A 769,771-nucleotide genomic window follows, 5' to 3' on the forward strand; every position below is an offset into this window, starting at 1 on the left:
GAGAGGATAGCGAGCCCCATGCCTAGCGCAAAAAGTACCCCTCCCGCCAGGTATTTCTGTCGGAAAGCTACGATAAGCCCACTCGCTATTAGCGGCAGATACAGCAGCGTTCTTGTCTTCGTCCCGTGCCCAGCGCCCCAGAGGACCATATTGTTGGTGGCCAGCGCAATCGCGAACGCGCCCGCTATACTTAACCAGGGATTTACTCCTACGATGATCAGGAATAGATACGCACAGATCAAACCGCCAAAGAAGATGCCAGCTGCGCCACCCAGGTAACTCCTGATCGGCGCTTCTAATGATCGAAGTAAGTTCCCTTTAGAAATGGTCTTGACTTGGTAGGTAGGCATCCCCCCAAAACTCGTACCCGTCCAGTTCATGCGTCGGCCTTCCGTACGCTGGTAGGCGCCCATCTCGGCGGAGGAGCCCTTGTAAGCTTCGATATCTCCCTGCCGGAGGTCCTTACCATCAAACTGCGGGGCAAAGACGATGAACACCGCCGCGTAAAACATCACGACGGCGACGATATGTGGAATGAACTGCTTAAACTTCATAGAGCAATATTACAAGAAATCGACGTCAACGTCGTAAGGGTAGGTAATGAGGTAATCCATCGCTTCCTTGATGGGGAAGTCTTCAAAGACGATCCGGTACAGCATCTCCGTGATAGGGACCCGCAGGCGCAAATCTTTAGCCAGGTGGCGCGTAACCATCAGGGTACGGACGCCTTCGGCCAGTTCCTGGCTGGTCTCCATCACCTCGGCCAGTTTTTCACCGCTACCCAACCGGTAGCCAAAGGTGTAGTTGCGGCTTTTGCGAGAGGTGGCCGTGGCGATAAGGTCACCAATGCCGGCCGTCCCGAAGAAGGCGCGGTTTTCACTGCCGAGGGCGCGGCCGAAGTAGATCATTTCGTGGAGACCACGCGTGATGAGCATGGCCTGGATATTCTTGCCGAGGCCAAATCCCTTAAGAATGCCGGAACCAAGTGCAATCACGTTCTTAAGGACGCCGGCCAACTCTGCTCCTAAAAGATCGTGAGTTTCGAAGACGTGCAGTTGCTGCGAGGCCAGCACGGCCTGAGCTCGGGTGATCACTTCATCAAATTTACTGGCCACAACGGAGGCGGAGGGTTGGCCGTCCAGTAACTCCCGCGCCAGGTTAGGCCCGGTGAGGGCACCCACTCGGACGACGACACTTTCCTCTTTAATGACGTCAGTCATCGTATGGACCTGCCGCCGGCGCAGTCCCTTTTTCGGAATGTCATTCAGTTCCACTTCCGTGATGTCAAAACCTTTGGTTCCATGAATCAGCACGTGGGCGGGCTCTAGGTACTTGGTGATGCTGCGCATCATCGTCCTGAAGTTGTTGGAAGGCACGATGGGGAAGATCAACTGGCATTCCCCGGCCACCCGTGCCAGATCGTTCACCACCCGTACGCGGGGGTGCAGTTCAACGCCGAAGCGGAAGCGATCTTTTTGTAGTTGCTCTACCACCTGCCGGTTGCGGCTGTACACCAATACGTCAGTATTCAGTGCCATCAAGTTAGCCATAGCCGTACCGAAGGAACCGGCACCGATGATACCAACCGGTTCCGGTTTGGGGGAAGGGCTAGCTGGAGAGGCTGGGGTGGGGGGCAAGGTGCTTTATTGAAGGGGTGATGGCCGCAGCGCAGCCGGGGCGAACTTACGAACTGAACTCATCATCCTTAAAGGTATCGATCTCCCGGCGCTCCCGTTTGGTGGGCCGCCCTTTGCCTTTCTCGCGAAATTCGGAACCACTCTTCCCGACGAACCAATCCTTGAATTTAGTCAATTCTTCCTCGGGGGTGTGGTCGATGTAGGCAGTAACGGCGATCGGTGCGCCAACGCGCTTGTCCAGGATCTTTACCACTTCGTATTCCATGTTGAAGCCGTTTCGGACGACGCTCACCCGGTCACCCACAGTAACGGAAAAGCTTGGTTTCACGACCGTCCCGTTAACACGGACTTTGTTACTTCGGACGATGTCACCCGAAAGGGTACGGCTCTTGAAAATGCGCACGGCCCAGAGCCATTTGTCAATTCTTACTTTATCCATATTCGCCCAATGGGTGGGGTTTGCGAAAAGTTCTGCAGTGGCCAGGACTTCCTGCTGCTTAAGGAGTCGCAAGTTAGCACGGCGGGTACCACGATTCCCTTTATTTACGTTAATCAACGTCAAATAGGGTGGCCGGCGGCTTGCTGCTATCCTTGTCGCCGATGCCCGGCTTACCTTTGCTCCATGCGTTTCTATATATCAATTTTCGCGCTCTGCCTGCTCGCATCCTGTAACGAGGAAGTTGCGGACCCGGTCGATCTGGCTTCCGACCAGGATTACTTTCCCGTCGAGCTGAATCGCCCCGTTATTTATGCTCAGGACAGCATCGTGTTAGTAGGGCTATCGCGTGGCGTGCGTTACGATACGGCGCGGTCGCAGGTGCGGGAGCAATTGGTTGAATCGTTCACTACGGGTGATGGGCAAACCGTCTACCGAGGGGAACGCTGGCAACGTACGGACGGATCTGCAGAATGGCAGTTTGTCCAGACGTACACCCTCCAAAAGGCGGAAACCGCCGCCTTTCGGACCGAAGACAACCTGACCTTCACCAAGCTGATCTTCCCCATCACGCCCAACCGATCGTGGGATGGCAACGTGGCTTTCGACGTTACCCAGGACATCCCCGTCGGCGGCGAATTCCTTGACGTTTACAACGGTTGGAATTATCGTTACGCTCCAACTATGCTGGATACAACGCTAAATGGGAATGCACTTACCGAAACCCAACTCGTCATTCAGGCAGAGGTGAACAACGCCATTGAGTACCGGCAGGCCTTCGAACGGTATGCTCCGGGCATTGGACTGGTAGAACGATTCCTGGATGCCCGCCACACCCAGTGCCGGAATTGCTGCAATGCCGACCTGCAAGCCTGTAGCCTTTTGCCCTGGGACGAGAAGGCGGAAAAGGGGTACATCATCCATCAGACCCTACTCAGTTTTGAATGATTAAGCATAGCAGTGGCGGTCTACAACTAGGTCAGCAGCGATATTATCTGCATTAACAAAGGATGCTTTTACTCCTCATTTCTTACCTTTAGCTAAAGCGTTCTACTTCCCCCAAACACCTGAACTACCTAACACACCTTACCCATGCGCACCGTAAGAGCCATTGAATCCCTCGTTGCCTTCGTTGGTAAGGCGGCCGGGTACCTCAATCTCATGCTGATTGCCGTTATCGTAATTGACGTAGGCCTACGCACCATCTTTTCCCTGACGGGGGCCTGGGTGATAGAATTGGAGTGGCACCTATTCGCCGTCATCTTCATGCTCGGCATTCCCTACGCCATGCAGCACGACCGCCACGTGCGGGTCGATCTTTTTTACGAGAAGTTCACCCATAAGGATCGCCGCGTGGTAAATCTCGTGGGCACCCTCATTTTCTTACTTCCCTGGGCCGCCGTCCTTCTACTGACCGGCTGGCACTACGCGGCAGAGGCATGGGCTTCCGCTGAGGGTAGCCCGAACCCGAATGGTATACCTTACTTCTTTCCCATCAAGGCGATGATTCCCTTTGCCGCCGGTCTGCTATTGCTGCAAGCGATGGCCACCGGAGGCAAGGTGTACCTCGAGCCCGAGCCAGGTGCCAACCCCGAACACGAGCCTTCGCAACTCGACTGACGAACATCAGACCGGGCGACCGTACCTTGCTGCTATGCTTCCCGTCTTGGCCTTGATCCTGTTTGCCAGCATCTTTTTGCTGGTGCTGTACGGTTACCCCGTTGCCTTTACCCTTGGTGGCCTCAGCCTGATCTACGCACTTTGCTTTCTCGACGTATCCGTCCTGACCCTATTGCCTAACCGGGTAATGGGCGTGATGGAAAACAGTGTCCTCCTGGCCGTTCCCCTTTTCATCTTCATGGGCATCATGCTGGAGCGCTCCGGCCTCGCCGAAAGGATGCTCCGGACGATGGCCGATCTCTTTGGCCGCGTGCGCGGGGGGATGGCCGTGTCGGTGATTATCGTCGGGGCCTTGCTGGCGGCTTCTACCGGCATTGTGGGGGCGACGGTGGTGACGATGGGGCTCATCAGCCTCCCACCCATGTTGAAGAAAGGGTACGAACCAAGTATTGCCACTGGAGTGATCGCTGCTTCAGGAACGCTGGGGCAGATCATTCCACCTTCGGTAGTCCTGGTGCTACTGGGTAGTGTACTCGGCGTCTCGGTGGGGAAGTTGTTCGCTGCGGCCCTCGTGCCCAGCGCCCTGTTGGTAGGCGCTTACATTCTTTATGTGTTACTACTGGGCATCTTCAAACCAACGGCCCTTCCGCCGGGGGAACGCCAGGTGGAACCCTGGGACGCTACCTTCTTTAAGCGATTGTTCGGTTCTCTAGTGCTGCCATTGATATTAATTGTAGCCGTTCTGGGAAGTATCCTGGCCGGATGGGCTTCCCCCACCGAAGCGGCCGCCATCGGTGCGGCTGGTGCCATGCTGCTTACCCTCAGCCAGCGTAAACTAACCTGGGATACCACTAAGCTGGTGTGTCGTGAGACCACTCACCTGACTTCGATGGTGTTTATGATCTTGCTGGGTGCCACTACGTTCAGCCTGGTCTTCCGGGAGTTGGGAGGGGACTCCTTTCTGGTGCACCTCATCGAACGGAGCGACTTGACGGAATATCAGTTCCTGGCACTGGTGATGGTCGTTGTGTTCATCGCCGGTTTCTTTATTGACTTCATCGAAATCGTCTTCATCATCGTCCCGGTCGTGACGCCGCTTTTCGTAGGGTATGGTACCGATCTGATTTGGTTAGGTGTGCTTCTGGGCATCAACCTACAGACGAGTTTCCTGTCGCCACCGTTCGGATTCGCCCTGTTCTACCTGAAGGGGGTGGCGCCGCCGGAAGTCAAGACTGTACATCTGTATCGGGGGATACTGCCGTTCCTGTTGATCCAGGTAGTGTTGATTGCCCTTGTTGTCCTTTTTCCGGAGTGGATTCTATAAGCAGTTTTCGGGGAACATTTTGAACTTAACTCATTCCCCGTACTACCAGACTTAGCCAAAAACCTTTGGCTTTCCAACAAATTCCTATCTTTCGCCTACCAAATTCACGTTTAGCCTTTCAACTGACCTTCCAGCCGTTCCAACTCGGCTCCATTATATAGTATCCCCGCTCTCCGGAGCACCTTTTTAGCTTAAACTGATTCCAAAAATGAAAAACCTATTCTCCAGCTTGCTGCTGCTAGCCCTGCTAGTGATGGCACTACCGGTAAGCGCGCAGTTCCGCCGCGACCGCAACACGGCCAACAAAGAGTACGAGCTCAAGGCGTACAACCTGGCCATCGAAAACTACAAGAAGGCCCTGACTCGCCGCCCGGATGACCTCGAGTCCCTCAGCCGGATCGCCGATTCTTACCGGATGCTCAACCAAATGCAGGCTGCGCATACCAATTACCAGAAAGCGGTACTGCAGAAGAAAGTAAGCGCGGAGACCATCCTGGAACACGCGCACGTCCTCAAGGCGCTGGGCCGTTACGACGAGGCCAAACAGTTTTACCTGCTGTACGCCCGGGACCACGACGTGGTCAAAGGAAATCACTTCGCCCAGAGCTGCGACTTCGCCAAGGCCCAAACGGGAGTCAGTGCCGGCTTCACCGCCACCTCGGTAATGAGCAATTCACCGTCCAGTGACTTTGGACCGAGCCTGCCTTCATCCCAACAATTGGTCTTCAACTCCGCACGGACTTTGAGTGGCCAATCCTTTACGGGTCAAGCTAGTAATGCACCCTACGTTGCTGCCATCGGCCCGGCCGGCAACATCGGCCAGGCCCTTACGCTGGAGACTGGCTACCGTCCGAGCGCCGGGAACGTTGGCCCGGTCAGCTATACTCCGGACGGCCGTCAGGTAATCTTCACCCAGAACAACTTCACTGCGGGGACGCGGATGATTCCCGAAGCCGGCATCACGATGGCGCTCTACATCGCCGACGTGAACGAACGCGGTGAATGGCTCAACGTACAGCCGCTGCCCTTTAACGGCACCACCTACAACTCCGGATACGGTACGTTCTCTGCTGACGGTAATACGATCTACTTTAGCAGCGACCGGCCCGAAGGCTACGGTGGCTACGACATCTACCGTTCCGAACGCTCAGGTGGCACCTGGTCCAGCGTTCCCGAGAACTTGGGCACCACCGTTAACTCCGTTGGCCACGAGATCACCCCCTTTTACGATGGAAAATCGTTGTACTTCTCCAGTAACCATCATCAGGGATTAGGCGCTTACGATGTGTTTCGCGCGGAGATGTCCGGCAAGCAGCCCATTACCCTTTACCACATGGGGGAGGGGATCAACTCTACCCGCGACGATATTGGCTTCATCACGGATCCCATCACTTCCGTAGGGTACGTTTCTTCTAACCGCATCGGCGGAATGGGGATGGAGGATATTTACAAGATCACCACTGGCGAAGCTCCCGCAAACCCAGTTACCGGTACTGGAAGCACTACTTTTCCGACTACCACCGTCCCCGGACAGGTTGATCCTAATACTACGACCACCGTTCCGGGTAGGGTAACGACCACTCCGGGTACCACGACTACTCCGGGTACTACGACGGCTCCCACTAGCGGACGCGACACAACTACGCCCGTTCCTGGTGGCCCAACGCCTCCCGGAACCTACCGTGGTTTGGTAACCAACGCTCAAACTGGCTATCCTATTCCCATGGCTAACATCCGGGTCACGCAACGCCCCACGGGTGCTTCCCTCACGATGTTTACCAACGTCGACGGCGAGTATATCATTGAGCTCAAGCCTGGCATTCCTTACGATATCAGCATCGATGCGGAAAACTTCCTCGGAGTTAAATTCCCCGTTACGAACACCACTGGTGACCGCAACATCCTCGGCAACACCACGCTGCTACCTTCCGCCAGCGGACCGGCCACTACCACCACAACGCCGCCCCGGACGACTACCACGGCTCCTACGACCACGACTACGACTTCTACGACGACTTACCCAACCACGACTACGTCAACCTCCAACATCACTGGTTACAGTGTACAGATTGCGAGCTTACGGTCCACTCCGGATCTTGGTAAATTTTCCAACGTGAGTTCAGTGGGCAACGTCTATTCCGTAGATACGGGCTCCAGCTACAAAGTTAGAATGGGTGTATTCGCTACGCGTGCTGAGGCAGATGCCGCCGCCGCCCGCGCAAAAGCCGCTGGCTACAACGGAGCCTTCGTGGTAGCTGATACTGGCGTTTCCTCCGGTACTACGCGCAGCACTTCCACTGCTTCTACCTACACGCCCTCGACAACCACAACTACCGCGCCAGTCTCTACTGGTCGTTACAAAGTACAGTTGGGCGCGTATGGCCAACCGCAAAACTTTGATCGTTCCAAAGCTTCCCAGCTTGGTGCGCTCGAAACGCGCAACCGCGGCAACATAACCCTGTTCCTGATCGGCGGTCTGAATAGCATCGGTGAAGCCAACACCATGAAGGCCCGCGCCCGCTCCATGGGTTACGATGGTGCTTTCGTTCTCGAAGAGGTAAACGGACAGCTTGTAAAACTGCAGTAGAACTCAAGTACAGATCCAAAGCAACCAACCGGTTGTGTTGAAAGCCAGCTCATCGCCATCGCGCCGTGAGCTGGCTTTTTCGTTACTTACAAGCAGCGAAAGCTGCACTTCCCGGTAAATGGGATTCAGTGGTATTAGAACTACTTACAATTTTTAAGCTCCTACTGCACAGGTCCGTCCAAGCACAAGCTGCTCCCTCAGAAATTGTAATTTCCATCGTCCAAAATCTAAAGTCCAACATCTAACGTCTCTAAAAAAATGATTGAACTCCGCCCCCTAACCCAACCACCCAACCAGGCAGACCTACTACTCACCCACGAAGCCATCCAACCGTTCATTCACCGCACCCCGATTATGCGTTGCGAAAGCCTGGACGAGATGGCTGGTTGTCACCTACACTTTAAGTGCGAAAACTTTCAGAAAATTGGCGCCTTTAAGATGCGGGGAGCAGCAAGTGCAGCATTGCGGTTTGGCCCGGAGGAAATCAAGGCGGGGTTGGCCACTCATAGTTCGGGGAACCACGCCCAGGCCGTCGCTCGGGCAGCCCGTACGCTCGGTGTGCCAGCCTATATCGTAATGCCACACGATGCGCCAAAGGTCAAGATCGCAGCGGTCCAGGGCTATGGAGCGCAGATCTCTTTTTGCAACAACACCCCGGAGGAACGTCAGGCTGCATTGAACGACGTAGTTGCGGCAACGGGGGCCGCCTTTATTCACCCATTCAATGACTTCGGCGTAGTCGCCGGGCAGGCAACCGCGGGCATCGAGTTGATCCGTGATACCAAAACCACGCTGGATTACATCCTGGCACCCGTCGGTGGTGGCGGATTACTCGCCGGTACCGCCCTTGCCGCCCGATACTTTAGCTTGCAAGCCACCGTCTGGGGCGCCGAGCCGGAAAACGTCGATGACGCACACCGTTCCCTTCAGACGGGGCGGATCGAAGCAAACGTAGATAACCGGACCGTAGCGGATGGGCTTCGCACTAACCTCGGCGAGCGCACCTTCCAGATCATCCAAAAACGAGTGCCGAAGATCTTACTGGTCTCCGAGCAAGAGATCATCGAAGCAACCCGACTCATCTGGGAGAGAATGAAGATCATTATTGAACCCAGCTGTGCCGTCCCTTTCGCCGCAGTCCTCCGCTACCGGGAGGCTTTTGCAAATAAACATGTAGGAATCATTCTAACGGGCGGAAACGTGGACGTTACGGCGCTTCCTTTTTAAGCCAAACCTATCAATTTCCTGCGGGGCCGCGCTACCTTGCGCGCATGTTGAGTATCTCCCTCGCTTATTCCATCGAAGACCAACCCGCGGCCCAGCAAATTGCGGATGACCTGGAAGGTTTCGTCACCATAAATCACTTCGGCGTCGAGACCACCACCGGCGGCGCGCTGATGGCTGGTATGTTGGACGCCGAGTCCGGGCCACTCATCGTACTCCTCAGCGATCATTTTCTGCGCAACGCTAACTGTTTGTTCGGCGCGTCATCCTTTCTAATCGGTCGGCGGGACACCCTCCTGGTTTCTTTGAAAACCCGGACGTACGATGAAGACTTGCAGGAAATTGTCGTCGTACAAACCGATCTGTCGGATGATGAGCAACGGGCTGTCTACGAGAATTACTGGAATGATTCCTTCCGGGATCTAACCGACAAGACCAAAGACCTCAACCTTAATCAAAACAATCCTTTCCGCCGCTACCTCGACCGGGTCCGTACCATCCAGCAGGAGTTGCCCGAAATACTGAACCACCTCGCTGATTCTCCGCACACCACTCAGTCTGATCTGGAATCCGGGGCCTACGCAGACCTGTTTTCTCTCATCAAAGCTCCCGAGGTCCATCACTCTTTTGCGGCGCACCAGGCGGAGCAATTTGCTGGTGTTCCCGGCATCCAACTGCTATCCAATCAGGGCGCTGACGCAGGTGCAGAGGAAGTGAGTGGGGAAGGTCCGCCAAAAGTTGAAACGGCTCCTCTGGCTAAAAATAAATCCCCTAAGAAAAAGGCAAGTATCCCCAAGCAAGAGCTGCCGTTGGAGGAAGAAAGTGATGCACCCGTTTACGATGTCGATCCGGACACCCAAGCAAAACTTTGGATCAGCCGCGCGTGGAACCTATACGAAGATGGCGATGCGGAGGCCGGACTCGCCCTGCTGGCCGGCGGGCGCGAACAACTCCCCGATTACCCCGACGTGGCCTACAACTACGCCTTAATGCTGGCCATGGACTCGGAGTCACCCGAGATCGCCCTCCTCGAGCTTAATAAAATGCTGGAGGACTTCCACGACCACAAGGGCGCGCTATTCCTCAGCGGAGAATTAAGCCTGCTGTTGGAAGACTACGAGAGCGCTTACCTGGATTGGCTGCAACTTAGGGACGTTGATCCCCTGTACCCCGACCTCAATTACCGGCTCGGCTGCCTCGTTAGTGAGCAGTTTCCCAACCGGAGTACGGAGGCCATCACTTACTTCCGCCGGGCAGTCCGGGATGAGCCCCAAAATGGTGACGCCCGCTACCGCTACGGGATGATGTTGTACACTCACCAGGGATCCACGAAAAAAGCCATCAAATGGCTGAAGCGTGCCATCGACATTACGCCGGGGCACGCAGCGGCTCATTACGCCCTGGCCGTGCTCATGCACCGGCGGGGTAAACTAACGGCTGCCAGGAATTTCTACCGCACGGCCGTTCACCTGGATTCGACTTACGATACGGCGGTGAACCAGCAGGCCTTCGCTCAGAAACTGCGCTTTAAGTCAGATACGTCCAACCGGGGCAAGAAGGCCATCGAACGGATGCAGGCTCGAATTGAAGAGTTGGAGGCGGCCCTTTTGCGGGAGGGTGGGGTAGCCCCTTCCCATCTCACGGCACCCGCGTCAGCGCCCAAAACGAAAGGACTGGAAGGTAAAACCGCCCTTATTAGTGGTGCCACTTCGGGTATTGGACGGGCAACTTCAGTCAGACTCGCCGCAGCGGGTTGCCGACTGATCCTGCTCGCCAGAAGAACCGCCCGGCTGGAAGAACTGGCAGCAGAACTTGACGCCAACTACGGCACCGAATGCCACCTCATCACGGCGGATGTGCGGGACCGTGAAAAACTCTCAAGAAAGCTTAGCGCTCTCCCGGAAGACTGGAAAAAAATCGATCTGCTGCTAAATAACGCCGGAAAGGCTAAGGGATTTGACCCCATCCACGAAGGCGATTATGACCACTGGGATGAGATGATTGACGTCAACCTAAAGGGTCTCCTGACACTTACTCGGGAGGTGAGCCCACTAATGGTCTCGCGCGGAGCAGGTACAATTATCAATGTCTGTAGCACGGCTGGTAAGGAAGTATACCCAAATGGTAACGTGTATTGTGCCACCAAACACGCCGTGGATGCCCTCACGTACGCAATGCGCCTCGATTTGGTGAAATACGGGATCCGCGTCGGCCAGATCTGCCCCGCACACGTCGAAGAAACTGAATTTGCGGTGGTGCGCTTCGACGGCGATCGCCAACGCGCCAAGATCTACGAGGACTTCCAACCACTGCGCTCGCGGGACGTTGCCGATGCCGTATACTTCATGTTCGCTCAACCGGCGCACGTGAATATCATGGACGTAGTTCTGCAGGGTACCCAGCAAGCCAGCTCGACGGTGGTGGACCGCAGTGGTAGAGAAAAATTTAAGCCAGCATAACCCCTGCAATATGAGCCGACCCTTATTTATCGTCGTGGAAGGACTCGACGGCAGTGGTAAAACCACCCAGATTGAATTGTTGCGAGACCAGCTGCAGGGTCTGGGCCAAGCCTGCTACCTGACGGGAGAGCCGACTGATTTACCCACGGGAAAATTCCTTCGCTCCATCTTAAGTGGCGCCATTGAAGCCGACATGAAAACGGTAGCCGCTCTCTTTGCTGCCGATCGCATTGAACACCTATTTCACCCCACCGAAGGCATTCTGGCTAAATTGGAAGCTGGCTACCACGTGATCGCCAGCCGCTATTATTTCTCTAGCCTGGCGTACCAAAGTGAATACGCGAATCCAAACTGGATTGCTTCCATCAACGCCCTGGCGAAGCAAACTTTGCCGGCGGATCTTACCCTCTTCCTGGACCTCGACCCGGAAGTGAGTCTGCAAAGAATTGACGCTAGAGGGGGAGACAAAGAGATCTACGAGACCCGCGAGAAATTGCAACACGTACGCGAAAGCTTCCATTTGGCCTTCGAACATTTTGGAGTGGGAGAGAATATTCGTACAGTCGATGCTAGCGGCTCAGTACCCGAAGTAGCGGATGCTATTTGGTCGGCGGTTACGGCCGTGCTTGACTAACGGCCGCGCTAATGGACTGCGGCGACAACAAAATGCCGCCATTGGCCGTTACTTAGTTTGATAAATAAACTAACTATGTTTTCTGAAGAGACCGCTCTAATTCTTGTCGACCTGCAGGTGGACTTCATGCCCACCGGCATGCTTCCCGTACTGGAAGCCGACCAGGTAATCCCGCTGGCCAACGCTGCTATGCAGAAATACCGTACGGTGGTGGCTACGCAGGATTGGCACCCGGCAAACCATGGCAGTTTTGCGGCGAACCATCCGTGGCGTAAACCCGGTCAGGTAATTGATCTGCACGGATTGCCACAAGTGTTGTGGCCCATACACTGCGTACAGGATACCTGGGGATCTGAATTCGTTGCGGAGCTAAACGTTGACGGGATTACCAAGGTGTTTCGAAAGGGTACCGACCCGGAAATCGATAGCTACAGCGGTTTCTACGACAATGGTCACCGCAAAGCCACGGGAATGGGGGAGTGGCTGCGCGAACAAGGAATTACGGAAGTTCACGTCCTCGGAGTAGCGACTGACTACTGCGTAAAATTCACCGCGCTGGATGCCGTCGGAGAGGGATTCAATACCGTCTTACTTGAGGACGCCTGCCGTGGGGTAAATATGAACGCTGGTGACGTTGAAGCAGCCATCGAGGAAATGACAGAAGCGGGGGTGAGCATTAGCTCAACAGTTGCTATAACTGCCTAGTGATCCAGTCATGTACGAATTTCGCTACCTCGGGCCACGTGGGCTCGTTGTGCAACTCGTGGTAGTAGCCGGGCCAGGATTTAAAGGTCTCCACAAGACCATTTCGACGGCTAAAGGCCTCGCTGGCTGCGTGGGAGGTAATTCCATCCGCCGTACCGTGCATCATCAGGGTAGGAACCGGTAGGGTGCCGGTCCAGGCATTCAGTTCTTCCGCCCTCTCTAATAAATCCAACCCCAATTGCGCACTGACCTGCCGGTGAACGAGTGGGTCCTGCTGATAGGCTACGGCCACTTGCGGGTCTCGGCTGAGTTTGCTTAGATCCAAGGGAGTAGGTTGCGTAAAATCCGGCTTGATCTTGCGCATGAGCCGGCCCAGACCAACCTGGAATGGGTTAGGTTTTTCCGGCAACTGGATGTGCGGAGCGGAAACGATGGCACCCGACACTTCAGGCTTCCGCTGAATTAAGTATTGTAAGAGCAACTGCCCACCCATACTGTGACCGTAGAGAAATACAGGGAGTCCGGGATAGGCTTCCCGGCACTGGTCAAGTATCACCTCAATCTCATCTAAAAGTTGGTCGTACTGCTTGGCGTGCCCACGTTTCCCTTCGCTTTTGCCGTGGCCCACGCGATCGTATCCCAACACGGCAAACCCCGCCTCGTTAAAAGAGGCCACGTAATGGTCGTAGCGCCCGGCGTGTTCGCCGATGCCGTGGATCACGCCGATGACTGCGCGTGGGGTCGGTATACTCCAGTGTGTGCCCACAATACGCTGGCCATCCTGATTTACCCAGCTAAATTCTTTTCGTTCCTGCTCCATTACCGGTGGTCTTTGGCGAAAAATAGTCAAATTCGCGGCATGAAGCCACGCATCGTTTTTATGGGTACGCCCGAATTTGCCGTCCCCAGTCTGGAGATCCTCATCGCAGCCGATTATCCGGTGGTGGGCGTCATCACCGCAACTGATAAAATGGGCGGGCGGGGTAACAAGAAGTTATTGGAGTCCGCCGTAAAGAAATGTGCGGTCCGTCACGGCATCCCCGTCCTTCAACCACGCAACTTGAAGTCTCCGGAATTTCAGGACGAGCTTCGCGCTTTACGGGCGGACCTGCAAATCGTGGTGGCCTTTCGGATGCTACCCGAGGCGGTTTGGAATATGCCTCGTCTGGGCACCTTCAACCTTCACGGATCCCTTTTGCCGAAGTACCGTGGCGCTGCCCCCATCAACTGGGCGGTGATCAATGGCGAGGCAGAAACGGGCTGTACCACCTTCAAGATCACGCACCAAATTGATACCGGCGATATGCTCGCCCAGCGTACCATTCCCATTGGACCAAATGACACCGCAGGGGATGTCCACGACCGCATGATGCTGGAAGGAGCGGAATTGCTACTCGATACCGTTAAGATGCTCGAGACCGGTGAATACGAGTTGAAGGTCCAGGATGCCTCCCTGGCGTGTCCGGCACCAAAGCTTTTCCGGGAAAATTGCCGCATCAATTGGGAACAGCCCGGCCAGACCATCCACAACTTCGTTCGCGGCCTCAGCCCGTACCCGGCGGCCTGGACAATGCTGAACAACGCCCAGGTGAAGATCATCAAGGCTACATTCCAAGAACACGACCATCAGGATCCGGCTGGATTAATCTTATCCGACGACAAGACCTTTTTGAAAGTAGCCGTCAGTGGGGGCTATCTTTTCCTCCATGAGCTCCAGATGGCGGGCCGCAAAAGAATGACTACGGACGACTTCCTGCGTGGATCATCCCTGCCACCGCTGGCTGCTTTCCAGTAGGGTTAATTTAATATCTCTGCAGAAAAACCGTGATTACTTCTCATTCATCGGTTGCCAGCTCCAGCAGATTGGGCATGGCGACCTCTGCGGTGAGTTGGCGACGCACGCGGTGGTTTCCACCGGCAACGGAGAATTCAAGTTCCAGCCGGACCGGCTGAGAAGGCATCGTGCTGTCATCGATGCGGTCCAACGGCCAACTGCCGTAGGTCTGTAAGACTACCTCGACCAGGCCACGGCGCTCATCTATTTCTGCACTGATTGCGCGTACGGCGATGGCGTCACCTGGCTCTCCTAAATTCACTGCCGTGACCCGCATTCCTTCATCTGCATCTATGGGGTTCAAATCGTCCGTTACCGCGTAGTGGAGGTGCCATCTCAGGGCGTAGGCACCGTTGTTTTCCCGTTGCAACTCAAAGCGGGAAGGGAGGGCTTGCAGCAAAGGGTGCTGGGTCACCGGAAGTTGTACCTCCACCGGAAAGCCAAGGGAGGGAAGGCCTCCTTGGTTGGGAAGTACCATCGTAAAATTAGCGGGAACAACTTCAACACCGGAGACCAGCGGATTGGTGAACTGATCTCCGTTTACCGCTGCGGTCATTTCTACTACGAGACCGGTTCTGTCGGGTTTGCAAAAGACCTTAAGATCACTGACGGATTCGTAGCAACTGCCGTCAATATCCTGGACACGCCAGCTGGCCCCCGCCAGGTTTGCGGGTAGGCCTGGCAGCTCAAACTGAAACCGGTGCGGTGCTCCTGTCCGCACGGCTTCCACTGTTGCGTTGGACACTTCCGCGATCGAACGTTTGGCGAAATAGCGACGAATGGCCCCCGCCGTGGGTAGTGGTGCAAATAGGTCTTCCCGCCGGTACTGAGTATTGAAGTCGCTGAAGACCAGCGTCTGCCAATCAGTCCCCGAGAACTCTTCCTCGTTGCTTTTGGTGATGGTCAAGTCCCCACCAAGGTGGCCCGCCAGGGGAAGGCTTACGTTAGCACCGATACCCCGTTCGAGTTGACGAATGGATCCGGCTTCGGTCAGGTGCTTCACGAGTAGCCCATCAAAGCCGGCGAGGTAATAAGCTTGCCCTTCGAATTGGGGATTGCCGGCGTAGAATTGCCACAGCTCCATGAGGAGTTCGGTGGTGCGTTCATCGTTGGCCGCGAGGATCTCCGTAAGCGGGCTGATAAAACTACCCGCTACGGCAACCACGGTGCTATTCCGCTGGTCGTCCGCCTCCAACGCTGCCGTGAGGCTAACGTAGGGTGGTTTAAAGCCAGCGTCAATCGAAGCCTTGAGGTAGCCACCGCAGTTTTTTGTCAGGACGAAAGCGTCGAATCCGGGTCGCGGTTGCGGGTTAAGATCCACTCCGGTAGAAGTGGTAAACAACAGGTGGTCCGGGCGAAATTGTATAGCGTCGAAGCGGACTTGTACCTCTTCGGCTGAGAATACGTAGTTCAGTAGGTTTCCTCCGTTTACGTTTGCTTCCTCAACGTGGCTGCGCAGGCTGCGTTTCCCCAAGAAGTTTTCGATGGAGGGTGGGGTGTAATCACGCTTGCCTTCAGCTTTACCAAAACCACAGACGTCATAGTGGCGGTGGAAGACTTGCTGGAGGGAATGGCCCAGTGTAGTGCGCCCGTAGCCACGGGTCGGAGGCCAGGTTTCCGAGTTGCCTTTAGTACTACGATTTCTCTGCGCCATCAGATCGGTAGAGCCCAAACAGATTAGGATGAGCAGCATGAGGGCCACAAAGGGGCGGCGCGACAAGTGAATTGTCTTCAAACGGATGGTAGTCGGTAACATAGTGAGCAATGGGCGCGGCGAGTGCAATGATCTCCGAATTAGCTACGAATCTGCACTAACGGCTTAAGTCATTCTAAACCAACAGCGGGGTGCTTTATTGCGTGGTAATTAGGTGAAGGGCTAATTCTTACGTGCTTCCGCAATTGGATCGTTCGTCATCATCAGACGTAGCGCTTCGTTCACGATATCATCGCGCTCATTCAGGATCTCGTAGTAGGCGGAGTTCCCAAACAGTTGCTTGGCTAAGCGGGCGCGGAAAAAGTGAGTCAGCTCTGATGTCGACCGGTTATCAAGCGGCTGCAGGGCGCTACGTTGCTCCTCCTCCAAGCGAGCACTCAGGCCCGCTAGCAATTCGCGCTCATCAATTTTAAAATCCTTGAAGTCCTCAACTCCTTCATAGTCGGCTAACTCGGTGTGTTTGCGGATATAACTAAAGAGGTAGGCGGGTACCTGTTGGCGTAGGCGCAAGAAGCTTTCATCGTTCAGGGTAGTATCCAACGGAACGAAGTAATCCGGTGTAATGCCACCACCTCCGAATACCGGGTGGCCATTGTCGGTGTAGAACAGTTCGGAGCTATCCTGGGAGAAGTCGCTTTCCCCCGTCAACTCCCCGTTGTTGTAGCGTCGGTGGATATCCGAACGGTACTGGTCTTCCCCCTCTTCGTAGGAGCGCTGAATACTGCGGCCTGACGGCGTGTAGTAACGGGCAATAGTTAATCGTAAGGCCGATTCATCTTGCAGAGGGTACTGCTCCTGTACGAGTCCCTTTCCGAAAGTGCGGCGGCCGACGATGATGCCTCGGTCGTGGTCCTGGATGGCACCCGCCACGATTTCACTGGCGCTGGCCGAGCTCTCATCCACCAGCACGGCAATCTTCTGAATATTGTAGAACGCGCGCCCGTTCGTCTTGTACTCGGCCCGGCGGGAGCTTCTGCCTTCGGTATACACCAGTAAGAGATTCTTCTCCACGAAAAGCTGGCTCAGCATCTTGGTGGCTTCCTGAAGGTAGCCACCGGGGTTGCCGCGCAGGTCAATCACCAGGTTGTGGGCATCCTTTTTCTCCAGTTGGCTTTCGAGGGCCTTGACGAATTCATCGTAGGTGTCACGGCTAAAACGATTGATCTTTACGTAGGCCGTTTTGGGCTCCAGTAAATAGGCCGCATCGACGCTGAACAGCGGGATGGGCGCCCTGGTAATACTGAATTCCTGAGCTTCAAATACGCCGGGCCGACGAATCGTCACCGCCACCTGCGAGCCCTGCTCGCCACGCATCAAGGATGCCGGGTCGATGCCGTAGGTGGACACACCGGTCACCACGCTGTCTTCAACCATAATGATCTGGTCACCGGATAGAATACCTGCCGCGTCACTTGGCCCACCCGATAGTGCGGAAATGACGTTGATGGTATCGTCAACCACGAGAAATTCGATTCCGATGCCATCGAAATTGCCCTGCATGGACTCATCTATCGCCTTAAGTTCGTCCGCCGGAATGTAGCTGCTGTGCGGGTCCAGACCCTCCATCAACGCGTTGATGGCAGTTTCCTGAAGTTCTTCGATATCCGCGTCGTCCACGTAGCGGGCGTCGACGTAATTCAGGATCTCCTCCAGCCGGCCGCCACCGATCCCTCCCTGGTCTCCGTTGCTGGCAATCAGCGGGCCATCGTAGTTCAGCCGGTAGCCCAGGAACAGGCCCGCCACCAGGGTAAGGGCGAAGAGAACGGGTATCCAGTAATTGGTCTTTGAATCGGGCATAGGCTATTGCTTCGTCAGCAAAAGTAATGCGCAGCAAAGCAACAAGTTGTCCCGGCGGGGATCGCATTGACGCTCCTTCATCGAAGTGATCAATGTTGACAAATTTGGGCGCTGCCGCGGGTGCCGGGCAAAGGGCAAGTAACACGGATAGTTCTGCCCAAACTTAGGCGCTCTTTCCACCAAAGTCCTGCCCCATCATTTCCCAAAACGTGATGAATAAAGCTGCCAGCGTAGGACCGATCACAAAACCGCTGAGGCCAAAGTAAGAGATTCCCCCCAGCGTAGAGATGAGCACCAGGTAGTCCGGCATTTCCGTATCTCTCCCGACGAGCAGGGGCCGAAGCAAGTTATCGACTAGCCCGATAATTAAGGAACCCACCGCCACGATGATGACGGACTCGAGTACACTGCCTTCGATAAAGAGAATGACCGCAGCCGGTACCCAGATGATCGCGCTACCACCAACGGGTAACAAGGCCAGGAAGGTCATCGCTACCCCCCACAACAGAGGCGCCTGAATGCCAACAGCCCAGAAAAGAATCCCACCAATTGCGCCTTGCGTCATCGCAACAATGACCGTTCCCTTCAGGGTAGCCCTACTAACCTGGGAGAAGCGGCGGACGATTTTCCGTTCCCGCACGTTGCCCAGCGGGATGGTATCGATCATCTTTCTAACAATCGACCGACCGTCCTTCAGAAAGAAGAACAACAAGTAGAGCATGAGCGTGAATTGCACGAAGGTGTTGATGAGGTTACCGGTAAAACTCAGGGCACTACCCGCGATTGATTGCCCCGTACTCACGATGAATTCAGTTACCCGCGTACGTACGTCGTTAACTTCAATACCGTACTTACTGAGTTGGTCGGTAAGGGCCGGTAGCCGCTCCTCAGCGTAGTTGATGACCACGTTGGGGTCGACCTCACCGGCTTGAATCGCCACAAAAAGATCGGTCGCCTGTCCAACCAGGGCAAACCCTAAAAGGGTGAACGGGACGATGACAAAAAGAAACACGAGCACACAGGTTACCCCTGCCGCCAGTGCCTGCCGCTTCACGCCAAAACCCTTCAGGATCCACCGGTACAAACCGTAAAAGATGATCGATAGCACAACCGCCCAGAGAACGGTCAGGATGAACGGTCCGATCATGCCGAAGAAGACCGCCGTTACCAAGGCAACGAGGATGAAGAAAATGTTGCGATGCACCTTCCCTTCGGTGATGTCTCGTTTGCCGGCTGCCATATTCTTTTACTTTCTCAGTCTTCGTCAATGTCCAGCTCCTCCTCCGCCGGAAAGCGTACGGCCTTGATCTTATGGCCCTCTGCATTCTCGATGTCGTACAATTCCACCACGCCTTGCTCAATCAAAATATTGACCAGGGAATAGGTGGGGCCTACGGCAAATCCCTTGTTGCTCAGAAACTGGGTAACAAACCACTTCAGGCCAACGTAATCGGTATAACTTAACTCCCGGGCAATCTGCAATTCATCCAGGATCTCCTCTTCGGTGATGATGATGTACCCCGGCGCAGCAGTCTTGTGGTAGGTCTTGACCTTGCGCTCGAGTTTGATCTTACCAATTACCCGCGGGCCGGTCAGTTTGACGCGGTTATCAAAGTCGTCCAGTTTCTGGTTCGTCGGCGCCTGGTGGCCCATTTGCTGAACGGGAGCCGCCTGACCTACGTTGACGGCCCTATCCTGAACGGCAGCGGCTTCTTCCTCTTCCTCCTGGACCACCGTGATGGCCGCTTGGTGAATGGCCTTCTTCTCCTTCAAACTGAGGACAATCTCGTCAATGTGTTGCTCAGCGTCTACGATGATGCGGGTCAGCTCACTGGATAGTGCCTTCCCCTTCAGCAATTCCGCGTGGAAAAAGGTAGCCTGGTGGGCTACCTTGTTACGGATGCGGGACATCTCCTTCCACAACTTCTCGAAGTTCTTATCGCGGAAGAACGTCTTGAAGTATTTTGTGTAATTACCCTGCAGATTCTGTTTAAGGGTGTTGAGATCCTCCATCGAATTGATCTCGTCGAGCATTTCCAACACACGTTCCGGGTCGTTGAAACCAGTGGATTGCTTGTAGATCAGCAAACCCAGGTCATCAAAGTCGGCGAACTCGATGTCGCTGTTGATAAAGTGGCTGAACTGGTTGGAGCGGTTCCTTTGGCGGCCCCGCACCTTATCGATCATCTTGGGCGTTGCCGTCACATCCCACCAGGCGATGCCTACGCGCTGAAAGAAGAATTTGATGAGGTAGCGCCGTAGCAGGTTCTCCACCGCGTTGATCTTCGGGTAGAGCTGGTTGGCAATTTCCGACGAAATGTCGTCCTGCAATATCCGTATGTGGGCAAACTTCAGCGTCTCCCGGAAGTGGCGCAGCATCCGCTGACGCAATGGTTCCAGCTCTTCAAAATACCGACTCTCAACGCGGACGATAAAGGCACTTTCTACTAACTCGGTGATGATTTTACTGGTGTCAATGGGGACGATATGGACAAACAATTCATTCTCCCCCTTTATGTAGGGGACACCGTCGAGGTTCTGCGTGATGATGGGTGTTTTACCATTGAAGATGGCGCCGCTGTAGCTGATCGCACGGATAAATCCTTCGTGGTTGACAATGTCATCGGGGTCAATACAGAGTAGTTCGAAAGTGAAGTTTCCCGACATGGTAGATATATTTTGGCCATTGCTAAATGGTTTAGTGATTAGTGGGCCAATATACCAATTGTCGGGCCATCTCTACGAAAGGAAATCGCCTCAATCCAGCCAGGTGCGGTAAAACTTTTCCAGCTCCATCGCGGCCGATTTCCCACCTGGTGTGAAGCCGGTGGCCTCCCTTCCCCGTCCGCCTTCGTACCCTAAGTAGGACGGCCATTTCCAGATGAAAACACCCGTAAATCCTGGGTTTTCCCGTAACGCTTGGGTCAGCGCTCGGTAGCAACGCGCTTGGTCTTCGTCGCTTTGCGGCCGCCCGTTGGTCTCCGCGTGCGGGTTTTTCCAGGCTTGGCTGACGGACCGGTAGCCGGTTTCCGTGAGCCAAATGGGTTTGCCGGTGCGTTGTGCAAGGGAAGTTGCCATGGTCACCCATTCCCGGGCGCCGGTAAGCAGTTCTTCATCGCTGGGTTTATCCTGGTCGCTGAGCGGATAATAGGAGTTCAGGCCAATTATGTCCAGGTCTTCCCAGAAAGTGAGTTGCTCGAATTCTTCCCCCCAGTTTGCTGCGTAGGTCAAATGGCCGGAGTACACTTTACGGATATCAGCGATGAGCCGTCGCCAAGCATCGGGGTAACCCAGCGTCATCCGTACGAGCTCGGTACCGATTACTAACCCGTCCACTTGCTCGGCTTCAGCCATCAGGGCGTAGTGCATGATCCAGTAGCCGTAATTCTCGAACCACTGGTTGGCGTCTTCGTTGTCCTTCACGTTGATGGAGCCCGGCCAGCCGTCACCCACCCAGATCTGGGGTTTGAGGAGGGTGTACCAACCACGGCGTTTCGCTTCTCTGAGGGAATGGATCGTGGCCGCATCGTTCTCTCCACCAGCGCTCTGGCTGATGTGAAAGCCAGCCGTTCGCTCGGCGTGGCGCTGAAAGGTGTAGGGAACGACCGATAGCGCATTAACGCCCAGTTTGGCCAGGCTGTCCAGTGACGGCCCCACCTTGGTGCCACCGTACCCATTATGAATTCGGTAGCCCTCGTGGGCGAAGGTCATTCCCGCCAGTATATTGGGCAGTGGTGGGGTCGGGCCCAATTTCTTCAGGTCCGACGCTTCCGGAATCAGTTGGGTTGGAAATACTTGCTCATCGGCCGGTACTGAACGTAGAAGGTCGGCGTAAGCCATTCCGTCCGTACCCCGCACCCGCGCCAGCGCCCGCATCCTGATGGCATTGGTGGATCTATGATCTGCCCGCTGTGGATACGGCTGCTTCGCCACATTTGTGGTAGCATATTGTAAAGCCCTGTCTTGCAGCTGGTTGTAAATGCTGGTTTGCAAGCTATTCTTACCGGCCTTTTCTTGTGCGAAGGCGACGAGCGCTGCACTCTGGTCGGCGGTGAGTACCTGCTTCAGGCATCCTTCGGTGTAGACGCGCCAGATCTCCGGTTCAAAAATTAAGGTTTGCTCGGTAAAGAAAGGAGCCACCAAATGCAGGATTCCACGGGCTTCGTCATACTGAGCTGGTTGCATTGAGCCGGTGCGTAAGCCAATCCGCTCGAGGTTGGGGTAGAGACGGACTTCGGTATTACCACCGCATTCGCTGCCAAACGTACGCCGAACCTGAGCCGCCACGTAAGCAAGCGTTTGTTTGAGGAGGGTAGTGTCGGCGCCTGCTTCGTAGCCGTCCATCGCGAAGAGCTGAAAGTCGCCATCGGATACGAGCGGGTCGGTGGCGTTGGACAAAGTGATCTCTGCCTCCGCGTCGAAGTTCCAGGTGGAATCTTTAAAACTTCCGTAGACGCGTCCACCCGCCGGCTGGTGGATCTCGAAGGCCCACGGAGCGTAGAAAAAGCCGTTATCGCGGCTCGCCATTTCTTCCCGCAGGACCTCAACTAATCTAGGTAGCGAGGCACTGTAGTAGATGCCGGCGGAACTGCGTCCATTGTTCCACGGGTTGCGGTAGTAGGGGAGCAATAAAACGTCTTCGGGGGCCAGCGTTTTGGATTGGTCGAATACGGCTCCTTTACCTCCCAGCTGCAGCACCGAGGCGGCGCCCAAGGGAAGCTGGTTGCCAATTATACTGATGTGCCCACTAGCCAGGGAATCGGTCGATATGCCAGCACAGCTAATGACCTCGATCCGCTTGCCCTGTGGTTGAGAGCTTGCAATTTGGTGCAACAGGTTAACCAATTCAGCAGCGTCCTTATCCTGATCCACGCAGTAGATAAAACGGTGCGTAGCGGATTGATACAAACCCCTCCGCACGCTGCGGCGTGGTGGTGCATCTTTTTCTGTATTGGCCACTTGGGGTGGGGGGGTACAGGCACTGGTTAGCAGGAGAAAAGCCATTCCTACCAAAGGAAATAGCAGTCTCATTGGCGGGGGATTCGGTTTGGATAATCCGTGATGATGCCGTCCACGCCAAGCGCCAACAGCGTCTGCATTCGAGTCGTGTCATTGACGGTCCAGGGGATCACTTGCATACCGAGCGTCTTGGCTTCTTCCATCAGTTGGGCGTCAATGTGAATCTCGTAGGGGCTGTAGATCTGGGGTACAAAACCAAGCGTATCCATCTTAGTGCTTAGGTCACCGGGGAACTCATCCAGATACGCCAGCGTGATTGCGGAATTCTGCCGTTTGATCTCCGCCAGGGTAGGGGGATCGAAACACTGTAGCGTGACCAATTCAGGGTGCCCCCAGGTATCCAGATCCTGCAATACAAGCGAAGCAAATGCGGATCTGCCGGGTACGTAGTCCGGCTCTAGAGCCGGCTCGTACTTCAGCTCGACATTGAAGCGGGGTAGGGTACGATCATGCTCCTTGCAGTAGGCTTCCACCGCTGCGAACACAGCCAAAAGGGTCGGTTTTGCCGCCGGTCGGTTGGCCTGTTCGGGGAAGCGTGGATGCTGTTTCGTACCACAATCATACTCCGCAATCTCCGCTGCGGTCAGGCTCCGTAGGCTGATCTTTTCGTCGGTCAACTCTTCACCATTCGCGCTGCGGCAAATTTCCGTACTCAGCCAGGGCTCGTGGCTCACAATCACCTTATTGTCTTTCGAGATCACCACGTCCAATTCCAGGGTCTGTATTTCCTGGTAGGTCAGCGCGTGCAGGAAAGCCGGAATGGTATTTTCGGGCAACAGGCCACGGCAGCCGCGGTGCCCCTGCCAGTCAATTGTATGCTTTTGTGCCATTGGTGAAGCGGAGGATTTTTCGGCGCTGCCGCAGGTGCAGAGGAAGTGGGCGAGTAACACCAACACTAAGCAGGGAGGGAAACGCATGGGGAAAAGTTTCCCCAAAGTAAGCACGCCAGCGAGTATGTACGCTTCAGCGATGAAGGATCAGTGAGCAATGTGATATGGTGACAGACCGGCAGATACCAATGGCGCACTAATTGGCTAACTCATTTGTATTTTTAACGCATAATGTTTATTTTTGCTTTAAATAACAAACAAAATGCAGCTCAAACTAATTTCTTGCGACGCCGATCGCCCCGACAAACGTGCCATCGCCCGCACCCTCTCCGACATTGGTGACGATATCGACCAGAACCTCGGTGCTGAGTTGACCGACATTCTTCTTGAAGGTTCTCCCGTAGAAGTCGAGGTCTCCTTCAACGAAAGTTCCGCCTTCCGCTCCCTCCGTAAGCTGAAGATCGATTACGAAATTGTAGAGTAGGAGTAGACCAAGCGTTGCCTTCACGATCGACATTCGCTCGCCCCCCTAGATTACTTCCGCTTCTTCTTTTTCTTGCCCCTGGGTTTTGCGCCCCGGGTAATGGGTTTGCTGTACTTGGCCATCATCTTATCGCGGCGACCTTTGCGGACATTTACCTTGGAATTTTTGGCGCTTTTTTCGTGGTAGGCTTGCTGATTTACCTCGGGTCGTAGCCAACTGACCTCCTCCTCGATGTAGGCGGGGTCTTTCTCCAGGTCGATTAGCTCTTCCGTGAAGTTTACGACTTCGGGTACCTCCCGATCCGGAATCGTGGTGCCCATCAATTCTTCTATTTCCTGGCGGTACGGCAGTTCGGTTTCGGACACGAAGGAGATGGCTACCCCTTTTTGTTCCGCCCGCCCCGTGCGGCCAATGCGGTGGATGTGCTTCTCCGGATTATCGGATAGGTCGAAATTGATGACGTGGGTGACCGCGCTTACGTCGATTCCTCGGGCGACTAGGTCCGTTGCGATCATTACCCGAAAGGTGCCGTCGTCAAAACTCCGAATAGAATTGATCCGGTAGTTCTGCGATTTGGAACTGTGAATGACGCCGATGGACTCCCCAAAAACGGGTTCCATGCGTTCGTACAGCGCGTCAGCAAGCCGGCGGGTAGCGCAGAAGACGAGGACTTTTTTCATGTCTAAATCTTCCCGCAGCAGGTGCTCCAGTAAATTGGCTTTACCGTTGAAGTTCGGAGCTGAGTAAACGTATTGCTCAATGTTGGCCAGGGGAGCTCCCGATGGCGCCGTCTCAATCACCTCGTAGTACTCCGTGAACTGGTTGATGGTCTGCATCACTTCGGGCACCATCGTTGCCGAGAAGAATAGGTGCTGCCTCTTCTTGGGTAGAAAATCCACGATGTCATTCAACTGGGTCTTAAAACCCTGGTCGAGCATTTCGTCGACCTCATCCAGTATTAGACGCTTGACCTCCTTGAGCTTCAGGACGCCATCTCGCAACAGGTCCACCAATCTGCCGGGAGTGCCAACGACGACGTCCGTTCCGACCTCAATTTCTGCTTTGTGCGTTTTGATGTTGGTGCCACCGTACACGCCGACGATCTCTACGTTCATGTAGCCGCAAAGTTTCTCGGCCTCCTGCACCACCTGAATAACGAGCTCCCGCGTAGGGACAATGATGAGGATCTGCGGATAAGCCGACTTGGTGAACTTCCACAAACGCAGTGAAGGCAGCAGGTAAGCAAATGTCTTACCCGTACCGGTTTGGGCAATACCGATCACGTCCCGCCCCGCCATGATGGGCGAGAACACTTTTTCCTGAATGGCGGTCGGGCTGGAAATGCCGAGATCATCGAGGGCATTCAGGAGTGGGTTGGAGAGGTTCAGATCAGCAAAGGTCATGGCGTAAAGGTAGTTCTGAATACTGGAGGAGGAAGGGATCTAGCATCCTTCCGGGTTATCTAATTCTCTTCAATTCAGGTAGTGGTAGTTTAAGCCTTCTTTAAGAACCGACGGTGGCCGTCAGCCGTTATTCCTTCGTTTTGCAGCCTAATTGTGGTGCGGCGACGCATCATCGACGGCATTCACCCCGTTTTCCGCATTTCTAACTTTCTTTGCGGGAACTAACCAAATAATATGAGACAGTATTTCCTCCTGGCAGCGCTCCTTTGCAGCGTCGCCCTCTCCGCCCAGACCGAAACCCCTAAGAATTGGTGGGACCTCGACCGTGAGTCCGACAACTACCCTGGCGTAAGCGCCCAGAAAGCACACAACTACCTTGCCGGTAAGAAAGCCAAGAAGGTTGTCGTCGCCGTCATTGACTCTGGCGTAGACATCGAGCATGAGGACCTCAAAGATGTCATCTGGACCAATGAGGATGAGATTCCCGGCAACGGTATCGACGACGATCGCAACGGTTACGTAGACGACGTCCATGGCTGGAACTTCATTGGTGGCGCCGATGGCCGCAACATCAACTACGAAAACCTGGAAGTCGTTCGCCTCTACAATACGTACAAGGCCAAGTACAATAACCGCAACCGCGATGGTCTCTCCAAGAAGGAGAAGAAGGAGTACGATGCGTACAAGGAATACGAGAAGATCGTTACCGATAAGATGGCTGAAGTTGGCCCTCAGTACGAGCAGTACAAAGCCATCCAGGAGGGCATCAAATCTATCGTCGCTAAGACGGGTAAGCCCATCGAAAAGGTTACCGCCGCCGACGTGGCCGCCATTAAGGATAAGGACATGATGACGACCCGCATCCAGGGCGTCGTCGCCAACGCAACGACTAACGGTGCCACAGTACAGGAACTGTACGAAGACCTCAACGGTGCCGTAGAGTACTTCGCCAGCCAGGCTGAGTACAATTACAACCCCGACTTCGACGCCCGCAATATTGTAGGTGACAACCCCGGCGACCTTGACGACCGTAACTACGGTAACAGCGACGTAACCGGCCCCGATGCCGGACACGGCACCCACGTAGCCGGTATCATTGCCGCCGTACGCGACAACAACCTCGGCGTGAATGGTGTCGGTGGTGCGAAGGTCGAGATCATGTCCATCCGTACCGTCCCCAACGGTGACGAGCGGGATAAGGACGTGGCTAATGCCATCCGTTATGCCGTTGACAACGGTGCTTCCGTGATCAACATGAGCTTTGGTAAGGGTTACAGCCCCTACAAGAAGGCTGTCGACGCCGCCATGAAGTATGCGGAAAAGAACGACGTCATCCTCGTCCACGCAGCTGGTAACGACGGTAAGATGCTGACGCTGACCAATAACTTCCCCAATGACACTTACCAGGGCAAAAAGCGCACCGGTAAGACCTGGATAACCGTCGGTGCCGCCAGTGCCTTTTACGACGAGAACCTACCCGCCAGCTTCTCCAACTACAATAAGAAGATGGTGGACGTCTTTGCACCCGGCCGCGATATCTACTCTACTATTCCTGGATCTGAATACGCTTCCTTCAATGGTACTTCTATGGCCGCGCCGATGGTAGCGGGTATCGCTGCGCTCGTACGTAGCTACTTCCCCGACCTGAAAGCTAAGCAGGTGAAGCAGATCATTCTGGAAAGTGCCCTCCCCGTGAACCTGGAAGTGACGAAGCCCGGTAGCGAAGAGACCGTGAAGTTCTCCGACCTCTCCGCTACGGGTGGTCTTGCCAATGCTTACGCTGCCATCAAACTGGCGGAACGCACCAAGGGTAAGAACCGCAAAGCGGGCAAGCGCGACGAAAGCCTGATGATGTACTAAGCCGAAATGCTTACCATTACCCACCAGTCGAGCGGGCGTCCTTATACGAGGGCGCCCGCTCGTTTTTGTAGAAGCCCACGCGAACAAAGTATATGCGGGCGTGGCTATACCTTCCGTAGCTCCGGCTACGTTTGGTTCGACGGATTATCCATTGTTACCTATGCTCCGGTTAATTGTACTATGTTGGTTGATGATTAGCGTTGCGCAAATGGGTGCCCAACGTTGGGATTCGATCTACGTGGAGGATCTACCGTTCCGCTATCGAATCAATGGTGGCCTAAGAGTCATCAACGACTTCGCCGAATTCACCACGGCGCAAGGGGAAACCTTTCAGTTGGATAACCGTAACCTGGCCCTCCGGCTGGGCGGTCGGTACGGATTTGCCAGCTACACCTTCTCTTATGCGATCAGTGACTTGGGAACGGCCCCAGAAGATGAGCCGACCAAAAACTTCGGGCTGGGGCTGCGCCTCTTTCGACGCTATGGATTTGTGCAGACCCGCTTCCAAATTACCGAAGGGTTTCGCCTAACTGGCCCCGAAAACGAAAGTGTATTTCGGCCGGACGTGAAGTTGTTCACCGCCTTCCTCCATGGCTACCACATCATGGGTAAGCGGCGGGTGAGTATGCGGTCCAGCTTCAACCAGCGCGAACGACAATTGAAATCTCGTGGCGGCTGGCTTCTGGGTGGGACGGCAATTTACAATCAACTCCGCGCGGATGGGCTCAACCTCCGACCAGCAAATGATGATGTTGAATTACTAACGGGATACAATCAAATTCGCCTGAGCGTCGGTGGCGGTTACGTGTACAATTATATTTTCAAGGAGCGGTACTTCATCACGCCCGTAGTATTCCTGGGGCCGGAATTGCGCTCTACTCGCATCGACCGGTTTGGTAGCAGCGTCCCCAGTACCGACCGGCTTTCGGTGGGCTTACAAACCCGTAGTTCACTTTCGGTCGGTTGGCATGGCAGCAAAAAGTTCGCGGCTTTGATCGGCCATTACGTCCCGGGTAAGGACCAGACCGAGCAACTTTCGACGCAATCCCTCCGCTCACGGATGGAACTCCGCCTGGGGGTGCAATGGTAGTACCTTTAGCCAATGCTCACTCTCTTCACCTATGCTTTCGGTGTTATCCTGGTTCTAGCTGGGGCCTACCATTTTATCAATCCAGCCTTTTACGATGCCTTCATGCCCAATTGGTTTCCGAAACTGACCGCTAATTACGCCGCTGGACTGGCGGAGATTGGGATCGGGTTGGGGCTTTTCTTTCCGGGTACCCTCCGTTGGTCTGCATGGCTAGCCCTTGCGCTGATGCTCATATTCCTTCCGCTTCACGTGTTGGATTTGCTTAAGGAAAGACCAGTAATTGGAAGCCATACGATTGCTACCGTCCGCTTGGTCGTGCAGTTTGTGTTGATCTATCTGTTGTATTTGGTGGCCAAAGGAGCACCATGACCGAATATGATATTATTACTGTGAGATGAGCTTTAAAAAGGTAGGGCAGTGATGCATTTCAGATTTGGGTGACGTCCAAATTATACATCAAACCTCCTTCTAAGCCCTATTTCTATTTTCTTTCCACACTAATGTGCATTCTCACGTAGTTTTACATCCAAGTGCCGTACGAAAGACTGAATAAACTCGTACAGTCACCCGAGCCTATCAAAACGGAGGCTACTGAAACCACTCGCACTATGCAAGAGCTAACTGCAGCAGAAATTAGAGGAGATCGTCAGGGTAAGGTCGGTGCCATCATCGGGCTGATCCTATTTCTTTTGCTTCTGATCATTCCCATCTTCTTTACTACGCTCCCCAAACCGGGCCAGCCAGGCATCCTGGTGAATCTGGGGATGATCGACGTGGGCCAGGGCGACAACAATGCTCCACCACCGGCTGCTGCTGAGCCAACTCCTCCGCGCGAAGAAGTAGAACCGACGCCAGCTACCCCTCCACCACCGCCACCCCCAACGGCTGCTGAACCGGAGCCCGTTCCCGTACAGCGCGAGGTTGTCGTCACGGAAACGCCACAGGAGATCGCCATTCGTAAGCAGAAAGCCAAGGAAGAAGCGCGCAAAAAAGCTGAAGCCGAACGCCAGCGTCAGGAGCAACAGCGCATCAACCAACAAAAGGAGACTGAACGCCAGCAGCGGGAAGCCGAATTACGCGAACAGCGCCGTCAGCAAGAATTAGCCGATGAACGCCGCCGCAAAGCCGAAGCCGCGGAAGCTGCCCGACGCCAGGCAGAGGCAGAAGAGGCCGCCCGTAAAAAAGCGGAAGCAGACGCCGCCGCCGCACGCGTGGCCGGTGCCCTCGGTGGAACGGGAAGCGGCAGAGGCACCACCGGAACTCCCGGCAACCAGGGCGTTGAGAACGGTGATCCCAACGCCGACCGACTGGAAGGAATCTCTACGGGCAACGGCATGGTATCCGGCGGCCTCGGCGGCCGTGGGGTCCTCTCCAGCCCCCGGGTAAGGGAAAACACCCAGAAGACGGGAACCGTAGTCGTCCGTGTTTGCGTGGGTCCCGACGGAAACGTTGTGAGCGCCGAACGCCAACTGACGGGATCGACAACCACCGATGCCCAGCTACTTCGGTCCGCTGAGCGCAACGCGGCCACCTGGAAGTTTAAGCCCAACCCAACGGCACCGGCCCGTCAGTGTGGTGAGATCACCTACCGATTTAAAGTACAATAGCAGCGGAGACGGCGGCCCACTCTGTTAGTTCCCTAGTTAGTGGCCCAGGATATAAACCTTGGCCTCTTTACCGGCCAATTCCAGATTAAATCCTTCAAGAGCTGTCGTGCCCCCTGCGCCCGACAGCTCTTTTGCTGTCCGGAATCCACCCGTGATCTCCGCAAATGGCGTCCAATCATCCAGCACCCTTGGGGTCGAATTGCCATTAAAGATTGTCATTACCGTCTCGCTGCCGGAGCGGCGGAAGTAAACGTAGACCCCATCACGTGGTACGAATTGGGTGAGTGTCCCGATCGTCAGTGCCGCGCTGTTTTTGCGGTAGTTCGCCAGGGTTTTAATGTGTATGTAGATGGCATTTTGGTCGACGGACCGGTCGCTCTCTTCAAATAAATTGGTTGGGTCACCGGGGAATCCGCCCGGAAAATCCAGCCTGCCAGCTTCACCGAACGCGCCGCCGGAACCTTCCAGTAGGGCTTCTGTCCCGTAATAGATACTGGGGATACCGCGCATCGTCAGCAGCAGAGACATGGCGCTTTTCATTTTATTCAGGTCCTTACCAAAGGTGGAGTAAAGGCGGCTGATATCGTGGTTATCAAGAAAAACGACGTTGTTTTCCGGGTTAGGGTAGAGGTGATCTTGCGCCAGCGTATAGTAGAGGCGCATCACCCCATCCGTCCAAGTTGGGTCTTTCGCCATCGCCTCGTGGAGGGCGTAATAAATTTGAAAATCCGTAACGCCGGGGAGGTTGGTATTGATGTCCTGATGCAACTTCTCTCCGCCTACGTACCAACTTTGGATGCCGATGTGGGGCACCCAAGTCTCTCCAAATAGCCCGACGTGGGGCACCTCCTCGAGCAAGCGTTGGTTCCAACGAGCCATGAATTTTGTGTCCGGGTAAGTATAAGTGTCAATCCGAAACGCATCCTGATCGGAATAGAGTGTCCACCAGATACTGTTGTTGATCAGGTAGTTCGCGAGGTGTTCATTCTCCTGGTTGAGGTCCGGCATGTGGTTATCGAACCAACCGTCGAGCATCTTCCGCTTGTCCGCCTCGGAGCCGTGGGGGTCAAAAATGGTCGTCGCCCGAAAGTTGCTCTGGGTATAGGTCGGCCACTGGTGGATCCAATCGCTGGATGGGATGTCTTTAATTTGGTAGTGTTGGTCACCACAGTGGTTGAAGATCACGTCCATCACGATCTTGATCCCCCTGCTGTGCGCAGCCTTCACCAACTCCCGGTACTTTTCATTGTTCCCAAACCGTGGGTCAATCTGGTAGTGATCACTCACGGCGTACCCGTGGTAGCTGGCGTAGGGCTGGTCATTTTCCAGCACCGGATTCAGCCAGAGGGCCGTCACGCCAAGTTCTTCCAGGTAATCCAGTCGGTCAATTACACCCTGGAGGTCGCCTCCGTGGCGGAAGAGCAATTTATCCCGATTCAAAAGGGTATCGGTTGCAGTGTACACTTTGTCATTACTTTCATCTCCGTTGGCGAAGCGGTCCGGCATGATGAGGTAGATCAGATCTTTAGAGCTCAAGGGTTCGCGGCCCTCCCAGGTATTTCTGGGGTGAGGGGCCAGACGGTACTCCACCAGTTTTTCGCCGCGCATTGCCTTATTACCCAGGGCGCTGCCGCTGGATGCCAGGCGGATGGGGAAGGCGCCAGGTTGAGTACCGGCAGCCACGTATAAACCGACAAAAAGATAATTGGGGTTCTCCAGTCTTTTGACGTATTCGACCGTCACCCCGGGGTGATCGACGCTTGCTTCCGTGTAGTTAGCGACGCCCTCATCGTAAATGAGCACCTCCACCCGTGGGTCGACCATTCCAACCCACCAGTTGGGCGGCTCTACCCGCATGTCGACGTCCGCCAGCCCCGTAGGTTCGCGGATGATGTATTTCGATTTCTCCATCCCCAGCGGTAAGTGTTGCATGGGGTCGTCATCGAATACGGATTCCTGCTGACCATAGAGTGAAGAGGCCATAAGGATTGCAAAGAAGGCGAGGTACAAGTTGCGCTGCATGAAAGAGGGTTAAGCTTCGAAGGGCAAGATAATGAAGGGACCAGCTTAACTTGCGACATGCGCGCAATCTTCCGCTATTTACTCCTCTTCGCCGGTATCGTATTCATGATCAATGGTTGCAACGGCCTCGTGAGTAGCCGCTTTGGCACCCACAGCCTCCGAACGCTGGACCTGGCTACGCTCGCCAACGACGGACTAGGCGATGCGGATTACATCGCCGTCACTAATGCCTACTTAGGGAGTGCTAAACTTGCGACGGAGTCCGGTGGCTTTTGGGCCGCGCCCACCATCCAGCGTCCCTTACTGACGGGGGAGCAAACGGAGGCCGTAGCTCGGGGTGAAACCGCTACGCCGGTCCTGATTGCTTGGTCCGATTACCCGGCACCTGCGACAGCGCAAAATGCTCGGGAAGTACTGGTACAAACCAAGGATTTTAAAGGTCTCGTGGCAACGCCCGCGATCACTAACCCCGCGCATTGGGAAGAAAATGGTGTTCTCGTAGATGAGGAAACGCGCTACCTGAAGATTGGGGAAGAACCAATGGCCTGGTACTGGAATTTACTGCTCTTCCTGGGTGGCCTTACTCTCGCCGCCCTGCCGGAAGCAATGACATTCAGGCAACAGCAGCGAAATTCGGAGGCGTGATTACAAGGATGTCTCCTCCTGCATGGCGACCAGTTCGCGCTTGATCATGTGGTAGGTTTCCTCCTGCGCACGAATGCGGAGGTCACTGCCGCCACGGTAATATTTGTTCGCGTTCTGGTCATTTAGCAGCCTGGCTTTGACGTTGTCCTGGAGTTGAACCTGCATAAATTCGAGTATCCGCGTTTTGATGGCTGGGTCCAGTACCGGGAAGGTCGTTTCGATCCGGTAACTCAGGTTGCGGGTCATAAAATCGGCGGAGGACATGTAGAGTTTGTCCTCACCACTGTGGTGAAAATGGAATACCCGCGCGTGCTCTAAGTAACGATCGACAATGCTGATGGCGCGGATGTTTTCGCTGATGCCAGGCATGCCGGGAACGAGACAACAGATCCCGCGGATGATGAGGTCAATTTCGACCCCCGCTCGTCCCGCCTTGTAGAGTAGATCGATCATGCGGGGATCCTGCAGGCTGTTCATTTTCAACATCATGTAGCCTTTCCGGCCGGCCTTGGCTTCGGCCACCTCGTAAGCGATGAGTTCCTCCAAGCCATCCCGCAGATTGAATTGACCGACCAACAATTGCTCGAAGGGAAGGTCCGGATCCTGTACATTTTCGAGGTAGCTGAAGATGCGGGAGACTTCGGTGGTCAGGCGCTTGTCCGCCGTGAAGATGCCGAAGTCGGAATAGACCTTGGCCGTGTCTTCGTGGAAGTTACCCGTGGCTAAGTAGCAGTAAATGCTTTCCTTCCCTTCCGTAAAGCGCCGGACGAGCGCCAACTTGGAGTGGACCTTCACACCGGGAAAACTGTAGTTGACGTGGACGCCCGCAGCCTCCAATTTTTCCCCCCACCGAAGGTTAGCCTCTTCGTCGAATCGCGCCTTCACTTCAATGAAAACGCTGACTTGCTTACCGGCCTTAACTGCGCGCATGAGCGCCTTCATGATCCGGCTCTTCCGGGCTACCCGGTACTGCACGATCTTGATGTGGGTAACGTCAGGGTCATCCGCAGCGGTCTCGAAAAACCGAACGACGCTCTCATAACTCTGGTAAGGTACGTGCAGTAAATGATCGCGCTCCTGAATGGCACCCCAGTAGTCGCTAGTATCCTCCAATGGTGGATAGGGCAGGGGCGGTTGCGCAGGATTCTTCAGCTTAGTGAGGCCAAAATCGGGGAAGCCAAAAAAGTCGAAATTATTATGGTAGCGCCCCTCGGCCAGGATATCGTAGCGCTCTAACTGGAAACTGTGGGTCAGGTAATCCAGCAGTTTGGGCGCCATCGTCCGGTCGTAGACGAAGCGGCTGGCGGGGCCGACGTGACGGCGTTTGAGGCTGGTCTTAATTTTCTCAAGTAGGTCTCCACTGAACTCATCGTCGATGTACAACTCCGCGTCTCGCGTCAACTTGATGCTGTAGGTATCGTCAATGTTGTAGCCAGGGAACATCATACTGACGGAGTGGCGTACGATGTCGTCCAGCATGATGAGGTTGCGGAAACCGTCCGTTTCGGGCAGTTCAATGAAGCGCGGCAGGTGATCGCTGGGGATCTTGACGATGGCGTAGGCCGCTTTCTTGCTGCCCTTTTCGTGCATCAGAATGGAGAGGTACAGCTGGGCATTGTTGAGGAAGGGGCGCACCATGTCCTTATTCAGCAATACCGGCTGTACGTAGGGCAGCATGTTTTGGCGGAAGTAGTCTTCGACAAAGTTGCTTTCCTCCTCGTTCATGTCCAGCCGTCGCTTGAGCCGAATCCCGTTCTTCTGCAGCTTGGGGATGATCTTATTTTCAAAGATCCGACTGAACTCCGCCTGCTGCCGATTGACCGTCCGTTGGATATTCTTGACGGTATCCTTGGGGCTGATGTCGAGTTCCTTTTTCGTTTTCTTACCTACCCGGACCAAATTGCGGTGGTTGGCCATCCGGACGCGGAAGAACTCATCCAAATTGCTACTGTAAATGGCCAAAAATTTGATCCGCTCGAAGAGGGGGACGGTGGGGTCCTTGGCTTCCTGCAGTACACGGTGGTTAAAGGATAACCAGGAAATATCGCGGGGAATGCTGGGGAATTTGGACATTTTGAGGCGGGAGGTTTTGGAGGGGGAAGGTACTGCTTTTGGAGACTCCGCAGTGGGTATTTTCTCTTGCCTTGGCGTGGTTCTGTTTTGCTTCGCAGTACTTCGTGCACGCAGGAGTAGGGGAGGATGGGGAGATGGAGAGGCCTGCGGCGCTACGGTTTCGGACCTCTGGTCCGGATTTTTATATTGATAACTACACTGTTTGCCAGACAGTACTTCTATTTCGCAAGAGAAGGGGAGGTTGGAGAGTTTTAGAGGCCTGCGGCGCTACGGTTTCGGACTCTGGTCTGGATTTTAGGTAATGACCGTACTGTATCACTCTGTAAAACACTTTTCAGAATCAAGTTTGCCTGGAAAATTTACAATTATTGAAAAGCTACGATTTTCAATTAAACGTTCTAACAATCCCGGCCAGAGGCCGGGAACCAGCGCCGCAGGCCTCCCCAACCTCTCCTGCTCCTGCGAAATATATTCACTAGAACAACGACTGCTGCCCCAACCCACTCAAATCCACCGGCCCCCGCACTTCCGCAAAGCCCATCTCCCGCAGATGCCCAGCAAACCAGGCACTGGCATCCGGCGCAAGCACGTTTTCCGGCTCGTGGGGGAAGAAGTAGGTTTCGGGTAAATTCCATTCCCGCAACTTATCCCCCCAAACCTTCAACCGTTCGTAGTCGGAGGTCACGAGACCGTTTCCAACGAAGCGGACCATTGCGCGCGGAGCCGTTACGTAATTGTGGAGGACGTCACGTCGGCCAGAGACATCCGTAATCACCGCTGCGGTGCCGTGAGCGGCCAATGTATCCATCAACTCTTCCGTGACGAACGGGTCGGCGAACCAACTTTCGTGGCGCAACTCTACGGCCAGGGGTAGAAGCCGGGGCCAACGGCTCAGCAAAACTTTCAGCTGATCCAGGCGCGCGTAATCAAAGTAGGGGGGCAGTTGAGCAAAGGCGCAACCCATCTTTTCACCCATCCCGTCAAGTGCCGCAACGAAGTTGGTGAGGTGGCCTTCCCGGTGGCCAAAATCCGTACGGTGGCTGATGTGTTGCGGTAGTTTGGGGCAAAACCTAAAGTCAGCGGGAACGGCTTCTACCCAGCGGCGGACCAGGTCCGCGTCCGGGATTCGGTAGTGAGTGGTATTAAGCTCAATGGTATTGAATTGCTTGCCGTATTCCCGTAAGTACTCCGCAGACTTTGTTCCCTTGGGGTACCACTTTCCTACCCATTCGCGCATGGACCAACCCGTTGCGCCCAGGTAGATCCGGGGCTTTCCTTCGGTGGGGCCGAGCTCGAACCGATCCAATCGCGCCCGATTGGCCAGCGGATCGATGGGGAATTCGAAGTTTACCTTGCTGAGGTCAACGGCGGCGCCAAATTTCATGCAGTTGTTCGTTGAGTCGGTCGTAAGATTGGGTCGTGAGACAAATCAGCTTGGGATATAGCCTTTTACGGCCACCTCCAGCACATCTTCGAATCTGCTGGCAAAAGTAGCGCTGATTCCTTCCTTGATGTAGTCGTCCAGATCTTCCCAGTCTCGCAGGTTTTCGTCGGGGAAGATCAGGTTTTTGATGCCGACCCGGCGGGCGCCAATGGTCTTTTCCTTGACGCCACCGATGGGCAGTACGCGTCCGGTGAGGGTAAGCTCTCCCGTCATGGCGAGGTTGCCCATTGGCGCTTGATCGGTTGCTAAGGTGTACAGCGCGAGGGCAATTGTGATGCCTGCACTCGGTCCATCTTTCGGCGTTGCGCCAGCCGGGACGTGGAGGTGGACCTGATGGGTATCGAAGTAATCCTCCCCCTGTTTGCTGAGTAAGGATTTGACGTAGCTCAGCGCAATCTGAGCACTTTCCTTCATCACGTCGCCCAGTTGGCCGGTCAGCCGGAAGCCGCCGCCGGCATGTGGGATGCCGCGGGCCTCGATGTACAAGGTGGCTCCTCCCATACTGGTGTAGGCTAAGCCCAGCACGACGCCGGCGCTGGGTTTCTTGTACAGCTTTTCGGTTTGGAACCGCGGTTTACCGAGCATTGCTTTCACGCTGTCCACCGTAACGGTGAAGGAGGTAGCGTCAGATTCCGCCTCCCGCAGTACCAATTTGCGAATGATCTTCCGCAATTGTTTCTCCAGGTTCCGAACGCCGGCCTCGCGCGCGTAGCGGTCAACCAGGAAGTGGAGAGCTTCGTCGTCAAAGGTCACCTCGTCACTGGCGAAGCCGTGCTCTTTGAGTTGTTTCGGGATGAGGTAGCGCTTCGCGATCTCCAACTTTTCTTCCAGTACGTATCCACTGAGGCGGATTACTTCCATGCGGTCCAGCAAAGGGCCGGGAATGGTGTCCAGCTGATTGGCCGTACAAACGAAAAGCACGTTCGATAGGTCGTAGGGAACGTCCAGGTAGTGATCCACGAAAGTCTCGTTCTGTTCCGGGTCGAGGACTTCCAGGAGGGCGGAGGCGGGGTCGCCCTGGCTGCCGGCACTGATCTTATCGATCTCATCGAGCATGATGACCGGGTTACTCGTTTCCGCCCGGTTGAGGGCTTGAATAAGCTTACCAGGTAAGGCGCCGATGTAAGTGCGGCGGTGACCTTTGATCTCTGCCTCATCCCGCATCCCACCGACACTGAAACGGTAGAATTTCCTACCCAGCGATCGGGCGATGGATTGACCAATCGAAGTTTTACCCACACCCGGAGGGCCTACCATACAGATGATGGAACCCGCCACGCTACTACGCTTCAGGATGGTGGCCAAAAACTCCAGAATGGTGTCTTTGACATCCCCCAACCCATAATGATCCTCGTTCAGGATTTCCCTCGCTTCGGGGATGGACGTGGCGTCCGGTGAAAAGATGCCCCAGGGTAAGCCGGCGAAGGTTTCCAGATAGGTACGGGTGACGTTGAACTCCGGGCTCTGCGTATTGAGCGTCTTCAGTTTCTTGAGCTCCCGGTCGAACTGTTCGCGGGCTTCGGCGGGGACGGTCTTGTCTCCCAGTTGCTGCAAAATCCTTTCGGTGATGGATTCGCCGTCCTCTTTTTCTTCCCCAAGTTCGCGGCGGATGGCTTTTAGCTGTTCCCGCAGGAAGTATTCCTTTTGCTGGGTCGCGACGCCTTCTTCGATCTGCTTGTTGATCCGTTGCTGGATCTTGGCAACCTGAAGTTCTTCTTTGATGACGGCGAGCAATAGCTTTGCCCGTTCGCCGATGTCCCAGGTGTCCAGCAATGTTTGCAGCTTCTCCCGGTCGGCGCTGATGAGATTGGACACGATGTCCATCGTCTGGCCCGGATTATCGTAGTTGAGTTGGCTAACAACCATGTTCACCTGCTCCTTAAAGAGTGGGTTGAGTGCCAGTAATTGTTGAATTTCGGAACTGATGGCCAGCATGTAGGCTTTCATTTCCTGGTCCGGCTTCGTTTTTGGTTGGTTGTCGTAAGTCACCCGCCACCGCAGTTGGGGCTCCGTTTGTACCACCCGTTCGCGGCGAAAGCGTTTGATGGGGTTGACGATCACCTGTGCGTTGCCCGGTCCGGTCTCAATGGTTTTCACCACCTGGCAAACGACACCGGTGTTGTAGTAGATAGATTCCCGATAATCTTCCTCATTCTCCTCTTCGGCGAGTACGATGCCGATGTAGCCATCGTGTTGCTCCGTTGCCAATTTGAGGGAGATGAGCAGGGGCCGCCCCCCAAAACCTAGAGGGAGGGGCATACCCGGAAAAATCGGCCGCTGAACGACGGGCAGAATTGTCATTAATTGGGGTAATGTGGGGTCGACCAGTTCCAGGGATTGATCGTTCAGCGCTTCCATGATGATGTCTTCGTTCAGCTCTAGGTCGTCGTTCATACTGTGGCGCGTCTTAGGTTATTAGCGATGTCAAGCATAGCCAAAAATTGGCGCTATTGTTCACCCTCCGGTACCGAATTTACCAAGGCCAGGCCACTTCGTATCTTTACCTAAGCCCGCACGCCGCTGCGCCATGGTACGTACTTACATCGTGATGCTCGCTTTATTCGTCCTGGCCGGCACCGGCCGGGCGCAGCGTTGTGGGGTAACGGATACGATCGATATCGCGCAGTTAGGGGAGACCCGCCTCGTCGTGCCCATCTCCGGCTACCTAAACGGGAATTTGGCCGCTACCAACCAATCATTGTGTAACGTCAAGGTCTACTTCCAGCATACCTACGTTTATGGGTTGACGCTTTCGCTAGTTTCACCAGCCGGAGATACGGTGCAGCTGGTCGGTCCGCAAACGGATCAGTCCCGGCCCCCCACGAGCCTAGCCCGGTGGTTCATCGACTTCCAACGTTGTAGCGACCCAGCCGCGCCGGACCCCGGAGCGCCGCTGCGCTGGAACAATGCGAACCCATTCAATTGGCCCGCCTTTGGCACTTTTACTGGTTCCTATTACCCATCACGCCAGTGTCTCACCTCCTTCAACGAAGGAAGCCTGAACGGGGACTGGGAACTCCTCATCAACAACAGCCGGGACGGGCAGCAGGGGATAATGACCTTTCTTCAACTCGAGTTCTGCGATGACCGCCACAGCGATGGCCCCTGCTGCCTGGCCGACGCCGGGGAATTTCCTGATTTGGAAGATATCTCAACCTGTGCCGAGCCTAGCACCTTGCCGCTAAATCTGCGCCCCCGCTACCGACAGCCCCGGCCGAATGCCCTGGAATACGGGTACACCTACGCAGTGTTTCGTAACGACTCTTTGATTGATCTGCAGACCGATCCCAATTTGGCCGGAAGTCCCGCCGGGCGATACGAGATCTGTGGCCTGAGTCACCGCCGTAGCGAACTAGGTCTGCTCCCACTGGATGGTTTTTTTTCGCCCGAGAGCCTGCGGAACAATCTGGAGGGTAGCGCTCCGATACTCTGTGGCAACCTCGCTACCGAGTGCCAGGTAGTCAATCTTGTACCTCCGCCGGACACTACCTTCCTGCTCCGTACAATCTGTAGTAGCGGTTCCACGAGCGTCGGCAATTCCAACTACTCCGCACCAGGACTTTACCGTGATGTGGTCAGAGGACAGTTCGACTGCGACAGTGTCATCGTACTTGATCTGCGGGTGGTCGATACGCTTCGCCAGACCGTCGATGCGACCATCTGCGCGGAGGACTTTTTCCCTCTGGGAGATCGGTTCATCAACACGAGTGGTCGCTTTCAGGATACCCTAAGCTCTCAGTTTGGCTGCGATAGCATTGTTACCCTCAACCTGACCGTCAATCCACCCATCCGTAGTTCGGTGGCGACGGCAGTTTGTGCTGGGGAGGTCTTTTCAATCGGTGACGAAGCATTCTCGAACTCCGGCGTCTTCACCAGGACCATCACGGCGGCGGATGGGTGTGATTCCACCGTTACGCTCGATTTGATCGCACTTGCCCCTTCAATCCAGTACGAACCCTTTACCCCCCAGCTGGATTGCCGTGCCGATTCCGTGGTGTTGGACGCCGGGCCAAGTCAATTAGCATTCACCGAAGATTTTGGATGGTACGATATCACGGGTCAATTAATTACGAATGAACTGGCCATTACGGTGCGGGAACCAGGCGCTTACGTTTTCCGTCTGTCCGTCGCTACGCGGGGCATCCGTTGCGAAGCAGCCGATACGGTGATGATTGCCGAAGCCCGCCAACCCCTCGAGGCCGACCTGGGTTTCGTAACACCTGCCGGTGGGGCGCTGCCGCCGGTGCCGTGTACGGAGGTTGGGGATAACTGCAACGTCATCACCTGTCGCCATCCGGTGATTGGGGTGGACGTAAGTCTCGTGCCGATCCGTCCGGGAGATCAGTTCAGTTGGCAAAGCCCCAGTGGAATGGGGATCAACAGCGGAGCGGATAGTTCCCTAGTTTTCTTCGACCAGCCAGGGCGTTACAACTTGCGGATTACCAGCCCGAGTACGGGGTGTACCTTGGACACTTTCGTGGATATTCTCGAGGACGTCGAAGTTCCAAGAGCTACGGTGTTCGGAAATGAGGTGATCACTTGCGCAAACCCCGCCATCACCCTCAATGCGGATACCCTCCAGGATGATAATGATCAACTCTCCTATCGATGGACGCCACTCAACGGGGGGATGGAAATCATTGGTTCAGTCCTCCCAACTCAGCACGGGGGTACTTACCGTTTGTCCGTAGAAAACAGGGAGTCCGGTTGCTCGAACGATACGACGTTCACCGTACCGGTTGATACCGTACCCGTCCTACTCAACCTGGCACCTGCGGCAGCGCCCATTACTTGCTTTGAACCGGAACGAATACTCTCCGGCGGCAACTTCACCGCCGGCCATGAAGTAAACTACGTTTGGACGGAAGCCGCTTCAACCGAGATCATCGGCCAGGAACAGCGCCTCACCGTGCGGCAGGGTGGACTTTACGAACTGGTCATCACCGACATCGTAAATGGCTGTGCGGATAGTGGACAAATTGCGGTGCCCATCGATACCCTCACACCCATCGCCGACGCTGGGCCACCCGAATTAACACTCAATTGCTTCCTCTCGGCAGCGACCCTGGGTGGTCAGAATACGAGTACTGGGGTTGATATCGAATACGCTTGGCGAAGTGTCGACCAGGGGCTAGCTACAGTCAGCACCGATCGATTTTTACCGGTCACCGCGACTGATGATATCTATCTGTTTTCAGCTACCAATAGCCGAAATGGTTGCGCAAACGAGGATACCATCCGCGTCCGAACCGACCTCAACCAACCGATCGTTGAATTATCGCAACCCATTGACTTTGACTGTTTTGTGGAAGAAGTCTTACTGGAGGATGATGGGAATTCCTCTCCCTTTACTGCGCTTAGATCTTGGACCGGTCCCTGCCTCCCTGAGAACGCAAATCAGTCTTCCGTGAGGGTTGCTTGCCCGGGAATCTATACCCACCGCGTGCTGAACCTGGACAATGGCTGCGAAACCTCCGCCTCCGTAGAAGTTTTTCTGGCCGACAATAGCGTGGTGGCCATTCTGCCCGATACGCTCCTGCTGGATTGTACTACGGGAACCGTGCAACTCAACGCCCGTAACAGCTCTCCGGCTGCCTCCGTGCGGTGGCTACGGGAAGGCCGGGAGGTCGACCTGACGGGCCTGGCCCCGGAGGTAGACGTACCGGGCAACTACCAATTGATCCTGGGTAATTTCGATGGCTCCTGCCTCGACACGGCCTCCGTTTTTGTGACCGCGGACTGCCCGTTACTGGCCCTCCTTCTGCCGGTGGATAGCATCACTTGTAATCGACCCTTCGTTACTGCGGACGCCACGTTCGCTCAACCCGCAAGCGAGAATTCTATAATCGACTGGCTGATTCCTGCGGATATGATCACTCAAGAAGTCCCTGGTGTCCGGCAACTGAATGTCTTTACCGAAGGCCGCCTTGGGCTCGTGGTGACAAATACGATATCGGGATTATCCGACACCGCCTACGTGGACGTAATCCGCAACCAGCAACGACCAATCGCCGATGCAGGATTACGTGATACTATTGACTGCTACAGACCACGCATCACCCTGGATGGGACGGGAAGTAGCCAGGGGCTGCTGCTGCAATACCTCTGGACGGATACCAACGCCGACACGATTGGCTTCGGTCAGCGAGTCGATGTGACCGTCCCTGGTACTTATCTGCTGGAAGTTACCCAGACCGAAACGGGTTGCTCCCGACTCGACAATGTCGTCATTATTGACGATCGGGAGACACCGCAGGCCACGGCCTCCAGCGACGGCTTCCCCTGTGACGGTACGAGCTCAGTGGTCCGCGTAATCGCCACGCGGGGGGATGAATTCACTTACGAATGGTCCGGACCAAACCTCATCGGGCCAACTGACCTCGACTCCCTCACGATTGGGTCTGCCGGGACCTTTTTAGCCACCGTCACCCGGGTGAATAATGGCTGTTCGGCTACGGCGGAGGTAGCCATTCCTCAACTTCCCTGCCCGCCGTTTCCCGCGTTGTCGGATACGGTGTTGACCTGTGCGCCCGGTGGATTGGTCCTGCGGCCTACCTTCCGTGACGGCTGTGCGGACTGTACATTTCGGTGGTCGCGCAATGGCGTTCGCTTGCGAACGGAGCGAGATAGTACGTTGTCCGTAAGCCGGGTTGGCACCTACGAAATCGTTGCTACCAACGAGTTTGGCCTCACCAACAGTGTGGCGGTAAACGTAATGGATGCCCGCAGTTTGCCGAGCTCGTCCGCGGGAGACGACCGGATAATTACTTGCCGGGAAATGGAGGTGTTGCTCGGGCGGGACACCAGCTACGCAGGAAGAGATTTTGAATACAATTGGTCGCTATTTGGGACATCAATTCCCAACGGAAATAATCAATTGTTAGCCACCTCAACGCCCGGCACTTACACCGTCCAGGTCGTGGATCGGTTCAGCCTGTGTAGTACTACGGATACGGTTACCGTCGGCATTGACACCCTTACCCCGCGCTCGGTGGCGGGGCCGATGCGTACCATTAATTGCGACGCCAAACGGCGGGTACTGGATGGCACCGACAGCGATTTCGGCCGCCGGCTGACCTATGCCTGGACCAGCGAAATCGCTCCTGCCTGTATTGACGGTGGCGCAACACTTAACCCAATCGTCAGGTGTGAAGGGACCTACGAACTAACGGTCCGGGATACGGTGAATGGTTGCTCGGCAACGTCCTCCACCGAAGTGGCCCGGGACGAAGCACTGCCGGCAATCGTTCCCCTCCTGGACACCACGCTCAACTGTTCCGCCCGTGCCGTTGAACTGATCGGCGGAGTCATCGGCGTTCCAGCCGTAGAGTATGGTTGGGAAGAGATCATCGAAGGAGTTGGCAATCCAGTTCCGGAAATTGCTCCGGGTACCATTGCCGTTAGCGGTCCGGGCTTGTTTCGGTTCCAGTTGGTCAATACCAGGTCGGGCTGCACCAATGAGTTTGAGGTAAACGTGTCCGCCGATTTGCTGGAACCCGTTGTGGATGCAGGACTCCCCGATACCTTCCAGTGTGATCTGAATAGCCTTGCACTCGATGGTCGCATTCTTGAAAACGGAGCGTCCTCCGTAGCGTATACCTGGACTTCCAGGGTAGGGTTTGCGATCGATGAAGCCAATACACTAGGGCCAACCATCTTTCAGCCGGATCGGTATTTTCTGACGGCCTTCAACACCCGCAACCAGTGTTCGGACGTCGATAGCGTCGACATCATCCGCGATGAGCGTGCTCCAATCGTTGATGCTGGGCTTCCGGATACCGTCACCTGTGCGCTGCCGCAGGTGCCACTAAATGGGTCATTCGGATCAATCTCTGACCAGGGAATTATCCATTGGACTACGGTGGATGGAGAACTATTAGGATTGCCCCCGGTGCTTGATCCGACGGTCAGCCGACCGGGAACGTACCAACTAAATATTACCGACCCCTCCAACGGCTGCTCGGGGGCGGATCTCGTTACCATCGCCGCTGACACCGTATCACCAACAAGTTCCATCCTTGCACCGGACGGGCTGACACTCACCTGTAACCAGCCGCAACTAGTACTTCGGTCCACTCTTGAAAGTGCAGGCCGGCCCGTGACACGAAGGTGGTTCCTGAACGACGGCCAACTTGGTGAAGCGCCTACCCAGGCTTTTACTGGTGGGGGTTCGGTTCAACTTCGGGTAACGGACGTTGAAAATGGATGCCTGGATACTTCAGCGTTAGAAATTACCGAGGACCTTACTCCGCCAGTATTTGCGACGGAGCCAATTCCCGTCCTCAATTGCCTTCGGGATACTGCAGTTGTCCGCGTGGCGGATGCGGATTTTACCCAAGCGTATAGCTGGCTGAATGCTACCGATAGCCTACTGGGCGTAGGACGAAGTATAGCGTTGACGGTTGCTGGTCAGTACCAATTAGTCAGTAGGCTACTAAGAAATGGGTGTGCCGATACGATCGTAGTTCCCCTCATCTCCGATCGCGTCCAGCCCAGGTTACAATTTGCGGAGCCTGAACCCCTGAATTGTGAGCGGCAGGTGACCATATTGGATGCGCGTGGCAGCAGCCAGGGGGAACGTTTCATCTTAACCTGGACTGCTCCCGAAGGGGACGGTGGGCTGCTCCCTGATCCGTACCGGTATCGATCCACCGAACCAGGCACGCACCGGCTGACCATTACTGACATCGTTAATGGTTGCCAGCGCGGAGAGACCGTTGAAGTGGAGCGGGTAGCTACGCCGATTGATTCCTTTCTTTTCGAACTTACCCAACCGGAATGCCCGGAGGATGACGACGGGGAACTACTCATCACTGGGGTAAGCGGTGGCAACGGACCTTTCCGTTATCGCATCAACGGAGGTTTGCTGACGGACCGCTTATTCTACGAAGACCTCCCCCTCGGCGACTACCAACTGACGGCCCAGGGTAGCGACGGGTGTACTACGGACGCGAATTTTTCCCTCCTCAGGCCAGACGCTGCAACGTTGGAATTCCGTCAGGATACGCTCATTAGTTTGGGGGATAGCCTGCAACTTAATTACACCACTACCATGGCGGATTTCACGGCAATATGGTCAACGGAAGGTACAGTCTTACCGTCAATTGGAATGGAGCCCATTTGGGTCCGCCCCTTCGAAGCCACCCGTTTCGTCCTGGAGTTGGAAAGCCCCGAAGGCTGCCGCCTGCGCGACGCCGTGTTCGTGGAGGTTGAAGACTTAGCAGATATCTACGTTCCCACCGCCTTCAGCCCGAATGCGGACGGGACGAACGATCTATTCCGCCCCTTCACCGGCGGCCAGGTTCAAAGCATTGACCGTTTCACCATCTACAACCGCTGGGGGGCAAGGCTATACGACAGCCAGTACGACCCGGTTGCCACCTCGCGAGAATGGGGATGGGATGGCACCGTCAGCGGACGTAATATTCAGCCACAAACACTGGTGTGGAAGCTTGAGGCTACGTTGGTGGATGGACGGGCGGTGGTGCGGCAGGGGAGTGTGATCCTTTTGAGGTAGTAATTAGTCTGTAGTCTATAGTCTGTAGTCTCCCGACTCTAGAATACAGACTGTAGACTACAGACTATTCAAAGTCCGTCATCACCTTATAAGTCGGATCCTCCGTGACGTTGATGTCAATCAGGTCTTCTGCGTTGTTCAGGAGCCGGCGGGAGTCCGGGCTGAGGTGTTTGATGGTTACGTGCTTTCCCACCTTTTCGTAACGCTCCGTCAGACGGTTGAGGGCTTCGATGGCGGACATGTCCACGACGCGGCTTTCCATGAAGTCGATCACGATATTGTCGGGGTCACCGAGGACGTCGAATTTGGTATTGAAGGTTTGTACGGAGCCGAAGAAGAGGGGGCCGTAGATCTCGTAGACTTTTGAGCCATCCGCTTCGATGCGCTTGCGGGCGCGGATCATCTTCGCATTTTCGTAGGCAAACACCAGGGACGCGACCACTACGCCAGCAATCACGGCGTACGCCAGGTTATGAATAACGATGGTGATGACCGTGACTAGAACCATTACAAACAGGTCCCATTTAGGCATTTTACCAAACGTCTTCAGGCTGGCCCACTCGAAGGTGCCAATGGCCACCATGATCATGATCCCAGTCAGTGCAGCCATGGGTAGACGTTCAATCAGGCTGGCCCCGAACATGATGAAGATGAGGAGCATGATGGCGGCGAAAATGCCGGAAAGCCGGGCTCGAGCACCGGAGCTAATATTGATCAGCGACTGGCCGATCATCGCGCAACCACCCATACCGCCAGTGAAGCCGCTGAGGATGTTGCCGAGCCCCTGAGCGACGGCTTCCTTGTTGCCCCGACCGCGGGTTTCAGTGATCTCATCCACGATGTTGAGGGTGAGCAAACTCTCAATCAAACCGACCAAGGCGACGACGAGGGCGTAGGGCATGAGCATTTTGAGGGTATCGAAGCTCCAGGCAATCTCGGGAACGGCCGGCATTGGGAATCCTCCTTCGATGGAGGCGATGTCGCCCACCGTCTTAGTATCAATATCAAAGCCAACCACGATGGCGAAGACGACTAGAATACCTACGAGGCCGGAAGGGACCGCTTTACTGATCTTCGGCAAGCCCCACATGATGAACATCACGAGTCCGACCAGAGCTAGGGAAATGAAGAGTGGCATCCCAGTGGCCCACTCTCCGGTGTCGGTCTTGAATTGGCCCAACTGGGCGGTGAAAATGATGATGGCCAAGCCATTTACAAAGCCGAATACGACGGGGTGGGGGACGAGGCGCATCAGTTTACCCAACCTCAGCACTCCCGCTAGGACTTGCAGCAATCCCGCCAGGATGATGGCGGCAAAGACGTAATACGCGGCCTGGCTATTATCCATTCCACTGGCCACCAGGGTGGTTACCAGTGGAGCGATAACGACCGCCACGGCACCGGTTGCTCCGGAGATCATACCTGGCCGGCCACCCAGAACGGCAGTCACGAGACCCATCACGAAAGCGGCGTAGAGACCAATCAATGGATCCAGGCCGGCAATCAAGGCGAAGGCGACGGCTTCGGGAATCAGCGCCAGCGCTACCGTCAAACCAGAAAGGATTTCCGTGCGGTAATCAACTTCCTGAGAGAAGTCGAACAGGTTAAGGTACTTAGTCATGGTCGGAGAGAATGGACCAATCCTGCCAGCTACCATTTAGTCATTAAACAGTTGAGGCGGAGGGGCTTTGCTTAAAAATGGCGCAAAGGTACGCTTTATTCCAGCGCCGGGGAAGGAGTTACCCGTCCGCCCCCAAATTCAAAGTGGCCCATCCAAAGCACCAAAGCACCAACGCACCATAAGAGATTCCGTCTAGCTACTCTCAGGCCCTGGTTCCAAACCCCTACGTTAAATCCGAACCCCAATCATTCTGCACCCGCGGCAGCGCCCTAATCCACAATGGTTTGCTGCGTCCTTACAATGACGACTCCCGCAACGATCAGAAAGACGCCGAGTACCCGCATCCAGTTGATGGGAGACTCGCGGACGCCCAGCCAGCCGTAGTGGTCCATGATGACGCCAAAGACCATTTGGGCGGCGACGGTGAGGCCGAACGTAAGCGCAATGCCGAGCCGCGGCGTAAGGACAATGATGGCCGCGACGTAAACGGCGCCGAGCAAGCCGCCCGTCCAGTAATACCAGGGGAGGGTGCCGGCTTCCTTGATGGCCCCCCAATCCTCACGGGTGAATAGGAGGTAAAGAATTAGGCCAATGGAACCCACGGCAAACGACACCAACGTGGCGTACATCGGGCTATCCAGTTTGCGACCAATCTCCGTGTTGAGGCCGGCCTGAATGGGGAGCATCACACCCGCAACGATCGCGAAGAGAAAATAAATAGCTTGTTGCATGATGTGGTCGTTTTTGACGCACCGCGTCTATATTTGCGACAAAGAACGACCAAATATGCTTAAAGAATTCAATAACCTCTCCAAGGCCGAAGAACAGGCCATGTACGACGCTATCCCCCTCATCACGATCCTCGTAGCCGGGGCAGATGACGATATGGATGAGGTAGAACTCGCCGAAGCTAAACGACTGGCCAACATCCGAGGCTTTAACAACCTGGGTAACCTGATCGCCTACTACGAAATCGTGGGCGAAAATCTGGGTGAGCGCATCAACGCACTGAGCGTCGAACTGCCCGCCGAACTGAACGCGCGCCAGGCAGCCATCGCCGAACGACTGGGCAAACTGAACGACGTGCTGGCCAAATTGCCCGCCCCATTTGGCTATCTCTACTATAAAGATTTCAAGAGCTTCGCCCACCACGTTGCCGAATCTCACGGCGGGTTCCTGCGGTTCATGACGGTTGGCCCGAAGGAAGCCAAGGTGGTTGATCTACCCATGATCACGCCAATCGAAAAACCTTCAGCGGTTGACTTCCCAAATCTGCCCTAAGGCAGCCAGGTTATCAAGCTACGTACCAGCAAATAATTGAGTGATGAGTAGGATAATGATCATCGGCGCGGGCGGAGTTGCCCGGGTTGCTGCCTTTAAGTGTGCCCAACACCCGGAAGTGTTTTCGGAATTCATGATCGCCAGCCGCACCGTAAGTAAGTGCGATGCCATAGCTGCCGACATCCGACAACAGTTGGGTTACGACAAGATCACAACACGTGCCATTGATGCAGAGGATGTGCCAGCCCTGACGGCGCTTCTTCAGGAATACCAGCCGAAACTGGTAGTACACCTGGCGCTTCCGTATCAGGACCTCACCATTATGGATGCCTGCCTCAACGCCGGCGTCCACTACCTCGATACGGCTAACTACGAGCCGAAGGAGGAAGCCAAGTTCGAATACGGCCACCAGTGGGCCTACCAGGAGCGTTTTAAGGAAGCCGGGCTGACGGCCATTCTCGGGTGTGGATTTGATCCAGGCGTTACGCAGGTATTTACGTCCTACGCAGCCAAGCACCATTTTGATGAGATCCACTACCTGGATATCGTGGATGCAAACGCTGGCGACCACGGAAAGGCCTTCGCCACCAACTTCAACCCGGAAATAAATATTCGGGAGATCACCCAGAACGGGAAGTACTGGGAAAACGGCGAGTGGGTAGAAATTTCGCCATTCAGCATCAAAAAAGACCTGAACTATCCGGACGTCGGCCCCAAGGCTAGTTACGTGCTATACCACGAAGAATTGGAGAGCCTGGTAAAGAACTTCCCCACCATCAAGAGGGCTCGTTTCTGGATGACCTTTGGCGAAGAATACCTGACCCATCTACGGGTCATCCAAAATATCGGAATGGCTGGCATTGAGCCGGTGATGCACCAGGGCCACGAGATCATTCCTCTGGAATTCCTAAAAACCGTGCTGCCCGACCCCGGCAGCCTAGGTGACAACTATACCGGGCAAACCTCCATCGGCTGCCGGATTAAGGGCATCAAAGACGGAAAGGACAAAACCTATTACATCTGGAACAATTGTTCCCACGCCGCCGCCTTCGAAGAGACGGGCGCTCAGGGCGTAAGCTACACCACCGGGGTGCCGGCGATGACCGGTGCGATGATGTTCCTTACCGGAGAGTGGACCGGTGCGGGCGTTTTCAACGTAGAGGAATTTAATCCCGACCCCTTCCTGGAAAAACTCGGCCCGCACGGGTTGGAGTGGCACGAAGCCGTAGGCATCGATACGGAGATGGAGTACCCGAATTAGGAATTCTAACTCAACTTATCTAAGTCGTACGCTTTCTTGCAGAAACACACGCCATGACCATCAATCTTCACCGCATCGATGATGCCTTCAACCTTGAGGCAACCAACGCAGACGGGCTTACCGTCGTTTCCGACGGCAGCCCAGCGATTGGAGGCAACAATAACGGTATGCGGCCGATGGAAATGGTCCTATCCGCCGTCGGTGCCTGCAGCTCGATTGACATTATCCTCCTGCTTAAGAAGCAGCGTCAGGACCTCAAAGACATCCGCATCGCCGTAACCGGAGAACGACGCGATGAAGAACCGCGCATCTTTACCGGCATCCACGTCAGCTACGAATTAGTCGGCGACATCGACGAGAAAAAAGCCGAACGCGCCTGCCGCCTGAGTATGGAAAAAATGTGCAGCGTCAGCCTAATGCTGAAAGCCGGCGGCGTAGAAGTAACCTGGGACTATAAAGTAGTCAGTGAGTAGCGACTTAACTACCCGACTACCCGACTACGCTACTAAAAGACTACTTCCGAGACAACTTATCCACCGCCGTAGTCAAATTATTCAGCATCTGGCTCTGCTTGAGGACCGTTTCCTTCAGTTGGCTCATCTCATCGTGCGCGTAACGCTGTACGTTTTGGGGGGAGGGGAGGAAGGGGGTGATCCGCGCTCGGACGTACCAGATCTCCCGTAGTTCCGCCAGGCTAACCCGGTTGGGCTCGTAAAACTTGTTCTCGGGAAGCAACTCCAATTCCTTGCTCTCCTCGATCAGGTTTTTGACGCGCCGGACGACCACATCGCTGCGGGTGACAATGACGTAGGCAAAGTTGTCCTTGATGCCCGAGGCCCAGAGCGTCGGTTCGAGGAAGGAGCAGACCACCTTATCGCCCTCAAACAGCGTTGGTTCCATGCTATCACCGGGTACGTCAAAACTTCGGTGCGTACCCACTTTGTACTTGTAATCCGGAAGGCTGTAGGCGGGGAGTTCCTGAATGAAAGAGGGGTCTCCCAAATCATTCGCGTAGCTTGATTGGGCGGGTTGAGGGACGTGTACGATCAGTTCTTCATCCTGGGTTGTACGTATGGTACTGAGCACTCGGAAACTCTTGTTGGTTTCGTCGGTCATGAACATCGGTCCGTCACCGGTCATGATGTAAACGGGGTTGATCTTGTACTTGGCGATCGCCTTACGTAGTAGTTCGATGGTTACGTCGCGCCGGCCCTTCAGTATTTCTGAGAGAGACTGTGGTAGGTACTCCAGCGACAAAGCAAAAGCTCGACTACTCCGTACCGTTTTGTCTTCCCGCAGTTTGTTGTGGCATTTGATGAAGCGCTGCGAGACGACATTATTCATGAGGGAAGATCTGGTGGAGTGGACGGCGGCCGACAAAGATACTTTCCCTTAACAACACTACCTGCTTAGAAATCCAAATTTGCCAACTTTTTGCGAACACGGATTGAAATTCTTTTGCATCCAACGTCAGATTATCCTTCTACTGCTGAAGCGACCGTGTCTTCTTCTTTTTTCTTGGCTTTAGCGATGGTTTCATCAGCCTCGTCGTGATCTTCCTGATCAGCCGTCGGCCCCTCCTCTTCGTTTTCCTGCGGCTCGTAGCTTAATTCTACCAGGATCGGGAAGTGATCGCTGCCTACGTAGGGCAGTCGTTGCAAGGATACCAGGGCCAGGTCCGGCGTATGGAAGAGGTGATCCAGTGGCCAGCGCGCCAGCCAATATTCGGCGTGGAAGGTAGCGAAGAGGCCGCGGCCGATTCTCGGGTCTAGCAAGCCACTCAGACGTTGAAACAGGCGGGTAGAGTGGGACCAGGCAACGTCGTTCAAGTCGCCGGCTACGATTGAAGTACCCCCATGCTCCTTTACTTGCTTACCCACCAGGGCCAGTTCCGCGTCCCTGCCGGTCGAAGCGTATGCTTCCGTTGGCGACGGTGGCATTGGGTGAACGAAATACATAAATACCTCGTGACCACACCCCAGCTTTATGCTGGTATTGATACCGGGGATGTCTTCCGTAATCCGGTAGGTGATTTCGGGATCGATTAATTCAAGTTTGGAGTAGAGGTGGATGCCATATAAATTCTCCAGTGGTACGGCCACTTTGTGAGGGTAGTCCGAGAGGATCGCTTTGTCGAGTTGTGCTTCCCACCAGCCGTTGGTCTCTAGCGTCACCAACATATCCGGTTGGTGTTTCTGCACCAGCGCGATGACTTTGTCTGATTGCTCATTGGTTTGTAACACATTACAAACCATTAGGCGCAGGTGCTTCTCATCGTGTTCCCGGTGCTGAGCGTTACGGCTCTGGGTGGACCATAACTTCGTGTAGGGAAGTATTCGGTAGGCTTGATATAGTGTTGCCGTGGACAGCAAGATTCCGACGGCCGTGTTCCAGCCAATCAACGTTACGTCCGTGGCCAGGACCCAGCACAGGGCACTGACGCCAAGGATGAAGGTCAATTGAAGGCGTGGGTAGTCCCAACCTCTGATCCAATAATCGTCTTTCGGAATGAATGGCATCAGCGTACCGACTACGCCAATGAGCCCTAACGTTACGGCAGCGAAGTAGAGAACGGTTTCGATTATTCAGTCAGGTAATGGTTGAAAACAAAAGTAGCCCTCAGGTCTCGGGCGCATCTTGTTTAGAAATATTAATTCCCTCCTCCCATGGGGCGCTGACGTAGATGCAGGGTCTCGTCGTAGATTGCCCTCTAAATTATGGACTATGCAGGTAAGTACGATTGATCTCCAATTTTTGGGAGAGGAAGCTGCCATCGCCAGTTTTGCCGTCCAGGACGACGCTGGTTACACCCTCGTTGAATGTGGCCCCTTCGCCAGCCACGAGCGCCTGCTTGCCGGACTAGAGGAAGCCGGAATAAGCCCCGACGATGTACATACGCTATTGCTGACCCACATCCACTTCGATCACGCTGGGGCCGCCTGGTGGTGGGCCAATCGTGGCGTAAAGGTCTACGTTCACCCCCGGGGTCTCAAGCACATGATTGACCCTACGCGCTTATACAATTCCGCTGCCCGGATCTACGGTGAAGCCAACATGGAACGCCTCTGGGGCAAGATGGAGCAAATTGAGCCGAATCGCATTGCTGCGGTTGCCGATCGCGAGCAACTCAGTATTGGCGGCAATAATTGGACTGCTCATCATACCCCTGGGCACGCCTCTCACCACATCGCGTGGCAAGTCGGAGACATTGTCTTTACGGGAGACGTCGGAGGTGTGATGATCAAAGGAGGCCCGGTAGTTCCCCCCTGTCCTCCACCGGATATCGACGTCGTAGCGTGGGATGCTTCACTGGATCGCCTGGCCTCCCTGAATGCGAATGCCTTTTACTTAACCCACTACGGCAAAGTCAGTCCCGAAGGCCACCTCGAAGCGCTCGGGAAAAGGCTGCATAGCTACGTCGATTGGATTGCAGAGAGAAAAACACCAACAACGAAGACGGAAGACCTCGTCCCAGGTTTCACTAAGATGCTGGAAGAGGAGCTTCGATCCGAAGGGGTAGAGGAAGCAGTGATTGGTGCTTACCGGGCGGCGAACCCGCCGTATATGAGTGTGGCGGGGATAGTTAGGTGGCTAGATAGTCTATAGTCTATAGTCTGGAGTCTGTAGTTGACGAAATACGCTCTCCACGCGGCGCCAAAACCGAGCGAAGCGACAATTTTGGGTTCTTGGAGCGGCCGCGTCATTTAAGTCTGTAGTCTGCAGTCTGTAGTCTATAGTCTACGTCAAATCGCTCGTGATCAACTTTAGGAACTCGTTCCGCGTACGCTCGCTTTTGAAGGCTCCAGTAAAAGCGGAGGTCGTGGTGACAGAAGCCTGCTTTTGCACGCCGCGCATCATCATGCACATGTGTTGGGCTTCAATGACTACGGCGACGCCCATTGGGTTGAGGGTCTTTTGGATGGAGTTCAGGATCTGATCCGTTAAGCGTTCCTGCACCTGGAAGCGGCGGGCGAATACGTCAACTACACGCGGGATCTTACTGAGGCCAACGATGTAGCCTTCAGGAATGTAGGCGATGTGGGCCTTCCCGAAGAAGGGGAGTAGGTGGTGTTCACAGAGGCTGTAGAACTCGATATTCTTAACGATGACCATCTCCGAGTAATCCTCCGCGAACATGGCGCCCTTGAGAATGGCTTCCGCGTCCTGCTCGTAGCCCTGGGTGAGAAACTGCATCGCTTTAGATGCCCGTTCCGGGGTCTTGAGCAATCCTTCGCGGTTTACGTCTTCGCCGGCCCCTTCGATGATGGAGGTGTAATTCTCGGCCAGCGCTTCGGTAATGGCGGGGTCGTACTTTAAATCTTTGCTAAAGGGCATGCTTACTTTCCGTTGGGGCCAAAATATTCGGCGTAAATGTTTTCGGTTTCGTGGAGGCGAACGGAGTACAACTGAGCGCCTAGTTCATTGACTTGGGCTTCGATCCGCTCAAAAATTCTGATGGCAATGTTCTCCGTGGTGGGCTGCACATCTTTCGGCATCCAGTCTACGTCGAGATTCAAATTGGAGTGGTCAAGATCATCCGTCACCTCTTTTTTAATCAGATCACGCAGCGCCTTGGCATCCAGAACAAAACCAGTAAGCGGGTCAGGTTGGCCCTTTACGGTGACGAACAGCTCGTAATTGTGGCCATGCCAATTCTTATTGGAACACTTGCCAAATATGGAACGGTTCTTCTCTTCGGACCACCCCTCGACGTGAAGTTTGTGAGCCGCGTTAAAGGTTACGCGGCGGGTTAAATATACCATGGGGCGAAGGTAAGTGTTTAATGATTCTCGATACTCGAATCTCGATTAGTGAGGACTGATTTGCTTCGCGTTTACTATGTGGTAGATATCCGTAACTCGAAATTCTCCGGATGAAGTAGAATGGGCCACCTAACGGTGTGCCATCGCTACTCAAGCCGGCCCTTCGGGACGGAATGTCATACAGCGCCGCAGGCCTCCCCAACCTCTCCTGCTCCTGCGAAACAATGCATCACTTGCTACTTCATCGCTGCCCCCATAACCGTCAACTCCTCCCGAATTTCCTGGTGGCTGCCTTCAAGAATGAGCAACGTATTCTCCTCCCGCTTCAGGTTTTCGTCGAAACGGCCGAAGTTGGCTTCGATCTTTTTACGGAGGGATTCGATGTAGGCTTTGAGCTTGTCTTCCAGCTCAGCGGAGAGTTTGTTGCGGCCGACGGCGATCTCCGCTTCGAAACCGTCCACGATGCGGCGGCGCTTACCGCGGGTGCTGAAGCCGGCGAACAGCAGGCCCACGGTGGTCAGGATCCCGCCGGTGATGTCAAAAACCGAGCCTGTGGTAACTGTAGCGAGGATGACGCCAAGCGCCGCAATCCCACCACCCGCAGCGATATTGGGTGTCAGATTGCCACGGTCGGCGAAGATGGATTCATCCGTGAAATTCTCCGTGTTGCTGACGAAGCGGTTGAATTGGTCCTGCAAGTCCCGCAGTACGTTTTCTCTACGCTCGGCGATGTCGGAAAACAGTTCGTGGTCATTTTTGAGGATGGTCTCGCTATTGCGGATCTTCAGGTCAATCATCTTGACCATCTGCTGAATAGACTCGGCTAGGTCTACCACGTTTTCGTTGAGGCGGGCCTTTAGCTTGCCGTTGAGTTCTTCTTCTAATCCACTGGCCAGGTTGCTCAACCAATCTTCTGCGTTAGGGGTAGAGCCGAAGGTGGAGGCGAAACTGCGTTTGACCAGGCCAAACATCGAGAGGCCGCTACGAAGTTCCTCCAACCGCGTACGGGTAATGTTATCGTAAGTAAGGAGGATGTTCTCGACCATCAGATCAACCTGCTTTTTGCTCTGGGCCGTTTGCTCCGTTAGCGTTTCCTCAATCTCACGGCGGAACTCCGTATCCGCTTCGAACTGGCGGCGACGCAGGAGCAGACCATCCGCGATCTTTTCGTTGATGGTCTCGGCGGTGATGATGCTATTCCCGAGTTTCAGGCGTGGTGCCTTACCTCCGGTGATGTTTTGGCTGATGTACTCACGCAGGGGCCCAAATCCGCTGTCACCAGTTTTCTCTTGCTCTAGCTTGGCGCTGACGGCGAAAACCTTCGGGGCCTCGATGCCTTCCTTGATGGCCTTTTCTGCAACGCCGCCGAGATTGGTCGTGAGTTCGTTCTCGCTAGCCAAATCTTTTTGCTGGAGGACGAAGATGGTCTTCTTGCGCCAGTCTCCGTGGATGTATTTGAAGAAATCCCAAGCCGATTGGCGGTACGGATTCTTGGCTTCAAACACAAAAACGATCAGATCGCTGGCCGGGATAAATTGCTCGGTAATCTCCTGGTGGTGCTCGACGATCGTGTTGGTCCCCGGCGTATCGACAATGGCTATTTCCTTGAGGATTTCCACCGGTAGAAAGATCTTCTTCAGAAAGGGATTGACCATCACTTCCCGGTGTTCCTCGCCATAGATGATTTGCTGGATCGTATCCGTCATCGGTTGGGGGGCGGCCTTGGCTATTTCTTGCCCGGTATCCAGGAGGGCGTTGACGAAGCTGGATTTGCCGGCTTTCACTTCCCCCACGATGACGAACATGAAGGGTTCGAAGATGCGGTTGCGGAGATCGCTCACCGTGTTTGCCATTTCCTCGTGACCGATACGTAGCGTCAGTTCGTGGAGGTTCTTGATGATCTCTTCGAGCCTGGCCCGCGTCGCCTGTAGATCGGCATCTAATAGTGGGGTCATGTCTTTGTTTTAGCTGGTCGTCCTTGGTGTGAGGTTGGTCTTATTCGGTCCTTGCACCGCACCTGCGGCAGCGCCCTCGTGCATGTCGTTCGTATCCTGGATCAGAGTAGGGTGCGTGGTCAGGCTTGGCCCGAGGCAGAAGAGTGCGTCTAGAATTGACAGGTCGCTGCGGAAGCCATGGCGATCCGTAAAGACTTGTTGGTACGGCGCGAGGCGGGGTAGATTTTGGGTACGAGGAAGGGCTTGAAAGTTGGCGGTTTTGTGGAGCTTAATGTTCATGCCCAAACCGTCAATAATGAGCTGAATCAGTTCATAATTTAGCTCAAAGAGATTATCGCTTGCGGCGGTAATGGCTTGGAGGATCGGGTCGGCGTAGTATTCATAAAAAGGCGCTCGCCCGTAAGCTGCACGAATGGAGGCTACGTGTTCCCGCCGCCAATCATCTTCGGTACCCACGCTTACTTCGCGAATTGGCATGCGCTGGTTCTTGCCTTTTTGTAGAGGCACGGACAGGTAAAGGAGCCCGTTTGGCCCCGCAATTTGCGCCCGGTTGCGAAACCCCTTCCGCTGGTAATTTTCGTGAGCTTCCAGCTGCCATTCACCCGCTTTGGCTGCGGCGACAAACCAGTGGGCCGGGGGGAAATAAGCCGTCGGGGTGATTAGTGGCATGGAATGATAACCTTAATCGTAAGTCTACGTTACACCCACGAAAGTAGTGCATTATGGCAGAGACCTCCATTTTTGAAAAGAAGATTGACCCCATCTACCAGGCCGGCGGTGTTCTGCTGGCCGTTTTCCTGTTTCAGGCAGTTGGGACGGGCGTCAGCGCCAGCACGGAAGATGTGGTGAATAACCGGTGGGCCTGGCTGTGCGCGGCGAGTTTCTTACTCTTTTACGCGCTGTTCAACGCCATCATGAGTGCCACGACCAAGAACATCCTCAAATACTGGGGGCGAAGTATTTACAGTTTTATGGGCCTGGCCTTGCTTTCTGGCCTGTCCGCCTGGGCCTTCAGCGGCGTTCCGATCGGCGAAGCCGGTTCCTACACATGGATCTTTTTTGTCGTCACGTTCGGCTACCTGGTCTTCATGTCCATGATCGCCATCATGAAGAACGTGGTGGAGTTTGCCCAGAAAGAGGAATGGAATAAGCCGAAAATGCGGTCCAAAAAGCGGCAATAGAGATTATTGCTCTTCTGTGCAAAGTGTCACATCCCTAAGCGAGATGCTTAGTTATAATTAGGGCTGTCCTCAATTTCGGCGATTACGCTGAAATTATGTCCCTTGTCGCTCATGATTTTTTTCCAGAGCTCATCCGGACTAGTTTTGAAGAGGTAGTTGGCGTCCATCTGTGCGGTTACCCAACTACCAATCTCCATTTCTTCCTCTAGTTGGTTTTCGCTCCAGCCACTGTAACCGACGTAGAAACGTATGTCATTCGGCGTTATCAACTTGTTGTTGATGAGCGTTTTAAGTTTCTCGTAGTCACCACCCCAATATACGCCGCGAGATATCTCATCGGCTCCTTCAATCAAATCACCCTTACAGTGGAGGTAATGAACGGTGTCGGAGCCAACTGGTCCGCCAAAGTAAACGGGGGCGTCAAAGTCTTCCAGATCATCCACGAGTTCGGTTACGGAGAGCTCCATTTTGCGATTCAGGATGAATCCTACGCTACCGTCGTGGCTGTGGTCCACCAGCAGCACGGTGGAGCGCTTAAAATTACCGTCTAACATGAATGGTTCAGCGAGCAGAATCGTGCCGGTTCGGAGTTGCTGGGACATGGCTTTACGTGTTTACACATTACTGCAACGCGAGTTATGTCACTCTGTTCTTCATTTTTGCGCTGCCGCAGGTGCAAGGTATGGAATCAAGCATACGGGAGTTCGTGCCAAACCCGGATAAACATTGATCTGGAGTGGAAAACCAGGATTGAGGAGTGCCCCAAAAAAATTTTGGGTTCGGACCTTATCCACAGCCCTTAGCGTTACAAGCCCTAAATTCGCCCCGCCTATGAAAAAGTCCCTCACTACCATTCTCACTGAAGCCGTCCAACGGGCACTTTCGGAACTCTATGCCACCGACGCCAGCGGCCAGGAAGTTACCCTACAGACTACCCGCCGGGAGTTCGAAGGCGAGTACACGATTGTAACCTTTCCCTTAACGCGAATCGCCCGGAAAAAGCCAGACGTAATCGCCGAAGAACTAGGAGCACACCTGAAAGAAAACGTAGCGGAAGTAGCCGACTACAACGTTATCAAAGGCTTCCTTAACCTCGTCATCGCGGATAATTATTGGAAAGAGTTTGTGCTGGACGGGCCGCAGAACGCTGACTTCGGCCAGGCACCCGCCAACGGCGAAAAGGTAGTGGTGGAATTCGCCAGCCCCAACACCAATAAGCCGCTCCACCTTGGGCACATCCGAAACATCCTCCTGGGTTGGTCCTCCAGCCAGTTGCTAAAGAAGGCTGGCTACGACGTGAAAAATGTACAAATCATTAACGATCGGGGCATCGCGATCTGTAAATCCATGCTCGCCTGGAAGAAGTTTGGGGAGGGAGCAACGCCCGAGAGTACTGGAAAGAAGCCCGACCATTTTGTCGGTGATTTTTACGTCCTCTTCGAACAGAAGTTCCAGGCGGAATACAAGGCTTGGCAATCCACGGAAGAAGGACAGCAGGTTTACCAAAGCTTGGCTAAGGAAGGCGTCTCCGAGGAGAAGTTCTTCAAAGGCTATTCCAAAAAGTACTTCAACGACTACAGCCAGTTGGGCGCAGAAGCCAAGCAGATGCTCCTCGACTGGGAAGCCGGGGAGGCGGATACCGTCGCCCTCTGGAAAAAAATGAATGGCTGGGTCTACGAAGGCTTCGAGGAAACCTACCAGAACCTCGGCGTCACTTTCGATAAACTCTACTACGAATCCGATACCTACAAGCTAGGTAAGGACATGATCGACCGCGGCCTCGAAAAGGAAGTGTTCCAAAAGCGGGAGGACGGCTCGATTTTTGCCGACCTGACCGACGCCAAGCTCTCCGAAAAAACCCTCATGCGGGCCGACGGTACGAGTATCTACATTACCCAGGATCTGGGAACGGCCCGGTTACGGTACGACGACTTCGGTGCCAAGCGCATGATCTACGTTGTGGGTGACGAACAGAACCATCACTTCGCCACGCTCTTCGAACTCCTCAAACGCCTGGAAGAACCCTACGCCAACGGACTCTACCACCTCAGCTACGGCATGGTCGACTTACCCACGGGCCGGATGAAAAGCCGGGAGGGCACCATCGTCGACGCTGATGACCTAATGAAAGAGGTCGTCCTGGAAGCTAAACTCGCCAGCCAGGAACGGGCCGCCACCGAAGGCCTCTCGCAGGAGGAGCAGGACGCGATCATCCGGCAAATCGGGATGGCCGCGCTGAAGTTTCACATCATTAAAGTTGGCCCCCAGAAACGGATGACCTTCGACCCGAAAGAGTCGGTGGATATGCAGGGGCAAACCGGCCCCTACGTACAGAACGCCTACGTACGGACCCAAGCCGTATGGCGGAAAGCGGGATTGGATTATGACGTTTCCGCTGCAGCGGAATACACTGATCTTGCCCCGGCGGAGCGGGAACTGGCCAATCAGTTGTACGCTTTCCCGGAGCTGATCAAGGACGCCGCGGAGAATAACGACCCTAGCGTCATTGCCATGTACTGCTACGATCTGGCCAAGAGCCTACACAAGTTCTGGCACGATCATTCAATCCTGAAAGCGGAGACCCCGGCAGCGATTGCCTTCCGTTTACAATTATGTCGGGCAGTAGGCCACGCGCTTAAATCCGGTATGAACTTGCTTGGGATCGAGATGCCCACCCGCATGTAGAGCAGGTTTGTTATTCTCCGTTAGCTGGACTACATTTGCACCATGCACTTATTTACGCACAACACAATTTGGTGGCAGCATCCTCACTCCCGAGCGATCTGATGCGGCCCTGGTTTGCGTAAAACCATAAAATATTTAAGCCCGTCGGTTAGCTCCGGCGGGCTTTTTTTGTGGTCCTGCAGCTCCACTTAGACCCACCGGCGACTTCCGACATTAATTATTCTCCTTGACTGACACAGCTTCCCCGACTACCAAAACAAAGATCACCGTCCGGACCACCCGGATGACGGCGGACCACCTGACCCCGGTGCTGCTCTACCTGGCCCTCCGGGATGATTTTACGGACCCCGTTTTGCTGGAATCCAACGAGAGTCGGGACAACGAACATTACTACTCAGTCATCGGGCTGGAAACACTGGCTTCCTTCCGGGTAGCGGACGGCGTGATCCGAACCGAGGTTGTTGGCCAGCCACTAGAGACTAAACTGGCAGCTAAGGGTGTCAATACGGTATCCGATACCTTGCAGGCATTTCTGGGCAGTTTTGAGCTGCGGGGAGACGATGCGGATCCGCTCATTCAGCAGTTCAACGGCCTGGTGGGGCACACCAATTTTGAAGGGGTCCAGTACTTCGATACCCTCAAGTTTAATAACCCTAAGGTGCTGCGTGCGCCAGACATCCGCTACCATCTCTACCGGTACGTATTGGTCTTCCACCACTACCGGGATGAGTTGATGATCATCGAAAACCTGCCCGCTGGTGCTGCCAGCGAGGTCGAAAAGGTCAAGGCCGCCATCAAACGGGGTGGGGGAGTGCATCCCTTTCGCCGGCTTGGCGAAGAGTCATCTAACCTGTCCGATCAGGACTTTAAAAACATGGTGGCGAAAGGGAAATACCACTGCCGCCGTGGGGACGTTTTTCAATTGGTCCTCAGCCGCCAGTTCATGCAGCATTTTCGGGGGGATGAATTCCAGGTCTACCGTGCCCTCCGCAGTATTAATCCCAGCCCATACCTCTTCTACTTCGACTACGGAGATTACCGGATCATGGGGTCGAGCCCCGAGAGCCAAATGGTAATTGCAAAGGGGCGGGCAACGGTCAATCCCATCGCGGGTACCTACCGCAGGACTGGTAACCCCGCCGAAGACAAACGCGCAACCGAAAAACTACTGGCGGACCCCAAAGAAAATGCCGAGCACGTCATGCTGGTGGACCTGGCTCGTAACGACTTGAGCCGCCATACCAAAAAGGTACGCGTTGAAAGTTTACGGGAGGTGCACTATTACAGCCACGTCATTCACCTCGTCTCTACGGTTGTTGGGGACTTGGAATCAACCAATGAGACAGTCCGGATTTTTGGCGACACTTTTCCCGCCGGAACGCTTTCCGGCGCGCCAAAATATCGGGCGATGGAACTGATCAATCAGTACGAGAACCAGCAACGTGGCTTCTACGGTGGCGCAATTGGTTTGATCACTTTTGACGGTGGGATGAACCAGGCGATCCTGATCCGCTCCTTCTTTAGCCAGGATAATACGCTGTACTACCAGGCGGGGGCGGGAATAGTAGCTGCCTCCAACGAGGAGAGTGAATGTCAGGAGGTCTACAACAAGTTGGGAGCCCTCACGAAGGCGTTAGATAAGGCGGAAGATTTACCATTGATCTAATTTAGTTGCCGCCGATATTCAATAGATGGCACATTTGTTTTACTCATCCAAAATTTTCTCATTTTGAAAATACTTGTTCTTGATAATTACGACTCGTTTGTCTACAACCTCGTCCAGTACATCGAGGAAGAGGTAGGGGAGTCCATCGATGTCTTTAGAAACGATGAGATTGATCTTGATGAAATAGCGAAGTATGATCTCATCGTACTTTCTCCAGGGCCTGGAATTCCGGAGGAAGCCGGCATCATGCCCAACCTGATCAAAAACTACGCTGCTGAAAAAGTCATCTTTGGTGTTTGCCTCGGCCATCAGGCGATTGGAGAAGCCTTTGGCGGTGAGCTCGTGAATTTGGACCAGGTGTACCACGGTATTGAAACCACCATGGAACGCTCGACTGATGACGACGTGATCTTTGCGGAAATTCCAAAAGCCTTCAACGCCGGCCGTTACCACAGCTGGGTGATTGATCCGCAAACGATGCCCGCCGAATTGGTGCAAACTGCCACCGGCGAATTTGGCGGCGTGATGGCCCTCCAGCACCGTGAGTATCCAATATTCGGCGTGCAGTTTCACCCCGAGAGCATTATGACGGAACACGGACGGGTGATGATCAAAAATCTCATCAACTTTACCAAAAGCAGAATGGCTTCGCTCATCAAAGCTTAGTAGTAAGTGCAAGTAAATAAACTACCATGACAAAGAGACCCCACATCGACGTTGACGAGCGCGGCTACTACGGTCGGTTCGGTGGCGCCTACATCCCAGAGATGTTGCACCCCAACATTGAAGAGCTGCGTAAAACCTACCGCGAAATGACGGCGGACCCCGCCTTCAAGCAGGAATTTGACGACTTGCTCAAGGACTACGTCGGGCGGCCAAGTCCACTCTATTTTGCCAAGCGTATGAGTGAGCACTTTGGCACACAGATCTACCTGAAAAGGGAAGACCTTAACCACACCGGCGCCCACAAGATCAACAATACCATCGGGCAAATTCTTGTTGCCCAGCGCCTCGGTAAGAAGCGCATCATCGCCGAAACCGGTGCGGGGCAACACGGCGTTGCCACGGCTACGGTATGTGCCCTCGTCGGTCTCCAGTGCATCGTATACATGGGAGAGGTCGACATCGCCCGCCAGGCACCTAACGTTGCCCGCATGCGGATGCTCGGTGCGGAAGTTCGCCCTGCCATGAGTGGTTCCCGGACCCTCAAGGATGCCACAAATGAGGCCATTCGCGACTGGATCAACAACCCGGAGGATACCCACTACATCATCGGCTCCGTGGTTGGTCCGCATCCGTATCCGGATATGGTAGCGCGTTTCCAATCCGTCATCTCCGAAGAGATGAAATGGCAGCTTCAAGAAAAGCTGGGCCGCGATTATCCGGATGCCGTTGTCGCCTGCGTTGGGGGCGGGAGCAACGCCGCCGGCGCATTCTACCACTACCTCAACGACGACCGGGTGCGCCTCGTCTCCGTGGAAGCGGCTGGCCTTGGTGTTCACTCCGGTGAAAGCGCGGCTACCTCCGTCCTCGGCACGGAAGGGATCATTCACGGATCACGCACCCTGCTCATGCAGACGGACGATGGCCAAATCGTGGAACCCTACAGCATCTCCGCAGGCCTGGATTATCCCGGCATCGGGCCGCTCCACGCGTTCCTGATTGACAGCAAACGGGCGGAAGCCATTGCGGTTACCGACGAAGATGCGCTCGCCGCCGCTCTGTTCTGTTCCCGTACCGAAGGCATCATCCCCGCCCTTGAAACGGCCCACGCTTTCGCTGCTCTGGATCAGATGGAGTATGGCCCGGACGACGTCATCGTGGTTTGCCTCAGTGGTCGCGGGGATAAGGACCTCGCCGCCTTTTCTACTTACCTCGATCAAAGCGATGCCCAATGAATCGACTCACAAAACTCTTTCAGGAGAAATCCAGCAACCTGCTAAACGTCTACTTCACGGCTGGCTACCCAAAATTGAATGATACCGTCGAGATCATCACCAGTTTGGCTGATGCGGGGGCAGATCTCATCGAAGTCGGGGTCCCGTACTCCGACCCGATGGCCGACGGCGAGACTATTCAGAAGAGTAGCATGCAAGCGCTGAATAACGGCCTTACGCTGGACATACTTTTCCAGCAACTCAAAGAAGCCCGCGCCAAAACGCAGGTCCCAATGGTCTTGATGGGCTACTTCAACCAAGTGATGCAATACGGAATGGAGCGCTTCGCCAAAGCCGCCAAGGAAGCTGGTGCGGATGGACTGATTTTACCCGATCTACCCGTATTCGAGTACGAACAAGAATTCCGGCCCATCGCGGAGAAGTATGATCTCCAGGTGACCTTTCTCATCACGCCTCAGACTACGGAGGAGCGTATTCAGCAAATCGGTGCGCTTTCCACGGGCTTCATCTACGTGGTATCGAGCAGCAGCATCACCGGTAAGGCAGGAGAGATTACGGAGGAGCAGAAAGCCTATTTCGCGCGTATTGCCGCGCTCGATCTACCTCAACCGAAACTCATCGGCTTTGGAATTAGTGACGCCAAATCATTCCGGACCGCCTGTGAATACGCGAACGGTGCCATCATCGGAAGTGCCTTCATTCGTGCGCTTGCGGGGCAGGAAGACGTCGCCACAGCAACGGAACGCTTCGTCCACGGCATTCTGGAACCCGTTGCTTAGTGGACCAACGCACCAAGCTAATCGTCGTTGGTGGGCCCACCGCTAGTGGGAAGACCAGGCTCGCCATCGAACTCGCTCAGCATTACGGGACGGAGATCATCAGCGGTGATAGTCGGCAGTTCTACCGGGAGATGTCCATCGGTAACGCGCGGCCGAATGCATCAGAATTAGCGGCTGCGCCCCATCATTTTATCGCGGACCGAAGCGTCACGGAGCCACTCGCTGCCGGCCGGTTCGCCGCCGAAGCGCTCGAACTGTACCAACAAAAGTTTACTACCGTCAGTCACCTCATCCTCGTGGGGGGCAGTGGTTTATTTCTCCGCGCGTTTGCCGAAGGCCTGGACGAATTTCCTGCAGTGACCAATGCGGCGCGGTCGCAGGTGCAAAGCTGGTGGGATGGGGGAGGCCTCGAAGAATTGTTGACCCACCTGAATACGCTGGATCCGAACTACGCGAAGGTAGTTGACCGCCAAAATCAGCGACGGGTACAAAGGGCGCTCGAAGTAAGTGTGACGGCGGGTCTACCTTACTCCTCCTTCCTGGGGAAGCGCCCACAGCGGCCCTTCCAACCCATCTACCTGACGACAGATCTTCTCCGACCGGAGCTGTACGACCGGATCAACCGCCGCGTAGATCTGATGCTGGAGGCTGGACTACAGGAGGAGGTTAAGTCCCTCAGTAAATACCGCCAACTAGCTTCCCTGCAAACCGTCGGCTACCGGGAGTGGTGGCCCTACTTTGCTGGGGAGTATGATCTAGAGCGAACGGTTGAACTCATCAAACAGAACAGCCGCCGCTACGCTAAGCGACAGGTGACCTGGTTCAAGAAAGATAACCTCTACGCACCTGTGCAAAATCTGGCGGAGGCCGTTCGTATTATTGACAAAACTTAACGAAGGTCTATTCGCCTCCCTTGCTGTAGCTTTCGAGGTACCCGTACTTCGGTCCTAGCTCTCCACCGACGGTGATGCTGGCGCGATCCAGAATGTCGGATTGGTCCTTTTCAAACTCAGGCAGGATCTTCTTGATGAAGGTAGCCCCGAAGGCTGCACTGGCATCGCGCGGCAATTCGCTGGGCAGGTTATCGATGGACATGACGTCGATGCAATCATCCCGGTAGGCATCCGTAGCCTTACCGGTTTGGGGATCATAACCGAAAACCGGCTCCGCAATCGTGGAAGCATACAACGTTGAGGGAACCGATGCTGCCGGCGCAATGTCACAGGTGACGTCACCGATCACTTTGATACGGAAATCATCACCTTTCATTTCCTCTTTGGTGAAGAAGGCCGGAGCCTTACCATCCCAGAAAATGCCGTTCACGAATACATCCGACATGGCGGCAAAGGGGGCAAATTTACTGATGAATGCTTCCCCGTCAGCGTAGAACTCCTGCTTGGTGAAGTCTTCGCCGTTGGGTAAAGCTGCGTAGTCTTTTACTTTCAGCTGAGTAAACACAGATTTGCCTTTTCCGTCCAGATAGTCCTCGGGAGTCACCTTTTCGAATCCTATGTCGGTGAGTACCTGAGCCGCACCTTTTCCAACTCTTCCGGTACCGGTGAGTACGACCCGTATAGGCGGTAATTCCAGTTTAGCGTAGGCTTCCTTAGCGGCTTCGTAATCAAACAGGTCTTTGAGGCGGGGGAGGAAGAAGGCTCCGGTCCGGTTGCCGTAGGTCCAAATAGCGTTGTGGGCGCCCACCATGCCAGCCCAGTAGCCAAAGGCGATCAGGCGCCGCCCTCGGTCATCAGTAAGGTATTCGTAATCGATCATCCGGATGCCTTTATCCAAGAGGGCCCGCATCAGCTTCTGGTTATACGGTTGCTCTTTAGCGACGTGGGCGAAAAAGCAGTAGGTCTTCCCCGGAATGAGTTGATCGATCGGTACTTCCTTTACGCCTAGTAGCAACTCCCGGTCATTGATGTCCTCAACGATGGGGACGCCCAAATCCGCGTATTCACTGTCTTTGAAGACGCGCCCTTCGCTGGGTTGCACTACGATGTCGATACCCCGACTTTTTAGTTCCGCTACCTGTTCGGGAGTTAACGGCACCCGGCTATCTGGTGGGACTTTTCCTTCTCGGATTACGGCGATGGTAGGGTAGGGCATTGTTAGTCTTTTTACTGCCGCCAAAGGTAATTGCTTTGGGACAAGGATGCCTTTTCCATTTATGATTGTTGGAGAGACTTTAGACGTTGGATTTTAGATTTTAGACAGCGCCGTCTGAGCTTTAAAATCTAACTTAATAAGGTCTCATTACGGGACGGGCACCTGCCCTTGCACCGGCGGGAGCTTTCGAAACCTATCCGCCCAACCAATGTCAAGCAGTGTGTACCTGCTTGAGAGGCGGTCTTGAAGGTAATAGACGGAGATGGCTACGAGCAGGCCCAGGACGGCTCCAGCGGTCACGTCTCGCAAGAAATGATAGAGCAGGTACATTCGGCTGAAGCCTACCATGACCGCGATGGCTAGACAGACCAAAGACACGCTCAATTTGCCGCGGCGGGCGTTGAAGGCGAGAAATCCATACAGCGCAAAAGCGGAGGCGGTATGCCCGCTGGGGAAGCTGCTGAAGGCGTCCCAACTGCGCCATTCTTCTTCGAAGTGGTTCAGGCCGTGCCAGACCTCCTCGTAATTATCGAAGAACCAACGCATGGGGCGGGCCTGGCCGAAGTATAGTTTCGCTAAGCCCGCCAGGATGCCGGCGACCGCGCCACTCACCACGGAAAAGATCGCCTTCCGGTAGCTGAAGGCACTTACAATCAGAACGACGGCAACGTAAGCGACAGGCTCGGCGAAGTGAGTCCCAACCTTAAAAAAGACATCGTAAGCAGGGCGGCGTAGCTGATTGATGGCAATTAGGGCATCCCCCTGGTTGGAAGTGAACAACAAGTAAGAGTTACCCAGCACCAGCAGAAGCGCCACCACCAGAAAAGGCCAGTTTTGCTTAGCAAACTGACTGGGCCAGCGTTCCGTCCGGACTTGGGGTTTGGGGGCGATCATCGGGTCGCAATATCGGGCTTCCGTGAGCATTCCCCTGCAACAACCTCCCCGTGTTGTTCCCTGTCCGTCACTTCAGGTATCCTACTAAGTATCCGCTACCGTCCACCGTTTGGTAATTACCCTTTGTTACTTGCTCACTTCCTCGGCACCTGCGGCAGCGCCCTCATCTTTCTTACCGAAAATCCGCTTGAAGAAGTTTTTGATGGGTGCCAAGGCAGCATCTGTGTCCACCAACTTGGCGTCCTTCATGGCGCGGGAGGTGATGTAGAGGCTGACCGGAAAGAGGATGATGCAGGGGAGCCACCCGGCCAAAGCGGCATCTACCACGAAGCTTTCCGCGAGTTTGCGACAAAAGATCGTGAGGATGATGAAAATGACGAAGAAGATGATGCTGACGAGAATCGGATAACCGAACCCTCCTTTTCGAACAATGGCACCCATGGGTGCGCCAATGAAAATGAAGATGATGCAGACCAGGGCCATGCTGTACTTCATGTGCATGTCGTAGATGTACTTGACCCGCGTTTCGTAGATGCTGGGCAAAATCCGCTGGACCGAACTGGCCTGACTGACAACGGACCGCATGGCGGAGCGGCTACGATTGTAGATGCGCGAACGCGATTCCCACTTCACCGAATCCACCAGGCGCTCAATGCCGGGCCAATCTTTGGAGGCTACCACCAGTACGTTGAGGCGGGCTTTGGCCAATCGAGCCGAATCCTTCTCGACCTCCGTTTGGGTGACGACTTCCATGTTCTCCTGGTCGGCCAGTTCCTCCGTTACCGTCCGCTGCGCTTGGGCATTAAGGGCAGCGTTGGCGATGGAATCAGCCCGCGCTTTGCTGCTCTTCACGGATTCTGGTGCCGTCCCCTCCAAGGTTTTATCGACGAACTTCGGCGCATCCTTTTCTCGGTAGACCACCGTATCCCGCCGGAGTTGCGGTAGATAGCTGACGGTATGGTTGCTGATGGTCTGCTTACGCACTTTGATGTCTGTATCGATAGAGTCAACCCCTGCCTGCAGCTGCCAGGTCGCCAGCATGGACCGGTTGGTCGCAAACAATGATGGGTCCGTTTCATTGAGGGCGAACTCACTGAGGTCGAACACTTTGCGGTATTCATCGAAGTAGGTACGGACGTAGGGAAGGGATTTCCGGGCCTTGCCGGTCGGCCGCCGTTCGGAATACTGCACACCGGAATCGAGCCGCATGATCATCTCCTGGCCGTCGTCGGTGGTAAACATTTCTCCGGTCTCCGCGGTGATCTGAGCGAGTTCACCGGTTGCTGCTTTGGTGTGGTCGTAGATGAGGACATCGGCAATATCGCGGCCATTCGTGTTGCGCTCACCGAGGCGGATGGCGAATTGGCTGAAGTCGGTATTGAACAAGCCGGCCTCCATATTGAGCGTGGGCTTCTTCTGGTTGATGTCGTACATCCGGGCCCCAAATTGCAAATTGGCGGCGGGGATGACGTAATCCGATACCGCAAAGCTGGCCCCGGCGGCGAGGACGCCGAAAACGATCAGCGGTGCCATGATCCGCAGCAAGCTGGTGCCCGCACTCTTGATGCTGGACAACTCATAGTGCTCGGCCATCCCACCCAGCACCATCACGGAAGAGATCAGTAAACCTAATGGCAGCGCCAACGGGACGAGCCCGACGCACTTATAGGATAGCAACTCCATTACTGTAAAGAAACTCAGCCCCTTACCGGCGATCCGCTCCAGGTACTGCCAGAGCGCCTGCATGATGAGGACGAACATGGCAATGGCAAAGGTCACCAGGAAGGGACCAATGAATTGCCGCGTCATGAGTTTATCGAGTTTCTTCAATGCTTGGAGCAGTCAGTAATTGGTAGACGCCGCGCGGACGAATTTAGTCGCCGCCACCAGTCTTAAAACTTTCTTAATTGTGGGATAATGGAAAGCCCGCCGTCACGGTTGTAACGGCGGGCCAAAGGTAGATTAGTTTCAGGCGTTTCGATCAAGCTTTGCTCAGATCATCTTTAATCGCGTTGTACTCCGCCCGGGTCGGTACTTGTTCGGTTTCCTTCAAGGTAGAAACCGCGTTGCGCGCCTCGGTGGGCGACATTTCTTCGGTTCGATGCCCATCCATGCCCTCCCGAGCGATATTGTAATTGGAATCATTGACAACGTGGCTGCGGGGATCGTGCTGGGCAGCAGCGCGCTCGGCCTGTTCGCGTTTTACCTTTAGGTAGTAGAGAACCATGCCGAGTAGAATTACGGCAATTCCAAGTAGGTAGGGCCAGTCAGCGGCCAGGTTGGTATCGTAGAGGAGGTACATGCACTCGTAGTTTAGTCACTACTAAAACCCATACGCTAAACCCCATGTTTGCTTTTGTCCGCGTCAGCATCGTGTTAGCCCGCTAAACCAGCTTGATTTAGCACCCAAGCGTAGTCCCGCGCCACTTCTTTGATGGCGTCGAAACGGCCTGAGGCGCCGCCGTGGCCCGCTTCCATGTTGGTGTTCATCACGAGTTCGTTATCGTTGGTGCGAAGTTCGCGGATCTTGGCGATCCACTTAGCGGGCTCCCAGTATTGGACCTGGCTGTCGTGCAGACCAGTCGTGATCAGTAGGTTGGGGTAGTCCTGAGCTTTGACCTGGTCGTAGGGGCTGTAACTGAGCATGTATTCGTAATACTCCTTTTCATTGGGGTTACCCCACTCATCGTATTCCCCCGTGGTAAGGGGGATGCTGTCATCGAGCATGGTCGTCACCACGTCCACGAAGGGGACCTGGGCGACTACGCCGGCCCAGAGATCGGGGCGCTGGTTGATGATGGCGCCCATCAGCAAACCACCGGCGCTGCCACCCATGGCGAAGAGATTTTCCCTGCGGGTGTAGTTGTTGGCAATCAGCCATTCCCCGGCGTCGATGAAGTCATTGAAGGTGTTCTTTTTCTTGAGGAGCTTGCCGTCTTCGTACCAGTGGCGGCCCATTTCTTCGCCGCCGCGGATGTGGGCGATCACGAAGATGAAGCCGCGGTCCAGCAGCGAAAGTCGGGTGGAGGAGAAGTAGGGGTCCATACTGTGGCCGTAGCTACCGTAGGCGTAGAGTAGGAGGGGGGCTTCCCCGTTTAGTTCGGTGCCCTTTTTGTAGACGATGCTTAGCGGCACCTGGGTTCCGTCCCGACTTTCGGAGAAGCGGCGTTCGCCTACGTAATTGTCCGGGCTGAAGGTGCCCAGAACCGGTTGCTGCTTAAGTAAGACTTGCTCGCGCGTCTCCAGGTCGTAATCATACGTCGAGGCCGGCGTAGTCATCGATTGGTAGCCGTAGCGCAGGGTAGTAGAGTCAAAATCCGGGTTCTTTCCGGTGTAGGCCATGTAGGCCTCGTCGTTAAAGGCGAGGTAGTAGCTGTCATCCAGCTGGACGGATTTGTCCTCCGCTAAGGGGACGACGCGCAGTTGGGTCAGCCCATTCGTACGTTCGGTCAGGACGAGGTAGTTGCGGAACAATTCTACGCCCTCCAGTAAGGTATCATCGCGGGTGGGGATGACGGTTTGCCAGTTCTCTTTTTCCGTATGGTCTTCACCGACGACCATCAGTTGAAAGTTTTTAGCGTTGAGATTGGTCAGCACGTAGAAGCGGTCTTCGATGTGGGCGATGCCGTACTCCAGGTTGCGTTCCCGGGCTTGAAACATCCTCGGCTCCGCTAGTGGCTTATCCGCCGGAATGAGTTGGTACTCGTTACTCACCGTCTGCGCGCTACCGATAATGATGTACTTGCGGCTTTTGCCCCGGTAGACGAAGGCGCGAAAGGTCTCATCTTTTTCTTCGAAGATCACCACGTCGTCCTGCGGCGCCTGGCCAATTTCGTGGCGCATGATCTTGTAGGGGCGCAGGGCTTCGTCCTTGATGGAGTAGAAAAGGTACTTGCCATCCGCACTCCAAACACCGCCGCCGGTCGTGTTGGGGATGACGTCGGGCAGGTAGTGACCGGTTTCCAAATCCTTAATCCGAATGGTGTAGATCCGCCGGCTAATTGTGTCCTCACCGTAAGCCAGGTAGCGGTTATCGTCGCTGATGGACATCCCGCCGACGTTGTAGAAGTCGTGTGGTTCTGCGAGTTCGTTGACGTCCAACAATACACTTACGTCCTTCTCGTCAACTTTCCGCCGGGTGTAGATAGGATACTGATCCTCAGTGTTATATTTGACTTGGTATTCGTAACCGCGCGAAGTGTAGGGGACGGATTCGTCGTCCTTTTTGATGCGACTCTTGATCTCTTCGAACAGGTCTTCTTCGAAGGACTTGTAGCCTTTCGTCCGCTCTTCAAACCAGGCGTTCTCGGCATTGAGGTAGTCGATCACTTCGCTGTCTTCGCGTTGGTTGAGCCAGTAGTAGTTGTCAATTCGGTCGTGGCCGTGGGCGGAGAGGGTTTTGGGTTGTTTTTTGGCTTGGGGAGCGTTCATTGGTGCTTTGGTACTTTGGTACTTTGGTGCGTTGGTATCCAAAGCACTAAAGCACCAAAGCACCAGGAGGGTTGAGTTAACTTTATAGTTCCAACTACAGGATTAGCAGAATTTCGTCAAAAAGAATCCCAATCCCCTTCCCCTTCACCCGGCACCTGCGTCAGCGCCCACGGGGCGATTATCTTTACCACATGGAGAGAATGATGCGCCAAAATTGGTGGAAAATCCTGGGCGTGCTGCTCGTCGTATACGGAATCGTGTTCGGGATGCTCGTGCCGCTTAAACCCAACTTAGTGAGCGTTTCGCCACGCAGTGCTACACCGGGAGAATCCGTGACGCTAGAGGTGATCGGTTATAACACCTCATTCTTGGGCGCTGCTCCCGATTCTGGGCGGGACGAGTTGGGCGCTCGCGCAGGTGCAAAGGCATGGGTTCGGGCGGGCGATGGCCTGGCGATCTCCGCTTCCGAAGTAAAGATCAAGGACGACCGAAGGGCTACCCTTAGGTTTGATATTCCGTCGTACCTCCCGGATGCGGAGCTGGAAGCCGGAGAAGCCAAGACCTACCCCCTCATCCTGTCGACGCCGAACGACGGTTCGTTCGTGGATGCCGTCGGTATCACCATTCGCCAAGCAAATACACCTCCCGATACAGAAACGGCTAATGCCGGATGGACCGGGGGTATAGCGAAAGGAGACCTGTATACAAGCGACAAAATGACCTTCCCGTACCGCGGCTTACTGGGGGAGACGATTCGGAACACCTACTTCCACGTGAGCCTGTGGTTTGCGATGATGTTCGTTTTTATCGCGGCTTGTACGTACGCCGTAAAGTATTTGCGCAGAAGCCGTGGGCAACACATTACTGAGACATCGATCGTCAGCTACCGCGATCGTGCAGACTTTTGGTCCGTCGCCTTCACCAGCGTAGGAATGCTTTTCGGCATTCTTGGCCTGCTGACCGGCGCGCTGTGGGCCAAGTACACCTGGGGCAGTTTCTGGAGTTGGGACATCAAGCAATTCACGACCCTGATCGCGCTGTTGATTTACGCGGGCTATTTCGCCCTGAGGGCCGCCATTCAAGATCCGGAACAACGAGCCCGTTTGAGCGCTAGCTACAACATCTTCGCTTTCGCGGCCTTGATTCCTCTGATCTACATCATTCCGCGGATCTCAGGTAATTCTTTGCACCCCGGTGCCGCCGGTAACCCAGCGTTGGGTGGTGAGGACCTGGATAACACCATGCGGATGATCTTTTACCCGATCATTATTGGCTGGACGCTGATGGGTTTTTGGATGGCTGGGATCAAGTATAGATTGACGGTAGCTCAAGAGAAACTCGATTTACGGCATTCTTGATCTTAGGGAATCAGTCTTCACTAATTGCGTGAAACAGTTAGCGCATCACCTATACGCACCATGAGCATGGGTAACAATATTGACAATCTGCGGCAGGCACTGGCCGCTTCCCCTGATAATGAGTACATCCGCCGGCTGCTGATTGAGGCGTTGCGGGAAGAGGGCGGACACCACGCCGAACTGGACAAGGAGTTAAACCACCTGATCCGCAAGGAACCTTTCGCGATGGACCTGAAGGAGTACCTCATTGAGAGCTACTTCGCGCAGGAGAAGTATTCCACCTGCCTCATCATTTTTGAAGAGGTGGACGACCCGGTATTGCTTTCCCCCGCCGTACGCGTCCTCATCGCCAAAGCTTACCTGAAGGATGGTGATCAAACCCGGGCCGGAGAAGTCTACCGCAATGCCGTAGATGACGACGATGAGGTAGCCGACGACGAACTCGACGGCCTCTTCCGCCTGGGCCGCGACATCGACTTCACCCTGGAAGCTTTCGAGGATGACAGCCGCCTGATGGAGAAGCCCGACACCAGTTTCACTGACGTTGGTGGAATGGAACAGGTGAAGCGAGAGATCGACCTGAAGATCATCCAACCCCTGAAGCACGCGGACTTGTACAAGAGCTATGGCAAGAAGGTGGGTGGCGGGATCCTGCTTTACGGCCCACCCGGTTGTGGAAAGACCTTCATCGCCCGGGCCACCGCCGGACAGATCGATGCTAACTTCATCAGCGTTGGTCTAAACGACGTACTCGATATGTGGATCGGCAATTCCGAGAAGCAACTCGCCGAATACTTTGACCTGGCGCGCCGGAAAGCACCCTGCGTCCTGTTCTTCGACGAAGTGGATGCCCTCGGGGCGAAGCGTTCCGATATGCGGCAATCCGCCGGTCGCAACCTCATCAACCAGTTCCTGGCCGAGCTGGATGGCATCGAGGCGAATAACGATGGTCTCCTCATCATTGGCGCCACGAACGTCCCCTGGCACCTGGACAGCGCCTTCCGCCGTCCGGGCCGCTTTGACCGCATTATTTTCGTCCCGCCGCCGGACGAGCAGGGTAGGGAGGCCATCCTGAAACTGAAGTTGGAGGGCAAGCCGCTGGGTAAGGTTGACTACACCAAGGTTGCCCGCGCCACGAAGGATTTCTCTGGCGCCGATCTGAATGCGGTGATTGATATCGCCGTGGAAACGATCCTGGAAAAGGCGATCCAAACAGGCGTACCAGAACCGATCCAAACCAAACATTTGCTGGACGCCGCGAAGCGCCACCGCCCTTCGACTACAGAGTGGTTTACGACGGCACGGAATTACGCTACCTTCGCGAATAAGGGAGGTTTGTACGATGATATTTTGAAGCATTTGAAGTAGGAGAGGAATAGTGGACATAGGTGCATCCAAGTATACCTACCAAGTCTCCTAGCCCTCTCCCCCGGCCCCTCTCCAGAGGAGAGGGGAGACGTCGTGAGGCGTCCATTTAGGATAGTCCATCCTTTTAACAGTAGAAATACATGTCACCCGAAGCCCTTCAACAAAGACTCGACTTCTTTCTTCAACAGGACCGGCTGCCGGAAGCCCGGGATTTGTTGGAGACCTACCTGGCTACCAGCCCCGATGATGGCTACGCGCTAATCATGTACACCAAGGTCTTACTGAGCACCGGGGACAAGGAAAAAGCCCGAGAGATCATGGGGCCATTGTTGGCGGAAAACCCCGACAATACCGTCGTTCTTTACCTCGCCGCCGAGGTGGAATTGGCGGAGGATAAGTACGCCGTCGCCGAGCAGTACGCCCGGGCTATTCTGGACCAGGATGCACGGGATGCGGATGCCTTTACGATGCTGGCGCGTATCCGCCTCAACCAGCGGAATTACGACGGGGCGATCAAGTACGCGGATGAGGCGCTCGCCATCGAGCCAGAAGATACGCAGGCGCTGAACTTGCGCATTATGGCGGCGAGTATCCTCGGTCGGGAGGACGTCGCCATCACCGTCGAAGATGCGCTGCACCTCGACCCCGAGAACCCATCCACCATTGCCGGCCACGCCTATTCTTTGCTCACGGCGGGGAAGTATAAGGAGGCACTAGAGCGGGCCCGGTACGCCCTTAGTCTGAATCCGCAAAACGACATGGCGCGGTACGTGATGCTGGAGGGATTGAAGGCACGGAACCCCATCTACCGTGGGTACTTCGCCTACCAGATGGCGATGAGTCGGCTGTCTGGTGGGGCGTCCTACGGAATTTCGATTGGTTTGTACCTCGCCGTCCGCTACCTCAGCCGGCTGGCGGGGGACCGGCCGGACCTGGCGCCGTTCCTTTACCCAATCGTATACCTATGCGTAGGGCTGTTTCTGTTATCCTGGATCATCGGCCCGCTGATGAACTTCTACCTACTAACCAATAAGTACGGCCGACTGCTGTTGGACGACGATGACAAGTTGATGGCCAAACTGGTCGGTGGGTCACTGGCCGTGAGCATCTTTTGTGCGGTTGCCTATTCTTTCACGGGGGTGGAACAATTACTCCTTGGTGCATTTCTTGGGGTGGGAATGATGATCCCGTTTGGCTCATTTCTCAATCCCGTGCGGGAACGGCAAAAGACGATTACCTCACTGGCTACGGCTGCGATTGGTTTGGTGGGCTTGGCGGGGGTGGCCCTACTGAATTCGACCTTGCTTTTGCTGGCGGGGGTTGGTTTGCTGGGGTACCAGTTTTTGATCAACGCGATGATGGCTAAGGAGGCGGGGCGGACGTTTGGAGATTAGATTTTGCTTAGCAGTACTACGTGCAAGCAGGAGTCCGAAAGGTCGATGAGGCCCGTGGCGGGGTTTCGCAGGAGAGGTAGAGCATAAGAGAACGGGAGTTGACTCTTGTGTTCACTGCCTTTTGCAAATGGCGTTTCGCAGGAGCTGGAGAGGATGGGGAGGCCTGCGGCGCTGCACGACTGCCCGCCCCGAAGGGCCGGCCTGCGTAGCGATGGCACACCGTTAGGTGGCCCATTCTACTTTACGCGGCGGGTTACAGGTTGGAGAGGCCTGCGGCGCTTGTTTCGCAGGAGTAGGGGAGGTTGGAGAGTTGGGGAGGCCTGCGGCGCTGCACGACTGCCCGTCCCGAAGGGCCGGCCTGCGTAGCGATGGCACACCGTCAGGTGGCCCATTCTACTTTATGCGACCCCGGTAGGGGTCACCATGATAGCCCGGGATCAGAGAGGCGAAGCCTCGAAAGATCCCGGGTTTTCGTTAAGATCCCCGGATTTTCGTTATTTCCCCACCCCCCGCAAAACCCCACCAAGCCGATCCTCCCCCGCAACCACCCGATAGCTCAATCCAAAATCCTCCAAAACCGCCACGTACCGATCAAAAATAGCCTGCCGGTCCGCCGGATCGGAGTGTTCGCGGAGTGGGTCAGGGGCCCACGGTAAGTCGGGTGCGCAAAGGAAAATATGATCGTAGTCCATCTTGGCGACTGCCTGGGTGATCAAAGGATGTGCTGCACCATACTTCACCTGCGACCACACGTACAGCACCAGCGCGCCCGTATCACAAACCAGGGGAGACCGGCCCGAAAGTTCAGCCGCTCGTTCGAGGTTTTGCTGGCCGCGGAGGATGGCAACCAGGTCCTCCCGCTCGTATTCGCCGTTGCGCTCCGCCAAGTATTCGCGGGCGAACTCCGGGACGTAGGTACCAGAAAGCGCAATGGCAAGCCGACGCGCTAACGTTGACTTGCCACTGCTTTCCGGCCCGGTGATGAGGATCTTCATCTGTTTTGGGACGAGTACTCCTTAGCGTTGAAGTTTGATCTTCTCCTTGTTTTTGGCCGCCTTGAGGGCGTCGGAGCTGGACTTCATTTCTTCACCCATTTGCTGGCTGGCGATAAAGCTGGCCGTCATTTGGCTGAGCATGTCGGAGCCTGCGGTGGGGGCATTCGGTAGCATGATGAGGTTGGAGTTTACGTTCTCGCCCATACTCTGTAGGGTGTCGTAGTGCTGGGTGACGACGATCAACGCCGAGGCTTCCTGGCTGTTGATGCCTACGGAGTTAAGGATGTCTACGGATTCTTCCAGACCCTTCGCGATCTCGCGGCGCTGGTCGGCGATACCCTGGCCCTGGAGGCGCTTGGATTCGGCTTCGGCCTTGGCCTTGGCGACGATCCGGATGCGCTCGGATTCCCCTTCGTACTCGGCGGCGAGTTTTTCTCGTTCGGCAGCGTTGATCCGGTTCATGGCGGATTTTACCGTGGCGTCAGGGTCGATGTCGGTAACGAGGGCACGGACAATGTTGTAACCATAATTCTGCATGGCGTCCTGCAATTCGCCCTTGATGGCGTTGGCGATGTCATCCTTCCGGACGAATACATCATCAAGGATCATTTTAGGAACTTCGGCCCGGACGACGTCGAAGATGTAGGAGTTGATCTGCTCGTCGGGGCGGTCCAATTTGTAAAAGGCATCGTAGACACTGTCGCGGCCGACTACGTACTGCACACTCACCTTGAGCTTGACGAATACGTTGTCCTTCGTCTTCGTCTCTACGTTTACGTCGAGCTGCTTGACCTTGAGGCTCATGCGGCCGGCCACCTTATCGATGAAGGGGATCTTGAAGTGAAAGCCAGGCCCCCGAATGGAGGTGAAGCGCCCCAGCCGTTCCAGGATGACCATGGATTGCTGCTTGACGGTGAAAAAGCTACCCGTCACCACCAAGAAACCGATGAAGAGGGCGAGAATAAGTAAGATGGGTAAATCTGGCATGTGCGTGGACTTGTATTTGCACTAAGGTAATGACTGGTGGGCTAAATCGTTCGCCACTAGCCAGGCTCATTTTCTGTTGTCAGATTGGTCCGTAAATACTTGGGTGGACTCCCTTTGTTTTGGCGTCCAATCAGTTGGTGGGGTAGGGCTCCACCCTTTTCCCGGCACCTGCGGCAGCGCCCTGCTCCCAGAATGCAAAACGTGGAATGGATACAAGAGTCGGATAGATCGGCAAAATCCAAGAGCCTGCTGGGGAGCATAAAATATGGTGGTACGCAATACCAAAAGACGGATGGAAAAGTCTGTTCAAGTGTTGTTTAAAAGCTACAAAGCGTGGCACCGCGTACCGACCATGATTGTAAGTCGTAACAATATAATGCTTACACCTGTAAATACATTCCGAAAAGAGGTAAAAAGATGAGAATCAACGGAGAACCCATGATTTCGCCTGTATAACAATGCTTACATTTGTTTTGTATTGTGCTTATAGTATTCCTGTTTAAACTCCTCTCATGACTTACGCAACAAACCTGCTCGCTAGCGGGCGCCCAGCGCGTACGCTATTTTCTCTCCTCCTCGTCGTTGCCGCCAGCCTCGTGGCTAGTGCTCAAACGGGTCTTCCGCCGTGGCACTTTACGGACCTCACGACGACTCCGGCACCGAGCGCTGATATGCCGGATTACGCTAAGCCGCTCTACGAAGCGACGGTCAACGTTGATGCCGTCATGGAACTCCACGCGGCGCACTACGGGCAGCGCGACGTTCACGAATGGCACGAGGATTTGGAGCGTAATCCCTACGCCAAATACTACCTGCAGTGGATGGAGGGCGCTAAGCCTTTTATTGACGATAACGGAATCGTCCGGCGCTACACCACGGAAGAACTGATCGCCTACCGGCAAAAGCAATTGGTACGCAACGCCGCAAAGGAAAGTGCAAACACGCAATTGAAATCCAACGGCAATTGGACGCTGGCTGGACCCACCATGACCATTTGGCGCGCCGAACACCGCCCCGACGAACAGGTGGCGCCCTGGCAATCCAACATCTACGCCATGGCCGTTTCGCCGCTGGACCAGAGCAAGCTAATCGCCGGCTGCGAAACCGGAGAAGTATTCCTGAGTACCGATAAGGGGCTCAACTGGGAGGCCGTCAACACTTTCAACTTCGCAAATGCCCTTAACGTATTTGCTTTCAATCCACTGAACGACGACGAAGTCCTGGTCGGCACGAAGACCGACATCATGCGGTCGACGGATTTCGGTACAACCTGGACGGTGCAGCGCACCACGGCTGGCCTCTCCTGCAATACCATTCACTTTGCGGACGACGCTTCCTTCGTTGTGGCCGGTAGTGGTCAGGGCATCCTCCGCAGTACCGACAACGGCGTGACCTGGGCCCAAACCCACCCCGGAGAGGTGATGGACCTCGCCATTAAGCCGGACGATAACGACGTGGTTTACGCTTTAATTCGGGAAGGCAGCCCACGAGTGACCAACTTCTACAAATCTGAAGACGGCGGTCTGACCTTCACGCTTTCAATGTCCGGATGGGGCACTTACCTCGACCACAGTGGGGGCCGCATGGACGTAACGCCCGCCGACGCTAACGTTATCTACGCGGGGATTCTGACCGACCCCGTAAGCAAAACGCCATTCGTAATGAAGAGTACCGATGCGGGGGCGACCTGGACGGAAATAGCCGAAGGCCGGACTCCGGAACTCAATCTCACCAATGGCCAGGGATACTATGACCTGGACATCATGGTCAGCGACAACGACGCTGATGAGGTGATCTTCGCTACCACCACCGCATTGAAGTCAGTCGATGGCGGTGTTAACTGGACCTACGTGGGCGGTTACAACGGGCCATTTGACATTCACCCCGACATCCAGGAAATGATCTCCATCGGCGACGATACATGGATCACCACGGATGGCGGCATCAACTATTCCACTGACTTTTTCACCGACGTGGCCAACTGGGAACCGCGGATCGATGGCCTCAGTGGCGTCCACTTTTGGGGATTCGACCAGGGCTGGAACGAGGATTACATGATCGGCGGTCGGTACCATAATGGCAATACTGCGCTACACGAAAACTACCCACCACAACTCAGCTTGCGGATGGGCGGCGCCGAAAGCGCGACCGGCCACGCCTGGCACGGCAAGGAGCGGTACGCGATTTTCGACGATATTGCCAACACCATCATTCCCGATGATCACACTCAGGAGGCGGAAGGCACCTTCACCTTCACGAAGGATAACCCGAATGACCCCCGCTACGGTGCTTACTACAGCAACCTGCTCGTGGACCGGGAGGACTACAACGTTCACTACATTGGGGAGGACAACTTCATCTACCGTTCCGAAGACGGGGGCATCACCTGGGAGAGCCTTAATGATTTTGGCCAGACTGTCTGGGCCTTCGACATCAGCCGCGCCGACCCCGATTATTTCTACCTCGTTGCGAACAACAGCTTGTGGCGATCGACCGACCGCGGCGTATCATGGACGGGTATGACCACTCCTCCCGGCATCCCCAGCAACCGTATCCGCGGCATGCGCATTGCCGCCAGTGGCACGGACGCCGACGAACTCTGGGTGATGGACGAACACGCCCAGGGCTCCTTTGGCAACAACAATCGCGACCGGGTTTGGTACAGTAACGACGGCGGCAGTAGCTGGACGAGTTGGCATACGCCCACCCTTGAAGGCCGCCGGTACCAAGCTTTCACCCACCATGTTGGTTCCAACGGCGGCGTTTACATCGGCAGCGACCGGGGTGGCGCGGCCGGCACTTTCCCCGCCAAGGTTTACTACCGCGATAAGGACATGACCGACTGGGTAGACTGCTCCGCCAACTTACCCGCAAGTGCTCGCCCACAAAAAATGTTGCCCTTCTACCGCGACAACAAAATTCGTTACGCCAGTGATATGGGCATCTGGGAAATGCCGTTGGTGCAGCAGGATTGGGCGCCGATCGCTCAGCCTTTCGTTGAGGGTAAGGAGGTCCAGTGTACTTCCGATCCGGTCAATTTTGATAGTTACTCCGTAGCCCTCGCCGAAGCTACCTACGAATGGGATCTTGGCGGCGGCACCGTAGCCGAAGGGGCACTCAACGAAAGAGAGGTATCGGCGCTCTTCCCCACACCCGGTAAGTATACAGTTACCTTAACCGTTACTCAAGGCGGGCAGTCTGATTCAAAGTCTATCGAAGTCAACGTCGGAGATGCCTGTCAGCCCGATGAGCTACCCGGCAATTCGGCTTACGTCAGCGCGGCCCGGAATGATCATATCGCTACGGTTAGAGCCTTGGAGGTCGACGAAACCAACAATTTCACGGTATCCATGTGGATCAAGCCCGACGGTGTACAGGGGTACTTCAAAACGATCATGGCCGGCGGCGATTCCGGTTTCAAGTTGAATTATCACTTCTCCAACGAGACGCTCGGCTTCCACTATCCGGGTGCCAGCCACTGGCAGTTCAACAGTCGTTTGGCGATCGTGCCCGATGAATGGAACCACGTTGCCATCACGGTTGACGACACCAAGTTCACGCTTTACGTCAATGGCGTCCCGAGCGTCCGCAATTGGACGGTGCCGGAAATTGACTTTAGCGGTAGCTACACCTTTGGTTACGATCGGTCGTTCGGCTCCCGTAATTTTAAAGGCGAATTCGACGAGATCGTCATGCTATCCCGTACCATGAGCAAGGACGAGATTCGGGAGCTTATGCACCTCACGCGCATCCCCGAAGATGACCCCGACTACCTCGCCTACTACCAATTCAACCACGATGATGGTTTGATCCTGAACCGGGCCGGAGGCGTCCACGCTCGCCTCAACGGAGCGGCCGCGCGGATGACGTCGGATTGCCCGGTCGGCCCCGGCGTCAGTCAGCGCCAGGACGTACTTGCCGCGGGCGCTCAGGCGTTTGGTGAGACGGGTCTCACCCTCGACTTCGCGGCGGGAACGGTGCCCGACGGCGAGCTGTGTGTCACCCGAATTGATCTCCAACCGGATGTCCTTCCCGTCTCCGAAAATCTTGCGGAGAGTTACTGGGTCGTCCACAACTACGGTGCAAACGAAACCTTTACGGAACTCGCGGGAATGACTTTTGAAGGCGTCCCCGTAACCGATGAAATGTCAGCCAAACCGGAGGCCATCGAGCTCTTCAAGCGCAGCAGCGAAGCTCACGGCGCTACCTGGGATGACGCAGTAGCAACAGCTACTTCCGCTACGGCCGGCGATGCGGGCACCGTCGTTTTCGGAGCGGGCAATGGTCAAACTTCCTTCAGCCAGTTCATCATCGGCACCAGCCAGTTGCTTCCCGTTGAATTGATGCGCTTCGACGCTACCGTAGAGGGCCGCAAAGCAGTTCGGCTTTACTGGGCGTCCAGTTCCGAGGAAGGCTTCGACCGCTACGAGATCGAACGCAGTGATAACGGCAACACCTTCGAATACCTGGGCGCTGTCGCAGGTGCCGGGGAAGTGGGGCAAGCAGCCCGGTACCAATTCCTGGACGAAAGCCCGAACCGCGGCCGCCAGTACTACCGCCTAAAAATGGTGGACGCCGACGGTACGTTCGAATACTCCGACGTCCGCAGCGTACTGCTGAATGGTTTTGCGGGGCCGGTGACCGTGTATCCGAATCCCGCTACGAGTGGTGAGACCCTTAACGTCCTGCTCAGAGAATCGGGTAACTACGAATTTGAAATCTTCAACGCTACCGGCGAGCGGGTAGGGGAGCACCGCATTTCTAGCGACGCGCAAATCCCATTGCCCCAGCTACCGGCGGGTGCCTACACCTGGCGCATCCGCGGTGAAGGGCTGATTACCCAGGGCCGGGTGATCATCGAATAAAGACGATAGGCTAACACGGACTTATAAAATAGGGGAGGCTTTCAACGGGAGGTCTCCCCTATATTGTAGGTGCTACTCTAATTCAACCCGCTCACCATGCGTACTGGTCTGATCGTTCTTTCAATGCTATTCTTGAATTCATTATCCGCCCAAACCTGGATGTCCCTACCCACTGGCGAAAATTGTCCGGCGATGGGCCAGGATGAATGGGTAAGCGACACCCTCTTCGGCCAGATGCTGAGCAACGTTGCGGAACCAGCGTTACTTCATTTCGCCCCGATTCCGCGAATGCAAGCGAAAGGAGCGGTCGTCGTCATCCCTGGCGGTGGGTACTGGGTACAGGCCTGGGATTACGAAGGGGTAGACATTGCCCGCCACTTAACTGGCGCCGGCTTTCACGTATTCGTCCTCAAGCACCGGTTGCCGGGTAGGGTAGCGCTCCCGTGCAAGACCCACTTTGCGTTGGATGATGCCCGAAATGGGATGCGGCTGGTCCGTTCCCTCGCTGATTCCTTAGGCTTTGGGCCGGATAAGATTGCGCTGATGGGTTTCTCGGCGGGTGGCCATCTGGCGGGGTCGGCGTCGGTACATCCGCTGGAAGGTGATGGTTCTGCGAATGGCTTGGCCCGACATTCCAGCCGGCCGGATGCCAGCATTTTGGTCTATCCGGTGCTGAGTATGGATCCTGATAAGTCAGGGCATAGTGGCAGTCAGGACAATCTGCTAGGCAAGCAGCCCGATGCTGAGTTGATGGCCTATTATAATATCCCCACCCAAGTCAACGCGACAACGCCGCCGGCGTTATTGGTCCACGCTGCTGATGATCAGGGGGTGCCGGTGCATAATTCCATCCGCTACGTGGAGGCGTTGGTCCAGCACGGCGTTCCGGCGGACCTGCGTATTTATGCTGCGGGCGGCCATGGTTTTGGGAGTGCGAATGATTTGGTGGGGCCGATCCATACTTGGTTGGAGGATGCCGTTGCTTGGCTAAAAAATCAAGGGTGGTAAAGTAGGGATGTGAAGTCAAGCATCCCCTTGTTTGTAGCAAGTAGTCCGCAGCTTACGGGTTCGTCCTTACTGAATTTGTTCGCGTTCCGGTTATTCAATGCACCGGCGTGAGCGCAATAGTTATTTACAGGACGAGCTATTGATTGGGCGCCGTCATTTCAATACTATATTATTAAATACATCATTTAAGATTCTGCACTAGGGTAGGGGAGCTTCCCTACCACAAAGCCTTATCGCGCCTGCCCACTCAGATAATCCAACGCAATGTTGGTGTAGATCTCCACCCCTAATTTCATGGCCCGGTCGTCTATTTGAAAGGTCGGCGTGTGGTTGCCGCCGACCTCCGAGGGTCTTTGGCCGGGTCCATCCCACCCAGGAAGATGAATAAGCTGGGTACTTGCTGGGCGTAAAAGGAAAAGTCTTCCGCGCCGGTGATCGCGCGGATCAGGTTGATGTTATCTTCCCCGGCCGTGGCCGCAACGATGGGCATCAGGCGGCGGGTGATGGCCGGGTCGTTAAAGGTGACCGGGTAACCCTTGCTGATCTTCACTTCGGCGGTTGCTCCGCTCGACGCGGCGATATTGGTGGCCGTCCGTTCGATACGCTCAAAAATGTCGGCTTTCATGTCTTCGTCGAGCGTGCGGATGGTACCGATCATAGTGACTTCGTCGGGGATGATGTTGGAACGAACGCCCCCGTCAATTTTACCAACGGTGATGACGGCGGCCTCTTTGGTCAGTTCCGTTTGGCGTGAGACGATGGTCTGCAACCCCATGATGATCTGCGCGGCGGCCACGACGGGGTCGACGCTTTTCCAGGGCCGGGAGCCGTGGGCTTGTTTGCCCTTCACCTTGATCTCGAACGTGTTTGACGCGGCCATCGCTCCGCCGGGTTTATAATTGACTTCCCCAAGTGGCGTCTGCGCGTTGATGTGGATGCCGAAGGCTACGTCGACGTTGTTGTCAGCGAGCACCCCTTCTTTGATCATCAATTCGGCGCCCCCCTCTTCGCCTTGGGGTGCGCCCTCTTCGGCAGGTTGAAACATAAATACGACGGTGCCTTCGATATCAGCTTTGCGTTTGGTGAGTACTTCCGCGGCGCCCATCAGCATCGCGACGTGGGTATCGTGGCCGCAGGCGTGCATTACGCCGACTTCCTTACCCAGGTAAGTGGTTTTGACGGTGCTCGCCCACGGCAGGTCCACTTCCTCTATGACCGGCAAGGCATCAATATCCGCGCGCAGGGCAATGACCCCACCGGGCTTGTCCCCCTTCAAAATACCTACCACGCCGGTGTGGGCTACGTTCTCCTGCACCTCCATACCCAAACTTTTTAGGTGAGCCGCGATGTACTTGCCCGTCTCAAATTCCCGATTGCTCAGCTCCGGGTTCTGGTGCACGTGGTGGCGCCATTCGATCACTTTGGCTTCAACTTCGGCTGCGGCCTGGGCGGTTTTGGCGTGGGAGGTGGACTGGGCGGAGAGGGTTGTGGTTAGGAGGAGGAGGGTTAGTAGTGGGAGTAGTGGGTTCTTTTTTTGGTCCTATTTGTGAGGTTAATATAGCGCAAAGGGATGCAGTTAGTGCTAAATTTCGAAGCTCAGCCATGCCACTTGACCATCTTTACGACTTGACTGGAGCTCGGCGGGTTTGCAATGGTGAAACGGAAGATCTCTTACAATTTGGTCCTGCGTTATGTACCGCTTGACGACATTGGTATTATAATCTAGCTAACCGGGAGATTTTGAAGGTTTGGGATTAATGGGCGCTGTCGCGGGTGCAGGGTGATTGGATGGAGGAGATTCCTTTCTTAGATAGGACAGTGACTTCGGATAAAATTGGCGTATTTACGCGGTGAGGTATCTTGTTTCTTTGTTGCCATGACTCAATGTCTGATTTTATTGGCAGACACACATTTATATACACCCTCGCAGACACACATTTGTATACACCCTCTGGCAGACACACATTTATATACACCCTCTTTAGAAACGCTTACCTAAATAAAATAGAAGTCTTAGAGTAGATCGGACAAAGTCCAAATACACAGTTAGAAAATTCTAATAATCAATGATTTCTCCCATCTAATAGCAAAAAGGTACCTGTGAATCACATTAAAATGTCCGTACTCCTTATCACATCTCGCAAAACTTATCCATATTATGCAGTCCTGAACCTTCTCCGCCCCTTGCCCGTATCTTTACCACGGAAACAGCCCGCAAATTTGCTTAGACTACTGCACATACTACTGGCGACGCTCGTCCTCTTCGGTTCGGCCGGGGTGACGGTAAATCGTCATTTCTGTATGGGAGAGTTAAAGGCGGTCGCCATTTTTGGCGAAGCGGAGAAGTGTCATAAAGACCAGGCAAAAAAGCAGTGTCCGTTCCACCCGGCTCCCGTGGAGGAGGAGACGGAAGGGAAGAAAGGGTGCTGTGACGATGAGTCGGAGTTGGTGCAAATTGACGACCAGGAACAGACGACCGTGGAGGCATTACCTACACTTGTCGCGTTGCCCGCGGACTTCCCGCCCCGGCTCTTTTCCCACCTTCCTCTGCACCCGCGTCCGCGCAAGAAGAGTCGGTACGAGCACTACCACCCACCTCCGTTGATACCGGACCCGGTCCGTGAATTCCAGGTGTTTCGCATTTAACTAGTTGATGTAATCCATTTACCCCGCCAGCTGCTGCTGTCCGGGGCTTCCGTGATTTTCATCAACCGTAGTTTTATGCTTATCGCTTTCGTACGCTTTTTCCTAGAGAATAAGCTGGTGGTCTGGCTTTTACTCCTCCTCTTCGTCGGCTGGGGGCTGGCGACCGCACCGTTTGATTTTGACCTGCCCGGCCTGCCGCGCGATCCCGTCGCGGTTGACGCCATCCCCGATATTGGTGAGAACCAGCAGATCGTTTTCACCAAGTGGATGGGGCAGTCGCCGCAGGATGTAGAGGACCAGATCACCTACCCGCTCACCTCTGCTTTGCTGGGGATACCCGGGGTCAAGTCCGTGCGCTCTAACTCCATGTTCGGCTTTTCGAGCATCTATCTGATTTTCGAAGAGAACGTTGAGTTTTACTGGTCGCGCAGCCGAATACTGGAGAAGCTGAATTCCCTGCCGGCGGGGCTGCTGCCGGAAAACGCAACGCCTACCCTGGGACCGGACGCCACGGCGCTCGGTCAGGTATTCTGGTACACGCTCGAAGGGCGCGCGGCGGACGGTACACCGGTTGGTGGCTGGGACCTGGACGAGTTGCGGAGCATCCAGGATTTTTACGTCCGCTACGGCCTCAGTGCGGCCGGTGGCGTGAGTGAAGTGGCCAGCATCGGCGGTTTCGTCAAGGAATACCAGGTGGATGTGGACCCGGATAAGATGCGGGTGTACGGGATTACGCTCGGTCAGGTGATGGCGGCGGTGAAAGGTTCTAACCTGGACGTCGGCGCGGCTACGCTAGAGATCAACCTGGCGGAATATTTCGTGCGCGGGTTGGGGTACCTGGATAACCTCGACGAATTGGAGATGGCCGTGGTCAGCGAGCGGAACAACGTACCGGTGTACCTGCGCGACGTGGCGCGGGTGAACGTTGGGCCGGCCGCGCGGCGGGGCATTTTGGACAAGTCGGGCGCGGAGGCCGTCGGTGGGGTAGTGGTGGCGCGCTACGGGGCGAATCCGCTGGAGGTGATCAATAACGTGAAGGAAAAGATTGCGGAGTTGGCGCCGGGCTTACCGCGGCGAGAACTGGAGGACGGAACGGTAAGTCAGGTGACGGTTGTTCCGTTCTACGACCGTTCTGAACTGATCCGCGAGACCATCGGGACGCTGGAGGAAGCACTGACACTGGAGATCCTGATCACTGCGATCGTGGTCATTCTCTTGCTGTTCAATCTCAAATCTTCGCTACTGGTGGCGGGGACGTTGCCGGTAGCGGTGCTGATGTGCTTCATCGCGATGCGGTACTTCGGGGTGGACGCTAACATCGTGGCCCTGTCGGGCATCGCCATTGCGATCGGGACGATGGTGGATATGGGGATCGTACTGACGGAGAGCATGATCTACAGGCTGAATGATCCGCCGCCGGGAGAGAGCAGATTAGAAAGCATTTATGAGGCAACGATCGAAGTCGGTTCAGCGGTACTGACGGCGGTGGCGACGACCATTATTAGCTTCCTGCCGGTCTTCACGATGGAGGCCGCAGAGGGCAAGCTGTTCCGGCCGCTGGCGTTTACGAAGACGTTTGCGCTGGTGGCGGCGATCGTGGTGGCGCTTGTGATCATTCCGGCGCTGGCGCATACGGTTTTGGGGTGGGACCGGGATAGTAAGCGGACTAAGATTGTAGGTAATGCCCTGTTAGTCGTGGGGGGCGTTTTAGCCTGGGTATTCGTCGCTTGGTGGCTGGGTATGGTAGCGATCCTGGCGGGGCTACTCGGAGCAACGACGGCGATTTGGGGCGCGGCCGCAGGTGCGGAGATGGGGATGAAGGAGCGGGGTTTGCAGACGGCCGTCAACGTCGCCGTCGCTCTGGTTCTTGCCTGGCTGCTGGCGGGCTATTGGTTGCCGCTTGGGGTGGACCAGAGCCAGGCGACAAACTTCCTCTTCGTGGTGGTAGTCGCGGGTAGTTTGCTGGGTTTCTTCTGGCTCATCATCCACTTTTATACAGTGATCCTGGGCTTTCTGCTCCGGGTTAAACTGCTCTTCCTGCTGGTAATTGCCGGGCTGATCTTCGCCGGATTTCAGTCTTACCGCAGTATTGGTGAGGAATTCATGCCGGCACTAGGGGAGGGGGCCTTCCTGCTGATGCCGACCAGTATGCCCCACGCCGGCATCGAGGAGAACCGCCGAAATCTGCGCACTCTGGATATGGCGGTCACGACGATTCCCGAGGTGGAGATGGTGGTGGGTAAAGCGGGCCGGGTAAATAGCCCGCTGGACCCGGCCCCGCTATCGATGTACGAGAATATGATCTTGTATAAATCGGAGTACGCTACGGATGCGGATGGGCGGCGGCTGCGGTTTAAAGTCGACGAGAACGGCGAGTTCGTCCGACGTGACGAGCGCAGCGAGCAAAGCCGTGCGGTAGCCAAATCAAGAATCGAGAATCGCCGATCGCCAATCGCCAATCTCGTCGAAGACGAGCACGGTCAGTATTACAGACAATGGCGCGACCACATCAAATCCCCCGACGACATTTGGGACGAGATCATCGCGGCCGCCCAACTCCCCGGAGTTACCTCGGCACCGAAATTACAGCCCATCGAAACCCGGCTGGTGATGCTGCAAACGGGGATGCGGGCCCCAATGGGAATCAAGGTACGGGGGCCGGACCTGGCCACCATCGAAGCGTTCGGCCTGGAACTGGAGCGGGAGTTGAAGAATATCGAGGGGGTGAAAGACGCGGCGGTCTTTGCTGATCGTATTGTCGGGAAGCCTTACCTGCTGCTCGACGTGCGGCGGGACGCCATCGCTCGCTATGGTTTAAGTGTGACCGACGTTCAGCAACAGATCATGGCGGCCGTCGGCGGCATGACGATGACGACCACGGTGGAGGGGCGGGAGCGGTACGCCGTCCGCCTGCGCTACCCGCGGGAGTTACGCGACGATCCGGTATCGATTAAGAACATCTTGGTGCCGACCCGTAGCGGACAGATTCGGCTCGGTGAGCTGATCGATGTCCGCTATGAGCAGGGGCCGCAGTCGATCAAGTCCGAAGATGGTTTTTTGGTGGGTTATGTGCTCTTCGACCGCGAGGAAGGCTACTCTGAGGTAGAGGTCGTCAATAACGCTCAGGCATACCTCGAAGGGTTGACCGACGCCGGCGACCTGGACATCCCCGCCGGTGTCAGCTACCGCTTTGCCGGCAACTACGAACAGCAGGTGCGGGCCAACGAGCGGTTGGCCCTGGTTGTCCCCATCGCCCTGGCCCTCATCTTCCTGATCCTCTACTTCCAGTTCAAGTCCGTCACCACCGCATTGATGGTGTTCAGCGGGGTCTTCGTCGCCTTCTCCGGCGGTTTCCTCCTGCTGGGCGGTTACGCTAACCCGGACTTCCTGGACCTCAACTTCTTCGGCAGGAACCTGCGCGACCTTTTTCAGATGCGGACGATCAACCTGAGCGTGGCGGTCTGGGTCGGCTTCCTGGCACTGTTCGGCATTGCGACCGACGACGGGGTGCTGGTGGCTACGTTCCTGCGGGACAGTTTCGCACGGAACAGCCCGGATGACGTCAAGGAAATCCGCGCGGCCGTGATTGAAGGTGGTCTGCGGCGCGTCCGCCCGGCGATGATGACGACGGCGACAACGCTGCTGGCTTTGCTGCCCGTGCTGACGGCGACGGGGCGGGGAGCGGACATTATGCTACCGATGGCGATTCCGAGTTTCGGGGGGATGGCGCTGCAGGTGGTGACGATGTTTACGGTGCCGGTGCTTTGGTGCTTGCGGGAGGAGGTTATACTAAAACTGAAGTGATATGCAAGGGAGTGATAGACGATTAACGATAGACGATAGACGATTTTTGATTAGCTCCGCACGTCTTTGCTCGCTGCGCTCGTGGCTGCCGCGTGTGGCGGCACTGCTGCTAACAACCTTCCTTTGCACCTGCGTCCGCGCCCAGAGTCTAGACAGCCTGAAGGCGGAACTGCGCCAGGAGAATCCCAAGTTGCGGGCACTGGACCTGGACTATGAGGCGGCAATGCGGGTTAGTGGTCAGTTGAACCAGTTGCCCGACCTGGAGATTGGCGCCGGCGTTTTTGTGCTGCCGGTAGAGACGCGGACTGGTCCGCAGCAGTTCCGGATCGGTGCGACGCAGATGCTGCCCTGGCCCGGTAAGCTGGCGGCGATGGCTAGCGTAGCCGATGCTCGCGCACGTCCGTTACTGCAGAAAGCGGCCGCGCTACAACTGACACTGATCTACCGGCTGGAAAAGGCCTACTTCAGCCTCGCCGGATTACAGGACCGGCGGGTGGTACTGGAAGAGAGTCTGCGATTGTACGAGAGCCTGGAACAACTCGCGCTGGCCCGGGTGGAGAGCGGCAAAGGAAGTTCCGTAGACGTATACCGGGTGCAGCTACAAAGCCAGCAAACGGAGCGGCAACTGGCCGAGCTGCGTTACTTGGTCCGACAGGAGATGGTCGTCATCAACGAACTGCTCAACCGCCCGGCGGATACCCAGGTGAGCGCTGAGCTAAACGTCGCCGAACGAGTAGCTGAAACCCTGGATTTTGCCCCTGATCTCGCCGCCGATGATCCCGATCTAAGTCAGCACCCGGGCCTGCTCATCTTTCGGCAGCAACAGGCCATTAACGAACTGGCGATTGAGCTGACGAAGCTGGACCAGCGGCCGGACTTTGGCGTAGGCGTCGACTACATCGCTGTAGGCCAGCGCGACGACGCGGAGCCGGCGGGTAACGGCCGCGACGTGATCCTGCCGCGGGCGATGGTCCGCATTCCCCTGAGCAAGCGAAAGTTTACCGCCAAGCGGCAGGAGGAGGAAGTCCGCATCCGCGCGCTGGATGCCCGGCGGGAGGCGACCGAGAATGAGTTTCGGGCCGCGATCCGGCGGGCGCTAAATGCCATTGACAACGCCGCAAACGAGTTGTCTTTCTTCGGCGAACAAACGCGGGTACTGGACGCCACGCTGGCGATTGCGCGCAGCGAATACGCCAACGGTCAGCGTGCTTTCGATGAGTTGTTGCGGCTGGAGAACCAGTTAATCGACCTGCGTACGCGGGCCGTAATGGCCCGAACCACTATTCTTTTACAACGTGCGGTCATCGACCGCTACCTAATCACGAACTGAAGATGAAAACGCGAACGATACTTTACTTAGTTGGCGCGCTGGCGCTCGGTCTGCTGGCAGGATACTTACTCTTTGATGGAAAGGAAATGGCCGAAGATGATCACGCCGGGCACGACCATACTACAACGTCTACTGATGCCGGAGCGCAGATTTGGACCTGCTCGATGCATCCGCAAATTCAGCAGGACGGACCGGGCGACTGCCCGCTTTGCGGTATGGACCTTATCCCCTTGGAAACGGGTAATTCAACCGGTCCGGCGGTGCTGACGATGACGGAGGCGGCCGTGGCGATGGCGCGGGTCAGGATGGTGGTGGTGGGTAGTGTTTCAGGTGATATGGGCGCGGACGCAGGTGCTAAGGAAGTTGGAGGAGCGGGGTTGAAGCTAAGCGGAAGATTGGCCCCCGATGCCCGGACGGCGGCCGTTGAGGTATCGGAATTTGGCGGGCGGATCGAGCGTCTGTTCGTATCCTTTGCGGGAGAGCAGGTACGCGCCGGACAGCAGATCGCTACGGTGTATTCTCCTGACCTGGTCGTTGCTCAGGAGGAGCTGCTGCAGGCCAGAAAATTTGTTGACGTAAATCCGGAATTAGTGGCGGCGGCGCGAGCGAAGTTGCTCAACCTTGAAGTGACCGAAGAGCAGGTTGCCGAACTTGAAAGCACCGGTGAAGTCATCAGCAACTTCCCGGTGTACGCGGACCGTAGCGGGACGATCCTGGAAACCAAAGCTGAGGTAGGGGAGTACGTTAAAGCTGGAGGGGCGCTGTATACCTACACCAATCTGAGCAATCTCTGGGCGTTGTTTGACGCCTACGAGGAAGACCTGGCGCGCGTCAGCGTAGGGGACCGGGTGTCTTTTTCCGTGAATTCCCGGCCTGGAGAAACCTATGCTGCCCGCGTCACTTTCATTGATCCTGTGCTGGACCCGACGACGCGGACGGCGGCGGTGCGGGCCGAAGTCAGTAACCGAAATGGGCGGTTAAAGCCGGGGATGTTCGTGGAAGGGAAAATCCTCGTTGGAGACCGCTCGGCGGACGGGTCAAGCGCAAGCGCCGTCCCGGCCGATGAGCTGGTGGTGCCGCGCAGCGCGGTCCTTTGGACGGGGGAACGCTCGGTCGTCTACGTTGAAGTGCCGGATGCATCAGTGCCGACTTATGAGTTTCGGGAGGTTACGGTTGGTGAAAGGGTGGGGGACGGCTATAGGATCACGGCGGGCCTGGCTGCCGGTGAGCGGGTGGTCTTTAACGGTGCCTTCCAGATCGATGCCTCGGCCCAGTTGAACAATAAGGCGAGCATGATGAACCGGGACGTGCTGATTCAGGGTCGGGAGCCGGAGGATGCGACCGCTATGGTCATTCCGAATTACCGGGACGAGACACCGGAAGCCTTTCGGAAGCAGCTGGGGAAAGTGGTGGAAGCCTATCTGCCGCTGAAGGACCAGATGGTCGCCACGGAAACGGCGGACGAATCACTGATTGCCACGCTCCGTGAAGCCTTAGCGAACGTGAATATGTCGCTAGTTAAAGACGAAGCTCATATGTACTGGATGCAGCAACTGGAGGCGATCGGCACCCATGCCGACACCCTGCTGAAGAAGGACGACGTAGCGGCGCAGCGGGAGCAATTTGGTTTTTTATCCCAGGCACTAATTAATGCACTCACCTCCTTCGGGGTGAGCGGTGACTACTACGTGCAGCACTGCCCGATGGCTTTTGATAACGTCGGGGCGAATTGGCTGTCGGATGAGGAGCAGGTGCGTAACCCTTATTTCGGGGATTTGATGATGAAGTGCGGATACGTAAAGGCGGAGTTATGAGTAGTAAGAGAGAAACACAAGAATTTTACGTGCGGCACATGGTGTGTCCGCGCTGCGTGACGAGTGTACGAGCAATCTTTGAGGATGCCGGTTATGTGGTGCAACGGATTGAGTTGGGCTATGTAGCGGGTGTTCCGCCGGATGACTCCTCTATCCCCTCCGCGAAATTGATTGAGGAACTGCACCGGGTAGGATTCTCGCTAGATAGAGGAGGCGATGGTTCGATTAGTCGGCTACGGGGACTGATCATTGATTACACTTATAAGGAAGTTGATCAGCGTCCGGAGAAATTATCCGATCACCTGGTGGAGCAAACGGGGATGAGCTATAGCCACATCAGTCACGTTTTCTCCGCCGGAGAGGGGCGGACCGTCGAAGACTTTTTTCGGGCACACCGGTTGGAGCGCGCCAAACGGTTACTGACGACGACCGATGAACTGATCAGTCAAATAGGTTACCGCCTGGGGTACGGTACGGCGGCCTATTTCAGCGCGGATTTTCGGCGATCGATCGGGGAGTCGCCGGGTGCCTTCCGACGACGTGGTAACTACCGAGGAATGGACCTGACTAAAGTGTAATCACAAAATTTCGCAAGTGATCGTAAAATAATGAAAAGCAGGAGGAGACGGGGGCTTGTTTACTCAGCACAAATGAAGATCACACGTTCGAACCTTGACCGGTAAGAGCCCGAAACATAAAACGATGGTTACGGAGTATAAGGTTGAAGGGATGACCTGCGGTAGTTGCGTAAACACTGTGCGTAAAGGTTTGGAAACCGTTTTGGGCGTCCAGTCGGCGGACGTTCAGCTGGATGCTCCGCAGGTAAGGCTTGAGGTAGATCGTGCCGTTAAGCTCGACGAATTACAGGCCGGCATCGGCCACTACCGTATTGCTCCGGTTGAAAAGCAGCCCGCAGCCTCAGTGCCTGTTTCTTCGCCGGTATCCGCCGATCTGCCACCTGATCCTTCCGTTTATACCTATCGGCCGCTCATCATGATTATCGGCTTCATTTTGCTGGTGACCATACTGGCGCAATGGCCGCTGGCGAATTTTGACGGCTGGCTATGGATGCGCCACTTTATGGCGGGGTTCTTTATCGTCTTCGCCTTCTTCAAACTGCTCAATTTGCGCGGATTCGCAGATAGCTATGCGATGTACGATGTCATAGCGGGCCGGTGGCGGACCTGGGGTTTTATCTACCCCTTCATCGAATTGGGTTTGGGTATCGCTTATCTCATCAACCTGACGCCGATGTTGACTAACGTAATAACCATCGTCGTGCTCGGGGTGAGTAGCATTGGCGTGATCCAGAGCAACCTCAATAAACGAAAGATTAAGTGCGCCTGCCTGGGCGATGTGTTCAACTTACCGATGAGTACCGTAACCATCGTGGAGGACGTCGGCATGGTGGCCATGGCCGCACTCATGCTGATATTCTAAATCATTTCAACATCTATTATGCAACGTCTTATTCTGTTTTTCCCCATCCTATTCCTTGTCGCCTGCGGTGATGGTACCAACCACCAGGAAGTTGGCATTGACCCGCCGAGCGCCGTCAAAGCCGAAAAAGCTGCCACCCCGGATAGCTTCGACGCGACCTTCGCCGACGGGATGACCGGTGCCGTTTTTCAGCACTACCTCAAACTGCGTACTGCTCTGGTGAACGACGATGGGGGAGATGCCGCCGCGGCCGCAGGAAACCTGGCCGAATCCCTGGGCGAGGACTACCCCGAGTTGAGGACTGCCGCGACCACGATAGCCGCCACCGACGACGTTGCCGCTCAGCGGGTTGCCTTTGGTGCTATGACCAAGGAACTGGAGCCCCTGCTGCGACAGGGGATCACCGGTGGTACGATTTATAAGCAGCATTGTCCGATGGCTTTTGATAGTGCGGGAGCGGACTGGTTTAGTGACACTAAGGAAATCCGTAACCCTTACTTCGGAGAACGGATGCTCACTTGTGGCAAAGTCATCGCAACACTGGAATAACCTACATCCCCTTAATCCTCGCTCCATCAACCCTACACCGCACCCGCGGCCGCGCCCAAAAATCATAATATGAAAGACCACGACCAAGGCATGAATCCCTACATAAAATTCGGCCTGATGATGATGACCAGTTTCGTCATCATGTACGCCATTATGTACCTCAATGTCGACCGCTTCGACCACATTTACCTGGCTCAGACCCGGACCTACATGACCATCCTGATGATCGCCCCGATGGCGATCACGATGCTGCTTTTCATGTGGGGAATGTATAAAGACAAGCGGTGGAACTATGCGATTATCGCCGCCGCGCTGCTCATTGGTGCCGGCACCTATCACATTCTCCGGCAGCAGACTTTCGTTGATGACGTAGCGTGGATGCGGGCGATGATTCCGCACCATTCCTCGGCGATCATGGTAAGCCAGAAAGCTCATTTGGAGGATCCCGAGGCTATTGAGCTGGCTAAGGAAATCATCGAGGCGCAGGAGCGGGAGATTGCGCGGATGAAGAAGATAATTTACCGGCTGGAGAACGATGACTAATAGAACCGCCGTCAGTTTCCAGACCATATTCTGGTCAGCAAGCTGACGTGTCAGTCGGGTTTTGGTAGTATAATTGAGTGAACCTATAAACACAAAATGAACTATCGGAATATCCTTGTTTACGTTGTTCTCTTGTTCCCGCTTAGCGGATGTGAGCAAGATAAATCACCCGAAATAATTGCCGTAGAAGCCGTCCGAAATACATCAGTTGAACTGCGACCTCCACCCGTTGAATTAACCTCTCACTTGTATATCGTTGCAACGGTAAATGATTCTATCGACGGTGTGTTTTTGTTTGACACTGGGGCGAATGATTTGATCCTTGATAGAACGTTTGCAATGCATCACGCGCTGGACACTCTGTCGACAGCTGATCGTTCTTTCACCTATGGCGCGGGTGAGGGTAAACTGGCTCACGAATATTTGAGTGAGATCCAGTTGAAGTTTGATGGAAGGGAATTCACACCCGAAAAGGTCAGAATGATGGCACTGGACTCAATGCTCGGTGATGTGCTTGATCATCGGATAGATGGGATCATCGGTTACGACTTATTCAAAGATTTCATCGCCAAAATTGATTTCGATGAAGAGACGTTCACTCTGTTGAATAGACTACCCGAAGATTTCGAAACTTATTCACGAGTACAGTACAAGATTGCTTACCGCAAACCGATGGTCACCGTAGAAGCTGAAATAGCGGCGGATCGGGTTATTACCGCTAACGTTCTCTTTGACATGGGGTCAGCGGATGCACTAGCACTCACTCACCGAAAAGCCAAACAAGAACAGCTTTTTTCAGTAGTCAGCGATGATGACTGCTCTTCATCGACTAGTGAGGGGATCGGAGGTAGCTCATCTGGATGCTCGCTGAGCATTAGTTCACTGCGGATTGATAAAACGCTTAAGGTGGATAGTATCAACGTCTGGTTGGGTAAAGATCAAAAGGGCGCCTTAGGACTACACGACATGTATGATGGTGTCCTGGGGTTGGAAACAATACGCTTGTTTGATTTACTTTTCGACCCGGGTCAACGATCAATTTATTTTCGTGAAAGATTAGTAGAGGCCCCAAATACCCGTTAGCTACACATTCGTAAATACCGAGGCAACTTTGATTTATACTGTCTGAAAAGGCGCCATCATCTCTTGTAAATCCTCCGGAATTTCCATCGGCTGCAAGGGAGGGACGTTAGCCCCTCCAGTATTGCCCGTTGGGACTTTACCGACAAAGGATTTGACGCCGCCAAAGACTAAGCGCAGGATCTGCCCCCGAATCTCCTTCCCACTTTTGATGGCGAAGCCAAACCTAAGCATGTACCAGTGTACCGCTGAGTGCTCGACAGCCCAGGGCTGACCGAGAATGTGAGCCCGTTCAAGATGCTCCCACGCCCGGGATAGATTACCGGTGGCAAAAGCGGCTCGGTAGTCAGTAAGTTCCTTTTGGTAGTGGGGCTGCAGACCCTCAGGCATTTTCCAGTAAAAAGTCATGGTAGATAACAGGAGGTTTAGTGACGAAGATAAGGGAGTACGCCATTACCATCGAGCTGGAAATCAGCGTTTGTAAGCCAACAACCGCAGCGCATTCCCCACCACTACCAGCGTAGACCCTTCGTGCGCGACTACAGCCGGCCCGATCTCGGCAATGCCCAGCAGCGTCAAGGGAATAAGGATGACTACCATGCCCAGGCTCATGATTAGGTTTTGGCGGATGATGGATTTGGCTTTTCTACTGAGGCCGATGGCGAAGGGAAGGTTATCGAGCCGGTCGGCCATGAGAGCAACGTCGGCGGTTTCGAGGGCGACATCGGAGCCGGCGGCGCCCATGGCGATGCCGACGGTAGATTTGGCCATAGCGGGCGCATCGTTTACGCCGTCGCCGATCATGGCGACCATACCTTCTTCGGTGCGGAGGCGCTCGATGGCGGCAACCTTGTCTTCGGGTAGCAGGCCGCCGAGGGGATCGGTGATGCCAATGTCGGCGGCTACGGCGTCGGCGACTTTCTGGTGGTCGCCGGTGAGCATGACCATTTTGCGGATGCCGACGTCTTTGAGCGCGGCCAGGGTGGCTTTGGCTTCGGGGCGGGCCACGTCCATGACGGCGATGATACCGAGGTAACGGTCGGCTTGGTGAACGATCATGGCGGTATTGCCAGTGGACTCCAGTTCAGCCATTCGCTGATCGATGTCTCCGGGAATTTCCTTACCGGTGAGTTCGCGGAACAAGCGACGATTACCAATGTGAACCGCCTTCCCTTTCACCGTAGCCTTCACGCCGCGGGCGGTCAGGGCTTCCAGGTTCTCAGCGGCGGGGATGGAGGCTTCGGAACCTAAACGTTCTTTACCACCGGTGACGATGGCAGCGGCCAGGGGGTGGTCGCTGAGTTCCTCGACGGCAACGGCGACGGTGAGCAGTTCGGATTTCGTGGTTTCGCCGACGGGCGTTACCTGGGTGAGGCGAGGTCTGCCCTCGGTGAGGGTACCGGTTTTGTCGAAGGCGAGGGCGTTGATGCCGCCGAGATCTTCGAGCGGACGACCGCCCTTGATGAGTACGCCCTGCCGCGCGGCGCGGGCGACGCCGGCCAGTACGGCAGAGGGGGTAGAGATGGCCAGCGCGCAGGGGGAGGCCGCAACCAGGACGGCCATGGAACGGTAGAAGCTGGCGGAGAAGGGTTCGTCGATCACCAGGAAGGCGAACAGTAAGAGTACCGCCAGGGCGATGACGGCGGGGACGAAGTAACGCTCGAACTTATCGGTCAGCTGCTGAGTGGGGGACTGCTGGGTTTCCGCTTCCTTCACGAGGGTGACGAGGCGGGAAAGGGTACTGTCACCGGCCAGCTTAAGCACGCGAATCTCCAGCGGGGAGCTACCGTTAATGGTACCGGCGAAGGCGCGGTGTTCCGCGGGTAAGGTGTCGAGGTCGACCTCGGCTTCCGTATCCGCTACGGGCATTTTGTCCACGGGTACGCTCTCCCCCGTGATTGGGGCCTGATCGACGGCCGAGGTACCGCTGACGATCACACCGTCGGCGGCGATTTTAGAATTAGGACGAACGACGATGACGTCACCCACCACCAGCTCGGCTACGCCTACCTCAGTAGTGGCACCGTTGCGTTTGACCAGGGCGGTGGGTGGAGCCAAGTCCGACAAGGCAGCAATGGATTTTCGGGCGCGGCCCATGGCGTAGTTCTCCAGGGCGTGGCCGATGCTGAAGAGGAAAAGTAAAAGGGCTGCCTCCTGGAATTCCCCTAGGGCGCAGGCACCGGCGGCGGCCACCAACATCAGGAAGTCGATTTCAAACTTACCCTGACGGATGGTCTGAAAAGCCTCGATGAGGATGAAATACCCACCCAGAAGAATAGCTATGCCGTACAGAACCGTAGAGACGAGTTCGGGCACCCCACCGATAAAACTGAGGATAAGCCCGACGAGCCAAAACACACCACTACCGATAGCGAAGTAGAGTTCGGTATTCTCGCCAAAGATGCCGCCGTGATCGTGGTTATGGCCATCGCCGGCACTGTGTTTTGTTTTTCCGTGTTCGCCGGGACCGTGATCATGACCGGAGTGGTCATCGTGGTCAGCGTGTGGAGGTGCGGCGGCATCTCCCATAATTTGAATGTCCGTCCTCCGGACGGCGGCCAGTACGGCGCGCTCGTCGGTCAAGTTAGTATCGTATTCGACGCGGGCTACGCCGGCTCCGGAGACAACAGCTTCGGTAATTCCGCCGGCTTTCCCAATCTGTGCGCCTACCTGGCGGGCGTGCCGCTGGTGGCGGATGCCGGTGACGTCCAGTAAAAGATGCCGGTACCGTTCGGTGATCTCTGCTCCGGCGCGGCGAGCGATGGCTTTCACTTTTTCCAATGCGACCTGGTCGGGATCGTAGTGGATACACACCTGCGGTGGTGTACCGTCCTTCAGATGGGCTTTTTCGATGCCGCCTTCGGCGTTAAGGGCGGACAGCAGGCGGGTGACGCACAGATCACGCTCGCCTGGGACTTCGGGGAGGAGGACGGGGAGGTCTAGTTGTAGCTTACTCATAATTATGTGGTGATATGGATTATTTAGATAGTTTAAGGATGCGGAAAGCACCCCGCAGCACGATGGCGAAGACGATAGAACCGACGATCAGGTCGGGCCAGCGAGTAGCGGTGAGATAGACGAGGACGCCGGAGAGAATGACCCCGAAATTGATGATAATGTCGTTAGAGGTGAAGATGTAACTGGCTTCCATATGGGCTTCACCACGCTTGGTTTGCTGGATGAGCCAGAGACAGACGGCGTTGCCGATCAGCGCCAAAGCAGCTACTACAATCATAACCTTGAAGTCAGGCACCTCACCGTAGCCCAAAAAGCGGCGGATGACTTCGGCAAAGCCCATGATGGCCAGCCCCAGCTGAAGGTAGCCGCTATAACCGGCGATCTGCTTTTTACGGGCAACGGCGGCGCCTACAACCAGGAGGCTGAGCGCGTATACGAGCGCATCGGCGAGCATATCGAGGGAGTCGGCGACGAGACCCATGGATCCGGAGATCAGTCCGAATGCCATCTCCACGACGAAGAAGGCGGCGTTGATGCCGAGTACCCACCAGAGGATGCGTTTTTGCTGGGCGTCCTCTTCATTATTGTGGAGGGGTAGGTCGGCGGCTTCCGTACTAAGAAGACTTTCCCCTAATCCCAGTTCGCCGAGTGACTTTGCGAGTCGTGCAGCTTCGTTGCGGTGATACACGACGAGCTTGCGCGCCGGTAGGTCGAAGTCGAGCCGCTCTACCTGGGAGAGCGGCTCTAACTTCATACGTATCATTTGCTCCTCGGCGGAGCAATCCATGGCGGTAACTTTGAAAGTGGATTTATTCATGGCGGTCTAGTGTTCGTGTTCGAGTTCTCCCGCCTGACTTTGGGCGTAGACGTAGTAAGCTCCTTCAGTGACTATTTGCATTCCTTTGGGCAGTGTGTTGAGTAATTCTACGGCAGTGTACCCGTTGTCGGTTGCGCCAGGTTTGACCATTAGTTTTTCAAATTCCACTTCATCGTTGGAGCGCTGAACGGGGGCGATGAATACGTAAGCGCCTTCCCCTTCGCGTAAGACGGCCGCTTCGGGAAGTGCCTGGACGGTTTGATTCGTCAACCAGATGCGGGCCTCGGCGAACAGATCGCGGATAAAGGTGGGCTGATCGCCCTTCAGGTGAGCGTGTACGCGGACGGTCTTGTTCTCGGCGTTAAACTCCTTGCCGATGACGTGGACCTCGGCTTCGTATTGTTGTAAGCCCAGAGCAGGGATTTGGTAGGTGACCCGCTGTCCTTTTTCAACTTGAGCGATGTCGCGTTCGAATACATCCAGTTCGAGGTGGAGGTGCTCCTCGTCGATGACTTCCATTAACTCGGTGCTGGGTTCAACGTACATGCCGTCGTGGAGACTGATCGAGGTGATGTAGCCGGAGCGGGGCGAGAAAAGGGTGATCCGCTGGGTGATGTTGTCGGGGGTGAGTTCATCGGTTTTAATGCCGAGGTACTGAAGGCGTTGTTGTAACCCTTTGACGTTGGCGGTTTTAGCGGCGACCTGGCTACGCAGCCGCTGGACCTCGCGGAGAATACCAGCCTCAGCACTGGCGAGCGTTTCCTGGCGGTCAAGTTCTTGCCGTAGGAATACTAGTTCGGCGGTGGCTTCGAGGTACTGCCGTTGGTGTTCAATGAATTCGGGGTTCTCGAGAATGGCGATGACGGCTCCGCGCTTGACGTAGTCACCTTCGACGTAGTTGCGGGCGTTGCGGATGAAGCCGGCGGCGCGGGCGCTTACGGCGGCGTAAGCATTAGGCGGCAGGCCCAGGGTACCGGTGGCGCTTAGGTAACCGTTGACTTTCATTTGGGTGAAGTCGCCGAATTTTATGTCCATCGTTTCGATCTGCTCGGAGGTCAGGTGGATGCCTTCGTCGCCGTGTTCGTCTTCACCGTGAGTATGGTCATCGTCTTCACTGCTATGGTCAACGGAAGGCGATTTTGTCGCCATTTCTACGGTGGATGCGCCGTTATCGTGACCGTCGCCCTCTTTGTGTTCATGGGCGGGGCCGCAGGTGCAAAGGAGGGTTAACAGGAGCGAGGCGAGGAGCGTGAGAATGGGATTTTTCATCTTACTTATGTTGAACGCCCGGGTACGGGATGCACGCAGGGCGGGATAGTTATTATTGGTTGAGGAGGTAGCGCAGGCGGGCGACGGCGAGGTTGTGGTCGCGCACCGCGGCGAGGTGCGCGCGGCTATTGGTACCAACTAAGCGGAGGGCACTGAGCAGTTCCAGGTACGTAATCTCACCGGCCTGATAATTCAGTCGCGAAATGCGGATGATCTCGGGATTAACGGCGGCCAGTTGCTCGGCGTAGTACTCCGCCGTGGCGCTGGTCTGGGTTACCTCGGCCCGGGTAGCCAGGACCTCATTTTCGAAGCGTAGCCGTTCGGCGCTTAGCTGAGTTTCGGCGATGGTGACGCCGAGGCGCTGCGCCTCGATCCGTCGTTTCGTCGTCTGATTGAACAGCGGCAGTGTTACACCTGCTTCCAGTCCGTGGAGGTAACCGCCCTCGAAGTATTGCTGGGCGGCGTAGCCCAGGCGGAAACCAGGTTTTAAGCGGGCTTCCAGTCCGGAGATTTCGGCGCGGGCGGTAGCCACCTCGGTCTCCGCCAAGGCTACGGAAAGTCCGGTAAGCATGGTGTCGGCGATTGGTAGATTAGGGACGAGCGACAGCGTGTCGGCGGCGGTAACCGGTCGGTCCGTTGCTAACAAACCGCCCAGTTGTCTTTGCAGCGCGGCTACCTCGATGCGCGTCCGCTCGGCCAGCGACTGATACTCCGTCAGCGACGCCCGCAGATTCAGGGACTCTAACCGGTTAGCGGCCCCCGCCTCGACGCGGACGGTGGCGACGCGCAGGTACTCCTCGTGAATACTGACGAGCCGATCGTAAAGACGTAACAGTGCTTCGCGCTGCTGTAACTCATAGTAGGTCCGGCGCACCCGGAAGGTCAGCTCGGCGCGGGTGAGTTGGCCACGGACGGTATTGCCGGCTACTACGGCATCCTGCGCGGCGTTTGCGGCCCGGACCGTTGCGGGGTGGGGGAACTCCTGGACGACGGAGAGCATGTTGACGCGCTGGCCGTTTTCGCGGAACAGACCGTCGCCCTGGTAGCTGACATCGGTGAGCCCGGGTTGGTACTTCAGGTTTTGTAGGGAACGACTTTTGTCTACCCGCTGATCCGCCGCCCGGACGGCGGGGTTGTTGCTGACAGCAACCTCCACCGCTTCTTGCAAACTCAACCCTTGCACCTGCGCCCGCGCCCCAAAAGAGAAGAAGAGGAAGGGGAGAAGAAGTAGGGGTGCGGCGATGCCGGGCGCTGTTCTGCGGTCCTGCCATTTTTCGAGCCAGCTGTAGAGAATAGGCAAGATGATGAGCGTGAGGAAGGTGGCCGTGATCAGTCCGCCGATAACGACGGTAGCCAGTGGCCGCTGCACCTCGGCCCCACCGGAGTTGGACAGCGCCATAGGAAGGAAGCCGAGGGACGCCACGGCGGCGGTCATGATGACGGGGCGCAACCGCACCTTGGTGCCTTCCAGGATGCGGGCGCGGACGTCGTTCCAACCCTCCTGCTTAAGCTGATTGAAATAGCCGATGAGGACGATTCCGTTGAGGACCGCCACGCCGAAAAGGGCAATGAAACCGATGCCGGCGGAGATGCTGAAGGGCATTCCGCGGAGTTCGAGGGCCAGGATGCCGCCGATGGCGGATAGCGGGATGGCGACGAAGATCAGAGCGGCCTGGGAAAAGCTACCAAAGGTGAAAAACAACAAAATGAAGATGAGTGCGAGGGCAGCGGGTACGGCGATCGAAAGACGGGCCGAGGCCGCCTGGAGGTTCTCAAACTGGCCACCGTAGGTGAAATAATAGCCGGGTGGCAGCTCAACATTAGCGTCCAGGGCTTGCCGTATGTCGCTGACCAGTGTTTCTACGTCGGTGTCCCCGACGTTGACACCGATGACGATGCGGCGGTTGGTGTTTTCGCGGCTGATCTGCATGGGGGCATCGACGAGATCGACGTTGGCGACTTCGCGCAGGGGGATTTGCGCTCCGCCGGGGAGTGGGATGTACAGGTTAGCGACGTCATCGATATCCGTGCGGAAGTTTTCCTGCAGTCGGACGGTAAGGTCGAAGCGACGCTCGCCCTCGTAAACCGTACCGGCGCTGGCACCGGCGAAGGCGGCGCTGACTACGCGGTTAACGTCCTTGACCTGGAGGCCGTACTGGGCCATCTTCGGGTAGTTGAAGTCAATCAGGATCTGCGGCATACCTACCGTCTGTTCGACGTTGACCGTACCGGCGCCGGGGATACCGGCTATGATCGCTTCGGCTTCTTTTGCTTTCTGGTAAGCGAGATCAAGATCTTCGCCGTAGAGTTTGATGGCGATGTCGGCTTTGGCTCCGGTCATCAGTTCGTTAAAGCGGAGTTGGATAGGTTGGGAGAACTCAAGGCCCAGACCAGGAAAGACTTTCAGCGATTTCTCGATACGTTCAAACATATCCTGACGGTTGTCGGCCGTGGTCCATTCGTCTTTTGGTTTCATGACGAGGGTGTAGTCGCCGATCTCGACGGGCATGGGATCGGTCGGGATCTCGGCCGCACCGATGTTGGTGACGACTTCTTCGATTTCAGGGAAATCGGCAAGCAGCTTTTTTTGGACCATTTTAGTCATCTCGACGCTTTGGGCGAGTGAGGTGCCGGGCGGGAGGATCTGTTGCATGGCCAGGTCACCTTCTTCGAGGGTGGGGATGAACTCGCCGCCCATGCGGGAGAAGACCCAGAGACTGGCGGCGAAGAGGACAACGGTAGCCAGTACGAACGCAGTCTTGAACCGTAGCGCAGCGCGGAGAACGGGCTGGTACAGCCGCTGGAAAAAGCCGATGATGCGATCGGCGATCGTTGTTTTGTTGCTCACCTTCTTGCTGAGGAAGAGGGCGGACATCATCGGTACGTAAGTCAGGGAGAGGATGAGGGCTCCGGCGATGGCGAGCATAACGGTTTGGGCCATGGGGCGGAACATTTTTCCTTCGATGCCAACCAGGGCAAGAATGGGAATGTAGACCATCAGGATGATGATCTCGCCGAAGGCGGCGGAGCCACGAATCTTAACGGAGGAGGTAGTAACCTCGTCGTTCATCTGCGCCTGGGTAAGCTGCTGGCCACCGAACTTGTGGGTAAGGCGGTGGACGATGGATTCGACGATGATGACAGCCCCGTCGACGATGAGGCCGAAATCGATGGCTCCGAGACTCATCAGGTTGGCGGAGATGCCGAGCAGGTTCATCATAGAGATGGCGAAGAGCATGGCCAGGGGAATGACGGAGGCGACGATGAGGCCGGCCCGCCAGTTACCCAGCAGAAGGATCAGGATAAAGATGACGATGAGTCCGCCCTCAATGAGGTTGGTCTGCACGGTGCCGATGGCGGTGGAGACCAGCTTGTCGCGGACGAGGTAAGGCTCGATGACCACGCCTTCGGGCAAAGACTTCTGTACCTGCTCTACCCGTGCTTTAACCCGCTCGGTGACGGCAGCGGAATTGGCCCCTTTGAGCATCATGACGCGACCGCCGACGGCTTCCTCCCCGTTGCGGACGAGCGCACCGTAGCGGGGGGCTTTCCCGAACTGGACGGTGGCGACATCCTGCACCAGGATGGGGCGACCGGCGCGAACATCGACGACGATCTTGCGGACATCTTCCAGGCTGCCGACGATGCCGTTGGTGCGGATATAGTAGGTGCGAGGGTTTTTCTCGATGTAGGCACCGCCGGTATTCTCGTTGCTGTTTTCGAGGGCGGTGAACACGTCGTTGATACTGATCCCGACTGATTTGAGTAAGTCTGGGTTTACAGCAACTTCGTACTGTTTCAGGTAACCGCCCATGGTATTGATCTCCACGACGCCTTCGATGCCGGAGAGTTGTCGGCTGACGATCCAGTCCTGGATGCTGCGGAGCTCGGTGGCGGAGTACCGGTCTTCATAGCCTTCTTCGGGCCGGACGACGTACTGATAGATCTCACCAAGACCGGTGGAGATGGGGGACATGGTCGGCGTACCCAGCCCCTCGGCGATGTTCTCCTCCGCTTCTTTGAGGTGTTCGCTGACCAGCTGGCGGGCGAGGTAGATATCGGTGCTCTCCTCGAACACGACGGTGACGACCGAGAGGCCGAAGCGGGATATGGAGCGGATTTCGACGAGGTCCTGCAAGTTCTGCAGCGCCAACTCGACGGGGGTGGTGATGAATTGTTCCACCTCCTGGGTGGCCAGGGTGGGGGAGGAGGTGATTACCTGCACCTGGTTGTTGGTGATGTCGGGAACGGCATCGATGGGAATTTGGCGGAGGGAGAATACACCCCAGACGATGAGCGCCAGGACGAATAAACCGACCACCAACTTATTCCGGACGGAATAAGCGATAAGCTTGTCAAACATAGACTATAGTTACCGGGGCGGTCGGTGGGCTTACAAAATGCAGCCAATCACGCTGGGAAATCGAGGCATGAGTGATCCGCCCATGGATTAAACCAATGGGTTAGTACGGGACATAGATATCCCTGGGATTGGTTTAAGCGAATCGCGGGGGTTGCCAGCTGCCGTCGGCGTAGCTGCCGGGGTTCCAGTTTTGAACGGCCCGGGGCTGGGTGCTGCCCTTAGGGGGCAGGGGAGTGGGTTCCTCTTCCAGCGCCAGCAGAGTTGGGGGAGCGTCGAGGACGGCACCGCAGCAAGCGCAGATGCAGAATGGGGTACAGTGGTCTTCGTGCTCGGAATCAGGGTGCTCGTGCTCGGGATCAGCGGCGTGAACGTGCGCTGGGGCATCTTGCGATACAGGGATACGACCGTCCTGGCAGGGCATAAATGCCAGGAGGATAACGTAGAGCGATAATATTTGGGTGAAGAGCCGCACGGGAAGGTAACGCTCAGGAAGGAGAGATGTTCTAGAGCGCCCCGCCGCCTGGCATTCAGTGTAGTGAATAGAACGACGGCTTATCCTGGAATATCTCTAGGGTCGTTTCCTGGTTTTACGGTATCGGAATCTCTGAAATGGTTGTTGTCCTTTCGGTGAATTCGTACTTCTCCGCCGCCTTGGTTGCCAGAGAACTTTTTGGCCATCTTTTCAGCTTCAGCTTGGGTGTTTGCGTAACCTGAGGCGCGATCGGAACCGGCCTTTTTTGCTTTCCACTTTTTCTTGTTGCGATCGTAGGTGACGTGGTAATTTGCCATTGTATTGGGTTTTGGTTGTGCTGTTCAATAGTAAAAACAAAATATCGGGTTTCACGGTTGATTGGCGCAGAGATTAGAAGCACTGCGGATAGCAATAAATAGCCATTACTTAACATAACATAAATTATAGGCTATCCTTTTATAAAGAGCCACCCACCCACAGCCCAACCCCAAACAACCAAGGCACCGCAAACAGCCACGCCCAAACCAGGTCATCTCGCATCATTGGATCCACTTGTTTGAAACGGACAACACCGGAACAGAAAACCAACAATGCGGCCGCCAGCCCGATACAAAGTTTGGCGGCTGCGAAGGCTACGTCATTCAGCACGGAATCAATGTCGTAGCGCGGATCCGTAAGTGATGAAACTAGGGAAAGGATTACGTAGGTTGCCAATAGCAGCAGCAACGTAGATGCGATGAAGTTGATGAGCTTGCAGAGTCTGAATAGGCGTGTCATTGGGGGAAGGTAGCTTGAAATTTGGGAGGTGTACCACCCTACTCCTCGGGATTCCATTTTTCAAAAGCTCTACTTAACATAATAATTCTACTGCTTTCCGAAAAGCTTTTCGATGCCTACTTGACACATTAATGTATATTGTGGTGACACCTAATATCCAAATCTTCAATGCTTAACACTAAATCGACTTGCAGTTACATCATCTTCTTTTTGCTGCTGGCTATACCCACCAGCTCCTACGGCCAAGTTCAGATCGGGCCGAGTCTTGGCGTAATTTGGAGCCGCTACTCAGATTCGAGCCCGGAGAAGTATTACTACGTAGTCCAAGAGTTTAAATCCCGTAACTACATAGTGGGTGCGACCTCAAACATACACTTAAGCCAAAAGCTCAGCGTACAGGTGGACGCTGACTATTACAAAACGGGCGCCCGGATTGTAGACTACACCGCAGACGATGGCGGACACGTATATTTCGACGCTAACTATCTGCGGGTGAGTATTTTACCCACGTACCGCTTTTACCGAAATTTTCGAATTGCGGGTGGCGCTTACATCAACCGAATCCTGCGGGCCAACCATCATCAATGGAGCGGATGGACTGGCCGCAGGACCACATTTCGTGATGAAGAATGGTACGATACCTACAACACGGGGCTGGTTGCCCGCTTGGAATACCGATTGGGGCGCTTGGCTCTACGCGCCCAGTACACTCATCCACTTCAGCCAATCGGGCCGGATTTTCGGGCCCGACGACTTTCCACCTTACAAACGTCTGCTGCCTTCTATTTTGGAAAGCAGATTGATTAGTGCATAAGTTCGCCCGTGAGTGGCAGGTGGGAAGCCTCTACATCTCCTCCCCAGCGTGCTCCTCCATCATTTTTTCGTGCTCCACTTTCATTTCGGCGTGTTCTTTCTCCATGGCGGTATGCTCGGCCATGATCTCTTCGTGCTCGGCCTTCATCTTGTCATGGTCTGCCTTCATGGTGGCCATATCAACGGTGCCGCTGGAGTGAGCGGCCATCATTTTGGCGTGCTCGGCGAGCGTTGCGGAATGCTTAGCCATCATCGCGGAGTGTTCGGCCAGGGCGGCTTCGTGGCGGGCTTCAAGCGCGGCGTGTTCGGCGTCAGCCTCCGGGTCGCTGATGGCTCCGTGGTCGTCGAACATTTGCGCGTGCTCTTTTTCCATGGCATCATGGTCGGCCGCCAATTCGTCGTGCTGTGCTTCCATGGCTTCGTGCTCCTCCATCATCGCCTTGTGTTCGGGCGAATCGGCGGGATTTGCGCCACAGGCGGTTAGGCCAGCGACGACTGTAAAGAGAGCGGCGCAACGAGTGAAATTTTTCATAGTAAACCAGTTAAGTACGTTAAAATCTTAAGTTACGCATCGTTGGGGCGTTTCAAAAGACCACTCCTTGTTAGCCACACATTTTGGCGCTGTCGCGGGTGCAGGGGTTTTGGGCGAGTGATGAGGATGTGGCCCCTACCCTACGGGTAAGCATTATTGTATGGTTAAAAGCCGATGGCGGGCGGACTGATTCAAAGTGTAATCAAACGGGAATGCATTCACTTACTAATTGCAACTTCTTCTGGCTCCATTTCCACTCCTTCGCCTAGCGCAAGTGGTTCACTCCAGTAGATGATCGGCACTCGTACTTCTAACTGCAAACCATAACCCCAATCGGATAAAACCACCTTAACGAGTAGGGGCAAATCGGTCATTGCCCACCGCAAATCGGTCAAATACCTACCACTCTTGAATTGTTCGCCTCGATAAAGGGCTAACATCCCAAGAATTTCCATACTGTAGGGCTTTCTTAAATTTGGTCCGGGCAGCCAGGGAAATAAAGCACCCAAGTTTTCTAGTGTGCGAGCGATACAATCCACGTTACAGCACCTACTGTAGGCCTAATTATGATCGAATTGACTAACAGCTGATTCAGTTCCCAACGTGCTAAAGCAACTTTATCCTATTCTGCTATTGATCCTACTTCAATTCGCTGCTGCGGGTCCGGTTCTGATTGCTCAGGGCAATATCCAAGATGAATATTCGGTCGAATATTTGGGCGTGGCGGACGGTCTAGCGAGCAACTACGTCGCCGATTTGATTGAGGACTATCGGGGTATCAAATGGATGGCCACGGAAGGTGGTCTCAATTCCTACGATGGAAGTAGCTTCGAGCTCTACACCCCACGTACGGTAGCCGGAGGGCTAAAGAGCGAAAATATCGAACTGCTCTGCCCCTCCCAAAACGGCCATTTTTGGATTGCCACCAAGACCGGTGGCATCTCGCGCTATAATCCCAGTCTGGACCAGTTCACCAGTTATCTGGATGCACTTTCGGATTTCGTTGCCGATGACCTCCGCGCTCTCGCACTCGCCGAAGATGGTCGTGGTCGGCTTTGGATTGGCACCTACGGCCACGGAGTGCTCGTCCTCGACCCTAATGCGAACAAGGTAGTCATGCACCTCGAAGAGGAAGGTCGCATTCGCGGTGTCACCTCCGACCGCCACGGGAACATCTGGTACGGCGCCATCGGCAGCCTGGCCCATTACCAGACTTCCGAAGATCGGTTTGTCCGTTTCTCAACTGAAAGCAAGGTGACGCGCCTGACGGAAGACACTACGCAGAATAAGATCTGGCTGGCTGCGGGCCGCAATCTGAGTTACCTCGACCTCAATACTTTCTCTATCGTCAGCACCGGGCAAATCGCGGAGATTCCACTTGGCTACAGCATACAAGCGCTAGAAGCGGACCAATTCGGAAGGTTGTGGATAGGCACCTGGGGGGCAGGTTTATTCGTGCGAGACGAAAATGGCCACATCAATGAAATTAAGCTCAACCGTAGTTACGAAGGGCCCGGTAACGCCAACCATCGTTCGGTGGTCGATATCCACATTGACGACCACGATCTAATCTGGCTTTCTACCGCGTTCGGGGGCGTACTGAAATTAGCGCCCCGCCGTGGCTTCGGTTACCTGGGCAACCAACCCCAACGGAGTACCGGGCTGGTGGATAATAACGTCCGCTGCATCAACACCGAGTTTGGAAACGAAATCTGGTTGGGCACCAATGGAGGCGGTATCCATCGCTGGAAGCCGGGTTCCGATCCCGTAGCAGTTCCTGCCTTCCCCGTAACTAAGGTCAACGCTATCGCTAGAACGGAAAGCGGTCTGGTCGTAGCCAGCCGTGAAGGAGTAAACCGTCGGTTGCCGGATGGAAAAGTGAAGAACCTTCCTGGACCAGTAAGCTACATGGCAGCCCTGCATGAGGATAAACACAAAGGGCTTTGGCTTGGCTCCCAGGTGGATGGCTTATACTACCTGACAGATGGAGAACGCCTACCCTCCAGGATCAAACTCAGCCGCGATGAAGACAGGCTAGTCAACGCCAGGGTAAGTGTATTTGCGGAAGACGAAAATCACCTGTGGATCGGTACCTACGGAGGCGTCCATCGGTACGATTTTGTGGCCAATACGCTGGAAACGCCCGCCATGCTGGGAATTGACACGCTCATGAGCCCAATTTGTCACGACCTTCTCTTGTGGGAAGGAAAATTATACGTCGCTACCCCCGCCGGCCTCGTCCGCTTTGCGGTGGCCACTAGTGGAGACCTGACCTACGAACGCCACTTTACGACCACGGATGGCCTACCGGACGATTTCGTGACGGCAATCATCGGACACCCCGAGGGGACACTTTGGGGAAGTACCTCCCGGGGCCTCTTTCACCTTAACCAAGGAGAAGATGTCGTCCGGGCCTTCGGTACGGCGGATGGCCTCACGGCGGGAGCCTTTAATATTGCCGCGGCGGCGGTGGATGAGCTGGGCCAGCTATACTTCGGGGGTACGGATGGCTTAGTATTCTTCAACCCGGATTCGGTCACCTCCGGCGCTCCGCCTGCCTTTGTACTGACGTCACTCGACGTTGATGGCCAGCAGGTCAAAGTAGGCCAGGAATACGCGGGCAAGGTGCTGCTACCGCAGGCGATCAATGACCTGAGTACCCTGAAGTTATCGTACAAGACAGCCAGCTTTTCCTTAGCCTACGCTGTAACGGATTATCAGAATACGGAGACCCTCGTCAGTCAGTACCGGCTGAGTGGCCTGAGTGATCAGTGGATTGAAGTTCCTGAATTCGGTAACATCTCCTTTACCGGCCTCCGGCCCGGTAACTATAAATTTCAGTTGCGTGGCAGCCGGGATCGGGTAAATTGGAGTGCACCCCTCGCGCTCAATCTTTCAATCCCTCCCCCACCCTGGCGGTCAGTTTACGCCTACCTGGCCTACGCCCTCATGGGTCTCTTAATGATCTACTGGATTCGCAGCGGTGCCATTCGCCACCAGGAGCTCACCAGCCGGACGGAGTTGGCGGAACTTTCTGAACGCAAGGAACGCGAACTGACCGAGGCAAAGCTTACCTTCTTTACCAACATCAGCCACGAGCTACGGACTCCCCTTACACTGATCCTGAGCCCCCTGACCGACCTCCTGGCCGGTGGGAAGCTCGCTACCGAAACGCAATCCGTTATTACGGGCGTCCATCGGAACGCAGCCCGGTTGCTCGATCTGGTTAACCAATTACTTGACTTCCGTAAAGCCGAAAGTGGTCTGCTCCAACTTAAAACGGCTCCCGGCAACTTTAGTGAGTTTGCCAGGGAAATCTTTCGATCCTTCCAACCCCTAGCGGACAGCCGTTACATCAATTACCGATTCACCACGGAGGGAGATTTCGATAATTTTTACTACGACCGGGACAAGATGGAAATCGTCCTTTGTAACCTGCTGAGTAATGCCTTTAAATTTTGCGAGCGGGAGGTGAGGGTGACCCTTTACCGCGAGGAGAACGGATTATATCTGGAAGTCAGTGATGACGGACCTGGCGTCCCTCCGGCAGAAGAGCACCGCATTTTTGATCGGTTCGTACAACTGCACCTCGAAGATGCCTCCCTACCCATCAGTAGCGGTATTGGTCTTGCCTTTACCCGCCGCATTGTTGATCTCCATCACGGGGCCATCAACTACCGTAAGAATGAGCGGGGAGGCGCTAGCTTCCACGTAAGCCTTCCCGCAGGGGCAGCACATCTTGAAGCCCTGGAGGTGCTGCAGGACTTCCGTGGACACGACGATGAGAGCCACTACCCTACCCTGACTGAAGATTCGGTTGAGGTCATACCCGAGGTCACCAGTAATCCACTTTCCCTTTTGCTCGTGGACGACAACGCAGAGATCCTATCCTACCTCACCGGCCAACTTAGTAAAGAGTACCGCATCATCTCCGCCCGCGACGGTGAGGAAGCTTTGGGTAAGGCTAAGGAAGTAATGCCGGACCTAGTCGTCAGCGATGTGATGATGCCTAAAATGGACGGTATTGAACTCTGTAAACGCCTGAAGACGGAAATAAGCACTTCCCATATTCCCGTGATTTTACTTACGGCCCGCACCAGCACTGTTTTTCAGGTCAACGGTCTACGGGAAGGGGCGGATGATTACGTGACCAAGCCCTTCAGTTCTGAAGTCCTCCACGCACGTATCCGCGGCCTGATTGGTAACCGGGAAAAGTTGCGGAAGCACTACCTGAACCAATTGCGTTTTGAGCCGGGCGTGGTCACGGTTACGGATGATCCCGAAGAGCAATTCCTACGCCAATTAACGGAGCTGATCGAGAACCAGGTCGGATCGGCAGAACTTTCGGGTGACTCTCTCGCGAAGGCCAATTTTATGAGCCGTTCCACCCTATTCCGCAAGCTTAAGTCCCTCACGGGGCTCTCCATTTCAGCTTTCATCCGCAGCGTCCGGTTACGCCTGGCGGCGGAACGCTTACGGGCGGAACCCCAGACTCCAATCAGCCAAATCGCTTTTGAGGTGGGCTTTAAGGACGCTAAGTATTTTCGACAAACCTTTCAGGAACAATTCGGTACCCTTCCCTCCAAGTACCGTGAAGGAAATAAGGTTAACCAATAAGCGCATGTACTGACCATGGTCAAAAATCCGTTGCGTAACCCGGCAGGGAATCGCATAAATTTAGTGTTGCTGATTTCTAGTTATAATAGCTCCTATTCCATTTTTCAGATCAACGAATGGAGATGCTATTCCTTTATGGTTACCTCGGCCTTTACCAATCCTACGTGCGTCGGTACAGGCAAAAAATGCGCGGCCGCGGGTAGCGGGAGGGATCTCTCAACCCATCTTACCCCGCACCTGCGACCGCGCCCTTCGACTATACTATAAAAACCTAAGCGGGAGATATTGGCCGCTCCCTAACGGCGTAACACACTTTAGACAGATTCCTAAATTTTGCTAACGTACCACCACAAAGCGAGTAGTACTTGCCGGTACGCCTACTTCCGTGAGGTAATAAAGGCCGGGAGGAAGACTGAGGCCACGAAGTGAATGTACCGCACTGCTTTGTAGTTGGTAGCTGCTTACCTCCCGGCCCGCTTGATCTACAATGGTAAACTGTCGCGCCTCGGTAGACGGTTCTGCGGCGGTGAGATCGACGGTAATTGCGCTTCCGGATTTTACCTGCGTGGGATAAATCTTAAGGCCCGAACGTACCTCGCCGCTAAAGCGTACCGTGATCACCTCAGAATAGTTAACCGAGCCGTCCAAGTCAAATTGGCGCAGGCGGTAGTAGTTGAGGCCCGTTTGCGGGTCTTCATCCAGCAGTTCGTAGTCTGATTGGCTATCACGGGTGCCTGCTCCGTCGCGGCGGCCTATTTCGGTGAAGTTCAGGCCATCAGTAGAGCGCTCTACCGCGACGAAATCATTATCCACCTCACTGGCGGTTGCCCAGGTTAACAGTACGGATTTCTGCTGCGCCACCGCTCGGAAGTATGCCAGATCGATGGGCAAGGCGAGGGATTCACAGATCTCCGCTACTCCCAAGTAATCCACAAAGATCGGAGGGCCCGAGCGTACAATCAGGATTTCGTTATCACCGGCCTCCAGGGCAATTTCCATGGTGAACAAGCCGGGGGAACCTCCCTCAAAGCACCAGCGGCCGCTGTCGGTAAAGGTTTGGTCACCCAGGCTGATGCCATTGACTACAACCTCCGCCTGGCGGTCGATAGCGGACATGTAACCAACGTTGAGTGCGTACGTTCCCGCTTCGGCTACGTTGGCAATGAAGCCGACTGAAGACACGTTGTCCGTACTCAGCCGCACGTACTCACCATTTCTGGCGGTAGCGCAAGACTGGATTTCTGCGTCGTTCAGAATAGCGTCTTCTGCGTCAATGTCGGTGAGGCTTACACTGCCGCCGGGCCCCGCACCGAAACAAGTTTGGGGGAGATCGGATATGCTGACGTCCAGGCGATCAAAGGAGCCAAAGAAGTTGGAGGATGCTGCGTTCTGCCCGGTGCTGGTAAAGCGTACCCGGTGGTTCCCGATTGGCAGGTAGATCTCGGGCAACACCACCGAGCGGGAACGCGATTCACGTGAATACATGTCAATCTCTCCGGGCAGATCAACCCAGACATCGGGTTCCACCTCCACGCTGGCCGCCCAGGTGCCAAAGTTCAGGAAAGCCAGGTGCGTAAGTTCCAGCGTGTAATACCCCGCTACATTCTGGCAAATCTCGAAAGTAATGTTGTCCCCGGGTGAGACGTCGCGCATCCGGACGTGGCTGCCGCCGGAGGCATCCGCGTTATTGATTACCGCGACGGTACCCCCGTCGTTTTCCGGAGTAAAATTCTCTAGTTCGAGTTCGGGCGTTGCACAGCCAAAACTGGGTGGCTGCCACACCCGAACGTAATCGAAATAGGCTCTGGTCAGAACGCCGTTTTCGGCGAGGGTGAAATTATCCATAAATGGCGCCGGGCCCGCCGCGGGGGTTCCGAAACTCGCACCGTTGGAGAGCCACAAGTACTGGGCCACGCGGGGAATAAAACGTTCGTTTCCGTTGACCTCGCCGTAGATCGTTTCGGTCGTATCGAAACCGCGCACACCGAGGTCGCCATCGTAGTAGATTCGAATCTCATCTTCCGTCCACATCATGCCGAAAGTGTGGTATTCTCCGTTGTGCAGCCCGGGGGTCTCGTAGCGCAGGGTGTTGGCGGCGCGCGTCCCCTCCGCGTACCCGTCGATGTGAATGACGGCCTTGGTGTAATCTTGGTACCATGCGGATTCGAAGATATCCACTTCAGCTCCGTCGTGGCCGGTGCTGTCGATATTGGCCTGGCCCGCAGAGGTCATCCAGAAAGCAGTGTGGGTGCCCAGGTCTGCCTGACCAATCAAAACCCGGCACTCGTAATAGCCATATCGCGACTGGTAAAGCCCGTCCGACCTAACGGAGCCGGTGTGCATGATTCCGTCGTCCACCTTATCCACGCGCAATACAAGATTACCGTTCTCGACGGAGACGTTATCCGGCCGCCAGTACCATTCATTAATGATGTAGCCCGTCCCCTCATCGTTACCGCGTGGGGCTCGGCTGCGGGGGCTATCGTCCATTACCCACTTTGTGAGGTCAAGAGAATCAGCGCCAAACTCGTCGCTGAAAACAAGCTCCCAATCCGCGGGCATTCCGCTGAAGTCGGGCACTGCGTCGGAGGGAGTTGTGGGGTCCACGAACGACTGGGCGCCGAGGGATCCGGCCAGGAGCAGGCCAAAGAGGAAAGTGAAAGTAGATCGCATATCTAAGTTGATTAAATGCACTAAATGATTTAATGGGCGCTGCCGCGGGTGCGATGTTCGGTGCAACGAACAAGGACCAGTCAGCCACCACCAGTTGATTAGTTGGATGCCCAAAACTACCCGCAAGCGTAGGTGTCAGAAAGGGGGCAAAGCGTCAAAATGAAGGGGGAAATGAGGCAATCCGGCCAGCCAGAGCCACGCGGACGCTGATTTCCAGGTGGTGGTCTGCCGGTCCCCCATCGAAATGGGATTTTCAGGTGCTGGAAGCACTTTCTGGAATAGAATCGTTACCTACTATCGAGTGGGCAAATATCCGTGGTACGGATTCGGTCCTCTGAATAAAATAGGAATCTAAAAGAGGACGAGTTCCCTTTGACTGCCTGGCCTGATCAAAAAGCGCGGTCCGCAGGTACTGGGGCCGGTCGGGTTTACCCCCAACCGATACTGCACCTGCGGCCGCGCCTAACACTACTTATCGAGCATCATACAAAATATAAAAGAGATCTGCTCGCCGCCGTGGACGAGCAGATCTCCGGCGCTCAGGATGTTTACCGGACGACGACGAAACGCGTCGTATTCTCCGGTTTGCCTTCTTCGGAGAGGTAGTACACACCCGGCGGCAAGTTGACGTCCTTCAGGGTGTGCAAACCGCCACTACTGAATTGAGGCTGGCTGCGCACCCGGCCAGTCTGGTCGATAATTGAGAACTTTCTTGGCGCTAAATAATCCCCGGTTGTAGCATCGCTTAATGCTACCGTAATGGTTCCGTGCGACCGGACTGGGTTGGGGAATACTTGAATCTCATTGTTGCCAATTTTGATGACATTGCTGTTGGCATTGCTGTTCGCATTGCTGGCGCTTGCGGGAGTAACCGGGGCTATTCCGGAGCTGCCGAGGGCGTCATTGCTTACGGGTCCTTCATCGCCATCGGCAACCTGGGCGTATTGCTGAACCTGGGCAGTTTCTGCTGGTAAGTCATCAAGTGGGTCGTATACGTATTCAACTCGCAGGCGGTCAAAAGAACCTCTCGTTCCTGGACCTTGGGAATTACGATGAGGCCCAAGAAATCTGAATCTGATGCGATGATTACCCGGGCCTAAACGAACATTCGCAAACCTGACGCTCTGACTTGCCGGACTTGCAGCGTACATACTGAATGAACGGATAGGTATCCAATTCCCGGATCCATCTTCAATTTCAGCGACCCAGCGTCCGTTACGGGGATGGGCGATGTAATCCAGGTAGATGGTGTATATGCCCTCAACGTTATGGCACATTGGGAAAGCGATTCGCCCGCCCGTTTGAACACCGTATGCGAGTAGATGCCTACCGCCACTCGCTTGGCTATGATCTACCCGAGTTAGGGAAGCATCAACTGGGCTGGGTCTAAATGTTTCCAGCTCCATTTCCTGCTCTCCGCACCGATCCTCCGGAAATTGCCAGACCCGCACGTAGTTAAAGCGCGCTCTGGTCAGATAGCCAGGAGGGTGGTCGGTGAATTGATCTACGAATGGATTACCAGATCCCTTGGCAGGCGTGCCAAAACTCGCTCCGTTGGACAACCACAAGTATTCTCCAACACGGGGAACGAAATATCCACTGGTATCGGGCTCGGGGCCATTCCCATTATCCGTCGAGTAGATGATGAGATCACCGTCGGCATTTCGCGCGGGGAGGCCATCGTAAAAAATCTGAATTGAAGAGGGCGTCCAAAGCATGCCAAAAGTGTGGAGCCCTTCATCGTGCAAACCCGGGGTTCGGTATCGGAATGTTTTGGTAGTCTGATGTTCGTCGTACCCATCCGCGTGAATAGCCACGTTAGTTGCATCGGTGTGCCAGGCAGATTCGAATATGTCAATTTCTGCTCCATCAATTCCCCAGTCTCCCAGTTCATTCTGGGTATCGGCCTGCAGCCAGAAGGCTGTGTGGGTACCCTGGGCGGCGGTGCCGATCCGAACCTCACACTCGTAGTAGCCGTACCGCGCTTGGTACCGATGACGTGATCGCACGGACCCCGTGTGCATAACGCCGGGGCCAATCTTCCGAGCTTCCAGATTCAGCCTGCCCCCGCTCTCTTCCACCATAGCCCGTCGCCAATACCATTCGTCGACGTAGTAACCATTCGAATCTACCCGATTGATGGGTAGCACCCCGGGGGTGCCCCGAGGGGTTCGCGATTCCTGGCTCTCTACGATTTCCCATTTGTCAGGATTGAGCTCTCCGTCATTGAACTCGTCGCTGAAGACTAATTCCCAGCGCTGGTTATCGTATCTGGGCGGGAGCCGGGGTCGCTGGTTAGTGGAGGTTGCTGGGTCAACGAAGCGATTTTGCCCAGTAAGGCAGGTGGTGGCCACCAAGGCCAGTAATAACATAATAGAATAACGCATGATCTAATAGGTGTGAAAATTCAAGGTTGCGGATCGTAAATGTGTAAATCCGCAAACGCGCCGGTACCCAGCCCAGTGCAACGAGCAAGGACCGGACGCGCAACGGGTTATCCGTTCGATGAGCCGAATCTATTTTACCTTGAATCGACCGGGCGGGGTTTGGGCCGTCAAGCACCCGGGGGCTACCGGGCGGAACGTAAAGTGCCATCTCCTGCTGTGAATACCTCCCCCCGTTGGCTGATTTACCCCCCTCCTATTTTCCCGGACTGAGTGACATTTGTCCTAACGAACTAAGCACTCACCAGTCATGCAAAAACTTACTACATACTTTACGTTGCTATTGCTCCTTTGCGGGAGCGTTGCCCTAAACGCTCAGGCCAGGACGGTCACCGGAACCATTACCGACCCGGATGGGACGCCACTCATCGGGGCGACCGTCCTGATTGTAGGGACAACCAGTGGCACCGTCACCGACTTTGATGGCCGCTACAGTATTCAGGCCAGCCCCGTGGATACCTTATACTTTACCTACACAGGTTACGGTGCCCAACGGGAAGCTGTCGGTAACCGGGCGTCGATTGACCTCTCGCTGCAGCCCGATAGCGAGATACTGGACGAAATTGTGGTGGTCGGCTACGGCACCCAGAAGAAGGTCAACCTGACCGGGGCCATCTCCACCATAAACGCTGAGGAACTGGCGGCCGTCCCGGTACCTAATACCCTCAATTTGTTGCAGGGGCAGGCCGCGGGCGTTCAGCTCACCATGCCCGGCGGGCAACCGGGTTCGGACCAAGCCATTATCCGTATCCGTGGCGCGGGTAGCATTGGAGGTGACGCCAATAACACCGCAAAGAACAACCCACTGGTTCTGATTGACGGCCTCCAGTCAACCCTCGGGGACCTAGGGAACCTGAGCCCGAGTGAGATCGAAAGCGTGAGCGTCCTGAAGGATGCGGCGTCATCAGCGATCTACGGAGCGCGGGCGGCCAACGGCGTAGTACTCGTGACAACCAAGCGCGGGAAGGCGGGTAAGACGCGGGTCAATTTTTCCACTTTCCAGGGCACCCAACGGGCAACTATTCTGCCTGAGTTCGTGGATTCCTGGGAGTACGCCGAACTTAAGAACGAAGCCCGCATTAATGCCGGCCGCCCTGCGTATTTCACGGAGGCTACCATTGACAGCCTGCGGGCGGGAAACAATCCGGACCTCTACCCAAACACCCACTGGGAGGACGAGGTGTTCGGTAATGGTTTCATCAGCCGCTACGATCTTGGCATCAGTGGCGGTACGGAAAAATCTCAATTCCAAGTCAACGGGTCTTTTCAAGATCAAGATGGGCTCATTGAAAAGCAGGGAGCGAAGCGGTACAACCTTCGGGCAAACGTACAGACGCAGCTTAGTGACCGAATAGACTTCGGCCTGAATATCGGTGCCTACCGCCAGGACCGCCGGGCATCCGCAGCATCGACCACCACAATCGTACGCCGGATGTATTTCAGCCAACCACTCGTTCCGGTGCGTTGGAACACCGGAGACTTTGCCGGGGAGCTGGCGGGGTTCACTACCCTCGGAACCGGCAACCCAAAGCAGGTACAAAACCCCATCGAAAGGGTACTGCTCGGAGATTTGCAGGACATCAGTGACCGAATCACCCTACAGGGTAACTTCGGAATCCGATTAATGGATGGGTTGCGTTTCCAAACCAATCTGGGCTACTCCTACAATTCATCTACGTTGGAGTCTTTCACCCCTACCTCCCAGGTGGTCCGCTTCAACGGCGTCTTCGCCGGCGGCATTAGGAACAACTCGCTCATCAACGAATTCGCCAGTCGGGCCCAGTACCAAATTGATAATCTGCTGACGTATAACCGGGGCATCGGCCAACATTCTTTTGATTTGCTCGTAGGGCACTCCGCGATCGATACCAAGAATCGCAACTTTGGTTCTTCCGTGATGGATCTGGCCGGCGGGCTCAGCGTACTTGACGCTGGGATCACGGACCCTACCGTGACCGGCGGCCGGTCAGACTGGGCGCTGCAGTCTTTATTCGGTCGCTTCAACTATACTTTTGACGATCGCTACTTGTTTGAGGCCAATATCCGCCGTGATGGGTCCAGCCGTTTTGGGCGTGAGAATCAGTACGGAGTGTTTCCATCGTTCAGCCTTGGTTGGCGCCCCACTCAGGAAGCCTTTCTGGAAAGCATCGCGGAGGTAGCCGACGTAAAATTCCGCGCCAGTTGGGGAACGCTAGGTAACCAGGAGATTGGCAACTACTCCTACATTCAGAACATCAACATTGAGCAGAATTACGTCGATGCGGATGGCAACATCATCAGTGGTGCCGCCATCACCGGATACGCCAACCCCGCATTGCGTTGGGAAGAAACGACGACGTCAAATATTGGTGCCGACGTGGCCCTGTGGAACGGCAAGGTCAACCTCAGCGCGGATTACTTCGTGAAGCGGACGGATGGTATCCTGACCAGTCTTCCCTTGGCGCCTTCTTACGGAGCGGTTGGCTCACCCACCCAGAACGCGGCGGTTGTGGACAACAGCGGTTGGGAATTTCTGGCCGGTTACCAGAATACCTTCGGAAAGTTCCGTTTTGGCATTAGTGGTAACCTTGCTACGCTGGAAAATGAAGTCATTGACTTTAACGACCAGATTCGCATTGATGGGGTGACCATCACTCAGGAGGGTGAAGCGATCAATTCCTTCTACGGGCTCGAAGCAGTCGGTATCTTCCAAACCGAACAGGAGGTGGAGGCGCACGCCACTCAACTTGCAGGCACCTCGCCAGGGGACCTTAAGTACAAAGACCAGAACGGTGATGGCGTCATCAACGATGAGGACCGCACCGTCATTGGCAATCAAATCCCCGGGCTGAGTTACGGTTTTAATCTGGACTTCTCTTACGCCGGTTTTGACTTTTCCGCCCTCTTTCAAGGCGTTGGTGACGTAAGTGTTTACGGCCGTGGGTGGGGCAACGATGGTGTACAGAACCCTCGGGCAAATACCGTACGCCGCTGGCTGAACCGCTGGACGCCGGAGAACCCCAGTGAAGAGTTTATTCGCGTAAACGTGGCCGGTGCTTTCAATTCACCAATCAGTTCTTACTGGCTGGAAGACGCAAGTTACCTACGCCTTAAAAATGTTCAACTTGGCTACACCTTCAGAGGGCCGGCATTCGACAAGGTCGGGCTGAACCAGCTGCGGGTCTACGTAAGTGGGCAGAATCTGCTCACGTTTACCGGCCTGGAAGACTGGGATCCGGAACGGCTTCCGAGCGTGACAAACATGGCCTTTCACCCCCAAACTACTACTTACGCCGCTGGCCTCTCCGTTAGCTTCTAGGCATCGAAAGCGGCTATCCGACCGCCTGATCTCAACTACCTCCAAACAATTTAAGCAAATCCGTGCACTAGAAGATTTAATTCTTCTACTGGCACTGGCAACCATAACATCATGCGATTTTCTAATCTTATAAATATCCTGGCACTAGTAACAGTCCTCTGCTCGTGCGAGTCTGATTTCCTTGCCCGCAATAACCCAAATGCAGTCACCGAATTCAGCTTCTGGGAAACGGAAGCAGACGCTGACGCCGCAGTCCTCGGCATTTATTCCGCCCTGCAACCCAACAACCTGTACGGCAAGAACATCTTCGATTTTGAAGCGGCCAGCGATAACGCCTACAATAACTTCGATTTTGAAGGCTACCTCGAAATCAGTGAAGGACGACACCAAAACACGACGGCCGTAATAAGCCAACTTTGGGTGGGCAATTACACCGTTATCAACCGGGCTAATGAGGTTTTGGCGAACGTCCCGGACATGGACATTAATCAGGCCGCTAAGGACCAGTTCACCGGGGAAGCCCTGGTGCTCCGCGCCCTGGGTTACTTGAATCTCACGACGTTTTACGGTAACGTCCCTTTCTTTACTGAGCCACTCGAGTTAGACGCTCCTCCCGCTACGACGGACCGGGAAGTTATTCGCACCGCCATTCTGAGCGACCTCGCCACTGCGGTAGACCTTTTGCCAGACAACGTCCCCGCCCGCGTGGACCGTGCCGTTGCACTCGCCATGCTGGCCAAGGCCAATCTCTACGCAGAGAACTGGGCGGCTGCCGCTGACGCAGCCCAGCAAGTAATGGATATGAATTTCAGCCTTTATGAAGATTACGGTGCGCTCTTCACGCCGGCCAACGAAAACGCCAGCGAGATTATTTGGGCGGTGAAATACACGCAATTCATTGCCGGGGAAACAGAAGAATTTTCCGGCCACCGCGTCAATATTCTTCCACTCCCGGAGTTTGTTGAATCCTTTCAGATGACGGACGGTCTCTCCATTAGCGAAAGCCCATTATACAATCCGGCGATGCCCTGGGAGAATCGTGACCCACGTTGGGACGCCACCTTTACCCGTGAAGGCGAAAATCAGGCCGATATTCCGTTCGTCCCCGCTGATTACGTAATCCCCTACGCCTATCAAAAGTACACTAACCCCGTACGTGGCCAGGAAGGAGGGCAGGACTTTTACCTGATCCGTTATGCGGACGTCCTGCTCATGTTCGCCGAGGCAGCCAATGAGGCCTCGGGCCCGGACGAGAGTATCTATGCTGCCGTCAATCAGGTGCGGAGCCGGGTGGGTATGCCCGGACTTCCTGAAGGTCTTGACCAGGAGGGTATGCGGGATGCCATTCGGTTGGAGCGCCGGGTGGAGTTTGGTTTCGAAGGCAATCGCCTCTTTGATCTCTTCCGCTGGGGTATTGTCGACGAAGCTTATGCATCGATCTCCTTTCACGACCGAGTTTTTGAAGCGGGTAAACACGAGTTCTTCCCCATCCCACTTGGAGAATTGGATAACAACCCGAATGTGGTTCAGAATCCAGGCTGGTAAGTCTACTCATTCAACGCGACTCTTTGCAACCACGATCCGTATTCCCCTTAGTTACCCTATCCCCATATTCATATGTCTTATTCGAAACTGGCGCTACGAATTTGTCTTGTGGCCCTGGTGCTGACCGGCCTTAGTGGCTGTTTTTCTTCGGAACGCGCCACCGTTGTTACGGATGACCAAGTACTAAGCCCAGCACGACCCAATATCCTTCTCATCCTGGCGGACGACGCCGGATGGGGGGATTTTGGTTTCCAGGGGGCGGCTGATCTACGGACGCCTAATCTTGACCAATTGGCTCTGGACGGTACCATTTTTACTCAGGCGTACGTGTCGGCCAGTGTTTGTAGCCCCAGCCGGGCTGGCCTGCTGACCGGGCGCTACCAGCAACGGTTTGGTCACGAATGTAACCTGGAACCCCTGCAAGCCCGAGCTTTCGATTCCAACCAGATCAGTATTGCCGAAGCTTTACGGGATGAAGGCTACCACACCGCAGCCTTCGGTAAATGGCACCTAGGCGAGATGGAACACCAGCACCCATTGCGTAATGGTTTTGACCACTTTTACGGGTTTTTGGCCGGAGGGCGCACCTATTTTCCTGATCCAAAAGTTGACCGGGCGGGGGATCCTCACGCTTTACTCGACGATTATGCGCAGACTAATTTTGAAGGATACCTCACCGATGAACTAGGCGACAAAGCCGCGCGGTACGTCGAGCAGAGAGCTACCGATAGCCGGCCCTTTTTCGCCTATCTCGCCTTCAATGCGCCGCACACGCCAATGGAGGCGACCGAGGAAGATCTGGCTCTTTTTCCCAACCACGATCGACCCGTCTACGCTGCCATGGTATACGCCATGGACCGGGCCATAGGGCGGGTCATTCAATCACTCAAAGCAAACGGCGTGTATGAAAATACGCTGATCTTCTTCCTGAGTGATAACGGTGGTGCCCACAGTAACGACAGTTCGGTTGGCCCGCTAAAAGGCTGGAAAGGCAATCAGTTTGAAGGTGGCCTCCGGGTTCCCTTCCTCGCCAGTTGGCCCAATAGGTTACCTGCCGGCAATCAACACTTTGGGATGATTTCTTCGCTGGATGTTTACGCGACTGCCATCCACGCGGCCGGTGGAACCCCGGCCCCAGCCCTGGACGGATCGAGCCTGCTTACCCTGCTGGAGAAGGGGGATAGCCAGGCTCCTAACCATGAGGCTTTGTACTGGCGTAAGGACGAGATGTCCACCATTCGCTACGGCGATCATAAACTCATCCACCTGGATGAATTCGGCGACGTGGTTTACGCTTCCCGGAACAACATAATAGACGAAGACACAAACCTGGCAACAAGCGATAAAGACCTGCATGATAGTCTAAGCTTGGCCCTCCAAGCCTGGGAAAATACCCTGAAGGATCCGATCTGGGTAGAAGGGGAACGGTGGAACGAGGTTACCCGCCATATTTACGAGCGGCTTATGCAGAATGACACCGTGCTCTACAAAGACCCCGCCCAAATGCGGAATTCTCGCAAATAATCAGTCACGTAAATCTATTCGGTCGATAATACCGAGTAAACACCCGTCAATAACCCAAACCACTCTTAATGCCGTCCTCACCACAAATAATTGCCCTGATATTGATTGGCTTGGCTGGACTATTTTCCTGTAACCAAAAGAAGACCGCACCGCGCGAAGCGCAAAAAACAATCAAACCCGGTGCTGAACGCTGGCTGGATACCGATGGACAGCACATCAACGCCCACGGCGGGGGCATATACATCGAGGACGACACTTACTATTGGTTTGGCGAACATAAGATCGCGGGTGAGGAAGGTAACCGGGCCATGGTTGGTGTACAGGTCTATTCTTCGAAAAATCTAACGGAGTGGACGAACGAAGGCGTTGCATTGGCCGTACACGGCGATACGAAGAGTATGCTGCAAAAAGGGTCAACTATCGAAAGGCCAAAAGTCATTTATAACGACAAGACGGGTAAGTACGTCATGTGGTTCCACCACGAATTGAAGGGCAAAGGTTACGAGGCAGCACTGGCCGGAGTAGCTACGGCCGATAAGGTTACCGGCCCGTATACCTATCTCACCAGTCGGCGACTTCACCCTGGGGTCTACCCCAAAAATTTCACCTTGGAACAGCAACAACTAGCAGCTACCGCGCTTAAGGACACTTCCTTGAAGCGGCCGGAACTGGGGAGGGTCGGTGCCTACTTGGTGAGGGATTACGAAGGCGGGCAGATGTCTCGGGATATGACCCTTTTCAAAGATGCTGACGGAACTGCTTACCACATTACCGCATCCGAAGAGAATCAAACCCTGCACGTCAGTGAATTGACTGACGATTTTACCAAGGTCACGGATAATTACGTGAGAATTTTACCCGGAAAAAGGAACGAGGCCCCCGCCGTATTCAAGAAGGACAGTACTTATTACTTGATCTCTTCCGGTCTGACGGGATGGAAGCCAAACCCGGCGCGATCCGCCAAAGCGCCAACGATATTTGGCCCCTGGGAGGAGCTGGGCAATCCCGTCCGGGGAAGCGAAGAGGACCTCAAGAAGACGTTTCGTAGCCAAAGTACCTACGTGATTCCCGTACTTGGAAAGCAAAATGCCTTCATCTTTATGGGAGATAGGTGGGCACCCAAAAACCCCATCGACGGTACCTACGTGTGGCTACCCATTAAATTTGAAGAAGAGAATCCCACGCTCCGCTGGCTCCCTGAGTGGGACCTTAGCGAGTTTGATTAGTAGTCCCCAAATACCGGGGTTCTATTCCAGTCTCATAGTGGTCATTTTCTTACTTGCCAATTAACCTCGCACCCGCGGCAGCGCCCTTAAACAGTTTAAACTGCGCTTCATGAAATCCATTTCGTTCAGGGCCTTTGTGCTGTTGTTGATGCTGGCGTTGATGGCTAAGTGTGCTTCCAGGCAGGAAGGAACTGTGGAGAATGTCAAGACACCCGATCAGCCCAACGTCCTCTTTATTCTGGCTGATGACCTCGGCTATTCTGACCTGGCCTGCATGGGTTCCTCGTACTACGAAACGCCAAATCTAGACCGGCTGGCCGCTATGGGCGCCCGGTTCACGAATGGCTACGCAAACTGTCGGGTTTGCAGCCCCAGCCGCGCCAGTCTGCTAACCGGACAGATACCAGCGCGCCACGGCATAACGGATTGGATCGGGGCGCGTACCGGAGAAAACTGGCGGACCCACAAACGGCACAACAAGCTACTACCCGCGGAATACGTGCGTACGCTTCCCGCCGCCAACAAAACCATGCCCGAGGCTTTCCGGGAGGCAGGATATAAAACTTTTTTTGCCGGGAAATGGCACCTTGGAAGCGAAGGCTCCTGGCCGGAGGACCACGGTTTTGAGATCAACGTCGGAGGTTTTGAAAGTGGAGGACCCCGCGGCGGTTACTACGCGCCATTCAAAAATCCAAAACTGCGCGAAGGACAAAATGGTGAGAACCTAACCCTCCGTCTGGCACGGGAAACGGCCGATTTCATCAGCGCTTACCAGGACAGTAGTTTTTTCGCCTACTTATCGTTTTATGCCGTGCACGGGCCGGTCCAAAGTACCCGGGCGAAGTGGGATAAATACCGCCGAAAAGCTTTAGAAGCGGGCGTGGCGGACGAGGGATTTACCATGGAACGTGTTCTGCCCTACCGCTTGGCGCAGGACTATCCGGTATACGCCGGGCTGGTGGAACAAATGGATGACGCGGTCGGGATCGTACTGGATTCACTAGAAGCAAACGGCTTACTGAGCAGTACCATCATTGTTTTTACGTCCGACAACGGCGGTGTCGTCAGTGGCGATGGTTATTCCACTAACCTACTACCGCTTCGTGGCGGAAAGGGGTACCAATGGGAGGGCGGTATCAAGGTTCCCCTATTACTTTACGCACCGGGGTATACCGAGCCGGGTTCGCAACCGACGTCTTTGGTGACTGGTGTGGATCTCTACCCTACCCTGCTCGAATTGGCTGGCCTACGCCTTCAACCCGAAGAGCACCGAGATGGCATCAGCCTGATTCCAGCACTTTCGGGAGATACACTACCGGAACGCGATCTTGTTTGGCACTACCCGCACTACGGGAACCAGGGCGGTGAACCGAGTTCAATTCTTCGGCGGGGCGACTGGAAATTGATCCACTACTACGAGGACGGGCGGGATGAACTTTACCAGCTGTCAACTGACGCCGGAGAGCAACAGGATTTGTCCACTAAATACCCTATGCGGGCAAAGGAAATGCGTACCCGATTATTGTCTTTCCTGGACGCCCAGAATGCCAAATATCCCCTAGAGGACCCCACGTACGACCCACAAGCCAGAACCACGGTACTAGAAAGTTACCGCGGAAGCTTGAAGGAACGACTGGAACGAACGCGTGCCGCCCAGTATGATGAAAATTGGTCGCCCAACGCAGATTGGTGGGGAAGTTTGGAGACGGATGATTGAGTCAAACGTTGATTTTAACCATCGCCATACGGCCCGTGACCCACCCTACTCACCATACCGCGAAGGCGGCACCCCAAAGTGCTTGCTAAACGTTTTGCTGAAGTAATGCGGGTCATCAAAACCTACCTGCATGGCTACTTCCGCGATGCGGATATTCTTGTCCTCCAACAACTGCGCGGCACGCCGCATCCGGGCATTGTTGATGAAACGCTGCAGGGATAAACCGGTGCTTTTTTTCAATTTTCGGTATAGCACCGAATGGCTCATGTTCATTTCAGCGACCAAGGTTTCTACCGAAAAATCGGGGTTGCCAATATTCTTTTCGACAATTTCCATCGCGTCGGAAAGTAGCGCCTGCTCTTCATCGGGCAGATCCGGCGCCGTGGGTGTCATCAACGATTGCTGTTGGTGATAGCGGCCGACCTTGTGGCGATTCGCAAGCAGGGCCAATGCTTTCGCGCGCAATAGTCGCGGGGCGAATGGCTTGGTGAGATAAACGTCGGCACCCCGGTTATGTCCCTCGAGTTGGTGCACGGTGGCCGTCCGGGCGGTAAGCAAGATCACCGGGACGTGGGCCGTGGCGGGGTTCTCCTTCACCATTTGGCAGAGCGTCAAACCGTCCATCGGTTCCATCATCACGTCGCTGATGATCAGGTCGGGTGTCCGCTGCTCAATCAGTGGCCAAGCCTCCGCCCCGTCCCGGGCGGTGGTGATGTGCAATGAATCTTCAAAAACCGACGCCACGTAGGCCAGGACTTCCTCGTTATCCTCGACGATCAACAGGTGCCCAGCGTCAGGACCGGGTGTACGATTATTCGTTTCGACCACTTCCCGCGACGCTTCGTTTGGCGCTGCCGCAGGTGCCAGGCTTTGCGGGGCAAGCAAAAATTCGGACGCTAAATGTCCGGTACCACACGGCAACTGAATTTTGAACGCCGTGCCCCGGCCGGGAGCACTGTCAACCTGAAGCGTCCCCTCGTGCAGCAGGACGATACTTTTAACCAGTGATAGACCGATACCAGTTCCGTTGACGAGCATGGACTCCGCTTGCGCCGCCTGGTAATAGGTGTCGAAAATGCGGTCCAGCTCATCTGCCTGGATCCCTACCCCATTATCAGCGACGGTCAGCTCGACGTAGTGATTGGTGAGTTTACTTTCCTCCCGTACAGCGTCCTCCGAGGTATGTCCATGTAGCGCGAGGCCGATTTCAATGCGCCCGCGTGCCGGGGTGTATTTCAGCGCGTTGGCCACAAGATTGGTAAACAATACCTCCATTTTTGCCGCGTCGAAGTAAATGGTTGTGGGATTGTCCGGCTTGCGAAAGATCAATTCGATGTTCTTCGAACTTGCCTGGTACTGATAAGCTTCGAGCAAACCTTCCAGATAAGTGGTGAGGTCTTGTTTCAAGGGCTGAAACAAGGTCTGCTCTGCAGAATTTTTCTGGAAGTTCATCAATTGATTGACGGTATCCAGCAATTTGTGCGCCTGCCCATTCAGCAGCTCTATTTTCTGCTTGGCGGCGTCGCTGGAAACGTTGGCCATCAGGTCTTCAATGGGCCCGAGGATAAGCGTAAGTGGCGTCCTGAGTTCGTGGGATACGTTGGTGAAAAACTTGAGCTTGACGTCGTTCATCTCCCGCTCTTTCTCCCGGTTCAATTGCTCGATGAGCAGATCGGCCTTCAAGCGTTGGCGCGCCAGGAAGAGCCGCCGCGCCAGCCAGATGGAGAACAAAAGAATCAGACCATAGATCAATCTGGCTAGATTGCTGGCGAACCAGGGTGGATGCACCACAATATTCAAGCCCGCTTCGTTTTTGGACCATACCCCTTCGCCGTTCGTAGACTTTACGCGGAAGGTGTATTCCCCCGCGTCGAGGTTAGCAAAACTGGCGCTGAGCCGGCTCGGAGGCACGGAAACCCAGCTACCCGGCATGGTATACCCTTCCAATTGGTAAGCGTACTGATGCTTAGCGGGATTGGCGAAGTGGAGCGAGACAAATTCAAGCGAAAAGTCGTTCTCACCGGTATAGATGTCCAGCTTTTCAAGGGAACTAAGGTTACGGGGAAGGACAACCCTTCCGTTGAGTGCTTCCCCAATACTGACGGTTTCGTTGAGTATACGTAATCCGGTAATCCGCACAACCGGAGGGATCGGATTGACTTTGATTTGGGTCGGGTCAAAATGGGTAACGCCATTGATCCCGCCAAACCACAGCCGGCCGTTTGCATCCTTATTCGCCGAGGCTACTTTAAAGGAATTGCTTTGTAGGCCATCGTCAACGTCAAAACGTAAATACTCCTGCTGAACGGGATCAAACCTGGCAATTCCCTGCCCACCGAGCCACAGGTTATCGGAGCTATCAATCAAAATACTTTCTACATCGCTATCGGGGAAATATTTCAATAACCGTGTCACGGATATTTTTCCATCGGTCTCACGATTGAGTTGGTGGAGCCCTCCACCGAGCGTTCCCACCCAGTATTCTCCGTTACTGCCGGCCGCGACTGGCCAAACGTAGTTGACGGCCAAGCTGTTGGCATCCGTCGGTTCGTGCTTTAGGTGCTGTTTCAGCTCTGGCTGTTCACCACCTAGATCCATTATTATCAGTCCAGCATCTTGGGTACCCACCCAGAGTTCCTGATGTACGGTATCGAAATGAAGCGAAGTCAGGTGATCCGTTGGGAAGCTTTCTTCATCAGTGCGGTACCTCGCCGTGACCTGACCGGTGGCGTTCAATTGAAACAGCCCCAGGTATGGGGTCGCTACCCACAAATTCTGTTCATCATCCTCGGCCAGTGCGATGACGCTGTTTTTCCAGGGCGCATCTTCCGGTAGCAGTAGCGAAAATTCAGTGGCTCCGGTTGTACTTATCTTCTGCAGCCCACTAATATTCGTACCAGCCCAGAGCGCTCCGTTTGAGCTTCTCAGAAGGCTGGTGATCTCAATCTTGGTGTCGCCGTCTCCGTCCTCATTTTTCAGGAAATGACTGGTCGATCCGGTCTGGGTGTTGATCCTTGCGAGTCCGTCACGGGTACCTAAATAAAGATGGTTGCGGTGCGGCTCGGAAAGGATAGAACTTACGTAGTTGTCCGTAAGCCCCCAGCCTGGTTGCAGTGAGCTGTTCTCGGTTACAAAAGGTTTCGACAGCAAGTTCAATTTATTGATCCCTCCTGCACTGGTCGCCACCCAGAGCACCTTGGATTCATCCTCAAAAAGATCGTGGATGCGCCCTGAATTGAGGGAGCCTTTTACCTCGGGTCGTACGCGGAATGCATCAAATCGCCCCCCCGCAATTGGGCGCTTTGTTTTCAGAAAATCATCGACGTCCGGTTTTTCAAACCGCTTTAATCCGTACGCCCCGCCGATCCAGAGATTACCAATCGAGTCGTACCAAATTGAAAACGATTCTGGGAAATCGATCGCAGAGCTAACTACTGAAAATTGAAGGGCATCGCCGGTACTCGCGGTAAACCACACGCTGCCATCCGCAATAAGCCAACAACCAAGACCGGGTGTGCGATGAAAAGCCCTGATGTTCCGGAACGGAGCTTTGACGAAAGCCACCTGCTCGTCCTGAACGCGGTATAAGCCTCCTTGGGTGCCCACGAGGACGGAACCATCTTCAAGGGTGACGGCATCCTGTATTTGTACCAGCCTACGGTCCTCATCGGGGAAGAACCGTTGTAACATGCTAAAGGCACCGGATGGCTTGCGGGAGATCAGAAACAAACCCTTGTTGAAAGTGCCCACCCACAAACCGCCATTACCGTCTTCGGTAATGGCGGTGATGTGCGCTCTACTGAGCTGAGCCGCAGTGGCAGCTAATTCTGCGGGGAACTGATCCTCATTGACCCGAATGAAGCGATCCAGGGACCGGTCGTAAAGATTAAGGCCACCATTCTGCGTCCCCGCCCATAAATCTCCCTTCGGGCTGTGGTAAAGCTTACTGATCCGGTTGCCGGACAGGGAATGTGGATGGCCAATTTCGAAGTAGTAGCTCTTTATTCTATTGCCATCAAATCGGTCTAATCCCTTATTGGTGCCAATCCAAACGAAACCTTCCTCGTCTTGTACAACTGCATTAGCGTCACTGTGAGACAGGCCATCGTTGACCGTTAACTGGTCGAATGATACCGTAGCCGTTATTGCCTGACCTTGTACCCCGAGCGGCACGAATAGGAGCAGGACCAGAAGCAGCACGAATGGGATAATAGAAGGATTAACGGTTAGGAAATGAACGCCTCAGCGTGGCTTGGCAAGGTAAGGTTTAATATCCCGGGTTCTGTTCGATAACCGTACCGGCTTCGATGATCACGTCCGAAGGAATCGGCCACAGTACTTGGTGTGCGGCAGCGCTTACTCCCCGTAATTGAGCGTTCTCAATTAGCTTACCGTGGCGGATCAAATCCTGACGGCGTAGACCAAACTCCCAGTACAATTCACGCCCGCGTTCAGCCAGCAGGAAAGTTCGGAAGGCATCCCGATCCGCGGTAGCAGAACTGGGAATGGTCGTCCCCGCCCGGTCAGTCACCTGCTTGGCGTAGGCGACCGCGGTAGCACTTGGTCCTTCCAACTCATTGGTCACTTCAGCCATGGAAAGCAGGACGTCCGCATATCGCAAAAGGACAAAATCAAAACCAAAACCATTCTCTACGTAGTTCGTGTACTTCATTGGGATCGCTCCACTGAGGCCATTGCCTCGGCCAATCACCTGGTCACCGTTGTTGACGTACTCAGCGGCGATGGTTTCCAGGCGCTCATCCTCCGGCGCGTAGGTATCGTAAAACGACCAGGGCATCTCGTTGAGCTTGTACTTTTCCCCCATCGTTACGTCGTTACCGAGCACTTCTTTAGCGTCAAACGGTAGGATGCAGGGGTACCAGATGTTGAAAGTCGCCGGGCCACCAGGCACCGCAAAAATGACTTCCGAATTTTGCTCCTGGGTGAACACAGTTTTATAGTCGTCCTGCAATGCGTATCCCATTTCCGTCAGGTCCTCACCGATCGCGGCAGCTTCCTCCCATTCTTTCAAGTGCAGGTATAGCTTGAATAACAGCATCCGGGCCGGGCCCTGTGAGAGGCGGCCCCAGTCGTTGGTTCCGTTGTAGCGGCTGGGCAGACCGTCGATGGCGGCCATCATATCACTTTCCATGCCAGCTACGTAATCAGCTTCGGAAGGGCGGGCGAGAAAATCATTGTCGTCCAGCGTTGCGGGGTCCAGCTTCACGCTGACCGGGCCGTAGAGGTCGAAGAGCACGTACTGAAACCACCCGCGTAGGCCCCTGGCTTCGGCTACCAGCGCTTCTTTATTCGCGAGATCGGAGGACTCGATCTTATCGATTAGGCTCGTCAGTTTAGCCACGTAACTAACCCGGTTGTAAAAGGCTTCCCCACTGGAGTTCAGCACCGTGGCTGGGCCCAAGGTGTACGTACTGTAGGGGAAAAAGAAAAGGTCGAAAGCCTCATCCGTCTGGGTTGAAGTAGCCCAGGTGTAGCCGAGGAAACTGGCGGAAAGAGAGAAATCAAAGACGTTCCCGCGGGTAATGTCCGTACTCCCGTAATCCGTATTGAATTGGGCGTAGAATGGAATGAACGCTGAAACCACATCCGCCTCACTCTGAGGGAACTGTTCAGCATCGATCTGATTGTAGATCTCCGGTTCCAAAATATCGTTGCAGGCCGAAAAGGAACAACAAAAGAGAAAACCGAGGAAAAGAGTGCGTATGGTTGAGTACATGATCTGTTGGATTTAGAAGCTGAGATTGACACCAAACGCAGTTGTCAGCGCCGTCGGGTAAGGATTATTATTACGTTCCATCTCGGGGTCGTACCCTTCGATGTTAGTCAGGAAACCGAGGTTGTTGAAGTTGAGGAATACCCGTGCAGATTGAATTGCCTTGATACCCTGCGTGGGGATCTGGTATCCAATATTGATATCCTTTAAGCGGGCGAAATAGCTGTTCTCCACGAACCGGTAATCATTCGCTCCGGAAGGGTTATTAGCTGCAGCGACGTCAACCGCAAAGCCCGGATAGATACCCTCCGGATTGAAGGAAGTGAAGATGTTCAGCGTATTCACTTCCACATTAGTTGGAGCGCCCGCACGGGTAAGCGTAAAGGGTTCGACGAAACTCTGGAAAGCATCACCCGTCAATTGGCCGTAGGCGCCGTAGATATTTATTGAAACATCGAAATTGCCATAACTCAGGTTATTCGACAGGCCAAAGGTGCCCTTGGGGTCGTAGTTGCCGATGTAGTCCACGTCGTTGATGTCAAGGACGCCATCATCATTTAAGTCGACGTAGCGAATGTTGCCGGGGACTGCATTGGGCTGGTGGTCGGGAATTTCGTCACCGACACGGATTAAGCCATTAGTCCGCCAGCCGTACTGAGCGCGGATGGGGTCATCCACTTTTACGTAGGGTTCCAATTCAACCGCTGGGTTCCGGGTTACCCACGTACTCCGGGCCGTGCCTAGCGTAAGCAAGGTGGACCAATTGAATTTTTCACTCACCACGTTCTGGGTACGGAGCGTCATTTCAACGCCAGTACTTCGGGTGGAACCAACGTTAAACGCCTGAAGGGTAATGGCATTGGACGAAGGCAATACCCGAAAGTCAAGCAAGTCGTTAGCCGTCCGGCGGAAATAATCCAGGGAGCCGGTAATCCGCTGGCCTTTGAAGAGGCTGAAATCCAGGCCGAGGTTGATCGTCACGTTGGTTTCCCACTTCAATTCCGGGTTCCCAATTTGCGATTGGACGAAACCCGTATTGAAGAGCTGCCCACCAATGAGGTAGCGGTATGCTCCGGTAAGGGAGTAAAGCGAAGAAGCGTAGTTATTATTCGCCGTAATACTCTCGTTACCCGAAGTGCCATAACCCGCCCGTAGTTTGAGTCGGTTGAGCCACTTGAGATTGTCCATGAAGGATTCCTCGTTGATCAACCAGCCGGCGGAAACACCGGGAAAGAACCCGTAGGCATTTTCTTCCGGAAAGTTGCTGGTCGCATCCACCCGTCCCGTAAACTGGAAAATGTATTTCTCCTTGAGCGTGTAGTTAATGCGGTTAAACTGGGAAAGCTTATTCCGAGCCGTCCGATTTGAGCCAACGCTACTCTGCTCCCGGTTGAAGGCGATGCCGACATTATCCAAGCCAAAAGCATCCGTGCTGAAGCCGACGGCATTCAGGAAGAAGTCCGTGAAAGTATTCCGGTAAAAGCCCGCCCCGACAATAGCTGATATCCGGCTGTCGGTAAACTGTTTCCGGAAACTGAGATAACCCTCCGTGCTGTAGTTATTCAACTTGGTATTACCGAGTTGTCCATTACCCTGGGGAACTGTCGGGAAGCCTGCGCTTACGGGAACAAAGAAACGCCGTTCCGTAGCCGTATTATCAATACCACCGGTCAGGTTGAAGTCGAGCCAATCGGTAACCTCTACCTTCAACTTCGGCGTAAGTAGCAGTCGGGTACTATTATTTTGGTTGGTGATCTCCAGGAAGCTCAAAGGGTTGGGCGTCCGTGTGTAATAGCCGCTCGAAAAGCCACCCGTCTCGGTACGCGCTGGTACATCAGGAGCAAATTGTAGGGCTGATTGCAGCAACGATGGGCTATCAATATCACCTACCTGCCCGGTAGCGACGTTATCCGCCTTCACCACGTTGTAGGTAGCGCCCAGGCTAAAGGTCACCCGCTCACCGAAGGACTGGTCAAGGTTGATTCGCCCACTAAGCCGGGAAAAATTAGAGCCTTTCAGCAGGGCGGCCTGATCATAAAAGTTGAACGAAGTAAAGAGCTTCGTCTTGCTCGTGCCGGCCGTTACGGAAATATTGTGGTCGGAAATAGTACCGTTGCGGAGCAGGAGCCCCAGGTAGTCCGTACTCTCGGGTACGTTCGCCAGTTGCTCTTCAGTAAAGAAGGGCGTGAATCCACTAATGTCCGTTCCCGTGCCGTAGGGCGCGATTCCGTTATTGAAGCGGTACTGCTCCTCGGCGAATAAGTTGGCGTTCTCCCGGAACTGCTGCGCGTTAAGCGGCTGAATGAAGTCCTTCGGAGTCTGCAAGGAGTAGGTACCACTGTAGTTGATCGAAGTACGCCCCTCGCTACCCTTCTTGGTCGTGATAAGGATGACGCCGTTGGCTGCTGCCGAGCCATAAATGGCGGTAGCACTGGCGTCCTTCAGTACGTCGATGGACTCAATATCGTTCGGGTTGATGTTCGCCAATGGGCTCCGGGCGAAGCCACCTCTGAAATTACCCGTGGTAGAGTTGAATTCCGTGGACGAGTTATTGGAAATTGGCAGTCCATCAATTACGTACAGTGGGCTATTGTCTCCATTTGGAGAGATCGCCCCGCGGATATTGATGCTCAGCGCACCACCCGGTTGGGCGGTCGGTGCGGTGATGTTCAGCCCAGCCGCCTTACCCTGCAACATATTGTCGATGGTTACCGCATTCGTTTTATCCAGGTCATCCGATTTGATGGCGGATACCGCACCGGTTACGTCCCGCTTCTGCTGTACGCCGTAGCCAATCACTACAATCTCCTCGAGCATTTCGCTGTCTGTTTCCAGCACGATTGGAAGATTGGTAGAACTGCCCACTGTTATGCGCTGAGTGGCGTATCCCGTATAGGATATTAAGAGCACATCGTCCGGACTGGCGGTAATACTGAAGTTGCCGTCCAGGTCCGTAATAGCCCCGGTGCTCGTTCCCTCCAGAAGAATACTCGCCCCAATGAGTGGTGTACCTTCCTGGTCCTGGATGGACCCCGTCCGTAAAGTGGACTGCGCTGAAAGTTGCCCCACCGTCAGGAGGAGAACAACCAACAAGCTGATCTTCGATAAAATTGATTGCATGATTAAGCTTTAATAGATAAGAAGTGTGGTCGCCGCGCTACGAGGGTCTTCCCTCAGGATCAGCCAGCGGAAAACCGATTAAGGTGTTGTCGATGTTAATTGGGTGGTGACGGCCTTCAGCCCCGGCGCGCTGGCCGTGACGGAAATTGTTCCCGCCGCTCCGGTACTTTGTACTACGACCATGCAGCGGCCGCGCCAGGCTTTCCGATTGCAGACCAAAGAGCTCTCGGTACTCCGCGGATTCGAGTTGCCCACCGCAATGATCTCACCCGGCCCGGAAATGGAAAAGGTAACGTCGGCCTCGGAATCAAAGCAGCGTGTCCCCTGCTCGTCGTTCACCACCACCGTTATGTAGCTGAGGTCCCCGCCATCCGCGCGCAGTTGCGTCCGATCCGGTGTGGCGGTTAAGTGCTTTGCCGCCGATGCGGTGACCAGGCGTTTCTCTTCGACTACTTTCCCGTCACGGTAGCCTACCGCCCGCAGTTGGCCAGGAGCGTAGGGCACCCGAAAGCGAGTACGGAATTCATTTTGTGCTGAAGTTGGTCGTCTTTCCAGCAGTTTGTCGTTCAGGTAAAGGGCCACCTCTTCGCAGGAAGAATAGACTTCCACGTCCAGCAACTCACCTTCATAACCGGACCAGTTCCAGTGCGGAACTACGTCGTCCCAGTCCCATTTTGACCAACTCTGTAAATCCGCATTCTTTTCTGGGAAGGAAGGCGTGGGGGCGTGGACGAACAGCGAAAGTTGGTCTTCCATCCAGACGGCATCGCGGTAGTAAGATTGCGGCCGCTTCCAGCCACAGATATCGAAATCACCGTTGTAAGCCAGATTCCAGGGAAAGAAAGATCCCTTTTGGGTGTAGCCCAACCAACCGATGCTCGCTTCTCCCAGGTAGTCCCAGGCCGTCCAGACGAAATCGCCAATCACGTACGGGTGGTCCAGCACCGATTGCCAGGCCCCGAAGGCTTCCCGTGGGTAGCTCTCCGACTGGTACATGATTCGCTCGGGGAGGCGGGCGTGGTCATCAGCAAATACGGTCTTGCGTCCGTGGTCGCCACCCGTTTCGTAATTGTATCCGGCGATGTCCAGCGTCGCAAAGTAGGGGTCCTTATCGTTCCCCAGACCATTGACGGCGGAGGTAACCGGGCGGGAGTCATCAATGGCTCGAATGAAATCCCCCAGCATGGCGGCCGTCTTTACGCCCTTAGGCGAACCGCGCTCCGGGATTTCGTTGCCAATACTCCACATGATGATGCTGGGGTGGTTCCGGTCCCGGAGCAACATCGACCGCAGATCGTGTGCCCACCATTCATCAAAGTACAGGCTGTAGTCCTGCGGGTTTTTCGGCTCTTGCCAAATGTCAAAAGCCTCATCGATCACGAGGATGCCAAGTCGGTCACAAACGTCCAGCAGGTGCGGGCTCGGCGGGTTATGGGAAATGCGTAGCGCGTTGAATCCGGAAGCCTTCATCAACTCTACCTTCCGCTCTTCGGCCCGGTCCAGTGCGCGGGCACCCAGTGGGCCGTTGTCGTGGTGGATGCACCCTCCTTTTAGTAAGGTCGGTTCGCCATTCAACAAAAATCCTTCGTCCGCTGAGAATTCAATGCTGCGAATGCCAAATGAAATATTCGTTCTATCCCAGGTCTTACCAGTAGACGTAAGCGTCGTTTCCAGCGTATAAAGCGCCGGGCTTGTCGTCGACCATAGTTCGGGGTCGGAAACCTTCAGGGTGAAGGCAGCCACCGGGTTAGATATGGCAACGATGTCTTCTCCACGTGCCACTTCCTGTCCATTCGGATCCAGTAGTCGGCTTACTATTTTAACTTCTTCCGACGTAGTGACCACGGCCTCCGTTTTCACGGAGACGGTAGCTACTCCCGATGTCTCATCGCTGGTCGTCACCACCGTTCCCCAGGGCTTCAGGTAGTTCGCTTCATTCACTTCCAGCCACACGTGGCGGTAAATGCCGGAGCCGGAATACCAGCGGCTATTCTCCCCCAGATTCGAGCATTTTACGGCGAATACATTTTCGCCATCTTGCTTAAGGTACGGGGTGAGGTCAACCCTAAAAGAAGTATATCCGTACGCATTCTTGCCCAGCTTCACGCCGTTCAAATACACTTGCGCATTACGGTAAACACCGTCAAAACGAACGGCTACGTTTCTCCCTTGTTCCGCTTCGGACAGGGTAAAATGCTTGCGGTACCAACCCGTACCCCCGGCAGTAAAGCCACCGTTCACTTGGCTTTCCGCGTCCGGAGAATAGGGAGAGTCAGTATTCGGGATATTGTCCTGGCTCCAGTCGTGGGGCAGGTTCACGACTTCCCACATCGAATCGTTTAGGGCAACCGCCTCGGCTCCGTAAGCGCCTCCGCGATGGAAGCGCCAGTCGTGATCAAACAACTGGTCCTCCTGCCCCGTGAGGGGTGAAGAGAAGAATAAACAAAGAAGCAAAAAGCAAGAAAGTGCTTGGTTAAGCATAGCAGATGTTGGATGATTCCGGGCACTAGCCAGGCTGGTCGACGGCTGTAAAGCAGGTCGCCAATGGAAAATGAAAATTGATTCAGTGGGCAGCCCTATCGTCAGTAATCAGTTAGTCAAGCATGACCATCTGGGCGCTGACGCGGGTACCAGGGAAAGGGGCTAGCAAATAGCCCTACCCTACTTTTTGATGAACCGACGCGCAGTGCGGTTCTCCGCCGCCAAGTAATAAACACCGGCAGTAAGGCGCTCCACGATAATTTGATCATCCGTCACGGGGCCCTGCTGCACGACGCGGCCGGACTGATCGAAAATGCGGTATTCAGTACCCCGTGGCGCGTTCGGCAGCGTGATGTACTCGGTGGCTGGGTTCGGAAAGAGAAGCGCCTGACCATCATCCTCCGTCAACCAATTGGTACTCGTAGCACCTACGGCCATCAGGCTGACGTCATCGATCCAACCGAAAGTGGCATCATTCGAATTATACAGGTAGATCTCCGCCGTGGTAGCCTCCGCTCCAGTCGTGAAGGTGACCTGTCCGGGAACAAAGATGAAACCGGTGTCGTCCACTTCCAGCGATACCTCCTCGCCGCCAAAGTTCTTGGCACCGACGAAAATATTGCCTCCCCCATTCTTGAAGTTGTACACGCTGAAGTCAAGCACGTACTCCGTATCCGGAGTCAGACCATTCACGATCTGAAATAGGTAGGCATCATTCCCGTTGGTGTAGGCTGACTGGAGCCCCGTGGCTTTTTGCTCGTCCGTCAGGCCTCCGTTACCGCTTCCGGTAACCGCAAGTTCCCACGGTAGGATGGACTCAACGTCGTCCTCAAAACCAGGATTCAGTACCAGGTTAGCAGCACTATTTAGTGTGATAGCTGTGACCGGTGCACTAGCTGGTGCGGAATTGTCCGTCAGTTGTGGCGTCAGAGAAAGGAGGAGCGACGCGGGGATCGTGTAGAAAAGGCTGGAGATAGTCGGTAACATAGTTGATCGATTTATGGTAAGTGATGGCCCTCAAGTCGGGCCTGGAAATTTGTGGCTCAGCGAATCAGAAATTTCTGAGTACTGCCACCGGTAACTTTTAAGAAATGGATGCCGGGTACCAGCCTCCGTAAAGAGATCGGTGCATCGGTCACGGTACCGGATAGGACGAGCTGACCACGAGCATCGACGATGCGGTAGGCCGTCCCCAGCTGTAAACCAGGTAGGGTAATGAAGTCAGCGGCAGGATTAGGATAGACACCACTACCCTCCTCCGCTACGCCCGCGAGGTGGACTGGAGATGAGTAAGTGGTCGCGCCATCGTACTCCGTCATCCGGAGCCGGTAGTATCTACTCTCGCTGGTCGCATCTGCGTACTTGTAAGCACGTAATTCCCCAGTGATCCCGGCAGCAGCGATTTGCGCCAGGTCCGACCATTCCTGCGCGTCGGCACTCGTTTCAATTACGTAAGCCGGAAGATTGGCGTCTTCGATGGCCTTCCAGGCGAGCAAATTGGTTTTGCCGTCTCGACGCCCACCAAACTCAAGTAGTTCCGTAGGAAGACTAGCCTGAACACAGTTCAAACTGACGTCGTCCAGCCAGGCAAAAGTGAGATCATCAAAGTTGTACAGGTAGATTTCTACCGTGGTGGCGTCCGGACCTGTAGTGAAGGATAGCGAACCCGGCACGAAAACGAAACCAGTGTCGTCGATCTCCCGCGAAACCTCCGCCCCACCAAAATTCTTGGCTCCCACGAAAACGTTGGATCCACCGTTTTTAAAATTATACACGCTGTAGGACAGCACGTAATCCGTCGACGGCGTGAGCCCCGTCACCGTTTGGTACAAATAGGCATCGTTGCCATTCACGTAGCAAGAGTAGAGGCCGCTGCTCTTTTGGTCACCCGTCACTCCCCCATTTCCAGCGCCGGTGAGGGCCAGCTCCCAGGGCGCGATGGTTGATGGGCTATCCTCAAATCCGGGGTTGACGACAAGGTTGGTACCACACACGTCGATGCTCCCGGCAAACGTCAGCACCGTAATGGAATTGGGCGCTAGGGTCACGGTATTCTCGGGGCCATTCAGGATGAGGTCATCTACCAGGTCATAAGTGGGGCAGACATCCGTAACGTCAATTCCAGTGAACTCCTGCCGTTGCGCACTGCCGGTCGGTTGGTACCCCTCCAGTTGAAGATCAACATCAGAACTCTCCGTAGACTTATTCAGTAGGAATACCCGCAATTGGTCGGATCCAGCTTCCACGCTGGCAAAGGCACGGACGGTTGTTGTACTCTGGGCCCGGACCATAAAGTCCAGCGTTTCGGTATTCAGGATGGACAGCGCAAGGCCTCCCGCCGTCAACTCATTCTTCTTGGAGAGCAGATCGGTAGGTTGGGAGGTCGGCAGGTCATTATTGATCCACCTGGACGACCAGAATTGAGAAAATTCGAGGCGGTCATCGTTGGCCAGTTGGGCCATTAGGTCGAAGTTGGCTAATGCTTGCCCGAGGTTGTTTCCCTGGTCCCAGGGTTCAGTGACTCCGGTCAATTCCTTGCTGTAGCCGTATGCTGAAATCTCCGTCATCGCAATGAACAGTCGTTCGCGGTCATCGGCATCGGCCACGTTTTCGATGGCTGCCTGCGCGAGGTCCACCACCGCAGTAGCGTCCAGCTCAGTATTCCGGTAATCGTCGTAGGTCGTAAAACCAAAGGATGGATAGGTATGGACGTCCAGCCAGTCTACGTAAGGCGCGCATTCTTTCAGCGCCAGGTCGAAGTCACTAAAATTTTCTCCGTTGATCCCGATCTTGATGGACGGGTCTACCGCCTTCATTTCCTGAGCAAACGCAGCAGCATCAATTCCGTACTGGGTATAACCGGGGTCGGACCCACCGTAGGAAGTTTCGTTAAAAGTTTCGTTGCCCAACGACCAGTACTTGATCCCATAGCCTTTAGTGATGTTAGCGTAGCGGACCCATTCTACCGCCATGGTCAAGGCCTGATCGTAAGTCAGGGAAGTGCCACTGGGGAAAGCAGGCTTGTACATACCGTCAAAGGCAACTACGATCACCGGTTCTGCGCCGAGCATCTGGCAATCCGCCATGAATTCATCAAAATCGTAGTTATCCTGCGCCCAGGTGCTATCGGCGTAGTTCCATAAACTCGGGCTTTGCGCGGGGAAATCCAGCGGACTGATCCGCGATAGACCGGCGGTCTTGGGGTCGTTGTACGGAGGTGCGGCCCAGGTATATACATCCGACTTCTCACCACCGGGGAAGCGCAAGAATTTCATCCCCCCTTCAGATAAACCTTCGGCTAGCAATCGAGCGCCGTCGGCCCGATTCTCCTGTGCGTCATTCAAGGTATTAAGGTTAACGCCAAAGGGCTGGTCGCTGACGTCATTGATCCGGCTGCCGGGGAAGATGGTCACTCGTTCCTGAGCAGAAACAGTCAGTAACGGACCCAATACCAGGGCGAGGAAGAATAGTCGGTGTAACATTGACATGATCAAAAATTTAAAACTTGGATCGTTCCGTCCTGCGACGAACACTTACCCAATTACAGGGGTAAATTTCCGTCGATTAATCAGTCGGGGTTGGGTAAATTCTCGTCGTAAAGCGGGTAAATAGTGAGCAAACCCCTTGGTTTTACTGCATTTGTCGCCAAAGCAGAAGAGGTGCCGGGAGTATTCCCGGACACCTCTTGCAAAAAGACATTCACTAAGTTGTGAAAGTCGTTAGCCTTCGTTCTGAGAAACGGAGCCAAAGCTCATCGCTTAACCAATCGGTGGGTCACTGCCCCTTCAGAAGTATCCACCGTCAGAAAGTACACGCCCGCTTTCCAAGTGCTTGCGTCGATGATAGTATTCGTAAGCTTCCCCCGCTGAATGAGCTTACCCGAACCATCCTGAACTCGGAAGGGAAGCCCCCGTAGGGAGGAGGATACATTAAACTGCCCACTGGATGGGTTCGGGAAGACTGCCGAATTTGGCGCGACGCTGGAACCCCCGTCCAGATTTTTGGAGGAATTCCTCGCGGTTTTAGTGATGGTCACTACCGTGATGGAAACGGGGTCCAGCCGGAGGCCTTTGATGACGCGCTTTGTGGTTCGTTTACTACTGTTGGGGCTTTTTCTAAAGGACACCGCATCTTCCTTCAAATTCCCACCATTGTAACTATTGTAGCTGGCTTCGAAGCCCTGCCCGGCGTTGAGGATATCCAGGTCGACGATCTCATCCCCTGCCCCTCGGTTGACCAGGAAAAGCGTGATTTTATTCGGCGTATTTAGGGAGGCATAGGCGTTGACCAATTTGCTATTTTCCGTGCATTTGATCATTTGGCCCTTTGCATTTTTAGCAATCAGGCTAACCGCTCGACCCTGTGCCGTGAGTACATTATTGTTGTTGACGGCGTTCCAGGCACTATCCCCGGATTTCGGTAGGCTGGCCACATCGTAGCGGGAACCCCAGAATTGGCTAAACGCCACCCTGGAATCGCCCATCAACTGTGCCGTCATCTCAAAATTGGCGAGTGCTTGCCCAATCGTATTGCGCTCGTACTTATTGGAACCCGCAAAACCACTGGCGGAAAACTCCGTAACGATGATCTTCGGCCGCGCTCGATTGCCACCAGCCGGGAAGGCTCTCGCGTTGGCCGATATCACTCCCGCTACCGAATTGGTAAGTGCATCTCTTACCCGATTCCGATAGGTGGCGTACCGGTCGACTCCCGCGTAGGGATACGTATGAATGGCTACAAAGTCGAATTTCTCCCTCGGTTGCAAATCAAAGACTCGCTGAACCTCGTCGTACCATTCCTTTCCGTCCGCATTGATGCCAATTTTGATCTTTGAATCGACTTTTTTCATCTCGTCGGCCATCACCTTAGCAACCTGAGCGTACGCCCTCGCGGAGGCCTTGGTGTTCCCATCAAACAGCCTTTTGCCGGCCCACTGCTTGGAGTTGGCTAACCAGGATTCATTGCCTAACTCCCAGTAGGCAACATCAATATTATTGTCCTTAGCGTATTTGACCCAGGCGGTGGCTAAACCAATGGCTTCGTTCACCAAAGTCTGACGCCGTGCTTCGTCCTTTTCCTTGAAAACATAATCCAGGGCAACCACCACTACGGCCTCCGCCTTTGCCGCCTTACAGTCCGCGATGAACATGTCGAAGTTGTAGTTCGTCTCCGCCCAGTCGCCATTGCTCCAGACTTTGCTATCGGTTACGGGGAAATCATTCGGGCCTCTTCGCAGCATGGTGGCCGTAGCGGGGTTAGGTCGGTTGATGTTGGCCGTCCACTTATAGGCATCTGCCTTTTCGCCTCCCGGGAAACGGATGAATTTCGTTCCCATGTTGTTGAACATCGTCTCGTTCTTGATCGAGGTGTTACGGTCGTTATCCGACCAGGTGTTCATGTTAAGACCAATCCTGTTTCTTGCACCCAGTTCGGAGAGGACGACATTGGGGTTAATGCTAACCGTGGTTCGCTGGGCCGCCAGCTCCTGCACCGGCCCAAGGCCGATGAGGAGCAGCAGCAGCAGTAGCGGCAGGTTTTTGATAGTTGGTAAGAAGGTTTGCATGTAACGACTATTTAAAGCGTGAAGAATTTCCTCAAATCTCTACACTCCGCTCATTACATTCGGTGGCATTTTCGTCGTAAACCGGGGTAATATTCTGCGTTGACCGTATTCTACCCGTTATTTGGGTAATCCCGTGGCAGCGGGGCTAACCCATCCTTACCCGATTCTTAATATCCAGGAGATTAGTCCTCTCATCAATCGTGATACACTCGATGCCAGTCATCGCGGCGTAGTCGTTCATCTGTTCGGCGGTCAAATTCTGGCTGTAGCCAGTATGATGAGCACCGCCGGCGTAGATCCAGGCCGCGACGCCGGTTTCCATATCCGGATGTGTTTCCCACAGCACGCGGGCCACGGGCAGATTGGGAAGATCCGCGGCAGGTACCTTGGCGGTCACCGTATTTACGATCAACCGAAAGCGATCTCCCATATCCACTACCGATGCATTCAGCGCGGGGCCACTCCCTCCCGTGAAGATCAGGCGGCAAGGGTCATCCTTACCGCCGATCCCGAGGGGATGGCAGGCGATCCGGGGTTTGTCCGCGGCGATACTGGGGCAGATCTCCAGCATGTGCGAGCCCAAGACACCTTCCTGTCCCGGTGTAAAGTCATAGGTGTAATCTTCCATAAAGCTATTCCCGCCCGGCAGGCCGTGGCCCATTACTTTCATCGTCCGGACGAGGGCAGCCGTCTTCCAGTCGCCTTCACCGCCAAAGCCGTAACCTTTTTCCATTAGCCGCTGGACCGCCAGACCCGGCAGTTGTTTCATCCCGTGCAGGTCTTCGAAGGTATCCGTGAAGGCGGTGTAGTTACCTTCCTTCAGGAAGTCTTCCATTCCCAGTTCGTTGCGGGCGCTCACTTCCAGGTTAGAGCGTCGGTCACCGCCTGGCTGAACGTTGTCGTCCAGTACGTAGGTGGTTGCATACTCCTCAAGAAGGGCATTTACTCGTTGCTGGGATATGGCGTTAATTCGCTCCACCAGGTCTCCAATCCCGAAACCGTCCACCTCGTAGCCAAAGGTCATCTGGGCGGCTACCTTGTCGCCGTCCGTGACGGCCACTTTGCGCATATTGTCCCCAAACCGGGCGACTTTCATCCTGCGTTCAGCGTCACGTCCCAGCGCTACGCGCGTCCAACTTCCTACTTTATTTTGCACCCGCGGCAGCGCCCAGTGCCCTACGATGACCTTGCGATCCAGGCCCATTTTAGTGCACAGGTGCCCGAATTCCCGCCCTCCGTGCGCGCTCTGGTGGAGGTTCATGTAATCCATGTCGATGCTCGCGTAGGGGATGTGCTGGAAAAATTGCGTGTGCAAGTGGCACATCGGTTTGGTGAGGATACTCAGGCCACGGATCCACATTTTGGCCGGCGAAAATGTGTGCATCCAGCAAATGATGCCGACGCATTCGTCGTCCATTTCGGCCGCGCGAATGGTTTGGTAAACTTCATCGGAGCCAGTAAGCACTGGCTTCCAGAGCACCCTGGTAGGGATGACTTCGTTGTTGTGCAAAGCCTCCGCTACGGTCTGGCTATTTTCCGCAACTTGTTGTAGCGTTGCCGGGCCGTAGAGGTGCTGGCTTCCGGTCAGGAACCAGAGGCTTTTGGTGGTCGTTTCGATCATAATTTTACTGCCCGTAGTAGGCATTTTTTCCGTGCTTGCGTTCCCAGTGCTTGGTCACGAGGCTGTCCTTCAAGCGGGGCGCAGCGGGGTTAATTTGTAGGGTGAGGTGGGCCATGCGTGCGACTTCTTCCAGCACTGCACTATTGTATACGGCCTTTTCGGCGGTCTTACCCCAAGTGAAAGGTGCGTGGTTACCCACCAGGATCATCCCGATTTCCATCGGGTCCAGGTTGAGTTGGGCGAGGTGATTGATGATCTGCCAACCAGTTTCGTGCTCGTAGTCTCCGGCAATCATTTCATCCGCCATCGGCGGTGCGCAGGGTATGTCGACCGTGAGGTGGTCAGCGTGGGTTGTCCCCATGATCGGTATGGGAAGTTGAGTCTGAGCCCAGGCGGTACCGTAGGTAGAATGAGTGTGCACGATACCACCGACCTCGGGCCAATTCTTGTATAATAATGCATGGGTTTTGGTATCGCTGCTCGGCCGTAAGTCACCCTCTATCAGTTCGTTATCAAAACTGAGTACAACCATATCCTCAACCTTTAACTCGGTGTAGGGAACGCCACTTGGTTTGATGGCAAATACACCACGCTCGTGATCCGCCGCACTCGCATTGCCAAAGGTGAATAGCACCAGACCCAGGTCCGGTAGTTGCATATTCGCCGCGTGGGCAGTCTCCTTAAGTTGCTGGTAATCAGACATATTATACGATATTTGCGGCGCTGGGCGCTGACGCAGGTGCAAAGCAATAGGGATTAACGGGCCAATGCCTCGGCGGCCTCCCCGAGCATGAGGTAACGGCGGAAACGTTCGTCGTACACCGCAACCAACTCAGGATTGGGCGAATACTCCGCGGAAAAACCGCCGGACATTGCCGTAACCGCAGCAGGAACATCGGGGTGAAGGCCAGCACCAACGGCGGCAAACATGGCCGCCCCCAAGGCACAGGTTTGCTCGGATGCCACGATGCGAATGGGGCGGTTCAGAATATCCGCCATCGTTTGCATCACGTAGGGTGACTTCTGGGCTACCCCACCCAGCCCAATGATTCCTTCTACCGGGATGCCCTCCTCCACGAAGCGAGTAACGATGCGCCGGGCTCCAAAACAGATGCTTTCGACGAGTGCCTGGAAGATCCGCGGCGCGTCCGAACCCAGGTTGAGCCCCGCGATTGCACCCTGCAAACGCTGGTCCGCGTCGGGCGTACGGCGACCATTAAACCAGTCTACGGCAACGATATCACCATCCGGAACTAATCGTTCTGCAGCCTCCGTGAGCTGGGGGAGCAAGCGAGATTTAGCATCGTCGATCATACGTTTGCGTAGGTCCGGGCTGAGGTTTTCGTCTTGGCTCAGGATGTTCTCCAGCGGCCAACTGAGTAGCCGTGCGAACCAGGCAAATACGTCACCAAAAGCAGACTGCCCTGCCTCGAGACCAAGCATGCCGGGTAAAACCGATCCGTCGACCTGACCGCAAATACCCTTTACCGTCTTGGAGGCGGCTGGGTGGTCGGCCGGAATGACCAACATATCGCAGGTTGACGTACCCATCACCTTCGACAATTGGAAGGGTTCGATTTGGCCTCCGACGGCACCCATGTGAGCGTCAAACGCCCCCACCATGATAGGAATCCCGGTGGGCAGGTGAAGCGCATCGGCCCACTCCCTACTCAGGTGACCGGCAACGGTATCAGAGGTATACGTCTCTTCAAAAAGCCGTTCGCGAATACCCGCTAGTTGAGGGTCAAGCGTGGTCAGGAACTTTTCTGGCGGCAACCCACCCCACTCGGGGTGCCAGAGTGCCTTGTGACCGGCGGCGCAACGGCTGCGTTTCATCTCGGTAACGTCGGTTCCACCACTCAGGAGGAAGGGAATCCAATCGCAGTGTTCCACCCAGGAAAAGGCGGCCTTCGCGACCTCGGCGTCGGCACGAATGACGTGCAGGACTTTCGCCCAAAACCACTCGGAACTGTAGGTCCCACCTTCGTATTTGGTGTAGTCCGTATCCCAGCTATGGCAGAGCGTATTAATCTCCTCCGCTTCAACTATGGCCGTATGGTCCTTCCAGAGTACGAACATCGCGTTGGGATTATCGGCGAACTCGGGAACCAGGGCTAACGGCGTACCGGTCCGGTCTACCGCTACGGGTGTGGAGCCAGTAGTGTCCGCGGCAATTCCCGCAATCCCCCTACGTACCTCTTCGCTCACACCGTTGACGACTTTTAGGACGACCTCGGTGAGGCTTTCCCGGTAGTCTAGCGGGTGTTGACGCCACTGGCTATCAGCGGGTTGGCAGTATTCTCCCTTTTTCCATCTTGGGTAGTAATGGACGCTGGCGTTCATCTCCTCACCCGTTTCGGTGCTGACGATGAGAGCTCTGACGCTGTCGGATCCAAAGTCGATCCCTAAAGTGTAGTGGTTCATGGTATTGGGGTTAGGGAGTTAGCAGAAAGGTGCCGCCATTTTTAAGGGCTTCAGCGTAGCGTTCGGGGTGGAAGCGGTAGTACCAGGCGCCCCGCTTGGAGTCGCTGAAGTCTTTCTCTTCGAGCCGTTCGATGAAATCCATCTTCTTGATGCGGCGGCGAAAATTTCCCGCGTCGATGGGGCGATCAAAAATGGCCTCGTACAGCTTTTGCAGTTGGGAAAGCGTAAAGCGTTCCGGCAACAACTCGAACCCAATGGGTTGATGCGTCGCCTGGTAGCGAAGGCGGGCAAGAGCGGTCGTGACCATCGCATTGTGGTCAAAGATCAATTTTGGTACCTCGCGCAAGGGCACCCAGTGCGCAGCGTAGCGATCGGAAAGTTGCCGGCTGACTACCGTTTGGTTCACGAGGGAATAATAGCCGACCGAGATCGTCCGCTCCACCGGGTCGCGATCCACTGACCCGAAAACGTGGAACTGCTCGAGGTACACCTGCTGCAAACCAGTCAGTTCTTCGAGCACCCGGCTGGCCGCTGCATCCAGTGATTCACCGGCACGCAGAAAGCCTCCCATCAGGGACCACCGCCCACTCGCTGGCTCGAAATTTCTTTTGATCAACAGCAGATTCAGGGCTCCGGCGTCGAAGCCGAAAATGATCGAATCGAGCGCCACCAGCAGCCGATCTTGTTGAGAATAAGGACTCATTGAGCCAAAGGTAGTTTTTAATTGTCATACTGACAATTAAAATTATTACACCGGTCTTTGGCTGAGTTTAATGCGGAGAACTAGCGCTGGAATGAGTGGGACTACTCTCTCGGACTGAAATGAATCACCCCTAGTCTTTAATCAGAATTCCTTCAAGGCAGTGTGACCGCATGAACTATTGAACCATTTACCTACACGAAAAAGGGGGATCCGAGTTTACCAATACCGACCCGACCGTGGGTGGATCCCGTGGCGGTGGTGGAGGAGGGGCTACGGGAGTCCTTATTCAGCGACCAGGCGAAGTCGAACACAGCGCCTTGATGGTCAGTGGAGGTGGATCCCGCACCATGGCCCTGCAGTTATTTGGAGTGCGCTTTACCTCTGTGAAAGGCATAAATCCACAAACTGGTACAGCTGGCGCAGCGGGCGGGGGCAGGGTTTTTGGGCGAGTAATGAGTACGTAGCCCCTACCCTACTACTAGTAAATAGCCTTTACCCAAATTTCTAATTAGATAGGCAACATCGCCCACAGCAACTCAACCTTTCAAATCCTTATTTCATTGTACCTACACACAAGTACACCTACCTATGGACCGCAAGAAATTCCTCCGCAATTCCCTCCTCGGCGCCGCCGGCGTAATTGCTGCGGGTAAGGTCAAGGCAACCGACCAACCACAGTCTACCTACGATCGCTTGCTGGAGGACGTCGGCTTCAACCACCTACCCAACGAAGAGGTCAAGTCCGGCAAACACGTTCTGCACCGGGCGGCAACGCGGGGGCACGCCAACCACGGCTGGCTCGATAGCCACCACACCTTTAGTTTCGCGAACTACCGCAACCCGGAGCGGATGCACTTTGGAGTTTTGCGCGTTTTGAACGACGATGTAGTTGCCGGTGGCCGAGGCTTCGGCACCCACCCGCACGACAATATGGAGATCATTTCCATTCCACTCGAGGGTGATCTGCAGCACAAAGACAGTATGGGTAACGTGGCTACCATCCGCCAAGGCGACGTCCAGGTGATGAGCGCAGGCACGGGGATTCGCCACAGCGAGTTCAATGCGGACCCGGCTGCGCCCGTGAAGTTCCTCCAAATTTGGCTCTTCCCTAATCGGCGGCAGGTTGAACCACGCTACGACCAGATTACGCTGGAGCCCGGTAGCACTACTGGCCAACTGCGTCAAATCTTGTCGCCCACTAAGGACGTTGAAGGGGTGTGGATTCACCAGAATGCCTGGTTCCACCTGGGCGATTTAACCTCCGGTCAACGGTTCACCCACCAACTGAAATCACCAGCCACTAATGGCGTGTACGCCTTCATCCTATCCGGCGAGTTCACCATTGATGGGCAGGACCTTGGGCCGCGCGATGGGTACGGCCTCTGGGATACCGCCTCTTTCGATCTACAGGTCAAATCTGCTGGTCGGATCCTGTTGATGGAAGTCCCCATGCAGCTGGGCTAGTTCATCCAGCTATTCGTACCACGTTGGTGCGTCACCCACTTCCCTCGCACCTGGGGCAGCGCCCGCATCCAGATTTTGCGCTGCCGCAGGTGCCAAGAAATGGGTTAAGGTGACCTTGAATTTAATTGGAGGGCTGATTTCCAAGAGCTCTCAGCTAATCAATCGGTAAGCGCCTCATCCATGATCTGTTGGACGACTTCGGGATTGAGCAGCGTACTGATGTCGCCGAGATTTGAGGTGTCCTTCCCCGCGATCTTCCGGAGGATGCGCCGCATGATCTTCCCACTCCGTGTCTTCGGAAGGCCGGGCGTGAACTGGATCTTTTGCAGTTTAGCGATGGGGCCGATACGGTCGGTGATGAGCTGATTGATCTCGTTGCGAAGATTACCGTGGTCACGGCCTTCCCCGGTTTCCTTCAGCGTGATGTAACCGTAAAGCGCGTTGCCCTTGATGTCGTGCGGATACCCGACGATGGCGCTTTCCGCAACCGCCGGGTGCTCGTTGATGGCGTCTTCAATGGGTGCCGTACCGAGGTTGTGGCCGCTAACGATAATAACGTCATCCACCCGGCCCGTGATGCGGTAGTAGCCGACGGCATCGCGGAGTGCTCCGTCACCGGTAAAGTAGGTTCCCGGGTACGCGGAGAAGTAGGTGTCGCGGTAGCGATCGTGGTTACCGTAGATCGTCCGCGCGATGGACGGCCACGGAAACTTGATGGCCAAACGTCCCTCCACGCTATTGCCTTGGATCTCCTTCCCCTGCTCATCCATCAGTACCGGTTGGATGCCAGGTAAAGGCAGGGTTGCAAAAGTGGGGATCGTAGGCGTAGAGTAAGGGATTGGACTGATCATAATGCCCCCCGTTTCGGTTTGCCACCAGGTATCGACGATGGGGCTTTTCTTTTTGCCGACGTTATCGTTGTACCAGTGCCAAGCTTCCTCGTTGATGGGTTCCCCGACAGTACCCAGGACCTTCAAACTACTGAGGTCGTGGCCGTTAACGTACTCGAGATTCTCTTTCGCTAAAGCACGAATGGCGGTAGGCGCCGTGTAAAACTGATTAACCTTATGTTTTTCGACGATCTCCCAAAACCGGCCATAGTCCGGGTAGGAAGGTACTCCCTCAAACATGACCGTCGTCGCCCCGTTGGCCAGGGGACCGTAGACGATGTAACTGTGCCCGGTGATCCAGCCAATATCAGCGGTACACCAGTACACATCGTCCTCGCGGTACTGGAAGACATTTTTAAAGGTATAGGCCGAATAGACCATATAACCACCGGTGGTGTGGACCATCCCCTTCGGCTTACCCGTAGATCCGGAGGTGTAGAGGATGAACAGCGGGTCTTCGGCGTCAACAATGGTTGCATCGCGACGAGAGTCAGCGGCTTCAAGCAATGGGGCAACCCACTTATCGCGACCTTCCTTCATCGTGACCTGGCCACCAGTTCGTTTGACTACCAGCGATGTCTCGACACCGGGGCATTCTTCTAGCGCCTCGTCGACGATCTTCTTCAGGTCAATGGTCTTCTTCCCCCGGTAAGACCCATCGGAGCAAATGACGAGTTTACAGTCGCAATCGTTGATGCGGGTTGCCAATGCCGTGGCACTGAAGCCGGCGAAGACAACGGAATGCACCGCTCCCAGTCTTGCACAGGCAAGTACGGATACGGCGAGCTCCGGAATCATGGGAAGGTAAATACATACCCGATCGCCCTTTCCAACTCCCTGATCGGACAGGACGTTGGCAAAACGGCATACCCGCTCGTAGAGATCGCGGTAAGTGATGTGTTCCGCCGCCTCAGTTGGATCGTTGGGTTCGAACAGAATGGCGGTCTTGTCTCCCCGGGTGGCTACGTGGCGGTCGATGCAATTCTCCGTGATGTTCAGTCGCGCCCCTTCAAACCACTTGATCTCCGGCTTGCTGAAATCCCACGACAACACTTTGTCCCACCGCTTCCGCCACAGGAAATGCTCTTCGGCAATCTCTTCCCAAAAGCTTTCCGGATTCCGAACGGACTTGCGGTAAACTTGCCAGTATTCTTCGAGGTGCTTGATGTGGTAGTTACTCATGTTTAGTTTTTAGTTTCTAGTAGGTAGTTTCTAGTGTTGAGTTTCTAGTAGGTAGTTTCTAGTGTTGAGTTTCTAATAGGTAGTTTCTAGTGGGTAGTTGCTCGATGTGCAAAATACGGAGGGGAGCTCGGTGCAATGATCAGTCTCTAGAAAAGTAACCGCCTCCAGCGATGACAATGCCAAGAAGGATAATGAACCAGCGGGCACCTTGGGCGGATTCGTTATAATTTTCTACGTAATCCTCGTGCCTGAGTAGTACTCCTCGTTCACTGCGGATATCATAGAATGTGATTGATGCATCCTTGCTATTAACTCTGGAGGTATCCGATTTTTCAATGGCTAGTGATACTTGATCACCCTGTCGTAATCGCTTAAACCGCTGCTCGAAACCATCTCTCAGGATACCTTTGGGAAGCTTGAATTCAGCAACGTATTTATCCAATCGCAGCCTTAGGTCTTCATCGCGCCTGGGATAGGTTAAGAATTCGGGATCTTCCGAAAGTTTCCCTGCCACTCGTACCGTATCGACCTCCTTCATATCTATCCCCCGTGGCCACACGGACAGGATGATAGCCGCTAGCACTATGACGGTGCCCAGCCCGATCCTGACGTAGTTACCCAGGCGAAGTGGACGGTTTTGGTATCCCAAGGGATGAAACTCTAATTTTACTTTTTCTGGCCTGCTTGGACTGCTTGTGGTCTCAGAATTTTCTATCTGTTAGTTTCTAGTGGGTAGTTTCTAGTGTTCATGCTGAACATTGTTCGTGCGCCACTCACTATTCTCTGTACTTACAGAATTTTTCAGGCGCTTTGATCATTGCTTGCAAAAGGCGAAGAATTTCTTCAATCAGTACTTCTGCAGCAAGGTACTGTTGATTGTCAATGTAGTTAAACCGTCGGGCGAAACGCAGCCAGGTTACGGTTTCGTTTGCTTCTCCGAGCGAATCCGTGACCTTGGAAATGAAGTGCTTTGGGTAGCGTCGCTTTCCGTAAGCCTCCGCCAAATTAGCGCAGACTGACCGGGAGGATCGCCGAACTTGATCAGTCAGACTATACTGTTCCTCTTTTGGAAATGCTTGTGATAGGTCTTGAATCATCACTGCCAAATCCTCCCCTTTACTGTAAGCGAGTAGCTTGGTAAATCCTCTAATTGCCATAGTCTTGTTTTGCTGCAAAGCTCATCTAAGGAATAGTGATTAATCGTCCTTTATGCATCTACTTGCGTTTAAATACGGGTATAGTTATTTAGTCGATACGTTTGAGAAGCTAGTAAAAGGACCAGTTCACCAGTAACTACCCACTAGCAACTAGAAACTAGAAACCGACTAATGCGTCGCCTCCCCCGCCCCACTAGGAATACGAATATTCTCCACAATCTCCTGTACCTCCAATGGCGGCGGAGCCGTGAAGTAACAGACCATCAAACTAACGACGAAGTTGATCAGCATGGCAATGGTGCCGAAACCCTCCGGGCTGATACCGAACCACCATTCACTGCTTGGAGGCAGCACCTCGTCGAACCAACCCAGTTTGTACTTGATCATGTACAGAAGCATAGCGATGATGCCTACGACCATTCCACTAATGGCACCCTCTTTATTCATCCGCTTATAGAAGATGCCCAGGATGATAGCCGGGAAGAAGGAAGCTGCGGCTAGTCCGAAAGCCAAAGCGACTACGGCGGCAACGAAGCCGGGCGGATTGATGCCGAAGTAGCCCGCCACGCAAACGGCAGCGACGGCGCTCAGGCGAGCGGCAATCAATTCCCCCCGCTCAGTGATGTTTGGGTTGACGACCTTTTTGATGAGATCGTGAGATACGGAGGCGGAAATCACCAGGAGCAAACCGGCGGCCGTTGAGAGCGCAGCGGCAAGAGCTCCCGCGGCAACAAGGGCAATAACCCAATCCGGCAAGTTGGCGATCTCGGGGTTGGCCAGGACCATGATGTCGCGGTCGACGTACAGTTCGTTAGCGGTAGCCGGATTAGCGTTCGTGGTGACTCGTGCCCCGTTGGCAGCCCGGACTTCTCCGTCATAGGCCGGCTTCCCAACGAAAGCGGAACCGGGGCCATACTGGACGATTCCGTCGTTATTTTTATCCGTCCAGGCGATGAGGCCGATGCCTTCGTAATTCTTCAGCCAGGCGGGTTGCTCCGTGTAGGCCTTGCCCGCCACGCTGTCGATCATATTCGTTTTGGCGAATACGGCGATGGCCGGCGCTGCCGTGTAGAGGATGGCGATCAGCAGCAGTGCGTATCCGGCACTCTTACGGGCATCCTTCACCCTTTTAACCGTAAAGAAGCGGACGATCACGTGCGGCAAACCCGCCGTACCAACCATAAGGGCCAAGGTGATGGCGAAAACATCCATCGTTGATTTAGATCCATCGGTGTAGGCACTGAAACCAAGTTGAGTACTCAGGCCGTCCAGTTTATCCAGCAGGAAAGTGCCGGAGCCATCCGCGAGGGTACTACCCATCCCCAACTGTGGAATTGGGTTGCCCGTCATCTGTAAGGAGATAAAGATGGCCGGCACCATGAAGGCAAAAATGAGGACGCAGTACTGAGCTACCTGCGTGTAGGTGATTCCCTTCATGCCCCCAAGGACAGCGTAAAAAAGTACGATGATCATGCCGATGATGACTCCGGTATTGATGTCGACCTCCAGGAAGCGGGAAAACACCAGGCCTACCCCCCGCATCTGCCCGGCTACGTAGGTGAAGGAAACCAGCAGGGCACAAAAGACGGCGACCAGTCGGGCGGTATTCGAGTAGTACCTGTCCCCAATGAAATCGGGTACGGTGAATTTGCCGAACTTCCTCAGGTATGGGGCGAGTAGGAGAGCCAGCAGAACGTAGCCCCCCGTCCAACCCATCAGGTAGACGGAACCATCGTAGCCGGAGAAAGCGATGATGCCCGCCATGGAGAGGAAGGAGGCGGCGCTCATCCAGTCCGCGGCGGTTGCCATTCCGTTGGCCAGGGGAGATACGCCACCGCCAGCTACGTAGAACTCCTTGGTGGAACCGGCCCTTGACCAGATAGCAATCCCGATGTACAGGGTGAAGGTGAGCCCGACCAGTAGGTAGGTCCAGGTTTGAACGTTCATGAGCTTAAATTGAGGTGGGTCCGGACGGTAATGGGGAGATCAAATTCAGGAATAACACTTTACGTAAAGCTGTATCACCCTTCGTCGTAGCCGTACTTCTTATCCAACTTATTCATGAGCCGGACGTACACGAAAATGAGTACTACGAATACGTAGATCGATCCCTGCTGCGCGAACCAAAATCCAAGTTTAAAGCCTCCGAGTCTGAAGCCGTCCAGCTGTTCTTTAAAGAGTATTCCCGCACCGTAGGAGACGAGGAACCAGATCACCAGCAGGATTGTCAGGTAGCGGAGGTTTTCCTTCCAGTACGCCGTAGCGTTTTGGTCTTTGGGGGTAGGCATGTGGGTGGTCGACTTAAAGCGAAAGTGAAAACATCGTGGCTGGTGCGACGGTATTTTCACCGTAACGCAGCCTCATTACGAAGGTGAACTTACCCAATTTTACTGGCCGGTGGGGAATGTCAGGCGGTAAATGTGTCCCCGAAGAAAGTGCAAAGGATTGCTTTTGGTGGATTGCCGTTCTCTGCTAAGGGCTGCACCATCAATGGTAGTCTATTTCACCAATCTAGCGCCAGATCCACCACCACGTTCTTACTGGCGTTACGGGAATCCAGTGTCCGTAGAGCGCGTTCACCAGACCGAGTATGAAGCCTATTATGAGGAGCCACCCGATCCATTTGCCCCGCACCCGCGTCAGCGCCCCGTACTTGAAATACTTTTCGCCGTTGACCGATTTGATGGTCGCGCGGGAGTAATTGAGCGACATGCCCGCGGCGAATAACAGCAAAATTGGTTGGAAGACCAGGCTGGAAGCCAGTCCCAACAGGGCCACAAATACGACCTGCCACAGTGGAGCCTCCCGGCCTTCACTCAGCGCGGACTGCCGTTCCCGAAGGCGATCTCGGATAGGACGTAACTCCAAATCTACGCCCCGGCGCAGCAGCAAGTTGCGCGCTACCACGGCGGATTCAATCCCGTACCGCTCTTCCCGGTCGAGGATGGCGAGCAAGCTCTCGTCGGTATAATCCGCGTAGGGGTGGCTGAGGATGGCATCTCCCGTCCAGGCATCTTCGGCGGCCTCCCGGATCAGGTAGCGCGCCGCAGCAAAGCTGTTTGTGGGGATTTCCAGGTAGTAGGCAGGTTGAAGCGCCGTACCCATGATGACGTTCTCCCGCCACTGCCCACCATTCTGGTTGGACTGTCTTACGCTGATATTATTGCCTTCGAGCAGTTGTGCGGTCGCCTCCATATCTTCCAGCCGGATGAAGTGATCGAAGACCGCAAAGTCACCGGGCAACGCCGAACCATCCAGAACCATTTGCCGCTTGTCGCTCATGACCTAGTGAAGATAACTCGCTCCGTTGAGGTCCATTACCGAACCGGTGGTGAATTGCGCTTGCGGCGATGCGAGAAAGAGGATGGCCGTCGCGACTTCATCAACGGTGGCCACCCGGTTGAGCGGGCTTTGCGCCTTCACGGCTGCGCCCGCCGCACCCTGCAGGTGAGGGCGGGCCATGGCTGTCTCAATAAATCCCGGAGCGATGGCGTGAACGGTAATGTTATCCTTCCCCACCTCCTGGGCGAGCGACTGGGAAAGTGCGTGAAGACCAGCTTTTGCCGCTCCGTAGCCGACCTGCCCCGCCTCGCCACGGTAGGCACCCCGACTGCCGACGTTGATGATCTTACCGCCACCCTGCTTCCGCATCAGTTGGATGGCGGCGAAAGAGGCCGCCGCTGGGCCCATCAGATTTGTATTCATGGTCAGCTTGAATATCTTGAACCACTCATCAAAGCTCAAACCTCCATCAACTGAATGCTTGAGAAAAATGCCAGCATTATTGACGAGAATATCCAATCCTCCGAGTTGTTCGTGGGCCCGTTCAACGAGTTGATGGGCGGATTCGGGCTTGCTGACGTCAGCTTGCAAGAATACGTGACCTTCGCCGGGTAGACTGGACATTACCTCACGCGCTCCTTCTTCATCCCGGTAGTAATGGATAGCAACCTGTGCACCTGCCTCCGCGAATAGACGGGCCGTTGCGGCACCGACACCCTTACTGGAACCGGTGACGAGGACTTTCTTTCCTGCATGACTAAGGGTGATCATTGAGAGCGTTTAAGGATTGGTGCTTTACAGCTTTAGCTTCGCTGCTACTTCGTGGTGGTTTGTTGGTGCTTTAGCTATCGCTGCTACTTCGTGCTTTGGTGCTATGGTGCTATGGTGCTTGGTGCTTGGTGCTTTGGTGCGATAAAGTTACCGTAGCCTAAAAGTTGCCGCCGAAGATATACTTTTCCGGGCACCGCGGCGTATTGTAACCGGCCATTCTACTTACTATGCGAGTTATCCTGATTCTACTGTTTTGCTGCCTCACGCCAATGGTGCTTTCCGCTCAAGCTAAGAGTCTGAGTAAGAAAGCGATGCGGGAGGTACAGGCCCAGGAAGAGAAACTGGTGGGCCTATCCTACGTAATGCATACGGATAGCTCCGCCGACCAGCGCTTTGCGGCGTGTCGGGAACTGATCAAGGAACTCGTGGAGACACTGAAGACGCCCAATAGCTACTCCTACCCTTTTGATTCCTTGCGGGGAGTCGTCGTAAAGGAGTCACCAGATCAAAAATTTCGCATCTTCAGCTGGGAGCTACACGTGGATGCCGACCTCTATCGACACTACGGGGCCATCCAGTTTAATGAGTCCAAATTGAAGCTGATTCCCCTAATGGACCGTGGCGATGAACTACGGGAAAACCCGGAAAACGTGGTGCTGACGCCCGACAATTGGCTGGGCTACGTGACTTACGATATCGTCCCCGCCGGCAAGTACAACGGCGAGACCATGTACTTCCTCTTCGGTTTCGATCGCTATGGTAAGTTCCGCCGCCAGAAGATTCTGGATGTGCTGACCTTCGATCAGTTTGGCAAACCCAGTTTCGGCGCCCCGGTTTTTCGTACGTATACCCCCGAGGGATTGTTAATGGAAGATCGGAAACGGATCATTCTGATGTACGGTGCGGAGTCCGCCGTCGTGATGCGCCACGACATCTACAACAATCGGATCATTTACGAGAACCTGGTGATGATGCCAGGAAATAGTGGTGAAGGCCCCGTCAACGTGCCGGATGGTAGCTACCACTCCTTGGAGCTGGATGACCAGGGCATTTGGTTCGAAGTAGAAAAAGTGTTCGACCACAAATACGAAGAAGCCCCGCGCGAAGCTGGGAAGGCTCCGGCGGGGCAAGATTTGTTCGGCCGCCCCAAGGGGACGGATAACTAGTATAAGGTCAGCTTACTTAGCTGCCTTCTGTACGGGGAACATTACGGCGAGGTCGGCCCACATCAGCTTGATGTTGTCACCGTCAAGCGCGAAGTCCATACGTTCCGCTGAGGAACCAAGCTCCTGAGACATACCCTTGATGACTACTACGTCATCCTTCTCATCGTAGTCGTAAGCACCCCACTGGTCAGCTTTCTTGTTGAACATGACCGTCCAGTCCGTTTTGCTGTTGGGGCGAGTAAATAGCGCGTAGGTGCCGGCGGCAAGCTTCTTGCCTTCCTTACCCACAAGCACGGGTTCTTTAAAGGTGATGCGAGTCGCTTCGTTGGCACCGGTGCGCCATACCTTTTCGTAGGGGACGAGGTCGCCGTAGATCGTACGGTCATTCACCGCTGGGCTACCGTAGTTGATAGTAACGGGAACATTGGCAATCTGCCCTTCCAGCTCCTTACGGGGTGATTTGATCTCGCCGTCGATGGTCTTGATCACGAAGTTCTCACCGGTCACTTCCGTATCCGAGGCTACCGGAGCAACGGGATTAGGCGTGGTATCCACCGTAGTTTCTTCGTCGGTACTCGTAGAGGCAGTGTCTTGGCAAGCGGTAAAGGCAAACAGGCAAAGGGCCAGAATGGTAGTAAGTCTGAACATTGTTGAATGGTTGTTTTTACACCGAACGCCTTTGGGGGGAAAAGGTCGATTGAGGAGGGGGATTTTTTTGGTGCTTTAGCTTCGCTGCTACTTCGTGGTGGTGCTTTAGCTTCGCTACTACTTCGCGGTGGTGCTTTGGACCGAAAACTTACAGCGGTGGCTAAGTTCATTACGGCATGACTTGCAGTTTGGCAAACTTCAGCATAATGCGCTTCTCCGGTTGGGGTAAGTCGCTGAAGTGAATGGTAGCGATTCGGTTACCGGCACCGCCGTCTACTTTGGTCACCCTACCCTCCCCAAACTTGAGGTGCAGTACCCTGGCGCCAGCCTCAATATCGGCAATAGGACTTGGCTTGAAGTCAGCGGGATCGATCTTGGGTTTTGCGAATTTGGCCGTTCCGCGTGCTCTGACCGGTGGCGTAATGCCCGTCACCCGCGCACGTTGTCGCTGTACCGGGTCGTACTCGTGGCCCTGGCTCCGCGTACGGCTGTGCGTGGTACTCTCGATGGCATCCGCAGGGATTTCGGCTAAGAATCGGCTCGGCTCATTCATCACCATTTTCCCGTAGCGGTAGCGGGTGTTAGCATAGGATAGCGTCAGGAATTGCTCGGCACGCGTGATGGCCACGTAGAAAAGTCGGCGCTCTTCGTCCATCCCGTCCAGCGAGTCCATACTCATCCAGGAAGGGAAGAGCTTTTCTTCGAGTCCAACTACAAATACCGACTTGTATTCGAGGCCCTTGGCGGCGTGGACGGACATTAGCGTCACTACGTCCGTGCTGTTCTGGCTGGTATCCGAATCAAAATCCGTCAGCAGCGCAATGTTTTGCAGGTAGGTAGCCAGCGATTTATCGGGCAAAGTTTCCGTGTCAATAACGGTGTCCTCTTCAACAAAGCTCTTGATGCCATCCAGCAAACTTTGGAAGTTCTCCAGCCGGGCCATCCCTTCAATTGAAGTGTCATTACGGTACAGATCCAGCAAGCCCGATCGTTTGGCGACGAGGTCAGCAATTTCGTACGCATCAGCCGTATCTACCTTGGTGCGGGCTTTCTCGATCATGTCGATGAAGCCATCCGCCTTATGCCGCGTCCTGGTGGGCAGGTTTACGTGCTTCAGCGCGTCGAAGGCCGTCATGTTTTGCTGACCGGCCAAGGTAATGACTTTGGCTACGCTGGTTCCGCCAATACCCCGCTTCGGGTAGTTGATGGTACGGCGGAAAGCCTCCTCGTCATTAGGATTCACGACCAGGCGCAGGTACGCGACCATATCTTTTACCTCCTTCCGTTGGTAGAAGCTCATTCCTCCGTACACCCGGTACGCAATGTTGAACCGGCGGAGGTACTCTTCAAAGATCCGCGACTGTGCATTGGTACGGTAAAGAATGGCGATGTCCTCATTCGCCAAGTGGTGGCGGTTCTTTTGTTCCAGGATAGTATCGGCCACACGGCGGCCTTCCCCGCTATCATCCATTTCCCGGATGACCTTGATCTTCTCCCCCAGCCCTTTGTCCGACCAGATCTTTTTCTGGATCTGCCGTCGATTATTGCTGATGACGGCGTTGGCGGTTGCAACGATGTTCTCGGTGCTCCGGTAATTCTGCTCGAGTTTAAAGGTTTGGATGCCAAATTGGGAGAAGTCCTGCTCAAAATCCAGGATATTCTGGATCGTCGCTCCCCGGAAGGCGTAGATCGACTGCGCATCATCACCCACCACGCAGATGTTACGGGGGCTGTCGGGGTACTGGACCAGCTTTTTTACGATCGCATATTGTAGCGTATTTGTGTCCTGAAACTCATCCACCAACACGTACTTGAATTTCTTACGGTACTTCCCGACAACGTCAGGATGGTTCTGGAACAGCTCGAAAAGGCGGAAAAGCAGATCGTCAAAGTCCATCGCGCCCGCCTTCTTACAGCGGTTGACGTAGGCCGTGTAAATCTTGTAGACCAGCGGCATGTTTGCGGCCTTGTCCTCGGCGAGCAGTTGTTCGTTGGCGGAGTATAGCTTTGGGGTAATCAGGCTGGATTTCGCACTGCTGATCCGATTCTTGATCGCATTAGCTTGGTACACCTTCTTATCCAGATTCATCTCTTTGAGGATCTGGTTGATCAGGCTCTTCGTATCGTCCGTGTCGTAAATCGTAAAGTTGCTTGGGTAGCCGATGTGCTTCGCCTCTACCCGCAAGATCCGGGCGAAGAGACTGTGGAAGGTGCCCGCCCAGATATTGCCCGCACGGTTTCCTACGACTTTACTGATCCGCTCCTTCATCTCTCGGGCTGCCTTATTGGTAAACGTCAGCGCCAGGATTTCCCAGGGCGCCGCCCCTTTCTCGATGAGGTGGGCAATCCGAAACGTCAGCACCCGCGTCTTACCCGAACCGGGCCCCGCAACCACCAAAACTGGTCCTTCCGTGGTCGTCACGGCAGCACGCTGCACGTCATTTAGGCCATCAAGATAATTCGGAGGCGTTTGGGTAGCGGGTGTGGACATGCTGCTGTTTTATTCAGTGGGCGAATATACAATGAGCACCGACAAGTATAAAAACAGAATGTATCAAATACCGCCTACTTCCTCATTTTAGTTAGAGCGGATGGGTCGGTTATTCATTCCGCCGACTCCCATCGGGTGCAAGCTTGTCTTCCGCTTCATCTACTGTACTAATTCCACAGCCCGATTTTTAACGAAGGTGGCCGCAAATTCCTCATAAGTGTACATCACTGCCTCGTTACCAGACACACTACCAACTTGCTTCTCCATATTCATCGGCAAGTGTACGCGCAATGGGAACTTCAGTGTCAACGAATCACCCGAGACTACGTAAGTGACGTAATGGTTTGGATCGCACGTATCCCCACTCCGTAACACTGGCGCGCTCGGATGAGCGGAAAGGCTTCCGGTCGCAATCGTCCGGTCCGGCGTCAGAATGGAGTAGCCATTTTGCCCTTCCAGTCTCAAGGTAAGTTCCTGCGTTTCGAAGTCAGGCAGGTAAATACCCCTACGGGCTTCGTCTCCCGAAAAGCTTACTGATGCCCATTCACTCCGCTTCTCCTTAACGGTACTTATTAGGGGTGACGTTTGTCCTTGGAAATCAGAAAGGTCACTAATAATCTGGGAGGTATTCGTGACGAGAGCCGAAAGTGCGACCTCCTGCGGTCGACCAAAAGAGGAAGTATTTACCCTACGGCCAATTATCGTCAACGGGTCAGTGCTGATGGAATCAATCAATAGCACCCGGTGGTTCGCCTCCCCGTATTCCGTAGCCAGGATGGGTTGGATGAATTCATTTCTCACCCGGTAGATTTGTCCTTTCCCTTCATTGAGTTGATAAAAATCTTCACCCATGTTCAGAACACCATCCTTTACTTGGCGCTGCAGGAAACCAATGCGGTAGGATTTATTGACCACACAGCCCTTCCCATTTTCCATCGGCACGTAATAGTCCACCGATTCTTTCTGCAGGGCAAATCGTTCCGGCGCAGCAAGTGGGCGCAGGGCCGCGTGCCGAAGTGCGCTGTCCAGATTCACCGCTGGTTTATAGTTACGTAATTGTAGGAGAGTATGGCGATTCTGGGCAGCAGGGTCATATACGGTAATGGTCTCCGCTGATTTACGCTGCCAACTCCAGTAGTCTGAAGGTGCATCTCCTTCAACGATTAACGAATCTTGCAGCGCATACTTGCGCACGTAATTCGGGTCCATCGCCGATGTCACGGTAATCCCGGCATCCTCCCAGGTGATGATGTTTCCCTGGTCAATAAATCCGCCGCGTAGGCCTAGATCATTGGAAATGACGATATACTGCTCTCGCTCTGCCGTCTCCGGCGCGACGGGGTTAGTACAAGAAGGCATTAAAAACAGGAAAAAGAATAGGGTCGAAATCTTCAAATGGTGCATTGCACCAGTAGATGCAAAGCGATCTCATAGTGGCGGGTGGATACCGAAGTTTTTCTGGGCGCTGCCGCAGGTGCAATAAAATGGGGAGGGGAATAATCCCTAAGCAAGATGGAAAACGGAACGGAATTGAGTCACACGCTAGTGGGGAGACCGTCCCCATCGTCCGTATCGGAAGGCATCCACTTCCCATGGAGCTTCAGGACGCGCTCGATCACGTCGCGGGCAGCCCCGTAGCCCCCCTTGGCGTGGCTGACGTATTGGGAAATACCAAGGATCTCCGGACAGGCGTCGTTCGGGCAGGCGGGTAATCCGACGAGTTTCATGACTTGCAGGTCCACCATATCGTCCCCCATAAAGAGGACGTTTTCAAAGGTGATCTCATCCTCGTAAAGGTACATGAACTCCCGGTAGGCGGCTACCTTATCCTTGATCCCGTAGTAAAGGTTAACGACACCCAGATTTTCCAGGCGGCTAACGACGCCCTCACTTTTCCCACCAGTAATGATGGCAACCTTGTACCCCTGCTCGATGGCCCGTTTAATGGCGTAGCCATCCCGCACGTTCATGCTCCGCAGTAAACTCCCATCTTCCTGCACGAGGAGTTGGGAATTGGTCAGTACCCCATCAACGTCGAAGATGAAGGTGGTGATGGGTTGGAATTTCTCGAGATCGTTCACGGGCGTTTACTGGTTGTCCCGCCATTCGTAGACCCACTTAGCCTGGATCTGCTCCAGGTGTTCCTCCGTCGAGCCTTCCTTGGTACCGGTGAAACTGGGGATTTCCAGGATCCACGTGAGCAGATCGGTGAAGCGAATGCGATAGATCCGGTCCTGACCAAACTCGTCACCAAAACGGTCGTAGAGGGCCATGGCAATATCTTCGTGGTCCGCCCAACCGAATGGGAAATCGTCAAAATCTTTAAAGCTCAAGGGGTAGTAATTTGGTAGTGAGTTGTGGATGAGGACTGGAGCCGGCACTAGTGCTCGTGGCCGATGATTTGCTTCTGGTCGGGAATCTCCACTTCAATGGTAGCATCTTCGTCGAGGATGACAGCCTGGCATCCGAGCCGGCTTTCTAAACGGGGATTAATGGCCCGGTCAATGAAGTCCTCTTCCTTATCGCTGATTTCTTCCAGCGCGTCCTCACCGGAAAGCACGTAGATGTGGCAAGTGCTGCAAGCACAAACTTCTCCGCAGTTGTGGTTAAGGTGGATATCGTTATCCTCCGTCACTTCGAGGATGCTAATGTCCGCCTCGACGTTTTCGACGATCTTGGGGGCGATGGACTTATCCTCAAAGGTAAATTTTACTGTAGCCATAAGGGGCGTTGGGTATCTGTTGTATAGAAAGCAAATGCTTTAACGTTGGACTTGGTTGCTCCCGGAAGCACTTCCCGTTGAAACATAAAAAAAACCGCTGCCGGCCTAAGCCGACAACGGTTTTACTGAGTAGCGGGGACAGGACTCGAACCTGTGACCTTCGGGTTATGAGCCCGACGAGCTACCAACTGCTCCACCCCGCGCTGTTATTTTATTATCACCCTTCGTTAAGGGGCTGCAAATATACAACTAGAATTTAAACGGCAAAGTTTAATCTTGTTTTTGGAAAAATTAATCGTCCGCCTCGGGTGCGAGCTGGACGCGTAATCCATTCAGCGCGGGCGTCATCTGCAACTGACAACCAAGGCGAGAATTGTCCTCCACGAAAAAAGCTTGGTCGAGCATATCCTCCTCATCCTCCCCCATTTCCGGGAGTTCAGTATTGGATAGCACGTAGCAATGGCAGGTGCTACAGAGTGCCATCCCCCCACACGTGCCTTTAACGGGTAGCTCGTAGGCTTTGCAAACCTCCATCAAATTCATGTTCATGTCCGTTGGGGCTTCCAACTCGTGAGCTTCTCCGTGGCGGTCGACCACAACCAATTCAATATTGCCTTCTTCAGCCATAGCTTATACTTTAAACAAAGATAGTGGCACCAATTAGATAGGTAGCAAGATATTTACAGTATAATTTTGAGAAATTACTGGATGAGTAACAACCCTAACTCCACCTATTTCAGTGGCGGGCTTTCACGAGAATATCTCTAGTGCACGATCACTCGAGTAGTTGTGCTTTCCTCTCTTTCAATTACCATTACTTGGTAGTAGCCGCTTGGTAACTCTCCAAGGTTCACCCCTAATTGAACCGGCGTGCCCGGTATTCTTATTGGGCGCTGAGTGCTCACTAATCGCCCATTCAAGTCAAAAACGCGTACGCTCACTTCATTACTGATTACCAATTTATTTAAGGTGATTACCGTAAAGTCACTGGTGGGGTTGGGGCTTACGTTAGCAACAGCTAGTTCGCTCTCCTCACCGTCTTCACACAGTTCAATAAGTAATTCCTGGCTCTTGGCGACGTTGAGCATACCACCACTACTGGTCCTGAATTCTAAGGAAGGAAGGGTCTTTGTTCCAGCTAGTAGAACATCCCGAATCATCAAAGCTGCCTCTGCAGGATCAGTCTTCACCTTGTCGTGAAAGCTGGGGCAGGGGCTGGAATACAACAACGCAATGGCACCTGTCACGTATGGGGCGGCAGCGCTCGTATTGCCAAAGCCACCAAATTGATTCCCCGGTAACGTGCTGTAACTGCCTTCTCCCGGAGCACCAAGATCCACGTTCTCCCGGCCGTAAGCGGACATTCGGTACAAGCGATCCAGCGTATCCACGTTAGCTACGCTGAGCAGATAGTCCGTCTCGCAATCGGAAGGCATGTCGCCCCGCTCATCTACGTCCCAACTAAAGTTAGCGGTAGCTGCAGCCGTGAGGATTCCTTCTGCTCCCAATTTGTCGTACATGGCTCCCCAGAGCGGATACTGGTCGCAGGTGCCACCTTCGACGCCAAAACTGGCGTTGGTTGCGACAACGAAAGCCCCTTCCCTACCCTGGGTCTCATTCCATAGTTTCCGTTGTTGGCGGACGTATTCGTAAGCCTCAATGATCTGTGACTCACGTTGGATGCTGAAAAGCATCATCTTGGTATTCCAATTAGTCCCCGTAATACCAAGTTCATTGTCGCCTACGGCACCGAGCGTACCAATGACCTGCGTTCCGTGCGTCCCAACCTTAAGTCGCTGAGTGCCGTCCACCATATTCCAGCCATAACGGTCGTCGACGTATCCATTCCCATCATTATCTCTACCATCGTCTGGTATTTCGGCTGGATTAGTCCAAAGATTAGCCTTTAGGTCCGGATGATTGGTTTGGAAGCCGCCGTCAAGCACGGCGATTACGATGTCGTGGCCATCGGGCGTTTGCCCGCCGGTCGTCAGGTTCCAGGCATCGGTAAAGCCAGTTCGATCCAGGTTGTTTGCTTGCCGCCAATACTGGGCATCGTTCGGCTGATTACGAAAGTCTACGGTGCGATCACGTTGCACGTGCAGAACAATTGGATTTGATGCCAATTGATGTGCAGCCAGGTTAGCTTTTGCCTCATCAACGAAAATGAGTAGTTCGATGCCCGCGTCGGGTACAATCAGTTTGCGGGATGCCAATCCAAAGAGTGGTAGCTCACTATTCAGCATCTTACCCGTCGTGCCATCAATATTCCATTGAACCAGCAGTTGCCTGGTTTGCCCGGAAACCGACAGTCCCCAAATGAGAAAAAGCTGGATGAGTAAATAAGATCGCAAATTCATAGGTAATGCAGGCTCAGTACTATTACAATTTACTTCGTTAATCCTCCTACATCGCGGGAAAGTCAAATGCCGCAAGTTATCAGACAGTATCTTGTGAAAGTCAGTCCAATGACACTGCACCCGCGGCAGCGCCTTCAGCATTTCAGCATTTCAGCTTATCGGTTCCCGAGCGCATCGGGAGCGTACCTATCTCATCCACTGCTCAGGATCTAAAGACGCTCACGGTAGTTATTGATGTATAAATGGCCTTCGGGGTAGATATCAACATTCAATCCGTGTTGCACCGCAATCGGTTTGATTTCCTCCGCCTCTAATGAGCCGTGTTCATTCAGTGATTGACTCAGTTCAAGCAACAGCGCTCGGTGCGTTTCCAGCAACTGATGGGTCTCCGCTACTAAGGCTCGCATCAGTGTTTCTACGGGCTCATCAGTCACCTTCCAGTCCATCTTGTGTGGGTAGTGTTCCGTGCTGTACACCGCCTGGAAATTCTCGTCGAAACCAAACTGGCGGAAGTAATCATTCAGGATGCCCGAAGCCTCCATACGGTCGTGTACGCGCCCGACGCTAGCGTGATCAGCACCGAAAATCAATTCTTCGGCCAGTCCACCCGCGAGGTAGATTTTGGCCTTATCCAGCAAGCTCTTTTTGGTAGAATGCATCTGGTGAGGGAAGGTGAAACCACCCGCATAGCTGTTGGCTACCCGGCTTTTCAGCTGCAGGGGCACCATTCCCGTGAGGGCCATATACACCACGGCGTGGCCGCACTCGTGTACGGAAATATTAGCCGTAACATCGGCCTCGTTGCTCTGGCGTACGGCGTCGATCCGTCCGACATATTTGATTGATTTCTCGTGGGGGCCAAATTTACCAATCAACGCTTTGCCTTGCCTATCGTAGCTAACCGTGATGTGATGCTGATTAACCATCAAAGCCTCGAACATGAAGGTGCTCAGATTAGCCTCCAAAATGTCAATGACTGAACTAAACACTGGCCGCACCCCCTGCACGGGGAAAACCCCGTTGCGGTAGATCAACTCATTTACGGACGGATCTACCTCGACGCGTAAACCTACACGCTCTTGAAGATTGCCGGTAACCCGGTCAATTTCCTTTTGGATCAGGATCTCAAAGTGTTCCCGTTTGAGACTACGGTAGATCAAATGAATATTACCAAAGCGGGCTACCTGTTCCGGCCGGAATTTCCGGGAAAGCGCATTCTTGATGTCCACAATGGAAACCTTCTCCGAGAAGGCGTGGAAGATGTCTGCGTCAATATCCGCCTCGCTGGTTTGGCCGGCCATATTGAAGGCCTCATCCAGGTTACCGCTGATAATGATCAACGTTTTGGCGTGGTTGATAGGCTCGTAGATCTTCTTCTCCTCCTTCGCGCGCAGAATCATGTCGATGACGTCGTCCTCGGTCATCTCCGTAAGTTCCATGACGCTTTGGGTCAGCATCAGATTCCGTTTCATTTGGATGGCCTCCCACGTGGTGATTTTGCCGGACTGTGCGGATTCCGTACCCTTTTTCCGAGCTTCCTCGCGGGTCTTCCGCATGCTCAGGTAGTTGTAGAGCGTCGTGTCGAGGTCCTCCCGCGTCTTACGGCTGAGGCGTCCGTCGCTCAACAATTCCCAGAAGTCATTGTACTTGGCCTGCACAATGGGCGCGCCGTTATCGTCAACGGTGCTAAAGCGCTGTATCTCATCGAAAAGCACGATCGCTGGCTTGCCGTTATTCAACTCATGCTCGCCGAGCATATTGAATACGGTATCGTTCCAACTCGTTCCGCCGTCTCCGGTGCTGAGTTCAATCTCCGCAAAGCGGTCCTGAAAATCTAAAAAGCGCACCATTTTTCTGACGAGGTCAGTCTTACCCACGCCAGTCATACCCCACAGGTTCACGATCACCGGCCGCGTCAGGATCTCTGGCAGCAGATACCACACCTGAAGGTAATTGATCAATTCGTCGATGATCGAATCGATACCTACAAACTCCTCCTTGAGGTAGGCCTTGCAGGCTTCCAATTTTTCGCGTTTAGCAAGAATCAATGACTGGTCAATAACCATAGAAGGGACTGTGGGTGGAGTATCTAGTAGTTTCAGGTGCGTTAGAATTTTGAAGGTTTAAGGGCGCTGCCGCAGGTGCGGCGGAAGATGGCAAGTAACGGTAGAAGACTAATCCCATCGGCTGGACGTAGTGACTGAAAACTTCTAGCCTTGCCGCCAATACTAATTACTAGCCTGGGTGAAAAGTTGCTTCCAATAACAAAAATGCCCTCCACCAAACGAATGGTGGAGGGCAAGCGAACTTTCGTTCAGTCAGTAAGACTACCGGCGGGCCTTGCGAGCGGCCTTGCGGGCTGCCTTTTCGGCCTTACGCTCCGCCTTGGCGGCTTTGCGTGCCTCGCGGTCGAGGGCGATGCCAGTGTAGATGTCGTCACCAGCTACGCGGTCACGGCTTGGGCGGGTGCTGGTACGCGTCGTAGCGGAACGTCCGTTGGTGCTGCGCGAAGAAGTCGTGCTGCGGTCACGGTCTGAGTAACGCGTGTTGGTATTACCAGTGGAACGGCGCGTAGTGGTCGTGGTACGGCGAGTCGTACCGGCCGTGCTACGGCGCGTAGTGGCGTTACCACCGGGAGGGCAGTAAGCGGGGTTGGTGTTCCGACGGGTAGTCGTAGTAGTACGGCGAGTCGTCGACGTACGTGGCGCAGTAGAAGTACGCGTCTGCGTACGGGTGCTGCGGTTAACCCGGGTAGTCGTACGAGCGGGAGCTGTACGGGTGCGGGAAGTGGCGGTTGTCGTACCAGTGCGGCCAGGGACCTGAGCTTCAGCTTCGAAGCTAACGAGGGTGAATGCCAGCAGCATCAGGATAGCGAGAGAGAATTTGTTACGCATGATTGAGGTGTTTGATTATGTACCAAAGAAACGCCGAAAAGAGATCAAAGACGAATCCTACGCCCTGCTTAACCTCGATTTCACTTATTCCTAAAGGTACTCTTAACGATTTAGCCAAGTGTTAAGGTAACAACGTGACTTACCCAATTTGTTGTCCTATATATAAGGATACATCTTGCTATCGTCGTCCATCGTACACCAACGTGGCTAAATCTCCAGGGCTAGTTTCCCCACATCTTTGCTCTCCAGGGTACTTTCTCCGCCCATCAGGAAAGCATCAACGGAGCGCGCGCACTCCCGGCCTTCCGAGATGGCCCAGACGACGAGGCTTTGCCCTCGGCGCATATCACCCGCAGCAAAGACCTTAGGCACGCTGGTTTGGTAATTATGTTCCGGGCTGGCCGCAACGTTGCGGCGGCTGTCCAGGCCCACACCCAATTTCTCCAGCAGGCCTTCGTGCTGGGGATGGAGGAATCCAGCGGCAATTAATAGTAGCTCGCAGGGAAGTTCGCGCTCCGTTCCGGGAATTTTCACAAAGGTGTTCCGCCCGGTCTGGTCCTTACCCCAACGGATGTTCACAGTTTTGATAGCGCGCAAGTTGCCGTCTTCATCGCCCAAAAATTCTTCGGTCAGGACAGCAAATTCTCGTTCACAGCCTTCCTCGTGAGAAGTTGAAGTCCGTAAGATCATCGGCCAGTTTGGCCAGCTATTGATGTCCCGCTCGGCGGGTGGCATTGCCATGATCTCAATTTGGGTGACGGAAGCGGCTCCGTGGCGATTGGACGTTCCCACACAGTCAGCTCCGGTATCACCACCGCCAATCACGACGACGTTCTTGCCCTTTGCGTGGATCTCCGGGACGGCCGTCAAGTCATCGCCGGCGACGCGTTTGTTGTTTTGCTCCAAAAATTCCATCGCAAAATGGACGCCCTGAAACTGCCGCCCTGGTGCCGGGATGTCCCGTGGAATGGTAGAGCCCCCCGCCAGAACGATGGCCTCGTTCTCCCGCATTAATTGCTTCACCTCCACGTTCACACCAACGTTAGCATTGACTTCGAACTTGATGCCTTCCGCCACCATCAGATCAACGCGGCGGTCGATCACGGATTTTTCCAGCTTAAAGTCTGGGATGCCGTAGCGCAGCAAACCACCGACTCGTGTATTTCTCTCGTAGACGGTGACGGTATGCCCCGCCTTATTGAGCTGTGCCGCAGCCGCCAAACCTGCTGGACCCGAACCAACTACCGCTACCTTCTTTCCGGTACGGGTAGCCGGTGGCTTGGGACGGGCGTACCCCCGCTTGAAGGCCTCTTCAGCAATGCTCTTCTCGATGTGTTCGATGGCCACCGGCGGCTGATTGATCCCTAACACGCAAGCGCTTTCGCAGGGCGCCGGGCAAATGCGTCCGGTGAACTCAGGGAAATTATTTGTCTCGCTGAGAATTTGAAAGGCCAGCATCCAGTCCTCCTCGTAAACGGCGTCGTTAAACTCGGGAATGATGTTGCCGAGCGGACAACCATTGTGGCAGAATGGCACCCCACAATCCATGCACCGGCTCGCCTGGGAGATCGTCTTCTCCTCGGACATCGGTTCGTAGAGTTCCTTCCAATCCTGTTTGCGCTGCTCGACCGGCCGTTTGGCGGGTAACTCGCGGGTAACGTTCAAAAATCCTTGGGGATTAGCCATGATATTCTTAATTCAATAGTTAGAAATCGAAGGGCGGAAACAAAGCTGTTTCACAGCCCCTGCAGCTACAACTGAGCGTAAAACCGCAACGTAGCGGCTTAACGCTCAAGCGATCAGCTACGATGGAATACTGAGCTCCACTTGCGGCTCCATCTTCTTCTCAGCCAGCACGCGTTTGTAATCGCGCGGCATGACCTTGATGAATCGGCTCAGTGCCCCATTCCAGTCCTTTAGTAAATCAGCGGCGGCTTTAGAGCTGGTGTACACTTTGTGGTTGGTCACCATCTGCTTGAGGAGTTGCTCGTCAAATGCGTTCAGTCTTTCGATATCAGCCATGTCGTCATTGAGGCGGTCTTTAAAGGTGCCATCCTCATCCAGGATGTAGGCCATACCGCCGGACATGCCCGCGCCAAAGTTCTTACCCGTAGATCCAAGGACGACGACGACCCCACCAGTCATGTACTCACAACCGTGGTCGCCAATTCCTTCGACGACAGTTTTGACGCCAGAATTCCGTACCGCAAATCGTTCGCCAGCTTGACCCTTTATGTAGGCCTCTCCGGAGGTAGCCCCGTAGAAGGCGACATTGCCAATAATGATATTCTCGTGGGGATCAAATTTGGACTTGCGGTCGGGCACTACGATCAGTCTGCCACCACTAAGTCCCTTCCCAAAGTAATCGTTGGATTCACCCTCCAGCAAGAATTCAAGGCCCTTAGCTCCAAAGGCACCAAAGGACTGACCGGCTGAACCCCGGAAGCGATACTTGATCGTTCCGTCCGGCAGACCCTCACCGTGAAAGCGGCGGCTTATCTCGTTAGATAGCATCGTCCCAACGGCACGGTCAGTATTGACAATGGCGAATTCTTCGTTCACCGGTTGAATCTCTTCCAGTGCGGGCTTCGCCTTCGCGATGAGTTGCCGATCAATTACGCTGCCCAGCTCGTGGTCCTGAACGACCTTATTGTAGAGGCCAACTGTCTCGTCGGCGATTTCCTTGTAGAGAATGGGGCTGAGATCCAGCGCTCGGTACTTCCAGTGTTCCGCTTCGGGGTTGACTTTGAGGTGTTCTACTTTACCAACCATCTCGTTGACGGTCCGGTAGCCCAACTCAGCCATAATGGATCGCATGTCCTCCGCAAGGAAGCGGAAGAAATTGATGACGTGGTCCGGGTCACCCGTGAAACGCTTCCGGAGTTCAGGGTTTTGAGTAGCAATGCCAACTGGGCAGGTGTTGACGTGGCACTTCCGCATCATGATACAGCCTTCCACAACCAGCGCTGCGGTCGCTACACCGTATTCTTCCGCACCCAGTAGCGTGGCAATTACGAGATCACGACCCGTACGGATCTGGCCATCGGTCTGTAGGACGATCCGGTCACGGAGTTTATTCCGGACCAGCGTTTGGTGCGTTTCCGACAGCCCAAGCTCCCAGGGGAGACCGGCGTGGCGAATAGAACTAAGCGGCGAGGCTCCCGTACCGCCATCGTGGCCGGCAATCAGGATGGCGTCTGCTTTTGCTTTAGCTACGCCGGAAGCAATAATACCAACGCCGGCTTTGGACACTAATTTGACGTTGATACGCGCCTTGCGGTTGGCATTCTTGAGGTCGTAGATCAACTGCGCCAGGTCCTCGATGGAATAGATATCGTGGTGAGGGGGCGGCGAGATCAAACCCACCCCGGGCGTTGAATTACGTACGCGCCCGATCCAATCGTCGACTTTGTGTCCGGGAAGCTGGCCGCCCTCGCCGGGCTTGGCTCCCTGGGCCATCTTGATTTGGATCTCATCCGCATTCGTGAGGTAGTGGCTGGTGACGCCAAAGCGCCCCGAAGCCACCTGCTTGATAGCGGACCGCATATTGCGACCCTGTTCATCCACCTGAAAGCGAATGGGGTCTTCCCCACCCTCTCCGGAATTGGACTTCGCACCGATACGGTTCATGGCAATGGCCAACGTAGTATGTGCCTCCCAACTAATGGAACCAAAAGACATGGCCCCAGTAGCGAAGCGCTGCATGATTTCCTCGGCGGGTTCTACTTCCTCAATGGGAATTGGAGAACCCTTACGGAAAGCCAACAACCCGCGCAAGGTCAGCGCCTTCTGCGTCTGGTCGTTGATGGTGTCCTTATACTTCTCGTAGGCCTCCGCGTCATTCTTTCTGGCGGCAATTTGCAGGTAGTGAATGCTTTTCGGGTTGAACGTGTGTGCTTCACCGCGGCGTTTCCACTGGTAGACGCCACCAACCTCCAAACGAGGATTAGCAATCGGCTTCGGTGGATAAGCGAGTTCATGGCGGACGAGAACCTCTTTGGCCAGCCCGTCGTAGCCAACACCCTCGATCCGGCTAATGGAGCCCCGGAAGCATTCATTGACCACCTTGTGATTCAACCCAACGGCTTCAAAGATCTGTGCACCCTGGTAAGACTGTAGCGTCGAGATTCCGATCTTCGACATGATCTTCAGCAGACCCTTTCCAATGGCTTTGCGGTAGATGGTCAGTACTTCCTTGCGTTCCAGACCCTCTTCGTCAAAAACTCCGTTTGTGTGGAGGTCAGAAAGCGCTGCGTAGGTTACGTATGGGTTCACGGCGCTGGCCCCGTAACCGATTAGGGTTGCAAAGTGGTGCGTCTCGCGCACGTCACCAGCCTCAATCACCAGGCTGGTTTTCGCCCTCAGGCCCAACTCGACTAAGTGATGGTGGATAGCCCCCGTTGCCAATAGGGATGGTACCGGCGCATTATTACTATCGGCAGCCCGGTCTGAGATGATCAAAATATTATGCCCTGTCCGCACGAGGCTTTCCGCCTGGGCTTTGATGTGCTCAAGAGAAGCGTGAAGCCGGCCGGCCAATCCGTCCGTCTTAAACACGATATCGATCACACCAGACCGGAAGTCTGGGTGGTGCAATTCCTTGAGCGCCGCCATCTTGTCGTTCGTCAGGACGGGGCTATCCAGATGAATATTCTTAGCGTTCGCTGGCGTCACTTCGGTGATGTTTCCCGTTTCACCGAGCATGGCGTAGAGGGACATGACGCTCCGCTCACGGATCGGATCAATCGGCGGGTTCGTTACCTGAGCGAATAGTTGCTTGAAGTAATTCGCAATGTGCTGGCTCTGGAGGCTCAGAGCTGCCAGCGGAGTATCCGCTCCCATGGAACCAATTGGGTCCTTCTTACCCTTGATCATGGGTTCCAGCATGAAGTTCAGGTCCTCCTTAGTGTACCCAAAGAGTTGCAGGCGCTGGAACAAGGTCTTCTCCCCCATGCTGATGGCAGCTTTCCGGCGGAGGGGAAGGTCATCGATACTGATACGATGCTCGTCCAACCACTCGCGGTAGGGCAAGCGCTTACAGATTGTTTCCTTTAATTCTTCATCTCCAATAATGCGGTGCTCCTGCAGGTCAGCAACGAGGATTCGGCCGGGTTGCAGGCGGCCTTTTTGCACTACCGTGCTTTGGTCCACCGGAAGGGCACCCGCTTCGGAGGCTACGATGAGGGTATTGTCGTCGGTCAGGCACCACCGGCTGGGGCGGAGGCCATTGCGGTCTAGCGTGGCTCCAACTAGGATGCCGTCAGTAAAGCAAATGGAAGCCGGGCCGTCCCAGGGTTCCATCAGGCCCTTCGTGTATTCGTAGAAGGCGCGCTTGTAGTCGGGCATCAGCTCGTCGTGCTGCCAGGCTTCGGGCACCATCATCATGAGTGCGTGGGGAATGCTGACGCCATTCAAGGTCAGGAACTCCAGTACGTTGTCGAAGTTGGCAGAGTCAGAGAGCCCCGTACCACAGACCGGGTAAATTTTATCGAGTTCGTCGGTAGTGAACTTCGAAGTTTCGCGGATCAGACTCTCCTTTGATTTCCACCAGTTCACGTTGCCCTGGATGGTATTGATCTCACCGTTGTGCGCGATCATCCGGAAGGGCTGAGCCAGCTTCCACTTCGGCACAGTGTTGGTTGAAAAGCGGCTGTGGACCAGTGCGATTGCCGACTTAAAGTCAATGTCTTGAAGATCACTGAAGTACCCGGGCACTTGCCAGGTAGTCAGCTGCCCCTTGTAGACAATCGTTTTGTAGCTGAAACTAGCGATGTAGAAGAGGTCCCTGGTTTCTGGGTAAGTAAGGTGGATCTTGTGAGTGGCGTACTTCCGAAGTACAAACAGCCGGCGCTCTAAAGCGGCGGGCTCCATTTCCTCACGGGGTACTACGAAGACCTGTTCAAAACGGGGCTCTACCCCCCGGCTGGTCGGGCCTACCTCTTCGTGGTCGGTAGGCACCTTGCGGTAATGGAGGAGATCGAAACCCATTTCGTCCGCATAGTCTTCGAACAAGTACTTACAGCGTTCCGCCAGTTGTTTTTCGTCCGGCATAAACATCATTCCTACACCGTACTTACTATGTTCGGGAAGTGCTTTGCCCTTTGCGCCAAGTTGCTTGGCAAAAAACTCGTGCGGTATTTGCGTAAGGATACCGGCACCGTCACCGGAATTGGGCTCACAGCCGCAGGCGCCACGGTGCTCCATGGCGATCAGCATCGTTAGTGCATCCGTCACGGTTTTGTGTTGCGCAACGCCATCAAGGTTGGCGATGAAGCCCGTACCACAGGCATCCGATTCAAGGTGGGGCGTATACAAGCCCTGAGGCTTTGGAGAGTTTTCTACGTAGCGCATTATGTCGGTTTGTTGGTGCTCATTTGCCAAAGGGCAAAGAGGCATCAGTGAAGACAATTTTTATTGCTGGCGTACTTGGTAAGAGGGGCTAAATCGTGGTGGGCCCGGTAGTTTACTAGGGCTGCACAAGATAAGAAGTAAAGGGGTCTGAACACAAGAATGCTTTCGCAAGTACCCGTCATTTTCCGATTGCTAAAATCTTTCCACCCCAATGACGAGCTAGCGCCGGGTACTTTATTTGGCTCAAAGTCAAGTCGCCTTACAATTTCTCACGGAAAATGCAACTCTGCCAAATGAATGGCTTTTACGCCATAACATATTGTAGAAATCCTGGCTATGTGTTGTGCTGGCTATTACCGGCGCTGCCTCTCACCTATGTCTTAGAGCATAGGCGCTGACGTAGAAGCCAGCAAAGGGGCGAGCAAACCTTCCTCTTAGCACACCATGTTCCGAACCCTTGAGAGAATAATTACCTTTGCGCTAACAAACCCTTAACGACTGCTTCAGGTTTGTGACTATGCGCGTTGCGTCCGTCAGAACACTGGTCAATTGTCCGCGCGCTCTGATTATTGGCTGCGATACTGCAGCAACCTGCTTAACTCGATCATCTTGCTCCGTTTCTTCCCACTCGTTCTGGCCTTTTGCTTAGTGCCTTTCCTGGCGTCCGCACAACTCGACGAAATCGACGGGCCTTACGTGATGTTCAAGAGAAACGAAACCATTGCACAGTGGGCTTACCCCGAAGATGACCGGGCCGACGAGCTTTCTCTGACGGGTGCCGATACTGCTAGCCTGCCTTCATTTCCCGGATTTCACCCCGAAACCTTTGACCCTCAGCGCGAATTTAACCGCCAGCTTCAGTTTACTTTCAGCGGCGTTACCCGAGTTGCAGCCCTGAGCGATATTCACGGCCAGTACGCCGTGGCCCGCAAACTACTGATCGCAAACGGTATTATCGATGAGGAAGAAAACTGGACTTTTGGCGATGGGCACCTCGTGATCGTGGGCGATGTCTTTGATCGTGGAGACCAGGTGAATGCTACGCTGTGGCTGATCTACCACTTGCAGCAACAGGCGCCGGAGTTTGGTGGCCGGGTGCACTTCTTGCTGGGCAACCACGAAACCATGGTCATTGAGGGCGACGTGCGGTACGTACATAAGCGGTACCTCAATACCATCGATTTGCTCAAAAATCCCTACGAGAAGTTATACGGCAACGACTCCTTTCTTGGCCGCTGGCTTCGCACCCTGCCCCTTACCGTAAAGATCAACGATGTTGTTTATGTCCACGGTGGTTTTAGCAAAGAAGTAGTCTACCAGATTGGCGGATTAGAGAAGATCAACAACACCTACCATAAGCATCTGCTTACTCCCCGCGCAGAAATTGTGTCCATGAATAGTGGTCGCCTGGACTTGCTACACGGACGGCAGGGGCCATTGTGGTACCGCGGCTACTTTCTGGACCGCGACTTTGATCAGAACGACATTGCCCGCATCCTCAGAAAATTGGATGCAGAACATTTAGTGGTAGGGCACACCTCTTTTAGCGCCATCAAACGCTATTTTGGTGACCGCGTATTCGCCGTTGATAGCAGCATCAAATTTGGCTCCGTTGGGGAATTACTCCTCATCGAAGATGGCGTCTTCAAGCGCGGTACGCTGACCGGAGAACGGTTAGAGATTGAGATAATGAAGAAGTAACGAAGCCAAGTACTGATCTCGTTAGAGGTGCTTACCTTTCTATTCAGTTGCTATCGCTCCCTACGAGGTCATTCCTAATTCTTGCCTATTTCTCGGCACCAGCGGCAGCGCCAGTATACAAGCATTGGATACGCTAGCTTAACTTCGCCGCAGCTCAAAAATTAACCGCCGGTGGCCAACAAATACTTTGATCTGATTGACCAAACCTTCTACTTCCCACAGGAAGGGTTTGACCTCGATAAAGGCTATTTGACGTTCAATAATATCCCGTTGATTCACTTGATCAACAAATACGGGACGCCCCTGAAATTGACCTATCTGCCAAGTATCGGGCGCAAGATCAAGCAAGCGAGAAATTTGTTCCGTCGCGCGATGCGCAGCCAGGGATATACCGGCAACTACCACTACTGTTATTGCACCAAAAGCTCTCACTTTGCCCACGTAGTGGAAGAGGCCCTAAAGTTTGGCGCTCAACTCGAATTGAGCTCCGCCTACGACGTGGAGCTCGTGCGTAAGTTGTACGAAAACGGGAAGATTGACAAAACGCTAAAGATCGTTTGTAACGGCTTCAAACCCGTCAACTACCTCAGCGCCATCGTAGGGTTGATGAACGATGGCTTTAGTAATGTCATTGCCGTCGTGGACAATGCACATGAACTTGACTATTACGAGCAGCACGTGCAGGGTGTTGCAAAAATTGGGATTAGGGTCGCCACGGAAGAGGAACCCAACTTTGAATTCTACACTAGCCGCCTAGGGTTGCGTGGTGCCGACGTGATCCCACTATTCGAAAATCGGATCAAGGGCAACCCCAAGTTGGAACTAACGATGCTCCATTTCTTCGTGGATACCGGTATTAAGGACAGCCTGTACTACTGGGGAGAGCTCAAAAAGGCAGTACGGCTGTACGGTGAACTCAAACAACATAGCCCCAGCCTTACGGGACTGAATATTGGTGGAGGTATGCCCATTCGCAATAGCCTCGGTTTTGAGTTCGACTACAAGTATATGGTCCGGGAGATCGTAGCGAATATCCTGGAAGCCTGCGAGGAAATGGACGTGACTGAACCCGATATCTACACAGAATTCGGGAAGTACACCGTAGGCGAAAGCGGTGCAACCATTTTCTCAGTGCTGGAGCAGAAACAGCAGAACGACAGTGAGATGTGGTACATGATCGACAATTCGCTGATGACGACTTTGCCCGATGCGTGGGGTATAAATGAACGGTTCATCCTGCTTCCCGTGAACAAGTGGGACCATGATTACCGCCGGGTAAATATTGGTGGCCTGAGCTGCGACAACTCGGATTACTACAATAGCGAGATCCACGAAAGTCAGGTCTACCTACCGGTGAATAAAGCCGATGACGTGGAACCGCTCTACCTCGGTTTTTTCCACACCGGTGCTTATCAGGATAGCATCTCTGGCTACGGCGGCATCAAACATTGTATGATACCAAGCCCGCAGCACATCCTCATTGACTTAGACGAGCAGGGTAACTTGACCGATCGTCTACTCTACCCCACTCAGACGGCGGAGAGCATGCTCGCCATCCTAGGGTACCAGTAGCTAACTTGGCGGGGTAAAATCATCACTTATGGTCTTAGCCGTCATTCCCGCCCGCTGGGCCAGTACTCGTTTCCCCGGAAAACCCCTTGCGCAAATTGGCGACAAAGCCATGGTTGATCACGTATATGACCGGGTAAGTGCCAATAGAAAGGTAGACGTCACGGTTGTTGCTACCGACGACCAGCGCATTTACGACCACGTAGCGAGCCGCGGCGGTACGGTCATGATGACTAAAGCCAACCACAAAACCGGAACGGACAGAGTTGCCGAAGTTGCCCTCGCCTATCCCGCAGCGACAGTTGTAATCAACGTGCAGGGAGACGAACCCTTCGTGGCACAAGAGCAGATCGACAAGATCGTGGAAGCCTTCGAAGAGCAGTCAGTGGACATCGCTACGCTGGCTCACCCCATAGACGACGAGGCCTCTCTGTTGTCGCCCAATGTAGTTAAGGTCGTCCGCACGCGGAGTGGAAAAGCACTCTACTTCAGCCGCCACGCTATACCCTTCTTGCGGGACCAACCGGTCGGCCGCTGGTTAAGGCAGTGCAGACACCTTCAGCATATTGGTATCTATGCGTTCCGGGCTGAAGCATTGCGTACTGCCACAATGCTATCGATTGGATTTTTGGAGCAAGACGAGTCACTTGAGCAGTTGCGTTGGCTGGAAAATGACCTTGTAATCCACGTCGGCGTGACGGACCAGAAGAGTTTCGGTGTGGATGTACCTAATGATTTGGAACGTGCAAACGCTACCTGGCGGGCTCTTAGTCATAAACAATGACATTCCTGAATTCGCTAATCTTATTTTCAGAATTTTTAACACGATCAGTCCGGAAGTACGCTTGATTGATTCCTTCAATCAGTCCCGCCGCCTACAAAATTTTGCCCTCGCTTGGATAATTGCCGCAAATAGGTCACATTTGGTGTGTATAACCTGCGCAAAAATCACCTACGGATTTTCATTGTTTTGCGCGCTGTTTGAGGTCTGATCATGCAACTAACACTTACCACTATCCACGGGGCCGTGTCTCCGGCGTCACCGACCAATCAGGCTAACTGGAATTGGGCCGTCAGTGTACTGCCTATTTTGGTTGTACCCCAATTGTCATCCTACATCCCGAGCTAAAGCACAATTAAAGAACCTGGAGACTGACGTGGTCTCCTTTTTACATTCACTATTTTTTCATACAAAACTTGATTTATGAAAGAGATTTTACAAGCTCACGACGGGCGACGCTGGCGGGCCTTACCGCGGCTGCTTGGCGTAGCGGTCATGCTTTTGCTTTCGACCGGTTGGGCCATTGGCCAGACCGTGTCTGGTACCATTTTAGATGATACAGGTTTTGGTCTCGTAGGCGCCACGGTTCTCGTGGACGGTACGACGACCGGTACGGTTGCCGACCTTGATGGCAACTTCACGATCAAAGCATCCCCGGAAGATGTACTGATCATCAGTTTCACTGGTTATGCGACCCAACGGATCACCGTTGGCAACCGTAGCCAGATTGACGTTACCCTTGCTCCCGACGTTGCCGTTCTGGACCAGGTCGTTGTAACGGGTTACACCCAGCAGCGGAAAGGTGACATCACCGGTGCCGTTGCGGTTATTGATTCCGAAGAGCTGACCGCAGTTGCGGCGACTTCGGTTAACCAGCAACTCGAAGGACGGGCGACTGGTGTAAACACTTCCACTTCCGGTGCTGCCGGATCGGGTACGAACATTCGTATTCGTGGTGTTTCCTCCTTTACGTCAAATGACCCGCTAATTATCGTTGATGGAGTTCCCCAGTTAAACAACTTCCTCAATAATATCAACCCGAATGACATTGAGTCCGTGCAGATCCTGAAAGATGCCTCCGCGGCTTCGATCTACGGTACGCGTGCCCTTAATGGTGTAGTGATCATCACGACCAAACTAGGTAAGTCCGGCCGCCCCAAGGTGACCTACGATGCCTACTACGGTGTGCAGGACCACGAACGCGGTTGGGATGACATCCTCATTCAGAACCCTGAGGATTACGCTGAGATCTTCGTACGTAGTTACACTGACCAGGGCCTCCTCCCCGGTGTTGGTACCATCTACGGCGACAACGGTAATACTGACCTGACCAGCGATTACATTTTTGCTTGTGACCAGTGTTTCACGAACGGTGAGGTGGACGAGTCGCTCTACAGCTACCCCAACAACCTGATCATGCGGGCCAACCGCGAAGGCACCAACTGGTGGGAAGAAACGATGGAGACTGCTCCAATTACTGACCACACCCTCGCCATCAGTGGTGGTAACGATGCGGGTTCCTACCGTATCTCCGCGAACTACATGGACCAGCAGGGTACGATGCGGAACACTTACTTCCAACGGATGAGCTTACGCGCTAACTCTCGGTGGAAAGTTGGCCGCCTGACGATTGGCGAAAACCTTAACATCAGCCGCGTTACTTCGGTAGGCGTCCCCGGTGGTAACCAGGGTGAGCAGGGTACGCTGATGCAGATTGTTAAGGCACAGCCCATTATTCCAGTATATGACATCTCTGGTGTCAACTTCGCCTCCGGTAAGACTACTGGCCTCTCCAACGGTACCAACCCCGTTGCCCGTACGGAGTACAATAAGGACGATGTTGGTGAATTCGACAACGTTACCGGTAGCCTCTTCGCACAGTTTGAGGTGATCGACGGTCTGAGTTTGAAGTCTCAAGTAGGCCTCAACTACGGTGTAGGTGGTGCCCTTAACTGGGGCAACCCGACCTTTGAAAACTCCGAGCCAACTACGCAGAACAGCTTCTCTGAGTACCTCAACCGGAGCTACAGCTGGGTTTGGACGAACACCGTGAATTACCAGAAGAATTTCGGTGAGCGCCACAACGTAGGTGTAATCGCCGGTTACGAAGCACTGCGTGATCGCTTCCGTGGTATCAACGGTAGCTTCGCTCAATTCTTCCTCAGCGACCTTTCTACTCGTTACCTCAGCGCATCTCTTGCTAACCCGGAAACGCGTAACGTGAGTAGTAGCGGTAGCGAATCTACCTTGCTCTCTCAGTTTGCTCGGGTGGACTACACTTTCGATAACAAGTGGTTGCTAAGTGCTACGGTACGCCGTGACGGTTCCAGCCGCTTTGGTGATGAAAAGTTTGCCATCTTCCCCGCAGCCAGTATCGGCTACCGGATCTCCGAAGAAGCTTTCATGCAGGATGTAAGCTGGTTGACCGACCTGAAACTTCGCGCTGGCTACGGTGTCGTTGGTAACCAGGATTTCGGCAACTACAACTTTGTAAACCGCTTCGGTGGTGGAACGGGTAGCACGTTCTACGCAATTGGCGGCGGCAACTCACTCGCTACGGGTTACACGGCCACGAGCCTTGGTAACGCGCAAACCGGATGGGAAGAAAAGGCCACCCTCAACGGTGGTTTCGACGCTACTATTCTGGACGGAAAAGTTACCGTTGTGCTTGACCTTTACCAGTCAAAGGTCAACGATCTACTCTTCAACCCGACCAACCCAACCACTCAGGGTAACATCGCACCTGCGTTCGTGAACATTGGTGAAATGGAAAACCGTGGATTTGATCTGGCCTTGGGCTGGAGACCTCAGATTCAGGATGTTAAATTCAACATCAGCGCCAACATCAGCCAGTACAATAATGAGATCATCGCTATTGACGGCGTTCGTGAAGAATTCTTCGGCCGTGGTGGTCAGGAGATTCGTATCGGTAACATCCAGATTAACCGCGTAGGTGAGTCAATTGCTTCCTTCTACGGTCTTCAGACGGACGGTATCTTCCAGAACCAGGCTGAAGTGGACGCTGCTGCCGCTCTGGATGGTGACCCAACCACTGCTTTCCAGGAGCAAGCCCGTGTAGGTGCCTTCCGCTTCAAGGATGTTGACGGTTTTGACCCTGAGACTGGTATGCGTACCGGACAGCCTGACGGTGTCATCAACGATGCTGACCTTTCCATCATCGGTAACCCTCACCCCGATCTGACTGCCGGTTTGAATATTGGTGTTGACTACAAGAACTTCGATTTCACGATGTTCTTCTTCGGTAGCTTCGGTAACGACATCTTCAACGCGACCAAGCAATTCACCATCTTCCGTCAGTTCGATACGAACGCCAGTACGGAACTGTTGACCAACTCCTGGAGCCCCGAGACGCCTAACAACACTTTGCCCGCGCTGAACATTAATGATACGTACAGCCGGACGCCTTCCGATTTTTACGTCGAAGACGGGTCGTACGTACGACTTAAGCAGCTTCAGTTGGGCTACACCCTTCCGAACTCTATCGGTGGCGACGTATTTAGCAGACTCCGCTTCTACGTTCAAGCCCAGAACCTGTTTACCATCACCGGTTACTCCGGCCTGGACCCTGCACTTTCCACTTTCGGATTGGGTAACGGTAACAACGGTGGCGGTGACGCTGATGACTTGTTCATGGGTGTTGACAATGGTAACTATCCGACGACTCGCATCTTCATGCTTGGTGTGAACGCCGCGTTTTAATTGAGATCTTAAATAATATACAATGAAGAAATTACTAAAACTTGGCGCCCTGGCCGGCCTGTGTGCACTGGCCTGGACGTGTAACGAGGAAGAATTCCTCGATACTCCACCGCAGGGCGTACTTGCGGAAACTAACCTGAGCGCTCGCGCGGGAATTGATGCAGCCCTGATCGCTGCTTACTCTCGTACGGACGGTTGGGCACAAGACTGGGGAACTGGAGGTTGGTCCGGCATGGCTGCCAACAATTGGGTCTTTGGATCCATCCCCTCGGATGATACCCACAAGGGTAGCGAACCTTCGGATAACGTTGCATTGCAGCAGGTAGAACTCTACCAATGGGCCCCCTCCATCGATGACTTTCAGGCGAAGTTCCTCGTATCCTACGACGGAATCGTGCGAGCCAACCAAACTATTCGTCTGCTGGCTGCCAACACCGATATTGGTGATGATGACCGGAACCGCCTCCTCGGTGAAGCTACCTTCCTACGTGGCCATTACCATTCTGAACTCTACAAGGTTTTCAAGAACATCCCCTACTTTGACGAACTGGAAATTGACTTCCGTAAGCCGAACGATCAGGATATTCTGCCGAACATCATTAAGGATCTGGAAGATGCTGCCGCACTACTTCCAGCAACTCAGAATGACATCGGTCGCGCTACCAGCGGTGCTGCGAACGCCATCCTTGGGCGTCTGCACATGATCGATCGCAACTTTGCTGCCGCTAAAACGGCACTGGACAAAGTACAGGGCTACGAGCTACAGGATTGTTACCACGACCTCTTCTCCGTTGGTGGTGAAGATGGTTCCGGAATGATCTTCTCTAGCCAGGCTTCCGTAAACGACGGTGACCCCGCGGGTGACAATGCCAACTTCTCTATGCGTTTGGCTAACCCACACGGTGGATCTCCGATCGGCTGTTGTGGTTTCCACCAGCCTACCCAGAACCTTGTGAACGCTTACCGCGTCGATGAAGATGGTCTCCCACTTCGTGACAACAGCTTTGACACCAATCCTACCCCCGATGAGTTGGTAGATCCCCGTCTTGACTGGATCGCTGGTCGTGACGGAATCCCCTTCCTAAACTGGGGTACGCACGCTCCGGGTTGGGTACGTGACCGTGGTTACTCTTCCGAGTACAACACGAAGAAGTTCAACCAGGCTGACGGATTCTCTTCCAATGTAGGCTGGGTAGCGAATCAGTTGAGCCCAATTAACGTACCAATTATCCGCTACGCTGATGTCATCCTTATGCTCGCTGAGATCGACGTTGAGAACGGCGACCTGGAAGCTGCCCGTGCAAAAGTGAATCAAATTCGTGAGCGCGCCGGCAATTGTGCTCAAGGCGCCGATGAAGTCCCCGTACCGATTGATGATCCTAGCACCGTGCAATCCTACGCCGTGGGTACGTACGATGATGCATGGACCGATCAGGATGATGCCCGCGAAGCGGTACGTCTCGAGCGCCGTCTCGAACTTGCTTTCGAAGGCCACCGTCTGTTTGACCTCCGCCGCTACGGACAGGACTACTTCATCAATACGATGGAGGACTACTTTGACGTAGAGGAGGACCGCCGCCCCTTCCTGCAGGCTCGCAACGAAGTGCAGGCCCGCCACATGCTTTTCCCGATCCCTACTCAGGCTATTCAGCTGAGTTTGGTCGACGGAGAGCCTACGCTCCGCCAGAACCCAGGTTACTAGGTTCCAGCTTATCCTAATCGGATAATGAAGCCCTCCATTCGCTCCGGCGGATGGGGGGCTTCTTACTTTATGGGTTGCACTACACCCCGAGTTGCCTTCCTCACTACCCGGTTATCTTTACGCCATGAGCTACCCTAGTTCTTTAGGTATTCACATTTGTGGTTGGCTACTCATCGTATGTTGCAGTGCCTGCGCCTTCGAAGCTGACGATTGGTCAGTAGAGATTCCCGCCATCGGCTCGTCTTCGTCTCCGGTAGCAGTCGACTTAAATGATGACGGGCATCTCGACATCGTGATGGGTGGGGCGGCGAAAGAATTTACCAGCTTGGAAAATGCCGTGCTCGCTATTGACGGACGGGACGGCCACTTACTCTGGCAAGTACCGGGTCACAATCAGATCGTAGGTTCCGCCATATTGCAGGACATTACGAACGACGGTATACAGGACGTATTCATCGGAGGGCGCTCGGCAATGTTCAAGGCAATTGATGGCCAATCAGGTGCGGTACTATGGGAATTCCTGCCCTACGACGCTACGTTGGATTACGTCAACGACACTACCCTACTCAATTTTTTCACCCCGCAGTGGGTAGATGATCAGGATGAGGACGGGTACGACGATCTACTTTCCGCATACGGAGGGTTTGTCAAAGCCAGGCCGGGTGACACCTTAAGGCCAGCAGGATACCTGATGGTTTTAAGTGGGAAAACTGGCCAGGTAATTGCCAAGGCCATGGTCACGGATGGCAAGGAAACCTACGTTTCTCCGTTGATACATGACTTCGGTAATGGCCCCGAAGTCATCTACGGTACGGGTGGAGAGGACATCAGTGGCAACCTTTACCGAGTTAGCCTTAACGACGTATTATCTGAAGACCTTAGCTCATCAAACATAGTGGCAAGGGGCGGCACTAAAGGAATGATTGCCCCACCGCTGCTGACCGATGTCAACATGGACGGAACGACGGATATCGTTGTTGCCTCGGTGGATGGCCGCGTCATTGCCGTCGACGGGCGTACCAACCAGAGAATTTGGGAAACGGGCCCAGAAGGGGATTTCGACACCTACGTCATGCCCGCACCGGGGTACTTCTACGGTGACGACGATACGCCCGATTTTTTCGCCAGCTTCGGCCGCGGTGCGTGGCCGGATACGGAGTTCACCGTTCATACGCTGATTGACGGAAAGACTGGTACCATTGTGTTTCAGGACACCCTCGGCAGTTTCCAGTATGCCTCACCGGTGGTGGCAGACTTTACGAATGATGGCCGGCCGGACGTCTTGCTCAGCATTAATGACATCCTGGTGGACTCCACCGCGTACGGGAGTAATAACTTAAGAAGGAACCAACTCTACGTCTTTCCTAATGGGCAGGGGCCTCCCCGACTAGCCAACGCCTCTGAATTGGGCACCAACTTAGGCTCCACTCCATTGCTGACCGATCTCGACCACGACGGGAAGCTCGACCTAATCACCGTGAATATGGCTGACCCGCTCGAATTTTACTCCTTCAAAAACATCCGGATCACCCGCCGAGAGTTGAACCTGCCGGCTGATCGCATCAGCTTCGGGGAGTACATGGGCACTAATCGCAAAGGTTACTTCCAATAATAACTATGAAGAGCCTATTCTTACTTGCCGGACTGACGGCTTTGCTACTGTCACTAGCATACTGTACGTCAACCGAACCGACTTCAACGGAGGCGCAATTGGCCGAAATCCACTGCGGTAATTGCCACGCCACCCCTACTCCCGATTTGCTCACAAAGGAGATTTGGATCTCCAAAGTCATGCCACTGATGGGAGCCTACCTGGGTGTTTACGAAGTACACGATCGGGACTTTTACTTAAAGGATGAGTTGGAGCGTCCTTACCTGGAAACGGTCTTCCCGGCTGATCCCGCTATCCCGGATAGCACTTGGAGGGCCTTGAAAAATTACTTCATCGAGGGGGCGCCGAACGCCCTTCCGCTTCCCGAGGAGGTACCAACCGTTTACGCCCAGAATCGCTTCACCATTAGGGAGATCACGGACCCGGCGGTTACCCCGGCCCCATCGCTTAGCACCTGCGTCAGCGCCCAAACTGAGGAAGGGTTTGCCTTAGCAACGCTATTTCGAGAGGGTAAGAGCCTAGTGAGAAATTTCGACGGGCGGGGTCGCGTAACGAATACAGATACCCTCAGCAGCGCCGTATCTCAGTTGCCCAGTGCGTTTGGTGATGCTCACCTGATGATGGGAAGCCTCGTTCCGTCCGATGTGCCATCCGGCACCTTATCGGGGCAGTCGAGCAGAGAAGACAGTCTCCGAAGACCACTCGCATACGCTACCCTGGATCTCAATTTGGATGGGGTTATCGATACCGCCATTGCGGAATACGGCAACCGTCTGGGTGCGCTTAGTTTGCTTACGGCGGGCGAAAAGCTTACGCTTTCACCGACGCCCGGTGCAATTCGGTTGCGCGTAGCTGATCTAAATCAAGACGGACACGATGATCTTGTAGCGCTGTTTGCACAGGGGGATGAACGGATAGAAGTCTACTACGCAGGTGATGGCTTTCGACGAGCTAAACGCCTGGTCCGCTTCCCTCCAAGCTACGGCTCTTCCGATCTGGAAATAATCGACGTAGATGGTGATGGTGATCTGGATTTCATACACACCGCCGGTGATAATTATGATTACCGCCCGATCCCAAAACCCTATCATGGCGTGCGGATTTTTTCCAACGAAGCGGGTGCTTTCACCGAAACCTACTTCTACCACCTGCACGGTGCCTACGGCGTGGAAGCGGCTGATTTTGATCAGGACGGAGACGTCGATCTGGCGGCCATTGCTTACTTCGTGCCACCTCTGAACCGCGCCATCAAGGGCTTCGTGTACCTCGAGCAGACTAAAGATTTGATCTTTCGAGCAAGCGGTTTTGAGAAGCCGGTAGATCAACACTTCATCGTGATGGACAAAGGTGACGTAGATGGAGACGGCGACCTGGATCTTGTCATTGGGAACTTCGCTGCCTACCTTCCGGACGGCTTCCCCGATCTCCGCCGGCCCGCCGATCGTAAGCCAGCCGCCATCGTGCTGACGAACACCCTAAAATGACGAAGGCCTAACAGCGTCCGGACGCAGAAATCCTTACTTTCGCCCCGCATCATTTTAAACTGTTTATGAATCGATCACTGCTGGCGTTATTCAGTTTTTCCCTGTTGTGTTTTTCCTGTGTTGACAATGGAACCGTTGATAATCCGACCTCAGAAAACAGCTACGTTCCGTTCGTAGAATCGGCAACGGGGGTAGATTTCATTAATACCGTTACGGAGGGTGAGGAATTCAACGTCCTTTCCTACCGGCTATTTTATAACGGCGCCGGGGTTGCCATTGGCGATTTGAATGGCGATGGCCAAAATGATCTATACTTTGCGGCCAACCAGGGGGAGAACCAACTCTACCTTAACCAGGGGGAGCTCAATTTTCAACTAGCCGAGGGCGCTGCCGCAGGTGCAGGGAAATGGGCTACGGGCGTCACTACCGTTGATGTGAATGCTGATGGCCGAATGGATCTCTACGTCTGTGTATCGGGCAAAGACGATGGTGAAGCGCGGCAAAACCTGCTCTACATCAACGAGGGTAACAATGAGCAAGGGGTACCACAATTCACCGAAGCCGCAGCGGCCTATGGCTTGGCGGACCAGGGTTACTCCACCCAGGCGGCCTGGTTCGATTACGATCGGGATGGCGACCTGGATATGTATCTACTCAACAACAGCTACCTCAACCCCGAAAAGATCAACGCCCGCGGTGAGAACCGGAACGAGCGCGACGACGAAGGGGGCGATAAACTTTTCCGAAACGACGCCGGGCCGAATGGCCACCCGGTGTTTACGGACGTGAGCGAGGAAGCAAACATCCTCGGAAGCCGGATCGGATTTGGCCTTGGCTCCTCCCTTACCGACGTAAACAGTGACGGTTGGACGGACATCTACATCAGCAATGACTTCTGGGAGAGAGATTACCTCTACATCAATCAGCAGGACGGCACTTTCTCCGAAGAATTGGTGGACCGGACCGGCCACGTCAGCATCAGTTCGATGGGGTCCGATGCCGCAGACCTGGATAATGATGGGGATACCGAGATCTTCTCTACAGATATGCTACCGGGGGATAACCAACGTATCAAAGCTTCAACGGTATTTGATAGCTACGACGCGGAGACCATCAAATTTGGTTTCGACTATCACCACCAGATCTTACAAAATTGCCTTCAGGTAAACGATGGCAACGGCAACTTCAGGGAAACGGGCCATTACAGCGGAGTGGCCTCTACCGATTGGAGCTGGGGCGCACTTTTATTTGACATGAACAACGATGGCCTGAAAGACATCTTCGTTGCCAATGGAATCTACCGGGACATCATGGACCTGGACTTTGCCGATTTTCTGCAAGATAAGGAGCAACTGGGCGATCTCGTCCGAGAAAAGGGCCGCTACGACTGGCGGGACGTCGTTGAGTTGATGCCGCACAACGACCAACCCAACTACGCCTTCATTAATCAAGGGGAACTTCGCTTCGACAACGCCGCGGCCGCGCTTGGATTGGCCAATCCCTCGTTCTCCAACGGGTCCGCCTACGGTGACCTGGATGGGGACGGCGATTTGGATCTCGTCATCAATAATGCCAACCAAAAGGCGGGGGTGTTCATCAACCAGAGTAGCCAATCCGGACAGAGTTGGCTGGGTCTAATTCTGGACGGCCCCGAGGGCAACGCGGAAGGCATTGGCGCTAAGGTGACGCTGTACCAAGATGGTCGCGAGCAGACCCTGGAACAATTTACTAGCCGTGGATACCTCGGCTCCTGTGGCCCTGAATTGATCTTCGGTCTGGGAGATATCGCGGAAGTAGAGCGCGTCGAGATTCGCTGGCCCGACGGCAAAATGCAGACCATTAACCAACCCACCAGCAATACTTACCTGACCGTGAATCACAGTGATGCGGAGGAGGTTCCCGCGCCTGACGAAGCGTTCGCAGCAGAACCTATGCTGGATGCGGCATATGATCTGCTGGATATCCCTGCCGTCCACGTAGAAAATGACTTCAATGACTTTGCGGTGGAGCCATTGCTACTACGGAAGCTTTCCGAAGTAGGTCCCGAAATCGTAAAAGGAGACGTCAATGGAGACGGACTGGAGGACTTCGTTGCGTTGGGTTCCTGGGATGATCCGGACAAACTCTATCTACAGCAGCCTGACGGCACTTTCGCCTTTAAGCCAAACGGTTCCTTCGATGCAACCAAGCAAAGGGAAAGCACGGCCGGAGCGTTTTTCGATAGCGATGGTGACGGTGACCAGGATCTGCTGATCGCTTCCGGCGGAAATGAGTTTGAGCGTGGCTACCTGAAGTACGCCGTCCGCTTTTACGAAAATGTCAATGGTGTACTCGTAGTCAATAATGTACTTGCGCCTCCGTACGCCGGAGGGGAAATCAGCTGTATCAAGGCAGAGGATATCGATTTTGATGGTGACATTGATCTGTACATGGGCGGCCGCGGTGTTCCTGGAAACTATGGTCTGACCGCTCAATCTTTCCTCTTCATCAACGAAAAGGGAAGCTGGCTAAAGATGACGCCGCGAGACATCGCCACGGCAGGATTGGTAACGGACGCCGTCTGGACCGATCTCAACACCGACGGGCGCCCCGACCTCGTCATGGTGGGTGACTGGATGCCCATCACCGTAGCGTTCATGCTCCACGACGGAGAGATCAGTGGCATCTTTGAAATCCCCAACTCCGCTGGCTGGTGGAACACCGTAGAAGCTGCTGACCTGGATGGTGACGGTAAAGAAGACCTGGTCCTTGGCAATTGGGGGCTCAACTCTAAGTTAAAGGCCAGCACGGAGCGCCCGCTCTCCCTCCACGTGAAGGATTTCGATGGCAATCAGAAATCGGATATCCTCGTAGAGTGGTTCCCGCCCCACGACGATAAGGCTTACCCATTTGCGACCAAGAAAGACATTCAGGCCCAACTGCCCCACCTCAAACGGAAAACGCTGAAGTACAATGACTACGCGCAGGCTACCTACGAAAGCCTCTTCACGGACGAGGAACGCAGTGACGCCGAATCCCGCACCGCTACCGAATTGCGGTCCTGCGTAGTATGGAACAAAGGGAAAGGTAACGTCCGGATTGAACCTCTGCCCTGGCAAGCTCAATTGACCTGCCAGTACGCCGTTGCCATTGGCGACGTCAACGGTGATGACCGGCCCGACCTCTGGCTAGGCGGCAACCAATTTGGCGTCACCCCCCAGGTAGGAAGGCCGGACGCTGGTCGCGGCACCCTACTGCTGAATAAAGGCAACCGCGAATGGGAATACGTCGATAATCAAAAGGCAGGTGTCAATATTCCTGGCCAGGTGCGGGACGCCACCTTCATCGATCTGGCCAATGGCGGCAAGGGATTGCTAGTGGGGTGCAACGACGACACCTTACGTACCTACCGCCTAAGCGAATACGCTACGAAGTAAAGTTGCGGAGTAACTGCTCTCTGCGATTTACCCTTTTGCCTCCCACCCTAACTAAACGAACATGTTCCACATCGCCCGGCGCATACTGCTGTTCATTGGATTGGCCACCGCAACTACTGCGTGCGAACCGACTACGCCAACTCAGTTTGACCGGCTGAGCCCCGAGCAAACGGGGATCACCTTCACGAATGAACCGGGCGAAACGGATAGCTTCAATATTTTGACCAATGAATACATCTACAACGGCGGCGGCGTGGGTGTCGGGGACTTTAATCAGGACGGCCGGCCCGACCTATTCTTTACCGGGGCGGCCACCGAGAATGAGCTCTACCTCAACGATGGGGACTTTTCTTTTCGTAACGTATCCACGATAGCCGGCATCGGTGGGGGGTCCCGCTGGAATAATGGGGTGACGGTAGTGGACGTCAATAATGATGGGCTACTCGACATTTACGTTTGTGCAACCACTCGCCAGGCAGCTAAGGATAGGTCCAATCAGCTGTTCCTTAATCAAGGAAACGACGCTAAGGGTATTCCCACCTTCAAAGATGTTGCCCCTGCTTACGGTATTGCAGACACTAGCCACAACACCCAGGGCGCATGGCTGGATTACGACGGCGATGGCGATTTGGACCTCTTCCTGCTCATCAACAAAATGGTTGATAACAAGCGGCCGAATGACTTCAGTAATAAGGTGGATGACGGCTCCGGTTCCAGAACGGACCGGCTGTACCGACAGGACCAAGTCGACGGTAACATCGTTTTTACCGAAGTAGGTAAGGAGACTGGTATTCTAAAGCAAGGGTTCAGCCTCGCCGCAACGGTCTGCGACCTCAATCGGGACGGGTGGCCGGACCTCTACGTTTCGAACGATTATTTGAGCAATGACCTGGCTTACCTTAACGTCGAGAAAGAAGGGCAACGCGTATTTGAGGAGATCAGCTACGGCATCACCAAACACACCAGTTACAGCGCGATGGGCAATGACGTGGCCGATCTTAACAATGATGGCCTACCCGATATCATCGCCGTGGACATGCTCCCAGCTGATAATCTGCGGCGGAAGATGATGTTAGCCTCCAACAACTACACCTACCTTATTAACCTGGAGCGGTTTGGCGTCCACCCACAATTCACCCGCAATACGCTGCAACTAAGCCGGGGCCTGCGGACGGATACCTTCAGCGATTTACCCCAGTACGGGGAAGTCGCCATGCAGGCTGGCTTGCCCGCAACGGACTGGAGTTGGACGCCCCTCGTCGCTGATTTCGACCTCGACGGGATCAAGGACATCATCATCACAAATGGCTTCCCAAGAGACATTACGGATAAGGACTTTGGGGATTACAACGTCACCAATAGTCGGTACCTCAGCCCGGGAGCCCTGCTACCTAAGATACCCTCCGTCAAAATTCCCAACGTGGCTTACCGGGGTGTATCCATCGCTGATGGAATGCCTACCTACGAGGACGCCAGCCTGAATTGGGGGATTGACGTGCCGAGCTTCAGCAACGGTGCTGCCTACGCCGACCTGGATGGAGATGGCGACCTCGATTACGTCACCAATAATATTTACGACGCCGCCCACGTGTACCGGAATAATACGATTAGTGGAGAGGATGCGAAGTTGACAAGTATTCGTATCGCGCCCGCGAAGGATCTGACCGACGTGGAGTGGTTCGGTGCGGAGGTCATCCTCCTGAACGGAGATTCGCTCGAGAGTTTTTTCCTCCACCCCCACCGTGGATACCTCTCTAGTCAGGGACGGGAATTGAGAGTAGCTGGTATCCACGGATTGGATACCAAAGTGGTCGTCCGCTGGCCAGGAGGTGAGTTGCGGGATTACGGTTCCGTGTCTACCCTTCCCACCAAAGGTCTGCACCCAGGTGGTGGGACACCCATTGCTGACTTGCCCATTTCTTCGGCACCCGCGGCAGCGCCGTATTTGACCACAATGCCTAGCCCGCCTTACGTGCACGAGGATTTGGATTATATCGATTTTAACGTTCAACCCATGCTCCTCCATAAACTAACGGAGCAAGGGCCTGCGGTGGCGGTGAGCGACATCGATGGAGATGGATACGATGACCTCTACGTGAGTGGAAGCCTGGGGAAAAATGGATCGTTTCTGATGGGAAACGCGACGGGATACGAACCCGTGGCCACCCTGATTAACGATGCGGAAGACGCGCCGGAAGAACTGGGCAGCCTGTTTTTCGATGCCGACGGCGATGGTGATGAGGATTTGTACATCGTGAGTGGGAGCTATGAATACGATTTAGAAAATGGAGACTACGATGATCGCCTGTACGAAAATATTGGAGGTCGGTTCGTTAGAGCGACCGGTGGTTTGGAAGGAGAGATAGTCGCATCAGGATCTTGTGTACGCGCTTCGGACATCGATGGAGATGGAGACCTCGACCTCTTCGTGGGTACTCGGGTGGTCCCGCACGCCTACCCCACCCCCGCCGCTAGCGCTTGCTACCGTAATGAATCAACCTCTGGAAAACTTCGGTTCGTGTTAGACGAAAAGTGGACGAGTAATTTAGCATCCGTCTCCAATGTTTCTGATGCCCTCTTCACCGACGCGGACAATGACGGTGATCAGGATTTGTTGATCGCAGGTGAATGGTCTGCCCTTCGCTACTTTAAAAATGACGGCGAACAATTCGTAGATGAGACTACCGTAACAAATCTTGGTGAGGCAACTGGTTGGTGGCGATCCATCACGCCGGGGGATTTCGATAACGATGGAGACGTAGACTACATCATTGGAAATACCGGTGAAAATTCGATTCTGCGCCCATCAACGACGTTCCCGGTGCAAGCCTACGTTGGGGACATTGACGACAACAAGGGGACCGATTTTATCCCCTTTACCTACCTGCGGTCGGTAGATGGTGAATACAGATCCTACCCCTACTTCGGCAGAAACGACTTCGCCAAACAAGTTAACAAGGTGAAAGCAGAATACCTGACCCACCGCAACTTTGCGGATGCCGACGCCGGGCAGTTCCTCGCTGGTTCGCCCCCCGAGTCACTGCTGTCGGTCAACGAAAGCAGGAGCGTGCTACTCAGGAATGATGGTGGCAAGTTTTTCATAATGCCACTACCCGCTTCGGTGCAAGCCAGCCCGATATCCGGTGGGCAGGCAGTGGACCTGAACGACGATGATTTACTGGACGTCGTTTTGATCGGGAACGAAAGAGGTGTAGAAACCTCGCAGGGAGGGATGAATGCAGCGAATGGTCACGTACTGATCAATCAGGGTAACCTGACCTTCAAAAGCTTGAATAATGCGGAAAGCGGATTCACGGTACCTGGAGACGGACGCGCGCTCGTCGTAGCCCGTACGCCCAACTCACGCCGGCTGATCGCCGCCCAAAATCGAGGGCCCCTGGTTATAAGCTCCATCGTCGCAAAACCGCTAGCCGCGACTACACGAAAACAAGAGCAATACTGGGGTGCGGGATACCTATCCCAGAGTGGACTTCGCCGGTAACGAAGAGCGGTAGTGGAAAGTTAGTTTTCAAAACAAGGCTTCCAACAAAGTGTATTATTCAACAAAATGGAGCCATTTTGAGAAAACAAACATAAAATTTGAAGAAAATGTGAGGAAAGTTTGCGGGGCTTGTTGGAAATGTTTTAATTTGCTTCCAGATACAACTGATACCACATTATGATTACAGAAGACAGAAGAGAACTTAACAAGCGGTTTCGCGAGGTTTTCGGCATTTTAGAAGAGCGCGGTAAGATCATCAAGAATGATCGAAATGGCCGTGGCCTCGGAGATTTCGCCAAGAAGATCCTCAACAACCGGTCCTACGGCCACATCGTTCGCGCTTACCTCAACGACGACGACAAGCGCTGCATCAACTATGAGCAGGCGCGCCGCGTGTGCAACGAGTACGGCGTTAACCACAGCTACCTCCTGGAGGGCGAAGGAACTCCGTTTGGGTTCGATCTCCCCGCTCCGGTAGAACCGCAGGGCTCCGACTCCCCTACCCCCAACATCCTCTTCACCACAACCGAAGCCTTTGCCGGTTCGCCGGTCGATAACAGTAGCTTCGTGCAGGAGACACATGATTTCTTCCGCATCCCGGGGCTGGGTGGCGGTGGCTACGTAGCCTTCCCCATTAACGGTAACTCCATGGAGCCCGTGATCAACAGCGGTGATACCGTGATCTGCAAGGAAATCGATAGCATCAACGAGATCAAGGACAACCGCATCTACGCCGTTCGTTCTAACGGCAAGATCTGGATCAAGTACGTTCACAAGATCTACGACGGTGGCAATCGCCGCGTGAAATCCCTCAAACTGATCTCGGCCAATTACCTGGAGTACGATCCCTTCGTCGAAGAAGTGGACATGAGCACCAAGCTCTACGAAGTAGTTCGGCGCGTCAGCGAGCTCTAGTAGCCGTACTAACCCCGCAAGGCATGTGCTTCACGCGGATTAAACTCAAGTGAAGACGTTCTTCGGCGCAGAGTATTGCTCAGCATGCACCTGTAGAAATAACCGGTCCGGTCTTCTTCCCCTAGAGAAATACTGGTGAAGAAATTAGGGCTCCGCTGATTTACCGTCGGCGCACCCTTCAGCGACTGCTGTTTTTTGTTTTGTCTCCCGGTCTCATCTCAATGGTGAGGACCGGGAGCTTGCATTTTGGGCCTCTGAATACCCTTAAACCTGGACTCCGAGAATTACTAGTTGACAGGTTACCCAGCCGCGCAAAATTGGATACTAGCTATTGATAGGCCCCCGCAAAATCTAGCTCAACTTCCGCATCATTACTCCAGCGCTGTAGTGCGCTACGGCCTCCAGGCTATTCTCCAAATTATGGTCCGCGGCGTAGGCTAGCTGATGCTTGATACCCGTGATGGCTGCAGCATCTTTCTCGGCGATCTGCTTCGCTACCGAGAGCGTATGTTGGATAAGTTCTTCGTAATCCGGAAGAACGGCATTGACGAAGCCTACGGACTTACCCTCGTCAGCACCCATCTTCCTTCCCGTCATCGCCAACTCAGTGGTCAGGCCGGGGTTAATGATGCGGGGCAATCGCTGCAGCGTACCAATATCCGCCACGATTCCAAAGTCGATTTCCTTCACGACGAAGTAGGCGTCCGCCGAACAATACCGGATGTCACACGCCGTAGCGATGGCGACGCCGCCGCCAATGCACCCACCCTGAATGGCCGCCAAAACTGGCTTATCACATTTAGCAATCGCGGTAATGTTACGTTGGATCTTGGCAATGAAGCCGGCCAACTTAGCCCTGGTCTCCGGGCCAACTGGCTGAGCCTGCGCCGCCAGACCGTGAAGAACGACGAGGTCCATACCGGCACACCAGTGTTTCCCCGTCCCCGTGAGGACAATAACGTTAACCTCATCGTTAGCACTCAATCCCGTGAACGTATCCTCTAGTGCTTGCCAGGCGGCTAGGTCCAGGCTGTTGGCCGTTGCAGCCCGATCAAAGTCGACCCGTGCTATCCGATCATTGATGGTGACTTTCATGATTCCTTACTTGTAGTTAGCGAGGCGGTCCGCTTGCCGCTGCATGGCGGCGACCATATCATCATGCAGACGCTCCACCAATTCGCTCACCGGCGGGTTATCGTGGATGGTAGCCACACCGTGCCCGGCGCTCCATAGATTCTTCCAGGCTTTTGCTTCGTGCTCGGCGCCGAAGTCGGCCTTGGCTTTTTGGTCCCACATATCTTTAGTGATACCGGCAGCCTCCAGACTGCCGACCATCCAGTTTGCGGGGATGCCAGAGACGGAGGCGGTATAGATGATCTCTCTGCTGCCCGAATCGATGATCATTTGCTTATAAGCTTCATCCGCGATGGCCTCCTGAGTGGCGATGAAGCGTGTCCCCATATAACAAAGGTCAGCCCCCATTTGAAGAGCGGAAGCGATGTCGTCACCGGTACTGATGGCTCCACCCAGCAATACAACCCCGTCAAACATCTTGCGAATCTCGGCTACGAAGGGCATGGGGTTCAGCGTGCCGGCGTGACCACCGGCTCCGGCGGCAACGCAGATCAGTCCGTCGCACCCAGCATCGATCGCCTTTTGCGCGTGGTAGGTATTGGTCACGTCGTGGAAGACCAATCCGCCGTAACTATGGACGGCATCGACAACGTCTTTCACCGCACCGAGGGAAGTAATCACCAGTGGTACCTGTTGGCGGACGATCACTTCCAGATCCGGCATTACGCGTGGATTGGTTTTGTGGACAATCAGGTTGACACCGTAGGGCGGAAGCTTCTTCCCCGTGGCCTTTTCTTCAGCAGCAAGAGCACTTTTGATCTCAACCAGCCATTCTTCGAAACCTTCGGTTGTCCGATTATTAAGCGCTGGAAAAGTACCGAGGATTCCTGCCTTACAGCATTCAATCACGAGCTGCTGGCGGCTAACGATGAACATGGGGCTCGCCACGACGGGCGTTCTAAGATGGAGGGAGTCAAGAATTTGCTGGCGATCTTTCATGGCTCCAAGGTACAGCACAGTTTGCGAAAATTCGCTGGCTCTTGCACCGGGCATATGGCCTTCCTAAAATTGTTGCCGCAGGTACTTTGTCGTAAGATACTCCTCAATCCCGTAGGGACCTCCCTCCCTACCAAAACCGGACGCCCCTACCCCACCGAAAGGAGCACGGTGATCTGAGATGGCTCCGGTGTTGATCCCTACCATCCCGCTATGCAGGGCGGCGGAAACTCGGCGGATTTGGCCCACATTATTGCTGTAGAAATAAGCGGCGAGGCCGGCATCCGTATCGTTAGCCATTTCAAGTGCTTCCCGCTCAGACGCAAAGGTGGTGATGGCAACGACCGGCCCGAAGATCTCCTGGCGCCACAAATCCATTGAGGGCTTGCACCCGGTCAGCAAGGTTGGTTCGAAGTAGGTGCCGCCCAGAGCGGAGCGCTTCCCACCCATTACGAGTTGGGCACCCTTTGTAACGGCATCAGCAATCAGGTCGTCTACCTTTTTGGCGGCCGCTTCGTTGATGAGGGGGCCAATGTCGGTTCCATCCTTATTACCTGGTCCAACGATTAAAGCTGCCATTCTATCCATCAATTTTTCCGTGAAGGCATCTACGAATTTTTCGTGCACCAAAAAGCGGTTGGGGCAGATACAGGTCTGGCCGGCGTTCCGAAATTTTCCTTGCATCGCACCTGCGACAGCGCCATCTAAATCAGCGTTCTGAAACACGATGAATGGTGCATTTCCACCCAATTCTAGTGAAAGGCGTTTTAATGTCTCGGCACTCTCGCGCATCAGGAGTTTACCTACGGCCGTGGAGCCCGTGAAACTCAGTTTACGTACTACCATGGAATCAAGTAGAACTTGTGCCAAGGGAGTAGGATTTGAAGTCGGTAACACGTTTACGACGCCAGCCGGTACGCCCGCTTGCTCAGCCAGCACCGCCAGGGCGAGTGCAGTGAGTGGCGTATCCTCCGCGGGCTTGATGATGACGGTACATCCAGCGGCGAGGGCCGGAGCCACTTTACGGGCAATCATTGCCAACGGGAAATTCCAGGGAGTGATGATGGCGACGACGCCTACGGGAACTTGGTGGATGCGGCTTTCTGAGTTTGGCCCATTCGTAAGCAAATCACCGGCGATGCGTTCCGCTTCGGCCGCGTAGTAAGCCAGGTAATTCGCGCCGTAGCGTACCTCACTTGCCGCTTCTCCCAGTGGCTTACCTTGTTCCGCCGTCATCAGCGATGCCAATGAATCATGATGTTTATCTACCTCATCGTACCACGCCCGCAAGATGCTTGCCCGCTCCGTTGCCGGCCGTAATTTCCAATCCTCCAAAGCGCTGGCCGCTACCTCGATAGCTTGCCTGGCTTCCGGCGCGCCACAATCCGTGACCATCGCAATACGCGCTCCAGAAGCCGGGTTAGTGACGGCGAAGGACTTGGCCGTAGTACTATCAACCCAGGCTCCACCAATGTAAGCTTGATTTCGGACCAACATATTGTCTGTTCGGTTTTGTGAGTAAGTCATATCAGAGTTTCGTGTGATCAAATAGGGCGCTGCCGCAGGTGCCACAATCCGGACCGAGATGCAGGACCATACGTTACTGATCCAAAATCCAGCTTCAGCAAGGTACTCTTCCTTTTGTTTGAAAACTGGTAAAAATGGGGAATCGCGGACCCGGATAAATGGCTCAAACTTCCAATCGATTGCGCGTCGAGGGAGGGCAAGTAATACCCAAATGAGGGGTGGATAAGCACGGAAATAAATTGAATCGTGTCGCGCAAATGGCAGCGTTTAGAAGGGTTTCAACGTATCATTGTCACACTCCCTAGTATCAATCTAGGTCGGTAATATCACCTTGATGTGTCGAGTTAGATTAGTTTGAAGATCATGTATAAAGACTTGTTTTCACTGAGCAGCTTGCTGCTGACCACCACCTTGTTTTTGAGTTCTCCCGCTGCCATTTTTGCTGCTAGCGGGTCTGACTCTGCAACAATTGTCCCCGTCCGTACCGTGACGGGAACGGTCACTGATGAAGAGACCGGAGAGCCCCTCATTGGCGTAAACATCATCGTGCAGGGCACCAGTACTGGTACGGTAACGGACTTTGACGGTAACTACAGCCTTTCCGCCGAAGCGGACGACGTGCTCGTATTCAGTTACCTATCCTACCTAACCAAAGAACTTAAGGTGGGCAACCGCGCCGTGATGAACGTGGAGCTTGCCCCCAATAGCAGCCAGCTTGATGAAGTGGTAGTTATCGGTTACGGTACGGCCAAGCGCTCCGACGTAACGGGCTCACTTTCAAGTATTGGTGAGGAAGAGCTACGGGAACTTCCGGTTCAGGGTTTGGATCAAGCCATTCAGGGCCGAGCGGCAGGTGTTCAGGTGACGCAAAACTCAGGTGCCCCCGGTGGCGCCGTATCCATTCGTATTCGTGGTATTGGTTCTACGCTGACGGCGGAACCGCTGTACGTGATTGACGGTGTACCCGTAGTAAATGACAATAGCGTTAGCCGCTCACAGTACGATGGTGTTGAAGGCAGTGTACAGGCGTCCAATACGCTCAATACCATCAACCCAAACGATATTGAATCCATCGAAATCCTCAAGGACGCCTCCGCTACGGCTATTTACGGAGCTCGGGGCGCGAATGGTGTTGTATTGATTACGACTAAGCGCGGAAAAGCCGGTAAGAGCAAAATCTCCTTTGAGTCTTACATCGGCCGCCAAACCCTGGCTACAAAGGTTCCCGTTTTAGACTTGCGCCAGTACGCTGAATACTACACGCGCATTGGGTACGAAGACATTGAAGAATTTCAGGACCTGGAGCTACTCGGCAGAGGTACCGATTGGCAGGACGAGATCTTCAACCCCGCCTACAACCGCAATGCGCAGCTGACGCTGAGCGGCGGTAGCGAAAGAACGCAGTTTGCCGTATCTGGTGGCTTTACCCGCACGGATGGCATCGTTATTGGCTCCGCCTTCGACCGCTTTAGTGGAAAGATCAACCTGGATCATCAAATCAACGATAAAGTCCGGGTGGGTAATTCTCTGCTGGTAAGCCGGACTACGGAGAACATCAGTTTCAACGATAACAGCCGTGGTGTCGTCTTTTCGGCACTCACTTTTGCCCCGGCTGCTCCGGTACGGAATGCCGACGGTAGCTTCGCAGGCCCGCAGGAGGAAATTCAGTTGTTGTTCCAGAACCCGGTTTCCCGGGCACTCGAGACGGAGGACATCAACCGGAAAACCCGCTTGCTCGCTAACTTCTACCTCGAGGCGGACCTGTTCCCCTGGTTAAAGTACCGGACCGAAGCGGGTACAGACCTCCTATTTGCCAGCCAGAGCACCTTCCTGCCTGCCTTTAGCCGGGGGATCGTTTCTCAGCGTTCCAGCTTGCGTTTGGGGGAGAACAAGAACCGCTTTTGGATCAACAAGCACCTGCTGACCTTTGACAAGCAACTGAACGAGAACAACCGCATCACCGTACTCGCCGGCTTCGAGGCACAGGAAGGTGGCTACGAATTCAGTTCCGCCAGCCGACTGGACTTACCGAACAACGAAAATATCGCCCTGAACCTGGGTAATGCCGCCGTTCAGGATAACAACGGTGGCGCGGGTGACTTCGCCCTCGTTTCCTACTTCGGCCGCGCTAATTACTCCTTCAGCGACCGTTACCAGGTCACGGCCACTTTGCGGACGGATGGCTCCAGCCGTTTTGGACCAAACAATCGCTACGGTGTATTCCCTTCCGCCGCCTTTGCCTGGCGGGTAAGCAACGAATCCTTCCTGGCTAACTGGGAAAAGCTGGACAACCTTAAGGTCCGGATCGGTTACGGTGGTACGGGCAACCAGGAAATTGGTTTCTACAGCTACCAGAGTACGGTGGGCCAGTACACCGCCGTACAGGGAGACCAAATTACGGGTGCCTTTACACTAAATAACATCGCTAACCCGAACGTGAAGTGGGAAAGCAGCGTGCAAACCAACCTGGGTATCGACATCGGACTCTTCAACAACCGTCTGGAGATCATTGCAGATGTATACAGCCGCAAGGCCGAAGACAATCTGCTACCCGCCCTGCTGCCGGGTACGACTGGCGGACTTTCCGCACCCTTCGTAAACGTTGGAGAAATCCTTAACCAAGGATTTGAACTGACTATCAATACGCAAAACACCACCGGTGCCCTCGATTGGAGCACATCGTTCAACTTCACCCGCAGTACTAATGAAGTAAAGAACCTGGGTGATAACGGTAGCCTGGTAGCCAGCGTAGAAGGCATCCCAGTGACGCGGACTGTTGTTGGTCGCCCCATATCTCAGTTCTACGGGTACGTGCGGGAAGGCATTTTCCAAAGCGTAGCGGAGGTAGCAGAGGCCCCATTCCAAAGCGCCGATACGCGCGCGGGTGATATCAAATTTGCGGACCTGAATGACGATGGTGTCATTGATGCAGCGGACCAAACCTTCATTGGCAACCCGCTACCCGACTTTACGGCAAACATCAACAACCGCCTCTCCTACAAGGGTTTTGACATGAACTTCCTGTTCCAAGGAGTCTTCGGTAATGACCTACTTAATCTCGTCCGTCGCCGGACGGATCGGTTTGAAGGATTTGGTAACCAGTCGATCCGCGCGCTGGAGGTCTGGACGCCGACAAATCCGTCTACTACGGAACCACGGTCGGCCTTCTTCGACCCAAATAACAACACTCGCATCTCCACGCGTTTTATTGAGGATGGAACGTTCGTCCGCCTCAAAAACATCTCCTTAGGATACACCTTCCCTCAGCTGCTACTGAAGAAAATGAAGATGGAAAACCTCCGGGTATACCTGTCCGGCCAGAACCTGGTCACGTGGACGGAATACTCCGGTTACGACCCCGAGGTAGGCTCATTCAACCAGAACCCGCTCATTAACGGAGTGGATAATGGTCGTTACCCCTTAGCTCGTTCGGTCACTTTCGGTCTGAATGCGAATTTCTAGCAGTACCTTATTTGTGCATTTACAATAAATCATCATGCTTAAGAAAACACTTTTACTTACAGGCTTAGCCTTTTCCGTCTTCAGTTGCGGGGAAGAGTTTCTTGACCGCCAGCCCATCGATACGGTCGCAGAAGATAACTTCTTCCAAAACCAGAAGGAGGTCGATTTAGCGACACTGGCCATCTACACTGCCCTTCAATCTCAGGGTTACTACGGTGAGGCCTGGTCGGTAGAAGAGCTTCCCAGCGATGATGCCCGCCGGGCGGGAGGTGACGCAATCGACAACTTCGCGACCAACGCCAATAACGGTAATATTGCTTCATACTGGAACGCACATTACCGGGCAATTACGCTGGCGAACATCGTCATCAATAAAGCTCCTGAAGCGACTATGACCGACGAGGAGCGTGCCGCACTCATTGCGGAAGCTCGCTTCCTTCGGGGCATCTCCTACTTCAACCTTGTAAGGGTTTACGGTGGCGTACCGATCATTACCGAAATCCCCAAGATTGAGGATGACCTACTGCCTTCGCGGAATTCCGTCGACGAGGTATACGCATTTATTAAAGCGGATCTCGAACCCGGCACGACGGATCTTCCCATTTCTACCGAGAATAGCCGCGCCACCATCGGTGCAGCCAAAATGTACCTGGCCTACGTGCACCTCACCCTTGGTGAGCATGAGGAAGCTAGCGCCCTGGCTAAAGACATTATTGACTCCGGTGTCTACTCTCTGCTAGAAGACTACGGCGATCTTTGGGACCCCAATATCTCCGATAACAACGCGGAGTCCATATTCGAGATTCAGTACGCTGGCTGTCGCAACTGGGGGACGGGTAACATGCGTCAGGCATTCTTTGCTCCCTTTGGCCAGGACATCACCCGAGCTGGTGATGGTTGGGGTGTAGTGCTTCCCACTACTCCACAGACGGGCGCTTCCGGTACTACCTCGCAGGATATTTGGGAGGACGGTGACCTTCGCCGTTACTGGACGCTCATGGAAGCGGGCAACGAATACAAAGACATCAACCCCGGTGAAGGTTACATCTACCCAGATAATGGTGCCGGTGGATCTGGTGCCAACATCAAAAAGTACGTCATCGGCGGCGGCCCGGATGTTTGCTTTATGAGTACTCCCCAGAATGCCAGCCTGATGCGGCTTTCCGATGCCTACCTCGTATACGCTGAGGCCGAAGCCAACAAAACCGGTGGAGTTTCTCTCGACCCGCAGGTGCTGGAAGTATTCAATGCTATTCGCATCCGCGCTGGATTAGAGCCACTGGAGGTTATTACGTTAGAAGACATTGATCTTGAGCGCCGCCGCGAATATATGTTTGAAGGCAAGCGCTGGTTCGACATCAAGCGTAAGGGTGATGAAGCTGCCGTTTCGCTCATGCGTTTGGCCGGTAAGACCCTCACCGTCGAGAAATTGGTGCAACCACTTCCCGCGAACGAACTGGAGCTCAACCCGAATCTGACGCAGAACCCGGGTTACTAATTATCAAATAGACGTCACCCACTACGTCGGCATTAGGCGGACGTAGTGGGCCACAAACTCTTGCGTTTCCTATACTAGACTTACACATTCATGCAACTACGGCATACCCTTCTATTAGCTTTCTTGCTTCCTATCGTGTTCTCCATAACGTCCTGTGACAACACGCCGGAGCCGGAATTCATTTCCGTGGAACCAGAATTCGGTTCTGAGGAGGAGTTAATTGTCCTCAAAGGCAATAACATTGGAGAGATTCGTGAGCTGTTGTTCAACGGCACGCCGATTGCCTTCAATACGGCTTATAACTCCGACGTCGCCCTACTCTTTCGTGTTCCCGTCGGGACGCCACTGGGAGAGACTACGGTGACGGTGCGTACGGATGGTGGGTCCTTCACCTTCCCATTCCTGGTATCCGAGTTACCTCCCGGCATTCAGTCCTTTAGCCCCAGAAGTGCGGACCCGGGTGATACCCTCACGATCCTCGGTGAAAACTTCTTTGCTCCACCGTTGAAAGTGTGGTTCCGTACGGGTGAGCCACCCATGGATGAAATGGAACGCCGTGACAGTATTGAGGGAGAGATCCTTTTTGCCGCGGAGGATAGCATGGTGGTAATCGTCCCGGAAGGTGTCGTATCTGGCTTTCTCGTGGTACAAGCAAACGGTGGCAACTTTGAATCGAACGTTGCATTCCGCACATTTACCCGTCGCCTCATCACTGACTTTGATGGCAATGGCTTCATTCCAACCACCACCGACCTCCGTTTGAAAGGGTCAACTGACCAACGGGCGGGTACGGTAGCGCTAATTAAAAACTCTTTCCCCTCCCCCATTGACGGAAATTTCCTTCAGTTGTCAGGCGTAAAAGAGGCTGGAGGATTCGTCGGCAGCGCGGAATCACTGATTACCGCTGAATCCGACTCCATTGGAATTACCTCCACCGTGACTAACACTTTTGTGGAAATAGACGTCAATAGTAACGGGCGCCGCGATACCTGGTTAGGCATTAGTTTCAAGGAGCTCGCTGGTAACCCCGGTGACTTTACGTTTGCCATCAGGCTCAATGATCCGGGGTGGACAACGCGCCAGATCCCGCTAGTGAATTTCAAGAACTTTAACGGCAATGTTGTAGACCCCGGTAAGATTGTTGCTTACAAGGTCCAACTTTTGGATAGTGACGATACCGGCGCCCGCGTCGAGATCAACGTGGACAACCTCAAGCTAGTAGAGCAACAGTAGCGCCGTTGCAGCTCATTTGGATCAAAATTCATTCCATGTGAGCTACCAATATCGAATCAATTAAGGTCCCACTTCGGGGGCACCTTCAACCTTTATACTTTAATCGCTTTTTAAAACTCAAGTAGCATGCAAAAACTCTTACTCATTTGCCTCGCCCTCTGCTTTTCGGCAGGAATGGTGGCGCAACCAATCTACGTCGATCAGTTCGACGACGGTGTCGTATCCGATGCCATGAACACCAACTTCGCCATTGCGGAGGCTAACAATGAAACAACCATCACCGGTCTGGGTACCAACGGCGCTTTCGCCGGTGTTTACTTTGACTTTGGTGGCCAGTTTGACATCACTGAATCCCCAAGCCTTTTTGTTCGCGCAAAGGCCAGTGAAGATGGAACGCCATTACGTTTCGACCTCGTCGATGGTGACGGCACCTTCAGTAACATGCAGCCCATCACGGTTGAGGTGACTACGGACTACGTTGTTTACGAATTCGACTTCTCCACCGTGAGCAATCCGGATGTAGACCTGTCCACCATTCAGGCTACGTTCATGTACCCGGACCCAACGTTCCCAGGTTTCACCGCTGTAGTAGCACTGGACTTCATCGCTCTCGGTGAGGCGCCTTTCGTAGCTCCTATGTCCGACATTTACCAGGACTTGATGGACAGCGACTCTTCCGCGGCCAACTTTGGCTTCGTTCCCGATCCCTTTACCGTTAGCCGTACGGCGGATGAGAATGGTGAATTGACGCACGTTTCCATCAGTGGTGACGGTACTTCCGGTGAATTCCAGCCATTAGCCTACCAGATCCGCCCCGCTCCCGATTACCTGCTGACGCCGGTGGACATGACGGACGAGCCTTCGATCTTCATCAAAGCTCGTGCAGCAACCGCAGGTACGGTCTTCCGGGTTGACATTCAGGACATTGATAACCTGAGCTCCAACCTCCAGGCGGTCCGTTTCGAATTGGCGGATACTTTCCGCGTATTCGAGTATTCTTTTGAAGAAGCCAACGCTATCGCATTCCCAGGTACTGCGTGTACGGAAGAGAATCTTCCCTGTGCGCTTGACCGTGAGAACATTAAAGAACTGCTGATCTACATCGATCCGGGCACCGGTGCCTTTGCCGGCCAGATTGACATTGACTACATTAGCTTCGGTGTTTCTCTTGACCCACCAGAGCCCGCGGCCCCTCAGATCTACGTTGATGATTTTGACAACGACCGCGTGGACTTTACCGGCCCGACGGAAGGATTCGAAGTATCTGAGTCTGGTGGCTCACTGAACATCGCCGGTAACGGTACCTCTTCACAGTTCGGTACGATCTCTTACGACTTCAACGACCCAAGTGATGACCAGGATACGGCCCGCGTTGCTCGTCTGCTTGACTTCACGGAAGCACAGAACAAGCTCTTCATCCGTGCCCGTACGGACGGTGCACCGCAAACCCTACGTATTGACGTAGCGGATACGACTGGATTGTCATCCTCCAACAACACGACGATCGTCAAGACGATCTCCAGCGAGTGGCGTACTTACGAGTACAACTTCAGCGGCAACTACACTGACTTCGGTTACGGTGGTGCTGAGGGTTGTTCCCCTGACACCCCTTGCCCCGTTGATGCTACGGCCATTAAGAGCATCTTCATGTACGTCCGCCCCGGTGTAGGTATGTTCGAAGGTAACATTGAAATTGACTACATCTCCATCGGCCAACCCATCGAAGGGCGTGACGTGGAAAGCGCTGTAGGTATCGTCAACTTTAGCGATACGCTGGCTAATGCAGCCGGTGCGTTTGAAGTACGTGGTAGCGGCCTTGCTGCAGCTGTGGACAACGACATCCTGACCATTACTGGTGACGGAACAGCTACTCCATTCCAGCAGGTTCGCTTGAACCTTCAGGATGCCGACGGTGGCGCCGCTAAGGCTGACCTTGTCGGTTCCAGCAACACACTGTTTGTTCGCGCTCGCGTACGCAACCTGGCCGAAGGCGATGAAGGTGTTGATATCCGCATCGATATGGCGGACGAAGCAGGCTTTGAATCTACCAACGCCGGCTCCGAGCAAACCATCATGGGTGAGGAGTTCGCTAACTACCGCTTTACTTACGGTGGCGCCAGCTTCGAAGATGGGGGATACGGTGGTACTGCCTGCTCCATGGGCCCTTGCCCAGTGGACGGTCAGCGCATCACGGCGATCGTAATGTACCCGGATGATGGTGAAGGCCTCTTCTCCGGTGACATCGACATCGAATGGATCAGCTTCGGTCAGGAGATCATGGAATCTACCACTGCTGTCCGTGACTTCGCCCAGCTGGATATGCTCCGTTTCTTCCCGAACCCTGCTACTGATCAGCTCGGTGTAGAGTTTAACCTGCCTACGGCAAGTGACGTACACGTATCCATCTTTGACGGCCTCGGCCGCCGGGTGATCAACCGTGATCTGGGTGTTCGCCAAGGAGGTAACAACTTCCAGGCACTTGACGTCAGCGACCTCGCCGTTGGTACTTACCACGTACAGATGGTCGTAAACGGTCAGGCGGCTCGCGCAGTTACTATCCTGAAGCGGTAGTACTTACTGATGCCATCGCATTAGCTTCGAGCTATTGTACCGGTAAATGAAATGCTCCATTCCTTGCGGGATGGAGCATTTCTATTTTGGGATACTTCGAAAGCTGAATTGCGCATTGCCTCTTACAGCGTCAGCAGAATCAAGCAACCGCTACGCTTCCAGCACAACTTTATCGAAAGGGTTCAAACCAACGCCCGTTACCTGGGCTTCAGCCTCGATGCGGAACTCGGAGGAAGCGTTGCGGGTTTTCTTAGCGACCCAGGCTAGCCCCTTAAAGAGTGGGTTGCGACGTCCAAATTCTTCCACCGGCGAACTGATCCGGACGAAGGGGAGCACAAAATCCACATCAACGGGTACGCCGCCGCCCGGGACCTCTACCTTCCTGCGAATTACTTCTTCGCCGAGTTGGTATTCGTCTACCAACACGTCTTCGTCGCGGCCGCGGGAGTACTTTTCAATGAGCGCCAGTTTGAATGCCGTTACGGTTTGGCTGTGTTTACTCGTCAGCCGAATCGTTCCCGACACCCTACCCTGCTCGGGGCTGAATTCAGGTGGGACGATGAGCTCCAGCTTTACGCCTTCGATGCCCAGCCATTGTTTTACTTTACCAATCATAGCTTCAAGTTAGTACCGCAACCGAAAGAGTGGGCGTTACGTATAGACAAACGTGGGAAAGTCCTCGACGGTTGGTTACCTTGCCCGCCCGGCGGCGACCACTTATTCTCGCCAATTTCATTGCACCCGCGGCAGCGCCCTTGTTCACCCCAAATATTACTGGATGGATCTCATCACGAACGACCAGGTTAGAGACTTAGGAAATTTTGAATTGTTGGCCAGGCAGGTCGTCGAGGGTTTCATCATTGGGCTGCATAAAAGCCCCTTTCACGGGTTTAGCGTAGAGTTCGCCGAGCACCGCATCTACAACCAGGGGGAACCGATGAAGAACGTAGACTGGAAGGTGTATGCACGAACGGATAAGATGTACACCAAGCGCTACGAGGAGGAGACGAACCTGCGGTGCCAGATAGTGATCGATACCAGCTCCTCCATGTACTTCCCCGAAGTGACGCAAACCAGTGAGGACTACATCAACAAGATCCGCTTCAGTGCCCTGGCCGCCGCGAGCTTAATGAATTTATTGAAGAAGCAGCGAGATGCGTTTGGACTCAGCACCTTCGACGAAACGGTGGACATCCACACCCGGCCAAAGTCCAGCACGACCCATTACCGGCTCCTGTTGACTTACCTGCAGAATATCATTGATAACCCTACCCGCGACGTGAACACGGCTACCGCCGATGCGCTCCACCAGATTGCGGAAAGTATCCACCGCCGTTCACTGGTCATCATCTTCAGTGATATGTTTGACGACGGCGAACGTGAAGCGGATCTGTTTGCGGCGCTACAGCACTTGAAACACGCCAAGCACGAAGTGGTGCTTTTCCATACCGTCGACAAGAAAAAGGAGATTGATTTTGAATTTGAAAACCGGCCCTACGAATTCATCGACATGGAAAGCGGCGAGCGCGTTAAGCTGCAGCCCAATCAGGTCAAAGAATATTACGTAGAACAAGTCGTCGCGTACAAAGAGCGACTGCGCATGAAGTGCCTCCAGTACGATATTGACTACGTCGAGGCAGACATCAACGCTGGCTTCCGTCCGGTACTACAGCAGTACCTGGTGAAGCGCAACCGCATGAATTAGGCTTCAACAATTCTCCCCGCAGCCGTTATAGTGGTATGCAAGAAGAATTAACCGATAGGGATATCGACCGGGTGATTGAAATGGCCTGGGAAGACCGCACGCCATTTGCCGCCATTGAATTTCAATTCGGCCTCACCGAAGCGGAAGTCATCAAACTCATGAAGCGCGAACTGAAGCTGAACAGCTGGAAGCGCTGGCGGGCACGCGTTCAAGGCCGTGCCACCAAACATCGGTCTCTGCGGACAACGGGTGTAGAACGCTTCAAGAGCAAAGCGCAGAAACAGATCACCTACAATAAGATCAGTAAGAAAAAGTACTAGTAAGTCATTTTGGCGCTGACGCAGGTGCCAAGTGAAAGGGTAAAAATAGGTTACCCAAACACTGCGAACACCAGGTAGATTCCAAAGAATACCACCCAAGTGCCCTGGTAGAAACGAGCGATGGAAGCCTGATCGGTGAGATCCAAACTACGGGTATTCACCCCAAAACCGACGAGTAAAATGATCAATCCTCCGCCCAGATAATACTGATGTTGGGCCAACGCATACGCACCCGCTACCAGCAATGTGAAAGATAGCAAGATGGCACCCGCCCGGTAAACCCAGTCCTTAGAACGGATGAGGGATAAGGTGCGGATACCATGGGCATCGTCGCCTTCCGTATCCGGCAAGTCTTTGTACCAGGCGATGATGACGCCAAAAACAAAAATTACCGCCGTCAACAACCAGATCGTTGGGGGGATTGGAGGAACGCTTGCGGCTTCGCCCAGATACTTAGCGTAGTGCAAGTACAGGATCAAATTAACAATGAGCCCCCGCACGACGATAATGCAGAAGGCAGCCCAAAAGTGAAAGCGTTTTAGCCGAATAGGATCGGCACTGTAAGCCGTACCGAGCGCGATGCTAGACAGTACGGTGAGCGGTAGATACGGTGGGTACCACAAGGACCCAATCACCGCCAGAACACCACAAACGCCGACAATCCACCTACCCTGCGCGATGGTGTAGGCACCGCTGGCTAGCGGTAGATAGGGTTTGTTGATCCGATCAATCTCAACGTCCGTGAGTTGGTTCAGGCCCGTGATGTATACGTTGGCGGCAAGACATACGAACAAGGACCATGCGAACATCCCCCAATCATGTATACCGTACTGTCTGGTTGCAATCAGGTAGACGGCCAGTAAGGACAGCGTTGTACCAATCAAAGTGTGTGCCCGGCCAAACCTGAGGAAAGTGATCATCCGGCGGGCTTTGTTGCGCGGACCATTCCGTAGGCAATCGCTCCAGAAGTGAAGCCCTGACGCATGTACCGCATTGCCCAGGCGCCCTTGATGGTGGACATACCTGCTTTAATCAGCCCCGGCCAATTCCTGGGGTCTAATCCGCTTTCAATGACCGCTCCCCAAAACGGCTCTACGGCTTTGGACCAATCGTCGGTGGCGACGTTGCTGAATCCGGATAGCTTTGCCGCCTTTCCTAAAGTTGAAATGGCCACCATCGGAGGCAGGTGATACAGCTTGCAGATGTTGCCCAGGATTTTCTGTTCCTTGCCAGATAATGCCGGTGGTTCTTCCCGGTGGCACCAGGTTGCCATCAGGAGTTGCCCACCAGGGCGGAGGAGGGAATAAAAGAGATCCATCAGCCCTTGCTTATCCGCCATGTGCTCGGCGGATTCCATGCTCCAGATGATGTCAAAGGTGCCAACATCCTCGGGTGAAAGGGTAAACAGATCTTGCGCTTTAATGGTGAGGCGGTCGCTTAAGCCAGCCTCTCGGTTGTACCGTTGCCCGTTGTTGGCCTGGACGGGGCTGAGCGTCACGCCCAATCCGACGGCGTCAGGGAAACGCTGCGCCAGGTAGCGGCTGCTTCCACCGACCCCGCATCCGGCGTCGAGGAAACGACTGACTTTGATCGGGCACTGGCCCCACTCCAACAAAGCCTCGATCATGTCGACTTGCGCTTGCTGGTGGTCCACCTCACGATTACCGTCCGGGCCGTAGTAACCGTGGTGCATCTGCTCACCCCAGGTATTTAACCAAAGCGGCGTGGAAGCATCGTAGAAGTCTTTGATCTTCTGATTAAGTTGCATGCGCATATATTTCACATCCAGCCAGGAGGAGTGGGTAAAGTGGAAAGCTGGTCAAACTATTCGGGTATAATTGCCTGGATGGTGCCACCCTATTTTCTACCGAAAGCTTTGTGGAGCATCCACGCACCAATAGCTACGCCCAGACCTACAAGTACTACTTTCTGATGATCGTTCAGTGGTTCCGGTTCGGCATCAATCCCCCGCAGCGGTGCAGTGACTGATGCTAAAAGGGCCATTGGAATGAAGATGAATCCCGCGGCCGATCCAGCCAGGACCCTTCCGGCCAGGAGTAGTCCACGACCAAGGGAGTAGCCTTCGGGCGATGCATCCACCAGGCTCTGTTCGGGAGCCACGGAGCGGTAGGTGGAGGGGGATGGTCCAGCGGCTGGCTTCTGGCCAATGATGGCGATGCCGTAGCGTTCGTTCTCCTGCCAGTGCGGCGCTACGTAGGTGTACTGGACGTTCTTGAAGCCCGCCTCCCGGTAGTACTCGTGGTAATCCTCTTCCGGTGGAAAGAGCATCCATGTATTCGCTGCGAACTTACTGATGGGATTGACCGGCTCGATAGGGCCAATCAGCAGCGCCCAGCCACCGGGTTTAATAACACGGTAAGATTCGTTGACGCCCAGTTGTGGATCTGGCCAGTATTCAATCGATCCGGCGGAAACGTAGCGGTCAAAAGTATCGTCGGGGAAGGGGATGTTCTCGGCATCGCCCTCGTACCAGGAGCAGCCCGCTAGCTCGCGTTTAGCCTTGGCGTGCGCCATTTGGTGGGGGCTTTGATCCACACACGTGACGTTTCGGGCGGGGACGCGTTGCACAATGCCTTCGGTGGTAAATCCGGTTCCGGATCCCACGTCGATCACCTTTAGGTCTTCGGCATCATCCCAGTAACCGATATCGAGCGCCTTTTCGCGCATTCTTTCCGTCCAGAAAAGTGGGTTAACGAGTTTGTCGTAGAAAACGGAGAGGTAGCGGTAAAACCAATAGGCTTCGCGCTTGTGTTGCATCAGTCTCATGGGAAGTGGGGTTTTGGCACCAAACGGTGGGGTTGCTGGCAAAATAGAGAAAGCCCGGGAGATATTCGCCAATCGCTGGTGCGGCGGCCAATATTTCCCGGGCTTATTTTGGATGACCGCAGTGTTCGCGGCTATCGGGCAGGTACTTCGTTATTCGGGGACCTTCGCGGGGTCCAGCAAATCGTAGAACTCGTTCAGTTTTGGCAACAGGATGATTCGCGTGCGGCGGTTCGTCGCTTTGCCCTGGGGCGTGTCGTTGCTGGCCAGGGTGTTGTACTGTCCGCGGCCGGCGGCGATCAGGCGATTGGGGTCGATGTTGTAGTTCTGTTGCAGGGCTTTCACTACTGCGGTAGAGCGGAGAACGGAGAGATCCCAGTTGTCCTTCACACAGGCGGAGTTGATGGGGTCATTGTCCGTGTAGCCTTCCACCATAAGCTCAAGGTTGGGACGGCTTTTAGCGATGGTGGCGATCTTCTGCAACACTTCACCGGCGCGGTCGGTAATCTCGTAGCTACCGGACTTGTAAAGCATCTTATCGGAAAGGTTGATGTAGACCACCGTTTTGTCGACGCGGATGTTGACGTCGTCGTCCTCGATACCGTCCTTAAGTACGTTCTTCAGGTTGATGGCCAGGGCGAGGTTAATCGAGTCAGCCTTGGACTTGGCGTTTTGGAGGAGACGGATGTAGCGGTCTTTACCTTCCAGTTGCTTGAGGGTATTACCAATATTCTGGTTCGCTCCCTGGCTGAGGACGGTTAGGTCGCCCACTTGCTGTACGCTATTGTCGCGCTGCTGCTTGAGGTCGGTGATCTGCTCTTCACGGATACGAACCTGGGTCTCCGCGTTATTAACCTGGCCCTGGAGGGCAGTTTCACGGCGTTCACATTCGGCGAGGCGTTCGGCGTAGCGATTGAGTTCCAAATCCCGCTTGGAGATTTCTTCCTGCTGGGCATCCAGCTTAGCTTGGACGGATTCAAATTGTTTTTTGCTGACGCAGCTGGAAAGCGTGATCAAGGACATCAAGCCCAAAAAGAGTAATTTTTGCATGTTTAGTAGTTGGTTAATGAATGCAAGTACCATTACGCGTGATACCGTAATGACAATGTTAAACAGCGCCTAAGGTAGCGTGTTCGGTCCGTCGCCACCACATATAAGGGCGGATTGATCCCAAAAAATCCTGGATGTGTCCACAATCTTCGCGCTACCCTATGTCTTGTCCCAATTACCCGGCACCCGCGGCAGCGCATGAAATGGATAAGTGGGATTCAACCCGGCGCCGATACGGGCAAAAGGGGGGATAAAGTGTATCTTCGCGCCAATCTAAATAGCGCACATGGGATGGTTTAAACGCCTTACGAGTGGAATCCAAACAACGACCAGGAACAAGAAAGATACCCCTCAAGGTCTTTGGTATAAGTGCCCCCGCTGCACCGAAACGGTGACAACCAAGGACTTACGCGAAAATCAGTACAAGTGCCCCAACTGCCAGTACCACGAGCGGATTGGATCGGAGGAATACTTTGAGGTGATCTTTGACGGGCAGTATGAGGAGTACCAGGCGGACATGAAGGCCGTCGATATCCTGAAATTCAAAGACCTGAAAACCTACGACTCCCGCCTCGAGGCAGCAAAGAAGAAAACGGGTTTGATCGATGCAATTCGGGTAGCCCGGGGCAAGATCAACCGTCGCCAATTGGTAGTTGCCTGTATGGATTTCAGTTTCATCGGTGGCTCCATGGGTAGTGTCGTGGGTGAGAAGATTGCCTTCGCCATCGACGAAGCGCGGACGAGCCGTACGCCCCTACTTATCATTAGCAAATCCGGTGGCGCGCGGATGATGGAGGCTGCCTTCAGCCTCATGCAGATGGCTAAAACGAGCGTCAAACTCAGTCAGTTGGCTAAGGAAGGCGTCCCCTACTTCAGCCTGATGACGGACCCAACCACTGGTGGTGTAACCGCTAGCTACGCCATGCTGGGGGACATCAATTTTGCCGAGCCGGAAGCACTGATCGCATTTGCCGGCCCGCGAGTGGTCAAGGAAACCATCAAAAAAGAATTACCCGCTGGCTTTCAGACCTCTGAATTCTTGCTGGAACACGGCTTCCTCGACTTCATCATTGACCGGTCCGAACTGAAAGATCGGCTGAGCGACCTGCTTCACCTGTTTGAATCCGCCGAAAAGAATGCCTAAACGCCTGGCCGGTATCTTCCTCTGCCTGCTGTTGGCCAATGTATTCAACTACGCCCTGGGCGAATGGCTGGAAGCCCACTTACCCAACTGGGAAGAGCGCGTTGATTCGACTGACGGATCGACCTTGACCACCGCTCAGTACTACCAAGCGCTGGAAGTAGACATCGACCTCGATGAGGCGCGTATCAGTCTGTTGCGTTTTTACGCATATCTCGACGATGGCGGCCGCGATAATTACCTCGCCTGGTACGAGAGTAGGACCGACTTTGCGGAGGAACCAATGTTGCAAAACGCGCTCGCGCAGGTGGCGGCGGTAAACACCGTCAAGTATCTTGCTCTTTTACTGTTGATCACCACCGGTATCTTGCTGTACGGCAAGGGATTACGCAGTCAGTCTTGGGTAACTCCAGTAATCTACCTTGCGCTATTTTCCGTTACGGCGGCGCTATTTGGGGGCTTGCAGGCGCCGGTATTTTGGGGCGTTTGCACGGCTAGTTACGTCGTGTATTTCCTTAGTCTGTTGGTGTTCACGCCCATCTACCGTACAGAATGGACCGAAACGATGCGCCCAATTTTGACTACCCTGGTCTTCCTACTCGCCGTGATGGCGTGGCGGGGACAAGAACTGGTAGATTACTGGTTTTGGACGAGTCCGCTTTTCCGTCTGGCGTTCGTCTTCACCTTGCTACTGTCCAACTACTTCCATTTCGTCCGGCTGGACGCTGCCTTTAAGGCCGCCAGATTGCGCACGGTTACGGCGCGCTTATTTGCTTACGGAATTCCCCTCGGGTTAACTTTTTCGGCGGTGGGTCTGACTCTCGGTTTGCTGGGCGCTGACGCAGGTGCCGGCATTGGGATAATGAACCAGGAACTAGCCCTACTGACAGGAGAATTTGTTGAAAGTTTCAACCCCAACGCTTCCTTTACGTTGTTCTTCGCTGGTACGACGGTGCTAATTCTATCCGGAATCGGCTACTCCGTACAACGAATTGCTCAATGAGCTAGAGCCAACCAAATGAAACAACTTTTTACGGGCATCTTGCTGTGCCTACTCACGGGTAATGTGATTGCCCAAAACTCCCCTCTCAACATGGATTCAGTATCCTACGCACTCGGTGTGGTCCTCTCCAAGAACTTATCCGGCCAAGGATTCACCGACGTGAACGCCGACGAATTTGCCAAAGGTTTCTCCGAAGGGCTCGCCAACACCGCCGCCATTTCACCGGACCAAGCTAACAAGATCATCCAAAATTTCATGCAGGCCAAGCAGGAAGAGGAGAGCAAAGAACTCCGCAAAGATGGCGAAGACTTCCTCGCAGAGAACGCTAAGCGCCCCGAAGTAAAGGTCACCGAATCCGGTCTACAATACGAAGTATTAAAAGAAGGTACCGGCGCCAGCCCATCGGCTACCGAAACCGTGGAGGTACACTACCACGGCACCCTGATCGACGGAACGGTATTCGACAGCTCCGTAGACCGCGGACAAACCATCAGCTTTGGTCTCAATCAGGTCATCCCTGGCTGGACGGAAGGTGTACAGTTGATGAAGGAAGGCGCGAAGTACCGTTTCTTCATTCCTTACAACCTGGCCTACGGTGCCCGGGGCTCCGCTCCCAAGATCCCACCCTACGCTGCTTTGATCTTCGACGTAGAGTTGTTCGAGGTTAAGTAAACACAAGACATCCGCAATAAAAAAGCCCGGTGACCATTGGCCACCGGGCTTTTCTGTTCGAAGCGCGAAATGTTTACGCTGCGGCTACCGGGGCCTGAGGAAGCGCTACTTCGCCCTGGTGAATCCATTCCAACAGGACTTGATCCAGCGCCCCGGTGAAGTAAGCAGTGGTGGCGATAAGGGTGATCATAATCAGTGCCGTCATCAGCTTGGCGTTGCGACGGTGGCGGCGAGCATTCTTTTCGATCAGGTAAGTCATTGTTTGATTGTTTCTAAGTGTGTGTATACGTTGTGTAATAGTATCGTCGAGAGCGTGTTTTCTTACCCTCTCTCAACTATTTCAAAGAACGGAAGTATTGCCACATAAAATTGTGTGCTAATTCTTAAAACCTGGCAAAAAACTCTTAAAATGCTAAATGTCGAAATGTACCAAGCCGTAAAAGCGGAAGTTGAGTCAGCCAACGCCACCTTAGTCGCCGTCACCAAGCGTCAACCACTAGAGGTAATTCAGGCGCTGTACGACCTGGGTCAACGAGACTTCGGAGAGAACCGCGTTCCAGAACTTGTGGAAAAGCACGCTGCCTTACCCAAGGACATCCGCTGGCATTTCATTGGCCACCTGCAGCGGAATAAGGTGAAAGCGATCGCTCCTTTCATCCACCTAATTCATAGTGGAGACAGTGCCCGGCTGATCCTCGAGATTGCCAAGGAGGCGCGGAAAAATGACCGTACCATTTCGGTGCTTTTGCAGTTCCACATTGCACAGGAAGCCTCTAAATACGGACTCTCCCCTACCCAACCTGCGGCAATTTTACGTGAGCTTAAACTTGATGAGCTCTCCGGCAAGGTCAATCTCGTAGGAGTAATGGGTATGGCGACCTACACGGAACTCGATGAGGATATTGCGGAAGAATTTGCGCTACTACGAGAGACCTTTGAAACTCTAAAGGAAACAACTTCCTTAGGCGAAATCGCTGCGTTTAAAGAAATTAGCATGGGAATGTCCGGCGACTACCAGATTGCGTTGCAACAAGGGTCCACGATGGTTCGTGTTGGATCCCTCCTGTACCAATAGGCTTTCACAATGAGGCGGTGATGCTATCACTCACTAATTCCGCCAGTGGCCTGTACAGTAAGTTGGGCGCGCCCATCCTTAAATCTTGCCTCTACGGAGCCCGCTTTAAGTTCAGCGGTTGAGGTGACCAATTTACCGTCCTGGGTAAGCATGCTGTACCCACGGGCCAGCGTGGTCTCGGGCCGGAGGGCGGTGAGGAGGCTTTCCAGGCTGGTGAGTTTGGTCTCCTCTCGGTCGAGTATGATCGTCGGTAGTCGATCCAATTGCTCGCGAGCGCGCTGTAGCCGCTGCCCTTCCGTTTGTAGGCTGGCCTTCGCGGTGTGCTTGAGCATGAGTTGTAATCTTTCCAACTTCGGTTGCTCGCGGTATAGTAGCTGCCGGGTGAGGTGGCCGATCTCTCGACCAATCCTAACTAGGTGAGACTCCGCACGGACCAAGCGCTCGATGAGAAATACCGCGGTGGCCGTCGGCGTCTTCAGGCTCGTATGGACGACGGCGTCCAACACTACCATATCGGTTTCGTGTCCGATGCCGGAAAGAACGGGCAGGTTGTAGTCCGCCACGGCGCGGGCCAGGTCTTCATCGTCGAATGCCGCCAAATCAGTTTTGCCCCCGCCGCCGCGGATGATAATCACCGCATCGAAGGTTTCCGGCCACTGTCGGATTTGCTTAAGGCGTGAAATGATCTCCGGTGCCGTGCGGTTGCCCTGCATGGCGGCCGTGAAGAGCCGTAGATCAAACTGGTACCCGTAGGGGTTGGCGGCGATCTGAGCCTTGAAATCCGCCAGGCCGGCCGCCGTTTCGCTGGAGATGATCGCCAATTTAAAGGGCGTTGCGGATAGGCTTATCCCCCGATTCTTGCTGAGCAATCCTTCCGCCTTCAGCCTCTCCAGGGTCAGTTGGCGGCGGCGCTCCAGTTCACCAATGGTGTGGCTGGGGTCGATGTCCTCGACTACGAGGCGCAGACCGTAGCGTTGGTGAAAGCTGGTGGACACCTTTAGGCGCACGGAAGTACCGTCCTGCAACAGGTCCCGCATGATGCGGATGCCGTATTTGCGTTGGAGGGATGACAAACTACTCTTCCAGACTACCGCACTGAGACTCGCGTTGACAGCGTCGGAAGCTTCTTCTTTCTCCACCAGGGTAAGCCAACAGTTACCCCGGCTGTCATTAGCCTGACCAATCTCGGCGCTGACCCAAACTGCCTGCTGAAAATTCAGCGCGAAGACACGTTGGATGAAGTTGGCCAATTCGCCGAGCCGGTAAGTCTTGATTGGGGGTGCAGCCATGGTTGGCCAAAGGTGCAGCAAAAAAATGAGAGCTCAACGTAAGCGTTGAGCCCTCTTAGAAAAACACCTAAAACCCATATTCATATCATGAAGAAATCTTACCGTCGTTCTGTGAACCCATCTAAGGGTTGTTCGCTTCAGAAGACGACCATTTGACGGCCGGATCTCTTGCAGGTCACAGCTCAAAGTGTTAGAAATTTCCTAAGGAAAATTTTGAGCTGAAATTGTCTCGTTGAGTCGCAAATTTAGCTGCCCACCGTTAAACCACCCAATATTAATTAGGAAAATCCTTGTAGCAACTTGGATTATATTTTACGAAGTCTAATTAACGCCATCTGATAAGCCGCCCATGCAGGAATCAACTAGTGAACTATGGAACCTTGCCTGGCAACTCCTGCAACGAGGCAGCGCCGATAAAAAGCACCGCTTCAGCACGGCTACGATCTCTACGGATCACAGTTACACTTTACCTGACGGCATACGGGTCAGCGCTCCGCGATCCCGCACGGTCGTGTTGCGCAAAGTAGATCGTACTGCTGGAGTACTTACGGCGTATACTGACCACCGCAGTTTCAAGGTAGATGACCTCCGGCAAAGAAGCCCTTACCTTAGCTGGTGCTTTTGGGACCCACGCAGTAGTGTGCAGGTAACGGCGCTGGGTGAGGTAACTATACTGGATGGTCCCATTGCTCGACAGCGATACCTGTCACTTCCCAAGCACAGCCGCAAAGCATACGCTACCCGGTCCGCTCCCGGACGGATAATCACCGACACACCAGACGACTTACCGAAGGACTGGGACAAGCTTTCGCAGGAGGAGACGAATTATGCCGCCGAGAATTTTGTCATTTTGGAATGTAGGCTGCTCACCGTCGACGTCCTACAACTCGGCCGCAACGGCCACCAGCGACTCCGGGCTCAGTGTATTCCCGGGGACGATAATTGGCGGCTGGAGGCCATAGTGCCTTAAGGCAATTCAACAATGCCATGCCGGGCCGTCGCTTATCTTTGCTGATCCCAATACCTGAAATTGACGCACTCCCGCCTGCTCCTTCTTTTTATCGCCGGTTTCTTGGTTACCGGCAACCTGGTGATCGACCGGTGGGAGAACACCTTGTACCACGGTGATTCTTGTTTCTACTACATGCACGTAGTCAGCGCTTTCGTGCACGGAGACGTCGGTGATTACGATAAGACGATCACAACGCTGCGGGAAGTCAACCCATCAAGTGCAGACCCGCGGGAGGATATCTACGGTGTTCGCCTGACGGAGAAGGGCCGCCGCTACATCAAGTACACCGTTGGCGTGCCGGTACTCGAAACGCCGTTCTTCGCCCTCGGCCACCTGTATGCCAGTGTTTCCCCCAAATACGAGGCCAATGGCTGGACGCGGCCCTACGTACTAGCCGTTGGCTTTTCCATCATCGCCTACGTCACTTTGGCCTTTTGGCTGCTGATCGGTTTATTGAAACGGTACTTCGACAACCGCACGGTGACGATCGTTTGCGTAGCACTGGTCGCCGCGACAAATTTGTTTTACCACACGAACTACGTGACGATGTCACACGGGTTCCTCTTTTTCCTGCACACATGGCTGCTCTACGCAACGGTCAAGTTCTGGGACAAGCCATCGCTCTGGCGTGCCAGCTTACTCGGCGTGATCGTCGGTTTGATTGCGCTGACGCGGGTGCCAGAGATCGTCGCCGCCCTCGTACCCGTGGTATGGGGCGTGAGCAGCTGGGAGACCGCCAAAAAAAGACTGGACTTCATCTTGAAGAATGTGAAGTTGGCCATCCCCGCCATCATTGGATTCGGGACAGTTTTCTCCCTCCAGATTGCCTATTGGTACTACGTAAGCGGACACTTCATTTTCAATCCTTACCAAGGGGAAGGATTCAACTTTTTGAAGCCCAGAGTCTGGCAGGCCTTTTTCGCGTTCGACAATGGCTGGCTGATCTATACGCCAATCATGGCCTTCGCCCTGGTAGGGCTCTTTTACCTGCGCCGGTACGCGAAGGGCTGGTTACTCCCCATCCTCTCCTTCGTCGTGTTACAGTGTTGGATCCACTACAGCTACTACGTATACAACTACTTCCCCAGCCTGGGGCAGCGACCGATGGTAGAGACCTACCCTTACCTGGCCTTCCCGCTGGCGGCAGCCTTTGCGGTTCTGCTGGGTTCCCGACGGTGGAAGTGGGTACCCGTGACTGCTCTCGTCCTGTTTGGTGCCCTCAATCTATTCCAGACCTGGCAATCGCGGGAGGGCTACATTTGGTCGGAACGGCACAACCAGGCATTTTACTTCGCCAGCTTCGGTAAGCTCAGCAACAGTATGAACGGGCTCCGGGCCTATCACACGAATAGCTTGCAGCCAAACGAGAGCAAACTCAGGCTGATTCAGCGTGTGGACAGCACTTCATTTGAAAATAGAAACGAGCTAGGCGATCTAGTGAGTGACTACTACGCCAGGACCGGCGATTACGCCTACCATTCCCCCAGTGAATTTTTTAACCTGACGGAGCGGCTTCCCTTAAGTGGAGATATGGCTGGTGATTACTTTCGAGTGGGCCTCCACGGTTACCTGGAGAATAAGTTTGCCTACCCCAACCGGGACAACCTCTGTACGCTCGTGGCGGAAGTTCGTGATGGTAATGATGAGCTATTATTCTCCCGCCGCGTCCCCATCTCCGTGTTCGTGGGGAACGAGGATGGCAATATTTGGAACACCGGCCAACCGCAAGTTTGGGGGGAAGCTTCCTTCTACGTCCACCTCCCCCGCACCATCGATCCTGGCACCTACCTGAAGACCTACATCCATAATTGGCCGAAGCAAGAGATTTGGCTAGATGACTATTCGTTGGAGCATTACCGGAAATAGGGCCAGGAATTACCCACTCTACTTGTCTGACGTAACCATTATCTGCTACAACTACCAACGATCCGTGGGGTGGTATACCGGTCTACGCTAGTTGGACTTCCAAACTTCGTACCAGCGTTTATCGCCCTTGTTCTTCTCACGTTGCTTTTTGCGTTTAGCCTTGTCCTTATCGCGGCGATTGCGGTTGCGTTCCCGCTGGTTGGCGCGTTGCTTTTTCTTGGGCCACACATCGTTGCGCTTAGCTAAAACGTAGCGCACACTTACTGCTGTTTGCGTATCCAGGATTCTATCGCCGCCACGGACGTTGATAGCAGGCTTAAAGTCGTAGCTCACGTTGACTCTTGCGAAGGTGATCTCCGCCCCAATGATGCCATCGATACCGAAGGGCCGCTTGGCGAGCTCCCCGTCCTTGTTCAACTCGTCCGTCCAACCGGTGTGGACGCCAGCACCGTAGAAGAGGTTTACCCGGCGGGATAGGATGTTTTGGTGCTGCTTTCCCAACAGCGTCAGGTTACCCTGGTTCTTGAGGAGGCTGGATTGAATGATCCCTTCCAGCACGAAATTCTTATGGATTTGGGGCAAACGTAGCTGAGCCGTCACGCCAATATCCGTACCAACCCGTAGGCCTAAGCCAACATCATAGGATTGGGCGTCAAGTTGACTATTCAAAAGAAAGGGAACTAACAGCAGGAGGTATCTGATCATGGAGCAGAAACGGCAGGCGGGAAGCATTTGTGTTAAGGGGCAGCCTATTTTTATTCTCCTTAAGGCTGTTAATCTAGTGGGTCACTAATATCTAAACGACCGTGCTGCAACAGGAGCACCCGATCCGCAAACTGATGCGCCATCTCCACATCGTGGGTGATCATCAGTAGCGCCATTTTGTTTTCTCGGGCCAGGCGGTGGTACAGTTGTAAGATGTCCGCTTTCACAGCTGAGTCCAGCGCAGATACCGTTTCATCCGCGATCAAGACCGTTGGCTTGGTGGCTAAAGCAAGACAAATTGCTACCCGTTGTCGCTGCCCGCCACTCAATTGATGAGGAAGGGACCTTGCTACAAGGCTAGGGTCTAGGTCCACTTGGCATAAAAGGGCGGCAGAGTCGGGTTGGTGTTCTGCCCAGCGATTTCGATTGGATCTGAGTACTTCCTGAATGGCAAACTCAACCGAGTGGCGAGGATTCAAACTCAAGCCAGGGGATTGACTGATCAGGCTTGTTCTACCATCAAAAACATTGATCACACCGTGCGTGGGCTGTAATTCACCCATCAGTAATTTTGCTAAGGTTGACTTCCCTACCCCGCTTTTACCGATCAGGGCGACAATTTCACCCGTCCTTATTGATAGATTGATTTCGTTGAGTAACCATTGATCTGGTGACTTCCCTCCTTGCTTATGAGCTGCGGCATAGTCAAATTGTAGATCCTGGACGCTAAGCGCAATTGCGTCAGCAGCCAATTGTATCCTTGACGAATGGTTTTGAGCTATGGTCGCCTCACCACTTGTCACGTCGGGCATCGAAACAATGCGTTGCGTATACCGACGAAGCAGCCTCACGTCGTGCGTAATTAGCAGAAGCGCAGATTTTTTAGTGACAACCAATTGGCGTAACAGATCGAGAAGCGCCGTTTCATTTTCGTCATCCAGTGCGGTGGTTGGTTCGTCCGCTACGATCAGTTGGGGCTCGCCGGCGATGGCCATGGCGATGACGATTCGTTGTAGCTGGCCACCACTCAACTGGTGGGGGTACGACCTCAGTATTCGATCCTGGTCGTTCAGCAACTGTACTTCCGTTAGCGCTGCTTTTAAGGCAATCTCTAAATTCTGCGTACTGCTTTTTGCCACGGCAGTGAGTGCTTCCTCAAGTTGCTGGCCGATCGTCAAGGTGGGGTTCAGTGCCAGGCTTGGGTCCTGCCAGATCATTCCAACTTCACGCTGGCGATAATTTTTGAGCGCCTTCTGGCTGATGGTTGTCACGCCTAACCTCTGATCTGTTTTGGTCCAGAACGACGTCGACTCAGCGCTCCAGCTAGCCGAAATTGGCAAGGTTCGCGTGATTGTCTTTGCCACGAGTGATTTTCCGCTACCGCTCGGACCGGAAAGCCCCACTATTTCTCCGGGTTTGATCTCCAGGTTGAAGCCAGATAGTACCTCCCTCTCATCCCCAAAGGAGATCGACAGATCGGTTATTTTCAAAAGTGGCTGTGGAGGTTCGATACCGTAAAATTAGCCCAATTATCCCGTTACACCGCACCTGCGGCAGCGCCCTAGCTTGCTGAATAGCGTTCGAGAGTTGCGCGCAAGGATAGATGCAAGCCACCTAGATCCACTCCGGTACGCGATCCAGAAAAGCGTAGTCTTTGGCTGCGTAATCGATCTCGGCGATCACGTTTTTTCTGCCGTTGGAGATCATGAGGTAGGGCACTTGGAGCGCGCCATTGTAATTGGCCGCCTGCCGGAAAGTGTCCGTGGATAATTTCACCCCGGGCGCCTTGCATTCGATGAGTAAAAAGGGGCGCATATCGCGATCAAAAACCAGGATGTCGGTACGGCGGGCGCCGTCGTTGATGGTGATTCCCCGTTCCACGGTGATGCGGTTACGGTTGTATTTCATATCGCCAATGAGGAAATGCAATAGCAGTTGGCGCACGAATTCCTCGGGTTGCAGGACGTACCATTTCTTACGGATCATGCCAAACACCAGGCGGTTATTGCCTTCCTCCTTGACGTTAAGCTGGGGGGCGAAGCGGGTCAGTTTCAGGTCCAGAAAGATCGGTTGTTTGGGGTCGGTAGCCATCGGCGAGGGTTTGCAGATCGGGAAACAAGCTGATGAAGGCCTGGTTGAATTCGGCGTGGTGATCCACGAGCAAGGTGTCAACGCCGTCGAGTAATTCCGGCTGACTCAGTCGCTTTTTCAGGCGCCTGAAGACGTCATTCATGCCGGCGACCGTGCCGTACATCCGCAGCCATTTGCCTTCGACCATGCCAGTGGCAAATCGAGCCGCCTTCTCTGGCATCAGCGGGCGCTGCCGCAGGATGCGATGGTAAGTGGTCGTGCAAAAGGTTGCAAAAGGCTCCGGGCCAAAGTCCTGCCAGTGAAGGAATAGGAAGTGGTCAAAGCCAATATCGGTAAGTACGGAAGCGTAGCGCCCGTGTCGCTTGGCAATCAGTGCATTAAGCGCTTTGACTTGTGGATGTTGATCGGTTAGCAAATCAATGGCGCGGTGCATCTCCACCCCTCTTCTGATGCCCGGCGGTAAGGCAGCCACTTCTTTACCGCGAACTAAGTCACCAAGGTAGTTACCGACTTGTAAGTCAGCATCGAAAGCGGAAAGTGTGAGGTGGGCTAGGTAGTTGATTGCTTGGCTTCAAATTTGCGCTGAAAGTAGGCGTAAATATCCGTCTGGGCCCGGAAGGTAGGTTCATCTGGGCCAACGGAACGGTACTGGTTGAGGCGGTCGGTGGAGATGATGCGGGCCTTTTGGTTGTCTCGCCACTGCAGATCCATGATGCGCCGTAACTCCAAACGCACCAGTGGATCCTGAATCGGCGTGACGACCTCGACGCGGCGGTGGAGGTTGCGGTCCATCCAGTCGGCCGAACCCATGAAGATGCGTTCGCGCTCCTGGCCACCAAAGATGAAGATGCGGGCGTGCTCCAAAAAGCGGTCGATGATAGAGATGATCTGAATGTTCTCGCCCGGCTCTGGCTCCAGGCGGCAGATGCCGCGGACGATCATTTTCACTTCCACCCCGGCGGCGGCGGCGGCGCGAATTTTGGCAATGATACCGGCTTCCTCTAGGCTATTCATTTTAAGGAATAAGTAGCCGTGCTGGCCATTCTGCGCCCGTTCAATTTCGTGGTCGATCAACTCAGTAAAGGTGGAGTGCATGTTGAATGGCGCCACCAAAAGGTGTTTGCAGTTGGGCAAGATCAGCTTCCCTTTCAGCAGTTGAAAGACGCGGAGAACGTCCTCCCCAAGCGCCGGCCTACAGGTCAGTAAGGCGTGGTCCGTATACAACTTGGCTGTTTTCTCGTTGAAATTGCCCGTCCCGATGTAGGTGTAGTGGATGTACTCGCCGGACTCCTCTTCTTTCGCCAAAATGTGCAGCAACTTCGTGTGCACCTTGACGGCCGGGTAACTGTAGCGAACAGACGCACCGGCAGCCTCGAGGGCCTTGCCCCAGTACAAATTACTCGCCTCGTCGAACCGGGCCTTCGCTTCAACAAATGCCTCTACCTTCTTACCCTTTTCCAGCGCGTAAAGCAGGTTCTCCACGATGCTGGATTTCCCCGCGACCCGGTAAAGGGTGATACTGATGGTGCGCACGGACGGGTCGTCCGCGGCCTCCCTGATTAGATCGGGTACGTAATGGTACTGCTGGTAAGGGAAGCTGAGCAGGACGTCTTTTGCACGGATAACCTCCATGATGCTCCCCACGTTTTCGAATTGTGCAGCGGGCAATGGCGGGAGTGGCGTATAGGTCAAATCATCCCGACCTTCCGGGCGGGGGAAGCCGAAGAAGTCGTTAAAGTTGTGGTAGCGAGCACCCGGAATCATATCGTATTTGGATAGATTAAGTGCTTTTTTCAGCCGCCGACGCATCCAGGTGGGCATGGCTGCGTCGTAGAGAAAGCGAGTAGGTAATCCATCCTCGCGGTGCTGGAGCCGGCTTTCAATCTTGCGGTGCAGCTCCCCGTCGAATTCATTGTCGATGTACAGTTCTGCGTCCCGACTAAGCTTAAAGCTATAGCCAAAGTTGACGGGCTGCCCCATCCAACGGGATAGGTTAGCGCGGATGATGCTGTCCAGAAAAATGACGTGGAATACTTCCGGCTGGGTCTCATCATCGGGCAACACGATGAGGCGGGGGCACTCTTTGGTGGGGAGCGGAACGAGTGCCACGTCCCCGGCCGACTGGGCGGCTTCCGAATTGATCTCCACGGCCAGGCACAATTGGCCATCTTTAATGAAAGGCAACTGCGCGTCTTCATCGTTGGAGGGAAGCCAGTGCAGTTCGAGGTGCGGTTTAATATTCTTATCGAAGTAGGCAGAGGCGAAGGCGGCCTGCTCGGGCGTCATCTCGTTGCTGTGGATGAGGTCGATCTGCTCTTCACGGAGTTCCGGCAAAATTTCATCGTTGAAGATGCGGCCAAATTCCTCCTGTTGCTCGTTGACCATTTTGCGGATGGTCTTCAATTCCTTCTTCGGCTTGAAGTCGAAGAGTTCCCGCCGTTGCTCTTTAGGGATCTTCTTGAACTGCCGCAAACTAGCTACGCGGACTCGGTAGAACTCATCCAGGTTAGAGGTATAGATCGCCAGGAATTTGATCCGTTCGTAGAGCGGCACCCGGTGGTCAGCGGCCTCCTGTAGGACACGCGCGTTGAAGTGCAGCCAGGATATATCGCGTTTGATGAGTTCTTTAGCCAAGGTGGGAGTGGTTTGTTACTGGGGAAAGATGTTTTGGGGGTAGAGGTTCGGAAGTGTAGTAAATTAGTCGGGTAGTATCGTAGTCGGGTAGTCTTGTAGTCGGGTAGTGCCGTACTACCCGACTACCCGACTACCCGACTACCCGACTACCTGACTACCTGACTAAAATTTTTCTTACCTTCGCCCCAGCACTCACGGGAGTGCGTAAACCTGGAAATGCTTCAATGCGCATTTCCAGGTTTTCTTTTAGTAATTATAGCTATCCAACAGATGTACCCACTAAACGAAGCCTACCAACAGCATTTGGAGGCCATTGCCCAGGCCATTCAGGCCAGCCCCAACCTGGCCGCCTACCTGGATGAAGAGGAAGACAGTTATTACGAAGCCCTCAAGCAGGAATTTGAGCCACAAATTGAGCAGGCCCACCAGCAGTTGATCGACTACAGCCCACTGGAAATTGAAGCTTTTGAGCGCCAGTTGTTCGACGAGCGCTTCGAAGGTTTGTTCCTACCCCGCATCCTCGGCTACGCCGTGCTCCGTGGTGAAGTGACCGAGCAATTTTACTACGCCCGCCAGAACGATCACTTTGGTGCCATTCTGAAAGCCATTGCCGCGAACTCCAATTTCGACCAGCTCAAGCAGCGGATCGGCCAGAGCATCCAGGCGGGTTTTGCGTTGAGCTCAGACATCTTCGTGACCTCTTTGGTGGACGGCATCCCCAGCAAACGGGTGCGCCAATTCCTGCAGGCGCTGCGTACGAGTGAGGCGCGCACGGCAGATGGCCGCCGCCGCATCTTCCGCCGTTACCAAAAGCAATTTAAGGGTCGGAATTACCACTACGCGCCCTTCCCAGTGGAAACGGTGGAGCTCAATACGCACGTCAACGCCCTTAATGACTTCCTGCAGTTCCGGGTCAGTGGTGAGTTGAACAACGACGCCCTCGTCCCTACCCTCCACGCCATGATCACCGAGGAGGATTTTGCCGGCCGCAAAGAAATTCTGCGCCCCATTGTCTTTTACGGCACCTTCTTTGAGCAGACGCCCGAACAACGTGCGGAACTCATCACCGTTCTCAACCGCGAGCGTAAGGCCAATGGTGATGCGGTGGCAGACGAAGTTCTCCAGACGATCCTCGACTTGAAAAACGACCGGGAGTTTGAGTTTGGCGCCCTGCAGGAGCAGCGCCTCGGCAGCATCATCTCCCGCAACATCGACGATAAACTGACGGCCTACTTTAACCTGACGGATAAGATCCACCAGGATGGCTACGTCAATACCAGCGTTCACGAAGCGATTGCCGAAGAGCTCGCCAAGCACAGCGGCCTGAGTCCATTTGCGGAGAACATCCGGGCCACGGTGCTCCAGTACTTCAAAACCCTCGCCGAAGGTTTGGGGACGGAAGAAGCGGACTACCGCCAGTGGTTTGAGATCACCGGAAAGCAATTCCCCAGCTACATCAAGATCTTCGGCAACGAGAGCTTCAACCAAAGCCTCCGTGCATTGGCCAAGAAGTATACCAAGAGCCTCACGCGCGTCCACACCAACAAGCGTGGTAAGGACTACCGGGACATCAAAAAGATCACCGTTACGACCTGGAAGGACTACGGTTTCATGACGGAGAAGGAACTTAAAGAGTTCTTCAAAACACCCCGCAAGAAGCGCCCGTAAGCGGTGGCTCCCACTTCTCGGATGTATTCTGTTAGGACGATTTGTCCTAAAACAAGGAAAAGGGATGATTTCCCGCCCGGGGGTTGGAAAATGTGACGAACAAGTACCCGCACGGCCGGTTCCGCAATGGAGCCGGCCGTATTTTGTTGCTGCCAGCGCTCGCTGAGCTGTTTTACTTATCACACGACTTGGCCAATAGCATTGATTGGCCGGGCGACCACCCAGCACGTATGTCTCGACTAGTTATTATTTCTAACCGTTTACCAGTTACCATTAACCGAAGCGCCGGCGAATTACACTACCACCCCAGCGCGGGTGGGCTAGCAACGGGCCTTAATAGCCTCGACGAGAGTTACAACAAGATCTGGATCGGCTGGCCGGGGGTCGACATCACTGACGATTGGGAGCGGGAAACCGTTAAAACCGACCTCGCCAAGAAGAACCTGGCCCCGGTTTTCCTTACGCCGCAGGAGATCGACCTCTACTACGAGGGTTTCAGTAACAAAACGATCTGGCCCCACTTCCATTACTTCACGGAGTACACGGCCTACAACGATGATATGTGGGACGCCTACCAGGAAGTCAACTACAAATTCTTTCAGGAAACGGAGAAACACCTGCGGGACGGTGACATGGTCTGGGTCCACGATTACCAGCTCATGCTGTTGCCACAAATGATTCGGGATAAGTTCCCCAACATCAGCATCGGCTTCTTCCTGCACATCCCCTTTCCCAGCTACGAGGTATTCCGGATCCTCCCCTGGCGCAAGCAGATCCTCGACGGTATCCTTGGAGCCGACCAGATTGGCTTCCACACCTTTGGCTACATGCGCCATTTCTTGTCGGCAGCCTACCGGCTCTCGGGGCACGAACATCAGTTTGGCCGCCTGAGCATCAACGAGCGGGAGATCAACGTGGACGTATTCCCAATGGGCATTAACTACGAGAAGTACGCCCACCCGGACGTCAACGCCGAAAGCGATAAAGGGAGTGGAGAGATCCGCCGGCTGCACGCGAGCCGCAAGATCGTGCTCAGCGTTGACCGGCTGGATTACACAAAGGGCATCCCTCAGCGGGTGCGGGCATTCGGGCAGTTCATCCGGAATAACCCCAGCTACGTAGGGCAGGTAAATTTGATTATGATCGTAGTCCCCAGCCGGGCCAATGTAGATCAGTACCAGAGTTTGAAGCACGAGGTCGACGTATTGGTCAGCCAGATCAACAGCGAGTACGGCACGTTTGACTGGATGCCGATACACTACTACTACCGGTCGCTCAATTTTGCCTCACTGACGACTCTATATAAGGAAGCGGATATCGCACTCATCACCCCCCTGCGGGACGGCATGAACCTCGTAGCCAAAGAATACATCGCGGCTAAGGAAGATACCAAAGACGGAGTCCTCATCCTCAGCGAAATGGCGGGGGCGGTGCACGAATTGAACGACGGTGCCATCACCGTCAATCCCCAGAGTAATAAGGACATCGAAGACGCGCTGCTGGAAGCACTAGAAATGCCCGCCGAAGAAAAGGCGGCCCGCATGACCAATATGCAGGAAAAACTGAAGCGCTACGACGTCAAGCATTGGGCGGCCACCTTCATCAAAGAACAGAAAAAACTTAAAGACAACAACAGAATGGGAAGTACCACGCATCTCAGTGGAGACACCCTGACCCAGGTTCAGGATAGCTACACCAAGGCAGGCAGCCGCTTGCTCTTCATTGATTACGATGGTACCCTCATGGGCTTCAACGAAGACCCACAGGCGGTCTCCCCAGATGATGAAGTGATCAGCCTCCTCTCCGGTCTCGCCGCCGACCCCAAGAACAACGTCGTCATCAACAGCGGCCGCGATAAGGGCACCCTCGAAAAATGGCTCGGCCACCTCGACGTCGAGATGGCCGCCGAACACGGCGTGTGGATGAAGGAGGACAACAAGTGGCACCTCAACCCTAACGTAGTCGACGGCTGGATGCCGAAGGTGCGCGACCTACTCGAGAACCTCGTGGCCCGAACGCCCGGCTCCTTCATCGAAGAGAAAGATTACAGCCTCGCCTGGCACTACCGCAGCATCGACCGGGATCTGGGCCATAAGCGCGTCCGCGAGTTTCGCGATATGCTCGCCTACCTCATTCAGAACCAGGATCTCCAGGTCCTGGAAGGCAACAAGGTGGTCGAGATCAAGAACGCCGGCGTCAACAAGGGCAAGGCTACCAGCCATTTCGTGCACAAAGACGAGTACGACTTCGTACTTGGCATCGGAGATGACGCAACCGACGAGGACATTTTCAAAGCCCTTCCCGAGAGTGGCATCAGCATCAAAGTAGGTGCGGACCGTACGGAGGCGAAGTACAGCGTTTCGGGCGTGAATGAGGTGCGGAAGATGTTTCGGTCGTTGATTGAATAGAAGTTAGATCTTAGACTTTCGATTTTGGACGTTGGACCTGGAGACTGCTTCTACAATTTGATCTTTCATTTCACGCTCGGGATTTGGGCGCTGCCGCAGGTGCCAGGGGATGGGGATAGTACAAGGACTCGTTTCGTGGAACCGCGACGCCAAACGCGCAATCTTCCAATTGGAAATACGTTTTGCCGTTAAATTAACCGTATGAGGATTTTCTTACTACTCCTGGTCCTTTGCTGTTCGGTACCCGCCGCCGCGCAATTCGGCGTATCTGCTTTTTACAACGTAAACAATTTGGATGTCCCACAGAATGATGCGTGGCCTGAAGGTAGGTACGCCGACCTGGATAATGGTCCGGAATTACAGCTGAACTATTGGTTCCGACTGCCGAACCAGAGGATCGAATTTCAACCAACTTTGTTTTTCTCCCGGGCTGGCCTACGGGAAAGCAACCAATCCACCACCTACAGCAGTATCGGGCTGCAAATGGAAGTAAACGTTTACCCTTTTGATTTCGGCGGGGATTGCGACTGCCCTACGTTCGGGAAGCAGGGACCCGCGCTGCAGAAAGGTTTTTTCATTCAGGGCAGCGCTGGATTTGCAATTGACGTCCTTGGGTCGAGCTTATTTGATAATGCCGGAGGTGGACTGGTCTACGGCGGTGGCGCCGGCCTCGACATCGGTATATCCGACCTGATCACGCTGACGCCAACGGCAACTATTCGCCGAAGCGATCCTTACCGCAACATCGCGTTGGTCGACCAGAACGGCGAGGATGCCGGGACACCCAACAAATTATTGACTTACCAGCTTGGCCTTCAGGCTACGTTTCGCTTCGACCACAAGCGCTATTAACCCTTAGTTTGCCGTCGTAAATGCCCGGCAATCCTGGTTGATCGCGGGCGGGCCGTTTCGCTACATTGTGAAACAATCATTTACTCGCGGTGAAATTATTTCTGCTCGTGGTCCTGGTCCTTCTACAGATTGTGGTGATTCCCGTCACCAACGAGAGGAAGGCCGCATAGCACGGACGCCCGGTAAAAGCCGCTTTCCTCCCCTTAAGGAAAGCGGCTTTTATGTTTGTGGGCAATACTTTACCGCATCACCAACTTACTACGCACCTGCGTCAGCGCCCAAATGGCAGAACTGAATAAATACAGCAAAAACGTTACCTCGAACCCGGAACAACCCGCCGCCCGGGCCATGCTCTACGCAATCGGCCTGGACGATACCGATATGGACAAAGCGCAGATTGGCGTGGTCTCCACCGGCTGGGAAGGCAACCCCTGTAATATGCACCTGAATAGCCTCGCGGAAGAGGTGAAACAAGGCATCAATGAATTTGATGAGCAGATCGGGCTAATCTTCCACACCATCGGCGTAAGTGACGGCATTTCGATGGGAACGGCTGGAATGCGCTTTAGCCTCGTGAGCCGCGACGTGATTGCGGACTCGATTGAAACCGTAGCCGGCGCACAGTGGTACGATGGCCTGGTAACCGTGGTAGGTTGCGATAAAAACATGCCCGGTGCCATGATCGCCCTGAGCCGTTTGGACCGCCCGGCGATCCTCCATTTTGGCGGCACCATCAGCCCCGGCTGCTACGAAGACGACAAATTGGATATCGTATCCGCCTTCGAGGTGCTCGGAAAATACCGTACCGGAGAGGTGAGCGAGGAACGGTACAAAGGCGTGATCCGCCACGCCTGCCCAGGCTCCGGGGCCTGCGGGGGGATGTACACCGCCAACACGATGGCCACCGCCATTGAAGCGATGGGCATGGCCCTCCCCTACAACAGCTCCATCCCCGCCAACCACCCGGACAAACGGGCCGACACGCGCCGGACCGGTGAGTACATGCTCAACCTACTGAAGAAAGACATCAAACCGAGCGATATCCTCACCCGGAAGGCCTTCGAAAATGCGATGGTAACGCTAATCGCTCTCGGTGGAAGTACAAACGCCGTGCTGCACCTCCTGGCGATGAGCCACGCCGCCGGGCTGGATATTACCATTGACGACTTCCAAAAGGTAAGCGACCGGGTTCCGTTCATCGCCGACCTGAAGCCAAGTGGCAAGTACGTGATGGAAGACCTTTACTATGCTGGAGGCGTCCCCGCCGTGATGAAGGAGCTACTCAAAAAAGGCTACCTCCACGGCGACTGCATGACCGTAACCGGGAAGACGCTCGCAGAGAATCTCCTTGAAGCCACGAATCTGAAAGAGGGCCAGGACATCATCAAGCCATTCGACCAACCGATCAAAGAGACCGGCCACCTCCGCATCCTGTACGGTAACCTGGCGGAAGAAGGCTGCGTGGCTAAGATCACTGGGAAGGAAGGCCTGCACTTCATGGGGACCGCCCGGGTCTTCAATTCAGAGCTGGCCGCGAACCAGGCCATTGGCCGCCGGGAGATCAAGGAAGGTGACGTTGTCGTCATCCGCTACTGCGGGCCGAAGGGCGGGCCGGGCATGCCCGAAATGCTCAAGCCCACCTCGGAGATCATGGGGCAGGGCCTCGGGAAGAAAGTAGCCCTCATCACCGATGGGCGCTTCAGTGGGGGAACCCACGGATTCGTGGTTGGTCACATCAGCCCCGAGGCGATGTCCGGCGGTGGGATTGCCCTCATCGAGGATGGTGACATCATCCGGATTGACGCGGAGGCGAACACGATCAACGTAGAAATCAGTGATCAGGAATTGGCCCAACGCCGCGCAAATTGGACGCCGCCAGCCCCAACGGCCGACTCCGGTGTCCTCAAGAAATACGCTAAGCTCGTCAGCAGCGCATCGTTAGGTTGCGTGACGGACCTTTAAACGGCCCTGCCGCTCCCCCACCCTGAAGTATTCATGAAAAGTAAATCATCATGGTCATGACTAAAAAAGTTGATACCGCCACCTCCGAAGGAATGCCTACCACTGGCAATATGAATGGCGCTCACGCCCTCCTACAGTGTCTGGTGAATGAAGGGGTGGACACCATTTTTGGTTACCCCGGTGGCGCGATCATGCCCGTCTACGATGCGCTGATTGACTTTGAGGACCAGCTCACGCACATTCTGCCTCGCCACGAACAGGGAGCCATCCACGCCGCTGAGGGGTACGCCCGCATCAAACGGCAGACTGGCGTGTGTATGGCGACCTCCGGCCCCGGCGCCACGAATTTACTGACGGGGTTAATTGACGCATTGCTCGACTCTCTCCCGTTGGTGGCAATTACCGGTCAGGTACCCGGCTTCTTGCTGGGGAGTGATGCCTTTCAGGAAGTGGACGTCATCAACTGTACCATCCCCGTCACGAAGTGGAACTACCAGATCACGGATCCAAAAGACATTGGCTGGGTATTCAAAAAGGCCTTCTTCATTGCGAATAGCGGCCGACCCGGTCCGGTACTGATCGACATCACTAAGGATGCGCAACTCGCCATGGTGGACTTTGAGTATCCGGAAAAATTGCATATCCGCAGTTACGTCCCGCACCACAAGGTGAAGCCCGCGCAAATCAGCGCGGCGGCGGACTTAATCAATGGTGCCGAGCGGCCGATGATCCTCGCCGGACACGGTATCCACATTGCGCACGCGCAGGAGATCTTCCGGGAGTTCGTGGAGAAAACGGGTATCCCCGTTGGCGCCACCTGCCACGGGCTTTCGGCCATCCCAAATGACCACGAACTGTTCACCGGGATGCTGGGGATGCACGGTAATTACGGGCCTAACCTGCTGCAGAACGAAGCCGACGTGATCATCGCCATCGGAATGCGTTTCGACGACCGGGTGACGGGTAATTTAAAGTACTATCTACCCGACGCGAAGGTGGTCCACATCGAAGTTGATCCAGCTGAGATCTGTAAAAATGTCTTTGCACACGCGCCCATCCTTGGTGACGCGAAGGATGCTCTGGAGCTACTTATTGACGCCTGTGAGCAGAAGTCCTACCCCGACTGGACCGCCCGCTTTGCGGAGTGCGCCCGGATCGAAGAGGAGCGCGTCATCAGCGAAGCCATTACCCCAACTGACGGAGGAGAGATTCGGATGGGGCAAGTCATCCGCGAAGTATCCAACCAAACCGATGGACAGGCGATCGTCTGTACTGACGTTGGCCAACACCAGATGATGGCCGCGCGCTACTATGAATACAAGGGCCACGACCAGTGGGTCAGTTCCGGAGGGGCGGGCACGATGGGCTACGGTTTACCGGCAGCGTTCGGAGCAAAGTACGCCGACCCGAGCCGCGAAACCATCGCTTTCATCGGTGACGGTGGTTTTCAGATGACCCTGCAGGAGTTAGGCCTATGCGCTCAATGGAATGTCGGCGTGAAGATCGTGCTGCTCGATAATAACTTCCTGGGAATGGTGCGGCAGTGGCAGCAGCTCTTCCACGAAAAGCGCTACAGCTCCGTAGAGCTAGAAAACCCGGATTTCGTCACCATCGCCAAAGGCTTTGGCGTTCCGGGCCGTACTATCCGCGACCCGAAAGACGTGGACGGCGCTATCGCAGAAATGCTCGCGCACGACGGTCCGTACTTGCTACACGTCCATACGGTGAAGGAGGATAATGTTTTCCCGATGGTTCCGAGTGGGAAGGGGGTGCATGAGGTGGTGTTGGGGCCGGAGGAGTTATGAGTTTCGAGGTGCGAGTGGCGAGTTGCGAGTTGCGAGTTGCGAGTTACAAGTTTCTAGTTGCTAGTTGCTAGTGCAAAAGTTTCTAGTTGCTAGTTTCTAGTTGCGGCTGTCTAGAATCTATCTTCTAAAATCTAAAATCTGTAGAAAATGAGCGAGGTTAAGAATTATACGATTACAGTATTTACGGAGGACCAGGCGGGACTGCTTTCGCGGGTGGTGGGCATCTTTAATCGCCGGAACATTAACATCGCGAGTTTGACGACGAGCCAGAGTTCTGATCCCACTATCCACCGTTTTACGATTGTGGTAGCGGTTACGGAAGAGATGGTCCGCAAACTTCGCGCTCAGCTCGATAAGCAGGTTGACGTCCTCAAAGCCTTTTACTACAGCGATGAAGAAGTCGTGCACCAGGAGATTGCGCTGTACAAAGTACCCGTAGCGGTCTTCAATAATGGAGACCGAGTCGAGCGGCTCATCCGCCAACATAACGCGCGGGTGCTGCTGATTGAGCCTGAGTACGTCGTTATTGAAAAGACGGGGCACGAGCATGAAATCACCGCGCTGCTCAGTGAGTTGCGGGAGTTTGGGATTTTTGAATTTGTGCGGTCGGGCCGCGTGGCCATCGTGAAGCCGATGGAACGGTTGAATAATTATTTGGCTACGATTGAGGCGGAGGCTGGCTTGGCGTAGTGGTACGGGACCTCCGGTCCCGTTTCTTCGGGTTGGTTCGGTACGGGACCTCCGGTCCCGTTTATTCAGTTGTGAAATTGTTCTACTACGCGTTAATGACTTGACTACAAGAATATTACCTGAACATTCGGACCGGAGGTCCGAAACCGGGATCTGTCGTACCTCAAATCTCAAACCGGAACGACCAGTATCTTATCGCAAACCAACTTGCTCAACACGGTCATCAAACCATCACCGTAAGCGACACGCATTGATCCATCGAACGCTTCCACGCCCTCAATCCTCAACTGATCGTTCAGGCGCAACTGCCGTTCATTAAGGAAGTGGAGGAAGTCATTCGAGCTATGGGCAAGTGCGACGATGGAGACCACCTCCCCTTCTTTGCGGTCGCTTAGTTTTTGGTGGGAGGTCCGTCGATCCAACTGGCCTTCGGGTGTTGGGATTGGGGAACCGTGTGGGTCCACCGACGGGTAGCCCAGCATATCGTCCATCCGTTTGAAGAAGGCGGGGCTTTCTACGTGCTCGATCTGCTCGGCGATGGTGTGGACTTCTTCCCAGCCGAAACCCATTTTTTCCACCAGGAACATTTCCGTCAAACGGTGCTTACGGACGATGAGGGCGGCGGCTTTGCGCCCAGCCTCCGTTAGGGATAGGGGCTTGTATTTCGCGTAGTGCACCAATCCCTTTTCACTGAGTTTGCGGACCATGCTATTTACGGACGGGGAACTCACACCCAATTGTTTACCCAGGGCGGTCGCCGATACCTGGCCGTCCTCGTCGGAGAGCTTCAGTAATGCCTTCAGGTAGTTTTCTTCGGTTGGGCTGCGCATTCGTGTGAAGATAATGCCGGATCAGCGGTGAAAGATGTCCATTCAGCTAAACAAAGTTAGACTTATCTAACTTATTACTTAGAACACTTTATCTTTGTGGGAGTTCCCAGCTTATGAAATATCTCTCATTTGCACTCTGCCTTTTCCTCTGCACCTGCGTCAGCGCCCAGAATACGCTGCACGGGGTGGTGCTGGACGATCAGGGAGTTGGCATCCCTTACGCTTCGGTGTTGGTGGCGGATTCGGGGGACGGGAGCGTTGCCGAATACGACGGCAGGTTTACTATTCCGGAGTATCCCGTGGGGACGCTACTTCGGATCAGCGCCGTCGGTTTTGCGGGGAAAGAGGTGGCCGTGGGAGCCATTAATCCGCTGGAAATTAAATTGGAACCCACCGCCGCTACCCTGGCCGACGTAGTCGTGACGGGTACGATGCGCTCCGCCAGCCGCAGCAGTAGTCCGGTACCGGTGGAGGTTTTTACGGCGAAGTATTTCAAGGCTAACCCGACACCAAGCGTATTTGAATCCCTTCAAACGGTGAATGGCGTGCGGCCGCAGCTCAACTGTTCGGTTTGTAATACCGGTGATATTCACATCAACGGATTGGAGGGCCCGTACACGATGGTGCTGATTGACGGAATGCCCATAGTAAGTGGTCTTTCAACGGTTTACGGGTTGACGGGTATCCCGCAAAGCCTCATCGAACGGGTGGAGATTGTCAAGGGCCCGGCCTCTACACTTTACGGCTCGGAAGCGGTGGGCGGACTGATCAACATCATCACCAAATCGCCGGAAAATGCACCCCGCATTAGTGCGGACATCATGGCCAGCGGTTGGGGGGAGATAAATACCGACCTGGGCTACAAAACGAAAATTGGCAACGCTACGAGTTTGCTCGGCGTGAACTACTTCAACTACCAAAACCCGATCGATAACAACGGTGATGACTTCACCGACCTTACGTTGCAGGACCGCATCTCCGTTTTTAATAAATGGAGCCTTGATCGCAAAAGTGGACGGGCGCTGACCATCGCCGGGCGCTACCTCTACGAAGACCGTTTCGGTGGGCAGCTCGATTGGAACCGGGGTGACCGTGGCGGGAACGAAGTCTACGGCGAGAGCATCTACACCAACCGCTGGGAAACTTTTGGCACCTACGAACTACCGACAAAGGCCAATCTCACCCTGCAGTTCAGCGCCAACGGCCACTACCAAAACTCCGTTTACGGGGAGACTATCTACAACGCCAGCCAGCAAGTTGGATTTTTGCAGTTAACGCACCAAAAGGAGATCGGTACTCACAATCTGCTGCTTGGAGGTGCCTACCGCTACACACGCTACAACGACGATACGCCGGCCACGCGGGAAGTTTCCGAAATTAGTTTGCCGGGGCTATTTGTGCAGGATGAATGGCGCCTAAATGAATTCAACACCCTGCTCGGCGGACTGCGGTACGACCACAATTCCGTGCACGGAAGCATCCTGACGCCACGATTGAATTACAAATGGTCCAGCCAAAACCTCCTCAATACCGTGCGCCTGAGCGTCGGCAATGGCTACCGGGTCGCCAACGTATTCACCGAAGACCACGCCGCGTTGACGGGTGCCCGCGATCTGGTTTTTGCGGATGAGCTCCTACCCGAGAAAAGCTGGAACGTCAACCTGAATTACGTCCGCAAACACTTTGCCCGCAACGGCGCGGTGTGGACATTCGACGCCTCCACCTGGTATACCCACTTTAGCAATCGGATCCTGCCGGATTACGAGACCAACCCGAACCAGATTATCTACGCGAACCTTGATGGGCGAGCCGTTAGTCAGGGCGTCAGCCTCACTACGGACGTGAGTTTTCGCGGTGGTGCCAGCGTCAATGTAGGCCTTAACGTGCAGGATGTTTTCACCGTGAAGGAGGGCGTGCGCGAACGCCAACTGCTCACGGAAACCTACAGTGGCGTTTGGCGGCTTGGCATTCCCTGGCTGGAGCGGCAGATCACTTTTGATTACACCGGCAACGTATACGGCCCGCTCGACCTTCCCCTCCTCGGCGAAATGGACGACCGCCCCGCCGACTCGGGCTGGTTCTCCACCCAGAACTTGCAGGTAACCAAGACTTTCTCCAACGGTATGGAAGTTTATGGCGGCGTAAAAAACCTCCTGAATTACACCCCACCTGCAAATAGCATTGCGCGTGCGTTTGATCCATTTGATGAAGATGTCGATTTTAATCCCGATGGCACGGTCATTCCGACCCCCACCAACCCGAATGCATTGACGTTTGACCCGACTTACGTTTTTGCTTCGAACCAGGGGAGGAGGGTGTTTTTGGGGTGGAGGGTGAGTTTGTAGTCTATAGTCTGTAGTCTATAGTGGCCGCCACTACCGGACGCTTGCGGGACCTCCTGCGTCGGACGCCACAAGGACCTATCAATTGGTGGTTATTAATTCCGTTACCACCCAATCAGGACCTTGGAGCGTGGTCAACTCGCACGCAGTAAGAGTTGATCTCCTCCAAGCGTCCGGTGATAGTAACCCACCGCCAACACCGGACGCTTGCGGGACCTCCTACGTCGGACGCCACAAGGACCTATAAAGTGGTAGTTTTTGATTCCGTTACCACCCAATCAGGACCTTGGAGCGTGGTCAACTCGCACGCAGTAAGAGTTGATCTCCTCCAAGCGTCCGGTCCAGACTACAGACTACAGACTCCAGACTATAGACTTATACTTACCTTCGCCCCCGCATTCAGGTATCCCGGCGTAACGCCCGGGAAGTAAAAGGGAATCCGGTGTAAATCCGGAGCTGTCCCCGCAGCTGTAAGCTTCGTAATGTTTCGCGCCACTACGCCACTGGAGAGATCTGGGAAGGCCGCCCGAAATGAAGTGAGCCAGAAGACCTGCCCGAACGCACCATATGTTTCTTGACTTCGGTGAGAAAGTCGAAAACCGTTTGGGGGCATTACGCCCGGGATGAAGATCAGTGGATCTCTTTCCCCTACCCTGCTTTGCGGCGTTCGTAAAGCAGCGTTTCCCCGTACGCGCTTCGCTTTTTTACCGGTAAGCTACCTACCCATGACTAAGCGAATTTTACTCTTTCTCTCTTTTTGTTCTACCCTCTCACTCGGACTTGCCGCGCAGGAAGCTCCTGAATTAACGACGACCGGTGATGAAGTAATCATAACCGGAACGCGGTTCCCGAAGCAACTCGATCGGTCGACGACCAAGGTCACCATTATTGATTCCGCTACGGTTGCGCGCAATACCGACCTTGGACAATTACTAAACGAGCAGGCGGGCATCGTCGTGAATGGTGCTTACAGCGCGCCGGGCAAGGACCGCAGCATTTTTCTGCGTAATGGTGCCAATCAATACACCCTCATTTTGCTGGACGGGCAGCCGCTCATCGACCCTTCTTCCCTTGGTGGAGCCGTTGACCTACGACTCCTTGATCTTCAGGGGATTGAGCGGATTGAGATTGTACACGGCGCTCAGTCCCTCATATATGGTTCTGACGCAGTGGCTGGGGTCATTAACCTCATTAGCAAAGCCAATAGTGACGACCCTACCGTCACCCTGCGGGCGAGTTACGGCAGCTTCGATACCTTTGAGGCTGGCGCAGACGCCCGCGGCCGGAAAGGTAAATTAGCTTACGCGCTGGGCTTCAACGTCTACGACAGTAAGGGCATCAGCGAAGCTATTTTTAGCCCCGAACAACTAGCCGATCCACTTTTCGACCCTGCACCACTCGAAAGGGATGGTGCCCGTCGCTATAGTGGCAACGCAGCGTTTACCTATCATGCTAGCGAACACTGGACCATCCGCCCTAGCATCCGGTACGCCCAATTCGATGGCGATTACGACGACGGTGCCTTCCAGGATAGCGACGCGAATACTTACGAGAATGAACTCGTCAACCCCGCCCTGGCCATCGACTACGCGGAACCCGGTTTTGCCGCCGGCCTGCGCTACAATTACGTGGCGACCGACCGCCTTTTTTCCTCCGCCTTCGGCGACTTCGACTTTGCCGGCCGGGCCCAACAAGCCGATGTATTCGGCAACAAAAGCTGGAAGAATTTGGCGCTGACGCTGGGTGCCCAGGCAAGGATCGAGAAACTCACGCTGGACAATCCCCCCGTGGATGCGGACGATAACGTAACTACTTTGAGTCCCTACCTGCAAGCTGAATTTCGGACGGACGAAAGATGGTTTGCGGAAGCTGCAATTCGCTACAATAACCACTCGACGTTTGGCGGGCAGTTGAACTACTCCACCGGGTTCGCATACCAGGTAATTAAGGGTTTTACCGTGCGAGGAACGTATGCCACCGCCTTCCAGAGCCCAACTTTGGACCAACTGTACGGTCCATTTGGTGCCAATGCTGAATTAGAACCCCAAACTAGTTCCTCCATCGAGGCGGGTTTTGCCTACCGAAATGAAGAGCGTGATTATGGATTCTCCGTTACCGGCTTCCAACGGACGATTGAAGACGTTATCATCTTCGGCAACCCCGGCTACCTCAACCGCGACGAACTCGACGATTTGGGCGTAGAAGTAGAGGCCTTCGCTAAGCTTGGTGAGCAGCTGAGCATCAACGGCAACTTCACCTACGTGGAGGGAGAACTCACCTCTGAAGACTTCTCCGGTAACCCCACCACCACCGAAGATTTCTTCCGCCGCCCCCGCGTATCCGGCCTGTTTGGATTAACCTACACCCCCTCCTTCCCCCTGACGGCCCGCTTGACGACCCAATACACCGGTGACCGCCCAGACGTATTCTTCGACGCGAGTTTCAACCAAAACATCGTGGAACTAGATCCCTACCTATTGGTCAACTTCTACGTGGAGTACAAACTGCTCGCCAAGCAAAACCTCACCCTCTTCGCCGATCTCCGGAACTTGACGGATACGGACTTTGTGGAGGTGACCGGTTTCGCGACCCAGGGCCGAACGGTACGGACGGGAGCACGGTATACGATTGGGAAATAGGCTGAACGCCGAACCGGTAGAAATTGCTGTGTCGGTGATGAATACCGGTTCGGCCTTGCTGTGCCTACTGAGGAGGCAACGTTTCGATTAACTTCGACGTCATCCCTCCAACGAACAACAATAGAAACATCGCGAAGAGGGTGAGGTAGACGAAGGTGAGCAGCCCACGCTTGTGCCGGGTTATTTCTGCATCTTCTTTCAGCACGTATTCCCGGATAGTTGGGCTGTAGATGGCTCCAAGCAAACCACCTACCAGAATGGCTTGAACAGCTACTCCGCGGTAGATGAACTGTTGAAAGTCGGGTGTACCCGTGGTGAATGCGCTGATAATAAACGGTGCAAAGGCTAATAAACTCAGGAGCGCGATTGCGATTAAGAAGCTGACTTTTAAGGGGTTTGCGTCGGAGAGGAGACCACCAATACTAGCTGCTACCTTTTCCTTTCGGATTACATTCTGTGTCAAACCAAGGCGGCTATTAGCTATTTCGTCCAGTATTTTATCTGGGTCACTCAGGGTCCAAAAGATCAACTCGTTGGAATAGGTAGGGTGCGTATGCTCAATCTTAATGCCTTTACCAAGCCCAACGGCATTGGTCACGTGCTGTAGCGCCGTGATCTGACTTTGTAGGAATCGGTGCTTTCCCAGTAGCAAAACATTGAGGTTCAGGGCACCATCTTCAACGAAGAGCTTAGCTAAGGGGAAGGAAGCATTCATCATGCCGACCCGCGCGCCGCCGGTATAGGAGAGGTCTTTCATGACTTAAGGATACGAAAAAAGCCACCCTTCAAATTTATGAAGGATGGCTTTTTGATTATTTAAATGGTCGGACTATTTCAGCTCGCCTAACACCTTACCGATACGCCGGATCGCTTCGGTCAGTTGTTCCTCGGAAGCGGCGTAGCTGATGCGGATACAGTTCGGGGCACCGAAGGAACTACCGCCTACCGTAGCAACGTGTGCCGTCATGAGCAGGTACTCGGCCAGATCGTCTGAATTATTGATCGTGTATTCTCCGTTGGACTTCCCGAAGAATGCGGAAGCATCCGGGAAGAGGTAGAAGGCACCCTGGGGGCGGTTCACCTTGAGGCCGTCGATCTTACTCAGGCCATCAATGATGAGCTCACGGCGTTTAGCGAAGGCGTCCTTCATGGCGTGGCTGGGTGCCAAATCTGACGTTAGTGCGTGGAGGCCCGCCTGCTGAGCGATGCTGTTAGCTCCGGAAGTCGCCTGTCCCTGCAGCTTGGCGCAGGCCTTCGCGATTTCAGCGGGTGCGCCCATGTAGCCGAGTCTCCAGCCCGTCATGGCGAACCCCTTGGCGAAACCGTTGACGGTGATGGTCCGGTCCGCTACTTCGGGGCAGGCACCGATGGAAGCGTGCTTACCCGTGAAGTTGATCAATTCGTAAATCTCATCAGCCACTACGTAAACGTGGGGGTGGCGCTGGAGCATTTTGGCAATGGCGCTCAACTCTTCGGCAGTGTAAACGGACCCCGTGGGATTACAGGGGCTGGAGAAGAGAATGAACTTAGTTTTGTCGGTGATCGCCGCCTCGATGGCCTCCGCGCTGACTTTGTAGTCATCTTCAATACCCGCACCAACGGTAACGGGAACGCCGCCGGCCAGCTCCACGATGGCGGAGTAGCTTACCCAGTATGGGGCGAGAATGACGACTTCGTCACCCTTGTTCAGCAGCGCGTGGGCGATGTTGTAAATGGACTGCTTCGCACCGGTGGATACAACGATTTGATTCGGCGCGTAATCAAGACCATTCTCCCGCTTGAATTTGTCGACGATGGCCTGCTTCAGTTCCGGGATACCGGGGACGGGAGTGTACTTCGTATATCCCTCATCCAGTGCCACCTTTGCGGCTTCTTTGATGTGCTCCGGCGTATCAAAATCGGGCTCCCCGAGGCTGAGGCTGATCACATCGTGGCCCTGCGCTTTGACTTCACGGCCGAGGGCCGCCATTTTAAGGGTGGCCGATTCGGTCATGTTCAGGACGGTGTCCGACAGGGGGGAAGTCTTCGTTGCCATGCGGCGGGTAATTTGGGGGTGGTAAATAATTAGCGTAAAGGTACCCAGACGCCAAATTATCCCCACGATAATGTTACCGCTTTGTCCGGTTGCTAGTTGCGTTTGCTAGTGCCAGCTAAAGCGGTGAGATTAAATCCATTTCCAAGATGCGCTCATGGCTCCCGCTCCTTTTGACGGTGGGCGACAGTACTAAAGCGGGGAAAGACAGTACCTTCGTAGGAAGACCGACCCACTATGATTCGCTTACTCACGTTCTTTGCCGCCGCCTTACTATTCACCGCTTGCATTGGTGAAGATGTATTAGATGACTACGTGCAACCTACCATCCGGTTGGCAGACTTCCCGGATACCCTAGAGGCAGGAACCTCATTCCAGTTGTCAACGCGTTTCTTCAATAACGTGGGCGCCGAGGAGCAGGCAGACGCTACCTGGTCCACCGGCGACGAAACGATTCTCACCGTTGATCAGACAGGCTTAGCCACCGGAATTACCGAAGGCTCAACTACCGTCACGGCATCCTACACGGACGTGCAATTTGGTGAGACTGCAACGGTGACCGAAACCATGATCGTGGGCGCTTCCACGGTTATCATTGACGAACCAGAAGTCCGGACCGGTACCATTGCTACTACGAGTAGCTACAAACTCACCGGCAACTTCACCCTTTCGGAAACTGAGGACGAAGGACTCCAACTCACGTTCGCCGACGACTACGATGCGGACCGTGGTCTTCCCGGACTCTACGCCTACCTCAGTAATAATCCCCGCAGCCGGGCCGGCGCGTACGAAATTGGAAAGGTGGAGATCTTCCGAGGCGCGCATACGTATGACATCGCTGGTGTCGACATCAACGATTTTAAGTACGTGCTTTACTTCTGTAAGCCGTTTGATGTTGAGGTGGGTTCGGGGTTGATTGAGGAGTAGTTGCGAGTTGCGAGTTGCGAGTTGCGAGTTGCGAGTTGCGAAGTTGCGAGTTGCGAGTTGCGAGTTGCGAGTTGCGAGTTGCGAAAAATAAATTCTCTGTTGCTCAAATCGAAAATCTAGCCTCTAAAGTCTCCTATTATTTCCGCCCCGTTCCCTTAAAGTGGTCCTCCTTTCTCCGGAAGAGTACGTTGAAGCTCGTCAGCGAACCATAGATGCGAGTGATGTACTGCTGTAGGTTCACTTTTTCCTCATCCGTCATCGAGCTGGCGTTGATGCGTTGCTCCATTACGCGGAGGCGGTCGCGTACCATGACGATCTTGTGGAAGAAATCGTCGATGGACATTTCTTTGGAAGACAGCCCTTCCTCTCCCGGCTTAAGGATAAGTTTACCGTCCACCCATTTATCACCCAACTGTGTGGTTTCGCTAATGCCATTATAGGTTCTAAGGATGCGCACCAGCGCTTGCTCCGCCTCGTTAAAACTGGCAACCTCTTCCGCTTCGATCGCTTCCACGACCTCAAATTCCTGATAATCGCGGCCAACGGTTTTGATCCCGTAGGTCATGAAGGTGATGTCGTAGGCAGCTTTGTACAATTTTATGATAACGCCATCTCCGAATGCTGGGTGGCGGAGGCGGGTTCCGACGCCTAGATTACTGGTATCCATTTTAGTCTCTAGTTTATAGTATGTAGTCTACAGTCCGTAGTAAATCAGGTTCTCCTAGCGGCCTCACAACCGAGCGAAGCGACAATGGGTGGTTCTTGGAGCGGCCGGGAATTTAGTCTACAGTCTGTAGTCTAAAGTCTCAAGGAGTTACAAATCTACAATCGTTACCCCATCTCCGCCTGCTTCGCGGGGAGGGTGGCTTAACGAGAAATTATGATTGTATTCTTTCAATTTTTGGCGCACGGCGCGCCGTAAAGTCCCCGAGCCCTTGCCGTGGACGATGCGTAACTGATCGGCGTTTGCCATGAGCGCATTATCGACGAAAGCTTCGGTGGTCGCCAATACTTCTTCGTAGCGCATCCCGCGGACGTCCAACTTATTAGAAAAGGTCGCCGCAGCGCCGAGGCTGCTGCTGACGCTCTTTTCCCGACGGACGGTCAGTTGATCCTTCGCCGGTTCTAGATCGCGTAGTTTTACTTGAAGGCGTAGGTCGCCGACGATCACGGTGGCCCGCTTACGGTCAATCTTCTCCACTTGCCCAGTGGCACCACCCGCACGGAGGCGGACGAAATCACCTTCTTTGATGGGTTCTTCTTCCTTCGTAGTCGGTGCGTAGTAAATATCTTCACGCAGGTCGGACACCTGTTTACCAACTGATTCGCGCTTTTCCCGGAGTTGCTTGGCTTTCTCCTTCGCTTCCTCGATCTTCTTGCCTTCCCGGAGGTCACGGATCAGGTTCTCCATCTCCTTATTGTACTTCGCTGTTTCGGCGAGGGCCTGTTCCTTGGCCTCCAGCTTTAGTCGTTTACGGCGGACCTCCATGTTCTTGTGGAGTTCTTCGTAGGTGCGGGTCAAAGCATCAAGGGTCTTCTGCTTCTGTTCAAGGTTGGCGAGCATTTCTTCGGACTCCGCCTTCTCGCGTTGAAGGTCCACGAGTAGTTGGTCGACGGCCCGCTCATTCTTACCCGCCTTCTTGCGGGCATACTGTAGGACGCGACGGGGTAAGCCGGATTTCTGGGCGATCTCAAAAGCGTAGCTCGATCCCGGCCGGCCAATTTTCAACTCGTAAGTTGGAGCGAGGGTCTCCGTATCGAAATGCATCCCACCATTGAGAATTCCCTTCGCTTTGTACGCGTAGATCTTGAGGTTGGAGTAGTGGGTGGTGATGACGCCAAACACCTTGCGGTAATTCAGGCTGTCGAGTACCCCTTCGGCGATGGCGCCACCAGAAGTCGGATCCGTGCCCGAACCAAATTCGTCGATGAGTACCAACGACGTATCGTCCGCCGCCGCCAAAAACTCCTTAGCGTTTTTCAATCGAGAGCTGTAGGTGGACAGATCATCTTCAATACTCTGCTGATCACCAATGTCGGCAAAGATCTTTTGAAAGATGCCCATTTCTGATTCGCTATCCACCGGCACCAGCATACCGCACTGCAGCATCAACTGGAGGATACCGACCGACTTCATGGAGATCGATTTACCACCTGCGTTCGGCCCGGAAAGCATCAGGATGCGATTCTTCCCGGTCAGCTTAAGATCAAAGGGAACGGTCTTCTTGCCGTACTGCTTATTCTTGAGGTAGAGGATTGGGTGGCGGCCCTCGATGATTCCAATCCGCGGCTTCGCATCCAGCTTGGGCCGTTCGGCTTTAAGGGACTTGGCCAGCTTTGCCTTTGCCTGAATGACATCGAGGTAAGCGATGAGATCCTGGTAAGATTGAATATGGTCAACGTATGGACGCAGCGTCGCCGATAACTCCCGCAGAATCCGGTTGATCTCCCGCTTCTCTTCTTGCTGGTAGTCGAAGATGTCGTTGTTGATTCCAATCACTTCGTTAGGCTCGATGTAGGCCGTTTTTCCCGTGGCCGATTCATCGTGAATTATACCCCGGATCTTGCGCTTATTCTCACTCGGTACCGTCAGGACCCTGCGACCATTCCGCATACTCTCGACCGTATCGGCCAGGTAGCCGGCCCGCTTGTACTTTTCGATGACCTGGCGGAAGGTCTTCTCCACTTCCCGTTGCTTGGAACCGATCAGCCGACGGATCCGCGCTAGTTCGGGGGATGCGTCAGACCGGATGACACCCTCTGCATCGATCACCCGCTCAATGGCTTTGGATAGTTCTGGTTCGTAGTGGACTTCCCGGACCAGATCGTAAAGCGTCGGGTAGGTGCCGCGCAGGCTGGAACTTTCAAAGTATTTGAAGATCCCCTTAGCCTGCAACAGCAGCACGTTCAACTTGGCAAGACCGGTCTGACTCAACACGTAACCTTCCACGCGCAGCATCCGTAGCTCCTCCTCGACGTCTTCGTAGGCACCGATGGTGAACATATTCCGTTCGTCGGAACCCGTTTTGAATTCTGCCGTCTCATCGAGCCAGCGGTTGATTTGCCTAAATTTAGTTGAAGGCTCCAGGTTGCGGACGATGGCACGGCCAATGTCTCCGGTGCAATTGGCCTCCACGAGTTCGAGGATCTTATCGAACTCCAGTTTTTCGTAGGTATCGCGTGGCAGTAAGGTCATACTCGGTGGTAACGGTCAGGGTCGGGGGCAGGTTTTGCCAACCGGGAGGCAGGCAGTTCGGGTCCTTACTAACCAGGCAAAGCACCGGATAGTTCCCGTAGTAGGCCTAGTTTTGGCCCGCGAATTCCGACCAATTCGTACCCACCAGATTCACTACGGGCGGTAGCTTTCCGGCGTTCATTTGCTCGGCGATAATCGCCACGTCCTTGTCACGCTTCACGCCCAAAGCAGCCTGTAGCGTTTCACCTTTTACGTAGTAGGCAATAAATGAAGTCTCGCCCGGCACTCCGTCGAGTAATACTTGATCAAAGTCCGTCGCGTGCCCGGCGTAGCGTAGGTTAGTTCCCTGCTGGTTGCTCCAGAAAAAGGGCAACATCGTGTAAGGTTCCGCGTGCCCCGCCATGTTTCTGCCGGCGACTCTACCCTGCTGCGCGGCTACCTTCCAGTGCTCGATTCGGGCGACCCCGGTGCGGTCTGGGTATTCGGCGATGTCGCCCGCCACGTAAGTACCGGGCGCGCTCGTAGCGAGATGATTATCTACGGAAATACCGCCGTCATCGTTAGCGGCCAGGCCAGTAAGGTAATTCGTGCTGGGTTGCACGCCGATACCGACAACGACAACGTCTGCTTTGAGTCGTTCACCGCCCTCCGTGATGACGGCGCGGACGCTACCCTTTCCTTCAAATTCCTTGACCTTATCACCCAGCTTGAATTTGACGCCCGCGGCTTCGTGGAGTTGCTGGATGAAGTCGCCAACCTCTTTCCCAAATTGCTTCTCAAACAAAGTCTCTTCGGGGGAGATCACGGTGATCTTGCCCCCCTGTTTACCCAGGCTCATTGCGCTTTCAAGGCCAATGAAGCTGCCGCCGACAATAACCACCGGCGTGCCTTTCTTCACTTGCTCGCGGATTCGGCGGCCATCCCTGGCGTTCCGGATTGTGTAGATGCCACCAAGTTTCGCACCGGGTGCGTCCAACTTGCGCGGCGCGCCTCCCGTGGCGAGTAGCACCTTGTCGTACGTCAGTGTTTTACCATCGGCAACGATCTTTTTTTCCCGTACATCGACGGACTCAGCGGTCGTTTTCTCGAGCAAAACAACTCCCTGCTTTGCGTAAAACTCTTCGGAGTGCAAGGGCAGATCAGCGGGATCCTTGGCTCCGGAAAGCAGGGCCTTACTAACGTGCGTCCGGTCGTAAGGCGGCAGATCCTCGCTGGTAATCATGACGATGCTTCCTTCGCCATCGTGTTCGCGAATACCGTACACGGCGTTGGCAGCGGCAATTCCACCACCGACAATCGCGTATTTATAATGCCCTTCGTCCGATTTTTCGGGCGCTGCCGCAGGTGCAGGGTTAAGGGGGGAGGCAGCCTTAGGCTCCGTTGCCACCAGAATATCATCGCCGTCCACCCGAACGTCAAAGGTCGCAATGCCATCCAGCCCGGGGGCTTCGATCTGAGCTCCGGTGCGGACATCAAAGCAAGCGTGGTGGAAGGGGCACCGAAGGCGGTGCTCACAAAGGGCCGCATTCTCTAATGGAAGCCCAAAATGGCTACACTTGGACTCCACTGCGTAAACTTCCCCATCGACGTTAGTAAGTAGCACTTTGTATTCGCCATGGTCAAATTGGTGGGTGTGCCCGGCGGGCAAATTGCTAAGCTTAAAAACTGGAGTCATAACTGAGGGCTGAGTTGGATTATATGGTAACTGTTTCGGTACTCCAATCTGGAACGGTGGTAAATGGTTCACTAAAACCCGGGTGAAGCAGGAGTAGCCTCACTCAATTCGCATGTGCCTGCTGACGGGTGCCTAAATCACTTCAATCAGGTGATCGCCCGCCGAAACCATTGCACCGAACGGCCGACAGTGGATATCGTGCGTTTGGCAGAGCGCGATGAATTCGTCGGCGTGGTCCGTAGCGACCGCACAGAGTAACCCGCCGCTCGTTTGGGGATCGGCGAGTAGGTGCAACGCTCGGTCATCAGCGGCTTTGATACCTTGTCCGTAACTGTCCAAATTGCGGATTGTACCGCCGGGGATGCAGCCTTCCGCAAGGTAGTGGTCCAATACGCCATCGCCGATGAAGGGGACATCATCCAGTCGAATCCGGGCTTTAGTATTGCTGGAATTACACATTTCCGTTAGGTGGCCGAGCAGGCCGAAGCCGGTCACGTCCGTCATGGCGTGAACGTAGTCCAGTTGGCCAATCTCCTGCCCGATACGGTTCAGTTTGGTCATTTGTTGGACGGCCAAGTGGGCATCTTCGGTACGTAGTTTTTTCTTTTTCTGCGCGGTGCTGAGGATACCAACACCGAGTGGCTTAGTCAGGAAAAGAAGATCGCCAGCGTGGGCGCCACCGTTCTTCTTCAGGTATTTATTCTGTACCCTTCCCGTTACGGCCAATCCAAAAATGGGTTCCGGGCTGTCAATACTGTGCCCACCGGCGAGCGGGATTCCGGCTGCCTCACAAGCCTGGCGGCCACCCTCGACGACCGTGCCGGCGACTTCGGCTTGTAGCTGTTTGATGGGCCACCCAAGTATGGCGATGGCCATTAATGGTGTACCTCCCATTGCATAAACGTCGCTGATTGCATTCGTCGCTGCGATCTTGCCAAAGGTGAGCGGGTCGTCCACGATGGGCATGAAAAAGTCGGTGGTGGAGATGATGGAGGTTCCATCCCCTAGGTCAAATACTGCTGCATCATCCCGCTGGTCATTGCCCACCAACAATTGTTCGTAGACCGGTCCCTGATTAGTTTGGGAAAGGATCTTATCAAGGATAGCAGGAGATATCTTACAGCCACAGCCTGCGCCGTGAGAGTATTCAGTGAGTTTGATGGCCACGTCGTGTTATTTGTAGCCAAGGTAGGAACTCTACCGTCAGGATTTGGCCGGATAGCCACCTGCCTCTTTATGGTCATGTAGGCTGGGTCCAGTTTAAAATTGAGTCCAGCAATAATGGAGTTGGTCTTTTCGTGATGGCTCATTTCCCCTTCACCTTGCACCTGCGGCAGCGCCCGGTTACTTTTACAGCTATGAATAAAATTGCGGTCATTGGGACTGGAAACCTGGCCTGGCACATCGTGCCCGCGCTGAAATCTCTTGGCCACCAGGTAGTTGCCGTTAGCCGCCACACCAGTAGGAGCCACCAGTGGCCGGTGCGCGTGATCGACCACGCCGGTCTGGTGCGGTTTGCACCGGATACCGTGGTGCTGGCCGTGCCGGACAAGATGATAGCGGAGTGTTCGCGTAAACTCAGCCACGTACTTCCGCCGTCTACGTTAGTGATCCACACCAGTGGCGCGACGGCCATGAAAAAGATTGATGGGCACTTTGAAAATAAAGGGGTGATCTGGCCAATTCGTAGCCTCCGCAAAGGGACCGCCCCCCTACCCTGGACGGATCTACCGGTAGCCTACCAGGGGAACAATGATTTCAGTAAGACCCGTATTCGTATCCTTGTGGACACCTTGACTCAAATTTCCTACTCGCTTGATAGCCAGCAACGTGCGCGGCTTCATCTGGCTGCTGTTTACAGCAACAACTTTACTAATTGGTTGTACCAGATCAGTTACGATCTGTGTGAGGAGATGGATATTCCTTTTGAGGCGCTACTGCCAATCATAAAAAATACTGCCCTGCGGCAGGATGGTACCGAGCCCAAGCTACTGCAGACGGGAGCCGCCGCCCGCGACGATAAGCCGACAATGGATAAGCACCTGAAATTACTGAACGGACACCCAGAATTTGCCCGCTTGTACCGCTTACTTAGTAACCTGATCCAGGAAGGCGTGGAAGATTGAGCACGATTGATTGACCGAATACAGGGACAATCAGGAAGCCGGGTGCTATGGCGACGCGACAATAAGTAAACCTTAACGGTGACGATACAACGGGCCTCGGGCCGGTACCGTTCTTTAGTGCGAATAATCCACCTATATATGTTACGACGCTCCATCTTTCTCTTTGCCCTTACGCTGCTCTTTACCCTTCCCGCCCAGGCTCAATTTGGGAAGACGCTTAACAAACTAAAGAGTCAGGCCGACGAAGTCCTTGGCGGTGGAGGTCCACTTTCCGAAGAAAAGATTGGGGAGGGCCTCAAGGAAGCTCTTAACCAGGGCGTGGATAAGGCCGTCACAAAACTGGCCACCGAAAATGGTTACTACGCTAGCCCCTACAAGATTTTGATTCCCGAAGAAGCGCAAGTGATCGTTAGCCGTGTGAGTGCCCTGCCCGGGTTTGGTAACGTAGAACGGGACCTCACCCAGCGCCTGAACCAGGCAGCAGAATTAGCGGCCTCCAAAGCCAGCCCCATTTTTGTGGACGCAATCACGGGCCTGACGATAAAGGATGCGATGAACTTACTGATGGGCGAGCAGGACGCCGCTACCCGATACTTAGAATCGAACACTTCGAGTGCCCTCACCACTGCTTTTCAACCAGTCATCAAAAGCTCACTGGACGAAGTGAATGCGACCGATTTATGGCGCTCCATCGTCACGGCGTACAATAAGATTCCTTTCGTCAAAAAAACCGACCCGGAATTAGACGCTTACGTGACGAATCGCGCGCTCGAAGGAATGTTTGGCCTGATCGAAGTAAAGGAAACGGAGTTGCGTGATAACCCAGCCCTGCGAAATACGGAACTGTTGAAGCAGGTGTTCGCCCGACAGGATTAGGGCCATTTCTCACCTTATAAGCCTACCTCAGGCGTTGGATAAACAGACTTAATTTACAGTTAACATTGGCTAGGAATTTGATGTGGACCTTTGCACCACCAAAGCGCCCTACGGGACGTGTGTATTAAGGTCTTTTTCATAATCAAATTTCTGCTAGTATGAGGAATTTTACTTCATTTTTCGGCACGTTGTTGCTGGTGCTTGCCTTCTCCGTGGCGGCGACCGCACAGGGTGTTACGACCGCTTCCATTTTCGGTAAGATTACCGATCAGGATTCCGGTGAGCCACTGATCGGAGCTACGATCCAGGCAATCCACACGCCTTCTGGCTCTACTTACGGTAACGTAACGGACCTTGACGGCTTCTTCCGTATCCCCGGCATGCGCGTTGGTGGTCCTTACCAGATCTCCGTCACTTACGTTGGCTACGCGCCGATTGTTGAGGACAACGTGACCCTACAACTCGGCCAGGCCTACCAATTCAACAAGAAGATGGGCGGCGATGCCGTCGAATTGGAAGGTGTTGAAGTGATTTCCAGCCGTTCGGACGTATTCAATGGCCAGAAGACCGGCCAGGAAACGACCGTAACCGAGGAGGCTATCGCTGCCCTTCCTGCCGTTAGCCGTTCAATTGGTGACTTTACGCGCCTTACGCCTCAGTCCACTACCCGTGAGGGTAACGACGGTCTTGAGCTCAGCTTTGGTGGTATTAACAACCGCTACAATGCAATCTTCATCGACGGTGCGGTAAGTAACGACGTGTTCGGCCTCGCCGGCTCCGGTACTAACGGTGGCCAGACGGGTGTATCTCCGATCTCCGTAGACGCCATTGAGTCCTTCCAGGTGAACCTTGCTCCATTCGACGTTCGTCAGGGTGGCTTCGCTGGTGCCAGTATCAACGCCATTACACGTTCCGGTTCCAACAACTTCGAAGCTTCCGTTTACGGTTTCTACCGTGACCAGAACCTCGTACGTGGTAACCTTGACGGCGCTGAATTCAGTGACTTCACGGCCTACACCACCGGTTTCCGCGTAGGTGGCCCACTGATTGAGAACAAGCTGTTCTTCTTCGCTAACTACGAGCGCCAGGACGAGACTACGCCCCAGCCATTTGATTCTGACGATTACGAAGGTGCCAGCAGCATTGCGGACATCAACGCTCTCGGAGACTTCCTCCGCAATGAGTACGGTTACGAGCCCGGTACTTTCACCGACAACGAGTCCTTCCTTCAGAGTGACAAAGTGAACTTGAAGTTTGACTACAACGTCAACCCAAGCAACAAGGTCTCCCTTAGCCTCGCTTACGTGGGTGCGGACAACCTGGAAGGTGTTCAGTCTAACGCTCGTGGTATCAACTTCCTCGGCAGTTCAGAGCGCTTCAAGGCTTCTACCTACCGTGGTACGCTGGAGATTAACTCCATGATCGGTAACAACAAGAGTAACAACCTCGTCATCGGCGCTACTTTCCAGCGTGATGATCGTGACCCGAATGGTGATCCCTTCCCCTTCGTCCGGATTCAGGATGGTAGCGGCCTAATCCAGTTTGGTTCCGAGCGTTTCTCTACGGCTAACCTGTTGAACCAGGACATTATCACGATCACGGACAACTTCGAGATCTTCGCTGGTAAGCACACCTTCACGATCGGTGGTAACGTCGAGCTGTACAGCACGGAGAACCTGTTCATTCCTTCCAACTTCGGTTTGTACGACTACAACAGCCTCGAGCAGTTCACGAGTGGTGCCCCCGCTACGGAATTCGAGCGCATCTACTCCCTGCGTGACAACGTAACGGGTGACGGTAGCGCCGCCGCAGCCATCTTCAACGCTGGCCAGGCGGGTGTTTACTTTCAGGACCGCATCCAATTCTCCGACCGCTTTAACTTCACGGCCGGTCTGCGCGTCGACCTTCCTTGGTACGGTGACACGCCTACGAACGACGAATTCAACGACGAGGTACTTCCCATCCTCAGCGATGTTTACGACCTCCGTGGCGCTCGCTCCGGTGACTTCATCGACCCGCAGTTGCTCTTCAGCCCACGGGTTGGCTTCAACTGGGACATCGAAGGCAACAAGCGCACACAGATGCGTGGTGGCCTCGGTATCTTTACCAGCCGCGCTCCCCTCGTATGGGTAGGTGGTGCCTACAACAACAACGGTATCAACACCGGTTTCATCGGCCTGCAGGCTACGGACCGTGACGGTAACCCACAGGACATCATCAACTTCAACCCTGACTTCGCGACGCAAGCTCCCGGTGATATTGATCTTAACAACGTACCTACAGGTGGTAACGTAGACCTCTTCGCCGAGGACTTCAAACTGCCCCAGTTCCTCAAGGCTAGTATCGCTGTTGACCGCAAGCTCCCCGGTGGATTCATCGGTACACTGGACGTGCTCTACAATAAGGTACTGCAGAACGTCGCTTACCAGAACGTGAACATCAACCCAGCTACTGACAACCTCGAAGGCGCAGACAATCGCTTGTTCTACGGTGAAGGTGGCAGTGATCTTGTTGGTCTGTCTGAAGCAGGCCTGCGCCAATACGGCCGCGTGGTCCTAGGTTACAACACTAACAAAGGACATAGCTACAACCTTACCGCCAGCCTGCAGCGTCCCTTCAAGAACGGTCTCTTCGTTCAGGCCAGCTACTCCTTTGGTGACTCTTACAGTGTATTTGACGGTACGAGCAGCCAGAACAGCTCGCAGTGGCGTGGTCTCCACAACGTCAACGGCCGTAACGTAGATCAGCGCGTTATGCGTTCTGACTTCGCTGCCGGTAGCCGTTTCCTCGGTGTAGTCAGCAAGAGCTGGAGCTACGGTGCTTCCAACAATTGGGCGACTACCCTGACGCTCACCAGCGAAACCTTCCAGGCTTCTCCTTACTCTCTCCTCGTTGGTAACCCTGCCTTCACCGGCCGTACTGACAGCCGGGAGCGTAACCTTGCCTTCCTTCCTGCCAATGCTAGCGACCTCGTCTTCGTAGAGAACCGTGGAGTACCCGCAGGTGTACAGGAAGCTCAGTTCCAACGTTTCCTCGATGCTACCAACGACGGTGAGCGCCCCGCCGCTGGCCGCTACACGGAGCGCAACGAGAACTTCGGCCCTTGGAATACGATCGTAGACATCAAAGTTGCTCAGGACATTCCACTTGCCGGCCGCAACCGCCTGCAGATCACGTTTGAAGCGCTCAACCTCACTAACCTCATCAACGAGGACTGGGGCCGCCGCTACTTCATCCCCAGCAACTTCGAAGTACTTCAGTTCCAGGGCTTCCAGGACGGTACGCTCATCCCCACCTACAGCTTCGACATCAACCAGATCGACGAGCAGGGTAACATCGACTTTGAGAACTTCTTCGACGATCGGGGTCTGTTCTCCAGCCGTTTCCAGGGTCAGGTTGGTATTCGTTACATCTTCGAATAAGCCGGACGTGAGTTAAAGCTCACTAGCTGACCAACAGGAAGCCCCCGCTGAATCTTTTCAGCGGGGGCTTTTCTGTTGGCAATAGTTGCCTTCGAAGCAAAGAGAATTTGGAAATATCTACTCGACTACTACCCTACTCTGGCCGAGTTCGTTGCTCTGTCCATCAACTAGGCGCAATAGATAGGTACCGCTGTGTAAGGAATTTACGTCGAGTGTAACCGGGCCATCCAGTTGAACACGGGTGGAAGTGATCAATGTTCCATCTAGGCTATAGACGAACAACGTCCCGTAAGTTGTCGCAACGTCTGGCGGTGTAATGGTAATGGAAGTCGACGCAGGGTTGGGCGATACGGTTAGCCCGCGGCCAATGCTGGCGGGTCCGTAGCCATTATCCGGTACGGAGGGGCCCACCGGTCCGGTACCTGTCCCCGGACCAACTACAGTGGTAGGTGGCACGTAGTTATCTAGGTAGGACATATCGTAGGTCGGCGATTGGTAGGCGCGGCCACGGGAGCCGAGGGTGGCATCGTAGTCGTCATTGCAGAAACTAGTTATGTAGCTGGCCGGCGCGGGTGCCGGAATATCCGTGCAGTTCGCGTTGATATCGGCCACGTCCGCCCCCAGATAGGGATTGTCTGGAATGCTGGCGAAAGAGCCGTCGGCTTCGCGAAGGTCTACGTTGTAGGAAAGACTGAGCACGATCTCCTGTCCTTCTTCTCCGTCGGTCCGTTCCAGGGCGACTAGCAGAATTAGCCTGACATCATCGCATTCTAGTCCGCTCTCATCCGATTCACATTCTTGATAATGGGAGTTATATATATCGGTTTGGGTCCGGGCAATCTCCACCGTGTAATCTTCCAGGCATTCCAGGTTCAGCAGCGGAGTGAATAGCTCGTTGGGGGTATCCCCACCGGGGAAAAGACCAAACTGCGGGCTCAAAACTTCGTCCCGCCCCTGAGTCACCCAGTCCGGATACATCTGTTCGCACCCGAATCGGAGTGCTGCCTGGATAGAGAGCGGTCTGTCTTCCAGACCTGCTGCTGAGTTAATGGTGTAGACGATGGACGAGGCATCAAATCGGTAGCGGGTAAGCAACTCATTAGCGTAAGTACAATTCTGGTAGTTACCGCTCTCGGTAAACTGCGTTTTGAATTCAACGACGGGTGTTTCTAGTAGCCCAAAGACTCCAAGAGGATTATTATAGGTCGGTACTAATGAGCCGAGACCTGAATTACTAGCGGGTGATTCAGCGCCAGGTGTAAGTATACCCACCTCACTGTCGGGCAGCGTAAAGGTGTTGGTGCCAGTAGCATCAAAGCTGTACTCAGATTCAAACCCAAGCAGTGTGGGGGAAGTCTTTTTGCCGTTGACGAAAAAATCCAGGGTTTTAAGTACCCCACCTACTACTGGGAGCCATTTGAAATCCGACAGAAGGTTGATCTTTTCCGTGACGGAGCCATAATCTTTATAGCGTTTCAAGCCACCGAAGATACCTTCGGAGATCCTTGCGGCTACGTCAATTTCCGTAGAGTTAGGGCCACCGGAAGAGCTGTAGACCGCCTGCGATGTGCCGGTACCTTCGATAATCAAATTGATTTCGGTAATCGCCTGCAAAGTCGGTTGAAAAGAGACTAAACTGAGGCTCTCGCAGACACAGGGATCGTAAGCGGCGGGGAAGTCGAGTACGCACCATACCCCTCCAGTTTGGAGGATGTTGAACTGCTCAAAGCCATCAGTCGTCGTTGGGATGAACTCGTTGAGCGGTTCGATGATATCCGACGCATACCGTAAGACGTGGGCGCCGTCATCAAACTGGCCCTGCCCGGTCGTGTAGTTCACATCGATGGACGACAGGTTGAAAGTTTGGTTTCGATTCTCGACGAAAAACAGCGCGCGGACCATGCCGGTGTACCGGTTATACAGACCGAAGGATGCCGTATTGACGGGGTTAGCAACGGTGCCGAAGTTTCGGTAGAGAAGTTCCCAACCGTTTTCGGGCAGGTAATCCGGGACCCCATTGGACAACGAAATGTACCCTACGTTGGGTGGGATGTTATTGTTGACGATGGTGAACGGAGAGGCTGTGTTCCGAGCGCCTCCTATCAATTGGAAGTCGTACCGCGCCTGCTGCCAGTCCCAGACGGAAACCGTAGAGCCCAGGGCCGTTTTGTTCGGGCAGTGTTGTGCGACTAGAGTGAAAGTGCTGAGCAGCAATAAGAGAGTAGTACCGCAAACTGCAAGGAGTTTGCGCGTCGTATCTAAACGAAGCATGTTGAAGTGTTATGGGTGAATGAAGGTGCTTAGGCGTCGACTACTAGCAACAACCGAATAGATACACACGTAAATAGTTTAGAATTTTATTCTTCAAATTGACTAACCTCAGAATTTAACATATGTAAATAATGCAAATAAGAAATAACAATAATGCGTAATAAAAAATCCTTCACTCCGACTGGCAAGTCCCACAAGTCCCGGACACCATCATGTTGTAATTATCCGCCCGGTAGTTATTGGGTAAGTGATACACGACGGGCTCGTCCAAACATTCCACCTTATCACAGATCACACAACGAAAATGTAGGTGACCGTGTGCCTGACGATCATGGCTGCAACCGGATTCACAACCTGCGAAATATTGGCGGCCATCATCGGCTACGATGCGGTGGACCAGTCCATCGTCCAGAAAGCGATTTAGGATGCGGTATAGGGTTACCCGATCCAAAGGAGCAGCTAAGCGCTCGCTGATTCCCTCGTGGCTCAGCGCCTCATTATTCTGTTGCAATATTTCCAGGACGGCTTGCTGAGCTGCGGTTTTACGGCGGGCCATAGTTACTTTTTGAGTGTTAGGCAAATGTAACGCATGTATTGACACGCAGTTGCGCCAAGGTGCTGGCTCAAGATTCAGTGGCTTATCTCTCTTAAAGTTCTAAAGAATAATTTAACGCAACATTGTTGCATTAAAAGAAAAGCAACCTATCTTTGAGCCAACGAAAAACCAAACTCGCTACATGAAACTGCTTAACAAATTCACCCTCCTTTCCCTCGGCCTGTTCGCCTGTCTCTCCTTCACTGGCTGTGAGGATGACGACCCCGAAATTGAGAACGAAGAGGAGCTGATCACAGATGTGATTCTGACCCTAACCCCAACCTCCGGTACGGCGCCTGCGGTCGTCCTCAGCTTCCAGGACCGCGACGGTGACGGCGGCCTAGACCCCGTTCGTAACCAGGTCAACGACTTCCAGGAAAATACTACCTACAGTGGCACCCTCCAATTGACCGCCGTGGAGGCTGACGGAGGTGTAGAAGACATCGCCGCTGAAGTACTTGAAGAAGACGACGAGCACCAGGTGTTCTACGTCGTCACCAATGGCTTGAACCTTACACCGGCTTACGCTGACATGGACGATGCCGGCGAACCCCTCGGTCTACTGACCACCTTCCAGACTGGCGCCTCCTCCAGCGGCGAACTTACGGTCACCCTTATCCACGAACCCAATAAAGGCGCTGACAATACCATCAGCAACCCAGCGGCAGTTGGTGGCAGCACCGACGTAGAAGTAACCTTTGATATAGCCTATTAACCCTTTTCCCTGAGTGAGGGCGCCCGGCTCAGACACGGCCCGCGCCCTCCTTTTTTAACTTTTCAGGACGCGATCTCGATGGTCGTCACCCCCTCGGTGGCAGCGTTGGAGATCGCGTCTTTCATTTTTTGGTAGACGGCTTGATTGCCCATAAAATCAGCCGAACCAAGCTTTAGGATCAGCACTGGCGTATCCTTTTGGGTCCCAAAGTAGCTGGTGTAAGCCTGCTGTACCGAGGCCAAATAGTCGTTTTGAATGTCCTGCTCGTAACTACGGCCCCGTTTGGCTATTTGCTGTTGGAGGACATTTACCGGCCGGTGTAGATAAACGATCAAATCCGGATCCGGGAAGCCAGCATCCATCGTTTTGAAGATGCGGGTGAAGAGCCGGAACTCCTCCTCATTCAAGGTATTGCGGGCAAAAAGCAGCGTCTTCACGAAAATGTAGTCGGCAATGGTGCCATTCGAGAAAAGATCCGCCCGAGCCAATTCCGCCGAAAGCTGCTTGTGCCGCTCCGCCATAAAGAATAGCTCTACCGGAAAGCCGTACCGCTCCTGATCTTCGTAAAAGGGTGGCAGAAATGGGTTATCCGCAAAACTTTCCAGGATCAGCCTCCGGTTCTCCTCCTTAGCCAGGCGCGTAGCGAAGGTGGTCTTGCCAGCGCCGATGTTGCCTTCAACGGCAATAAAATTGGGGAGGGTCTTGGTGCTCATTAGTGGCCGCAATGATATACATTTATTCCATGAAGATCAGGCAAGTCACCCTCGCACTCGGCACAAATTTGGGCGACCGGCCAGAATTACTGGCACGAGCCAGGAAAGCCATCACTGAAACCATTGGACCCATCACCGCAGCTACCGAGGAGATCAATACGGCCGCCTGGGGGAATACCGATCAGCCAGATTTTCTCAATCAGGTGATTACGGTTCAGCCCACTGTATTTAGCGCTCACACAGGGTCGCTGCCATTAGCGGACCAACTTCACCAATTACTCGCTACAACTCAGACAATTGAGCTAGACCTTGGTCGCGACCGGAAAGAACACTGGGGCCCGAGAACCTGCGATATCGACATCATCTTTGTGGACCGCATCCGCTTCGAAAGTGACCGGCTCAGTCTCCCCCACCCTTGGTGGCGTGAACGGGAATTCGTCGGTGGCCTGATCGCGACGGAACTACCTTGGGTGCGGCCTTTCGGATAGCGACGGCTCCATCGAGTTGCCTACCCAATCGTTACCTTAGCGCAAAGCCTCGCCGCCCTTGTCTCCTACCGAAGTCCTGCAGAAATACTGGGGTTATCCCTCCTTCCGCCCCGGCCAGGCGGAGATCATCGAGGCCGTGATGCAGGGGCAGGACACCTTGGCTTTGTTGCCGACGGGTGGGGGCAAATCCCTTTGTTTTCAGGTTCCCGCTCTCGCCCTTCCCGGCGTTACGATTGTCATCAGCCCGCTCATTGCGCTGATGAAGGACCAGGTACGGCAACTGCGTAAAAGGGGAATCATCGCCGAAGCCATCTACAGTGGCCTGCGCCACCGCGACATCGACCGCATCTTCGACAACGCCGTTTACGGCAACACCAAGCTACTCTACATGAGCCCCGAGCGCCTCCGCACGGAGATGGCCCGGGCGCGCCTGGAAAAGATGAACGTCTCCCTCCTGGCCGTCGACGAGGCCCATTGCATCAGCCAGTGGGGTTACGATTTTCGCCCACCTTACCTCCAGATCGCTGAGGTCCGGGAACTCATCAACAAGAACGTTCACGGGGCGCTGACGCAGGTGCCATGTATAGCCGTAACGGCCACGGCAACACCGGAAGTCATCCTCGACATTCAGGACCATCTTGAATTTAGAAGGGATGCCTTCGTTTACCAGCAAAGTTTCGGAAGGGATAACCTGGCCTACGTTGTGCGGCGGCCCGGCAACAAGAACGAACAGATCAAAAAAGTGCTGGACGGCGTCCCCGGTAGCAGCATCGTCTACGTCCGCTCGCGGGGCCTCACCAAGCAGATCGCTATCTACCTGCAAAGATGTGGGATCAGCGCCGCCGCCTACCACGCCGGATTAGACCCCAAAGAAAAAGACGCCCGCCAGGAAGCCTGGATCAACAACCAACTCCGGGTCATCGTCGCTACGAATGCCTTCGGAATGGGTATCGACAAGCCGGACGTTACCAGCGTCATTCACTACGGTCCGCCGGATTCCCCGGAAGCTTACTTCCAGGAGGCCGGGCGCGGCGGCCGTGACGGAAACCTGGCCTACGCCATCATGCTCTACGATAGTGGCGACGGGAATCGACTACGCCGGCAGTGGCAGGATAGCTTTCCGCCCCTTTCAGAAATCCGCCGGATGTACCGCGCTCTGGGCAGCTACCTCCAATTGGCCACCGGTGCCGGCGACGGGGAAGCCTACGACTTTGACATCGTCCAGTTTTGTAATCGCTTTGGCTTTGAGGTCCGGCCAGCTCTTTCCGCACTCAAAGCACTGGAAAGGGCCGGTTACCTGCTCCTGACCGACGCCGTGCACCAGGCCGCGAAGATTCAATTCCTGGTATCTAAAGAGCAATTGTACGACTACCAGATCAAGAACCGCCGTACCGAAAGGTTGATCAAAACGATCTTGCGAACCACACACGGTGCCTTCCTCCAAGCCGTTAGTATTGACGAAGGGGCGCTGGCAAACTTCCTCAAACTATCGGTAACGGATCTCCAACGCATCCTGAATATCATGGCCACCGAAGAAGTGATTGAATACTTCCCACAAAAGGACGCCCCGCAAGTGATCTTCCTGCGGGACCGCATCAATCCGGATCACCTCACCATTGACCAAAAGGCCTACAAATTCCTGAAGGAACGGCACGAAGTCCGCATGGAAACCATGATCGCTTACTGTGAGAAAGACCTGATGTGCCGCTCCGTCCTATTATTACACTACTTCGGCGAAGCGGAGGCAGCTCCCTGCGGAAAGTGCGATATCTGCTTGGCGCAAAAGACGTCCGCCAAATCCGTCACCCCGAAACGACTGTACGCAACCCTCCAGAACAAGATTGAAGGGGGTAATTCCATCTCGGTGGAAGAAGCCACGCGGGCTTACGGAAATATCCACCGGGAGACCACCGAAGAAGCCCTCGCGGCGCTGGTAGAGGAAGGCCTCATCATCCGCGAAGGCGGCCAACTACGCAAGCCTTGAACATCGTCTGCACGGTAACCAATGACCTGAGTCACGACCAACGGATGGATCGGATCTGTACCAGCCTCGTCAACGCCGGGCACCAGGTTGTCCTCGTTGGGCGCTTACGGAAGAACAGCCGGCCGCTACCCGAACGTCCTTACCGGCAGCACCGCATCACCTGTCGGTTTGATGCGGGCAAAGCGTTTTATTTGGAGTACAACTACAAACTGGTCCGCGAACTGCGCCACTGGAAGTACGACGTCGTTTGCTCGGTGGACGTGGACACCCTCGCCGCAGGCGCCGCCCTCACCCGCGGATCCCAGCAATTGGTATTCGACGCTCACGAGTGGTTCCACATGACGCCGGAGGTCGTCAATCGCTCTTTAATTCGTGGCTTCTGGAAAGGGTTGGCGCGCCAGCTGATGCCCTTCACTGATCTCCGCTATACGGTGGCCCCTCAACTAGCTAAGCAACTCGCGCAGGAGTACGGATACCCCTTCGGCACCGTGCGCAACCTACCTCAGTTAGCACCCGCGGCAGCGCCTTATATACCGTTAGAAGATCAGCCAAAGATCATTTTGTACCAGGGGATGCTCAACCCCGGGCGTGGTCTGGAAACGGCTATCATAGCAATGGATTTGCTGGAAGATTGCGTGCTTTGGATCGCCGGGTCAGGACCGGAAGAAGATCAACTCCAGGCCCTCGCCGTCACCTTGAAGCATCCCGACCGAGTCAAGTTTCTGGGCTTCATTCCGCCTGACGAATTACCAGAGTTAACGCGTCGTGCTTGGTTGGGTATCAACTTATTAGCTAATTCGAGCCCGAGTTATTATTACAGCCTGGCGAACAAAGCGCTTGACTACGTGCAGGCAGGACTACCTTCCGTACAAATGGATTTTCCAGAATACCGGGCGCTGGCGGATCAATACGGTTGCTACCTCTTGCTAGAGGACTTGGTAGCACCAGATTTGGCGAAGCTTATCCAGGCGGTAGCAGATGATGAAGCAGCATACAATGAGCTACAGCGAGCCTGTACCGAAGCCGCCCCCGAACTCTGCTGGGCAAGCGAAGAGCAGGAGTTGCTCCGGCTTTGGAGCCAATTGTCACCAATCAAGAATGACCTAACTTGATGGCTGCATGGATCCCGCAAACACAACCACCTTTTTTGAGTCGGATCTGGAATTCACCTTCCCATCCGATTGGACGGTGCGGAAGTTTGACGACACCACCGCCTACCAAAGTCTGTCCGGCCACGGCTTGAAGGGCGTTGATTTCATTGCCATCAGCCCCGACGATCGCTTGTGGTTAATCGAGGTGAAAAACTTCCGTCCACGCAGGAAGGGGAGCCGAGAGTACCGAGCCGAGCGCCGGGCCCCTACCCTCCTTGCCAGTGATCTCCACCGCAAGTTTGTCGATAGCGTTCGCCTGATCAATATCGTCCAGCAGTACCTGCACCGGTCCCGTTGGCGGTCGCTGCAGATCTGGTACCGAACGCGTGTCCGGCCCGACAGAAATTCTAACTATTGGTTTTGGCAACGCACTTACGAACTATGCGGCGGCGGGACGCGCCACGTTGGAGACTTGGAGTACGTAGTGTGGATGGAGACGCCGGAAGCCAACAACGATTACGACGTCACCCTCTACCAATTACTGAGCGAACGCATGCCCGTTGGTGCCTCCATTACCGTGGCGGAAAGCGACCATCCGCAAGGTTTACCCATCCGGGCAAAGGCCGTTGCGGTGGAGTAACTTACCTTGCGAAATAAGCCGCCAAACCATGCCCGCAAACTACGAACTGGACGATCTGGACCGCCAAATCCTGGCCCTGCTGATGGAAAACAGCCGCCGCCCCTACACGGAACTGGGCGCCAAACTATTCGTCAGTGGTGGTACCATCCACGTGCGGATGAACAAGCTCATCGCCGCCGGCATCGTCACCGGACAAACCCTAACCGTAGACCCCACCAAATTGGGTTACGACGTAACGGCCTTCCTCGGTGTCTACCTGAAAAGCAGCAGTGAGTACGCGCCGGCGACGGCCTTCCTGAAGGATATTCAGGAGATCGTCAGCGCCCATTACCTGACGGGTGTCTACAGTATCTTCCTCAAGATCGTTTGCCGGGATACGGAGCACCTGCGGAACGTACTGGCTAGGATTCAGGCCTACCCGGGGATCCAGCGTACGGAGACTTTTATTTCGTTGGAAGAGAGCATTAATCGGCCGGTGCAGGTGATTCCGATGGAGGAGCTTAAGGAATTGGAGGAGCGGTGATTTAAGTCCTGATGGTCTTGCGCCAATCTGCCCTCAGCTTGCCTTTAACGAGTCACCGAAATTGTCTTACTACTACCATCGGTGAACTGCATCTGAACTTGGTACACGCCGGAAGGGAGGCCCATAATGTTGAGGGGTACCTCCGTTTGACCCGATTGAACGGCACCCTCGTAGAGGGACCGAAGTTTACGGCCCAGGACGTCCGTCAACGCTACGTTGAGCTTAGTTGCCTGGCTGATCGTAAACCGCAGACGAGAATCCGGCGAGACGGGATTGGGATAGACGCTTACTGCTTCCAATACTTCCGACGCTTGCGTCCCCGTAGTTGGTTCGAGGACGACGATGTCCTGTTCCCCTTCACTAATGACCACGTAATCAAAGCCGTCAACGTCTCCCTCTCCAGTCGCGTAAGCTTTGAGGTAGATCACTTCCCGGTCAGTATCAATGAAGAATGCTGTCCGATCGGCAGCCTGGACCGCCGTGCGAGAGGCTAAACGTGGAATGGAACTGTCTAGGTGGTCGACCATCGTGATGGCGGGTTGGAGGTAGGGGACATTGAGGTAGATGTGATTACTTACCCGCAGGCCAGTCGGTGCAAAACCCATTCGGTATTCGGCGGGCGGCGCGTCCTGGTTTTCCCAGGCCAGGGTGGTTTCCTCCCCGGCTCTCATTCTGCTGTAGCGTTCGGAGAGGCCACCATCGTAAATGATGGACCCGTCGGCCTGGGTAAGGGGCATATTGAACCGGTAGCGGTTGATCTTCGGCACCTTGATATCAACGTACTTATCCGCCGGGCAGAGGTAGGCATTCAGGTCATCGGCCAGCATACAATCCTCCCGGACCATGGGGCTGATGGTGTGCGTCATCAGCGTCGGCTGGCCGAGGCCGGACAATTGACCGTACTCATCGTAAAGCATGGTGGGGCCTATCCTGCGCGCCCCCGCTCCGTTGTTGGTGAAGTGAGCGGCGAGGGAATTTTCAAAGATGACGTCGCGCACGTAATTCGGCCGGTGCTCCAGTTGATAGTTGATGGTGAAGGCCGCCGCCTCACTGGGTCGGTCCGTCCCTTCCGTAATGTTGATGAACTTAACCCGGTCAAAACGGGGTCGTTTCCGGCCGCCCTGGGTGACCGTATACAGGCCCGCCCGTTCGTGGCCGTAGCGCAGCACGCGGTTTTCCCCGCCGATCGTATCGCGGGTCTTGCCGATGACGAGACAGTCCTCAATCCGCGCTTCCCCCGTCAGGAAGGCGGAGGTATTATCGGCCAGGATCATGTCGTGAAAAATGATGTTGGTCTCTTCATTCCATACCCCGGTCATATCACACTTGTACGCCAGGAAGTCGCTAAAGTCGAGCTCAACGTCTTCGTTACCGATATCAAAATTATCTACGAAAAGGCCAAAACCATGCCCGGTGAAGCCATACATCGCGACGTTGGAACCCGCGTTGTTATTCCGGCCGGGTACGCCGATGGCGTGGGCGACGTTGTCCTGAAAGACTACCGCCTGCGGCAGGTGATCGAAATGATTAAAATCCCGTGAGCGCCCCGTGCGGTCGTAGAAGAACCCAATACCATCTTCCACGCCGGCGGCTACGTTGCCGATCAGTGGGTTGTGGTAGTTCCGCATCCAGAATGCGGAAGCCCGGTGCTCACTCTGGGTACTCGCCGTTTCGGAATGGCGGCCGTGCGGAAAGGCCATCGTTCCATCTTCCGTGCGGTGGGTACGGATGGCGATGTTACCCCTGAAGAGGTTACCAATCTCGTTGCCATCTTCGGCGGGGATGAAGGCGTGGTTCTTCACGTTGTAAGTCACGTTTTCTTCCACCAGGACGTTGTCCGTGCCGTGTACAACGAAGCCCCGTTGGAGGGCATCCCGCACCGTACTTCGGCGGATGTAGTCGCCCGTCCGGTCTCCAGCCAGGTGCCAGTGCCACGAGTAGCGAGCAGCTCGGCCGGGCTGCCCCATCCGGAGAACCTGGAGGCCCTCCACGTTGACGGGGCCGGACTCTGGCATGATCATAATGTGCGCTCCGTAACCATCTTCTACGGCGGACTCCGGACCCTGAATAGTTACGTTGCGAGTAAGTAGGGCTACTTCCGCGCGTTCGTCGACCACCTTGCCGTCGTAGGTCTGTAATTCCCCCCAATGGTTGTACTCGAGGGCAGGCGTAAAGTTGATGGTGTGGCCCTTGATGTCCGTAATCGTCAGTACTTCCGCTTCGTCGAGGAGGTAGCCACTCGGAGTTAGGACGATCTCGTCGCCGACCTCCCAATTCATTGCGGCGGTGGTCACCAGTGAGGTAGCTCCGACGAAGGCGTGGCCGTCAATCTGCGTCCAGGTAGTCTTGGCCGCCGAGCTGCCGTGGATCTGCAGCCCGCCGCCATTCATGGTACCGAATACGCGAGCGCCCATGCCCATCACGTCCTCGTCCGGTCCATTTACGGTGATGACTGCATTGCCTGTGTACGGTTCATCTTCGGTACCGATTTCAAGGTGGCCTTCGATGAGCACGTAGCCCGCGGTGAGATTGAGGTCCCGCTGCGCAAAGCTTAGCGTTCCGGCTATCATCAACCCCTTGAGCGAAGGCGGAGATACATCCATTACAACGTGCCTACCAGCAGGTATGGTAACGAGTTCACCGGCGGCGGGTAGCTGACCATCGGGCCAAGTCGCGGGGTCCGACCAGGCTTGCTGAGCGGTGGCGGACAAGGAGAATAGAAGTAGGAATGCTAGTGCAATTGAATTCCTCATGTTGATTTGGTGTGAGTTGTGTATTTAAAAAGAAGTCGTTTAAAAGCTAGCGGGAGTTACCAGCAGCAATCGGCTCAGGATAGGCCACTGGCCCCTTGAAGTAGTCGTTGCCAACCTTCAGAAAGTACCAACCGGGCTGATGCTTACCCCTGGCAATTGGGTAGCTGCGCGTCGTCCAGCCGCTGTCGTCCGTAGCTCCGCGCCAGACTTGGTAGTCGGTGCCAAACATGTCGGTCAGCCGTAACTCTGCGTCCGTCCCTGGGGGCAATTGGTAGCGGAAAACCATGGCTTCGGCATCCGCGTCAAATCGGACGTCCACCACGGTTGGTTCTTCGTCGACGACCAATTCAGTGCGCGTGCGTTCATTATAGATGACGACTGTTTCTTCGCCGCCCCGCGCCTGAATGGCCAGGTGTAGCGTACCCGCTCCCGAATCGAAATAGTAGGCGGAGGAACTACTTGCGTACACTTTTTCTTTGGATGTCAAATACGGCAGCCGGTCACCGAGTGCACGGAACACCATAGGCCGGTCGTGTGGGCAAGGGATGGATAAATAGGCCGGCTGTTCCGAAGTACTATTCCAATTCAAACTGAGGTCGTACTGGTCTCCGGCAAAAGCTTCGGTCAGCTCATAAACTACTCCGGCAGCCAGGGCGGTGGTCGCTTCCTGGTGGTCGGCAACTAACGGCCATTGTCCGTAAGCGTTGCTCAATTCCATCCCGGCCAGGGGAATATTGTGCTCGTGGACCGGGTCCGAAAGCCCGTGACCGGTCGCCACCGTGAGTTCTCCAACGGACTGTTCCGGGCAAACCATCCAGTCGCCGTAGTCCGTACAAGCTTCACTATTCGCCACGTGTGGGCGCGGCCGCAGGTGCAAGGCGGAAGAAGGGGGAGAAACGTGATGGTGGGCGTGGTGGCCCTGGTCAACCTTCGCTAACTCGGCCGGTGGATGGCTACCGCAGTGCATAGCTTTGGACGCATTCGTTGCTTGATCTTCTCCAGCAATTTTCTTGCTTGAAACTTGACCGCTCGCTTTCATCGGTGGAGATCCGGATGCTGGCAGCAGGTACTCGGCTCCATTGGGGAAAAATAAGCCCTCCTCACCTGGTACGAGAATTTGGATGGCCTGGTCCACCCCGTGCAACTGAAGCCGATCAACGAAATTGCCGGAGGCCAACGGGGAAGCTACCTGCAGACCAACGGGGTAGCCGTGCACCATTACGTCGGTCAGGTGGGGCCGCGGACCGATCACTCGAATACCTGCCTCATTACCCATTTTAATCTGGGTATCCTGGAGATAAGCATCACCAAGCAAGAGTCCCATTTTATTACCATTCAATTCCCAGCCGGTAGCCACGATTCTGTTGCCTTCTATTGATGCACCAATTTGGCAACCTTCCACCTGGTTGTTCTCCAAGGTGACGTTCTTGCGGAACTGCATTGCGGGAATCTTGATGCCCATTCCTTCACCCTTCCCCACTATGGTATTCTTGGCGAGAACAAAGCTCGTGGTGCGATTGTCCCAAACGAAATCGCGGTAAGCTGGGTGGATGGCATACTCAATCCCCACGCCCTCCGCTAGCAATTTTATTTCGTTGTTTCGAATGGTGTGCAGCGGGCTTCCACTACGGATGCCGATCCCAACTCCCGCCACTTCAATGAAATTTCCTACGAGGAGATACCCGCTCCCCAGCCCCGCCGGGCTCAGTTGGATGGCGACCCCATTCGTTACGGCGAAGCGGCAATTAATAATGCTTCCCCCTACCCCACCGGCGAGTTCGATTCGATCACCTACGCCCGCGAAGCTTACTTGCGAAATCTTCACCGCACCTGCGTCAGCGCCCACGGAAACGGTAGCTGCGCACGTCAAATTTTTGTTACCATGGAGAGTAAGCTTCCCGCCTTGATATACAATTATCGTTGCCGCTGAGTTGGCCAACTCCAGCGGTGAGGCAGGGCTTGTGACTAGCTCGCCGCCCCGCACTACAAGGTGATTGAATTGGAAGGTTGACGACTCCTCCGGCGCCAACTCGAGCCGCCCGAATACGAATACGGTGTCGTACTGCACCGAAAAATCCGTAATCACCGTCCGTTGCCCAAGCGGTACCATCAGATTACCTGCTGATTGAGCCTTAGCCGACGAGGCATGCAGGCAGAAATAGGATAAAAGCAGTAGGTATTGGAGTAGTCGTAAGCGCATAAGTCTCGAAGTTGGAGGCTTACAACTGGGGGCGTTCGGTGGGCAAATATATACTTGCGGTCCAATACCGCACGATTTCAGCCGTGATTTTACAGAGACTGCCCGTTCGGGCCAAGCGTAGAAAAACGAGAAAAGGGGAAGCAGCCCCAGCCACTTCCCCTTCCCAATTGCTCAGTTCGAGCTACTGCTTGGTGACGAGCGTAACGTTGAGGTCAAACTCATCGTAAATGGTCTTATCGCCCAGGTTATCGAAGAAGGAGCCGGAGCCGTAGCGCACGTCGAAGTCGGTGCGATCCAACTTGATGTCGGCGGTGGCGACGTAAGCGCCGTTGCTTTCGGTGACGTTCGTGTTGAAGCGGATTTCCTTGGTCGTTTCCTTGATCGTGATGTCGCCCGTCACCCGGTATTCGCCGGGGGTGCCGCGGGATACGACGTTGGTGATGGTCAACTTGGCCGTGGGGTAGTTGGCTACACCGAAGAAATCGTCCGACTTCAGGTGGCCCTCCAGTTTGGTAGCGCCTTGCCCAGTGATGTCCGTGGCCTTAAGGCTACTCATATCAATTGCGAATGAGCCCCCCGTGAGTTGCCCGTCGGTGAATTCGAGGTCGCCCTGCTGGATGGCGATGGTGCCCTCGTGGCTGCCGGTGACCTTGTAGCCTTTCCAGGTAACCTGGCTGCCTGCGGTGTCCACGGGTACTGTCACTACGGTGGCAGTAAAAAGAAGTGTAGTGAAGAGAAGAAGTGACTTGAACATGATTAGTTATTGTGGGTGAGTAATAGAAGCTGCGCTTCAAATTCAATGTATCTACATCTATTGTATCAATATGGTTTTATCGTTCTTGAAAAAAATTGAAATTTCTTCGCGCTCGATTCGGGGAGGGTGTACTAATCTGGGTAGGTAACAGCGTTTAGCCAAATGTCGCCGCAAAGCCATTCAACCGGTATATTTGCGAAAGTTTCCTTCCTTATATCCAGCGTTACTGAGACCAAACCACATGAATTACCGACTCCCGAAGGTCACCCGGGCCCTGCTTGCAGGCCTCATTGGTACCTTGTTATTTGCCAACGCCCCCCTTTCTGGCCAGGCCACTACCGTATATACGGAAGCCTGGCGCACCTTTAAAAAAGCCGAAGCCGACCAGAGTGAAGATCTGCTCGCCAAAGCGCAGCGGGAGTACGAAGAGGTCATCGAGATGCTGCTACCGATCCAAACGCCGGAAGCAGAACTGCTTCGTACTAAGGCGGAATTGAACCGTGCGAAGATTGCCGTCCGTCTTGGTAAGGTTGAGGGAGAGAAACTCATTCTGGATTTTGTCCGGCGCTACCAGCCAGATCCCATCGCTAACGAAGCGCTGCTGGAGATTGCCAATTACTACTTCAACGAAGGTGACCTGAAGAAGGCTACGGATTACTATAAGCGCGTCCCGGCGGATCTACTCAGCGTCGAGCAGCGGGCGGAGCTTAATTTCCGGCTGGGCTACACCAACTTCGTCCAGAAAAAATTTGGTGAAGCGAAGCGCTACTTCCAGTTCAGTAAATCCGACCCCGGTGAGTTCTACTATCCGACGAATTACTACCTCGGGATGATCTACTTCTTCGAGGGCAATTACGACCAGGCCATCAGCCAGTTCAGCATTGCGGAGAAGGACCGGAAGTACAAAGCCTACATACCTTATTACCTCACCCAGATCTACTTCGCCCAGAAGCGCTACGACGAGCTGATCGAGTACGCCGCACCTAAAGTGGGTTCGCGGGCGGTTCGGAATACCAAGGAGATGTCGCAGCTACTCGGCCAGGCCTACTTTGAGAAGGGTGATTATACCCGCGCCCGCCCGCTGCTGGAGGCCTACGCCCGTGGCAACCGCCGGATGCAGGAGGAAGAGTTGTACCAACTTGGCTTCACGCAGTACAAACTCCAGGCATACCAGAATGCTCAGGAATCCTTTAAGGACTTGGCGGGGCAGAACAGCCTTCCCGGCCAGAGCGCCAACTATTACCTCGGTGATATCTACCTGCGCCAGGGTAACGGCCCGGCTGCTCGCAATGCCTTTGGCGCCGCGAGCCGGATGAACTTTGACCCCAACATCAAGGAGGAGGCGCTCTTCAATTACGCCAAATTAAGCTACGAACTCGGTTTTTCTCAGGACGCCATGGCCGCCATCAAGAGTTTGCCTACGACCAGCAAGTACTACGTGCAGGGTCAGGAATTGATGGGGAAGATCTTCAGCTCATCGCAGGACTTCGCCGGCGCCTTGGAGGTACTCGAAAAGATCCCCAACCGCACGCCGCAGTTACAGGAGGCTTACCAAAGGGCGGCGTTTGGCCAGGGGATGGTTTTGCTCCGCAAGGGCGATGTCGCAGGTGCCAAGGTTTTGTTGGACCGTAGCCTGGAGCAACCGATCGACAGCAAGCTGAGGGCCCAGGCCACCTACTGGAAGGCCGACATCGAACACATGGCGGGTAACTACCCCCAAAGCATTGCGTTGACGAATCAGTTTTTGGCCCTCGCCACGGGCATGCAGAACCTACCGGACCAGGCCAGCGTCCACACGGGCAACTATCTGCAGGGGTACAATTACCTCAAGCAAAATAACTACCGGGCTTCCGTGGATTACTTCGTGAAGACGGTGCAGGGCATCGAACGCAACATCAACTACATCTCCGACCGCGACGTGCGGGAGCGGGTACTCGGCGACGCCGTCCTCCGGGCGGGTGACGGCTACTTCAGCCAGAATAACTACAACCAGGCCGGCGTGTACTACGACGACGCCATTACGCGAAAAACTAATGGCTTCGTCTACGCCATCTTCCAGAAGGGCATGATCGAAGGCTTGACTGGGCAACCGGCGCGGAAGATCCTCGCCATGGAGGAATTGGTACAGCGCTACCCCACCAACGCTTACGCCGATGATGCCCTTTACCAGGCAGCGATTACTTACGTGGAGTTGAACCAACCGCAGCAGGCTCTGCCTCCCCTCCGCCGTATTGTAAGTGACTTCCGGGGTAAGTCTTTACTCGTCAACCAGAGTTTACTTCAGCTCGGACTAATCTCCTTCAACCTGGGGAATACCGAGGCGGCCATCAACTACTACAAGCAGGTATTCACCAGCAACCCGACCCCGGAAGAGTCGGAGGTGGCAAAAAAGGCGCTGGAAGAGATCTACGTCAAGAAGATGGGCCGCTCCGATCTGTACTTTGACTTCCTCAGCACCATCCCCGGCCAGGAATTGGACGCCGACGGAAGGGAGAGTATCGTCTACGAAGCGGCGGTGAGCCAGTACGAGAATGGCAACTACGAGCGGGCCATTCCAGCTTTGACGGATTATTTGCGCCAGTATCCCCGTAGCACGAATGCCCTTTCGGCTACCTACTTCCGAGGGGATTCCTACCTGAACCAACGTTTGTACGCCGAAGCCCTTGGTGATTACGAAGCGGTAATTGCCGCCGGCCCGAGCGCTTACTACGTCAGTTCCCTCAAAAAAGGCAGCCTAATTGCCTACAATAGCCTACGCGACTTCACGAAGAGCTACCGCCTCTTCACCCAGCTGGAGCAGGCGGCCGAAGACCAGGAGGTCAAAGTCGACGCTCAGATTGGAGCGTTGCGTGCGGCTTACCGATTGAATGACATCCAGGCTACGGAGACGTACGCCCGCAAGGTTTCCCAGAATCCCATTGCTCCCTCGGAACAAAGGACGACGGCTAACTTCTACCTGGGTAAGATCGCCTACGATCGGCAGGACTTCAATGCGGCGCGCCAGGCGTTTGCGACCGTCATCGAAAACTCTGATGATGAGCAAACTGCCGAAGCACGTTACCTCGTCGCCAATAGCTACTATCTCGGAGGAGATCTGGACAAGGCCGAAGAACTGGCCAGCAATGCGAATACGGAAAGTAGTGGTCACCAATACTGGGTGGCCAAGTCCTTCATTCTTTGGAGCGACGTCCTCCGCAAGAAAAATGACCCCGGTACGGCCGTTGCCGTGTTGGAAGCCTTGCTCAATACGTACAGCGCGGACCCCGATCTCGTTGCCGAAGCCCGTACTAAGCTGGCAGCAGCTAAGGCGGAACAGCAGGGCAGCAGCCGGATCAACGATCCTTCCAAGACGACCCGTCCTGGCTACCTGGAGATGGATGACAGTAATAATTAGTCCACTGAGCTTTTGGGAAGTCCTCCCTCCCAATTGCTTTGCACCTGCGGCAGCGCCCTTATTTACCTTCCTCTTTTTGACCACTTAGCCCTCCGTTTGAGGTGCTCGCATTAATAAAGATCCCATGCTACGTCTTACCCTTATCGTTTGTTTGTTGTCCGTAGTAAGCTCGGTTGCCTACGCGCAACCTGGTATTGAGAACAGTGACGTGACCGTCGTTTCCACCTTTTCTGCTCGGTTGACCGATGCGGAGAAAGTCCGCGTTTCCCCTACCCCACCGCCGGCGGATACGGCCCGCGCTCGTCAGCAGTATTTGATCAGTGACCTTCCACTTTCGATGGAGTACCCGGCGCCGATCATCCGGCCACGCGGAATTTCAAAGGAGAAAGCGCCACCGGCAAAGAATGGGTACATCAATCTTGGAGCCGGTTTTCCAAATGCACTGTACGGTGACCTGAGTTACGACCTAACCGGCGTGGACAATGCGGACCTAGGCATTTTCGCCAAACACTACAGCCTGAACAATAATGGAAACGTGGAGAATCAGCGGTCGAGCGACTCAGAATTTGGCGTCAATGGTAGCTACCTGTTCGACCAAGGATTTGCCATCAAAGGTGGCCTGGGTTACGAGACGCTGAGCCGGTACTACTATGGCTACAACTTTGCACCCCGCCCCGATTCAATTGAAGCGCCTTCGTTTGATGAGGATGACGTGCGTCAGCGCTTAAACACTTTCTCCGTTAACGCGGAGATCTTCAATGGCACGCGGACGGCCGCCGATATTGATTACTCCGCTGGCGTAAGTATGTACATCATGGATGCGGACCCAGCAGTCCGGGAGAATAACCTGGACATCAACATCGGCGGCACGAAGTGGATCAGTGATGAGAAACCGCTGGACCTCAAGTTCCGGGCGGATTTTACTAGCTTCCGGGATACCTCGAAACAGAACCTGACCAACCTGTACCTGATGCCTAGCTACACGACCCCAATTGCGGGCAAGGCCAGGTTGAAGGTCGGGGTGAACCTCACTTCGCAGGAAGATGACTTCGACGTGTTCCCCAACTTTAGCGTCAACGCTCCCATAGTCGAAGGATTAATTTCCGGCTTCCTGGGGTGGGATGGTGGTTTGCAGAATAACACCCTGAAAACGCTTTCCGAATACAACCCGTGGATCGATACCCGACTGCGCGTTCGTACCTCCGAATTCTGGCGAATTTTTGGTGGTGTGGACGGTACCTTCTCTGGCATCAGCTACCGATTTGAAGCTGACTATAAGAACGTGGATAACCTCGCCACTTACTTATTGGACCGTGGCCAGGACATCCCAAAATTCGACGTGCTTTACGATGATGCGGAGATCTTCACCCTTCAGGCTTCCGGCACGATGGAACCAACCGAGGACCTACGCATTAACGGCAGCGTTGCCCAACGTTTTTACAGCATGGAGAACCTGGAAGCCAACTGGCACCTGCCGGGTTTCACGCTGAACCTGGGTGCCGCCCACCAGTTTCTGGAGGATAAGCTTACCGTTGGGGCCGACTTCTACGTCGAAAATGGGCTACCCTTTCAAACCGAGGAGGGCGATGTTGACAATCTCAACCCACTACTGGATTTCAGCCTCAACGCTGATTTCTCAATCAACGAGACTTTTGGTTTGTGGGCGCGGGTTAATAACCTGCTAAATAACAAGCGGGAGCGTTTCGTGCAATACCCTACGATTGGGACCAACCTGCTCGTCGGCGCTTCCGCGAAGTTCTAGTACGGAATTTTCTGCTCCGCGGTGAAGTAGACGACCTAATGGCAAACCTAAGTTGGTGAATGAGGTTACGGCAAGTAACCAAACAGTTAGGTATGCCCTCCTTTACGCTTAGTAGCTCGGACCTTGGTGGCTCCGTTGACCAGCCCTTCGTCTACGACGGATTTGGCGCTGGTGGTAACAATGAATCGCCCGCGCTCGCGTGGACGAACCCGCCCGCCGGCACCAAATCATTTCTCGTTACCTGCCACGACACCGATGCTCCGGGACCTGGTGGATGGTGGCACTGGGTTGTTTTCAACCTTCCAGCTTCAACCTCGGAATTGAAAAGAAATGCGAACCACACGGGTTTGCCGAATGGTGCAAAGACGGTCGTCAACTCCTACGGTGACCGCGACTACGGCGGCCCCTGCCCGCCTCCGGGGGACGCTGCTCACCCCTACGTATTTACCGTGTACGCCCTAAGCGACGAACTGGACCTCACCGGTTCGGAAATGCCCGCCATGGTGTTGTTCATGGCGGATAGCCTGATTCTGGGGAAATCCTCCATTGTGAGTTACTACGCGAGGTAAGTAACTTTCAGAATTAACCTACAGGATATAGTCCGATTTTACCTTTGCGCCTTCGTAGCAACCAAGGCTAGCCCTACGCGCTGCATCCCCTAACCAACCAACCCATACTATGCGTTCACTTTACCTACTTCTCGCATTTTTTGCGAGTACTTCCCTCTTTGCACAGGAGGTGATCATCACCGGCATTCTCGATGGCGGACTATCTGGCGGTATCCCTCGCGCGGTGGAAATTTATGTCAACGGCACCGTCGATCTAGATGGATACCGTTTGGAACGTTATTCGAACAGCTCCACTTCCGTTGAAGACTTTACCGCCCTTACGGGTACCTATACGGATGAGTTTGTGTACATCATCAATTCCAGCCATTTCGCTGAGTTTGACCAAGCCTTTGGCAATAGTGGAGACTTTGCCAACCGGATCTCCGGCACCAATATTTTTGGAAACGGTAACGATGCTTTCACCATCACTCAGGGCAGTGGTATCATCGACCAAACTGGCGGAGAGATTGGTGAGAGCGACAATCTATACCGTGATAGCTACCTGTACCGCGTCAATAGTACCGGCCCCGACGGTGGTTGGGTAGCGGATAACTGGGCACTAGGTGGTAATGACCTGCTAGATGGCGTTGCAATTGGAGACTATGCTGGCATCGTCCCTTTCGGCTCCTACACCACCACGCCTCCGGGGCCTTCAATCAGCGTGATGGCCGGGGATAACGTCGCGGAACCGGCTACTGACGGTAGTTTCATTGTCACCCTCAGCGAAAGCGTTGCCGGCGATGTAACGGTTACCTACGCACTAGCAGGATCCGCTACGGCGGGTAGTGACTATACGGATACTGGTATGGGCTCCGTGCTCATTGCTGGTGGCACTACTTCAGCCACAATCGTCATGTCAGCTCTGGATGACAGCGATCCGGAGTTCACGGAGACCATTGAGATTACCCTGACCTCTACGGATGACGACTTTTTCACCGTGGGTGGAAGCGCCACCATTGAAGTATTGGACGACGAACCCGTTTCCGCCATTGCCATCAGTGCGATTCAAGGGTCTGGAATGGCTAGTGCTGTCACTGGTCAAGAGGTTACCGTCCAGGCTGTGGTCGTTGGTGACTTCCAGGGCGGCACCGGTGTGGGTCTCGGCGGATTCTTTGTCATGGAAGAGGACGCGGACCAAGACGGTGATCTCGCCACGTCAGAAGGTATCTGGATCTTCTACAGTGGAACTACCGACGTAAATGAAGGCGACCTGGTTACCGTCACCGGGCAGGTAGAAGAAGATCGTGGTCTCACGCAGATCAATGCTAATATTACGAATGGTGAAGTCACCATTGATGCTACCGCCCAGGCACTGCCCACCCCGGCTTCGCTCGACTTACCACTTGCTGATGAAGCGGCGTTTGAAGCTTTTGAAGGGATGCTAGTCACTTTAGTGGACGACGCTTACGTAACGAATAACTTCAGCCTCGGCCAATTTGGTGAATTTGAAATTTCTGTGGACGAGCGACTAATTCAGTTCACGGAATGTAATGAGCCTGATCCAAGCGCACTTGGCCCTTACAACGACGCTCAGGACTTGCGCCGACTGATCGTTGACGACGGGCGGACTGGCACCTACACCTTCCCCATCATTTTACCTGACGGTACGGAGCTGACGCCTACTAATACCCTTCGGGCTGGAGACCGCTTTACGGGGCTCACGGGCGTGATGGACGAACGCTTCACGGGCTACCGCCTGCAACCTACCGATCCAGGCACGATTGTTGAGAACGAACGCCCCACCTCGGCACCTGACGTGGGCGGAAACCTCACCGTTGTTGGGATGAACGTCCTTAATTACTTTACTACGCTGGGGCAACGCGGTGCGGATAACGCCCAGGAATTTGACCGGCAGGAAGCAAAAATTGTCGCCGCCATCTGTGAATTGGATGCTGACATTATCGGGCTAGTGGAGATTGAAAACAATGGGTTTGGCCCGAATGGTGCTACCCAAACACTGATTGACGCCATCAACGCATCGTGTAGCAAACAGTACACTGCCGTTATTTCTCCCAACACGGGCGGTGACGAGATAAAAGTGGTACTCATCTATGATGCCTCCGTGGTGGAGGAGTCCGGCACGGCAGCCTCCCTGTCACAACCCGCGGCTGTATTTCAACGTAACCGCGTTCCTGTTGCTCAAACCTTCCGCATTATTGAGGTGGGTAACGATGGGTTTGGTGGGGAGATCACCGTCACGGCAAACCACTTCAAGAGTAAAGGTGGTTCTTGTGGTGCGGGTGATGACGACGATGGTGGCGCGGGCAGTTGCGATGGCTCCCGCCAGGCAGCCGCAGCCGCACTGCGTGATTGGTTAGCGACCAACCCTACTGGCTCCACGACGAGTAACATCCTGGTCATTGGTGACCTCAACGCCTACAGCGAAGAAGTTCCCATCACCTCATTTGCGGACGCTGGATACGTGAACCTGGTCCCCGCACTGGCTCCTGCCGGAAGCTTCCCGTGCAGCGGTCTACCCTCCTACGTCTTCCGGGGCGAATGGGGCAGCCTGGACCACGCGATTGCCTCCGCAGACCTGGCTAGCATGGTCACCGGTGCCGTGCCGTGGGAAGTAAATGCCAGTGAGCCTACCGCTCTGGATTACGACACGGAGGACAATAACCCCGCTCTGTATGCAGATGACTTTTACCGTTTTAGCGACCACAACCCAATTGTGGTCGGCATTCAGCTATTGGGTACCCTACCTGCGCAATTGGGCAGCTTTACTGGAGAAGAGCGCAACGGCGACGTTGACCTCACCTGGACGACCCTCTCAGAAATGAACACCGCACGTTTTGAAATTGAGCGGAGAAGTGCAGATGGTTCATTCTTAAAAATTGGCGAGGTTGCCGCAGCCGGAACGAGCTCAGCGGAAATCACCTACAATTTCACTGATCCTGATCCTTTAGTTGGTACGAATGCCTACCGTTTACAGACGGTGGATCAGGACGATCAGCGTAGCTTCAGCAACGTGATCACCGTCGAGGTAGAGGACCCCAACTCAATTGAGGTTTACCAAACGGAAGCCGGTATTTACCGCTTGGCTGATGCCCCGGTGGGCACTACCTGGCTAATTACTGACGCCGGTGGAGCGGTCGTACGCACCGGGCGTACATCCTACCAGCGGACGGACGTAGATGGCCGTGGGCTACCACCCGGCGCCTACTTCATGGCGTTGACGCTTCCCGATGGAAAAGGGAAAGTCTTCAAGCTCATTTTCAATTAATCGCCAGAGGGCCATTTATCTTTATGAGATAAGTGGCCCTTCGATTTAACACTTGTGCGTGAACGCTGATACGCCCCCTCTTTTCCGGATTCTACTGTTAGCCGCTACTCCCTTCGAAGTTGAGGCCACCGTGTTGTGGTTGCGGCAACGGGCGCTTGAAGAAGTTGCCAATCTGCTGAAGTTTGGTAGCGTAGAGATAGAAGTACTATTTACGGGAGTGGGGCCCGCCGCAACTGCCTATGTACTGGGCAATCGTTTTGCTTCGGCTCCACGGCCCAACATGGTCCTGCAGGCGGGTGTAGCTGGCGCCTACCACCGCGATGTACCGTTGGGGACGGTGGTCCAAGTCACATCAGAATGTTTTGCGGACTTGGGGGCGGGAAGTGCTGATGGTGCCTTCTTAAGTCTGGGTGATATTGGTCTACATCCGGGCCAGCCATTTGATCTGGGTGAAATGCTTCGCCTGCCGCCTCTTGCTACGGCAACACCCTTCCCTGCCGTGACTGGTGCGACTGTTTCACAGACCACGGGAACGCTGCGGCGCAGGGAAGAATTATTGAAGCGCTGGCCCGACGCCGAAGTGGAAACCATGGAGGGTGCACCTTTTTTTAGAGCTTGTTTGGATCATGGAATCCCACCCGTTCAAATTCGAGCAATCAGTAACTACGTAGAAACGAGGGACAAAGAGACCTGGCAAATGAAAGAGGCGATTGACGCACTCAATATTGCTCTGCAATCTCTACTCGCCGGATTCTTACAACAGCCAGTCGACTGACTTGCTATTGCTTGAACGTCTGCACGCTACCCTTTAACAGTGTCAAGCTAAGTGGGGCTTCTGCTTTGGTGGCAGAAGTTGTATTTTTGCGCCCCGTTAGGTCAGTGGGTGTTGTCTTACGTATTGACTCCACCTCTTGGCCCAAGCGTAGTATTGATACCAATCAAAGTTTCGTTTTATAGTGCAGCGGTGGCCGCTTGATTCCTACGTTAGTTAGCAATTAACGCAGGGGCGGCTTCGTTAAAATGCGAGCCTGGTGAAAGCCATTTAGACCAGGGCAGCGCACTCACGAACCAGCTTGTTAGAACCCCCTGTGTATGAAGTATTTTCGACTAGTCTGCCTTGTCTGTGCCCTGGCCGGTTCCGGAAGTCTTTTCTCCCAGCAGCTCTCCCTTTTTACTCAGTACCGGGAAAATGCGACCATCATCAATCCAGCGGCGTTAGAGGCGGACTTCTTGACCTACGGTTACGATATGACCTTTGGCGCCAACTACCGCAAACAGTGGGCTGGCATTCAGAACTCTCCCACTACGCAAATCATTCGGGGCAGCTTCGTCAACCCCAGCAGGGCCACCGTCAATATTACGGCTGGTGGCTACCTGCTAAATGATCAGACCGGCCCTACGGGCTACACCGGCGCTTACGGACGTATTGGCACGGTCATCAGTCAGGACCCCGAGTACTACGGAATTAGTGTAGGCCTATCCGCTGGCTACGTTGGTTACCGCGTGAAGGCTAGTGAATTGGTGGTCCGCGACGCGGATGATTTCCTCATCGGCGCCGATCGCAGCCAGGGCCACCCCGACATCGGTCTTGGTGTTTATGGCTACAGTTACGTGAACGACTACAACCTCCTCTACGCCGGCCTGTCCATCCCTCAGGTATTTGGTTTTGACGTGACGTTTCAGGACGAGAATGGCGACTTCAGCGTCCAGCGTTTGCGCCATTACTACGCCATGGCGGGGTGGTATTGGTTCACCTCCGACGAGAGTTTTCTGGAGGTCAGCAGTTGGGTGAAGTACGTAGAAGGTGCCCCCCTTAACGCAGACCTAAGCCTACGGTACCAACTGCCCTCTGCACCCTACTTAGGGGCCGGCATCAGCACCGCCGGTAACTTCCACTTCGAGGCGGGTATTAACGTTGGGCAGAGCTACAACGCCCTCACCAATTTCCGGCTTGGGTATGGCTATGACTACTCCTTCTCTTCCTTTGGCCCTTCCGTTGGTGGGACGCACGAAATTCAACTAGCCGTTGCGTTAACCCGCTAGGCTGATTGAAACCGTCACTCCCCCGCTCTAATAATTGATTTTAAGCATCCATCGTATGCGCGCTATCTACTTCGTATTATTTCTCATCACTTCCCTGCAGGCATTTGGACAGAGCGACCCCTCGGTTACTTTTCAGGTGCCCGACGTGCAGGCGACCAGTGGTTCAACGGTTTGCCTTCCCATCACGGCCATCGATTTTTCCGGAGGGATAGAATTCAGTTTCGCCCTTCGCCACGAGCTGGATGGTGGGTTGACCTTCAACAGGGTACAAAACCTCAATCCAGATATCGGGGGTTTTGACATGGATGATTTTAACTTGACGGACTTCCTATTCGAAGGTGTCATTACAGTTTCCTGGCGCAGTTACGGTGATGATGTAGAGTGTGTCGATGCTCCTTTCGTGGTTACACTACCAGATGATGCCGTGCTATTCGAAGCCTGCTACGATGCAGTGGGTGACTTCGGATCCAACCACCCCGTAGAAATTTACGACAAACCCGACTCCGTCCCATTCGATGGTATGGACGATACAGTTCCAGTCGCTTTCAACAAGCGCCGCACCTGTAACTCCGGGCTTTTCGCAATCCCTGATCGCAAAAACGGTTCAGTTACTATTGGCGTTGCCCCACTCATCTTTGAGATCAATGGTCAGACCGGTAATTTTCAACCTGGGGATATCTTTTGTTTGGACATCGACGTGGTGTCTGGATTCGAGGACCTTACCAGCTATCAATTTGGTTTCCGCTGGGACGAGACCGTACTCCTTCCGCGGGATGTGACCATCGTAGCCGACCTGCCCCAAATTACCGTAGGTACCCACCGTTTTGATACGGACGCTACCTTTTTCGGAGTTTGGTCTCAGTTCACCCCTACCCCATCTCCCGAGTCCCTTGCACCGGGAAGTACCCTCCTCACGGTTTGTTATGATGTAGTGGGTGAGTGTACGGATCGGTCCGACATCGTCATGGAGGTACTCCCGCGCCCCACCGGTAGCCAAACTACGAATGAGGCGAATGGGGCAACGGAAGCCCAGAACGGTATCCCCATTATCGATACCCGTACGGACTTCGCCATCGATGCCTGTAACCCAAATGGGTTCGACGTCGTTATTGCCTGCCCCACGGAAAACCCTTCTTTCGGCGATACGGAAGTGTGTATTGAAGTACAGGCGGGTACTGACTTTATCGACATGGATAAGATGGATTACGCCATCTCCTGGAACCCAAACCTATTACGCTTTACCGGCGTCGGTGATCGGAATAGCTCATTGGTGATTAACCCTGCGGATGATTTTATCACCGACCAGACCGACATGGGCACCTTCTTTTTTGACTGGGATTCTCGTTTCCCCGCTGGTAATTCGCTGGATTCAGGAGAAATGGTCTTTACCCTGTGCTTCGATGCCATCGGTTTTGGTGGCACTAGCCCAATGACCGTCTCTGACTTCCGTAATGACATCGTTTCGGTAACTAACGGAGTCTTTAACGGAGTTGACCCCCGCAATTGTGCCATCACCATCGAGCGACCGGGTGGCGTTGCCGTCCGCTTTCCTGACGTTGGTCTACGCAGCTCTGAGGATCGGTGCTTCCCCATTGAGGTAGATGGCTTCGTCGGGGTGACCGACTTCACGTTGAACGTTGAAACCTTGCCGGCGCTCTTCGATTATGCTGATTGGATGACCAGCATCCCGGGCATCATCGCAGCTGAATTCTCACCGGGTATTGTTCAACTTACCTACAGCGGTGACGCACTGAATCTCGACGACGGAACAACCATCGGCGAAATTTGCTATCGGGCCAGGACGACTGCGGAGCCGGGAACGTGTGATTCTATCTCGCTGACCCGAACCGTGCTTCCGAGTGCCGTCGTCACGGAAGAAAGCGCTCCGCAATCCGTAGACATCACTGATTTTGCCGGAGAAACCTGCGTGCTTTTCCCAAATGGCTTTGGACTGAACGTTGCCGATGCAGAAGCCTTTTTGGACTCTACGCTCTGCGTACCCGTTTCCGTCTACCAGTTTGCTGACATTGAGACGGCGGAAATCGTATTTCGATTTGACCCCGCCCGTGTACGCTTCGACGAACTGGATCTATCCGAAACCACCTGGCCAGGTTTGAACGCCGCAAACTTTGATCTATCGCGCGTTGACATCGGCATCATCACGCTAAGTTTTGCAGCAAGCGGGCCGGGGGTAACTACGGACGGAGGCACCGAAGAAACGCAAGTGTTTGCCTTTTGCTTCGAAACGCTCAACCGGGATGGCTGCTTCGAACTTACCGCGGAACCCAATGCTACCCCGCCCACGCGGACGAGTGAGGGCCCCGGAAGCATCGTCATCAACACCGGCGAAGTGTGCATCCAAGACCGAATAATCATTACGAATGTGACCGCCATTCCCTCTACTTGTGGAAATGGCATGGACGGTCAAATCCTTTACGAAACGGCTCCACGTCCCGACAACGAACCCATCTTCATCCGCACCACTAACCCCGTCCGCATCGGTCGCAACGGCGTAGTCGGTGGGCTGCCCCCAGGCATGCAGGTGTTTACACTTTATACCCCGGGCAGTGACGTTCAAACGGTCGACTCCATCTTCATTCCCTTTGACGAGTCTTCTGCCGCGGTCGCTAATGCCGGACCAGACCGGTTCTTTAGCTGTAATGGTACCCAGGCCACTCAACTGTTGAGTACGAATAATGAGGGAGACACGTACCGCCTATTGTTCCTCAACGAGGATGAAACGCGCTTCATTGAAAATGGAGAGGTTCGAGCCGACGGGTCCATTACTCTTGTCGTCACTGAAATTGGCCAGTACATTCTTGAGGTAACCAATGAGTTCGGTTGTACCGCTCAGGATACCGTAGCCGTTGGCCCTGGCCCCGCCCCCGTGGCCGACGCCGGTCCGGATGTCCAAATCGACTGCGCCAACGACATGATCACGGTTACGGGTGGTAATTCAAGCGTCGGCCCGAACGTCACTTACCTGTGGGAACACGTAACCAATCAGGGTAACGTGATCGATACTACCTCCCGTAGAGTTGGGTTTACTACCGACCAACCCGGTAGGTACCGACTTACCGTCACCTTTGCTGACTTGCAGTGTACTAGTCGTGACAGCTTCAACATTTTTGATGAGGTAGCCATACCGGTTTCAACGCTGGTGGACGAAGTGCAGCTGGACTGTGATGGTACTGCGGCGGAACTCTCCGTCGGAGAATTCAACCCGGATTACCTCTATTCCTGGACGGAGCTCGAGGAGGGTTTCCCCGTCAGTTCCAACAATACCTATTTCGCCGACCGTCTGGGCGGTTACGTCGTAGAGATTCGCGATACGACGAACTCGTGTTCGCGTTTGGACACGGTATTCGTCGTCCCATCCGCTGGCATCCCCAGCATTATTCCTCCGGAATTTCTGACGGCGGGGTGTGGCGATACACCCATTCTGATTGAGCCGCTTTACCAGAATGTTGATAATAGCACGGTTTACGAATGGTCCACCATGGACGGTTCAATTTTCCCCGGCGACGTGAATGTGGCTAACCCTCGGGTACTGTCCCCCGGGTCTTACCGGGTCGTGGTGGCCAACACCTCTTGTACGGATACAGCCTTTGTCCTGGTAGGTGAAGCACTGGTCCCTGAAAACGTCCAGGCTGGTCCCGACGTGGCCGTAGGGTGTACGACGCCAGTCGATCTCAAAGGCTCCGCAATTGGTTTCGGCGGTGGCGTCCTCGTATTTAACTGGACGCGCAACGGTGTTGACGTACCGGGAGGTGATACGGAGCAAATCTCTGTTCTGCAACCCGGAGAGTACGTATTTACTGCTACCTATGACGATACGGGGTGTGAAGCTTCCGACACCGTTCAGGTACTAGAACCTAACGGCTTCCCCGAATACGAATTAGCCGACACCGTCGGCGGCCTGGGCTGCGCTCCTTCCTCGGTTGATCTTGAAGTCATGGTGGATGACGAAGAGTCCTATACCTACGTCTGGGCGGATCCGAACGGACAAGATATTAGTGCAGTCCGTACGGCAACGGCTACTCAGGCTGGGTTCTACACCGTTACCATCACGGATCCGGAAACTGGCTGTGAAGCTACTGATCAGGTTTTTGTCGATGACGATGGAGCTGTTCGCCCCGCCATCGCACTGACCCAAAACGGCACAGTAATTTCCTGTGACCGGTCAACGATCGTGCTCGACGCCAGTGAGACGGCCAACAACGGCAATTTTACGTACGCATGGGAGGCTATTGTTGATGGCACTGATGTTTCCGACGTTACCGGTCCGATCCTGGAGGTCACCGTTGCCGGTACCTACCGATTAACGGTCACCAACGAGGCGACGGGGTGTTCCGCTACGCAGGACGCCCTGATAACCGCCGATCGCGACTTACCCTCCGTCACCACCAACGAGAGTACGGCGCTTGATTGCGAACGTCGATCCACTGAGGTATCTATTAATATCCTGGACCAGCCCAACGATTACATCATCCGCTGGACGGACGCTTTCGGGACCAATTTGCCCCAGGATACCACGGCTATTGAGGTCGACCGCGGTGGCACTTACAACGCAACCGTTACCAATTTGGAAACCAGCTGCGTTAGCATCGTCAGTATCCGGGTAGCTGACTTTCAGGATAGTCTAGCGACGATCGTCATCGCCGAACCGGACAGCTTTGATTGCAACAATCCAGTCATCACGCTCGATGCCTCCGGCACGGTGTTGGCTCAGGATGGGAGTGAGCAATTTACGTGGGCGAGTCTGGACGGTAACACCATCGAACCTGCTACCGGGTCATTGATCGTAACCGTCACCGGGCCCGGTGATTATGTATTTACCGTCGAAGACAACGCTGGATGTTCCGTAGCGGATACTATTACTGTTGCGGCTGCGGCCAACACGCCCTTTGCGGATGCTGGCACAGACTTCGAGATCAGTTGTGGAGATATGCCCCAACTGGATGGCAGCGCTTCTTCTCCCCCACCCGGTGGCTCCGTGATTTATGAATGGACGGCAGTAGCTGGAGGTGAAATAATCAGCGGAGCCGACGGAGCGATGCCCTTCGTTTCTGGGATTGGTGCCTACGTGTTGGTGGTCACCAATACCGTTAATAATTGCGCCGATAGTTCAATCGTAATCGTCAGCATTAACGAAATGGAGCGGGCCGTACTTCCCGACGACTTTACGATTTGTGGTGACACCGCAACCGTGGTCGCCAATCTTCCCCCTGGAACGACGGGAGTTTGGACGTCCTTCGAAGATGCTGGGGCTGTTTTCAGTACGGAAGGTAATACGGCCAGTGTTACGGCCATCGGCGACGGCATCTCACTAGTATGGACTTTGTCGCAGGATGGCTGCCCTAACTACAGCTCGGACACCATCCGGATCGATCCGGAACTAACGCCGGAGCCGGCAGATGATGAACTATTCCTGAGTGGACTGAATACAACCGGAACGATCAACTTACTCGACAACGACCTCATTTCCAGCATGGTCACGGTCGAATTACTGACGGATCCTGGATTCGGAGAGGTCACCTCCTTTGAAAATGGCGAACTGAGCTTCCGGGCGCCCGTCGGTCTTACCGAAACCACTACGATTGATTACGAAGTTTGCAGTACCGTTTGTCCTGAACTTTGCGCCACCGCGACCCTGACCATCAACAGCGATGCAGCCGGTGAGGACCCTCAGGTCTACAACGCCATCACGCCTAATGGTGACGGCAAGAATGACGTTTTCGTCTTCGAATTACTCGAGCGTGGCGCCAGCGATTTCCCCACCCGCGAGTTCATTGTCTTCAACCGCTGGGGCGATATCGTTTTTGAAGCAGAGCCGTACAACAATGACTGGGGCGGCACTGGCTCATCCGGAGACCCGCTGCCGGAGGGCACTTATTACTACATTCTCCGTCTCGACATTGGGGAGGGCGATATTATTCGGGGAGACGTTACTATTATTCGGTAAGTCCCTATGCGCTGCCGCAGGTGCGGAGTTTTTGGGTAGATCCAGGATTTACCCAATTACTAAGTACCTGCGTCAGCGCCCCTCTGGAAAACTTTTAATTGAAGGAGAGACGTAGGTAAAGTGGCGGAAAACTTTACCTTTGCGCCGTACCCGCCCGGATGGCGGAATTGGTAGACGCGCCAGACTTAAAATCTGGTTTCCAGTACTGGAAGTACGGGTTCGACCCCCGTTCCGGGTACGATTCCTTCAGGGTAGCACGCGGCTCCGTCACTCAGTGGCGGGGCCGTTGTTGCTTTACAGCTCGGTGAAATGAGCAAAGATGTTGAGCGCCATGATGGCGGCCAAGGCCAGGCCCAATAGCCGCATCCAGGTACTGTTTTCGTCGCGAAAGGCCCGGGCGCGCTGGCCGACTTCGGAATCGCTCAATTTCACGATGCCCCGGGCGAAGAGGTAGAGGTAAAGGCCTGAGGCAAACAGGACAACCTCGATGATCAGGCCAACTAAGGAAGCACTCATAAGTAGTCAGTTTCTTAGCGCTAATGTCGTACTTTTCGGCTACTGCCTAACCTCAGCCCAACCGATCATGACCAAACAAGAAAAAGCCGCCGCCGAACATGCTGACCACATGTTGTTGATGGTGAGCCGCCTCAACCACCGGCTCGATAAAATCCACCTCGGAGGTGGCAAACGCCGCATCGCAAAACAACACGAGCGCGGCAAAATGACCGCCCGCGAACGCGTCGCCGCCCTCATAGACGAGGGAACGGACTTCCTGGAGTTCGGCGCCTTCGCCGGCTACGAAATGTACGAAGAGCACGGTGGCTGCCCCGCTGCCGGTGTAATTACCGGCTACGGCCGCGTACACGGGCGGCTGTGTGTAATCGTTGCCAATGACGCGACCGTTAAGGCTGGCGCATGGTTTCCCATTACTGGCAAAAAGAACCTCCGCGCGCAAGAAATTGCCATGGAGAATCGCGTCCCCATTATCTACCTGGTAGACAGTGCCGGCGTGTACCTCCCCCTGCAAGACGAGATCTTCCCGGATAAGGATCATTTTGGGCGCATCTTCAGAAACAATGCTCAGATGAGCGCGATGGGCGTGCCCCAGATTGCCGCCGTGATGGGCAGTTGTGTGGCCGGTGGCGCCTACCTCCCGATCATGTCCGACGAAAGCCTGATCGTGGAAGGAACCGGCAGTATTTTCTTGGCCGGGCCCTACCTCGTGCGTGCCGCCATCGGTGAAAAAGCGGATAAGGAAGACCTTGGGGGCGCCGACATGCACGCTTCCGTAAGCGGGGTGATTGACTACAAATGCGTCGATGATACCGACTGCCTGTTGAAGATTCGGGACCTCGTTGGCAGAATGCCCAACTCACCCGTCACCCCCTTCAATCGCATCGCACCCGCGGCAGCGCCCGGTGGTGAAGACGGCATCCTCGGGGTACTTCCCGAAGACCGTGCCAAACCCTACAGCGGCCGCGAACTCATCGCTCAGCTGGTTGACGGCGGCGAGTTTACTGAGTTCAAAGAAGAGTACGGGCAGACGCTGCTCTGTGGCTACGCGCGAATTGATGGGTGGAGTGTTGGTATTGTCTCCAACAACCGCGAGGTCGTGAAGAGTGGTAAGGGCGAGATGCAATTTGGCGGCGTGATTTACTCTGACTCCGCCGACAAGGCCGCGCGCTTCATCATGATCTGCAACCAGAAGAAGATTCCGCTGGTGTTTTTGCACGACGTCTCCGGATTCATGGTAGGCAGCCGTTCCGAACAGGGCGGCATCATCAAGGACGGCGCAAAGATGGTCAACGCCATGGCCAACAGCGTCGTGCCTAAGTTCAGCATCGTGTGTGGCAACAGCTACGGTGCCGGCAATTACGCGATGTGTGGGCGTGCCTACGACCCCAGGTTGATGCTATCGTGGCCCACCGCCCGCCTGGCCGTGATGGGTGGTGCCCAGGCAGCCAAAGTATTGCTACAAATACAGATCAGCAGCCAGAAGGCAAAGGGAGAAGTCGTCTCAAAAATGGACGAGGAGGCCCTACTAAAAAAGATCACGGACCGCTACGACAAACAAACCAGCCCTTACTACGCTGCCGCCCGCTTATGGGTGGACGAGATCATTGACCCCAGAACCACGAGAGACTGGATCTCGGCGGGGATCGAAGCGGCCGGCTACGCACCGGTGAGTGAGTTTAAGATGGGGGTGTTGCAGACTTAGGAGAAGAGATTCCGGAAGAAGGAAAAATAGAGTAGAGTGGTAAACCAACCGAGTAGTAGCACCATGAGACTATAAGCTATCAGCCACGCCCAGAGCCTTATGGACGATGAGGGCTGATTGGTAGGGGCATTTAGCAAATGCTGGTCGATGGTTTGTTCACCAGACTTTCTTCCATAGTAATCCCTGAGTTGTAGACATGTATATCTCCATACGTAGGTCGCCGCAAAGAAGAACGGCGTCAGGATAATTGCAATGATGAGTCTAAACCAATACACTGCTACAAGGTAATTGCATTTACTCAAAGGTCTCTAGTTCAGTTTTGTAACAATTCCATCAACAAACCACTCACCCTACCCGGTGACCAAACTCGAACCCTACCTTCGCCCCCGTGAAAAAATCTAGCTACGACAACGACCTCTTCCTTCGTGCCGCCCGCGGTGAAAAAACCGAACGCCCGCCCGTTTGGCTGATGCGCCAGGCCGGGAGAATTCTCCCGCAATACCGTGCCCTACGCGCCAGCCTGAGCGGGTTCATCGAACTGGTGACCTCCCCCGACCTCGCCGCGGAGGTGACCGTGCAGCCCGTTGACGAATTGGGCGTCGATGCCGCCATCATCTTCAGTGATATCCTGGTGATTCCGGAAGCGCTGGGCTTACCCTACAATATGGTAGAGAAGGTAGGACCGCGGTTCCCCGAGGTCATCAAGTCGAAAGCGGACTTCGCTAAGCTGCGGCCCGCGGAGGCTGCCCCCGATCACTTAGGCTATGTTTACGATGCGCTGGACGCCACGAAAATGCTGCTGAACAACCGCGTCCCCCTAATTGGTTTTGCCGGCGCCCCGTGGACGATCTTCGCCTACATGGTAGAAGGAGGTGGGTCGAAAACCTTCAGTAAAGCCCGCGCTATGTTGTACCGGGAGCCGGAGCTTAGCCATTTGCTAATGGAAAAGATCGCCCGCGCTACTGCTGCTTACCTGAAAGGGAAGATCAAGCACGGCGCGGACCTCATCCAACTATTCGATAGCTGGGCCGGCGTGTTGCCACCGGCGCACTACGAAGAATTTAGCCTCCGCTACTTGCGCTTGATTATCGACGAACTGGGTGGAGTAGTACCCGTAACCGTATTCGCTAAGGATGCGCGCCACGCCATTCCGGGGATTGGCCAACTGAACTGCGACGTGATTCAACTAGACTGGATTGCCGACCCCGCCGTAGCCCGCCAACAAGCGCCGGGCAAAGTACTTCAGGGTAACCTGGACCCAGTTCAACTCTACGCGCCCCTAGCGGAAGTGGAAACGGCCACGCTCGCCATGCTCGAACGCTTCGGGCCTCACCACATCGCCAATCTTGGCCACGGAGTTTACCCGGATACGCCTCTAGACGGCGTAAAAACCTTCGTTAATACCGTCAAGAGTTTCCGGTACTGATTGGGCTCGGCGTAAGCTCAAGCTCCCAACGCTGTAGACCGTAGTTGTTGGTGGGGAGCACCTGGACGAATTCGTGTGCCTGCAGCACACGGACTGAAGCCGTGTTTTCAGCGCTCACGTGGGCAAACACCCTTATTGACTGCTTGAGCTCTTCAGACATGCTGCGCAAAGCAAGCCCCACCCCTTTGGTAGCGAGCCCATTTCGCCGCCACGTTGGTTGAATACCATAGGCTACCTCGTATTCCAGCTTACGGACTCGAGTCATCAAGATGGTTCCTACTAACGCACCCGTCGCTGGCAATTGAACAAGGAATAACCGGTCTACTTCCGCCGGAAAACCCGTGCGCTTCCAGCGCGTCAGAAGGTCTTCATTTTGCCAGACCGGAAACGCAAAATCCTCCCCTAAAAGGGCTTCACGACGGGCGTAACGAACAGTGTTTGCACGGCCAAGCAAAACAATTTGTGGACGCATGAAAATTTATTTTCGATTCCTGTGAACATCCCCGCACAAAAGTGATTACCCAGGCAGCAGGAATGCAGACAACCACGCTTTGTTTAGGGCTAATAAACCCATACGGTTGCGATCAGGCTCGGTGCTTGTCGTTGTTTTCACTTCTGCTTGGACACCAGCAAGTTGTCTTGCGAGTGCGTGTTGTTACGTATTCAAGGCACGGTGATTGTTCGCCAAATTATTCAATAGCCTACCTGGATACGTTAGTGCGTTGTTTAGGCAGGCTTTAGGTCAGCTTTAAATGAAACCAAGAGATACCCGGTGGGACGAGGTAGATGACACCTCGGAATCTCCGTACCTACCCAAAATTGAAGCCGAAAACTTCGTGAGTGATCAGGCCATGTCCGAATACGTCAACCGACTGTACCGGGAAGGCGTATCTAGTCAGATTCTCGAAATGTGTGAGGAGCGGCGTGATATCAATAAGATCGTTTTTAAGGTACCCGGGATACGCCAGGTAGGTAAGCAGCTTGTCGTACCGATTGTAGCAGAGCGGATGGTATTAGTCAAACGGACAGTACTGCTTGAAGAGATCGTCCTCACTCCGCTAATGGCGGACGATGAAGATGACGATTGTTAAATGCCCAACTAGGTGTGCTACTCCCACTTCCTTTCCGTATCCAACTCCGGCCATTGCATGTCTAGCCCCTCCAGGGCTTCTACGATGATGTCCGTCATCAGGTAGTCCCGGTACCAGCGCGAGTCAACGGGGATAATGTGCCAGGGTATCTCGCTACGGTTCAACACGTCGTTGTACGCTGCGCGGTATTTATCCCAGTGTTCTCGTTCTTCCCAGTCACCGTCGTTGTGCTTGTAGTACTTCTCCGGTTCCTGCAGCCGTTCCGTCAATTCTTCTACCTGCTGTTCCTTGCTGAGGTGGAGGTAAAATTTTAGAATCAGGGTGTTATTATCGTAAGCGAGCAGCTTCTCAAAGGCATTGATGGAGGCGATGCGCTTATCCACTTTTTCCTCGTCGATCCAACCGTGTACACGCTGGATCAGTACGTCTTCGTAGTGGCTGCGGTTGAAGATCACCATCTCCCCTTTTGCAGGCGCCTGCTTGTGGATGCGCCAGAGAAAGTCGTGGGCAAACTCTTCGTCGGTCGGTTTCTTCCAGCCTACCGCCCGCAAACCAAATGGTGCACAGGCACCAAATACATTTCGCATTGCGCCATCCTTGCCACTCGCGTCCATCCCCTGAAGAATGATGAGCACGCTGTGCTTCCCTTCGGCCACCAATTTCTGGTGCAACTCCGCAATCCGCTCGGCCCGCTTGCTGGATTGCTTCCGGGCGGATTTCTTATCGAGGTCTTCCGGTGGCCGGGTAGAGATTGTATTGAGATCAATGGTAGCCATGAGTATTAATTTATGGAGTGATCAGGAGGGCGCTGTCGCGGGTGCGATGTTGGATAGGCAAACAATTAGGACCTACTTACTTAGCTAACTATTGAGCGGATAACAAAGTCCACCGGTTCAGTAACTCGGGACGCTTACCAAAAGTAACCGACCAAAATGAAGGTGATGATCAGCAGAAGTACCGCCTGGTACCGGTAATTCTTGTACCAGGGCAAATCCTTCAACTCTTCCGTTTCCTCCGCGATCAAATCGGACGTCCACGTATAATTGGCAATCTTCTCCGGAGCCGGAGGTGCCGTCATGAGGCTGACGCCGTAGTTAACGATCATGCACGACAGGAAGAGGTAGAACGTACGGTGCAAGAAGTGCATCTCCATGAAGAAGGAGTCACTCCCAGAGAATTGTAGGTACAGGTAGATCAGCGTAAGCACCGCCCCGAATATTAAGCTCGCGAAGGCACCCTGGCCGTTGACCCGGCGTGAGAACAATCCTAAAATGAAGGCCGCCGCAATCGGCGGAGCGATGAAACTTAGGATGATCTGCAGGTACTCAAACAATGAGTCAAACTTCTCAATCTGAGGGGCCCAAAGGCAGGCGAGTACCACCAGCACTAAAGTGGAGATCTGACCGGTCCGCACCAACTGCTTGCTAGTCAGGTCTGGCTTGATCTTCTGGGCAAAGTCCATCGTGATCAACGTCGAGGCGGAGTTGAAGGTGGCGCTCACGGAAGACATCATAGCCGCCAGGAGACCTGCCAGAACTAGTCCTAGGATACCCGTAGGTAGCATCTGGAACATCAGCATGGGGTAGGTCGCGTTGGGGCAATCGATCAGGTTTTCACAGAGCTTTCCGTTGGGAAATTTGTATCCCATTTCCGCGAAGTTGAACCCGTCCGGCAACAAACTTTGCTGCTGGAGATAGACAATCGCCGCGGTGCCCGGCAGGACCATGATAAAGAGCACCGGTAGTTTCAGCAGGCCAGCGAAGAGGGCACCCCAGCGCCCGTGGTTGATGTCCTTAGCTCCCAAAACCCGCTGTACCATGAACTGATTATTGGCCCAGAAGTAAAAACCAAGAATAGGTGCGCCCAGCAGCAGACCGGTCCACGGCATGAAGCCATCTCCCCCGCTACCGAGGAAGAACTCCCGCCAGGTATCACCCGTAGGCCGGACGAGGCTAAGTACCTCATCCGCCGAGGAAGGCTGGTACACTGCATCCGAGTAGATTCGCTCCGTGATGGGCACGGAACTCAGGTTGAATTGCTTTGGATCAAAGGCATCCAGTGGGTATACGCCGTAGGAGACACCATTGATTATCTCTTGGCGGATACCCGTCGCATCAAACTCCGGGGAGATGATACTGCCCAGCGAACTACCCGGGCCGGAAAGCACCTCCGCAACGCCGTTAGGATTCGGTAAGGTACCGGCCGCCCCCATCTGATTCAGGCCAGCGATCATCTCATCCCAGCCCCCAATACTTTGGAAGGTAAAGTAGGTGATCATACAGCTACCAATGACCAGCAGAATAGCCTGAATGACCTCCGTTTGAATGACCGAGTTCAGACCACCGGGAACGGTATAGGCTGCCGCCGCAAGGGCCAGAATACCGACGACAGCAACGGTGGACAAGTCCGGGAACAACAATTTCAGGATAACCGTCCCCACGAACAGACCCGCCGCCGTGTCAATCAGTACGTTACCGACAATGGTAATAAAACTGAAGTAGTAGCGGGACCGCACGTCATAGCGCCGCTCCAGGAATTCCGGCATGGTATACACCTGCGACTTCAGATAGAACGGCAAAAAGAAGATGGCAAAGAAGACCAGGACGACCGAAGCCAACCACTCGTAGTTAAAAACTTGTGTATTCGTTTTGTAAGCATCCCCCGCCAATCCGACCAGCGTTGAACTTGAGATATTGGCCGCAAACAAGGAGATACCAACGATGGGCCAGGTCATGTTCCGGCCGGCCAGGAAGTACTCCTCCGATGAGGCTGCTTTTGCACTGTATAATCCGTAACCAATAATGAAGATGGCGTAGACGGCCATAACGATGTAATCCCAGTGGGATAACGCAAATGCATCCATTTCAATAAAACGTTTATGCTGATCGAATAACTGCCGTAAGTATACGACGCTTTCGGGTGTACCTACACCATTCTCCGGTACTTAATCCGATCAGTTTGGGCGACAAATACGCTTCGCTTTTGGCAAACACTTAGGCCACGCACATTTCCCCGGCCACCGTGTTGTGCGTAGAGTAAATCAACCCCATCTTTGCGGCCCGACCCACAACACCCGGTTGCTTACACGAAAAGCAACCTCCAAGCAAGATTATGATCCAGCTGAACGACCTAGACCTCAACGAAGCCGCCACCGCCATTCGCCGCGGGATGGATGTTTACGTCCACCGCGAACACGGAAGAATGTTGGTAGCCGATGATCCGGAACGGAACGTTCGCGCCGACCCGGAAGTCTTCGAAGCCATCATGCAGGACGTCAATTCTGACCCCGACGCCTACGTACACATCGAAAGAATGGAAGCGGCTAAAGCACTCGAGATCATGTCGCGCTTTACGGACCGCGTCCGGAGTCAGGAATTGTGGCAAGCACTAACCTACGCCCTGAAGCGCCCCCGCCCCTTCCAAACCTTCAAGGCTGAGCTGAGCAAGTTCCCCAAGAACTACGACAAATGGCGCGAGTTCCGCCAGGTCGAGTACCGGAAGTACGTCACCAGTAAGCTAGCGACGGACTAAGGCGCCGTGGCCCACCTACAAACAAAGCTCATCCGCAGGGGCAAACTGGACGATGGCCGTTGGAATGCCGCTATCGAAAACGACGTTAGCCGACTACCCTACGGATACACCTGGTGGCTGGATGCCGTCATGGGCGAAAACTGGGAGGCGCTCGTTTACGGCGACTACCGAGCCGTTCTTCCTCTACCCTACTCCCGAAGTCTGCTTGGCCTCAAGCAAATTTCCCGCCCCGCCTTCACGCAGCAGATCGGCCCCTGGGGAGAGCTGACCGAAGCATCCGTAGGTTCATTACTCAACGCCATCCCCAAAAAGGTGCTGAAGCTGGACGTAGGCCTCAGCGAAGCGGTAAAAGCTGCTCACGTCCCCTCCCACTTTGCGGTAAAGGAGCGCACCAACCAAATCGTCGACATGGATAAGGATTACACGGATATCCACGCGCATTACGGGCGCACCCTGCGAAAAATCCTACGCAGGTACGAGGGAAGTACCATTCAGCGAATCGGCAAGGAAAAAATCATTGACGTCTACCAAAAACATTTGGCGGAGAAGGCCGGGCTCAACGATCAGCACTTCGTGATCATGCACCGGCTGATGACGGCCTACGAAAGAGAAGCGGGGCCGCGCTTTTTTGGTCTGCACGCTCCCGACGATGGCCTGCAGGCCCTGGGCTTTTTCCCGGACCACCGCGGGCGGGTCATTAATTTGTTCGCCGCCTCTACCGAAGCCGGTTACGATCACGATGGCATGGCCAGGCTGCTGGATGGTATCATTCGCCGCGAGGTAGGCCCAGATAAACTACTGGACTTCGAAGGGTCGGACATCGAAGGCATCGCCAAATTCTTTAATCGTTTCCGGCCCCACCGCAGCCCTTACTTACAAGTTTCGCGGCAGCTACTTCCGTAGTTTTTGCCGCCCCTCTACGAAGTAGGTCGTCCGTCCGGCTACTTTGATGATCTTCACTTCTCCTCCGGTTTCGGGGTCTAGTTGCCCTTCCTTGCGCCAAGTGTGCCAGAACCAATTCTCCGGATAATCGTGGTAATAGGGAGCGTTTTCCGTGGCGTACCGCATGACGTCAAGAATCTGTTGGTAAATGGCCAATTTGTTCTTTTTGGTGAGCTTATCCACCTTTTGGCCCGGGTGGAGCTTGCAGCGATAGCAAATCTCATCCACGTACAAATTTCCCAGCCCGGCGACTACGGATTGGTTGAGCAAGAAGCCCTTAAGCGTGGTTTTCCGGCCGGAGATTTGATCCAGGAAATACTGTTCCTCCAGATCAAGGGCATCGGGGCCAAGTTTTACTTCGCGGATATATTCATCCCTGTCCTTCAAAAACAGGATACGGGCAAACTTGCGCGGGTCATCAAAACCAAGAATATTTCCGTCCGTAAAGTGGAAGGCAAAGCGTTCGAAGCGGCCACGGTCCGCCTCCTCCTGATAAAGGTTGAGGTCACCCGTCATCCCAAAATGTAGGAGGATGGCTTCCCCGCTGGTGAGGTTAGCAAAAAGGTACTTCCCTCTACGCAGGCTGTCCTTAATCGTCTTCCCGGCGCAAGCGTCCGCGAAGGCTTGCCCGGGCATGTTCCGGATGATCTTATCGTCGTGTACCACCACTTCGCGGATCGTTTGGCCGGTAGCTGCCGCATCAAAATATTGCTTGAAATTGTGGACCTCGGGTAATTCTGGCATACTGAGCAGTTTGGGTTGCCTCTGCCCAACGCAAGGTCAGCGTTTTGGTTATTCCTATTGCTCCACTTCCGGAGACAAATTGAAGTTGTGCATGTCGTCTCCCACCAGCTTCGCGCGTTGGGCGGGTTCGTTCCCACCAAGCGTTACGCGAACGCTGCGGTTACGTTTTGCCCGCCAGTAGGCCAAGCGTACGGATGCGCCGGGTTCATACCTACTCAGCACCTCTTGCATTTGCTGCGCACTTTGTACGGAGATCCCGTCGATTGAAAGTAGGATATCGCCAACTTCTAGTCCGCTGCGCATCGCCGCTTCTCCGGCAATGAGGCGCTTCAGGATTACCCCTTTTGCCCGCTGCATGCCGGCCGTTCTGGCCTGGGCGTCATTCACGGTTTGTACGTATACTCCCAGGGTGGCGCGGCGCACCTCACCGTAATTCTTTAGATCAGACAGAACGCGTTTAGCCAGGTTACCGGGGATGGCAAAATTAAAGCCTTCGTGGCGGCCGCTCTCGCTTAAGATAGCGGTGTTGATACCAATTAGCTCGCCACGGTCATTGACCAGTGCTCCCCCACTACTCCCCGGGTTCACGGCGGCGTCCGTTTGCAGAAAGCTTTCAATCCTCGCCTCCCCACGCAAAGCATCAATACTGCGGCCCCTGGCGGATAGAATGCCCGCCGTTACGGTGGAACGTAGACCAAACGGGTTTCCGATGGCCAGCAGCCAATCACCAATCTGTAGGCTATCACTATCACCAAAAACGGCACTGGCCAGCAGTTCATCCGCCTCCACCTTCAATAAGGCAAGGTCAGTATCTAAATCGCTACCGATCACCTCGGCCCATAACTCCCGGCGGTCGTAAAGGGTCACTCGAATTCGCTCGCTCCCATCAATCACGTGATGGTTTGTGGCAATGTATCCTGCCTCGTCGACAATGACACCGGAGCCCTTAGTTGAGCCATGACTCGCTACACCTATTCCTCTGATGGACACCACCGTAGGCAAGATGGCTTGCACGCTTTTAGTGAGTGAAGGCCTTTCAATTTGATTGCTCACGTAACTTAATTCGGGCGCTGCCGCAGGTGCGAGGTAAGTTTGGAACAAGAATGCGCCAGACATTCCGGCTAGTAAGGACCCAAGAAATAGAAGGAGAACCAGGCGTAATTTCATGTGGTGGACAAACGAAACGGATTCCCATGATGTTGCCGCGGAGAACGACAAACCAGACCTCCCTCTTCCACCGTACTTTTGCAAGCAGAACAACTCTTCATGGCCACTACCCCACCCGATGCAGACAACAAGGATCCCTACGACGGGGAGTACATCGGCAATATTTTCGGCTGGAAGATATCAATGATCGGTTTAGCAGTGATCCTTTTCTTCACCGCCCTGGCCGCCTATCGTCATTACAGCCTTGACGTTCCCATCGGCTTTGATGACCCACTGGAAAGCGAAGAGGAGAAATCGAAGTACGCACCCGCGCCCAACCGATCGGACACTACCCAAATTAACAACAACTGATGGCTAGCTTTACTTTCTACAAGTACCACGGTGCGGGTAACGACTTCATCCTTTTCGACGACCGATCTGGCAATATCCATCCGCAGTTTGACCAGCCTGCCATCGCCAGCCTCTGCCACCGCCGTTTCGGAATTGGGGCCGACGGAATGATCTTCCTCCGCACGCATACCGAGCATGATTTTGAGATGATCTACTACAATGCTGACGGAGCCCCCAGCTCAATGTGCGGTAACGGTGGCCGGTGCATCGTCCGCTTCGCAGCTGACCTTGGCTTGGTAAAAAACGACTGCTCGTTTATGGCCGTGGATGGTGTACATCATGCCAGCCTTCTCGATAATGGGTGGGTGAGCTTAGGTATGCTCCCGGTCGCTACTGTCAGCCAGGATGGTGAGGCGCGGATTCTCGACACGGGTTCTCCCCACTACGTCACCTTCAGCGAAGATCCATCCTCCGTCGATGTGGTCGTCAAAGGGCGCTCCATTCGCAACAGCGCTACTTATTGTGAAGAAGGTATCAATGTCAATTTCCTGGCGCGTACCGGCCCTGACCAATTGACCATCGCTACCTACGAACGCGGAGTGGAAGACGAAACGCTAGCCTGCGGAACTGGTGTCACTGCCGCTGCCATAGTGGCTGCGACTGATGATGAAGTTACGGTTGGGCAAGCCTTCCGCTACTCCGTCCGTGCGAAAGGGGGAGAACTTGCCGTCAGGGGGCAACGCTCCAACGAAGGCTTTACCGACTTGTGGCTGGAAGGGCCCGCCGTGCAGGTGTTTAGGGGCACTATAGAACCTACGAAAGTGGAGGTTCCTAAGTAGCATTACCCCTGGAAGGTCAGGGTCCAGGCCGTATAGTTGAAGATGGCTTCTTCACGTAGTACCATCTCAGAGTCGATGATCCATCCTCGTTGTCGCAGCGCAGTCCGGTAAGCCTCCGGTCCGTGCTGTTGGGGGTGTAAAGCATCACCGGGCAACGCCTTGAATATCGGGAGTAACCAAGCGTGACGGTGGACGTCGCTACTCAGAATCATCCGTGTTCCGGGATGGGCGTAGGCCGTTAGTTGGTCCAGCGCCGTTGACCAATCCGCCACGTGATTGATAGCATTAAAGCAATAGATCGCATCGAACTTTAGGTCTTCTGGTAAGCGCTGTTCCAGGGGCTGCTGGTAAAAGGAAACTTCTGGGTAATTGCCCTGGTCGAAGATATCCAGCGTGCCTGCATAAGTATCCAGTAAGGGATCCAGTGCCACCACTTGCTCTACTGAGCGTAGATGAATGAAGATGCCGGCGGGGCCACAACCAGCGTCCAGCACCTGACGACCTTTGACCGTTTCCCAGTTGAGGTCATCCAATAGACTTTGCCAGTAGCGACGTTTATCGGCGAGGTAGGCTTCGGGAGACTTATTCTTCAGGTACCGTTGCCACCACTTACCCTCCAGGTACTGGGCCAGTTTCCACCTTGCTTTGCCGTAGCGTTCACTTAAAGTCATCCGCCGCAAGGTAGGAACGACAACTAGCTTAGGATAGGCATCATCCCCATTATTTAGCAATCGTGTCAACTCCCTCTTCCCCATTCTAACCCGGCAGTGACCTACCTTGCGGGACAAACCATTTATGTATGAATTTCGAGGTAGACCAACGGGTGAGGATGAAGCGAACGGAGAACGTCGGTACCGTCACGCTTGTCCTGCCCGGAAACCTGGTGCAGGTTAAGTTAGATGGTGGGCTCGGTCACATCCCCATCCCCGCTGAAGCACTTGAATTGGTTTCACCGCCTAAGCCCAAGCCCGCCCCACCCGTGGTGGTACAACGTACGGTCAGCAAGGCCGTCCTCCACGAGGAAAACGGCGTCCAGCTCGCATTTGACCCACAACTTAACAATGAGGCAGAACCCGTGGCTTACGAAGTTTACCTGCTCAATAGTACCAGCCATAAGATCATCTTTGAACTGAAGGCCCTCACCGGCAGTAATCAACGTTGGAGCAAATCCAGCATTCTGGAGCCCAACAGTAAGAAGCGATTGGAAGCCATCGAGTACCGCTGGCTGAACGAAAAGTTATCTCTTGAGCTCGACGTCAGGACCGTCAACGTTGGTGGTACCGGGCCCAGGCACTTTGAAAAGGTCCGCGTCAAGCCAAGCCAATTCTTTGGTAAGTACGTGGACGTCCCTGAACTCTACCGTGAGGCCCACCTCTATCCGGTCTTCAGCCGTTTAGACTCAACGAACACCGCACCCGCGGCAGCGCCCCCTAATACCGGAAGCCTCAAGGAACTTACCCGAAAACACCTGGCGAGCAAACCTAAACCGCAACCCAAAAAGCAACTCACGCAAACGGATATTCGGGAACGATTGGAGTTTTCCGAAACGTTGGATCTGCACCTCACCGCATTGGTAGAAGATCCCGCAGCCGTACCCAAACATGAAGTTTTGCAACTTCAGTTAAAAGAATATGATGAGTACCTGGACCGCGCCCTACGGTTGGGTGTCGACAGCGTATTCATCATTCACGGAGTTGGCAACGGCGTACTGAAACGTGCCATCCATAGCCGTCTTCACCGGACAAAATTCATCCGGGAATTCAAGAATGAATTCCACCCCAAGTATGGATTCGGGGCTACTGAGATCATTTTTGACTAAGATCGCCGCTGCCTATTCTGAATGAAACCTGCCGTTCTTGTGCTAAACCCACCGCAATGGGCGTTATTGCATCCAGAATTTGATACCACTATGAAAAATACCTATTTTTTACTGTTTTTGCTCGCCATCGGCCTGAGCAGTTGCAACCAGGGCAAAGTAAAAGAACTCGAAGTGAAGCTGAACTCCAGCGAAGAGCAACGAGAAATGTTGACCACGCAACTGGAAAGCGTACAGCGGACTAACGGTGACTTGCTGGCCCGTATGGAAGACCTCTCCGTCATCAGTAAAGAAGGAGCCACGAGCATCCGGGAAAGCCTGCAGAGCATCAGCGGGCAAACCAGCTACATCACCGAACTGAACCGGTCAATCGCTCGCAAGGATAGCCTGAACATGGCACTCGTCATGAACCTGAAACGCTCCTTGGACAACATCAATGATGACGACGTCCAGGTAGAAGTACGGGGTGGAAAAGTGCACGTCAGCATCAGCGACAATCTGTTGTTCGCTTCCGGTTCCGCGCGCGTAAATGCCGCCGCAAACAAGGTCTTGCAAAAGGTCGGCCTGGTGCTGAACGACCACCGTGACCTCAACATCATCGTAGAGGGGCATACTGACAATGTCCCCGTCCGTGCTAATGGCATCGCCGATAACTGGGATTTGAGCGCAAAACGCGCCACGGCCGTGGTGCGTACCCTCGTTAATCAGTACCAGGTAGACCCTGCGCGCCTTTCCGCCGCTGGCCGCGCGGAGTACGACCCCCGCGGTGATAACAGCACGCCACAGGGCCGCGCACGTAACCGCCGGACTGAAATCGTCATTACCCCTAGCCTTGACGAATTCTTTGACCTCGCCAAGCAGCAGGGAATGCAGGGCTAGGCCATTGCTTGTAATCAGTTATTACAATGCGCGTCCGAACAGTAGTTTGGGCGCGCATTGTCATTGGTAGCACCCAATCGTTTGCGAATTCGGACCGAATTCACGTTATTTGTCGAGCTTTCGAGCGATGGTGCGATTTGCATTAGGCAGTGAGTCAGGGCATTACCGACTTAGCTGTGCTTCCACTTCGCGGGGAATCCCCCACCCTACGCTCGGATTAGCGCCGCATTAGTTACTGATGGTCACGACGGCTGATCGTTGGCGGCATTTCACTCAAATCATTCCGGACTACTACAACATAGGTTACCCTCACTGGGCGCCTGCCAACGGAGCTACGCTATTAAGCGGTTGTTCTTGTCGTCGATCATAACAGTTAGTCCGCCTTTTCCCCAATTATACTTTATGCTAACTCAAACCAGTCAGGAGATGAAGCTTAAGCGCATCTTCATCAAAAGTCAGCTCCCCGAAAAACTTGCCTTTCTGCAAACCCTCAGCCACAATATCTGGTGGTCCTGGAATGCAGACGCGCAAGAGTTGTTCCGGTCAATTGACCCCGAACAATTCGTCGCCCTGAACTACAACCCGGTCGCACTGCTGGAAAGCGTTGACCCCTCCCGCTTGCTTGAACTCTCCCAGGACAAAGCCTACCTGAAGCAGGTAGCCGCCGTGAAGAAGAGTTTCGAGAAGTACATGGCCGTCCCCAAGAAGAAAGGGCCAAAACTCGCCTACTTCAGTATGGAGTACGGGCTGCACATCAGTCTGAAGTTGTACAGTGGCGGCCTCGGCGTACTGGCGGGCGATTACCTCAAGGAGGCGTCCGATAGTAATGTGGAGCTGTTCGGCGTAGGCCTCCTCTACCGCTATGGCTACTTCAACCAGGGCCTGAGCATGAACGGTGACCAAATTCACCTCTACCCACCCCAAAAGTTCACCCAGCTACCGATCCAGCCCGTACGCGGAGCCGACGGTAATTGGTTAAAGGTGGCCGTCCCCATTCAGGGGCGGATCGTCCAGGCCAAGATCTGGAAATTACCCATTGGCCGGATCAACCTGTACCTGCTGGACACCGACCACGAGGACAACAGCCAGGACGATCGCGCGCTCACCCACATGTTGTACGGTGGCGATAACGAGCACCGGCTAAAGCAGGAAATTCTGCTGGGCATCGGTGGCGTCCGAGCCATTGAAGCGATGGATCTGCAACCGGAGGTCTACCACCTTAACGAAGGCCACGCTGGTTTCCTAAGCATTGAGCGTCTCAAGAATTTCGTGGACACGGGCATGGACTTCAAGGAAGCCAAGGAAGCCGTTCGCTCCAGTAGCCTGTACACGACCCACACACCCGTCCCGGCCGGTCACGACCACTTCCCGGAGCACATGATGCGGAACTACCTGTACAACTACGCCGGTGACCTTGGAATCAGCTGGGAAGACTTCATCGCGTTAGGCAGAACTAACCCACACGATGCTGGTGAGGACTTCAATATGTCCAAACTATCCATCGCGCTCTCCCAACGCGTGAATGGCGTTTCCAAACTGCACGGGGAAGTCAGCCAGGAAATGTTTACCCCGCTCTACCCAGGATACACGGCCGAAGAGGTCCACATCGGTTACGTCACCAACTCAGTCCACTACCCTACCTGGATTGCAAACGATCTCCACAAACTTTACAGCACGGAGTTTGGCAAGGATTGGGTAGCTGACCAAAGCAACCACGACATCTGGCGGAAGATCCACAAGGTCGACGACAAGAAACTCTTCAGCGTGCAGCAAAACCTGAAGACGCGTTTGCTCGACTACGTGCGTGAAAAGCTTCAGGTCGATATGCAACGCCGTGGGGAAAGCCCCCGGATGATCTTTGACATCCTCAGTAAGATTGATAACGAGGCGCTCGTACTGGGCTTCGCCCGACGCTTTGCCACCTACAAACGGGCCACCCTACTCTTCCAGAATGAAGAGCGCCTGGAGAAGTTGGTCAACCGCACCGGCCAACCGGTCATCTTCCTCTTCGCGGGGAAAGCCCACCCCGCCGACCAGGGTGGTCAGGATTTGATCCGTCACATCATTCATATTTCTAAAAAGCCACAGTTCGCGGGTAAGGTGATCTTCCTGGAGGACTACAACATGGAGATGGCCAAGTTCCTCACTCAGGGTGTCGATATTTGGTTAAATACTCCGACGCGCCCACTAGAAGCCTCCGGAACTTCCGGTATGAAGGCCGCCCTCAATGGCCGCCCGAACTTCTCCGTCCTCGACGGTTGGTGGGCCGAAGGGTACCGCCCGGACGCTGGTTGGGCGCTCCCGCTCGAGCGTACCTACGAAGAGCAACACCTGCAGAATGAGTTGGACGCAGAGGTGATCTACCATACTATGGAAGAGGACATCATCCCTACTTATTTCGACCGTGACAAGTCCGGTATCAGTAAGAAATGGATGGGCTACGTCAAGCAAATCATTGCCGAGGTGGCTCCCACCTTCACGATGAAGCGCATGATGGACGACTATTATGACCGATTCTACTTCCCCCTCGGGGAAAGTGAGCAAGCTTTCAGCAAGGAGAACTACCAGCCTGCCAAGGACCTGGCTTCGTGGAAAGCCAACGTGATCGAAAAATGGGAGGGTATTCGCGTACGTGAAAACAACTCCTTCGATAGTGTCAATCACGCCCTGCCAGTTGGCGAAACCTTCACGGCTAACCTCCTGGTGGACCTAAACGGCCTCAGTAGTGAAGACGTCACCCTGGAAGCTTGCTTCTACCACCGGGCTGACGACGGTAAGGTTACCCTCAAGCGCGCCGACTCCTTCAAGGTCGCTCCCGCCCAGGACGGCGCTTATAAGTATACCCTGGACGTCGATCCGCAACTTGCCGGCGTTTACGAGTATGGTTTCCGCCTCCGCCCCACCCATCCGCTGATGCCACACGCTCAGGACCTGAACCTAGTTTACTGGTTATAATACAAATTCGAAATAAATGAGGTGATGGCCCGTAAGCAGTAGCTTGTGGGCCATCGTTTTACCCGGCGCTCTCTACGAGCGGTAAGCTGGGCCACTTAGTATCTTTGCCACCAAAGCAACTACCCATGGAAAGCGCGGCCACCGTTCAAATGCTGAACCTCCAACTCCCTACGGATCCCCGTTGGGTGAACCTTGCGGAAATGGACCTCGCCGAGATTCTCACCGACCATGCCTATTGCGAGCAAAAGGCAACCACCAGTTGCATTTCTCTGGTACAGGGTTACCCTGATTACCCGGAGCTCGTTGCTGAGGTTGCTCCCGTGGTCACCGAAGAATGGGGTCACTTCCGGATGGTCCTGCACGAACTGGACAAACGTGGGTTGAAGCTCGGTCGGCAGCGAAAGGACGAGTACGTTAACGGCCTCATGAAATTCCTCCAAAAAGGAGGAGGGCGCGAAAAAGCCCTCATGGAGAAGTTGTTGCTCTGCGCACTCATCGAAGCCCGCAGCTGTGAACGCTTTCGCCTGCTGAGTCTCTACTGTGCAGACGCGGATCTGCGTGCCTTCTACCACAAGTTCATGGTGGCCGAGGCAGGGCACTACGTGCTGTTCATCGAATTGGCCCGCAAATACTTTGACCGCGCTACCGTCGACCAACGCTGGGCGGAATGGTTGGCCTACGAAAAGGAGTTGCTGGAAACCATGGAAGTCCGCGGAGACCGGATGCACTAAGCGCACATGCCGTCCTTCACCGATCGGGTACTCACCCACATTTCTGAAAATCACCTTTTTACCCGCGCAGATCGCTTACTGCTAGCAGTCAGTGGCGGCGTCGATAGTATGGTGATGGCGCATCTGCTGCACGCTAACGGTTTCAACATTAGCCTGATCCACGTTAACTACCAACTTCGCGGTAGTGAATCGGACGCTGACGAGGAGTTCGTACACAATTGGGCGCTGGCGCAGGATGCCAAGCTATGGACCAAGCGAGTGGATTTAACTCAAGAAAGAAGAAATGGCGAAAGCATTCAGATGGTCGCCCGCAGAGTTCGGCGTAGGTATTTTGAGGAAATTCTGGATGAGTATAACTACGATTACCTACTGACCGGACACCAACTGAACGACCAACTCGAGACACTACTCATCAATCTTATCCGCGGAACGGGAATTCGCGGCTTTGCTTCTCTTAAAGCCAGCAACGGCAAATACCGTAGACCGCTACTTTCGGAATTAAGCGATGACGTAGTAAGCTATGCGAATGAAACAGGTTTAGTTTGGCGCGAGGATAGTAGCAATTCTTCCGATAAATACTTGCGCAATAAGATTCGTCATCACCTCTCTCCCCTACTCTTTGAACTGGGTATGACGCGTCAAAGCCTGGTAAATACAAATCGGCATTTACAACTCGCACGCCGGCTATTCGAAGACCAGGTTGGGGAACTAAAGCACCAGCTCATCCGCACTGTTGAGAATCACACCTATCTAAAGCTACCGGTCCATCGGTCGATGCAGGAGCAGCTAGATCTGGTCCAAGAGTTACTCGGTGAATATCCGTTTGTGCGGGAGCAATACCGACAAGTGTTGGCGAATACTTCCTTATCTCTAGAGGAAGGAGGCTGGTTACTCAGTAAGCAGGGTGAGCTATTGCTGCTTCAGAAAATGCCAACCAATGTTTCGTTAACTAATGCGTCGGAGACTATCACTACGTTGCCCGCGAGGATTAGCTCTGCAGGAATTGAATACCAACTGCATCTAGTGGACCGGCCAGATAATCTGACCTCGTCTGATGTCCAGTATTTATCGCCCGCAGCCTGTGGATACGATGTGAATCAACCACGCTGCTCAATCCAGGTCACTCCGAGACATACGGGTGAAAAACTTCAGCCTCTAGGCATGTTCGGGCAGCAGAAGACGGTAAAGAAAGTGCTTCAAGAATTGGGGATTCCCCCGCAGTTACGCAGCGCATTATCTTTTCTTAGGAACAGTGAAGGTCATATCCTAGCTCTGCCTGGTTTCTTGATCACTCATGCGGGCCAGGTTCGATCCACAGATGTGAAGGTCATAAGCATCACCCTCAAAAAAAAGATGCCCGACTCAAATTGAGTCGGACATCCTAAAAACCTACTTCAAGAATGTAAGCGGGTCTGCGCACCTGAGTACGCTTACCACAAATTCTTATTCAATCACGACACGTGTGCTTACTGTCTGATCTGCGTTTTGCAACCGCAGTTGATAGATACCAACTGGGTAGCCCGCAATAGATTCGGTAGAGACGGAACCGGCACTGATTGTCCACTGGACAACCTGGCGGCCCGCAGCATCGTAAAGCGCGGCGCGAACGGGGGCATCACCCCAGCCCTGGCCAAGCTTAACGTTAAGATTTGAAGAAGTCGGGTTTGGGTAAACTGCCACTTCCGCCTGAATGGCGCCCTTGTACTGGACAACCACGATGGCGTTAAGGTCATTTACCGTACCGTCAAGATCGGTCTGGATCAAGCGGTAGTAATTCGCTCCCGTAACGGGGCTTTCATCGATGTACTCATACGTAGCACCGTACTCTGCATCTTCGGCACCAGCCACTTCAGCAACGGTGATGAACTCACCCGCATCATTCGCACGCTGGAGGGTGAAGAAATCATTATCGAGCTCGGAAGCCGTTGCCCAATTTAAGCGGATGCCATCTTTTACGGCGTCTCCAGTGAAGGAGGTCAACTCGACGGGAAGGAAAGCCAGTACCTCCATGAAGGTTGGTAAACCTGGCATTACGGGCATTACCTCAGTAAAGTTTCCACTGTTAGTCTCAAATCCATTAACGAAGGTCTCGTTCCCGGTTTGCGTAGAGGCTTCCCACAAAAATTCGGCAGGCTCACCCGTGTTGTCGTCCAGAACGTAGTGGTACATGCCTTCAGAACCATCAAAGTAGATTAGGTGGAAGAATTGATTGCCGGCGCCACCGGAAGGTGGATCAATGGTGGGAATAGCTACGATACCCATGCCTGACGCATCAGCACCCCCCTTACCAAGGAAGGAAAAGGGGTCTGCCACGTCAACGGCAGCGATGGAGTCTTGACCAGACATTTCAGGTTGGTCAACGCCGGATATACCGACTGCGGCAACTAAAGCATCAACGCTGGCCTCCCAATCATCGTATCCCGGGAAGGCTGACTGACCGCTAACGTTACCAGCAGACAAAAGGCAAACGGCAAATAGTAATGTGTAAAATTTCAATTTCATGCAAAGTGTGTTTATGCAATTGGAGGGGCGGGGATTATTCTCCGCCCCTCCGCTTGCAGTCAAGTGTTAGTGCGTCCGGATGATCTGCTCCTGGAAGAGCGGAAGTCCGTCGACGTTCACGTTAATGAAGTACGTACCGGATGGTAGCGTACGTCCGTCAATCTGGATTGCGTGGTCACCGCTGAGCAACTGCTGCTCTTTAGTAACTTCTACAATCGTACGGCCGGTAACGTCAGTCAGTGTGATACTAACTGTAGCAGCTTCCTCTAGTGAAATGTTCACTTTGGTGAAGTCGCGGAACGGATTCGGCGCGATGGTCAGGTCGATTAGGTTATCAGACTCGGTAACCTGCGTGCTGGTAAGGCTGAAGTTTACGTCAGCCAGTACCACGCTCTGGTCACCCGTCCAGGTAACGTTCATCGGTACGCGCTTATCACCAAGCTCTACGAAGAGTTCTACGCCGTCCTCGAGGGTAACGTTCAACTCATTCTTGTAGATCGGGGTGGTCATCAAGTAACCACCTTCGATGACATCCATGAAGGCGAAGACGTTTCCGTCAGCGTCAGTCACGAGTGCCTCACGGCCTACCCAGGACTCATCAAGGTCAGTGCGAGCAGCCACTACCATGTAGGTAGAAGTCGCCAGCGTAGCGTCACGTGAAACGGGCATACCGTTTGGTGACAACCATTCACCGGCATTAACTGCATTCGCTACGGATACTTCGTAACCCTTGCCATTCTCGATCGTCGTCAGCGTGTTAAGGCTAGCTGGGAAGAATGGGTTGAAGAGGGTGAAGTTTCCACCTTCGTAACCCCGAGCAAGCTGAAGGTTACTAGGCAGTAATTCGTCGAAGAAATCCTGAGGCGTAGTGCTGGCCTGTGGGATGTAACCCACCAGGTTCACACCGGCAATCAGTGCAGGACGGATAGCGGGGTCGAGTGGCGTACCACAGACCTCGACATTGTCACCACGGCTGGTGAATACAAAGTATCCACGGCCTGGCTCAAAGCCATTGATCTGGTTCAAACTGCTCGGGAAGAACGGGCTGTAAGTCAATACCTGTCCGTTCAATCCACGCGTCTGAATGAAGCCAAGATCCTGTGTTGCGATCAGATTCTCGAAGATCGTATCGAAGAGGTTGATCGTAGGATCAACGTCCGTAGAGATCAGGTTGAGACCGTTCGTAAGAGCAACAACATCACACTCGGATACCGTAACGATTTGGCAAGTAGTCTCGGAACAGCCTCCAGCTGTAGCTGTGAGACACACTTCGTAGACGCCGTCCATCATGTACGTGTAGACAGGATTTGCATCGGTTGAAGTACCGGTGTTATCTCCAAAGTCCCAAGCGTACGTCAATGCGCTAGTTCCTAGGCTAGTATTGGTGAAGGTTACGGTTTCCTCGTTAACTTCAAATTCAAAGTCGGGATTGACTTCTTCAGTTACTACGTCAAGTGAAGCAGATACCGCACAGTCACCAGAACCGGCAACAACGCTGATCGTGCTGGTTACACCCGCAGCTGCTGCCGCAAAGTTCACCGTGATCTCATTGGTACCCTGTCCCTGAACAATCACACCACCCTGGTTAATGGACCAGTTGAAAGTGATGCCCGCCTGTGGCGCAACGCTGAAGGTCTCGCTGGTAGAACCTGCACATACGGAAGCTGGCCCCGCAATCGTGACTGGGTTCGGCGTTTCAAGAACCGTAAGCGTGGTCTGCTGAGGATCGCTCGTACAGCCGTTGGCGTCAACTATGAAGTACTCAACCACTACCTCACCGAAGCCGGTAGCCGTGAAGTCCGCAATCTGTCCACCGTTAGCGGAACGCTCCGTTACGGAAGCCATGGTAACCGATTGGTCCATGGAAGCAATTGACCAGTTGTAGTCGTACGGAGCCTGTCCGTTGCTACCACTACCCTGCAGGACTTTGGAATCACCAGAACATACGTCGGTAGATCCACCAACGTCAATCGAAGCAGCTTCAACGCGTGGGTTAACTACGACGGTTACCGTGAAGCTATTTCCACCGCACGTCTGGCCGGCCTGAGTGGCCGTAGGCGTAATGGTGAATACCGCGCGGTTCGTCACCGTGAAGGCATTAAAGAACGTAGTGTTGATTACTGCGTCCGTGTACGTCTGCCCGGATACGTAAGTCTGAGTGCCATTGATGTCTCCATCTTCGTTGTTCACGAGGTTGAAGTTGCCAATGTTCTCAAAAGTAAACTCGAAGCTGGAACCTACGCCATTACCGCTGTCGTCCAGGTATTCCTGGATGTCGAACTCGAACTCTTCACCGGAACAGGCGAAGATCGTAGCATCAGGAGCATCTGGCTGGCTACCGACCGTAAGAGTCACCTCAGCAGTGTCGCCGGCACATCCATCAGCCGTCAGTGGCACGATAGAGTAAACAACCAATTGATCAGATCCGGATACGTTGTTGAACGCATCGTTTGCAATCGCCATTAGATCGCTGGTGTTACCATCAGCAAAGTTGGTCGAGCGCGGCGTGAGGTCGGCTGGGACATCAACGGTGATGTCGTAGCTAACTGCAGCACCTGCAGTTGCGTCGGTCATAATCATGAGGCCGCTAGCGTCCTCGCTACATACCGTCGCGTCCATCGTCGTAACGATTGGCTCGGGGTTGATGGTGAAGGTCACCACTACAGCGTCACCGTCGCACGCGCCAACTGGAACGATCTCGTAAGTAACCGTACCCGCCGAAGTGGATACGTTGTTGAAGGAATCGTCTTCAATACCGTCGGCCATTACCATGTCACCAGCAGCAGTGTTACCTGCGGCGGCAGTGACGTTGGTGGAGCGAACGATGTCAACGATGCGGAACATGTTAGCAGCAGAGCTACCAGCAGCTACCTCAAGGGTCTGGCCAAGCGGCGCATCACTACATACCGTAGTATCAAGCATTGCGCTCAGGATAGGCTCAGAGGTGATCGTTACCGTTACGGTGAAATTATCACCTGGGCAGTCTACGGTGGCGGGAGAAACCGTGTAGGTTACGTCAAGATCACCTCCCGTAGAGTTGGTGAAGACATCAGCGGCAATTGCCATCTCAATGCTACCACTGGAGAAGGTACCGGAAGTTGGCGTACCAACAAGACCTGCAGCAGCAGAGCTCGTAATGGTCACGTTATCCAACATCAGTCCGTTGGCATCCATAGTGGGCAAGAGCGTACCGATCGCGTTGTCTGAACAAGCCACGTCGGTAATGTCAGCGACAGCAGGTGTGCTGATGACGTCAATCATGATCATGGCCGTTTCGCCTTCACACTCTCCTGGATCAATTGATCCACTGCTATTAGCATCGAAGAATGGGGTGATCAGGATCTGTACCGTGCCGTTCGTCGTGTTATCAACGAGGCGGTAATCATCGGCAGCATTCATTGCGGCTTGCGCGCCTGAAGCTAGAACTATAGTATTACCAACTCCGCCAGTAACATTCGTACTGATGGTTTGGATGGCGAGCAGGGTGCCACCAGCTGCAGTGTTCGTGTTAAAGGCGCCAAACATCACATTATCATCCGTGTCACATACCTGAATGGTAGTAGGATTAGCAGCAGCGCTGAATGCGGTGCCGTTTACCATACCGTCCACGACGGGTACAGGGTTAACCGTGATGTCGTAAGTGATCGGATCACCTGCGCAGGAAACACCATCCTGAGTGAAGATCGGCGTAACGGTAACCGTACTGGTAACGGGGATGGAAGCAGTGTTCACAGCAGTAAATGCCGCTACTTCAGTTGCACCCATCGCGTCAGCTAGACCAATCGCGCCGCCACTTACGGAGTAATCGTAAGTGATCGTGCCAGTAGTCGAAGTGATGTTGGTTCCCAACGCTTGTGCGGGGACCATATCACCCGCACATACTATCAGGTTAGAAACGGCTACGGCTACTGGTGTAGGATTGACGTCCACCGTAAAGCGGATCGTATCGGCAAAACACTCTTCAGCGTCGACGGTACCGGAGTTATTCCGGTCGAAGGAAGACACTACGGTTACGGTAGCAGTACCGTTGGTCGTAGCATCGATCAGTCTCCAGTCATTGATCGTAGCGAGCAGTGCACCAGCATTGGTAACGGTAAGGGTTTCACTTACGTTATCCGGAGTTGGGTCACCAGGTACGATCTGAAGGTTACTAGCTTCGATCATCACCTGAAGCAGCGTTGAGTCAGGATCGGAGTTGCTGTTGGTAATTACGAAGTCAACGTTGTCGTCCTCGTCACACACGACGAAGGTCATGTCGTTGTTGGCGTCAGCATCAACAGCCATACCGTTAACGGTACCGTCTACGGTCGGAACGGGATCAACGCGGAAGACCACGGTGATTTCCTGGCTGGAACATTCGTCCATGTCCAGACCTGCATTCATTACGTCCGTTTCGATGTAGCTCGTGAAGCTGAGGCTTCCGATTGCGATATCGTTGGTCGTGTTGATTAGTGGGCTGGCGAAAGAACCATACAGTGCCTGTGCTGCTGCTAAAGGCAAGAAGGTAGTGCTGGTGTTCGGAGTGCCATTGAAGATGCCGTCGGGGTCATTCGTCACTACGCGAACGTAGATCGGCGTGGTACCCGTGGTAGCAAATTCATCTAAGCGGATTTTCTGAGTAGTTCCATTACATACTTCGTAAGTATCCGAAGTGATGGGCTGGAGCGTCGTTCCAATACCACCCTGCAGTTCACCATCGATGGTTACGAAGGCACTGATCTGTGGTTGTGGCTCAACCGTGACGACAACGGTAAGTGGCAAACCAATACACTCATCTCCAGTGTTCGGCGTCTCATCCGGTCCATCGTCAAATGGAGTGATGGTGTAGGTAACCGTCTGTGGGAAACGAGAGAGGTTGGTAATGGCGTTGGGCTCGAGTACGTCGCCGTCTACCAGACGAATCTGGTTGGGCGTAAAGTCTACAACACGTACGTCAGAGGCAACAGCAGATACATTGTAGAAAATGGGCTGCGGCGTAGTCGTATCAGAAAGTACGGTCAGCGGCATGGTACCATTACAGATCGTATCGTTACCGGGGGTAGCGAATACTACCGGCTCACCAAATACGAGTACCGCAACGGTGTCACGCTCTGGCTCACACGGGCCAGCTTCGAATGGGAAGCCAAGCGTGTTCGTCTGCAGTGGTCCGTCGGGATCGTTCGTTACAAACTCAAAGCGAACGCTGTCGCTACGATCAGAAACAGCTGGCGTGTAGAATGCGGTAAACAGTGAGTCACCGTTTACAAACTGCGCGGGTTGGTTGGTCAGGAGACCATCACCATCCACTACGGCCCAGCTACCTGTAGAAGCACTACCGGCAACAGTACCACTCAGTACAATTTGATTATCGCTGTAGCAGATCTGGTCGTTCACTACGTCCGCATCAGCGCGGGTGATGGTAGGAGCGAGGTTGATCTGCAGGAATGCGTCAACGAAGTCAGGGTCACAGTTCGGGCTGTCAGGCTGAACGGTGTAACGGAACTGTACGGTACGGCTTTCGGGAACAGTCTGCCCTTGGAAAAGGAAGACGACGTCACGTGTATCGATGCTATCCATGTCGTCACCAATCAGGGTAATACCAACATTGTTGGAAACCAGGCTCCAGGTACCACCGGGGGTAGCATCTTGGAGCAAGATATCCAGACCGAATTCGCCGTAGTCCTCACAGAGGTAAGCAAGTCCCGGCTGGGTACCAGCGAATGGTACCGCTTCAAAGTTGATATAAATCAGTGCAAAATCTCCTGGGCAGTTGCCGATGGGATCCACCGTGTAACGAACGACGATCTCGATCTGCTGAGCAGTCGTCTGTACGTTGCTCACGTCCAGCGTGCTGTTCGTGATGATCTGTGCCTGGCCACTTGGGTCAGAATCAATCGTAAATGTTCCACCCTGGTCGGCTCCCATCAGGAGAGTAGCCAGATCAATGGGGGAAGTGCTGAGGCAGTAGTCGATGTCATCATCGGTAGCCTCGAAGTCAGCCATTGGCTCACCGGCTTCGGGAGCGTCGTCTACGGTTACCGTAGAGGTTTCAACGGTCGTACAACCGTTACCATCGGTCACCGTGTAAGTGATCACGAACGTACCGTTACCGGCACCTGGATCAAACTCGGTGATCGTGGCGCCAGAAGCATCGGTGAAGACACCGGTACCAGCGGAAGTAGTTCCGGCCAGTGTTACGACACCGTCCGTGCTACAGAATTCCGAACCGTCAGCGGGCGCGGTAATAGTCACAACCGGTACGGGGTTAACCGTAATGGTCTGCGTGGCTACGTCATCACAGCCATTGGTAGAAGTTACCGTTACGCTGTAAGTAGTAGTCGTCGTCGGGGCAACCGTGATGCTTGGCGTGGTTTCGCCAGTGCTCCAGCTGTAGGTGCCGCTACCACTAGCGTTCAGCGTAACCATGTCACCAGCACACGTGGTGGTGGGGTCAGTGGTAGTAATCGCAGCAGTCGGCGCTTCCAGTACGTTGAAGATCTGGCTGGCGCTGTTAGCACAGGTGTTACCGTCCGTGAACGTGAAGGTCACGGTGTAAGCACCAGGCATGATACCTGCAGGGTTGAAGGATGCCGTTCCATCGCCGTTGTCCGTGATTGCAGATTGCGCTGCCGCGGGTGCAATGGTGAAGGCGGTCGTACCACCCGTCTGGTTGGTCGTGAATGTTATCGCAGCGTCGTCGCTACAAACATCGTTGATGGGGTCAAGAACGACGGTTGGTAGCGGGAAGACGTTAAGTGTGAAACTCGCTACGGCAAAGCAGTTACCGTTGCTAAGGCGAACGAAGATCTCTTCGTCGTCAGTAGCGGAGTAAGAGCCGGCATTCGTGATCTCTCCACCAACACCAGCATTGGCGTCGCTAAAGGTTGTGTAGAATGCAACCGAACCGGAAGTCTGGTCGAGGGCATTGTTCAGGTCGAAGACTGCCGTGCCACTTCCCTGTGTGCCTTCACAGGCATCAAGATCAAATGGTTCGCCGGTAGCGAATTCGGGCGTTTCGCGTACGTCGAGGATCGTAGTTGCTTCACTAGAACACCCAGCGGCATCCGTGACCGTCAACGTTACGGTAACGGTTGTCCGGGGGAATCCAATTGGTACAAACACCTCAGTAGCGCTTGGGTCGCTGGCGGGCGTTAGCGTCACACCATCAGTCATATCCGCACCGGTTATGGAGAAGCTGTACGTGTAACCGGGCGTACCACCGAAGGCAAGCGAGGTAAGCGTGCGTGAGCTGCCTTCACAGATGTCACTATTGCCACCATTGCTGATACCAGCGAAAGGCTTGCTGTTGACAGTGACGACAACGTCGAAAGGATCACCTTCACAACCATTACCACCCGTAGGTGTCACTGTGTAGGTGATTACGGCGGGTGAAGTGAAGGAGGTATTGGTAAGAGAAGCCTCTTCCAGACTACCATTCATATCAGAACCAGTGTCACCTACCGATACTTCCGATACGCTACCATTGATGCGCGTAATCTCGTAAGTGTATGTGACACCATTAAGGTCGCCACCAGTGTTAGACACTTGGCCATTCAGGTCAAAATCAAGTGCTTCACCTGAGCAAATTGCATCAGTGCCATCGGCACCCGCTGGTTCTGGCCGAACGGTTACGGTTACATCAACGGGGTCGCCAAGACAGTTACCATTCCGGGGAGTAACGGTATAAACGACGTCAATATCATTGGCCGTTTCATTGCGGAAGGTATCCATTGCAATGGCATCAATAGGTAGCATCGTGCCAGTAGAAGGGAAGCCAACTGAAGTCAAACCTGTTGGCAAAGTAGCAGCAACGTCAAAGGAGTCATCAACGTCATACGTGAAGATTACCTCGATCTCGTTAGCACAGAAAAAACCTTGAGTACCCGGTAAGCCTAGGCTGTAAGTGAATACTACCTCATCATCGGCAGTGATATCCGCAAGCAGCGTACTGCTGACTGGGAAGCTAAACTGCTGTGGGCCACAACCAAAGAGTCCCGTTCCACTGACGGACCCAAGGAGGTTACCATCGGCGAAAATTGAAATTGGTGAGTTGTTACCATTGATACCGTTGATAGTACCAGAAATAACACCCGTCCCGCCGATCTCTGGGTCCATAGGGGTAGCCAGCGTGAAGGCAGGAGGTGAAGTAGAAAATACTAGTGGTTCAGTTGTAGAGTAGGTAACCTCATTATCAACTGCGGTTTCATCTAGGATGACACCAGTTTCAGCACCACTACAGATATCTGTATCCAGGTTAGTGGCAAGTACGGGCTCTGCTGGTACAACTATGGTGTACGTCACGGGTGTGCCCAAACAATCATCACCAGTACCACCATCGTCAACTCCATTAGGGCCATTGCTGAATGGTTGAATGGTGTAAACTACGGTGCCGGTACGGCTACCCATGTTTTCAATAGTGCCAGTCTCAATCTCATCACCATCCATACGGAGGTAAGGGGCGGTAGAAATACCCGTAATTGCTGAGCCGGTAGCTCCTTGGTCGACTACACTGCTTACGAGGAAGCGACCTCCATCGGGGGACGTGACGTCAACCGTGGTTACTGGAACGGTACCAGGGCAAACTTCTTCGATACCAGGATTACCATCATTATCTACATCGTTCAAGACAACGGTAGGCTCTGGTTCGGTAATTACCGTAAGTACAAAATCATCTCCTGTACAATTCGTTCCGGCGAAGCCTGGTGTGAACGTGAAAGTAGAAGTCGTATTCGCAGTAGTCGTGTTGACGATATCAAACGGTACTAGTGTTGCACCATCTGCGGGGAAACGGGTCATATTCGTGACTGCGTCCGCGGGATCATTACCAGTTTGTGTACCAACGGTAGCACCACCTAAAGTGAATGACGTCAGTACGAAGTCAACGTTGTTCAGGTTTGAGGCTGTACCCATAATCTGCTGGAGGGTAAAGTTGATTGGTCCGTTGTCGAAACAGCGGGTAATCGTTGCAGCAGTGGGGTCAGTTACAATTTCAGGCTCTACCGTAACGGTAAACGTCTGAGCAGCGCCAGTACAGTTTAGAGGCGTATTTACGTCACCGTTAGGGCCAGCAGATACTGGCGTAACCGTGAAGGTTACGTTAGCTGGCGTCGTATTGGTGTTCGTAAAGCTCTCGCCGGAAACCTGCATTCCAGAAGCAACCGGATTCACTGGGTCGGTACCAGTGCGCGTAACGCCTGGGTCGGTGGTAGTCACCACGGTGAAGAACGTGCTTGGTGTCGTAGCCGTGAACGTTCCAACGGGAGAATCACCACTACAGATGGTTTCCGAAGCGGCGCTTAGGTTACCCATTGGCGTTGGAGACACCGTGTATACTACGGTGAAGTTCTGCGTAGCGTCGACACAACGTTCGTTCGTACCATCCATATTGGCAATAGCGGCCTGGAATTCGACGGTCACCGTTTCAACCGTAGTTCCAGTGTTACTGAAGGTTTCGGTCGAAGCCGTACCTGCCTCGATTTGGGTTGGATTGGTTGTTACAGTACTCACCATCATCGTGGTTCCGGTCGTAGCAGGATTGCTGCTAGTAATTCCAATCACTTCAAATTCGACGATGTTATCAGCACTCGGAGTTACACCCGTAGTAAAGACCAAACCTGATGCGTCATCGTTACAAACGGTCTGGGCCAAATCAGCAGCCGTAAGGTTAGTGCTGGGTACTGGCTCAACAATGACGTTAGCCGTCACTGGAGTACCCACACAGTCATCACCAGCACCTGCATCATCGACGCCGTTAGGGCCGAAGGTGTAAGGAACGATAGTAAAGACAACAGTGACGTCCTCATCACCGGTGTTGACGAGCGTCTCGGAAATATTGGTACCGTTCGGTACGCTAGTTCCCTCAGCGCCAGTTACATCAACGGTTGCTGGAGTGGCCAGCGCGCTGTAGTTGTAGGATGGGCTGCCTGCCGGAGCGGAGGTAGTTGGGCTGAGCGCAACCGTAATGGCGGCAGTGCTTCCACTACAAATGGTCTGGGTAGCGGGGGTTGCCGTGGCGGCGATTGGAGCTTCGATAAGCACTGTGAAAACGATGGGAGTCTCTTCGCAATCAGTCGTAGCGTCGAATACACCATTACCATTTACATCGATGAATGGCGTCACAACGACTTGCGTTGAGCCGTCAGTAGCGGTGCTCGTCAGGGAGAAGTCGGCGTCAGTGAAGAAGGTATTCAGCTGAGCTAGGGTCAGGCCGTCATCGTCGGATGGCGTAGCTAGGTTTACGCTTGCATTGAAATCAACGTTGAAGAGCGCACCCGTTACGGCAGCGCTGTTGTCGAAGTCGAAGGTAGCGTTCAGGTTATCCATACCATCACAAACCGTAAAGCTGTTGGTGGTAGTCATTTGGTCAACTGCAACCGGAGCTTCGTTACCAACCGTAACCGTACCGTTGAAGGTCACGTCAGGCTGTACGGTGAAGGTGTAGGTCGTCGCCGTTCCTTCACAGTTGTTCATGAAGACGGTAGTGGTGGTCATACCATTCGCGTCCGTCACGGTTCCTTGGGCAGTGTAAACACCGACTACAGTCAGCGTCACGTCGGCAGGAGCCGTACCATCGTTGGTGAACGTGAAGTCACCCAAGTTAGCCATATTAGCACCAGCCACATTGTTGTCGATGACCGTTGTAGAACCACTAACCGTAGTAGCGGGGCCCGTACCGTCATTAATCATAACGTTAGAACCTCCAGCATTAGTCACTGCAAAAGTGTAGTTAGCGGAGCTGCCGCCAGCAGTGGCTGAACTAAGAGTAGCCGTAACGTCCATCAAAGTAGTGCCGTCACAAGCATCACCACCATCGATAGTTGCGGCGTCAGAAATAGCAGTAACGCTGATTTCCGGACGGAGCGCGAAGCAAATCGTCTGGGTAGTCGTACAAGTAGTGTTGGCATTATTAGCGTCCACTACAGTACCGGTGATCGTAATGGTAACGATCTGCGGGTTAGCCGTTGTGCCGGAGGGAGCTTCATTGGTGAAAGAACCAGTGAAAGACAGATCCGAGTCAGAGGCTGTAATGGTTGGCTGCGTATCAAACTCACCGTTCGCCGTGATGGCGTAAGCGGGCGTAGCACCTGTGAACAGCGTACTGTAAGTGATCGAGGTGATCTCGTACGTAGTATTGGCAGCATCACCGTTAGTATCGATGATCACGTCAAATTCCTCATCAGAACAAACCGTGTACTGCTGGCCATTGAAGGCGCTGCTAGAACAATCGGCGCTCATATTGAGATCCTGCGCGTCTGAAGAGATGATGAAGTCAGGGTCATCGGTCACGGTCAGGTCGAACGTACAAGCCATGTTCGTATTACCGTCGAGGTCGGTCGCGGTAAAGGTTACCGTGGTCGTTCCTGCATTCATTGAGGTCAGCATCGCTGGTGACTGAACAACAGTAAGGTCCAACACTGCGGTACAATTATCCGTGTAGGTAGGAGCAGTGTAATTAGGAATCGCGTCACCCTGACAAATCATCACGTCGGGTGGACAGGTTCCGGCGACTAGCTCTGGGTCTTCGTTGTCCGTAGCATCTACAACCGGGTCCATCACCGTACCGGTCAGCGTCATCTGAACGCCGCTGCTGCTACACGTAACTAAACCGGGAGTGCCATTAGCGTCAGTAATTGAAGTCAATTCCAAGCTCAGGATATCGCCAAGAAAATCACTTGAACCCACGACGCGGGTTCCTTCCTGTAGGGATAAGATTTGGCTAAGACCAACATTGTTGAACGTAATTACCTGGTCGGTTGCCTGGGCGTCATCTACCGTCAATACAACGGTGAAGGGGCCGGTTCCGGTAGTCGCGGTGAATTGCACCTCCGCAATATCTCCCGGGCAAATCTCACCGTCAGCCGTTGCGTTAGCAAGGGCGATAGTTCCAGTTGGGAGTTCGCGCACATCAATCGTTGCAACATCAGCTGCGTCAACAAACAAAGAAGCCCCACCACCAGCGGGAGAGACATTGTTGATCATGATGGTGCCACCTTCGTAATCGGGTTGCGTACCAACACCGGGCTCGTTGAAGCTTGCCGTAACGGTTGTTTGGCCTGCGGGGACGGTCACAATAGCGAATGAGGCAGTACCTGCTGGCGCGCCTACCGCTGGTTCGATGACCAAACCAACATTGTAGTTTGCGCTCGTAGTAAGGAGCGGGAAATTGCTCAACGTGACCATGATAGCGTTGTCACCTTCACATACCCCTACCACGTCATCCGTAATAAAGATTGGTGAACGAGTCAGCGTTGCAGAGGTATTTCCGTAGGCAATTCCGTAGGTAACACCGTCAGAACCGACCACTGAATTTCCTTCGGCAAACGTACCCGTAAGACCACCCGCGGCGCGAACGATCTCAAAAGAGTTGCCTTGCATTGAAGTAAAGGCGGGGTCAACGGTAACACTCAGACTGGCATTGGCAAGGTCGATCATGCCACTAGCACTGTAGACGCTGTACTCATCAACACCATCGGCGGCCGCTGCACACGGATCGTCCGTTCCTTCGATATCAACACCCATAGTAATCTGGCCGCCGAAGGTCATCGAGTTGGTGATTACGCAGCCCTGGGCTGCGAGATCCGGGGAGCCGAAGCCCGCCGCAACCGCTAGCACGAATGCCAGCAGGTTAAACTGGAATAGGCGAGCCATTCGGCCCACCCTTGAGGTAGAGTTCATCATACGTTCTAATTGTTTTAAAATTCTGAAAGTGTGTTGTTGGCAATACGCCATGGTTATCAATCAACTCGCCACGTGATCCATCCGAGCTGCATACTTCTAACTGTCGTCGTTGAACGGTCAATCTTACCTACGGGCCCTACTTTAATTTGGGACAACGTATCCAAGGTGCCCGCTGGGGCACTCAACAACACCTCACTTGTAATCAAGAAATTTGACAATGTGAAAGCTTAACAGTGTTTTGAAGTAGCTTGGAAAGAAACAAATGCTGGAATCTGGGACAAATGTAATAAGGAATCATCATATAAATCCCACCACCCATCGCAAAAAAGCGTACAGAATCTTCAGTAATCGGTGCTGAACATTGCTTTTTCCACCTTTTCATCCCTATTTCATGGCACCAGCGGCAGCGCCAACTTGAAAAAATTGGGCACGATCAGGACCTTAATTAGCGAATAGTTGCCCCCCATCGTAGCGGTTTTGGTTGACTGGTAGATTTATAAAGTCCAGAGTACCAGGCTTTACGGCAATAGAAAACGAGTAAGTGTTTCTTTGCGGCGCCCAACTGAATCGCATCTCCCAACAGTGCAGATCACGAACGAAGCTCAGGAAGGGATAGGTGATGCGCTTGTCCACAAAACTGTAGCCAATTTGACCAATATTGACACTCCAATTATTCGTCAGCTGCAAACTTCCGCGCAATTCGATCGAATTGGCGAGCGCACGGAAGGCTGGTCTACCCCGATCGGACACCGTCGGCTCCTCTTCGTCGAACTCCCGAATAAAACTGAAATTGTAGTTGTGGCGGATGCTGAAGCGCTCAAACAAACTTAAAATATCGGTCTCCTCAAACAAAGTGTTTTCCTCCTCGCGCCGCTTTCGCCGCTCCTCCGCCAGGTTAGTCACAACCTCTTCTTCCTTACCCTGAAAGAGTTGACGAATCTTATCTACGGTGATGTTCGTAGATATGGTCGTTGAGAGCCGTTGCAAGGCCAAGGGGAAACGCCCTTCCTCGAAGTTGCTCACGTCCACCCGACGGAACTGCTTCAGCTGAGGATCGTACCGCGTGATGTAGGGATCCATGATCGCGGATACGTTGACCCGCGTTACGCCCTTGAAAAATTGGGTGCCGCCGGAAATGCGAACGGTACTCCATTCCAGTGAATCCTGAGGATTATAAGACCCACTCACCCCGATATTTTGAAACAATTTTACGTTCTGGTCCGTGCTATCCTTGCGGTTATGGACCTTGGCCTCGAACAGATTCGATATGGAGTAACCGATGCCCAACCTTTCCTCCGAGTTGGGGGGCGCGGGGAAGATCTGACCGGAGAATGGCGACAAAAACCGATCATCATTACCATTCAAACGGTCAATTTCGCTGGTTGGAATGTAATAGTCAAGGCCACTGATGAAATCCCTAGCTTCCCAATAATTTGGGTTGTAACCCAACGTAAGGCTGGGCTTCATTACGTGCCGCAGCCCCTTCAATCCGAATAGCCCTTTTTCGCCAAACTTGACCTTTCCGAACAATTGGGTGCTGAGCGATACACCCGCCGAAAAGGTACGGTAGCTCGCTAAGCCAGGATTAAGATCGTTAATGATCGACCCGAGGCTAGTCGTGTCAATCGTCACAAGGCCCGTTTCTGGGTCGACAATCTCCTGCTGACGTACGTCGCCATCCAGGCGGTAATTGCGGGTTTTGCCGTAGTAGGTCTCGGTATAGCTGGCGTTGGGGCTAAGGTTAAAGTATTTCAGCACATTGAAACTAAGCGCGGTCGTGGCTTCGTGGCGGAAACCGTACTGGCCTTCGTCCAGCGTTTGTTGGGAAAAAAAGGTGGAATCTGGCGCAGAGAACTCCGTTCGCAGGGCGCTCTTGTAGCGTAAAGACAACTTTTTATACCACGCAGACTGCTTGCCGGGTAGCTCCCGAAGCGGGTAGAAAGTTTGAGTTTGGAAGGTGGCGTCGGGGAAGTTGACCGTAATGCTCCGTTGCTGATTGGACTGGCTGTGGTTAAGGCCTGCGGTAAGCGTCGACTTGATCTTCGGGAAGTTCTTCGTCATGTTCATGCTCGACCGGATGACGTTCTGGCTAGCTACCTCGTAGCTGTTGATGAAGCGCTGATCGACGAGATTGGTCTGGAAATTTAGAGAACCACCGAAGGTGAAGGTCGGGTGCGCCCGCTGGTCCTGGCGGTGGCTCCAGGAAACGGAAAAGCCCTTGTCGAACAGTTCATTTTGATCGCTGGTCAGCCGCCGGAGCCGTTTGTAACTGGCGTTGAAATTACCACTGTACTTGTACCGGCGGCGGTAGGTTACGCTGGTGTTCAGGGTGTAGGTCCCTTTTATGTAATAGTCGGCCGTAGTCTGAAGATTCACGTGGTCGCCGAGGGGGAAGAACCACCCTACCCCCTGCAGACCAAAGCCCCACTGGGGGCTGTACTGATAGTCGGAAGGAAACAGCAAGCCGGTGCTGCGGCCACTCTTCAACGGAAAGAAGCCAAAGGGTAACCAAAAAGGCGTTGGCACGCCCATAATCTCCAGATTGCTGGGACCGATCACGGCCAGCTTATTAGGAATCACCTTCGCCTTCTGGGTGCGAATACCAAAGTGGGGGTGGTCCGCCGAACAGGTCGTGAAAATGGCCCCTTCCGTATAGATGACGTCAGCTTGGGTGGTATCGTTGATCTGCACGGCCTTGCTTACGAACTTGGACTTACCGCCACGCACGAAGATGTCTTCTTGTGTGGTTGTGCTGCCGTACACGATTCCTTTCCCACTCTTGAAGTTGTACCGCATCTTTTTGGCCGTGAAACTTTGGCCGCCGTCCGAAAACTCTGGCAATCCGGCGGCGCGGCCGGTACTGTCCGGAGTAGGCTCGGCCACTACGATGTTCGTCCCGTAGTTGAGCACGATGTGGTTGGCTTGCAGGGATATGTCTTGATACTTCACGGTGGCCGCCCCCCAGAGGTGGATCTCCTCCGTTGTGAAGTCAACCCACATGCTATCGTTGGCGGCGTAGTCAACAGGGTCCGTCAGGCTATCGCCACTCATCGTAAAGTCTCCGGTGGAGCCACTGAATTTGGCTGGTGGAAGGGTGTCAGTAGCGAAGATCGCTTCCTCAATTGCTTGTTGATTGAGGGCCGAATCAATAACGGTATCGATTGGCAGATAGGTGAACGAATCTACCATAACGCGCACGTCGGCGCTATCCAGAGTTGGCTGCTGCGCGGTGAGGGGCACGGGCCGGCAACACAATACTAAGACAAAAAGTAGGCTAAAAGCCTGAAAAACAACACGTTTACGTAGTGGATTAGTAGTTTCGGCTTGATATATTTGTCGACCACACCACACTGCAGCGAGGCTTGCGGCTGCAAAAAGCGTTATTGATGAAGGGTCTTTTTTCACTGTTTATTCTACTGATCTGCCTGGTACCAACAACCGTAATGACGGCCGCCACCTGGGATTCGTCGCCTGGCGCTACGGATTTTAACGGCACCTTAATTACGGGGCTCAAAAGTACGCTACGCGCCTCGAACGATATCCGCTTGGTGGTCATCGATCCGGGCCACGGAGGGAAAGATCCCGGAGGCCTCGGTAAGCACTGCCAGGAGAAGGACATTGCGCTCAATGTGGCCATTCTCCTTCGTGACGAACTGGAGTTGGTCTACCCCACCATCGAGTTCGTACTCACCCGCGAGGACGACCGGTTCATCCCACTCGTTGAGCGGGCCGCACTGGCTAACAACGAAGGGGCGGACCTCTTCATTTCTATTCACGCCAACATTGCGCGCAACCGGGAAGCCTTCGGTACGGAGACCTTTGTCATGGGTGACCACGTCTTGGATTACAACCTGGAGGTAGCCGCTCGGGAAAACGGCGTAGTGGAAGAATACGAAGGAAAGCGGGACGCTCGCTACGACGTAGACCCCTACACCAACGCCGGCCACATTCTATTGAGCCACGATCAGAACGAAAATTTGAACCGCAGCATCACGTTTGCCGGACTGGTGGAAAATGAATTCGCGGGCAGCGGGCGCAAGAGCCGGGGCGTGAAGCAAGCCGGGTTTATGGTCCTCAAGCGAACCACCATGCCAGCCGTGCTCGTTGAACTGGGCTTCATGTCTAACGACCAGGAAGAGGCATACCTCATGAGCTCCACGGGACAGAAGTCGCTTGCCAACAGCCTCACCCGCGCCTTTATCAGCTATCGAGAAATGATTACCGGCAAAAAATACGACCTGGCCGAGGCTCGTCAAACGCCGATTGAGGCGACTCCGACTAATGGAAATGGCTGGAAGGCAGCCAACGTTAGCCCCACTGCGCTGACTTACACCCCTTCTGATAAAGTTAGTACCACTACTACCTCAGCTAATGCTCAACCTACGAGCTCGACGCCCATAGCCGTGGCGATGGAGTCAGACGCCGTAAGTATTCGCGTTCAATTGGCTAAAACCACCAAGCCGGCCGACTACCGCGCGTTGGGTTGGGACAAGCTCGGGCACACCGTTACGGAGACCCAGGAAGGGAAGTATTACGTTTATCAAATTCACGGCCTCAAAGACGGCCCTTCCGCGAGAGCACTCGTTCAAGAGCTAAAAGCCACCGGAACCGACTGCTTCGTGGTCGCATACGCGGGTGATGAGAAATTGACTGGCCCCTCTTTTACGGCTGTACTCAGCAAGTAAATACTACGGGACCAATCCGATTGGACCGCTGTCCTTTAAATGAAAAGGCCCCGAAGGTGACGAGTCACTTTCGGGGCCTTTTCGTTTGCCTAATCCAGCTGTGGACGCAGGATTAGAAGTTGATCTTCATACCGCGTTTGCGCTCGGCTTCACGGAGAAGGATCTTACGCAGGCGGATCGATTCGGGCGTAGCCTCTACGTACTCATCGCCCTGGATGTATTCCAGCGCCTCTTCCAGCGTGAACTTACGGGGCGGTACGATCCGCGCCTTGTCGTCCGCTCCGGAGGAACGCATGTTGGTCAGTTTCTTGGTCTTGGTTACGTTAACGACGAGGTCGTTCGCGCGGCTGTTTTCACCGATCACCTGGCCTTCGTAGATCTCTTCACCGGCTTCGACGAAGAAGCGGCCACGATCCTGCAGGTTATTGATGGAGAAAGGAATCGCCTTGCCCTGCTCCATGGAGATGAGGGATCCGTTCATCCGTCCGGGAATGTCGCCTTTGTGCGGCTGGAATTCCTTGAAGCGGTGGGTCATGATGGCCTCACCCTGGGTGGCGGTCAGCATGTTAGAGCGCATACCGATGATACCTCGGGAAGGGATCTCAAATTCGAGGGTCACCCGGTCGCCCTTGGGCAGCATGCTCAACATCATCCCCTTACGCTGGGTGACCATGTTGATGGCGGTACCGGACATCTCATCCGGCAGGTCGATCGTCAGTTCTTCGACTGGTTCAGACTTCACGCCGTCTATCTCCTTGATGATTACCTGGGGCTGGCCAATTTGTAGCTCGTACCCTTCACGGCGCATCGTCTCGATAAGGACGGAAAGGTGCATAACGCCCCGGCCGAAGACGCGGAACTTATCGGCGCTGTCCGTTTCCTCTACCCGCAGGGCGAGGTTACGTTCCAGCTCTGCCGTCAAGCGGTCCTTGATGTGGCGGCTCGTTACGTACTTACCTTCCTTACCGAAGAAAGGAGAATCGTTGATAGTGAAGGTCATCGACAGTGTGGGCTCGTCGATGGCGATCGTTGGCAGCGCTTCGGGGTTTTCGCCGGCGGCGATGGTATCACCGATCTCGAAACCTTCCACGCCGAAGACGGCGCAGATATCGCCGGCCTGTACTTCGTCCACTTCTACACGGCCGAAGCCTTCGTAGACGTAAAGGTTACGGGCGCGAGCTTTGGTTTCTACGCCCTCACGGTTGATCAGCGTGAGTGGCTGGTTCGTCTTGAGGGTACCACGGCTGAGGCGGCCAATGGCCATCCGACCGATGTACTTGCTGAATTCAATGCTGGTCACCAACATCTGGGTGTTGCCTTCGGGAATCTCCGGTGCGGGGATGTGTTCCAGGATCGCATCCAGTAGCGGAACGATGGAGTCCGTTTCAACTTTCCAGTCTTCACTCATCCAGCCATTCTTGGCGGAACCGTAGATGGTCGGGAAGTCGAGCTGCTCTTCGGTAGCGTCGAGGGAGAACATCAGGTCAAAGACCATCTCGTGCACTTCATCGGGCGTACAGTTGGGTTTGTCGACCTTATTGACTACCACGAGTGGGTTGAGGCCCAATTGCAGGGCCTTATCCATTACGAAGCGGGTTTGTGGCATGGGGCCTTCGAAGGCATCCACGAGGAGGATGACACCGTCAGCCATGTTCAGTACCCGCTCTACCTCACCACCGAAATCGGCGTGACCGGGGGTGTCGATAATGTTGATCTTGGTACCCTTGTAGTTGATGGATACGTTCTTGGCCAGAATCGTAATGCCGCGTTCCCGCTCCTGATCGTTATTGTCCATGATCAATTCACCGGGCCGTTCGTGGTCGCCAAATAGCTGTCCGGCGAGGAGCATCTTGTCCACGAGGGTCGTTTTGCCATGGTCTACGTGAGCAATAATGGCGATGTTACGAATATCCTTCATTTGAGTACAGTTGGGGGGGGTAAGGCTGAGGCTACGCTAAGCGCGCGCAAAGGTAACGCTAAAAGAATTGGCAACAGCAGAATTGCCGCTTACCTAAACTTTAGAATACACGCAACTAAGACGTACGCGATTTCCGCGCGGTCACTTGCTCTCCAACATTCCTATATATAAGGTCTCTATTCACTATCCAATACACCTCAAGCCGGGTTCCACGAACGGGGCATCCGCATTATTTTAAGGCGACTCGGCGAGCTAATTCTGTTTGGACCAATTTCAGTTCCCGGCCCATCTCGCCGGTCACGGAGGTATTCTCCTGAGCGCGCCGCACAAGGTATGGTAGAACTTCACGGACGGGCCCGTACACAAGATACTTACTGACGTTGTAGCCGGCTTCGGCCAGGTTGAAGGTCAGGTTATCGCTCATCCCGTAAAGTTGAGCGAATTGGGCGTGGGGGTGGTTGCTCTGCAGCCCGCGCTCGGCCAGCAGCTTACAGGCGAGGAGGTTGCTCTCTTCGTTGTGGCTACCCACGCAGAAACCAATCGTCTTAATATTTTCCACGCAGTACTGCACGGCAGCGTTGTAATCTTGGTGCGTTGCCTGCAAGGAAGGCTGGATCGGGGTTGGGCGGTTCTCCGCTTTCGCCCGTTTATTTTCCTTCACCATGTAGGCGCCCCGGACGAGCTTTGCGCCCAGTAAATACCCGTACTCCCGGGCGCGTGCGTGGCTGTCCTTCATGAGCTGTAAGCGGTCGTGACGGTAAAGTTGGTAGGTGTGCAGGACGGTCACGCTGTCCTTATTATACCGTTCCATCATTTCTGCCGCCAGTGCATCGATGGTACTTTGCATCCAACTTTCCTCCGCATCGATGTAGATCTGTACGCCCTTTTCCGAAGCGAGTTTGCAGATGGCGTCCAACCGGTCGATGGTATCCCGAAGGTCTGCGTAGGGGGTCAGATCTCCCCCGATCACGGGTACGTCATCGTTTAAGCTGGCGAGCATGTCGTCATCCGCCAGACCCGTCACTTTTACTACCCCGGCAACGGCTGCATCGTTGCGGGCGCTGAAGTTGATGGCGTCCAGCACTTGCTGGGTGAAATTGTCGAAATCCTCCCGTGTATTTTTTGCTTCGGCCCCAAAATCCAGAATCGAGGTAACGTTCCGCGTAGCCAGCTTTTCAATGACGGGTAGGCTTTGCTGCAAGCTTTCACCACCGACGAATTGGGGGAAGATGGTATTTTTTACCGCCCACTTCGCGAGTGGAAGCCGATACTTCACGGCTTTTACGCCAAGCCCGGACATCAGTTTGGTAAGCCACTCCTTACCCATCAGGTTGAATAGCCAGGCCGTCCGTTTCAGCTCCCGCGTGCTCAGGTGGCGGAACGTATTTTCGGTATCGGCAAAGTTCGGCAGTGGCGTCCGCTGAAAGTCTTTCAGGGCGGCTTCCGCCAGGGGAAACTGCTTCACGGGGCCACTCGTCTGTTTCATGGTCAATCGGTTTTGCTGGTTGGGAGGCTGGTAGGTCAATAACCGTAAAAATTCTCAAACTGTTCCACTGGCATCGCTCAATCACTCAACATTTAGCTTTACGAAAATCTCTTGGGCGCTGTCGCGGGTGCAAGGTAAAGTGGGGATGCAGGACCATACCTATTCAAGAAGATTGGATGGCCAGTAATTGGTGCGTCAGCTGCTCGAGGGATTCCGGTCTAAAGTAGGAAGACGTTAAGTCCCCCTCCCCCACCCGCTCGTGGTGCCAGGTGAATTTGTAGGGCAGGTGAGCAGCGTGGCCTCCGGCTTCCATTACGGGGAGCACATCACTCCGCAAGCTATTACCGATCATCAATAACTTTCCCGGATCGATCTGGTGGCGCCGAAATATGTCCGCGTAAGTAGCTGCCGTCTTTTCGCTAACTATTTCGCAATGGGTGAAGTGATGGGCAATGCCACTTCTGGCAATCTTATTTTCCTGATCGAATAAGTCACCCTTAGTGATGATGAGCAAGGTGTAATACTGGCCGAGTTGCGCAAGCGCTTCCTCTACGTAAGGTAGTAGCTCAATAGGGTGGGCAATCATCTCCTTGCCCAAATCAATGATTTGCTGGAGTTCGAATCCAGTAATGCGACCATTGGATAACTCGATGGCGGTTTCGATCATGGAGAGGACGAACCCTTTTACACCGTAGCCGAAGATCAGTAGGTTCTTCCGTTCGAAGCGGTACAATTCTTTTTCCAAGTCCATTTCCGGAGAGAGGTATGGCTGGAGGAGTTCGGTACACCGTGACTTAGCGTCGACGAAAATGTGTTCGTGGCCCCAGAGGGTATCGTCCGCATCGAAAGCGATGTGGGTCAGATCATTGGGTATGGTCATAATGTTAAGGACTTATTCTCCCTTTTATCGTAGGTACGCTCAGCGAAGGCAGGCTCGGCCGAACAACGGAAGTTAAGCGTACATTTATCGGCATGAAGTTAACTTACTCCCTCCACGCTTTCCTTTTATTGGTACTTGGTCTTTTCCTCGCATCCTGCGGCAGCGCCCAGGAGAAGGCGGCGGCCGGTGATGACGATACGCAGGCTACCGCCGTCACTACGTTTTACCTGGTGCGGCACGCCGAGAAACAAGACGGAGAGGACCCAGCGCTTACCGACGAGGGCACGGAGCGCGCCGCAAGATTGGCTACAATTTTGGCGGATAAAGACATTAAGGCCGTCTACTCTACGGCCACTAAGCGTACGCAAATGACGGCTGCGCCCACCGCGGCTGCTTATGGATTAACCGTGCAGGATTACGATGCGGGGGACCTCGCCGGTTTTGCGGCTACCGTCAAGCAAGGCCACCGGGGCGAAAACGTATTGATTGTTGGCCACAGCAACTCTACACCATCCCTTGCGAATGAAATCTCTCAGAATTCAACACTGGAGCGATTTGACGAATCCGATTTTGGTAATCTCATCGTCATCGAGGTGCCCGCCGAGGGTGGCGCAACCGTACGGGAAGACCGGTACTGATGGATTTGTCTCAGTATTTGAGTCTAGCGCTTTGCGTTGGGTTTCCCCTGATTGCTCGCCACGCCGAAAGGGCTCGTTGGTTTCCTAGCTGGTTGAGTTCCATCATTGCCTGTTATCTGATTGGGATTGCCGTCAGCAACGGCCGGGTGTGGGCGGTGGACAACAATTTTTTGGAGAATGTTGCCGCCGCCAGCATGGTGATCGGGTTGCCCTTACTCTTACTCGGTGTCAGGATACAAGATAGCCTGAAGTACGCGCGCCCGATGTTATTAGCATTCGGGCTCTGCTGCTTTTCGGGCTTACTCTGTACCGGCTTGGTGGGTTACTACATGGCGGGCGAATTCCCCGATGCGTGGAAAGTCAGTGGAATGCTAACTGGCCTGTACACCGGTGGGACGCCCAACGTGCAGGCGATTGGGCTCGCTCTAGACGCCCCCGCCGACTACCTCGTGTTGGTGCAGGCTGCGGACGTACTGCTCGGCGGCGCTTATTTGCTCGGCTTAATCACGTTCCTTCCGGCAATCTACGCTCGCTTCTACCGGAAGACGCCCGGGGAGGAGGAGCACGTGGAGATAGCCGCGGTGGAGAAAGTGGCGGCGGAAAAGCAGCTCGCTCAGACTGGCGTAGCCTTGGCGATCGTTGCGATTTCGGCCGGCGTCACTTTTGCGGTGACGGGCGGTCTTGATAACGTGACCCTATTAATCTTGTCGCTAACAACACTGGCGCTGGTTGCAGCGAGCATGCCAATCACGCAGCGTCTGGGGAATACTTACCCGCTGGGTGAATATTTCATCCTGGTCTTTTCCGTAGCGTTGGGGTTGATGGCGGACTTCCGGGAATTGGCCGCGAACGGCATGGACTTGCTGTACTTCAGTTTTCTGGCCTTGAGCTCCACTACCCTACTCCACTTATTGTTGTGCCGGCTGTTCAACGTTGATCGGGATACGGTAATCCTTAGCTCGGTTGCTGGATTCTACGGGCCAGTTTTCGTAGTGCAGGTGGCAGCCGCGCTGAAGAACAAACGCTTGATGGCGGCAGGCCTGGCCGTTTCCTTACTGGGCTTCGGTATTGGCAACTACCTCGGCGTCAGTGTGGCTAATCTCATTAGGTACCTCGCTTGAATTGGCAATCTTTACTTTAACCGGTTTCACATTCTTTTTGAAAAGAGAGCGCAAGCGGTAAGCATCAGCATTGTACTCGTCGAGAAATTTATGCGATTGTCCATAGAGGTCGTCGCTCAGCAGTAGGGCAAAAGGCTTGGTGGGATTAATATGATCAAGGACGACCCTGACCATTGCCAGTAACGGAATGGCCAGAATGACTCCGGCAATCCCCCAGAACAGCGCCCCAAAAATCAGCGAGAGGATGGCGGCGAGGGCGTTGATCTTTACGCTATTACCGACTACTTTGGGCGTAATCAAATTACCTTCAATTGATTGCACTACCGTGTACAAAACAATCACGGCGATCGGTTGCCAGTAAGTATCTACGGTGGCTACCGCGTAAAGAAAAGGCAAGAGCCCACCGAGTGCAGTTCCAACGTACGGAATGACCGCGAGCATAGCGCCCATAAATCCCCACACTAAGGGGAAGCGGATTCCGATCAGCCAGAGACCAAGACTATTGAGGATGCCAAGGATGAGCATCACGATGAGGATACCTTCCAAATAGCTGGTAGCCACTTCCTGAATTTCCCTAATCGTGGTACCTCCCTCTTCCTTAATACTTCCCCGAAACTGGCCCATAATGAAATTCCTGATGGCCGTACTGTAGAGGAGAAAGAAGAAAGTATAAATAACCACCAACGAAAAATTAGCGAACATGGCACCCGACGTGGATAGCCCGCTCGTCAACAGCCCCAAAGGAGCAGCGGTGAAGCTATCGAGCTGCTCGTTGAATAGCGCAAAAGTTTCTCGCTCCCGCATGCCCAGGAACTCACCGCAGTAGGCCATCACTTCAAAAGAAGATTCCTTTATCTCCGCAACGATATCGTCAGCCTCGGTCATGACGTCCATGACCTGCATGACGAAGAAGGCGAGTACTCCCCCTATGGTTAGGAATGATGTGCTCATTGCCAAAAGAATGGCTGCAACCCGGCTGCGCACGTAGTGCTCGTAGAAGTTCCTTAGCGGCTTCAGCATGAAAGTGAAAAAAACGCCAAAAACGATAGGTATAAAAAATGAAGCGCCTACGTACAGTACCACAAGTACTATACATAGGCAGATCACGTAGTAGGCCAGGCGTTGGATACTGAACTGGCCTTCCTCCTTAATAGCGTTAGCTTGTTGCATTTTAATCTTCTGGTGAACCCTTGCCCTTCATACCCTGGAGCACGATGAAGGCAAAGATCATTACGAATACGACCGTCTCGAAGAAAAGGAAGCTGCCATTGATCATCATGCCTGCGAAGGTGTCTCCTTCCTGCATGAATTGCTCAAAAGAGTTTCCTGACACCATGAATGTGACGATGTTGGCGGCGAAGAGCGTCAAGCCTGCATATCCGGCTAGTTTCAGTAGGTAGGTCAATTCCGCCTTGAACACTTTACCCTCAGGAAGGCGCTTAGCGTAATCTGCTGCTGCGTACCAGACTACCGGGATGATGATCAGGTGCTTAGCGAAGCGCATACCCAGTGGGATTTCACCGTAGATCAAGTTAAGTACGATCAGGTAAACTGCCGTCAAGACGCCAAGGATGATGCCGAACTTACGGGCGTGACCCTTGATATCGTAGCTGGTATGGTCAGTTAAGTCGGGTGAGTTATGAACGGGGGTTGTGGTGGTTGCCATGGTAGTTTGGTTGATAGTTTAATTAATGCTTTACTGGCCGAGGTACCTGGCGCGGCGCACCTGGATCTCTCGGATCTTGTCTTCAATACGGGCCGCCCGGGCGGCTTCTTCCTCGGCGCTCAGTAGCTCATCGCCCACTTCGTCGCGGAGGTCCTGAATTTTCTTTTCGTAGTCGGCGATCTTATCGCGGTATTTCTCAATCTTCTTGCGGGCGCGTTCGGCATCCTTGGTATCATCCTGGCTATCGTCGCGAGCATCCTCTAGTTCCTTACGCGCATCTTCCAATTGCTCGTCGAAGTAGTCGGTGTAGAAACGATTCTTGAAGTCCTCGATCATGGCCCGCACGGCGAGCATCGCGGTTGCATTATTGGTCTCGGTATAGGCGCCATTTGCATCGGTCATCGCTACGGAGATCTGGGCACCACCTTCAATCTCCGCTACTTTACTGTAGAGGGTGACTGGCTTAGAAGTCAGTAAAGTAAGTGTGGCGTTCTCGTTTCGGTAAGCAATGCTGCCCCGGTCTTTATCCAGTTTGTCTAATTTTAGATCGTATCGCTCGTCGAAGTAATCTTCCCAGGCTTCCTCAATTTCATCGGCTGGTCCGTCTACTGAAAACTTGAGTGAGGAAATGGACTGGTCTTCATACTTGATGTTCCCCATCGTAGTTTGAGCGGAAAGCCCAACTGACAGGATAGAGAAGAGTAGAGTAACGAAAATTGATTGCTGAAACTTCATACTCCTTAATAACCAATGCCCGGGGGGCGTGTTCGGTGCGGCCGTCCTAAAGACAGATCGCCTCCGGAAGTACTTCCGAAGGCGATCTGATAATTTTAGCCGAGGCTAACTATTAGCTAACCCGTTCCACTTCTGATTCGAGTTTAAGTGCCTTATCGCCTTCGCCAGTTTTGATCAGCAACGCTTTGTTGCCCTTTTCTCCGTGGCGGGTCACTTGGTTGCCCTTGATGGTGCGGCTGACTTCCTCTTTAAAGGTTTCTTCCACTTTACCCTCGGCGGTCCCGGAGCCCCAGGTCCATTTCACGTTAGTTCCTTTGCGAATCATGATAGTTGCTGTTTTATTTGATCAGGGTTAGATAAAAAAAGCCCGGTAGAAACGACTGTTATGACGGCTCCTACCGGGCTGGTAGCTTGGAATTTATGGGGCAATAACCTTAGTCAAGGTCACCCTCTGGATCTAGGCTGCGCTCGATGTTGTTGAGCGTTGTACGTGATTCCTTGCTGAAATCGTTCCAGCCTTTCTTCACGTCACCTTTGAAGTCTTTCCAACCGGCTTCCATATTGTTACCAACGCGGTTCATCCGGTCGTCAATGTCTTTGCCGTAGGCTTCAAGCTCGTTCCACTCTTCCTGCATTTCTGCTTTGGCTTCGGCGGAAGCATTCTCCATGTCCTTCTCGATCTCCTCCATGCGGCGGTCGATCTTGGAGCGGGTCTGCTTAAATTCTGCTTCGAACTCGTTGCTTTCTTCGCGGATTTCGGCGCCAACGTTAGCGAGGGCATTCTCGGTTTCGCGGGCCATTTCGTCGGTGGCCTGGTCTACATCGGAGCCTTCAGCGCAAGAATAAAATACTCCGGCGAAAGCGAGCAATAGGGCCATGGTGATCATACGAATCTTCATAATAGTCAAGTTTTGATGGTTAATCTCAAGCGCCGATAATTTAAGTGGCGCGAGAGCTGGTTCAATAATGTGATTTCGCTTCATAGAGCGCAAAACCGGGTAGAGATGTTCGATTGTGTTAATTGGACTAGCCAATTATTTAAGCTTGTTCATCCTCATTTTTCCCCAGCATTTCCTTGAGTTGCTCACCTCCCTTGATGCCAAAATCGAGCGTCCGGATGGGGAACGGAATCATGATATCGTTTTCGTTGTAAGCATTGAAGATGGCCAGGATGGCATTGCTCCGGGCCTCCAGGAAATCGGGCTGTCCGGTCTTGTTGCTGTCCAACCAAAACCTGACTGTATAATTGACGGAACTATCCCCAAACTCAGTGTAGAACAAAGAAATACCCTTATCGCGATCGTGTTGCACGTTATCCTTGATGGCCTGTACCGCTACGTCTTTTGCTTTCTGGAGGTCATCTCCGTAACTAACGCCACAGGAGATGTCCACCCGACGCATGTTGAGTTTGTTATAGTTCGTCAGCGGGTTCTGGGCTACGATCTTGTTGGGGATCATCACGTCCTGCCCCTGGAAGGTCCGAATACTGGTGTGGCGCAGGTTAATGTCTTTGACCACGCCAGTGTACCCTTCTACTTCAATCATGTCTCCAATCTTGAACAGGTGGCGGATCGTGAGCAGGATGCCGCTGAAAAAGTTGAGGATGGGGTCCTGAAAAGCTAATGAAAGGGCTAATCCAACAACCCCCGCAGCCCCGGCGATACCCGTTACAACACTTCCAAGGTTCAGCACGCTCAGGATCAGCATGATGGTGAGGACGACAAAGACAGCCGTCATGAGCGTACTCAGTAAGTACTGGATCGTCGAATCATCAACGATTTTGCGAGCGATCTTATTAAAGTACTTTTTAAGGAAGCTGGTCACGACATACCCAATGAAGGCTACAATTATCGCCAGCAATATATTGGGCAGGTTCTTCAGCAAAACCGCCCACCAACGCTGTAATTCTTCGAGCAAAGGTTGGAAATCAAGCGTCAGGCCAAAAATTTCAAATAGGTACATATATGGTCGCGTGAGTTGGTTTAACGTTCGCTAGAACCTGACGCTTTTGCCGATGTTCGGTGGCTTCTGGACGCCGTCTGGCAAGGAACTTGTCCGAAAGCAAGAATTTGGACCGTAAAGAACTGCTTAAACCACCATGACTCTTGGTAATTTGTTGATTAAGACCTATTATTCGGTTACGACTTGCTACCATAGTTACTCTTGCAAGCAGTCCTTATTATACTATTGTGCATTCAGATCAAACTTCATGGATAATTTTCGAAACAGCGTAGAAAGAGTTGCTTTCGGTGTCTGCGCTTGGTTAGCAGATTTGATGGGGATCTCCCGCCGCCGCGTACGAGTTTATTTCATCTACTTGTCTTGCCTTAGTTTAGGCTCCAGCTTGCTCTTCTACTTCTTCGCCGCCTTCTGGCTTAACGTGCGCAATTACATACGGGACGGAAAGCGCTTTCTCGCCCACTAAAGACTAACTATACTTCGACCCCGCGGAACTCACACTGTCTTTCCAAGCAACACCTGAAACCCATCACTACCGAAGGCTGGTTCCTTCGTGATCGCCACTTTACGGTGCTGCGTTGCCACCCATTCGGCTAATGCAATTGTTGATCCGTGCCCTCCATTAAATTTATCCTATCGGGTTGATGCTTTACGGGGTTCAGTCACCTAGCATTGATAGAGGGCTGATGGAGGCCAGGGAACTAATTAAACCTGTAAATTGAAAAATAGAGTCCCAAGGTGCGATGCCCCCGCGCCTGGCCTATCTTTGCCCACCCAAGAATTGAAAACGTATGGCCAAGAAGTTTAACCCCGGAAAGAAACCCTCCAAAGCCACCCTGAACAAGGGGATTGATGCCCTGCTCAACAACCGCTCCCTCGATCAGGCCATCGAGGATGCCCCCGAGGAAACGATCAGTACCCTGAGCCGGAACTTCTCTTTCTTGCCCATCAAAAGCATCCACGCTAACCCGGATCAGCCGCGCAAAGAATTTGAAGAGGAAGCCCTCAGCGAACTAGCCAACTCCATCAAGGTGCACGGCATCATTCAGCCCATGACGGTGCGTCACATGGGGGATGGGACTTACCAGATCATCAGCGGGGAGCGACGCTTTCGGGCCAGCCAATTAGCTGGGCTAAAGGAAGTACCCGCCTTCATTCGCACGGCCAATGACCAAACCTTACTGGAGATGGCCCTCATCGAGAACATCCAGCGGCAGGACCTGAACCCAATGGAAGTCGCCTACTCCTATTACCGGCTGGCTGAAGATTTCAACCTCACCCAGCAGGAGGTCGCTTACCGCGTCGGTAAACGCCGCCCTACAGTGACCAACTACCTCGCTGTCCTCAATACTTCCCCGAAGGTGCAGCAGGCCGTGCGGGAAAAGAAGATCAGCATTGGGGCCGCCAAGACCTTTGCCAGCATCAAGGATATTGGCCAACAGGAAGTATTCCTTAAGGATATCCTTCGCAATAACTGGTCCGTCCGTAAGATCGAAGAAGAAGCCCGCGCCTACAAGAAAAAGAATACCGTCCGCCCGGCCCGCCAGCCGGAAAATGATGACCTGAAAACGGTGCGGGAGGCCTTCCAGAAGTTTTTTGGTACGCGCCAGGTCAAAGTGAGCCTGGACAACAAAACGGACAAATCCGGTAGCATCACCATCAAGTTTGCCAACCTGGAGGAGATGGAACAATTCTACAAAGCCGTAGAATAGTCTTCCTTTTCCTTCGTAGCACACGAAAAGGCGTTCACCTGCGTCCTATTAGTACTACTCTGCTTCATGGCCAATCCATTTTTACTCCACGTTTCCTCGTTTACCGACCGTAGCTTTCGGTTGGGTTCTCGTGGGTCATGTTGGGTCCTTGGTTGTTGGCTGGGTCTTTTTTGCTGGTTCCTCAGCGTGGCACCTGCGGCAGCGCAAAATGTGCCGATTGGCCAACCTGATTCGCTTGAGATTATTGAACCCGCGGTGATTTTGCAGGATACTAACGCTACCCTAGCGCAAATTCAACGCGGCCCCAAACGGGCTTTGCTTTGGAGTATTATTCCGGGCGGTGGGCAGGCCTACAACAAGAAATTTTGGAAGGTGCCACTCGTTTACGGTGGCCTGCTTGGCATGGTAGCGTACGCCGATTTTAACCAGACGCAGTACCGGCGTTTTCGCGATGCGATCTTTGACCGGTGTCTGGGGGAAGGGAACGTCATCGTAATCCCTAACGAAACTTGCATTGTCAACGAAGGCGAATTCCCTGTCGCTCAGGTACCTACGAACGCTCTTATTTCTGCCCGTGATAACGCCGACCGGGCCCGGCAAACGGCCTACATCGGCATCTTCGTTGTCTACGCGCTTCAGGCCGTCGAAGCCTACACCGACGCGCATCTTCAGGAATTTGATATCTCCGACGATCTTTCCATTCACCTTGGCCCCCTCACCCAGCCGGAGTACGCCGTCGGCTACGGTCTTACGGTTCCGCTGGGCAGCAACCGCGGTTTTCAGCGGCAGGTCGCCACGGCGCGCCGGCTCTCTTTGGCCCGCTAAGCCCCGTCCACGTATTTTGCGGCATGATGTATTTCCGCTCCGCCTTCTTCCTACTGCTTCTGGTTCTTTGCGCCGCCTGCAACAATAATGAAAGCTCCACCGAAGGCGCCAAACTACTCGTTTACAACGCAAAAATCTGGACCGGCAAAGACTGTGCTGGCGTACAAGCGGGCGCTGCCGCAGGTGCCGGGTACTGTGGGACGACGATGCTCGTAGCCGCGGACGGAACCGTAAAGGCAGTAGGTAACGATACGTTAGATTGGACCGGCAAGGTGAATAAAAAGACGGTCCGTCTGGACGCCAACGGCCAGTGGATCATGCCCGGTTTCATTGAAGGCCACGCTCACTTCTCCGGCCTGGGCAGCTCGCTGCGCAACCTGAACTTCCTCCGCTCCAAAACTTGGGAAGAGATTGTCGGAATGGTGAAAGAAAGAGCCGATGCCACCCCCGCCGGCGATTGGATCTCCGGCCGCGGCTGGCACCAGGAAAAGTGGGACAAGCCCCACGACCACAGTGTTGGTGGCTACCCCGTACATGATGAACTGAGCAGACTCACGGCCGTAAACCCGGTGATTCTCCGCCACGCCAGTGGCCACGCGCTCTACGCCAATGCGAAAGCCATGGAGTTGGCCGGCGTTAACCGGGAAACGCCCGACCCCCGCGGTGGGCGCATCATCCGCGACGGCGAAGGCGATCCCACTGGTGTCTTCGAAGAACGGGCGATGGATCTGATCACGGATGCCTACCAAAATTTTGTACAGACGATGACGCCGGAGAGCCGCAAAGAAGAGTGGCTCGCGGGCATCACCGCCGCTCAGGATGAATGCCTGCGCAAGGGCATCACCAGCTTTCAGGACGCCGGCACCAAGTTCCGGGAGATCGACTGGTACCGGGAATTGGACGCCGCCGATAGCCTCCGCCTCAAACTTTGGGTCATGCTCCGCCATCCCCACGGCGAAATGGCGGGCCACATGGACGGCCTTCCCCACTACGGCGACCGTTTTACCTGTGCGGCCATCAAAACGGAATTGGATGGCGCCCTCGGTAGCTACGGTGCGTGGCTGATCGAACCCTACTTCGACAACCCCGGCTTCACGGGTCAGAACACCACCCTCGTCGAGACGGTGGACAGTATCGCTCAACTTGCCATTGCGAACGACATGCAACTGTGCGTCCACGCCATCGGCGACCGCGCTAACCGGGAAACGCTCAACGTCATGGAACGCTACCTGGAAGACGGGGCGGATCGGCGCTGGCGCATCGAACACAGCCAACACATTGACCCGGCGGACATCCCCCGCTACGGAGAACTTGGCGTCATTGCCAGCATGCAGGGTATCCACTGTACGTCGGACGCCCTCTTCGCCGAAACCCGCCTCGGTACGGAAAGGGCCCGCACTGGAGCCTACCCCTGGCGGGCGCTGTTGGATGCCGGAGCCGTAGTCACCAACGGAACGGATGCCCCGGTCGAGGACGTCGACCCAATCGAAAGCTACTACGCCAGCGTGACCCGCAAGCGGGCGGACGGGAAAGCGACCTTCTTCCCCGAACAAAAGATGACGCGAGAAGAGGGTTTACACAGTTACACGGCAGCCTGCGCCTTTGCGGCTTTTGAAGATGATAAGAAAGGACAACTACGGCCGGGCTTGGCGGCGGACTTCGTTATCCTCAGTAATAACCTACTCTCCTGCCCCGAATCGGACATCCTCAAAACGGAGGTCATTGCTACTTACGTGGATGGTTCGGAGGCCTACCGTCAGTCTCCGGGAAAGTAACCCGGTGAAAACTGTTAAAACTTGCGTGACTGACCAACAAGTTTGGCTTAGTAGCCGTCCTTTGATTGACAATAATCTGACAAAAGCTTGTGTTCTATCTTTATCTGTCAGACCTTTAGTGCACCCAGTTCGATTCCCTATGCGTTTATCCCATCTTTTGCTTGGCGGCTTTGTGGCCGTATCCCTTTTCTCCTGTGAGCCGGAAACCTTCACGGAAGGTGCGCCGCAGCAAGAAGGCTTCAGTAATCCCAAGGATATGTTCTTCGATGCGGAGGAACTGGCGGTGCTCAATCAGGAACTCAAGCTATCGGCAACCATCGAGCCAAACGTACAGCAATTGCCGCGCCACATCGCTCGTTTCGGCAGTCCCTCGTCTATTCGCCAGAGTGATTCTGATGCGCGTAAAGCACTGCTCGGTCGCGTCCTGTTTTACGATAAGGCGCTCTCCGCAACCGGTGAGACCAGTTGTGCTAGCTGTCACCTTCAGGAAAAGGCATTTGCGGACCCACTTGCCTTTTCTAAGGGCATCAACGGCGCCGTGACTAAACGGAATAGTATTGCCCTCGGCAGCGTCCCTTCCTTCGCTCCCTCCATCAGCGGCTACGGCAGCTCACCGGATGAGGAAAGCGCTGGCGTTGAAGGGACCGTGAAGTTCTTTTGGGACGAGCGGGCCAAAACGGTAAAGGAGCAAAGCGAATTGACCATCGAGGACGAACTGGAAATGGGTCGCGACCTCCACGAACTCTCTTCGGATCTGAAGAAGCTGGACATGTACAAGATCCTTAGCATGAAGGCTTACGGGACTACCGACTTGACGCCGGACCGCATTACGCTCGCCCTGGAGAAGTTCACCAGCTCCATTTCATCTATGGATACGCGCTTCGACCGTTTTCAGGATGCGCGTGCATTCAGTCAGGGAGCCCTCTTTACCCAGTTTACGGATAGTGAGATTCGCGGAGCTAACATCTTCGACCAGAACTGCGCCACCTGCCACAGTTCCAGCTTGACCGAACCGAATGTTGCCGTCGCCAACAATGGTTTGGACGCTACCTATACGGACAAAGGCATCGGTGAACTGACCGGGGAAGCCCGGATGAACGGCGTCTTCAAAGTGCCTTTCCTGCGCAACGTAGCGCTTACTGCTCCCTACATGCACGACGGCCGCTTCGCTACGCTGCGGGAAGTAATTGATCACTACAGTGAGGGTATTGAAAACCACCGGAACCTTCACCCAACTCTAAAGGGCCCCAACTTCACTGCCCGGAAGTTCAACTACTCGGAGCGTGATAAACAAGCGTTGGAGGACTTCCTGATGATGGCCACCGACGAGTCTATCGCTACGGACGAGAGCCTGAGTGACCCCTTCCGCCGGTAATCTTCCCCGGGCTGGGGGTGGTACCTTTGCCTCATGCAATTGAAGACGCTAATTAAAATATCGGGAATCGCATCCGTGGTCCTTGCCTCGGCTGTCCTGCTGACCAGCGTTGCGGACGGGCCAGAATGGGGCTTCTTTGGCCACCGACGCATCAACCGATTGGCCGTCTTTACGCTCGATCAGGACATGATGCCCTTCTTTCGGGCTAACCTCGACTGGGTGACCGACCACGCCGTCGACCCCGACAAACGTCGCTACGCCAGTAAGTACGAAGCCGTCCGCCATTACATCGATCTCGACCACTGGGGAGAAAGTGAGACTTTTCCGCACGTCCCCCGCCGTTGGACGGATGCCTTAATATATAAGGGGGAACTATCCTTGATTACTGAGCAGGATACCGTTGTTTGGACGACGGATACCATTCTCCAGGGCGATCCTGACTACCTATTCGCTGCTAACAGCCAAGTCATTCTTCGGAATGCGGAGGGTGAAGAGATGCAGCTTCCACTGGGCCAGTACCGGATGTTCTGGATCAACAATGTGCTACCCAACTATTACGAGGACGTGATCACAGCCGATGCCGACAGCGTGACTGCACTTGGATTTACCCTGGCTCCCGGGGCTCAGGTAGAAGTCAGGGAGCACTTTACGGAGTACGGCATCCTACCCTACCAATTAGAGCGCATGCAGCGGCGCATTACTCAGGCTTTTATTGATGAGGATTCCGACAGGATCCTCCGCCTCTGCGCAGAAATGGGTCATTACATTGGCGATGCTCACGTTCCACTTCATACCACCGAGAACTATAATGGGCAAATGACCGGGCAAACGGGCATCCACGCTTTCTGGGAAAGCCGCCTACCCGAGCTATTTGCGGATGACCAGTACGATTTCTTCGTCGGCAAGGCCCGCTACATTGAAGACCCGCGCGAGTATTATTGGGACATCGTACTCAAGAGTCATTCCCTGGTCGATTCCGTCCTGAATACGGAGCGCCGCCTTCGGGAAACCTTCCCGGAAGATCAGCAAATGGTATTCGATGAGCGCTCCGGGCGGACGATCAAGACTCAATCCGCCGAGTTTTCCGCCGCCTGGGATGCCGCCATGCAGGGGATGGTAGAAGAACGTTTTCGGGCCGCCATCCTAAGCGTCGGCAGTGTCTGGTACACCTGTTGGGTGGACGCTGGCCAGCCCGATCTAACCCGCCTGACACCTTCCCCAAAACTGTTTGCCAAGACGGATACGCTGGACCGTGCGGTGGGTTCCGGCAAGATCAAAGGGCGAACCCACGAGTAGCCAACGGCTATCGGCTAAAAGGGTATATTTGCCCGACCCAAATGTAGCCGCCCATATGACTGTAAAAGCTGACTCAATCGTTCAGGATTGGACCCTGGAAGCCCTGCGTGAATTACACGATAGCCCCCTGATGGACCTCGTCTTCCGCGCCGCCAGCGTTCACCGACAGCACCACGACCCGAACGAAGTGCAGATGAGCAGCCTCCTCAGTATCAAGACCGGTGGCTGCCCCGAAGATTGTGGGTACTGCCCGCAGGCCGCCCGCTACCACACCGACATTGAAGAAAACGCCCTCATGACCGTGGAGCAGGTAAAGACCGCTGCCACCCGCGCTAAAGGACTAGGTAGCAGCCGCCTCTGTATGGGTGCCGCCTGGCGAAATGTCAAGGACGACGCCGAATTTGATCAGGTGCTCGACCTTGTCCGGACGGTCAATGGTCTAGATATGGAGGTTTGCGCAACACTGGGCATGCTGACGCCTAACCAGGCTGAACGTCTCGCTGCCGCAGGTTTGTACGCTTACAATCACAATATTGATTCCTCCGAAGATTACTACAAAGAGGTTATTTCCACCCGGGGATATGAGGACCGAATTGAAACCATTGGGAACGCCCGCAACGCTGGCCTCACGGTTTGCTCCGGCGGAATCATCGGAATGGGCGAAAGCATTGACGACCGCCTGAAAATGTTGATGACCCTCGCCAGCCTCAGCCCTCAACCAGAATCAGTCCCCATCAACGCTCTAGTAGCCGTCGAAGGCACTCCGCTGGAGGACCAAAAACCGGTGCCCATCTTTGAAATGATCCGCATGATCGCCGTTACGCGCATCATGATGCCGACGACGACGGTTCGCCTTTCCGCTGGCCGTACGAGCATGAGCCCGGAAGGTCAGGCCATGTGCTTCCTGGCGGGTGCGGGTTCCATTTTTGCTGGTGATAAGCTACTCACTACCCCCAATCCGGAGGCATTCGAGGACCTGGAAATGTTCAGCAACCTGGGTTTGAAACCAGCAACCGCTTACGCGAAAGGAGAGAAACCTACGATCAAGGATGACCCCGGTGCCCCCAACGCTAAGACCCGCATCAAGTGGAGCCGTCCCGGCCACAAAATCGAGCGGAACGAAGCCAAGCGTTAGCGCAGTTCTCAAATATTCGTGATCCGAGAGGTGAACGTGGGCCCGCACCACGTACCTCCTGTTTTCGTCAACCAACTACCCGCAGGCACCTTTAGTGCCAGGAGAAAATAAACCCCATACTATGTCTACCCCCACAAACCGCCGCATCGTAGCTGGCAACTGGAAAATGAATACTACCCCTACCGAAGGCGCCGCCTTGGCGCAGGGAGTAATTGAGCAAGCTGGAAGTCCCTCCGGGAAAGTCATCTTCGGCGTGCCCGCTATCCAATTGGTAAAGATCAAAGAGATCGTTGCTGGTGCCAATGGCTACTTCGTCGCCGCCCAAAATATGCATGAAGCGGATAAGGGTGCTTACACCGGCGAGCACAGCGCAGCCATGCTGGCGGATGCCGGCGTTGACTACGTTATCCTTGGCCACAGTGAGCGCCGTGAATACAACGGTGAGGACGACTCCCTCATTCACGAGAAGATCATCAAGGCACTGGACCACGGCATCATGCCGATCTACTGCTGTGGAGAAAAGTTGGACATCCGCGAAGCCAACAACCAGGAGATGGTGGTGGGTAAGCAGATTGAGCGCGCCCTATCCTCTCTATCGGAAGAGCAAATGAGTAAGGTGGTCATCGCTTACGAACCCGTATGGGCCATCGGTACCGGCAAAACAGCCAGCCCCCAACAAGCGCAGGATATGCACGCCTTCATCCGCCGGATGATCTCCGATGCTTTCGGTTCCGGCGTTGCGGAGAATGTGAGTATCCTCTACGGCGGCTCCGTAAAACCCGCCAACGCCGAAGAACTCTTCGGTATGGCCGATGTCGACGGTGGCTTAGTGGGTGGTGCCTCCCTAGATGCGGAAAGCTTTGCGGCCATCATTAAAGCCTAGAATACAATACAGTACTTCCACGTAAAAAGGGCCACCCAATTGTTTGGGGCCCTTTTGTTATGTATGCGATGATTGTAAGAACTGCCTAACCTTCAATGTGGAAGCTCAGCGTGAAGGTTCGGCTCAGCACCTTGTCGAGTACGGTACTTTCGTCCAGGCCGGGATTAAAAATCAGCGTATTACCGATGCCGTGGCTAATCTTAAATTCCGGGCTAAAAATGAAATAAGGAAAGAAGAATTGTACACCCGCTCCATACTCTACCTGGAAGTCGTGGGGACTGATTCTTACGAGTTCTTCGGACTGCCGGGCGCGCGATTCACTCGCCACGTCAAAGCTGTACTTGGCACCGGCCACAACGAACATGCGCTTATCCCGGTAGGGAGCAGATTTATACCGGAAGTGGAAGGGCAACTCCACAAAGACGGACTGAACTGAGCGCTGCGTTTCCCTTACGCCCCTTGCGGTGCGCTGGTAATTCAATCGTCGCTCGGCGAAGCTGAATCCGGGTAGGAAACGGAAATCAAAATACTTGCCAATTTTGAGGTTGGCAATCATATTCAAATTGAAGCCGGGGCCACTTAAGCTATTAACCGCCGTAATGGTATCGCTGAACAGAAACTCCTCACTGCGGAATGGGGTATAGCGGCTGCTATTTAGGCCTAGTGTAAGTCCGAAGTATAACTTTTTAGCCTGAAAATCCTGATAGTTCCGGTTGCGGCCGCCGGTATACTGGGCCGAGAGATCGGTGGAAACAAAAATAAGGGCCAGCAGAAGCAGCGCGCCGCTAAGCACCCGTTTGCCTATTCCTTGTAGGCCGTGTAGATAGTGGCGATGCCGAAAGTCAGTGGGTCGCATTCAGTTCTTTTGTACCCTACCCGATCGAGAATATCAGTAAAAGCTTTTCCGCTGGGGAAGGCCTGTACGGACTCAAAGAGGTAAGCGTAAGCGCGGGGATCTTTCGACTGTAAACGGCCGATCATCGGCATAATTTTACCGAAGTAGAAATTAAATCCCCAACGAATGGGCGCAAAGGTAATCCTACTGAACTCAAGAATGACCACTTTACCGCCGGGCCGAAGCACCCGGAGCATTTCTGCCAGGCCCTTCTCGAGGTGCTCAAAGTTGCGGACGCCGAAACTGACGGTAACTGCATCAAAATGATCATCCGGATACGGGAGTGCTTCGCTGTCGCCCTGTACCAGGACAATTTGCTCATCCAAACCGGCGGCGCTCACTTTCTCGCGGCCGTATTTGAGCATCCCTTCCGAAAGGTCAAGGCCGGTCACGTGCTCCACGTCCGTGCGTTTGATGGTTTGGATGGCCACGTCCGCTGTGCCGGTTGCTACGTCAAGCACTTTCTTATGGACGTTGCCGTCCAATTCCTTGATCATTTTGGCGCGCCAGAGGGTATCTACTCCCAGCGACGTTCCGCGGTTGAGTAAATCGTAAGAAGAGGCGATGGAGTCAAACATCTTTCCTACCTCAGACTTCTTGGAATCCGTTTCCCCGTAGGGCTTTACTACGTCGTGGTCGTGCGTCATAGCTGAATAAACCGGTCCGCCGAGGTTTAGTTTCAGAAATAATTGAAAGTAATTTTCCTCCAGTTCCAGCGCCTTTGAGTTGGGAGTTATCTGGTCCAAACCGTGAGCCGGTTTCTACGATCTAGGTTATCACTTTCACCTACATGATGAGAGACTAAAAGGTAACCAGCGGACAGATGGTATTTTATCAGAAACTCCTATCAACTCCGAGCAGTAGCTCTTTATGCAAATTCCAGGCTGTTGAATAATTCCATGCCTCGCGCATGCTCCACTTTAGTCTCTGCCCATCTAAGCATAACTATTTCATAATCAGCTTAATGCGTCATCCTCAAAACCGACATCAATAGAGAAATCCAGTTCCTCTCGAATAAAATTTCGGGACCGAGTCAGATGGATAAAAGTTGTCCTTTTTAGCTACCTCAATTACAGCCATTTCAGTGGGCTTTTAAGCCCCGTAAATCCTTCGTTTTTAGGGCGCTACTTTGTATCTTCGCGAGTATTGTTCAAGGGGGTGGCGATGCCACTTTTTTGGGCGCTGCCGCAGGTGCAAAGCCGGTAGGTAGCACGCATTAGGATCGACCTTTTGTCAGCTGGGAACGGCGGTTTACTTGCCCTCTTCCCCGGCACCTGCGACAGCGCAGAATTAGGTTGATGATTTACTGACTTAGATACCAAATTATGGCAGAGAAGCAACGGATCATTCCGGTCAATATTGAGGACCAGATGAAATCCGCCTACATCGATTATTCGATGTCGGTAATCGTAAGCCGCGCCCTTCCGGACGTTCGCGACGGACTTAAACCGGTACACCGGCGGGTCCTTTTTGGCATGAACGAACTGGGCGTGAGTTTTAGAAGCTCCCACAAAAAATCCGCCCGTATTGTCGGGGAAGTGCTGGGTAAGTATCACCCCCACGGTGATAGCTCCGTGTACGACACGATGGTGCGAATGGCCCAGGATTGGTCCCTGCGCTATCCCCTAGTGGACGGGCAGGGTAACTTCGGCTCTATGGATGGCGACTCCCCCGCCGCCATGCGTTACACCGAGGCCCGCCTGGAAAGAATTGCCGATAGCCTACTCGGTGACCTCGACAAGGATACCGTGGACTACCAATTCAACTTCGACGATACGTTGAAGGAGCCAACCGTCCTACCAACGAAGATCCCCAACCTACTGGTGAATGGTGCCTCCGGTATCGCAGTAGGTATGGCCACCAACATGTTACCCCACAACCTGAATGAGGTGGTGGACGGCATCGTTGCCACCGTCGATAAGCCGGACATCTCGATCGATGAGTTGATGCACTACATCAAAGGCCCGGACTTCCCGACCGGTGGCATCATCTACGGCGTGGATGGCGTTCGTGAAGCATTCGAAACTGGCCGCGGCCGGGTCGTGCTCCGAGGTCGGGCCGAAGTGGTGGTTGATAATGACGATCGGGAAACGATCATCATTAGTGAAATCCCCTACCAGGTCAACAAGTCCGTACTCGTTGCGAAGATCGCCGAACTGGCGAACGAAGGCAAAGTAGAAGGTATCCGGGACGTGCGGGATGAATCCGACCGGGACGGTCTCCGCATCGTTATCGAGATCAAACGGGATGCACTGGGCTCCATCGTCCTCAGCTACCTCTACAAGTACACTCCGCTGCAGACCAGCTACGGCGTCAACAACGTCTGCCTCGTGAAGGGACGGCCGATGACGCTGAACCTGAAGGATCAGATCGAAGAGTTCATCGAGTTCCGCCTGGAGGTTATCCAGCGCCGAACCCAATTTGAACTCAACAAAGCACTCGCCCGGGCCCACATCCTGATCGGCCTCCTGGTTGCCCTGGATTACCTCGACGAAGTAATTGCCTTGATTCGTGCAAGTGCCAACGTAGATGATGCCCGCGACGGCCTCATGCGAGGAGACTTCATCGACGATAAGGATGCCTTCTGGGCGAAGTTCCGCGACCTCGTGGAAGAAGCTCAGACCGATGAGTTGCGCGTAGCGTCCGGGAACGTTCTCAGCGAGGCCCAGGCGAAAGCCATCCTCGAGATGCGCCTGCAAAAATTGACTGGCCTCGAACTGGATAAGATCCGCGCCGAGTACGCCGAGATCCGCGAATTGATCGATGACCTGCGGGACATTTTGGACCGCCCGGAACGTCAGCGCGACATCGTCAAGGAAGAGCTCCTCGACGTGAAGACCCGCTTCGGCGACGAGCGCCGCTCCGAGATCAGCTTGGATACAGCGGACATCTCCATCACGGACATGATCGCCGACGACGACGTTGTTGTTACCATCAGCAAACTGGGCTACATCAAGCGGACGAACGTGGAGGAATACCGCGCTCAGTCTCGCGGAGGCCGGGGCAGCCGCGGCTCCAAGACGCGCGATAAAGATTTTGTCGAACACCTCTTCATTGCGAGTAACCACAACTACCTCCTGCTCTTTACCGATAAGGGTCGTTGCTTTTGGTTGCGCATCTACGAGATCCCCGAAGCGAGCAAGCAAAGTGCGGGCCGCGTGATTCGCAACATCATCGCGATGCCGAAGGACGAAAACGTGCGGGCTTACATCAGCGTGGAGGATCTGACCGACGAGGAATTCCTCAATAGCCACAGCATCATCTTTGCCACCAAACGGGGAATCGTCAAGAAGACCAGTCTGGAAGCTTACAGCCGTCCGCGGACGAATGGCATCAACGCCATTTCCATCAACGAAGGCGACGAACTCCTGGAGGTACGCTTGACGACTGGCAATAGCCATGTTTTCCTAGCTAGCCGTAAAGGCCAGGCTATCCACTTCGAGGAGGAGAAGGTGCGGCAAATGGGTCGAAACGCCGCCGGTGTTCGGGGCATTAGCCTCCAAGGTGCCGAGGACGAGGTCGTCGGAATGGTGACCATCGACCACGAACAGGACCAGGATAAAACCATCCTGGTCGTGAGTGCTAACGGTATCGGCAAACGAAGTAACTGGGATGACTACCGCATCACCAACCGTGGTGGCAAGGGTGTTCGGACCATGAAAGTGACCGACAAAACCGGTGAATTGGTGGCCCTGAAAGCCGTCAATGAGGAAGATGACCTGATGATCACGAACCGCTCTGGTATCGTCATTCGGACGGGCATCGATTCCCTTCGCGTAATGCGGCGTGACACCCAGGGTGTCCGCCTGATCAACATCGAAAAGGGGGATAGCATCTCTGACGTCGCCGTGGTCCGCAACGATGGTGAAGTCCCGGAAGACGCCGTTGGCGAAGAGGAGTAGGTCAACTCGGCGGCTCCCGCTGAATGACTACTGCTGGCCAATAGCCATAGATTTTGAACCTGAAGCCCCTTTCCCGATTTATTCCGGTGAAGGGGCTTTCTCGTACGGGCATTGAATTTTAAGCCCACGTTAACGACATTTGCTCCCGTAATTAACGTTTTCGCGTTACCCTTGCGGCCAACAATACGTCTGTAAGGGCGAAACGAAACAACTCGTAAACCAACTAATGCAAATCATGCAAAGAATTATTCTCAGTATGCTCGTCGCGCTTATCGCCGTCTCCGGCCTCGTTGCGCAAACGGGCGAAGCCGCTTTCAAGCAAGCACGCAAGTCATTCGACACCTACAAACTCAATTCCGATAAAGAAGCCCTCGCTGAAGCCGTCACTTTGATTGCCACCGCAATGGAAGATGCCGAAGTAGCCGCCGACCCAAAAGCACTCGTCGAGGCGGGTGACATCTACAAAGAAGCCGTCATCCAGTACGTCAACAAGCGTTTCATTGATGCTAACGACAAGGAGCGGATGTTTGAGATGCCCGGTGTAATGTCTGCCAAGGCTTACATGAAGGCCTACGAAATGGCAGAAAAGAAAGGCGACAAAAAAGCTGCGCTTAAAGGCCTTTCGGAAATTCAGGGTAACCTGACCAATGAGGGTATCTACGCTATTCAGGACGGTGCCACCAATCCCAAGCTGTACGAGCAGAGCTACACCAGCTTTACCACTAACTTGATGGTAAACGACTTCCTGGAGAAGAACGGCGGTGAAGTCCTGGTTACACCCGAAAGCATCACGCAGGACAAATACTTCGCTGCCCTCGCCGCAACGCTGAGTAAGCAGTACGAGAACGCACTCCCACTCTACGAGGAACTTTACGCTGCTAAGTACGACGACGCCGCGATCTACGATGGCCTCTACAAGATCTACACCGATAAGGGCATGAAGGATAAGGCAGAGAAAGTCCTGGTGGAAGGCCGTGAGCGCTACCCCGAAGAAAGCTCCTTGCTCTTTACCGAAATCAACTACCTCCTTGGTGAAGGCCGCCTCGACGAACTGACCGGCAAGCTGGAAACTGCGATCAACAAGGAGCCCGAGAACATGAGTCTCTACTCTACCCTTGCCTCCGTCTACGAACGTCTGTACAATCAGGCTAACGAAGCCGGCAAAACCGACGAAGCTGCGGACTACTTCGCAAAGGCGGAAGCTGAATATAACCGTGGTCTCGCTAAAGACCCCAACTCTTCCCGTATGATCTATGGCCTCGGTGCGATGATCTACAATAAAGGCGCCCTGATGTCACAGGACCTGGAAACACTTGGTGACGATTTCTCAAAGGAAGGCCAGAAAAAGTACGACGCGCTGAAAGCAAAAGTTGACGCTGAGTTTGCTAAAGCCCTCCCCTTCTTCCAGAAGGCAGAGATGGCGGACCCCAACGATGTTAATACGCTGATCGCTCTAAAAGAGATGTACGCTCGCCAGGGTGAGTACGAAGTATCCGGAGAGTTCAAAGAGCGCATTGCTACCATCCAGGGTGGTGGTAAAGTAGGCGGTTCTTACTTTAAGGAGAAGGGTATGTAATTCACCTGCGGTGAATCAACTACTCGGAAGGGCCGGGCTGCGTGTGCAGCTCGGCCCTTTTTTCGGTACCGGACCTCCGGTCCGGTTTCTTTTTTAGGGCGGTAAGTGTTCCGATTTTTTATCACCCTTGATCAGCCTCTGAGAATGCTAGTTTAATCACACAATTTGCGAATCGTATTGCGATTTATTTCGCAGGAGTAGGGGAGGTTGGGGAGAGGGAGAGGCCTGCGGCGCTTTTTGCAATTTGAGGATCTACCGTTCAATTGAGCGGGGAGACCGAAACACGAAAACGCTATGCCCAGCGATATAAACACCTGTCAACCAAAGCTTTGCAGGTAAACATCACTTTTTAACCAAACAAGCTCATCTGTTGAGTATTCACGTGTCTACCTTTCGTTTGCCCTTGCAGAACCCGTCGTCGAATCACTCGCGGATCGAAGCCTAATTGGCGGAAGTCCTTGTCCGCACTAATGATGAAATACTGCGCGCGCTTCCAGACCACGCCGATCTTCTTAAGGTGTTCGCGGCGCAAGGATTGGAACCTGCGGGATTGAACGATTTTGTGGGCACTCTTCACGCCAACGCCAGGGATACGAAGGATCATCTCGAGCGTAGCTGTATTGACGTCCACAGGAAAAAGGGCGGGATTTCGCAGGGCGTAGGCCAGTTTAGGGTCTACTTCCGGGTCCAGCATAGGGTTAGCGTCGTCGACAATTTCGGTGGCGTCGAATTTGTAGAAGCGCATTAACCAGTCGGCTTGGTAGAGGCGGTTTTCCCTTCGCAATGGCGGTGCGCTCAGCGTAGGCAACCGGTTATCGTCGCTGATGGGTACATAACCGGAGTAGTAGACGCGCTTTAGTGATTGTTTTTGGTACAGCGTTTTGCTAAGCTTGAGGATGTCCTGATCGGTTTCCGGGCTGGCGCCGATGACCATTTGGGTGCTCTGGCCGGCGGGGGCAAACGTTGGTTTGTGAACCGATTTGATCAACGCTTTCGATTGTGCTTTGTAGTCATCAATGGAGCCCTTCAGGAAATTCATGGGTTTGTAGGCATCGGCGTAACTTTTTTCCGGTGCGACTTTTTTGAGGCTCATTTCACTGGGCATTTCCAGGTTAACGCTCAGGCGGTCGGCGTAGAGGCCGGCTTCGTGGATGAGTTCATCGCTGGCACCGGGGATGGCCTTGAGGTGGATGTAGCCATTGAAGCGGTGCTCCGTCCGCAATGTTTTGGCGATTCGAACCAGGCGCTCCATGGTATAGTCCGCGCTCTTGAAAATACCCGAGCTCAGGAAAAGGCCCTCAATGTAATTGCGCTTATAGAAATTGATGGTGAGGTCCACCACTTCTTCTACGGTGAAGGCTGCGCGCTTAACGTCATTACTCTTCCGGCTGACGCAGTAGGCGCAATCGAAAATGCAATGGTTCGTCAACAGAATTTTGAGGAGAGATACGCAGCGACCGTCCTGGGTGTAGGTGTGGCAAATTCCCGTTCCGGTTGCGTTACCGAGCCCATCCGGCGTGTTCTTGCGCTTGCTGCCGGAACTACTGCAGGATACGTCGTATTTCGCGGCGTCAGCAAGGATGGACAGTTTCTCGGAAATGCGTTCGTTCATCCTTTAAAGGTACCACTCATTTTGTTGGCAAACAACAAATTTTAAGCCATTATTTGTTTTACTACGCATTTTGTTTTGTCGGCGTCCTACTCCCGTTTAGCGTCGTTTTTTGCGCTGCCGCGGGTGCGATGTTTAGGGGACTGCGGAGCTCATCCAATTACTCAGCACCTGCGGCAGCGCCTTGTTGTTGTCGGTATCCGACGGGCTCAACTGTTGTGAGTGACGAGCCATCAACCGGAGGTAGAGGCGTGGTGTTGAAGTGGACAAAATGAAGGAAGGGTGGCCCCGGCTGAATTCTTACCTTTGCGCAAAATTTACTACCCCATGGGAACTGAACCACTGAAAACCGTCATTATTGGCTCCGGCCCCGCCGGCTATACTGCTGCCATCTACGCCGCCCGCGCTAACCTGAGCCCCGTTCTCTACACCGGCAAGGAACCCGGCGGACAATTGATGATCACGACGGACGTGGAAAACTTCCCCGGCTACCCGGATGGTATTCAGGGCCCCGCGATGATGGAAGACCTCCGCAAACAAGCCGAGCGGTTTAATACGGAAGTGAAGTACGAATTGATTGACAAGGTCGATTTTAGTGGGCCGATCCACAAAATTTACACTGAAAGCGGAGAAGAGATTGCTTCGCACACAGTCATCATCAGCACCGGAGCGAGTGCCCGTTGGTTAGGCCTCGAGAGTGAGCAGCGCCTGATGAATAATGGCGTAAGCGCCTGCGCCGTTTGCGACGGATTCTTCTACCGAAATAAGCCCACCGCCATTGTTGGCGCCGGCGATAGTGCCTGCGAGGAAGCCCTTTACCTGAGCAACCTTTGCCCGGTCGTCCACATGTTCGTGCGCCGCGATGAGATGCGGGCCTCGAAAATCATGCAGGACCGCGTGAAGAAGCAAGCCAACATCAAGATCTACTGGAATACGGAAACCGAGGAGATCCTGGGCGACGAGTTCGTGACTGGCGTGCGCGTCTTCAACAACAAAACTGGCGAGAAGCAAGAGATTCCGGTGGATGGTTTTTTCGTCGCCATTGGCCACGTTCCCAACACCAAGCTGTTTGCCGACTGGCTCGATATGGAAGAGACCGGCTACCTGGTCCACCAACCGAATAGCACGAAGACCAACGTTCCCGGCGTCTTCGTTTCCGGCGATGCCGCAGACCACGTTTACCGCCAAGCCATTACCGCAGCGGGAACGGGTTGTATGGCTGCGCTGGATGCGGAACGGTATTTGGGGGAGACGGGGGTTATTTAGGAGGGCTTTGCCTTTGGAACGGCTTCGCCTTTGGTACGCGCTGCGCGCTTTAGGACGTTTCGCTTTAGGGCTACCGCTGCAGTGATAGTAGCCCTAAAGCGCAGCGTCCTAAAGCGCAGCGTCCTAAAGCGCAGCGTCCCAAAGCGAAGCGTCCTACCCCTTACTCGCCTGCAACGTATTCATCAACAAAGAGACCACCGTCATCGGCCCTACCCCACCCGGTACCGGTGTCATGGCGGAGACTTTGTCTTTTAGGCCGTTATAGTCTACGTCACCGCAAAGGCGGTAGCCACGTTTGCGGGAGGCGTCTTCGACGCGGTTAATTCCGACGTCGATGATGACGGCGCCTTCTTTGACCATGTCAGCCGTCACCATTTCGGGTTTACCGATGGCGGCAATGAGGATGTCGGCGCGTTTGGTGTGGAAGAGCATGCCTTCGGTTCGGCTGTGGCACATGGTCACGGTCGCATTGCCCGGTTCTCCTTTTCGGCTAAGCAGGATGCTCATTGGGGTTCCAACGATGTTTGACCGACCAAGCACAACTACCTCTTTTCCAGTTGTTTGGATACCGTATCTTTCCAGCATCGTCATGATACCATTTGGTGTGGCGGGGAGGTAGCTGGGGAGGCCCAGAGTCATTAGCCCGATGTTGACGGGTGTGAAGCCATCCACATCCTTTTTGGGATCGATGGCCAGGTTGACGGTATCCTCGTCGATGTGTTTGGGGAGGGGCAATTGGACGATGTAGCCATCCACATCTTCATCAGCGTTGAGCTTAGCTACCTCAGCCAGCAAGTCTTCCTGACTGACATCCTCGGGAAGCCGGATCAAGGAAGACTTAAAACCCACCTGCTCGCAGCTTCGCACCTTATTGCGAACGTAGACGTGGGATGCGGGATTATCGCCGACCAAAACCGCGGCCAGGTGAGGAATTTTGCCGCCCGCACTGCGAATCGCGTCAACTTCATCCTTCAATTCCGCTTTGATGGTCTCCGAAAGCGCCTTTCCATCCAATACCTGCATGCCTTTTTTCGTTTTGCGCCAAAGATAGCGGACCCGATGTTTAATTGGTCGTTACCCGAACACGAAACTGGTCCGTCTTCGGCTACCTTTGCGTTGATCAGGAGATCGTTCGCTTTCGCGATGCATTTGGTTTCGACTAAGTCGGTCTCCCGCTCACTACCAGCATAAGTTTACCTAAGAGCATACTATGACTAAGCGTTACTTTCGAATTATCCTGGCTCTTTGGTTAGTGACTATTAATTATGCCCTGTCCGCCCAGGAGTTTACGATTGACCAGGGAGGCACCGTAACGACTTGTGAAGGATTCTTCTTCGATGCCGGTGGCCAGGCCGGTCGGCACGGTCGCAATGTGGGTGATCCCGATGTATTCACCATTTGCCCCGATGGCTCGACCGGGTCAAGTATCCGAGTTTTCTTTACCGCTTTCGCCATTAATGGAACCTTTGAAGCTTTTAACGGGCCTAATACTTCCTCACCCGTCCTAGTCTCCTTTAACGAAGGGGACGAAGTAGATGCCTTTGAAGTGCGGGCGACGGCCTCGAACGCTTCCGGTTGCGTAACCTTTCGGTTTGAAAGCAACAGCGGTCCCTCCGAGTTAGGTTGGAATTCCTCCATCACCTGTGTATCGAATTGCCAGCCAATTGAGGCGAGTATCATCAATACCATCCCCAGCACTACGCTCGTCAATGGAGCGGCCTACATCGACGCTTGCCCCGGTGATTTGATCACCCTTACTGGTGACGCTGCTTACCCTGAGAACAACGCCCAGTACGCCCAGAGCAACGCCACCTCAACCTTCACCTGGACGTTTCAAGACGGCACCGTAACAACCGGGCAAACCGTCCAGCACGAATACCGGGAGGGCGGCGGTTACGAGATTGAGCTCACCGTTACTGACCGCCGTGGGTGTAAGAACTCCACGCGGATCATCCAGCGCGCCCGTATTGCGCCTTCCCCTTTCTTTCAGTTCGTTACGGATCTGCCCTCAGAGATCTGCCACGGGGATGACTTCACTCTGGATATTGATAACGGTACCAATGGCACGTCTACCGACGTAACGCCTCAAGTCATCACCTTCACACCTAGCCAAACCTTTTCGGAATTGACCTTGCTGCCCGATGGTAATGGCGTAACCTACTCTACCCCGCTGGACTTTACGGTATTCCAGACTGGCCAGACCCTGCAGGAAGGAGACCAGATCCTTAACATCTGTGCAACGATGGAGCATAGCTACCTCGGTGATCTCGCCCTCTGGTTGGAGTGCCCCGATGGGTCGCGCCTCGATCTTCACCGCAGACGCGCCAGCGATGATGACATTAGCCGACAAGTGCTTGGAGAAGGTAACCGGTCCACTACCACACCGGACGAGTGCGCAACCTACTGCTGGACGGCGGACGCCCCCCGCACCATGGCCCAAACGGTGAAGGAGGACAACATTGCTCGTTTACAGCAAGTCCCTCCCGGCGATTACGCCCCCGATGGCAGTTCCTTTGACGATCTCATTGGCTGCCCACTGAATGGTTCCTGGACGCTGAATATCCTCGACGGCGAACCGCAGGATAATGGCACCATCTGCTCCTGGTCAATTGGCTTCCGCGCGGATGTATTCCTGGGCCAACCAGAGTTCATCTTCCCCGTAGAGACCGTCGAAATCCTGGACAATGGTGACTTTCTGGACTACACCACGACTCGAGCTGAGCTCAACTCGGCCGACCCCGGACCTAAGAAGATTCGGATTGGATCGGAAGATTCACTGATGTGCGCCTTTGATACAACGATAGTCATCGACGTGTTGTCGCCGCTGGATCCGTCGTGTTCGAACTGTGATTTTTTGGATCCTTTCTCGATGCTGGATACCTCCATCTGCCCGGGGGATATGCTCCAATTTGACTTTTCCACCGTTATTTCCCCCGATACGCTAATTACCTACGAAGCGATTTTGCAGGATGAATTCAGCAACGCCGTAAACCGCAATCGCGCAAATAGTTACCAAAGCGTGATTCGGGTGGATGACCACAATGTTGAAGGGCCTCGCAGTGCTGCAACCACCATTGAAGCGGTATGCATAAGCCTGGAAAACAACGGTGACCTCCAAGACATCACGCTGGAAATCGAGAATCCTTCTGGCTCTCGCGTCACCCTGTTCACCGGCGCCGGTGGCCCGGGGGACGATCTGCGACAGACCTGTTTCAGCCCCGCCTCTTCCGCCAATATCGTTGCGGCTGGCAACCCCTTTACGGGCACCTTTGCGGCCCGTGATGACTGGTCACAATTTGACGGCGAAGGCATTAATGGCGACTGGACACTACACGCCTGGGATGCCGATGGGAACGATGTTTCTCAACTCGCTCGTTGGTCCATCACTTTGCGCCATGACTGGGGACTGTCCTATGAATGGTCGCCTGACCCATCCCTCAGTTGTACGGATTGCCCTGACCCCACGGTCAACACCGGTACGGCTACGGACTACGAACTGACCATCCGCTCTGAATCAGGTTGTGAAAAGACCATTCCGGTGTCCGTCAACTTCAACGCGCTGGACCTGGGCGCCACTGCCGCCATCGAAATGGTGGACTGTAACGGCGGTAGTGACGGTAGCATCACGGTCACCATCAGCACTCCCCTGCCCGGCGTGACCTACGCCTGGGAGGACGATATGAGCATCAGTGATCTTACCCGTACGAACTTAGCAGCCGGCACCTACACCCTCATTGCGACGGACGCGGATGGTTGTATGGAAATGCTGGAATACGAAGTCCTGGAGCCAGTCGCCCTTAGCGTCAGCGTAGACGTAGATGCCAACGTCAGTTGCTTCGCGGGTATGGACGGCGAACTCACAGCCGTACCTGCCGGTGGCACTGCTCCTTACGCTGCCGTCTGGGATGACCCCGCCGCGACTGATGAGTTGAGCGTCGATGGATTAGCATTGGGCACCTACCGCGTTGTCATCACCGATGCAAATGGCTGTACCGCTTCCGCGTCAGGTGCCGTTACGCAGCCCGACGAGTTGATTGCCACGGCCACCGCTACCCCAGTTATCTGCCGGGGTGAGGCCAATGGCACCGCTACGGTCACCACGACTGGTGGAACCGGCGACGTCACCTTTCTCTGGAGCACTGGAGGGAACACGGCCACCATCGCCGATCTGGGAGAAAATACTTTCACGGTCACGGCCACCGACGAAAATGGCTGTACGGCAATGGCGAGTACGACGGTCAATGAGCCCGACGATCCGCTAACGGTCACGGCTACGCAAACCGCATCGGGTTGCTCCGGCGCGACGAGTAATGAAGCCATCGCCAATGTGACGGGGGGAGCGGGATCGAACTCCTTTCTCTGGAGCAACGGAGAGACCGGCATGACGGCCACCATGCTTCCCCTGGGCCTCGCATCCGTGACCGTTACCGATGCTGGCGGGTGCGCCCGCGATGCTTCCGTGTTAATTGGTGAGCTCGACCCAATTACCGTAGCCATTACCGATGTCGCCCCGTCATGTAATGACCGCCAGGACGGCAGCCTGACCGCCATGCCATCCGGTGGCGCCGGTGTAGTACCTACTGACTTCACCTACGTGTGGAGTAACGGAGAAACCACGCAGACAATTAGTAACCTAATGGGTGGCCGCAGGTACGGCGTCACGGTGACGGGCCCTTCCGGTTGTACGGGCGAAGCCACTTTTGATTTAGCCATCCCGCCACCCATCGTAATCACCTCCGCTGGGGGACGCACCAGTTGTTTCGACACGCCCGACGGTAGTCTCACCCTGGACGACATTACCGGGCCGAATGGTGGTCCGTACGACGTCCTTTGGAGCCCGGAGGCTGGCGGAAGCACTGACCTGACCGTGACCGGATTGGCTGCGGGAGATTATCGCGTAACCGTTACCGACCCCAACGGTTGTTTACTGGACACCTTCCTGACCGTCACGCAACCTGATTCTCTGGAAGCTGCGGTGGTGCAGACCAACGTCAGTTGCAATGGAGATACGGACGGCTCACTCGTATCAGCGCCCGTTGGGGGTACCGGTCCCTACCAGTTTGCTTGGTCAAATGGATCGACCGAGGCGGGGATTGCGGACCTGCCGATCGGCGACTATACCTTATCGCTTACGGACGCTAGTGGTTGCCTGACCATAACCCCGTTTACAATCACCGAACCAGACGAATTACTTGCCTTACCGACCGCTGATTCGGTCCTCTGTATTGGGGACCCGACCGGTGCCATCCAGGTGAATTCTACCGGTGGTACCGGGCCTTTCTTATACTCTGTCGAAGGGCGGGGCATTAACCGGAACAGCGAATTCTTCGGATTTGCGGCCGGTGAATACCAGGTCGGCATTACCGACGCCAATGGCTGTACAAGTGAAGCGTCCATCCTCGTGCCGGACGGAGATGTCTTTGAGATTGACGCTGGGCCGGACACATCCGTCATTTTTGGTGACAGCATCACTTTGACGCCGATTCTGAACGGTGGAAAAGGTCAGATCGCTTTTACCGTTACCCCTTCCTCCCCTACCCTGCAGAGTTGTTTCGACTGCCCTGCACCGACGCTGCGTCCACAATTCCCGGTTGACGTAACCTACCGTGCGGTAGACGCCAATGGTTGTGTAGCGGAGGACGTAGTAAGTATTGAGGTACCCCGCATCCGGAACGTGGCCGTTCCCGGAGGCTTTTCGCCTGACCAGAACAACGTTAATGATTTGCTGCTCGTACACGGCCGGCCGGGTACACGGGTAGTGCTCTTCCAGGTCTACGATCGCTGGGCCAATTTGCTATTCGAGGCGGAGAATTTCTTCGTGAACGATCCTAACGTAGGCTGGGATGGCACCCAAAATGACCAGCCAGTTAATGCTGGCGTGTATCTCTACAAGTTGGTCGTTGAATACGACGATCTTTCCCAGGAAACGCTATCCGGCCAAACCACTCTAATCCGCTAATCCAGTAGCCAAGCCCCATGCAGTTATCTTCCAAGTTTTTCAAGCTGGCTTTTTGTTTCGGACTCCTACTGAGTAGTTGCTGGGCGCTGGCGCAGGATGCCAGGTTTGCGAACCTAGGCGCCACCCCGCAGCTTACGAACCCAGCGTTGACCGGGGTAATTTCCGGCCAACTCAGGGCGACGGCTAATTACCGAGAGTTGTACACCGCACTGCCGGGCGCGGAGGGTTACCGCAGTTACGCGGCCGGCGTCGAACTTCGCAGACCCGCCGGCAACGGGAATTACTTCGGCCTGGGAGCACAACTGCAACGGGATAACGCCCCTTCCAGTGACTTCAACCGCACCCAAGGCTTTATCGGTGGCAGCTATCAGCAACAAATTGGCGGCAATCTTCGCCGTGGATTAGGCCAGTACCTCTCCGCCGGCGCGCAGGTAGGTTTCGGCCAACGGGGGTTCGACCTGAATAAAGTGTGGTTCTCTAACCAGTACTTCGTCGATAACAACTCTCGGGAAGCTTACATCGACCGTACGCTCCCGAGTGGGGAAGGCATTGCCGGCGTCGGGAATGGTACCTACTTGGATGTCAACGTGGGTCTGAGCTACTTCGGCACCTTCGGGGATCGTTTGGCGGCTTACGCCGGAGTTGGTGCCTACCACCTTAACGCACCCAACGTTAGCCCCCTACCCGCAGGGCGGGATGACCTTGACCAGCGGTACGTCTTCCACGGTGGCGGCGAATTGCCATTAGGAAATGGTTACCCCAGCCTATTGCCGGCCGCTAGGGTGATGGTGCAAGGCCCATCGCTTGATGTCTTGTTAGGTAGCCACGTCCGGTACACGCAACGCGACTGGCGGGAGGTGGCCCTCCGCGCCGGGCTCTGGTTGCAGGGCAGTAACCAATCGGGAGACAATCTCAAACTCAATGCAATCATCGTTTCCTTCGGCCTTGAAACGGAACGGGTCCAATTCGCCGTCAATTACGACATCAGCGTTGGGGACCTGAATACCATCACCAACAGCCGTGGTGGGTGGGAACTGAGTGCGATTTATCAACAACCGGCGGATTACCGGGGAAAGGTGGTCTGCCCTAAGTTCTAGCCTCGTTTACCCCTTACCTTTGCACCTGCGGCAGCGCCTCCTCTACTTCAATCGTCTTAATTGCCATTTTTCCTACCAGTGTAGTTGACTATTTGATCCTTTTTGCGTCTGCTAGGTATCGTCTTTCCACCGCTCCCATGAAAATTCTCTTCGGCGTGCTACTGCTGGTGTTCACTGCCACCGTTTGGGGTCAGGAGGGGTTTGCTAAAGACCTAGCTAAAATGCAGGCTGCCGAGTTCTGGGGCGTACCCTACGTCAAGGCGAACGCGTCAATAAAGTCGGTCGGTTTTGACACTGAAATCAGCACTGACTTGGATGAGATGCTGGATTCCCTATTCCGGGGAAAATCTTGCTTTGAGCGCAGTGGCGTGGCGCTTCGCGGTCAGGACCGCACCATCGGCGGGGGAATGCAGATAGCCCAGACGGGTACCTTTACCGGTGGCGCCGACGTGATCGGGTTGGACCGGGGTATAATGCTCACAACGGGATTTACCTTTTTGGCTCCCGGGCCGAATTCACCACTGCCCGCAAGTGGATCTTCGCCAGCGGCCACACAAGTTGTAGATGCCGACGTAGCGGCCCTTCTTGGTGCGGGAACGCCTTATTTCGATGCCGCGATTCTTGAATTCACTTTTACGCCGACAACGGATAGCATCAGTTTTGATTACGTTTTCTTTTCCGAAGAGTACTGTAGTGGCATCAATAATGCGTTTGGCAGTGACGTATTCGCCGTCATTCTCGACGGGCCGGAGGGCAGATCAAATATCGCTACGCTGGAGAATGGAGACTTGGTCTCTCCATTTAACCTCAACCACGTGAAGACCCCGCAACTCTACGTGGATAACACGCCGCCTGGAAGTGTGGACGATTGTGCGGGTGGACCCATCGATCCCGCCCAACTGGCCGCCATCAACTACAATGGGTTCTCGAAACCACTGCGCGCTAAGGCAAAAGTGACTCCCTGCGCCACCTACACGATTAAGATTATCGTAGCGGATGCGATTGATGCGCAGTTGGATTCAGGCGTATTCCTGAAACTCGGCAGTCTTACTAAAGACCTCATCGAAAAACCGGTCGTCACGCCGTTACCAAACTTGAGTAGCGTAGCGCTGCGTGAGGGCTGTGATACCGCATTCATCACCTTCAACAGATTATTTAACGAGGCTGAGGATCTTGCAAAGGACCAATTGGTCAACTTCAGTTTCGCCGGCGGCGGAGGCGATCTATCAATGGCTACTCCAGGCCTTGATTACCTGGCACCGGCCAGCCCGGTGACCATTCCCGCCGGGGCGACCAGTATCACCATCGCCCTACCCATCCTTTCCGATGCACTTGCAGAAGGCCAGGAAGCGCTGATCATTGACTACGACGGACTGTGCAACTGCTCTTCTGGTGCCGATACGCTTTACTTGGAAGACACTGCACCGCTTTCCATCAGTCTGGACGGGCCGACATCCGTTTGTGTAGGGACTACGGCCATGGTTCGTGCCAATGCAGCCGGAGGTGACGGCAATTATACCTTCAACTGGCCGGACGGACTGGATGGAGATACCCGTAACTTTACGGTGGTGGGCGTCGACACAACGCTAGAGGTGAGCGTGACGGACGGGTGTGGAGGAATGACAATGGCACGCATAACGATCGACAACGGTGGTACCACCGCATCATTCGGCGCAGGGCCGTATTCACTTTGCGGCAGGTCGTCAGTAAGTATTCCACTTTCATTTACGGGGACCGCGCCTTACTTGGTATCCGTCAGGCAGGAACTAGCCGGTACCGCCACCACCATGGTTTATTCAATTAGTAATGACACCAGCTTCGTATTTACGCAGCCCGGGAGCATCACGCTACTGAGCGTCACGGATGCGAATGGTTGCACGGGGAGCGATCTCGGCAGCCCGATCTCAATCATCGATGAACCGGTTCAGTTTACTCAGCTGATTACTGAGCCTACCTGTGCCGGTAGTGCTGACGGTGCAATCACAATTGTACCTAGCGCCAGCGGCCCGGGAAATCTGGTTTACTCCTGGTCTGATGGCGGTCCGAACTCTCGTGAACGGACGGGTTTGCCCGCAGGTAACTACTCCGTTACGGTCTCCACGGCTAGCGACGCCAGCTGCTTCAAAGTCGAGCAATTTTCCCTTAATGACCCCGACCCGATTCTCGAGCGCCGCCGCATCGTAACCGCTCAGGATTGCCGGGCCGGCGGAAGCATCGAGGTAGCCTATCAGGGGGGGCGCGGCGCATTAGCCTACGCCTGGAGTAACGGGGCGACTACGGCCGACATCGATAACCTCCCTGCGGGCAACTACGGGCTGACCGTCACGGATACTGCTGGGTGCGTGGCCACCGAAACTTTTCTCGTTACGGATCTCCGCTCTACCCCGGACGCCACCATTTCTGCTACAGGATTGGAACTGAATTGTGCGCGGCCTTCCGTCCAACTCTCTGCACCTGCGGCAGCGCCAGATCTTGTTTACGCCTGGACCAATAGCGCCGGGTCTACGCTTAGCACGACTTCAGATCTCAACACCTCGATAGCAGGAGAATTCTTCCTCACCGTTCAGGATACGACAAATGGCTGTAGTAGTACGCAATCCGTAATAATCACCCAGAGTCCGAACGTTTTCAGTATCGAGCTGCCCGCAGAACGGACGTTAACCTGTCGCCAACCCACCACAACTTTGGTACCGACGCTTATCGCCGGGGTCGACTTTGAATGGTACCTGGATGGGGCGCTCATCAGCCGCGCTGATTCCCTCGTGGATCTCAACATACCTGGCGAGTACGAGCTTAGAGCAACGCGCCAGAGTGATGGCTGTGAAAGCATCGCTACCACTACCTTACTTGATGGAACGGCATTACCGATGGTTGCTGCAACTAACCCGTTAGTCAGTAAAGACTGCCGTAGTGAGACCGTGACATTGGCCACTGTTGGCGCGGGCCCTTATGCTTACCGCTGGACCAATGGTGCCGGCGCAGTAATTAATGGAGAGTCGGAGCCTTCGCTGGACGTGGCCGTTGCCGGCCAGTACGTAGCCGTCGTCACCGACACAATCACCGGTTGCTCAGCTAATCTGTCGTTCACCGTAACCGATGACGGCCCCACCGTTACACCGGACGCTGGCCCGGACGTAGCATTTGATTGCGCTGCCGCAGGTACCAGGTTGGAGGGATCCACCACCGAGAACCTGAGGGGCACCGAATACCGCTGGACAAACCTTGCGGGAAATGAGCTAGCTAACGGCCGTAGTTTCGTTACGGAGGAACCGGGTACGTACGTACTTGAAACGATCCACCCCATATCTGGCTGCAGCAGTTTTGATACCGTCACGGTAATTGATGACGGGCCTACGGCGGCTGAATTCGCAATTTTGGGAGGGCCCTGCCCTGAAGTTGGTGGCGAGCTAAGCTTGCTGAACGTAAGCGGCGGAACAGCGCCCTACGAGATTAGCAGTGTTGATGGGTTTACGGACGCAGGAGGCAGCACCTTACAAAGACTCCCCGCCGGGCCAGTTTCCGTCTTCATTACGGACGCCCGGGGCTGTGAATTGGATACCCTAGTCACGGTGCCAGAACCAAGCATATTCACCGGAACGGCGCCCAACCTTACCGTTCGCTTTGGGGAAGAAGTAAGCCTGGGCGCGAGCACCAATCGCGACTCGAGCATCCTACAGTATCGCTGGACCAACCTGCCAGACACCCTGGCGTGTACGAATTGTACGGAACCAAAACTGCGGCCACTGTCTTCCTTCACCGCACTGGTGGAGGTGACGGATGACGCGGGCTGTCAGGTCCAGATCCGACAGCAAGTATTCGTGGAAAAACGGGACCTGATTTACCTGCCCACGGCCTTCAGCCCGGCGGATGGCAACGGAGTCAACGATGTCTACGTCGTCTTCGGCGACGCTGAATTTGTGGACCGGGTGCGCCAATTTGTTATTTACGACCGTTGGGGGAATAAGGTTTTCGACCGCACCGACTTCGCAGTCAATGATCAAACCCAGGGTTGGAACGGTGAAACTGCCGACGGCCAGGCCTACCCCACTGGTGTTTACGCTTACGCCGTCGAGGTAGTGCTATTTGATGGGACGGTGGAATTACTGAAGGGCAGCTTTACCCTCCTTCGCTGATGGTTTTTACCTTCGCCACCCACCAAAGAAATATCCGAATGCTAAGCTACCGTTCGCTGATTGCAGGCCTGGTTCTGCTCACCCTTATTCTTGGTGCCTGCAAGCAGGAAGGCACCGTCGTATCCGAAGAAGTTAAAGTAGAAGGCGGTGACACGACCGCCCAAAGCCTGAGCCTGGACTTCACGGAAATCGAGCTAAAGGATGCGACCTACCTCGTGTTCCGGCAGGAGTTGTCACTGCAGGACGTGCCCGGATTCCTGGCCATTGAGGCGGATTCCCTGAATAACAAGGCCAACCGCGGTGGCGTGAAGGCAGCCGGACCGATGACCAGCCTTTTCTACGTGTGGGAACCCGAAACGGGAACGGCGGATGCAGCCGTAGCTCTCCCGGTGGAGAAGGGCACCAAACTGTCTCCATATGTTTCCATCACGTTGCCGGACGGCCCGGCCCTGGCGCTAACGATGGACGGCCCCTATGACCGGCTATCCGCCTTTCACTACGCCCTGAGTGCTGAATTGCAGACCCGCGGTTATAAGCCGGTGGCGCCCAGCATCGAGGAATACATTGTAGGCCCGCTCGAAACGCGCGACGCGCAGGAGTTCAAGACCCGCATCATTTACCCCTACACCAAGTAGCCATGAACCGTAAAGAATTGTTTGCCGCCATTCAGGCTAAGGAGAGCTTCCTCTGTGTAGGTCTCGACGTGGACCCTAAGAAAATGCCCACTCACTTGAACGGGGATGTTTTGGCATTCAACAAGGCCATCATCGACGCTACGCGGGATCTCTGCGTGGCTTACAAGCCAAACACGGCCTTCTACGAAGCGCTGGGGCTGGACGGGATGCGCATCCTCAAGGACACCCTTGACTACATCGGCCCCGACCACTTTACCATTGCGGACGCTAAGCGGGGTGACATCGGCAACACCAGCCGGTACTACGCCAGTTTTGCCTTCCATACGCTGGGGGCAGACTCCATTACCGTTGCTCCGTACATGGGGGAGGATTCGGTCTCTCCCTTTTTGGAGTACGACGGCAAATGGGCCATTGTCCTCGCCCTGACGAGCAATAAGGGAAGCCAGGACTTCCAGCACGCCGGCCAGGACGGCGGCGAAAAGCTCTACACCAAGGTGATGCGCAAGACTATGGAATGGGGCACTCCGGACCAATTAATGTTCGTCTGCGGAGCCACCCAGGCCGAGAAGTTTGCGGAGCTCCGTAAGGTTAGCCCGGACCACTTTTACCTGGTGCCCGGTATTGGCGCTCAGGGTGGTGACCTAGATGGTGTATGCCGCCACGGTATGAATGATCACTGTGGTTTGCTGGTCAATTCCAGCCGCGGCATCCTATACGCCAGCGCCGGGGAAGACTTCGCCGAAGCCGCCCGAGCCAGCGCCAAGAGCCTGCAGGATAAGATGGCGGCGGCACTGAAAGCTTACCTTTAAAGGCTAAAAAATATCCTTACAATTCTTTGCGGGTGCCGGCAACTAATTTACCTTTGCGGCGCTTTAGATTCAAAGCAGGCCAAAGGCCAATTACCTGGTAGTTGTAGCTCAGTTGGTTAGAGCGCTGGATTGTGATTCCAGAGGTCGCCGGTTCGAACCCGGTCTTCTACCCACCGAAGGGCATCCGTGAAAAACGGGTGCCCTTTTCTTTGCTCGAAAGCGGGGAAAATACCAGCAGCCCCATTATAAATAAGGTGCTATACAACTTCACGATCTTGGTTACTGCCCCGCCTGCGCGAAGGTCAATTTCTTGATGCAGATGTCCTGGTAGTTGGTTTTACGCCCGGTCGCTGCGGTTACGCCCCAGTACACAGTGGGGTTCCCCTGAAATATTTGCTTGACGATGTCGGCCTGGAGGCTAGCCCTTTCCTTGCCATCCAGCTGAACGGTGAGTTGCTGGTAGATGGGGTCCCAATTAATCCAGAGTAAGTGTTTGTTCCCATCTTCCAGATTGGGGACGGGGTTGGGCCCATCCACGCTGGCGTAATGGTGGGTCTGGCCGTTGACCATGATGGCGACGTGGTCCTGGGGCGGATCCGCCAAATGGTAATTCTGGTAGGTATCGAATTCAATCCCCAGCGAGGGGACGAGGCCCGCAAAGCCCATTCCTTCTCCCCGGTAGCCCGTCCGGCGGGTCGGGTGGAAAACGAAGCCGATGCCGTCGGCTCCCAGATCATCATTCTTTCCCAGGACGAGACACACCGTGATCTCGAAGGGCTTGGATAGGTCGATGGCCTTTTCGTACCAGGCGGAACCGCTGGCGTACTGGGCATCCGGCGTAAGACGGATGCATTCATCATTGAGGATGCGGGCCGTGCCGCCCAGGTCAAAATCCTGGACGCTGGACTGGCCAGTAAGTGTGAACGGAAGTAGAAAAAGTAGGGTAATCAGGTGACGTGACACAGTGAATTTCTTTACAGTGGCTAACTGCAATTAGCTATTTATTGTTGCCGACCCAATCCCTTGATGGCAGCTACCGAGCATCCAATCGCAGCACCTCTGTACTAACGTTGTAGCATCCTACCTAGATCCAGTCTAGTTGATGTTGCGTTTTTTCGTCGATTACGTCCCCGGTGTGTTTCGTGGTGGCTGGCTCGATGAGCATGATCCAGGCTTCTTTGCCTTCGTCGGTAAAGGGACGGTGTTCGACGCCGCGGGGAACGATGTGAAATTCTCCTTCCTTAAGAGTGATGATCTCGCCACTGCGAAACTCCAGGTGAAGGATGCCGCGTTGTACCAGAAATAGTTCGTCTTCATTGGCATGGTCGTGCCAGACAAATTCGCCGCTCACCTTGGCTAATTTTACCAATTGGCCGTTCAGCTCGCCCACAATTTTTGGCGTCCAAAGCTCGGTGAAGGAGTCGTACTTGTCATTCAGGTTTACTTTTGGTCGCATGCTATATTATCAGTCCTAATTGAATTTGGCAAATCGCAACTGGCACGTGCCCTCCTGCTGTTTTACTGGCCCAATTTATACATTTGTGGCCTAGCCTATGATCTACGCATTCGACGCTTACTACCGGGATAACGTTTGCCAGACGGCTGCGGCGACGTTTAATAACTGGTCCGACGTGAAGCCGCTTCACTTGCATACGGCCATTACCACCGTGGCGAGTGAGTATATCCCCGGGCAGTTTTACAAGCGAGAATTGCCGGGCATCCTGCAGGTACTGAATTACTTCCCACCCAGCGAAAATGACCTTATAGTGATTGACGGCTACGTTCACCTGGACGATGAGGGCAAGTACGGACTTGGCGGCCACCTCTACGAGTCACTCGGACAGCGAGTCCCCATCGTTGGGGTGGCGAAGAAAAAATACAAAACCGTCAACGCACGTCTCCGGGAAGTCACCCGCGGGAAGAGCCTCAAGCCGCTCTACATCACCGCCGTGGGGGTGGACCTGGACCGCGCCGCTCAGTGGATCACCAATATGGCCGGCCCCTACCGCATCCCTACCCTACTTAAGATTGTGGATGAACGGAGCCGGGCAGAATGACGAGGAGTTAAAGGCGTCACATCAAGCCGTATCCTTTACAATTTCACCGTAATCCCTTCCGGTAAGAATGGGGTAGCATCTCCCCCACCCTTAATAATCTCTCGCACGATCGTCGAACTGATGTGGCTCACTTCGGGCCGGCTGATCAGAAAGATGGTTTCCAGACCTTCCCCTACAATGTCGTTGAGCTGGGAGATGGTTTTTTCGTAGTCGAAATCGCTGGCGTTACGCAATCCCCTTAGTAAGTAGCGGGCTCCGATCTCCTTACAAAAGTGAGCCGTCAGCCCTTCGAAGCTGGCGATTTCCACCTTTGGCTCGTCCGCAAATACAGTTTCCAGCCAAGTCAGGCGTTGCTCCAACGAGCAGAGGTACTTCTTCTGGCTGTTCACGCCGACGGCCACGACGATCCGGTCAAACAGGGGGACGGCGCGGCGGACGAGTTCCACGTGGCCAATCGTGATGGGGTCAAAAGACCCGGGGAATACGGCGGTTTTCATGTCCGGTAAGGTAAATCAATTTGCCGGATTAAACACCTACCTTGGCGGGGATGAACGTACTCGACGACAACCTGGGCGCCCCCTCGCTGCAACCCCTCAACGATAAGCGAACCCTCAACGGTTGGGCGCTTTTCGACTGGGCAAATTCGGCCTTTGCCCTCGTCATCACCACCGCGATCTTTCCGCCGTACTTCACGACGGTTATCCCCGAAAAATTTAATGTCCTGGGCGTCGTCTTCACAAACAGCTCGTGGCTTACCTGGACGATCTCGATCAGTTACCTTATCATCGCTGTTCTCTCACCCTGGCTTTCGGGTATTGCTGATGCGGGTGGACGCAGAAAGTCATTCCTACGCATCTTCACCACCATCGGGGGCTTGGCAACGCTGGCCTTATTCTTTTTTGACGGGCCGGATACGCTCTGGCTGGGGACGGTCGGCTTCGCACTAGGTTTAGTTGGCTTTGCTGGTGGGCTCGTTTTTTACAACTCCTTTCTTCCGGTAATTGCCACCCCGGATCGTTTTGACAAACTGTCAGCGCGGGGCTTTGCCATGGGGTACGTGGGGTCCGTCATTCTGCTGCTCGTCAATCTGGCCATGGTACAACGGCCGGACCTATTTGGCCTGCCAACGGAGAGCACGTTACCCGTCCGAATGGTATACCTCACCGTAGGGATCTGGTGGTTGGCTTTTGCGTACGTCAGTTTCAGTCGATTGCCGGATGACGTAAGGCAAGTGGGAGCCAGCTTTGCCGACATGGGCCGTGCCGGTTGGGAAGAGTTGAAAAATGTCTACGCCAAGATCAGCCAGAGCCGTACCACGAAGCGTTTCTTACTCGCCTTTTTTCTCTACAGCGCGGGCGTCCAAACCGTAGTGTTTCTGGCTTCCACTTTCGCTTCCAAAGAGTTGGGTTTCGAAACCAGCGAGCTCATCATCCTTATCCTCATTCTCCAGGTCGTTGCAATCGCTGGGGCCTATTTGGCGGCGGCGGTTAGTGCCCGCTTCGGCAACCGGGTCGGCATTATCTTCCAACTGGTGATCTGGTTTTTCATCTGCATGGCGGGCTACTTCGTCTACGGCAAGGAGCAGTTTTACGTGGTTGCCGGGTTCGTCGGCCTCGTCATGGGGGGGATCCAGAGCCTTAGCCGGAGCACCTACGCCAAGCTTATTCCATCTCGTAAGGACGTCACGAGCTACTTCAGCTTTTACGACGTGCTCGAAAAAGTGGCCATCGTACTGGGCACCTTCATCTTTGGGGCGCTGGATTTACTCACCGGCAGCATGCGTCTCAGTTTACTTACCCTCGGCATTTTTTTCGCCGTAGGCATCGGAGTAATGTTCACCTTCAGTCTGGCATCAATCAGGGGCGCTGTCGCAGGTGCGGAGGAAGTGGGTTAGAGGTACTTCACCAGTACGGACCGGCGGTGGTTCAAAAAGGGATCGTTCGGTGCGTAGGATAGCGCTTCATCAATAAAGCGAAGGGCACCGGGGTAATCCGCAATCCGGAAGTGATAATCTGACGCCGCGTAGAATGCCGTCAGCGTCCAGATGCTGCGGATTTTATTGACGCTCAGCCGGCCTACCGATCTTCGGAAGTCTTCCACTGCGGGCAGGGCGAGGTCCGGACGATCTCCTGCGTAAAGGTCCCGGATGGTGAGTGCTTGTTCCCGTAGCCCTTCATTAGCAAATTGGCCACTGTTCAGCAGGAAGGGATACGTACCGGATAGTTGCAATAAACGCTGCTTAAAGGCCTGACCGGAAAGACTTTCCTTATTGACCTCCGCAATGATGAGGTTACTCAACATTTGCTTGTAGGAACTTACTTCGGGGAAACCTTGGTAGAGTTCGGCCGCTTCCAATCTGGCAGCGCGAAGGTCACCGACTGCGATGTAGTGTTCCATCATACGCAGGCCTTGAAGTTGCATCATTTGGCTGGTCCATTCCGTCTGGCCATCCGGTGCGCGCTCTAGGTAATCCGCCAATAGGTTACGGGTTTTCCCAGGATCGGTAGTAGCCAGGATAATCCGCTGCTGCTCATCGAAGTGGCGTAGGATAGCCGGCGGCGCGGTAGCGTGGTCGGGGTTGGCTTGCCAAACGGCAAACATCTCGTCCAGGCTACCACTCTCGTACTGAAGCGGGGGCGGTTGGGAAGCCAGCTCAACGGCTTTCTCAAAGACCAGGAAGGCGGCACGGCTATCGTTACCTTCCGCTAATTCCAGCAGCGATTGGCTGCGCGCAAAGTTCTCCTCGCCGTAGGCCACCTGTGCGTAACGCAGTTGAAGGTAGGCTCCCAACTGCTTCAGGGAAAGGGCTTGGCTGGGATTGTAGTAGTATTCCTTAAAGGTCGCGAACGGATCCTGGGGAGACCGTTCTTTAAGATCCGGGAGGAGAGTCTCCCCCAGCAGGATCAGGTAATTACTTCTGAAGGACTCCTTTGCCTCCGAAGTGATGTCCTCCTCCACGTAGTAGTTCACGTCAATGTCCTTCCCGTCGGGGTCCGTTTCGAGGCGCACGTAGAAGTGATCGACGTAGAGGTCGTAATCGACTTCAAATTCATTCAGGGCCAGGGCCATGACGGAAGCGGCGGTAGCGTCGTTGTAGCTACCGGAACGGAAGACGTCCGTCAGCGTGGCCTTTGCGTCGTAGTGGCGGAATACCTCATCCTCGAGGTAGCTCCGCATTTTCTTGATCTTCTTTTTTGTTGATCGGCGGTCCAGCTTTTCCTCCTTGCGGAGGTCCTGGTACAGGTCACGAAACTCTGCGTAGAGGTACTGCCGTTCGTTAGCGGCGGCGGGCGTTTCGCCGGGTACGAGACTGCGGAGGGAAGTCGGCAGTGACTGCGCAAGCGTTACCTGGGCGATGGTGAGCAGGACGATCATACATCCCATTCGCTGCTTCTGTAATAAGAGGTTCATTCAGTAAGTTGAAAGTCAATACTTAAGGTGAGGGCAGCGTACCAAATCCATTACTCTGCACCTGCGGCAGCGCCACAATAATAGTCCCAAACTTAGTTGGGGTGCCCAAAATAAGCAGCAATACGGTAGTAGACCGAGCTAGGCGGAAGTTCCAAAGCCATACTTCTCGCGGTATAGCTTAGCGTGGTGGAATACGTGGCCGCAGAGGATGAAGCCGATGGCCCGGCAACTGGCGGGGTTTCCGGACATGTGACCGATACGCGCTAAATCTTCTTCCGTAAGCGATTTGAAAAGGATTGTATTGGAGCGGCGTACGACCCGAAATTCTTCGATCATATCGAGCCAGCGGCGATCTTCAACCTTGGCCACGCTGGCAAATTCGTTCTGGTCAAAACCGGGCAACGGCGCGGTATCCCCACGGCCAATGCGGAGCGCTCTACCAGCAAAGACCCGCTCGGTATCGATGATGTGTTGCAGGCATTCTTTAACCGTCCACTTACCCGGTGCGTAGCGGTAATTGACGTGGTTTTCGGGGACGTGAGTGAGGTATTCGAGCAGTGCGGCGGCACTTTCGTCGAGCGCTGAGCGCAGGCTAACGTCAGGGATCTGGTCGATATAGCCGGCGTAATAGTCGTTGTATTCTTCGGCGGGTAGTTCGGAAACGCGCATATAGTTGATAGTTTACTCGCAAAGCTAACGAATGTTTTGGGGCTACTTCCTATCTTCCGCCTCCGATCATTACTTACCATGCAGCTGCCGGAACGCAGCGGATACAAAACCCAAACGATCATGAAAACAATCCAAGGACCAGCCATTTTTCTCGCCCAATTCATGGGGGACGAAGCGCCCTTCAACAGCCTCGATGGCATCTGCAAATACATGGCCGACCTCGGTTACAAAGGCATTCAAATTCCTACCTGGGACGCACGCCTGATCGACCTCGAAAAGGCCGCCGAATCCAAGACTTACTGCGACGAGCTGAAGGGTAAAATCGGTGAGTACGGACTGACGATCACCGAACTCGCCAGCCACCTGCAGGGCCAACTCGTGGCCGTCCACCCCGCCTACCAGAAGATGTACGAAGGCTTCGCCCCAAAGGAGGTGGCCGGTAATGCCAAAGCGACCCAGGAATGGGCGACCCAGCAAATGAAGTGGAACGCCAAGGCGAGCCGCAACTTGGGCATCAGCGCTCACCCCTCCTTCAGTGGTGCCTTGCTGTGGCCTTACGTCTACCCCTGGCCCCAGCGCCCCGCCGGATTAGTAGAGGACGCCTTCGCCGAACTCGGCAAGCGCTGGACGCCCATCCTCGACGTATTCGATGAGTGTGGCGTCGACGTCGGTTACGAACTCCACCCCGGTGAGGACGTGATGGACGGCACCAGCTTCGAGCGCTTCGTGGAAGCCTGCGGCGGCCACCAGCGCGCGCAAATCAACTACGACCCGAGCCACTTCGTGCTACAGGCCTTGGACTACCTCGAATTTATCGACATCTACCACGAGCGAATCTGTGCTTTCCACGTGAAGGATGCCGAGTTTAATCCTACCGGCCGCCAGGGCGTCTATTCCGGCTACTCCGGTTGGGCGGATCGTGCGGGACGCTTCCGCAGCCTTGGTGACGGGCAGGTGGACTTCAAGGCCATCTTCTCCAAACTTAGCCAGTACGATTACGACGGCTGGGCGGTGTTGGAATGGGAGTGCGCGATCAAATCGAGCGCCCAGGGAGCGGCGGAGGGTGCGCCCTTCATTGCTGAACATATTATTGAAGTGACGGAACGGGCTTTTGATGACTTTGCGGATGCGGGAACGGATGCGGAGACGAATCGGAGGATTTTGGGGATTGGGTGATCATATTTTTGACCATATTCCCGGGATCTGACCCGACCTACGGTCGAGTCTGATCCCGGGCTATCATGGTGATCCTTACCAGGATCGTTTGTCTCACGTCTTGAGAACCTTTTTTGTGTGGTGGCTTTATCTTCGCGCACCAATTTGCGCTTATGTCTCCTACCCCGTTGAAAGTCTTCAAATTTGGTGGTGCTTCCCTTCGTGATGCCGCCGCCATTCGTAACGTCGCCAATATTCTGGCGCTGTTTAAGGATACTCCCATCATGATCGTTGTTTCGGCGATGGGTAAGTCGACCAATGCGTTGGAGGAGGTAGCGCGCGCCTATTACAAACGCGATTTGGATACGGCCCGGGAGAAGCTGAGTGAGATCCACGGCACCACCATGCGTTCGGTAGCGGAACTGTTTCCGGATGGCATTCCGGGTGAACTCGCCGCCAACATCAATGACCTGCTGGTGAGCATCGAATGGATGTTTGAGGACGAACCAAATGAATCCTACGACTACGATTACGACCAGATCGTCAGTTTGGGTGAGCTTCTATCCAGCCACATCGTTAGTGCCTTCCTGAACAGTCAGGATCTGCCCACGACTTGGGTAGATGCGCGCGACTGCATCATGACGGATAATACCTACCGCGAAGGTTGGGTACAGTGGCCGGAAACGCAGGCCCGCATTACGAAGCAAGTGGCGCCCCTGCTGGAAAATGGTGGCTTTGCACTTACCCAGGGTTTCATCGGGTCCACCAGTGAAAATTACACAACCACGCTGGGCCGGGAGGGATCCGATTACTCAGCCGCCATCTTTAGTTACTGCCTCGATGCGGCGGGCATGTACATCTGGAAGGACGTCCCCGGCGTGCTAACGGCCGATCCTCGCTTATTCGACAACGTCAGCAAAATTGACCGCCTCAGTTATAAGGAGGCGATTGAGATGACTTACTACGGCGCAAAGGTGATCCACCCCAAGACGATCAAGCCGCTCCAGAATAAAAGTATTCCCCTACACGTCCGGAGCTTCATCGATCCGGAGGCCGTGGGCACCATCATCAGTGGTGAGGCCGGCGATAGCTACCCACCGATGGTAGCCGTGGAGAAGGACCAAGCGTTGGTTAACATAAGTACCAGGGACTTTTCCTTCGTCGCCGAACACCACATTAGCCAGTTGTTTGACCACATTACGGCGACCCGTCTGCAGGTGAATATGATGCAGAACACAGCCATCAGTTTCAACATTGTGGTGAACGACATTGACGACCGGATCGAGCGATTTCAGGCGCTGGTGGAAAAAGATTTCAAGACCACCGTTGATCGTGACCTGGAACTCATTACCATCCGCCACTACACACCGCAGGTGCGGGATAGTATGCGCCAGGGCAAAGTGATGCTCCTGGAAGGCCGTCTTCCGCTAACCTTGCAAATGGTCATGAAGGACGTACCCGTGATTAAGCGCCGCGATGAACCAGTGGTGGGTTGGAACGCGAAGGTGAGCTAATGTAGACCTCAGGTAGTCAAGAGAGTTAGGAAACCTTTGTTATAAGATTGGTTACTGCTCCGGTGATTCCACCAGCCGTAAACCCAGCCCGGTAATGGCTGGCAGGGGTTCGTCCCGGCTGTTTTGTTCCAGCGTGATCTGGTAAGTACCGACGTTCGGAAAGCGCGTGTCGAGCAGGATCGGAATGGAGTACTCACATTCGCCGCCCGAGCAGTCACCGTTCCACGCACCAAAGTCTCCGGCAAGGTCGATACTGATGCGTTCTTTCGTGCGGATGCCCGTGGGTGGCGTGGTGTAGATATTCAGGTATAGGTTCTCGTACGCGTACTGCTCGGTGTGGTCGACGATGATTTCCAGGTCGTAGGGTTGGTGTGGGTCATCAATACTGAACCCGAAATTGAGGGTATCCGCGTAGCTCCAGCCGTTGCCATTGGTGGCTTGTTGGTATTCGTACATAACAATTGGGCCGCAAGCGGATAGGCAGAAGAGTAAGAGCGCGGCGCTAGCAAATTGCAGGACTGTTTTCATGGATCGTGGGACCATTTGGATCAAAAGGAAAAAGGGCAAACACACTGTGCTTGCCCTCCTCAACGCTTAGTGGTTTAGTTGAAGTACTCCTTCATTCTCTCGAAGAAGCCTTTATCGCCTTTCTGCTGCTGCGGTTTGAAGTTGTCCATATCGCGCATGCGCTCCAGCAGTTCCGTTTCATCCTTGTTCAGCTTCTTGGGCGTCCATAGATTGACGTGAATCAATTGATCCCCTTTGCCGTACCCCTGAAGGGCTGGCAGACCTTTATCGCGGAGGCGGAAGATCTTTCCGGATTGCGTGCCGGCCGGTACCTTGATCTTAACCTTTCCGGTGATGGTGGGTACTTCAACGGAGGTGCCCAGCGCGGCATCAGCAAAATTGAGGTAGAGGTCGTAGATCAATTTCTGGCCATCCCGCTGCAGGAATTCGTGTGGCTTCTCTTTGATATTAATGAGTAGGTCTCCGGCGGGGCCACCGCGGCGCCCGGCGTTACCCTTACCGCGCATGCTGAGCTGCATGTCTTCTTCCACGCCGGCGGGGATATTGACTTCGATGGTGTCCTCATCGTAAGTGCGGCCCTCTCCTTTACAGTTGGTACAGTTGGCTTTGATGACCGTACCCGTGCCCGAACAGGTGGGGCAAGTAGTCGTCGTGGCCATTTGGCCCAGGAAGGTGGACCGTACCTGACGGACGACACCGGCGCCATTACAGGTCGTACAGCTGGATACGCTACTAGAGTCCTTGGCGCCCGAACCGTCACAGACGTCACACTGCTTTTGACGCTTCACCTTGATCCGCTTGGTCACGCCAGTGGCGATCTCCTCGAGTGTCAGGGAAACTTTGATCCGGAGGTTCGACCCACGCTCACCACGGGCCTGGCGACGAGCGCCGCCGCCACCAAAAAAGTCGCCCCCAGCAGCACCACCGCCAAACATATTGCCGAACTGGGACATGATGTCGTCCATCGTCATCCCACCGCCGCCGAAACCGCCTTGTTGCTGGTCAACGCCCGCGTGGCCGAAGCGGTCGTAGCGGCTCTTTTTGTCTTCGTCGCCGAGGACGTCGTAAGCTTCCGCGGCTTCCTTGAATTTATCTTCGGCCACCTTATCGTCCGGGTTACGGTCGGGGTGGTATTTCATGGCCAGTTTACGGTAGGCCTTCTTCAGTTCTTTAGCGTCGGCGTTCTTACCCACGCCCAGTACTTCGTAATAATCTCTCTTAGCCATTTGTCATTTTTAGCCTCGTAAATTGGAGGCAGGTCTTATCATCGCCCCCTATAGTATTGGGATGCGTAAACAGTGAAAGCGTCCAGCTTTATTTTCCGACGACCACTTTGGCGTGGCGAATAATTTTGCCGTTGAGGGTGTAGCCGCGTTCCACGGTATCGACCACCTTGCCGGACATCTCCGGGCTAGGAATTTCGGTGATGGCTTCGTGCAGATCTGCATTGAAGTCTTCGCCGTTGGATTCCATTGGCTTCAGCCCCTGGCCGGATAGTGAATTCAGCAATTTCTTGTGAATCAGACCAACGCCGCTGTCCCACACTTTTTTAGTGTCCTCGTCACTTTCTGCCTGCTTTACAGCACGGTCAAAATCATCGAGTACGGGAAGCAGGGCCAGCATGGTTTTGCGGCCGGCAGTTTCCATCAGGTCCAATTTCTCCCGCTGGCTGCGCCGCTTGTAGTTTTCAAACTCGGCGTACAGGCGGAGGTGGCGATCATCCTTCTCGGCAATCTGCTGGTTGAGGCCGGCAATCACGTTATCGTTACTCGCGGAGGCTGCGGGTTCTTGAAAATCCTCAATCTCCTCCTCAATCTGGTCGGCTACTTGCTGGCCGTCGAGGTCGAGGCCGGCATCTTTAAGGAGATCCTCATCTACAATTGGCTCGTTGTTGGTATTCTTCTTTCCCATTTGGTATAAAATTTAGCTTTTAGAAGTTTGCAAATGTGAGACCACCACCGGCGGTGTGCCGGATTGTCAGTCCGTTTTAAAATAAGTTGTCTACCTACCTCAAACCAAAGAATTACGTCAATGATCGCAGGGCACGGGCTACCTTTGCCGGCCATGCGCGCGTCCGTCTCTTACTGGCTCTTTCGGATTGTCTCCAGCTGCCGCTGGTACTGGTCAGCCGTCACGCGCTACGACGTGCATTCTCCCCAAATTGTATCCTTCATCAATGAGGTTTACCGAGATGATCGGTACTACCACGCGTTTACGGAGATCAGTCGGGTTCGGCAGTCTTGGCGCCACGATAGGCGCAGCATCCAGCTTCTCAGCCAGGGAGCACCTAGTAAAACCATTGCCAGGGGGCGTACGAAGCGGTCGGCCCGGTCGCTGGTGGCGACCAATGCAATTGGAGAATCATCCGGCCGCTTTCTATTTAGGTTGGCATTGTGGCTGAGGGCAGAACGAATTCTGGAGTTTGGTACGAACGCTGGTATTAGTACGCTGTACCTGGCCAAGCCTGATTCGCAGGCGAGGGTAGTTACCGTCGAAGGCAACCCGGAGGTAGCCAATTTGGCGCAGGAGACTTTCCAGCGAGCCGGGGTGCAGCCAGCGGCACACTGCGCGTTATTCGGTAACTGGCTACGGCAAAATCCGCCCACCGCCGCTACACCTTACGATCTGGTATTCATTGATGGGGACCACCGGTACGCTGCTACCCTTGATTACGTCCGCCAGTTGTTGCGGGCGCGGACGGACAAAAGTGTATTCGTAATTGCCGACATCCACTGGTCGGAGGGTATGGAGAGCGCCTGGGCGGAATTGAAGAAACTCCCCGAAGTGACGGCCTCGGTGGATACCTACCACTTTGGACTACTCTTTTTTGAGCCCGGCCTGCGGGGGCCTCACGTAACGCTGATTCCTACGCGCTACAAGCCCTGGCGCCTGGGATTTTTCAATGCAACAGGTTAGGCATCAACGCCGGTTCTCTTTGACTTCAAAGTTGAACCCAGACTTTTCAAGGGCGCGGTAACGACTTTCGTCGAACTCATACAATTTAGCCGGGCGGTGGGCTACGTTTTGCTGGACTTGACCAAGATCGCGTAATAAGTTCATAGCCAGGATCTTCTTGCGGAAATTCCGCTTCTCGAGTTCCGTTTCCCAAATCGCCTCGTAAAGGTGCTGCAACTCGGTGAGCGTAAAGGCCGGTGGAAGAAGCTCGAACCCCACGGGGCGAAGCCGGATGCTTTCCCGTAGTTGCTTCAGCGCTACGGCAACGATTTCCGCGTGGTCGAAAGCTAAGTCGCCCAGGTTGTGGACGGTGTGCCAGGTCACCTCCCGAGCTAGACCCGCTGCTTTAGGCTCGAAGTCGTCAATTTTAACGAGAGAGTAATAGGCTACGGTAATTACCCGCCCCAGCGCGTGGCGGCCGGGTTGGCCGAAGGTGGCGAGTTGTTCCAGGTATACGTCTTCGAGGCCAGTCATTTGCCTGAGTACGCGCTGGGCGGCGGCATCCAGGGCTTCTTCCTTTTCAACGAAGTAGCCCGGCAGGGCCCATTTATCTTCCTCGGGTGCTTCCTTGCGCTTTATGAGCAAGATCTTCAACTCTCCCTCGTCGAAGCCGAAAATCACGTTATCAACGGTAAAGGCTGACTTAAAGTAACTATTGAATCTGTCCCGGGTGCTCAAAGAATGTGTAAGTGGATTAGGCCAAAGATACACGAAAGGCGAAAGCACCCAGCAGCAAACCCGGCGCGCAATTGACACGTTGAAGCGGCATGACGCCAGAAACGACCTACAAGCCAATTGACCCGAGCCGGCAAATCCTGACGGATGCCCAACGCGACGTCCCAGAATTAAAATGGGTGGATGGGTTCAGCCAATTATTGGATACCAAGTTCCGCATTCCAGGAACTGAACAGCGATTTGGCCTGGATTTCATTCTCGGCCTCGTTCCCGGTGCTGGTGACATCGTCTCCCTCGGTATGTCCGGCATATTAGTGGCCACAATGGCCAAGCACGGGGCGAGTTCCAAACTGGTGGCGCGGATGCTCGTCAACGTTGCCCTCGACGCAACCGTGGGGTCGATCCCCATCCTCGGGAATATTTTCGACTTGGTGTATAAGGCCAACTATCGCAACGCCGTCCTCATGCGGGAATACTACGATGAAGGCCGGCACGAAGGCAGTGTGTGGCCCGTCGTCATCGGTGTCATCATCACGATCATTGCCATCTTCATTCTCATGATTTGGCTCACCGTGTCCCTCTTCGGTTGGCTGTTCGATCAGTTCTAAGCCAGGCAGAGATGGCATCGGCCTTATTCTTGTGCTCCACTCAAGCTAGGACAGATAAGGGGGCGCTGCCGCAGGTGCAAGTTAAAGGGAAAGAATGGATCTAGTTGCTGCTGTGGATCTCAACCAAGATGTCCGGCCAAAACGTCAGACCTCAGTCACACTGGCACCCAAGTTCAGAGAGGAGTGCAGCGTGGTTATCCAGGAGCTGATTGGTTAATTCGGACAATTGCTGGTAGTGCGCAGCCAAAATTTCGGCGTCCGCACAGGGGGAGGTGATCTTTTCACTCTTGTAGTCAAAAAGCATCCTAGACGATTTGATGAGGCCAGCTAATTCATCGGCGCGTTGCTGGTGGGAGGCGATGCGGTCCCGCTTTTCTTCCTTCCGCTGGGCGAACGCAATCTTGGCCAGCGTCAGTTCTTCTTGGTCCGAGAAATCTCTCCTGATGATATCGCGGGGATCTACGGCGAATAACTTACTGATCCTTAGCGTCTTGCAAATGCTGGGTTCCGCCAGACCACTCTCGTAGCTGGCGATGTTGCCCCGATTTAGATTGAGCCGCTGAGCAAGTTCAGATTGTGACCAGCCTGCTGCTTTACGCAGGATCCGCAGATTCGAGGCTAGAAAGTTTGGCAGCCTGATGGGTTCAGTTGATGTGGTAGCAGTGGTAGTCATGGTTCCCGAGCTGTTGTGATATCATTTACACCGCGAGGAAGGCCAAGGTTGAAATTTGTCAATTTTTTTTACGTTTCCGCTTCATGCCAGCTAGAATGGAATAGTTATTGCATAATTCTTTGTGCATAAAGTGAGGAGCTATTGCCATTTTAGGTGTTCGCCCTTACTTTTGTAAAAAATATTAACAAGTGAAGAAGAAAGTCATCAAAGCCACCAAAAAGCAACAACGGGAAATCCAGGAGTTGCTCAGTACCATTACCAATAGCCTGCGTGCCTTTAGTTTGAAGCTAACGGGCAACATGAGCGACGCCGAAGATCTCTATCAGGATACGGCGCTGCGTATTATGACTAACGCAGAGAAGTATAACCCCGGCACCAATTTTAAAGCCTGGGCGGTAACGATTATGCGGAACATCTTTATCAATAACTACCGCAAGCGGGTCCGTCGCAATTTGATTATCGATCAAACGCCAAATAACTACTACATCAATAGTGGTAATAAGACTGTCTTAAACGATGGCGAAAACGACGTAACGTTCAATGAGCTACAGGAGTTGGTGGATCGTTTACCGGATGACTTCCGAATTCCATTTCTGATGGCGTTTCAAGGTTACAAGTACGATGAAATCGCTGAGCAATTAGGCTCCCCACTCGGCACGATCAAGTCGAGAATTTTCTTCGCCAGAAAAAAATTACAGAAAATGTACGAGGAGGCCATGCGCGAGCGATCCGTTGCCTAAACTGACGTTCTGCCCTTATAAAATGCGGTTTGCCCCGACCCTGGGAGCTCGCATGATTTTATAACAATACAAAGCACTCAGTGGAATCTTTCCGTGAGTGCTTTGTTATGTTTCAGAACAATGGTTTTCCGTGTTTTCATAACTAGTTTGTTGTAACTTGCACATCGAATTTGAGCTGCATTTTTAGCAAACATGAACGGCAACACCTTAGCTATCTGGGATTTTGAGACGCTCCACGATGCCGTGATGGAGGTGGAATTTGGGTCCGAATGGTATCGCAAATACCCAGGGATCAAGCAGCCTGATGTTGTTAAGGTAGAGAAGCTGTACCGCTCTCTAGAGCACACCTACGAAACTAATTGGCACGATGTTCTGGCGGACTGGCAGTACTTCCACGCTTACCGTGAAGAATTGCTGAGCACACCTATCCGCCCCGTACAAACCTTTAGCCACGAGAAGGGCATGAAGCGGCTTGCCCGGTACAGTGCCTCTCTATTTGACCGGGAACCTTTCGTAAAGGGTTTGTCTAACCTTATTGTAGTTGGGATTACGGATGATCTTATCCCTCTCGTACAGCGAGCGAACGACGCCGGGCTACGGGTGATCGGGATAGGAGCACCTAATCAACCCTGCACTGATTGCGAACCGCTGTGCGAAGAATTTTTCTGGTACGATGATGCGGTATCCGGTATGCAGGCCAAAGTCAAATCGGCGACCGAACAGCAATCCATTGACACCTTGGCCAAAGCCATGTTCAACTTGGCGAACCGGTCCGGCAAAGAGTGGATCCAGCGCGTACACATCAAACCTGCCATGGTGGCCGTCGACCCAGACTTTGACGAAAAGTTATATGGTTACGCTAGCTTCAGTGCTTTTCTCGATGACCATCCGAACGTATTAAGCCACCGCCACCACTACGATCGGGATGAGCCGGAGTACAAACTCAAGGCAAAATTCCGTCAGCTAGCCAACGCTCAACTTTTACCCGAGGAAAAGGCACAACGAAAAACCATTGCAGCCTACTCCCGACTGGCCGCCGAGCAGGGCCTGCGCCTTCCAGCACCCAATACACTTTGGGTTGGCCTGGAGGTATACGCTAACCTCCTGGCCAACAAGCAAGGATTCCGCAACTTCTCAGAACTGGACGAAGAATGTCACCGGCTTCTGGTAAAAGAGTTACCCTACGCTACCCTGACCGACAGCAAAAAAATCCGGCAAGTCCTATTTAAGTGCTTTCTCTTCAGCCCAGGTACGGGAGATCGAATCGGTTTCAGAGAAGAGGTAAAGACCGTGCAAGACATTGAGACGCTTTATTTTGATCTCATCATCGACCGGATCGTGGCGAATACACCTGAACCCGTCGACTACGATGCACTGAGTATCGCCGTTACGGGTAATGCTGATCAGGCCGATAGACTAGCGGCCCGCTCTACCTACCACCAACAACTGGACAAATAGAAAACACGCTGCGGTGTGCAGATTCAGCGATCCAGCTTCTTTCTTTTTGGTAAGAGATAGAAGACCTGCTGGTCAACTCTCGTACCCCTAACTTGTTTCACCGCCTGACCCCTAAACAAGTTACATGGCCAAGTACAGCATCGATCTGCAGGTAGGTAAAGTGAAAGAATCAGAAGCCTCTTCCACTATCGGCGAAACCATCGTCGGGATTGACCTGGGCACCACCAACAGCTTGGTCGCCATCGTCAAAGATGGCATTGCCCAGGCAGTAGCGGGGCCCGATAACAAAAACGTACTCGTCCCTTCTCTAATCCATTTTGCGGAAGACGGTAGTGTTTTGGTAGGTGACGAAGCCCGACCATTTCTGACGACCCACCCGGAGCGGACGATCTATTCCGTCAAACGACTACTGGGGAAAAGCTACGGCGACCTCTCCACGTTTGAGGATCGCTTCGGTTACCGGATAATCGATGAGAACGAGGACCGGCTGGTCAAGATCGCCGTCCCGACGGCAGACGGTAAGGACGATCGGTACTACAGCCCCGTCGAACTCAGCGCCCAGATCCTCAAGACGTTGAAAGCACGCATTGAGCAGGAGTTGGGCACCCCCGTCAGCCGGGCCGTCATTACCGTACCGGCTTACTTCAACGATTCCCAACGTCAGGCTACCCGGGATGCCGGCAAGTTGGCCGGGCTGGACGTGCTACGGATCGTCAACGAACCTACTGCCAGCAGCCTGGCCTACGGGATTGGACTCAAGGATGAGGACGAAGGACAAACCATCGCCGTGTACGACTTAGGCGGTGGCACCTTTGATGTCTCCATCCTCCGGATTGAACAGGGCATCTTTGAAGTAATGGCCACCAATGGCGATACCTTCCTGGGCGGCGACGATTTTGACCAAGCTATCGTCGACTACTTGACGGAGACCTATTCCCTGAACTTGGCATCCCCCGGCTTGCGTGGGTCCATTCGTTTGCTGGCTGAACGGGCGAAAAAGGCGTTGAGCACCCAGAACAGTTATTCGGAGGATTTCCACGGAACTTCCCTCACCATCGATCGCATTACCGTCGATTCTTTGTTTGAGCCCCTCATCGCCCGTACCCTGGCATCCTGCGGCAGCGCCCTCAAGGACGCGGAGCTGGAAAAAGCGGACATTGATCACGTGATCATGGTTGGCGGATCGACGCGCGTACCAGCCGTGCAAAGGGCCGTAACGGAATTCTTTGGCAAGGCAGTAAATAATACGCTCGACCCAGACCAAGTAGTAGCTCTTGGCGCAGCCATCCAGGCGGACGTGCTGGCGGGTAACCAGAAGGACGTGTTGTTGCTGGACATCACCCCACTCTCCCTTGGCATCGAGACCGTGGGTGGACTGATGGACCCAATTATCGCCCGCAACAGCAAAGTCCCTACCCGAGTGGGCCGCAAGTACACTACCTCGGTGGACGGACAAAAGAACCTCAAAGTTGCCGTTTACCAAGGTGAACGTGACCTCGTGGCGGACAACCGAAAATTAGGAGAATTCGTACTGAGCGATATCCCTCCGATGGCCGCCGGCATCCCCCAAATCGAGATTCAATTCTACCTGGATGCGGACGGTATTCTACGGGTGAAGGCCATGGAACACCGGAGCGGCCAGAGCCAGACCGTGACGATCAAAAGCCAGTACGGCATCACCGAAGAGGAAATGGCGGAGATGCTGATTGACAGCATCACCAACGCGGAAACGGACGTGGCCCAACGCGCGCTGGTCGAAGCACGCAACGAAGCGACGAACGTCCTACTCAGCGCCAGAAAATTCCTCAAGCAAAACGAGAGTTGGCTCACCGAAGAGCAAGTAGCGGCGATCACCGGTTACAACGACCGGCTCGAAGCGGCGGTGAAAGGCGACGATAAGGACGCAATCAATGGCCGGCTGCAAGAACTGAATGACTACACTACCCCTCTCGCACACGAAGCGTTGGACCGCAACGTAGCCGCCGCGATCCGCGACGAACAAGTGTAGCCCTACGGACGGGCTCATCCCAAATAATAGGTGAAGGGCGCGAATTGGTGCATCTTTGCGTTGACATTTGGAACGCCCCACGCTAACGCCCTACCCTATGCACCTACTGGCCCGCTTGCTCGCTCTGGTCCTTTTTGGCACCGTGCTTTTTCTGAGCAGTTGTGACACCGAAACGGAATTCCTGACCGGCGACGAAGTGGAACTTCGCTTCAGTACGGACACCCTGACCTTTGATACCGTTTTCACCGACCGGGGCAGTGCCACCCGTATCATGCAGGTGTACAATGACGCAGATGACCCGGTGAAGATCGACCGAATCAGCGTGGAAGGAAATGAAGGTGTCACTTACCGATTCAACGTGGATGGCTTCAGCGGCCCCGTAGCCGAGGAGGTGATTATTTGGGGTGGCGACAGCATTTTCGTTTTCGTCGAAGTCTTCGTGGACCCGACCGCACCGACCGCCGTAAGTCCCTTCATCGCGGAGGACCGATTGGTTTTCCTGACCGGCAACAGCCGCAGTGACGTGGAACTCATCGCCTTTGGGCAAAATGCCTTTTACATTAATGAGTTCCGCCGTGGACGCCTCGGCGTACTGAACTGTGACGCGGGAGAGATTACGCTGCCGAATGACCTACCCGTAGTCATCTACGGATCCCTGGCCGTGGACGACTGCAAACTCATCGTACAAGCCGGTACGGAAATCTACGTACACGGTGGCGTACAGCGGGATACGGATGAGATCTTTACCCGTAACGGCGGCTTCTTCAACGACGGCTTAATTTTAGTTACGGAAACGGCTTCCATCGAAATGCGCGGCACGGCGGACAACCCGATCAGCGTAAGCACTGACCGTCTCGAACCGGAATTTCGGACGGACCCGGCAAAATATCAGGGCTTGATCATCCGGCCGGGTAGCCGGGGGAACATCATTCGCCACACCAGCCTACTCAATTCGATTACGGGGGTGCTGCTGGACAGCCTCTCAGAGGTCCTCATTGAGAATACGACGATTGCTTACACGGGCGGCCCGGCCATTTCGGCTTACCAGTCGGACGTCACCGTACGCAATACCCTGATCCACAGCAATTTTAACAACGCCGTTCAATTCGTGAAGGGTGGATCACTGACGATGGACCACGTTACGATTGCTAATTACGGGGTAGACGCTAGCGCGCTGGTGCTGACCAACTTCACTTGTGATGAGGAAACGGATCTCTGCATTGCCGCCCCGATGGTTACGCGCATCCGTAACTCTATCATCGCGGGTAGCCGGGAGTCAGAAATGCGCCTGCTTGATATTTTTGAGGGGGGCGAGTTGGGCGCTTTCGACATTGAAGTGGCCAATACGGTATTGCGGACGGGAGATGACTTCTTACGCTCCCAAGACGGATTATTCGCCAACTTCTACGACGTGCTGTGTGAGAATTGCGTCAATACGGTCTTCGACGATGCGCTGTTCCTTAATATTGGCCAGGATGACTACCGTTTGGACTCGCTCAGTGTGGCCCGTAACTTGGGTGCCTTCTTACCAGCACTTCCCGTGGACCTTGAAGGTGTGGAGCGGGAGCCAGGAGGTACGGACGCCGGTGCGCTACAGTTTGTACCCGAGGGCTAAACACGTTTCTTCAAGTAGGGATATACACACTACCCGTCAGTGGCGTGGCGCTGCTTCAGCGCATCCTCCCGTAAACGACGGAGGAACGGGCTGGCGAAAATGAAGTCCTCCAGCGTTTCGTTTTCGCTTTCTAAGACTTGGGATTTATCTCCGCGCCAGGCGACGCTACCGTTTTTGAGGAGCAGGATGTTGTCGCCGATCCCCATCACCGAGTTCATGTCGTGGGTATTGATGACGGTAGTGATGTTGTGGGTGTTGGTCAGATCGCAGATCAGCTCATCCACCAGAATGGAGGTCTGGGGATCAAGCCCGGAATTGGGCTCGTCACAGAAGAAGTAATCCGGTTCCAGTACGAGGGCACGGGCGATGCCCACCCGTTTCTGCATTCCGCCGGACACCTCGCTTGGGTAGCGTTCGTTGATGCCTTCCATGTTGACCATTTCGAGGCATTCGTCGACGCGCATCTGCTTTTCCTTCAGCGTTTTGCGGGTGAACATGTCCATGGGGAACCGAATGTTTTCGCCGACCGTCATGGAATCAAAGAGTGCATTGCCCTGGAAGAGCATACCGACGTTCATGCGGATGTTCCGCAGCTGTTTAGCGTTGAGGCTGAAGATGTCCGTATCGCCGTAGAAGACGGAACCCTCGGATGGTTCGAAGAGACCAATTAGCAATTTCAGCAGCACCGTTTTGCCCGCGCCCGAGAGCCCGATGATCAGGTTGGGTTTGCCGGCGTAGAATTCGGTATCGATGCCCTTCAACACGTGGTTTTCACCAAAGGACTTGTGGAGTTTGACCGTACGGATCATGGTGGCTTCGGCTTAGGTGAGGAGGAGGGCAATGATGAAATCGAATAGAAGAATCAGGACGTTCGAAACGACCACGGCGCTGGTGCTCGCTTCCCCCAATTCAATGCTTCCGCCCTTTACGTAGTAGCCGTAGTAGCAGCTGACGGAAGTGATCAGGAAGGCAAAAGCCCCCGCCTTTACGAACATGATGCGAACGTACTTTGGCTCGAAAAACGAGCGCAAGCCCAGTACGTATTCCGTGTGAGATAGGCTCCCCGGTAGCACCGTAGCGAGGTATCCCCCAATAATACTTACGAAAGCACTGATGGCAACCAGCAGGGGAATCATCACTACGGCGGCAATGATCTTGGGCATCACCAGGTAGGCGGCGGTGTTGACGCCCATAATCTCCATAGCGTCGATGTGTTCTTTCTGGCGCATTCCCCCAATCTCTGCAGCGAGGTTGGATCCTACCTTTCCAGCGAGTACGAGGCAGGTGATCGTTGGTGCCATCTCGATGATGGTGATGTCGCGCACGATGTAACCTATATAGTAGGACGGGATAAAGCTATCCCCCAGCTGATCGGCGAACTGTACGGCCGTCACCATGCCGATAAATACCGAGATCAACAGTACGATGAAAAGAGAACCAACCCCGATGGCATCCATTTGGCGCATCGTTTCCCGGTAGTACATCGAAAACCGCTCGGGCTTGGCGATGGCGGACTTCAGCAGCAAGAAATACTTACCAAGGTGTTCAAGAAAAGAAGTTACAAACATGCTGTGAGTCTACGCGCTGGAAAAAGGCCGTCTGATTCCGGCTGGGTTACGGGGTAGAACGTGATGATCAGCGCATAGGTTTTAGTGGAGGCAAAGAGGACTTTAGATTTTGGAAATTAGATCTTAGAGGGGCTTGTCCTAAACCAAATACGTTGACACCAATGCATCGAAATGTCAACAAAAAATCGGAAGATCCGTCCCACCAAGCGCTACGGCGAGTGCTTCAAACGAGCCCGCGTCAAAGATTTTGAGGAGGGCACCTTTAGTGTCAAGCAAATGGTCCAGCTTTACGGCGTATCTTATCAAACGATCTACAACTGGATCGCTAAATACAGTAGCATGGCCAAGAAGAATGCCGTTATCGTCGAAGTCCCCAATAGTCAAACTGCTAAGCTTGCAGAACTGCAACGTCAGCTCGCCGAACAGCAAGCCCTCCTCGGTCGGATGGCCATTCAACTTGACCACAAAACGAGAATGCTGGCCATTTACGAAGAGGAGATGCCGGAGTTCAAAAAAAAAGCTGCTTCCACACTGCGCTCAGCCGACTCTTCGAGCAAAAAGAAGAGCCAATGACGAAGCAAACGATCTATTTAGCCTTGGGCGTTAGTCGACAAGCTCACGCTGCTTTTTGGAAGCGCCGAGCTAAGTACGAGGATGCCATGAACGGAGCTGAGTCTCAGTTAAACCTGTTGCGCAGAGAACACCCCGGCCTGGGCCTACAGAAAGCCTGGAGTATGCTACGGCCGCGGCATATCTCGCGCAACGCATTCTGCCGTGAGATGACCCGGCGTGGCTATGCCCTAGTCCGTAAACGCAACTACGTGCGGGTAACCCGATCGGGGTCCTATCGCTATCCTAATTTAATTAAAGAACTGATTATCAATGGGGTTAACCAAGTATGGCAGAGCGATACGACGTACTATCGCATCAACAATAGCTTTTACTACATCACCTTCATCATTGACGTTTATAGCCGTCAGATCGTAGGTGTCCATACGAGTAAACACCTACTGGCAACGGCAAACATCGCTGCCTTGGAAAGCGCTTTTCGCCAGTGTGGTCAGTCAGATCTACAGGGTCTCATCTTCCACAGCGATGGTGGTTCGCAGTATCGTAGTCGTCAGTTCGTCGAACGACTGCGTAGCAGAGGCATCTCAAGTAGTATGTGCGACGTAGCGCTGGACAATGCTTACGCTGAACGCCTCAACGGTGTGATCAAACAAGAGTACCTCGACCACTGGCAACCCAAAGACTTTGACCAGCTAAAGCGCCTGGTAAACAGAGCCGTGAAGCACTATAATACCAAACGGATCCACGGAAGGTTGCCGTTGCGAAGCAGTCCCAAAGCCTTTGTGGCCGGCTGGCGATCGGATCAGCCAGGCTACCGCTATGCGCTCTTGATCAAGGACGGCCAGGGGGTGAATGAAGACCTGTGCCCAACCGTCGTGAAGTATTTACCCACGCCCGGCAAGTATGCCCGTGAGGGGCGTGGGCAAATACTCCCCGCCGGTGTCAAGTACCTAACTGAGGAAAAATTTAAAAACCGTCGTGCGTAATGGCGCGACTTCATTATTAATCTGTCAACGCTATTTGGTTAGGCACAGCTATCTAAAATCTAATTTCTGAAATCTAACATCTTACATGGGCGCTGCCGCAGGTGCGAGGCAATGGGAACCGTAGCAATCGTAATACTGTGTACAGACGACACAAATTAACCGCCATTACATTCCACAGAGGTTGTCCGTGCGCTTACCTTTGGCCAAAACCAACATTAACATGCGCTTTAGCTTAACGACACTATTAATCCTTTTTCTCTGCACCTGCGGCAGCGCCCAGGTAACACCGGCCGAAGCGCTGGAAGGAATGGGCCGGGGCATCAATCTCGGGAATACCCTGGAACCACCGCAGGAAGGTGGGTGGAATAACGGCCCCGCCCAGGAATCCTACTTCGACCGTTACGTAGAAGCCGGCTTCACCAACGTCCGTATCCCCGTCCGGTGGGACGAGCACACGAGTCGCTCCGCACCCTACGCCATCAACGAAGCGTGGATGGACCGGGTAGAACAAGTAGTCGATTGGGCGCTGGAACGCGACCTCTGGGTGACGCTAAATGGCCACCACGAAGACTGGCTGAAGAACGGATACGCTAACCCTAATCTCCGCGCTCGCTACGACAGTATTTGGGTACAGATCATCGATCGGTTCCAGGACAAGGATGAAAAACTGCTCTACGAGATCATCAATGAACCGAATGGTATGTCAGTCGCGCAAGTCGATGACCTGAACGCTCGTATTCTGGGAATCATCCGCGAGGTAGAGCCTACCCGGATTGTCATCTACGGCGGCAACGTCTACGCCAACTCCGCCGAGCTTTTTGCCGCGGCCATTCCGCAGGATGATTACATCATGGGTTACTTTCACTCCTACGATCCGTGGCCCTTTGCCGGACAGGCACAGCGCGGTTGGGGTTCGGTGGCCGATTACGAAAACATGGAACGCCAACTCGGTGGCGCCGCCGCCTGGGCCGACGTGAATAACGTAGCCGTGACCATCAGCGAATTCGGAGCGATCCACGAAAACGACTACAACGACCGGATGCGTTACTACGCCGCTTACGTCGATGCCGTGCAACGCCACGGCTTCAGCTGGTCGGTGTGGGACGATGGTGGAATGTTTGGCGTCCTCAACCGGGGCGCGGGTACGTGGCCACCGGAAAAGGATATCCTTGTTCACTACTACCCGGACTCTCCCCATCGTGTCGACGTGCAGGTAGAAAACGAAGCGGGATCAACGGGCCCGGTTGCCAAAGTCACCTGGGAGAATCGCCGCCAGGACAATGATGCCATCATCATGGAGCGCAGCGTAAACGGCGGGCCTTTTGAGCAAGTCGCAACGCTGGCTTCCGACGCCGAACTTTACGAAGATGCCACGGTGGAAATCGGCCGCTCCTACGCTTACCGGATGTACACCCATCGCCCCGACGGTACCCTGCTCCACGGATACCCACAGCGCGCAAGCATTACGAGCAACGTGCAACTTCCGTTTAACGGAACGCCACTCGCCATTCCGGGAACCATTGACACGAAAGACTACGACCTCGGCGGTCAGGGGCTCGCTTACAACGATCAGGAAGACAGCAATATCCCGGGTGGTTTCCGTCCGGCTGAAGGTGTTGACCTGGAGCCGAATGGCAAGGGTGGCTTCCACATCGGTTACGTCAACCAGGGAGAATGGGTTGAATACACAGTGGACGTCGCTACAGCCGGCACCTACGAAGTGACGGCCTCCGTGGCCAGCGAACAGAGTGGTGGCGCCTTCACGGTTGGCTTCCCGGATGACAACTCCATCAGCTTCCCCAACATCTCCGCAACGGGTGGATGGACGACGCACACTACCATCGCCTCCCAGGGTACGCTCACCCTCGCGGCCGGCGAACAGGTCTTCCGCATCAGTATTACCGGTGCAGCTCCAGTAAATATCGATGAGCTGACCTTCACCCTGCAGTCCACTTCCACTACGGAAGTGGTGGCCGGTCACGGTACGGACCTCTACCCCAACCCGGTCGGCGCTGAACTTCGCTTCACCCTACCGAAAGGCCAGGGTGGCCAGGTGGACGCCAGCGGTACCGTAAGTGTTTACAATGCAGCGGGTGAACGCGTCCGTGAGGTCCAGGCCGCGGGCAATACGCTCGACATTGATGTTGCCGACCTTAGCGCGGGCAGCTACGTGCTGCGTTACGTTACGGATGCGCGGACTACCGTTTACCGTTTCGTGAAGCAAAAGTGATACACAATCTATTTAGCTGCTCGTAAAATTTTACCTGCGGCCTCATCATCCTTAAGAGGAGATCTTCCAAGTGGAAGGTCTCCTCTTTTTTTTATAAAAATCCTTCAAAACAACCTCAGAAGCACGCACAAACCTAACTTACTGCAAATCAATATTTTACAATTTTAACAACCGTTTTTATACGCATTTATTCATTTACATACGCATTTAATCGCAAGTATATGTTTAAAAAACGAATGTAGGGATCCGGTGCTCCCACCTTTGCATAGTCACCGATAGAAAGGGAAGCATAACCGCTACTCTTCCTGAATGGCGACGCATTCATCACTCCCGGGCTTCCGCACCCAACAACCTTACTGGCGGGGGCTCACAAATCATTCTTTTATGTCTATTCGCAACAACGTATCCCTCATTGGTAACCTCGGCGCCGCTCCTAACGTAACGACGACAGCCAGTGGGACCAACATTACCGACTTCTCCCTGGCTACCAACGAGTACTTCCGAGATCGGGAAGGCAATCGCCAAACCCGCACCATGTGGCACCGGGTGAAGGCCTTCGGCAAGACTGCCGAAATACTGGGGCAGTACCTCCAATCCGGTAGCCAGGTGGCCATCGAAGGTCGGATCAACTACAGCAAGTGGGTCGATAAGCACGACCAGGTCCGGGTCAGCACTGAAATCATCGTGGAGGACTTCACCTTCCTGAGCGCTGCCCAACCGCAGCAGGCTACCGGTGCGGAACAAGTGGCCGCTACCGTTGAGCCAACTACTCCGGCTTCGGTGGCGGCCGAGCCCACGGCAGCTTACGGTGATAACCCCGCTACGAAGGCTACCAAGCCGAAGCGCCGGGCTAACGCGAAGAAGGCGGTCAGCAAAAAAGCTACCGAAGCACGGGTACCGCTAACTACGCTGATCGATAGCGACGAACTTCCGTTCTAAGGCCGGGAGACAACTTACAATTACAGCAGACTTTATTGAGGCTACGGAAATGTCCGTAGCCTCTTTTTTTAACCCTAGACCTACAGCCGTGACTGCTGCACTTGGCTATCTAAGGCAATGACCGTTAACCAACTGTTGACGTGCTGCACAAGGTTGTTTCCCCCTCAATCCGCTACCATTGTTAGTACCTTGCCGGCCATGATTTTTGAACAACCTGAAAGTGAGGCCAACGAAGCCCCTCCCCTCCTGGGAAGTTGGCGGAGAATGTACGTGGCAGTTCTCGTAGCCCACCTTGCCCTCGTCGTGTTTTTCTACCTTTTCAGCACCAGCTACGCATGAGTACTATTGACTGGCTGGTAATGACCGGCACCCTGGCGGCCATCGTGATCTACGGGGTGATGCAGACACGTTCTGTCAACAACGTAAAGAGTTACCTACTTGGTGATCGGGACCTTAAATGGTGGACGATCGGCCTGTCGGTCATGGCTACCCAGGCCAGTGCCATCACGTTTTTGAGCACGCCGGGCCAAGCGTACAATAGCGGATTGGGTTTTGCTCAATTCTACTTCGGTCTGCCGCTGGCGATGGTCATCCTGTGTGCCTTTGTGCTGCCGATTTACTACCGGCTAAAGGTGTACACGGCCTACGAATATCTGGAGGGTAGGTTTGACCTGAAGGTGAGGTCGCTTACGGCCATACTCTTCCTCATTCAGCGCGGTTTGGCGGCGGGGATCACCATTTATGCGCCGGCCATTATTCTTTCCTCTATCCTGGGTTGGTCGCTCAACCTGACCATTTTCCTCATTGGGATTGTGGTGATCTTTTACACCGTATTGGGTGGGACGAAAGCAGTATCCGTCACCCAGCGGCAGCAAATGATCATCATTTTGCTCGGCATGGTGGCCGCCGGCTTCGTGGTCGTCAACAAATTACCCGAGGGGATTGGCATGGGTGACGCCCTTAACATTGCGGGCAATCTGGGTAAACTGGAAGTGATCGACTTCAAATTCGATCTGAACGATCGCTACAACATTTGGTCCGCCATGCTCGGGGGCACCTTCCTCTTCCTAAGCTACTTCGGTACGGACCAGAGCCAGGTCCAACGCTACCTCTCCGGCAAGAGCCTGACGGAAAGTCGTTTGGGGCTACTGTTCAATGGCTTGCTAAAAGTCCCAATGCAGTTCCTCATCCTTTTCATTGGAGTGATGGTCTTCGTGTTCTTCCTCTTCGTAGCTCCACCGGTGCACTTCAATACGGCGAATCTTGATAAAGTTAGGGACTCGGAATACGCAACGGAATTAGCTGAACTACAGGAACGCAATGCAGCCATCGCTGACGAAACCGGCGGGGCAGCTATGGAACTAGCTCAGGCTCTCCGCCAGGAAAACGAAGCGCAGATTCAGACGGCGACGGCTAACCTGCAAACTGCCGTAGCCAGCCGCGCGGCGCTCTCCGACCGGGTGGACGAATTGATCGAACTAGAAGCCGCCGGGCGAGGCTCGGATACGATCACGGAGGATCGGGACTACGTCTTCATCACCTTCATCATTAACTACCTACCTATCGGCTTAGTAGGATTATTACTAGCCGTCATCTTTAGCGCTGCTATGTCCAGCACTAGTTCAGAACTAAACGCGTTGGCAACGACTACGATGGTTGACCTATATCGACGGACGCTCGTACCCGACAAAACGGACGCCCACTATTTGATGATGAGTAAGGTGCTGACCGTTGGCTGGGGCTGCGTGGCCCTCCTGTTTGCCACATCCGCCAACCTGTTTGACAACCTGATTCAAGCGGTCAACATCATCGGATCGCTGTTCTACGGGGTGATCCTGGGCGTTTTCGCGGTGGCCTTTTTCTTCAAGCGCGTCGGTGCCCGGGCGGTTTTGAACGCGGCTATTATCGTGCAGGCCCTCGTGACGGTGACTTTCTTCCTTTCTTACTTTGAATACATCGACCTCGCCTACCTGTGGTTAAATCTAATTGGCTGCGTCCTGACCATTCTCCTGGCCACCCTGTTTGAGGGAGCAGGCCTAAAGAACAAGGATAACATCGACGATTCTGTCCTCCCTAAGTAGAGACCATGACGACCAGACTTTACCCCGCCCACCTCGAAGCCATTGCGCAGGCCTTGCAAGCCATCTTTTTGGAGGGCGCCTACGCCGACCGGGAAATCTCAAAAGTGCTGAAGGCGGATAAGCGCCGGGGCAGTAAGGACCGTGCCTTCATCGCCGAGCAAACCTACGGGGTGGTCCGCCATTACCGCATGCTGCGGCACGTCAGCGAGGTAGATCAGCCAAAAACCCGCGAAGATTTCTGGCGGCTCATCGGTACCTGGCTGATAATGCAGGGCATTGACCTACCCAACTGGAAGGAATTTGGGGATCTCTCCGCAGAAGTAGTCCAAAAGCGCAAACTAGCACTTGAAGGTCAACGGCCAGTGCTAGAATCCATTCCGGATTGGCTCGACGAATTAGGCCAACAGCAACTAGGTGACGTCTGGCCAGCTACCCTCTCTGCCCTTAATGAACAGGCACCCGTCGTCCTCCGGGCCAACCGACTCAAAACTGAGCCGGAAACTTTAATTAAGCTACTTAGGGAAGAGCAAATTGGTACGGAACACATCGGTGCCGACGGCCTCCTAGTCACGGAACGCCGAAACTTGTTCGTCACCAAAGCTTTCAAAAATGGCCTCTTTGAAGTGCAGGACTTTAGCAGCCAGCAGGCCGCTCCCGCCCTGGAAGTCGAGCCCGGCTATACCGTTATCGATGCCTGCGCCGGAGCCGGCGGCAAGAGCTTGCACCTCGCTGCGCTGATGGAAAACCGCGGTAAACTACTGAGCTTGGACATCCACGGGTGGAAACTCAACGAACTCAAGAAAAGGGCGCGCCGCAACGGCGTCAATAATCTGGAAACGCGGGCCATCACCTCCACCAAAGTCATTAAGCGACTTACCGGGCGGGCGGATCGCTTGTTGTTGGACGTCCCCTGTTCCGGCCTCGGCGTCCTGCGGCGAAATCCTGATGCCAAATGGAAGCTCAGCCCTGAATTTATTGACCGGGTCATTACCGAGCAGGCGGATATTTTAGCCCGCTACAGCCGCATGGTAAAAGACGGCGGTAAGATGGTGTACGCCACGTGCAGCATCCTCCCACGGGAGAATGACGATCAGGTAACCAAATTCCTCGCCTCGGAGGCAGGTACGGGGTGGGCGCTGGTTCGTAAGCACACCTACTTACCGCAGGTGGAAGGTTACGATGGCTTCTTCGTGTCACAGTTGCAAAAGGGGAAATCCTAACCAATCGGAAGGCACCTATATATTATCAGTCGGTAGTTCGGCTAACAAAGAATCGCTTCATCCGGCCGATGTTCTTCGCCTCAAAGGTGCCGGCTTCTTCGCAGACATAACTGTCTGAAATCTCCTCCTTGGTCGTCTCGCTAATAGCGACCTTTCCGGATTCGCCAGCCGTCTCCAAGCGAGCGGCTTGGTTGACCGTATCCCCCCACACATCGTAAGCGAATTTATTCAGGCCCACTACTCCGGCAACCACTGGGCCGGTGTGGATGCCAATCCTCGCCTTAAAGTGGCTGTGCGTACTAAGGTAGTTTTGGATAGCTAGCGCGGCGGCAACGCAGCGTTCTGCGTGGTCATCGGAAGGAACAGGCAGCCCACCGGCACACATGTAGGCATCGCCAATCGTCTTGATCTTCTCCAGACCGTGGCGTTCGATGATACGATCGAGTTCCTTGAAAGCCTCATCCAGGTAGCGGACCAGTTGTTCCGCCGAGACAGTTTTTGAAAGCGCACTGAATCCGATAAAGTCTACGAATAAGATGGTCGCGGAAGCAAAACTCTTAGCGGTCGCCTTTCCCTGCTCTTTGAGTTCCCGGGCCACCGGTGCCGGCAGAATGTTCAGCAGCAGTTCATCCGACCGCTGCCGCTCGCGTTCAATGGTAAGGTTACGTTCCTCTAGCGCGGCGGCGTGTTTTTTACTGGACCGGAAGCGCCAGTAGACGGACCCCAGCGTGATGATGGTAGCCAGCGCCAGGAGTAACAGAAAATTTCTGCGCTGCCGTTCCTCCTTAATGCGGAGGTCCTGCAAACTCAGTTCACGGTCTTGTTTGACGAGTTCGAAGGAATCTTCCAGGACCCTAAAGGCATAATCGTCGAGTAAGCGATCCTTTTGTTCCAGTAGCACCAATTGCCGTAGTTGGCTATCGTTAAGCGCGGTGATTTCCTTTTCCTGCAAGGCCAGAATGGTTTGTAGTGCGCCTTCAGTGAGCGCAGAATCTGAGGGCAACTCCTGCAACTGCTTGCGCCGACGTTCTCGCCGGGCGTTGAGCTCGTCGTTATTTGCCAAGGGTTGAACTTCCCCGAGTTTATCCATAACGGCCATAGCGGAGTCCAGTGCTCCGACCATTCTGCGGCGCCTGAACACCGAAGCGGCATCTTTCAGCAATACTACTCCAGCCGTCTTTTGCTCAATCGAGGCAGTTGGATCCAAGGCCAGCGCTTTGCCCTGTAGGTAATTTGCGTTCGCTTCCAGTTCAGTCAATTGAGCCTGGCTGGCGGTATTGGCGAGGCCTTTACTTTGCGCGGCAGCGGCGCGGTAATTTTTCTCGGCGAGCAACTGCTCAATTACCTCCAATTGTTGCAGGTACACTTCATCCTGTGCGCCAACGACACACCCGACTAGCGTCAATAAGCAAATTAGCCAATTCTTCATGGCTGCTACTACCCGCAACGGGTAGCTAGTGTTTACCTATGCCGTTAAGAACGGTACTTTGCGTTCACGGTCAAGCCCCGAAATTCTGCGTTCGGTTCGGCGCTGCCGCGGGTGCCGGGTAAGGACTCCCGGAGCTGCTTGCGGTAGGTCTCCGCATCAAAGTTCTCGGACGGGGCGAAGGCGTTATCCAAATCCTCGATGGATTGGCTGCGCTGCGCCAGCGGGCTACTCGTCCGTTGCGTGAGGACACTCAATCCTACGGTGCCGGCCACAATCAGGAAAAGGGCGGCGATCATCCAGGGGCGAATCCCGAAAAGCCGGGTGGAGGACCGGCTGCCACGGTCCAGCCGGTGCTCCAACCGGTTCCAGGCGCGGGGGGATGGTGTACGACGGATGCCGGAGGCCCGCTGCCGAAATTCCTGCTCGAATGGATCAAATTGTGCCATAGCTCTAATCGTTGTAGTTCGGGCTGTACCCAAGTTGAGATAATTGGTCCCGCATGCGCTTCTTGGCCAGGATCAACTGGCTCTTACTCGTGTTGATGCTGATGCCCAGCATATCGGCGATCTCCCGGTGCTTGTAACCCTCCACGACGTAAAGGTTGAAGACCGTCCGGTATCCCACCGGCATCAGATCCAGCTGGTGAAGGATATCGGCTTCACTCAGTGAAGCGGTGGCGGAAGCCGGCGTGGAGAAGTATTGCGGGTTCACGTCAGCAATTTCAGTTGCCTGTTTGAGGGCGTGTTTTTTACGCAACAACATCAGGGCTTCGTTGACCACGATGCGGCGGATCCAACCCTCAAAACTACCGTCCTCCTTGAAGGAAGCGATCTTATCGAAGGCCTTGAAGAAGCCACTTACCATGACGTCCTCCGCGTCCGTATCCCGATTGGTGTAACGGCGGGCGACACCGAGCATGGTGGAGCTGTAACGGTCGTAGACGGCACGCTGAGTGCGGCGATCCTTTCGTTTGCAGCCTTGTACCATTTCTTGCTCGGTCATAGTTGCGAGGGTTGGCCTTTAGATGCCACTCGTTTTGGTTTTGGTGTCCGGTAACCAATCAAAGCCAAAGATTTCCCGGAAGTGGCGCTTGACGATCGGCTTCACCTCGGCCAACTCAATCGGGCGACCAATCTCCAGGCTGAGGCTGGTTACGGACCGGTCGCTCTCGTCAATACCACAGGGAACGATATTACCGAAGTGGGTCAAATTAGGCCGAACGTTGAAGGCAAAACCGTGCAGGGTCGTCCAACGGCTCAGGTGGACACCGATGGCACAGATCTTACAGCGCGGTTGCCGGCGGGTTGCATCTCCGGGTAACCAAACTCCAGTGTAGCCATCGTCGCGCTCCGCAGCCACCCCAAAGTCAGCGCAGGTGCGAATGACGACCTCCTCCAGGCTGCGGACGTAGCGGTGAACGTCCGTGAAATACTCTTCCAAGTCGAAGAGAGGATAGGCAACAAGTTGGCCGGGGCCGTGGTAGGTGATATCCCCACCCCGATTGATCTTGTAGAAAGTGAAACCTTGTTCGGCCAGCGCTTGCTCGTCCAGCAACAGGTGTTCGATACTGCCAGATTTCCCCAGCGTATAAACCGGGGGGTGCTCCACAAAGAGCAGTTCGTGGGTTTGGGGCAGCGGATCGTTTCCGGCTTTCTTCCGCTCCCGGTTTACCCGTTTGCGGGCGACGATGGCGGCGTGGCGTTCGGTTTGGAGGTCCCAGGCTTGCTTGTAATCCAGGAGGCCAAGGTCTTCAAACTTCACGATTGGAGTTTCGTCCTTCATGGGGAGAGAACAACTTTTGTCCGGTCTCGGTCGAAACACTGACGGTACATCCGCTTCCCACTTACCCGGCACCTGCGGCAGCGCCCGAAAATCTTAGCTAGCAGGTACCCGAACCAGATTGCTATTCTCCGATGCAGATGACGATCTTGCCGACGTTGGCGTTGGACTGCATATACTTCAGGGCATCGTCGGCGTCCTCCCAATCGTAAATGGTATCGACGATGGCGCGGAGGGAGCGGTCGGCAAAGAGCGGCCAAACTTGATCGCGGAAGTCGGCGAGCAACTGTGCCTTGTAATCCGCGCTGCGGTTGCGAAGGGTGCTGCCAACGAGGGTGAGACGGCGGAGGAGTACCTGAGCAAGGTCGACTTGCTCCTCGGCCGCACCACCGAGTAAACTCAGGAGAACGACGCAACCATCCGTGGCGGCGCAGCGGAAATTCTGTTTGGCGTAGGTCGGCCCCACAAAGTCGATGATGAGGTGGACGCCCTGGCCGTCCGTTTTTTCGAGAATGACGTCGGCAAAGTCTTCCTTGCGGTAGTCGATACATACGTCGGCACCTAACTCGTACAAGCGCTGGTGTTTATTGGCCGAAGCCGTCACGAATACCCTTGCGCCGCTAAATTTCGCGAGCTGGATCATCGCCGTCCCTACCCCACTCGCGCCCGCGTGGATGAGGATATCGTCACCTTCTTCCAAATCACCCAACCAGTAGAGGGCCTGAAAAGCCGTAACAAACACCTCGGGCACCGCAGCGGCCTTGGTGAAGGACATTCCCGAAGGCAACTTGAGGCACATGCTGGCCGGTACTGCCGCGAGCTGACCATAGCCGCCACCGTCAACTAAAGCGCAGACGTTGTCGCCAACGGCCAGCCCTTCCACTTCAGCCCCTACTTCAATGACGGTACCCGCGAGGTCCAAACCGAGGATCTCCCCCGGCGTACCGTAGCCGGGATACTTGCCGGCTAGCTGCAACAGGTCGGCCCGGTTGACGGAGGTGGCGACGACGGCGACCAGCACCTCATTGGGCTGGATGGTCGGATCGGCCACTTCGGCGATGCTCAAATTTTCGGGGCCGCCGTTTTCGGCGAAGAGGATGGCCTTCATAGCAGGTACTTCGTGGTAGTTGGTTATTTTACTTCCAGGTCGAATGCGTTGACGGGCAAGCCCTCCTGGCTGAAGAGATTACCGTCGGGATTATTCGCCCAGTTGTAACGCACGCGCAAGATATCACCTCCGGTGGGATGAACGACCATTATTCCGGAACCACCATTTGAGATGGCGGGGGCAAAGTGCCATTCGCCGTCCGCATCCTGCATGGTGAAGCCACGAACGTAACCGTAGGGGTCGTCGGTCATCACCTTCAGGCCGCCGGCGGCGTTGGCAAATTGGATGTCTACCATGGACGCATCACCAAACAAGCTTTTGGCGGAGAGGGCCATTGGGCTATCTGCGACGACGTCGCGGTCGTACACGTCCTGGAGGGCGTGCAGGGAAAGGCGACGGCCGACCTCCCACTTGTTCCTGGGGTGGATGTCGTCCGCCTCCCCGATGTCGGTAATGACGGCCATGCCCGTAACCGGTTCGCTCAGCGCGTCGGTCTGGCTCTGGCGGATGGTGGCCCAACCGGGTTCGTTGGCTGACTTCACCTCATCCTGAAAATTGGCTAATTGCACCCAGTAGAAGGGCAGCGTTCCCGGGTGGTCAAAGAAGCCCCGCCACTGGCGGATGAGGTTTTTCATGTGGCCGGCGTAGGCTACGTTATCGCCTTCTCCAGCGTTGGATTCACCCTGGTACCAGAGCACTCCGGAGAGCGGCATGCCTTCGAGTGGGGCAATCATGGCGTTGTAGAGGATCGTTGCAATCTGGTTGGGGTTGGCGTCGATCTTGAACTCGCCAATGTTGTACTTGTAGTCACCGGCCAGTGACACCTTACCGCTTTCGGTCTCCAGGTAAAAGGCTTCCGGACTGGCGGAGAAACCACCTCCTCCCTGTCCATCAAAGATGCGGAACGTGAGTTGGTTTACGCCAGCTTTTAAAACACCGGGCTCGAGCGTGTAGACGCGCGGCGTCGAGTAAGCGCTGGGGTAGCTGCCGACTAGTTTTCCGTTGACGTAGGTATAATCGCCGTCATCGATCGCCCCGAGGTAGAGGGTGGCTTTGCCGGCGGCCTGTTCGGTGGTCAAGTTAATGTCCTTACGGAAGTAGAAGTACCCATCTACGGAGGGGTAACCGGCGGCCTCCCAAAAGGTGGGCAGCGTCATCGTAGGCCAATCGGAGTCGTCAAAGTCGGGCGTCAGCCAGCCCATTGCTTCGCCCTTATCTTCCGTAGGGATCTCCCGGCCGGGGAAGTTCTTCTCGAAGGCAGCGCGGCCAATTTCGCCGGCTATTTCCAGGGCATCCTGTTGGTCCTTTAGCGCATCCCTGCCGGTGATTCCCAGGGCTTCCGGGCTCATCCAGGGCTCGATGCGGCTGCCCCCCCAACTGCTGTGGAGGAGGCCGATGGGTACGTCCACTTCTTTACGCAGGTAGTGGGCGAAGTAGCTCCCAACTCCACTAAAATCGCCGATGGTTTCCGCGTCGCCGACCATCCAGTCCGGCCCGTACTGGTAGCTGATCTGTAGGTGCTCGCGGGGCTGGCCGTCGTAGACGTGGTCCACTTTAATTTCCCGGATCAGGGGGTCGGCAATGGCCTTCGCCCGTTCGCCGGATTCGTCCGATTGCGCCAGCCGCCACTCCATGTTCGACTGGCCGGAGAGAAGGTACACGTCGCCGAAGTACACGTCCTCAATGCTCACGCGCTCGCGGCCACTCTGAATGGCAATTTTGTACGGCCCACCGGCTTTGGTGGGTGGCAGAGTGGTTTTCCAACGGCCGGATTTATCCGCCTTTACGCTCATCACTTTCTCTCCAAAAGTAATCTGCACTTTCTTCCCCGGTGGCGCCCAACCCCAGAGTGGGTGGTTGACGTTGCGCTGCAGCACCGCATGGTTAGCAAACGTTTCGAAAAAGCTCAACTCCTGGGCGCTGACGCAGGTGCAAAGCATGGACAGCAGGAGGCTGGTAAAAAGGTGGCGCATGACGGCTAAAGTATAGGTGTCAAAATTAGGATCGACCACCAAAGTAAGCAGTGAGGAGGGACCAGCAAGGCTTATCCCCTTCTTTCTGATGTTGCAATGGATTGCCCGTGCCAATATCTTCCCAAAGCGGTTACCTTCGGCAAAAATTTGACCCCATGTCCGCGCTCACCGCCATTGGCCCCATCGACGGCCGCTACGCCAGTAAAACCCAGGAATTAAGTAAATACTTCAGCGAGTTCGGATTAATCCGTTACCGCGTGCTCGTCGAGGTCCGCTACCTCCAGGCCCTGCACCGGATGGGGCTCCCCCAACTCCAGCACCTCACCCAAAAGCAGGTGGATGGTCTGTCGGAAATGGTGGACAATTTCAGTGAGTCCGACGCCCAAACCATCAAGAAGACCGAACGGACAACCAACCACGACGTGAAGGCCGTGGAATACTTCGTCAAAGAAAAGATGACCGAAGCCGGGATGACGGACGTGCTGGAGTTCGTCCACTTCGGGCTGACGAGCCAGGACATCAACAACACGGCCATCCCCCTTTCCATCAAGGATGCCATGACCGACGTGATGGCCCCCGCGCTGGAGGGGTTGATCAGTATGGTGGACCGCCACGTCCAGGATTGGGCGGAGGTACCGATGCTGGCCAAGACCCACGGGCAACCGGCTTCCCCTACCCTCTTAGGCAAGGAATTCAGTGTTTGGACCCACCGCTTGCGGGAGCAGTTGCGTCAGTTACAAGAAGTGCCCATCCCCGCCAAGTTTGGTGGTGCCACGGGGAATATGAATGCGCACTACGTCACCTTCCCTGATTACGATTGGCACGCGTTCGCCACCCAGTTTGTCGGGGATGACTTGGGCCTGAAACGATCTTACCCGACCACGCAGATTGAGCACTACGATAACTTGGCGGCTATGTTCCACGCCTTCAACCGGATCAGTACGATCCTGATTGATCTGTGCCGCGACATTTGGCAGTACATTTCCATGGAATACTTCCGCCAGCGCACGATTGCGGGTGAGATTGGCAGCTCCGCCATGCCGCACAAGGTCAACCCCATCGACTTTGAGAATGCCGAGGGTAACCTAGGAATCGCCCGGGCGTTGTTTACCCACTTGGCCGATAAGCTACCCATCAGCCGGCTGCAGCGGGACCTTACGGATTCTACCGTGCTGCGCAACGTTGGCCTGCCGGTTGCCCACGTCCTCCTGGCCATCAAGGCTATTGAAAAAGGATTCAGCAAACTACTGCTGAACGAGGCCAAGCTGGCGTCCGATCTCGAAGCTAATTGGATTGTCTGTGCCGAAGCCATCCAAAACATCCTCCGCCGGGAGGGTTACCCGAAGCCCTACGAGGCGCTGAAGGAATTGACGCGAGGAAGGACGGAGTTCTCAGAGGCCATCCTGCATGACTTCATCGACGGATTGAACGTTAGCGATTCCATCAAGGCGGAGCTGAAACTGATCCGGCCGGAGACTTACGTGGGGAAGTTTTAGGAGACCTACTTGAGTTGAGAAAAAGGACGTTTGAATGTCATTTATAGCCCTCTCCCCCAGCCCTTCTCCAAGGGAGAGGGGAGTTTAAAAAGGGAAAATATTTTCCGCTACTTCAAGAATTAACCACCGTACAAATCCATGCACATGAACTACCGCAGACTTGGCAAGACCAACTTCAACGTATCAGAAATTTCCCTCGGCACCTGGCAGGTTGGTGGCAAGTGGGGCGAGGATTTTAGCGACCAAACCGCCGATACCATCCTAAACGAGGCGATTGATGGCGGAGTAAATTTCATTGATACGGCCGACGTGTATTCCGCAGGACTTAGTGAAAAAGCGGTAGGTAGAATCGTTCGCAGCCGGTCGGAACGGATCTACGTGGCGAGTAAGTGCGGGCGGCAGATTAACCCACACGTAAACGAAGGCTACACGAAGGAAGCCTTGACTAAGTACGTCGACGAAACCTTACAACGCACTGGCCTTGAACGGATTGATTTGATCCAGCTTCACTGTCCACCAACGGAAGTATACTACCGCCCCGAGATTTTCGGATTGTTCGAAGACTTGAAAACCGCGGGTAAGATCCAGCATTTAGGCGTCAGCGTAGAGAAGGTGGAGGAAGGCCTGAAAGCGATGGAGTTCGATAACGTAACGACCATCCAGGTTATCTTCAACGTCTTCCGCCAGCGGCCCTTAGAAGTGCTTTTCCCAACCGCCCAGCGGAAGGACGTAGGGATCATTGTGCGCGTCCCTCTGGCGAGTGGCTTGCTGACGGGTAAGTTCTCACCGGATACCACTTTTGGCGAGGAAGACCACCGCCACTTCAACCGAGACGGCGCTGGGTTCGATAAGGGAGAAACCTTTTCGGGAGTGGATTATGACCTTGGCTTGCGGGCCGTTGAGCGGATCAAGGAGCTTTTCCCGGAGGGCGATAGTTTGGCTCAGCGTGCTTTACAGTGGGTGCTGCGCCACGATGCGGTGAGTACCGTTATTCCAGGTGCTTCGCGGGTGGAGCACGTGCGGTCAAATCTCGCGGCTACTGATCTCGCACCACTCTCCGACGCTCAGTACGATGGCTTAAATGCTGTTTATACGGACCTAGTCAAAGCAACGGTGCACCAACTGTGGTAGCCGTTAGGATTTGCGTAACGGTTAATCGTTCCGTTTACTAAGGTTGTCTGAATTGTGTCCATACCCTTTCACTTTGGGGTAGGTAGGCTATACATTAGAGCATCTTATTTCGGGAAGGCTTTCTATTCCTGATGGTCTTACCCGCTTTCCAAACCCTAGTCGACACACACATGAAGTCTTTTTTCGCGCTCTTATGCGCATCCTCCCTATTATTGGCCACCGGTTGCGCGAGCATCGTCAGCAAAAGCAACTATCCATTCACCGTCAATGCCACGCCGAAGACGGCGAAGATTACCATCAAGGACGATAACATGCAAACCATCTTCACCGGGTCATCGCCCGCTACGGTTGACCTGAAGGCCGGAAATGGTTTTTTCAAAAAGGCGAGCTACACCTTGGTAGTAACGGCACCTGGCTACGAAGAAATGATGGCGCCGATCAACTTCAAGGTTGATGGTTGGTACTTCGGCAACATTCTTTTCGGTGGCTTCGTCGGCCTGCTCATTGTGGACCCCCTCACCGGTGCCATGTTTAAGATCGAACGAGAGTACATGCAGGTCAACCTGCAGCCGGACGGCAAACCAATGGGTAAAGCGGAATTGAAGATCATGGACATCAACGATATCCCCGAAACCTGGAAGCCACACTTGGTCCGCTTGTCAGAGTAGCTGGCAACAGCTTACACACGTTAGTGGCGTATTGAGCAAGGCTACAACCCGAATGAAAAAAGTTACGACCGTACCAATCTGCCATACTATATTGCAACCACGTGCCACCCGGCACCCGGTTCAACCCCATCCCGAAATTTGGGGAGGCGAAGCCGAAAACCTGTCAGAGTAGGCGACATTTAAAACCAATCTCTTATGTTAAAAAAGATTACCCTATCCCTTTTGCTTGGCGTCTTTGGCGTACTCGGTATGTCCGTCGCCGTTGCCCCACCCGCCGCTACTTCCCCCGCTGCGACAATGACGGTTGAGGAAGCTGGCTTCCCCATCGACCCCGCCGTTGCCGTGGAGGATTTCCTCAACATGACGCCCAAGAAGTACGAGGAAATGACCGGCAAGAAGCTCACCCTGAAGGAAAAGGTGGTGATGAAACTCGCCCAGAAAAAGGTCAAAAAGCAGATGAAGCGGGCCCAAAAGGATGGTGATGAGCCGTTCCCGAAGATCGTCTTCATCCTAGGTGCCATCTTCCTGCCCATCGTAGCTATTGTAGGTATGGGTATTATGGACGACTGGGAAGGTAACAACTGGTGGATCGCAGCACTCCTATACTTCGCTTGCTACATTCCCGGTGTGATCTACACCCTCATCAAAATGCCGGAGTACTACGACTAGTCGTTGAACCCGAAGCATAAATCAAAAGGAGCAGTTGACCACGTCAGCTGCTCCTTTTGTTTTGGGCTTGACGTACGCTTTGCACCACCAGGATATTCCTACCTTACACCCATGATCACGCCGGCAAAATTCATCCATGGTCTGTGGCTTATTGCGCTCCTGCTCACCCCAATTGTCCTGTGGGTGCTGCCCGTGGATTTCTTCAACGACACCGGTGTTGTTACCTGCCCTTCCGTCATGTTATTCGACCTGGAATGTTGGGGCTGTGGCCTCACCCGAGCGGTGATGCACTTCCACCACTGGGAATTCGGGGAGGCGTTGTTCTACAATTTCGCCGTGGTCTTTTTCTACCCCTTTCTGGTTTGGCTCTGGCAAAAATGGGTCAGGGCGGAGTTCAGGTATTTTGAGCTGCTACGCGGAAAGATGGCTTAGGCGAAAATCAATCGCCAGGTTACTCCCAATTTATTCAGACCGGCCAAACATTATTTTCCCCGCCTTCACGAACACGTACGGTTAAAAGCGGCTTTTGGTACCAACCAACGTCGGTCTCCCGGCCAACACGGGAGCCCATCACCAAACCAACTTACCATGCGTATTTTGACCTTAGTCTTATTAGTCACCGCCTTTTTTACGACCAGCCCGGAAGCCGCTGCTTTCGTCGTCGTTAACCCCGAAACCACCACTCAGAGTGATGCATCCCAGGAAGAGATGCTCGCCGCCGCGGCAGCCTACAAGGAATCCCTCAAGGCGATGTCTCCCCGCGAACGCCGCCAACTCAAGCGCTCCCAAAAGCGCCAGATGAAGCAGGTGTTGCAGGACCAGAAGGACGGCAAGACCGACCTGGACGACGGTGACATCCTCCTCATCATCCTGGCTATTCTGTTACCACCACTCGCGGTCTTCCTACACCAGGGCGAAATCAACACCAAGTTTTGGATCAGCCTCGTGCTCTCCCTACTCTTCTTTCTGCCGGGAGTTATCTACGCCTTGCTGGTGATTACGGGGAACGCCAAGAAGTAATCAGCCTCCCTGATGGATCAGGCGGGCGGCCTTCGTGGCGGCCCCGCCGGACCCCAACTTGGTCCGTAACTGTTCCAAGTTCCGCAACTGCCGGTCCCGCTCGGGGCCGGCAGTTATTTTTTTTAATTCTTCCGCTACCCGGTCCACGGTAAAGTCATCCTGCACCAGTTCTGGCACGATGGGCGCATCCATCACCAGATTCACCAGGCTAATGTATTTGATACGTTTACCCACTAAGCGTTTCGCGATGGCGTAGCTAACGGCGTTACCCTTGTAGCAGACGACTTGAGGTACGCCAAAAAGGGCGGTTTCCAACGTGGCCGTCCCACTGGTGACGATGGCGGCTTTGGCTTTCGCCAGCAAAGAATAGGTGGCACCTTTAATGACCTCGAGTCGGGGCGGGGCACCCCCGCTTTTTATCAACTCTTCGTAGAACTGCAACTCCTGGCCGGGGGCGGCTGCAATCACATATCGGTGTTCCGGGTGCCGGGCCGCGGCGGCTAACATCAGTGGGAGGCCGGTCGTGATCTCTTGGGTTCTTGAGCCCGGGAGGATCGCGATACAATCACTGAAGTCTGTGCCGGTAGTTGAGGTCTCCCCTTCCTTTTCAGCCACCGTATCCAGCAGTGGGTGGCCGACGAAGGTGGCCTTCACCCCTCGCTCCGCGTACCAGGCTTCCTCGAAGGGAAGGATGACGAGCATCCGGTCCACGGTCTTTTTGATTGTCTTCACCCGGTGGGAGCGCCAGGCCCAGACTTGCGGGCTGATGTAGTAGGAGATATCAAATCCCGCGGGTTTGGCCCACTTCGCGATGCGGAGATTGAAACCGGAGTAATCGATCAGAATGAGGCGATCGGGCGCGAATTGCGAGATGTCCTGGCGGCAAAATTTTTCGTTCCCAAGAATCGTGCGCAAATTTTTCACTACTTCCACGATGCCCATAAAGGCCAGCTCCCGGTAGTGTTTAGCTAACGTAACGCCCGCCGCTTCCATGAGGTCACCACCCCACCCCCGCATCTCGGCGTCGGGATCCAATTGGCGAAGAGCTTTTACCAGATTCGACCCGTGCAAATCACCCGAAGGCTCACCGGCAATGATGTAGTATTTCATGCGTGTCGGATTGGTCCGGAGATGAGCCAGTTTGCCTTTGAATTCATTGCGATTCGGTTAAAGGCGACTCGTCTTTAAATGCGACTAACTGCGTGGCGCTGCCGCGGGTGCAAGGTAAGGAGGCAAGCAGGGAAAGACGCAACGGTAGCTCAACGACCCTTCGATCGACCAATGATGATGACGCCAAGAATGACGAGCGCCGCCCCGGCCCCCTGGGTCAGGTTGAGGGACTCGTCCAGAATAAAGTACTCCAGCACAATGGTCGCCACCGGCCCAATCGCACCCAGGATCGCCGCATCATTGGCACCAATACGTCGGACGCCTTCCGTCACCAGATAGCTAGGGATGACGGTACAAAAGATGGCCAGCGTAATGCCGTAGTAGTACAACTGCGTGGGATAGCCAAAGAGCGTATTTCCCGTAAGGTAAACGTGCAATAAAACGGCTACACTGGCGCCAATGAGTGCGAGACTGGTAAACCGGACCGTTCCCAATCGTGGCGCAAGGCGGCCAGAACCAATCACGTAAAAGCTGTAGAGAAAGGCACTCAGAAAAACCAGGGCTGCCCCCAACCCGAACTGATTTCCGATGCTGAAATCCGAAGCGCTAAACGCGAGAATAATCCCAACGTAGCAAAGCACAGTGGCCAACCACTGGATGGGTTTGATCGGCACCTTAAAGATGATCCGCTGCAGGACCAGCACCATGGTTGGATAGACGAAAAGGATCAACCGTTCCATCCCAGCGCTGAGGTACTGCAAGCCGAGGAAGTCCGTGTAGCTGGCGGCGTAGTAGCCAAAGACGCCCAGTAGCAGAATGACAGTTGCATCCCCCAGAGAAAGGGGACCGTTGGTGGACGAGCGTTCCCTCCGGAAGTAACCAATCAGCAGAAAAAGGGGTAGAGAAAAGGCCATCCGCAGCCCGAGCAGACTGATGCTGGCGATCTCAAACTGGTAGGCCAGCTTGATGACGATGGCCTTGCAACTGAAGAGGATCGCCCCGGCTAGCATTAGTAGCACCCCGATACGGCGATTGCGGGCGGCTACCTTAGCCGCCGCTTCAAGACTCGTGGAACTGCTATTCATTAATGCGCCGTAAAGTACGCTACGAGGATACCCGCCAACACGACGGCGAGTTTGGGGAGGGAGATCCCGTGTTCGCGCCCACCGTCCGCTTCGTAAATGATCGTCGTAGCAATATGAAGAAAGCTACCGATGACCAAGGCCAGGATCCTGTTGGTCCAGACCGGGTCAACACTTACCATCGCACCCGCGGCAGCGCCCAGAGGACTTAGGGCGGCGAAGATGCAAAGGCAAGACCACGTAAAGACCGTCGAAAAACCCGAGGATCGCAACAAAAGCGCGAGCGCAAAGGCTGCGGGAATTTTGTGAAGTACGATGCCCCAGAGTAGGTGGCCGCCATCCACGTGCGCGTGTGCGTGCCCGTGGTGAGCTAGGTCGCCAACCGTGCCGAGGGGTAGGCCTTCCAAAAAAGCGTGCAGCCCGAGCCCCACCATGATCGTCAGGGCAAACCCCGCCCCGGCGTGTTGGTGAGCGTGGACATGGCCGTGCTCAATGCCCTGGCTGAATGACTCCAACAGAACCTGCACCAAGAATCCGGCCAGCACCCAGATACCACTGTGCATGGTATCGTCGCGGAATACGGTAGGCATCAACTCCATAGCCGCTATACCCAACAGATAGGCACCACTGAAGGAGAGCAACAGCGGGAGAAATTGCTTACGAATGGCCTGATCCGCCGAGGAGGATCGCGAAGAGAGATACTGCGCAATACCACCGCCAAGGACGACGCTGAGAAATAGAAGTAAGTATTGCCAGATGGCCATCGGGAGGGCGTTACCGAAAAAGGAGGGCGAAGTTAATGCAACTAAGTTGCATTATCAGCCAATTGCCAATTTACATATTACACTGGCAATTCTCCAGGCACTCGATGATGAGGGAAACGTCCCGCTCTTTGAGGGAGTACATCATGGATCGCCCGTCGCGCTTCACGCTGAGGATGCCCTTAAGCTTCATATTCTGCAGGTGGTGACTGACCAAACTTTGCTCGTAACCAAGGGCTTCACAAATGTCGGTAACGTTAAGCCGCGGGTGTTGCTCGAGAAGATGGACGATCCCGAGGCGGAGCGGGTGGGCCACCGTCTTGAGGATGTACGCAATGCGCTCCAGCTTTTCAGCTTCCTGCGGGTTGATGGCGGTAGGCTTGATGGAGGGCATGCGAAGTTATTTTTGTGAGGCAACGCGGGAATAAGGGGGCCGCGTTTCGTAGCTCAATATACACTGTGCCCACGCTAATGGTTGAACTAGGGAAGGCGGCCGGAGGATAGAGTAGGTATACGAATTCCTCGTATTCCCACGATATTAAGCCAGCTGCGAACATGCGTCACACGTAGGGATTATATATTTTTGCCCCCTATAATTAAAGACCACCCCATGCAGAACCGTTCCGTCATTGACAACGTCACTCCCCAGATCAACAACGGTCGTTTTCCGATCAAGAGAGTCGTCGGCGAACTCGTAGAGCTTTCTGCCTCGATCTTCGGTGATGGCCACGATTACCTCCGCGCCGTGGTGGAATACAAGCACGCTAAAGATAAGAAGTGGACTACGGTGGAGATGAACGACCACCCCAATGACCTGTGGACAGCCACCTTCCAAGTCACTAAGCAGGGCGTGTATAGCTACCGCATCGTTAGCTGGGTGGATCAGTTACTGACGTGGTACCGCGGCTTCAAGAAAAAGCAAGCTGCCGGGCAGGAAATGGGCGTCGAACTCGCTATCGGTGGCAACCTGCTGACGGCCGTTAAGAAGGCGCTCCCGAAGAGCAAGCAATCAGAAGTAAATAAGGCCATCAAAGCACTGGGCCAGCAGGACGAGGCGGCGGCGGTCGACTACGTGCTCGGATCCGTATTCGGTAAGATCATCAACGACTACCCTTTGCGTCGCTTCGAGACAGTTTACGATCACCAGATGAAGGTGAAGGTGGGGCGTACCCGCGAACGCTTTAGCAGCTGGTACGAACTCTTCCCCCGCTCCACCAGCCCGGACGTGGACCGCGCCGGCACTTTTAAAGACGTAGAGAATTTGCTTCCCCGTATCGATGAACTCGGCTTTGACGTGCTGTACATGCCGCCCGTTCACCCCGTTGGCCGCAAGAACCGGAAGGGACGCAACAACGCCGTCACCGCTCTCGAAGGCGAACCGGGTAGCCCCTGGGCGATCGGCGCGGCGGAAGGTGGCCATAAGGCCATCCTCCCGGAGCTTGGTGACATCGAAGATTACAAAAACCTCATCCTTAAGGCCAAGAGTGTATACGACATTGACGTGGCCCTGGACCTGGCTTTTCAGTGTGCTCCGGACCACCCTTACATCGAAGAGCACCCCGAGTGGTTCATCTGGCGGCCGGACGGTACGATCATGTACGCGGAAAACCCACCGAAGAAATACCAGGACATCGTCCCGATCAATTTTGAGACAGAGGACCACGTCGCGCTCTGGAAGGAACTACTCAGCGTAGTCACGTACTGGTGCGAAGCTGGCGTAACGATCTTCCGGGTGGATAACCCCCACACCAAGCCCTACCGCTTCTGGGAGTACATCATTGAGGAGACGCACAAGAAATTTCCCGATACGATCTTCCTGGCGGAGGCCTTTACCCGTCCGGCCATCATGGCGGAACTCGCCAAGCGCGGCTATCAGCAGAGCTACACCTACTTCACCTGGCGGACGACGCCCCAGGAGATGAAGGAGTACCTGGTCGAGCTTTCCACGACGGAACTAAGAGAATTCATGCAGCCCAATTTCTGGCCCAATACTCCGGACATCCTCGCCTACGAAATGATGGGTGCTAACGGCAACCAATTTGTCAAGCGGTTACTGCTTGCCGGAACCCTCTCCAGTAGCTACGGGCTTTACGGACCGAGTTACGAGCTGATGGAAAACCGCGGTAATACGAACGGTAAGGAGGAGTACTACGATTCAGAAAAGTACATGGTCCGCCATTACGACTGGTCCTACCGCAACCGGATCACGGATAACTACCGATTGTTGAACCAGGCACGGAAGAATAATTCCGCACTACAACAGACCAACAACATCCGCTTCACGGAGGCTACTAACCCTAACTTCCTGAGCTACGTGAAGTGGAACGACCAGCGGACGAACTTCATCTGGACAATCGTCAACTTTGACCAGGACAACACCCAGGGAGGCCACGTGACCGTGCCACAGGACCTCCTCGGTGGAAACGGTTTCCGGGTAACGGACCTGCTGACTGGTGCCCAGTACTGGTGGAGCAGCAACGTGAACTACGTGGAGCTGAACCCCTACCAATCTCCGGCCCACATTTTCCGTATCGACTTTGCCTAAAATTACTCTGGCGTAGCGCCTGAATTGCACGAAAGCCCAGCTTCGATATTGAAGTTGGGTTTTCGCTATTTGGAGCTGATTTAATTATCCAGCGAATTTTCGCTGATTGTTGTACACGGCCACCGCGTAGGTTACCTTTGGAGCCATGCTACAGTCGATAATTTTTGCCGTGGTGGCCATTGCGGCGCTGGGTTTCGCGGCCTTTCAGTTCAGCAAGGTTTACGCCAACATCCAATTGGGAAAGCCGGAGGAGATCACCGGGCCTACATCAGCACGCTGGAAGAACATGATTTTGGTGGCCTTCGGGCAGAAGAAGATGTTCAAGCGGCCCATTCCGGCTATTCTGCATTTGATGTTGTACGTGGCGTTCGTCTTTACCCAAATTGAGCTGATAGAGATCTTTATTGATGGGATCTTTGGTGCTCACCGCTGGTTCCTCGGGCCCTTGGGTGGGATGTACAACTTCATCATTTCAACGATCGAGGTACTATCCGTCCTTGCGTTTATCGCTACGGTCATCTTCCTCGTACGGCGGAACTTGCTGTTCATTCCCCGGCTACGGAAGCCGGAAATGCAGGGTTGGCCGACGCTGGACGCTAACTTGATTCTGATCTTTGAATTGATCCTGCTCGCTTGCATCTTCACGATGAACGGTACGGACGTGGTCCTACAAGATTTGGATCCGGACCATTACAAGGCGACCAATTTTGCGGTAAGTGGCGTCATTGCCCCCTACATCTTTGGCGGTATGGAAGCCTCCACGTTGCACGTGCTAGAACGCGTCGGTTGGTGGGGCCACATCATCATGGTCTTCGTGTTCTTGAACTACCTGCCAAAATCTAAGCACCTCCACATTCTGCTGGCCTTCCCCAACACTTTCTTCGCCCGGTTGAAGGAAAAAGGTGAGATGATCAACATGCCCGCCATCATGTATGAGGTGAAGTCGATGATGGACATTGAGGACCCCAACATGCCGGAAATGGACCCGGACGCGGAGTTGCCCGAGTTTGGGGCAAACGACATTTTTGATATGTCGCAGATCGACCTCCTCGGTGCCTACTCCTGTACGGAGTGCGGACGGTGTACGGACGTTTGCCCGGCCAACATCACTGGTAAAAAATTGAGCCCAAGGAAGATCGTCCAGAACCTACGGGACCGGACGGAGGAGGTCCGCACCAAAATCGATTCTGGCGATGCAGAATACGCCGCCAATAAAGAGGAGCCCGTCTCCGCCGACAACTTTGAGGATGGCCGTTCGCTGTGGGACTACATCACGCGGGAGGAAGTCCACGCCTGTACCACCTGTAACGCCTGCGTAGAGGCCTGCCCGGTGCTGATCAATCCACTAGAGATGATTCTGAAACTGCGCCGCCACGAGATCCTTACGGAAGCGGCCGGCCCCCAGGATTGGCTCCCCTTGTTCAACTCCATCGAAAACCAGCAGCGGGCCTGGAGCGTCGGGACTTCGCGTACCGCGTGGGCGGAAGAAGCTTGATTTCGATTGAACTGCCCCCTATTCTACCTTCCTACCCTAACGTAAAATTTACCGATCATGACCGTGAAGACAATGGCCGAGTTTGCCGCCGAAGACAAGACCCCCGAGATTCTGTTTTGGGTCGGTTGCGCCGGAAGTTTTGATGACCGGGCGCAGAAGGTAACGCGCGCCTTTGCACAAATCCTCAACGCTGCGGGGATCGAATTCGCCGTTTTAGGAGACGAGGAGGCCTGCACGGGAGACCCCGCCCGCCGGGCCGGGAACGAATTCCTGTATCAGATGACGGCCCTGCAAAATATCGAGGTCCTGAACATGTACGGTGTGAAGAAAATGGTCACGGCCTGCCCCCACTGCTTCAACACGATCAAGAACGAGTACCCGGCGCTGGGGGGCCATTACGACATCGTACACCACACGCAATTACTGCAGGAGTTGATCGATGCTGGCCGCATTAAAATGACCGGAGGTGGTGAGTTTAAGGGGAAGCGCATCACTTATCACGACAGCTGTTACCTGGGACGCGCGAATGGCATCTACGAAGCTCCAAGGGAGGTCTTAGAATCACTCGACACCCAACTCGTTGAGATGAAACGCAGCAAGCGCAACGGACTATGCTGTGGAGCAGGGGGCGCGCAGATGTGGAAAGAAGACGAAGAAGGTAAGAAGCGCATCAACGTAGAACGGACCGAAGAGGCACTGGCCACCGGGGCGGAAGTCATCGCCGTCAACTGCCCCTTTTGCCTGACGATGATGACGGATGGCGTCACCGGAAAGGAGAAGCAGGAAGACGTGATGGTGTACGACCTTAGTGAAATGATCGTGCGGCAGATGGCTTGATCCGGTCTTTTAGAGAATTTGCCATTCTAGTTTAGAGTGGCCTAACCTTACTTGCCAATTTTTTGGCACCCGCGTTAGCGCCCTAATCGCCCCGCAGAGGATTGCTGCCGCGCCCAAACTCATTTCAATAGCGCACAACCGTTGGACTAGGTCGCGTATACGTTCATTAGGAAGACGATCAGGAAGCTGATCACCGCAATGGCGAGGCCACCCACGAAAGTGTTGTAACTGATGGTGAGCAGCAAGTATTTTTTGTGCAGGACGGCACCGAGATCGTAAAGATCCCGCGAGAGATCATCGTACAGCGCTGCCTGATCGAGCTTCACGGTGCTGAGGTGCTCGACGAAATCGCTCTTCTCTAATTTCAGGAAATTACCAAAGTAGAGCAGGCTGGCCTCCTTGCTCTTGATCAATTTGTCCTTTTTGATCGTGTATTCAGTGACGCTGGGGCGGGCACTGAATACCGCGAAAATCACCGCAGTGAGCGAACTCAGCAGCAAGCTGATGATGGGTACGAGGAATTCGGGGTTTTCGAAAAAAGTGTCCTCAAAAGCAGTCAAACTGGCACCGGATAGGGTGACAACGATCGACAAGATGATTGTATTGATGGAAATCATCATGTTCGCTTTCCCGTCGGCGATACTACTGAGATTTACGTGGGTGCGGAAGGCCGTGCGGTAAACTGTATCGATGCCCCGGCCGAAGTTTTTACCGGTCTTGGCTTTGACCTCTTTTTGCTCAATCTTGTAGTTACTACTCTGCTGCTTGGCCACGTTTTTGCGGCGGCGGACGTCAAGATCCCGGAGGCCAGCTTTGGTCAGAAACTGATGGCGGAGTAGTGTTTCCTGGATCTCGTTGCCAAACTTGACCGGGTCGCCTTCCTTACCCGCGATGGCATCTCTTTCCAGCTGCAACAAATCTGCTCTGCGGTCGAAGCGCTTGCGTCCGAGCCAGCTCGTGGCGGCGTCGTGTAGGAGTCGCACGGGTAGGCTATTCTCCTCCGAAGCGGTATAGGCCTGAGTAATCCAGTCGCTCACATTGCCGCTTGGAGTCTCGAGGTCCAGATCGTTCTGCTCGGCAAACGCTGTCAATTCTTCGGCGGACCTGTCCGGAACGTTATCGGCTCCTCCAACGTAGCCGAGCGGATAGAAATAGGCAGCCACCACGAGAAGGTCTTGCGTCTGCTGGTCTACTCCCTCAGCGGCCGCCAACTCAGCGACCTTTTCGGCGATCTCCTCGGCGTACGCAAAGTTGTGGAAGAGAAACTTAGGGGCGAGGTCGGTACTGAAGCGGGCGCGCACGTGCAACCTCGCTTGATCAATGATCGGGTTGGTTTTCGAGCCCTGCTCCTCCTCTTTGGCCGCTTCCTTTTCTGCTGACTTACTCATTGCTGTTCGTTTTGTCTCCGGCCTTTTCCTTTCTGCTGAAGCGGGCAATTACGGCTTTCTTTCCTTTGGCCTCACTACTGATGTAGAGATCACCATTACGGCTGAATTCGACGCCTTCCGGTTGGCGGAAGATATTCTCCTTCAGCAATTCAATGTGCTTGATGTTACTCTCCCGGTCGATGACGACGAGGATCTTCCCCACTGAGCCTATGACGTAAATGTCGTTGGTGATGGGGTCCACTGCTACCCCGGATGGTTTAAAGTTGTAGCGGGAACGTTTGCCGTAGACTGCCTCCCCAACCTCAAATTCATCAATGTAGTAAGTGGGCTGCGCAATGATCTGGTTGGTCACCAAGGAGAAGCTGTAAATACCGTGGCGGTAGTCATCTTCCCCGGGGTTCAGTTCTTCTTCTTTTGGAACGATCAGAAGCGCGTCGGTGAGGGAATCATAAGCGATTCCTTCCGTGTCATTCCGGTAACTGAAGGCGGTCTCAATTTTTTCAGCCTGGTACTCTTCAATGCTGTCAGCATAGATAAGTCGGTGGAGGTCGCCATCCTGTTCGAGTACGTAGATGGTATCTCCTTTACGGGCGACGCCCTCGTAGTCTTTATCCTTATCGAATTTAAACGATCGCTCCACCTTACCACTCTTGGCGTCGATGATGAATAGCTCACCATCTTCATCCTGTACGGCCAGTAACTTCCCGTCTTCAAACCAGGGGCTCAATCCACTGATCTCAGCTAGGTCATTGGGCAGCTTGGCTACGTCGTCGGGGCGATCGAAATTATACCCAAATCCGTAATTGGGGTCGACTGCGTAGTGCTCCAGATCCGGGCTCTGGGTGTACGTCAAGAAGCCGTAGGTGCTGGCCACGATGACGATGCCGCCCAAAATAATCAGGGATAGCAGGTTCGGCCTTTTCAAAAGACTCATAGGTAGTAGTTTAGAAGGGCCAACCGGCGGCGAAAGCAACACGTGCATCATCGCTGTCGGTAAAGTACGTCAGGCTGATGATGGTAGCACCCAATGGGGCGAACCAGACACCCCCGCCGTACCCAACGTGCCAGGTGCCGCTGTCTTCTCCATCTAGCCACACCCGGCCATAATCCAAACCGAGGATAAAGCCACCGACGGAACTGACCTGCTGCTTCTTGGAACCGAAAGAGAATCCAAGGAATCGGAGATCAATGTTCTGGTAGAAGACGGTATTTCCTCGGTACCGTTCAGCGCGCGCGGAGCGGTAATTGGTCCGTCCGCCAAGGACACCCAACTGGTAAAATTCAGGGTCACCGATATTGTGTTCAAAGCCAATGCGCGTAGCGACATTGATCGCCTTTTTCAGCATCCGGTAGAGTGTGAAGTTGCCGCCAAATTTGGTATTCGTCCGGTCCGTCTCCCCGAGGTTGACGGCGTATTTGCCGTAGATGTCGTACTTGACACCGTTATCAGCCAATAGGGGTACGGCGACGTTGTTCGAACTGAAAATGGCCTGTAAACCCGAGAAGTTCTGCTCGCTGAAAACACGGTCTGGAATCAATCCTGCTTCGCGATCTCTTTCGATCAGGGCAAACTCGGGAATCTCATCACTCAGATCATAGCTTTCGTAGAAGGTACCCACTCTGAACTGAGTCCGATCCCTTTTACCACGAAAACGGATCATTGGGTTAACGCTAATCTGCCGGCGGCGGGCCCGGTTGTACTCCAGGATATCGTCATTGTCTAAACCTTCGATCTCATCGTCATCCGGTGCGCCGCTGCTATCGTTACCCAGGCCGAAGTAGTTAGATACGTAGCCGTCGCTGAAGAAGGAGGCGTTCATAACAAAGTCATTTCGGCGCCCGAGTACATCGTTCCATTCCAGGTTACCGTTGACGGTAAAGAACTCATTGCTACTCACCTTTCCGGACAGGCCGAAGCGGGCACGGTAAGGATCTGGCTTATGGCCGTGGATCGTCCGGGTAAACCCAGCACCGATGAATACCCCATCGTCCACGTTGAACCCTAAAGAGGGCATCGGAATGGTGTAGTTGGGGTAGTATTCGGTGAAGTTGAATTGATTCAGGTCCGGATGGTTATCGCTGCGGCGATCTTTGAAGTGGCCAATTTCGCCGGCCAGTTCGATGCCATCGCGCTCATCGTACACGCGGGCTTTTAGGTCTCCCTCCGCGACGGCCTTGTCACCGTCCGTACCGCCAATAATGCGAAGGCGGATCGGGGAACGTGCCCCGGAAACTTCGAAGTGATCGTCACCATCAAGGCCGTACAATTTCACGTCTTTGGTTTCCCCGACGTGGAAGGTGCGGCGGTAGAATTGCTCATCCGCTTCCCCCTTCTTGTTAGCATCATAGACCTCCACCAGTAGATCGCCGTTGTCCAGACCCTTTACGCGGAAGACATCGTCGTTACCAGTACCCAGGACGTTAACGCTTTCGGCGAGCACATCGTAGTACTCCGCCGCAAAGGCATCCAGTTGGCGGATGCGGCTTTTTAGTTTGTCCCCAACGGCTTCATCGTTTAAAGTGTAGTCACGGACTTCCGGTGGGAAGTATTGCATCGCTTCATCAATAGCTTCATCAGTCAGGGTCTCCTGGATAAATTTAGCTTGCGCTACCATTTGCTCCTTCGTGAGCTGGTTGAGGAAGACGCGGTCGTTCCATTTACCGTTCATGGCACGCCATTTGGCATCCTGAAGGTCTTCTTTGAAGGGGCGGAGTTTACGGGCCTCGGGGACAAATACGCGGGCTAAGCCCAGCAGTAATCCGTCGTAATTACCGTAGACCTGGTCCCGGTCGCGGCCGACGGCCACGTAGCGCGTTCGGCCATCTTCTTCCTCGAAAGCGGCCCAGCGCCACTGGTCGCGGTGGCGGTCCCAATCACCAATGAAGAAATCGAAGAGGCGGGCACGGGCAAAGTTCTCCTGGTCTGCATAGTTTTTCCAGCTGTCCTTCAACGCCTCGCGCATGGCGGAGTTGGAGATGATGTCCTTACTTCCATTGAAAAACCGGGTGCCCGACCAGTCTTCATCCGGCCGTTGTTCTACCCAGTACATCTCACCTCCGAAGTTGGTGTTGTAGTTGCCCAGTCCCTTTTGTTTAGGGATGTAGTAGAGCAATGGGTCCGCACCCAACAGATCGAGTTTGCGCTGCATCGAGGGCAACGTCAACGGTGCGTAGGGGTGGATGGCCGTGAATTGGTCCTTCACCAGGTCGGCGGCAAAGGATCTTTCTAGTAAACTCGGCAACAACTGCGCCGGGTTCTTCCGGACGGAACGGAGTTGGTAGAGGTGGCCGTCCCCACCCTTCGTATGAAGACTCATCGTCGTCATACCACCACCCCGACGGTAAGGCGTCAGACCACCGAATAAGGTATCCACATTAACTACGGGTACTTCGATCGGGTCGAAGTACAATTTCCGGTAATGGCGGCCGAAGACTTTATCGGCAAATTTGCCATTGTCGGAAGCTTCCGTTCCGTAAACGGAAGACTTCACGATCCGCTCGTTGACCACCTCGACGGGGACTTCTTCAATCTCTACGTCCTGATTCTTATTGATGTCTTCGATTACCCGGCGGTAGAACAGTTTCTCTTCCTGTCCATCTTCATCTACACTGTAAAAGCCAACGAAAACTTCACCGCTATCGTAGATATCGATGCGGGAATAGCCAACTGCTCCGAAGGCAAAGTTGGCATCGTTCCCATCGCTGGAAGGCCCGCGAACGGAGCCGCTTCCGGCGTTGATTTTGATGTATTCTTCTTCGTGAGCCATGAACATCGTGTGCTCGTGGCCGGAGACGAATATTACATTTTCTTCGTCGTCAATACCCGTTTTGATCTTGCGGATCATCGTTTGGTAAAGCAGGCTATTCACGTCGTTGGCGCCACCGGCTACCGACTGGATGCCCCGCGCAATACTTCCCACCACCGGTAGCGGTACGTAGGCCCCAGGGATTACATCCGCCAGGGGGAACAGGTGTTGGCGGAGACTGTAGTTGCCGCCGCGGTTGCCATTACTCTGTAGGGGGTGGTGGAGCATGACGATCTTTAGTTGGTCGCGGTAGCCCCGGATTTCGTCGGAGAGGGCCGTGGTGGCCGCGTCCCGTTCAACGTAGTCACAGCCTTCGCTGACTTCGCTACCGTTCGCCCAGTCGGCGAGGTACCAGGCGGAGTTAAAGCCGATCAGCCCTACCTTTTCGTAAAGCTGGGCGTCGTCAGGCCCGGAGCAAGCGTTGTTGGGCATGAACTTTACCTTCTTCTCGATCTCGTCGTCAAAAAAGTCTTCCAGACGGTCCAATCTTTCGAAGTCGCTTACGCGGCCCAGTTCATTTTCACCTGGGGTGTAGTAAACCTTGCCGGGTACCTGACCAAGCATAGTGCCGATGGCACGGAGGTGGTCGGCCTCATCACCCTTTTTTTTGCGCAGTCCTTCCGGGCCGGTAATGTCACCCAACAGGAGTAAAGAGCTTTTCTTTTTGCCGGCGGGCATGGCGCGCACCATGGCGTCCAGCGTCGTCAGGCCACGCTGGTAATCGTAGCCGAGGTCACCGACCATAAAGGTGGAGTAGACCATCTGTCCTTTCGGGTCGGATTCGATCACCAGGCCATCCTGATCGTCGACGTGCATCTTATAGTCCGCGCACTGCGAGCAGAAGATGAAAACCAGCGAAACGATGCTCAGCCGGGTAAATAGTTGTTGGTACTTCAAAATAGATATGGTCAATGTGCCGCTATAACCTCCTATGTTGTCGGTAGGTTCGGGTTGGCGTTACGCTTAAATAGTAAGGGTCAATCCACCACCTTGCGCCCGGTCTTTTATTCGTTCCTTAGCTTGCACCTGCGGCAGCGCCACGCAGTTAGTCCCGTACTCAGTCGGGGCGCCACGCAATGAGTCCTTCCTGGGCGCTGCCGCGGGTGCCCAGTAAAAACCGAGTAATGAAGAACGTCCTAATATGCCTGATCACGCTGACTTGTTTGTGCAGTTGTACCCCCAAAGCGAACGCCGTATTTGGTGAAGTGACCGGTGGGTTCGGCGCAAGTTTCGACCATTTCGCCATCAACGTGGATGACGTAGACGAAAGCGTCCGCTTCTACCAGAAAGTGTTGGACCTGCAAGAGATCGAGGACGGAACGGGTAAAGATCACATCCGCTGGCTGAGTCTGGGGAACGGCATGAGCCTCCACGTAATTGAATCGGACCGTAGCCAGGTTCGGACGCAGAAGGGCGTCCACCTCAGCGTGAGCGTGCTCGAATTTGATGCCTTCGTGAAACACCTAAGGGAGATCGGACTACAGTTTTTCAGCTGGCAGGGTGTACCCATGCAGACCAATGACCGGCCCGACGGCGTGCGCCAGGTGTACTTCAAAGACCTCGACGGTTACTGGGTGGAAGTCAACGACGGCCGGGTGATTTGGAGCGGAACTACTCGGTGAACTCGAGGCATACCGGCGTGGGGATCTCGTAGGCCTGCTCGGTTTTAATAAGCTTCCCATCGTTCGGGTCGATCCGGAAAGTCGCCACGTTGGAAGTGTTTTGGTTGGCCGCGTAGAGGTACTTCCCATTGGGTGAGATGGCAAAGTTGCGCGGGTACTCCCCCTCCGTAGATTGATGGTCCGCCGCCGTGAGAAGTCCCGTTTCCGGGTTCACGGAGAAGATCGCGATGCTATTGTGGCCCCGGTTGGAACCGTAGAGAAATTGGCCGCTTGGGTGCAAGTGGATGTCGGCGCAGTAGCTCGCTTCCCGGTAACCCTTTGGCAACGTAGAGATGGTTTGCTCCAGCGAAAGAACGTCCCCTCCCTGCCGGTTCAGGACCGTCACCGTGTTGGATAACTCATTGATCACGTAAAGAAATTCTCCGTTGTCGGACCATTTCGCGTGGCGGGGTCCGCTCCCTTCCGGTAGAGCGATGCTGCCCTGGCGGGTAGGCGTCAATTTGCCCGTGGACTCATCCATACTGAAGAGCCAAACACGGTCCAATCCCTTATCGCAGATGGCGACGATACGATTGTCGGGAGAAAAGTTCGCGGAGTGGAGCCAGGAATCCTTCCCTTGCTTGGCGGTTGTGGGCACTTCGAACTTATCCACGGCAGTAAGGCGGCCGTCCCGCTCAATTTTGTACACCATAGCCACGCCGCCTACGTAATTGCTGACGACGACAAAATTTTCGTTCTGATCCAGTTCTACGTGGCAGGGCGCCAGGCCGTCGGTAGGCAACTTATTGATCTGGTACAGCCCCCCACCCTTCACGATCCGGTAGGCGTGGACGAAGCCGGTAGGCTCCCCTTTTTGAGCAAGCTCACTGACGGCGAAGAGTAGATCGTTTTTCTTGCGGACCGTCACGAAACTGGGATTGATGACCTCCGCTACGAGTGTTTCATCCGACAAAGCACCCGTCTCTAAATTGGCCGTGAGGCGGTAAATGCCTTCAGCCTTGCCGTCCACGTGGCCCTCCGTACGCGTATAGGTGCCGACGAACACGGTACGTTTCTGCTCGCCAGTGCGTAGCGCTTTGGGTGGTGGTGAACAACGCCCCGCCATGAAAAGTAAACAAAGAACGGGGGCAAAGAGCAGAGGTTGGAAGCCGGCCAGGGACTTACGGAGCGCTTGTTTCATACCGGCAAAGTAAGCAACGCTGACTTAAACCCCGCGCGTTAACATTCCCCCGCTAATCATTCATTTCCGCCTCGATTACGCCTTACCTTGGCGCAAAACCATTGCCCTTTGCTCATCTATAACGTCACCTACGTCATCGAACGCGATATCCACGGCCCCTTTCTGAAGTTTGCGGAGCGTGACTTTTTACCCGTCCTCATGGAAACCGGCGCCGTCGATGGCTACGACTTTACCCGCCTGCGGGGGGTAGACGAGACGGATGGCTACACCTATTGTTTGTTGTTGCGCTTTGCTTCCCGCCCGGCATTTGACGTGTACACCGAAAAGCACCAGCTGCAAATGCAGAAAATGATTGACGGGCTTTTCAAGGGCAAGTACGTAAGTTTCCCGAGCGTGCTGAACGTTGTTCTGACAACTTCCTGATCTTGAACCACCCTTCCGCTCGTTATCTTCGCCGCCAAACCTCAGCTTCATGCGCATCATCGGCCGCCTGCCGCACCCGGATATGCAAATTACCGTCTTCAGCAATGACGGACGCTTTCCCGTTCAGTTTGAATGGTTGGGCCAAACGCAACAATACCGCTTCCGCCACGGCCCCCAACTCCGCAACCTCGGAGATATTTCCGCGATCGTTGATGATGAATTCAAGGCTTCCGTGATGGAAACCTTCCTGACCATGCAACGCATTCAGGCCCGCGTAGTGACCGATCACCTTTCGGAGCCGGAGGAGGACGAGTTTCCAGAAATTATTTGAGCTGACCCAAACCCCTAATCATGCAAGTTACCGCCGCCCAAATTGCCCAACTCGTGGGGGCCACCGTTGAAGGCGACCCCGACGTCACCATCACCGGGCCGGCCAAGATCGAAGAAGCCGCCACCGGTACGATCACCTTTTTCGGTAACCCTGCCTACGAACGATTTTTGTACACGACGGAGGCTTCGGCCGTACTGGTGCCCACCGATTTTCAACCAAGGGAGCCCCTCCGCCCCACCCTTCTGCGCGTGGACGATGTGTACATGACCATCAGTAAGCTCCTGGAGCACTACCAGCAACAGGCGGGAGCGACGGCGAAGACCATCTCCGCCCACGCCATCGTCGAGGATTCCGCAACGATCGGTGAGAACGTACGCGTGGGTAAACTATCCGTAGTGAGTGAGGGGGCCAGCGTCGGTGCGGGGTCGGTCATTCACGACCAGGTCTTTATCGGGCCACGGGTGACCGTGGGTACCAACTGCGTGCTCCACCCCGGCGTCCGTATTCTGGCGGACTGCCTGATTGGCAACAACTGCACCCTGCACGCCAATGCGGTGGTTGGGGGTGATGGCTTTGGCTTCGTACCCGACCCTGAGACGGGTGCCTACAAAAAGATTCCTCAGGTTGGTAATGTTATCCTGGAGGACGACGTAGAGATCGGGGCGAATACGACCATCGACCGAGCTTCCATGGGTTCCACAATTCTGCGCCGCGGCGTCAAATTGGACAATCTCATCCAGGTAGCCCACAACGTAGAGATCAAGGAAAATACGGTCATCGCGGCGCTAACTGGTATCGCGGGGTCCGCCAAAGTGGGCGCAAATTGTCGCATCGGTGGCCAGGTTGGTATCTCCGGGCACATCACCGTTGCGGATGGCACCCAGGTGCAGGCGCAGACGGGCATCACGAACTCCGTCAAAGAAGAAGGTCAGGCACTGGCCGGCACGCCCTTCATGCCCTGGCGCGACTTCACGAAGAGCGCCGCCGCCTTCAAAATGCTCCCGGGCTTCATCAAGGACGTCCGCAAGCGACTCCGGAATCTGGAAAAATAGGTCTTCAAAAGTCCTAATCACAGGTTCATTCGATCCATCGCTTGGGCGCTGACGCAGGTACTGCGCAAGGTGTAAGCTGACGCCGAGCGTTGGCTGCGGACGCTGCGGGATACCCAGGGCCGCTCGAAAAACATATCTTTGCCGCCATATTCTGAGATTTATTGGATTCCCCCACACCCACATCACCCAGTACCACCGATACGACCTAAACTATGATTCACCAACGTACGATCGCTAATTCATTCTCCCTGAAGGGTTTGGGTTTGCACACCGGCGTCGAGGTCAACCTCGTCTTTAAACCCGCACCCGCCGGCCACGGTATCAAGTTTCAGCGGGTGGACCTCGAGGGCCAGCCGGTCATCGCCGCCGACGTCAACCGCGTAGTGAGCACGGACCGTTCGACCACAATCGGTAGTGGCGATGCCAATGTATCCACGGTAGAGCACCTGTTAAGCGCCGTATCCGGCCTTCAGATCGACAACCTACTCGTTGAGATTGATGGCATCGAGATTCCTATCCTTGACGGAAGCGCCATGCCTTTCCTGGAACCACTGCTCGCCGCAGGTTTTGAGGAACAGGAGGAGCAACGGGAATACTTCATCGTGGAAGAGCCCATTACCTACCGCGACGAGGAAAGCGGCGTTGAGATCGTCGCCCTACCCTACGATGGCTTTGAGGTCGTGTCCATGATCGATTTCGACAGCCCGACCCTCGGCCAGCAGTACGCTACCCTCCGGGGTTACGAGGATTACGCTACGGACATTGCCCCCTGCCGCACCTTCGTCTTCCTCCACGAACTGGAGGCCCTCTTTGAACACGACCTGATCAAAGGCGGTGACCTTACCAACGCCATCGTCATTGCCGACCAACTTGTCCCCCAGGAACGGCTGGACAAACTCGCCAAGCGGATGGGTAAGGAAACGGTGGAAGTGACCAAGAAGGGGATTCTGAATACCATCCAACTCAAGTTTCACAACGAACCGGCGCGCCACAAACTCCTCGATGTAATTGGGGACATTAGCCTCCTCGGCGTTCCCATTCGCGGGCGGATCCTGGCGACCAAACCGGGCCACGGCTCTAACGTAGGTTTCACGAAACTGCTGAAGCGGGCCTACATGGAGCAGCGCCGCCTTAAGGGCCGCCCCCAGTACAACCCCAACGATAAGCCGGTCTTCAATACGGTGGAGATTCAGAAGATCATGCCCCACCGTTACCCGTTCTTGCTGGTAGATAAGATCATTTCGATGGACGAAAAGGTCATCGTCGGCGTTAAGAACCTGACGATGAACGAAGAATTTTTTCAGGGCCACTTCCCCGGCAACCCCGTAATGCCAGGCGTCCTGCAGATCGAAGCCATGGCCCAGACGGGAGGTTTGCTCGTGCTGAGCCAGCAGGAGGACCCTTACGGTTGGGATACCTACTTCCTTAAGATTGAAAGCGCGAAGTTCAAGAGTTTCGTGGTGCCCGGAGACACCGTCCTGTTTAAGATGGAACTCATCGCACCCATCCGCCGGGGCATCTGCCAGATGCGCGGTACCGCCTACGTAGGCAACAAAATAGTTTCCGAAGCAGAGCTGGTTGCCCAGGTCGTAAAACGCCCCTAAGCATGTCTATTCATTCCCTCAGTGTCGTCCACCCAAATGCTACCATTGGAGCCGGCGTCACCATTGGCCCTTTTTCTTACGTTGAGGACGACGTCGTACTGGGCGACGGATGCCACGTTGGCCCGAACGTTACCATTTACTCGGGGACGCGCCTCGGAGCGGGTGTACGCATCTTCCCCGGCGCCGTCGTTGGTGGGGAGCCCCAGGACCTGAAGTTCGCCGGTGAGTACACCACTACGGAAATTGGGGACAACACGACCATCCGGGAATACGTAACCGTCAACCGCGGTACGGCCGCTGCCGGTAAGACGGTCGTTGGTAAGAATTGCCTCCTGATGGCCTACGCGCACGTCGCCCACGACTGCGTTTTGGGGGATAACATCGTGATCGCCAACAACGTAAACCTGGCGGGCCACGTCATCCTGGACGACTACGTGATCATTGAAGGACAAGTGGGCGTCCAGCAGTTCGTCCGGGTAGGTCAGCACAGTTTTATTGCCGGGGGAAGCCTCGTGCGAAAGAGTGTACCTCCCTACATCCGTGCTGCGCGGGAACCCTTGAGCTACATTGGCGTAAACCGAATCGGTCTGCAACGGCGGGGCTTTGAGCTGGACCAGATTAACCGCATCCACGAGATCTACCGCTGCCTGTTCGTCCGTGGCTTGAATCTAACTAATGCAATCACCGAGATCGAAGCATCGGTGCCCGTTTGTAAGGAACGGGACGACGTCATCCGTTTTATCGCGGAGACGGAGAAGACGGGCATCATCCGTAGCTTTAATAGCCTGAACGTTTAGGTTCGCCGACTACGCCAAACAGCCGGGCCACCTCCATACTATTGAATAATTTATCTGGTGACGACGCCCGCTCCATTCATCCCTACCCTTGAAGTCACCGCCAGTGAATTGGGTAAGCGCTTTGGCCGGGAATGGATCCTGCGGGGTCTGTCCGAACAACTACGTACGGAAGAAACGGTCGGCATTACGGGGCGGAATGGTTCCGGCAAGAGTACCCTCCTGCGTTTGTTGTGTGGCCAACTCAGCTCCAGCCGAGGCGGAGTAAGCTGGAAGATTGATGGTGAGGACATCAACATCAGCCAGTGGTACCAGCACGTCAGTTGGAGCGGGCCCTACCTGGAGGTGGTGGAAGAGTTGACCGTTGAGGAGATACTGGCCTTTAATTTTAAGTTCAAACCGCTACGCCCGGGATTGAATTTGGCGGAGTTACCAAAAATACTGGGCCTGGAAAAAGTCCGCCGCCGTCCTTTGCGCGACTGTAGCTCCGGTATGCGCCAACGCGTCGTACTCGGTCTGGCCCTGTTTGCGGCGACGCCACTCTTGTTGTTGGATGAACCGACTGTCACACTGGACGAAGCAGCCAAAGCCTGGTTTCAGGAGCAGCTTATGCTGGCCAGACCGGGCCGACTAGTCGTAATCGCCAGCAACGACGCCGACGATCTGAATCAATGCACGCGGGTAATCACGCTTAAGTCAGGGAATTAGCGCATCTTCGCATTACCACCATGTCTTTTAACTACGCTGAAAAAAACACCCCCTTCGTCCTGAGCCCGCAAAGCCTGGATGAGTACCTGGCTAAAGGCTGGTACCGAATGGGTGCGAGTATTTTTACGACGCATTTCCTGTTTTTCAATCAGCAACCCTACTCCGCCGTTTGGATCAGATTAGACCTGCAGGATTTTGCCTTCAGCAAAAGCCAGCGGAAGCTGATGCGGCGTAATGCGCAGACGTTCACCGTAGCGAGTGGGCCCCGCCAAATTGACGCCGAGCGCGAAAACCTGTACCACCGCTACGCGGAAGACTTCGACGGCCGTTTGTCCAACAGCATCAGTGACAGCCTGGAAGATTACGGTGAGGATTCTGTCTTCAACACGCTGGAGATCAGCGTCCGGGACACGGTAAGCAAACAATTGGTGGCCAATTCCTACTTCGACGTGGGAGATACCTCCGCCGCCAGTATCCTCGGCATTTACGATCCTTTGCTCAAGAGCTTTAGCCTGGGTTACTACACCATGCTGTTGGAAATTCAGTGGTGCCTGGACAATGGACTCCGGTATTACTACCCGGGCTACGTGGTGCCGGGCTACGGGCGCTTCGACTACAAGTTGCGGTTGGGGAAGAGTCAGTACTACAACATTCAGACGGATAAGTGGCTACCCTTCGCTAACGAAGCGGTGGATGCATTCGGGCCCGCCGAAGTGCAACGCAAACACCTGCTGGCCATGGTCGAGGGCTTGGCCACTAATGGTATCCACCGGGAACTACTGGTGTATCCACTCTTTGAGGCCGACCTACACGATGTCTGGAATAAAGACTACCTCCCCTACCCTTACCTAGTTTACCTGGGCAATGAGCCGGAGGGGCACCCCGTCGTACTCGTCTACGACCCTAAGGAAATGATGTACATGGTGGTGGCTTGTGCTCACCTCATTCAGCCCCAAATGTTGTTCAACACCAGCTACCTGAAGTTATTCGAACAGGGTAATTTTTACGCCCGCCTCCTCACCAACCGCGGAGTATTGTATCAGGGGCGGACGGTGGAAGAAGTACTTCCGGTGATCACGCGTGGGTTGCAGGGCAGGTAATTTGTTGTTCCGTAGTTTTGCGCCACCTTACCGTATCCAATTTCTGATTGCTAATTACTGATGTATGCGTGTTGCCTCCTTTCTAACGGCTACCTTCTTATCCCTTTTCCTTTGCACCTGCGGCAGCGCCCCCGATGAAGAAAGCACCACCGGTGACGGTGAAAACGTAATGGCCCAGCCGGGTGCATTTGACGCTGCAGCAAAGGCGTTGGAAAATGACGCACCCGCCACGGAGGTAAGGGATCTATTAATCGATAACTACGCGATGGTATCCGACGCCAAGACCGGACGAATTGACCAGCGGAACAGCCAGCAGTTTGTGGATTTGGCAGACCGCTTCGCCAAGAAAGTCGCCGGAGATACAATTGCCGCCCTACCGCTTTACAAATCGGCGGAAGTCTACCAGGCGCTGAACGATTTTCCGGCCGCCGCCGCTGTATTTGAGCGCATTCACAAGGACTACCCGTCCTTTTCCAAAAGTGGTGAAGCCCTATTCATGCTGGCTTTCACTTACGACGAGAACCTGAAAGAATTTGATAAGGCGCGTGCAGCTTACGAGCAATTCATCGCCCAGTACCCCGAAAACACGTTTGCGGACGATGCGGCCATGCTCATCAAAAATCTGGGCAAATCGGACGAGGAAATTCTGCGTGCGCTTGAGCAGCAACAACAGTAGAGAGTTGGTTTAGCGGACCTGGGGCATCTCGGGCATCTGGCAATCTTCGTCGGGCTTTTTGCCACACACTTCGCAGTCGCCAACTTTGTTCTTCAGCATGGGATTATTGCTGGCGCAAGTACCACGGAATTCGTTACCCGTCACTACCTGGCGGAGATTGATAAGTACGAAGCAGACGCCAAAGACGACGAAGATGATGACGAAAAGGTAGAGGAATTCCGATACGAAAGCAGACATAGGTAGCTGTTTGGTGGCCGGGAAGCCAGGGCTGGAAGGTATAACCCGTAAATCAAGATTGGGTTACGGCCTCCGTGATCGCAAAATTAAGGGTTTGCGGGGAGTTACTTCTCACCGAGGCTGGAGATGTATTCCTGGTAGGTTTTGGTCTTGTAATGGTTATCCTGAATGAAGCGCAGCTCGCGGCCATATTTTTCCGGCGCCTTGTAGCCAGGGCTGATCGTAATGCGATCACGGTGCTCGTCCAGGTAAACAATGCTTGGATAACTCATGCGGCCGTCGAGTAAGGAATAGGCCAATTCGTGGGCCCCACGGCGGCTGAGGTCCGTATTAAATTTTAGCTGTTGCCCTTCGTAAACGAGAGACTCACGCTGTTCGGCGTCGAACTTGACGGCGTAAAAATTAGCGTTAATGTAGTCCACGATCTCCGGGTCACGGAATACCGTTTTGTCCATCTTCTTGCACCAGCCACACCATTCCGTGTAGACGTCGACGAGGATTTTCTTAGGGTTCTCTTTGGTTCGGCTGATGGCCTCATCCCAAGTGAGCCATTCGATCTGGGCGGAGAGGGAGGTGGCGAAGACGAGACAAACGAGGAAGAAAAGGTGCTTCATCGGAAAGAGGATTTGAGTTGGTGGGTACGATTGGCAGACAAGCTGCGCTCCTAAAAAGTTGGGCAGGGAACGGCGTCATCGTCGTCGCCCTTACCCAAATAGGCGATGTTGAGCTCAAAGGCACCCCGGTGGCGAGGGTTGGTCTGCAGGCCACTCAAACCCAGGTCGTAGGACAAGCCGACAAGCACGCCGGAAATCTCCATACCCACCTGGGCGATGGCGCTATCGAAGGTGTACTGAGACTCACTCTTTACGGCGCGGCCGTAGGCGCCCAGGTGCAGGGCCGTACCGCTCGCATCACTGAATAGGTAGCGGAGGGTCGTCCCGGCATTCATCATGGCATGTGGCCCCTGGGTAAAAGCATAAACGCGGGGGCTGACCATGACGGTATTGCTGACCCAAATACCGACGTTGGTGTAGACGGAGTAGCGGCGGTCCAGCACGTTTGTCACCTCGATGTCCTCTCCCTGGGTAGCCTCGGCGTAAAAGGATTGCTCCGGCTCCCCCACGTGGTGCATCGCCGCTCCTATGACGAAGCTGGTCGCCCGGCGCGGGGCGTAGGAATAGTTGAGGCCGAGTTGGTAATCGCCAAAGGCATAGTTATTAGCGGGGAGGCCTTCCCCACTGGCGCCTTCTACGTAAGTGGACGTGCCGTCGAAGCTATCCTCAAACGTCAGTTGATCGTAACTCACGTTGCGTTGTACCACGCCGAGTTGGAAGCCGATACTGAGGTGCTGGTTATTTTTTGGATCGAGCGACTTGTGAAAGGCCCCACCCACCATTACCTGGTTGACGGCGTAATTGAACTGCGTGAGCCGGTCGCTGGTGAACATCACCCCGGCGCCGAAAGAGTCGCTGTAACTGCGCTTCTTAGGATTAAAGCGGTACCGAAAGTCAGTCGCAAAGGCCGTGGTTGAAAAAGGCGTCTCCAGCACTTGCCCCCACTGCGCCCGGTTAGCCAGGGATACCCGGTAGCGCCCCTGAAAAAGGCCGGCCAGCGCTGGGTTGAGCCCAAAAGGGGTGGCGAAGAACTGGGAGAACTGGTGGTCCTGGGCCGAAAGGCCACAGGTGTAGCCTAATAATAAGGTCAGAGCAAAAAGGTACTTCATACGGGGCCGTTAGGAGCGCGAAGGTAGGGACTTGCATAGTCTTACCCTACGGCGGTCCGCAGGGAAACGAGGGGAGCCGGGTTTATATTTTTCGTTGTGGAGGCCTTAAACAATCGGTTCCGACCGTGCATTGACGTTCCGTTAACAAGTTTTGTCGAGCCATTACACGGTGTTGACCGTTAGCTGACTCATCTTTGCAGGGCAATTGTCGGAGTAGTATTTACTTCTTTGGCCCGCATTTTTTCAATAGAACAATCCTTAATACATGTTCAAGCATATCCTTTCTCTCTGTGCCGTAGCTATCATGGCCATCTCCGTATCCAGCTGTAAGACCAGCAACGACGAAGTGACCGACGCTGCCCGCACCACCATCCAGACCAACGCTCCCGCCACGCCAAACGCGCAGCCAAGTGTTGCCGTTCCCGCTGGCCCCATCACCACCGTTGCTTTTGACGACGCTGGCACCTTCGATTTCGGTACCGTTACCGAAGGCGAGATCGTAACGCACACCTTCCCCTTCAAGAACACGGGCAGCGAGCCGCTGATCGTTTCTGACGCTAAGGGTTCTTGCGGTTGTACCGTTCCTTCCAAGCCAACTGCTCCCATCGCTCCGGGTGAGACTGGTGAGATCACCGTTCAGTTCAACTCTAAGAACAAGCAGGGCCCACGTAACCAGAAGGTTACCGTTACGGCGAACACCAACCCCGCTCAGACCTTCATCTACCTGACCGGTACGGTGAACCCCGACCCCAACAAGGCCGCTCAGTAATTCACTGAACACCTTTTGGTGAGAACGCCCCGTCCACGATCCGTGGATGGGGCGTTTTTCGTACAACCCCTACCCCATCTTTGATATTACATTGCCGTGGTGCAGCCGCACCATTTTCACAGCGCGTTTCCTCCATGCCCAACAGCCTCGGTAACTACCTCTCCCTGATCAAGTTTTCCCACACGATCTTCGCCCTGCCCTTTGCCCTGCTGGGTTTCTTCCTGGCGGTGCTGGACGACGGCACCATGAGCTGGCGGGTGCTTTTGTTGGTCATCCTCTGCATGGTGTTTGCCCGTTCCGCAGCGATGGCCTTCAACCGTTGGCGGGACCGTCACATTGATGGGGCGAACCCTCGCACGGCCGTGCGGGAGATCCCGGCGGGGGTAATTTCCAGCAGAAACGCCTTATTTTTCATCATCTTCAATTGCGTGGCCTTCGTGGTCTGCGCGGGGCTGCTGAACCCACTCTGTCTCCTGCTCTCACCGGTGGCGCTGCTCATCATTTTGGGTTACAGTTACACGAAAGAATTTACTTCCCTTTGTCATTTCGTGCTCGGTTTGGGGCTGGCTTTGGCCCCGGTTGGTGCTTACCTCGCGCTCACGGCCCATTTCGCCGTGTTGCCCGTACTCTACGGCTGCGTCGTGCTGCTGTGGGTGAGTGGTTTCGACATCATTTACTCCTTGCAGGACGAAGAGTTCGACCGGAGCCAGTCGCTCAACTCCATTCCGGTTCGTTTGGGGCGCCGCGGTGCCTTGCGGCTGGGTCGTGTGCTGCACATCATCTGCGCGATGGTCCTGATCCTGTCTGTTTACCTGCAGGTGATGGTACACGGCGAATCGGCTACGCTGACCATCATTGGCGGAGCGGTTTTTCTGGCGGCCCTCCTGTACCAGCATAGCATCGTAGACGCCGAAGATCTAAGCAACATCAACCTGGCTTTCTTCACCACGAATGGCGTTGCCAGCGTCGTTTTTGGGGCGCTTTGTATTCTGGACATTTACGTCTAGCGACCTACGATTGGGAATTCATAAACATCAATATTTGGTGTCCGCTCCTCACCTACCTAAGCCTTAGGGCGCTGCCGCAGGTGCGATGAAATAGGATAAGGAATCCGTCGGAACGGGTGGCACCCCTTCACCCGGCGGATTATCGGACAAGTTAGGATCGAACCAAAACTTAGTGGTGGAACTTACCACGTGGAATAACTCCAACAAATGGCAAACGACTACGACGTAATCATCATCGGCTCCGGAGCGGGAGGCGGCAGCATCGCTTATACCCTTGCTGACACTGGTAAAAGAATTCTCATCCTCGAGCAGGGCACCTTTCTCCCGCGGGAAAAACGCAACTGGGATCCTCACTTCATATTCGGAAAGGACGGCTACAAGGCGGACGTCACCTGGCAGGGGCCGGACGGTGGACGAAAGGAAGTCAAACCAATCGTCTATCACCGCGTCGGGGGCAACACCAAGATGTACGGTGCCCTCCTCCACCGGCAGCGGCCGGAGGACTTTACCGAGCAACGGCATAAGGGCGGCATCAGCCCTGCCTGGTGCGTAGGCTACGACGAATTCGAGCCCTACTACATGATGGCCGAGCACGTCATGAAGATCCACGGCAACCGGGGTGAGGACCCCACCGAAGGTTACGCCTCCGGCCCCTTCCCCTTCAAAGCTTTTCCACACGAAGGCCGCATTGCGGAAGTCGCCGCTGATCTGAAGAACGTTGGCCTCAATATTCACCACTCGAACCTGGCACTCAACCGGGATATCGACGAGCCCTGGCGCCGCCCCTGTATTGCCTGTAATACCTGCGACCCTTTTCCCTGTATGGTCCACGCTAAGTCGGATGCGGAGACCGCCCTCGTCCGCCCCGCACTTAAGCACGATAACGTTAACTTGTGGACGAGCACACGCGTTAACCGCCTCGTCGAGGAAGGGGGTAAAATCACTCGTCTTGAGATCACGAAGGACGGCGAGGAGATGGAGATCAGTGCGGACTTGATCGTCCTTTCCTGCGGCGCCATCAATTCGGCCGCGTTACTGCTGAAGAGCGGCGTAGCCAACTCTTCCAACCAAGTGGGCCGCAACTTCACCAAGCACAACCAGAGTGGTATCTCGGCGATCAATCCAGACAAGGTCAACGATGTCATCTTCCAAAAGACATTGGGGTGCCACGACTTCTACCACGGAAGCCCCGAGCATGACTACCCGCTGGGTACCATTCAGTTGACGGGGAAGGCGCACTGGACGCGCATCATGGGGGACTACGCCCACATTGGTATCACCGAAGACCAAGCCCGCCGCATGCAGCAATTGGCGGTGGATTTCTGGTTCACCTCCGAAGACCTCCCCACCAAACGCCAGACGGTGCGGTGGACGAATAAGGGCATCCAGTTCAACTACGTCCCCAATAACCGGGAGAGCCACTACGAATTCCTCGACTACTTCCAGGATAACTACCTCAAGAAAGTAGGCTTCAGCGAATTCTACCGGTCCACTAAGGAACTGGAATTCACCTGGCACCAAGCAGGCACCGCCCAGTTTGGAACGGACCCTACCACCTCCGTGCTCGACCCCAACTGCAAAGCCTGGGACGTCGATAATCTGTACGTAGTAGACGCCAGCTTCCAACCTTCCCAGGGAGCCACGAACCCCACTTTGACGATAATCGCGAACGCCATCCGAGTGGGTGAGCACCTGCGTAAAGAATGGTTTGGTGAGGGCAAGTCACTTTCAACGGAGGACTTCCCCCTCTCCGACGGTTACATGGCTGATAATGCAGATGCAAATATTAAGGTCCCAATCTATCAAGCTGGTGATGATGATAGTTGGGGAGCGTAACTGCGGCCTGACCTACACGCACATTTTTACAAGGTGTGCGCAGATATTGACCAGTTAGTAACTGTTGCCCGGACAATTTTACCGGTTGGCCATTAATCCTGCCTAGTAAATTCAACCAGAAATATTTATAAAAGGCATCTTTGAAAGAACATCTGCAAGCGCCTATAAATGATAACAAAATTATAGTCTGATTGCGCCACAGGAAAAGTGTTGAGGTCACGCTCAAGCGGGCATTTACCCAGCTGGTGCTGAGGTTTCAACTGCGAAAATTCGCTCCTATCTTTGATTTATCAAACGCGGACAACGCATGAGATGAGCGCTCAGATGCTGGATTCGATCCTTCATTTTTGCCCTTTCTCTTCCGTCGTTTCTTAAATCCGGCATGATCGACTTTAAGTATTTTTTGGCGGCTTACCCCATTGGGTGAGCCGTCTTTTTTTGCTCGGTCGGCTGCGTTCACAACCGCAAGTGAAGTATCGCCAAGCCTACACTCCACCGCTACCGCGCGCTTAATGTTAGGGAACGAAAGTATCTTCGTTGTATACCCAATTCCCGCATGCGTTACCTGATCTACCTGTTTATCCTTTGTCTTCCATTGTCCCTCCAAGCTGGCCCTTGGCCCAAGGCTAAGGGTGAGGGTTACTTCAAGCTTTACGAGTGGTGGCTTCGCTTCGACGAACACTACACCACTAATGGCGAGCTCGACCCTAACGCTACCCTTGGCTTGTACAACACCACGGCCTACGGTGAGTACGGCATTACGGATCGATTGACTGGGGTAGCCAACATCGTCTTGCTATCCCGCAACACCATCAATGATCAAATTTCAGGAACGCGCGGTAACGTGCTCGTAGAAGGGGACGCCATCAACGGCATTGGCGATTCTGAGATTGGCTTTCGTTATGCACTAACTAAGCCCGGTGCTCGGACGCCCATTTCCATCGGTTTACTACTAGGCATCCCACTCGGAGAAGATGCCGGTGGTGCACAGGGCAACCTACAAACGGGTGACGGGGAGTTTAACCAACTGCTTAACGTCGGCATTGGCCGCAGCTTCCAGGTTGGAGGCGTCAATGGTTTCGCCGCCGCTTCACTTGGCTACAACAACCGGACCAACGGGTTCAGCGATGAGGTACGGTTCGGTGCGGAAGCTGGACTGAACTTGCTCAACAAAAAGCTGTGGATCATCGGCCGCGTAAACGGTAGCGAATCCACCTTCAACGGGGAGACGGCCGCTTCCGCGCAAACGACCTCCATCTTCAGTAACAACGCCGAATACCTTTCCGTGGGAGGGGAGCTGAATTATAACCTCACCGATCGAGTCGGCATCTCCGCCGGCGTAGCGGGTGCGGTGAGTGGGCGCATCATTGCCGCAGCACCAGCTTATACCGTAGGAGTCTACGTGAATACTGGAGGTAGGTAATTAAGTTATTACTGCGATCTCCTGAACCCAACGTCGTCAATCCTTCTTAAAGCGGGGTAATGTAACCCCATGGATCTCTCGATCAGAAAAATACGCGGTTTCGTAAAGGCGGCGGTGCGCAGCATGGCTTTTTTGCCGCTGCCAATGTTGTTTGCCGGCATTCTGCTGGGAGCAGGGATCTATTACCTCGAGTCTCATACTGATGCAAGTGCATTTCTGGAAAGCAATTTGCCATCCTTCGTGGTTAAGAGCCAGGACACGGCCCGGAACGTGCTGGGGCTTTTCGTGGCCGGGCTGATGACCCTTATGGTGTTCACCTTCACGCAAATGATGAGCCTGTTCAACCAGGTAGCCAATGCGTATAGCCCCCGGCTATTGCCCATTTTTACTGGTGACCGTTCACTACAATTCACGATGGGCTTCTACATCGGTACCATCGTCCTTAACCTGATGGTCCTCCTGAGCATAAAATCGGATGAAGCCGGAGAGGTACCTAATCTTTCGGTGCTCACGGCTATCCTCTTCGGTATCATTAGCCTCATGCTGTTTATCTATTTCGTCACGACGATCTCTGAAAAAATCCAGGTGGGGAATATCATTAATACTGTTTATCAACGCGGGATGAACTACTTAAAAGAAGAGAGCTCGCGAGATGCATTTACCGAGCGTGACTTTGCTCCGGATACGGACCGTTGGTATACCGTTACGAGCCCAATCGATGGCTACCTGGGGATTGTTGACCACCCTGAACTGTCCAAACTTGCCAAGCAGTTTAATACCCGTTTTTACATCGGTTCGATCAAGGGAGATTTTATTCCCGCTAGCTTTCCGTTACTGAGTTCCGAAAGGGAACTGGATGCTAAAGAAGTCGAAAAAGTACTCCGTGCCATCAGCCCAATCAGTAATGAGTACGCCGATTGGTACCAGCCGCAGATTGATCTTCTCATCGACATCGCCCAGAAAGCGATGTCTCCCGGCATCAACGACCCCGCAACGGCGGTGCGGGCCATAGATCGGATCAACGGCCTACTGGGTCACCTCATGCATATTCCCAACTATAATTTTATGCAGGACGATGATGGCGGGGAGGTTTGGTTGGCGCGGCATACATTTTCGGACGTGCTGGCTGATACCTTCAGCCGCCTAAGAAACTATTCGCGGGAAGATGCAGCCGTCACTCACTCGCTTTTAAAATCAGCCTACAGTTTGTACGCCGCAAGCGGTGGAACTAGATACCTCCAAAAACTCCTGGACAACGAAGCGCTCGCGCTGGTAAATGACGCAAGAATGTACCTGAAGAACCCACGCGATCGCAAGGCTTTAGCCAGCCAAATTGTGAAGTGGCGCAGGTCTAGCCGCCAATGGTTAGAACGGCCCAATAAACTACAAGATTCCGCATCAAAGAAGGAGCGTGGTATTGCACTATAATATGCGGCCAGGTTATTACAGCAGCGGTTCGCAATTACTTTAAACCACGACCTTTCGTGGGTTATTCTGATGCTCTAGCGCTTTTCCTCCCGTTTCCTGACCCGCTGGAATACTATCAGTGACCAGGTTGTCCTTGTAGAAGCCGTAGTATTTCTCCTTGTCCAGCGTCATGCCCGGGCCGCCGAACATGATGCGCCACCAGGCTTTGGGGTGGCGGTAGTTCTTCATGTCTACGAACATATCCCAGTGCTCGTGGAAAACCAGCTTGACGGGATTGTAGCTATCCACCGGCTTGAGAATCCCGTAATTGGGCGTCTCCTGCTCCGGACAAAAGGTGCCAAACATGCGGTCCCAAATGATGAAACTGGAGCCGTAATTCTTATCCAAATACTTCTCTTCCGTGGCGTGGTGAACGCGGTGGTGGGAAGGCGTAACGAAGAAGAATTCAATCGGTGCCCACATCTTATCGATCATCTCCGTGTGGATCCAGAATTGGTAAAGGACGCCCACCTGCATACAGATGAAGAAAACAAATGGATCAAACCCTAAGAGCGCCGCGGGGATGAAGAAGATCACCTTAATGTGCTGCGTCCAACTTAGCCGGAAGGAGACCGTAAAATTGTACTGCTCCGAACTGTGGTGAGTAACGTGGGTAGCCCACCAGAAGCGTTGCTCGTGGGCAATGCGGTGCGCCCAGTAACGGCAGAAATCGACGACGAAGAAACAGGCAATGAAGCTCCACCAAGTGGTGGGGATGTAGAGCGGCGTTAGGTTATAAAAGAAAAGGATGACGCCAAACGTCAGTGCCTTTACCATGGCCGTCGAGATCAGGTTACCGATGCCGACCCCGGCAGCTGCCAAGCCATCCTTTACGTCGTACTGGTACTTCATGGCGACGGCTTTGTTACCCGTTTCGAGGTATGCTTCGGTGGCCCCAATACGCTCCTGCCGGTCCTTCCACTTGGCAAATTGGTAGGAAGGCCAGCCGATTAGCCGTTCAACGAATCCCTGATTTTGGAAGTCGGCCCGGGCGGCAGCGCGGCGCTCCGAAAAAGCCGTTACGTCAAACCCAGCAGCTTCCGCCTTCTCTTCCAATTCGTGGACGTACTGAAAGCGCCTTAGTACCCATTCCATAATGGTGAGAAACGCCATCGCTGGGACGGCGTAAACGATCACGGGTGGGAAGTCGAGCGCGAGAATGTCTTCGTAGGAGTAATGGGGCTTCATACGAGCGTAGTTGGTGTGGGTTGATAGTAAGGCAATGCAGCTACAAGGTAAGTAATGTCGGACGCACGGGTAGAACGCAGTGATTACCGCGTCCCGTACAATTGTTTCCCGGCTTCCTCGTACTTATCCCCCGCCTTCCAGTAGGGGCGCACGTCGCGGTTAGCAATCAGGCGCGCCGCCAGGGTGAAAGCCTGGCAGTACTTCTTGAGGTAGGGCATGTTGATGGTCTCCGGGTTGTCCTTCACCTGGTGGTAGTACCGCATGATAGTATCGTCAAATTCCGTCATGCCGGGGCTGAAAGAAAGGGAGGGGACGCCCTTAGCCGAAAAGCTGACGTTATCGGAACGGTCGTAAAGATTTTGCTCCGGCGCAGGATCCTTAATGACCGTCAGGCCAAATGCAGCGCTAGCAACTTCTACCTGTTCATCGATTCCCGTCCGGTTGGACCCGATGAGCGAGATAGCCGTCGTGTCGTTGTAACCACCGCCGTCAGTATTGAAGTTGAAGACGGTCGATTCCAGAGGCACCAGGGGATTCTCCGCGTAGTGTTGGCTGCCGAGTAGGCCCATTTCTTCACCGGTCACGGCGAGGATAATGATGCTCCGTCGGGGCTTCACTTCGCTGAAGGCGCGGGCCGCGGCTAATAGGGAGATCGTTCCGAAAGCATTATCCCGGGCACCGTTAAAGATGCTGTCCACGGGTGTGTAGGCGCCACCACCCTGGGCGCCGACCCCAACATGGTCGAAGTGGGCCGTCATGAGCATGTACTCATCCTTCAGGTTGGGATCCGTTCCTTCAATGATCCCGCCTACGTTGCGGCTGGTCATCCGGGTCACCTGCATGCCGCTGCTGGCCATACTACCCTTCAGGCCTTTCTTTTTCTTTTGTAATTCTGGCAGGAAACCTTCCTCGGCCTTGATGAAACCATAGGGAATGGTCGCGCTTTCCGCACCGGAATCCAACGACATTCGGTCGCCACCAAAGTACCGGGTGAAGTTTGACCAGGGGAACGGTAGGGTGTAGACTTCAAAGATCCCAACGGCCCCGGCGGCTGCGGCGAACTCCGCCTTTTTGCTTACGCCCTGAAACACGCCGCGCTGGCTGGCGTCGGAAGGGATGCCGGCACGCGTAATGACCACCTTGCCCTTAACGTCGAGGTCCGCGTAATCATCGTGGCCGGTCTCCGCATCCACCCAACCGTAGTTGGCGAAGACTACTTCGGCATTCGCCTGGGCGGCGGGGCCGCGCATGATGAGCAGGTTATCCCCACTATTAAAGTTGTACTTACCCGCCAGCAGATTCCCGGCTTTGGGGCCGCGTACGGACATCAGGGGAACGTCCTGAAAGAAGCTGCCATCGTTGATGGGGGTGTAGCCAAACGCTCGCAGTTGGCTGGCGATGTACTCGGCAGCAATCTCGTTACCGACAGAACCCGTCCGGCGACCAGCCAGGTAATCGGATGCCAGCCAGTGCATTTCGCCAGCGAATACCGCTTCGGAAAAATTGAATTCGGGCAGGGTCCGGTCCACTACGCTCTCCTGGGCTACCATTGGCAGCGTGAAGAGAAGAAATAGCCATCCGGTCAAGGTAAAGTTTTTCATGGCGTGAAGGTACCAAAAAGCGGTTTTCCCAACGTGTTAACGCTACGTCAAAACATGGAGGAAAGCTGGCCAATAGGAGTCGCATTCTTTCTTTCCGGACTCGGCACGCCCTATTTTCGTGCCCCCTTAAAAACGCCCTGGTGACCCACCCCGAAATTCTCTTCGACGTCTACGAATACCGCACCGGCGTCTTTCTACCAAAGGCTTACGTCGTGGGGCGCAGCGAAGCCGGCCGGCTCGTCCACGTCCATCACACCGCAAGGGTTGATGGCTTGGGTGCCTACGATATCGAACTGACGGAACCGCTGCTGCGGGCTTTACAACTCGTACAGCTCCTTCGCCCGGCTGCGGTGGCCGAAAGCTTTCGCGGAGGTAGCCGCAAGTCACCTACCCTGCCGGGCTTGCTGTCCACCAAAAGCAAGGAACGTCCGCAGGTCATCCGCCACGTACAACACCGGCTGGCAGAGGTGCTCGATCTCTGCAAAACGCACGGTTGGGCCGTTACGGTCAACCTCAACGTCAGGGGCGTGCCCGAGGAGGACACGGTGAAGTTTCTGGCCAAAGATCCCTCCCCGAAGATCAGCTTTCAGCTTTCGGAAACCGGTTTAAGCTATCAACTACAACTACTTGATGCCGAAGAGAATACCAGCCTCATTCGCTACCACAAGTGGAAGGTCATCACCAATAGCCCTTCGCCCGGTTGGCTGTTGTGCGATCGACACCTTATCCGGCTGGGGCACCTGAATGGTAATCACATTAAGCCCTTTCTTTCGCGGGATAAGGTGCAGGTGCCGCCCGAAGAAGTGGCCGACTTTTGGCGCAAGTTCGTCGTCAAGATCGCACGTCGTCATACGCTGGAGGTGAGCGGCTTTGGGTACGCGGAAGTTGACCAACCGGACCGCTTACGCCTCGAGGCCAAGCTGCACCCCTTCGAGCACCGCTACCTACTCTACCCTACCATCTTCTACGGTGACCGGTCCTACGCACCGAATGACGCGGAGCAAAACGACGTGGCATTCTCCGTCACGCCGCCCTACTGGCTCAAAAGGATCATCCGCAACCCGGCGGCAGAGGCTGAACTGATGGGCCTCCTCGCCCCCTTCGCCTTGCACCCGCTGCCGAGCACAAATGCCCTCGCGGTAGCGCTGGATAACGATCGCTTCGCCGCCCTACGCTGGCTACTCGAAAAGCAGGACGATCTACGCCAATTAGGGGTGGAGGTGCTTTTGCCCGAGCACCAGGGCCACATCTTTAGCCGCGAGACGGGAAACATCGAACTGAGTTTCGGCGAGCTGGACGATTGGTTGGACCTACGGGGCACCGTGACTGTCGGAAAATTCACGATTCCGTTCGCGCGCCTGGTGCGTTTCATCCAGAAAGAGGAGCGCTGTTTCCCTTTGCCAGACGGTTCCATTTTTTTGATTCCGGAGGATTGGTTTGCGAAGTATAAACCCAGTTTTCAGTTTGCGAAAACGGAAGGCAAGCAGGTAAAACTGGCGCGGTCTCAGGCTCCGCTACTGGCTTCCCTTGGCTTAGAAGTCCCGCTGGAAGACGTTGCGGAATTGGTGGAAAATTTTAAGCCGAGCACTAGCCTCAAGGCTGATCTACGCCCCTACCAACTCGCTGGTGTCAAGTGGCTGGTTCGCCATTACCACCAACAATTGGGTGCTTGCCTCGCGGACGATATGGGCCTTGGGAAGACTCTCCAAACCATCACGGTGCTGCAGTACGCCAAGGAGCAGTTGGGCGCTGACGCAGGTGCCAAGCAAGGACCGGAGCCCGCCCCCAAACCGATGGCCACCCAAATGGACCTCTTCGCCCCGCCGGCGGAGGACGAAGTCTTTCTGCAACCCCTCCGCGCACTGATCGTACTACCGGCCAGCCTGGTGTACAACTGGCGGGCGGAGTTAACGCGATTTACGCCGGGGCTTTCCGTGGAGATCCACACCGGGCCCAAACGCCACAAGGATGCCCGCCTGCTCCGACGCTTCGACGTACTGTTGACGACCTACCAAACCGCACTGCGGGATAAGGACCTGCTGAAGGAAATCGACTTCACCTACATCGTGCTGGACGAAAGCCAGCAGATCAAGAATCGGAGCTCAAAGATCTTCCGGGCCCTGAATGAGTTCTCCGCCACGCACCGGATCAGCCTTTCGGGCACTCCGATCGAGAACAGTTTGTCGGACCTGTGGTCCCAAATGCAATTCATCAACCCCGGGCTACTGCGCGGCTACGCCTTCTTCAAACAGGAATTCATCGACCCCATTGAACAGCACGACGATGAGAAGCAAAAGGCCCAGTTGCGGCAATTGGTGACGCCCCATTTACTACGCAGGACCAAGGCGGAAGTAGCCCCGGACCTTCCGGAACTGGAAGTCCAAACCTTTTATTGCGAGATGAGCGAAGCGCAGCGGAAGATATACGAGCGCGAAAAATCAGCCGCCCGCAACGCGTTGCTCGGCAATTACGCGCCGGAGGACGGGCAGTACCGCCTCCGGGTAATCCAAACCCTGACGCGCCTTCGGCAACTCGCTAACCACCCCAGCCTTATGCAGGAGGATTACACCGGCGACAGCGGTAAATTCACCGACGTGCTGGACCAGTGGCGAACGGTCCGCCGCTCGGGCCAAAAAGTGTTGATCTTCTCCAGTATGGTTAGCCATTTGGAATTATTCAAAGCGGAGTTAATTCGGGAAAAGGAAGACTTTGCCTGGATCACCGGCTCGGTGAAGGGAGAAGACCGCGCTCGGGAGGTCACTCGTTTCCAGAGTGATCCCAAGCTATCCACCTTCTTCATCTCCATTAAGGCGGGTGGCACTGGGTTGAATCTTACCGCCGCCGACTACGTGTTCATCCTCGACCCCTGGTGGAACCCCAGCATCGAAGACCAGGCCATCGCCCGGGCCCACCGGATTGGCCGGGTGGGGAACGTCTTTGCGCGGAAGTTCATCAGTCGTGGGACGATCGAGGAGAAGATCAACCGCTTGCAGCAACGCAAGAAAAAATTGGCGGAAGACATTCTCGGCGGATCGGGCAGCCAGAGCTTTGATCGGGGTGAACTTGGGTTTCTATTGGAGTAGTTGTCAACTCCTTGAAATACAACTAGTGCCGAGTGTAAAGATGATAACCGATTGACCCGTAACCACGCAAGCTTTCAGTGGCCCGGAACGCGTACCTTCGTCCGTCAACTAAAATTACCGCGCCATTCGCATTTTTGCCACCACTACGCTTGCCGGTCTTGAGGACCACCTCGTTCAGGAAATCACCGCGCTGGGTGGCCAACGCGTGGAAGCCAGCCGCCGCGTCGTCTACTGTGAGGGGGACAAGACCTTCCGCTACCGCGCTAACCTGGAATTACGAACGGCCATCCGCGTCCTGGAAGAAGTCGGCCACTTTCGCGTAAGGAACGAGCAGGAGCTCTACAACGGCCTCAAAAAGATTGACTGGGCGCCCTGGCTCAAGGTGGATGGCAACCTGTGGATTGATTGCGTCACCCAATCGGAGCGCTTTCGCAACGGCGTTTACCTCTCCCAACTGTTTAAGGATGCCATCGTGGATCAATTCCGCGAAAAGACCGGGGAACGGCCCAGCGTGGATAAGGAAAACGCGGACCTTTACCTGCACCTGCACGTGGACCGGGAGAACTACGTATCGGTTTCCCTCAACAGTTCCGGGGCCGGGCTGCACCGCCGGGGTTACCGCAAGCGGACGGGCGGGGCTCCACTGAACGAAGTCCTGGCCGCCGGCATGTTGTGCCTGGCGGGCTACGACGGGGAAGTTCCCTTCGTCGACCCCATGTGTGGTTCCGGGACCATCGTCGCGGAGGCGGCCATGATCGCTGCTCACCAGGCGCCGGGATTGCACCGCGACTTTGCCTTCCAGCGCTGGCCGGATTTTGACGCCGGCTTGTGGTCCTCCATTAGGCAGGATGCGCTAAATGCCATTCGGCGGCCACCCCACCCGATCCACGGGTCCGATATCGATGAGCTAACCGTCAATTTGGCCCGACTTACGCTGGATCGAACTGGCCTGCTCCCCCACGTCCAACTTACGGAAGCTGACTTCAAGCACGCCGTGGCCCCTACCCCCGTAAGCGAAGAGAACGGTGGCCTCGTGGTCATGAACCCTCCCTACGAGATGCGGCTCCAGACGGGCGACATTGAGGGTTTCTACGAAATGATCGGCGACACCCTGAAGACCAACTGGCAGGGGTATTCCGCCTGGATCATCAGCGGAAATTCCGATGCGCTGAAGTCGGTCGGGCTCAAGACCTCCAAAAGGATCCCGATGATGAACGGCCCCATTGAGGTACGTTTCTGCCGCTACGATCTGTACAAAGGCAGCAAAGAATAGTGATGATGGCTGACGGCGTCCATTGGTATTGGTTCACACCATTCGTCGCTCTCACGAGTGGCCCCGCTCCTATTGCGAAGTCCCTGCCTAAGTAATCAGGAATGGTCTTTGCCTCCATACTTTTTCTGCTGTACTTCCTGCCAGTCTTTCTGGTCGTCTACACCCTGGCGCCCGAAACGTGGAAGAATGGAGTGATCCTCGTCTTTTCGATCTTCTTCTACGCCTGGGGAGCGCCGACCTTCGTCTTCATCCTATTGGCTTCGACGATTGCCGACTTTTACCTCGTCCGTAGCCTCTATCGTACCGTTAGCCCGCGGGGGAAAAAGCTGCGACTTTACCTGAGTCTCGGCCTTAATCTCGGCCTGCTCGCCTACTTCAAGTACGCTAACTTCTTCGTGGATAACTTTAATGGTGCGCTGGAGGTACTGGGTTGGGGACAATTGGGTTGGGCGGAGGTGATGTTACCGATCGGGATCAGCTTCTACACCTTTCAGACGCTTACCTATTCGATTGATGTCTACCGGGGCAAACTCAAGCCATTGGATCGGCTGGCGGATTACCTGCTCTTCATCATGTCCTTCCCGCAAATGATTGCCGGGCCGATAGTTCGGTTCGAGGAAGTGGCCGGGCAGTTGCGGGATCGCCAATCCACCGACGCCGACAAACTGCTGGGCTTCCAACGCTTTTGCGTGGGCCTGGCGAAAAAGGTTTTCATTGCCAACGTGCTGGGGGCGAAGGCTGACCAACTCTTCGCCTTACCGGCGGATGACCTGACGGCGCCAATGGCTTGGCTCGGCGCCATCGCCTACTCGGGTCAGATCTATTTCGATTTCGCGGGGTACTCGGACATGGCGATTGGGCTGGGCCGAATGATGGGTTTCCGTTTCCCGGAGAACTTCAACAGTCCGTACATCGCCACGAGCATCAGCGACTTCTGGCGGCGCTGGCACATCACCCTTGGCCGGTGGATGCGGGATTACCTCTACATCCCCCTGGGTGGCAACCGGGTGGACTCGAAACTGAGGTTGTACTTCAATCTATGGGTCGTGTTCCTGCTGAGTGGCCTTTGGCACGGCGCGTCGTGGAACTTCGTCATCTGGGGTGCTTTCCACGGGCTATTTCTGGTGCTGGACCGGCTCTTTCTTCTGAAGTGGCTGAAGGCAGTCGGAGGGTTTCCGTCCGTTATTTTCACCTGTTTCGTGGTGATCATCGGTTGGGTATTTTTTCGGCTGGACACCTTTGGTGAAGCGGTGGATTTTCTGGGCGTGATGTTCGCCGGTTCGTGGGAAGGACTGCCGGAGGCCTCCATAAAATTTTGGTGGACGCTCGGATTCAGCCTCGCATTCGCCTGGGCGGGGCTTACAAGTTTTGGGAGACGACTGGAAACCATGATTTACCCACCGCAGACACCGACCGTTACGGGCATGGCGGGCTGGTTATTGCTGGGTCTGGTCGTTTATGCCTTAGCCTGTGCGGTCATCACGAGCCAGGGCTTTAATCCCTTTATCTACTTCCGGTTCTGATTGTTGAGGGCTTCCTTCCGCATCTCTTCCAGGATCATGAATTCTGCATTCTCGTAAAGGGCTGCTTCCACCTCCTGCCCCTTCTCCAGGGCGGATTGCTGGATGTAAGCGAACCACTTTTCGTCTTCCCTAATGCGCGCCATCATGGCTTCCACCCTGCGTTTAGGCACGGCCCCGTTTGGGGTGAGGTAGGATTCTACGGTGGCGGCGAGAAAGCCGTTGCCCATCCGTTGGTAGTGGTTTTCGGTTTCGAAAAGGACGACCATATCATGTTCGTAGAGTACTTCCGGCAGGTTGATGTCCGCCATATCTCCCTGGTCCGTGCCGTCGCGCATCAAGCGGTTGAAGTAGTAGAGGAAATCTCCGTTGCCGAAGAATTTCTGGTTTACGCCGTGGTGGAGGTACTGGTTCCAGAAGAAGCTGTCGCCTACGAATAGGATTCTGGGTTGGGGTTTATCCGGGTTACCTACGTGCCAGCTCGGGTAGGCCAGGGGGTAGCCGTCCGGCTCCGTGGGGAGGTTCATTCCGTAGAAGATATCCGCTTCGGTCCCCCGCTGTTCGCGGCTCACTTCTATGCTATCGATAGCCAGTTCTGGCATATCGATATCCAGTCGTTGTTCGACGTAATTGATGAGGCTATCCATGGCGATCAACTGGCCGTACTCCGTCCAGTGAATCCCTTGTTTAGGGAAGAGGGGGTACTGGGTGGTATCCTTCATTTGGCGGAACCACTCGTTAAAATTTAGGTGTTCGATCTGGCGCTGCCGCAGGATGCTGAGTAAGGACGTTTCGTTGGCTGCGTTGAGGGGAAGACTGGCGTAAGGCTCCGGCCGATACTCCGGAAAGTAACTTCCCTTCCCCGGTGCCATGACGACGAGGAAGTCGACCCCGTGAGCCGCCAGGCTATCACGGACAAAGGCCATTTCCTTCCCCAGTTTTTCGATGGTGGCGTGGTCCGCTGCGTTCGTACCCGTGGCGGCTTGCAGGTATTCTTCTTCGAAAAGGTAGCCCTCCTTGCCGGCTACGACGGAGTTGGCGTGGATCTCACCGAAGACGAAGTAATCCTTTCCGTTATTGGTCCGGACGAAATCATTCCGGTAGCCGAATTGCTCGCGGAGGTAATTACTTACCGATGCTTGCCACGTTCCATCGAACCAGCGTTCAGCGCCCCAAACCGGACGCTCGACGGGCGTATGCCCCACCAGGCCCATGCCTACCTTCCCGGTGAGGAGCAAGGGCAAGCAGAGGATGACTAGTAAAAGAATTAAGAGCACGCGCATGGTGGCAAAGATCGGGCAAGCTAGATTAATACAAGTGTATGCCACGACTCCGGCAATTCAGGACTAGCCACTAGCAGGATTCGAGCGTGGACCCATAGCTAACCCGCAGGCAACTATTCGCACTGCCAACAAATAGATGTAGGTACAAACATTACATGGCTTAATATTATACCCGTGAATAGTTTGATAATCCAAATTATATACCTAGCTTGCGATCAAGAAGGTAATAATCTACCTTCCGACTCGCTTTTCTTAGGTTACAGATTCACACCAAACCAACACCCATACTCCCTATACTTTAGTTACTGATCGTCAGCAATGATGCGGTACGTACGCAGTTTCACGCAACGTGAGCTGAGGTATTTTTAGTGTCATTTCTGTCTTATCGGCAACGCTCTAAACTAGTAATCCACTCGTAAGGTGGGTTTGCAGAGGACGCTCAGTCTGGCGCGGAATTTCTTTCCGTCGACGGCGCTGGACGGGGTGCCTCAACGGACCTTCCTTTGCTTTTTCACCATTTTCTCTCATTCCTTATTTCATATCATGAAGTACACGCTTTTTACCGCCGCAGTATGTGGCCTCTTCGCTTTCACCTCCTGTACGGAGGAAACCAACCAACTTGATTCCGCCCCCGCCGCGGAAGACGTTTCCATCGACTTCATTCACGACCATGAAGAAAATGGACAGACCGGCCTACAGGACGTCCCCTTTGCGGATGCTCTCCAAGCCCACGCCGAATCCACTTCCGAGGATTACTTCAACGCTGAACGCAGCACGGTAACCCGCCCGGATGGAACCACCGAAGCCGTCTACACCGTCGGTGGAGACATTGAACTGAGCAAAGAAGAGCTTGAAAAACTCCGCGGAATGGACGACGCGCTGCTCAAGCAGTACCGCACGTTCAACACCGTATCCCGCCGGACCATCCGCGTCGTCGGGTACACCGGTGGTAGCAATGCCCTGACCTCTAAGATGCGGACCGCCCTGCGCTGGGCCGTTAACAACTACAATGCGTTGAACATCAACAAGACGTTCCAACTGCGTTTTGCTTCCGACACGAACGGCGACATCGTCGTTTACCGCGACCCCAATAACCAGGGTGCGGGTGGTGTAGCCGGCTTCCCATCCGGTGGTAACCCCTACAAGTGGGTCCGCATCTACAACGGGATGGAGCAGTACAACACCAACACGAACGAGCACGTCATGACGCACGAGATCGGCCACTGTATGGGTCTGCGCCACACGGATTACGCTACGCGCCAGTCCTGCAACGGTTCCGGTGAAGGTTCTGGCTCCGCCGGTGCGGTTTACATCCCCGGCACGCCCGGTGGCTTTGACGCCAACTCCGTAATGCTCGCTTGCTTTGGCTCCAATGAAGACGGCGAATTCGGTTTCTACGACCGCGTTGCGCTGGAATACATGTATTAAAGGTTATTTACCTGAATCAAAGCGGTTTAGCTACGCTACTCCGGTCCAGGTATAGAGCTCGCTGGTGTCTCAGCAAGCTCGAAGATCCAACACGCTTTGTTTTGCCCGCCTTCGGACTTTCCGGGGGCGGGCTTTTCGTGTAGCCTATACTGAGTCAATATTAAAACAGTAGCACAGGACCATCTACCGTTCGGTAGTGTGGCAATGCGCGCACAGCCATTAATGCGATCGGGAATTCCGGCCGTGAACTAAAAAGTGATCCAAGTCAGGTCTACGCTTCAATCAGTTCCCGCGCATTCGTCAGGGCGGAATCACTGGGTGGGTTTTGGCTAAGCATTACGGCGATGGAGCGGATCCGTTCGTCCTTATTAAGTTCCCGCACCTGAGTGATAGTACGGTTCAGCCCGGCTTTGTCCTGCTTGTATACGAAGTAGTGGCGGTCCGCTCTACTCGCCACCTGGGGGCTGTGGGTGATGACGACCACCTGGTGGTGCTGGGCCAGGTTCGTCAGGATGTTCCCCATTTTCTGGGCGACGTCGCCGGAGACACCACTGTCGATCTCGTCGAAGATTAGCGTCGGTAAGTTCATGGCGGAGGCTACCAGTGATTTGGTGACGAGGGCCAAGCGGCTCATCTCCCCACCGGAGGCGGCACTCTTGATGGTTTGCAACTGGCTACCCTTGTTGGCGCTGAAGAGGAATTGTACTTCGTCCAGACCATTGGGTCCGGGCTTTTCCAGTTCAGCGAAGTCCACGACGAGGCGGGCATTCTCCATACTGAGTTCGGCCAGTTGTTGCTGGATGGATTTGCTGAAGCCCGGGGCAACGCGTTGCCGGCCCTTGCGGAGCTTGAGCCCCAGTTTACCCAGCGTAGCGGTGATTTTTTCTTCTGCTTTCGCCAGACGAGCAATCTCTCCGTCCAGATTGGCGAAATGCCCGAGCTTGCCGGCCAATTCTTCGTAGATCCCCAGTAGTTCTTCGACGGATTTTACGCTGTGCTTACTCTGCAGGCGGAAAAGCATATTGAGCCGCTCGTTCACTTCTTCGAGTCGCTCCGGGTTGGCTTCAATGCCTTCACCGAAGGCTTCGAGGTCGGAAGCGATCTCATCTAGCTCCAGGCGCAGGCTTTCGAAGCGCTCGTTCAGTTTGGAGAGTTGGGTATCGCCCGCCGCGAGAGAACTGAGCTTGTTGCCGACCGTCGTGAGTTGGTCGGAAACGGCGCTCTCCCCTTCCGTCAGGTAGTGGAAGATGCCGGAGGTGAGCTGTTTGATCTCATCGGCGTTGCTCAGCCGATGTTGTTCGGATTCCAGCTCGGCCTGCTCACCGGCCACCAGGTTGGCGGTATCAAATTCTGCGACCTGAAATTCGAGGAACTCTTGCTCCCGACGCGCGGTGGCCTGTTGGTCGTGCAGTTTACGCAGCTCTCTACGGGTCGTTTGTAACTTTTCGTATTCGCTACGGTATTCGTCCGCCGTTTCTTTTTGCCCGGCCAGTGCGTCCAGCAATTCCAGCTGGAAGGTCGGGTTGTTGATGTAGAGGGTATCGAATTGCTGGTGGAGATCGATTAGCGTAGCCCCCAGCTCCTGCAGCACCTTAAGGTTGGCGGGGGTGTCGTTGACGAACGCCCGGCTTTTCCCCGAGGGGGTGATCTCCCGGCGGATGATCAGCTCGTCGTCGTAGTCGAGATCGTGGTCCTGAAAAAAGGTCTGCAGGTTGTAGGCGCTGATGGCGAAGCGGCCTTCGATGATGCACTTTCGTTCGGCGTCGAAGAGGGTTTTGCTGTTGGTCCGGCCACCCAGGATGAGGCTCAGGGCGCCGAGCACGATGGATTTTCCCGCCCCGGTTTCGCCGGTGATGATGCTGAGGCCATCGGCGAAATCCAGTTGCAATTCTTCGATGATCGCGTAGTTCTGGATCTGAAGCCGTTTAATCATGCTGCTATTTGTTTGAAGTACGCAAATTTACAAACTAAGTATGCCATCAATTCAATTTATCCCATCTTTTATGAGAATAGGCCGTGGCTTGAAGTAGCTTTGCCCACCGGAGGGGAGACCACATTATAAGTGGCTTCCGCATCATCCGTTCACCCCACCCGGTTATTAGGTTTCATCTTATGCGAATACTTGCCCTTTTGTTTCTTGCCCTTTGCCTTTGCACCTGCGACAGCGCCCAGAATGACGGCTTCGCGGAATTAGATCTGACGAAATATAACGTCCCCATTAAGATCACCGCACCGGATAGCGCGAAGGTGGTTTCGCAGTCGCTCTCCAGCGTGATGCACGACGTAACGATTAAGAGCCCCGAGGATAATTTTGACGTACAGGTACTGGCCAGCAAGGCCGTGACCAACGACATGACACGCCTGAAGGCCGACCAGTTGGAGAACGTGCGCGAAAATCGTTACTTCAGCAGCATCGTGCGCGAGGAGCCGAATGGCTTTGTGTTTGAGAATAAAATCGACACGCTGAGTACCTACGGATTCCGCTACATCATTTACCAGGGCGACCAGGAATTTGTGTTCCAGAATGGTTTTAGCGGCACCTACACGCAGGAAGAAATCGAGCGGATGTACGACGCAGTAAAGCAGCAGAAATAATATGCAGATCAGCCTACTATTAAAAGGTATGGCGATGGGCCTGGCCGAGGCCATTCCCGGCGTCAGCGGCGGTACGATCGCTTTCATCACCGGCATTTACGCCCGGTTGCTTAACGCAATTGGAAACGTACTCGGGCCCAGAGTAATTAGCGCCTGGAAACGAGACGGTCTGGCTGCCGCCTGGAAGGCTGCGGACGGATTTTTCATCCTGCAACTTGGGGTGGGGATGGTCGTCGGCTTAGGTATCGCGGTGGTTTCCATCACGGAGTTGATTGAGGCTTATCCACCCATCGTCTGGGCCTTCTTTTTCGGCTTGATCATCTCTTCGGCCATCTACGTAGCTAAGCAAGTCGACAAGTGGAACATCCTGAACTTCAGCTTACTAGCTATCGGGGCTGTGATTGCATTCGTGCTTACGACCATCAACCCAATGAACGGTAGCGATAACCTTTTACTGGTATTCCTTGCTGGTTCCGTGGCCATATCCGCCCTGATTCTGCCCGGTATTTCCGGCTCTTTCATTCTACTTATTTTGGGGATGTATACGGTGGTGCTCGGGGCCGTGCGGCAACTGTTGGATGGCAGTCTGGATGGCCTTGCTATCGTGGTCGTATTTGCGCTGGGTTGCCTGGTTGGCCTGGCATTATTCAGCCGTGTGCTCAGCTATACTTTTAAAACTTATCCTGACCGGACGCTGGCTATTCTAACCGGATTCATGGTGGGCTCGCTCAATAAATTGTGGCCCTGGCGCAACGCCCTTACCTACCGCGAAAACAGCGCCGGCGAGAAAGTCGCGCTCCTGGAGGAAACAGTGCTACCGGGTAATTACTTAGAAGGAGACCCCTTCGTGGTCGCAGTCGTGGTTGCCCTGGTTGCGGGCCTCGCCATCGTATTTGCCGTCGATTACCTCACCCCCCAGAAGGACGAGATGGACGTGCTCGAAGCTGAACTATAAGCCATGCACAAAACAACTTTTGGCCTGATCGGCTTCCCCATCACCCACTCCTTTTCTCGGGGGTATTTCACCAACTTCTTTTGGGAGAATGAACTTGACGATACCCACCAGTACCTCAACTTTTCGATGGAGGACATCAGTGGAATTGAGGGATTGCGAGCAGCACACCCGGGGCTGCGCGGCATCAACGTAACCATACCGCACAAGAAAGCCGTCGTGCCCTACATGGACCGGCTGGATGAATCCGCCGAACGTATCGGGGCCGTTAACTGCATTCGTATTGAGCGCGATGGTACCATGACGGGATTCAATACGGACTACCTCGGCTTTCGGGCCGACCTGCTCGCTAAAATGTTAGAGCACGAGGAAGCCCTCTCCCCCGCCATCGCGGAACACAATAAGCGCGACATCAAGGAAGAATTACGGGGGGCGCTGGCGCTGGTGCTGGGCACGGGTGGAGCTTCGCTGGCCGTCAAAGCCGCGTTGCAATCGTTAGGGATGCAGGTAACCTCCGTCAGCCGTACAGCAGGACCCAATAAGGTGGCCTACGGCGACCTGACGGCAGCCGATATCGCCAACGCCAAACTGATCGTCAACACCACACCGCTGGGGATGAAACCCAATGTGGAAACCTTCCCGGACATTCCCTACGCCGCCATCGATGGCCGCCACTTTGCGTACGATCTGGTCTATAATCCTGAAGAAACTCAGTTCCTGGCCAAGTGCCGGGCCCGAGGTGCCGGGACGGCCAACGGACTGGGGATGCTCCACGGGCAGGCCGTTGCGGGTTGGGATATCTGGAGCCAGCAGTAAGAGCGCTCGGTTGAACATCACCCTGCGGACGGAAACCACAATATTTTTCGACAGGGATTACCACAAAACAATTCCTTTCATCTTCTGTATATTTGTCCTCGATCGTATTTCAGGATTACAGCAGCAGTACAGATGATTATTCGAAAGGGCACGAGTGCCGACTTCAACCATTTAGAGACCTTTGTTTGGCAAGCCATCTTTCCTGCGTTCGACGTGGAAGGCCTGACCGCCGAGCAACGAGCTGAGAATGACGCCCTGGTTGAAGATGCCCGCAATTCCGTCATCAGCGCCGTCGACCACGACGAGATGGAAGTGCTCATTGCCTACGATCCTCAACAGCGCCGCCTTGCGGGCTACGTGATTGCGGATAAGCGCCCGCGGTCTTACGCTTCCATTGATCTCATCATCGTCAAGAAAGCCTACTGGGGCAAAGGGGTTGCACAACAACTGTTGGACGCCGCGTTGGTGCTCATTGGAGATCACCGTTCGGTCTCCCTCGAGGTGCGCCACTACAACGATCGCGCCAAGGCCTTCTTTGCTAAGTACGGGTTCATCGATTCGGGAGAGACTAGTGGCGACCACGCCATTCCCCGCAGCCTCCTCGTCAAAGAAAAAGTGGAAGCAGAACCGGTGGTGGAGCCAGTGCAAGAGAAGACTGTTGCTAAGACCAGTAAACCCAAACCCGTTGCCGGTACTAGCCTTGAAAGTCTGAACTTCTCCGCAGCACCGCTGCCTGAAGTTCGGCAGGACGACTTCCCCACCCTCGCCAACGAGCCCGTCTTTGAGGACCTACCTGACTTCAACCTGGCCACCGATGCTGAACCGATCTTTACTACCGGTACTAATGCCCTCGCTACGGCGGCCGTAGACACGCCCCTCTTCGAAGAAACGAATTTGGACGATGAGACCATCACCCAACTCGAAGCTTTCATCGCCCGGGCCAAAGCCAAAAAGGCGGGGCAACCCGTAGAGAAGATAGCCCCGGTACCGCCGCAGAAAAGTTCGCCAGCCCCGCCAGCTACAGCGCCGGCCAATACTAAAGTAAACCTGGATCCCACTCCCGTTTTGGATAGGCCCTTAGCTTCAGAGGCGGACGAAACATTCGAAGATGGTGAAGAAGTACCCACGGCTACTACAGTACTGAGCGAACCCAGCTTCGAATTTGGGTTCTCAGAACCCACTGCCGAGCCCGACGATAGCGATGTAGATGAGTTTGCGATCGTATCGCCCGGAGTAAAGATGGAGCTGGAGATCGAAGAAATTGCTACATCCACTGCCGAACCTGAAGCACCGGCTGAAGCCTCTTCAGTAAACAACTTTTGCCCCAATTGCGGGACGGCGCTGCCTCCTTCCGCTAAATTTTGCTTCAACTGCGGCACCCCGCAAACGGTAGAGACTTCAGCGGTCGCTCCCAGCCAATTAGATCCGCTTGAACACCCAGGTACCTCCGCAGTAGGTGCGGCTATTGAATGGGAGGTGACCAGTGGTGAAGTCAACAAGGAATCTTCGGTGGAACAAAAATTACCCCCCATCCCCGAAACTGCGTTATCACTTGAGCCTGCAGTAGATGACTTGGGAGATGCTGAGCCAGAAGAGGAGAGGATTGTAGACGATGGGAATGATGAAGCAGGAGCAATCCAATCTGCCTTCACGAAGCGCTCCGCCTTTACCACGGCAGGGTTAAAGGAAGACTTTAGGCGGCTCCTCGAGGATCGGGTCAACCGCTACTTCGGGGAACGCCGCCTGGCCGCCTACTTCACCCGCCTGCAGAACGACCGGGAGTTCCAGTTACTGCGGGATAGCACGCTGAGCAATCTCAAAAGCTGGTTGGACGATCAACACGGTGGGGCGGACGTAAGCAAAAGAATCCTGGACACCCAGGAGGATCTCGTAGAATACTTTCTGGTGGAGTCCGCACGCGATCTTCACCGCTCAGCCTTCCCGCAAAAGTTGTTGCGCTACCAATCGTTGGACTGGCAGCAAGTCGACCTCTTTCAACTGGTCATGGACTACCTCAACTTTGGGGAAGAATCTGAGCAGATCCATACCGACTTCGTCCAAATGCCCGCCCGAGCACTTAAAAACGCGACGGCTTCCTTTCTGCAAGCGGCGAAGGACGAGCGCATCTTTTTCATCTGCGACCAGAGTCTCATAAGTCAGGCCAAGAACGGTTTTGCGATGACGGACAGCGCCATCTACTGGAAGAACATTTTCCAACCGCCGGGGCAGGCTTTCTACAAAAACATGCGTGCCCCCCGGATCGAAGGTGGCCACCTGGTGGTGGACGAAAAGTACTTCGATGCGGGCAGCCGGCTCAACCTGAAAATTGCGCTCTTGCTGGACAAACTTCGGCGGGCCTACTGAGACCATTTCGACCGGTCAAATTGATCTTTAAGGTTCGTATCCTTTCCTATCTTTACCCCATGCCCAGCCCCAGCATCATCCACGACAGCGCCCGCTTTGGTCTGACCATCGAGCGCCTCTGCCGACACCTGATCGAGGAGCACGGAGATTTTGCCAACACCTGCCTGATTGGCATCCAAACCGGTGGGGTGCAACTGGCGGAGCGCCTCCACCAACGGCTACAGCAACTGGGCCACCCCAGCCTACCCTACGGCAAACTGGACATTACCTTTTACCGGGATGATTTCCGTACCGCAAAGGGCCCACTAACCCCCCACGAAACGGAGATCGATTTTCTTGTGGAGGACAAGCGCGTCATCCTAGTCGACGACGTTCTCTACAGCGGTAGAACCACCGTAAGTGCGCTAACGGCCCTCAACCATTACGGCCGGCCGGCACAGGTTGAGCTACTCGTCCTGGTAGATCGCCGCTTCCGGCGCACGCTCCCCATTCGTGCGGATTACCGGGGTATTTCCGTCGATACCCTCCACGACGAATACGTTGAGGTACAGTGGCAGGAGCTCGACGGGGCGGACCAAATTTTACTCAAGCGTTCCTAAACCAAGCGATGGCAACCGATCAGCAACTTTCCGTCCCCCACGTTCTCGGCATCAAATATCTGGAGGCCGCCGACGTGGAGTTGATCCTGGACACCGCACGGGAATTCAAGGAGGTCATCAACCGGCCCATTAAGAAGGTGCCTAGTTTGCGGGACATCACGGTGGCCAATCTTTTTTTCGAGAACTCGACCCGTACACGCATCAGCTTTGAATTGGCCGAAAAGCGACTGAGCGCGGATACCGTGAATTTCAGCGCCGCCAGCTCCTCCGTCAAGAAGGGAGAAACCTTGCTGGATACCGTCAATAATATCCTCGCCATGAAGGTGGATATGGTCGTGATGCGCCACCCGGCACCCGGTGCCCATCACTTCCTGGCTTCCAAGATCGATGCGAGCATCATCAACGCCGGGGACGGTACCCACGAGCACCCGACTCAGGCGTTGCTGGATGCTTATTCCATGCGGGACGCCGTTGGGGGTGATCTCCGCGGCAAGCGCATCTGCATCTTTGGGGACATCAAGCACTCTCGGGTGGCGCTGAGCAATATATTCTGCCTCCAAAAGTTAGGTGCAAAAGTCCGTGTCTGCGGTCCGCCTACACTCATTCCTAAACACATCGGTAGCCTCGGCGTGGAGGTTAGTTACAACGTCGACGAAAGTTTGGCTTGGTGTGACGTGGCTAACGTCCTGAGGATTCAACTGGAGCGGCAGGATACCAAGTTCATCCCTAGCCTAAGGGAGTACAACCGCTACTTTGGCCTCACCCGTGAGCGGGTGGACCGGTTGGAGAAGCCCGTCGTCATCATGCACCCTGGTCCCATTAACCGAGGGGTTGAGATTGATACGGCGGTGGCGGACTCCGAACACAGCATCATTCTGGAACAGGTGGAGAACGGCGTCGCCGTGCGTATGGCCGTGCTGTACCTGCTCGCGGCACGCCGGAAGACGGCTGCCGTAAAACCCGCCTGATGGGATTGCTGTACCAGGTGGTCAAACCCGTGGCCGGCTACGTGCTGCGTCGCTTTTACCGTAACATCGACATTACCGGTCTCGAGCACATCCCGAGGAAGGGAGCGGTTATCCTGGCCGCTAACCACCCTACGGCGTTCATCGAACCCTGTTTACTGGCTTGCTTTCAGCCGCGGCAGTTGCACTTTCTTGCGCGGGGGGACCTGTACAAGAACAAGCTGGCCACCTTCGCCTTAAGGACGCTTAATATCCTCCCCGTCTACCGCATCCAGGATGGTGGCTTCGGCAAACTGCGTAATAATTTTGAGACCTTTGACGACTGTTTCCGGGTTTTAGGAGACGGGAAGGCTATTATGATTTTAGCGGAGGGGTCCTGTGTCCACGAGAAGAAGCTGCGACCATTACGCAAGGGTACGGCGCGGATTGCGCTGGGCGCGCTGGAGGCGGACCCTACCCTTTCGGAAGTACACATTGTTCCAGTTGGCGTCAACTTTACGGCGCCCGATCGTTTACGCTCCACCGTCATGATTCGTTGCGGCGAACCCATCAAGGCATCCAAATGGCTTCAGGATTACCTTTCCAACCCTACGCCTGCCCTAACCAACCTTACCCGGCACCTGCGGCAGCGCCTCTCGCCCCTCGTCGTGCAGCATCCTTCCGACGTAGCCGTCCCAGCAGCGGAATTAGCGCTCGAAATTATTCGGACTCAGGTTCCTGAACTGACCGGCTTGAGCCACGATGGCCGACAACTCGCCGCCGAACTGGAGACTGCCAAACGTTCGTTACCTACCGAATTACTCAATAAGCTAGCGGCTCAGTTGCGGCACCACGGAGTAAGCATGGACGCTGTCGCGGGTGCTAAGCAAGGAGCAAGCAACAATCGGCAACTGAATCGGCCGGGAAATCACTGGCACAAATTGGGATTCTTTTGGGTACTGCAAATCCCTCTTCTGCCCATCCATTGGATTGCCGACTATATCGCAACGAACAAGGTTAACCACGTAGAATTTCACCAACCGGTACGCTTTGCAGCTACGGCAATTGGTCTGGTGGTCCTCATACCGCTCTTTCTGATTATTCTGCCACCAATCGGTAAAGCCTGGACCATTGTGGCCATCCTCACTTGGAAGTTTTACCAGCGGATGTACGATCGAGAGCAGGGACACCATGAACAAAAAAGGGTACACCGGTTGGTCAAAGCGGACCAAAAGAAATTACGCGATGTTTATCAGGAAGTGCTGCGCGAGCTAGATTTTCCGCAGTCAGTTGAGTAATAACTCGGCGACCGCCCGCCCAACAACCGGTTGAAGGATGGCTCCCCGGTGGCCCACTCCGTTCATAGGAATGAGGTTGATGCGCTCAGCATCGATGGCGGCGAGCGTCTCTCCCATTTGGAAAGGGATCAAATCATCGTCGGTTCCGTGCAGAATCGTAGCCGGGCAGTTGCTTTTCGCCAGGTAGTCCTTGGAGTTTAGTTCGTAGCCCATGAGTAGATCGGGGAACATCCAGAGGTAGCGATTTTTCATATCAACTAGACTGGTGTACGGGGCAATCAGAACTATCCCTTTCGGATTGTTACGAGAGGCCAAATAGGTGGTCGGGCCCGTCCCCAGTGAGTAACCGGTGATGATGACGTTTTCCTCACCGTAGGTTTCGGCCAGCTGATGGTACACCACCTCAAGGTCCTCCGTCATGGTACGTTCTCCGTCTATTTCTCCCCCACTCTTGCCGAAACCCCGGTAATCAACCAGGAATAGATCGGCGCCCAGATCCCGAAAGGAGCGCGTCTGGTGGAGGCTCCGACCGTTGTCACCAACGTTGCCGTGCAGGTAAAGCACAACTTGCTCGGCGGTATCACCCGGAATGGCGGGGACGAACACCCCATTAAGCGAAATTCCGTCTTCCACTTCGATAAAGTGTTCGGGAAATCCACCGTAGCTGAAATCGGCAGGCCGCTCCCGTGGGTGGAAGATCAGGTGCTCTTGAGTAATGAACAGAAGACCGCACATAAGCAGGTAAAAACCCGCTACGTACAGGAGTGATTTCTTTAAAACGCGCATTAGTGAAAGGTCTAAAACAAACAAGATGCCCCATTCTCTTGCGAAAATGAGGCATCTGTAACTCAAGATACGAAATGGCGCTTAAAGACCGCCCTGTAAATCGTCCTGTAGTGCTTTAAGCGCTTTCCAGTCACCAGCAGCTGCCAGCGCGGCCTGCTGAGGCCAGGTACGTGGAATGGCCATTTTGTAGCGTGATCCGGCTGCATCCAGGATACCCTGGAGGCGGCTTTGATCAGCGGCGGCCAAATCGGACCAAGTATTGATGCCATCAGCCTTTAACAAGCCTTCGATCTTGGGGCCGATACCTTCGACGACCTTCAGATCATTCGGGTTGTTGCTGCTGAAGCCTAACTCCTTGGCGGCCAGCTTCTCGAATTTCGAGGGCGTCTCAAAGTCACCGACGGTTTCCCGACCGGCATCCGTGAACTTCTGGTATTTGATCAGCTCGTCCCAGTCGCCGGCGGCGGCAAGACCGGCCTGGTGGGGCCAGCTGGTAGGATCGGTGAGGCCAAAGTTCTTGCCGGCTCCTTGCAGCATTTTGCGGAGATCGTCCGCATCAGCTTTGGCGAGGTCCGCCCATTCGTTGTAGCCGTTGGCTTTGAGTACTTCGTTCACTTTGGGTCCTACACCTTCGATGATCTGGAAATTATCCACGGCGAAGAGGCCATCGTAGACGCTGCCTCCTGCATCGCCGGAGAGATCTGCGGCGGGGATGATGGTGGCATCGTCACCAGCAACGCGGTCGTTACCCGCTCCAGCGATTCCGGAGAGCGCGGCGTTGCCCGCGGCACCGGCACCCGTACCGGCGGCGAAAGCTGCTGCGGCGGAGGCCTTGGTATTAATCACCTCCTGCTCGAGGATGGCTTTATCGGCGTTACAGCTGGCGAGGCCGGCGCGGAGGTCGGCTTCCGCCTTCTGGCTCTCTTCGAGTTGGTATTTGAGGCTATTATAGTCGGTCTCCCACTTCGTAGCGGCGCCCTTGTAGCGGTCGCGGTCGGCGATGATTTGCGTATTGTCCACTACTTCGGTGTCACCTCTACGGGTGAGCAGCCAGGTGAGTAAGGATCCGAGGAGGAAGGCACCGAGCGTCCAGAGCCAGTACCAGGGGCAGTGGGCCCAGAACATGTGGTCTTCGGCTTGTAGAAAAAAGTATGTCATGATGAATTATAGTTGCGTTGATGAGAGAGGTTACTTACGGACGAGGGTGATGTCCGCACGGCGATTTAGGCGACGGCCCTGTTCGGTGGCATTGGTGGCTTCCGGAACTTTCTCGCCACGGCTGGAGGTCTTGATCTGACCGGCCGGTGCGCCGTAACGGACGAGCCGTTTCTTCACGAATTCCGCCCGGCGGGAGCCCAGCGCCATGTTGTAGCTATCACTACCGCGGCTATCGGTGTGGCCGACGATGTTGACGCGTTCGCCCGTAGACTTGATGCGGGTGGCCAGCTTCTGTAAGTAGGTTTCCGTGCGTTGGTCCAGGTTCTCCGTGGACTCATCGTAGGGGAAACGGATCTTGATGTTATCCTGATCCAACTGTACGACTTCTGCTTCTTCCTGACCGGTAGCAGCGTTGGTCCCAGCGCCGTCAGCACTCCAGTTGAAGTTGGCGGAACTAAACCGTTCTCCCGCGGCGGGTGCCGTTTCGGGTAGTAATCTGGCGAGCGTACGGATCTTGTCCGCAGGGATGTCCGTTTCAGCGAGCAATCGCTTCTTTACGTCCTCAGCCCGGGCGAAGCCCATGTTTTCAAACCCGGCGGGTTTTGCCTCTGATTCGTAGTAATTGCCGAATACCTCCAGCGTCTGGTTAGGATCAGCGGCGTACTTAGCCTTGAGGCGATCCCGCAGGGCGGGCCAGGTTGAGCCGATCGTAGCGGCAGCGGCGCCAGTTGTGGAATAAAGAGCGAAACTCTCCGCGGCCGGTGGCGGCGCGGCGGGTGGCGAATCAGTCTCGGTAACTCCCGTGACGGCACCGTCTGCACAACACGTCGGTTTGACGCAGGTGTAGAAGGTGGCCAGGGTAAAGACCAACCACGCCACGGCCATCAGAATGAACTTCAGGATAGTGGACATAAAATTGGGTGTATGTGGAAGAAAAAAGGATGAAAGATGGAATTGCCCTGAGAGGAGACAAGTCCGGTTTTTATGAGAGACACCATGCAACGCTAGCCTTGACGCGAGCGACACAATTGGTCTTACAGCCAACAATTTAGCATTATGAAAACATAAATTCTCCGTTTTCAGGCAAGTTTTTTACATACGTATTCGGCTGGGATACAATTCAACACCCACCACACCGGAAAATGCCCGCCCGATTCAGCAAAATGGAGCTCTATTCCGCCTGGCAAAGTTGGCCGGTACGGAATCCCGCCTAAGAACTACCCGTGTCTTCAAAAACTTCCCCCGATCTCAATCCCCCAGATCAACGGAAGGAGGAAGTAGCAAAACAAGGCGATCACGACAATTGAGATCAAGTTCAGGCGAAAGCCGGCTCGTACCATGTCGGGGATGGTGAGGTAGCCCGACCCAAATACCACCGCATTGGGGGGCGTCGCTACCGGCAGCATGAAAGCGCACCCCGCCGCAAACGTAGCCGGCACCATCAAAAAGTAAGGGTGAATGCCAAGAGGCAACGCTGCTGCCGCCAGTACCGGCATCAGCATGGAGACGGTCGCAACGTTACTAGTTACCTCCGTTAGGAAGTTCACGGCAGCGGTTACTAATATCAGGACCAGCAGCAGGCCCACCGATTCTGGCACGGAAAGTACGGACGCCAGGTAATCGGCCAAGCCGCTTGCATCGAATCCCGCCGCCAGGGCAAAACCACCGCCCATCAGTAACACCACGCCCCAGGGTAGCTTGACGGCCTCCCCCCAGGTGAGCAAACCCTGGCTTCGGTCCCGGCCCGGAATCAGAAAAAGGATGATCGCCGCCGTAATTGCGATCACCGTGTCATTGATGCCGGGCAGGAATTGAGCGAGCACCGCCTTTCGCCCAATCCAACTTGCGGCCGTCACGACAAATACCAGCAGGACCAATTTCTCCTCCCGGCTCACCGGCCCCTGCTCTTCTAGCATCCGTCGGATTTCCGCGGAGCCACCAGTCATTGTTCCGGCATCAAATTTAAAGGCAATGCGGGTGAGGTAGATCCAGGTAATTGCTAACATGACAATGGCGACTGGCAGGCCGACGGACATCCATTCCAGAAAGCCAATCTCTACTCCAAAAGTGGTCTTCACCTGGCCGACTAGCACGAGGTTGACCGGCGTTCCAATCAGCGAAGCCATCCCACCGATGGACGCACTGTAAGCGATACTCAGCATCAGCGCCTTACCGAACTGGCTGTTCTCATCCAACTCCGTAGTCGGGTCATCTTGCAACTGTCGGGCGATCGCAATGGCGATGGGTAACATCATCACCGAGGTCGCCGTGTTCGAGATCCACATCGACAGCAAGGCCGTAGCGAGCATGGCACCGAGAATGATCATCCGTTTATTCTGCCCCACAAACAGAATGGTCATCAGGGCTACCCGGCGGTGAAGGTTCCAGCGTTCAAAGGCCATCGCCAATAGAAAACCGCCTAAGAACAGGAAGACGATATAGTGACCGTATGCCTGAGTAGTGTCCCCAGCAGAAAGCACGCCCGTCACTGGGAAAAGAACCATTGGCAGTAGGGAGGTGACTGCAATTGGGATGGCTTCAGAAATCCACCAAACGGCCGTCCAAGCGGTCACCGCTAGTACGGCCTGGCCAGCATCTGAGAGGCCGTCCAATTCAAGAAAAAACTGGATGAGTATAAATAGTACTGGCCCGAGGAAAAGTCCGATCTTCTTTAACATGAGCTGAGTCGGAGTTTAAGGGCGGTTACCCGCGCTGCGGATGTTGACCAATTTTTTCAGCAGGTCAAACCAAAAGGGTGCACCCATGCTGATGGCCAGGGCCGTCAGCAAAAAGCCGAGCAATTTACTGATGAGGGCGTAGGGCGTCAGCGCGCGCAGCTCAACCCCCTCCCACCCCAAGCCGAGGGGGCGCCGCACTTCGGCGATCTCATTACCCAACAGTGTTTTCAAGTCCTGCAGGGCGGCTTGGAACTCAGGGTCGGCCGTCGCACGGTCGCCGTAGCTCATTGGGACGGGTGCTGGTTCCGGGTAGTCCGGATAGCCGTCACCATTGTAATCCGGGTAGTCTTCGGCATCGTAGCTGGGAGTGTTGCCGGGGCCGGATTGGTCCAGGTCGGGGTCCGGTGGCAGTACCATAATATCGTCTCCCACCAGCTCGCGGGCGTCCACGAATTGCTCGGCGGCATCGGCCAGAGTGGCCAGGGTTTGGGGATCGTTACTCAGCCGGTCGTACAGGGCCACCGTATCCGCGTTGAAGAGAATGGCAATGCCCAACCCCATGAAGATTAGGATTTTCTGTACGTAGCGTTTGTACCAGCCGGCGGCGCGGTCCATCACGTTATTGTACCAATTCTGTACTTCGAGGCGGAACAGATTCTCCCGCTGCCCGCTCTCCCGGTAGAGTTGTTGAAGTACGTTACGCAGGTCCGCATCGGGCAGAGCAGCGATGCGGTAATTTAGTTCGGAAGTGTCATCCCCCTTGAGGACCACGTCGAAAAGAATACTCTGAAAGGTCTCCGCGTTCATGTAGCTGGGGGCGGCAAAACTGCGCTGCCGCTGCCCGTACTGCTCCGTAAGCTGGCGGTATAAGCTATTTTGCTGAAACTCTTTTACGAGAATCTCATTAGGGTCCGAACTGGCCAACATGTTGCGAAGCGCCTTGGTCAGGTTCCGCCCCCGCAAGCTAAAGAAGGAGGAAAGTAATTCCATCAGGGTCGTCGCCAGCAAACTCAGCAGCAGGAGAACGAAAATGATGCCGATGACGACGGTGAGTATTTGCAAAGTAAATGTGGGTGGTATGAGTAATTAGCCCGGCAGATTCAATCTCGATCACTAACGGGGCGCTGACGCAGGTGCAATAAACGGAAAAACAGTTACCCCACAGTCACCGGACCAACGAAAGCTAATTTCGATCCATCGTAATATGGGACAATACCCAGACGAACAAGGAAGGGTGACGGCTTCTATACTACCCAGCAAAACCCTATCTTCGCCGACCTAAATTTAAGACTCATGGGACGCGCATTTGAATACCGCAAAGCGGCAAAAATGAAACGTTGGGCCGGCATGGCCAAGGCCTTTACTAAAGTGGGCCGGGAGATCAATATCGCCATCAAGGAAGGTGGTGCGGACCCCGACTACAACCCCCGTCTCCGCCTGGCCATCAACAATGCCAAGGCCGTCAACATGCCCAAGGCCAACGTTGATGCCGCCATCAAACGAGCGACCGATAAGGACACTTCAGCCTACGAGGAGGTCACCTTTGAGGGCTACGGCCCCCACGGGATCGCCGTCTTCGTGGAAGCCACCACGGATAATAACAACCGCACCGTAGCCAGCATCCGCCACGCCTTCAGCAAATACGGCGGGCAAATGGGTACCAGCGGTTCCGTCGACTACATGTTCAACCGCCGCGGCCAGTTCATCGTGAAGCAGGAGGACCTCGAAGGAAAAGACATTGAGGAGCTGGAACTGGAGCTAATCGACGTTGGCCTGGACCGCATCGAAACGGACGAAGATGAGACCATTTTCTACACCAGTTTTGAGGACTTCGCCGGGTTCGGCCCCGAATTGGAAAAGCTCGACGTAAAGGTGAGTAAGGCAGAACTCGTCCGCCTACCCACCCACACGAAGAAACTGACGGACGAAGAGGTAGAAGATGTCTACAAGCTCATCGAAAAACTCGAAGAGGACGACGACGTGGCCAGCGTATTCCACACCCTCGACGAAAGCGAATAATTTCCGTTCCCCACTTGGTACCTACCCCGGTGCCGAAAGACATTGAATATGGTCGTCCACTCTCCCGGCAGGATCAACATCATCGGTGAGCACACCGACTACAACGGTGGCTACGTCATGCCGGCCAGCATCGATAAGGGTATTCGTTTTGAAGTAGAGCAAATTCCCGGAAATTGGTTACAGCTTGCCGCCAATGACTTGGATGAAACCTTTGTTCTCAAGTTACCCGTTACCGGCAAAACTGGAACCCTCTGGGTGGACTACCTCGCCGGTATTGTGGACCAATTCCAACGAGCCGGCCACGAAATTCCGGGCTTGGAAATCAGCTTTGGGGGTGACATTCCCCGCGGCTCCGGCATGAGTAGTTCGGCCGCACTCGAAGGCGGTATGGCCTTTCTGCTAAATGAGGCCACCGGAGCCGGATTTACCCGCCCCGAGCTCGCCCAACTCTGTCAGCGCAGCAGCAACGAATTCCTGGATATTCCATCTGGAATAATGGATCAGTTCGCCAGTTTGAATGGTTCCGCGGAAGGTCCCATCCTCCTCAACTGTGCCACACTTGACTTCAGTCAGGTATCCGCGGATTTACCCGGTTACTCCTGGGTACTCATTAACTCAATGGTCACCCACGAGTTAAGCGGTGGGGAATACCACGTTCGAGTGAGGGAATGTAAAGAAGCCCTGGCGGCCCTTCAGATCAAGTACCCCACCCTTTCTTATCTGAGTGAAGCCACGCCGGCACAACTCCAAACCGTTCTGGCGGAGCTTCCTGCCAACGTCGCGAAACGTGCGAATTACGTCATCGCGGAAAACCAACGCATACACGCTATGGCCGAAGCCCTCAAAGAAGGTAATGCTACTAGGGCCGGCGAAATACTGAATGCTACTCACGTCGGCTTGCGGGATGAGTACGAAGTCAGTTGTGCGGAGGTCGATTTTCTCCAGGAAAAAGCTACCGAGGAGCTGAGCGACCTAGTTCTTGGATCCCGTATCATGGGGGGAGGCTTCGGGGGTTGTACTCTCAATTTGATCAAGTCCGAATCCGTCGAAATGGTCGTCGATCACCTAACGGCTGCTTACCAGCAAGAATATGGCCTGACGCCAGAAGTCTATCCGGTAGCCATTGGGGCGGGAACGCATTTGGTGTAGCCGGCTACGTGCAAATAGATAGAGATCTGCTAAACGGAACCGGTCGCGCTCTCAGGCAGACTGGTCTGAGCTTAGTGCCGTTAGTTTGGATACGACCTGCTAGAACGGCACGAAGAGGCGACCAACGGCCTCCGGTAGATTGTAGCTCACCGTTGCTTCCAATTCTTGCATTACGGCATCCTTAATGATGATGTCAAAGTATACTCCGGGAATACCAATTATCTCGGCGCTACTATAATCCACGCCGGTGACTTCAACGGTGCCTTCACTAAGGGCAAATAAAGTTGCGAAGAAAAGAGCGTCGGTATCAACGTTCATCGATAGGGTCACCTGGCCAGGTTCCGTCCCAATTTCGTAAACTCCTTCCCGCAGCGAGATCCGAACTACTTCTTCATTGATGAAGCACATATCCGTCAGAGTAATTTCGGTTAAGAACTCTAGGTAAAAGTCCACCTTGTCTACTTCTCGGGAATAGCTTTGGGAGTCGTCGCTGGTTAGCAACCCGCAAATGTCTCGGGCGGACCCCGTGCTCGGCCGGGAGGCGGTTAGATAGCTCACTACGCTTAATCCGAAATTCCTGCCCCAGCCATGGGGGTAGCGTTCCGCTGCGTGGAGATTGGTCTCATCATCAGAGATGTCATAGTTAAAGGAGATGACTTCTTCCCGTGGGCCAATCAAATCACCCCGCACGAAGATGCGACCATCCGGCACCACTTCGGGCGCGGGCGCGGCCTCATCCTCCACTAGGCAGGATGACAATCCGACGGCCAGTAAACTAGCCAGGAACACATTTAATAATCGCACTAGAAACGCTGTTTGATACCCAACCTAATGGCCGTCGTCCTCAGTTCGAGGGAAGACGCCGTGGTTGGTTCGGGGAGTAAGTTCAAAAGACCTAAATCATATTCGGCAGCAAACCAGGTATTCTGGTAAAGCCGGTATTCTGTAGTAAGAAGGGTGCCAAAATCCCAATCACGAACCTGGGCGCCAGTCTGGTCAAAGACCAGCGCACCATTAGCAGCAGTACTGGAATAATTCACCTCGCTGCGAATCTTGGATACTCTGGCGCCTATACCAACTTCAAGCTGGGGTAGCACCCTGTAGTAGCTCACCAACGAAAGATTCAGCGCATTCATTTCGTCGACCTCCGCCGTCTGGACGACCGTTACGGTTTCGCGGACGGGTGACAGTAGCATCAGGTTACTGGAAGCGACCAGCACTTCTTCGCGATTAATCGAGTGATTGCCATAGCTGGTAATTCCGCCGCGCAATCCAAGGCTGAGGCGATCGGAGAGTTTTCGGCGCGCTTCCGCGTACCCGTAAAACGTTGGGGTGGATAGTACCAAACCGTCCTGCCGACCAATGTTGTACTGGAAGCCTCCTGCCACGGCCAGCGAGGTGGGATTGCTACTTCCTTGGAATGCCGTTTTCGTGTTTATGCTCACGCTTTGCACTTCCGGAAGAGTGGGCGTTTCTGCCGGCACCCCAAGATCCGAGGCTGTAGTAGTTGGGATCAGTGGTGACGAAGCGACCCTTCGCCGTACCTCCTGAGTTTGCGTTACTCCGAGCGGTTGACCTACTGGATTTGGATTGAACGTGTTTTGAGCAACGGTCTTCGGAGTACCCTCCGCCTTAATTTGATTAGTCGTCTCATTCAGTGGCGGGACTGATTCAAAATTGGTGGGATCAGACGTAACTGATTGTTGCACTGGATCAAACTGCACGGAACCTTGAGTATTATCCGTCAGGTTGCTACGCAGACCAGCTGATCTACCCTTCACTTCGCTACCAGCGCGTGAGCGGTCACCCGAAAATTGTTGCTGACTGGTTGAACCGAGGTCAGTTCTCGGTGCTGCGGTCTCATTAGGGCTTAGTGTAGAAGTCGTACCAGCAGCGGCAGCTCCAGCCTCATCCAGCGAAGTGCGCGCAGGCTGCTCAATTTCAGACGTTCTACTCTCGGCAACTGAATTGGAATTGAGCGCGGTGGGAGAACCCTCGGTGAGTTCAATCTGCGATTCCTTATTTAGTAACTCCACTGCATTATCCTCATCCAGGTAGACAAAGCAGTAGTACAATGCAATGAGGAGGGTCACGCCGATACCGGCAACAAGCCAAGCCAACTTAGAAGCGCCAGCCGCAACTGCGGGAGTTCCCACTGCACCACCTTTCGCGCCAGCGGCAGCAGCGGAGCGCATGGCTTCAAACTGCGCAAAGTGAGCATCGTTACTTTCACCCGTTTCCAGGTTACGTAAGCGAGCGCCCAATTCCTCCCAGCCTTGTTCCTGCGGGTCTTTCACGTTAGTTTCAGCTTAGTGACGGCAGCCTGCAGTTGTAGACGGGCCTGCCGCAAATGGTAGCGGCTGTTGGTTTCGGTAATGTTCAGTTTCTTAGCTACTTCGGCGTGGCTGAATCCTTCAACCCCAACGAGATTGAAAACGGTACGCGGTACTTCGGGTAGCCTCCGTACAAGTACCAACAAGTCTTCTACGCCGAGGGTTTGTAGTGCGGCGGGGTCGATGGCCGCCGTGTTGTCCACGGGTAATTCCGCGTAGGCGTGGTTCCTTTTGATGCGCAGCTGGCTCAGGCATTCGTTGACCGCGATGGCTTTTAGCCAACCGCGCAGACTTCCGTCACCACGGAATTGCTGAAGGTTTTTGAAGGCGGTCACGAAAGTCCGATTAAGGTAGTCAACGGCTTGTTGTTGGTCCAGCGCGTACCGGGAGGTGACCCCGAGCACGACTGGGAAAAAAGTGTCATAAAACAACCGTTCCGCCCGCGCGTCACCTGCCAGGCAGCGGCTTACCAGGTCTTCGTCTCTTGAAGCCCCCGGCAATGAAGGTGTATGTCGCGTCGGTGTAATAGGGATAAAGGGGTGTTCATTTCCGGATCGATGCAAGCGGCGGTCTTTCTGGAGAGAACTAATAATGACGCTTGCTTCGGTGACGCATCTAAAGTAGGGGCGCGTGAGTCCGTTGAGTATATTTTTTTGAAAAACTTTAAGACTTAGGGAATCCGCAGGACCAATCCGACCAATTTTGACCCCGTAACCCCTGCTGTCCAAGCCTCAATCATAGTACTTTGGGGCGTGGCTCTGGCCGCATTTGAATTCCTTTTATCCATGGCTCACCCAGTTCTTCGCGATATGTTCCCCAAGTATTTAGCCGCCCTATTGTTGCTCGCCTTTTTACCCGGCACCCGCGTCAGCGCCCAACAGCGATACGTGCAGAATCCGCAAACGTTCAACGTGAATCGTTTGCCGGCTCACGCGACGCTGTACCATTTTAACACGGCCGATGACGCTCGCCGCCACCAAAATCTCGCCGGCCGTACGAACTTGAGCGGGCGCTGGAAATTTCAATTCCAACCGCACGGAAATAATGCGCTGCCGCAGGTGCAAAAAAAGGTGGATAGTGGCAACTGGAGTGAAATTTCCGTACCCGGCAACTGGGAGATGCAGGGCTTCGGCATGCCGATCTACACCAACTGGGAATATCCGTTCCGGCCCGCCGCCCTACCCTACGTACCGAGCAGCCAAGGCAAAACCGAACACGACGCCAACCCGATGGGCCAGTACCACCGGACCTTCGACATCGCCGACTACCAACCGGAAGACCGACAGGTCATCCACTTCGGCGCCGTCAGTTCGGCCTTCCACGTGTGGGTGAACGGGCAGTACGTGGGCTTTAGCCAGGGCAGCCGGACGCCGGCGGAGTTTGACATTACGGATCTGGCACGCGCCACGGGCAACGAAGTCTACGCCGAAGTGTACCGCTACAGCGCCGGCTCCTACCTCGAGGACCAGGACCACTGGCGGATGTCCGGCCTGCACCGCGAAGTCTACGTGCAGAGCACACCGCGGAATTACCTGAGCGACCTTTTCGCCAAACCCACCATTAAAAAAGATGGCACTACCGGCCACTTGCGGATCGAACCGCGGGTAGAATACCGCAACCCCGCAAACGTAGAAGGCTACACGTTGGAAATGCGGCTGTATAATCCGGATGGGGACCAGGTCAGTACCCCAGTAAGCAAACCACTCGCGCCCGTCACCGACTACCTGAAACGGGGCGCCTACCACGGGCCCTACGGCGTGCACCGCTTCTACAATCTGGAAATGGACGTGCCGCGGGTAGCAGCCTGGACGGCCGAAACTCCCAACCTCTACCGCCTGGTGGTAAGCGTAAAGAACGGCCTCGATGAAGTAGTGGACAACGTCGGCCTCAACGTAGGTTTCCGCAACGTGACCTGGGGCGCCGACGGCCTTAAAGTGAATGGAAACGAAGTCATTCTCTACGGCGTCAATCGCCACGACCACTCCGCCACCAACGGCAAGGCCGTGACCCGCGCCGAAATTCGGGAGGACCTCCGCCTGATGAAAGCCTTCAACATCAACGCTATCCGGACGAGCCACTACCCGAACGACCCTTACCTATACGAATTGGCGGATTCCGTTGGCCTTTACGTGATAGACGAGGCCAACGTCGAAACCCACAAGGTCGGCAGCATGATTAGCAGCATGCCGATGTTCGCCGGGGCCATGCTGGACCGCGCCATCCGCATGGTCGAACGCGACAAAAACCACGCTTCCATCATCAGTTGGTCACTTGGTAATGAGGCCGGGACCGGAACTAACCACGCCGCCATGGCCGCCTGGATCAAGAACCGGGATGGGAGCCGTTTCCTGCACAACGAAGGAGCGTCTGACGGTAGTTACCAGATCCCCGAAAGCGGCCTGCGCAAAGACCAGGCCTACGTGGATGTCCGCAGCCGCATGTACGCCTACCACCCGACGATGGCCGCACTCGCCAGTATGGAAGATGACCCACGCCCCATCATCTACGCCGAGTACGCCCACGCAATGGGTAACTCCTCCGGCCACATGGACACCTTCGTCAACCTCTTCCGCGAGTACCCCGCCTTTGCGGGTGGCTTCATCTGGGACTGGATCGATCAGGGCCTGGAACAAACCGACGAAAAGGGAGAGGTCTACTATGCCTATGGTGGCGACTTCGGCGAGGATATCAACGACAATAACTTCCTCGCCAACGGGCTAGTCTACTCGGACCGGACGCCGCAGCCTTCTCTCTACGAAGTGAAACACGCCTACCAACCGGTCACCTTCAGCGGGACGGTGGATGACATTGTGATCACCAATTGGTTCGCCCACACAAACCTGAAGCATTATGACTTAGCCGTGCGGATAGTTAAGCCAGAGGGCACCTTGGAAATTGACCGCCGCCCCGCGCCCGACGTGAAGCCGGGTGCCTCGGTTCGGATAAATGATTGGGCTCGTTTACTACGGGAGAATGAAACGAGTGGCTATTTGGAATTAGCTCTTCTCCAGAGCAATCCGGCGTTTGGCCGGCCGGCGGGACACGAAATCGCATTTGGTCAGTTGAACCTTCCGAAAAGCAACTATTACGATAGCATGCTGGAGGTGCCCGAGCCAATAGCATCCTTTCAAAAATCTCCTGCCGGCCTCTATTTCATTTGTGGGAAATACGAGGTTCTGGTTAATGCAAGCTCTGGAGTCATTGAACAAATTACCAGTAGGGACCGGGAGTTACTGGCAGCACCCCTGCGTCCCAACTTCTGGCGAGCGCCTACGGACAACGACAAACCCGCCGGTCTCGCCAACCGATACGCGATCTGGAAGGATGCGGAACCTACTTTAGTCGAACACACCTATAAAGCTAATACACTGTCGATTACGCGCGCTTACCTCGACGGTAAAGTCTTGGAAACAGTGGAAATTTCCGCAGGTAGCAGAGGCGGCATACACTTCGCCTTTTCAATCAACAAAGCACCGGACGCGAAAGAGGTACCTGGCATCTTCCGCTACGGGCAGCAGACGGCGATTGCCCGGGAATACGCTACGGTCAATTACTACGGCCGGGGCCCGTTCGAAGCCTACGCCGATCGCTTCCAAGGCGCTCGTATCGGTAATTATACCCTGCCGGTAGCGGACCTTAACGGACGCTACATCAAACCGGCGGAGACGGGGAACCGTATGGACGTCCGCAACCTAAAGCTTACCGGCGAAGGCGTTCCCGAGCTACTGGTCCGGGGCATCTACGGTGGTTTCAATTTCAGTGTCTGGCCCTACACCCAGGAAACCCTGGAAAAGGCGGAACATACCAACGAACTCACCCCAGCTGAATACCTGACGCTCAATCTGGATTACGGCCAGATCGGCGTCGGCGGCGATAACTCCTGGATGTGGAGTGCCCAACCCTTCCAGGAGCACCGCTTGGAATGGGATGGCGCGCCCTACGCTTATGGGTTTTCGATTGGGAAGTAGCCGGCCGGTTCCCGATCTCCGGTCGGGACGCTCGAAGTAAGGATGAAGTCTTTCAACCTCACTACAAGATAATCCCGACCGGAGGTCGGGAACCCACCGGAACCGGGGGAAGCTTTACCCTACCCTGACTTGCGCCTTTACCCCGCGCCGTAGCTTTGCGAGGCAATAGCCTCAAGCATGAAAAAATCCTATATCCTGGCCGCTATCATGGTCCTCGTCGCAGCGGTGCTCGTCCTGCGTGGCGGTGGTACCGACGTGGCCGCCTACAGCAATTTCGCCGAAGCCTCGGTGACGGATGCCAAAGTAAAACTGGTGGGCACCCTCGTCAAGGACAAACCCATGGATTACGACCCGCTCGTCAATCCTGACCTCTTCAGCTTCTACCTGAAGGACGAAGCTGGCACGGAGCGCAGAGTCAACCTGGCCCAGGCCAAGCCCCAGGATTTCGAGATGTCCGAAAGCATCGTCCTAACCGGCAAAATGATTGGCGACGAGTTCCTCGCCACCGACATCCAGATGAAGTGCCCCAGCAAGTACAAGGACGAAGAGTCCATGATCAAAGAACTCACCGAAAGCTAAAGGCACAGCCGCCTTAAAGCGCAGCGTCCCAAAGGCGAAGCCGTCCTAAAGCGCAGCGTCCCAAAGGCGAAGCCGTCCTAAAGCGAAGCGTCCTAAAGGCGAAGCCGTCCCAAAGCGAAGCGTCCTAAAACACCCCAATGCAAGAAATCCAATACATCGGTGAGCACCTCGGCCCCCGCTACGTCGGCCACCTGGCGCTACTCATCGCATTTTTTGCCGCTTTTCTCAGCACCGTCAGCTACTTCATCGGTACGCGCTTTCGCGACGAGCGTTTGTACGGAGGCAAGTGGGCCCGGCTCGGGCAGCTAAGTTTTCTCGTTCACGGCGCGGCCGTCTTCACGGTGATCGGAACGATCTTTTACGCGATGCTCAACCAGTACTACGAGTACAACTACGTGAGCAGCCACGTTTCGGGGGATCTACAACAACGCTACATTTTCTCCGCCTTCTGGGAAGGCCAGGAGGGCAGCTTTTTGCTGTGGATGTTCTGGCACGTTATTCTTGGCTACGTCCTGATGGTCACGGCGCGCAAGTTTGAGCGGCCGGTAATGACGGTCATTGCTTCGGTTCAGCTGGTGCTAGCGAGTATGATCCTGGGCGTTCACTTTGGCTTTGGGGATTACCTCGTCAAGATCGGTAGTAGCCCCATGTTGCTGCTACGCGAAACAATCGCCGCCCCCATCTTCCAGCAGGCGGATTACGTGTCGCTGCTCAAGGGAAGTGGCCTGAACCCCAGCCTCCAGAATTACTGGATGACGATCCACCCGCCCACCCTTTTCCTCGGCTTCGCCAGTACGATCGTGCCCTTCTCCTTTGCGATCGCCGGTCTTTGGTTGAAGGACCACAAGGGGTGGCTAAGGCCGGCCCTCAACTGGGCACTCTTCTCCGGCGGCATCCTTGGCATTGGCATCTTGATGGGCGCCGCGTGGGCCTACGAAGCCCTTAACTTTGGGGGGTACTGGGCCTGGGACCCGGTGGAGAACACCAGCCTCGTCCCCTGGCTACTGCTCATCGCGGGCATCCACACCAACCTCATCGCCCGGGCTACCGGGCAGGGGATCCGGGCGACCTACATGTTCTACCTGGGCACTTTCGTGATGATCATTTACAGCACCTTTCTGACGCGTTCGGGAGTACTGGGTGATACGTCGGTACACGCCTTTACGGAGATGGGTCTGGAGGCACAATTACTCTTTTTCCTGTTATTCTACGTGTTCCTGAGCATCGGCATGATGGCCTACCGTTGGGCCTCCGTACCCGCGCCGGAGAAGGAAGAAAGTGTTTCCAGCCGGGAGTTCTGGATGTTCGTAGGTAGCCTCGTACTATTCATGTCCGCCGCACTCATGACGGGCGCGACTAGCCTGCCGGTTTACAATGAGATCCGCCAGTACTTCGATCCGGTTTTCGACGGCATCGTACTTACGGACCCCGAAGAACACCACAACCGCTTCCAGATCTGGATCGGTATTTTTATCGGCATCATCTCCGGCGTGGCCCACTTTCTGCGCTGGCGGGAGCGGGACTTCTCCAAGCACTATAAGTCTTTTCTCCTCCATACCGGTGGCGCTGTCGCGGGTACCGTGTTGATGGGTTGGCTGACGCTGCAGTGGATCGACGCCGGCCCCTGGCAGTACAAGGCGATGCTCTTCAGTGGGTGGTTCGCCGTGATCACGAACCTGGATTACCTAATCCAATTTGCCCGGAAGGATACGAAGGTCTTCGGTTCCTCCCTCAGCCACATTGGGTTCGGCTTGATGCTGCTTGGTATCCTCGCCAGTGGAGCGAACAAGCGGATTATCTCCAACAACCAGTTCCTGATGGAAGGCCTTTCTGCCGACGACGAACTGAAGCGAACCACCATCATCCTCATTGAAGACGAGCCGATGGTGATGGAGAACTACGAACTCACCTTGCGTGGCGATACCATTGATGGGTACAACCGCACCTACTTCGTCGACTACCGGAAGATGGACGCCGCCGGCCGCGTCATCGAGGAGTTCCAACTGGAGCCCAATCTGTTGTACGACAAGAAATTTGAGAATATCGCCATCACCAACCCCAGCACGAAGCGTTATTGGGATAAGGACATCTTCACGGTGATCATGTCCCTCCCCGCCGAGGAACAGAGCATTAAGGAAAAGGAAGCGAAGGAGGATAGCTTGCAGTACAACGTCTACAACCTGGCCGTTGGCGAAAATTTGGTTTTCAAGGATACGTTGGAGATCCGCCAACCAGACACCTTTATGGTCCGGCCCTTTGAAATGGAGTTGACCAACTTCAGCCGTTCGCCGCGCCATCCGGATTACGTGGCGGAGGCCGGTGACATTGGCGTCAGTGCGAGTGTAAACGTGAGTCGTTACGATGCGGATACCACCTTCCCCGCCCAAGTGGCGCTGGTACTGCGGGAGGGTCTGCTTTACCACTACCCCGCCCAGATCAACGAGATCAGTACGCGCGTGAAGATTGATGAATCCATCTTCAGCCAGCTCCTGGTGCCGGAGGATTCCTTGAACTACCAGGAGATCAAAGTGAAGCCGGGCGAGCAGTTCAAGTTTGGGGATCTGGACGTTACCCTGCGCAGATTCCAACCCCAACCCAAAGTTGATCACTACCAATCCGTTGAAGGCGACATTGCCGTCAGCGCGGTGCTGGACGTAACCCAGAACGGTGAGCCCGTGGCTGAATTGCAGCCAGTCTTTATCATCCGGGACAATTCACCCAGCCGGGTACGGGATGAGAACCGAAAGTTGGGCCTCTACGCCAACCTCGTCAACCTGGACCCGCAAACGAGTGAGGCTACCCTCCTGGTGGCTCAGTCCGAAGCGCGGGGAGAGATTTCCGTTCCCATCGCCGTAGCTACTAAATCTGACCGTTCGGACTGGCTGGCACTGCAAGCCATTGAGTTCCCGGGCATCAACCTGTTCTGGATCGGCACGATTGCGATGATGCTGGGCTTGCTCATCAATATGGTCCTCCGCATCCGGGAGAAGCGGCGGCGCGCGACGGCAGCTTGATAATGTTGAGCGGTCAGTCCTTTCGTTGGCTCTGGCCCATACCTTTAGGCTATGAAGTTTCGCTACCGGAAAGTCCGTGCCCTCGTTGTGACGTTCCTTTTGGTAGCCGCCGTGATTGCTCTTAATAGCTGGCGGGAGGGTCATTTTGACCCTAGCGGTCTCAATGTGTACCTCATTGTTGGAGTGGCCCTGCTGGTGTTTACCCTGAAGTACGGTACGTACATCTTCAATAAGTACCGAATCACCGCTCAAGAACTCACAATTAAAAGACCTTTTCGATCTGCCATCGTAGTTCCCTTTCCCCTCATCAAAAACGTCGTATTGCGGAACGACTCGAAAGCAAAGCGTGGTGGGGAGCTTTACGGCCAGGTTGTCATCTGGTATGGTGACTCTCAGCAGCTCGTCCTTGAGTTAGATGATTTGCGGTACGGGGAGGAATTCGTCCGTATGCTGAGGGATCGGCCTTCTGCGTAACTCTAGCCATCCCAATCGGTGGTTTCCATTCCTAATTGCTCGGTCAAATGCTGGGCACCTGCGGCAGCGCCCCTGAATTTTGGCTGATTGCACGGCTTAAGAATTAGCTAAAGTAGAGCGGGTGACAGGCCGTAAACAGCGGGATCGGTTATATTTAGTTTTCAATTGTACCTACCTACCCTAGTGACGATGTTCAAAATTTTTCTGGCCTTCCTTCTGGGAACCACTACGCTCGGGGCGCAGGACAGCCTTTCTGACGCTTACGCGCTGGAACTGCTGCGCACGCTTACTGATACGATCGGGTATTACCACCCCGCAGCTCAGTATCCCGACGACCGGGCCGCGTACGAGGAAGCTTACGAGCGTGCTAAAAAGCGGCTACTTGGCTCCACTGCTGCGCCGGGAGATAGCATTGGCATTCAGGCATTTGTCTTGGCAGCGGGTGAAGTGCAACGGCAATTGCGGTGTGGCCACCTCCAGCTGTACCCCGTGCGCGGTAAAAAGTATAATAAGGAAGTGCGTCGGCGCCGTCGGTATGCAGCCACGTTAACGAGCAACGACAAATTTGTCCTTACCCGCCCCTTTTTTACAGGAATCGACACACTACCCAGAGGCACCGAAATTCTGACTATCGATGGTCGCCCCGCCCTGGAACTGATCACCGAACTGGCCACCTTCCGTGGTACCAACGATGAAGGGTACGAAGGCGCCACCATCGCCAACACATCCCGGGGGATGAGCAGCTTGTACCAGTCGCGGTACGGACGTAAGGACACACTGTACCTGACTTACCTCGATCTGGTGTCGGACGAACCCAAATCGATCGCCATCGGAATGGCGCTCACCGAAGCGGAACTGGCCGAGCTACCGGAGGATGAACCGGAACCAACGAAAAAGGAGAAGAAAGCCGCTAAAAAGGAAAGAAAAGCGACGCTGCATACCAACTACATAAAGCTGAACAAGTCCGAGGACAGTACGGCCTGGATTCTCCGCATCAGTAGTTTCAGCGGTAAGGCTTACCGTTACGTCAATTTTAATAAAATACTGAAACGCAAATTTGACACCATCTCCGCCAGCGGGCTCGATAAACTGATTCTGGATCTCAGGTACAATGGGGGTGGCGACATTGTCAACGCCCGTACGCTGGTGCGGTACTTTGCTGAAGCGCCTTTTGCCGTGACGGATGAGGTCGTTAGCACCTCCCCCACCGCTAACGGAAAGGGGTTTTTCAACAAAGCCCAGCTCAGGATAATGGGCGGCGTCCGGAAACGGGAGGATGGCGTCTATCATTTTAAGGTGGCCGAAGCTACCGTCAAACCCTTTAAGGATCGATTCTCTGGAGACGTGGTGGCCATCATCAACGAAGGCTCTTTTTCCGCCACTGGCATCGTAGCCAACGCGCTGATGGAACTGGACGCCGCTACCGTGATCGGCACCAGAACCGGTGGCGGCCGCAGTGCGCTTTTTGGCGGGAAGATCCGCGACCTCAAGATTGGTGACCCAGACGAGATCCAATTTCAGGTGAGGGCGCCCAACTGGCGCTACGTCCCCCTCAACGCCACGCCCGGCACGGTCACGCCGGAGATCATCGTTCCCATTACCAAGCAGGATCTGCTGGATGAGGTTGATCCCCAAATGAATGCCGCGCTGGAAATCCTCAACGGGCGCACCGTGCGTTAAATATTGGCGCAAAGCTTACCTTCGCCGCCATGCACGAACGCCACCGCAATCGTAAACAATACTTCCAGGAGCAGGCCCTGACAACCCGTCAGTTTGTCATCCCCTACGTGGAGCGCACGATGCCCGTGAACGAGACGACACGCGTCTTCGAAATCGGCTGTGGGGAAGGCGGCAACCTGGTCCCCTTCATCGAGCGCGGCTGCGAATGTGTCGGCGTTGACATCCTTCAGACCAAGATTGATCTAGGCAACGAATACCTCGCGGAATTCACGCCGGGAGGCAACTACGAACTCCTCATTCAGGATATCTACGATGCCAGCGCCGAACGCCTCGGTAAGTTTGACCTCATCGTGCTGCGCGACGTCATCGAGCACATTCACGATCAGGAGCGATTTCTGAGCATGGTCCACCGCTACCTTAAACCGGGCGGTCGCATCTTCTTCGGTTTCCCGCCGTGGCGGATGCCTTTTGGCGGTCACCAGCAGGTCTGTCAGAATAAGTTGCTCTCAAAATTGCCCTGGTTCCACTTGCTTCCAACCGGTGCTTACCGCCAGGTCCTCAAGCTAGGCGGTGAAACCCAGAAGCAAATTGATGACCTTGTGGAGATCAAGGAAACGGGGATCAGCATCAGCCGCTTTTCGCAATTGGTGCAAAAGACCGGTTTCAAGTTTGACCAGAAAGACCTCTGGTTCATCAACCCGAACTACCAGGTGAAATTTGGACTTGCGCCCCGCAAACTGCCCGGGCTCCTTGGTGCCTTCCCTTGGGTAAAAGACTTCTACACCACTTGCTGCTACGCGCTCATCAGTGCCAAATAAGCGGGCGCTGCCGCGGGTGCCAGGCAAAGGGTAAAATGGACCCGTCCGCTAACTGACAGAATAGACTGAAAAATTGTCGGGCTACTCCGTAAAGGGAGGGTGGCACGACCTATGCAGCACTCCGGTGGGCCATTCCGTACGATCCGGATGAGCCGCAGAAAATTATCCATTTCATATAACTAAATACGTAAGCATGAAGCCGATCAACGATCGAGTAGTAGTCAAAGCCGCCCCCGCAGAAGAAAAAACCAGTGGTGGTATCATCATTCCCGACACGGCCAAAGAGAAGCCCCAACGCGGTGAAGTAGTGGCCGTCGGCCCCGGTAAGGATGGCAACGCCATGACCGTTTCCGTAGGTGACACCGTCCTGTACGGTAAGTACGCCGGCCAGGAAGTAACCCTGGAAGGAAAAGACTACCTGATCATGCGCGAGGACGACATCCTCGTCATCGTCTAAGAGCAGGACGACTCCCGCTCCCCCACGAATCCATTTTAATAACTACAACTATATACAATTATGGCTAAGGAAATTAGCTTTGACAGATCCGCACGCGAGAAACTGCACGCCGGTGTGGATGCCCTCGCAAACGCAGTAAAAGTGACACTCGGCCCCAAAGGTCGCAATGTCGTTATCCAAAAATCCTTCGGTGCCCCCCAGGTAACCAAGGATGGTGTGACGGTCGCAAAAGAAATTGAGCTCGAAGACGCCGTCGCCAACATGGGCGCTCAGATGGTGAAGGAAGTAGCTTCCAAAACCGCTGACATCGCCGGTGACGGAACGACGACCGCCACCGTGCTGGCTCAGGCCATGATCCAGGCCGGTCTCAAAAACGTGACCGCAGGTGCCAACCCAATGGACCTCAAGCGCGGTATCGATCAGGCGACGAAGGTGATCATCGAAAACCTGAAGACCCAGAGCGAAGTCGTGGGTAACGATTTCGACAAGATCCAGCAGGTAGCATCCATATCCGCTAACAACGACAACGAAATTGGCGGCCTTATCGCTGACGCCATGAAGCGCGTATCTAAAGACGGTGTCATTACCGTCGAGGAAGCGAAGGGTACCGATACCTACGTTGAAGAGGTGATGGGTATGCAGTTCGACCGCGGTTACCTCAGCCCCTACTTCGTAACCGATACGGAGAGCATGGTAACGGAATACGACAACCCGTACGTACTGATCCACGACAAGAAGATCAGCAACATGCAGGACATCCTGCCCGTACTGGAGCAGGTGATCCAGAGCGGTCGCCCGCTGTTGATTATTGCCGAAGACATTGAATCTCAGGCACTCGGTGTATTGGTAGTCAACCGTCTCCGCGCCCAGTTGAAGGTCGTTGCCGTAAAGGCTCCCGGTTTCGGTGACCGCCGCAAGGCCATGCTGGAAGACATCGCCATCCTTACCGGTGGTACCGTCATCAGCGAAGAGAAAGGCTACAAGCTGGACCAGACTACGATGGACCTCCTCGGTACCGCCGAGAAGATCACCGTCGATAAGGACAATACGACCATCGTTAATGGTGCCGGTTCCCAGGAAACCATCAACGGCCGGATCGGACAGATCAAGCAGCAGATTGAAACCACTACATCTGACTACGACCGCGAGAAGCTCCAGGAACGCCTGGCCAAGCTTGCCGGTGGGGTGGCCGTCCTCTACGTAGGGGCCGCTACTGAAGTAGAAATGAAGGAGAAGAAGGACCGCGTCGACGACGCCCTCCACGCTACCCGCGCCGCCGTTGAGGAAGGCATCGTAGCCGGTGGTGGTGTCGCTCTGGTTCGTGCCATCAGTGCCCTGGAGGCAACGAAGGGTGAGAACGAAGACCAGAACATTGGTATCCAGATCGTCCGCAAGTCACTCGAGGCGCCCCTTCGTACCATCAGCGACAACGCTGGCGTAGAAGGTTCCGTAGTACTGCAGAACGTCCGCAACGGCGAAGGTTCTTACGGCTACAACGCGCGCACCGACGAGTACGGCGACCTAAAGGCCCAAGGTGTAATTGACCCCACGAAAGTGACGCGTATTGCACTGGAAAATGCAGCATCCATCGCTGGTATGGTCCTCACCACTGAGTGTGTCATCAACGACAAGCCAGAGCCCGAAGCGGGTGGCGCCGGTGGCCACAGCCACGGTATGCCCGGCGGAATGGGTGGCATGATGTAATTGCCCGGTTACCTACGGTGACCAAACTGTAAGACTAGAGCCTGTCGGAATCCTTTCCGGCAGGCTCTTCTTCTTTGGTGCTATTCACTTTAACTGGCGACTGGGCTACATACTAATTGGATTTAATTTCAGGCACACTTAACAGGTAAAGACCTGAAACAAGAAATACCCAGAATAAACCGAGGCCTGGTAAACCGAAATTGTCCTTTCAGTATTATTTGAAAGTATGGAATTAGAGGAAGGAAAACAACGGTTCATTGAAGCTTGGGGAGCACTCGGAAGTAGTTGGGGGGTAACTCGGACGATGGCACAGATCCATGCTTTGCTCTTGGTGTCTAGCGACCCGCAGAGTTCCGATGACGTGATGGAAGAACTGAAGATCAGCAGAGGCAACGTCAACACAAACATGCGTACCCTGGTGGAATGGGGCCTGGCCTACAAGAAGCTGATTCCCGGTGAACGCAAGGAATACTTCATTGCCGAAAAGGACATGTCCAAAGTGGTGAAGAGCATCGTGATCGCCCGCAAGAAAAGGGAACTGGAACCAATGCTCCGCTTACTCGATGAACTGACCGGCGTCGAGGGCCGCACCGCCGAAGCCGACGAATTCCGGGAAGTCGTTAAGGACCTCAAGCTTTATAGCCACAAAGCAGACTCAGCACTGGACGCACTGGTCAAAATGGACAGTAATTGGTTCTTCTCCACCTTTCTGTCTATGATCAAGTAATAGGTGTTAAATAGTTGACTTACAAGGGCTTGCTGTGGAATACAGAACCGCCTATCAGAGACGAGGGAAACTGTGTCACACAGACCCATTACTTAGAAACTGTCTAAACAAAACACCCCCGGGTATCCCCGTACAACCAACGACTTAAATCCGACCTTTAAGCACTAGTTTTGCGAAGTTTTGCTAAACTCAGTCACTATGAATTCTTGGATTGTCCGGTTCTTAACCTCCAGTATTGGGAAGAAGATCATCATGGCCCTCACTGGCCTTTTCTTGATCACCTTCCTGGCCGTCCACCTCGCTGGTAACCTGCAGTTGATCATGGCGGCGGATGGAGGTCAATCCTTTAATGAGTACGCGTACTTTATGACGAATAACCCCGTCATCAAATTCACGAGCTACGGCTTATACGCTTTCATTTTACTGCACGCAATTCAGGGTATTCTTCTTTGGCTTAACAACAAGAAGGCACGGGGAGCTACGGGTTATGCCGTGAAAAATGACCGGGTAGCTTCCGCCACCAAAAGCTCCATCTACATGGGTTCTTTGGGTACAGTTATCCTGATCTTCATCATTGTACACATGGTACAATTTTGGGCACAAATGAAATTCACGGATAACGTCGGGCTAGTCAACTACGGTGCTGAATATGACGTGAAAGACCTCTACACCCTGGTTAAAGGGGCATACACTAACATCTGGTTTGTCATTTTCTACGTGGTGAGCATGATCATGATTGCTTTCCACCTTGCGCACGGCTTTGAATCCGCTTTCCAAACCCTTGGGCTTAACCACCCAAAGTGGTCTCCCTTCATTCGGGTCATCGGCCGAGCTTACAGCATCCTGGTTCCGCTAGGGTTTGCGGCTATTCCGATCTTGATGTACATCCAGAACCAGCAGTAGCATAAACTATCACCCCCAAAATTTCTCCCGATCATGGCTTTACAATCTAACGTACCCCCCGGCGAATTAGGCAGTAAGTGGACGAAGTACCGCTCCTCCATGCCCCTCGTGGCCCCGAATAACAAACGCCGTATCGAAGTGATCGTGGTGGGTACCGGCCTGGCCGGTGGTGCCGCTGCTGCTACCCTCGGTGAGCTTGGCTACAAGGTGAAGGTTTTCACCTTCCACGATAGCCCCCGCCGCGCGCACTCCATCGCCGCACAGGGTGGTATCAACGCCGCTAAGAACTACCAGAATGATGGAGACTCCGTCTACCGTCTCTTCTACGATACCATTAAGGGTGGTGACTACCGCAGCCGCGAATCCAACGTGCACCGTTTAGCGGAGGTAAGCGTCAACATTATTGACCAGGCCGTAGCTCAGGGGGTTCCCTTCGCCCGTGAGTACGGTGGTCTTCTCGCCAACCGCTCCTTCGGTGGCGTGCAGGTAAGTCGTACGTTCTACGCTCGGGGACAGACGGGGCAGCAATTACTACTTGGCGCCTACCAATCTCTCAGCCGGCAGATCAGCCTCGGCAACGTCGAGTTGTTCAACCGCCACGAAATGGTTGACGTCGTCAAGATTGATGGTAAGGCCCGCGGCATCATTGCCCGAAATCTCCTCACGGGCAAGTTGGAGCGCCATGCCGCCCACGCCGTTGTGCTGGGTACCGGTGGCTACGGTAACGTGTTCTACCTTTCCACGAACGCGATGAACTCCAACGGTTCCGCTGCCTGGCGCGCCGTCAAAAAGGGTGCCTACATGGCCAACCCTTGCTTCACGCAGATCCACCCGACCTGTATTCCCGTATCCGGCGAGTACCAGTCCAAGCTCACGCTGATGTCCGAATCCCTGCGGAATGACGGCCGGGTTTGGGTACCAAAAAACCTGAAGGACGCCGCCGCCATCCGCGAAGGCAAAATGCGCGGTGTAGACATTCCCGAAGCTGATCGTGACTACTACCTGGAGCGTCGCTACCCTGCCTTCGGTAACCTCGTCCCCCGCGACGTAGCCAGCCGTGCCGCGAAAACGGCCTGCGACGAAGGACTCGGCGTAAGCCCCACCGGCCTCGCAGTTTACCTCGACTTTGCGGACGCCATCGTCCGTTACGGCAAAAGCCGTGCCACGACCCTCAACGAATACAATGCCTCTGAGGAGCGTATCAAGGAATTGGGTACGGCCGTCGTCGCTGAGAAATACGGTAACCTTTTCGAGATGTACGAGAAGATCACTGGTGAGAACCCCTACCTCGTACCAATGAAGATCTACCCCGCCGTCCACTACACTATGGGTGGTTTGTGGGTAGACTACAACCTGCAAACAAACGTCCCCGGTCTCTTTGCCGCCGGTGAAGCTAACTTCTCCGACCACGGTGCCAACCGACTGGGTGCCTCTGCTTTGATGCAGGGTCTGGCGGACGGCTACTTCGTCCTCCCCTACACCATCGGTACCTTCCTCGCCAACGAGATCCGGACGCCGAAGATCGATCCGGACAGCCCGGAATTCATGGCCGCTGAGAAGGAAGCCACTGATCGTATCCAGCGGGTGATGGCCATCCAGGGTAACCAATCCGTGGAGAGCTTCCACCGCCGTTTGGGTAAGATTATGTGGGAGTACTGCGGCATGGCCCGCAACGCCGAAGGCCTCACCAAAGGCCGCCGCATGATCCGCGAACTGCGGGATGAGTTCTACAGCGATGTGTTCGTCCCCGGCAGTGCCGACGAGTACAACCCCGAGCTCGAAAAAGCACTCCGCGTGGCGGACTTCATGGAGCTCGGCGAACTGATGATGCTCGACGCCCTCGACCGGGAAGAAAGCTGCGGTGGCCACTTCCGCGAAGAGCACCAGACCGAAGACGGAGAAGCCCTCCGCCGCGACGATGAATTCGCCTACGTTTCCGCCTGGGAATGGGATGACAACGACCCGATCCTGCACAAGGAAGAACTCATCTTCGAGAACGTTGAATTGAAAACCAGATCTTATAAATAGTCTTCAGTCTGTAGTCTATAGTCTATAGTGGGCTGTAGACTATAGACTATAGACTACAGACTAAAAACTTCACCATGAGCGCTGATAACATGACCCTGACCCTCAAGATCTGGCGGCAGAAAAACATGAACGCCAAGGGCAAATTCGAGACCCACACCATTAATGGCGTATCCACGCACATGTCCTTCCTGGAAATGCTGGACGTCCTCAACGAGCAGATCATCCACGATAAGGGGGAGCCCGTTGCATTTGAGCACGACTGCCGTGAAGGAATTTGTGGTACCTGTAGCCTCGTCATCAACGGTTACCCGCACGGGCCACAGCAGTACACGACGACCTGCCAGCTGCACATGCGCCACTTCAATGATGGAGATACCATCACCATTGAGCCCTGGCGTTCCAAGGCCTTTCCCATCGTGAAGGACTTAGTAGTTAACCGTGATAGCTTTGACCGGATCATTCAGGCCGGCGGCTTCATCTCCGTCAACACCGGCCAGGCGCAGGATGCTAATGACATTCCCGTCGAGAAGGATCAATCCAACCACGCAATGGATGCTGCCACCTGTATCGGTTGTGGCGCTTGTGTTGCTGCTTGTCCGAACGCCTCAGCGATGCTGTTCACCGGCGCGAAAGTATCTCACCTCGCCCAGCTGCCGCAGGGTCAGGTCGAAGCTTCCCAGCGGGCTCTCCGCATGGTGGAGCAGCACGACGCGGAAGGATTTGGCCAGTGCTCCAACATCACGGCCTGTGAAGCAGAGTGCCCCAAAGGCATCAGCGTTGAGCACATCGCTCGCCTTAACCGGGAATACATTGCTGCTTCCGTTGCATCCACGAAGTAGGCAGCTGCTTAGGGTCTTGATAACCCTCCGCTAATTGAGATTACGAAAAATTAGGCCACGCCGCCCCTCACTCCTAAGAGTTGACCGGGCGGCGTGGCCTTCTTTATTAGCGCTTGCTTTACATCGCAATCCGGCTTCAGTACTGTCCACTTGCGAGCAGCACCAGCGTGCAGGCCACCTCGGTTTCAATCCCCGCCTCTTGCGCCAGCTTTGAAAGCTCGGGGTTTTCCGTCCCCGGGTTGAAGATGATGCGCCGCGGTGCCATCCCCACCAACCAATCATAGTATCCGGATTGGTTCTTTGGCCCGACGTATAGCGTCACAGTATCGACGTCACCAATTTCTGGTAGTCCGTTCAAGATTTCGGCACCTGCGACAGCGCCCTGCTTAATGCCGACGTTGACGATTTCGTGGCCGGCGCCAACCAGACGGTGGGCCGCAATATTTGCGTAGCGAGAGGGATTCGGGGTAGCACCGAGGATTAGCGTTTTCATGCTCAATAAACGCAGGCGAATAGCGGATGGTTACGAAAGAACCGTCAGCGCATCCGCAATTTTCCGGTCGTTACTAAGGCGGGGAACTTTGTTTTGGCCACCTAGTTTACCCTGGCTGCGCATGTACTCCCGGAAGCCTCCGGGAGCTACGGGAGTAATGACTAAGGGTTTGAGTACCCCGCCGGAGATTAAATCCTGGTAGTAGATATTTTGCTGCACCATGGCTGCGTCGAGATCCCTGGCGAAGGCGACTGCATCGTTGGGAGGAGTTGCGTATTCAATGAACCACTCGTGGTAGGGCGTCCCTCCCCCAGCTGGATTTATCTGGGGTGCCACAGTGAATTCAGTAATCTGGACCCGGTGTTTGTCCGCCACCCCGCGCATCGCCGTTTCTACCTCCTTGCCAATCACGTGCTCCCCGAAAGCCGATATAAAGTGCTTGATGCGGCCGGTGACGCGCAGCCGGAAAGGATCCTTGCTGATGAATTCCACCGTATCCCCAATGTTGTAGCCCCACAGCCCGGCATTGGTGTTGAGAATGATGGCGTAATTGACCCCAACCTCAATTTGCCCCAAATGGAGACGGGTTGGGCTCTCGTTGAAGATCTCGTCCGCCGGAACAAACTCGAAAAAGATGCCGCTATCTGCATTGAGTAGTAAGCCTTCGGAATCCTGACTATCCTGAAAGGCAATGAAGCCCTCGCTTGCGGGATAGGTCTCGACGCTGGGGATGCGGCCACCGACCAGCGCCTCCAAGCTTTTGCGGTAGGGCTCGAAGTTGACGCCGCCGTACACGAACATGGAGAGGTTCGGGAATAGCTCCAGAATGGTATCCTTTCCACTCCGTTGCAACAGCCGCTCGTAGTACATCTGCACCCAAGGTGGGATGCCCGAAATGAGTCGCATATCGGCATCGATCGTTTCATCGACAATGCGGTCAAGCTTGGTTTCCCAATCCTCGATGCAATTGGTTTCGTAGGAGGGCAGCTGGTTCGTGCGCAGCCAGGCCGGAACCTGGTGGTTGACGATACCGCTGAGGCGCCCCGTGGGGATGCCATTCGTTTCGGACATCTCGGGCGAACCGGAGAGGAAGATCATTTTCCCATCCAGCCACTTGCTCTTTTTCGTTTCCGCAATGTAGTTGAAGAGCGCATTGCGCGCCGTGCCGAAGTGGTTGGGAATGCTTTCGCGCGTGAGCGGGATGTACTTTACCCCACTCGTCGTGCCCGAGGTTTTGGCGAAGTACTTCGGTTGCCCGACCCAGGAAACGTTGGCCTCTCCGTCACGAATTCGATCGGCGTAGGGCTTAAAGGCTTCGTAGTCGACGATGGGTACCCGTCGCTTGAAATCCTCGTAGGTGTCGATGGCGGCAAAATCGTGGTCCCGACCAAAGGCCGTTTCCCGCGCGGTGGTAACGAGATCCTGGCGGATGAAGTCCTGGGACATCACCGCCCGGCTAGCCATTTTTCGCAACTGGCTGCGGACGAACAAGGCGTAGGGGCGCAAAAGGGTGCCTTTCATAGGTCGGGTGGCTTTACCGGGGGAGTTTGATCTCGTAAGAATTCCCCGTGCTGATGGGCAGGCTGCCCGCCACGAGCCAGGGATTGTAGACTTTCAGTTTCCGGTAGGTCGTGTTGTTGGCCTTGGCGAATTGCCCCAGGTCGGCAATGCTCTTGGAGACCGTGACGGTTTCGTAGTTATTCAATACGGGGTAAGCGTCGTCCGGACCGAGGGAGTAGCCGAAGGATTCGGGGTCTTCCAGAATGGTTTTAAGGGCTACGATGCGGAAAACGTAAGCCATGGTTTCCTTGTTAATGTCCAGCTCAAATATGTTGTCCGCGCTCTGGCGTTTGCGCCATTTGCGTACGTTCGGTCCGCCCATATTGTAGGCGGCGGCTACCCAGCGCCAGTCGCCGAATTCTTTGTAGTAGTCCTTCAGGTACTTGGCGGCGGCGCGCGTGGCCTTCTCCAGGTGATAGCGCTCGTCCACTTCCGCGTTGATCTCCAGGCCGTAGGATTTACCCGTTGGAGCCATGAATTGCCACACTCCCTTCGCGCCGGCGGGGCTGACGGCATTGTCGAGGCCAGATTCCGCGACGGCGAGGTACTTCAAGTCAGTCGGCACGCCCTCTTCGGCCAGGATCCGCTCGATTGTTGGGAAGAAGCGGGGTTTACGTTTTAGCAACAGCAGTGTGTTGCGGTGGAAATACGCGTTGCGTAACAGCTCCATATCGAGTCGCTCCCGTACGTCGAAGTCGTCCATTGGAATGGGCTCACCGGCAAAATTGAAGGGGCCGGTCAGATCCACCGGGCGCACCATTTGGGGTAGCTGGGTGGATTTTACCGTTTTGGGCTGCCGCTCGTCAACCTCGGGCAGTGTATCCGAAGTGTTCAGGCTGAGGAAGAGGAACCAACCAATAAGGATGGCCAGGCCGAAGCCAAGGCCGGTGAGTAGATGCTTCATGGGAGACGGAGTTTGCGTAGACGAAGGTAAGTTACTCCGTGGCCACTTTATTGCGCATCGTTCAGGAATTCCGGACGAAGTCCGATGAGTCACGGTGGCGCTATACCCACGGCAGAAACCATTCAGGTTACTCCTGAGCGTCCGCTTTTTTCAACACGTCCCAGGTGTGGTCTCCCAGCAGCTTCACGGTAGCGATGTACGTGTACGGCCCGTTGGGTCCCCACTCTTGCGGGCTGACCATGCTGAGGACGTTGCCGCCCGATTTCTTTTCGTAGAGGTAGTAGGTCCGGCTGATGATGGGGTCGATACCCATCTGCGCCTGGTAAATTCTTTCGGAGATAGACATCCGTTGTTGGATGGCGTTGGCCTGCTTGGCCAGCAGTTCGATCTGGGCTTTGATCTGGTCCAGCTGCATGTCCGTTTGCTCGTACATGGCCGTCATGGCCAGGCCCTTCACCTTGCCGGCGTCCATTGGTTTGATGGTCGCGCCACCCCGTTCGTGGGCGTACGGCAGCAGGTGCGGGTTTTCCGCAATCTTGTCTCCGTCGATGGGGTTGATGATCAACTCCTTTTCGGGCGTTCTTTTCTCTTTTTCGGCCATTGCAGCATTAAACCCGGCGGTGCGATTTTGGTTTTCCGGCGCAACTTAAACCTGAGGGCTAAAACATCTTTTCATCGGACACCTTCAGTAGTCGGCGCCAGCTTACGTTATTGTAGTGCAGTCTGGGCGCTGCCGCAGGTGCCAGGTAAACGGACAAGCAAAAAAGACGATTCTCTAAATCATGGACTGGCCACTCATCCAACAGGAACTCACTTTTAGGACGTCCCGCAGCAGCGGAGCCGGTGGCCAGCACGTCAACAAAACGGAAACCCGCGTGGAGTTAGTCTTCAACCTCGACGAGAGCCAGGGGCTGAACCACCGCGAAAAGAAGAACCTCCGCCACCACCTCAAACGTAAGATTGACGCCAATGGAATCATTTCCGTTGTCGACCAATCCGGACGTAGCCAACACGGCAATAAGGTCAAAGCGTTGAAACGATTGAAGGAAATGCTCTCCCTCTCCGGCCGGCCCATCCCGAAGAAGCACGTGGGCAAGTCCTTCGTCGCCAACCGAGGTAAACGTCTGGAACGGAAGAAGCGACGGTCGGAGATTAAGGCGGGACGGGGGAAGATCCGTTGGTAAGGCAATCCTTTCAACCTCAACTCCAGCCGTCAGCCTACCGACGCAGCGTTGCGGAAATACCTACCTAAATAAAGGAATAGCAACAAACACCGGCCCCAACCGTTTTTCGTCCAAATACCTTCGAATGCGCTTCACCTGGCTCGCCCTATTCGCTCTGCTTTCCATCTCCAGTTGCACCTACACCGCCAAAGTGACGGACGGCGCTACCGCCGTGGACCGCAAGCAATACGACGTAGCCATTCCCATGCTGCAAAGGGAATTCAAGAAGGCCAAAACCAGGTCAGTAAAGGGAGAAGTCGCCATGAATCTGGGTACCTCCTACCGCGAAACGGGTAACGATGAGGAGGCCATCACCTGGTTCCAAAAGGCCTACGACAACAACGCCGGCCCGGACGCCCTCCGTGAAAAGGCCGCCGCCCTCAAACGCCTGGAACGCTACGAGGAAGCCATCCAGGTCTATACCGACCTCGGCTTTGAGATTGGCTCCCGCTACGAATTCCGCAAGGAGATCCAGGGGGCGGAACTCGCCCAGAAGTGGAAGGACCAGGAAACGGAAGGGAAAGAGCGGCCCTACACCGTACAGGCCGCCAACTTCAACTCCCGTGGCGCGGATTACGCTCCCGTCTATTTCGAAAATCAGCTCATCTTCAGCTCCGACCGCCAGGGGGGAGACGGGGCGGAAAACTACAAGTGGACGGGCCGTGGCTTCACCGACATCTACCAAACTAGCGTGACCGGGGGCGCCGTCACTTCCTTTAGCGACGTGATCAACACCCCCGACCACGAAGGCACCCCTTCCTTCAGCGCGGACGGCCAACAGGTCTACTTCACCCGCTGCGTCTCTCCCGGCAAGCGGGAAGATGCTTTTTGTGGCATCTACGTCTCGGAGCGGAACGGCGGCGGCTGGGGGCCGGCCACCAAACTTCCCTTCGTCAAACCGGGCGTCAACTACCTCCACCCCGCCATCTCTGCCACTGGTGATCGACTTTACTTCAGCGCCCTCATGGAAGACGGTTGGGGTGGTTACGACATCTACGTTGTCAACAAGAAAGTGGACGGGACGTGGAGCGACCCCATCTTGATGAACCGCGCAATCAACACCCAGGGCAACGAACAATTCCCGACACTCGACGCTGACACCTTGTACTTCGCGAGCGACGGATTGGTCGGCATGGGTGGTCTCGACATCTACATGACCCACCCCATGGCTAACGGCCGCTACAGCGCACCAAAGAATCTGGGGATCCCCGTCAACAGTGGGGCCGACGATTTTTCCTACACCATCGTCAAGCGCATGGGAAGTGGCCTCGACGAAAAAGTGCTGGGCTTCTTCAGTACGGCCCGCCCCGGCGGAGCGGGTGCCGATGACATTTACGAGTTCGCCCGCCGCACCCTGCCGCCCCCCCCACCCGATCCGACTCCCATCGTCTACAAAAACGTACTTGACGTTACCGTAGTAGAAAAGATCCTCGAGGATCCGGCCGATCCGCAATCGCGCGTCCGTGGTTTGCGGCCGGTGCCTAACGCAACGATCGTGGCCAGCATCGGCGCGGAATCCCGTACCGTCACTACCAATGAAGAGGGTCAATTAAGCCTGGTGTTGGTCGACAACCAGAATTACCAATTTCGCGCCGAGCGTGATGGCTACCTGGCCGCCGAAGGTGTCTTCTCCAGCCGCAACTTGCCAAAAGATCCGGATGCACCCGAACAGCGGTACGAGTTGGAGTTGGAGATTGAAAAGATCTTCCTCAACGCCGAGATCGTCCTCGAAAATATTTACTACGACTTTGACGAAAGCTTCATCCGCGAAGATGCGCAGCCAACGCTGAACGAGCTCGCCTCACTGTTGCAACGCAACCCCAACATTAATATTGAATTGGGCTCCCACACCGATTGCCAGGGGCCGGAAGGCTACAACCAGCGACTCAGCCAGGATCGCGCTCAGTCCGCCGTGAACTATCTCATTGAGAGGGGCATCGATGGCAACCGACTCACCGCCCGTGGCTACGGTGAAACCCAACCCGTCGCGGAGTGTGTGTGCCAACGCTGTACGGATGAGGAAAACCAGCGTAATCGGCGGACTACTTTTAGGATTGTGGAGTAGCTAAGCTCGTTAGTCGATTTACCAGTTGGTTGGTACGGCTAGTGGGCTGGCAACGTCCAACGACTCAGCTGGTACTGTCGTGGTGTATTATACTTAGTCCACTCAAACCTTATTACACCCTCTGGTAAAGACTCAAATAAGTCGTCGGACGAAGCTGAACTGTTGCTTTGCAACCAGTTCAGTGATTCGTCCGACGACGGGGATTAGTCCCCTACCACCTGCCCCGTCAGGCGCAGGATCTCCGTTTCCGTGTTCTTGAGATTCAGCAGCGCATTGAGTAATTGGAACTCGGCGTTGACGAGATTGAGCTGAATGGTTCGGTAGTCGAAACTATTGATCGTTCCGCCCCGAAAGCGTTCGTCGGAGATCTCAATGTTGCGTTCGGCGTTGGCGATCAGGTCGCGGGTGATGCTGACAATCGTGATTTGATTGTCGTGGCGAGCAATAGCACTTGCCAATTGGGTCCGAAGTTGTTGGTTGATGGCATCGTACTCCAGCTCCGCCGTCATCTCTTCAAGTTTGGCTGATTGTTCGCGCACCCGACGGCTCTTTCCATCGTACAGGAGGTAGCTGACACCAATACCTAAATTGGCGGAAAGGGTGCGGGCAGCGATTCCAGGCAATTCCTGCTCGCGGGTGGGTTGTTCGTTACCAAAGTCAAAGGTTTGCGTACCGGTCTGCACGTTGATGTCGTAGCCCGCCCCACCCTGCAGGGCAACGAGTGGCTTGTATTCGGTTTGAATGAGGCGCGTCCTAATGCCTGCTAATTCGCGGTTGATGGCTAGCGTCCGCAATTGGCTGTTCTTGCGGTCCAGTTCCGTTTGCAGGAGGGCCTCGTTAAAGCGTTCTCCGTCGTAATCCAATTCCGTGGTCAGCGTTAGTGCTTGGTTCACATCTTCGGCGCCGAGGAGTTGCAGGAGATTTTGGGTGGCTGTTTCGTAATTCAGCTGCTGAAGCACCAGTTGGGTGGAATCCGTTAGGTAGGCATCGCGGGCCTGCAGTTCTTCGAAGGTACCGGCGCGGCCAAACTCACGGCGAACGTTCTGGTATTCAATCCGGTCCCGGCTTAGTTCCAGGACGCGACGGCGCACGGAAATTTGTTCCTGTTGAACGACTGCGTTAAAGTAGGCCTGGATGATCTGGGCAATGCTGTTCTCCACTTCAACGCGCACCCTCCCTGCACTCAAGTCGGCCAGCGTGGCCAACTGGGTTTTCGCAATTTCTACGCGGCCGCCGTTGAACAAGGTCCAGTTCAGGTTGGCGGTGGGCCCGATGCCGTAGGAAGTCGTATTACTCTGCGATACAATGCTCGCCGGGTTGGTGTTATTTCGGTAGTTAACGGCGGGCGTTACGCCCAGGGAAATGGTCGGAAATTTACCGGTCAGTGCATCATCATTATTGTTTTCCGCGACGGCGAGGTCCGCCTTGGCGAGGCGGATCTGGTAATTATTCAACAGACCTTCCTGGATGGCATCACTTAGCGATAGACTTCGCTGACCAGTCATTATACCTCCTATGGTCATCAACAGAATTAGGGCGCTCACGCGGGTATAAAGTTGGGGGATCGAGTAGCGAAGTGATAGCATGTCAGTTTGGTAGGATGGTCCTTGGGTGGAAGGATGTTCTTTAGTTTGAGGATCGGCGCGCTTTACTGGTTTGGTCCTGCATATCCAATCCCTCGGCACCTGCGGCAGCGCCCTCTTTTGAGCCTTCGAAGACGTAGCGCTTGAGGTAGTAATTGTAGAAGAAGACGATGCCCGTAGCGATGAGTTTGATGAGCCATTCTTCATTCCCCACGAGGGGAAATTGGTGAAGGCCAATGATAATGAGCCAGTCCAGTAGCAGACCACCGGCGCTGACTACCATACTCCAAGCGAAGGCACTCCGCAACGAACGGTTTAACTCAAAAACGAAGTAACGCTGCAGGAAGAAATTGAGGATGACACTGCTGGAATAGGCAATCAACGTAGCCGGGCCGGGCGGCAGGTAACGATCTACCAGCAGTAAGTACACGCCGTAGTTGATGCCCGTTGCTACGAGCCCGGTCATTGCGAAGGGAATTTTCCCCCGCACGAAAGTCCAGGCGCGTTCGATCATCCTAGCAGGGAGATTTCGGACTGCCGTTCGGCACGGAAAAATTCCCTTACCTCTAGCCAATTATTAAGCCGGTGAAAGCCGGTGTCGTAGTGGTTGTCCAACGCAGAAAAGAGCAACCCTTCCCCTTTGAAAACTTTGAGGTTAGACACCTTATCATCCAGCAAATAATCGCCGTACACGATGTCTTTCGTACCACAAAAGACCATCCGGGAATGGTGAATGAAGGGGAAGTGCTCCGCCATCCAATCCCACTTATCGCGCATCGAATGGCGAAATTCAGTAGCGGTCGTAACGATGAATATTTCGTGTTGCGCGTATAATTCTTCGAGTACTTCCGGGGCGTTGTCCATCACTTGCAAGTCGCGGAAGAAGCCCTTTTCGTACATCAAGTCACGTAAATGATTGGCTCCATCCAGGTCGTAGACCTTCTTCCCCAGGAGATCTTTTTGGGTGAGGACTCGATTGAATTCCTTTTCGTAAGCCGTCACGAACTTGGCGTACGTATCGGCCATCACCCCGTCCATATCAACACAGATTCTGGCCATGGTTAGTCGATTAAATCTTCATCCATTGCGCCGCTATTCCGGCGCTTGGTGGGTGGATCAGGGAGTTCTTCCGGCGCAAAGTCCATCTGCTGGTAAGCGGGCTCGACGTTGGTGTAGGACCAAACCTCGTCCGGATGCATACCCTTAGCCCAGTAGAAACGGAGACGGTTAAGCAACACCAGCAGCGCGGGTAACAGAATGAGCAGAATGACCGTCACCGCCAGCAACCCAAAGGCCACCGAAATAGCCATGGGAATCAGGAATTGGGCCTGCCGCGATTTATTCAACAGCAAGGGAGCCAATCCAGCAAAGGTGGTGACGGACGTCAGCAGTATCGGGCGGAAACGACTTTTGGATGCCTCCGCTAAGGCCTCCATCATCGGCATCTTCTCCCGCAGGTTTTCGTTGTATTTCGATACGAAAACTAAGCCATCATTCACGATGATCCCGATCAGGGCAATGATGCCGAGGAAGGAAAATAGGGAAAGCGGCTTATCCATGAGCCAGTGACCGCCGATTACGCCGATGAAGCCAAAGGGCATCAGCAAAAACAGTACGACGGATTGCATCACGGACCGGAAGGTCAGCGCAATCACGAAGAACATCAACGCTAAAACTACCGGACCGACAATAGCCAACGAAGCGGATGTCTTTTGCTGGTTGCGAACCTGCCCGTCCGTAACCGTGGACACGCCAGGGTACTTGTCCAAAATGGCGGGAACCGTCGTGGAGGAGATCAGGGCGTTGACGTCCGTCACCGAAACGCTGTTGTCGGCAATGTCCGCTTCCACCTTCACTTCCCGCTTTCCATCGACGTGATTGATGGCGATGACGCCGCGCTGTGGTTCCAGTTCTACGATTTCCGAAAGGGGATACTCCCCTCCCCCGGGGATACGGATGCGCATGTTCTGCAGATCGGCAATGCTACGGCGGCTGGTTTCGCCGTAGCGGAGCCACACCCGGACTTCGTCTTCACCCCGCTGCAAGCGTTGGGCCTCCGCCCCAAAGAAAGCGGAACGGACCTGGCCAACGATATCCTGTAGGTCAAGACCGAGGTACCGCGCTTTCTCCTTCAGGCTGATGTTGATCTCGCGCAGACCTTCCTGGTTGTTATCAACGACATCCGCTAGTTCGGAAAATTGGTTCAGTTCAGCTTTTAGTTCTGCCGTGGCGGCGTCCAGCTCGTCGATATTAGACCCAACCAAACTAACACTCACCGGCTTGCCGAAGAAGGACCGGGCCCCGAAGGAAAGCACCTCCGCTTCATCAATCGGCCCCACCTCTTCGCGGATGGCGTTCGTGACCTGCCGTTGGGATACGGGGTCACGATCTTCACCGGGGATCATGGCAACCGTGACCGTGCCCTCGTAAGTGGTAGGCCCCAGTTTCATTTCGACGCGCTCGACGAGCTCCAGTTCACCGTTGTAGTACTCTTGGGACATCCGCTCGTTGACGCGTTCGGAAGCATCTGCAATACGCTCCAGGATTTCCTTGGTTTTCGTTTCCGGAGTGCCGGCCGGCAGTTGCAACGTGATGGTCACCTCATCCCCTTCGATGATCGGGAAGAAAGTTGTTTTGACAAAACCACCATTGATCATTCCAAAGCTCAGGAACAGTACCGCCAGGCACATGGACAAGGCCAAAAATTTGCTCCGTAATACCCAGCGCAGAACGGGGCCATACATCCGGTCCCGCATGAAATCCATCAATTGATCGAACTTGCGTTGGACGATATTCGGCTTGGCGTCCTTATCCAATGCCTTGGAGTGGGCGACGTGAGTGGGTAGAATGATGAAGCCCTCCACCATCGAAAAGATGAGGGAGAAGATCACCACGATGGCCATCTCGGGGAAGAAGTCACCGAGAGATCCGTCCAGAAAAAAGAAGCTTGAAAAGGCGATGACCGTCGTAGTGATGGCCGCGAAAACGGCGCCGATCACATTTTTTGTTCCTTCGATGGCCGCCTCAATTCTGGGGATGCCCCGCTCGTGGTAGCTGTAGATGTTCTCTCCGATCACGATGCCGTCGTCCACCAGGATACCAATCACGAGGATCATCCCGAATAGGGAAATAACATTCAACGTGATACCCAGGTAGGCAGCGACGATGAACATCCCCGCAAAACTGATGGGAATGGAAAGCGCTACCCAAAAGGCCAAGCGCCAGTGGAGGAACACGGCCAGCAGAATACAGACGATGAGGAATCCCTGCCATCCATTGTTGATGAGCGTATCGATGCGCTGACGCAAGGTTATGCTCTCATCACTAATTATACTGGCGCGGATGTCCGGATTTTCCTGGTTGAAGACGGCAAGGTAGGCCTTCACCGTATCGGTGATCTGCAGCATATCCTCGTCCAGCGTATTCTGGACCTGGACGTTGACGGACGGCGAACCATCCAGGTAGGATCGGTTCGGGGTATCCGCCCAGCGGTCACGAATGGTGGCGACTTGGCTCAAGCGTACCGTCCCGCCGTTGGGGGTGGACTTTACGACGATGTTCCGCAGTCCATCGGCAAAGTACTCTTTGTTGCGGGCGCGGAGGAGGAGTTCTTCGTCCTCCCCCTTAACGGTACCTCCGGTAATGTCGACGTTGTTCCGACGGACGGCGTTGGAGGCTTCCAGGAAGGTAAGCCCATAGGCTTGAAGGTCCGCTTCGCGGAAGGCAATCTCGATCTCTTCTTCGGGGAAGCCACTCAGCGTCACTTTGGAGAGCCCTTCTACCTGTAGGAGGTCATCCTCAATCTGCCGAGCCGTTCTTTTCAGGGCGGCAAGGCTAACGCCATCCCCACTCAAGGCAAAGGTGATGGCGCGGCCGAGGCGTTCCTGCTTATACACGATGGGCGGCTCCATGCCGACGGGAAAAGAATTAATCCGGTCCACTTCGTTCTTGACTTCCTGAAGAATGATGTCCGTATCGTACCCTTTCTCTACTTCGATGGTCAATCGGCCCGAGTTTTCGGAGCTGACGCTGGTATAGCGTTCCAGGCCCGTTAGCCCTTTCAGGTTTTCTTCCACCTTGTTAATGATGCCTTCCTCCACTTCTTCCGGGCTGGCGCCGGGGTAGATGAATTGCATGCTGATCGTCCGACTTTCGAACTCCGGGAAGAAGGTCGCCTTCATCTGAGTCACGCTCAGGACACCCAATACGAGGAGGCCAAACATGATGAGGTTGGCGGCTACCGGGTACTTAACGAAATAGGCAATGAATGATCTCAAGGGAGGGGGGTTGGGAGTTGCTAGTTGCTAGTTGCTAGTTGCTAGTTGCGAAATTTAGTTTTGGCGTATCAAAATTTCGGTAGATCACGGAGAATGTTTGCCGCTTCAGTTCATTTAATTCGCTACTTCGAAACGGGTTCTTTTGCGGCGTCAGGTTTTCGGATTCTAGCTTCGGTGCTCTTCGTGCCCGCTAACTGAACCCGCATACCATCGTAAGCTCCAGCTACGTCGCTGGATAGCAGTTGGGTACCATCGGGGATGCCAGCGACGATGACGGTTTCACGGTTGAACTTCCTCACGTTGACGGGGATGAGCTCTAGCAAAGTATCGTTGCGCACTACGTAGACTTCGGATTCGTCAACGAGCTTATCGCGATCGATCTCCACTACGTTTTCGAACACTTTGGCGTCGGCTTCGCCGCGGAGGTACATCCCCTCGCGTAAGTCCCGACCGCTTACGCCTACATAGACATTGACGGTTTGGCTGGCGGGGTCGATCTGATCGCTGACGCGGCGAATGGTGCCCGTCCAGCTGCCCGCGATGTCTTCGCTGTAGAGCTCGACCTTGCCGCCGGGGCGGAGGAAATCCAATTGGCTGAGGGGTACGGTGGCGACCATTTCGTAGTAGCCGGTGGCCATCAATTCACCGAGTTGCTGGCCGGGGCGGACTACCGTTCCCTGATCTACCGTAGCCGTAGTAAGGACACCGCTGAAGGGGGCCGTGAGTACGTATTTACCGAGCCGATCCTCGAGAGATTTGATGGAATAGTACTGAGTGGCCAGGTTACGGCCGGCTACGAAAAGGCGTTCGCGCTGGTTCTGTGCTTCGGGGAGTGCCGGGAGGGGGTCATCCACCGAGAAATTGTTGAGGTACCGGTTCCAAGCCTCGAAGCTCTCTGGGTAGTCGATCTTGAGGTCGGGCATCATGTTGGCGATGCTATTCAACAGGGTAGCCTTCTGGGCCTGGATGTTGTAGCGTGCCTCCGTGTTGTCAATTCGCAGTAGGGTTTGCCCTTCTTTAAAGTACGTGCCCTCTTTGAACGGCTTACCCGTTTCTCGGACGGCGCCCCCAACTTCGGTGAAGAGCGGGATCTTATTGTAGGCTTGCAACCTCCCCTGCACGCCAAGCTCGGAATTGATGTTGGCGTTAAGCACCGTGATGGTTTCCACCTCCTTGATGCGTTCGGGGATATCTCGTTTGGGTGGGTCCGCCTTCAGATCGCCGAGGGCCTTGTAGCCGAAGTAGCCACCGGCGATGATGGCAATGCCCAGCACGGCTTTGAGGGCAACGGTGTACCAGGGTTGCTTATTCATGGGTGGATTGTTTGGCGTAAAGCGTTACTTCCCGTTGTGCTTCGTAAATGGAAAAGAGTACTTCGTTGCAGATGGCCAGTTTTTCGGGGTCAATGCTTTCAGTGGCCTTTTCGAGTACGGTTTGCATTTCTTCCTGTGCGTGTTGCCAGAACTTGCGCCCTTGTTTAGTGATGGAGATCATCTTCTGGCGGCGGTCAATGGTGTCGGGCACGCGGGTAATCAGGCCAGCGTTCTCCATTTGTTGTACCGCCCGGGTGATGGTCGCTTTATCCTTCACCGTCGTGATGGCCAGGTCCTGCTGCCGCTGCGGGCTTTGGGCGGATAGATCAGCCAGTAGCCCAATGTGCGGGCCCTGAGCTTCGAACTTATCAAAGGTGATTCTTTCCATGGCGAGGCGGGCCAGTTGCCGGCCAACGCGGTTCGTTAGAAAGATGAGGTTATCGGAGTGATCGTCTGCGGTCAAGGTATTGTTATCGTTGTGATTGCAACGGCAACGCAGCAATAGCCAATAGGTTTCTTGCCCAACCAATATTGTTAGGTTTAAAGTTGCCTTCATCAAGTTCGAGGCTTGTTATCTGGCGCTGCCGCGGGTGCGAGGTAATTGGGAGTGGTCCCCTTCCCATTTTTTGACACCTGCGGCAGCGCAGAATAAATCCTAACGGTAATTGGCAACCTGCAGTGAATTCGGACGTTTCGCCTGTTTCCGCAACCAAGGTTATAACCTACCTTGCACCACCCCAAAGCACACCCCGCTCCCACATGACAAAGCTCAACAAAAAAGCTCGCCGCCCCTACGCACCGGCCGCCAACGCTACGAACAACACCGACACCGCAAATACCGCTCGCTACGACGACGTGTACTATGTCCACCGGATCGGAAAAGTGACGGGCGTGGAAGAAGTGGACCGCCAGACCTACCTCGTGCTCAGCGAAGGAGAAGCAAACCTGTACGTGCAGTTTTGGTCCCCCACCCTGTTTCGCTTTCGGATTGTGGTGAACACCCCCCGCCGCGACTTCAGCTACGGGATCGACCCGGAGGCCAAAATGGAATCGACGAAGGTGACGAAGAAGGAAGGGAAATCCGCCTTCGGCCTCAGCACCAGTGCCCTCCGTTTGGAGATCGCCAAAGAAGACGGCCGGCTGAAGATCTCCGACAAGGCGACGCTCACGCTGATCCACGAATACGCCGAACCCTTCTACGCAAGGACCACCCTGCAAAACGGCCTGGAACAGGTCCGCATCCAACTGAGTACGGACAAAAAGGAGAAGTTCTTCGGCCTCGGCGACAAGTGCTGGGACACTGACCTGCAGGGCACCCAGTGGATGAACTACTGCGAAGACGCCTTCGCCTTCAACCGTGGCCGCGAAACGAACTACCGGGCCATCCCCTTCTACTACGGACTAAAGGAAGGCAAGGCTTACGGACTATTTCTGGACAACAGCTACCGCAGCCACTTCGACTTCAACAAGGCCGGCGACAACCTGACTACGGTGTGGGCCGACGGCGGGGATATGAACTACTACTTCATTTACGGGCCCGACCTTAATAAGGTCGCCGAGGATTACCACGGCCTCACCGGCACCCCGGAACTCCCCCCCCTCTGGGCCTTCGGGTTCCACCAGTGCCGCTGGAGTTATTACCCCGAAAAAAGGGTGCGGGAATTGGCGCAGACCTTCCGCGATAAAAAGATTCCCTGCGATGCCATTTACCTGGACATCGACTACATGGATGGCTACCGTTGCTTTACGTGGAACAAAGAACACTTCCCCGACCCCAAGCAACTCATCAGTGACCTGAGGGAGGATAATTTCCATACGGTGGTGATGATCGATCCGGGGATCCGGGTGGACCCGGAATACCACGTCTACAAGGATATGGCGGCTAATGGCTACGCGTGTATGCGCCCCGACGGCACCCCGATGATTGGCCCGGTATGGCCACCGGAGTGTGTTTGGCCGGACTACACCAACCCGGTCGTCCGCGACTGGTGGGGAACCCTCTACCGGGAACTCTACAACGAGCAGGGCGTCAGCGGATTCTGGAACGATATGAATGAGCCGGCCATGTTCAAGGTCAATAACCTGACCTTCCCGGACAACATCCGCCACGACATGGACGGGCAGCCTTCGCACCATAAGGAAGCCCACAACATTTACGGGTTGCAAATGACACGGGCCAGTTACGACGGACTCAAGGCACTGCAACCAGCTAAGCGGCCCTTCCTGCTGGGTCGGGCCAGCTACTCCGGTGGCCAGCGCTACGCTGCTCTGTGGACGGGTGACAACATCGCCAGTTGGGAACACCTCGAACTGGCCAACCGCCAGTGTATCCGCATGGCCATTAGCGGTTTTAGTAATATCGGTACGGACATCGGCGGATTCGTTGACAACCCTTCACCGGAACTACTCACTCGCTGGCTTCAATTAGCTGTATTCCATCCACTTATGCGCATCCACTCAATGGGCAATAATACGGATGGCGCTGCGGAAGCGGAGGCGGACGAAGTCAAGAAAGCGGAAGAACTCAACCGCCAGGACCAGGAACCGTGGGTCCACGGCAAGGAGCACACCAAACGCAACCGGCGGGCCATCGAGATGCGGTACCAGCTGCTGCCCTACCTCTACACCGCCTTCCAGCACCACGTCCATACGGGCCGCCCAGTCCTACGCAACCTCTTCTTTTACGACCAGGAAGATCCGATGTGTTTCAAGTTTGCTGACCAGTTCTTCTACGGAGAGGACCTACTCGTTTGTCCCGTACTAAAAGAGGGTGCTAAGTCCATGCAGGTTTACCTCCCGCAGGGTGAGTGGTACGATTTTTGGACGGGCCAACGCCACGCTGGTAAGCAGAAGATGAAAGTGAAGGTCAAGGCGGACCGCATTCCCATCTTCGTTCGTGCCGGCGCCGTCCTACCTACGTTCGATATAGTGCAGAGCACTGCGGAGACCCAATCGCTCAACTCCGTCGAGTTAAGCATTTTTGCCGCTGACGCAGGTACCAGTGTTTTGTACTGGGACGCGGGCGATGGCTACGGGCACGAGGCCGGGCAGTTCGCTGAACGGACCTACTCCATCACGAAAAACAAGAACAAACTGACGTTGCAGCAATCCGCAGCGGGTAATTTCAATCCCAGTTTCCAGGTGGCGGAATTACGCTTCATTGGTCTGACTGCCCCACCCCGGAAAATCACCGTCGATGGCCGCAAGATCACGGCGGGCATTTACTACGGCAAGCGGGCGGTAGTAGTCAACGTACCCTTCAACTTCTCGGAGGTGGTGATTGACTGATTCGGATCTACTTTCAGTATCCAATCCCTGATGAGCACAACGATGAGTCAACTTTGTACGATTCGCCAGGTTGATGACTGCCACTAACCCTTGTTACCATGTTTACCGGAATCATCGAAAGCAGCGGAACGATTACCCAAATCCGCAAGGAGGACGATAACGTGCATTTCACCGTTGCGGCCAGCATCAGCAGCGAACTCAAGATCGACCAGTCACTGGCCCACGACGGCGTTTGCTTGACGGTCGTTGCGTTGACGGAGGACAGCCATACTGTCACAGCCATCCGCGAAACCCTGGACCGCACCCGGCTCGGAGAATGGAAAGAAGGCGATACCGTCAACCTGGAAAGAGCCATGCAGGCCGGCGCCAGGTTGGATGGCCACATCGTGCAGGGGCACGTCGATACCGTTGGAGAGTGCCTCGACGTGGAAGAAGCCGGTGGCAGTTGGTACTACACCTTTCGCTACGTACCCACGCCCGAACACCTCCTCGTAGACAAGGGCAGCGTCTGCGTCAATGGCGTCTCATTAACGGTGGTGGAGCCCGTGGGTGATGAATTTAAGGTGGCCATCATCCCGTACACATATGAGCATACCAACTTCAAGGACCTACGGCCAGGCTCCAAGGTGAACCTGGAATTCGACATCATCGGAAAGTACATCGCCCGGCAGATGGCGGCTTACAAAGCGCTCTAGCTCGAGCGATACGGCAGACAACGAAAAGCGCAGGACTATGAACCTCATCGAAATTGGTTGGCTCGGCAAGGCCCACGGGCTGAAGGGGGAAATCAAAGCCCACGTCTCCGACTTTTATGAAGACGATCTCTTCCGAGCGACCTCCATCCACGTGGGGGACCCGGCGGTGCCCTATTTCCTTGAGCAGGTCCGGGCCGGCGGCAGCGTGATCCTGAAAATTGAGGAACTGGACAACCGCGAGCAGGTAGCCCTGCTGTCCAACCGCCCCCTCTTCCTCATGGATTCCCAGGTTGAAGAAAAGGAAGCGGAAGGAGCGGATACGCCCTTCGACGCGCTGATCGGTTACCGTATTCAGGCGGAGGGTTACCCGCTGCTTGGGCCCATCACCGGCATCATGGATCTGCCCTCCCACTACCTGGCCGAACTGACGCACGACGGGCGCGAGATCCTGGTCCCGCTTCACGAGGACCTGGTCGTTTCCGTCGATGAAGAAGAAAAGATCTTGGGGATGGCCTTACCGGAGGGCCTGGTTTCAGCGTCAGATGGCGAGGATTGATTTATAGTCTGACAACCCAGGATTTGAGAATGTTAGCTAGCCCTTTTTCCGTCTAGCTGCGTTAAAAAGCCTCGCCGACGCTATGGCGTCGCCTACGTTTTTTGCCTTGCTAGACGAAAAAATGACGTCGCTACCAAAATCACAAATCCTAAGTTGTCAGACTATAGCCAAGAAAAATTGAGTCTCCCGCCAACGCCAGGTGCAAGGATGTACGTCTCCCCCGGTAAGCTACCTTAATCCAAAAGAAAATCGCTTACCATGCGTTACCTGATCCTATTCCTGTTTTCCTGTATTACCCTCACCAGTTGCCTCGAAGAGACTTGTGAGGATACCATTATCCTGCAAGGGTTCGAACCCCGGATTATTTCCACTGCGGATTTCCGCAGTTCCTCCTTTGGTTGTTTTGCGCCCGCTCCCGTTTGCCAGGCGACTGGTTTCTACGTCTACCAGCAGTACCTGTTCATGGTGGAGGACAATAAGGGGCTCCACATCATCGACAATTCCGATACGCACAATCCGGTACCCATCACTTGGATGGAAGTCCCGGGTGGCCAGGGCCTCGCCGTACGTAACGACATCCTTTACATCAACCAGTACACGGACTTGATCGCCTTTGATCTTTCGGACCCGACCACGCCCGAGTTCATCAGCCGGACGGAGGATGTATTTGAACCCAATAGCGTGTTCACCAGCGTGCTGAGCGACGGTCGGTTCGTAGCGAACTGGGCGGCTAATGGTGAAACGCGCGTCGTCAGTTGCAGCTCCCCTAACGGCGGGAACGAAATCTTCTTTGAAGGCGATGTCGCTTTTGCTACCAACATCAACACCTTTTCCAATACGGCTGGTGCGAACCGTGCCGGCGGTGATGTCGTCGGCCAGGGCGGAAGTTTGGCGCGCTTTACCATCGCTCAATCCACTCTCTACGCCGTCGACGATAACACCCTACGGGCCTTCAGCCTGGCGGATGCGCGTAACCCAAGTTTTGAAGCCACGATTGATCTTGGCTGGGGCATCGAAACGATCTTCCCTACGGAGGATAAATTATTCATCGGGGCGGCAAACGGGATGCACATCTACGGCATTGATGATCCGCTCAATCCCGAACACCTTTCGACCTTTGACCACGTTTTAGGTTGTGACCCGGTGGTCGTTTCCGGAGATCTGGCCTACGTCACCCTTTGGGGTGGCCGCGACTGTGGCAGTATTGGCGACCAATTGGAGATCATCGACATCAGTGCGCCACGCAATCCTCGTTCCTTACAAGTTACGCCCATGCAATCCAGCCACGGCCTCGGGGTAGCGGAGGGTAAGTTGTTCCTCTGCGGCCAGTGGGAAGGCATGATGGTCTTTGACCTGACCGATGACGGTCTGCTGGGTGAACGCCTGGACCGCAGTACCGACATTTTTGCGCGGGACGTCATTCTGCTGCCGGAGAACAATAAAGCCATCGTCCTCGGCTACGGGCAAGGTGGTATTCAGCAGTACGACTATTCTGATGGAGGCGAACTTACGGCCACCAGCCACATCGACGTGTGTAAGTAGGTCACAACCCGTTTTCCGCTTTCTTCGGTAAATTGGACCATTGTCCTGCATCACTGTCTCTCATTCCCTGATAAGGTGCAGTTCAACTTCCTTGATCAATACCAAACTCTTCGATGCGCCATTTCCTACTTGCCTTCTTGCTTTGCACCTGCGGCAGCGCCCTCTTCGGGCAGCAAAATCTACCCGTGGTGCAGGACGTGCTGCACCTTCGCTCTGGCGGTGAGGTGCGGGGGCAAATCCTTGAATTGAAATTCGGAGACGTTGTATTGATCCTCACGCCAAAAGGAGAGACAAAGACATTTAAGTGGAACGAGGTGAAGCGGGTCGGATACCGCGAATTCGTCGGAGCAAGACCCAAGACCCCGACTGCTCCTGAGGAGGACACGGAAGCTACGCCCATGCCGTTTCAACGCCCAACGCGGGCGTGGTTTCACCGGGTCCATGCACATGGTTTACTCGGCCGTGAGGCTTTACAGAATGACTTCAGCCCCGAAGAGAATATCTATGGGCTGGGGATCAGCGCTTACCACCTACGCGCTCTCGGTAAGCTGAATTTAGGGGTTGGTATTGATTATGCCAATATGCACTTTAGCCGGGAAGAAAGGACCATCGGATTGCTCGGGACGGCGGAGCTAAACCTGCCGGTTTCGGCTTCCAAAAACTGGGGATTCAACGCCCGCTTGAATGCCGGCCCTACCCTTCCGCTGATTCGCGCCGCTTCCGGTCAGGTAATTGAATCAAGAAAACTGAGTATGCTAGTGGAGCCTTCGCTTGGCATCAATTTCAGCACCGATGGTAACCCGTACAGCACACTCAGTATCAATCTTGGCTATCGTTTCCTGGACGCCGGTTTCACGGTCACTACCGCCACGCTCGACCTCGTCGAAAGAACCATCAACTACCGCCGCGTCATGCTCGGGGCGGGTTATACCTTTTAGCAGTAGAAACTGCCGGAACCATGCACCAATAGCGAACCTCATTTTGTCCATTAGCCAACACGAACGGGATTTGGTAAGCGGCGCCCTTCGCGGCGACCGCCGATTGCAGGAGGCCTTCTACCGCCACTTCGCACCGGCAGCCCTTACCGTATGCCGCCGCTATACGGCAGACCGTAGTGAAGCGATGGAGCTCCTCAACGTGGGTATGCTAAAAGTCTTCGAAAAGCTAGCGCAGTTCCGCGGGGAGGGAAGTCTGGAAGGGTGGATCAAACGCGTTGTTTTTAACGCTACCATCGATCACTTCCGCAAACACAAGCAGCGGCCAACGTTGGAAATTGCCGACTGGGACCAAGCCGATGACGCCGCAGCCACCCACGCGCTGTACGCCGATGACCTGGGCAAGTTGATCAACCTACTGCCCGAACCGACCCGCGAAGTATTCTGGCTCTTTGCCGTTGAGGGGTACGACCACGCCGAAATCGCCGCCCGCCTTGCCTTCTCCGTAGGTAACAGCCGCTGGCACCTGAATAAAGCCCGAAAAATTTTGAAAGCTCAACTCTCCACTAAGCCCTACCAACACAATCGCCATGCAGGATAACAATTGGACTGACGACGGGCAATTTTACGACGAAGCCTGGGCCAAAATGGCCACCCAACTCGACGCGCTACCCCGGCGCAGGAGAAGTAGCCCGTGGTGGTCAATCCTTCCCTTGCTACTGCTAGGTATAGGCTTGGCCTGGTGGATGATCTACTCCACACAGCCGGTTGAAATGATTGGTTCGCCCATAGGCAAACCTACCGCAAGTAGCGCGGAGGTGCCATTTAATAAGACGGAAGAGGCGCTGCCGCAGGTGCCAAAAAATGGGAAGCAACAATTGGCCACCGATCTATCGATGAGTTCAACTCCACAGTTAGTGGAAGCCCAAACCCTCAGGACCAAGACGGGTAACGAAGGGCAACAAACCGGGCAGGTAAACAGAACACTGAAACGCTTTGGAAAGAGTTCCGACCTAACTCCGGCTTGGGATATTGATTTGGCAAAGTCTGATCTAGAAAGGCCAATGGGGGATGGCAACGCCATTGCCCAAAATGAGCATAACCACTCTTTAGGTGGTGAACCAGCAGTACTTGACAGTTCACCTAAAATTAAGGATTTCTCCCCCGCATCAACCTCCCTTCAGGATATCTCCCCTACTATGCTGACGACGTCGCCCGTGACAACTTCTGTGGCGACACCTCAAACGGGCGCATCAATATTGATTGATCCTGCGGCGCCGCTTCCGGTCAAACTGAGATCTAGCCTGACCCTTCCCGTTACCACCCCATTCAAGTCGAAGACAACCACCAATCTGTTTGTCGAAGCCGGGGTAACCAGCGCCACTTCCTTCGACAACCTTGGGTACACACTGGGTGGCGGGGTTCGCCTTAATACGGCCGGGCGGTGGTCCTTCCCCATTACACTGGAGTACCGCTACGATCCGGAACAAATTAAAGACCTTTCCTTCGAAGAAGCAGAAGCGATGGATGTAACCGTTACCTCACCTCCAGTGATAAGCGTGGAAGCAGTATCACAAAACGTACTGGAAGATCTAGAAGCCAATGAACTTGCGTTACTAAAAACCCAGAGTATCGGTCTTCAGTTGGGTGCCCAGTACCGAGTCGGCGGGCGCCTATCCATATCCGCTGGTTTAGGGCTGGACTATCGCCTCGTGGCAAGCGGCCCCTTAGTTCAGGACCCGAGTGGCAACGTGCTACTTGATCTGCGCTACGATGGAAGTGGTGTCGGAGATGTATTCAGTGAGCGAATCACTCAAGGCAGCAACACGAATTTTTCCGCATTGGACCAAGGAATCACTAATCCGGAAATCAATCGTTTCGCCGTGACCTCCTCCGCTCGCTTACTGTACCGGATTGCTAATCGTTTGGATACTTACCTGGCGGTGCGGCACGCTCCACGTGATTTCGCTAAAGACAACTCTTATCAGATTAGTCCCACCAGATTCGGCGTTGGCTTGCGGTACCGGTTGCGTTGATAATAGCTACTTTGTTATGCGTCCATTCAGCCTGAATTGATGTGCCCAAACAAGCTTTACCCATTGGACCCGACGAAGGCAACCTACCGCATAAGCATGATCTCTCCGCCGAAGTTTTTCGTCCCGCCACCGAAGAACTCTACGGTAGCGGCGTATATGTAAAGACCGGAGTTGAGCGCCTCGCCGCGGAAAGAACCATCCCAACCTTCTTCAGTTCCATCGACGGGGAGGTTGCTAGCCTGATAGAGCTGCGTACCCCACCGATCGTAAACAATCAAAGAGCGAACGGCTACGACGCGATCTCCATCCGCCAGGGGAACGAAGTGGTCGTTGACGCCATCACCATTTGGGGAAAAGCCGGTCGGGAAATAAACGCCGATCCGTTGGTCCACAATGGCCTGCACCTGCGCCAGCGCCTGACATCCATCAATCGTCCGCACCATAACGGAGTAATTGGTGGTTTTTAACGGGCGCGCCACCGGGGTTAAGCAGTCCGTACAACTCAAACCAAGGGCGGGCGACCAAATCACCGTATCGATTTCAGCCGGAGCAAAGTTGGTGGCCAGGGGTAATAGCGTGCTATCGCCAAGATTCAGTGTGACCTTAGTGGGCACCTCAAGGGTAAATTCCCGTAACTCCGTAATGGTCACCTCCTGATCGGATTCGCAACCCCTGACGTCCTGTACCCGGAGCGTGTAGTTACCGGGATCAAGATTAGTGAACTGGGTTTCCAAACCGTAGGTCTCCCCGCCATCAAGTGAGTACATAAATGGACCGATACCACCAGCAACCTCCCCAATGGAGATTGTTCCCGCCGGCAGACTACAGTCGGGGGAGGCAGCCACGACAGCAAAACTGTCCAGCAGGGTTTGTGTAGCCACGAGCGAAGCGACACTGGCGCAGCCGTTAATGGGGTCACTAACCCGAAGCGTATAGGTAGCCGCACCGGCGATGGTAGCTTCGGGACCAGTCGCACCCGCAAGAATCTCGCCACCGACGGTAGTCCACTCGAAGTCTAAATCGTTCGCTCCAGTAGCGCTGGCAATGACGTTGAAAGGAACGGGATCACAACCCAGGTCAACTTCAGTGGGGAGGTCGATGGACGGCGCCGTGCGGTCCTGTCCCACCACCCAGTTGGCGCGGTCGGCGCAACCGTTGAGTGGGTCCGTAGCCATGAGTTCGTACTTACCCGGCGTAGCCACCATGAGCTCGTTGCCCGTCCCGACACCAATGGTTTCGCCATTTGGATCGGTCCACTCGCGCATGAGTTGATTGCGGCCAGCGGTCTGGGTGCTACGCAGCATCACTTCCGGGACGCTGCACGTGATCATGCCCGCCGGATCCGCGATGAGGTTAGGACTGAGCGTATCCATCTCTACTTCAAAAGAGAGTACGGAAGCGCAAAAGTTGTTTTCGTCCACGACTGCAACGGTATACGGGCCAGGCTTAGTAATTCGTGCACTCAGGCCGTTGGGAGCAGTACTGACCGGCGGGCCACTCCCCCGCCATTCGTACCGGTAGGTGCTCGTACCAGACTGATTTAGGGTGGCTACCGTTTCGGTCGTCACACAGGTAAGCGTAGCGAGCGGTTCGATAGTGGCAGTAGGGGTAATAGTATCAATTGCTACGTTGATCAACGCTGAATCACTACAGCCGTTGCCGGGGTAATCAATGCGTAACTGGTATTCTCCAGCGCTGGTCACTTGCAGTTGATCGGCGGAGAAATCGTCGAGTGCAGCGCCGCTAGTATTGGTCCAGCGATAGGTGGCAGGTTGGGTCAGAATGGAAGTCTCACTACCAATTGTCAATTCTGTGTCCCGACAATTCAGTATTCCAGGTGGTGTAAGGTTAACCACCGGTCGCTCATCATCCAAGGCGACGTTTACGGTGGCCGTAGTCACACACCCATTGGCGGGGTTGCTGACGGATAACTGGTAGCTACCAGCAGTGGCTACTTCAAGAGTCGGCAGGTTAGGGTTAGCGGGTAATTGGCCATCAGGGGTAGTCCAGGTGTAGGTAAGTCCAGCCTCCTGAGTAGCCCCCTGGTTTAAGCTGACTTCAAGAATTGCACAACTGAGCGTAGCCGTTGGCGACAGGTCCACGACGGGCCGTTCTCCATCCTCAGTAACCACCGTAAAGGCCTCAGTAAAGCACCCGTTGCTTTCGTCCTCCACTCTGAGGGTGTAGGTACCGGCCGCGTCGATCCGTACGTCGCGTTGGTCGGTGGGGTCAACAAAACGGCCGTCGGGACTCGTCCATGAATAGGTGATGTTCGGACCGGAAGAAGAGGTAGCTGCATCCAGGGTGGTTGCCGGATCCAGACAGGTCAGTACTGGGGCATCCGTGATCGAGGCTACGGGAGCGATGATGTTTTGATCCACGGTGATTGTAGCGGAGGAGCTACAATTGGAAGTAGGGTTCAGTACCGTCAGTGTATACGTCCCTGGTTGGTCGATGACGGGAGTGAGCTCATCTTCTCCGGATACGATGTTGCCCGTGGTCGCCCAACTCACGTTAAAGTTGCCCGGATCGCCGATGCTACCCGCAAGGTCAAGCGTCGTCACGTCGCAAGTCAGTTCGCCGTCAGCTTCCGCCAGCGAAATGGTGGGTCTATCCTGGTCCGCCGTAATCTCCACGGTGTTCGTGGCGATACAACCATTTACGGTGTTCGTTGCCGTGAGGGTATACGTTCCTGGAAGTGTCCCGGAGATTTGGGATTGGTCGAGATTGGTCAGGTCTGTCGTTGGCGCGCCACTCCAGGCGTAGGTTACGTTCGCCTCGGTGGCCGCCGTCCCCAGCGTAACGGTTTCTTCGGTGCACGTTAATTGCAAGAGGGACGCATCGACGTTGGCCACTGGCGCTACGGTGTCGACCGTAATACTGGCGGCTGCGTTGCTGGTGCAACCATTGCGGCTGTTGCTGATGGTGAGCCGGTATACCCCGCCATTCGCAACGGTGGTCGGGGCGGGCTGACCCAACTCATTAGTCCATGTGTAGACCAAGTCGTCGCCCTCGGATGATCCGGTGGATATCAGGTCCGCCGTACGGTTAGCGCAGTCAATATTATTCGTTGCTCCGACCCGGACGGTTGGTGTCTCGTTATCGGCGACGACTTCAATCATTCCGGAGACGTCACAGCCATCCGCACGTTGCGTGACGGTCAGGATGTAAGTCCCAGCGGCGTCAACGGTTGGCGAAAGCGTGGTTGCACCGGCCATGATATTCCCATCGGTCGTGGTCCACAGGTAGTCCACTTCTTCACTGGTGGGCACGGTAGCGCTGAGATCGATTTGGGCGCGATCGCAGGTGATCAGCAATGGGTCCGCGATGCTGACACTCGGGTTGAACCCCTCCTGAATAATGGTGACGCTAACACTATCGCGGCACCCGTTGGCTTCAACGACGAGAAGCTGATAAGTTCCCGGAGCGGTGGCTTGGGTCACGAGGGCATCCGTAGCTCCCCCAAAACTTCCGACGTCGGTCGTCCACGTATAAGTCGTACCCGGCGTAGCGGTGGATCCGTTCCCGGATAGCGATACGGGATCACCCTGGCAGTTGATGGCTTCAGGATTAGCAACGCGGGCGGCCGTAGGAACGGTGGATCCACCTACGTTCACCGTAGCGGAATTGGAACAACCCGTACGGCTGTTCGTGACCGTCATCAGGTAACGTCCAGGCTCCGTGACGCTGGGCGTGAGGGTAGCCTCGCCACTGGCGATTGTACCGTTAGTGGTCGTCCACTGCACCGCGTCGTCGGGGCCAAGGGTAGTGCCGGAGCCATCCAAAGTGACGGTAGTGACGTCACAAGTGAATGCATCCGCCGTTGCGATCGTGGCGGCGGGGGTGGTGAAGTCCTCCCCAACAATGATCTCATCCTGGGCCGAGCAGCCGGCCGTGGTGATCATCGTTACCAGGTAGGTACCGGCAGAACCTACCCTGATCTCTTCCTCATCATTATCACCAATGATCGACCCATCAACGGTGGACCAGATATATCGGGTTCCGTTCGGGACGGTGGATTGCTCCGCGGAAACAATGGTGGTGGTCCGGTCACACGTAAGGTCGCCCTCACTGGTAAGGAGCGGCATTGGTGTGCCGGGGCTCGGTACTACGGTAACGGTGCGGGAATTGGTACAGGTATTTTCTCCCAGGGTGTAGACCATATCCAGCGTGTAGGTGCCGGGAGCGTCGACACCGACTCGCAGCTGGTTGGCACCGGATACAATATTGCCGTCCGTGGTAGACCAAGTGTATTCGTAGCCGGGGCCGTCCGGGGTGTCCCCGGTATTCAGCACGTACCCACCACTGGGTGGGTTACAGGGGAGGTTGTACTCGTCCTGCAGGTCCAGGTTGTTCTCCACTACCGTGACGGTTACCTCGTCGAACTGTTCGCAGACGGGGGCGAAGAAGAGGTCATCAATACCAAAGTTGTAGCCCCGGTAGATCGTAGTCTGATTAACGATACAGATCTCCGCCGTCGTCTCCCCGTCGGTGGACTGCCAGCGTTCATCGAAGAGATCCCAAGTGCAAACGTTGTTGATATCCGGGAAGAAAATGGGACCAACCACATCACCATTCACGGAGAATTGGAGCTGGGCGGCGCCAACGTCCCAGATCGCGGTGATCCAGGCACGCAGGACGTAGCTTTCGTTCGGGATGATGGGTACGGTCTGGCACCATACCCGTTCATTCTGCTGAATGGAACCGTTACAGTACATGGCCATACCACCGCCCATGTGGTCATCACACTGGGTGAAAACGGGGAGTGTTGGCTGATTGATGTCACCAATCACGTAGCTACTACCTGGAGCAATGGGTTCATCCGCGGTGCCCGGCGCAAAGGCATAGTCCGTTTCAAAACCGACGTTACCCAATTCAAAGCCGGGATTGTAGACAAGGTTGTCCTCCGGGTCTGCGGTGTATCCCACCATGGTGTAGACGGTGGTTTCAGTGGGATAGGCATCCGGGTTTTCGGTTTCCGAATCCACCAGCGTAGGGTCGGCGAGCCACTCAAAGCCGAAGGCATCTTCCGAAATGCTGCCCTGCAAGCGGATGGGCACCTCCTGGCCGCAAACCAGTAGGTCCGGCCCCGCATCAACGGTGATTCCGCACTGGGCGGAAATGGCGGACAAGAAAGTAAAATACAGGGGTGTTACTAATGCTAAACGTCTGAGGTTCATAGCGTAAATATAGCTAGTGCACGTATAATGGAGAGGGGTATTTCTCCCGCTCTGATGAGTTGTCGTACCTGGGTAATCAACTGACTCAACAATGGTTGCTGGCTTTCATGATTTACGGTCTCTCCATACCAACCAATCGCTTAATCATTGCCGGCCTTTATGTACCCATTGCGGGGCTGTCGTAACTATTTAAGTGGCATCTGCATCTCTTCTCAAGCTAGGCCTTAGCTTAGCGATTATACGTTCGTCTCAGCTCAGATTCTGGTTGGAGACCAATCCTGATTCACCCAATTCCACTGCACCCGCGGCAGCGCCCAGCTCCGCAGGCAGTTGTGAAGTATACCTTTTCATGAATGCTGCTAGATCGCTTCTTACGTTACGTTAAAATCGACACCGAGTCGGACCCGCACTCCCCTACCCAACCGAGTACGGAAAAACAAAAAGACCTCGGCCGGGTACTGGCGGCGGAATTACGCGAGCTCGGATTGGACGACGCACACCTTGATGAACACGGCTACGTTTACGCCACCCTGCCGGCCAGCCCCGGTGGTGAAGATGCACCGACGATCTGCTTTTGTAGCCACATGGACACTAGCCCAGATGCGAGTGGCAAGAATGTTAAACCCATCGTGCACGAGAACTACCAGGGTCAGGATCTGATCTTGCCGGATGATCCGAATGTCGTACTGAGAGTTTCGGAGCAAAGAGGACTGGAACGCGCCATCGGTGACACCATCGTCACGGCCAGTGGCACCACCCTCTTGGGAGCTGACAATAAATCGGGATTAGCCGCCATCATGACCGCGGTAGAAACCCTGGTCAACACCCCCGAAGTCCCTCACGCCAAGCTCAGAATATTGTTTACGCCCGACGAGGAAATTGGACGCGGCGTCAATGCCGTGGACATGAAAAAATTAGGCGCAGACTTTGGCTACACCATCGACGGTGAGGAGTACGGCAGCCTACAGGACGAAACCTTCAGCGCGGATGCTGCGCGTATCGACATCACCGGCGTCAGCGCCCATCCCGGCCTCGCGAAGGGCCACTTGGAAAGCGCCATCAAAATTGCCGCTTCCATCATCGACCGGCTTCCCAAACAGGGGCTCAGCCCGGAAACCACCGAAGGTAAGGAAGGCTTCATCCACCCAATTGAGGTAACGGCAAAGGCAGAGAGCGCGACGATTGATCTCATCTTGCGTAGCTTCAAAACAGCAGAGCTCAACGACCATAAGGTACTGTTAGAGAACATTATTGATGATGTGAGTACAAACTTCCCGAATAGTAGCATCAAGCTTACCGTCTCGGAACAGTACCGCAACATGAAAGAGGTACTGGATATGCACCCGGAAGTAATGCAACTGGCCACTCAGGCCATCAGAAACGTAGGCATCACCCCCAAACCGGACAGCATCCGTGGGGGCACCGATGGCTCCCGCCTGAGTTTCATGGGACTCCCCTGCCCGAATATCTTTGCGGGAGAACACGCCTTCCACGGCAAATACGAATGGGCCAGTGTGGAAGAAATGCAGGCAGCCTCCGACGTCGTCGTAGAAATTGCCCGCCTGGCAGCAAAAACAAATGCATGATCTGGAAATCAACAATTACCGTTGAAGGCCTCAACCAATTCGGCGTCAATACCGCCGGGGATGCGCTCGGTATCCGCTTCACTGAGGTCGGCGACGATTACCTCGTCGCCACTATGCCCGTTGACAAGAACACCGTACAACCAATGCGGATGCTGCACGGCGGCGTGAGTTGCGTACTCGCTGAGACCCTCGGCAGCGTAGCGGGTATGTTTTGCGTGCCCAACCCCGGTGTGGACTACGTGGTGGGGACGGACATCAACGCTTCCCACCTCCGCGGCGTGCCCGAAGGTGGAGAGGTGACCGGCAAGGTGACGCCCGTGCGGGTGGGCCGCACCGTCCAGGTCTGGAACATTGACATTACCGATCAGCGGGGTCGACTGGTTTGCGTTAGCCGCTTGACGTGTGCGGTGGTCAGCGGTAATAAGTCCTAACCTGGAATTGTCTAATCGGTAACGAGTAGTTCTTCCTTCAGCGTGGCCATTCGCTCGCGGAGTCGGGTTTTGACGGCTTCCAGTTCTGGATCGTTGATGCGATTGGTTAACTCATCGGGGTCGGATTCCAAATCAAACAGTTCCTCTCCTTCGAAGCCGGGTTCGGTAAATTGAATCAGTTTGTATCGCTCATCCCGTACGCCTTCGTGGCGGGCTACACGGTGGTAAGAATTCATTTGCTGGTAGTAGCGGTAGTAGATACCCTCCCGCCAGTCGGCCGGGGTCTCCCCTTCCAGTAGTGGACGGAGGCTGTGGCCTTGAAGCTCTTCTGGCACCTCTACGCCTGCGTAGTCCAACAGCGTCGGGCCCAGGTCGATATTCAGTACCAGATCCTCGTTCAACCGCTTTCCCTTAAATCCGGCGGGGTACCGAATCATGAGGGGCGTCCGGTGGCTTTCTTCGTACATAAAGCGCTTGTCGTACCAACCGTGCTCACCGAGGTAGAAGCCCTGGTCGGAGGTGTAGATGACGATGGTGTTTTCATCCATTCCCGTTTCCTCCAAATACTCCAGCACGCGACCTACGTTGTCGTCTACGGACTTTACGCTGGCCAAATAATCTTGCATGTAGCGTTGATAGCGCCAGCTTAATTCAGCGTCGGTGCCCTTTACTTTTTGCCACTCTTCGCCAATTCGCTTGAGGTAAGGCGCGTAGGCTTCCCGCTGTTCCGGTGTAAGCCGGTTTAGCTGCCGCTGTAGGTTCTTCACCTGGTCGAAGTTGGGGTTCTTAATGAAGGTGGCTCCGCCAGTACCGGGGTCCGGGTTTTGGTAGTCGCCGGTCACCTTATGGTCGTGGCTGGTAAACATGTCGGCGATGCGCATGTCGGCGTGCTCGGCCGCTGGCCGAGTGGCGTAGTCGTCGCGGAGGGTAGCGGGCTCTGGGTAGGTTTTGTCTAACAGGCCGGGCAGATCTCCTACGTCCGGCATCCAGTTACGGTGGGGTGCCTTGTGCCAGTAGAGCATGAGGAAGGGTTGTGGCTCTTCGGCATTATTTACTTTTTCCAATTCGGCTAGTACGTGGTCCGTAATCAGCGTCGAAGTGTATCCGGTCTCCGGCGCCAAGGTATCGCCGTTGTGGACGAATACGGGTTGATAGTAGGAGCCCTGCCCTACTAGACCGCGGAATTCATCGAACCCGCGCGGCATGGCCTGAAGGTGGTGCTTCCCAATGAGGGCAGTACGGTAGCCCGCGTCGTGCAGGGCCTCGGGGAAGGTCCACTGCTCAGGGTTAAAGGGACTCAGGTTATCAATCTTGCCATTCAGGTGGCTATACTTTCCGGTCAAAATTGCGGCACGGCTGGGGGCACAAATAGAGTTCGTAACGAAACTGTTCTGAAAGATCACGCCTTCATTGCCGATCCGGTCCAGATTAGGCGTTTGAATCAATTCGTCGCTGTACGCGGAGATGGCTTTTTGCGCATGGTCGTCCGACATGATGAACAAGAAGTTCGGCCGGGGCAGTTCTTCACTAACGTCAGTCTGGGCGCTGTCGCAGGTGCAAAAGAAAAGGGCAAGAATGAGAGGAAGAAGCTGGCGCATGTAGATCGTTATTAAGCGGACGGACAAAATCTGAAGCTACGTCATTTCCGCAAATTGAGACGTCAAACGATCAGCTTCAGTCCATGTTGGTTGACGGGTAGCCATCACCCAAATTTAAACTATTGAAGGCACCCATCGTTGATTAGGGGCACGACCGTCCCATACCATTGGTTGACCCTACAGTTTATATAAATTGGGAAGTGATTTGGTCTGTCTAGGGCGGGCCTCAACCCAGACTTGTCGGGTTCGGAAACCTGGTTTGAAGACCAGGCGGAAGACAAGGGGATTACTGAAACCAGACCAGCTATCCCAACCGTGTTTTTATGAGGAGTCAAACCACTCCTGGGGCGGCGTGCGATTTTAGTTAGATAGTAGCGTAGTCGGGTAGTCAGGTAGTAGTGCACTACCCGACTACCCGACTAAAATACTAAACCTTACCTTTGCGTCAAATTTCGGAGAACGCCCACGGCAAAAATCAGGTCAGCCGACCAAGCCCGGCGTGAATTACTCCCGATCGAGAGCTGCTTTTAGCTCCAACTTCTACTTTTACCAGAGTTCCCGAGCGTGTTGTAATTCCGCTTCCTTGGGTGCTCACCCCCCAACTAACAAATGGAAAACAAACGTTCTAACGGAGGCTCCAAGAGCCGACCGAACAATCGCCGTAATAAGTCTAACCGCTCCGGAGGCGGAGGTAACCGCCGTGGAGGTGGTGGAGGCGGCCGTCGCGGTGGCGGCGGTGGCCGCAGCAACCACGTCTACAAGCCCATCGCCGCTGAACTCATGGTACACGAGGCCGTCCCCATGCAGGAGGTCAAGTACGAAGCCAAGACGAAGTACGCTGACTGGGATATTCACCCGAAACTAAAAGTAGCCCTCCGCCAGGCCGGTTGGGTTGCCCCTACGGAAATCCAGGAAGCTTCCTTCGCCGACATCATCGAGCTGAAGGACATCATGGGCATCGCTACGACCGGTACCGGGAAAACGGGTGCCTTTCTCATCCCCATCATCGACGCCCTGTTGAAGGACGAGCCCTTCCAATCCCTCGTGCTCGCCCCCACCCGGGAGTTAGCCCTGCAGATTGAGGATGAGTTTAAGCTCCTTACGAAAGGGATGACCTTCACCAGCCTCACCCTCATCGGTGGGCGGAACATCAACACTGACATCCGTGCCCTCAAGCGCCAGTACGACCTGATCGTGGCCACTCCCGGCCGCCTCAAGGATCTGCACGGGCAGGGAGAGATCGACCTCCAGGAAGTCTCCGTCCTCATCCTTGATGAGTTTGACCGGATGCTTGATATGGGTTTCCAGAAAGACGTAAAGTTCATCGCCGACCAGATCGGGGACCGCGACCAAACCATGCTCTTCTCCGCCACACGGGACAAGACCCAGGAAAAGATCATCAGCTACTTCCTGACGGACCCCGCCATCATCGCCGTGAGCAGCGGTGAGGCCAGCGCAGAGCACATCAATCAGACCGTCAAGTACGTATCCGGCGACGAGCGTTTTGGCACCCTCATCGACATGTTGGAAGACCCTAAGCTGAAACGCGTCCTGGTCTTCGCCGAAACGAAGCACCGGGTGAAGAAGATCACCAAGAAGCTCAACCAGGCCGGCATCGCCGCCGATGAGATTCACGGTAATAAATCCCAGAACTACCGCCAGAAGGCACTGGGTAAATTTAAGTCCGGTAAGATCAAAGCCCTTTGCGCTACCGACGTGGCCGCCCGTGGCCTCGACATTGATGATGTCACCCACGTCATCAACTTCGAAGCTCCGACGGATTATGACGTTTACATCCACCGCGTAGGCCGAACGGGGCGGAATGGGAAGACAGGTGAGGCGATCACTTTTGTTGATTGATTAATCAACTTACCATCAACTAGTGTAAGGGCCGGAAGCGTAATTTGCTTTCGGCCCTTGCTGTTGTCAGGCTGCTCACCCGGCAACTTTGGGAAGACTATCTTCGTTTTGATCCAAAGCTCTTTCAATCATGAATTACCAAGAGAGAATTACCATCGACCCCACCGTTATGCACGGCAAGCCGACAATAAGGAAGATGCGCTTCACGGTCACTCAGATGCTGGAGCTAATTGGAGGTGGCATGACCTTTGAGGAAATTCTTGAAGACTACCCTTTCCTGGAAATTGAAGATATACTTGCCTGCGTTCAGTTTGCCGCAAAGGCTACGGATAGCCGGTCTGCATTCGCGTTTGTATGAAATTTTTAGTTGACACCCAACTTCCGTTCAAGTTGGCCGTGGCTTTGCGCCGGATGGGATTCGAAGCGTCGCATACCACTGATTATAAGAACGGTCATCTTTTGGATGACGAAAAAATCCGTGAAATAGCCATAGAAAATCAGCAGGTGATCATCACTAAGGATGCTGATTTTTTCAATGCCTACATCCTCTTCGGCGCACCACCCAAAGTACTTTATCTAACGTTTGGGAACATCTCCAACAAAGCGTTGCTTACCTACTTTCAAGATCACTTTGAAGCCATATACGATCTGTTCGATGCCGATTCGGAGATCATTGAATTAAGCAGAGCTGGCTATGCAGATCGGACACTCTCTACTTAAGTTGCCAAACAATTAATGGAATTACCTTCACCGACAACCAACGCCGACATCCCCTTCCAATCCGGCGCCCTCCTCCTAGTAGACAAACCAAAAGGCTGGACCAGCTTCGACGTTGTTAATAAACTCCGCTGGAAGATCCGTAAGAAACTAGGCCTCAAGAAATTCAAGGTCGGTCACGCCGGCACGCTGGACCCCATGGCAACCGGCATGCTCAATATCTGCGTGGGCAAATGGACCAAGCGTTTGCAGGAACTGCAGGGTCTGGACAAAACCTACACCGGCACCATCACCCTCGGCGGCACGACGGCGAGCTACGATGCGGAAGAACCGGTTTCAGAAACCTTCCCGACCGAACACATTACAGAAGCAATGATCAAGGAGGCCGCTCAGACGCTCACGGGTGACCTCCAACAGTTGCCCCCCATCTTCTCCGCCATTAAAGTGGATGGGCAGCCGCTTTACAAAAAGGCACGGAAGGGGATCGCGGTGGAAGTCAAACCGAGACCGGTCACCGTACACGAATTCACCATCACGCGAATAGAAATGCCGGAGGTGGATTTCCTTATCAGTTGCTCCAAAGGCACCTACATCCGGAGTCTGGCGCACGATCTAGGCAAATCCCTCAACTCCGGCGGTTACCTCACCGCTTTGCGGAGAACCGTCGTCGGCCCCTACACGGAAGCGAAGATGTGGCAGTTAGAGGATCTGCTGGAAGCTATCGGGGGGCCGGAGGAGTGAAGATCTCCCCTACCCTTTACTTGGTACCTGCGGCAGCGCCTTAATAGTCTGTAGTCTATAGTCTTTAGTCTGTAGTTCGCGGACTACAGACTTTAGACTACAGACTTTAGACTACAGACTGTTGACTGCAGACTACTCCTCCTCCCAAGCCATGCTCCGCTTCACCGCCTTCTGCCAGCCCTTGTACAGCTTTTCCCGTCGCTTATCGGCCATCTCCGGTGTGAAGCGTTTGTCCATTTGCCAGGTGTTGGCGAGGTCTTCTTTGGTCCAAAAGCCAACCGCTAGACCAGCGAACATGGCGGCACCGAGGGCGGTAGTTTCAACCACTTCGGGGCGTTCCACTTTGGTGTCGAGAATGTCAGATTGGAACTGCATCAGGAAGTCGTTGGCGGAAGCGCCGCCGTCCACGCGGAGGGTTTGCAGATCGGCACCGGAGTCTTTTTGCATCGCGTCTAAAACATCGCGTACTTGATAAGCCAGACTTTGCAGCGTCGCCCGCACGATGTGTGCCTTATTGCTACCGCGCGTCAGGCCAAAAATGGCGCCACGTGCGTACATATCCCAATAGGGTGCGCCAAGGCCGGCAAAGGCGGGCACGACGTAAACGCCACCGGTATCATTCACCTTTTTAGCGTAGAATTCTGAATCGGGCGCCTCGTCGATGATCTTCAGGCCATCACGGAGCCACTGGATGGCCGCGCCGGCGATGAACACGGCACCTTCGAGCGCGTAGGTGATCTCACCATCCACTTCCCAGGCGACGGTCGTGAGCAGACCATTTTTACTTTCGACGGCCTCGGTTCCGGTGTTCATTAGCATGAAGCAGCCCGTGCCGAAGGTGTTCTTTGCCTGTCCCTTATCGTAGCAGGCCTGGCCGAAAAGTGCACAGTGTTGGTCGCCACCCATTCCGGCAATTTTGATGGGGGAACTGAAGAGATCGGCAGCGGTTTCTCCGTAGACCTCACTACTTGATTTCACGGTGGGAAGCATGCTCCGAGGGATGTCCAGCTCAGTTAGCATCTTCTCGTCCCACGCTCTTTTTTTGATGTCGAAGAGCATCGTCCGGCCGGCGTTGGTAACGTCCGTTACGTGTTCCTTCCCGCCAGTCAATTTGTAGACCAACCAGGTATCCATCGTGCCGAAAGCCAGTTCGCCGGCTTCCGCGCGGGCGCGGGCGCCTTCTACGTTGTCCAGGATCCACTTGATCTTCGTGCCGGAGAAGTAGGCATCAATAACCAAGCCGGTAGTTTGCTTGACGTGGTCCTCCAGCCCTTTCGCCTTCAGCTGGTCACAGATGCCGGCCGTCCGGCGGTCCTGCCACACGATGGCGTTGTGGATCGGGTTGCCCGTTTTACGGTCCCAAACGAGGGTCGTCTCCCGTTGGTTCGTGATGCCGATGGCGGCTACATCACTCGCCTTCACTTTGGCTTTTGCGAGCACTTCCTGGGTTACGGCGTACTGAGTGCTCCAGATCTCATCGCCGTCGTGCTCCACCCAAGCTGGCTTCGGGTAGATCTGGGTAAACTCCTTCTGGGCAACGGCGACAATGTCACCACCCTTATTAAATAAAATGGCGCGGCAGGAGGTCGTCCCCTGGTCGAGGGCAAGAATAAGTTGTGGCATGATCGATTTTAAGCGTTGAAGACAAGGGCGGTCAACTTTTGCCGGAGGCTTGGGTTTTCCGCGTGACCCGCAAGATAAACCACCCCATGCAGATTGACCGTATTCCCTTTCCCGACGTCCCGCAGTTTTCCGCCAAAGACGTCGCATACGCCACTGCTGATCCCCGCCTAGCCCCTTTTTACAAGTACCCCGTAACCCTTTCCGCCTTCGGCGATGTCATGCAGGACAAGGCAAAGGATGCTACCGATCGGTCGATGCTGGTGGAAGTTCTTCGGCGCCAGTACGCCAAGCTGCCGAATAATAAGCGGGCGCTGACGCAGGTGCAAAGGTTGGGGGACGAGGCCACCTTCACCGTAATTACCGCCCACCAACCGAGCCTCTTCACCGGGCCATTGTACTTCATCTACAAGATTTGCTCGTGCCTCAACCTCGCGGCGCAACTCAACGAAACCTACCCCGAAAACCACGTCGTACCCGTCTTCGTGATGGGTGGGGAGGACCATGATTTCGCCGAGATCAACCACGCTCGCGTCAAAGGAAAGCTGGCCGTTTGGGAAGAAACAGAAGGTGGCTCCGTAGCGGCCATGCCGACGGAAAACCTGTCCGCCGCCATCCAAAAGCTGAAAGACATTTTGGGAGAAGATGCGCTACGCTACGACCCGGTAAAGTCCCTCGTTGCTACCATCGAAAAAGCCTACCTGAACAACGACACGTACGGAGCGGCTACGGTAGAGTTGGTCCACACTCTTTTCGCTAATACCGACCTAGTTGTCGCGGACATGGCTCAACTGGAATTCAAACGAGCCTTCCTCCCCATCATGGAACGGGAACTATTCGAGCAAGTCAGCCAGCCCCTCATCGAGAAGGCGCAGGACGAACTCACCGCAGCGGGCTTCAGCGGGCAGGTGCACGCGCGGGAAATCAATCTTTTCTACCTCAGCCCGGGCCGTCGCGATCGGATTGTCCTGACGGAAAACGGCTACCAGATCAACGATACATCGACCCACTTTTCGGAGGAGGAAATGCGCAAGGAATTACGGGATCACCCCGAGCGCTTCAGCCCTAACGTGGTCATGCGGCCCCTCTTCCAGGAGACGATCTTCCCCAACCTGGCGTATATCGGCGGTGGCGGAGAACTCGCGTACTGGTTAGAGCGGAAGGAGCAATTTGCGGTCTTCAAGCTCAACTTCCCAATGCTCATTCGCCGCAACTCCGTACTGTGGATCGACCCGCGCAGTGGCAAGAAAATTAACCAATTGGGAACCGACTTCCGTGCCTTTTTTCAGCCTACGGATAAGGTCATTAAGGATTACGTTGCCGAACACTCTCGTAATGACCTGAGCCTGGATGAGGCGATGCAGCAAATTGAAACACTTTACGATCAGTTGGCGGCACGGGCTAAGCAAGTCGACCCTACCCTGGAGAAACACGTCCTCGCCATGGGCGCTCACCAGAACAACAAACTGGAGAACCTCGAGGAACGCCTCCGCCGGCGGGAGAAGCGAAAGTATACGGAAGCCGTAGAACGCATTCGATTTGTGCGTAGCCATCTATTCCCTGGCGACAGCCTGCAGGAGCGAAAGGACAATTTTCTGAATCTCTATCTAGACCACGGGCCGGACGTCATTCCCACGCTGATCAGGCACCTCGATCCGCTTACGCCCGGCATGGTGGTGATCCACTAGCTTTCCGTCCCGTTTACAGTTACATTTGTCGAAAACCAATCTGATGCAAGTTGACGATGCTTTAATCTCGCGCTTAGCTAAGCTTTCCCGCCTGGACCCCAGCGCCGCGCAGAGGGAGAAATTGCAACAAGATCTCCGCAACATCCTCGGCATGGTGGCCAAACTGGATGAACTGGAGCTTGATGCGGTGGAGCCCCTTCGCTACGTCACTGGCCAGGAAAACGACTTGCGCCCGGACGAAGTCGGTGAACACATCGACCGCGCCGACGCATTGCGCAACGCACCGGATGCGGACCACGAGGGTGGTTTCTTTCGCGTCCCGCGCGTCATTTCGGAATAGCTTGGCCACTTCTCTTCACGCGTACAACCCGCTTAGCCATGCAACCAGTCATCGACATTAAAGACCTCACCAAGACGTACGTCATGGGGCAAACCAAGGTCCACGCCCTTCGCGGGGTAGACTTGAAGATCAATACCAACGAGTACGTTGCGCTGATGGGGCCATCCGGTTCCGGAAAGTCAACCCTCATGAATTTGCTGGGGTGCCTCGATACCCCTACCAGGGGCAATTACCTACTCGATGGCAAGGACGTCAGCAAGATGGATGATACCGAGCTAGCCAATATCCGTAACGAGAAAATCGGTTTCGTTTTCCAAACCTTCAACCTGCTCCCCCGCCAAACTACGCTGGACAACGTGGCGCTGCCGCTGGTATACGCCGGGGTGGCAAGAAAAGAAAGGGAAGCGCGCGCAAAGCACGTCCTTGATTCCGTAGGACTGGGCGACCGGACGGATCACCGCCCCAATGAATTAAGCGGTGGGCAACGCCAACGCGTAGCGATTGCGCGGGCACTGGTGAATAGCCCCTCCATCATTCTGGCCGATGAGCCGACGGGAAACCTGGATACCAAGACCAGTATTGAGATCATGGAGATCTTCGAGCAGATCCAATCAGATGGTAATACGGTCATCCTCGTCACCCACGAACCAGACATTGCGGAACACGCTCACCGTATCGTCCGCCTGCGGGATGGCCGCGTTGAGGTTGATGAACGGAACACCGAAATCCGCCGCGCCTCCGATCCGGAGCACCGTTACAACCAAGCTTAATCATAGTACATGAAAATTTACACCAAGACTGGTGATAAAGGGCAAACCGGACTCTACTCTGGGAAGCGCATTCCAAAATTCCACGCCCGCGTGGAAGCTTACGGCACCGTTGACGAGCTTAACGCCTTTTTGGGTGCCCTTCGCGACCAGGTCAAACAGGAAAACCTGAAGGCTGAATTACTGGAGCAACAACACCACCTCTTCGCCCTGGGGGCAGCATTAGCCGACGACCGGCCGGGAGAAGCCTACCAACTTCCAGCGGATGCCGCCACCAACCTGGAGGTATTCATGGACCGGATGGATGACGACCTTCCCAAAATGACGCACTTCATCCTCCCCGGAGGGTCACCCGTGCTCAGTAGTTGCCACGTTTGCCGCACAGTTTGCCGACGGGCGGAACGAAGAGTCGTCGAATTAGCCGATACGACTTCAGTTGACCAAAGCGTGTTGATCTACCTCAATCGACTTAGTGATTACTTTTTCGTCCTGTCCCGCCACCTGGCGCAAGTCAATAAGATCGAGGAGATCAAGTGGATTCCTTAACTCGAAAGCCTAACCAAGAACCATTACCCTTATGAATATTTCCGTCATCGGAGCCGGCCAGATGGGTGCCGGAATAGCACAGGTCTTTGCCGTAGCGGGCCACAGGGTCAGCCTGGTTGACATCAGCCAGGACGCGCTCGACCGGGGGCTTGCGGCCATTCACAAAAGTCTGGGTCGTGTCCTGAAAAAGGAGCGCATCACCCAGGCGGAGATGGATGGTGCCCTGGCTAACGTATCCCTCCACTCCGACCTCGGCGCCGGGGTAGCCAATGCGGAACTCGTCATCGAAGCTGCTACCGAGAACGTCGACCTCAAGCTTAAGATCTTCTCCGACCTCTCCCGCTTAGCACCTGCGGCAGCGCCCCTGGCATCGAATACCTCTAGCATCAGTATCACGCGCATTGCCGCCGCTACGGACCGGCCGGAAAAAGTGATTGGCATGCACTTTATGAACCCGGTTCCCATAATGAAACTGGTGGAGGTGATCCGCGGCTACGCAACGGATGATGCCACTACGAAGTTGGTAATGGACTTGAGCGAATCGCTCGGTAAAGTGCCCGTAGAGGTGAAGGATTATCCAGGATTCGTGGCCAATCGCATCCTGATGCCGATGCTAAATGAAGCGATGAATACGTTGTGGGAAGGTGTTGCTGGCGTTAGCGAAATTGACACCGTCATGAAGCTGGGCATGGCGCACCCGATGGGACCGCTGCAATTGGCGGATTACATTGGGCTTGACACCTGTCTCGCCATCCTCCGGGTAATGCAAGATGGTTTCGGACGCGGTCACTACCAACCCTGTCCCCTCCTCGTCAACATGGTGATGGCGGGCAAGCTGGGGCGGAAGTCCGGGGAAGGATTTTACGATTACAGTGGTGGCGGAAAAGAACTCGTCGTCAGCAAAAGCTTCGCTTAATGGATTATAGCGCCCTGCCGAATATTGGCCATCAGGACAGCACCAACTTCTTTTTGATTGCCGGCCCCTGCGCAATTGAGGACGAGCAAACTGCAATGGAGATTGCCGAACGGGTAGCGACCATTGCCGATAAGATGTCCATCCCCTACATTTTCAAAGGAAGTTACCGCAAAGCCAACCGTAGCCGGATCGATAGTTTCACGGGGATTGGCGATGAAAAGGCGCTCAATATATTAGCCAAAGTGGGTCAACGGTTTGGTCTCCCCACCACTACGGATATCCACTCCGACGCCGAGGCTGCCATGGCCGCTCAGTACGTGGACGTGCTACAAATCCCTGCCTTCCTTTGCCGGCAGACCAACCTCATCGTGGCGGCTGCCAATACCGGGAAGGTCGTGAATATTAAGAAGGGGCAGTTCCTTAGCCCGTCTGGAATGGCCCACGCACGGCAAAAAGTGTTAGACTCCGGCAACAACCAAGTTTGGCTGACGGAACGAGGTACCACCTTCGGCTACACGGACCTAGTTGTGGATTTTCGGGGCATCCCGACCATGCGCGATCTCGGAAGCCCCGTGGTAATGGATTGTACGCACTCCCTCCAACAGCCGAACCAGAATAGCGGTGTGACCGGTGGAAAGCCTCATCTAATCGAAACAATCGCCAAGGCAGCGGTCGTGACCGGAGCTGACGGATTATTCATGGAGACCCACCCAAATCCAGCCGTGGCTAAAAGCGATGCCGCTAATATGCTACCGCTTGACCAGCTGGAAGGCATTCTTACTAAACTCGTCCGCGTAAGACAGGCCATCCTCTAACTGCCGATGATCTTCATTGGCGAAAGTAAATTAGTCATCCAAGGCCCAACAGTAATTAGTCCGAAATAGCTGATACTTAGTACGACTTCCGGCACCAACGGGGGTTCTGGGGTGATAAGGCCAAACATTTACCGAATAAGTTGCTTACCTAGTGTGTCAAGCCAAGAGCTCTTCCAGTAAATCAACTGGAGGCCGTCCCTGCGCGACAAGTCACTTATGACGCAGACTTTCGCCTTATTCCCGTTACAGTTAGTTGTTTTCCCCGGAGAACAACTCAATCTCCATGTTTTCGAGCTTCGCTACCGTCAACTCGTAGAGGACGCGGAGCGTAATGACATCACCTGGCTGATTCCCACCATGATTGATGGAACCATTCGCCCCACGGCAACGGAGGTCACCCTGAGCGAGGTCGCCAAGCGTTACCCTACGGGAGAATTTGATATCCATACGATTGGTGGAAGAGTATTCTTCCTGGAGGACTACTGGAAGAAGCTACCTGGCCGACTGTATCCTGGAGGCGAGGCTAGTGAATTGGAGGTGGACCAATCGGAGAACCCCGACATCAATGAGGAAATCATTGAACTAGCCAAGGTGATGTACGCGCGGTTGGGGGTCGATAAAGAGATCAAATCTGTGGAAGAAGGCTTCTCCACCTACGAAATCGGTCACTACGTGGGTTTATCCCTGGAGCAAGAATACCAAATGCTTACCCTCCGTTCAGCCTATCCCCGTCAGACGTTTCTCCTTAATCACATCAAGAAGATTCTGCCTACGGTGGATAGTAACATGGCCATTAAGGAGCGGGCGCAATTAAACGGCCACTTTAAAGAGTTGGTGCCCCCCAAGTTTTAGAGCTTGTTCGGATTTTTGCTTCCTGATAACCAAGCATTTCCGAACCTGGCGTCATCAAAATTTACTTACTTAGCCCGCTAAGCGCGTAAATTTTGATTTAGCCAGAACCGTAAATCATTGATTATCAGTTCTCAAAAATCCCAAACAAGCTCTTAGAAATTGTCCATCAGAATAAGCACAGGACTCAATCCTCGACCGTACTGTAAGATTTACAATCTTTCTTGACACTTCTCAATTAGTGTCTACCGAAATCCACCACTTCCTTGCGTCGACGCGGGTGGGACAATTTGTGCTTGCGGTTCGGAATTTAAGTTCCAATTCTCCAGCTGCGGTCGCCTTTGGTCTAGGTCAAAGACTCACGGCGGCAGCTACTGCATCGGATATTTCAATCATGCGCTCCTGGCTCACCTCTACCGATTTGCCAAAGCGAAAATCATGTTCCGTCGTTACCGGAACCAGGTGAATGTGGGTGTGGGGTACTTCTAGCCCCAAAACACCGACCGCAATACGTTTACAGGGAACTACTGACTTTAGGGCAGTAGCAACCCGCTTGCTGAAAATCATTAAGCCAGATAATTCTTCATCCGTAAGGTCGAAGACGTAGTCCTCTTCTCTCTTGATGATGCATAAGGCATGGCCCTCAACCATTGGCCGTACGTCCAGGAAGGCCAGATAGTCATCTGTCTCCGCTAATTTATAGGCAGGAATTTCGCCGCGGACAATTTTCGTAAAGATGGTGGCCATAGGTTAGATGGTGATGTTCACGATCTCGAACTGAATTGCACCGTTGGGAGTCTTTACCTCCGCGAGATCACCTACTTCCTTTCCGAGGAGCCCCTGGCCCATTGGGCTACTAACGGAGATCTTTTTAGCTTTGAGGTCTGCTTCGGATTCTGCGACTAGTTTGTAAGTCATTTCCGCGTTGTTACGGACGTTCTTTATGGTGACGACGCTCATCACCGTAACCTTACTCGTATCGAGTTGACTGGCATCGAGGACGCGGGCGTTGGCCATTACCTTTTCCAGGCCGTGGATCTTCATTTCCAGCATGCCCTGAGCATCCTTGGCGGCATCGTACTCGGCGTTTTCAGAAAGGTCTCCCTTTTCGCGAGCTTCCCCAATTGCCTTTGCGGCGGCGGCACGGCCGACGGTCTTCAGTTCTTCCAGTTCGGCTTTTAGCTTTTCGTAGCCTTCCGGGGATAAGTATTGTGTTTCAGACATGATGGAACTTTTGCCAAAACCCGCAAATTGTAAGCCTCGTGTGCAGTGTACTTGGACACCGGCCACGTGCAACCATAAGCGGATCAGGTTAGTAAAAACGGAGACGTTCCTACCGATTTGGTAGGAACGTCTCCGTGGTCTATGGATACAAATATAAGGTTGAACGGTTTATTCCAACCGGTGCACCTGATAGTGGATCGAATGATCTAGATGGCGAGGCTTATACCGATGTTATGGGTACCATTGTAGATGCGGGTTGCCCGCCAAGCGTAGTCGAAGCTGATGTTCTTAGAGCGGTCCGCCTTGCTGAAGGGTACGCGAATGGAAGCACCGGCGCTAAGACCGTTGTACAATGGTGATTCAGTCAGTTCATCCGTCTCGAAGTCAGAGCGGTAACCGAGCCGGCCGATGAATTGCTCCCGATAGGCGTACTCTACGCCGGCTCCCAGTTGGTCACGGCTAAAGCTGTTGGCAGTAAAGTTACCCATGACGGTGACACGGTGATCCGCCAGCGCCTCATTCTTGGTCAGCAGGTCGTAGCTGGCACCAATATTCAGGATGGATGGCATCTCGAACGTAGCGGCGCGAATGTCGATCGTCAGATCATCATCACGCCCGGGGTTAGGTGTATCGGTCGCGATAGCCAAGCCCTGTCCCGCGTAGGACATCCGGCTACCTACGTTGCGAAGGCTGACACCAAACTTGAACTCATCATTCTCGCCGGTCACGTACTGCACACCAGCGTCGATGGCGAAGCCAAATGCATTCACATCGGAGGTGCCCTCGCTAACACCGCGAAAGGTAACGCCTACCGATACAGCTTCCTCGAAGGTGTAACTATAGGTAAGGCCAACATTAAGGTAAGAGAGGTTGAGGTCAGCACCGGTTCCGTCGGGAGACGCAGTGGTAGTGATAGGGATATCACCAAAATCGAGGCTATGGATAGAGAAACCAATGGCTCCCCCACCCTTCAGTTGAGAACTAACCCCGATGGCTTGCATGGAAATATCCGTACCCTGAAGGTAATTAGCGTAGCCAACCATGACATTGGTACCCGTTCCACGGCTGACACCGGCGGGGTTGATACGCATTGCCTCAACTCCAAACACATTAGACGTATTGAGGGAGTGCAGACCCGCTGAAGGGGCCCAGGGGTTCATCAGGAGCTGCGCAGCACCCGCCTCACCCTGGCGATCCGGGTTGCCGGCAAAGAGGGTGGCTGAAGAAACCACACAGATAATAAGTAGGTAGTAAAGTCTTTTCATTCTACTAGGATTGTCTGCCAGAGCAGTATAAAGAGGGTAAGTCGTCGCTCACCAGAAAAGTAATGTTAGGCCCCATCGCACGATTGTGGGCAGAGGCAAAAGGAAGTTCCGGAGAGCTGGCCGTGCCGGCTCTCCGGAACAAAGGGCGCCAGGCAAAAGACCTGACGAAGGCTGCCTTTAGAAACCAGCAGGGTCAAATTCACGCTGGATTCCGAAGAACTTGAGCGTACGCTCACCCAAGCCCGGAGCCTCTACGTGAATGAGGTAGACACCACTGGCTACCGGAATTCCACGGTAGTTGTTAAGGTCCCAAGCTAGTGCTGGTGAAACCTGACGCTCACCGAACGGGCGGGCGTCGCCACGGAGGTCCGCAGGGGCTTCGTCACGCTCATACTTGCGGATGAATTTACCATCCAAGCTGTAGATCGTGATGGTAGCTCTCGCCGGCAAGTTGGTGATCTTAATGTCGGTTTGGTTAACACCGTCATCGTAGTTACTGAAGCCGTAGTAGGGGTTCGGCACGACGTTGATCATATCCAGAGCTTGCGATACTTCCTCCTCGTTCAGTTCAGTGCTAGCAGCATTATCAATCGTGAACTGGTAAGTTGGGTAATCGTCATCCTCTCCAAGAACACCCTCCGCCTTGTCAAATTCGCTGTTGACACGGAGCTTGATCCGAACATCATTAGGGATGATACCATCGGCGTAGCTTAGCAGCTCTGCACCAGGGGAAAGCAGCGGGAAGCCAGCCCACGTAACATTACGCAGAACACGCGCCTTGTCACCAAGAGAGTTTCTCGGCTTTAGGCGACCTTCGAGGCGATCACCTCCGTCGTACTCCTGGTCAGTGACGTAGAAGAAATGCTGGGCACCAGCCGGGAAGTTGTACAATGAGAAACGACCCTCGGTGGCAGCAAATGGAATGAAGATATCATCGGATGGGTTCCAGATCATATCGTCCCCGTTGTCGGGTGCAAAACCAAGTTCTGGGTTTTCACCCAGTTGCTGGCCGTCGTATAGGCTGTTTTCACCCCAGAATACTTCAAGGCGGGTGCCGGTTTCTACGTCAATGGCGTACCCTGGGAACCAACCCATACCATTTTCAATATCGGCGTTTTCATCAACGGCAGGAAGCCCATCAGCACCGGCTTCACGAGAAACGCTGGCGTTTGGCTTAGTATCGAAATTACCACGGGTACCGGGGTAAACCAGCTCTCCGTTAACGACAGTACCGTCGTAGAAGTAATTGGCCGTCTCGATGACGGGGCAACGGGACCACATTGACTTATCGGAAGTAAGTACAATATCTACGTTGTTCAAATCCTCCAGAGATAAGCGATCCAGGAACGCCGCTCCAGCGGGTGGAGGTGTGATCCACATTGGAGTAATGAAAGGATCACCACCGATACGCTCCTCAAAGCCCATTAGACGGAAGGGGTAGATACCCTGGAAAACGTTGGAGAGTTCCTGTTCGGGATCCAGCAATTCGAATTGAGACTGTGGTTCTGTATTGACGTAGTTAAACAGTCCATTATCCAAAATGGAAATGTTGGACATTGGATCAAAGCCATCAGGCACGAAGGATAACCAACGCTCCCCGTCAGGATCAGCGTAGGAGATAGAACCACCGATGGCACCGTTTTCATCTCCCGCGCCTGGCTCAGCACCAGGTTCGAGGACATCAGCGATGTCAACGGAGAAGCCAAATTCTGCGATCAATTGCTCGTTTGACTCCGCAATGGTCCGTTCTCCGATGATGGTCTCCGTGTTACAACCGTCAAGGCAGCGTAACATCCAGCGAGCACTACGCTGAAGGGTGCGGCCGGTTGGCGTATCATCAAAGAACTTGATCTCGTACTCACCATTACGGACGCGTAGTGGGTTAACGATGGCGACATCGATCGGGCCAGCACCAGGAGTGTAGTCCAGCTCATCAATAGTCTCCCCAGTGAACTCTGCGGCTTGTTGAATGGCAGTTTCGATCTCATCTTCTGTTTCCTGCGTCAGATTTAGGAAGTTACCGTTGTTGCCCTTACCGGCGAGGCGGGTAATTGGAACAAGATCACCAAACTCAGACATAACATTCTGATCGAGGATCGGGCGGGGAGTTACGGTGTAGTAAGGAAGGCCAGTCAATTCATCACCGACATTACGGCTGGAAGCTTTGTACTGTTGCGGCTGACCTGGTTGGTCAGGATCAAGCGGGTCGTACTCTTTGTAGTTATTGTACCCGTAGGCAATTACGGTGAAGTAGTAGCGGCTGTAATTTACCAGTCCGGTCTCACCACCACTGGCAAATGCATCGTTTTTGATGCTGAGGCTGTGGCGGATACCGTTGTCACCACCAGCTACTTGGAGTTCCGGTGAAAGGAAGGGAACGTCGAAGGGGTTATCATTATCGTCAATGGCACGCCAGTTGAAAATATCCGTCACGCCGTTATCAAGGTCAAAGCGGGCAATTTCACGAACGCGGTCTGGATCATCAATATCAGCGAGTGAAACCGAAGGGCCAGCAAATTGGAATACACGGTAGCCCTCAAAACGGTAGAGGCTGTCAGCGCGACGCAGGACATTGTTTTCATCGAGAATGAACTCTGGAATACCAAGTCCTTCCTCCGTGTAGCTCTCCTTAAAGTTGTTGGAGCGACGGTCGTTAGACAGCAATAGCACGACCTCACGATCAAGTTCCAGTACGTCCACATCTGGAGCATCGGGGCCATCACAAAGGTCGAAACAGTTGTCAAAAAGGCTCTGGGCCAAATCATCCGCAGTTTGGAGACGGCGAATGGAAGGGTTAGGGTAAGACTGATTACCCACCCAGACAGCACCAATGATGAGTTCGTTGACGGCACCGGGCTGCAGCGTAAATGGACCAGAAGCCTGAATGGTACGGCGGTCACCGAAAGGTAGATCCGCGGTTACCATGGAGAAACCATCCGGGTTATCGGGTGCATCTGGGAAGATGTTACGGGTAACTTCACAAGGGGTCTGGTCGTAACCATTACCGGAATTACACAGCGGCGTGCCATCGAGCCAGCGGCCTTGAAGGTAATTGTAGTATTCCTGAGCGTTGTTGGGGTCAGTCGTCGCAGGTGGGGGGTTACCTATACCACCATTATTAATGTAGATAAAGGAGCTCTGACCCAGTTCCACTTCTCCAATGGGATTACCATCATCGTCAAAAATGGGGGCGCGGGGACCACGGAAGTAATCAATACCGAGAAGCGGGATCTCGTCACAATAGGTGGCAACACCGCCATCACAGACACAACCGTCGGCACCGTCCAGCTCATCCTCGTTGTATACGTAGGCCATGGACCGCAGCGTATCAGTACCTACGAAGTCATCTGATGCACAGCCAAGATCAGGGTCTACCCACATGGCGAAGTAGGTATCGAGGATGTCTTCTTCCGCCCGGTTGATCAGCTTGTAGCGCTGGAAGGTCATGTTGTTGATATCATCCGAGGTAGCGTAAGCAAAGGCTTGCACCTGAATCTCCATCCGGATCAGGTTTGTGGTATTGGATTCCCGGTGAATATTACCGGCATCGTTGTAGATCCAGAAGGTCATTTCCTCCGGGAACTGAGGCGTTTCGTTACAACCACGAATCTCAATAATGGGGTAATCACCCTGCGTTGGGTCGTATACACCATCAAGGTCTTCGTCCCAGAAACCCGCCAGACCCTGGTTGGTCGTAGGGAGCTCGAAGCCATTCACCTCAAAGAAGAACGGGTTGCCAGTCGCCGGCCATCCGAGAATATCTTCTGGTACCTGACCGGGATCGAGGTCGCTACCCAGGCTCAGTGCCTCTTCGAAGTCGGCACGGAAATTGCGGATGTTTTCACCGCTAACGGTAAAGAAGCGGTCCCAACGCGCACAGGTATCACGGGAAGTAGTACCCTCATCCGTTAGCGGGCCAGGGTAGTAATCAAAAGCACCGTTGTTACGGCCGTAGGACTGAGCGGCAACTTTAAGTCCGCCACCGGGGTCCGTACCACCGAGCCATACGGCACCGGCGAAAAGGGAACTAACCTCATCCTCACCGGGAGGGGGCTTTGGTACGACGTAACGTCCGTTACGGCCATCCCACCAGACGTCACCACCGGTCGTAAGACGGGCGCGAACGTTGTTGATCTCCATATCCGTCTGGCGGATAGCGTTATCACAGTTATTTCTAAAATCGATGTCCGGGCGGGCCGACTGAGTCGTGGCGGGCTTGTCAGCCAGCGGCGGATTAATTCTGGCTTCGGCCTGAGAAGGAATGAGCATCCCTCCTACTGCCACCAGGCATAACACAAACTGCTTGAGTTGCATGTTGCTACTTTTCATAATTGGATGGGTAGTTCGGATTAAAGGCTAAAGATGGCACCGACAAAAATGCGGCGGGGAAGCGTGAAGAAATCAGGGTTGAGGATTCTCCATTGGTAAGAGGCCAGGTAGCCATCGAGGGGACGCGTGCCTTCGGAAACACTACGAATCTGGTCGCGGCCAAAAGAGGACTGCAGGAAGCCAGGATCGTCGGGTGAACCGGTTACGGAGTACACGTTGAGGACATTACGGCGGTCGAGAATGTTACTTACCCGGAGGTAGATGTTCATCCGGCTACCGTTATTAAAGTCGATGTCCTTGTTGACCTGACCATTCAGGAAGAAGGTGGCAGGCTTACGTGAACCGTTGATGGCTCCACGCGTACCGGATCCACTCAACTCAGCAGGAACGAAAGTGCCGGTGTAGGGGCGGCCACTGACGGCTGAGCCCTGCAGGTTAGCACCCAGGTTCTGAAGCACCTTGGGAACGTTTGGTCCACTGCCGAGGCGGTAGTCCAGTACGAGGTTTACGCGGTGGCGTTCATCGTTGTTGAGGGGGAAGAGCGTACGCAGGTTACCCCGGTTACCCAGGCCACGCTGGCTGGTAGAATTGGAACCCGTACCGTCAGCAAACTGAAGGGTGTAGTTGGCATTCACCGTGAAGTTGCCGATACGGCGCAGGTCGTAAGTGAAGCTGAATCCTTTTACCGTACCGAAATCCTGGTTGTCGTACGTCTGGTACTGACCAACAATTGGGACGGGAACGTAAGTCCGCAGCTGAATCATGTCACGCAGCTCCTTGTAGTAAGCGGAGATGGACAAAGCTGACTTGGGCGTAAGGATGGTTTTAAAACCTACTTCGTAGTCAATCGTCTGCTCGGAACGCAGGTTGGAGTTGTTGTACGTCTGAGAAAAGGCACGGTCCGTGAAGTAGAAGTAATCCAATGCCGTAGTGATCGTATTGCTCGGTGGGCGCTGGAACAGCACGTCGTAGTGAGCAAAGAAGTTGGCGTCGTCAGAAATAGGGAAGGAGAAGGACAGACGTGGCATCACGTTAAACTGCGCTTCGTAATCCTCAAAGGAAGTCTCAACCGTAAAGTCATCATCCTTGATGAAGTTATTGGAGCCCTCTACCAGTGGGTTAGCGTAAGCGGGGAAAACCAATTGGTCACGAATACCCTCAATCTCCTGGAAGCCATTGGCAGGGTTACCGTCAGCGAAGAACCAATCCTCACCGTTACGGTAGGCGTTGACGATGTCGCCACCGGCCTCCGTTACGTAAACGGCGTAATCGTCACCAATACTACCAGGTCGGGTAGTGCCATTTGCGTCGTGGAAGTCACCAGCACTCTGGATCTCATAAAGGCTGAAGGGGTCCTTCAGGACCTTTGTATTCGCATCGTAACGATCGATACGTACCCCCAGACGGAAGATCATATCGTTGATGGTAAACTTGTCCTGTAGGTAAGCCGCCGCGTAGATCGGGCGGTTCGGAGCTACCAGGAAAGTACGCTCACCGGTGTTAGGGTCACGAACGAAGAAGTCGTCAAAAGAACCGTTGAATTCGTTACCCAAGTAATCGTAACCGAAGTAGTTCAAGAGGTTGTTACTAGCCAACTCATCGGGGCTGAACAAGTCCAGGCTCAGTTGATCGGGCGTCAGACCATCCGTGTTAACGAACTCATCATTATCCAGGCCAAGGCGGTCGCGAATGTTATTGAAAAAGCGACCATCACCGTTGCTGATACTAGGTGCGTAGACGGCGCTCATGACACCACCAACGTTGATGCTATCGATGACGCGGTTCTCGTCGGAAACGGCATCCAGTGGCTGGTTAGCCAGCTGGCGGGCTACCGTCCAGAGGCGGAAGGGGCTCAAGCCATAGCCGCGATCGGTACGCTGTTCGTACATGATACCGAGCTGAATGCTGTGGCGGCTTTTCTGAGGATCGTCACCCGGGATGATGTCAAAGTTGGCATTTGCCTGGAAGGTAAAGCGATCGTTATCGGTGTTCTGGAAGGTATTGTATATCCGACCTACGTTGCCGTGGAATCCCCAGGTGCTGGAGTAAAGATTCTGCGTCAAACCATTGATGGCGGGAAAGTCATCCAGGGTTGAAGAAGTGCCGTCTCCCTGGTTCTGAATGGCAAACTCTGCGTCGGTGAAGTTGAGCAGATCATTGTCAAACAAGAAGTTATTGAAGTTGGCCAAAATGGGGTTAGCTGAGCCTTCATCGTTGTACCCACGGAGCACCTCCCGGTAATCGACGTGGTTAAACTCGACCATTCCTGTTTCCGCATTGAAATTAGGTTCGAATACCGGAATGAAGTCGCGGTCAATGGAACCGACGTAACCGTAGTCAAAGAAGTTACCGCCGTGGACGGCGTCACTCTGATCTGAAGTCTCATTCTCGTAGGTAAACTGTAGGTCGTAGTTCGCATTCTGGATCAGGCTCTTGTCCTGGCCCTCGGCATCAGCTACACCTGCACCACCAAGGCGGTGGCGGAATAGCAGGTTTACCCGGTAGTTATCGCTAAAGAAAGTAGGGTTCCGGTTACCGTTAAGCAGTCTCCAACTACCATCTTGATTTTCATTCGGCGTGAACTGGTTCTCGCCGTCGCTGTACGCACCGGATAATTGAACGTCGATGGCATCACTAAGGCGAGCGGTGATCTTACCGTTCAGGTTAAGCCGGCTATTCGCTTCGAAGGGGCGCGTTTCTACTGCACTTACATCCTCATCGGTTAAGAAGTCGGCTGCAACGAAGGGGCGTTCATCCACATAACGGATGGGGTTATCTTCCAATCCCTGGCGAATGTCATCACGAGCTACGAAGAGAGGAACTGCGGAAGGGTTGTCATCTTCCCGGTAGGTGTAACGGCCGGAGAGGCGGTAACCTAAAACGGCTTTCTGATCCTTATTCCTCAGAATCGGACCACTCAGGGCGACACCTGCCAGGCTATTGCCGTAAGCATCCAGGCCTTCGCTGGTTTCCGCTTCGGCGTTTACCGTAAACTTGTCGCTAAAGCCTTTAGTCGTAATGGAGATGATACCACCGGTTACGTCACCGTAACGGGCCTCAATACCACCGGTTACTACCTGCAGCTGCTCGATCTCCGCATCAGGAATACTGACGGAGCTTACACGCACACCATCCACGTAGTAATCAGTCGCGTTCTGGCGAGAACCACGGATGTTGATGCCCGCGCCTTCGTCCGTAGACGTAGCACCAGCCACCGTAGAAGCGATGGCGTTAATGTTACGGGTAGGAAGGTTGCGAATTTGCTCAGCCGTGATAGTTTGACCCTGCGTCGTGTTATCCTGCTCGACGAGTGGGACTTCGTAAGCGGTTACGACGATCGTTTCAATGTCAATACCACCGTCATTGGTGACTTCGACGTCGACGTTATTCGTCTTACCCTGCAATACGTTGACGCCCGTCAGTTTCTTGGGGGGGTATCCGGTGTAGTCGATCTGCAACTCGTAAGTACCGGGGTCGATATTTGCGATGTAATAGTTACCGTCAAAATCGGTTTGGGTGCCCTGATAAAACGCGCCGTTCTTCAATAGTTGAACGGTGGCGAAGGGGAGCGTTTCTCCGCTGTCCATATCCGTAACCTGGCCTTTGATGGCGGTCTGGGCGAATGCGACGGTGGTGGAGAAGAGCAATAAAAGAAGGAGTAGATTTCTTTTCATACCTGGTGAGTTACTGGGTGGTCCACTACCAAACAGGGTAGCTTCTTACCTACAAAAGTGTAATACAAAGACGACAAAGTCCGCGCGGTTAAGTCCGCAAGACCGTCGGCCGACAAAAAAGAGGGGCTTGCAACCAACCTTTTTATACGACGACCAAACATCTGGCCCACGGCCGGCAAAAGTAATCAAATCGTCACGACTTCCACCATCAAATTGCGGGGCCACGGTAACATGCGGTACATTCTCAGGTCATCCGGCTCCCCTACCCTTTGCCTCGCACCTGCGTCAGCGCCCCCATTTTACTACGACGGCGACTGGCAAATCCCCGCCGGAATGACACGTATCTTGCTGAGTACCAAATAACAGCGTAGGCACCGTGTTAGCATTTGACTCGAAGTCGTACATTAGCCCGGAGACGCATTATTTACTATCGTAGCAATCTTGATAAATTTAGCTCCATGAAAAAGGATGCCAACCGGATCACCATTCACGACATTGCCTCGGAATTGGGCTTGCACGCTTCCACCATCAGCCGGGCGCTGAGCGATAACCCGGCGGTGAGCAAGAAAACGCGGGAGCTGATCAAGGCCAAAGCCCGGGAGTTGAACTACCGGCCCAATCAAATGGCAGCGGCCCTGCGCCGCGGCCGCAGTGATATGCTGGGTGTCATCGTACCGGCCATCGATCGTAACTTTTTCGCCAGCGTCATCCGTGGCATTGAAGAAGAGGCTAACGTAGCCGGGCTGCACGTAATGGTTTGCCAGAGCTACGATGATTCCGAGCGCGAACGCGTCCTGGTAGAAGGCCTGCAGGCCATGCGGGTTGATGGTATAATCATTTCAACGGCAAAGGATGGCCTGAACGACGCCGACTTCTTCAAGTCCATCTCTGGCAGTGGCACACCAGTTCAATTCTTCGATAATATGCCCGCGGGACTAGATGCCGCCGCCGTGGTGATTAACGACCGCCGGGGCGCCTACGCCGCCACCAAACACCTCATCGATCAGGGTCGCAAACGCATTGCCCACATGCGAGGCCCCCAACACCTGGACATTTACCGGGAACGCTTCGCCGGGTATCAGGATGCACTTAAAGAGGCCGGATTAGAATGTTCGGATGCGCTCACGGTGGACATCAATTCTCACTTCGACAACGGCCGGAAAGCGTTCGCGCACCTGTGGTCGCGCGATCTGAAACCGGATGCCGTTTTTAGCGCCAGTGATTACTCCGCCGCCGGCGCCATGCAATCGGCGCAGGAGCACGGGCTATCCATTCCGGCGGACGTAGCCTTCGTTGGTTTCGCCAACGAGCCCTTTACGGAGTTGATGACGCCGTCCCTCTCCAGCGTGGATCAGCAACCCCTCAGTATGGGGCGCAAGGCAGCCCGACGCATCATGCGCCGTATCAAGAATGAAGCCGTTGAAAAAGAGCGGGTAATTCTGGAGCCCAGCGTAATCGTCCGCGGTAGCAGCGCTTCCTAGCGGTGCTTTCCGAGTTGGTCCTACTCAAAATAATCCTCGACACCGTTGGGAAGGTGCAGCGACACGGTTGGTTTTGCTGCTTCCTCTACCCTACCGACAATCTGAGCGTCGATGTTGAAGCGGGCCGCAATATCGAGTACCGCTGCTGCTTCTGCTTCCGGCAAGTAGACTTCGAGCCGGTGGCCCATGTTGAAGACCTGGTACATCTCCCGCCAATTGGTGCCGCTTTCCTTGCGGATCAGGTCGAACAAGGGCGGTGGGGCGAATAAATTGTCCTTCACTACCCGTACGTCGTCGATAAATTTGACCACTTTAGTTTGAGCGCCGCCCGTACAGTGGATCAGACCGCTGATCTTGGGCTGCAATTCATCAAGCAGCACCTTCAGTACCGGCAGGTAAGTCCGGGTGGGGCTGAGTACCAATTTTCCGGCGGGCATGGTTTGGCCATTTCCGAGGTCCACCTCCTCCGTAAGTGAGCGGGAACCCGTGTAGATCACTTCTCGGGGGACTTCGGGGTCAAAGCTCTCGGGGTATTTATCTGCGTAATCGTGTTTGAATACGTCGTGGCGGGCACTCGTGAGTCCGTTGGACCCCATGCCGCCGTTATATTCATCTTCGTAGCTCGCCTGCCCGTAGCTAGCCAGGCCCACGATGACATTTCCCGGCTGAATGTTGTTGACCACCAATTTATCACGGCGTAAACGGGCAAAGGTGGTGTAGCCCACGTCGATCGTCCGCACTATGTCCCCTACGTCGGCGGTCTCGCCACCGGTCAAGTGGAGGCCTACTCCCTGGTCGGCCATGCGGTCCGCAAATTTTTGGGCACCCTGAATGATGGTCGCCAGTACTTCGCCGGGAATCCGGTTCTTATTGCGGCCGATCGTGGAGCTGATCAGGATGTTGTCGACCGCGCCGACGCACCCCATATCGTCGAGGTTCATTACGAGGCTGTCCTGCACGATGCCTTCCCAGACACTCAGGTCACCCGTTTCCTTCCAGTAGAGGTAGGCGAGGCTCGTTTTGGTTCCCGCCGTATCCGCGTGCATGATGTTGCACCACTCAGCGTCGCCGGCGGCAACGTCGGGCAGGACCTTACAAAAAGCCTTTGGGTACAGGCCCTTATCCAGCCCTTTGATGGCTTCGTGCACTTCGGATTTGGTGGCGGACACGCCCCGCTGCTCGTATTTTGAGGTCATGGCGCGAAGATAGCAAAAAGAGTAGCCGGGGTGGGCGGAATGCCACTTCATTCGCCTTCTGCAGAATCGGGTTAGACCATTTCTTATCCTTAGGGCGCACCGACTGAGTGCGGGACTAAATGCGGGCGCTGCCGCGGGTGCCAGGAGATTGGCAAGCAATCAGGACCGGGCCAAAATCAGCATAGAGGAGCCACTGACGTTCGTCCGGCGACTAAGATCACGCCCGATGCCATCCGAGTTGACTTTGCCATCCTTACAGATCACTTTCCAGCTACCGGCGGGGAGGGGAAGCCTTTTGCTTTCCGGCGCCCCGTTGTAAACGACCATGATTTCGGACCAATCTTCCTCCGGCGCGTCCTTGATGGTGTAGGCAACGAGCTGATCATCCTCCGTGTCGACGAAAGCAAGGTGTTCCTGAATGGCGGCCGTGGACCCAAGGCGGAACGCGGGGTGGGACTTACGCAGCGCGATTAAATCCTTCACGTAGGCCAATGTTTGCGGGTGCTGCGCCTTCGTCTTCCACTTGATAGCATTGACGGAGTCGGGGCTTTTGTAACTGTTTTCCTCCCCACCTTTAGACCGGCACATCTCCGTACCGGCGTGCAGAAAGGGGATGCTCTGGCTCGTCAGGACGATACCGAGAGCAAGACGGTGCATCTTTTCCCGCGTGCCCGGTCCATTGCTTTTATTGCTGATGGCGATCCGATCCCACAACGTGTGGTTGTCGTGACAGCTTACGTAACCGATCGACTGCGTGGGCTCCGGCGCCCAGGGCGCGTTGCTGTAGTTGACGCTATCGTAAGTGATCTGTGGATGTTGGGTGGAACCGACGACGCCGAAGCGGACGCTCTGGTCGACATTACGGGCGCCCGTAGCGAATCCTTTTTCTTCGTGGATAAATACGCTCCCCTTGATGCCATCCCGGATGTCGTCCGAGAAAGCAGCTACCCGGTCGAGACGGGGGGTATTGGCTTTGAGGGCCAGGAGACTGTCGGGAAGGGGGCTATCGCCGGCCTTCCAACCCTCTCCGTAGAGCAGGACGCTGGGGTCCGCCTCGTGCAGTTGCTTGGATATCTCATTCATGGTGGCAATGTCATGGATACCCATCAGGTCGAAGCGGAAGCCGTCGACGTGGTATTCCTTCATCCAGTAAGCCACCGATTCACGGATGTACTTACGGACCATCGGCCGTTCACTGGCGATCTCGTTGCCACAGGCGCTGGCGTTACTCATCGTGCCATCCTCCCGGAAGCGGTAGAAGTAGTCGGGGATCAACTCCTGGAAGTGGCTGTCCTCAGATTTGCCCGTGTGGTTGTAGACGACGTCCATGACGATACGGATACCAGCTTCGTGGAGTGCCATGACCATTTGCTTGAACTCCCGGATACGCACCTTTCCGTCGGAAGGGTTGGTGGAGTAGCTGCCTTCCGGTACGTTGTAATTCTGCGGGTCGTAGCCCCAGTTGTACTGGGCCTCGTTTAACCGCGATTCGTCCACGGTAAAATAGTCGTAGCTGGGTAGAAGGTGGACGTGGGTAACGCCCATTTCGATGAGGTGGTCTAAACCCGTCGCTACCCCAGCCTTCGTCTTTGTTCCCCGTTCCGTCAGTCCAAGGAATTTACCCTTGTGCTCGATACCAGAACTGGGGTCGATACTGAGGTCGCGGACGTGCAATTCGTAGAGGATGGCTTCACTCTTATCGGCGAAGTCGGGTGCCTTATCGTTTTCCCATCCGGTGGGGTTGGTCGCTTTAAGGTCGACGACCTGGCCGCGGAGGCCATTCCTCCCTACGGCTCGTGCGTATGGGTCCGTCGCTTCGGCTTTCCAATTGCCGTTGACGCGGATCTGGTAAGTATAATAGGTCCCGTCCAGGTCACCGGATTGCACGATCGTCCAGGCGCCGTCGATCTCCTCCATGTCCAACGTCTCGTCGGGGCTGGCGGAGGGATTATCCGTAGAATACAGCTTCACCCTGGCCTTCTGGGCGGCGGGAGACCACAACTTGAATATTGTTTTCTCGGGCGAGTAGGTTACGCCAAGGTCATTGTAGCCGTATACGGGATATTCGTCGAGAGAATTGTAGACCGGCCGGTCCGGCTCGCAGGAACTGAAGAACATACTGAGGAGAACGATAAGAACGGGTAAGAATAATTGGCGAATGGTCATTGAGGCAATGTGCTGAAAGGTGATTGGTTCCGCAATCTCGTAATGGGCTGCAACAAATTTGGGGTCCGGCTAAAGATAAGTACGTCGTTAATCTTTACGTGGATACATTGGCCTCTGCCGCCTGCCGCGCTTTCCACTGCTCCAACTTCCGAGCGGCGCGGTAGGACCGGAACTGATTCCGAGAGAGAAACCCTAAGAACAGCGCGGGCGCTCCCGGCGCAAAGCTTTTGATGGTCATGTTCTCACCATCCGTGAAGTAGAAGTAGGCAGCTGCAATCAGGAAGCCGGCAAAAACCAGCGCGAAGAGCCCCAAGGCGATGCCGGTGATCAAATGTTTACGCGCCATGATTAAGTTCTAGGGTTACGTTTAGTGAGGATTCGGTACTGAGGTTAACGACGGCCTAACAAGTACCACGCCATCAAGCCCCCAAAAATATCAATTGCCGTATGGAGTAGGATCAATGGCCACAGGGTTTCGGTCCTTAGGTAAAAGAAGCCAAACAGGATGGCCATAACCACAATTTTCAGGACGGCCTTCCAACCTTGATAAAAATGCCCCAAACCGAAAGCCACCGCCGGTATTAACATCGCACCTGCGACAGCGCCCGTACCATCTCCGAAGAGTTCCAACAGATAAGTGATCATGAAACCGCGGTAAACGATCTCTTCGCCAATGCCCGCCGCAAAAGCCAGAAATATGAAGTTGAGGAATTGGGTTGCGGAGGATGGCAGAAAACCCAGTTTGCGGAATCCCTTTCGCGTTTCTTCCCGCCGCTCCGCACTTCCCGCCTCCAGGAGGACATCGAGTAAGTAAAGACCAACGAAAGCGGATAGAACGATGACTGCCGTCAGATCATACGGTTGCTTCCCCCACCCAAGACCAATCTCCGTAAGCGGCCGGCCGGCAAACCACCAACCCGCCAGGACTAGGGCAGCCATCGTAAATAGCAGACCTCCGTTACTGTAGTAAAGGTGGGTTTTCATCCGCTGCGTCCAGTGAATACGCTTACTGCTCTTTGCGCGGCGGTAGCTCGTCACGAATAAGATGGCCGGGAAGACGATGCCCAGCAGAACGAAGAGGATGTGCAGATGAAGTTGGATAGGAGTCGGACTAGCGAATGAGCCATGAAAAGGTGCGGCCACCCACCATTGTTGAACGGCTTGCGGCGGGGAAGTAAAATAACGACATTCTTTTCCGCAAAGTGCGAACGCACCCCACGAACACGCTGAGCGGCGGGCTGTTTGAGGGGGCATTAACCAATTAATCTACCGGCCATGACCAGATTTTTGCTCAGCTCACTGTTCGTTTTGACCTTCACCACCGCCGCCTTCGCCCAGTCCTTCGGCTTGCGGGTAGGCGCCAATGCTACTGACGCCAGCTACGAACGGGAAAGCAACACCATCGAAACCGAAGGGGAGACCAACCTCATGCTGGGCATCTTCCTCAATATTCCGCTCGGTACTGATTTGATCTCTTTGCAGCCAGAGGTAAACTACCTCAACAAGGGCTACAGTTTTGAAAACGGCGTCTCTATCGGTGGCAACTCGGTTTCTTTCGACCGGACGCTCAGCTACGTCGACCTCGGCGTACTGGCGCGCCTCAACCTGGGCTCAGATGACGGCCTCGGCTTCTACGTTGGTGCCGGCCCTCAGTTTTCCTACGCCGTAAGTGGCCAGGTTACCGTGATCGACGTGATGGGCGAGACCGAGCGGGACGTTGACTTTGACGTCGACAACCTCAACCGGTCCGAACTACAAGTGACTGGCGTAGCAGGGCTCACCTTCAACCTGGGCATCAAATTTTTCGTCGAAGGCCGCTACAATGGGGCACTTACCAACCAATCCGACCAGGGACCGGATGAGATCCGCCAGCGTTCCATTGGCATCAATGGAGGCATTATGGTGCCGCTGCGGTAGCTTATTTCCGGGCGGGCTGGCCGTTTAGTGCACGAGGGCAATCTTACCACCCTCGATGCGCATACCCAGGCTTTCGAAGTTGCGGATCCAGTTCACGAAGTCGTCGCCCAGTAACTCACGGCGCCAGCCGGAGCCAAGGATGGACTTCCTCACTTCCGGGTCCGACTTCATCTTGCGGATAGTATTGCGCGGCATCACCAGCGCGTGGCTGATCTCGACCTCCCGCGCCCGGTACTTCATGATGAGGTACAGGAGCTCGACGATCATATCATCTTCTTCGTCCTCTTGGCTGAGGCGCTGAATGGACTTTGCGATCGCCAATTCTTCGTCGGTAGCGGGCTCGTTGTACATCTCCACGAACATGTCTCCGTAGCGATCAATGGTGCGGCCGGGCAGGCGGCGATTTTGCGACATGGATTCCTTGCCTCCCTTTACGCCACGGGCAAGTTGGGAAATGATCTTGCTCTGCAGGATCATCTCTTTGCTGTAGTTCTTGTGCTCGGCCGTAGCGCGGCGCCACTCGTAGAGGCGGAGTAAAAAGACGCGTTCCTTCGTGCGGGCACTGCGGGCTACGTTGCTGTTCAGGAATTCGTGGTTGGGGTCCCGGTAGTAGTAATCGGGGGAGGCCATTAGGTTGCACTCTTCGAGGGCCCACTCCTTGCGGCCGTTCTCCTCCAGTTTACCCATGATGGTATCGTAGAGTTGGCGCAGGTAGATCACGTCGTTCAGCGCGTACTTGATCTGCTTGGGCGTCATCGGCCGCTGCGCCCAGTCCGTGACGGCGTAGCCCTTACCCAACTGTTCTCCCACTTCAGCTTCTACGAGTTTGGCAAAACTCATTGGGAAGCGGTGGCCGATAAAGCCGGCGGCCACCTGAGTATCAAATAGGTTTCTCGGCACCAGGCCAAAGTTGTTGTACAGCAAGCGGTAGTCATTATCCCCGGCGTGGGTGATCTTTACGATGGACTCATCCTCGAGCATCTTCAGGAATGGTTCGAGGTCCTTGATGGCAATTGGGTCAATCAAGTAGTAACCATTATCCGTGCTGACCTGGATGAGGCATAATAGCGTCCGGTACCGCTTTTCGCCGATGAACTCCGTGTCAAATCCCATCCAATCAATACCGCGGTTAGCTTCGGCAAACCCTTCCAGGGCCTGGGGTGTCTGTATAAAAGTGTAGGGGACCTGAGCTTGCTGCATGAAACGGGGGGCTAATGAGCGGCCAAAGGTACAATACCCACTCTTGCGGTCGTTACCTTTCGAAAGCCTTTGTCTTCCAGCCCTTTCTAACTGTTAAGACTTGTGTTCCGTTACGTCGATTATATGCTTGAACTATCAATTTCAACCAGTACCCAAGACCGTTAGTATCCGTCTTATTAACGAATAGGCGCTGCCGCAGGTGCCGAATTTAGGGACCAAGAACAAAGACCACCACCAAACCAACGACCAAATGAAATTCCTGAAACGACTCCTGATTGCACTCGTATTAATCGTCGTCTTAGGCGTGGCGGCGCTACTGGCTGCCCCCATCCTCTTTAAGGAGCAGATCGTGGATAACGTCCGGAAGAGCACCAACAAGATGGTGGATGCCAAAGTGGACTTTTCCGACATCGACGTAAGCTTCCTGCGCAGTTTCCCCGATGTCTCCGCGCGGATTTACGACCTCGAAGTGGTGGGCATCGACACGTTCGCGGGCCTCCCCCTCCTCGCCGCCGATGAGGTGACGGTGGACCTTGGCTTCTGGTCGGTAGTGGGCAACGACGGTAGTTTCAACGTGGACGCCGTTGCGCTCGAGCGACCCTCAGTCAACCTACTGGTCGTAAACAGCACCCTAGCCAATTACCTGATTACGCCAACGGGAGAAGCCACTTCACCGGAAGAAGAAGCAACATCGGCCACCTTCCTCGTCAACCTCGACCATTACGAAATTCACGACGGTACCTTTGTGTATGACGACCGGACGACGGACACTTACATCAAAATTGAAGGCCTGGAAACTACTGGTGACGGTGACTTCACGGCTTCCATTTTCGACCTGGACACCTATTCCGAAATGGATCATCTCACCCTCAAGCAGGGTGGCGTTACCTATCTAAACCGCGTGGCCGCTACGGCGGACGCCATCGTAAACGTTGACCTCGACAACCAACTGTATACCTTCCGCGAAAACACGATCCGCCTCAATGCATTGGACCTCACCTTTGATGGCTCCATCCAACTGGCGGAGAATGAAGACATCCTTTTCGACCTCAGCTACCAGGCGCCAGCCAATGACTTTCGCCAACTCTGGAGCATGATCCCGACCGCCTACGTGGAAGGCTACAGCAGTGTGCAGGCAACCGGCCTCTTCACCCTGAACGGCACGGTAAAAGGGCCATTCAATTCCACTACGGAAAAGTATCCCGCCTTTACCGTTTCGACCAACATTGAAAACGGAAGTGTGCAGTACCCAGGCCGGCCCGTCGGCATCACCGGTATCGACGCGAAAGTGGACGTCAACAGCCCCTCAAAAGATCTCGATCGTCTGCGGGTAGACATCCCTCGATTCAACTTCAACTTGGGGGGAGACCCTTTCGCGGGCAGCTTCAAGCTAACGACCCCACTGAGCGACCCTACGGTAGATGCCACCGTCAAGGGTAACCTGGACCTCGATAAATGGGCCCAGGCCATCCCACTGGAAGGCATCAGCCAACTAGGTGGGAAAATTATTGCCGACGTGGTGTTACAAAACGTCAGCCAGTCCCTGATCGATGCCGGCGACTACGCGCAAGTGAACATGGGCGGAGACCTGGAGATCATCGACTTTGTTTACGTCGCGGACGGAACGCCGGACGTCAAAATCCCTTCCGCGAAGGCGGACTTCACACCACAGGCCATCAACATCCCCTCCTTCGCAGCCACGTTGGGCCGCAGTGACCTGGCGGGCTCGGCCTCGATCACCACTCCCCTGGCCTACTTTAACCCGGAGGAAACGATGCGCGGTGATGTGAAATTCACTTCCAACTACTTCGACGTTGACGAGTGGATGGCACCCGAAACTGATCATCTTGCCGCCAGCCCGGCGGAACTGGTGGAGGCAGGTGTTCCGGCTACGGAGGAAGACGTCTTCGACCGTTTTGATTTTGACGTAGACGCAAGTATTGCCCAACTGAATTACGGCACCTATCGCCCAAAAGGTATTCGCGCAGTCGGGAACGTCAAACCGAACAAAATGACCCTGGCGACGGCAGAGGCAACGCTTGGCCAGTCCGCCTTCAGCGCCAGCGGTGACGTGACGAATCTTTTCGATTACACTTTCGCTGATGGAGTGCTGGGAGGAGACCTGACGGTACAATCAGAATACATCGACCTTGCGGATTTCATGGAGGAGGAAGCCGCTTCGCAAAATGGATCATCATCTTCCGTCTCCGAAGAGGGCGCCGCTATCCCCATTCCAGACAACATAAACTTAGCGGTAAACCTACGTGCCGACCGGGTGAAGTACGATGATATTGATTTGAGCAATATGGTTGGCCGTCTCGTAATGGCCGAAGGGCAAGCGGTGATCGAAGATGGCAAAACCGACCTCTTCGGTGGCCGGATGGACTTTGCGGGTGCTTACGATACCTCGGAGCCGGGTGACCCCGGATTTCGCTTCCACTACGACATGTCGGCCATCGACTTCAATCAGGCATTTGAGAAACTAAATTCGTTCGCCGCCCTTGCCCCCATCGGAAAATACATCCAGGGCAAATTCAACACGGATTTGGTCCTGGAAGGCAAGCTCGGGGAGGACCTCTTCCCAAAACTTTCTTTTCTGGACGCTAAGGGTTTATTCCAAACCTTCAACGCCCAACTGGCCGGCATCCAACCACTGGAAAAAGTGGGCAATGCGCTCAACGTAAAAGAGCTGAAGAACAGCACCTTACTGAAGGACGTGATGACCGTCTTCAAAATCGAGGATGGGACGGTTGAAGTGGAACCTTTCGACCTGAGCGTAGCCGGCATCCAAATGAATGTAGCTGGCCGCCACGGTCTGGATACGGACATGGCCTACAACCTGAAGGCCGCCATCCCCCGCGAAATGATCGAAGGCAACATCGTGACGGGGACTGCCGTCGCCGCGCTCGACCAACTGGCCGGGCAAGCTTCCAAACTGGGGCTGAATATTGCCCCGGGCGACGTCCTCAACGTCAACATCAACCTCACCGGCACCATGGCGGACCCCAAGGTCAAGTTCCAACTGTTAGGTACCGATGGCACGGCCGCCGCAAACCCAGGCGAAGCCATCGTAGACGCAGCTAAAGAACGCCTCAACCAAGAATTGGAGGACCGTAAGCAGCAAGCACAGGCAGAAGTTGATAAAAAGGTGGAGGAAGTCCGCCAGCAGGCCCAGGAGGAAGCAGATAAGCTCAAGGGCGAAGCTACCGCCCGCGCTCAGGCGATGCAGGACAGCATCAAACGCGCCGCCGAAGCCCGCGCCGCGTTGCTCCAGGAGGAAGCCCGCAAGAAATTAGCCGCCCAAATCGACTCCGCCCGCCTGGATAGCCTACGCAACCTCTTGCCGGAAGACGTGCGCAACCCCGCCGATCGGATTAAGGATGAGCTGGGCAAGTTCAATCCATTCAAAAAGAAAAAGAAGAATTAACCGTACAACTTGCCTTGGTTCTCCGGCTGCACGGCTTTCACCAGCACGGTACAGAGCTGTATAAGATCATCCCGCTTGATTACAAACGGTGGCATCAAATAAACCAACTTCCCGAAGGGTCTGACCCATACGCCGTGCTCTACGAAGAATGCTTGTATCTCGGCTAGCCGCACCGCTTCGTGCAATTCAATGACGCCGATTGCGCCCAGGATTCGTACGTCGGCCACCACTGCGAGTGCGCGGGCGGGGCTGAGGAATTCATTCAGGACGGCACGTATGTTTGCTACTTCCTGCTGCCAATCGCGGGCTTCCAATAACTTCAGACTCGCTACGGCGATGCTACAGGCGAGTGGATTCCCCATGAAGGTCGGCCCGTGCATCAGATTGGGCACCTCACTATTACCGATTGTCTCCGCCACGTGGTCCGTACAAAGCGTAGCGGCGAGGGTGAGGTAACCACCAGTTAGCGCTTTCCCCAGGCACATGACATCGGGGCATGCCGTAGTCTCCGCCGCGAAGAGGTTTCCCGTACGCCCGAAGCCGGTGGCGATTTCGTCGTAGATGAGTAGCAGACCGTATTCATCGCACAATTCTCGGATGACATTCAGGTAGGCAGTATTGTAAAAGTGCATGCCTCCGGCCCCTTGTACGATGGGTTCACAGATGAAGGCAGCGCACTCACGTGCATGATCGGCGAAGGCGCGTTTTACCTTAGCCAGGTAATCCTGATCGAGTTCGGCCTCAACGCCAGCGAGTGGTCTATCGATGAAGTGGTGGGTTGGCAAGAAACCAGCAAAGAGGCCGTGCATCCCCGTTTCGGGGTCGCAAACGGACATCGGCCCGGTCGTATCGCCGTGGTATCCACCCCGGAAAGTGAGGAACTTACTCCGCCCCCGTTCCCCCTTCGCAAATTGGTACTGGATTGCCATTTTCATCGCCACCTCCACGCTAACGGAACCGCTATCGGCCAGAAAAACCCGCTGTAGCGGTTCGGGCGTAATTCGGACGAGCAGCCGTCCCAATTCCACCGCGGGTTGGTGGGTGAGGCCGCCAAACATCACGTGGGAAATCTTATCCAGTTGGGCCCGTGCCGCTTCATTTAGTTCGGGCACGTTGTAGCCGTGGACAGCGCACCACCAGGAGCTCATGCCATCAATCAGCCACCGCCCGTCCGCCAGTTGCAAACGCGCACCTTCGCCCGCTACGATGGGGTACGTGGGTAGTGGGTCCTTTAGCGACGTATAGGGGTGCCACAGGTGGTGGCGATCAAAGGCGAGGTCCTCCGGCGTCATGGCACTTATTTGCTGGGGCGGATGATTCCCCGAAACCCGAGGTGGTTCAGCCCGCTGTCGGCCGGAGTAGTTTGCCGTTGCTTCAGATTAAATCCGGTACAGTAGGAGGTGCTGCAGAGGAAGCTTCCCCCTTTGATGATGTAGGTTCCGTCCGGAGCTTTTGAGGCGGTCCATTCCCACACGTTGCCAGAGATATCGTATAGGCCGTTTTCCGCGGGCGGAAACGATTTTACCGGAGCGATTCCGGGGAATCCATCGAGCACTTCGTCGTTGAAGGGGAAGGGGCCCTGCCACCAATTGCCCGGGAATTTACCGTCCGGTACCATCTCCGTCCCCCAGGGGAAATCACCGTATTTGCCCGACTGGCTGGCGGCATGCATCCATTCTTTCTCGGTGGGTAATTCCTTGCCCGCCCACTTCAGGTAAGCCTGCACATCACGCATACTTACTTGGGTTACGGGCGTATTTGCGGGCGCTGCCGCAGGTGCAGCATTCTGGACCAAGGAATCAGGACCGGGCACTGGGCCGAGGGGCTGATCCCAAGTAGCACTATCAACCGGTAACCAGTTGAGGGAATCCCTGTTAAAGACACCCGACCAGCCAAATTCCTCCGCTTCGGTGACGAAATTAGTGGCTTCCACGAAAGCTCGAAATTCGGCTACGGTCGTCTCCGTGGCGTCCATAAAAAAGCCTTCCGATTCTCCGTTGGGAGCGATCCAGACCATTCCGTCTGGCACTTCGGTTGGAGGCACCGGTCCGGACTGCTTGCACCCGTACCCTGCACCCGCGGCAGCGCACAAAAAGGCGAGTAATGTGATCAGTCGTAAGGACGGGCGGCGGAACATACGGGCAAAGGTAACCGACCCGAATTAAGCCCGCGTGGTAACTTCGCGACATGAGTAGAACTGACCTGAGGCTGCCCGCGGAGTGGGAAAAGCAGAGCCTGGTACTTTTCGCGTTTCCACGCTCCGAAGGCGATTGGGGCGAATACCTTGACGCTGCTTCCACGGCAATGATCAACGCCGCAAATGCCGTCAACAAAGTCTGCCCTACCCTACTGATTGTCAGCGACCTGAAGCACTTTGAGCTCTACCGTGATAGTTACCTGGTCGAGGTTGCCCAACTCGCTAACAACGACTCCTGGGTGCGGGATTACGGACCGATCACCTGCTACCAAAATGGCCGCCGGGTAATGAAACACTTCGATTTTAACGGATGGGGCGGCAAGTTCTCAGCGGATTTAGACACCCTGGTTACCCGCCGTTTGGCGGACGGTAAACTCTCTCACCTCGATTACGAAAAGGTTCCTTTTGAACTGGAGGGCGGCAGCATTGAAAGTAACGGGGCGGGCACTATCCTGACCACCAAAAAGTGCCTCCTGAATTCGAATCGAAACGGTGGTCGGTACGATCAATCAGCGGTAGAAAAAGTACTGCGGGAACGCCTGGGCGGGAAACTGATTCACTGGCTAGAACACGGTGATCTCGAGGGAGATGACACCGATGCGCACATTGATACCCTGGCACGGTTTTTAGATGCGGAGACCATCGCCTACGTACGTTGTGACGACCCTACGGACATTCATTTTCACGAATTGCAACTGATGGAGGATGAGCTTCGCCAGCTACGCACGCAGGAGGGACGCCCTTACCGCCTCATCCCCCTACCCTGGCCACCAGTGGTACATAGCCCTGCGGACGGTCGCCGCCTACCTGCTACCTACGCTAACTTTTTGATCTCCAATGGAACGGTGTTTGTGCCTACCTACTTCGACAGTGCAGCGGCCGACCACCCAGGTAAACAAGCGGATCAGCGGGCGCTCGCTACGATTGCGGAAGCGGTCCCTTACGAGGTGACGCCCATTCCAAGCCGTCCATTCCTGGAACAACACGGCTCCCTGCACTGCCTGACGATGCAAATGCCGGCGCCGCTACACTAAATCTGGATTATGCTTAAATCTGGACTAACGAATTAGTACTTTTACGTATACCTAGGCAGTCATTTTTACCAGGTTGGTAGTTGGTGGCCGTTACGCTCATGAAATTGAATCAACAACTCACACATGTTTAAGAGTTTTAGCTTAAGATCAAAACTGATCTTGATCCTACTTGGTGTATCCCTGCTAGCTGCCCTGATTGTGATTGGCGTCGGCTATTTTGTGGGAGTAGAGAGTATCGAAAAAGAAGTGTACGCGCGACTTACTTCGGCTAGAAATGGCAAAGCTTTTGAGGTCGAGGAATACTTCCACCAAGAAGCGGCCGTCGTAGAAATTCTGGCTAAAAGCGAAAAGGCGGCACAGGCCATTCAGGAATTCACGATGGCCTTTCGCCAAATCGAAGCATCCGACACCATCAGTTGTACGCGTGACCTGGAAGCTTACTACGACGATTTTCTGGATTCCCTGGGTCAAAACTTAACCGTGCGTCGAGAACTTTCCTCCTACTACCCCAATTCGGCGGCGGCGTGTTACTTGCAATACCACTACCTCAGTAAAAGTACGCTCACCGATGCCCGCTACGAAGTAGACAATGCTGGGGACGGGAGTGAATACAGTACCGTCCACGAACGCTATCATGATTTCTACCGGGAAGCCCTGCAGAAATTTGGCTTCTACGATATTTTCCTGATTGATATTCAGACCAAGACCATCATGTACTCGGTCATGAAGGAGACGGACTACGCCACGAGCCTTTCAAGTGGCCCTTATCGCAACAGCAATCTGGCGGCGCTAGCGGAGAAGGTGGAGAAGAATGCCGACCTCAACGAAGCCCAGATTGCGGATTTCTCCTTTTACCGCCCTAGCTACGGCGCCCCGGCCGCCTTCATGGGGAGCCCGGTATTCTACCGCAATGAATTAGTCGGTATACTGGCCGTCCAGCTTTCGGTGGACAAGATCAACCGCATCATGAACTACGGTGGCGAGTGGGCCGAGAACGGCCTCGGAGAAACCGGTGAGGTGCTCCTCGTAGGGGAAGACTATCTACTTCGTTCTGACCCCCGCAGTTTCCTGACTGATAAGGATCGCTTCATCGAAAACATGAAGCAGATCAACATGAACGACGAGAAGATCGACCTAATGGCAAGCATTGGCCCGATCCTGGTCACCGAATTGCGTAGTGATAACATCACCCGCGCACTACGTGGTGAGTCCAACATCACCGAAATGATTGGCTACAATAACGATGCTATTCTTTCCGCATTTACCCCCGTCGACCTACCCGGCGGCCTCCGTTGGGCGCTGGTGACGGAGATTGACGAGGCAGAAGCCATGTCGCCCGTCCAACGTTTTCAAAACCTGAATCTGGCTGCCGTAGCCCTGATCATCGCCATCATCACCATCATGGCCATGGCCATCACCCGTTCGCTGATCCGCCCCATCGACCGACTCACCGAAGGCGCCGAGGCCGTCCGAGCTGGAGATACCAAGGTCCGTGTCGAGAAAATCGCTAACGATGAAATGGGGCGCCTCACCGAGGTATTCAACGGTATGGTGGAGAGCATCGACGAACAGAAATCAGAGATTGAAAAACAGGCCCGGGAAAACAATGACCTCCTGTACAATCGCTTCCCCGACGCCATCGCAGAACGCTACCGGAACGGAGAGGTTAACATTGTTGACAAATTTCAGGGCGTCACCATCCTGAGCGCTGACCTACGCGGCACCTCTTCGCTGGATGAATTTACCCCGGATATGGCTTGGCCCATCGTACAGGAAGTGTCCGCCAGATTTAATGATGCAGCTGATGAACTAGGCATGGAGGTCATCATTGCCATCCCCGACGGATTTTTATGCGTCTGTGGTATGAATATTCCCCGGTTGGACAATGCCCGCCGTGTAGCCATCATGGCCCTGAAAATGCGCGAGATCATTGAAAATATCAATACCAAGCATAATGTAAGTCTGGTACTGAACGCAGGGATGTCTACCGGACCAGTACTGGCTGGCATCCTGGAAGACCAGACCAAAAACTACGTGATCTGGGGCCCCGCCGTTGATGCCGCCCAGCGCTTGGCTTACCTGGCCGCGAGAAATATGACGCTCGGCACGGAGGAGATGATGCGACTAATGGCTGGTAACTTCCATTTCGACAAGGTGCACACCATTAAACTTGGGCCTAAGAATATCATTAGGGTCGGTCGTTTGGTAGGCCGTGTAACGGACTTACAAGCAGCTGGGGTTGAATTCACCCCACTGGATCTTGATGCCCCCACTACTAAAAAATCTTAACCATGGGTGGATCAGTAGTATCATTAGTTGCCGTCCTTTTACTCTTTCCGGTTGCGGTCGTCGTACTGGGAGAGATCATCATCCGCCTGAAGGTAGAAGGCCGCGACTACGCGAAATCAGTTAGCCTGGCGCGCAACGTGGTTGTCCCACTCCTGGCAATCTACTTCCTGGTGACAAGGTTGGGTAATTTTGGTGGGGACCACGACCTCTCTAAACTAGTACTGACGGCAGTGATCATCGTCGGCCTGGCAGCCGTGATGGGGATCATCAACGGCGTCCTGTTCGAGACTAGTAACAGTACCCAAAAAGTCCCTAAATTATTTCTGGATCTGGGCCGTATCCTCGTTATCGTTGTTGGAATTGGCTTCACCCTCAGCTACGTTTGGGGAAAGGATCTCAGCAGTTTGGCGACTGCCCTTGGCGTCAGTTCGATCGTATTAGGTCTGGCTCTGCAGGATACGCTGGGCAACCTGTTTAACGGAATTACGCTGATCAACGAACGTCCCTTTCAGGTAGGTGATTTCATTGAAGTGGATGGCCACGCCGGGCGGGTAGTGGAAGTCAACTGGCGGGCCGTCCGCCTGCTAACGCGGGAGCGTGACCTCATCGTCTTGCCCCACATCAAAGTGAGCCAATCGGCCATCATGAACCACAGCCAACCCGAGGTGCACTGGGCCCAAAAGTTGATGCTGGGCTTTTCCTACGATCACGCGCCCAACTTCGTCAAACGGGTGATGCTGGAAGTTTGCGAAGCCACCCCGGGCATCATGGCATTTCCCGAACCGGAAGTGAAAGTGGATGACTTTGCGGACAGCGCCGTCGTGTACGAGATTGAATATTACATTGAAAATTACGGCCTTCACGAAGACGTCAAGAATGACTTTATGACCCGGGTCTGGTACGCCGCCAAGCGTAACGGGATCGATATTCCTTACCCACAGGTCAACATCCACCAGGAACCACAACTGGAAAAGCAGGCGGACGAAGACAATGCCCGCAGCCGCCACCTGGATTTCGCCATCAAGATGCTCAATATCCCAGAAGATGTGGAGCACATCGCCGACGAGAAGGGCGTGGAATTGCTTTCCTACGGTGAGGGCGAAAATATCATCAATTACAACATCAACAATACGGGCTTGTACTTGCTCGTCTCCGGTGAAGTACAGCTCCTGACCAGGTCCGCCGCCGGCGTCCCCAAGATGATCTCCGAACTGCACCGCGGCGACTTCATCAACCAGATTCTGCAAACCGGGAGCCGAAAGAACATCGTTGCGGCTAAAGCGACGGAGGACTCGGAAGTCATCTACTTCCCCCAGGAAATTGTGCGCCGCCTCGTCAACCGTTACCCGCAGCTCGCTCACCGGACGGAGGAGATCATGGTATCCCGCCGCCAACAGATCAAGAAGATCAAGGCGGTGACGGAGAACCAGAATTAATGATCTAGCCCCTCATTACCAGGAGTTTCAATAGCATGCCGAACCGCCGTAAATTTCTCAAAGCAATCCCTCTGGCCGCCGCGGCCCCGGGGCTCCTTGCTTGTGCGCCGGAGGACCAACCCGAGAACCTTCCCGGCAAGCCCGTCGTCATCTCCACTTGGCAGCACGGCCAGGCGGCCAACGTCGCTGCCTGGAAAATCATCTCCGCCGGCGGGTCCGCCCTCGATGCGGTGGAAGCCGGCGCGCGGGTTACGGAAGCCGACCCCGAAGTGCACACCGTCGGCCTTGGTTCCTTCCCCGACCGGGACGGTATTGTTTCCCTCGACGCCTGCATTATGGGGCCCGACGGCGACTGTGGTAGTGTGGCCAACGTCCGGGACATCCTTCACCCAGTCACCGTAGCCCGGATGGTAATGGAGCGAACACCCCACGTCATGATTTCCGGGGCTGGAGCTACTGATTTCGCCCTCTCCCAGGGGATGGAACGTACCGAGTTACTCACCGAATTTGGCCGGGAGGCCCTGGCCAAATGGCGGACCAAGAATCCAGACTACCTCCCAAAGATCAACGTCGAGAACCACGATACCATCGGTATCCTAGCGCTGGATGTAAATGGCGATCTGGCGGGAGCTTGCACCACCAGCGGCGCCGCATTCAAGTACGGTGGCCGGGTGGGTGACTCTCCCATTATCGGGGCGGGCCTGTACGTTGACAACACCATCGGCGCCGCTACGGCTACCGGTTGGGGCGAAGCCGTCATTCGCGCATGCGGCACTTTTTTGGTCGTAGAATTTATGCGCCAGGGTCATTCGCCCACCGACGCCTGCCGCCTCGCCGTTGAGCGAGTGATCGAGAAGAATCCGGATTGGAAATCCATCCAGGTAGGCTTCATCGCCATCAACAAGGCTGGAGAAACCGGGGCTTACTGCCTACAATCCGGCTTCGACTTTGCAGTCCTCAACGCGCAGACGGACAACCAGATGTTCCGGCCTGGCTACAAGATCGAAGCCTCCTGATGCGTGCTACGGATTACACCTTCGAAGTCTGTTTGCAGTCGCCCGAAGACGCGCTAGAAGCCCAGCGGGGCGGCGCCCAGCGCTTGGAACTTTGCGCTGCGCTGGTGGAGGGGGGCATTACGCCCAGCCTGGCTAGCATACAGCAGTGCCGCGATTTGGTCGACATCGACATCATGGTCATGATCCGCCCGCGCGGAGGGGACTTCCTATATTCTGAGCGGGAGCTCGAGGTCATGCATCGTGACATCGAGCACTGCGTGCGCATCGGCGTGACGGGCGTAGTCTTCGGCGTACTCGACGAGGTAGGAAATGTGGCGCTGCCGCAGGTGCAAAGTTTAGTCGCCACGGCCGGCGGATTACAAAAGACCTTCCACCGCGCTTTCGACGTAGCCCGGGACCCATGGGAAGCCCTCGAGCAATTAGTTGAAGTAGGTATGGACCGCATCCTCACCTCCGGCCAGGCGGGAACTGTCCCGGAAGGGATTGCACTCATCAGGGAGTTGGTCGCCAAGGCGGGCAATCGGATTGGCATCCTCCCCGGCTGTGGGATCACCCCAGCTAACGTGGTCGATGTCCTCCAAGGAACGGGAGCGACGGAATTTCATGCTACGGCTTTCGAGCAGCTAATTTCCCCAATGCAGTACCGAAACGAAAGCGTGTACATGGGTATTCCCGGCCTGCCGGAGTATGAAAGGCAGGTAACTTCCGCGCTTGAAGTGCGGCGGTTTCTTGACGCCATTCGGGGGATGAATCCCTACGGGACCGCAACAAATGCGTAGTTTCACCTTCCGTAAATTAGCAAGTGATCATGACCAATTCTCGCCGCACCTTCATCCGTAATTCCGTCATCGCCGCCGCCGGCCTGCCCCTTTTGAAATGTGGTAGTGGGGACGGAAAATCCACTACAACACCAATGAATCCCAGCACTGAAATGGACAACTCTGCCCTCCCCTACCTGGATACCATCGGCCTGCAGTTGTGGTCCGTCCGCGACCAGTGGCAGGAGGATGCACCGACCACCTTCAAAGCGCTCGCTGAGATTGGATACCAGCAATTAGAATTGATGGATACCCGCCACGCCGAGGAACTCGTCCCCCTGGCCAAAGAGCACGGTATGGCCGTCAACAGCAGCTTCATCAATTGGAATACGGTAACCGGTGGCTGGCAGTACACGCCGGATGACACCCCCTTCGAATACGCTGAAGTGATTGACCAGGCCGCCGAACATGGTCTGAGTCACCTCGTCTTTGGCTACCTCCGCCCCGAGGAGCGGGAAACCGCCGACCAGTGGAAGAAATTGGCCGACGACCTCAACGTAGCCGGCGAAAAAGCGAAGGCCAGTGGACTACAGCTGACCTATCACAACCACAACTTTGAGTGGGATCCGATCGCTGGCACTACCGGCTTCGACATCCTGATCGATCGCATGGATGGTGATCTCGTCCCCTTCGAATTGGACGTTTTCTGGGCCCAGATCGCTGGCCAGGACGCCAAGGCTACGATGACGAAAATCAAGGACCGTTTGGAACTGCTTCACCTCAAACAACTGCACCGTGGCACCCCGGTCGTCACTAGGATTGCGGACGTGCCCGAGAATGCTTTTGAGGAGTTGCCCGACGGCGATATGCCCATTAAGGACCTCATGCGTTTCGGGAAGTCCCTTGGCGTCAAGTATTGTATGGTGGAGCAGGACGGCAACTACGATACTTCCAGTTTGAAGAGCGTCGAAACCAGTTTGGAGTTCCTGCGGAAGGCTTAGGGTTGGTTTGTAACGTTGAGGCTGATCCCGTACCCATTTCCTCTGCACCTGCGGCAGCGCCACCTCGTTAAATTCGCAGTCGAGTGAGGCATGCTTAGTAGGCATTTGGCTTTTATAACAATCTGCAGACCGAAGGCCCACGGAAAAAGGCTACTTTTGCGGCCGTTTAGCGCAGAAGCCTATGAAAACCAAAACGTTACGCCCCGATAAAGTCAACGTGATCACCCTCGGGTGCTCCAAGAACCTCGTGGACTCGGAGAACATCATTACCCAGCTTATGGCTAATGATTACGCCGTGGAGCACGACTCCAACGAAGAGGCCAACATCGTGATCGTCAACACCTGTGGTTTCATTGACTTGGCTAAGGAAGAAAGCGTCAATACTATTCTGGACTACGCCGACCGGAAGACCCGCGGAGAGATTGACAAATTATACGTAACGGGCTGCCTCAGCCAGCGCTATAAGGATAACCTGGAAGAGCAGATCCCCGAAGTGGATGACTACTTCGGAACGATGGAACTTCCCGGCCTGCTGAATCGCCTCGAAGCGGACTACCAGCACGATCTGATCGGCGAACGCTTCATCACGACGCCCGAACACTACGCGTACCTGAAGATCAGCGAGGGCTGTAACCGGACCTGCTCCTTCTGTGCCATCCCCCTGATGCGTGGCAAACACGTGAGCCGCCCCATTGAGGAATTGGTGAAACAAGCCACCCATTTCGCCAAGAACGGCGTGAAGGAATTGATGCTGATTGCTCAGGAACTGACTTATTACGGACTGGACATCTACAAAGGCCGCGCCCTCCCCGAATTGCTGGAAGCCCTGGCCGCCGTGGAAGGAATCGAATGGATCCGCCTGCATTACGCCTACCCCAGCAAATTCCCCCGGGAGATATTTGACGTGATGGCCGCCCAACCCAAGGTGTGCAATTACCTGGATATTCCTCTACAGCACGGTAGTAACGCCGTGCTGCAACGAATGCGCCGACAAATCACCCGCCAGGAAACGGAGGACCTTATTGCCTACGCCCGCGAGGTCGTCCCCGGCATCGCCATCCGTACGACCTTCCTGGTTGGCTACCCCGGCGAAACGGAAGAAGAGTTCCAGGAGATGTGCGACTTCGTATCCGAGATGCGGTTTGAACGCTTGGGTGTATTCATGTACAGCCACGAAGAAGACACCTCCGCCCACGAAGTGGAAGACGACGTACCGGCCGAAGTAAAAGCCGAGCGCGCCAACCGCCTCATGGAATTACAGAAGGAGATCAGCCTCGAACTCAACGAAGCCCGCGTCGGCGCGGAACTCCGCGTGCTGATTGACCGTAAGGACGACGAGTTTTACGTCGGCCGCACCGAATTCGATAGCCCGGACGTAGACAACGAAGTACTCATCCCCGCCGGCCAGGCTTACCTGCGCACGGGGGATTTCGTGAAGGTGAAGATTACTGAGGCTACTGAGTATGATCTTGTAGGAAGTATTATAGTCGGGTAGTCGGGTAGCACGTACTACTCGACTACGCAACTACCCAACTAACCCCTTGTCCAAATATTTTACCGTAATGATGCCCCATAAGGTTGCAAAATCCCCAGGGGCTATTACCTTTGCACCCGCTTCAAAAGAGAAGCCCGCAACTTTTGATTATTCGTAGAAAGTTGTACCGTAGTAGTACTCGCCGGTGTGGCGGAATTGGTAGACGCGCTGGATTCAAAATCCAGTTCTTTCGAGAGTGTGGGTTCGATTCCCACCGCCGGTACTCACTATTCAGCCAGTCTTCGGGCCGGCGATCATCAGTAAGGGAAATGTCCTTTGCTACGGATAACAAATAGCATGCTCAGCGTAGCGCGCCTCCCCTGATTCAAGGTGCGCAATTCATACGCAGAACGACTTCAGCCGAAGTGGTGGAATTGGTAGACACGCACGTTTCAGGGGCGTGTGCTAGTGATAGCGTGGGGGTTCGACTCCCCCCTTCGGCACAACACTTCCTACGTGTTAATTGGCCCAACCCTCCCCCGCGAGGTTTGGGCCTTTTTATTTGGTGGAAGCACTTTTAAAAGAGCACCACCCAAGTCAATTTTTCAGTTTGTTGCTGCCTAAATCTGAAAGTTTCTGGTAAGGGTCGACGGTTGGGGAAAGCCCCTTCCCGTCGTACATTTGCCCCACCTAATGCAGACTCATTTTTCACTTGACGCCCTCCCCCGTTTTCGCCGCTCCGTCGTGACGATCGGTAGTTTCGACGGCGTCCACCGCGGCCACCAGCAGCTGCTGCGGCGCATCGTGAAAATGGCTCAGCACCGGCAGGGGGAATCGATCGTCATCACCTTCGATCCCCACCCCCGCAGCGTCCTCCGGCCCGACGATGATTCTTTGCGTTTACTGAGCACCACGGCCGAAAAAGCCAGGTACTGCGCAGAAATGGGCATCGACCACCTAATCGTAGTGCCCTTCACGTTGGACTTCGCCGGGCAAACCCCGGAAGAGTACATCGATAACTTCCTCGTCCGGTACTGTCAGCCGGAAAGAATCGTGATTGGCTACGACCACCGCTTCGGAAAGGACCGCATGGGCGACATCGAATACCTCAGCCACCGGGGCCGCGAAAAGGGCTACGAGGTGATTGAGATTGACGCGCAGGAAGTCAACAACATAACCGTTAGTTCGACCACCGTTAGGAATGCACTTTTAGAGGGTGACGTACGAAAAGCCCAGGAACTCACCGGCCGGCCCTACGAACTGAGCGGTCGGGTGGTACGTGGCCAGCAGATCGGCCGGTCGATAGGGTTTCCCACCGCGAATCTGGCCATTGGGCACCCCCTAAAATTGATACCCGCTGAGGGTATTTATGCCGTCCACGTTCGTCGTGGCCAGCAAGCGTTGGAGGGGATGCTATACATCGGCAACCGCCCCAGCCTGGAGGATGGACGTGGCACTACCATCGAACTCAACCTATTCGATTTCGACGAAGACATCTACGAAGAAGACCTCACCGTTTACTTTCACACACACCTACGGGGTGACCTGAAGTTGGACGGGCTAGCCGCACTTCGTGATCAACTCGCCAGGGACGAGGTTGCCGCCCGCGCTGCACTCGCTCAACCCCAACTGAAGGAACGGAAGAGCAATTACGCACCGGATACCGCGGTCGTCATCCTGAACTATAATGGCCGGGATTACCTCGAAGAATTCCTACCCAGCGTAATCAAACACTCCCCCGATTATGCTCGTGTTATTGTTGCCGACAACGCCAGCACCGACGACTCCGTAGCGTATTTACGGGAGCACCATCCGGACGTTGAGCTGATCATCCTTCCCGAAAACTACGGTTTTGCCAACGGGTACAACATGGCGATGATGCAGGTAGATGCGGAGATCTACGTCCTGCTAAACAGCGACGTCCGGGTGACACCCAACTGGATCGAATTCATCATCCCCGTTTTTGAAGATGGCGAGGTGGGGGCGGCCCAACCAAAGATCAAGGCGGAACACGCACCGGACCGCTTTGAGTACGCCGGCGCGGCGGGCGGTTATATGGACTACCTAGGTTATCCATTCTGCCGGGGCCGTGTCTTTGAGCATACCGAGCGGGATGAGGGGCAGTACGATGGCGTCAAGGAAGTGTTTTGGGCAACCGGGGCCGCCTTCTTCTGCCGGGCCGACCTCTTTCACGCCCTCGGTGGTTTTGAGCCTGAGTACTTCGCCCACGCTGAAGAGATCGATCTCTGCTGGCGGATGAAACGCGCGGGGTATAAGATCCTTGCGGTTCCGAGCAGTACTGTATACCACGTCGGCGGTGGTACGCTTTCGTATAACACCCCCCGAAAGACCTACTTGAATTTCAGGAATACCCTTACTACCAGCTTTAAAAATGAACCGCTGAGCCGCCTATTCTGGTGGTTACCCGTCCGGCTTTTACTGGATGGTGCCGCTGGCGCGCTGTTCCTTAGCCAGGGCAAGTTTGAGCACATCGCGTCCATTTTACGGGCTCATTTTCATTTCTACGGGCACTTCAATCTGTGGCTTGGCCGGCGTAAAGAGCGGTCTCAACAGATCAAAGCCGCCAGCATTGGCCGCGACCGCACGGAGATTGGCCGGGTGGCGGATAGTGTGATCGTTCACCACTATTTACTGAGGCACAAACGCTTTAGTGACATCTACCGGAAACAAATTACAACCGAGCGGGTGACGCCAGTCTAAGGGGTATTGAGCGTCTTATGGCCTCATCGAGGAATCATTCCAGCGGAACTTTTTTGTTCCCGCCACTAACCGTTGAAGATCGTAATTGCTTAGAATTCAAAATAAGTCCTTCCCCTACCCTTTTATCGGCTTTGCTCATCTTTGGCGGACCACCAAAAAATAATGGAAAGATGGCAATGCTAAATTTCGGCGGAACGGAAGAAAAAGTCGTTCTGCGTGAAGAATTCCCCCTGGAAAAAGCGCGGGAAACCTTGAAGGACGAAACCATTGCCGTAATTGGCTACGGCGTTCAGGGCCCGGGCCAGAGTATGAATCTGCGCGACAATGGCTTTAACGTCATCGTTGGCCAGCGTAAGGGCGGTGCATCCTGGGATAAGGCGGTCGCCGACGGCTGGGTGCCCGGCGAAACGCTATTCCCCATCGAGGAGGCGGCAGCAAAGGCCACCATCATTCAGTACTTACTGTCCGACGCCGCTCAAATTGAGGTTTGGCCTAAACTGAAGCCCCACCTCACGCCGGGTAAAGCGCTGTACTTCAGCCACGGTTTTGGCATTACCTACAACGACCAAACGGGCATCGTTGCTCCCGAGGGCGTCGATGTCATCCTCGTGGCTCCCAAGGGTTCTGGCACTTCGCTCCGCCGGATGTTCGTGGCGGGTCGCGGTCTTAACTCCAGCTACGCCATTGCGCAAGATGCTACCGGCCGTGCTTACGAGCGCGTCATTGCACTCGGTATCGGGGTCGGTTCCGGCTACCTTTTTGAGACGGACTTCAAGCGGGAGGTATACTCCGACCTTACTGGCGAGCGCGGTACGCTGATGGGTTGTATTCAGGGTATTTTCGAAGCCCAGTACGACGTCCTGCGCGCCAACGGCCACTCCCCATCCGAAGCGTTCAACGAAACGGTGGAAGAATTGACGCAGTCCCTCATGCCCCTGGTTGCCGAAAACGGAATGGATTGGATGTACGCTAACTGCTCCACCACCGCCCAACGGGGTGCGCTCGACTGGAAGGATAAGTTCCGCGACGCTACGAAGCCCGTCTTCGAGGAATTATACCAGAGCGTTGCGACTGGCGCCGAGGCTAAGCGGTCCATCGACTCCAACTCCCAGCCCGACTACCGCGTCAAGTTGGAGGCGGAACTCAAGGAGTTGCAGGATAGCGAAATGTGGCAAGCCGGCCGCACCGTTCGCAGTCTGCGCCCTGAAAACAACTAAATTATAAGGGGCTCCATCCGGGCCTGAGCTGATATTACACCTTTGCGGTGGGTCCTTATTACCGGGGGCCCACCGTCTTTATATAGCACCTGCGCCAGCGCCCTGATGGCGTAGATTAGCCGTCGTTAATTCGGCGCCTTACTCCACTTTTGCTTTACTTGCGTAAGCATCCGGGCGCTGCCGCGGGTGCCAGGCAAAGGACCAAGAAAACAGGAACGACTGCGAACAGGAAGACCGACCCCAACAATGAATACGCAACTTATGCCCTCCGTATCCGTCGAAGACATCACCCGCGCCCACCTGCGGTTGAAGGGCATTGTGCTGGATTCGCCCCTGCAGTATAGCCACCGGCTAAGCGAAATCTACGGCGCGAATATCTACCTGAAACGGGAGGATTTACAGGAAGTGCGGTCGTACAAGATCCGGGGGGCCTACAACAATATGTCGTTACTCTCCGACGCTCAACGCGCCCAGGGCGTAGTGTGCGCCAGCGCCGGAAATCACAGCCAGGGAATGGCGCTCGCCTGCGCAAAAATGGGCGTCCGGGGGACGATCTTCATGCCCTCCGTCACCCCCCAGCAAAAGGTAAAAAAGGCAAAAGCATTCGGTAAGGAATTCGTTGAAGTCGTCCTCGTCGGCGATACCTACGACGACGCGTACGCCGAAGCAATCAAGGCGGCCGAAACGAATGGTTGGACCTTTGTACACCCCTTCGACGACCTGAATACCATCGCCGGACAGGGAACGGTGGGCCTGGAGATCTACTCCGCAGCGAACTTCCCGATCCACAAAGTGGTGATGGCCATCGGTGGTGGTGGCCTGAGTGCTGGAGTGGGTAGCTTTTTCAAAGCCCTGAGCCCGGAAACGGAGATCATCGGCGTCGAACCAAAGGGGGCCCCGTCGATGTACGAAAGCCTGCGGGCGGGCAAGATCGTAAACCTGGAGAAAATTGACTCCTTCGTCGACGGAGCTGCCGTCCGCCAGGTGGGTAAGATCAATTTCCCCATCGTACAGGAAGTAGTCAAAGAAGTTATTCTAGTGCCGGAAGGGCAGGTTTGCGCGACGATGTTGGACTTGTACAATGAGGACGGGATCGTGGCCGAGCCCGCCGGTTGCCTTTCCGTTGCCGCCCTGGCTAAACTCGGAGACATCCGGGGCCAGAACATCGTCTGCGTAATTGGGGGCGGGAACAACGACATTGCCCGCACGTCGGAGATCCAGGAACGCGCCTTGTTGTGGGCCGGCTTGAAACACTACTTTATCGTCGAATTCCCCCAACGTGCCGGTGCGCTGCGCGACTTCCTCCACGTACTCGGGCCGGACGACGACATCACGCACTTTGAGTACACGAAGAAACATAACCGAGCCGTTGGCCCAGCACTGGTCGGCATCCAATTGTCGGACCCGGCGACTTACGACGACACGATGAAACGGATGGCGGAAAGCGGTTTCAAGACCCGCGCCATCAACAAAGATTCTACGTTATTTGAGATGTTCATTTGATGGGTTAGCGCGGAGCGGGGCTTACCTTAGCCCGCATGTCTTTACCCAACCTGAAACTCATTTCCGCTGGCGCCGGTAGTGGAAAAACCTACCGCCTCACCCAGGAACTTTCGGCCCTGCTGACGGAGGGCAAAGTCAAACCCGCGGGCATTATTGCGACCACCTTTACCAAGCGAGCAGCCGCGGAATTACGGGAACGCGTACGGGTGAAATTGCTGCGGGAGGGGATGTCCGCCGAAGCCAATGAACTGAAGAATGCCCTCATCGGCACCGTGCACGGGCTGGGCGTAAAACTGCTCAAACGATTTGCCTTTGAGGCGGGGGTTAGCCCGCAAGTTGACATCATCGCTGACCAGGATCACCAGCGCCTGTTTAACCTCAGCATGGCCAGCGCCATCTCAGTGGATGACATCGAGCAGATCGAAGCGCTCTGCGATCGGCTCTCCCTCAGCAAGGATGGTGAGGTATACGATTGGAGGAAGGATGTTCTCCGCCTGGTTGACGTCCTGCGCGGAAACAACTTCTCGAGTGCGGACATCCAAAATAGTAAGGAGAAAAGTTGGGCCTCACTTGCGGAGTACCTACCCTCCGTTGATGATGGTCTAAGCCTCGAGCAGTACACGAACCGTGCCAAGATCGTCCTCACCGAAACGATCGCCGCCCTTAAGAATAATGAGGCAGACGGTACGAAAGCTACCCTCAGCACAATTAGTAACCTGAACCGCCTCAGCTTCACCCTGAAGCGGGGTGAACAGTTGCCGTGGGAGGAATACGCCAAGCTATCCGGCATTGTAAAAAAAGTCGGCGCTAAAAGCCGGGAACTGGTGGACTCCCTGGTCGAATTGGGAGAACGCCACGTCAGCCTTCCGGACTTCCAGGACGACATCCGCAGCTACATTGGCTACATGTTCGACTTCGCCGACCAAGCCATCCAGGAGTACGATAGTTACAAGAAAGCCAGAGGTAGGATTGACTACACGGATATGGAAGTCCTCGTCCTGGATTTGCTAGCTAACCCGATGGTCCAGGAGACGCTCAAAGAAGAGCTGGACCTACTCATCGTGGATGAGTTCCAGGATACCAGCCCTATTCAATTAGCGCTATTCCTCAAGTTGAGCAGGCTTGCCAAGCAGAGTATTTGGGTGGGCGACCCCAAGCAATCCATCTACGGCTTCCGGGGTGCCGAACCCCGGTTGATGAAGGCCGTCATGGACGCCACCGGCCCCATCAAACCGGAGAACATCCAGCGGCAGAGTTGGCGAAGCCGGGAGGACATCGTCCACGCCTGCAACGCCATTTTCGTAAAAGGCTTTCCCGAGATTGATGAGGAAGCCGTGGTACTGGACCCCGTCCGAACTCGTAGTGGAGGCAAATTTGGTAAACCGGCCGAGGGGCAGGAACTAGCTCAGACCTCCGCCATTCGCCACTGGCACTTTAACCTGGAGGGCAAGGGACGGTACGCAAAGGCTTGGTTCCACGACGTGACGGCGAAGGCCATCGGAGAAATGCTGGCCAATCCACCAATGATCTTGCCCAAAGATGGGACTGAAGAAAGAAGGCTAATCCCATCCGATATCGCCGTCCTGTTCCGTAGTAACCGCGATGCGGAAGCCTTCGCTGGTGCGCTGGCCAATCAGGGTATCTCAGCGGCGATCGCCCGCACAGGTTTGCTGGCCACGGCCGAGGCTACGCTGATCCTGGCCTGCCTGAAGTACTTACTGAACTCAAGCGACAGCCTTTCAGTAGCGGAGATTTTGCTGTTCGGCAGCCGCCTCCCCTTAGCGGAGATCGTTGAGCGGCGGCTGGACTTTCTGGAGAATGAGCAGCAAGAAAAGGTAGGACCTAAATGGGGAGACGAGCACGGCATCCTCGAAAAGCTACGGCAGCTACGGGAGGAGACCAATGACTATTCCACCAACGAATTGATCAACATCCTTTTAGAGCGGCTGGACCTTCGCCGCACCATGGTGGCCTGGGGGGAAGGTGTCCAGCGCCTGGGTAACGTGGACGAACTCCGTCGCTTGGCCGTTGAGTACGAGGACCAATGCCACCGAGCTCACCGCGCAGCCTCGCTTCCGGGTTACCTACTGTACCTGGATAGCTTGCAGCGAGGGGACGCCGATAGCCAGGGTGCCGGGGAACGGCCCGAAGCCGTCAACATCCTGACTTACCACCGCAGTAAGGGCCTGGAGTGGCCAGCGGTCATCGCCATGCAACTGGACCAGTCACCACGGGAAGATGTGTGGGGAATGAGCGTCGTCCCGGAGCAGGAGCACGTCGATCTGGACGCGCCACTCGCCGGCCGTTGGATCAAGTACTGGGTAAAGCCCTACGGCCGGACGAAATCTGGCGTCCCCTGGCTGGAGGCCATCGACGAAAGCCCGTGGAAAGAGCAGGCCGTCGCCGAAGAGGCCGCCGAAGAAACGAGATTGCTCTACGTTGGTCTGACGCGGGCGCGGGACTACCTCATCCTTCCTACTGCTAAACCCGGCGCTCCCTGGTTAGACCGGGTTTTCGCCCGCGGTGGCGGTACCGTACCGGTGTTGGACCCCAATTCTACGGACGCTCCTTTCGATTGGAAGGATCACGAGGTCACCAAATTCTTGAAAACCTGGACGGAGCCGCGGAATATTCCGGGCGCGGAGGCGCAACTGCTTGCGACCCAGTTCATCGTCCCTTCCCGACCGGGCCGTTTACGCTTTGAGCCGCAGGGGCCGGACCAAGCCTGGTTATTGGACCGCTACGCAGAAGTAAAAAGCAGTGAGGGATCGAGCTATTTTACTCCGCCGGACATTGACCCGGAAGTTAACGAACGTATTTACGGTTCGGCCATCGATGCTTTTCTAAAGGGCGACTACCCTACCCTGCCCTCGGAGATAAGGCGGGAGCGAGCGGCCGACATGCTCAAAGCTTACTTGCCCACCACGCCCGTTCCGGTGGAATACCTGTTGGATCATTCTACTGCCTTCAAAAATACCTTGACTGCCCCCAGCGGGGTTCGCCACGGCGTAGCACTTACCGCCACCGTTGGGGGGCGCCAGGTGCGGATTACGGCGGACTGGTTGATCTTCACCAAAGAGGTCATCACCTTTTATCGGACGGTCAACGTAACCCGCAAGGTATTTGAGGAACAACACGATCAGCGTGCCCTTTTTTACGCAGAGGCTGCTCTGCTCAAAGAGGTCTGCCAGCAGCATTACGGGACGGAGGCCGTGCTCGGAAGCATCCACCTACCGCTTGCGGGGAAACTGTACGGGGTAGTGGGCTAGTTGCGGGAAGAAATAAAGATTAAACGTGTGCCCAGCAGCGTAGTCCAGTAAAGGATATTTCAATTTTCCACAGCGCTGTAAGGGGGTTAGAGTGAACACGAGAGGGTTTGGCTTCCGTTCTACAGGAAACTATCAACCTTATGAAATCCTTACTTCCCTTTTTGCTCATTGCATTTTTGATGGCTTCCGGTGCCCTACTGGCGCAATCCCCGACTTACCAGGCTTCACGCGTTAGTGAAGTGGGCAGCTACCCAGTTCAGACTCCCGTTGAGGGAGAAGCCCAGGCTGCTTTTGACCTTACCTTCCCCGAGCAGACCGTCGGCTTTCTGCACGTATACGCCCAGCCCAGCCCCGACCCAATGGGGAACTACCTACTGAGTGGCAATGAACTGGCCGGCGCCGCCAAGGACCTCCTGCCCACCAAAGTCCAGCAGATGATGTTCAACGCGGACGCGACACCTTATGCCGCTGCGGCCATCCGTGGCGTCAACGAAAATCTTTACCTGGTTCGCCTCGACGGTGCCAAGGAGGATCGGATTGAAATGCTTGCCTTACGGGGCGACGAGGTCATCCACCTCAAAACGCTGGCGGTGATGAAGAAGAGCTACGACGGCCACTTAGTGCAGACGGACAGTTACATTACTGACATTGACGGCAACAGCTACCTCGACCTGGTCACCATTGAAAGAGACGCCAATGGGGAGATTGGTAAAAAATCCGTTTACGTCCTGGACCGAGACTCCAGGAACTGGATGGAAACAACCTCCTTGGATGTCCCGTGGTCAAGCATCGAGCTTTACGAGCCGGACACCAAGAAGTAATTCCGATTCTGATACGAATAAAAACTTCCCCTGCTGTCTTCGGACGGCGGGGGATTTTTTATTGCTACTCTGCGTGATAATGCCGTAGCTACTCCTCCTCTTTACTCCCGATGCCGAGGAACGGTTTGAGTTTTTTCCACAGTTTGGCGGACTTATCGTCCATTTCTTCAGGCGTCTCACCACGGAAATTGCTGAGGATGTCGTAGAGCACGTTGAGCCGCCCTTCGACGTCGTAGAAACGGTTGATGATAGCGATCTTACGGCTTTCGACGAGGCAGTAGCCGGACTGAAAGTTGCCTTTCTCGTAACGGACCGTGTAGCCCAGTTCTTTGGCCAGGGTCTCGACTTTCTTGAGATTATGTTTTGTCGGGCTAAGCATTGGGCGCGAAGGTAATTGGTTTGGCCGTTATGCTTTACGTTAACTTTGCCCCCGCATGAATTTACGTTTTGCCCTTACCCTATTATTCCTGGCTGGCCTCACGGCCGTAAGCAAGGCCCAGACCTTCCGGGGCTCCGTAATTGCCGGCGCCAACTTCAATCAGATTGACGGGGATGACCTGCAGGGATTTCACCACTTTGGGGCCAACGCTGGCCTACGGGTCGTTGCGGTGCTGGACGAGCGATGGCGCGTCGGCCCGGAGATATTGTACACCCAGCAGGGTGCCCGGCGCAACGCCAACTCCATCAATAACAGCGCATTCGACCGGTTTGAGCTCACGACGCTGGAAGTGCCATTGATGGTGTTCTTCAAGGATTGGCGCATCACCGCCGAGGCTGGTCTGAGTTTTCAGCGGCTTTTTGATTACACCATCACGGATAGAAACGGTGAAGACATCACGGCAACTTCTCCGCTGAAGGAAAATCTATTTGCCTTCAAAGCCGGGGTAAGTTTTCTGGCCACGGAGAATTGGAGTTTTAACTTTCGGTGGTCCAAACACATCTCCGACATCGACGTCGATAGTCAGGTTTCGGATTTCTTGCGGGGGCGGACCATCAGTCTGCGTGCCGTTTATACCTTTGGCGACGGGGAGACCCTTCCCCCAAAACCTCAGGACAGTGAATTTGACCAGTAAATTATCCCTTTGGCGTGGCGGTGCCCTTTCATTACTTGCCCTCTTGCTTTGCACCTGCGGCAGCGCCGAAAAGCCCGCTGAAGTTGTCGAGGAAAAACCTGCCACTTCGGTAGCTACATCTTCACCCGCTTACGAATCACTTTCGTTTGACCGCCTGAAGCACATCTACGAAAACGCGACCTACATGGACGCGACTTTCTACGATTTGCCCATTTCCATCAACCAGAACGAGACGGCCCAAATCCAGACTACGCTGGCGGGCATTGGTAGCCAACCAATGGCTTACCGCCCGGACTGTAAACCGATCGGCCATATCTGGTTTCAGATCAACGGGAAGAACGTGGAAGAGGCCGATATCTACTTTGAAAAAGGCTGCGTTGGCTACGTCTGGTACGACGCCGGCAAACCCGCGTTTTCGAATGCCATGACGGAAGATGGTGCCCGCTTTTACTTAAACATCATGTCGCAAGTCCCGGAGGATTTACGCTAGTTCTACGCTAATGACCGAATTTAAACGCCGTGCGGTAATCGACCTCGGCACCAATACCTTCCACCTGCTGATTGCAGACCTAAAGGGCGACCAGATACTGGAAGTATACCGGGAGAGAATTTTTGTAAAGCTGGCCGAAGATGGGATCGAAACCCTGGGAGCCAATCCCTTCCGGCGGGGGCTGAACGCACTTGTTCACTTTGCCGGCAAGCTGAAGGAACACGATTGTGATGAGGTCACGGCATTTGGTACAGCTGCACTGCGCACGGCAAGCAACGGCAATGAATTTGTCAAGGCAGCCCAAGAAGAAGCGGGCATCAACATTCAATTGATCCCCGGAGACGAAGAGGCCCGCCTGATTACCAAAGGCGTCCTGGCCGCCATTCCCGCGCTGGAAGAACGCGTCCTCATCATGGACATCGGCGGCGGCAGCACCGAATTCATTATTGCCGATGACAGCGGGGTTTATTTCCGCGAGTCCTACCCCATCGGGGTGAGCGTGCTGTACAACGGGTTTCACCATTCGAACCCCATCACTTGGGAAGAAACGGTAACGTTGCAGGAGCACCTTCGCAACATCACGGCTACGCTTCAGGAAGCTTTGATCAAACACCCCACTCATCACCTCGTTGGAGCGGCGGGTACCTTTGATGTGCTGGCGACCGTCCTTCAGGATCACTCGGTAGCTGCTCACCCTACGAGTCATCAGTTGGAGCTTAGCGGCTTGAAGGGCTTACAAACGACCATCATCAAGGCTACGCTGCAGGAAAGATTAGCCATGCCCGGTATCCCTGAGCAACGCGCCGACATGGTGGTGGTGGCCATGATCCTGCTCGACTTCATCATTCAGATTGCTGGCATCCAACAAATCACGGTCAGCGACTGGGCGATGAAGGAGGGAATCCTGCTGGATCAGGCTTAGGCCGCGACCTTCTTCCGTGGTAATCGTGGCGGTTTGATGGCATCATCACCCACCAATTTCCGGTAAATTAGGATACCACCGTACGCTAAGATCAAGCCTAAAATTCCGCCACCCACCACGTCGGCGGGCCAGTGCTTTCCTACGTAGACCTGCGCGAAGCAAATGCTGGCCGCCCACGCGTAGAAGATCCATTTGAAGACCAGCTTATCCCGAAAAAGCGTGAGCGCAAGAATACCTGCCAGCGCAAAATGATTGGTCGCGTGGTTAGAGGGAAAGCTCAGTTTCCCGCCACAGCCCACGAGGGACCGCACGGTATCCGCCACCGCCGGCTCGGCGCAAGGGCGGATGCGGCCAATCCAGGGTTTCAGGACCGAGGCTGCCAACTGATCCGCAACGCCCATGATAATGGCAACGGCAACCAGGAAATACAGGGTTTGCTTCAGCCCGTAAGTTCGGTTCACGTAGAAGATCAACACGCCGTAGAGCGGTACCCAAGTTGTCTTCTCCCGATAAACGGGGAGCAGCCAATCCAGAAATCCGTTGGCCAAATCCTGGTTGATAAATTCAAATATGGCGTAGTCGATACTCATCGCCGCAAAGGTAGCCGAAGGCAGGGGAAACGTCTTACCTTCGTCCCCCATCAAAGCAAACCAGCATGCCCCTTAAGAAATCAATCTCCGGCTTCCGTGGCACCATCGGCGGCAAAGCCGGCACCAACCTGACGCCCGAAGACATCGTCAGTAACGTCGCGGGCTACGGCGCGTGGCTGAAGGAATCCGGGGCCAAACCGGTGGTGGTCATTGGCCGCGACGGACGCCCCTCCGGCCCAGTCGTTAAAGCACTCACGGCGGCGACTTTGCAAAGCGTGGGCATCGACGTGATTGACTGCGATTTTGCGACCACGCCTACAGTAGAAGTCTGCGTAACCCGCCACGAAGCGGGTGGTGGAATCATTTTATCCGCCAGCCATAACCCCAAGGAGTACAACGCTTTAAAGCTACTGAACGACAAGGGAGAATTCATCAGCGCTGCCGCAGGTGCCAGGTTGATGGAGATCGCGGCGGCCGGCGATATTGAATACGCCACCGTAGACGAACTAGGATCCCTGACCACTGACGGAACGGCGCTACAGTACCACGTGGATTTGGTCCTGAACCATCCGCTCGTCAACGTTGAAGCCATTCGCGCCAAAGGCTTCCGCATTGTACTGGATGCCGTGAACTCCGTAGGCGCACTCGCCATCCCCGCCCTCTGCCGCGCCTTGGACGTGACCTGCGAGACCCTCAACGGGGAGCTCAATGGCGAGTTTGCCCACGACCCGGAACCCCTCCCCAAAAACATGACCCAACTCCTGGAACGGATGCAGGAAAGTGAAGCCGACCTCGGCGTCGCGGTGGATCCCGACGTAGACCGCCTCGCCCTCGTCGGCCCGGGCGGCACCTGGATTGGCGAAGAGTACACCCTGGCTACGGTGGCGGATTACGTGCTGCGCCACACGCCCGGCCCGGTGGTCTCCAACCTCAGCAGCAGCCGGGTAGTAGCGGACATTGCCAAACGCTACGGTCAGGAATACCACGCCTCCGCCGTGGGGGAAGTCAACGTCGTAGCAAAAATGAAGGAAGTCGGCGCCGCCATCGGCGGAGAAGGGAACGGCGGCATCATCGATCCGCAGTTGCACTACGGACGGGACAGCCTGATTGGGCTCGCCCTCGTACTGAGCCACCTTGCCACTTCCGGAAAGGGGATCAACGACCTGCGTGCCTCCTACCCCGATTACGAAATGATCAAGGACAAGAAAGCCGTGAGCGATGATTACGATCTCGCTTCCGCGTTCGTGCGGGTCGAGCAGAAATTTAGCGACGTCCCTGCTAACAAGGTAGATGGTTTGAAACTGGATTTTCCCGATGGCTGGGTCCACCTCCGTGCGTCCAATACGGAGCCCATCGTCCGGGTATACGCGGAGGCGCCCACGGTGGCCCGTGCGCAGGAACTCGCCCAGGCGGTGATGGCGGAATTGTAATCAGGCCTCAATCCAGCTGAATCAATCTTTCAGTTTTCCCCGGTAGCGGAGGGATTGTTCGTTGAGTTTGACGGTCAGTTCCCGATCGTCGACCATGGCTTCTCCGGTGACGATTGCTTCGTCCAATTGCGCTGCGGAGAGTTGGTGAATGGCGGGTTTACCCTTTGCTAGTTGGTGTTGCCACTTATCCTGAAACACGTTGTCGTACACAACCCTCAGGAAGCAATGGTTGAAGCGAATGGGGTACTTCCCCGCCCGGGCGGCTGCCGGAAATTCCTCGTTAGCGAGTTCCTTCAGGCGTTGCTTCTTTGCTTCCAGGTTAATACTTTCGTTCATTGCTCACGTGCTTGCACGCTACTTATAACCGCGTAAATTTCCATTCGTTTGCCCGCTCAGGTAACTCAGGACGTTCAGCTCGCCGCCGATCTTTTGCGGCGCGGTCAGTTGGTGGCCATCCCTACCGAAACGGTCTATGGCCTGGGAGCGAATGCGCTCGATCCGTCGGCCGCGGCCAGTATTTTTTCGGCGAAGGGCCGCCCCGCCTTTGATCCGCTGATCATCCATCAAGCCTCGGCGGAGCGCTTATTTGCTTTCGCATCCGACGTCCCCGCTGCCGCCCGCAAGCTGGCTACTGCATTTTGGCCGGGGCCGCTGACGCTGGTGCTGCGTAAGGACCGAAAGGTACCGGACCTCGTCACCGCAGGACTGAGCACCGTCGCAATGCGCGTCCCCGATCATCCACTGACACTCCGGCTACTGGAGGGATTGGACTTCCCCCTGGCTGCCCCCAGCGCCAACCCCTTTGGTTTCGTAAGCCCCACAAGGGCCGGCCACGTGATGGACCAACTTGGAGAGAAGATCGCCGGTGTCCTCGATGGTGGCCCCTGCCGCGTAGGGCTGGAGAGCACCATCATCGGCTTCCCCGACGGGGTAGCGACCGTCTACCGGAAGGGGGGGTTACCGATCGAGGAAATTGAAGCCGTTTTAGGGCAAACCCTGGCCGTACGTGAGCACAGTTCCTCCCAACCCGAAGCGCCGGGAATGCTGAGCAAGCATTACTCCCCCGGTTGTAAGATCCACCTGGTTACAGACCTGGAGAAAGTAATTTCTGGGAACAATCCAGCAAAGAAAAAAGCCTACGTAGGCTTCGGCCATTTTGCGGTAAAAGAACATCTCTTGTCTGAAGAAAGGGTTTGGCAGTTTGATCTGTCACCCGCTGGTTCGCTGGAGGTGGCGGCTACCCAGTTATTTAGTGTTCTCCGCCGGTTGAATGCGGAACGGATCGACGAAACCTGGGTACAGATCCTGCCCGAGCGCGGTTTGGGCCGGGCCATTAACGACCGGTTGCGTCGGGCGGCGGCTAGTTAGTCCGGCTGCCATTGACGAGATCGTTAACTTTTGCCGTACTCTTACGTTCGTCCAACCGTATAACCTGACCTACCGAATGCGTTTTCTACTTCCCGTTTTGCTGCTGCTCATCGTCTCCCTGCCTTCTTGCGTAAAGGATGTCTCCGACACGCCCGCCACCATCGAAGGGCGGTGGGAATTGCAGAAGGCAATGCGCAACAATATGGAGACCGAAATGCTGGAGGGTCTTTACTACGAGTTCTCCCCCAAAGGTGGGCTGAATACGAATTTGATGGGGAACGAAAGCCCCGGCTCCTACATCGAGGAGGAGGGGACCATTATTACCCAGGGGGTCATCCCACCCCTTACGTACGACGTACTGGAGTTGACGGATTCTACCCTGCACCTCCGCACGGAGCTACAGGGATTTCGGTTCGACTTTGAGTTGGTCCGATAAGTAGAGATTAGTTCATCCCAATTCCCCGGCACCTGCGGTAGCGCCCTAAAATAAAACTAGCGCAGGAAGAAAGACTGGATGTCACCTACCGTCTCGATCTGAGCCATTTCCTCTTCGGTGAGGTAGTACTCCAGCTTACTTTCGAGGCTGGCGATGAGGAGCTTGACGTCCATAGGGTCGAGGAAAAGATCGTCCTGTAAACGGATGAAACCGTGAAGGCGGTGGTTGGGGACGCGGAGCTCATCACTCAGGGTGTGCATGAGTTGGGTGGAGCGGGCGGTTTGGGCGGATGTTTGGGTCAGTGTCATTAGTAAGGTTTACGTGGCGGGGCCGGCTTTGGCATTTGAGAGTTAAGCTGCACGGCGAATATTCGCTGGAAAGAACGAACTGAGACCGTAAAGCGTTGCCCGACTTGGAAAAAATAATTGAGTAATCCTGCTTTGATTGCCGTGGTAAGACGTCGGACCATTGTTGGCCGCCTTGCGAAGTACCATCTGCCAAGTGGTAGCGTTTGTCCTTCACCTACTCTTTCCACGGGCGTTATCTTTAGCGCCGCTGATACCAAGAAAAAACCCCAAGCATGAATAACGAACAAGGCCTCAATCGCCTAGCCCCTCGCCGCTGGAACAATAACTCAACCGGAGAGAACTCCTGGACGATGTTCAAAGTCATCTCCGAATTCGTAGAAGGCTACGAAGTGATGAATAGCGTTGGCCCCTGCGTCTCCATCTTCGGCTCCGCCCGCACTAAACCGGACCACAAATTTTACAAGATGGCCACCGAAATCGGCCGTGCCCTGGTGCGGGAAGGTTACGGCGTCATCACCGGTGGCGGCCCCGGCATTATGGAGGCCGGCAATAAGGGGGCGCATTTGGAGAAGGGCGCCAGCATCGGCCTCAACATTGAACTGCCCTTCGAAGCCAGCTCCAACAAGTACGTTGACCTGGATAAGAACATTGATTTCCGCTACTTCTTCGTCCGGAAAGTGATGTTCGTGAAGTACGCCCAGGCTTTTGTTTGCTGCCCGGGCGGCTTCGGCACCCTGGATGAGTTATTCGAAGTGCTGACCCTGATTCAGACGGGTAAGATCACCAAGGTACCCGTCATTTTGGTAGGCTCCGAGTTCTGGTCCGGCATGCGTACCTGGATTCAGGAAACGATGGCGGATAAGGAAAAGACCATTAGTGCGCATGATATGGACCTGATCCCCGTGGTGGATTCTCCGGAGGAAGTGCTACAGATCATCCGCGATTTTTACGACCGGGACGGGCACGTGTTGGAGCCTAACTTTAAGTTGTAGGTGGTGGCGATTTCCAGCAAGCGTATTCTGACTCTAAACCCGATCGTACTGGGAGCGATCGCGTTTGGTCCTCTGGCCTTCGCCTCGCTTATAATCATTGTAGTAAATATCTTCAATGAGGATATTGTGGGAGGAGGGAGTTTGCATGGCCTATTAATACTCATTCCTCCAGCCCTTTACTACCTCTGGCACTTGAGCGTGATTCGCAATTTCAGCGCGAAACGCTGGGTTAGAACTTTAGCTATCGTTCTAGGAATTATGGGCCTCGCCCTTATGTGTTTTGTAGGATACCTATTGGTACTTGACAATCCTTTCGATTTACTACCCAGTGAATCAGAGGACCTCAATGACGATATAACTATCATCGTCGCGGCGGCGATGATTATGATTTTGTTCCTTCCAGTTTGGCTGACGCCACTCATCTCTGTGACTGTGATGTGGCGTCATCTACCCATCAAGCGATCTTCCAAAATCATTAAGATTGCTTTAGCTGTCTATATACCATTCGTAGGTATGATGACCGTACACCCATACATCCTCAAAGCGCTGGGGCTGTACCCTAAAAAGTCAACGCAAGACCATTTAATCGATCCATAGCTCACCGTCGCTTCGGATAATCCGCCGCATTTGTATCCTTCCCAGCCCCCCTAATTTTCGTTATCTTCGCCCCCGAAAATGAAAACTATGACAAAGCAAAAATTCCGCGCCGGCGTCCTTCACGGAGACGAAGTAACCCAACTCCTGCGCTACGCCAACGAAAATAAGTTTGCCCTGCCCGCCGTCAACGTGACGAGCAGCTCCACGGTAAACGCCGTACTGGAGACCGCCAAGGCACTCAACAGCCCGGTAATCATCCAATTCTCTAACGGCGGTGCCCAGTTCTTCGCCGGAAAGGGACTCGGCAACGAAAACCAGAAGGGTGCCATTCAGGGCGGCCTCTCCGGTGCCATGCACGTCCACACGATGGCCGAAGCCTACGGTGTACCGGTGATCCTGCACACGGACCACTGCGCCAAGAAACTCCTCCCCTGGATCGACGGACTGCTTGACGTCGGTGAGAAATTCTACGCCAAGCGCGGCATGCCCCTCTACTCCAGCCACATGCTGGACCTCAGCGAAGAGCCCCTGGAAGAAAACCTGGAGATCAGCGCCAAGTACTTCGAGCGCATGAACAAGATCGGCATGACGATCGAGATCGAACTCGGCGTCACCGGCGGTGAGGAAGATGGTGTCGACAACAGCGATGTCGATTCCAGCAAGCTCTACACTCAACCAGAGGAAGTATTTGAAAGCTACCAGGCCCTCAGCAAGATCGGCGAACGGTTTACGATCGCCGCCGCCTTCGGTAACGTCCACGGCGTCTACAAGCCCGGCAACGTTGAGCTGACGCCCAAGATCCTGAAGAACAGCCAGGACTACCTGAAAGAAAAGCTCGGTATCGAGCAGGACAACCCCATCAACTTTGTCTTCCACGGTGGCTCCGGCTCCAGCGAAGCGGAAATCAAGGAAGCCATCGACTACGGTGCCGTCAAAATGAATATCGACACCGACCTCCAGTGGGCTTACTGGGACGGCGTCCGGAGGTTCGAAGCAGAGAAGAAAGACTACCTCCAGTCACAGATCGGTAACCCCGAAGGCGAGGAGAAGCCGAACAAGAAGAACTACGACCCCCGCAACTGGGTCCGCAAGGCGGAGGTCAGCTTCTCCGAGCGCCTCAAGAAAGCGTTCGAGGATTTGAACTGCGTGGACGTTCTCGGTTAAACCACCGTTTCACACAAAGCAAAGGGCACGAAGGAATCATTCCTCCGTGCCCTTTCTCTTTAGCCTAAATCGTCTGTTCTTTCCTAATCCCGATCGCGCAACACCTTAAAGAGGGTACGCAGCGAATGAACGCGGGGAAACTTCTCCGGGTGCCAGGTCAGCAAGGGATCGTCGCCGATTGTAACCTCTACCGTCTGCACCAAGGGAGAGCGGAGTCGCCGCAACCCTTTCAGGTTGAACTGGGTCGTCCCCAGTGCGTTGGCCAGGCGAAATAGGTCCCATACGGCACTGCCTTCGGAGCAGCGGACGCGCAGGTTACCAGTACTTTCGGCCGTTCGTACCTGCACCAGACCACCACTTGGCGCTTCCATCTTCAGCTCAGCGTCGATCCCGACCTTCGCCAGGATGCGGTATACTTTATCAATGGTCATGCGGGTGGTGGTAAGGTGGGTACGATCAAAAATGGTTAGGGCTGAGGGTGTTAGTCTTCCTTGCTCCGGTCGACGTTATCCGCCGTGCGGATGCGCAGCGTGCCGTTCATCTTCCACTTGGCGGAGTCGGCGTCATCGTTAGTAGAGCTCGGTACGAAGACTTCGAACTGGTCGAATTCGTAGGTGATTTCCGCGCCACGGCCGGTGAGCTTGTCGTAGAGGCCGATGGCCAGTTCGGGCCAGTTATTGGTGTTGTTTGCCATAATGCATCAGGTTGTTTTGGTTAAGAAATGCTTGGATGCTGGAAGGCTAACTGGAATTAGCCGGAAGTGTTCCGGCGGGCCTCACCTAACAAATTGAGTACGTGTAGATTGGGCGTCATTCGCTGCGGCTGCTTACTTTACCGTCCGCTTTCACCATCGCCCACCCACTCATGCACAGTTACCTCTCAGAATTTATCGGAACCGCCGTCCTCTTGCTCTTGGGTTGCGGCGTCAACGCCAACGTCAGCCTCAAGGGCACTTACGGAAAGGCAAGCGGCTGGATCGTTATTTCTTTCGGCTGGGCGATGGCCGTTTTCGTCGGCGTTTTCATCTCGGCCGAGGCCAGTGGCGCTCACTTGAATCCTGCCGTCACGCTGGCCCTGGCGATGGCCAAGGATTTTCCCTGGGCGGAAGTCCCCGGTTACCTGTTGGCCCAGGTGGCGGGCGGCATAACCGGTGCCAGCCTGGCGTGGTTGCAGTACCGGCCGCACTACGCGGCGGAGACGGAACCAGCTACTATTCTGGGCACCTTCAGTACGGGCCCCGCCATCAAGGATACCGTTTCGAATTTCGTGAGCGAGGTGCTCGCCACGTTCGCTTTCGTGTTGGCCGTGTTGTTCCTGGCCGGTCCTTCATTTGGGGATCAGGAGGTAGGCCTCGGGTCACTCGATGCCCTTCCCGTCGCCCTGCTGGTACTCGCTATTGGCCTTTCCCTGGGTGGCACGACGGGGTACGCCATCAACCCAGCGCGTGACCTCGGTCCGCGGATCGCCCACGCGTTTTTGCCCATCCCCGGCAAGGGAGGGAGCAACTGGGGCTATGCCTGGATTCCCATCGTAGGTCCCCTGGCCGGCGCTGCCCTCGCCGCGCTGGCGTTTTTGGCCCTCGCCTGATCCACCGTTTGCGAAGCAAGTAGCCAACCCGGCAGACGGAACACGCGGCAATCCTTCGCTACCTTTGCGCCGTGACGGTTGCCCTGACAATTATCCTGATTTTATGCGTACTTGGCGTGCTGCACACGTACGTCATTTACCCCTTCCTGACGATCAGGCGGGCGCTGCCGCAGGTAGAAAGAGATTGGAATGAACCCATCCCCACGGCTGACTGGCCACCGGTTTACGTACTGATGGCCGTCCACAACGAGGAAGCGGTCCTCCGGGAGAAAATGGAGTCACTCCTCACCCAGGATTACCGGGGTCAACTTAATTTTCTGATCGGCAGCGATAACAGTAGCGACGCCACCAACGATATTCTGAGGGAATACCAGCAGCGGGAATCCCGTCTCTCCCCTACCCTCTTTACTTCCCGCCAGGGGAAGCCCGCCATCATCAACCAACTCGCCCATCAGGCGGGGCCGGAGGGCGTTTACATCATCACCGACGCCAGCGTAATGCTGCGGCCGGACACCATCACCGAGCTCGTCCAACCGATGTTGCGGGATGAGCAACTGGCCGTCGTCGATACCACCATGGTCCAGACCGGCGGCACGGCCACGGGCATCGGCGCGGCGGAAACGGAATACATCGACCGTGAAGTCCAACTCAAGCGGGCCGAGGGTATGCTGTACGGAACGATGATTGGCCCTTTCGGTGGCTGCTACGCCCTGCGCGCCGCCGCGTTTCGCCCCGTACCGGATCGGTTTTTGGTGGATGATTTCTACCTGTGCATGTCCGCCTACGAATTAGGTTACCGCGGGATTAGCAGCCCTACGGCCATTGTAGAAGAAAGCGTCGGGCAGCACATCCACGAAGAGTTCCGCCGGAAGGTGCGCATAAGTAGTGGGAACTGGCAGAACCTGATTCGCTTTCGCAGCTTGTGGTGGTTCCCCACGAAATCCAAGTTGGCCTGGAGTTTCTTCAGCCACAAGGTCCTCCGATGGTGGACGCCCTTTTTGCTCCTAATTGGCGCTTTGGCCTGGCTGGGATTAGCCCTTTGCACGGGCAACCATTGGGTGTGGTTATCGTTTACTGTACTCAGCGGTTTGGTCCTCACGGGTGCGCTTGCGGACGTATTGTTGTCCGATGCTGGCATCCACGTCAGCGCCCTTCGAAAACTGCGTTATTTTTTGGCGATGAACGTGGCCCTCCTGGTCGGCTTCTACCGCTACCTCACCGGAATCTCTACCAATGTCTGGCAACCAAGCAACCGTCACTAGCCAAGCCGAAGCCGGCCGCGCTACCTACCAACTCAACACCATCGAAGAGGCCGTCGCCGACATTCGCGCCGGCAAAGTCGTCATCGTGGTAGACGACGAGGACCGTGAAAACGAAGGCGATTTCGTCTGCGCCGCCGAGCGGGTGACGCCCGAGATCATCAACTTCATGGCCACCTACGGCCGCGGGCTCATCTGCACGCCCATCGCAGAAGAACGGGCCGACCGCCTGGGGCTGACCAAAATGGTGGAGACGAATACGGACGTCCACGAAACGGCCTTCAGCGTAACCATCGATTTAATTGGCCACGGCTGTACAACGGGCATTTCAGCCTACGACCGCGCTACCTGCATTCGCCGTATGACGGAGCATTCCGCGAAACCTTCGGACTTCACCCGCCCCGGCCACGTCTTCCCCCTCCGGGCCGTCAAGGGTGGCGTGCTACGCCGCACCGGCCACACCGAAGCCGCCGTCGATCTGGCGACGATGGCCAACCTCTACCCCGCCGGCGTGATAGTAGAGATCCTCAAGCCCGACGGCGAAATGGCACGGATGCCCTACCTCATGGATTTGGCGAAGGAGCACGACCTCAAGATCGTCAGTATCGAAGACCTCGTAGCCTACCGCCTGCAGATGGAGCGCCTGGTAGAGTGCGAATTCAGCATGGACCTTGACACTCGCTACGGCCCCTTCAAGCTCTACGCTTACCGGCAGACGACGAATAATGACGTACACCTCGCCCTCACCCACGGGGAGTGGGCAGTGGATGAACCCGTCCTGACGCGCGTCCACTCCAGTACCTCCAGCCGCGACTTGCTGCACAGCCTTCTTTCGGGCTACAGCACTGGCCTCCACGGTCCGCTCGAAAAGATCAGCGAAGCGGGCAAAGGAATTCTTCTCTTCATGCGTCCCCACCAAGACGGTAGCGAGGTTATTGCCGGGCTGCGGCTCCTTAAGTCTCGCATGCAGGACGGTCGGAAGGCCAGCATCTCCCAGCCGGCCAGTATGGACCAGCGGGACTTCGGTATTGGTGCCCAAATGCTTAGGGACCTGAAGGTGAGTAAACTGCGCATTCTCTCTAACAATCCCAAAAATCGGATTGGCCTGGAAGGTTACGGATTAGAGGTCGTCGAATTCGTGTCGATGTAGACCTGTTTGATGTGTATTACCGGTTGTTTAAGTCGGGTAGCGTCCACTTTGTATCCTTCTTTCCTTTGGGTTTACGCAGTTCGGATTGGTCTTGCACGGCGCTTTTATCGGTGGCGCGGTACTTTCGCTGCTTACCCGTTCGCTGGTCCTTCAGGATCAAGTGTTCTTCATTGACCGCGACGATATCGTAAACGATATAAAAATCACGGCCCCGCTTGTAGCGTGGATGCACGAGCCCTTCGCCCATGAAACCATCCACGGAAAGGGTAAGCGCAATCCCTTCTTTTTTCCAACGCCCGAGCAGGTGGCGGTACTTTCTGGCGGACTCCTTTACGGCGTCCTCAGCAAAATTCAAGTCGTCCGTTAAGCTGAGCAGGTAGCCGGGGTGCAGTGACCCTTTTTCCTCTTCCCACGCTGGTGTTGTTAGCAGCATTAGCGTATCCACCACCGGCGCAGCATCAACTAATAAAGCAGGCTGTTTGACCTGGGCGCTAGCGCAGGTACTCAGGCAAAGGGCAAGCAGACAAAGGGTCAAGAATCGCATGGTGAATAACTTAAAGTTGAGGGTGTGGCCCGACACTTGTGACGTAGTCCGCATTTAAGACGGCTCTGCTACTGAAAGGGAGCGCATCCCGTCTGTGTTTAAGGTCCTTTTAACTAAGGGAAGTGGCTAGGCCAGGCCTTGGGATTAGACAACGCAATCGGTGCGCTTCTACGCCCGCAAATTGATACTTTTTTGGGGTCACGACACATACAATCCGTGTGCGCCTTGATTATCTTTGCGCGAATTTACCCATACCCACTCTGCTATGCCTAAGGATCAAAGTATCAAATCAGTACTCATCATTGGCTCCGGCCCCATCATCATCGGCCAAGCTTGTGAGTTTGATTATTCCGGTAGCCAGGCAAGCCGGAGTCTGCGGGAAGAAGGCGTTGAGGTCACCATCATCAACCCCAACCCGGCCACCATCATGACGGACCCGATGACGGCGGAGAACGTATACCTCCTCCCCCTTACGCCGGAGTCCGTAGAGCAGATCCTCAAAGAGCAACCGCAGATTGATGCCGTCCTCCCCACGATGGGTGGCCAGACGGCGCTGAACCTCGCCATTGAGTGTGGCGAACTCAACCTCTGGGAGAAGTACAACATCAAACTGATTGGCGTCGACCTCGAGGCCATCGACCTGGCGGAGAATCGGGAGCTCTTCCGCCTCCACATGGAAAAGATCGGCCTCAAGTGTGCCCCGGCCATGATTGCCAACTCCTTCCTCGAAGGAATGGAAGCCGCCCAGGAAATTGGATTCCCCCTCGTGATCCGCCCCAGCTACACCCTCGGTGGATTTGGTGGCGGATTTTGTTTTAAGGAGGAGGACTACGCTGAAATGCTCCGCCGTGGTCTCGATGCTTCCCCCACCCACGAAGTACTGATCGACAAGGCCGTCCTTGGCTGGAAGGAATTCGAACTCGAACTGCTGCGGGACGCCGCCAACAACGTCGTCATCATCTGTGCGGTGGAGAACTTCGACCCGATGGGTATCCACACCGGCGATTCCATCACGGTGGCCCCCGCCATGACGCTCTCGGACAAGGCCTACCAGGATATGCGGAATCAGGCGATCCACGCCATGCGCTCGATGGGCAACTTCGCCGGCGGCTGTAATATCCAATTCAGCCAAAACCCCGAGACGGAGGAACTGATCGTAATTGAGATCAACCCCCGGGTATCTCGCTCTTCGGCGTTGGCCTCCAAGGCTACCGGTTACCCCATCGCCAAGATTGCCGCGAAATTGGCCCTCGGGTTTACGCTGGACGAACTGAAGAACCAGATCACGGGTACGACCTCAGCCTTCTTCGAGCCGACGCTCGATTACGTCATCGTAAAGATCCCCCGCTGGAACTTCAACAAGTTCCCCGGCGCCGACCACATCCTCGGCCTGCAGATGAAGTCCGTAGGAGAAGTGATGGGTATCGGGCGCAACTTCCAGGAAGCCCTCCAAAAAGCTTGCCAATCTCTCGAGAACGGCCGCGCCGGCCTCGGTTCTGACAAAAAGGAATGGATCAAGACGGACGACATCCTCCACCGCCTGGAGAACGTCAGTGAAGACCGGATCTTCCGCCTGAAGGATGCGCTCCGCCTGGGCGTCCCGCGCAAGACCATCCACAAGCTGACAAAGATCGACATGTGGTTCATCAACCAGATCAAGGAGCTGGTGGACTTGGAAAAGGAAGTCGTCAAGTACAACGTACCGGAGGACATCCCCACTACCTTCTTCCGTACCCTGAAGGAGAAAGGCTACTCAGACCAGCAATTGGCCTACCTACTACGGGTAGAAGAAGAGCAAGTCACCAAGCGCCGCTACGAGCTCGGTATCCGCCGTACCTACAAAATGGTGGACACCTGCGCGGCCGAGTTTGAGGCCAAGACGCCCTACTTCTACTCCACCTTCGATTCGGAGAACGAGAGCATCGTGACCGATAAGAAAAAGGTCATCGTTCTCGGCTCGGGGCCCAACCGTATCGGTCAGGGCATCGAGTTCGACTACTGCTGCGTCCACGGTCTGCGCGCCGTCCAGGAAAGCGGTTACGAAGCTATAATGGTCAACTGTAACCCGGAGACCGTATCCACGGACTTCGACCAGGCCGACAAGCTCTACTTCGAGCCCGTCTACTGGGAGCACATCCGTGAGATCATTGAGCTCGAAAAACCGGAAGGCATCATCGTACAGTTGGGTGGCCAGACGGCCCTCAAGTTGGCGGAAGAGTTCCACAACCGGGGTATCAAAGTATTCGGTTCCAGCTACGAAAGCCTGGACCTCGCCGAAGACCGCGGCCGCTTCTCCGACCTGCTTAAGGAACTCGACATCCCCTACCCCAACTACGGTACGGCCAAGGATGCCGACCAGGCCCTTGAGGTTGCCAATCGCGTTGGTTACCCAGTGCTCGTTCGCCCCAGCTACGTACTCGGTGGACAGGATATGCGGATCGTCATCAACGACGATGAGCTTGAGCGCCACGTACTGAGCATCTTCAAAAAAGATCCCAACATGGTCGTCCTGGTGGACCACTTCCTCGACCGCGCCAAGGAAGCGGAAGTGGATGCCATTTGTGATGGCGACGAAGTCCACATCATGGGCATTATGGAGCACATCGAACCCGCCGGTATCCACTCCGGTGATTCTTCGGCCGTACTTCCTACCTACTCTCTAAGCATCGACTCCGTCAACAAGATGCGGGAGTACACCGAGAAACTGGCCTTTGCGCTTAAGACCAAAGGACTCATCAACGTACAATTCGCCATCCGCATTGATAAGCAGACCGGCGAGGAAACGGTCTTCGTAATCGAAGCCAACCCCCGTGCTTCCCGGACGACACCATTCATCGCGAAAGCCTACAAAGTTCCTTACCTGAACATCGCCACCAAAGTGATGCTCGGTGCTAAAAAGTTGAAGGACTTCGACATCAACCCACAGCCCAGTGGATACGCCATCAAGGTGCCGGTCTTTAGCTTCAACAAGTTCCCTAACGTCGACAAGCAACTCGGCCCGGAAATGAAGTCCACCGGCGAAGCGATCCGTTTCGTGAAGGACATGACCGATCCGTTCTTTCGGGAGCTGGACCGTAACCGGAGCGTGTTCCTGACGCGCTAGGTAATGTCCTATAGTACTGATTATGCATTACTAGTCTTTGCTGTTTAACAGTAGTGCGAAAAAGTTTAAAGCCGCAGTATCCCGCATGGTTACTGCGGCTTATCTTTTGAGAGACTTGCTCAAACTACGTTCTTCTCGAGAGACATTTTTGCCTCTCCGTCACCTGCGGACGGACATGGCAGCTACGGCTAAATAATGGATTGGTTTGGACCTACCTTGCACGTATGCTAAGACTACTCAAGCAACTTTTCGGGTTCTTCTGTTTGCTGGCTACTGTATTTGCCTGCTCCGGCAAGCCCACACAACCCAGTACGATGCCTATGGCCACTCCCGCGAAAGACTTACTGAACCGCGCCCTGCAAGCCCACGGTTACGCCGGCGCGGATAAGCTCGCGTACCGTTTCACGTTCCGGGGCGTGGACTACAGTTTCAACCGTGACTTAGAAAGGAGCCTGTACACGCGCACAACTTACGTAGAGAGTGACACCATCCTGGACGTGCTGACCAACGGCCGCCTGGTACGATTCACCAATGGCGTACCGGTAAGCTTGCCGGATACGATGGCCGCCAAGTATGGCCGTTCGGTGAATTCCGTAATCTACTTCGCATCCCTCCCCGATAAGCTAACGGATGCTGCAGTCAACTTGTCTTTGGACGGAAATGCAACAATCAAGGGTAAAGAATACCAGTTGCTACGGATACACTTCGACGAGGAGAATGGGGGCGACGACCACGACGACAATTTCCTGTACTGGATCAACGACTCGACGGACCGCGTCGACTATCTGGCATACGATTACCGGGTGGATGGCGGAGGCGTTCGCTTCCGCTCGGCCTATAATCCACGAGTTATCGACGGGGTGCTATTTTCGGATTACGTGAACTACAAAGCGCCAATGGGTACCCCCTTGAATGATCTACCCCAGCTCTACGAGCGAGGGGAGCTGAAAGAACTCTCCCGGATCGAACTTGAAGAAGTTGCGGTGGTGGAGGAGGTATGGCAGGCTAGTCCTCCGAAATAGGAGCGGGCAACACGCCGCGTTCCCTACCCTGCTCCAGGAAGGCCTTTACGGCGGCGTGGCCTTCGGTGCCGAGGTCTCGGGAGAACTCATTGACGTATAGCTCGATGTGTTTGCGCCGCACTTCGGCGTCCATTTCCTGGGCGTGCTCAGCGACGTAGGCAGCGGAGGCATCCGGATTTTCGAAAGCGTAACGGACCGAACGCGCGAGCACCCGGTCGAAGGTTTCCCGTACCTCCTGAGGCAGATTTTTACGAATCACAATACCGCCGAGGGGAATCGGCAGGCCCGTTTGTTCTTCCCAGTACTCGCCCAGATCCGCGATTTTGTGGAGGCCCCTTTCGTGGTAGGTGAAACGGTTTTCGTGGATCAGCAGGCCGGCGGTAAATTCTCCACTCAGTACGCGGCCCTCAATGTCGGAGAACAACACTTCCTCTTTGTTTACCAATCCCGGATAGGCCAGCCCCAGCAGGTAGTTTGCGGTGGTGTACTTTCCTGGGATTGCGACTTTAGGGTTAGGATATTTCCACCAGTTATTTGCCGGTTCATCCCCATTACTAACCACCTGCGGCAGCGCCAATTCTTTGTTTGCCGTCACTAAAAGCGGACCGACACCACGGCCCAGCGCGCTGCCGGCGTTGAGCAAAGCATACTGATCGGTAAGGTGGCCGTAAGCGTGGTAACTGAGTTTGGTGACGTCCATCTCACCCCGAAAGGCAAGTTGATTGAGCTCTTCTACGTCACCAAGATGCACCTCAAACTCCAGGCCTTCCGTGTCGATGCGGTGGTGAACCAAGGCATCGAAAATGAAGGTATCGTTCGGGCAGGGGCTATAGGCCAGGGTCAGTTTCATGCGGCAAAAATACGGCGGATTGGGGCGCTGCCGCGGGTGCAAAGTTCAGGATCAAGTAACCGGATCAGCGCTTGATTACCCGACGGGTAAGCCGTTGCTTTCCATCGGATAACTCCAGGAAGTAGGCGCCCGCGGGAAGGTGAGCCATGGGGATATCAACGGTTCCGTTGGCTTGGCCGATAGGAATCCGCCGCTGCAAAACCGATTGGCCGACGGAGTTGAATATCCGGTAAGACACTTCAGTACCTTCCACCGCGAGGTAGCTGACGCGCAGGTCAGTGGTGACCGGGTTGGGTTGTACGGACTGCAGGAAAAGATCGGTCTGCTTCCGCTCCAATTGCAGGGTGTTGGATACGGACTCCGTTCCGTCAAAATCAATACTTCGGATACGGTAGATGCTGCTGGGGAGCGGCGACTCGTCCACGGCTTGGTAGGTAATGGCTCGATCGGATTCGCCCGCCGCTTCAAGCGTTACCAGGCTCTTCCACGAATTGTCCTGAGGGTTGGCTCGTTCGAGCACGTGAAACTCGGTATTGGCTTCGGAGGCGGTCGTCCATTCCAGCAGGTTGTTTTTGGTCCGGCTTTCTCCGGTAAAATCGGCAAATTCGACGGGAAGGCTGGCGGCGGACTGGCTTAAGCAAAGATCAAAAGTAGTCGTGGCGCCGCCCGCGCTGCTCCAGGTGTTGATACGGACGTAGTAGCGTTGCCCCACGTTAAGGCCTGCCAGGGTACTATTATCGGGGTTATCCGTACAGGCGAGTTGCGTAAGGTTGTTGCAGGTGCCGGTGTAAACGCTGTGGACGATATCCCGGATGTTACCCCGCACCCGGAGGATGGAAATATCCACGGCGGAGGAGGTAGCAAGAAAGGAGTACCAAACGTCGTTGTTCTCCGTACCGGTGCAACGCGCGTTATTCCCCGATGAAGTAGCACCTTCGAGGCTTCCCCGAACGGTATTATCGCACCCGGGGTTATTGCCCATGAAAACGTTGACCGCATCAATGCAATCATCGTTGATCGGTGGCGGCACGATGCGGCGGGCGCAGAGCCGGAAGTTCGTCCGGAGCGATGGAGAGGCCGTGTGGATTTGAACGAGATAGGTTTGCCCGGCAACTAAATCAACGCGGGAACTGGTTGTAGCCAGGCAGTTTCCAATACGCGTTAAATTTCCACCACACACGCCGCTGTAAACGTGGACGTACGTTTGTTGCTCAAAATTACTCAGCTCAAATAGGTAAGGGTCGGTCGTTGGGGCTACGAAGCGGAACCAGACGTCATCGTCGTTGGCGGTACTGCAAACGTTGGTTTCGGGGCCGCGGGTGGCGCCGAAAGTGGTGGCATTGAATCCTGCGGTACAGGTACTGTTCTCCGAAAGGAGTAAGGGGAAAGCCGCGCCGCAATCGTCATTGTCCGGTGGTGGCGAGGGCAATTGAACGCAGACGTTAAAAGTTGTCGCCGCGGGCAGATTTTCAAAAGTGAACACCCGGATGTAGTATGCGGCCCCTACGGTGAGATTGAAGAGCGTACTCGTGTTAGGGTCCGAACAGCTGATGCGCGTAAGGTTATCGCACGTACCCGAATACACCTCGTGGACGAAATCGCTATCCCCACCAAGGATATTGGTAAGCCGGATGGTCGTGCCCGTAGCGCCGGCAGTGAAACGGAACCAAACGTCATTATTAGCCGTACCCAAACAGGCCACCGGCCCAGGAGAAGCAGTTGCAGCATTCAATGTTCCCGCACCTACGGAGGTGCACGTCTGGGGCGCATTGACCAAGATGAGAGTGGCTGATCCGCATTCGTCGTTGCCGGGCATCAAAGCACGATCGAGCTCAGTGGCGGAAAGCGTACAAAATCCGGCGATTAGCAAAACCAGCAGGCTAAGGAAGCGGCTGAGTTTAAGTGAGTGAGTCATTATCTAATTTGTTTGTCAAGTGTCTAAAGCGGAAAACCGGAAAGGGCACCAAGGCGGTGCAAATGCTAAGGCTATAATCTATTTGTAAGGTCAAGGTTCTTCGGAGTAGATGCAAATGATAATTTTAACTATGTTCCAATTTTCCATACAGTTTGTTATGGTGAGACAGTATCCGTAAAATAATGTTTAGTGTATTCTGAGCACACGGTAGGTCTCGCAAAATCCAAATTCTGGTCGCCTTGTAAGCCTTTGCTTTAAGCTACCTTTGCCTCCGAATCTAATTCAACCGACCGTATGCAGTTGCAGGTACTTTTTGAGGACAATCACCTGATCGCCGTGAATAAGCCCGCGGGCATTCTCAGCCAGAGCGATAAAACGGGTGATACCACAGTCATGGACTGGGTGAAGGCCTACATCAAGCACCGCTACGACAAGCCGGGCGCCGTTTTCCTGGGTGCTATCCACCGTCTGGATCGGCCGGTTTCCGGAGTCATCCTTTTTGGCCGGACGAGCAAGGGGCTAAAGCGCATGAACGAACTCTTTCGGGAGCGTAAAGTCCAGAAAACCTACTGGGCCATCGTGAACGAACAGCCCAAGCCGATAGAAGGAAGCCTGACCGGATACATCTTTAAGGATACGGACAAGAACCGCAGCAAAATGCTTCCGAAAGCAGACTCCAACCGCCACCAAGGAGCCAAAAGAGCGCACCTGGACTACCGGCTGCTGGGTCGGGTTGGTTCAAACATCCTGCTGGAAGTCAAACCAGAGACGGGCCGGCCGCACCAGATTCGTGTCCAATTGGCTTCCCAACTGAAAACACCCATTCACGGTGATCTGAAGTATGGCTCGGCCCACCGCAATGAGGACGGTAATATCAACCTACACAGTCGCAAGCTCTCCTTCACCCACCCGGTGACCGGAGAGGACGTCTCCATTACGGCCCCCGTGCCCGAGCAGGACCAACTTTGGGGACTGTTCTCGGAGATGACGGAGTGGTAACTCCGCAACTTCTTCCCCTACCCCATTTGTACCATATCCATTACTTTGGAGAGCTAGCTTAACTAATACGTATGTCCACTATTCCCGAAGCCGATAATTTTATTGAGGAGATCATCGTCGAAGACCTGCAAAACGGTAAGCACGATGGTCGCATTCTAACGCGCTTCCCACCCGAACCTAATGGGTACCTCCACATCGGGCACGCCAAGGCGATCACCATCAACTTCGAAACGGCAAAGAAATACGGCGGCACCTCCAACCTGCGGATGGATGATACCAACCCGATCACGGAGGAAACTCACTTCGTAGAATCCATCGAAAATGATATTCGTTGGTTGGGTTACGAATGGCAGGGGGATACCCTCTACGCCTCCAACTATTTTGAGGAGTTGTACCAACTGGCCCTTCGTCTCATCGATAAGGGATTGGCCTTCGTCGACGACTCCACCGCCGAGGAAATTGCGGAGCAGAAGGGTGACATTGGCGTCCCAGGTACCAACTCTCCCTACCGCGATCGTAGCGTAGCCGAAAATCGGGACCTGTTCGAGAGAATGAAGGCCGGAGAATTCCCCGACGGTGCTAAAGTGCTACGGGCTAAAATCGACATGGCCCACCCCAACCTGTTACTCCGGGACCCAGCACTCTACCGGATCAAGCACGCTACCCACCACCGGACGGGTGACGAATGGTGTATCTACCCCCTTTATGACTTTGCCCACGGGCAGAGTGATTCCATTGAGCACATCACCCACTCGCTTTGTAGTTTGGAGTTCCGCCATCACCGGGATCTCTACAACTGGTTGATCGATGCCTTGGAGATCTTCCCCAGCCGCCAGATCGAGTTTGCCCGGATGAACGTGGATTACTTCATCACCTCCAAGCGCCGCCTTAAGCTCCTGGTGGAGCAAGGCATCGTCGCTGGGTGGGATGATCCCCGCATGGGCACCATCGCCGGAATGCGCCGCCGCGGCTACCCCGCCGAAGCGATCCGTAATTTCTGTATGCGGACGGGCGTCACCAAACGCGACAACCAGCAGGAGTTTGACTTCCTCGAACACAACGTGCGGGAAGTCCTGAACAGCAAAGCGGACCGGTATATGGCCGTCATGAACCCGGTGAAGCTGGTCATTACTAACTATCCAGAAGGCGAGAGTGAAGTCTTTACTTCCGACAATAACCCTGAGGACGAAAGCCGTGGCCAACGCGAAATCCCCTTCGGTCGGGAGATCTGGGTGGAGCGGGAAGACTTCCGCAAGGAACCCCAGAATCGGAAATACTTCCGTTTGGCGCCGGGCAAGGACGTTCGTCTAAAATCTGCCTACATCATTCACGTGGAAGGCCACGAGGAAGATGAGCATGGCGAGGTAACCCAGATCAACGCTACTTACTATCCTGATTCCCGGTCCGGCTCGGACACTTCGGGCGTCAAGGCGAAGGGCACCATCCACTGGGTGAGCGTGGAGAAGGGAATTGACTTCGAAGTGCGCCAGTACGATAAGCTGTTCACGGACCCAACACCAATGGACCATGAAGACCGAGATTTCCTGGAATTCGTCAATCCAGACAGCTTGAAAGTGGTCACCGCCAAGGGGGAACCCGGACTAGCTGACGTAGCGAAAGGCGATGCCGTTCAATTCTTGCGCAAAGGTTACTACACCGTAGATGATGATAGCACGGCTGATGCAGTCGTCTTCAATTTCACCTGTGGATTGAAGAGCAGCTGGAAAGGCTGATCTGAGACTTTAGATTTTAGACGTTAGACCTTAGAGGCTAAACCCCACAACGTCTAATGTCCAAAATCTAACGTCTAAAGTCTTTCATCCGCCCGCTTTTTTGGCTCCACGGTAACCCTCGGCTGTGAGGATCTCCATCACCTTATCGCGCTTATTCCCCTGAATGACGATCTCGCCATTTTTTGCGGATCCGCCTACGCCACACTTCTTTTTTAGGGTCTTGGCCAATTCGGTTAGTTGGTCATCGGTACCATCGAAACCGGTGATCAGGGTTACTGCCTTACCACGGCGTTGTTTCCGGTCGATGTAGACCCGTAGGGCCATTGTTGCTCGCCCCATTACCTCGGCACCTGCGGCAGCGCCCTCTTCTTGTGCTGGCAGATCTTTGGGTGCATCGGGCAGGCCACTGAGACCGGAGAGTGCTGCGAATGGATTATCGGCCGCGCCATCGCCCGTACTGAAACTGGTCTTTCCCTTTTGTTTCTTCTTGCTCATGGTCAATTTTTTAGGTACCGCTGACGATGGTAGGGACTGATTTAGTGATCGTACCGGCATCAACGGCGGCGGTTGCCTGGGGGCGGTATTTTTGAACGATGTGAAAGTACAGCGACCGCGATAGGCGGAACCACCAAACAAAAAACAAGGTACCCCACAGCAGCAAGAACAGGAAGGACATCGCGAAACCTACGCCCAGAACCCAGTGTAGCAGCATGACGAAGCCCAGGCTGAAAAAGCCCGAACCGATGTAGGAGATGAACATGGCCCCGTAATAGAAGCCCGGTTCCGGGAAGTAATTCTGGCCACACTTCGGGCAATGCTCGTACTGTTTGAAGGGCAGCCGCAGCGAAAATGAGCTGGTGGGGAAGAGATCACCCCGTCGGCAACGCGGGCAAGTCATGCGGAATACGGAACCGATCCAGGTGGGGTTATTGGGCATTGGCGGGGTTTGTTGACCGAACGGCTGGAGGGTCTAAAAGTTGGTACAAATTGGGCCACTGAGTACTGACTCAACTGCTTGTTGGTACACTGATGACGACCGCACAACTTTTTCCGTCAGGCTGCCGTCTATACCCAAAGAGGGTTAATCAAAAATTTGATATATTGTAATCCTAATTTGAGCATAAAATGTTTCTAAGTGTGTTACTGCTTTTAGTCCTCTCTACCCGAAAATAGCCTATCCCTATGCGCCAACTGAAGATCAGCAATAAGATTACCTCCCGCGAGAGCATTGCGTTGGAGAAGTACTTGTCCGACATCGGCAAGATCGATCTGCTGACGCCAGAGGACGAGGCCCGGCTGGCCCGGCAAATCCGGGAAGGTGACGAACAGGCACTCGAGAAACTGACGCGGGCCAACCTGCGCTTCGTGGTATCGGTAGCAAAGCAGTACCAGAATCAAGGCCTGAGCCTCGCGGACCTCATCAATGAAGGCAACGTAGGTTTGATCAAGGCCGCCAAGCGCTTCGACGAAACCCGTGGTTTCAAGTTCATCTCCTACGCCGTCTGGTGGATCCGCCAGAGCATCATGGCCGCCATCGTGGAATTCAGCCGCCTCGTGCGGATGCCCAACAATAAGGCCGCGGGATACACTAAAGTGACGAAAGCCATCGCCGCCTTCCAACAGCAATTCGAGCGCGAGCCCGAACCCGAAGAGCTCGCTGAAGCACTGGACATTTCCCTTGCGGACGTCAACCGCGCCCTCAGCGGCCGCATGCGCCACCTCTCCTTCGACGCTCCAATTGCCGGTGACGATTCGGACATCACCATGCTCGACACCCTCCCCACCGACGAGCAAAACAACCCTACCCGCAACGTGATGGCCGAAAGCCTCACCAAGGAGATCGCCGCTAACCTCAACATGCTGGCCCCTCGCGAGCGGACGGTCCTGGCCTGCTACTTCGGCCTCGACGGCGAACAACAGCTTAACCTGGAAGAGATCGGTGACCGCTTCGACCTCACGCGCGAACGCGTCCGCCAAATCAAGGAGCGTGCCATTCGCCGTTTGCGTCGGTCACAAAGCCGCGACGCGCTGAAGAATTACCTGGGCTAGATCGTAATTATCGGCCAGTCCGCCGATCAAATATGTTTTGGGCGAACGCTAGCGTTTACTTCGGGTAACAAACGGAAATCGCGTTCTTTGCGGTCAAATTGCCTGCCCCTGATGCGTAACTTGCTCCTGCTCTATCTGTCTCTGCTATTGTGCGTCTCTTCGTACGGTCAGGGTGCCCTCGATCAGGGGCGATTGGGTACGGGACAGCAAGCCGATCCGTATTCCGCGGATCTGGAAGAACGGATCCTCGATAATGCAGTGGCTCAGCCCATTCGGCGCGACGTAGTTCAGGATACCAGCCAATTGACCACCGCCTGGATCGGTGCCTTTCGTGGCGGGTATAAAGTCAAAAGAAAGGATGGTAAAATGGGACTCTTGCGCCAAGATCTGACCATCTGGGTGCCCTTCCTTTACGCTGATATCCAGGCCGTTGTAACGGGAATTGACCCGCAGCGTGATTACGTGCTGCTCGCACGCCGATCATCCCACGGTAGGTACGGCATCATTAACGACGAGGGGGAGCCGGAAAGTGAATTCGTCCTCAGCTTCAACGAGCGGCTCCTGATTCTAGATGAGTTCATCCTGGACGCCCCCTACCTTGGCCGGACCTTCATCCGTCACCGCTCCGGGGCACCCGGTTACACGGAGGGCTTCTCCCGCGTGTGGACGCACCCCATCCTCAACGGGGAAGGCATTCGCATCCTCAATGTTCGCCAGGGAGCGGCACCCGAGCTCGCCCTTTTTAACCTGGATGAAGAAGCCGTGGTCACGCCATTCGCCTACTCCAGGATTTCTCGGGTTGAGCCCATCGTTGGCGAACGCCGCTTCATCCCCTTGCTGGAAGGCCACACGAAGGAAGGGATAGAGCTGGTACGGCCCTCCGGGAAAGTACTGAGCCCGCTAAAGTTTGCCGGCGTAGAAGGCTACAACAACTGGAAGCAACTGCGCGACTACTTCGGCCTACCCGACGACCCCGCTGCGGAGGCCATCGCCTGGACGAGCGACTTGGAAGTTTACGTCGTATACGCGGATGACCGGGTCGTACACCTCGGGAAATACACCGATTTGTAGGGGCGCTTCTTCCACCCCGCTCCGGCCGGATTCGGTACCTTTGGCCCATGCCGAAGAAATTACATCCGCAGACCCAGGCCATCCGTGGCCAGATGGAAAAAACGGGCTTTCGTGAGCACTCCGCTCCCCTGTTTTTGACCAGCAGTTTTACCTTCGATTCCGCGGAATCCATGGCCGCTTCCTTCCGGGGAGAGGGCGACGGCATCATCTATTCTCGGTACAACAACCCCAGCGTGGACGAGCTCGTAGCTAAAGTGTGCGCGCTCGAAGGGCTGCCAGCGGGGTTCGCTACTGGCTCCGGCATGGCGGCGGTTTTTGCCAGTATTGCCGCCCTCGTGCAACAGGGAGACCACATCATCGCTACGCGCGCATTGTTTGGAAGCACCCACCAGATTTTGACTTCGATCCTGCCCAAGTGGGGAGTTAGGTTCACCTACGTAGACCCGGAAAACCCGGAGACCTGGTCGGCTGCTCTCCGCCCGGAGACCGTGATGTTCCTCACCGAAACCCCTTCCAATCCGGGGTTGAAGCTGGTTGACCTGAAAGCAGCGGGTAAATTCAGCAAGGACAACGATCTACTGTTCGTAGTAGACAATTGCTTCGCCACCTCTATCATTCAGCGGCCAGCGGACTACGGGGCGGACCTCGTGACCCACTCCGCAACAAAGTGGATGGACGGGCAGGGGCGCGTCCTTGGCGGTCTACTCGTCGGCACGGAGGAGGTGATGGAAAAGGTGACCTTCTTTTGTCGCCACACTGGTCCGGCCATGTCGCCCTTCAATGCTTGGGTAATTTCCAAAAGTCTCGAAACCCTCCACGTTCGCCTGGCCGCGCACTGCGCCTCTGCCCTCAAACTGGCCGAATGGTTGACGGATCTGCCGATGGTCAAGGCGGTCCACTACCCCTACCTACCCAGCCACCCACAGTACGAACTAGCCCGACGGCAAATGACAGCTGGCGGCGGCATCGTCACTTTTGAATTGGCCGGCGGAATTGAGGCGGCCAATGCGCTGCTTAATCGGGTCGAAATCTGTACCCGTAGTTCCAATCTCGGTGATACCCGAACCATCCTCACCCACCCGGCTACGACGACACATTCGAAGCTGACGCCGGAGGAAAGGGCCAGCGTTGGCATCAGCGATGGCCTCGTCAGAATGAGCGTCGGCCTCGAGCACGTCGATGATCTTAAAACGGATTTGCTACTTGGCTTGCAGCCTTAGCCTAAAATCTACAGGATCACCGTTCCCAGCTCCGCCGCCAATTCTTTGCGCATCTGGTCCAACTGCTGCTGCACCTTAAGGTGTAGGATCAGCCCGTCTTCGTCTCCGGCGCGATCCAGTTCTTTGATTTTCGCAATGTTTTCCCGGCACTTACGATCGATCTTTTCCATCCGGAAGATGCGTAGGAAATTATCCGCGTAGGCCCGCTGGTTGTCCTCGGGTAATTTTTGGCGCAGGATGACGTCGTACTTTTCCCGCCAGTTCGGGCTCATGGAATACTTTTTGGTAGTCGCCTCAATGGCGAGTTGACGGATCTTTTCGTCCTCGTGGTTCAGGAAAAATTCTGGTGGCGGGGCCAGCTCATTGGCGGAAACTTCCATCACCATCAGCACGACCTTGCGCGCGATGGGGGCATCAAAATCATTGAGGAGGTCGGCGATATTTCTGGTCAGAAAAGTACCGACGCTTAGGTGTTGCTCTTCGTCGTAATGGCTGCTTCCGTGGCGGATCAGCAGGCGGGCGAGGTCGAGCTCCTGGTAGGTTTCCCCCGTCAGAATTAGTGGGCTACCGACCCGGTCGAGGGAATCCTCGCTGGGTGCCGGTCCGGGGTCAGGGCCAAATCCAGGTTCCGGGCCAAAGTAGGCGTCCGGCGGGCCACCCCAGCCATCTTCTTCGCCACCACCGGCCCAGCCCATGTCCTCCATTCCGGCCCAATTCTCGTCACTGCTATCGGCCTTCGGCGGGGGCGCTGCCGCGGGTGCGGAGTTAGGGGGTGGAGTACCGGGGAAGGGCGCATGATCGTACCCTTCCTTTTGCCGACGGGCCGGCCGTTGACCAACGGGGCCACGCTGGCGACGCCGCGCTTCGCGTTCCGCATCCCGTTTTGCCTTTTCCCGTCGCTCAGCCACGGCGGTATTGACGAGGTTGATGAGTAAGGACTCCTCCAACCCCAGGCGGCCGGAGAATTGCTGGACGTAGCCCTGCCGCTTGAGGGGATCGTCCACCAAAGCCAGCGTGGAGATGCTGGACCGGATCGCTTCGCTCCGCGCGGCGACGTCATCCCCCGCCTCTTCCAGCAGGAGATCGGATTTAAAGAACAGGAAGTCCCGTCGGGAATCGACCAGAAATTTTTCGAAGGCCGTCGTCCCTACCTTCTGCATGTAGCTATCGGGATCTTCCCCGTCGGGGAGGATGACTACGCGGACGTTCAGCCCTTCAATGAGTAGTACGTCCACCCCGCGGAGGGCAGCTTTGATTCCCGCCTTGTCTCCGTCGTAGAGGAGGGTGACGTTCTCCGTTTGTCGCTTAACCAGACGAGCCTGCCCCGGGGTAAGGCTGGTGCCGGAGGTCGCTACGACGTTGGTCACCCCGTGCTGGTGCAGGCTGATGACGTCGGTGTAACCCTCCACCATATACACGTTGTCCAACTTACGAATCGACTGCCGCGCCTGGTAGATCCCGTAGAGGACGTCCGACTTATGGTAGACCTCCGTTTCCGGGCTGTTGACGTACTTGGGCGCCTTGACGTTCGTCTTCAGGATGCGCCCGGCAAAGGCAATCGGCTTCCCCTGAAGGTTGTGGATGGTGAACATCACCCGGTCAAAGAAGAAATCCTTCTTGTTGCGGATGAGCCCCAGTTTGTCGAGCTGCTCGGGCTTATACCCAGCCGCCGTTGCGGCTTTGAAAAGGGCATCCCTTTTGAAGGGTGCGTAACCGAGCCCAAACTTTTGCATGACGTCCTTACGGAAGCCCCGGCTCTTGAAATAGCTGAGCCCGACGCTCTTGCCCTCGTCCGTATTATAGAGTTGGTCCTCGTAGAACTGCCGTGCGAATTCGTTGACAAGCAGTAGGCTTTCCTTTTCCCGGCGCTCCTCCTTTACCTCCTCGCTGACTTCAACTTCTTCCAGTTTGAAGTTGTAGCGGGCGGCGATTTTCCTAATGGCTTCGGGGAAGCTGAGTTGCTCCAGCGTCATCAGAAATTTGACGGGGTCCCCACCCTCGCCGCAGCCAAAACACTTGTAGATGTTTCTGGCTGGGTTGACGTTAAAGCTCGGCGTTTTCTCATTATGGAAGGGACACAGACCGATCATGTTCTGGCCCCGGCGACGCAGATTTACGTAGTCGCCAACGATGTCTTCCACGCGGGCCATCTCGATGACTTCCCGTACGCTATCCTCTTTGATCATTGTTTCAAATATACGAAAATCGGGTGTCCGGGTAGCGTCATTTAGGTGACCTTCCCCGACTTGAAACCTAGTGTTTACCAGGGTTTTGGAGCACCTTAACGTTATTTAACGCTTAGCCGTAGACACTTTTGCCTGGTTTAAGCGTCTCTTAAGCAACAGCAGTAGGGAAAGCTTTCTATTCTTCCCGAAACTGCTTAGACGGAAGCTTCATATCAATTTGTTTCCGGCAAGATTTAATGGGTGTTCTCATAGTGTGTGGACTGTCCCGGCATCGTTAACTCGATGACCGGGGCAGTTTTTTTAGAGCTACAAACAGTAGAGAAGAACAAAACCGGAAAGAGTGCAAATTATAGTCGAAGTCTTTGACCCCGGGCGAAGAATAGCCCGACGTGGACGTCGGGAGCCGAGAGAATGCCTCGAAAGTCATAGACAAAGAGGCAAATTTTCAGCCGACTATCCGCTGAACGCTACGTCCATCGCCCGCTTGATCTTACCTAGTGCTTCCTCCAGATCCGCGACGGAGTGAGCGCCTGACACGAAACCAACTTCGTAGCCACTGGGGCCGAGGTAGACGCCAGTCTGCAATAACTCGTGGTGAATCATCTTAAAGTACTCCATGTTAGCGGGGTCGATCTGGTCCGAGCGGGTAATGCGCTCCGTGCCGAAAGCCAGCCAGAAAATAGAGCCGATGTGGGGAACGTGGAGGGGGTACCCTTTATCCCGTGCGTAGCCCTCAATCGCCGTAGCGAAAGCGTGGGTCTTCTTGGCCTGCACCTCGTAGAAGCCTTCCGTCAGACACAACTCCAGCGCTGCTAAGCCAGCCGCCATAGCTACCGGATTGGCGCTCAATGTGCCCGCCTGGTAAACGGGACCAACCGGAGCGATGTGGTCCATAATGGCCTTTGATCCGGCGTAGGCGCCGACGGGGAAGCCTCCCCCGATCACTTTGCCAAAGGTGATGATGTCCGGCTGAACGTCGTAGTAACCCGCCGCGCCGGTGAAACCCACCCGGAAGCCAGAAATCACCTCATCGAATATCAGGAGAACGCCGTGTTTGTAGGCCTTGATCCGTAAACACTTCAGCCAGGAGGGATCCTGAATCAACAGCCCGTTATTGGCGGGCACGGGCTCAACGATGATACACGCAATGTCATCAGCGTGCTCACTCAAGGTCTTTTCCAGCAGGTCCCGATCATTGAGGGGCAGGATGAGGGTATCGGCGGCTACGGACTCGGGCACCCCGGCGCTGGAGCTGGTCCCAAAAGTAGCCAGGCCAGAACCCGCCTTTACCAAAAGACTGTCCACGTGGCCGTGGTAACACCCATCAAACTTGAGGATCTTATTCTTCCCCGTCACCCCCCGCGCCAGGCGGATTGCGGACATCACCGCTTCGGTACCGGAGCTGACGAAGCGTAGGCTTTCGATGTAGGGGTGATTATCCAGGATGAGTTTACCAAGGCGATTTCCCATCTCGTTTGGGGTACCGAAACTGGTCCCCTTCCGTACGGTCGCCATCACCTTTTCTTCGATGTACTCGTTGGCGTGGCCGTGAATGAGTGGGCCCCAGGAACAGCAAAAGTCGATGAATTCGTTGCCGTCCACATCAGTCATGCGGCTACCCTTACCTTCCTCAATGAAGAGAGGCGGGCCACTGACGCTACGGAAAGCGCGCACCGGGCTATTCACCCCACCGGGGAAGTAGGTTTGGGCTTCCGCAAAAAGGGCGGCGGATTTCTCGCGGGGGATACGTTGTTCGTAGCGGACTTCACTGGACATACAAATCTCATTTAGGGACAATACTCAGGCCAAAGCACTGGCATCAATCGGGGTAACGGCTGGTGGCAAAAGCCACGTTAGCTCAGGTCAGGAAGTACTTCCCGATTAGCGGTTGATCACGTTTTTGAAGCGGGGGCGCTTCGGTGTAACGTCACCAAGGCGAGCCTTTTTGGCCGCTTCGTACTGGCTGTAGTTACCCTCAAAGAACTGGATCTCTCCCTCATCTTCGAACGAAAGAATATGGGTAGCCAAACGATCGATAAACCAACGGTCGTGACTGATTACGAGGACACAACCCGCAAAACTGTCTAGCGCGTCCTCAAGGGCGCGGAGGGTATTGATGTCGATATCGTTCGTCGGCTCATCCAGCAGAAGTACGTTACCACCTTCCCGCAGGGTCATGGCTAGCTGCAGGCGGTTCCGTTCCCCACCGGAGAGGACGCCAACCTTTTTCTGTTGGTCGCCACCCGCGAAGTTGAACTTACTCAAGTAAGCACGAGCGTTAACGGATTTGCCACCCACTTCGATCATATCGTGCCCCTTGCTGACGATCTCGTAGATGGTCTTACTGCCATCCTGTAATTCTTCGTGGCTCTGGTCTACGTAGCTGATCTTGACGGTTTGGCCAACGTCCACAGTGCCGGCATCGGGTTCGTGCTCTTTTACTAGGAGACGGAAGAAGGTAGACTTACCCACGCCGTTGGGCCCCAGGATACCGACAATCGCGTTACGGGGGATGGAGAAGGTGGCATTCTCAAAGAGTACGCGGTCCCCAAAGCCTTTGGAGAGGTTCTGAACTTCTACCACTTTGTCACCAAGACGGGGACCGGGTGGAATGTAGATCTCCAGGTTCTTTTCCCTTTCGCGGCCCTCTTCGCCGGCGAGTTTGTCATAAGCGTTGAGGCGGGCCTTCCCCTTGGACTGGCGGGCTTTCGGCGCCATTTTTATCCATTCCAATTCCCGCTTGAGGGTCTTGCGGCGGTTGCTCTCGGTCTTTTCTTCCTGGGCGAGGCGGGCTTCCTTTTGCTCCAACCAGCTGGAGTAGTTGCCTTCCCACGGGATGCCTTCGCCACGGTCTAGTTCAAGGATCCAGCCAGCGACGTTGTCCAGGAAGTAACGGTCGTGCGTCACGGCGATGACCGTTCCCGGGAAGCTCTGTAAGTATTGCTCCAGCCAGTGCACGGACTCCGCGTCAAGGTGGTTCGTCGGTTCGTCCAGCAGCAGGACGTCCGGGTTGCTGAGTAGTAAGCGGGCGAGGGCAACCCGGCGGCGTTCACCACCGGAGAGGACGCTCACCTTGGCGTCGTCGGGTGGGCAGCGGAGGGCATCCATGGCCGTGTTGAGGCGGTTGTCGAGTTCCCAGGCATTTCGGTTCTCCAACTCCTCCATCAGTTCACCCTGGCGCTCGATGAGTTTATTCATCTCGTCATCGCTCATGGGTTCGGCGAACTTGAGGTTCACGGCGTCGTACTCCTTCATCAGGTCGACGGTTTCCTGAACGCCTTCCTCTACAACTTCGCGGACGGTTTTTTCGGGGTCTAGTTCTGGCTCCTGTTGGAGGTAACCAATTTTGTAGTCGCCGTCAAATACGACGTTCCCCTGGAAGTTTTTGTCTACTCCCGCAATGATCTTCAGCAGCGTCGACTTACCGGAACCGTTCAAGCCGAGGACGCCAATTTTCGCTCCGTAGTAGAAGCTCAACCAGATATTGTTGAGGACTTTTTTATTCGCTCCGGGAAAGGTCTTTGAGACCCGTTCCATGGAAAAGATGATCTTGTGATCGGCCATTTTATTACTATTTCTGGCCGGCGAAGGTAAGCCAAAATGAAGCCGTCTTGGTTGGGCGAATGTCAACAAAACCAGGACGCCCGCACTACTGGTATCAGCAATGCGGGCGCCCCGATAAAGTAGCAGGTATTACTTCTCCCAGCGCTCTTCGTCGAGCATGATCTGGACTTCTTCCATCAAGTCCTTGAACTGGATGGGTTCGCCGTACCAAACGGTGATTTCCCGCTCCTTGCCCTTGTCATCAAAGTAGGTCAAAACGGTAGTGGTGGCATCCGCAGGGCCGTCGTCTGCATTTGGGTAGAACTCTTGGGGTTGCATGGCCATAAGTTCTTCAAAGCCTTCCACCAGGCGGGCAAATTTGAATCCCATCGGTTCCGTGTAGAAAGTGCCGCGCAGTTTAGTATTCTCGCGGCCATCGAGCCGGAGGATGCCATTTTCAAAGACGTCGAGGCGATACTCTTCGCACTTACCCCGGCAGGGTGTCTTCGTGATACTGAATATCAGTTGGTCATCGTCGATCATTTTAGCCAAGTCTTTTGAGCGCAACATCTTTTGCTGTTGCTCAATGATTGCCCGGCGCTGGGCTTCCCGATCAGGGGTGGCGTTAGTCTGGGGTGCAGCCTCGCGACGTGGTTGTCTGTCACTGGCCATGATCTCTCGTAGCTGGTCCGCTGCGTCCACTGGTTCCGGGATCGAATGAGCGGGAGCACCAATGATGGAATCACGTTCCATCTTCACCCGCTCCGCTTGGGCCGGGGGCGCATCAAAACGGGGCGGCGTGGTTGCCGGAGGGGTTGGATCCACGGATGGACGCACCGCGGCGGGTCTGGCGGCATTATTATTGTTCACCACCTTATTATTTTGGCGGCTACAGGAACTGACCAACACTAAGGCACCAAATAAACCAAAAAGAAAAAATCGCATGCTTGATGTAGTTAATTCTATTGGGTAAGACGTTCGTCCACAGGGAGAAGTTACTTCGTCAGCGTACAAGGAAATCCTAAAGTTTGCGCTTGCCCGGCCCAATGGCTTGGCACCTGCGGCAGCGCCTTTTTGAGACGTTAGATTTTAGAAGATAGATTTTAGACATGCACCAATCTAAAATCTAACGTCCTTAATTACTTCTTCTTCTTTTTCGCTTCCGCCTCTGCGGCTTGACGCTGCTGCTCTTTCAAGGCTTCCTGCAGACGTGCGCTGAAGCCCGACTTTTTCTTCGGCTTCTTCTTGTTGGCGTTCATCTTTTTCTTCAGCTTATCGTGGTCGATGAGGAAATTCTTCGTGATGATGGTCTGGGCGATGTTGAACGTATTGGAGAAGAATAGGTAAGCCGTAAGGCCCGCCGCGAAGCTGTTGAAGAAACCGAGGAAGAGCAACGGCATCACGTACTGAAAGTACTTCATCATGGGCTGGGCGGAGTAATCCATGTGCTTACTGTTGTAGTAGGCGTAGATGACCGTGGTAACCGCCCAGAGTACGGCAAATAGGCTGATGTGGCCCTGCATGAAGGGGATCCATTCCGGGATCTTCGTGAGTACGTCGTACGTACTCAAGTCATTTGCCCACAGGAAATTCTCCTGGCGGAACTCAATGCTGGCGGGGAAGAAGCGATAAAGGGCAAACCAGATTGGCATCTGTAAGACCATCGGGAGACAGCCTCCTAACGGGCTCGCGCCGTACTCCTGGTACATCTTCATTTGCTCCATCTGCTGGGCCTGAGCGTCGTCCTTGTGCTTGGCCTTCATCTTTTCCAGCTCCGGCTTTAGCAGCTGCATCTTTACGTTGGAAACCAGCATCTTATAGGTAAGCGGGTAAACCAGTAGTTTAACCAGTATGGTCAGTACGAGGATTGCGATACCCATATTGCCGATGAAGCTGCTCAGGAACTGGAAGAGCGGCCGAATCACCCAGCGGTTGATGGCACCGAAAATGGACTGACCAAAGGAAATCACATCGCTTAGATCGTGGCCGATAGCGCGCAGACGGTCAAATTCATTCGGTCCGACGTACAGCTGCATGCCGATGATATCGGAATTTGGGTTGGTAACGGGTAACTGGACGCGGGCCGAGACCTTCTTGAGGTTCTCCGCCACATCCACGTCGTCGTAAGTCTCCGTTTCCAGCACGGCGCCCTTGGCAAAACCATCGTTTGCGATGAGGGCGGAGGTGAAGAATTGCTGGGAGCCGGCGATCCACTTCAGGCGCTGCTCTTCGACTTCTTCGGTGTCGCTGCTCGTACAGGAGCAGTAATCCGTGCCATCGTCAATCGGCTTGAAGTACATCGTAGAGTAGTTCGCTTCGTACTGGCTGTTCTTCTCGATCTTATCGAAGTAGTTGTCCCACTGTAGCGTCAGTGCCCCACCCTGGGTGTTCAGCGCCTGGCCGAGGCCTTCCATTCGTACGTCGTAATCCAGTAGGTAAGTGCCGTCCTTAATGGTGTAACGTTGTTCAAAGTAGCCCCCTGTACTGGTGCGGGCGCGCATGGAAATGGTGTTGCCGCTCACTTCAGGGGTGAAATAGAGCGCGGAGGTCTTGATGCCTTCTCCCGCCACGCCGACGGCCGGCAGGGTGTACTCAAAGCGGTTGCGCTCATCTTCCAGCAGGTAGAGGGGAAGCTTGGATTCGTTGCCTTCCTCATCCTCAATGATCTTCGCGTACTCCTTCAATTCCACCTGCTTGATGTGGCCCCCCTTCGTGGCGAGCGTAACGATCATCAGGTCATTCTCCAGGGTGACGGTCTCGTCCGTACCCACGGCGCTGCTGGCGAACTGGCCAAAAGTGGCGCCGAACTGGGCCTGGCGGGTGCTGTCGTCGATGCTGCTGACCTCGTCGGCGGTGAAGGCCGGCGCTACTTCCTCGGGGGCGATCAACGCCGCTTCGTTGAGGGCGGCGATGCTATCCTGGTAGCGTTGCTGGGCGTCAATCTCTTCCTGGCTGGGAGCAACGACGAAGTTCCAAACGGCGAAAATGCCGAGAATCAAAACCAAGCCGATGATGGTACTGCGGTCCATCTCCATAAGCGTACTTCTTTAACCGTTATCTTGGGCGCACCGGCGGCAAATTACTCGCCGGGCGTGGCCCATTCGGGCCGCAAAGGTACGGAAAGCCAAACTATGCATCTTCCCGGCGTCGCCCCTGCGTTCCACCCCGCATTGCACCGCGAGTATTGTGCCAGCGTCTACGTCTGCCACAATTTCCGGCTGCGTTCCGGTTCCCCCAACGCGTCGTTTACGGATTGGATCGCCGCGCGCGGCTATTCGTCCTATGCCTTTCTGACGGCCTACAATCCCTATTCCAACCGCCAACTATCCCGCGCGGACAATTTGGCGCTGGCGCAGGTGCTAAGAAATAGGATCAAGGACCTAGCCATCGACGCCGTACCCGCCGCCGCCGTGGACGTGACCGGCACCTGGCCAGAGGAAGTAGGCCTAATGCTATTAGGGGTGGACCTGGGTACCGCCCTCCAGCTCGGACGGGAGTTTCAACAGAATGCCATCCTCTACGGAAAGACTGGAAACGCAGCTGCCGTGCTCTGGTGCGAATGCCGGCTCCCCTCCCCTATCTGACCTGGATCAGCTTGGCCGTACGGCCGACGCGCAGCACGTAGTTACCCGCCGGAAAACCGGAGACGTCGATACGTAAGTCACGGCGCAACTCGCCCTCGAACAGGATGTGGCCAGTCATGTCATACAACTTAACGGGCAGGTCTAGCTGACGCTCAGCTTGTAAGAAAAGCGTTTCCGTTGCCGGATTCGGGTAGGCCCGCAGGCCCAATTCTTCGAGGGTGGTGACGGAGGTCGAGGAGTTGTCCGCGTTGAAGGTAGGTGCCTGCATGCGGAATTCACCCGTACCGTTGGGGACGCGGGCGAAAGCGACGTCAGTTTCCTGCTGGCCAAATTCCACGTTATCTACCACATTACCGTTTGGGTCACCGAGGGCGAGGGTCTCCCCACCTGCCGAAAGTTTAAAACTGGCGTGGAGTGGCCCTTGATCTTCATCGCCATCTTCGTCCGCCCAGACGATGAGGTAGCCGTTGGCTTCGATAGTAGTCCCATCCGGGAATTGCCATTTGGCGATATTCTCCGGGTTGTCGGACAGGGTGTAGCCCGTTAAGTCGATGGCGGCGCTGGTATTATTGTAAAGCTCAATCCAATCGTCGAACTCACCCGCCTCATCGGCGGCGGAGGCATCGTTGGAGGCTACGAATTCGTTGATGGCAACGGCTGGCTGCGCGCTCAGAGCTGAGCAGAGACCAACGGTAGCTAAGGCGGATAAAAGTCTTTTCATGGTGCTGGTTTTGGGAGTAGGGTAAAGTCAGGATTAACAGGAGTTAGGGTATGAAATCAAAAGCAATCGAAGCTCTCTTCCGAGTTGATACTAGCGTCAAACTTGCCGGAGGAGTCGATCTGATTGCCAAAGGTACAGCGATCCAGAAAACCGGGGCCGTCGAAATCTTCGTCATCCGTAGAAAATTCCGGGCAGGAGAAGACACAAAGTTGGTTGCGTAGTCGGGCGTTAGTGCCGTCCGTAGCTGTTACCCATATATCAACCAAAGCGGAGAAAGACTCTCCTCCGGTAAAATTCGATGCCGAAAATCCATTTTCCTCGGTCATGGTAGTCAATCCGTCTGCGCTAAACAGGAGAAAGCTATCCTGGCTAGCGTAGATTCGGATGGAGTCGATACCAGCAATGTTCTCGTCAGTAATTACCCGAAAGACGTCATTGCGGGCATCATCGTTGGGACTAAAGGCGGTAGGTACGTACACGTACCCGTTTCCGATAGTCGTATCAATGGGCTCCTGGATACAGCAATCCACCACGGGCCCAACGAATGGGAAGGGTTCTTCTACTGAAGTGGCGATAAAGGCAATGGAAGCTACGCCCATGATCGCATAGGTCAACACTGGCCGGAGACTACGGGCGACTCGCTTAAATTGAAAGTAAGCTGGCCGCTGCATCACCCAGGCAGCAAGAGGAAGAATTGTGAATGCATATAAGTCAGTGTAATCCACTACCCTACCGTAGTTGAGCGGCGTCCAGGCGTTGAACAGCTCAATTGCCGGTGTGGAAAATGAGGACTTCCACCAGGCAAAGAAGATGACGGTGAAGGCAATAAGGGAAGAAGTCCGCCACCCCGTCAGGTATTTAAGGAAGAGAGGTAGAATCAAAACGCCCGCAAAATCGGATAGCTTGCCAGTGATCGAGTTGCCAAAGGCCTCCTTTAGCAGGTGGTCATTAATGACGAGGAGCAATAGCCCCCCAAGGAAGACTACGTTTAAAAGGTAGGTAGCACGTTCGGTTTTCAGCATTGGGTCAGATGGTTTAGGGATAGGACGCGCAACGATAGCGAACCGTTAGTATTAACGTAGAATTTGTATAAATAAAGTTTTGCGGGATCCTCAATTACGCAGTTTTACTTGTCTTGAAAAGAAGAAGTAAGGTGTCCGGCGTTCTTCCTGTCGCAAGAGGAGCAATCCTTAAAGCGCAGCATTAGACTTGGCGCTTGATACGATAACGCAAAGCAGCCACCAATTGCCGCCCCCCCCAAAAAAAGAAAGCGGCTTACCTCCGAGTGGAGATAAGCCGCAAATTCTTGAAGACCGGACAGGATTACTTGCCCTCGACTTCTTCGTATTCGACGTCCTGAACGTCGTCAGCACCGGCTGAGTCGGTACCTGCACCAGCGCCGGCATCGGCACCCGCCTGGGCACCACCGTCGGCCTGCTGGGCCTGGTAGATATCCTGGCTGGCGGCGTTCCACGCTGCCGTCAGTGCTTCGGTAGCGGTAGAGATGCGGTCCAGGTCTTCTGACTTGTGGGCATCCTTCAGATCACTGAGGGAGGAATCAATCGTGGCCTTCTTCTCGGCGGGAATCTTCTCACCGAATTCGGTCAATTGCTTCTCCGTTTGGAAGATGAGTTGGTCAGCACCGTTGATCTTCTCTACACGATCCTTCGCTTTGGCATCTTCCTCGGCGTTGGCTTCGGCTTCGGCCTTCATGCGCTGGATGTCAGCGTCGCTCAGACCGGTACCGGCCTCGATCTTGATGGACTGCTCCTTACCCGTGCCCTTATCCTTGGCGGCTACTTCAAGCATACCGTCAGCGTTCAGGTTGAAGGTCACCTCAATCTGAGGTACGCCACGGGGTGCCGGCGGGATGTCACTCAGTACAAAGCGACCGATCGGCCGGTTGTCCTTGGACATGGAGCGCTCGCCCTGAAGGACATGGATCTCAACGCTTGGCTGGTTGTCCGTAGCGGTAGAGTACACTTTCGACTTCTTGGAAGGAATCGTAGTGTTGGCTTCGATGACCTTGTCGAACATGCCACCCATTACCTCGATACCGAGGGAAAGCGGGGTTACGTCCAGCAGGAGAACATCCTTTACGTCTCCGGAAAGTACACCACCCTGGATGGCGGCACCTACGGCAACTACTTCGTCGGGGTTGACACCTTTATTAGGCTTCTTGCCAAAGAACTTCTCAACGGCCTCCTGGATGGCGGGAATACGGGTGGAACCACCAACGAGGATTACTTCGTCGATCTCGTCCTTGTCGAGGCCAGCGTCTTTGAGTGCTTCCTGACAGGGCTTTAGGGTACGCTGTACTAGTTCGTCGGCAAGTTGCTCGAACTTGGCGCGGCTGATCTTCACGACGAGGTGCTTAGGCACACCGTCTACTGCCGTGATGTAAGGCAGGTTCACTTCCGTTTCTGTGGAGGAACTCAATTCGATCTTGGCTTTCTCGGCGGCTTCCTTGAGGCGCTGGAGGGCCATGGGATCTTTCGTGAGGTCAATGTTTTCCTGGCTCTTGAATTCGCCGGCGAGGAAATCGATCAACACGCGGTCGAAGTCATCACCACCAAGGTGGGTATCACCGTTGGTGGACTTTACTTCGAAGACACCGTCACCCAAGTCAAGGATGGAGATATCAAACGTACCGCCACCGAGGTCGTACACCGCAATGGTCATATCCTGACTGCGCTTGTCCATACCGTAGGCCAGTGCGGCTGCGGTTGGCTCGTTGATGATGCGGCGGACTTTGAGGCCGGCAATCTCACCAGCTTCCTTAGTCGCCTGACGTTGGCTATCGTTGAAGTAGGCGGGTACGGTAATTACCGCTTCCGTCACTTCTGTACCGAGGAAATCTTCGGCGGTCTTCTTCATTTTCTGGAGGACCATCGCGCTGATCTCCTGGGGTGTGTAGAGGCGGCCGTCGATGTCTACGCGGGCTACGCCGTTGTCTCCTTTCTTTACGTCGTACGCAACGCGGCCAACGTCGTTCTTGGCTTCGTCGAAACGCATACCCATGAAGCGCTTGATGGAAGCTACCGTACGGGTGGGGTTAGTGATGGCCTGGCGCTTGGCGGGTTCACCGATCTTGCGTTCGCCACCGTCGAGAAAGGCAACGATGGAGGGGGTGGTGTTACGCCCCTCTTCATTATAGATGACCGTGGGTTCACTACCCTCCATTACGGCGACGCAGGAGTTGGTAGTACCGAGGTCGATTCCGATAATCTTGCTCATAGTTATTTATATTTTAGTTGTGTTGTTATCGTTTGTGCTCCTACTAAAGCAATCCACGTGCCAGGCTTGAGGTTCGCACCGGTGGTGTCTTTAGGTCAGTTTTCGCCCAAATTTGACTGTCATTCCGCTCAAGCGGTTTGGGGACATATTGACATTTTGTCAGCTACTAAACACTTTCCGTAGGGACAGGCCATTGCCACCCGAGCTTCCCATTCTGCATTGGCTACTAACTGATTATGAAGGAAGCCACTTCCCCATCTCTTGGCACCCGCGGCAGCGCCAACTTATAATATTCGATATTTGTCCTTGGTCTCATGTTTCTTTCAAAGCACACTGATGAACACCGCCTCCGTAAAATTTCTCCTGACGCTAAGCTTCATGCTTTATTGCTGCTTACTGAGTGACGTGCTTAATGGTCAGCGCGTTACCTCGATTACGGCGAATCGGGTAGTGGTCTGCGACACGGTCGGTGGTCGGTTTCAACTGAGTATTGACAATGGTGCTACCGCGGTGAACGACGCCAGTCTGCAGGTCCGGTTGGGATTGGACGTTGAGTATATACCCGGCAGCTTGGTGCAGATGGCCGGCCCAATGCTGGAATTTGACCCGGCGAGTGACGGCCGCGCTCCGATCTTCAATATCGTGGAGACCTGGGCGCCCGGTCAACAGATTTCATTCAGCATCGGTAAGCAAGGGGGATGTGCTGCGCGGGAGAGCAGAATTAATAATGAGTTGTTTATTGATACCATCCGCTTGCTGGATGGGGCTGCCATGGAGTTGCCGCTTAACGGGCAGGACACCGTACCGTTCAACGTTATCTACGCGGAACTGACCACGTCGGTACTGGCTACCGATCCACCAGTCATCACACAGCCGCAGGATACTGTGACCCGAAGGGTGCAAATCACTAACGGTAGTTTTGGATTCCTGCGAGAATTTACGTTCGGGGAAATTGACTCTACCGGGCAGAGCACGTACGCCAACTTCGTACTGGATCCGGATGGCGCCGCCGTGCCACTCGGAGATGGGATAGTGAACGGCCTTGAGACTACCGTTACTATTGACAGCGATGACATGGTACAGGTGGCCGGATTTACCGGAGGCTTATTCCGCTCCAACCGGCGCCTGACGCTGGAGTACGACGTGATCGTCTCCACCTGTTCGAATGCCGGCATTACCTCATTTCCCTATTCCCAGTACGACTGTTTCGGGGAAGTCTGCCAGGGGGACACCACCATTGCAAACATCGGTAATCTGCAAGCCCAACCCGACGTCAGTGTAGATGTCTCTCGTAACTACAGCTTCTGTTATGGGTACGATGAGGCGCCGGATACCACCTTCGTTACGCTAATCAACAGTGGCGACGGTCCCGCAACGGATTTATCCGTCCTGTACCGGGTTGCGCGTACGGAGACGAGTGCGCTCGACACGATGAACATCAATTATCGTATCGGGCAGGAGCCGCTGCGAGATATAGCTGCCGCAGAAGTGTTCGATACCCGCGGTAATGAGAACACGAATCTTTTCGGTTGTGAGGACCAAGAAGCTCAATTGGGCCTAGGCAACCTGGCCAACTTTGGTTTTCGGGTCAACTTCCCCGACACCCTGGCTGCTGGAGATACTTTGACGCTACGCATCTTTAGCTATAAGTGTTGCCCGGAGGACTGTATTCAGGATCCGTTTTACGGGTTTCTGCGTTTTGGCGGGGCTAACACTAACGAAACGGATTACCGGTATAATAACCTATGCCGGACGAGCCCCGTTATTGGCCGCCTGCCTGGGTACAGCAGCTTTTTCACCTTCGATAATAACGTGACGCTCCCCACTACCTTTTTTGTGGGTGACACCTTCCCCGCCCGTATTGACTTTCCACGCCTGGGCCTGACAGCCGATTTTCCTTTTGACGAAGACTCGGGCTACCTGGAGATCTTGGCCCGCACTTCGGACCGGACGGACCCTGCCAACGTAATGTTCTTTAACCAGAATGGCGATTTTATTCCGGCACTGAATGCGGTGACTTCTACGGATGATAGTATCATCTACCGTATTCCCCTGGAAATGGGAGAGACGTACGATGGATCCTTTTTAAGCTTTGACGTTAACATCGACTGTAGTGAGCCGGCAGTGAACGAAACCTTTTCGTACGAAATTCGCCTCGTCACGTCTACAGCATCGACTTGTGCTTCCAACTGTAGTTTCCTCGTAGCGTGTGAAAATTTTGGCGTGGCTACGAACTGCCCCGGGCCCTGTGAGGGAGCGGCTTACCGTAGTTATACGGTGCAACGGACTAATATTGGAGAGTTCGACATGGACGACAATGGCTGTCCCGATGATGATAACAACTGTGATAATGTGCCTGGCGATAGTTCCGGAGCGCCCCCTCCACCCGCTCCCAATATTGACAGCCTAGCCCTCGACCGGGTGATACGGGGTGATACGCTCGAGACACGCCTCACCTTCATTATTGGCGATACACTACCGAGACAAGGTTTCCCATTCCTGTACGTCCAGGATAGTCTGCAGCAGAACCTTTTTTCTTACCTCGAGGCTACGGCCACGGTCACCCGGGCGGCGGGGCCGGAAATCACGGTGGACAACGTCCCCAACCAAAGCAGCGGTGATTTGATTCGCTTCGATCTTAGCCCCAGCACCTTCCCGGGTTTTGTAGGCATTTACGAACGGGGTGACAGCCTGACGTTTATGGCTACCTACGTAGTCGGCGCTACTAATACAACGGTAGCCACGACCTACGAAATAGGAAATAATATCGCCGCGTCGCTGGTGGCGAAGCCAAATCCGGCCATCCCCTTTCAATACGATGTGGAAGATTTCTCCTGTGGCGAGGTTGCCGGAACGATTTTGGTGAACGACGCCATTTTTACCAACAACAGTAATGAGGATGATCTATTCAACTCATGCCGGGCCCAAGACATCGTCGGTTCCTTCAGTTTACGACTGAGCCCCAGCTCGCTAACTGGCGTGAATTACTTTCCTAACGAATATCGTAATCTGTTTACGGTAGAGACGGTTACCGCCAGCGTTCCTCCCGGTTACGAGTATTTTATTGCGAGGATTCGTACTCAGCGGACGGCAGGCTCGGGTATGTCGCGCAATTCCCGCTTGTTTCTCCCTACCCCGACGACCATCACGGAAAGAAATGGGTACCAGGTATACACATTTGATTTCACCCAGGGCCCTAACGCAGAATTCTTCGAGTCCTTTGCTTTCCCTTCAGATGACTCCTTCAACGTTCTGTTCGACTTCTTCGTCAACCCAACCTGTGAGGCGGGTGACCGACTTACCGGAGGCAGCGCTACTACGCGCCCCTCGCTGACGGGCACCACGTTTGATGGTATTCAGGTCACTCGTCTTTCCAATTATATAGTTGAATACAACCCTCCGGGCTACCAAGTATCAACTAATGAGGCCGTCCAAATTGGCCGCAGCAGATTAGTACGCTGGCCACTCACCGTCTCCAATCTTTCGCCCGTCACCCCAGCGGATAACGGATGGGTCTCCTTCAACGTCCCCTCCGGCCAAATTGGCAACGACAGCCTTAGCCTCAGTATCGTTGAAAATGGCGTCATCACCGGCACCGTGGAACCCGACGCGAATGGGATCTACCAGCTGGGAGACTTCGATGAGGGTGATGTGCGCCAGTACCTCGTGACGGCCACCTACGAAAGCTGCCGGCGTGATCGTTTGCAGGTGTTCAGCGGTTGGGACTGTTCGGGCTACCCCACATCAACGGCCGGGCTGACGGATCGGTGTATCGACACCCTGGTCCTCGGCATTCAGCCGGAACGTGCCAGTCTTTCGCTGGACATTACGGAACTAGCGGATACGCCTTCCGACCCGAGCGACGGCGGTAGTGCGCCATTTGGTACTGACTCCGTAACGATTTGTGAGCCCTTCCCAGTGGAGTTAAGTATCATTAGTGGTGCGCAAGGTTTCGCGCTTAACCCGCGGGTCATCATTACCAATGCGCTGGGAGGCGGCACACCAGGCTTGGAATACATCGTTGGCAGTGGCACCATTGAATATCCAGTGGGTACGCCACCGCGTCCCTTCCCTGCAGCTGCGGATGCGGCCTTGGCCGGTAGCCCACGACAGTGGGACCTTACTCTATCCGAGATTGACCCTGACAACTTTGGTATGGATACGGAAATGGCGTTGCCGGGCGTAACCCAGATCCCCTTGAACCAGGCCATCCTCAGGTTTGAATTGCAGGCGGGGTGTGACATCTCCAGCGGGGAAAGATTCACTGCTCGAGCGCAGGGTTCAGAAATTTGCGGGCAGCGCGTCCGGGGCTTCAACGAGCGCAACCTGGGCTTCCCCATTAATATTGAGGGCGTCGTCAATCCCTACGAAACTGACGTGTCGGTCACGGTGACCGATACCGTAGCGATCTGCACGAACGAGCCGCTATTGATTTCTACCCGCCTCATCCACATCGGGTCGGCGGTGAGTTCCAGTAACACGGACAGCGTTACCGTCATCGTGCCCAACTACCTGGATGCCACTACGGATTTTAGTGACATTGATTGCAGCACCACCTTCTGCCCCATTTTACCACCAGTCGTAGTGCGGCGAACTGACGGTTTGATTGAAGTGAAGTATGCCCTTCCCAGCGGGATGCAAAACAACGATAGCCTGAAGTTTGACCTGAACGTTTTCTTCCCCGACACCCTGGGGTGCGACTTTGAGGTCACCCAAGAGGTAGCCGTGCAGACTACCGTGGCTACCTCCGTTTTCTGTGATGACATCGGCCGCAACTGTGATAACTTTCAAACGATCACGGGTGGGACGGCTACTAATTTCTCCACCCAGAAGCCGGTCGTTTCGCTCGATGCTATCGAAATCAATTGTATCCGGGACGGCTCATTCATTTACACTGGAGAAATCCAGGTGGACAGCTTCCCTCTCTCCGCGCAGAACCGATTCATCGTAAGCCTATTTTGTCAGGACGCCAGCACGGGAGAACTTACGTTGGTGGATACCACCTCCGTTGGCGGCCCAGTGGCGGAAGGAGATTCGATCACGTTCACCGGAGCCTTCCCGCCGGGCTGTGACCCGGACGGTCAATACCGAGTACTGCTAGACGATGCGGACAATTGTATCTGCTCCGACGCGGAAGAGATCACAATGGCGGATAAGTGCCCCTTCCCCGTTGTCTCAGGTCCACAAAATGGATCAACCATTTGTGGTGGCCGCCCCATTCCGCTGGAAGTAACTATTCTGGGAGACCTCCCCGCAACCGGTAGTTGGACGACGACCGGGGCCGGCACGATTGAGGCACTGGATAGTCTAAGTACGGTCTATCGCCCCGTACCGAGCGATGGCAACCGGCTCCTTACCTTTGTGTTTGAGATTGATGATCCCGAGGGCCAGTGCCCCATTGAAGCAGACTCTACGACGGTTACACTGCTCAAGGTTGATTGTGGTTCCTTCCCGTGGGAGGGTAATGAGTAGATCCGTTCGTGCCCTACCTATTACCAATAAAACTTAGGTGTGTAAGGATTCGCTTTATTGTCCCTTACCAAAAAGCACGGCCAGGTCTCGACCCAGGGAGTAGTCCCTCGCGTAAAGCAGGTTGAGATGGTTAAGGGTTCGGTCGTTGGATTTGGGGTGCTTCCAGCCGGGATGAACCACTCCGGGGCGTAGTTTAGGAAGGCGGCGATCGGCTTCCGTTACCGTTGCGTACCCCACCCAGGTTTTTTGACCGGTCAGTACAGACCAAGCGTTACCAAGCGACCATTTGCCGCCTCCCGTAAACATGGCGTGGAAAGGCCAGGTAAGCAGTACAGTTAAAGACAGGGCCTTATCAAAAAGCCATTTTGCCCTCCGGTTGACCGGTTCTTCGATCACCCAGTGTACGTCAATTGTATACAGCGTGCCGGGGCTATTCTTTCCGCGGCTACCAATAATGGAGTTGCTCCCTGGAGGCAGGATCCGGTGCGCATAGGCAGGGCCAAGTTGAGACATCCACCGCTGGATACTTCCATTCGAGACATCGTGAGCGCAATAGATGAGTTCCTCTGCGCGGTACAGTCGTACGTAATCGACCAATTGGTCCGTGAAACCAATGGCTGCTTCCGTTTGCTTGTCCTCTTCTACTGGGTGAATTCTACCCAGAAAATTCCGCATTGCCCCGGCACGTTGCAATAGGTTGAGGGTGCGCTTTGCTTCGTCTTCGTTACCAACAATCAGCAGCCGGGGTTGGTGGTCATTACTGAAATTAACGGTGCCGCGTTCCCAGTACTGAAGAGCGGTCCGGACAATCAGCATCCAACCGGCTGCCCAGGCTGCACCTAGAAGTAAGAGGGCGCGGCTGGGTCGATAACCTTCGGGCAGCAAGCCGTAAATGGAAAATACCACCAGGGTACCAATCCCCAGACTTTTGAAAAGACGACTTAAGTCGGCCGGCCTTTCGTAGCCGCCACCCAGAAATACGCTGGCCGTCCAGAGCAAAGTATAGATTGGAAAATGAACGTAGTGCAGCGTATCCGGAAAATAGGTCGCATCTCCAAAATGATACTGGGCCCAGAGATATTTAATCACCCGCAGGCCACAGTATATCCCCACAGCGTCAATGAGCGGGAAACGAAGCGCTCGCCACACATTTCCGCCAATAGTCAGCAAGGCTCGCAGGTAGATGGCCACCTGCATCAGCTTTACGTAGAGTTGGGCACCAGAGCCAGCGAAATGCTTCTTAGCGAAGATGATCATCGCCTGGTAGAAGACCTTGACGTAGTTCAGGCTCCCCCGCTTCGTGCTTTCTCCTTTGTAATGGATTATACTCGTCTCCGGAAAATAGTAGTTGCGGTATCCAGCTAATTCAAACCGATAGCTCCAGTCAATATCCTCCCCGTACATGAAAAAGGCTTCGTCCAACAGCCCAACTTTGGGGAGCGCCGACGCTCTCACCCACATGAAAGCCCCCGCTAAAATGGGTACGGGGTGCGTCTCGTGCTCCTCCAAGTACTTGAGGTGGTAACCACCAAACTTGCGAGATTTGGGAAACAGACTCGCTAGCCCAAACGCTTTCGTGAATGCCACCCAGGGCGTTGGTAGCCCCCGTTTGCTCTCCGGCAAAAATTGTCCCGTCCCGTCGATCATTCGGACGCCCAGGGCACCGGCATCCGGGTGGGCCTCCATAAACGCAAAGCACTTCGTGAAGGTGTCCTCCTCCACTACGGTGTCCGGGTTAAGGACAAGCACATATTTACCCTTCGCTTGTCGGATGGCCTGGTTATTAGCCACCGCGAAACCGGGGTTATCCGTATTTGCAATGACTTTGACCCAGGGAAAGCGATCCCGGACCATGGCGACGGAGCCATCCACAGAAGCATTATCGACTACGAAAACCTCCCCATCAAGCCCGCGTAGTGCTCGTTCCACGCTGATCAGCGCTTGCTCCAGAAAATACTGGACGTTGTAGTTGACGATGACTACGGAGAGATCCATACGGCGAAGGTAAGTAGTCTACCGCCCGGCACTCGTGGCGCCACTGCGATAAACTACTTACGGTTCGAAATTGCTTTAACGCATCAGAACGAAGTCGCCCTTATAGACTACTGATTCTCCATCGGAGAAATTGACGCGAGCGGTATACACCAGCACCTGTGGATTCATGTATACGCCGTTGTGGCGTCCATCCCACCCAAAGTTGGGGTCGTTCGGTGGGAAACGGCCTTCAAAGTCACCAATTCCTTCAATGGAGTTGCTGGAGTAGACCAATTCTCCCCAGCGCGTATAGATCTCGAAGTCCTGGATGGAGGTGATGAGATCAGCATCCGCGTTGATGAAGTAGATATCATTATTACCATCGCCATTCGGGCTGAAAGCAGAGGGGAAGTAGACCGGGCGCACTTTCCTGACGATCAACATCTGGTTATCCGTCGCGCGGCAGCCCAACTCATCTACTACCGTTACCGAGATCATGCGCGTTTCGTCCGCAATAAACTCGATGCCGCTGTTACCTTCCGTAGTGGTCTTCAGGCTATCGGGTTGCCAAAGTAGCGTATCGATTACGTTCCCACCGTTGATGGTAGCCGTGATGAATACCTGGTCCCCAAAATTCACTTCGGAAGAATCACCGGGGAAGCGCAGGGAGATGGTCAATTCCTCCGGCTCATCCAGGTCAATGATCAGGTCGCTGAAGCAGCCTTTTGCATCCGTTACCCGGATGGTGTACTCGTCCGGCGCCAACCCGTTGAACAGGGTCGATTCACCCCGTGGCTCACCGTTGAGGGTGTAACTGTAAGGGGCGAGACCACCATTTACGGCCGTCACCAGGATGGCACCATCATCGTTGGCAAAACAGGTGATGTTGCTGATCTCTACTTCGAGGGTCGGCGCTTCTACGTCTACTGTTACCAGGACGCTGTCGCGGTTGATACAGCCAGCGCTATTAGATACCTCCAGGTAGTAAACGCCCGGCTGGCTAACGTCAATCATCGGCTGGTCGGCATCGACGATCATTGCGTCGGGGTTATTGCTCGTCCACTCATAGGCGAAGCCGGGGCCGTTTTCACTGCCGCTGCCGTCCAGGGTCACCATCCCCATCTGGCAGGTAAGGGTTTGGTCGGGTCCGGCCTCTACTACCGGGTCGGCCAGCAAGGTGAGGCTCACTTCTGCTACGTCAACCGGGCAGCTGTTACCACCTACCGTGTAGCTAAATACATAATTCCCCGCGGCAAGATTACCCCGCGAAAGCGTGCCAGTCACGGCGTCCAGACTGCTGGAGGGCACGTCGCCAGTCACGGCTGCCCAGGTACCGCCGGCATCCGCATTCATGAGACGCGTGCTCAATTCGATGGGGCTGGGGTCGCCGACACAGAGTTCAAAGTTACCACCAACGGGGTCACCGGCAGTGCTGGATTCCTGAGCGGTGATGACCACCGAAGCAAAGTCCGTACAGCCATTCAGTTCCGTAGAAATGGTGACCGTGTACTCACCGAGGGAGGGGAAGGTTACGACGTATTCTCCGGGTGCCACTTGTGTTCCCGTACCGCCGCCGAAGTCTGGAGTCACTACGGCCGAACCGGGTGCATCGTTCATCGTAATCCTGACTTCACCGTCGGCACAAACGACCAATTCAGAAGCGGAGAACGCTGCGGCGGGCGTCGCGAAGACGTTCATGACCATCGTGTTGTCATAGCTACACAGCACTTCCTGAACGTAGCCGACGGTAAGCGTATGGCTACCCACGCCAGCTGCGACGGGGTCAAAGCTGAAGGTGCCATCACCGTTATCTACTACTCCGTCTCCTGACCAGGTTGTAGTCCCAGTGCCATCGTCTCCGGAGATCGTCACGTTGAGGGCAACGGCCATTACGTCATCATCACAAAAATCAGTTTGCGCTGCCGCAGGTGCCAGGGAAATGGTCGGGCACTCCCGGGCGGAACAGGTAGCTTCAGCCGCAGGGCTGGTATTACAGTCCGTACCAGACCGTACGCTAATTACTGAGATGGTAACCGTTTCTCCACGCTCAAGCCCACTGACTTCGAAGAAAGGATCGGTCTGTACGGGCCCAAGTGGTCCGCCGTTGACGCTCACCTGGTAACCTTCGGAGGCCGCCCCTACGAGGGGCCACTCAAAGCGAACGCCGTCGAGGTCCTGCCGCACACAAGTTGGTACCGGAGCGTCCAGGGTGGGCGTTACGTCGATTACGAAGGAATCTTCATTGGAACAAGCCCCCGTTGCGGTTAGGCGGACGGTCTTGGAGCCGGGCGTATCCCAGCTTACTTCGTATTGCTCGTTACCCAGGGCAGTAGGTGTTCCACCATCCCAATCCCATACGTAGGTAGTGAGCGGATTGACGACGACGTCGAGGCCAACACTGATGGTCGTACCGGCGCAGACGGTAGGTGGAGTGGTTGAGATGACCGCTTCGGGTGGAGGAAGCAAGGTAAAGACCACGCTATCCCGCGTATCACAGATGGAAGGCCCATCGTAATCCACGAAGATGGTATAAATTCCTTGGGCCAAGCCAGCAGGATCAAAGATTTCGGAGCCGGGCGTACCCGTGACCCCCGCGCCGGACCAAACAATGGTCCCCATGAGCGGGCTACCGTCGTCCAGTGCAGCGGATAGTGATACTGCGGCTTCGGTGCCATCCAGACAGATGCCGGTATCTGGCGTAAGGGCGTCGATAGCGTTCGGCGGGCAGTCCATGGTCGTACACATTGCCGTAGCGGCGGGGCCGTTACCACAAGGGCCAGTCCCCTGAGCGATGACGGTGAGTTCCGCGCTTTCACCCGGTAGTAAGTTACTGATGGTGTAGGTCCGTTCCCCAAGTGGGAGTGTTTCCATTACGCCCGAGGGGGAGGATATAACCCATCCCTCCGCACCCGCGACAGCGCCCCATTCGAAGGTGACGGTGGTGAGGGTAGCCGCAGCGTCGTTGCAGGTGATGACCGGTGCTGCGAGGGAATCGAACACCGTAACCGGAAGCGTTTCTTCCAGACTCTCACAACCACTGATGTTGCTAACGACTGATCCAGTGATCGTTTTATTTCCGGAAGTAGCCCAGGCAACCCGGTAGACATTATCGTCGGGGTTGCCATCATCGATGACGGTGCCGCCGTCAAAATCGAGGGTAATATCATCGTTAGCTACCAGGTTGGTGGAACCAACGGTGATGGTGACTTCCCCGTTAACGCAGACTTCATCAGCGCCAATGATGAACACGGAAGGCCGTTCGTAGACAATGATGTCGAAAGTGGTGCTGTAAGGGCAGGGACCTTCTTCGACGTAGTCCAAAGTGATCGTATGCGTTGTTCCTGCTTCGCTACCACCGGCGGCAGCAGCATCGAAAGTAGTACCCATCACGCCGGGGCCGGAGAAAGAAAGCGTGGACATAATCCCGCTTCCACCTTCGACGGTGATGCCGGAAAGGTCAATCGTTTCGTCGCCGTTAAGGAGACAGATGTTGTCAACCAGCCCGTTGTAGTTCGCAACTAGATTGGGGCAGAGCGCCGCAAAACAAGACTGTGTGCTGGCTTCTCCATCACCGCAGATACCAGTGCCCAGGGCACGGATGGTAATGACGACTTCCTGGTTTTCCGTAAGGCCGGAGAGGCCATAATTCGTGTCCGTGATGGTAAACGGAGCGCCGCCGTCGATCGTCACTTCGTAGCCGGAAGCTCCGGCCTGAGCGTCCCATTCAAAATTGACGCTGAGCACGCCAGCCGGGCCACAGGTGATGACCGGTGGAGTAAGGGGTGCAATGACTTCAATTCCACCCGCCGCATCTACGTTGCCACAGACGGGATCTACCAGCACCAGGTTTACATCCTGGAACCCTGCATCCGTATCGAACTGAGCGGTGATGGGGCCGGCAGTGGTAATATCTCCGCTAATGACGGTAACCCCGGCGGGGAACTGCCACTCAAACGTAAGGCCCGTCGCATCGGCCACGTACTCAAACGATGCCTCACCGCCCTGACAAACCTGGGGAGCGCTGACCACGAAATCTCTTTCGGGCGGCGCAACCACGTCCAGTACGACCGTACGGTCAAACGTACACACACCCGCGAAAGAGACGTGATTAGCTACAATGGTATAGGTACCCGTGCGGACGCCAGCGGCCAATGGGGGCAGGCTGATGGTCGTTGTACCGGAAGGATCGGCGGGGAGGCTATCCAGGCCAAGTTCCGGGCTGGTGAGGAAAATGTCCCCATCCTCCATTGCGGTGATGGTGAAGTCATACTCCTGCGGGTCATCCAACAAACAGATCGGCGCGGGCTGGGTGAACTGCCAGCCGGGGCTGAAACAGTTCAGCACCTCACAGGTCTGACTATTCTCCGGGCCAAAACAGGTTTCCGCACCGGCAATGATCTTCGGAATTACCCGCATAGTCACAATTTGCCCGGGTGTAGTCGGCGCGACGGTGTAGCTCGTAGCCATGTAGTCGAGATCAACCAAGACCTCGGGATCGGTTCCAATAGTGTAGTAGACCTCGAATTGGGTTTGGCCCACGTCACTCCAGGTGAAGGTGATGCTGGACACGTCGGAATCATCACAATCACCAAAAACCACCGGTGGAAGGTCGGAGACGACATTCACGTCGACGGCGTTGGTCACGGTGGTACAGCCGTTGGCATCGGTGACAGTCACTTGGATACCGGAAGTAACCGGGGAGGAACCATCAAACGTCTGGCGGTCGGCGGTAACGGAAGCGTCGTTGCTCCACTGGTAGGTAAAGGGCGCCATCCCTGCCGATTCGTTAACGACGAGTTCGACGGAACCCGTGTTACAGATGGTGGGGTTGGGGGGGGTGATCATCGCCACCGGATCTTCGCCAATGGTATACGTGACGATGGTCGTGCTCTGGCAACCCTGGGGAGAGCGGATAAAGAGCTCTACATCGATGTTGCCAGGCGTCATATTCTGAGCGCCGGGGATGGAATAGGTAGCCGTGTTATTCGCGACGCTACCGGCCCAACGGAATTGGGTGCCGATGGGGAAAGCGCTTCCGTCCTGCATAGTCGCACTGAGGGTAATATCGTCACCGGTACAAATAACACTATCCGCGGTGTAGGCGATAAGTGGATCCGGAAGTTGGAAGACGGAGATATCAATATCAACTGGTCCCGGGCAGGTAGCTCCGAGGGATTCGAAGGAGATGGTGGTGATGGGGCTCGCCCAGTCTGCACCAACTTCAATATTCAGGTTAGCGCCATTTTCGCCGGGGATAGGTACGCCATCGCGGTACCAAACAGAGGGGCCTGCGCCACCACTGCTGAGGATGAACAGGTCGTCGCCTACACACAGCGTTGGGTCAATTACGTTCAATGTTGGTTCGGGGGAGTATTCAACGTCGATGGTCGCGGAATTGTCCGTAGGGCAACCATCCACGGTAGCCGTGACAATGTAGGTGCCTTCGTCTGCGGGGTCATTCGTTTGTACGGTAGCATCGTTACTGACCAGCATGAAGCCATTCGGCCCGGTCCAGGTGTATTCGATAACGGAGGTACCGGGGATGGCGCTTCCGTCGCCGGCGAGTACTTCCGCAGTTAAGTTAATGGCGCCATCAGAGGGGCAGGTTTCTTCAAATTCAGCCGTGATCTCGGGGTATTCTCCGGGCTCGATGGTGAATTCTACGTTGAGAGGGCAGCCGGTGCCGAGATTAATGGTCTCCGCGATATAGCTGCCAGCGTCCAGGTCAGTGAAGGTTTGTGGACCAACGCAATCAACACAGCGGGTGACGAGGTCGCCGCCGGCCGTACGGATGGTAACGTTGTAGGCTTGAGTGCCGCCGTTACCACCGTCGGGGCTAATGATTACGGAGCCGTCGGCAAAGTCGGGGCAGGTTTGGGGGGTGGGATCAGCCAGCGGATCGTCATCGTCACAGATGACAACTTCGCCGATACTACAGTATTCAAATTCTTCGGCGCAAACTCGGTTCCGCCAAGATCCGCTGGCTCCGTCTGAGAATACTTTTACACAAATACCCAAGTCCTCTCCAGCGAAGGTGTCATCGCAGTCTTTAACGGTAATGTTCCAGCAGAAGGTAGTAGAACCTGGTCTGGTGGTACAACCAGGGCCTCCGTCACCGTAGTTATCACCGGGGTCGTTGCTGTTATTAGTGTTACAACCTCCACCACCGTTCGTGCCGGCTCCTGACTCATAGGCGAAGCCGCGTTCAAAAAACTCCCCGGTAAAACATCCGGTCCAACCATCAGGGTACCAGCCCCAGGAACCGTTGCCATTGCACGAGCCTGGAATTACGGTTGGAACGATAGAACTGACGTCCCATCCAGGTCCGAAATCCATCGTAATGGAGTGCAGCCATTCAACACTACCACCCTGGTTACCAACGTAGCGATCGAGCGTGAAACAAGCATTGACGGTGGCTCCACATGCGTAAGTAGATGCCTCATTTCTAGGATTGAGAGCAACATCACCATCATCCTGACGGAGGCACAAGCCACACCGAGCTTCGGAGGTGACTCGAATATCGAAATCACTTTCAGCGGGCACACGGTTATTGGCTGGCCCGGTGTATCCTGCAACTAGTACATAAACGGTTTGCCCAATGTCAGCGAAAGCAAGAAAAGAGCCTTGCCCAGCATCAAAAATTGTACAACCACGGAGCTGCAAATCACACTCCGTACCGGTGTAATAATTAACCAGTAGTTGATCAAAGTCGGTGTTTGAAATTTGAACAGTATTAGTGTTACCGGCTGAGATAAAACTAAACCAAGTGTCCGCGGAGTTAGGCAGATCAGGTTCGTCCTCCCCACATCTTGGGAATAGCGCGGTTGGCGTTCCACCAATAGTTGTGCTGGACCCAGTTACTATTTGTTCACCCTGTGCGGAAGGGCTGCCACCAATACAGGTAATGTTAGTGATGGCAAACGGATCCAACTCTAGAGAGCCGTCACACTCGTCCACGGCAGGCTGTGCAAAGACCGTGGTGGGGGCGAGAATGTATATGGACAAAAGCGCTACGAAGTAAAATAGCTTCATTCAGTGAGCGGATGGCAAGCAAGGCGAACGAGATTTCAAAAGTCAATTAGTGATAGGCGTCCCGTGGTGGTGAAGGACAAATTGAGCGACACACTTTTTCCGGCGGCAAATTGTTAGAAATCAGATTGAATTTGCGAAAGCGAAAAACCGAAGAAGAGTGAGACAGTTCTGAACGTAACGATGCTTGAAGTTAAAGATTTGGCCGAAGTGTACACCAACGGCCATTATTAGGCCGCAAAATAAGCGTTTACTTTGCATTTATCCTTACAAACCCCCTTATGACGAATGTTAAGCCCCGTAGTAAGACAGCTACACGACTCTTAGTAGCCACGTTGATCAGCCTGGTAATTCTATTCATCGCCGGCCAGGTGATTTTCACCGGGATCCTGCTGGCCAGCGGATTTGAAATCCAATCGTTGCTCACGGGTGAGTTTGACCTGGACGCCGGGCAACGACAGGCACTACGCCTCGGGCTCTTCCTGAATAATCTACTCTTGTTTGCCGGGGCCGCCATTGCGGGGCTTTGGTACGTGTACCGGCAAAATTGGCAGCGGTCCGTTTATCTAGACCGTGGACCGGTGAAGGGCAGTCTGGGACCAGCAATTCTCCTCTTCGTGGTGAGCCTTCCCGTCGTTGCCTACTCTGCCTACGTCAATCTACAGGTCCCCCTTCCCGAATGGGCGAGCCAGAGTGAAGCTGCTACCGACCAGTTGTTGGTCCAGATGCTTACAATGGAATCGATCCCAGAACTGCTGCTGGCCGTTCTGACCATTGGAGTGGTGGCCGGACTGGGGGAAGAACTGTTGCTGCGGGGAACCTTCCAGAAGCGCATTCTTGGTGGCTACCTCCGCAGTCATCACGCGACGATCTGGCTGGCGGCGGCGATCTTCAGTGCCATGCACATCGAGTTTGCCGGCTTTCTGCCCCGGATGATCCTTGGCGCCAGTCTCGGTTACGCCTACCACTGGACGCGCTCCCTTTGGGTGCCCATCATTCTGCACACGGTATTCAACGGCATCCAGGTGATTGTTGCCTACGTTACCGGTGAGTTTGATCCGAATGCCATCACCGAAGACGTGCCCGAATGGTGGATGGGGCTCATCGGTTTAGTCCTGAGCATCTACGTTGCCTACCGGGCGGAACAACGATTTGGGGAGGAATACGACGTGGAGGAAGTGGCCGCGACCGATAGACCAGAACCGCTAGAATAAGAATACGTATCCGAAGCTGGTTGAGTAGCTAGGCTGAGTAGGCGCGATTTCAAAAAGTGATTCTTCATCCGTCGGCCGCAGTTACAAAACGGCGATTCTCACTACTCCGGCCGGTATTTTTCACTCGCATCGAAGACACGCGCGAATAGATCGCGGTCTTCATCGCTTAGTTGACGTTCGCGGCGGGCCATTACCCGTTCAGCGGTAGCCAGGGCTTTGTCGAGTCGGTACGTCCGGAAGCCGCCGGCACCGCCCCAGGAAAAGCTGGGAATGAAGGTCCGTGGGAAGCCCTCCCCGAACACATTGGCCGAGAAACCGACAACAGTACCAGTATTCATCATGCAATTGATGGCTAACTTGGAGTGGTCGCCCATCACCAATCCGTGAAACTGGAGGCCCGTTTTAGCAAAGCGCTCCGAGACGTAATCCCAAACCCGCACTTCGCCGTAATCATTCTTCAAGTTACTGGCGTTGGTGTCCGCTCCGATGTTACACCACTGGCCGATTACGGCATTCCCAAGGAAGCCGTCGTGGCCCTTATTACTGTTGCTGTGGAAGACAACGTTATTGACTTCCCCGCCAACCTTGCACTTCGGCCCAATGGTGGTATTGGAATACACTTTGGCTCCCATTTTGAGGGCGGCCCCCTCCCCTACTGAGATTGGCCCACGGAGTAGGCACCCTTCCAGGACAACGGCATCGTGACCAATGTAAACAGGGCCAGTGGTCAGGTTGAGGGTGCAGGCTTCCATGGTTACCCCTTCTTCCAGAAAGAGGTTGGATTGATCACCAATAAAGGTATTGGAGGTGGAGGGTGTAGCGGACGTTCTCCCCTCAATGAGTAAGGCAAAATCTCTACGTATCTCCTCACCATTAAAGGTAAAGATATCGGCGGGCCGGGTGAGGTGGCGGACGGGTTCGCCCTCCAGCTCAAAGGCTTCGATATTGTCAAATTCGTCACCTTCGATAAGGGCTTCTAGAGCATCACCGTTCAAACAGGTAGCAACGAGCAGGCCATTCTGTTGAAAGGCTTCCCCCGGTACTAACTGTCGCACCTGTTCGGCGAGGGCAGGTGTTGGTAGGACGGCCCCGTTGATTAACAGGTTGTGTTCGCCTTGCTCTACCGGATAGAGCTCCCGGAGGCTATCGTCGGTGAGAAAACTGCCGCTTACGCCTAGATGGTGTTCCCACTTTTCCCGAATGGTCAGGATGCCGCAGCGCAGGTCACCCACCGGGCGAGAATACGTGAGCGGGAGTAGGTGTGGGCGGACGTCAGAGTCGAAGAAGACCAGGTTTAACATACGTGTTCAAGTACTGTGAGAGACGGTAAGAAATAAATAGGAAGAATGCGGAAGCAAACGTAGCACGGTGCCCGATAGTATGGGGCTCAAGCCGAGTGTCGAGCTGATTTACGAAGCGTACCTTGAAAATCTGTCGTTCGGCTCACCCATAACATCGAAAGCCCGAAGCGAACCAATGTTCACTTCGGGCCTCCGGAAAGGAATAGAAGCAGGGGGCTTACGCCTCCTCCGTGGCGGGTGCTTCTTCCGTAGCAGCCTCTTCGCCCAATTTCTTGGCGAAGCGCGACTTACCAAATTTCTTGTTGAACTTGTCGATACGACCAGCGGTATCCACAAACTGCATCTTACCCGTAAAGAAGGGGTGAGAAGCGCTGGAGATCTCCAACTTGATGAGGGGGTACTCTTCACCTTCGAAGGTATCCGTATCACGCGTGTTGGCAGCGCTGCGGCCGAGCCAGCTTTCGTTCGCGTTGATGTCGCGGAAGATCACCGTACGGTAATTCTTGGGGTGCAGATCCTTTTTCATAGCTTTTTATTTTCGGAGCGCAAAGGTACGTACTGTTTTAGAATTAAACAACGCTTTGTGGGAAAGGTAAATCGCAAAAATCCCGCAATCATTAGCCGATTGGTCTGTCTCATGGTTTACGCTATCCCAGGCCGACAAGCGCTACTCACAACTTTACCATCTGCCACCTAGTTCTTTGGCTGAAACATTCTGCTCCTCCATGCGCCATTACCTTTCGTTGCTTTTCGCCCTCCTGTTTATTTATGGCTGCTCCCCCAAATTTACGGAGCAGACGGGATCCGCCACTGAATCACCCAAACCTGGGTCTGCATCCATCGCGCAGGTCGCTCCAAGCTTAACGGATACTACCCTACTCTGGAAGATCACCACCCCGGGGGCTGCGGCCCCCAGCTACCTCTTCGGCACCATCCACATCATTCCTGAGGCGGATTACTTCATGCCCAGTAAAGTAGTTCGAGCGCTGAACGCTACCGAAGAGGTGGTTTTCGAAATCGACCCACGGGATATGCAGGACATGTCCAAAATGTTGGGGCTAATGATGAAACTCAACATGAAGAACGGGACGAAGATCTCCGACCTCCTGAGCGACGAGGAGTACGCAACCGTGAAGTCCTACTTCCAGGAGATGGGTATCCCATTTGGCATGATGAGCCGGATGAAACCGCTTTTCCTCAGCGCAATGGTTGGCCAGGGCGGTGAAGGTGGCGGCATGCCCGGTATCGGCGGCCTCGGTGGCGGACCCTCCGGCATGAAGAGCTACGAAATGGAGTTAACGGAAATTGCCAAAGCAGCCGGCAAGGAGATCGGTGGCCTAGAAACCATGGATTTTCAAATGAGCCTCTTCGATTCCATCGCCTACGAAGACCAGGCCAGAATGCTCTACGAAGCCGTCGTTGCCGACCAAGCCTCAACTGAAACCGGTGGTGAAAACCAAATGGACCAAATGGTTGCCATGTACCGCCGCCAGGCCGTTGCTGAAATGGCCAGCATGATGAGTGAAGAAACCGCGGAAGTAAATCGCTTCGAAGAGTTGCTCCTTACGCGGCGCAACGAAAATTGGGCCCCCATCATCAAGACGGCCGCCGCGAGTGGCCCCGTATTTTACGCAGTCGGCGCCGGTCATTTAGGTGGGACCAACGGCGTCATCGCTTTGCTCAGAGGAATGGGCGTAAGTGTGGAACCCGTATTCTAAAAGTCCAACTATTTAGCTTTCCTGGATTTCAGGCGAATCGCGTTTCCAATTACGACGACGTCCGAAAAGGCCATGAAGAGAGCTGCCCACATGGGGTTCAGGAAGCCAAGTGCGGCAATTGGGATGGCCACCACATTGTAGCTGAAGGCCCAGAATAGGCTTTCCTTGATCGTTCGTAACGTCAGAGCGGAAACCTTTAATCCTTCCGTTAACAGGCTCAGGTCATCCCGTAATAACACCACCTGTGCGGCATCGAGGGCGGCGGCGGAGGCACCACCGAGAGAGATGCCAACATCTGCCCGGGCGAGGGCAGCGGCGTCGTTAATACCGTCTCCGACCATTGCGGTGGGTTGCCGTTGGCTCAGCGAAGTGACCAATTGTAATTTCTCGGCCGGCAGTTTTTCCGCTTCTACTTTCGTAATGCCGATGGCTTGCGCAACCTGATTTGCCTTGGTTTGATTATCCCCAGTGAGCAAGACGGGATCAATACCCTTTTGCTTTAACTCTCGGACCATCGCCGCGGCGCCCGGCCGGATCTCATCGCCGAGTTTTATCCCCGCCACAAACCGACCGCCGCGGGTGAAGACAATGTCCGGATCTCCAGAAACAGTCAACCCTTGACGGTGCGCCGCACCGAGGAATAGTTTTTCGCCGGAGTTCGTACGCGCCGTCAGGCCAACGCCAGGGGTTTCTTGCACATACTTTACCTGATCAGTCATCTCCGCAGCTCCCGACCTCTCTAGCTCCTCCTGCGCGTAAGATCGAATACCCACCGCGATGGGATGGCTACTCCCCTCTTCCATCGCGGCAATTTCCCGCAGAGCTTGAGCCCGGTCCTGTGCCGGAGCCACGGTGAAGTCGGTTACGGTCAATTCGCCCGTCGTAAGCGTTCCAGTTTTGTCGAAGACCATTTGTTGGACGCCGGCCAGTCGCTCAACAGTGCTTCCGCCTCGGATCAGAATACCCATACGGGCTAAACGCCCTACTCCAACCATTACGGCGGTCGGGGTAGCCAATCCCATTGCGCAGGGGCAGGAAATCAATAGGACTGCGATGGCATTCATCACCGCCTGGGTGAAGGTGGCGTAGCCCGTCAACCACCCCACGAGCCACGTCAGCAGGGCAATCGCGATGACGACGGGTACAAAAATGGCACTGATCTTATCCGCCAGTCGCTGCAGGTCAGGTTTGTCCGCTTGGGCGGTTTTGACCAGATCGATTATCCGCGATAGGGTTCCGTCCCGGTAGCCAGCGGTTACTTCGTAAGTGCCCTGGCCCGACGTAACGAGGGAACCACCGAGAAGGCGCTCCCCTACCCCTTTTTCTACGGGGAGACTCTCGCCGGTGAGCATCGCTTCGTTTGTGGAAAGGTGGCCCGTTAGGAGATGGCCATCCAGGGGAATGCGGTCACCCGTATTGATGCGGAGCCGGTTGCCCACTTTCACTTCTTCGATGGGTAGCCTGACCGTGGTGCCACTTGGCATAATCAGGCTGGCGGATTCTTCCTGAAGGTCAGTCAGGGCGGCGATCGAGGTGGTCGTCTTTTCGACGGCGCGCGCTTCCAACCAATTACCTACCAATACTAAAGTGATAATTGTGGCCGCCGTTTCGAAGAAGTAGTATTGAGGGTCATCCCAGATAAAACCTACCATCGAATAGATGAATGCCGCCGTTGATCCGAGGAAGATCAGTACGTCCATGTTGAGCATCCGCTCCCGTAGTCCAGCCAGGGCGCTGCGGCCAAAGTGCAGTCCACCGATTGCGTAGACGGGTCCGGCCAAGGCTAGCTGTAGCCACTTGTTGTGCATCAGCCCTACCTCCACGCCGAAGGTCATCAGTAAATGAGCGATCAGTAGCGGTGCGGTGAGTACCGCGCAAAATAGCAGACGACGGCGGGCCACGGCGGAGTGGTCGTGCGCGTCGCCGTGGTCGAAAGAACTACCGGATTCAGGTTCGTCCACCACCGTGAAGCCCAGTCTTTTGATACCGGCGCGCACGCCTTCCGGGTCCAAGGTCTCGTCATCCCTACGGAAGCGGACTTCGCGGGTTTGAAAGTTGACGAAGACGTCCTCCAAGCCCTTTCGCTCGAGGAAACGGGTGATGGATTGGGCGCAGTTGTTGCAGTCCATTCCCTCTACCCGAAGCGTCGTGATGCCTTTAGAATCCACCATAGTTAGCTTACTTCGGTAATCTTTCGGTTCAATTCGTCAACACCAACGGCGCAATATTAGTTAAGGTGCTGTATTTAATTTGGGCGAGTCTTTCTGTTTCTGGGGAGGCCGATCCAATATCCTTGCACCCGCGGCAGCGCCCGCAAATTAATCAGCAAAACTACCCACTATGAAAGTTAGTCACCTACTCTTACTCGCCGGCCTTTCCGCCGCTACCCTAGCCTGTGGCAACCGGAACGACGCCATGGACAACGTCACCGAAAACGCCAACAAACTGGACCCCAGTGAAGCAATGGCCAACATGGAGCCTCAGACAAGCGGCGATATTACCCTCACCCCAATGCCAGCTACCAAAGATTTTCCGGATGCGGCCATCACCGACTGGACGTACAGTGGCGGCAAGTTCAACTACGCCGCTACCGGCTACGAATTTGGTGTGCAGACGGACGACGCCGGGCAGATCATGTGCGCCAACTCCGTGAAGGGGCAGCACGCTCACCTGATCATCGACAACGAACCCTACATCGCCAAATACACGCCGGAGTTTGAGCAGGAGGTTGCCGATGGCAACCATTACATCCTCTCCTTCCTCAGCCGTTCCTACCACGAATCGATCAAGACCGAGGCCGCCCACCGCGCGGTGCGTACGGACGTTAAGAATGGTGCTTTCGTAAACCCAACGGACATTACCGAGCCCATGCTTTTCTACAGCCGGCCCAAGGGTAAGTACGTGGGTGAGAACGATACGAAGAACATCATGCTGGATTTCTACCCCCTCAACGTTGAGCTGAGTGAAGGCGGCTACCACGTGAAGGCGACCGTAAATGGTAAGGCTGAATTTGACATCACCAGCTGGCAACCCTACTTCCTGTCGGGCCTGCCGATGGGCGAGAATACCGTGGAGTTGACCCTGATGAAAGGAAGCGAAATGGTGAAAGCACCGCTTAACCCGGTTACCCGCACTTTCACGCTGGAGGCGCTTCCGACGGAGAGCAAGTAAGCTTATTTGACCACGACTGAAAAAGCCGCAAGCGAACGATCGCTTGCGGCTTTTTCTTTATCCCTGCACTGGGGTACGTTGAATGACGATCGTTTTCGCCAGCTTATCGTGCAGCGCCTGCCGCCAGGGGTCGGCGATGAGCCAGGCGGCAGAGAAGATGGGGATGTTACTGATCACCTGAATCACCCAACTATCGCTAAGGGGGCTATTCTGCGCCAGGTCCAGGTAACCGTAAATGTCGGATACCTCCGCAAAATCTGCGCTTTGGTACTGCCGGGTGATCACGAAGATGGCTGCGAACATACCCAGGGCCCAGGGCAGATAGCGCATGAGGCTCTGGTTGAGATCCATTCGTTGGCCGGTGACGCTATCCACGACGACCAGTTTTTGGGCCATCTTTCCCAACGTTGCGCCGTAGCGCCATTCCATGATGGGTTTGTAGGCGCCTTCCAGCACGGTGACGGCCAGGCAGGCGTAGAGGCTCCGCGCGTAGATTAGCAGGTACAGCGCCAGGGCAGTAAATAGCCCGAGCACGAGCGCATCAATGATATAGGCCAGCCAGCGTTGCAGGTAGGATGCCGGAGTGACGTTCGATAATTCCACGCCACGAAGATACCGCTTACAGCGGCTTTACTTCGGGGTTTTTGTAGACTACGTAAGTCTCCGCGAGGAGGTCGTGCGCGGACTGCTTCTGCTTATTTCCGAGCATAACTAGGGCAGAAATCAGGGGCAACCAACCGGCCACCTGCTGAATGATCTGACTCAATGTACTACCGTTCTCGGCCTGGTATTCCGCGACGATCAATCCGAACTCCGTAAAACCGTCCGCATCCTCGAGCCCGGGGATCTGGAATACTTGATAAGTGAAGTAGATATTGAGTAGGCTACCCAAGATCCAGGGCGCGGCGCGGGTCACGGCTTGCACCATGGTAATGGGTTCGTTCTCTTTCGCCACCACTTTGATCTTGGTGGCCATCTTACCTACCGTAGCGCCGAAGTAGCCCTCCATTAAAGGCTTGTACAGCATGGACAGCACGCTCACCGCGACGAACAGGTTGAAGTTCGGGGAGAATATCGTGAAGTAGGTAATGCCACCAACCAGCGGGAGCATGACGAGGAAATCGATGATCGCGGAGCCAAGGCGCACGCCAAAGCCGGCAAACCGAACGGGTGCCTCAATTCGGGTGGCACCAGCATCTAAAGTATCAACGGTCATAGTTCGTGTTGTTTAGGGTGTACGTTTAGTTGTTACTGCTCGCAATTTAACTCAGGCGCTGCCGCAGGTGCAAAGTTTAGGGACCGAAGGGGAATTTTCTTCGATGAATGTAAGATTATTTAGGCGCAAGAAAGATCTCTGAGATCATACACCGGGCTGAACCACCGCCGTACTGCTCGATGGTAGGTAGTGGGACGTGCAGCAACGGGCTTCCCAATAATTCCACCTGAGCGGGGTCTAAACTGTTGAAGGCAGCGCTGGACATCACCCACAGCGGACCAGCTTCGCGGCGTAGTTCCAGCATATTGCCTCCGAATTGGTCCATCTGGTCCTGGCTGATGCCCATCAGGCGCCGGCCACTGAGGGCAAGGCTTTCGGTGAGTTTCGATTTTTCCGCCGGGTCGGCGACGCTGTCAAAACAGGCTACGGCTACCTCAGTACCAATGGCCAGCATCACATTGGTGTGGTAAATGGGGGTACCGCGTTGGTCGACGGCGTGAAAGGTAATCGGGGCGTAATCCATCGCCGCGCACCAATCCTGAATGGCCTGCTTGGTCGCCCGCTCGGAATAACAGCAGTAGGCGACCCGGTTCTTGCGGTCCAGGACGAGGCTACCCGTCCCCTCCAGGAAGCGGCCGGCACTTTCCCAGTGGGCTAAGTCCAACGTGCGGTTCACCCGGAATTTTTGATCGATCAGTTCAAAGATGGCCTCCCGACGCTCAATCCGCCGCTGGGGCCAGAACATGGGGTAGGTGACCAATAAGCCGTCGCCGTGGGTACTGAACCAGTTGTTCGGGAAGGCGGAGTCGGGAGTCACCACGCTTGGGTCATCCTCCACTACGGTCACGTTGATGCCGGCCTCACGAAGCAGGTGGACGTAATGGTCGAATTCTCCCTTCGCCTTTTCAGCGATCTCATACTGCAGTTCCGGTGGGGCGGCTTCCTGAAAGGCGTTATCGAAGTGTGTCGGGCTACCCATCGCGAAATGGTGGGGCCGGACCATCAAAACGTGGTTGGTCGTTTGGGCGTGATCGCTGTTCATCGGTACAATTTGGTTCGGGCTGGTTAGGCCTACTTGGTGGTGGCGGGCAAGATAATCCAAGCGCTTTGAAAGCGTAGGAAATAATGTGGCTGAGGGGGGCTAAGAGCGCAAGGCTAAGCCCCAACAATTATCTTTAGCCCATGCACAAAACCCTACTCTTCCTTACCCTGAGCACGCTATTCCTGGCCTGCCAACGGGAAGCCCCAACGCTGGATTACACCGCGGAGAAAACGGCGACCTACCCTACTGCTGGCATCGTTGGTCCCCACCCCCTGGCCACCGAGGTTGGACTGGATGTACTAAAGGCCGGCGGTAATGCGACCGACGCCGCCGTCGCCATGCAATTCGCCATGGCCGTCGTATACCCCCGCGCCGGCAACCTCGGCGGCGGAGGTTTTCTGGTGTACCGCAGCGCAAAGGGTGAGATCAAGTCCCTCGACTACCGGGAAAGAGCTCCCGCAGCCGCAGACCGTGATATGTACCTCGACGATGAAGGCAACGTCATTCCAGACCTTAGCACACGAGGCCACCGCGCCGTCGGCGTTCCGGGGACGGTCGCCGGCATCGCCACCATGCACGAAGAGCTGGGTTCCCTCCCCTGGAAAGAATTAGTCCAGCCCGCCATTGACCTTGCCGAAAATGGCTGCCGCCTCAGCGCCTCGGAGGTAGGTAGGCTGAAACGCTACCACGCAGATTTCCTGGAGTTCAATGCATCTACCCCGTTCTCCGATTCTACCGTGGTGAAAGGACAGCTCGTCCAACAGCCGGACCTGGCCGCTACGCTGCGTAGGATTCAACGCGACGGAAAGGAAGGGTTTTACGGCGGCCGCACCGCCGAGCTCATCGTGGCCGAGATGCAGTCCGGCAACGGAATCATTACCGCCAAAGATCTTCAGGACTACGAAACGACCTGGCGGGAACCAATCACCAAGAAAATCGATAACTACCGCATCATCTCGATGCCTCCCAGTAGCAGCGGTGGCGTTGCCCTCGCCCAAATGGTGGAGATGCTGGAACCCTACGACCTGACGGAAATGGGCTACCACACCACCGAGTCCATCCACCTCACCGTCGAGGCCATGCGCCGCGCCTACGCTGACCGCGCCGAGTATTTGGGAGATGCCGATTATTACCCTGTCCCAGTCGATAGCCTACTGAACGACACCTATCTGGCCGGGCGGATGACGGATTTCAACCCTGACTCAGCGAGCCGCAGTACCAACGTAGAACTAGGTCTTACCCTCCGGAAGGAAACCTTTGAGACCACCCACATTAGCATCATCGATAGTCTCGGAAACGCTGTTTCCATCACCACAACGCTGAACGGCAATTTCGGCAGCAAGGTGATGGTGGATGGTGGTGGCTTCTTCCTTAACAACGAAATGGACGACTTTTCCGCCAAACCCGGTGTACCCAATATGTTTGGCCTCGTGGGGAAGGAGGCGAATGCCATCCAACCCGGTAAACGGATGCTGTCCAGCATGACGCCCACCATCGTGGAAAAGGACGGTGAACTCTTCATGGTCCTCGGCGCTCCGGGAGGTTCCACGATCATCACTGCGGTGCTCCAAACCTTCCTGAACGTAACCGAATTCGGCATGCCACTCGCCGACGCCGTTGCCGCCCCCCGCTTCCACCATCAGTGGTTACCAGACGAGGTGCTCTATGAATCCGGGGCTCTATCTGAGCCCGTCCGCGAGGAGTTGGAGGCTAAGGGACACAAATTGCGGGAGGTATCCGCTATGGCCGTCATCAAAGCCTTACTGGTGGATGATCAGGGGCAAATCCAGGCGGCCGGCGACGCGCGTAACCCCGACGATGATGTGGCCGGTTACTAATCATTCCGCCGTTTGTAGTAATCCATTCAGCGGTATGGGCAACCAGTCCGGCCGGCTATTTAATTCATAGGCCACTTCGTAGACGGCTTTTTCGAGTACGAATAAGTCCAGCAGCAATTGCCGGTCATTTTCGTTGTCGGGCAGAAAGCTTGCGTTGCCGCTATTATCGAAATAGGCCTGTAGAAATGCTTTGGCCACCGCCTCGTACCAATCGTTCGCCCGGCTGCGCAGGCGGAAGCGGTCTTCCGCGCCGTAGCGATCGTTCAGCAGCAGTTGCCCGTGGGCGGCGTAGTGGAAGGAGCGGACCATACCGGCGACGTCCTTCAGCGCGGGCCGTTTGCGCCGGCGTTCGGGGATGGAAAGCAACGGCTCCCCTTCGAAGTCGATAATGTAGAAATCGTCTTCCGTCACCAGCACTTGCCCGAGGTGGTAATCACCGTGGAGGCGGATGAGGTTCAGATCCATCGGCTCGTTGGCGAGCGCCTCCAGTTTGTCGTTAAACGTATCCTTGAGAGCGAGTACGCGTTTGGCGAGGTCACCGGTTTCTCCGCCGAGTTCACCCGCCTTTCCGGCCAGTTCGGCCATTTGGCGGTTCAGTAGTTTCTGGGCGGCGGCGGTGATTTCGGCTCGGTACTCCGGCGTCATTAAGGTTGGCCGCAGCAGTTCGTTATCGGTGGCGTTTTTGGCGAGGGCACGGTGCATTTCAGCGGTTCGCCGGCCCAGCAGTTTGGCTCGGCCGAGCGTCTCCTGGTCTACCTCATCGTTGCTCGCGAAGTAGCGTTCGGTGAGTTCCTGGAAGTATTCCCAGGCATCTCCACGGTTGTCCACTTTACCGCTCATCATCCCGAGGTTGAGGTAGCCATCGTCGTGCATCTCCCCTACCCCGATGCTGCCGGCGTAGGGTGGGCAGTGGGCAAATCCGGCGTGTTCGGAGAGATATCGAACCAGTTCCAGATCCGGGTTTAACCCCTCGTCCAGTTTACGAAAGAGCTTAAAAAAGTAGCTGTCAGCGTACACGATCGCCGTATTACTCGTATCGATGGCGGGTACGACGCTGGGCGCTGCCGCGGGTGCGGTGCGGAGTAGTTTACCGGTATCACACTTTAAACCGTTGGATCCATCTTCCCCGTTACGAATCATTCGATAGAGTGCGGAACGGAATTGGGGAAGGGGTACGGCATCCACAATCAGCGGGCCACCGGGGACCTGAAAGACGGCCATACCCGAAAAGTCGCGCAAGTAATTAAGCTGTTCCGTTGGGCCGGCTAATTGGGCGAGGGGCATTTGGTAGCGTTCCGTCGCTCCGTCCGCGTAGGTATTCCGTATTACTACGATGGCTGCCTCCGCAACGGGAAGGACGTGGGTGACTTCAGTCCGCTCCAATTTTTTTCCCTTACTGGTGAACCAACGTCGAGCTGGCAGGTAGGTGGCCAGTTCGTGAGTAAAGGATGTCAGAAATTCGGGGTGAGCGAATCGTTCGGCGAGGGAGGAGGTCGAATCCATATAGTGTAGCTGGTGGCGTAGTAGTAATTATAAGAAGAACGGTAAGATACCCCGCCGGAGAATTCCCCGCCGGCCGAAATCCTTTTCGTTTATCAGCGTATTCGGGTCATCTTTGTTTTCCTCAACCCCTTCAAAATGAGAGTGACCGTATTTTCGCGGGGGCCCACCCTTTACAGTACCTCCCGCATCGTTGCCGCCGGAGAAGATCGTGGCCATACCGTCGAAGTCGTGGACCACGCCTACTGCAGCCCCGCTCTGGACGGTGACCACTTTCACCTACTGTACGACGGTAGGCCGATGAAGAGTCCCCAACTCGTCATCCCCCGCATCGGGGCGAACATGACGGTAAGGGGGGCGGCTCTGCTGCGCCAGCTCGACGTAATGAACGTCCCTCACACCATGAACGCCAACGCACTGCAACTGGCCCGTGACAAGATGGGCAGCTTGCAAGTGCTGGCGGGCGCCGGCCTACCGATCCCCGCTACCGTACTCTGCTTCACGTTGCGGGAGGTCCGGCTCGCCGCCTTGACCTTGGGTGCTTACCCGGTAGTCGTGAAGATGTTGGAAAGCACCCACGGTGTCGGCGTGGCCCTGGCCCACAGTCTTTTCGAATTGGAGCGCATCGCGGAAGGATTCCTTCAACTTCAGCAGCGCGTGATCCTGCAGGAATTCATCGAAGAAAGTGAGGGAAAGGACGTCCGGTCTTTCGTAGTGGGAGACCAAATCGTGGCTACCATGGAACGGCGGGCCATCGAAGGAGAATTCCGGGCCAACATGCACCGGGGGGCAAGCGCCGTACCCATTGAGTTGTCGTCCGCCGACCAGGATCTGGTCCTGAAGGCAGCCAGCGTCCTGGGGGTAGAGATTGCCGGCGTGGACTTGATTCCCAGCCGCCACGGCTACCTGCTGATGGAAGTCAACGCCAGCCCCGGCCTGGAAGGCATCGAAACAACAACTGATGTGGACGTAGCCGGCGCCATCATCAATTACGCCACCGCTAAAGTGAAAAAATGAGTGACATCCAACCCTTACTGATTGCGAACGGGGAGTTCTACCCCGGTCAGTCCGGCCCCGTCGAAGTGGTGGCCGGTCAGCTTCCCAGTGGTAACGAAGTTTCGATCGCCGCCCACGTCTTCCGGGCCTACAAACCCGGCCCGACCGTTTTGTTTTTAGCCGGGATCCACGGAGACGAGATCAACGGGGTGGAGATCGTGCGCCGGGCCCTGCGGGAAAAGATTTTCTCCAGCCTGGATACCGGAACGGTCATTGCCGTCCCCCTACTGAACGTATACGGATTCAACAATTTCAGCCGTGACGTACCGGACGGCAAGGACGTCAACCGCAGTTTTCCCGGTTCGCTTAAAGGTTCCCTCGCCAGCCGCATCGCTTATGGTTTGAGTAAGAATATCCTACCGCACGTAGACTTGGCCGTTGACTTTCACACGGGCGGTCGGGGCACCTATAACTATCCCCAGATCCGGTACAATGCGGGTGAACAGACGGCCAAGCGGGCAGCGGAAGCCTTCTCCCCTCCCCTGATCATCGCCAACCGAGCCCCGGCCAAATCCCTACGGCGAACAGCGGAGAAAAACCTTAGCCTTCCCGTGCTCACTTTTGAGGGTGGGGAAAATCTGCGCTACGATGCGCTGAGTATTGACGTCGGATTAGCCGGCATCAAACGGCTGCTGCAACACCAGGGGATGCTCCCCGGAAAGGTAGTGACCGGTGATAAGCAACCCGTCCGCGTCCACAACAGCGTCTGGGTGCGGGCCGGGCGCGCGGGTCTCTTTCAGTGGACGAAACGTAGCGGTTTCCGCGTCCGCAAAGGTGAGCCAATTGGGGTGATCTCCGACCCGCAGGGTACCCGACCTAACAAACGGATTCTCTCCCCCCGAGACGGCTTTTTGATTGGCCACACCAATGCGGCCGTCGTTAGCCAGGGAGATGCACTCTTCCACATCGGGGAGATCGCTAGTAACCAGTAATAGCCCCAAAATTTAGGACCGCAAAACATAACCGGGTGGTCTTGAACTGCCCCCGAAACCCCTACCTTCGCCGCATGTCTGATCTGCTGCAAACAACGCTTCGTGAAGTCCTGGTGGACGAAGGCCGCGTGGCTTTACCGAGCCTCGGCACCTTTATTCGAGAGAACTACGCAGCCGTCCTGAGTGGAGCGGACCGGAAGATCCTCCCCCCCTCCGCGAGGGTGGTATTTAACGGCAATCTGATCGTAAACGACGGTCGACTGCTGCGCGCGCTCGTGGAAAAAAAAGGGATGCTCCGTCCGCAGGCAGAAAGAGAGATGCAGGCCTTGATTGCCGACATCCGTAGCCGTTTGCAGACGGGGGAACACGTCAAACTGGATGGTATCGGGACGCTCTTTCAGCAATTCGACGACCAGATCGTATTCACTACCGTAGCCGAAGGGCTGTCGAAGAAAGCGTTTGGATTACCCGCGGTCGCATTCCAACCCATCAATCGGAGGGCGACGGCGGAGGTAGCAGGTGACCCATTGGCCGGCGCATCTCTTACTGGTACTGGGGCAGCGGTTGGCGGGAGTGAGGCGGCAGCGACGGCTACCCTACCCCCACGGCGGGAAGCGAAAGTGTACCCACCCGCGCTCTGGTATACCCTTGGTATCATTCTACTCCTAATTGCCCTGTGGGCGATTTACGGCCTTTTCCGTTCCGTAGCGGGCGCATCCACTGATGATCCGCGTTCCCCCGTCGTGCAACGGGAGCAACCGGTTACTGCGCCGCCCGTTCGGCAAAACACGGCACCTGCGCCAGCGCCCGTACCCGCAAATAGCATCCAACCAGACGAAGCACCCCGGTTGACCAACGAACGTAATCGAGTTGACGATGAAGCCGCTAAAACTCGCCCCGTCCGGCAACCGGGCACAAGCGATGGGAGCGCCATTATTGCCCCCGCACCAACTACGGTTGCCCCGCCAAGACCCGCAACGAATACTACCGGAACGAACGTTGCCCTGATCGCGACGGGCCTCTACGGCAACGCCGCCAACGTGCGCAAGAACGTCCTCAGGATTGAGCAGGCGGGGTTCGAGGCCTTCACCGAAAAGGCCGGCCGCTACACCCGCGTTGGCGTGAAGACGACCTATACGACGGCTGCAGAACGGGACCGCGCGCTCGCCAAAGTGAGAGCACGCTTCACGACTGATGCCTTCGTGATGCGCATCAATGGTAAAAAGGTGCGGTAGCGATTTTCGCTAATTATTTCACCTTATCCATCTGGATTGCCTCCGCTAATTGACTCACCTTTAGGTTTTTGGCTACAATCTTCCGATCAGCGTCGATGAGGTAGAGCTCGGGCGTATTGTCGACGTAGAAGGTCTTGAAGATCGAGCGGTTAGTCGGGTCGAACACGTTGGTGAAGGGCGTGAAGTTGTATGCTTTGACGAAGTTCTTCCACTTCTCGGGTTCGGTATCAAGGGCGATGGCGTAAATGTCTAACTCATTACGGAGGCTGGGGTAAAGTGCCGTGAGTTTGGGGGCCTGCTCGATACAGTGCTCGCACTCCGGGTTGAACATGAATACCGCGATGTAGGGTTTTTTCAGATCGTACAGTCGCTTGCCCTGACCATCCAATCCGGGGACGGTGATGTCCGGCGCTGGTAAGCCAATCAAACTCTGCGCCATCGTGCTGGCGCGCTGCTGCAAACCGTAGACGGTCATGCTGTCGGACCAGGTAGCCCGCTCTTTGGTGAAGTACTTCTGAATCATATTGACGTGGATTGCTTCCGCGTCCATGACGGTCGATTTTCCGGGTTCGTACTGCAGGGTGATCCAGTTGGCAAAGAATTCGAAAAACTTACCCTGGTAACCGGTTTTGGCGAGCAGCCGGTCGGCCGCCACGATAATCGAATCGGCGTTTTGTGGCGTCAACTCTTTAATGTAGCGATTCAGCTTCGTTTTGATGACCGGCGTGCGGAGTAGGCGGGCGTCGCTGAAGTCTACCCCATCCCAAAAATGGTAGCGAAAATCAGCGACCTGAGCGACCTCATCTGGATCGCCATTGGGAAGGCGGAGATCCTTCAGGTTGGGATTTTGGCCGGCGCGCTTGAAGGTCGTAAACAGCGAGTTGGGGGCTTTGGCAAAGATCTCTTCCAACTTCGCTTGTCGCTTGGCCACTAATGCTCGGCGATCCGCGGCTGCCGCATCGTACTCCGGGGTACCCGCACGTAATCCGGACCGGCGATTGCTCAATGCCTGGAATTCTGACTGGAGGGACTGCTCGTACGCCATGGCTTCGTACAACAGCTTGGTATCGTCCTGCCCTTCAATTTTAGCCGTTGCCGCCAGGTTACTCATATCCCCACTCATGGTAAAAGTCTGATCGTCGGAGATCATGATCTGGATACCGTTACCGGTGGGCAAGTACACGAGGTAATGGCCGGGGTTGTAAGGATCATCGCGCTGGAAGACCATGGTGTTACCTTCGACACTTGCGCTGTCTACCCGGAATTGCTGGTCCATGAACTGCCCGACCAGTAGTGCCCCTTTGATGGGCGTATTCTCTAGTATGATCCGGATGTTTGGCGCTTCTGCGTTAGAAAGATCCACCTCTTGAGGAGCAGATTGCGCGGCGTTGCCGGAGGTTGCCGTAGAGTTAGAAGAAGCCACCGCCGCGTCGCCGCAGGATACCAGGACGCAAAGGGCAAAAAGAAGGGATAGTAAGCGCATTCAGGAGATCATTCAGGGATGAAACATCGTCCGCCAACCCACTCGGAGATCGGGACAGGACTAACGGGGGCGCAAGTTACGGCGATGAGGCTACTGTGGGAAATGACGCAGGTTAATACAATGCCAATGGCATTCGCACCTCGAAGGGACACGCTAGTTGGCCTATGGTCACAATGGAGGTTGCTGGATGATCATGGGTTTTAGTAGTTCCTGGAGTTGCCTCCGGCGGTTGCGGGAGAATAAGCAGAGCATGTAGAGAAACCGAGGAAGTCTACGTTTAACCCCGGAGGGGTTCACCTATTAGCCCGGGGTTAACGGCGCAGCCGTCTCGCCCCGGCGCAAAAGCCAAAGTCTCCCGGAGGGAGACGCTAGTTAGCCTAGGGTCAAGACGGCGGTAGCCGGACGACCCTAGGTTTTCGTTATATACGGTCGTGATCGCCAAAAGCTCTAAGTTCGAACGGCGCGACGGGGAGGGGCTTTCCCAAAAAGCAGAAGGGCCATCCCTCCGACCGCCGCCAGGCAGCAGCGAAGCTAACAGAATGGCCCAATTATGCGAGTGGAGCGGATTACAAGATGACTCCTTTCAGTCGTGATCGCCAAAGGCTCCGAGTTCGAACGGCGCGACGGGGAGGGGCTTTCCCAAAAAGCAGAAGGGCCATCCCTCCGAAGAAGAATGGCCCAATTATGCGAGTGGAGCGGATTACAAGATTCGAACCTGCGACCTCAACCTTGGCAAGGTTGCGCTCTACCAACTGAGCTAAATCCGCGTCTGCTGGCTGCTCAGCCAAGTGCCCTATTTTGTAAGGCGCTGCAAATATACGTGCGCCCATTCCACCCCTGCAAGGGTTTTTGGCAAATTATCCTCAATTTTTGGCGGCAACCAGTCCAAACTATTGATTGTCAACCAGATAAAATTGGCGGATTTTTCTTGAGCGCCTGGCTACAATTGTAATAGGTCTGCGACCTCCCTTTTCTCGCGCACCGGCCCGAGGCGGGAGAGCTTGAGAGTAGCCATCGCACGCCCGGCACGAGCGCACTCATTTAGCGAGCGGTCTTCCGTATAGGCGGCGAGGAAGCCGGACCAGAAAGCATCGCCGGCGCCGGTGGTATCCACTACGTCCACGGGGTTGGCGGGTAGGTGGAAGCTTTCTTCGGCGGACTGTACGAAACACCCTTCTCCTCCTAAGGTCAGGCAGACGGCGTGGGCGCCCAAATCCAGCAGACCGGTGGCCGCGACTTTCGGGTCGGTGATGGGCTCCCCGACCAGTCTTTCGTAATCAACGTCGCTCATTTTGATGAGGGCACCCGCGGCGGCTATTCGCCTCAGGGTGGCGATGGCTTCCTCGCGCTTGCCCTCCCAGATCTTGGCGGCGTAATTAAAGTCCGTACTCAACCTGGCACCTGCGGCAGCGCCCTGATCCATTTGGTCGAGAATAACGGACCGAGCGGGCTCGTGGCTCAGGGCGAAAGCAGTGGTGTGCATCACCTTAAGCTTATCGAGATCCAGGTAGGCGAACTGCTCGGCGCTCAGGTGGCGGTCGGCGCTGCGGTAGGCTTCGAACTGGCTGACCTCCTTGCTCTTGGTGACCAAGATCAAGGTCGTAGGTAGAGGCAACTGAGCGATGCCCATGGTTTCCACACCCGCTGCGGCCACCTCTTCGATGAGGAGCTGACCGGCAGCATCACGACCAACGGCAGCAATGAGGCCAACGGATTTCCCCAACCTCGCCAGGTTCATCGCCAGGTTGGCCGGGCTGCCCCCGGCGAGGCGTTCGTAGCTTCTGGCGGAGGCAAAATCGTCGGCGTAATCCGTGCTGATCATGTCGATGAGTAATTCGCCGATGCAGGCAATCTCGGGGCTGGGGAGGGTAATCATGGGGTTAAATGTAGGATTTCAACGTGCATTCGCTAGGCGATAGTAAAACACTCAACAAATATTTACCGGATAGTGCTGGCGGAATATCAACATTCAGGACCTATTTATATTTATACCTGAAATCCATCCCACTGCATGAACGCTTCCCAACAACGCGCCTCCGACCTGAATAAAATTGCTTCCCACCGCTTTGACCTCGTCGTCATTGGTGGAGGCATTACCGGTGCTGGCGTGGCGCTCGATGCGGCCAGCCGGGGGTTAGACGTACTCGTCATCGAGCGCAACGATTTTGCTTCGGGCACGAGCTCTAAATCCACCAAGCTCATTCACGGTGGCCTGCGTTACCTCAAGAACCTGGAGATCGGCCTCGTACGAGAAGTCGGGCAGGAACGCGCCGTCGTCCACGAATTGGCGCCCCACCTCGTCCGTCCCGAAAAGATGTTGCTTCCTCTCGTTGAGGGTGGCTCTCTCGGCAAGCTATCCACCAGCATGGCACTGTGGGTATACGATTTCCTGGCGGACGTGGAAGGCGACGACAAGCGCGTCATGCTGAGCAAGGAAGAAACCGCGGATTACGAACCGCTCCTGCGCGACGACATCCTTAAAGGCGGAGGCTTCTACGCCGAGTACCGGACGGACGACGCCCGCCTCACCATCGAAAACATCAAGACGGCCGTAGCACACGGCGCTACCGCTCTGAACTACGTAGAGGCCGTCGACTTCACCTACGACGAAGCAGAAAAGATCAACGGCGTCGTCATGCACGATCGCCACACGGATGCCCGCATCACCGTGAGCACTGAACACGTCATCAGCTGTACCGGACCGTGGGTGGACGACCTGCGTAAGGTAGATAAGAGCATGACCAACCGCGGGGTATTCCTCTCCAAAGGCGTTCACATCGTGGTGGCCCGCGAGCGCCTACCGTTGCAGCACGCCGTTTATTTCGACGTGTCGGACGGCCGGATGCTTTTCGCTATCCCTCGTTTGCGCTGTACCTACATCGGTACTACGGATACGCCGTACAAAGGTGACCCTGACGCCATCCCCACCTACCTGGAGGACGTGCAGTACTTGCTGGACGGGACAAACGCCATTTTCCCCGACGTTAACCTCGTCGTGGAGGACGTAGAATCCAGCTGGGCCGGTGTCCGCCCCCTCATTTACGAGCAGGGGAAATCCGCCGGCGAAATGTCGCGCAAGGACGAGATCTTCGAGTCTAAGTCTGGCCTCCTCAGCATCGCGGGTGGCAAGCTCACTGGTTACCGCAAAATGGCCGAACGCGTCGTGGACCGGGTCGGGAAACAAATGCGGGAGGACGGAGAAAAATTGAAAGACACCCATACCAAGGAGATCGAACTGACCGGTGGCCCCTTCAAGGATTTCGAGGAGGTGCTGAACTACGAAAAAACCGTCGCTAACCACTTACTGGCCGCCAGCCTCGCGCCGGACCGCGCTGGTTACCTCGTCGCCAATTACGGGAAGCAAAGCCCGGAGATCATCGATGCTTCCGTGCTGCGCGCGGAGGGCACTGACGTGGCGCGTCTGGCTTGCGCCGAAGCTGCCTTTTGTATCGAAAAAGAGTTCGCCCTCTACCCCATCGACTGGGTGGAGCGTCGGTCTGGCCGCCTGTACTTCGACATGCCGTCCATCGAGCCGGTTTTGGAAGAAGTTGTTGCCGTGTTCGCCAGCGCTTACGATTACGACGAAGCTACCCGGATTGCTGAAATGGACAAGGTTCGCGCCGCGATCAGCTGGGTGAGTGAATTCCGCCCGGAGCCGGTCGCAGTGGCATAAAGATCACTCGATCAATTGGCGTTCTTCGTTATAAAGCCCGGCCAATACTGAGTTGCCGTCATCATCCACCCGCAGGCCGCCGTAGCGGGCTTCGGCGAAATCATCCTCCCGGCCTTCCTGGAAGAAGTAGGAGTTGGCACCGATATCGGTGTCCCATTCCGAGTTGCGGTAAGGGAGCAGGATCTCACCTGGCTCCAGGGGTAATTTATCTTGCTGGTAGCGCTGTGCCTCCCCTACCCCATCCTCATCGAGCCGGATCACGACGTACCCTTGTTTGCCGTATACCTCGCCGTACTTCCGTTGCGCGATGGCGTATTCGAGGCGCATGTAGTCGCCCTGCATGAGTGAGCGCGGGTCGATGGGTACCAGTTCGAGGAGTACCAGTTGACCCTCCTTTAACAGAGTTTCTTTACTGCTGATACTCATGGCCAGAAAACCGAAAAGGATCAGCAAATTGATCAGGATCAGGTGCTTAGTGGAGAATTTCATCGGTCGCAAGTTTTTTACGCACCACGGCGTAGCCAATCAAATAGAACGCCCCGGCACCAATAAGCAGAAACGATTTGTTCAACAAGGAGATGTTCAAGTCGTAGTAAAACTGTCCAATAAAGTAGAGGAAAGCAGCAATTCCGAGCATCAAACCCAAACGGTAGCCTTGTTTTACGGAGAGCATAATCACCAGGATGGCGGGCGCTGCCGCAGGTGCAAAAGTGAAGGGCAAGAAGAGAAGACCTACGCCAAGCAGGTAGGGAATCCACTGGTTAGGGTCCGGCCAGTGACGCTTCAGGACGAGGTACGCGACGTACAGGGCCGGGAGTAATAGCCACTCCAGGGTAGGAAAACCGAAGGGATAATAAAACTGCTCGTAGCTACTGAATAGGCCAACCCAACGCACGAATATCGCCCCAGCGATTAGGGACACCATCGTACCGGTACGAATGGCCCCGTACCTGCGGGCCAGCCACGGAGACGCATTCACAATTCTGACCTCCAGCAACATCCAGGCGGCCAGGAACATTCCCATCCCCAGTACGTAGAGACGCGGCAGGTACTGTAGTGCTCCACCATCCGGATCGAAGGTACCGATGAGAAACCCCGCGTGCATACCCGTTACGAGGAGGACGCGAAGCACGCTACTCTTGGCAATACTTAGTAAGACCAGACACATCACCGCGACGGACAGCATCACCGTGCGGAAGGAGGGTTCCGACCATTCCAGCCAGGCGGCGATGAAAAGGAGAATACCAGTCGTGACGCCGGATACGCTGAGGGCGCCCAGGAAGTCTCCCTGTTTGCCACGGTCCATGGCGATCCCGACACCAATGAAAAGTATTCCCAATGCCAACCTTCCCTCCGGTTCGTCGAGTAGGCCGGCGAGGGCCAGGAAAGCGATGATGGCTACCATAGCCAACAGGCCACCCGCCAGGCTGAGGAGTTGGAGACCGATGCTTGGTTTTTCCCGCTCCAGTTGGTGGTATTCCGTTTCCAATGCTGATGAGGGACTATCCTCCGGATTCAGGGGTAGGTTTGGTTCTTCATTTGGATCCAATATCACTACAGGCTCGTCCAGATTGCTTGCCTTTTGCTGAGCACCTGCGGCAGCGCCCACCTGATTGCTTAATTGCAACTCCGAATCTTCTTCGTCTCGCCAGTATTTCCGGAGGATATTCAGGGAGAGCACGGTCGCCGTAGTGGCACCAAGCGTCCAGAAGGATGCGATAAGAATTGCTTCCGTCGTTTCCGAGCCGCTGACGATCAATACCGCAATAGATACGATCAGGGATAAGGCCATGCTGGCCATCAAGCCCAACCAGCGATACGCCTTACCGACGACGAGTGCTAAAACGATTACGATTAGAATGGCAAACCGAATGATTACGTAGCGGCCATTTTCGTCGTCGTGCCAGGTGCTGAACATGATGGCTACGCAGCCTAACGTAGCGACGGCCAGGGCAATCACGTTGAGGAACCACCTCGGATAGGGTTTTGAACGTTTTCTGGACCAGGTGGCCAGCCCGAGCAGAATCAGTGCAGACAAAACGAACTGAATACTGAGCATTTCGTAGGTACGCCAACCGTTCAGCATCTGCTCACCGTAGAAATAGAGCGTGAAGTTGAAGGCCGCCAACCAGATCAACCACAGTGCCGGAAAATCGACGACGATGGCCCAGATGGTGATGAACCAAGTCCAGGCCAGGAAGTACTCGAAGGCATCCGCCCCGGTCTGGTAGATCTGCCCGTAAACCGCAAAAAGCCCCCCGACCATGAAGGCCGCTACGGTCATCAAGATCTTTCGGTTTCCCGCCGAGAATAAGTTGGTGAGGGCCAGCAACGTTGGCGTAGCCACCCCCAGCGCAGCGATGGTCAACTTCTGCCATTTGCTCAACGCGTCCCAGTTGAAGGCCAGGAGAAAGATGAGCCCGCAGGCGAGTAAACCCAGGCCAAAGGCGAGCAAACCGGTGGCGGTGAAGCGTTGCCAGGCCCGCGCGTTGGGTTCTACGTTTTCCTGTAGCCGTTGCGCGTAAGTAGGAGCGTCAATCTCTTTACGGGCCGCCAGAAATAGCAGGTACTTGTGGTAATTTCTCATAAGTGGACGCTTCGGTCGAAAGGCCAAACTCAAGTAGGGGCCAAGTTAGTGCCAGCCGGGGGCGGAACATCGACCAAAGAGCGCTGGCGGCCGATAAACGCCCAAGTTAGCAATCTACCAAACCATGCGGGGCATCATCGCGTTACGGTACGGAATTGACCTTACCCCGGGCGCACGACAATTAACTCCGATGCCCGGCCACCCAAACTACCAGCTTACCTCACTCCCCGATATGCGATACGAAGTTAAAATTGGCCTGCTGGCCATTGTGGCCATTGGCTTGGCCTTCTGGGGCTTTAAATACATTCAGGGGACGAACCTCTTTTCCAGCAGCAACGTGTACTACGTCAATTACGAGGACGTAGCCGGGCTTACCGTGGGTACGCCCGTACAGATCAGCGGGGTAATTGTCGGTTCAGTGAGTAACATTCAACTCGACCAGCAGACCAGGATCGTACAGGTGGAACTCGACATTCGGGATGAAATCAACATTCCCAAGGGCACTAAGGCCTATATCATCAGCATCAGCCTGCTGGGGGAAAAAGCCATTGACCTCACCTACGCCCAACCCTGCTTCGGCGAGGGAGACTGTGCACCGGACGGGGCTACCCTGGAAGGTGCCACGCGGAGCATCTTGGCCGGCTTCCTTGGCACCGAAGACGGGGAAGACCCACTGGGCGACTTTAAAGGTCAACTGTCCCAAACCATTGATAGTCTGCAGTATACACTCTTCGACGAAGAAAGCGACAACCCCATCGCCCGGAGTACGAATGACCTCGCCGTAGTGATGCAGAACCTGAAAGGCACCACCGCCCGCCTCGATCGCATCCTCAGCGCAAATGCCGGAGAGATCAATACGACGATGGATAACCTCGCCGAGATCAGCACTACCCTGGCTAACAAACAGGAAGCGCTCGCCGGCATCATCGACAACGCCAACGGCGTGAGCTCCAAGCTCAACCAACTTGAACTCGAGCAAACGATGACGGAGATCAACGGTGCCGTCACCGAGCTGCGGGGAACCCTCACGCGTGCTAACGGCGCCATCGAAGGCGTCGCCGACGTGATGGAAGACGTGAAGAACGGCGAAGGCACCCTTGGCAAGCTGCTGACGGATGACGAGATCTACAACCGCCTAAATTCAGCTACGCTTGAGGCTGACACCCTCTTCAGCGACCTGCAGGAACGCCCCTACCGCTACGTTCCTTTCAAGAGCCGCCGTAAGGTGCTGCGTCAGGACCGAAAAGACGCGGAGCTCGATACCGTGGGTCCAAAACAGTAAGCTCCTCCGGTTGGCCTAACCTATTCCTACCCCCTCCACCAAACGCCGAGCCCGTGCAAATTCTTTCTTCACCGGAGTTGCGCTCCCTCGACGAACTGACCGTCCATACGGAAGGAATCAGCAGCCTCGAGTTGATGGAACGGGCTTCTAAAGCCTTTACGAACGCATTCATCAAACTGTACCGGCCGAAGGATGGCCCGGTGCTCATCCTTTGCGGCAACGGCAACAATGGCGGAGACGGTTTGGCGGTAGCGCGCATGCTGGCTGGACTCAATTTCAAAGTGCACGTCCTGGTATTAGGTGGGTCCCGTAGTCCGGATAACAACACCAATCTGACGCGGGCCCGGCAGCAGGGTTTCCCGATTAATTTGTTGGAGGAACACCACAAGCTGCCCACTCCCGCTCCCGGCGTGATCCTTATTGACGCGCTGCTGGGTACGGGCCTTTCCAGGCCGCTATCCGGCTTCCTGGAACAGGTCGTAAAGTTCTATAGTCAGGTAGAAGGCCTTACCCGCATTGCTTTAGACCTCCCCAGTGGAATGCTGGCGGACGAGCCTTCGACTGGTACCATCATGCAGGCGGACCGGACGCTATCCCTCGGGTACCCGAAAGCAGCTTTGTTCGCACCGGAGAACGCCCCCTTCTTCGGTGAGGTGACGATCGTGCCCTTTGCGCTGCACGGGCCGGCGGCCGTCCGACACCTACGCCCGGAAGGATATTCCGCGCCGGATGTGTTGCTCGACGCGGCTACCGTCAGCAGGTTAATCAAGCCGCGCCGCGCCAATGACCATAAGGGCACCTTCGGGCACGCGCTGTTGGTAGCCGGATCCTTTGGCAAGATGGGCGCGGCGGTGCTGGCGGCCCGGGCTGTCCTCCGTTCCGGGGCGGGTTTGGTGACGGCGCACGTTCCCCGCAGTGGGTACGAGATCATGCAGATCGCTTTCCCCGAGGCCATGTGTACCGTTGATGCTCACCGTTACCACGCGACGGAGGTGGGCGACGTCAATCCATACGCCACCATTGGTATCGGCCCGGGCTTGGGCACCAAGAACCTCACGGTTAAACTCCTGAGCAATTTGCTGAAGCGGTACGACCGTCCCATGGTGCTCGACGCAGATGCCCTTAATATTCTGGGGCAGCATCAGGAGTTATTCGATGAAGTCCCGAAGGGTTCCATCCTGACGCCCCACCCCAAAGAATTCCAACGCTTGTTTGGCGATACTACGGATAGTTTTGCCCGGTGGCAGGTGCAACGGGAGATGGCAGTGCACTGGGGAATCTACATCGTGCTCAAGACCGGCTACACCACCATCGCCACCCCGGAAGGAAAGATCTACGCCAACCCGACCGGTAACCCCGGCATGGGGACGGCCGGTACGGGAGACGTGCTGACCGGATTGTTGACGGGTCTGCTGGCCCAGGGCTACGATTCGAAATCCGCCTGTCTGCTGGGTGTCTACCTTCACGGTCTGGCGGGTGATCTGGCGGCGGAGGATGGCACCCAGCAATTTCTGATTGCAGAAGATGTCATTAATAATCTCGGCGCCGCCTACCGGGAACTGCAGCGCCAGGTATGATCAATGCTTCGGCTTAATTAAAGCCAAATTCCTGATGAACATTCTCAGCGGTTGGGCGGGCAAATAATATTTGATCATCCTACGAAGTGTTGGAGGTAGTTTCCAATTAAACACTTATCTTTGCGCCCACTTTGAAACACCCAGTGTACCAACGGGTACGCAGTTTGGGGATTAGACCTTTAATCAAGGCACAAGCAATCAGCTAGTTATGTCCGCACAAGCACCATTCATTTTTCCACTTCGGGGACTTGGCCAGGGCCTGTACACTTACGAGTTGGTGGCCGACGATGCCTTTTTCGCGTCGTTCAAGGATGCTCCTGTCACACGGGCCGACATTAAGTTGGAACTTACCGTTGACCGGAGGACCCGCGAAATGACGTTAACCTTCGATTTTGCCGGTACGATCGCAACCACTTGCGACCGTTGCATGGCAGATATTGATCTTCCGATCGCCGGAAAAGAATCGCTCATCGCGAAATTTACCTCCGGCGCCGACGAGATGGAGGATGAGGCTAACCTCATATACCTTGATCCGGATACCAGTCTGTTCAATGCGGCACCCTACGCGTACGAATTGATCCTGCTGGCCATCCCTATGATCAGGACTTTTGACTGCCGTGAGGGTTCAGCTCCCTTCCCCTGCGATGAGGAAATGCTGGACCGGATCGACGACAGTATCGAATATGCTTCCGACGGTGACGTTAAGGAGGATGGCGATACGGACAAACCCAGCCCCTGGGATGTACTCAAAGATTTAAGCTAACAAGAAACTACTTACTACATAAATACAATTCGCCATGGCACATCCTAAGTCCCGGATCTCGAAGCAACGCAAGCGCAAGCGTCGTACTCACTACAAAGCTACCGAGCCTACCCTCACGGTTTGTAAGACAACCGGCGAAACGCACCAGCCTCACCGCGCCTACACGGACGCAGAAGGAAATATGTTCTACAACGGTAACCTCCTCGTGAAGGCACCCGAAGTAGCCGTCGAACTCGACGAAGACAGCACCGACGAGAACGAGTAAGGACCACCCTACTTAGTAAGTCGTTACTGCATCAGTAGCCTGCCGAATAATTTCGGCGGGCTTTTGGTGTTTTAAGGCGGTTGGTTTGAGCCACAGATATCCGTATGCATGCGGCAAGCCCAGTCTGCTTTTAGGTTAACTAAGGTTTTCAGGTTATTGACTAAACGGGGAACTTCCTATCTTCCGCAGTAGAAACCTAAACCATTTTAACCATGTACGGAAGATTCCTGTCTGCCCTTTTCTTGTTCCTATTTGTTTGCACCTGCGCCAGCGCCCAGGACGCGCTCGGCTACCAGAAGCCTCCGGATGATATTCTTAAGCTGGTGGACGTTCCCCTTGCCCCCGGCGTCCTGATGGATAAGAACAAGAAACGGATGGTCCTGCTTTACCGGGATGCCTACAAATCCATTGCCGAACTCAGCCAGCAGGAAATGCGTCTGGGTGGGCTGCGGATTGACCCCAAGACCAATATTGGGAGCCGAACTACCTACTACACTAACGTCGCGGTGCGGGATGTAAAGGGAATGGGAGCTGCCATGGACGTGACCGGCCTACCGGCAACGCCCCGACTATCCAACTTCAGTTGGTCGCCCGATCATTCCCAGATTGCGATGACGCACACAACGGATGCAGGCGTAGAAATCTGGCTACTGGACGTGGCAAGTGGTCAGGCGCGGCAGCTTACCAAGGCTACTGAAGGAGCCGTGAATGCCAATATGCGGGACGTCATTAACTGGTTCAAGGACGGAAAGAGCATGCTCGTCAAGTTCCTTCCCCAAGATAGAAAGCCGCTGATCGACGGCGCAACCGCAGTACCCACCGGCCCTACCATTTCTACGGCGGACGGCAAGAAAGCTCAGAACCGTACCTACCAGGATCTCCTGAAAAACCCGAACGACGAGCACAATTTCGAGCAACTCGCCCGGAGTGAAGTGCGCCAAGTTTTCACCGATGGCCGCCAGGAGAAGTGGCTGCCCACCGCGATGTACGGCAGCATCAGCCACAGCCCGGATGGCCGGTACGTGATGGTCAACCGGATTGAGAAGCCCTTTTCCTACCTCGTCCCTTACTACCGTTTCCCGAGTGTTACCTCCGTGTACGATGAGCAGGGTAAACTCGTCCAGATCGTAAATGAGGAGCCACTGGTGGAAGACCTCCCAAAAGGATTCATGGCGGTACAAAAAGGCCGCCGCTACGTAAGCTGGCGGGCGGATAAGGCGGCAGAGCTTATGTACGTAGAAGCGCTGGACGAAGGTGACCCCGCCAAAGAAGTGGAGTACCGAGACCAGGTGTTTACCCTCCCGGCTCCATTCAAGGGAGAAGGTCGCCCACTGGTAAAAACCATCGACCGCTTCGCCGGCATCGATTTTGCTACTGACGATCTCGCCTTCGCCTACGACCGGTGGTTCGACACGCGGAATACCCGCACTTACACCTTCAACCCGTCGGTGGGTGGAGAAGCAAAAGAAATCTCCAGCCGCAATTACCAGGATCGTTACAGCGACCCAGGTAGCTTCGTAGAGCACCGCAATGAGTATGGCCGCTACGTGGTGGCCGTCCACGATGGCAAGGCCAACCTTTTGGGTGCTGGATACACCAAGGAAGGCCAATTCCCATTCCTCGATGAAATGGACCTGGCGAGCGGCGAAACCAAGCGTTTGTACACATCCAAGCTTGACGGCAAGGTGGAAAATCTGCAAGACTACGACGCAGAAACCGGGCAGCTACAGGTACGGATCGAGGCACCGACGGACTACCCCAACTACTACTTCCGCAACGTGAAGACCAACCAGCTGACCCAGATCACCAACTTCGAGAACCCATTCGAGGCTCTGGGCAAGGTGCACAAGGAAGTCATCACCTACAACCGGGAAGACGGGCTGGAGCTTTCGGGCACCCTGTATCTACCCGTCGGCTACGATAAGGATAAGAAGGAAAAGATGCCCATGATCCTCTGGGCTTACCCGCGGGAATACAAGGACAAGGCAAGTGCCTCCCAGACAACGGCCAACGCCAATAAATTCATCTACCCCTACTACGGCAGCCCCGTATACTGGGTGACGCGTGGGTACGTAGTCCTCGACGGCGCGGCCTTCCCCATCGTGGGTGAAGGGGACACGGAACCTAACGATTCCTTCCGCAAGCAGTTGGTGGATAACGCCAAAGCCGCCATTGATGCGGTGGACGACCTGGGTTACATAGATCGCGAACGGGTGGCCGTGGGCGGTCATAGTTACGGTGCTTTCATGGTAGCGAACCTCCTCTCCCACTCCGACCTGTTCGCCGCCGGCATTGCCCGTTCGGGCGCCTACAACCGGACGCTGACGCCATTTGGTTTCCAATCTGAGCAACGCTCTTACTGGGATGCGCCGGAAGTGTACAACACCATGTCCCCCTTCATGCACGCCGACAAAATGAAGACGCCGTTGCTGCTCGTCCACGGCGAGGCGGACAACAACTCAGGGACCTATCCACTGCAGTCGGAACGCTATTTCAATGCGTTGAAAGGGCTGGGCGCTACCGTTCGTTTGGTCATGCTACCGAAGGAAAGCCACGGATACCGGGCGAAGGAATCGATTTTGCACTTGTTGTGGGAACAAGACCAGTGGATGGAGAAATGGGTTAAGAATAAGGGAAGGGTGCGGCCGTAGGCCGATTTGCGATATGCGATATGCGATTCTCGATTCTCGATTTGGCTGCCGCTGTTTCATAGCTACCGCTGTTTCATGGCTGCCGCTGTGGAAGATATGTGATATGCGATATTTGATAGGTGATATTTGATTTGGCTACCGCTGTGAGAGATATGGGATATGGGATATTTGATAGGTGATTTTTGATTTGGCTACCGCTGTTTCATGGCTGCCGCCGTTACCTAGCTACCGCTATTTCATGGCTACCGCTGTTACGTTTTCACCGTGACAGCGGTAGTTTATTTCTATCATTGTGGTATTGCTAAACCAACCTTTGAGCTACTATGAGAAAAGTGATTAACACGCCCGACGCACCCGCGCCCGTTGGGGCTTACAACCAGGCGATTGCCCATAACGGGGTACTCTACTTGAGTGGCCAGATCGCCATTGACCCGGCTACGAATGAATTACTGACGGATGACCTGGAGGTGGAGACCCGGCGTGTATTGGACAATATGGGGGCGGTGCTGAAAGCCGGGGGCGCCAGTTTCGCCAGCGTGATCAAGTGTAGCGTATTCGTGAGCGACATTGAGAATTTTGGTAGGATCAACGCCATTTACAGTGAGTACTTCGACGCGGAAGAAGCCCCGGCACGCGAATTGGTGGAGGTCGCAAATTTGCCGAAATATGTGAACGTAGAGATCAGTTGTATTGCGGCGATTGAGTAATTACTTCTAAGGCAGGAAGGTGCTACTTTTTGGGGCGCCAGGTGGTGATCTCTAATTCGGCCCGGATGGTACCGGCCGCTAGGTCGCGTTCTACTTTCGTGACGGTACCCGTTGCGAAACCGACAGCTTGGTCTCCGGTAAATATACTATTGGGAAACATAGCAGAATAGGTGATACCAGAGCCATCTGCCAGTACTACGGGGCTCTTTTCCGTTGTGTGCGTTGCCACCTTACTTGTTGTCGGGGTCACTTCGAATTGCCAGTCCTTGAAGACGCTCCCTTCTTCCAGGACGGGTTCCATGCGGCCGTGTTCGCTCATGCGTTTAAAGGCCAATTTGGCCAGGCGCTGGTCTTCGGGGAAGGCAGCGTCATCGAACGGGGAACTGGTGCAGGCGAAGCTAAAGAGCAAAAGAGCGGAGAAGATAATTCTAAGCATATCGGAAAGGAAGTCGTATGGTCCAGGTAGGTTTAGGTTTCGCCTTCTGAGCGGTGGGTTTGCATCACGCGGTCGACCCAACCGAGGACAGGCTTTACGCTCAGCCCGTGCAGAAAGATGGAAACCAGCATGGTAAAGTTAACGATACTCCACACCTGATCAATTTCCGGAAAGGCTTCGGAGTTATGGGCGTAGGCCAAATAGTAAAGGGAACCTACCCCGCGAATCCCGAAGTAACTGATGGCCATCCTTTCCACGAAAGGCAACTTCGACGGTAGAAATGAGACTAAACCCGCCAGCGGTCGAATAACCAGGAGTAAGGCTAAGCCCAGTAAGGCTCCCGGCCACGTCAGGTCGGACAGTCCACCGGTGGCCGTGATCCCACCGAAGGCGATGAGAAAGATGCCCAGTACTGCCTGCTCTACCTGGTCGATGGCCTCGTAGCTTTCTTGTTGAGCTTCCGTGTCCACGTCCCGATGGCGGGAAGCGACTACGGCGGCCACGAAGACGGCCAGGAAGCCGTAGCCTTCGGCAATCTCCGTAATGGAGTACGTCAGCAGCGTTGCGGCCAGGATGAAGAAGCCTTCTTCAATTTCGGTATCCCGTTCCTTCTTCATCCGCTGCAAGAACTTGGCGAATAGCCACGCCAAGCCCAGCCCCAGCGCCCAGCCCATTAGTGTACCAACGGCAATGCGGTACCCAAAATCCCACCAGGCCCACGTCAGGACGGCATCACTTACGTTGGTAGCACCTACGAGCGCAATGGCCAAGTAGACGAACGGGAATGCCAACCCATCATTCAGCCCCGCCTCCAATGTTAGACCAAACCGGACCTCATCCCCCGGGCTATCGTCCTCGGGCGGGCCCACCTGGACGTTGGCCGCCAGAACGGGGTCCGTCGGGGCCAGCACCGCTCCCAAAAGGATCGCGGAGGCCGGCGCCAGCCCAATCCACGCCCATCCCAAGATCGCGAGGGCAGCGATCGTCAGAGGCATGGCGATGGCCAGGAGGTACCAGCCCGTCGCCCAATTCTTTAAACTGGGAGAGCGTGTAATCTTCAGGCCCGTCCCCGCCAACGAGATGATGACGATGAACTCGGTGATGTATTCCATCAACTGCCGGTCCACCCGCTGGTCTTCCGGGTTCATAAGGGGCAACTCCAAAGGAAGGCTGAAAACGGCGAAGCCGAAGGCCACGTAAATGATGGGCAGTGTCAGGATACGGTTCCGGAGCAGGCCCGGTAGCATGAACGTTCCCAGCAAGGCAATACCAGCAAGAAGCAGTAACAGGATGTGGGTCGTCAAGGCGGCGTAAGTTGTAACCGTCCTAACCGCAATCTTCGCCACAGGTTTTCCCAACACGCAAAAGGCCGGCACCCATTGCTGGATACCGGCCCTTTGCCGCTCTTCCGTCCTTACCTCGCACCCGCGGCAGCGCCCCGCTGTGAATTGGTAGGCGAATAGCAGATGATTAGTTGATGACGTTCCCCTGCTTATCGTATTGCTTGATCTCACCCGATTTGATGCGGCGCATATAGTCCGACAACGCACGGCGGACGTTGGGCATCAGGATGTAAAGACCCAGCACGTTGGGGAAACACATGGCGAAGATCATGGCATCGCCAAAACCAAAGACCGCCCGCGCGCTAATCGCCGAACCGATGACGACGAAAAGGCAGAACAGCACCTTATAAATAATTTCGTTGACGACGGACTCACCAAACAGGTAAGTCCAACACTTCATGCCGTAGTAGGACCAGCTGATCATGGTAGATAGCGCAAAGAGGATGACCGCAAACGCAAGCACGGTGGGGAACCAACTGATGACCGAACCGAAGGCCGCGGAAGTAACGCTGATGTCCGCAATCTCGCCGGAGTTGAGGCCATTCAGGGCCCACTCACCACCATTGCCACCGTAGTTCGTGATGATGATCACCAGGGCGGTGATGGTACAGATGACGACCGTATCAATGAAGGGCTCCAGCAAGGCAACGACACCTTCGCTGATGGGCTCATCCGTTTTCGCCGCCGAGTGGGCGATAGAGGCGGAACCAACACCGGCCTCGTTAGAGAAAGCCGAGCGGCGGAAGCCCTGAATCAGTACACCAATGAAGCCACCGTACATAGCGTCCGAAGCAAACGCACCACTGAAGATGCTGCCGAAAGCGGCGGGGATATCGGTGAAGTGGTACCCCAGCACGATCAGCGCACCTACGAGGTAAATACCGACCATGAAGGGGACGATGCGCTCCGTCACCTTGGCAATACTCTTAATACCACCAATGATGATGAGGCCAACGACGACGGCGACGATGGCGCCGAAAATCCAGCCGTTGCCGTAGAAAAAGGATTCCGTTCCACCCGTCACCGCGATGAGTTGGCTGGTAGCCTGATTGATCTGAACCATGTTACCACCACCGAAACTACCGCCGATACAGAAGATGGCGAACAGCACGGCCAGCACCTTGCCGACCGTCGGCCAAATGCCGCCCTTTTCGGCCAGTCCTTTGTCGAGGTAGTACATCGGGCCACCGGAGACGGAGCCGTCGGCATTAACGTTACGGTACATGAGGCCGAGCGAAACTTCGGTGAATTTTGAGGTCATGCCCAGTAATCCGGCGAAAATCATCCAGAAAGTTGCGCCCGGGCCACCGATGCCGACGGCCGCGGCTACCCCGGCGATGTTACCAACACCAACGGTTCCGGAGAGTGCCGCGGTAAGGGCCTGGAAGTGAGACACCTCACCGGCATCGTTGGGGTTATCAAACTTTCCGCGGACGACGTCCAGGGCGTGCTTGAAGCCAGTAATGTTGATGAAACCCATGTAAATGGTGAAGACCACCGCGCCAACAATCAGCCAGGGTAAAACAAAGGGAATCCCCTCCGCGACCTGAACAAAAACAACAGACTCAACCGCTGCGGTAATCGGCTCAAAAATGTTCTGCAACGTGGCATCGAACCCGGTGGGTTCATCCTGGGCCAGCAGAAAAAGAGGAGACAGTAGTGTGGCTAAGGAAAGAAAGTACTTCTTCAAGGCGTTGTTGCATGAATCGGGCCTGATTCCCCTCATAAACGGCTAGTATAAATTTGGGCTGGAGCCCATATCTTTGGTTTACGACAACTAAATCAATAGATTTCCAGCCCATGTCAAAGATAAAGAAGGACGAGCGATTTGAAGTAAAAGATAAGCAGGATTACCGGGTAGTCAACTGGGCGGAGTACAACAAAGCCCTGGAAAATCGTGGTAACATCACGTTTATTATTGACGAGTCGGTCACCCAAAATTGGTATAGTGACTCGCCAGCCCAGAGAGGTGCTCAAGAAACTTATAGTGATACCTGTATCGAGGCCATTATGATGATCAAGACTATTTTTCGGTTACCCTATCGACAGTCTCGTGGTTTTACCGTGGGTCTGCTTCAACTCATGGACCTAGCGCACCTGAAAGTACCAAGTTTTACACAGGTTAACCGCCGTTTTCGCACTCTCAACATTAGTCCTTTTGCGATTCCAGCTAGCGGCCCGATCACGATTGCGATAGACTCGACGGGAGTCAAGGTTTACGGTGAAGGCGAGTGGAAATGCCGCAAGCACGGATGGAGCAAGCGTCGTACCTGGCGTAAACTTCATTTGGGTGTTGATCCTTGCACTGGCTTTATTCATTGCCATATCACGACGACTAACTCCGAGAGCGATGAATCTCAGGTAAATGATCTTCTCGATCAGGTCGAAGCCGAAATCGATGAGGTCTACCTTGATGGTGCTTATGATGCACAGAGTTGCTACGATGGTTTATTGGAGCGAGATATTTGGCCTGTCATTCCACCTCAGAGAGGCGCGGTGAAATGGTATTGGGAGGAACCGGGTGATGCCGATGACTATCCTCGCAATCAATTTATTAAACGCATAGAAGAAGTCGGAAGGGCAGAATGGAAAAAAGAAGCCGATTACCACCAACGAAGTTTATCTGAGACGGCGATGTACCGTTATAAAACCATCTTTGGTCCAACCCACTACTCTCGATCACTTGAAACTCAAACGCAGGAAAACAAAATTAAAATCAAAGCACTCAATCATATGACAGCCCATGGCATGCCGATTTCTCAACTAAAAAATGCTTAATTAAATATTTTATGAGCGCAAGCTTTGTCTTAAATCTTCATGCAACAACGCCCTTCTTCAACATAAATGGTGGGTGTAAGCGAGCGTAGTGTTACGCGCAGAGAAAGTTGGAAAGCCCGAAGGTAATAAACTTTGTTAGCTGCTTTGGCGCGTAACCGGCCGGCCGGTGCGGATTACTTTCCGCCCCCTCCTTGTCACCGACATTTTCTTACCTTGGCTCGCAACGACCATGAAGGCTACCCCCAAGGACCAGGACATACAGTTATTCCAACGCCTCGCGGCGGGGGAATCTCAGGCGCTGGACGCCCTGTTCCGGCAGTACTACGTGGAACTCTGTCAGGTGGCGAATCGCTTCGTTCAGCGGGAATCTACCGCTGAGGACATTGTCCAGGATTTCTTCGTTTCCCTCTGGGAAAAACGAGCTACCCTGAACGCACCGGACAACGTGGGCTCCTACCTCCGCCGCTCCATTCGCAACCGTAGCCTTAATTACCTCCGCGATCAAAAAAGGATTCCAGTGGACGACGGTGAGGTTCCCGAAACTATCGCCGCCCAGGCAATTGGCAACAAGGAGGAGGAAGGCATGGGTCTGAAAACACGAATCAATCAAGCCATCAACCAACTACCCGAACGGTGTCGGCTCGTTTTCACCATGAGTAAATTGGAAGAGATGAGCCACCGCGAGATTGCGCAACGGCTGGATATTTCTACCAAGACGGTTGAGAACCAAATGACCCGCGCTTACCGCTACCTCCGGCAATGGCTGGCCCTACTTTGCGTGCTGAACGCCTTGATCTAAGCGTAATGGCGCCCGGAAGTCAGCCCCCCGACTAATCAACCGGCTTTTTTATGGGTGCGCTTGGGGGTGCGCATTAACTTTGGTGTCCTGAAGGCAGCATTCGCCTTTTAAGTTTTTTCCCCGCATGAGCTCACGTAGCCACGAAGACATTGATCAGCTAGCCGCCGCCTACGGGCGCGATTTTCAGCCCGACGTGGAGCAAGGTCTCCGCCGGCTCCACGCTACATTGAACCTTGACGCTGCTCCCAAAAGAAAACTACGCGTCGTCAGCCGCCGGTGGTTATCCATCGCGGCTACGTTCCTGCTGGTAGCTGCCGCTGGCCTTTACTTCTTGCTCGACCAACCTACCGTCTTCAGTAACTCTACTGCTGCTCCCCTCGCCTACAACTTGCCGGACGGGTCTTCCGTCGTGCTACAATCCGGAGCGGAGATATCATTTGATGATGAATTCGCCGAAACCGAGCGCCGGGTAGATCTACGGGGGCAGGGTTACTTCGAAATTGAAAAGGACGCCACTAAGCCATTCCTCGTGAGTGCGGGTGGCACCACCCTGCGCGTTACCGGCACGGCCTTCAACCTCCGCGTCACCGATGGCGAAATGGAAGTCGAAGTCTCGGAAGGCTCCGTAGAGTTAACCGACGAGGAGGCGACCGTTAAGATCGCCGCCAAACAGTGTGGACTCGCCAAAGCCGGCGCTGGCCCCCAAATGATGCCGGCACCCAACCTCAACCGCCACGCCTGGCGCACGGGTAAGCTCACCTTTGAAGACGCCCCCCTCAACGTCGTGCTCGCTACGTTGAGCAACAACTGGGATCTCGACATCGAAGCGCCCGCCGCCTGCGACTACAACATCAGCGCCGATTACGCCGAAATTAACGTCAAGGATATCCTCGACGGCGTCGCCAAACTTGGTGGCCTAAAGTGCGAAGCGGACGGTGAAAAAGCCTTCCGCCTGACTGGCTCTTGTGGGCAATAACTCTTCGCCTATAGTCCGTCACCATGCGCTTCCTGCTTCCATTGCTCCTGCTGCTATCCTGCTCCTTCTCGGGGGCGCTGGCGCAGGTGGATGCAAGGACCGAGCAAAAGGACTTCCCCCTCCCCCGCCGGACGATGCCCATCGAAAAGGCCCTCATCAAACTAAGGGCCGGCGGAGCTAATTTGAGTTACCGGCCGGACCAAATACCACAGTTAGCCATTCGGGTTCCCGGAGGCAAAAGAAGTTTGGGGGCCTGGCTCAGTTTTCTCCTGGCGGATACGGAACTGACCTACGAGCAAAACGCCGCTGGCTACCTCATCTACCCCGACCCCGATCTCCCCACCCGGATGATCAATCTCTACGGCGTGGTCACCGACGCCGAAACGGGCGAACGGCTGATCGGTGCTTCCATTCAGCTACCGGATGAACTAAGGGGGACGGTTTCCAACGAATACGGATTCTACTCCCTCCCCACCAATGGTGGTCGCCGGACCTTCCGGGCCAGCTACCTTGGGTACGAAGCTCAACAAATGGAAGTCCTGCTCCGTACGGACTCCACCATCAACTTTTCCCTGAGGCCCGACCGGGATCTTCCCGCCGTCATCATCCGCGCCTCCAGCACGGAGACCGGCTCCGGACCGCTGACGGACACCCGTTCCAGCATCGGAGCCGAAGAAGTCGACCGCGTCGGTGGCCCCGGCGGAGAAACGGACCCCTTACGGATTGCCCGCCTACTCCCCGGGGTTGAATCCGGTGCCGACGGAGTTGGCGGCCTCTTCATCCGTGGCAGCGAAAGTGGCCACAACCTGGTCCTGCTCGATGGCGTGCCCCTCTACAACCTTAACCACGCCGCCGGACTTTTCAGCATCTTTTCGAACGAGGCCATCAAGCGAGTCGATCTGTACCGCGACGGGATCCCGACACGCTTCGGTGGGCGGATCGGTGGGGTTCTGGACGTACACACCCGCGACGGCCACCTGTACGAAGCGCGGACCAGCACGGGCACCAGTATGCTCGCCGCTCACCTGACGAGTGAAGGCCCGATCAGCACTGGCAGGAGTTCCTACCTTCTGACGGGCCGGTACTTCTGGACGGGGGAAGTCTTGCGCCAACTAAGTGAAACCTACAAGGAAGACCTTGGCCGGGACGGACGGATCAACTACCAGGTTTACGATTTCAACCTTAAGCTGAACCAGCAGATCGGAGAAAAGGGCCGCCTCTACATCAGTCTGTTCCGGGGAGTTGATGACTACGCTAATCAGGCTACCTCGACCGATACCGTGGAGGTCAGGAATCCGGCTGGTACTGAATTTCGCTACGCCGCGCCGCGCCGTCGGTACGAAGACGTTCGCTGGGCCAACTCCGTTGGGGCCGTCCGCTACAACTACGTGTTCAATCGTCAGTTCTTTGGCAACTTCCGCGCTCACGTATCCGACCTCACCGTGCGGGCGGCCTACGAGCGTTCGGACAGTCTGAACGAAGTAACGTCGGGCATCAATTCGGGCGACATCTTTAGTGGGCGGTACGGTTCGGACATCACCCAGGTGGGTATCGCGTTTGATGGTCAGTACAATCGCTCCAATGGCGATGAACTTCGTTTCGGGGTGGAAGCGAACCGCCATTCCTTTACGCCTCAGCTGGCTTCCGGGCGGGTTCCACTTTCCTTTCATCCGCGCATTGCCTCGTTAGAGGAGTCGCAAACTATGACACCGATTGAGACCAGTGGGTACGTCAGTCTGACGGGCAAGGTGGCTGGTCTAAGTTACCGCGTAGGCTTGCGGGGGCAGCTTTGGCAGAACATGACCAATTACTTCAACGTGAGCCCCCGTTTGCTCGTGGCCGGCCGGCTTGGGACTAGGTCCACGTGGCGGGCGGCTTACGACGAGACGGTGCAGTCCGTACATCTGGTGAGTAGCACCGTTATTGGATTGCCTACGGATATCTGGGTGCCGGCTACGGCTGGTTTGCGGCCTTCGCGCAGCCGGCAGGTCAGCTTCAATTACCAGTATCAATTGAATAAGGCGTGGGATATTGAATCAGCGGTTTATTACCGTGACCTCAGTGATCTGGTTTTCTTTTCCGAAAGCAGCGGTGAATCAGGGTGGGCAAATGCGTTGAGCACGGGTAGTGGTTTTGCCCGCGGGGCGGAATTTACCCTCAGCCACTCCTCGCCGAAACTGCGCGGTTGGTTCAGTTACGTACTCAGCCAGAGCCGTCGCCAGTTTGACGAGGAGGTGAACCTCGGACGGGCCTTCGATTTTCGCTACGGGCGGACGCACGCCGTCAAGTTTGTTGCGATGTACAGCCCGAGCCCCAGAGTTTCACTGGCCGCTACCTGGCGGTTTGGTTCCGGCGCTAATTACAGTCTGAGTGAAGAATCCTTCCTACTCACCAATCCAGCCACGCTGACCACTGACGGGCAGGCGCAGACCATCGCCCTCATCAAAGACCTAAATGGCGTACGCCTCCCCGCCAACCACCGGCTAGATCTCAACGCGCGATTCACTTTGGGTGACCTGGACCGGAGCAGCAAAGCGGAGCATACGATCAGTCTAGGGGTCTATAATTTGTATAGCCGCCACAACCCGATCTACTACGATATTCAGACCACGTACTCGTCCCGCGACGATCAGTTGATTGCCAATCGCGACTTCGTGCAAGTGTACCTGGCTCCGATAACGCCGACTTTCTCCTACCGCATTCGATTTGGGCACGCCGGAATTGCCCGTTAAATGTAGGCGGGCTTACGTTTCGGCAAGTAAGCTTTTTTCCCTAAATTGCAGGAAAGTTGCCCGGTAGAGAATTCAGTAGCAACTTATTACAACTCAACCGACTAGACCACTTCAACATGTCCGATCTTCTATTCGCACACCGGTTTGCGTTCCGCTTTTTAGCGGCGCTGGCGCTGGTGCCGTGGATGATGGGTTGCGAAGAGGTGATTGAAAGTCCGTTTGAGATCGTAGAAAGCAAGTTGGTGATCTCGGCAAAATTGGCTCCGAACCATCCGGTGACGGTCCAGCTCACCGCCACCCAACCCGTTACGGGTGAGATCAACCTTTCCGACGTAAAGGGCGCTCAGGTAGTCCTTTTCGAAGGAACCGAAGTGATCGAAGAATTAGAATACGTAAAGAGTGGTGATGGTAAACCCGGCTTTTACCAAACGACGAACTTCCACCCCATTATCGGGCACGTTTATACCATCCATGCTTCCGCCGACGGATTTACTCCCGTCTCCGCGGAAAGTAAGATTCCCACCAGCGTAGAGATCACCTCTATTTCCCTCGCTGACCTGAGCACGATGGATATGCTGACCACACAAGTCTACGACTACGAGTTGGTAGTTGACTACGCTGACCCAGAGGACGCCACCAACTACTACGACTTGCGCATAAGCCAAGAGGTAATTCCCTACCGCGTCAGTACCGATGGTGATACAACCTTCTACCCAATGGTCCTGAAATCCGTGCAACCTCCCGGTATGTTTCTGGGTACGACGCCGCCCATTGGTGGCCAGGCAAGCGTCCTCATTCAGGATAAACCAATGGAAGATGGCGTGGCGATTCGCTTACAGAGTGTCATCGATCCTTCGAAGGAAATTTTGGGCAGCATTATTGCGGAACTTCGGACTGTCTCCGAGCCCTATTTCCTCTTTCAAAAGAACCTCCAGTCAGAAGGCCAGGTATTTACCGGCATCCTGGAACCGCGGGTCAACACCTACACGAACGTGACCTCCGGATACGGCGTCTTTGCTGGCTACAGTAGCTCCGTGCGTACTGTCAACGTGGGTAATAGATAGACCTTTCCAATTCTTAGCACTTTTAATTTTCGCGCCATTTTGTCAGACCGGCGCCGTATCTTTGCACCCCTAATCGGCCCCCACGCCGCGTGCATATGTACAATGACAACCCTACCATTAAGGACCTTCCGAAAGTAGTCGACGAAGCCAAGCAAGGTGAAGTTTTCGGAAGTGAATTCGCCCCCGTTCAGCCCGGTACCAAACAGTTCTACATCGAGAGCTACGGTTGCCAAATGAACTTTAGCGATTCCGAGATCGTCGCCTCCATCCTCGGTGAAGCCGGCTACGGCCCGACGCGTGATATGGAAGCGGCTGACCTCATTCTGGTCAACACCTGCTCCATTCGCGAAAAGGCGGAGGAAACGGTACGCAAACGCCTGCGCGTATTTGACAAGGTTAAGCAACGCAAACCAGGCACCATGATCGGTGTCCTCGGTTGCATGGCGGAGCGCCTGAAATCGAAGTTCCTCGAGGAAGAGAAGTTGGTCGACATCGTCGTCGGTCCCGATGCTTACCGGGATCTTCCCAGCCTAGTAGCCGGCGCAGAGGAAGGTGAAAAGGGCGTGAATGTCTTCCTGAGCCGCGAAGAGACTTACGCCGACATTAGTCCGGTACGCTTACAGTCTAACGGTGTAACGGCTTTCATCTCCATCATGCGTGGTTGCGACAATATGTGCTCCTTCTGCGTTGTGCCCTTCACCCGGGGCCGGGAACGGAGCCGCTCCGCATTCAGCATCGTAGCCGAAGCGACCGATCTGTTTGATAAAGGATTCCGGGAAGTAACCCTCCTGGGCCAAAACGTAGACAGCTACAAGTGGGAAAATCCCGAAAGCGGTGAAGTCGTCAACTTCGCTCAGTTGCTCACCATGACGGCCGCCGTTGACCCTGATCTCCGCATCCGCTTCAGCACCAGCCACCCCAAGGACATCACGGACGACGTGCTCTACGCCATGCGCGATCACGAGAACGTCTGTAAGTACATCCACCTGCCGGTACAGTCCGGCAATACCCGCGTCCTTGAACTGATGAACCGCACCTACACGCGGGAGTGGTACATCGAAAAGGTCAACCGCATCTACGAGATCATGCCCGACTGCGCCATTTCTTCAGACATCATCACCGGCTTCTGTACCGAGACCGAGGAGGAGCACCAGGAAACGCTCAGCATGGTGGAATTCGCCCGCTACAGTATGAGTTACATGTTCTTCTACAGCGAGCGCCCCGGTACTCCGGCCGCCCGTAAGTTTGAGGACGACATCCCGCTGGCCGTCAAGAAGCGTCGCCTCACGGAGGTGATTGAACTACAAACTAACATCAGCCGGGAGCTGAACGCCGCGGAAGTAGGAAAAACCTTCCGGGTACTCATCGAAGGCGACTCTAAAAAGTCGGACCAGGACTGGAAAGGGCGGACCACTCAGAACCGGATGGTCATCTTCCCAAAGGTTGGCCAGCACCAGCCCGGCGACTACGCTTTGGTGACCATCACCGACAGCACCAGCGCCACCCTATTTGGTTACGAAGTTCAACCCGGAAGCACGCGCACGAATGGCTAAGATCGATACCGTTAAAAGAAGGTATGGCATCGTTGGGCGTTCTCCAGCGCTTGACAATGCCCTGCAAACCGCCCTGCGCGTAGCAAGCACGGACCTATCCGTACTCATCACGGGTGAGTCTGGTGTGGGCAAGGAAGTGATGTCGCGGATCATCCACGACAATTCCCCCCGGAAGCACGCGGGTTTTATCGCCATAAACTGTGGAGCCCTACCTCCGGGCACCATCAACTCTGAATTATTCGGACACGAAAAGGGCGCCTACACTGACGCCCGCGCCGACCGTAAAGGATACTTCGAGACCCTAAATGGAGGCACCATCTTCCTCGACGAGATTGGGGAAATGCCACTGGAAACCCAAAGTTACCTGCTCCGCATCCTGGAGAACGGTGAGTTCATCCGCATGGGCTCCAGCACCGTCCTGAAGACGGACGTACGGGTGGTCGCCGCTACCAACCGTAAATTGATGGAGCGCGTTCAGGCCGGAAAATTCCGGGAGGACCTGTACTACCGATTAGCGACAGTTCCCATTGATCTACCCTCTTTACGGGAACGACCGGAAGACGTGTACCTACTCTTCCGCTACTTCGCCAACAACTTCGCGGAGAAGCAGAACATCGAGCCCATCCAGGTCGACGAAGAAGCGCGCTGGTTGCTGGAGAACTACACCTGGCCTGGTAACATCCGGGAATTGAAGAACAGCGCCGAGCGCATCAGTATCCTCTCCGAGAAAAGGGATCTCACTGCCGTCGATTTGGCGGAGATGATGCCACAGCTGATGAAGCGTAACCTCCCCGCCCTCCAACGCGATGCGCCCGCCGATGGCCAGGCCAATCTGCAGGAACGGGAAATTCTCTACAAGGTCCTCTTCGACATGAAAGAGGACATGAGCCAACTCAAGAGTCTCATCACTGAGCTGATCCGGACGAATGACCTACGCGTCCCCGATATGTCGCAGGTGCGTAGCTTGTCCCTTCCCGGCCAGTATCCCGCCGCCGCGGATGCCATCGACCGTTTCGCCGCCAATACCGAATCCGATCACGGTGGATACGGACTAAAGGACTTCACGAACGCTGCCCAACGCAGCCCGCGGGAACGGAACGTCCGTCACTCCCCTCCTCCCCCACCCCAAAACTTCAACCGCCCCAACGATGATGACCCCATCATCCTGGATGCTGAAATGGAACGCGCCTACGCCCAAACGGAGATTGTGGAAGAAGATCTCAGCCTGGCCAACGCCGAGAAGGAACTCATCAAGAAGGCCCTGAAAAAGCACAACAGCCGCCGCAAAGAAGCTGCCGCGGAGTTGGGGATCAGTGAGCGGACGCTGTATCGCAAGATTAAGGAGTATGAGGTGGATTGACAGTTTTTAGTCTGTAGTCTATAGTCTGTAGTCCCCCGTTTTGAGGTTCTCCAGGCGGCCTGCCATCCGAGCGCAGCGACAATGGGAGGTTCCTGGAGCGGCCGGTTTTAGTAGTTTACCCGCCACCAAACCCTTCCGCCTCATCTTCTCCCCATGAGATGTATTCCGTTCTTTTTAGGCACCACGGTATTACTTGCCCTCTTCGCCTGCACCGGCGACAGCGCCCAGAACCGGGGACACGGGAAGGCGATCCTGCCGTGGGAAGAAAACGGGCAATACTGGGCTTGGGAGGGTAAGGAACCGGTGCTGCTGTTGGGTGCGGGGACGGATGATAACCTGTTTCAAAGCCCAACTTTTATAGAGGAATTGGGGGTACTGAAGGACGCTGGCGGGAACTACGTACGCTGCGCGTTGCATTCGCGGGGAAAGCGGGACCGGGCACCATTTGCCGTTGATTCGTTGGCGCGACGGTTCGTGTTTGATGAGCCGGATAGTATTTACTGGGCGCGATTGGCGGACCTACTGGAGGTGGCCGCCGGCTACAATCACGTCGTTCAGCTGGAAGGGTGGCGGGGGGAATTGTACCAGCGGGATAGTTTGGCGACCGATGGTTTTGCCCGGGCGTTTGCGGAACAGGTCGCAGCAATAGCCGCGGGATATAGCAATATTCTGTACGCTCCGCTGGATGACATTAGCCCTGAGGACACGCTTTTTTCAAGTGAAGACTGGGCGGATAAGCGCGGACCTTTCTTCACCGATGACAGCCGGGACCAGTACGGGTTGGAGGGGCAAGCCCACTGGCGGTGGCTGTTGGAGCGTCATGGCCAAACCGACTATCCCCGCAACGCTGCGGCACTGACGGGACACGGCGCTAACCCGGCGGTGGTGGACGGAACGGCGCAATTTAACCGAGCCCTCCTGGCTGGCCACGCCGCCGTGCGCCACGCCCGCGAACCCATTGGCAGCGGGCTAAGTGGCGTCGCCCTTTCCAGCATCCGGACGATCCGGTCGATTGAGCGGACTTTCAAATTATGGAACCTCACCCCAGCACCGGAAATCATCGTCGGGGAACCGGGGGTGGCCTACCCGGCAAAGGATAGCTTGAATAATTACCTGGTTTACCTCGCCGGCCCGGGCTCCGTTACGGTACAACTGGATACGGAAGACCAACGGCCCATCCGGGTTTCCGTCGTGGGTTACCTCGGGACGCGGCGGTCGGAATTGTTGACGCCGCCCTACGGGTCGACGTTCACGATCAGTACCGAGGACGATCGGGGAGCTTGGTTATTAATGAAGAAAGAGGACTAGGCCTCTCGCAATGCTGCAAGGTCAACGGCGACAACGCCACGTTTTGCAATGACTTGGGCCCCGGCCCGATTGGCGAGTTTAGCGATATCCGGCAAGGCCATCCCCGCGGCTAAACCACACGCGGCGATGCTGATGACGGTATCGCCGGCGCCGCTGACGTCAGCTACGTCGCGGGCATCCGTAGCGTGGAGGGAGCTTTTTTTGCCGTCATTGACGTAAATACCGTGCTCACTGAGGGTGATCATGACCGACTTACAGCTGAGCTTTTCGAAAATGATGTCCGCTACCAGATCGAGAGAATTAAGGGTAGGTTTGACTACCATTTCTACCTGCTGCTGGATTTCCCGCAGGTTGGGTTTGAACAGCGTGCATTGCTGGAAGCTCCAGAATCCCTTGTTCTTGGGGTCCACTACGGTTGGGATGTCCCGCTGGCGGCACAATTCCAGTAATCGCTGGGTGAATTCAGAGTACAGGACACCCTTGTTGTAATCTTGGAAGAGTACCAGGTCGACGTTACCGGCATCAATCGTCCGGTGGATTTTGGTAAGCAAGCCTTCTTGGGGGGCGCCGACCAGGTCGGTCGTTACCTCCCGATCCACGCGCATTAATTGCTGGCCGTTGGCGGTGAGGCGGGTCTTTACCGTGGTGGGCCGGGATGGGTCGGCCATGATGAGATCGGCAGACAGATCCGCGTCGCGCAGCAATTGGCGGAGAAGAGGTCCGTTGGGGTCTTCCCCCACAATGCCGGCCAGCAGTACCGTTGCGCCGAGCGCCTTCAGGTTGAGGGCAACGTTGGCGGCCCCGCCGAGGCGGTTATCTTCCTTCCCGAGGGCAAGCACGGGCACGGGTGCTTCCGGGCTAATGCGGTCCACCTTGCCGTCGAGGTAGCGGTCGATCATGACGTCTCCAATGACCATGATGGTCAGGTCAGCGAAGGAGGGGATGGAGCTCAAGGGAAGCAGGCTTTAGGGGTGGCCAAAAACGGCGAAGGCACAAAAGCGCTGCTTGCGCAGTTCGTGCTTTTGTGCCTTCGGACGCAGTAAAATTAATTGCCTTCGGGCCTAGCCGAAGATCTCCGTTCCGGCGAAGTGGAACTGGCTTTCGATGTCGGCGTTCTCGTCGCTATCGGAACCGTGCACGGCGTTCTCACCGATGCTGGTGGCAAATTGCTTGCGAATGGTGCCTTCGGCGGCTTCGGCGGGGTTGGTGGCTCCGATGAGGGTACGGAAGTCGGCCACGGCGTTGTCTTTTTCCAGGACGGCCGCTACGATGGGGCCGCTGCTCATGAACTCGACGAGTTCACCGTAGAAAGGGCGCTCGGCGTGGACGGCGTAAAATTCGCCAGCTTTTTCCGCGCTGAGTTTAGTGTACTTCATGGCGACGATCTTGAAACCACCGGCGTTGATCTGCTGGAGGATAGCGCCGATGTGGCCGTTCTTGACGGCGTCGGGCTTGATCATGGTGAAGGTGCGGTTGGTAGCCATAACAATCAGATTTTTAGGTTATTTGGATGGGCCGCAAAGGTAGTATTTATAGCCTTAGTATTCAGCCGTTCCGTAGCCACCAATCTTCGCCGCGAAAGATTACCTTTGGCCGAATTCCCGACCAAGCCTCCGTTACCATGATCGCACAAATGAAACACATCGCCATCGCCGGCAATATCGGCGCCGGAAAAACCACTTTGTGTACCAAGCTGGGGCAACATTTTGGCTGGGACGTCCACTACGAAAGCGCGGACGATAACCCCTACCTGGCGGACTTCTACGAAGACATGGAAAGGTGGAGTTTTAACCTCCAGGTCTATTTCCTGCACAATCGTTTTGCCCAGATCATGGAGATCCAACGGGGGGAACGGACGGTGATCCAAGACCGGACCATCTACGAGGATGCCTTTATTTTCGCGCCCAACCTTCGCGATATGGGCATGCTTACCAAGCGGGATTTCGAGAATTACTCCTCGCTCTTCGAGACAATGAGCCAGAGCATTTCCCCGCCCGACCTACTGATTTACCTGCGCGCCGGAACGGGCACGCTCGTCTCCCATATCCAGAATCGGGGCCGTGAATACGAAGGGGCCATGAGCCTCAACTACCTCAAAAAGCTCAACCAGCGGTACGAGGATTGGATGAAGACCTACGATGCCGGCAAGAGCCTAATCATTGACGTCGATAACCTGGATTTCGCTAACAAGCCGGAGGATTTAGGTTACGTGGTCGAACGGGTACAGTCCAAACTTCACGGCTTGTTCTAGCGGGTAAATCAGCCTTTACTACCCTTCTGTATTTGCGTGATTTTCCGTTACGGTCACTTCATCGCCAACGGCCACCGACCCATCGCCACCTTCCCAGCAGGCGTTCATTCCGAACAGGATTTTGTTCCCCACTTTGCGCATGTTGCTCAGGGTGCCAAGCACGCGTAGGTCGCGGCCGCGGGTGCCGGGCTCATGGGTGATCATGATGCACCGAGCGCAGGGTTTGGGCAAGCGAAACTGGTGGGTACCGATCTCAAGTCTGAACCAGGCATCCTCGGCAAAAGCGGTTGGAGAATCGACTACGATGTTCGGGCGGAACCTCCGGACGTCGAGGGAAGCCTCCCCCATTTCGTGGGCGAGGGCCCGGAGGCTGGCGGTATTGGTGATGAGGTAGGGGTAACCATCGGCGAAGGAGACGGTCTCCTCCCCCTTCGCGTAACGGGTGTCGACCGGTCGGATGTCGTCGTCCTGCATGTACATCAGTCGGGCGTCCGGGATCCCCAATTTTCTGGTGAGGGCGTACATCGCATCGGAGTTGACTTCAGTAGCTTGGAAGGTATCGTCCCAAACGGTGACGGTGCTTTTGGTCCCCAACCTGGCACCTGCGACAGCGCCCACTACCTCATTGCTCGGTAGATGGCGGAACGTGAGTTCATCGCCAACCAGCTCTGCGGAGAATTCGGATAGCTGGACGTTGTTACGCTGGCTGATGAAGCGCCCGGATGCGTCGGCGAACATCCAGCGGCGGTCGTCAACGAAACCCCGTCCAAGCGGCTGCAGAGATTGGACGGACTGGCCACCCAGCGATTTGACCGGGTAGCGATATAGTTCAGTTACGTGCATCAGGCGGTGATCTCCTTACGCTCGAGGCTCGGGATGGCGACTTGCCCACGCAGCAGATCCTCCATCGTTTCGCGCTCACGAATGAGGTGGGCCTGGCCTTCGTAGACGAGTACCTCGGCGGGGCGATACCGACTGTTGTAGTTGCTGGCCATCATGAAGCTGTAGGCGCCGGCGTTGGCCATGGCGAGGATATCTCCCTCCCGCACCTCGGCGAGCTGGCGGTTGACGCCGAAGGTATCCGTCTCGCAGATGTACCCGACGATGCTGTAGATGCGGGGCTTACCGTCGGGATTGCTTACGTTGGTGATCTCGTGGTGGGCGTCGTAAAACATGGGCCGGATGAGGTGGTTGAGGCCGCTATCGACGCCGGCAAACACGGAAGCCGTGGTGGTCTTCACGACGTTGGTGCGAACCAAAAAATGACCGGATTCGCTAACGAGGAACTTGCCGGGCTCGAACATCAGTTCCAGCTCCCGGCCGTATTCGCCGCAGAACTCGTTGAAGCGCGCGCTGAGCTTTTCGCCAAGATCCTCAATGTCCGTAGCGATGCCGCCCGGCTTGTAGGGGACTTTAAAACCGGAACCGAAATCGAGGTAGTCCAGGTCGGGGAAGTCACCGGCCGCATTGAGCAGGATCTCTACCGCCCGTAGGAAAACCTCCGCGTCGTAGATGTCAGAACCGGTGTGCATGTGCAGTCCTTCGACGGTGATGCCGAGAGCTTTGACCACCTTCAGCACGTGGGGCACCTGGTGGATGCTGATGCCGAATTTGGAATCGATGTGGCCAACGCTGATCTTGGAATTCCCCCCCGCCATGATGTGCGGGTTGATGCGAATGCAAACCGGCGTATCCGGATGCTTGGCCCCGAATTGCTCGAGGATCGAGATATTATCGATGTTGAGACGTACGCCCTTAGCGGCGGCTTCTTCCACCTCATCAAGGCTGACGCAGTTGGGCGTGAAGAGGATATCGTGGGGATCGAAACCCGCCATCAGACCGAGCTGCACCTCCTGGATGGAAACGGTATCGAGACCGCTCCCGAGCTCCCGAAAAATGCGGAGTACGTTGAGGTTGGTTAGGGCCTTACAAGCGTAATTGATGCGGAGGCGTTTGACCTGCTTAAAGGCCTCGGCCATGCGTTTGTACTGACGTTTCATCGTCGCCGAATCGTAAACGTAGAGGGGTGCCTCGAACTGGTCTACAATGGAAAGGGCATCGACGCCGCCAATCTCGTAGCGGCCATTAGTCAGTGACATCATGGTTTGATGGGTTTAAATAAAGACAAATACGGAACGAGCCAACAAGTTTGGGTAGCGCTAAAGTTGTGCTGCGGGGCCCTTTCGGAATCTCCCCAATGAAATCGAAGCGTAGCCAAATAGTTGGCGAGCAAAGATAAGCCCCACCTAAATACGCGCATTGGCGGTCACACTTTATTACCTTACGCGCAAAGCTGATCCATGTACGACAAAACTTGCCTGCAGGCCTTCTACGAAAAAGAGGCCGCCAACCCCAATAAGCCCTACCTCCACCAACCCTTCGGTGAAAATTGGGAAACGTACACCTGGGGGGAAGTGGGTTCGATGGCCAAAAAGATGGCCCACTATCTACAGTCGCTAAACCTGCGGGAGCAGGCCCACATTGGCCTCGTCTCCAAAAACTGCCGGGAATGGATCATCGCTGACCTCGCCATCATGATGGCGGGTTACGTATCGGTCCCCTTCTTCCCCACCCTGACCGCGGACCAAATCAACGAAGTACTGGACCTGGGCGACGTCGACGCGCTCTTCGTCGGTAAACTCGAAGTGTGGGACGAGATGAAGAGCGGCGTACCCGAGGACATGCCCGTCATCGCCTTCCCTAAGTACGACGGGAACGACGAAGTGAAACGCGGTAAGAAATGGACGGACATCATCCATAACTCTCCAGAATTACAGACCAAGCCCATCAACAAACCGGATGATATTTGGACGATCATCTTCACCTCCGGCACCACGGGGACGCCGAAGGGCGTGATGCTAACGTACCAGATCCAGATCGCGCTGATGGATAATCTCTACGATGAAAACCCACTGGCAAACGATTACTCCGGCCAAAATCGCTACTTCAGCTTCCTGCCGATGAACCACGTGGCGGAGCGGGGCACCATCGAACTGATGTCCCTCACCCACGGCGGCGAGATCTTCTTTACGGAAAGCATCGAACGCTTCGCCGCCAACCTGAAGGACGCGCGGCCTACCTTCTTCTTCGCCGTGCCCCGGATCTGGACCAAACTCCGCCAGGGTGTCCTGAAGAAAATGCCACAGGAGAAGTTGGACAAATTGCTGAAGATCCCCGTCCTTGGTTGGTACGTGAAGCGGAAGATCCGCACCGGATTGGGCCTCGATAAGAGCCGCCGCAACGTGTCCGGAGCCGCCTTCATCAGCCAGGAGATGAAGGATTGGTGGGGCCGCATTGGCATCCCCATCTCCGAAGCCTACGCGATGACCGAGAACGGCGCCGTCGGCCACATGCTCTACGCCGACCAAAACCGGCCGGGCAGCGTGGGCCAAACCCTTCCGGGAACGGAGTGTAAGATTGACCCGGAGACGAATGAGGTACTTGTCCGCTCCGCCAACACTATGGTAGGCTACTACAAGGCACCCGAAAAGACGGCGGAAACCATCATCGACGGTTGGTTACACACGGGTGATCAGGGTCGGATCGATCAGGACGGCTTCCTCTATCTTACGGGCCGGGTGAAGGATACCTTTAAAACGGCGAAGGGCGAATACGTGATTCCCCAACCCATTGAGGACCGCTTTGCCGGCATCAACGACATTGAGCAGGTTTGCCTGCTGGGGCTCGGCCAACCGCAGCCCATCCTCCTCGCTACCCTCAGCGAAATCGGGGCGGCAAAGGACAAGCAGGACGTTGACGCCCTAATCTCCCAGCGCCTCGACGCGGTCAACGCCGACCTCGCCGGCCACGAGCGTATCGCGGCCATCGTTGTTACCCCAGATGATTTTACGGTGGAGAATGGTTTGCTCACGCCCACGCTCAAAGTGAAGCGGACGAAAGTCCACGAAGCTTACCAGGACCGACTTCCCGAATGGAGCAGCCTGCGGGGTGAGGTGATCTGGGCCTAAAGGCTGCCCTCAGTCTATAAGGTTTTTATGCTCGTGAGATGACGTAGGTACTTAAACTTTGGTCGTCGCGAAGATCCGCCGCAGCCGGTACTTGCCGGAAACGTGGGTGGCCGCAATCAGTAGTCCGCCAATGATGGCGATGTTCTTCATGAAGAGGATACTCTGGAGCCGGTAGTCGGCCGAGTCGGTAGGCAGGTCCCAAAAGTCGTGGACGATGAAGGTCAGGGGTACGAAGTAGATCAGCAGCAGTACCGCGCCGGTCCGCATCCGGTAGCCCAGCAACAGGGAGATGGCCCCAAGGATTAGAAAGAAGATTGTACCGTAGAGAAAGAAGTCCTGGTTCCACGTCAGGCCGTAAATGGTCATGGCTTCCTTGTTGAGTCGTTCGTACGCGACGTAGTCGTAAGCTTCAAAAAAGAAGAGGAAGCTCAACAGGATGCGGCCGACCAGATCAAAGATGTCCTTCATTCCGCAAAGGTACTCCGGGTGAGTTTAGCCCGGTAGCGTGCCCTGACAATTGGTTTCTTACTTCTTCGGCCGTGGCCCCCACTCCGCGCGGCGGGCTTCGTTGAAGTCCGGGTTGGGCACGGGTACCGGGGCGTTCGTTTCGGCCAGCCAGTTTTCCAGTTCGATGAGCATGCTTTCGCCTACCGCCGGTTCTTCTTGGTAGAGGTTGGTCGTTTCCCCGAGGTCATCCGCCAGTTGGTACAGTTCCGGCCCGGCCCGGTCGAAGTACTTGATGAGTTTATAATTCCCCCTACGAATCGCCGCGGCCGGGCGACCGTGGTGGTAGTGTGGGTAGTGGAAGAATACGGTGCGGTCGGCCAGTCCGTGGTCCTCGTTCAACCAGAGGGGTTGCAGGCTTTCACCGTCGAGGGAGTCGATGGCTGGCGCCTGGGCAACATCCAGAAAAGTTGGGTACAGGTCGAGGCCGGTGGTGGGCACGTGGCTAACCGTTCCCTCCGCGATGGTCCCCGGCTGGCTAAGGATGAAGGGTACGCGGATGCCGCCTTCGTAGATGCTACCCTTCTCGTCGCGGAGCGGGGCGTTATCCGTGGCCAGTACGTCGTTGCTCTTGTTGAAGATCTGCCGGAGGCCGCCGTTGTCGCTGCCAAAGACAAACAAGGTCTTTTCGGTCAGGCCGAGACTGTCCAGGTGGTCCATGATGCGGCCCACGCCTTCGTCCACCTTTTGCACCATGGCCACGTAGGTGGGGTTGTAGATCCGGTCCTCGGGTTGGGCGCGTTTACCGGCGGCGTCCACCAGTTCATCGGGGGCGGCCAGGGGTACGTGGACGGCGAAATGGCTGCAAACGACGGCAAATTTGTCGTCCTGGTTGTCAGTGATGAAGTTGACCGTCATGTCCGTCAGCAGGTCCGTCAGGTAATCGCCTTCTTCCTGTTCCGGGTAGGTGGGCCCGAAGTGAATCGGCGGCACGAAGTGTCCCCATCCCTTCTGTACGTGGAAGGTGTCAAAGCCCTGGTTGCCCGGGTAAGTTTCCCCACCCCAACCGAGGTGCCACTTCCCGAAATAGGCCGTCTCGTAGCCGGCGTCCTGCAGGCTTTCCGCGTAGGTCGTGTACTCAGGTGGCAGGTACTGGGTGCGGTTCGTCGGCACCGTCAGTTCCTCGTAGGGCCGCCAGTGGCCGGGGATGAAGTCGGTAATTCCGGTCCGGGCACCACTGATTCCACTCATCATGGCCGCGCGGCTGGGGCTGCAAACCGGGCTGGCGGCGTAGGCATCAGTGAAGCGCAAACCACGCGCGGCAAGGCGGTCGATGTTTGGCGTCGGGTACCACTCATTTCCCTGCACGCCAAGGTCCATCCATCCAAGATCATCCACCAAAACGAACACAATATTACTCGGGCCATCATGACCGGGCGCTGCCGCGGGTGCGGTGGAGGTGGGTCCATCCCCACCACATGTCAATAGGCAACAGGTGAGGGTAAATAGTGAACCTAATAATTGGAGAGTACGCATCAAGGAGTAGAAATGGGTGATACTCGAAAGGTACCACGTTCGTGGCTCGTACCTCACCCAAACTGTCCGGACGAACCTCCTTACTCCCTGGATGGGCTCACCCTACCGAGCTCAATTGGAGGATGCGCTTTTAATTACACTTAAGTACATATTCTGGCAGGCAGGAACAGCGTGGGCGAGGTAAAACCACCGAATAAATTGCAATCGGTTGAATGTAAGCAGAACCTAGTCAAACGGTATAATATGCTCATTTCAGCAGTACCTACACGTGTATATTTCGTCCGGAGAGTGGAATAAAATATAATCTGGTTTTACTTTAGTCATACTGGAATACTTACACGGACTTTTTCTTTCACGCTTTACTTAAGAATACTGATCATGCGATTTTTTACCCGCTTCAGCACCCTGGTGCTGGCTACCCTTTTCATGGGTTCACTGTCCGCAACGACGGACCTTCCCGTGCTTCCCGCCGGGTTCACCTTCACCGAAGACTGCTCCGAAGCTTCCGCCGTAGCGGGGACGACCTACTACGTCAGAACGGACGGCAACGACAACAATAATGGCCTTTCCGATTCACCTGGGGGCGCCGTCAGGACCATCCAAAAGGGTGTCGACAAAATGAGTGGTGGAGACATCCTCATTGTCGGCAATGGCACCTACAACGTCAGTAGCCAGGTCTACATTGATCAGAAGAACGGCACGTCGAGCCGGCGGACGGTCATTAAATCCAAGAACCGCTGGGGCGCCAAGGTCCGCTCCTCCTCGCAGTACGGCGTCTTCGAGATCCGGAACAGCGATTACATCACCGTGGACGGCTTTGACCTGGGGATGCAAAACCCCAACGCCAGTAATAATCAGGGGACGGGCCTCCAGGCCTGGACTTCCGACCACGTCGTCTTCCAGAATAACTACGTACACGACTGTGGTTGCGGCGGTATCAGTTTCCGGGAAGGTGACTACGTAACGATCCAAACTAACGTGGCGCGGGACAACGCCAAGAAGAGCCGCTTCAACTGTTCCGGCATCAGTATTTACCAGCCGAATCAGAAGAACAACAATGCTGGTTTCCACCTCATCATCCGCCGCAACGTGGCCTTTGAGAATGAGTGTGATCTTCCCTTTGACGTAGGAGCGGGCACCTTCTCCAAGCCGACCGACGGGAACGGTATCATCCTGGATGATTTCAACAATACCCAGAGCAGCCCCTACCCTCCCTACAAAGCGGAGACCCTGATTGAGAACAACCTGGTCTTCAACAATGGTGGCGCGGGCATCAAGGTCTACGAAGTGGACAATGCCACCATCCGCCACAACACGGCTTGGCACAATAACCGCATTCTGAAAAACTACTCTGGCACGCCGGGGGATATTGCCGTGACTTACAGCCCCGGCATCTTCAAGGTATTCAACAACGTTTCCGTTTCGTTGAACGATAATGCTTGTTCCGCGCTGGAGTACATCAATACGCCCGGCTTTGGCTACATGAATCGCCAGCATAACCTGCTGGTGGGCAATATTCGGATGCCTTCTAACAACAGCCGTTGGGGAGAAGGCGGCGACAAAAAGGCCGGCCGCGGTAGCCAGGATTACGCGCGGTTTGCTAACGCCACAACCAGCATCGGTAGCTTCAGCAGCGTCAATAACTTCGACCAGTACTTCCGCCTCAAAAGCGACAGCCCGGGCAATAACGCCGGCAAGAATGACCTCAAGTCCAGCCGCGACCTCGAAAACGTGAGTCGCCCACAGAATGGCACCGTTGAGATGGGTTGCTACGAAGGCACCACGGGGACCGGTGGCGGCGGCGGTGGTGGCGGCACCACGACTTCCAACAACTGGGTCTACCGCGATGGCTTCACCAGCGGCTGGAACAACTGGAGCTACGGAGGCACCGTCACGCTGAAGGATGCCGGCATTAAAAAGAATGGCCAGTATGCCTGCAAATTCCAATCCAGCAAAAGCTGGGGTGCACTTTCCTTCCGCCACAACTCGGGCAAGACGGGGAACAACCTCAATAGCATCAAATTCTGGGCCCGCAAGTGGACGGACAACCCCAACTACACCGCCAAGTTCCGGGTAAGAACCACCGACAGCGCCGCGAAGGGATGGAGAAACTTTACGCCGACCAACTCCTTCAAGCAGTTCAGTTTCACCAAGGCGCAGCTGGGGAACCCCGGAACCGTCAAGCGGATGGACTGGAACGTACCTAACAACCGTACCCTGTGGGTGGATGACGTTCGCCTCGTCTACGTCACCAACAACCAGGGAACCGTTGAACTTGAATTGAACGACGGCGCTACGGGAGAATTGGGAGAAACTCAACTCAGCGTATTCCCCAACCCGAACAACGGCAACTTCACCGTAGAACTCAACCTCCCCACGGCTCAGGACCGGGTGGTAATGACCGTATCGGACATGACCGGGCGGATCGTCGACAACACCTTCCTACCCATGTACGCCGGCCTGAACCGGATGCACGTGGACCTCGCCGGCACCACCCTGACGCCGGGCGTCTACCTCGTCCGCTTCCAAACGGCAGACGGGCAGCTTAACCTCACGGAGCGGGTGGTCATCAAGTAGTATTTAATATTCAACACGCTTATACAACGGAGCCGATCAGCAATGCTGGTCGGCTCTTTTTCTGTGTCCGGTTCCACGATTTATAAGTCGGTCCCGACGGCTAAATGGCGTCCGGTAGTTGGCGACCAAGCACGGGTATGGCTGCGGAGCGCTTAGCTCCCTACGGGTTCAAAGTAACCGATGGCCCCGCCCACCCAGGTCTTATCCGCATTGTAACGAACGCCAATCATTTCTCCTTTGCTCAGGCGGACCAGGTTATTCAAAAGAATGGGTTCATTACTATCCTCGGGCCAAACGAACATCATACGCATCTCCACACGGGCGGGCCCGTCCGGTGTTTTGATCAGGTCCGCGTATTTCACTTTTTTCTGGAGGATCCAGTGGGCGGGATTATCCACTGCAGCAATTTTCTCCGCGGTGGGGTGAAGATCGACGCCAGCGCCGGCAAAACTGTAGAGGGGTTTGAGGACGTAAGCCTCTAAGTCAGTTGGCAGCTTACCCAGGTCGCTGACGAAGCGGGTATCCGGAACATACTTGCTCTTGAAAAACGGCAGGGAGTGTTTACTGAGCAGGAAGAACCAGTTGGGGTGGCCGGCCCACTCGACGTCGGCTTGTTCGACCATGTTGAAGGTGCGTTTCAGGTCGTCGCGCTGCTTCAGTTCATCAAAGATGACGCGGTTGTAAATGCGGTGGATGCGCGTCCGCTTACCTTCCTTTTGGTAGTAGAGCTCCTCCCCTTCCAGGGTGACGTCGCTGATACAGACTTCCTCGATGCCCAGTTCCGCACAGCAGACGGCGAAGTCGATTCGCGTCTTCTGGTGCTTGGGGTCGATCTCCAGCAGGATGACATTTTCCGGCTGGTGCTTACCGAGGATACACTGCTTGAGAATGTCGAGGTATTCGCTCTCGCTCCTCCCGCCGAAGCGGCAGGTGAAGTTTTCTGGGATGGGGAAAAAGCGACGGTAGCACTTGTCGAGCAAGTACTGGAAGAAATAGAGAGAGGGAAAGCCCTGCCCCTCGATCAATTGTGGGGTAACCGATCCATCTTCTGCTTCACAAAGGCCGAAATCGAATTGCATGAACAAGGGGTGCTTATCCTGCCCCGGGACGAATTCTCCTTCTGGAATCGCAGCTTTCGCCTTTTCCGCAAAGTCCTCCCGAGTGACGGTCGCCAGTAGATCATTGCAAGCTTCCAGTAGCCGGTCCCGCAAGTAGGCGGGTACGAAGATGGGCGTTTCGGCTACGTGAAACTCCGGGCGTTCTCCGTACTGCCCGCCCATCCAGTCGAGCATGGCCCGGTAGGCTTCGTTTGTAAAAGAATCATTGTACTGGCGGCGGAGGTCCTGGATCATACGGGCGTCGATATTGCTTCGGTGGTGGTCAATTGTCTGCAAGCTAATTGTTGCGGCTCATCTGCGGAACGTAAGGGGTGGATTTTTGTGTGGTGGTGGCTGAAGTTTATGTTCACCCGGACGCTCGCAGGACCTCCTCCGTCGGACGCTACGAGGACCTGGAGAAGTTGGTAGTTGATGAATATTTAATTTCCACTAAGGACCTCGTAGCGTGGTCAAAACGCGCGCAGCAAGGTTTGAGCTCCTGCGAGCGTCCGGTAAATCGCCGAGTATATCCGGTTCAGCCGGACGCTCGCAGGACCTCCTACGTCGGACGCTACGAGGACCTGGAGAAGTTAGTAGTTGATGAATATTCTACTTCCACTAAGGACCTCGTAGCGTGGTCAAAACGCGCGCAGCAAGCGTTGAGCTCCTGCGAGCGTCCGGCAAAACGTGGTGTTTACGGTTCAGCCGGACGCTCGCAGGACCTCCTCCGTCGGACGCTACGAGGACCTGGAGAAGTTGGTAGTTGATGAATATTTTACCTCCACTAAGAATCTCGTAGTGTGGTCAACGGGCGCGCAGCAAGCGTTGAGCTCCTGCGAGCGTCCGGCCAAACGTGGAGTTTACGGTTCAGCCGGACGCTCGCAGGACCTCCTCCGTCGGACGATACGAGGCCCTGGAGAATTTGGTAGTTGATGAATATTTAATTTCCACTAAGGACCTCGTAGCGTGGTCAAAACGCGCGCAGCAAGGTTTGAGCTCCTGCGAGCGTCCGGTAAATCGCCGAGTATATCCGGTTCAGCCGGACGCTCGCAGGACCTCCTCCGTCGGACGCTACGAGGACCTGGAGAAGTTGGTAGTTGATGAATATTCTACTTCCACTAAGGACCTCGTAGCGTGGTCAAAACGCGCGCAGCAAGGTTTGAGCTCCTGCGAACGTCCGGTAAATCGCCGAGTATATCCGGTTCAGCCGGACGCTCGCAGGACCTCCTCCGTCGGACGCTACGAGGACCTAGAGAAGTTGGTAGTTGATGAATATTTAATTTCCACTAAGGACCTCGTAGCGTGGTCAAAACGCGCGCAGCAAGGTTTGAGCTCCTGCGAGCGTCCGGTAAATCGCCGAGTTTATCCGGTTCAGCCGGACGCTCGCAGGACCTCCTTCGTCGGACGCTACGAGGACCTGGAGAAGTTAGTAGTTGATGAATATTCTACTTCCACCAAGGACCTCGTAGCGTAGTCAACGCGCGCAGCAAGCGTTGAGCTCCTGCGAGCGTCCGGCCAAACGTGGAGTTTACGGTTCAGCCGGACGCTCGCAGGACCTCCTCCGTCGGACGCTACGAGGACCTGGAGAAGTTGGTAGTTGTCTGATCTCCCCCCGTCTCCCATAGCTCCCCGTAGCGTCGATGCTATTGTAGCGCAGCGGAAATAGGATCGTCCTGCGAGCGTGCGGTCAACCACACACCCAGGCGCCCTCAGTCGCCACTCACCCCCCCAACTCACCAAGCATACTTTCCAAATAACGCCGGTGGTTCGCCAACCTAGGCACCTTGTGCTGCCCACCCTGTTTTCCGCGGTTCTTCAGCCAGGTGCGGAAGAAGCCTTTGGGCACCACCGTTAGCTCTTGCCGGTGGATGGCGAAGTCGTTGCTCCGTTTTGCTTTGTAGTTGTAATTGGCCTCCTGCAGCGCGAGGTCCAACGACTCCGCGAAGGACGATAGCGATGCCGGTAATTCCTCGAATTCGACGAGCCAGTGGTGACTACCGCTCTTCCCCAGTTCGATGTAGACCGGGGCAACGTGGAAGTCGGCGATGCTACAATCGTGGCGGGTGCAGGCGTCCAAGATCGCGCCTTCCGCTTCAGAGCGCAACAGGTCCTCCCCGAAGGCATTGACGAATTCCTGCGTGCGGCCAATGATCTTGATGCGGTAAGGATCCACCTCAGTGAATTGGAGGAGATCACCCATCGGGTAGCGGTAGAGACCGGCTTCGGTGGTGATGATCATCACGTAAGTGACGTCCAGCTTTACGCCGGAGAGAGGAACGCTGGTCAGGTCATCCAGCTTGTAGGCATCCCACGGGATAAACTCGTAGTAGGCGCCCGTATTCAGCAGGAGGAGCATACTGCGCAGCTCATCTTTATCCTGGACGCCGAAGAATCCTTCCGTCGCGTTGTAAATCTCCTGGAAAATGAAATCCTCTCGGGGGAAGAGTGCCTCAAACTGGGCGCGGTAGGGTTCAAAGTTCACGCCGCCATGTTTGAAGACGCGGGCTTCGGGCCAGACGTCGACCATGGAATCTCCACCTGCCAGGTCTAGGATCTTCCGGTATAGGGGAAGGTTCCAGGTGGGTACGCCACCCAGGACGGTGATCCCCGGTTCTTCGGCGGCAATCTCGGCAATGCGGGCAATCTTTTCTTCGTAGCCGGGGGAGGTGGCTAATTCCAGGTCGGGAATGTAAAAGCTGCGCATCACCCGGGGGATGGACTGAATGATGATGGCGGAGATATCACCCTGCATTAAGTCAATCTTCGGGTGGCGCCCCTTAAAGGATCCTCCGATCAACAAATTTTTGGTGCTGAAAACCTGGATGTCCGGGTCCTTCTCGTAGAGGCACGCGAGGCTCATCCAACTGCCCTTGAGGTGGATGTCACGCACGGCGCGGTTGGAGAGGGGGAGGTACTTCGTGGCGCCGGTGGTACCACTCGTCGTAGCGACCCAGTCCGGATCGTCCGCGCTGAGGACGTGCCTCTCCCCTTCCAGCACCCGATTGATGTAGGGCAGGTGGGCTTCGTAAGTCCGGATGGGTACCCGCTCCGCGAACTCTTCGGGGTGGCGTAACAGGCGCTCGAAATCATGTTCTTGCCCGAAGGCCGTATCCGCGTGGCGGGCGAGGATGTCCGCCAACTGTTTGCGCTGTAGGCGTAGGGGTTCGTCGTAGTGCTGTTGCAACTCCCGCCGGTACCTACCGATGTAGGTACGAAAGAGCGTGTTTACGACTTTTAGCATGGTGAGATTACGGGCTTGCGGTACGTCCGGAAAGGTAAGTGCCTTTCCCCGTAAAAGTGCGCCAATGGCCTAAATGGTTCAACGGTGGATCAAGACACCCTTTGAATTCAGGTTGCCCGTCCAATTTGCTTGCACCTGCGGCAGCGCCGTAAAATGATCTTACGGTTGGTCGAGAACCTCAGAAAATTGAAGCTGAATGCCGTTTACATCTGGCAACACTGATCGAGCAAATCGATGTAGTCCGGACGGTCGCCGGCTAGTTTGTGGACAAATTTTCCCCGGACGCGGCCGTCGCGAATGACGAAAACGCCGGGCATTTGGAAGCCGTCGCCTAGCTGCTGGTAACCGACGCCGTGGCCGTTGAGTACGCCCGCTTCGAAACCGCGGATCCAGGAGTGGAGGCCAAATAATTGGCGCGCCGTACCCTTCGTGAGGCCGAATGCCTGGTAGAACGTGCAGCTGGGGTCGGAGACCGAATCGATGCCCGCTAAGCCATACTTTTTGAAGTATCGATCGGAGGTCTCCTTGTCGGACATGTGCACCAGCATCAGCTTGGCACCGTGGCGGGCGATGGCGGACTGTTTTTCGGAAAGATCCTGCAGCGCTTCGCGGCAAAAAGTGCAGCCGAAGTGACGGAGAAAAACGAGCAAGACAGGCTGGTTGTGGCTGAGCTCCAGGACGGACGCACCGGCCATGGTTTCCATTTCCGGCAGGCTACGCTGCGCTTGTTTTACCGCTATTGATTGCTTGGTCATTCCGGGCGGGGGGATATACGCTAGCCGCCAAAATTGGCTACGTGGCGTCGTGTACAAGTTGTTTTGATAAACGACGTCGGCTATATCCTGTTCAATAGGCGCCGCGAATTAAAGTTGTTGCAACAGCTCCTTTTTCAACTCAATGGAGCGCTTTATCTTCGGAACGAGGCCCATTGTGTGTTCAAAACCGAGGTCATGCATCTCCTTTAAACGGTTGATATTGAATATATTGTAATCATTGAGTTGAGCCGGCTCAATAACTATATCGCAAAGATCCAGGCTGGGAAGAGTATTCGACATGATGCCGAGGTCAAAACACCGCCACACGATGTTGATGACCGTACCAGTATCCGCGGGTGGCAGGAGGCCGTAGGGCATCAGATTACTACCGATGATGAAGTCGGCTTCCGATAGCAGGGGGGCAACGGGCATGTTGCAAATGACGCCGCCATCGACGCAATGAGAGTCGTCCACCAATACCGGTTTGAACACGAAGGGGATGGAGCATGACGCGGCCACGATGGCGCTTAAGGGTCCGGAATTACGCAGCTCCAACTGCCCCTTGTTGATGTTCGTGATACCGATGTGCAACGGGTACTTCAACGCCTCAAAACTGTCCTCGGGAATGACTTTCAGGAGCCGCTCCTGGAGGTAGTCCAATTTGGTCAGGCCGGTGGTGGGAACGCCGAAGCGGACCAATTTTACCAGACTCGTTTCGGCAAGCGCGGCCATCATATCGTCCGGGCTGAGGCCGGCGGCGTAGAGCGTCCCGACGATGGCACCGGCACTGACACCGACGATGCGGTTGGGCACGATGTCACTCTCCAGCAAAGCGCGCAGCATACCCACGTGGGCGGCACCACGGGCGCCTCCCCCACTGAAGGTGATGCCGATATTCAATGCGGGGGATTCATTCACGTATTTGGACTCTAAACAATGAGGTAAGTGGTGGCGACTTAGGTCTATTCCAGCCTAGTCTTCCAGCACGGGTTGACCTAAAACGACCCGCACTTCCGGCGGTACTTTGACAATGATCTTCAGGATCAACGGATCCCGCAGGGGCGCCTTGGTCTTTCGTTGCAGGCGGTAAGCGGTCCGGATGGTACTGAGGACCATCGTGATGGACGTCTCCCCCTTGTGCTGTTTGATCCGTTCGGTGATGGCCTCGTCGTCCCAGTCCTCGTGCTTACCGAGCAGCTCGACGTTGAGGGAGGGGCTGAGGGCCAGGCCCATCGAGAAACTGGTGATCTCCAGCCCGTACTCGCCGAGTTGGGGAAAGATCTCCAGCCAGTCCTCGATGAGGGCCAGGCTCTTTTCGCGGGCACCGTCGGTGACGGAACCGGCGAGGTCGCCCAAGCCTCCTTTCACGGCATTGAAAATATCTTCGATCATGGCTGGCCTTACTTGAACTTGATCTCCCCGGTGAGGGCGGCGGCGGACATCTCAGGGTCCTCAATGGCTTCCATGAGGCCCACCTCAACGGTGACGGTGTTGCCATCGATCACGGCGCCTTCCATGCCCTTTACCTTCTTGACTTTTCCGGGCAGATTGAACTTATAGACGGCCTTTGAGCCATCGAGCATACCGAGCAACATTTCCATGCCTTCGTCCTCTTCGTCGAGACCCAGGCCGCCGAAGACGCCTTCGCTGATCTCGGAAACGGGTGTCATGAGGGAGAGGGATTTCTTGGTGAACTCGTATTCCGTGTCATCTCCAGTATTTCCAAAATCGGAGAAGTCCGGCATGCCGCCGGCGCCCTCCTCTTCATCGTCTTCGTCCGGCTTATTGGCGTCGGCGATCAGTCTTTCGATCCGCTTCAGTTCGTCCAGGCTGTTGAAGGTGGTGGACATGGTGATGAGCATTACGCCCTCGTCCGTATCCAGGGACATTTCCCCGCGGGCGTTTTCGAGGAGCGCGATTTCCTCGCTCGTCCACTGGGGATTGTGCTCGCGCAGGTCGTCGATCATGAGCCAGCTGGAGTCTTTCTTTTCCGAGGGTATGCCTTCGTCGCCACTCATCATGGCCATCATGGGGTTAGAGATCATTTCGCCCAGGTCGATCTGCACGGTTTTGATGCCGCTGCCGTTGCGCTTGAGGGTGATTTCTTGCTCAACGATGAGGCAACTGGAAACGAGGAGGCTGGCCGTGATGGCGAATACAAAGAGAAGTAGTCTACGCATGGTTGTAGGGGTGGTTTTGCTAGTAAACGATTCAGGACTGCAAAAGGTGGAATAGTGAGATTTAGTTCTCCGTAAGCGTATCGCCAATATCCGTATTGGATGCCTGGATGGCCGGAATGACGGCCGCCAAAAACCCGATGCCCAAGCTTACTAGCAAGAGCCAGGCTTCGGCGGTGATGAAGCGCCAGGGGTCGAGCTCGTACCGAAACTCGCCGTCGATGTTAGATGCCAGCACCGCCAGGATCCCGTGGCTGAGCAGCATACCGACCAGGTACCCGGCAATCGCTACGAGTAATCCTTCCGCAACGATGATGGAGAAGAGCTTCCCCCGTCCGGCCCCGAGCGACCGCATCAGGGCCAGCTCGTAGCGGCGCTCCCGCAGCGAGGCGTACAGCGCAATGAAGATGGATAGCGCGGAAACCACCGTAATGGCCAGCACCAGAATACCCAGAATGCGCTGCCCGGAATCAAATTGCCGACGCACCTCGCTGATCTCGTAGGCGGGGTTGGCGGCCAGTAGATCCGTATTCTCGTTGATGTTGCGGGGGAAGCTCAGCGCCTGAAAGGAACTGGCGTTCTTGTACTTGATGAGCAGGCTAGTGATCTCTTTATCCGGATCCGCATCGAGAAGACTAGTCGGGGCATCGGCGGCATGGTCCGCATGGTCGTGCCCGGAGTGATCGTGGCCTGCGTGATCGTGGCCTTCGTGGTCGCCATGATCGTGGCCGGCGTGGTCATCAGCATCGTCATCACCCCCGGCTGCTTCGTGGGTTTCGTGGGAGTGCCAGTAGGTTTGGTTGGTCGTCAGGATCACCTGATTGAGGACCGTTTCGCTCGGCGCGAGGATGCCCACGACCTTAAAGTCATCGTCGTGCTCAATCCGATCTTCGCCCTCATCCACGATGCCGTGGCTGGAGCGGAAACTGTCCCCCACCCCGAGCTTATTCTTAGCCGCGACTTCCGCACCCAGCACTACCTCAAAATCTTTGGCAAACACCCGCCCTTCCCCGACCGAGGTTCCGTACCAATCCAGCAGGTCGGGCGTCGTCCCCACGATGCGGTAGCCGCGGTAGCTATCACCGAGGGAGAGCGGCACGGCGGCTTCCACGATTGGGTGGCGCGGGTTGAAAAAGGCCTTCACTTCCCCCAGCGTCACGTTCCCGGTGGGGTAACCGACGTGGTACATGCTGTTCAGGACGAGTTCCAGCGGGCTGCCCTTGGCGCCCACCACGAGGTCGATCCCGGCCAGGTTATTATCGAACTGCTCATCCGCTTGCAAGCGCAGGTTCGCCAGTAGGGAGAGCAGTCCAATCGACAGGGCAAACAGCAGCACGCTCAGGAGGCCGTTCAGCGGTTTGAACAGCAAATTCTTCAGGGCCAGATAGAGCGAGCTCATAGGTAGGTGTGGTTGGGCACGACGGTCGTCAGGCGGTTATCGTGGGTCACGATGAGGAGCGTGGCGTTTACGGCGGCGGCTTCCTCCTGCAGTAACGCGAGGACTGCGCGGGCATTGTCGTCGTCCAGCGCCGATGTAGGCTCGTCGGCCAGGATGACGGCGGGCTGGTTGAGGACGGCGCGGGCGATCGCGGCGCGTTGCTGCTGGCCTACCGAAAGCTTTCCGGGTAGTTTGCCACCTTGTCCTGCAAGGTCCAGGCGTTGGAGTAGTTGCTTAATGCGGTCATCATCGCGCGGCTTGCCGGCCAGGCTCTGGGCCAGTTCCAGGTTCTTTTGTACGGTGAGCCCCCGCACGAAGTGGGCGGTCTGAAATACCATGCCGATGTTACCTCCGCGAAACTGGTCCAGCTGGCGGCCGGATAGCGCGTTCAGGTCCGTCCCGCCGATCGTTACCCCGCCGGTGCTGGGTTGGCGGAGTCCGGCCAGTAGTTGTAAGAGGGTCGTTTTTCCACTGCCACTTTTTCCCAGCAACAACCGGGTTTCGCCGGCCGCGCAGGTGATGTCCGGGAAGGTAAGCGCCGCCCCGCCGGGGTATTGATAGCTAAGGTTTTTGGCTTCCAGCATGCCCGCAAGGTACTGCAAAGTGTATCTTCACGGCGGACCATAATCGTATCCCCTTGCGCCCATTCCTCACCACGCTTTTCGTTTTTCTCGCCATCACCGGTCAGGTGCAAGCGCAGGATGGCGTCTTCCCCACCTTCGATTCGCGCAGCCGTTTTCTGGGCGGTACGGGCCTTTCCGCGGAGGGCATCGATGCGCTGTACACCAATCCCGCCGGGTACGCCAAACAAGCCAAGGGGGAGTTGGGCGCTGCCGCGGGTGCGGAGCAAAGATTCGGGGTGAGCGAACTCCAAATGGCCAACATCGGTGCTGTGTACGGAACGGAATTCGGAGGATTCGGCCTCAACGTAGCCAGTTTTGGGTTCGACGCCTACCGCGAAACCCGCTTCGGCCTCGGCTACGGACGACAACTCACGGACAAGTTGACCATCGGCGCCGACTTCCACGGGTTCGCCACGAGCACGGAAGGCTACGCGTCCTCCTTCAACGTCACCTTTGGTGTAGGGATGCAACTCCAGCTGATCGACGATCTGGCCATCGGGGTACGCATCTTCTCCCCCTTCCGCTCCGAGCGCCTGCCCGACGAGTTCCTTCCCCAACTCCTCGCCATCGGCGCCTCCTACACCCCGACGGACCAACTCACCTTCAACCTCGAAGCCCACCAGGATGCGGACAACCCCGTCCGCGTACGCGCCGGTCTGGAGTACCTCCCCGCAGAACAGATCAGCATCCGTTTGGGTGCGGCGACGTCGGCTAGTGAGTTGAGTTTTGGTCTGGGGTATCGGGTGTTGGATAAGCTGGAGGTTTCGGCTGGGGCGACTTACCATGAGGTTTTGGGGTTGAGCCCGGGGTTTGGGATTCGGTGGGGTGGGTAGTTGCTAAATCTCGGTAGCGCAATTTCACACAATCTGTATAGTCAACTATACAATTTGCATAACGTAGGAGTCACGCGCCTCCAGGTCCTCATCCCGCCTGCTCCTTGCCCCTTCCTTCAGCACCCGCGTCAGCGCCCAAATGAAGCAGGGCGAAGTAATCAGGTAGCACCAAACCCCAGCTGGAGAATCACGGCGACTGACGAGAGTAATCACACCTGCATCACCCTGGTCAACGGTCGGATCGAATGACGTATCAGCTACCCAAACGCTACCCCGCCAACCGCGCGGCCGTCCGCTTAAAGGCAAAATGACTGAGCAAGAATAAGACCAAGCTGATCAGTACCAAGGGTAAAATGAGGGATGGGTTCACCTCCCGCCGGTCCGAAAAGTTGCCCATGCCATAATCTTCCCAATCTATCCCCTCAGCCGGCACATCATCAAAAATGTCCTGATAAAAAGCTTGGCGCAAGTCTTCGTGGTGCGCCTCCAGCGCATTCAGGTAGGCCAGATAATTCGTCAGGTCCGTCTTGGCCAGGGAGTTGAGGCTTAGTTGGGTGTGGACGCTGGGTAGCAGATAGCCAACCGCCCGGGTGACATTGTTTCGTTTGCGCAACTTTTCCTTCATGGCCGCCCGGGCTTCCGCGGCCTCTACGTCGCCCATGTGCTGCATGGCGTAGTACCAGAACCAGCTGAAGCTGGCGTCCTCTGGGTGGTCGTACGCGGCGTATTCGGGGTAAAGTTGTTTGAAGGGGTTGATGGCGGCCTCCTTGGGCTGATCCCATTTGGTGTGGTACCCGTCCCGGCTGTCGATGGTGGTTTCGTAGGCTTCGGGGATGGGATAGATCGTGGACACCGCGCTATTCACGGCGGCCGGCAAAACGGTGGTCAGTAGCAGCCAGGTGGTCAGTAGCGTGAGAGCATTATGGCTGGAGGATTTACCGTGGCTGATGACGAACCAGGCAAGGGCAAACCAAAAGACCAGGTAGCCTACGGAGATACCCGAAACCGTAAAAAAGGCCGCGTCCAGCGAAAGCCCCAGGTAGGGTACGGCGGCCCCGAGCAGCGTGATGAGTACGGCTAGGACGATCGCTAGCCGCAACAGTAACTTCTGGCCCAGCAAGCGGTAGGGCCGGTGGCTCTGCACCGCTAGCAACGGCCAGCGACCACTTTCCCGTTCTTCGCTCCACAGATTGAACGTCAGGGCAATGATGATTAGCGGAAATAGGTAGATCAATACGAAACTGAAATCGAAATTTCCCAGTAATTGGAAATAGGGATTGACCAATTCGTGGGCGTGCTTCTGCTCCTCCAGGTTACGAATATTGACGAGCTGGGCGGCCTGCCGCATATCCTGCCGCCCGATGGAAAGCCCCGCCAGCGGCGAGACTTCACCCGCGAAGCCGAACTTGACGTAGTACAGGAATAAGCCAAGGTCACCATGTCCGTATTCGAGGTGGCGCTGCAACTGCTCCGCCTGAGCGTGCTCCGTCAACTCCAGAATATCCTGCTGCTTCTCCAGGAAGGCTTTCCCCAGATAAAGGCTCAGTAGACCCGCGAAGAGGAGGACCGCCAGCCCGCCGACCAGGCCCCGTTGCCGCAGTAACTCCTTCGTTAATAGACCGATCATCTCAGTAAGCTTTGAGGGTTTTGGCCAGGGCCGCCACGCCGAATACCAGACCGAACAGCCAGGCCAGCAGGGTAACGATCGAGACGGCAGTGGCCGTTAGCATCTCTCTGTTGTTCAGGAACCCGTACTCGAAGGGCGGGAAGTCGCGCCAATACTGCTGGCTGATCGTGGCCCCCTTATCCGCCGAGCTGGTCGTCGTATTACTGATGAACTCGATCTGCAACTCGTTCATCGTCTGGGCCAGGTTATACCGGTAGGCTTCGGTCTCTTCGCGGAAGCGCTGGTACGTGGCGAAGTCTGACCCCGCCAGCGTCATCGAAAGCTGTTTGATCGCGAGGTAGGGGTTGACCAAACCGACAAATTTCAGCACCCGGTTCTGTTGCCGGTAAGTATCGATCAGGCGCGCTTGGTGGGAGTTGTAGATCTCCGTACTCAGACGTTCCCCCTCCCGCATCAGGTAGCCGCCGTAGTTGAAGGGTAACTCCTTAGTCGTGGCTACCCCGTAGGCCGCCAGGAGCGAGTCGCGGAGCCCGTTGAAGTGGGGGTCGTCCGGATTGTGACTGTCCCCCTGGGCAAGCACGGCCGCTTCTACCGCCGTGTCGAATTCGATCTTTGACGGAACGGGGTAGATCGCCTGGGCGGTCACCTGCGCCAGTTTCGGGACGACCAGCACGAAGAGCAACCAACAACCGATCAGGCTGAGCAGCGCCGTCTTGGGGGTATCGCTGAGGGCGGAAACAATCACCGCGAGCAAGGACATGATCAGCGTATACGCCAGGTAACTCAGCGCGAGCAAGGTAAACGGGACGAGGGAGGCGGACAGCCCACCATCCGTTGAAGCCAAAAACAGGAGAACCAGGGTAAGTGCCAACGCTGGCAACGTGACCAGCAATGACGCACCGAATATACCTAAGGCTTTACCCAGGATGACCTCGCCCCACCGCGCTCCCTGCGTTAGCAAAAGCCGGGTGACGCCAGTCTTCCGCTCTTCGGCGACGGAGGCAAACCCCCAGAAGAAGATCAGCAGCGGGAAAAGTAGTTGCAACACTAGCCCCGCCGATAGTTCCCCGAACCGCAGCAGCCCGCTCGACTGGCTGGCGGAGGAAAAATTGACCGCGTTCTGCCGGTGGGCCTCCAGAAATACGGCGTTACCCAGGTAGCTGTCCAGCCCCCGGTCGAAAAAGCTGAGCGGCATTTTCGACCGGAAGGCTACGTAGCCGTAGTGTGCCATCCGGTGTGGATGCTTATCCGGGTTGTTTTCCCACCGCTCGCGCACGTCCGTAGAGTAGTGCTCCACCTCGTGCTGGTGTTGCTGGTAACTAAAGAACGCGGTGAACAGCGCCGTAGCGATCAGCGCAAGGAACACCCCCACCAGCCAGCGGTTGACGGATGCATCGATGATGCCCCGGTAGGTATGTCGGGCAATCAGGCGAAGCTGGGGGGAGCGGACCATTTAGAAGCGGTAGTTGGCGGTCAGGAGAAGGTTACGTGGCGCCCCGGGGCCGAGGCGCGTGGGGTTCAGCCCGCCCAGCCAGTAGGTTTCGTCGAAGAGGTTATTGACCTTGAGCGTCAGTTGCATATTGGTATTGCTCGGCCGGTAAAAGACCGCCGCCTCGAACACCGTGTAGGAAGGTAGCAGAACCCGATTGGTCGCGTAGGTCGGGTTGTACCAAGTGAAGCGCTCGTCGACGTACTGCGCGCCAAGACCGACGCCAACGCCACTCAAGAAACGATTAGTGAAGTCGTAGCGACCCCAGAAGTTGGCGTTGTGCCGGGGCGCGCCACCGATGCGCTCGCCGATGAACTCTTCGATGGCGTCCTCCACGATCTCGGCGTCATTGAAGCCATAAGAGACAACCAACTGGAAGTTCGGGAGCACGTAACCGGAGACGTCCATCTCGAAGCCCCGGCTGCGTTGCTTGCCGCGGGTCGTGAGGGTTTCCAGGTCGTAGGTATCACCGAGCAGGATGTTCTTTTGCTCGATATCGAAAATGGATAGGTTGGCGAACAGGCGTCCGTTCATCAGGCGGGCCTTGACGCCTACTTCCTTCAGGCTGCTTTCCAGGGGGTCGAAACGGGCGGGGGAGGCGGCCCAGAAGAAACCTTCCGCCGTCGGGGAAAGCGACACCGTATTGGTGTGCGGCTGGAAGCCCTCCAGGTAGGTAGCGTAGGCGCTTACGTTGTCGGATACCTCGTAAGTCAACCCGATCCGGGGCACGAAGGCACTGGTCTCGAATTCCTGCTCGTCCTGTTCGTAGTTGAAGATGTCGGTAAAGGTTTCGTACCGCAGATTGAGCAGGGCAGACAACTTGCCCACCTTGAATTGATTCTGCAGGTAGATGCCGCCGGAGGTCGTCAGGTTAGCGGGGATGGACAACTCCGCCAGGCGGTAAGCGTCCGTGTTGCGAGCACCGTTGAAGGGATTTTCCAGATCGAAGTGGGGCACGGCGGGCACGGGCATCGTTACGCCGTCGACGACCATCGTCTGGAAGTTATCCGCATTAGCCGGGTTGAAATTCGACTGGCCACCACTCAATGTCAGGTAACGGCGGGCCCGGAGGAAACCGGCCCCGATTTGCCGCTCCCAGCGCGTAGCGTCATACCCGATCAGGATCTTATTAGTAATGTCGCCGGACTCGATGTTGTAATCCAGGTAGACACTCAGGTTGTCGGTTTCCCAGAATTGCTGGCGGCGGTCGTACCGCAGCCGGGCCAGGGTAGGCAGTACGTTGCCTTCGATGTCGACGGCCGTACCGTCCACCCGGTGCTCGGCCAGGTCTTCTTCCCAGGTCTGCTTCATGTACTGGGCGTTGAAGCCGAATTTGTCGGTAAAGCGCTTGCTGAAGCTGGTCGTAAACGTCAATTCGTTGTTCCGGTAGTGGTCGTTGGAAGCCCCTACGTTACGGGTGACGGGCGTGCTGTTTAGGTCGAAGTCGCCGTTGATAGCCCCGAAAATGGGCTGGCCCCGGTCCAGGTTGCCCTCGCTGTTGTTGAAGATCATCTCCACGTTTAGCGCCGTGGATTCGTTGGGCACGTAGCTCAGTGAAGGGGCAATCAGCAGGGCGTTGTTGTTGACGACGTCCCGGAAGGATTTGGCCTGCTGGTAGGCGGCGTTCAGGCGGTAAAGCAGGGTTTTCTCCGGGTTGAGCGGGCCGGTGAAGTCCGTTGCCAGCCGCAACGTGGAGAAGCTACCGGCGGAAAGCGATACTTCCCGGCGGGCCTCCCGTAAAGGTTTTTTCGTGACCATGTTGACCGTCCCCCCCGGGTCGGCGCTGGAGAATGTTACCGACGAAGGCCCCTTAATGACCTCCACCCGTTCCAGGTGCGCCGTGATGGGTTGCAGGAAGTAATACTGCCGGGTGCGCATCCCGTTGACGACCTGCCCGTCGTCCGCCTGCGTAATACCCCGGATGTTGTAGTGGTTGTAAATGCCGGTCGCGGCCACGTTACTCACCGTTCTGACGGCATCGACCAGTTGAAAGGCCTGGCGGTCGTTGATCAGCTCTTTCGTAACCGTGGAGATGGACTGGGGCAGCTCCCGGTTCAAGATCGCCACTTTGGAGCCGGAAAAGGAATAGTCGCTGTTGTAATCAATGCGCCGCCGCCCGACGACTTCTACCGACTGCAGCGTTTCACTGGCCTCGGTCAGCAAGATCTTACCCAGGTCCACGTTCCGCCCCGCACTCAGCGAAACGCGCCGGGTGTAGGGGACGAACCCGATGTAGCTAACGGTCATTTTGTAGGTGCCCGCTGCGTCCAAATCCAGCGCAAAACTGCCGTCCGTGGCGCTGACGGTACCGGCTTCCGATCCCGCCGGGCCGGTGGCCACCACCGTGGCACCCAGGATGGTTTCTCCGTCGGTGTTGACGATTACGCCGCTCAGCGTTTGCTGGGCCAGCGCCTGGCCGGCGAGGATCAGGCAAGCAAAAAATGTAAGTAGAATTCTAGGCATAGTGAAAGTCGTTCAAATGGTTTTCAAATACAGTTGCTGCAGTTCCTGGGGCGTCACGTCGGTGGTGTTCGATTCGTGGACGATGCGCCCGGCCCGCATGATGCCGACGCGGCTACCAATGTTGACGGCGTTGAAAATGTCGTGGGTGGCCATGAAGATTCCCGTGCCTTCCGCGGCCAGGGCGCGGCAGAGTTCGGTGAATTCCTCAGTGGCCTTTGGGTCCAGGCCCGAGGTCGGTTCGTCCATTAAAATGAAGGAGGCCTGCTTGGAAAGTGCGATGGCGATGCCCACCTTTTGCCGCATCCCCTTTGAGTAGGTCGAGAGCGGCCGCCCGACGGCGGATTCGGGCAAGCCTACATCGAATAGGTACTGCCGGAGCTTCTCCCGCGAGTGCTTCTGTCCCGCCAGCTGGCTAAAGAAGTCCAGGTTTTCGGTGCCCGACAGGTTGCCGTAGAGTTGCACCACTTCGGGGATGTAGGCGATGGCCCGGGGCACTACGCCGGCGCCCGCCACCGACTCCCCGTTCACCAGGGCCTGGCCGGAAGTGGCCCCCAGTAGCCCGAGGAAAATATTGATGGTCGTCGTTTTGCCGGCCCCGTTCTGTCCCAGCAGACAGTACACCTCCCCGCCACTAACGCTAAAGTTCAGGTCGTCCAGCGCTACGGTCGACCCGTAGGATTTACGGAGGTTGATGGCTTCCAGGCCCCCGGTTGGTTGGGAAAGGTTCATGCTGGTGAGCGGTTGCGCTAATGCAACAGTGTTGCAAAAGTAAACCTAATCCTGACTAATGCAACTTGGTTGCGTTAATTTTTGCCAGTGGGCGCCCCGACTGAGTTCGGTACTTACCGCGTGGCGCTGCCGCAGGTGCTGGGTTAAGGGGGGAAGGGGGCCCAACTTGGGAGGTTACAGTCGTCGGACGATGCTACCGCACGGCTGCGCCTTAGCGCTAGTGAATCGTCCGACGATTTGGATAGTTCTACAGTCGTCGGACGATGCTACCTCACGGCTGCGCCTTAACGCTAGTGAATCGTCCGACGACTTGGATAGTTCTAAAGTCGTCGGACGATGCTACCGCACGGCTGCGCCTTGACGCTAGTGAATCGTCCGACGACTTGGATAGTTCTACAGTCCTCGGACGATGCTACCGCACGGCTGCGCCTTAACGCTAGTGAATCGTCCGACGACTTGGGTAGTTCTACAGTCGTCGGACGATGCTACCGCACGGCTGCGCCTTAGCGCTAGTGAATCGTCCGACGACTTGGGTAGTTCTTTCTCTTTAACAAGCAGCCCTTGGCAATAGTGCCCCTCCCCCCCAAACCCCGCACCTGCGGCAGCGCAAAAGTCGCAAGTGGTTAATCGACCAAGGTTTGCTGCTTGATTCTAATAGCATCAGGTAAGATTTCCGGACCTTTGCGGATATACGTGCAGTTGCTACCATCCGGAGCACCAATCACCTACCCGTAACCCTTTATTCTTATACTGATGGATAAACTATTCGCTGTCTTTCTACTCACCTGCCTATTTCTAAGCTGCGGTTACGAAGACGACGGCTGCGGCTACTCTCGCGAAACGCGGCTACCGGCGGGCTACAACCTTACGCTTTCGGGCGGAACCCTTCCCGGCGGATTAAACAAACTAAATTTCCCAAGCCTATTTTTCGGCGTTGCTTACAACGAAGGTGCCGCCTACAAAACCAATGACGCCGGTGCCAGCTGGGAACGATTAAATATTGGCTACGATGGGCCAATCGTCAGCGTCGCGTTTGCGGACAGGAACAATGGCTGGATAACGGTCGGCAAATGGGATACCACCGCTACGATCCTCCGCACGACGGATGGCGGCGAAACCTTTACGGAAAAAACCTACCCCAGCTTTCCGCTGAATTTTACGGATATCGTCCGAGCGACGGACGGCGACCTATTCGTCAAGATCGGCACCCACGGAACGGATGCCGGCATTGCCCGCTCGACGGATGGCGGGGAGACCTTTACGCGTATTTATAGTGGTATCGATAATAATGTAGAAAACCTGAAAATCATCCGGGACACTCTCTATTTTTCCGATAGCGGCCAACTGATCAGCTTGGACAAAACGGGACGGGAACTCATCAAACAACGCGCGCCTATCTATGGAATTGAGAATGGGCTACACGTCGTGTCACCCGACCGGATGTACATAGCCGATTACGACGGGCTGTTTGAAACCCGGAACGGCGGTGCTACCTGGGAAAACATCTACGACCGCGAGGCCGTGATCCTTGGAGGTGATTTACGCGAAGACGGTGTGCTACTGCATCTGGAGGCAGAAGAATGTACGCATAGTTCGGGTGCCTACGAGGTCGCGCAATTTGGCGTGATTGAGGAGGACATCAGATTCGGCCCTGAGATTTTGGGCCAGTGGATATATCATTTTAAAGCTTCCCAATATTTAGGTGACGGCCGGTGGGCGCTGCTTTCTGGTGAGAATGAGTTTTTTGTGGTGGAGGCGGAGTAGGTGGGTTGGTGATTGGCAGAGTTATTACGGTGACCGGACGCTCGCAGGAGCTCACCTCTTGCTGCGCGCGAGTTGACCACGCTACGAGGTCCTAAAAGGAGGTAACAATCTCAATTAACTACCGAATTTTAAGGTCCTCGTGGCGTCCGACGGTAGGAGGTCCCGCGAGCGTCCGGCTGAAAAAGACGATAGAGGTTGGATTTTAGACAAGCGGTGACCGGACGCTCGCAGGAGCTCACCTCTTGCTGCGCGCGAGTTGACCACGCTACGAGGTCCTAGTAGGCGGTGACAATCTCAATTATCTACCGAATTTTAAGGTCCTCGTGGCGTGCGGCGGTAGGAGGTGTCGCGAGCGTCCGGCTGAAAAGACGATAGAGGTTGGATTTTAGATTTTAGACCGGCGGTGACCGGACGCTCGCAGGAGCTCACCTCTTGCTGCGCGCGAGTTGACCACGCTACGAGGTCCTAAAAGGAGGTAACAATCTCAATCAACTACCGAATTTTAAGGTCCTCGTGGCGTCCGACGGTAGGAGGTCCCGCGAGCGTCCGGCTGAAAAGACGATAGATGTTGGATTTTAGATTTTAGACCGGCGGTGACCGGACGCTCGCAGGAGCTCAACTCTTGCTGCGCGCGAGTTGACCACGCTACGAGGTCCTAGTAGGCAGTAACAATCTCAATCTACTACCGAATTTTAAGGTCCTCGTGGCGTCCGACGGTAGGAGGTCCCGCGAGCATCCGGCTGAAAAAGACGATAGAGGTTGGATTTTAGATTTTAGACTGGCAGTGCCCGGACGCTCCCCCACCCCACTTCCCCCCCCCAACGCCTTCATCCAAAAATGGTCCCAATCTGGGGCCGCGGAATCTTCTAACGCTCAATCTTTCGTCAACGATCTGTGTGAGTTGTTGGGGGTGGCTAAGCCCAACCCGAGTGTGCCCGACGCGGCCCAGAACGACTACGTATTCGAAAAACGGGTCATGGGGAAGAACGGGAACACCAAGTTCATCGATTGCTATAAGCGGGGCCACTTTATCCTCGAAAACAAACAGGGCGTCAGCGCGGTCCTGGACCCGTCTTCCACCGCTCTTTCCACTTCTCATCGCACCCGCGTCAGCGCCCAGAAGAAGCGCACGGGGCACGGCAAACGCGGCACGGCGACCTACGATAAGGCGATGCTGCGCGCCAAGAACCAGGCCGATAATTACGCCCGCCTGCTGCCCAACGCGGAGATCGCCGGGGGGCGGCCGCCCTTCATCCTGGTCTGCGACGTCGGCCACGCCATCAGCGTTTACGCCGACTGGACGCGCGCCGGCGGCCACTACCAAGCCTTCCCCGACCCCAGCAATTACCGCATCCCGCTGGCCGACCTCGAAGACGAAACCATCCGCGAACGCCTCCGCCTGATCTGGACCGACCCGCTGGCGCTGGACCCGGCGCGGCGAAGTGCGCGGGTGACTAAGGAGATCGCGGACCGGTTGGCGGCGCTGGCGAAAAGCCTGGAAGCGAGTTTCAAGGATCAAGTTGCGAGTATCGAGTTGCGAGAGCACGAAGTACTGCGCAGCAAATCGAGTAGCGCTTATCAAGAGGAGATCGCCGGGTTTTTGATGCGTTGTCTTTTCACGATGTTCGCCGAAGACGTAGAGCTCCTAGATGGCGACGCCTTCACCACGTTACTCGACGGTTGCCGTGATAAGCCAGAAAGCTTTAAGCCCAAAGTCGAAGAGCTCTGGCAGAAGATGAACACCGGCGGCTACAGCCTCGTGCTGGACACCAAGGTGCGCCGCTTCAACGGTGGTTTTTTCGCGGACACGAGCGCGCTAGACCTCAACGAAGACCAGGTCACGCTACTCTGGGAAGCGGCGCGGGCCGACTGGAAAGCCGTCGAGCCCGCCATTTTCGGCACCCTGCTGGAACGGGCCCTGAGCCCGCGCGACCGGCACAAACTCGGCGCCCACTACACGCCGCGCGCTTACGTGGAACGGCTCGTCGAACCGACCGTCCTGGAACCCCTGCGGACTGAGTGGGAGAGCGTCCAGGCCGCCGCCGTGAGCGAGCGCGACGCGGGCAACGACGGCGAGGCCCGCCGGCTGGTGGAAACCTTTTTGCAACGCCTGGCCGACCTGCGGGTGCTCGACCCGGCCTGCGGCAGCGGCAACTTCCTCTACGTCACGCTCGAACTGCTCAAGCGGCTCGAGGGCGAGGTGCGCAACCTCCTCGTCGACCTCGGCGGCGGGCAGCTATCGATGGCCCTGGCCGGCGTCACGATCACGCCCGAAAACATGCTCGGCATCGAGCTCAACCCCCGCGCGGCCGCCATCGCCGAGCTCGTCCTCTGGATCGGCTACCTCCGCTGGCAAATCCAGACCCAGGGCACGACCGACCTCGGCGAACCCCTCCTGCGCGATTACGACAACATTGAAAACCGCGATGCCGTCCTGGCCTACGCGGGCACGGAACCCCTGCTGGACGAAAACGGCGAGCCGGTGACGCGCTGGGACGGCGTAACGATGAAAATCCACCCGGTGACCGGCAAAGAAGTTCCGGATGAGGGGGCGCGGACGCAGGTGCAAAGGTATTTGGAACCGGAAGCGGCGCAGTGGCCGAAGGCGGACTTTATTGTTGGGAATCCGCCGTTTATTGGGACGGCACGGATGCGAGAAACTTTGGGGGATGGCTATACAGAGACGCTGCGAAAACTGTACAAAAACGTCCCCAACAGCGCCGATTTCGTGATGTTTTGGTGGGACAAAGCCGCCGAAGCTCTCCGCAAAGGCAATACCGAACGCTTCGGTTTCATCACGACGAACAGTATCCGCCAAACCTTTAACCGGCGGGTGTTGCAGCACCATATGAGCCAGAAGAAGCCACTGAGTTTAGTGTTTGCTATTCCGGATCATCCTTGGGTGGATTCGGTGGATGGTGCTGCGGTGCGGATTGCTATGACGGCGGCGGATGCAAGGGAGACTACGGGACGGTTGTTGCGCGTGGAGCGGGAAATAGACCAGGACAGTGAGGACGCGCCAGAGGTTTTGCTGACGGAACAAGAAGGGAAGGTGCAAGCGGATTTGACTGTAGGAGCGGATGTGGCTGGAGCGGTGCAGTTAAAGGCAAACGAAAATATCAGTTCGCCCGGCGTTAAGCTACACGGGAGTGGGTTCATCATTACTCACGAGGAAGCCGTCAATATGGGATACCCTAGCTCGACAATAAAGAAGTATTATAATGGTAGGGACTTAGCCGCTATTAGTCGTAACGTTTGCGTAATCGATTTCTACGGTTTATCAGCGGATCAAGCGGCAGTAGAAAATCCTGTAGCTTATCAACGAGTTTTGAATTTTGTAAAGCCAGAACGTGATTCAAACCGGAATAAAGCAATTAGAGAAAACTGGTGGCTTCATGGTCGGACAAGAGGTGAGCTAAGAGATTACATTGAGGATATACCAAGATATATTGCAACTGTTGAAACCTCTAAACATCGCTTTTTCCTGTTTCTTGACAGAGAGAATCTGCCTGATAATATGCTCATCGCGATAGCTTCGGCAGATGCATATAATTTAGGTGTATTGTCGAGTAAAATCCATGTGTTGTGGGCGTTAGCGGCAGGTGGTCGGTTAGGCATGGGCAACGATCCCCGCTACAACAAAACCCGCTGCTTCGAAACCTTCCCCTTCCCCACCCCCACCGATTCCCAAAAGCAAACCATCCGCGATCTAGCCGAGCGCCTCGACGCGCACCGCAAGCGCCAGCAGTCCTTACACCCGAAACTGACGATGACGGGGATGTACAACGTGCTGGAAAAGGAGCGGTCCGGCGAGGCCCTGACGGACAAAGAGCGCCGGCTTCACGAGCAGGGTTTGGTGAGCATCCTCCGCCAGTTGCACGATGAGTTGGATGCGGCCGTCGCCGCTGCCTACGATTGGCCGGTGGCGCTGGACGAGCAGGAGATCCTGCAACGCCTCGTCGACCTCAACGCCGAGCGAGCGGCGGAGGAGGCGCGGGGGTTGGTCCGCTGGTTGCGGCCGGCGTACCAGGCGCCGGAGGAGGTGGCTACGCAAGGGGCGCTGGAGCTGACTGACGAAGAAGATGCGCCGGTTGTTGTGGTGGCTGAGAAGCGGAAGTGGCCTGGTGATACGCCGGGGCGGGTGCAAGTGTTGCGGGAGTTGTGTGAAAGAGTGGGTGGGGTGCCTTCGGGGGAGGAGTTGGCTGGGGCTTTTAAGCCTGGGTTGAGTAGGAAGCGGTTGGGGGTTGCGGAGGGGTTGTTGGTAACGTTATCTGAAATGGGACTAGTGTGAGGAGCCTTTTGAAGCAAATACGCAGTTGGTGGCAAGGGTTTGGGAAAAAAGGCCAGCCAGATTTTGTGGACCCCATTTTAGGGGACCTCTGGGAGGAGGGTGATGGTCTTTTGGGAACTGTCAATTTCCCACCGTTACAGAAACAGGTAGAATTGTTGTTACCGGAGAATGATGCTCAATCCCTTGCCTTCTATCGTCAGTTTTGGACAGCGATACAAACCGATTACCCAAACATCGAAAGTATGGCTAAAGAAGCTATTTTGGAGCGGTTTCAACACTTCAAAGTAGTAGATAGCTTTCCGGATTTTCGTGAGCAGTTTGCGCTTGAGTCCATTTCCTTTCCATCTGAAGCTGACGACGAATGGTCTTTGTCTTACTATGAGCAGCGCTGGGTCCACCATTGGTTTACGTTGGAGATCAAGGATGGTGAAGTGCGGTGGGTGGCTATTGATGGGTGAAGGATGACAACGTTTTAACTCCAAGTCTTTAAATTAGCCCTCGGAATCGTTCGGGGCGTTGTTCCTCTTTGCGATTGGGAGAATGCTATATTACGCAAGTTTGAAGCTTAGAGATGTGGGGTATGGTAGGGGTACTATAATATATGTAACGATATAACTGTGTAAAACATAATACATAAACTTCATATTTCCTAATAAGAAGTACGCTTAAATTGATAGAATTATGACAGATTATTTAATAAGAACTAGAAAGTTTGAAGATTTGAATATTAACGACATCTTCTTTGATTCTCTAAAGAAAGACTATGTAGAGTTTGAAGATTGGTTTATGGCAAAGTCAAAAAAAGGGAGAAAAGCTCTAGTTGTAGAGATAGATAATAAGATAATAGGCTTTCTATATTTAAAACACGAAAATGAACAGTTGCCCGACATAAATCCGCCTTTGCCAATCAAGAAAAGGATGAAAGTTGGCACTTTTAAAGTGAATCCTCACGGAACTCGACTAGGGGAAAGATTCATGAAAAAGATTTTTGATTATGCTACGCAGTATAATTATCCTGAAATATATGTTACCATATTTCCTAAACACAAGGCATTAGTATCATTGTTTATTAGATATGGATTTAAATTAATTGGGACAAAAACTACTCACAACGGAATAGAAAACGTATATCTAAAAGATTTTAATACGAGGGCGGACGAAGTTCTCTTAGACTATCCGATGGTTGACACAAAGAAAAATTCTCATTTATTGGCGATCAAACCTAAATTCCATTCTCTATTATTCCCAGATTCAATTTTGAGTAATGAAAGTTTTGATGTACTCGAAGATATATCTCACACGAATAGCATCCATAAAATATACGTTTGTTTTATGAATATTTCATCGTTTAAGAAGGGAGATAATGTAGTTATATACAGAACAAAAGATGACAAAGGGTCTGCTGAATATAGGTCTGTTGCAACTTCAATTTGTAGGGTTGAAGAAGTGAGATCTAAGCATTCTTTCTCTGACAGTCAGGAGTTTATAACGTATTGTAAAAAATACAGTGTCTTCGACGAGCAAGATTTGACTAATTGGTTCAAGAATGATAACTTTAAAACGATAAAAATGACGTATAATGTAGCATTCAAGAAGAGAATTACACGGAATGTCCTAATTAATGAAATAGGACTGGACCGGAATCAATATTGGGGGTTTTTCCACATAGATAACAATAAGTTTATCAAAATCATAAAAAAATCAGAAATAAATGAAAGCATTATTTTCGATTAAGAAAGAATTTGCCGATAAGATTTTTTCAGGAGAAAAGAGATTCGAATTTAGAAAAGCAATCTTCAAGAGGAATGTAACAACGATTGTTGTCTACGTAACTAAGCCAACGGGAATGATTGTTGGTGAGTTTCAAGTTAAATCTATCGTTCAGGATTCACCAGAAGGAGTATGGAACACTACTCAAGAATTTGCTGGTGTAGACAAAGATTTCTTTTTCAAATATTTTAATGATAGGTCTACTGGATATGCTATTGAGATAATGAACCCCACCTTGTATGATGTTCCACTTGACCCAAATAGAATTGTTGGTGACAATAAAACTAAATTCTGTGCTCCCCAATCATTTTGTTACTTACCATGAGCTATAAAGATATTAACAGGAAAGCGTATAATGAGCTAGCTGACCATTATAAAAAAAGACGATCAGATAAAGGACAATATGAGGAGTCTTCTGATTATTTAGCAGGTCTACTACACAGTGGCTACCATGTAAGTATTAACGAGTGCAGGGTTCTAGAAATAGGTCCTGGAGCAGGAAATATTTTACGGTGCTTTGAAAATTTAGGTTCTAAAGTATTTGCCGTCGAACTATCTGAAAATATTATAGAATTGTGTAAGGAAATTGCTCCGAATACTATATATTTCAATAGAGACGTGTTTGAATTAGACTTTGGCGAGGATAAATTTGATTTAGTCTATATGGGGGCAATTATTCATTTGTTTCCTAAAAATATGGCGTTTCCATTGCTTAAAAAAGTTCGACACTGGATTAAACCTAGCGGCCGGTTATTTTTAAACACGACCATATCTAATAAATCGTCTGAGGGAATTGAAATTAAAAAAGATGCAAAAGGACAAGTTGCTCGGTACCGAAGCCATTGGTCAGAAACTGAATTTTCGTCCTTAATTGATAAACTGATGATGGATGTCATCAGAAAAAGCTACACATTAGAAATGGATCGAGATAAAAAATGGCTAGGTATTACGTGCGTAAAACCCGAGCAAGATATAGTTGAAGATGAGCCAAAATTCAAGGGCAAAACACTGTCTATTCTAAATAGAAAAATTAAACTAAATAATCAAACGATAGATTTTGAAGTCATTAATAGACCTAAAGTAGCGTTGATAATTCCTTTCATTGATTCTGATACAATTATATTTACTCGGCAGTTTCGTTCAGCGATCAATCAATATGTACTTGAGCTCCCGGCTGGTAAAAGTAATTTTGGCGAGAAGATTGAGGAGACCGCTATGAGAGAACTACAAGAGGAAACAGGATATACATCGTCTAATTTAACATATTTAACGTCTTTTTACTCTTCATTACATATGTCTAACGAGAAAATTTATGTTTTTATAGCCAAAGACTTAGTTAGAAGTGAGAAGAGTCTAGGAGATAAGGAGTTTATAAAATTGGAAAAGAGGAATATTTTTGAATTAGTCGATAATAATGTATTGATTGATGCTAAGAGTTATATTGCAATCGCCGAGCTAAAAAAACTGATCTATGACGAATAAGATATACAAATGGATAATTAGACACTTATCTGTATTACCTGCTGTAGCAACTGTAATAACATCGGTAATTTTCTTAATGAAAGTTAGATCATCTGATCTTTCTGCTTCACAGATTTTAAGTTGGATCTTAGTAGTCGTAAGTATGTTAGCTACATCTATGTTGATTGATAGATTAGTGAGGCTAGACAAAATAGAATCCAATACGCAGGATTCGTTAGACCTTATAAGAGATTTTTCTAGAAGTTCTCGTATCAGTGATATTTTTAGGACTAGAAAAGATCTACAGCCTTTAGAAGAAAGATTGCGCGGAGCTCAATCTGTATATATAATAGGAGGTTCGCTGTTTAGACTGTCATCAGAGTATACTTCCACGTTCGAAAAATTGCTTAACGAAAATTGTAAAATTAGATTACTATTGCTTAATCCAGACTCGTTTATAGCAGAGCAAACTGCTAAGAATATTGTATATGAAATTGACGACTATAGCGTTTACAGAACTTATATACTTTCCTCTATATCTAATTTTAGCAAACTGAAGAAAAAACATCCTAATTTAATTGACATTCGTGTCATGGATTACCTTCCATCGTATAGTTTATTTGGTGTTGGTAAATCAAATAGTGAATTTTCCGTTATGGTAGAATTATATTCGAACAACATACCTGCAAGGGATAGGCTGCATTTTAATGTATTATCTAAAAATGATAAAGATTTATTCATCTTTTTTAATGATCAGTTTGAAAAATTCTGGTCTGAATCGCAAGAATACAATGCGCCGAACACAACACCGTTAAGTTAAGTTTATCAGCACCTGTCTCAAGACCACTCTCCAGCTCAAAATCTCCAATCCTTCCACGACATACTTCCTTAGGTACTCACTGAACATCCCCCCGGCCAGCCCTAACTCCACTAATACCAATATGACGGCATTTTATAAATCTATATTACAGTGTTATCTATATTTTGTCTGACTGCGTTACTGCCTACGACGGTTGTAGATATAGTGGTCGTTAACCCATATGATTTTTCAAGTCCATTGCTAGCGCTGCGTGATTTTTTCGCTGGACATAATAAGAACTAAAAGAGTTCGGTGACACTTAAGCGGTTGTCCGAGTATGGGGTGTGCTCTACATACGGTAGCCGTAGTCATCAAAAGCCACTACCATATCACCCTCGCACCGCCCGCCCCAAATCCGTCATCCAGCTGTCTTGGGCCTACCCCCTTGACTGAAAAAGGTAAAAACGAGTGCAACTACGTAGCCGGCCTTAGCTGGTTGACAAGGCTGCTATGTTGTGTGCATCAATTGGTCTAATTGATCAAACATATTTTTATCAAAGTGCCCTTCATTAGAATAATATTCGAGGTGATCTTCAATGAATTCAGACATGATATTAAAATTCTCATATTTAAGCATAAATCTTTTAACATCCAATAGATTATTCTTTGACTTATCGCCTTTGTAGTAATAAGAAACTTCCTTTAAAAATTCACCGACAGAGTTAATTTCAGATCGTTCTTCATTAGTTTGAAATTTAGAATTAGAGTAAACATACTTCTTGTTGAATTCTTTTAGCCGTAATATTAGTTTCCGTTTATTTTCAGTCCTTATATCCATAAAGTCACTCATTACATCAGCCAATTCAGAAGTTTCGCTAACAAAGGATTCTTTTGTAAGTATTGAGATAAAAGAATTAGTCAAATTTCGAGAATCAACCTTAAACTCAAGTAAGTTCAGATGTGCAACAAACCTAGACGGATAATATAAATGCCAAAACTGATTTCTCGATTTTTCTTGTAATACGTATTCACGCATTATGAAAAATAAGGAGTCATAAGTGATGAAATAAGGTTCAAGCTCATGTTCTCTTTTATCACTCAAGTATGAGATCATTTGAACATCATTAGCGATCGTTTTGTGATGTCTTTTACCTTCAGCTCTTAGTGTAAAGTGATCAAATAATTTTCTTGTGTCATCATAATGAAAATGCTTCACCGTAATATTCTCATCGTTAAGTATATCGTCGCATATTTCGGCAAGTATACCGAGTGGAAATGGTCTATATAGATCATCCTGATAAAACCCTAGTGCCTGCAAGAAATCTTCAAAACTATCTTCGTCTTCATCCAATTTTCCATGCTCATATAAATACTTATAAAATTTATAGAATACATTATTTGATAAATAACCGTCCGAGAAAAAATTAACTTCTTCAAATGGTATTAATAATAAAGCTGACCGTACTTGATAAGCAAGTTCTAAAACATATTCCTTATAGGTAAATAAGCTTATCCTCTTATCATGGTTCTCAATATCCAGTAAATCATTTATAACTTCATATTCAGGAATGTTTGTATTCCGTACAATAGTATAATATCTACATACAACATAGAGAAGTACATTTGTATCTAAGTATACTTCTCTATTGCGTTGTCTAATATATGCCTGGAGTTCGTTCTGTTTAGAGACTTTACTGAAAATGGCTGATGCACATTTTCTATAAAGAAAACTATTATTCTGACAAATGCTCAACAAGTCTAGCAATAAACTTTGGAGATTTTCCTCACTATTCTGATTCCTACTTTTAAGTAGGTTTATGATGAATTCCTTAAAATTTAATAATACAATTGATGCAGAAGAATCGACTTCGACTAGTTTATTCAGAATTTCACTTAAATCTATTTTGTAATTTGATTCAACTAAATTATTTAACTCGACATACACTTCGTCTACTTTTTCGCCTAAATAATAATTATTCAAAGCTTCCTGGATGTTCTGTTTAAAAATTCTCTCTTCGTACTCAAAGCTTTCAACTTCATCAGATAAAGACTCTCTTTCAAAATCTGTAAGTGAAAAAGAGTCACCTTCGTTAGGTTCAATTTTATCATCACTAACTAATTTAAAAATCAATCGTTTAAAAGAGCCATCTGAGTAACTGGTATTGAATTTATCATTACACTGATCTCTTAAGTGAGAGATTGTAACATTGTTATTCTCTAAAAGAGTATGTAGAATGAAAGCTTCTACAACTTGCTCCTTTATTTCTCTAGTTGGATTTCCATGTGATATGAAACTATAAAAAACTTTTGTTTTATCATCAATTAAACTCACTGTACTCGTCTGAGCTAGTTTCTCTATATTTTCATTAATTATGTGAGAGATGCTTCCTAAATGCTTTAGCGTAGCAAACAACATCACAATCAATAAACTTCTAGCGATTATCTGTACATCAGCTGGATCGTATTCTGGAGAATTGTGTATAATATCATTCCTACGGATGTATGTTGTAGCAATATGTTCTGCAAAATTAGGATGGCCTGCGAAACTAAGTATTCTCTGTTCTGTAAAGTAATCTTTAGCAGGCAACTCCCTATTCTTAATGACTGGTGATAGATTCAATTCATCGACCATATTTATAAGCGTCATCGATGTATTGGCAGTGTAATCAACACCAGTCACGAGATATACCACCTTTTCTAAAAATGGCTCAGTTTCAGTAGCAATCACGGTTAGTGATTCTCTAGAACTATTACCTTTTACATATAAAGTGTCAAGAGCATGAAGCAATGTTGAATTTATACCATCTAACTTCTCGATACCAGTTTTAAAATTTATTATGCGCTCAAACCATTTTACTCCTTCGTCTAAACTTAATATAGAAGGAGTAGTATCCTTGTTCATTTTACTTTTAGCGGCATTTATAAGCTTTGATCTTAAAACAACTATATCTTTTATCACTGTTTGAATAATTTAATTTATAGCAATATGCAAAGTTACATAATTTGCCGTAGTTTTTCAGTTGCACACAACAACAGCCTATACACCGTATCATCTACTATAGTTTGCTCTATCCCACGGGCTTATGTGGGTTCCCTTCACCCCACAACACGGCACCTCAGTCCGCGCCCTAAACCCCGTGCCAAATTAAAGCAAAGCCACCCGCTACGCATCGTAAAAATGCGCGTAGGCTTAAAGGTCCTGAGGCTCGGACGCGTACAGAAGAGAAAATAATATTGAGGGTGCGGCGCGTGGTACTTTAGCGCAAGTTTCCGATCAGTCCGATTTGTGCTATTCGTTTTCCCCAGCACCTGCGTCCTCGCCTTATCAATTATACGAGACCACAGGCGCAAAGTAGTCAGCCAAGGAGCAAAGCTGGAATAGTAACAGACACCATTATTTATACCCCCTCAAATAATACCTCGATACGTTAAACTTACCCGACCAGACACAACCAAAACACTCCATGAACCAACAAACCACCAATCACCTAAGCACAAACGACCCCATAATAGCGAACATCGTCAACCTAATCACCATCCCCACCATACCCCCATCAAAAGGCATATACCACGACATGATCAGTTGCATAGTCGAACACCAAATCCCCTCCCACCACCGAAACGCCTGGTTCAAAAAGGTCGTTAACCTCCTCAATGGCAAAGACCCCAACGACAACAACATCTACACCATCCAAGAAGACGACTGGCGCGCCGCCAAACTCGCCGCAGCGAAGTACCACACCCTGTTCCGCTTCACCGACGCGTGGCACAAACAGAGAATGGAAACTCAGAATTGGACAGCCATGACGGACGATGAGGTACGCCAACAACTAACCGCGATCAAAGGTATCGGACCGGCTACGGCGGATCTCGTACTGCTCTACTCCCTCGGTCGGCCGGATGTATTGCTGGCTAACGACTCGCACGTCAAGCAGATGGTAGAGCGATTGTACCTAGAACCTGAGGAGAAGCTAAAACCAAAGATAGCCGAATTGAAGAAGAAGTGGTCGCCCTACTGCTCCCTAGCTTCCCTTTACCTCATCGCTTATCGGAAGGAGTTAAAGCGGCGAAAACCCTAGCCGTCAACAACTTGCAACCGTCCGCATTCTATGGTTATGAAACGTTCCGGCACCGCCGATCTAGCCCTCTGGGGCGGCGGTATTCCCTCCTGGCTCTTCGACCGCATGAAACTCCTCACGCTGCCGGTCGTCGAATCGATCGTGCTGCACTACGGGCGGGAGCATTTCCTCAGCCGGCTGTCCGACCCGTTCTGGTTCCAGAGTTTTGGCGCCGTGATCGGGATGGACTGGAACAGTTCCGGGGTGACAACGGCGGTGATGCGGGCGCTCAAGCAATCCATCAACCCCGCCAGTCATGAGTTGGGCTTGTACATCGCCGGGGGGAAGGGGAAGGCGAGTAAGGATACGCCCCGTGAGCTACTACGGATCGGTGACAAAACGGGCTTGGACGGCGATCACTTCGGCCGCTGCAGCAAGCTCGCCGCTAAGGTGGACAACACGGCCGTCCAGGATGGTTTTCAACTGTACCTCCACAGCTTCGTCCTTTCCGCCGATGGCGACTGGACGATCATTCAGCAAGGTATGGATGGCGCTACCGGATTGGCCCGTCGCTACCACTGGAACTCGGAACGGGTGAAGAATTTTGTTGAGGAACCCCTCGCTGCCGTTTGTGGGGATAATCAGGGGCAAATCCTGAACCTGGTAGCTAGGGCGCCCTCAAAAAGTCCCCAATCCCTTTATGTTTCTGGCTTTCAGGGGTAAAATTAATTTCACAACATACCCCAAAATGCAAGCCCCCCCCTACCGAAACCCAATCCCACTTCTCCCCTCCTTAGCCCCCCGATACAATTCCCCCATCCGAATCGCCGTAACCCCAGCCTCAACCCCCTTATTCCCGTGCTTCCCACCAGCCCGGTCCACCGCCTGCTCGTGGGTATTCGGCGTCAGGACACCGAAGATGTAGGGAAGGCCGGTGGCAATGCTTAGGTTGACGAGGCCCTGCGCAACGGAGTTATTAATGTACTCATCGTGCTTGGTCTCCCCCTTGATGACGCAGCCGATACACACGACGGCGTGGAGCTTTTCGCGGCCAGCCAATATGCGGGCGGCGGCGGGCAACTCAAAGGTGCCAGGCACCTGGACGACGTGGATGTTCTCTTCCTTAGCTCCGTGCTTGGTCAGCGTCTCGAGGCAGCCGCGGTATAGCTCGTGGGTGATGTCCTTATTCCAATCCGCGACCACTACCCCGAAATTGAGAGGGGAAGCGTCGGGGATGTTGGATTCGTCGTAGGTGCTGAGGTTCTTCAGGGCGGAGGCCATAGTGCTTTCTGTTGGGTTACTTCCTTCCTGTACAGACGGGGCCGTTGCTTGGTTGTTCCCCATCCGTAATTCGCTATCCCCTACCCTATTTTCTGGCACCCGCGGCAGCGCCCTAATTGTTCATGGCTGTTCTGCGATTAGTCGCGATGTAGAATGACAAGTAGAGGCCCCAACCCACCGTATCCCCTAAACCTACACAACGTATCTTTGCGGGCCCGAATAACCGCTGCGGATATGGATTACGATATTAAGGAAGTAAAGTCGCTACTGGCCAGCCCCAAGGACGTGGTGATCTTCAGCCACCGGAATCCGGACGGAGACGCCGTCGGCTCGAGCCTCGGGCTACTCCACTACCTGCGCAGCCAGGGCCACTCTGTGAAGATCGTACTGCCGTCCGACTACCCCGACTTTCTGGGCTACCTGCCGGACGTGAGCAACATCATCATCTACGACGACGAGACCGACGAGGCGCGGGAAGCTATCCGCACGGCAAATCTCTTCTTCATCCTCGACTTCAACTCCTTCGACCGGATCGACAAAGTGAGCGAAGGGCTGATGGACGATAAGCGGCCGCGCATCATGATCGACCACCACCTCTACCCCGAGCCGGTGGCCGACATCATGTTTTCCGACCCGAGCTTCAGCTCGACTTGCGAAATGGTCTACCAGTTCATGGACGACCTCGGCCACGCCGGCTGGGTGACGGAAGACGTCGCAACCTGCCTCTATACGGGCATCGTGACCGACACCGGCGGCTTCAAGTACGCCACCTCACCCCGGCTGTTCCGCATCGTGGCGAAGCTGATCGAGGCGGGGACGGACGACTACAAGGTGCAGGACAACATCTGGAACACGATGACGGAGAAGCAACTCCGCATCCTCGGGCACTGCCTGGCCAACCGGATGGAACTCTACCCCGAGTACCGAACCGGCCTGATCTGGCTGACGCAGGAAGACTACAAGCATTTCGACATCAAACGGGGCGATACGGAAGGAATCGTGAATTACGTCCTCCGGATGCCCAACATGATGATTGCGGCCTTCATTCACGAGCAGCCGACGATCGTTAAGATGTCGCTCCGTTCGAAGGGAGATATGGACGTGCAGCAGATCTGCAAGTCTCACTTCCGGGGCGGTGGCCACAAGAATGCTTCGGGCGGGGCGTCGTTTGCGCCGCTGTCTACGACCATTAATAAATTTAAGGATTTGCTCCCTGACTATGCGGGCGAGATCGAATCGGCTTACTTGAAATTCAACCAATGAAAACTATGCGCATAATTTATTCCGCACTGCTCGCCGGTGCCATCCTGACCGGATGCCAAGACTCCACCACCGGTGGGCTCACGACGTCCGAACTCGGCAACCGCTACGAAGTAACGAATGCGGGCTCCGGCGAAGCCATCCAGACGGGTGAGTACGTGTACTTCCACGCCAAGATGAAAACGGAAGGCGATAGCGTCCTTTTCGATACGCGCACCACCGGCGGCGAAATGCCCGTCGTGCAGGCTGCCGCCGACGACGTGACCGAGATCGGCCCCGTTGAAGACGTACTCCGCTACCTGAAGGAGGGTGGCTCGGCGATGATCCGCGTCAACATCGAAGAGTTCCCCAGCAAGCCCCCCGGCCTGGAGAACGACACCGTCATCATCTACGACATCGACGTGATGGAAGTCCTCACCGAAGAAGCCTTCGAGGTACGCCGCGAAGAAGAAATGGCGAAGCTCGAAGCAAAGCGTGACGTTGTCCGCGTCCGTGGCGAAGAACGCCGCACTTTCGCCGAAGACATCCGCAACCAGTACGCCGCCGGCAAACTGGGTGAAGTACAGACGACCGAGACCGGTCTCAAATACATCATCCACGAAGAAGGTACCGGCGAACAGGCCCAGGCCGGCGACCGCGTGACGGTACAGTACATCGGCCAACTCGCCGAAGACGGCAAGCTGTTCGACCAGTCCTTCGAGCGTGGTGAAGGCATCCCCTTCCAGCTCGGTGCCCGCCAGGTCATCCCCGGTTGGGACGAAGGCATCGCCCTGCTGAAGGAAGGCGCCAAGGCGACCTTCTTCATTCCTTCCGACCTCGGTTATGGTGCCCAGGGCACGCCCGATGGTTCCATCCCTCCCGGCGCTGAACTCGCGTTTTACGTGGAGTTGGAGAAGGTGACGAAATAGGTTTTTTGCACTATAAAAAGCCCCCACCAAGAATTTTGGTGGGGGCTTTTTTTGTTAAAATCCTCTCCCCCCCGCCCCTCTCCAAGGGAGAGGGGAGCTGAATGTCCGGGGCAAGGGGAATTTAATTACGGGGTTATAGCGGAATTTCAAGTCTCGTTCACCATGGCACTATGACCCGGTAAACCCATTAACCTTCAACAATTCTATAGGTATCACGTCTCCCCTCTCCTTTGGAGAGGGGCCGGGGGTGAGGATTACCGAACAACCACCCGAACCCCAACAACCCCAGCACCAGACCTGACCACCAACGTATACACACCAGCCACCAAATCCTGCTGCTCAACCCGCAATTGCGTAGCACCACGACGCAGCGTCCGCGCGTACTGCAAGCGCCCATCAACGGAGTAGAGGATGAGCTGTAAGTCTTCGGAAGCGGCCTCTTTGAGGTTGACCAGGAAGTTACCGTCGTTGGGGTTTGGGAATACCCGCAAACCCAATTCCAGCGCCAGTGGAGAGTCGGTGCTCACCATCGCGTCCGTGTTTTCTGCATCGAAGGTGGGGGCCATGGTTTGGAACGGTCCCGTGCCGTTGGGGAAGCGGCCGTAGGATACGTCCGCCACCTGTTCGGAGAAGCTTACCGAATCGATGATGGCCAGGTTGGCATCCGCGAGGACGACCTGCTCACCGTCGGCGGAAAGTTTGAAGCTAGCGTGGAGGCCTTCCTGCTCGTCGTCGCCGTCCGCCCAGATCATCAGGTAGCCATTGGCGCCGATGGTGGTGCCGGCGGGGAAGGCCCACTTATCGGTTTCGGCAGCGTCGTCGGAGAGGTAGAACCCATCCAGCGCGATGGGGCTGGCGGTGTTATTGTAGAGTTCGATCCAGTCGTCGAATTCACCGTCCTGATCCGCCTGCGTGGCGTCGTTGGCGGCCATGAATTCATTGATGACGAGGTCGCCGGCCAGGGAGCTGGTGCCGCCAATTTGGTAGAGGTACACGTCGTGCTCGGCGCCCTTCGGGGCGTAGGCGACGGTCCCGGCATCGTCGGCGGCCGTAGCGGCCACGTAGTAGCGCACGTAGCTGGTGCCGGCTATGGCGGGGATCTCGCCGCCGTACTGTCCGTCGCCCGCCGCGCCGTCGCCATGCTGGCCGTCGTCGAACAGTTCCGTTTGGTCAAATACGCCGGTGAGGCCGGTTCCGTAGTAGAGCGTCACGCTCGCAATGCCCGCTGCGGCGCTCACTGTGGTGGTGACGTTTACGGGTTCTTCGGCGGAAGGGTTAGCGAATTCAACGCCATTTACGCTGTGGCGTACGTCGCCGACCGTCACCTCGGTGCCCGCCATTAGTTCGGGGGAGTTGAGCAGGATGTTTCTGCGTTCGGTCACGTCGCTCTTGAGGTCTTCGATTCCCTCGTCCCATTCGGCGTCGCTGTAGAATTTCTTGGGGTCGGCCTCCACGAGGTCGCGCAGCAGAGCCGTGTACGCATCAATCTTACTGTTCGCATTCTTCTCGGTGAAGTGATCCTCCAGGATCACCCGCATGTGGGCGAGGTAGCGTTGGCGGATGGCCGGCACGGCGAGCATCCGGTCGATCAGCGGAAAGTCGTCTTCCCCTTCCCGGTAGAGCGGTCCCCACAAAATGGCGCGGTCGCCGAGTACGCTGTTGCCGTCGTATTCCATCGGCACGAGCCGCCCGGTCTCCGCTTCGTAGTAAACGAAGTAGTCGCTACCGCCCTTGTTGATGTAGCCATCGTCGTCCGCCCAGACGTTCTCGTGGGCGAGGAACCAACAGGCTTTATCGATATCCAGCACGGGTGCGAGGGCTGCTTCCAGCGTGGCGAGCGGTTCGTTGTTAAGCACGTCCACGGCGGCAATCATGCCGGCCCAGGGGTCGTCCTGCTCGGTGCGGCGCAGGACGTAATCCTGCAGGTAATCCGTACTGTCCGGCCCGTTGTAGTTCAGGGTGGATGTGCCCTGTCCGAAGCGGCCACCACCGCCGGGCCCTGGCCGCGTACGCCGGCTGCTCGTGGCGCGCCAGATCGTTCCATCGTTGCTCAGGTACCACTCGCGGATGTAGTCGGAATCGAACTGCTGCACGTTCTGGTACGGGCCCCAATTTTGTCCATTGATCTCCAGGTTAGCGTAGCCGGCCTTCAGGCTCATGTAGTAGTTGTGGCCGATATTGTTGTACAGCACCTCCCGCATCGAGGAGTTATCCTCCCAGCCGCAATTCAGGTTGAAAGTGTTGTAGCCATTCACGTCCTGCCCGTCAATCACCGCGTCGAGCGTGATGTTGAAGGACTTCTTCTCGGAAGGGTTCCGGCGGTAGGAGGTTTCCCCCTTAAAGCGCACGCCCACGCTATCGTACCGTTCACCGTCAATGATGCAAGTGGCCAGCAGGTCGGTTCCGGAATCGTAATTTTGGGTCAGGATATCCCACCAATTGTCCTCGGTAAATTCCAGGCTGATGGTGTGCACTTCATCCGGCTCGTAAAAACCACCGTTGTTTTCTCCCCCCGCCGTCAGCAGCCGCCCGTCGTCGCTGACCGACCAGGCATCCGGCAGATCCTGCGCACAAATAGAGAAAGTAGCTGCCAAAAGTAGCAGGCAAGAAAGTAAGAGTTGCTTCATCGTAAAGTAGGTGGTGGCTCCAAACGGAGCAGGGTAATACCGCAAAGGTGGTGGAAAGAAGAGCGACGCATCCACTAGCCAAAGAAACGGTTAACTAGTACGAAAACAATCGTTTGGCGTCCCGACTGAGTGCGGGACTTACTGCGTGGCGCTGCCGCGGGTGCTAAAGTAAGGATGAATGAGTAAGGGTATGGGTTGCCCCAGGCCGTAGGATTACAACGGATTAAGGATGGTCAACCCAATTGCAATGATGGTTAGACTGGCCTGGATCCGAAATCCTTCGGAGTTGGGAAAAGAATTGGAGTGGCTACGGCCTAATGAATTTCACCTAACTTTATGCAGACACACTATTCTAAGGCAGGAAGGCTCAACCTATTCACCCACCTCAGATGTCAAAGCAACACTTATTAATCATCGAGGACGATCCCATCATTGCGGCAGACTTGCGCACCCGGCTGGAGCGAGCGGGTTACGGTACCCGGTACGCCTTCGATGGGGAAACGGGTATTACTTTGGTCCGCGACCAATTACCGGACGGCATCCTCCTGGACATCAACCTTGGCCAGGGGATCGACGGTATTGAAACCGCCCAACGCATTCGCGGCTACGCACCGGACGTACCAATTGTGTACCTGACGAGCAACAACGACGCGCATACTTTCGGTCGGGCCCGGGCCACTAAGCCGCAGGGGTTTCTATCCAAACCCTTCCGGGGAGCGGATCTACTGTATACCGTCGCATTGGTGTTGGATCGGCACGAGCCCAGGCCCGCCTCTGCTGCAGGACCAGGGGCAGGCTCGGAAGGCCACGTCGTCCTCCGGCAGGGTGACCGTAACGTGAAAGTTCCACTGAAGGAAATACTGGTAGTAGAGGCCAACGACTATTGCTGCCGGGTCACCCTGGCGGAAGAGGTGAAGACCGTGGGGATGACGCTCAAGAAATTCACCTCTCTGCTTCCTTCCCCACCCTTCGTCCGGGTGCACCGTTCCTACGTGGTGAATTTTGATTACGTGACGGCGCTCAGTGAGGGTAACGTCCACTTGGAGAACTTTAAAGTCCCCGTAGCCCGTGGCAAGCGGGCGGAGGTGCGGAGATTATTTGACGGGAAGTGAGCGATCCACGTGCTGGCTGACGGTGAAGGTGATCTTCGTTCCGTGGCCACCGTCGTCGCTGGAATAATTAACGACTTCGCCCTGGAGCCTTTCGGCCAGCAGCGTAATCAATTGGCTACCAAAACCATTACCCGACGAAGGTTGCGACAGGCCGGCCCCGTCGTCACTGACCCGCAAAATGTACTGGTTATTCGCCTCCTGAAAGAGTGAAATTTCGATGGTACCCCGGTCGGTTGGCCCGTAGCCGTGTTTCAGGCTATTGGCCACGAGTTCATTGACGATCAATCCCAGTAGCATGGCGGTGTCGACATCGAGGTCGATTTCTTCGACGTCGCAGAATAGCTCGATGCGTTCCCCCACGGAGTAGGCGGAGAGCATTCTTTCCCCCAGGTTCTGTAGGTACTTGGGCATGTGGATGCTCGTCAGGTGCTGGTGCCCGTACAGTCGTTCGTGGATCATTCCCATGGCTTCTACCCGGTTTTGGCTGCTACGGAGGGCGGCAGCGGCTTGTGGCTCGGTAACCTGTTCGCCCTGTAGTTCGAGGAGGCTGGATACTACCTGGAGGTTATTCTTTACGCGGTGGTAGACTTCGCCGACGAGCGCTTCCCGTTGGGCGGCGAGTTGCTCCACTTCGGCGTTGCGGTGGCGGAGGCGGCGGGTAAGGCGGTAGAGGAGATATCCGACGGCTAGGGCTAGGATGGCAAGGGCGCCGAGTGCAATGAGTTGATTTCGCTGTGCGCTCAGTTGTTGTTGCTGTAGGGCAATCTCAGCCTCCTTTTCGCTGGCTTCATATTTCTCTTTAAGCTCCAGGGCAGCATTCTGGGCCTCTTCCCCTCTGATGCTGTCCATCATCTGTATGTACTCCAGCAAGTAGAATTGCGTCGTATCGTAATCCGAGCCATCTAGGTGAGCGAGGGCTAAGTAGTAATTAATTGAGGTTTGATCGTTTAACAGTTTCGCATCCTTCGCAAGACTAAGGGCTCGGTGAAACATGGTGATGGCGGAATCCTGTTGCCCCATTGCGTGGTGCAGCTTGCCTTCATTGATTAGCATGCCTACGTTTAACCTCCCCTCCATCAATTGGCGCAGCCGCTGCTGGTCTTGCATCGCTCCCTCAAAATCAGCCAGGTCACTGCGTAAGCTGGAACGTTTACTGTAGGCCGGCACCAATAGGTGCCGCTCTTTTGCTCCTTCGGCCAACGCAATAGCCTCAGTAAGCATGATGACGGCGCTGTCCTTATGATCTTGCTTACCGTAGTATTCGGACAGCATCATGCTGGACATATACTGTTCAGCGGGCGACGCCAGTTCCCGGGCTAGCCGATAGGACTTTTTGAGGTACGTCTCGGCAGTTTCCATTAATCCGAGCCTACTGTAAACAACCCCAAGTAGACCGGAGGCGTTAATAAGCCTTTTTGTGTCTCCCCGGGCCTCAAACCCCTTTACGGCCAGCAGTAAAGTATCGATCGCTTCCTCGTATCTGCTAGTGGCCAGCAAAAAATTGCCCAACTGCATCCGCTGCGCATCAATGATGGCAGGGTCCTTGGTTTTAGCGGCGACATCGTACGCCAACCGTTGGTAATCGCCAGCGCTATCTGTATAACTACTTTGCAGCGCGATTTGCCCCAGGGTTCGGTAAGCCTCGATTTTCCCCTCCGGCGTCGCGTCGGGCAATTCCAAATAATCTTTATAGAGATTGGAGGCAGCTGCCATATCTCCATAACTCACGGCGGCCATGGCTTTTGTGAGTAAGGGGTGTTTGTCGGCTGGCTGAGCCGCGAGTGTGCATACGGAAGTTAATAGGATAAAAATTAGGGAAAAACGCATCAGGGTATTCTTAAAGGGCTGCTAATGAAGTGTGTAGAGCAAAAGTAAGCCTTGTTTCAACCACCTGCGTAACACCTCTTTACCGTTCACTGGCAATTACCCCCCGTTCACCGATCATGCCTTTCAACTGAGCGTATTCGCGGCCTACCTTCGGGATACACCTGTGAGAGCAGGCCCCTTTTTAACGAACAAACTACACCGTCATGTTACGCTTTCTTTTCACGGCCATTGCCGTGCTGACCTCCCTATGCCTATTCGCTCAGAACCCTACGATCTCCATTCAGGGCACGCTTAAAGACGTAAACGGCGCTTCCGTTTCCGACGGCGACCAGAACATCACTTTCAAGATCTACGATGCCCTCACGGGCGGGACCGTGATCTGGCAGGAAACATCGGACGTCCGGGTAACGGGTGGCATCTACTCCCATCAGCTCGGTAGCGTGGACCCCATCAGCGGTGGGATGTTTAGTGGGCCCCGCTGGTTGGGGGTGGTGGTGAATGGGCTGGAGCTTACGCCACGCTCCCCCATGTCTTACGCACCCTACGCAATGAGCGTCAATTCTACCCAGCGAATTGCCGAGGGTGGGTGCTCGGGTCAGGTTGGAGATTTGAAATACTCCTACCTCAACCCTACTCAATTTGCGCAGGTAAATGGCGATTGTTGGGTGCCGTTGGACGGGCGGGCGATACCGGGTTCTCAGCTGGCCCAAATTGCGGGGATCACCACCCTACCCGATGCCAGTGGGGCATTCTTACGGGCGCAAGAGTATAACGATACCCGGGATGATGACCGCACGCCAAATACCCCCGTAGCCACTTTTCAGGCAAATCAGATGCAAAGCCACGCCCATGGTTTAAGCGAAAGCGGGGCTCATGACCATCCCTACATCGACGAACACCCCTCGGGCATTCAATTTCTCGATCAGGAAGCGCCGCCTTCACCACTGGACGCCAACGCGGAGGGCTTTTTCACTTATAACCAGCCAGGCGCTCGGACGATCTGGTTTGAATACGAAAATGATGGCTCAGGCGGTGACTACTTCAGATTGAAGAAGGAAATCGAAACGAAATCTACTTCTCAGGCTGGCAACCATACCCATGATGTCCTGAGTGCGGGGGGCGCGGAAACCCGCCCCGAGAACTTCAACTTCTACCTCTACATCCGCATCGACTAAGCGGGGCTCTTCCAACCCTTTAAATCTGTTTCACCATGACTACCACGATATCTCTACGTGGAGGGTGGCTCGGTTGGCTGATCGTCCCACTGCTCCTATCCCTTTACGTCGCACCCGCGGCCGCGCAAAATGCTGCTCCCGAAACGGAGTGTAACCCGACCGAAGGCCTCCCCGTAGCTACGGGCGAAGTCTTCCTGAACTACGGCGCCGTAACCAACTCCTTTAGCCTACAGAGTAGATCTAGTTATTCACTGGGCCAACCCATCGTCACCCGCATGCTGGGCCAACGCAACCTGAGTGAAGGCGGCTACTGGTCCCGCTTTTTGCTACCCCCGCAGGCACCAGTCGTCCGCGCGACGCAGGGAGACTTTGGCGACCGCATTCAGATCAGCTGGAATTTGGACCCACTGAGTGCAACCGCAACCCGCGGCTACATCCTGACCCGCGACGGCAACTTCCTGGCCGAGTTGGAACCGGGAACGTCGAACTTTATCGATTTCAACGTGCAGCCCGGCGAATTTTACGAGTATAACGTACAGGGGCGCAATGGCTTCGGGACGGGATCGGGCGGTATCTCGGTCGGGTTCACCAATCCGAATGGCGTCGTTTCCGGCCGCGTTACCTCCCGGCAGGGGAACCCGATTTTTGGGACGACGGTGACCCTGGAACCCTCCATCGGTCGCGCCCTTTCCTTTGACGGCGACCAGGACTACGTATGCCTGAGCCACGATGCGCGTCTTGACCTCGAGACCTTTACCTTTTCTGCCTACATCCGCCCCGATGCAGCTGACCAGGGTGGAATGATCATTGACCGGGGGCACGATCTCAACCGGAATTTTTGGGTGCAAGCGAACGCCGGCGGCGGCTCCGCTGGCGTAACCATTGGATTGGGGAGCACTGCCGGATCTGAGGAAGTAAATATTCCTTTTCCCGGGGTTGGCGTAGGCGAATGGGTCCACCTCGCCCTGGTGTACGACGCGGGCACGCTACTCGTGTACGTCGACGGAAACTTTGCTGGAAGCACGCAGGCGGCGATTGATTACGAACCGGCCCTGTTCACCCTTGGCCGAGATCGCGCCGGGAACAATTCGTTTACCGGATTGATTGACGACGTCCGCTTTTACGATCGTTACCTAACGCAGACGGAGATCATGCTTACCAAAGACATCAGTGCCTCGCGCAGCTCCGCGGGCTTGGTGGCGTACTGGAAGTTCGACGAAGGCATTGGGGAGAAAGTATTCGACACGGGAGGCGGCGATATCGATGGCACCCTTTTCGGAAATACGACTTTCACCAGCCAGGCAGCCCCGGTAAAGAACGGTGCCTTCACCGATGAGGGTGGCTACTATTCGATTGACGGGGTAAACTACAGCGGGCAGGAAACCTTCACCGTTTCGCCCAGTCAAAATTTTTACGACCATACCTCACTGGAATTCAACGCCACCCGCTCTTCCGAGGTCCGGCTTCCTGAGATCGCGTGGTCGGACTCCGCAACGTTGGAGATCACCGTTCGCCCATTCGTGGCGGATGGTTTGCAGACAATCGCCAGCACCCAGAGTGGCGACTTTACGCTGTCCACCCTCGATGGCACTCTGCAACTACAAACTCCGAATGGCGGTACCCAACAACTCGGGGCATTGCCGCAGGACCGCTTCAATCACCTGGCCTTTGTCTTTGACGGGCCGAACCAAACGATCGCCTGGTTTTTGAATGGCACCCGCATGGGGCAGGTGCCCGGCAGGGTGGCTACCGGAACCCCGGCCACCGCCTGGACGATTGGCAACCACGCTACCGAAGCGGACCAATACTTTACTGGTCTGATCGGTGAGTTCGCCCTATTTGACACCCTCGTGAGTGTTGCGCAGCTGCAACTCCACGCCTCTCCCCTGATCGGTGATAATATCGTCAGCGGCATTGACGCCGGTGATGGAAATCTGGTAGCCTATTTCCCTTTTGACGAGGCGAATGGCAACGTCGTCGAAGATTACGGCCCCAGTGCGCTTGGCAGCGGAACGGTGACCGCGGCTACGTTTAGCATTAACGATTATCGCCAACGCGCTACCCCCCACGAGTACCGCCCGAGCCAGCGGGTGATCAACCTGAACGGTTCGAATACGGCCGTCGGTAACGTTGACTTTACGGATGAAAGCACCATCCCCGTATCCGGCGTCGTGCGCTTCAGTAATACCTTTTGCTACCAGGATAGCGTACAGATTCTGGCCAATGGGCTCCCCCTGAGCCCACCCGTATTTACCGACGCCCAGGGGCGCTGGAGCACGGAGTTGGAGCCCGGAGCGTCCGTCACCCTAACCGCTAATTTTCCCGACACGACCGGAGATCACACTTTCACACCCACCTTTTTTGAAACACGGAATATTACTCGACCAATCGCGGGGGTTTTATTTCAGAACACCACCAAACGCCGGGTCATCGGCCAGGTGGCGGGTGGCGCCTGCCGGAAATCGATCAATGATCCGGGCTTGCCCATCAAAGTCAAACTGCAGAGCCTGAATGGTTGCTACGCCGTCACCCAGGAGGTAGAAAACCTCGCCGGGGAGTTCGTATTCACTGGCGTACCACCCATCCCGGTTACCGTCTCCATCGATCAGATTCTACCGGCCTACGAACGCCTGAAGGATGATGGTGGACAGCAAACAGACCTGCGTCAGGCTGCCAGTGACACCATTGACTTCATTTATTACGCACCGCCGAACGTCGAGATTTCAGACTTCCCGGAACGCGAATGTGGTTTGAAGTACATCGAATCATCCTACGACGAAAACCTGAATAAGCGGTACACCAACCGGATTCGCGTTTACGAGCAGTACCTCTACGACCGTTGCTACCTGCGGGATAGCCTGCAATTGCGGATCGACAATCAGATCGCCGATGCGGTTCCATTCGACACAATTGTGCGGGACACGGATGTTTTCGTCCTGCGCTACCCCGCCGGCATTCCCAACTTCGTGGGGAATAATTTGAAGCGATTGGTCGTCACCGCCACTAACGTTACCGGAAATGCCTCCAATGAATTGGGTGTAGTCGTCACCGGCCGCAAGCCGCGTGAGGGGACGTTCACGACCGTCGACCCACAGTACCCACTCTTCGTACTGCGGGCGCCGCCCGGAGACCAATCTTCGGCTACGCTGGAGGCGGGTACGACCATCTGCTCCTCCAACAACAGTGGCAACGTTTTCATCAATGAGAATACGGGGACTAAGGTCATCGACGCTTCCCCGACCAACATCATCAATACCGGAGCGCCTGGCGTCACCACCGAATTCGCCGTCGAAGGTGGTGTGGACACCAAACTTAAGATCGTCCAGAAAACGAATAGCCAACGCACCTCTACCAACGAGACCTGTACCACCTTCTTACGCACCGTGAGTACGGCAAACGGGGAGAACGTCCCCCACAGCGAAGGGCTTGGCGATGTGTACGTAGGCATTGCCGCCAATATCAACATCACCAATAATGACTACCTCTACGTTGATACGAGCCAGTGTAGATTCCGGGATGACAGTACGCGCATCACTTTTAATCTGGACAGCTACGACACGGAGTATTTCTACAGCGAGTGGCAGTTGATCACCGACGTGATCCCCCAACTCCGCACGCCACCCAACCCCATGAACGCAGAGGTCTTCGAAAGAAACCTGGAGTCCGCGGATAAGTGGGAAGAAATCATTGCCAACAACAAGTACGACAAGGAATCGGGTAGGCTACTGAAGAACTACACCTTTGACGGTCTCGTCAGCATTGAGGAATCGCTTAGCACTTCGGAGGTCTATTCTTTTTCGCACAACACCGATATCACTGCCACCGCGGAATTTGCCTTGTTCTCCGGTATCGAGATCAACGACGCCGGCACCAAGATTGGGCTGGAAACGAATATTGGCGGCGGTTTCAATTTCGGCGGTGGCAATTCAACGGATTCCACCAGTACGATCTCCTTCGTGCTTGCCGACGATGACCCCAACGATAACTTCACCGTCGACATTCTGGAGGGAGGGACCTACCCTGCCCCCATCTTCAAACTGAGATCCGGAGAAAGTATGTGCCCCTGGGAACCGGGAACGCGGAACCGGGAAGAAGTGGGTTTCAACGTTGACCGCAATACGGCGCTCAACGTACCGGAAACCCAGCCGGCGGTCTTCAAACTTCAGCTGACGAACGAAGGCCAGACCGGTGCTGACCAACTGGTCTATTCCGTCGGCGTGGTGGATGGCTCGAATCCCTTCGGAGCTACCATCCGGCTGGATGGCACCACCCTCAACACCCGCCCCCGCGACTTCCAGATCGGGCCGGACGAAACCATTGAACTGACCCTCACGATTGACCGGGGGCCAGAGGAATACAATTACGACAGCATTGGCATCTTCATGGCTAGTTCCTGCATGTTCGACCACTCCGAAGCTTTGGGTTACGATCTGTCAAACGTAGCCGATCCGGCGATCTACGCCGACCATCCCAATCGCGATATACCCCGAGAAGGGCCTTACGCCCGGACCGATCTCAACAAGTTCTACAAAGAATACCGCCTGAACGTCCAGTTCCTGGAGCCCTGTACGCCGATCGACATCAACTTCCCCCGGCAGGACTGGGTGGTTACGCCGGATGACAACGCGAGGCAGGCCATTACCGTCGTAGACTACGATTACGATGATCCCGACTTGGATACCGTAAGGATCCAGTACCGCATCACCGGCGGTGACGGGAACTGGATCAACATCGCCGAACTGCCCGCGGATACCTTCCTGAACAACCCCGTTTTCTATACCCAGATCTGGGATATGGAGGAGTTGCGGGATGGCCCCTACGAGATCCGGGCAACGGCCACCTGTAAGGACCTCAACCTCACGCCCGGTATCTCCAGCGTCATTCAGGGCCGCAAGGAAACCCAGGCGCCCAGACCTCTGGGCACCCCCGAACCAGCCGACGGGGTACTCAACCCCGGCGATGAGATCAGCATCTCCTGGACGAAGCGGATCAATTGTGGACTCATCTTCCCCGCTGACGGGATCGGTGCCGACATTAGTATCAACAACCTGGCGCTCATTGATAAAACGACCGGTGAGCTGATTGACGCAACGATCTCCTGCCGGGAGGACAAGATCATCATCGTTCCCAACGTGCCCCGACGCTTCATTGAAAATCATACTTTGGGCGTGGTCGCGAATGACTTTCAGGACCTCTACGGAAACGAATCCGATTCAATCCACTGGGAGTTCTTCGTCAACCAATCCAATCTGTACTGGGACGGTGGACGCATTGATGAGACCGTTCTGGAAGGTAACAAACTCGTCGTCACCCGGCAAATTCGTAACCAGAGTGGTGAAGTGACGGACTACCAAATTCCGGACGTCCCCGCCTGGATGCAGGTCTTCCCCAGAACCGGAAGCCTGGGCCCCGGCGACCGCCAATCGGTCACCTTTGAGTTCCCGGCGGACCTGCTGGCCGATGCCTACAGCGATACGCTCAACATGGTAACCGTGGACGGAGAGGAACCCCTCATCGTTGATCTCCGGGTGACCTGCGAAGGGCCTGACTGGAAGATCAACCCCAACGACTTCAGTTTCTCCCACAGCCTTACGGTAGAATTAGACATCGAGGGCGTGCTCTCCGATGACCGTGTGGACCTGGTGGGCGCCTTCGTCAACGGCGAGCTCCGCGGCGTTGCCAACATCCGCCGCTTTGACGAAATCAGCGGTTCGAGCCTCGTAAATCCCAACCTCGCCTTCCTGACGGTCTACAGTAATGTGTCCAGCGGCGAGACGATCGATTTTCAGATCTGGGACGCCTCGGCCTGCCTGTTGTACGGCAAAACCATTGAGCGCATCCCATTTGTCGCCGATGGTGTCGAGGGGAAGCCACTCGCGCCCCTCACCATCCATACGACGGGTGAGCTCCTACGCAAGATCTATTTCAACCCCGGCTGGAACTGGTTCTCCTACAACCTGGATCTTCCGGATAATAGCGTGAACGGCACTTTAGCAAGTCTTTCGGGCGCTGCCGCAGGTGCTACGCTGAAGGGGCAAGGGACGTTCGCCATTTACTCAGAACAAGCCAACCTCTGGTTTGGTAACCTGACGGCGACGGACGTGACCACCATGTATCAGTATCGATCGCCGGTGAAGGACTCCCTAACCCTCATCGGAACGGCCGTGGACGTTGATCAACCCATCCCCATCCAGAGTGGCTGGAACTGGATCGGGTACCTACCGAACCGGGGGCTACCCGTAGGCACCGCCCTCTCCAGTCTGGAACCGGTCAACGGCGATATCATCAAGAACCAGTTGACCTTCTCCCAATACGTAGCGGGCGTCGGCTGGGTCGGCAACCTCAACTTCATGAGTTCGCCCAATGGCTACCTGTTACGACTGAGCAACGCGGGTACCCTGCGCTACCCTGATCCCGAAGCCAACTCCTCTAACGGGCTGTCGACTTCGGAAGAACTGAGTCCCTTCGCTGCGGGTGAGCTACACATCGACACGGAGGCTCGGCAGAAGAGCCTGGATTCCATCCCGGCCCACTGGTCAGTCAATCCCGCCAACTACGAAATCTCCATGAACATGGTGGCTGTCGTAGCGGAAGGTGCCGATAACCTATTGCTAGAAGAAGGAGATGAGATTGCCGCCTTCGTCGACGGGGAGATCCGGGGTGCAGACCGGGTCCTTTACGTCCCCCAACTCGAGCGTTACCTGGCCTTTCTGACGGTCTTCGCCGCCGAGCCCGGAGAGACAGTTACCTACCGTTTTTATGACCGAAGCGAAGACCGGGAAGTGCCCCTAACCGAAACGACTTCCTTCGTTACCAACGACGTGATTGGTCTGGTGAGTAAGCCCTTCGTCTTCAATCTGGGCACTACCTCTGTACGCGGTGGCGACCTGGAATTGGACAGAAACATTTTCGTCTATCCGAACCCGGCGCGGACGGTGGCCAACATCAGTTTCTCCACACAAATTGGAGATGCCTTCGTGCTAACGATCCGCGATATCGTTGGGCGGGAGCTCTACCGGCACACGAGTGAAGCTACCGTGCGGGAGAACGTCATCCAATGGGATACCGACGACGTACCGGACGGGATCTATTTCATCACGTTGGAGCACGGCAAGGCCCTGCGCAGCGCAAAAGTCCAGGTAAAAAGATGATAACTTCCACTGTTAACCGCTACGGCTACCTTAGCCTGCTCCTCCTGCTTTACCTCGCACCCGCGGCAGCGCAAAATAGTGCGCCGGGGTGGAGTGATCCCGAGGCAAGTGACTTTGCCAACTCGATGAATATTACCGCATCGGTACGCTACAATGGGGAGGCGACCACCACTTTACTCGACACCGTGGCCTTCTTCATCGATGGTGAATTAAGGGGCCTTGGCGACCCGTTGAACGTCGCGGGCGTCACGGATGGCACGCTCCATCTGGCTACGGTTTTTGCTAACAACGAGCAGGATGCAGCCGTAGAAATACGCGTGTATCACGCCGCAACCGATAGCGTGTACGTAGTGGACCAGGGGCTGCTTTTTGACAACCAGGCCGTAATTGGTGGCTTTGAAGACCCCTACGAAATCCGCATCACCAACGGACCGGGAGGCGTCGGAAACGGTACGCTTACGCTAGCTGATCTGCCCGAACAGACCACCACCGAAGGCGTCCCTTTTCCTGCGCTGGACTTAGCACCTTTCGTTACGAATAGCTCTTCGGGGGCCATTACGTTTGAGTTAGCCAACGCGCAAGCGGGCATCACTTTCAGCGTCGATGGTACCAATCTACTAGCGGTAGCTGACGATGGATTTACGGGCCAGGCTCAGGTAGACGTGATCGCCACCGAATCCGCAAATGGCCACTTGGATATCAAACCCATTACCTACATCGTGGAAGGCGCCTTCATCGGGCCTTCCTGGACGGGAGTTCCCGATCAGGTCGCCGAAGAAGGAGAAGATTTTGGTCCGCTCGATTTAAGCTTGTTCGTTAATGTGGGGGAGAGTACGGACCAGGTGTACACCTTCGTACCCGTCCTGTCTCCCTCACCAATTGAGCAACGCCCGGACCTGGTGAATCCGACTAACTTCTCCACAGCCATGACGCTGATTGCGCGGGTTCAGTACACTGGTGAGCTCCAGTTTCTCGACAATCAGGACCAACTGGCCGCTTACGTAGACGGCGAATTACGCGGCGTCGCTGATCCGACCCCTCTCAACGGAGAGAACCTATACTTCCTGAATATTGGGACGAATGGAGTCGCCGACGAGGAGTATACGCTGCGCTTTTATAGCGGCACGGAGCAACGCGTATTCAATTGGCCCCTTTCGGCAACCGTAGTCAGCGGAGGGCAGTCCGGTGCTGTTTTCGACCCTACCGTAGTGGATTTATCCCCAATCACCTTATCCGTAGATACCGATACGGGGATGAGCACTGCAGCACGGATCGCTCCGGAAATCAACGGCCAGCTGACGGTTGATTTCACCGTAGCCGATCAGGAATTTCCGGAGGCGACCATGGCGACCGATCGGGTGGTGTTTACGGCCCTCGGCGCTTCGCTCCCGGTAAATTTACTGTCGTTTACTGCCCGTAACCGTAAGGATGCCGCCGCGGTATTGGACTGGCGTACCGAAGCAGAAATTGACCTAAGCCACTACGCCGTAGAGCGTAGTACTGATGGGCGCTACTTCACTACAATCAGTAATGAGCCAGCAAAATCCATTGATGGCCAGCTGCGGTACAAATTCGTTGATCAGGATCCTCTTCCGGGACTTAATTACTACCGGTTGAAGATGATCGATTTGGACGGAAGTTTCACCTACTCTCCGGTTGCGGCTGTAACAATGGTTGGACCGAAATCAGGACTAGTCCTTTATCCGAATCCGGTGGTCTCCGGAGGCATCATTTCATTCTCTGGTCCAACCGCGGGCGGTAGATTAACCATTCTTGATGCGGCGGGGCGGGTTGTTTTAGTTAAGCGATTGGAGGCAAACTCCCAGGTACAGTTGGGGTCGCTCCCGACCGGTTTATACCACTATCGGCTCTCGGCGACGGGTGGCGCTGACTCATCGGGTAAGCTCGTAATTAAATAGTCAAGTACCGCAACGCATATGCTAGCTAGCCGTAGGTACAAATGCACCTGATCACTCCTCCAATTCCTTCCCCAGTGCGGATTTGAACCGCTCCAATCCCACCCTCAACGCCTCCACCACCACCAAAAACTTCACGTGGTCATCCTTGCCCAGGGCCGCCGCGCCAGCGGTGAAATTAGCCTTGATGCTCTCCAGGTGGAACACGCTCAGGGTACTCGTCAGATCGTGCTTGAGTTGCTTGAATTTCGCCTTGTCAAACGTTTGGGCGCAGGTATCCAAAATATCTAGGCTGTCCGTAATGTCGGTGCGGACGATGCGGAGAAACTTAAGGTAATCTTCTTCCGCGCCGGCGAAGAGATCCAGCACATCCGTAAAGTCTAACTCGCTTGGCTTTTCGGCTGCTAATTCGGGCGCTTGAATCTCAGATTTCTGGATGGCACCCCGTTCACCGTACTGGCGGATGATGTGGTGGAGGTACTCCGGCTCGAAGGGTTTTACGACCAGGCTGTTGATCCCCGCATCCAGCATCTTGGCACTGACTTCTTTGGAGGCGGAAGCCGAAAGGGCGATGAGCGGCGTATTCCGCACGTCCGGGTTCTCGTGAGCGCGGATACGGCGAGCTAGTTCGTAACCATCCAGTTCTGGCATCTTCAGATCGAGGAGAATAAGGTCGTACACCTGTTTATCCAGTGTACGCAACGCATCGATTGGTGAAGTGAACTGATCGTACGGCAGCTTCCACTCTTTAAAGTAGCGGGCGTTGATCAGCAGGTTGGCTTGGTTATCATCCACGTTGAGGACCCGCAGGTGGTTGAGGGGTGGTAACAGCTCAACGGGCGTCGTGCGCCGTTCGTGGCGGGCGATCTGTTGTTGGTTGGCGGCCTTCAGCAGGAGCGTGAAGTGAAATTCGGTCCCCTCCCCTTCCCGGCTGTTTACCTTCAGCTCGCTTCCGTAAGCTTTAAGGAGCCGCTGGCAGATGGGCAGCCCCAGGCCCGTCCCTCCGTAGTCGGCTTGGATACTGCTTTTTGCCTGGACGAAGGGTTCGAAGATCCGATCCAGCCGGTCTGGCGCAATGCCCGTTCCGGTGTCACGGACGTGGAAGGTCAGTTGGTGCTGGCCGTCCTCATTCGCCTGGTATTCTAGTTGCAGCTTGATTTCGCCGGCGGCGGTGAACTTGGCGGCGTTGCTCACCAAGTTGTTCAGGACTTGCAACAGCTTCTGGGCGTCGGCCATCACCAGCGGGACGTCCGTTAGGGGTTTAGATCCCACCAGCCGGACGCCCTTTTGCGCGCACTGGGGCGCGTAGGTATCTACGACCTGATCGATCAACTGGGTCACCTTAACGGGGCGGAGGTCAAGCGTAGCCATCCCGCTCTCCAGTTTACTAAGGTCGAGGATGTCGTTGACGATGGCCAGCAGGCTGCTACCCGCGTTGCGTAGTACATTGATGAAGGGTAATTGGTCCTCTCTCGGGTCATCCTTGTACAGAAAATTACCCGCCTCCAGGATGGCGTGGAGCGGCGTCCGGATCTCGTGGCTCATCGACGAGAGAAATACGTTCTTGGCCCGGTCTCCCGCCTCCGCCTTTTCACGGGCCTGCTTCAGGACGCGTTCGTATTCGCGGCGGTCTTTGGTGTGCAGGAAGGTGTAGAGAAAGCCTCCCTCCGGTGCGGAGGACCGACATGAATTGACCAGTACCGGTACCCGCTCCCCCGCTTTGGCGACCAACTCAAAATTGATCTCCCGCAAGCCGCCCTCCATTTCTATTTTGGGTGAGTAGTGTGTTTCGAAATAGATCTTTCCGCCGATGGATAGCAGGTCCAGGAAACGGCGGTTACTCGTGATTTCCTCAGCGGAATAGCCCAGCAATTCAAGGCACCTTTGGTTAGCGTACAGAATGCGTTGGCGGGCATCCACGCAGATCACCCCACAGGGCAGCAGGTCGTAACTGGCGCGTTCCGTAACGCTCGGGTATGTGTCGGTAAGTTTATCCACCTAGGCGGGTACGGATGCTTGGGAGAGAAAATTGCGGATGGCCTGCGCCGTCTCCTTGGGGGCGCTCAAATTGGGGCAGTGGCCGCGAGCCTTAAGCGATACCAACTGACTGTTGGCCAGCTGTTCGTGAACGTAGCGCGTCGCCGGTTCGGGAGAGATAATATCTTCGTTGCACTGCAGCACCAGCGTTGGCGTAGTGATGCGCTTTAAGTCCGCGCGGTTATCGGAGGTGAAGGTGACGCGGCCGAAGAAATTAGCGATGTCCGGGTCCATCTTACAGAAGGAGGTTGTCAACTCTTCCCCGAGCTGTGGCCGCTCGGCGTTACCCATGATGGCGGGGGCCAGTTGGCCAGACCAGGCTACGTAATTCTCACCCATGACCTCGAGTAATTCTTCGATATCCTGCTCACTGAAGCCTCCAACGTACTCCCCCTCGTTGATGTAACGAGCGGAGGGGCAGATCATCACTACTTCACTGAAAAGATCGGGGCGCTTAGCGGCAGCGAGGCCGGCGATCATCGCACTGACCGAATGGCCGATATGGATCACGTCTTCCAGACCCAATTCCTCACAGATGGCGATGGCATCATCGGCGTACCCCTGTAATGATTGGTAGCGGCTACGGCTGAATTGCTCAGCGGGGTAAGCGCCACTCCCCGCAAGGTCGTACCGCACGACGCGGTAGTCGTCAGCAAAAGCAGTAACTAGATGGCGGAACATTTCCTGACCGCACCCGAAGCCGTGGCTCATGAGCAGGGTACGCTCACCGGAACCCGTCACGGTGACGTTATGCAGGGGAATCAAAGACATGCTGGATAGTTGGTGGTCGAAACAAAGCACATCGCGTGCCGGGTAAAACGACAAGGTAGGGTGTTTAAACCCGCATTCCACATTTTGGATTCGCACTTGCCAGAAAATGCTGGTTTTCGGACAACTTTGTTAATTCAACCATGACCTACCCCGTGTCCTACGCCCAAAGCGCAGAGGCCGTGATGGCCAGTAAAAAGGCAACGCCTAATGCCGTAATGATCCAGGCAGACTTCGCAGCTAACCGGCGAACGAGAAAGTAAAAGGCTACCGTGATCAGACCAATGACCAACGGTACCCACATCAAGACGAGCAAGGCCATCCCGGTACCATCCTCGTAGGGTGCATAAACGATGGCCACCGTAGCGGCAATCACCGCAGCGGCTAGCGCAAGTAGATTGTACGTATTGTTTCTGAGCGTTTCCATTATTGACCTTTGAAATTGGGTTTACGCTTCTCTACGAAGGCGGCAGCGCCCTCGGCAAAATCCTCCGCGGCGCTGGCCCGGCCAAACGCTTCCGCTTCAGCGCCAAAGTCACTCGATGCATAGTAGGCATTGATGGCGGCAATGGATTCCCGCACGGCAATCGGGCCTTTCCCGGCGATGATCCGGAGCAACTCTATCGCCTTATCCCGCGCTTCGGCGGCGGGCAGGGCGTAGTTGACTAGCCCGATCCGGTGGGCTTCGGCCGCGTCGATCATGTTACCCGTCAACGTTAATTCCATCGCCTTTCCCTTACCGATGAGTTGGTTTAAACGTTGGGTACCGCCGTAGCCGGGGATGATCCCCAGGTTCACCTCGGGCTGCCCGAACCGGGCCGTTTCCGTCGCTACCCGCAGGTGACAAGCGATCGCTAATTCGCAGCCACCACCCAGGGCAAACCCATTAACGAGGGCCACGACCGGCACGTGAAAACGCTCAATCAGAAAGAAGACGGCCTGCCCGTTTTCGGCCATTTTCTGGCCACTTCCGGCGGCGGCAACGCCGATAAACTCTTTGATGTCCGCCCCGGCCACGAAGGCGCGGTCGCCACTTCCCGTCAGCAGTACCCCGCTGATGTCAGCGCTATCCTTATAGTCACGGCCGAAGAGGTCCGCCAACTCCCCCATCGTTTGCTGGTTGAGGGCATTCAGGGCTTTGGGCCGGTTGATGGTTACGTGCAGGATGCGGTCCTCGAGGGATACGTCCAGATTCTGATAGATCATTGGTAAAGTTTTGTGCAGATCGAAAGTAGTCAGCCGGCCCGTGGTTATCCCTTTGGGTGAAGGCGAAGTTATCTAGGAGGTAGCGTAGAAAAGCCCCGCAATGCAACCCGTCATCAAACAGGCGATGGTGCCGCCTAGGAGAGCAATCAATCCCAGATCGGTTAGGTTCTTCCGTTGCCCGGGGGCGATTGCGCCGATCCCACCCACCTGAATGCCGATACTGGCAAAGTTGGCAAAACCACACAAGGCGTAAGCCGCGATTAGTGTGGATTTAGGTGAGAGCGTAACGTTCGGATCCGCCTGAATGCCCCGGAATACGTCGTAGGCTACGAACTCATTGATGACCGTCTTCAGCCCCAACAACTGCCCGATGAGGGTGATGTCTTCCGTCGTCACGCCAATAATCCACGCCACGGGCGCGAAACACAGCGCGAGAAGGTAAGTAAAGCTGAAGCCTTCAAAACGGCCGGCGGTAGCGGCGGCAATCTCCTGGTTCCAGGTCGTTCCGGCCGTAACCGCTGCGTCCCAACTGTCATTGTCAAGGCCCATAGCCATCCAGTTGACGATGTCAGTGGCACTGACGAAAATGACATTCAGCATGAAGATCAGCGCGGTAAAGACGAGGAGCATGGCGCCTACATTCACCGCCAGTTTGAGCCCGTCGGTGGTCCCCTTGCTGATGGCGTCCAGCAGGTTATTGGAGTCATCGGCGGCCATCTCCAGGCGGTTATCTTTGGTTGGGGTCGGGGCGCCATCCGGACCTACCGCGCTACCCGTCACTGCAGCTAGTTCGTCCTTACTCTCGGGGAGCAACATTTTGGCGCACACAATTGCGGCGGGGGCCGAAATGATGCTGGCCGTCAGTAGGTGCTTAGCGAAGAAGCGCTCCGTCTCCAGGTCTCCCTGGCCGAGGAAGGCAATGTAAGTCACGTACACCGAGCCGGCGATCGTGGCCATTCCCCCGATCATCATGCAGAGCAATTCCGAGCGGGTCATCTTTTCGAGGTAGGGCTTCACGACGAGGGGTGCTTCCGTCTGGCCGATGAATACGTTCGCCGCAGCGGCCAGGCTTTCCGGACCGCTCAGGTTCATCGCTTTGCTGAGCAGCCAGGCCATTCCGTAAACTACCTTTTGGAGGATACCCAGGTAGTAAAGGATAGCCGATAAGGCCGAGAAAAAGACGATCGTGGGCAGCACCTGGAAGGCGAATATGTAGCCGAAGGTATCCATCTCCGTCACCAAACCAGAAAAGAGAAACTGACTGCCCGCGGCGGAGAACTCCAGCGTTTTGCGGAAGCCATCCGAAATCGTATCGAAGAGGCCGTTGATGAAGGGCACCTTCAAAATCAACAGCGCCAAAACGAATTGCATCGCCACGCCGATCCCCACCAGTTTCCAGTTGATGGCGCTCCGGTCCTTACTAAATAGGTAGCAGATACCGATCATCACGGAGAGGCCGAGAGCACAGCGGAAGATATCGTAGGCAAGCGTCATACCCGCGAAGGTACGTAAGAGCAGGCAGCCGGGCACACGGCAATTTAACCCCTTCGCGATCCGGTATTACGGGTTATCCGCGCACGAAAAGCCCCGCCCGGCAGGATACCGAACGGGGCGACTATTTGATGAGATTACGAAAGCTTTTGAGTGGTTTCGCTAGGTGTCTAAGCGTGCGATTACAACGGGCTGGCCACTACGGCAAACGTCGGCCGGGCGGTCAATTCCACGGGGGCGGGAATACTGTCATTAGTCGTTATGGTAACGGTGTAGGTAGCCGACTCAGCGAGTAGCCGGTCCGTCAAATCCACCTGGTCCACGTCGAGTTGCACCCGATCACCACTGAGGCGCTCGCCGGTGAGGTCCGCCAGCTCTAGGTCAGCAAATCCGGGGGCGGAGAGCGTTGCGGTGACGTCATCAATCACGCCGAAATCAACCGCGGCGTTGGCGTCACTGATCAGCAGTTCGATGCTGATGAGTCCAATGGATTTGACCCGCTCATCGTCAATGTCTTCGGCATCCAATTCAGCCTTAACGTCGCTAGGAATATCCGCGGCCACGACGGAGAAGGTGCCCGCTTCGTCCTGCGCGGGGAGGGTGAAGTTGATTTCGGAGCCCTCTACGTTGAAGGCGATGTCCGGCACGGCGTCCTCGATGAGGTCACAAGAAGAAGCCATCAGGGCGGTCACGGCCAGGAAGGCCAAGAGAATACGGTGGATCATGGTAGGTTGTTTTCCCCTTCATTGCCCGGGTGGGCCAGGTCGTTACACCTCCCCTCTTTTTTTCGTCCATCTAATTAAGTCTTTCCATTTGGGCGCTGCCGCAGGTGTCAGGTAATTGGGAATGGGATTCACCCTAAAGCTTAGGACCAATATTGGATGAATGGAACAACTCCTGATGCAGAGGGATACCGTCATCAACTGAAGAGGTGGTATCCAGGTGTCCTTTTCACCCTCTAAATAAAAGCCCAGTCCTAACCGCTTTCCATCGCCGGTGGACCCGCAGGGGACGCCGCCCCGTCTCCACCGCACCCGCGGCAGCGCCCTACCCCATCTAACTTGTCCCCCAAGAGTCCAGCGACATATTCCACTGGTTAACAAACATCCAGTCTAAAATAGGATTCTAGGTTTACGGACTTCCCTCACTACGCTTTCCAACACCGATCTTGATGCCGACCAGAGCCTTACTTACCTTTTTTGCACTGTCCCTGAGCCTGGCTGCCTTCGGCCAGACCGACGTGGCCGCCCTCATCAAAGAGTACCAGGAACGCGACCGCGGGCCTTACCAGGACATCCGCTGGTTCTGCGCTGACGGAAGTAACCGCCACCCCCGCGAAGGCTGCGCAACGCCGAGTAAAAACAACTTTCAACACGCCCGCTACCTGCCGGAAATCGTGGAACTCGGCGAAAACGAACACCTCTACCTCGCACAGATCCTGACCAATACGGACAAGGACGACTTTTGGGACGCCGACCGGAACCACAGCAGGATGATCCAGTACCAACTGGGGAATTACCTGGCGGCCATCGACGACGGCTGGATCAACCGCAAGGGACAGTACTACCGCGGCGCCTTCCAGGTGGAGGACGAAATGGCCTGGGGCCGCGACTACCTGAACTGGATGATGGGTAAGGAAGAAGCCCTCCGCGAAAACTTCTACCTCGTTCGCCAAAGCCTGAAGGACATCCCCCACCGCAAGGATGATGACCTGACGCAGAAGGTCCGTAACGATTCCAAAGCCATCGCCGATAAGTACGGCAAATTCATGGAGCTCCGGATCAAGATCCACGGCCAACCCGAAGGCAAGGACGCGGACGCCGTCGAGAAATTCCTCGCCGAAAACAAGGAAGAGCTGGAGCGCCGCGACCTCGCCAACAAAATGCGCGGCCTCATTCGCGACATCCGCACCGCCTACGTCGACCGCGACATCGTGGCCGACATCGACGCCATCAACCGAACCATTCCCGCCTCCGCCAAGAGCAAACTGCAGGACGATATCGCTGCCTTCGTGCAGTACCACCGGATGAGCAAGGACGACCCCGCCGAGGGCGCCGAAGACCGCATCACCGCCGCCGCCGACCTCATGCTGAAGATCCGCCAGGAACTCATCGGCGAAAGCAAATACTGGCGCCTGGAGCCGATGGATATCAGTGTCGCCCTCGAGAACCTGATCTTCAGCACCGCTCACCACTGGGAACCGAAGAACACCCGCGAGCAGATGGAGAAGATCTGCTACCTCGGCAAGGCCGCCGCCGGCGCTGGCTTCGTGGAAGAGTGGGAGTGGAACGAAGCCGCCACCCAACTCGGCGACCCGAATGACCAATACGTCTATCCCCGCGCCGCCAATGACTACCTCGACGCCGCCCGCCGCTACGTGGAGTGGGGCGTGAGCACCAACCGCGCCACCTTCGGCGATGACGTCGAGCGCTACCTGGAATTCGAACCCAAAGCCGTTGGGTTTTTGGATAACCGCATCCGGGGCTCCGTCCTGCTGCCCCTCGGCAATACCGTGGGTGAACTCGGCGACTGGGTGGCCCGCGTAAGTAACCTGAAGAACGCCGTGTTGGACCTCCCGAACCAGGGTTCCATGCGGGGTCTCAACCCCGGCTACGCCCGTGGAAAGTTGCACGTCATCGAGGGTAACCCCGAAGAAGTGGAGGTGAACCCCAACGACATCTTCATCTTCGCCACCCCACCGGCGGACCTAAAGCCCGTCGGCGGAATCGCGACCGTAAATGAGGGCAACATGGTCAGCCACGTACAACTGCTGGCCCGTAACCTGGGCATCCCAAATGCCGTCCTGACCGACGAGCAATTTGCCGCCCTCAAGAAATACGACGGCCAGGATATGTTCTACGCCGTCAGCAACCGCGGCACCGTCAACATGCGCCCCGCCTCGGAAATGACCGACGAGGAAACCGAACTCTTCGCCACCCGTGAACGCAGCAACGAACGCATCACGGTACCTACCGACGCGCTTCGGCTGGACGTCAACCGCCTGCTCAATATGCGGGAGATCCGCAGCAAGGACAGTGGCAAACTTGCCGGACCAAAAGCCGCTAACCTAGGGCAATTAAAAGCGCTCTTCCCCAATGAAGTGGTGGAAGGCCTCGTCATCCCCTTCGGTATTTTCCGCGACCACATGAACCAACGGATGCCCGGACAGGGCGGCGTTAGCTACTGGGAATTCCTCAACGCTAAATTCAAGGAAGCTAAGGGCATGGAGGATAACGGGATCGACGCCGCCACGGTGGAATCCTTCTCTCTCCGCAACCTGGCTACCCTGCGGGACGCCATCATGCAGATCCAGATCCAACCCGAACTGGTGCGGGCCCTGCGGGATAGCTTCCGTACGGTACTGGGCGATGACCTGGGCCGCGTCCCCGTCTTCCTCCGGTCGGACACCAACATGGAAGATTTGGCCGACTTTACCGGAGCTGGTCTTAACCTAACCGTCTTCAACGCCGTCGAGGAAGAGAAGATCATGAATGGTATCCGCAAGGTCTGGGCCAGCCCCTACACGGAGCGAAGTTTCAAGTGGCGCCAACGCCTGCTGTTGAACCCCGAAAACGTATTCCCCAGTATCCTAATCATCCCCAGCGTGGACGTGGATTATTCCGGCGTAATGATCACCAAGGGCGTCAATTCCGGATTGGACGGCGACGTGACCGTTGCCTTTAGCCGCGGTGCCGGTGGTGCCGTCGACGGCCAGGCCGCCGAGGCCTATCGCCTCCCCTACGCTGGCGGCAATACCCTACTCACTCCCGCCCGCGAACGACTGCACCGCCGCCTGCCCGCCACGGGGGGTAGCATCATGGTGCCAGCTCCGTTCAACGAGCGCGTACTGAGCGAGCAGAACCTGCGGGACCTTAGGAACCTGTCCGTTAAAGTAGAAGAGATCATGCCCGAAGCAACCGGCGAAACTGGCGCGATCCCCTGGGACGTGGAGCTTGGTTTCCAGAACGATAAGATCTACCTCTTCCAGATCCGCCCCTTCGTAGAGAACCAACGGGCGCAGTCCTCAGACTACCTGGAAAAGATCAGCCCCCAACCCGAAACGGACATCAACCTTGACCTGGAAGCGGCAATCTAACGCATACGTTCAATCCGCCAAAATTACTGGCGGTCAAGACTTTACATTAATCGACTTACCGAGCAAAGCATTATGAATTTTAAAAAATACCTCATCCCGGCCACGCTTACCCTGTTCTTCGCCGTGCTGATGCCTTGGCGACCTGCTGAAGGTTACCCAATCCTGGGTGGCGTGGAGCGGACCAACATTCGCCGACTCATCAGATTGCAACGGATGGACTCCGCGAAGCTCGTCCGCACCCTACCCTACGGTAGCCGCCATGGGATCGATTACATCCGCCTCAACCTGATGGACCGGCCCATCGACAGCAACCTGATTGCGCGTAGCCCGGACCTGGAGGCCGAACTCGAAAAGCTGATTCCCAACGGAGGCCGCGCCTACTCGCTGGCGATCATGGACATCACCGACGGCCGCGAACCGCGCTACCTGGAACGGAACGCTACTCTCGGCTACCAGCCGGGAAGCGTCGGTAAACTCGCCGTAATCACCGCCCTCATGTGTGAGCTGGAAAACGTTTACGTCGACGACGTAGATGCCCGCTGGGAGTTACTCAAGAATAAGGTCGTCCGCGGTAATCAGTTTGCGGTGTACGACCACCACACCATTCCCGATTACGATCCGGAAACCGATCGTTACAGCCGGCCCCGGGCCCGCCCCGACCACGAATTCTCCGTCTACGAATGGGCGGACCACATGCTCTCCGTATCCAATAACGGCGCGGCGAGCATCGTCTGGCGCGAGGCCATTTTGATGCGGGTGTTCGGCCCCAAATACGTGGACCTCACCCAGGAAGAAGCGGATGAATACTTCCGCACTACCGACCGCCGGCGGCTGCGGGATATTTCCGAAGACGTCGTCAACGGCCCACTCCGCGCGCTGGGCATTCACCACGATGAGTGGCGGTTGGGCACCATGTTTACCCGTGGTGCGAGTGGCATCGTTCCGCCCAAGGGTGGCAGTATCGGTACGCCCCGCGGTCTGATGAAATGGATGGTCGCCCTCGAAAGCGGTAAGATCACCGACGCAGCTTCCAGTCTCGAGATCAAGCGCCTGATGTACATGACGGATCGCCGCATCCGCTACGCCCACGCCCCCGCCCTCGATAGCGCGGCGGTGTATTTCAAATCGGGCTCCCTCTATGGTTGCCTCGCTGGCACCAGTTGCGGCAAATACCGCGGCAACCGCATGAACTACATGAACTCCCTCTGCATCGTAGAACAACCTGACGGCACGCGTTATATGGTCGCCCTCGAAACCAACGTACTGGGCAGAAACTCTGCCTACGATCACCAACTCCTGGCTACCCGCATCGATAACCTCATCCGTAACAGCGCGGAAAAATTCGAGGATCCACCGGAAGATTTGGGTGATGCACCCGAGTTATAGCATGCATATCATTTCTGGGCGCTGCCGCAGGTGCGATGGAATGGATGGAACGCAGAAAAGGGTGACCGAATGAAAGTTAGCCAGCGTCCACCAAAAAGGTGACGATACGCATCTACCGGGAAAACCCTTCCCTATGAGATCCCTATTCTACGTCCTGTTTACCTTCTTTATCGCCAGCTTGAGCCTCTTCGGCCAGACCGACCCCATCCTCGAAGAGGTCGACCAAATGCCCCTCTACAAAGCCGTGTGTGGCGACGGCGAGGACCCGAAATTCTGCGCCGACCGAGCGATGCTGCAGTACGTTTACAGTAGCATCGTCTACCCTAAGCAAGCCGTAGCCAAGGAGGCGGAGGGCATGGTCGTGATCTCCTTCGTCGTCGAGAAGAACGGTATGATTTCGAACCCAACGATCTACCGCGACCAGGTAGGCTACGGCGCGGGTGAGGAAGTCCTCCGTATCGTACGAGCGATGAACGACAACAACCCTTCCTGGAAGCCCGGCATCCACGAGGGCAAGCCCGTTCGCGTTGAGTACAAATTGCCCGTCAAGTTTAAGCTGAGCTAAGCGAAATAGCCATACCACTGAAAAGGGGCTGCCATAACTGGTAGCCCCTTTCTAGTTTTGCTTACTCCTGATTATGCGGTAACCCGTTGCGCCAATGCCTGCCCCGCCAACTTCCGCACCTTTGCGTGAGGAGACTTCGTCGCCAATTGGATGAGGGGTGTAAGATCGGGTTGTGGATCATTCGCTAGAATAAAGAGGACGGCGGCCTTCAGCCGTTGGTCCTTCCCCTTGAGGATGGTGGAGAAGTAGAGGTTTTGCATCACCCGGAGCTCTCCGCCCGATAAACCACTGTTGCCATGAGTAACGGCGAGGCGATCCCGCACCTCCGTCTCCACGAGCGGAATGATGATCTGCTTGAGATCGGTATCTAATAGGTTGTCAAGAAATTCTAGGGCACTGGTCCGAACCCCCGGTCCCGCCTTCACCAAGCCTCGATAGATGGGAATAATGTCTTCCGGAGAATAGTAGAGACCGAGTAAGCGGAAAAGGCGATCCAAGCCCCCTTCCTTTCGCTTTTTCAGCAAACGGACGAGCGCTTGCCTACCCTTCCCCACCTCGTCGGGCCGGTTCCCAATCACGGCTTGCTGGTTCGCGTAGAGATTCTGGATGAGCCGGTACTTCTTGGCCTCACGCTTGAGGTAACGGACGACTTTACGTTTGGGAATGCCCAGTGAGGGATAATCTCGCCGAATGGCATTAAGGCTTTTCAGCACCTCCATACGCAATTCTAAATCCATGGGGTGGTACTTATCCATCATGCTGAAGAGCAGGGCCACCGTTTGAGCGTCGGGGATACGCTCGATCACAGAAGGAATACGGCGCATATCCACCACGTCAATGACGGCTTCCCGTAAGTACTTCGGGAGAATCTTGATGAAGGCCAGATCGTATTTGATCAGGGCTGCCGTGGCGTGCTTGCGGAAGGCAGGCTTAGAGAGAAAGTCAATCAAGGGTAAGAGCCACCGCTCGGCCAGTGACTCCCCCGTTGCGATAATGGCTACCCTGACGACCTCTGGATTGCTACTCTTCAACTCCCGGGCAATAAACTGATTGCCCAGGGTACTGCCGGACCGACCCGCTGCCACCAAAAGGTGAAGGCGCCATTTGAAGGAGAGATCGGAAGGCATTTCATCCAGCCGTAGGACTTTCTCCGCGAACACGTCTTCCAGCTTCCATCGCTTACGCAGGGTGCGGTTACCGTCGGTTTCAATGAGGAGGTCAATCAGTGCGAGGCCTGCGATTTCCGGGTCGTCGTGGTTCAGTTGCCGTTTAATGATGGCTTCTGCTTCGGATAAGTGGTTGTTGATGAGATATTCCAGCGCTGCCTTTTTTACGACGAGTTCCTTATCCTCCAACATAAAGACGACGAGATCATAGATATCCACAGCACCGCTGACGGAGAGGTTATGCAGCGCCCGTGCTTTGACGACTGGGTTCTCGTGGAACAGCAGCTGTTCCGTGGGCTTGAGGAACTGGCTATCCTTCAAGTTTTCCGTGCGGTCGAGTACGTACAGCAGCTTCTCGGTGTCAGTTGCCCCCTGCCCCCCGGCTTCCAGTACCTTCAGGAAACCGGATAGTACCTCGCCGTGATTATTCTGTTTGACGGTTTTCTTGACCTTGGTGATCTTCGGCCGGAGGTGGGCCAACTGGTGGCGAAACGCGTCCAGGTATTCTTCTTTAACCGCCAGTACACATCCTAACCAACAAAGGGCAAACAGCAGGACAAAGGGGCTAATGTGAGCCGGCCGTAGACCAAGTGAGTTGATCATGAATAAGAGCAGTAGCCCGCCAATGCCACCAGCCGCGGAGTCAATCAATACGTCAATGTATGTCTTGATCCGCTTTTTGACGTGGGCATCCACGGGCAGGTAGAGCATCTCTACGCCCGCTCGGTGAAGGCTTTGCTTCAGGCTTCCGTCAACGCACCGGCTAAATACTGCCGCCCCCAGCGTGGGGATGATCAGCATGATGATGGCCCCGAGCCCTAAGCCAGCGGGTAGGAACAGAAGTGATCCACTCACCCCCAACCGCTGCAGCACCCGTTGCGTGAGGAGTAGCTGAATGAGTAAACCCACCACGTTAAACGTCGAGAACCAAAAGCCAAAGAAGGCCGCCAGCCGGTCCGTATCGGCGTACCGGGCTGAAGCCAAAGCACTGAATTGGTAGTCGACCAATTTGGCCGTGATGACACTGAAGCCAATGATGCCACACAATAGCAATAGATGCCGGGAACTGAGGATGAGCTTATGCGGAGGCTCCTTTTGCGCAACGTCCTTTTTCGACGGCTGCGATCGCGTGCCCGTACGCCGTAGAACGTACCTGCGCCACACGTAGTAACTGATCAGCAGCACGGGAATAAGCATCGACGCAGCGATGATCAGCAGAATGCGGATACCGACGGCTTCCGCCAGAATACTCGCCAGATACCCACCGGCAATGCCGCCCGCGATAGCGCCAGCTCCAATCGGACCAAAGAGCCGCTTCGCCTGGCGGATGTCGAACACCATACTGGCGATCGACCAAAACTGGGAGGCCGCCAGGACGCCAAACAGGGCCACCCAGAGATAGAGCGCCACGGCCACGAAGTCCTCCGTATGCCGCATGGGGATCAGGAAAACGCACAGGAGAAGCGTCGACATACAGATTCCCAAACTCCACAGATTCACCCGGAGGATGGAGAAGTACTTAACCGCAAAAGAGTAGAGTGTACTGACAATGGCCGCCGCGATCGCCGTAGCGATGTAGGCGTACGGCAAGGCATCCGCCCCGAATCGATTGACGAAGTAGGCACTCCCCACCGGCTTGGTGATGAGCAGCACGGCGATGATCAAAAAGATCTGTAGTTGCAACAGCAGCACCGGCCCCCACTCCCCCGGGCGCACCCGCAATAACTTACCGAAAAATCGTTGAATAGGCAGGATACCGAGTTGGAGTTAGTGGCACGAAATCAGCGCTGGGCGCTAAGGGCTAAGGTACAACCTGCTCCGCCCTCTTTTTAGCCGTGTTTGCCAAGCCTAAAATTTGCGTGGCATCTTAGGCTACTCGAAAATGGGTCAGGGTAAAACAGCGCGACCCGGCTTCCTGATTTGGAAGCCGGGTCGCGCTAGCTGGATACGAGCCATACTAGCTGGCCAACATCTTATCGAGGACAGCACCAATCTGGCGGACAATCTGCTCGCCGGCGGCATCGTCTACCAACGCAGTCATGATGTAGTCGCGCTCTGGCCCCTGTACCATGGCTACGTCAGCGTGGAAGGTGGACCAGGAACCGGACTTGCGGTAGACCTTGGCCTTGGGAGCAACGCGGTCCAAAACGCTGACGAATTTGTGGTGCAATTCTGGATCCACGAGGTAGCTACGCATCTTTTCACTGGCAGTCTCGCTAACGAGGTCGTCGTTATGCAGCTTGTAGAAGTAACGGCAGATCTGCTCAGTCGTAGCGGCGTGGCTGATGCCCTTCATCGGATCTGGGTGGCGGCGGCCACCGGCAGCGTAGCGCTTACCTACCCACAGGCCTCCACCGTAAGCGGGGTCGTAGAGTTTGAGGTTAGGGTCCGTCATGGTCCGCTCGATGTTTTCGAAACCGACGCGGTCAATCATGCGCGTGGTGGCGGCGTTGTTAGATTTGGCGATCATGAGGCGCATGTCCTTTTTGATCTCTTCCGTTTCCTGAAGCTCACCGCGCTCAATGGCATCGTGGGCTGCAGCGAGAACGGCAATCTTAGGGAGGCTAGCGGCGTACATCATGTGCTGTCCGTTGACGGCAGCGTAACGGACGCAATTTTCGTCGTTCATATCAACGATACCAACGGAGAGGCGCTTCTGGTCGATCAACCGTTTCCAGGTTGGATTCTTGCGCAGACGCTGTCGCAATTGCTGTTCTAAGGCGCCATCCTTAAGGGAGCGCAGACCAGGAGAAACTACCGGAGCGGGTGCAATTTCCTCCACACAGACCTCAGCGGTACTTACCGCAGGGCTGAAGAAGAAATTGGTGATGGTGGAAGACAAACCAGCGGACTTCGCACTCATCATGAATAGGGCTACTACGATGAGTGAAAGAATGGATGATAGCTTGATCATAAGTGAAATTCGTTCTGATGAGGTGGCGGATTAAAAAATCAACTACCAGGGTGCAAAAATTCCAGGGTCAAATCGGAAATGCTGAACTCAAAAGCTAATGCAAAAATAATCAAATGTGCGGTGGGTATCCGTGTATTAACGCTGGAACGACAACTATAGTTGTTCACCCACACAATCACTAAGTACTGACAATCAGCAACTTATATTTCCTTAACAGTAATTTATGATTTGTAGAGTACGCCAATTCCTTGTTAACTGTGTTCGCCCTCCCTGCCCTAAAAGTGACGGGTCTTGACGTAGAACAACTTGTCCCGAACGCCAAATGCCTTGACGAGCAAAGGGCTCACCACCAACATCACCTCCGGCTTGTAAATCTGTTCGGGGATGCGACCCATAACGCGGGCGTACAGCGTCCGGCGGCTGCGGGGGTCCTCAATTTCAATGACACTGTTGATGGGGGCGGTGCGGTGGAGCACCATGAATTTCGTCCGGTCCCCCTTCTTCGTCCAGGCTGCCTTGCCGTTTTCGGAGGGCATCTCTTTGCCGGCAGTACGCGATTCCCACAGTGCGCGAAGGGGAGCGTTCTGGGCCTGATAGGCATCTGCGTACACCCTCCCGGTGAAGGGGAGGCCACTGATGGGTAGATAACCGATGACCAGGGTAGCGCCCGTTTTCAGTTGGCTGGGATCCACCTCGGGATTCAGGCGAGTGATGGGGTCAGGGTTCAACCAACCCAGTCGCCTTACGGCCAGGCCGTACAGCGTCTCCCCCTTCGCCAATTGGTAGCGCACGGGCACGAACCACGCCAAGCTATCCCCCGGGATTTCGTAGCGAATCAATTCTTTGGCGATGGCGACTTTGATGACGTCGCCCACATCGTAACCGCGGCGTAGCTCCGGGCTCAGTGCGTAAAAATCCTCGACGTTGCGACCGTAGAATTTGGAGGCGCCGTAAACGGTCTGCTTAGGAGCCAAGTGGTGCTCAAAAACCAGGTTGGCGGACGCACCGTCGACCTTCAGCAACATGGTGTCCGTCGGGTAGAGGTAATAAAGGCTATCACCGGTGTACTGGGCACAAAGCGCGCCAGCCAGGGCCACCGTGGCCAGGAGGGTAAAAAAGTATTTCACTAACGCTTCGTTTGGATCAGTAAGAAAAATCGGGAACGGATTTGAGCAGCAACGATTGACTTAGTGGCCAGGTTGAACCCTGCTTCCAATTCCGTGGACAACAGCTGGCTACAAGATAGGAACCCGAACGTAATTCCCCGGCCCCGTCGTACCTGGCCCAGGATAAATCCGGAGTTCCCTTCCTAGCTTATCTTCGCGGCATGGTTCCAACGCGTATTCTTCCTTCCGTATTACTTGCCTTCTTGCTCTGCACCTGCGCCAGCGCCCAGAACGGCGAAACGCCCAAGCCTGCCCGGCAGGAACGGGTGGACGAAACGACGTTCCCGGCACAGCAAGAGTGGTTAGATAAGTGGGAAAACTCCCTGGCCTACACGCTGGAAACCCTAATGCTACTCGAAGAGAAAGACCTCGATTATCGCCCCACTGAAGACCAGATGACGCTGCGCGAACAGTTTCACCACATGGCCGGGAACATCTACTTCCTGACGGGCAAATTCATCCACGCGCCGGAGGGCTTCGACCGCAAAGCCATCACCGCGACCTTTGCCGACGACGCCGACAAAACCGAACTCGCCGCTACGCTCACCAAAGCCTATTTCTTCGGCGCCAAGGCCGCCCGCCGCTTGAACGAGGAAGCCTGGAACAGTAGCGTACCCGACTTTTTTGCTGGGCCGAAAAGCAAACGCGTCGTCTTCAATCTTTTGCAGGACCACGCCACCCACCACCGGGCGCAAACGCTGGTTTACCTGCGCCTGCTTGGCTACACCCCTCCCCGTTACCGCGGTTGGTAACTCACCCACAAGTACGAATCTATGCCCTTTACGGCTACCCCCATCGACGGATTGATGATCTTCGAACCCCGCGTCTTTGGCGACGAACGGGGTCACTTTTTTGAATCCTACAATGCGAAGACTTTTCAGGAAGTGGGCATCACAAATGAGTTCGTTCAGGATAACCAGGCGCGTTCAGCCAGGGGAATTCTGCGGGGCATGCACCGCCAAACCGGTGATGCGGCCCAGGCAAAACTCGTGCGCGTGGTGGAGGGATCCGTCTACGACGTAGCCGTCGACTTACGGCCCGGCTCCCCCACCCTCCACCACTGGTTCGGCGTGGAGTTGACTGCAGACAACAAGAAACAACTGTTCGTACCCCGCGGCTTCGCACATGGGTACCTGGTGCTTTCCGAAACGGCCACTTTCGCGTACAAATGCGACAACTACTATGCGCCCGACGCGGAGGCTGGCCTGCGCTACGATGACCCGACGGTAGGCATCGAATGGCCTACAGTGGATACCCCTTTAGTAGTAGCGGAACGCGATCTAAGCTGGCCGCTGCTTTAAGTCAGGACCAGTAGATGGTTTACTGCTGGTAAACGCGTACGTAATCGATCGACATCGTAGCGGGAAATGCTGAGTCATCCACCTTAGCGTTGGGCCCGCGAATACCACCAACGGATAAGGTAGCGGCCATATAGTAAGGTGCTACGAATGGGTAAGCGCTTTTACCCTTTCCGGGGCGGGGCGTGTAAGTCCAGTACTCCGCACCGTCGACGGAAAAGACGAGCGCGTCCTTCGTCCACTTACAGCCAAAGACGTGGAATTCATCCTCAAAGTCCGGTTGTTGCACGGAAGCCCCGACCTGGCTTCTAGTGGCCCAATTATTAGCCTGTGTCTGGACGGCGCCGCTGATGACGGTAGGGAAAGAACCGTAGTGTTCAAACAGATCAATCTCTCCGGCGTGGGGCCACCCTAGTTTACTGACGCCGGCGCCCACCAGCCAGAAGGCGGAGCGTAAACCCTCCCCCTTTGCCATTTTGGCCCGCACCTCGATGTAGCCGTACTGGAATTCTTGCTTCCCCTTGGAGACGAGCCGGGTACTGGTATAATCGTTGGTACGGGCCTTCTCCTTGCGCGCAGTGATATTTAGTAAACCATTGGAAACGTTGACGTTATCCGGGTCGGCTTCTAAATAGTTTTGAAGCTCTTTGGCCGTCCAGCCGTAACCACCCGTTTGGTACCCCCATTTGGTCGTATCCGGGAGAGGGCCGGAGTTGAACTCGTCATTCCAGACCAATTTATACCCTTCCGGAGCAAACCCGGGCGTATCGGTGAGCGCCTGATCCGGCGTTTCGCAGGAACTGAAGGCGAACGAAATGAGGCAGCAAAAAAGGAACAGTCGGGCAGTCATAAAACAGTAGCTTAGCGAGCGCAAAGGTATGAAACCGAACACTGCTTATGGCCCGCCCGCAACTTCTCGTTGTTACCCCTTGGTACCCTAATCGGCTGAATGGGCACGACGGTAATTTCGTGGCCAATACGACCCGCTTAGTTGCACCCGACTACGCAGTTACCGTACTGGCCGTGATCGAGGATAAGCAACTTGAACGGGGCTTACACGAAGTCCTCACCACTCAGGAGGACGGCATTCATACCATCCGCGTGTACTTTGGGGCAGGGACGGGTCGGGCGCGCCGAACGCTCTTCCGGATGCGCGCCTGGGAAGCGGGCATCCGAGAACTTTCTGGTTCCTACGCACTCATCCACGCCCACGTACTGATCGACGGTGGCATCGTAGCCGCGCGGCTGGCCAAGCGTTGGGGCATTCCGCTGGTTATTTCCGCCCATGCGTCCCGCTGGTTCAAACGCTGGCCGGTACTACGGATGCCCGATCGCCACCTCGCCGTGCGGGCCGCAAATCAAGCCAACGCGGTTTTACCCGTTAGTCAGGCGCTACTCGAAAGGTTAAAACACTACGGCATTCAGGACCACCTTACAATTTGCTCCAATCCGGTCGATGAATCCATCTTTTTTCCACCCGAAGTAGAACGTGAAGCCACCGGTTTCACCTTCCTGCACGTGAGTGATTTTTCCCCAAATAAGCAGGTTGGCTTGCTGCTCAGTGCTTTCGCGGAGCTTTGTCTCACGGAGCCGACCAGCCAACTTCAGGTCGGAGGAGATGGAGATCCGAAGACACTTGACCAACTCATTGAGGAAAGTTTGCGCGAGCACCCGCTCGAGCACAGAGCACTCGTTCGCAGCCGAATCACAACTTTCGGGGTAACGGATGCCCATGGCATTGCCGACCGGATGAGGGCGGCGGATTGCTTTTTGCTCACCAGCTTTTTCGAAACGCAGTCGGTGGTCCTCCTCGAAGCCCAACTCTGTGGGCTACCCGCCATTTCAACGCGTTCCGGTGGACCGGAGGGCATCATCACCTCAACGGAGCATGGCCAGCTATTTGAGGTAGAAGCAAAAGACCAACTAGTTGCCGCCATGAGCTCTCAAATCCATGCCGGACGTCCATCACTGGAGCAGCGTCAGTCTTTGTCAGCAATAGCGCGTGAACGGTACGGGAATGCGGCCATTCGGAAGCAGCTGCTGGACATCTATAAATTTCTTATAAATGCGTAAGCCGCGGCGCATCCTCAACTACGGCGAGCGGGCCTTGCTGTTGGAGTGGGAGCAGGTCATCCACCCCGAGATCAGCCACGGCGTACACACCTATCAACACGCACTGTTGAGCTGGCCCGGCATCGAAGAAGCGGTGCCCGCCTACGCCTCCTTACTACTCGTGTTTGAGACGCCCCATTGGTCCACCGATCGCCTACGGGAGACTTTGTACAATTGGTCCCCCCGTAGCGTAGAATCATTTCCGGGACGTGAATATGTCCTACCGGTTCATTACAATGGCATCGATTTAGGCGACGTCGCGCATCGTCAGGGATTATCCATCGAAGAGCTCATTCAAAAGCACACGGCGCGGACCTACCTGGTGTACCAACTGGGTTTTCGGCCCGGCTTTGCCTTCCTGGGGGACCTGGATGAGGGCTTACAGCTACCTCGATTAGCATCACCGCGCAAACACGTTGCGGCCGGCACGGTGGCCATTGCCGGCGCCCAAACTGCCGTCTACCCTACGGAGTCTCCCGGGGGGTGGCACCAGTTGGGTCACTGCCCGGTGCCGCTCATTCCGAGTTTGCCAGGCACTGCTTCGGTTAGTCTCCAAGCCGGAGATCAAGTCAGGTTCACAGCCGTTGATGAGTCCACCTATCAATCCATCCTCAAAAATCCTGGCCCGTGGATCACCCAGCGACACTAACGATCGTAGGCGCTGCCGCAGGTGCCCACTTGATTGGACCCAAAAGGACCGGCCTCCGCCACCTGGCCTACCCTACCGGTGGACCGGTGGACCCGATCGCCGCAAAGACCGCCAACGAGTTAGTAGGAAATGGGCCGCAGCATCAACTCCTGGAAATTCCCCTCCGCGGTGGAGAGTGGCATTTCGAAGGTGAAACCAGCATCGCCCTCACGGGTGCGGAGGTGACCTGGACGCTAAACGGACAGCCCATTGAGAGGTACGTCCGTCACGATCTAACGTGCGTGAATGTGCTAAAGGGAAGTTGGTCCAGGAGCGGATGTTACGCTTATTTGGCAGCCAGTCAACTACGGACAACATCGAACGTCAAGGACGGTACAGCAGAGCGCATCTCGCCTTTGTTGCGAAAAGACGCCGTACAGCCTCCATTGACAACAACAGTATCTAGCTCGGCAAAACCTACCCTTCCCAGGAACTTTTGGATGAGTAAAATAGCAGTAAATGAAACGTCACTCATTCGCCTACCTACTTATTACGACCGGTCAGCAGTTCAAATCATCCAAGCGCACGTAGGTCCCGAATGGCGAAGGCTGCCCGAAGGCAAGCGGAAATATTTTCTAGATAGTCTCTTTACGGTAAGCCCCGTCGCCGACCGCCAAGGGATTCGGTTATCCCAGGACGATTCGCACCCGGAAATTCCAACCAGATTATTTTCGATGCTCAGTTCCCCCGTACTGCCAGGCACCATTCAACTTACGCCGACCGGACTCATCGTACTCGGCCCCGATGCCCAAACCGTTGGTGGGTACCCCCGTATTCTACAGTTGGATATCCAAGCGTTGACGAACCTCTACCAACTACTGCCTGGCACCCCAATCCGCTTCGTGCTGGAGTAAAGAAGATCACTGACTGATCAGCGAAAGTGCGTGGCGGATGGCGGCGGCGTTGTCGTGGATCACCACGTCCGCAGCGTTCACGCCGTCGTTCAAACCGATCAGGTAGCAGCCGGCTGCTTTCGCCGCGTCTCCACCGGGATTGCTGTCTTCAATGGCGATGCACTGTTCGGGTGGCAGCCCCAACCGCTGCGCCGCTAGTTGGTAGATATCCGGAGCGGGTTTGCGGTGCGTCACGTCAGTGGCGGTGATGACGACGTCGGTAAATTTGTCTAGGCCGATGGCTGGCAGGACGACGGCGGCGTCCGAGCGTCCGCTATTGGTAGCCACCGCCAGGGGGATGCCGACATTGACGACTGAGGCGAGCGCCTCTTCTACACCAGGGAAGCCTTTGCCGGCGGTACGAACCGCTTCGTGAAAACGGCTTTGTTTGTTCGAGATCAGGTCCGCAGCGCTGATGGCCAAGTCGTGATTTTGAATCACTTGCGCGGCCAGAAAGTGGTCGCTGGTACCGATGAATTGTTCGAACCAGTGTTCGTCGAAATTCAGCCCGTGGTCATCTTTCAAAACATCGAGCCAGGCGGAGCAGTGGGCGGGTTCGGTATCGGCGAGGGTGCCGTCTAGGTCGCAAAGAAGGCCGCGGTAAATAGTCAATTCACTTGGATTTTGGGGTAAACGTACTGCGGCGCGCCCGATGTTGATCGAGCGCGCCGCAGTGTACACAAAAGAGGGGCAGCTTAGTTGTTCAGCAAACTCACTGAATTAGCATGTGCCGAACGCCATTAACGATTCTGCTGATGGTAGCTCCACCCGACTGCACGTTGGCGGAAACTTGCTGAATCTGTTCTGAAGCACCCTGCACATCTTGTTGGTGCGACCGGCCGACGAGAAAGCCCAAACTCATACCACTAATGGCCAGTACGGCGATGAAAGCGACGGAGGTAAAACGGATGCGTTGGCGGGTCATGGTCAATGTGCTTTTGTGTGGGTTACTAAGATAAAGCGTTTCGGCTATTTATGTTGTCCTTAACGCTAACCGGGGCGGATTTCTCGACGAACGTCACGCTAAAGAGGACGAACGTCTTATAAGGCTTGCCCACGAGGTCTTTGACGAGGCCTGATTGACGCTTAAAAGTTCTTCATCACGTCAACGAGTACCTGCACACTTTCAATCGGCATGGCATTGTAAATGCTTGCCCGGAAACCACCAACGGAGCGGTGACCTTTGATGCCATCTACGCCCTTCGCCGCGGCGGCCTCCATGAAAGCAGCTGCGTCATCCTCGTTCACCGGTTTGAAGGTGACGTTCATCAGACTGCGGTCTTCCGGGTTGGGGATGGTGCACTCGAATTTGGGGTTACGCTCGATCTCATCGTAGAGCAACTTCGCCTTCGCTGCGTTGCGTTGCTCCATGGCTACCAGGCCACCCTGCTCCTTTACCCAGCGCATGGTCAGCATGCTAACGTAGATTGGGTATACGGGTGGTGTATTGAACGTCGAGCCCTTAGCAATGTGCGTACGGTAATCTAGCATGGAAGGTAGCTCTCGGTTCACTTTGCCGAGTAGGTCTTTCTTTACGATGACCAGCGTGACGCCGGCGGGGCCCATATTCTTCTGCGCGCCGGCGTAGATGATGCCGAATTTCTCCAACGGCAGGCGGCGGCTGAAGATATCGCTGGACATATCGGCAACGAGGGGAGCATCCGTTTCGGGCCACTCCTTAAGCTGGGTGCCGAAGATGGTATTGTTGCTGGTGAGGTGAACGTACTTCAGCCCTGCGGGAATGTCGTAACCTTTGGGGATGTAGTTATAATTCTGGTCCTTACTGCTGGCCAGTACCTCTACCTTCCCAAATAGGTTGGCTTCCTTGATAGCTTTGGCGGACCAAGCGCCGGTATCTACGTACCCTGCTTTTTCATCCTCGTTAAGCAGGTTCATCGCACTAAGGAAAAACTCGCTGCTAGCGCCACCGGTGATGAAGATGACGCCGTAATCGTCCCCAACGTTGAGCAATTCACGGACGAGTGCTTCTGCTTCCTCCATGACTTTAGTGAATCCAGCACTCCGGTGGCTGATTTCCAGGATGGACAGGCCGGAGTTATCAAAATCTCGGACGGCATCGGCGGCTTGTTCGAGTACGGATGCGGGGAGGATGGCCGGCCCGGCACTAAAGTTATGCTTCTTCATGTTGGAGTTTTGTATGGGGTAAACGCTAAACTTGGCAAAGTTGATTTCACGAACAAAAGTGACGTAGCTACGCTGCTACAACAAGGCAGCTGAATACTATTCACCGACCTCGCTTCCTTCGTTCCGGGTAATGAAGCCCGACCGTGAAATCTTGGCGCAAAAATACTATCTTTTCGCTGCCCATCTCTCAATGAGCCCCGCCGGGAAAAGTTGATTTCCAGCTTTCTCCGGTTTAAACCTTCCCAGTGTATGCATTTCCTGCAAAGTTTCCGCTTCCTCCCGGCAATCATCATCACCGTGCTCTTCGCCAGTTGCACTCCCAAAGTAACGGCACCCGTCACCACGCCCGCGACGACGAGCACTACGGTTTCCAAGCCCCAAAAACCGGGAGAGACCCTGAGCCCCTGCGACAAATTCAGTGATACGCCCAATCCGGACCAGGCGGAGACGGACTACGTCATCTACCGCCAACTGTTCAAAGCAAAAGAAATGACCCAGGCGATGGCCCAGTGGCGCAAAGTCTACGCCGCTTCCCCCGCAGCGGACGGACGGCGGAGCACCGTATTCACCGACGGCATCGCTATGTACAATGACCTGATCCAGAAAAACCCGGAGCGCAAGGATGCTTACGGTGATACCTTACTCACGATCTACGCCAAGGCGCGGGAGTGCTACCCCGGCAACGGCTACATGGCGGCCATCCAGGGTTTCGATAGTTACTACACCTACCCCGGCTCGGCGACGGACGAAGAGATGTTCGACCTGTTCAAGGAAAGCATTGAGATCGACGGGCAGGACAAATTGCAGTACTTCATTATCAACCCCACGGCGGGCCTGGCCGTCAACCTCCACCGGGACGGCAAAATCACCGACACGGAAGCGAAGGAAGTAGTCTCCAAACTACAGTACCGCCTCGCGAAAGGCCTTAAAGAGTGTAAAGGGTCAGAATGCGACCCCTGGAACAAAATCGACGCCTACGCTCCCAGCGCTCTGCGCTACTTTGAAACGGTGAAGGGCTTCTACGAATGCCAGTACTTCGTAGACCGTTACCTGCAGAACTACAAGGACAACCCGGATGATTGTGACGCCATCACCACCGCCTACAGCCGCCTCAAATTCGGTGGTTGCGCAACTGATTCCCCGGAAATGACGGAGCTCAAAAACGCCTTCACGAGCAAGTGCCGCGAAACACCCGCACCCTCCGCCGCAGCCGGCACCTGGGTGGCCAAGGTGCGCGCCGGGTACGATGCCATGGAAGCTGGTAACTCCTCCGAAGCAGTCCGGCTCATCAGCGAGGCGATCCCCGATATTCCGGAAGCTGAGAAGAAGTCACGCTACCAAATGGTGGTTGCGAAGATCTACTACCGCGATCTGCGCAACTTCAGCCAGGCTCGGTCCTTCGCGCGCCAGGCCGCCCAGAATGACCCTACGACCGGTGAGCCCTACATGCTCATCGGTACGCTCTACGCGAGTAGTGGTCCACTCTGTGGTTCCGGTACCGGCTTCAATTCACAGGTCGTCACCTGGCCCGCCATCGACATGTGGCAGCGCGCCAAGAGCATCGATTCTTCCGTAGCTGGCAAGGCGAATAAGCTCATCAACCAGTACAGCCGGTTCATGCCCTCCAAGGCCGACGTTTTTCAGCGCGGCCTCGAAGTAGGCGGCTCCTACACCGTCGGTTGTTGGATCAACGAAACGACGCGGATTCGTACGCCGTAGGTTACCTCAAGATCAATTGATGCTTCCAAAACAGCGCCAAGTGGGCGCTGCCGCGGGTGCGATGGAGGTAGGCAAGTAAGCTGCGCGTAGCCTTAGTTACGTGGAAGCCCCGGCTTAAAAACTACAACTTGATCCTGCGGCGATACCGTCGACGGACTTGATGCGGTCCAACCGCAGCCAGGTGCCGTCGCGAAACTGCACGTACTCCTCGGTGAGGTGGGTCTTCGTGTCCAACAGCCTGGTTTCGGCGCGCTGTTCGCTTCCATCAGCTTGCAGGAAGACCAGGCGGACGGGCCTGCGTTGTACGATGGCCGCCTCGAAGTTGTCGTAAAAGTTACAGTCGATGGCCCGGTAATTGGTGCGGGGTAATTGCCCCAGGCGCTCTTCGTAGGTAGATACCTGCCCAGGGTCGAACGCTGGGTAACTCAGACTCGGCCGGTACTTGGCGGCGCTATCCTCAGGGCCAAAGTAAAGGACGGGCCGGCCGTGCGCCTGGGCCAGGAGAGCTTTGTCCTGATCCGCATTGCTCAGATCACTGTTTCCTTCAAAGATGACGAGGGCATCGAATTCGTAGATAGGCCCCCCACCCCATTTGCGCCAGTCCAGCTCAAAGGGAAAGTCTACGGGTTTTGTGCCCAGGTAATAGATTTTCATCGTGCGGAGTTGGTGAGTGCCCGGTAATCTTCCCGGACCGGATGAAACACGTCAAGGATTCGGCAGTCCGTCAACGCTACCCCCTCGTGGGGAACGGTTGAGGCCATAATGGCAACATCTCCAGCATAACATTTGCGCGTGACGCCGTCGACCGTGAACTCAAATTTACCCTCCAGAATAGTGGACGTTTGCTCGTGTGGGTGATGGTGTAACGGCAGCCTCGTACCCGCCTTGATGTGGAAATCCGCAATGGTGCAAGCTTCGGTGTGAATGATATGCCCAAGAATACCAGGGAATACTTCGACGAGGGGGAGGTCCTGATCTTTATTTACGTACATATTCATTAGCCGGTGATGTGGCGAACCAACCCGCCGTCCACCGTAATGGTTTGGCCCGTCAGGTAATTTCCGGAAGGTGACAGGAGCAATAGGGCCATGGCGGCAAAGTCCTTTGGGTCTCCCAAACGTTTGACGGCGGTTTCGGCAGTGAACTGTTCCTCCACCTCCTCCAACTTCATCTTTTGTATTTCGGCTGATTTCTTCAGCACCGTGGTAATGCGCGGAGTGGCGTGGTAGCCGGGTGCCAGGATATTGCAAGTTATCCCCTGCTCTCCCACCTCCCGACTCAAGGTTTTGACGTAGCCGGCGACTCCGGCGCGCATGACGTTACTGAGTACCAGGTTATCGATGGGCTGCTTGATGGAGACGCTTTCGAGGTAGAGTAGCCGTCCGCCACCGCGCTGAATCATCCCGGGCAAGAGGGCGGCGGTCAACTGAATTTTCCACCGGAGTGTCCCCTGGTACGCGTGGTCCCAATCTTTCATCTCCAGTTCATCCGCTCTCCCGGTGGGGGGGCCGCCGGCGTTGAATACGCAACCGTAGAGTTCCCGCTCATTCAAGTAGCCGGCCAAATTCTTTACGGCCGTCGCATCCGTGAGGTCGGCGGCGTACCCCTCAAACCCGGTACCTGCGGCAGCGCCCAACTCCTCCAGCTTTGATTTCGTACGCGCGATGCCGATCACCTTGGCGCCTTCCGCCAACAGGGCTTCTACGATTGCCTTGCCGAGGCCGCTGGTTGCTCCACCGACGGCAAAAAGGCGGTCTTTTAGTTGTAAGTCCATGTACTGACAAGGTACGCTCTGGGTATTGATGAGTATAGACTTTCTCCAGCAAAAAAGCTACCGACATCAAGCCGGTATGGTTTTGACGTGCTTACTACCTGGCCGCGCCTGACTGAGCTTCGGTAAGCTGACCGGTTGATCAAGCGGTAGGAGGTAAAGTACGAGACCACCGATCATGATCAGGCCAAAGCCGATCAAACCGTGGATAGCAGCGATGGCGACGTGAAACAGAAGGGCCCAACGGAAGAGCCGTCTTTTATTCGTGTTGCTCATAAACAAGCCCGCAAACAAGGTCAATTCCAAGCAGACGGAGCCCCAGGTGATGAGTGCCACGATGAATGGGTTCAGCAATAAAGGCAGCGCGATAGGCTCCATCCAATCGACCATACCGATCGAAGAATCGGTAAACCAGTAATACACTGCCGTGCCGTTTAGCCATTCTTCGACCGCCAGCTTGCCAATGGCAGCGTGGAGGTAGACGACGGCCATCTGCAAGCGAATTAACCACAGGAATACGGAGGCCGCGATGCGGCGGGCTTTGCGACCAAGTGCTTCGCTTGCCTTCACTTTCTTCCAATGGTTGGGCCGCGGGTCCAGACACAGCACGGGCAACAATAAGAGACAGAGGATCGCGGCCAAGTGGTCGCCGCCTTCTAACACCGTGCCGGAAAAAATCAGGCTAGCCGCTACCCACCAGTGGAAAAAACCGGAGAGTTGTGGCAGGTAACCAGAAATGACCCAGACCAAGACGCCACAGCTAAGGTAGATACTCGTCTGGGTAGAAAAGGGTAGCACGCAGTACAAGCTATACCCGAAGAGCCCGTCGCAACTGAGGGTGGTGGGTTGATTGGCTACTTCGTGGAACAGCACGTCCGCCGGGCTGAACAGCATTGTGAGTAAGGTGCCTAAGGCAATGAGGGTCCGCGCGAGGCCGAGGGTGTTCGTCCAGGGCCGGTAGTTTGACAATTGGTGTGCAATCCGGTGTATCATGGCTGTTCGCAGTTGTTGGTAAGGAAGAGGATATCAAACTCCGGGATGAGTGATTGGCCGCCCCGGCGGTAGGTCCAGGGAATCGGTTTCGCTCTGACGATGGCTAATTCTCCGCAGAGCATGGGTACGCGGACGGTATTGACGAGTGGTACGCTACTCACGGTGTCGACGGCAGAGATGCTGGCTGCGGTGAAGGGTAATTCGTGGGTCACCCACTTACTGGAGGGGACCTGGCTCATGAGGATCACCATTTCCGTACTGGCGGCCCGGGACCGACGATTAAGCCCAAAATAGTTGGCTGCCTTCGCGTTGGGGTACGGCGCATCGTAGAGTACCCAACCTTGGTCTGATTTGCGATAAATGAAGTGGTCTGCCTCGCGGGCGTTGCGGGTGAAGAAGGCCCAGCCTTCCGGGAAGAGTTTTTTCAGGTCATTACCAACCTCCAACTTTGGAGAGATCGGGTTGAACGGCATCACGGCCACAAATAGTGAACCGACCAAAAGCGCGGCAATGGCTCCGGTAGCGACCAATGTCGCTACCAGAACCGTTGAATCTGCCACCTTCATTAGATGGCTAGATTACGCGCAATGTCATTGACCAGGGATTCCTGAAACATGGAACCCGCCTTATCATCCTGGAAAGGCGTGATGTCAATGGCAAAGACAAGAACAACGACAGCGACGATGCCCGCGACGTAGGCCACCAACGCGACCTCTTCCTCCACGACTACACTGACGCCGGGGTTATCCTGAAAATGCACCATCTGCTGTACCATGATATCCCCACCAAGTTGAGGCGGAAAAGGTGAGATGGTACCGTCGTCAATCGCTGGCCAATCAACTGGAGGCAGTTTGGGCGGCGGAATTTTTTCGAGTGGAGGGAAGGGAAGTGGATTTCCCGGCATACTATGCCCCTCCAACAAGCGATCTTCCTGCTGCTCGAAGTACTCGGTGAGGGTATACACCATCAGTGGTGTATTGTAGGCGCGTTCCTTGAGCAGTAGCTTGCGTTGATTCTGGCGCAGATGGCTCTGCATGCCTTTCACGAGCGCCTGGAACTGGCGGGAATCACGCAGGCTTTTGGGCAGTTGCTTTTGGTGCTTGAGGTAATCCATCAGCGGGAAGCCCATCGTTTTGAGGCCGGCGTTGATCCGCTTACGGTCTCCACTCTGCATGGCTGCGGCAAACTTGGGGAAGAACTCGGGTGAGGTCTTTTTGATGTGGCTCACCAACGACTTAGCGAATTCTCCGTCGCGGCGCATGGCTCCGTCGCCAAGCCCTTCGGCAAACTGACGCTTGACGGTCATCAAGCCGGGTACGCGCTTGGCGATCTCGCCGTCCATCAGGAGCAGGGAGGTGAAAAGTTCTTCGCCCGAATACTTCTTGGCGGGCGGTGGTAGTGCGGACGAATCCGTCACGGCAAAGAGCAAGGTGACCGCCATGAGCGAGCACACGATGCGTACGTAAATGTTCTGGCGTAGCCAGGATAATACCATCATGATGAATGTGTTTTGGTGAGTACCAAAAGTAGATTCATCACTTAGTGCTTCCCCCACCCGCCTGGGTAGTTTACTCGCCGTGTTGTTACCTGATGGTAGCGGACACCGCGGCGGCGGGCTGAACTACCCGACCAGTAGCAGCCCCATCCGGGACATCCTTCCCGGTTCGTTGCAGGATGGAATATGCTTCGGCGGCCTGCATGTCCGGATCCAGGGATTTCATTACTCCCAGTAGGCCGGCTACGAAGGGGCAAGCCATGGAGGTGCCACTGTAGGTATTGTAGGTGCTATTGGGCGTCGTGCTGTAAATGGCAACGCCCGGCGCGGCAATGCCTCGCTGAAGCCGATTAACCTTGTTGCTGAAGGGGGCCCGCATTAAGTATTCATCCAGTGCGGTGACGGTGATGATACCATCCGCGTTTGCCGGAGAATAGTTGTAAGCGTCCATGTTACTGTTGCCGGCGGCTGCGACCACAATGGCCCCGTTATCGTGGGCGTACTTCACGGCCTGGCTGTAGGCACGTTGGCGGCTACCGTTGCTGGCGCCCCCGAGGGAAAGACTGATCACGTCGGCGCCCTCATCGGCAGCTTCAATGATACCGGCGACGATGGATTTCTGAGTGCCCATACCCGCTGCGTTAAGGACCTTGATACTGGTCACTTCCACGAAGGGCTGCGCACCGTTGCCGGCCAGGGAAGCGATGCCGATGGAATTGTTGGTGGTGCCCGCCGCAATCCCGGCGCAATGGGTGCCGTGGCCTACAGGGTCATTATCGTACTTCCCTTCGATGGAGATGTAGTTGTCCTTCAAATCCTCGTGCTGCGCGTCGACGCCGGTATCGAGGATGGCAATTTTCGCCAGCTTTTTGGGCCTGAGATCACTGAGCGTCCGGTAATAGTCGTCCATGTTGAGTACGCGCATGGCCCACTGCATATTAGTGAAGGGGTCATCGATGGACATGTTGTTTGCGGGCTCAGCTTCGCCAGGGATGGCATTAAGATCAAGTGGCCCCAGCGTGATCATCTCGTTGGGCTCGTGGTAAATTATCCCTTTCGCCCCCGTCAGGATTGCTTCGGCGGTAGCGATGTCACCTTCAATGTCCACGGTGTAGAAATCATCAAGTTCGGTGATCCCGGGGGATTGGGGCTGGAAGGCCGGGGAAATCTCCCACTGATTATCCGCAGCCAATTTCTTCAAGGCAGCTAAACCAGACTGGTGGTTGATTTGAACGAGGAGTTCTCCGTCGCTCGCCAATTGGTTACCAGATGGCGAAATGCTCGTAGTTACCGCATCAGCGTTGCTGGAAGGAGCCGAATCGCCCGCGGTCATTTCGTTGAGGAAGTAAGCGCCCGCGAAGAGACAGAAGAGAATAACAATCGCCGTGACGATGCTGATTCGTTTAGCTACCGCGAGGCTCTGAACGAAGCCAACCATCCCCAAGAGGATGAAATCCCGGACAATGCGTGGCAAGGCATCGTTCATAGTGGACACGGCCTGGTAGTCGTTCCAGAGCAGTAGCCCGACGCCTAGATAGGTGGCGAGCATCCAGAGGGTGCCGTCCTTAAAATTGGCCCGAAAGAACCAGAGGGATAAAAGGGTTGCGGTGATGATCAGTAGAAGCATGGTCGTAAGTTCTGCCTTAAGATACGACGGGCGCTGGCGCTAATGGATTGGCCCGACTTACTAATAACGGGCAAACTAGCTTAAAGATTGGCGGAGGGTTAGAAGGTGGCCGTAGCTCGATGGGTAACCTGCGCTAGAAAACCGTCTGTTCGATAGGCCTTTCTATAAACGGAGAAAGCCCCGCTTGCGGTTGCAAGCGAGGCTTTCATAAATTGGCGGCGACCTACTCTCCCGGGATCAATGTCCAAGTACCATCGGCGCTGGGCAGCTTAACTTCTCTGTTCGGAATGGTAAGAGGTGATCCTGCCCGCAATAGCCACCAAAGTCTTGTGACCCCTTCCGGGATCGAGTACTTTAGTGTACGATCAACAAGAGTGATAAGAGATGCAGCCAGTAACGGCATGCGGGATTCTTTGTGAGCTACAAAGACCTTGTTTGCTAATAATAAAATTAATCCTGTCAAGCGTCAGTCTTCGCTTTCAACTACTCATAAGTTCAAGGTATAACATAGTATACTGCTTAACTATTTCGTAGACTTCTTTTCCTCTCCCAACCTCTCCAGAGGAGAGGGGGCGGTTAAAAGAAAAAAGGAAGCTGTCGGGCGATTAGTACTACTCGGCTCCATACATTACTGCACTTCCACCTATAGCCTATCAACGCAGTCATCTTCTGCGACCCTCA

Annotated in this window: 571 protein-coding genes, 6 tRNA genes, 2 rRNA genes and 1 riboswitch (1 of these 580 only partly in view); of the genes, 307 read left to right on the forward strand and 272 right to left on the reverse strand. The window is 54.8% G+C overall.

What is annotated here, in order from left to right; all coding sequences use genetic code 11:
* The 3 genes in view from A3850_RS14160 to A3850_RS14170 are tightly spaced (at most 46 nt apart) and all read right to left on the reverse strand, a layout consistent with a single transcriptional unit that may run on beyond the window.
* A protein-coding gene (locus tag A3850_RS14160) for a YfhO family protein (protein ID WP_068217752.1) crosses the window boundary here: on the reverse strand, positions 1–554 show its start. 1,927 nt of this gene lie to the left of the window's left edge; the window shows 554 of its 2,481 coding nt (coding positions 1–554); the start codon lies at positions 552–554; its stop codon lies beyond the left edge, outside the window.
* Positions 555–563: 9 nt separating this feature from the next.
* Positions 564–1,637, reverse strand: a complete 1,074-nt coding sequence (locus A3850_RS14165; protein WP_068217755.1) for an NAD(P)H-dependent glycerol-3-phosphate dehydrogenase — start codon at positions 1,635–1,637, stop codon at positions 564–566.
* Between the two features lie 46 nt (positions 1,638–1,683).
* Positions 1,684–2,076 carry an RNA-binding S4 domain-containing protein gene (locus A3850_RS14170; RefSeq protein WP_068217758.1) on the reverse strand — a complete coding sequence of 131 codons (393 nt, stop codon included), beginning with the start codon at positions 2,074–2,076 and terminating at the stop codon, positions 1,684–1,686.
* A gap of 183 nt (positions 2,077–2,259) precedes the next feature.
* Here A3850_RS14170 and A3850_RS14175 point away from each other — a divergent pair, with 183 nt between their 5' ends.
* The 8 genes from A3850_RS14175 (at position 2,260) to pncA (ending at position 12,626) form a co-directional block, all read left to right on the forward strand.
* Positions 2,260–3,021: a hypothetical protein gene (locus A3850_RS14175; RefSeq protein ID WP_068217761.1), complete on the forward strand. Its 762-nt coding sequence runs from the start codon at positions 2,260–2,262 to the stop codon at positions 3,019–3,021.
* Between the two features lie 144 nt (positions 3,022–3,165).
* Positions 3,166–3,693: a TRAP transporter small permease subunit gene (locus A3850_RS14180; RefSeq protein WP_068217764.1), complete on the forward strand. Its 528-nt coding sequence runs from the start codon at positions 3,166–3,168 to the stop codon at positions 3,691–3,693.
* Between the two features lie 34 nt (positions 3,694–3,727).
* Complete coding sequence (locus A3850_RS14185) at positions 3,728–5,017, forward strand: TRAP transporter large permease subunit (RefSeq protein WP_068217767.1); 1,290 nt, start codon at positions 3,728–3,730, stop codon at positions 5,015–5,017.
* A 208-nt stretch (positions 5,018–5,225) separates the two neighbouring features.
* Positions 5,226–7,604 carry an SPOR domain-containing protein gene (locus tag A3850_RS14190; RefSeq protein ID WP_068217770.1) on the forward strand — a complete coding sequence of 793 codons (2,379 nt, stop codon included), beginning with the start codon at positions 5,226–5,228 and terminating at the stop codon, positions 7,602–7,604.
* Positions 7,605–7,862: 258 nt separating this feature from the next.
* Positions 7,863–8,831, forward strand: coding sequence for a threonine/serine dehydratase (locus tag A3850_RS14195; RefSeq protein WP_068217772.1), 969 nt, complete (start codon positions 7,863–7,865; stop codon positions 8,829–8,831).
* A 44-nt stretch (positions 8,832–8,875) separates the two neighbouring features.
* Positions 8,876–11,287: an SDR family NAD(P)-dependent oxidoreductase gene (locus A3850_RS20045; RefSeq protein WP_082921829.1), complete on the forward strand. Its 2,412-nt coding sequence runs from the start codon at positions 8,876–8,878 to the stop codon at positions 11,285–11,287.
* Between the two features lie 10 nt (positions 11,288–11,297).
* Complete coding sequence (tmk, locus tag A3850_RS14205; RefSeq protein ID WP_068217775.1) at positions 11,298–11,921, forward strand: dTMP kinase; 624 nt, start codon at positions 11,298–11,300, stop codon at positions 11,919–11,921.
* Between the two features lie 75 nt (positions 11,922–11,996).
* On the forward strand, positions 11,997–12,626 hold the full coding sequence (gene pncA, locus A3850_RS14210; RefSeq protein WP_068217778.1) for a bifunctional nicotinamidase/pyrazinamidase: 630 nt from the start codon (positions 11,997–11,999) through the stop codon (positions 12,624–12,626).
* On the opposite strand, the gene A3850_RS14215 is transcribed toward pncA, so the two are convergent.
* Positions 12,613–13,446 (reverse strand): alpha/beta hydrolase, encoded by an 834-nt coding sequence (locus A3850_RS14215; protein ID WP_068217781.1) that lies wholly within the window; start codon positions 13,444–13,446, stop codon positions 12,613–12,615. The genes pncA and A3850_RS14215 overlap by 14 nt on opposite strands.
* A 39-nt stretch (positions 13,447–13,485) precedes the next feature.
* Here A3850_RS14215 and fmt point away from each other — a divergent pair, with 39 nt between their 5' ends.
* On the forward strand, positions 13,486–14,421 hold the full coding sequence (gene fmt, locus A3850_RS14220; protein WP_068217784.1) for a methionyl-tRNA formyltransferase: 936 nt from the start codon (positions 13,486–13,488) through the stop codon (positions 14,419–14,421).
* Between the two features lie 40 nt (positions 14,422–14,461).
* Here fmt and A3850_RS14225 read toward each other — a convergent pair whose 3' ends face one another.
* The 6 genes from A3850_RS14225 to A3850_RS14250 all read right to left on the reverse strand — a co-directional run bounded on the left by A3850_RS14225 (position 14,462) and on the right by A3850_RS14250 (position 23,907).
* Positions 14,462–16,216 (reverse strand): hypothetical protein, encoded by a 1,755-nt coding sequence (locus A3850_RS14225; RefSeq protein WP_157501220.1) that lies wholly within the window; start codon positions 16,214–16,216, stop codon positions 14,462–14,464.
* A gap of 120 nt (positions 16,217–16,336) precedes the next feature.
* Complete coding sequence (locus A3850_RS14230; RefSeq protein WP_068217789.1) at positions 16,337–17,971, reverse strand: S41 family peptidase; 1,635 nt, start codon at positions 17,969–17,971, stop codon at positions 16,337–16,339.
* Between the two features lie 163 nt (positions 17,972–18,134).
* Complete coding sequence (locus A3850_RS14235) at positions 18,135–19,211, reverse strand: AI-2E family transporter (RefSeq protein WP_068217791.1); 1,077 nt, start codon at positions 19,209–19,211, stop codon at positions 18,135–18,137.
* A gap of 14 nt (positions 19,212–19,225) precedes the next feature.
* Positions 19,226–20,638 carry a HEPN domain-containing protein gene (locus tag A3850_RS14240; RefSeq protein ID WP_068217794.1) on the reverse strand — a complete coding sequence of 471 codons (1,413 nt, stop codon included), beginning with the start codon at positions 20,636–20,638 and terminating at the stop codon, positions 19,226–19,228.
* 90 nt (positions 20,639–20,728) lie between these two features.
* A complete protein-coding gene (locus A3850_RS14245) occupies positions 20,729–23,002 on the reverse strand; it encodes a hypothetical protein (protein WP_157501222.1) in 2,274 nt (757 codons plus the stop codon).
* Entirely contained in the window at positions 22,999–23,907 is a 909-nt protein-coding gene (locus tag A3850_RS14250; protein ID WP_068217800.1) for a glycerophosphodiester phosphodiesterase family protein, read from the reverse strand. Before A3850_RS14250 ends, A3850_RS14245 begins: the two co-directional genes overlap by 4 nt.
* 175 nt (positions 23,908–24,082) lie before the next feature.
* Between A3850_RS14250 and A3850_RS14255 the strand changes: the two genes are divergently transcribed.
* Positions 24,083–24,304, forward strand: coding sequence for a hypothetical protein (locus tag A3850_RS14255; RefSeq protein WP_068217803.1), 222 nt, complete (start codon positions 24,083–24,085; stop codon positions 24,302–24,304).
* A gap of 50 nt (positions 24,305–24,354) precedes the next feature.
* Here A3850_RS14255 and A3850_RS14260 read toward each other — a convergent pair whose 3' ends face one another.
* Positions 24,355–25,707 (reverse strand): DEAD/DEAH box helicase, encoded by a 1,353-nt coding sequence (locus A3850_RS14260; protein WP_068217806.1) that lies wholly within the window; start codon positions 25,705–25,707, stop codon positions 24,355–24,357.
* A gap of 234 nt (positions 25,708–25,941) precedes the next feature.
* Here A3850_RS14260 and A3850_RS14265 point away from each other — a divergent pair, with 234 nt between their 5' ends.
* The 4 genes from A3850_RS14265 to A3850_RS14280 all read left to right on the forward strand — a co-directional run bounded on the left by A3850_RS14265 (position 25,942) and on the right by A3850_RS14280 (position 30,264).
* Positions 25,942–27,567 (forward strand): S8 family peptidase, encoded by a 1,626-nt coding sequence (locus A3850_RS14265; RefSeq protein ID WP_068217809.1) that lies wholly within the window; start codon positions 25,942–25,944, stop codon positions 27,565–27,567.
* A gap of 190 nt (positions 27,568–27,757) precedes the next feature.
* Entirely contained in the window at positions 27,758–28,657 is a 900-nt protein-coding gene (locus tag A3850_RS14270; RefSeq protein WP_068217812.1) for a DUF4421 family protein, read from the forward strand.
* A gap of 12 nt (positions 28,658–28,669) precedes the next feature.
* A complete protein-coding gene (locus tag A3850_RS14275) occupies positions 28,670–29,026 on the forward strand; it encodes a MauE/DoxX family redox-associated membrane protein (RefSeq protein WP_068217814.1) in 357 nt (118 codons plus the stop codon).
* A 239-nt stretch (positions 29,027–29,265) separates the two neighbouring features.
* Positions 29,266–30,264 (forward strand): hypothetical protein, encoded by a 999-nt coding sequence (locus A3850_RS14280; protein ID WP_157501225.1) that lies wholly within the window; start codon positions 29,266–29,268, stop codon positions 30,262–30,264.
* Positions 30,265–30,300: 36 nt separating this feature from the next.
* Here A3850_RS14280 and A3850_RS14285 read toward each other — a convergent pair whose 3' ends face one another.
* A complete protein-coding gene (locus A3850_RS14285) occupies positions 30,301–32,286 on the reverse strand; it encodes a glycoside hydrolase family 13 protein (protein WP_068217819.1) in 1,986 nt (661 codons plus the stop codon).
* A gap of 57 nt (positions 32,287–32,343) precedes the next feature.
* On the opposite strand from A3850_RS14285, the gene A3850_RS14290 reads away from it, so the two are divergent.
* The gene (locus tag A3850_RS14290; RefSeq protein WP_068217821.1) at positions 32,344–32,931 is read left to right on the forward strand and encodes a hypothetical protein; all 588 of its coding nucleotides are present in this window, start codon (positions 32,344–32,346) and stop codon (positions 32,929–32,931) included.
* Here A3850_RS14290 and ppk1 (A3850_RS14295) read toward each other — a convergent pair whose 3' ends face one another.
* From ppk1 (A3850_RS14295) to lon, 3 genes are all read right to left on the reverse strand, one after another.
* Positions 32,932–35,004: a polyphosphate kinase 1 gene (gene ppk1 / locus A3850_RS14295; protein WP_068217823.1), complete on the reverse strand. Its 2,073-nt coding sequence runs from the start codon at positions 35,002–35,004 to the stop codon at positions 32,932–32,934.
* 475 nt (positions 35,005–35,479) lie between these two features.
* Positions 35,480–36,388, reverse strand: coding sequence for a DUF72 domain-containing protein (locus tag A3850_RS14300; RefSeq protein ID WP_068217825.1), 909 nt, complete (start codon positions 36,386–36,388; stop codon positions 35,480–35,482).
* Between the two features lie 45 nt (positions 36,389–36,433).
* Entirely contained in the window at positions 36,434–38,842 is a 2,409-nt protein-coding gene (gene lon, locus A3850_RS14305) for an endopeptidase La (RefSeq protein ID WP_076639958.1), read from the reverse strand.
* 154 nt (positions 38,843–38,996) lie between these two features.
* Between lon and A3850_RS14310 the strand changes: the two genes are divergently transcribed.
* The gene (locus tag A3850_RS14310) at positions 38,997–45,965 is read left to right on the forward strand and encodes a gliding motility-associated C-terminal domain-containing protein (protein ID WP_197494062.1); all 6,969 of its coding nucleotides are present in this window, start codon (positions 38,997–38,999) and stop codon (positions 45,963–45,965) included.
* A 64-nt stretch (positions 45,966–46,029) separates the two neighbouring features.
* Here A3850_RS14310 and A3850_RS14315 read toward each other — a convergent pair whose 3' ends face one another.
* Together A3850_RS14315 and A3850_RS14320 are read right to left on the reverse strand one after the other, a co-directional pair.
* The gene (locus A3850_RS14315; protein WP_068217829.1) at positions 46,030–47,586 is read right to left on the reverse strand and encodes a SulP family inorganic anion transporter; all 1,557 of its coding nucleotides are present in this window, start codon (positions 47,584–47,586) and stop codon (positions 46,030–46,032) included.
* Positions 47,587–47,855: 269 nt separating this feature from the next.
* Positions 47,856–48,317, reverse strand: a complete 462-nt coding sequence (locus A3850_RS14320) for a DMT family transporter (protein WP_068217833.1) — start codon at positions 48,315–48,317, stop codon at positions 47,856–47,858.
* Positions 48,318–48,372: 55 nt separating this feature from the next.
* Here A3850_RS14320 and A3850_RS14325 point away from each other — a divergent pair, with 55 nt between their 5' ends.
* From A3850_RS14325 to A3850_RS14335, 3 genes are read left to right on the forward strand one after another with little or no spacing between them, the layout of a single operon-like run.
* Entirely contained in the window at positions 48,373–48,867 is a 495-nt protein-coding gene (locus A3850_RS14325; protein ID WP_068217836.1) for a hypothetical protein, read from the forward strand.
* 43 nt (positions 48,868–48,910) lie between these two features.
* Positions 48,911–50,128 carry a saccharopine dehydrogenase family protein gene (locus A3850_RS14330; RefSeq protein ID WP_068217839.1) on the forward strand — a complete coding sequence of 406 codons (1,218 nt, stop codon included), beginning with the start codon at positions 48,911–48,913 and terminating at the stop codon, positions 50,126–50,128.
* Positions 50,129–50,181: 53 nt separating this feature from the next.
* The gene (locus A3850_RS14335) at positions 50,182–50,601 is read left to right on the forward strand and encodes an OsmC family protein (protein WP_068217842.1); all 420 of its coding nucleotides are present in this window, start codon (positions 50,182–50,184) and stop codon (positions 50,599–50,601) included.
* Positions 50,602–50,641: 40 nt separating this feature from the next.
* On the opposite strand, the gene A3850_RS14340 is transcribed toward A3850_RS14335, so the two are convergent.
* A complete protein-coding gene (locus tag A3850_RS14340) occupies positions 50,642–51,472 on the reverse strand; it encodes a LexA family transcriptional regulator (protein WP_068217845.1) in 831 nt (276 codons plus the stop codon).
* A gap of 131 nt (positions 51,473–51,603) precedes the next feature.
* Positions 51,604–52,587, reverse strand: coding sequence for an endonuclease/exonuclease/phosphatase family protein (locus tag A3850_RS14345; RefSeq protein ID WP_197494063.1), 984 nt, complete (start codon positions 52,585–52,587; stop codon positions 51,604–51,606).
* Between the two features lie 265 nt (positions 52,588–52,852).
* Between A3850_RS14345 and A3850_RS14350 the strand changes: the two genes are divergently transcribed.
* Positions 52,853–53,734 (forward strand): MBL fold metallo-hydrolase, encoded by an 882-nt coding sequence (locus A3850_RS14350; RefSeq protein ID WP_068217852.1) that lies wholly within the window; start codon positions 52,853–52,855, stop codon positions 53,732–53,734.
* Positions 53,735–53,866: 132 nt separating this feature from the next.
* Here the strand turns inward: A3850_RS14350 and folE are convergent, their stop codons facing one another.
* The 4 genes from folE to A3850_RS14370 form a co-directional block, all read right to left on the reverse strand.
* Entirely contained in the window at positions 53,867–54,463 is a 597-nt protein-coding gene (folE, locus tag A3850_RS14355; protein ID WP_068217856.1) for a GTP cyclohydrolase I FolE, read from the reverse strand.
* A 2-nt stretch (positions 54,464–54,465) separates the two neighbouring features.
* Positions 54,466–54,891, reverse strand: a complete 426-nt coding sequence (locus A3850_RS14360) for a 6-carboxytetrahydropterin synthase (RefSeq protein ID WP_068217859.1) — start codon at positions 54,889–54,891, stop codon at positions 54,466–54,468.
* A 236-nt stretch (positions 54,892–55,127) separates the two neighbouring features.
* Positions 55,128–56,846 (reverse strand): dynamin family protein, encoded by a 1,719-nt coding sequence (locus A3850_RS14365; protein ID WP_068217862.1) that lies wholly within the window; start codon positions 56,844–56,846, stop codon positions 55,128–55,130.
* 9 nt (positions 56,847–56,855) lie between these two features.
* Positions 56,856–57,515, reverse strand: a complete 660-nt coding sequence (locus A3850_RS14370) for a WbqC family protein (protein WP_068217865.1) — start codon at positions 57,513–57,515, stop codon at positions 56,856–56,858.
* 53 nt (positions 57,516–57,568) lie between these two features.
* Between A3850_RS14370 and A3850_RS14375 the strand changes: the two genes are divergently transcribed.
* Positions 57,569–58,027, forward strand: coding sequence for a hypothetical protein (locus A3850_RS14375; protein ID WP_068217868.1), 459 nt, complete (start codon positions 57,569–57,571; stop codon positions 58,025–58,027).
* A gap of 47 nt (positions 58,028–58,074) precedes the next feature.
* Here the strand turns inward: A3850_RS14375 and A3850_RS14380 are convergent, their stop codons facing one another.
* Complete coding sequence (locus A3850_RS14380; protein WP_068217871.1) at positions 58,075–58,629, reverse strand: YqgE/AlgH family protein; 555 nt, start codon at positions 58,627–58,629, stop codon at positions 58,075–58,077.
* Positions 58,630–58,858: 229 nt separating this feature from the next.
* On the opposite strand from A3850_RS14380, the gene argS reads away from it, so the two are divergent.
* From argS to miaA, 6 genes are all read left to right on the forward strand, one after another.
* Positions 58,859–60,712 carry an arginine--tRNA ligase gene (gene argS / locus A3850_RS14385; protein WP_068217875.1) on the forward strand — a complete coding sequence of 618 codons (1,854 nt, stop codon included), beginning with the start codon at positions 58,859–58,861 and terminating at the stop codon, positions 60,710–60,712.
* Between the two features lie 226 nt (positions 60,713–60,938).
* Positions 60,939–62,378: an anthranilate synthase component I family protein gene (locus A3850_RS14390; RefSeq protein WP_231915328.1), complete on the forward strand. Its 1,440-nt coding sequence runs from the start codon at positions 60,939–60,941 to the stop codon at positions 62,376–62,378.
* Between the two features lie 63 nt (positions 62,379–62,441).
* Complete coding sequence (locus tag A3850_RS14395) at positions 62,442–63,044, forward strand: aminodeoxychorismate/anthranilate synthase component II (RefSeq protein WP_068217877.1); 603 nt, start codon at positions 62,442–62,444, stop codon at positions 63,042–63,044.
* 26 nt (positions 63,045–63,070) lie between these two features.
* A complete protein-coding gene (trpB, locus tag A3850_RS14400; RefSeq protein ID WP_068217879.1) occupies positions 63,071–64,276 on the forward strand; it encodes a tryptophan synthase subunit beta in 1,206 nt (401 codons plus the stop codon).
* Positions 64,273–65,055: a tryptophan synthase subunit alpha gene (gene trpA / locus A3850_RS14405; protein ID WP_068217882.1), complete on the forward strand. Its 783-nt coding sequence runs from the start codon at positions 64,273–64,275 to the stop codon at positions 65,053–65,055. The genes trpB and trpA overlap by 4 nt, the downstream gene beginning before the upstream one ends.
* Positions 65,055–65,948, forward strand: a complete 894-nt coding sequence (miaA, locus tag A3850_RS14410) for a tRNA (adenosine(37)-N6)-dimethylallyltransferase MiaA (protein ID WP_068217886.1) — start codon at positions 65,055–65,057, stop codon at positions 65,946–65,948. Before trpA ends, miaA begins: the two co-directional genes overlap by 1 nt.
* Before the next feature lie 7 nt (positions 65,949–65,955).
* Here miaA and A3850_RS14415 read toward each other — a convergent pair whose 3' ends face one another.
* The 5 genes from A3850_RS14415 to A3850_RS14435 form a co-directional block, all read right to left on the reverse strand.
* Positions 65,956–67,164, reverse strand: a complete 1,209-nt coding sequence (locus tag A3850_RS14415) for an NAD(P)-dependent oxidoreductase (RefSeq protein WP_068217889.1) — start codon at positions 67,162–67,164, stop codon at positions 65,956–65,958.
* 147 nt (positions 67,165–67,311) lie between these two features.
* On the reverse strand, positions 67,312–68,058 hold the full coding sequence (locus A3850_RS14420; protein ID WP_068217892.1) for a phosphatase PAP2 family protein: 747 nt from the start codon (positions 68,056–68,058) through the stop codon (positions 67,312–67,314).
* 126 nt (positions 68,059–68,184) lie between these two features.
* Positions 68,185–69,867 carry an LptF/LptG family permease gene (locus A3850_RS14425; RefSeq protein WP_197494064.1) on the reverse strand — a complete coding sequence of 561 codons (1,683 nt, stop codon included), beginning with the start codon at positions 69,865–69,867 and terminating at the stop codon, positions 68,185–68,187.
* 172 nt (positions 69,868–70,039) lie between these two features.
* Positions 70,040–70,360, reverse strand: a complete 321-nt coding sequence (locus A3850_RS14430) for a hypothetical protein (protein ID WP_068217898.1) — start codon at positions 70,358–70,360, stop codon at positions 70,040–70,042.
* A gap of 74 nt (positions 70,361–70,434) precedes the next feature.
* On the reverse strand, positions 70,435–72,489 hold the full coding sequence (locus A3850_RS14435; protein WP_068219817.1) for a S9 family peptidase: 2,055 nt from the start codon (positions 72,487–72,489) through the stop codon (positions 70,435–70,437).
* Positions 72,490–72,689: 200 nt separating this feature from the next.
* Between A3850_RS14435 and A3850_RS14440 the strand changes: the two genes are divergently transcribed.
* The 3 genes from A3850_RS14440 (at position 72,690) to A3850_RS14450 (ending at position 76,609) form a co-directional block, all read left to right on the forward strand.
* On the forward strand, positions 72,690–73,847 hold the full coding sequence (locus tag A3850_RS14440) for a cytochrome c biogenesis protein (protein ID WP_231915329.1): 1,158 nt from the start codon (positions 72,690–72,692) through the stop codon (positions 73,845–73,847).
* A gap of 66 nt (positions 73,848–73,913) precedes the next feature.
* On the forward strand, positions 73,914–75,215 hold the full coding sequence (locus tag A3850_RS14445) for an ATP-binding protein (RefSeq protein WP_157501231.1): 1,302 nt from the start codon (positions 73,914–73,916) through the stop codon (positions 75,213–75,215).
* Between the two features lie 140 nt (positions 75,216–75,355).
* On the forward strand, positions 75,356–76,609 hold the full coding sequence (locus A3850_RS14450) for a lipopolysaccharide assembly protein LapB (RefSeq protein ID WP_068217907.1): 1,254 nt from the start codon (positions 75,356–75,358) through the stop codon (positions 76,607–76,609).
* Positions 76,610–77,103: 494 nt separating this feature from the next.
* On the opposite strand, the gene A3850_RS14455 is transcribed toward A3850_RS14450, so the two are convergent.
* Both A3850_RS14455 and A3850_RS14460 read right to left on the reverse strand, forming a co-directional pair.
* On the reverse strand, positions 77,104–77,604 hold the full coding sequence (locus A3850_RS14455) for an AAA family ATPase (protein ID WP_068217910.1): 501 nt from the start codon (positions 77,602–77,604) through the stop codon (positions 77,104–77,106).
* Positions 77,605–77,625: 21 nt separating this feature from the next.
* Positions 77,626–78,591 (reverse strand): SPFH domain-containing protein, encoded by a 966-nt coding sequence (locus A3850_RS14460; protein WP_068217913.1) that lies wholly within the window; start codon positions 78,589–78,591, stop codon positions 77,626–77,628.
* Positions 78,592–79,103: 512 nt separating this feature from the next.
* Between A3850_RS14460 and A3850_RS14465 the strand changes: the two genes are divergently transcribed.
* Together A3850_RS14465 and A3850_RS14470 are read left to right on the forward strand one after the other, a co-directional pair.
* Positions 79,104–83,456 carry a LamG-like jellyroll fold domain-containing protein gene (locus A3850_RS14465; protein WP_068217916.1) on the forward strand — a complete coding sequence of 1,451 codons (4,353 nt, stop codon included), beginning with the start codon at positions 79,104–79,106 and terminating at the stop codon, positions 83,454–83,456.
* 96 nt (positions 83,457–83,552) lie between these two features.
* Positions 83,553–84,464: an alpha/beta hydrolase gene (locus A3850_RS14470; RefSeq protein ID WP_068217918.1), complete on the forward strand. Its 912-nt coding sequence runs from the start codon at positions 83,553–83,555 to the stop codon at positions 84,462–84,464.
* 307 nt (positions 84,465–84,771) lie between these two features.
* On the opposite strand, the gene A3850_RS14475 is transcribed toward A3850_RS14470, so the two are convergent.
* Entirely contained in the window at positions 84,772–85,884 is a 1,113-nt protein-coding gene (locus A3850_RS14475) for an amidohydrolase (protein WP_231915330.1), read from the reverse strand.
* Between the two features lie 800 nt (positions 85,885–86,684).
* Between A3850_RS14475 and A3850_RS14480 the strand changes: the two genes are divergently transcribed.
* From A3850_RS14480 to A3850_RS14520, 9 genes are all read left to right on the forward strand, one after another.
* On the forward strand, positions 86,685–87,110 hold the full coding sequence (locus A3850_RS14480) for a hypothetical protein (protein WP_068217921.1): 426 nt from the start codon (positions 86,685–86,687) through the stop codon (positions 87,108–87,110).
* A 75-nt stretch (positions 87,111–87,185) separates the two neighbouring features.
* Positions 87,186–90,914 carry an efflux RND transporter permease subunit gene (locus A3850_RS14485; RefSeq protein ID WP_068217924.1) on the forward strand — a complete coding sequence of 1,243 codons (3,729 nt, stop codon included), beginning with the start codon at positions 87,186–87,188 and terminating at the stop codon, positions 90,912–90,914.
* A 94-nt stretch (positions 90,915–91,008) separates the two neighbouring features.
* Positions 91,009–92,244: a TolC family protein gene (locus A3850_RS14490; protein WP_068217927.1), complete on the forward strand. Its 1,236-nt coding sequence runs from the start codon at positions 91,009–91,011 to the stop codon at positions 92,242–92,244.
* A gap of 2 nt (positions 92,245–92,246) precedes the next feature.
* The gene (locus A3850_RS14495; protein ID WP_068217930.1) at positions 92,247–94,058 is read left to right on the forward strand and encodes an efflux RND transporter periplasmic adaptor subunit; all 1,812 of its coding nucleotides are present in this window, start codon (positions 92,247–92,249) and stop codon (positions 94,056–94,058) included.
* Positions 94,055–94,636: a helix-turn-helix domain-containing protein gene (locus A3850_RS14500; RefSeq protein ID WP_082921833.1), complete on the forward strand. Its 582-nt coding sequence runs from the start codon at positions 94,055–94,057 to the stop codon at positions 94,634–94,636. The genes A3850_RS14495 and A3850_RS14500 overlap by 4 nt, the downstream gene beginning before the upstream one ends.
* Positions 94,637–94,760: 124 nt before the next feature.
* The gene (locus tag A3850_RS14505) at positions 94,761–95,498 is read left to right on the forward strand and encodes a heavy-metal-associated domain-containing protein (RefSeq protein ID WP_068217935.1); all 738 of its coding nucleotides are present in this window, start codon (positions 94,761–94,763) and stop codon (positions 95,496–95,498) included.
* A gap of 18 nt (positions 95,499–95,516) precedes the next feature.
* Entirely contained in the window at positions 95,517–96,047 is a 531-nt protein-coding gene (locus A3850_RS14510; RefSeq protein ID WP_068217937.1) for a DUF3347 domain-containing protein, read from the forward strand.
* A 69-nt stretch (positions 96,048–96,116) separates the two neighbouring features.
* Entirely contained in the window at positions 96,117–96,590 is a 474-nt protein-coding gene (locus A3850_RS14515; protein ID WP_082921834.1) for a DUF305 domain-containing protein, read from the forward strand.
* 96 nt (positions 96,591–96,686) lie between these two features.
* The gene (locus A3850_RS14520; protein ID WP_068217940.1) at positions 96,687–97,673 is read left to right on the forward strand and encodes a retropepsin-like aspartic protease; all 987 of its coding nucleotides are present in this window, start codon (positions 96,687–96,689) and stop codon (positions 97,671–97,673) included.
* A 33-nt stretch (positions 97,674–97,706) separates the two neighbouring features.
* Here A3850_RS14520 and A3850_RS14525 read toward each other — a convergent pair whose 3' ends face one another.
* From A3850_RS14525 to A3850_RS14560, 8 genes are all read right to left on the reverse strand, one after another.
* Positions 97,707–98,078, reverse strand: coding sequence for a DUF3703 domain-containing protein (locus A3850_RS14525; RefSeq protein ID WP_068217942.1), 372 nt, complete (start codon positions 98,076–98,078; stop codon positions 97,707–97,709).
* Positions 98,079–98,141: 63 nt separating this feature from the next.
* Positions 98,142–100,628, reverse strand: a complete 2,487-nt coding sequence (locus tag A3850_RS14530) for a heavy metal translocating P-type ATPase (RefSeq protein WP_068217946.1) — start codon at positions 100,626–100,628, stop codon at positions 98,142–98,144.
* Between the two features lie 19 nt (positions 100,629–100,647).
* Positions 100,648–101,445: a cation transporter gene (locus A3850_RS14535; protein ID WP_068217948.1), complete on the reverse strand. Its 798-nt coding sequence runs from the start codon at positions 101,443–101,445 to the stop codon at positions 100,648–100,650.
* Between the two features lie 6 nt (positions 101,446–101,451).
* On the reverse strand, positions 101,452–102,714 hold the full coding sequence (locus tag A3850_RS14540) for an efflux RND transporter periplasmic adaptor subunit (protein ID WP_068217950.1): 1,263 nt from the start codon (positions 102,712–102,714) through the stop codon (positions 101,452–101,454).
* Positions 102,715–102,766: 52 nt separating this feature from the next.
* On the reverse strand, positions 102,767–107,077 hold the full coding sequence (locus A3850_RS14545; RefSeq protein WP_068217953.1) for a CusA/CzcA family heavy metal efflux RND transporter: 4,311 nt from the start codon (positions 107,075–107,077) through the stop codon (positions 102,767–102,769).
* A 133-nt stretch (positions 107,078–107,210) separates the two neighbouring features.
* Complete coding sequence (locus A3850_RS20245) at positions 107,211–107,498, reverse strand: hypothetical protein (RefSeq protein ID WP_197494066.1); 288 nt, start codon at positions 107,496–107,498, stop codon at positions 107,211–107,213.
* Positions 107,499–107,629: 131 nt separating this feature from the next.
* Positions 107,630–107,866, reverse strand: a complete 237-nt coding sequence (locus tag A3850_RS14555; RefSeq protein ID WP_068217959.1) for a DUF2188 domain-containing protein — start codon at positions 107,864–107,866, stop codon at positions 107,630–107,632.
* Positions 107,867–108,005: 139 nt separating this feature from the next.
* A complete protein-coding gene (locus A3850_RS14560; protein ID WP_068217963.1) occupies positions 108,006–108,326 on the reverse strand; it encodes a hypothetical protein in 321 nt (106 codons plus the stop codon).
* A gap of 168 nt (positions 108,327–108,494) precedes the next feature.
* Here A3850_RS14560 and A3850_RS14565 point away from each other — a divergent pair, with 168 nt between their 5' ends.
* Positions 108,495–109,133 (forward strand): outer membrane beta-barrel protein, encoded by a 639-nt coding sequence (locus A3850_RS14565; RefSeq protein ID WP_068217966.1) that lies wholly within the window; start codon positions 108,495–108,497, stop codon positions 109,131–109,133.
* 37 nt (positions 109,134–109,170) lie between these two features.
* On the opposite strand, the gene A3850_RS14570 is transcribed toward A3850_RS14565, so the two are convergent.
* Positions 109,171–109,671, reverse strand: coding sequence for a hypothetical protein (locus A3850_RS14570; protein ID WP_068217969.1), 501 nt, complete (start codon positions 109,669–109,671; stop codon positions 109,171–109,173).
* 218 nt (positions 109,672–109,889) lie between these two features.
* On the reverse strand, positions 109,890–110,180 hold the full coding sequence (locus tag A3850_RS20460) for a hypothetical protein (RefSeq protein ID WP_231915332.1): 291 nt from the start codon (positions 110,178–110,180) through the stop codon (positions 109,890–109,892).
* 124 nt (positions 110,181–110,304) lie between these two features.
* Here A3850_RS20460 and A3850_RS14580 point away from each other — a divergent pair, with 124 nt between their 5' ends.
* Positions 110,305–114,288, forward strand: coding sequence for a hybrid sensor histidine kinase/response regulator transcription factor (locus tag A3850_RS14580; RefSeq protein ID WP_068217975.1), 3,984 nt, complete (start codon positions 110,305–110,307; stop codon positions 114,286–114,288).
* A gap of 336 nt (positions 114,289–114,624) precedes the next feature.
* Here A3850_RS14580 and A3850_RS14585 read toward each other — a convergent pair whose 3' ends face one another.
* On the reverse strand, positions 114,625–116,961 hold the full coding sequence (locus A3850_RS14585; protein WP_068217978.1) for a family 16 glycosylhydrolase: 2,337 nt from the start codon (positions 116,959–116,961) through the stop codon (positions 114,625–114,627).
* Between the two features lie 548 nt (positions 116,962–117,509).
* On the reverse strand, positions 117,510–119,348 hold the full coding sequence (locus A3850_RS14590) for a family 16 glycosylhydrolase (RefSeq protein WP_068217981.1): 1,839 nt from the start codon (positions 119,346–119,348) through the stop codon (positions 117,510–117,512).
* Between the two features lie 307 nt (positions 119,349–119,655).
* On the opposite strand from A3850_RS14590, the gene A3850_RS14595 reads away from it, so the two are divergent.
* From A3850_RS14595 to A3850_RS14615, 5 genes are all read left to right on the forward strand, one after another.
* The gene (locus A3850_RS14595; protein ID WP_082921835.1) at positions 119,656–122,703 is read left to right on the forward strand and encodes a TonB-dependent receptor; all 3,048 of its coding nucleotides are present in this window, start codon (positions 119,656–119,658) and stop codon (positions 122,701–122,703) included.
* Positions 122,704–122,814: 111 nt separating this feature from the next.
* Entirely contained in the window at positions 122,815–124,248 is a 1,434-nt protein-coding gene (locus tag A3850_RS14600) for a RagB/SusD family nutrient uptake outer membrane protein (RefSeq protein ID WP_068217988.1), read from the forward strand.
* Between the two features lie 72 nt (positions 124,249–124,320).
* Positions 124,321–125,772 (forward strand): sulfatase-like hydrolase/transferase, encoded by a 1,452-nt coding sequence (locus tag A3850_RS14605; RefSeq protein WP_082921836.1) that lies wholly within the window; start codon positions 124,321–124,323, stop codon positions 125,770–125,772.
* A gap of 110 nt (positions 125,773–125,882) precedes the next feature.
* Positions 125,883–126,998 carry a glycoside hydrolase family 43 protein gene (locus tag A3850_RS14610; protein ID WP_197494067.1) on the forward strand — a complete coding sequence of 372 codons (1,116 nt, stop codon included), beginning with the start codon at positions 125,883–125,885 and terminating at the stop codon, positions 126,996–126,998.
* A gap of 109 nt (positions 126,999–127,107) precedes the next feature.
* Positions 127,108–128,715, forward strand: a complete 1,608-nt coding sequence (locus A3850_RS14615; protein WP_068217995.1) for a sulfatase — start codon at positions 127,108–127,110, stop codon at positions 128,713–128,715.
* A gap of 45 nt (positions 128,716–128,760) precedes the next feature.
* On the opposite strand, the gene A3850_RS14620 is transcribed toward A3850_RS14615, so the two are convergent.
* From A3850_RS14620 to A3850_RS14670, 11 genes are all read right to left on the reverse strand, one after another.
* A complete protein-coding gene (locus A3850_RS14620; protein ID WP_068217998.1) occupies positions 128,761–132,915 on the reverse strand; it encodes a hybrid sensor histidine kinase/response regulator transcription factor in 4,155 nt (1,384 codons plus the stop codon).
* A 67-nt stretch (positions 132,916–132,982) separates the two neighbouring features.
* Positions 132,983–134,452: a RagB/SusD family nutrient uptake outer membrane protein gene (locus A3850_RS14625; RefSeq protein ID WP_068218001.1), complete on the reverse strand. Its 1,470-nt coding sequence runs from the start codon at positions 134,450–134,452 to the stop codon at positions 132,983–132,985.
* Between the two features lie 12 nt (positions 134,453–134,464).
* The gene (locus A3850_RS14630) at positions 134,465–137,569 is read right to left on the reverse strand and encodes a TonB-dependent receptor (RefSeq protein WP_068218004.1); all 3,105 of its coding nucleotides are present in this window, start codon (positions 137,567–137,569) and stop codon (positions 134,465–134,467) included.
* A gap of 78 nt (positions 137,570–137,647) precedes the next feature.
* The gene (locus A3850_RS14635; RefSeq protein ID WP_068218007.1) at positions 137,648–140,050 is read right to left on the reverse strand and encodes a glycoside hydrolase family 2 TIM barrel-domain containing protein; all 2,403 of its coding nucleotides are present in this window, start codon (positions 140,048–140,050) and stop codon (positions 137,648–137,650) included.
* Positions 140,051–140,230: 180 nt separating this feature from the next.
* Complete coding sequence (locus A3850_RS14640) at positions 140,231–141,037, reverse strand: T9SS type A sorting domain-containing protein (protein ID WP_068218010.1); 807 nt, start codon at positions 141,035–141,037, stop codon at positions 140,231–140,233.
* A gap of 56 nt (positions 141,038–141,093) precedes the next feature.
* Positions 141,094–143,532: a T9SS type A sorting domain-containing protein gene (locus tag A3850_RS14645; RefSeq protein ID WP_068218013.1), complete on the reverse strand. Its 2,439-nt coding sequence runs from the start codon at positions 143,530–143,532 to the stop codon at positions 141,094–141,096.
* 269 nt (positions 143,533–143,801) lie between these two features.
* Positions 143,802–145,613 (reverse strand): T9SS type A sorting domain-containing protein, encoded by a 1,812-nt coding sequence (locus A3850_RS14650; protein WP_068218016.1) that lies wholly within the window; start codon positions 145,611–145,613, stop codon positions 143,802–143,804.
* A 145-nt stretch (positions 145,614–145,758) separates the two neighbouring features.
* Positions 145,759–147,234, reverse strand: a complete 1,476-nt coding sequence (gene araA, locus A3850_RS14655; RefSeq protein ID WP_068218018.1) for an L-arabinose isomerase — start codon at positions 147,232–147,234, stop codon at positions 145,759–145,761.
* 4 nt (positions 147,235–147,238) lie between these two features.
* The gene (locus A3850_RS14660) at positions 147,239–147,937 is read right to left on the reverse strand and encodes an L-ribulose-5-phosphate 4-epimerase (RefSeq protein ID WP_068218021.1); all 699 of its coding nucleotides are present in this window, start codon (positions 147,935–147,937) and stop codon (positions 147,239–147,241) included.
* A gap of 53 nt (positions 147,938–147,990) precedes the next feature.
* Entirely contained in the window at positions 147,991–149,658 is a 1,668-nt protein-coding gene (locus A3850_RS14665) for a ribulokinase (protein WP_068218024.1), read from the reverse strand.
* A 10-nt stretch (positions 149,659–149,668) separates the two neighbouring features.
* Entirely contained in the window at positions 149,669–150,361 is a 693-nt protein-coding gene (locus A3850_RS14670) for an NUDIX domain-containing protein (protein WP_068218026.1), read from the reverse strand.
* A 588-nt stretch (positions 150,362–150,949) separates the two neighbouring features.
* Here A3850_RS14670 and A3850_RS14675 point away from each other — a divergent pair.
* On the forward strand, positions 150,950–151,825 hold the full coding sequence (locus A3850_RS14675) for a pirin family protein (RefSeq protein ID WP_068218029.1): 876 nt from the start codon (positions 150,950–150,952) through the stop codon (positions 151,823–151,825).
* Positions 151,826–151,983: 158 nt separating this feature from the next.
* Here A3850_RS14675 and acs read toward each other — a convergent pair whose 3' ends face one another.
* The 7 genes from acs to A3850_RS14710 all read right to left on the reverse strand — a co-directional run bounded on the left by acs (position 151,984) and on the right by A3850_RS14710 (position 159,107).
* Positions 151,984–153,897, reverse strand: a complete 1,914-nt coding sequence (gene acs / locus A3850_RS14680; protein ID WP_068218032.1) for an acetate--CoA ligase — start codon at positions 153,895–153,897, stop codon at positions 151,984–151,986.
* Between the two features lie 139 nt (positions 153,898–154,036).
* Positions 154,037–154,546 carry a hypothetical protein gene (locus A3850_RS14685; protein WP_068218034.1) on the reverse strand — a complete coding sequence of 170 codons (510 nt, stop codon included), beginning with the start codon at positions 154,544–154,546 and terminating at the stop codon, positions 154,037–154,039.
* 127 nt (positions 154,547–154,673) lie between these two features.
* Positions 154,674–155,054, reverse strand: coding sequence for a four helix bundle protein (locus tag A3850_RS14690; RefSeq protein WP_068218037.1), 381 nt, complete (start codon positions 155,052–155,054; stop codon positions 154,674–154,676).
* A 168-nt stretch (positions 155,055–155,222) separates the two neighbouring features.
* Positions 155,223–157,001: a sodium:solute symporter family protein gene (locus tag A3850_RS14695; RefSeq protein WP_068218040.1), complete on the reverse strand. Its 1,779-nt coding sequence runs from the start codon at positions 156,999–157,001 to the stop codon at positions 155,223–155,225.
* A gap of 74 nt (positions 157,002–157,075) precedes the next feature.
* Positions 157,076–157,342: a DUF4212 domain-containing protein gene (locus tag A3850_RS14700; RefSeq protein WP_068218042.1), complete on the reverse strand. Its 267-nt coding sequence runs from the start codon at positions 157,340–157,342 to the stop codon at positions 157,076–157,078.
* A gap of 223 nt (positions 157,343–157,565) precedes the next feature.
* Positions 157,566–158,336, reverse strand: a complete 771-nt coding sequence (locus A3850_RS14705) for a hypothetical protein (RefSeq protein WP_068218045.1) — start codon at positions 158,334–158,336, stop codon at positions 157,566–157,568.
* 3 nt (positions 158,337–158,339) lie between these two features.
* Positions 158,340–159,107, reverse strand: a complete 768-nt coding sequence (locus A3850_RS14710; RefSeq protein WP_068218049.1) for an SDR family NAD(P)-dependent oxidoreductase — start codon at positions 159,105–159,107, stop codon at positions 158,340–158,342.
* Positions 159,108–159,334: 227 nt separating this feature from the next.
* Here A3850_RS14710 and A3850_RS14715 point away from each other — a divergent pair, with 227 nt between their 5' ends.
* The gene (locus A3850_RS14715) at positions 159,335–160,273 is read left to right on the forward strand and encodes a hypothetical protein (RefSeq protein ID WP_157501237.1); all 939 of its coding nucleotides are present in this window, start codon (positions 159,335–159,337) and stop codon (positions 160,271–160,273) included.
* Positions 160,274–160,285: 12 nt separating this feature from the next.
* On the opposite strand, the gene A3850_RS14720 is transcribed toward A3850_RS14715, so the two are convergent.
* The 13 genes from A3850_RS14720 to gltB form a co-directional block, all read right to left on the reverse strand.
* Positions 160,286–160,921 (reverse strand): DUF2911 domain-containing protein, encoded by a 636-nt coding sequence (locus A3850_RS14720; RefSeq protein WP_068218054.1) that lies wholly within the window; start codon positions 160,919–160,921, stop codon positions 160,286–160,288.
* A gap of 169 nt (positions 160,922–161,090) precedes the next feature.
* Positions 161,091–163,412, reverse strand: a complete 2,322-nt coding sequence (locus A3850_RS14725; protein WP_068218058.1) for an ATP-dependent helicase — start codon at positions 163,410–163,412, stop codon at positions 161,091–161,093.
* 159 nt (positions 163,413–163,571) lie between these two features.
* A complete protein-coding gene (locus tag A3850_RS14730) occupies positions 163,572–164,771 on the reverse strand; it encodes a hypothetical protein (protein ID WP_157501240.1) in 1,200 nt (399 codons plus the stop codon).
* 176 nt (positions 164,772–164,947) lie between these two features.
* On the reverse strand, positions 164,948–165,493 hold the full coding sequence (locus A3850_RS14735; RefSeq protein WP_068218063.1) for an HAD family hydrolase: 546 nt from the start codon (positions 165,491–165,493) through the stop codon (positions 164,948–164,950).
* 6 nt (positions 165,494–165,499) lie between these two features.
* The gene (iscX, locus tag A3850_RS14740) at positions 165,500–165,745 is read right to left on the reverse strand and encodes a Fe-S cluster assembly protein IscX (protein WP_076639959.1); all 246 of its coding nucleotides are present in this window, start codon (positions 165,743–165,745) and stop codon (positions 165,500–165,502) included.
* A 47-nt stretch (positions 165,746–165,792) separates the two neighbouring features.
* Positions 165,793–166,134, reverse strand: coding sequence for a 2Fe-2S iron-sulfur cluster-binding protein (locus A3850_RS14745; protein ID WP_068218066.1), 342 nt, complete (start codon positions 166,132–166,134; stop codon positions 165,793–165,795).
* A 130-nt stretch (positions 166,135–166,264) separates the two neighbouring features.
* A tRNA-Met gene (locus tag A3850_RS14750) sits at positions 166,265–166,337 on the reverse strand.
* Positions 166,338–166,425: 88 nt separating this feature from the next.
* Complete coding sequence (locus A3850_RS14755; RefSeq protein WP_068218068.1) at positions 166,426–166,761, reverse strand: 2Fe-2S iron-sulfur cluster-binding protein; 336 nt, start codon at positions 166,759–166,761, stop codon at positions 166,426–166,428.
* A gap of 137 nt (positions 166,762–166,898) precedes the next feature.
* Complete coding sequence (locus tag A3850_RS14760) at positions 166,899–168,488, reverse strand: S8 family peptidase (protein WP_197494068.1); 1,590 nt, start codon at positions 168,486–168,488, stop codon at positions 166,899–166,901.
* Between the two features lie 215 nt (positions 168,489–168,703).
* Positions 168,704–170,542 (reverse strand): hypothetical protein, encoded by a 1,839-nt coding sequence (locus A3850_RS14765; protein ID WP_197494069.1) that lies wholly within the window; start codon positions 170,540–170,542, stop codon positions 168,704–168,706.
* A 279-nt stretch (positions 170,543–170,821) separates the two neighbouring features.
* Entirely contained in the window at positions 170,822–171,388 is a 567-nt protein-coding gene (locus A3850_RS14770; RefSeq protein WP_068218078.1) for a hypothetical protein, read from the reverse strand.
* Between the two features lie 207 nt (positions 171,389–171,595).
* Entirely contained in the window at positions 171,596–173,074 is a 1,479-nt protein-coding gene (locus tag A3850_RS14775) for a glutamate synthase subunit beta (RefSeq protein ID WP_068218081.1), read from the reverse strand.
* Between the two features lie 117 nt (positions 173,075–173,191).
* On the reverse strand, positions 173,192–177,739 hold the full coding sequence (gltB, locus tag A3850_RS14780) for a glutamate synthase large subunit (protein ID WP_068218084.1): 4,548 nt from the start codon (positions 177,737–177,739) through the stop codon (positions 173,192–173,194).
* 609 nt (positions 177,740–178,348) lie between these two features.
* Here gltB and A3850_RS14785 point away from each other — a divergent pair.
* From A3850_RS14785 to A3850_RS14830, 10 genes are all read left to right on the forward strand, one after another.
* Positions 178,349–179,440, forward strand: a complete 1,092-nt coding sequence (locus A3850_RS14785; protein WP_068219829.1) for a metallophosphoesterase — start codon at positions 178,349–178,351, stop codon at positions 179,438–179,440.
* A gap of 171 nt (positions 179,441–179,611) precedes the next feature.
* Positions 179,612–181,012, forward strand: a complete 1,401-nt coding sequence (locus tag A3850_RS14790; RefSeq protein ID WP_068218087.1) for an arginine decarboxylase — start codon at positions 179,612–179,614, stop codon at positions 181,010–181,012.
* Positions 181,013–181,040: 28 nt separating this feature from the next.
* Positions 181,041–181,793: a 3-deoxy-manno-octulosonate cytidylyltransferase gene (gene kdsB, locus A3850_RS14795; RefSeq protein WP_068218089.1), complete on the forward strand. Its 753-nt coding sequence runs from the start codon at positions 181,041–181,043 to the stop codon at positions 181,791–181,793.
* 420 nt (positions 181,794–182,213) lie between these two features.
* Entirely contained in the window at positions 182,214–185,510 is a 3,297-nt protein-coding gene (locus A3850_RS14800) for a TonB-dependent receptor (RefSeq protein WP_068218092.1), read from the forward strand.
* Between the two features lie 22 nt (positions 185,511–185,532).
* Positions 185,533–187,212: a RagB/SusD family nutrient uptake outer membrane protein gene (locus A3850_RS14805; RefSeq protein ID WP_068218093.1), complete on the forward strand. Its 1,680-nt coding sequence runs from the start codon at positions 185,533–185,535 to the stop codon at positions 187,210–187,212.
* 124 nt (positions 187,213–187,336) lie between these two features.
* The gene (locus tag A3850_RS14810; RefSeq protein WP_068218096.1) at positions 187,337–188,824 is read left to right on the forward strand and encodes a PQQ-binding-like beta-propeller repeat protein; all 1,488 of its coding nucleotides are present in this window, start codon (positions 187,337–187,339) and stop codon (positions 188,822–188,824) included.
* Positions 188,825–188,829: 5 nt separating this feature from the next.
* Positions 188,830–190,308, forward strand: coding sequence for a VCBS repeat-containing protein (locus tag A3850_RS14815; RefSeq protein WP_068218099.1), 1,479 nt, complete (start codon positions 188,830–188,832; stop codon positions 190,306–190,308).
* A 65-nt stretch (positions 190,309–190,373) separates the two neighbouring features.
* Positions 190,374–193,724: a VCBS repeat-containing protein gene (locus A3850_RS14820; protein WP_068218102.1), complete on the forward strand. Its 3,351-nt coding sequence runs from the start codon at positions 190,374–190,376 to the stop codon at positions 193,722–193,724.
* Between the two features lie 61 nt (positions 193,725–193,785).
* Entirely contained in the window at positions 193,786–197,226 is a 3,441-nt protein-coding gene (locus tag A3850_RS14825; protein WP_068218105.1) for a VCBS repeat-containing protein, read from the forward strand.
* Between the two features lie 177 nt (positions 197,227–197,403).
* Entirely contained in the window at positions 197,404–198,141 is a 738-nt protein-coding gene (locus tag A3850_RS14830) for a S24 family peptidase (protein ID WP_068218108.1), read from the forward strand.
* 351 nt (positions 198,142–198,492) lie between these two features.
* Here the strand turns inward: A3850_RS14830 and A3850_RS14835 are convergent, their stop codons facing one another.
* From A3850_RS14835 to A3850_RS14845, 3 genes are all read right to left on the reverse strand, one after another.
* Complete coding sequence (locus tag A3850_RS14835) at positions 198,493–199,236, reverse strand: enoyl-CoA hydratase-related protein (protein WP_068218110.1); 744 nt, start codon at positions 199,234–199,236, stop codon at positions 198,493–198,495.
* Positions 199,237–199,242: 6 nt separating this feature from the next.
* Positions 199,243–200,214, reverse strand: a complete 972-nt coding sequence (locus tag A3850_RS14840) for a nitronate monooxygenase family protein (protein ID WP_068218114.1) — start codon at positions 200,212–200,214, stop codon at positions 199,243–199,245.
* Positions 200,215–200,277: 63 nt separating this feature from the next.
* Entirely contained in the window at positions 200,278–201,708 is a 1,431-nt protein-coding gene (locus A3850_RS14845) for an NAD-dependent succinate-semialdehyde dehydrogenase (RefSeq protein ID WP_231915333.1), read from the reverse strand.
* Positions 201,709–202,101: 393 nt separating this feature from the next.
* Between A3850_RS14845 and A3850_RS14850 the strand changes: the two genes are divergently transcribed.
* From A3850_RS14850 to A3850_RS14865, 4 genes are all read left to right on the forward strand, one after another.
* On the forward strand, positions 202,102–205,200 hold the full coding sequence (locus A3850_RS14850) for a TonB-dependent receptor (protein ID WP_082921840.1): 3,099 nt from the start codon (positions 202,102–202,104) through the stop codon (positions 205,198–205,200).
* A gap of 34 nt (positions 205,201–205,234) precedes the next feature.
* A complete protein-coding gene (locus A3850_RS14855) occupies positions 205,235–206,698 on the forward strand; it encodes a RagB/SusD family nutrient uptake outer membrane protein (RefSeq protein WP_068218119.1) in 1,464 nt (487 codons plus the stop codon).
* Between the two features lie 135 nt (positions 206,699–206,833).
* Entirely contained in the window at positions 206,834–207,931 is a 1,098-nt protein-coding gene (locus A3850_RS14860) for a hypothetical protein (RefSeq protein WP_068218121.1), read from the forward strand.
* Positions 207,932–208,057: 126 nt separating this feature from the next.
* The gene (locus tag A3850_RS14865; protein WP_068218122.1) at positions 208,058–210,502 is read left to right on the forward strand and encodes a T9SS type A sorting domain-containing protein; all 2,445 of its coding nucleotides are present in this window, start codon (positions 208,058–208,060) and stop codon (positions 210,500–210,502) included.
* A gap of 150 nt (positions 210,503–210,652) precedes the next feature.
* On the opposite strand, the gene A3850_RS14870 is transcribed toward A3850_RS14865, so the two are convergent.
* Positions 210,653–211,117, reverse strand: a complete 465-nt coding sequence (locus tag A3850_RS14870) for a hypothetical protein (protein WP_068218125.1) — start codon at positions 211,115–211,117, stop codon at positions 210,653–210,655.
* A 163-nt stretch (positions 211,118–211,280) separates the two neighbouring features.
* Here A3850_RS14870 and A3850_RS14875 point away from each other — a divergent pair, with 163 nt between their 5' ends.
* Both A3850_RS14875 and A3850_RS14880 read left to right on the forward strand, forming a co-directional pair.
* Entirely contained in the window at positions 211,281–212,207 is a 927-nt protein-coding gene (locus A3850_RS14875) for a DUF58 domain-containing protein (RefSeq protein WP_068218127.1), read from the forward strand.
* 35 nt (positions 212,208–212,242) lie between these two features.
* Positions 212,243–212,527, forward strand: coding sequence for a TIGR03643 family protein (locus A3850_RS14880; protein ID WP_068218130.1), 285 nt, complete (start codon positions 212,243–212,245; stop codon positions 212,525–212,527).
* A 50-nt stretch (positions 212,528–212,577) separates the two neighbouring features.
* On the opposite strand, the gene A3850_RS14885 is transcribed toward A3850_RS14880, so the two are convergent.
* The 4 genes from A3850_RS14885 to A3850_RS14900 all read right to left on the reverse strand — a co-directional run bounded on the left by A3850_RS14885 (position 212,578) and on the right by A3850_RS14900 (position 216,361).
* Entirely contained in the window at positions 212,578–213,447 is an 870-nt protein-coding gene (locus A3850_RS14885; RefSeq protein ID WP_068218133.1) for a homogentisate phytyltransferase, read from the reverse strand.
* On the reverse strand, positions 213,444–214,295 hold the full coding sequence (locus tag A3850_RS14890; protein WP_197494070.1) for a methyltransferase domain-containing protein: 852 nt from the start codon (positions 214,293–214,295) through the stop codon (positions 213,444–213,446). The genes A3850_RS14885 and A3850_RS14890 overlap by 4 nt, the downstream gene beginning before the upstream one ends.
* A gap of 89 nt (positions 214,296–214,384) precedes the next feature.
* Positions 214,385–215,314 carry a methyltransferase domain-containing protein gene (locus A3850_RS14895; RefSeq protein WP_082921841.1) on the reverse strand — a complete coding sequence of 310 codons (930 nt, stop codon included), beginning with the start codon at positions 215,312–215,314 and terminating at the stop codon, positions 214,385–214,387.
* A gap of 150 nt (positions 215,315–215,464) precedes the next feature.
* Complete coding sequence (locus A3850_RS14900) at positions 215,465–216,361, reverse strand: OmpA family protein (RefSeq protein ID WP_068219837.1); 897 nt, start codon at positions 216,359–216,361, stop codon at positions 215,465–215,467.
* Positions 216,362–216,647: 286 nt separating this feature from the next.
* Between A3850_RS14900 and accD the strand changes: the two genes are divergently transcribed.
* From accD to A3850_RS14915, 3 genes are all read left to right on the forward strand, one after another.
* Positions 216,648–217,505: an acetyl-CoA carboxylase, carboxyltransferase subunit beta gene (gene accD / locus A3850_RS14905; protein WP_068218140.1), complete on the forward strand. Its 858-nt coding sequence runs from the start codon at positions 216,648–216,650 to the stop codon at positions 217,503–217,505.
* Positions 217,498–218,505 (forward strand): hypothetical protein, encoded by a 1,008-nt coding sequence (locus A3850_RS14910; RefSeq protein ID WP_068218143.1) that lies wholly within the window; start codon positions 217,498–217,500, stop codon positions 218,503–218,505. The genes accD and A3850_RS14910 overlap by 8 nt, the downstream gene beginning before the upstream one ends.
* 90 nt (positions 218,506–218,595) lie before the next feature.
* Entirely contained in the window at positions 218,596–219,177 is a 582-nt protein-coding gene (locus tag A3850_RS14915) for an FKBP-type peptidyl-prolyl cis-trans isomerase (protein WP_068219840.1), read from the forward strand.
* Positions 219,178–219,250: 73 nt separating this feature from the next.
* Here the strand turns inward: A3850_RS14915 and A3850_RS14920 are convergent, their stop codons facing one another.
* Positions 219,251–219,436 (reverse strand): hypothetical protein, encoded by a 186-nt coding sequence (locus A3850_RS14920; RefSeq protein ID WP_068218146.1) that lies wholly within the window; start codon positions 219,434–219,436, stop codon positions 219,251–219,253.
* A 150-nt stretch (positions 219,437–219,586) separates the two neighbouring features.
* On the opposite strand from A3850_RS14920, the gene A3850_RS14925 reads away from it, so the two are divergent.
* Complete coding sequence (locus tag A3850_RS14925) at positions 219,587–220,252, forward strand: YggS family pyridoxal phosphate-dependent enzyme (RefSeq protein WP_068218149.1); 666 nt, start codon at positions 219,587–219,589, stop codon at positions 220,250–220,252.
* Positions 220,253–220,278: 26 nt separating this feature from the next.
* Here A3850_RS14925 and xseA read toward each other — a convergent pair whose 3' ends face one another.
* A complete protein-coding gene (gene xseA, locus A3850_RS14930) occupies positions 220,279–221,541 on the reverse strand; it encodes an exodeoxyribonuclease VII large subunit (RefSeq protein ID WP_068218152.1) in 1,263 nt (420 codons plus the stop codon).
* Positions 221,542–221,890: 349 nt separating this feature from the next.
* On the opposite strand from xseA, the gene A3850_RS14935 reads away from it, so the two are divergent.
* Positions 221,891–222,511 carry a hypothetical protein gene (locus tag A3850_RS14935; protein WP_068218155.1) on the forward strand — a complete coding sequence of 207 codons (621 nt, stop codon included), beginning with the start codon at positions 221,891–221,893 and terminating at the stop codon, positions 222,509–222,511.
* Between the two features lie 60 nt (positions 222,512–222,571).
* Positions 222,572–224,419: a glycosyltransferase family 39 protein gene (locus A3850_RS14940; RefSeq protein ID WP_068218158.1), complete on the forward strand. Its 1,848-nt coding sequence runs from the start codon at positions 222,572–222,574 to the stop codon at positions 224,417–224,419.
* Between the two features lie 87 nt (positions 224,420–224,506).
* Here A3850_RS14940 and A3850_RS14945 read toward each other — a convergent pair whose 3' ends face one another.
* From A3850_RS14945 to ppk1 (A3850_RS14965), 5 genes are all read right to left on the reverse strand, one after another.
* On the reverse strand, positions 224,507–225,124 hold the full coding sequence (locus tag A3850_RS14945) for a hypothetical protein (RefSeq protein WP_157501243.1): 618 nt from the start codon (positions 225,122–225,124) through the stop codon (positions 224,507–224,509).
* A 68-nt stretch (positions 225,125–225,192) separates the two neighbouring features.
* On the reverse strand, positions 225,193–226,614 hold the full coding sequence (locus A3850_RS14950; RefSeq protein ID WP_068218164.1) for an ABC transporter ATP-binding protein: 1,422 nt from the start codon (positions 226,612–226,614) through the stop codon (positions 225,193–225,195).
* A gap of 124 nt (positions 226,615–226,738) precedes the next feature.
* On the reverse strand, positions 226,739–227,215 hold the full coding sequence (locus tag A3850_RS14955) for a type I restriction enzyme HsdR N-terminal domain-containing protein (RefSeq protein WP_068218166.1): 477 nt from the start codon (positions 227,213–227,215) through the stop codon (positions 226,739–226,741).
* A complete protein-coding gene (locus A3850_RS14960; protein ID WP_157501246.1) occupies positions 227,148–227,687 on the reverse strand; it encodes an ACP phosphodiesterase in 540 nt (179 codons plus the stop codon). The genes A3850_RS14955 and A3850_RS14960 overlap by 68 nt, the downstream gene beginning before the upstream one ends.
* Positions 227,688–227,764: 77 nt before the next feature.
* The gene (gene ppk1 / locus A3850_RS14965) at positions 227,765–229,849 is read right to left on the reverse strand and encodes a polyphosphate kinase 1 (protein WP_068218172.1); all 2,085 of its coding nucleotides are present in this window, start codon (positions 229,847–229,849) and stop codon (positions 227,765–227,767) included.
* A gap of 270 nt (positions 229,850–230,119) precedes the next feature.
* Here ppk1 (A3850_RS14965) and A3850_RS14970 point away from each other — a divergent pair, with 270 nt between their 5' ends.
* From A3850_RS14970 to ilvN, 6 genes are all read left to right on the forward strand, one after another.
* Entirely contained in the window at positions 230,120–231,517 is a 1,398-nt protein-coding gene (locus A3850_RS14970) for a hypothetical protein (RefSeq protein WP_068218175.1), read from the forward strand.
* Between the two features lie 230 nt (positions 231,518–231,747).
* Positions 231,748–233,925, forward strand: coding sequence for a bifunctional alpha,alpha-trehalose-phosphate synthase (UDP-forming)/trehalose-phosphatase (locus A3850_RS14975; RefSeq protein WP_068219843.1), 2,178 nt, complete (start codon positions 231,748–231,750; stop codon positions 233,923–233,925).
* 201 nt (positions 233,926–234,126) lie between these two features.
* Complete coding sequence (locus A3850_RS14980; RefSeq protein ID WP_068218178.1) at positions 234,127–234,777, forward strand: hypothetical protein; 651 nt, start codon at positions 234,127–234,129, stop codon at positions 234,775–234,777.
* Between the two features lie 282 nt (positions 234,778–235,059).
* Complete coding sequence (gene ilvD, locus A3850_RS14985; RefSeq protein ID WP_068218181.1) at positions 235,060–236,739, forward strand: dihydroxy-acid dehydratase; 1,680 nt, start codon at positions 235,060–235,062, stop codon at positions 236,737–236,739.
* A gap of 50 nt (positions 236,740–236,789) precedes the next feature.
* The gene (gene ilvB / locus A3850_RS14990; protein WP_082921842.1) at positions 236,790–238,544 is read left to right on the forward strand and encodes a biosynthetic-type acetolactate synthase large subunit; all 1,755 of its coding nucleotides are present in this window, start codon (positions 236,790–236,792) and stop codon (positions 238,542–238,544) included.
* A 147-nt stretch (positions 238,545–238,691) separates the two neighbouring features.
* Positions 238,692–239,234, forward strand: a complete 543-nt coding sequence (gene ilvN, locus A3850_RS14995) for an acetolactate synthase small subunit (RefSeq protein WP_068218184.1) — start codon at positions 238,692–238,694, stop codon at positions 239,232–239,234.
* 170 nt (positions 239,235–239,404) lie between these two features.
* On the opposite strand, the gene A3850_RS15000 is transcribed toward ilvN, so the two are convergent.
* Positions 239,405–240,064: a metal-dependent transcriptional regulator gene (locus A3850_RS15000; protein WP_068218187.1), complete on the reverse strand. Its 660-nt coding sequence runs from the start codon at positions 240,062–240,064 to the stop codon at positions 239,405–239,407.
* A gap of 113 nt (positions 240,065–240,177) precedes the next feature.
* On the opposite strand from A3850_RS15000, the gene A3850_RS15005 reads away from it, so the two are divergent.
* Positions 240,178–242,409, forward strand: a complete 2,232-nt coding sequence (locus A3850_RS15005) for a TonB-dependent receptor (protein ID WP_068218190.1) — start codon at positions 240,178–240,180, stop codon at positions 242,407–242,409.
* A gap of 381 nt (positions 242,410–242,790) precedes the next feature.
* Positions 242,791–242,979, forward strand: a riboswitch (cobalamin riboswitch).
* Between the two features lie 152 nt (positions 242,980–243,131).
* Positions 243,132–245,045, forward strand: a complete 1,914-nt coding sequence (locus tag A3850_RS15010) for a TonB-dependent siderophore receptor (RefSeq protein ID WP_068218192.1) — start codon at positions 243,132–243,134, stop codon at positions 245,043–245,045.
* Between the two features lie 64 nt (positions 245,046–245,109).
* On the opposite strand, the gene A3850_RS15015 is transcribed toward A3850_RS15010, so the two are convergent.
* Both A3850_RS15015 and A3850_RS15020 read right to left on the reverse strand, forming a co-directional pair.
* Positions 245,110–245,802 (reverse strand): hypothetical protein, encoded by a 693-nt coding sequence (locus A3850_RS15015; RefSeq protein WP_068218195.1) that lies wholly within the window; start codon positions 245,800–245,802, stop codon positions 245,110–245,112.
* A 72-nt stretch (positions 245,803–245,874) separates the two neighbouring features.
* The gene (locus A3850_RS15020) at positions 245,875–247,080 is read right to left on the reverse strand and encodes a pyridoxal phosphate-dependent aminotransferase (RefSeq protein WP_068218199.1); all 1,206 of its coding nucleotides are present in this window, start codon (positions 247,078–247,080) and stop codon (positions 245,875–245,877) included.
* A 234-nt stretch (positions 247,081–247,314) separates the two neighbouring features.
* On the opposite strand from A3850_RS15020, the gene A3850_RS15025 reads away from it, so the two are divergent.
* A complete protein-coding gene (locus A3850_RS15025; protein ID WP_068218202.1) occupies positions 247,315–248,004 on the forward strand; it encodes an Ig-like domain-containing protein in 690 nt (229 codons plus the stop codon).
* Positions 248,005–248,140: 136 nt separating this feature from the next.
* Here A3850_RS15025 and A3850_RS15030 read toward each other — a convergent pair whose 3' ends face one another.
* The 4 genes from A3850_RS15030 to selD form a co-directional block, all read right to left on the reverse strand.
* Complete coding sequence (locus A3850_RS15030; RefSeq protein ID WP_068218206.1) at positions 248,141–248,671, reverse strand: hypothetical protein; 531 nt, start codon at positions 248,669–248,671, stop codon at positions 248,141–248,143.
* A gap of 147 nt (positions 248,672–248,818) precedes the next feature.
* The gene (locus A3850_RS15035) at positions 248,819–251,200 is read right to left on the reverse strand and encodes an endonuclease MutS2 (protein ID WP_068218210.1); all 2,382 of its coding nucleotides are present in this window, start codon (positions 251,198–251,200) and stop codon (positions 248,819–248,821) included.
* A gap of 106 nt (positions 251,201–251,306) precedes the next feature.
* Positions 251,307–252,875: an FAD-dependent oxidoreductase gene (locus tag A3850_RS15040; RefSeq protein WP_068218213.1), complete on the reverse strand. Its 1,569-nt coding sequence runs from the start codon at positions 252,873–252,875 to the stop codon at positions 251,307–251,309.
* A 132-nt stretch (positions 252,876–253,007) separates the two neighbouring features.
* On the reverse strand, positions 253,008–254,042 hold the full coding sequence (gene selD / locus A3850_RS15045; RefSeq protein ID WP_068218216.1) for a selenide, water dikinase SelD: 1,035 nt from the start codon (positions 254,040–254,042) through the stop codon (positions 253,008–253,010).
* Positions 254,043–254,233: 191 nt separating this feature from the next.
* Here selD and A3850_RS15050 point away from each other — a divergent pair, with 191 nt between their 5' ends.
* From A3850_RS15050 to A3850_RS15060, 3 genes are all read left to right on the forward strand, one after another.
* On the forward strand, positions 254,234–255,001 hold the full coding sequence (locus A3850_RS15050; protein WP_068218219.1) for a Rossmann-like and DUF2520 domain-containing protein: 768 nt from the start codon (positions 254,234–254,236) through the stop codon (positions 254,999–255,001).
* 138 nt (positions 255,002–255,139) lie between these two features.
* Positions 255,140–255,877 carry a DUF4197 domain-containing protein gene (locus A3850_RS15055; RefSeq protein ID WP_068218221.1) on the forward strand — a complete coding sequence of 246 codons (738 nt, stop codon included), beginning with the start codon at positions 255,140–255,142 and terminating at the stop codon, positions 255,875–255,877.
* Between the two features lie 158 nt (positions 255,878–256,035).
* Positions 256,036–259,299: a carboxypeptidase regulatory-like domain-containing protein gene (locus A3850_RS15060; RefSeq protein WP_068218224.1), complete on the forward strand. Its 3,264-nt coding sequence runs from the start codon at positions 256,036–256,038 to the stop codon at positions 259,297–259,299.
* A 117-nt stretch (positions 259,300–259,416) separates the two neighbouring features.
* Here A3850_RS15060 and A3850_RS15065 read toward each other — a convergent pair whose 3' ends face one another.
* Both A3850_RS15065 and A3850_RS15070 read right to left on the reverse strand, forming a co-directional pair.
* Positions 259,417–261,570, reverse strand: a complete 2,154-nt coding sequence (locus tag A3850_RS15065) for a T9SS type A sorting domain-containing protein (RefSeq protein ID WP_068218233.1) — start codon at positions 261,568–261,570, stop codon at positions 259,417–259,419.
* Positions 261,571–261,742: 172 nt separating this feature from the next.
* A complete protein-coding gene (locus A3850_RS15070; protein ID WP_068218236.1) occupies positions 261,743–262,126 on the reverse strand; it encodes a Fur family transcriptional regulator in 384 nt (127 codons plus the stop codon).
* 181 nt (positions 262,127–262,307) lie between these two features.
* Here A3850_RS15070 and A3850_RS15075 point away from each other — a divergent pair, with 181 nt between their 5' ends.
* Positions 262,308–262,880 carry a hypothetical protein gene (locus tag A3850_RS15075; protein ID WP_068218239.1) on the forward strand — a complete coding sequence of 191 codons (573 nt, stop codon included), beginning with the start codon at positions 262,308–262,310 and terminating at the stop codon, positions 262,878–262,880.
* A 62-nt stretch (positions 262,881–262,942) separates the two neighbouring features.
* On the opposite strand, the gene A3850_RS15080 is transcribed toward A3850_RS15075, so the two are convergent.
* Positions 262,943–263,593 (reverse strand): deoxynucleoside kinase, encoded by a 651-nt coding sequence (locus A3850_RS15080; protein ID WP_068218242.1) that lies wholly within the window; start codon positions 263,591–263,593, stop codon positions 262,943–262,945.
* A 29-nt stretch (positions 263,594–263,622) separates the two neighbouring features.
* Between A3850_RS15080 and folK the strand changes: the two genes are divergently transcribed.
* From folK to A3850_RS15105, 5 genes are read left to right on the forward strand one after another with little or no spacing between them, the layout of a single operon-like run.
* Positions 263,623–264,081 (forward strand): 2-amino-4-hydroxy-6-hydroxymethyldihydropteridine diphosphokinase, encoded by a 459-nt coding sequence (folK, locus tag A3850_RS15085; RefSeq protein ID WP_068218245.1) that lies wholly within the window; start codon positions 263,623–263,625, stop codon positions 264,079–264,081.
* 58 nt (positions 264,082–264,139) lie between these two features.
* Positions 264,140–266,065, forward strand: a complete 1,926-nt coding sequence (locus A3850_RS15090; protein WP_068218248.1) for an ATP-dependent DNA helicase RecQ — start codon at positions 264,140–264,142, stop codon at positions 266,063–266,065.
* The gene (locus tag A3850_RS15095) at positions 266,062–267,177 is read left to right on the forward strand and encodes a glycosyltransferase family 4 protein (RefSeq protein WP_082921846.1); all 1,116 of its coding nucleotides are present in this window, start codon (positions 266,062–266,064) and stop codon (positions 267,175–267,177) included. Before A3850_RS15090 ends, A3850_RS15095 begins: the two co-directional genes overlap by 4 nt.
* Positions 267,178–267,184: 7 nt before the next feature.
* Complete coding sequence (locus A3850_RS15100) at positions 267,185–267,796, forward strand: hypothetical protein (RefSeq protein WP_068218251.1); 612 nt, start codon at positions 267,185–267,187, stop codon at positions 267,794–267,796.
* Between the two features lie 28 nt (positions 267,797–267,824).
* A complete protein-coding gene (locus tag A3850_RS15105; protein WP_068218254.1) occupies positions 267,825–268,319 on the forward strand; it encodes an Lrp/AsnC ligand binding domain-containing protein in 495 nt (164 codons plus the stop codon).
* Positions 268,320–268,363: 44 nt separating this feature from the next.
* Here A3850_RS15105 and A3850_RS15110 read toward each other — a convergent pair whose 3' ends face one another.
* The 3 genes from A3850_RS15110 to A3850_RS15120 form a co-directional block, all read right to left on the reverse strand.
* Positions 268,364–271,072 (reverse strand): G8 domain-containing protein, encoded by a 2,709-nt coding sequence (locus A3850_RS15110; protein ID WP_082921847.1) that lies wholly within the window; start codon positions 271,070–271,072, stop codon positions 268,364–268,366.
* A gap of 46 nt (positions 271,073–271,118) precedes the next feature.
* A complete protein-coding gene (locus A3850_RS15115) occupies positions 271,119–273,272 on the reverse strand; it encodes a hypothetical protein (protein ID WP_157501252.1) in 2,154 nt (717 codons plus the stop codon).
* 181 nt (positions 273,273–273,453) lie between these two features.
* Positions 273,454–274,026 carry a YceI family protein gene (locus A3850_RS15120; RefSeq protein WP_068218264.1) on the reverse strand — a complete coding sequence of 191 codons (573 nt, stop codon included), beginning with the start codon at positions 274,024–274,026 and terminating at the stop codon, positions 273,454–273,456.
* Between the two features lie 241 nt (positions 274,027–274,267).
* Between A3850_RS15120 and A3850_RS15125 the strand changes: the two genes are divergently transcribed.
* The 8 genes from A3850_RS15125 (at position 274,268) to A3850_RS15160 (ending at position 291,262) form a co-directional block, all read left to right on the forward strand.
* The gene (locus A3850_RS15125) at positions 274,268–277,420 is read left to right on the forward strand and encodes a tetratricopeptide repeat protein (protein WP_068218267.1); all 3,153 of its coding nucleotides are present in this window, start codon (positions 274,268–274,270) and stop codon (positions 277,418–277,420) included.
* 124 nt (positions 277,421–277,544) lie between these two features.
* Complete coding sequence (locus tag A3850_RS15130) at positions 277,545–279,182, forward strand: hypothetical protein (protein ID WP_157501254.1); 1,638 nt, start codon at positions 277,545–277,547, stop codon at positions 279,180–279,182.
* A gap of 59 nt (positions 279,183–279,241) precedes the next feature.
* Complete coding sequence (locus A3850_RS15135; RefSeq protein ID WP_068218273.1) at positions 279,242–279,751, forward strand: YbhB/YbcL family Raf kinase inhibitor-like protein; 510 nt, start codon at positions 279,242–279,244, stop codon at positions 279,749–279,751.
* Positions 279,752–279,860: 109 nt separating this feature from the next.
* Entirely contained in the window at positions 279,861–283,016 is a 3,156-nt protein-coding gene (locus tag A3850_RS15140; RefSeq protein ID WP_068218277.1) for an ExeM/NucH family extracellular endonuclease, read from the forward strand.
* A gap of 58 nt (positions 283,017–283,074) precedes the next feature.
* Positions 283,075–283,791: a futalosine hydrolase gene (gene mqnB / locus A3850_RS15145; RefSeq protein WP_197494072.1), complete on the forward strand. Its 717-nt coding sequence runs from the start codon at positions 283,075–283,077 to the stop codon at positions 283,789–283,791.
* A 317-nt stretch (positions 283,792–284,108) separates the two neighbouring features.
* The gene (locus tag A3850_RS15150; RefSeq protein WP_068218283.1) at positions 284,109–285,059 is read left to right on the forward strand and encodes a PorP/SprF family type IX secretion system membrane protein; all 951 of its coding nucleotides are present in this window, start codon (positions 284,109–284,111) and stop codon (positions 285,057–285,059) included.
* A 55-nt stretch (positions 285,060–285,114) separates the two neighbouring features.
* Positions 285,115–291,024 carry a gliding motility-associated C-terminal domain-containing protein gene (locus tag A3850_RS15155; RefSeq protein WP_068218286.1) on the forward strand — a complete coding sequence of 1,970 codons (5,910 nt, stop codon included), beginning with the start codon at positions 285,115–285,117 and terminating at the stop codon, positions 291,022–291,024.
* Between the two features lie 152 nt (positions 291,025–291,176).
* Positions 291,177–291,262, forward strand: a tRNA-Leu gene (locus A3850_RS15160).
* 56 nt (positions 291,263–291,318) lie between these two features.
* Here A3850_RS15160 and A3850_RS15165 read toward each other — a convergent pair.
* Entirely contained in the window at positions 291,319–291,540 is a 222-nt protein-coding gene (locus tag A3850_RS15165; protein ID WP_068218289.1) for a hypothetical protein, read from the reverse strand.
* Positions 291,541–291,607: 67 nt separating this feature from the next.
* Here A3850_RS15165 and A3850_RS15170 point away from each other — a divergent pair, with 67 nt between their 5' ends.
* Both A3850_RS15170 and hemE read left to right on the forward strand, forming a co-directional pair.
* A complete protein-coding gene (locus A3850_RS15170; RefSeq protein WP_068218292.1) occupies positions 291,608–293,242 on the forward strand; it encodes an acyl-CoA carboxylase subunit beta in 1,635 nt (544 codons plus the stop codon).
* A 388-nt stretch (positions 293,243–293,630) separates the two neighbouring features.
* On the forward strand, positions 293,631–294,668 hold the full coding sequence (hemE, locus tag A3850_RS15180; protein WP_068218298.1) for a uroporphyrinogen decarboxylase: 1,038 nt from the start codon (positions 293,631–293,633) through the stop codon (positions 294,666–294,668).
* Here hemE and A3850_RS15185 read toward each other — a convergent pair.
* On the reverse strand, positions 294,649–295,140 hold the full coding sequence (locus A3850_RS15185) for a GNAT family N-acetyltransferase (protein WP_068218301.1): 492 nt from the start codon (positions 295,138–295,140) through the stop codon (positions 294,649–294,651). The genes hemE and A3850_RS15185 overlap by 20 nt on opposite strands.
* Positions 295,141–295,420: 280 nt before the next feature.
* On the opposite strand from A3850_RS15185, the gene A3850_RS15190 reads away from it, so the two are divergent.
* The gene (locus A3850_RS15190) at positions 295,421–295,759 is read left to right on the forward strand and encodes a hypothetical protein (RefSeq protein WP_068218304.1); all 339 of its coding nucleotides are present in this window, start codon (positions 295,421–295,423) and stop codon (positions 295,757–295,759) included.
* A 17-nt stretch (positions 295,760–295,776) separates the two neighbouring features.
* Here the strand turns inward: A3850_RS15190 and A3850_RS15195 are convergent, their stop codons facing one another.
* On the reverse strand, positions 295,777–296,535 hold the full coding sequence (locus A3850_RS15195; RefSeq protein WP_068218307.1) for a PPK2 family polyphosphate kinase: 759 nt from the start codon (positions 296,533–296,535) through the stop codon (positions 295,777–295,779).
* 134 nt (positions 296,536–296,669) lie between these two features.
* Positions 296,670–298,622 (reverse strand): sodium:solute symporter, encoded by a 1,953-nt coding sequence (locus tag A3850_RS15200; RefSeq protein ID WP_068218310.1) that lies wholly within the window; start codon positions 298,620–298,622, stop codon positions 296,670–296,672.
* Positions 298,623–298,870: 248 nt separating this feature from the next.
* Here A3850_RS15200 and A3850_RS15205 point away from each other — a divergent pair, with 248 nt between their 5' ends.
* The gene (locus A3850_RS15205) at positions 298,871–299,290 is read left to right on the forward strand and encodes a UPF0158 family protein (protein ID WP_068218313.1); all 420 of its coding nucleotides are present in this window, start codon (positions 298,871–298,873) and stop codon (positions 299,288–299,290) included.
* Positions 299,291–299,296: 6 nt separating this feature from the next.
* The gene (locus A3850_RS15210; RefSeq protein WP_068218316.1) at positions 299,297–300,193 is read left to right on the forward strand and encodes a hypothetical protein; all 897 of its coding nucleotides are present in this window, start codon (positions 299,297–299,299) and stop codon (positions 300,191–300,193) included.
* Here A3850_RS15210 and A3850_RS15215 read toward each other — a convergent pair.
* Positions 300,182–300,976 carry an Fpg/Nei family DNA glycosylase gene (locus A3850_RS15215; RefSeq protein ID WP_068218319.1) on the reverse strand — a complete coding sequence of 265 codons (795 nt, stop codon included), beginning with the start codon at positions 300,974–300,976 and terminating at the stop codon, positions 300,182–300,184. The genes A3850_RS15210 and A3850_RS15215 overlap by 12 nt on opposite strands.
* A gap of 54 nt (positions 300,977–301,030) precedes the next feature.
* Entirely contained in the window at positions 301,031–302,092 is a 1,062-nt protein-coding gene (locus A3850_RS15220; RefSeq protein WP_076639961.1) for a S1C family serine protease, read from the reverse strand.
* Between the two features lie 129 nt (positions 302,093–302,221).
* Here A3850_RS15220 and A3850_RS15225 point away from each other — a divergent pair, with 129 nt between their 5' ends.
* Both A3850_RS15225 and dapF read left to right on the forward strand, forming a co-directional pair.
* A complete protein-coding gene (locus A3850_RS15225) occupies positions 302,222–302,494 on the forward strand; it encodes a hypothetical protein (RefSeq protein ID WP_157501257.1) in 273 nt (90 codons plus the stop codon).
* Positions 302,494–303,312 (forward strand): diaminopimelate epimerase, encoded by an 819-nt coding sequence (dapF, locus tag A3850_RS15230; RefSeq protein WP_068218328.1) that lies wholly within the window; start codon positions 302,494–302,496, stop codon positions 303,310–303,312. Before A3850_RS15225 ends, dapF begins: the two co-directional genes overlap by 1 nt.
* A 2-nt stretch (positions 303,313–303,314) precedes the next feature.
* Here the strand turns inward: dapF and A3850_RS15235 are convergent, their stop codons facing one another.
* Positions 303,315–303,983 carry a bifunctional 2-polyprenyl-6-hydroxyphenol methylase/3-demethylubiquinol 3-O-methyltransferase UbiG gene (locus A3850_RS15235; protein ID WP_068218332.1) on the reverse strand — a complete coding sequence of 223 codons (669 nt, stop codon included), beginning with the start codon at positions 303,981–303,983 and terminating at the stop codon, positions 303,315–303,317.
* Positions 303,984–304,111: 128 nt separating this feature from the next.
* On the opposite strand from A3850_RS15235, the gene A3850_RS15240 reads away from it, so the two are divergent.
* The 5 genes from A3850_RS15240 (at position 304,112) to tilS (ending at position 311,064) form a co-directional block, all read left to right on the forward strand.
* Positions 304,112–305,131, forward strand: a complete 1,020-nt coding sequence (locus A3850_RS15240; protein WP_068218335.1) for a Smr/MutS family protein — start codon at positions 304,112–304,114, stop codon at positions 305,129–305,131.
* A gap of 90 nt (positions 305,132–305,221) precedes the next feature.
* The gene (locus A3850_RS15245; protein ID WP_068218338.1) at positions 305,222–306,007 is read left to right on the forward strand and encodes a flagellar motor protein MotB; all 786 of its coding nucleotides are present in this window, start codon (positions 305,222–305,224) and stop codon (positions 306,005–306,007) included.
* A gap of 402 nt (positions 306,008–306,409) precedes the next feature.
* Positions 306,410–308,962 carry an alpha-glucan family phosphorylase gene (gene glgP, locus A3850_RS15250; protein ID WP_068218341.1) on the forward strand — a complete coding sequence of 851 codons (2,553 nt, stop codon included), beginning with the start codon at positions 306,410–306,412 and terminating at the stop codon, positions 308,960–308,962.
* A gap of 125 nt (positions 308,963–309,087) precedes the next feature.
* Positions 309,088–309,693: a tRNA-(ms[2]io[6]A)-hydroxylase gene (locus A3850_RS15255; RefSeq protein ID WP_068218344.1), complete on the forward strand. Its 606-nt coding sequence runs from the start codon at positions 309,088–309,090 to the stop codon at positions 309,691–309,693.
* A 6-nt stretch (positions 309,694–309,699) separates the two neighbouring features.
* Positions 309,700–311,064, forward strand: a complete 1,365-nt coding sequence (gene tilS / locus A3850_RS15260) for a tRNA lysidine(34) synthetase TilS (RefSeq protein WP_068218347.1) — start codon at positions 309,700–309,702, stop codon at positions 311,062–311,064.
* Positions 311,065–311,136: 72 nt separating this feature from the next.
* On the opposite strand, the gene A3850_RS15265 is transcribed toward tilS, so the two are convergent.
* The 3 genes from A3850_RS15265 to A3850_RS15275 all read right to left on the reverse strand — a co-directional run bounded on the left by A3850_RS15265 (position 311,137) and on the right by A3850_RS15275 (position 328,092).
* Positions 311,137–312,195: a T9SS type A sorting domain-containing protein gene (locus tag A3850_RS15265; RefSeq protein ID WP_068218350.1), complete on the reverse strand. Its 1,059-nt coding sequence runs from the start codon at positions 312,193–312,195 to the stop codon at positions 311,137–311,139.
* Between the two features lie 66 nt (positions 312,196–312,261).
* Positions 312,262–324,822, reverse strand: coding sequence for a PKD-like domain-containing protein (locus A3850_RS15270; RefSeq protein ID WP_068218353.1), 12,561 nt, complete (start codon positions 324,820–324,822; stop codon positions 312,262–312,264).
* 471 nt (positions 324,823–325,293) lie between these two features.
* Positions 325,294–328,092, reverse strand: coding sequence for a putative LPS assembly protein LptD (locus A3850_RS15275; protein WP_068218356.1), 2,799 nt, complete (start codon positions 328,090–328,092; stop codon positions 325,294–325,296).
* Between the two features lie 146 nt (positions 328,093–328,238).
* On the opposite strand from A3850_RS15275, the gene A3850_RS15280 reads away from it, so the two are divergent.
* Positions 328,239–329,537, forward strand: a complete 1,299-nt coding sequence (locus A3850_RS15280) for an N-acetylmuramoyl-L-alanine amidase (protein ID WP_157501262.1) — start codon at positions 328,239–328,241, stop codon at positions 329,535–329,537.
* Positions 329,538–329,649: 112 nt separating this feature from the next.
* Here A3850_RS15280 and typA read toward each other — a convergent pair whose 3' ends face one another.
* From typA to A3850_RS15295, 3 genes are all read right to left on the reverse strand, one after another.
* On the reverse strand, positions 329,650–331,455 hold the full coding sequence (typA, locus tag A3850_RS15285) for a translational GTPase TypA (protein WP_068218362.1): 1,806 nt from the start codon (positions 331,453–331,455) through the stop codon (positions 329,650–329,652).
* A 229-nt stretch (positions 331,456–331,684) separates the two neighbouring features.
* A complete protein-coding gene (locus A3850_RS15290) occupies positions 331,685–332,941 on the reverse strand; it encodes a proline dehydrogenase family protein (protein ID WP_157501265.1) in 1,257 nt (418 codons plus the stop codon).
* Positions 332,942–333,104: 163 nt separating this feature from the next.
* Positions 333,105–333,821, reverse strand: coding sequence for an HAD family hydrolase (locus A3850_RS15295; RefSeq protein WP_068218366.1), 717 nt, complete (start codon positions 333,819–333,821; stop codon positions 333,105–333,107).
* Between the two features lie 92 nt (positions 333,822–333,913).
* Here A3850_RS15295 and A3850_RS15300 point away from each other — a divergent pair, with 92 nt between their 5' ends.
* Complete coding sequence (locus A3850_RS15300) at positions 333,914–334,459, forward strand: histidine phosphatase family protein (protein WP_068218369.1); 546 nt, start codon at positions 333,914–333,916, stop codon at positions 334,457–334,459.
* A gap of 92 nt (positions 334,460–334,551) precedes the next feature.
* Positions 334,552–335,580, forward strand: a complete 1,029-nt coding sequence (locus A3850_RS15305; protein WP_068218372.1) for a DUF819 family protein — start codon at positions 334,552–334,554, stop codon at positions 335,578–335,580.
* Here the strand turns inward: A3850_RS15305 and A3850_RS15310 are convergent.
* The 6 genes from A3850_RS15310 to A3850_RS15335 form a co-directional block, all read right to left on the reverse strand.
* Positions 335,512–336,750, reverse strand: coding sequence for an AI-2E family transporter (locus A3850_RS15310; protein WP_068218374.1), 1,239 nt, complete (start codon positions 336,748–336,750; stop codon positions 335,512–335,514). The genes A3850_RS15305 and A3850_RS15310 overlap by 69 nt on opposite strands.
* A gap of 1 nt (position 336,751) precedes the next feature.
* Positions 336,752–337,246, reverse strand: coding sequence for a hypothetical protein (locus tag A3850_RS15315; protein ID WP_068218376.1), 495 nt, complete (start codon positions 337,244–337,246; stop codon positions 336,752–336,754).
* A gap of 30 nt (positions 337,247–337,276) precedes the next feature.
* Complete coding sequence (locus A3850_RS15320) at positions 337,277–337,981, reverse strand: hypothetical protein (protein ID WP_157501268.1); 705 nt, start codon at positions 337,979–337,981, stop codon at positions 337,277–337,279.
* Positions 337,982–338,093: 112 nt separating this feature from the next.
* Entirely contained in the window at positions 338,094–338,306 is a 213-nt protein-coding gene (locus A3850_RS15325; protein WP_068218384.1) for a DUF2945 domain-containing protein, read from the reverse strand.
* A 109-nt stretch (positions 338,307–338,415) separates the two neighbouring features.
* Positions 338,416–338,880, reverse strand: coding sequence for a hypothetical protein (locus A3850_RS15330; RefSeq protein WP_068218387.1), 465 nt, complete (start codon positions 338,878–338,880; stop codon positions 338,416–338,418).
* A gap of 139 nt (positions 338,881–339,019) precedes the next feature.
* Positions 339,020–339,943 carry a mechanosensitive ion channel family protein gene (locus tag A3850_RS15335; protein WP_068218390.1) on the reverse strand — a complete coding sequence of 308 codons (924 nt, stop codon included), beginning with the start codon at positions 339,941–339,943 and terminating at the stop codon, positions 339,020–339,022.
* A gap of 247 nt (positions 339,944–340,190) precedes the next feature.
* Between A3850_RS15335 and A3850_RS15340 the strand changes: the two genes are divergently transcribed.
* The 8 genes from A3850_RS15340 (at position 340,191) to tpiA (ending at position 348,941) form a co-directional block, all read left to right on the forward strand.
* On the forward strand, positions 340,191–340,406 hold the full coding sequence (locus tag A3850_RS15340; protein WP_068218393.1) for a PspC domain-containing protein: 216 nt from the start codon (positions 340,191–340,193) through the stop codon (positions 340,404–340,406).
* Positions 340,407–340,731: 325 nt separating this feature from the next.
* On the forward strand, positions 340,732–341,652 hold the full coding sequence (locus A3850_RS15345; protein WP_068218397.1) for a ParB/RepB/Spo0J family partition protein: 921 nt from the start codon (positions 340,732–340,734) through the stop codon (positions 341,650–341,652).
* A 261-nt stretch (positions 341,653–341,913) separates the two neighbouring features.
* Positions 341,914–342,477: a DUF5683 domain-containing protein gene (locus tag A3850_RS15350; protein ID WP_157501271.1), complete on the forward strand. Its 564-nt coding sequence runs from the start codon at positions 341,914–341,916 to the stop codon at positions 342,475–342,477.
* A 23-nt stretch (positions 342,478–342,500) separates the two neighbouring features.
* Positions 342,501–344,252 carry an amidohydrolase gene (locus tag A3850_RS15355; protein WP_231915335.1) on the forward strand — a complete coding sequence of 584 codons (1,752 nt, stop codon included), beginning with the start codon at positions 342,501–342,503 and terminating at the stop codon, positions 344,250–344,252.
* A 139-nt stretch (positions 344,253–344,391) separates the two neighbouring features.
* A complete protein-coding gene (locus A3850_RS15360) occupies positions 344,392–345,627 on the forward strand; it encodes a cytochrome-c peroxidase (RefSeq protein WP_197494073.1) in 1,236 nt (411 codons plus the stop codon).
* A gap of 33 nt (positions 345,628–345,660) precedes the next feature.
* Positions 345,661–346,923 (forward strand): zinc dependent phospholipase C family protein, encoded by a 1,263-nt coding sequence (locus A3850_RS15365; protein WP_068218405.1) that lies wholly within the window; start codon positions 345,661–345,663, stop codon positions 346,921–346,923.
* Positions 346,924–346,978: 55 nt separating this feature from the next.
* Complete coding sequence (bioB, locus tag A3850_RS15370) at positions 346,979–348,058, forward strand: biotin synthase BioB (RefSeq protein ID WP_068218408.1); 1,080 nt, start codon at positions 346,979–346,981, stop codon at positions 348,056–348,058.
* A 121-nt stretch (positions 348,059–348,179) separates the two neighbouring features.
* Complete coding sequence (gene tpiA, locus A3850_RS15375) at positions 348,180–348,941, forward strand: triose-phosphate isomerase (protein WP_068218411.1); 762 nt, start codon at positions 348,180–348,182, stop codon at positions 348,939–348,941.
* 85 nt (positions 348,942–349,026) lie between these two features.
* Here tpiA and A3850_RS15380 read toward each other — a convergent pair whose 3' ends face one another.
* Both A3850_RS15380 and ubiE read right to left on the reverse strand, forming a co-directional pair.
* Entirely contained in the window at positions 349,027–349,797 is a 771-nt protein-coding gene (locus A3850_RS15380; protein ID WP_157501274.1) for an outer membrane beta-barrel protein, read from the reverse strand.
* Complete coding sequence (gene ubiE / locus A3850_RS15385) at positions 349,743–350,483, reverse strand: bifunctional demethylmenaquinone methyltransferase/2-methoxy-6-polyprenyl-1,4-benzoquinol methylase UbiE (RefSeq protein WP_068219860.1); 741 nt, start codon at positions 350,481–350,483, stop codon at positions 349,743–349,745. The genes A3850_RS15380 and ubiE overlap by 55 nt, the downstream gene beginning before the upstream one ends.
* A 678-nt stretch (positions 350,484–351,161) precedes the next feature.
* On the opposite strand from ubiE, the gene gyrA reads away from it, so the two are divergent.
* Positions 351,162–353,738 carry a DNA gyrase subunit A gene (gene gyrA, locus A3850_RS15390; protein WP_068218413.1) on the forward strand — a complete coding sequence of 859 codons (2,577 nt, stop codon included), beginning with the start codon at positions 351,162–351,164 and terminating at the stop codon, positions 353,736–353,738.
* A 235-nt stretch (positions 353,739–353,973) separates the two neighbouring features.
* Positions 353,974–355,314: a lipopolysaccharide assembly protein LapB gene (locus tag A3850_RS15395; RefSeq protein ID WP_157501277.1), complete on the forward strand. Its 1,341-nt coding sequence runs from the start codon at positions 353,974–353,976 to the stop codon at positions 355,312–355,314.
* A gap of 349 nt (positions 355,315–355,663) precedes the next feature.
* Here A3850_RS15395 and A3850_RS15400 read toward each other — a convergent pair whose 3' ends face one another.
* Entirely contained in the window at positions 355,664–356,926 is a 1,263-nt protein-coding gene (locus A3850_RS15400) for a putative DNA modification/repair radical SAM protein (RefSeq protein WP_068218419.1), read from the reverse strand.
* A gap of 324 nt (positions 356,927–357,250) precedes the next feature.
* On the opposite strand from A3850_RS15400, the gene trxB reads away from it, so the two are divergent.
* Positions 357,251–358,189 (forward strand): thioredoxin-disulfide reductase, encoded by a 939-nt coding sequence (trxB, locus tag A3850_RS15405; protein ID WP_068218422.1) that lies wholly within the window; start codon positions 357,251–357,253, stop codon positions 358,187–358,189.
* A gap of 153 nt (positions 358,190–358,342) precedes the next feature.
* On the opposite strand, the gene folD is transcribed toward trxB, so the two are convergent.
* Positions 358,343–359,212, reverse strand: coding sequence for a bifunctional methylenetetrahydrofolate dehydrogenase/methenyltetrahydrofolate cyclohydrolase FolD (folD, locus tag A3850_RS15410; RefSeq protein ID WP_068218425.1), 870 nt, complete (start codon positions 359,210–359,212; stop codon positions 358,343–358,345).
* Between the two features lie 187 nt (positions 359,213–359,399).
* On the opposite strand from folD, the gene A3850_RS15415 reads away from it, so the two are divergent.
* The 6 genes from A3850_RS15415 to A3850_RS15440 all read left to right on the forward strand — a co-directional run bounded on the left by A3850_RS15415 (position 359,400) and on the right by A3850_RS15440 (position 370,993).
* Positions 359,400–364,148, forward strand: a complete 4,749-nt coding sequence (locus A3850_RS15415; protein ID WP_082921855.1) for a proprotein convertase P-domain-containing protein — start codon at positions 359,400–359,402, stop codon at positions 364,146–364,148.
* Positions 364,149–364,165: 17 nt separating this feature from the next.
* Positions 364,166–365,245 (forward strand): PorP/SprF family type IX secretion system membrane protein, encoded by a 1,080-nt coding sequence (locus tag A3850_RS15420; protein WP_068218430.1) that lies wholly within the window; start codon positions 364,166–364,168, stop codon positions 365,243–365,245.
* Between the two features lie 137 nt (positions 365,246–365,382).
* Entirely contained in the window at positions 365,383–369,378 is a 3,996-nt protein-coding gene (locus A3850_RS15425) for a choice-of-anchor L domain-containing protein (protein WP_068218434.1), read from the forward strand.
* On the forward strand, positions 369,378–370,013 hold the full coding sequence (locus A3850_RS15430; protein ID WP_157501280.1) for a GyrI-like domain-containing protein: 636 nt from the start codon (positions 369,378–369,380) through the stop codon (positions 370,011–370,013). Before A3850_RS15425 ends, A3850_RS15430 begins: the two co-directional genes overlap by 1 nt.
* 2 nt (positions 370,014–370,015) lie before the next feature.
* Complete coding sequence (gene pyrF, locus A3850_RS15435; protein WP_068218439.1) at positions 370,016–370,822, forward strand: orotidine-5'-phosphate decarboxylase; 807 nt, start codon at positions 370,016–370,018, stop codon at positions 370,820–370,822.
* Positions 370,823–370,919: 97 nt separating this feature from the next.
* Positions 370,920–370,993, forward strand: a tRNA-His gene (locus A3850_RS15440).
* Between the two features lie 108 nt (positions 370,994–371,101).
* Here A3850_RS15440 and A3850_RS15445 read toward each other — a convergent pair.
* Together A3850_RS15445 and A3850_RS15450 are read right to left on the reverse strand one after the other, a co-directional pair.
* Complete coding sequence (locus tag A3850_RS15445) at positions 371,102–371,785, reverse strand: L-type lectin-domain containing protein (protein WP_197494074.1); 684 nt, start codon at positions 371,783–371,785, stop codon at positions 371,102–371,104.
* 121 nt (positions 371,786–371,906) lie between these two features.
* Positions 371,907–372,278, reverse strand: coding sequence for a cupin domain-containing protein (locus A3850_RS15450; RefSeq protein ID WP_068218441.1), 372 nt, complete (start codon positions 372,276–372,278; stop codon positions 371,907–371,909).
* Positions 372,279–372,375: 97 nt separating this feature from the next.
* Between A3850_RS15450 and A3850_RS15455 the strand changes: the two genes are divergently transcribed.
* Positions 372,376–372,879, forward strand: a complete 504-nt coding sequence (locus tag A3850_RS15455) for an endonuclease V (RefSeq protein WP_068218444.1) — start codon at positions 372,376–372,378, stop codon at positions 372,877–372,879.
* 35 nt (positions 372,880–372,914) lie between these two features.
* On the opposite strand, the gene coaD is transcribed toward A3850_RS15455, so the two are convergent.
* Entirely contained in the window at positions 372,915–373,376 is a 462-nt protein-coding gene (coaD, locus tag A3850_RS15460; protein WP_068218446.1) for a pantetheine-phosphate adenylyltransferase, read from the reverse strand.
* 50 nt (positions 373,377–373,426) lie between these two features.
* On the opposite strand from coaD, the gene A3850_RS15465 reads away from it, so the two are divergent.
* Positions 373,427–374,773, forward strand: a complete 1,347-nt coding sequence (locus A3850_RS15465; RefSeq protein ID WP_068218449.1) for an MFS transporter — start codon at positions 373,427–373,429, stop codon at positions 374,771–374,773.
* On the opposite strand, the gene A3850_RS15470 is transcribed toward A3850_RS15465, so the two are convergent.
* The gene (locus A3850_RS15470; RefSeq protein WP_068218452.1) at positions 374,770–376,290 is read right to left on the reverse strand and encodes a hypothetical protein; all 1,521 of its coding nucleotides are present in this window, start codon (positions 376,288–376,290) and stop codon (positions 374,770–374,772) included. The two genes, A3850_RS15465 and A3850_RS15470, sit on opposite strands and share 4 nt — an antisense overlap.
* A gap of 138 nt (positions 376,291–376,428) precedes the next feature.
* Positions 376,429–376,959, reverse strand: a complete 531-nt coding sequence (locus A3850_RS15475; RefSeq protein ID WP_068218455.1) for a DinB family protein — start codon at positions 376,957–376,959, stop codon at positions 376,429–376,431.
* A 120-nt stretch (positions 376,960–377,079) separates the two neighbouring features.
* Here A3850_RS15475 and A3850_RS15480 point away from each other — a divergent pair, with 120 nt between their 5' ends.
* Both A3850_RS15480 and A3850_RS15485 read left to right on the forward strand, forming a co-directional pair.
* Positions 377,080–378,135, forward strand: coding sequence for a sugar phosphate isomerase/epimerase (locus A3850_RS15480; RefSeq protein WP_068219871.1), 1,056 nt, complete (start codon positions 377,080–377,082; stop codon positions 378,133–378,135).
* A gap of 152 nt (positions 378,136–378,287) precedes the next feature.
* On the forward strand, positions 378,288–379,628 hold the full coding sequence (locus tag A3850_RS15485) for an aspartate kinase (protein WP_082921857.1): 1,341 nt from the start codon (positions 378,288–378,290) through the stop codon (positions 379,626–379,628).
* A gap of 51 nt (positions 379,629–379,679) precedes the next feature.
* Here the strand turns inward: A3850_RS15485 and A3850_RS15490 are convergent, their stop codons facing one another.
* The 3 genes from A3850_RS15490 to A3850_RS15500 form a co-directional block, all read right to left on the reverse strand.
* Positions 379,680–380,156 (reverse strand): gliding motility lipoprotein GldH, encoded by a 477-nt coding sequence (locus tag A3850_RS15490; protein ID WP_076639962.1) that lies wholly within the window; start codon positions 380,154–380,156, stop codon positions 379,680–379,682.
* A 74-nt stretch (positions 380,157–380,230) separates the two neighbouring features.
* Positions 380,231–381,382 carry a molecular chaperone DnaJ gene (dnaJ, locus tag A3850_RS15495; protein WP_068218465.1) on the reverse strand — a complete coding sequence of 384 codons (1,152 nt, stop codon included), beginning with the start codon at positions 381,380–381,382 and terminating at the stop codon, positions 380,231–380,233.
* Positions 381,383–381,470: 88 nt separating this feature from the next.
* Positions 381,471–382,067 carry a nucleotide exchange factor GrpE gene (locus tag A3850_RS15500; RefSeq protein ID WP_068218469.1) on the reverse strand — a complete coding sequence of 199 codons (597 nt, stop codon included), beginning with the start codon at positions 382,065–382,067 and terminating at the stop codon, positions 381,471–381,473.
* Positions 382,068–382,220: 153 nt separating this feature from the next.
* Here A3850_RS15500 and A3850_RS15505 point away from each other — a divergent pair, with 153 nt between their 5' ends.
* Entirely contained in the window at positions 382,221–383,072 is an 852-nt protein-coding gene (locus A3850_RS15505) for an O-methyltransferase (RefSeq protein WP_068218472.1), read from the forward strand.
* 3 nt (positions 383,073–383,075) lie between these two features.
* Here A3850_RS15505 and A3850_RS15510 read toward each other — a convergent pair whose 3' ends face one another.
* Positions 383,076–383,732, reverse strand: a complete 657-nt coding sequence (locus A3850_RS15510; RefSeq protein WP_231915336.1) for an NUDIX domain-containing protein — start codon at positions 383,730–383,732, stop codon at positions 383,076–383,078.
* A 146-nt stretch (positions 383,733–383,878) separates the two neighbouring features.
* On the opposite strand from A3850_RS15510, the gene A3850_RS15515 reads away from it, so the two are divergent.
* Positions 383,879–384,394, forward strand: a complete 516-nt coding sequence (locus A3850_RS15515; protein ID WP_068218478.1) for a DUF4112 domain-containing protein — start codon at positions 383,879–383,881, stop codon at positions 384,392–384,394.
* A 151-nt stretch (positions 384,395–384,545) separates the two neighbouring features.
* Here the strand turns inward: A3850_RS15515 and A3850_RS15520 are convergent, their stop codons facing one another.
* Positions 384,546–385,067, reverse strand: a complete 522-nt coding sequence (locus A3850_RS15520) for a helix-turn-helix domain-containing protein (RefSeq protein ID WP_068218481.1) — start codon at positions 385,065–385,067, stop codon at positions 384,546–384,548.
* A 188-nt stretch (positions 385,068–385,255) separates the two neighbouring features.
* On the opposite strand from A3850_RS15520, the gene A3850_RS15525 reads away from it, so the two are divergent.
* The 4 genes from A3850_RS15525 to A3850_RS15540 all read left to right on the forward strand — a co-directional run bounded on the left by A3850_RS15525 (position 385,256) and on the right by A3850_RS15540 (position 390,888).
* On the forward strand, positions 385,256–385,807 hold the full coding sequence (locus tag A3850_RS15525; protein WP_369916969.1) for an RNA polymerase sigma factor: 552 nt from the start codon (positions 385,256–385,258) through the stop codon (positions 385,805–385,807).
* Positions 385,808–385,999: 192 nt separating this feature from the next.
* Positions 386,000–387,265 (forward strand): hypothetical protein, encoded by a 1,266-nt coding sequence (locus tag A3850_RS15530; protein WP_068218484.1) that lies wholly within the window; start codon positions 386,000–386,002, stop codon positions 387,263–387,265.
* Positions 387,266–387,389: 124 nt separating this feature from the next.
* The gene (gene hscA, locus A3850_RS15535; protein WP_068218488.1) at positions 387,390–389,273 is read left to right on the forward strand and encodes a Fe-S protein assembly chaperone HscA; all 1,884 of its coding nucleotides are present in this window, start codon (positions 387,390–387,392) and stop codon (positions 389,271–389,273) included.
* A gap of 97 nt (positions 389,274–389,370) precedes the next feature.
* Positions 389,371–390,888 (forward strand): right-handed parallel beta-helix repeat-containing protein, encoded by a 1,518-nt coding sequence (locus A3850_RS15540; protein ID WP_068218490.1) that lies wholly within the window; start codon positions 389,371–389,373, stop codon positions 390,886–390,888.
* A 29-nt stretch (positions 390,889–390,917) separates the two neighbouring features.
* Here A3850_RS15540 and A3850_RS15545 read toward each other — a convergent pair whose 3' ends face one another.
* Positions 390,918–391,697 carry an ABC transporter ATP-binding protein gene (locus A3850_RS15545; protein ID WP_068218493.1) on the reverse strand — a complete coding sequence of 260 codons (780 nt, stop codon included), beginning with the start codon at positions 391,695–391,697 and terminating at the stop codon, positions 390,918–390,920.
* 12 nt (positions 391,698–391,709) lie between these two features.
* Complete coding sequence (locus A3850_RS15550; RefSeq protein WP_068218496.1) at positions 391,710–392,456, reverse strand: ABC transporter permease; 747 nt, start codon at positions 392,454–392,456, stop codon at positions 391,710–391,712.
* A gap of 171 nt (positions 392,457–392,627) precedes the next feature.
* Between A3850_RS15550 and A3850_RS15555 the strand changes: the two genes are divergently transcribed.
* From A3850_RS15555 to A3850_RS15580, 7 genes are all read left to right on the forward strand, one after another.
* Positions 392,628–393,029, forward strand: a complete 402-nt coding sequence (locus A3850_RS15555) for a transposase (RefSeq protein ID WP_068214175.1) — start codon at positions 392,628–392,630, stop codon at positions 393,027–393,029.
* The gene (locus A3850_RS15560; protein ID WP_068218499.1) at positions 393,026–394,012 is read left to right on the forward strand and encodes an IS3 family transposase; all 987 of its coding nucleotides are present in this window, start codon (positions 393,026–393,028) and stop codon (positions 394,010–394,012) included. The genes A3850_RS15555 and A3850_RS15560 overlap by 4 nt, the downstream gene beginning before the upstream one ends.
* Before the next feature lie 220 nt (positions 394,013–394,232).
* Positions 394,233–396,242: a cellulase family glycosylhydrolase gene (locus A3850_RS15565; protein WP_068218503.1), complete on the forward strand. Its 2,010-nt coding sequence runs from the start codon at positions 394,233–394,235 to the stop codon at positions 396,240–396,242.
* Between the two features lie 384 nt (positions 396,243–396,626).
* Entirely contained in the window at positions 396,627–397,181 is a 555-nt protein-coding gene (gene ssb, locus A3850_RS15570; protein WP_068218505.1) for a single-stranded DNA-binding protein, read from the forward strand.
* Between the two features lie 198 nt (positions 397,182–397,379).
* Complete coding sequence (locus A3850_RS20335; RefSeq protein WP_197494075.1) at positions 397,380–397,520, forward strand: hypothetical protein; 141 nt, start codon at positions 397,380–397,382, stop codon at positions 397,518–397,520.
* Positions 397,517–399,262: a sodium:solute symporter gene (locus A3850_RS15575; protein WP_068218508.1), complete on the forward strand. Its 1,746-nt coding sequence runs from the start codon at positions 397,517–397,519 to the stop codon at positions 399,260–399,262. Before A3850_RS20335 ends, A3850_RS15575 begins: the two co-directional genes overlap by 4 nt.
* A gap of 5 nt (positions 399,263–399,267) precedes the next feature.
* Complete coding sequence (locus A3850_RS15580) at positions 399,268–400,482, forward strand: RsmB/NOP family class I SAM-dependent RNA methyltransferase (protein WP_068218511.1); 1,215 nt, start codon at positions 399,268–399,270, stop codon at positions 400,480–400,482.
* A gap of 25 nt (positions 400,483–400,507) precedes the next feature.
* Here the strand turns inward: A3850_RS15580 and A3850_RS15585 are convergent, their stop codons facing one another.
* The 6 genes from A3850_RS15585 to A3850_RS15610 all read right to left on the reverse strand — a co-directional run bounded on the left by A3850_RS15585 (position 400,508) and on the right by A3850_RS15610 (position 406,771).
* On the reverse strand, positions 400,508–401,911 hold the full coding sequence (locus A3850_RS15585; RefSeq protein WP_082921860.1) for an adenylate/guanylate cyclase domain-containing protein: 1,404 nt from the start codon (positions 401,909–401,911) through the stop codon (positions 400,508–400,510).
* A gap of 44 nt (positions 401,912–401,955) precedes the next feature.
* The gene (locus A3850_RS15590) at positions 401,956–402,357 is read right to left on the reverse strand and encodes a hypothetical protein (protein ID WP_068218516.1); all 402 of its coding nucleotides are present in this window, start codon (positions 402,355–402,357) and stop codon (positions 401,956–401,958) included.
* A gap of 4 nt (positions 402,358–402,361) precedes the next feature.
* Complete coding sequence (locus tag A3850_RS15595) at positions 402,362–402,913, reverse strand: RNA polymerase sigma factor (protein ID WP_068218519.1); 552 nt, start codon at positions 402,911–402,913, stop codon at positions 402,362–402,364.
* Between the two features lie 18 nt (positions 402,914–402,931).
* Positions 402,932–403,693 carry a lipoyl(octanoyl) transferase LipB gene (lipB, locus tag A3850_RS15600; RefSeq protein WP_068218522.1) on the reverse strand — a complete coding sequence of 254 codons (762 nt, stop codon included), beginning with the start codon at positions 403,691–403,693 and terminating at the stop codon, positions 402,932–402,934.
* A 121-nt stretch (positions 403,694–403,814) separates the two neighbouring features.
* A complete protein-coding gene (locus A3850_RS15605; RefSeq protein WP_068218524.1) occupies positions 403,815–404,798 on the reverse strand; it encodes an NAD(P)H-quinone oxidoreductase in 984 nt (327 codons plus the stop codon).
* A 23-nt stretch (positions 404,799–404,821) separates the two neighbouring features.
* On the reverse strand, positions 404,822–406,771 hold the full coding sequence (locus A3850_RS15610) for a sialate O-acetylesterase (RefSeq protein ID WP_068218526.1): 1,950 nt from the start codon (positions 406,769–406,771) through the stop codon (positions 404,822–404,824).
* 155 nt (positions 406,772–406,926) lie between these two features.
* Here A3850_RS15610 and purB point away from each other — a divergent pair, with 155 nt between their 5' ends.
* From purB to A3850_RS20475, 6 genes are all read left to right on the forward strand, one after another.
* Positions 406,927–408,267 (forward strand): adenylosuccinate lyase, encoded by a 1,341-nt coding sequence (gene purB, locus A3850_RS15615; RefSeq protein WP_068218527.1) that lies wholly within the window; start codon positions 406,927–406,929, stop codon positions 408,265–408,267.
* Positions 408,268–408,411: 144 nt separating this feature from the next.
* Complete coding sequence (locus A3850_RS15620; RefSeq protein WP_068219876.1) at positions 408,412–409,398, forward strand: aldo/keto reductase; 987 nt, start codon at positions 408,412–408,414, stop codon at positions 409,396–409,398.
* A gap of 170 nt (positions 409,399–409,568) precedes the next feature.
* Entirely contained in the window at positions 409,569–410,066 is a 498-nt protein-coding gene (locus A3850_RS15625; protein ID WP_068219878.1) for a hypothetical protein, read from the forward strand.
* A 195-nt stretch (positions 410,067–410,261) separates the two neighbouring features.
* Positions 410,262–410,735, forward strand: coding sequence for a hypothetical protein (locus A3850_RS15630; protein ID WP_068218530.1), 474 nt, complete (start codon positions 410,262–410,264; stop codon positions 410,733–410,735).
* A 111-nt stretch (positions 410,736–410,846) separates the two neighbouring features.
* The gene (locus A3850_RS15635) at positions 410,847–411,167 is read left to right on the forward strand and encodes a DUF2752 domain-containing protein (RefSeq protein WP_068218535.1); all 321 of its coding nucleotides are present in this window, start codon (positions 410,847–410,849) and stop codon (positions 411,165–411,167) included.
* Positions 411,168–411,323: 156 nt separating this feature from the next.
* Positions 411,324–411,755, forward strand: coding sequence for a YqaE/Pmp3 family membrane protein (locus A3850_RS20475; protein WP_231915337.1), 432 nt, complete (start codon positions 411,324–411,326; stop codon positions 411,753–411,755).
* On the opposite strand, the gene lpxB is transcribed toward A3850_RS20475, so the two are convergent.
* From lpxB to A3850_RS15660, 4 genes are all read right to left on the reverse strand, one after another.
* Positions 411,756–412,865, reverse strand: coding sequence for a lipid-A-disaccharide synthase (gene lpxB, locus A3850_RS15645; RefSeq protein ID WP_068218538.1), 1,110 nt, complete (start codon positions 412,863–412,865; stop codon positions 411,756–411,758).
* A 149-nt stretch (positions 412,866–413,014) separates the two neighbouring features.
* Positions 413,015–413,950: a DMT family transporter gene (locus A3850_RS15650; RefSeq protein ID WP_082921862.1), complete on the reverse strand. Its 936-nt coding sequence runs from the start codon at positions 413,948–413,950 to the stop codon at positions 413,015–413,017.
* Positions 413,950–414,711, reverse strand: a complete 762-nt coding sequence (locus A3850_RS15655; RefSeq protein ID WP_068218541.1) for a ZIP family metal transporter — start codon at positions 414,709–414,711, stop codon at positions 413,950–413,952. Before A3850_RS15655 ends, A3850_RS15650 begins: the two co-directional genes overlap by 1 nt.
* A 70-nt stretch (positions 414,712–414,781) precedes the next feature.
* Positions 414,782–415,102 (reverse strand): helix-turn-helix transcriptional regulator, encoded by a 321-nt coding sequence (locus A3850_RS15660; protein WP_068218544.1) that lies wholly within the window; start codon positions 415,100–415,102, stop codon positions 414,782–414,784.
* Between the two features lie 216 nt (positions 415,103–415,318).
* Here A3850_RS15660 and A3850_RS15665 point away from each other — a divergent pair, with 216 nt between their 5' ends.
* The 3 genes from A3850_RS15665 (at position 415,319) to A3850_RS15675 (ending at position 419,585) form a co-directional block, all read left to right on the forward strand.
* Positions 415,319–417,253: an alpha-1,4-glucan--maltose-1-phosphate maltosyltransferase gene (locus A3850_RS15665; RefSeq protein WP_068218547.1), complete on the forward strand. Its 1,935-nt coding sequence runs from the start codon at positions 415,319–415,321 to the stop codon at positions 417,251–417,253.
* Positions 417,254–417,398: 145 nt separating this feature from the next.
* The gene (locus tag A3850_RS15670; protein ID WP_068218549.1) at positions 417,399–418,748 is read left to right on the forward strand and encodes a (Fe-S)-binding protein; all 1,350 of its coding nucleotides are present in this window, start codon (positions 417,399–417,401) and stop codon (positions 418,746–418,748) included.
* A 57-nt stretch (positions 418,749–418,805) separates the two neighbouring features.
* Positions 418,806–419,585 (forward strand): (Fe-S)-binding protein, encoded by a 780-nt coding sequence (locus tag A3850_RS15675; protein ID WP_068218552.1) that lies wholly within the window; start codon positions 418,806–418,808, stop codon positions 419,583–419,585.
* Positions 419,586–419,731: 146 nt separating this feature from the next.
* Here A3850_RS15675 and A3850_RS15680 read toward each other — a convergent pair whose 3' ends face one another.
* Genes A3850_RS15680 through A3850_RS15690 form a run of 3 tightly spaced genes read right to left on the reverse strand, consistent with a single transcriptional unit; the run spans position 419,732 to position 425,676 of the window.
* Positions 419,732–420,973, reverse strand: a complete 1,242-nt coding sequence (locus tag A3850_RS15680; protein ID WP_068218554.1) for a Pycsar system effector family protein — start codon at positions 420,971–420,973, stop codon at positions 419,732–419,734.
* Complete coding sequence (locus A3850_RS15685) at positions 420,966–421,907, reverse strand: SdiA-regulated domain-containing protein (protein WP_197494076.1); 942 nt, start codon at positions 421,905–421,907, stop codon at positions 420,966–420,968. The genes A3850_RS15680 and A3850_RS15685 overlap by 8 nt, the downstream gene beginning before the upstream one ends.
* A gap of 10 nt (positions 421,908–421,917) precedes the next feature.
* Complete coding sequence (locus tag A3850_RS15690) at positions 421,918–425,676, reverse strand: hypothetical protein (protein ID WP_068218560.1); 3,759 nt, start codon at positions 425,674–425,676, stop codon at positions 421,918–421,920.
* 227 nt (positions 425,677–425,903) lie between these two features.
* Between A3850_RS15690 and A3850_RS15695 the strand changes: the two genes are divergently transcribed.
* Entirely contained in the window at positions 425,904–426,401 is a 498-nt protein-coding gene (locus A3850_RS15695) for a VOC family protein (protein WP_068218563.1), read from the forward strand.
* On the opposite strand, the gene A3850_RS15700 is transcribed toward A3850_RS15695, so the two are convergent.
* The gene (locus A3850_RS15700) at positions 426,391–427,581 is read right to left on the reverse strand and encodes a lactonase family protein (RefSeq protein ID WP_068218566.1); all 1,191 of its coding nucleotides are present in this window, start codon (positions 427,579–427,581) and stop codon (positions 426,391–426,393) included. The two genes, A3850_RS15695 and A3850_RS15700, sit on opposite strands and share 11 nt — an antisense overlap.
* A gap of 108 nt (positions 427,582–427,689) precedes the next feature.
* Between A3850_RS15700 and A3850_RS15705 the strand changes: the two genes are divergently transcribed.
* The 8 genes from A3850_RS15705 to A3850_RS15740 all read left to right on the forward strand — a co-directional run bounded on the left by A3850_RS15705 (position 427,690) and on the right by A3850_RS15740 (position 434,269).
* A complete protein-coding gene (locus A3850_RS15705; protein ID WP_068218569.1) occupies positions 427,690–428,004 on the forward strand; it encodes a DUF4286 family protein in 315 nt (104 codons plus the stop codon).
* A gap of 49 nt (positions 428,005–428,053) precedes the next feature.
* Positions 428,054–428,335, forward strand: coding sequence for a hypothetical protein (locus tag A3850_RS15710; protein WP_068218572.1), 282 nt, complete (start codon positions 428,054–428,056; stop codon positions 428,333–428,335).
* 20 nt (positions 428,336–428,355) lie between these two features.
* Complete coding sequence (gene lpxD / locus A3850_RS15715) at positions 428,356–429,387, forward strand: UDP-3-O-(3-hydroxymyristoyl)glucosamine N-acyltransferase (protein WP_068218575.1); 1,032 nt, start codon at positions 428,356–428,358, stop codon at positions 429,385–429,387.
* 212 nt (positions 429,388–429,599) lie between these two features.
* Complete coding sequence (locus A3850_RS15720; protein WP_068218578.1) at positions 429,600–430,991, forward strand: bifunctional UDP-3-O-[3-hydroxymyristoyl] N-acetylglucosamine deacetylase/3-hydroxyacyl-ACP dehydratase; 1,392 nt, start codon at positions 429,600–429,602, stop codon at positions 430,989–430,991.
* Positions 430,992–430,993: 2 nt separating this feature from the next.
* Positions 430,994–431,788, forward strand: coding sequence for an acyl-ACP--UDP-N-acetylglucosamine O-acyltransferase (gene lpxA / locus A3850_RS15725; RefSeq protein WP_068218581.1), 795 nt, complete (start codon positions 430,994–430,996; stop codon positions 431,786–431,788).
* A 57-nt stretch (positions 431,789–431,845) separates the two neighbouring features.
* Entirely contained in the window at positions 431,846–432,493 is a 648-nt protein-coding gene (locus A3850_RS15730; RefSeq protein WP_197494077.1) for an ATP-binding cassette domain-containing protein, read from the forward strand.
* Between the two features lie 20 nt (positions 432,494–432,513).
* Positions 432,514–433,593, forward strand: a complete 1,080-nt coding sequence (locus A3850_RS15735) for a hypothetical protein (protein WP_068218583.1) — start codon at positions 432,514–432,516, stop codon at positions 433,591–433,593.
* Between the two features lie 64 nt (positions 433,594–433,657).
* A complete protein-coding gene (locus A3850_RS15740) occupies positions 433,658–434,269 on the forward strand; it encodes a tol-pal system YbgF family protein (RefSeq protein ID WP_068218585.1) in 612 nt (203 codons plus the stop codon).
* 9 nt (positions 434,270–434,278) lie between these two features.
* Here the strand turns inward: A3850_RS15740 and A3850_RS15745 are convergent, their stop codons facing one another.
* From A3850_RS15745 to A3850_RS15755, 3 genes are all read right to left on the reverse strand, one after another.
* Positions 434,279–434,506, reverse strand: a complete 228-nt coding sequence (locus A3850_RS15745) for a hypothetical protein (protein ID WP_068218587.1) — start codon at positions 434,504–434,506, stop codon at positions 434,279–434,281.
* A 104-nt stretch (positions 434,507–434,610) separates the two neighbouring features.
* Entirely contained in the window at positions 434,611–435,120 is a 510-nt protein-coding gene (locus A3850_RS15750; protein WP_068218590.1) for a DUF255 domain-containing protein, read from the reverse strand.
* Positions 435,121–435,170: 50 nt separating this feature from the next.
* Positions 435,171–436,229 (reverse strand): PorP/SprF family type IX secretion system membrane protein, encoded by a 1,059-nt coding sequence (locus A3850_RS15755; protein WP_068218593.1) that lies wholly within the window; start codon positions 436,227–436,229, stop codon positions 435,171–435,173.
* A 265-nt stretch (positions 436,230–436,494) separates the two neighbouring features.
* Here A3850_RS15755 and A3850_RS15760 point away from each other — a divergent pair, with 265 nt between their 5' ends.
* The 5 genes from A3850_RS15760 to A3850_RS15780 all read left to right on the forward strand — a co-directional run bounded on the left by A3850_RS15760 (position 436,495) and on the right by A3850_RS15780 (position 442,692).
* Positions 436,495–436,998 (forward strand): DUF1573 domain-containing protein, encoded by a 504-nt coding sequence (locus tag A3850_RS15760; protein WP_068218596.1) that lies wholly within the window; start codon positions 436,495–436,497, stop codon positions 436,996–436,998.
* Positions 436,999–437,132: 134 nt separating this feature from the next.
* Positions 437,133–438,005: a UbiA-like polyprenyltransferase gene (locus A3850_RS15765; protein ID WP_068218599.1), complete on the forward strand. Its 873-nt coding sequence runs from the start codon at positions 437,133–437,135 to the stop codon at positions 438,003–438,005.
* A 207-nt stretch (positions 438,006–438,212) separates the two neighbouring features.
* The gene (locus A3850_RS15770; RefSeq protein WP_068218602.1) at positions 438,213–439,841 is read left to right on the forward strand and encodes a GMC oxidoreductase; all 1,629 of its coding nucleotides are present in this window, start codon (positions 438,213–438,215) and stop codon (positions 439,839–439,841) included.
* Between the two features lie 556 nt (positions 439,842–440,397).
* Positions 440,398–441,264, forward strand: a complete 867-nt coding sequence (locus A3850_RS15775) for a hypothetical protein (protein ID WP_068218605.1) — start codon at positions 440,398–440,400, stop codon at positions 441,262–441,264.
* Positions 441,265–441,333: 69 nt separating this feature from the next.
* A complete protein-coding gene (locus A3850_RS15780) occupies positions 441,334–442,692 on the forward strand; it encodes a DUF2254 domain-containing protein (protein WP_068218609.1) in 1,359 nt (452 codons plus the stop codon).
* Between the two features lie 39 nt (positions 442,693–442,731).
* Here A3850_RS15780 and A3850_RS15785 read toward each other — a convergent pair whose 3' ends face one another.
* Together A3850_RS15785 and A3850_RS15790 are read right to left on the reverse strand one after the other, a co-directional pair.
* On the reverse strand, positions 442,732–443,919 hold the full coding sequence (locus A3850_RS15785) for a sterol desaturase family protein (protein ID WP_231915338.1): 1,188 nt from the start codon (positions 443,917–443,919) through the stop codon (positions 442,732–442,734).
* 83 nt (positions 443,920–444,002) lie between these two features.
* Positions 444,003–445,520, reverse strand: a complete 1,518-nt coding sequence (locus tag A3850_RS15790) for a M28 family peptidase (protein WP_068218610.1) — start codon at positions 445,518–445,520, stop codon at positions 444,003–444,005.
* Between the two features lie 140 nt (positions 445,521–445,660).
* On the opposite strand from A3850_RS15790, the gene A3850_RS15795 reads away from it, so the two are divergent.
* The 3 genes from A3850_RS15795 (at position 445,661) to A3850_RS15805 (ending at position 451,399) form a co-directional block, all read left to right on the forward strand.
* A complete protein-coding gene (locus tag A3850_RS15795) occupies positions 445,661–448,603 on the forward strand; it encodes a DEAD/DEAH box helicase (protein WP_082921866.1) in 2,943 nt (980 codons plus the stop codon).
* 205 nt (positions 448,604–448,808) lie between these two features.
* Positions 448,809–449,876, forward strand: a complete 1,068-nt coding sequence (locus A3850_RS15800; protein WP_157501286.1) for a class I SAM-dependent RNA methyltransferase — start codon at positions 448,809–448,811, stop codon at positions 449,874–449,876.
* Positions 449,877–449,977: 101 nt separating this feature from the next.
* Entirely contained in the window at positions 449,978–451,399 is a 1,422-nt protein-coding gene (locus tag A3850_RS15805) for an MBOAT family protein (protein ID WP_068218617.1), read from the forward strand.
* Here the strand turns inward: A3850_RS15805 and A3850_RS15810 are convergent.
* A complete protein-coding gene (locus A3850_RS15810) occupies positions 451,384–452,679 on the reverse strand; it encodes a hypothetical protein (protein WP_068218619.1) in 1,296 nt (431 codons plus the stop codon). The genes A3850_RS15805 and A3850_RS15810 overlap by 16 nt on opposite strands.
* Before the next feature lie 543 nt (positions 452,680–453,222).
* Between A3850_RS15810 and A3850_RS15815 the strand changes: the two genes are divergently transcribed.
* Positions 453,223–454,107, forward strand: coding sequence for a M57 family metalloprotease (locus A3850_RS15815; RefSeq protein ID WP_068218623.1), 885 nt, complete (start codon positions 453,223–453,225; stop codon positions 454,105–454,107).
* A 271-nt stretch (positions 454,108–454,378) separates the two neighbouring features.
* On the opposite strand, the gene recN is transcribed toward A3850_RS15815, so the two are convergent.
* Complete coding sequence (gene recN, locus A3850_RS15820; RefSeq protein ID WP_068218625.1) at positions 454,379–456,040, reverse strand: DNA repair protein RecN; 1,662 nt, start codon at positions 456,038–456,040, stop codon at positions 454,379–454,381.
* Positions 456,041–456,237: 197 nt separating this feature from the next.
* Between recN and A3850_RS15825 the strand changes: the two genes are divergently transcribed.
* The 7 genes from A3850_RS15825 (at position 456,238) to A3850_RS15855 (ending at position 463,675) form a co-directional block, all read left to right on the forward strand.
* Positions 456,238–456,702: a hypothetical protein gene (locus tag A3850_RS15825; RefSeq protein WP_068218628.1), complete on the forward strand. Its 465-nt coding sequence runs from the start codon at positions 456,238–456,240 to the stop codon at positions 456,700–456,702.
* 1 nt (position 456,703) lies between these two features.
* Complete coding sequence (locus A3850_RS15830) at positions 456,704–457,657, forward strand: DUF368 domain-containing protein (RefSeq protein WP_068218631.1); 954 nt, start codon at positions 456,704–456,706, stop codon at positions 457,655–457,657.
* Positions 457,658–457,660: 3 nt separating this feature from the next.
* Positions 457,661–458,470 (forward strand): shikimate dehydrogenase, encoded by an 810-nt coding sequence (locus tag A3850_RS15835; protein ID WP_068218634.1) that lies wholly within the window; start codon positions 457,661–457,663, stop codon positions 458,468–458,470.
* Positions 458,471–458,602: 132 nt separating this feature from the next.
* The gene (locus tag A3850_RS15840; RefSeq protein ID WP_068218638.1) at positions 458,603–460,834 is read left to right on the forward strand and encodes a GNAT family N-acetyltransferase; all 2,232 of its coding nucleotides are present in this window, start codon (positions 458,603–458,605) and stop codon (positions 460,832–460,834) included.
* A gap of 59 nt (positions 460,835–460,893) precedes the next feature.
* Complete coding sequence (gene pyrR / locus A3850_RS15845) at positions 460,894–461,433, forward strand: bifunctional pyr operon transcriptional regulator/uracil phosphoribosyltransferase PyrR (protein ID WP_068218642.1); 540 nt, start codon at positions 460,894–460,896, stop codon at positions 461,431–461,433.
* An 8-nt stretch (positions 461,434–461,441) separates the two neighbouring features.
* Positions 461,442–462,401, forward strand: coding sequence for an aspartate carbamoyltransferase catalytic subunit (locus A3850_RS15850; protein ID WP_068218646.1), 960 nt, complete (start codon positions 461,442–461,444; stop codon positions 462,399–462,401).
* Positions 462,401–463,675 carry a 1-acyl-sn-glycerol-3-phosphate acyltransferase gene (locus A3850_RS15855; RefSeq protein WP_068218649.1) on the forward strand — a complete coding sequence of 425 codons (1,275 nt, stop codon included), beginning with the start codon at positions 462,401–462,403 and terminating at the stop codon, positions 463,673–463,675. The genes A3850_RS15850 and A3850_RS15855 overlap by 1 nt, the downstream gene beginning before the upstream one ends.
* Here A3850_RS15855 and A3850_RS15860 read toward each other — a convergent pair.
* The 5 genes from A3850_RS15860 to A3850_RS15880 all read right to left on the reverse strand — a co-directional run bounded on the left by A3850_RS15860 (position 463,664) and on the right by A3850_RS15880 (position 469,359).
* On the reverse strand, positions 463,664–464,461 hold the full coding sequence (locus A3850_RS15860; RefSeq protein WP_068218653.1) for an alpha/beta hydrolase: 798 nt from the start codon (positions 464,459–464,461) through the stop codon (positions 463,664–463,666). The two genes, A3850_RS15855 and A3850_RS15860, sit on opposite strands and share 12 nt — an antisense overlap.
* An 81-nt stretch (positions 464,462–464,542) precedes the next feature.
* On the reverse strand, positions 464,543–465,619 hold the full coding sequence (locus tag A3850_RS20340; RefSeq protein ID WP_197494078.1) for a helix-hairpin-helix domain-containing protein: 1,077 nt from the start codon (positions 465,617–465,619) through the stop codon (positions 464,543–464,545).
* A 30-nt stretch (positions 465,620–465,649) separates the two neighbouring features.
* Entirely contained in the window at positions 465,650–466,531 is an 882-nt protein-coding gene (locus A3850_RS15870) for an OmpA family protein (protein ID WP_068218659.1), read from the reverse strand.
* Positions 466,532–466,848: 317 nt separating this feature from the next.
* Positions 466,849–468,297: a DASS family sodium-coupled anion symporter gene (locus tag A3850_RS15875; protein WP_068218661.1), complete on the reverse strand. Its 1,449-nt coding sequence runs from the start codon at positions 468,295–468,297 to the stop codon at positions 466,849–466,851.
* Between the two features lie 15 nt (positions 468,298–468,312).
* Positions 468,313–469,359, reverse strand: a complete 1,047-nt coding sequence (locus tag A3850_RS15880) for a hypothetical protein (protein ID WP_068218664.1) — start codon at positions 469,357–469,359, stop codon at positions 468,313–468,315.
* 231 nt (positions 469,360–469,590) lie between these two features.
* Between A3850_RS15880 and A3850_RS15885 the strand changes: the two genes are divergently transcribed.
* Both A3850_RS15885 and galK read left to right on the forward strand, forming a co-directional pair.
* A complete protein-coding gene (locus A3850_RS15885; protein WP_068218667.1) occupies positions 469,591–470,316 on the forward strand; it encodes a YebC/PmpR family DNA-binding transcriptional regulator in 726 nt (241 codons plus the stop codon).
* 48 nt (positions 470,317–470,364) lie between these two features.
* The gene (gene galK, locus A3850_RS15890; RefSeq protein WP_068218670.1) at positions 470,365–471,465 is read left to right on the forward strand and encodes a galactokinase; all 1,101 of its coding nucleotides are present in this window, start codon (positions 470,365–470,367) and stop codon (positions 471,463–471,465) included.
* A 99-nt stretch (positions 471,466–471,564) separates the two neighbouring features.
* Here galK and A3850_RS15895 read toward each other — a convergent pair whose 3' ends face one another.
* The 3 genes from A3850_RS15895 to A3850_RS15905 are packed head-to-tail and all read right to left on the reverse strand — an operon-like array spanning position 471,565 to position 474,298.
* Entirely contained in the window at positions 471,565–472,269 is a 705-nt protein-coding gene (locus A3850_RS15895) for a hypothetical protein (RefSeq protein ID WP_157501292.1), read from the reverse strand.
* Entirely contained in the window at positions 472,269–473,762 is a 1,494-nt protein-coding gene (locus A3850_RS15900) for a hypothetical protein (RefSeq protein ID WP_068218676.1), read from the reverse strand. The genes A3850_RS15895 and A3850_RS15900 overlap by 1 nt, the downstream gene beginning before the upstream one ends.
* Complete coding sequence (locus A3850_RS15905) at positions 473,759–474,298, reverse strand: RNA polymerase sigma factor (protein ID WP_068218679.1); 540 nt, start codon at positions 474,296–474,298, stop codon at positions 473,759–473,761. Before A3850_RS15905 ends, A3850_RS15900 begins: the two co-directional genes overlap by 4 nt.
* Before the next feature lie 285 nt (positions 474,299–474,583).
* Here A3850_RS15905 and A3850_RS15910 point away from each other — a divergent pair, with 285 nt between their 5' ends.
* The 12 genes from A3850_RS15910 to A3850_RS15965 all read left to right on the forward strand — a co-directional run bounded on the left by A3850_RS15910 (position 474,584) and on the right by A3850_RS15965 (position 490,989).
* Positions 474,584–477,766 (forward strand): glycoside hydrolase family 2 TIM barrel-domain containing protein, encoded by a 3,183-nt coding sequence (locus A3850_RS15910; protein ID WP_157501295.1) that lies wholly within the window; start codon positions 474,584–474,586, stop codon positions 477,764–477,766.
* 177 nt (positions 477,767–477,943) lie between these two features.
* Positions 477,944–478,345, forward strand: a complete 402-nt coding sequence (locus A3850_RS15915; RefSeq protein WP_068218685.1) for a cytochrome c maturation protein CcmE — start codon at positions 477,944–477,946, stop codon at positions 478,343–478,345.
* 137 nt (positions 478,346–478,482) lie between these two features.
* Positions 478,483–481,359 carry a cytochrome c biogenesis protein CcsA gene (gene ccsA, locus A3850_RS15920; protein WP_068218688.1) on the forward strand — a complete coding sequence of 959 codons (2,877 nt, stop codon included), beginning with the start codon at positions 478,483–478,485 and terminating at the stop codon, positions 481,357–481,359.
* A 51-nt stretch (positions 481,360–481,410) separates the two neighbouring features.
* Positions 481,411–481,833 (forward strand): hypothetical protein, encoded by a 423-nt coding sequence (locus A3850_RS15925; RefSeq protein ID WP_068218690.1) that lies wholly within the window; start codon positions 481,411–481,413, stop codon positions 481,831–481,833.
* Between the two features lie 189 nt (positions 481,834–482,022).
* Positions 482,023–483,513, forward strand: a complete 1,491-nt coding sequence (locus tag A3850_RS15930; protein WP_068218693.1) for a S41 family peptidase — start codon at positions 482,023–482,025, stop codon at positions 483,511–483,513.
* Positions 483,514–483,542: 29 nt separating this feature from the next.
* Positions 483,543–484,331, forward strand: a complete 789-nt coding sequence (locus A3850_RS15935; protein ID WP_068218696.1) for a bifunctional 2-polyprenyl-6-hydroxyphenol methylase/3-demethylubiquinol 3-O-methyltransferase UbiG — start codon at positions 483,543–483,545, stop codon at positions 484,329–484,331.
* Positions 484,332–484,524: 193 nt separating this feature from the next.
* The gene (gene groES / locus A3850_RS15940) at positions 484,525–484,788 is read left to right on the forward strand and encodes a co-chaperone GroES (protein WP_068218699.1); all 264 of its coding nucleotides are present in this window, start codon (positions 484,525–484,527) and stop codon (positions 484,786–484,788) included.
* A 60-nt stretch (positions 484,789–484,848) separates the two neighbouring features.
* Positions 484,849–486,492, forward strand: coding sequence for a chaperonin GroEL (gene groL, locus A3850_RS15945; protein WP_068218702.1), 1,644 nt, complete (start codon positions 484,849–484,851; stop codon positions 486,490–486,492).
* A gap of 304 nt (positions 486,493–486,796) precedes the next feature.
* Positions 486,797–487,219, forward strand: coding sequence for a GbsR/MarR family transcriptional regulator (locus A3850_RS15950; protein ID WP_231915339.1), 423 nt, complete (start codon positions 486,797–486,799; stop codon positions 487,217–487,219).
* 198 nt (positions 487,220–487,417) lie between these two features.
* The gene (locus tag A3850_RS15955) at positions 487,418–488,122 is read left to right on the forward strand and encodes a succinate dehydrogenase cytochrome b subunit (RefSeq protein ID WP_068218707.1); all 705 of its coding nucleotides are present in this window, start codon (positions 487,418–487,420) and stop codon (positions 488,120–488,122) included.
* Positions 488,123–488,155: 33 nt separating this feature from the next.
* Complete coding sequence (locus A3850_RS15960; protein WP_068218711.1) at positions 488,156–490,150, forward strand: fumarate reductase/succinate dehydrogenase flavoprotein subunit; 1,995 nt, start codon at positions 488,156–488,158, stop codon at positions 490,148–490,150.
* 74 nt (positions 490,151–490,224) lie between these two features.
* Positions 490,225–490,989: a succinate dehydrogenase/fumarate reductase iron-sulfur subunit gene (locus tag A3850_RS15965; RefSeq protein WP_068218713.1), complete on the forward strand. Its 765-nt coding sequence runs from the start codon at positions 490,225–490,227 to the stop codon at positions 490,987–490,989.
* A gap of 136 nt (positions 490,990–491,125) precedes the next feature.
* Here A3850_RS15965 and A3850_RS15970 read toward each other — a convergent pair whose 3' ends face one another.
* From A3850_RS15970 to A3850_RS15985, 4 genes are all read right to left on the reverse strand, one after another.
* Positions 491,126–491,482 carry a CoA-binding protein gene (locus A3850_RS15970; protein WP_068218716.1) on the reverse strand — a complete coding sequence of 119 codons (357 nt, stop codon included), beginning with the start codon at positions 491,480–491,482 and terminating at the stop codon, positions 491,126–491,128.
* A 30-nt stretch (positions 491,483–491,512) separates the two neighbouring features.
* Positions 491,513–493,003, reverse strand: a complete 1,491-nt coding sequence (locus tag A3850_RS15975) for a GH3 auxin-responsive promoter family protein (protein WP_068218719.1) — start codon at positions 493,001–493,003, stop codon at positions 491,513–491,515.
* Between the two features lie 13 nt (positions 493,004–493,016).
* Positions 493,017–493,946 (reverse strand): lytic transglycosylase domain-containing protein, encoded by a 930-nt coding sequence (locus A3850_RS15980; protein ID WP_068218722.1) that lies wholly within the window; start codon positions 493,944–493,946, stop codon positions 493,017–493,019.
* A gap of 127 nt (positions 493,947–494,073) precedes the next feature.
* Complete coding sequence (locus A3850_RS15985; RefSeq protein ID WP_068218725.1) at positions 494,074–494,547, reverse strand: DUF2452 domain-containing protein; 474 nt, start codon at positions 494,545–494,547, stop codon at positions 494,074–494,076.
* A gap of 181 nt (positions 494,548–494,728) precedes the next feature.
* Here A3850_RS15985 and arfB point away from each other — a divergent pair, with 181 nt between their 5' ends.
* Both arfB and A3850_RS15995 read left to right on the forward strand, forming a co-directional pair.
* Positions 494,729–495,130, forward strand: coding sequence for an alternative ribosome rescue aminoacyl-tRNA hydrolase ArfB (gene arfB / locus A3850_RS15990; RefSeq protein ID WP_068218728.1), 402 nt, complete (start codon positions 494,729–494,731; stop codon positions 495,128–495,130).
* Positions 495,131–495,254: 124 nt separating this feature from the next.
* Positions 495,255–497,234 carry an OmpA family protein gene (locus A3850_RS15995; RefSeq protein ID WP_068218732.1) on the forward strand — a complete coding sequence of 660 codons (1,980 nt, stop codon included), beginning with the start codon at positions 495,255–495,257 and terminating at the stop codon, positions 497,232–497,234.
* Positions 497,235–497,437: 203 nt separating this feature from the next.
* Here the strand turns inward: A3850_RS15995 and A3850_RS16000 are convergent, their stop codons facing one another.
* The 6 genes from A3850_RS16000 to A3850_RS16025 form a co-directional block, all read right to left on the reverse strand.
* Positions 497,438–498,820: a TolC family protein gene (locus A3850_RS16000; RefSeq protein ID WP_197494079.1), complete on the reverse strand. Its 1,383-nt coding sequence runs from the start codon at positions 498,818–498,820 to the stop codon at positions 497,438–497,440.
* A gap of 40 nt (positions 498,821–498,860) precedes the next feature.
* Positions 498,861–499,331 (reverse strand): GtrA family protein, encoded by a 471-nt coding sequence (locus tag A3850_RS16005; RefSeq protein WP_068218737.1) that lies wholly within the window; start codon positions 499,329–499,331, stop codon positions 498,861–498,863.
* Positions 499,328–499,876, reverse strand: a complete 549-nt coding sequence (locus tag A3850_RS16010; protein ID WP_068218740.1) for a 5'(3')-deoxyribonucleotidase — start codon at positions 499,874–499,876, stop codon at positions 499,328–499,330. Before A3850_RS16010 ends, A3850_RS16005 begins: the two co-directional genes overlap by 4 nt.
* 2 nt (positions 499,877–499,878) lie before the next feature.
* Positions 499,879–503,094, reverse strand: coding sequence for an efflux RND transporter permease subunit (locus tag A3850_RS16015; RefSeq protein WP_068218744.1), 3,216 nt, complete (start codon positions 503,092–503,094; stop codon positions 499,879–499,881).
* 122 nt (positions 503,095–503,216) lie between these two features.
* A complete protein-coding gene (locus tag A3850_RS16020; protein ID WP_068218746.1) occupies positions 503,217–504,407 on the reverse strand; it encodes an efflux RND transporter periplasmic adaptor subunit in 1,191 nt (396 codons plus the stop codon).
* Positions 504,400–504,870, reverse strand: a complete 471-nt coding sequence (locus A3850_RS16025) for a MarR family winged helix-turn-helix transcriptional regulator (protein ID WP_197494080.1) — start codon at positions 504,868–504,870, stop codon at positions 504,400–504,402. Before A3850_RS16025 ends, A3850_RS16020 begins: the two co-directional genes overlap by 8 nt.
* Positions 504,871–505,166: 296 nt before the next feature.
* On the opposite strand from A3850_RS16025, the gene A3850_RS16030 reads away from it, so the two are divergent.
* From A3850_RS16030 to A3850_RS16060, 7 genes are all read left to right on the forward strand, one after another.
* Complete coding sequence (locus A3850_RS16030) at positions 505,167–507,695, forward strand: TIM-barrel domain-containing protein (protein WP_068218752.1); 2,529 nt, start codon at positions 505,167–505,169, stop codon at positions 507,693–507,695.
* A 98-nt stretch (positions 507,696–507,793) separates the two neighbouring features.
* Complete coding sequence (locus A3850_RS16035; protein WP_068218755.1) at positions 507,794–508,390, forward strand: riboflavin synthase; 597 nt, start codon at positions 507,794–507,796, stop codon at positions 508,388–508,390.
* A gap of 37 nt (positions 508,391–508,427) precedes the next feature.
* Positions 508,428–508,946: a ribosome maturation factor RimM gene (gene rimM, locus A3850_RS16040; RefSeq protein WP_068218757.1), complete on the forward strand. Its 519-nt coding sequence runs from the start codon at positions 508,428–508,430 to the stop codon at positions 508,944–508,946.
* Positions 508,947–509,204: 258 nt separating this feature from the next.
* Entirely contained in the window at positions 509,205–510,488 is a 1,284-nt protein-coding gene (locus A3850_RS16045) for an LVIVD repeat-containing protein (RefSeq protein ID WP_068218760.1), read from the forward strand.
* A gap of 113 nt (positions 510,489–510,601) precedes the next feature.
* Positions 510,602–511,426: a hypothetical protein gene (locus A3850_RS20345; protein WP_068218763.1), complete on the forward strand. Its 825-nt coding sequence runs from the start codon at positions 510,602–510,604 to the stop codon at positions 511,424–511,426.
* A 43-nt stretch (positions 511,427–511,469) separates the two neighbouring features.
* On the forward strand, positions 511,470–512,024 hold the full coding sequence (locus A3850_RS16055) for an RNA polymerase sigma factor (RefSeq protein WP_068218766.1): 555 nt from the start codon (positions 511,470–511,472) through the stop codon (positions 512,022–512,024).
* Positions 512,014–513,459, forward strand: a complete 1,446-nt coding sequence (locus A3850_RS16060) for an outer membrane protein (protein ID WP_068218769.1) — start codon at positions 512,014–512,016, stop codon at positions 513,457–513,459. Before A3850_RS16055 ends, A3850_RS16060 begins: the two co-directional genes overlap by 11 nt.
* An 83-nt stretch (positions 513,460–513,542) precedes the next feature.
* Here the strand turns inward: A3850_RS16060 and A3850_RS16065 are convergent, their stop codons facing one another.
* Complete coding sequence (locus A3850_RS16065; protein ID WP_068218772.1) at positions 513,543–518,591, reverse strand: gliding motility-associated C-terminal domain-containing protein; 5,049 nt, start codon at positions 518,589–518,591, stop codon at positions 513,543–513,545.
* A gap of 401 nt (positions 518,592–518,992) precedes the next feature.
* Between A3850_RS16065 and pepT the strand changes: the two genes are divergently transcribed.
* Positions 518,993–520,225 carry a peptidase T gene (gene pepT, locus A3850_RS16070; RefSeq protein WP_068218775.1) on the forward strand — a complete coding sequence of 411 codons (1,233 nt, stop codon included), beginning with the start codon at positions 518,993–518,995 and terminating at the stop codon, positions 520,223–520,225.
* Positions 520,222–520,656: a hotdog fold thioesterase gene (locus A3850_RS16075; protein ID WP_068218779.1), complete on the forward strand. Its 435-nt coding sequence runs from the start codon at positions 520,222–520,224 to the stop codon at positions 520,654–520,656. Before pepT ends, A3850_RS16075 begins: the two co-directional genes overlap by 4 nt.
* Positions 520,657–520,667: 11 nt before the next feature.
* Here A3850_RS16075 and A3850_RS16080 read toward each other — a convergent pair whose 3' ends face one another.
* A complete protein-coding gene (locus A3850_RS16080; RefSeq protein ID WP_068218783.1) occupies positions 520,668–522,254 on the reverse strand; it encodes a sulfatase in 1,587 nt (528 codons plus the stop codon).
* Between the two features lie 609 nt (positions 522,255–522,863).
* On the opposite strand from A3850_RS16080, the gene A3850_RS16085 reads away from it, so the two are divergent.
* The 4 genes from A3850_RS16085 (at position 522,864) to truB (ending at position 525,572) form a co-directional block, all read left to right on the forward strand.
* Positions 522,864–524,114, forward strand: a complete 1,251-nt coding sequence (locus A3850_RS16085) for a DEAD/DEAH box helicase (RefSeq protein WP_068218786.1) — start codon at positions 522,864–522,866, stop codon at positions 524,112–524,114.
* A 130-nt stretch (positions 524,115–524,244) separates the two neighbouring features.
* Positions 524,245–524,472: a DUF433 domain-containing protein gene (locus tag A3850_RS16090; RefSeq protein WP_068218788.1), complete on the forward strand. Its 228-nt coding sequence runs from the start codon at positions 524,245–524,247 to the stop codon at positions 524,470–524,472.
* Positions 524,469–524,834, forward strand: coding sequence for a DUF5615 family PIN-like protein (locus A3850_RS16095; RefSeq protein ID WP_068218790.1), 366 nt, complete (start codon positions 524,469–524,471; stop codon positions 524,832–524,834). Before A3850_RS16090 ends, A3850_RS16095 begins: the two co-directional genes overlap by 4 nt.
* A 15-nt stretch (positions 524,835–524,849) precedes the next feature.
* Positions 524,850–525,572, forward strand: a complete 723-nt coding sequence (gene truB, locus A3850_RS16100; RefSeq protein WP_068218793.1) for a tRNA pseudouridine(55) synthase TruB — start codon at positions 524,850–524,852, stop codon at positions 525,570–525,572.
* A 132-nt stretch (positions 525,573–525,704) separates the two neighbouring features.
* Here the strand turns inward: truB and glpK are convergent, their stop codons facing one another.
* On the reverse strand, positions 525,705–527,195 hold the full coding sequence (gene glpK / locus A3850_RS16105) for a glycerol kinase GlpK (protein ID WP_068218797.1): 1,491 nt from the start codon (positions 527,193–527,195) through the stop codon (positions 525,705–525,707).
* 86 nt (positions 527,196–527,281) lie between these two features.
* Here glpK and bshC point away from each other — a divergent pair, with 86 nt between their 5' ends.
* The 7 genes from bshC to A3850_RS16140 all read left to right on the forward strand — a co-directional run bounded on the left by bshC (position 527,282) and on the right by A3850_RS16140 (position 533,116).
* Positions 527,282–528,880: a bacillithiol biosynthesis cysteine-adding enzyme BshC gene (bshC, locus tag A3850_RS16110; RefSeq protein ID WP_068219889.1), complete on the forward strand. Its 1,599-nt coding sequence runs from the start codon at positions 527,282–527,284 to the stop codon at positions 528,878–528,880.
* 43 nt (positions 528,881–528,923) lie between these two features.
* Positions 528,924–529,220: an Asp-tRNA(Asn)/Glu-tRNA(Gln) amidotransferase subunit GatC gene (gene gatC, locus A3850_RS16115; RefSeq protein ID WP_068218800.1), complete on the forward strand. Its 297-nt coding sequence runs from the start codon at positions 528,924–528,926 to the stop codon at positions 529,218–529,220.
* A 38-nt stretch (positions 529,221–529,258) separates the two neighbouring features.
* Positions 529,259–529,990 carry an ABC transporter ATP-binding protein gene (locus A3850_RS16120; RefSeq protein WP_068218803.1) on the forward strand — a complete coding sequence of 244 codons (732 nt, stop codon included), beginning with the start codon at positions 529,259–529,261 and terminating at the stop codon, positions 529,988–529,990.
* A 9-nt stretch (positions 529,991–529,999) separates the two neighbouring features.
* Positions 530,000–530,533: a cob(I)yrinic acid a,c-diamide adenosyltransferase gene (locus A3850_RS16125; protein ID WP_068218806.1), complete on the forward strand. Its 534-nt coding sequence runs from the start codon at positions 530,000–530,002 to the stop codon at positions 530,531–530,533.
* A 31-nt stretch (positions 530,534–530,564) separates the two neighbouring features.
* Positions 530,565–531,449, forward strand: coding sequence for a 3-hydroxyacyl-CoA dehydrogenase family protein (locus A3850_RS16130; protein ID WP_068218809.1), 885 nt, complete (start codon positions 530,565–530,567; stop codon positions 531,447–531,449).
* The gene (gene kdsA, locus A3850_RS16135; RefSeq protein WP_068218812.1) at positions 531,449–532,264 is read left to right on the forward strand and encodes a 3-deoxy-8-phosphooctulonate synthase; all 816 of its coding nucleotides are present in this window, start codon (positions 531,449–531,451) and stop codon (positions 532,262–532,264) included. The genes A3850_RS16130 and kdsA overlap by 1 nt, the downstream gene beginning before the upstream one ends.
* Before the next feature lie 216 nt (positions 532,265–532,480).
* Positions 532,481–533,116: a hypothetical protein gene (locus A3850_RS16140; protein WP_068218815.1), complete on the forward strand. Its 636-nt coding sequence runs from the start codon at positions 532,481–532,483 to the stop codon at positions 533,114–533,116.
* A gap of 348 nt (positions 533,117–533,464) precedes the next feature.
* Here A3850_RS16140 and A3850_RS16145 read toward each other — a convergent pair whose 3' ends face one another.
* From A3850_RS16145 to A3850_RS16165, 5 genes are all read right to left on the reverse strand, one after another.
* A complete protein-coding gene (locus A3850_RS16145; RefSeq protein WP_068218818.1) occupies positions 533,465–533,860 on the reverse strand; it encodes an HIT family protein in 396 nt (131 codons plus the stop codon).
* 3 nt (positions 533,861–533,863) lie between these two features.
* On the reverse strand, positions 533,864–534,337 hold the full coding sequence (greA, locus tag A3850_RS16150) for a transcription elongation factor GreA (RefSeq protein WP_068218822.1): 474 nt from the start codon (positions 534,335–534,337) through the stop codon (positions 533,864–533,866).
* A gap of 206 nt (positions 534,338–534,543) precedes the next feature.
* Positions 534,544–535,602: a PorV/PorQ family protein gene (locus A3850_RS16155; RefSeq protein WP_068218825.1), complete on the reverse strand. Its 1,059-nt coding sequence runs from the start codon at positions 535,600–535,602 to the stop codon at positions 534,544–534,546.
* A 177-nt stretch (positions 535,603–535,779) separates the two neighbouring features.
* Positions 535,780–539,931, reverse strand: coding sequence for a hypothetical protein (locus A3850_RS16160; protein ID WP_231915340.1), 4,152 nt, complete (start codon positions 539,929–539,931; stop codon positions 535,780–535,782).
* 20 nt (positions 539,932–539,951) lie between these two features.
* Positions 539,952–543,605: a carboxypeptidase regulatory-like domain-containing protein gene (locus A3850_RS16165; protein WP_068218827.1), complete on the reverse strand. Its 3,654-nt coding sequence runs from the start codon at positions 543,603–543,605 to the stop codon at positions 539,952–539,954.
* A 458-nt stretch (positions 543,606–544,063) separates the two neighbouring features.
* Between A3850_RS16165 and A3850_RS16170 the strand changes: the two genes are divergently transcribed.
* Positions 544,064–545,086, forward strand: coding sequence for a LacI family DNA-binding transcriptional regulator (locus A3850_RS16170; protein ID WP_068218831.1), 1,023 nt, complete (start codon positions 544,064–544,066; stop codon positions 545,084–545,086).
* A gap of 20 nt (positions 545,087–545,106) precedes the next feature.
* Here the strand turns inward: A3850_RS16170 and A3850_RS16175 are convergent, their stop codons facing one another.
* The 4 genes from A3850_RS16175 to A3850_RS16190 all read right to left on the reverse strand — a co-directional run bounded on the left by A3850_RS16175 (position 545,107) and on the right by A3850_RS16190 (position 549,591).
* The gene (locus A3850_RS16175) at positions 545,107–546,282 is read right to left on the reverse strand and encodes an AIR synthase-related protein (protein ID WP_068218834.1); all 1,176 of its coding nucleotides are present in this window, start codon (positions 546,280–546,282) and stop codon (positions 545,107–545,109) included.
* Between the two features lie 159 nt (positions 546,283–546,441).
* A complete protein-coding gene (gene pulA / locus A3850_RS16180) occupies positions 546,442–548,448 on the reverse strand; it encodes a type I pullulanase (RefSeq protein ID WP_082921873.1) in 2,007 nt (668 codons plus the stop codon).
* A gap of 94 nt (positions 548,449–548,542) precedes the next feature.
* Complete coding sequence (locus A3850_RS16185; protein WP_068218837.1) at positions 548,543–548,794, reverse strand: hypothetical protein; 252 nt, start codon at positions 548,792–548,794, stop codon at positions 548,543–548,545.
* 44 nt (positions 548,795–548,838) lie between these two features.
* Positions 548,839–549,591 (reverse strand): CPBP family intramembrane glutamic endopeptidase, encoded by a 753-nt coding sequence (locus A3850_RS16190; RefSeq protein ID WP_068218840.1) that lies wholly within the window; start codon positions 549,589–549,591, stop codon positions 548,839–548,841.
* 132 nt (positions 549,592–549,723) lie between these two features.
* On the opposite strand from A3850_RS16190, the gene A3850_RS16195 reads away from it, so the two are divergent.
* Entirely contained in the window at positions 549,724–550,365 is a 642-nt protein-coding gene (locus A3850_RS16195) for a porin family protein (RefSeq protein WP_068218843.1), read from the forward strand.
* A 24-nt stretch (positions 550,366–550,389) separates the two neighbouring features.
* Here A3850_RS16195 and A3850_RS16200 read toward each other — a convergent pair whose 3' ends face one another.
* Positions 550,390–551,565, reverse strand: coding sequence for an HRDC domain-containing protein (locus A3850_RS16200; RefSeq protein ID WP_068218846.1), 1,176 nt, complete (start codon positions 551,563–551,565; stop codon positions 550,390–550,392).
* Positions 551,566–551,815: 250 nt separating this feature from the next.
* Here A3850_RS16200 and A3850_RS16205 point away from each other — a divergent pair, with 250 nt between their 5' ends.
* Positions 551,816–554,992: an AsmA-like C-terminal region-containing protein gene (locus A3850_RS16205; RefSeq protein ID WP_157501301.1), complete on the forward strand. Its 3,177-nt coding sequence runs from the start codon at positions 551,816–551,818 to the stop codon at positions 554,990–554,992.
* Here A3850_RS16205 and bioA read toward each other — a convergent pair.
* Positions 554,989–556,284: an adenosylmethionine--8-amino-7-oxononanoate transaminase gene (bioA, locus tag A3850_RS16210; RefSeq protein ID WP_068218852.1), complete on the reverse strand. Its 1,296-nt coding sequence runs from the start codon at positions 556,282–556,284 to the stop codon at positions 554,989–554,991. The two genes, A3850_RS16205 and bioA, sit on opposite strands and share 4 nt — an antisense overlap.
* A 5-nt stretch (positions 556,285–556,289) precedes the next feature.
* Complete coding sequence (locus tag A3850_RS16215; protein WP_068218856.1) at positions 556,290–557,129, reverse strand: SUMF1/EgtB/PvdO family nonheme iron enzyme; 840 nt, start codon at positions 557,127–557,129, stop codon at positions 556,290–556,292.
* Between the two features lie 50 nt (positions 557,130–557,179).
* Here A3850_RS16215 and A3850_RS16220 point away from each other — a divergent pair, with 50 nt between their 5' ends.
* From A3850_RS16220 to A3850_RS16285, 14 genes are all read left to right on the forward strand, one after another.
* Entirely contained in the window at positions 557,180–558,223 is a 1,044-nt protein-coding gene (locus A3850_RS16220; protein ID WP_068218859.1) for an agmatine deiminase family protein, read from the forward strand.
* Between the two features lie 123 nt (positions 558,224–558,346).
* Positions 558,347–560,512 (forward strand): adenylate/guanylate cyclase domain-containing protein, encoded by a 2,166-nt coding sequence (locus A3850_RS16225; protein ID WP_082921875.1) that lies wholly within the window; start codon positions 558,347–558,349, stop codon positions 560,510–560,512.
* 2 nt (positions 560,513–560,514) lie between these two features.
* Positions 560,515–561,948, forward strand: a complete 1,434-nt coding sequence (locus A3850_RS16230; protein WP_068218867.1) for a mechanosensitive ion channel domain-containing protein — start codon at positions 560,515–560,517, stop codon at positions 561,946–561,948.
* Between the two features lie 35 nt (positions 561,949–561,983).
* Positions 561,984–562,964: a N(4)-(beta-N-acetylglucosaminyl)-L-asparaginase gene (locus A3850_RS16235; protein ID WP_068218870.1), complete on the forward strand. Its 981-nt coding sequence runs from the start codon at positions 561,984–561,986 to the stop codon at positions 562,962–562,964.
* A complete protein-coding gene (locus A3850_RS16240; RefSeq protein WP_068218872.1) occupies positions 562,964–563,743 on the forward strand; it encodes a copper homeostasis protein CutC in 780 nt (259 codons plus the stop codon). Before A3850_RS16235 ends, A3850_RS16240 begins: the two co-directional genes overlap by 1 nt.
* A gap of 29 nt (positions 563,744–563,772) precedes the next feature.
* Positions 563,773–564,723: a sugar phosphate isomerase/epimerase gene (locus tag A3850_RS16245; protein WP_068218875.1), complete on the forward strand. Its 951-nt coding sequence runs from the start codon at positions 563,773–563,775 to the stop codon at positions 564,721–564,723.
* Between the two features lie 181 nt (positions 564,724–564,904).
* Entirely contained in the window at positions 564,905–566,218 is a 1,314-nt protein-coding gene (rimO, locus tag A3850_RS16250; RefSeq protein WP_068218879.1) for a 30S ribosomal protein S12 methylthiotransferase RimO, read from the forward strand.
* Between the two features lie 180 nt (positions 566,219–566,398).
* Positions 566,399–566,480: transfer RNA gene (locus tag A3850_RS16255), tRNA-Leu, on the forward strand.
* Positions 566,481–566,616: 136 nt separating this feature from the next.
* Positions 566,617–566,700 (forward strand) — tRNA-Leu (locus A3850_RS16260).
* 190 nt (positions 566,701–566,890) lie between these two features.
* Positions 566,891–568,918 carry a bifunctional riboflavin kinase/FAD synthetase gene (locus A3850_RS16265; protein WP_068218882.1) on the forward strand — a complete coding sequence of 676 codons (2,028 nt, stop codon included), beginning with the start codon at positions 566,891–566,893 and terminating at the stop codon, positions 568,916–568,918.
* 170 nt (positions 568,919–569,088) lie between these two features.
* Positions 569,089–570,135 (forward strand): ketol-acid reductoisomerase, encoded by a 1,047-nt coding sequence (ilvC, locus tag A3850_RS16270; RefSeq protein WP_068218884.1) that lies wholly within the window; start codon positions 569,089–569,091, stop codon positions 570,133–570,135.
* A gap of 246 nt (positions 570,136–570,381) precedes the next feature.
* Positions 570,382–571,638 carry a threonine ammonia-lyase IlvA gene (gene ilvA, locus A3850_RS16275; protein ID WP_068218887.1) on the forward strand — a complete coding sequence of 419 codons (1,257 nt, stop codon included), beginning with the start codon at positions 570,382–570,384 and terminating at the stop codon, positions 571,636–571,638.
* 35 nt (positions 571,639–571,673) lie between these two features.
* Positions 571,674–574,907, forward strand: coding sequence for an exodeoxyribonuclease V subunit beta (locus A3850_RS16280; protein WP_068218890.1), 3,234 nt, complete (start codon positions 571,674–571,676; stop codon positions 574,905–574,907).
* Between the two features lie 140 nt (positions 574,908–575,047).
* Positions 575,048–575,728 (forward strand): hypothetical protein, encoded by a 681-nt coding sequence (locus A3850_RS16285; RefSeq protein WP_068218892.1) that lies wholly within the window; start codon positions 575,048–575,050, stop codon positions 575,726–575,728.
* Between the two features lie 88 nt (positions 575,729–575,816).
* Here A3850_RS16285 and A3850_RS16290 read toward each other — a convergent pair whose 3' ends face one another.
* Positions 575,817–576,107: a hypothetical protein gene (locus A3850_RS16290; protein WP_068218896.1), complete on the reverse strand. Its 291-nt coding sequence runs from the start codon at positions 576,105–576,107 to the stop codon at positions 575,817–575,819.
* Between the two features lie 55 nt (positions 576,108–576,162).
* On the opposite strand from A3850_RS16290, the gene A3850_RS16295 reads away from it, so the two are divergent.
* From A3850_RS16295 to A3850_RS16305, 3 genes are read left to right on the forward strand one after another with little or no spacing between them, the layout of a single operon-like run.
* Positions 576,163–576,801, forward strand: coding sequence for an outer membrane beta-barrel protein (locus A3850_RS16295; protein ID WP_068218899.1), 639 nt, complete (start codon positions 576,163–576,165; stop codon positions 576,799–576,801).
* Entirely contained in the window at positions 576,791–577,291 is a 501-nt protein-coding gene (locus A3850_RS16300) for a hypothetical protein (RefSeq protein WP_157501304.1), read from the forward strand. Before A3850_RS16295 ends, A3850_RS16300 begins: the two co-directional genes overlap by 11 nt.
* A gap of 10 nt (positions 577,292–577,301) precedes the next feature.
* The gene (locus A3850_RS16305) at positions 577,302–578,213 is read left to right on the forward strand and encodes a hypothetical protein (RefSeq protein WP_068218905.1); all 912 of its coding nucleotides are present in this window, start codon (positions 577,302–577,304) and stop codon (positions 578,211–578,213) included.
* Here A3850_RS16305 and A3850_RS16310 read toward each other — a convergent pair.
* Positions 578,210–578,803 carry a phosphatase PAP2 family protein gene (locus A3850_RS16310; protein ID WP_068219900.1) on the reverse strand — a complete coding sequence of 198 codons (594 nt, stop codon included), beginning with the start codon at positions 578,801–578,803 and terminating at the stop codon, positions 578,210–578,212. The genes A3850_RS16305 and A3850_RS16310 overlap by 4 nt on opposite strands.
* 65 nt (positions 578,804–578,868) lie before the next feature.
* Here A3850_RS16310 and glmM point away from each other — a divergent pair, with 65 nt between their 5' ends.
* Positions 578,869–580,233 carry a phosphoglucosamine mutase gene (glmM, locus tag A3850_RS16315; protein WP_068218908.1) on the forward strand — a complete coding sequence of 455 codons (1,365 nt, stop codon included), beginning with the start codon at positions 578,869–578,871 and terminating at the stop codon, positions 580,231–580,233.
* Positions 580,234–580,254: 21 nt separating this feature from the next.
* On the opposite strand, the gene A3850_RS16320 is transcribed toward glmM, so the two are convergent.
* Positions 580,255–580,569: a hypothetical protein gene (locus A3850_RS16320; protein WP_068218911.1), complete on the reverse strand. Its 315-nt coding sequence runs from the start codon at positions 580,567–580,569 to the stop codon at positions 580,255–580,257.
* Positions 580,570–580,617: 48 nt separating this feature from the next.
* Here A3850_RS16320 and A3850_RS16325 point away from each other — a divergent pair, with 48 nt between their 5' ends.
* On the forward strand, positions 580,618–581,601 hold the full coding sequence (locus A3850_RS16325; protein WP_068218914.1) for an L-threonylcarbamoyladenylate synthase: 984 nt from the start codon (positions 580,618–580,620) through the stop codon (positions 581,599–581,601).
* Positions 581,602–581,677: 76 nt separating this feature from the next.
* Positions 581,678–582,037 (forward strand): hypothetical protein, encoded by a 360-nt coding sequence (locus A3850_RS16330; protein WP_068218917.1) that lies wholly within the window; start codon positions 581,678–581,680, stop codon positions 582,035–582,037.
* Positions 582,038–582,093: 56 nt separating this feature from the next.
* Here A3850_RS16330 and A3850_RS16335 read toward each other — a convergent pair whose 3' ends face one another.
* On the reverse strand, positions 582,094–582,345 hold the full coding sequence (locus A3850_RS16335; protein ID WP_068218921.1) for a hypothetical protein: 252 nt from the start codon (positions 582,343–582,345) through the stop codon (positions 582,094–582,096).
* A gap of 272 nt (positions 582,346–582,617) precedes the next feature.
* Between A3850_RS16335 and A3850_RS16340 the strand changes: the two genes are divergently transcribed.
* From A3850_RS16340 to fbaA, 3 genes are all read left to right on the forward strand, one after another.
* Positions 582,618–583,337, forward strand: a complete 720-nt coding sequence (locus A3850_RS16340) for a TIGR00730 family Rossman fold protein (RefSeq protein ID WP_068218924.1) — start codon at positions 582,618–582,620, stop codon at positions 583,335–583,337.
* Between the two features lie 3 nt (positions 583,338–583,340).
* A complete protein-coding gene (locus tag A3850_RS16345; protein WP_157501310.1) occupies positions 583,341–583,934 on the forward strand; it encodes a hypothetical protein in 594 nt (197 codons plus the stop codon).
* 87 nt (positions 583,935–584,021) lie between these two features.
* On the forward strand, positions 584,022–585,098 hold the full coding sequence (fbaA, locus tag A3850_RS16350) for a class II fructose-bisphosphate aldolase (protein WP_068218931.1): 1,077 nt from the start codon (positions 584,022–584,024) through the stop codon (positions 585,096–585,098).
* Between the two features lie 83 nt (positions 585,099–585,181).
* Here the strand turns inward: fbaA and A3850_RS16355 are convergent, their stop codons facing one another.
* Positions 585,182–585,529, reverse strand: coding sequence for a hypothetical protein (locus A3850_RS16355; protein WP_068218934.1), 348 nt, complete (start codon positions 585,527–585,529; stop codon positions 585,182–585,184).
* A 50-nt stretch (positions 585,530–585,579) separates the two neighbouring features.
* Positions 585,580–585,792: a hypothetical protein gene (locus tag A3850_RS16360; protein WP_068218937.1), complete on the reverse strand. Its 213-nt coding sequence runs from the start codon at positions 585,790–585,792 to the stop codon at positions 585,580–585,582.
* A 170-nt stretch (positions 585,793–585,962) separates the two neighbouring features.
* On the opposite strand from A3850_RS16360, the gene A3850_RS16365 reads away from it, so the two are divergent.
* From A3850_RS16365 to ribB, 3 genes are all read left to right on the forward strand, one after another.
* Entirely contained in the window at positions 585,963–586,685 is a 723-nt protein-coding gene (locus tag A3850_RS16365; RefSeq protein ID WP_068218940.1) for an MIP/aquaporin family protein, read from the forward strand.
* Positions 586,686–586,756: 71 nt separating this feature from the next.
* A complete protein-coding gene (locus A3850_RS16370) occupies positions 586,757–587,947 on the forward strand; it encodes a glycosyltransferase (protein ID WP_068218943.1) in 1,191 nt (396 codons plus the stop codon).
* On the forward strand, positions 587,919–589,094 hold the full coding sequence (ribB, locus tag A3850_RS16375; RefSeq protein ID WP_068218946.1) for a 3,4-dihydroxy-2-butanone-4-phosphate synthase: 1,176 nt from the start codon (positions 587,919–587,921) through the stop codon (positions 589,092–589,094). The genes A3850_RS16370 and ribB overlap by 29 nt, the downstream gene beginning before the upstream one ends.
* Positions 589,095–589,110: 16 nt before the next feature.
* Here ribB and A3850_RS16380 read toward each other — a convergent pair whose 3' ends face one another.
* Positions 589,111–589,638 carry a hypothetical protein gene (locus A3850_RS16380; protein ID WP_157501313.1) on the reverse strand — a complete coding sequence of 176 codons (528 nt, stop codon included), beginning with the start codon at positions 589,636–589,638 and terminating at the stop codon, positions 589,111–589,113.
* 265 nt (positions 589,639–589,903) lie between these two features.
* Here A3850_RS16380 and carB point away from each other — a divergent pair, with 265 nt between their 5' ends.
* Positions 589,904–592,741 carry a carbamoyl-phosphate synthase large subunit gene (gene carB / locus A3850_RS16385; RefSeq protein ID WP_068218952.1) on the forward strand — a complete coding sequence of 946 codons (2,838 nt, stop codon included), beginning with the start codon at positions 589,904–589,906 and terminating at the stop codon, positions 592,739–592,741.
* Positions 592,742–592,965: 224 nt separating this feature from the next.
* Positions 592,966–593,763, forward strand: coding sequence for a DUF6503 family protein (locus A3850_RS16390; RefSeq protein WP_068218955.1), 798 nt, complete (start codon positions 592,966–592,968; stop codon positions 593,761–593,763).
* Here A3850_RS16390 and A3850_RS16395 read toward each other — a convergent pair.
* Both A3850_RS16395 and A3850_RS16400 read right to left on the reverse strand, forming a co-directional pair.
* Complete coding sequence (locus A3850_RS16395) at positions 593,747–594,613, reverse strand: menaquinone biosynthesis family protein (protein WP_068218958.1); 867 nt, start codon at positions 594,611–594,613, stop codon at positions 593,747–593,749. The two genes, A3850_RS16390 and A3850_RS16395, sit on opposite strands and share 17 nt — an antisense overlap.
* 64 nt (positions 594,614–594,677) lie before the next feature.
* On the reverse strand, positions 594,678–596,528 hold the full coding sequence (locus A3850_RS16400; protein WP_157501316.1) for a T9SS type A sorting domain-containing protein: 1,851 nt from the start codon (positions 596,526–596,528) through the stop codon (positions 594,678–594,680).
* 294 nt (positions 596,529–596,822) lie between these two features.
* On the opposite strand from A3850_RS16400, the gene A3850_RS16405 reads away from it, so the two are divergent.
* Complete coding sequence (locus A3850_RS16405) at positions 596,823–597,527, forward strand: RluA family pseudouridine synthase (RefSeq protein WP_068218965.1); 705 nt, start codon at positions 596,823–596,825, stop codon at positions 597,525–597,527.
* A gap of 71 nt (positions 597,528–597,598) precedes the next feature.
* On the forward strand, positions 597,599–599,260 hold the full coding sequence (locus A3850_RS16410; protein ID WP_068218968.1) for a glutamine--tRNA ligase/YqeY domain fusion protein: 1,662 nt from the start codon (positions 597,599–597,601) through the stop codon (positions 599,258–599,260).
* Positions 599,261–599,344: 84 nt separating this feature from the next.
* Here A3850_RS16410 and A3850_RS20480 read toward each other — a convergent pair whose 3' ends face one another.
* The gene (locus tag A3850_RS20480) at positions 599,345–599,755 is read right to left on the reverse strand and encodes a translation initiation factor (RefSeq protein WP_082921877.1); all 411 of its coding nucleotides are present in this window, start codon (positions 599,753–599,755) and stop codon (positions 599,345–599,347) included.
* A gap of 10 nt (positions 599,756–599,765) precedes the next feature.
* Positions 599,766–600,197 (reverse strand): DUF983 domain-containing protein, encoded by a 432-nt coding sequence (locus A3850_RS16420; protein ID WP_068218971.1) that lies wholly within the window; start codon positions 600,195–600,197, stop codon positions 599,766–599,768.
* A 245-nt stretch (positions 600,198–600,442) separates the two neighbouring features.
* Here A3850_RS16420 and A3850_RS16425 point away from each other — a divergent pair, with 245 nt between their 5' ends.
* The 3 genes from A3850_RS16425 (at position 600,443) to A3850_RS16435 (ending at position 603,600) form a co-directional block, all read left to right on the forward strand.
* Positions 600,443–601,309, forward strand: a complete 867-nt coding sequence (locus tag A3850_RS16425; RefSeq protein ID WP_068218974.1) for an RNA polymerase sigma factor RpoD/SigA — start codon at positions 600,443–600,445, stop codon at positions 601,307–601,309.
* Between the two features lie 111 nt (positions 601,310–601,420).
* Complete coding sequence (locus A3850_RS16430; protein ID WP_157501319.1) at positions 601,421–602,380, forward strand: hypothetical protein; 960 nt, start codon at positions 601,421–601,423, stop codon at positions 602,378–602,380.
* A 47-nt stretch (positions 602,381–602,427) separates the two neighbouring features.
* Positions 602,428–603,600 carry a PLP-dependent aspartate aminotransferase family protein gene (locus A3850_RS16435; RefSeq protein WP_068218980.1) on the forward strand — a complete coding sequence of 391 codons (1,173 nt, stop codon included), beginning with the start codon at positions 602,428–602,430 and terminating at the stop codon, positions 603,598–603,600.
* 8 nt (positions 603,601–603,608) lie between these two features.
* On the opposite strand, the gene dnaG is transcribed toward A3850_RS16435, so the two are convergent.
* The 5 genes from dnaG to yidC all read right to left on the reverse strand — a co-directional run bounded on the left by dnaG (position 603,609) and on the right by yidC (position 612,358).
* Positions 603,609–605,786, reverse strand: coding sequence for a DNA primase (gene dnaG, locus A3850_RS16440; protein WP_068218982.1), 2,178 nt, complete (start codon positions 605,784–605,786; stop codon positions 603,609–603,611).
* 453 nt (positions 605,787–606,239) lie between these two features.
* Positions 606,240–607,562 (reverse strand): glutamate-1-semialdehyde 2,1-aminomutase, encoded by a 1,323-nt coding sequence (gene hemL / locus A3850_RS16445; protein ID WP_068218986.1) that lies wholly within the window; start codon positions 607,560–607,562, stop codon positions 606,240–606,242.
* A gap of 105 nt (positions 607,563–607,667) precedes the next feature.
* Positions 607,668–609,350 carry an energy-dependent translational throttle protein EttA gene (gene ettA / locus A3850_RS16450; protein ID WP_068218989.1) on the reverse strand — a complete coding sequence of 561 codons (1,683 nt, stop codon included), beginning with the start codon at positions 609,348–609,350 and terminating at the stop codon, positions 607,668–607,670.
* A 129-nt stretch (positions 609,351–609,479) separates the two neighbouring features.
* Positions 609,480–610,274 (reverse strand): DUF6438 domain-containing protein, encoded by a 795-nt coding sequence (locus A3850_RS16455; protein WP_068218992.1) that lies wholly within the window; start codon positions 610,272–610,274, stop codon positions 609,480–609,482.
* Positions 610,275–610,468: 194 nt separating this feature from the next.
* A complete protein-coding gene (gene yidC / locus A3850_RS16460) occupies positions 610,469–612,358 on the reverse strand; it encodes a membrane protein insertase YidC (protein WP_231915341.1) in 1,890 nt (629 codons plus the stop codon).
* A 102-nt stretch (positions 612,359–612,460) separates the two neighbouring features.
* On the opposite strand from yidC, the gene A3850_RS16465 reads away from it, so the two are divergent.
* Complete coding sequence (locus A3850_RS16465; protein WP_157501322.1) at positions 612,461–612,913, forward strand: DUF3293 domain-containing protein; 453 nt, start codon at positions 612,461–612,463, stop codon at positions 612,911–612,913.
* On the opposite strand, the gene A3850_RS16470 is transcribed toward A3850_RS16465, so the two are convergent.
* The 3 genes from A3850_RS16470 to dnaK form a co-directional block, all read right to left on the reverse strand.
* Positions 612,906–613,634: a lamin tail domain-containing protein gene (locus A3850_RS16470; protein ID WP_068219001.1), complete on the reverse strand. Its 729-nt coding sequence runs from the start codon at positions 613,632–613,634 to the stop codon at positions 612,906–612,908. The two genes, A3850_RS16465 and A3850_RS16470, sit on opposite strands and share 8 nt — an antisense overlap.
* 56 nt (positions 613,635–613,690) lie before the next feature.
* Complete coding sequence (locus A3850_RS16475; protein ID WP_068219004.1) at positions 613,691–614,656, reverse strand: hypothetical protein; 966 nt, start codon at positions 614,654–614,656, stop codon at positions 613,691–613,693.
* 301 nt (positions 614,657–614,957) lie between these two features.
* Positions 614,958–616,871: a molecular chaperone DnaK gene (dnaK, locus tag A3850_RS16480; protein WP_068219007.1), complete on the reverse strand. Its 1,914-nt coding sequence runs from the start codon at positions 616,869–616,871 to the stop codon at positions 614,958–614,960.
* A 336-nt stretch (positions 616,872–617,207) separates the two neighbouring features.
* Here dnaK and A3850_RS16485 point away from each other — a divergent pair, with 336 nt between their 5' ends.
* Complete coding sequence (locus A3850_RS16485) at positions 617,208–622,343, forward strand: hypothetical protein (protein ID WP_068219009.1); 5,136 nt, start codon at positions 617,208–617,210, stop codon at positions 622,341–622,343.
* Between the two features lie 54 nt (positions 622,344–622,397).
* Here A3850_RS16485 and A3850_RS16490 read toward each other — a convergent pair whose 3' ends face one another.
* On the reverse strand, positions 622,398–624,338 hold the full coding sequence (locus tag A3850_RS16490) for a glycosyltransferase family 2 protein (RefSeq protein ID WP_068219011.1): 1,941 nt from the start codon (positions 624,336–624,338) through the stop codon (positions 622,398–622,400).
* A gap of 75 nt (positions 624,339–624,413) precedes the next feature.
* Positions 624,414–630,860 carry a gliding motility-associated C-terminal domain-containing protein gene (locus A3850_RS16495; protein WP_197494081.1) on the reverse strand — a complete coding sequence of 2,149 codons (6,447 nt, stop codon included), beginning with the start codon at positions 630,858–630,860 and terminating at the stop codon, positions 624,414–624,416.
* Positions 630,861–631,627: 767 nt separating this feature from the next.
* Between A3850_RS16495 and A3850_RS16500 the strand changes: the two genes are divergently transcribed.
* Positions 631,628–632,560: a CPBP family intramembrane glutamic endopeptidase gene (locus tag A3850_RS16500; protein WP_068219015.1), complete on the forward strand. Its 933-nt coding sequence runs from the start codon at positions 631,628–631,630 to the stop codon at positions 632,558–632,560.
* A gap of 101 nt (positions 632,561–632,661) precedes the next feature.
* Here the strand turns inward: A3850_RS16500 and A3850_RS16505 are convergent, their stop codons facing one another.
* Positions 632,662–633,861 carry a GlmU family protein gene (locus A3850_RS16505; RefSeq protein WP_068219018.1) on the reverse strand — a complete coding sequence of 400 codons (1,200 nt, stop codon included), beginning with the start codon at positions 633,859–633,861 and terminating at the stop codon, positions 632,662–632,664.
* A gap of 217 nt (positions 633,862–634,078) precedes the next feature.
* Positions 634,079–634,387, reverse strand: a complete 309-nt coding sequence (locus A3850_RS16510) for a type B 50S ribosomal protein L31 (protein ID WP_068219023.1) — start codon at positions 634,385–634,387, stop codon at positions 634,079–634,081.
* Between the two features lie 199 nt (positions 634,388–634,586).
* On the opposite strand from A3850_RS16510, the gene A3850_RS16515 reads away from it, so the two are divergent.
* Entirely contained in the window at positions 634,587–635,579 is a 993-nt protein-coding gene (locus A3850_RS16515; protein WP_082921878.1) for a TraB/GumN family protein, read from the forward strand.
* An 8-nt stretch (positions 635,580–635,587) separates the two neighbouring features.
* Here the strand turns inward: A3850_RS16515 and A3850_RS16520 are convergent, their stop codons facing one another.
* A complete protein-coding gene (locus tag A3850_RS16520; protein ID WP_068219028.1) occupies positions 635,588–637,750 on the reverse strand; it encodes a cation-translocating P-type ATPase in 2,163 nt (720 codons plus the stop codon).
* Positions 637,751–637,919: 169 nt separating this feature from the next.
* On the opposite strand from A3850_RS16520, the gene A3850_RS16525 reads away from it, so the two are divergent.
* Positions 637,920–638,750 (forward strand): hypothetical protein, encoded by an 831-nt coding sequence (locus A3850_RS16525; RefSeq protein WP_068219031.1) that lies wholly within the window; start codon positions 637,920–637,922, stop codon positions 638,748–638,750.
* 57 nt (positions 638,751–638,807) lie between these two features.
* Here the strand turns inward: A3850_RS16525 and A3850_RS16530 are convergent, their stop codons facing one another.
* The 3 genes from A3850_RS16530 to ctlX form a co-directional block, all read right to left on the reverse strand.
* A complete protein-coding gene (locus tag A3850_RS16530; protein WP_068219034.1) occupies positions 638,808–639,353 on the reverse strand; it encodes an RDD family protein in 546 nt (181 codons plus the stop codon).
* 16 nt (positions 639,354–639,369) lie between these two features.
* Positions 639,370–639,966, reverse strand: a complete 597-nt coding sequence (locus A3850_RS16535; RefSeq protein WP_068219037.1) for an RDD family protein — start codon at positions 639,964–639,966, stop codon at positions 639,370–639,372.
* A 115-nt stretch (positions 639,967–640,081) separates the two neighbouring features.
* The gene (gene ctlX / locus A3850_RS16540) at positions 640,082–641,008 is read right to left on the reverse strand and encodes a citrulline utilization hydrolase CtlX (RefSeq protein WP_068219040.1); all 927 of its coding nucleotides are present in this window, start codon (positions 641,006–641,008) and stop codon (positions 640,082–640,084) included.
* A gap of 140 nt (positions 641,009–641,148) precedes the next feature.
* On the opposite strand from ctlX, the gene ggt reads away from it, so the two are divergent.
* Positions 641,149–642,846 carry a gamma-glutamyltransferase gene (ggt, locus tag A3850_RS16545; protein WP_068219043.1) on the forward strand — a complete coding sequence of 566 codons (1,698 nt, stop codon included), beginning with the start codon at positions 641,149–641,151 and terminating at the stop codon, positions 642,844–642,846.
* Here the strand turns inward: ggt and A3850_RS16550 are convergent, their stop codons facing one another.
* Positions 642,847–644,349, reverse strand: a complete 1,503-nt coding sequence (locus A3850_RS16550) for a phosphotransferase (protein WP_068219046.1) — start codon at positions 644,347–644,349, stop codon at positions 642,847–642,849. It lies immediately after the preceding gene.
* A 135-nt stretch (positions 644,350–644,484) separates the two neighbouring features.
* Between A3850_RS16550 and A3850_RS16555 the strand changes: the two genes are divergently transcribed.
* The 3 genes from A3850_RS16555 (at position 644,485) to A3850_RS16565 (ending at position 647,569) form a co-directional block, all read left to right on the forward strand.
* Positions 644,485–645,363, forward strand: coding sequence for a RimK family alpha-L-glutamate ligase (locus A3850_RS16555; protein ID WP_068219049.1), 879 nt, complete (start codon positions 644,485–644,487; stop codon positions 645,361–645,363).
* The gene (locus tag A3850_RS16560) at positions 645,360–646,334 is read left to right on the forward strand and encodes a succinylglutamate desuccinylase/aspartoacylase family protein (protein ID WP_068219052.1); all 975 of its coding nucleotides are present in this window, start codon (positions 645,360–645,362) and stop codon (positions 646,332–646,334) included. The genes A3850_RS16555 and A3850_RS16560 overlap by 4 nt, the downstream gene beginning before the upstream one ends.
* A gap of 74 nt (positions 646,335–646,408) precedes the next feature.
* Entirely contained in the window at positions 646,409–647,569 is a 1,161-nt protein-coding gene (locus tag A3850_RS16565; RefSeq protein ID WP_068219056.1) for a hypothetical protein, read from the forward strand.
* Between the two features lie 13 nt (positions 647,570–647,582).
* Here A3850_RS16565 and A3850_RS16570 read toward each other — a convergent pair whose 3' ends face one another.
* The 3 genes from A3850_RS16570 to A3850_RS16580 form a co-directional block, all read right to left on the reverse strand.
* Entirely contained in the window at positions 647,583–649,052 is a 1,470-nt protein-coding gene (locus tag A3850_RS16570) for a TlpA family protein disulfide reductase (RefSeq protein WP_068219058.1), read from the reverse strand.
* A 691-nt stretch (positions 649,053–649,743) separates the two neighbouring features.
* Positions 649,744–649,819 (reverse strand) — tRNA-Gly (locus tag A3850_RS16575).
* A 173-nt stretch (positions 649,820–649,992) separates the two neighbouring features.
* Entirely contained in the window at positions 649,993–650,928 is a 936-nt protein-coding gene (locus A3850_RS16580; protein ID WP_068219060.1) for a carbohydrate kinase family protein, read from the reverse strand.
* Between the two features lie 135 nt (positions 650,929–651,063).
* On the opposite strand from A3850_RS16580, the gene A3850_RS16585 reads away from it, so the two are divergent.
* A complete protein-coding gene (locus tag A3850_RS16585; protein WP_068219063.1) occupies positions 651,064–652,725 on the forward strand; it encodes a glycerol-3-phosphate dehydrogenase/oxidase in 1,662 nt (553 codons plus the stop codon).
* A gap of 3 nt (positions 652,726–652,728) precedes the next feature.
* On the opposite strand, the gene A3850_RS16590 is transcribed toward A3850_RS16585, so the two are convergent.
* Together A3850_RS16590 and A3850_RS16595 are read right to left on the reverse strand one after the other, a co-directional pair.
* The gene (locus A3850_RS16590) at positions 652,729–653,214 is read right to left on the reverse strand and encodes a GDYXXLXY domain-containing protein (RefSeq protein ID WP_068219066.1); all 486 of its coding nucleotides are present in this window, start codon (positions 653,212–653,214) and stop codon (positions 652,729–652,731) included.
* Positions 653,198–655,312, reverse strand: coding sequence for a DUF2157 domain-containing protein (locus A3850_RS16595; RefSeq protein WP_068219069.1), 2,115 nt, complete (start codon positions 655,310–655,312; stop codon positions 653,198–653,200). The genes A3850_RS16590 and A3850_RS16595 overlap by 17 nt, the downstream gene beginning before the upstream one ends.
* Before the next feature lie 232 nt (positions 655,313–655,544).
* Here A3850_RS16595 and A3850_RS16600 point away from each other — a divergent pair, with 232 nt between their 5' ends.
* From A3850_RS16600 to A3850_RS16625, 6 genes are all read left to right on the forward strand, one after another.
* Positions 655,545–656,594: an MlaD family protein gene (locus tag A3850_RS16600; RefSeq protein WP_197494082.1), complete on the forward strand. Its 1,050-nt coding sequence runs from the start codon at positions 655,545–655,547 to the stop codon at positions 656,592–656,594.
* 53 nt (positions 656,595–656,647) lie between these two features.
* Positions 656,648–658,171: a bifunctional ADP-dependent NAD(P)H-hydrate dehydratase/NAD(P)H-hydrate epimerase gene (locus tag A3850_RS16605; protein ID WP_068219076.1), complete on the forward strand. Its 1,524-nt coding sequence runs from the start codon at positions 656,648–656,650 to the stop codon at positions 658,169–658,171.
* A gap of 208 nt (positions 658,172–658,379) precedes the next feature.
* Complete coding sequence (locus tag A3850_RS16610; RefSeq protein WP_068219079.1) at positions 658,380–658,934, forward strand: DUF177 domain-containing protein; 555 nt, start codon at positions 658,380–658,382, stop codon at positions 658,932–658,934.
* A 34-nt stretch (positions 658,935–658,968) separates the two neighbouring features.
* Positions 658,969–659,199: a 50S ribosomal protein L32 gene (gene rpmF, locus A3850_RS16615; RefSeq protein ID WP_068219083.1), complete on the forward strand. Its 231-nt coding sequence runs from the start codon at positions 658,969–658,971 to the stop codon at positions 659,197–659,199.
* A 212-nt stretch (positions 659,200–659,411) separates the two neighbouring features.
* Positions 659,412–661,850 (forward strand): prolyl oligopeptidase family serine peptidase, encoded by a 2,439-nt coding sequence (locus tag A3850_RS16620; RefSeq protein ID WP_068219086.1) that lies wholly within the window; start codon positions 659,412–659,414, stop codon positions 661,848–661,850.
* A gap of 323 nt (positions 661,851–662,173) precedes the next feature.
* Positions 662,174–662,557, forward strand: coding sequence for a Rid family detoxifying hydrolase (locus A3850_RS16625; RefSeq protein WP_068219089.1), 384 nt, complete (start codon positions 662,174–662,176; stop codon positions 662,555–662,557).
* A gap of 22 nt (positions 662,558–662,579) precedes the next feature.
* Here A3850_RS16625 and A3850_RS16630 read toward each other — a convergent pair whose 3' ends face one another.
* The 3 genes from A3850_RS16630 to A3850_RS16640 form a co-directional block, all read right to left on the reverse strand.
* Positions 662,580–662,993 (reverse strand): hypothetical protein, encoded by a 414-nt coding sequence (locus A3850_RS16630; protein ID WP_157501325.1) that lies wholly within the window; start codon positions 662,991–662,993, stop codon positions 662,580–662,582.
* A 32-nt stretch (positions 662,994–663,025) separates the two neighbouring features.
* The gene (locus A3850_RS16635; protein ID WP_068219096.1) at positions 663,026–664,297 is read right to left on the reverse strand and encodes a sodium:proton antiporter; all 1,272 of its coding nucleotides are present in this window, start codon (positions 664,295–664,297) and stop codon (positions 663,026–663,028) included.
* Positions 664,298–664,463: 166 nt separating this feature from the next.
* The gene (locus tag A3850_RS16640; protein WP_068219099.1) at positions 664,464–666,062 is read right to left on the reverse strand and encodes a sodium:alanine symporter family protein; all 1,599 of its coding nucleotides are present in this window, start codon (positions 666,060–666,062) and stop codon (positions 664,464–664,466) included.
* 74 nt (positions 666,063–666,136) lie between these two features.
* Here A3850_RS16640 and A3850_RS16645 point away from each other — a divergent pair, with 74 nt between their 5' ends.
* The 8 genes from A3850_RS16645 to A3850_RS16680 all read left to right on the forward strand — a co-directional run bounded on the left by A3850_RS16645 (position 666,137) and on the right by A3850_RS16680 (position 676,906).
* On the forward strand, positions 666,137–667,114 hold the full coding sequence (locus tag A3850_RS16645; protein ID WP_082921635.1) for an IS5 family transposase: 978 nt from the start codon (positions 666,137–666,139) through the stop codon (positions 667,112–667,114).
* 229 nt (positions 667,115–667,343) lie between these two features.
* Positions 667,344–667,913 carry an RNA polymerase sigma-70 factor gene (locus A3850_RS16650; RefSeq protein ID WP_068219101.1) on the forward strand — a complete coding sequence of 190 codons (570 nt, stop codon included), beginning with the start codon at positions 667,344–667,346 and terminating at the stop codon, positions 667,911–667,913.
* A gap of 124 nt (positions 667,914–668,037) precedes the next feature.
* Positions 668,038–668,889, forward strand: coding sequence for a FecR family protein (locus A3850_RS16655; protein WP_068219104.1), 852 nt, complete (start codon positions 668,038–668,040; stop codon positions 668,887–668,889).
* 23 nt (positions 668,890–668,912) lie between these two features.
* Positions 668,913–671,621 carry a TonB-dependent receptor gene (locus A3850_RS16660; protein ID WP_068219107.1) on the forward strand — a complete coding sequence of 903 codons (2,709 nt, stop codon included), beginning with the start codon at positions 668,913–668,915 and terminating at the stop codon, positions 671,619–671,621.
* Positions 671,622–671,737: 116 nt separating this feature from the next.
* Positions 671,738–672,685 carry a DUF4249 domain-containing protein gene (locus tag A3850_RS16665; protein WP_068219110.1) on the forward strand — a complete coding sequence of 316 codons (948 nt, stop codon included), beginning with the start codon at positions 671,738–671,740 and terminating at the stop codon, positions 672,683–672,685.
* Between the two features lie 95 nt (positions 672,686–672,780).
* A complete protein-coding gene (miaB, locus tag A3850_RS16670) occupies positions 672,781–674,238 on the forward strand; it encodes a tRNA (N6-isopentenyl adenosine(37)-C2)-methylthiotransferase MiaB (protein WP_068219113.1) in 1,458 nt (485 codons plus the stop codon).
* The gene (locus A3850_RS16675; protein WP_068219116.1) at positions 674,231–675,598 is read left to right on the forward strand and encodes a sigma-54-dependent Fis family transcriptional regulator; all 1,368 of its coding nucleotides are present in this window, start codon (positions 674,231–674,233) and stop codon (positions 675,596–675,598) included. The genes miaB and A3850_RS16675 overlap by 8 nt, the downstream gene beginning before the upstream one ends.
* A 153-nt stretch (positions 675,599–675,751) precedes the next feature.
* On the forward strand, positions 675,752–676,906 hold the full coding sequence (locus A3850_RS16680; RefSeq protein ID WP_068219120.1) for a hypothetical protein: 1,155 nt from the start codon (positions 675,752–675,754) through the stop codon (positions 676,904–676,906).
* Here A3850_RS16680 and A3850_RS16685 read toward each other — a convergent pair.
* Together A3850_RS16685 and A3850_RS16690 are read right to left on the reverse strand one after the other, a co-directional pair.
* Positions 676,903–677,859, reverse strand: a complete 957-nt coding sequence (locus tag A3850_RS16685; RefSeq protein WP_231915343.1) for a bifunctional heptose 7-phosphate kinase/heptose 1-phosphate adenyltransferase — start codon at positions 677,857–677,859, stop codon at positions 676,903–676,905. The genes A3850_RS16680 and A3850_RS16685 overlap by 4 nt on opposite strands.
* 108 nt (positions 677,860–677,967) lie before the next feature.
* The gene (locus A3850_RS16690; protein ID WP_068219122.1) at positions 677,968–678,390 is read right to left on the reverse strand and encodes a nucleoside-diphosphate kinase; all 423 of its coding nucleotides are present in this window, start codon (positions 678,388–678,390) and stop codon (positions 677,968–677,970) included.
* 137 nt (positions 678,391–678,527) lie between these two features.
* Here A3850_RS16690 and A3850_RS16695 point away from each other — a divergent pair, with 137 nt between their 5' ends.
* Positions 678,528–679,157, forward strand: a complete 630-nt coding sequence (locus tag A3850_RS16695) for a deoxynucleoside kinase (protein WP_082921880.1) — start codon at positions 678,528–678,530, stop codon at positions 679,155–679,157.
* A gap of 18 nt (positions 679,158–679,175) precedes the next feature.
* Here A3850_RS16695 and A3850_RS16700 read toward each other — a convergent pair whose 3' ends face one another.
* Both A3850_RS16700 and lysA read right to left on the reverse strand, forming a co-directional pair.
* Positions 679,176–680,000, reverse strand: coding sequence for an MOSC domain-containing protein (locus A3850_RS16700; RefSeq protein WP_068219124.1), 825 nt, complete (start codon positions 679,998–680,000; stop codon positions 679,176–679,178).
* A complete protein-coding gene (lysA, locus tag A3850_RS16705) occupies positions 680,000–681,256 on the reverse strand; it encodes a diaminopimelate decarboxylase (protein ID WP_068219126.1) in 1,257 nt (418 codons plus the stop codon). Before lysA ends, A3850_RS16700 begins: the two co-directional genes overlap by 1 nt.
* A gap of 201 nt (positions 681,257–681,457) precedes the next feature.
* Here lysA and A3850_RS16710 point away from each other — a divergent pair, with 201 nt between their 5' ends.
* Positions 681,458–683,125: an AMP-binding protein gene (locus A3850_RS16710; RefSeq protein WP_068219130.1), complete on the forward strand. Its 1,668-nt coding sequence runs from the start codon at positions 681,458–681,460 to the stop codon at positions 683,123–683,125.
* 51 nt (positions 683,126–683,176) lie between these two features.
* Here A3850_RS16710 and A3850_RS16715 read toward each other — a convergent pair whose 3' ends face one another.
* Positions 683,177–683,593, reverse strand: coding sequence for a DoxX family protein (locus A3850_RS16715; RefSeq protein WP_068219133.1), 417 nt, complete (start codon positions 683,591–683,593; stop codon positions 683,177–683,179).
* Between the two features lie 57 nt (positions 683,594–683,650).
* Positions 683,651–685,105: a sulfatase gene (locus tag A3850_RS16720; protein WP_082921881.1), complete on the reverse strand. Its 1,455-nt coding sequence runs from the start codon at positions 685,103–685,105 to the stop codon at positions 683,651–683,653.
* Positions 685,106–685,483: 378 nt separating this feature from the next.
* Between A3850_RS16720 and A3850_RS16725 the strand changes: the two genes are divergently transcribed.
* Positions 685,484–687,682, forward strand: a complete 2,199-nt coding sequence (locus A3850_RS16725) for a T9SS type A sorting domain-containing protein (RefSeq protein WP_068219136.1) — start codon at positions 685,484–685,486, stop codon at positions 687,680–687,682.
* 152 nt (positions 687,683–687,834) lie between these two features.
* On the opposite strand, the gene A3850_RS16730 is transcribed toward A3850_RS16725, so the two are convergent.
* Positions 687,835–689,034, reverse strand: coding sequence for a hypothetical protein (locus A3850_RS16730; protein WP_068219914.1), 1,200 nt, complete (start codon positions 689,032–689,034; stop codon positions 687,835–687,837).
* Between the two features lie 95 nt (positions 689,035–689,129).
* Between A3850_RS16730 and A3850_RS20260 the strand changes: the two genes are divergently transcribed.
* Both A3850_RS20260 and A3850_RS16735 read left to right on the forward strand, forming a co-directional pair.
* Positions 689,130–689,546 carry a hypothetical protein gene (locus A3850_RS20260; protein WP_157501328.1) on the forward strand — a complete coding sequence of 139 codons (417 nt, stop codon included), beginning with the start codon at positions 689,130–689,132 and terminating at the stop codon, positions 689,544–689,546.
* Between the two features lie 86 nt (positions 689,547–689,632).
* A complete protein-coding gene (locus tag A3850_RS16735) occupies positions 689,633–690,253 on the forward strand; it encodes a hypothetical protein (protein WP_068219139.1) in 621 nt (206 codons plus the stop codon).
* A 246-nt stretch (positions 690,254–690,499) separates the two neighbouring features.
* On the opposite strand, the gene A3850_RS16740 is transcribed toward A3850_RS16735, so the two are convergent.
* The 7 genes from A3850_RS16740 to A3850_RS16770 form a co-directional block, all read right to left on the reverse strand.
* Positions 690,500–692,020, reverse strand: a complete 1,521-nt coding sequence (locus A3850_RS16740) for a GH3 auxin-responsive promoter family protein (protein WP_068219142.1) — start codon at positions 692,018–692,020, stop codon at positions 690,500–690,502.
* Between the two features lie 203 nt (positions 692,021–692,223).
* Positions 692,224–692,775 (reverse strand): peroxiredoxin-like family protein, encoded by a 552-nt coding sequence (locus A3850_RS16745; protein ID WP_068219145.1) that lies wholly within the window; start codon positions 692,773–692,775, stop codon positions 692,224–692,226.
* Positions 692,776–692,883: 108 nt separating this feature from the next.
* Entirely contained in the window at positions 692,884–693,693 is an 810-nt protein-coding gene (locus A3850_RS16750) for a patatin-like phospholipase family protein (RefSeq protein ID WP_082921882.1), read from the reverse strand.
* Positions 693,694–693,747: 54 nt separating this feature from the next.
* Positions 693,748–694,167 (reverse strand): hypothetical protein, encoded by a 420-nt coding sequence (locus A3850_RS16755; protein WP_068219148.1) that lies wholly within the window; start codon positions 694,165–694,167, stop codon positions 693,748–693,750.
* 8 nt (positions 694,168–694,175) lie between these two features.
* Positions 694,176–694,955: a hypothetical protein gene (locus A3850_RS16760; protein ID WP_068219150.1), complete on the reverse strand. Its 780-nt coding sequence runs from the start codon at positions 694,953–694,955 to the stop codon at positions 694,176–694,178.
* A 61-nt stretch (positions 694,956–695,016) separates the two neighbouring features.
* Positions 695,017–696,351 carry an ABC transporter permease gene (locus tag A3850_RS16765; protein WP_068219153.1) on the reverse strand — a complete coding sequence of 445 codons (1,335 nt, stop codon included), beginning with the start codon at positions 696,349–696,351 and terminating at the stop codon, positions 695,017–695,019.
* A complete protein-coding gene (locus A3850_RS16770) occupies positions 696,348–696,974 on the reverse strand; it encodes an ABC transporter ATP-binding protein (protein ID WP_068219155.1) in 627 nt (208 codons plus the stop codon). The genes A3850_RS16765 and A3850_RS16770 overlap by 4 nt, the downstream gene beginning before the upstream one ends.
* A 53-nt stretch (positions 696,975–697,027) precedes the next feature.
* Between A3850_RS16770 and A3850_RS16775 the strand changes: the two genes are divergently transcribed.
* Positions 697,028–697,846, forward strand: a complete 819-nt coding sequence (locus A3850_RS16775) for a hypothetical protein (protein WP_068219157.1) — start codon at positions 697,028–697,030, stop codon at positions 697,844–697,846.
* A gap of 268 nt (positions 697,847–698,114) precedes the next feature.
* Here A3850_RS16775 and A3850_RS16780 read toward each other — a convergent pair whose 3' ends face one another.
* From A3850_RS16780 to A3850_RS16795, 4 genes are read right to left on the reverse strand one after another with little or no spacing between them, the layout of a single operon-like run.
* On the reverse strand, positions 698,115–699,473 hold the full coding sequence (locus tag A3850_RS16780; RefSeq protein WP_068219160.1) for a DUF3526 domain-containing protein: 1,359 nt from the start codon (positions 699,471–699,473) through the stop codon (positions 698,115–698,117).
* A 1-nt stretch (position 699,474) separates the two neighbouring features.
* On the reverse strand, positions 699,475–700,926 hold the full coding sequence (locus tag A3850_RS16785; RefSeq protein WP_068219161.1) for a DUF3526 domain-containing protein: 1,452 nt from the start codon (positions 700,924–700,926) through the stop codon (positions 699,475–699,477).
* Positions 700,927–703,425, reverse strand: a complete 2,499-nt coding sequence (locus tag A3850_RS16790) for a TonB-dependent receptor (protein ID WP_068219164.1) — start codon at positions 703,423–703,425, stop codon at positions 700,927–700,929.
* A 12-nt stretch (positions 703,426–703,437) separates the two neighbouring features.
* Complete coding sequence (locus A3850_RS16795) at positions 703,438–704,154, reverse strand: ABC transporter ATP-binding protein (RefSeq protein WP_068219167.1); 717 nt, start codon at positions 704,152–704,154, stop codon at positions 703,438–703,440.
* A gap of 753 nt (positions 704,155–704,907) precedes the next feature.
* Between A3850_RS16795 and A3850_RS16800 the strand changes: the two genes are divergently transcribed.
* From A3850_RS16800 to A3850_RS16830, 7 genes are all read left to right on the forward strand, one after another.
* Positions 704,908–705,918, forward strand: a complete 1,011-nt coding sequence (locus A3850_RS16800) for a hypothetical protein (protein WP_068219170.1) — start codon at positions 704,908–704,910, stop codon at positions 705,916–705,918.
* Positions 705,919–706,702: 784 nt separating this feature from the next.
* Entirely contained in the window at positions 706,703–710,209 is a 3,507-nt protein-coding gene (locus A3850_RS16805) for a DNA methyltransferase (RefSeq protein ID WP_068219173.1), read from the forward strand.
* 8 nt (positions 710,210–710,217) lie between these two features.
* Complete coding sequence (locus A3850_RS16810) at positions 710,218–710,667, forward strand: hypothetical protein (protein ID WP_157501331.1); 450 nt, start codon at positions 710,218–710,220, stop codon at positions 710,665–710,667.
* Between the two features lie 223 nt (positions 710,668–710,890).
* The gene (locus tag A3850_RS16815) at positions 710,891–711,943 is read left to right on the forward strand and encodes a GNAT family N-acetyltransferase (protein WP_068219178.1); all 1,053 of its coding nucleotides are present in this window, start codon (positions 710,891–710,893) and stop codon (positions 711,941–711,943) included.
* Positions 711,921–712,304 (forward strand): ASCH domain-containing protein, encoded by a 384-nt coding sequence (locus tag A3850_RS16820; protein ID WP_068219182.1) that lies wholly within the window; start codon positions 711,921–711,923, stop codon positions 712,302–712,304. The genes A3850_RS16815 and A3850_RS16820 overlap by 23 nt, the downstream gene beginning before the upstream one ends.
* On the forward strand, positions 712,301–713,461 hold the full coding sequence (locus A3850_RS16825) for a methyltransferase domain-containing protein (protein WP_068219185.1): 1,161 nt from the start codon (positions 712,301–712,303) through the stop codon (positions 713,459–713,461). The genes A3850_RS16820 and A3850_RS16825 overlap by 4 nt, the downstream gene beginning before the upstream one ends.
* Complete coding sequence (locus A3850_RS16830; protein ID WP_157501334.1) at positions 713,451–714,260, forward strand: hypothetical protein; 810 nt, start codon at positions 713,451–713,453, stop codon at positions 714,258–714,260. Before A3850_RS16825 ends, A3850_RS16830 begins: the two co-directional genes overlap by 11 nt.
* Positions 714,261–714,747: 487 nt before the next feature.
* Here the strand turns inward: A3850_RS16830 and A3850_RS16835 are convergent, their stop codons facing one another.
* On the reverse strand, positions 714,748–717,198 hold the full coding sequence (locus tag A3850_RS16835) for a hypothetical protein (protein ID WP_068219191.1): 2,451 nt from the start codon (positions 717,196–717,198) through the stop codon (positions 714,748–714,750).
* A gap of 505 nt (positions 717,199–717,703) precedes the next feature.
* Between A3850_RS16835 and A3850_RS16840 the strand changes: the two genes are divergently transcribed.
* Together A3850_RS16840 and A3850_RS16845 are read left to right on the forward strand one after the other, a co-directional pair.
* Entirely contained in the window at positions 717,704–718,318 is a 615-nt protein-coding gene (locus tag A3850_RS16840) for a DNA-3-methyladenine glycosylase (RefSeq protein ID WP_068219193.1), read from the forward strand.
* A 36-nt stretch (positions 718,319–718,354) separates the two neighbouring features.
* Positions 718,355–719,020, forward strand: coding sequence for a DUF763 domain-containing protein (locus A3850_RS16845; protein ID WP_068219196.1), 666 nt, complete (start codon positions 718,355–718,357; stop codon positions 719,018–719,020).
* Positions 719,021–719,059: 39 nt separating this feature from the next.
* Here the strand turns inward: A3850_RS16845 and ribH are convergent, their stop codons facing one another.
* Positions 719,060–719,578: a 6,7-dimethyl-8-ribityllumazine synthase gene (ribH, locus tag A3850_RS16850; protein ID WP_068219199.1), complete on the reverse strand. Its 519-nt coding sequence runs from the start codon at positions 719,576–719,578 to the stop codon at positions 719,060–719,062.
* Positions 719,579–719,812: 234 nt separating this feature from the next.
* Between ribH and A3850_RS16855 the strand changes: the two genes are divergently transcribed.
* Entirely contained in the window at positions 719,813–720,841 is a 1,029-nt protein-coding gene (locus A3850_RS16855; RefSeq protein WP_068219202.1) for a bifunctional oligoribonuclease/PAP phosphatase NrnA, read from the forward strand.
* 5 nt (positions 720,842–720,846) lie between these two features.
* Positions 720,847–721,746, forward strand: a complete 900-nt coding sequence (locus A3850_RS20050) for an FKBP-type peptidyl-prolyl cis-trans isomerase (RefSeq protein WP_197494083.1) — start codon at positions 720,847–720,849, stop codon at positions 721,744–721,746.
* Between the two features lie 254 nt (positions 721,747–722,000).
* Here A3850_RS20050 and A3850_RS16865 read toward each other — a convergent pair whose 3' ends face one another.
* Entirely contained in the window at positions 722,001–724,373 is a 2,373-nt protein-coding gene (locus tag A3850_RS16865; protein WP_068219205.1) for a CotH kinase family protein, read from the reverse strand.
* Positions 724,374–724,762: 389 nt separating this feature from the next.
* On the opposite strand from A3850_RS16865, the gene A3850_RS16870 reads away from it, so the two are divergent.
* Positions 724,763–725,485 (forward strand): LytTR family DNA-binding domain-containing protein, encoded by a 723-nt coding sequence (locus A3850_RS16870; protein ID WP_068219208.1) that lies wholly within the window; start codon positions 724,763–724,765, stop codon positions 725,483–725,485.
* Here the strand turns inward: A3850_RS16870 and A3850_RS16875 are convergent.
* Entirely contained in the window at positions 725,468–727,312 is a 1,845-nt protein-coding gene (locus A3850_RS16875) for a sensor histidine kinase (RefSeq protein ID WP_082921884.1), read from the reverse strand. The two genes, A3850_RS16870 and A3850_RS16875, sit on opposite strands and share 18 nt — an antisense overlap.
* A 203-nt stretch (positions 727,313–727,515) precedes the next feature.
* Between A3850_RS16875 and A3850_RS16880 the strand changes: the two genes are divergently transcribed.
* Genes A3850_RS16880 through A3850_RS16890 form a run of 3 tightly spaced genes read left to right on the forward strand, consistent with a single transcriptional unit; the run spans position 727,516 to position 737,557 of the window.
* Entirely contained in the window at positions 727,516–728,487 is a 972-nt protein-coding gene (locus tag A3850_RS16880) for a hypothetical protein (protein ID WP_068219214.1), read from the forward strand.
* Between the two features lie 35 nt (positions 728,488–728,522).
* Positions 728,523–735,638 (forward strand): LamG-like jellyroll fold domain-containing protein, encoded by a 7,116-nt coding sequence (locus A3850_RS16885; protein WP_068219218.1) that lies wholly within the window; start codon positions 728,523–728,525, stop codon positions 735,636–735,638.
* Entirely contained in the window at positions 735,635–737,557 is a 1,923-nt protein-coding gene (locus tag A3850_RS16890) for a T9SS type A sorting domain-containing protein (protein WP_068219220.1), read from the forward strand. Before A3850_RS16885 ends, A3850_RS16890 begins: the two co-directional genes overlap by 4 nt.
* 51 nt (positions 737,558–737,608) lie before the next feature.
* Here the strand turns inward: A3850_RS16890 and A3850_RS16895 are convergent, their stop codons facing one another.
* The 6 genes from A3850_RS16895 to A3850_RS16920 form a co-directional block, all read right to left on the reverse strand.
* Complete coding sequence (locus A3850_RS16895; RefSeq protein ID WP_068219223.1) at positions 737,609–739,552, reverse strand: ATP-binding protein; 1,944 nt, start codon at positions 739,550–739,552, stop codon at positions 737,609–737,611.
* Positions 739,553–740,362, reverse strand: a complete 810-nt coding sequence (locus tag A3850_RS16900) for an alpha/beta fold hydrolase (protein WP_068219226.1) — start codon at positions 740,360–740,362, stop codon at positions 739,553–739,555. It abuts the gene before it with no gap.
* A 157-nt stretch (positions 740,363–740,519) separates the two neighbouring features.
* Entirely contained in the window at positions 740,520–740,786 is a 267-nt protein-coding gene (locus A3850_RS16905) for a hypothetical protein (protein ID WP_068219229.1), read from the reverse strand.
* Entirely contained in the window at positions 740,786–741,565 is a 780-nt protein-coding gene (locus tag A3850_RS16910) for an enoyl-CoA hydratase/isomerase family protein (RefSeq protein WP_157501337.1), read from the reverse strand. Before A3850_RS16910 ends, A3850_RS16905 begins: the two co-directional genes overlap by 1 nt.
* A 72-nt stretch (positions 741,566–741,637) precedes the next feature.
* The gene (locus tag A3850_RS16915; protein WP_068219236.1) at positions 741,638–743,059 is read right to left on the reverse strand and encodes a NupC/NupG family nucleoside CNT transporter; all 1,422 of its coding nucleotides are present in this window, start codon (positions 743,057–743,059) and stop codon (positions 741,638–741,640) included.
* Between the two features lie 179 nt (positions 743,060–743,238).
* On the reverse strand, positions 743,239–743,781 hold the full coding sequence (locus A3850_RS16920; RefSeq protein WP_068219243.1) for a hypothetical protein: 543 nt from the start codon (positions 743,779–743,781) through the stop codon (positions 743,239–743,241).
* A 446-nt stretch (positions 743,782–744,227) separates the two neighbouring features.
* Between A3850_RS16920 and A3850_RS16925 the strand changes: the two genes are divergently transcribed.
* The 3 genes from A3850_RS16925 (at position 744,228) to A3850_RS16935 (ending at position 749,103) form a co-directional block, all read left to right on the forward strand.
* Positions 744,228–747,152, forward strand: a complete 2,925-nt coding sequence (locus A3850_RS16925) for a PEP/pyruvate-binding domain-containing protein (protein WP_068219244.1) — start codon at positions 744,228–744,230, stop codon at positions 747,150–747,152.
* A gap of 72 nt (positions 747,153–747,224) precedes the next feature.
* Positions 747,225–748,538 carry a serine hydrolase gene (locus A3850_RS16930; RefSeq protein WP_068219245.1) on the forward strand — a complete coding sequence of 438 codons (1,314 nt, stop codon included), beginning with the start codon at positions 747,225–747,227 and terminating at the stop codon, positions 748,536–748,538.
* Positions 748,539–748,671: 133 nt separating this feature from the next.
* Positions 748,672–749,103 (forward strand): energy transducer TonB, encoded by a 432-nt coding sequence (locus tag A3850_RS16935; protein ID WP_068219261.1) that lies wholly within the window; start codon positions 748,672–748,674, stop codon positions 749,101–749,103.
* A gap of 71 nt (positions 749,104–749,174) precedes the next feature.
* On the opposite strand, the gene A3850_RS16940 is transcribed toward A3850_RS16935, so the two are convergent.
* From A3850_RS16940 to A3850_RS16950, 3 genes are all read right to left on the reverse strand, one after another.
* A complete protein-coding gene (locus A3850_RS16940) occupies positions 749,175–751,985 on the reverse strand; it encodes an Npt1/Npt2 family nucleotide transporter (protein WP_157501340.1) in 2,811 nt (936 codons plus the stop codon).
* A gap of 241 nt (positions 751,986–752,226) precedes the next feature.
* Positions 752,227–753,183 carry a serine hydrolase gene (locus A3850_RS16945; protein WP_231915345.1) on the reverse strand — a complete coding sequence of 319 codons (957 nt, stop codon included), beginning with the start codon at positions 753,181–753,183 and terminating at the stop codon, positions 752,227–752,229.
* A gap of 275 nt (positions 753,184–753,458) precedes the next feature.
* Positions 753,459–754,310 (reverse strand): LysM domain-containing protein, encoded by an 852-nt coding sequence (locus tag A3850_RS16950; RefSeq protein ID WP_068219265.1) that lies wholly within the window; start codon positions 754,308–754,310, stop codon positions 753,459–753,461.
* A 200-nt stretch (positions 754,311–754,510) separates the two neighbouring features.
* On the opposite strand from A3850_RS16950, the gene A3850_RS16955 reads away from it, so the two are divergent.
* Positions 754,511–755,101 (forward strand): DinB family protein, encoded by a 591-nt coding sequence (locus A3850_RS16955; RefSeq protein WP_068219267.1) that lies wholly within the window; start codon positions 754,511–754,513, stop codon positions 755,099–755,101.
* A 21-nt stretch (positions 755,102–755,122) separates the two neighbouring features.
* The gene (rfbC, locus tag A3850_RS16960) at positions 755,123–755,650 is read left to right on the forward strand and encodes a dTDP-4-dehydrorhamnose 3,5-epimerase (RefSeq protein ID WP_068219269.1); all 528 of its coding nucleotides are present in this window, start codon (positions 755,123–755,125) and stop codon (positions 755,648–755,650) included.
* A 19-nt stretch (positions 755,651–755,669) separates the two neighbouring features.
* Here the strand turns inward: rfbC and A3850_RS16965 are convergent, their stop codons facing one another.
* The gene (locus A3850_RS16965) at positions 755,670–756,497 is read right to left on the reverse strand and encodes a family 16 glycosylhydrolase (RefSeq protein WP_068219271.1); all 828 of its coding nucleotides are present in this window, start codon (positions 756,495–756,497) and stop codon (positions 755,670–755,672) included.
* A 47-nt stretch (positions 756,498–756,544) separates the two neighbouring features.
* On the opposite strand from A3850_RS16965, the gene A3850_RS16970 reads away from it, so the two are divergent.
* From A3850_RS16970 to A3850_RS19585, 3 genes are read left to right on the forward strand one after another with little or no spacing between them, the layout of a single operon-like run.
* The gene (locus A3850_RS16970; RefSeq protein WP_068219274.1) at positions 756,545–757,720 is read left to right on the forward strand and encodes a glycosyltransferase; all 1,176 of its coding nucleotides are present in this window, start codon (positions 756,545–756,547) and stop codon (positions 757,718–757,720) included.
* Positions 757,713–758,408 (forward strand): allophanate hydrolase subunit 1, encoded by a 696-nt coding sequence (locus tag A3850_RS16975; protein WP_068219276.1) that lies wholly within the window; start codon positions 757,713–757,715, stop codon positions 758,406–758,408. Before A3850_RS16970 ends, A3850_RS16975 begins: the two co-directional genes overlap by 8 nt.
* The gene (locus tag A3850_RS19585; RefSeq protein WP_076639963.1) at positions 758,387–759,301 is read left to right on the forward strand and encodes a hypothetical protein; all 915 of its coding nucleotides are present in this window, start codon (positions 758,387–758,389) and stop codon (positions 759,299–759,301) included. The genes A3850_RS16975 and A3850_RS19585 overlap by 22 nt, the downstream gene beginning before the upstream one ends.
* A 6-nt stretch (positions 759,302–759,307) precedes the next feature.
* Here the strand turns inward: A3850_RS19585 and A3850_RS16985 are convergent, their stop codons facing one another.
* From A3850_RS16985 to serC, 3 genes are all read right to left on the reverse strand, one after another.
* Positions 759,308–759,952 carry an HAD family phosphatase gene (locus A3850_RS16985; protein ID WP_068219280.1) on the reverse strand — a complete coding sequence of 215 codons (645 nt, stop codon included), beginning with the start codon at positions 759,950–759,952 and terminating at the stop codon, positions 759,308–759,310.
* Between the two features lie 100 nt (positions 759,953–760,052).
* Positions 760,053–760,265, reverse strand: coding sequence for a hypothetical protein (locus A3850_RS16990; RefSeq protein WP_068219283.1), 213 nt, complete (start codon positions 760,263–760,265; stop codon positions 760,053–760,055).
* 161 nt (positions 760,266–760,426) lie between these two features.
* Positions 760,427–761,485: a 3-phosphoserine/phosphohydroxythreonine transaminase gene (serC, locus tag A3850_RS16995; protein WP_068219285.1), complete on the reverse strand. Its 1,059-nt coding sequence runs from the start codon at positions 761,483–761,485 to the stop codon at positions 760,427–760,429.
* A 249-nt stretch (positions 761,486–761,734) separates the two neighbouring features.
* Between serC and A3850_RS17000 the strand changes: the two genes are divergently transcribed.
* Complete coding sequence (locus tag A3850_RS17000) at positions 761,735–763,204, forward strand: M48 family metallopeptidase (RefSeq protein ID WP_068219287.1); 1,470 nt, start codon at positions 761,735–761,737, stop codon at positions 763,202–763,204.
* A gap of 114 nt (positions 763,205–763,318) precedes the next feature.
* Here A3850_RS17000 and A3850_RS17005 read toward each other — a convergent pair whose 3' ends face one another.
* The 9 genes from A3850_RS17005 to A3850_RS17045 all read right to left on the reverse strand — a co-directional run.
* On the reverse strand, positions 763,319–763,858 hold the full coding sequence (locus A3850_RS17005; protein WP_068219289.1) for a hypothetical protein: 540 nt from the start codon (positions 763,856–763,858) through the stop codon (positions 763,319–763,321).
* Positions 763,855–764,196 (reverse strand): cupin domain-containing protein, encoded by a 342-nt coding sequence (locus A3850_RS17010; RefSeq protein ID WP_068219926.1) that lies wholly within the window; start codon positions 764,194–764,196, stop codon positions 763,855–763,857. The genes A3850_RS17005 and A3850_RS17010 overlap by 4 nt, the downstream gene beginning before the upstream one ends.
* Before the next feature lie 5 nt (positions 764,197–764,201).
* Positions 764,202–764,978, reverse strand: a complete 777-nt coding sequence (locus A3850_RS17015; protein ID WP_068219291.1) for an SDR family oxidoreductase — start codon at positions 764,976–764,978, stop codon at positions 764,202–764,204.
* A 66-nt stretch (positions 764,979–765,044) separates the two neighbouring features.
* Positions 765,045–765,968, reverse strand: coding sequence for a sporulation-delaying protein SdpB family protein (locus tag A3850_RS17020; RefSeq protein WP_068219293.1), 924 nt, complete (start codon positions 765,966–765,968; stop codon positions 765,045–765,047).
* Positions 765,965–766,534, reverse strand: coding sequence for an SdpA family antimicrobial peptide system protein (locus tag A3850_RS17025; RefSeq protein WP_068219295.1), 570 nt, complete (start codon positions 766,532–766,534; stop codon positions 765,965–765,967). Before A3850_RS17025 ends, A3850_RS17020 begins: the two co-directional genes overlap by 4 nt.
* The gene (locus A3850_RS17030) at positions 766,534–767,466 is read right to left on the reverse strand and encodes a hypothetical protein (protein ID WP_068219297.1); all 933 of its coding nucleotides are present in this window, start codon (positions 767,464–767,466) and stop codon (positions 766,534–766,536) included. Before A3850_RS17030 ends, A3850_RS17025 begins: the two co-directional genes overlap by 1 nt.
* An 85-nt stretch (positions 767,467–767,551) precedes the next feature.
* Positions 767,552–769,090 (reverse strand): S8 family serine peptidase, encoded by a 1,539-nt coding sequence (locus A3850_RS17035; protein ID WP_068219299.1) that lies wholly within the window; start codon positions 769,088–769,090, stop codon positions 767,552–767,554.
* Positions 769,091–769,300: 210 nt separating this feature from the next.
* A 5S ribosomal RNA gene (gene rrf, locus A3850_RS17040) occupies positions 769,301–769,414 on the reverse strand.
* 260 nt (positions 769,415–769,674) lie between these two features.
* A 23S ribosomal RNA gene (locus A3850_RS17045) occupies positions 769,675–769,771 on the reverse strand; the annotation flags it as partial.

The sequence above is a fragment of the Lewinella sp. 4G2 genome (assembly GCF_001625015.1).
Taxonomy (GTDB): domain Bacteria; phylum Bacteroidota; class Bacteroidia; order Chitinophagales; family Saprospiraceae; genus Neolewinella.

Bases quoted from the DNA above. Each gene is read 5' to 3' on its own strand.
- A3850_RS14170 (WP_068217758.1), bottom strand. From the start codon at position 2,076: ATGGATAAAGTAAGAATTGACAAATGGCTCTGGGCCGTGCGCATTTTC.
- A3850_RS14175 (WP_068217761.1), top strand. From the start codon at position 2,260: ATGCGTTTCTATATATCAATTTTCGCGCTCTGCCTGCTCGCATCCTGT.
- A3850_RS14180 (WP_068217764.1), top strand. From the start codon at position 3,166: ATGCGCACCGTAAGAGCCATTGAATCCCTCGTTGCCTTCGTTGGTAAG.
- A3850_RS14185 (WP_068217767.1), top strand. From the start codon at position 3,728: ATGCTTCCCGTCTTGGCCTTGATCCTGTTTGCCAGCATCTTTTTGCTG.
- A3850_RS14190 (WP_068217770.1), top strand. From the start codon at position 5,226: ATGAAAAACCTATTCTCCAGCTTGCTGCTGCTAGCCCTGCTAGTGATG.
- A3850_RS14195 (WP_068217772.1), top strand. From the start codon at position 7,863: ATGATTGAACTCCGCCCCCTAACCCAACCACCCAACCAGGCAGACCTA.
- A3850_RS20045 (WP_082921829.1), top strand. From the start codon at position 8,876: ATGTTGAGTATCTCCCTCGCTTATTCCATCGAAGACCAACCCGCGGCC.
- tmk (WP_068217775.1), top strand. From the start codon at position 11,298: ATGAGCCGACCCTTATTTATCGTCGTGGAAGGACTCGACGGCAGTGGT.
- pncA (WP_068217778.1), top strand. From the start codon at position 11,997: ATGTTTTCTGAAGAGACCGCTCTAATTCTTGTCGACCTGCAGGTGGAC.
- A3850_RS14215 (WP_068217781.1), bottom strand. From the start codon at position 13,446: ATGGAGCAGGAACGAAAAGAATTTAGCTGGGTAAATCAGGATGGCCAG.
- fmt (WP_068217784.1), top strand. From the start codon at position 13,486: ATGAAGCCACGCATCGTTTTTATGGGTACGCCCGAATTTGCCGTCCCC.
- A3850_RS14225 (WP_157501220.1), bottom strand. From the start codon at position 16,216: ATGTTACCGACTACCATCCGTTTGAAGACAATTCACTTGTCGCGCCGC.
- A3850_RS14230 (WP_068217789.1), bottom strand. From the start codon at position 17,971: ATGCCCGATTCAAAGACCAATTACTGGATACCCGTTCTCTTCGCCCTT.
- A3850_RS14235 (WP_068217791.1), bottom strand. From the start codon at position 19,211: ATGGCAGCCGGCAAACGAGACATCACCGAAGGGAAGGTGCATCGCAAC.
- A3850_RS14240 (WP_068217794.1), bottom strand. From the start codon at position 20,638: ATGTCGGGAAACTTCACTTTCGAACTACTCTGTATTGACCCCGATGAC.
- A3850_RS14245 (WP_157501222.1), bottom strand. From the start codon at position 23,002: ATGAGACTGCTATTTCCTTTGGTAGGAATGGCTTTTCTCCTGCTAACC.
- A3850_RS14250 (WP_068217800.1), bottom strand. From the start codon at position 23,907: ATGCGTTTCCCTCCCTGCTTAGTGTTGGTGTTACTCGCCCACTTCCTC.
- A3850_RS14255 (WP_068217803.1), top strand. From the start codon at position 24,083: ATGCAGCTCAAACTAATTTCTTGCGACGCCGATCGCCCCGACAAACGT.
- A3850_RS14260 (WP_068217806.1), bottom strand. From the start codon at position 25,707: ATGACCTTTGCTGATCTGAACCTCTCCAACCCACTCCTGAATGCCCTC.
- A3850_RS14265 (WP_068217809.1), top strand. From the start codon at position 25,942: ATGAGACAGTATTTCCTCCTGGCAGCGCTCCTTTGCAGCGTCGCCCTC.
- A3850_RS14270 (WP_068217812.1), top strand. From the start codon at position 27,758: ATGATTAGCGTTGCGCAAATGGGTGCCCAACGTTGGGATTCGATCTAC.
- A3850_RS14275 (WP_068217814.1), top strand. From the start codon at position 28,670: ATGCTCACTCTCTTCACCTATGCTTTCGGTGTTATCCTGGTTCTAGCT.
- A3850_RS14280 (WP_157501225.1), top strand. From the start codon at position 29,266: ATGCAAGAGCTAACTGCAGCAGAAATTAGAGGAGATCGTCAGGGTAAG.
- A3850_RS14285 (WP_068217819.1), bottom strand. From the start codon at position 32,286: ATGCAGCGCAACTTGTACCTCGCCTTCTTTGCAATCCTTATGGCCTCT.
- A3850_RS14290 (WP_068217821.1), top strand. From the start codon at position 32,344: ATGCGCGCAATCTTCCGCTATTTACTCCTCTTCGCCGGTATCGTATTC.
- ppk1 (WP_068217823.1), bottom strand. From the start codon at position 35,004: ATGTCCAAATTCCCCAGCATTCCCCGCGATATTTCCTGGTTATCCTTT.
- A3850_RS14300 (WP_068217825.1), bottom strand. From the start codon at position 36,388: ATGAAATTTGGCGCCGCCGTTGACCTCAGCAAGGTAAACTTCGAATTC.
- lon (WP_076639958.1), bottom strand. From the start codon at position 38,842: ATGAACGACGACCTAGAGCTGAACGAAGACATCATCATGGAAGCGCTG.
- A3850_RS14310 (WP_197494062.1), top strand. From the start codon at position 38,997: ATGCTCGCTTTATTCGTCCTGGCCGGCACCGGCCGGGCGCAGCGTTGT.
- A3850_RS14315 (WP_068217829.1), bottom strand. From the start codon at position 47,586: ATGACTAAGTACCTTAACCTGTTCGACTTCTCTCAGGAAGTTGATTAC.
- A3850_RS14320 (WP_068217833.1), bottom strand. From the start codon at position 48,317: ATGCAACAAGCTATTTATTTTCTCTTCGCGATCGTTGCGGGTGTGATG.
- A3850_RS14325 (WP_068217836.1), top strand. From the start codon at position 48,373: ATGCTTAAAGAATTCAATAACCTCTCCAAGGCCGAAGAACAGGCCATG.
- A3850_RS14330 (WP_068217839.1), top strand. From the start codon at position 48,911: ATGAGTAGGATAATGATCATCGGCGCGGGCGGAGTTGCCCGGGTTGCT.
- A3850_RS14335 (WP_068217842.1), top strand. From the start codon at position 50,182: ATGACCATCAATCTTCACCGCATCGATGATGCCTTCAACCTTGAGGCA.
- A3850_RS14340 (WP_068217845.1), bottom strand. From the start codon at position 51,472: ATGAATAATGTCGTCTCGCAGCGCTTCATCAAATGCCACAACAAACTG.
- A3850_RS14350 (WP_068217852.1), top strand. From the start codon at position 52,853: ATGCAGGTAAGTACGATTGATCTCCAATTTTTGGGAGAGGAAGCTGCC.
- folE (WP_068217856.1), bottom strand. From the start codon at position 54,463: ATGCCCTTTAGCAAAGATTTAAAGTACGACCCCGCCATTACCGAAGCG.
- A3850_RS14360 (WP_068217859.1), bottom strand. From the start codon at position 54,891: ATGGTATATTTAACCCGCCGCGTAACCTTTAACGCGGCTCACAAACTT.
- A3850_RS14365 (WP_068217862.1), bottom strand. From the start codon at position 56,846: ATGACCCCACTATTAGATGCCGATCTACAGGCGACGCGGGCCAGGCTC.
- A3850_RS14370 (WP_068217865.1), bottom strand. From the start codon at position 57,515: ATGCCACTAATCACCCCGACGGCTTATTTCCCCCCGGCCCACTGGTTT.
- A3850_RS14375 (WP_068217868.1), top strand. From the start codon at position 57,569: ATGGCAGAGACCTCCATTTTTGAAAAGAAGATTGACCCCATCTACCAG.
- A3850_RS14380 (WP_068217871.1), bottom strand. From the start codon at position 58,629: ATGTCCCAGCAACTCCGAACCGGCACGATTCTGCTCGCTGAACCATTC.
- argS (WP_068217875.1), top strand. From the start codon at position 58,859: ATGAAAAAGTCCCTCACTACCATTCTCACTGAAGCCGTCCAACGGGCA.
- trpB (WP_068217879.1), top strand. From the start codon at position 63,071: ATGACAAAGAGACCCCACATCGACGTTGACGAGCGCGGCTACTACGGT.
- trpA (WP_068217882.1), top strand. From the start codon at position 64,273: ATGAATCGACTCACAAAACTCTTTCAGGAGAAATCCAGCAACCTGCTA.
- A3850_RS14415 (WP_068217889.1), bottom strand. From the start codon at position 67,164: ATGCCCTACCCTACCATCGCCGTAATCCGAGAAGGAAAAGTCCCACCA.
- A3850_RS14420 (WP_068217892.1), bottom strand. From the start codon at position 68,058: ATGATCGCCCCCAAACCCCAAGTCCGGACGGAACGCTGGCCCAGTCAG.
- A3850_RS14425 (WP_197494064.1), bottom strand. From the start codon at position 69,867: ATGACGCGGCAATTCATTGGTCCCTTCCTGGTGACCTTTGCCATTGCC.
- A3850_RS14430 (WP_068217898.1), bottom strand. From the start codon at position 70,360: ATGTACCTCCTCTACGATACCAACCTGGCCGCTGACTGGCCCTACCTA.
- A3850_RS14435 (WP_068219817.1), bottom strand. From the start codon at position 72,489: ATGAACGCTCCCCAAGCCAAAAAACAACCCAAAACCCTCTCCGCCCAC.
- A3850_RS14440 (WP_231915329.1), top strand. From the start codon at position 72,690: ATGATGCGCCAAAATTGGTGGAAAATCCTGGGCGTGCTGCTCGTCGTA.
- A3850_RS14445 (WP_157501231.1), top strand. From the start codon at position 73,914: ATGGGTAACAATATTGACAATCTGCGGCAGGCACTGGCCGCTTCCCCT.
- A3850_RS14450 (WP_068217907.1), top strand. From the start codon at position 75,356: ATGTCACCCGAAGCCCTTCAACAAAGACTCGACTTCTTTCTTCAACAG.
- A3850_RS14455 (WP_068217910.1), bottom strand. From the start codon at position 77,604: ATGAAGATCCTCATCACCGGGCCGGAAAGCAGTGGCAAGTCAACGTTA.
- A3850_RS14460 (WP_068217913.1), bottom strand. From the start codon at position 78,591: ATGCCAGATTTACCCATCTTACTTATTCTCGCCCTCTTCATCGGTTTC.
- A3850_RS14465 (WP_068217916.1), top strand. From the start codon at position 79,104: ATGACTTACGCAACAAACCTGCTCGCTAGCGGGCGCCCAGCGCGTACG.
- A3850_RS14470 (WP_068217918.1), top strand. From the start codon at position 83,553: ATGCGTACTGGTCTGATCGTTCTTTCAATGCTATTCTTGAATTCATTA.
- A3850_RS14485 (WP_068217924.1), top strand. From the start codon at position 87,186: ATGCTTATCGCTTTCGTACGCTTTTTCCTAGAGAATAAGCTGGTGGTC.
- A3850_RS14495 (WP_068217930.1), top strand. From the start codon at position 92,247: ATGAAAACGCGAACGATACTTTACTTAGTTGGCGCGCTGGCGCTCGGT.
- A3850_RS14500 (WP_082921833.1), top strand. From the start codon at position 94,055: ATGAGTAGTAAGAGAGAAACACAAGAATTTTACGTGCGGCACATGGTG.
- A3850_RS14505 (WP_068217935.1), top strand. From the start codon at position 94,761: ATGGTTACGGAGTATAAGGTTGAAGGGATGACCTGCGGTAGTTGCGTA.
- A3850_RS14510 (WP_068217937.1), top strand. From the start codon at position 95,517: ATGCAACGTCTTATTCTGTTTTTCCCCATCCTATTCCTTGTCGCCTGC.
- A3850_RS14515 (WP_082921834.1), top strand. From the start codon at position 96,117: ATGAAAGACCACGACCAAGGCATGAATCCCTACATAAAATTCGGCCTG.
- A3850_RS14520 (WP_068217940.1), top strand. From the start codon at position 96,687: ATGAACTATCGGAATATCCTTGTTTACGTTGTTCTCTTGTTCCCGCTT.
- A3850_RS14525 (WP_068217942.1), bottom strand. From the start codon at position 98,078: ATGACTTTTTACTGGAAAATGCCTGAGGGTCTGCAGCCCCACTACCAA.
- A3850_RS14530 (WP_068217946.1), bottom strand. From the start codon at position 100,628: ATGAGTAAGCTACAACTAGACCTCCCCGTCCTCCTCCCCGAAGTCCCA.
- A3850_RS14535 (WP_068217948.1), bottom strand. From the start codon at position 101,445: ATGAATAAATCCACTTTCAAAGTTACCGCCATGGATTGCTCCGCCGAG.
- A3850_RS14540 (WP_068217950.1), bottom strand. From the start codon at position 102,714: ATGAAAAATCCCATTCTCACGCTCCTCGCCTCGCTCCTGTTAACCCTC.
- A3850_RS14545 (WP_068217953.1), bottom strand. From the start codon at position 107,077: ATGTTTGACAAGCTTATCGCTTATTCCGTCCGGAATAAGTTGGTGGTC.
- A3850_RS20245 (WP_197494066.1), bottom strand. From the start codon at position 107,498: ATGCCCTGCCAGGACGGTCGTATCCCTGTATCGCAAGATGCCCCAGCG.
- A3850_RS14555 (WP_068217959.1), bottom strand. From the start codon at position 107,866: ATGGCAAATTACCACGTCACCTACGATCGCAACAAGAAAAAGTGGAAA.
- A3850_RS14560 (WP_068217963.1), bottom strand. From the start codon at position 108,326: ATGACACGCCTATTCAGACTCTGCAAGCTCATCAACTTCATCGCATCT.
- A3850_RS14565 (WP_068217966.1), top strand. From the start codon at position 108,495: ATGCTTAACACTAAATCGACTTGCAGTTACATCATCTTCTTTTTGCTG.
- A3850_RS14570 (WP_068217969.1), bottom strand. From the start codon at position 109,671: ATGAAAAATTTCACTCGTTGCGCCGCTCTCTTTACAGTCGTCGCTGGC.
- A3850_RS14585 (WP_068217978.1), bottom strand. From the start codon at position 116,961: ATGCGATCTACTTTCACTTTCCTCTTTGGCCTGCTCCTGGCCGGATCC.
- A3850_RS14590 (WP_068217981.1), bottom strand. From the start codon at position 119,348: ATGCGTTATTCTATTATGTTATTACTGGCCTTGGTGGCCACCACCTGC.
- A3850_RS14595 (WP_082921835.1), top strand. From the start codon at position 119,656: ATGCAAAAACTTACTACATACTTTACGTTGCTATTGCTCCTTTGCGGG.
- A3850_RS14600 (WP_068217988.1), top strand. From the start codon at position 122,815: ATGCGATTTTCTAATCTTATAAATATCCTGGCACTAGTAACAGTCCTC.
- A3850_RS14605 (WP_082921836.1), top strand. From the start codon at position 124,321: ATGTCTTATTCGAAACTGGCGCTACGAATTTGTCTTGTGGCCCTGGTG.
- A3850_RS14615 (WP_068217995.1), top strand. From the start codon at position 127,108: ATGAAATCCATTTCGTTCAGGGCCTTTGTGCTGTTGTTGATGCTGGCG.
- A3850_RS14625 (WP_068218001.1), bottom strand. From the start codon at position 134,452: ATGTACTCAACCATACGCACTCTTTTCCTCGGTTTTCTCTTTTGTTGT.
- A3850_RS14630 (WP_068218004.1), bottom strand. From the start codon at position 137,569: ATGCAATCAATTTTATCGAAGATCAGCTTGTTGGTTGTTCTCCTCCTG.
- A3850_RS14635 (WP_068218007.1), bottom strand. From the start codon at position 140,050: ATGCTTAACCAAGCACTTTCTTGCTTTTTGCTTCTTTGTTTATTCTTC.
- A3850_RS14640 (WP_068218010.1), bottom strand. From the start codon at position 141,037: ATGTTACCGACTATCTCCAGCCTTTTCTACACGATCCCCGCGTCGCTC.
- A3850_RS14645 (WP_068218013.1), bottom strand. From the start codon at position 143,532: ATGTTACACCGACTATTCTTCCTCGCCCTGGTATTGGGTCCGTTACTG.
- A3850_RS14650 (WP_068218016.1), bottom strand. From the start codon at position 145,613: ATGCAAACCTTCTTACCAACTATCAAAAACCTGCCGCTACTGCTGCTG.
- araA (WP_068218018.1), bottom strand. From the start codon at position 147,234: ATGATCGAAACGACCACCAAAAGCCTCTGGTTCCTGACCGGAAGCCAG.
- A3850_RS14660 (WP_068218021.1), bottom strand. From the start codon at position 147,937: ATGTCTGATTACCAGCAACTTAAGGAGACTGCCCACGCGGCGAATATG.
- A3850_RS14665 (WP_068218024.1), bottom strand. From the start codon at position 149,658: ATGAACCACTACACTTTAGGGATCGACTTTGGATCCGACAGCGTCAGA.
- A3850_RS14670 (WP_068218026.1), bottom strand. From the start codon at position 150,361: ATGAGTCCTTATTCTCAACAAGATCGGCTGCTGGTGGCGCTCGATTCG.
- A3850_RS14675 (WP_068218029.1), top strand. From the start codon at position 150,950: ATGGACCGCAAGAAATTCCTCCGCAATTCCCTCCTCGGCGCCGCCGGC.
- acs (WP_068218032.1), bottom strand. From the start codon at position 153,897: ATGAGTAACTACCACATCAAGCACCTCGAAGAATACTGGCAAGTTTAC.
- A3850_RS14690 (WP_068218037.1), bottom strand. From the start codon at position 155,054: ATGGCAATTAGAGGATTTACCAAGCTACTCGCTTACAGTAAAGGGGAG.
- A3850_RS14695 (WP_068218040.1), bottom strand. From the start codon at position 157,001: ATGAACGTTCAAACCTGGACCTACCTACTGGTCGGGCTCACCTTCACC.
- A3850_RS14700 (WP_068218042.1), bottom strand. From the start codon at position 157,342: ATGCCTACCCCCAAAGACCAAAACGCTACGGCGTACTGGAAGGAAAAC.
- A3850_RS14705 (WP_068218045.1), bottom strand. From the start codon at position 158,336: ATGAGCGACAAGCGGCAAATGGTTCTGGATGGTTCGGCGTTGCCCGGT.
- A3850_RS14710 (WP_068218049.1), bottom strand. From the start codon at position 159,107: ATGATCACCCTTAGTCATGCAGGAAAGAAAGTCCTCGTCACCGGTTCC.
- A3850_RS14715 (WP_157501237.1), top strand. From the start codon at position 159,335: ATGCGAGTTATCCTGATTCTACTGTTTTGCTGCCTCACGCCAATGGTG.
- A3850_RS14720 (WP_068218054.1), bottom strand. From the start codon at position 160,921: ATGTTCAGACTTACTACCATTCTGGCCCTTTGCCTGTTTGCCTTTACC.
- A3850_RS14725 (WP_068218058.1), bottom strand. From the start codon at position 163,412: ATGTCCACACCCGCTACCCAAACGCCTCCGAATTATCTTGATGGCCTA.
- A3850_RS14730 (WP_157501240.1), bottom strand. From the start codon at position 164,771: ATGCCTTCTTGTACTAACCCCGTCGCGCCGGAGACGGCAGAGCGAGAG.
- A3850_RS14745 (WP_068218066.1), bottom strand. From the start codon at position 166,134: ATGGCTACAGTAAAATTTACCTTTGAGGATAAGTCCATCGCCCCCAAG.
- A3850_RS14755 (WP_068218068.1), bottom strand. From the start codon at position 166,761: ATGGCTGAAGAAGGCAATATTGAATTGGTTGTGGTCGACCGCCACGGA.
- A3850_RS14770 (WP_068218078.1), bottom strand. From the start codon at position 171,388: ATGCGTAACAAATTCTCTCTCGCTATCCTGATGCTGCTGGCATTCACC.
- A3850_RS14775 (WP_068218081.1), bottom strand. From the start codon at position 173,074: ATGGCTAATCCCCAAGGATTTTTGAACGTTACCCGCGAGTTACCCGCC.
- gltB (WP_068218084.1), bottom strand. From the start codon at position 177,739: ATGCGCTACGTAGAAAACTCTCCAAAGCCTCAGGGCTTGTATACGCCC.
- kdsB (WP_068218089.1), top strand. From the start codon at position 181,041: ATGGTCTTAGCCGTCATTCCCGCCCGCTGGGCCAGTACTCGTTTCCCC.
- A3850_RS14800 (WP_068218092.1), top strand. From the start codon at position 182,214: ATGAAAGAGATTTTACAAGCTCACGACGGGCGACGCTGGCGGGCCTTA.
- A3850_RS14805 (WP_068218093.1), top strand. From the start codon at position 185,533: ATGAAGAAATTACTAAAACTTGGCGCCCTGGCCGGCCTGTGTGCACTG.
- A3850_RS14810 (WP_068218096.1), top strand. From the start codon at position 187,337: ATGAGCTACCCTAGTTCTTTAGGTATTCACATTTGTGGTTGGCTACTC.
- A3850_RS14815 (WP_068218099.1), top strand. From the start codon at position 188,830: ATGAAGAGCCTATTCTTACTTGCCGGACTGACGGCTTTGCTACTGTCA.
- A3850_RS14820 (WP_068218102.1), top strand. From the start codon at position 190,374: ATGAATCGATCACTGCTGGCGTTATTCAGTTTTTCCCTGTTGTGTTTT.
- A3850_RS14825 (WP_068218105.1), top strand. From the start codon at position 193,786: ATGTTCCACATCGCCCGGCGCATACTGCTGTTCATTGGATTGGCCACC.
- A3850_RS14830 (WP_068218108.1), top strand. From the start codon at position 197,404: ATGATTACAGAAGACAGAAGAGAACTTAACAAGCGGTTTCGCGAGGTT.
- A3850_RS14835 (WP_068218110.1), bottom strand. From the start codon at position 199,236: ATGAAAGTCACCATCAATGATCGGATAGCACGGGTCGACTTTGATCGG.
- A3850_RS14840 (WP_068218114.1), bottom strand. From the start codon at position 200,214: ATGAAAGATCGCCAGCAAATTCTTGACTCCCTCCATCTTAGAACGCCC.
- A3850_RS14845 (WP_231915333.1), bottom strand. From the start codon at position 201,708: ATGTTGGTCCGAAATCAAGCTTACATTGGTGGAGCCTGGGTTGATAGT.
- A3850_RS14850 (WP_082921840.1), top strand. From the start codon at position 202,102: ATGTATAAAGACTTGTTTTCACTGAGCAGCTTGCTGCTGACCACCACC.
- A3850_RS14855 (WP_068218119.1), top strand. From the start codon at position 205,235: ATGCTTAAGAAAACACTTTTACTTACAGGCTTAGCCTTTTCCGTCTTC.
- A3850_RS14865 (WP_068218122.1), top strand. From the start codon at position 208,058: ATGCAAAAACTCTTACTCATTTGCCTCGCCCTCTGCTTTTCGGCAGGA.
- A3850_RS14870 (WP_068218125.1), bottom strand. From the start codon at position 211,117: ATGATTGGTAAAGTAAAACAATGGCTGGGCATCGAAGGCGTAAAGCTG.
- A3850_RS14875 (WP_068218127.1), top strand. From the start codon at position 211,281: ATGGATCTCATCACGAACGACCAGGTTAGAGACTTAGGAAATTTTGAA.
- A3850_RS14880 (WP_068218130.1), top strand. From the start codon at position 212,243: ATGCAAGAAGAATTAACCGATAGGGATATCGACCGGGTGATTGAAATG.
- A3850_RS14885 (WP_068218133.1), bottom strand. From the start codon at position 213,447: ATGATCACTTTCCTCAGGTTTGGCCGGGCACACACTTTGATTGGTACA.
- A3850_RS14890 (WP_197494070.1), bottom strand. From the start codon at position 214,295: ATGCAACTTAATCAGAAGATCAAAGACTTCTACGATGCTTCCACGCCG.
- A3850_RS14895 (WP_082921841.1), bottom strand. From the start codon at position 215,314: ATGAGACTGATGCAACACAAGCGCGAAGCCTATTGGTTTTACCGCTAC.
- A3850_RS14900 (WP_068219837.1), bottom strand. From the start codon at position 216,361: ATGCAAAAATTACTCTTTTTGGGCTTGATGTCCTTGATCACGCTTTCC.
- accD (WP_068218140.1), top strand. From the start codon at position 216,648: ATGGGATGGTTTAAACGCCTTACGAGTGGAATCCAAACAACGACCAGG.
- A3850_RS14910 (WP_068218143.1), top strand. From the start codon at position 217,498: ATGCCTAAACGCCTGGCCGGTATCTTCCTCTGCCTGCTGTTGGCCAAT.
- A3850_RS14915 (WP_068219840.1), top strand. From the start codon at position 218,596: ATGGATTCAGTATCCTACGCACTCGGTGTGGTCCTCTCCAAGAACTTA.
- A3850_RS14920 (WP_068218146.1), bottom strand. From the start codon at position 219,436: ATGACTTACCTGATCGAAAAGAATGCTCGCCGCCACCGTCGCAACGCC.
- A3850_RS14925 (WP_068218149.1), top strand. From the start codon at position 219,587: ATGCTAAATGTCGAAATGTACCAAGCCGTAAAAGCGGAAGTTGAGTCA.
- xseA (WP_068218152.1), bottom strand. From the start codon at position 221,541: ATGGCTGCACCCCCAATCAAGACTTACCGGCTCGGCGAATTGGCCAAC.
- A3850_RS14935 (WP_068218155.1), top strand. From the start codon at position 221,891: ATGCAGGAATCAACTAGTGAACTATGGAACCTTGCCTGGCAACTCCTG.
- A3850_RS14945 (WP_157501243.1), bottom strand. From the start codon at position 225,124: ATGATCAGATACCTCCTGCTGTTAGTTCCCTTTCTTTTGAATAGTCAA.
- A3850_RS14955 (WP_068218166.1), bottom strand. From the start codon at position 227,215: ATGGCTACCGACCCCAAACAACCGATCTTTCTGGACCTGAAACTGACC.
- A3850_RS14970 (WP_068218175.1), top strand. From the start codon at position 230,120: ATGTACCCACTAAACGAAGCCTACCAACAGCATTTGGAGGCCATTGCC.
- A3850_RS14975 (WP_068219843.1), top strand. From the start codon at position 231,748: ATGTCTCGACTAGTTATTATTTCTAACCGTTTACCAGTTACCATTAAC.
- A3850_RS14980 (WP_068218178.1), top strand. From the start codon at position 234,127: ATGAGGATTTTCTTACTACTCCTGGTCCTTTGCTGTTCGGTACCCGCC.
- ilvD (WP_068218181.1), top strand. From the start codon at position 235,060: ATGGCAGAACTGAATAAATACAGCAAAAACGTTACCTCGAACCCGGAA.
- ilvB (WP_082921842.1), top strand. From the start codon at position 236,790: ATGGTCATGACTAAAAAAGTTGATACCGCCACCTCCGAAGGAATGCCT.
- ilvN (WP_068218184.1), top strand. From the start codon at position 238,692: ATGAGCGAGGTTAAGAATTATACGATTACAGTATTTACGGAGGACCAG.
- A3850_RS15000 (WP_068218187.1), bottom strand. From the start codon at position 240,064: ATGCGCAGCCCAACCGAAGAAAACTACCTGAAGGCATTACTGAAGCTC.
- A3850_RS15005 (WP_068218190.1), top strand. From the start codon at position 240,178: ATGAAATATCTCTCATTTGCACTCTGCCTTTTCCTCTGCACCTGCGTC.
- A3850_RS15010 (WP_068218192.1), top strand. From the start codon at position 243,132: ATGACTAAGCGAATTTTACTCTTTCTCTCTTTTTGTTCTACCCTCTCA.
- A3850_RS15015 (WP_068218195.1), bottom strand. From the start codon at position 245,802: ATGAAAGACCTCTCCTATACCGGCGGCGCGCGGGTCGGCATGATGAAT.
- A3850_RS15020 (WP_068218199.1), bottom strand. From the start codon at position 247,080: ATGGCAACGAAGACTTCCCCCCTGTCGGACACCGTCCTGAACATGACC.
- A3850_RS15025 (WP_068218202.1), top strand. From the start codon at position 247,315: ATGATTCGCTTACTCACGTTCTTTGCCGCCGCCTTACTATTCACCGCT.
- A3850_RS15030 (WP_068218206.1), bottom strand. From the start codon at position 248,671: ATGGATACCAGTAATCTAGGCGTCGGAACCCGCCTCCGCCACCCAGCA.
- A3850_RS15035 (WP_068218210.1), bottom strand. From the start codon at position 251,200: ATGACCTTACTGCCACGCGATACCTACGAAAAACTGGAGTTCGATAAG.
- A3850_RS15040 (WP_068218213.1), bottom strand. From the start codon at position 252,875: ATGACTCCAGTTTTTAAGCTTAGCAATTTGCCCGCCGGGCACACCCAC.
- A3850_RS15050 (WP_068218219.1), top strand. From the start codon at position 254,234: ATGAATAAAATTGCGGTCATTGGGACTGGAAACCTGGCCTGGCACATC.
- A3850_RS15055 (WP_068218221.1), top strand. From the start codon at position 255,140: ATGTTACGACGCTCCATCTTTCTCTTTGCCCTTACGCTGCTCTTTACC.
- A3850_RS15060 (WP_068218224.1), top strand. From the start codon at position 256,036: ATGAGGAATTTTACTTCATTTTTCGGCACGTTGTTGCTGGTGCTTGCC.
- A3850_RS15065 (WP_068218233.1), bottom strand. From the start codon at position 261,570: ATGCTTCGTTTAGATACGACGCGCAAACTCCTTGCAGTTTGCGGTACT.
- A3850_RS15070 (WP_068218236.1), bottom strand. From the start codon at position 262,126: ATGGCCCGCCGTAAAACCGCAGCTCAGCAAGCCGTCCTGGAAATATTG.
- A3850_RS15075 (WP_068218239.1), top strand. From the start codon at position 262,308: ATGAAACTGCTTAACAAATTCACCCTCCTTTCCCTCGGCCTGTTCGCC.
- A3850_RS15080 (WP_068218242.1), bottom strand. From the start codon at position 263,593: ATGAGCACCAAGACCCTCCCCAATTTTATTGCCGTTGAAGGCAACATC.
- folK (WP_068218245.1), top strand. From the start codon at position 263,623: ATGAAGATCAGGCAAGTCACCCTCGCACTCGGCACAAATTTGGGCGAC.
- A3850_RS15100 (WP_068218251.1), top strand. From the start codon at position 267,185: ATGGATCCCGCAAACACAACCACCTTTTTTGAGTCGGATCTGGAATTC.
- A3850_RS15105 (WP_068218254.1), top strand. From the start codon at position 267,825: ATGCCCGCAAACTACGAACTGGACGATCTGGACCGCCAAATCCTGGCC.
- A3850_RS15110 (WP_082921847.1), bottom strand. From the start codon at position 271,072: ATGAGGAATTCAATTGCACTAGCATTCCTACTTCTATTCTCCTTGTCC.
- A3850_RS15115 (WP_157501252.1), bottom strand. From the start codon at position 273,272: ATGCGCTTACGACTACTCCAATACCTACTGCTTTTATCCTATTTCTGC.
- A3850_RS15120 (WP_068218264.1), bottom strand. From the start codon at position 274,026: ATGTTCAAGTCACTTCTTCTCTTCACTACACTTCTTTTTACTGCCACC.
- A3850_RS15125 (WP_068218267.1), top strand. From the start codon at position 274,268: ATGAATTACCGACTCCCGAAGGTCACCCGGGCCCTGCTTGCAGGCCTC.
- A3850_RS15130 (WP_157501254.1), top strand. From the start codon at position 277,545: ATGCTACGTCTTACCCTTATCGTTTGTTTGTTGTCCGTAGTAAGCTCG.
- A3850_RS15135 (WP_068218273.1), top strand. From the start codon at position 279,242: ATGAGGTTACGGCAAGTAACCAAACAGTTAGGTATGCCCTCCTTTACG.
- A3850_RS15140 (WP_068218277.1), top strand. From the start codon at position 279,861: ATGCGTTCACTTTACCTACTTCTCGCATTTTTTGCGAGTACTTCCCTC.
- A3850_RS15150 (WP_068218283.1), top strand. From the start codon at position 284,109: ATGAAGTATTTTCGACTAGTCTGCCTTGTCTGTGCCCTGGCCGGTTCC.
- A3850_RS15155 (WP_068218286.1), top strand. From the start codon at position 285,115: ATGCGCGCTATCTACTTCGTATTATTTCTCATCACTTCCCTGCAGGCA.
- A3850_RS15165 (WP_068218289.1), bottom strand. From the start codon at position 291,540: ATGAGTGCTTCCTTAGTTGGCCTGATCATCGAGGTTGTCCTGTTTGCC.
- A3850_RS15170 (WP_068218292.1), top strand. From the start codon at position 291,608: ATGACCAAACAAGAAAAAGCCGCCGCCGAACATGCTGACCACATGTTG.
- A3850_RS15185 (WP_068218301.1), bottom strand. From the start codon at position 295,140: ATGCGTCCACAAATTGTTTTGCTTGGCCGTGCAAACACTGTTCGTTAC.
- A3850_RS15190 (WP_068218304.1), top strand. From the start codon at position 295,421: ATGAAACCAAGAGATACCCGGTGGGACGAGGTAGATGACACCTCGGAA.
- A3850_RS15195 (WP_068218307.1), bottom strand. From the start codon at position 296,535: ATGGCTACCATTGATCTCAATACAATCTCTACCCGGCCACCGGAAGAC.
- A3850_RS15200 (WP_068218310.1), bottom strand. From the start codon at position 298,622: ATGGATGCATTTGCGTTATCCCACTGGGATTACATCGTTATGGCCGTC.
- A3850_RS15205 (WP_068218313.1), top strand. From the start codon at position 298,871: ATGATCCAGCTGAACGACCTAGACCTCAACGAAGCCGCCACCGCCATT.
- A3850_RS15215 (WP_068218319.1), bottom strand. From the start codon at position 300,976: ATGCCAGAATTACCCGAGGTCCACAATTTCAAGCAATATTTTGATGCG.
- A3850_RS15220 (WP_076639961.1), bottom strand. From the start codon at position 302,092: ATGTCTGGCGCATTCTTGTTCCAAACTTACCTCGCACCTGCGGCAGCG.
- dapF (WP_068218328.1), top strand. From the start codon at position 302,494: ATGGCTAGCTTTACTTTCTACAAGTACCACGGTGCGGGTAACGACTTC.
- A3850_RS15235 (WP_068218332.1), bottom strand. From the start codon at position 303,983: ATGACTTTAAGTGAACGCTACGGCAAAGCAAGGTGGAAACTGGCCCAG.
- A3850_RS15240 (WP_068218335.1), top strand. From the start codon at position 304,112: ATGAATTTCGAGGTAGACCAACGGGTGAGGATGAAGCGAACGGAGAAC.
- A3850_RS15245 (WP_068218338.1), top strand. From the start codon at position 305,222: ATGAAAAATACCTATTTTTTACTGTTTTTGCTCGCCATCGGCCTGAGC.
- glgP (WP_068218341.1), top strand. From the start codon at position 306,410: ATGCTAACTCAAACCAGTCAGGAGATGAAGCTTAAGCGCATCTTCATC.
- A3850_RS15255 (WP_068218344.1), top strand. From the start codon at position 309,088: ATGGAAAGCGCGGCCACCGTTCAAATGCTGAACCTCCAACTCCCTACG.
- tilS (WP_068218347.1), top strand. From the start codon at position 309,700: ATGCCGTCCTTCACCGATCGGGTACTCACCCACATTTCTGAAAATCAC.
- A3850_RS15265 (WP_068218350.1), bottom strand. From the start codon at position 312,195: ATGAAATTGAAATTTTACACATTACTATTTGCCGTTTGCCTTTTGTCT.
- A3850_RS15270 (WP_068218353.1), bottom strand. From the start codon at position 324,822: ATGGCTCGCCTATTCCAGTTTAACCTGCTGGCATTCGTGCTAGCGGTT.
- A3850_RS15280 (WP_157501262.1), top strand. From the start codon at position 328,239: ATGAAGGGTCTTTTTTCACTGTTTATTCTACTGATCTGCCTGGTACCA.
- typA (WP_068218362.1), bottom strand. From the start codon at position 331,455: ATGAAGGATATTCGTAACATCGCCATTATTGCTCACGTAGACCATGGC.
- A3850_RS15290 (WP_157501265.1), bottom strand. From the start codon at position 332,941: ATGAAACAGACGAGTGGCCCCGTGAAGCAGTTTCCCCTGGCGGAAGCC.
- A3850_RS15295 (WP_068218366.1), bottom strand. From the start codon at position 333,821: ATGACCATACCCAATGATCTGACCCACATCGCTTTCGATGCGGACGAT.
- A3850_RS15300 (WP_068218369.1), top strand. From the start codon at position 333,914: ATGAAGTTAACTTACTCCCTCCACGCTTTCCTTTTATTGGTACTTGGT.
- A3850_RS15310 (WP_068218374.1), bottom strand. From the start codon at position 336,750: ATGCAACAAGCTAACGCTATTAAGGAGGAAGGCCAGTTCAGTATCCAA.
- A3850_RS15315 (WP_068218376.1), bottom strand. From the start codon at position 337,246: ATGGCAACCACCACAACCCCCGTTCATAACTCACCCGACTTAACTGAC.
- A3850_RS15320 (WP_157501268.1), bottom strand. From the start codon at position 337,981: ATGAAGTTTCAGCAATCAATTTTCGTTACTCTACTCTTCTCTATCCTG.
- A3850_RS15325 (WP_068218384.1), bottom strand. From the start codon at position 338,306: ATGATTCGCAAAGGAACTAACGTGAAATGGACCTGGGGCTCCGGGACC.
- A3850_RS15330 (WP_068218387.1), bottom strand. From the start codon at position 338,880: ATGAAGATTCGTATGATCACCATGGCCCTATTGCTCGCTTTCGCCGGA.
- A3850_RS15335 (WP_068218390.1), bottom strand. From the start codon at position 339,943: ATGTACCTATTTGAAATTTTTGGCCTGACGCTTGATTTCCAACCTTTG.
- A3850_RS15340 (WP_068218393.1), top strand. From the start codon at position 340,191: ATGGATAATTTTCGAAACAGCGTAGAAAGAGTTGCTTTCGGTGTCTGC.
- A3850_RS15345 (WP_068218397.1), top strand. From the start codon at position 340,732: ATGGCCAAGAAGTTTAACCCCGGAAAGAAACCCTCCAAAGCCACCCTG.
- A3850_RS15355 (WP_231915335.1), top strand. From the start codon at position 342,501: ATGATGTATTTCCGCTCCGCCTTCTTCCTACTGCTTCTGGTTCTTTGC.
- A3850_RS15360 (WP_197494073.1), top strand. From the start codon at position 344,392: ATGCGTTTATCCCATCTTTTGCTTGGCGGCTTTGTGGCCGTATCCCTT.
- A3850_RS15365 (WP_068218405.1), top strand. From the start codon at position 345,661: ATGCAATTGAAGACGCTAATTAAAATATCGGGAATCGCATCCGTGGTC.
- bioB (WP_068218408.1), top strand. From the start codon at position 346,979: ATGACTGTAAAAGCTGACTCAATCGTTCAGGATTGGACCCTGGAAGCC.
- tpiA (WP_068218411.1), top strand. From the start codon at position 348,180: ATGTCTACCCCCACAAACCGCCGCATCGTAGCTGGCAACTGGAAAATG.
- A3850_RS15380 (WP_157501274.1), bottom strand. From the start codon at position 349,797: ATGCGACCCACTGACTTTCGGCATCGCCACTATCTACACGGCCTACAA.
- ubiE (WP_068219860.1), bottom strand. From the start codon at position 350,483: ATGACGCACGACCACGACGTAGTAAAGCCCTACGGGGAAACGGATTCC.
- gyrA (WP_068218413.1), top strand. From the start codon at position 351,162: ATGGCAGAGAAGCAACGGATCATTCCGGTCAATATTGAGGACCAGATG.
- A3850_RS15395 (WP_157501277.1), top strand. From the start codon at position 353,974: ATGCAAAGAATTATTCTCAGTATGCTCGTCGCGCTTATCGCCGTCTCC.
- A3850_RS15400 (WP_068218419.1), bottom strand. From the start codon at position 356,926: ATGAACGAACGCATTTCCGAGAAACTGTCCATCCTTGCTGACGCCGCG.
- trxB (WP_068218422.1), top strand. From the start codon at position 357,251: ATGGGAACTGAACCACTGAAAACCGTCATTATTGGCTCCGGCCCCGCC.
- folD (WP_068218425.1), bottom strand. From the start codon at position 359,212: ATGCAGGTATTGGATGGAAAGGCGCTTTCGGAGACCATCAAAGCGGAA.
- A3850_RS15415 (WP_082921855.1), top strand. From the start codon at position 359,400: ATGACTAAGCGTTACTTTCGAATTATCCTGGCTCTTTGGTTAGTGACT.
- A3850_RS15420 (WP_068218430.1), top strand. From the start codon at position 364,166: ATGCAGTTATCTTCCAAGTTTTTCAAGCTGGCTTTTTGTTTCGGACTC.
- A3850_RS15425 (WP_068218434.1), top strand. From the start codon at position 365,383: ATGAAAATTCTCTTCGGCGTGCTACTGCTGGTGTTCACTGCCACCGTT.
- A3850_RS15430 (WP_157501280.1), top strand. From the start codon at position 369,378: ATGGTTTTTACCTTCGCCACCCACCAAAGAAATATCCGAATGCTAAGC.
- pyrF (WP_068218439.1), top strand. From the start codon at position 370,016: ATGAACCGTAAAGAATTGTTTGCCGCCATTCAGGCTAAGGAGAGCTTC.
- A3850_RS15450 (WP_068218441.1), bottom strand. From the start codon at position 372,278: ATGCGACCAAAAGTAAACCTGAATGACAAGTACGACTCCTTCACCGAG.
- A3850_RS15455 (WP_068218444.1), top strand. From the start codon at position 372,376: ATGATCTACGCATTCGACGCTTACTACCGGGATAACGTTTGCCAGACG.
- coaD (WP_068218446.1), bottom strand. From the start codon at position 373,376: ATGAAAACCGCCGTATTCCCCGGGTCTTTTGACCCCATCACGATTGGC.
- A3850_RS15465 (WP_068218449.1), top strand. From the start codon at position 373,427: ATGAACGTACTCGACGACAACCTGGGCGCCCCCTCGCTGCAACCCCTC.
- A3850_RS15470 (WP_068218452.1), bottom strand. From the start codon at position 376,290: ATGAACCTCTTATTACAGAAGCAGCGAATGGGATGTATGATCGTCCTG.
- A3850_RS15475 (WP_068218455.1), bottom strand. From the start codon at position 376,959: ATGCGCGTTTCCGAACTACCCGCCGAAGAATACAACGACTATTACGCC.
- A3850_RS15480 (WP_068219871.1), top strand. From the start codon at position 377,080: ATGAAAACAATCCAAGGACCAGCCATTTTTCTCGCCCAATTCATGGGG.
- A3850_RS15485 (WP_082921857.1), top strand. From the start codon at position 378,288: ATGTCTCCTACCCCGTTGAAAGTCTTCAAATTTGGTGGTGCTTCCCTT.
- A3850_RS15490 (WP_076639962.1), bottom strand. From the start codon at position 380,156: ATGAAAACAGTCCTGCAATTTGCTAGCGCCGCGCTCTTACTCTTCTGC.
- dnaJ (WP_068218465.1), bottom strand. From the start codon at position 381,382: ATGGCTAAGAGAGATTATTACGAAGTACTGGGCGTGGGTAAGAACGCC.
- A3850_RS15500 (WP_068218469.1), bottom strand. From the start codon at position 382,067: ATGGGAAAGAAGAATACCAACAACGAGCCAATTGTAGATGAGGATCTC.
- A3850_RS15505 (WP_068218472.1), top strand. From the start codon at position 382,221: ATGCGCGCGTCCGTCTCTTACTGGCTCTTTCGGATTGTCTCCAGCTGC.
- A3850_RS15515 (WP_068218478.1), top strand. From the start codon at position 383,879: ATGACGCCAGAAACGACCTACAAGCCAATTGACCCGAGCCGGCAAATC.
- A3850_RS15520 (WP_068218481.1), bottom strand. From the start codon at position 385,067: ATGACTACCACTGCTACCACATCAACTGAACCCATCAGGCTGCCAAAC.
- A3850_RS15530 (WP_068218484.1), top strand. From the start codon at position 386,000: ATGAACGGCAACACCTTAGCTATCTGGGATTTTGAGACGCTCCACGAT.
- hscA (WP_068218488.1), top strand. From the start codon at position 387,390: ATGGCCAAGTACAGCATCGATCTGCAGGTAGGTAAAGTGAAAGAATCA.
- A3850_RS15540 (WP_068218490.1), top strand. From the start codon at position 389,371: ATGCACCTACTGGCCCGCTTGCTCGCTCTGGTCCTTTTTGGCACCGTG.
- A3850_RS15545 (WP_068218493.1), bottom strand. From the start codon at position 391,697: ATGATCCGTACGGTCAAACTCCACAAGTCCTTTGGTGAAAACCACGTG.
- A3850_RS15550 (WP_068218496.1), bottom strand. From the start codon at position 392,456: ATGTTTGTAACTTCTTTTCTTGAACACCTTGGTAAGTATTTCTTGCTG.
- A3850_RS15555 (WP_068214175.1), top strand. From the start codon at position 392,628: ATGTCAACAAAAAATCGGAAGATCCGTCCCACCAAGCGCTACGGCGAG.
- A3850_RS15560 (WP_068218499.1), top strand. From the start codon at position 393,026: ATGACGAAGCAAACGATCTATTTAGCCTTGGGCGTTAGTCGACAAGCT.
- A3850_RS15565 (WP_068218503.1), top strand. From the start codon at position 394,233: ATGCGCTTTAGCTTAACGACACTATTAATCCTTTTTCTCTGCACCTGC.
- ssb (WP_068218505.1), top strand. From the start codon at position 396,627: ATGTCTATTCGCAACAACGTATCCCTCATTGGTAACCTCGGCGCCGCT.
- A3850_RS20335 (WP_197494075.1), top strand. From the start codon at position 397,380: ATGATTTTTGAACAACCTGAAAGTGAGGCCAACGAAGCCCCTCCCCTC.
- A3850_RS15575 (WP_068218508.1), top strand. From the start codon at position 397,517: ATGAGTACTATTGACTGGCTGGTAATGACCGGCACCCTGGCGGCCATC.
- A3850_RS15580 (WP_068218511.1), top strand. From the start codon at position 399,268: ATGACGACCAGACTTTACCCCGCCCACCTCGAAGCCATTGCGCAGGCC.
- A3850_RS15585 (WP_082921860.1), bottom strand. From the start codon at position 401,911: ATGAAGAATTGGCTAATTTGCTTATTGACGCTAGTCGGGTGTGTCGTT.
- A3850_RS15590 (WP_068218516.1), bottom strand. From the start codon at position 402,357: ATGGCACAATTTGATCCATTCGAGCAGGAATTTCGGCAGCGGGCCTCC.
- A3850_RS15595 (WP_068218519.1), bottom strand. From the start codon at position 402,913: ATGACCGAGCAAGAAATGGTACAAGGCTGCAAACGAAAGGATCGCCGC.
- lipB (WP_068218522.1), bottom strand. From the start codon at position 403,693: ATGAAGGACGAAACTCCAATCGTGAAGTTTGAAGACCTTGGCCTCCTG.
- A3850_RS15605 (WP_068218524.1), bottom strand. From the start codon at position 404,798: ATGAAGGCCATCCTCTTCGCCGAAAACGGCGGCCCCGAAAATTTGAGC.
- A3850_RS15610 (WP_068218526.1), bottom strand. From the start codon at position 406,771: ATGCGCCACCTTTTTACCAGCCTCCTGCTGTCCATGCTTTGCACCTGC.
- purB (WP_068218527.1), top strand. From the start codon at position 406,927: ATGTCCGCGCTCACCGCCATTGGCCCCATCGACGGCCGCTACGCCAGT.
- A3850_RS15620 (WP_068219876.1), top strand. From the start codon at position 408,412: ATGAACTACCGCAGACTTGGCAAGACCAACTTCAACGTATCAGAAATT.
- A3850_RS15625 (WP_068219878.1), top strand. From the start codon at position 409,569: ATGAAGTCTTTTTTCGCGCTCTTATGCGCATCCTCCCTATTATTGGCC.
- A3850_RS15630 (WP_068218530.1), top strand. From the start codon at position 410,262: ATGTTAAAAAAGATTACCCTATCCCTTTTGCTTGGCGTCTTTGGCGTA.
- A3850_RS15635 (WP_068218535.1), top strand. From the start codon at position 410,847: ATGATCACGCCGGCAAAATTCATCCATGGTCTGTGGCTTATTGCGCTC.
- A3850_RS20475 (WP_231915337.1), top strand. From the start codon at position 411,324: ATGCGTATTTTGACCTTAGTCTTATTAGTCACCGCCTTTTTTACGACC.
- lpxB (WP_068218538.1), bottom strand. From the start codon at position 412,865: ATGAAATACTACATCATTGCCGGTGAGCCTTCGGGTGATTTGCACGGG.
- A3850_RS15650 (WP_082921862.1), bottom strand. From the start codon at position 413,950: ATGAATAGCAGTTCCACGAGTCTTGAAGCGGCGGCTAAGGTAGCCGCC.
- A3850_RS15655 (WP_068218541.1), bottom strand. From the start codon at position 414,711: ATGGCCATCTGGCAATACTTACTTCTATTTCTCAGCGTCGTCCTTGGC.
- A3850_RS15660 (WP_068218544.1), bottom strand. From the start codon at position 415,102: ATGCCCTCCATCAAGCCTACCGCCATCAACCCGCAGGAAGCTGAAAAG.
- A3850_RS15665 (WP_068218547.1), top strand. From the start codon at position 415,319: ATGCAGAACCGTTCCGTCATTGACAACGTCACTCCCCAGATCAACAAC.
- A3850_RS15670 (WP_068218549.1), top strand. From the start codon at position 417,399: ATGCTACAGTCGATAATTTTTGCCGTGGTGGCCATTGCGGCGCTGGGT.
- A3850_RS15675 (WP_068218552.1), top strand. From the start codon at position 418,806: ATGACCGTGAAGACAATGGCCGAGTTTGCCGCCGAAGACAAGACCCCC.
- A3850_RS15680 (WP_068218554.1), bottom strand. From the start codon at position 420,973: ATGAGTAAGTCAGCAGAAAAGGAAGCGGCCAAAGAGGAGGAGCAGGGC.
- A3850_RS15685 (WP_197494076.1), bottom strand. From the start codon at position 421,907: ATGAGTCTTTTGAAAAGGCCGAACCTGCTATCCCTGATTATTTTGGGC.
- A3850_RS15695 (WP_068218563.1), top strand. From the start codon at position 425,904: ATGAAGAACGTCCTAATATGCCTGATCACGCTGACTTGTTTGTGCAGT.
- A3850_RS15700 (WP_068218566.1), bottom strand. From the start codon at position 427,581: ATGAAACAAGCGCTCCGTAAGTCCCTGGCCGGCTTCCAACCTCTGCTC.
- A3850_RS15710 (WP_068218572.1), top strand. From the start codon at position 428,054: ATGCGCATCATCGGCCGCCTGCCGCACCCGGATATGCAAATTACCGTC.
- lpxD (WP_068218575.1), top strand. From the start codon at position 428,356: ATGCAAGTTACCGCCGCCCAAATTGCCCAACTCGTGGGGGCCACCGTT.
- A3850_RS15720 (WP_068218578.1), top strand. From the start codon at position 429,600: ATGATTCACCAACGTACGATCGCTAATTCATTCTCCCTGAAGGGTTTG.
- lpxA (WP_068218581.1), top strand. From the start codon at position 430,994: ATGTCTATTCATTCCCTCAGTGTCGTCCACCCAAATGCTACCATTGGA.
- A3850_RS15735 (WP_068218583.1), top strand. From the start codon at position 432,514: ATGTCTTTTAACTACGCTGAAAAAAACACCCCCTTCGTCCTGAGCCCG.
- A3850_RS15740 (WP_068218585.1), top strand. From the start codon at position 433,658: ATGCGTGTTGCCTCCTTTCTAACGGCTACCTTCTTATCCCTTTTCCTT.
- A3850_RS15745 (WP_068218587.1), bottom strand. From the start codon at position 434,506: ATGTCTGCTTTCGTATCGGAATTCCTCTACCTTTTCGTCATCATCTTC.
- A3850_RS15750 (WP_068218590.1), bottom strand. From the start codon at position 435,120: ATGAAGCACCTTTTCTTCCTCGTTTGTCTCGTCTTCGCCACCTCCCTC.
- A3850_RS15755 (WP_068218593.1), bottom strand. From the start codon at position 436,229: ATGAAGTACCTTTTTGCTCTGACCTTATTATTAGGCTACACCTGTGGC.
- A3850_RS15760 (WP_068218596.1), top strand. From the start codon at position 436,495: ATGTTCAAGCATATCCTTTCTCTCTGTGCCGTAGCTATCATGGCCATC.
- A3850_RS15765 (WP_068218599.1), top strand. From the start codon at position 437,133: ATGCCCAACAGCCTCGGTAACTACCTCTCCCTGATCAAGTTTTCCCAC.
- A3850_RS15770 (WP_068218602.1), top strand. From the start codon at position 438,213: ATGGCAAACGACTACGACGTAATCATCATCGGCTCCGGAGCGGGAGGC.
- A3850_RS15775 (WP_068218605.1), top strand. From the start codon at position 440,398: ATGCGTTACCTGATCTACCTGTTTATCCTTTGTCTTCCATTGTCCCTC.
- A3850_RS15780 (WP_068218609.1), top strand. From the start codon at position 441,334: ATGGATCTCTCGATCAGAAAAATACGCGGTTTCGTAAAGGCGGCGGTG.
- A3850_RS15785 (WP_231915338.1), bottom strand. From the start codon at position 443,919: ATGAAGCCCCATTACTCCTACGAAGACATTCTCGCGCTCGACTTCCCA.
- A3850_RS15790 (WP_068218610.1), bottom strand. From the start codon at position 445,520: ATGAAAAACTTTACCTTGACCGGATGGCTATTTCTTCTCTTCACGCTG.
- A3850_RS15805 (WP_068218617.1), top strand. From the start codon at position 449,978: ATGGTCTTTGCCTCCATACTTTTTCTGCTGTACTTCCTGCCAGTCTTT.
- A3850_RS15810 (WP_068218619.1), bottom strand. From the start codon at position 452,679: ATGCGCGTGCTCTTAATTCTTTTACTAGTCATCCTCTGCTTGCCCTTG.
- A3850_RS15815 (WP_068218623.1), top strand. From the start codon at position 453,223: ATGAAGTACACGCTTTTTACCGCCGCAGTATGTGGCCTCTTCGCTTTC.
- recN (WP_068218625.1), bottom strand. From the start codon at position 456,040: ATGATTAAACGGCTTCAGATCCAGAACTACGCGATCATCGAAGAATTG.
- A3850_RS15830 (WP_068218631.1), top strand. From the start codon at position 456,704: ATGCAGATCAGCCTACTATTAAAAGGTATGGCGATGGGCCTGGCCGAG.
- A3850_RS15835 (WP_068218634.1), top strand. From the start codon at position 457,661: ATGCACAAAACAACTTTTGGCCTGATCGGCTTCCCCATCACCCACTCC.
- A3850_RS15840 (WP_068218638.1), top strand. From the start codon at position 458,603: ATGATTATTCGAAAGGGCACGAGTGCCGACTTCAACCATTTAGAGACC.
- pyrR (WP_068218642.1), top strand. From the start codon at position 460,894: ATGCCCAGCCCCAGCATCATCCACGACAGCGCCCGCTTTGGTCTGACC.
- A3850_RS15850 (WP_068218646.1), top strand. From the start codon at position 461,442: ATGGCAACCGATCAGCAACTTTCCGTCCCCCACGTTCTCGGCATCAAA.
- A3850_RS15855 (WP_068218649.1), top strand. From the start codon at position 462,401: ATGGGATTGCTGTACCAGGTGGTCAAACCCGTGGCCGGCTACGTGCTG.
- A3850_RS15860 (WP_068218653.1), bottom strand. From the start codon at position 464,461: ATGCGCGTTTTAAAGAAATCACTCCTGTACGTAGCGGGTTTTTACCTG.
- A3850_RS20340 (WP_197494078.1), bottom strand. From the start codon at position 465,619: ATGACATACTTTTTTCTACAAGCCGAAGACCACATGTTCTGGGCCCAC.
- A3850_RS15870 (WP_068218659.1), bottom strand. From the start codon at position 466,531: ATGTCCACTATCCTGAAGTTCATTCTGATGGCCGTGGCGTGGTTGGTC.
- A3850_RS15875 (WP_068218661.1), bottom strand. From the start codon at position 468,297: ATGTTAAAGAAGATCGGACTTTTCCTCGGGCCAGTACTATTTATACTC.
- A3850_RS15885 (WP_068218667.1), top strand. From the start codon at position 469,591: ATGGGACGCGCATTTGAATACCGCAAAGCGGCAAAAATGAAACGTTGG.
- galK (WP_068218670.1), top strand. From the start codon at position 470,365: ATGGTCGTCCACTCTCCCGGCAGGATCAACATCATCGGTGAGCACACC.
- A3850_RS15910 (WP_157501295.1), top strand. From the start codon at position 474,584: ATGGCTCACCCAGTTCTTCGCGATATGTTCCCCAAGTATTTAGCCGCC.
- A3850_RS15915 (WP_068218685.1), top strand. From the start codon at position 477,944: ATGAAAAAATCCTATATCCTGGCCGCTATCATGGTCCTCGTCGCAGCG.
- ccsA (WP_068218688.1), top strand. From the start codon at position 478,483: ATGCAAGAAATCCAATACATCGGTGAGCACCTCGGCCCCCGCTACGTC.
- A3850_RS15925 (WP_068218690.1), top strand. From the start codon at position 481,411: ATGAAGTTTCGCTACCGGAAAGTCCGTGCCCTCGTTGTGACGTTCCTT.
- A3850_RS15930 (WP_068218693.1), top strand. From the start codon at position 482,023: ATGTTCAAAATTTTTCTGGCCTTCCTTCTGGGAACCACTACGCTCGGG.
- A3850_RS15935 (WP_068218696.1), top strand. From the start codon at position 483,543: ATGCACGAACGCCACCGCAATCGTAAACAATACTTCCAGGAGCAGGCC.
- groES (WP_068218699.1), top strand. From the start codon at position 484,525: ATGAAGCCGATCAACGATCGAGTAGTAGTCAAAGCCGCCCCCGCAGAA.
- groL (WP_068218702.1), top strand. From the start codon at position 484,849: ATGGCTAAGGAAATTAGCTTTGACAGATCCGCACGCGAGAAACTGCAC.
- A3850_RS15950 (WP_231915339.1), top strand. From the start codon at position 486,797: ATGGCACAGATCCATGCTTTGCTCTTGGTGTCTAGCGACCCGCAGAGT.
- A3850_RS15955 (WP_068218707.1), top strand. From the start codon at position 487,418: ATGAATTCTTGGATTGTCCGGTTCTTAACCTCCAGTATTGGGAAGAAG.
- A3850_RS15960 (WP_068218711.1), top strand. From the start codon at position 488,156: ATGGCTTTACAATCTAACGTACCCCCCGGCGAATTAGGCAGTAAGTGG.
- A3850_RS15965 (WP_068218713.1), top strand. From the start codon at position 490,225: ATGAGCGCTGATAACATGACCCTGACCCTCAAGATCTGGCGGCAGAAA.
- A3850_RS15970 (WP_068218716.1), bottom strand. From the start codon at position 491,482: ATGAAAACGCTAATCCTCGGTGCTACCCCGAATCCCTCTCGCTACGCA.
- A3850_RS15975 (WP_068218719.1), bottom strand. From the start codon at position 493,003: ATGAAAGGCACCCTTTTGCGCCCCTACGCCTTGTTCGTCCGCAGCCAG.
- A3850_RS15980 (WP_068218722.1), bottom strand. From the start codon at position 493,946: ATGAAGCATCTACTCACCGGCCTTGGCTTCGGCCTGGCCATCCTTATT.
- A3850_RS15985 (WP_068218725.1), bottom strand. From the start codon at position 494,547: ATGGCCGAAAAAGAGAAAAGAACGCCCGAAAAGGAGTTGATCATCAAC.
- arfB (WP_068218728.1), top strand. From the start codon at position 494,729: ATGGACTGGCCACTCATCCAACAGGAACTCACTTTTAGGACGTCCCGC.
- A3850_RS15995 (WP_068218732.1), top strand. From the start codon at position 495,255: ATGCGCTTCACCTGGCTCGCCCTATTCGCTCTGCTTTCCATCTCCAGT.
- A3850_RS16000 (WP_197494079.1), bottom strand. From the start codon at position 498,820: ATGCTATCACTTCGCTACTCGATCCCCCAACTTTATACCCGCGTGAGC.
- A3850_RS16005 (WP_068218737.1), bottom strand. From the start codon at position 499,331: ATGATCGAACGCGCCTGGACTTTCGTGCGGGGGAAAATTCCCTTCGCA.
- A3850_RS16010 (WP_068218740.1), bottom strand. From the start codon at position 499,876: ATGGCCAGAATCTGTGTTGATATGGACGGGGTGATGGCCGATACGTAC.
- A3850_RS16020 (WP_068218746.1), bottom strand. From the start codon at position 504,407: ATGAATAAGCAACCCTGGTACACCGTTGCCCTCAAAGCCGTGCTGGGC.
- A3850_RS16030 (WP_068218752.1), top strand. From the start codon at position 505,167: ATGACAAAGCTCAACAAAAAAGCTCGCCGCCCCTACGCACCGGCCGCC.
- A3850_RS16035 (WP_068218755.1), top strand. From the start codon at position 507,794: ATGTTTACCGGAATCATCGAAAGCAGCGGAACGATTACCCAAATCCGC.
- rimM (WP_068218757.1), top strand. From the start codon at position 508,428: ATGAACCTCATCGAAATTGGTTGGCTCGGCAAGGCCCACGGGCTGAAG.
- A3850_RS16045 (WP_068218760.1), top strand. From the start codon at position 509,205: ATGCGTTACCTGATCCTATTCCTGTTTTCCTGTATTACCCTCACCAGT.
- A3850_RS20345 (WP_068218763.1), top strand. From the start codon at position 510,602: ATGCGCCATTTCCTACTTGCCTTCTTGCTTTGCACCTGCGGCAGCGCC.
- A3850_RS16060 (WP_068218769.1), top strand. From the start codon at position 512,014: ATGCAGGATAACAATTGGACTGACGACGGGCAATTTTACGACGAAGCC.
- pepT (WP_068218775.1), top strand. From the start codon at position 518,993: ATGCTGCTAGATCGCTTCTTACGTTACGTTAAAATCGACACCGAGTCG.
- A3850_RS16075 (WP_068218779.1), top strand. From the start codon at position 520,222: ATGATCTGGAAATCAACAATTACCGTTGAAGGCCTCAACCAATTCGGC.
- A3850_RS16080 (WP_068218783.1), bottom strand. From the start codon at position 522,254: ATGCGCCAGCTTCTTCCTCTCATTCTTGCCCTTTTCTTTTGCACCTGC.
- A3850_RS16085 (WP_068218786.1), top strand. From the start codon at position 522,864: ATGGAAAACAAACGTTCTAACGGAGGCTCCAAGAGCCGACCGAACAAT.
- A3850_RS16090 (WP_068218788.1), top strand. From the start codon at position 524,245: ATGAATTACCAAGAGAGAATTACCATCGACCCCACCGTTATGCACGGC.
- A3850_RS16095 (WP_068218790.1), top strand. From the start codon at position 524,469: ATGAAATTTTTAGTTGACACCCAACTTCCGTTCAAGTTGGCCGTGGCT.
- truB (WP_068218793.1), top strand. From the start codon at position 524,850: ATGGAATTACCTTCACCGACAACCAACGCCGACATCCCCTTCCAATCC.
- glpK (WP_068218797.1), bottom strand. From the start codon at position 527,195: ATGCCACAACTTATTCTTGCCCTCGACCAGGGGACGACCTCCTGCCGC.
- bshC (WP_068219889.1), top strand. From the start codon at position 527,282: ATGCAGATTGACCGTATTCCCTTTCCCGACGTCCCGCAGTTTTCCGCC.
- gatC (WP_068218800.1), top strand. From the start codon at position 528,924: ATGCAAGTTGACGATGCTTTAATCTCGCGCTTAGCTAAGCTTTCCCGC.
- A3850_RS16120 (WP_068218803.1), top strand. From the start codon at position 529,259: ATGCAACCAGTCATCGACATTAAAGACCTCACCAAGACGTACGTCATG.
- A3850_RS16125 (WP_068218806.1), top strand. From the start codon at position 530,000: ATGAAAATTTACACCAAGACTGGTGATAAAGGGCAAACCGGACTCTAC.
- A3850_RS16130 (WP_068218809.1), top strand. From the start codon at position 530,565: ATGAATATTTCCGTCATCGGAGCCGGCCAGATGGGTGCCGGAATAGCA.
- kdsA (WP_068218812.1), top strand. From the start codon at position 531,449: ATGGATTATAGCGCCCTGCCGAATATTGGCCATCAGGACAGCACCAAC.
- A3850_RS16140 (WP_068218815.1), top strand. From the start codon at position 532,481: ATGACGCAGACTTTCGCCTTATTCCCGTTACAGTTAGTTGTTTTCCCC.
- A3850_RS16145 (WP_068218818.1), bottom strand. From the start codon at position 533,860: ATGGCCACCATCTTTACGAAAATTGTCCGCGGCGAAATTCCTGCCTAT.
- greA (WP_068218822.1), bottom strand. From the start codon at position 534,337: ATGTCTGAAACACAATACTTATCCCCGGAAGGCTACGAAAAGCTAAAA.
- A3850_RS16155 (WP_068218825.1), bottom strand. From the start codon at position 535,602: ATGAAAAGACTTTACTACCTACTTATTATCTGTGTGGTTTCTTCAGCC.
- A3850_RS16160 (WP_231915340.1), bottom strand. From the start codon at position 539,931: ATGAAAAGTAGCAACATGCAACTCAAGCAGTTTGTGTTATGCCTGGTG.
- A3850_RS16165 (WP_068218827.1), bottom strand. From the start codon at position 543,605: ATGAAAAGAAATCTACTCCTTCTTTTATTGCTCTTCTCCACCACCGTC.
- A3850_RS16170 (WP_068218831.1), top strand. From the start codon at position 544,064: ATGAAAAAGGATGCCAACCGGATCACCATTCACGACATTGCCTCGGAA.
- A3850_RS16175 (WP_068218834.1), bottom strand. From the start codon at position 546,282: ATGACCTCAAAATACGAGCAGCGGGGCGTGTCCGCCACCAAATCCGAA.
- pulA (WP_082921873.1), bottom strand. From the start codon at position 548,448: ATGACCATTCGCCAATTATTCTTACCCGTTCTTATCGTTCTCCTCAGT.
- A3850_RS16185 (WP_068218837.1), bottom strand. From the start codon at position 548,794: ATGGCGCGTAAACATTTGATCACCGGCATCGCCTTGGGGCTCTTCGCG.
- A3850_RS16195 (WP_068218843.1), top strand. From the start codon at position 549,724: ATGACCAGATTTTTGCTCAGCTCACTGTTCGTTTTGACCTTCACCACC.
- A3850_RS16200 (WP_068218846.1), bottom strand. From the start codon at position 551,565: ATGCAGCAAGCTCAGGTCCCCTACACTTTTATACAGACACCCCAGGCC.
- A3850_RS16205 (WP_157501301.1), top strand. From the start codon at position 551,816: ATGAAATTCCTGAAACGACTCCTGATTGCACTCGTATTAATCGTCGTC.
- bioA (WP_068218852.1), bottom strand. From the start codon at position 556,284: ATGACGCCGGAGGACCTCGCCTTTGATCGCCACCACCTGTGGCACCCC.
- A3850_RS16215 (WP_068218856.1), bottom strand. From the start codon at position 557,129: ATGTTCCGCCGCCCGTCCTTACGACTGATCACATTACTCGCCTTTTTG.
- A3850_RS16220 (WP_068218859.1), top strand. From the start codon at position 557,180: ATGAGTAGAACTGACCTGAGGCTGCCCGCGGAGTGGGAAAAGCAGAGC.
- A3850_RS16225 (WP_082921875.1), top strand. From the start codon at position 558,347: ATGTTTAAGAGTTTTAGCTTAAGATCAAAACTGATCTTGATCCTACTT.
- A3850_RS16230 (WP_068218867.1), top strand. From the start codon at position 560,515: ATGGGTGGATCAGTAGTATCATTAGTTGCCGTCCTTTTACTCTTTCCG.
- A3850_RS16235 (WP_068218870.1), top strand. From the start codon at position 561,984: ATGCCGAACCGCCGTAAATTTCTCAAAGCAATCCCTCTGGCCGCCGCG.
- A3850_RS16240 (WP_068218872.1), top strand. From the start codon at position 562,964: ATGCGTGCTACGGATTACACCTTCGAAGTCTGTTTGCAGTCGCCCGAA.
- A3850_RS16245 (WP_068218875.1), top strand. From the start codon at position 563,773: ATGACCAATTCTCGCCGCACCTTCATCCGTAATTCCGTCATCGCCGCC.
- rimO (WP_068218879.1), top strand. From the start codon at position 564,905: ATGAAAACCAAAACGTTACGCCCCGATAAAGTCAACGTGATCACCCTC.
- A3850_RS16265 (WP_068218882.1), top strand. From the start codon at position 566,891: ATGCAGACTCATTTTTCACTTGACGCCCTCCCCCGTTTTCGCCGCTCC.
- ilvC (WP_068218884.1), top strand. From the start codon at position 569,089: ATGGCAATGCTAAATTTCGGCGGAACGGAAGAAAAAGTCGTTCTGCGT.
- ilvA (WP_068218887.1), top strand. From the start codon at position 570,382: ATGAATACGCAACTTATGCCCTCCGTATCCGTCGAAGACATCACCCGC.
- A3850_RS16280 (WP_068218890.1), top strand. From the start codon at position 571,674: ATGTCTTTACCCAACCTGAAACTCATTTCCGCTGGCGCCGGTAGTGGA.
- A3850_RS16285 (WP_068218892.1), top strand. From the start codon at position 575,048: ATGAAATCCTTACTTCCCTTTTTGCTCATTGCATTTTTGATGGCTTCC.
- A3850_RS16290 (WP_068218896.1), bottom strand. From the start codon at position 576,107: ATGCTTAGCCCGACAAAACATAATCTCAAGAAAGTCGAGACCCTGGCC.
- A3850_RS16295 (WP_068218899.1), top strand. From the start codon at position 576,163: ATGAATTTACGTTTTGCCCTTACCCTATTATTCCTGGCTGGCCTCACG.
- A3850_RS16305 (WP_068218905.1), top strand. From the start codon at position 577,302: ATGACCGAATTTAAACGCCGTGCGGTAATCGACCTCGGCACCAATACC.
- A3850_RS16310 (WP_068219900.1), bottom strand. From the start codon at position 578,803: ATGAGTATCGACTACGCCATATTTGAATTTATCAACCAGGATTTGGCC.
- glmM (WP_068218908.1), top strand. From the start codon at position 578,869: ATGCCCCTTAAGAAATCAATCTCCGGCTTCCGTGGCACCATCGGCGGC.
- A3850_RS16320 (WP_068218911.1), bottom strand. From the start codon at position 580,569: ATGAACGAAAGTATTAACCTGGAAGCAAAGAAGCAACGCCTGAAGGAA.
- A3850_RS16330 (WP_068218917.1), top strand. From the start codon at position 581,678: ATGCGTTTTCTACTTCCCGTTTTGCTGCTGCTCATCGTCTCCCTGCCT.
- A3850_RS16335 (WP_068218921.1), bottom strand. From the start codon at position 582,345: ATGACACTGACCCAAACATCCGCCCAAACCGCCCGCTCCACCCAACTC.
- A3850_RS16340 (WP_068218924.1), top strand. From the start codon at position 582,618: ATGAATAACGAACAAGGCCTCAATCGCCTAGCCCCTCGCCGCTGGAAC.
- fbaA (WP_068218931.1), top strand. From the start codon at position 584,022: ATGACAAAGCAAAAATTCCGCGCCGGCGTCCTTCACGGAGACGAAGTA.
- A3850_RS16355 (WP_068218934.1), bottom strand. From the start codon at position 585,529: ATGACCATTGATAAAGTATACCGCATCCTGGCGAAGGTCGGGATCGAC.
- A3850_RS16360 (WP_068218937.1), bottom strand. From the start codon at position 585,792: ATGGCAAACAACACCAATAACTGGCCCGAACTGGCCATCGGCCTCTAC.
- A3850_RS16365 (WP_068218940.1), top strand. From the start codon at position 585,963: ATGCACAGTTACCTCTCAGAATTTATCGGAACCGCCGTCCTCTTGCTC.
- ribB (WP_068218946.1), top strand. From the start codon at position 587,919: ATGTCTGGCAACCAAGCAACCGTCACTAGCCAAGCCGAAGCCGGCCGC.
- A3850_RS16380 (WP_157501313.1), bottom strand. From the start codon at position 589,638: ATGCGATTCTTGACCCTTTGTCTGCTTGCCCTTTGCCTGAGTACCTGC.
- carB (WP_068218952.1), top strand. From the start codon at position 589,904: ATGCCTAAGGATCAAAGTATCAAATCAGTACTCATCATTGGCTCCGGC.
- A3850_RS16390 (WP_068218955.1), top strand. From the start codon at position 592,966: ATGCTAAGACTACTCAAGCAACTTTTCGGGTTCTTCTGTTTGCTGGCT.
- A3850_RS16395 (WP_068218958.1), bottom strand. From the start codon at position 594,613: ATGAAACTGACCCTGGCCTATAGCCCCTGCCCGAACGATACCTTCATT.
- A3850_RS16400 (WP_157501316.1), bottom strand. From the start codon at position 596,528: ATGACTCACTCACTTAAACTCAGCCGCTTCCTTAGCCTGCTGGTTTTG.
- A3850_RS16405 (WP_068218965.1), top strand. From the start codon at position 596,823: ATGCAGTTGCAGGTACTTTTTGAGGACAATCACCTGATCGCCGTGAAT.
- A3850_RS16410 (WP_068218968.1), top strand. From the start codon at position 597,599: ATGTCCACTATTCCCGAAGCCGATAATTTTATTGAGGAGATCATCGTC.
- A3850_RS20480 (WP_082921877.1), bottom strand. From the start codon at position 599,755: ATGAGCAAGAAGAAACAAAAGGGAAAGACCAGTTTCAGTACGGGCGAT.
- A3850_RS16420 (WP_068218971.1), bottom strand. From the start codon at position 600,197: ATGCCCAATAACCCCACCTGGATCGGTTCCGTATTCCGCATGACTTGC.
- A3850_RS16425 (WP_068218974.1), top strand. From the start codon at position 600,443: ATGCGCCAACTGAAGATCAGCAATAAGATTACCTCCCGCGAGAGCATT.
- A3850_RS16430 (WP_157501319.1), top strand. From the start codon at position 601,421: ATGCGTAACTTGCTCCTGCTCTATCTGTCTCTGCTATTGTGCGTCTCT.
- A3850_RS16435 (WP_068218980.1), top strand. From the start codon at position 602,428: ATGCCGAAGAAATTACATCCGCAGACCCAGGCCATCCGTGGCCAGATG.
- dnaG (WP_068218982.1), bottom strand. From the start codon at position 605,786: ATGATCAAAGAGGATAGCGTACGGGAAGTCATCGAGATGGCCCGCGTG.
- hemL (WP_068218986.1), bottom strand. From the start codon at position 607,562: ATGTCCAGTGAAGTCCGCTACGAACAACGTATCCCCCGCGAGAAATCC.
- ettA (WP_068218989.1), bottom strand. From the start codon at position 609,350: ATGGCCGATCACAAGATCATCTTTTCCATGGAACGGGTCTCAAAGACC.
- A3850_RS16455 (WP_068218992.1), bottom strand. From the start codon at position 610,274: ATGCGATTTTTTCTTTTTGGTTTATTTGGTGCCTTAGTGTTGGTCAGT.
- yidC (WP_231915341.1), bottom strand. From the start codon at position 612,358: ATGGACCGCAGTACCATCATCGGCTTGGTTTTGATTCTCGGCATTTTC.
- A3850_RS16465 (WP_157501322.1), top strand. From the start codon at position 612,461: ATGCATCTTCCCGGCGTCGCCCCTGCGTTCCACCCCGCATTGCACCGC.
- A3850_RS16470 (WP_068219001.1), bottom strand. From the start codon at position 613,634: ATGAAAAGACTTTTATCCGCCTTAGCTACCGTTGGTCTCTGCTCAGCT.
- A3850_RS16475 (WP_068219004.1), bottom strand. From the start codon at position 614,656: ATGCTGAAAACCGAACGTGCTACCTACCTTTTAAACGTAGTCTTCCTT.
- dnaK (WP_068219007.1), bottom strand. From the start codon at position 616,871: ATGAGCAAGATTATCGGAATCGACCTCGGTACTACCAACTCCTGCGTC.
- A3850_RS16485 (WP_068219009.1), top strand. From the start codon at position 617,208: ATGAACACCGCCTCCGTAAAATTTCTCCTGACGCTAAGCTTCATGCTT.
- A3850_RS16490 (WP_068219011.1), bottom strand. From the start codon at position 624,338: ATGGATCTCTCCGTAGTCATCGTCAACTACAACGTCCAGTATTTTCTG.
- A3850_RS16500 (WP_068219015.1), top strand. From the start codon at position 631,628: ATGACGAATGTTAAGCCCCGTAGTAAGACAGCTACACGACTCTTAGTA.
- A3850_RS16505 (WP_068219018.1), bottom strand. From the start codon at position 633,861: ATGTTAAACCTGGTCTTCTTCGACTCTGACGTCCGCCCACACCTACTC.
- A3850_RS16510 (WP_068219023.1), bottom strand. From the start codon at position 634,387: ATGAAAAAGGATCTGCACCCCAAGAATTACCGTACGGTGATCTTCCGC.
- A3850_RS16515 (WP_082921878.1), top strand. From the start codon at position 634,587: ATGCGCCATTACCTTTCGTTGCTTTTCGCCCTCCTGTTTATTTATGGC.
- A3850_RS16520 (WP_068219028.1), bottom strand. From the start codon at position 637,750: ATGGTGGATTCTAAAGGCATCACGACGCTTCGGGTAGAGGGAATGGAC.
- A3850_RS16525 (WP_068219031.1), top strand. From the start codon at position 637,920: ATGAAAGTTAGTCACCTACTCTTACTCGCCGGCCTTTCCGCCGCTACC.
- A3850_RS16535 (WP_068219037.1), bottom strand. From the start codon at position 639,966: ATGACCGTTGATACTTTAGATGCTGGTGCCACCCGAATTGAGGCACCC.
- ctlX (WP_068219040.1), bottom strand. From the start codon at position 641,008: ATGAACAGCGATCACGCCCAAACGACCAACCACGTTTTGATGGTCCGG.
- ggt (WP_068219043.1), top strand. From the start codon at position 641,149: ATGCACAAAACCCTACTCTTCCTTACCCTGAGCACGCTATTCCTGGCC.
- A3850_RS16550 (WP_068219046.1), bottom strand. From the start codon at position 644,349: ATGGATTCGACCTCCTCCCTCGCCGAACGATTCGCTCACCCCGAATTT.
- A3850_RS16555 (WP_068219049.1), top strand. From the start codon at position 644,485: ATGAGAGTGACCGTATTTTCGCGGGGGCCCACCCTTTACAGTACCTCC.
- A3850_RS16560 (WP_068219052.1), top strand. From the start codon at position 645,360: ATGAGTGACATCCAACCCTTACTGATTGCGAACGGGGAGTTCTACCCC.
- A3850_RS16565 (WP_068219056.1), top strand. From the start codon at position 646,409: ATGTCTGATCTGCTGCAAACAACGCTTCGTGAAGTCCTGGTGGACGAA.
- A3850_RS16570 (WP_068219058.1), bottom strand. From the start codon at position 649,052: ATGCGCTTACTATCCCTTCTTTTTGCCCTTTGCGTCCTGGTATCCTGC.
- A3850_RS16580 (WP_068219060.1), bottom strand. From the start codon at position 650,928: ATGATTACCCTCCCCAGCCCCGAGATTGCCTGCATCGGCGAATTACTC.
- A3850_RS16585 (WP_068219063.1), top strand. From the start codon at position 651,064: ATGAACGCTTCCCAACAACGCGCCTCCGACCTGAATAAAATTGCTTCC.
- A3850_RS16590 (WP_068219066.1), bottom strand. From the start codon at position 653,214: ATGAAATTCTCCACTAAGCACCTGATCCTGATCAATTTGCTGATCCTT.
- A3850_RS16595 (WP_068219069.1), bottom strand. From the start codon at position 655,312: ATGAGAAATTACCACAAGTACCTGCTATTTCTGGCGGCCCGTAAAGAG.
- A3850_RS16600 (WP_197494082.1), top strand. From the start codon at position 655,545: ATGCGATACGAAGTTAAAATTGGCCTGCTGGCCATTGTGGCCATTGGC.
- A3850_RS16610 (WP_068219079.1), top strand. From the start codon at position 658,380: ATGTCCGCACAAGCACCATTCATTTTTCCACTTCGGGGACTTGGCCAG.
- rpmF (WP_068219083.1), top strand. From the start codon at position 658,969: ATGGCACATCCTAAGTCCCGGATCTCGAAGCAACGCAAGCGCAAGCGT.
- A3850_RS16620 (WP_068219086.1), top strand. From the start codon at position 659,412: ATGTACGGAAGATTCCTGTCTGCCCTTTTCTTGTTCCTATTTGTTTGC.
- A3850_RS16625 (WP_068219089.1), top strand. From the start codon at position 662,174: ATGAGAAAAGTGATTAACACGCCCGACGCACCCGCGCCCGTTGGGGCT.
- A3850_RS16630 (WP_157501325.1), bottom strand. From the start codon at position 662,993: ATGCTTAGAATTATCTTCTCCGCTCTTTTGCTCTTTAGCTTCGCCTGC.
- A3850_RS16640 (WP_068219099.1), bottom strand. From the start codon at position 666,062: ATGAGGGGAATCAGGCCCGATTCATGCAACAACGCCTTGAAGAAGTAC.
- A3850_RS16645 (WP_082921635.1), top strand. From the start codon at position 666,137: ATGTCAAAGATAAAGAAGGACGAGCGATTTGAAGTAAAAGATAAGCAG.
- A3850_RS16650 (WP_068219101.1), top strand. From the start codon at position 667,344: ATGAAGGCTACCCCCAAGGACCAGGACATACAGTTATTCCAACGCCTC.
- A3850_RS16655 (WP_068219104.1), top strand. From the start codon at position 668,038: ATGAGCTCACGTAGCCACGAAGACATTGATCAGCTAGCCGCCGCCTAC.
- A3850_RS16660 (WP_068219107.1), top strand. From the start codon at position 668,913: ATGCGCTTCCTGCTTCCATTGCTCCTGCTGCTATCCTGCTCCTTCTCG.
- A3850_RS16665 (WP_068219110.1), top strand. From the start codon at position 671,738: ATGTCCGATCTTCTATTCGCACACCGGTTTGCGTTCCGCTTTTTAGCG.
- miaB (WP_068219113.1), top strand. From the start codon at position 672,781: ATGTACAATGACAACCCTACCATTAAGGACCTTCCGAAAGTAGTCGAC.
- A3850_RS16675 (WP_068219116.1), top strand. From the start codon at position 674,231: ATGGCTAAGATCGATACCGTTAAAAGAAGGTATGGCATCGTTGGGCGT.
- A3850_RS16680 (WP_068219120.1), top strand. From the start codon at position 675,752: ATGAGATGTATTCCGTTCTTTTTAGGCACCACGGTATTACTTGCCCTC.
- A3850_RS16690 (WP_068219122.1), bottom strand. From the start codon at position 678,390: ATGGCTACCAACCGCACCTTCACCATGATCAAGCCCGACGCCGTCAAG.
- A3850_RS16695 (WP_082921880.1), top strand. From the start codon at position 678,528: ATGATCGCACAAATGAAACACATCGCCATCGCCGGCAATATCGGCGCC.
- A3850_RS16700 (WP_068219124.1), bottom strand. From the start codon at position 680,000: ATGCACGTAACTGAACTATATCGCTACCCGGTCAAATCGCTGGGTGGC.
- lysA (WP_068219126.1), bottom strand. From the start codon at position 681,256: ATGTCACTGACTAATGGCCGCTACGAGATTGGCGGCGTCGATGCCCTT.
- A3850_RS16710 (WP_068219130.1), top strand. From the start codon at position 681,458: ATGTACGACAAAACTTGCCTGCAGGCCTTCTACGAAAAAGAGGCCGCC.
- A3850_RS16715 (WP_068219133.1), bottom strand. From the start codon at position 683,593: ATGAAGGACATCTTTGATCTGGTCGGCCGCATCCTGTTGAGCTTCCTC.
- A3850_RS16720 (WP_082921881.1), bottom strand. From the start codon at position 685,105: ATGCGTACTCTCCAATTATTAGGTTCACTATTTACCCTCACCTGTTGC.
- A3850_RS16725 (WP_068219136.1), top strand. From the start codon at position 685,484: ATGCGATTTTTTACCCGCTTCAGCACCCTGGTGCTGGCTACCCTTTTC.
- A3850_RS16730 (WP_068219914.1), bottom strand. From the start codon at position 689,034: ATGATCCAGGACCTCCGCCGCCAGTACAATGATTCTTTTACAAACGAA.
- A3850_RS16740 (WP_068219142.1), bottom strand. From the start codon at position 692,020: ATGCTAAAAGTCGTAAACACGCTCTTTCGTACCTACATCGGTAGGTAC.
- A3850_RS16745 (WP_068219145.1), bottom strand. From the start codon at position 692,775: ATGACCAAGCAATCAATAGCGGTAAAACAAGCGCAGCGTAGCCTGCCG.
- A3850_RS16755 (WP_068219148.1), bottom strand. From the start codon at position 694,167: ATGATCGAAGATATTTTCAATGCCGTGAAAGGAGGCTTGGGCGACCTC.
- A3850_RS16760 (WP_068219150.1), bottom strand. From the start codon at position 694,955: ATGCGTAGACTACTTCTCTTTGTATTCGCCATCACGGCCAGCCTCCTC.
- A3850_RS16765 (WP_068219153.1), bottom strand. From the start codon at position 696,351: ATGAGCTCGCTCTATCTGGCCCTGAAGAATTTGCTGTTCAAACCGCTG.
- A3850_RS16770 (WP_068219155.1), bottom strand. From the start codon at position 696,974: ATGCTGGAAGCCAAAAACCTTAGCTATCAATACCCCGGCGGGGCGGCG.
- A3850_RS16780 (WP_068219160.1), bottom strand. From the start codon at position 699,473: ATGATCGGTCTATTAACGAAGGAGTTACTGCGGCAACGGGGCCTGGTC.
- A3850_RS16785 (WP_068219161.1), bottom strand. From the start codon at position 700,926: ATGGTCCGCTCCCCCCAGCTTCGCCTGATTGCCCGACATACCTACCGG.
- A3850_RS16790 (WP_068219164.1), bottom strand. From the start codon at position 703,425: ATGCCTAGAATTCTACTTACATTTTTTGCTTGCCTGATCCTCGCCGGC.
- A3850_RS16795 (WP_068219167.1), bottom strand. From the start codon at position 704,154: ATGAACCTTTCCCAACCAACCGGGGGCCTGGAAGCCATCAACCTCCGT.
- A3850_RS16800 (WP_068219170.1), top strand. From the start codon at position 704,908: ATGGATAAACTATTCGCTGTCTTTCTACTCACCTGCCTATTTCTAAGC.
- A3850_RS16815 (WP_068219178.1), top strand. From the start codon at position 710,891: ATGACAGATTATTTAATAAGAACTAGAAAGTTTGAAGATTTGAATATT.
- A3850_RS16820 (WP_068219182.1), top strand. From the start codon at position 711,921: ATGAAAGCATTATTTTCGATTAAGAAAGAATTTGCCGATAAGATTTTT.
- A3850_RS16825 (WP_068219185.1), top strand. From the start codon at position 712,301: ATGAGCTATAAAGATATTAACAGGAAAGCGTATAATGAGCTAGCTGAC.
- A3850_RS16830 (WP_157501334.1), top strand. From the start codon at position 713,451: ATGACGAATAAGATATACAAATGGATAATTAGACACTTATCTGTATTA.
- A3850_RS16840 (WP_068219193.1), top strand. From the start codon at position 717,704: ATGAACCAACAAACCACCAATCACCTAAGCACAAACGACCCCATAATA.
- A3850_RS16845 (WP_068219196.1), top strand. From the start codon at position 718,355: ATGAAACGTTCCGGCACCGCCGATCTAGCCCTCTGGGGCGGCGGTATT.
- ribH (WP_068219199.1), bottom strand. From the start codon at position 719,578: ATGGCCTCCGCCCTGAAGAACCTCAGCACCTACGACGAATCCAACATC.
- A3850_RS16855 (WP_068219202.1), top strand. From the start codon at position 719,813: ATGGATTACGATATTAAGGAAGTAAAGTCGCTACTGGCCAGCCCCAAG.
- A3850_RS20050 (WP_197494083.1), top strand. From the start codon at position 720,847: ATGCGCATAATTTATTCCGCACTGCTCGCCGGTGCCATCCTGACCGGA.
- A3850_RS16865 (WP_068219205.1), bottom strand. From the start codon at position 724,373: ATGAAGCAACTCTTACTTTCTTGCCTGCTACTTTTGGCAGCTACTTTC.
- A3850_RS16870 (WP_068219208.1), top strand. From the start codon at position 724,763: ATGTCAAAGCAACACTTATTAATCATCGAGGACGATCCCATCATTGCG.
- A3850_RS16875 (WP_082921884.1), bottom strand. From the start codon at position 727,312: ATGCGTTTTTCCCTAATTTTTATCCTATTAACTTCCGTATGCACACTC.
- A3850_RS16880 (WP_068219214.1), top strand. From the start codon at position 727,516: ATGTTACGCTTTCTTTTCACGGCCATTGCCGTGCTGACCTCCCTATGC.
- A3850_RS16885 (WP_068219218.1), top strand. From the start codon at position 728,523: ATGACTACCACGATATCTCTACGTGGAGGGTGGCTCGGTTGGCTGATC.
- A3850_RS16890 (WP_068219220.1), top strand. From the start codon at position 735,635: ATGATAACTTCCACTGTTAACCGCTACGGCTACCTTAGCCTGCTCCTC.
- A3850_RS16900 (WP_068219226.1), bottom strand. From the start codon at position 740,362: ATGTCTTTGATTCCCCTGCATAACGTCACCGTGACGGGTTCCGGTGAG.
- A3850_RS16905 (WP_068219229.1), bottom strand. From the start codon at position 740,786: ATGGAAACGCTCAGAAACAATACGTACAATCTACTTGCGCTAGCCGCT.
- A3850_RS16910 (WP_157501337.1), bottom strand. From the start codon at position 741,565: ATGATCTATCAGAATCTGGACGTATCCCTCGAGGACCGCATCCTGCAC.
- A3850_RS16915 (WP_068219236.1), bottom strand. From the start codon at position 743,059: ATGACGCTTGCCTACGATATCTTCCGCTGTGCTCTCGGCCTCTCCGTG.
- A3850_RS16920 (WP_068219243.1), bottom strand. From the start codon at position 743,781: ATGATCCACCGTATTCTCTTGGCCTTCCTGGCCGTGACCGCCCTGATG.
- A3850_RS16925 (WP_068219244.1), top strand. From the start codon at position 744,228: ATGCCGACCAGAGCCTTACTTACCTTTTTTGCACTGTCCCTGAGCCTG.
- A3850_RS16930 (WP_068219245.1), top strand. From the start codon at position 747,225: ATGAATTTTAAAAAATACCTCATCCCGGCCACGCTTACCCTGTTCTTC.
- A3850_RS16935 (WP_068219261.1), top strand. From the start codon at position 748,672: ATGAGATCCCTATTCTACGTCCTGTTTACCTTCTTTATCGCCAGCTTG.
- A3850_RS16945 (WP_231915345.1), bottom strand. From the start codon at position 753,183: ATGATCAAGCTATCATCCATTCTTTCACTCATCGTAGTAGCCCTATTC.
- A3850_RS16955 (WP_068219267.1), top strand. From the start codon at position 754,511: ATGGTTCCAACGCGTATTCTTCCTTCCGTATTACTTGCCTTCTTGCTC.
- rfbC (WP_068219269.1), top strand. From the start codon at position 755,123: ATGCCCTTTACGGCTACCCCCATCGACGGATTGATGATCTTCGAACCC.
- A3850_RS16965 (WP_068219271.1), bottom strand. From the start codon at position 756,497: ATGACTGCCCGACTGTTCCTTTTTTGCTGCCTCATTTCGTTCGCCTTC.
- A3850_RS16970 (WP_068219274.1), top strand. From the start codon at position 756,545: ATGGCCCGCCCGCAACTTCTCGTTGTTACCCCTTGGTACCCTAATCGG.
- A3850_RS16975 (WP_068219276.1), top strand. From the start codon at position 757,713: ATGCGTAAGCCGCGGCGCATCCTCAACTACGGCGAGCGGGCCTTGCTG.
- A3850_RS16990 (WP_068219283.1), bottom strand. From the start codon at position 760,265: ATGACCCGCCAACGCATCCGTTTTACCTCCGTCGCTTTCATCGCCGTA.
- serC (WP_068219285.1), bottom strand. From the start codon at position 761,485: ATGAAGAAGCATAACTTTAGTGCCGGGCCGGCCATCCTCCCCGCATCC.
- A3850_RS17000 (WP_068219287.1), top strand. From the start codon at position 761,735: ATGCATTTCCTGCAAAGTTTCCGCTTCCTCCCGGCAATCATCATCACC.
- A3850_RS17005 (WP_068219289.1), bottom strand. From the start codon at position 763,858: ATGAAAATCTATTACCTGGGCACAAAACCCGTAGACTTTCCCTTTGAG.
- A3850_RS17010 (WP_068219926.1), bottom strand. From the start codon at position 764,196: ATGTACGTAAATAAAGATCAGGACCTCCCCCTCGTCGAAGTATTCCCT.
- A3850_RS17015 (WP_068219291.1), bottom strand. From the start codon at position 764,978: ATGGACTTACAACTAAAAGACCGCCTTTTTGCCGTCGGTGGAGCAACC.
- A3850_RS17020 (WP_068219293.1), bottom strand. From the start codon at position 765,968: ATGATACACCGGATTGCACACCAATTGTCAAACTACCGGCCCTGGACG.
- A3850_RS17025 (WP_068219295.1), bottom strand. From the start codon at position 766,534: ATGAAGGTGGCAGATTCAACGGTTCTGGTAGCGACATTGGTCGCTACC.
- A3850_RS17030 (WP_068219297.1), bottom strand. From the start codon at position 767,466: ATGATGGTATTATCCTGGCTACGCCAGAACATTTACGTACGCATCGTG.
- A3850_RS17035 (WP_068219299.1), bottom strand. From the start codon at position 769,090: ATGCTTCTACTGATCATCACCGCAACCCTTTTATCCCTCTGGTTCTTT.